The sequence below is a fragment of the Pseudomonas sp. HT11 genome (genome assembly GCF_044875395.1).
Classification (GTDB): Bacteria; Pseudomonadota; Gammaproteobacteria; order Pseudomonadales; family Pseudomonadaceae; genus Aquipseudomonas.
In genome coordinates this window covers 2680803-3603548 of the sequence record NZ_CP173217.1, presented here as the reverse complement: position 1 = coordinate 3603548, position 922746 = coordinate 2680803, and the positions used below count along the sequence as shown (strand labels likewise).

The 922746-nt window shown below is 61.2% G+C and carries 801 protein-coding genes, 2 tRNA genes and 19 pseudogenes (2 of these 822 running past the window's edge); 378 read left to right on the top strand and 444 right to left on the bottom strand.

Annotated features, from left to right (window positions below):
- The 7 genes in view from ABWL43_RS16500 to ABWL43_RS16470 are tightly spaced (at most 14 nt apart) and all read right to left on the bottom strand, a layout consistent with a single transcriptional unit that may run on beyond the window.
- A protein-coding gene (locus tag ABWL43_RS16500) for an ABC transporter substrate-binding protein (RefSeq protein ID WP_404483138.1) crosses the window boundary here: on the bottom strand, positions 1–255 show its start. The gene continues 777 nt to the left of window position 1, outside the view; only the first 255 of its 1032 coding nucleotides appear in the window; the start codon lies at positions 253–255; the stop codon falls past the left edge of the window.
- Between the two features lie 14 nt (positions 256–269).
- Positions 270–1367, bottom strand: a complete 1098-nt coding sequence (locus ABWL43_RS16495; RefSeq protein ID WP_404483136.1) for an NAD(P)/FAD-dependent oxidoreductase — start codon at positions 1365–1367, stop codon at positions 270–272.
- Positions 1364–2707, bottom strand: coding sequence for an FAD-dependent oxidoreductase (locus ABWL43_RS16490; RefSeq protein ID WP_404483135.1), 1344 nt, complete (start codon positions 2705–2707; stop codon positions 1364–1366). Before ABWL43_RS16490 ends, ABWL43_RS16495 begins: the two co-directional genes overlap by 4 nt.
- Positions 2704–2994, bottom strand: coding sequence for a (2Fe-2S)-binding protein (locus ABWL43_RS16485; RefSeq protein WP_404483134.1), 291 nt, complete (start codon positions 2992–2994; stop codon positions 2704–2706). The genes ABWL43_RS16490 and ABWL43_RS16485 overlap by 4 nt, the downstream gene beginning before the upstream one ends.
- On the bottom strand, positions 2994–3788 hold the full coding sequence (locus ABWL43_RS16480; protein WP_065932095.1) for an ABC transporter permease: 795 nt from the start codon (positions 3786–3788) through the stop codon (positions 2994–2996). Before ABWL43_RS16480 ends, ABWL43_RS16485 begins: the two co-directional genes overlap by 1 nt.
- Before the next feature lie 4 nt (positions 3789–3792).
- Positions 3793–4638: an ABC transporter permease gene (locus tag ABWL43_RS16475; protein WP_159957352.1), complete on the bottom strand. Its 846-nt coding sequence runs from the start codon at positions 4636–4638 to the stop codon at positions 3793–3795.
- On the bottom strand, positions 4635–5663 hold the full coding sequence (locus tag ABWL43_RS16470) for an ABC transporter ATP-binding protein (RefSeq protein ID WP_404483133.1): 1029 nt from the start codon (positions 5661–5663) through the stop codon (positions 4635–4637). The genes ABWL43_RS16475 and ABWL43_RS16470 overlap by 4 nt, the downstream gene beginning before the upstream one ends.
- A gap of 241 nt (positions 5664–5904) precedes the next feature.
- On the opposite strand from ABWL43_RS16470, the gene ABWL43_RS16465 reads away from it, so the two are divergent.
- Entirely contained in the window at positions 5905–6735 is an 831-nt protein-coding gene (locus tag ABWL43_RS16465) for an IclR family transcriptional regulator (RefSeq protein WP_404483132.1), read from the top strand.
- A 1268-nt stretch (positions 6736–8003) separates the two neighbouring features.
- Here the strand turns inward: ABWL43_RS16465 and ABWL43_RS16460 are convergent.
- Both ABWL43_RS16460 and ABWL43_RS16455 read right to left on the bottom strand, forming a co-directional pair.
- Positions 8004–8669, bottom strand: a complete 666-nt coding sequence (locus ABWL43_RS16460) for a response regulator (protein WP_404483131.1) — start codon at positions 8667–8669, stop codon at positions 8004–8006.
- Positions 8644–12027, bottom strand: coding sequence for an ATP-binding protein (locus ABWL43_RS16455; protein ID WP_242198413.1), 3384 nt, complete (start codon positions 12025–12027; stop codon positions 8644–8646). The genes ABWL43_RS16460 and ABWL43_RS16455 overlap by 26 nt, the downstream gene beginning before the upstream one ends.
- Before the next feature lie 351 nt (positions 12028–12378).
- Between ABWL43_RS16455 and urtA the strand changes: the two genes are divergently transcribed.
- The 11 genes from urtA to ABWL43_RS16400 all read left to right on the top strand — a co-directional run bounded on the left by urtA (position 12379) and on the right by ABWL43_RS16400 (position 23138).
- Entirely contained in the window at positions 12379–13587 is a 1209-nt protein-coding gene (gene urtA / locus ABWL43_RS16450) for an urea ABC transporter substrate-binding protein (RefSeq protein ID WP_404483129.1), read from the top strand.
- Between the two features lie 166 nt (positions 13588–13753).
- Positions 13754–14671 carry an urea ABC transporter permease subunit UrtB gene (urtB, locus tag ABWL43_RS16445; protein ID WP_177410123.1) on the top strand — a complete coding sequence of 306 codons (918 nt, stop codon included), beginning with the start codon at positions 13754–13756 and terminating at the stop codon, positions 14669–14671.
- Between the two features lie 10 nt (positions 14672–14681).
- On the top strand, positions 14682–15845 hold the full coding sequence (gene urtC / locus ABWL43_RS16440) for an urea ABC transporter permease subunit UrtC (RefSeq protein WP_404483128.1): 1164 nt from the start codon (positions 14682–14684) through the stop codon (positions 15843–15845).
- Entirely contained in the window at positions 15842–16600 is a 759-nt protein-coding gene (urtD, locus tag ABWL43_RS16435) for an urea ABC transporter ATP-binding protein UrtD (RefSeq protein ID WP_404483127.1), read from the top strand. Before urtC ends, urtD begins: the two co-directional genes overlap by 4 nt.
- Positions 16601–16610: 10 nt before the next feature.
- On the top strand, positions 16611–17300 hold the full coding sequence (urtE, locus tag ABWL43_RS16430) for an urea ABC transporter ATP-binding subunit UrtE (protein ID WP_404483126.1): 690 nt from the start codon (positions 16611–16613) through the stop codon (positions 17298–17300).
- Between the two features lie 218 nt (positions 17301–17518).
- Positions 17519–18748: a formamidase gene (fmdA, locus tag ABWL43_RS16425; RefSeq protein ID WP_145165736.1), complete on the top strand. Its 1230-nt coding sequence runs from the start codon at positions 17519–17521 to the stop codon at positions 18746–18748.
- Between the two features lie 2 nt (positions 18749–18750).
- Positions 18751–19098 (top strand): FmdB family zinc ribbon protein, encoded by a 348-nt coding sequence (locus tag ABWL43_RS16420; protein ID WP_145165735.1) that lies wholly within the window; start codon positions 18751–18753, stop codon positions 19096–19098.
- A 15-nt stretch (positions 19099–19113) separates the two neighbouring features.
- A complete protein-coding gene (locus tag ABWL43_RS16415; RefSeq protein ID WP_404483125.1) occupies positions 19114–20157 on the top strand; it encodes an aliphatic amidase in 1044 nt (347 codons plus the stop codon).
- Between the two features lie 3 nt (positions 20158–20160).
- Positions 20161–21117 (top strand): AAA family ATPase, encoded by a 957-nt coding sequence (locus ABWL43_RS16410; protein ID WP_404483124.1) that lies wholly within the window; start codon positions 20161–20163, stop codon positions 21115–21117.
- A 67-nt stretch (positions 21118–21184) separates the two neighbouring features.
- The gene (locus ABWL43_RS16405) at positions 21185–21757 is read left to right on the top strand and encodes a DUF2239 family protein (RefSeq protein WP_404483123.1); all 573 of its coding nucleotides are present in this window, start codon (positions 21185–21187) and stop codon (positions 21755–21757) included.
- A gap of 25 nt (positions 21758–21782) precedes the next feature.
- Positions 21783–23138: an MATE family efflux transporter gene (locus ABWL43_RS16400; RefSeq protein WP_404483122.1), complete on the top strand. Its 1356-nt coding sequence runs from the start codon at positions 21783–21785 to the stop codon at positions 23136–23138.
- A 7-nt stretch (positions 23139–23145) separates the two neighbouring features.
- Here the strand turns inward: ABWL43_RS16400 and ABWL43_RS16395 are convergent, their stop codons facing one another.
- Positions 23146–23721: a TetR/AcrR family transcriptional regulator gene (locus ABWL43_RS16395; protein ID WP_262206137.1), complete on the bottom strand. Its 576-nt coding sequence runs from the start codon at positions 23719–23721 to the stop codon at positions 23146–23148.
- Between the two features lie 141 nt (positions 23722–23862).
- Between ABWL43_RS16395 and ABWL43_RS16390 the strand changes: the two genes are divergently transcribed.
- Positions 23863–25035 (top strand): MFS transporter, encoded by a 1173-nt coding sequence (locus ABWL43_RS16390; protein WP_262206136.1) that lies wholly within the window; start codon positions 23863–23865, stop codon positions 25033–25035.
- On the opposite strand, the gene ABWL43_RS16385 is transcribed toward ABWL43_RS16390, so the two are convergent.
- A complete protein-coding gene (locus tag ABWL43_RS16385) occupies positions 25036–25401 on the bottom strand; it encodes a type II toxin-antitoxin system HicB family antitoxin (RefSeq protein ID WP_145165728.1) in 366 nt (121 codons plus the stop codon).
- On the bottom strand, positions 25398–25649 hold the full coding sequence (locus ABWL43_RS16380; protein WP_262206135.1) for a type II toxin-antitoxin system HicA family toxin: 252 nt from the start codon (positions 25647–25649) through the stop codon (positions 25398–25400). Before ABWL43_RS16380 ends, ABWL43_RS16385 begins: the two co-directional genes overlap by 4 nt.
- A gap of 209 nt (positions 25650–25858) precedes the next feature.
- Here ABWL43_RS16380 and ABWL43_RS16375 point away from each other — a divergent pair, with 209 nt between their 5' ends.
- Complete coding sequence (locus tag ABWL43_RS16375; RefSeq protein WP_404483121.1) at positions 25859–39907, top strand: non-ribosomal peptide synthase/polyketide synthase; 14049 nt, start codon at positions 25859–25861, stop codon at positions 39905–39907.
- A gap of 3 nt (positions 39908–39910) precedes the next feature.
- Positions 39911–51763: a non-ribosomal peptide synthase/polyketide synthase gene (locus ABWL43_RS16370; RefSeq protein ID WP_404483120.1), complete on the top strand. Its 11853-nt coding sequence runs from the start codon at positions 39911–39913 to the stop codon at positions 51761–51763.
- 290 nt (positions 51764–52053) lie between these two features.
- On the opposite strand, the gene ABWL43_RS16365 is transcribed toward ABWL43_RS16370, so the two are convergent.
- Positions 52054–54495, bottom strand: a complete 2442-nt coding sequence (locus ABWL43_RS16365; protein ID WP_404483119.1) for a TonB-dependent siderophore receptor — start codon at positions 54493–54495, stop codon at positions 52054–52056.
- Between the two features lie 109 nt (positions 54496–54604).
- Positions 54605–56257 carry a cyclic peptide export ABC transporter gene (locus tag ABWL43_RS16360; RefSeq protein ID WP_404483118.1) on the bottom strand — a complete coding sequence of 551 codons (1653 nt, stop codon included), beginning with the start codon at positions 56255–56257 and terminating at the stop codon, positions 54605–54607.
- 199 nt (positions 56258–56456) lie between these two features.
- On the opposite strand from ABWL43_RS16360, the gene ABWL43_RS16355 reads away from it, so the two are divergent.
- A complete protein-coding gene (locus tag ABWL43_RS16355) occupies positions 56457–57284 on the top strand; it encodes a N(5)-hydroxyornithine transformylase PvdF (protein ID WP_404483117.1) in 828 nt (275 codons plus the stop codon).
- 508 nt (positions 57285–57792) lie between these two features.
- Here ABWL43_RS16355 and ABWL43_RS16350 read toward each other — a convergent pair.
- From ABWL43_RS16350 to pvdM, 3 genes are read right to left on the bottom strand one after another with little or no spacing between them, the layout of a single operon-like run.
- Positions 57793–58665, bottom strand: coding sequence for a formylglycine-generating enzyme family protein (locus ABWL43_RS16350; RefSeq protein WP_145165722.1), 873 nt, complete (start codon positions 58663–58665; stop codon positions 57793–57795).
- Between the two features lie 29 nt (positions 58666–58694).
- The gene (locus ABWL43_RS16345; RefSeq protein ID WP_404483116.1) at positions 58695–59975 is read right to left on the bottom strand and encodes an aminotransferase class V-fold PLP-dependent enzyme; all 1281 of its coding nucleotides are present in this window, start codon (positions 59973–59975) and stop codon (positions 58695–58697) included.
- Positions 59976–59993: 18 nt separating this feature from the next.
- On the bottom strand, positions 59994–61343 hold the full coding sequence (pvdM, locus tag ABWL43_RS16340; RefSeq protein WP_404483115.1) for a pyoverdine-tailoring dipeptidase-like protein PvdM: 1350 nt from the start codon (positions 61341–61343) through the stop codon (positions 59994–59996).
- A gap of 142 nt (positions 61344–61485) precedes the next feature.
- On the opposite strand from pvdM, the gene ABWL43_RS16335 reads away from it, so the two are divergent.
- Complete coding sequence (locus ABWL43_RS16335; RefSeq protein ID WP_404483114.1) at positions 61486–63105, top strand: PvdJ/PvdD/PvdP-like protein; 1620 nt, start codon at positions 61486–61488, stop codon at positions 63103–63105.
- Here the strand turns inward: ABWL43_RS16335 and ABWL43_RS16330 are convergent.
- Entirely contained in the window at positions 63098–64045 is a 948-nt protein-coding gene (locus ABWL43_RS16330) for a DUF1853 family protein (RefSeq protein ID WP_404483113.1), read from the bottom strand. The genes ABWL43_RS16335 and ABWL43_RS16330 overlap by 8 nt on opposite strands.
- Positions 64046–64190: 145 nt before the next feature.
- Between ABWL43_RS16330 and ABWL43_RS16325 the strand changes: the two genes are divergently transcribed.
- The 6 genes from ABWL43_RS16325 to pepN are packed head-to-tail and all read left to right on the top strand — an operon-like array spanning position 64191 to position 70691.
- The gene (locus tag ABWL43_RS16325) at positions 64191–65081 is read left to right on the top strand and encodes an NAD(+) kinase (RefSeq protein WP_010210870.1); all 891 of its coding nucleotides are present in this window, start codon (positions 64191–64193) and stop codon (positions 65079–65081) included.
- Complete coding sequence (locus tag ABWL43_RS16320) at positions 65078–66052, top strand: metallophosphoesterase (RefSeq protein WP_404488435.1); 975 nt, start codon at positions 65078–65080, stop codon at positions 66050–66052. The genes ABWL43_RS16325 and ABWL43_RS16320 overlap by 4 nt, the downstream gene beginning before the upstream one ends.
- Positions 66049–66918, top strand: coding sequence for a rhomboid family intramembrane serine protease (locus ABWL43_RS16315; RefSeq protein ID WP_404483112.1), 870 nt, complete (start codon positions 66049–66051; stop codon positions 66916–66918). Before ABWL43_RS16320 ends, ABWL43_RS16315 begins: the two co-directional genes overlap by 4 nt.
- Positions 66919–66932: 14 nt before the next feature.
- The gene (locus ABWL43_RS16310) at positions 66933–67193 is read left to right on the top strand and encodes a YeaC family protein (RefSeq protein ID WP_003190750.1); all 261 of its coding nucleotides are present in this window, start codon (positions 66933–66935) and stop codon (positions 67191–67193) included.
- The gene (locus ABWL43_RS16305; protein ID WP_404488433.1) at positions 67190–68020 is read left to right on the top strand and encodes a DUF2797 domain-containing protein; all 831 of its coding nucleotides are present in this window, start codon (positions 67190–67192) and stop codon (positions 68018–68020) included. Before ABWL43_RS16310 ends, ABWL43_RS16305 begins: the two co-directional genes overlap by 4 nt.
- Before the next feature lie 13 nt (positions 68021–68033).
- Positions 68034–70691 (top strand): aminopeptidase N, encoded by a 2658-nt coding sequence (gene pepN, locus ABWL43_RS16300; protein ID WP_404483111.1) that lies wholly within the window; start codon positions 68034–68036, stop codon positions 70689–70691.
- 49 nt (positions 70692–70740) lie between these two features.
- Here the strand turns inward: pepN and ABWL43_RS16295 are convergent, their stop codons facing one another.
- Complete coding sequence (locus ABWL43_RS16295; protein ID WP_404483110.1) at positions 70741–71787, bottom strand: aldo/keto reductase; 1047 nt, start codon at positions 71785–71787, stop codon at positions 70741–70743.
- Between the two features lie 159 nt (positions 71788–71946).
- On the opposite strand from ABWL43_RS16295, the gene ABWL43_RS16290 reads away from it, so the two are divergent.
- From ABWL43_RS16290 to ABWL43_RS16275, 4 genes and pseudogenes are all read left to right on the top strand, one after another.
- Positions 71947–72663 carry a helix-turn-helix transcriptional regulator gene (locus ABWL43_RS16290; RefSeq protein ID WP_404483109.1) on the top strand — a complete coding sequence of 239 codons (717 nt, stop codon included), beginning with the start codon at positions 71947–71949 and terminating at the stop codon, positions 72661–72663.
- A gap of 51 nt (positions 72664–72714) precedes the next feature.
- Positions 72715–73050: a nuclear transport factor 2 family protein gene (locus ABWL43_RS16285; RefSeq protein WP_404483108.1), complete on the top strand. Its 336-nt coding sequence runs from the start codon at positions 72715–72717 to the stop codon at positions 73048–73050.
- Positions 73051–73065: 15 nt separating this feature from the next.
- Positions 73066–74172 (top strand): cell division protein ZapE, encoded by a 1107-nt coding sequence (gene zapE, locus ABWL43_RS16280; RefSeq protein WP_404483107.1) that lies wholly within the window; start codon positions 73066–73068, stop codon positions 74170–74172.
- A gap of 104 nt (positions 74173–74276) precedes the next feature.
- Positions 74277–74472: pseudogene (locus tag ABWL43_RS16275) on the top strand (GNAT family N-acetyltransferase); the annotation flags it as partial.
- A 101-nt stretch (positions 74473–74573) separates the two neighbouring features.
- On the opposite strand, the gene ABWL43_RS16270 reads toward ABWL43_RS16275, so the two are convergent.
- The 4 genes from ABWL43_RS16270 to ABWL43_RS16255 form a co-directional block, all read right to left on the bottom strand.
- The gene (locus ABWL43_RS16270) at positions 74574–74795 is read right to left on the bottom strand and encodes a hypothetical protein (protein WP_145165709.1); all 222 of its coding nucleotides are present in this window, start codon (positions 74793–74795) and stop codon (positions 74574–74576) included.
- Between the two features lie 143 nt (positions 74796–74938).
- Positions 74939–77176 (bottom strand): TonB-dependent siderophore receptor, encoded by a 2238-nt coding sequence (locus tag ABWL43_RS16265; RefSeq protein WP_404483106.1) that lies wholly within the window; start codon positions 77174–77176, stop codon positions 74939–74941.
- A gap of 127 nt (positions 77177–77303) precedes the next feature.
- Complete coding sequence (locus tag ABWL43_RS16260; protein ID WP_404483105.1) at positions 77304–79046, bottom strand: phosphoethanolamine transferase CptA; 1743 nt, start codon at positions 79044–79046, stop codon at positions 77304–77306.
- Positions 79047–79197: 151 nt separating this feature from the next.
- Entirely contained in the window at positions 79198–79374 is a 177-nt protein-coding gene (locus ABWL43_RS16255; protein WP_404483104.1) for a DUF6026 family protein, read from the bottom strand.
- A 268-nt stretch (positions 79375–79642) separates the two neighbouring features.
- Between ABWL43_RS16255 and gnd the strand changes: the two genes are divergently transcribed.
- From gnd to ABWL43_RS16240, 3 genes are read left to right on the top strand one after another with little or no spacing between them, the layout of a single operon-like run.
- Positions 79643–80626 (top strand): phosphogluconate dehydrogenase (NAD(+)-dependent, decarboxylating), encoded by a 984-nt coding sequence (gnd, locus tag ABWL43_RS16250; protein ID WP_065906492.1) that lies wholly within the window; start codon positions 79643–79645, stop codon positions 80624–80626.
- On the top strand, positions 80623–82146 hold the full coding sequence (gene zwf, locus ABWL43_RS16245; RefSeq protein ID WP_369303290.1) for a glucose-6-phosphate dehydrogenase: 1524 nt from the start codon (positions 80623–80625) through the stop codon (positions 82144–82146). Before gnd ends, zwf begins: the two co-directional genes overlap by 4 nt.
- Positions 82143–82967, top strand: coding sequence for an HAD family hydrolase (locus ABWL43_RS16240; protein WP_262206108.1), 825 nt, complete (start codon positions 82143–82145; stop codon positions 82965–82967). The genes zwf and ABWL43_RS16240 overlap by 4 nt, the downstream gene beginning before the upstream one ends.
- Positions 82968–83052: 85 nt before the next feature.
- On the opposite strand, the gene ABWL43_RS16235 is transcribed toward ABWL43_RS16240, so the two are convergent.
- Positions 83053–83313, bottom strand: a complete 261-nt coding sequence (locus ABWL43_RS16235) for a hypothetical protein (RefSeq protein ID WP_106579746.1) — start codon at positions 83311–83313, stop codon at positions 83053–83055.
- Between the two features lie 101 nt (positions 83314–83414).
- On the opposite strand from ABWL43_RS16235, the gene ABWL43_RS16230 reads away from it, so the two are divergent.
- Positions 83415–83654, top strand: a complete 240-nt coding sequence (locus ABWL43_RS16230; RefSeq protein WP_404483103.1) for a hypothetical protein — start codon at positions 83415–83417, stop codon at positions 83652–83654.
- A 2-nt stretch (positions 83655–83656) separates the two neighbouring features.
- Positions 83657–84982: a sigma 54-interacting transcriptional regulator gene (locus tag ABWL43_RS16225; protein ID WP_404483102.1), complete on the top strand. Its 1326-nt coding sequence runs from the start codon at positions 83657–83659 to the stop codon at positions 84980–84982.
- Between the two features lie 61 nt (positions 84983–85043).
- Here the strand turns inward: ABWL43_RS16225 and ABWL43_RS16220 are convergent, their stop codons facing one another.
- The 7 genes from ABWL43_RS16220 to ABWL43_RS16190 all read right to left on the bottom strand — a co-directional run bounded on the left by ABWL43_RS16220 (position 85044) and on the right by ABWL43_RS16190 (position 91016).
- Positions 85044–86354, bottom strand: a complete 1311-nt coding sequence (locus ABWL43_RS16220) for a transporter (protein WP_145165703.1) — start codon at positions 86352–86354, stop codon at positions 85044–85046.
- 49 nt (positions 86355–86403) lie between these two features.
- Positions 86404–87153, bottom strand: coding sequence for a hypothetical protein (locus ABWL43_RS16215; RefSeq protein ID WP_145165702.1), 750 nt, complete (start codon positions 87151–87153; stop codon positions 86404–86406).
- A gap of 37 nt (positions 87154–87190) precedes the next feature.
- Positions 87191–87868, bottom strand: a complete 678-nt coding sequence (locus tag ABWL43_RS16210) for a C39 family peptidase (RefSeq protein ID WP_145165701.1) — start codon at positions 87866–87868, stop codon at positions 87191–87193.
- A gap of 62 nt (positions 87869–87930) precedes the next feature.
- Positions 87931–88626 carry a heme utilization protein gene (locus ABWL43_RS16205; protein WP_145165700.1) on the bottom strand — a complete coding sequence of 232 codons (696 nt, stop codon included), beginning with the start codon at positions 88624–88626 and terminating at the stop codon, positions 87931–87933.
- Positions 88627–88692: 66 nt separating this feature from the next.
- Positions 88693–89256 (bottom strand): adhesin, encoded by a 564-nt coding sequence (locus ABWL43_RS16200; RefSeq protein ID WP_404483101.1) that lies wholly within the window; start codon positions 89254–89256, stop codon positions 88693–88695.
- Positions 89253–89705, bottom strand: coding sequence for a hypothetical protein (locus tag ABWL43_RS16195; RefSeq protein WP_145165698.1), 453 nt, complete (start codon positions 89703–89705; stop codon positions 89253–89255). Before ABWL43_RS16195 ends, ABWL43_RS16200 begins: the two co-directional genes overlap by 4 nt.
- Before the next feature lie 315 nt (positions 89706–90020).
- Positions 90021–91016 (bottom strand): FecR family protein, encoded by a 996-nt coding sequence (locus tag ABWL43_RS16190; protein WP_404483100.1) that lies wholly within the window; start codon positions 91014–91016, stop codon positions 90021–90023.
- A gap of 154 nt (positions 91017–91170) precedes the next feature.
- On the opposite strand from ABWL43_RS16190, the gene ABWL43_RS16185 reads away from it, so the two are divergent.
- A complete protein-coding gene (locus ABWL43_RS16185; protein WP_106579755.1) occupies positions 91171–91440 on the top strand; it encodes a PepSY domain-containing protein in 270 nt (89 codons plus the stop codon).
- Between the two features lie 19 nt (positions 91441–91459).
- Here ABWL43_RS16185 and ABWL43_RS16180 read toward each other — a convergent pair whose 3' ends face one another.
- Positions 91460–96616 carry a dermonecrotic toxin domain-containing protein gene (locus tag ABWL43_RS16180; RefSeq protein ID WP_404483099.1) on the bottom strand — a complete coding sequence of 1719 codons (5157 nt, stop codon included), beginning with the start codon at positions 96614–96616 and terminating at the stop codon, positions 91460–91462.
- Positions 96617–96785: 169 nt separating this feature from the next.
- On the opposite strand from ABWL43_RS16180, the gene ABWL43_RS16175 reads away from it, so the two are divergent.
- Positions 96786–97823, top strand: a complete 1038-nt coding sequence (locus ABWL43_RS16175) for an Ldh family oxidoreductase (RefSeq protein WP_404483098.1) — start codon at positions 96786–96788, stop codon at positions 97821–97823.
- Between the two features lie 50 nt (positions 97824–97873).
- On the opposite strand, the gene ABWL43_RS16170 is transcribed toward ABWL43_RS16175, so the two are convergent.
- Entirely contained in the window at positions 97874–98194 is a 321-nt protein-coding gene (locus tag ABWL43_RS16170; RefSeq protein WP_106579758.1) for a YqjD family protein, read from the bottom strand.
- Positions 98195–98357: 163 nt separating this feature from the next.
- Between ABWL43_RS16170 and ABWL43_RS16165 the strand changes: the two genes are divergently transcribed.
- Positions 98358–98612: a hypothetical protein gene (locus tag ABWL43_RS16165; protein ID WP_307418555.1), complete on the top strand. Its 255-nt coding sequence runs from the start codon at positions 98358–98360 to the stop codon at positions 98610–98612.
- Here ABWL43_RS16165 and ABWL43_RS16160 read toward each other — a convergent pair.
- Positions 98584–99504, bottom strand: coding sequence for a LysR family transcriptional regulator (locus ABWL43_RS16160; protein WP_145165694.1), 921 nt, complete (start codon positions 99502–99504; stop codon positions 98584–98586). The genes ABWL43_RS16165 and ABWL43_RS16160 overlap by 29 nt on opposite strands.
- Positions 99505–99595: 91 nt before the next feature.
- On the opposite strand from ABWL43_RS16160, the gene ABWL43_RS16155 reads away from it, so the two are divergent.
- The gene (locus ABWL43_RS16155; RefSeq protein WP_404483097.1) at positions 99596–100522 is read left to right on the top strand and encodes a carbon-nitrogen hydrolase family protein; all 927 of its coding nucleotides are present in this window, start codon (positions 99596–99598) and stop codon (positions 100520–100522) included.
- Positions 100523–100558: 36 nt separating this feature from the next.
- Here the strand turns inward: ABWL43_RS16155 and ABWL43_RS16150 are convergent, their stop codons facing one another.
- The 3 genes from ABWL43_RS16150 to ABWL43_RS16140 are packed head-to-tail and all read right to left on the bottom strand — an operon-like array spanning position 100559 to position 103017.
- Positions 100559–101116 (bottom strand): GNAT family N-acetyltransferase, encoded by a 558-nt coding sequence (locus ABWL43_RS16150; RefSeq protein ID WP_404483096.1) that lies wholly within the window; start codon positions 101114–101116, stop codon positions 100559–100561.
- Positions 101116–101577 carry an LEA type 2 family protein gene (locus ABWL43_RS16145; RefSeq protein WP_404483095.1) on the bottom strand — a complete coding sequence of 154 codons (462 nt, stop codon included), beginning with the start codon at positions 101575–101577 and terminating at the stop codon, positions 101116–101118. Before ABWL43_RS16145 ends, ABWL43_RS16150 begins: the two co-directional genes overlap by 1 nt.
- Before the next feature lie 12 nt (positions 101578–101589).
- Positions 101590–103017, bottom strand: coding sequence for a nucleobase:cation symporter-2 family protein (locus tag ABWL43_RS16140; protein ID WP_145165690.1), 1428 nt, complete (start codon positions 103015–103017; stop codon positions 101590–101592).
- A 232-nt stretch (positions 103018–103249) separates the two neighbouring features.
- Between ABWL43_RS16140 and ABWL43_RS16135 the strand changes: the two genes are divergently transcribed.
- Positions 103250–104875 carry a methyl-accepting chemotaxis protein gene (locus tag ABWL43_RS16135; RefSeq protein WP_404483094.1) on the top strand — a complete coding sequence of 542 codons (1626 nt, stop codon included), beginning with the start codon at positions 103250–103252 and terminating at the stop codon, positions 104873–104875.
- Between the two features lie 735 nt (positions 104876–105610).
- Here ABWL43_RS16135 and ABWL43_RS16130 read toward each other — a convergent pair.
- The 3 genes from ABWL43_RS16130 to ABWL43_RS16120 all read right to left on the bottom strand — a co-directional run bounded on the left by ABWL43_RS16130 (position 105611) and on the right by ABWL43_RS16120 (position 108576).
- Positions 105611–106435 carry an IS3 family transposase gene (locus tag ABWL43_RS16130; protein ID WP_404488431.1) on the bottom strand — a complete coding sequence of 275 codons (825 nt, stop codon included), beginning with the start codon at positions 106433–106435 and terminating at the stop codon, positions 105611–105613.
- An 8-nt stretch (positions 106436–106443) separates the two neighbouring features.
- The gene (locus ABWL43_RS16125) at positions 106444–106746 is read right to left on the bottom strand and encodes a transposase (RefSeq protein ID WP_014717988.1); all 303 of its coding nucleotides are present in this window, start codon (positions 106744–106746) and stop codon (positions 106444–106446) included.
- A gap of 714 nt (positions 106747–107460) precedes the next feature.
- Positions 107461–108576, bottom strand: coding sequence for a Gfo/Idh/MocA family protein (locus ABWL43_RS16120; RefSeq protein WP_404483093.1), 1116 nt, complete (start codon positions 108574–108576; stop codon positions 107461–107463).
- Positions 108577–108876: 300 nt separating this feature from the next.
- Between ABWL43_RS16120 and ABWL43_RS16115 the strand changes: the two genes are divergently transcribed.
- Entirely contained in the window at positions 108877–109908 is a 1032-nt protein-coding gene (locus ABWL43_RS16115; RefSeq protein WP_404488430.1) for a WD40/YVTN/BNR-like repeat-containing protein, read from the top strand.
- A gap of 18 nt (positions 109909–109926) precedes the next feature.
- Positions 109927–112302, top strand: a complete 2376-nt coding sequence (locus ABWL43_RS16110; RefSeq protein WP_404483092.1) for an RND family transporter — start codon at positions 109927–109929, stop codon at positions 112300–112302.
- Between the two features lie 102 nt (positions 112303–112404).
- On the opposite strand, the gene ABWL43_RS16105 is transcribed toward ABWL43_RS16110, so the two are convergent.
- Positions 112405–117315 carry a hypothetical protein gene (locus ABWL43_RS16105; protein WP_404483091.1) on the bottom strand — a complete coding sequence of 1637 codons (4911 nt, stop codon included), beginning with the start codon at positions 117313–117315 and terminating at the stop codon, positions 112405–112407.
- Between the two features lie 141 nt (positions 117316–117456).
- Between ABWL43_RS16105 and ABWL43_RS16100 the strand changes: the two genes are divergently transcribed.
- The 3 genes from ABWL43_RS16100 (at position 117457) to ABWL43_RS16090 (ending at position 119242) form a co-directional block, all read left to right on the top strand.
- Complete coding sequence (locus ABWL43_RS16100) at positions 117457–117744, top strand: DUF5629 family protein (RefSeq protein WP_119735885.1); 288 nt, start codon at positions 117457–117459, stop codon at positions 117742–117744.
- On the top strand, positions 117731–118906 hold the full coding sequence (locus tag ABWL43_RS16095; RefSeq protein ID WP_145166201.1) for a lactonase family protein: 1176 nt from the start codon (positions 117731–117733) through the stop codon (positions 118904–118906). Before ABWL43_RS16100 ends, ABWL43_RS16095 begins: the two co-directional genes overlap by 14 nt.
- A gap of 156 nt (positions 118907–119062) precedes the next feature.
- Positions 119063–119242: a hypothetical protein gene (locus ABWL43_RS16090; protein ID WP_145166200.1), complete on the top strand. Its 180-nt coding sequence runs from the start codon at positions 119063–119065 to the stop codon at positions 119240–119242.
- 126 nt (positions 119243–119368) lie between these two features.
- On the opposite strand, the gene ABWL43_RS16085 is transcribed toward ABWL43_RS16090, so the two are convergent.
- The 11 genes from ABWL43_RS16085 to ABWL43_RS16035 all read right to left on the bottom strand — a co-directional run bounded on the left by ABWL43_RS16085 (position 119369) and on the right by ABWL43_RS16035 (position 134151).
- The gene (locus ABWL43_RS16085; RefSeq protein ID WP_404483090.1) at positions 119369–119962 is read right to left on the bottom strand and encodes a glutathione S-transferase; all 594 of its coding nucleotides are present in this window, start codon (positions 119960–119962) and stop codon (positions 119369–119371) included.
- Positions 119959–123597, bottom strand: coding sequence for an AAA family ATPase (locus ABWL43_RS16080; RefSeq protein ID WP_404483089.1), 3639 nt, complete (start codon positions 123595–123597; stop codon positions 119959–119961). The genes ABWL43_RS16085 and ABWL43_RS16080 overlap by 4 nt, the downstream gene beginning before the upstream one ends.
- Positions 123594–124835, bottom strand: coding sequence for an exonuclease SbcCD subunit D C-terminal domain-containing protein (locus tag ABWL43_RS16075; protein ID WP_404483088.1), 1242 nt, complete (start codon positions 124833–124835; stop codon positions 123594–123596). The genes ABWL43_RS16080 and ABWL43_RS16075 overlap by 4 nt, the downstream gene beginning before the upstream one ends.
- Positions 124836–125008: 173 nt before the next feature.
- Positions 125009–125293, bottom strand: coding sequence for a DUF6124 family protein (locus tag ABWL43_RS16070; protein WP_404483087.1), 285 nt, complete (start codon positions 125291–125293; stop codon positions 125009–125011).
- Positions 125294–126696: 1403 nt separating this feature from the next.
- A complete protein-coding gene (locus ABWL43_RS16065; protein WP_404483086.1) occupies positions 126697–128337 on the bottom strand; it encodes a BatD family protein in 1641 nt (546 codons plus the stop codon).
- Positions 128334–130073, bottom strand: a complete 1740-nt coding sequence (locus ABWL43_RS16060; protein WP_404483085.1) for a tetratricopeptide repeat protein — start codon at positions 130071–130073, stop codon at positions 128334–128336. The genes ABWL43_RS16065 and ABWL43_RS16060 overlap by 4 nt, the downstream gene beginning before the upstream one ends.
- Positions 130070–131158 carry a VWA domain-containing protein gene (locus ABWL43_RS16055; protein ID WP_242198297.1) on the bottom strand — a complete coding sequence of 363 codons (1089 nt, stop codon included), beginning with the start codon at positions 131156–131158 and terminating at the stop codon, positions 130070–130072. The genes ABWL43_RS16060 and ABWL43_RS16055 overlap by 4 nt, the downstream gene beginning before the upstream one ends.
- A complete protein-coding gene (locus ABWL43_RS16050; RefSeq protein ID WP_145166030.1) occupies positions 131151–131645 on the bottom strand; it encodes a DUF4381 domain-containing protein in 495 nt (164 codons plus the stop codon). The genes ABWL43_RS16055 and ABWL43_RS16050 overlap by 8 nt, the downstream gene beginning before the upstream one ends.
- On the bottom strand, positions 131642–132574 hold the full coding sequence (locus ABWL43_RS16045) for a DUF58 domain-containing protein (protein ID WP_094952755.1): 933 nt from the start codon (positions 132572–132574) through the stop codon (positions 131642–131644). The genes ABWL43_RS16050 and ABWL43_RS16045 overlap by 4 nt, the downstream gene beginning before the upstream one ends.
- Positions 132575–132579: 5 nt before the next feature.
- Positions 132580–133539, bottom strand: a complete 960-nt coding sequence (locus ABWL43_RS16040; protein WP_034106117.1) for a MoxR family ATPase — start codon at positions 133537–133539, stop codon at positions 132580–132582.
- A 258-nt stretch (positions 133540–133797) separates the two neighbouring features.
- The gene (locus ABWL43_RS16035; RefSeq protein WP_145166031.1) at positions 133798–134151 is read right to left on the bottom strand and encodes a hypothetical protein; all 354 of its coding nucleotides are present in this window, start codon (positions 134149–134151) and stop codon (positions 133798–133800) included.
- A 480-nt stretch (positions 134152–134631) separates the two neighbouring features.
- Here ABWL43_RS16035 and ABWL43_RS16030 point away from each other — a divergent pair, with 480 nt between their 5' ends.
- A complete protein-coding gene (locus tag ABWL43_RS16030) occupies positions 134632–139500 on the top strand; it encodes an NAD-glutamate dehydrogenase (RefSeq protein ID WP_404483084.1) in 4869 nt (1622 codons plus the stop codon).
- Positions 139501–139719: 219 nt separating this feature from the next.
- Entirely contained in the window at positions 139720–140298 is a 579-nt protein-coding gene (locus ABWL43_RS16025) for a TIGR00730 family Rossman fold protein (protein WP_145166033.1), read from the top strand.
- Between the two features lie 30 nt (positions 140299–140328).
- Here ABWL43_RS16025 and ABWL43_RS16020 read toward each other — a convergent pair whose 3' ends face one another.
- The 3 genes from ABWL43_RS16020 to ABWL43_RS16010 form a co-directional block, all read right to left on the bottom strand.
- Positions 140329–141015, bottom strand: coding sequence for a GntR family transcriptional regulator (locus ABWL43_RS16020; RefSeq protein ID WP_404483083.1), 687 nt, complete (start codon positions 141013–141015; stop codon positions 140329–140331).
- Between the two features lie 17 nt (positions 141016–141032).
- Positions 141033–141734, bottom strand: coding sequence for a FadR/GntR family transcriptional regulator (locus tag ABWL43_RS16015; protein ID WP_145166035.1), 702 nt, complete (start codon positions 141732–141734; stop codon positions 141033–141035).
- A gap of 145 nt (positions 141735–141879) precedes the next feature.
- Complete coding sequence (locus ABWL43_RS16010) at positions 141880–143205, bottom strand: C4-dicarboxylate transporter DctA (RefSeq protein ID WP_242198634.1); 1326 nt, start codon at positions 143203–143205, stop codon at positions 141880–141882.
- Between the two features lie 217 nt (positions 143206–143422).
- Between ABWL43_RS16010 and ABWL43_RS16005 the strand changes: the two genes are divergently transcribed.
- Entirely contained in the window at positions 143423–144052 is a 630-nt protein-coding gene (locus ABWL43_RS16005; RefSeq protein WP_145166037.1) for a DNA-3-methyladenine glycosylase I, read from the top strand.
- Positions 144053–144190: 138 nt separating this feature from the next.
- Here ABWL43_RS16005 and ABWL43_RS16000 read toward each other — a convergent pair whose 3' ends face one another.
- Both ABWL43_RS16000 and ABWL43_RS15995 read right to left on the bottom strand, forming a co-directional pair.
- Positions 144191–144592 carry a cupin domain-containing protein gene (locus ABWL43_RS16000; protein ID WP_404483082.1) on the bottom strand — a complete coding sequence of 134 codons (402 nt, stop codon included), beginning with the start codon at positions 144590–144592 and terminating at the stop codon, positions 144191–144193.
- An 84-nt stretch (positions 144593–144676) separates the two neighbouring features.
- Positions 144677–146110, bottom strand: a complete 1434-nt coding sequence (locus ABWL43_RS15995) for a PLP-dependent aminotransferase family protein (RefSeq protein ID WP_404483081.1) — start codon at positions 146108–146110, stop codon at positions 144677–144679.
- Between the two features lie 153 nt (positions 146111–146263).
- Between ABWL43_RS15995 and ABWL43_RS15990 the strand changes: the two genes are divergently transcribed.
- Positions 146264–146707 (top strand): carboxymuconolactone decarboxylase family protein, encoded by a 444-nt coding sequence (locus tag ABWL43_RS15990; RefSeq protein WP_404483080.1) that lies wholly within the window; start codon positions 146264–146266, stop codon positions 146705–146707.
- Here ABWL43_RS15990 and ABWL43_RS15985 read toward each other — a convergent pair whose 3' ends face one another.
- The 6 genes from ABWL43_RS15985 to ABWL43_RS15960 form a co-directional block, all read right to left on the bottom strand.
- On the bottom strand, positions 146708–147475 hold the full coding sequence (locus tag ABWL43_RS15985) for an SDR family oxidoreductase (RefSeq protein WP_094952746.1): 768 nt from the start codon (positions 147473–147475) through the stop codon (positions 146708–146710).
- 22 nt (positions 147476–147497) lie between these two features.
- Positions 147498–148565, bottom strand: coding sequence for a phosphotransferase family protein (locus tag ABWL43_RS15980; protein WP_242198287.1), 1068 nt, complete (start codon positions 148563–148565; stop codon positions 147498–147500).
- Between the two features lie 130 nt (positions 148566–148695).
- Positions 148696–150588 carry a pilus assembly protein TadG-related protein gene (locus ABWL43_RS15975; protein WP_404483079.1) on the bottom strand — a complete coding sequence of 631 codons (1893 nt, stop codon included), beginning with the start codon at positions 150586–150588 and terminating at the stop codon, positions 148696–148698.
- 91 nt (positions 150589–150679) lie between these two features.
- On the bottom strand, positions 150680–151630 hold the full coding sequence (locus ABWL43_RS15970; protein ID WP_242198283.1) for a 2-hydroxyacid dehydrogenase: 951 nt from the start codon (positions 151628–151630) through the stop codon (positions 150680–150682).
- Between the two features lie 94 nt (positions 151631–151724).
- Positions 151725–152249, bottom strand: a complete 525-nt coding sequence (locus ABWL43_RS15965; RefSeq protein ID WP_404483078.1) for a cysteine hydrolase family protein — start codon at positions 152247–152249, stop codon at positions 151725–151727.
- A 183-nt stretch (positions 152250–152432) separates the two neighbouring features.
- A complete protein-coding gene (locus ABWL43_RS15960; protein WP_404483077.1) occupies positions 152433–153047 on the bottom strand; it encodes a TetR/AcrR family transcriptional regulator in 615 nt (204 codons plus the stop codon).
- A gap of 283 nt (positions 153048–153330) precedes the next feature.
- Between ABWL43_RS15960 and ABWL43_RS15955 the strand changes: the two genes are divergently transcribed.
- A complete protein-coding gene (locus ABWL43_RS15955; protein ID WP_404483076.1) occupies positions 153331–154608 on the top strand; it encodes a serine/threonine transporter in 1278 nt (425 codons plus the stop codon).
- A 140-nt stretch (positions 154609–154748) separates the two neighbouring features.
- Positions 154749–156386, top strand: a complete 1638-nt coding sequence (locus ABWL43_RS15950; RefSeq protein WP_404483075.1) for a SulP family inorganic anion transporter — start codon at positions 154749–154751, stop codon at positions 156384–156386.
- Between the two features lie 196 nt (positions 156387–156582).
- On the opposite strand, the gene acnB is transcribed toward ABWL43_RS15950, so the two are convergent.
- Positions 156583–159192, bottom strand: a complete 2610-nt coding sequence (acnB, locus tag ABWL43_RS15945) for a bifunctional aconitate hydratase 2/2-methylisocitrate dehydratase (protein WP_106580470.1) — start codon at positions 159190–159192, stop codon at positions 156583–156585.
- 396 nt (positions 159193–159588) lie between these two features.
- On the opposite strand from acnB, the gene ABWL43_RS15940 reads away from it, so the two are divergent.
- A complete protein-coding gene (locus ABWL43_RS15940; RefSeq protein WP_106580469.1) occupies positions 159589–160059 on the top strand; it encodes a DUF1289 domain-containing protein in 471 nt (156 codons plus the stop codon).
- Positions 160060–160181: 122 nt separating this feature from the next.
- Here ABWL43_RS15940 and ABWL43_RS15935 read toward each other — a convergent pair whose 3' ends face one another.
- A complete protein-coding gene (locus ABWL43_RS15935; RefSeq protein ID WP_404483074.1) occupies positions 160182–161045 on the bottom strand; it encodes a universal stress protein in 864 nt (287 codons plus the stop codon).
- A gap of 156 nt (positions 161046–161201) precedes the next feature.
- On the opposite strand from ABWL43_RS15935, the gene ABWL43_RS15930 reads away from it, so the two are divergent.
- The gene (locus ABWL43_RS15930; protein ID WP_145166050.1) at positions 161202–161804 is read left to right on the top strand and encodes a tRNA-(ms[2]io[6]A)-hydroxylase; all 603 of its coding nucleotides are present in this window, start codon (positions 161202–161204) and stop codon (positions 161802–161804) included.
- Here ABWL43_RS15930 and ABWL43_RS15925 read toward each other — a convergent pair.
- Positions 161760–162959 (bottom strand): MFS transporter, encoded by a 1200-nt coding sequence (locus ABWL43_RS15925; RefSeq protein WP_404483073.1) that lies wholly within the window; start codon positions 162957–162959, stop codon positions 161760–161762. The genes ABWL43_RS15930 and ABWL43_RS15925 overlap by 45 nt on opposite strands.
- Before the next feature lie 157 nt (positions 162960–163116).
- Between ABWL43_RS15925 and ABWL43_RS15920 the strand changes: the two genes are divergently transcribed.
- Together ABWL43_RS15920 and ABWL43_RS15915 are read left to right on the top strand one after the other, a co-directional pair.
- Positions 163117–163824 carry a winged helix-turn-helix domain-containing protein gene (locus tag ABWL43_RS15920; protein WP_262211017.1) on the top strand — a complete coding sequence of 236 codons (708 nt, stop codon included), beginning with the start codon at positions 163117–163119 and terminating at the stop codon, positions 163822–163824.
- The gene (locus tag ABWL43_RS15915) at positions 163825–165102 is read left to right on the top strand and encodes an ATP-binding protein (protein WP_404483072.1); all 1278 of its coding nucleotides are present in this window, start codon (positions 163825–163827) and stop codon (positions 165100–165102) included.
- Between the two features lie 419 nt (positions 165103–165521).
- On the opposite strand, the gene ABWL43_RS15910 is transcribed toward ABWL43_RS15915, so the two are convergent.
- Positions 165522–166010 carry a GFA family protein gene (locus ABWL43_RS15910; protein ID WP_404483071.1) on the bottom strand — a complete coding sequence of 163 codons (489 nt, stop codon included), beginning with the start codon at positions 166008–166010 and terminating at the stop codon, positions 165522–165524.
- 32 nt (positions 166011–166042) lie between these two features.
- Complete coding sequence (locus ABWL43_RS15905; protein ID WP_145161196.1) at positions 166043–166933, bottom strand: LysR family transcriptional regulator; 891 nt, start codon at positions 166931–166933, stop codon at positions 166043–166045.
- A gap of 253 nt (positions 166934–167186) precedes the next feature.
- On the opposite strand from ABWL43_RS15905, the gene ABWL43_RS15900 reads away from it, so the two are divergent.
- The 8 genes from ABWL43_RS15900 (at position 167187) to dctM (ending at position 175905) form a co-directional block, all read left to right on the top strand.
- A complete protein-coding gene (locus ABWL43_RS15900; protein ID WP_404483070.1) occupies positions 167187–168005 on the top strand; it encodes a MaoC family dehydratase N-terminal domain-containing protein in 819 nt (272 codons plus the stop codon).
- 27 nt (positions 168006–168032) lie between these two features.
- Complete coding sequence (locus ABWL43_RS15895) at positions 168033–169196, top strand: acyl-CoA dehydrogenase family protein (protein ID WP_242198258.1); 1164 nt, start codon at positions 168033–168035, stop codon at positions 169194–169196.
- Positions 169197–169206: 10 nt separating this feature from the next.
- A complete protein-coding gene (locus tag ABWL43_RS15890) occupies positions 169207–170556 on the top strand; it encodes an MmgE/PrpD family protein (RefSeq protein ID WP_404483069.1) in 1350 nt (449 codons plus the stop codon).
- Positions 170557–170565: 9 nt separating this feature from the next.
- Positions 170566–171759, top strand: coding sequence for a CaiB/BaiF CoA transferase family protein (locus ABWL43_RS15885; protein WP_404483068.1), 1194 nt, complete (start codon positions 170566–170568; stop codon positions 171757–171759).
- A gap of 15 nt (positions 171760–171774) precedes the next feature.
- On the top strand, positions 171775–172590 hold the full coding sequence (locus ABWL43_RS15880; protein ID WP_404483067.1) for an HpcH/HpaI aldolase/citrate lyase family protein: 816 nt from the start codon (positions 171775–171777) through the stop codon (positions 172588–172590).
- A gap of 241 nt (positions 172591–172831) precedes the next feature.
- Complete coding sequence (locus tag ABWL43_RS15875) at positions 172832–173815, top strand: TRAP transporter substrate-binding protein (RefSeq protein WP_145161183.1); 984 nt, start codon at positions 172832–172834, stop codon at positions 173813–173815.
- A gap of 177 nt (positions 173816–173992) precedes the next feature.
- Complete coding sequence (locus ABWL43_RS15870; RefSeq protein WP_404483066.1) at positions 173993–174625, top strand: TRAP transporter small permease; 633 nt, start codon at positions 173993–173995, stop codon at positions 174623–174625.
- The gene (dctM, locus tag ABWL43_RS15865) at positions 174625–175905 is read left to right on the top strand and encodes a C4-dicarboxylate TRAP transporter large permease protein DctM (protein WP_071487261.1); all 1281 of its coding nucleotides are present in this window, start codon (positions 174625–174627) and stop codon (positions 175903–175905) included. The genes ABWL43_RS15870 and dctM overlap by 1 nt, the downstream gene beginning before the upstream one ends.
- A 120-nt stretch (positions 175906–176025) precedes the next feature.
- On the opposite strand, the gene ampC is transcribed toward dctM, so the two are convergent.
- A complete protein-coding gene (ampC, locus tag ABWL43_RS15860; protein ID WP_404483065.1) occupies positions 176026–177180 on the bottom strand; it encodes a class C beta-lactamase in 1155 nt (384 codons plus the stop codon).
- 127 nt (positions 177181–177307) lie between these two features.
- Here ampC and ABWL43_RS15855 point away from each other — a divergent pair, with 127 nt between their 5' ends.
- Both ABWL43_RS15855 and ABWL43_RS15850 read left to right on the top strand, forming a co-directional pair.
- Entirely contained in the window at positions 177308–178186 is an 879-nt protein-coding gene (locus tag ABWL43_RS15855; RefSeq protein WP_404483064.1) for a LysR family transcriptional regulator, read from the top strand.
- Positions 178187–178235: 49 nt separating this feature from the next.
- On the top strand, positions 178236–179129 hold the full coding sequence (locus ABWL43_RS15850; RefSeq protein ID WP_404483063.1) for a LysR family transcriptional regulator: 894 nt from the start codon (positions 178236–178238) through the stop codon (positions 179127–179129).
- Here ABWL43_RS15850 and ABWL43_RS15845 read toward each other — a convergent pair whose 3' ends face one another.
- The 3 genes from ABWL43_RS15845 to ABWL43_RS15835 are packed head-to-tail and all read right to left on the bottom strand — an operon-like array spanning position 179130 to position 182521.
- Complete coding sequence (locus tag ABWL43_RS15845) at positions 179130–179705, bottom strand: DUF1349 domain-containing protein (protein ID WP_404483062.1); 576 nt, start codon at positions 179703–179705, stop codon at positions 179130–179132.
- 57 nt (positions 179706–179762) lie between these two features.
- A complete protein-coding gene (locus ABWL43_RS15840) occupies positions 179763–181265 on the bottom strand; it encodes an APC family permease (RefSeq protein WP_145161171.1) in 1503 nt (500 codons plus the stop codon).
- The gene (locus ABWL43_RS15835) at positions 181262–182521 is read right to left on the bottom strand and encodes an aspartate aminotransferase family protein (RefSeq protein ID WP_404483061.1); all 1260 of its coding nucleotides are present in this window, start codon (positions 182519–182521) and stop codon (positions 181262–181264) included. The genes ABWL43_RS15840 and ABWL43_RS15835 overlap by 4 nt, the downstream gene beginning before the upstream one ends.
- A gap of 256 nt (positions 182522–182777) precedes the next feature.
- Here ABWL43_RS15835 and ABWL43_RS15830 point away from each other — a divergent pair, with 256 nt between their 5' ends.
- Positions 182778–183962 carry a DUF2252 domain-containing protein gene (locus ABWL43_RS15830; RefSeq protein WP_145161167.1) on the top strand — a complete coding sequence of 395 codons (1185 nt, stop codon included), beginning with the start codon at positions 182778–182780 and terminating at the stop codon, positions 183960–183962.
- A gap of 368 nt (positions 183963–184330) precedes the next feature.
- Here the strand turns inward: ABWL43_RS15830 and yghX are convergent, their stop codons facing one another.
- On the bottom strand, positions 184331–185218 hold the full coding sequence (gene yghX, locus ABWL43_RS15825) for a YghX family hydrolase (RefSeq protein WP_145161165.1): 888 nt from the start codon (positions 185216–185218) through the stop codon (positions 184331–184333).
- 44 nt (positions 185219–185262) lie between these two features.
- Complete coding sequence (locus tag ABWL43_RS15820; protein ID WP_242198244.1) at positions 185263–185757, bottom strand: PaaI family thioesterase; 495 nt, start codon at positions 185755–185757, stop codon at positions 185263–185265.
- A gap of 121 nt (positions 185758–185878) precedes the next feature.
- On the opposite strand from ABWL43_RS15820, the gene ABWL43_RS15815 reads away from it, so the two are divergent.
- Positions 185879–186445, top strand: coding sequence for a YceI family protein (locus tag ABWL43_RS15815; protein ID WP_404483059.1), 567 nt, complete (start codon positions 185879–185881; stop codon positions 186443–186445).
- Here ABWL43_RS15815 and ABWL43_RS15810 read toward each other — a convergent pair.
- Positions 186442–187332: a DMT family transporter gene (locus ABWL43_RS15810; RefSeq protein WP_404483058.1), complete on the bottom strand. Its 891-nt coding sequence runs from the start codon at positions 187330–187332 to the stop codon at positions 186442–186444. The two genes, ABWL43_RS15815 and ABWL43_RS15810, sit on opposite strands and share 4 nt — an antisense overlap.
- Before the next feature lie 89 nt (positions 187333–187421).
- Between ABWL43_RS15810 and ABWL43_RS15805 the strand changes: the two genes are divergently transcribed.
- A complete protein-coding gene (locus tag ABWL43_RS15805) occupies positions 187422–188747 on the top strand; it encodes a PLP-dependent aminotransferase family protein (RefSeq protein WP_404483057.1) in 1326 nt (441 codons plus the stop codon).
- Between the two features lie 29 nt (positions 188748–188776).
- Here the strand turns inward: ABWL43_RS15805 and ABWL43_RS15800 are convergent, their stop codons facing one another.
- A complete protein-coding gene (locus ABWL43_RS15800; RefSeq protein WP_106578990.1) occupies positions 188777–189208 on the bottom strand; it encodes a nuclear transport factor 2 family protein in 432 nt (143 codons plus the stop codon).
- A 257-nt stretch (positions 189209–189465) separates the two neighbouring features.
- Here ABWL43_RS15800 and ABWL43_RS15795 point away from each other — a divergent pair, with 257 nt between their 5' ends.
- From ABWL43_RS15795 to ABWL43_RS15785, 3 genes are read left to right on the top strand one after another with little or no spacing between them, the layout of a single operon-like run.
- Positions 189466–189675 carry a DUF6434 domain-containing protein gene (locus ABWL43_RS15795; RefSeq protein ID WP_145161156.1) on the top strand — a complete coding sequence of 70 codons (210 nt, stop codon included), beginning with the start codon at positions 189466–189468 and terminating at the stop codon, positions 189673–189675.
- Between the two features lie 5 nt (positions 189676–189680).
- On the top strand, positions 189681–190151 hold the full coding sequence (locus tag ABWL43_RS15790) for a RidA family protein (RefSeq protein WP_119740019.1): 471 nt from the start codon (positions 189681–189683) through the stop codon (positions 190149–190151).
- Between the two features lie 7 nt (positions 190152–190158).
- Complete coding sequence (locus tag ABWL43_RS15785) at positions 190159–190896, top strand: CPBP family intramembrane glutamic endopeptidase (RefSeq protein ID WP_404488428.1); 738 nt, start codon at positions 190159–190161, stop codon at positions 190894–190896.
- 683 nt (positions 190897–191579) lie between these two features.
- Here ABWL43_RS15785 and ABWL43_RS15780 read toward each other — a convergent pair.
- Positions 191580–193289, bottom strand: a complete 1710-nt coding sequence (locus ABWL43_RS15780) for an amidase (protein ID WP_404488426.1) — start codon at positions 193287–193289, stop codon at positions 191580–191582.
- 55 nt (positions 193290–193344) lie between these two features.
- Positions 193345–194133 (bottom strand): helix-turn-helix domain-containing protein, encoded by a 789-nt coding sequence (locus tag ABWL43_RS15775; RefSeq protein WP_404483056.1) that lies wholly within the window; start codon positions 194131–194133, stop codon positions 193345–193347.
- Between the two features lie 83 nt (positions 194134–194216).
- On the opposite strand from ABWL43_RS15775, the gene ABWL43_RS15770 reads away from it, so the two are divergent.
- Positions 194217–194534: a DUF2834 domain-containing protein gene (locus ABWL43_RS15770; protein WP_369303117.1), complete on the top strand. Its 318-nt coding sequence runs from the start codon at positions 194217–194219 to the stop codon at positions 194532–194534.
- Between the two features lie 212 nt (positions 194535–194746).
- Here the strand turns inward: ABWL43_RS15770 and ABWL43_RS15765 are convergent, their stop codons facing one another.
- Positions 194747–195913: a GGDEF domain-containing protein gene (locus ABWL43_RS15765; protein ID WP_404483055.1), complete on the bottom strand. Its 1167-nt coding sequence runs from the start codon at positions 195911–195913 to the stop codon at positions 194747–194749.
- Between the two features lie 111 nt (positions 195914–196024).
- Entirely contained in the window at positions 196025–197236 is a 1212-nt protein-coding gene (locus tag ABWL43_RS15760; protein WP_262210989.1) for an MFS transporter, read from the bottom strand.
- A 97-nt stretch (positions 197237–197333) separates the two neighbouring features.
- Between ABWL43_RS15760 and ABWL43_RS15755 the strand changes: the two genes are divergently transcribed.
- Together ABWL43_RS15755 and ABWL43_RS15750 are read left to right on the top strand one after the other, a co-directional pair.
- Positions 197334–198155 (top strand): helix-turn-helix domain-containing protein, encoded by an 822-nt coding sequence (locus ABWL43_RS15755; protein WP_145161142.1) that lies wholly within the window; start codon positions 197334–197336, stop codon positions 198153–198155.
- Positions 198156–198272: 117 nt separating this feature from the next.
- Positions 198273–198398, top strand: a pseudogene (locus tag ABWL43_RS15750) (AraC family transcriptional regulator); the annotation flags it as partial.
- Here ABWL43_RS15750 and ABWL43_RS15745 read toward each other — a convergent pair.
- Together ABWL43_RS15745 and proP are read right to left on the bottom strand one after the other, a co-directional pair.
- Positions 198373–198879, bottom strand: a complete 507-nt coding sequence (locus tag ABWL43_RS15745; protein ID WP_404483054.1) for a GAF domain-containing protein — start codon at positions 198877–198879, stop codon at positions 198373–198375. The pseudogene ABWL43_RS15750 and the gene ABWL43_RS15745 sit on opposite strands and share 26 nt — an antisense overlap.
- Positions 198880–198931: 52 nt before the next feature.
- Positions 198932–200434, bottom strand: a complete 1503-nt coding sequence (gene proP, locus ABWL43_RS15740; protein WP_145161138.1) for a glycine betaine/L-proline transporter ProP — start codon at positions 200432–200434, stop codon at positions 198932–198934.
- A 153-nt stretch (positions 200435–200587) separates the two neighbouring features.
- Between proP and ABWL43_RS15735 the strand changes: the two genes are divergently transcribed.
- Both ABWL43_RS15735 and ABWL43_RS15730 read left to right on the top strand, forming a co-directional pair.
- Positions 200588–201118: a GNAT family N-acetyltransferase gene (locus ABWL43_RS15735; protein WP_404483053.1), complete on the top strand. Its 531-nt coding sequence runs from the start codon at positions 200588–200590 to the stop codon at positions 201116–201118.
- A gap of 143 nt (positions 201119–201261) precedes the next feature.
- Entirely contained in the window at positions 201262–202665 is a 1404-nt protein-coding gene (locus ABWL43_RS15730; RefSeq protein ID WP_262210987.1) for an MFS transporter, read from the top strand.
- A 39-nt stretch (positions 202666–202704) separates the two neighbouring features.
- Here the strand turns inward: ABWL43_RS15730 and ABWL43_RS15725 are convergent, their stop codons facing one another.
- Entirely contained in the window at positions 202705–203622 is a 918-nt protein-coding gene (locus tag ABWL43_RS15725) for a GNAT family N-acetyltransferase (RefSeq protein WP_404483052.1), read from the bottom strand.
- Between the two features lie 119 nt (positions 203623–203741).
- Positions 203742–204764, bottom strand: coding sequence for a DMT family transporter (locus tag ABWL43_RS15720; protein WP_404483051.1), 1023 nt, complete (start codon positions 204762–204764; stop codon positions 203742–203744).
- Positions 204765–204856: 92 nt separating this feature from the next.
- Here ABWL43_RS15720 and ABWL43_RS15715 point away from each other — a divergent pair, with 92 nt between their 5' ends.
- Positions 204857–205765 (top strand): LysR substrate-binding domain-containing protein, encoded by a 909-nt coding sequence (locus tag ABWL43_RS15715; RefSeq protein ID WP_124417657.1) that lies wholly within the window; start codon positions 204857–204859, stop codon positions 205763–205765.
- A gap of 30 nt (positions 205766–205795) precedes the next feature.
- On the opposite strand, the gene ABWL43_RS15710 is transcribed toward ABWL43_RS15715, so the two are convergent.
- From ABWL43_RS15710 to ABWL43_RS15700, 3 genes are all read right to left on the bottom strand, one after another.
- Positions 205796–207088, bottom strand: coding sequence for a sorbosone dehydrogenase family protein (locus ABWL43_RS15710; RefSeq protein ID WP_145161130.1), 1293 nt, complete (start codon positions 207086–207088; stop codon positions 205796–205798).
- Positions 207085–207510 carry a DUF2231 domain-containing protein gene (locus ABWL43_RS15705; protein ID WP_106579007.1) on the bottom strand — a complete coding sequence of 142 codons (426 nt, stop codon included), beginning with the start codon at positions 207508–207510 and terminating at the stop codon, positions 207085–207087. The genes ABWL43_RS15710 and ABWL43_RS15705 overlap by 4 nt, the downstream gene beginning before the upstream one ends.
- Positions 207511–207597: 87 nt before the next feature.
- Complete coding sequence (locus ABWL43_RS15700) at positions 207598–207921, bottom strand: hypothetical protein (RefSeq protein WP_404483050.1); 324 nt, start codon at positions 207919–207921, stop codon at positions 207598–207600.
- A 253-nt stretch (positions 207922–208174) separates the two neighbouring features.
- Here ABWL43_RS15700 and uvsE point away from each other — a divergent pair, with 253 nt between their 5' ends.
- The 4 genes and pseudogenes from uvsE to ABWL43_RS15680 all read left to right on the top strand — a co-directional run.
- Entirely contained in the window at positions 208175–209203 is a 1029-nt protein-coding gene (uvsE, locus tag ABWL43_RS15695; protein ID WP_404483049.1) for a UV DNA damage repair endonuclease UvsE, read from the top strand.
- Positions 209204–209243: 40 nt separating this feature from the next.
- A complete protein-coding gene (locus ABWL43_RS15690) occupies positions 209244–209723 on the top strand; it encodes an AAA family ATPase (protein WP_369303106.1) in 480 nt (159 codons plus the stop codon).
- Positions 209720–210478: a nucleotidyltransferase domain-containing protein gene (locus tag ABWL43_RS15685; RefSeq protein WP_404483048.1), complete on the top strand. Its 759-nt coding sequence runs from the start codon at positions 209720–209722 to the stop codon at positions 210476–210478. Before ABWL43_RS15690 ends, ABWL43_RS15685 begins: the two co-directional genes overlap by 4 nt.
- Before the next feature lie 122 nt (positions 210479–210600).
- Positions 210601–210705, top strand: a pseudogene (locus ABWL43_RS15680) (alpha/beta hydrolase); the annotation flags it as partial.
- Here ABWL43_RS15680 and ABWL43_RS15675 read toward each other — a convergent pair.
- Positions 210702–211469 (bottom strand): methyl-accepting chemotaxis protein, encoded by a 768-nt coding sequence (locus ABWL43_RS15675; RefSeq protein ID WP_370004774.1) that lies wholly within the window; start codon positions 211467–211469, stop codon positions 210702–210704. The pseudogene ABWL43_RS15680 and the gene ABWL43_RS15675 sit on opposite strands and share 4 nt — an antisense overlap.
- Before the next feature lie 87 nt (positions 211470–211556).
- Positions 211557–212561, bottom strand: a pseudogene (locus tag ABWL43_RS15670) (cache domain-containing protein); the annotation flags it as partial.
- A gap of 256 nt (positions 212562–212817) precedes the next feature.
- Here ABWL43_RS15670 and ABWL43_RS15665 point away from each other — a divergent pair.
- Positions 212818–213018: a hypothetical protein gene (locus tag ABWL43_RS15665; protein ID WP_404483046.1), complete on the top strand. Its 201-nt coding sequence runs from the start codon at positions 212818–212820 to the stop codon at positions 213016–213018.
- On the opposite strand, the gene ABWL43_RS15660 is transcribed toward ABWL43_RS15665, so the two are convergent.
- Positions 213010–213477: a MarR family winged helix-turn-helix transcriptional regulator gene (locus ABWL43_RS15660; RefSeq protein WP_145161118.1), complete on the bottom strand. Its 468-nt coding sequence runs from the start codon at positions 213475–213477 to the stop codon at positions 213010–213012. The two genes, ABWL43_RS15665 and ABWL43_RS15660, sit on opposite strands and share 9 nt — an antisense overlap.
- A 79-nt stretch (positions 213478–213556) precedes the next feature.
- On the opposite strand from ABWL43_RS15660, the gene ABWL43_RS15655 reads away from it, so the two are divergent.
- Positions 213557–215059 carry an FAD-dependent oxidoreductase gene (locus ABWL43_RS15655; RefSeq protein ID WP_404483045.1) on the top strand — a complete coding sequence of 501 codons (1503 nt, stop codon included), beginning with the start codon at positions 213557–213559 and terminating at the stop codon, positions 215057–215059.
- 10 nt (positions 215060–215069) lie between these two features.
- Here the strand turns inward: ABWL43_RS15655 and ABWL43_RS15650 are convergent, their stop codons facing one another.
- Complete coding sequence (locus ABWL43_RS15650; RefSeq protein WP_404483044.1) at positions 215070–215750, bottom strand: aspartate/glutamate racemase family protein; 681 nt, start codon at positions 215748–215750, stop codon at positions 215070–215072.
- 137 nt (positions 215751–215887) lie between these two features.
- Between ABWL43_RS15650 and ABWL43_RS15645 the strand changes: the two genes are divergently transcribed.
- Together ABWL43_RS15645 and ABWL43_RS15640 are read left to right on the top strand one after the other, a co-directional pair.
- Entirely contained in the window at positions 215888–216334 is a 447-nt protein-coding gene (locus ABWL43_RS15645) for an HIT family protein (RefSeq protein WP_404483043.1), read from the top strand.
- Positions 216334–216780: a VOC family protein gene (locus ABWL43_RS15640; RefSeq protein WP_262211053.1), complete on the top strand. Its 447-nt coding sequence runs from the start codon at positions 216334–216336 to the stop codon at positions 216778–216780. Before ABWL43_RS15645 ends, ABWL43_RS15640 begins: the two co-directional genes overlap by 1 nt.
- A gap of 8 nt (positions 216781–216788) precedes the next feature.
- On the opposite strand, the gene ABWL43_RS15635 is transcribed toward ABWL43_RS15640, so the two are convergent.
- The gene (locus ABWL43_RS15635; protein ID WP_404483042.1) at positions 216789–217655 is read right to left on the bottom strand and encodes an aldo/keto reductase family oxidoreductase; all 867 of its coding nucleotides are present in this window, start codon (positions 217653–217655) and stop codon (positions 216789–216791) included.
- Positions 217656–217727: 72 nt separating this feature from the next.
- Here ABWL43_RS15635 and ABWL43_RS15630 point away from each other — a divergent pair, with 72 nt between their 5' ends.
- Entirely contained in the window at positions 217728–218372 is a 645-nt protein-coding gene (locus ABWL43_RS15630) for a TetR/AcrR family transcriptional regulator (protein WP_145161110.1), read from the top strand.
- A 5-nt stretch (positions 218373–218377) separates the two neighbouring features.
- Positions 218378–218833 (top strand): NUDIX hydrolase, encoded by a 456-nt coding sequence (locus ABWL43_RS15625; protein WP_404483041.1) that lies wholly within the window; start codon positions 218378–218380, stop codon positions 218831–218833.
- Here ABWL43_RS15625 and ABWL43_RS15620 read toward each other — a convergent pair.
- Positions 218830–219390, bottom strand: coding sequence for a cysteine hydrolase family protein (locus tag ABWL43_RS15620; RefSeq protein ID WP_242198190.1), 561 nt, complete (start codon positions 219388–219390; stop codon positions 218830–218832). The genes ABWL43_RS15625 and ABWL43_RS15620 overlap by 4 nt on opposite strands.
- A gap of 211 nt (positions 219391–219601) precedes the next feature.
- Here ABWL43_RS15620 and ABWL43_RS15615 point away from each other — a divergent pair, with 211 nt between their 5' ends.
- Complete coding sequence (locus ABWL43_RS15615; RefSeq protein WP_404483040.1) at positions 219602–219769, top strand: hypothetical protein; 168 nt, start codon at positions 219602–219604, stop codon at positions 219767–219769.
- Positions 219770–219774: 5 nt separating this feature from the next.
- Here the strand turns inward: ABWL43_RS15615 and ABWL43_RS15610 are convergent, their stop codons facing one another.
- The 4 genes from ABWL43_RS15610 to ABWL43_RS15595 all read right to left on the bottom strand — a co-directional run bounded on the left by ABWL43_RS15610 (position 219775) and on the right by ABWL43_RS15595 (position 222871).
- On the bottom strand, positions 219775–221088 hold the full coding sequence (locus ABWL43_RS15610; RefSeq protein WP_404483039.1) for an NAD(P)/FAD-dependent oxidoreductase: 1314 nt from the start codon (positions 221086–221088) through the stop codon (positions 219775–219777).
- 48 nt (positions 221089–221136) lie between these two features.
- The gene (locus ABWL43_RS15605) at positions 221137–221292 is read right to left on the bottom strand and encodes a hypothetical protein (RefSeq protein ID WP_178119684.1); all 156 of its coding nucleotides are present in this window, start codon (positions 221290–221292) and stop codon (positions 221137–221139) included.
- Positions 221293–221394: 102 nt separating this feature from the next.
- Entirely contained in the window at positions 221395–222210 is an 816-nt protein-coding gene (locus ABWL43_RS15600; RefSeq protein ID WP_404483038.1) for a suppressor of fused domain protein, read from the bottom strand.
- Positions 222211–222238: 28 nt separating this feature from the next.
- Positions 222239–222871 (bottom strand): TetR family transcriptional regulator, encoded by a 633-nt coding sequence (locus ABWL43_RS15595; RefSeq protein ID WP_404483037.1) that lies wholly within the window; start codon positions 222869–222871, stop codon positions 222239–222241.
- Positions 222872–222982: 111 nt separating this feature from the next.
- Here ABWL43_RS15595 and ABWL43_RS15590 point away from each other — a divergent pair, with 111 nt between their 5' ends.
- From ABWL43_RS15590 to ABWL43_RS15580, 3 genes are read left to right on the top strand one after another with little or no spacing between them, the layout of a single operon-like run.
- The gene (locus ABWL43_RS15590; RefSeq protein WP_404483036.1) at positions 222983–223639 is read left to right on the top strand and encodes an O-methyltransferase; all 657 of its coding nucleotides are present in this window, start codon (positions 222983–222985) and stop codon (positions 223637–223639) included.
- Between the two features lie 13 nt (positions 223640–223652).
- Complete coding sequence (locus ABWL43_RS15585; RefSeq protein WP_404483035.1) at positions 223653–224483, top strand: SDR family oxidoreductase; 831 nt, start codon at positions 223653–223655, stop codon at positions 224481–224483.
- A gap of 47 nt (positions 224484–224530) precedes the next feature.
- Positions 224531–225703: an arabinose transporter gene (locus ABWL43_RS15580; protein ID WP_404483033.1), complete on the top strand. Its 1173-nt coding sequence runs from the start codon at positions 224531–224533 to the stop codon at positions 225701–225703.
- On the opposite strand, the gene ABWL43_RS15575 is transcribed toward ABWL43_RS15580, so the two are convergent.
- Positions 225690–226310 carry a LysE family translocator gene (locus tag ABWL43_RS15575; RefSeq protein ID WP_404483032.1) on the bottom strand — a complete coding sequence of 207 codons (621 nt, stop codon included), beginning with the start codon at positions 226308–226310 and terminating at the stop codon, positions 225690–225692. The two genes, ABWL43_RS15580 and ABWL43_RS15575, sit on opposite strands and share 14 nt — an antisense overlap.
- 479 nt (positions 226311–226789) lie before the next feature.
- Between ABWL43_RS15575 and ABWL43_RS15570 the strand changes: the two genes are divergently transcribed.
- Positions 226790–230293 carry an AAA domain-containing protein gene (locus tag ABWL43_RS15570; protein ID WP_404483031.1) on the top strand — a complete coding sequence of 1168 codons (3504 nt, stop codon included), beginning with the start codon at positions 226790–226792 and terminating at the stop codon, positions 230291–230293.
- A gap of 155 nt (positions 230294–230448) precedes the next feature.
- Entirely contained in the window at positions 230449–232647 is a 2199-nt protein-coding gene (locus tag ABWL43_RS15565) for an OsmC domain/YcaO domain-containing protein (RefSeq protein WP_145161088.1), read from the top strand.
- A gap of 127 nt (positions 232648–232774) precedes the next feature.
- Here the strand turns inward: ABWL43_RS15565 and ABWL43_RS15560 are convergent, their stop codons facing one another.
- The 9 genes from ABWL43_RS15560 to ABWL43_RS15520 form a co-directional block, all read right to left on the bottom strand.
- Positions 232775–233941: a cystathionine gamma-synthase gene (locus tag ABWL43_RS15560; protein WP_145161086.1), complete on the bottom strand. Its 1167-nt coding sequence runs from the start codon at positions 233939–233941 to the stop codon at positions 232775–232777.
- Entirely contained in the window at positions 233938–235314 is a 1377-nt protein-coding gene (locus ABWL43_RS15555; RefSeq protein ID WP_119740089.1) for a cystathionine beta-synthase, read from the bottom strand. Before ABWL43_RS15555 ends, ABWL43_RS15560 begins: the two co-directional genes overlap by 4 nt.
- Positions 235315–235455: 141 nt before the next feature.
- A complete protein-coding gene (dapA, locus tag ABWL43_RS15550; RefSeq protein ID WP_404483030.1) occupies positions 235456–236319 on the bottom strand; it encodes a 4-hydroxy-tetrahydrodipicolinate synthase in 864 nt (287 codons plus the stop codon).
- Positions 236320–236602: 283 nt separating this feature from the next.
- A complete protein-coding gene (locus ABWL43_RS15545) occupies positions 236603–237580 on the bottom strand; it encodes an alpha/beta hydrolase (RefSeq protein ID WP_404483029.1) in 978 nt (325 codons plus the stop codon).
- Between the two features lie 224 nt (positions 237581–237804).
- Positions 237805–238266, bottom strand: coding sequence for a hypothetical protein (locus tag ABWL43_RS15540; protein WP_404483028.1), 462 nt, complete (start codon positions 238264–238266; stop codon positions 237805–237807).
- 110 nt (positions 238267–238376) lie between these two features.
- Entirely contained in the window at positions 238377–239414 is a 1038-nt protein-coding gene (locus ABWL43_RS15535; protein WP_404483027.1) for a helix-turn-helix domain-containing protein, read from the bottom strand.
- A gap of 15 nt (positions 239415–239429) precedes the next feature.
- Positions 239430–239816 (bottom strand): ester cyclase, encoded by a 387-nt coding sequence (locus tag ABWL43_RS15530; protein WP_145161078.1) that lies wholly within the window; start codon positions 239814–239816, stop codon positions 239430–239432.
- 51 nt (positions 239817–239867) lie between these two features.
- Positions 239868–240989 carry a hypothetical protein gene (locus ABWL43_RS15525; RefSeq protein WP_404483026.1) on the bottom strand — a complete coding sequence of 374 codons (1122 nt, stop codon included), beginning with the start codon at positions 240987–240989 and terminating at the stop codon, positions 239868–239870.
- A gap of 70 nt (positions 240990–241059) precedes the next feature.
- Positions 241060–241680, bottom strand: coding sequence for a LysE family translocator (locus tag ABWL43_RS15520; RefSeq protein ID WP_242198152.1), 621 nt, complete (start codon positions 241678–241680; stop codon positions 241060–241062).
- A 347-nt stretch (positions 241681–242027) separates the two neighbouring features.
- Here ABWL43_RS15520 and ABWL43_RS15515 point away from each other — a divergent pair, with 347 nt between their 5' ends.
- The gene (locus ABWL43_RS15515) at positions 242028–242330 is read left to right on the top strand and encodes a hypothetical protein (protein WP_404483025.1); all 303 of its coding nucleotides are present in this window, start codon (positions 242028–242030) and stop codon (positions 242328–242330) included.
- A gap of 188 nt (positions 242331–242518) precedes the next feature.
- Complete coding sequence (locus ABWL43_RS15510) at positions 242519–242845, top strand: helix-turn-helix domain-containing protein (RefSeq protein WP_242198143.1); 327 nt, start codon at positions 242519–242521, stop codon at positions 242843–242845.
- Between the two features lie 2 nt (positions 242846–242847).
- Here the strand turns inward: ABWL43_RS15510 and ABWL43_RS15505 are convergent, their stop codons facing one another.
- Positions 242848–244341 (bottom strand): methyl-accepting chemotaxis protein, encoded by a 1494-nt coding sequence (locus ABWL43_RS15505; RefSeq protein WP_315975625.1) that lies wholly within the window; start codon positions 244339–244341, stop codon positions 242848–242850.
- A 181-nt stretch (positions 244342–244522) separates the two neighbouring features.
- Positions 244523–246682: a TonB-dependent siderophore receptor gene (locus ABWL43_RS15500; protein ID WP_404483024.1), complete on the bottom strand. Its 2160-nt coding sequence runs from the start codon at positions 246680–246682 to the stop codon at positions 244523–244525.
- Between the two features lie 209 nt (positions 246683–246891).
- Between ABWL43_RS15500 and ABWL43_RS15495 the strand changes: the two are divergent.
- Positions 246892–247059 (top strand): annotated as a pseudogene (locus ABWL43_RS15495) (TOBE domain-containing protein); the annotation flags it as partial.
- A 14-nt stretch (positions 247060–247073) separates the two neighbouring features.
- Here ABWL43_RS15495 and ABWL43_RS15490 read toward each other — a convergent pair.
- The 20 genes and pseudogenes from ABWL43_RS15490 to ABWL43_RS15395 form a co-directional block, all read right to left on the bottom strand.
- Positions 247074–247187: pseudogene (locus tag ABWL43_RS15490) on the bottom strand (alpha/beta hydrolase); the annotation flags it as partial.
- Positions 247188–247413: 226 nt separating this feature from the next.
- A complete protein-coding gene (locus tag ABWL43_RS15485; protein ID WP_404483023.1) occupies positions 247414–248175 on the bottom strand; it encodes a PIG-L deacetylase family protein in 762 nt (253 codons plus the stop codon).
- Between the two features lie 178 nt (positions 248176–248353).
- Entirely contained in the window at positions 248354–249013 is a 660-nt protein-coding gene (locus tag ABWL43_RS15480; protein WP_369303081.1) for a glycosyltransferase family 2 protein, read from the bottom strand.
- Positions 249010–249609, bottom strand: coding sequence for an SAM-dependent methyltransferase (locus ABWL43_RS15475; RefSeq protein ID WP_145161054.1), 600 nt, complete (start codon positions 249607–249609; stop codon positions 249010–249012). Before ABWL43_RS15475 ends, ABWL43_RS15480 begins: the two co-directional genes overlap by 4 nt.
- A complete protein-coding gene (locus tag ABWL43_RS15470) occupies positions 249606–250364 on the bottom strand; it encodes a PIG-L deacetylase family protein (protein WP_242198129.1) in 759 nt (252 codons plus the stop codon). Before ABWL43_RS15470 ends, ABWL43_RS15475 begins: the two co-directional genes overlap by 4 nt.
- Entirely contained in the window at positions 250361–251359 is a 999-nt protein-coding gene (locus ABWL43_RS15465) for an acyl-CoA dehydrogenase family protein (RefSeq protein WP_404483022.1), read from the bottom strand. Before ABWL43_RS15465 ends, ABWL43_RS15470 begins: the two co-directional genes overlap by 4 nt.
- Before the next feature lies 1 nt (position 251360).
- Positions 251361–253517: a glycogen debranching protein GlgX gene (glgX, locus tag ABWL43_RS15460; protein WP_145161049.1), complete on the bottom strand. Its 2157-nt coding sequence runs from the start codon at positions 253515–253517 to the stop codon at positions 251361–251363.
- Between the two features lie 133 nt (positions 253518–253650).
- Positions 253651–253920, bottom strand: coding sequence for a DUF2934 domain-containing protein (locus ABWL43_RS15455; protein ID WP_106579064.1), 270 nt, complete (start codon positions 253918–253920; stop codon positions 253651–253653).
- Between the two features lie 24 nt (positions 253921–253944).
- On the bottom strand, positions 253945–256701 hold the full coding sequence (locus ABWL43_RS15450; protein WP_404483021.1) for a malto-oligosyltrehalose synthase: 2757 nt from the start codon (positions 256699–256701) through the stop codon (positions 253945–253947).
- Positions 256698–258782 (bottom strand): 4-alpha-glucanotransferase, encoded by a 2085-nt coding sequence (gene malQ, locus ABWL43_RS15445; RefSeq protein ID WP_242198117.1) that lies wholly within the window; start codon positions 258780–258782, stop codon positions 256698–256700. Before malQ ends, ABWL43_RS15450 begins: the two co-directional genes overlap by 4 nt.
- Entirely contained in the window at positions 258779–260524 is a 1746-nt protein-coding gene (treZ, locus tag ABWL43_RS15440; protein WP_404483020.1) for a malto-oligosyltrehalose trehalohydrolase, read from the bottom strand. Before treZ ends, malQ begins: the two co-directional genes overlap by 4 nt.
- A 19-nt stretch (positions 260525–260543) precedes the next feature.
- Positions 260544–262100 carry a glycogen synthase GlgA gene (glgA, locus tag ABWL43_RS15435; protein WP_145161041.1) on the bottom strand — a complete coding sequence of 519 codons (1557 nt, stop codon included), beginning with the start codon at positions 262098–262100 and terminating at the stop codon, positions 260544–260546.
- A gap of 508 nt (positions 262101–262608) precedes the next feature.
- On the bottom strand, positions 262609–263562 hold the full coding sequence (locus ABWL43_RS15430) for a D-2-hydroxyacid dehydrogenase family protein (protein WP_404483019.1): 954 nt from the start codon (positions 263560–263562) through the stop codon (positions 262609–262611).
- A 26-nt stretch (positions 263563–263588) separates the two neighbouring features.
- On the bottom strand, positions 263589–264602 hold the full coding sequence (locus tag ABWL43_RS15425; protein ID WP_404483018.1) for an alpha/beta fold hydrolase: 1014 nt from the start codon (positions 264600–264602) through the stop codon (positions 263589–263591).
- A gap of 102 nt (positions 264603–264704) precedes the next feature.
- The gene (locus ABWL43_RS15420) at positions 264705–265718 is read right to left on the bottom strand and encodes an alpha/beta fold hydrolase (protein WP_404483017.1); all 1014 of its coding nucleotides are present in this window, start codon (positions 265716–265718) and stop codon (positions 264705–264707) included.
- Between the two features lie 214 nt (positions 265719–265932).
- Complete coding sequence (locus tag ABWL43_RS15415; protein WP_404483016.1) at positions 265933–266373, bottom strand: YqaA family protein; 441 nt, start codon at positions 266371–266373, stop codon at positions 265933–265935.
- Positions 266374–266376: 3 nt separating this feature from the next.
- Positions 266377–266823, bottom strand: a complete 447-nt coding sequence (locus ABWL43_RS15410; protein WP_145161030.1) for a DUF411 domain-containing protein — start codon at positions 266821–266823, stop codon at positions 266377–266379.
- A 111-nt stretch (positions 266824–266934) separates the two neighbouring features.
- Positions 266935–267393 carry an SRPBCC family protein gene (locus ABWL43_RS15405; protein WP_404483015.1) on the bottom strand — a complete coding sequence of 153 codons (459 nt, stop codon included), beginning with the start codon at positions 267391–267393 and terminating at the stop codon, positions 266935–266937.
- 90 nt (positions 267394–267483) lie between these two features.
- A complete protein-coding gene (locus tag ABWL43_RS15400) occupies positions 267484–269475 on the bottom strand; it encodes a methyl-accepting chemotaxis protein (protein ID WP_145161025.1) in 1992 nt (663 codons plus the stop codon).
- Positions 269476–269620: 145 nt separating this feature from the next.
- The gene (locus ABWL43_RS15395) at positions 269621–270616 is read right to left on the bottom strand and encodes an aldo/keto reductase (protein WP_404483014.1); all 996 of its coding nucleotides are present in this window, start codon (positions 270614–270616) and stop codon (positions 269621–269623) included.
- A 119-nt stretch (positions 270617–270735) separates the two neighbouring features.
- On the opposite strand from ABWL43_RS15395, the gene ABWL43_RS15390 reads away from it, so the two are divergent.
- Positions 270736–271650 (top strand): LysR family transcriptional regulator, encoded by a 915-nt coding sequence (locus ABWL43_RS15390; RefSeq protein WP_404483013.1) that lies wholly within the window; start codon positions 270736–270738, stop codon positions 271648–271650.
- On the opposite strand, the gene ABWL43_RS15385 is transcribed toward ABWL43_RS15390, so the two are convergent.
- Positions 271641–272546 carry an AraC family transcriptional regulator gene (locus ABWL43_RS15385; RefSeq protein WP_404483012.1) on the bottom strand — a complete coding sequence of 302 codons (906 nt, stop codon included), beginning with the start codon at positions 272544–272546 and terminating at the stop codon, positions 271641–271643. The two genes, ABWL43_RS15390 and ABWL43_RS15385, sit on opposite strands and share 10 nt — an antisense overlap.
- A 102-nt stretch (positions 272547–272648) precedes the next feature.
- On the opposite strand from ABWL43_RS15385, the gene ABWL43_RS15380 reads away from it, so the two are divergent.
- Genes ABWL43_RS15380 through ABWL43_RS15360 form a run of 5 tightly spaced genes read left to right on the top strand, consistent with a single transcriptional unit; the run spans position 272649 to position 277066 of the window.
- Entirely contained in the window at positions 272649–273209 is a 561-nt protein-coding gene (locus tag ABWL43_RS15380; protein WP_242198095.1) for a carboxymuconolactone decarboxylase family protein, read from the top strand.
- 51 nt (positions 273210–273260) lie between these two features.
- Positions 273261–274322 carry an acyl-CoA dehydrogenase family protein gene (locus ABWL43_RS15375; protein WP_404483011.1) on the top strand — a complete coding sequence of 354 codons (1062 nt, stop codon included), beginning with the start codon at positions 273261–273263 and terminating at the stop codon, positions 274320–274322.
- On the top strand, positions 274319–275122 hold the full coding sequence (locus tag ABWL43_RS15370) for an ABC transporter ATP-binding protein (RefSeq protein ID WP_404483010.1): 804 nt from the start codon (positions 274319–274321) through the stop codon (positions 275120–275122). The genes ABWL43_RS15375 and ABWL43_RS15370 overlap by 4 nt, the downstream gene beginning before the upstream one ends.
- Positions 275109–276308: an ABC transporter substrate-binding protein gene (locus tag ABWL43_RS15365; RefSeq protein WP_404483008.1), complete on the top strand. Its 1200-nt coding sequence runs from the start codon at positions 275109–275111 to the stop codon at positions 276306–276308. The genes ABWL43_RS15370 and ABWL43_RS15365 overlap by 14 nt, the downstream gene beginning before the upstream one ends.
- An 11-nt stretch (positions 276309–276319) precedes the next feature.
- Positions 276320–277066, top strand: a complete 747-nt coding sequence (locus ABWL43_RS15360; RefSeq protein ID WP_370004772.1) for an ABC transporter permease — start codon at positions 276320–276322, stop codon at positions 277064–277066.
- A gap of 41 nt (positions 277067–277107) precedes the next feature.
- On the opposite strand, the gene ABWL43_RS15355 is transcribed toward ABWL43_RS15360, so the two are convergent.
- A complete protein-coding gene (locus ABWL43_RS15355; protein ID WP_164487942.1) occupies positions 277108–277245 on the bottom strand; it encodes a hypothetical protein in 138 nt (45 codons plus the stop codon).
- A 173-nt stretch (positions 277246–277418) separates the two neighbouring features.
- On the opposite strand from ABWL43_RS15355, the gene ABWL43_RS15350 reads away from it, so the two are divergent.
- Positions 277419–277613 carry a hypothetical protein gene (locus ABWL43_RS15350; RefSeq protein ID WP_053255884.1) on the top strand — a complete coding sequence of 65 codons (195 nt, stop codon included), beginning with the start codon at positions 277419–277421 and terminating at the stop codon, positions 277611–277613.
- Between the two features lie 9 nt (positions 277614–277622).
- Here ABWL43_RS15350 and ABWL43_RS15345 read toward each other — a convergent pair whose 3' ends face one another.
- On the bottom strand, positions 277623–278006 hold the full coding sequence (locus ABWL43_RS15345; RefSeq protein ID WP_404483007.1) for a fe2+ zn2+ uptake regulation protein: 384 nt from the start codon (positions 278004–278006) through the stop codon (positions 277623–277625).
- A 238-nt stretch (positions 278007–278244) separates the two neighbouring features.
- Between ABWL43_RS15345 and ABWL43_RS15340 the strand changes: the two genes are divergently transcribed.
- The 3 genes from ABWL43_RS15340 to ABWL43_RS15330 all read left to right on the top strand — a co-directional run bounded on the left by ABWL43_RS15340 (position 278245) and on the right by ABWL43_RS15330 (position 283476).
- Positions 278245–280524, top strand: a complete 2280-nt coding sequence (locus tag ABWL43_RS15340; protein WP_404483006.1) for an acylase — start codon at positions 278245–278247, stop codon at positions 280522–280524.
- 212 nt (positions 280525–280736) lie between these two features.
- Positions 280737–280810, top strand: a tRNA-Cys gene (locus ABWL43_RS15335).
- Between the two features lie 497 nt (positions 280811–281307).
- The gene (locus tag ABWL43_RS15330; protein WP_404483005.1) at positions 281308–283476 is read left to right on the top strand and encodes a PAS domain-containing protein; all 2169 of its coding nucleotides are present in this window, start codon (positions 281308–281310) and stop codon (positions 283474–283476) included.
- 159 nt (positions 283477–283635) lie between these two features.
- On the opposite strand, the gene ABWL43_RS15325 is transcribed toward ABWL43_RS15330, so the two are convergent.
- The 12 genes from ABWL43_RS15325 to ABWL43_RS15270 form a co-directional block, all read right to left on the bottom strand.
- Positions 283636–284700: a tyrosine-type recombinase/integrase gene (locus tag ABWL43_RS15325; protein ID WP_262210895.1), complete on the bottom strand. Its 1065-nt coding sequence runs from the start codon at positions 284698–284700 to the stop codon at positions 283636–283638.
- Between the two features lie 3 nt (positions 284701–284703).
- On the bottom strand, positions 284704–284940 hold the full coding sequence (locus ABWL43_RS15320; protein ID WP_262211051.1) for a DUF4224 domain-containing protein: 237 nt from the start codon (positions 284938–284940) through the stop codon (positions 284704–284706).
- On the bottom strand, positions 284940–287087 hold the full coding sequence (locus ABWL43_RS15315) for a DNA cytosine methyltransferase (RefSeq protein ID WP_404483004.1): 2148 nt from the start codon (positions 287085–287087) through the stop codon (positions 284940–284942). Before ABWL43_RS15315 ends, ABWL43_RS15320 begins: the two co-directional genes overlap by 1 nt.
- Entirely contained in the window at positions 287084–287626 is a 543-nt protein-coding gene (locus ABWL43_RS15310) for a phosphohydrolase (protein ID WP_404483003.1), read from the bottom strand. Before ABWL43_RS15310 ends, ABWL43_RS15315 begins: the two co-directional genes overlap by 4 nt.
- Positions 287623–287844: a hypothetical protein gene (locus ABWL43_RS15305; RefSeq protein WP_404483002.1), complete on the bottom strand. Its 222-nt coding sequence runs from the start codon at positions 287842–287844 to the stop codon at positions 287623–287625. Before ABWL43_RS15305 ends, ABWL43_RS15310 begins: the two co-directional genes overlap by 4 nt.
- The gene (locus tag ABWL43_RS15300; RefSeq protein ID WP_404483001.1) at positions 287841–288422 is read right to left on the bottom strand and encodes a hypothetical protein; all 582 of its coding nucleotides are present in this window, start codon (positions 288420–288422) and stop codon (positions 287841–287843) included. Before ABWL43_RS15300 ends, ABWL43_RS15305 begins: the two co-directional genes overlap by 4 nt.
- A gap of 52 nt (positions 288423–288474) precedes the next feature.
- Positions 288475–288672 (bottom strand): hypothetical protein, encoded by a 198-nt coding sequence (locus ABWL43_RS15295; RefSeq protein ID WP_404483000.1) that lies wholly within the window; start codon positions 288670–288672, stop codon positions 288475–288477.
- Between the two features lies 1 nt (position 288673).
- A complete protein-coding gene (locus ABWL43_RS15290) occupies positions 288674–288997 on the bottom strand; it encodes a pyocin activator PrtN family protein (protein ID WP_404482999.1) in 324 nt (107 codons plus the stop codon).
- Entirely contained in the window at positions 288981–289112 is a 132-nt protein-coding gene (locus ABWL43_RS15285; RefSeq protein ID WP_404482998.1) for a hypothetical protein, read from the bottom strand. The genes ABWL43_RS15290 and ABWL43_RS15285 overlap by 17 nt, the downstream gene beginning before the upstream one ends.
- 25 nt (positions 289113–289137) lie before the next feature.
- Positions 289138–289422 (bottom strand): phage antirepressor KilAC domain-containing protein, encoded by a 285-nt coding sequence (locus ABWL43_RS15280; RefSeq protein WP_404482997.1) that lies wholly within the window; start codon positions 289420–289422, stop codon positions 289138–289140.
- Positions 289423–289431: 9 nt separating this feature from the next.
- Positions 289432–289986 (bottom strand): hypothetical protein, encoded by a 555-nt coding sequence (locus ABWL43_RS15275; RefSeq protein ID WP_404482996.1) that lies wholly within the window; start codon positions 289984–289986, stop codon positions 289432–289434.
- Positions 289987–290236: 250 nt separating this feature from the next.
- Positions 290237–291001, bottom strand: a complete 765-nt coding sequence (locus ABWL43_RS15270) for a S24 family peptidase (RefSeq protein WP_404482995.1) — start codon at positions 290999–291001, stop codon at positions 290237–290239.
- A gap of 102 nt (positions 291002–291103) precedes the next feature.
- Between ABWL43_RS15270 and ABWL43_RS15265 the strand changes: the two genes are divergently transcribed.
- The 33 genes from ABWL43_RS15265 (at position 291104) to ABWL43_RS15105 (ending at position 319663) form a co-directional block, all read left to right on the top strand.
- Positions 291104–291364, top strand: a complete 261-nt coding sequence (locus tag ABWL43_RS15265; protein WP_404482994.1) for a YdaS family helix-turn-helix protein — start codon at positions 291104–291106, stop codon at positions 291362–291364.
- A gap of 326 nt (positions 291365–291690) precedes the next feature.
- Complete coding sequence (locus tag ABWL43_RS15260; protein ID WP_185709339.1) at positions 291691–292209, top strand: phage regulatory CII family protein; 519 nt, start codon at positions 291691–291693, stop codon at positions 292207–292209.
- The gene (locus ABWL43_RS15255) at positions 292202–292429 is read left to right on the top strand and encodes a TraR/DksA family transcriptional regulator (RefSeq protein WP_404482993.1); all 228 of its coding nucleotides are present in this window, start codon (positions 292202–292204) and stop codon (positions 292427–292429) included. Before ABWL43_RS15260 ends, ABWL43_RS15255 begins: the two co-directional genes overlap by 8 nt.
- A complete protein-coding gene (locus tag ABWL43_RS15250; protein ID WP_404482992.1) occupies positions 292419–294641 on the top strand; it encodes a VapE domain-containing protein in 2223 nt (740 codons plus the stop codon). Before ABWL43_RS15255 ends, ABWL43_RS15250 begins: the two co-directional genes overlap by 11 nt.
- A complete protein-coding gene (locus ABWL43_RS15245) occupies positions 294634–294999 on the top strand; it encodes a hypothetical protein (protein WP_069672305.1) in 366 nt (121 codons plus the stop codon). Before ABWL43_RS15250 ends, ABWL43_RS15245 begins: the two co-directional genes overlap by 8 nt.
- Before the next feature lie 517 nt (positions 295000–295516).
- Positions 295517–295861, top strand: a complete 345-nt coding sequence (locus ABWL43_RS15240) for a phage holin family protein (RefSeq protein WP_003172128.1) — start codon at positions 295517–295519, stop codon at positions 295859–295861.
- 206 nt (positions 295862–296067) lie between these two features.
- Entirely contained in the window at positions 296068–296697 is a 630-nt protein-coding gene (locus tag ABWL43_RS15235; RefSeq protein ID WP_404482991.1) for a terminase small subunit, read from the top strand.
- Positions 296678–298684 carry a phage terminase large subunit family protein gene (locus tag ABWL43_RS15230; protein ID WP_404482990.1) on the top strand — a complete coding sequence of 669 codons (2007 nt, stop codon included), beginning with the start codon at positions 296678–296680 and terminating at the stop codon, positions 298682–298684. Before ABWL43_RS15235 ends, ABWL43_RS15230 begins: the two co-directional genes overlap by 20 nt.
- A 1-nt stretch (position 298685) precedes the next feature.
- Positions 298686–298892, top strand: a complete 207-nt coding sequence (locus ABWL43_RS15225) for a phage head-tail joining protein (protein WP_048729082.1) — start codon at positions 298686–298688, stop codon at positions 298890–298892.
- Positions 298892–300373 (top strand): phage portal protein, encoded by a 1482-nt coding sequence (locus ABWL43_RS15220; RefSeq protein WP_404482989.1) that lies wholly within the window; start codon positions 298892–298894, stop codon positions 300371–300373. The genes ABWL43_RS15225 and ABWL43_RS15220 overlap by 1 nt, the downstream gene beginning before the upstream one ends.
- On the top strand, positions 300370–301512 hold the full coding sequence (locus tag ABWL43_RS15215; RefSeq protein WP_404482988.1) for a head maturation protease, ClpP-related: 1143 nt from the start codon (positions 300370–300372) through the stop codon (positions 301510–301512). The genes ABWL43_RS15220 and ABWL43_RS15215 overlap by 4 nt, the downstream gene beginning before the upstream one ends.
- Positions 301509–301847 carry a head decoration protein gene (locus ABWL43_RS15210; RefSeq protein WP_404482987.1) on the top strand — a complete coding sequence of 113 codons (339 nt, stop codon included), beginning with the start codon at positions 301509–301511 and terminating at the stop codon, positions 301845–301847. The genes ABWL43_RS15215 and ABWL43_RS15210 overlap by 4 nt, the downstream gene beginning before the upstream one ends.
- Before the next feature lie 64 nt (positions 301848–301911).
- Positions 301912–302907, top strand: coding sequence for a major capsid protein (locus ABWL43_RS15205; RefSeq protein WP_404482986.1), 996 nt, complete (start codon positions 301912–301914; stop codon positions 302905–302907).
- A 2-nt stretch (positions 302908–302909) separates the two neighbouring features.
- Positions 302910–303230: a hypothetical protein gene (locus tag ABWL43_RS15200; RefSeq protein ID WP_404482985.1), complete on the top strand. Its 321-nt coding sequence runs from the start codon at positions 302910–302912 to the stop codon at positions 303228–303230.
- Positions 303227–303892 carry a hypothetical protein gene (locus ABWL43_RS15195; RefSeq protein ID WP_404482984.1) on the top strand — a complete coding sequence of 222 codons (666 nt, stop codon included), beginning with the start codon at positions 303227–303229 and terminating at the stop codon, positions 303890–303892. The genes ABWL43_RS15200 and ABWL43_RS15195 overlap by 4 nt, the downstream gene beginning before the upstream one ends.
- Positions 303885–304400 (top strand): hypothetical protein, encoded by a 516-nt coding sequence (locus tag ABWL43_RS15190; RefSeq protein WP_404482983.1) that lies wholly within the window; start codon positions 303885–303887, stop codon positions 304398–304400. The genes ABWL43_RS15195 and ABWL43_RS15190 overlap by 8 nt, the downstream gene beginning before the upstream one ends.
- Positions 304401–304429: 29 nt before the next feature.
- On the top strand, positions 304430–304963 hold the full coding sequence (locus ABWL43_RS15185; RefSeq protein ID WP_404488423.1) for a phage baseplate assembly protein V: 534 nt from the start codon (positions 304430–304432) through the stop codon (positions 304961–304963).
- Between the two features lie 56 nt (positions 304964–305019).
- Positions 305020–305298, top strand: coding sequence for a hypothetical protein (locus ABWL43_RS15180; RefSeq protein WP_404482982.1), 279 nt, complete (start codon positions 305020–305022; stop codon positions 305296–305298).
- 5 nt (positions 305299–305303) lie between these two features.
- Positions 305304–305630, top strand: coding sequence for a GPW/gp25 family protein (locus tag ABWL43_RS15175; RefSeq protein WP_404482981.1), 327 nt, complete (start codon positions 305304–305306; stop codon positions 305628–305630).
- Positions 305627–306508 (top strand): baseplate J/gp47 family protein, encoded by an 882-nt coding sequence (locus tag ABWL43_RS15170; RefSeq protein WP_124417578.1) that lies wholly within the window; start codon positions 305627–305629, stop codon positions 306506–306508. Before ABWL43_RS15175 ends, ABWL43_RS15170 begins: the two co-directional genes overlap by 4 nt.
- A gap of 1 nt (position 306509) precedes the next feature.
- Positions 306510–307199, top strand: coding sequence for a phage tail protein I (locus ABWL43_RS15165; protein ID WP_242198029.1), 690 nt, complete (start codon positions 306510–306512; stop codon positions 307197–307199).
- The gene (locus tag ABWL43_RS15160; RefSeq protein ID WP_404482980.1) at positions 307196–308737 is read left to right on the top strand and encodes a phage tail protein; all 1542 of its coding nucleotides are present in this window, start codon (positions 307196–307198) and stop codon (positions 308735–308737) included. The genes ABWL43_RS15165 and ABWL43_RS15160 overlap by 4 nt, the downstream gene beginning before the upstream one ends.
- Positions 308734–309165 carry a phage tail protein gene (locus ABWL43_RS15155; protein ID WP_404482979.1) on the top strand — a complete coding sequence of 144 codons (432 nt, stop codon included), beginning with the start codon at positions 308734–308736 and terminating at the stop codon, positions 309163–309165. Before ABWL43_RS15160 ends, ABWL43_RS15155 begins: the two co-directional genes overlap by 4 nt.
- A 104-nt stretch (positions 309166–309269) precedes the next feature.
- On the top strand, positions 309270–310436 hold the full coding sequence (locus ABWL43_RS15150) for a phage tail sheath subtilisin-like domain-containing protein (RefSeq protein ID WP_404482978.1): 1167 nt from the start codon (positions 309270–309272) through the stop codon (positions 310434–310436).
- A gap of 12 nt (positions 310437–310448) precedes the next feature.
- Positions 310449–310952 (top strand): phage major tail tube protein, encoded by a 504-nt coding sequence (locus tag ABWL43_RS15145; protein WP_124417574.1) that lies wholly within the window; start codon positions 310449–310451, stop codon positions 310950–310952.
- 14 nt (positions 310953–310966) lie between these two features.
- Positions 310967–311566: a phage tail assembly protein gene (locus ABWL43_RS15140; RefSeq protein WP_404482977.1), complete on the top strand. Its 600-nt coding sequence runs from the start codon at positions 310967–310969 to the stop codon at positions 311564–311566.
- A 150-nt stretch (positions 311567–311716) separates the two neighbouring features.
- Positions 311717–314851: a phage tail tape measure protein gene (locus ABWL43_RS15135; RefSeq protein WP_404482976.1), complete on the top strand. Its 3135-nt coding sequence runs from the start codon at positions 311717–311719 to the stop codon at positions 314849–314851.
- Positions 314852–314860: 9 nt separating this feature from the next.
- A complete protein-coding gene (locus ABWL43_RS15130; RefSeq protein ID WP_404482975.1) occupies positions 314861–315706 on the top strand; it encodes a phage tail protein in 846 nt (281 codons plus the stop codon).
- Positions 315681–315887 (top strand): tail protein X, encoded by a 207-nt coding sequence (locus ABWL43_RS15125; RefSeq protein ID WP_124417570.1) that lies wholly within the window; start codon positions 315681–315683, stop codon positions 315885–315887. Before ABWL43_RS15130 ends, ABWL43_RS15125 begins: the two co-directional genes overlap by 26 nt.
- Positions 315888–315980: 93 nt before the next feature.
- Entirely contained in the window at positions 315981–317027 is a 1047-nt protein-coding gene (locus tag ABWL43_RS15120) for a phage late control D family protein (RefSeq protein ID WP_404482974.1), read from the top strand.
- A gap of 604 nt (positions 317028–317631) precedes the next feature.
- The gene (locus ABWL43_RS15115; RefSeq protein ID WP_404482973.1) at positions 317632–318195 is read left to right on the top strand and encodes a glycoside hydrolase family 19 protein; all 564 of its coding nucleotides are present in this window, start codon (positions 317632–317634) and stop codon (positions 318193–318195) included.
- On the top strand, positions 318177–318719 hold the full coding sequence (locus ABWL43_RS15110) for a lysis system i-spanin subunit Rz (RefSeq protein ID WP_124417567.1): 543 nt from the start codon (positions 318177–318179) through the stop codon (positions 318717–318719). Before ABWL43_RS15115 ends, ABWL43_RS15110 begins: the two co-directional genes overlap by 19 nt.
- Positions 318720–318868: 149 nt before the next feature.
- A complete protein-coding gene (locus ABWL43_RS15105) occupies positions 318869–319663 on the top strand; it encodes a DNA adenine methylase (RefSeq protein WP_404482972.1) in 795 nt (264 codons plus the stop codon).
- A gap of 3 nt (positions 319664–319666) precedes the next feature.
- Here the strand turns inward: ABWL43_RS15105 and ABWL43_RS15100 are convergent, their stop codons facing one another.
- Entirely contained in the window at positions 319667–320368 is a 702-nt protein-coding gene (locus ABWL43_RS15100) for an SOS response-associated peptidase family protein (RefSeq protein ID WP_404482971.1), read from the bottom strand.
- Between the two features lie 101 nt (positions 320369–320469).
- Between ABWL43_RS15100 and ABWL43_RS15095 the strand changes: the two genes are divergently transcribed.
- From ABWL43_RS15095 to ABWL43_RS15080, 4 genes and pseudogenes are all read left to right on the top strand, one after another.
- Positions 320470–320895: a LexA family protein gene (locus ABWL43_RS15095; protein WP_404482970.1), complete on the top strand. Its 426-nt coding sequence runs from the start codon at positions 320470–320472 to the stop codon at positions 320893–320895.
- Positions 320888–322165, top strand: coding sequence for a translesion error-prone DNA polymerase V subunit UmuC (umuC, locus tag ABWL43_RS15090; protein ID WP_404482969.1), 1278 nt, complete (start codon positions 320888–320890; stop codon positions 322163–322165). Before ABWL43_RS15095 ends, umuC begins: the two co-directional genes overlap by 8 nt.
- Before the next feature lie 411 nt (positions 322166–322576).
- Positions 322577–323266 (top strand): annotated as a pseudogene (locus tag ABWL43_RS15085) (methyl-accepting chemotaxis protein); the annotation flags it as partial.
- Positions 323267–323431: 165 nt separating this feature from the next.
- On the top strand, positions 323432–324199 hold the full coding sequence (locus ABWL43_RS15080; RefSeq protein ID WP_404488421.1) for a methyl-accepting chemotaxis protein: 768 nt from the start codon (positions 323432–323434) through the stop codon (positions 324197–324199).
- 161 nt (positions 324200–324360) lie between these two features.
- Here ABWL43_RS15080 and ABWL43_RS15075 read toward each other — a convergent pair whose 3' ends face one another.
- Together ABWL43_RS15075 and ABWL43_RS15070 are read right to left on the bottom strand one after the other, a co-directional pair.
- Positions 324361–324798 carry a hemerythrin domain-containing protein gene (locus tag ABWL43_RS15075; protein ID WP_404482968.1) on the bottom strand — a complete coding sequence of 146 codons (438 nt, stop codon included), beginning with the start codon at positions 324796–324798 and terminating at the stop codon, positions 324361–324363.
- A gap of 74 nt (positions 324799–324872) precedes the next feature.
- Positions 324873–325937, bottom strand: a complete 1065-nt coding sequence (locus ABWL43_RS15070; RefSeq protein WP_404482967.1) for an AI-2E family transporter — start codon at positions 325935–325937, stop codon at positions 324873–324875.
- 633 nt (positions 325938–326570) lie between these two features.
- On the opposite strand from ABWL43_RS15070, the gene ABWL43_RS15065 reads away from it, so the two are divergent.
- On the top strand, positions 326571–326750 hold the full coding sequence (locus ABWL43_RS15065) for a hypothetical protein (RefSeq protein ID WP_404482966.1): 180 nt from the start codon (positions 326571–326573) through the stop codon (positions 326748–326750).
- Positions 326751–326932: 182 nt separating this feature from the next.
- On the opposite strand, the gene ABWL43_RS15060 is transcribed toward ABWL43_RS15065, so the two are convergent.
- The gene (locus ABWL43_RS15060; protein WP_145161003.1) at positions 326933–327256 is read right to left on the bottom strand and encodes a hypothetical protein; all 324 of its coding nucleotides are present in this window, start codon (positions 327254–327256) and stop codon (positions 326933–326935) included.
- A 635-nt stretch (positions 327257–327891) separates the two neighbouring features.
- On the opposite strand from ABWL43_RS15060, the gene arr reads away from it, so the two are divergent.
- Positions 327892–328308 (top strand): NAD(+)--rifampin ADP-ribosyltransferase, encoded by a 417-nt coding sequence (gene arr / locus ABWL43_RS15055; RefSeq protein WP_404482965.1) that lies wholly within the window; start codon positions 327892–327894, stop codon positions 328306–328308.
- 29 nt (positions 328309–328337) lie between these two features.
- On the opposite strand, the gene ABWL43_RS15050 is transcribed toward arr, so the two are convergent.
- From ABWL43_RS15050 to ABWL43_RS15020, 7 genes are all read right to left on the bottom strand, one after another.
- Positions 328338–328595, bottom strand: a complete 258-nt coding sequence (locus ABWL43_RS15050) for a hypothetical protein (protein WP_404482964.1) — start codon at positions 328593–328595, stop codon at positions 328338–328340.
- Positions 328596–328703: 108 nt separating this feature from the next.
- Entirely contained in the window at positions 328704–329465 is a 762-nt protein-coding gene (locus ABWL43_RS15045; protein WP_404482963.1) for an SDR family oxidoreductase, read from the bottom strand.
- Between the two features lie 38 nt (positions 329466–329503).
- Positions 329504–330331 carry an EamA family transporter gene (locus ABWL43_RS15040; protein WP_404482962.1) on the bottom strand — a complete coding sequence of 276 codons (828 nt, stop codon included), beginning with the start codon at positions 330329–330331 and terminating at the stop codon, positions 329504–329506.
- A gap of 74 nt (positions 330332–330405) precedes the next feature.
- Positions 330406–331311, bottom strand: coding sequence for a transcriptional regulator GcvA (gene gcvA / locus ABWL43_RS15035; protein ID WP_404482961.1), 906 nt, complete (start codon positions 331309–331311; stop codon positions 330406–330408).
- 63 nt (positions 331312–331374) lie between these two features.
- Positions 331375–332796 carry an efflux transporter outer membrane subunit gene (locus ABWL43_RS15030; protein WP_404482960.1) on the bottom strand — a complete coding sequence of 474 codons (1422 nt, stop codon included), beginning with the start codon at positions 332794–332796 and terminating at the stop codon, positions 331375–331377.
- Positions 332793–334358: a DHA2 family efflux MFS transporter permease subunit gene (locus ABWL43_RS15025; RefSeq protein WP_404482959.1), complete on the bottom strand. Its 1566-nt coding sequence runs from the start codon at positions 334356–334358 to the stop codon at positions 332793–332795. Before ABWL43_RS15025 ends, ABWL43_RS15030 begins: the two co-directional genes overlap by 4 nt.
- Positions 334351–335460 carry an HlyD family secretion protein gene (locus ABWL43_RS15020; RefSeq protein ID WP_404482958.1) on the bottom strand — a complete coding sequence of 370 codons (1110 nt, stop codon included), beginning with the start codon at positions 335458–335460 and terminating at the stop codon, positions 334351–334353. The genes ABWL43_RS15025 and ABWL43_RS15020 overlap by 8 nt, the downstream gene beginning before the upstream one ends.
- 98 nt (positions 335461–335558) lie before the next feature.
- Between ABWL43_RS15020 and ABWL43_RS15015 the strand changes: the two genes are divergently transcribed.
- From ABWL43_RS15015 to ABWL43_RS14990, 6 genes and pseudogenes are all read left to right on the top strand, one after another.
- Positions 335559–336269 (top strand): CerR family C-terminal domain-containing protein, encoded by a 711-nt coding sequence (locus ABWL43_RS15015; RefSeq protein ID WP_369302946.1) that lies wholly within the window; start codon positions 335559–335561, stop codon positions 336267–336269.
- Positions 336270–336301: 32 nt separating this feature from the next.
- A pseudogene (locus tag ABWL43_RS15010) lies at positions 336302–336822 on the top strand (DUF1993 family protein).
- Positions 336823–337056: 234 nt separating this feature from the next.
- Positions 337057–337521, top strand: a complete 465-nt coding sequence (locus tag ABWL43_RS15005; protein ID WP_369302970.1) for a hypothetical protein — start codon at positions 337057–337059, stop codon at positions 337519–337521.
- 404 nt (positions 337522–337925) lie between these two features.
- Positions 337926–338534 (top strand): LysE family translocator, encoded by a 609-nt coding sequence (locus ABWL43_RS15000; protein ID WP_404482957.1) that lies wholly within the window; start codon positions 337926–337928, stop codon positions 338532–338534.
- A 438-nt stretch (positions 338535–338972) separates the two neighbouring features.
- A complete protein-coding gene (locus ABWL43_RS14995; RefSeq protein ID WP_404488419.1) occupies positions 338973–339956 on the top strand; it encodes a GlxA family transcriptional regulator in 984 nt (327 codons plus the stop codon).
- Between the two features lie 50 nt (positions 339957–340006).
- Positions 340007–340969, top strand: coding sequence for an ADP-ribosylglycohydrolase family protein (locus ABWL43_RS14990; protein ID WP_404482956.1), 963 nt, complete (start codon positions 340007–340009; stop codon positions 340967–340969).
- Here the strand turns inward: ABWL43_RS14990 and ABWL43_RS14985 are convergent.
- From ABWL43_RS14985 to ABWL43_RS14965, 5 genes are read right to left on the bottom strand one after another with little or no spacing between them, the layout of a single operon-like run.
- Positions 340948–342207 carry an NAD(P)/FAD-dependent oxidoreductase gene (locus ABWL43_RS14985; RefSeq protein ID WP_404482955.1) on the bottom strand — a complete coding sequence of 420 codons (1260 nt, stop codon included), beginning with the start codon at positions 342205–342207 and terminating at the stop codon, positions 340948–340950. The genes ABWL43_RS14990 and ABWL43_RS14985 overlap by 22 nt on opposite strands.
- 3 nt (positions 342208–342210) lie before the next feature.
- The gene (locus ABWL43_RS14980; RefSeq protein WP_404482954.1) at positions 342211–343782 is read right to left on the bottom strand and encodes an aldehyde dehydrogenase (NADP(+)); all 1572 of its coding nucleotides are present in this window, start codon (positions 343780–343782) and stop codon (positions 342211–342213) included.
- Positions 343783–343842: 60 nt separating this feature from the next.
- Complete coding sequence (locus ABWL43_RS14975; protein WP_404482953.1) at positions 343843–344790, bottom strand: dihydrodipicolinate synthase family protein; 948 nt, start codon at positions 344788–344790, stop codon at positions 343843–343845.
- 39 nt (positions 344791–344829) lie between these two features.
- Positions 344830–345756, bottom strand: a complete 927-nt coding sequence (locus ABWL43_RS14970) for a 4-hydroxyproline epimerase (RefSeq protein WP_404482952.1) — start codon at positions 345754–345756, stop codon at positions 344830–344832.
- A gap of 12 nt (positions 345757–345768) precedes the next feature.
- Positions 345769–347394 carry an APC family permease gene (locus ABWL43_RS14965; protein WP_404482951.1) on the bottom strand — a complete coding sequence of 542 codons (1626 nt, stop codon included), beginning with the start codon at positions 347392–347394 and terminating at the stop codon, positions 345769–345771.
- Between the two features lie 176 nt (positions 347395–347570).
- On the opposite strand from ABWL43_RS14965, the gene ABWL43_RS14960 reads away from it, so the two are divergent.
- Positions 347571–348341, top strand: coding sequence for an AraC family transcriptional regulator (locus tag ABWL43_RS14960; RefSeq protein ID WP_262210809.1), 771 nt, complete (start codon positions 347571–347573; stop codon positions 348339–348341).
- Positions 348342–348598: 257 nt separating this feature from the next.
- Positions 348599–350665, top strand: coding sequence for a maltose alpha-D-glucosyltransferase (gene treS / locus ABWL43_RS14955; protein WP_404482950.1), 2067 nt, complete (start codon positions 348599–348601; stop codon positions 350663–350665).
- Positions 350666–350673: 8 nt separating this feature from the next.
- On the opposite strand, the gene ABWL43_RS14950 is transcribed toward treS (ABWL43_RS14955), so the two are convergent.
- A complete protein-coding gene (locus ABWL43_RS14950; RefSeq protein WP_404482949.1) occupies positions 350674–350853 on the bottom strand; it encodes a hypothetical protein in 180 nt (59 codons plus the stop codon).
- Entirely contained in the window at positions 350853–351059 is a 207-nt protein-coding gene (locus tag ABWL43_RS14945) for a LysR family transcriptional regulator (protein WP_404482948.1), read from the bottom strand. The genes ABWL43_RS14950 and ABWL43_RS14945 overlap by 1 nt, the downstream gene beginning before the upstream one ends.
- 117 nt (positions 351060–351176) lie before the next feature.
- On the opposite strand from ABWL43_RS14945, the gene ABWL43_RS14940 reads away from it, so the two are divergent.
- Positions 351177–351569 (top strand): tautomerase family protein, encoded by a 393-nt coding sequence (locus ABWL43_RS14940; protein WP_369302935.1) that lies wholly within the window; start codon positions 351177–351179, stop codon positions 351567–351569.
- 46 nt (positions 351570–351615) lie between these two features.
- Here ABWL43_RS14940 and ABWL43_RS14935 read toward each other — a convergent pair whose 3' ends face one another.
- Positions 351616–352221, bottom strand: coding sequence for a cysteine hydrolase family protein (locus ABWL43_RS14935; protein ID WP_404482947.1), 606 nt, complete (start codon positions 352219–352221; stop codon positions 351616–351618).
- A 108-nt stretch (positions 352222–352329) separates the two neighbouring features.
- Positions 352330–352515: pseudogene (locus ABWL43_RS14930) on the bottom strand (aldo/keto reductase); the annotation flags it as partial.
- 275 nt (positions 352516–352790) lie between these two features.
- On the opposite strand from ABWL43_RS14930, the gene ABWL43_RS14925 reads away from it, so the two are divergent.
- Complete coding sequence (locus ABWL43_RS14925; RefSeq protein WP_404482946.1) at positions 352791–353330, top strand: GNAT family N-acetyltransferase; 540 nt, start codon at positions 352791–352793, stop codon at positions 353328–353330.
- A 199-nt stretch (positions 353331–353529) separates the two neighbouring features.
- Here the strand turns inward: ABWL43_RS14925 and ABWL43_RS14920 are convergent, their stop codons facing one another.
- The 5 genes and pseudogenes from ABWL43_RS14920 to ABWL43_RS14900 form a co-directional block, all read right to left on the bottom strand.
- Complete coding sequence (locus ABWL43_RS14920) at positions 353530–355044, bottom strand: ATP-binding protein (protein WP_404482945.1); 1515 nt, start codon at positions 355042–355044, stop codon at positions 353530–353532.
- Complete coding sequence (locus ABWL43_RS14915; RefSeq protein WP_369302931.1) at positions 355034–355855, bottom strand: alpha/beta fold hydrolase; 822 nt, start codon at positions 355853–355855, stop codon at positions 355034–355036. The genes ABWL43_RS14920 and ABWL43_RS14915 overlap by 11 nt, the downstream gene beginning before the upstream one ends.
- 496 nt (positions 355856–356351) lie before the next feature.
- Entirely contained in the window at positions 356352–356882 is a 531-nt protein-coding gene (locus tag ABWL43_RS14910; protein WP_145160951.1) for a GAF domain-containing protein, read from the bottom strand.
- Between the two features lie 84 nt (positions 356883–356966).
- Positions 356967–357566, bottom strand: a pseudogene (locus ABWL43_RS14905) (methyl-accepting chemotaxis protein); the annotation flags it as partial.
- A gap of 306 nt (positions 357567–357872) precedes the next feature.
- A pseudogene (locus ABWL43_RS14900) lies at positions 357873–358592 on the bottom strand (MCP four helix bundle domain-containing protein); the annotation flags it as partial.
- A gap of 517 nt (positions 358593–359109) precedes the next feature.
- Between ABWL43_RS14900 and ABWL43_RS14895 the strand changes: the two are divergent.
- Positions 359110–359493, top strand: a complete 384-nt coding sequence (locus tag ABWL43_RS14895; RefSeq protein WP_242196449.1) for a RidA family protein — start codon at positions 359110–359112, stop codon at positions 359491–359493.
- Between the two features lie 395 nt (positions 359494–359888).
- Entirely contained in the window at positions 359889–360596 is a 708-nt protein-coding gene (locus ABWL43_RS14890; RefSeq protein WP_404482944.1) for a hypothetical protein, read from the top strand.
- Between the two features lie 222 nt (positions 360597–360818).
- Here ABWL43_RS14890 and ABWL43_RS14885 read toward each other — a convergent pair whose 3' ends face one another.
- Positions 360819–360995, bottom strand: coding sequence for a DUF3606 domain-containing protein (locus tag ABWL43_RS14885; RefSeq protein ID WP_145160942.1), 177 nt, complete (start codon positions 360993–360995; stop codon positions 360819–360821).
- A gap of 205 nt (positions 360996–361200) precedes the next feature.
- Positions 361201–361287 (bottom strand) — tRNA-Leu (locus ABWL43_RS14880).
- A gap of 230 nt (positions 361288–361517) precedes the next feature.
- Between ABWL43_RS14880 and ABWL43_RS14875 the strand changes: the two genes are divergently transcribed.
- On the top strand, positions 361518–361907 hold the full coding sequence (locus ABWL43_RS14875; RefSeq protein WP_145160940.1) for a glyoxalase/bleomycin resistance/extradiol dioxygenase family protein: 390 nt from the start codon (positions 361518–361520) through the stop codon (positions 361905–361907).
- Here the strand turns inward: ABWL43_RS14875 and ABWL43_RS14870 are convergent.
- Positions 361885–362166, bottom strand: coding sequence for a hypothetical protein (locus tag ABWL43_RS14870; protein ID WP_145160938.1), 282 nt, complete (start codon positions 362164–362166; stop codon positions 361885–361887). The genes ABWL43_RS14875 and ABWL43_RS14870 overlap by 23 nt on opposite strands.
- 182 nt (positions 362167–362348) lie before the next feature.
- Between ABWL43_RS14870 and ABWL43_RS14865 the strand changes: the two genes are divergently transcribed.
- Positions 362349–362807 carry a GFA family protein gene (locus ABWL43_RS14865; RefSeq protein ID WP_404482943.1) on the top strand — a complete coding sequence of 153 codons (459 nt, stop codon included), beginning with the start codon at positions 362349–362351 and terminating at the stop codon, positions 362805–362807.
- A 2-nt stretch (positions 362808–362809) separates the two neighbouring features.
- On the opposite strand, the gene ABWL43_RS14860 is transcribed toward ABWL43_RS14865, so the two are convergent.
- Positions 362810–363337: a DinB family protein gene (locus ABWL43_RS14860; protein ID WP_404488417.1), complete on the bottom strand. Its 528-nt coding sequence runs from the start codon at positions 363335–363337 to the stop codon at positions 362810–362812.
- 127 nt (positions 363338–363464) lie between these two features.
- Here ABWL43_RS14860 and ABWL43_RS14855 point away from each other — a divergent pair, with 127 nt between their 5' ends.
- The gene (locus ABWL43_RS14855) at positions 363465–364160 is read left to right on the top strand and encodes a tellurite resistance TerB family protein (protein ID WP_404482942.1); all 696 of its coding nucleotides are present in this window, start codon (positions 363465–363467) and stop codon (positions 364158–364160) included.
- Here ABWL43_RS14855 and ABWL43_RS14850 read toward each other — a convergent pair.
- From ABWL43_RS14850 to ABWL43_RS14815, 8 genes are all read right to left on the bottom strand, one after another.
- Positions 364157–364978 carry a hypothetical protein gene (locus ABWL43_RS14850; RefSeq protein WP_404482941.1) on the bottom strand — a complete coding sequence of 274 codons (822 nt, stop codon included), beginning with the start codon at positions 364976–364978 and terminating at the stop codon, positions 364157–364159. The genes ABWL43_RS14855 and ABWL43_RS14850 overlap by 4 nt on opposite strands.
- Positions 364979–364996: 18 nt before the next feature.
- Positions 364997–365344 (bottom strand): DUF2493 domain-containing protein, encoded by a 348-nt coding sequence (locus ABWL43_RS14845; RefSeq protein ID WP_106579131.1) that lies wholly within the window; start codon positions 365342–365344, stop codon positions 364997–364999.
- Positions 365345–365407: 63 nt separating this feature from the next.
- Positions 365408–368122, bottom strand: coding sequence for a magnesium-translocating P-type ATPase (gene mgtA / locus ABWL43_RS14840; RefSeq protein ID WP_404482940.1), 2715 nt, complete (start codon positions 368120–368122; stop codon positions 365408–365410).
- 235 nt (positions 368123–368357) lie between these two features.
- Complete coding sequence (locus ABWL43_RS14835) at positions 368358–368666, bottom strand: hypothetical protein (protein ID WP_242196468.1); 309 nt, start codon at positions 368664–368666, stop codon at positions 368358–368360.
- A 317-nt stretch (positions 368667–368983) separates the two neighbouring features.
- Entirely contained in the window at positions 368984–369595 is a 612-nt protein-coding gene (locus tag ABWL43_RS14830; RefSeq protein ID WP_369302920.1) for a LysE family transporter, read from the bottom strand.
- A 71-nt stretch (positions 369596–369666) separates the two neighbouring features.
- A complete protein-coding gene (locus tag ABWL43_RS14825) occupies positions 369667–370458 on the bottom strand; it encodes an AraC family transcriptional regulator (RefSeq protein ID WP_404482939.1) in 792 nt (263 codons plus the stop codon).
- A 389-nt stretch (positions 370459–370847) separates the two neighbouring features.
- Positions 370848–372131 (bottom strand): arsenic transporter, encoded by a 1284-nt coding sequence (locus tag ABWL43_RS14820; protein WP_145160920.1) that lies wholly within the window; start codon positions 372129–372131, stop codon positions 370848–370850.
- A 19-nt stretch (positions 372132–372150) separates the two neighbouring features.
- Entirely contained in the window at positions 372151–372507 is a 357-nt protein-coding gene (locus ABWL43_RS14815; protein ID WP_404482938.1) for a metalloregulator ArsR/SmtB family transcription factor, read from the bottom strand.
- A 178-nt stretch (positions 372508–372685) separates the two neighbouring features.
- On the opposite strand from ABWL43_RS14815, the gene ABWL43_RS14810 reads away from it, so the two are divergent.
- The 3 genes from ABWL43_RS14810 to ABWL43_RS14800 all read left to right on the top strand — a co-directional run bounded on the left by ABWL43_RS14810 (position 372686) and on the right by ABWL43_RS14800 (position 373976).
- Positions 372686–372901 (top strand): hypothetical protein, encoded by a 216-nt coding sequence (locus ABWL43_RS14810; RefSeq protein WP_043205333.1) that lies wholly within the window; start codon positions 372686–372688, stop codon positions 372899–372901.
- Between the two features lie 71 nt (positions 372902–372972).
- Complete coding sequence (locus ABWL43_RS14805; protein ID WP_262209677.1) at positions 372973–373668, top strand: AzlC family ABC transporter permease; 696 nt, start codon at positions 372973–372975, stop codon at positions 373666–373668.
- On the top strand, positions 373665–373976 hold the full coding sequence (locus ABWL43_RS14800) for an AzlD domain-containing protein (protein WP_404482937.1): 312 nt from the start codon (positions 373665–373667) through the stop codon (positions 373974–373976). Before ABWL43_RS14805 ends, ABWL43_RS14800 begins: the two co-directional genes overlap by 4 nt.
- Before the next feature lie 140 nt (positions 373977–374116).
- On the opposite strand, the gene ABWL43_RS14795 is transcribed toward ABWL43_RS14800, so the two are convergent.
- Complete coding sequence (locus tag ABWL43_RS14795; RefSeq protein WP_145160912.1) at positions 374117–374374, bottom strand: hypothetical protein; 258 nt, start codon at positions 374372–374374, stop codon at positions 374117–374119.
- 110 nt (positions 374375–374484) lie between these two features.
- Here ABWL43_RS14795 and ABWL43_RS14790 point away from each other — a divergent pair, with 110 nt between their 5' ends.
- Positions 374485–374838 carry a lipoprotein gene (locus ABWL43_RS14790; RefSeq protein ID WP_145160910.1) on the top strand — a complete coding sequence of 118 codons (354 nt, stop codon included), beginning with the start codon at positions 374485–374487 and terminating at the stop codon, positions 374836–374838.
- Between the two features lie 143 nt (positions 374839–374981).
- On the opposite strand, the gene ABWL43_RS14785 is transcribed toward ABWL43_RS14790, so the two are convergent.
- The 8 genes from ABWL43_RS14785 to ABWL43_RS14750 form a co-directional block, all read right to left on the bottom strand.
- A complete protein-coding gene (locus ABWL43_RS14785) occupies positions 374982–375686 on the bottom strand; it encodes a YoaK family protein (RefSeq protein WP_404482936.1) in 705 nt (234 codons plus the stop codon).
- A gap of 69 nt (positions 375687–375755) precedes the next feature.
- Complete coding sequence (locus ABWL43_RS14780; protein WP_404482935.1) at positions 375756–377390, bottom strand: ABC-F family ATP-binding cassette domain-containing protein; 1635 nt, start codon at positions 377388–377390, stop codon at positions 375756–375758.
- Positions 377391–377514: 124 nt separating this feature from the next.
- Positions 377515–378564 (bottom strand): DNA topoisomerase IB, encoded by a 1050-nt coding sequence (locus ABWL43_RS14775; protein ID WP_404482934.1) that lies wholly within the window; start codon positions 378562–378564, stop codon positions 377515–377517.
- A 73-nt stretch (positions 378565–378637) separates the two neighbouring features.
- Positions 378638–379717, bottom strand: coding sequence for a molybdenum ABC transporter ATP-binding protein (modC, locus tag ABWL43_RS14770; protein WP_404482933.1), 1080 nt, complete (start codon positions 379715–379717; stop codon positions 378638–378640).
- 5 nt (positions 379718–379722) lie between these two features.
- Positions 379723–380403: a molybdate ABC transporter permease subunit gene (gene modB / locus ABWL43_RS14765; RefSeq protein WP_404482932.1), complete on the bottom strand. Its 681-nt coding sequence runs from the start codon at positions 380401–380403 to the stop codon at positions 379723–379725.
- A complete protein-coding gene (gene modA / locus ABWL43_RS14760; RefSeq protein WP_369302913.1) occupies positions 380404–381177 on the bottom strand; it encodes a molybdate ABC transporter substrate-binding protein in 774 nt (257 codons plus the stop codon).
- 113 nt (positions 381178–381290) lie between these two features.
- Complete coding sequence (locus ABWL43_RS14755; protein WP_404482931.1) at positions 381291–382355, bottom strand: NAD(P)H-dependent flavin oxidoreductase; 1065 nt, start codon at positions 382353–382355, stop codon at positions 381291–381293.
- A gap of 109 nt (positions 382356–382464) precedes the next feature.
- The gene (locus ABWL43_RS14750; protein WP_404482930.1) at positions 382465–383343 is read right to left on the bottom strand and encodes an alpha/beta fold hydrolase; all 879 of its coding nucleotides are present in this window, start codon (positions 383341–383343) and stop codon (positions 382465–382467) included.
- A 174-nt stretch (positions 383344–383517) separates the two neighbouring features.
- Between ABWL43_RS14750 and ABWL43_RS14745 the strand changes: the two genes are divergently transcribed.
- Positions 383518–384108, top strand: a complete 591-nt coding sequence (locus ABWL43_RS14745) for a CGNR zinc finger domain-containing protein (protein ID WP_404482929.1) — start codon at positions 383518–383520, stop codon at positions 384106–384108.
- A gap of 127 nt (positions 384109–384235) precedes the next feature.
- On the opposite strand, the gene ada is transcribed toward ABWL43_RS14745, so the two are convergent.
- From ada to ABWL43_RS14725, 4 genes are all read right to left on the bottom strand, one after another.
- Positions 384236–385279: a bifunctional DNA-binding transcriptional regulator/O6-methylguanine-DNA methyltransferase Ada gene (ada, locus tag ABWL43_RS14740; protein WP_145160891.1), complete on the bottom strand. Its 1044-nt coding sequence runs from the start codon at positions 385277–385279 to the stop codon at positions 384236–384238.
- Between the two features lie 75 nt (positions 385280–385354).
- Complete coding sequence (gene alkB, locus ABWL43_RS14735; RefSeq protein ID WP_404482928.1) at positions 385355–386020, bottom strand: DNA oxidative demethylase AlkB; 666 nt, start codon at positions 386018–386020, stop codon at positions 385355–385357.
- A 3-nt stretch (positions 386021–386023) separates the two neighbouring features.
- Positions 386024–386191, bottom strand: coding sequence for a hypothetical protein (locus ABWL43_RS14730; protein ID WP_164487941.1), 168 nt, complete (start codon positions 386189–386191; stop codon positions 386024–386026).
- A gap of 25 nt (positions 386192–386216) precedes the next feature.
- A complete protein-coding gene (locus tag ABWL43_RS14725) occupies positions 386217–386519 on the bottom strand; it encodes a DUF1883 domain-containing protein (RefSeq protein WP_003173824.1) in 303 nt (100 codons plus the stop codon).
- Positions 386520–386731: 212 nt separating this feature from the next.
- Here ABWL43_RS14725 and ABWL43_RS14720 point away from each other — a divergent pair, with 212 nt between their 5' ends.
- Positions 386732–387082, top strand: a complete 351-nt coding sequence (locus ABWL43_RS14720) for a hypothetical protein (RefSeq protein WP_106579154.1) — start codon at positions 386732–386734, stop codon at positions 387080–387082.
- A 279-nt stretch (positions 387083–387361) separates the two neighbouring features.
- Positions 387362–387592, top strand: coding sequence for a hypothetical protein (locus ABWL43_RS14715; RefSeq protein ID WP_145160887.1), 231 nt, complete (start codon positions 387362–387364; stop codon positions 387590–387592).
- 8 nt (positions 387593–387600) lie between these two features.
- Here the strand turns inward: ABWL43_RS14715 and ABWL43_RS14710 are convergent, their stop codons facing one another.
- A complete protein-coding gene (locus ABWL43_RS14710) occupies positions 387601–387885 on the bottom strand; it encodes a hypothetical protein (protein WP_145160885.1) in 285 nt (94 codons plus the stop codon).
- Between the two features lie 145 nt (positions 387886–388030).
- Positions 388031–388216, bottom strand: a complete 186-nt coding sequence (locus ABWL43_RS14705; protein ID WP_028616218.1) for a hypothetical protein — start codon at positions 388214–388216, stop codon at positions 388031–388033.
- Positions 388217–388525: 309 nt separating this feature from the next.
- On the opposite strand from ABWL43_RS14705, the gene galU reads away from it, so the two are divergent.
- Both galU and gorA read left to right on the top strand, forming a co-directional pair.
- On the top strand, positions 388526–389365 hold the full coding sequence (gene galU, locus ABWL43_RS14700) for a UTP--glucose-1-phosphate uridylyltransferase GalU (RefSeq protein WP_003230743.1): 840 nt from the start codon (positions 388526–388528) through the stop codon (positions 389363–389365).
- A 104-nt stretch (positions 389366–389469) separates the two neighbouring features.
- Positions 389470–390828, top strand: a complete 1359-nt coding sequence (gene gorA, locus ABWL43_RS14695) for a glutathione-disulfide reductase (protein ID WP_404482927.1) — start codon at positions 389470–389472, stop codon at positions 390826–390828.
- On the opposite strand, the gene ABWL43_RS14690 is transcribed toward gorA, so the two are convergent.
- Positions 390829–391836 (bottom strand): DNA-binding protein, encoded by a 1008-nt coding sequence (locus ABWL43_RS14690; protein ID WP_404482926.1) that lies wholly within the window; start codon positions 391834–391836, stop codon positions 390829–390831. It abuts the gene before it with no gap.
- A gap of 170 nt (positions 391837–392006) precedes the next feature.
- Between ABWL43_RS14690 and ABWL43_RS14685 the strand changes: the two genes are divergently transcribed.
- From ABWL43_RS14685 to ahpF, 3 genes are all read left to right on the top strand, one after another.
- A complete protein-coding gene (locus tag ABWL43_RS14685) occupies positions 392007–392939 on the top strand; it encodes a site-specific integrase (protein ID WP_404482925.1) in 933 nt (310 codons plus the stop codon).
- Positions 392940–393072: 133 nt separating this feature from the next.
- Positions 393073–393636, top strand: coding sequence for an alkyl hydroperoxide reductase subunit C (ahpC, locus tag ABWL43_RS14680; RefSeq protein WP_053255965.1), 564 nt, complete (start codon positions 393073–393075; stop codon positions 393634–393636).
- A gap of 127 nt (positions 393637–393763) precedes the next feature.
- Complete coding sequence (gene ahpF / locus ABWL43_RS14675) at positions 393764–395329, top strand: alkyl hydroperoxide reductase subunit F (protein WP_145160876.1); 1566 nt, start codon at positions 393764–393766, stop codon at positions 395327–395329.
- A gap of 63 nt (positions 395330–395392) precedes the next feature.
- Here ahpF and gloA read toward each other — a convergent pair whose 3' ends face one another.
- On the bottom strand, positions 395393–395914 hold the full coding sequence (gene gloA / locus ABWL43_RS14670) for a lactoylglutathione lyase (protein WP_106579161.1): 522 nt from the start codon (positions 395912–395914) through the stop codon (positions 395393–395395).
- Between the two features lie 198 nt (positions 395915–396112).
- Between gloA and ABWL43_RS14665 the strand changes: the two genes are divergently transcribed.
- On the top strand, positions 396113–396649 hold the full coding sequence (locus tag ABWL43_RS14665) for a DUF4946 domain-containing protein (protein ID WP_404488415.1): 537 nt from the start codon (positions 396113–396115) through the stop codon (positions 396647–396649).
- Between the two features lie 112 nt (positions 396650–396761).
- Here ABWL43_RS14665 and ABWL43_RS14660 read toward each other — a convergent pair whose 3' ends face one another.
- The 3 genes from ABWL43_RS14660 to ABWL43_RS14650 all read right to left on the bottom strand — a co-directional run bounded on the left by ABWL43_RS14660 (position 396762) and on the right by ABWL43_RS14650 (position 399858).
- Positions 396762–397127, bottom strand: a complete 366-nt coding sequence (locus ABWL43_RS14660; protein ID WP_145160874.1) for a histone-like nucleoid-structuring protein, MvaT/MvaU family — start codon at positions 397125–397127, stop codon at positions 396762–396764.
- A 200-nt stretch (positions 397128–397327) separates the two neighbouring features.
- On the bottom strand, positions 397328–398869 hold the full coding sequence (locus ABWL43_RS14655) for an EAL domain-containing protein (protein ID WP_404482924.1): 1542 nt from the start codon (positions 398867–398869) through the stop codon (positions 397328–397330).
- 101 nt (positions 398870–398970) lie between these two features.
- Positions 398971–399858, bottom strand: a complete 888-nt coding sequence (locus ABWL43_RS14650; protein ID WP_404482923.1) for a LysR family transcriptional regulator — start codon at positions 399856–399858, stop codon at positions 398971–398973.
- 76 nt (positions 399859–399934) lie between these two features.
- Here ABWL43_RS14650 and ABWL43_RS14645 point away from each other — a divergent pair, with 76 nt between their 5' ends.
- Positions 399935–400858 (top strand): DMT family transporter, encoded by a 924-nt coding sequence (locus tag ABWL43_RS14645; protein ID WP_404482922.1) that lies wholly within the window; start codon positions 399935–399937, stop codon positions 400856–400858.
- A 245-nt stretch (positions 400859–401103) separates the two neighbouring features.
- Positions 401104–402180 carry a 4-hydroxyphenylpyruvate dioxygenase gene (gene hppD / locus ABWL43_RS14640; protein ID WP_145160866.1) on the top strand — a complete coding sequence of 359 codons (1077 nt, stop codon included), beginning with the start codon at positions 401104–401106 and terminating at the stop codon, positions 402178–402180.
- Between the two features lie 55 nt (positions 402181–402235).
- Here the strand turns inward: hppD and rarD are convergent, their stop codons facing one another.
- The 3 genes from rarD to ABWL43_RS14625 form a co-directional block, all read right to left on the bottom strand.
- A complete protein-coding gene (rarD, locus tag ABWL43_RS14635) occupies positions 402236–403117 on the bottom strand; it encodes an EamA family transporter RarD (RefSeq protein ID WP_145160864.1) in 882 nt (293 codons plus the stop codon).
- Positions 403118–403433: 316 nt separating this feature from the next.
- Positions 403434–404444, bottom strand: a complete 1011-nt coding sequence (locus tag ABWL43_RS14630; protein ID WP_404482921.1) for an aldo/keto reductase — start codon at positions 404442–404444, stop codon at positions 403434–403436.
- A gap of 81 nt (positions 404445–404525) precedes the next feature.
- Positions 404526–405428 (bottom strand): LysR family transcriptional regulator, encoded by a 903-nt coding sequence (locus tag ABWL43_RS14625; RefSeq protein ID WP_242196536.1) that lies wholly within the window; start codon positions 405426–405428, stop codon positions 404526–404528.
- 101 nt (positions 405429–405529) lie between these two features.
- Here ABWL43_RS14625 and ABWL43_RS14620 point away from each other — a divergent pair, with 101 nt between their 5' ends.
- Positions 405530–406234 (top strand): SDR family oxidoreductase, encoded by a 705-nt coding sequence (locus tag ABWL43_RS14620; protein WP_404482920.1) that lies wholly within the window; start codon positions 405530–405532, stop codon positions 406232–406234.
- A gap of 130 nt (positions 406235–406364) precedes the next feature.
- Here ABWL43_RS14620 and ABWL43_RS14615 read toward each other — a convergent pair whose 3' ends face one another.
- Positions 406365–407675, bottom strand: coding sequence for an MFS transporter (locus ABWL43_RS14615; RefSeq protein ID WP_369302896.1), 1311 nt, complete (start codon positions 407673–407675; stop codon positions 406365–406367).
- Between the two features lie 161 nt (positions 407676–407836).
- Between ABWL43_RS14615 and ABWL43_RS14610 the strand changes: the two genes are divergently transcribed.
- The 4 genes from ABWL43_RS14610 (at position 407837) to ABWL43_RS14595 (ending at position 411874) form a co-directional block, all read left to right on the top strand.
- The gene (locus ABWL43_RS14610; RefSeq protein WP_145160854.1) at positions 407837–408943 is read left to right on the top strand and encodes a sugar diacid recognition domain-containing protein; all 1107 of its coding nucleotides are present in this window, start codon (positions 407837–407839) and stop codon (positions 408941–408943) included.
- A gap of 91 nt (positions 408944–409034) precedes the next feature.
- Complete coding sequence (locus ABWL43_RS14605; protein WP_404482919.1) at positions 409035–410174, top strand: glycerate kinase; 1140 nt, start codon at positions 409035–409037, stop codon at positions 410172–410174.
- Between the two features lie 55 nt (positions 410175–410229).
- Positions 410230–411300 (top strand): DUF1176 domain-containing protein, encoded by a 1071-nt coding sequence (locus ABWL43_RS14600; RefSeq protein ID WP_404482918.1) that lies wholly within the window; start codon positions 410230–410232, stop codon positions 411298–411300.
- 61 nt (positions 411301–411361) lie between these two features.
- Positions 411362–411874 carry a GNAT family N-acetyltransferase gene (locus ABWL43_RS14595; protein WP_145160848.1) on the top strand — a complete coding sequence of 171 codons (513 nt, stop codon included), beginning with the start codon at positions 411362–411364 and terminating at the stop codon, positions 411872–411874.
- On the opposite strand, the gene ABWL43_RS14590 is transcribed toward ABWL43_RS14595, so the two are convergent.
- Positions 411871–412563, bottom strand: a complete 693-nt coding sequence (locus ABWL43_RS14590; protein ID WP_404482917.1) for an aspartate/glutamate racemase family protein — start codon at positions 412561–412563, stop codon at positions 411871–411873. The genes ABWL43_RS14595 and ABWL43_RS14590 overlap by 4 nt on opposite strands.
- A 163-nt stretch (positions 412564–412726) precedes the next feature.
- Between ABWL43_RS14590 and ABWL43_RS14585 the strand changes: the two genes are divergently transcribed.
- Entirely contained in the window at positions 412727–413221 is a 495-nt protein-coding gene (locus ABWL43_RS14585) for a hypothetical protein (RefSeq protein WP_404482916.1), read from the top strand.
- Positions 413222–413330: 109 nt separating this feature from the next.
- Here the strand turns inward: ABWL43_RS14585 and ABWL43_RS14580 are convergent, their stop codons facing one another.
- The 5 genes and pseudogenes from ABWL43_RS14580 to ABWL43_RS14560 form a co-directional block, all read right to left on the bottom strand.
- Positions 413331–413756, bottom strand: a complete 426-nt coding sequence (locus ABWL43_RS14580) for a hypothetical protein (protein ID WP_404488510.1) — start codon at positions 413754–413756, stop codon at positions 413331–413333.
- Positions 413757–413898: 142 nt separating this feature from the next.
- A pseudogene (locus ABWL43_RS14575) lies at positions 413899–413976 on the bottom strand (hypothetical protein); the annotation flags it as partial.
- Between the two features lie 180 nt (positions 413977–414156).
- Positions 414157–415557, bottom strand: coding sequence for a DUF1254 domain-containing protein (locus ABWL43_RS14570; protein ID WP_145160839.1), 1401 nt, complete (start codon positions 415555–415557; stop codon positions 414157–414159).
- 327 nt (positions 415558–415884) lie between these two features.
- Positions 415885–416250 (bottom strand): response regulator, encoded by a 366-nt coding sequence (locus ABWL43_RS14565; protein WP_145160837.1) that lies wholly within the window; start codon positions 416248–416250, stop codon positions 415885–415887.
- 215 nt (positions 416251–416465) lie between these two features.
- Positions 416466–420593, bottom strand: coding sequence for a hypothetical protein (locus ABWL43_RS14560; protein WP_404482915.1), 4128 nt, complete (start codon positions 420591–420593; stop codon positions 416466–416468).
- A 276-nt stretch (positions 420594–420869) separates the two neighbouring features.
- Here ABWL43_RS14560 and ABWL43_RS14555 point away from each other — a divergent pair, with 276 nt between their 5' ends.
- The 5 genes from ABWL43_RS14555 (at position 420870) to ABWL43_RS14535 (ending at position 427437) form a co-directional block, all read left to right on the top strand.
- Entirely contained in the window at positions 420870–424367 is a 3498-nt protein-coding gene (locus ABWL43_RS14555) for a response regulator (protein WP_369302889.1), read from the top strand.
- Complete coding sequence (locus tag ABWL43_RS14550; RefSeq protein WP_242196566.1) at positions 424368–425198, top strand: protein-glutamate O-methyltransferase CheR; 831 nt, start codon at positions 424368–424370, stop codon at positions 425196–425198.
- The gene (locus ABWL43_RS14545; protein ID WP_145160831.1) at positions 425195–425794 is read left to right on the top strand and encodes a chemotaxis protein CheB; all 600 of its coding nucleotides are present in this window, start codon (positions 425195–425197) and stop codon (positions 425792–425794) included. Before ABWL43_RS14550 ends, ABWL43_RS14545 begins: the two co-directional genes overlap by 4 nt.
- On the top strand, positions 425788–426981 hold the full coding sequence (locus ABWL43_RS14540; protein WP_106579185.1) for a hybrid sensor histidine kinase/response regulator: 1194 nt from the start codon (positions 425788–425790) through the stop codon (positions 426979–426981). The genes ABWL43_RS14545 and ABWL43_RS14540 overlap by 7 nt, the downstream gene beginning before the upstream one ends.
- Positions 426982–427059: 78 nt before the next feature.
- Entirely contained in the window at positions 427060–427437 is a 378-nt protein-coding gene (locus ABWL43_RS14535) for a response regulator (RefSeq protein WP_003217591.1), read from the top strand.
- A gap of 53 nt (positions 427438–427490) precedes the next feature.
- On the opposite strand, the gene ABWL43_RS14530 is transcribed toward ABWL43_RS14535, so the two are convergent.
- From ABWL43_RS14530 to ABWL43_RS14510, 5 genes are all read right to left on the bottom strand, one after another.
- Positions 427491–432158 carry a hypothetical protein gene (locus ABWL43_RS14530; protein ID WP_404482914.1) on the bottom strand — a complete coding sequence of 1556 codons (4668 nt, stop codon included), beginning with the start codon at positions 432156–432158 and terminating at the stop codon, positions 427491–427493.
- Positions 432159–432296: 138 nt separating this feature from the next.
- Entirely contained in the window at positions 432297–433919 is a 1623-nt protein-coding gene (locus tag ABWL43_RS14525) for an ATP-binding protein (RefSeq protein WP_370004766.1), read from the bottom strand.
- A 44-nt stretch (positions 433920–433963) separates the two neighbouring features.
- On the bottom strand, positions 433964–435466 hold the full coding sequence (locus ABWL43_RS14520; protein WP_145160825.1) for an ATPase domain-containing protein: 1503 nt from the start codon (positions 435464–435466) through the stop codon (positions 433964–433966).
- Positions 435467–435609: 143 nt separating this feature from the next.
- Positions 435610–436668: a tetratricopeptide repeat protein gene (locus ABWL43_RS14515; protein WP_404488343.1), complete on the bottom strand. Its 1059-nt coding sequence runs from the start codon at positions 436666–436668 to the stop codon at positions 435610–435612.
- A 77-nt stretch (positions 436669–436745) separates the two neighbouring features.
- Positions 436746–437639, bottom strand: coding sequence for a bestrophin family protein (locus ABWL43_RS14510; protein ID WP_404488341.1), 894 nt, complete (start codon positions 437637–437639; stop codon positions 436746–436748).
- 226 nt (positions 437640–437865) lie between these two features.
- On the opposite strand from ABWL43_RS14510, the gene ABWL43_RS14505 reads away from it, so the two are divergent.
- The 5 genes from ABWL43_RS14505 to ABWL43_RS14485 are packed head-to-tail and all read left to right on the top strand — an operon-like array spanning position 437866 to position 443423.
- The gene (locus ABWL43_RS14505) at positions 437866–439515 is read left to right on the top strand and encodes an AMP-binding protein (RefSeq protein WP_262209620.1); all 1650 of its coding nucleotides are present in this window, start codon (positions 437866–437868) and stop codon (positions 439513–439515) included.
- A 21-nt stretch (positions 439516–439536) separates the two neighbouring features.
- On the top strand, positions 439537–440304 hold the full coding sequence (locus ABWL43_RS14500; RefSeq protein ID WP_242196579.1) for an SDR family NAD(P)-dependent oxidoreductase: 768 nt from the start codon (positions 439537–439539) through the stop codon (positions 440302–440304).
- A gap of 12 nt (positions 440305–440316) precedes the next feature.
- Entirely contained in the window at positions 440317–441501 is a 1185-nt protein-coding gene (locus tag ABWL43_RS14495) for an acetyl-CoA C-acyltransferase (RefSeq protein WP_404488337.1), read from the top strand.
- A 9-nt stretch (positions 441502–441510) separates the two neighbouring features.
- Positions 441511–442638: an acyl-CoA dehydrogenase gene (locus ABWL43_RS14490; RefSeq protein WP_145160813.1), complete on the top strand. Its 1128-nt coding sequence runs from the start codon at positions 441511–441513 to the stop codon at positions 442636–442638.
- Between the two features lie 11 nt (positions 442639–442649).
- The gene (locus ABWL43_RS14485) at positions 442650–443423 is read left to right on the top strand and encodes an enoyl-CoA hydratase (RefSeq protein WP_145160811.1); all 774 of its coding nucleotides are present in this window, start codon (positions 442650–442652) and stop codon (positions 443421–443423) included.
- Positions 443424–443682: 259 nt separating this feature from the next.
- On the opposite strand, the gene ABWL43_RS14480 is transcribed toward ABWL43_RS14485, so the two are convergent.
- The 12 genes from ABWL43_RS14480 to arnC form a co-directional block, all read right to left on the bottom strand.
- Entirely contained in the window at positions 443683–444834 is a 1152-nt protein-coding gene (locus ABWL43_RS14480; RefSeq protein ID WP_404488335.1) for an acyl-CoA dehydrogenase family protein, read from the bottom strand.
- A gap of 3 nt (positions 444835–444837) precedes the next feature.
- Positions 444838–445941: an enoyl-CoA hydratase/isomerase family protein gene (locus ABWL43_RS14475; RefSeq protein WP_404488334.1), complete on the bottom strand. Its 1104-nt coding sequence runs from the start codon at positions 445939–445941 to the stop codon at positions 444838–444840.
- A 131-nt stretch (positions 445942–446072) separates the two neighbouring features.
- Positions 446073–446783, bottom strand: a complete 711-nt coding sequence (locus ABWL43_RS14470; RefSeq protein ID WP_404488332.1) for an HPP family protein — start codon at positions 446781–446783, stop codon at positions 446073–446075.
- Between the two features lie 176 nt (positions 446784–446959).
- Positions 446960–447136 (bottom strand): hypothetical protein, encoded by a 177-nt coding sequence (locus tag ABWL43_RS14465; RefSeq protein ID WP_404488330.1) that lies wholly within the window; start codon positions 447134–447136, stop codon positions 446960–446962.
- Between the two features lie 330 nt (positions 447137–447466).
- Complete coding sequence (locus ABWL43_RS14460) at positions 447467–449089, bottom strand: ArnT family glycosyltransferase (RefSeq protein WP_404488328.1); 1623 nt, start codon at positions 449087–449089, stop codon at positions 447467–447469.
- 3 nt (positions 449090–449092) lie between these two features.
- A complete protein-coding gene (locus tag ABWL43_RS14455; RefSeq protein WP_145160799.1) occupies positions 449093–450472 on the bottom strand; it encodes a UDP-glucose/GDP-mannose dehydrogenase family protein in 1380 nt (459 codons plus the stop codon).
- On the bottom strand, positions 450469–450882 hold the full coding sequence (arnF, locus tag ABWL43_RS14450) for a 4-amino-4-deoxy-L-arabinose-phosphoundecaprenol flippase subunit ArnF (RefSeq protein WP_145160797.1): 414 nt from the start codon (positions 450880–450882) through the stop codon (positions 450469–450471). The genes ABWL43_RS14455 and arnF overlap by 4 nt, the downstream gene beginning before the upstream one ends.
- Complete coding sequence (arnE, locus tag ABWL43_RS14445; protein WP_056860014.1) at positions 450879–451226, bottom strand: 4-amino-4-deoxy-L-arabinose-phosphoundecaprenol flippase subunit ArnE; 348 nt, start codon at positions 451224–451226, stop codon at positions 450879–450881. Before arnE ends, arnF begins: the two co-directional genes overlap by 4 nt.
- Positions 451223–452878 (bottom strand): lipid IV(A) 4-amino-4-deoxy-L-arabinosyltransferase, encoded by a 1656-nt coding sequence (gene arnT, locus ABWL43_RS14440; protein WP_404488325.1) that lies wholly within the window; start codon positions 452876–452878, stop codon positions 451223–451225. The genes arnE and arnT overlap by 4 nt, the downstream gene beginning before the upstream one ends.
- A complete protein-coding gene (gene arnD, locus ABWL43_RS14435) occupies positions 452875–453759 on the bottom strand; it encodes a 4-deoxy-4-formamido-L-arabinose-phosphoundecaprenol deformylase (RefSeq protein ID WP_145160792.1) in 885 nt (294 codons plus the stop codon). Before arnD ends, arnT begins: the two co-directional genes overlap by 4 nt.
- A complete protein-coding gene (gene arnA / locus ABWL43_RS14430) occupies positions 453759–455750 on the bottom strand; it encodes a bifunctional UDP-4-amino-4-deoxy-L-arabinose formyltransferase/UDP-glucuronic acid oxidase ArnA (RefSeq protein ID WP_119740370.1) in 1992 nt (663 codons plus the stop codon). The genes arnD and arnA overlap by 1 nt, the downstream gene beginning before the upstream one ends.
- Positions 455747–456787: an undecaprenyl-phosphate 4-deoxy-4-formamido-L-arabinose transferase gene (gene arnC, locus ABWL43_RS14425; RefSeq protein ID WP_145160790.1), complete on the bottom strand. Its 1041-nt coding sequence runs from the start codon at positions 456785–456787 to the stop codon at positions 455747–455749. Before arnC ends, arnA begins: the two co-directional genes overlap by 4 nt.
- A 471-nt stretch (positions 456788–457258) precedes the next feature.
- On the opposite strand from arnC, the gene ABWL43_RS14420 reads away from it, so the two are divergent.
- Both ABWL43_RS14420 and xerC read left to right on the top strand, forming a co-directional pair.
- On the top strand, positions 457259–458077 hold the full coding sequence (locus ABWL43_RS14420) for a M949_RS01915 family surface polysaccharide biosynthesis protein (protein WP_242196605.1): 819 nt from the start codon (positions 457259–457261) through the stop codon (positions 458075–458077).
- Between the two features lie 108 nt (positions 458078–458185).
- Positions 458186–459100 carry a tyrosine recombinase XerC gene (gene xerC, locus ABWL43_RS14415; protein WP_242196608.1) on the top strand — a complete coding sequence of 305 codons (915 nt, stop codon included), beginning with the start codon at positions 458186–458188 and terminating at the stop codon, positions 459098–459100.
- 116 nt (positions 459101–459216) lie between these two features.
- Here xerC and ABWL43_RS14410 read toward each other — a convergent pair whose 3' ends face one another.
- Entirely contained in the window at positions 459217–460074 is an 858-nt protein-coding gene (locus ABWL43_RS14410; RefSeq protein ID WP_145160784.1) for an SDR family oxidoreductase, read from the bottom strand.
- 95 nt (positions 460075–460169) lie between these two features.
- Complete coding sequence (locus ABWL43_RS14405) at positions 460170–461081, bottom strand: LysR substrate-binding domain-containing protein (RefSeq protein WP_404488321.1); 912 nt, start codon at positions 461079–461081, stop codon at positions 460170–460172.
- A 112-nt stretch (positions 461082–461193) separates the two neighbouring features.
- Here ABWL43_RS14405 and ABWL43_RS14400 point away from each other — a divergent pair, with 112 nt between their 5' ends.
- A complete protein-coding gene (locus ABWL43_RS14400; protein WP_404488319.1) occupies positions 461194–461802 on the top strand; it encodes a LysE family translocator in 609 nt (202 codons plus the stop codon).
- Between the two features lie 9 nt (positions 461803–461811).
- Here the strand turns inward: ABWL43_RS14400 and ABWL43_RS14395 are convergent, their stop codons facing one another.
- Positions 461812–463017, bottom strand: coding sequence for a multidrug effflux MFS transporter (locus ABWL43_RS14395; RefSeq protein ID WP_404488317.1), 1206 nt, complete (start codon positions 463015–463017; stop codon positions 461812–461814).
- Between the two features lie 240 nt (positions 463018–463257).
- Here ABWL43_RS14395 and rbsK point away from each other — a divergent pair, with 240 nt between their 5' ends.
- The 3 genes from rbsK to ABWL43_RS14380 are packed head-to-tail and all read left to right on the top strand — an operon-like array spanning position 463258 to position 466594.
- On the top strand, positions 463258–464178 hold the full coding sequence (gene rbsK, locus ABWL43_RS14390) for a ribokinase (protein WP_242196619.1): 921 nt from the start codon (positions 463258–463260) through the stop codon (positions 464176–464178).
- Between the two features lie 41 nt (positions 464179–464219).
- Complete coding sequence (fucP, locus tag ABWL43_RS14385) at positions 464220–465551, top strand: L-fucose:H+ symporter permease (RefSeq protein WP_262209581.1); 1332 nt, start codon at positions 464220–464222, stop codon at positions 465549–465551.
- Positions 465548–466594 (top strand): aldose 1-epimerase family protein, encoded by a 1047-nt coding sequence (locus ABWL43_RS14380; protein ID WP_404488313.1) that lies wholly within the window; start codon positions 465548–465550, stop codon positions 466592–466594. The genes fucP and ABWL43_RS14380 overlap by 4 nt, the downstream gene beginning before the upstream one ends.
- On the opposite strand, the gene deoR is transcribed toward ABWL43_RS14380, so the two are convergent.
- The gene (gene deoR / locus ABWL43_RS14375; protein WP_145160769.1) at positions 466591–467349 is read right to left on the bottom strand and encodes a DNA-binding transcriptional repressor DeoR; all 759 of its coding nucleotides are present in this window, start codon (positions 467347–467349) and stop codon (positions 466591–466593) included. The two genes, ABWL43_RS14380 and deoR, sit on opposite strands and share 4 nt — an antisense overlap.
- Before the next feature lie 130 nt (positions 467350–467479).
- On the opposite strand from deoR, the gene deoC reads away from it, so the two are divergent.
- On the top strand, positions 467480–468163 hold the full coding sequence (deoC, locus tag ABWL43_RS14370; RefSeq protein ID WP_262209575.1) for a deoxyribose-phosphate aldolase: 684 nt from the start codon (positions 467480–467482) through the stop codon (positions 468161–468163).
- Positions 468164–468223: 60 nt separating this feature from the next.
- Here deoC and ABWL43_RS14365 read toward each other — a convergent pair whose 3' ends face one another.
- Complete coding sequence (locus tag ABWL43_RS14365; protein ID WP_404488311.1) at positions 468224–468580, bottom strand: winged helix-turn-helix transcriptional regulator; 357 nt, start codon at positions 468578–468580, stop codon at positions 468224–468226.
- Here ABWL43_RS14365 and ABWL43_RS14360 point away from each other — a divergent pair.
- Positions 468564–469166 (top strand): annotated as a pseudogene (locus ABWL43_RS14360) (SDR family NAD(P)-dependent oxidoreductase); the annotation flags it as partial. The gene ABWL43_RS14365 and the pseudogene ABWL43_RS14360 overlap by 17 nt on opposite strands.
- Positions 469167–469574: 408 nt before the next feature.
- On the opposite strand, the gene ABWL43_RS14355 reads toward ABWL43_RS14360, so the two are convergent.
- From ABWL43_RS14355 to gabT, 3 genes are read right to left on the bottom strand one after another with little or no spacing between them, the layout of a single operon-like run.
- Positions 469575–470063 carry an Lrp/AsnC family transcriptional regulator gene (locus ABWL43_RS14355; RefSeq protein WP_010449292.1) on the bottom strand — a complete coding sequence of 163 codons (489 nt, stop codon included), beginning with the start codon at positions 470061–470063 and terminating at the stop codon, positions 469575–469577.
- Between the two features lie 45 nt (positions 470064–470108).
- Positions 470109–470753 carry a 2-haloalkanoic acid dehalogenase gene (locus ABWL43_RS14350; RefSeq protein WP_404488308.1) on the bottom strand — a complete coding sequence of 215 codons (645 nt, stop codon included), beginning with the start codon at positions 470751–470753 and terminating at the stop codon, positions 470109–470111.
- 48 nt (positions 470754–470801) lie between these two features.
- Positions 470802–472094 carry a 4-aminobutyrate--2-oxoglutarate transaminase gene (gene gabT / locus ABWL43_RS14345; protein WP_145160760.1) on the bottom strand — a complete coding sequence of 431 codons (1293 nt, stop codon included), beginning with the start codon at positions 472092–472094 and terminating at the stop codon, positions 470802–470804.
- A 194-nt stretch (positions 472095–472288) separates the two neighbouring features.
- On the opposite strand from gabT, the gene ABWL43_RS14340 reads away from it, so the two are divergent.
- A complete protein-coding gene (locus ABWL43_RS14340; RefSeq protein WP_145160758.1) occupies positions 472289–473215 on the top strand; it encodes a glyoxylate/hydroxypyruvate reductase A in 927 nt (308 codons plus the stop codon).
- A 316-nt stretch (positions 473216–473531) separates the two neighbouring features.
- Here ABWL43_RS14340 and ABWL43_RS14335 read toward each other — a convergent pair whose 3' ends face one another.
- The 12 genes from ABWL43_RS14335 to ABWL43_RS14280 form a co-directional block, all read right to left on the bottom strand.
- Positions 473532–474617, bottom strand: a complete 1086-nt coding sequence (locus ABWL43_RS14335; protein WP_404488306.1) for a tartrate dehydrogenase — start codon at positions 474615–474617, stop codon at positions 473532–473534.
- A 20-nt stretch (positions 474618–474637) separates the two neighbouring features.
- On the bottom strand, positions 474638–476098 hold the full coding sequence (locus ABWL43_RS14330) for an NAD-dependent succinate-semialdehyde dehydrogenase (RefSeq protein ID WP_404488303.1): 1461 nt from the start codon (positions 476096–476098) through the stop codon (positions 474638–474640).
- A 117-nt stretch (positions 476099–476215) separates the two neighbouring features.
- Positions 476216–477373, bottom strand: coding sequence for an acetylornithine deacetylase (gene argE, locus ABWL43_RS14325; protein ID WP_262209559.1), 1158 nt, complete (start codon positions 477371–477373; stop codon positions 476216–476218).
- Complete coding sequence (locus ABWL43_RS14320; protein WP_262209557.1) at positions 477370–478524, bottom strand: FAD-binding oxidoreductase; 1155 nt, start codon at positions 478522–478524, stop codon at positions 477370–477372. The genes argE and ABWL43_RS14320 overlap by 4 nt, the downstream gene beginning before the upstream one ends.
- Positions 478521–479900: an FAD-dependent oxidoreductase gene (locus ABWL43_RS14315; protein WP_404488301.1), complete on the bottom strand. Its 1380-nt coding sequence runs from the start codon at positions 479898–479900 to the stop codon at positions 478521–478523. Before ABWL43_RS14315 ends, ABWL43_RS14320 begins: the two co-directional genes overlap by 4 nt.
- Complete coding sequence (locus ABWL43_RS14310; protein ID WP_404488299.1) at positions 479882–480190, bottom strand: (2Fe-2S)-binding protein; 309 nt, start codon at positions 480188–480190, stop codon at positions 479882–479884. Before ABWL43_RS14310 ends, ABWL43_RS14315 begins: the two co-directional genes overlap by 19 nt.
- Positions 480187–482028 (bottom strand): ABC transporter ATP-binding protein, encoded by a 1842-nt coding sequence (locus tag ABWL43_RS14305; RefSeq protein ID WP_404488297.1) that lies wholly within the window; start codon positions 482026–482028, stop codon positions 480187–480189. The genes ABWL43_RS14310 and ABWL43_RS14305 overlap by 4 nt, the downstream gene beginning before the upstream one ends.
- Before the next feature lies 1 nt (position 482029).
- On the bottom strand, positions 482030–482905 hold the full coding sequence (locus ABWL43_RS14300) for an ABC transporter permease (RefSeq protein ID WP_145160744.1): 876 nt from the start codon (positions 482903–482905) through the stop codon (positions 482030–482032).
- Positions 482902–483858, bottom strand: a complete 957-nt coding sequence (locus tag ABWL43_RS14295; protein ID WP_017478859.1) for an ABC transporter permease — start codon at positions 483856–483858, stop codon at positions 482902–482904. Before ABWL43_RS14295 ends, ABWL43_RS14300 begins: the two co-directional genes overlap by 4 nt.
- Before the next feature lie 13 nt (positions 483859–483871).
- Positions 483872–485509: an ABC transporter substrate-binding protein gene (locus ABWL43_RS14290; RefSeq protein WP_404488295.1), complete on the bottom strand. Its 1638-nt coding sequence runs from the start codon at positions 485507–485509 to the stop codon at positions 483872–483874.
- 95 nt (positions 485510–485604) lie between these two features.
- On the bottom strand, positions 485605–486879 hold the full coding sequence (locus ABWL43_RS14285) for an FAD-binding oxidoreductase (protein WP_145160739.1): 1275 nt from the start codon (positions 486877–486879) through the stop codon (positions 485605–485607).
- Between the two features lie 21 nt (positions 486880–486900).
- The gene (locus ABWL43_RS14280; protein WP_017478856.1) at positions 486901–487569 is read right to left on the bottom strand and encodes a haloacid dehalogenase type II; all 669 of its coding nucleotides are present in this window, start codon (positions 487567–487569) and stop codon (positions 486901–486903) included.
- 499 nt (positions 487570–488068) lie between these two features.
- Between ABWL43_RS14280 and ABWL43_RS14275 the strand changes: the two genes are divergently transcribed.
- Both ABWL43_RS14275 and ABWL43_RS14270 read left to right on the top strand, forming a co-directional pair.
- On the top strand, positions 488069–488920 hold the full coding sequence (locus ABWL43_RS14275) for a GNAT family N-acetyltransferase (protein ID WP_404488292.1): 852 nt from the start codon (positions 488069–488071) through the stop codon (positions 488918–488920).
- 22 nt (positions 488921–488942) lie between these two features.
- Entirely contained in the window at positions 488943–489656 is a 714-nt protein-coding gene (locus ABWL43_RS14270; RefSeq protein WP_242196673.1) for a cupin domain-containing protein, read from the top strand.
- A gap of 8 nt (positions 489657–489664) precedes the next feature.
- Here ABWL43_RS14270 and ABWL43_RS14265 read toward each other — a convergent pair whose 3' ends face one another.
- On the bottom strand, positions 489665–490549 hold the full coding sequence (locus tag ABWL43_RS14265; RefSeq protein ID WP_017478853.1) for a LysR family transcriptional regulator: 885 nt from the start codon (positions 490547–490549) through the stop codon (positions 489665–489667).
- A 95-nt stretch (positions 490550–490644) separates the two neighbouring features.
- Between ABWL43_RS14265 and ABWL43_RS14260 the strand changes: the two genes are divergently transcribed.
- The 5 genes from ABWL43_RS14260 (at position 490645) to ABWL43_RS14240 (ending at position 496052) form a co-directional block, all read left to right on the top strand.
- Positions 490645–491781 (top strand): DSD1 family PLP-dependent enzyme, encoded by a 1137-nt coding sequence (locus tag ABWL43_RS14260; RefSeq protein WP_404488290.1) that lies wholly within the window; start codon positions 490645–490647, stop codon positions 491779–491781.
- Positions 491771–492955, top strand: coding sequence for an NAD(P)/FAD-dependent oxidoreductase (locus ABWL43_RS14255; protein WP_404488288.1), 1185 nt, complete (start codon positions 491771–491773; stop codon positions 492953–492955). The genes ABWL43_RS14260 and ABWL43_RS14255 overlap by 11 nt, the downstream gene beginning before the upstream one ends.
- Positions 492952–493797 (top strand): GNAT family N-acetyltransferase, encoded by an 846-nt coding sequence (locus tag ABWL43_RS14250; RefSeq protein ID WP_404488286.1) that lies wholly within the window; start codon positions 492952–492954, stop codon positions 493795–493797. Before ABWL43_RS14255 ends, ABWL43_RS14250 begins: the two co-directional genes overlap by 4 nt.
- A 146-nt stretch (positions 493798–493943) precedes the next feature.
- Positions 493944–495389 (top strand): aldehyde dehydrogenase family protein, encoded by a 1446-nt coding sequence (locus ABWL43_RS14245; protein WP_404488285.1) that lies wholly within the window; start codon positions 493944–493946, stop codon positions 495387–495389.
- A gap of 270 nt (positions 495390–495659) precedes the next feature.
- Entirely contained in the window at positions 495660–496052 is a 393-nt protein-coding gene (locus tag ABWL43_RS14240; protein WP_256676422.1) for a helix-turn-helix domain-containing protein, read from the top strand.
- Positions 496053–496219: 167 nt separating this feature from the next.
- On the opposite strand, the gene ABWL43_RS14235 is transcribed toward ABWL43_RS14240, so the two are convergent.
- From ABWL43_RS14235 to ABWL43_RS14220, 4 genes are all read right to left on the bottom strand, one after another.
- Positions 496220–497545 (bottom strand): NAD(P)/FAD-dependent oxidoreductase, encoded by a 1326-nt coding sequence (locus tag ABWL43_RS14235; protein WP_404488283.1) that lies wholly within the window; start codon positions 497543–497545, stop codon positions 496220–496222.
- Positions 497546–497585: 40 nt separating this feature from the next.
- Positions 497586–498254 carry a haloacid dehalogenase type II gene (locus tag ABWL43_RS14230; protein WP_145160721.1) on the bottom strand — a complete coding sequence of 223 codons (669 nt, stop codon included), beginning with the start codon at positions 498252–498254 and terminating at the stop codon, positions 497586–497588.
- Between the two features lie 190 nt (positions 498255–498444).
- Positions 498445–499800 carry an aspartate aminotransferase family protein gene (locus tag ABWL43_RS14225; protein ID WP_404488280.1) on the bottom strand — a complete coding sequence of 452 codons (1356 nt, stop codon included), beginning with the start codon at positions 499798–499800 and terminating at the stop codon, positions 498445–498447.
- A gap of 27 nt (positions 499801–499827) precedes the next feature.
- Positions 499828–500808, bottom strand: a complete 981-nt coding sequence (locus ABWL43_RS14220; RefSeq protein ID WP_256676421.1) for a phosphotransferase — start codon at positions 500806–500808, stop codon at positions 499828–499830.
- Positions 500809–501212: 404 nt separating this feature from the next.
- Between ABWL43_RS14220 and ABWL43_RS14215 the strand changes: the two genes are divergently transcribed.
- A complete protein-coding gene (locus ABWL43_RS14215; RefSeq protein ID WP_404488279.1) occupies positions 501213–501896 on the top strand; it encodes a GntR family transcriptional regulator in 684 nt (227 codons plus the stop codon).
- Positions 501897–502243: 347 nt separating this feature from the next.
- On the opposite strand, the gene ABWL43_RS14210 is transcribed toward ABWL43_RS14215, so the two are convergent.
- Positions 502244–503029, bottom strand: a complete 786-nt coding sequence (locus tag ABWL43_RS14210; RefSeq protein WP_404488277.1) for an NAD(P)H-binding protein — start codon at positions 503027–503029, stop codon at positions 502244–502246.
- A gap of 235 nt (positions 503030–503264) precedes the next feature.
- On the opposite strand from ABWL43_RS14210, the gene ABWL43_RS14205 reads away from it, so the two are divergent.
- The gene (locus ABWL43_RS14205) at positions 503265–504326 is read left to right on the top strand and encodes an SDR family oxidoreductase (protein ID WP_404488276.1); all 1062 of its coding nucleotides are present in this window, start codon (positions 503265–503267) and stop codon (positions 504324–504326) included.
- Positions 504327–504361: 35 nt separating this feature from the next.
- Here the strand turns inward: ABWL43_RS14205 and ABWL43_RS14200 are convergent, their stop codons facing one another.
- Complete coding sequence (locus ABWL43_RS14200) at positions 504362–505732, bottom strand: heavy metal sensor histidine kinase (protein WP_404488413.1); 1371 nt, start codon at positions 505730–505732, stop codon at positions 504362–504364.
- Positions 505729–506400, bottom strand: coding sequence for a heavy metal response regulator transcription factor (locus ABWL43_RS14195; protein ID WP_145160707.1), 672 nt, complete (start codon positions 506398–506400; stop codon positions 505729–505731). The genes ABWL43_RS14200 and ABWL43_RS14195 overlap by 4 nt, the downstream gene beginning before the upstream one ends.
- A gap of 146 nt (positions 506401–506546) precedes the next feature.
- On the opposite strand from ABWL43_RS14195, the gene ABWL43_RS14190 reads away from it, so the two are divergent.
- Positions 506547–507050, top strand: a complete 504-nt coding sequence (locus ABWL43_RS14190; RefSeq protein ID WP_404488411.1) for a heme-binding protein — start codon at positions 506547–506549, stop codon at positions 507048–507050.
- A gap of 10 nt (positions 507051–507060) precedes the next feature.
- Positions 507061–507471, top strand: coding sequence for a hydroxyisourate hydrolase (gene uraH / locus ABWL43_RS14185; protein ID WP_404488274.1), 411 nt, complete (start codon positions 507061–507063; stop codon positions 507469–507471).
- 306 nt (positions 507472–507777) lie between these two features.
- On the opposite strand, the gene ABWL43_RS14180 is transcribed toward uraH, so the two are convergent.
- Positions 507778–508359, bottom strand: a complete 582-nt coding sequence (locus ABWL43_RS14180) for a DedA family protein (protein ID WP_242196705.1) — start codon at positions 508357–508359, stop codon at positions 507778–507780.
- Positions 508360–508716: 357 nt separating this feature from the next.
- On the bottom strand, positions 508717–508965 hold the full coding sequence (locus ABWL43_RS14175; RefSeq protein WP_145160703.1) for a CsbD family protein: 249 nt from the start codon (positions 508963–508965) through the stop codon (positions 508717–508719).
- A gap of 216 nt (positions 508966–509181) precedes the next feature.
- Here ABWL43_RS14175 and ABWL43_RS14170 point away from each other — a divergent pair, with 216 nt between their 5' ends.
- Positions 509182–509634, top strand: coding sequence for a PAS domain-containing protein (locus ABWL43_RS14170; RefSeq protein WP_404488271.1), 453 nt, complete (start codon positions 509182–509184; stop codon positions 509632–509634).
- A 110-nt stretch (positions 509635–509744) separates the two neighbouring features.
- Here the strand turns inward: ABWL43_RS14170 and ABWL43_RS14165 are convergent, their stop codons facing one another.
- The 4 genes from ABWL43_RS14165 to ABWL43_RS14150 are packed head-to-tail and all read right to left on the bottom strand — an operon-like array spanning position 509745 to position 515319.
- Positions 509745–510716: an XdhC family protein gene (locus ABWL43_RS14165; protein ID WP_404488270.1), complete on the bottom strand. Its 972-nt coding sequence runs from the start codon at positions 510714–510716 to the stop codon at positions 509745–509747.
- A 1-nt stretch (position 510717) separates the two neighbouring features.
- A complete protein-coding gene (locus ABWL43_RS14160; protein WP_404488268.1) occupies positions 510718–511953 on the bottom strand; it encodes a c-type cytochrome in 1236 nt (411 codons plus the stop codon).
- Positions 511954–511955: 2 nt separating this feature from the next.
- On the bottom strand, positions 511956–512495 hold the full coding sequence (locus tag ABWL43_RS14155) for a (2Fe-2S)-binding protein (RefSeq protein ID WP_404488266.1): 540 nt from the start codon (positions 512493–512495) through the stop codon (positions 511956–511958).
- A complete protein-coding gene (locus tag ABWL43_RS14150; RefSeq protein WP_404488264.1) occupies positions 512488–515319 on the bottom strand; it encodes a xanthine dehydrogenase family protein molybdopterin-binding subunit in 2832 nt (943 codons plus the stop codon). The genes ABWL43_RS14155 and ABWL43_RS14150 overlap by 8 nt, the downstream gene beginning before the upstream one ends.
- Before the next feature lie 296 nt (positions 515320–515615).
- Here ABWL43_RS14150 and ABWL43_RS14145 point away from each other — a divergent pair, with 296 nt between their 5' ends.
- Positions 515616–516206, top strand: a complete 591-nt coding sequence (locus ABWL43_RS14145; RefSeq protein WP_404488262.1) for an acyl-homoserine-lactone synthase — start codon at positions 515616–515618, stop codon at positions 516204–516206.
- 49 nt (positions 516207–516255) lie between these two features.
- Here ABWL43_RS14145 and ABWL43_RS14140 read toward each other — a convergent pair whose 3' ends face one another.
- Positions 516256–516915 (bottom strand): autoinducer binding domain-containing protein, encoded by a 660-nt coding sequence (locus ABWL43_RS14140; protein WP_370004690.1) that lies wholly within the window; start codon positions 516913–516915, stop codon positions 516256–516258.
- Between the two features lie 497 nt (positions 516916–517412).
- On the opposite strand from ABWL43_RS14140, the gene ABWL43_RS14135 reads away from it, so the two are divergent.
- The 7 genes from ABWL43_RS14135 to phzG are packed head-to-tail and all read left to right on the top strand — an operon-like array spanning position 517413 to position 523700.
- The gene (locus ABWL43_RS14135; RefSeq protein WP_145160687.1) at positions 517413–517904 is read left to right on the top strand and encodes a PhzA/PhzB family protein; all 492 of its coding nucleotides are present in this window, start codon (positions 517413–517415) and stop codon (positions 517902–517904) included.
- A 25-nt stretch (positions 517905–517929) separates the two neighbouring features.
- Positions 517930–518421 carry a PhzA/PhzB family protein gene (locus tag ABWL43_RS14130; RefSeq protein WP_404488260.1) on the top strand — a complete coding sequence of 164 codons (492 nt, stop codon included), beginning with the start codon at positions 517930–517932 and terminating at the stop codon, positions 518419–518421.
- A gap of 23 nt (positions 518422–518444) precedes the next feature.
- On the top strand, positions 518445–519647 hold the full coding sequence (locus tag ABWL43_RS14125) for a 3-deoxy-7-phosphoheptulonate synthase (protein WP_404488258.1): 1203 nt from the start codon (positions 518445–518447) through the stop codon (positions 519645–519647).
- Positions 519648–519662: 15 nt separating this feature from the next.
- Positions 519663–520286: an isochorismatase family protein gene (locus ABWL43_RS14120; RefSeq protein WP_242196738.1), complete on the top strand. Its 624-nt coding sequence runs from the start codon at positions 519663–519665 to the stop codon at positions 520284–520286.
- 20 nt (positions 520287–520306) lie between these two features.
- Positions 520307–522196 (top strand): anthranilate synthase family protein, encoded by a 1890-nt coding sequence (locus ABWL43_RS14115; RefSeq protein ID WP_404488409.1) that lies wholly within the window; start codon positions 520307–520309, stop codon positions 522194–522196.
- A gap of 2 nt (positions 522197–522198) precedes the next feature.
- Positions 522199–523035, top strand: coding sequence for a PhzF family phenazine biosynthesis protein (locus ABWL43_RS14110; protein ID WP_404488256.1), 837 nt, complete (start codon positions 522199–522201; stop codon positions 523033–523035).
- A complete protein-coding gene (phzG, locus tag ABWL43_RS14105) occupies positions 523032–523700 on the top strand; it encodes a phenazine biosynthesis FMN-dependent oxidase PhzG (protein WP_145160673.1) in 669 nt (222 codons plus the stop codon). The genes ABWL43_RS14110 and phzG overlap by 4 nt, the downstream gene beginning before the upstream one ends.
- Before the next feature lie 10 nt (positions 523701–523710).
- Here phzG and ABWL43_RS14100 read toward each other — a convergent pair whose 3' ends face one another.
- The 7 genes from ABWL43_RS14100 to ABWL43_RS14070 all read right to left on the bottom strand — a co-directional run bounded on the left by ABWL43_RS14100 (position 523711) and on the right by ABWL43_RS14070 (position 531325).
- On the bottom strand, positions 523711–524328 hold the full coding sequence (locus ABWL43_RS14100) for a dTMP kinase (protein ID WP_404488254.1): 618 nt from the start codon (positions 524326–524328) through the stop codon (positions 523711–523713).
- A gap of 117 nt (positions 524329–524445) precedes the next feature.
- Positions 524446–525678, bottom strand: coding sequence for a phosphopentomutase (locus ABWL43_RS14095; RefSeq protein WP_404488252.1), 1233 nt, complete (start codon positions 525676–525678; stop codon positions 524446–524448).
- On the bottom strand, positions 525675–526982 hold the full coding sequence (gene deoA / locus ABWL43_RS14090; RefSeq protein WP_404488250.1) for a thymidine phosphorylase: 1308 nt from the start codon (positions 526980–526982) through the stop codon (positions 525675–525677). The genes ABWL43_RS14095 and deoA overlap by 4 nt, the downstream gene beginning before the upstream one ends.
- Positions 526983–526992: 10 nt before the next feature.
- Positions 526993–528258 carry a NupC/NupG family nucleoside CNT transporter gene (locus ABWL43_RS14085; protein WP_262209505.1) on the bottom strand — a complete coding sequence of 422 codons (1266 nt, stop codon included), beginning with the start codon at positions 528256–528258 and terminating at the stop codon, positions 526993–526995.
- A gap of 54 nt (positions 528259–528312) precedes the next feature.
- Positions 528313–528711 carry a cytidine deaminase gene (locus ABWL43_RS14080; protein ID WP_404488248.1) on the bottom strand — a complete coding sequence of 133 codons (399 nt, stop codon included), beginning with the start codon at positions 528709–528711 and terminating at the stop codon, positions 528313–528315.
- A gap of 308 nt (positions 528712–529019) precedes the next feature.
- Positions 529020–530345, bottom strand: a complete 1326-nt coding sequence (locus ABWL43_RS14075) for an LLM class flavin-dependent oxidoreductase (protein WP_404488246.1) — start codon at positions 530343–530345, stop codon at positions 529020–529022.
- A gap of 23 nt (positions 530346–530368) precedes the next feature.
- A complete protein-coding gene (locus ABWL43_RS14070) occupies positions 530369–531325 on the bottom strand; it encodes an ABC transporter substrate-binding protein (protein ID WP_262209503.1) in 957 nt (318 codons plus the stop codon).
- 317 nt (positions 531326–531642) lie between these two features.
- Here ABWL43_RS14070 and ABWL43_RS14065 point away from each other — a divergent pair, with 317 nt between their 5' ends.
- From ABWL43_RS14065 to ABWL43_RS14050, 4 genes are all read left to right on the top strand, one after another.
- A complete protein-coding gene (locus ABWL43_RS14065; protein ID WP_404488243.1) occupies positions 531643–533250 on the top strand; it encodes an efflux transporter outer membrane subunit in 1608 nt (535 codons plus the stop codon).
- Between the two features lie 91 nt (positions 533251–533341).
- The gene (locus ABWL43_RS14060) at positions 533342–534454 is read left to right on the top strand and encodes an efflux RND transporter periplasmic adaptor subunit (protein WP_404488408.1); all 1113 of its coding nucleotides are present in this window, start codon (positions 533342–533344) and stop codon (positions 534452–534454) included.
- 9 nt (positions 534455–534463) lie between these two features.
- Positions 534464–537529 carry an efflux RND transporter permease subunit gene (locus tag ABWL43_RS14055; RefSeq protein WP_262209499.1) on the top strand — a complete coding sequence of 1022 codons (3066 nt, stop codon included), beginning with the start codon at positions 534464–534466 and terminating at the stop codon, positions 537527–537529.
- Between the two features lie 22 nt (positions 537530–537551).
- Positions 537552–538502, top strand: coding sequence for a LysR substrate-binding domain-containing protein (locus ABWL43_RS14050; protein ID WP_404488241.1), 951 nt, complete (start codon positions 537552–537554; stop codon positions 538500–538502).
- Between the two features lie 177 nt (positions 538503–538679).
- On the opposite strand, the gene ABWL43_RS14045 is transcribed toward ABWL43_RS14050, so the two are convergent.
- A complete protein-coding gene (locus ABWL43_RS14045) occupies positions 538680–539621 on the bottom strand; it encodes a cupin (RefSeq protein ID WP_404488239.1) in 942 nt (313 codons plus the stop codon).
- A gap of 279 nt (positions 539622–539900) precedes the next feature.
- Between ABWL43_RS14045 and ABWL43_RS14040 the strand changes: the two genes are divergently transcribed.
- Positions 539901–540770 carry an oxaloacetate decarboxylase gene (locus tag ABWL43_RS14040; protein WP_242196795.1) on the top strand — a complete coding sequence of 290 codons (870 nt, stop codon included), beginning with the start codon at positions 539901–539903 and terminating at the stop codon, positions 540768–540770.
- Positions 540771–540815: 45 nt separating this feature from the next.
- Here ABWL43_RS14040 and ABWL43_RS14035 read toward each other — a convergent pair whose 3' ends face one another.
- Complete coding sequence (locus tag ABWL43_RS14035) at positions 540816–543434, bottom strand: hypothetical protein (protein WP_404488237.1); 2619 nt, start codon at positions 543432–543434, stop codon at positions 540816–540818.
- A 463-nt stretch (positions 543435–543897) separates the two neighbouring features.
- Between ABWL43_RS14035 and ABWL43_RS14030 the strand changes: the two genes are divergently transcribed.
- The gene (locus tag ABWL43_RS14030; RefSeq protein WP_404488235.1) at positions 543898–545220 is read left to right on the top strand and encodes an OprD family porin; all 1323 of its coding nucleotides are present in this window, start codon (positions 543898–543900) and stop codon (positions 545218–545220) included.
- Here the strand turns inward: ABWL43_RS14030 and ABWL43_RS14025 are convergent.
- Positions 545207–545698, bottom strand: a complete 492-nt coding sequence (locus ABWL43_RS14025) for a helix-turn-helix domain-containing protein (protein WP_262209488.1) — start codon at positions 545696–545698, stop codon at positions 545207–545209. The two genes, ABWL43_RS14030 and ABWL43_RS14025, sit on opposite strands and share 14 nt — an antisense overlap.
- Before the next feature lie 107 nt (positions 545699–545805).
- Between ABWL43_RS14025 and fabF the strand changes: the two genes are divergently transcribed.
- From fabF to ABWL43_RS14010, 3 genes are all read left to right on the top strand, one after another.
- The gene (fabF, locus tag ABWL43_RS14020) at positions 545806–547074 is read left to right on the top strand and encodes a beta-ketoacyl-ACP synthase II (protein ID WP_404488233.1); all 1269 of its coding nucleotides are present in this window, start codon (positions 545806–545808) and stop codon (positions 547072–547074) included.
- A 71-nt stretch (positions 547075–547145) separates the two neighbouring features.
- On the top strand, positions 547146–547526 hold the full coding sequence (locus ABWL43_RS14015) for a RidA family protein (protein ID WP_145160633.1): 381 nt from the start codon (positions 547146–547148) through the stop codon (positions 547524–547526).
- Between the two features lie 595 nt (positions 547527–548121).
- Complete coding sequence (locus tag ABWL43_RS14010; RefSeq protein ID WP_404488231.1) at positions 548122–550101, top strand: U32 family peptidase; 1980 nt, start codon at positions 548122–548124, stop codon at positions 550099–550101.
- Here the strand turns inward: ABWL43_RS14010 and ABWL43_RS14005 are convergent.
- On the bottom strand, positions 550079–550984 hold the full coding sequence (locus ABWL43_RS14005) for a DMT family transporter (RefSeq protein WP_404488229.1): 906 nt from the start codon (positions 550982–550984) through the stop codon (positions 550079–550081). The two genes, ABWL43_RS14010 and ABWL43_RS14005, sit on opposite strands and share 23 nt — an antisense overlap.
- A 108-nt stretch (positions 550985–551092) precedes the next feature.
- Here ABWL43_RS14005 and ABWL43_RS14000 point away from each other — a divergent pair, with 108 nt between their 5' ends.
- The 3 genes from ABWL43_RS14000 (at position 551093) to ABWL43_RS13990 (ending at position 553301) form a co-directional block, all read left to right on the top strand.
- Complete coding sequence (locus ABWL43_RS14000) at positions 551093–551536, top strand: Lrp/AsnC family transcriptional regulator (protein WP_145160627.1); 444 nt, start codon at positions 551093–551095, stop codon at positions 551534–551536.
- 98 nt (positions 551537–551634) lie between these two features.
- Entirely contained in the window at positions 551635–552504 is an 870-nt protein-coding gene (locus ABWL43_RS13995; RefSeq protein WP_404488227.1) for an NmrA family NAD(P)-binding protein, read from the top strand.
- Positions 552504–553301 (top strand): aldo/keto reductase, encoded by a 798-nt coding sequence (locus ABWL43_RS13990; RefSeq protein WP_404488226.1) that lies wholly within the window; start codon positions 552504–552506, stop codon positions 553299–553301. The genes ABWL43_RS13995 and ABWL43_RS13990 overlap by 1 nt, the downstream gene beginning before the upstream one ends.
- A gap of 229 nt (positions 553302–553530) precedes the next feature.
- Here the strand turns inward: ABWL43_RS13990 and xylB (ABWL43_RS13985) are convergent, their stop codons facing one another.
- Genes xylB (ABWL43_RS13985) through ABWL43_RS13965 form a run of 5 tightly spaced genes read right to left on the bottom strand, consistent with a single transcriptional unit; the run spans position 553531 to position 559510 of the window.
- A complete protein-coding gene (gene xylB, locus ABWL43_RS13985; protein WP_404488224.1) occupies positions 553531–554991 on the bottom strand; it encodes a xylulokinase in 1461 nt (486 codons plus the stop codon).
- Positions 554992–555007: 16 nt separating this feature from the next.
- On the bottom strand, positions 555008–556000 hold the full coding sequence (locus ABWL43_RS13980) for a LacI family DNA-binding transcriptional regulator (RefSeq protein WP_404488221.1): 993 nt from the start codon (positions 555998–556000) through the stop codon (positions 555008–555010).
- Positions 556001–556025: 25 nt separating this feature from the next.
- A complete protein-coding gene (locus tag ABWL43_RS13975) occupies positions 556026–556958 on the bottom strand; it encodes an ABC transporter substrate-binding protein (protein ID WP_404488219.1) in 933 nt (310 codons plus the stop codon).
- A 34-nt stretch (positions 556959–556992) separates the two neighbouring features.
- Positions 556993–557985, bottom strand: coding sequence for an ABC transporter permease subunit (locus ABWL43_RS13970; RefSeq protein ID WP_242196827.1), 993 nt, complete (start codon positions 557983–557985; stop codon positions 556993–556995).
- Positions 557978–559510 (bottom strand): sugar ABC transporter ATP-binding protein, encoded by a 1533-nt coding sequence (locus ABWL43_RS13965; RefSeq protein ID WP_242196830.1) that lies wholly within the window; start codon positions 559508–559510, stop codon positions 557978–557980. Before ABWL43_RS13965 ends, ABWL43_RS13970 begins: the two co-directional genes overlap by 8 nt.
- 977 nt (positions 559511–560487) lie before the next feature.
- Between ABWL43_RS13965 and ABWL43_RS13960 the strand changes: the two genes are divergently transcribed.
- The 4 genes and pseudogenes from ABWL43_RS13960 to ABWL43_RS13945 form a co-directional block, all read left to right on the top strand.
- Positions 560488–561837 carry a sensor histidine kinase gene (locus ABWL43_RS13960; protein WP_369302204.1) on the top strand — a complete coding sequence of 450 codons (1350 nt, stop codon included), beginning with the start codon at positions 560488–560490 and terminating at the stop codon, positions 561835–561837.
- The gene (locus tag ABWL43_RS13955) at positions 561822–562205 is read left to right on the top strand and encodes a response regulator (protein WP_145160607.1); all 384 of its coding nucleotides are present in this window, start codon (positions 561822–561824) and stop codon (positions 562203–562205) included. Before ABWL43_RS13960 ends, ABWL43_RS13955 begins: the two co-directional genes overlap by 16 nt.
- 9 nt (positions 562206–562214) lie before the next feature.
- The gene (locus ABWL43_RS13950; protein ID WP_404488216.1) at positions 562215–563468 is read left to right on the top strand and encodes an EAL domain-containing protein; all 1254 of its coding nucleotides are present in this window, start codon (positions 562215–562217) and stop codon (positions 563466–563468) included.
- A 202-nt stretch (positions 563469–563670) separates the two neighbouring features.
- Positions 563671–563865: pseudogene (locus ABWL43_RS13945) on the top strand (haloacid dehalogenase type II); the annotation flags it as partial.
- A 199-nt stretch (positions 563866–564064) separates the two neighbouring features.
- Here ABWL43_RS13945 and ABWL43_RS13940 read toward each other — a convergent pair.
- A pseudogene (locus tag ABWL43_RS13940) lies at positions 564065–564295 on the bottom strand (succinylglutamate desuccinylase); the annotation flags it as partial.
- A 179-nt stretch (positions 564296–564474) separates the two neighbouring features.
- Here ABWL43_RS13940 and ABWL43_RS13935 point away from each other — a divergent pair.
- Together ABWL43_RS13935 and ABWL43_RS13930 are read left to right on the top strand one after the other, a co-directional pair.
- Entirely contained in the window at positions 564475–569499 is a 5025-nt protein-coding gene (locus ABWL43_RS13935) for a glycosyltransferase (RefSeq protein WP_404488214.1), read from the top strand.
- A 72-nt stretch (positions 569500–569571) separates the two neighbouring features.
- Positions 569572–570939, top strand: coding sequence for a sodium:proton antiporter (locus ABWL43_RS13930; RefSeq protein ID WP_145160601.1), 1368 nt, complete (start codon positions 569572–569574; stop codon positions 570937–570939).
- On the opposite strand, the gene ABWL43_RS13925 is transcribed toward ABWL43_RS13930, so the two are convergent.
- The 3 genes from ABWL43_RS13925 to ABWL43_RS13915 form a co-directional block, all read right to left on the bottom strand.
- Positions 570930–571064, bottom strand: a complete 135-nt coding sequence (locus tag ABWL43_RS13925) for a hypothetical protein (RefSeq protein WP_256676416.1) — start codon at positions 571062–571064, stop codon at positions 570930–570932. The genes ABWL43_RS13930 and ABWL43_RS13925 overlap by 10 nt on opposite strands.
- An 11-nt stretch (positions 571065–571075) precedes the next feature.
- Positions 571076–571288 (bottom strand): hypothetical protein, encoded by a 213-nt coding sequence (locus ABWL43_RS13920; RefSeq protein ID WP_145160599.1) that lies wholly within the window; start codon positions 571286–571288, stop codon positions 571076–571078.
- Between the two features lie 93 nt (positions 571289–571381).
- Positions 571382–571927, bottom strand: a complete 546-nt coding sequence (locus ABWL43_RS13915; RefSeq protein WP_145160597.1) for a hypothetical protein — start codon at positions 571925–571927, stop codon at positions 571382–571384.
- A 451-nt stretch (positions 571928–572378) separates the two neighbouring features.
- On the opposite strand from ABWL43_RS13915, the gene ABWL43_RS13910 reads away from it, so the two are divergent.
- The 3 genes from ABWL43_RS13910 to ABWL43_RS13900 all read left to right on the top strand — a co-directional run bounded on the left by ABWL43_RS13910 (position 572379) and on the right by ABWL43_RS13900 (position 575274).
- On the top strand, positions 572379–573788 hold the full coding sequence (locus ABWL43_RS13910) for a circularly permuted type 2 ATP-grasp protein (protein ID WP_242196845.1): 1410 nt from the start codon (positions 572379–572381) through the stop codon (positions 573786–573788).
- 2 nt (positions 573789–573790) lie between these two features.
- On the top strand, positions 573791–574741 hold the full coding sequence (locus ABWL43_RS13905; RefSeq protein ID WP_145160593.1) for an alpha-E domain-containing protein: 951 nt from the start codon (positions 573791–573793) through the stop codon (positions 574739–574741).
- 104 nt (positions 574742–574845) lie between these two features.
- Complete coding sequence (locus tag ABWL43_RS13900) at positions 574846–575274, top strand: nuclear transport factor 2 family protein (protein WP_119740554.1); 429 nt, start codon at positions 574846–574848, stop codon at positions 575272–575274.
- A 115-nt stretch (positions 575275–575389) separates the two neighbouring features.
- On the opposite strand, the gene msrA is transcribed toward ABWL43_RS13900, so the two are convergent.
- From msrA to msrB, 3 genes are all read right to left on the bottom strand, one after another.
- Positions 575390–576085: a peptide-methionine (S)-S-oxide reductase MsrA gene (gene msrA, locus ABWL43_RS13895; RefSeq protein WP_404488210.1), complete on the bottom strand. Its 696-nt coding sequence runs from the start codon at positions 576083–576085 to the stop codon at positions 575390–575392.
- A gap of 85 nt (positions 576086–576170) precedes the next feature.
- Entirely contained in the window at positions 576171–577931 is a 1761-nt protein-coding gene (locus ABWL43_RS13890; protein ID WP_404488208.1) for a cytochrome c biogenesis protein DipZ, read from the bottom strand.
- A 35-nt stretch (positions 577932–577966) separates the two neighbouring features.
- Entirely contained in the window at positions 577967–578467 is a 501-nt protein-coding gene (gene msrB / locus ABWL43_RS13885) for a peptide-methionine (R)-S-oxide reductase MsrB (RefSeq protein ID WP_404488206.1), read from the bottom strand.
- Between the two features lie 327 nt (positions 578468–578794).
- On the opposite strand from msrB, the gene ABWL43_RS13880 reads away from it, so the two are divergent.
- Entirely contained in the window at positions 578795–579505 is a 711-nt protein-coding gene (locus ABWL43_RS13880; RefSeq protein ID WP_369302211.1) for a response regulator transcription factor, read from the top strand.
- The gene (locus ABWL43_RS13875; RefSeq protein WP_404488204.1) at positions 579502–580968 is read left to right on the top strand and encodes a sensor histidine kinase; all 1467 of its coding nucleotides are present in this window, start codon (positions 579502–579504) and stop codon (positions 580966–580968) included. Before ABWL43_RS13880 ends, ABWL43_RS13875 begins: the two co-directional genes overlap by 4 nt.
- On the opposite strand, the gene ABWL43_RS13870 is transcribed toward ABWL43_RS13875, so the two are convergent.
- Both ABWL43_RS13870 and ABWL43_RS13865 read right to left on the bottom strand, forming a co-directional pair.
- On the bottom strand, positions 580931–581872 hold the full coding sequence (locus ABWL43_RS13870) for an alpha/beta fold hydrolase (RefSeq protein WP_404488202.1): 942 nt from the start codon (positions 581870–581872) through the stop codon (positions 580931–580933). The two genes, ABWL43_RS13875 and ABWL43_RS13870, sit on opposite strands and share 38 nt — an antisense overlap.
- A complete protein-coding gene (locus tag ABWL43_RS13865) occupies positions 581853–582812 on the bottom strand; it encodes a cupin domain-containing protein (RefSeq protein ID WP_404488200.1) in 960 nt (319 codons plus the stop codon). The genes ABWL43_RS13870 and ABWL43_RS13865 overlap by 20 nt, the downstream gene beginning before the upstream one ends.
- Before the next feature lie 102 nt (positions 582813–582914).
- Here ABWL43_RS13865 and ABWL43_RS13860 point away from each other — a divergent pair, with 102 nt between their 5' ends.
- Entirely contained in the window at positions 582915–583442 is a 528-nt protein-coding gene (locus ABWL43_RS13860) for an SDR family NAD(P)-dependent oxidoreductase (RefSeq protein WP_404488199.1), read from the top strand.
- An 18-nt stretch (positions 583443–583460) separates the two neighbouring features.
- On the opposite strand, the gene ABWL43_RS13855 is transcribed toward ABWL43_RS13860, so the two are convergent.
- Both ABWL43_RS13855 and ABWL43_RS13850 read right to left on the bottom strand, forming a co-directional pair.
- On the bottom strand, positions 583461–585725 hold the full coding sequence (locus ABWL43_RS13855) for an ATP-dependent DNA helicase (RefSeq protein ID WP_404488197.1): 2265 nt from the start codon (positions 585723–585725) through the stop codon (positions 583461–583463).
- Positions 585722–587368, bottom strand: coding sequence for a VRR-NUC domain-containing protein (locus tag ABWL43_RS13850; protein ID WP_404488195.1), 1647 nt, complete (start codon positions 587366–587368; stop codon positions 585722–585724). Before ABWL43_RS13850 ends, ABWL43_RS13855 begins: the two co-directional genes overlap by 4 nt.
- Before the next feature lie 188 nt (positions 587369–587556).
- Between ABWL43_RS13850 and ABWL43_RS13845 the strand changes: the two genes are divergently transcribed.
- Positions 587557–587781: a YgdI/YgdR family lipoprotein gene (locus tag ABWL43_RS13845; protein ID WP_145160571.1), complete on the top strand. Its 225-nt coding sequence runs from the start codon at positions 587557–587559 to the stop codon at positions 587779–587781.
- Between the two features lie 40 nt (positions 587782–587821).
- Here ABWL43_RS13845 and ABWL43_RS13840 read toward each other — a convergent pair whose 3' ends face one another.
- Entirely contained in the window at positions 587822–587986 is a 165-nt protein-coding gene (locus tag ABWL43_RS13840) for a hypothetical protein (RefSeq protein WP_164487936.1), read from the bottom strand.
- A 190-nt stretch (positions 587987–588176) separates the two neighbouring features.
- On the opposite strand from ABWL43_RS13840, the gene ABWL43_RS13835 reads away from it, so the two are divergent.
- Positions 588177–588446, top strand: coding sequence for a hypothetical protein (locus tag ABWL43_RS13835; protein ID WP_262209443.1), 270 nt, complete (start codon positions 588177–588179; stop codon positions 588444–588446).
- A 16-nt stretch (positions 588447–588462) separates the two neighbouring features.
- On the opposite strand, the gene ABWL43_RS13830 is transcribed toward ABWL43_RS13835, so the two are convergent.
- The 10 genes and pseudogenes from ABWL43_RS13830 to ABWL43_RS13785 all read right to left on the bottom strand — a co-directional run.
- Positions 588463–589893, bottom strand: a complete 1431-nt coding sequence (locus ABWL43_RS13830; RefSeq protein ID WP_404488192.1) for a lipase — start codon at positions 589891–589893, stop codon at positions 588463–588465.
- 128 nt (positions 589894–590021) lie between these two features.
- A complete protein-coding gene (locus tag ABWL43_RS13825) occupies positions 590022–593129 on the bottom strand; it encodes an autotransporter domain-containing protein (RefSeq protein ID WP_404488190.1) in 3108 nt (1035 codons plus the stop codon).
- Between the two features lie 116 nt (positions 593130–593245).
- Positions 593246–596203 (bottom strand): autotransporter domain-containing protein, encoded by a 2958-nt coding sequence (locus ABWL43_RS13820; protein WP_404488188.1) that lies wholly within the window; start codon positions 596201–596203, stop codon positions 593246–593248.
- A 30-nt stretch (positions 596204–596233) separates the two neighbouring features.
- Positions 596234–597568, bottom strand: a complete 1335-nt coding sequence (locus tag ABWL43_RS13815; protein WP_145160562.1) for a TolC family outer membrane protein — start codon at positions 597566–597568, stop codon at positions 596234–596236.
- A gap of 2 nt (positions 597569–597570) precedes the next feature.
- Positions 597571–598872 carry an HlyD family type I secretion periplasmic adaptor subunit gene (locus tag ABWL43_RS13810; protein ID WP_106578107.1) on the bottom strand — a complete coding sequence of 434 codons (1302 nt, stop codon included), beginning with the start codon at positions 598870–598872 and terminating at the stop codon, positions 597571–597573.
- Positions 598869–600623 carry a type I secretion system permease/ATPase gene (locus tag ABWL43_RS13805; protein WP_404488184.1) on the bottom strand — a complete coding sequence of 585 codons (1755 nt, stop codon included), beginning with the start codon at positions 600621–600623 and terminating at the stop codon, positions 598869–598871. The genes ABWL43_RS13810 and ABWL43_RS13805 overlap by 4 nt, the downstream gene beginning before the upstream one ends.
- Before the next feature lie 102 nt (positions 600624–600725).
- Positions 600726–601094 (bottom strand): protease inhibitor Inh/omp19 family protein, encoded by a 369-nt coding sequence (locus tag ABWL43_RS13800; protein WP_106578105.1) that lies wholly within the window; start codon positions 601092–601094, stop codon positions 600726–600728.
- 48 nt (positions 601095–601142) lie between these two features.
- Complete coding sequence (locus ABWL43_RS13795) at positions 601143–602576, bottom strand: serralysin family metalloprotease (protein WP_106578104.1); 1434 nt, start codon at positions 602574–602576, stop codon at positions 601143–601145.
- 367 nt (positions 602577–602943) lie between these two features.
- Positions 602944–604047 (bottom strand): P1 family peptidase, encoded by a 1104-nt coding sequence (locus ABWL43_RS13790; protein ID WP_262206716.1) that lies wholly within the window; start codon positions 604045–604047, stop codon positions 602944–602946.
- Positions 604048–604077: 30 nt separating this feature from the next.
- Positions 604078–604878: pseudogene (locus ABWL43_RS13785) on the bottom strand (APC family permease); the annotation flags it as partial.
- A 199-nt stretch (positions 604879–605077) separates the two neighbouring features.
- On the opposite strand from ABWL43_RS13785, the gene ABWL43_RS13780 reads away from it, so the two are divergent.
- On the top strand, positions 605078–605863 hold the full coding sequence (locus ABWL43_RS13780) for a response regulator transcription factor (RefSeq protein ID WP_404488182.1): 786 nt from the start codon (positions 605078–605080) through the stop codon (positions 605861–605863).
- A gap of 334 nt (positions 605864–606197) precedes the next feature.
- On the opposite strand, the gene ABWL43_RS13775 is transcribed toward ABWL43_RS13780, so the two are convergent.
- The 4 genes from ABWL43_RS13775 to ABWL43_RS13760 are packed head-to-tail and all read right to left on the bottom strand — an operon-like array spanning position 606198 to position 609971.
- On the bottom strand, positions 606198–607277 hold the full coding sequence (locus tag ABWL43_RS13775) for a polyamine ABC transporter substrate-binding protein (RefSeq protein ID WP_404488180.1): 1080 nt from the start codon (positions 607275–607277) through the stop codon (positions 606198–606200).
- A 60-nt stretch (positions 607278–607337) separates the two neighbouring features.
- Positions 607338–607679 carry a cupin domain-containing protein gene (locus tag ABWL43_RS13770; RefSeq protein WP_404488178.1) on the bottom strand — a complete coding sequence of 114 codons (342 nt, stop codon included), beginning with the start codon at positions 607677–607679 and terminating at the stop codon, positions 607338–607340.
- A gap of 26 nt (positions 607680–607705) precedes the next feature.
- Positions 607706–609112 carry an NAD(P)/FAD-dependent oxidoreductase gene (locus ABWL43_RS13765; protein ID WP_404488177.1) on the bottom strand — a complete coding sequence of 469 codons (1407 nt, stop codon included), beginning with the start codon at positions 609110–609112 and terminating at the stop codon, positions 607706–607708.
- A 49-nt stretch (positions 609113–609161) separates the two neighbouring features.
- The gene (locus tag ABWL43_RS13760; protein ID WP_404488175.1) at positions 609162–609971 is read right to left on the bottom strand and encodes a helix-turn-helix domain-containing protein; all 810 of its coding nucleotides are present in this window, start codon (positions 609969–609971) and stop codon (positions 609162–609164) included.
- A gap of 256 nt (positions 609972–610227) precedes the next feature.
- On the opposite strand from ABWL43_RS13760, the gene ABWL43_RS13755 reads away from it, so the two are divergent.
- Positions 610228–610500, top strand: coding sequence for a DUF1652 domain-containing protein (locus ABWL43_RS13755; RefSeq protein ID WP_145160542.1), 273 nt, complete (start codon positions 610228–610230; stop codon positions 610498–610500).
- A 67-nt stretch (positions 610501–610567) separates the two neighbouring features.
- Here ABWL43_RS13755 and ABWL43_RS13750 read toward each other — a convergent pair whose 3' ends face one another.
- Complete coding sequence (locus tag ABWL43_RS13750) at positions 610568–613018, bottom strand: UvrD-helicase domain-containing protein (protein ID WP_404488172.1); 2451 nt, start codon at positions 613016–613018, stop codon at positions 610568–610570.
- Positions 613019–613237: 219 nt separating this feature from the next.
- Here ABWL43_RS13750 and ABWL43_RS13745 point away from each other — a divergent pair, with 219 nt between their 5' ends.
- Positions 613238–613933, top strand: a complete 696-nt coding sequence (locus ABWL43_RS13745; RefSeq protein WP_369302226.1) for a pirin family protein — start codon at positions 613238–613240, stop codon at positions 613931–613933.
- Between the two features lie 64 nt (positions 613934–613997).
- Here ABWL43_RS13745 and pgm read toward each other — a convergent pair whose 3' ends face one another.
- The 4 genes from pgm to ABWL43_RS13725 form a co-directional block, all read right to left on the bottom strand.
- Entirely contained in the window at positions 613998–615641 is a 1644-nt protein-coding gene (pgm, locus tag ABWL43_RS13740) for a phosphoglucomutase (alpha-D-glucose-1,6-bisphosphate-dependent) (protein WP_106578094.1), read from the bottom strand.
- A 105-nt stretch (positions 615642–615746) separates the two neighbouring features.
- On the bottom strand, positions 615747–617153 hold the full coding sequence (locus tag ABWL43_RS13735; protein WP_404488169.1) for a PLP-dependent aminotransferase family protein: 1407 nt from the start codon (positions 617151–617153) through the stop codon (positions 615747–615749).
- Entirely contained in the window at positions 617150–618583 is a 1434-nt protein-coding gene (locus ABWL43_RS13730; protein WP_369302228.1) for a hypothetical protein, read from the bottom strand. The genes ABWL43_RS13735 and ABWL43_RS13730 overlap by 4 nt, the downstream gene beginning before the upstream one ends.
- Positions 618584–619306: 723 nt before the next feature.
- Positions 619307–620329, bottom strand: a complete 1023-nt coding sequence (locus ABWL43_RS13725; protein ID WP_106578091.1) for a zinc-dependent alcohol dehydrogenase family protein — start codon at positions 620327–620329, stop codon at positions 619307–619309.
- A 247-nt stretch (positions 620330–620576) separates the two neighbouring features.
- On the opposite strand from ABWL43_RS13725, the gene ABWL43_RS13720 reads away from it, so the two are divergent.
- A complete protein-coding gene (locus tag ABWL43_RS13720; protein WP_028616088.1) occupies positions 620577–621491 on the top strand; it encodes a LysR substrate-binding domain-containing protein in 915 nt (304 codons plus the stop codon).
- A gap of 18 nt (positions 621492–621509) precedes the next feature.
- Here ABWL43_RS13720 and ABWL43_RS13715 read toward each other — a convergent pair whose 3' ends face one another.
- From ABWL43_RS13715 to ABWL43_RS13660, 12 genes are all read right to left on the bottom strand, one after another.
- Complete coding sequence (locus tag ABWL43_RS13715) at positions 621510–623228, bottom strand: hydrogenase maturation protein (protein ID WP_404488167.1); 1719 nt, start codon at positions 623226–623228, stop codon at positions 621510–621512.
- Between the two features lie 122 nt (positions 623229–623350).
- Positions 623351–623617 carry a LysR substrate-binding domain-containing protein gene (locus ABWL43_RS13710; RefSeq protein ID WP_404488166.1) on the bottom strand — a complete coding sequence of 89 codons (267 nt, stop codon included), beginning with the start codon at positions 623615–623617 and terminating at the stop codon, positions 623351–623353.
- Positions 623614–624840 (bottom strand): RhtX/FptX family siderophore transporter, encoded by a 1227-nt coding sequence (locus ABWL43_RS13705; protein ID WP_404488165.1) that lies wholly within the window; start codon positions 624838–624840, stop codon positions 623614–623616. The genes ABWL43_RS13710 and ABWL43_RS13705 overlap by 4 nt, the downstream gene beginning before the upstream one ends.
- A gap of 13 nt (positions 624841–624853) precedes the next feature.
- Positions 624854–626341 (bottom strand): PepSY-associated TM helix domain-containing protein, encoded by a 1488-nt coding sequence (locus ABWL43_RS13700; RefSeq protein ID WP_404488164.1) that lies wholly within the window; start codon positions 626339–626341, stop codon positions 624854–624856.
- Positions 626338–626607, bottom strand: coding sequence for a hypothetical protein (locus ABWL43_RS13695; protein WP_404488163.1), 270 nt, complete (start codon positions 626605–626607; stop codon positions 626338–626340). The genes ABWL43_RS13700 and ABWL43_RS13695 overlap by 4 nt, the downstream gene beginning before the upstream one ends.
- Entirely contained in the window at positions 626607–628682 is a 2076-nt protein-coding gene (locus ABWL43_RS13690) for a TonB-dependent siderophore receptor (RefSeq protein WP_404488407.1), read from the bottom strand. Before ABWL43_RS13690 ends, ABWL43_RS13695 begins: the two co-directional genes overlap by 1 nt.
- A gap of 158 nt (positions 628683–628840) precedes the next feature.
- Positions 628841–630529 (bottom strand): ABC transporter ATP-binding protein, encoded by a 1689-nt coding sequence (locus ABWL43_RS13685; RefSeq protein ID WP_404488161.1) that lies wholly within the window; start codon positions 630527–630529, stop codon positions 628841–628843.
- Positions 630526–632253 carry an ABC transporter ATP-binding protein gene (locus ABWL43_RS13680; protein WP_404488159.1) on the bottom strand — a complete coding sequence of 576 codons (1728 nt, stop codon included), beginning with the start codon at positions 632251–632253 and terminating at the stop codon, positions 630526–630528. Before ABWL43_RS13680 ends, ABWL43_RS13685 begins: the two co-directional genes overlap by 4 nt.
- Positions 632250–633299, bottom strand: coding sequence for a Gfo/Idh/MocA family oxidoreductase (locus ABWL43_RS13675; protein WP_404488157.1), 1050 nt, complete (start codon positions 633297–633299; stop codon positions 632250–632252). The genes ABWL43_RS13680 and ABWL43_RS13675 overlap by 4 nt, the downstream gene beginning before the upstream one ends.
- Positions 633296–638623, bottom strand: a complete 5328-nt coding sequence (locus tag ABWL43_RS13670) for an amino acid adenylation domain-containing protein (protein ID WP_404488155.1) — start codon at positions 638621–638623, stop codon at positions 633296–633298. Before ABWL43_RS13670 ends, ABWL43_RS13675 begins: the two co-directional genes overlap by 4 nt.
- Positions 638620–642888 (bottom strand): amino acid adenylation domain-containing protein, encoded by a 4269-nt coding sequence (locus ABWL43_RS13665; RefSeq protein ID WP_404488153.1) that lies wholly within the window; start codon positions 642886–642888, stop codon positions 638620–638622. The genes ABWL43_RS13670 and ABWL43_RS13665 overlap by 4 nt, the downstream gene beginning before the upstream one ends.
- A 155-nt stretch (positions 642889–643043) precedes the next feature.
- Entirely contained in the window at positions 643044–643937 is an 894-nt protein-coding gene (locus ABWL43_RS13660) for a helix-turn-helix transcriptional regulator (protein ID WP_145160513.1), read from the bottom strand.
- 224 nt (positions 643938–644161) lie between these two features.
- On the opposite strand from ABWL43_RS13660, the gene ABWL43_RS13655 reads away from it, so the two are divergent.
- From ABWL43_RS13655 to ABWL43_RS13565, 19 genes are all read left to right on the top strand, one after another.
- Positions 644162–645817 (top strand): (2,3-dihydroxybenzoyl)adenylate synthase, encoded by a 1656-nt coding sequence (locus tag ABWL43_RS13655; RefSeq protein ID WP_404488151.1) that lies wholly within the window; start codon positions 644162–644164, stop codon positions 645815–645817.
- Positions 645814–646569 carry a thioesterase II family protein gene (locus ABWL43_RS13650; RefSeq protein WP_404488149.1) on the top strand — a complete coding sequence of 252 codons (756 nt, stop codon included), beginning with the start codon at positions 645814–645816 and terminating at the stop codon, positions 646567–646569. The genes ABWL43_RS13655 and ABWL43_RS13650 overlap by 4 nt, the downstream gene beginning before the upstream one ends.
- A complete protein-coding gene (locus ABWL43_RS13645; RefSeq protein WP_404488148.1) occupies positions 646569–646874 on the top strand; it encodes an isochorismate lyase in 306 nt (101 codons plus the stop codon). The genes ABWL43_RS13650 and ABWL43_RS13645 overlap by 1 nt, the downstream gene beginning before the upstream one ends.
- The gene (locus tag ABWL43_RS13640) at positions 646871–648268 is read left to right on the top strand and encodes an isochorismate synthase (RefSeq protein WP_404488146.1); all 1398 of its coding nucleotides are present in this window, start codon (positions 646871–646873) and stop codon (positions 648266–648268) included. Before ABWL43_RS13645 ends, ABWL43_RS13640 begins: the two co-directional genes overlap by 4 nt.
- Positions 648269–648352: 84 nt before the next feature.
- Positions 648353–649081 (top strand): helix-turn-helix domain-containing protein, encoded by a 729-nt coding sequence (locus ABWL43_RS13635; RefSeq protein ID WP_404488144.1) that lies wholly within the window; start codon positions 648353–648355, stop codon positions 649079–649081.
- 182 nt (positions 649082–649263) lie between these two features.
- Positions 649264–650328: an SDR family oxidoreductase gene (locus tag ABWL43_RS13630; protein WP_404488143.1), complete on the top strand. Its 1065-nt coding sequence runs from the start codon at positions 649264–649266 to the stop codon at positions 650326–650328.
- A complete protein-coding gene (locus tag ABWL43_RS13625) occupies positions 650325–651590 on the top strand; it encodes an aspartate aminotransferase family protein (RefSeq protein ID WP_404488142.1) in 1266 nt (421 codons plus the stop codon). The genes ABWL43_RS13630 and ABWL43_RS13625 overlap by 4 nt, the downstream gene beginning before the upstream one ends.
- 16 nt (positions 651591–651606) lie before the next feature.
- Positions 651607–652050, top strand: a complete 444-nt coding sequence (locus tag ABWL43_RS13620; protein ID WP_145160499.1) for a type II toxin-antitoxin system RatA family toxin — start codon at positions 651607–651609, stop codon at positions 652048–652050.
- 3 nt (positions 652051–652053) lie between these two features.
- Complete coding sequence (locus tag ABWL43_RS13615; RefSeq protein WP_145160497.1) at positions 652054–653196, top strand: acyl-CoA dehydrogenase family protein; 1143 nt, start codon at positions 652054–652056, stop codon at positions 653194–653196.
- A complete protein-coding gene (locus ABWL43_RS13610; protein WP_404488141.1) occupies positions 653193–654020 on the top strand; it encodes an SDR family NAD(P)-dependent oxidoreductase in 828 nt (275 codons plus the stop codon). The genes ABWL43_RS13615 and ABWL43_RS13610 overlap by 4 nt, the downstream gene beginning before the upstream one ends.
- 10 nt (positions 654021–654030) lie before the next feature.
- Positions 654031–654981: a fatty acid desaturase family protein gene (locus tag ABWL43_RS13605; RefSeq protein WP_404488138.1), complete on the top strand. Its 951-nt coding sequence runs from the start codon at positions 654031–654033 to the stop codon at positions 654979–654981.
- 62 nt (positions 654982–655043) lie between these two features.
- Positions 655044–655850, top strand: a complete 807-nt coding sequence (locus ABWL43_RS13600; protein WP_242196963.1) for a DUF3050 domain-containing protein — start codon at positions 655044–655046, stop codon at positions 655848–655850.
- 27 nt (positions 655851–655877) lie between these two features.
- A complete protein-coding gene (locus ABWL43_RS13595) occupies positions 655878–656945 on the top strand; it encodes an HlyD family secretion protein (protein WP_145160489.1) in 1068 nt (355 codons plus the stop codon).
- Positions 656942–658459, top strand: a complete 1518-nt coding sequence (locus ABWL43_RS13590) for a DHA2 family efflux MFS transporter permease subunit (protein WP_404488137.1) — start codon at positions 656942–656944, stop codon at positions 658457–658459. The genes ABWL43_RS13595 and ABWL43_RS13590 overlap by 4 nt, the downstream gene beginning before the upstream one ends.
- A 22-nt stretch (positions 658460–658481) precedes the next feature.
- Positions 658482–659825, top strand: coding sequence for a TolC family outer membrane protein (locus ABWL43_RS13585; protein ID WP_404488136.1), 1344 nt, complete (start codon positions 658482–658484; stop codon positions 659823–659825).
- A 208-nt stretch (positions 659826–660033) separates the two neighbouring features.
- On the top strand, positions 660034–661275 hold the full coding sequence (mexE, locus tag ABWL43_RS13580; RefSeq protein ID WP_404488135.1) for a multidrug efflux RND transporter periplasmic adaptor subunit MexE: 1242 nt from the start codon (positions 660034–660036) through the stop codon (positions 661273–661275).
- A 15-nt stretch (positions 661276–661290) separates the two neighbouring features.
- Entirely contained in the window at positions 661291–664470 is a 3180-nt protein-coding gene (locus ABWL43_RS13575) for an efflux RND transporter permease subunit (RefSeq protein ID WP_145160482.1), read from the top strand.
- Positions 664467–665882 carry an efflux transporter outer membrane subunit gene (locus tag ABWL43_RS13570; RefSeq protein WP_369302249.1) on the top strand — a complete coding sequence of 472 codons (1416 nt, stop codon included), beginning with the start codon at positions 664467–664469 and terminating at the stop codon, positions 665880–665882. The genes ABWL43_RS13575 and ABWL43_RS13570 overlap by 4 nt, the downstream gene beginning before the upstream one ends.
- 369 nt (positions 665883–666251) lie before the next feature.
- Positions 666252–667505 carry a hypothetical protein gene (locus ABWL43_RS13565; RefSeq protein ID WP_404488134.1) on the top strand — a complete coding sequence of 418 codons (1254 nt, stop codon included), beginning with the start codon at positions 666252–666254 and terminating at the stop codon, positions 667503–667505.
- A 104-nt stretch (positions 667506–667609) separates the two neighbouring features.
- Here ABWL43_RS13565 and ABWL43_RS13560 read toward each other — a convergent pair whose 3' ends face one another.
- Positions 667610–668620: an AraC family transcriptional regulator gene (locus ABWL43_RS13560; protein ID WP_404488132.1), complete on the bottom strand. Its 1011-nt coding sequence runs from the start codon at positions 668618–668620 to the stop codon at positions 667610–667612.
- A gap of 167 nt (positions 668621–668787) precedes the next feature.
- Between ABWL43_RS13560 and efeU the strand changes: the two genes are divergently transcribed.
- Genes efeU through efeO (ABWL43_RS13540) form a run of 4 tightly spaced genes read left to right on the top strand, consistent with a single transcriptional unit; the run spans position 668788 to position 673010 of the window.
- Positions 668788–669633, top strand: a complete 846-nt coding sequence (gene efeU / locus ABWL43_RS13555) for an iron uptake transporter permease EfeU (protein ID WP_145160471.1) — start codon at positions 668788–668790, stop codon at positions 669631–669633.
- Positions 669634–669643: 10 nt separating this feature from the next.
- Positions 669644–670846 carry an iron uptake system protein EfeO gene (efeO, locus tag ABWL43_RS13550; RefSeq protein ID WP_404488131.1) on the top strand — a complete coding sequence of 401 codons (1203 nt, stop codon included), beginning with the start codon at positions 669644–669646 and terminating at the stop codon, positions 670844–670846.
- Between the two features lie 14 nt (positions 670847–670860).
- Positions 670861–672165 (top strand): iron uptake transporter deferrochelatase/peroxidase subunit, encoded by a 1305-nt coding sequence (gene efeB / locus ABWL43_RS13545; RefSeq protein WP_404488130.1) that lies wholly within the window; start codon positions 670861–670863, stop codon positions 672163–672165.
- Positions 672166–672191: 26 nt separating this feature from the next.
- On the top strand, positions 672192–673010 hold the full coding sequence (gene efeO / locus ABWL43_RS13540) for an iron uptake system protein EfeO (RefSeq protein WP_145160465.1): 819 nt from the start codon (positions 672192–672194) through the stop codon (positions 673008–673010).
- Positions 673011–673085: 75 nt separating this feature from the next.
- Here efeO (ABWL43_RS13540) and ABWL43_RS13535 read toward each other — a convergent pair whose 3' ends face one another.
- Positions 673086–673430, bottom strand: a complete 345-nt coding sequence (locus tag ABWL43_RS13535) for a hypothetical protein (RefSeq protein WP_404488129.1) — start codon at positions 673428–673430, stop codon at positions 673086–673088.
- Positions 673431–673802: 372 nt separating this feature from the next.
- A complete protein-coding gene (gene pssA, locus ABWL43_RS13530) occupies positions 673803–675146 on the bottom strand; it encodes a CDP-diacylglycerol--serine O-phosphatidyltransferase (RefSeq protein ID WP_404488128.1) in 1344 nt (447 codons plus the stop codon).
- Between the two features lie 125 nt (positions 675147–675271).
- Here pssA and ABWL43_RS13525 point away from each other — a divergent pair, with 125 nt between their 5' ends.
- Together ABWL43_RS13525 and ABWL43_RS13520 are read left to right on the top strand one after the other, a co-directional pair.
- The gene (locus ABWL43_RS13525; RefSeq protein WP_262206645.1) at positions 675272–675835 is read left to right on the top strand and encodes a TetR/AcrR family transcriptional regulator; all 564 of its coding nucleotides are present in this window, start codon (positions 675272–675274) and stop codon (positions 675833–675835) included.
- 53 nt (positions 675836–675888) lie between these two features.
- The gene (locus ABWL43_RS13520; RefSeq protein ID WP_404488126.1) at positions 675889–676383 is read left to right on the top strand and encodes a DUF1348 family protein; all 495 of its coding nucleotides are present in this window, start codon (positions 675889–675891) and stop codon (positions 676381–676383) included.
- A gap of 47 nt (positions 676384–676430) precedes the next feature.
- On the opposite strand, the gene ABWL43_RS13515 is transcribed toward ABWL43_RS13520, so the two are convergent.
- Positions 676431–677588: a PQQ-dependent sugar dehydrogenase gene (locus ABWL43_RS13515; RefSeq protein WP_404488125.1), complete on the bottom strand. Its 1158-nt coding sequence runs from the start codon at positions 677586–677588 to the stop codon at positions 676431–676433.
- Between the two features lie 12 nt (positions 677589–677600).
- Positions 677601–677915 (bottom strand): hypothetical protein, encoded by a 315-nt coding sequence (locus ABWL43_RS13510; RefSeq protein WP_404488123.1) that lies wholly within the window; start codon positions 677913–677915, stop codon positions 677601–677603.
- A gap of 183 nt (positions 677916–678098) precedes the next feature.
- On the opposite strand from ABWL43_RS13510, the gene ABWL43_RS13505 reads away from it, so the two are divergent.
- Together ABWL43_RS13505 and ligD are read left to right on the top strand one after the other, a co-directional pair.
- Positions 678099–678950 carry a Ku protein gene (locus ABWL43_RS13505; protein ID WP_262206642.1) on the top strand — a complete coding sequence of 284 codons (852 nt, stop codon included), beginning with the start codon at positions 678099–678101 and terminating at the stop codon, positions 678948–678950.
- A 24-nt stretch (positions 678951–678974) separates the two neighbouring features.
- Positions 678975–681485, top strand: a complete 2511-nt coding sequence (gene ligD / locus ABWL43_RS13500; RefSeq protein ID WP_404488120.1) for a DNA ligase D — start codon at positions 678975–678977, stop codon at positions 681483–681485.
- Positions 681486–681503: 18 nt separating this feature from the next.
- Here ligD and lpxO read toward each other — a convergent pair whose 3' ends face one another.
- A complete protein-coding gene (gene lpxO / locus ABWL43_RS13495) occupies positions 681504–682403 on the bottom strand; it encodes a lipid A hydroxylase LpxO (RefSeq protein WP_404488118.1) in 900 nt (299 codons plus the stop codon).
- A 255-nt stretch (positions 682404–682658) separates the two neighbouring features.
- On the bottom strand, positions 682659–684002 hold the full coding sequence (locus ABWL43_RS13490) for an LPS O-antigen chain length determinant protein WzzB (RefSeq protein WP_404488117.1): 1344 nt from the start codon (positions 684000–684002) through the stop codon (positions 682659–682661).
- A gap of 371 nt (positions 684003–684373) precedes the next feature.
- Between ABWL43_RS13490 and ABWL43_RS13485 the strand changes: the two genes are divergently transcribed.
- The gene (locus ABWL43_RS13485; RefSeq protein ID WP_404488116.1) at positions 684374–684760 is read left to right on the top strand and encodes a TIGR03067 domain-containing protein; all 387 of its coding nucleotides are present in this window, start codon (positions 684374–684376) and stop codon (positions 684758–684760) included.
- Positions 684761–684897: 137 nt separating this feature from the next.
- Here ABWL43_RS13485 and ABWL43_RS13480 read toward each other — a convergent pair whose 3' ends face one another.
- Positions 684898–685710: a bifunctional 2-polyprenyl-6-hydroxyphenol methylase/3-demethylubiquinol 3-O-methyltransferase UbiG gene (locus ABWL43_RS13480; RefSeq protein ID WP_145160444.1), complete on the bottom strand. Its 813-nt coding sequence runs from the start codon at positions 685708–685710 to the stop codon at positions 684898–684900.
- A gap of 155 nt (positions 685711–685865) precedes the next feature.
- On the opposite strand from ABWL43_RS13480, the gene ABWL43_RS13475 reads away from it, so the two are divergent.
- The 3 genes from ABWL43_RS13475 to ABWL43_RS13465 all read left to right on the top strand — a co-directional run bounded on the left by ABWL43_RS13475 (position 685866) and on the right by ABWL43_RS13465 (position 690302).
- On the top strand, positions 685866–687104 hold the full coding sequence (locus ABWL43_RS13475; protein WP_242197904.1) for an MFS transporter: 1239 nt from the start codon (positions 685866–685868) through the stop codon (positions 687102–687104).
- Between the two features lie 142 nt (positions 687105–687246).
- On the top strand, positions 687247–688833 hold the full coding sequence (locus ABWL43_RS13470) for an ABC-F family ATPase (protein ID WP_106577981.1): 1587 nt from the start codon (positions 687247–687249) through the stop codon (positions 688831–688833).
- Between the two features lie 293 nt (positions 688834–689126).
- Positions 689127–690302 carry an MFS transporter gene (locus ABWL43_RS13465; protein WP_404488114.1) on the top strand — a complete coding sequence of 392 codons (1176 nt, stop codon included), beginning with the start codon at positions 689127–689129 and terminating at the stop codon, positions 690300–690302.
- Here ABWL43_RS13465 and ABWL43_RS13460 read toward each other — a convergent pair.
- The gene (locus ABWL43_RS13460) at positions 690296–691333 is read right to left on the bottom strand and encodes a dienelactone hydrolase (RefSeq protein ID WP_242197017.1); all 1038 of its coding nucleotides are present in this window, start codon (positions 691331–691333) and stop codon (positions 690296–690298) included. The genes ABWL43_RS13465 and ABWL43_RS13460 overlap by 7 nt on opposite strands.
- 241 nt (positions 691334–691574) lie before the next feature.
- Complete coding sequence (locus ABWL43_RS13455) at positions 691575–692186, bottom strand: FMN-dependent NADH-azoreductase (protein WP_404488113.1); 612 nt, start codon at positions 692184–692186, stop codon at positions 691575–691577.
- Between the two features lie 233 nt (positions 692187–692419).
- On the opposite strand from ABWL43_RS13455, the gene ABWL43_RS13450 reads away from it, so the two are divergent.
- Positions 692420–693610 (top strand): MFS transporter, encoded by a 1191-nt coding sequence (locus ABWL43_RS13450; protein ID WP_369302261.1) that lies wholly within the window; start codon positions 692420–692422, stop codon positions 693608–693610.
- On the opposite strand, the gene ABWL43_RS13445 is transcribed toward ABWL43_RS13450, so the two are convergent.
- Positions 693576–694502, bottom strand: a complete 927-nt coding sequence (locus ABWL43_RS13445) for an AraC family transcriptional regulator N-terminal domain-containing protein (protein WP_404488110.1) — start codon at positions 694500–694502, stop codon at positions 693576–693578. The two genes, ABWL43_RS13450 and ABWL43_RS13445, sit on opposite strands and share 35 nt — an antisense overlap.
- Before the next feature lie 158 nt (positions 694503–694660).
- Here ABWL43_RS13445 and ABWL43_RS13440 point away from each other — a divergent pair, with 158 nt between their 5' ends.
- The 3 genes from ABWL43_RS13440 (at position 694661) to ABWL43_RS13430 (ending at position 697414) form a co-directional block, all read left to right on the top strand.
- Positions 694661–696040, top strand: a complete 1380-nt coding sequence (locus ABWL43_RS13440; protein WP_404488109.1) for an NAD-dependent succinate-semialdehyde dehydrogenase — start codon at positions 694661–694663, stop codon at positions 696038–696040.
- Positions 696041–696152: 112 nt separating this feature from the next.
- Positions 696153–697061, top strand: coding sequence for a LysR substrate-binding domain-containing protein (locus ABWL43_RS13435; RefSeq protein ID WP_145160430.1), 909 nt, complete (start codon positions 696153–696155; stop codon positions 697059–697061).
- Positions 697058–697414, top strand: coding sequence for an MmcQ/YjbR family DNA-binding protein (locus tag ABWL43_RS13430; RefSeq protein ID WP_404488108.1), 357 nt, complete (start codon positions 697058–697060; stop codon positions 697412–697414). Before ABWL43_RS13435 ends, ABWL43_RS13430 begins: the two co-directional genes overlap by 4 nt.
- On the opposite strand, the gene ABWL43_RS13425 is transcribed toward ABWL43_RS13430, so the two are convergent.
- Both ABWL43_RS13425 and ABWL43_RS13420 read right to left on the bottom strand, forming a co-directional pair.
- Entirely contained in the window at positions 697403–697786 is a 384-nt protein-coding gene (locus tag ABWL43_RS13425; RefSeq protein WP_145160426.1) for a DUF1294 domain-containing protein, read from the bottom strand. The two genes, ABWL43_RS13430 and ABWL43_RS13425, sit on opposite strands and share 12 nt — an antisense overlap.
- Positions 697783–698613, bottom strand: coding sequence for an undecaprenyl-diphosphate phosphatase (locus ABWL43_RS13420; RefSeq protein WP_145160424.1), 831 nt, complete (start codon positions 698611–698613; stop codon positions 697783–697785). Before ABWL43_RS13420 ends, ABWL43_RS13425 begins: the two co-directional genes overlap by 4 nt.
- Positions 698614–698842: 229 nt before the next feature.
- Here ABWL43_RS13420 and ABWL43_RS13415 point away from each other — a divergent pair, with 229 nt between their 5' ends.
- From ABWL43_RS13415 to ABWL43_RS13400, 4 genes are all read left to right on the top strand, one after another.
- A complete protein-coding gene (locus ABWL43_RS13415) occupies positions 698843–700477 on the top strand; it encodes a methyl-accepting chemotaxis protein (protein WP_404488107.1) in 1635 nt (544 codons plus the stop codon).
- Between the two features lie 843 nt (positions 700478–701320).
- Entirely contained in the window at positions 701321–701884 is a 564-nt protein-coding gene (gene pnuC, locus ABWL43_RS13410; protein ID WP_404488106.1) for a nicotinamide riboside transporter PnuC, read from the top strand.
- Entirely contained in the window at positions 701881–702402 is a 522-nt protein-coding gene (locus ABWL43_RS13405) for an AAA family ATPase (RefSeq protein WP_404488406.1), read from the top strand. Before pnuC ends, ABWL43_RS13405 begins: the two co-directional genes overlap by 4 nt.
- A gap of 82 nt (positions 702403–702484) precedes the next feature.
- Positions 702485–703993 (top strand): FAD-dependent oxidoreductase, encoded by a 1509-nt coding sequence (locus ABWL43_RS13400; protein ID WP_404488105.1) that lies wholly within the window; start codon positions 702485–702487, stop codon positions 703991–703993.
- On the opposite strand, the gene xth is transcribed toward ABWL43_RS13400, so the two are convergent.
- Entirely contained in the window at positions 703990–704784 is a 795-nt protein-coding gene (gene xth, locus ABWL43_RS13395) for an exodeoxyribonuclease III (RefSeq protein ID WP_404488103.1), read from the bottom strand. The two genes, ABWL43_RS13400 and xth, sit on opposite strands and share 4 nt — an antisense overlap.
- Positions 704785–704837: 53 nt before the next feature.
- Positions 704838–705002, bottom strand: a complete 165-nt coding sequence (locus ABWL43_RS13390) for a hypothetical protein (RefSeq protein WP_242197043.1) — start codon at positions 705000–705002, stop codon at positions 704838–704840.
- Positions 705003–705013: 11 nt separating this feature from the next.
- On the opposite strand from ABWL43_RS13390, the gene ABWL43_RS13385 reads away from it, so the two are divergent.
- Complete coding sequence (locus ABWL43_RS13385; protein WP_242197046.1) at positions 705014–705175, top strand: hypothetical protein; 162 nt, start codon at positions 705014–705016, stop codon at positions 705173–705175.
- On the opposite strand, the gene ggt is transcribed toward ABWL43_RS13385, so the two are convergent.
- On the bottom strand, positions 705169–706893 hold the full coding sequence (ggt, locus tag ABWL43_RS13380) for a gamma-glutamyltransferase (protein ID WP_404488102.1): 1725 nt from the start codon (positions 706891–706893) through the stop codon (positions 705169–705171). The two genes, ABWL43_RS13385 and ggt, sit on opposite strands and share 7 nt — an antisense overlap.
- Positions 706894–707052: 159 nt before the next feature.
- On the opposite strand from ggt, the gene ABWL43_RS13375 reads away from it, so the two are divergent.
- Positions 707053–707700, top strand: a complete 648-nt coding sequence (locus ABWL43_RS13375) for a TetR/AcrR family transcriptional regulator (RefSeq protein ID WP_145160412.1) — start codon at positions 707053–707055, stop codon at positions 707698–707700.
- Positions 707701–707823: 123 nt separating this feature from the next.
- Here ABWL43_RS13375 and ABWL43_RS13370 read toward each other — a convergent pair whose 3' ends face one another.
- From ABWL43_RS13370 to ABWL43_RS13355, 4 genes are all read right to left on the bottom strand, one after another.
- Positions 707824–711351 (bottom strand): molybdopterin cofactor-binding domain-containing protein, encoded by a 3528-nt coding sequence (locus ABWL43_RS13370; protein ID WP_404488100.1) that lies wholly within the window; start codon positions 711349–711351, stop codon positions 707824–707826.
- Positions 711348–711839 carry a (2Fe-2S)-binding protein gene (locus tag ABWL43_RS13365; RefSeq protein WP_242197058.1) on the bottom strand — a complete coding sequence of 164 codons (492 nt, stop codon included), beginning with the start codon at positions 711837–711839 and terminating at the stop codon, positions 711348–711350. Before ABWL43_RS13365 ends, ABWL43_RS13370 begins: the two co-directional genes overlap by 4 nt.
- A gap of 319 nt (positions 711840–712158) precedes the next feature.
- A complete protein-coding gene (locus ABWL43_RS13360) occupies positions 712159–712593 on the bottom strand; it encodes a MarR family winged helix-turn-helix transcriptional regulator (RefSeq protein ID WP_315975600.1) in 435 nt (144 codons plus the stop codon).
- A 125-nt stretch (positions 712594–712718) separates the two neighbouring features.
- Positions 712719–713771 carry a 2,5-dihydroxypyridine 5,6-dioxygenase gene (locus ABWL43_RS13355; RefSeq protein ID WP_404488098.1) on the bottom strand — a complete coding sequence of 351 codons (1053 nt, stop codon included), beginning with the start codon at positions 713769–713771 and terminating at the stop codon, positions 712719–712721.
- Positions 713772–714077: 306 nt separating this feature from the next.
- Between ABWL43_RS13355 and ABWL43_RS13350 the strand changes: the two genes are divergently transcribed.
- From ABWL43_RS13350 to ABWL43_RS13325, 6 genes are all read left to right on the top strand, one after another.
- On the top strand, positions 714078–715211 hold the full coding sequence (locus ABWL43_RS13350; protein ID WP_242197067.1) for an FAD-dependent monooxygenase: 1134 nt from the start codon (positions 714078–714080) through the stop codon (positions 715209–715211).
- The gene (locus tag ABWL43_RS13345; RefSeq protein ID WP_404488096.1) at positions 715208–716005 is read left to right on the top strand and encodes an alpha/beta fold hydrolase; all 798 of its coding nucleotides are present in this window, start codon (positions 715208–715210) and stop codon (positions 716003–716005) included. The genes ABWL43_RS13350 and ABWL43_RS13345 overlap by 4 nt, the downstream gene beginning before the upstream one ends.
- Positions 716006–716019: 14 nt before the next feature.
- A complete protein-coding gene (locus ABWL43_RS13340) occupies positions 716020–716772 on the top strand; it encodes an Asp/Glu racemase (protein WP_145165612.1) in 753 nt (250 codons plus the stop codon).
- 196 nt (positions 716773–716968) lie between these two features.
- Positions 716969–717601: an N-carbamoylsarcosine amidohydrolase gene (locus ABWL43_RS13335; RefSeq protein WP_242197076.1), complete on the top strand. Its 633-nt coding sequence runs from the start codon at positions 716969–716971 to the stop codon at positions 717599–717601.
- Positions 717602–717921: 320 nt separating this feature from the next.
- Entirely contained in the window at positions 717922–719232 is a 1311-nt protein-coding gene (locus ABWL43_RS13330; protein WP_404488094.1) for an MFS transporter, read from the top strand.
- Between the two features lie 28 nt (positions 719233–719260).
- Positions 719261–720337 (top strand): nucleoside hydrolase, encoded by a 1077-nt coding sequence (locus tag ABWL43_RS13325; RefSeq protein WP_145165615.1) that lies wholly within the window; start codon positions 719261–719263, stop codon positions 720335–720337.
- Positions 720338–720377: 40 nt separating this feature from the next.
- Here ABWL43_RS13325 and ABWL43_RS13320 read toward each other — a convergent pair whose 3' ends face one another.
- Positions 720378–720509, bottom strand: a complete 132-nt coding sequence (locus tag ABWL43_RS13320) for a hypothetical protein (RefSeq protein WP_404488518.1) — start codon at positions 720507–720509, stop codon at positions 720378–720380.
- 128 nt (positions 720510–720637) lie between these two features.
- On the opposite strand from ABWL43_RS13320, the gene ABWL43_RS13315 reads away from it, so the two are divergent.
- Positions 720638–721783, top strand: coding sequence for a MalY/PatB family protein (locus tag ABWL43_RS13315; protein ID WP_404488092.1), 1146 nt, complete (start codon positions 720638–720640; stop codon positions 721781–721783).
- A 188-nt stretch (positions 721784–721971) separates the two neighbouring features.
- Complete coding sequence (locus ABWL43_RS13310) at positions 721972–725319, top strand: hypothetical protein (protein ID WP_404488090.1); 3348 nt, start codon at positions 721972–721974, stop codon at positions 725317–725319.
- A 289-nt stretch (positions 725320–725608) separates the two neighbouring features.
- Here the strand turns inward: ABWL43_RS13310 and ABWL43_RS13305 are convergent, their stop codons facing one another.
- The 4 genes from ABWL43_RS13305 to ABWL43_RS13290 all read right to left on the bottom strand — a co-directional run bounded on the left by ABWL43_RS13305 (position 725609) and on the right by ABWL43_RS13290 (position 728330).
- On the bottom strand, positions 725609–725824 hold the full coding sequence (locus ABWL43_RS13305; RefSeq protein WP_003173733.1) for a molybdopterin-binding protein: 216 nt from the start codon (positions 725822–725824) through the stop codon (positions 725609–725611).
- 360 nt (positions 725825–726184) lie between these two features.
- Positions 726185–727105, bottom strand: coding sequence for a FecR domain-containing protein (locus ABWL43_RS13300; RefSeq protein WP_404488087.1), 921 nt, complete (start codon positions 727103–727105; stop codon positions 726185–726187).
- A complete protein-coding gene (locus ABWL43_RS13295) occupies positions 727102–727620 on the bottom strand; it encodes a sigma-70 family RNA polymerase sigma factor (RefSeq protein ID WP_404488086.1) in 519 nt (172 codons plus the stop codon). The genes ABWL43_RS13300 and ABWL43_RS13295 overlap by 4 nt, the downstream gene beginning before the upstream one ends.
- 92 nt (positions 727621–727712) lie before the next feature.
- Entirely contained in the window at positions 727713–728330 is a 618-nt protein-coding gene (locus ABWL43_RS13290; RefSeq protein ID WP_404488405.1) for an LpxA family transferase, read from the bottom strand.
- 113 nt (positions 728331–728443) lie between these two features.
- Between ABWL43_RS13290 and ABWL43_RS13285 the strand changes: the two genes are divergently transcribed.
- Together ABWL43_RS13285 and ABWL43_RS13280 are read left to right on the top strand one after the other, a co-directional pair.
- On the top strand, positions 728444–729409 hold the full coding sequence (locus tag ABWL43_RS13285) for a threo-3-hydroxy-L-aspartate ammonia-lyase (protein WP_404488084.1): 966 nt from the start codon (positions 728444–728446) through the stop codon (positions 729407–729409).
- Positions 729406–729786, top strand: coding sequence for a RidA family protein (locus ABWL43_RS13280; RefSeq protein ID WP_404488082.1), 381 nt, complete (start codon positions 729406–729408; stop codon positions 729784–729786). The genes ABWL43_RS13285 and ABWL43_RS13280 overlap by 4 nt, the downstream gene beginning before the upstream one ends.
- On the opposite strand, the gene ABWL43_RS13275 is transcribed toward ABWL43_RS13280, so the two are convergent.
- Both ABWL43_RS13275 and ABWL43_RS13270 read right to left on the bottom strand, forming a co-directional pair.
- On the bottom strand, positions 729774–730400 hold the full coding sequence (locus ABWL43_RS13275; protein ID WP_404488080.1) for a transcriptional regulator: 627 nt from the start codon (positions 730398–730400) through the stop codon (positions 729774–729776). The two genes, ABWL43_RS13280 and ABWL43_RS13275, sit on opposite strands and share 13 nt — an antisense overlap.
- A gap of 32 nt (positions 730401–730432) precedes the next feature.
- Positions 730433–730771, bottom strand: a complete 339-nt coding sequence (locus ABWL43_RS13270; RefSeq protein ID WP_404488078.1) for a GNAT family N-acetyltransferase — start codon at positions 730769–730771, stop codon at positions 730433–730435.
- A gap of 327 nt (positions 730772–731098) precedes the next feature.
- Here ABWL43_RS13270 and ABWL43_RS13265 point away from each other — a divergent pair, with 327 nt between their 5' ends.
- Both ABWL43_RS13265 and ABWL43_RS13260 read left to right on the top strand, forming a co-directional pair.
- The gene (locus tag ABWL43_RS13265; RefSeq protein WP_404488075.1) at positions 731099–732349 is read left to right on the top strand and encodes a ribonucleotide-diphosphate reductase subunit beta; all 1251 of its coding nucleotides are present in this window, start codon (positions 731099–731101) and stop codon (positions 732347–732349) included.
- A gap of 132 nt (positions 732350–732481) precedes the next feature.
- Positions 732482–732970 carry a DUF1289 domain-containing protein gene (locus ABWL43_RS13260; protein WP_404488073.1) on the top strand — a complete coding sequence of 163 codons (489 nt, stop codon included), beginning with the start codon at positions 732482–732484 and terminating at the stop codon, positions 732968–732970.
- Between the two features lie 124 nt (positions 732971–733094).
- Here the strand turns inward: ABWL43_RS13260 and mdeB are convergent, their stop codons facing one another.
- Complete coding sequence (gene mdeB, locus ABWL43_RS13255) at positions 733095–735773, bottom strand: alpha-ketoglutarate dehydrogenase (RefSeq protein WP_404488072.1); 2679 nt, start codon at positions 735771–735773, stop codon at positions 733095–733097.
- A gap of 191 nt (positions 735774–735964) precedes the next feature.
- Between mdeB and ABWL43_RS13250 the strand changes: the two genes are divergently transcribed.
- The 3 genes from ABWL43_RS13250 to ABWL43_RS13240 all read left to right on the top strand — a co-directional run bounded on the left by ABWL43_RS13250 (position 735965) and on the right by ABWL43_RS13240 (position 738719).
- Positions 735965–736879 (top strand): class I SAM-dependent methyltransferase, encoded by a 915-nt coding sequence (locus ABWL43_RS13250; RefSeq protein ID WP_262206441.1) that lies wholly within the window; start codon positions 735965–735967, stop codon positions 736877–736879.
- A gap of 149 nt (positions 736880–737028) precedes the next feature.
- Positions 737029–737745 carry a phosphatidylcholine synthase gene (gene pcsA, locus ABWL43_RS13245; protein ID WP_145165627.1) on the top strand — a complete coding sequence of 239 codons (717 nt, stop codon included), beginning with the start codon at positions 737029–737031 and terminating at the stop codon, positions 737743–737745.
- A 194-nt stretch (positions 737746–737939) separates the two neighbouring features.
- Entirely contained in the window at positions 737940–738719 is a 780-nt protein-coding gene (locus ABWL43_RS13240; RefSeq protein WP_404488070.1) for a TSUP family transporter, read from the top strand.
- Here the strand turns inward: ABWL43_RS13240 and nudC are convergent.
- Positions 738687–739520 (bottom strand): NAD(+) diphosphatase, encoded by an 834-nt coding sequence (gene nudC / locus ABWL43_RS13235; RefSeq protein ID WP_145165628.1) that lies wholly within the window; start codon positions 739518–739520, stop codon positions 738687–738689. The two genes, ABWL43_RS13240 and nudC, sit on opposite strands and share 33 nt — an antisense overlap.
- Positions 739521–739525: 5 nt before the next feature.
- On the bottom strand, positions 739526–740338 hold the full coding sequence (locus ABWL43_RS13230) for a crotonase/enoyl-CoA hydratase family protein (RefSeq protein WP_369302288.1): 813 nt from the start codon (positions 740336–740338) through the stop codon (positions 739526–739528).
- A gap of 192 nt (positions 740339–740530) precedes the next feature.
- On the opposite strand from ABWL43_RS13230, the gene ABWL43_RS13225 reads away from it, so the two are divergent.
- Together ABWL43_RS13225 and ABWL43_RS13220 are read left to right on the top strand one after the other, a co-directional pair.
- Positions 740531–741799: a chloride channel protein gene (locus tag ABWL43_RS13225; RefSeq protein WP_404488069.1), complete on the top strand. Its 1269-nt coding sequence runs from the start codon at positions 740531–740533 to the stop codon at positions 741797–741799.
- A 60-nt stretch (positions 741800–741859) separates the two neighbouring features.
- Positions 741860–742414, top strand: a complete 555-nt coding sequence (locus tag ABWL43_RS13220) for a UPF0149 family protein (RefSeq protein ID WP_145165631.1) — start codon at positions 741860–741862, stop codon at positions 742412–742414.
- Positions 742415–742421: 7 nt separating this feature from the next.
- On the opposite strand, the gene ABWL43_RS13215 is transcribed toward ABWL43_RS13220, so the two are convergent.
- The gene (locus tag ABWL43_RS13215; RefSeq protein WP_145165632.1) at positions 742422–743051 is read right to left on the bottom strand and encodes a lytic polysaccharide monooxygenase auxiliary activity family 9 protein; all 630 of its coding nucleotides are present in this window, start codon (positions 743049–743051) and stop codon (positions 742422–742424) included.
- A 329-nt stretch (positions 743052–743380) separates the two neighbouring features.
- On the opposite strand from ABWL43_RS13215, the gene ABWL43_RS13210 reads away from it, so the two are divergent.
- Together ABWL43_RS13210 and ABWL43_RS13205 are read left to right on the top strand one after the other, a co-directional pair.
- The gene (locus tag ABWL43_RS13210) at positions 743381–744637 is read left to right on the top strand and encodes a 3-phosphoshikimate 1-carboxyvinyltransferase (protein ID WP_404488066.1); all 1257 of its coding nucleotides are present in this window, start codon (positions 743381–743383) and stop codon (positions 744635–744637) included.
- Positions 744638–744669: 32 nt separating this feature from the next.
- Entirely contained in the window at positions 744670–745059 is a 390-nt protein-coding gene (locus tag ABWL43_RS13205; protein ID WP_145165634.1) for a hypothetical protein, read from the top strand.
- 1 nt (position 745060) lies between these two features.
- Here the strand turns inward: ABWL43_RS13205 and ABWL43_RS13200 are convergent, their stop codons facing one another.
- On the bottom strand, positions 745061–745660 hold the full coding sequence (locus ABWL43_RS13200) for an NAD(P)H-dependent oxidoreductase (RefSeq protein WP_145165635.1): 600 nt from the start codon (positions 745658–745660) through the stop codon (positions 745061–745063).
- An 81-nt stretch (positions 745661–745741) separates the two neighbouring features.
- On the opposite strand from ABWL43_RS13200, the gene ABWL43_RS13195 reads away from it, so the two are divergent.
- Both ABWL43_RS13195 and ABWL43_RS13190 read left to right on the top strand, forming a co-directional pair.
- Positions 745742–746344 carry a TetR/AcrR family transcriptional regulator gene (locus ABWL43_RS13195; RefSeq protein WP_404488064.1) on the top strand — a complete coding sequence of 201 codons (603 nt, stop codon included), beginning with the start codon at positions 745742–745744 and terminating at the stop codon, positions 746342–746344.
- 112 nt (positions 746345–746456) lie between these two features.
- Positions 746457–746834, top strand: a complete 378-nt coding sequence (locus ABWL43_RS13190) for a hypothetical protein (RefSeq protein ID WP_404488061.1) — start codon at positions 746457–746459, stop codon at positions 746832–746834.
- A 63-nt stretch (positions 746835–746897) separates the two neighbouring features.
- On the opposite strand, the gene ABWL43_RS13185 is transcribed toward ABWL43_RS13190, so the two are convergent.
- Together ABWL43_RS13185 and ABWL43_RS13180 are read right to left on the bottom strand one after the other, a co-directional pair.
- Positions 746898–747569 (bottom strand): GNAT family N-acetyltransferase, encoded by a 672-nt coding sequence (locus tag ABWL43_RS13185; protein WP_262206432.1) that lies wholly within the window; start codon positions 747567–747569, stop codon positions 746898–746900.
- A gap of 56 nt (positions 747570–747625) precedes the next feature.
- Positions 747626–747754, bottom strand: a complete 129-nt coding sequence (locus ABWL43_RS13180; RefSeq protein ID WP_404488059.1) for a hypothetical protein — start codon at positions 747752–747754, stop codon at positions 747626–747628.
- Positions 747755–747774: 20 nt separating this feature from the next.
- Between ABWL43_RS13180 and ABWL43_RS13175 the strand changes: the two genes are divergently transcribed.
- The 3 genes from ABWL43_RS13175 to ABWL43_RS13165 all read left to right on the top strand — a co-directional run bounded on the left by ABWL43_RS13175 (position 747775) and on the right by ABWL43_RS13165 (position 751243).
- Positions 747775–747951: a hypothetical protein gene (locus ABWL43_RS13175; RefSeq protein ID WP_178119748.1), complete on the top strand. Its 177-nt coding sequence runs from the start codon at positions 747775–747777 to the stop codon at positions 747949–747951.
- 81 nt (positions 747952–748032) lie between these two features.
- The gene (locus tag ABWL43_RS13170; RefSeq protein ID WP_404488058.1) at positions 748033–748884 is read left to right on the top strand and encodes a CAP domain-containing protein; all 852 of its coding nucleotides are present in this window, start codon (positions 748033–748035) and stop codon (positions 748882–748884) included.
- 172 nt (positions 748885–749056) lie between these two features.
- On the top strand, positions 749057–751243 hold the full coding sequence (locus tag ABWL43_RS13165; RefSeq protein WP_404488057.1) for a response regulator: 2187 nt from the start codon (positions 749057–749059) through the stop codon (positions 751241–751243).
- A gap of 3 nt (positions 751244–751246) precedes the next feature.
- On the opposite strand, the gene ABWL43_RS13160 is transcribed toward ABWL43_RS13165, so the two are convergent.
- From ABWL43_RS13160 to ABWL43_RS13145, 4 genes are all read right to left on the bottom strand, one after another.
- Complete coding sequence (locus tag ABWL43_RS13160; protein ID WP_145165641.1) at positions 751247–752374, bottom strand: diguanylate cyclase; 1128 nt, start codon at positions 752372–752374, stop codon at positions 751247–751249.
- 90 nt (positions 752375–752464) lie between these two features.
- Positions 752465–754702, bottom strand: coding sequence for a 1,4-alpha-glucan branching protein GlgB (glgB, locus tag ABWL43_RS13155; RefSeq protein ID WP_145165642.1), 2238 nt, complete (start codon positions 754700–754702; stop codon positions 752465–752467).
- Positions 754699–758046: a maltose alpha-D-glucosyltransferase gene (gene treS, locus ABWL43_RS13150; RefSeq protein WP_404488054.1), complete on the bottom strand. Its 3348-nt coding sequence runs from the start codon at positions 758044–758046 to the stop codon at positions 754699–754701. The genes glgB and treS (ABWL43_RS13150) overlap by 4 nt, the downstream gene beginning before the upstream one ends.
- Before the next feature lie 90 nt (positions 758047–758136).
- On the bottom strand, positions 758137–760125 hold the full coding sequence (locus ABWL43_RS13145) for an alpha-1,4-glucan--maltose-1-phosphate maltosyltransferase (RefSeq protein ID WP_404488053.1): 1989 nt from the start codon (positions 760123–760125) through the stop codon (positions 758137–758139).
- Between the two features lie 204 nt (positions 760126–760329).
- Here ABWL43_RS13145 and ABWL43_RS13140 point away from each other — a divergent pair, with 204 nt between their 5' ends.
- Both ABWL43_RS13140 and ABWL43_RS13135 read left to right on the top strand, forming a co-directional pair.
- Complete coding sequence (locus tag ABWL43_RS13140; protein WP_404488052.1) at positions 760330–760488, top strand: hypothetical protein; 159 nt, start codon at positions 760330–760332, stop codon at positions 760486–760488.
- Between the two features lie 234 nt (positions 760489–760722).
- On the top strand, positions 760723–761739 hold the full coding sequence (locus ABWL43_RS13135; RefSeq protein ID WP_404488051.1) for a M10 family metallopeptidase C-terminal domain-containing protein: 1017 nt from the start codon (positions 760723–760725) through the stop codon (positions 761737–761739).
- Here ABWL43_RS13135 and ABWL43_RS13130 read toward each other — a convergent pair.
- Positions 761728–762243, bottom strand: a complete 516-nt coding sequence (locus ABWL43_RS13130; RefSeq protein ID WP_262206426.1) for an MgtC/SapB family protein — start codon at positions 762241–762243, stop codon at positions 761728–761730. The two genes, ABWL43_RS13135 and ABWL43_RS13130, sit on opposite strands and share 12 nt — an antisense overlap.
- 123 nt (positions 762244–762366) lie before the next feature.
- Here ABWL43_RS13130 and ABWL43_RS13125 point away from each other — a divergent pair, with 123 nt between their 5' ends.
- The 5 genes from ABWL43_RS13125 to ABWL43_RS13105 all read left to right on the top strand — a co-directional run bounded on the left by ABWL43_RS13125 (position 762367) and on the right by ABWL43_RS13105 (position 767145).
- Complete coding sequence (locus tag ABWL43_RS13125) at positions 762367–762606, top strand: DUF3203 family protein (protein ID WP_242197143.1); 240 nt, start codon at positions 762367–762369, stop codon at positions 762604–762606.
- Positions 762607–762790: 184 nt separating this feature from the next.
- On the top strand, positions 762791–764200 hold the full coding sequence (gene ccoG, locus ABWL43_RS13120) for a cytochrome c oxidase accessory protein CcoG (RefSeq protein ID WP_404488049.1): 1410 nt from the start codon (positions 762791–762793) through the stop codon (positions 764198–764200).
- Positions 764201–764273: 73 nt separating this feature from the next.
- Entirely contained in the window at positions 764274–765683 is a 1410-nt protein-coding gene (gene mapR, locus ABWL43_RS13115; protein WP_145165649.1) for a GntR family transcriptional regulator MpaR, read from the top strand.
- Between the two features lie 103 nt (positions 765684–765786).
- A complete protein-coding gene (locus tag ABWL43_RS13110; RefSeq protein ID WP_404488046.1) occupies positions 765787–766443 on the top strand; it encodes a hypothetical protein in 657 nt (218 codons plus the stop codon).
- Positions 766444–766449: 6 nt separating this feature from the next.
- Positions 766450–767145, top strand: coding sequence for a tetratricopeptide repeat protein (locus tag ABWL43_RS13105; protein WP_404488044.1), 696 nt, complete (start codon positions 766450–766452; stop codon positions 767143–767145).
- 58 nt (positions 767146–767203) lie between these two features.
- Here ABWL43_RS13105 and ABWL43_RS13100 read toward each other — a convergent pair whose 3' ends face one another.
- The 7 genes from ABWL43_RS13100 to tpx all read right to left on the bottom strand — a co-directional run bounded on the left by ABWL43_RS13100 (position 767204) and on the right by tpx (position 780043).
- On the bottom strand, positions 767204–767950 hold the full coding sequence (locus tag ABWL43_RS13100) for an SDR family oxidoreductase (RefSeq protein WP_106577891.1): 747 nt from the start codon (positions 767948–767950) through the stop codon (positions 767204–767206).
- Positions 767951–768004: 54 nt separating this feature from the next.
- Positions 768005–770101, bottom strand: coding sequence for a bifunctional diguanylate cyclase/phosphodiesterase (locus ABWL43_RS13095; RefSeq protein ID WP_242197149.1), 2097 nt, complete (start codon positions 770099–770101; stop codon positions 768005–768007).
- Between the two features lie 239 nt (positions 770102–770340).
- Positions 770341–771810 carry an efflux transporter outer membrane subunit gene (locus ABWL43_RS13090; protein WP_145165653.1) on the bottom strand — a complete coding sequence of 490 codons (1470 nt, stop codon included), beginning with the start codon at positions 771808–771810 and terminating at the stop codon, positions 770341–770343.
- Entirely contained in the window at positions 771807–774914 is a 3108-nt protein-coding gene (locus ABWL43_RS13085; RefSeq protein ID WP_145165654.1) for an efflux RND transporter permease subunit, read from the bottom strand. Before ABWL43_RS13085 ends, ABWL43_RS13090 begins: the two co-directional genes overlap by 4 nt.
- Positions 774911–778012: an MdtB/MuxB family multidrug efflux RND transporter permease subunit gene (locus tag ABWL43_RS13080; RefSeq protein ID WP_145165655.1), complete on the bottom strand. Its 3102-nt coding sequence runs from the start codon at positions 778010–778012 to the stop codon at positions 774911–774913. Before ABWL43_RS13080 ends, ABWL43_RS13085 begins: the two co-directional genes overlap by 4 nt.
- The gene (locus ABWL43_RS13075) at positions 778009–779313 is read right to left on the bottom strand and encodes an MdtA/MuxA family multidrug efflux RND transporter periplasmic adaptor subunit (protein WP_145165656.1); all 1305 of its coding nucleotides are present in this window, start codon (positions 779311–779313) and stop codon (positions 778009–778011) included. Before ABWL43_RS13075 ends, ABWL43_RS13080 begins: the two co-directional genes overlap by 4 nt.
- Before the next feature lie 229 nt (positions 779314–779542).
- A complete protein-coding gene (tpx, locus tag ABWL43_RS13070; RefSeq protein WP_404488039.1) occupies positions 779543–780043 on the bottom strand; it encodes a thiol peroxidase in 501 nt (166 codons plus the stop codon).
- A 171-nt stretch (positions 780044–780214) separates the two neighbouring features.
- Here tpx and ABWL43_RS13065 point away from each other — a divergent pair, with 171 nt between their 5' ends.
- The 10 genes from ABWL43_RS13065 to ABWL43_RS13020 all read left to right on the top strand — a co-directional run bounded on the left by ABWL43_RS13065 (position 780215) and on the right by ABWL43_RS13020 (position 791642).
- Complete coding sequence (locus tag ABWL43_RS13065; RefSeq protein ID WP_404488038.1) at positions 780215–781504, top strand: glycosyltransferase; 1290 nt, start codon at positions 780215–780217, stop codon at positions 781502–781504.
- A gap of 72 nt (positions 781505–781576) precedes the next feature.
- Complete coding sequence (locus ABWL43_RS13060; protein ID WP_106577883.1) at positions 781577–782482, top strand: AraC family transcriptional regulator; 906 nt, start codon at positions 781577–781579, stop codon at positions 782480–782482.
- Positions 782483–782699: 217 nt separating this feature from the next.
- Positions 782700–783983: an ABC transporter substrate-binding protein gene (locus tag ABWL43_RS13055; RefSeq protein ID WP_404488404.1), complete on the top strand. Its 1284-nt coding sequence runs from the start codon at positions 782700–782702 to the stop codon at positions 783981–783983.
- A gap of 191 nt (positions 783984–784174) precedes the next feature.
- Entirely contained in the window at positions 784175–785101 is a 927-nt protein-coding gene (locus tag ABWL43_RS13050; RefSeq protein WP_106577881.1) for a carbohydrate ABC transporter permease, read from the top strand.
- 10 nt (positions 785102–785111) lie between these two features.
- Positions 785112–785942 (top strand): carbohydrate ABC transporter permease, encoded by an 831-nt coding sequence (locus ABWL43_RS13045; protein ID WP_016968929.1) that lies wholly within the window; start codon positions 785112–785114, stop codon positions 785940–785942.
- A 39-nt stretch (positions 785943–785981) separates the two neighbouring features.
- Entirely contained in the window at positions 785982–787085 is a 1104-nt protein-coding gene (locus ABWL43_RS13040) for an ABC transporter ATP-binding protein (protein ID WP_404488035.1), read from the top strand.
- A gap of 16 nt (positions 787086–787101) precedes the next feature.
- Entirely contained in the window at positions 787102–788583 is a 1482-nt protein-coding gene (locus ABWL43_RS13035) for a mannitol dehydrogenase family protein (protein WP_404488033.1), read from the top strand.
- A 136-nt stretch (positions 788584–788719) separates the two neighbouring features.
- Positions 788720–790201, top strand: a complete 1482-nt coding sequence (gene xylB / locus ABWL43_RS13030) for a xylulokinase (RefSeq protein ID WP_404488032.1) — start codon at positions 788720–788722, stop codon at positions 790199–790201.
- Between the two features lie 12 nt (positions 790202–790213).
- On the top strand, positions 790214–791152 hold the full coding sequence (locus tag ABWL43_RS13025) for a carbohydrate kinase (RefSeq protein ID WP_404488031.1): 939 nt from the start codon (positions 790214–790216) through the stop codon (positions 791150–791152).
- A gap of 220 nt (positions 791153–791372) precedes the next feature.
- Positions 791373–791642, top strand: coding sequence for a DUF2790 domain-containing protein (locus ABWL43_RS13020; protein ID WP_145165663.1), 270 nt, complete (start codon positions 791373–791375; stop codon positions 791640–791642).
- A gap of 90 nt (positions 791643–791732) precedes the next feature.
- Here the strand turns inward: ABWL43_RS13020 and ABWL43_RS13015 are convergent, their stop codons facing one another.
- A complete protein-coding gene (locus ABWL43_RS13015) occupies positions 791733–791996 on the bottom strand; it encodes a DUF1652 domain-containing protein (protein WP_145165664.1) in 264 nt (87 codons plus the stop codon).
- 244 nt (positions 791997–792240) lie between these two features.
- Positions 792241–793233 (bottom strand): annotated as a pseudogene (gene ilvA, locus ABWL43_RS13010) (threonine ammonia-lyase, biosynthetic); the annotation flags it as partial.
- A gap of 278 nt (positions 793234–793511) precedes the next feature.
- On the opposite strand from ilvA, the gene ABWL43_RS13005 reads away from it, so the two are divergent.
- Both ABWL43_RS13005 and map read left to right on the top strand, forming a co-directional pair.
- Positions 793512–793712 carry a ParD-like family protein gene (locus tag ABWL43_RS13005; RefSeq protein ID WP_003190946.1) on the top strand — a complete coding sequence of 67 codons (201 nt, stop codon included), beginning with the start codon at positions 793512–793514 and terminating at the stop codon, positions 793710–793712.
- On the top strand, positions 793712–794467 hold the full coding sequence (gene map, locus ABWL43_RS13000) for a type I methionyl aminopeptidase (protein WP_404488028.1): 756 nt from the start codon (positions 793712–793714) through the stop codon (positions 794465–794467). Before ABWL43_RS13005 ends, map begins: the two co-directional genes overlap by 1 nt.
- 502 nt (positions 794468–794969) lie before the next feature.
- Here the strand turns inward: map and ABWL43_RS12995 are convergent.
- Together ABWL43_RS12995 and ABWL43_RS12990 are read right to left on the bottom strand one after the other, a co-directional pair.
- Entirely contained in the window at positions 794970–795908 is a 939-nt protein-coding gene (locus ABWL43_RS12995) for a magnesium transporter CorA family protein (protein ID WP_169366562.1), read from the bottom strand.
- A 6-nt stretch (positions 795909–795914) separates the two neighbouring features.
- Positions 795915–797501, bottom strand: a complete 1587-nt coding sequence (locus ABWL43_RS12990) for a RimK family protein (RefSeq protein ID WP_404488026.1) — start codon at positions 797499–797501, stop codon at positions 795915–795917.
- A 94-nt stretch (positions 797502–797595) separates the two neighbouring features.
- Here ABWL43_RS12990 and ABWL43_RS12985 point away from each other — a divergent pair, with 94 nt between their 5' ends.
- The gene (locus ABWL43_RS12985; protein ID WP_145165669.1) at positions 797596–798696 is read left to right on the top strand and encodes a GNAT family N-acetyltransferase/peptidase C39 family protein; all 1101 of its coding nucleotides are present in this window, start codon (positions 797596–797598) and stop codon (positions 798694–798696) included.
- On the opposite strand, the gene sfnG is transcribed toward ABWL43_RS12985, so the two are convergent.
- Positions 798680–799765, bottom strand: a complete 1086-nt coding sequence (sfnG, locus tag ABWL43_RS12980) for a dimethylsulfone monooxygenase SfnG (RefSeq protein ID WP_242197192.1) — start codon at positions 799763–799765, stop codon at positions 798680–798682. The genes ABWL43_RS12985 and sfnG overlap by 17 nt on opposite strands.
- Before the next feature lie 266 nt (positions 799766–800031).
- Between sfnG and ABWL43_RS12975 the strand changes: the two genes are divergently transcribed.
- On the top strand, positions 800032–801270 hold the full coding sequence (locus ABWL43_RS12975) for an acyl-CoA dehydrogenase family protein (RefSeq protein WP_145165671.1): 1239 nt from the start codon (positions 800032–800034) through the stop codon (positions 801268–801270).
- Between the two features lie 759 nt (positions 801271–802029).
- Here ABWL43_RS12975 and ABWL43_RS12970 read toward each other — a convergent pair.
- A complete protein-coding gene (locus ABWL43_RS12970; protein WP_145165672.1) occupies positions 802030–802815 on the bottom strand; it encodes a sulfite exporter TauE/SafE family protein in 786 nt (261 codons plus the stop codon).
- 81 nt (positions 802816–802896) lie between these two features.
- The gene (locus ABWL43_RS12965) at positions 802897–803676 is read right to left on the bottom strand and encodes a methyltransferase domain-containing protein (protein WP_404488023.1); all 780 of its coding nucleotides are present in this window, start codon (positions 803674–803676) and stop codon (positions 802897–802899) included.
- A 137-nt stretch (positions 803677–803813) separates the two neighbouring features.
- Between ABWL43_RS12965 and ABWL43_RS12960 the strand changes: the two genes are divergently transcribed.
- The 3 genes from ABWL43_RS12960 to ABWL43_RS12950 all read left to right on the top strand — a co-directional run bounded on the left by ABWL43_RS12960 (position 803814) and on the right by ABWL43_RS12950 (position 805714).
- Positions 803814–804335: a DUF3455 domain-containing protein gene (locus ABWL43_RS12960; protein WP_404488021.1), complete on the top strand. Its 522-nt coding sequence runs from the start codon at positions 803814–803816 to the stop codon at positions 804333–804335.
- Between the two features lie 168 nt (positions 804336–804503).
- Positions 804504–805031, top strand: coding sequence for a sigma-70 family RNA polymerase sigma factor (locus ABWL43_RS12955; protein ID WP_262206575.1), 528 nt, complete (start codon positions 804504–804506; stop codon positions 805029–805031).
- A complete protein-coding gene (locus ABWL43_RS12950) occupies positions 805028–805714 on the top strand; it encodes an anti-sigma factor domain-containing protein (protein ID WP_145165675.1) in 687 nt (228 codons plus the stop codon). Before ABWL43_RS12955 ends, ABWL43_RS12950 begins: the two co-directional genes overlap by 4 nt.
- On the opposite strand, the gene ABWL43_RS12945 is transcribed toward ABWL43_RS12950, so the two are convergent.
- Positions 805715–807016 (bottom strand): ATP-binding protein, encoded by a 1302-nt coding sequence (locus tag ABWL43_RS12945; protein WP_242197208.1) that lies wholly within the window; start codon positions 807014–807016, stop codon positions 805715–805717.
- A gap of 3 nt (positions 807017–807019) precedes the next feature.
- On the bottom strand, positions 807020–807721 hold the full coding sequence (locus ABWL43_RS12940; protein WP_145165677.1) for a response regulator transcription factor: 702 nt from the start codon (positions 807719–807721) through the stop codon (positions 807020–807022).
- 288 nt (positions 807722–808009) lie between these two features.
- Here ABWL43_RS12940 and ABWL43_RS12935 point away from each other — a divergent pair, with 288 nt between their 5' ends.
- Genes ABWL43_RS12935 through ABWL43_RS12925 form a run of 3 tightly spaced genes read left to right on the top strand, consistent with a single transcriptional unit; the run spans position 808010 to position 812969 of the window.
- Positions 808010–809167: an efflux RND transporter periplasmic adaptor subunit gene (locus ABWL43_RS12935; RefSeq protein ID WP_404488016.1), complete on the top strand. Its 1158-nt coding sequence runs from the start codon at positions 808010–808012 to the stop codon at positions 809165–809167.
- A gap of 18 nt (positions 809168–809185) precedes the next feature.
- The gene (locus ABWL43_RS12930; RefSeq protein WP_404488015.1) at positions 809186–812275 is read left to right on the top strand and encodes a multidrug efflux RND transporter permease subunit; all 3090 of its coding nucleotides are present in this window, start codon (positions 809186–809188) and stop codon (positions 812273–812275) included.
- A gap of 52 nt (positions 812276–812327) precedes the next feature.
- Complete coding sequence (locus tag ABWL43_RS12925; protein WP_404488014.1) at positions 812328–812969, top strand: DUF1345 domain-containing protein; 642 nt, start codon at positions 812328–812330, stop codon at positions 812967–812969.
- 71 nt (positions 812970–813040) lie between these two features.
- Here the strand turns inward: ABWL43_RS12925 and ABWL43_RS12920 are convergent, their stop codons facing one another.
- From ABWL43_RS12920 to ABWL43_RS12905, 4 genes are all read right to left on the bottom strand, one after another.
- Complete coding sequence (locus ABWL43_RS12920) at positions 813041–815323, bottom strand: autotransporter outer membrane beta-barrel domain-containing protein (protein WP_369302323.1); 2283 nt, start codon at positions 815321–815323, stop codon at positions 813041–813043.
- 251 nt (positions 815324–815574) lie between these two features.
- Entirely contained in the window at positions 815575–817650 is a 2076-nt protein-coding gene (locus ABWL43_RS12915; protein ID WP_242197221.1) for a hypothetical protein, read from the bottom strand.
- Positions 817651–817782: 132 nt separating this feature from the next.
- A complete protein-coding gene (locus ABWL43_RS12910) occupies positions 817783–818490 on the bottom strand; it encodes a hypothetical protein (RefSeq protein ID WP_404488013.1) in 708 nt (235 codons plus the stop codon).
- A gap of 19 nt (positions 818491–818509) precedes the next feature.
- Positions 818510–819625 carry a hypothetical protein gene (locus tag ABWL43_RS12905; RefSeq protein WP_404488012.1) on the bottom strand — a complete coding sequence of 372 codons (1116 nt, stop codon included), beginning with the start codon at positions 819623–819625 and terminating at the stop codon, positions 818510–818512.
- Positions 819626–820016: 391 nt separating this feature from the next.
- Between ABWL43_RS12905 and ABWL43_RS12900 the strand changes: the two genes are divergently transcribed.
- From ABWL43_RS12900 to ABWL43_RS12880, 5 genes are all read left to right on the top strand, one after another.
- Positions 820017–821075: a LacI family DNA-binding transcriptional regulator gene (locus ABWL43_RS12900; RefSeq protein WP_347341001.1), complete on the top strand. Its 1059-nt coding sequence runs from the start codon at positions 820017–820019 to the stop codon at positions 821073–821075.
- An 87-nt stretch (positions 821076–821162) separates the two neighbouring features.
- A complete protein-coding gene (locus tag ABWL43_RS12895; protein WP_262206572.1) occupies positions 821163–821945 on the top strand; it encodes a sugar phosphate isomerase/epimerase in 783 nt (260 codons plus the stop codon).
- Positions 821938–822879, top strand: a complete 942-nt coding sequence (locus ABWL43_RS12890; RefSeq protein WP_262206573.1) for a sugar kinase — start codon at positions 821938–821940, stop codon at positions 822877–822879. Before ABWL43_RS12895 ends, ABWL43_RS12890 begins: the two co-directional genes overlap by 8 nt.
- A gap of 45 nt (positions 822880–822924) precedes the next feature.
- Entirely contained in the window at positions 822925–824223 is a 1299-nt protein-coding gene (locus ABWL43_RS12885) for an MFS transporter (RefSeq protein WP_106577856.1), read from the top strand.
- The gene (locus ABWL43_RS12880; protein ID WP_404488010.1) at positions 824220–825197 is read left to right on the top strand and encodes an NAD(P)-dependent oxidoreductase; all 978 of its coding nucleotides are present in this window, start codon (positions 824220–824222) and stop codon (positions 825195–825197) included. Before ABWL43_RS12885 ends, ABWL43_RS12880 begins: the two co-directional genes overlap by 4 nt.
- A 718-nt stretch (positions 825198–825915) precedes the next feature.
- On the opposite strand, the gene ABWL43_RS12875 is transcribed toward ABWL43_RS12880, so the two are convergent.
- The 11 genes from ABWL43_RS12875 to ABWL43_RS12825 all read right to left on the bottom strand — a co-directional run bounded on the left by ABWL43_RS12875 (position 825916) and on the right by ABWL43_RS12825 (position 840114).
- Positions 825916–827619, bottom strand: coding sequence for an AMP-binding protein (locus tag ABWL43_RS12875; RefSeq protein WP_404488008.1), 1704 nt, complete (start codon positions 827617–827619; stop codon positions 825916–825918).
- A 30-nt stretch (positions 827620–827649) separates the two neighbouring features.
- On the bottom strand, positions 827650–828948 hold the full coding sequence (locus tag ABWL43_RS12870; RefSeq protein ID WP_404488005.1) for an acetyl-CoA C-acetyltransferase: 1299 nt from the start codon (positions 828946–828948) through the stop codon (positions 827650–827652).
- A complete protein-coding gene (locus ABWL43_RS12865) occupies positions 828945–829835 on the bottom strand; it encodes a MaoC/PaaZ C-terminal domain-containing protein (protein ID WP_145164412.1) in 891 nt (296 codons plus the stop codon). Before ABWL43_RS12865 ends, ABWL43_RS12870 begins: the two co-directional genes overlap by 4 nt.
- Positions 829836–829838: 3 nt before the next feature.
- Positions 829839–831182: a 3-oxoacyl-ACP reductase gene (locus ABWL43_RS12860; protein ID WP_145164414.1), complete on the bottom strand. Its 1344-nt coding sequence runs from the start codon at positions 831180–831182 to the stop codon at positions 829839–829841.
- 149 nt (positions 831183–831331) lie between these two features.
- Positions 831332–833857: an acyl-CoA dehydrogenase gene (locus ABWL43_RS12855; protein ID WP_404488002.1), complete on the bottom strand. Its 2526-nt coding sequence runs from the start codon at positions 833855–833857 to the stop codon at positions 831332–831334.
- Positions 833858–834137: 280 nt separating this feature from the next.
- The gene (locus tag ABWL43_RS12850; protein WP_404488000.1) at positions 834138–835592 is read right to left on the bottom strand and encodes an outer membrane protein transport protein; all 1455 of its coding nucleotides are present in this window, start codon (positions 835590–835592) and stop codon (positions 834138–834140) included.
- Between the two features lie 115 nt (positions 835593–835707).
- Positions 835708–836202, bottom strand: a complete 495-nt coding sequence (locus tag ABWL43_RS12845) for a hypothetical protein (protein WP_145164420.1) — start codon at positions 836200–836202, stop codon at positions 835708–835710.
- 125 nt (positions 836203–836327) lie between these two features.
- Positions 836328–836813, bottom strand: coding sequence for an alkane oxidation protein activator PraB (gene praB, locus ABWL43_RS12840; RefSeq protein WP_145164422.1), 486 nt, complete (start codon positions 836811–836813; stop codon positions 836328–836330).
- A gap of 134 nt (positions 836814–836947) precedes the next feature.
- Positions 836948–837442 (bottom strand): alkane oxidation protein activator PraA, encoded by a 495-nt coding sequence (praA, locus tag ABWL43_RS12835; protein WP_145164424.1) that lies wholly within the window; start codon positions 837440–837442, stop codon positions 836948–836950.
- A gap of 134 nt (positions 837443–837576) precedes the next feature.
- Positions 837577–838857: an alkane 1-monooxygenase gene (locus ABWL43_RS12830; RefSeq protein ID WP_145164426.1), complete on the bottom strand. Its 1281-nt coding sequence runs from the start codon at positions 838855–838857 to the stop codon at positions 837577–837579.
- A 258-nt stretch (positions 838858–839115) separates the two neighbouring features.
- Positions 839116–840114, bottom strand: a complete 999-nt coding sequence (locus ABWL43_RS12825; protein WP_404487996.1) for an alpha/beta fold hydrolase — start codon at positions 840112–840114, stop codon at positions 839116–839118.
- Positions 840115–840389: 275 nt separating this feature from the next.
- On the opposite strand from ABWL43_RS12825, the gene ABWL43_RS12820 reads away from it, so the two are divergent.
- The 3 genes from ABWL43_RS12820 to ABWL43_RS12810 are packed head-to-tail and all read left to right on the top strand — an operon-like array spanning position 840390 to position 843676.
- Complete coding sequence (locus ABWL43_RS12820; protein WP_404487994.1) at positions 840390–841925, top strand: flavin-containing monooxygenase; 1536 nt, start codon at positions 840390–840392, stop codon at positions 841923–841925.
- Positions 841922–842812, top strand: a complete 891-nt coding sequence (locus ABWL43_RS12815) for an SDR family oxidoreductase (RefSeq protein ID WP_145164432.1) — start codon at positions 841922–841924, stop codon at positions 842810–842812. The genes ABWL43_RS12820 and ABWL43_RS12815 overlap by 4 nt, the downstream gene beginning before the upstream one ends.
- Positions 842813–842827: 15 nt before the next feature.
- A complete protein-coding gene (locus ABWL43_RS12810; RefSeq protein WP_242197269.1) occupies positions 842828–843676 on the top strand; it encodes a metal-dependent hydrolase in 849 nt (282 codons plus the stop codon).
- On the opposite strand, the gene ABWL43_RS12805 is transcribed toward ABWL43_RS12810, so the two are convergent.
- The gene (locus ABWL43_RS12805; RefSeq protein ID WP_404487993.1) at positions 843673–845745 is read right to left on the bottom strand and encodes a PTS sugar transporter subunit IIC/EAL domain-containing protein; all 2073 of its coding nucleotides are present in this window, start codon (positions 845743–845745) and stop codon (positions 843673–843675) included. The two genes, ABWL43_RS12810 and ABWL43_RS12805, sit on opposite strands and share 4 nt — an antisense overlap.
- Before the next feature lie 247 nt (positions 845746–845992).
- Between ABWL43_RS12805 and ABWL43_RS12800 the strand changes: the two genes are divergently transcribed.
- The 3 genes from ABWL43_RS12800 (at position 845993) to ABWL43_RS12790 (ending at position 847400) form a co-directional block, all read left to right on the top strand.
- A complete protein-coding gene (locus tag ABWL43_RS12800) occupies positions 845993–846658 on the top strand; it encodes a hypothetical protein (protein WP_404487991.1) in 666 nt (221 codons plus the stop codon).
- Positions 846659–846779: 121 nt separating this feature from the next.
- Positions 846780–847019, top strand: a complete 240-nt coding sequence (locus ABWL43_RS12795) for a hypothetical protein (protein ID WP_242197278.1) — start codon at positions 846780–846782, stop codon at positions 847017–847019.
- A gap of 51 nt (positions 847020–847070) precedes the next feature.
- A complete protein-coding gene (locus ABWL43_RS12790; protein ID WP_106577839.1) occupies positions 847071–847400 on the top strand; it encodes a DUF6388 family protein in 330 nt (109 codons plus the stop codon).
- A gap of 8 nt (positions 847401–847408) precedes the next feature.
- Here ABWL43_RS12790 and ABWL43_RS12785 read toward each other — a convergent pair whose 3' ends face one another.
- From ABWL43_RS12785 to tssA, 16 genes are all read right to left on the bottom strand, one after another.
- Complete coding sequence (locus tag ABWL43_RS12785; RefSeq protein ID WP_404487990.1) at positions 847409–848251, bottom strand: serine/threonine-protein kinase; 843 nt, start codon at positions 848249–848251, stop codon at positions 847409–847411.
- A complete protein-coding gene (locus ABWL43_RS12780; RefSeq protein WP_404487989.1) occupies positions 848248–848979 on the bottom strand; it encodes a PP2C family protein-serine/threonine phosphatase in 732 nt (243 codons plus the stop codon). Before ABWL43_RS12780 ends, ABWL43_RS12785 begins: the two co-directional genes overlap by 4 nt.
- Positions 848976–852344, bottom strand: coding sequence for a type VI secretion system membrane subunit TssM (gene tssM / locus ABWL43_RS12775; protein WP_404487988.1), 3369 nt, complete (start codon positions 852342–852344; stop codon positions 848976–848978). The genes ABWL43_RS12780 and tssM overlap by 4 nt, the downstream gene beginning before the upstream one ends.
- Positions 852345–852360: 16 nt before the next feature.
- Positions 852361–853221: a type IVB secretion system protein IcmH/DotU gene (gene icmH / locus ABWL43_RS12770; RefSeq protein WP_262208655.1), complete on the bottom strand. Its 861-nt coding sequence runs from the start codon at positions 853219–853221 to the stop codon at positions 852361–852363.
- Between the two features lie 5 nt (positions 853222–853226).
- A complete protein-coding gene (gene tssK / locus ABWL43_RS12765) occupies positions 853227–854555 on the bottom strand; it encodes a type VI secretion system baseplate subunit TssK (RefSeq protein WP_262208654.1) in 1329 nt (442 codons plus the stop codon).
- A gap of 1 nt (position 854556) precedes the next feature.
- A complete protein-coding gene (gene tssJ, locus ABWL43_RS12760) occupies positions 854557–855042 on the bottom strand; it encodes a type VI secretion system lipoprotein TssJ (protein ID WP_262208652.1) in 486 nt (161 codons plus the stop codon).
- A 5-nt stretch (positions 855043–855047) separates the two neighbouring features.
- On the bottom strand, positions 855048–856238 hold the full coding sequence (gene tagH, locus ABWL43_RS12755; protein ID WP_404487987.1) for a type VI secretion system-associated FHA domain protein TagH: 1191 nt from the start codon (positions 856236–856238) through the stop codon (positions 855048–855050).
- A gap of 17 nt (positions 856239–856255) precedes the next feature.
- Positions 856256–856387, bottom strand: a complete 132-nt coding sequence (locus ABWL43_RS12750) for a type VI secretion protein (protein WP_145164452.1) — start codon at positions 856385–856387, stop codon at positions 856256–856258.
- A gap of 83 nt (positions 856388–856470) precedes the next feature.
- A complete protein-coding gene (locus ABWL43_RS12745; RefSeq protein ID WP_404487986.1) occupies positions 856471–858003 on the bottom strand; it encodes a sigma-54 interaction domain-containing protein in 1533 nt (510 codons plus the stop codon).
- Positions 858000–860438 carry an AAA family ATPase gene (locus ABWL43_RS12740; protein WP_404487985.1) on the bottom strand — a complete coding sequence of 813 codons (2439 nt, stop codon included), beginning with the start codon at positions 860436–860438 and terminating at the stop codon, positions 858000–858002. The genes ABWL43_RS12745 and ABWL43_RS12740 overlap by 4 nt, the downstream gene beginning before the upstream one ends.
- Positions 860439–860450: 12 nt before the next feature.
- Positions 860451–861458, bottom strand: a complete 1008-nt coding sequence (tssG, locus tag ABWL43_RS12735) for a type VI secretion system baseplate subunit TssG (RefSeq protein ID WP_404487983.1) — start codon at positions 861456–861458, stop codon at positions 860451–860453.
- Complete coding sequence (tssF, locus tag ABWL43_RS12730; RefSeq protein WP_404487981.1) at positions 861422–863209, bottom strand: type VI secretion system baseplate subunit TssF; 1788 nt, start codon at positions 863207–863209, stop codon at positions 861422–861424. The genes tssG and tssF overlap by 37 nt, the downstream gene beginning before the upstream one ends.
- Positions 863199–863600, bottom strand: coding sequence for a type VI secretion system baseplate subunit TssE (gene tssE, locus ABWL43_RS12725; protein WP_262208642.1), 402 nt, complete (start codon positions 863598–863600; stop codon positions 863199–863201). The genes tssF and tssE overlap by 11 nt, the downstream gene beginning before the upstream one ends.
- Before the next feature lie 14 nt (positions 863601–863614).
- Entirely contained in the window at positions 863615–865093 is a 1479-nt protein-coding gene (tssC, locus tag ABWL43_RS12720; RefSeq protein ID WP_404487980.1) for a type VI secretion system contractile sheath large subunit, read from the bottom strand.
- A 27-nt stretch (positions 865094–865120) separates the two neighbouring features.
- Entirely contained in the window at positions 865121–865618 is a 498-nt protein-coding gene (gene tssB, locus ABWL43_RS12715; protein WP_369302351.1) for a type VI secretion system contractile sheath small subunit, read from the bottom strand.
- A 32-nt stretch (positions 865619–865650) separates the two neighbouring features.
- A complete protein-coding gene (gene tssA / locus ABWL43_RS12710; RefSeq protein WP_404487977.1) occupies positions 865651–867204 on the bottom strand; it encodes a type VI secretion system protein TssA in 1554 nt (517 codons plus the stop codon).
- Positions 867205–867679: 475 nt separating this feature from the next.
- Here tssA and ABWL43_RS12705 point away from each other — a divergent pair, with 475 nt between their 5' ends.
- Positions 867680–868195 carry an Hcp family type VI secretion system effector gene (locus ABWL43_RS12705; RefSeq protein ID WP_106577823.1) on the top strand — a complete coding sequence of 172 codons (516 nt, stop codon included), beginning with the start codon at positions 867680–867682 and terminating at the stop codon, positions 868193–868195.
- Positions 868196–868249: 54 nt separating this feature from the next.
- On the opposite strand, the gene ABWL43_RS12700 is transcribed toward ABWL43_RS12705, so the two are convergent.
- A complete protein-coding gene (locus ABWL43_RS12700) occupies positions 868250–869071 on the bottom strand; it encodes an aldo/keto reductase (protein WP_404487975.1) in 822 nt (273 codons plus the stop codon).
- Between the two features lie 106 nt (positions 869072–869177).
- Between ABWL43_RS12700 and ABWL43_RS12695 the strand changes: the two genes are divergently transcribed.
- Positions 869178–869672 carry a DUF1543 domain-containing protein gene (locus ABWL43_RS12695; protein ID WP_404487973.1) on the top strand — a complete coding sequence of 165 codons (495 nt, stop codon included), beginning with the start codon at positions 869178–869180 and terminating at the stop codon, positions 869670–869672.
- A 118-nt stretch (positions 869673–869790) separates the two neighbouring features.
- A pseudogene (locus ABWL43_RS12690) lies at positions 869791–870081 on the top strand (methyltransferase); the annotation flags it as partial.
- 4 nt (positions 870082–870085) lie between these two features.
- Here ABWL43_RS12690 and ABWL43_RS12685 read toward each other — a convergent pair.
- Positions 870086–871291: a YgcG family protein gene (locus tag ABWL43_RS12685; RefSeq protein ID WP_262208634.1), complete on the bottom strand. Its 1206-nt coding sequence runs from the start codon at positions 871289–871291 to the stop codon at positions 870086–870088.
- Between the two features lie 51 nt (positions 871292–871342).
- Positions 871343–872143, bottom strand: coding sequence for a diaminopimelate epimerase (dapF, locus tag ABWL43_RS12680; protein ID WP_404487971.1), 801 nt, complete (start codon positions 872141–872143; stop codon positions 871343–871345).
- A gap of 109 nt (positions 872144–872252) precedes the next feature.
- Here dapF and ABWL43_RS12675 point away from each other — a divergent pair, with 109 nt between their 5' ends.
- Entirely contained in the window at positions 872253–873293 is a 1041-nt protein-coding gene (locus tag ABWL43_RS12675; protein ID WP_404487970.1) for an alginate lyase family protein, read from the top strand.
- Positions 873294–873335: 42 nt separating this feature from the next.
- Positions 873336–873875 carry an AAA family ATPase gene (locus ABWL43_RS12670; RefSeq protein WP_404487969.1) on the top strand — a complete coding sequence of 180 codons (540 nt, stop codon included), beginning with the start codon at positions 873336–873338 and terminating at the stop codon, positions 873873–873875.
- Between the two features lie 54 nt (positions 873876–873929).
- On the opposite strand, the gene ABWL43_RS12665 is transcribed toward ABWL43_RS12670, so the two are convergent.
- Positions 873930–875516: a murein L,D-transpeptidase gene (locus tag ABWL43_RS12665; protein WP_404487967.1), complete on the bottom strand. Its 1587-nt coding sequence runs from the start codon at positions 875514–875516 to the stop codon at positions 873930–873932.
- Between the two features lie 39 nt (positions 875517–875555).
- On the opposite strand from ABWL43_RS12665, the gene ABWL43_RS12660 reads away from it, so the two are divergent.
- Both ABWL43_RS12660 and ABWL43_RS12655 read left to right on the top strand, forming a co-directional pair.
- Complete coding sequence (locus ABWL43_RS12660) at positions 875556–876269, top strand: murein L,D-transpeptidase catalytic domain family protein (RefSeq protein ID WP_145164484.1); 714 nt, start codon at positions 875556–875558, stop codon at positions 876267–876269.
- A 30-nt stretch (positions 876270–876299) separates the two neighbouring features.
- Positions 876300–877046, top strand: a complete 747-nt coding sequence (locus tag ABWL43_RS12655) for a creatininase family protein (RefSeq protein ID WP_404487965.1) — start codon at positions 876300–876302, stop codon at positions 877044–877046.
- A gap of 132 nt (positions 877047–877178) precedes the next feature.
- On the opposite strand, the gene ABWL43_RS12650 is transcribed toward ABWL43_RS12655, so the two are convergent.
- Both ABWL43_RS12650 and ABWL43_RS12645 read right to left on the bottom strand, forming a co-directional pair.
- On the bottom strand, positions 877179–877520 hold the full coding sequence (locus ABWL43_RS12650) for a hypothetical protein (protein WP_145164486.1): 342 nt from the start codon (positions 877518–877520) through the stop codon (positions 877179–877181).
- 46 nt (positions 877521–877566) lie between these two features.
- The gene (locus ABWL43_RS12645) at positions 877567–878211 is read right to left on the bottom strand and encodes an ATPase (protein WP_404487963.1); all 645 of its coding nucleotides are present in this window, start codon (positions 878209–878211) and stop codon (positions 877567–877569) included.
- A 143-nt stretch (positions 878212–878354) separates the two neighbouring features.
- On the opposite strand from ABWL43_RS12645, the gene ABWL43_RS12640 reads away from it, so the two are divergent.
- Complete coding sequence (locus ABWL43_RS12640; protein ID WP_145164489.1) at positions 878355–878600, top strand: hypothetical protein; 246 nt, start codon at positions 878355–878357, stop codon at positions 878598–878600.
- Between the two features lie 4 nt (positions 878601–878604).
- Here the strand turns inward: ABWL43_RS12640 and yfcF are convergent, their stop codons facing one another.
- On the bottom strand, positions 878605–879237 hold the full coding sequence (gene yfcF / locus ABWL43_RS12635; protein ID WP_404487961.1) for a glutathione transferase: 633 nt from the start codon (positions 879235–879237) through the stop codon (positions 878605–878607).
- Positions 879238–879411: 174 nt separating this feature from the next.
- Between yfcF and ABWL43_RS12630 the strand changes: the two genes are divergently transcribed.
- Complete coding sequence (locus tag ABWL43_RS12630) at positions 879412–880845, top strand: hypothetical protein (protein WP_404487960.1); 1434 nt, start codon at positions 879412–879414, stop codon at positions 880843–880845.
- Here ABWL43_RS12630 and ABWL43_RS12625 read toward each other — a convergent pair.
- Positions 880842–881393, bottom strand: coding sequence for a DUF924 family protein (locus ABWL43_RS12625; protein ID WP_404487958.1), 552 nt, complete (start codon positions 881391–881393; stop codon positions 880842–880844). The genes ABWL43_RS12630 and ABWL43_RS12625 overlap by 4 nt on opposite strands.
- Before the next feature lie 118 nt (positions 881394–881511).
- Here ABWL43_RS12625 and ABWL43_RS12620 point away from each other — a divergent pair, with 118 nt between their 5' ends.
- Positions 881512–882546, top strand: a complete 1035-nt coding sequence (locus ABWL43_RS12620) for a HoxN/HupN/NixA family nickel/cobalt transporter (RefSeq protein WP_404487957.1) — start codon at positions 881512–881514, stop codon at positions 882544–882546.
- A gap of 79 nt (positions 882547–882625) precedes the next feature.
- Here the strand turns inward: ABWL43_RS12620 and metE are convergent, their stop codons facing one another.
- On the bottom strand, positions 882626–884914 hold the full coding sequence (metE, locus tag ABWL43_RS12615; protein ID WP_404487955.1) for a 5-methyltetrahydropteroyltriglutamate--homocysteine S-methyltransferase: 2289 nt from the start codon (positions 884912–884914) through the stop codon (positions 882626–882628).
- Positions 884915–885012: 98 nt separating this feature from the next.
- Positions 885013–885618 (bottom strand): LysE family translocator, encoded by a 606-nt coding sequence (locus ABWL43_RS12610; protein WP_404487954.1) that lies wholly within the window; start codon positions 885616–885618, stop codon positions 885013–885015.
- 180 nt (positions 885619–885798) lie between these two features.
- Here ABWL43_RS12610 and ABWL43_RS12605 point away from each other — a divergent pair.
- The 3 genes and pseudogenes from ABWL43_RS12605 to ABWL43_RS12595 form a co-directional block, all read left to right on the top strand.
- Positions 885799–886203 (top strand): annotated as a pseudogene (locus ABWL43_RS12605) (diguanylate cyclase domain-containing protein); the annotation flags it as partial.
- On the top strand, positions 886191–886577 hold the full coding sequence (locus ABWL43_RS12600) for a GFA family protein (RefSeq protein ID WP_404487952.1): 387 nt from the start codon (positions 886191–886193) through the stop codon (positions 886575–886577). The pseudogene ABWL43_RS12605 and the gene ABWL43_RS12600, both read left to right, overlap by 13 nt.
- A complete protein-coding gene (locus tag ABWL43_RS12595) occupies positions 886574–887056 on the top strand; it encodes a GNAT family N-acetyltransferase (protein WP_404487950.1) in 483 nt (160 codons plus the stop codon). Before ABWL43_RS12600 ends, ABWL43_RS12595 begins: the two co-directional genes overlap by 4 nt.
- Positions 887057–887075: 19 nt before the next feature.
- Here the strand turns inward: ABWL43_RS12595 and ABWL43_RS12590 are convergent, their stop codons facing one another.
- The 7 genes from ABWL43_RS12590 to ABWL43_RS12560 all read right to left on the bottom strand — a co-directional run bounded on the left by ABWL43_RS12590 (position 887076) and on the right by ABWL43_RS12560 (position 894021).
- Positions 887076–888395, bottom strand: coding sequence for an OprD family porin (locus ABWL43_RS12590; protein WP_145164508.1), 1320 nt, complete (start codon positions 888393–888395; stop codon positions 887076–887078).
- Between the two features lie 137 nt (positions 888396–888532).
- Entirely contained in the window at positions 888533–889366 is an 834-nt protein-coding gene (locus ABWL43_RS12585) for a phosphodiesterase (RefSeq protein ID WP_262208612.1), read from the bottom strand.
- A 9-nt stretch (positions 889367–889375) separates the two neighbouring features.
- Entirely contained in the window at positions 889376–890407 is a 1032-nt protein-coding gene (locus ABWL43_RS12580; protein ID WP_404487949.1) for an ABC transporter ATP-binding protein, read from the bottom strand.
- On the bottom strand, positions 890404–891198 hold the full coding sequence (locus ABWL43_RS12575) for an ABC transporter permease (protein WP_404487948.1): 795 nt from the start codon (positions 891196–891198) through the stop codon (positions 890404–890406). The genes ABWL43_RS12580 and ABWL43_RS12575 overlap by 4 nt, the downstream gene beginning before the upstream one ends.
- A complete protein-coding gene (locus tag ABWL43_RS12570) occupies positions 891195–892013 on the bottom strand; it encodes an ABC transporter permease (RefSeq protein WP_369302366.1) in 819 nt (272 codons plus the stop codon). The genes ABWL43_RS12575 and ABWL43_RS12570 overlap by 4 nt, the downstream gene beginning before the upstream one ends.
- Positions 892014–893018 carry an ABC transporter substrate-binding protein gene (locus tag ABWL43_RS12565; RefSeq protein ID WP_404487946.1) on the bottom strand — a complete coding sequence of 335 codons (1005 nt, stop codon included), beginning with the start codon at positions 893016–893018 and terminating at the stop codon, positions 892014–892016.
- A complete protein-coding gene (locus tag ABWL43_RS12560) occupies positions 893002–894021 on the bottom strand; it encodes a LacI family DNA-binding transcriptional regulator (RefSeq protein WP_404487945.1) in 1020 nt (339 codons plus the stop codon). Before ABWL43_RS12560 ends, ABWL43_RS12565 begins: the two co-directional genes overlap by 17 nt.
- Positions 894022–894298: 277 nt before the next feature.
- On the opposite strand from ABWL43_RS12560, the gene ABWL43_RS12555 reads away from it, so the two are divergent.
- Together ABWL43_RS12555 and ABWL43_RS12550 are read left to right on the top strand one after the other, a co-directional pair.
- Positions 894299–895396, top strand: a complete 1098-nt coding sequence (locus ABWL43_RS12555; RefSeq protein WP_404487943.1) for a carboxynorspermidine decarboxylase — start codon at positions 894299–894301, stop codon at positions 895394–895396.
- 28 nt (positions 895397–895424) lie between these two features.
- Entirely contained in the window at positions 895425–896669 is a 1245-nt protein-coding gene (locus ABWL43_RS12550) for a saccharopine dehydrogenase family protein (RefSeq protein ID WP_145164524.1), read from the top strand.
- Between the two features lie 368 nt (positions 896670–897037).
- Here the strand turns inward: ABWL43_RS12550 and ABWL43_RS12545 are convergent, their stop codons facing one another.
- Positions 897038–897817 carry an IclR family transcriptional regulator gene (locus ABWL43_RS12545; RefSeq protein WP_145164526.1) on the bottom strand — a complete coding sequence of 260 codons (780 nt, stop codon included), beginning with the start codon at positions 897815–897817 and terminating at the stop codon, positions 897038–897040.
- Positions 897818–898032: 215 nt separating this feature from the next.
- On the opposite strand from ABWL43_RS12545, the gene ABWL43_RS12540 reads away from it, so the two are divergent.
- The 7 genes from ABWL43_RS12540 (at position 898033) to ABWL43_RS12510 (ending at position 903063) form a co-directional block, all read left to right on the top strand.
- Positions 898033–898815 (top strand): ABC transporter substrate-binding protein, encoded by a 783-nt coding sequence (locus ABWL43_RS12540; protein ID WP_404487940.1) that lies wholly within the window; start codon positions 898033–898035, stop codon positions 898813–898815.
- Positions 898812–899480: an amino acid ABC transporter permease gene (locus ABWL43_RS12535; protein WP_369302370.1), complete on the top strand. Its 669-nt coding sequence runs from the start codon at positions 898812–898814 to the stop codon at positions 899478–899480. Before ABWL43_RS12540 ends, ABWL43_RS12535 begins: the two co-directional genes overlap by 4 nt.
- Positions 899477–900229: an amino acid ABC transporter ATP-binding protein gene (locus tag ABWL43_RS12530; protein WP_404487939.1), complete on the top strand. Its 753-nt coding sequence runs from the start codon at positions 899477–899479 to the stop codon at positions 900227–900229. Before ABWL43_RS12535 ends, ABWL43_RS12530 begins: the two co-directional genes overlap by 4 nt.
- On the top strand, positions 900226–901494 hold the full coding sequence (locus ABWL43_RS12525; protein ID WP_404487938.1) for an NAD(P)/FAD-dependent oxidoreductase: 1269 nt from the start codon (positions 900226–900228) through the stop codon (positions 901492–901494). The genes ABWL43_RS12530 and ABWL43_RS12525 overlap by 4 nt, the downstream gene beginning before the upstream one ends.
- Before the next feature lie 128 nt (positions 901495–901622).
- Positions 901623–901892, top strand: coding sequence for a hypothetical protein (locus ABWL43_RS12520; protein WP_404487936.1), 270 nt, complete (start codon positions 901623–901625; stop codon positions 901890–901892).
- 260 nt (positions 901893–902152) lie between these two features.
- A complete protein-coding gene (locus ABWL43_RS12515; RefSeq protein WP_404487934.1) occupies positions 902153–902488 on the top strand; it encodes a DUF6124 family protein in 336 nt (111 codons plus the stop codon).
- A gap of 71 nt (positions 902489–902559) precedes the next feature.
- Positions 902560–903063, top strand: coding sequence for a signal peptidase II (locus ABWL43_RS12510; protein WP_404487932.1), 504 nt, complete (start codon positions 902560–902562; stop codon positions 903061–903063).
- Between the two features lie 45 nt (positions 903064–903108).
- Here the strand turns inward: ABWL43_RS12510 and glsB are convergent, their stop codons facing one another.
- The 3 genes from glsB to ABWL43_RS12495 all read right to left on the bottom strand — a co-directional run bounded on the left by glsB (position 903109) and on the right by ABWL43_RS12495 (position 904870).
- Positions 903109–904017, bottom strand: coding sequence for a glutaminase B (gene glsB, locus ABWL43_RS12505; protein WP_145164673.1), 909 nt, complete (start codon positions 904015–904017; stop codon positions 903109–903111).
- Positions 904018–904098: 81 nt separating this feature from the next.
- Positions 904099–904485 (bottom strand): hypothetical protein, encoded by a 387-nt coding sequence (locus tag ABWL43_RS12500; protein WP_404487930.1) that lies wholly within the window; start codon positions 904483–904485, stop codon positions 904099–904101.
- Positions 904475–904870: a hypothetical protein gene (locus ABWL43_RS12495; RefSeq protein WP_242197425.1), complete on the bottom strand. Its 396-nt coding sequence runs from the start codon at positions 904868–904870 to the stop codon at positions 904475–904477. The genes ABWL43_RS12500 and ABWL43_RS12495 overlap by 11 nt, the downstream gene beginning before the upstream one ends.
- A gap of 244 nt (positions 904871–905114) precedes the next feature.
- On the opposite strand from ABWL43_RS12495, the gene ABWL43_RS12490 reads away from it, so the two are divergent.
- Positions 905115–905462 (top strand): hypothetical protein, encoded by a 348-nt coding sequence (locus ABWL43_RS12490; protein WP_145164548.1) that lies wholly within the window; start codon positions 905115–905117, stop codon positions 905460–905462.
- Between the two features lie 124 nt (positions 905463–905586).
- Here ABWL43_RS12490 and ABWL43_RS12485 read toward each other — a convergent pair whose 3' ends face one another.
- Positions 905587–905997, bottom strand: coding sequence for a hypothetical protein (locus ABWL43_RS12485; RefSeq protein ID WP_262206343.1), 411 nt, complete (start codon positions 905995–905997; stop codon positions 905587–905589).
- Positions 905998–906106: 109 nt separating this feature from the next.
- Between ABWL43_RS12485 and ABWL43_RS12480 the strand changes: the two genes are divergently transcribed.
- Complete coding sequence (locus ABWL43_RS12480; protein WP_404487927.1) at positions 906107–906955, top strand: AraC family transcriptional regulator; 849 nt, start codon at positions 906107–906109, stop codon at positions 906953–906955.
- Here ABWL43_RS12480 and ABWL43_RS12475 read toward each other — a convergent pair whose 3' ends face one another.
- A complete protein-coding gene (locus tag ABWL43_RS12475; RefSeq protein ID WP_404487925.1) occupies positions 906956–907597 on the bottom strand; it encodes a ribonuclease in 642 nt (213 codons plus the stop codon).
- A gap of 44 nt (positions 907598–907641) precedes the next feature.
- The gene (locus ABWL43_RS12470; RefSeq protein ID WP_145164557.1) at positions 907642–908622 is read right to left on the bottom strand and encodes a Gfo/Idh/MocA family protein; all 981 of its coding nucleotides are present in this window, start codon (positions 908620–908622) and stop codon (positions 907642–907644) included.
- 127 nt (positions 908623–908749) lie between these two features.
- On the opposite strand from ABWL43_RS12470, the gene ABWL43_RS12465 reads away from it, so the two are divergent.
- Positions 908750–909112 (top strand): NUDIX hydrolase, encoded by a 363-nt coding sequence (locus ABWL43_RS12465; protein WP_145164559.1) that lies wholly within the window; start codon positions 908750–908752, stop codon positions 909110–909112.
- A gap of 431 nt (positions 909113–909543) precedes the next feature.
- Here ABWL43_RS12465 and ABWL43_RS12460 read toward each other — a convergent pair whose 3' ends face one another.
- From ABWL43_RS12460 to ABWL43_RS12445, 4 genes are read right to left on the bottom strand one after another with little or no spacing between them, the layout of a single operon-like run.
- Positions 909544–910038, bottom strand: coding sequence for a periplasmic heavy metal sensor (locus ABWL43_RS12460; protein WP_404487923.1), 495 nt, complete (start codon positions 910036–910038; stop codon positions 909544–909546).
- Positions 910035–910466 (bottom strand): hypothetical protein, encoded by a 432-nt coding sequence (locus ABWL43_RS12455; RefSeq protein WP_404487921.1) that lies wholly within the window; start codon positions 910464–910466, stop codon positions 910035–910037. Before ABWL43_RS12455 ends, ABWL43_RS12460 begins: the two co-directional genes overlap by 4 nt.
- The gene (locus ABWL43_RS12450) at positions 910463–911041 is read right to left on the bottom strand and encodes an RNA polymerase sigma factor (RefSeq protein WP_404487919.1); all 579 of its coding nucleotides are present in this window, start codon (positions 911039–911041) and stop codon (positions 910463–910465) included. The genes ABWL43_RS12455 and ABWL43_RS12450 overlap by 4 nt, the downstream gene beginning before the upstream one ends.
- Before the next feature lie 37 nt (positions 911042–911078).
- Positions 911079–911390: a YXWGXW repeat-containing protein gene (locus tag ABWL43_RS12445; RefSeq protein ID WP_242197447.1), complete on the bottom strand. Its 312-nt coding sequence runs from the start codon at positions 911388–911390 to the stop codon at positions 911079–911081.
- Positions 911391–911615: 225 nt separating this feature from the next.
- On the opposite strand from ABWL43_RS12445, the gene ABWL43_RS12440 reads away from it, so the two are divergent.
- Positions 911616–911756, top strand: coding sequence for a hypothetical protein (locus ABWL43_RS12440; RefSeq protein ID WP_178119734.1), 141 nt, complete (start codon positions 911616–911618; stop codon positions 911754–911756).
- On the opposite strand, the gene ABWL43_RS12435 is transcribed toward ABWL43_RS12440, so the two are convergent.
- Positions 911753–912001 (bottom strand): DUF1652 domain-containing protein, encoded by a 249-nt coding sequence (locus tag ABWL43_RS12435; RefSeq protein WP_145164569.1) that lies wholly within the window; start codon positions 911999–912001, stop codon positions 911753–911755. The genes ABWL43_RS12440 and ABWL43_RS12435 overlap by 4 nt on opposite strands.
- 246 nt (positions 912002–912247) lie before the next feature.
- On the opposite strand from ABWL43_RS12435, the gene ABWL43_RS12430 reads away from it, so the two are divergent.
- On the top strand, positions 912248–913192 hold the full coding sequence (locus ABWL43_RS12430) for a GGDEF domain-containing protein (RefSeq protein ID WP_404487918.1): 945 nt from the start codon (positions 912248–912250) through the stop codon (positions 913190–913192).
- A gap of 265 nt (positions 913193–913457) precedes the next feature.
- On the opposite strand, the gene ABWL43_RS12425 is transcribed toward ABWL43_RS12430, so the two are convergent.
- The 6 genes from ABWL43_RS12425 to ABWL43_RS12400 all read right to left on the bottom strand — a co-directional run bounded on the left by ABWL43_RS12425 (position 913458) and on the right by ABWL43_RS12400 (position 918954).
- Positions 913458–913718 (bottom strand): hypothetical protein, encoded by a 261-nt coding sequence (locus tag ABWL43_RS12425; RefSeq protein WP_404487916.1) that lies wholly within the window; start codon positions 913716–913718, stop codon positions 913458–913460.
- A gap of 4 nt (positions 913719–913722) precedes the next feature.
- Complete coding sequence (locus tag ABWL43_RS12420; protein WP_404487915.1) at positions 913723–914169, bottom strand: GNAT family N-acetyltransferase; 447 nt, start codon at positions 914167–914169, stop codon at positions 913723–913725.
- A gap of 129 nt (positions 914170–914298) precedes the next feature.
- Positions 914299–915207, bottom strand: a complete 909-nt coding sequence (locus tag ABWL43_RS12415) for an AraC family transcriptional regulator (RefSeq protein WP_262206334.1) — start codon at positions 915205–915207, stop codon at positions 914299–914301.
- Positions 915208–915243: 36 nt separating this feature from the next.
- Positions 915244–915939, bottom strand: coding sequence for a fumarylacetoacetate hydrolase family protein (locus tag ABWL43_RS12410; RefSeq protein ID WP_242197462.1), 696 nt, complete (start codon positions 915937–915939; stop codon positions 915244–915246).
- Between the two features lie 104 nt (positions 915940–916043).
- Positions 916044–916373 carry a hypothetical protein gene (locus ABWL43_RS12405; protein ID WP_404487913.1) on the bottom strand — a complete coding sequence of 110 codons (330 nt, stop codon included), beginning with the start codon at positions 916371–916373 and terminating at the stop codon, positions 916044–916046.
- An 88-nt stretch (positions 916374–916461) separates the two neighbouring features.
- Positions 916462–918954 carry a TonB-dependent siderophore receptor gene (locus ABWL43_RS12400; RefSeq protein WP_404487912.1) on the bottom strand — a complete coding sequence of 831 codons (2493 nt, stop codon included), beginning with the start codon at positions 918952–918954 and terminating at the stop codon, positions 916462–916464.
- A gap of 254 nt (positions 918955–919208) precedes the next feature.
- Between ABWL43_RS12400 and ABWL43_RS12395 the strand changes: the two genes are divergently transcribed.
- Positions 919209–922746: the 5' portion of an RHS repeat-associated core domain-containing protein gene (locus ABWL43_RS12395; protein ID WP_404487911.1), read on the top strand. Its footprint extends 1076 nt past the window's final position; only the first 3538 of its 4614 coding nucleotides appear in the window; the start codon lies at positions 919209–919211; its stop codon lies beyond the right edge, outside the window.

Below are 922746 nucleotides of genomic sequence, written 5' to 3'. Positions count from 1 at the left end.
GCCGTCATCGAGGAACATCACGTGCATTTGCGGGTTGTCTTTGTTGGCCTGGACCTTGGCGAGGATGTCCGACGAGGTGCCGGGCACGATCACCACCTTGACGTTGTTGGCCTTTTCGAATGCGGGCAGCACCTTGTCGGCGTACACCCGCTCCATGGTGCCGCCGTTCATGCCCAGGTACAGCGTGGGCGCGGCATGCGCGGTGGAGGCGAGCAACGCGAGGGACAAGCAGGACAGCGCGATACGTGTGTGCATGGGTGTTTTTCCTCTCAGGCTTGGAAACGACGGATGGAAAACGCTTCGATGGGTTGCCGGCTGGCCCCGCTGCAGACGATCTCTGCCAGGGCTTCACCGACCGCAGGGCCGAGCTGGAACCCGGCGCCGGCAAAGCCGAAACCGTGGAGCAGGCCAGGTTGGGTGCTGCTGGGGCCGATCACCGGTTCGTGATCGGGTAAGTAACCTTCGGTGCCGCTCCAGGTACGTATCGCCTGGGCACCTTTGAGAAACGGGTACAGTTCGCCTGCGTTGCGCAAAATCTCCAGCACCGCCGCCTGCCCCGGACGCGCCGTCAGCGGGCCAAGCGCAAAGCCCCGGCCGCCGCCAAGAATGCAATTGCCACGGGCGACCTGGCGCGCATAAATGCCGCCGCCTTCAACGCCGGTACTCACGTTCATCACCACCGGCAGCGGTTCGGTGACCAGCATCGCCGGGTGCGCCGACGTCATCGGCACCGGTTCGCCGAATTGCGCGGCGACGGTCGCGGCCCAGGCACCGGCGCAGTTGAGCAGCCACGGTGCTTGCAGGTGCAGACCGTTGGCGCAGTGCACCTGGAACTGCTGGCCAGCGTGTTCGATGCGCATCACTTCGGCCTGCTCGTATACCTCAGCACCCTGGCGCTGCGCGGCGCGGGCAAACGCGGGCGAAACCAGCCGCGGATTGGCGTGCCCGTCTTCAGGGCACAGCGAAGCGCCGACCGCGATATCGCCGACCCAAGGGAACCGCGCGCGCAGTTCAGCGTGATCCAACACCTGCAAACCCAATCCAAAGCCACGAGTTTGCTCGGCATAGGCCTGCAGCGCGTCGAGGTCCGCATGGCTGCGGGCCAACTTCAAATGCCCGGAGCGCACGTACTCGCCGTCGATGCCGATCAGCCCCGGCAAGTCGGCCCACAACTGATGGGCGCGCTGCGACAGCGGCAACTGATGCAACGGCCGCCCCTGACGGCGCACGCCACCGTAGTTCACACCGCTGGAATGCGAGCCGCAAAAATCGCGCTCTACCAGCGCCACGCGCTGACCTTTTTGCGCCAGCATCAAGGCCGCCGAAGCACCGACGATACCGCCGCCCAACACGATCACGTCGATCATGGCTGCACCTCGACGCCAAACGGCAGCGGCTTGATCGGCGCCTGGCCGCGCAGGCGGCCGACGTGTTCAATTCCGCGACCACTGCGCTCGGCGACAATTTCCGCGGCTGCCAGCCCGCACATGCGCCCCTGGCAGCGGCCCATGCCGACGCGGCAATGCGCCTTGACCCGATTGATTTCCCAGTGGCCTTCATCCACCACCGCGCGCACTTCGCCGACGCTGACTTCTTCGCAGCGGCACAGCATCAGTTCATCCGGCGCCTGCGCGGCCCAGTGTTCGGGGAAGGGGAATGCGGTTTCCAGGCCGTGGCGAAAGCGCTGGATGCTCGCCAATTGCTGTTCCAGGACGGCGGTGCGGCGAGGGTCCACGGCAATGCCTGAGTCTTCCAGCACCGCCAGCGCCGCGCGCTCACCGGCCATGTGCGCCGCGTCGGCGCCCATGATCCCGGCGCCATCGCCTGCCAGGTACACGCCGTGGACACTGCTGCGCCCGGCGCTGTCGCGCGCGGGCAACCAGGCGCGGTTCAAGCTGTTCCAGGCAAACTCGCAGCCGAGCAAATCCGCCAGCTGTGTCTCGCTGCGCAAGGCATGGGCGAAGGCCACGGCATCGCAGTCCAACGTGTGCTCGCCCCAACGAATACCGTTGACCCGTTGTTCGCCGTCGATCTGCGTGAGCGTCGCGCCCTGGTGCACGGGAATGCCATGCGCCGTGAGCCAGGCGCGGTAATACACACCCTTGGCCAGCGTCGCCGGTTGCCTGAGCAATGCAGGCAAGGCGCGGCATTGCGCGCTGAACGGCGCGCTGTCGAGCACCGCGACCACCTTGGCCCCAGCCTTGGCGTATTGATAAGCCACCAGATACAGCAACGGCCCGCTGCCGCAAAACGCCACGCGCTCACCGATGGCGCAGCCCTGATACTTCAAGGCAATTTGCGCCGCCCCGAGGCTGTAGACGCCGGGCAAGGTCCAGCCGGGCACCGGCAGGATGCGGTCGGTGGCGCCGGTGGCGACGATGAGCTGCGCGTACTCGATGCTCTCGGCGTGGCCGCGATTCAACAGGTCCAGGCGACCGTCCTCGGCGTTCCACACCAGGGTTTCCGGCCGATAGTCGACCAAAGGCGCCAGCTCATCCATGGTGCGGTGCACGGCCTCGGCCTTGCTGGCTTCAAACCCGTAAAGCTGCTTGGCCGAGCGCTGAAAGTTGGCCGGTTGGCGCCGGTAAATCTGCCCGCCGCCGCGCAGGCTTTCATCTATCAGGCACGGCGTGACGCCATGGTCGAGCAGGGCACGCGCCGCGCTGATGCCGGCCGGGCCTGCGCCCACAATCACTGTTGGCTTCATGCCTGGCGCCCCGGGTCACGGCTGATCGCCTGGCCTTCTTCCAATAACGTCGCACAGGCGCGTACGCGGCGCCCATCTGCCAGGCGCACCCAGCAATCCTGGCAGGCTCCCATCAGGCAGAACCCGGCGCGGCGTTCGGCGCTGAAATCGCTGCCGCGCAGGTGCTCGGCACAGGTCAGCACGGCGGTCAGTAACGTGTCGCCGAGCAAGCCCGTGGCCGGTTGCCCATCCAGGGTGAAGGCCACAGCCTGTCGCTGGGTTTCGGCCAATCGTTTGAACAACGCCATCAATGTTTCCCCACCAGCACGCGGTCCAGGCCGTAGACCCGGTCGAGCAGAATCATGGTTGCTGCGGTCAGTGCAATTACCAGCGCCGATACCGCCGCCATCATCGGGTCGATGGACTCGGTGGCGTACACGTACATGCGCACCGGCAGGGTTTGCGTGGCCGGCGAGCTGACGAAGATCGACAGCGTTACTTCATCGAAACTGTTGATGAACGCCAACAACCAGCCGCCGGCCACACCGGGCAGAATCATCGGCAAGGTGATTTGGCGAAACAGCGTAAAGCGGCCGGCACCCAGCGACTCCGCCGCCTGTTCGGCGCTGCGATCAATGCCGATTGCCGCCGCCAGCACCAGGCGCAGCACGTACGGGGTGATGATCACCACGTGGGCCAGCATCAGCCAGGTGAAGCTGCCATTCACGCCCATCAGCGCGAACAAACGCAGCATCGCCACGCCCAGCACCAGGTGCGGGATGATGATTGGCGAGAGGAACAACGCACTGAAAAAGTTGCGCCCCGGGAACTGGTAACGGCTGATCGCCAAGGCCGCCGGCACCGCGATCAGCGTGGCCAAGGTGGCGGCGGTAAACGCCAGGATCAGGCTGTTGTAGAACGCCTGGATAAAGTCGGCACGCTCGAACACTGCGCGAAACCAGCGCAGGGAGAAGCCCGATGTGGGCAGGCTCAAGGTGTTTTCCGGGGTGAAGGCCACCAGGCACACCACCACCAGCGGCGCCATCATGAACAGCACCACCAGGCCGTGAAAGCCGAGGGCCAAAGGACCGTTTCTGGACATGCGCTTAAACCCCCAGGGACTTTTTGTAGCGGCTTTCGACCATGCGGTTCCAGCTCAGCATGATCAGCAGGTTGACCAACAGCAGCACCACCGCGATGGTCGCGCCCATGGGCCAGTTGAGTTCCGAGAGGTACTGGTCGTACACCACCGTGGCGACCATTTTCAGACGGCGCCCGCCGAGCAGGCCGGGGATCGCAAACGAGCTGGCCGCCAGGCCGAACACAATCAAGGTGCCGGACAACACGCCGGGCATCACCTGCGGCAACACGATCTTGCGCATCACCGTGGCCTGGCTGGCGCCCAGTGAAAGCGCCGCCTGTTCCGCCGACGGGTCGAGTTTTTGCAGCGAGGTCCACACCGGAATAATCATGAACGGCAGCATCACGTGCACCAGCGCGATGATCACTGCAAACGGCGTGTACAGCAGCTTCACCGGGCGCCCGCCAAGCGCCTGGATCACTTGGTTGACCAGCCCGTCGGCACCCAGCAGCAAGCTCCAGCCGAAGGCGCGCACCACCACCGAAATCAACAGCGGCGTGAGGATCAGAATCAAAAAGATCGAGCGCCACGGTGTGCCCATGCGGCTGAGGATGTAGGCCTCGGGCACGCCAATCACCACGCAGAGCAAGGTCACCAAGGCGCTGATCCAGAAGGTGCGCCAGAAGATCTCGTAGAAGTAAGCGTCGCTGAACAGCGACAGGTAATGGGCGAAGGTCCACTCATCGGCCTTCACGCCGACCTGATAGTCGAACACGTTGAACGACAGCACCAGCGTCATGATCAGCGGCAGAATCAACAGCCCGGTAAACAGCGCCAGGGCCGGCAACGACAACAGATAACCGCGACTCATGCGTGCACCTCATCCGCCGCCAGCACGCGCAGCAAGCCGGCGTGCCAGTCCAGGCCGACGGCCGCGCCGCAACCGAGCGGCGCGCTGCCGTCGTTGCTGCGCACCACGGTAATGTCGCCAAGCGAGGTATGGACGCGGTACAGCCATTGGCTGCCGAAGAAGTAGCTGTCGAGCACCTTGCCTTGCACGCGCCCGCTGCCTGCGGCCAACAAGGTGATTTTTTCCGGGCGCAGGCTCAGGGTCAGCTCGCCGTCGCCGCTGGCGTGGCGCACTTGTGGGGTGCCAAGTTCGTCGTAGTCGCCCGGCAGCAGGTTGGCCTTGCCGACGAAGTCCGAGATGAAGCGCGTGCGTGGGTGTTCGTAGAGGTTGTACGGTGCATCGATCTGCGTGACGCGTCCGGCCTGCATCACCACCACGCGGTCGCTGATCGACAGTGCTTCGGCCTGGTCGTGGGTGACCATCAAGGTGGTGATGCCCACCGCGCACTGGATGCGGCGGATTTCAAACTGCATCTCTTCGCGCAGGTTGGCGTCGAGGTTGGACAACGGTTCATCGAGCAGCAGCACCGGCGGCTCGATCACCAGCGCGCGGGCCAGCGCTACACGCTGGCGCTGGCCGCCGGAGAGTTCACGCGGGTAGCGCTCGGCGTGCGGCGCCAGGCGCACCAGTTCCAGCACGGTTTTGACCTGGCGGGCGATTTCGGCGGCCGGCACTTTGCGCATCTTCAGGCCGAAGGCGACGTTGTCGCGCACGGTCATGTGCGGGAACAGTGCGTAGCTCTGGAACACCACGCCCAGGCCACGGCTGGCGGGTTTGGCGTGGGTGATGTCGCGGCCGTCAAGCAGGATCTGCCCGCCGCTCACATCGACGAAGCCGGCGATCATTTGCAGGGTGGTGGTTTTGCCGCAGCCCGAGGGACCGAGCAGGGAAACGAACTCGCCTTTTTCTACCGCAAGGTCAGTGGCGACCACCGCATCGACGGCGCCGTAGCGTTTGCTCAAGGCGTTGAGTTGGAGAAAAGCCATGTCTGCGTTCCACCTTTTTGAGTCGCGTCGAAACGCGCTTTTTTGTTTTGGGCAGATGCGAAAAGAGTGCTGCGGGTGCGGTGGCGCTCGATCTCGAGTCGGCTGCCGTTTGTTGTTCATTTCGCCCCTGTGGACGCAGATTAGGACGAAGACTAGGATGGGCGGAAGATGGAATTTCACTCAACGGACTATTATTTTCCAATTTATTCATTCATCAGAATTTAAGCCGAGATTATGTGATATGGATTCCACTGAGCGGAATGGGAGCGACAAAGAAGTGGGTTCGGGCAGCGTGTCGCGGGTGTTCGCGCTGTTGCGTGCATTGGGCGAGGTGCCCGAAGGCGGCGAACGCGTGACGCAACTGGCGCAGCAGGTGGGGCTGTCGCAGCCCACCACCCACCGCCTGTTGCGCAGCTTGATGGACGAGGGGATGGTCGAGCAGGACGCGCGCAGCAAGCGCTATCGCCTGAGCCTGGAGTTCTTCGCGCTGGCGGCGAACGCGGGCAAGACCGGCAACCTGCGCGACCTGGTGCGGCCGAGCATGTTGCGCTTGAGTGCTTCGTTGGGTGATTCGTTGTTTTTGCTGGCACGCAGTGGTTTTGATGCGATCTGCCTGGACCGCAGCGAGGGGCCGTACCCGATCCGCACCTTTACCGGGGATATTGGCGGGCGTGTGGCGTTGGGTGTGGGGCAGGGCAGTTTGGCGATTCTGGCGTTCTTGCCGGAGGAGGAGCGTGAGGCGGTGATTCGCTACAACTTGCCTCGGCTCAAGGATTTTCACCTGTATGACGAGGTGCTGCTGCGGTCGGAAGTGGAAAATGTGCGCAGCCTGGGGTATGCCGCGCGCAACACCGGAGTGCTGGAAGGCATGGCGGGGTTGGCGGTGCCGATTTTGAATCGGGAGGGGGTTGCGGTGGCGGCGTTGAGTGTGGCGACTATCAGTGATCGATTGGGGCCGAGCCGGTTGCCGATGGTGGTGGAGTTGCTCAAGCGTGAGGCGGCGGCGATCGGGCCGAGGATCAATCCGTTTGATCCGACGTTGCGTCGGCCTTCGCAGGCTTTTGGTGGGTAGCTTGTGTGCCGTTGCGCTATGGCCGTCTTTGGACGGGCGCTTCTGTTGGTAGATTTGAGTACATATCCGTTGCTGCGGTAACGGCGGCTGGCGGTTCCGCTCTTACAGCGGGTCACTTTTGGCAAACGCCCCAAAAGTAACCAAAAGGTCTTTGCCCCACCACTCGGTGCCTCGCCTAGGCTCGGCATTCCCTCACTCCGGCTTGAATCCGTGGGCCGCCGCGACGGGCCATCCATGGCCCAACGCGGCTAACCCGGCGTCCTGCCGGGTTACCCACGGATTCAAGCCTGCGTTCGGCCAGCGTGGTTGACGGGGCCTGTCAGATCAAAAGCAAGATCAAGAGCACGGCGGCCTGAAAGCCGACCTGGGTGGTAGAAGCAAAAGCGGATCAAAAACACAGCAACACACCTCTATCTGATGCACTGAGCTCCAAATGTGGGAGCTGTCTTGCCTGCGATGCAGACAACTCGGTGTGTCAGGCATAACCAGTTGATGCCATCGCGGGCAAGCCCGCTCCCACAAGTTGACCGCGTTCAGCCGCCAGCACCGCGCTGCTTTTGCTTTTCTGTGGGAGCTGGCTTGCCTGCGATGCAGGCACCTCGGTGTGTCAGGCATAACCAGTCGATGCCTTCGCGGGCAAGCCCGCTCCCACAAGTTGACCGAGTTCAGCCGCCAGCACCGCGCTGCTTTGCTTTTCTGTGGGAGCGGGCTTGCCTGCGATGCAGACAACTCGGTGTGTCAGGCATAACCAGTTGATGCCTTCGCGAGCAAGCCCGCTCCCACAAGTTGACCGCGTTCAACTGCCAGCACCGCACTGCTTTGCTTTTCTGTGGGAGCTGGCTTGCCTGCGATGCAGACAACTCGGTGTGTCAGGCATAACCAGTTGATGCCATCGCGGGCAAGCCCGCTCCCACAAGTTGACCGCGTTCAGCCGCCAGCACCGCACTGCTTTGCTTTTCTGTGGGAGCTGGCTTGCCTGCGATGCAGGCACCTCGGTGTATCAGGCATAACCAGTTGATGCCTTCGCGGGCAAGCCCGCTCCCACAAGTTGACCGCGTTCAGCCGCCAGCACCGCGCTGCTTTTGCTTTTCTGTGGGAGCTGGCTTGCCTGCGATGCAGGCACCTCGGTGTGTCAGGCATAACCAGTTGATGCCATCGCAGGCAAGCCAGCTCCCACATTGACCGAGTACAGCCCGAGGTTTTAGGGCAATGCAGATCAGCACAGCCTCTGCCTGATGTAATGAGACCCACACAAGCACCACACACATTCAGATCGCGGCCAGTGCAACTGAGGTCGCAGCTGTTCGAGTCTCCACGCCGAGCTTCACATACACATGCTCCAGATGCTTGTTCACCGTCCTGGGGCTCAGCCCCAGAATGTCGCCAATATCCCGATTGGTTTTCCCACACGCCACCCAACGCAGCACTTCCACCTCACGCTCGGTCAGTTGAAACCGGGCGGATAACAGTCGTTGCGCCGGGGCGTCTTCCAGGGTCAGCACGCTCGGCTGCGTCGCGGCACGCGCCGAGAGCAGGATTCGTGAGGTGCGCAAATGCGCTGCCACCCGCGCCAATACCTCATCCGTCTGGATCGGCTTGGTCACGTAATCGCTGCCACCCACCTCAAAACCCTGCACCACGTGCTTGCTGTCGGTCAGCCCGGTCATGAACACCACCGGGATGTCTGCGCTGGCCGGTTGCGCCTTGAGCCGGCGACAGGTTTCGAAACCGTCCAGCCCCGGCATTATTGCGTCCAGCAGAATCAGGTCCGGGCGCCGGCGTTGCACGCGGTTCAACGCGCTGAGGCCGTCCAGCGCCACCAGCACCATGTAGCCCGCGTCATCAAGGGCGTCGGACAGCATGGCGAGGTTGTCCGGGGTGTCATCGACGATCAGCACCACGCCAGGTTCAGTGCTGCGGGTGAGCGCATTCATCTTCGGCCTCCTTTAAGGTTCGGTTGAGTTCATCCAGGCGGAAACCCTTGAGCAGCCCGCGCACTTTGGCGATAAAAGGCGCGGCGTCCGGGCGATGTTCCAGGATGGTGTCGAGTTTTTCATGCAAGCCGCGCACGTAGCCGATGGCGCTGAGTTCGGCGAGGGCGGCGAGGTCTTCAGGGCTGGGCAATACGCTGGGCGGTGCAGGCGGCGTGGACGTTCGGGTGCGCCGCAACCACTGCAGATCCAGGTGCTGTTGCAGGCGCCCGAGCAGTTCCGGGGTGCGCACCGGTTTGGCCAGGTAGTCGTTGCAGGCGGCGGCGATGCTGCGCTCACGGTCGTCGGTAAAGGCGTTGGCCGAGATCACGATGATCGGCGCGCTGGACAGCGCATTGCGGCGGATCAGGCGGCTGGTTTCCCAGCCATCCAGGGTCGGCATCGACAGGTCCATCAGGATCAGGTCCGGCGCCAGCAGCGCCACCTGGCGGATCGCGTCCTGGCCATTGCTGGCCTGGATCACCTCAAACCCCAACGGTGTGAGCATGCCACTGAGCACCTTGCGATGGTCCACATGGTCGTCCACCACCAGGATGCGTCGGCGCACACCGTGATAACCGATGATGTCGTGCTCCACGTGCACCACCGCCTGCGGCGCGCGCACCTGGGAGAGGAACAGCCGCACCTGGAAACACGTGCCTTTGTCCAGCTCACTGGTGACGCGCAATTCGCCGCCCATCAGCGAGGTGAGCATGCGCGTGATGGTCAGCCCCAGGCCCACGCCCTTGTCCTGGCGCATCAGATCGCCGCGCTCGAACGGCTGGAATATCCGCTCGATCTGCCCAGGGTCAATGCCGATGCCGGTGTCGATGATTTCAAAGTTGGCGGTTTCGCGCATGTAGCTGACCCGCAGGCGCACCTCGCCGCTGTCGGTGAAATTCACCGCGTTGCCGAGCAGGTTGATCAGGATCTGGCGCACGCGCTTTTCATCGCCACGCACCACGGCGGGGATCTTGCCCACGCAGTCCAGGCGAAAGCGCAGGCCCTTGTCCTGGGCTTGTGGGGTGAACATCTGTTCCAGGTCGTGGAGCAACTCGGGGAAGGGGATTTCCGTGAGTTCCAGGCGCAGTTTGCCGGCCTCGATCTTGGCCACGTCGAGCAGGCCATCGATCAGTGACAGCAGGTGCGAGCCGCTGCGCAGGATGGTCGCCAGCGCGTCCTGATGCTGCTCGGGCATGGCGTTGTCGCGCTGCAGGATCTGGGTAAAACCAAGGATGCTGTTCAGCGGCGTGCGCAGCTCGTGAGAGAGCCCGGTGACGTAACGGCTTTTGGCGGCGTTCGCGGCTTCGGAGGCCTCTTTGGCTTGTTGCAGGGCTTGGTCGGTGAGGCTGTGGGCGTCGATTTCCTGCATTAAAAGTAGGGTCTGGCGGTCGGATTCTTCCTGGGCGACGCGGCGGCTTTCGCGGGTCAGCACCACCCACCACGCGAGCACGGCGGCCAGCACCGACAGGGTCAGGAAAGCCTTGAAGAACGCCTGATACAAGGTCTCGGAATGCGGCAACCCTTGGGCGGCCTGCACGTAAATCAACGCCAGCGCGCCTGCGAGCAGCAGCACCAGCACCAGCAACAACCCCAGGTAGTGCGCCAGCCGCGTATGCAGGCGCGGCATCAGGGTGGTGGGCAGCAGCCAGCGCAATACGCCTTCGAACTGCGTGACCAGGCGCGCATGAGGTTTGCACCGATCACCGCAACGCGCGTCCAGCGAGCAGCACAGCGAACAGATGGGCGTGCTGTAGGCCGGACAAAACGCCATGTCGGCGGTTTCGAACGGGTTGCTGCATAGCCCACAGATCGCGTGAGTGGCGGGGGCCACCGGGTGAATCAGCGTCACGTCACTGGTACGCGCGATGTAGTACTTGCCTTGGGTCAGCCAGGCCAACAGCGGCGCCATGATCAACGCCGTGCCCAGCGCGACGAAGGGCGGCGCGGCCTGGGCAAGGGCACCGAACAGGCCGAAGTGGGCGAGGATCGACAGCAACGATGCAATCAGCATCGAGCCGACGCCCACCGGGTTGATGTCGTAGAGGTGCGCGCGCTTGAACTCGATGTGTCTGGGCGACAGGCCCAGCGGCTTGTTGATCACCAGGTCGGCCACCAGCGTGCCGATCCAGGCAATCGCGATATTCGCGTAGAGCCCCAGCACCTGGTCGATCACGTCAAATACGCCCAGCTCCATCAGCATCAGCGCGATGGCCACGTTGAACACCAGCCACACCACGCGGCCGGGGTGGCTGTGGGTCACGCGGGCAAAGAAGTTCGACCAGGCCAGGGAGCCGGCGTAGGCGTTGGTCAGGTTGATTTTCATCTGTGAGATGAACACGAACAGCACCATCGCGCCGAGCGCCCATTCCGGCGAGCTGAACACATAGCGGAATGCAACGAGGTACATCTGCGTGGGCTCGGCGGCGCGCTCCATGGGGATTTCATGTTGCAGGGCGAGAAACGCCAGAAACGCCCCGGCGAACATCTTCAACGCGCCGGGGATGATCCAGCCTGGCCCCGCGCAGAGCAGGGCGGCCCACCAGCGTTTGCGGTTGGCGGCGGTCTTTTCCGGCAGGAAGCGCAGGTAGTCGACCTGTTCGCCGATCTGCGTGACCAGCGACAGCGCCACGGTGCAGGCGGCGCAGAACGACAGCAAATTAAACCCGCCGCCGTCGCCACTGCGTCCGACAAAGCTGGTCCAGTCGCTGAAGACGTCGGGGTTTTTCCACCAGACAAAGCCGTAGGGCAGCACCAGCAACAGCAGCCAAAGCGGTTGCGTCCACAATTGCAGGCGGCTGATCAGGGTCACGCCGTAGGCCACCAGTGGAATCACCAGCAATGAGCAGATCACATAGGCGATGGCTAGCGGAATATGGAAATACAGCTCCAGGGCCAGGGCCATGATTGCCGCTTCCAGTGCGAAGAACAGGAACGTGAAGCTGGCATAAATCAACGAGGTGATGGTCGAGCCGATGTAGCCAAAGCCGGCGCCGCGGGTCAGCAGGTCCATGTCCACGCCATAACGGGCGGCGTAATAACTGATGGGCAGGCCGGTGAGGAAAATCACCAGGCTGATCGCCAGGATCGCCCAGAACGTGTTGGTGAAACCGTAGCTCAAGGCGAGCACGCCGCCGATGGCTTCCAGCGCCAGAAAGGACACGGCGCCCAGGGCGGTGTTGGCGATGCGCAGTTCCGACCATTTGCGAAAGGATTTGGGCGTGTAGCGCAGGGCGTAGTCTTCCATGGTCTCGTCGGCGACCCAGGTGTTGTAGTCGCGGCGGATCTTGACGATGCGCTGGGTGCCGGAGGTGGGGTGCACGGTGGAGGACTCCGCAGAAGGGCGAGATTGAATGAGCAACTTCCATGCCCTGACAGGTGCCGCAGGTCCAAATGCGGGAGCGGGCTTGCTGTGGCGAGCGGGCTTGCCCCGCGTTGGGCTGCGTAGCCGCCCTGAAACCAGACAACACTATTTAATTTACCTGGAAAAATGCGCTGTTCTTAACAGGGCCGCTTCGCAGCCCAACGCGGGGCAAGCCCGCTCGCCACAACTTGCCCTGAAACAGTGCGCAACGGCATACGTCAAATGACGTACAGGGTTACGTCAGGCTGCGTATACCCGCGATGGCCGGCTGCCGCCATGCTGAACCCCTCATTGCAGAGGAGTCGCCCCATGGCACCACGATTGATCCGCTCCACACCGCTGTTGGCCTTGTCCTTACTGGCGGCCGCTCTGTTCAGCCAGGGCGCGCTGGCCGATAACGAAGGCCTGGCCGTGACCCCTACCGAAGTCACCGTCGGCCAGTTGCACTCGGCCACCGGCACCATGGCGATTTCCGAGACCGGCTCGATCCAGGCTGAGCGCCTGGCCATCGAACAGATCAACGCTTCGGGCGGGATCCTGGGACGCCAGATCAAAGTGATCCAGGAAGACGGCGCCTCCGACTGGCCGACCTTTGCCGAAAAAGCCAAGAAGCTGCTGGTCAACGACAAGGTCGCCGCCGTGTTCGGCTGCTGGACGTCGGCTTCACGCAAAGCCGTGCTGCCGATCTTCGAGAAAGAAAACGGCTTGCTCTACTACCCGACCTTCTATGAAGGCCTGGAACAGTCGAAAAACGTCATCTACACCGGCCAGGAAGCCACCCAGCAAATCCTCGCCAGCCTCGACTGGATCGCCAAGACCAAGGGCGCCAAGACCTTCTACCTGGTCGGCTCGGACTACATCTGGCCACGCACCTCGATGAAGATCGCGCGCAAGCACATTGAAAACGTGCTGCACGGCACGGTGGTTGGCGAAGACTACTACCCGCTAGGCAACACTCAGTTCGGCTCGCTGATCAACAAGGTCAAGCTGAAGAAGCCGGACGTAGTGTTTGCGGCCGTGGTCGGCGGCTCCAACGTGGCGTTCTACAAGCAACTCAATGCGGCGGGTGTGAATTCGTCCAAACAAACCCTGCTGACCTTGTCGGTCACCGAAGACGAGCTGCTCGGCATCGGCGGCGAAAACATGGCCGGCTTCTACGCCTCGATGAAGTACTTCCAGAGCCTGGATAACCCGAACAACAAAGCCTTCGTCGAAGCCTTCAAGGCCAAGTACGGCAAGGACGCGGTCATCGGCGACGTGACCCAGGCGGCGTACCTCGGCCCTTGGTTGTGGAAAGCGGCGGTGGAGAAGGCTGGCAGTTTCGACGTGGATAAAGTCGTGGCGGCAAGCCCTGGCATCGAGCTTAAAAACGCGCCGGAAGGCTACGTGAAGATCCACGAGAACCATCACCTGTGGAGCAAGTCGCGTATCGGCGAAGTGCAGCCCAACGGGCAGTTCAAGGTGATCTACGAGTCGGATCTGATCGAGCCGAACCCGTTTCCCAAGGGTTACCAATAACCCCCAGGCACACGGAGTTTCAAACTGTGGGAGGGGGCTTGCCCCCGATAGCAGTGGGTCAGTCACAGCTTTATAAGCTGACCCACCCTCATCGCGGTAAGCCCCTTCCCACATAAGGCAAAACGGCACAAGCCTGCATTTCATCTCTCTGTAGGAGACCATCATCATGGAATGGCTATCGGAATTTGGAGCCATCGCGGCGATGCAGGGGTTCAACGGTTTGTCCGTGTTCTGCGTGCTGTTGCTGATGGCATTGGGGCTGGCGATCATCTTTGGCCAGATGGGCGTGATCAACATGGCCCACGGCGAGTTCCTGACCATCGGCGCCTACACCACCTACGTGTGTTCCAGCCTTACCGCGCACTTTGCGCCAAGCTTTCAACCCTATTACTTCTTCGTTGCCATTGCCCTGTCATTTCTCGTAGCCGGCGCCATCGGCTGGCTGGTGGAGTGGGCGATGATCAGCCGTTTGTACAAGCGTCCGCTGGACACCTTGCTCGCCACTTGGGGCCTGTCGCTGGTGATGCAGCAAACCTTTCGCTCGGTGTTCGGGGCGCGTGAAGTCAGCGCCGAACCGCCGGCCTGGCTGATGGGCTCGGTGAATTTCACCGATGCCATCGAGATCCCGCGCAACGGCCTGTTCATGATGGGCCTGACCCTGCTGCTGACCGCCGCGATCTTCCTGATGCTGTACCGCTCGCGCTGGGGCCTGCAGGTGCGCGCCACGGTGCAGAACCGCCTGATGAGCCGCGCGGTGGGCATCAATACGCGCAAGGTCGACCGCATGACCTTCGCCCTCGGCTGCGGCGTGGCCGGTGTCGCGGGCGCGGCGTTTACCACCATTGGCTCCACCGGGCCGACGGCGGGTTCGCAGTACATCGTCGACACCTTCCTGGTGGTGGTGTTCGGCGGCGCGCAGAGCCTGTTCGGCACCATCGCCTCGGCGTTCGTGATCGCCCAGACCCAATCGCTGTCGGAGTTTTTCCTCAGTGGCTCGATGGCCAAGGTACTCACGTTGTCCTCGGTCATTCTGATCCTGATGCTGCGCCCGCAAGGGTTGTTCTCCATCAAAGTGCGCAAGTAGAGGCGAGCAGATGAAGGCTTTAGACAAGCTGCTGGGCGGCCAGCAAAACCTGATCGGTATCGTGTTGTTGGCATTGCTGGTACTGGTGGTATTTCCCCTGACCCTGGACGCGTTCCGCCTGAACATGGTCGGCAAATACCTGACCTACGCGTTCGTCGCTGTGGGCCTGGTGCTGTGCTGGGGCTATGGCGGCATTCTCAGCCTGGGGCAGGGTGTTTTCTTCGGCGTCGGCGGTTACTGCATGGCGATGTTCCTCAAGCTGGAAGCCTCCGACCCCGAGAACACCAAGATCCAATCCACACCGGGCATCCCGGACTTCATGGACTGGAACCAGATCACCGAACTGCCCTGGCTGTGGCAGCCGTTTCACAGTTTCAGCTTCACGCTGGTAGCGGTGATTGCGGTGCCGGTGCTGCTGGCGTTCATCATCGGTATGGCGCTGTTCAAGCGGCGCGTGGGCGATGTGTATTTCTCCATCGTCACCCAGGCGATTGCGCTGATCCTTACCGTGCTGATCGTCGGCCAGCAAGGGCTGACCGGTGGCGTCAACGGCATCACCGACCTCAAGACCCTGCTGGGCTGGGACCTGCGCACCGACAGCGCGAAAATGATCCTGTACTTCATCAACGCCGGCTTGCTGTTCGGCTGCATCTTTATCGGCCGTTTTATCCTCGCGTCCAAGCTGGGCCGGCTGCTGATGGCGATGCGCGACAAAGAAGAGCGTGTGCGGTTTTCCGGCTACGACGTGGCCAGTTTCAAGATCTTTGTGTTCTGCGTGGCCGCCGCGTTTTCGGCGATTGGCGGGGCGATGTTTGCCCTGCAGGTGGGCTTTATGTCGCCGTCGTTCGTGGGCATCGTGCCGTCAATCGAGATGGTGATTTTCGCCGCGGTGGGCGGGCGCATGTCACTGCTCGGCGCGGTGTATGGCGCGCTGCTGGTGAACTACGGCAAGACCTACTTTTCCGAGTCCTTTCCTGAATTATGGCTGTACCTGATGGGCGGGCTGTTTATCGCCGTGGTCATGTATTTCCCCAATGGCCTGGCTGGGTTGTGGGACAGCCACGGTCGCCAGGCATTGGCCAGACTGCTGCGGCGCACACCCGTGGCGGCGCCCCCGGTGAGTCCGGCGGTTAAACCCAAGACTAAAAGCAACATCCTGGAGACCCAGCCATGACCGCCGTCGGCTTTGAAATGAAAAAACCGGTGTTGGCCATTGAAGGCCTCACCGTGTCGTTCGACGGCTTCAAGGCGGTCGACAACCTCAACCTGTACATCGACCGCAATGAAGTGCGCGTGGTCATCGGTCCCAATGGCGCCGGCAAGACCACGGTGCTCGACCTGATCTGCGGCAAAACCCGCGCTACCAGCGGCAGCATCCAGTTCGATGGCAAGGAACTGACCAGGATGCGCGAGTACAACATCGTGCGCGCCGGCGTGGGGCGCAAGTTCCAGAACCCGTCGATCTACGAAAACCTCACGGTGTTTGAAAACCTCGAGATGTCTTATCCCGCCGGGCGCAAGGTGTGGGGCGCGCTGTTTTTCAAGCGCAGCGCTCAGGTGGTTGCGCGGGTGGAGGAGGTGGCGCGGGAAATCTTCCTGGGTGATTTGCTGCAACAGCAGGCCGACCTGCTGTCCCACGGGCAAAAGCAGTGGCTGGAAATCGGCATGTTGCTGATGCAAGACCCGGAGTTGCTGATGCTGGATGAACCGGTGGCGGGCATGAGCGTCAACGAGCGCGCGCAAACCGCCGAATTGCTCAACCGCATCAGCCAGGGCCGCTCGGTGCTGGTGATCGAGCACGACATGGAGTTCGTCAAAAGCATCGCGCATAAAGTCACGGTGCTGCACCAGGGCAAGGTGCTGGCCGAGGGCAGCATGGAGTCGGTGCAAAGCAACCCGAAAGTCATTGAAGTGTATTTGGGCCACTGAGGAATCCGGCATGTTCAAGATCGACCAGTTGTCCTGTGGTTACGGGCAGAGCCAGATCCTCCACGATCTGCAACTGAACGTGGCCAAGCGCGAGATCGTCGCGGTGATGGGCCGCAATGGCATGGGCAAGACCACGCTGTTCAAGAGCCTGATGGGCATTCTGCCGCAGTGGCAAGGCCAGGTCAGTGTGGACGGGCACGATGTGTCGGCGCTGGAAACCCATGAGCGGGTGGCGCTCGGGATTGCCTATGTGCCCCAGGGCCGCATGATTTTCCCGAGCATGACGGTGCTGGAAAATATCCAGACCGGGTTACCGGCGTCGGCGCGCGGCAAGGTGCCGGAGGATTTGTATGCGCTGTTTCCGGTGCTGCATGACATGCAGTCGCGCAAGGGCGGCAACCTGTCCGGCGGGCAGCAACAGCAACTGGCGATTGCCCGGGCGCTGGCGACCAACCCCAAGGTGTTGTTGCTCGACGAGCCGACGGAGGGCATCCAGCCGTCGATCATCAAGGACATTGCACGCACGCTCAAAGAGATTCGCAACCTGCGCGATTTGACCATTGTGGTCTCCGAGCAAGTGCTGTCGTTCACCCTGGAGATTGCCGACCGCTTTCTGGTGATCGAGAAGGGCCGCTTCGTGATCGAAGAGACCCGCGACCGCGTGGATGAAGCGACCATCAGCCGATACTTGTCTGTCTAAAACAACACAGTTCAACTGTGGGAGCTGGCTTGCCTGCGATGACGGTCTATCAGTCACAGAAATGTTGGCTGGACAACCGCTATCGCAGGCAAGCCAGCTCCCACATTTTTGATTGCGTTCCATCCTTCCCTGCATACGTCATCCAACGTATTTCCGGTTTTCCCTGGCTCCCCGAGACTGGATTCCAAGCACCAGACCATCCGCCCAGGAGCCAGTCCATGACCGAAACGCTGATCAAAGTCGACCTCAACCAGCCCGTCACTGAAAACGAAAATATCCATAACCGCTGGCACCCGGATATCCCGATGGCGTGCTGGGTGAAGCCCGGCGATGACTTCATTCTGGAAACCTACGACTGGACCGCCGGCGCAATCAAGAACAATGACGATGCCAGTGACGTGCGCGACGTGGACCTGTCCACCGTGCATTACCTGTCAGGCCCGGTGGGCGTGCACGGCGCCGAGCCGGGTGATTTGTTGGTGGTGGACTTGCTCGATATCGGCGCCAAGGCGGATTCGCAGTGGGGCTTCAACGGCTTCTTTTCGCGGCAGAACGGCGGCGGCTTTCTCACCGATCATTTCCCCAGCGCGCAAAAAGCCATCTGGGATTTCAAAGGCATGTTCACCCGTTCGCGGCACATTCCGGGGGTTAACTTTGCCGGCCTGATCCACCCCGGCCTGATCGGCTGCCTGCCCGACCCGGTGATGCTCGCCGACTGGAACCGCCGCGAGCAGGAACTGATCGATACCAACCCGACCCGCGTGCCGCCGCTGGCCAATGCGCCACTGGCCGCCACCGCGCACATGGGCAAGCTCAAGGGCCAGGCCCGTGACGATGCGGCTGCGACCGGCGCGCGCACGGTGCCGCCGCGTGAGCATGGCGGTAACTGCGATATCAAGGACCTGTCGCGCGGTTCGAAGATTTTCTTCCCGGTCTATGTCAACGGCGCCGGGTTGTCGGTGGGTGACCTGCACTTCAGCCAGGGCGACGGCGAGATCACCTTTTGCGGCGCCATCGAAATGGCCGGCTGGGTGCACATGAAGGTCGAGCTGATCAAGGGCGGCATGGCCAAGTATGGGATCAAGAACCCGGTGTTCAAGCCCAGCCCGATCACACCGAACTACAAGAACTACCTGATCTTCGAAGGCATCTCGGTGGACGAACAGGGCCAGCAGCACTACCTGGATGTCAACGTCGCCTACCGCCAGGCCTGCCTGAATGCGATCAACTACCTGACCAAATTCGGCTACTCGCCGGCCCAGGGCTATGCCTTGCTCGGCTCGGCGCCGGTGCAGGGGCATATCAGCGGCGTGGTGGATATTCCGAATGCCTGCGCGACCTTGTGGTTGCCGACGGAAATCTTCGAGTTCGACATCAACCCCAATGCCAACGGCCCCACCCAGTTCCTCGACGGCAGCGTCGACCTGCCCATTGCCCCGGACCTGTAGCCATGCCGACCTACGAATATGCCTGTGACACCTGCGGCACGTTCACGATGTTGCGGCCCATCGCCCAGCGCAACGAGCCCAGCCAGTGCCCGTACTGCGAAGGGCCGGGCGGCCCGCTCAGGGTCTCGGCCCCGGCACTGCAAACGCTGTCGGCCAACCAGCGCAAGGCTATCGCCGGCAACGAGCGCAGCGCCCATGCGCCGCAAACCGTCGGTGAATACCAGCAAAGCCGTAAACATCCGGCCGGTTGCAGCTGCTGCGGCACCCGCAAAAAAGTCGAGCCGAGCAAGGCCAACCCCTTGGGCCTCAAGACCAGGACCGGGCCACGGCCGTGGATGATCAGTCACTAGACCAGGAGTGATGTTATGCGTCATGGCGACATTTCCAGCAGCCCGGACACCGTCGGTGTCGCGGTGGTGAACTACAAGATGCCGCGCCTGCATTCCAAGGCCGAGGTCATCGACAACGCGAAGAAAATCGCCGGGATTATCCTCGGCATGAAGCAGGGCCTGCCCGGCATGGACCTGGTGGTGTTCCCCGAATACAGCACCATGGGCATCATGTACGACCACGACGAGATGATGGCCACGGCCGCGAGTATCCCCGGCGATGAGACGGCGATTTTCTCGGCAGCGTGCCGCCAGGCAAACACCTGGGGCGTATTTTCCCTGACCGGCGAGCGCCACGAGGAGCACCCGCACAAGGCGCCGTACAACACGCTGGTGTTGATCAATAACCTCGGCGAGATCGTGCAGCGCTACCGCAAGTGCATCCCGTGGTGCCCCATCGAGGGTTGGTATCCGGGTGACCGCACCTATGTGTGCGATGGGCCCAAGGGCATGAAGATCAGCCTGATTATCTGCGACGACGGCAATTACCCGGAGATCTGGCGCGACTGCGCGATGAAGGGCGCCGAGTTGATCGTGCGCTGTCAGGGTTATATGTACCCGGCCAAGGAGCAGCAGGTGCAGATGTCCAAGAGCATGGCCTGGGCGAATAACTGCTATGTGGCAGTGGCCAACGCGGCGGGGTTCGATGGGGTGTATTCGTACTTCGGCCACTCGGCGATCATCGGCTTTGACGGGCGCACCCTGGGTGAGTGCGGCGAGGAAGAGATGGGCATCCAGTACGCGCAACTGTCGGTGTCGCAGATTCGCGATGCGCGGGCCAACGACCAGTCGCAGAACCACCTGTTCAAGTTGCTGCACCGTGGCTATACCGGCATGCATGCCTCGGGCGATGGCGACAAGGGCGTGGCGGACTGCCCGTTCGAGTTCTACCGCACCTGGGTGCTGGACGCGCAAAAGGCCCAGGAGAATGTCGAAAAAATTACCCGCAGCACCGTGGGTGTCGCCGAGTGCCCGGTGGGGCAACTGCCCCATGGCGGCAAAGAAAAAGGGGTGGAGTAGGGCATGCGGTTTACCTTTGAACCGGTGCAGGTGATGGCGCTGTTGCGCAGTCGCATCGTTGGCCAGGAGGCGGCGCTGGCGCAGGTGGAGCGGCTGCTCAAGGTGGTCAAGGCCGATATCGGCGAGCGCGATCGGCCATTGAGCGTCAACCTGTTCATGGGCCCGACCGGCGTGGGCAAAACCGAAATCGTGCGCCTGCTGGCCCAGGCGCTGCATGGCCGGCCCGACGGGTTTTGCCGCATCGACATGCACACCCTTGCCCAGGAGCATTACGCCGCCGCGCTGACCGGCGCGCCGCCGGGGTACGTGGGCAGCAAGGAAGGCATCAGCCTGTTCAACAGCGAATTGATCCAGGGCAGCTACAGCCGCCCTGGCATCGTGTTGTTCGATGAACTGGAAAAAGCCAGCCAGGAGGTGGTGCGCAGCCTGCTGGGCATTCTTGAAAACGGCCAACTGACCCTGGCGGGTGGCACGCGCACCCTGGATTTTCGTAACAGCCTGATTTTCATGACCAGCAATATCGGCGCGCAACAGGCGCGTCGGCATCGCCAACGCTTCGCTCAGGGCTGGCGGCGGCTGCTGCGGGTGTTTGTGCGGGGCGAAGCGGCGGTGTTGGAAGAGGCCCTGCACGGGCATTTCGAGCCGGAGTTTCTCAACCGCATCGATCGTATCCTGATGTTCGAACCCCTCGACAAGCGCTGGCTTGATGCGCTGCTGGACGTGGAGCTGGAGAAGCTCAACCAGCGTCTGGCGGCGCACCAGCGCTCATTAAGCATGGATGCGTCGGCGCGGGCATGGTTGTGTCGCCAGCACGACGCACGGTTTGGCGCGCGTGCGCTGGGCCGCCGTGTACGGGTGGAGCTGGAGCCGGCGATCGCGGAGTGCTTGCTGCGCGATCCTGCTGTGCAAGGGATGCGAGTAACGGTGCGGGGTGAACACTTGGACGTTTCGCGACAATAGCCTTGCATGCTGACCAATTAGGGCTAATATGATCCGGGTAAAACAAATAACATCCGGGTAATAAGCCATGCCTACGCAACACACACCGCTGTGCACTGCCTTCTTCCGTTACCAGCGCGTGGCGGCCGGCGCCTATTCGGCGGTGGCCGAAACCCTGGCAGGGCTGGACCTGACAGCCGGCACCTTCCTGGTCTTTGATGACGCCACCGGCGCCCAAGTCGATTACCCATGGCCTGGCGGTTATGTGCCCGAGCAACCCGCAGACACAGCAATCGACGAAGAGCTTCCCGCAGCCCCAACGGTGGGCCGCCCGAAGCTGGGTGTGGTCGCGCGGGAAGTCACGCTGCTGCCGCGCCACTGGGAATGGCTGGGCCAACAACCCGGCGGCGCCTCGGCGGCCTTGCGCCGGTTGGTGGATGAAGCGCGAAATGCCAGCGCTGGCCGTGATCAGGCGCGTCTGGCCAAGGAAGCCAGCTATCGTTTCATGAGTGCCATCGGCGGCGACCTGCCTGGGTTTGAAGACGCCTCACGGGCATTGTTCGCTGAAGATGCGGCGGCCTTTGCGAGCAAGATCGGGCACTGGCCGAAGGATGTGCAGACGTACCTGGCCTGGCTGTCGCGCAATGCTTTCCCCGTCTAACAATAATTCCGGGACTCGAACGACCATGGAAGTCACTCAGCAACGGCCGTTGTGGCAGATCTACCTGATTTTTTTGGCACCGATGGTGCTGTCCAATTTTCTGCAAAGCTTTTCCGGCACCCTCAACGGCATCTATGTCGGGCAAATGCTCGGCACCCAGGCACTGGCGGCGGTGTCGGGGATGTTTCCCATCGTGTTTTTCTTTATTGCCCTGGTGATCGGCCTGGGGGCGGGCGCTTCGGTGCTGATCGGCCAGGCCTGGGGCGCGCAGGAAACCGGAATGGTGAAGGTGATCACCGGTGCGACGCTGACCCTTGGCGCGCTGGTAGGCCTGATCGCGGCGGTGCTCGGCAGCCTGTTCGCGCGCCCGGCCCTGCAGGCGCTGGGCACCCCGATGGATGTGCTCGACGATGCCGTGGGTTATGCCCAGGTGATGATGCTGATCATGCCGCTGCTGTTGGTCTTCATCCTCTATACCCAATTGCTGCGCGGCGTCAGTGACACGATCTCGCCGCTGCTGGCGCTGATGGTCTCGACCCTGATCGGCCTGTTGCTGACGCCGGCGCTGATTCGCGGCTGGATCGGCCTGCCGCCCATGGGCATCCAGAGCGCGGTGTACGCGGGCCTGGTCGGTAATGCCTCGGCGATGCTGTTTTTGATCCTGCGCCTGCGCCACAAGAACCATGTGATGGCGCCGGACCGTGAGTTGCTTGCTGCGTTGCGCCTGGACCGGACGATCCTCGGCAAAGTGCTGCGCATCGGCTTGCCGACCGGCTTGCAGATGGTGGTGTTGTCGCTGTCCGAATTGGTCATTCTTGCGCTGGTCAACAGCCACGGTTCCCAGGCCACGGCGGCGTATGGCGCGGTGACGCAGATCGTCAATTATGTGCAGTTCCCGGCGCTGTCGATTGCCATTACCGCTTCGATCCTCGGTGCCCAGGCGATTGGCGCCGGGCGCCTGGAGCGAATCGGGCCGATCCTGCGCACCGGCCTGTTGATCAACGCCTGCCTGACCGGTGGATTGATTGTGCTCGGCTACCTGTTGTCCCACTGGCTGCTGGGGCTGTTCATCACCGATGACGCCGCGCGGCTTAATGCCGAGCACCTGCTGCACATTATGCTCTGGAGCGTTTTGGTCTTCGGCTTTCAGGCGGTGGTGGGCGGCATCATGCGCGCCAGCGGCGTGGTGCTGATGCCGGTCGCCATTTCGATTTTCTGCGTGCTGTGTGTGGAGCTGCCGATGGCGTATGTGCTCAATGCGCACTTCGGCCTGCAAGGTGTGTGGATGGCGTTTCCGGTGACCTACCTGGCGATGCTGGCGCTGCAGACTGCGTATTACCGGCTGGTGTGGCGGCACAAGCAGATCAAGCGGCTGGTGTAGCGCGGGCTTATTGCTTCAAGCCGCGCAGCAGTAACTCCAGACCCTGCAAGCCTTGCTCCAAACGGTCGCCCGGGTGTTCATCGCGGGCGATCCACAGCGCGGTGTTGACCAGGCTGCCATTGATCAATTGCGCCAGCGCGACGCTGGGGCCCTGTTCGATGGCTCCGGCCTGCATCAAGCCCTCAAGCAACTGGCACAGCGACGCGACGCAGTGTTGCTGCGACCCGGTATCGCCGAGCACGGCCGGCGCATCCTGCAAAACGATGCGTTGGATTTCGTCGTCCTGGGCCATGCGCAAATACGTTCGGCAACGCTCGCGAAAACCTTCCCACGGGTCCTGGGCCTGATCGGTGATGTGCTGCAGTCGCGCGTCCATTTCGCTGTCGAGTTGGGCGACCACGGCGGCCAACAGGCCTTTCTTGTCACCAAAGTGATGGTACAACGCACCACGGGTCAGGCCGGCGCGCGCGGTGAAGTCGTCCATCGACGTGTTGGCATAGCCCTGTGTGGCGAAGGCTTGGCGGGCGCTGGCGATCAGGCGGGCGCGGGTTTCTTCGATTATTTCGGCACGGGCTCGGCTCATGGGGTGGGCTCGCGAGGGTGTTTGAGGGTTTGACATACGCCGCGTATGTTACGCATGATTTGCCACATACGCACCGTATGTATTTTGCCTTGATGCCTGCCGATAGCAAGCTTCAAGGTCTTGAGGAAGAGGTCAAGCAGGATGGCAAATCCCTACGCCGAGTTGTTCCACGCCCCTGGCAGCCGGGCTTTTGTACTGGCCGGCATGCTTGCGCGCATGCCGATATCGATGACCGGTATCGGCCTGATCACCATGCTGTCGCAAGTGCATGGTGGCTTTGGCCTGGCGGGCGCGGTGGCGGCGGTGTTTGCCTTGGCCACGGCGTTTTGTGCGCCGCAGGTTTCGCGGTTAGTGGACCGCTACAGCCAGGGCAGGGTGCTGCCGATAGCAGCGCTGATTGGCGGTGGTGCGTTGTTGCTGTTGCTGTTGTGCACCTGGTTGCAGGCGCCAAGCTGGACGTTGTTTGTGTTCGCCGCCCTGGCCGGTTGCATGCCCAATATGTCGGCCATGGTGCGGGCGCGCTGGACCGAGTTGTACCGCGGCCAGCCCAAGTTGCAGACCGCGTTTGCCCTTGAGTCGGTGCTCGACGAGGTCTGTTTCATCATCGGCCCGCCGATCTCGGTGGGCCTGAGTGTGGTGCTGTTCCCGCAAGCCGGACCCTTGGTGGCAGCGCTGCTGTTGGCGGTGGGGGTGACCACCTTCGTGCTGCAACGCGCAACTGAGCCGCCGGTGCATGAACATCAGGACCATCACGGCCGCTGGCTGATCGCCTCACCGTCGGTACTGATCCTGATGATCCTGTTGCTGGCCATGGGCGTGATTGTCGGCGTGGTGGACGTGGTCAGCGTCGCGTTCGCCCAGCATCAAGGCCAACCGGCGGCGGCGAGCATCGTGCTTTCGGTGTATGCCATTGGCTCGTGCCTGGCGGGGTTGGCGTTCGGCACGCTCAAGCTCAAGGCGCCGTTGCCCCGCCAGTTTCTGTTCTGCGGCGTGGCGACGGCGTTGACCACCTTGCCGTTGTTGCTGGTGACAAATATCCCCGGGCTGGCCGTGGCCATCTTCATCTCAGGCTTGTTCTTTGCCCCGACGCTGATCGTGTCCATGGCCCTGGTGGAGCGGATCGTCCCGCCCAGCCGCCTGACCGAAGGCATGACCTGGTTGATCACCGGCCTGAGTATCGGGGTGGCCATTGGGGCCGCCAGCTCGGGTTGGATGATCGACCATTTCGGCGCCACCAGCGGGTTCTGGGTGGCGCTGGTGGCGGGTGCGGTGGTGCTGGGCTCAGCGCTGCTGGGCTATCGAAGGTTGGGCTGATCAGCCGATCGCCGGAGAAGGTTCTGCGCAATGATGTTGCAAAAACTCATTCAGCGCCTGGCGCGTCAGGTCATTGAGCGTCACTTTCTTACGGGTCGCTGCCAGGGCTGCAGCCAGATGCAGGTCATGGCCGACCCGCACGTTGAATGAACCCTTGCACGGTTTCTCCGGTGTTTGCCCGAGGGTGTGGCACGTCGCGAGATAGTCTTCCACGGCCTCTCGAAAGGCCACGTCCAGCTCCGCGACGGTTTTGCCCTCATAGCTGACCAGCGCCTTGATAAACAGCACTTTGCCAAACAGGCAATTGTCTTCGAGGCTGGCTTCGATAGAGCCGATGTAGCCGTTGTGTTTCAGTTGGTTGTTCACTGAATCAGTTCTCCTGATTTCAATTGTTCGATGATCTGGCGCCGAATGTAGTGTTTCAGTTCGTTGCCGGGGTGAGGCTTGTGCAAGGTGATCATTGCACTGGGGTCGCCGATGTCGAATTTGACGCGGCTTCCAGCCCCTTCAATCTGTGTGTAGCCAAGACGCTTGAGTAGCGTTTCGAGCTCTGGCCAGGTAAAGGCCATGCGCTCGTTGAGCAGTTTGGCGAGCAGCTTTTCATTTTTGGACACGGCGTTCCCTGCGTGTAACTAAATGTAGTTGCAAAAAGTGGTGTTCGTCAATGCTAGCCCGGCTTCGTGTGTCTTTGCTGAGATTGATGTAACCCTTGATGACACCGCGCCTCACGCCCTTGATCCCCCGCTAATTTTTCCCCGCCCGGTTCGTTTTATAGGGACGACGTGCCTTTGTGCTTCCTGCCTATTGCTCCGGACTCCAAGAAATGAATGCTGAAGACTCCTTGAAACTTGCTCGCCGGTTTATCGGGTTGCCCCTGGAAAAACGCCAAGTATTCCTGCAGGCCTTGCAGAAAGAGGGCGTGGATTTTTCCCGGTTTCCGATTCCGGCGAGTGTGGAGGCAGAGGATCGCCAGGCGCTCTCGTACGCGCAGCAGCGCATGTGGTTTCTGTGGCAATTGGACCCGGCCAGCGGCGCCTACAACCTGCCCGGCGCGGTGCGGCTCAAGGGCGCGCTCAGCCTGCGTGCGCTGGAGCAAGCCTTCGCCAGTCTGGTGGCGCGGCATGAAACCTTGCGCACAGTCTTCCAACGCCAGGGCGATGAACGCCTGACCCAGGTTTCGGTAGATCCGTCGCTTGTCGTCGAGCATCTGGACTTCAGCGCCATGGCCGCCGTTGAGCAGGAGCAGGCCGTCAACGACGCGGCGACGCGTCAATCGCTGTTGCCGTTCGATTTGGAACACGGCCCTTTGCTGCGCGTGCAGTTGCTCAAGCTCAACGCGCAGGAGCATGTGCTGCTGCTGACCCTGCACCACATCGTCTCCGACGGCTGGTCGATGAACGTGCTGATCGACGAGTTCATCCGCTGCTACGACGCCCATGAGCGCAACGAGGCGCCGCAATTGCCGGCGCTGCCGATCCAGTACAGCGACTACGCCCTGTGGCAGCGCCGCTGGTTGGAAGCAGGGGAGCAGGCACGTCAGCTCGCGTACTGGCAGGCGCGTCTGGGCGACGAGCATCCGGTGCTGGAACTGCCAACCGACCACCCACGCCCGGCGATGCCGAGTTATCAGGGCACTCGCCATCATTTCGCGATTGACCCAAGCCTCGCCGCGCAACTGCGAACCTGCGCGCAAAAGCATAACGTCACGCTGTTCATGCTGTTGCTGGGTGCTTTCAATGTGCTGCTGCACCGTTACACCGGGCAGGCAGACATTCGCGTCGGCGTGCCGATCGCCAACCGCAACCGTACCGAAGTCGAAGGGCTGATCGGCTTTTTCGTCAACACGCAAGTCCTGCGCACCGAACTGACCGGGCAAACCCGCGTTGGCGAATTGCTGCAAGGCATCAAGGAACACGCGCTGGGCGCCCAGGCTCATCAGGAATTGCCCTTTGAGCGCCTGGTGGAGGCCCTCAAGGTCGAGCGCAGCCTGAGCCATACGCCGCTGTTTCAGGTGATGTACAACCACCAGCCGGTGGTGGCCGACATTGCCAGCGTCAGCACCGCTTCAGGCCTTGAGCTTTCGCTGGTGGAATGGCAAGGGCGCACCACCCAATTCGACCTGACCCTCGATACCTATGAGAAGTCCGGCACCCTGCATGCTGCGCTGACTTATGCCAATGACTTGTTCGAGGCGCCTTCCATTGCGCGCATGGCCCGTCACTGGATCAGCCTGTTACAGGCCATGGTGGCCGACGGCGAACAGCGCATTGGTGAATTGCCGATGCTGGCAGCCGATGAGCAGCACGTACTGACCCATGCGTGGAACCAGACTGACGAAGCCTACCCAACCGAGCGCGGTATCCATCAACTGATCGAGGACCAGGTGCAGCGCACGCCGGATTCAACCGCGCTGGTATTCGGCGAAACCGCGTTGACCTACGCCCAACTCAACGCCCGCGCCAACCAACTGGCCCATGCTTTGCGCGAGCAGGGCGTAGGCCCGGACGTGCTGGTGGGGCTGTGCGTCGAGCGCTCCGTCGAAATGGTCGTGGGCCTGCTGGCGATCCTCAAGGCCGGTGGCGCCTACGTGCCGCTGGACCCGGAATATCCTCAGGAACGCCTGGCCTACATGATCGAAGACAGTGGCATCACGCTGCTGCTCAGCCAGCAAAGCCTGCTGGCCATCTTGCCTGTCGAAGGTATTCAGGTGATTGCCCTCGACCAGCCGGCCAGTTGGCTGGCGGGCTACAGCAGTTCCTCGCCCGCCAGCGGCGTTCACGCACTCAACCTGGCCTACGTGATTTACACCTCCGGCTCGACCGGCAAGCCCAAGGGCGCAGGCAACAGCCATCGCGCCTTGGTCAACCGCTTGTGCTGGATGCAGCAAGCCTACGAATTGACGGCCAGTGATGCGGTGCTGCAGAAAACCCCGTTCAGTTTTGACGTGTCCGTGTGGGAATTTTTCTGGCCGCTGATGACCGGCGCGCGCCTGGTGGTCGCGGCCCCCGGCGAACACCGCGAGCCGGCCCGGCTGATCGAAACCATTGGCCGCCACGCCATCACCACGTTGCACTTCGTGCCGTCGATGTTGCAGGCGTTTATCCATGAGCCGGGCGTGCAAGCCTGTGCCAGCCTCAAGCGCATCGTGTGCAGCGGTGAAGCCTTGCCGCTGGATGCGCAACGGCAGGTCTTTGCCAAGCTGCCAGCAGCCGGGTTGTTCAACCTCTACGGCCCGACTGAAGCGGCCATCGACGTGACCCACTGGACCTGCATCGATGAAGGCGCCGACAGCGTGCCCATCGGGCGGCCCATCGCCAACCTCGCCACCTATGTGCTCGACGCTCAACTCAACCCGGTGCCCGCCGGTGTGTCCGGCGAGCTGTACCTGGGCGGTACCGGCCTGGCGCGCAGTTATCATCGGCGCCCGGCGCTGACTGCCGAGCGTTTTGTGCCGAGCCCGTTCGTCAACGGCGAGCGCCTTTATCGCACCGGCGACCGCGTGCGTCAGCGCACTGACGGCGTGATCGAATACCTCGGCCGTCTTGATCACCAGGTTAAATTGCGCGGCTTGCGCATTGAGCTGGGCGAAATCGAGACGCGCCTGCTCCAACACCCTTCGGTGCGCGAGGCGGTGGTGCTGGTGCAGGGTGGCAAGCAGTTGGTCGCCTACCTGGTGCTCGACAGCGAGGAGCCAGCGGACCTCAAGGCCTGGTTGCTCAGCAGCTTGCCGGAATACATGGTGCCGACCCATTTCGTCGTGCTCACCCAGTTGCCGGTCACCGCCAACGGCAAGCTCGATCGCAAAGCCTTGCCACTGCCGGATGCTGCGCCGCAACAGGCATTCATCGCGCCTTCGAGCGACCTGCAAAAAGCCCTTGCGGCGATCTGGAGTGATGTACTGGGCGTTCCACACGTGGGTGTGGACGACAACTTTTTCGAGCTGGGCGGCGATTCGATCATCTCCATCCAGGTGGTCAGCCGTGCCCGTCAGGCAGGCATTCGCCTGAGCCCGCGGGACTTGTTCCAATATCAGAGCGTGCGTAGCCTGGCGCTGGTGGCGAGCTTTGAGCAGGCAGTGGTTATCGATCAGGGGCCGGTCACCGGTGAGGTGATTCTGACCCCGGTGCAACAGGCGTTTTTCAGCCAGGCAATTGCTGCGCGCCACCACTGGAACCAATCACTGTTGCTGACCCCGCGCGAGGCGCTGGAACCTGCGCAGCTGGACGCCGCCCTCGCACAGTTGATCAACCACCACGACGCCCTGCGCCTGAGATTCACCCGGCAGGCCGATGGCTGGCAGCAAGCCCACGCCGCACCGGCGGCTGAATCTGTGCTGTGGCAATCCAGCGTCGGCACCGAGGCTGAATTGGCCGCGTTGTGCGATGAAGCCCAGCGCAGCCTGAACCTGGAACAAGGCCCGATGCTGCGCGCAGCGTTGGTCACCCTGGCTGACGGCGCCCAGGGCCTGCTGCTGGTGGTCCATCACCTGGTGGTCGATGGCGTGTCCTGGCGCGTGCTGCTTGAGGATCTGCAACAGGCTTATCGCCAGGTCGCATTGCCCGCCAAAACCAGCAGCTACCAACAGTGGGCGCAGCAGTTGCAGGCTCACGCGCATACGCTGGATGAGCAACTGCCTTTTTGGCTGGCGCAGTCCAGCGACGCCGAGCTGCCGTGCGACAACCCCCACGGCGGCCTGCAAAACCGCCTGGGCACGAAGCTCGAAACCCGCCTCGATGCCGAGCTGACCCGCCAACTGCTGCAAGACGCGCCAGCGGCTTATCGCACCCAGGTCAACGACCTGCTGCTGACGGCGCTGGCGCGCGTGATCAGCCGCTGGAGCGGCCAGGCCGCCGCACTGATCCAGCTGGAGGGCCATGGTCGCGAAGACCTGTTCGACAGCCTCGATCTGAGCCGCACGGTCGGCTGGTTCACTAGCCTGTTTCCGGTGCGTTTACAGGCCGCAGGCGAACTGTCGGATGCAATCAAGTCGATCAAGGAGCAACTGCGCGCTGTTCCGCAAAAGGGTCTGGGCTACGGCCTGCTGCGCTATCTGGGCCAACCGCAATCGCGTGAAGCCCTGGCCGATTTGGCTGCGCCGCGTATCACCTTCAACTACCTGGGGCAGTTCGACCGCCAGTTCAACGAGGCAGCGCTTTTCGTCCCGGCCAGCGAAGGCAGCGGCCAGGCGCAGGACCCCCAAGCACCGTTGGCCAACTGGTTGACGGTGGAAGGGCAGGTGTATGGCGGTGAGCTGTCGCTGCAATGGGGTTTCAGTCGCGAGATGTTCAACGCTGCGACTATTCAGCGCCTGGCGGATGACTACGCCACGGAACTCAAGGCGTTGATCGAGCATTGCTGTGCAACGCCTGCCGGGCAGGTCACGCCGTCGGACTTCCCGCTGGCGCGTATCACCCAGCAGCAACTGGATGCACTGCCCGTGGCCGGGCCGGACATCGCCGATCTTTACCCGTTGTCGCCGATGCAGCAGGGCATGCTGTTCCACACCCTGTACGCGCCCCAGGGCCAGGCCTATATCAACCAGCTGCGCCTTGACATTGAAGGCCTTGACCTGCTGATTTTCGGCCGCGCCTGGCAAGCGGCACTGGACCGCCACGACATCTTGCGCAGCAGCTTCCACTGGCTGGGCCTGGACAACGCCCATCAGGTAATCAGGCGTCAGGTCGACGTGCAGTTGCAGGTGATCGAAGACGTGAATGCCAATCTCGATGCGCTGGCCGATGCCGAGCGCTCACGCGGCTTTGAACTCAATGCCGCACCGCTGTTTCGCCTGATGCTGGTGCGCAGCACAGGTTCGGCCTGGCACTTCATCTTCACCAGCCACCACATCCTGATGGATGGCTGGAGTAACGCGCAGTTGCTCGGCGAAGTGCTTGCCCATTACGCAGGCCAGGCCGTGCCGGCGCCGCTGGGGCAGTTCCGCGATTACCTGGGCTGGCTGCAACAGCAACCGTCGGGCGAGGGCTACTGGAAAAATGCCCTGGCGCCGTTGCAAGCGCCAACCTTGCTGGCGCAGGCACTGCGTGCGCCGGTCGGCGGCGTGGGCATGGCTGACCATCAAGTGCTGCTGGACAACGACTTTACCCAGGCCCTCAGCGAATTTGCCCGCCAACAAAAAGTCACGCTCAATACTGTGCTGCAAGGCGCCTGGAGCCTGTTGCTGCAACGCTACAGCGGCCAGGCTTGCGTGGTGTTCGGCGCGACCGTCGCCGGGCGTTCAGCGCCGCTGCCGGGGATTGAGCAGCAGTTGGGCTTGTTCATCAACACCTTGCCGTTGATCAGTGCCGCGTCGCCCGCCCAATCGGCCGGCGCCTGGCTCAGCGAGCTGCAAGCCTTGAACCTCAGCTTGCGTGACCATGAACACGTGCCGCTGTACGACATCCAGGCGTGGGCCGGCCAGCAAGGTGCGGCGTTGTTCGACACCTTGCTGGTGTTCGAAAACTTCCCGGTGGCCGACGCATTGAAGCAAGGTGCGCCCGCAGGCCTGACCTTCGGCCGCATGCACAACCATGAGCGCACCAACTACCCGCTGACCCTGGGCGTCGAGCTCGGTGCCGGCCTGCGCCTGGACTTCAGCTATGACCGCGCCCATTTCAGCGAGCAGCAGGTGAAGCGGCTGGGCGCCAACGTGCGTCACCTGTTGACGCAAATGATGGCGGACGCCGGTGTGCCGCTGGGTAACCTGCAACTGCTTGACGCCGCCGCGCAGCACGAGGTACTCGCGCTCAGCCAGTCTGCCGGTGCCGCCCAGCGTCCTCAGCGCGTACATGAGCGCATCGCTGCCCAGGCCCACGCCACACCTGACGCGCTGGCGGTTCAGGCGGGCAGTGAGCGGCTGAGCTACGCCCAGCTCAACGCGCGTGCCAATCGCTTGGCCCATCATTTGTTGGCGCTCGGCGTGGGGCCGGGCCAGCGTGTAGGCCTGGCCAGTCGGCGTGGTCCGCAGCTGATCGTCAGCCTGCTGGCGGTGCTCAAAAGCGGTGCTGCCTATGTGCCGCTGGACCCGAAATACCCGGCCGAACGTTTGGCCTACATGCTGGCAGACAGTCGTTTGAACGTACTGCTCAGCGAAACCGGGTTGCTCGCGGATCTGCCGCTGCCGCAAGGTTTGGTCCGTGTGGATTTCAGTACTTCTGGTGAAGAACTGGACGGCTACCCGGCGACCAATCCGCCCAACGCGGCGGCGGCGGCCGACCTGGCGTATGCGATCTACACCTCCGGTTCCACCGGCCTGCCCAAAGGCGTGGCCATCGATCATGCCGCGCTCGGCCAGTTCTGCGACAGCGCAGAGGCCTACAGCCGGCTCAGTGCGCAAGACCGTGTACTGCAATTTGCGACCTTCAGCTTCGACGGCTTTGTCGAGCAGTGCTACCCGCCGCTGTGCGTGGGCGCTGCCTTGATTATGCGTGGCGACGAGCTGTGGGACGCCGGCCAACTGGCGCGCGAGATCGTCGAACAGGACGTGACCCTGGCCGACTTGCCGGCCGCTTACTGGTATTTGCTGGCCAAGGAGTGCGCCGTCGACCGCCGCACCTTGGGCAACCTGCGCCAGGTGCACGTGGGCGGTGAAGCCATGTCGGTGGAAGGCATCCGTGCCTGGCATGCGGCGGGGCTGGGCGCTGTGCGCCTGGTCAACACCTACGGGCCGACCGAGGCGACGGTGGTGTCCAGCGTGCACGATTGCCAACTGGCGGATGCCAGTGATGCGTTCGGCGTGCCGATTGGCCGCGCCATCGCAGGCCGTTCGTTGTATGTGCTCGACAGTGGTTTCGAACTGCTCGCCACCGACGGCGTCGGCGAACTGTGCATCGGCGCCGAAGCGGGCCTGGCCCAGCGCTATTTCGACCGCCCGGCCTTGACCGCCGAACGCTTCCTGCCGGACCCGTTTTCTGCTGTACCCGGTGCACGCCTCTACCGCAGTGGCGACCTGGCGCGTTACAACGAAGCCGGTGCGTTGGAGTACGTCGGGCGTATCGACCATCAGGTAAAAATTCGTGGCTACCGCATCGAAATGGGCGAAATCGAGGCCGGCCTGCAAGCTTTGCCGCAGGTGCGTGAAGCCGCGGTGATCGCTCAGCCGAGTGCGGTTGGCATGCAACTGGTCGCCTATGTGGTGCCCGCCCATGGTCACACCCTGGACGCTCAGGACCTGGCGGCCACCTTGCGCCAGTCTCTGCCCGATTACATGGTGCCGGGGCATTGGCTGGTACTTGACGCTCTGCCACTGAACAACAACGGCAAGCTTGACCGCCGTGCGCTGCCGGCGCCTGACCTGAACCTGCGTCAACAGGCGTATGTGGCCCCACAAAGCCCGCTGCAAGTGCAATTGGCGGCGATCTGGCAAGCGGTGTTGCAGGTCGAGCAGGTCGGCCTGACGGATCACTTCTTCGAGCTGGGCGGGCATTCATTGTTGGCCACCCAAGTGATTTCCCGCGTGCGTCATGAGTTGAAACTGGAAGTGCCGCTGCGCGCACTGTTTGAGCAGCCGACGCTGCAAGCGTTCGCGTCGGCCTGTTCGGGCTTGCATCAACACAGCGCTCAGCCGCTGGTGGCGCTGGAACGTGGCCAGCCGATGGCGCTGTCTTTCGCCCAGGAACGCCAGTGGTTTTTGTGGCAACTGGACCCCACCAGCGCCGCGTATCACGTACCTACGGCGCTACATTTGCGCGGCCAATTGGACATCACCGCGCTGGAGCGTACGTTCCAGGCGCTGATGCTGCGCCATGAACCGTTGCGCACCACCTTTGCTGACGACGGTGAGCGGACCTGGCAGGTGATTCATCCCGACCTGGCGATAAATGTCGAGCAGGCGAGGGTAGCGGCCCCGGCGATCCAGGCCTGTGTGGAGCAAGAGATCCAGCGCCCGTTCGACTTGCGCAACGGCCCGCTGATGCGCGTCAAACTGCTGGTGATCGCGCCCGATCACCATGTGCTGGTGATCACCCAACACCACATCATCTCTGACGGCTGGTCGATGCACGTGATGGTGGATGAGTTGGTGGCGTTGTATCAGGGCCAAGCTCAGCTGTCGGCGTTGCCGATCCAATATGCCGACTACGCCGTGTGGCAGCGCAACTGGATGGCGGCCGGTGAACAACAGCGCCAACTCGATTACTGGCAACAGCGCCTGGGCGATGAACACCCGGTGCTGGAACTGCCCCTGGACCACTCGCGCCCGGCGGTGCAGAGCTTTCGCGGTGCGCGTCAGCAGGCCCAACTCGAACCTGCGTTGTTGGCTGACCTGAAGGCATTGGCCCAGCGTGAGGACGTGACCCTGTTCATGCTCTTGCTGGCCTCGTTCCAGACCTTGCTGCATCGCTACAGCGGGCAGTCCAGGCTGCGTGTCGGGGTGCCGATCGCCAACCGCAACCGCCTCGAAACCGAGCGGCTGATCGGTTTCTTCGTCAACACCCAAGTCATCCAAGTCGACCTTGACGGGCAGATGGCCTTCGAGCAATTGCTCGGTCAGGTCAAGCAGCGCGCCCTGGAGGCCCAGGCCCATCAGGACCTGCCGTTCGAACAGTTGGTAGAAGCGCTGCAGCCAGCGCGCAGCCTGAGCCACAACCCACTGTTCCAAGTGATGTTCAATCACCAGGACAACCTGCGCTCCGCCCCGGTGCAACTGCCGGGCCTGGCGTTAGAGCCGCTGGACTGGGCCGGCCACACCACGCAATTCGATTTGAGCCTGGAAACCGAAGAGTCTGCCGACGGCCTGTGGGCCTCGCTGACCTACGCCACCGACCTGTTCGAACCCGAGACGCTTGCGCGCCTGGCGCAACATTGGCAAAGCCTGCTGCGCGCTGTGGTGAATGACGCGTCGCAGGCGCTGGATGAACTGCCGATGCTCAGCGAGCAGCAATGGCAACAGACTGTGCACAGCTGGAACGACAGCCACGCCGAGTACCCGCATACGCGTTGCGTGCATCAGTTGTTCGAAGCGCAAGTACTGGCAACACCGGACGCAAGCGCACTGCAATTCAATGGCGACACCCTGAGTTACTGCGAACTCAACCGCCGCGCCAACCGCTTGGCCCATCGCCTGATTGCGGCGGGCGTCGGCCCTGACGTGCTGGTGGCGGTGCATGTCGAGCGCTCGTTGGACATGGTCGTCGGCCTGTTGGCGACCCTCAAGGCCGGCGGCGCCTATGTGCCGCTCGACCCGCAGTTCCCGGCGGATCGGCTGGCGTTCATGCTCGGAGACAGCCAAGCGCAGGTGTTGCTGACCCAGCCACACCTCAATGGTCGCCTGGCGCAACCGCAGGGCCTGCACGTGCTGCTGGTCGATGACGCGTGTGGGGACGAACACAACCCGCAGGTCAATGTCACGCCGGAGCACCTGGCCTACGTGATTTACACCTCTGGTTCCACCGGCAAGCCCAAGGGCGTGATGGTGCGGCATCAGGCACTGTGCAGCTTTACCTGCGGCATGGCGGACACCCTGCAGATCGGCAGTGATGCGCGGATTTTGTCGCTGACCACTTTCTCATTCGACATCTTCGCCCTTGAGCTATACGTGCCACTGACCGTGGGCGCCACGGTGCTGCTGAGCGGCAAGGAACTGGCGCTCGACCCGGAGGCGATTCTCGATCTGGTGCACAACCAGTGCGCCAATGTGCTGCAAGGCACGCCTTCGACCTGGCGGATGCTCCTGGAAAGCCCGCGCGCGTCGCTGCTACAGGGCATCAAATGCCTGTGTGGCGGCGAAGCGCTGCCGGTCGACCTGGCCCAACGACTGCTCGACCTGCAGGGCCCGGTGTGGAACCTTTATGGCCCGACGGAAACCACCATCTGGTCGGCTGCTCACCGCCTTGAGCAGGCGCAGCCTTTTGTTGGTCGCCCGATTGCCAACACGTCGCTGTTCATTCTCAACGCCGGGCTGACGCCATGCCCACAAGGGGCGGCCGGTGAATTGCTGATCGGCGGCGCTGGTCTGGCGCGCGGTTATCACGCGCGCCCGGCGCTGACCGCCGAACGTTTCGTGCCCAACCCGTATGGCGCACCCGGTGAGCGCCTGTACCGCACCGGCGATTTGGCGCGCTATCGCCCGGACGGCGTAGTGGAGTACATCGGCCGCGTAGACCATCAGGTCAAGGTGCGCGGTTTCCGTATCGAGCTGGGTGAAATCGAAGCCTGCCTGCGTGAGAACGCGGCGGTGCGTGAAGCCGTGGTACTGGCCGACAACGACCGTTTGATCGCCTATCTAGTGACCTTTGCTCCCGAACAACAGGCGAGCCTGCGTGAGCAATACAAGGTTGATCTGCGCGCGCGTTTGCCGGACTACATGGTGCCTGCGCACCTGATATTCCTTGAAACCCTGCCGCTGACTCCCAACGGCAAGCTCGACCGCAAGGCACTGCCCAAGGCGGATGCCGAGCTGTTGCTCAAAGCCCATGTGGCGCCCGTCAGCCCGCGCGAACAGCAGGTCGCGGCGATCTGGGCTGATGTGCTGGAGGTGCCGCAGGTGGGCCTCGATGACCACTTTTTCGAACTGGGCGGGCATTCGCTGCTGGCCACGCGCGTGGTGTCGCGAGTACGTCAGGTAGTGGCGTTGGAAGTCGCGCTCAAGACCCTGTTCGAACAGCCTGTGCTCGGTGACTTTGTGCGTGCCTTGGGTGAGGAGGGCGTCACCGCGCCTGCACTGCTCAAGGCCGACCGCGCGCAGCCGTTGCCACTGTCTTACGCCCAGGAGCGCCAGTGGTTCCTTTGGCAGCTCGACCCGCACAGCTCGGCGTACCACATCCCCAGCGCCTTGCGCTTGAAAGGCGCGTTGGACGTGGCCGCGCTGCAACGCAGTTTCGACACCTTGCTGGCGCGCCATGAAAGCCTGCGCACGCATCTGCGCCAAGACGCGAGCGGTGCGGTGCAAGTGATTGAAGACCTGGGCCTGATTGAAATCGAACGTTGCGATACCGATGAAGCCGGGCTCAAGACGCAAGTGGCCGAGGCGGTCGCGCAGCCGTTTGACCTGCTGCGCGGGCCGTTGCTGCGCGTGAAATTGTTGCGCCTGGCCGCGGACGATCATGTGGTGGTGCTGGTGCAGCACCATATCGTCTCCGATGGCTGGTCGATGCAGCTGATGGTCGAGGAGTTGGTGAAACTCTACGCCGCCTTCAGCGACGACCACACGCCGAATCTGCCGGCGTTGCCGATTCAATACGCCGACTACGCCCTGTGGCAGCGCAACTGGATGGAGGCCGGCGAGAAAGCACGCCAGTTGGCGTACTGGCGTGAACAGTTAGGCGGTGAGCAGCCGGTACTGGAGTTGCCGTTTGACTACCAGCGCCCGGCGTTGCCGACCCATCGCGGTGCGCGCTTGGGCTTTGAATTGACACCGCAGCTATTGGCTGGCTTGCGTAGTGTGGCGAAACAGGCCGGGGTCACGTTGCCGATGGTGTTGCTGGCGGCCTATCAGGCCTTGCTGCACCGCTACAGCGGTCAGGAAGATGTGCGCGTCGGCGTGCCGATCGCCAACCGCAACCGCCTTGAAACTGAGGGCCTGATCGGCATCTTCGTCAACACCCAAGTGCTTAAGGCTGACGTCAACGGCCAGATGAGCGTGGCGCAACTGTTGCATCAGGTGCGCCAACGCTCCCTGGAAGCCCAGGCCCATCAGGACCTGCCTTTCGAGCAACTGGTGGAGGCGCTGCAGCCCGAGCGCAGCATGAGCCTGAGCCCGTTGTTCCAAGTGCTGTTCAACCACCGCGTGACCTCGGCGGGCAGCCATTTGCAGCGTTTGCCGAGCCTGCAGGTCGAGGTGTTGAGTTGGGATGAGGGCGTGGCACAGTTCGACCTGGCGTTGGATGTGGAAGAGTCGCGCGAAGCACTGCGTGCATCCCTGAGTTACGCCACTGATCTGTTTGCCCCCGCGACCATCGAACGCATGGCCGGGCATTGGCAGAATCTGTTGCAGGCCATGGTCGATGATCAGCAGCAGGCCATCGGGCAGTTGAACCTGCTGAACCCGGATGAGCAGCAGCACATTCTGCACCTGTGGGATTGCACCGGCTCGGGCTTCTCAGCCGCACGTTTGGTGCACGAACTGATCGCCGACCGCGCGCGGGAAACCCCAGATGCCGTGGCGGTGAAATTCGACTCGCACACCCTGACTTACGGCGAGCTTGATGCACAGGCCAACCGCCTGGCGCATGCGCTGATCGCTCGTGGTGTGGGGCCGGAAGTACGCGTGGCGATCGCCATGCCGCGCAGCGCTGAAATCATGGTGGCGTTCCTCGCCGTGCTCAAAGCCGGTGGTGTGTATGTGCCGCTGGACATTGAGTACCCGCGTGATCGCCTGCTCTACATGATGGACGACAGCCGCGCCCAGTTGCTGTTGACGCACACCAGCGCCTTGCAGCAATTGCCGGTCCCGCAAGGGCTGAACACTCTGGCAATCGACCGCAGCGAGGACTGGGCCAACTTCAGCGACGCCGCCCCTCAGGTGGCACTGGACGGCGACAACCTGGCCTACGTGATCTACACCTCCGGCTCCACCGGTATGCCCAAAGGGGTGGCCGTGTCCCACGGTCCGCTGGTGGCGCACATCATCGCCACTGGCGAGCGTTACGAAACCGGCCCGGCGGATTGCGAACTGCACTTCATGTCGTTCGCTTTCGATGGCTCCCACGAAGGCTGGATGCACCCGCTGATCAACGGCGCCAGCGTGCTGATTCGCGACGACAGCCTGTGGTTGCCGGAGTACACCTACGCCCAAATGCACCGCCACAATGTGACGATGGCGGTGTTCCCACCGGTTTACCTGCAACAACTGGCCGAGCACGCCGAACGCGATGGCAACCCACCGGCAGTGCGAGTCTACTGCTTTGGCGGTGACGCGGTAGCCCAGGCGAGTTACGACCTGGCATGGCGCGCACTGAAACCCACCTACTTGTTCAACGGCTACGGCCCGACCGAAACCGTGGTGACGCCGCTGCTGTGGAAAGCCCGTAAGGGCGACCCGTGCGGCGCGGTGTATGCGCCCATCGGCACGTTGCTGGGCAACCGCAGCGGTTACGTATTGGATGCGCAGTTGAACCTGCAACCCATCGGCGTCGCTGGTGAGTTGTACCTGGGCGGTGAGGGGGTGGCGCGTGGGTACCTCGAGCGCCCGGCACTGACCGCTGAGCGTTTCGTACCGGACCCGTTCGGCAAACCTGGCAGCCGCGTGTACCGCAGCGGCGACTTGACCCGTGGTCGCCCGGACGGCGTGGTGGATTACCTGGGCCGTGTCGACCATCAGGTGAAAATCCGTGGTTTCCGTATCGAATTGGGTGAAATCGAAGCCCGTCTGCGCGAACAGGACAGTGTCGGTGAAACCGTGGTGGCGGCACAGGAAGGCCCGACCGGCAAGCAACTGGTGGCGTATGTCGTACCCACCGATCCGGCCCTGATCGACCAGGCCGAGTTCCGCGACGCCTTGCGTCGGGCCCTCAAGACCCGCCTGCCGGATTACATGGTGCCCACGCACTTCATGTTCCTCGCGCAGATGCCGCTGACCCCCAACGGCAAGCTCGATCGCAAAGGCTTGCCCGCGCCGGATGTGAGCCTGATGCAGCAACGCTACGTGGCCCCGCAAACCGAACTGGAACAGCAGATTGCGGCGATCTGGGCCGAGGTGTTGCGCCTGCCGCAAGTGGGCCTGGACGACAACTTCTTCGAAGTCGGCGGCCATTCTTTGCTGGCGATCCAGATCACATCGCGGGTCCAGTCCGAGCTGGGCCTGGAAGTGCCCCTGGTTGAAGTGTTCCAGACCGAAACGCTGCGCGCCTATGTGCAGGCCGCAGCCACCTTCCGCGCCGGCAGCGCGGAAGATTTTGATGATCTTCGTGACTTTTTGAGCGAACTAGAGGCGATTTGAACCATGCTTTCCAACCCTAATATCGATCTGGTCTCGCGCTTTCTTCGCCTGCCGCTTGAACAACGTCAGCAGTTTTATCAGCGCCTGCAAGCGCGTGGCATGAGCTTCGCGCAACTGCCGATTGCCCCGACCCGCCACGAGGTCCAAGCACTGCCCTTGTCTTACGCTCAGGAACGCCAGTGGTTCCTCTGGCAGTTGGACCCTGACAGCGCCACCTATCACATCCCTGGCGCGCTGCGCCTGCAAGGCCAGTTGGACCTGGTGGCGCTGCAGCACAGTTTCGACCGTTTGCTGGCGCGCCACGAAAGCCTGCGTACCCGCTTGGTACAGGATGGTGAGCAGTTGTTGCAGGCCGTGATGCCTGAGGCTCGCGTTGAAATCGTGCAGCGACGCACGGACGAACAGCACCTGATGGCGCAGGTGGAAGCTGAGGTCGCGCGGCCTTTCGATCTGCTCCAGGCACCGCTGTTGCGCGTGACGCTGCTGCAACTGGCCGACGATGAGCATGTGCTGGTGATGGTGCAGCACCACATCATTTCCGATGGCTGGTCGATGCAGGTCATGGTCGAGGAGCTGGTGCAGCTCTATGCCGCCAGCAGCCAGGGCCGCAGCCTGGAATTGCCCGACCTGCCGATCCAGTACGCTGACTATGCCCTGTGGCAGCGCGGCTGGATGGAAGCGGGTGAGAAAGTCCGTCAATTGGCGTACTGGGAGTCACTGCTGGGCGGCGAGCAACCGGTGCTGGAATTGCCCCTCGATCACCCGCGACCGGCTCAGCAAAGCCATCGCGGTGCCAGTTTGCAGGTGCATCTGTCACCGACGCTGGTCAGTGGTATCAAGCGCCTTGCGCAGCAAGAGGGCGCGACCCCGTTCATGCTGCTGCTGGCTGCGTTCCAGACCTTGCTCTATCGCTACAGCGGACAGTCGGACATCCGTGTCGGCGTGCCGATTGCCAACCGCAACCGGGTCGAGACCGAGCGGCTGATCGGCTTTTTCGTCAACACCCAAGTGCTCAAGGCCGACCTTGACGGGCAGATGAGTTTCGTCGAACTGCTGCAGCAGACCAAGCATCGCTCGCTGCAAGCCCAGGCCCATCAGGACCTGCCGTTCGAACAACTGGTGGTGGCGTTGCAGCCCGAGCGCAGCCTGAGCCACAACCCATTGTTCCAGGTGATGTTCAACCACCAGACCGACGCCCAGGGCGGGCGCGAGGGCCAGCAATTACCGGGGCTGCGCGTCTCGGAACTGGACTGGGACAACCAGACCACGCACTTCGATTTGAGCCTGGACACCCATGAGTCCGCCGAAGGCATCTGGGCGGCGCTGACCTATGCGACCGACCTGTTCGAGGCCGCAACGATCGAGCGTTTGGCGCAGCACTGGCAGAACCTGCTGCACGCAGTGGTGAGCGCACCGCAGAGTCGTCTCAGTGATGTGGTGATGCTCGGCGCCGCCGAACAAACGGTGGTACTCGAGGAGTGGAACGCGCCGGCTACCGGCATCGAACTGCACGCGGTGCATCAACTGTTCGAGGCTCAGGCCCGGCAGCAACCTGAACGCCAGGCCTTGGCGCTGGACGAGCAGGCCATCAGCTATGGCGAGTTGAACCGCCAGGCCAACCGTCTGGCCCACTACCTGATCGCCCAGGGCGTAGGCCCGGAAGTGCTGGTCGGCATCGCCGTGGAGCGCTCGTTTGCCATGGTGGTGAGCCTGCTGGCGGTGCTCAAGGCGGGCGGTGCGTACGTGCCGCTCGACCCGGAATACCCGCGTGAGCGCCTGCTGCACATGCTTGAAGACAGCGGTGTGAGGCTGGTGCTCACGCAATCGTCGCTGCGTCAGCGCCTGCCGCTGCCTGAGCATTTGGCGATCCTGGACATCGACCTAGCGGATGCGCAACTGGCGCAATGTGCCGAGCACAATCCAGGGCTCGACTTCGAACCGCGCAACCTGGCCTACGTCATCTACACCTCAGGCTCTACCGGAAAGCCCAAGGGCGTCGCCATCAGCCATGCCGCCTTGAGTGAGTTCGCGAGCATTGCCGCTGACTATTCGTGCCTGACTGCGGACGACCGAGTTCTGCAGTTCGCGACCTTGAACTTCGACGGCTTCGTCGAGCAGCTGTACCCAGCCCTGACCCTTGGTGCCACCGTGGTGCTGCGTGGCGCGCAACTGTGGGACGGTGCCGAGCTGTACCGGCAGGTTATTGCTCAGGGCATCACCCTGGCCGACTTGCCCACGGCCTACTGGAAACTCTTTTTGCAGGATTGCCTGGTGGCCGGCCCGCGCGCTTACGGCGCACTGCGCCAGGTGCATATCGGCGGCGAAGCCATGCCGCTGGATGGCCCGGCGTTGTGGCGTCGCGCTGGGCTTGGGCATGTGCGCCTGCTCAATACTTATGGGCCGACCGAGGCGACCGTGGTGTCCAGCGTGCTGGACTGCAGCGCCGACACCACTATGATCGGCGCCAGCAACAGCCCTATCGGCCGCGCGCTGGCGGGGCGTGGGTTGTATGTGCTCGACCGTGATTTGAACCTGCTGCCGGTCGGTGCCGTGGGTGAGCTGTATATCGCCAGTGAAAGCGGCCTGGCGCGTGCCTATCTGCAACGCCCTGCGCTGACGGCGGAACGGTTTGTCGCCGACCCTTTCAGTCATTCGGGTGCGCGCCTGTATCGCACTGGTGACCTGGCTCGCTGTCGCGCTGATGGCGTGATCGAGTACGTCGGGCGGGTCGATCATCAGGTCAAGATCCGTGGTTTCCGCATTGAGCTGGGTGAAATCGAAGCATTGCTGCTGGCCCAGGCCGGTGTGCGCGAAACGCTGTTGCTGGCTGCTGACAACCAACTGCTGGCCTACGTGGTGCCCACGCAAGCGCTGCCCGAGCACGAGCAGCTTGGGGCGGGTGAACAGCTCAAGGCCACGCTGCGCGAGCAATTGCCGGATTACATGGTGCCTGCGCACCTGATCTTCCTCCCACGCATGCCGTTGAACCCCAATGGCAAGCTGGACCGTCAGGCCCTGCCAAAACCCGATGCCGCCGCGGTGCAAGCCGATTGGCAAGCGCCAGTCACCGCCCTGCAACAGCAGGTTGCGGCGATCTGGACCGATATCCTCGGCACTGAGCGTGTAGGCCTGACCCAGCACTTTTTCGAGCTGGGTGGGCATTCGTTGCTGGCGATGCAGGTGGTCTCGCGTATTCGTCATGCGCTGAACCTGGAAGTGCCGCTCAAGGCACTGTTCGAGCAGCCGCGCCTGGATGGATTTGTCGCCGCCATTGAAGCCCATTCCCCGACTGCACCGAAGGCGCCGGCACTGCTGCCGGTAGGGCGTGACCAACCGCTGCCGTTGTCGTATGCCCAGGAGCGCCAATGGTTCCTCTGGCAACTGGAGCCGCAAAGCGCCGCGTATCACGTGCCCAGCGCTCTGCGCTTGAAAGGGCAGTTGGATACGGTGGCGCTGCAGCGCAGTTTCGACACGTTGCTGGCCCGGCATGAAAGCCTGCGCACGCATGTGCGCCAGACCCACGACGGCGCGGTGCAGGTGATCGACCCGTTGGCGTCGGTGCAGATCGTGTGGGGCGATGTCGAGGAGGCCCAGCTCAAGGTACGAGTAGAAGCTGAAATCGCCAAGCCGTTCGACCTGCAACAGGGGCCGTTGCTGCGCGTGACGCTGCTGCGTCTGGCGGCTGACGAGCATGTGTTGGTGCTGGTTCAGCATCACATCGTGTCCGATGGTTGGTCGATGCAGCTGGTGGTGGAGGAACTGGTACAGCTTTACGCCGCGTACAGCCAAGGGCAGGGCGTGCAATTGCCGGCGTTGCCGATTCAGTACGCTGACTACGCTGTGTGGCAACGCAACTGGATGGGCGCGGGTGAGAAAGCGCGCCAACTGGCCTATTGGCGCGAGGTGCTGGGCGGTGAGCAGAGCGTGTTGGAGCTGCCCTTCGACCACCCACGCCCTGCGGTGCAGAGCCACCGTGGCGCACGCCTGCCTATCGAGCTGGCGCCGACACTGGCCCATGACCTCAAAGCCTTGGCCCGGCAGCAAGGTGTGACACTGTTCATGCTGTTGCTGGCGTCGTTCCAGATCTTGCTGCACCGCTACAGCGGTCAGGAAGAAATCCGCGTCGGCGTGCCGATTGCCAACCGCAATCGCAGGGAAACCGAGCGCCTGATCGGCTTCTTCGTCAACACGCAAGTGCTCAAGGCCGACCTGCATGGCCAGATGAGTGTCGAGCAGTTATTGCAACACACGCGCCAGCGCGCGCTGGATGCCCAGGCGCATCAGGACCTGCCGTTCGAGCAACTGGTCGAAGCCTTGCAGCCGGAGCGCAGCCTGAGCCACAACCCGTTGTTCCAGGTGATGTTCAACCACCAGACCGATGTCGGCCAGGCCCAGGTTCAGCACCAACTGCCGCAGTTGCGGGTAGAGGGGCTGGACTGGGAGAGCAAGACCGCGCACTTCGATCTGGACCTGGATATCCAGGAATCCAACGAGGGTATCTGGGCCACGCTGGGGTATGCCCAGGATTTGTTTGAGGCCGGCACCGTGCAACGTATGGCTCGCCATTGGCAGAACCTGTTGCAGGGCATGGTCGCCAACCCGCAGCAAAGCCTCAGCCAATTGCCGCTGTTGGACAGTGCCGAGCAGCAACAGATTCTGCACCTGTGGAACTGCACCGATTCGGGCTTCTCGGACAAACGCCTGGTGCACGAATTGGTCGCCGACCGTGCGCGGGAAAACCCGAATGCCGTGGCAGTGAAATTCGATTCGCAAACCCTGACGTATGGTGAACTCGATGGCCAGGCCAACCGCCTGGCGCATGCGCTGATCGCCCGAGGTGTGGGGCCGGAAGTACGCGTGGCCATCGCCATGCCGCGCAGTGCCGAGATCATGGTGGCGTTTCTGGCGGTGATGAAATCCGGTGGCGTCTACGTACCGTTGGACGTGGAATACCCACGCGATCGCCTGCTGTACATGATGCAAGACAGCCGTGCCAAATTGTTGCTGACCCACTCGGCTGTGCAGCAGCGGCTGCCGATCCCCGAAGGCCTGGAAGCGCTTGCGGTTGATCAGGTCCAAGCCTGGGCCGAGGCTGACGACAGCGCCCCTCAGGTAGCACTGGACGGCGACAACCTGGCCTACGTGATCTACACCTCCGGCTCCACCGGTATGCCCAAAGGGGTGGCCGTGTCCCACGGTCCGCTGGTGGCGCACATCATCGCCACTGGCGAGCGTTACGAAACCGGCCCGGCGGATTGCGAACTGCACTTCATGTCGTTCGCTTTCGATGGCTCCCACGAAGGCTGGATGCACCCGCTGATCAACGGCGCCAGCGTGCTGATCCGCGACGACAGCCTGTGGCTGCCGGAGTACACCTACGCCCAAATGCACCGCCACAATGTGACGATGGCGGTGTTCCCACCGGTTTACCTGCAACAACTGGCCGAGCACGCCGAACGCGATGGCAACCCACCGGCAGTGCGCGTCTACTGCTTTGGCGGGGACGCGGTAGCCCAGGCGAGTTACGACCTGGCATGGCGCGCACTGAAACCCACCTACTTGTTCAACGGCTACGGCCCGACCGAAACCGTGGTGACGCCGCTGCTGTGGAAAGCCCGTAGGGGCGACCCGTGCGGCGCGGTGTATGCGCCCATCGGCACGTTGCTGGGCAACCGCAGTGGTTACGTATTGGACGCTCAGCTCAACCTGCAACCCATCGGCGTCGCCGGCGAGTTGTACCTAGGCGGCGAGGGCGTGGCCCGGGGTTATCTGGAGCGCCCGGCACTGACCGCCGAACGCTTCGTGCCGGACCCATTCGGCAAACCCGGCAGCCGCGTGTACCGCAGCGGCGACTTGACCCGTGGCCGCCCGGACGGTGTGGTGGATTATCTGGGGCGTGTCGACCACCAGGTGAAAATCCGGGGTTTCCGTATCGAACTGGGTGAAATCGAAGCGCGCCTGCGCGAGCAGGACAGCGTCGGTGAAACCGTGGTGGTGGCCCAGGAAGGCCCGACCGGCAAGCAGTTGGTCGCCTACGTGGTGCCTTTGGACCCGGCATTGATCGACGATGCGGTGGCGCAATCGAACGGCCGCGAAGCGCTGCGCCGTGCCTTGAAAACCCGTCTGCCGGATTACATGGTGCCCACGCATCTGATGTTTTTGCCACGCATGCCGCTGACGCCCAACGGCAAGCTGGACCGCAAAGGCTTGCCGCTGCCCGACGTGAGCCAGATGCAGCAGGTCTACGTAGCGCCACAGAGTGAACTGGAGCAGAAAATTGCCGCGATCTGGTCCGACGTGCTGCGCCTGCCGCGTGTGGGCTTGCATGACAATTTCTTCGAACTGGGCGGCGACTCGATCATTTCGATCCAGGTGGTCAGCCGCGCCCGCCAAGCGGGTGTGCGCTTCACGCCCAAGGACCTGTTCCAGCACCAGACGGTGCAGAGCCTGGCAGCCGTAGCCCGCGAAGGTGAGGGCGCAGTGGTGCTGGATCAGTCGGCGCTGACCGGCGAGTTGCTGCTACTGCCGATCCAGCACGCGTTTTTTGCCGATGACATCCCGCAGCGCGAGCACTGGAACCAGTCGGTGGTGCTGCAGCCGCACCAACGGTTGGAGGTGCCTGTGCTGTTGGCGGCACTTGAGGCGTTGATCGTGCATCACGACGCCCTGCGCACTATGTTTGTCCAAGGTGCAGACGGCTGGCGTGCGGTGTATCGAACTGCGCAGCAGCATCAGGCCGAACAGGTGTTGTGGCAGACCACGCTGAACACCGCTGAAGAGCTTGAGGCCCTGGGCGAAGAAGCCCAGCGCAGCCTCGACCTGAGCCAAGGCCCGCTGCTGCGTGCGGTGTTGGTGGGCATGGCCGACGGCTCGCAACGCTTATTGTTGGTGATCCATCACTTGGTGGTGGACGGTGTGTCCTGGCGCATCCTGTTGGAAGATCTGCAAACCGCCTACCACCAACTGGTCGAAGGCGTCAGCGTGGTGCTGCCGGCCAAGACCAGTTCCACCCGCGCCTGGGCCGAGCGTTTGCAAGCGTACGCCGTTACTGCGGCGCTGGCCGAGGAGTTGTCGTGGTGGCAGTCGCAGCTGCAGGGCAGCCGCGCCGGTTTGCCGGGCGCCGACCCGCAGGCCAGTGTCAGTAACCGGCATGCCCTGAGCGTGACGACGCATTTGGATCAAGGGTTTACCCGGCGCTTGTTGCAAGACGCTCCAAGTGCCTACCGGACCCAGATCAATGACGTGCTGCTGACCGCTTTGGCGCGCGTTATCGTGCGCTGGACCGGTGACGCGTCGATGCTGATCCGCCTGGAAGGCCACGGCCGTGAGGACCTGTTCGACGAGATCGACCTGACTCGCACCGTCGGGTGGTTTACCAGCCTTTATCCATTGCAATTGGCACCAACCGACTCCCTGGCGGGTTCGCTCAAACAGATCAAGGAACAGCTGCGCGCGGTACCGGACAAAGGCCTGGGCTTTGGCGCCTTGCGTTACCTGGGCAGTGCCGAGGCGCAACAGGCATTGGCGGGTTTGCCGCGCCCGCGCATCACGTTCAATTACTTGGGACAGTTCGACACCAGCTTCGAGAGCGGCGAACAGGAGGGCTTGTTCGCGCCTTCCGGTGACGCCAGTGGCGCCGAACAAAGCCTCGATGCGCCGCTGGGCAACTGGCTGGAAATCAATGGCCAGGTGTACGGCGGCGAGCTGAAGCTGAACTGGAGTTTCAGCCAGGCCATGTTCGCCCAAGCAACCGTGCAACAGCTGGCTGATGAGTACGCGTTGGAACTTAAAGCCTTGATCGAACACTGCTGTGCTGCGGCCAATCAGGGCGTGACGCCGTCGGACTTCCCGCTGGCGCGCCTGTCGCAAGTTCAACTGGATGCGTTGCCGCTTGCCGTTTCTGAGGTTGAAGACCTGTACCCCTTGTCGCCGATGCAGCAAGGTATGTTGTTCCAGTCGCTGTATGGCGAAGGGTCGGGCGATTACATCAACCAGATGCGCATCGATGTGGACGGTTTGGATGTACCGCGCTTCCGCCAGGCCTGGCAGGCGGCGGTTGACCGGCATGAAATCCTGCGCAGCGGCTTCCTCTGGCAGACCGATGTGGAGCAACCGTTGCAGGTGGTCTACAAGCAGCGACGAATGCCGCTTGAGGCGCTTGATTGGCAGGACCGCGCCGATTGCCCTACGGCACTCGATAGCCTGGCCGAATCGGCACGCGTCCAAGGTTTTGTATTGGAGCAGGCGCCGCTGTTGAGCCTGTCGGTGATACGCACGGGTGCGTCGAGTTATCACTTGATCTACACCAATCACCACATCCTGATGGATGGCTGGAGTGGTTCGCAGCTGTTTGGTGAGGTGTTGCAACATTATGCCGGCGAGGCGCTGTCTGCACCGACCGGGCGTTACCGCGACTACATCGCCTGGTTGCAGGCGCAGGACAACGCCGTCAGCGAAGCCTTCTGGAAGGCTCAACTGGTCAATCTGCAGGCGCCTACGCGTCTGGCACCTGGCCTGTCGAGCGATGAGCCTGCTGCATTGGCGGCCAATGGTGAGCATCGCCTGAGCTTTGACGCCGCTCACACTGAACGCCTCAAAGCGTTCGCGCAAGGCAACAAGGTTACCCTCAACACCTTGGTGCAAGCTGCCTGGTTATTGCTGCTGCAACATCACACCGGGCAGGCTACCGTGGCCTTCGGCGCCACCGTGGCAGGTCGCCCGGCCGAGCTGCGCGGTATCGAGCAGCAAGTCGGTTTGTTTATCAACACGCTGCCTGTGGTGGCCACGCCTGAGGCGCAGCTGTCGGTCAGCCAGTGGCTGCAACAGATCCAGGCGCAGAACGTGCGCTTGCGCGAGCAAGAACACACGCCGCTGTTCGAGATCCAGCGTTGGGCCGGGTTGGGTGGCGAGGCGCTGTTCGACAGCATCCTGGTGTTCGAGAACTACCCGGTGTCCGAGGCGTTGGAGCAAGGCGCGCCGTCGGGTCTGCGCTTTGGTGCGGTGCACAGCCTGGAGCAGACGCACTACCCGTTGACCGTGCTGTTGGGCATGGGCGACAGCCTCGGGCTTGAGTTCAACTATGACCGTCAGGCCTTCAGCGCCGCACATATCCAGCGCTTGGCCGAGCACTTCCAGCAGTTATTGAATGCCTTGATTGTCGATGCCGACCAGCGCCTGGCCGCACTGCCGTCCGTGACCCAGGCCGAGCGTGAGACGTTGCTGGCCTGGAACGCCACGGCTCAGACTTACCCGCTGCATCAGGGCGTGCATCAGTTGATTGAGGCCCAGGTGCTACGTACGCCGCACAGTCCGGCCCTGGCCTTTGCCGGGCAGCAGTTGAGCTACGCCGAACTTAACCGTCGGGCCAACCGCCTGGCGCATCGTTTGGTGGCGGCGGGTGTCGGGCCGGACGTGCTGGTGGGGCTGGCGGTGGAGCGCTCCATCGAGCTGGTTGTCGGCCTGTTGGCCGTGCTCAAGGCCGGCGGCGCCTATGTGCCGCTGGACCCGGAATACCCGCGTGACCGACTCAGCTATATGCTGCAAGACAGTGGCGTGAATCTGCTGCTGACCCAGGCACATTTTTTGGCGCAACTGCCGCTCCCGACAGGCGTGCAAAGCCTGGTGCTGGAGACCGGCGAAGCATGGCTTGAAGGTTACAGCGAGCACAATCCTGATGTCGCAGTGGATGGCGAGAACCTCGCGTATGTGATCTACACCTCGGGCTCGACCGGGCAGCCCAAGGGCGCCGGCAATCGGCATTCGGCATTGACCAATCGACTTTGCTGGATGCAGCAGGCATACAGCCTGGATGGCGGCGATACAGTGCTGCAGAAAACCCCGTTCAGTTTTGACGTGTCGGTGTGGGAGTTCTTTTGGCCACTGATGACCGGCGCGCGCCTGGTGGTGGCAGCGCCGGGGGATCATCGCGATCCGGCCCGGTTGGTCAGCTTGATCAACGCCGAGCAGGTCACCACGCTTCACTTTGTGCCATCCATGCTGCAAGCCTTCTTGCAGGACGCGGCGGTCGGCTCTTGCCATAGCCTGCAACGCATTGTGTGCAGCGGCGAAGCATTGCCGGTGGACGCGCAGCAACAGGTTTTTGCCAAGCTGCCCGCTGCCCGGTTGTACAACCTGTACGGGCCGACGGAAGCCGCGATTGATGTGACCCACTGGACCTGTGTCGAGGAAGGCAGTGATGCCGTGCCGATTGGCCAGCCCATCGCCAACCTGGGCTGCTACGTGCTGGACAGCAACCTGGAGCCGGCGCCGGTGGGCGTGTTGGGCGAGTTGTACCTGGGCGGTATTGGCCTGGCGCGGGGTTATCACCGTCGGCCGGCGTTGACCGCTGAGCGTTTTGTGACTGACCCCTTCGGCAGTGGAGAGCGGCTGTACCGCACTGGCGACCTGGCGCGCTATCGAGACGACGGTGTGATCGAGTACGCGGGCCGCATCGACCATCAGGTCAAACTGCGCGGGCTGCGCATCGAGTTGGGTGAAATCGAGGCGCGTCTGCTGGAGCATGAGTGCGTGCGTGAAGCGGCCGTGCTGGCCGTGGACGGCACGCATTTGGTGGGTTACCTGGTATTGCAGGCGCCGAGTGAGGATTGGAAATCCGTGGTCGGCACGCACTTGGCTGCGCACTTGCCGGATTATATGGTGCCCGCGCAGTGGGTCGTGCTTGAGCAGATGCCGCTGAGCCCGAATGGCAAACTGGATCGCAAGGCGCTGCCCAAGCCTGAAGCCAGCGGCGCAGACCAACACCAGGCGCCGCACAGCGAGATTGAGCGACAGGTTGCAGCGATCTGGAGTGAGGTGCTGGGTGTTGAGCGGGTGGGGTTAAACGACAACTTCTTCGAGTTGGGCGGCCACTCCTTGCGCGTGCTGTTGCTCAAGGAGCGCATCCGGCAGGTTAGCGGGGTCAACCTGTCTGTCAGCCAATTGATGCTCAACCCAACCGTGCGCGGGCAGGTTAATTGCCTGCAGGGCGATGCGCGCAGCGAGTTGATCGTCAAGCTCAACAGCCAGACCCAAGGTACGCCGCTGTTCATGTTCCACCCAAGCTTTGGTTCGGTGCATTGCTACACCGCGATCGCCCTGGCGCTGCGCGAGCAACGCCCGGTGTACGGGGTGATCTGTCGTGCGCTGGTGGAAGAGGGCGCGTCGGTGCCTGAATGGCAGGCGATGGTTGACGATTACGCCGCGCAATTATTGGCGGCTCAGCCACAGGGTGCCTATCGCTTGGCCGGTTGGTCGCTGGGCGGCAACCTGGCGATGGAAGTCGCCTATGCGCTGGAGCAAGCAGGGCGTGAGGTGGAGTTTGTCGGCTGGATCGATTCGGCGCCGCCGCAGTGGCTCAAGCCGTATTGGGACGCGGTGATCGTGGAGGAGGGGCGCGAGGCATCCGCCAATGAGCGCCGTGCGGCGTTGCTTGGGGCAATGTTCCCGGCGTTTTCCGAGCAGATTGAAGGTGCGTGGCAGGAGTGCCAGCGTCAGGCAGCGGATGAAGACGGGCAATGGCACGCGTTCGTGGCCTGGGCAGAGCAGCATTTGGGTGAAGGTTTTACCCGCATCAAGGAAGAGTTGCTGCGTGGCAACGAGGCGCAGATTTCCTGGGAGGTTGACCGTGCGTTGAGCGAACGCTTGGAAGCGGCGGACTTCAAGCCGATCCAGGCGTCGGTCAGTTGCTGGTGGGCCTCATTGAGCCGCGCGGGGCAGTTCAAGGACCTGATCGAACAGAACATGGCGAAGGTGATTGGGCAGGGGCGCATCGAGCGTTCGGTGATGATCGACACCGATCATGACGGCATTATCGACAGCGCCGCGTTCATCAACAGCCTGGTGGCCGCCATGGAGTAAGGAGGGCGACGCACGAATCAACCCGGATCATTGATCCGGGTTTTTTTGTGCTGGATTTCAGGTCGGGCAGGCATCAAAAAAGGGCTCCGCAGACGTGATTTGCTGTGGGAGCGGGCTTGCCTGCGATGGCATCGACTGGGGGCCTGATATTTCGAGGTGCATGCATCGCAGACACGCCAGCTCCCACAGTTGACCGAGCATGGTCTTAATACACAGGCATAAAAAAGCCCGATGAGAGCGGCGCTTTCATCGGGCGTTGGGTTGATCGCCTGGGCGATCAGTGCATTTGATCAGAAGTCCCAGCGGGTGCTGAACATCACGTTACGCGGCTCACCGTAGGCGGCCGAGTTATAGAAGCCCACGTTGGTGTAGTAGGTGGTGTCGAAGATATTGTTGAGGTTGACGGTCGCCGAGAGGTTCTTGGTGACCTGGTAGCGGGTCATCAGGTCCACCACTGTGTAGGACGACTGGGTGATGTCCTGGTTTTTATTGAGCGGCTGGTTCCAGATTTCATTCCAAGCCTTGCTCTGCCAGCGCACACCGCCACCGACGGTGAACTTATCCAGAGCACCCTTGAGTTTGTAGGTGGTGTTCAGGTTGACCTGATTTTCCGGCTCGAAGGTGGAGATTTTCTTGCCGTCTTCGTCGCGCACGATCTTGTGGGTGTAACCGCCCTGCAGCTGCCAGCCTGGGCTCAGCTCACCGGAGATTTCTGCTTCGTAGCCTTTAGTGACGGCCTTGGAACCCTTGAACGCATAGTTGTCGGGTGTCGGGGTTTGGTTGTTGTAGGCATCGTCAGAGATAGCGCGATTGGTCTCATGCACCTCGAAATACGCAAGGCTGGTGTTCAAGCGGCCGTCAAAGAACTCGCCCTTCAAGCCTATCTCGTAGTTTTGCCCTTCGTCCGGCTCCAGCAGCGTCTGGTTGCGGTCTTTATAGGTGCTTTCCTGAGGTTGGAAAATATCGGTATAGCTGGTGTACACCGAGAAATTGTCGTTCAGGTCATAGATCACACCCGCATACGGGATGAACCGGCCGGTTTCCTTATAGGAGGGGTTAATACCGGTGACGTGATAGTTGGCGACGCGACCGCCGAGAATCACGTTCAGGTCATCCATTACGTTCAAGCGTGTCGTCACGTAGTAGCCGGTCTGACGGATATTGTCGTCGGTGTACTGCTGGACCGGGCCGTAGATCGGCTTGGCGATCTTGCCATTCCAGTTGTAGAAATCGACTTTGTTGCCGCCTGGCCATTCCGGTGACCAATAACCCTTGCCCTGCCAGCGCGAGGTGCCGATCGAGCCGCCTACGACCAGTTCATGGTCGCGGCCGAACAAGCTGAAAGGCCCGGTGGCATACAGATCGGCCGAGGTGCTTTTGGTTTCGCCCGTGTACTTCTGCCCATTGATCGTTGCGCTGCCATCGGACTGGGGCTCAACGAACTGAATCGAGCCAAGGTCGGCGTGGTAGCTGTTGATCTTGTGGTCAAGTTGGAACTTGGTGACCCAGCCATCGCCCAGATCATGCTCGAGCATGGCAAAGGCGGTGCGGGTGTTTTGTTCCCAGGAACTCCAGGTGGTGCCGTTGTTGTAGGAGCGGGGCATCTTGTTGATGCTGCCGTCGTATTTTACCAGCGGGAAGGAACCAGACCAACTCGAACCTTGTGGAATGCTGTCCTGGTAGTCGAAGCCCACGGTCAGCATGGTATCGGGGGACAGGTCGAACTCGGTAATGCCGTAGTAGGTTTCGGTCTTGCGGGAGTAGTGGTCCATGAAGGACTTTTTGTCTTGGTACGCCGCCACTGCGCGACCACGGACGTTGCCGCTGTCGGTCAACGGGCCGCTGACGTCGACTTCGCTGCGGTAGTTGTCCCAGGAACCTGCGCCCAGTTGCACATGGCCTTTGAATTCCGAGGTGGGCTTCTTGCGAATCAGGTTGATGGTCGCGCCCAGAGAGCCGGCACCGTTGAGCAGGCCGGTGGCGCCCTTGAGAACTTCGACGCGGTCGTAGATCGCCATGTCGCTCAGGGTGTTACCTGCCGAATAGCCAACGTTGCGCACGGTGGACGGAATGCCGTCGTACTGGAAGCTGTTGACCGAAAAACCACGGGAATAGTAGTTGGTACGGTCGGTGTCATAGGCCGACACGGTGATGCCCGGGGTGTGGCGCATCACGTCATCGACGTTATTGAGGCCAAAGTCTTCGATGTGCTGGCGGGTGATCACCGTAATCGACTGCGGGGTTTGCCGCGGCGTCAGGCTCAAGCGGGTTGCCGTGGCAATGGTGCCCGGTGTGTAGGAACCGGAGCCCTCGGTAATGTTGCCCAGGGCGTTGCCGGTTACCTCGGTAGGGCTCAATTCCAACGCTGCGGATGTACCGGCGGCGGTCACGGTCAGCGAGTTGCCATTGAAGGTGTGGGTTGTCTCTGTGCCACCCAGCAAGGTGTCGATTGCCCGCTGCGGTTCCATTTTGCCCTTGACTGCGCGGCTGCTCTTGCCCTGCACATCGCTCGGGCTGTACAGCACCTGCACGTTGGTCTGGCGCCCAAACTCCTGCAGCGCGCTCCCCAGCGACTGCGCAGGAATATCCAGCTCGATCTCCTGTGCCTGCGCATAACCTGCAACCGGCAGCGATATCGCCAGGGCCAAGGCGCTCGGAAGAAGATTGATGTTCAGGGCCCGGCGCATGGATAGCGCTTTGCTCAGGGGGCTGAGACCGAGTCTTGCTGGCATGGATGCTTTCTCTTCTATGTTTAAGTGGGCAAGTTATAGGTGTTTATTGAGTATTGTTCTCATTACCACTAGTGAGACGTTCCTACTTGTAAAAACCGGAAAATAAATTTCAGGCAGGCTCCATTTCGTGCACCACCTGGCCGGCGCGCAGTCGCACCAATTGGTCGGCGATGTCGAAGTAGCGGTCGTCGTGGCTGATTACGATGATGGTTTTGCCCAGGCGCTTGAGGTCCGGCAGCAGCTCGGTGTAGAAAATCCGACGGAAAGCCGGGTCCTGGTCGGCGGCCCATTCGTCGAACACCAGTACCGGGCGCTCTTCGAGCCAGGCGTTGACCAACGCCAGGCGTTTGCGTTGGCCGGTAGACAGGTCGGTGGTGCTGAACACGCCGTCCTTGACGCTGACCTTGTGCGCAATCTCCAGTCGCTCCAAGTATTTGGCGGCGCTATCCAGTGAGTGGGTGGCGCTGCCTTGCACCAGATCGTCGAACAGGTAGTAGTCGGAGAAGATCGTTGTGAAGAGTTGGCGATAGTCATCGCGCTCGGGGTCGGTGACGGCCTCGCCGTTCAGGCGGATCTCGCCCGCCTGGGGCGGATACAAGCCCAGCAGTAGTTTGATCAGGGTGGTCTTGCCGCTGCCGTTCTCGCCGACGATAAACACGATATCGCCTTGTTTGATGCTCAGGTTGATCGGCCCCAGGTGGAACGGTTCGCTGCCTTCAATCGCCGGTGGGCTGTAGCTCACGCCGCGCAGTTCCAGGCTGTTGACGACCGGTTTTGGCGCTTCGCTGTCATCCATCAGCAGGTGCGGTTCGGGGGAGGAGAAGCGCTCCGACAGCTCGCTGATCCGGCCAAAGGCGATCTTGGCCTTGCCCACCACCGGCAGGTAACCGAGCAGGTGTTCCAGCGGGCCTTTCATGTACAGCAGCACCAGCACGAAGCCGGTGATCACCGTAGGGTCGGGGTTCGGGTTGTAGGCCTGCATCGCCAGGGCCAGGCCGATTACCACGAAGAACAGCATCGAGCCGAACGTCTTGGCGAGGATATAAATGTTGACCGAACGCACTTGGATATCGCTGATGCGGTCGGCGGTTTCCTGGATGCGATGGGTATTCATGCGATAGCGCCGTGGGCGGTGCATGCGCAGTTCCTTGGCGCCGGAAGCGATCGCGTTGTAGTAGCGCTGCAATTCATCTTCATGGCTGCGCGCCAAGTCGAAGCCCTGGATGCCTTTGCCACCGGCAATGAATTGCACGGCGCTGCCGATGATGATCGCCACCACCATCATCAGGAACATCGGCACCGACAGGTAGGCAAGGTAGCCCAGGCAACCGAGGGTCACCGTGGCGGCGATGGCCAGTGGCGTGAAGGCGAAAGAAAAATCGCTGATGGTGTCGACGTCATGGGTCAGCACCGGGATCAGCCGGTGGGAGCGGTAGCGCTCGATCTGGCCGATGGGTGCCGACAGCACTTTCTCGCCCAGATCTTTGCGCAGGGCAGCAATGATGCGTTGCCCGACATAGTTGGTGCCGATGTCGGAAATGATCGAGCTGATCAGCGCCAGTACGCACAGCGCCGCAAAGGTCAGGACCACGCCTTGGGTCATGCCGTTGACCGAATGCAGCGCGTTATTGATGGTGGCCAGCAGCAAGGTAATGGCCAGGCCGCCCACCATGCCGAGGGCGACGGAGATCGCCACGATGGTACGAAAGGGCCTTAGCAAGGCGAGCAGACCCTTGAAGGCGCTGCGTTTGGGGTCGGTCATAAGTACTTCCCGGAGAATGAAAAGAGGGGCTGGGCACACAGACCCTTACCCATGACAAACGAAGCGCCGGCGCGAGTATTTAGCTCGGCGTGCCCTTTGCTGGTGGCGCGGCATAAATTGCCGCGCAGCTGGTTCGTTCTTGTGCTGTAGGCGCACGTGCATCGACGCCGCGCGCAGTCCATTCAGCGAGAGCGAAACAATGACGAAAAAGAACCTGGTGTATGTGTGGTCCCTGCGAAATGCCGCAGCCGACAAGGCCGGGCAGCCGGTGGCCTACAAGGACCACGAGCGCTACATGAAGTCGGTGCTGGAGTTTCTGGTGGGCTCGTTGAACGACACCCCATTGGGCGAGGCGTACAACCTGGTTGGCGTGGTGTACGACGATGACGAACAGAACCCGCGCGACCAGCAACTGGTCAGCGATTACGGCTTTGCCTACAAACCAGGCCGCCAGTGGCTGTACCCGGCGGATCTGCAAGTGCAGGGCCGGTTGGTTAACGATTTGTTGCTGAGCGTGCCGTCCACCTATCGCCGTCTGCCACGCGGCAGCGCCGAGCACATCGCCGGCAAGCAGGATTTCGAGCGCCGCCTGCACGACACGCTGGTGGAATTGAAAGCCGATATCGTCGTGCTGGATGGTTTGCTGGTGATTCTGGATGAGTTAGTGCGGCCAGGTGCGCCGTTTGCGCGGCGCATCATGAATATTCACCCAGGCATTACGCGCATCGAATCGCCTTATGAACGCCGCGGTGCGTACGCTACCTGGAACGCGTTGTATGGTGCGCGCGGGCAAACCGTGGTGGATTGGGCGACCAAGGCCACCACGGCGTCCGAGCCGCTGTACCTCACCGGCGCGTCGTTCCACTACGTGGATAACGGCATTGATTCGGGTGAAGTGTTTCACGACGTGCTGAAAACCGAGATTTCGCCCGAGGACACCATCCTCGAACTGCGCTGGAACAACTTCAACAACAGCCTGTTCCCGGCGTTGCACGAAGGCTTGGAGTTGTTGGCCAAGCAGGCCTGAACACAGCCCTATGGGTACCTGCAGAACCAAAATGTGGGAGCGGGCTTGCCCGCGAAGGCGGCGGCCCTGTCGATACAGGGGTGACTGACACACCGCTATCGCAGGCAAGCCAGCTCCCACATTTGAATGGTGGCGGTCTTGACGGCTTGCGCACGACCCTAGGCCCAGCCGCCCCAACAGGTATCGCGAATTTTTACCTGATGTACGCAAGGCAAAATGTGGGAGCGGGCTTGCCCGCGAAGGCGGCGGCCCTGTCGATACAGGGGTGACTGACACACCGCTATCGCAGGCAAGCCAGCTCCCACATTTGAACGGTGGCGGTCTTGGTATTCACGCACGACCCCAGGCCTAGCCGCCCCAGCCATTACCGCGAATTTTTACCTGATGTACGCAAGGCAAAATGTGGGAGCGGGCTTGCCCGCGAAGGCGGCGGCCCTGTCGATAAAGGGATGACTGACACACCGCTATCGCAGGCAAACCAGCTCCCACATTTTGTACGGGGCCGCGCTTAAAGCTCGCGCACTACCCGAAAGCCAATCCAGTCGCCGCGCGTTTGCGGGTAAATATTGTTGCGGTTGCCCGAGCGTGAAAACACGGGCGCTTCGCCCCAGTCATTGCCGCGGATCTGGTAGCTCTCGCAGTTCGGTTCGACCCAGGCGCTGCCGTCGGTGGGCGCACCGACGTAGTTGGGGTGCTCGCAGTCGGCAACCCGCTCATAGACATTGCCATGCATGTCGTACATGCCAAACGCATTCGGCGGGTAGCTGCCCACCGGCGAGGAATAGCTGTAGCCATCCGCCGGGCCGTAGGTGTTGGCATGTTCGGCGATGCTGTAACCCTTGCCCTCATCGAAAGGAAACGGAAACGGCCCGGTGGTGCCCGCACGCGCCGCATATTCACGTTGCGCTTCGCTGACCATCTGGTACTTCTGCCCGGTCTTTTTCGACAGCCAGGCCACATAATTCTTGATGTCGTCCATGTCCATGCACACCGCTGGCTGGCGCGGGCCTTGTGGGTAGCGTGGTTTGCTGGCGATGCATTCGCGCCCTGGGCGGGTGTCGCCGTCGGCGATCTTGACGCCGGTCTGGCGGATATAGCTGTCCCATTCACCGGCGGTGATATGGAAGCGGCTCATGGCGAAGGGTTTGGCGAAGGTCACCTCATGCATTGGGCCTTCGTCGGGCTCGCGGCCGACTTCGTCTTCCGGGGTGCCCATGGTAAAGGTGCCGGCCGGCAGCACGACCATTTCCGGGCAGTCCTTGCAGTCTTTGAATACTTTGCCCGGTTGCGCGGTGGCGGCCTGGGCCAGGCCTGGCAACAGCGCGCCGCACAGGGCGGTCAGCGCCAGGGCAGTGAGGGGCTTGAGTCGGGATGGAGTCATGTGGGCATCTCGTTCAAAGGAAAAAGGGTTCACAGCCGTTGGCTCAGCAAGCTCATGAAACGCTGGATTTCATCCGAGCTGTTAAGCAGGCCGGGGGAGGTGCGAATCACGGGGCCGACATCGCGGTCTACCGCATCGATCACCACGCGGTTTTTCATCATGTGAGCGACCACGGCCTCGCTGTCCTGACCCTTGACGCGGAAGAAGGTAAAACCGGCGGAGAGATCAGGGCTGCGCGGCGTCACCAGTTCGATCTGCGAGTGAGCCAGCAAACGGCTTTTCAATTCGCTGTTGAGCGCGTGAATGCGCGCCTGCACTTGCGGCTTGCCCAACTGCAAATGCAGCTTGAAGGCTTCGTCCACCGCCCAGCGATGCTCAAAAGCGTGGTAACCGCCGGGCGTCATGGTGGTGGCGAAATTGGTGTCTTCGGAGAAGGTCGGCACCATCGGCGTCACATATTTGTTTTCGGCGTCACGGGCGCACACCAGGCCGGTACCGCGCGGACCGAACATCCATTTATGTGTGCCGGCGATAAAGAAGTCGCAGTGCATGTCGGGGAAGTCGAGGTTTTCCACGCCAAAGCCATGCACGCCGTCCACCACGTAGAGAATGCGGTCGTTTTCATCGCGGTGACGGTTGAGTGCGTCCACCAGCCTGCCGATCTCGCCAATCGGTAGTTTCACGCCGCTGCCCGACTGCACCCAGGTCATGCCCAGCACGCGGGTGTTGGGGCGGATACTGCGCTGGATATTGCCAAGGATTTCGTCGGCAGACACGCGATTGGCGTCTTCGAACAGCCTGAACCGGCGCACCTGCGTGCCTTGCTTGAGCACGCGAAAATCCAGGACGTTCTGGGTGGCGTAATGCTCGTGCACGGTGGTGAGGATTTCCTGGTCGGGCCGCAGCTTTATCCCGCCGTAGATCATCGCCAGCCCTTCGGAGGTGCTGCCGGTGAGGGCAATTTGCGCCGGCTTGGCATTCAAGTAGCGACCGGCCCATTCCCGTACCTGGCCTTCGCGTTTCCAGGTTTCCTCAAGACCCCAATCCATCGCCAGCCCTGGGTTGCGGTCGATCTGCTGGCGGTAACGGTCGATCGCCTCGCGCACCGGCCTGGGGTGCGAGGCCACCAGGAAGTTGGAGAAGTGCAGGTAGTTCGGGTCCTGGTTGAACAGCTGTTTCAATCCCGTCCATGGGTCGTTAGCAGCGGGTGCCGGGTTGTCGGCCAATGCTTGAGGTATCAGCGCAGCGCCCAGCGGCAGGCTGGCGGCGAAGACACCAGCCTGTTTGAGAAATGTACGGCGATCAGTCATGGACGTGCTTCTAGGTGGTTAGCGGTTAGCCAAGGGCTTGGCGGCTTTTTGTACCTGGTCCCACACCCGCAGGAAGTTGCCTCCCCACAGCTTGGCGATGTCGGCTTCGGAGTAGCCACGCTGGATCAGCTCGGCGGTGACGTTGCGCACCTCGCCGACGTTCTCCCAGCCCTGGATGCCGCCGCCGTCGTTGAAGTCCGACGAGATGCCGACGTGATCGATGCCAATCTTGCGCACGGTGTAGTCGATGGCGTCGCCCCAATCCTTGAGGGTGGCCTTGGGTTCTTCTTCGAGAATGCCGTACAGGCCCTGGGCGTACTGGCCGAACTTCTGCTCGGGCCAGGCGGCAATGATTGCGTCGCCGGGCATCAGGGCCATGGCCAGGTTGGGCAGCGGCGGCAGGTCGAACCGCGCGCGCAGGGCGTTGAGTTTGTCCTGGGTTGGCTGGCTCAGCGGACGCAAATAGGCCGGGAAGCCCACCACTTGAACCACGCCGCCGCTGTTCTTGATCAGTTGCAACTCCTTGTCGCTGAGGTTGCGCGGGATATCCACCGAGGCGCGCGGCGCCGAGTGGGACGCCACCATCGGCGTGCGGCTCAATTGCGCCACCTGCTCCAGGGCTTTGGTCGACATTTGCGACACATCGATGATCACGCCCAGGTCATTGAGGCGATGCACCGCCTGCTGGCCGATGGACGACAGCCCTTCGAGGGCGTCGGTCGAATCATTGAAAAACGGCAGTGGGCGCGACGAGTCGGACCAGGCGTTGTTGCCGATATAACTGAAGCCGAACATACGCATGCCGCGCGCCGCCCACAGGTCCAGCTGGTTGAGGTCGTCGCCCAGCGGGTAGGCGTTGAGCATGCTGATAAAGATCGCGAACTTGCCTTCACCGTGCAGGCGGCGCAAATCGTCCGGGGTGTAGGCGATGCCAACCTGGTTGGGAAAGTCGCGCACCATGCCGGAGATGATCTTGTAGCGCACCTCTTGCTCGTGGCGGGCCTCCTCGACAAAACCGTCGGTGGGCTTATGCGGCGCGTTGGGGCCGTTCCAGATTTCCGGCCAGCCGAAAATCGTCAGGGCTGCGCCCGACAAGCGCCCGCGTGCTGCCTTGGCCAGGTCGAACTGGCCGCTGCCATCTTTGTCGGCCTCATTGCCGGCCGTGCCGAAATCCATCGGCACCGTGATGTGGCTGTCGAACGACAGCAGGCGGTCCTGCATTTCATTGGCTTGCTTGATCACCTCCAGCGGGTAACCGGCATTGCCGCGAAACCAGTGGTCCCAGACCAGAAAGCCGGCCCCGGCGCCGATGGCCAATGCCAGCGGCAGGCCGATCAACAGCGCCTTTTTCGAACGTGGTTTTGTCATTGCCATCTCAGTCAGTTGAGGCCTTTGCTATCAGGGAAGAACGAGTCATGGCCGGGGAAATTTAGGCCCGCTTCGCGCGGCGGTAAATTTGCGAAGGCTGCAAACGTTCTAGCTCTGATTAAGCCGTTTTCTAAGGTAGACAATGACGATCTCTCGACGTGGGTTCATCGCAGGCCTGGCGCTGACCGGCGCTGCTGTGCCGGCGGCCTTTTATGCCCATCGCGAGCTGACGCGTGAAGAAGAATTCCCCATTACCCCGGGCGAGGCCACGGTGGATTTGGCCGACACTGAAGGCCAGCACTTGGCGAACATTTTGCGCGGTGTGTGGAGCCTGCGCCTGGAAGGCCGCGACGCCGGGCTAAAGGGCTTGCCGCTGCAAGGCCTGGAACTGCTGCTGGACATTGCCCCGCGTGGCCGTGGCCTGCGCGGCTACCTGGACACTGCTGAAAACCTGCGCGCCGAAGGTGAACCGCGTTACCGCGTACTCGGTGACGTGCTGACAGGCGAGGGCGCCTTGCTTTACTGGCGCCTGATCGACCGCGAGACGGCCGACGGCGCACCGGCCTATGAATTCAAGATGACCCTCGATGAAGTCTGGGCCGACTTCGCTAACGCCGGCAGCAGCACCCTCAGCGGGCAGATCCTCAACCTTGATCGCCCCTTGGCATTGACCGAGCGTGACAACCGCTTTATCGCCCACAAGCAATTGTTTCCCGAAGCCCGCCAACGCATCGGCCTGAACCCGACGCTGCTGGCCTGGCTGATTTCGCCGGAGCACCGCCTGTTTCACCAACTCTGGCACGCCACCCGCGACCAATGGCACAAGCTCTCGGAAGAAAAGCGCGACGCCTTGCGCGGCATCGGCTGGCAGCCCGGCCCGCGCGGCCAGGAACGCGACGCACGCGGCAAACGCAAAGATCGCAACGGCTCGGGTATCGACTTCTTTTTCATGCACCGCCATATGCTCGGCACTGCGCGTTCCATGCAAGACCTGCCGTCGTGGCCGCAATTCCCCGAGCCACAGCCGGCGCTGGAACGCGACCGTCTGGGCTTTGTGCGTTACTTCGATAACCACGACGGCTTCGCGTTGCCGCCCTGTTGGTCGGCGCCGGATGACAGCGAATACACCCAGTGGGTCAGCGATATCAAGGCGGCCCAGACTTACCACAGCAACTTTCAGGTCTGGGAATCCCAATACCGCGATCCACGTTACCTGGCCAAGCTGAGCCTCGGGCAATTGGGTTCCGAGATGGAATTGGGCCTGCACGACTGGTTGCACATGCGTTGGGCCTCGGTGCCCCGTGACCCGTCCAACGGCGCGCCGGTGCCGTTCGCCCGCGACCCGTCGGACTTTGCCGCGCGTTGGTACGCGGCGGAGAACGATTTTCTCGGTGATCCGTTTTCATCCCATGTAAACCCGGTGTTCTGGCATTTTCACGGCTGGATCGATGACCGCATCGAGGATTGGTTTCGCGCCCACGAGCGCTTCAACCCCGGTGAGGTCAGCCGGCTGGAAGTCAATGGCGTGAACTGGTTCGCGCAGGGGCGCTGGGTGGAGGTCGGCGATCCGTGGCTGGGGCCGGACACCCACGGCTGCAGCACCACGCCGGGTTTGCAGATGGGCAGGTCGATGGAGATGGACCCGGAGACCATGAAGCTGGCGCTGCGTATTACCTTTGCCGCTGAGGACGAAGGCTTGCAGGCATTGTTCAAGCGTGTGCCGAGGCGGCCCTGGTACGCACGGCACCTGAAGGTCAAGTAACGCCTGGGACGTTGGGCCAGAGATCGGCCACCAGGAACAGGCGTTCGGCTTCTTCCCAATCCTCGCCATTGCGAACCAGGCGTACCAGAAGCTGCGCCGGCGCCATCGGGTCCAGTGCCGCCAGCCAGCCTTGCATCTGCTGCTCACTCCACACCTCGTCCTGCGGGTAATGCGCCGGCGCAAGCCAGGCATGCCGCGGCAGCGGTTGCCAGCGCCCCGGCGGGCTGGCACTGACCAGCGCCGGCCAGTCGCGCTGATGCAGCCAGCGCCCCCGCAGATGCTGCGGATGGGCACCGTGAGGGGGTTCGGCCTGGCCGGGCCAGGGATAGAGCAAATACCCGCCGAGCCACAAATGCGCATCGAACTGCTGGATATCCAGCGCCGCCAATGCTTCGCGGCTTTCCGCACGCGCTGAAATCGGCAGTTGATGCTGGGCGAGGTGTGCCAGTTTGCGGTCCAGCCGATCATGGCACCCCGGCCCCAGCCATTGCGCGGCGTCCAGGCCGTTGCCGTCCTGCGGTCCGAGATACAGTTTGATCGCCAGTTCCAGGTGGTGCACGCCATCGCGGTCGCGCAGCAGCATGTCCAGCTCGCCCAAGGTATGCCCGGCGCGGCGGATCGGCAGGTTGGCGGCGAGCAATTCCACGCCCGGCGCATGCTGCACGGCAAATTGCCAAAGGCGCTCGTAATACAGGCCCAGGCGCCGTGTGCGGGCAAGGCTTAGCCAGTGCTGCAAGGCGCTGCTGTCTTGATCGAGCGCGCGTAACCATCGCTCCAGCAGATGCGGTGCCTGCACCCACTCGCTGCCCGCCAGCGGGTGGCGCTGCGGCCAGGGTGTTTGCGCGAGCATCGGCGGGGCAAGCATCACCCACGCCAAATCGCGCACTTCGGGGTGGCGCAGTTGGCGGGGCAGGTTGTGCAAATCCGGGAACACAGTCATGGTCCGAGCATAGCCGTTTAACGTCTGTACAGGTGGCTGAGAACCATTGTCATCAAGGGTTCACGGCGACAAAGGATTTTGCCTGACGCGGCCTTTCGCCCATAATCGTTGTTTTTCGCCACACCCCAAACCCCGCAGGAGCCCCATGGAGCAATTTCGCAATATCGGCATTATCGGTCGCTTGGGCAGTACCCAGGTGCTGGACACCGTCCGCCGACTGAAAAAGTTTCTGCTCGAGCGCCACCTGCACGTGATCCTCGAAGACACCATCGCCGAAATCCTGCCGGGCCATGGCCTGCAAACCTCGTCGCGCAAAATGCTCGGCGAAGTCTGCGACATGGTGATTGTGGTCGGCGGTGACGGCAGCCTGCTCGGCGCAGCCCGGGCGTTGGCGCGGCATAACGTGCCGGTGCTGGGGATCAACCGCGGCAGTTTGGGGTTCCTGACCGATATCCGCCCCGATGACCTGGAAGTCGAAGTGGCCAAGGTGCTCGACGGCCATTACCTGGTCGAAAACCGCTTCCTGCTGCAGGCCGAAGTACGCCGCCACGGCGAAGCCATCGGCCAGGGCGACGCGCTCAACGACGTGGTGCTGCACCCCGGCAAGTCGACGCGGATGATCGAGTTCGAGCTGTATATCGACGGCCAGTTCGTGTGCAGCCAGAAGGCCGACGGCCTGATCGTCGCCACGCCGACCGGTTCCACGGCGTATGCGCTGTCGGCCGGCGGGCCGATCATGCACCCCAAGCTGGATGCCATTGTGATCGTGCCGATGTACCCCCATATGTTGTCCAGCCGGCCAATTGTGGTCGATGGCAACAGTGAGCTGAAAATCGTGGTGTCCAAAGACATGCAGATCTACCCGCAAGTCTCCTGCGACGGGCAGAACCATTTCACCTGCGCCCCCGGTGACACCATCACCGTGAGCAAGAAGGCGCAGAAGTTGCGGTTGATCCACCCGCTGGACCACAACTATTACGAAGTGTGCCGGACCAAGTTGGGCTGGGGCAGCCGCTTGGGGGGTGGAGGCGACTGATGCTCGATCCCGCGCGTAGCTACGACCTGATTGGTGACGTGCACGGTTGCGCTCATACTCTTGAGCATTTGCTCGACCGGTTGGGCTACCAGAAACAGGGCGGCACCTGGCGCCATCCGACGCGAATGGCGGTGTTCCTCGGCGATATCATCGACCGTGGCCCACGCATTCGCGAGGCGCTGCACATCGTCCACGACATGGCCGAGGCCGGTCAGGCGCTGTGCATCATGGGCAACCACGAGTTCAACGCGCTGGGCTGGAGCACACCCGCGCCGCCGGGCAGCGGCAAGCAGTTCGTGCGCGAGCACAACCCGCGCCACGCGCGGTTGATCCACGAAACCCTGACCCAGTTCGAGCACCACCCGGCCGACTGGCACGATTTTCTCGGCTGGTTCTATGACATGCCGCTGTTTGTCGATGCCGGGCGTTTCCGTGTGGTGCACGCGTGTTGGGACGAGGGCTTTATCCAGCCGCTGCGCGCGACGTTCCCGGATGGCTGCATCGACCAGCACTTTCTGCAGGCCGCCGCCGTACCGGGCAGTTTTGCCTGCAACGCCTTCGACCGCCTGCTGCGCGGCACCGACATGCGCCTGCCGGATGGCCTGACGCTGACCGGTGGCGATGGGCTGACGCGCTCGTTCTTTCGCACCAAATTCTGGGAAGACGACCCGAAAACCTATGGCGACATCGTGTTCCAGCCCGATGCGCTGCCGGAGCCGGTGGCGCGTACGCCGCTGTCGTCCAGCGAAAAAAATTCCCTGCTGCGTTATGGCGTCGACGAGCCGTTGCTGTTCGTCGGCCATTACTGGCGCAGCGGCAAACCCGCGCCGATCCGCCCGAACCTGGCCTGCCTGGATTACAGCGCTGTGCTGTACGGCAAGCTGGTGGCGTATCGGCTGGACCAGGAAACCCAGCTGGATCCGCGTAAATTTGTCTGGGTCGACGTTGAGCGCCCTGAGGTTATTTCATGAGTACCGTAGCTGTTTTGCGCTTGCCGCTGAGTGTCGACCTGGCGGGTTTCGTCAAGTTGCTGCAACGCATGCAAGTGCCCCATCGTGTCAGCGAAGAGGCCGGCGAGCAGGTGCTGTGGGTGCCAGAAACCATCAGCGACGACGTGCGCGTGTTGTACCAACGCTTTCCCGACGGTGACCCGGACCAGCAACTGGACATCCCCGAGCGGGCGCCCGTTACGCGTCCCAGCTTTGTGCAGCAGGTACGCCACAGCCCGGTGACGGCGCTGGTGCTGCTGGCGAGCATCATTGTTGGCGCGGTGACGTTGCTGGGTGAAAACCTGCAAACCATGAGCTGGCTGACGTTTCTGCCGTTCCATGTGACGGGCGAGTACCTCCAGTTCACGCCTTTTGCCGAGACTATGGCGTCGGGGCAATGGTGGCGGTTGGTCACGCCGATGCTGATCCACTTCGGCATCCTGCATTTGGCCATGAACGGCATGTGGTACTGGGAACTCGGCCGGCGCATTGAAGTGCGCCAGGGCGGTATCAACCTGCTGGGCCTGACCCTGCTGTTCAGCCTGGTTTCCAATTACGCGCAATACGCCTATGGCGGCCCGAGCCTGTTTGGCGGCCTGTCCGGCGTGTTGTATGGCTTGCTTGGGCATTGCTGGATTTTCCAGTTGCTGTCGCCCAACCCGGCTTATCGCCTGCCTCGCGGGGTGCTGGCGATGATGCTGATATGGCTGGTGCTCTGCATGTCGGGGCTGATCTCGATGATCGGCTTCGGCGAAATCGCCAACGCGGCTCATCTGAGCGGCTTGGTCATCGGTTGCCTGACGGGTTTGCTGGGTGGGTTGTACAACCGCCGCAAAGCCTCCATTTGATAAGGAAGAGCCTTATGTCCTCTTTTGCTGAAATGATCGAAAACATCACCCCGGACATCTACGAGAGCCTCAAGCTCGCCGTGGAAATCGGCAAGTGGTCCGACGGCCGCAAGCTCACCGCCGAGCAGCGTGAGCTGTCGCTGCAAGCGATGATCGCCTGGGAAATCCAGAACCTGCCCGAAGAGCAGCGCACCGGCTACATGGGCCCGCAGGAATGCGCATCGAAGTCGGCACCGGTGCCGAACATTCTGTTCAAGTCGGATGCGATCCATTGATTGAAATTGGTCGCGGTGCAGTCAGCAAAATGTCGGCGCAACTCGGTGAGCCGACCGTTCAATACGCGTTTCGCCTGGGCGATACCGAGGTGCCGGTCAACCCGTTGATCGGCACGCACGTGCGCCTGGAATACCTCGGCGCCATCCATTGCAGCCATTGCGGCCGCAAGACCAAAACCAGTTTCAGCCAGGGTTATTGCTACCCGTGCATGACCAAACTGGCCCAGTGCGACCTGTGCATCATGAGCCCCGAGCGTTGCCATTACGACGCCGGCACCTGCCGTGATCCGGGCTGGGGCGAGCAATTCTGCATGACCGACCACGTGGTCTACCTGGCCAATTCGTCTGGCATCAAGGTCGGCATCACCCGCGCTACCCAGCTGCCGACACGCTGGCTGGACCAGGGCGCCAGCCAGGCGCTGCCGATCATGCGCGTGGCAACCCGCCAGCAATCGGGCTTCGTCGAAGACCTGTTCCGCAGCCAGGTGGCCGACAAGACCAACTGGCGCGCACTGCTCAAGGGCGATGCGGTGGCGGTGAACCTGACCGAAGTGCGCGATGCACTGTTTGCCTCGTGCGCCGAAGGCCTGCTGAGTTTGCAGGAACGCTTTGGCCTGCAGGCCATCCAAACGATTGCCGACATTGAACCGATCGAAATCCGCTACCCGGTCGAGCAGTATCCGACCAAGATCGTCAGCTTCAACCTGGACAAGAACCCGATTGCCGAAGGCACGCTGTTGGGGATCAAGGGCCAATACCTGATCTTCGACACCGGCGTTATCAACATTCGTAAGTACACGGCCTACCAGCTCGCCGTGCATCAGTAAAAGGATGCCACCCATGCGCACCGAACAACCGAAGATGATTTACCTGAAGGACTATCAGGCGCCGGACTACCTGATCGAAGAGACGCACCTGACCTTCGAGTTGTTCGAGGACCACAGCCTGGTCCACGCGCAGCTGGTGATGCGCCGCAACCCCGAGCGTGGTGCGGGCCTGCCGCCGCTGGTGCTCGATGGCCAGCAGCTTGAACTGCTGACCGTCAACCTGGGCGACCGTGAACTGAGCGAAGCCGACTACCAGTTGACCGACAGCCACCTGACCCTGCACCCGATCCGCGAGACCTTCACGGTCGACACCAGCGTGCGCATCCACCCGGAAACCAACACCGCGCTGGAAGGCCTGTACAAATCTAGCGGCATGTTCTGCACCCAGTGCGAGGCCGAAGGCTTCCGCAAGATCACTTACTACCTCGACCGCCCGGACGTGATGAGCACCTTCACCACCACGGTGATTGCCGAGCAACACAGCTACCCGGTGCTGCTGTCGAACGGCAACCCGATTGCCAGCGGCCCGGGTGAAGACGGGCGCCACTGGGCGACCTGGGAAGACCCGTTCAAGAAACCGGCCTACCTGTTCGCGCTGGTGGCCGGTGATTTGTGGTGCGTCGAAGACACCTTCACCACCATGACCAGCCGTGAAGTGGCGCTGCGCATCTACGTCGAGCCGGAAAACATCGACAAATGCCAGCACGCCATGAACAGCCTGAAAAAATCCATGCGCTGGGACGAAGAGACCTACGGCCGCGAGTACGACCTCGACATCTTCATGATCGTGGCGGTCAACGACTTCAACATGGGCGCCATGGAGAACAAGGGCCTTAATATCTTCAACTCCAGCGCCGTGCTGGCGCGCGCCGAAACCGCCACTGACGCCGCGCACCAGCGGGTTGAGGCGATCGTGGCCCACGAATACTTCCACAACTGGTCGGGCAACCGCGTGACCTGCCGCGACTGGTTCCAGCTGTCGTTGAAGGAAGGCTTAACGGTGTTCCGTGATTCCGGCTTTTCCGCCGACATGAACTCGGCCACGGTCAAGCGCATCCAGGATGTGGCGTACCTGCGCACTCACCAGTTCGCTGAAGACGCAGGCCCGATGGCCCACGCCGTGCGCCCGGACAGCTTCATCGAGATCTCCAACTTCTACACCCTGACCGTGTACGAAAAGGGCTCGGAAGTGGTCGGCATGATCCACACCTTGCTCGGCGCTGAAGGCTTCCGTAAGGGCAGTGACCTCTATTTCGAGCGCCACGACGGCCAGGCCGTGACGTGCGACGACTTCATCAAGGCCATGGAAGACGCCAACGGCGCGGACCTGAGCCAGTTCAAACGCTGGTACAGCCAGGCCGGTACACCGCGTCTGGCGGTGAGCGAGTCCTACGACGCCGCTGCCAAGACCTACAGCCTGACCTTCCGTCAAAGCTGCCCGCAAACCCCGGACAAAGTTGAAAAACTGCCGTTCGTGATCCCTGTGGCGCTTGGCCTGTTGGACGCCAACGGCGCCGGCATTGCCTTGCGCCTGGCCGGTGAGGCCAGCGCTGGCGCTACGTCCCGAGTGATTTCGGTGACCGAAGCCGAGCAGACCTTCACTTTCGTCGATATCGCCGAACAACCGCTGCCGTCGTTGCTGCGCGGCTTCTCGGCGCCGGTGAAACTGAGCTTCCCTTACAACCGCGACCAGCTGATGTTCCTGATGCAGCACGACAGCGACGGGTTCAATCGCTGGGATGCCGGCCAGCAACTGTCGGTGCAAGTGTTGCAGGAGCTGATCGGTCAGCATCAAGCGGGTCAGCCGCTGAAGCTGGATCAACGGCTGATCGACGCGCTGCGCACGGTGTTGAGCGATGAAAGCCTGGACCAGGCGATGGTCGCCGAGATGCTCTCGCTGCCAAGCGAAGCCTACCTGACTGAAATCAGTGAAGTGGCGGATGTGGACGCGATTCACGCCGCCCGTGAGTATGCGCGCAAGCAACTGGCCGACAACCTCTACGAATCGCTGTGGCTGCGCTACCAGGCGAACCGCGAGCTGTCCAAGCAGACACCTTACGTGGCCGCGGCCGAGCACTTTGCCCGTCGCGCCCTGCAGAACATTGCGCTGTCGTACCTGATGCTCAGCGGCAAGCAGGAAGTGCTGGCGGCGACGCTGGACCAGTTCGACACCAGCGACAACATGACGGAGCGCCTGACGGCGCTGGCCGTGCTGGTCAACTCGCCGTTTGAGGCGGAAAAGGCGCAGGCGTTGGCGGTGTTTGCCGAGAACTTCAAGGACAACCCGCTGGTCATGGATCAATGGTTCAGCGTGCAGGCCGGCAGTACCTTGCCGGGCGGCCTGGCGCGCGTCAGGGCATTGATGGAGCACCCGGCGTTCAACATCAAGAACCCGAACAAGGTGCGGGCACTGGTCGGCGCGTTTGCCGGGCAGAACCTGATCAACTTCCACGCCGCCGATGGCTCGGGCTATCGTTTCCTGGCCGATTTGGTGATCCAGTTGAACGGGTTCAACCCGCAGATCGCTTCGCGCCAGTTGGCGCCGTTGACGCGCTGGCGCAAATACGACAGCGCGCGCCAGGCGCTGATGAAGGCGGAGCTGGAGCGCATTCGTGCCTCCGGTGAGCTGTCCAGCGACGTATTCGAGGTGGTCAGCAAGAGCCTTGCGTAAGGTCTGCGATTGAAAAAAAAACGGCCTGAGCAGGCCGTTTTTTTTCGCCTCAGATAACGGGTGGGCGAGGGGCGTCCAAGCCGGTGTCGGTAGGGAAACGCTCGGCAATAATTGCGTGCGGAACGCCCAGTGGCAGGGCACTGGCGCCATCCAGGCGGGCCACTTGTTCGGCCGACAGTTGCACGTTCAGCGCACCCAGGGTTGCATCGAGCTGCGCGCGGGTGCGGGAGCCGAGGATCGGGATCAGCGCGGTGGTCGAGCGGCGGGCTTTTTCGCGCAGCCAGGCAATGGCGACGTGGGTCGGGCTGGCGTCGAGTTCGCCGGCGACTGCCAGCAGGGTGTCGAGTACGGCGGTTTCGCGGGCGCTCTTTTCCGAGTGGATCAGCATGCCCAGTTTGTTGGCGCGGTTGTCGTCCTGCGTTTCACGGTATTTGCCGGTGAGGAAACCACCGCCCAACGGCGACCACAGCGTGGCGCCCAGGCCCAACGCTTCGGCCATCGGCAGCAACTCGCGGTCGGCGCTGCGCTCGGCCAGGCTGTATTCCACCTGGACGCCGATGATCGGCGCAAAGCTGCGCACTTCGGCCAACAGATCCGCGCGGGCGATACGCCAGGCGGGAAAGTTGGAGAGGCCGGCGTAGTGGATCTTGCCGGCACGCACCAAGTCATCGAAGCCGCGCAGGATCTCTTCCATCGGCGTGACGTTATCGCTCATGTGCGCCCAGAGCAGGTCGATGCGGTCGGTGTTCAAGCGCTTGAGACTCTCCTCGACGGCACGCACCATGTTTTTGCGGTTGTTACCGAGCTTGAGCGTGCCTTCATCGGACGGCTGGGTGCGCAGGCTGTATTTGGTGGCGACCACCAGGTTGTCGCGCTCGGCGGCGATAAATTCCCCCAGCAGCTTTTCGGCCTGGCCGAACTGGTAGCCGTTGGCGGTATCCAGGAAGTTGCCTCCTGCTTCGAGGTAGCCATCGAAGATCTGCCTGGCTTCGTCGCGCTCGGCGCCATGGCCCCAACCTGTGCCGAAATTACCGGTGCCCAGGGCCAGTTCCGATACCTGCAGGCCGCTGCGGCGACCAAAGACTGTATTGCGCATACAAAGACTCCTGTGGGGGTGGTTTTTTACATGTCTTGAAACATGTATTTAATATGATCCTCGTAATTTATTCGGTCAAGGGGCTTTTTTACTGCTGACGTTTTCTGACAGGAGGCTCTGTTAAGCTTCGGTACTTGTTCCTTTCTCGGTGGGTTTGACGTGTCGCGTACCACACGATTGCTGACCTTGTTGCAGGCCCTGCGGGGCAAGAAACGCCCGGTGACGGCCGCCGTACTGGCGGCGCAACTGGAGGTGTCCGAGCGCACGCTGTATCGCGATATCGCTGAATTGACAGCGCTGGGGGCACCGATTTTTGGCGAGGCCGGAGTAGGGTACGTGTTGCGCAGCGGGCTGTTTCTGCCGCCATTAATGCTGAACGCCGAGGAAACCGAAGCGATCGTGCTGGGCCTGCGTTATGTCGATCAACGTGGCGACGACGTGCTGAGCCGCGCCGCGGCTAATGCGTTGGCGAAAATCGCCGATGTGCTTGATCCCGCTGCCCAGGAAGCATTGCGCAACCCCACGCTGTTGCCCGGCCCTCCGGGGTTCGGTTACCCGGAAAATCGCGTGCCGCTGAACGTGTTTCGCGAGGCGATCCGCAACCAGGCCAAGCTGCAAATCGATTACGCCGACGCCAGCCAAACCCAGAGCCAGCGCCTGATCTGGCCGCTGGCCCTGGGTTTTCTCAATGACGTGCGCGTGATTGTGGCGTGGTGCGAGTTGCGCGGCGCTTATCGCACCTTTCGCACTGACCGAGTGGCCGCAGCCGAAGCTCAGGGTAATCGCTACCCTGGCCGACGCAGTGACCTGTTGCGAGCCTGGCGCAAGCTGATGGAGCAGAACGAGTCCGCGCCGTTTACTCCTGACAAAAACTGACACAACCCTGGCTTAGCATGGCGTCATAAATCATTAAAAAGGAGCTGCGCCATGTCCATTCCTGAGTTGGCACCCGCGATTGTGGCCTACATCGCCGCGACCAATACTCGCAACACCTCAACCATTGCCGAGTGTTTTGCCGACGATGCCAATGTGTTTGATGAGGGTGAGCATCAAGTCGGCACCGCCGCGATTGCGCGCTGGATGGAAGACACCGGGCGTCGTTATCAGCCTCGGGTTGAAGTGCTGAACGTGCAGCATCGCACCGGCAAAGTGTTGGTCAGCAATGTGGTTTCCGGTAATTTCCCCGGCAGCCCGCTGGAGCTGCGCTACACCTTTCGACTGAACGAGCAGGGCAAGATTTCGCGGCTGGATATCTCTGTGTAAGTCATACTGGCGCGCATGACTTTCGACTCGCCTCTCGCCGCTTATCAATACGCCACCACCCAGCCCGGTTTCGTGCCAGACGAGGCCCAGCGCCGGGCGGTTGAAGCCCTGCAACACTGCCACGAAGCCCTGCACCAGGGCCTTTCGCCAGTGACCGGTGTTTACCTATGGGGGCCGGTGGGGCGGGGCAAGACCTGGTTGATGGACCAGTTCTATCAAAGCTTGCGGGTGCCAGCACGCCGCCAGCATTTTCATCATTTCATGGGGTGGGTGCATCAGCGTCTGTTTCAACTCACGGGTATCCAGGACCCTCTGCAGGCGTTGGCCCGCGAGCTGAGTCAGCAAGTACGCGTGCTGTGTTTTGACGAACTGTTCGTCAATGACATTGGCGATGCAATCATTCTCGGCCGTTTGTTCCAGGTCATGTTTGATCAGGGCGTGGTGATGGTCAGCACGTCCAATCAGCCGCCCGATCAGCTCTACGCCGACGGCTTCAACCGCGAGCGGTTTGTGCCAGGCATCGAGGCGATCAAACAGCACATGCAGGTGGTAGCGGTAGACGGTGGCGAAGATCATCGTTTGCATCCTGGCGTGGGGCTGCAGCGCTACTGGGTGAACCAGCCGGATGCGCTCGCGACGCTGTTCAAGCAATTGAGCGCAGGGCAGGCGGTGCGCAGCGGGCCAATCAGTGTCGGCTTGCGCTCGATTGTGGCGGTGCAATCCTGCGACACGGTGCTCTGGTGTCGTTACGCCGAGCTGTGCGAGCGGCCGCTGGCCGCCATGGACTTCATGCTGCTGTGTGATCGCTTCACGGCCATCCTGTTGGGCGACGTCCCCTGCTTGAACGCACAACAACGCCCGGCCCGAATCGCCCGTGGTACCGAAGACGCGGCCCAACGTGTGGTGGCCGGTGACCGCGAGCTGCCGCAGTTGTCGGTGCACGATGACAGTGTGCGACGTTTTATCGCCCTGGTGGACGAGTGCTATGACCGCAAGGTGCCCTTGTACATCGAAGCCCAGGTGCCGCTGGAAAGCCTCTACACCGAAGGCTACCTGGCGTTTCCGTTCCGCCGCACGCTCAGTCGCTTGCAGGAGATGCAACTGCAGCGCTTCGGGACCTAGGAGTCTTTTCGGAGTCTTTTCGCGCACGGAGCATCATCGAGGAAGCAAATGGACATCCCAGACACGCTGGTGCTGCAAGCCAGCTACACCAATGCGGTGCACGCCGACGCCTGGGCCTGAGTCAGAAAATGCTGCAAAAGGTCAGGGAAATCGCCCGGCAGCGTGGTTGCTGCAAGATCATCCTTGAAGTGCTCGAGGGTAATGACGTGGCACAGGCGGCGTATCGCAAGTTTGGTTTTGATGAATCGGATCTTTGATCCGGCACAGGGGCGCAGGCTGTTGTGGAACAAAGCGCTTTGATAAATAACGTGCAAAAAAAAGGCGCCATTAAATGGCGCCAAGTTAACCTTTGCCAACGGAGCGGGATGGCACAGGGCAATGCGGATTAACTAAGTATTAAATCAGCTGTTGGGTTGCGGCTCTTCACTGGATTGTTCAACCGTGTGGGTCTTTACATTCTTGCCATCGGCAATCGCTGTTTGGTCAGTGGTGCCATGAGTCTTCTGTTGCATGAAGGTGAAGTTGTTATAGAACTCCTTCGAGCGCTCTGAACCGCCTTCTGCGAAGGCTGCTACGGAAGTCAGGGTCATCAGGCTGGCAAGCATCAAGGTCGAAAGTTTCATAAGAGGTATCCCCATTAAGTGTGATCGGTATCCGCCTCGTCCGTGATCAGATTCATGGGGCGATTGTGGGGCGATCTTATTAAGTGGGAATTAACGGCTTGGGGCCCCAAAGTTAACGATTTTGTTAACTTCGGGTCAGCGATTTAAAGCCTCCAGTCCAGCGCAAGCGTGACGGATCGCGGGTCGCCCCAATACACACCATTATAAAAGCCGACACGTTCGTAATACTTTTTATCAAATAGATTGTTAATGTTAAGCGACGCTGAAACATGTTCGTCAAATTGGTAGCGCGACATCAGGTTGACCACGGTGTAGGCCTGTTGGGTGATTTTGGTGCTCTCGGTGTTCAGGTAGCCGTTCTCGTCGCGGCCGCCTGTTGGTCGGTCAGCGAAATCGTAAAAATCGCTCTGCCAATTTACCGCGCCGCCCACCGTCAACCCGCGCCACTCACCCGGCAGGCGATAGGCCGTCGAGACTTTCAGCAGATTGAGCGGCAGGTTGGTGTTGTTGCGCTGCTTGTCACCATTCGTCGAGTGGGTATAGGTATAGCCCGCAGACAGATTCCAGTCCGGCATGACTTCACCTGACACCTCAACTTCAAAGCCCTGCACCTTGTTGCCTTTGCCGCTGGCGGTGTAGAACTGCTCGCGGCTGATCGGGTCCGGCGCGGCGTTGTTGTCCAGTTCGGCCACGTTATCCTGGGTGCTCCAGAAATACGCCGTCGCCAGGTTCAGGCGTTCGTTCAACAGGCTGCCTTTGAGGCCTATTTCATAGTTGCTGCCCACCACCGGCTCCAAATACTTCTTGCTGGAATCCCGCGCGGTTTGCGGGTTGAAAATATCGGTGTAGCTGGCGTACACGGTGTATTCGGGTGTGAGGTCGTAAAGCAGGCCAGCGTAAGGCGTCCACATATCGTTGTGGGTCTGGCGGGTTTTAGTGGATTGGGTCAGTTGGTTATCGGTGTTGTATTCAGGTGAGACGCTTTCGATTTCCCAACTGCCATAGCGGCTGCCCAATACGGCATGCAGCCGGTCGGTCAGGCTCAGGCGTGTGGCGAGGTAACCCGCCTTCTGTTTTCGGCTGCTGTGCTCGCCCTTGAGGCCAGTGGTGCGGTCCGGGAACTTGGCGATGCCACTCATGTGTCGCCAATCTTTGATGTCCGTGTAGCCCTGGGGATTATTGACGCGCTGAAAAGGCGCCGTATCGCGCTGTTCGGATTCGCCGTACCCAACCATCAATTCATGCTCGCGCCCCAGCAGCGAATAAGAACCGGCGATATTCAAATCCACCACGTCCATTTTCGATGTGCCGACCATCTGGTTGGTCCAGGCCGTCATGCCGCTGCCATCCGGATTGGGAAAGCCGGCGCCGCCGTAATACACCTTGCCGTCCGTGTCGCTTTGGCGATGGGTGTAGGCAGCTTTCAGGTGCCAGTCTGCAGACAGCTTATGCTCGATGGAGGCAAAGGTGGTTTTGTCTTTAAGCGGCCAGGAGCTCCAGTCGGTCGCCAGGTTGGCGGAGCGCGATAGCCGAGCCTTGCTGCCATCGCTGTTCCAATAGGGCAGGGTGCCCCAGGAGCTGCCCTGCACATGCTTGTTCTGGTAGTCCAAACCCACGGCGACAAAGGTGTTGTCCGTCAGGTCGGCTTCGAGGATGCCGTAGCCCACTTCCCGTTGCATCGCATAGCTGTCGCGAAAGGACTGGCTGTCACGGTACGCCAGCACGGTGCGGCCACGCAGTCGCCCGTCAAACGCCAGTGGACCGCCTACATCGATATAGCTGTAGTAGTTGTCATGGCTGGCACCGCTGACGCCGGTTTTGGCTTGCCACTCTGTGGTGGGGCGCTTGCGGATCATGTTCACGGTGGCAGAAGGGTCGCCCGCCCCGGTCGTCAGGCCGGTGGCGCCGCGCACAACCTCGATGCGGTCGTAGATGATGGTATCGGCGTCGGACTTCATGCGGCCAAAGGTATTGAGCATGCCGTCGATCTGGAAGTTACTGATCGAGTAGCCGCGGGAAGAGTAACTCGCCCGGTCCGAATCCAGGTGCTGCACCGTAACGCCGGTGGTCTGGCGCAAGGCATCGGTGAGGGTATTGAGATTGAAGTCATCCATCTGCTGGCGGCTGATCACCGAAATGGATTGCGGGGTTTCCTTGATGGACAGGTTCAGCTTGGTGGCGGTGCTCATCGAGCCGGTGGTGTAAGCCCCGGTGTGCTCGGTGGTGGTGCCCAGGCCTTCGGCGGTAATGCTGGTCGCACCCAGTTCGTAGGCTTTGGCCGGCAGGTGTTCGGGGTCGGTATCAGCCATCAGCTCCGGGCTTGCAACGGCGCCGAACAGGCCAAAGGTGAGGGTCATGGAACGGGTAAAAGGCGCGAACATCGCAGCAGACTCCTTGTCGTCTTCGATGCCACCCGGAAAGGGAAGGCATGGTTCAAAGACGAAAGGAGCGGGGGAACTTTAGGCTCAAACGAGAATGATTGTTATCTTTGTGTTACAACGCCGGTGACTACTTGACCACCACTTCGGCGGCATCGACCTTCTTCGGCTTGATCAAGCTGAAATCGATAAGGCCTTTTTTCTGGCCTATATACGGGTCGCCAATCATCCGCGGGCGCGCCTTGAAGCTGTCATTGACCAGGCTTTTGCTGCGGTCCCATTCATCAAAGCTCAGCCCGGCCATGTCCGCCCAGGTGTGAATCAGTTGCGAGCTGCTGTAAGGGCGTTGCAGGTCGGTGGCGAAACTCCAGTCGTGGGTTTCGCGCCACTTCGGCGAGGCGTACGCCATGAACGGAATGGTGTACATCGGTGCCGTCGGCTTGCCTTCGTTGCGCCCCAGCGTGCCGTGGCCGGCCGAGTCGAATACGTCTTCGCCGTGGTCCGACAGGTACAGCAGGAAGCCGTTGGGGTCGGTCTTGGCGTAGTCCTTGATCAGGCTCGACACCACGAAGTCGTTGTAAAGCACCGCGTTGTCGTAGCTGTTGTAGGTCGGCAACTGTTGGTCGCTGATGCCTGGCGGTACGCCCTGACGATCGGTGAATTTGTCAAAGGTCGGCGGATAACGGTACTGGTAGCTCATGTGGGTGCCCAGCAGGTGCACCACGATGAACTTGCGCTCGGTAGGGTCGGCCAGGGCCTTGGCGAACGGTGCCAGCACGTCGCCGTCGTACTGGCGGGCGTTCTGGTTGCGGTTGTTATTGAGGTACACCTGCTCGTCGGCCTGTTCGGAAAAGGTCGTGAGCATGGTGTTGCGCTTGGTCATCGTCTGCTGGTTGGTGATCCAGTAGGTTTTGTAGCCAGCCTGTTTCATCACGCTGACAATCGACGGTGTCTTGAGGTACAGGTCAGGGTTTTCTTCGTCGGCAAAGGTCAGCACCTGTTGCAGCGCTTCAATCGTATAGGGGCGCGGCGTGATGACGTTATCGAAGACCGCCAGTTGGTCGCGCAGCTTGTCCAGTTCCGGCGTGGTATTGCGCGGGTAGCCGTAAAGGCTCATGCGCTGGCGGTTGGTGGACTCACCGATTACCAGGACCAGGGTCGACGGCTGGCCGGCCATGCTGTCCTTGAGGTTCTTCAAGGGCGGGATCTGGCTGGCACTCGTGAGCATGCCTTGCATGCTGTTCAGCTGCTCGGTGTAGCGGCGATAGGCGACGATCATCTGCCAAGGCACGGCAGGCTCTACCCGCGACTCGAAGCCATCGATGGCCAGTTCCATGGTGGGGTTGGTTGCAATCTGTTTCACCAACGGATAACCGACCACCGCTAGGACAATCGCGGTGGCCGCGAGAATCGACTGGCCGCGCGGCAGGTAAACCGGGCGCAGGCGGGTCCACAGGAAGATCGCCAGGGCAGTGTGGGCAATGAACGCCAGCACGATCCACCAGGCAAAATATTGAGTGGCGTATTCGCCGGCTTCAGAGATGTTCGACTCGAACATGATGAAGATGACGCTTTGGGAAAATTCCTGCTGGTAAATGAAGAAATAACCCAGGCTGGCCATGGAGCAGGCCCACAGCACAACGCCGATCAAGGCGGCGAGCAGGCGCGTACGGCGCGGGAACAGCAGCATGGGCGCGAGCCAGAACGCACTCAGGAAGAAGGCTTGGCGAAATCCGCTGAAGCCGGAAGTGCCGGTCAGCTGGATCAGCAGTTGGGTAATACCCGAGAAATACCAGAAAAACAGAAACAACCAGCCAAGGCCGGCCCAATCAAAGCCTTTCGCAGACTTCGTGCTGCGTTTGAACATCGCCATCCAGCGCTCCAACCCGATAATTGCCAGTTGCCGCGCAGGAATACGCGCAGCAGAGGGCTACCGCATGTGGGTGGCCCTATTCGGCGGGAGTATCGGGAGGAGGATGTGAAAACTTCGTGAGTTATTCCTGAACGCTTCGTTCAGCCCACGTTCAGCAAAGTGCGGGCTGAGGCCCGGACGTTTGATTGATTTGCGCCTGAAGGTGTGAGCGCAAGCGCAGGACTTCCTGCTGCAGCTGATCGCGCTCGTCTTTCAACTGGCGCAGTTCGTCGCGACGGACGGTGACATAGAGGGTCTGTGGCGGGCGCATCGTCTGTGCTGTGCTCATTGCTTACCTCGCAAATAGCCGGTAGATCGCGGTGCCGGAACGCTTGATCGAGGTCCTCGGCAACAGTCGCAGCGATTCTGAATTCTTTTTTGAATCAATGGAACTTTTTTATTTTTGATGGTCGCTGTGACTTTTGCGGCCGTGATGCTGAAACGATGGCCTTTTTTTGTCATGAAACTACAAGGATCCGCTCTGGACTAACCCTCATTAGCCTCATTGCGCTATAAACTATGTCACACATTTATTTAGCAGTTAGGAGCATCAGCACATGCAACTGGGGATTATCGGACTAGGCCGCATGGGCGGTAACATTGCGCGGCGCCTGATGCTCAATGGGCATACCACCGTTGTATACGACCGTAACGAAGCATTCGTCAAAGGCTTGAGCGAGGAGGGCGCCACAGGCGTTGCCGACTTGAAGGCCTTGGTAGCAGGGCTGCAAAAGCCTCGCGCCATCTGGGTCATGCTGCCTGCAGGCGACCCGACCGAAAACACCATCAATGAACTCAGTGAGCTGCTTGAAGACGGTGACGTGATCATCGACGGCGGCAACACCAACTATAAAGACGACGTACGTCGCGCTAAAGCCCTGTCGGAAAAAGGCCTGCACTATGTCGACGTCGGCACCTCCGGCGGCGTCTGGGGCCTGGAGCGTGGCTACTGCATGATGATCGGTGGCGACGCCGAGACTGTACAGCGCCTCGACCCGATCTTCGCCAGCCTGGCCCCGGGCCTGGGCAATATCCCTCGCACCAAGGACCGTTCCGCCTCGGCTGACAGCCGTGCCGAGCATGGCTATATCCATGCGGGTCCAGCGGGCTCCGGGCACTTTGTGAAGATGATTCACAACGGCATCGAGTACGGAATGATGCAGGCCTTCGCCGAAGGCTTCGACATCCTCAAGACCAAAAACTCGGAAAACCTGCCGGAAGATCAGCGCTTTGATCTCAACGTCGCCGACATCGCCGAAGTCTGGCGCCGTGGCAGCGTGGTCTCGTCCTGGTTGCTGGACCTGACCGCCGACGCCCTGGCCACCGATCCAAAGCTCGACGGCTACTCAGGTTCCGTGGCCGACAGTGGCGAAGGCCGCTGGACCATCGAAGCGGCCATGGAGCAAGCGGTGCCGGTACCGGTGCTGTCCACCTCGTTGTTCGCTCGCTTCCGTTCCCGTCAGCAGAGCACCTACGGTGACAAAATGCTGTCTGCCATGCGCTTCGGCTTTGGCGGCCATGTGGAGACTTCCAAAAAATGACCGCCAACGGCAAGAAACCCAAGGCCGAACCTGCTCCGCCCACCACACTCTTTCTGTTTGGCGCCCATGGCGACCTGGTCAAGCGCCTGCTCATGCCGGCGCTGTACAACCTGAGTCGTGACGGGCTGCTGGGCGAAGGCCTGCGCATTGTGGGCGTTGATCACAACGCCATCAGTGATGCCGACTTCGCCAAGAAACTCGAGGACTTCATCCGCACCGAGGCCGCAAGCAAGGTCAAGGGCAATGCCGAAAACGCCCTCGACCCAGAGTTGTGGGCTCAGTTGGCCAAGGGCATCAGCTACGTCGAGGGCGATTTCCTCGACGACAGCACCTACGCCGACATCGGCAAGAAGATCGCTGACAGCGGCACCGGTAATGCGGTGTTCTACCTGGCGACTGCGCCGCGCTTCTTCAGTGAAGTGGTGCAGCGCCTGGGCAGCGCCGGCTTGCTTAATGAAACCGACGATGGCTTCCGTCGTGTGGTGATCGAAAAACCCTTCGGTTCCGACCTCGCCACCGCCGAAGCGCTGAACGCGTGCCTGCTCAAGGTGATGAGCGAGAAGCAGATCTACCGCATCGACCATTACCTAGGCAAGGAAACGGTGCAGAACATTCTGATCAGCCGTTTCTCCAACGTGCTGTTTGAAGCGTTCTGGAACAACCATTACATCGACCACGTGCAAATCACTGCGGCCGAGACCGTCGGCGTGGAAACCCGCGGAAATTTCTTCGAAAAAACCGGCACCCTGCGCGACATGGTGCCCAACCACCTGTTCCAGTTGCTCGCAATGGTAGCCATGGAGCCGCCGGCGGCGTTTGGTGCCGATGCGGTGCGTGGTGAAAAGGCCAAGGTCGTCGGCGCCATCCGGCCCTGGTCGTTGGAAGACGCGCGGGCCAACTCGGTACGCGGCCAGTACACCGCTGGCGAGATCGCCGGCAAGGCGCTTCCCGGCTACCGCGAAGAAGCCAACGTCGCGCCCGACAGCAGCACCGAGACGTTCGTTGCCCTCAAGGTGATGATCGACAACTGGCGCTGGGTCGGTGTGCCGTTCTACTTGCGCACCGGCAAGCGCATGAGCATTCGCGACACCGAAATCGTGATCTGCTTCAAGCACGCGCCGTATGCGCAGTTCCGCGATACCGAAGTGGATGAGCTCAAGCCCACCTACCTTAAAATCCAGATCCAGCCCAATGAAGGCATGTGGTTCGACCTGCTGGCCAAAAAGCCTGGGCCAACCCTGGAGATGGCCAATATCGAATTGGGTTTTGACTACAAGGACTTTTTCGAGATGCAGCCGTCGACGGGTTACGAAACCCTGATCTACGACTGCATGACCGGTGACCAGACCCTGTTCCAGCGCGCTGACAACATCGAGAACGGCTGGCGTGCGGTGCAGCCGTTCCTTGACGCCTGGAAAGAGGACGATGGCATCCAGGCCTATAAGGCCGGTGAAGATGGTCCGGCAGCGGCCGATGCCTTGCTGGCCCGCGATGGCCGTACCTGGCATAGCCTGGGATGAATGATGCCGCGATCCATCCCATCCGATTTGTCCTGAGCGATATGGACGGGACGCTGCTGCGTCCCGACCACACGCCCAGTCAGCGCACCATTGATACAGTGCGCGCCATGCGCGACGCCGGCGTGTTCTTCAGCCTGGCCAGCGGGCGGCCGCCCAAGGCCATGATGCAGATGATCGAAACGTTCGGCATCGATGTGCCGGTGGCAGGCTTTAACGGCGGCACGTTGATCAACCCCGATGGCAGCGTGCTGCTGGCCCACCATCTGCCGGCGGAGGCGGCGCTGGTCACGTTGGCGCTGTTCTCCGGGCAGCCGGGCGTCGAAGTCTGGCTGTTTGCCGATGGCGAATGGCTGCGGCGTGATCCGCCCGGGCCGATGGTGGCGGTTGAAGCCGCTGGCCTGGGGTATGGGCCACTGGTCGTGGAGAGTTTTGAGCCGTACCTGGATCGGGTCGACAAGATTGTCGCGGCCAGTCGCAATGCTGAGTTGCTGATCGAGCTGGAAGCGCAGTTGCAGCCCAAGGTTCAGGGGCTGGCCCATGTGTCGCGCTCGCAACCGATTTACCTGGACGTAACAGCGATGCAGGCCAACAAGGGTGATGCCTTGAAAGCCCTGGCTGCGCACCTGGGTGTACCGCTTGAGCAGACGGCAGCCATTGGCGACGGTGGCAACGACCCGGCGATGTTTCACGTCGCCGGTTTGTCGATTGCCATGGGCCAGGCAGAAGAGGCCGTCAAACGTCAGGCCAGCGTCGTCACCGGCAGCAATGTCGAGGATGGTGCTGCACAAGCGTTAGAGCGGTTTATTCTGGCGGCGCGATAAGCGCCGTCACTGGCCAACGCGGATGGACTGAACTTCCGATCATTGTTTTTACACGAGGGCAATGATCGGAAGTTGCTGTGTTGTCTTACTTGGGCATTGCCCAGGACTGCAACTTATAACCATCTTTGTCGAGTTCGGCGCGAGCCTGTAACAACAAATCTTCCAACTGAGCCGGGTCGGTATAGGCGCTCGAGGACAGCTGTTTGCTGCCAATACGCGTGTTGGTGCGGTCGATGACGCTCAGGCTGAGTGCGCCATTGCCATCGTGCCAGGCCACGCACTGAAAGGGCTGAAAAGCACGGTCTGCGATCAAAAGAGCTTCGTTGATGCGGAGCGGGGCGTTCATGTGAGTCTTCTCTCTAATGCCCATTCAAGTGAGTGCCGTCGGTTGGGCGAGCCAGACGGCGAGTTACTTGTACTGATGCTCGACGGCGGGGTACGGGTCACATGCTAGAGCAAGAAATTTTAACTTTCCGTGATCAACGTCAGGTAAGCGGCTGTTTTGAAAGCTCAATGAACGTCTCTGTGCGCGGCGATTTTTTATTTGGAAACCTCCAGCAGTGGCTTTCTGCCAACACTTATAGCGAAATGGTACAAGGCGCGCGTCAATACCTTGCTAGTGTTAGCGCCAGGCCTCACAAACCTTTGTTTCTAAATAACTTTAAGAATATTGGCGCCAAGGAATAGTCATGGTTGTTACACCTGTCCAGCGTCGTCTGCTTGTGGTCGATCCGTGTGATGACTGCCACGGACTGCTGCCCGGTCTGCGCACCGCCGGATGGGAAGTGGACAGCTGCGCCCTTGGAGTCGTCGGCGATCGGTCTTGCGATGTTGGCCTGCTGCGCTTGCAGCCCTATCACCTTGAGCGCCCGGAAGCGGTCAAGGAGTTGATCAGCCGCAGCGGTACCGAGTGGATCGCGGTGCTTAGCCAGGACGTTTTGCGCCTGCAAAATGTCGGAGATTTCGTCTGCGAGTGGTTTTTCGACTTCCACACCTTGCCGTTTGACGTAGCGCGCGTGCAGGTCACGCTGGGGCGTGCGTTCGGCATGGCCCGCCTGCGTGGCAAGGGCCACACGCTGATAGATGAGCCCGAGCATGAATTGCTGGGTGACAGCCGGCCGATTCGTGAACTGCGCAAGCTTTTGGCCAAGCTGGCACCGACAGAATCGCCGGTGTTGATTCGCGGTGACAGCGGCACCGGTAAAGAGCTGGTGGCCAAGACCTTGCACCGCAAGTCCCAGCGCCACGCCAAGCCGTTTGTGGCCATCAACTGCGGTGCAATTCCCGAACACCTGATTCAGTCCGAACTCTTCGGCCATGAAAAAGGTGCGTTTACCGGCGCGCATCAGCGCAAGGTCGGACGCATCGAGGCCGCTCATGGAGGCACGCTGTTTCTGGATGAAATCGGTGATTTGCCGATGGAGCTGCAGGCCAACCTCTTGCGCTTTTTGCAAGAGAAGCAAATCGAACGTGTCGGCGGCAGCCAACCCATCCCCGTGGACGTAAGGGTATTGGCGGCAACCCACGTCGACCTGGAAACCGCGGTTGAGAAGGGCACCTTTCGTGAAGACCTGTATTACCGCCTGAATGTGCTGCAGGTGGTCACCGCGCCCTTGCGTGAGCGCCACGGCGATGTAGCGATGCTGGCCAACCACTTTTCACGCTTCTACAGTCAGGAAACCGGGCGCCGCCCGCGCAGCTTCAGCGAGGATGCACTGGTAGCCATGGGGCAACACCCTTGGCCGGGCAACGTGCGCGAGTTGGCCAATCGCGTGCGCCGCGGCCTGGTGCTGGCCGAAGGGCGACAGATCGAAGCGGCGGACCTGGGTTTGCTGGGCGAGCAGGCAATTGCGCCACCGATGGCTACACTTGAAGATTACAAGCACCGCGCCGAACGCCAGGCGCTGTGCGATGTGCTCAATCGGCACAGCGACAACCTGAGTGTCGCAGCCCGGGTGCTGGGGGTTTCCCGGCCGACGTTCTACCGATTGCTGCACAAACACCAGATCCGCTAGGGCGGGTAAAACGAAAGCCCCGCAACGACCCTTATCGTTGCGGGGCTTTTCCTTGCGCGGCTTAAAAGTAGTACGGGAATTTCAAGCTGAACGTAAAGTCCGGCGCATCGTCCGTCATCCCGATCGACAGGTTCGGCACGATGGTCAGGTTTTCCGAGGCGGCAATGGTCATGCCCACGTTGAAATAACCGGCGTTGGCATCGCTGGACACCACCGACTGCCAGTCCTGGCCGTTTTGTTTGATCTTGCTTTTGCGCTGCACCAGGTCCGACACGGAAAACGACATGCTCATTTTCTCGTTGAGGGCGAAGGCGACCCCCAGGCCAAGTTGGAAGCTGTCGCCCAGGCTGATTTTGCCGGGGACTTTCTGGTTGACGTTAGGGCTGATATCGCCGAATGACTCTTCGAAGTTATGCGTATACGACAGCGAGCCGAACAGCACCGCCGGATCGAAGGTTTTCACCAGGGAGATGCCTGGCGTTACCGACCACACACCGTTGCCCGTCGGCAGGCTTTCCGGCACGGCAAGGTTATTGTTATTGGCTTGCTCGATCAGCTTGATGCCGTAGGGCTCCTGGCCGGTCGGGGCCTTGACGCGCACTGACACCACTGCATCCGGCAGGTTGGCGCTTTCATCCAGGAACTTGTAAGCAATGCCGAAGTTGACATCGCCGATGGTCGGGTCTCGGGTCACCGAGGCTTCGGACGTGGCGTTGGAGTCGCCGTTGGCACCGCCCGACTGATAAGTCGACTCGCGGTACACCACCGGCACGTTCAAGTCGAACTGCCAGCGATTGTCCAGGTTGTAGCGCCCGGTCAGGTCCAGGGTCCAACTGTCGGATTTGATTCGGTCCAGGTTAATGTTGCCCAGGAAGATCGAGTCCAGGGCCAAAAAGCCGTTGAGGGAGAGCTGGCGAGCATCGTAGCGGGCATAGGTAAGGCCGGTTTCGAAGCTGAACTTGCCGTTACCGAAAAAGCCGCTGGCTTCGTTGTACAGGTTGCTCACGCTTTGCGCCGGGGCCGAGTCGTCCTTGAGGCTTTGCCCGTAGGAACTGCCGCCGCCGGCGCCACCCGAGGCTGCCGCCGCACCTGTGCCAGGCGTATGACCGGCCACGGTGGTGCCGCCTTTCTGGAAGTCGGCGGGGGATTTGGCCAAGCGTTTGGGGGCGGGAGTTGCGGGTTGGTCTTCTACCTGCCGTACGCGTTGTTCCAGTACGGCCAGTGCTTTTTGCTGCACTTCATAGCGTTGTTTGAGTTCCAGCAGTTCCTGCTTCAAGGTCTCAATGTCGGCATCCGGCGCGGCGTATAGCATTGATGCAGGCAAGAGCGTACTCAAGCAAACCACGGCACGTAACGATAACGATCGATGCATGAAATAAGCCGTCCCTTTCTAATGCGTAAGTGTCGTGGCTCAGCGTAGTTCAATATCCGGAGGGGCGTAGGCCTTTGAGTTGATCAAGATTAAGGTTTTGCGTGAGGTTGTTCAGACCGTTGTTGCCCAGCACCACATTGAGTTGGGTCATGTTGTTCACAAAGTTGCTGTTGCCTTGGATGACCGTGCCTTGCAGGACGTTGCCGCCGCCGATTTGCTGCACCGCATTGCCCTGGTTGTTACTGGCCTGAAGCGCCATTTGCAGCCCGCCGTTATTGGCCGTGACCGTCACCTGGCCGGCAGCGGTGCCGCCTGTGATCGGCTGGCCAGCCATCAGCGCTTGTCCTGATTGCACGTAGTTGGCAGGCGCCAGGCCGTTTTGGGTGACGTTGATGTCCACGCCGTTGCTGGCGGTGTTGCCGTCGCCCGCTGCGCGCACGCTTTGCGTCACGCCCTGGCCGGTGCCCAGGCCTGCGCCGCCGATGACCGTGCCAGTGCCTTGTGGTTGCTGGGTGACGCCGGTGCCATCATTGCCGGTCACCTGCACGTAAAACTGAGGGGTCACGGTGGCTGAGCTGACCTGCATATTGGCCGTGCCGGTAACGGTTGCACCGGCGGCATTGGTCCAGGTGCTGCTCATGACGATCCCGAAGCTGATAATCCGCCCCGGCATGACATAACGCCCACGCAGCTCGGCCATTTCCGAGTCCTTGAGTTCGATCGGCTTGAACGCCGAGGAAGCATAGGCAGGTACTGAGGCTGCCAGGCACATGACCGTCAGCCAGCTTCGAGTGTTCATCGTGTGCTCCTGGAGCATCCTGCTCCTTATTGCGCTTCTAGAAGAAGTCGCTCTGGATAAAACCGAAGTCCATCAATTCACTGTCGCGTACGGGGCTGAATTCGTTCAGTTGGCTCTTGGCGGTCAGTGGGTTGGGCGGCGTGAGCAGGGCGTTGGCCTTGTCGTAGCCCTCGCCGATAACCGCGAACACAATGCCGTTCCAGCCTTTGACGAAATCGTCTTTGGCATAGCGCTTGTTACCCAGCACGGGGTCGCCGATGTACACCCAGTCGTTGTCGGCCCGTTGCAACACCACGAAATGCTTGTAGCCACGAATATCCAGCAACACCACCACCGGCACTTTCACGGTGATCAGTACTTGCGGGGTGATCCGGTAGCCCTTGGCGCGCATGTGGATGCTTTCCAGGTAGCGCTTCATGTCCAGCATCGAAAAGCCCTGGGTGCGCACGAGGTTCTGGTCGGCGTTGACCAGCATGCCCTTGATGACGTGGTCTTCATCCACGTCCATCCAATAGGCTTGGCGCAGGATGGTCGCCAGTGCGGCCGCGCCGCAGCTGAAGTCGGTTTTCTGTTCCACCAGGTTGGCGAACTTGCGCTCGCGGATGCTCTCGACCTTCTTGTAGACCACCGCGCCGTTAGGCATGACCACGGCCATTTGCGCCGCCCAGGTCGGGCCGGTGAGTGCCAGCAGCAGAAGGAGGGCTCCAAAGCGCATGATCGTAGGACCTGTTGGACACTGGAAATAAAAAGGGCCTTGTTGCCAAGGCCCTGTCTGCATCAGAAGCGAGTGATTGCGACGTTGTTCTGACCTTGGTTGTTGCTGCCCGACAGAACGTTGGAGTTCGACACGCCGGAGCTGAAGTTCATCGAGTTGTTCACGCTGGCGTTGTTGACCACCGGTTTGCTGCTCCAGCCGTGGCCGCTGCTCAGGTTCTGGGTCAGGTTACCCGACACGTCCTGCACGCCGGCGACGGTTGCGGCGCCGCTGTCGCCATTACCCGAGGCGATTGCAACACTGCTGCTGCCCTGGTTGGAGGTGCCCGATGCGGCGTTCAGTTGAATCACGCCCGAAGCGTGGTTACCGCTGTCGTTGAGGGATGCGTTGTTTTTGGTGCCGCTGTTGATCACCAGGTTGCCGGTGTTCGACTGTGCGGTACCGGTGCTGGCGAATACGAAGTCGGCGTCGCCGGATACGATGGCGACATCGTTTTTGCCTTGGTTGTTGTCGCCGCTCAGCACGTTGCCGTTGGCCACGCCGCTGATGTTGTTGTAGGAGTCATTTGCCGAAGCGTTGTTCTTGGTTTTGTCATTGAGCACCACGTTGCCGTGGTTGCTTTGACCGTCTTGGGTGGTCGCCGCTGCGGTCGTTGGCGCAGACTGTGGATGATGGTTGGGTTGACCCGCTTGAGCAGCAACAGCCATGAGCGCAGCGAGAGCGAAAGCCAGTGGTTTGAGGGCCATTGTAGTTTTCATGGTGTATCTCCTTGCTTCTATTAGTTGGTTAAGTGTTGGTACGTTCCAGCTACCGACTCAGCTCCATCAGTTGAGTCGTAAATTCAGGGTGTTAGCCACTCGGTTCCCCACCCCGGCGCTCTGGTTGACCTGAACCACTCCACGGCTGCCGGTGAAGGCCTGGTCGCTGGTCACGACCTGGCGGCTGCCAGTGGTAGAGGTCAATCCTGAGTCGGTTGCAAGCGCAACGTTCTGTTGCGACATGACGCTGTCGTCGATGCTCTGCGGGCCAGCGCTGACGCTGATTCGCACGGCATTGATCATCTGGTTCTGGGCCCCGGCCGACTGATTGACGCTCAGTGCACCGTTGCCATTGCTGAAAGCGTTGCCCTGGATCGTCGTCCTGGCGTTCAGCGCGCGGTCGGCCGCAGCGCCGCTGATTTTTTGCGTGACGGTCACCGTTGCCTGGGCGTTGTGGCCCACAGCGATCGCGACGTTGTTGCTCAACTGTTGCTGATCGCCCGCAGCCTGGTTGATCGAGACCACGCCGTTGTACTGCGTGCCCGAGTTATCGATGTTGGCGTTGTTGTTGCTGTCGGCCATCGCCGCTGTGCAACCGAGCGCCGCCAGTAGCATCCAGGTGCGATTCATTTCATCGCCCCCCCGACCATGCCGCTGATGTTGTTCAGCGGGGCGAGGCCGCTGGATATCGCACCGTTGACCGTGCCCGAAATGCCGCCGCCACTGTGGCCGGCCGCGCTGCTGGCGCCCAGGCCTGGACCGCTGCCAATCGTGTTCAAACCAGTGATGTCGCCGTTGGGCATGATGCTGCGAGTAATGCTTGAGCCGCTGCTGATGCGCCCAATGTCGTTGTCGCTGAGTTCATTGGTGGAGGCGCGCAGCACTTGCGCTGACGGGTTGGCATTGACGGTGTTGGGGTAGGGGTCGACGCCGCGTGAGCGGCCGATGACATACGGTTGAACCTGGCGCTCAATCACGATCACGCCATCACCTGCCGCGAGCACTGGAAGGCTTGCGCCGGCACTCAATACGCAGCTGATCAGCAGGAGGCTCAGTGAGCCTGAAGTGTGTGTGTCCACGGCAGTGTTCCTTATTCTTAGCGCTGACCCTAAACAGCGCTGTAAGGGAGAGAGCAGAACGCGTGCCGCTTTTTATTTGTTTTTGAAATTCAGAGGGTTGGGATCAAAGCAAGGCGAAGTGATGGCCGTGCTGTATCAGCGTTGAGACAGTGCCCCTGTGGCCGCGCATAGGCGGCCCCGCCTCAAGGCTGTCTCATGGCTGAAACAGTCGGTGTGACAGAACGATGAATCCGCTCAGCACGGGCGGTTCAGGGCACACATGTGTTTCAAAAATGGACACTCAGGGCGCAAGCGGTCCCGTTGATGCAAAGGGCATCAGCCTTTGGGGGCTTTACGTGGAATCGAATTGAGCACGGGGTTGCCGTCCTGGTTCTGGGTCAGGTAGACCGGCAAAACCTTGGGCAGGGAGGGGACGAGGTTGTTGACCTCGTTGATGTTGTAGATGCCGCCGATGCGAATGGTCCCGGTGGTGGTGTCTGCCAGCATCACGGGTTTATTCAGGTAGCGGTTGATCAGTGGCAATGCATCGGCCAGCGCCAGGTTGTCGAGCACCAGTTTGCCCTGGCGCCAGGCAAGCGCGGCGTCATTGGGGCTGATCGCGGCGATTTGCGGCGTAGCATCGCCTGTGTGGTAGCTCGCCTGCATGCCCAGAGTCAGCGGCACGCTGCCATGCACGGCGTCGCTGGAAATCTGTACCGAGCCCTCAAGCAGCATTACCCGCACCTGGTCCTCGTATTTCCAGACGTTGAATTGCGTGCCCGTGACGCGCACCTGGCCGTCGCCAGCCCGCACGATGAAGGGGTGATGGCTGTCGTGAGCGACCTTGAAAAACGCCTCACCCTTTTTCAAGGTCGCCCGGCGCTCGTCCTTGTAATGGCTGTAGACCAACTCGGTGCCCAGGTTCAGCTCAACCTGGCTGCCATCGCCGAGGGTGATCTTGCGCAGGCCCTGGGTGGCTTCGAAGTGTTCATACGAGCTGGGCAACCAGCCCGTTTCCCAGCCCGTGAGGGCGGCAAGCGGCAAGGCCGCCAGGCACACGGCTGCGGCAACGGCGTAGGCGCGCAGCCGCCTGCGCGGCTTGAACGCCCGCACCACCGGCGCCGGCTCGCTGCGTGGGAGCTGATCGGCCACGTCCCAGATTTCCAGCATGGCCGCGTATTCGAAGGCGTGCAGGGGATGGGCGTCGTGCCAATCTGCAAAAGCCTGACGTTCGCCCGCCGTGCAGTCATCGGCATGCAGGCGCATGCACCAATGCGCGGCGGCGTCGGTGATGGCGTCATATTCGGCTTCTGAAAGGGACTTTTCGCTCATTAACTCATCCTGATTTCGCACATTCTAACCTCCCGAGGCGGATGGCGAGAACAGCCATCATGGCGATTGCACATCAATTGGAACTTATTCTCGTTTGAAAACATCAGAAAAACAGAGGACATGAGTCCGTCATTCCCCCCAATGGAGTACGAAAATGCTGAAGAAAACCTTAGTCGCCCTGTGTGCAACCACCGCGCTGCTCAGCGCTGGCGCAGCCCTGGCGGATAAACCGGGCGCGGGCTGGATCACCATCGAGAAGGCCATTGAAACCGCCAAGGCCAAGGCCGGGTATGTCGAAGTCTACAGCGCCGAAGCCGATGACAAAGGCTACTGGGAAGTCAAAGGGCGTAAGTCCGATGGCGTCGTCTATGAAGCGCGTATCGATGGCGCTTCGGGCAATATCCTGCGTGACCAGAAAGACTGACGTCCTGCCGGGAGCCTGCTCAGGCTCCCGCATCCAGCGCTCGGCCCAGTTGGCAGATCAAGTAAGTTACCGAGTCGGCATTCGCCAGAATGGTGTCGATGCGTTTGTCCGGATCGCTCATGAAGATCGCCCGGGCGTCGTTGAGCGTCCGCGCTCCGGTGGTGTTTAACACTTTATTCTTCAAGGCTCGGGTCCAGGGACGGTCACCAAAATCCTCCCATTGCTCGCTGAACACATCCCAGGTCTTGAACAGCATCGTCGCCGGCGTCAAGGTTGACAGTGCTGTGTCGCGCAGGTGAGCAAGGTCCATCAACATCAACGGCGCGCCGCTGACGTGTACATTGATCAAGTCTGTAAACGGTCGCATGGTGTCCAGGTAGGCCAGGTCTTCGGTCGCGGAAATCAAGTGCGTTATCTCGTGAATCAACGTCGTCGCGCGTGCGTGCGCCGAAATGTCGAACGGGACGATCAAGCGGTTCTTATAGATGTCCATGGGTGGGTCGAAGAACCGGTCCAGCAGGTAGATCTTCTTTTCGGCGTCGTTGGGCAACACGAAGGCGAAGGTGTCGTGTGGGCTGTACCGGTGGATACCGCTGACAAAACGCATCGAGTCGGGGGCGGTCAGGGTGGGATTGACCAGTTCATCGAGCACTTCGTCGACTCGCCGTTCAACCCTGTGCATTTGTTCAGCGGTCATCGTGATGACGCCGAACAACTCACTTAAAAAACGTCCGACCCGACTGTTCGGGGCTCTCAGCACGGCAAAATTGACGATGTTGCGCTTGCAGGTGACCGCATAGTAGGTCGCAACGTTGAGCGCTTCGTCGATACAGTGCGCCTTCCAGCTGGACAGCGCGGCGATTTCCCGCAAACCCACGGCCTCGATATTGATGGCTTCCCGCTCGGCTGCACGGGTGGAAAGCCTGCCTGCGTAGCGGCTCAGGGTTTTTCCAAAGCGCGGGTGATGCCGGTCAAGGTCCAGCACCCACTCGCCCAGGGCGTTGCGCTGCAAATAAGGGCCTTGCTGTGCACCGTTGCTGATGCGCCAGTGCTCACCGGCTTTTTTCACGGGGTAGACTTTGCCCGCCAGCGGCACCAGGCTGAGGGCGCCGATGTCATCGTGGTACACGTGGCTGTAGGCGCTTTTTGTCAGGTCGGCCAGGGCAGTGTCGTGGTGTTCAAAGGTTTGCAGGTGCGTACGCAGCGGCGCCGTCAGGTCCTGCTCGGCCAGGCTGGTCGCGGTGGGGGCAGGGGCCTTGAGCCATTGCTCCAGCGTCGGTTGCTCCGCGGGGGTTGGCGCATCGGGCAAAACCCTCTCCAGGCTTTTGCGCAAGGTGGCCATTTCGGCCACGCCTAGCGCGAAAGTTTTCAAGGCGTGCGCCCAGCGGTGTTGCTGCAAGTCTTCGGCAGACACTTTGAACAGTTTGTAGCTGCGCCACACCACCAGCGGGTATGTGAGTTTGCCCGCCATCAACTGCAGGGTCTTGGGGATTTTGCTGGTCAGCAGGCGGGTGATCGCCTCCCACTGTGTTTTGCCCGCAAGCGTGAACTGGCAGCTCAGCATCCGGTTCAGCATCTCGCTGTTGTCGGCAAACAGACGGTTGAGCAGGTTACCGCTGATGGGTGATGAGCCCAGACGAATCTCCGCGTTCTGCTGACGCCCTTGCGGCTGCAGCAGATGGCGGTAAGTCGCCTGATGGGCCGTTTCCAGCTGACCCACGATCCACTCCTGCAAGGCCCCGGGCGTACTGAATTCATCGAGCAGGGCGGCTTCATTCGCGTATTCCCTCAACACATGTTGGGGGCTGTAGGGCGCGTACAAAACCACTGGGGCGGAGGCGTCGGCGTGCGGGCCGATCAGGTAGCAACCCAAGGCCTTGACCAGGGCTGCACCCTCGGTGGCTATCAGTTCCAGCGGGCGAATGGTTGCCGTCACACCGCGCACGGCGGCGCGAGCCACAGCGTCGGGCATATCCAACACCTGCCGGATAAAACTCCAGGCCGAGCCGGACAGCCGCCCATCCAGTTTTTGTTCATGGGCGTATTGCAGCAGTTGCCAGGGCAACTGCCGACAGAACAGGTGACGGCGCTGGCGTGTGTCTTCGGTTTGACCGCCCAAGTGACTGGTCAGCAATGCTTGGTAGAGGCTTTTCAAGTCCAGCTGTCGAACCAGTTGCACCACGGCATTACCGTCCAGCGTGGACGGCAGCGGCGTGGCAGTACGGGAAATCGGGCGGATCTGCTCGGCACGCAATGCGGGCAGGTGCCGCAGGGCGAAGTCCGTCAGCGTTTGAATGGTGCCTTCGCGTTCGATACGCGCAGGAATCAGTATGTTGTCCGGGTTGACCACCTGCCCGGGAAAGCGCGCATTGAGCAGGGTTGAAAGCGTGCTCATGACCTGTTCGCGCAAGGGCGTGATGCTGTGCAGATAGTCACGCTCGTCCGGCGCACTGAGGCGATATTGTTCAAGCAGTTCGGCATGCAGGATCTGCTCTGACGGCTGCGCCATGCCCAGCCATACCGGCAGCGCCTGCTGGTTGACCAGGGCGCGGGTAAGCGTGACAGCCCTTTGCAGGTTGGACGGCGGCGCCCGCCGGATCAGCGCGTCCATGCAGTCCTGAAAGCGTTGTACGCTCACTGGCATCGACAGCAGGTGATCAACCTCGCCCGACAGGAACTGGTTGTAGGACTGTTGACGGTTGTTGAGCAAATGATCGTCGATGCGTTGCATCGGGCCCAATTGAAGGCGTTGATGAGGCACACGCCTCGACGCCGGCAGGTTTTCGACAAGGGGCAGGCGCGCCTGCTCATCTTGCAAGCGTTGCCCCAATTCATCGCGCAAGGCCTGGATCGAATCAAACGCCTCATAGCCGCGACTCACCGTCCATAGCAGCGCCGCACCGGAATGAAGAACGTCCAGGCCGCCGCGTTCCGACAGCACAAAACAATTGGCCAGGGGCTGCAGCGCGGTCTGCGTACCGACCTTCAAGGTCAGGCCATAGGCATCCGGTATAAAGCCGTTCAGGCCGTGGCGTGTCAGCCTGTCCATGCTGTCGGCATTGAGCACGCTGGCCAGCAGCCCGAGATGAGCCGGCGGCAAAGTCTTGGACAAGCGCCTCAGCTCAGCTTCGCCACTGAGGCCCTGAAACATCGCCTGGCCAAGATGCACAGGGTGAGTGTCCACCAGCAGGTGCGGCAGCGCGCGCAAGCCTTGCGTAAACGAGCTCAAGACCCGCTCGATGACCGCGTTGAACGTGGCCACGGTCAAACTCGGCACCTGGTAGGCGACGCCTTTGCGCCGCTGGTAAAACCCGCTCCGGCTGGAGCCGGTCAAGGCGCTGGCCTGCCGGGCGAGCCGCGCGATGAAGTGTTCAACCATGTTCAACGAGGTCTGCGGTGGGCGCTCTTCGCGCTCCAGTGCTGTGGTGGCGTAGGTGTTGATCTCAATAGTGTCGGCACTCAGGGCCAGGTGCCTGCTGGCCAACTCTGCCTCCAGGGCGTGGGCTGCCAGCGCGCGAAGGGGCCTGTGTTTGCTGCGTTCGAGCACCAGTGCCGCATCGACCGCGTGCAGCCGCTGCAAGTGCGCCTTGGCCTTTTCCGCGATGACCGTGCCGGGCTGGCCACTGCCCGTGGTGATGGGGTGGACGCTCCAGCGCCCCTCGGTCTCCTGCTCCATCAAACGGCTGTCGAGCAGGGTGCGCAGGTCCAGCGCACTGTCGAGCAGAGCGGCCAGGTCGATACTGCCCGCGCCGCGCCGATACAGGCCCAACGCATGTTCCAGGTTGTTGAACTGTTTGGCCGCGATGTCTTCGATCATCTCCTCGAAGACATTGCCGACCACGGGATGGCCCGTGACGTGCAACGGGTCCGTGCCGACAAACAGACTGCGCTCATCCAGCGAGACGAAGTTGAGCAGCTCATCTTCATGCCCGGCGGTCCTGAGCATGACCCGCAGCGTGTCGTTAAGGGCATTCATGTCCTTGAGTACCTGCAGACCGCGCGACTGAGTGTAGAGATAAGCGTGGGTGTAGCTGATCAGCAAGGTGCTGGCCAGTTCCACCGTCTGATGATAGGGCGCGTGAACGCGCACTTTTTCCACGCTCAGGCTACTGGCGTAGGTGGCGCGGGCAGCCTGGTTCGAGAGAAACAGGGCGCGCAGCGCCTGGCTTTCTTCAGTGCTCAGGATCGTATTCTGGTGTTTGAACAACAGGTCGGCGCGAAACTTGTCACTCATCACCCGGGCAAAAAACCGCAGGCGTGATTGCCCGCCGTCGAAGTCTTCGTTCCAGTAGGTCTGGAGCAGGCTGTGCAACAGGCTCGAAAGGAGGCTGCCGGTTTGTTCGACGAGGCTGTCCCAGCGTTGCTGGTCCTCGGCCAGTTGCGCCTCGGTAAATGCGCGGGTGTCATGGCCGATGTTGAAGAACGTGTGGGTCTGCCCCGAGGGCCAGGCCTGCTTGACGTAAAACTGCAGCAGCGCATCGCGCAGTGGCATCGAGGCGACCCAGCGACGGTCTGCTGCCGTCGAGGCCTGGCTGAAAAGATTAACCCGCGTATCGCTCTGGTTGAGGCCGGGAAAGCAGGTCCGGGCCATGATGGTGAGCAATGTGTCGAGCATCCAGTGCAGGCTGGGGAGCTTGCGCAACTGGTCGAGCATCGCGGCCACATTTTTTTGTTGGCCGGCCAGGATGGCCTGCTCCTGGTCTTCCATGACCGCGCCCGGAATGACGGCGGTGCTCACCGCCAGGTGCAGATTGACCGGCAGTGCATCACGCTCGCCGATGGCCACAAACTGCAGCCACTCTTCGCGCTTGGCCGGATGCGTCAGGCGCTCCTGTACGTCCATGAGCAGGTCGGCGCGGCTGTCGAACAGCTCCAGGCCGCCATAGGGGCTGTAGAGCACGGCCTTACTGGCATCGGGTGTGGGGCTCATCATAAACGCCCCGGCCAGCACGATGGCGGGCTTGCCCTCAGCGGTGGCCAGCAGCCTTTCCACCTTCATCGGGTAGCCGTGCAGCGCCTCATTCTGGCGCGCTGCATCAGTGGCGTAGTAGAGCGTGTGCAGCCAATCGAGGTCCTTGACCGAAAACCCCAGCGCGCGCTCTCGCGCAGTCGGGGCTTTGCGTTTGACGGTCCGTAGGAACTCATCGAAAAAGTACGGCGGTGTCACGTGCGTCATGGGGTGCTCTCCTTCCACGCGGCGGTCATCAAGCGCCAAAGTAGGAGGTCGCACAGCACGCTTGGCGGTAGATAACGCAAGCGCCCGTTGACAGCAGGCACAGGAGGCGTTGTTTAATCGGCGGTCTGGATTCTTGTTGTCTCTTCCAATTATAAAATCGGAGCTACAGATGTCTGCCCAGTCCCCGCTCGTTGACAGTCCTGCAGCATTCATCGGTTTCAATGACCTGGTGGGATTGCTGCAGGCGATATTCGTCAAGCACGGCACTTCGCCGCAGGTCGCCTCGATCCTGGCGCGCAATTGCGCCAGCGCCGAGCGCGACGGTGCGCACAGCCACGGCATTTTCCGCATCCCCGGTTACCTCAGCACGCTGGCCAGCGGGTGGGTCGACGGCAAGGCCACGCCCGTGGTCACGGATGTGGCGTCCGGCTTCGTGCGCGTGGATGCCGGCAACGGGTTCGCCCAGCCGGCCCTTGAAGCGGCGCGCGCGCTGTTGGTAGACAAAGCTCGCAGCGCCGGCATCGCACTGCTGGCGATTCACAACTCACATCACTTTGCTGCGCTGTGGCCGGACGTCGAGCCCTTCGCCGAAGAAGGGCTGGTGGCGTTGAGCGTGGTCAACAGCATGACCTGCGTGGTGCCCCACGGCGCCGACCGGCCGCTGTTCGGCACCAACCCCATCGCCTTCGCCGCACCGCGCGCCGACGGCTCGCCCATCGTCTTCGACCTGGCCACCAGCGCCATCGCCCACGGCGACGTGCAGATTGCCGCGCGCAAGGGCGAGCGCTTGCCGCCGGGCATGGGCGTTGACAGCCTCGGCCAGCCGACCCAGGACCCCAAAGCCGTGCTTGAAGGCGGCGCGCTGTTGCCCTTTGGCGGGCACAAGGGCTCGGCCTTGTCGATGATGGTCGAGTTGCTGGCGGCGGCGTTGACGGGAGGCAATTTCTCGTTTGAATTCAACTGGGCCGATCATCCGGGCGCGCGGACACCCTGGACCGGGCAATTGCTGATCGTCATCGACCCGAGCAAGACGGCCGGGCAAAACTTCGCCGAACGCAGCCAGGAACTGGTGCGGCAGATGCATGCGGCGGGGTTGCGGCGCTTACCGGGGGATCGACGTCACCGCACACGGGCGAAATCGCAGCAACAAGGTATTGAACTGGACGCACAAGAGCTGGCGCGCTTGCAGGCCTTGCTGGAGACGTAAAAAAGGGGCTGCGCCAACGGCGCAGCCCCCCATGCATCAGGTACGGTGTATCAGTTACGGCGACCCAGCAACAACCCCACCACCAGGCCGAAACCTGCGGAGATGGCCACGGTCTGCCATGGATGGCCACCGATGTAGGTTTCGGTCGCGTCGACTACCGGCTTGCTGCGCTCGCGCACGTTGGAGACCGACTCCAGCGCTTGCTTGAGTTTGATGGCGACCTGTTCGCGCAGGGTTTCGCCTTCTTCGCCTACCAGGGAGGCGCTGCTCTTGAGCAGTTTGTCCGACTCTTCGATCAACGCCGTCAGTTCACTGAAAGCTTGATCCTTGATTTGATCTTCGACAGCTTGGGCGGCAGATTTGCGGGCCATTGTGTGACTCCTTGCAGGTGAATGTGACAGTGAACAATGGAGTGTCGGGCGGCAGCAAAAGTTGCAGTTTTTTTGCCGGGGCCTGTTTTTGGGCAAAATCCGAATCAGGAAATTTCGACCTACAGTGTAAGATGTCGCCTATTTATGCAGCAGGTAATTCCACATGAGCTTCAATCTCGCCAATAAAACCCTCGCCGAACGCGCCGAGCTGGAAGATGAAAAGTCACGCCTCTACGACCTGTGGCAGACCAACCTGGGCAAGGCCAAGGGCGAAGCGGCGCGTTTGTTCGGCGAGCGCGGCAAGCGCAAGGGCAAGTGGGCTGAATGGGTGCGGGCAGAACTCGACGGCATGTCGCCGCCGGAGTTTTCCAACATGGTGCGCAGCGAAGTCAACAAGCTGATGGCCGCGGCGAAATAAAGCACGCCACAATCGCCTCGCGCACCTTGAGCAACAGCGGATCAAGCTGCGCCTGGGTGCGCCAGCCCAGTTCTACCGGGTAAAACGGCAGCGCCAACGGGCAGGGCAGTACCCGCAAGCCGGTCATGTGCGCAATGGCCTGGGCCGCATGCCCGGGTATCGTCGCCACCGCCGTGCTGCCCTTGAGCAGAAACGGCAGCGCGGCAAAGTGGCTGGTGGACGCGCACACCTGGCGGCTCAGCCCTTGCGCCGCCAACCCTTCATCGGTGATCCCGATAAACCCGCCCGACGACACCAGCACATGTTCGCGCGCGACGAACTCATCCAGGCTGATAGCGTGCTGGCTGGGCGCCAGGCTGTCCGGGTCGACCAGGCAGCGATAATCCCCTTCGCCCACGACCTGTCGACTCAGCCTGCGCTCGGCAAACCCGCCTGCGGTGATGGCCAGGTCCAGGCTGCGGTCGAGCAGGGCCGCGGCGACGATCTGGCTGTGGGTCTGGCGGAAGATCACCCGCAGCTTGGGCGCACAGCCGGCGATGGCCTCCATCAGCCGGCGGGCGTAGGCAATCTCGAAGTCATCGGATAACCCCAGGACCACTGAACGCCCGTGATAGTCATGGTTGTCCGGGTGGACCATGGCCAGGCTTTGTCGGCAGCGGTCCAGCGCTTCGCTGATCACCGGTTTGAGCTGATTGGCGCGCAACGTCGGCGCCAGGCCACGGCCGGTGCGCACAAACAATTGGTCGCCATACACGTCGCGCAAACGCCGCAGGCCTGCGCTGATCGCCGACTGGGTAACGCCCAGGCGCAAGGCGGCGCGGCTGGCGCTCGACTCGTCGTGCAGGGCTTCGAAGGTTTTCAGCAGGTTCAAGTCAACCTGGGCGATATTCATTTGGCTCATATCATTCAGCACTGAAGTGGGCTTTATTCATGATCGCGGCTGCCCGGAGAATGGGCAACCCCCCTTATCTGGAGTGATCGTGATGCCCGTTTCTACCGTGGCTGCCTTGCAAATCGGTGCCTTGCCGGAAGGCAAAGCGCAAACCCTGGCGCAAATCCTGAGCTATGAACACGAGATTAAGCGCAGCGGTGCGCAATTGGTGGTGATGCCTGAAGCCTTGCTGGGCGGCTATCCCAAGGGCGAGAGCTTCGGCACGCAGCTGGGTTATCGCCTGCCGGAGGGGCGCGAAGCCTTTGCACGCTATTTTGCCAATGCGATCGACGTGCCGGGCGTCGAGACGCAAGCGCTGGCCGAGTTGTCTGCCCGCACCGGTGCCAGCCTGGTACTTGGCGTGATCGAGCGCAGTGGCAGCACGTTGTATTGCACGGTGCTGTATTTCGAGCCCAACGGCGGGCTGGTTGCCAAACACCGCAAGCTGATGCCCACCGGGACCGAGCGGTTGATCTGGGGCACGGGCGATGGTTCGACCTTGCCGGTGATCGACACCGCCGTAGGCCGCATCGGGGGTGCGGTGTGCTGGGAAAACATGATGCCGCTGCTGCGCACCGCGATGTATGCCAAGGGCGTGGAGGTATGGTGCGCGCCGACCGTGGATGAGCGCGAAATGTGGCAGGTGAGCATGCGCCACGTTGCCCATGAAGGGCGTTGCTTTGTGGTCAGCGCTTGCCAGGTGCAGGCCTCGCCTGCGGCGCTTGGCGTGCAGGTGGCCAATTGGCCGTCAGACCGTGCGTTGATCGCGGGCGGCAGTGTGATTATCGGGCCGATGGGCGATGTTCTGGCCGGGCCGTTGGTGGGAGAGGCCGGGTTATTGACCGCGCAGATCAATACCGATGACCTCGTCCGGGCACGTTATGACTATGACGTGGTGGGGCATTACGCGCGGCCGGATGTGTTTGAGCTGGTCGTGGATGAGCGCGCCAAACCGGGTGTGCGCACCCTCACCGAGTGAAGCCGGCCAAGGCGCAGGTGCCGGCAAGCCCGGCGCTTACCGCGTGGTAGGTAGTGTGTTGAGCCACTCTTCGCGGGTTATTTCCCAAATATCCCGCGCGAAGGTGCCTTCCACAAACCGACCTTCCTGCGACCTGATCAAGCGCATGCCGGTGCGCTCGGATATCCGCCGCGAGCCTATATTGGGCGCGGCCTTGGGCACACGCAGCACCGGGCGCTTGAGTACCTCGAACCAATACTCGGTCACCGCCGCGCTGGCTTCGGTCATCAAGCCCTGGCCTTGCCATTGCGGGCCCAGCCAGAAGCCGCGGTTATCGTCCTCTTCGTCCATCAGGCTGATATTGCCGATCAACTGCTCCGGCGCACTCTTGAGGCGGATTGACCAATGCCACTGTTCGCCCCGTGCCATGGCCGGCAAGGCGACCTGTTCCAGGTAGCAGCGCGCGCCATCGGCCGGGTAGGGCCAAGGCACGTCGGCGTTGAGGTAGCGCACCACGTCCCAATGTGCGAACTGCTGCTGGATAGCCTCGGCATCCGCGAGCACCAGCGGGCGCAGGATCAGTCGTTGGGTAAACAGTACCGGTTGGCGGGTCATCACCAGGTCGCCGTGTTCGGCAGGTCCAGCGTGCCGCGCTCGACAAAACGCAGGGTGCCAAACAGGCCACCCGCCAGTTTGCCGCGCAGCACATAAGGCAGGTTGTTCAAGCTCTGGGTCTGGCTCAGGCCCAGGGTCTGGCGCAACACGGAAAACGCCGAAACACTCACCGGCACCCTCAGCACGGTTTCAGAAAACCGTGGGATCGAGCCCGACTGGTCACTGACCCCCGACGCCAACGGCCGGCCATTGACGTCCAGGTCCAGGGCTACGCCGCTGTAGTCGATCGCCGTGTCATTGGGGTTTTGCACGCGCAGTTTCACGGCGAATCGTACTTCCAGGTCCTGGCTTTGCAGCGGCTCGATGCCGACCACGCTGATGTTGACCGGGTCGCGATTGGGGAACAGCGCGCAGGCGCTCAAGGTCAGCAGCAGTAACGATAGAACCATGAGCTTGCGCATAAAAAGGTGCTCCTATTTCGTGACGTCCGGGTCCTGCATGACCTTGAGGGTAGAGGACTCCGGATCAAATTCATCTTCTTCCAGCTCTATGAACTCTTCGGGCAGGAAAATGTTCAGCAGAATTGCACAGAACGCGCCCACCGTGATCGGCGACTCGAAGATGTTGTGCAGCGCCTTGGGCAGGTCGCGCAGCACTTCCGGTACGGCGGCCACGCCCAGGCCCATGCCCAGGGAAATCGCCACGATCAGCACATTGCGTCGGTGCAGCCCGGCTTCGGCCAGAATCTTGATCCCGGCCACGGCCACCGTGCCGAACATGATCAGGGTGGCGCCGCCGAGCACCGGCTTGGGCATCAGTTGCAGCACCGCGCCGATCATCGGGAACAACCCCAGCAGCACCAGCAGGCCGGCGATGAAGTACGCCACATAGCGGCTGGCCACGCCGGTCAACTGGATCACCCCGTTATTCTGCGCGAAGGTCACCATCGGCAGGCTGTTGAACGTGGCGGCCATGGCCGAGTTGAGGCCGTCGGCCAGCAGGCCCGACTTGATGCGTTTGATATACAGCGGGCCTTTGACCGGTTGTTGCGAAATCATCGAGTTGGCAGTCAAGTCGCCAGCGGCTTCCAAAGGCGAAATCAGGAAGATCACCGCCACCGGGATAAACGCCACCCAATCAAACGAGAACCCATACTTGAACGGCACCGGCACGCTGATCAGCGGCACGTGAGGCAGTGCTGCCAGATCGACCCGGCCCATGCACCAGGCCACTACAAAACCCAGCGTCAGGCCGATCACGATTGAACCCAGGCGCAGGAACGGGTTGCTGAAGCGGTTGAGGACCACAATGGTCAGCAGCACCAGCGCCGCCAGGCCCATGTTGCCGGCCGCGCCCAAATCGCTGGCGCCATAACCGCCGGCCATATCGGTGACCGCCACTTTGATCAGCGACAAGCCCATCAAGGTAATGATGGTGCCGGTCACCACCGGCGTGATCAGCTTGCGCAGCTTGCCGATGAACTGGCTCAGCACCACTTCGATAAAGGCTGCGAAAAAGCAGATACCAAAGAGCGTCGAGAGAATTTCATCGGTGCCGCCGCCCCGGGCCTTGACCATAAAACCGGCGCTGAGAATCACGCTGATAAACGAAAAGCTGGTGCCCTGCAGGCACAACAGACCCGAACCGACCGGGCCGAATGTGCGCGCCTGCACAAACGTGCCGAGCCCGGACACGAACAGCGCCATGCTCACCAGGTACGGCACTTCGCTTTCAAGGCCCAGCACGCCGCCGACGATCAAGGTGGGGGTGATGATGCCGACGAAACTGGCGAGCACATGCTGCAATGCGGCAAAAATCGCCGCGGTGAAGTGCGGGCGATCTTCCAGGCCGTAGATCAGGTCGGATTTATAGCGGGGGCGAGGGGGTTGAGCGTCAGACACAATACAGGCCCGGTAGGGAAAGGGGGGCGCAGGATGCCAGAAAGTGCCGGCCGTCAGAAGTGTGTAAAAATTTTTCGAAACACCCTGCATTAGATCCCGGCACCTGCCGATACCGTATTCAAGCCCACACAACTCTTACAACAGTGGTGCCCAAAGATCAGAGCGGTGCGTTGACGCCCACTGATCGTGTCGCGGCAGGGACGCTCGCCCACTCTTTCTCGAGAGCAGCCCTATGTCCCTACGTAATCTGAATATTGCCCCGCGCGCGTTCCTCGGTTTTGCGTTCATTGCGTTGCTGGTCGTGATCCTCGGCGTATTTGCCGTTAACCGCATGACACAGATTCGCCAGTCTTCCCTGGACATGGGCACCATCCAATTACCCAGCATGAAATTTCTCGGCAACATGACGGAAAACGTCCTGCGCTTGCGCATCCTGTCGTTCCGGATATTGATCAACCGTGAGCCTGCGGCCCTTGAGGAGGCCAAGACCCGCGTAGCGGTGTTGGTCGACAAGGTCAAGCAGGCCCAGCGTGCTTACGCGGTCATGCCGGCAGGCCCGGAAGAGGCGGCGCTGTACAAAGCCTTCGCCGCGACCCTCGACAATTACTTCGCGGCGCAGGCCGAGATGATGTCGCTGTCCCAGCAGAACAAAGTCGAGGAAATGCGCAGCCTCATCAATACGCGGATCAAGGACGGTACGGATCTGATGGGCGAGCAGCTGAACAAACTGATCGCCATCAACAGCGTCGATGCCGACCAGGCCGGCCGGGACGCTGAAGGCAGCTACCAACAGGCCGTCAGCGGCATCATCATCGTTTCGGTGGTGGCGGCGTTGATGACGGTGTTACTCGCCTGGCTGCTGACCCGCAGCATCGTTGCGCCGCTGCGCAAAGCGGTGCAAGTGGCCGAAACCATCGCCAGCGGCAACCTGACCACGCTCGTCGAAGATGCTGGCAAGGATGAACCGGCCCGCCTGCTTGGCGCTTTGTCCGCGATGCAGACCAACCTGCGCCAGACCATCCAGCACATTGCCGGTTCGGCCACGCAACTGGCCTCTGCTGCCGAAGAATTGAGCGCCGTCACCGAGGAAGCCTCCAGAGGCCTGCAACAACAGAACAACGAAATCGACCAGGCCGCCACCGCCGTCAACGAAATGACCGCCGCCGTGGAAGAGGTGGCGCGCAATGCGGTGTCCACCTCCGAAGCGTCCAGTCAGTCCAACCAGGCGGCGCGCGAAGGCCGTGACCGTGTGGTGGAGACGGTCGGCGCGATTCAGACCATGACCCAGGACGTACAAACCACCTCGGTGATGATCGAAGGCCTGGCGACGCAGGGCCGTGACATCGGCAAGGTGCTGGACGTGATCCGCGCGATTGCCGAACAGACCAACCTGCTGGCGCTCAACGCAGCGATTGAGGCGGCACGCGCCGGTGAAGCCGGACGTGGCTTTGCGGTGGTGGCCGATGAAGTGCGGGCGCTGGCGCATCGCACCGCGCAGTCGACCCAGGAAATCGAGAAAATGGTCGCCGGCATTCAGACGGGTACCGGCGAAGCGGTGCAGTCGATGCAACAAAGCAATCAGCGCACCCAAAGCACCCTGGAAATGGCCCGAGCCGCCGGTGTGGCGCTGGAGCAGATTACGCAGTCGATCAGTTTGATCAACGAGCGCAACCTGGTCATCGCCAGTGCTTCTGAAGAGCAGGCCCAAGTGTCCCGTGAGGTGGACCGCAACCTGATCAACATCCGCGACCTGGCGACTCAGTCGGCAGCCGGCGCCAACCAGACCAGCGCCGCCAGCCACGAACTATCGCGCCTGGCAGTGGATTTGAACGCGATGGTGGCGCGGTTCGTGATCTGATGATCGAGGCATGTTGGGTGTGCGTTGCTCCCTGTTTTCGCTCAGTTTTTGCCAATGCCCAGGCGCCGACCTGAGGGGGGCAAGCACAAGCAGAGCGGCTTTACGGTGGGAGCTGGCTTGCCTGCGATGCAGACACCGTGGTGTATCAGGTACACCGGGTTGATGCCATCGCAGGCAAGCCAGCTCCCACATTTGATTGAGTACACACGACACCTATCTACCTGATGCACAGAGATCCAACTGTGGGAGCGGGCTTGCCCGCGAAGGCGGTGGGTCAGTCGCCTCATGTATCACTGGCCCACCGCTTTCGCGAGCAAGCCCGCTCCCACAAGTTGACCGAGTGCAGCTGCCAGCACCGCAGTGCTTTGCTTTTCTGTGGGAGCTGGCCGGGTACACACGCCACCCCTCTACCTGATGCACAGAGATCCAACTGTGGGAGCGGGCTTGCCCGCGAAGGCGGTGGTTCAGTCAGCTCGTGTATCACTGGCCGACCGCTTTCGCGAGCAAGCCCGCTCCCACAAGTCGACCGAGCTCAGCTGCCAGCACCGCAGTGCTTTGCTTTTCTGTGGGAGCTGGCCGGGTACACACGCCACCCCTCTACCTGATGCACAGAGATCCAAATGTGGGAGCGGGCTTGCCCGCGAAGGCGGTGGTTCAGTCAGCTCATGTATCACTGGCCCACCGCTTTCGCGAGCAAGCTGAACTGGTCAAGTAATCTTGGACACCGATTAAGGTTTACGCCGTCAATCGCTCTTGCGCGACCGGCGACCGGTAGTCGTTGTAGCTGTGAGGTCTGCTGATGTTGTAGCGCGAGACATAGCGCTGCACGTCTGCCCGGGCCTCATGCTCCAGTTTGTAGCCCTTTTCAGGCACCCACTCTGATTTCAAGCTACCAAAGAAACGCTCCATCGGGGCGTTGTCCCAACACTCGCCTTTACGGCTCATACTCTGCCTAAACCCCTGTTTCAGCAGCTCATTTCGGAATTTATGACTGGTGTACTGACAACCTTGGTCAGAATGAAACAACACATCCTGAGGATGGCCGCGTAGCTCCACCGCCATACGTAGCGCTTCGCAGGTCAGGTTGGCATCAGAAATCATCGAGAACGACCAGCCAACGATCCTACGAGCGTACAAATCCAGAACGACGGCGAAGTACAACCATCGCTTGCCGACCTTGATGTAAGTCACGTCGCCACACCACACCTGATTAACCGCCGTCACATCAAATTTCCGCTTGAGCACATGCGGTGCCACCAAGGCCTCTACACCCGGCGACTTGTATTTATGACGCCTGCGCTGACGACTGGCGATGCCTGCTTCGCGCATCAGACTGCGAACCATGTACCGACCGACACGATGCCCTCTAGCTTGCAGCTCTTTGGCCAAAGTACGTGCGCCCGCCGATTCTCTCGACGCCTTGTGATGCCTGACCAGCGCGGCTTTGAGTTTCTCTCGCTCAGGATTTTCTTTTCCTTGGCGCTGGCGCCAGGCGTAAAAGCTACTGCGGTTGACCCCGAACGCGCGGCAACACCTTCTAACGCCGTACTGCTCGTCCAGCTCCTCGATCAGCGTGAATGATCTTTGGCGTCCAAAAGCAGGAGAGCACTGGCCTTTTTTAGGATTTCAATGTCCAGGTCTTTCTCCCTGAGCAGAGCTTTGAGCCTCTGGATTTCTCGTTGATCAGCGGTAATCGCCTTGGCCCCCACCGGAGTAGAACCCAAGCGTTCTTTTTGCACTTGATCGACCCAGCGACGCAGGGCCGTAGGGCCAATATCCAGGCTGGCACAGACCTCGGTAACAGGCTGACCTTCATCCAGCACCATGCTGGCGGCCTTGAGCTTGAACTCACTCGAATAAGATTTACGCATAGCCAAACACCTCAGATTTGAGCGCCATCATAGCGCCCGATTGAAGTGTCCAAAATCATTAGGCCAGTTCAAGCCCGCTCCCACAAGTTGACCGAGTGCAGCTGCCAGTACCGCAGTGCTTTGCTTTTCTGTGGGAGCTGGCCGGGTACACACGCCACCCCTCTACCTGATGCACTGCGATCCAAATGTGGGAGCGGGCTTGCTCGCGAAGGCGGTGGTTCAGTCAGCTCATGTATCACTGGCCCACCGCTTTCGCGAGCAAGCCAGCTCCCACAAGTTGACCGAGTGCAACTGCCAGCACCGCAGTGCTTTGCTTTTCTGTGGGAGCTGGCCGGGTACACACGCCACCCCTCTACCTGATGCACTGCGATCCAAATGTGGGAGCGGGCTTGCCCGCGAAGGCGGTAGGTCAGTCAGCTCATGTATCACTGGCCCACCGCCTTCGCGAGCAAGCCCGCTCCCACAAGTTGACCGAGTTCAGCTGCCAGCACCGCAGTGCTTTGCTTTTCTGTGGGAGCTGGCTTGCCTGCGATGCAGGCACCTCGGTGTATCAGGCACAACCAGTTGATGCCATCGCAGGCAAGCCAGCTCTCACATTTGATTGAGTTCAGCCTTCAAGGTCAGGTCGGCTGTCAGGCCGCCGTGCTCTGCTTTTGACCTTAGGCGTCCCGTTAAACAATGGACACACCCCCCGGCCAAACCAAGTCCCCGGGCTCACACCTCACCCACCACAACCCAACGCTCTTCACGGGCCGCGACACGAATCGCCGTTGCCAACTGCTCAACCGCCCATGCCCCCTCAAAGTCAGTGCCCCCCGCACCTTGCCCCGCCAGCGCCATGATCAATTCGTGCACTTCCAGCGTCTTCAACTCGTTGTACCCCAGTTGATGCCCGGCCGCCGGGCTGAACGCGGCATAGCCGGGCAGGGCAGGGCCGGCCAGCAACCGTTGGAATCCGTCCTGGCCGAGCCGACATACCCGCAGTTCATTCAAGCGCTCCTGATCGAACGCCAGCGTGCCTCGCGTACCGCTGATTTCAAAACTCAGGTGGTTCTTGTAGCCGTGCTTGAGCCAGCTGCTGCTCACCGTGCCGCGCGCGCCATTGGCAAAGCGCAAGAGTGCGTGCACCTGGTCGTCCACCGCGATGGGTTTACAGTCACTGCTGCCGTGGACGACCGGGCGTTGGGCATGGACGGTCTGGGTGTCGGCGCACACGCTGTGCACCTCACCCACCAGATAGCGCGCCATCGACAGCAAATGACTGCCCAAATCCGCCAGGGCGCCGCCGGCATGGGCCACGTCACAGCGCCACGACCACGGTGAGGCCGGGTCGGCCATGAAATCTTCGCTGAACTCGCCCTGGAAACTGATGATTTTGCCCAGTTCGCCATCGGCAATCATCTGCCGCGCCAGGCTGATCATCGGGTTGTGCTGGTAGTTGTAGCCCACCCGCGTGACCACGCCGGCCGCACTCGCGGCGCGGCGCATGGCCTCGGCCTGCGGCAGGCTGACGGCCAGCGGTTTTTCGCAATACACCGCCTTGCCCGCTGCAATCGCCGCCATGGCCATGGGGTAATGCAAGTGATTGGGCGTGGTGATGGCCACGACATCGACCTTGGGGTCATTGATCAGCGCCTGCCAGTCGCCGTGGGCCTGGGCAAACCCCCATGCGCTAGCGCAACGCTGTGCGCGTTCGGTGTCGGCATCGGCCAAGGCGGCCAGGTTGAGGTGTACCGGCAGTTCGAATACCGCGCGGGCATTGTTGAACGCCAAGGCATGGGCGCGCCCCATGAAGCCCGTGCCGATCAGGCCGATTCCGAGTTCACGCATAGCGGTGGTCCTTTGGATTATTGTTTTCAGGACGTGTATTAATGGAATAAATATTCTCTAAATTCAATAGATGGAATAAATATTCATTAATCAGCCTGGCTAATGCACTCATATTCAGCCCATCGTCATCGCCCGCCAGTTAACAAAAGATAACGTAGCGCCGATTGTCAGACGATTCGAAAGCCCGATAGGATGGCCCCTGCTTCCTTCAGGCGCTCTAGATTGCAGGTTTCAGAGGCCGGCAAGGCAAGACGACCTAACAATAATAAATCGGGAGAAAGGTCTATGAGTGAGCCTGTCATGGGTTGGGTTGTTTGCCGCCCGCGCGTCGCCCGCAAGGTTGCGATGCTGGCTACAGCGCTCTCGCTGCTGGGGGTGTTGTCGACACCCGTGCTGGCAGCCGATGAAACCGGCGCACCGCCGGCATTTGCGATTCAATCCCCCAAGGCCGCCAAAGGCCTGATGATCGACGTGGTGCACGCCGGCTCCCGTCTGGTGGCAGTCGGTGACCGCGGGCACATCCTCTATTCCGATGACCAGGGCAGCACCTGGACCCAAGCCCAAGTGCCGACTCGGCAACTGCTCACGGCGGTGTTTTTCATCGATGAAAAACACGGCTGGGCTGTCGGTCACGATGCACAGATTCTTGCAAGCGCCGATGGCGGCGCCACCTGGACCCAGCAATACCAAGACCTCAAACGCGAAGCCCCCTTGCTCGACATCTGGTTCAAGGATGCCGAGCACGGCCTGGCCGTGGGCGCCTACGGTGCGTTGATCGAAACCACCGACGGCGGCAAAACCTGGGAAGACGTCAGCGACCGCCTCGACAACGAAGACCAGTTCCACCTCAACGCCATCGCCTCTATCAAGGACGCCGGGCTGTTTATCGTCGGCGAGCAGGGCAGCATGTTCCGCTCCAGTGACGACGGCCAGACCTGGGAAAAGCTCGAAGGCCCGTATCAGGGCTCGCTGTTTGGCGTGATCAGTACCGCTCAACCCCACACCCTGTTGGCCTATGGCCTGCGCGGCAATCTCTACCGTTCCACGGATTTTGGCAGCACCTGGGAACAGGTTGAGCTGAACGCGGCGCGGGGTGCCCTGGAATTCGGCTTGTCCGGCGCCACGTTGCTCGATGACGGTTCGCTGGTGGTGGTCGGCAACGGTGGCAGCGTGGTGATCAGCCATGACGACGGGCAGACCTTCAGCGTGTTCAATCGCCCGGACCGCATTTCACTCTCGGCGGTCACCGCGGCGGGCAACGGCAACTTGATTCTGGTCGGGCAGGGTGGCGTGCGTGTGGCCTCCGCCGCCGGTGCAGAGCTCTCAAAATAATAAGAAGGCGGGGTTTCAATGAGCAGTCATCACAACGATAAAGCGACCTTTCTTGAGCGCCTGATCTTCAACAATCGCCCGGCAGTGATCGTCATCTGCCTGCTGGTGAGCATTTTTCTGTTCTGGCAGGCGACGTTGATTCGCCCCTCCACCAGTTTTGAAAAGATGATCCCGCTCAAACACCCCTTCATCGAAAAGATGATGGAACACCGCAACGACCTGGCTAACCTGGGCAACACGGTGCGCATCTCCGTGGAGGCCAAGGACGGTGACATCTTCACGAAGGAGTACATGGAGACCCTGCGCCAGATCAACGACGAGGTGTTCTACATCTCCGGCGTTGACCGCTCGGGCCTCAAGTCGCTGTGGAGCCCCAGCGTGCGCTGGACCGAGGTCACCGAGGAAGGTTTTGCCGGCGGCGAAGTGATCCCGCAGAGCTACAACGGCTCGCCGGAAAGCCTCGACCAGTTGCGCAACAACGTGCTCAAGTCCGGCCAGGTGGGGCGCCTGGTGGCCAACGACTTCAAGTCGAGCATTGTCGACATTCCGCTGCTGGAGTCCTACCCGGACCCACAGGATCAGGGCAAGTTGCTGGCCCTGGACTACCGCAAGTTTTCCCACGAACTTGAAGACAAGATCCGCGACAAGTTCGAAGCGCAAAACCCCAACGTCAAGATTCACATCGTCGGGTTTGCCAAGAAGGTCGGCGACCTGATCGACGGCCTGGTCATGGTGGTGATGTTCTTCGGCATCGCATTCGTCATCACCCTGATTCTGCTGCTGTGGTTCACCAACTGCCTGCGCAGCACCGTCGCGGTGTTGAGCACCACGCTGGTGGCGGTGGTGTGGCAGCTCGGCCTGATGCACTTCTTCGGTTTCGGCCTCGACCCGTATTCGATGCTGGTGCCGTTCCTGATCTTCGCCATCGGTATTTCCCACGGCGTGCAGAAGATCAACGGCATTGCCCTGCAATCCAGTGAGGCGGACAACGCGCTGACCGCCGCCCGACGCACGTTCCGGCAATTGTTTTTGCCGGGGATGATCGCGATTCTCGCCGACGCGGTGGGCTTTATCACCTTGCTGATCATCGACATCGGCGTGATCCGCGAGCTGGCCATCGGCGCCTCCATTGGCGTGGCGGTGATCGTGTTCACCAACCTGATTCTGCTGCCGGTGGCGATCTCCTACGTAGGCATCAGTAAACGCGCCATCGCCAAAAGCAAAAAGGACGCGCACCGCGAACACCCGTTCTGGCGCCTGCTGTCCAAATTCGCCAGCGCCAAAGTCGCGCCGGTGTCCATCCTGCTGGCGCTGATCGCCTTCGGTGGCGGCCTCTGGTACAGCCAGAACCTGAAAATCGGCGACCTCGACCAGGGCGCACCGGAACTGCGCCCGGACTCGCGCTACAACAAGGACAACAACTTCATCATCAACAACTACTCCACCAGCTCCGACGTGCTGGTGGTAATGGTCAAGACCCGTGCCGAAGGCTGCTCGCGCTATGAAACCATGGCGCCCATCGACCAGTTGATGTGGAAGATGCAGAATACCGAAGGCGTGCAATCGGCGATCTCGTTGGTGACCGTGTCCAAGCAGATGATCAAGGGCATGAACGAGGGCAACCTGAAATGGGAAACCCTGTCGCGCAACCCCGACGTGCTGAACAACTCCATCGCCCGCGCCGACGGCCTGTACAACAACAATTGCTCGCTCGCGCCGGTGCTGGTGTTCCTCAACGACCACAAGGCCGAAACCCTCGACCGCGCGGTGCATGCGGTGCAGGACTTCGCCAAGGAAAACAACAAGGACGGCCTGGAATTCATCCTCGCCGCCGGTAACGCCGGGATCGAAGCGGCGACCAACGAGGTGATCAAAGAGTCGGAACTGACCATCCTCATCCTGGTGTACCTGTGCGTGGCGACCATGTGCATGATCACCTTCCGCTCGTGGGCCGCCACCCTGTGCATCGTGCTGCCGCTGGTGCTGACCTCGGTGCTGGGCAACGCGTTGATGGCGTTCATGGGCATCGGTGTCAAGGTTGCGACCCTGCCGGTGGTGGCGCTGGGCGTGGGCATCGGCGTGGACTACGGCATTTACATCTACAGCCGTCTGGAAAGCTTCCTGCGCGCCGGCCTGCCACTGCAAGAGGCCTACTACCAAACCCTCAAATCGACCGGCAAAGCCGTGCTGTTCACCGGCTTGTGCCTAGCTATCGGGGTGTGCACCTGGATTTTCTCGGCCATCAAGTTCCAGGCCGACATGGGCCTGATGCTGACCTTCATGCTGCTGTGGAACATGTTCGGTGCGTTGTGGCTGCTGCCGGCGCTGGCACGGTTCCTGATCAAGCCTGAAAAACTCGCGGGGCAGAAGGGCAACTCGCTGTTTGCACACTGAGCCCGACACCGTCGTGCAGTGCCGTGTGGCAAGGGTGCAATGCCCTTGCCACACGGCATCTCAGGTTGTGAAGTGGCCCAGCGCAATGCTCAGGGCACGGCGTCAGCGCAGGGCCCGTGGCATTGGCGCGATCGCCAGGAACAACTGATCCACGGGCGGCGTAATCAGCACATACAGAATGTGGGTCAGCGGTTCGCCGCCGGGTTCCGTGTGAGTATGAAGGTCGGCCTGGACATGTTGCTTGAGCAGGTCCTTCTGTGTGTACTTGCGCTGTTCCGGCAGCTTCAGGTGGGCCCGCGTGTAGTCGGCGGGCAGGGCGTCGGCATTGGCGTAATGAAAGTGCGCATACCACAACACCACCGGTGGTTTTTTGGCCTTGTCGTACACCGCGTACTCAGTGAAGAAGTCGCCGCTGAGGGTCGGGCGCTGCGGGTCGGCCAGGCTGGTCAGGTTGATGTCGATCTGTTTTTGTTCCCACAGGTAATTGAGGCTCTCCTGGGTCGGCCATTGCCGTTTGTACGCCTCACTGCACACGCGCTGCGCCAGCCGGCCGATGTCCCGGGCGTGTGCCCGGTATTCATCGATCAGGCGTTGCACCGCGGTCTTTTGCGCCAAATGGTCGCGTGCCAACTCATCGGCCAAAGCCGTGAGCTTTCCGGCGTGGCCCATCAGCAATTCATTCCAGCCACTCGGGTCGACATGTTGACGGGTCAGCGGCGAGTCGAGTTTTTGCTGCTCGGCCGTGATCAGCTGTTCAATGCCTTTGCGTTGTTCGATCAGCGCCTGGGCCAGGCCTTTGAGGGTTGCCAGTGAGCGACCTTGGGCTGTGCCTGCCGGGGCAGCCGCCGGGTCCTTCGCGGTGTTGGCCCAACCGTCTTCGTGGCGTCTGAACGAGGCAATGGTTTCGCCGGTCAAGGCGTCGGTGAGGGTGAGCTGCTCCTGGCTGTTCTGGGCATCGGCAGGCTTGAGCTCACCGATGAAGTACGCCTTTTTGCGGGTTTTGAACACGCGCTTGGCCGGGTTTTTGGGACGCAGGGTTTTCGATAAGGGCAGCTCGACGTCCAGCTCTTCCTGCTTGCGTACCACCGCTTCAAGTTCGCTTTGCGCAAGCGCCTGGGCAAATTCAAGACCTGTCAGCAGGCGTTCGGCCTCCGGGCGCAGGCGCCCAGGGTTGAGGGCCTTGAGGGCGCGAATCGCATCCTCATGACGGCGGTACCGGTCAAGGACCGTCTCATACACATTACGTTGCTCGGCCAGCGGGTACTCGGCACCGCTGCGCACTTCCACGTGAGACTGCAGGGCTTGGGCCAGGTCGCTCTGTTCGAGGCGGTTGAGGTAAAACTCCTCCAGGGGTGGCAGTCGTCGGTCGGCCGTCGCCAGGGTGGCGGCGGCGAGGTAATTGAGCGCACTGAGCCTCAGGTTGTTGGCGAAAAAATTCTGCGGGTATTGGATCAGCGTCAGGCATTCCTGGCGGATCACACGGCCCGCCACCGAGTCATGTTCCAGTTGTTCGAGCGTATGCTCCATGGCCGCCGCGACCTCGGCCATGTGCTCGCGGATATTGGCCGATTCAACCGTGTTGCGGATGTATTCGTCGTAGACGGCGGTGTCTCCCAGCAGGTTGTCGACAAACATCCTGCGCGCCATCTGCGCCATGGGCTCGCCCGCGCTGGAAAAACGCATGGCGTTCAACCGGTCCACCAACAACGTCTGGATGGCCGACTGCTGGTTCCAGATGGTCCCCAGGATTTTTGCCCGATCAAGCACGTGCACGCCGGCGCCGCCGACCTTTTCCAGTTCCTGGCCCACCTTGACCATTTCCAGGCGTGAGGGGAGGGACTGGGCAAATTGGTCTTCGAGGTTCTGCAGCAGAATCTGAAACTCGGTGCGTCGTTGCTGGTGGTTCAGGGTCTCCTGCTGGTGCCGCGCCGACAGGGCGGGCCGCCGCTCGGGCGGCGCTTTTTGCAGAAGATTCCAGACCAATTGCACGGTTTTGCGTTGGTTTTTCAAGGCGGTGGCGGCGGACCACATGCGCTCCATCGATGCCAGGAAGGGCGCCATCAAGGGGGTTATTTGCGTATCGAGTGCCTGCGCGCGTGCGAGCAGCTCGTTTTTTCTACGCTGGTTTTCCTCGCGCAAGGCCGCCATCCGCTTGGGGCCACCGCCCACCAGCTTAAGGCCGCGGTCCAGTGTCCAATGGCCTTTTCCATCGGTGCAAAGCTTGATGCCGGGGTGGTCGATTTTTTCGGGGTGCACGATATACACGTCGCCAAAACCGGGAACGATGCTGGCCCTGAACAGCAACCCACCGACCGAGGCATGCCAGACCCCGTTGAGGTTGTACAAACCCAGGTGACGCCCGAGGCGGACCTGTGCAGGTGCGGGCTGCGGCCAGGGCACGCTGAATGCCCGCAGTTTTTCCAGCAGCGCTGCCGATGCAGCGTCGCTGGCCAGCGAATGATCGAAATCCAGCAGCGTGCGGCCACCGCCGGGCGGTTCGGAAGGCAGGCCGACCGTGCCACGTTCAATGATCGCCGGCGGGCTGTTTGCCGGGCCGAAAACTGCTCGCCGCAACGCCGGCTGCGTGGGCAAGGCTTCCTCACGTGCAGGGTGTACCGGCGCCGCCGTCAGCGAGCCCTGATGCACCAGCAGCAGGGCGATGTTTTGCAGCAGATCGACCCACGCCAGCGCCCGCGTCTGAGGGTCGTCACTTTCCAGCGCTGGCACATCGTGCGTGAGGCCCTGCACCAGTTGCATCAGCCAGCCGATTGCCGCCAGTGGTCCGCGCACGGCCATCAGCAGGGTGTTGAAGCCCAGCTGCATACCTTCCAGGATCAACGCCCAGCGGCTCTCGCTATTGGACGTGGACTCGCGCTCAGCCTGCGCCAGCAGTTGCTGAGTTTCGCAGCCAAACAGGTACTCCATGAGGCTGCCATTGTTCAGGGCCTGGAGGATTTCGTCGCTGCTCTGGTCGCCCGCGGCGGCCAATTGCGCCGGTTCAGGCACGCGCGGCAGCGGGTCGAATTCCGAGCCCAGGCCGACCCGCACGTAGTGGGGCTGGGTAAACCCACCGTTGCTGTAGATGGCCCTGGCCGAGTCCGGCAACCAGGTCAAGACGCTGTCCTGCAACGCGCCGGGCCGTACGAGGGCGGCCAGCAGGCTGTCGCGACTGGCAAACTCCAGCAGCGAGTCGCGATAGGCCGGCCGATACAGCAGGTGCGGGCCTCGTTGCGTATCGAGGGGCTCGATGATGAACATGTTTTGCACCACGTCCGCCGTGGCGCCGGGCTTGCGCACCAAGGCCAGCACCCGCATGACGAGGCTTTCACCGCCAACCTGGCGCCCCGTGGGGGCTGGGTTCAGCACGGCCTCCACCCACTGAACGCCGCGCGATGTCAGGCCTGCTTCGCCTTTTAGCTTGTGCTCCAGCGCTTGGGTTTTCAGCTGCACCGGCCGTTGCTGTTCGAACAGTCGTGTGCGTTTTTGTGCGGCCTCGGTATCGCTGAGCAGCGCCTGGCGCAGGTAATGAGGGTAATTGTTGCCGATGTCGACACGCTGGACCAGTTGGCGAAGGCCGTCGGCTGTCAGCCAGGGTTCGATTACCCGGCCGGTGCGGTGGCTGAGTGTCATGCGGCCTTTGGGCGCGCCCGAGAGGTTTTTCAGGGCCAGATCGACCAGGCTCAGGGTCACCGGTTCGACATAACCGCCGGCCAGAGTGCCCACCGCCACGTGAAAGGTTAGTTGCAAATCGTCGGCGTGGTACCCGCTCGACCGAGCGGCATCGTCGCAGGCGCGTCGGCCACCCATGGCGACGCTGCGATCCAGGCACAGTTGCTGATTCAAATGTTCGGTTGCATAGCTGCGCAGGGTTTCCAGGCTGTCGAAATCTGAATCGCCAAGGGTCAAGCGGCGAATACCGGCCTGTTCAAGCAGGCACTCACGGTAAGCAAGGCGCTCGGCCGCGCCGGCGTGCTGCAGCCAGGCGGGCAGGGCTGCGCGGATCGAATTCAGGGTTGCCAGCGGTGTGGTAGTCGAGTGGCTGAAGACCTGCGCCGGGTTTGTAGCGCCAGCAAACCGCAGCTCCAGGGCCTGCACGCTGGACCCGGCCGGGAGCTCAATGGCCGCGAGAGTGTCCAACTGCCCCTCGAGTATGAGCGCGGCTTGTACCTCGAAAATATTGCCGTCGGGCTCGTACTGCTTCCAGGTCATCCGCTGCGCACGAAAACGCTGCTGCAGGTGCATTCCCCAGGCCTGGCCGAAGGCATCGAGGTCGGCGTACGCCTCGATCTGCCCCGATACGCGGCACAGCAACACCTGCGCAGGGGCGACCACCAGCACATCGCTGGCTTGCAGGGTGAGTCGGCTGCCTGCCTGCTCCAGAACGGTTTCCAGGGTATAGGCACGCACGGCCTTCTGCGGCCAAGGGCGCTGGGCGCGCGTACTTCGGTCGGGGTAACGGGCCAGTGTGACAAGCGTATCGAGCTGTCGTGCCAGGTTCCCCGGTTGGCGAATGGCCGAGTCGAGCAGCGCGCCTTGCAGCACGTGGGCCAGCCACTGCCAGCGGCTGCCGCCGGCATCCGTGTCCTGGCTCCAGTAGGCAGCCAGGGCGTCTTGAAAGGCGATGCTCAGAATCAGCGGCAATTCTCTGATAACGGCTTCGATCACTGCCAGGTCGTAGTCGTGCCGGCCATTGGCCTCAAAGGTCAGCCGGGTACCCGTGGCGTCGCCCAGGTAACAGTCCAGGCCGTAGCGCATGGACACATCGGGAAAGCTGCCATCGGCCAGGTGACTGAGCGCCACCTCCAGCAGCGGGAACAGGCTGCGTCCGCCGCCGTCACGGGGTATGGCCAGGCGCAGGTCCGCAAGCGGATAGCTCAGCGGCGGGTATTTTTCTTTCAAGTGGTCGGCCAGCAACTGCGCGGTGACGGAGCGCAGTGTCGGGCGAGTGAGAAACCGGGCTTCAACCGCTTGTCGGGCCGGGTGTGCAGCAGGGACGGTGTTCGGGTCTGTCATGGGTATTCCTTTACAGGGGATCAAAACGCACCCTTGCAAAGTAATGCGCTGCGTCGCCCGGAGGCGGTAGCCCGTTATGGCTTTAGGTGCGGGCAGCAAACTGGCCTATCATTAGCGCTTTGAACCTGATGAAAGACTGTGATGACCGATAATCTGCCTGCCGTCCTGAAGACTTCCGACATGCTTGAAATCGATGGGCTGCATGCCTTTGATTTCACCTTTGATGAACAGGCCTTGCTGATCACCGCCATGGACGGCCGTGCTGAAAAACGCTGGCGTTTCAGCCTGGAGCAGGTGCAGGCCGCCACCTTCGATGACACCTTGCAAAGCTGGACCCTTACCGGTGATTCGGGCGAGCACCGCCTGATTTGCATGAGCGCTTTCACCGGCAACAATAACGACGAGGATGAAGCGGATGATGATGCGTAAATTCTGGCCCCTGCTGATGGCGGGCAGTGTCGGTGCCATGTCGGTGCAAGCCGCACCGGCAGACACCTATGAACTGCTGGTGGGCAGCTACACCGCCGGTACCAGCGAGGGTATCTACCGCCTGCAGTTTGACAGCCGTACCGGCCAATTCAGCGGCAAGCCGGTACTGGCCGCGAAGGCAGCCAACCCGTCGTGGCTGACGATCTCCAAAGACCAGAAGCATTTGTTCGTGGTCAACGAGAACGGCCCGGGCCAGAAAGACCCGGTCGGCCGCGTCAGCAGCTACAGCATTGACCCGCAGAACCATCAGTTGACCCTGATCAACCAGGTGCAGAGCCTGGGCAATGAACCCACCCATTCCAGCCTCGCCGCTGATGGACGTTACCTGTTCGTTGCCAACTATTCGGTACTCGAAGATCCGGGTGGCAGCCTCGCAGTGCTGCCGGTTGACGCCGCTGGCAAGCTGTCGGCGCCGGTGCAACTGAGCGGGCATCCGTCCAGCCGGGTAAACCCGGAGCGCCAGGCCTCCAACCATGTGCATTCGGTGGTGTCATCGCCGGACGGCAAATACGTGTTCGTTCAGGACCTGGGGGCCGACAAAGTGTTTGCCTACCACTACGACCCCAAGGCCAACCCTGAACTGCCGCTGACCCCGGCCAACCCTGCCGCCGTGCCAATGCCACCGGGCAGCGGCCCGCGTCACTTGCTGTTCAGCGCGGATGGCAAGCATGCCTGGCTGACCACCGAGATGAGCGCCCAGGTTGCCGTGTTCGATTACAACGACGGCAAGCTCAGTCAGACCCAACTGGTGGACTTTGCTGGCGGGCAGCCGGTGGCCGACAAGGCCGGCGCGGCGCTGCACGCCTCCAGCGACGGCAAATTCCTGTACGTGAGCAACCGCGGCACCGCCAACCAGATGCTGGTGTTCAGCATCGACCCGGCCACCGCGCACCTCAAGGAACTGCAGCGCCGCTCCGTGGAAGGCGACCACCCGCGCGAGTTCAGCCTGGACCCGAGCGGCAAGTTTTTGCTGATCGCCAACCAGAAAAGCAACGAAATCGTGGTCGTCGAACGCGACCCCAAGACCGGCCTGCTGGGTAAAACCGTGCAGAAATTGCCGATCGATGCCCCCAGTGACCTGAAGTTCCTGGTGCGTCAATAAGCCACAGGCCCCGCCATGCGGGGCCTGACTCGGTGTATTAATTCTATTAATAGCGGCTACTGTTTCAAAACATTACCAAGGTTCAGCCCGCGGGCGTAAGTTGGGTTCCAAGGCCTCTACCGGCCACCTAAACCAACGAACACAAGGGTCACCGACATGAACTTGAACCTCTTCTCCATCATCGCCGCTTCCGCTGTTTCCGCCACCGTGGCATTGCCTGCCGCCGCCAGCGTGGAAGTTTCCGGCAAAAAATCCAGCACCAGCGCCTACACCCAGAAATACCTGCAGCAAAGCGCCAACTTCTACGCCGCACTGGATCACAAGACCCAGCACTGAGCGTGAGCTGAGCGACGGTCACCTGTGGGCGCTGGCTTGCCTGCGATGAAAGCAACTCGGTGTGTCAGTTGCACCGAGTTGTCGGTATCGCAGGCAAGCCAGCGCCCACAGGTGATTGTGTTGGGTTCAGGGTTTTGCCATTACCGCTGCAAACAGCGGTGATTCCAGAAAACGCTGTAGCCAGGCCTGCAACCGGTGATACTCCGTGCCGGCAAACCACTCGCGATCCACATGCGCGAACTGACGCACAAACGGCGCCAGTGCCACATCGGCCAGGCTCAAATGGTCGGCCAACAAGTATTCATTCCCCGCCAGCAAACCTTCCAGCTTGTGCAAAAACACCTCACCCTCGGCCCGATAATGTTCCATCGGCTGCTCCGGATAGCGCTCGGCGTACTTGTATCGATTCAAGTGATGTTTGAAAGCCTGGTCGTTCTCGGCGATCAGGTCCAGTACCCGCGGGTCGCCCTTGAGCAACCAGTCATCAGGGTCGTGCTGCGCCAGGGCCCAATGCATGATCTCCAGGCTTTCCTCAATCACCCGACCGCCCACGCTCAATACCGGCACCGTGCCCTTGGGCGACAGCGCGAGCATGTCGGCCGGCTTGGCTTTCAGGCTCACCTCGACGATCTGCACGGGCACGCCCGCGTAGCGCAACGCCATGCGCGCGCGCATCGCATACGGGCAGCGCCGGAACGAATACAGCAGCGCCTCGCTCACTTGACCTCCAGCGTGCTCAAGCCATTGCCCTGACGCTTGACCTGGATCTGCACCGGGATGCGCTCGTGCATTTCCTGTACGTGGGAAATCACCGCCACCTTGCGGCCCTGGGCCTGCAGACCGTCCAGGGCGTCCATCGCCAATTGCAGCGACTCCGGATCAAGGCTGCCAAAACCTTCGTCGATAAACAGCGACTCGATCTTCAACGTGCTGGACGCCATCGACGCCAGGCCCAACGCCAGCGCCAGCGACACCAGGAAGGTTTCGCCCCCGGACAACGAGTGCACCGAGCGCAGTTCATCGCCCATTTCCGTGTCCATCACCAACAGCCCGAGCATGCTGCCGCCGCGTTTGAGGCGATAGCGGCGCACCAGCTGGCGCAGTTGCACGTTGGCGTGGTGCACGAGCAAGTCCAGGTTGTAGGCCTGGGCGATCTTGCGGAACGTGTCGCCGGTGGCCGAACCGATCAGTGCATTCAGGCGCGCCCAGCGTTGCCATTCTTCATAAGCCTGGGTGATCTGTTCGGCCAGCGCGTGGTTGGCGTCCTGGCGGCGCTGGTCTTCGGCCTGGCGCGCGCGCAACTCGGCGCAGTGTTTTTCGCCCTCGGCCAATTGCTGGTTGAGCGTGGCCAGGCTGCTATCGAGTTGCTCGGCGTCCAGGTTGCCGTTGTGCAAGGCCTGATGCTCGGCGAGGCGTTGCTCGCGTTCGTGCAGCAGCACCTTGGCTTGTTCGACGGCTTTTTCGCTGTGTTGCACCTGCTGGCGCAGCGCGCTGATCTGGCTGTCATCAAAGGCCAGCAAGCGCGCGAGCCCGGCGTCATCCAACTCGGGGTGCAGCGCCCGCCATTCGCCCAGGCGTTCGTCGAGGCTGTGCTGCTCAGCAGTCAGCGCCTGTTGGCGTTCCTGCTGCGCCTTGAGGTCGGCAGCCAGTTGAATAAGCGCATTACGCAGGTCTTGCAGCTGTTGATTGGCGTCGGTTTCGCGCTGACGTGCCTGCGCCACCGCCTGATCCAGTTGCTGCTGCCACTGTTCAGCGCTGGCGTGATCGCCCAGCAGCGCCGTGAGTTGCTCCTGCGCGGCCTGTCGCTGCGCGGACAACTCGGTGACGTGCTGATGCAAGACGTCCAGTTGCTGCTGGCGATGCTGCTGATGGGTCTGTTCTTTCTCGATGGCCTGTTGACGTTCCTGCTGCTCGGCCAGTTCATCGCGCTGATGGCCCAGCTGCTCCAGACGCTGGCTGACCTGCTGGTCGAGCTGCATAAAGGTCGCGGCCGGTTCGCGGCGCAAGCCTTCGAGGGTTTCGGCGGGCAGCAGGCTGGCGAAGGCATGCAGCTCTTCGTCGAGACGTTCGCGGTCGTTGGACAGCTCGCGTTGCTGGTCCACCAGCAACTGCCGGGCTTGCTGGCTCGCATCCTGAGCGGCTTGCAACTGCTGCTGCAAACGCCCGGCATTTTGTTGCAGGTTGAGCAGGGCGCCCTGGCGTTGTTCGTCCTGGGTGATGCTTTGCGTCAGCTGCGCCAGTTGCTGGGCCAGCCAGGTGCTGCGCTTGGCGGCGTCCTGGTTGAACAGCGAGGCCGACAGCGGGTGTGCATCCAGGCTGGGTTTGAGCGCGTGTTGCTGCGTCGCCAGTTGCTCCTGCTGTTGCAGGAACTCCTTTTGTTGCGCGATCAAACCACCCACTTCGCCGCGCAGCTCGGTGAGTTTTTCCTTGAGCACGTCGACGGCTTTCTGCGCCGTGGCTTCTTCGTTCTCATCATGGCGGCCGAGGCTTTGCAGCAAGGCTTCAGGCTGGTGATAGGGATGCTCATGGCTGCCGCACACCGGGCAGGGCTGGTCGTCCTGCAACTGCTCGCGCAATTCCTCGACGCTGGCGCTGCGGGCCAGGCGTTGGCGTTCGAGCAGTTGCTTGGTCACCGTCAAGGTTTGCTCGGCGACGGCCAGCTCGGCCTTGGTTTGCAGACCGGTCTGGTTCAGTTGTTCGCGCTGTTGCTGCGCGTCCGCAAGTTTCTGCGTCAGGCTGGCGGCCTGTTGATCCAGCTGCTGCTGGTTGTCCCACCGGCGCGTCAGGTCTTCAAAAGCGCGTTGCTGCTTGCGGTTGTCCTGCAAGAGGCTCGCCAGTAGTTGGATCTGCTCGGCGACCGCGTGTGGCTCGGCGCCGGCTTCCTGATACAACAGGTCCAACGCGTCACGTTGCTGAGCGAATTTCTCGGCGGCGGTGGTGGCGCGTTGTTCCAGCTGCGGCAGTTCGCTCTGGCCTTTGTTCAAGCGATTGCCGATCAGCATCAACTGCTGCAGACGGTCGCGGTAAGCGCTCCAGGCATCGCTCAGCGGCGCCAGGGCGGCGCTGCGCTCCAGCTCGGCAGCCAGGCGTTGCAGGCGTTCGGCAACGTGGGTGTGTTTGTCCTGCAAGCCCTTCAACAAGGTCTGGCCTTGGGTGCAGGCGACTTCGTGTTGCTGTTGGTCCTCGGTGCGTTTGGCCAGGTCCTTGGTCAGGTGGGCGAGGGTGCTTTGTGCTTCAAAGGCTTGGCGTAACAAGGGCACGGCGTCGGCCTGGTGCTTCAGCGCCTCAGCCAGTGCTGCCTGGGCCGCCGCTTGCTGGGCTTGCGCCTGCTCCTGACGCGTGTGCAACGCGGTTTGCTGCTCGCTGTGTTGCTGAATCTGCGCGGCGAGCGGCGTCAACAACGTGCCGAGTTCAGCCTGTCGAGCAAACTGATGGCGTTGTGGCGCCAAGTGCTCCAGGCGGCTCAGGTCCTGGCGTTGCTGGCCTTGGCCCTCCCAATCGGCCTGCGCGCGTTGCAGTTGCTCAGTCGCGCTTTGTTGGCGCTCCTGCCATTCGCGCAACTCCTTGAGCCAGGTGTGCTGCAACTCCAACTGCTTGAGCTGGGCCTGCTGGGTCTTGAGCTGCTGCTGCGCCGTGGCGAGCTGTTGATCCAGTTCGGCACGGGCCTCGGCGGCCAATGGCACCACGCCGGTGGCCTGGTCTTGCAGTTGTTTGTGCGCGTCCTTGGCGTCCTTGGCCTTGTCGAAGGCGCGGCGGCCAAGCTGGGTGTAGAGCGCGGTGTCGGTGAGCTTTTCCAGCAGTTCGCTGCGCTCATTGTCGTTGGCCTTGAGGAACGCGCTGAATTCACTTTGCGCCAGCAGCACCGCGCGGGTGAACTGCTCGAAATTCAGGCCCAGGGCCAGTTCCAGCTGGGTCTTGTACTCGGTCTTCTGGCTGGCCAGCAGTTGGTCGCTGTCCAGGTCGATCAGGCTTTGCCGGCTGTTCTGCAACTTGCCGCTGGCCTTGTCGCGGGCGCGGTTGGCTTCCCAGCGTGCACGGTAGCGACGGCCGCTGACGCCGACAAAGTCCACCTCGGCATAACCGCCGCCGGTGCCGCGGCGCAGCAGGGTGCGTGGGTCGCCGATGGAAATGTCGCTGTCGGCATCCGGCATCTTGGCCTGGCCGGTATCGCCCAGGCGTGGCACCGCGCCAAACAGCGCCAGGCACAAGGCATCGAGCAAGGTACTTTTGCCCGCGCCGGTCGGCCCGGTGATGGCAAACAACCCGGCGCTGGCCAGAGGCTCGGCGGTAAAGTCGATTTCAAACGGGCCGGCCAGTGAGGCAAGGTTTTTCAGGCGGATGGCAAGAATCTTCATGGCTGTTCACCCGCCTGTTGCACTTCCTGGAGCAGCACGGCGAAATCCTTCAAGGTCTGTTCATCCACTTCACTGCCGTAGTTGTCCTGCCAGGCGCGGCTGAACAGCTCCTGGGGCGTGAGCTGGTCGAGTTCGACCAGGCGCTCGTCGTCGGTGGCGTCGCTGCCGCGCTTGCCGGCATATTCGGCGGCGATGCGCACCAGGCGCACGGCCTTGCCTTGCAGGGCGGTTTCGATTTGCTGGCGCAGGTCCGGTTGCGGCTCGTCCAGGCGCACCCGCACTTCCAGCCACGGGTGGCGTTGGGTCTCGGCGAGTAGGTCGATGTCGGGCAGATCCGCCAGTTGCTTGAGGATCTGCGCCAGCGGCGCAGCGTCCAGGCGTTGCAGGTTGACCGAACGTGGAATCAGACGCGGCTCGACGCTGACCAGGCGTTGGCCCTGGAAGACCACGTCGAGAATCTGATGCTTGTAGCCGATTTCGGAAAACGACAGGGGAATCGGCGAGCCGCTGTAGCGAATGCGTTCTTCACCGTTCACCTTTTGCGGCTTGTGCAAATGGCCCAGGGCCACATAGCTCACGCTGGCATCGAACAGGCTGGCGGGCAGCGCCTCGGCATTGCCGATGATCAGGCTGCGCTCGGAGTCTTCCGACACCGAACCACCGGCCATATGCGCATGGCTGATGGCAATCAGCGCCTGGCCTTTTTTGCGTTTGGCATTGGCGGCGGCAATCAGCCATTCATGCACCTGGCCGATGCCGCGCAGGTAGTCGTCGCCCAAGTGCGCGCCGGTGACTTCCGCCGGGCGCAAAAACGGCAGCGCCAGGCACCAGGCGGCGATCTTGCCTTTGGCGTCAGGCAGCGGGATCAGCAGGCGCTCGGCATCCAGTTGGCCGTCATCCAGCCACAGCACGCGGCCCAAGGCATGCGTGCGCAGGCGGCGCATCAACGGCGCGGGCAATTCGATGCGCGAGCCGGAGTCGTGGTTGCCGGCGATCATCACAATCGTGAGTTTCGGGTTGTGTTCGTGGGCGCTGATGATGAAGTCGTACAGCCGCTCCTGGGCCTTGAGCGGCGGGTTGACCGTGTCGAAGATATCGCCGGCGATTAGCAGCACATCGGGCTGCTCGGCTTTTAATTGGCCCAGCAGCCACTCGAGGAAACAGGCGTGTTCGAAGTCGCGTTCCTGGCCATGCAGGTTTTGGCCGAGGTGCCAGTCGGAGGTGTGGAACAGACGCAAGGCGAACTCCGGGGAGAAGATGAAAAGGAGGGGAGTTTACCTGTAAAAGCAGGTTCGGTGCCCGCGGCTGGCCCAGATCAACTGTGGGAGCTGGCTTGCCTGCGATGGTATCGCCTCGGTTTGACTGAAAGACCGAGGTGCCTGTATCGCAGGCACGCCAGCGCCCACAGGGGTTATGCGGCGTGCAGGCAGTTCAGCGCGCGGTCGGCCAAGGTTTTGGCGTTGTTGATCAGGTGTTCGGTGGCGCTCGCCATGTCGCGTTCATCACCGAGCAGCGTTTGCGTGGTGCCGGCCGCGGTGGCGGCGGCGCAGCGCAGCAGGTCGCAGATTTGGGCCAGGGCGTCTTCGAAGCTGAGGTCGTGATGGGCGACGAAGGACGGCAGTGAATCGGGTTGCAAGTAATGGCGCAGGGCACGCTCAAAAATTTCGCGGGGTGGGTCGGGGACGATTTTGTTCATGAATGAAACTCCTAGAAGGTTGGGAGCCATTCTTTTGCAGATCTCACTCGACAAAAGGTGGCAGCTATGTGCGGGGTGAGATAACCGGTAGGAGCACCCGGCCAGACCGAAGTCTGCCCGCACACAGCCGCCATAGAGCATATCGCTCGCGGTTGTGACACTTGGCGCCTACACAGGATCTCACCCCTGATCGCTGATATGCAGCGACGGAGCGAAGGCTAGCCAGTGAGGTGGGCAGGCGCAAGGCCGAAGGATTGTCTAGGAAACTTCCCGCAAATTAAAGGGATGTGGATTGCTGGCCTTTAACAATGCGTTTCGATCAGGCGGCACTGATCTACCGTGGGGGCGGGGGTGGGGGAGTACATATCCGTTGCTGCGGTCACGGCCACTTAGGGTTCCGCTCTTACAGCGGGTCACTTTTGGCAAACGCCCCAAAAGTAACCAAAAGGTCTGTGCCCCACCACTCGGTGCCTCGCTTAGGCTCGGCATGCCCTCACTCCGGCTTGAATCCGTGGGCCGCCGCGATGGGCCATCCATGGCCCAACACGGCTAACCCGGCGTCCTGCCGGGTTACCCACGGATTCAAGCCTGCGTTCGGCCAGCGTGGTTGACGGGGCCTGTCAGATCAAGATCAAAAGCAGAGCACGGCGGCCTAGTAGCCGACCTGAGTGGTAGAAGCAAAAGCAGAACAACACATCTCTATCTGATGCACTGAGCTCCAAATGTGGGAGCGGGCTTGCCCGCGAATGCGGTGGGTCAGCTACACATTAGTTGACTGATCCACCGCCTTCGCGAGCAAGCCCGCTCCCACAATTTCACCGAGTGCAGCCCGCCAGCACCGCACTGGTTTGCTTTTCTGTGGGAGCTGGCTTGCCTGCGATGCAGACAACTCGGTGTATCAGGCATAACCAGTTGATGCCATCGCAGGCAAGCCAGCTCCCACATTGAATTGAGTTCAGCATCCAGAATCAGGTCGGCTGTTAGGCCGCCTCGCTTTGCTTTTGATCTAACCACTCAGGTCGGCTACTAGGCCGCCGTGCTTTTGCTTTTGATCTTGATCTGCTTTTGACGTTGATCTTAGGCGCCCCGTTAAACCACGCTGGCCTCACGCAGGCTTGAATCCGTGGGTAACCCGGCAGGACGCCGGGTTAGCCGCGTTGGGCCATGGATGGCCCGTCGCGGCGGCCCACGGATTCAAGTCTGCGTGAGGGCACACCGAGCCTAGGCGAGGTGCCGAGTGGTGGGGCAAGAGCCTTTTGGTTACTTTTGGGCTCTTTTCAAAAGTGACCCGCTGTAAGAGCGGAACCCATACCCGCCATCACCCAAATAACGGATATACACCCAGCGACCCCGCGCCAACCACCGCCCAAACAGCATGGGTAAATACACCGCACACCCAGGGCCTATTTGGGATACAACGGCGGCAAGCTGGTGGTATCCGTCGCCGGGTCTTGCTCTCGCTCGGCGACCGGGATGGCCTTGACCGCACGCCAAAGGTCTTCACCCAACCAGAAATGACCACTTTCGCTGTAGAGCGCACCATTCAACCCGTCCAGCGCATCGGACAACGGCACAAACCGCGCCGCCATGTCGGCCAAGGTCTCCGGCTGTTGCCGCGCCCAGGCATCCAGCGCCTGACGCGTGGCCTGTGGGTCGTTGGCCTGAGTGGCGCGCTTGAGGTCGTCGAGCAGTGAGCGCGGGCTCGGGCCCGTTTGAGCGGCCCGTTGCACAGCCGGTTGCCGACGCGCACGCCACCACAGGCCGAAGCCCAGCAGCGTGGTGCAGGCAAAGATCAACGTGCTGAGCTGCCACAGCCACAGGCGGTCATCGTCTGGTGCGGTGATCACGGTCGGCGTGGCGGGCGTGTCGACCACCAGGCTCGGGTTGGTCGCCACCTGCAGCGTGCGGGCAGGCAGGCTGGTGCGTTCGAGGTGGTCTTCGTGGGTGTTCCACCACACCACCTCGACGGCAGGCAGTTCGATGGCGCCGGCGCGGGTCGGCACCAGGGCTTCGCGGTCTTCGCGGCTGCCGGTCAGGCCGTGGTCGTTGTTCTGATTGCCCAGTACCGGCTGGTCGGGGTAGCGGCGCAGGCCATTGATGTCGGTGCTGGGCAGGGCCGGCAGTTGCGCGCTGGACAACCCTTCGGCCTTGACCGTGAGGCTGCGGGTCAGCGAGTCACCGACTTGCACGTGCTCAGGCTCTGGGTTCCAGGCTTGCGTCAGGCTGAGGCTGCGGGCCGGTATCCACGGCGCGTCGGCCGGGTACAGCGCCGGCTTGGGTTTGACCGTCAGCGCAATTTCGGCTGAGCTGACGTGAATCAGCTTGCCCGGCTTGGTGCCCTGCAGCGTGTTTTCCTGCGGCGGGCGCGATTCCACCAACGTGGCGCTGAAGGTCTGCCCTGGAATCACCAAGGCGCCGCTGTGTTGCGGGTAGATCGCATAGCGGGTTTCGATCACGCCATGGCGAATGCTGTTGATGACTTTTTCATAGGTGCGCGACTCGCCCAATTGCTCGATGCGCGCATCGGGAATCTGCAACGGCGTGAGGCTGCTGTCGTCGTACAGCGACACTGAGTGATACACGCGCACGGTCAGCAGCGCCTGGGCCTGGACGTACACGCTGCTCTGGTCGAGGTTGGCCTCGATGAACACCGGGGCCAGTTCGGCGCTGGTGTTCTGGCTCGCGGTTTCGACCACCTGCAGGCTGATCGGCTGGGTCTTGAGTTCGCCCACTTGCAGCGGCGGAATCACCACGGTGCCGTTTTCCTTGGGCAGCAGGGTGATGATCCAGCGCGTGGTGGCGTGATTGTCGCCGCCCAGGGTGGTCAGTTGGTTGATCTGGCGGGTGCCGCTGACTTCAAACTGCGCATCCAGCGGCGCCAGGTCCGGCTTGCCGAATTGGGTAACGTCGCTGGACTCGACCGTCAGCTCCACCGTTTCCCCGGAATTGAGGCGGCTGCGGTCGACGCTGGCGACCAGGTTTGCCGCCTGGGCGTGGCCTGCCGTTAACGCGAGCAGGAGCAGAAGGGTGGTGCGGCGGCTCATCGAGTCTTGTCCTGATGTTGTTGCTGTTCGTACCAGAATTTGCGCCGCAGCAGTTCGCCGGGGTTGTCCGGGATCTCCCGCAGCCATTGCTCCAGGGCCTGGCGATGTTCGCCGTCGATGTTGGCATCGGCGGGGCGCAGCGGCGGGGTGGTGGTGTGTTCATCACCCAGTTCGCTGCCCGGTACGTCGTTGCCGCCAGCTTTGGGCGTGCCGCCGGTCTGGGTATCGCCGGTGCCGGCCTCGCCCTGGCCTTGGGGCGATTGTTCGCCACCCGTGGCACTTTGCCCGCTGGTGCCCGGTTGCGCAGTTTGGCCGGGTTGGGTGGTTTCGTCATCTTCCTTTTTTGCCGGCTTGGCGGGCTCGGGCTGGGCCTTTTCCTGAATCAGGGTTTCGACCAGCGCTTTGTTTTTCAACGCCGGTTGCAGGTCAGGTTGGGCTTCCAGCGCCTGTTCGTAGGCATCAATCGCGGCTTCCAGTTCGCCGGACTTGGCCAGGGCATTGCCGCGGTTGTAGTGGGAATAGGCGTCATTGCTCAGTGCAAAACGCTTGATCGCCTCGGCGTAATTACCCGCCTCGTACAAGGCAACGCCCTGCCATTGCGGGTTTTCGAAGTGTTCGGCGGCTTCGGCCGGGCGTTTTTTCTTCAGCAGGTACTGGCCCTGTTGGTCGGGACGCAGCCACAGGTCCTGGAAATCGAAGGCATAGCTGGGCTGCGGCGCGCCCATTAACAGCAACGGCAGGCAGAACAGCCAGCCGCGGCGCCCGGCGCAGGCCGCGAGCAGCAACAGTGGCAGCAGCAGCCAATAACCCTGGTCGGCCCAGGCATCGAGGTGCAGCAGTTGGCCGTCGTTGCGCAGGTTCTGCGGGCCATCGAGCAGGTTGAGTTGGCGCAGGTCCTTGTCGTCCAGGCGCGCGGCGCGGTAGCGGCCGCCCATTTCGCTGGCAAACGCCTTGAGGGTCGGGCTGTCGAGGCGCGGCACCAGAATCGCGCCCTGGTCGTCCTTGAGGAACTCGCCGCTTTCCTGGGTCACCGGCGTGCCTTCACGGCTGCCGATGCCGAGGATCGACAAGCTGGGCGCCTGGGCCCCTTGCAGCTGCAGCCGAATGCCTTGGCGCTCCTGCTTGGACAGCGATGAGCCCACCAACAACAGGCGCCCTTGGCCCAGACCGCCTTGCTTGAGCAAGCCCAGGGCCTTCTCCACGGCGAGGTCGGCGCGATGGCCGGGCTCGGGCATGATCGAGGGGCGCAGGGCTTCGAGCAGGTTGCGGCTGGTGGCCAAGTCATCCGACAGCGGCACCAGCGTGTGGGCGCTGCCGGCATACACGACGATGGCAGTCGGTGCATCGGCGCGCGCCTGCAGCAAGTCATACAGCTTGCGCCGAGCTTGTTCGAGGCGATTGGGCGGGCTGTCGGTGGCGAGCATTTCCGGGGTCAATTCCAGCAGCACCACCAGCGGGTCGGCGGGTTTCTGGCTGGACTGTTCAACCCGTTGCCAGCTGGGGCCGAGCAACGCCAACACGGCCAACAGCCAGGCGATGCCCAGCACCACCCACGGCGATTTGCTCTCGCGGCCATTGCCGCCACTGAGCAGCACCGCATGAAACGCCGGCGGCAAGATGATCTGCCAGCGCCCGGCGCGCTTTTGCCGATGCCACAGCTGCCACAGCAGCCAGCCGAGCAACGGCACCAGCACTACGCACCAAGGGCGGAACCAGTGCGGCCAGAGGTCGATCATCGACGCCTCCGCAATCGCAGGCGTTTGAGGCGCTGGCGCCATTCAGGGTGCTGTTGCAGGAAATTGCCCTTGGTCGAGAGTTTATGCCAGGCGCGTTGCAGCGCGTTGTTGGGCCAGCGTTCCTGGATCACCAGCAACAGGCTCAGAACCAGCGCAAGGGCCAACGGCGCGCTGTACAGCGCCAGGGCCGGACGTGCCTGGGTCGGTTGCTGGGCAACGGGCTCAAGCTGGTCGAGGGTTTGCTTGATCTTGAGCAACTCGTCGCCGTCGCGGGCGCGGAAGTAGCGGCCACCGGTGGCGTCGGCGATGGCCTTCAACGCGGGTTCGTCGAGGTCCAGGCTCGGGTTGACGCCCAGAATGCCCAGGGAACCGGTTTGCGCCGGATCGGCGCCGATGCCGATCGGGTAAATCTTCACGCCTTCTTCAGCGGCCAGGCGCGCGGCGGTCAGCGGGTCGATCTGCCCGGCGTTATTGGCGCCGTCGGTGACCAGAATCAGCACGCGGCTTTGCGCCGGGCGCTGGCGCAGGCGTTTCAGGGCCAGACCGATCGCGTCGCCGATGGCGGTGTTCTTGCCGGCGATGCCGATGCGCGCTTCGTCGAGCCAGGCGCGCACGGTACGCCGGTCAAAGGTCAGCGGCGCTTGCAGGTAGGCCTGGCTGCCAAACAGTATCAGGCCGACGCGGTCGCCTTCACGGCTTTCAAGGAAGTCGCCGAGCAAGTGTTGCACCAGGCTCAAGCGGCTGACGTCCTCGTCCTGCCAGTGCATGTCGGGGAAGTCCATCGAGCCGGACACGTCCACCGCCACCAGCAGGTCGCGGCCGCTGGCGGCAATCGGCAGCGGCTCGCCGAGCCATTCCGGGCGCGCGGCGGCGGTCAACAGCAGCAACCACATCACCACAAAGGGCGCCTGTTGGCGCCAGCCGGGCAGGTTGACGCGTGCGCGACGGCGGGCCAGGCCTTCGAGGTCGGCGAGGTAGCTGACCTTTAACGCCGGCTCACCGCTGTCGGCCACCGGCAAGACCAGTCGCATCAACCAGGGCAATGGCAACAGGGCGAAGATCCACGGCCAGGCGAACTCAAACATGTTTGCGAATCCAGGTGTCGACGGCTTGGGTCAGGCCGGCGATGGCCTTGTCGTCGAGTTTGCATTCGGGTTTGTAAGCGCCTTCCACCAGCACCATCCAGCGCGTGAGGCCGGCAGCCGGGCAGCGGTTGTCGAGGAACGCCAGCCATTTGCGGCCATTGAGGGTGTGGCTCTGGCTGTAGGGATAATCGTTGCGGCACAGGCGCTTGAGCAGGCCGTTGAGTTGCTGCAGCCAGGCACCGGCGGGCGCGCCGTCGTAGGGTTTGGGCATCAACGCCAGCTCGGCGAGGGCGGCGATGCGCAGTGGGTCCAGCGGTTGTTCGGCGCGGGCCACCGGGCGGCGCTTGGGCAGCAAACGGCGCAGCGACCACAGCCCCCAGCCGAGCAGCGGAATCACCAGCAGCAACAGCCACCACCCCGGCGCAGGCGGCCAGAAACCGATCGCCGGCGGGGCGATCAAGGGTTGCAGTTGGTCGAGGCTGCTCATTGCTTTTTAACCGGGCGTTGCGGGTTGAGGTATTCGCGCAGTTGCTCGACCATTTCGCTTTGTGTGCTCAATGGCATCAGCAGGATTCGCAGCTTTTGCGCCAGCAACTCCCAACGCGCGATGCGGGCTTCGGCCTGGGCTTTGTAGGCCTGGCGCAAATCGAAGTTCAGCGTGTCGAGTTCCAGTTGTGCGCCTCGCTCGGCAAAACGTAAGAGCCCGGCGGCGGGCAGGGCGTGGTCCAGCGGGTCTGAAATCGGCAACAGCAGCAGGTCGCAGTGCCGAGACAGCAGGCTGAGTTGTTGCTCTGCGCCTTCGGTCAGCGCGCGCTCGTCGCAGATCACAATCACCAGGCTGCCTGGGCGCAGCACTTCGCGGCCACGGCGCAGCGCCATGCCCAACGCGTCGGCTTCGGGGCGGCTCTCGGTGTTCAGGCTCTGGTTGACGCGCACCAGGCGGTTGAGCAGTTGCAGCAGGCTTTGTTTGCTGCGCCGGGGTTTGATTTCGTAGTGTTCGTTGTCGCCAAACACCAGCCCGCCGACGCGGTCGTTATGTCCCAGTGCTGCCCAGCCAATCAGGCTGGCGGCTTGCGCGGCGAGCACTGACTTGAACATCTGGCCAGAGCCGAAAAACAGCCGACAACTTTGCTCAACCATGATGAAAATCGGGCGTTCACGCTCTTCGTGGAACAGTTTGGTGTGCGGCTCCTGGGTGCGCGCCGTGACGCGCCAGTCGATGGTGCGCACGTCGTCGCCGGCCTGGTACACGCGCACCTGGTCGAAGTCGACGCCACGCCCACGTAGTTTGGAGTGGTGCAGGCCGATCAGCGGGCTGCGCTGGCTCGGTGTGGAAAACAGCTGCACTTCGCGCACGCGGTGGCGCATCTCAATCAATTCGCTGAGTGTGACGCGGATGCCATCGCTTGCATTCATGGGGTTCAAGCGACGGCAACGACGTCGAGGATGCGTTGCACCACACGGTCCTGGTCGATGCCGGCCGCTTCCGCTTCGAACGAAAGGATGATGCGATGGCGCAACACGTCGAACAGCACCGCCTGGATGTCTTCCGGGCTCACAAAGTCGCGCCCGGCCAGCCAGGCGTGGGCACGCGCGCAGCGGTCCAGAGCGATGGAGCCACGCGGGCTGGCGCCGTAGGCGATCCACTCGGCCATCTCCGCGTCGAACTTGGCCGGGGTGCGGGTGGCCATGACCAGCTGCACCAGGTATTCCTCCACCGCGTCGGCCATGTACAGGCCGAGGATTTCCTTGCGCGCCGCGAAGATCGCCTGCTGGCTGACACGTCGCTCGGGCTTGGTTTCACCGTTGAGGGCTTCGCCGCGGGCTTGTTGCAGGATGCGCCGTTCGACGGCAGCGTCCGGGAAGCCGATCTTGACGTGCATCAGGAAACGGTCGAGCTGGGCTTCGGGCAGCGGGTAGGTGCCTTCCTGCTCGATGGGGTTTTGCGTGGCCATTACCAGAAACAGCGGCGACAGGTCGTACGTGCTGCGGCCCACGCTGACCTGGCGCTCGGCCATGGCTTCGAGCAATGCCGACTGCACCTTGGCCGGCGCGCGGTTGATTTCGTCGGCCAGCACCAGGTTGTGGAAAATCGGCCCCTGCTGGAACACGAAACTGCCGGTTTCCGGGCGATAGATCTCGGTGCCCGTGATGTCGGCGGGCAGCAGGTCGGGGGTGAACTGGATACGATGGAACTGCGCTTCGATGCCTTCAGCCAACTCTTTGATGGCCTTGGTCTTGGCCAGGCCCGGTGCGCCTTCGACCAGCATGTGGCCGTCGGCCAGCAGGGCGATCAGCAGGCGATCAATGAGTTTTTCCTGGCCGAGAATCTGCGTAGAAAGAAAAGTTCGCAGCGCGAGCAGCGCTTCACGATGTTCCATCGATGACGGTTCCTGGAGAGATTGACCGGGCGTTGATAAAAAGCGCCGGGCCTGGGGCGCTTACTTTAATGCATCGAGGGGGGTGGCGACTAACGGCGTGACGGGTATTTTTGGCAAATCTTGTAGGAAATTTGTATGGGAACAGGGTCAATGTGGGAGGGGGCTTGCCCCCGATAGCGGTGGATCAGTTTTCACATCTGCGACTGAGCGACTGCTATCGGGGGCGAGCCCCCTTCCACATTTGATCGTTGGTGCAGCTTAGATTCGGGTGAACGTACCAGTGCCCTTAAGAATGTTCTGCAAGGTTTCCTCAACCTCAGCCAAATCCGACACAGCGGTGCTGTGGAGAATTTCCAGCTGGTCCTTGCCCCCCAGCGCATCGGCATCGCCGGCGGCCAGTTCAATCAGCAACGTCGTGTCGCTCAAGGTGACTTTCAGGCCATCCAGGGTCGACGGCTCGTAATCCCAGGTCAGTTCTACTTCCTCTTCATCCGGGTAACGGGTGAGCATGAACATCTCGCCGTTTTTGCCGTGGCAGCAGAGCATGGCCATGTTGTCTTCTTCGTCGTCGCACGGGGTGGCCATCAGTGCGTCAGTGTTCAGTTGCAGCATGGGAGATCCTGTCTGGGGGAGGGCGCAGCGCGCCAATTGTGCCATTGCGGCGAATTTTGTGCTGCATCGTGTGTCAGACGCAGTGCATGACCTGACGGGCAATACCAGTCACTTTCGGTACTCGCGAGCTTGAAAACAGGCGGTTTTTCCTCGGAAAAATCCGGGTTGCTCAAGTCGCAACCCCAAGCCTGCGTACCGATGACCGAATATGTCGCAGCGTCGCAAGCAGCTGTCTTCCTACACTCGTTAAGCTGCGCAACGGATGTGCCCTGTGCCGGGAGTCTGACCTGCCCGTCGTACCGTCGCCCTGCACGGTGTACATCTTATGGAAGTTGTATGTGACCTCATTGTCTTGTCCAGCTTCACCCACCTGTCACTCTGAATTCGTTACTGTAGACCGCGAACAGAGCTGACGGTCTCCCCGCAAGGGGATAACACGCGACGCTTCCATCAATAACAAGCCCAAGCGGAGTACCACAGATGGCGTTCTTCACCGCAGCCAGCAAGGCCGACTTCCAGCATCAACTGCAAGCGGCACTGGCGCAGCACATCAGTGAACAGGCACTGCCACAAGTGGCGCTGTTTGCTGAACAATTTTTCGGCATCATTTCCCTGGACGAACTGACCCAACGTCGCCTTTCCGACCTGGCCGGTTGCACCTTGTCTGCCTGGCGCCTGCTTGAGCGCTTTGATCACACCCAACCGCAGGTGCGGGTCTACAACCCCGATTACGAACGTCATGGCTGGCAATCGACGCACACCGCGGTCGAAGTGCTGCACCATGACTTGCCCTTCCTGGTCGACTCGGTGCGTACCGAGCTGAACCGTCGTGGCTACAGCATCCACACCCTGCAAACCACCGTGCTCAGCGTGCGCCGTGGCAACAAGGGCGAGTTGCTGGAAATCCTGCCTAAAGGCACCCAGGGCGAAGGCATTCAGCAAGAATCGCTGATGTACCTGGAAATCGACCGCTGCGCCAATGCCGCCGAACTGAACGTGCTGAGCAAAGAGCTTGAGCAGGTGCTGGGCGAAGTGCGCGTGGCCGTGGCTGATTTCGAACCGATGAAAGCCAAGGTCCAGGACCTGCTGGCCGGTATCGACGCCAGCCAGTTCAGCATCGACGGCGAAGAAAAAGCCGAGATCAAGAACTTCCTCGAATGGCTGGTGGGCAACCACTTCACCTTCCTGGGCTATGAAGAGTTTGTGGTACGTGACGAGGCGGACGGCGGGCATATTGAATATGACGCCAATTCCTTCCTCGGTCTGACCAAGCTGCTGCGCGCCGGCCTCACCGCCGAAGACCTGCGCATCGAAGACTACGCCGTGGCTTACCTGCGTGAGCCGACCGTGCTGTCGTTCGCCAAGGCCGCGCACCCAAGCCGCGTGCATCGCCCGGCTTACCCTGACTACGTGTCGATCCGCGAGATCGACGCTGACGGCAAGGTCATCAAGGAACACCGCTTCATGGGCCTCTACACCTCTTCGGTGTACGGTGAAAGCGTGCGAGTGATTCCGTACATCCGCCGCAAGGTCGCGGAAATCGAACGCCGCTCGGGTTTCCAACCCAAGGCTCACCTGGGCAAAGAGCTTGCTCAAGTGGTTGAAGTGCTGCCGCGTGACGACCTGTTCCAGACCCCGGTCGACGAGCTGTTCAGCACTGTGATGTCGATCGTGCAGATCCAGGAACGCAACAAGATCCGCGTGTTCCTGCGCAAAGACCCATACGGTCGTTTCTGCTACTGCCTGGCCTACGTGCCGCGCGACATCTATTCCACCGAAGTGCGCCAGAAGATCCAGCAAGTGCTGATGGATCGCCTGAAAGCCTCGGACTGCGAATTCTGGACCTTCTTCTCTGAATCGGTGTTGGCCCGTGTTCAGCTGATTCTGCGGGTTGACCCCAAGAACCGCCTGGACATCGACCCGCTGCAACTGGAAAAAGAAGTGGTGCAGGCCTGCCGCAGCTGGCAGGACGACTACTCCAGCCTTGTGGTCGAAAGCTTCGGCGAAGCCCAGGGCACCAACGTGCTGGCGGATTTCCCGAAAGGTTTCCCGGCCGGCTACCGCGAGCGCTTTGCCGCGCATTCGGCCGTGGTCGACATGCAGCACCTGAACAGCCTGACCGAAGCCAACCCGCTGGTGATGAGCTTTTACCAGCCGCTGGGCCAGGTTTCCGGCCAGCGCGAGCTGCATTGCAAGCTCTACCACGCGGATACGCCGCTGGCATTGTCCGACGTGCTGCCGATCCTGGAAAACCTCGGCCTGCGCGTGCTGGGTGAATTCCCGTACCGCCTGCGCCATGCCAATGGCCGCGAGTTCTGGATTCACGATTTCGCCTTCATCGCCGCCGAAGGCGTGAACCTCGATATCCAGCAGCTCAACGACACCTTGCAGGACGCGTTTGTGCACATCGTGCATGGCGATGCCGAAAACGATGCGTTCAACCGCCTGGTACTGACTGCCGGCCTGCCATGGCGCGACGTGGCGCTGCTGCGTGCCTATGCGCGTTACTTGAAGCAGATCCGCCTGGGCTTTGACCTGGGTTACATCGCCAGCACCCTGAACAACCACACCGACATCGCTCGCGAGTTGACCCGGTTGTTCAAGACCCGCTTCTACCTGGCGCGCAAGCTCACCGCCGATGACCTGGAAGATAAGCAGCAACGCCTGGAACAAGCGATCCTCACCGCCCTGGACGACGTTCAGGTGCTCAACGAAGACCGCATCCTGCGTCGCTACCTGGACCTGATCAAGGCCACCCTGCGGACCAACTTCTACCAGACCGACGCCAACGGCCAGAACAAGTCGTACTTCAGCTTCAAGTTCGACCCGCGCGCGATTCCTGAGCTGCCCAAGCCGGTGCCGAAGTTTGAAATCTTCGTGTACTCGCCGCGTGTTGAAGGCGTGCACCTGCGCTTTGGCAACGTGGCGCGTGGCGGCCTGCGCTGGTCCGACCGTGAAGAAGACTTCCGTACCGAAGTGCTCGGCCTGGTAAAAGCCCAGCAAGTGAAAAACTCGGTGATCGTGCCCGTGGGCGCGAAGGGCGGCTTCCTGCCGCGTCGCCTGCCATTGGGCGGCTCCCGCGACGAAATCGCGGCCGAGGGCATCGCCTGCTACCGCATCTTCATCTCGGGCCTGTTGGACATCACCGACAACCTCAAAGATGGCGCCCTGGTGCCGCCGGCCAACGTCGTGCGTCATGACGACGATGACCCGTACCTGGTCGTGGCAGCGGACAAGGGCACTGCGACCTTCTCCGACATCGCCAACGGCATCGCCATCGACTACGGCTTCTGGCTGGGCGACGCGTTCGCTTCCGGTGGTTCGGCCGGTTACGACCACAAGAAAATGGGCATCACCGCCAAGGGCGCGTGGGTGGGTGTGCAGCGTCACTTCCGTGAGCGCGGCATCAACGTGCAGGAAGACAGCATCACGGTGGTCGGCGTCGGCGACATGGCCGGTGACGTGTTCGGTAACGGCTTGCTGATGTCCGACACGCTGCAACTGGTCGCGGCCTTCAACCACCTGCACATCTTCATCGATCCCAACCCGAACCCGGCGACCAGCTTCGTCGAGCGCAAGCGTTTGTTCGAGCTGCCGCGTTCTGCCTGGACCGACTACGACACCAGCATCATGTCCGAAGGCGGCGGTATCTTCTCGCGCAGCGCGAAAAGCATTGCCATCTCGCCACAGATGAAAGAGCGCTTCGACATTCAGGCCGACAAGCTGACCCCGACCGAACTGCTGAACGCCTTGCTCAAGGCGCCGGTAGACCTGTTGTGGAACGGCGGCATCGGTACGTACGTCAAGGCCAGCACCGAAAGCCATGCCGACGTGGGCGACAAGGCCAACGACGCGTTGCGTGTCAACGGCAACGAGCTGCGCTGCAAGGTGGTGGGCGAGGGCGGTAACCTGGGCATGACCCAACTGGGTCGCGTGGAATTCGGCCTCAATGGCGGCGGTTCCAACACCGACTTCATCGACAACGCCGGTGGCGTGGACTGCTCCGACCACGAAGTGAACATCAAGATCCTGCTCAACGAAGTGGTGCAGGCCGGTGACATGACCGACAAGCAGCGCAACCAGCTGCTGGCGAGCATGACCGACGAAGTCGGCAACCTGGTGTTGGGCAACAACTACAAGCAGACCCAGGCCCTGTCCCTGGCTGCGCGCCGTGCCTACGAGCGTGCCGCCGAGTACAAGCGTCTGATGAGCGACCTGGAAGGCCGTGGCAAGCTGGACCGCGCCATCGAGTACCTGCCGACCGAGGAGCAGCTCACCGAGCGCGCCTCCAGCGGTAAGGGCCTGACCCGTCCGGAGCTGTCGGTGTTGATCTCCTACAGCAAGATCGACCTCAAGGAAGCCCTGCTCAAGTCGCTGGTACCGGATGACGACTACCTGACCCGTGACATGGAGACCGCGTTCCCACCGAGCCTGGTCGCCAAGTTCGGCGAAGCCATGCGTCGCCATCGCCTCAAGCGCGAGATCGTCAGCACCCAGATCGCCAACGACCTGGTCAACCACATGGGCATCACCTTCGTGCAGCGACTCAAAGAGTCGACCGGCATGAGCCCGGCGAACGTGGCCGGTGCCTACGTGATCGTGCGTGACATTTTCCATCTCCCGCACTGGTTCCGTCAGATCGAAGCCCTGGACCACCAGGTTTCCGCTGACGTGCAACTGGAGCTGATGGATGAGCTGATGCGCCTGGGCCGCCGTGCCACGCGTTGGTTCCTGCGCAGCCGTCGTAACGAGCAGGATGCTGGCCGTGACACCGCGCACTTCGGTCCGCACCTGGCAGCGCTGGGCCTCAAGCTCGACGAACTGCTGGAAGGCCCGACCCGCGAAGGCTGGCAGAACCGCTACCAGGCCTACACCGAAGCGGGTGTGCCAGAGTTGTTGGCGCGCATGGTTGCAGGCACGACTCACCTGTACACCCTGCTGCCAATCATCGAAGCCGCCGACGTGACCGGGCATGACGCCGCCGAAGTGGCCAAGGCCTACTTCGCCGTCGGCAGCGCCCTGGACTTGCCATGGTACTTGCAGCAGATCAGCGATCTGCCGGTGGCCAACAACTGGCAGGCCGCGGCCCGCGAAGCCTTCCGCGATGACGTGGACTGGCAGCAGCGCGCGATCACCATCTCTGTTCTGCAAATGGCCGACGCGCCACACGACATGGAAGCCCGTGTGGCCCTGTGGCTTGAGCAGCATCAGGACATGGCTGATCGCTGGCGCGCCATGATGGTCGAAATCCGTGCTGCGGTCGGCACGGACTACGCCATGTATGCAGTCGCCAACCGTGAACTGCTGGACCTGGCGTTGAGCGGTCAGTCGGTGCTGCAATCGGCTTGATCCTGCGGTAAAACAAAAGCCCCCGTATCGTGAGATGCGGGGGCTTTTTGTTTCGCCACGATTGACCAGACACCCTTGGCCAGCTCCCACAATTGGATCTTTGTACGATCGATCTACGAAGTAATGCTTAAAGGTGGCCGGTAAGGCTAATTCTGCGCATTGGACCTGGCATGGTTAAATGGGGGCTGTGCTCAACACAATCAGATCAAGCGAGGGTGTATGCGACTTTGTATTTTCTCGGGTTCAAGCGCGGGCCGATTGCCGGTGTATGCGCAAATGGCGGCTCAATTGGGTGAGGCGCTGGCCAAGGCGGGTATCGGCCTGGTCTACGGTGGCGCCTCGGTCGGCTTGATGGGGGCGGTGGCTGACGCCGCGCTGGCCCATGGCGGTGAAGTGATCGGGGTAATGCCAGAGTTTCTGGCCGAGAAAGAACTGGCGCACACCGGCCTCAAAGACTTGCGGATCGTCAGCTCCATGCACGAGCGCAAAGCGCTGATGGCCGAGCTTTCCGACGGCTTTATCGCGTTGCCCGGCGGCCTCGGTACGTTTGAAGAGTTGTTTGAGGTGTGGACCTGGGCGCAACTCGGCCAGCACGCAAAACCTTGCGCTCTGCTGAACATCAACGGCTTTTACGACGGCCTGGCCACGTTTCTCGACTCGGTTGTCAGTGAGGCGTTTCTAAAACCCGTGCACCGCAACATGTTGATCGTGGAACCGAACGTGGAGCGTTTGCTGGCTGCCGTGTTGAGTTATCAGGCGCCCAACGTGCCCAAGTGGATCACGCGAGAAGACACCTGATGCCACAGGCAACCGACGCGGTGGCGAGCGTCAGTTGAGCGTGAGCAATTTCGCCTCCAGATGATCCAGATGCTGGGTCATCAGGCCGATCGCGCGGTTCACATCGCGTTGTTCCAGCGCATCCACAATCGCCACATGCTCCTGCCACGCGCAGTACGTGCAGGCGTGTGCCTCGTATTGAGCAATGATCAATGAGGTCAACGGCACCAGGCTGTTGAGGAACTGCGCCAGGGGCGCGTTGTGTGCCATCGCGGCCAATTGCAGGTGGAACTCCCCGGACAGGCGAATCGCCGTGGCGCGCTGGTCGCGGTCAATACAGTCACGTTCACCGGCGATCAACTCACGTAGCTGCCGGATGTGCGTTGGCGTGGCCTGGGCACAGGCCAGCTGCACCACGGTAACTTCCGTCATTCGCCGCGCTTCCAGAATCTGCCGCGTCTGCTGGGCGTCCGGCGCAGCCACTTGGGCGCGCTGGTTGGGGCGCAGGATGATCACTTGCTGATGGGACAGCTTGGCCAGTACGCGTCGAATCACGCTGCGGCTCACACCAAAGGTTTCGCCCAGGCCTTCTTCGGTAAACCGGCTGGCGGGGGCGATGCGTTGTTCGAGGATGGCATCGAACAAGCGCGGGTAGATGTCGTCCACCGAGGGCTTTTTACCGGCCACAAGGCGCAGGGCCGGGAGAATGGGATCGCGTTGCAGCGCGTGGGCGGTCATGGCCGGTCTCCAAAAATTCAGCTGCCCAGATGGTCGTCCGGGATGTTCAAGCGAATGCCCATGCGCAGGCCTTCCTGGAGGATGTGCCGACGCATCTCGGCACTGGCCAGTGCACTGTTCTTGTTGCGGATGGCGCGCACCACGGCTTCGTTCTCTTGCAGACGCTCGGCAAGATGTTCCGGCGAGTTGCGCAAGACTTGCGCGCTCAGCTTGAGGGCGTTGCTGGTTTGCTGCACCACGTTCTGGAAGATCGGGTTGGACGTCAGCGCGAACAGTTCTTCGTGAAAGCCGATGTAGGCGTTCATGCCGGCTTCGGCGTCACCCGCATCCAGGGCTTCGCGCATGTCCATCAAGGTCAGGCGCAGTTGGCCGACCTCCTTGCTGCTGATGGATTGGGCGACCAGGCCGACGATGAAGGGCTCGAGGGTGTAGCGCAGTTGCAGGATATCTTCGAGGCTGGCGTCGGCCACGGCGTCGCTGGCCTGCGGTTCGCTGACGCTGGTTTCCAATACCACCACGCCCTTGCCGGGCATCGAGCGCACCAGGCCAAGGGTCTCCAGCACGATGACCGCTTCGCGCAGGCTCGGGCGGCTGATGCCCATCTGTTCGGCCAGTTCACGCTGGCCGGGCAGCATTTCTCCACGCCGCCACTGGCCACGCTTGAGTGCGGCGCGCAGTTTTTCTACGACTGAATTGACGACGGTTGAGGTGCTGATCACGTCTACGTCTCCTTGGATGTTTCCAATAGGGTCACGATTCCAAGTGGGAGCTGGCTTGCCTGCGATGACTGACTGTCAGTCAACATCTTTATGGCTGACCCACCGCTATCGCAGGCAAGCCAGCTCCCACAGTTGGATCGCGTTGCTAGAACTCCTGATGCGCCGGCAGCACCGGCTTCTTGGCCTGGAAGGCATAGCCTTGCTGACCGTCGAGCACCTTGTTGGCGCGTTGGATATCGATGTCTTTTTCCCAGCGGGCAATGGCTACCGTGGCGACGCAGTTGCCGATCAGGTTGGTCAATGCACGGCCAATACCCATGAACCAGTCGACCGCCAACACCAGCACCAGCCCGACCACCGGGATCGCCGGGATAGCGGTGAGGGTCGCCGCCAGAATCACCAGTGCCGAGCCCGGAATCCCATGGGCGCCCTTGGAGGTAATCAGCGACACCAGCAGGATGGTCAGCAAGTCGGTCATCGACAGCGGCGTGCCGGTGGCGTTGGCGATGAACACGATGGCCAGGGTGAGGTAGATCGAGAAGCCGTCGAGGTTGAACGAATAGCCCGTCGGAATCACCAGGCCTACGGTCGAGCTGCCAATACCCAGGTGCTCAAGTTTGCGCATGATCTGCGGCAGTACCGCATCGGAGGAGGCGGTGCCCATCACGATCAGCAGTTCTTCGCGCAGGTACTTGAGCAGCGGCAACATACGCAGGCCGGACACACGCATCACCAGGCCAAGCACCACCGCGACAAAGACAAAGCAGGTCAGGTAGAACAACCCTACCAGGCTGCCCAGGTGTTGCAGCGAATCCAGGCCATAGGTGCTGGTGGTGAACGCAATGGCGCCGAACACGCCGATCGGCGCCAGGCGCACGATCATGCCCATGATGCGGAAGATCACGTGGCTCAGCTCGTTGATCAACCGCGAAATGCCCGAGGCGGCTTCCCCCACCAGGTTCAGCGCACTGCCGAACAGCACCGAGAACAGCAGCACTTGCAGCACGTTGTTGTCGGCGAAGGCGCCGATCACCGAGTTGGGGATCAGGTCCATCAGGAACTGGCTGGTGCCGCGGATGTGCTGGCCTTTGTCGGCCAGTTCATTCAGACCGGCGGAGGACAGCTGCTCAAGGTGGATATTGGCGCCGGTGCCGATGCCGGTGCTGAACGCCATGATCAGGCCGATCACCAGTGCGACGGTGGTCAGCACTTCAAAATAGATCACTGACTTGAGGCCGATGCGTCCGACCTTCTTCAAGTCGCCGGCACCGGAAATACCGCTGACCACCACGCAGAATACGATCAGGCCAATCAGCATTTTGATCAGCTTGATAAAGCCGTCACCCAGGGGTTTGAGTTGCGAGGAGAATTCGGGAAGGGCCAGGCCGCAGATAATGCCCAGCATCAGGCCAATCACGACTTGCAGGAAAATCGAACGCGAGCACCATCTGAGCATGGGAGGGATCTCTATTCGGTGCCCTGGTGGTTCCAGGGCTTAATTTTTGTGGTCTTACCGGTAAGTCCAGTGCGCGGCCAGTCTACGCCGGGTTTTTTTGAAATCACAAGTAAATAATCGGCGGTTGACAGTTCCCGGTCTGACCAGTTGGTCGACAAGCGTGATGCTTGAGCGGTTGGCGGGCTGGAAAAAAATTCGCTTATCATCCGCGACTTGATTCGCGAGGTGATTGATGGACGCACCAGGACTGACCACGGACGCCACAGGGCAGACCCACTGCACCTGGCGCACGGCGGCGCCGGAATACCCGCGCTATCACGACCACGAGTGGGGCGTGCCGGTGGCGGATGATATTCAACTGTACGAGAAGATTTGCCTGGAAGGCTTTCAGGCCGGCATGGCGTGGATCACCATCCTGCGCAAGCGCGAGCAGTTTCGGGCAGCTTTCGAGGGCTTTGATTTTCGCCGCGTGGCGCAGTACGGCGAGGCGGATATAGACCGCCTGATGAATGATCCCGGCATTGTGCGCAATCGGGCCAAGATCGTCTCCACCCTCAACAACGCGCGCAGGGCGTGCGAACTGGTGGATGAAACCGGCTCGTTGGCCCATTGGATATGGGCGTTCGAGCCAGCCGAGGAGGAGCGCCCGGCCGTGGTGGACATGGCTTACTGGACCGGCAACCCAACGTCGCCGGCGTCGGTGCGCTTATCCAAAGCCTTGAAAAAACGCGGCTGGACCTTTGTCGGCCCCACCACCATGTATGCGTTGATGCAGGCGATGGGCATGGTCAATGATCACTTGGAAGGCTGCGCTTGCCGAGCGCAGATCGAGGACCTGCGCCGCCAGTTCAAACGCCCCTGACTCCTCGGATTAAACACCTTTCAAACTGTGGGAGCTGGCTTGCCTGCGATGGCGGTGAGTCAGCCAACACATCTGTTTCTGATGTACCGCTATCGCAGGCAAGCCAGCTCCCACAATTCAGTTTTGTGGTGTGGCTGGTTACTGCGGCAGCGGCGTCAACACCTCAGCCTTGTCATCCAGCACCATCACCACCAGCAGCTTGGCCGGCTGGGTCTGGCTGGCGTTGCTTGATTCAAAGTGTCGCGAGCCGGCCGCTTCATAGAACGACTCACCGACCTTGTAGGTAATCGCCTTTTCATCGTTGACCCGCGAGGTGATCTCACCCTCCAGCACATACGCCACGGCAGTGCCGGTGTGGCTGTGCGGCACGGTGGCCTGGCCAGGGGCGTAATCGACGGTGAGCATGATGGTTTTCTTGCCGGGCACGTTGGTCAAGGCATGTTCCTGCAGCACCTTGATGGATTCATGGTTGTAAACCGGCTCGTGGGCGAGGGCGCTGAGCGAGGTGAGCATCAGGGTGGCAGCGAGCAGTCGTTTCATGATGAGGTTTCCGAGAAGTTCGAGACCTCTTCACCCTACGCCGCCGAGTGCACCTGACCAATGACCAATGCGCGGGAAAACCCGCTAGCCAATCTGCTGAAGAATATCGCGCAGCCGGTCCAGCGCCGGGTCGATGTCGAGCAACTCGATGGCGCCGAAGCCGATGATCAACCCTTGGCGCACAGGGGCGTCATGGAAGAACACATCCACCGGGTACACGCCCACTTCCAAGCGCCGCGCCAGTTCCATCAGCAACGGGATATCCACCGGCACCTTGCACAGCGCCGCCATGTGAAACCCCGCCACGCTGGGCACCGCTTCAAACCAGGGCGCCAAGTCGCCTGCCAGGCGCTGCAGGATGCGTTCGCGGCGCCCGGCGTACACCGTGTGGCAGCGGCGAATGTGCTTGAGCAAGTAGCCTTCGCTGATGAACTTGGCCAGTGCCCATTGCGGCAGCGTGGAGCTGTGCTGGTCGGTCAGTTGCTTGGCCTTGAGCACCGCGCCGTAAATGGCCGGCGGCAGCACCGCATAGCCCAGGCGCAACTCCGGCAGCAGGGTTTTCGAGAAGGTCCCGACGTACGTGACCACGCCACGGCTGTCCATGCTTTGCAGGGAATCGGTGGGGCGGCCTTCGTAGCGAAATTCGCTGTCGTAGTCGTCTTCAATGATGATCGCGCCCAGCTCGAACGCGCGCGCCAGCAAGGCTTCGCGGCGCGCCAGGCTCATGGGCATGCCCAAAGGGAATTGGTGGGACGGGGTCACGTAGATCAGCCGTGTGCCGTCCGGGATCAGGTCGACCTGAATGCCTTGCGCGTCGACCGGCACGCCGGCAACGTGCGCGCCCATGGCCATGAACAACTGGCGCGCGGGGCTGTAGCCGGGGTCTTCCATGGCGACTGTGGTGCCCGGTTCGAGCACCACGCGGGCGATCAGGTCCAGCGCCTGCTGCGCGCCATTGGTGACCACGATGTCGTCGGCGCGGCATTTCACCCCGCGTGAAAACGCGACGTGCCCGGCGATGGCCTCGCGCAGCGCGGGCAAACCTTCCGGTTGACTGTAAAAGCCGCTGTCTCGGGCGATACGCCGCAGCGCATCCTGGGTACAGCGCCGCCATTCATCCTGGGGGAATTGATTGCGGGTGGTGGCGCCGCCGATAAATTCATAGCGCAGGGTGCTGTCGCGCGTGGGATGGCGCATGGGCGAGGGCAGCGCCGCCCATTTGCCCAGGTTGGCGGCACAAGCCAGGTCGGCGGCGGTTTGCACGCGCTCGGTTTGCACCGTATGGGCGTTGACGAAAGTGCCGCGGCCGGTCTTGCCCACCAGCAGGCCTTCGTATGTCAGGGTGGCGTAGGTGTCCGACACGGTTTTGCGCGACACGCCGATTTGCTCGGCCAACAAGCGGCTGGGCGGCAGTTGCGCGCCGACCGCGAGGCGTCCGGACGCAATGGCTTCACGCAACTGCCGGTACAGCTGTTCGGCCAGGTCTTTGCGGCCGTTGATCACCACGTGCAGTTCCATGTTTCATCCCAAGGCATTCACTCAGGGCCAAGACTACTCGCTCGCGCAGCGCGCTCAAAATGGTCTGCGCATAAACCGCCCGATTGGCTATAGGGCTTATGGAACGGGGGCTCTAGGCTAGCGCACACTGACTTGCCCGCCCGAGAACCGCCCATGGAACGCCGTCTGGATTACTACACCGCCTCACCGCAAGCGCTTAAAGGCATGTTGATGCTGGAGGCGGCGACCTTTGAACTGTCCATCGAAAAACCGCTGCTGGAGTTGATCAAGATCCGCGTCTCGCAGCTCAACCACTGCGGGTTTTGCACCGATATGCATTCGATGGCAGCGCGCCAGCGGGGTGAGAGTGAGCGACGCCTGTTTGCACTGTGCGTATGGCGTGATTCGCCGTTTTTCAGCGCGCGGGAAAAGGCCGCGTTGGCCTGGAGCGAGTCGGTGGCGACGCTGCCGACATCAAGTGTCTCGGATGAACTCTACACGGCAGTGCGCGTGGAGTTCAGCGAGCAGGAATTGGTGGACCTGACCATGGCGGTGTCCAGCATCAGTGGCTGGAACCGCCTGGCGGTGAGCTTTCGCCAGCAACCGCCGAACCCTTGATCAGGACAGGAAACCGCCGTCCACGTTCAGTGACACGCCGGTGGTGTAGCTGGAGGCGTCGCTGGCCAGAAACAGCACCGCGCCGGCCATTTCGCTCGGGTCGGCCACGCGTTTGAGCGGGATCTGCGCCAGCGCCATTTTCAGGATCGAATCGTTCTTCACCAGCGCCGAGGCGAACTTGGTGTCGGTCAGGCCTGGCAGCAGGGCGTTGCAACGAATGCCGAACGCTGCGCATTCCTTGGCGAACACTTTGGTCATGTTGATCACGGCGGCCTTGGTCACCGAGTAGATGCCCTGGAACACGCCAGGGGAAATGCCGTTGATCGACGCCACGTTGATGATGCTGCCGCCACCGTTCTCGCGCATCAGCTTGCCGGCTTCCACCGACATGAAGAAGTAGCCGCGAATGTTTACGTCCACGGTCTTCTGGAAGGCGCCGAGGTCGGTGTCCAGCACGTTGCAGAACTGAGGGTTGGTGGCGGCGTTGTTGACCAGGATATCCAGGCGGCCGAACTGTTCACGGATACCGGCAAACACCTGGGTGATCTGCTCCATTTCACCAATGTGGCAGGCCACGGCCGTGGCTTTGCCGCCGTCGGCGATGATTGCGTCTGCCACGTGCTGGCAGCCTTCCAGTTTGCGGCTGGAGACGATCACGTGGGCGCCTTGCTGGGCCAGCAACTTGGCGATGGCTTCACCGATACCGCGGCTGGCGCCGGACACAAAAGCAATCTTGCCGTCGAGGTCGAACAGGTGGGTCTTGGACATGAAGGGTTCCTTGTTCTTGCAGTCAGAGGGCTGATTTGGCGATGACGTTCAGGCTCATTTGCTCCAGCAGCGTGTTCATGTGGATGAACTGCGCAAAGCGTTTGTCCTGGGTCTGGCCGTGGAAGAAGCGGTAGTAGATCTGTTGCACGATGCCGGCCAGGCGGAACAGGCCATAGGTGTAGTAGAAGTCGAAATTGTCGATCTGGAGGCCCGAGCGCTCGGCGTAATAATCGACGAACTGGCGGCGGGTCAGCATGCCGGGGGCGTTGCTTGGCTGGCGACGCATGAGTTGCACCGGTGCCGGGTCGGCGGCTTCGATCCAGTAGGCGAGGGTGTTGCCCAAGTCCATCAGCGGGTCGCCCAGGGTGGTGAGTTCCCAGTCCAGCACGCCGATGATCTGCATCGGGTTTTGCGGGTCGAGGATCACGTTGTCGAAGCGGTAGTCGTTGTGCACGATGCTGGAGGTCGGGTGGTCGGCCGGCATCTTGTCGTTGAGCCAGGCGCGCACTTTCTCCCAGCTCGGGGCATCTGGGGTCAGGGCTTTCTCGTAGCGATCACTCCAGCCGCGAATCTGACGCTCTACATACCCTTCAGGCTTGCCCAGGTCGGCCAGGCCGCAGGCGGCGTAATCCACTTGGTGCAGTTCGACGAACTTGTCGATAAAGCTTTTGCACAGCGCCTCGGTCTTGGTGGCGTCCAGGCCCAGTTCGGCCGGCAGGTCGGAGCGCAGGATGATGCCGTTGACGCGCTCCATCACATAGAACTCGGCGCCGATCACTGACTCATCGGTGCAATGCACATAGGCCTTGGGGCAGTACGGGAAGCCATCTTTCAACTGGTTGAGAATGCGGTATTCGCGGCCCATGTCGTGGGCGGACTTGGCCTTGTGGCCAAAGGGTGGGCGGCGCAGCACGAATTCCCGGTCCGGGTATTCGAGCAAGTAAGTCAGGTTGGACGCGCCACCGGGGAACTGGCTGATCTTGACCGCGCCGTGCAGGCCCGCAATATGCGCCTTGAGGTAGGGATCGATGAGGCTGGCATCAAGTTCTTCGCCTGGGCGAATCTGGGTCGATTGGTCGTTAAGCGCCATGCTTATCCCTTCTGCTTATTCTAAAGGCCTTGGACTATTGGCTAATCTAATGCGCACCGTCGTCCAGCGACAAGGTCGGGGCGGCTTAATAGGTTAGCGTGTTGGACGATGATCAGCGGGCCTGATGCGCTCAAATCACCAGCATCGCCCGGCCACCGGGGTTGCAGGACAGGTTGGCACCGATTTCGACTTTTGCCAGGTCAATGCCAAGGCCGGCGAGCAGGTTATTGACGATGGGATCGAGAAGCGGGCCGAGTACCCCGCCAATCACGCCCCCAAGCATTGAAAGCAAGCCATTGAGCAGGCCCGTGACCAGGCTCAGCACAGCGCCCAACAGGCTGGCGATTTTTGGCGGGTGGTTGATCAGTTGGATGCCGGTGAGTGTTTCCTTGAGGCTGCTGACGACGTTCGAGGCGGCGAATTGATAATACGCGGGGGGCAGATTGACCGCCGGCGGGTTGGTGTAGGTGTGCGCGCGTTCGGTCCGGGCCACATCGCTGTCGACGCGCACGCCCAGCCCGCCTGCCGCGAAGGCTTGCCGGTCGCTACAGACGCCGGTGCCGCGCTTGCAGGTCTTGGTACCGATATCCACCACCGGGTACTCGTCGACGTGCAGCGTTTGGGTGGATGAAAACAGGTTTTTGGGGTCAACCTGGCCGATCATCGCGCGCAGGGCCGAGGTTTCGCCAAGCACCGACAATGATTTTTTGCCACTGTCGCAACTGTACTCCGTCACCTTGGCGCTGCCACCGGCGGCCTCCAGGGCAATGTCGAGTGTGTCGCCGATCTCAAGGCTGGTGACCAGGCAACAATTGGGGTCAAGCAGCCCCAACAAGCCGCTTAGTACTTCATTGAGCGCCTGCACCAGGCCTCCCAGCGCGTTATTGACCAGTGTGACGATCGGCAGCTTGACCGAAATCAAGGTGCGCACTTGCGCGGTTCGCACATAAATGGGCTGCGTGGCGATGTGCTTCGGGTCGCCGATGCTTGAGAGTTGCCCAGGCTCGATCACTTTGGTCGAGACGGTGACGCCGAGCAGCCCCAGCACATCCACCGGCAGCTCAACGGCAACGGCGCTGGCCTTGTTCGACAACTGCACAAGGCCCTGGATCAGGTTGAACAGCTGCAGTTTCACATCCAGTGCACTTTTGTCCGTGCCGTTCTGGATGTTGATCAGGTCGCCCAAGTGCAGGATTTGCGTGCCTGGCGCAATCAGCTTGATGGCTTCGAGGTTGTTGATGACGAGCGTGACCGCATCGCCACCGAGCTTGAGCACGTCGATGGCGGCCTGGACCAGTTGGCCGACGGTGGCGTCGGTCTTGAGCAGCTGATCGTAATTGCCGGCGCTGACGTTCAAGCGGATCGCCAGGGCATCCAGGTACTTGAGCAAACTGATATCGGTGTTGATCAAACCGTTCCAGCCCACCGCGTCGAGCTGCAACTTGCCGCCCAGCAAGCCGCCGATCAAGGCGTTGAGGGCCAAGGATTTGGTGCTGTCGACGGTCAACAAGGTGCTGCGCACGGTGAGTGACGCCACCGTTGGGGTTGGCGCGGCGGCGACCGCGGTGGCGCTCAAGAGCGTCATCATGTTGAGGGGTTGAGCCGAGAACAGCGTGAGTAAGCCATGGGCGAGGCTGGTGTGCACACGGTGGGTGGCGATGACCCGGATGGCCTCGGTTTTGGCTGGGTCGGCGCTGAAGGTGCGCATGAAGTCGGCACCGGTGGTCAGGGTGCCGCAGGCAACGGCCAGGGTGCGATTGTCGTCGACAGTGAAGTGGTTGCGCGCTGCGCTTTGAGTCGCAAACTGGGCCGCATTGTTAGTGGGCGCCGCGCACGTGCCGCTGCGGCTGACCGCTTCGAGCGCCGCTGTGTCGACCACCCGCTGTAACTTGCGCTTCTCCAGGTACAAACGGCCGCTGTCGACCACCAGCAATAGAAACAACAGCGCAATCCCAAGGGTCACCGCGCCGATCAAACCGATGGCGCCGCGCTGGCGGGCCGGGCCGAGTCCATGGCCAAACATTCTGCGTTCCTTCGCCGGTCATGCACCGACGTCCTGAGCATCCCCGCAAAGCAGTGTAGTCAGGTTTTACGTCGGCACTGGCTATTCGCTACTAGTTGCGTGGCGGCAGCGTCACCGGTGTAAGCACTGGGCGGCCGGCAAAGTATTCCACCAGGTTATCGGCCACACGCTGCACCGTATCGTGGGCGGCTTCGGGAGACAGGCCGGCCACGTGGGAGGTGAGTACGGTATTGCTCAGGCGCTTGAGGGCGTCCGGCACTTTGGGCTCGTCGTCGAACACATCCAGCGCCGCGCCGCCGATACGCCGTTGCTCAAGAGCAGCCACCAGGTCTGCCGTGACTACCACGCTGCCGCGTCCGATGTTCACCAGGTAGCCGTTCGGTCCCAGCGCATCCAGGGCGTGGCGATCAATCAGGTGACGGGTGCTTGCACCGCCGGGCGTGGCCAGAATCAGGAAATCCGAGGTGCGCGCCAGCTCAACGGCGGTGGCGCAATAGGTGTAGTCCACGTCATCGCGGGGCTGGCGGTTGTGATAACTCACCTCCATGCCGAACCCGAGCGCCGCGCGCCTGGCGATCTCCATGCCAACCGCGCCGAGCCCGAGAATCCCCAGCTGCTTGCCGCCCAGGGACGGGCGCATCACCTTCGGCCATTCGCCGCGCCGCACGGCCGCGTCGGTCTGGGGGACGCCGCGCACCAGCGACAACAGCAACGCCATGGCGTGGTCGGCCACCGACGGCGCATTCACCCCGGCGCCGTTGGTGACGACGATCCCGCGATTGCTCGCCGCCTGCAGGTCCACATGCTCGTAACCGGCACCGATCACGCAGATGATCTCGAGCAAGGGCAATGCGGCGATTTCCTCCGCATACAGCCCCAGCGGGCCACGGGTCAGCACGGCCTTGATCTGCCCGCCATGTGCCTTGATTGCCTGGGCGCGTTCGGCCGGCGTCGGCGCCAGAATCACGTGAAAGTCGTTGCTCTCGATGATTTGCAGGTATTCGTTGATGGTTTCAACCAGGACCAGAACAGTGGTGGACATCGGAAGGCGCTTCCTGAAGGGTTTGAAGAGTGAGTATGCGGGATTTGTAAGACAGAACGTTTTGTTCCGCCAGAAAAATCCCGCTTAGACGCCGTTAGAACGCGATGCTGTGCGCTTTCACCCGCTTCACAAACGCCCCGGCCAGGGTTTCGTTGTGATGCTCGATGATCGCCTCGGCAGGCAACGCGTTGGTGTTCATGCAGGTATGGCCGTCCTCGGGCAAAGTCACCGAGAACCCAAGCTCGACTGCGACTCGGCAGGTAGTGTCGATGCAGAACTGGGTTTTCATCCCCACAATCACCAGTTCATCGACTTGCGCCGCCGCCAGTTGCTGCGCCAGATCAGTTCCCAGAAAACAGCTGGGGCGGGTCTTGTTGAAGACATGGTCGCGAGCGGCGTCGACCTGCAGGCCCGGCCACAACTGCCACAACGGGCTGCCGGCTTCTATCGGGGAGCCTGAGGGACCGATGTGTTGGGCCACGAAGATCGGCGCGTGGGCGCTGCGCGCGCGTTGAATGAGTTGGTTGATGGTGCCCAGCACCCGTTCGCGCTCGAAGGGCTTGTCGGGCCCGTCGTACAAGCCGTTTTGCATATCGATGATCAGCAGGGCGTTTGCCATGGTCTTGCTCCTTGCAGTGGCCAGATGGCGGGGCAATAAAAAGGCCCCGTCCATTGCTGGCGGGGCCTTGGGTTGAATCCGGGGTGTTTTAGTTCAAGCACCCACAGCCACCGCACGACCCGCCATTAGCGGTCGTGGTGGTGGTGCGGGTGAGGTGCAGCGCAATAGGCTTCATGGGCCCGATCATGCTGGGACGGGCGCAGGGCTGTCAACGGGCGCGTCCGATTTCGCCTCGGGTAGCAGCGTATTTCGTGCAGCCTCCAGGAATTCGTCTGACAGGCTACTGCCGCGTGTCGCACGAGCGAGGGTGACGGCGCCGATCATCATCGCGTAGTTGGCCAGCATGGCCTGACGGTCTTGAGCCTGCAACTGCGCAAAGATTTCCAGCGACCGTTCAACACCGGCGACGAAGGTGCGCTGTAATTCCGTGTTGGCGGGCTCATGGCACATGTCCGGAGTAAAGGCCGATATCGGGCAGCCGTCGCCGGGATTGTCGCGGTGGGTGGCCGAAAAGTAGTGGCGCAAGATGGTCTCGCATGCCGATTGCGGGTCTTCACTGCGCTCGATTTTTTCCTGCCAGCCCTGGTTCGAATGCTCAAAGGCCTGCTGGCAAGCCTCGGTGGCCAGGGCTTCCTTGGAAGCAAAGTGCCCGTAGAAACCGCCGTGGGTCAGGCCGGCGGCGGCCATCACGTCCGCCAGGCTGATGCCGTGCAGCCCGCGCTCACGAAACAGGTGCGTGGCAGCCTCGACGATGATTTCACGGTTGAGTTCGGCTTGTTTGCGGGACACGCGAGGCATGGCGGGGCTCTCAGAATAAAGGCGGGCATTGCCTGAAAAGTACAGCAAAGCCCGCGATTCCAAAATAGATTTGTTTGGGCATGTATTACTTCGACGCTGCTGCAGCCCTCTGGAACCGCTGCCTGCAGCGACCCCGACTGATCTGCACCGGGGCACCGTTCCTCAGCTAAGTCTTTGCTTATTCAGGAGAATCCCGGACAATCGCGCGCTTGTTATGGTCGGGGCGCTGCCTGTCAGGTTTTTCTGACTCGTCCCGGCTGTGGAAATGCGGAGATCCGACCGGATGAATGATCAGGCCAATAGCGTCGACGAACGCTATGCAACGACACCTGCAACCCTCACAGGCTGGAGCCGCCAGGACACCACCTGGATGCTCGGGCTGTTCGGCACCGCCATCGGCGCCGGTACTTTGTTTTTGCCCATCAACGCGGGTCTTGGGGGCTTCTGGCCGCTGGTGATCCTGGCACTGCTGGCATTCCCGATGACGTTCTTTGCCCACCGTGGCCTGACCCGTTTCGTCCTGTCCGGCCGTGAAGGTTCCGACATTACCGACGTGGTCGAAGAGCATTTCGGTCTCAAGGCCGGCGCACTGATCACTTTGCTGTACTTCTTCGCCATCTTCCCGATCCTGCTGATCTACAGCGTGGCCCTGACCAACACGGTCAGCAGCTTCATGGAACACCAACTGCACATCATGCCGCCGCCGCGCGCGATCCTGGCATTTGTGCTGATCCTCGGCCTGTTGGCCGTGGTGCGCTGCGGCGAGCAGGTGATCGTCAAGGCCATGAGCCTGATGGTGTATCCGTTTATCGTCGCGTTGCTGTTTCTGGCCGTGTACCTGATCCCGCACTGGACCGGCGGCATTCTCAGCACCGCCCGTGAAGTCCCGGCACCGTCGGCGTTGCTCAACACGCTGTGGCTGGCGATTCCGGTGATGGTGTTCTCGTTCAACCATTCGCCGATCATCTCGGCCTTTGCGGTGGATCAGAAGCGCCAGTACGGCGCCAACGCGGATGAGCGCAGCTCGCAGATCCTGTGCCGCGCGCACCTGTTGATGGTGGTGATGGTGCTGTTCTTCGTGTTCAGCTGTGTACTGACCCTGACGCCGGCGCAGTTGGCCGAAGCGAAAGCACAGAACCTGTCGATCCTGTCGTACCTGGCCAACCACTTCGACAACCCGACCATCGCCTTCGCCGCGCCGTTGATTGCGTTCGTGGCGATTGCCAAGTCGTTCCTGGGCCACTACATCGGCGCCAGTGAAGGCCTCAAGGGCCTGGTGCTCAAGACCGGTCGCCGCCCGGCGGCCAAGTCCCTGGACCGCATGACCGCCGCCTTCATGCTGGTGGTGTGCTGGCTCGTCGCCACGCTGAACCCGAGCATCCTCGGCATGATCGAGACGCTGGGCGGGCCGATCATTGCGTCGATCCTGTTCCTGATGCCGATGTATGCGATCCGCAAGGTGCCGGCCATGGCCAAGTACCGCGGGCAGGCGTCCAATATGTTTGTCACTGCTGTAGGCCTGGTCGCGATTACCGCGTTGGTTTACTCGCTGCTGTCCTGACTCCGAGCTGTACACCCCAAGGCCGATTCGCGCATTGCGTGAATCGGCTTTTTTTGTGCCTGGAAACCCTGTCCTGGCTCAACCGCTGACGGGCAATGGAGGCTAAGCTGACGCAGGTTTTATTTGCCAGGGTGGGCTGATTGAAAACTGCAATTGATGTGACGTCGTCCAGTCGTACCCAGGACCTACTCGCCGGGTTATCCATTGCCGGATTGCTGCTGCCGGAGGCTGTGGCTTATGCCAGCATCGCCGCGCTGCCGCCCCAGGCCGGGGTGATTGCGCTGTTTGCCGGGCTGGTGTGTTACGGCCTATTCGGCACCAGCCGCTTTGCGATCGTCTCGGCCACCTCGTCTTCGGCAGCAGTACTGGCCGCCGCCACCGTCAGCCTGGCGGGCGGTGACTCGGCGCTGAGGCTGGCGCTGGCGTTCGGGTTGGTGTTGATCACCGGGGTGTTGTTCTTGCTGGCCGGGCTGTTCAAGCTTGGCGGTGTTACTTCGTTTATCGCTAAACCGGTGTTGCGCGGGTTTGCCTTCGGCCTGGCGCTGACCATCATTCTCAAGCAGCTGGCCAACGTGGTCGGTGTGCACTTGACCGACAACAACTTGATCCGCTTCCTGCCGCAACTGATGGAGCAGCTGCCCCGGTGGAACTGGCCGGCTGCGCTGGTCGCGGCGATTGCGTTGGGAGTGCTTTGGTTGTGCGCGCGGATTCCGCGCCTGCCGGGCGGGCTGCTGGTGGTGATCCTGGGCATTGTTGCCGGGCAGTACCTGGATTTACAGGCCCATGGTGTGGCGTTGATCGGTCTGATCGACTTGCGCTTGGAGTTCGGGCATTTGCCGGTGCTGCCATTCGCCGATTGGCTGCGCCTGGGTGAGCTGGCGTTTGCCTTGGTCATGATCCTGTATGCGGAGTCCTATGGCTCTATCAGCTCGTTCGCGCTTAAACACGGCGACCGCGTGACATCCAACCGCGACTTGCTTGCGCTGGGTGCGGCCAACCTGATCTCCGGGCTGTTTCACGGCATGCCGGCCGGTGCCGGCTATTCCGCAACCTCGGCCAATGAGGCCGCCGGTGCCGGTTCACGCCTGGCCGGAATCGTTGCCGCGCTGGTGGTGCTGTTGATCGTGCTGACCGTGCTGCCCTATGTCGCGCTGACCCCGGAACCGGTGCTTGCCGCCATCGTCATCTACGCACTGGGCCGTGGTTTGAGCCTGCAGCCGCTGGGGCGTTACTTTCTCTGGCGGCGCGATCGGTTGTTGGTGATCTGTGCGGTCGCGGCGGTGCTGGTGCTAGGCGTGCTGGATGGCTTGCTGGTGTCGGTAGCGATCAGCGTGGTGCTGATGCTGCGCCAGATGTCATCGGCTGATATCCAGGTGCTGGGGCGCTTGGGTGACAGCCATGATTTTGTCGATCGTCAACACCACGACGATGCGGTGGAAGTGCCGGGCCTGTTGATCGTGCGGCCCAGCGAGGCGCTGTTTTTTGCCAATGCCGAACGCATTCTGGGTGCGGCGTTGCGCCTGATGCGCCAATCGCCGGTTGAGGCGGTGGTGCTGAGCCTGGAAGAATCTCCGGATCTGGATGGCACCAGTATCGAGGCGCTGGCGGCGTTTTTCGCGCAGGTGCGCGGGGAGGGCAAGCGCTTGGTGCTGGCGCGCGTGCGGCATGAGGCGTTGGACGTGCTGCAAGCCTTGCCGGAGGCGCTTGCGCCACAGGTCTTGCTCAGTGGCTTGAGCGTTGACGGTGCGGTGCAGTTGGCGCTGCGGCACCAGTCCTGAGTGTGCAACACGTCAACTGTGGGAGTTGGCTTGCCTGCGATAGCGGTAGGTCAGCCAAAGATTCATCAACTGACGGACAGCTATCGCAGGCAAGCCAGCTCCCACAGGTATTTTGTGGTGGTGTCGAGGTTGTATTCCAGGCATAAAAAAACGCCGCGTACCTTGCGATACGCGGCGTCCTTTATGTCAACACACCTTAGGCTTGAATCACCGGGATGTTGGCGCTTGCTGCGATTTTGCGGAACTCGGCGATCTGGTCGAAGTTCAGGTAGCGGTAAACGTCACTGGCCATGGTGTCCAGTTTGGCCGCGTAGCCCATGTACTCTTCGACGGTCGGCAGGCGACCCAGCGTGGAGGCCACTGCCGCCAGCTCAGCCGAGGCCAGGTAGACGTTGGCACCATCACCCAGACGGTTCGGGAAGTTACGGGTCGAGGTCGACACAACGGTCGAGTTCGGTTCTACGCGTGCCTGGTTACCCATGCACAGCGAGCAGCCCGGCATTTCCATGCGCGCGCCAGCCTTGCCGTAGATGCCGTAGTAGCCTTCTTCGGTCAGTTGGTGAGCGTCCATCTTGGTCGGCGGCGACAGCCACAGACGGGTTGGCAGCTGACCCTTGACCTGTTCCAGCAACTTACCGGCAGCGCGGAAGTGACCGATGTTGGTCATGCACGAACCGATGAACACTTCGTCGATCTTCTCGCCGGCAACGCTGGACAACAGACGGGCATCGTCCGGGTCGTTGGGTGCGCAGAGGATCGGCTCGTTGATTTCAGCCAGGTCGATTTCGATGATTTCGGCGTATTCCGCGTCGGCATCGGCTTCCATCAGCTCAGGGTTGGCAACCCAGGCTTCCATCGCTTGGGCGCGACGTTCCAGGGTACGTGCATCGCCGTAGCCTTCGCCGATCATCCAGCGCAGCAGGGTGATGTTGGAGTTCAGGTACTCGGTGACCGAGTCTTTCGACAGCTTGATGGTGCAACCGGCAGCCGAACGTTCGGCCGAGGCGTCGGACAGCTCGAAAGCCTGTTCCAGCGTCAGGTCGTTCAGGCCTTCGATCTCCAGGATGCGACCGGAGAAGGCGTTCTTCTTGCCTTTCTTCTCTACGGTCAACAGGCCAGCCTGGATCGCGTAGTAAGGAATGGCGTGAACCAGGTCACGCAGGGTGATGCCCGGTTGCATTTTGCCTTTGAAGCGCACCAGGATCGATTCCGGCATGTCCAGCGGCATGACGCCAGTGGCTGCGGCGAACGCGACCAGACCGGAACCGGCCGGGAACGAGATGCCCATCGGGAAACGGGTGTGGGAGTCGCCACCGGTGCCGACAGTGTCCGGCAGCAGCATGCGGTTCAGCCAGCTGTGGATGATGCCGTCGCCTGGACGCAGCGATACACCGCCACGGGTCATGATGAAGTCAGGCAGGGTGTGGTGGGTGGTCACGTCGATCGGCTTGGGGTAAGCCGCGGTGTGGCAGAACGATTGCATCACCAGATCGGTCGAGAAGCCCAGGCACGCCAGGTCTTTGAGTTCGTCACGGGTCATGGGACCGGTGGTGTCCTGGGAACCCACGGTGGTCATCTTCGGTTCGCAGTAGGTGCCAGGACGAACGCCTTTGCCTTCTGCCAGACCGCAGGCGCGACCGACCATTTTTTGCGCCAGGGTGAAGCCCTTGTCGCTTTCAGCCGGCGCTTCCGGCAGCTTGAACAGGGTCGAAGGCGGCAGGCCGAGTTCGGCGCGTGCCTTCTCGGTCAGGCCACGGCCGATGATCAGCGGGATACGGCCGCCGGCACGGACTTCGTCCAACAGCACCGGCGTCTTCATTTCGAAGGTGGTCAGGACTTCATCGGTGCCGTGTTTGCAGACTTTGCCAGCATGCGGGTACAGGTCGATCACGTCGCCCATGTTCATGTTGGTGACGTCGAATTCGATTGGCAGTGCGCCGGCATCTTCCATGGTGTTGTAGAAGATGGGAGCGATCTTGCTGCCGAAGCAGAAGCCGCCAGCGCGCTTGTTTGGCACGTAAGGAACGTCGTCGCCGAAGAACCACAGTACGGAGTTGGTCGCCGATTTACGCGACGAACCGGTACCGACCACGTCACCGACGTAGGCGATCGGGAAGCCTTGGCCACGCATCTCTTCGATCTGCTTCATCGGGCCGGTCTTGCCTTGCTCGTCCGGCACGATGCCTTCGCGAGCCATTTTCAGCATGGCCAGGGCGTGCAGCGGGATGTCAGGGCGGGACCAGGCGTCCGGGGCAGGGGACAGGTCGTCGGTGTTGGTTTCGCCGGTGACCTTGAACACGCGCAGGCTGATCTTGTCGGCCAGGGTAGGGCGGTTCTTGAACCACTCGCCGTCAGCCCAGGATTGCAGCACGGCTTTGGCGTGCTCGTTGCCGTTCTTGGCTTTTTCAGCCACGTCGTGGAACGCATCGAACATCAGCAGGGTGTGCTTGAGTTGGGCGGCAGCGACAGGCGCCAACTCGGCGTCGTCCAGCAGCTCGACCAACGTCACGATGTTGTAGCCGCCTTGCATGGTGCCAAGCAGTTCAACAGCGCGTTTTTTGTCGATCAGGGGAGAAGTGGCTTCGCCCTTGGCCAGGGCAGACAGGAAACCGGCCTTGACGTAGGCAGCTTCGTCAACGCCTGGTGGAATGCGGTTGGTGATCAGGTCAACGAGGAATTCTTCTTCGCCAGCCGGGGGATTTTTCAGCAGCTCGACCAGGCCTGCGGTTTGTTCGGCGTTAAGCGGCTGGGGAACGATACCCAGTGCTGCACGCTCTTCGATATGTTTGCGGTAGGCTTCAAGCACAGTTATTACCCTCATCAGTGGTCCCACGGGACGCTCATCCAGAAATGAACGGCACGCATGCGCTCGGGGGCTTTTTGGGCCGCAAAGCCAGCGCTGCCGGCATTCCTCACAGAAGCTGCTTTCAAAGTTTTACGCCTGCAGAACGGAGCTGATGAGGGTTGGCGCTGGCATTTACCTACCGGGTAATAACCATCGCCAACACCGTTCTGAAGGAACGACTGTGCTCGTGACGCTTTGAAAACAGCTTCCAGCGGATTATTGGCGCCTTACAAGGCCGGATGATTCTACGGCAAAAAAAATCTAAAGGTAAGTTGCCTAACCAAGTTTGCTGGGTGATCAACCTTAGACAAAGGGCTAACATGCGGCATTGTTTCGCGGATTTGTGTGTCGTTGCCTATGCCCAACCAAACCATCAAGACCCCCTGCGTCGGCCTGTGCTCCACGGTTTACGGCGACCTCGTGTGCCGTGGCTGCAAGCGCTTCCACCACGAAGTGATCCTGTGGAATGGCTATAACGAGGAAGAAAAACGCGCGGTCTGGCTGCGGCTCGAGCAACTGCTGGTGCAGGTGATGGCCGGTAAACTCGAAGTGTTCGACCCCAAGAGGCTGCGCGGGCAGTTGGAGCAGCGCAAGATTCGCTTTGTGCCGCACCAGTCCGAGTACTGCTGGGCCTACCAATTGATCGCCCGTGGCGCGCGGGTGATTTCCAACCTGGAAGCCTATGGCATGGTGCTGCTGCCAGAGTTTCGCGACTGGGCGTTGCCGGAGCTGCGCGATGCGATTGATCGGGAGTTTTTTATCCTCTCGGAGGCGCACTACCAGCGCTATATCGCCCCGGGCTTCCTCAACGATGCATTTGCTGGCTGACACCACACAGCGAAAATGTGGGAGCGGGCTTGCTCGCGAAGAGGGCGTGTCAGCCAATCAATTAATTGACTGATCCGCCGCTTTCGCGAGCAAGCCCGCTCGCACAAGGGATTTTCAGTGGGTCAGGCCCTGGTCGCCAGTTCTTCCAAATGATCCATCAGTTCCTGCGGCTTGAGCACCAGCACATCGCTTTCCACCGCATCCAGCACCACTTCCGCCGTATTGCCAATAAGCGCCCCGGAAATCCCCGTGCGCGCCACGGTGCCGATAATCGTCACCGCCGCCTGCCACTTATGCGCCGCATGGGGAATCAGCACATCCGCCGGGCCTTCTTCGATGTGCAGATGGGTGTCGTCGATATCGAACTCGGCCTGGAACGCCTTGCACTGCTCGCGATAGCGCGCCTCGATGGTTTCCTTGAGCTGAAACGTCGGGTCACTGGCCGACAGCATGGGCGAGGGATGGGCGCTGATCACGTGCAATTGCGCCTTGGCCAGGCTCGCAATTTCGAAGCCGTGATCAATGATGGTGTTGTGCAGCGCCTGATGTTCACTGTCGTGGTTGCCCACATCGATTGCCGCCAGCACCACCTTGTCGGCCCACGGCGTCGAGGTTTTCACCAGCAGCACAGGCGTTGGGCAATAACGCAGCAGCTTCCAGTCGGCCGGCGTCAACAAGGCCTTTTTCAGGGGGCTGTCGGCGAAATGCTGCTTGATCACCAACCCACAGCCCTCGGCTTGCTGCACATCAATGATGGTTTCATGCAGGCTCTCATTCCACGCCTGCTCGGTGGTCACGCTGTAGCCGTCTTCATGCAGGCCGGACTTGAGCAGGCTCAGCAGCGCCGAATGCTCGTGTTTCTTGTCGCAGACCAGCAAATGCAGGTGCGCGCCGGTGACCCCGGCGATCAGCTTGGCGCGCTTGAGCGCCAGGCTTTCCGAGTGCTCGGGCTCGATGACCACCAGGATGCTGCGGATAGCTTGCATGGACGGATCTCCAGAGACGCAAAAAAGGGGCCTTGCACAACTATAGTTGCTGCCCGCCAGACGTCATGTTGATGCACATCAAAGCCAGTGGCTGGTGGTCTGCGGCGGGGTCGGTATAATCGGCGCCCTTTTGTGATCTATTTGCCCGTGAGCCCGATGAACCTGCCCGAAATCCACGAATTCCTCGGCTGCCGCACCCCCGACGCCTGGGTCCAGGCTGCCTTGGCCGATCAGGCAACCCTGCTGATCGACCACAAGAACTGCGAATTCAAAGCCGCCAGCACCGCCCTGAGCCTGATTGCCAAGTACCACGCGCATGTTGACCTGATCAATATGATGTCGCGCTTGGCGCGCGAAGAGCTGGTGCACCACGAGCAAGTCATGCGCCTGATCAAAAAGCGCAAAGTCGAGCTGCGCCAACTGCACGCCGGCCGTTATGCCTCGGGTTTGCGCAAAGTGGTGCGCAGCCATGAACCGGTCAAACTGGTGGACACCCTGGTGGTCGGCGCCTTCATTGAAGCGCGCAGTTGCGAGCGTTTCGAAGCACTGGTGCCGCATTTGGACGAAGAACTCGGCAAGTTCTATTTCGGTTTGCTCAAAAGCGAGGCGCGGCACTTCCAGGGTTATTTGAAACTGGCCTACCAGTACGGCGACGCCAAAGACATCGCCCAAGTGATCGAGCGGGTCAGGGCGACCGAGCAGGCGCTGATCGAATCACCCGACATCGAGTTCCGCTTTCATAGTGGCGTGCCAGCCTGAGGCGACGGCCACGCCCAGCAGTGCGGTGATCCCGGTCAGCAGCAGGATCACCGTTTGTATGCCCAGCGGCGCCGCCAGCACGCCAATCAACAAACCCGCCAACGGCTGCGACAGGTTATTGAGCAGCGTGATCACGCCCACGGTTTTGCCAAAATCCTGTACCGGAATCACGCGCTGACGGGTGCTGCGCAGGTACAGGTTAAACATCTTGTCGAAGCCGGTGATCAGCAGGAATCCGAAGGTGTAGGCCCACACGCTGGGGCTGATGGCCGTGATCAGCGCACCCACGCCGATCATCGAATACGACAGGCCGCCCAGCACTTTCAACGGCAAGGTTGCGCGCGCCAAGTAAAACAGAATCCCGATGGTCACCACCGCGCCCGCGGCTTGCAGCAGGGCGTACGTATCCTTGCCGGCGCCATAGTGGCCGGTGACCATCGCCGCCGACGTGGCCAGCGTCACACCAATAATCAGGTTCACGCCCACCGCCAGGGTGATGATCCGCTTCAATTCGGCGAGCGTGCGGATATGCCCGAAGGCAATGCGCAGCGGTTGCAGCCAGATGTCCCGGTGCTGCTCGAAGGTTGGCAGGCTCACCGCGCTGGTGCGCTGCCACAGCAGCATGGCCAGGTCCGCCAGCACAAACAGCCCGGCAACCCCCAGCACCACCCAATGCCAGGCCCACACTTCTAGCATCAGCGCCGCCAGCAGCGGGCCGAGCACCAGGCCACTCTGGTCGGCGATTTGTGAATAGGAAAGGGTCTTGGCGTAGGTGTACTGCTTGAAAATATGCGGCATCAACACTTCACGCGCCATGATGCCCTGGGTGGTCAGCACGCCGCACAGCGCCGAGAGCATGACGATCCAGTAAATGCCGTCGAACACGCCGTACAAGGCCACGGCCACCACGCAGGCCAGCGCCCGGTAAACCTGGCTGATATGCAGGATGCGCACGGGTGAAATTTTGTCGCACACCGCGCCACACACCGGGAAGGCCAGGTAACGCGGCAGCGACTCGAAAAAAAACGCCAGGCCGGCCCAGGACACACTCTGGGTGGTCTGGAACACGATCAGTGGCACGATAAACAACAGAATCTGGTCCGCCAGCCGCGACAGAAACAGCGAAACAAAGAACGCCAGGTAATCCTTGCGCATACAACTCCCTGTGAATGGCGTTAAAGATTGCAGGCTATTTGTTAAAAACTCTTAAAAGCATGAAGCTTGGTCGGCCACTGATGGCCAGCGGCTTCTGTTGAGCAGCTTGCCACCTATAATGCCCGCACTTCAATCCGCGCAGCCACACTGAGAATTTATGGAAAACCTGGGTCTGGGCAAGGTCTTGCTCGTTGAGGACGATGAAAAGCTGGCAGGGCTGATCGCGCACTTCCTGTCGCAACACGGTTTCGAGGTGCGGGTGGTGCACCGCGGTGACGAAGCCCTGGCGGCGTTTCTCGACTTCAAGCCGAAAATCGTCGTGCTCGACCTGATGCTGCCCGGCCAGAGCGGCCTGCACGTGTGTCGCGGGATTCGTAACCTGTCCGACACGCCCATCGTGATCCTGACCGCCAAGGAAGACGACCTGGACCATATCCTCGGCCTTGAGTCCGGTGCCGACGACTACGTCATCAAACCCATAAAACCTCCGGTGCTGCTGGCGCGATTGCGTGCGCTGCAACGTCGCCAGGTGCCCGAACCCACCGTGCGCGGCTCGCTGGAGTTTGGCCGGCTGGCGATTGACCGCAGTTGCCGGGTGGTCAGCCTGGCCGGTGAGAAGATCGACCTCACCACCATGGAATTCGAACTGCTCTGGCTGCTGGCCAGCAGCGCGGGCAAGATCCTCTCGCGCGACGACATTCTCAACCGCATGCGCGGCATTGCCTTCGATGGCCTGAACCGCAGCGTCGACGTGTACATCAGCAAACTGCGCAGCAAACTCAATGACAACCCGCGTGAGCCGGTGTGCATCAAGACCATCTGGGGCAAGGGCTATCTGTTCAATCCATTTGCGTGGGAGGTTTAGATGCTGCGGCTGTTTCTGCGCCTGTATGTGATCCTGGCGCTGGGGTTGGCGGGCGCGATCTGGCTGGTCAACTACACCTTCGACGAGTTACTGCCCGAGGCCAACGAAACCTATAACCGCGAGGCGCTGCGCGGTCCGGCCTATGGCTTGGTGGAGCAGTTGCGGCCCTTGCAAGGCGAGGCCCGGCAGGCGCGCCTGGCCCAACTGCAGCCTCATTATGGTTTGCGCCTCAAGCTGGTGCAGAGCTACACCCAGGCGCTGACCGAGCGCGAACAGCAGCTGTTGGCCGACGGCTTGCTGGTGGTGCGCGGGGATTTCATGGAGTTCCTGACCAATATCGACGGCGGGCCGCAACTGCTGGAAATCAAACTGCCGGAAGAGCCCAAGTGGCTGTACCTGTGGGCCTATGGTTTTCTCGGCTTGTGCCTGGCCATCGTCCTGTATTTCTGGGTTCGCCCGCACTGGCGCGACCTGGAGCATATCCGGCTGGCCGCGCAACGCTTTGGCGACAACGACCTGGCGTCGCGCATCCTGCTGCCGCGCCGTTCCACCGTGCGTGAGCTGGCCGGGCACTTCAACCAGATGGCCGAGCGCATCGAAAGCCTGATCGCCAACCAGCGCGAACTGACCAACGCCGTTTCCCACGAGCTGCGCACGCCGATTGCGCGCTTGTCGTTCGAGCTTGATCAACTCAGACAGCAGGCCGACCCGCGCCAGAGCCGTGAACTGATCGCCGACATGTACGCCGACCTGGGCGAACTGGAGGAAATGGTTTCCGAACTGTTGACCTACGCCAGCCTGGAGCGCGGCGCCACCCAGGTTACCCGTGAAAACATCGAGGCCCACAGTTGGCTCGACAGCGTGATCGGCAGCGTAGCCCTGGAGGCTGAAGCGGCGGGTGTGCAGCTGTCGCTGCGTACTTGTGAGGTCGACTTTATCCAAATCGAACCGCGCTTTATGGCGCGCGCCGTGATCAATCTGCTGCGCAACGCCATTCGCTACGCCGAGCGCCGTGTCGAAGTGTCGTTGATCAGTTTTGGCAGCGGTTACGAAGTGCGCGTCAATGACGACGGCCCGGGTGTGCCGATGGAAGGGCGGGCAAAGATCTTCGAACCGTTCCTGCGCCTCGACGCCAGCCGCGACCGCCGCACAGGCGGCTTCGGCCTGGGCCTGGCCTTGGTAAAACGGGTCAGCCAGTGGCATGGCGGCCAAGTGGAAGTGCTGGATTCGGAGTGGGGCGGAGCGTCGTTTCGAATGACCTGGGCGTATGCCGAGTAAGGCTTGGCGTGGATTCAGCAATGCCCATGTGGGAAAGGCCTTGCCAGCTCCCACATTTGACCGAGTACAAACGAGCAGCACACCCATCTACCTGATGCACAGAGATCCAACTGTGGGAGCGGGCTTGCTCGCGAAGGCGGTGGTTCAGTCAGCTCATGTGTCACTGACATACCGCTTTCGCGAGCAAGCCCGCTCCCACAAGTTGACCGAGTGCAGCTGCCAGCACCGCACGGCTTTGCTTTTGTGTGGGAGCTGGCTTGCCTGCGATGCAGGCAACTCGGTGTACCAGTGAAACCGAGTCGATGCCATCGCAGGCAAGCCAGCTCCCACCTTTGACCATCTACCTGATGCACTTCGAATGCTAGGGCTGCGCGGGCCAACAATCTTTGGGCGCTTTGTCGGGAAACGGTCAAAGACTGTTAACGGCTCAACCCGAGGCGTTCATGCCATTGGGCGATGGATTCTTCGGGGTATTCGTCGAACTGCAGGTCGCCTTTGCGCACGCTGACTTCAACCCAGGGCGCCCTGGAACCGAGCATCAAGTGCGTGTGTTCCGGCGGCACCGGCAACGGCGTGTCGATGGCTGAGGCGAACGGATGAATCAGCTCCGGCCACTGCGGGCTGAACAGCCACAGTGCGCTGCCGCATTGCGAGCAGAAATGCCGTTCGGCGGTGCTCGCATGTGCACGGCTGGCGCCCTCGGGCTTGAGCCTGGCGTGGTAGATCGAAATCTGTTTGCGCCCCTGGACCTTCAGGCTTTGCGTATCGCCGGCAAGGTTGATCGCATAACCGCCGCCGCCTTGGGTTTTGCGGCAGATCGAGCAGTAGCAGCGCTGGTAGGGGTACGGGTGCTGGCTGGTCAGACTGAACGTTACGGCGCCGCAATGGCAGGATCCTTCGAGTTGCATGGCAGTCTCCTCTGGCAAGGTGACTGTTCAGCTTAGGCGCTTTGCGGCATCAGGGTAGCAATCAGCGCCCGAATGGTGCCCGGCAGTGCTTCCAGTTCGCGCACCAGAATACTGCGCTCGCGAATGGCCCAGGGTTCATCCAGTTTGACCGCCACCAACTGCATGGTCCGGCTGTGCCGCACGGCGGCAGACTCGGGAATGATGCCGATGCCCACGCCAGCCTCGACCATCCGGCAGATCGCCTCGAAGCTCGACACCTGGATACGCAGTGACAAATGCTTGCCGAGCCGTTCCACGTGCTCGCGCAAAAAGGTTAACAACGTGCTGCCTTCGTGCAGGCCGATATGTTGGTAGGCAAGGGTTTGTTCCAGCGTCACTGAAGGCTGGTCAGCCAACGGATGACCCACGGGCACCATCAGCACCAGTTCATCGGTGCTGAAATGCAGCACCTGCAAACCTGCCGCTTCAACCGGCCCGGCGATGATGCCCATGTCGCTGGTGCCATCGAGCACACCGCGCACGATATCGCGCGACAGGCGCTCTTGCAGGTCGACGGTCACGCCGGGGCGCTGGGACAGAAAGCCCGCCAGCACCTCCGGCAAAAACTCGGTGACCGCCGTGGTGTTGGCGAAGATGCGGATATGCCCGGCCGAATCCACGCCGTATTGGGTGAACTCGCTCTTGAGGTAATCCACCTGGCGCATGATCAGCCGCGCATGGTGCAGCAAGCGTTCGCCCGCCGGGGTGATCTCCACGCCCCGGCTGTCGCGGTACAGCAGGCGCGTGTCGAGTTGGCCTTCCAGCGCCTTGATCCGCGCACTGGCGGCGGCGGGCGAGAGAAACGCGCGTTTCGCGCCTTGGGTCAGGCTGGGGGATTCGGCGATATGGATAAACAGGCGCAGGTCGGCGAGATCGAAGTGCATGCAAAACACCTATTCGGCAACGGTGAAGATCAATTGTGGGAGCTGGCTTGCCTGCGATGGCGGTGGATCAGGCGATGCATGTGCAACCTGACGCAACGCCATCGCAGGCAAGCCAGCTCCCACAGTGGATTGGAGGTGTGACAAGCGGCGTTCAGCATAACCGAACGCTGGTTTATTGAAATGCAAATTCTCAGAACGGGCAGGCGCTTGCATGATCCGGGGCAGACCACCACTGCCAGAGGATGTGTACCCGATGAGCGCCACCGATTGGATCGGCCGAAGTGAAACCGCCCACGACCACCTGAGCCATAACCTGCTCAAGCGTATTGCCGCAACCTTCGGCGAAGCGGTGCCCCAGGATGGCGAGGCCGTTCCACCGTTGTGGCAGTGGTGTTTTTTTCAAGACCCGCTGCCCGAATCGGCCCTGGGCACCGACGGCCACCCGGCGCGTGGCGGCTTCCTGCCGCCGGCGGACAACCGCAATCGCATGTGGGCCGGTGGGCGCATCGAGTTCCTGCACGCCTTGCGCGCCGGTGAGGCGGCCACCCGCGAATCGACCATCACCCAGGTCGAAGAAAAGACCGGCCGCACGGGCTCGCTGCTGTTTGTCACCGTGCGCCATGACTATTCCCAAGGCGGTCGCCTGGCGATTCGCGAAGAACAGGACATTGTCTACCGCGAACCCACGCCACCCAAGCAGGGCAGCGGCGAGGCACTGGCCCAGGGTGAATGGCAGGAGACGGTCGACCCCACGCCAACCCTGCTGTTTCGCTACAGCGCCGTGACCTTCAACGGCCACCGCATCCATTACGACTACCCCTACGTCACCGGCACCGAAGGCTATTCGGGCCTGGTGGTGCATGGGCCGTTGATCGCCACCTTGAGCCTGCGCGCGTTTTGCCGCGCCCATCCGCAAGCCACCCTGCGCCGGTTGGCCTATCGCGGTGTGCGACCGTTGATCGCGCCGCAGCCGTTTGCACTGAGCGGACGCGTGTCGGCACCCGGCGTGGCGCAGTTGTGGGCCGGCAATGCCGAGGGCGTGGCGCAAACAGCCGAACTGCATTTCGAATAAACCAGAACAACAGGCGGAGAGCCGTTAATGAACCCCAATGACAACGAAGAACTCAATGCCATCCGCGAAGGCGTGCGCGCCCTGTGCGCCGAATTCGATGCCGCTTACTGGCGCAGGATCGACGAACAAAAAGGCTTCCCCGAAGCCTTCGTCAAAGCGCTGACCGACGCCGGCTGGCTGTCGGCGATGATCCCGGAAGAATACGGCGGCTCCGGCCTGGGACTGGCTGAAGCCTCGGTGATTCTTGAAGAAGTGAACCGCTGCGGCGGCAATTCCGGCACGGTTCACGGCCAGATGTACAACATGTTCACCTTGCTGCGCCATGGCAGCGACGCGCAGAAAAGCTTCTACCTGCCCAAGCTCGCCAGCGGCGAACTGCGCCTGCAATCGATGGGGGTCACCGAGCCCACCACCGGCACCGACACCACCAAGATCAAGACCACCGCGATTCAGCGCGGCGACAAATACGTGATCAACGGCCAGAAAGTCTGGATCTCGCGCGTGCAGCATTCCGACCTGATGATCCTGCTGGCGCGCACCACGCCACTGGCCGAGGTGAAGAAAAAGTCCGAGGGCATGTCGATCTTCCTGGTGGACCTGCGCGAAGCCATCGGCAACGGCCTGACCGTGCAGCCCATCGCCAACATGGTCAACCACGAAACCAACGAGCTGTTCTTCGACAACCTGGAGCTGCCCAAGGGCAGCCTGATCGGCGAGGAGGGCAAGGGCTTCAAATACATCCTCGACGGCCTGAATGCCGAGCGCACGCTGATTGCCGCCGAATGCATCGGCGACGGCCGCTGGTTTATCGAAAAGGCCAGCGCTTATGCCCGCGACCGCGTGGTATTTGGCCGGCCTATCGGGCAGAACCAGGGCGTGCAGTTCCCGATTGCCGAAGCGCACATCGAGATTGAGGCTGCGGACCTGATGCGTTGGCGTGCGTGCGCGGAGTACGACAGCGGCCAGAATGCCGGGGCCAGCGCCAACATGGCCAAGTACCTGGCAGCCAAGGCGTCCTGGGAAGCGGCCAACGCCTGCCTGCAAACCCACGGCGGTTTCGGGTTTGCCTGCGAGTACGACGTGGAGCGCAAATTCCGCGAAACCCGCCTGTACCAGGTGGCGCCGATCTCCACCAACCTGATCCTGTCCTACGTGGCCGAGCATTTGCTCGAACTGCCACGCAGCTTCTGAGGGCCTGACCATGAGCCATACCCAAGCCCTGTGTCGGTTCCTCGCCGAGTTGAACTACGAACAGTTGCCCGACAACGTGCTGGCGCGCACCGAAGACCTGTATCTGGATTGGCTCGCCTCTGCATTGGCGAGCAAGGGCGCGCACCCGATTCCTTTGTTCGAGCGCTACGCGCAAAAGATGGGCCCGAGCAGCGGCCCGGCGCAGATCATCGTCAGTGGCGCCAGCAGCAGCGCGTATTTCGCCGCGCTGGTCAACGGCGCCGCGTCCCATCTGGTGGAGCAGGATGACCTGCACAACAGCTCGGTGCTGCACCCGGCCACCGTGGTGTTTCCGGCTGCCTTGGCCGCCGCGCAAGACCTCGGCAAATCCGGCCGCGAGTTGCTGCTGGCGTCGGTGGCCGGTTATGAAGCCGGGATTCGCATCGGCGAATTCATGGGGCGTTCTCACTACCGTATCTTCCACACCACGGCGACTGTCGGCACCCTGGCGGCGGCCGTTGCCGTGGGCAAGCTGCTGGATTTCAACGAAGAACAATTCATCAACCTGCTCGGCAGCGCCGGCACTCAGGCCGCGGGGCTGTGGGAATTCCTGCGCGACGCTGCCGACTCCAAGCAACTGCACACCGCCAAGGCTGCCGCCGATGGCTTGCTCGCCGCGTACCTGACCGCAGACGGACTGACCGGCGCGCGCAATATTCTTGAAGGCGACCAAGGGTTGGCGGCGGGCATGTCCAGTGACGCGCAGCCGAGCAAATTGTCGGCTGACCTGGGCACGCGCTGGGCGCTGCTGGAAACCTCGTTCAAGTTTCACGCCTCGTGCCGCCACACCCATCCTGCCGCCGATGCACTGTTGGATTTGATGCAGCGCGAAGGGCTGGGCGCTGAGCAGATCGCCCGCGTGCAAACCCGTGTGCACCAGGGCGCCATCGATGTTCTGGGCCGCGTGGCAGTGCCCGCGACCGTGCACCAGGCCAAGTTTTCCATGGGCACGGTGCTCGGCCTGATCGCCGTGCATGGCAAGGCCGGGCTCACCGAGTTTCACCAACTGGCGCTGACCGATCCTGCCGTTGCGAGCTTTCGCGACAAGGTCAGCATGACGCTGGACCCTGAAGTGGACGATGCCTACCCGCAACGCTGGCTGGGCCGCGTCACCGTCACCACGGTCGACGGCCGCACGCTGCACGGCGCCATTGATGAGCCCAAGGGCGACCCGGGCAACACCTTGAGCCGTGAGGCGCTGGCGGACAAGTTCCAGCGCCTGACCCACTTCAGTGGCGCCCGCTCACCTGCCCAGGCGGATGCACTGATCGACAAGGCCTGGAACCTGCGTAACGCCGCGTCCATGGCCCACTGGCTTTGAGGATTTGTGATGAATAATCAACGACCGCTGGACGGCATCACTGTCGTCAGCCTGGAACACGCGATTGCCGCGCCATTCTGCACACGTCAATTGGCCGATTTGGGCGCCCGCGTCATCAAGATCGAACGCCCTGGCGCCGGTGATTTTGCGCGTGGTTACGACGAGCGCGTGCGCGGCCTGGCCTCGCATTTCGTGTGGACCAACCGCTCCAAGGAAAGCCTGACCCTGGACCTCAAGCAGGACGAGGCGGGCGCCATCCTCGACACCTTGCTGGCCGACGCCGACGTACTGGTGCAGAACCTCGCACCCGGCGCGGCGGCGCGCATGGGCTTGTCGTTTGAAGCGCTGCACGCGCGTTTCCCACGGCTGATCGTCTGCGATATTTCCGGCTATGGCGAAGGCGGGCCTTACGAGAAGAAAAAGGCCTATGACTTGCTGATCCAGAGCGAGGGCGGCTTTCTATCGGTGACCGGCGGCCCCGGTGACGACCAGATGGCCAAGGCCGGTTGCTCCATCGCTGATATCTCTGCGGGCATGTACGCCTACAGCGGCATCCTCTCGGCGCTGCTGCTGCGCGGCAAAACGGGCAAGGGCAGCCGCATCGACGTGAGCATGCTCGAAAGCCTGGTGGAGTGGATGGGCTACCCGATGTATTACGCGTTCGACGGCGCGCCGCAACCCCCGCGCGCCGGCGCGGCGCACTCGACGATTTACCCGTATGGGCCATTCCCCACCGGCGACGGCGGCACGGTGATGCTCGGGTTACAGAACGAACGCGAATGGGCGGCGTTCTGCGACAAGGTGCTGCTCACGCCGCAATTGGCCACCGATGAGCGTTTCTCGGCCAACTTCAAGCGTTCGGCCAACCGTGAAGTGCTGCGCCAGATCATTGTCGATAGCTTTGCGCAGCTGGACGCCGAGGCGGTGATCCAGCGTTTGGAAGACGCGCAGATTGCCAGTGCGCGTGTCAACGACATGCAGGGCGTGTGGGACCACCCGCAGCTCAAGGCGCGCAACAGCTGGCGTGAAGTCCAGAGCCCGGCCGGGCCGTTGCCGTCGCTGCTGCCACCGGCGCGCAATGCCGCGTTTACCCCACGGATGGATGCAGTGCCGGCACTCGGGCAGCACAGCCAGAGCATCCTTGATCAGCTCGGCTATTCGGGTGAAGCCATCGACACTCTGCGTGCACGCGGCGTTATCTAATAAGGAATTTAAGTGATGCCAAAGCCTTTGGTTCGTTCGGCCTTGTTTGTGCCCGGCAGTCGCCCGGAGCGGTTTGCCAAAGCGTTGGCCAGTGGCGCCGATGCGGTGATTGTCGATTTTGAAGACGCGGTCGAAGAGCCGCTCAAACGCCAGGCGCGGGATAATCTTGGGGCGTTTCTGCAAGACCATCCCGAGGCCCAGGTGTGGGTGCGTATCAACGCGCCGGAGCATGCCGAGCATTTTGAAGACGTGGCGTTCTGCAAAGCCCATGCAAATGTGGCAGGCGTGCTGTTGCCCAAAGTCGAGAGCGCGGCGCAGGTCGCCGTGGTGGCGACAACCGGCAAGGTGATCTGGCCGATTATCGAAAGTGCGCGGGGTTTGTTGGCGGTGGCTGAAATCGCTCGTGCGCCGCAGGTGGAGCGCCTGTCGTTCGGGGGCCTGGACCTGGCGCTGGACTTGAACCTGAGCAGCCATTCCGCGGCCGCGCAGTTCGCCCTCGACCAGGCACGCCTGGCGTTGATCGTGCATTCGCGTGCGGCAGGGCTGGTCGCGCCGCTGGATGGCGTGCACCCGGCTATCGATGACCCTGAAGGTTTACGGCGTTCGATCCGGCACGCCTACGAGATGGGCTTTGCCGGCGCGCTGTGTATTCATCCCAGGCAGGTGGCGGTGATCCACGAGGCCCTGGCGCCGAGCGCCGATGATTTGGCCTGGGCCAAACGCGTGGTGGATGCCGGGGCGCAGGGGGCAGGGGCCTATCAGATTGATGGGCAGATGGTGGATGCGCCGGTGCTGCTGCGCGCGCAGAGGTTGCTGGCGGCCAAGATATAGCTGACGAAACCGAATCAAAAACTGTGGGAGCTGGCTTGCCTGCGATTGCGGTGGCTCAGCTAACAAATCTACTGCCTGACACACCGCTATCGCAGGCAAGCCAGCTCCCACACTTGATCTTCATTGTTCTAAAGATTGGCGTTCGTCCTAGCCGAACGCAGGTATCTAAAATTCGAAATTCACTACACACGTGACATCAGGCACCTTGCCCTACAACACAACAATAAGAAGGTGATTGTCCATGCTCAAGCTTTCTCGGGCGCTGCTGTGCGCCGCCACGTTGTTTGCCGCGGGCCTGGCCCAGGCGGCGGACCCGATTGTGATCAAGTTCGCCCACGTGGTCGCCGAAAATACCCCCAAAGGCCAGGGCGCGCTGCTGTTCAAGAAGCTCGCCGAAGAGCGCCTGCCGGGCCGCGTCAAGGTTGAGGTGTACCCCAACTCGTCGCTGTTCGGCGATGGCAAGGAGATGGAAGCGCTGCTGCTGGGCGACGTGCAGATGCTGGCGCCGTCGCTGGCCAAGTTCGAGCAGTACACCAAGCAAGTGCAGATATACGACCTGCCGTTTTTGTTCAACGACCTGGCCGCCGTCGACCGCTTCCAGGCCGCGCAGGGCAAAGCCCTGCTGACCTCGATGCAAGACAAAAACATCCTCGGCCTGGCCTATTGGCACAACGGCCTCAAGCAACTCTCCTCCAACAAAGCCCTGCACGAACCCAAGGACGCCCGTGGCCTGAAGTTCCGTGTGCAAGCCTCCAGCGTGCTTGAGGAGCAGTTCAAGGCGATCCGCGCCAACCCGCGCAAGATGAGCTTTGCCGAGGTCTACCAGGGCCTGCAAACCGGCACCGTCAACGGCACCGAGAACACCTGGTCGAACTATGAAAGCCAGAAGGTCAACGAAGTGCAGAAGTACTTCACCGAGTCCAACCACGGCCTGATCGACTACATGGTGATCACCAACGCCACGTTCTGGAACGGCCTGCCGCCGGACATCCGCACCACCCTGGACCAGATCATGCTCGAGGTCACTGTGGAGGTGAACAAGCAGGCCGAGGCGCTGAACCAGTCGGCCAAGCAGAAGATCATCGACGCCAAGACCAGCGAAATCATCGAACTGACCCCCGAGCAACGCCAGCTCTGGCGCGAAGCCATGCGCCCGGTGTGGCAGAAGTTTGAAGGCGAGATTGGCGCCGACCTGATCAAGGCGGCGGACGCGTCCAACCAGTAGTTGGGCGAGCACCCAAACCTGCTTTGGAAACGGCTTTATGTGGGCGCTGGCTTGCCTGCGATGCAGGCAACTCGGTGTATCTGCAGAACCGAGCTGCTCCCATCGCGGGCAAGCCCGGCTCCCACAGGTTGAGCCGATTTCCACCCCGACATCATTCCCGCTTCGCGAGGTTTTGCCATGCAAACGCTAAGGCGCGTCTGGGAGCACCTGGAGGAAGGTTTTATCGCCTTCCTGCTGGCCGCCATGACCCTGGTGACATTTGTCTACGTCATGCTCAACAACATCTACACGCTGTTCTTTTCCCTGGCGGACAAGTGGGCGTGGAGCAGCAACTTCTTCAACGCCCTGGGCGACCACACCATGACCTGGGCCCAGGACATGACCTGGAGCGTGGCGCTGACCAAGGCCATGTTCGGCTGGCTGATTTTCTTCGGCATCTCCTACGGTGTGCGCACCGCCGGCCACCTCGGCGTGGACGCGCTGGTCAAGCTGACCAGGCGCCCGGTGCAACGCTTGCTCGGCATGCTCGCGTGCCTGTGCTGCCTGGCCTACGCGGGGCTGTTCATGGTCGCCAGCTACAAGTGGGTGAGTGCGGTAATGACCGCCCATATTGGCGCCGAAGACCTCGACCAATACGGCGTGGACGTGGGCGATATTGTGATCATCGTGCCCATCGGTTTCGCCCTGGTGTTCATCCGCTACCTGGAAATTTTCTACCGCATCTTTACCCACCGTCAGGTCGGGTTGGGCCTGGCCGACGAGGCCGGCGAGGCCAGCAAGTTGGCCAGCAGCCACGAGGAGCGTCACTGATGGCCGTGCTCTGTCTGTTTTTGCTGCTGTTCGTGTTCATGTTCCTCGGCGTGCCGATTGCGATTTCCCTCGGGCTGTCCGGCGCGGTGTCGATCCTGATGTTCAGCCAGGATTCGGTGAGTTCGCTGGCGATCAAACTGTTTGAAACCTCTGACGCCTACACCTTTCTGGCGATTCCGTTCTTCCTGTTGTCCGGTGCGTTCATGACCACCGGCGGCGTGGCGCAGCGTTTGATCGACTTTGCCAACGCCTGTGTCGGCCACATCCGTGGCGGCCTGGCGATTGCGGCGGTGTTGGCGTGCATGCTGTTTGCCGCGCTGTCGGGCTCATCGCCGGCGACGGTGGCAGCGGTGGGTTCGATTGCCGTGGCGGGCATGGTGCGCTCCGGTTACCCGAAGGAATTCGGCGCGGGGATCATCTGTAACGCCGGGACCCTGGGCATTCTGATTCCGCCCTCGATTGTGATGGTGGTGTACTCGGCGGCCACCGAAACCTCGGTGGGCAAGCTGTTTATGGCCGGTGTGATTCCGGGCTTGCTGCTGGGCCTGATGTTGATGGTCGCGATCTACATCGTTGCGCGCATCAAAAAACTGCCGGCTCAACCGCGTGCGACCTTTCGTGAATGGCTGACCTGTGCGCGCCGCGCATTCTGGGGCTTGCTGTTGCTGGTGATCATCCTCGGCGGCATCTACAGCGGCATGTTCACCCCGACGGAGGCCGCGGCGGTGGCGGCGGTGTACTCGGCGTTCGTGGCGTTGTTCATCTACAAGGACATGAAATTTCGCGACTGTCCCAAGGTACTGCTGGAGTCCGGGCGCCTGGCGATCATGCTGATGTTTATCATCGCCAACGCCATGCTGTTCGCCCACGTGCTGACCACCGAACAGATCCCGCAGGAAATCACGGCCTGGGTGATCTCTGAAGGCCTCACGCCGATCGGCTTTCTGATCATGGTCAATATCGTGTTGCTGGTGGCGGGCAGCTTTATGGAGCCCTCGGCCATCGTGTTGATCCTGGCGCCGATCTTCTTCCCGATTGCCATGAAGTTGGGCATCGACCCGATTCACCTGGGGATCGTGATGGTGGTGAATATGGAAATCGGCCTGGTGCACCCACCCGTGGGGTTGAACCTGTTCGTGACCTCGGCGGTGACCGGCCTGACCCTGGGGCAGACCATCCGCGCGGCGTTGCCGTGGCTGATGATCCTGCTGGTGTTCCTGATTATGGTGACTTACCTGCCGTTTATTTCGCTGGCGTTGCCGCACTGGCTGGGGATGTAACACGTTCAGAAATGTGGGAGCGGGCTTGCTCGCGAAAGCGGTGTGTCAGTCAACATCTTCACCGACTGACACGGCGCCTTCGCGAGCAAGCCCGCTCCCACAGTTGATGTGTGCGAGGCTTTAGTGATCCATCGCGCTCAAGATCGCGTGCGCCACCTTGACCCGTTCAGCGTTGGGGTAATTCTTGTTCGCCAGCATCACCACGCCCATGTCCTTGCTCGGCACGTACACCACGTACGCCCCGAAACCGCCAGTCGAGCCGGTTTTGTTGTACAGCACATTGGCCGGTTGCGGCTGTGCGGGCGTCAGCCAGTTGACCTTGTGCGGCTCCATTGCCATAGGCGTGGAGTTGCCCTCCAGCAAGGCTTGCAGCGTGACCGGGTAAGGGTAGCGCTCCCAGCCCAGGCCCTGGGTCATGCCGTTCACGGTGTAGTAGCCCGCGTGGGTGGTGGCAATCGCTTGTTGCAGCGGCTTTTCCAGGGTTTGCGGGTGCATGTTCACCATCACGTAGTGAGCCAGGTCCTGGGCGCTGGTCTTGATGCCGTAGGCTTCGCTGTCCAGCGCGCCGGGGCTGACGCGTACGGGCTTCTGGTTGTTGTCGTAGCCTTGGGCGTACAGCGCGGATTTGTCCGCGGGCACGCTGACGTGGGTGTTGGTCAAGCCCAGCTTGGGCAGCAGGGTTTTTTCCATGGCCACGTTGAACGGCTGGCCCAGGCTTTGCGCCGCCAGATAGCCGAACAGCCCGATGCTCGGGTTCGAATACAGGCGTTGTGCGCCCGGTGCGTAAGTCGGTTTCCAGTGCTGGAAGTAGCCGAGCATGGTCTCGGCGCTGTCGGCCGCGTCGGGAAATTGCAGGGGCAGGCCGCCCGGGGTGTAGGTTGCCAGCTGCAGCAGGCTGATCTTGTCGAAGGCGCTGCCGGCCAATGCGGGCAAGTGCTGGCTGGCGGTGTCCGAGAGCTTGAGCTTGCCGGTCGCCTGGGCGTAACCGCCGAGGGTGGCGGTGAAGGTTTTACTCACCGAGCCGACTTCAAACAGGGTGTTTTCGCTGACCGGCTGCTGGGTTTCTTTTGAGGCCGTGCCGTAGTTAAAGTATTGCACCTTGCCGTTCTGGACCACGGCGACCGCCAGGCCCGGAATGGCCTGTTGTTGCATCAACGGTTTTACGCGGGCGTCTACCACGGCCTGCAGGTCAGTTGCCGCCACGCAGTTGCCGGCAGCGATGAATACGGCCAGGGCGGTTAAATTACGCACTCCAAACAGAGAAAGTTGGGGCATGATGTCGCTTCCATGAGGTGATCGATTAAATAGAAAGCCTGCGCAGGCGGGGCAAATGTAGGCAGTTTGCCGGCCGCGATCAAACGATCATATCTCGCACCAGCCATTAGAAAATCTGGGGTCAAGCATGCTGCGTTCCCATCTGCCGCTCAATGCCTTGCGCGCCTTCGAGGCGTCGGCCCGCCACTTGAGTTTTACCCGGGCCGCCATTGAGCTGTGTGTGACCCAGGCGGCGGTCAGCCATCAGGTGAAAAGCCTTGAAGCTCAACTCAATGTCACCTTGTTCAAGCGCCTGCCACGCGGCTTGATGCTCACCCGTGAGGGCGAGACCTTGCTGCCAGTGGTGCGCGAATCGTTTGACCGCATTGCCCAGACGCTCAGCCAGTTCGAAGGCGGGCATTACCGCGAAGTGCTCACCGTAGGCGCGGTGGGCACCTTTACCGTGGGTTGGCTGCTGCCACGCCTGCCGGACTTTCAGGCGCGCTACCCGTTTATCGACCTGCGCCTGTCCACCCACAACAACCGTGTGGACGTGGCCGCCGAAGGCCTGGATTACGCGATCCGCTTCGGGGCTGGCGCCTGGCACGGCACCGACGCCTGTGAATTGCTGGCGGCGCCGTTGACCGTGCTGTGTACACCCACGCTGGCCGAGCAATTGCGCACGCCGGCCGACCTGTTGAAACACACGCTGCTGCGCTCCTACCGCGCCGATGAGTGGACCCAATGGTTCCAGGCCGCAGGCCTGCCCGCCGACACCGTCGTACCGCGCAGCATCGTCTTCGATTCGTCGCTGGCAATGATGGAAGCGGCGCTGCAAGGCATCGGCGTGGCGCTGGCCCCGGCGATGATGTTCTCGCGGCAATTGGCGACGGATGTGATTCGCCAGCCGTTCGACGTTGGCATTACCACCGGCAGTTATTGGCTGACGCGTCTGCAGTCGCGCGCCGAGACCTCGGCGATGCTGGCGTTCAAGGGCTGGCTGCAAGCCGTATCCGCCGACGCCTGACTCGTGCCATTCTCGACCTGGGCCATCGAACTGATCAACAGGAGAGCCGATGCAGACTTCCGGCGTGGACATCCGTCAACTCAAGGCCTTTGTGGTGGTGGCCGAAGAGCTCAGCTTCGTGCGCGCAGCCACGCGCCTGCATGTGTCGCAACCGGCCTTGTCGCAGACCATTCGCCAGTTCGAGGCGCTGCTGGATGTGCAACTGTTCGAACGTAATACGCGCAACGTTGCGCTGACCGGCGCCGGTCAGGCGCTGTTGCTGGAGGCGCGGGAAGTTGTGAATGGCGTCGGCCGCTTGGTGCAAACCGCCCGCGAGCACGCGCGCGGTGTGCGCGGTTGCTTGAACGTGGGCTTCCTGATCGGCGCCGGGGTCGACCTGATGCCGCAGATCCTCAGCGTGTTCGCCAAGCGCTACCCCGAGATCGAACTGGTGGTGCGCGAGTACGACTTCGCTTCACCTCTGGCCGGCATCGATGCCGGCATGGACGTCGCGGTGCTGCGCCCACCGTTGGGGCTGCCGGCGATCGAGTTGCACACGTTGGTCGCCGAGCCTTGCGTGGCCTGCCTGGCATCCAGCCATCGACTCGCGGGCGAAAGCCGCGTCAGCGTGCATGACCTGCTCGATGAGCCGATCATTGCCGCGCCGGGCAGTGGCGTCTGGCGCAGTTACTGGACCGCCGATGCCTACCGCAACGGGCAGCCGGCGCGGATCGTGCACGAAGCCTCGACGGTGGAAACCGAATTGCAGGCGGTAGCGTCGGAGCGCGGAATCAGCATCACGGCACTCTCCACCGCACGTTTTTACGCACGGCCCGGGCTGGCGTTCCCGGTGATCAGTGATATGCCGATGTGCGAAGTGGCGGTGGCCTTGCCGCCGCACCCGAGCATGGCCGCGCGCAACTTCGCCGAACTGGCCGTGGAAGTGGCGAGCAGCCGCCCCTAGTCAGGACAGGTCGTGCAGCGATTTGCCGTTCGGCGCGCTGACCTGCCATTCGCAAAAGCGCACTTCCAGACCGCCGCGTTCAGGCGTGCAGCAGTACGGCCCGACCTGATACGACGGCGCGACAGGGAAGGGCGCCAACCGCACCAGCGGCCAGCTCACGCCGTCCACCGAGACCTGCACGCGTAATGCGCCGTTGGCCACGGTTGCGCGAATCCAGAAGGCTTGCGGGTCACCGGGGAACACGCCAGTGGCCCAGTCCGACACGCCATCGGTCAACACACTGCTGAGCAGCGTCACGCCATCGGACAGCTCGGCGCCGATCTTCACCCACTGCGTTTCATCAATCCGCACCATCAGCCCGGCCTGATCGTACAAGTGCGCAAAGTCGCCCTGGATTTTCACCTGGGCGGTGAATTCCCCCGGCGTTTGCACAAACAGAAAATGGCCGTTGTCACGCACAAAGCCGTAGTGGGTTTCGCGCCAGAAGTCGGTGTGGGCATCGGTGGTGACCGTCAGCCTGTCGTCTTCGCGGGTCCACTGTTGTGGCGGGTTGAGCCAGGTAGCCTGGGCAAACATCGATAGACCTCCTTGAGAGTGACAAGCAAAACCCCGTTGCCGGGGTTTTGTGTGTGGCTAGTGATCGAGCAACTGACTGCTCGGCCCCGCGCTGCCGTTGTTGAGGCGCTTGCGCAGTGAGAACAGCCACCACAGCACGCCGACCCCCAGTGTAACGCCAGTGGTGATCGCGCCGGTGCGGCTTTCTTCAGGCACGCTGAGGGTGAGGATCACCGCGATGGCCCAGGCGCCGCCCAGCAGGATCATCGGCAACAGCCAGCGGCCCAGGCTGAACACACCGTCCGGTGCGCCGGGCATGCGGCCGTTGCGGTAGGCGAGGAAGGCGGCGATCAGGGTCAGCAGGTAGGTGCAGTAGTAGGTCAGGCCGACCATCGAGTAGATCGCCGTGACAAACCCGCCGCTGGCCAGGTTGAGCAGCACGGCGATGGCGGTGATCAGCACGATGGCCGCCACTGGCGTGCCGAAGTGCGGGTTGATCTTCGCCAGCACCTTGGAGCCCGGCAGCATATTGTCCCGCGACAGCGCGAAGGTCATGCGCGTGGCCACTGCCATATTGGCAATCAGGCACGCGAGGATCGAGGCGAAGGCAATCACGATCATGCCGATGCCCGCCGCGTCGCCCAGTTGCAGGCGCACGATATTGATCACCGGGTTTTCACTGTGGCTGAGCAACTCGCTGACCGAGCCCGGTATCGCAATGCTCAGCAGCGCAAACACCACGAAACCCAGCACGCTGGACACCAGCACCGCGCGAATCATCGCCCGGGGTGCGGCGCGGCGCGGGTCTTTGGTTTCTTCGGACAGGTCAGCAGCGCCTTCCCAACCCAGCAGCACCGACACTGGCAACAAGGTGGCGAGGGCGAGGGTGGTGAAGCTGATGTCGCCGCCACTCACGGGCTTCGCCGAGGTGAGGATCGCCACGCCTTGGGTGTGTTCGAAGAAGAAAAACACGCCAAAGAACAAGGCAATCGCCAGCAGCACCGTGCCGATGATTTCGATGATCGCGCCGATGTCGTTGATCCGTGTAGCCAGGCGAATCCCGCAGATATTCAGCAGCCCCACCACCAGCGTCGCGCCGATGCTCAGGCCCTGGATCTGGCCTTGTGTAGGGTTGGCCCAAATCTCGGGGGCGAACACCGTGCCGATGGCGGCCGAAGTGGCCGCCGTGCCGGCGACAAACGAGGTGAACGCTACCCAGCCAGTGAACCAGCCGAAGTGATTGCCGGCCAGGCGGCTCGACCACTGATAGGCGTAACCGGTAAGCGGAATACGCCCGGCCAAATGGCAGTAGACCATCACGATGCAGCACACCAGCGGGATCACCAGCAGCCATAGCAGGATGCCGATGCCGCCGACGCGGTTGAACGGGTCGGCAAACAGCGTGACCACGCCGGTGTTGATCGAGACCATGGAGAAGGCCAGGGCAAACGAGGTGAAGGCACTCATGGTGCGGTGCATCTTTTGCTCGTAGCCAAGGCTCGCCAGGTCGGCGTCGTCGCTGGACAGCGTGGCTTGGCTATTCGGTGGGGCGGTGACGGGGCTTTCGACAATCGTGCTCATGGCCGTTGCTCCTCGATGATGCCGATCACTTCATCCAGCACGTCGAGTGCCTTGGCCAGCAGCGGGCGCTCGATGTCCAGCGGCGGCTTGACCTTGATCAGGTTGCCCAGGCCCGCGTAACGGCTCTCGCCGAACAATACGCCGCGCTCCAGCCCAAGGCGATAGACCTCTTGGGATTCACGGCATGCGGGCTCTTTGGTGGCGCGGTCCTTGACCAGCTCAATGGAGGCCATCAGGCCCGGGCAGCGCACGTCGCCGATCAGCGGGTGCCGGGTTTGCATCTCCTTGAGCCGTGCGGTGATGTATTCGCCCGAGTCGCGCGCCTTGTCGCACAGACCGTCGGCGACGATGGCTTCGACGGCGGCATAACCTGCGGCCAGCGACACGGGAAAGTGGCCAAAGGTCAGCGCTTCTTCACCTTCGTCAAACCACTTGAGTGTGTCGTCGGCCAGGATGCCGGCCAGCGGAAAGCCGCCGCCCACGCCTTTGCCGAACACGATGATGTCGGGCAGTACGTCGTAATAGTCCGCCGCCCACATCGTGCCCATGCGCCCGAAACCGGTTTGCACTTCATCAAAAATCAGTAACACGCCGAGGCGATCACAAATCTCGCGCACGCCTTTGTAGTACGAGCGCGGAAACTCGATGTGCCCGCCATTGCCCTGGATAGGCTCCATCATCACTGCTGCCACACCGCCGTCGACGCCTTTGAGAATGGTGTCTTCAAGCAGACCCAGGCACAGCTGGGATTCGGTTTCCGGGTCCAGCCCGAGTCGGGTGCGATACGGGTTCGGGTGCGGCACGCGGGTAAAGCGCGGCTGAATCGCCAGGAATGGGTTATTCGGGTGCGGCCAGCTGGCGCCGAGGGTGGCCAGCGAGCGGCCGTGATAACCGTCTTGCAGCACCAGCAGGTTTTGCGCGCCGGGACGGTTTTTGAACGCCAGTTTCATCGCCATTTCACCGGCGAGGCTGCCATGCAGGGCAAAACCCATCTGGTTGAGCGAGGCCGGCGAGACTTCGCGCAGCTTCGCCACCAGCCGGGTGTGGGCGGGGGAGCCGAAGTTGGGGCGGATGTGGGTCATGTCGCGCAGTTGCGCAATCGCCGCCTCCACCACGCGCGGGTCGTTGGCCCCCAGGTTGTTCGACCATGCCTGGGCGGTGCAGTCGATGTATTCCTTGCCTTGGTCGTCCCACACCAGCGAGCCACGGGCCTTGACCAGGTTGATCTTGGTGGGCGCCTGGAGTGCAGTGTTCATCACGTCATTCATCTGCTTTATCTCTTTTTTTAGGGCGGCAGTGTTTGTGGATGTGTGCAGTTAGGGTTGTGACTCGCTGCATCGAGTAAGGCCGATGCTAGCGCGCAGGGGCGGGCGATTAGAAAGACGGATTAGCGACGGATTATTTGGTGTGGCTTATGAATTGAAACAGGCTTTTTGCCACTTTTTTTGAAACATAATGAAACATTCCTTGTGGGGCTACGCTCTACCGCATCTCCCCGTACTGAGTTCATCCATGAAAACCCCGCGCCCCGCCGACCGCATGCCCCACCTCACGCAACTGCGCAACTTGAAGATGGCGCGCTCCGCCCACGCCTATGTGCGCGGCAGCACGGTGCAGTTTTACGAATGGCTGCACAGCCAGCCAGGCCGCCGCTTGCCGCACGGCCCGGCGATCTGGATCTGCGGCGATTGCCACGCCGGCAACCTGGGCCCGACCGGCGATATCAAGGGCCGTATCGACATGCACATCCGCGACCTTGACCAGACCGTGATCGGCAACCCGGCCCACGATCTGGTGCGCCTGGCCTTGTCGTTGGCCACCGCCGCACGCGGCTCGGACCTGCCGGGAGTGACTACCGCGCGCATGCTTGAAGAGATGATTGGTGGCTACGAACAAGCCTTCAAAGACAAGCCCGACGAAGTGCCGCCACGCCCATCCCAGGTCAAGGCCGGCATGCGCAGCGCGGTGGAGCGCACCTGGAAAAACCTGGCGCGTGAACGCATTGAAAACGTGCGGCCGACGATTCCGCTGGGCAAGCACTTCTGGGCATTGTCGCGGGCAGAAAAAGGCGCCCTGCAAACCCTCTGCGCCTCGGATGAAATCCACCAGTTGGTCACCTCGCTCAAAGGCCGGCCCAAAGACGCCAAGGTTGAACTGCTGGACTCAGCCTATTGGGTCAAGGGCTGCAGTTCCCTCGGCTTGCTGCGCTATGCGGCACTGCTGGGCGTGGGCGACAAGGATGATCAGGAATATTGCCTGATCGATATCAAGGAAGCCGTCGGCGCCGCTGCACCGCGTACACCGCGCGCGAAGATGCCCCGCGACAATGGGCGACGGGTGGTGGAAGGCGCGCGCCAGCTGTCGCCGGGCTTGGGCGAGCGCATGCTGGCGACGCGCTTTTTGGATCACGGATTCTTCATCCGCGAGCTGCTGCCCCAGGACATGAAGCTGGAGCTGGATGAGCTCAGCGAAACCGACGCCATGCACGCCGCCGGCTACCTGGCCCGCGTGGTCGGCATCGCCCATGCCCGGCAAATGGACCGCGACACGCGCAAGCAGTGGATGGCGGTGCTGCAGGAAAACCGCTCGAAACAGCTGGATGCGCCGTCGTGGTTATGGACCAGTGTGGTGCAGTTGGTGGGGAGTCATGAGCAGGGTTATCTCAACCATTGTCGGCGGTATGCGTTGGAGCATTGAGCTGGAAATCAGCGAGGAGCCGATGGGGGAGCTGGCTTGCCTGCGATAACGGTGGGTCAGCCAGCCTATTGGTTACTGACAGACCACCATCGCAGGCAAGCCAGCTCCCACAGTTTTTTGCTGTGAAAATTGAAAATCGGGGTCAGACCACGGTTTTGGATTAAGCGTGGTCCGCCCCTTATTTCTAAGCTGAGAGCTGGCTTGATGTGGCGAGCGGGCTTGCCCCGCGTTGGGCTGCGCAGCAGCCCCAGAACAGTCACCGCGCCTTTCCAGCATGATTGAGTCGTCAGATTTTAGGGCCGCTTCGCGCCCCAACGCGGGGCAAGCCCGCTCGCCACGGCAAGACAGCTTCCACATTTAGAGTGGGGTCAGGCCAGGTATTTGTGGAACCAGCCGAGGGTTCTTTCCCACGCCAGATTCGCCGCCGCCTCGTCATACCTGGGTGTTGAGTCATTGTGAAACCCGTGGTTGGCGCCCTTGTAGATGTACGCCTCGTACGTTGTGCCCGCCGACTTCAAGGCCTTCTCATACGCCGGCCAACCTTCGTTGATCCGCGTATCCAGCTCGCCGTAGTGCAGCATGATCGGCGCCTTGATCCGCGGCACATCTTTTGCCTCCGGCTGCTTGCCGTAAAACGACACCGCCGCGCCTAATTCGGGGTAAGCCACCGCCGCGGCATTGGTCACGCCGCCGCCATAGCAGAAGCCGGTAATCCCGACTTTGCCGGTGCTGTTGTCGTGGTGCATCAGCCATTCGATGGCGGCGAAGAAGTCGTTCATGAGTTTTTCGGGGTCGACTTTCTGTTGCAGTTCCACGCCTTTTTCATCGTTGCCCGGGTAGCCGCCCATGGAGGTGAGGCCGTCCGGCGCCAGGGCGATGAAGCCGGCTTTGGCCAGGCGGCGGGCGACGTCTTCGATGTAGGGGTTCAGGCCACGGTTTTCGTGAACCACCACCACCGCCGGCACCTTGCCGCTGGCCTTGGCCGGGCGTACCAGGTAGCCGCGCACCGTGCCGTTGCCTTTGGGCGAGGGGTAGGTGATGTAGTCGGCGATGATCTCCGGGTCGGTGAACTTGACCTGTTCGGCCAGCGCATAGTTGGGGCTCAGGGCCGCCAGCAGCGCAGAGGCGGTGAGGCCGCCGAAGGTGAACAGCGCGGCGCGGTCGAGAAACTCGCGGCGGTTGAGCTTGCCGTGGGCGTAGCCGTCGTAGAGTTCCAGCAGTTCGGGGGCAAAGTCTTTCGCGGTGAGACGAGTCATCGGTGCATTCCTCGATTAGCGGTGGCAATCAATGTAGACCAGGATCAGCCCTCGCGACCATGCGCGGCAGCGGCCAGTTGGCCGGTATCGACGCGCACGAACACCGAGTCACCGATGGCGGTGAGCACGTCACCTGCGTACACCTCGCAGACCACGCGGCTTTTGCGTCCCACCTCGCCCTCAACCCGCGCGCGCAGGCTCAGCGTGACGCCCATGGGCGTGGGCTTGATGAATTTGATGCCGAGGTTGCCGGTGACGCAATCGATGCGCGGCAAGCTGCCGGGTTCACGTTGCTCGGCGCGGTAGTGATAAGCCATGGCCGTCCAGTTGGAATGACAGTCCACCAGCATGGCGATCAGGCCGCCGTAGACCAGGTCGGGCCAGCCGCTGTATTTGGCCTCGGGTTGATGCTCGGCGATGACATGGACGCCATCGGCGTCCCAACGGCTTTTGATGTGCAGGCCATGCGGGTTGCTGCCGCCACAGCCGTAGCAGATGCCTTCGGGGGCGGTGGTGTCCTGCAGAGAAGGAGTGGGCATGAAAAGTCCTTATTGTTTTTCGCGACTACTCTGTTTAGCAGGACGCGCGCCCGATGGGAATAAATCCATGCCATGGCGTGTTAGCTCAGCACGTGTGTCCTTTTCTCTCGCGGAGCGTTTCATGAAGCGTCGAATGTCCAAGGTGTTTTTGCTGGTCCTCGTCTTCTGTTGGTTTTCCAGCGCGCAGGCCGCGGAATACAAAGACGTCAACCGCACCGCCAGCCAGATCAGCTTTACCTTCCAGCAGTTCGGGCAGCGGGTGTATGGCACCTTCAGCGACTTTGAGGGCACCCTGACGTTCGATACGCAAAAGCCCGAGGCGGCGCATGCGTTGCTCAAGATCCAGCTCGCCAGCATCGACGCCGGCAGCCCGGACGCCAATACCCAGTTGCAACAACCGGCGTGGTTCGACACCACGGCCTATCCGGTTGGCGTGTATGAGTCCAACGGCGCCACCGCGTTGGGCGACAACCGCTACACGATCACCGGCAACCTGACGATCAAGGGCACCACGCGGCCGGTGGACATCACTGTGCTGCTCAAGGAGCAAAGCGGCATCGGCGTGTTCGACGGTGAGTTTGTGCTCAAGCGCGACGACTTCAAGATTGGCGAAGGTGAGTGGGCGGGCAACAGCGTGGTGTCCAACGACATCACCATCAAGTTCAAGATGGTTGCGCCGCAGCGTTAGCGCGCGAAGCGCTTCGCGCCGGCCACGCAGCCGATCACCGCAACCGTCACCAACACCATGCCGAGGCTGACCTGCTCATGCAGCAGGCCCGCTGCCAGCGCCAGGCCAAAGAAGGGTTGCAGCAACTGCAACTGGCCGACGGCGGCGATGCCCCCCTGGGCCAGGCCGCGGTACCAGAACACAAAGCCGATGAGCATGCTGAACAACGCCACATAACCCAGGCTCAGCCAGGCCGGCAGGCTGATGCCGCTCAAGGTCGCGGGGGCGAGGATCAGACTCAGCGGCGCCACCACCGGCAGCGACACCACCAGCGCCCAGCAGATCACCTGCCACCCGCCCAAGGTGCGCGACAATTTGGCGCCCTCGGCATAGCCCAAACCGCATGCCAGCACCGCCAACAGCATCAGCACGTCACCCACGGGCGCGGCGCTCAAGCCTTGGGCGACGGCGTAACTCATCACCAACAGGCTGCCGAGCATCGAAAACAGCCAGAACACCGGGCGCGGCCGCTCGCCGCCACGCAGCACGCCGAATACCGCCGTGGCCAGCGGCAGCAGGCCGATGAAGACAATGGAGTGCGCCGAGGTCACGTATTGCAACGCCAGTGCCGTCAGCAGCGGGAAGCCAATCACCACACCGAGCGCGACGACTGCCAGCGGCATCCACTGCGCGCGCGCGGGGCGTTTCTCCTTGAACACACCGAGCAGGCACAGCCCCAGCGCGGCGGCGAGGGTGGCGCGGATCATGGTCAGAAATACCGGGTCGAACTCCATCACCGCCAGGCGCGTGGCCGGCAGTGAGCCGCTGAAAATGAGCACGCCAATAAAACCGTTGATCCAACCTTGAGTACTGCTGTCGAGGCTGTTGAGGCAAAGGGTGCGTTCCATGAGGGCGTGCCTGAAAAGGTTAGGTTGCGTTCGGCCATCCTAGGATTGAAGATTAAGACAATCAAAAAATTGTCATGGATACATCACTTATGCCACGTGCTCGCTACAAGTCGCTGGTCGATGCTTTTGCCGCGGATATTCGCAGCGGTGCGCTGCCACCCGGCACGCGACTGCCCACCCACCGGCAATTGGCCGCCGACCATGGCCTGGCGCTGGTCACGGCCAGCCGGGTGTACAGCGAGCTTGAGGCGATGGGCCTGGTCAGTGGCGAAACCGGGCGCGGCACTTTCGTGCGCGAGATTTCATTGCCGCCGGGGCAGGGCAGTGGGCAGATGACGGTGGCGACGGGCATGCTCGACCTCAATTTCAACTACCCGTCGCTGCCGGGCCAGGCCGATTTGCTGCGTACGGCGTTGCGCCAACTGGCGCTGTCGGGCGACCTGGAGGCGCTGCTGCGCTACCAGCCCCATGCCGGCCGCCTGCACGAGCGCGCGGCGGTGGCGCGGCACCTGTTGAGCCGAGGGCTGGTGGTGGAGGCCGAGCAAGTACTGGTGGTCAGCGGTGCCCAGCACGGCTTGGCGGTCACGATGATGGCATTGCTCAAACCGGGTGATGTGATTGCCGTCGATGCCCTGACATATTCAGGCTTTAAAGTGCTGGCCGAAACCCTGCACCTGGAAATCGTCGCGATCCCGGCCACTGCCAGTGGCCCGGATCTGGACGCCCTGCAACGCCTGTGCAGCAAACGCACGGTGCGCGCGGTGTACAGCATTCCGACCTTGCATAACCCGTTGGGTTGGGTGATGAGCCTGGAACAGCGTGAGGAATTAGTCGGCATAGCCCGACAACACAACCTGATGCTCATCGAGGATGCGGCCTACGCGTTTCTGGCAGCAGAAGCGCCGCCACCATTGGCAACCCTGGCGCCTGAGCGCACGGTGTACGTCGGCGGGTTTTCCAAGAGCGTCGCGACCGGGTTGCGGGTCGGCTTTATTGCCGCGCCCCCGGCCTGGGTAAAGAAACTGGAACGCACCATCATGGCCACCACCTGGAACGTGCCCGGTGTCATGAGTGCGATGGCCGTGGCCTGGATCGAGGACGGCACGGTCGACCAGCTGGAAGCGCAAAAGCGCCAGGATGCCAGCGCGCGACAGGCCTTGGCGGCGCACGTGCTCAAGGGCGTGCATTACATCAGCCACCCGTCATCGTATTTTCTGTGGCTGCCGCTGGGTGAAGAGGCCAGGGCCGATCAGATCGCCATGGCCTTGCAGCGCGAGGGTATTTCGGTGTCGACCGCCGAGCCGTTTGCGGTCTCGGCAACCGTGCCCCACGCGCTGCGTTTGGCGTTGGGCTCGGTGAGCATGTCGGCGCTGCGCGAGGCGCTGGTGAAGGTTCGCGAGGTGGTGCAATGGTGAGCTGAGGCGCGCCCGCTCACCGCCAGTCATCAGTATTTGTAAGCCTGACGCCCGATCAGCAGCCATTTGCCTTTTTGCTTCTGCCAGACCTGGAAGTTGTCGATGTCGGTTGGCGTGTCTACGCCGCTGTTCACCGCCAGTGCGTGAAAGTGGTTGCGCACCAGGGCGGTGTCGCCGTCGAGGGTAATGGTCTGGTTCTGCATTTCGAGGGTCTTGAACGCGCTGGTGTGGGTTTCCAGATCAGCAATGAATTGCGCTTTGTTCTGCACCTTGCCGCTGGAGTGGCCATAGGTGAGTTTGTCGGAGGTCAGCGCATGAAGTTGCTTGAGGTCCAGGTGCAACATGGCTTGGGTCAGTTGGTCGACCGCTTGGGCCACATCCTTTTCGGCGGGGGCAGGCGCAGCTGCGACGTAGCCGGTGAACAGGCACAGAAAACCGATCAGCACTTTGACGTTTTGCATGGGTGTTTCCTTATTGTTGTTGGGGTCGGGCACGATGATTTAAGTCGTCGTACAACCATGCAATATTTCTGATGGGGAAAGAAAGTGAAATTTCGAAATATCTTGAAAGGGTTGGGCATTGTTTCGTTATGAATCCGGCGAGGTCTTGTACGACATCTCAACACGGAAACTGATGGTGCGAGTTTTGCCTTGCCGCTTCCTGCTCAAGTAGCACATCGCTATGCTACTGCCGACACAACAAAACGCCCGAGGGGAAAATGGATTTTAACTGGCACAGCGATGTCATTACCCGCGCTACTCCCGTCACCCCCCACTACAAAAATACCCAGAACGTTCGCCGTTTCATGCTTGAACACTGCGGCCCGGGGTTCAAGTTCGACCGGCCTTTCATGGCCTGGATTCGCAGCGACATCCCCAAGACCCTGGGCGATGTGGTGGATGAGTGGCAACGTCGCAACGAGGTTTGACGAGCATGACAGCAGACGAAAAATACCAGGCGGCCCAGCAGCGTCTCGGCTATCAACTGGATGAGTTCAAAATCGGCGGCAACTACACACCCTTGGTGCGCGATGGTCACCACCTGTACATCAGCGGCCAGATCCCGCGGGTTGGCGACACGATCGTGCTGCCCGGCAAAGTCGGCGAAAGCCTGACCCTGGCCCAGGCACAAATCGCCGCCGGCATCAGCGCGCTGCGTTGCCTGGGCTTGCTCAAGCAGGCATTGGGCTCGTTGGATCAAGTCAAGGCCATCGCACGTATCACCGTGTACGTGCGCAGCGCCGAAGACTTTGATCAGCAAAGCGAGGTGGCCAACGGTGCGTCGGACCTGCTGCATGAAATCCTCGGCAGCGCCGGCACGCACACCCGCACATCGGTGGGGGTGATGCAGTTGCCGAAATCGGCAGCGGTCGAGATCGACATGATTGCCGTCGCCCACGGTTGAAGCCGGCATGATCAGCCAAGGCATGGGCGTACTGATCAACTACGGCATTCACCTGGCGCCGGGGCTGGTGCTGTTTGGGCTGTGGTTTGCGCTGACGCCCAGAGCAATGCAGGCGATGCGCATCCTGATCCTGCTGACGGCATTTGTGTTGATGCGTGACGCGATGACGCCGCTGGGGATGTGGTCGCTCAGCAGCGAGGTGCAGATTGCGTTCAGCGCGAATGCCTTTGTGTTGGCGGCGCTGGGCGGGATGTCAGTGCTGCTGATCATGTTGCTTGCACGCACGGCGCCGCAATTATGGCAGCTGATGCGCTGGACCATCGGCAATCCTGCGCTGGGCCTGGCCGTGGGGCTTGTGATGGGCTGTTTGCTCGGTGTGCCGCTGCGGGTTTACCAGGGCATCGAGGCGTTCGAGATTCACGGCTACTGGGTCTGGCTGCCGGGTATGGTGGTCCTGGCTTATGGCGCGAATGCGTTGGAAGAGGTGCTGTTTCGCGGGTTTTTGCAGGGCTACCTCGAACAGCAAGTGACGCCATTGCGCGCGGCATTGATCAGCGGCGTAGCCTTTGCGGCCTGCCATGCGTTCCTGGCCTTGAGTGTCACCCAACTGGGCTGGCCGGTATTGCTGTTCACCCTGATCGAAGGGCTGGCCTGCGCGCTGGTGCGCATGCGCTACGGCGTGTTGCCAGCGACCGTGGCCCATGGCACGGCCATCCTGCTGATTGCCGTGCCTTACCTGGCTTGATGTGAATGCAGGAAATGGCTTGCCTGCGAAGGCGGTCTGTCAGTGAGAAATAGGTTGGCTGATCCACCGCTATCGCAGGCAAGCCAGCTCCCACAATTGGACTGTGTTTAGCCAGCTGCTGATTGGCGCGGCCTGAAATGCAGTCAAAACTGTGGGAGCGGGCTTGTCCGCGATGGCGGCCTGTCAGTGACAAATGGGCAGGCTGAACCACCGCTATCGCAGGCAAGCCAGCTCCCACATTTGGAGCGTGTTTAGGCTGCTGCCGACCGGCGCGGCCTGAAATGCAGTCAACACTGTGGGAGCGGGCTTGCTCGCGATAGCGGTCTGTCAGTGACAAATAGGCTGGCTGATTCACCGCTATCGCAGGCAAGCCAGCTCCCACATTTGGAGCGTGTTTAGGCGGCTGCTGATCGGCGTGGTCTGAAATGCAGTCAACACTGTGGGAGCGGGCTTGCCCGCGATGGCGGTCTGTCAGTGGCAAATAGGCTGGCTGATCCACCGCTATCGCAGGCAAGCCAGCTCCCACATGTGGAGCGCGTTTAGGCTGCTGCTGATCGGCGTGGCCTGAAATGCAGTCAACACTGTGGGAGCGGGCTTGCTCGCGAAGGCGGTCTGTCAGTGACAAATGGGCTGGCTGAGCCACCGCTATCGCAGGCAAGCCAGCTCCCACAATCGGACCGTGTTTAGCCAGCTGCCAGCGGCGGCGTACGCGGCGGGATCAGGCGTTTGCTGCCGGTGGCTTCATACGCCGAGGCAAAACGCAGCAGCGCCGAATCGTCATAGGCGCGCCCGGCGAAGTTCAACCCCACTGGCATGCCGATGTCCGCCATTACGCCCATCGGCACGGTGACGGTCGGCACGCCCAGGTGGCGGATCGCGAGGTTGCCGTTAGCCACCCAGACGCCGTTGCTCCAGGCGATATCCGCCGAGGCTTCGTTCACGTCGGCATCGGCCGGGCCGACATCGGCCACGGTCGGGAACAACACCGCGTCCAGGCCCCGTGCGTCCATCCAGTCTTCCAGGTCGATGCGCCGGGTCTGTTCCAGCCCGCGCAGGCCATCCGGCACCGTGCTGATTTCGTTCCACGGTGTGATGCCGCGCTCGGCCATGCGCACGTACTCGTCCATGCCGGCGGCCAAGTCGTCTTCACGGTTGGGCAGGGTGCCAGGGTCGTGCGGGAAGATTTTCGGCCCGTCGACATCCGCCAGGCGGTTGAGCGCCGGGTCGTCGTTGGCGCGCAGGAAATCATCGAACGCCCAGGCCGACAGTTCCCACAATTCGTCGTGCAAAAACTCCTTGGAGACCAAGCCACGGGTAAACACCGTCGGCGCGCCAGGGCGGTCGCCTTCACAGTTGGAGACCAGTGGGAAGTCGACTTCAATCACTTCGGCACCAGCGGCTTCCAACGCCTGGCGCGCGGCGTGCCATAGGTCGATCACGCTGGCGCGGGTGTTGATCTTTTGCCCGGTCGGCCCGCCGATCCCGGGTTTCTCGCTGGTGCCGGCCTCGGGGTCGGCATTGATGTACATGCGCGGCACGCCGAAACGCTTGCCGGCCAGGGATTCGCTGCCCACAGCCAGGTCAGCGTAAGAGGCCGGGCGCACCGACGCCACGCTCGGAATCGGCACCCACGGTTGCAGGCGCCAGAGGTCGCCGCGCGTGTCGGTGTCTTCGGCGACCACGACGTCGAGTACTTCGAGCAGGTCGGCCATGGTTCGTGCGTACGGCACCACCACGTCCATGGTTGGCGTCAGCGGCCAGTTGCCGCGTACGGAAATAATCCCGCGCGACGGCGTGTAGGCACACAGGCCATTGTTGGACGCCGGGCCGCGCCCGCTCGACCAGGTTTCCTCGGCCAAACCGAAGGCGGCGAAGCTGGCTGCCGTTGCGGTGCCCGCGCCGTTGGACGAGCCGGAGGCAAACGGCGCCGTCAGGTAGTCAGCGTTGTACGGGCTTTCTGCACGGCCATAAACGCCGCGCTGCATCCCGCCATTGGCCATCGGCGGCATGTTGGTCTTGCCCAGGCAGATAGCGCCGCCGGCGCGCAGGCGCTCGATGGTGAAGGCGTCGCGCTGCGCCACCAGCGTGGCGAAGGCCGGGCTGCCGGAGGCTGCCGTCAGGCCTTTGACCAGGTAGCTGTCCTTGGCGGTGTAGGGAATGCCGTCCAATGGCCCCAAGGTTTCGCCCTTGGCCCGGCGCGCATCGGCGGCCTGGGCTTCTTCAAGCGCTTGCGGGTTGCGCACCACCACGGCGTTCAACTGGGTCGCGGTCTGCGGGCCGTCATAGGCCTCGATGCGTGCCAGGTAAGCCTTAACCAGTTCAACGGCAGTGGTCTGGCCGCTTTCAAGCGCAGCGCGCAATTGGGCAATGGAGACTTCGGTAACTTGCATCAGGTTTTTTTCGCCGCCTTCAGGTGGGAGGTATGGCGGCAGTCTACGTACAGATATTTCACAAAACCAGCGCCGCATATTCCGCGTAAGCGGCGCGCATCACTTGCCACGTGGGCGCGTCAGCAGGAATCAGATGTTCGATGCGCAGTGACGTGAGGGTGATGTCCTGGGGCATGCCGAAGGTGGTGAAGGTCGACAGGAAATTCAGTTCACCGCGATGTGAGCGGATGCGCGTGAACACCAGCGGCGGCATTTCATTGGGCAACTCGGTGCTGCTCGGCACCGGCAAACGGGCCAGTAACCCCGCCAATGCAGGATTCCCCAGCGCTTCGCGGGTTGCGCGTTGCCAGGCGACGGTGCGGATTTCTTCGGCGTTGATCAGGTGATCGCCCAGGCCGCCGGTTTGCAACAGCGTGGTCAGCAGGTTCAGCCCATCGGCGGCATTCGGCTCAATCCCGACCAGCTCAAACAACAGGCCGGTGCTGGCGTTGGCGGCGAGCACTTGCCACTCGCTGCCCAGCAGAATCGCCGGGGCGGGGTTGTTGGCGTGCAGCACATGGCTGACGGCTTCACGGACGGCGGCCATGGCGGGTGCGGCGAGTGGGGTAGCGGTGTAACGCGGCGCGTAGCCGGCGGCGAGGAACACCTGGTTGCACTGCTCCAGCGGGGCTTCCAGCGCCGTCAGCAGGGTATGCAAAGTACCCGGGCCTGGTTTGGCCCGGCCGGTTTCGATGCAACTGAGGTGGCGCTGGGAAACGCCCGTGATCAAGGCCAGGTCCAGCTGGCTGAGCTTGGCGTGTCGACGCAATTGGCGCAGGTGCTGGCCGGCAGTTAAAGGGGTGTCCATGGCCTGATCATGACCTCCGAGGTCATTGCGAGAGGCGCAACCTTATCACTATGTTGAGCTTCGATCCTTTCAAGGAAGGCACCATGCGCAGACCTTATTTCGCCCTGGCCGGTTTGCTGGGTTTTTCGTTGTACACCTTGGCTACGATGCTCACGGCCGAGCAATCACTGTTGGCATTTGGGCGGGAATTGATGTCGCGGCCGGACACCGCGCAGGTGGTGATTGACCTGTACCTGATGGCGCTGCTTGCGTGTGCGTGGATGTACCGGGATGCGCGCGGGCGAGGGCGCTCGGTGGCTTCGCTGGTGCCGTATTTTTTGCTGACGGCGGTGTTTGTGTCGGTGGGGCCGTTGCTTTACATCGTCGTGAATGGGTTTGCACACCGTCACCACCAAACCTGAGGCGAGCGGGTTTGCAGTGGTGAGCGGGTTTGCAGTGGCGAGCGGGCTTGCCCCGCGTTGGGTTGCGCAGCAGCCCCAAAAAACTGCCGACGCGGTGTCCCTGAAACAATACGGCGTCCGTTATGGGGCTGCTGCGCAGCCCAACGCGGGGCAAGCCCGCTCGCCACAACAAGCCTGCTGGCCACAACAATCCCGTCCGCCACAGGAAGTCATTAACCGTACGAACCGGTTCCCGTTCGGTCCACCAGCCGAATGCTGTCACGCCCGCCGCGTTTGCTTTCATAGAGCGTGGTGTCGCCTTGTTCGATCAGCGCCGTCAGGCTCGGCGGTGGCTGGTCGAACAGGTTGGCGCCGATGCTCAGGGTGACCGGTGCCGGGGTGGTAAAGGTGTGTGCGGCCAACTGCCGGAACTGCTCACGCAAGCGGCTGCCCAGCTCGACAATCTGGGCGGTCGAGGCCTTGGTCAACAGGATCACAAACTCATCCCCGCCCAGGCGAGCAGCCAGCGCGCCTTCGGGCACCACCGTGCGGATCATCTCGCTCAGGGCAATCAGCAACCGGTCGCCGGCGGTATGCCCGTAGAGGTCGTTGACCAGTTTGAAGTTGTCGATATCGATCAACAGCAAAGCGCCTGGGTGTTGCGGCGATACCTGGGCAAACAGCTGCGGCGCACGCACATCCAGGGCTCGGCGGTTGTACAGCGCCGTCAACGGGTCGCGGGCCGCCAGCCGGGCGATCTGCTGTTCACGCCGATAGCGCTCGGAGCCGGTCATCGACAACGCGATCAACATGATCGCCATTGCGCCCTCCACCAACGAAACCTGGATGATTTCGCCCTTGAACGCGGCAAGATCGATCAGCGTGCCGGGGATGATTACCGACAGCGCCTTGGCCACATAAAACGCGCCGTGAAGCAGCAATACATAGCGCAATTGCACCGCGCCGATGCTCAGGGATTTGCCGTGGGGGCGCAGCAGGAAACTGGCGCGCAAGGTCGGCAACGCGACCAGCAATGAGTTGACCATCAGCATGGCTTTGGACCACGCCTGGTCGCCGGGCAACAGCAGCATGCCGAGCCAGGCGACCAGCATCAGCAGCCAGGCGCGCGACAGGCGCACGTGGGTAAAGCGGGCCACGCCGAGCAAAAACAGCCAGTGCGCGCTCACCAGCAAGCCGTTGGCAAACCAGATACCGATCATCAACAGGCCGCTGCTGCGCAGCAGGGCCAGGGTGGAGCCGACGCTGATGATCGCGAAACCTGCCGCCCAGAACAGCAGCGACGGCTCGCGCACGCTGCGCCATTCCACCGCCAGATACAGGGCGGCAGCGGCGGCCAGCGCGATGGTCAATATCAGAATCGTAGGAGGGTCGAGCGTCATGTCGTGCCGGGTCTGCCTGGGTGTGCGCTTGAATATCCGGATTGTAAGCGCACACGCAGGTTTTTCAGAGCACTCCGTGTAATAGCATACGGCCAGCCGATGATTGGCCGGTCAGACGCCTTTGGTCGAAGGCAGCAGGATTGTCAGGATGCCCGCCAGTGGCAGGAACGAACAGATTTTGTAGACGTACTCGATGCCGTGGTTGTCGGCGAGCAAGCCCAGGAGCGCGGCGCCAATCCCGCTGAAGCCGAACATCAGCCCGAAGAAGATCCCGGCGATCATCCCGACGTTGCCGGGCACCAGTTCCTGGGCGAAGACCACGATGGCCGAGAAGGCCGAGGCGATGATGAAGCCGATCACCACGCTGAGCACGGCCGTCCAGAACAGGTCGACGTAGGGCAGGGCCAGGGTGAAGGGCGCGGCGCCGAGGATCGAGAACCAGATGACTTTCTTGCGCCCGATCTTGTCGCCGATCGGGCCACCGGCAAAGGTGCCGACGGCCACCGCGCCGAGGAACAGGAACAGGTACATCTGCGAGCTGGCCACCGACAGGTGGAATTTCTCGATCAGGTAAAAGGTGAAGTAGCTGGTCAGGCTGGTCATGTAGAAGTATTTGGAGAACACCAGCAGCGCCAGTACCACCAGGGCAAATGTCACGCGGCCCTTGGACAAACCGTGGGTGGCCTTGCCGCCTTGCTTGAGCTTGAACAGGTTGAGGTGGTGGCGGTACCAGCGGCTCAAGCCGTACAGCACCATGATCGCGAACACGGCGAACAGCCCGAACCAGGCGATATGGGTTTGGCCGTAGGGAATGATGATCGCCGCCGCCAGCAACGGGCCAAACGCGCTGCCGGTGTTGCCGCCGACCTGGAAGGTCGATTGTGCCAGGCCATAGCGCCCGCCCGAGGCCAGGCGTGCCACGCGTGAGGTTTCCGGGTGGAAGGTCGACGACCCGACCCCGACCAGCGCCGCCGCCAGCAGGATCAACGGGAAGGTGCCGACAAACGCCAGCATCAGGATGCCGATCAGCGTGCACACCATGCCCGCCGGCAGCAGCCAGGGCTTGGGATGGCGGTCGGTGTGGTAGCCGATCCAGGGTTGCAGCAAGGACGCGGTCAACTGGAAGGTGAGGGTGATCAGGCCGACCTGGGTAAAGCTCAGCCCGTAGTTGGCCTTGAGCATCGGGTAGATCGACGGCAGCACGGCCTGGATCAGGTCGTTGATCATGTGCGCCAGGGCACAGGCGCCCAGGACACGCATGACCAAGGGGCTTATTTGCGGCGTAGCGGTTGCAGTGGCGGGTGGCGCGGTCAGGCTCGACATGCAGGCATTCCATACAAGGCAGCGAACAGGGGCAGTGCGTACTTTAGCGCGCTGCCCGTTTCTAAATGTTGCGGCGTTTATGCTAGATTCGCTGAAAATGCCTGTCTCGCGTAATTCGGGCGCCAACCATCGCAAAAAGGGCGAAATCATCAAACCACTGGATGTATTTCTGCGGGAGATCGACGAGGGCGACTGGGCTGTCATCAGTTCTGCGACCGATTACCCCGAAAACTGGGTGATCCCCGACCACAGTCACGAAAAGCATCAACTGTTGTACGCCGTCGAAGGCGTGATGGTGGTGTATTCGGCGTTGAACCAATGGACGGTGCCGCCCAATCGCGGGTTCTGGATGCCCAGCGGGCAAGTGCATTCGCTGCGTTGCGTGGGCACGTTGAAGATGCGCAGCGTGTTTGTGCGCCCGGACTGTTTCCCCAACCTGCCGAGCGAGCCCAAGACCGTCAGTGTGTCGCCGTTGTTGAGCGAGCTGATCAAAGCCTCGGTGAGTTTGAAGCCGCCGTACGCCGAGGACTCGCGCGAGGCGAGGATCATGCACCTGATCCTCGACGAACTCGCGATCCTGCCGGCCTTGCCGCTGTCACTGCCCCAGCCGGCCGACCTGCGCATCAACCGTATCTGCCAGGCGCTGCAGCAGGAACCGGGTGATGCCTCGACGGTCGCCGATTGGAGTGATCGCCTGGACCTGGACCAGAAAACCATCCAGCGCCTGTTCCGCAAGGAAACCGGCCTGACCTTCGGCCAATGGCGCCAGCAGGCGCGGTTGCTGCTGGCGCTGGAGCGCATTGCGGTGGGGGAGAAGATCATCGATGTGGCCATCGAGCTGGGCTATGAAAGCCCAAGCGCGTTCACCAGCATGTTCAAGAAACAGTTTGGCAAAACCCCGAGTCAGTTTTTCAGGTAGCGCTGGGGGGCATTTAGGTCGCTGTGGCACGCCGCGAGGCCAGGTAAGCCAGATACCCAGGGTGGCACCTGAGTCGATTGCCCATTGGAAAGCCAAATCCACCAGCCTACCGGCGCTGTGGGCTATGAAAACCCTTCACAGTTCAGTCGCGAGTACAGCCGATTGTTTGGCATGCCGCCAAAGCGCGATAGTGCGGCACGGCGGGGCAGGGCCGTGGTTACTGATCAGCTGTTGTCAGGTTAGCGAAGAAAATACAGCCAATCAGCCGGGCAAACAGGCTCAGGGTTTCCGTCAGGTTGGGGTCGTCAAACAGCATTGCCCGTGAGTCCAGTGCACACAGCGCGCCGAACAGGCGGCCGTCGGGCAGAAAGATCGGCGCACCGGCGTAACTTTCGATGGCGTACTGCTTGACCACCGGGCGGGTGGCGAAGCGGCCATTCTGGCTGATTTGCGGAATGAACAGTGCCTGCGGGTCGACGCAGAATTCACTGCACAAGGTAGTTTCCAGATCGAGTACGTCGTCGACATGAATCCCCATGTGCAGCGGGTCATGGACCGAGCACACCACCCATTTCAGGTCAGTGAATTTGGCAATGCCGGCAAAGCGCATGCCGGTCAGGCGGGTTACCAGTTGCAGGATGCTGGTAGTGGCTTCGATTTCGGCGATGGCGGCGCGTTCGTCCGCGCTGAGTAACGAGTGGGCTGCGGTGACGCTTGGAACCATGCTTGGGCACTCCAGTGGCGTGGCGGCGGGGGCCACCACGCATGGTCAGGTATCAGTTGATTCGCGGATGCTGTTGCACCAGGTTCTGGCGCTTGGCTTCCAGGGCGGCAATTTCGGCATCGATGTCTTCGATCTTCTGCTCGATATTGTCATGGTGCTCTTGCAGTATTTCCTTGGCTTCTTCCATATCGGACGCTGCTGGCGCCGCGCCGCGCAACGGCTTGTTCGCGGTTTCCTTCATGGTCAGGCCGGTAATCAGGCCGACCACCGCAAACACCATCAGGTAGTAAGCGGGCATGTACAGGTTGTTGGTGCTTTCCACCAGCCAGGCCACCGCGGTGGGTGTGAGGCCGGCGATCAGTACCGAGACGTTGAACGCGCTGGCCAGCGCACTATAGCGAATGTGGGTCGGGAACATAGCCGGCAGCGTCGAGGCCATCACGCCGATAAAGAAGTTCAACACCACGGCCAGAATCAACAGACCGGCGAAAATCAGGCCGATTTTACCGCTGGTAATCAACATAAACGCCGGGATAGACAGCAACAGCAGCCCGACGCTGCCGGCGATGATGAAGGGTTTACGGCCAATCTTGTCGCTGACAAAACCGATGAACGGCTGCACGAACAGCATGCCGACCATGATGGCGATGATGATCAGCACGCCGCTGTTTTCTTTGTAATGCAGGTTGTGCGACAGGTAGCTCGGCATATAGGTGAGCAACATGTAGTACGTCACGTTGGTGGCCGCGACGATACCGATGCAGGTCAGCAGGCTGCGCCAGTGCTGGGTAGCCACCTCTTTGAACGACACCTTGGGACCGTGGGTCAGGCCCTGGCGGTCGCCTTGTTCAAGTTTGTCCATGTGCTGCTGGAACGCCGGGGTTTCTTCCAGCGCGTGACGCAGGTACAAACCGATGATGCCCAAAGGCAGGGCGAGGAAGAACGGCAGACGCCAGCCCCACGCCTCGAAATCGGCTTCACCGAGGATTGTCGAAATCAGCACCACCACACCGGCGCCGAGCACGAAACCGGCAATCGAACCAAAATCCAGCCAGCTGCCGAGGAACCCGCGTTTACGGTCCGGGGCGTACTCGGCGACGAAGATCGAGGCGCCGGTGTACTCACCGCCTACCGAGAACCCTTGGGCCATTTTGCACAGCAACAGCAGGATCGGTGCCCAGATGCCAATCGAGGCATACCCGGGAATCAGGCCGATGGCAAAGGTGCTCAAGGACATGATGACGATGGTTGCGGCGAGGACTTTCTGCCGTCCGTATTTGTCGCCCAGCGCACCGAAGAACAGGCCACCCAGCGGGCGAATCAGGAAGGGCACCGAGAAGGTGGCCAAGGCGGCAATCATTTGCACGCTCGGTGAGGCATCCGGGAAGAACACCTTGCCGAGCACATAGGCGACGAAACCGTAGACACCAAAGTCGAACCACTCCATGGCGTTACCCAGGGCGGCGGCGGTAATCGCCTTGCGCACCTTGGCATCGTCGACGATGGTGATGTCTTTCAATCCGATGGGTTTGACGCTTTTCTTACGTAATTTCATGCGGGCCACTCTAAAACAGAACAGGGGAGGTGCCATCGTTGCGATGGCACCGCTCTGTCAGTTCAGATACAAGCGGACATGAAATAATTCACCGCTATTTACCTTTTTTTGCAGATGAATTGAACTTCACGACCTGACTAGGGAATTATCAGAATGCCCGTCACCGCCTCACGCCTGATCTATCGCACGCCAGAGCCCAGCGATGTGCACCGATTGTTCGCGATCTTCGGCGACCCGCAGACAAACCTGTTCAACCCGAGTGGCCCAATGGCCAGCCTCGACGACGCGCAGCGCCTGCTCAACCACTGGCTCGAACAATGGGCCAGCCAGGGCTACGGCTGGTGGGCCATTGCCCGTCGCGAGGCGCCCGATCACCTGATCGGCTTTGGCGGCGTGGCGCCGCTCAATTACCTGACCGAGCGGCGCATCAACCTGGGCTATCGCTTCGCGGTCGATGCCTGGGGGCAGGGCTATGCCACCGAGCTAGGCCACGACGCGCTGACGATGGCGTTTCAAACGCTGGGACTACCTCAGGTATTCGGGCTGGTGCGACCGGATCACGCCGCGTCGATCCGTGTGTTGGAGAAGCTCGGCATGCAGCCCTTCGGCCTGCTTGATGATGTGCCCGGCAAAGCACCCAGTCGGGTATTCAGGATTTGTCATCCTACAACTGCGCGTAGTTAAGCATTTTCAGATCTGCTTAATCCCTGGTTAAAAGGCAATTCTGGAGATTGACACCGGGTAGGCGGCCCGATATAAAAGTCACAGTTGTACGACGACATATGACGTTGCATATGTCTTATCTAACAAAAATAAAAAGTGATGCCATGAATTTGAATGAGCCCATCAACGCCCATCGCGTCGGCACGGCCGTCGGCAACTATCGCTGGACCATCTGCGCGATGTTGTTCTTTGCCACTACCGTCAACTACCTCGACCGCCAAGTCCTCAGCCTTCTGGCGCCGCAGTTGTCGACGCAATTTGGCTGGAGCAACACGGACTACGCCAACATCGCGGCGGTGTTCCAGTTTGTCTACGCGATTTCCATGCTGTTTGCCGGACGCTTTGTCGACAAGATCGGCACCAAGGCCGCCTACGTGGTGGCGATTGGCATTTGGTCCACCGGCGCCATCCTGCATGCGTTCTCGGTGCCGATGGGTGAGGGCATCGCTGCGGTGAGCGGCGCTATCGGCCTGGCGGTGATTCCGGTGTCGATTGCCGGTTTCATGCTGTCGCGCGCCGTGCTGGCGATTGGCGAGGCGGGCAACTTCCCCATCGCGATCAAGGCCACTGCCGAATACTTCCCGAAAAAAGAACGCTCGCTGGCCACCGGTATCTTCAACTCCGGCGCTAACGTGGGGGCGATCCTGGCGCCGATCTGCGTGCCCTTGATTGCCGGCATCTGGGGCTGGGAAGCGGCCTTTATGGTCATCGGCATGTTGGGCTTTGTCTGGGTGGCGGTGTGGGCGGCGGTTTACGAAAAACCGGAGCAGCAAAAACGCTTGTCGGCCGAAGAGCTGGCTTACATCCGTAGCGACCAGACGGTGCAGCCGTTCACGCCAGAACCTGCGGGTGCTGTTGCGAAAAAAGTCTCGTGGTTCAAACTGCTGACCTACCGCCAGACCTGGGCATTTGCCTTCGGCAAGTTCATGACTGACGGCGTGTGGTGGTTCTTCCTGTTCTGGCTGCCCACTTACCTGTCGGCGCAATACGGCATGAAAGGCGCGGACATCGTGATGCCGCTGGCCGTGCTGTACAGCATGACCATGGTCGGCAGTATCGGCGGCGGCTGGTTCCCCAGCTACTTCATGGCCCGTGGCGATGCACCCTACGACGGGCGCATGAAAGCCATGCTGGTGATCGCGCTGTTCCCGCTGGTGGTGTTGCTGGCGCAGCCCTTTGGCTACCTGAGCTTCTGGGTGCCGGTGCTGCTGATCGGTGTGGGCGCCTCGGCGCACCAAGCGTGGTCGTGCAACATCTTCACTACCGTGTCCGATATGTTCCCGCAAAAAACCGTCGCCTCGGTGGTTGGCATCGGCGGCATGGCCGGGGGCTTGGGCGGTGTGGTGATGACCAAGATCGGTGGCTGGGTGTTCGACTACTACAAGTCCATCAACGACATCCACACCGGCTACATGATCATGTTTGCGATCTGTGCCCTGGCCTACCTGGTGGCGTGGAGCGTGATGAAGGCGCTGGTGCCGCGCCATAAAGAAATCACTGACCTCTAACCGCGCAAACGCCCGCGCTGGCGACAGCGCGGGAACGCCTTACAGCTCGCGGGCCCAGGTTTCACTGATCAACGATTTGCCAAAGCTCACCGTCGCTTCTTCGTCTACCAGGCGGAAGCCGGCTTTCTGATACAGCTTGCGTGCATCGGTCAGCGCGTCGACCGTCCACAACAGCATGCTTTTGTAACCGGCATTGCGCGCAAAACGCAGGCATTCCTCCACCAGTCGCTGACCGATGCCCATGCCCCGTGCACTGGCGTCCACGTAGAGCATGCGCAGCTTGGCGGTGGTTTCGTCATGGCGCACCACGAAGATTGACCCCACCACTTCGCCGTCCTTTTCGGCGATCCAGCAGCGCTCGGCGCTCGGGTCGAATTCGCGCAAATACTTGGCGACAATCTCCGACACCAACGCTTCAAACTCCCAATTCCAGTGGTACTCACGCGCATACAGCGCCGATTGCTGTTGCACCACCCGGCCCATGTCGCCGGGCTGCGGGTCGCGCAGCAGGTAACTTGGTGTGCCGCCTTGCAACAGTGTCTGGATACGCTGCATCGACGCCGTAAGTTGCTGCTGTTGCTGCTCGGGCAAGGCTTCGAGCAAGGCGATGACTTCCTGTTGGGTCTGGTTTTCCAGCGGCGCCAGCACTGATCGACCAAGGTCACTGAGGTGCAGTTGCACCGCACGCGCATCGGTGACGGAGCGAACTTTCTGGACCAGACCTTTCTTTTCGAAGCCGCTGATCAGCCGGCTCAGGTAGCCCGCATCAAGGCCGAGCATCTGGCACAGGTCGGCGCTGGTCAGGTCGCCACGGGAGGAGAGTTCGTACATCACGCGGATTTCGGTCAGCGAGAAATCGCTTTGCAGCAAGTGTTCCTGCAGCACGCCGATCTGATGGGTGTAAAAACGGTTGAAACCGCGAATGATCGCGGCGCGTTCGACAAGGGTCGTGGTCATGGCAGTGCTCGGTTGGTTGCCTCAAGCAAATATATAGTTGCCTAAGGCAATCAAGTCAACCGTTTTAACGCCCGACGATCGCTCTTCGCTGCTTTCACCAGATAGCCAGGCCGTGACACTCAAAGGTCGCGGTGGGTGCAAGTGAGCCGATGCTGTGGGTCATCCTCGGCGCTCTCGTCAGTGTTGGGCGTTGCGGTAGGCTTTGTGCCGGTCAGGATAATACCCACCGCCATGACCACGCCGATCAGCACCGCCGCGAGGCCGGTGGCTTCCATCCACGAAGGGCCGCGACCGTGAAACCACAGGCCGAGCAGGGTCGCAAAGAGTGATTCGAGGGCAATCAATTGGCCGCTGAGCACCATCGGCAGTCGTCGGGTGGCAGCATTCCAGGCCCAGGCGCCGACCACCGTGGACATCAGCGCGATGATCAGGCTCCAGGCATACAGTGCACCGGCCTGGGCGAGGCCAAATCCCAGGGTTGGCAGGCGCAGCAGGTTGAATACACAGAGCAACGGCAGCAGGCAAAGGGCAGTGCCGCCGGCCCCCACCAGCATCAACGCGGTCCACAGGCCGGTGGCGGTTGCTGGAAGGGTGGTCAGGTGTTTTTGATTGATCACACTGAACCCCAGCCACAAGGCAACGGCGCTGAACGAAAAAAACACACCGGCCAGCCACGAAACGGTACTCAACGCCGGCTGGTGCAGGCTGCTGATGTTCGACAGCAAAAGCCCCAGCGTCAGGCACGCTAAAGGCGCCGCCAGCCGGCCCCACGCCACGGTCTTGTTCCGGGCATTGCCAACCAGGGCCAGTAGCACTGGCACCATGCCGACACACGCGGGCGTCAATACCGGGCCGCCCAACATCACGCCTGCGCCGATGCACACGCCGTACGCCAGGCAACCTGCCGCGCCGAGCGCTGCGGCCAGCCAGCATTGCCTTGGGCTGAGCCATTTCAGTTGGGCCCGGCACAGGATCACTCCGCCCACGCCCAGTACGCCGACCCCCAGAAACCGTACGGCCATCAGGTCATAGAGGCTGTAGTCACCAGTGACATAAGGGGCGATGAAGTTCAGCGCCCAGCCCAATGTGGCGACACACGCGAGCAGCACGCCAACAAAAAAAGAGGTTCGTAGTGAGGTCATCCGAGGCATCCGTGAAGTCATGGATGAATGGTGCACACCCGCCGGGCTGTGCTACAAACGAGTTCTCGGCCCCGGATGCATAACCTCAGATTATGAATACGCTTGGTAAAAACCTGCCGCCGCTCGCCAGCCTGCTACCGTTTGAAGCGGCAGCCCGCCTGGAGAGTTTCTCCAGGGCGGCGGATGAGCTGCACATCACTCAGGCGGCGGTCAGCCGGCAAATTCGTGGGCTGGAAGACAACCTCGGGGTGAAGCTGTTTTATCGACGTAATCGTGCGGTTTTCCTGACCCAGGAAGGGCGTGAATTGGGCCAGGTGGTCAGCCAGGCGCTGCACAGCATCAGTGACGGCGCTGCGGGTTTGCGCGCGTCCACGGCCCAGCGTCGTGTGGTGCTGCTCTGCCAGCTCTGCGAGGCGTTTTATTGGCTGATGCCACGTCTGTCGACGTTTCACCAGCAATACCCGCACATCGAAATCCAGGTGGTGACCTCGACCCGGCCCCTCACGGAGTTCAAGGACCACTTCGACGTGGCCCTGCAAAGTACCCGACGCCCCAGTGGCGCCCACCCGTTGATGCTCACCGCCTCTGACGAGGTATTTCCGGTCTGCAGTCCTGCGTACCTGAACGCTGAACACCCCTTACCACTCACCGAATTGCACGCCCACACGTTTTTGCACCACAGCGCCGCGCCACCGCATTTGATGGAGTGGGACGAGTGGTTGCAGGCATTCGGTCAGGTCTTGGCCGCGGATGCGCGTGGCGCCACCTTCGATAGCTACCCGTTGATGTTGCAGGCCGCTGTGGAAGGGCACGGTATCGCCATGGGCTGGCGTCGCACCGCCAGCCGTTTGATTGAAAGTGGGGCGCTGGTAAGACCCTGCGCCGAGAGCGTGCAGCTACCCGAGGCGATTTCGGTCTACAGGCAGCAAGGCGCAGGCCCGCGCAGCGAAGTTGCGGCGCTGCTGGCCTGGCTTGAAATGCAATTGCACGGTGAGGGCTGACAGGGGCGAATCGCCCCTGTCATGCACGGGCTAGCGATTACGTGTTACGCGCCAAATGGTATTGGCCAGGTCGTCGGCGATGATCAGCGCACCTTTGGGGTCCACCGTCACGCCTACTGGGCGCCCACGCGTCTTGCCGTCATCGCCACGAAAACCGGTGGCAAAATCAATCGGTTCACCCGCCGGTTTGCCATTGCTGAAGGGCACGAAGATCACTTTGTAGCCCACCGGGTTATCGCGGTTCCAGCTGCCGTGCTCGCCGACAAACGCACCGTCGGCGAATTTCTCACCCATCGCAGGGCTGGAAAAGTCCACACCCAACGCTGCAACGTGGGAGCCCAGGCTGTAATCGGGCTTGATGGCGGCGGCGACTTTCGCCGGGTTCTGCGGTTGCGCGCGTGGGTCGACGTTCTGGCCCCAGTAGCTGTAGGGCCAGCCATAGAAGGCGCCTTCACGCACCGAGGTCAGGTAGTCGGGCACCAGGTCCGGGCCGAGTTCATCGCGCTCGTTGGCCACCGCCCACAATTGCCCGGAGCCGGGTTGAATCGTGAGCGCGGTCGGGTTGCGAATGCCGGTGGCGTAGGGTTTGTGCGCGCCGGTGGCGGCGTCGATCTGCCAGACCATCGCCCGGTCGATTTCGACTTCCATGCCGCGCTCGGTGATGTTGCTGTTGGAGCCGATGCCCACGTACAGCTGGCGCCCGTCCTCACTCACCGCCAGGGACTTGGTCCAGTGATGGTTGATCTGCGCCGGCAGGTCGGTGATTGTGGTGGGCGGGCCACTGGCTTTGGTCTGGCCGTCGGCGTAGTCAAAACGCACCAGCGCGTCCTGGTTGGCGACGTAGAGTTTGCCGTCGGCGTAGGCCAGGCCATAAGGCGCGTTGAGGTTGTCGGCAAATACCGTTTTCAATTCATAGGTGCCGTCACCGTCGGCGTCGCGCAGCAGCGTCAGGCGGTTGCCGCCCTTGACCTTGGTGTTGCCCTCGGCCTTGATCACGCTGGCGATCACGTCCTTGGGCTTGAGCTTGGCCGCGCTGCCGCCACGGCCTTCGGCGACGAGGATGTCGCCGTTGGGCAGCACCAGGGTCTGGCGCGGGATAGCCAGGTCGGTGGCAATGGCGGTAACGCTGTAGCCCTCGGGCACCTTGGGTTTCTGCTCGCCCCAGGGCGCGGGCTCGGCAATTTTCATGCTCGGCAACAGACTGCTTTGTTGCTCGGGCAATTTCGGGTCGGGGCCGCGGGCCTGGGTTTTGTCGCCTTCGCCACCACAGGCGGTCAGCAACAGGGCGGCGCTCAATACGCTCAGGGTGTGGAATGGTTTCATTGGGCAACTCCCGAGCGCAGGTTAGTCAGGCCGATCCACGTTGCGGCGATGGCCAGCACCGTGACGATCACCGACAGGATCAGGCCGCCAGGCATCATCGCGTAGGCGTCCTTGGCGTGCTGAAAGGCGTTGACCAGCCCCAGCACCCACGTCGCCAACAGCAGCAGGAAATAAGCCGCGGGGCGCCCGGCCTTGCGTTCGGCGCGCAGCAGGTTGACCAGCGCAAACAACAGCGCAAAGCCACTGAACACCAACGCGCCGGCGATCAGCCAGGACGCAAAGTTGGCCCACTGGATCTGGTAGGTCTGGCCGTAGGCAATGTCACTGAGCAAGGCACCCAAAAACAATGGCACGGCGCCGGCCAGCAAGATCGAGTGCAGCGGGCCAGGTCGGACGGTGGGATAGGCGGGGAGGGTAGTCATGCGGTGGCGGCTCCTTATCGTTCAGCACCCTGGGATCAGGGCACGGTGACTTCGCATAGGAAAGGAGCCTGGCATTTGTAAGAAAGTTCAGTGGGGCTTCGTGTCGAGATGTTTTTCAAACCACGCCGCATACGGCGTATTGGCCACCCGGTAACGGTTGTAGTCCGGGCTGCCATCACGCCACCACACCGGACCACGCTCACCGAGTGCGACCTTGGCCTGCTGCACCTGCTGGCGCGCCGCGCGCAATTGGCCGGCGTCGCCGTTGGCCTTGGCCGACTTGACGGCGCGGCGCGCGTCCATCAAAGCGTTGACCCAGCGCTGTCGCGTGGCTTCATCCAGCTCGGGGTTGGTGCAACGCCACAGCTGACCCTTGACCACAAAGTAGCGCCCGTCGGGGGTGCTAAGCATGGTGCCAGCGCAGGACGCGCAACAGGCCCCACGTCATGGAAAACACAATTGCCATCCAGCCGGCAAACAGGCTGCAGAGTGTCATTGCAAGGTTCATCATCACCTCCATTGCGTTATCGTTCCTTATAGGTGACCGCCAGGTGAAACCGGGATTCAACTTGATTCACGCACGACGCGGGTTGAATGAACCCTTAGCGGCGCCATGCGCCTAACATTCTGTTGCCCTCACGCTCACTCATTACCTGGCCTTTCCATGACCCATCCTCGCATCGGCTTTGCCTGCCAGTACAAGCACCCTGAACGCCTGCCGTCAGCCAGTGCGCTCAAGTTAATCGAAGGCCCCTACAACCCGCGTACCACCACTTTGCGCTGGATGGAGAGCGTCGAACCTCAGGTCGCGCGCAGCAAATTGGTCGAGGTGGTGACCCACAACCTCGCAGCGCAATTGCGCCTGCTGGCGTATGTCGCCGAGCTGCCTGCGACGCTGCGCATGCTGCGCTTGAGCAGTGACCTGCTGCCGTTCTACAGCCACCCGAAAGTGGCAGATGTCTACAAAGACCCGGCCCTTGTGCGTCAGTTGAGCGAGGGGTTCGCCGCCATCGGCGACCTGGCTCGCGCCTCGGATATCCGTTTGTCCTTTCACCCTGGGCAATATTGCGTGCTGGGCTCGGACAACCCAGGCGTGGTGGAAAACAGCGTGGCCGAGTTCGAATACCACGCCGACATGATCCGCATGATGGGCTACGGCCGCCGCTTTCAGGACCTCAAGTGCAACGTCCACATCGCCGGCCGCTTGGGCGTTGAAGGCACCCGCGCGGTGTGGTCACGCTTGTCCGAGGTGGCGCGTAACTGCATCACCTTTGAAAACGACGAAAAAACCTACGGCCTGGACCACTGTCTGCAAGTCGCCGACCTGGCACCGGTGGTGCTGGACATTCATCACTGCTGGATCAACGAAGACGAATACATCGACCCCGATTCGCCACGGGTTGCCCGCGTCATCGAAAGCTGGCGCGGCGTACGCCCGACGATGCATTACTCCCAGCCCCAGGAAAGCCTGCAAGCGCTGGGGTTTGATGCTGAGCACAAGCTGGAAATGGACGCGCTCCTGAAGATGGTCGCCAAGCGCGATCTGTACGCGCACAGCGCGCAAATGTGGAACCGCTGGACCAATGACTACGCGCTGCAGTTTCTTGAGCGCTTCGACATCATGCTGGAGGCCAAAGACAAGAACGTCGCGGCGCTGGCATTTTATGAGTATTGGCAACGTCGTTCGGCGTGAAAAATGGCATGCTGCGTGGCCCGACATAAGGAACCGTTCCATGCCAACCCTGCATCTGTTGTGCGGCAAGATTGCCTCCGGCAAATCCACCCTGGCTCAAACCCTGGCCGCCGAGCACGCCGCCCTGGTGCTCAGCGAAGACCAGTGGCTGGCGCAGCTCTATCCGGGTGAGATTCTGTCGATTGCCGATTACCTGCGCTGCGCCCAGCGTGTTCGCGCGGTAGTGGGGCCGTTGGTGATCAATCTGTTGAAATCAGGCATCAATGTGGTGCTTGATTTCCCGGCGAACACACTGGCCAACCGTGAGTGGTTGCTGGGCCTGGCGCAAGCGGCTCAAGCGCCGCACCGCCTGCATTACCTGGAACTGGACGACGCCACCTGCCGCGCCCGCTTGCATGCGCGCAATGCTCAGGGTGAGCATGATTTTGCCGCCACGGACGCCGAGTTCGACCTGATCACGCGCCATTTCTGTGTGCCCAGTGAGTCGGAAGGCTTGGTGATTGAGGTGCATCGCCCATGAGCGCGCCTCCAGGTGTCGATGCCAATGGCTGTGTGCTGAGCATTGGCGATGTGCCCATTCAAGCTCAATTCCAACCGCTGCTGGCCGATGTGCGCGAGTCTCTGGCAGGCTCAGGGCTGGGCTTGCACAGCCTTTACCTCTACGGCAGTGTAGCGAGGGGCGATGCCAGCCCAGGCGAGTCCGACCTTGATGTGACGCTGGTGCTGACTGATCCGCCGGATGCGCACGTACTCGAGGCGTTGGAGCAGCTGCGCCAGGCCCTGGAGCAACGGCACGAGGTGGTGAGCAAGATCGACTTCGACATCGGCCACCGCGCCGCGGTGCTGGCGCCCGAGAACCGCAACCGCTGGGGCTTCTGGCTCAAGCACCATTGCCGTTGCGTGTGGGGCGATGATCTGTCGCTGCGCTTCGAGCCGTTTCGGCCCTCACGTGACATCGCCTTGGCGCTCAATGGTGACTTCGAGCCGGTGTTGAGCGGCTACCTCACACGCATCGAACACGCCAGCACGGTACCCGAGCGACTTCGCCTGCAACGCGAAGCGGCGCGCAAGTTGATTCGGGCGACGCACACGTTGCGCATGGCAGACGCGTCAGGCTGGCCGCAAACCCTGGAAGAGCATGTGGCTTTGTTCGTGCAGCATTACCCGTCGATGCGTGTCCAGATCGCCTACTTTTTGTTTGAGGCGCGTAACCCGAGTGCCGAATGCGCGGCGTTTTCCACGCGCCTGCAGGCCTTTGTCAGCTGGATGGTTTAACTGCAGGCTAGATAGGTATATTGGCGCTGAGCCTATGATCAACTTTCGCCTGATTCGCCACCTCTGGCTGTTCCTTGCCGTGGCCGAAGAACAGCATTTCGGCCGCGCAGCCAAGCGTCTATGGCGTGCGGCTGGCGCTGATTGCCCAGTGCGGGCACTTCCCGATGTATTCCAACCCGGCGGCGATGTGGCAACAGATTGCAGACTTCCAGCGCCGCACGCTTTAGGACTTGAAGCGTCCCACCAAGGCGTTCAACTCATCCGACAAACCTGCCAATCGCCCCGAATCATCCTGAGCTGAGTTGGCCAGGCTTTCGACCAATCGCGCCTCGTCGTAGATCTGCTGGATGTGCCGGTTGATCTCTTCGGCGACGCTGTGTTGCTCCTCGGCGGCGGCGGAAATCTGCAGGTTCTGGTCGCGGATTTCATTCACCGACAGCTGAATGCCCTCAAAGCTGTCTCGCGCGCTTTCAATCGACGACACGCTGGCGCGTGACAGGTCCAGGCAACTGCTCATCTTCTGCGTGACTTCCTCGGTCTTGCTGCCCAGGGTGCCGAGCAGTTGCTCGATCTCGCCAGTGGAGTCCGAAGTGCGCTTGGCCAACGCGCGTACCTCATCGGCCACCACGGCAAACCCACGGCCTTGATCACCGGCGCGGGCCGCTTCGATCGCCGCGTTGAGCGCCAGCAGGTTGGTCTGTTCGGCGATGGCGCGAATGGTGCCGAGGATCTGGTTGATGCTGCGGCTGCCGGCTTCCAGCTCGACCATCGCCTGGGACGACTCGGTCAGGCGGCGGCCCAGGCGATTGACGTTATCGGTGGTGACTTCGATCTGTTGCTTGCCCTCGGCCACGCGGCGATGGCCGTTCTCGGCCGACTCGGCAGCGCCACTGCAGGAGCGCGCGACCTCGTTGGCGGTGGCGACCATTTCGTTGAACGCAGTGGACACCAGTTCCACCGCCTCACGCTGGCGTCCAGCGGCGTCGTTCATGTTGTGCGCCACCTGGCTGTTGACCCGTGACGCGTCCTGCAAGTTGGTCGAGGCCGCGCCGATATGCTGGATCAGCTGACGGATAGCGGCGAGAAACTTATTGAACCAGCCAGCCAGTTCGGCGGTTTCATCCTTGCCCTGCACCTGCAATTCATGGCGCAGATCGCCTTCACCTTGGGCAATGGATTGCAAACCGGTGCTGACCTGGCCGATCGGTTTGACGATCACCTTGGAAAACGCCGCTGCAATCAGCCCGAAGATCAACACCAGCACCGCCACAATGGCTGCGGTCAGGTACGTCATGCGCGTGGCAGCCGCCATCACCTCGTTGTATTCGATCAGCCCGACGTAGCGCCAGCCGAGGCCGGGCGAGGTCCAGACGTTGGCCATGTAGCGCACGCCGTCGATGACCACCTCGGTGGAACCCTGGGCCGTTTCGGCCAGATGCGCGTAAGGCGCGCCAAGCGCTTTGAGCGGCTTGAAGTTGTGCGCGGCATCGCGCGGGTCGACCAGCACCACGCCGTCTTCGATCAGCATCACGTAGCCGCTTTCACCCAGCTTGATGCTCTTGAGCAATTCGGTGAGGTTCTTCAGCGACACACTCACCACGAACACGCCCTTGGCCTTACCGGTGGTGTCCAGCAGCGCGCGCGCGGTGCCCACCAGGGCCACGTCATCCTTGTCGTAATAGTAAGCAGGGGTGCGCACGGTTTTGTTGGGGCTGGCCATCGCGGCCTTGTACCAGGGGCGGGTACGCGGGTCGTACTGGGACAGTTGCGGGTCATCGGGCCATTTGGCGTAGGTGCCGTCTTCCAGGCCGATGGACAAAATGGCCGCCGAAGGGTGGGTGGCGCCGAAGCGCGCGAATTGGTCGATGACCTGCTGAGCCTGGGCCGGCAGCGGTTGGCTGGCCGCATTGGCAGGCCGGTAATCCTTGAGCGTGTTCAGCGAAGTGTATACAGGATCAGCGGACATCTGATCGACGTTTTGCAAGGTGCCATCGAAGAATTGCCGGATGTTGCCATCGATCTGGCGTATTTCACGGGTGCTGCCGTCGATGAATTGCTCCACCGCCTGGGTTCGTGTGTTCATCACGCAGATCAGCGCGACCAGGCTGACCGGGATAAAGGCCACGGAGACGAACGCGAGTACCAGCTTATTTTTTATCTTCATCGAGACGACCATCGGCAGGGAGGGCGACCAAATCATCGTCTCTATCAGCGAGACGGCGATTTGCTATCACTGCTTGTTTCGGCTCGGAGGCGGTAAATCTTTAGAAATATTTTGTGTACAACAAAAATAGCTTTTGTTCTGGGATTGCGAGCGGCAGCGCCCGCTCACTCGATTGATGGCGTGTAGCTATCTGCTGGCCGCGCCGGGCTGGGTGCGCACGCGAATGGGCGGCCCCGGTGCGCCGCTCGAAATCGGCGAAAGCAGCCCGCTGGTGGTGGACATCGTGGAAGCACGTCGGTGTGCCGGGCCTGACCTTCACGGCTCGGCACGGCGTGACGTTACCCTGGTGACCCTTGCCCGTGGGGTGTCAGCGTAGACCTTTGGTTGCCCGTATCGAGTCGTCCTTGATGTCCTCGGCGAATTTACGCATCAGGCGTACCAGGTTTTCGAAATCGCCTTCCTCCCAGGTCGAGAAGATCGACACGCCCATGCGCTCGCGGGCGTCATCCACGCGGTCGGTCATGGCTTTGCCTTTTTCGGTGATGACTGACTCGCGTACACGCCGGTCCACGGCGCTTTCCTGGCGCAGGATCAGGCCAAGGCTTTCCAGTTTCGCCACTTGGCGGCTCACGGTGGTGTAGTCGCGGCCCACGCGGTCGGCCAGCTCGACCACGCCAATCGGGCCCAACCGTTCAACCAGTACCAGCAGCGGAAACAGCGCGCGGTCCAGGGAAATCCCGGCCTCGCGCACCATTGCTTCGTCACGCTGGGGGCGGTTCATCACCCCAACGATCTCCACGAGCGAGCCGTGCAAGTCACGCAGTTGTGCGCTCATATGTGCGTTTTGCACGCTTTTTGTTGACACTGTGTTTCTCCGTCATAATATGTGCGTATTGCACATATAGGTGATCCGTATGAACAAGCGATGCGCTGTCGATGTAGTGATTTGCGGTGCCGGTGCGGCCGGCCTGACCCTGGCGATCGACTTGGCGCGACGGGGTATCACGTTCCGCCTGGTCGAGAAAAACGCCGAGCCTTTTCACGGCTCACGTGGCAAGGGCATTCAGCCGCGGTCACAGGAAATTTTCGAAGACCTCGGGATTCTGGATCGCCTGTTCGCTGTGGGTGGAGTCTATCCGACTGAGCGGCGCTACCGCGACGATGGCAGCTACACCGATGCCGATTCCATCGAGCGCAACGCCTCGACGGCGGCCGAGCCGTATCAACAACCGTTGATGGTGCCGCAATTTCTGACCGAGCGCGTGATGCGCGAACGCTTGCTCGAGCTAGGGCACCGGCCGGAGTTTGGTTGCGAACTGGTGGGATTCGAGCAGGATGACGAGGGCGTCAGCGTACAGCTGGCCAGCGCGGCAGGTACGCAATCGGTGCGCGCGCGCTGGCTGGTGGGCGCCGATGGCGGCCGCAGTTTTGTGCGTCATGCCCTTGAAATCGGCTTTCCGGGTAAGACGCTGGGCGCGCGTGCGCTGGTCGCCGATGTGCAGTTGTCAGGGCTTACGCGCGGCTGCTGGCACCGCTTCGGCGAAGGCGACCTGCTACGACAGGTCGCCGTGTGCCCTCTGGCGGGCACCGAGCTGTTCCAGATTCAGGCGCCGATTGCGCTCCAGGCTCAGGTCGACCTCAGCGCACAAGGGCTGACGGCCTTCATCGCAAAGCGTACCGGGCGCGATGACATCCAAGTGCACGCCGTGTCCTGGGCGTCGGCCTACAGCATGAATGCCCGCTTGGCCGATCACTACCGCGTCGGGCAGGTGTTTTTGGTCGGCGACGCTGCGCACATTCATCCACCCACTGGCGGCCAGGGGCTCAATACCAGCGTGCAGGATGCCTACAACCTGGGCTGGAAACTGGCGGCGGTGGCCAACGGTGCACCTGAGACGTTGCTCGACACTTATGAACAAGAGCGGCGCCCGATAGCCGCTGCGGTGCTGGGCTTGTCGACCCAGTTGCTCCAGGGCATGCAACGCGGCGACATGCGCCGGGGCAGGGAAGTGCATCAACTCGACCTGGGCTACCCGCAATCGTCACTTGCGCTGGGGCACGCCGAACGCGTCGGCACCCGTGCGCCGGATGCGCGACTGCGCGGCGCCGGTGGGCAATCACTGCGCCTGTTTGATCTGTTCAAGGGGCCGCATTGGACACTTCTGGGATACGGCGTTACACCCGGCTTGGTGTCGCCTCGGGCCGGGCTGCATATCCACCTCATCGGCGCACACGGTGAGCTAATCGATGACCAGGGGCAGTTTCAAGACGCATACGAACTGGCGCCTGGCGAGTGGGTGCTGGTGCGTCCGGATGGCTATATCGGCGCGATTGTTTCGTCAGGCAGTATCGAATCCTTGGAGGCGTATTTGTTGCAGGTCGGACTTTCGCCGGTGCTGCTGGAAAAGGCTTGCTGACCGCCGCCAGTCATCGACCCTTGAGGATGGTCTGCAGGGCGGCGCTCAGGCCTGCCGTCGGGCTGTTGAGGGGCGGCGGCCCTGCGGTGACCCGCGCGGCGGCGCCACTCATGGAGGCCTGGGCCAGTGCGACAGTGGAGGCACCATCCCTATAGGCGCGGTCTGCCGCGTTCGCAATCACGGCCAGGTAGCCGTCGAGATCGCCTGCCTTAAACAGCGCCCACGCGCCTGGCACCCATTGCACATCCACCGACGCGCTGGTGAATTGCGCGGCCTGCTGGAACAGGCGAGTGGTGGGTTCCAGTGTCGTTTCCACGGCGCACAGGACGGCAATGTTGCCGCCTGCCTGAGCCGCCGCGAAGGCCAGTGCTTGGTCAGTTCGTAAAATGGCGGCGCCTGGCGAAAGCCCGTCGACCACCGGGCCCAACGTCGAGCAGGTGAGCACCACGGCGTCGGCCTCAAGCGAGAGCAGGCGCAGCGCCGAGGCGGTTGCGTTGGCAATGTCCACGGTCAGGCCACCGGCCTGTTCGGCGGCGGCGAGCAAGTCTGCGCGCACTTCATGCTGCAGAACATTGGGCGCGATCCCCAGCCTTTCTGCGGCGGCATCGAAGACCCTGATATTGCTGGAAGCGGTATGCAGGCAAGTAATTCGCATCGGGTTATTCCACGTCGGCTGCGCTGCAATGTCCATCGGAGTCACTCGTCCGTCGGCATGCCGTGCACCCGTTCGGTTGCTGGGCTGACAGGGTTAGCCCGGCCAATGTTTGCATGGATGCGTCTGGTTCACATAGCCTGCTGCTTTCTTCCCCGCGTCATTAAGGACAATGCATGTCGCTGATTTCACACCGCGTAGAACGGGCCCGCAAGGGTGCCAACGACAAGGTTATCTGCCGCATGGCCTCGGGTTGGGCGGTCATGGGCGACGTACAGTTTTTGCCAGGTTACTGCCTGCTGCTGCCCGATCCCGTGGTCGCCAGCCTCAATGACCTGGACGCCAACGCGCGCGCTACCTACCTGCTCGACATGGCGCGCATCGGCGATGCCCTGTTGGCCGCCACCGATGCGTTGCGCATTAATTACGAGATTCTGGGAAACTCGGAACCGCAGTTGCACAGCCATATTTTCCCTCGCTACGCCACGGAGCCGGACGACAAGCGCGCGATGCCCGTATGGTTCTACGACTGGAAAACGGCACCGCCTTACGCTGAAGAGCAGCACGGTGACCTGCGCAAGAAGCTCGCGCAGTTGCTGACCTCCACACTGGACGCAGGATGATGATGCAAAGAAATAAGCTGGTCCCGGAATTGATGGTCACTGACCTGAATGCCAGCCTCGAATTCTGGGTGTCATGGGTAGGCTTTAACGTGGCTTACCAACGCTTGGACGAAGGGTTTGCCTACCTGGACCTCAACGGCGCGCAGGTGATGCTCGAGCAAATCGACCCGCGCGCCAATCAATGGCAAACGGCGGCATTGGACCTGCCGTTGGGGCGCGGTATGAATCTGCAGATTGATGTCGCGGCGGTAGGTCCGGTGATTGAGCGGCTGGATGCTGCGGCGTATCCCGTGTTCAAGCCCTGCAAGGATGTTTGGTACAGGGCCGGTGAGGTCGAGGTCGGGCAGCGTGAGTTTCTTGTGCAGGACCCGGACGGCTATTTGGTCAGGCTGGTCGAACGACTTGGTGAAAGGGCACGCCGGCTCGATGACGGGGTGCCCACATAGCGCGTGGTTCAGTGCGCGATGGCATTCAGCTCAGCGACAGTCTCATCGGTCAATGCCAGTTCGCCCACCGCCAGGTTTTCATGCAAGTGCGCCACCGACGAGGTGCCGGGAATCAGCAGAATGTTCGGTGAGCGGCGTAGCAGCCACGCCAGCGCCAGCTGCTTGGGCGTCACGCCCAGCCGCTCTGCCACACGCGTCAGTGTCGATGACTGCACCGGCGTAAAACCACCCAGTGGGAAGAACGGCACGTAGGCAATGCCTTGCTGTGCCAGCTCGTCGATCAGGGCGTTATCGTGCTGGTGCGCGATGTTGTACAGGTTCTGCACGCACACGAACTTAACGATGTTGCGCGCCTCGGCCACCTGCGTCGGCGTCACGTTGCTGATGCCGATATGGCGCACCAGGCCTTGCTGTTGCAGTTCTGCCAGCGCGGTCAGTGGCGCTTCGTTCGAGCCTTCGCCGGGGCCCATCAGGTTGTGGGACGCGCGGAAATTGACCACGTCCAGTACATCCAGGCCCAGGTTGCGCAGGTTGTCATGCACGGCCTGTATCAGCGCTTCCCTGGAAGGCGCGGCGTGCCAGCCACCTTCGCTGTCACGGCGGGCGCCGATCTTGGTGACGAGGGTGAGGTCATCGCGGTAAGGGTGCAGCGCCTCGCGAATCAGCTGATTGGTGATATGCGGCCCGTAGAAGTCGCTGGTGTCGATGTGGTTCACGCCGGCTTCGACGGCCTCGCGCAGTACAGCCAGCGCGGCCGCTCGGTCCTTGGGCGGGCCGAATACGCCCGGGCCTGCCAATTGCATTGCGCCGTAACCGATGCGGTTCACCTGGCGGTCGCCCAATGTGAATGTGCCGCTGTTTGCCAAGCCCGTCATAGCCGTCACCCTTGCTTCATCTGAGTAAGGCTCTAATATGAAGGATCCTTCAGATTTTGGAATTCGCATTCCATGAGCGCCGTCAAAGTCACCTTAAAGCCAAGAAAATCAGCGGTTCAGGCGCGCTCAGTCGCCACCGTCGAGGCACTGCACACCGCAACACTTCAGGTTTTGACCCAGCAGGGCCTGATCCGCTGCACCACCACCCGAGTGGCTGAGCGCGCCGGCATGTCGGTGGGCAGCCTCTACCAGTACTACCCCAACCGCGACGCGCTGCTTGCCGCCGTACTGCAAAAACACCTCGAGTGGGTGGCCGAGGCGGTCGAGTTGGCGTGCGGCCGGCACCAGGGCAGGCCGGTGGCGGAAATGGCGTGCGGCCTGGTCAGCGCGCTGGTCACCGCCAAGTTGCGCGACCAGGGTATTTCCAAGGCGTTGTATGCCATTGCGGGCGAGCGGGGCGGTGCCGAATTGGTCGCGCGCATCAATAAGCGCATGGTTGCGGTGATCGCCGCCATGCTGGAGACGGCGCCGGATGCGCATTTCGAAGACCCGATCCTGACCGCCGGGATTTCCCTGAGCGCTATCGTCGGCCCGGTACGGACCCTGCTCGAAGGCAACGCATCGCCCGCGTTCGAAGCCGGACTTGAGCAGCAGACCACGCTGCTGTTACGGGGCTATCTGCAAGCCCATCAGCACCCGGTTTCAAACAAGGAATAAAGCGAATGCGCGAGCGCAAGGCATCACGATTGTTGGTGATAAACCCGGCGGGCGAAGTCCTGCTGTTCAGGTTTGTGCATAAAGACGGCGCCCTGGCCGGCCGGGATTACTGGGCCACGCCCGGCGGCGGCGTCGAGGCGGGCGAAACCTTCCACGCGGCAGCCATCCGTGAACTGCGCGAGGAGACGGGCATTGTGGTCAGCGCTGTTCAAGCGCCTGTGGCACAACGCAGCTTTGAGTTGATGCTGCCCAGCGGTGAAACGGTATTAGCGATTGAGCACTACTTTATCGTTCACGTCGCGAGCGAGGCGGTGTCCAGGGCAGAGTGGACGCCGCAAGAGACGCAGGTGATGGCCGACCATCACTGGTGGTCCGCTCAGGCGTTGCGATCGACCAAGGACACGGTATGGCCCCAGGGACTGGTTGAAATGCTGGTGAACGCGGGCATTTTTGCCGCTTAAGCAGCGGCAAGAATATCGAGTGTTTGCATGACCCTGGCGTAGTCCATCGCCAAGTTACTCAGCGACAGCGCATGCACATCCTCGGCAGGCCAGAGCCGCCCCGACAAGTCGGTTTGATCGAATGTATAGCAAGCGTCTGAAGCCACGATCACGTCAAAACCCAGGTTGCCGGCGGACCGCGCCGTAGACTCGACGGAATTGTTGGTGATCACGCCGACGATCACCAACTGCCTGATCGCGCGCATCTGCAGCCAGCGCTCCAGGCCGGTGACCGCGAACGCATCCGGCACGTTTTTCTCCAGCACCTGCTCATGCGCGAGCGGGGCCAGCGCTTCCTGGAATTCACAGCCTGGCTGGCCTGGCCAAAAGACCGAGCCGGGGGTGCGCGACATATGCCGGACATGCACGACCGGACGTTGCGACTGCCGCCAGGCGCCCAGAAGCTGCTGCATGTGCAACTCGGCCTCTGGGTTGTTGCGGCGCCCAAGCTTGGGATGGTGCATGCCCTGTTGCATGTCGATGATTACCAATGCTGCGTTTGTCGCTAACGGTTCCATGGCCCATCCTTTTGCTGATCTGGAGCGAACATATCAGCGATTGCAGGCATGCCAACAGGGATTTGTTCGAACCCGGCGCTGTTTGCCCTTACACTGCGGCCCCCAATTTCAGCAAGGATGCTCTGGATGCGCGCTACTGGCAGACATCACCCTCACCCTCAAGAACGCCGCGAGCGCAAAAGAGACCGCGACGGCGCACTATACGGTGCCGATGGAAACCGAAAACCTGATCATCGTGCGCGAGCCGCTGGCGTCGCAGCGCGTTGGTCCGTACCACATCCAACGGGTGAAAAACTTCGCGGTGATCGAACATAACTCGGCGCCGGACAGCCCGGATTACTTCACGGGCCTGTACCGCAAGCAGCCCGCTCAACCCTGAGTGGGTCAGCGCAGCTTCTCGAGCATCTGGTAGTACCACATGCCCACCGCCAGCATCGGGTTGCCGAACACATCGCCCAGCGGCACCTTGATGTGTGTGCAGCCGGCAAAGGTGTCGTACTTTGCCAGCGTGCCGGTCAGCGCTTCGGCCATGATCTCGCCCATGATGTGGCTGGTGGCGATGCCATGCCCCGAGTAACCCTGGCAGTACCAGACATTCTCTGAGAGCTTGCCCAGCTGCGGGATGCGATTGATCACAATGCCCATCGCACAACTCCACTGGAACTCGATGTCTACCCCCCTCAATGCGGGAAACGTACGCTCGATGCATGGGCGCAACTCCGCAGCGATGTCGCGTGAGTCGCGCCCGGAATAGTTCGCGCCGCCACCGAACAGCAAACGACCATCGCCCGTCAGGCGGTAGTAGTCGAGCACGAACCGGCAGTCGTACACCGCCAGGTCCTGTGGGTTGATCTGCTGCGCCAGCGTGCCCAGCGGCGCGGTTGTGACAATGCCGCCCATGGCCGGGAAGATTTTGCCCTTGAGCTGTTTGGGTTCGAGCCTGTGGTACACGTCGCCGGCCAGCAGCACCTGGCGCGCGTCGATGCGGCCAAGGGCAGTGATCACGGCAGGCCGGTCGCCATGCACGATTTCCAGCACTTCGGAATTCTCAAAAATCAACGTGCCCAGGCTGTGCGCCGCGCGGGCTTCGCCCAGGCACAGGTTCAGTGGATGCACGTGCAGGTTGCGCGTGTTTTTTAGCGCACCGAGGTACAGCGGGCTGTCCAGATGCTGACGCATGGCGGCCTGATCGAGCAGACTGACCTGATCGCCCATGCCGCGCCGTTGTGCTTCATCGTGGAAAGCACGCAGTTCGCTCAGGTGCGAGGGCTTCATCGCCGCATGCAAGTGGCCGTGCTTGAGGTCGCAGTCGATTGCGTACCTGTTCACGCGTTGCTCGATGATCTCGTGGCCACGCCAGCGCAGGTGCCAGATGAAGTCGTCGACCTGCGTGCCCAGGCGGCTGCGCATTTGCTCGCGCATGGCCTCGTCGCCCGACAGGCTGCCGGTGACTTGCCCGCCATTGCGCCCACTGGCGCCCCAGCCGATCCGATTGGTTTCGACAATCGCGACCTTGAGCCCGCGTTCAGCCAGCTCGACGGCACTGGCAACGCCGGTGAAGCCGCCGCCGATAATCACCACGTCAACGCTGACCTGGCCTTGCAGGGTCGGGTACTGGGTAGCGTCGTTGAGGCTGGCGGTGTAGTACGAAGCGCTGCGCTGGGCAGCACCGATGACAGGGCGCATGGCTGCGGTCATGGAATGATCCTTCTGAAAAATGAATGCCGGTTAGGCGTTTCAACTTGATCAGAGGCGTGCATCGGGCGGACGCGCATGACGGCAATGCCACAGCGCCCAGAAGGCCAGGATGATATTGAACAGCGGGTTTTCGCAGGGACGCGCCTGCGCCTTCGGGAAGCAAGGTTGCAGGTGGCGAGAGAACACACGCAATAGCGAAATCATGGTTGCCGATGCTCCCACCACGCGCAGGTGCGTTAAATCGCCGTTTGTGTACCTTCAGTTATGGCTTCGTTAAACAATCGGCGCGGCGGCGCAACGCCCCCCTCATACCACGCTTTCGCGATACAAGGCGCTGGTATGCCCTACGCCAGCGGCGTTCAAGCGCGCCACCAGGTCCTCTCGAGCCGCACGCCCACCTGTACGCACATACTCAAGCTCCGACGCGGTAATCAACACCACCGGCACCAGTCGCACCGGCGACAGCGGCATGTCTTCAAGGCGGGTAGGGAAGTCGGGTTGCGGCCCACCGAGCAGCACGCCGGTGGCGTCGTCTTCGGTGACGAACAGCTTGGGCACTTGATCGCTCATTTGATGTGACAGGCTGAACCCAGGCAGTTCCAAAGACAGTACGCCGTGAGTGTCCAACTGGTGGGTAATGCCGCCCGCGTTGGCCACGGTCTTGGCGACGTGTTCGAGCAGTTCGAACGCCCAACTGCGGCGCAAAGGGTCGACATCACCCGGCTCGCCACGGGCGTCGTCGGGAATATCCGGCGTTTCCAGGAACAATTCCATCTCAAACCCATTGCCCAGGCCTTCTGCATCGTCGAAGGGATCGGACAGGCCTTCGGTGGCGAGGACGATGGATTTATCACGGCGCACCACACGGTACGCCTGGCGGGTGGAGGGCCAATGAGGACCGCCGGTAAAGCTTGGGCTGATCATGTACGTCAGCACGTCCTGTTCCACGCTCCCCACGGTCTGCCAGTGACGGTCCAGGCATTCACCGCTGGCAAGGCGCGCTGCGATATTGGCTGCATCTGCTGCAGTTTCAACCGGCTCGACAGGTTCAGTCGGCGCGGGCAGGGCCGCTTCGGCGTCGGTTTTTTTGGCAGTACCGAACAACTTCTTGAAGAAGTTCATGGGCATTCCTTTGCTGGAGATGAGTGCTTTACAGCTGATTGAGTGCGTTTACATAGGCGCGAAACATATCAGCCATTCCATCGGCGTAAACAGATATTTCTGCCGCCGTACGTGGGCTGCCGGAAAAATCCTTACCCACCGAACTGAGCGTGGTCAGGATCAAATCGCAGGCCAGCGCGCGGCTTTCACTAGGCACGTCGGGCAGCAGCTCAAGCATGAACGTCTCGAAGGCGCGCTGACCTGCCGCGCGCACTTCCACGGCTTCGGGCGCGTCGCGGTACAGCGGCGCGGCGTCGCTCAGGGCGACGCGCATCTGCGCTTCTTCGCATTCGGAATGGATAAACGCATGCACCAGGGTGCGCAGGCGCTCAAGCGGCGCAACGTCGGTTTTATCCAGAATGTCGCGCAGCATCTGCGTGGTCTGCTGCCACTCATCGCTCTGCAGTCGGAACAGGATGGCCGCCTTGTTGGGGAAGTACTGGTACACCGAACCGACACTCACACCGGCCTTTTCTGCCACCCGCGCGGTGGTGAAACGCGTGGCGCCTTCCTTGGCCAAAACCTGAATAGCCGCTTCCAGGATCGCCGCCACCAACTCGGTGGAACGCGCCTGTTGTGGCTGTTTGCGTGAGGAAATACGGGCGGTCTGGCGGGTTGTCATCTGGGGCTCCAGCAGCGGGGCTAACGCGAATAGCGAATGCGACGAATCACTCGCATACTTTTAATGCGACGAATTAGTCGCATCTTAGTCCCAGCCTCACGGAAATCAATCATGTCGACCCTGACCACCGCGCCAATGGCGCCCCTGATCGAACGCCTCTACGCACAAGCCAACGCGGCCACCAGCCCACTGATCAACAGCGTTTCGCGTGAAGAACGCGACCGTCTGATGCACAGCAAAACCGACTACCTCGCGCTCTACACGATGCTCAAAGACCTGTGGCTGCCGGTCTCCCGCGACACCGGCACCTTGCTGTACCTGTTGGCGCGCAGCACCAAGGCGCAGGCTATCGTGGAGTTTGGGACGTCGTTTGGCCTGTCCACCTTGTTCCTGGCCGCCGCGTTGCGCGACAACGGTGGCGGCGTGTTGATTGGCAGCGAGTTCGAGCCCTCGAAGATCGCCCTGGCACGCGAGCATTTCATTCAGGGCGGGGTGAGTGACCTGATTGAAATCCGCGAAGGCGATGCCTTGGTGACGTTGGCCACAGACCTGCCGGAAGCGGTCGACCTGCTGCTGCTCGATGGCGCCAAGAGCCTGTATGACGACGTGCTGAACCTGGTGGAAAAACACCTGCGGCCCGGCGCGCTGGTGATAGCCGACAATACCGACTATTGCCCGCATTACCTGGCGCACGTACGCGAGCCTGCGAACGGCTATCTGTCCGTGCCCTTTGCCGATGACATCGAACTCTCGATCCGCTTGCGCTAACAGGAGTCACCTCATGCATGTATTTGTCACGGGAGCCACCGGCTGGGTGGGCTCCGAAGTGGTCAAGGACCTGATCGGCGCCGGCTACCTGGTCACCGGTTTGGCCCGCAGCGATGACAAGGCCCAGGCACTGGCGGCCACCGGCGCGAAAGTGCTGCGCGGCTCCCTGGATGACCTGGATGTTTTGCGCCGTGCGGCGTGGGGCGCGGACGCGGTCATCCATACCGCGTTCAACCATGACTTCACACGGTTCATCGAAAACTGCGCGCAGGACCGTCGCGTGATCGAGGCGCTGGAAAGTGTGCTCAAAGGTTCGGACACGCCGCTGATCGTGACCTCAGGCTTGTCGGGCCTGGCGCGCGGCGCGCTGGAGAGTGACTTGCCGAACGCCGGCGCCCCGCGCCAATCCGAACCCGCCGCGCGGCTGTTGGCTGAGCGGGGCATACAGGCGGCAACCGTGCGGCTGGCGCCGTCGGTGCATGGGGTGGGCGACCATGGTTTTCTGCCGATTTTGATTCGGCTGGCGCGGCAGACGGGCGTGTCGGCCTATATTGGCGACGGCGAGAATTGCTGGTCTGGCGTATACCGCACCGACGCGGCGCGGGTCTACCGCTTGGCGCTGGAGGAGGGCGTCAGCCAAGCCGTGTACCACGCGGTGGCGGACGAGGCCGTGCCATTTAAAGCTATCGCTGAAGTGATCGGGCGTCGCCTCGGTGTGCCGGTGGAAGCTCGGCCGCGTGAGCATTTCGGCTGGTTCGCGATGATGCCGGGGCTGACATGGCCGTTTCCAGCGCGCGCACCCGCGACCTGCTGGGCTGGGTGCCCAGCGGCCCGGACTTGCTGACAGACCTCGATCAAAGCGATTACTTCACCCTCTGACAGGCGGTTTTCATGAATCAAAATGTCGTGCTGAAACTGCTGCCGATCACCCTGGCGGTGTTCGTCGGTTTCCTGATCATCGGCCTGCAGTTGCCGGTACTACCGCTGCACCTGAACCACACGCTGGGCATGAGCACCTTGGTGGTCGGTATGGTGGTCGGTGCGCAGTTCGCCGCGGCGTTGCTGTCACGGGCCTGGGCCGGCAATTTTGCCGATATGCGTGGGCCCAAGCGCGCGATGTTGATTGGCATGCTGGTGGCGGCCAGTTCCGGCGTGCTGTACTTGGCGTCGCTGGCGTTTGTCGACACACCAGCGCTGTCAGTCTGGGTGCTGCTCGCCGGGCGCGTGGTGCTGGCCTTGGGTGAAAGCCTGATCATCACCGGCTCGATGGGCTGGGGCATGGGCCTGGTCGGGCCGCAAAACGCCGGCAAGGTCATGGCCTGGATCGGCATTGCGATCTATGCCGCATTTGCGCTCGGGGCACCGTTGGGCGTGGCGATCAATAGCCAGTGGGGGTTCAGTGGAATCAGTATCGCGACCCTGCTGTTGCCGCTGTGCGCCTTTGCCATCGTTGCGGGGGCCAAGGGCGTTGCGCCCACCAGCCAGCGGCGCACCTCGTTTTACAAAGTGCTGGGCACAGTGTGGTTGCCGGGCCTGGGGCTGGCGTTTTCCAGCATCGGTTTTGGGCTGATCACAGCGTTTATTGCGCTGCTGTTTGCGTCCAAGAACTGGGACAACGCGTCGTTCGCCTTCACCGCGTTTGGCCTGGCATTTATTGGCGCGCGAATCTTCTTCGGGCACCTGCCGGACAAGCTCGGTGGCGCAGTCGTCGCGTTGGTCTGTGTGCTGATCGAAGCGGCGGGGCAGTTGTTGATCTGGGGCGCAGGCTCACCGCTGATGGCGTACCTGGGTGCAGCACTGACCGGCTTCGGTTACTCGTTGGCGTTCCCGGGGTTTGGTGTCGAGGCGATCAAGCGTGCGCCCCCGCAAACGCGCGGGCTGGCCATGGGTGCCTATGTAGCCTTCCTCGATATTGCGTTAGGGATCAGCAGCCCGTTGGCCGGCGCTTTGGCCGGCGCCGCCGGGGTAGGGTCGGTGTACCTGGCCGGCGCCGTGGCGGTGGCGATGTCGGCGGTGGTGGCGTGGGTGTTGTTGGCTAAACAGCCGGCACTCAGCGCTTGCTGAACGCCAGGCGCGCGGCAAATACAACAAAGATCAAGCCAGTGGTGCGGTCCATCCACTGGATGACCTGTTCTCGGCGCAGGAAGCCAGACAGGGACCGGGTGGCGCCAATCAACGCCAACGACCATGCCAGCCCCAACGCCACGTGAATGCTTACCAGGCCGAACGTCCAGGCAATCAACGAATGGCCTTGGGGAATGAACTGCGGCAGGAACGACACGTAGAAAATCCCCACCTTGGGGTTCAGCACATTGCCCAACATGCCCTTGAGAAACCAGTTGCCGCCGGGCCTGGCGTCAGCGTTGGCCGACGACAGTGAACGGCGCGGGCGCAGCAGCATGTTCACGCCCAACCAGGCCAGGTAAGCGGCGCCGCAGTACTTGAGCAGGTTGAACGCCACCTCCGACACTGCAATCAACGCGCCCAGCCCAAAAGCCACGGCCGCGCCCCACACCAGGCAGCCCGCGTTGATGCCGAAGGCAGCGTGCAGCGCCTGGCGCTTGCCTTCTACCGTGGCGGTGCGCAGCACCAAAGCGGTGTCGAGCCCCGGCGTGAGCGTCAGCACAGTGGCGGCGAAGGTGAAGGCGAGGAGGTTGTCAGTGATGGACATGGGCTTTTCCGTTCAAGTAAGGCGTCAGATCCAATCCGGCCAGATATTCAAGGAGGCCAACGCTGACCTCGATTACCGCGTCGCAAAACTCTTTATTGCCGCGCCAGCGTAATGTGGGTCGGGGTCCAGCATAGCTTCGAATCAGCGCCAATACCGGATTTGCCCAAGGCGCTGGCCTAGGACTGCGCGTTGTCGACAAAGACGCAAGACTCGAAAGCGGCGTAAGTGGTTAGCCTTTAACGCCGGATTTCAGTTGGGTCAGCGCCGTCGCAACGGCGTGGTATGGACCGCTTGGCCAAGGATGAGCACTGATGATGAGGTGGATGGCATAATCCTTATCCTCGATGCCCAGGCACCTTGGACTTTCTTATCTCAACACCTGTGGTGATTAGTCATCCGCGTGTCGAAACGCTACTCTCGGCGCCCATTACCCATCCACCGACCGTCACAGTGAGTGACGGCCTTCATGAATCAGGACGATGAACGACTATTCTTCCAAGCTCGCAAATTATTGGCGTAATTCACTGGCCGATGCCGAAAACGGCAATGGCGCCTTATCGCCGAGCCAAGTCAAAACCTATACTGCTTTGCCCATTGACGCGTTAGCCAAGGGCTGTGTACCTGATGAGCAGCTCAGCTTGTTGTTTGCGGGCGAGCCTGCCCAACAGCTGCACGTTGAAGTCACCCTGCGCCCCTTTGTGTACAAGTCGCGCCTGGAACACCGTCAGGCGCGCAATGGTTTACCCGCGTGGATCACTCCAGTTCTGTGCCGCGTATCAGTGACCCGCGATGGGCATATTTATCCGACTGCACAGGCGCTGGTGCCTCGCGACATCCTTGATCCATTGGATCGCGATAATTTCACCATCGGTGCTCAGTTCGACCTGGACACGTTTCTGTCAGCAGAACAAGCGCCACAGCTGGATCTGCCTGCGGCCGGTAGCGAGCTTAGTGCCGATCAATATCAAGAAAAGTGGATCAGCTATCTACGGTTCTGCAAGAAGATGTTCCACACGGTTTCCGACGGTTGGAATGGGGTCGATGATGGTTTTGATCCGGTCAATTATTGTTTTATTTTCAAGGAACAAAAGGCAGAAGGTTTTAGCCGCAATATCGTCGCGCTCTATGATCATCTGCGAGAGGCAAAACCCACGGCGCCCTTGTTTGATCGTTTCGCTCAACGTGAACCCACACCAGACGAACCCTGTTTACCCACCAATAGCCTGTTCGCCAGGCGGCTAGGGCATGCCGGTGACGAATACGCGTTAGCACCCGCCCAACGCGATAGCCTGGCGCACCTGCTTTGCGGCGAGAGCGGTGATGTGTTGGCCGTTAACGGGCCTCCTGGAACCGGTAAAACCACATTGCTCTTGTCCGTTGTTGCCTCGCTCTGGGCCAAGGCTGCGGTAGACGGTGATGAGCCGCCAGTGATTGTCGCCAGTTCTACGAACAACCAGGCTGTCACCAACATCATCAAGGCGTTCGGTAAAGATTTCTCAGAGGGCACCGGCCCCTTTGCGGGACGCTGGCTACCCGACATCAAGAGCTTCGGGGCGTACTTCCCCAAGTCCTCGGCAGAAGCGGAAATGGCCCGCACCTATCAAACCAAAAGCTTTTTCCAGGAACTTGAGTCACAGGCCTATCTTGATAAAGCGCAGCAAGCTTATCTTGGCAAAGCCGCCATCGCATTTGCAGGTGAGCCGGTTCCTACCGTCAAGAATACAGTGAGTAAACTTCAGGCAGAGATACGAACGCGTCAGCACCAGCTCGCCGAGATTGAGAAAGGGTGGGCAACATTGGTGGCTGTCCGCAACGCTGTTCAACGGCTGCTGGGGAATGATCCACAGGCGGGGATCGCACGTCTTGAAGCCCAACTCACGAACCACGCCGAACAGCTTGCCAAAGCGCAAGCCCGCCTCAAGGATTTCAAGCATTACCTGGCTCATGAACCATTGATCTACTCGCTGTTTAGCTGGTTCGGTCCAGTCGCGGCTAAACGTCTTCGACTGGCGAAGTTGCGAGTTGATGAAGCTGATACCGCGCTGCAGGCAGCCGCCGATGTCAGCTCGATCGAACGTCAGTTGACCGCCGTTGTTGCTCTGGCCGCCCAGGCGTTGAAACCACTTGAAACGCAACTGGCGCAGGTCCGCGAGTTGATGCAGAGCGTGCAACGTGAGGTGTCGAATTGGCAGACGGTCATCGCGGTATTACCGAAGGCTGCTGGCAAAGCGGCCGCACAGGTGACATTTGATGATTGCGACAGTTGGGCGGATACCTCTTTGCGTTTCGAGATCTTCTTGCTCACTACGCATTACTGGGAAGGACGTTGGTTGATGGAAGTCGCTGACGAATTGCCAGACATTCTTAAAAGCCGTGGCAAAAAGGGTCGCAAGACCTTGGAGAGGAACTGGCGGCGCTGGATGAAGCTGACACCGTGCGTCGTGGCTACGTTTTTCAGGCTACCAGCAGAACTGCACTGCAAGCGCCACGATGGCAACGGTTTTGTTGATGATTACGCATTGAATTTTGTCGATTTGCTGATCGTCGACGAGGCTGGTCAGGTCTTGCCTGAGGTCGCAGCGCCATCATTCGCATTGGCAAAGCAGGGGTTGGTCATTGGTGATACTCAGCAAATTGAACCTATTTGGTCGATTCCCGCTGCTGTCGACATCGGCAACCTGATCAGCGCGGGCCTGTTGTCTCGGGACAAGGTGGATGATGACTACGCTGCCTTCTGCGACAGCGGACGCAGTGCCGCCAACGGCAGTGTCATGTCAATTGCGCAGTCGACCAGCCGTTACCATTACGATCGCGACCTCGCCCGGGGTATGTACTTGTATGAACACCGTCGTTGCTATGACTCGATCATCGATTACTGCAATGCCCTTTGCTACAAAGGCAAGTTAGAACCGCGCCGGGGTGCAAAACCGCACGGTGGCTTGCCTGGGCTCGGCTATCTGCACATTGATGGCAGGTGCCAGCAGAAACAGGGCGGTAGCCGTCACAACCTGCTCGAAGCGCAGACGATTGCCGCGTGGATTAAGGCTAATGAACAGGAACTCACACAACGCTACAAGAAGGAACTGTGGGAGATTCTGGGTGTGATAACCCCCTTCGGCGCACAGACTCAGTCGATCATCGAGGCGTGCTCAGCGTTGGGTATCCGTACCGGCAAAGGCGACGGTGAAGTCACCATCGGCACTGTTCACTCCTTTCAGGGGGCAGAACGGCCAGTGGTGATTTTTTCGGCGGTTTACTCCAAACATGCCGATGGTCCTTTTATAGACCGAAGGGACAGCATGCTGAACGTTGCTGTTTCGCGGGCTAAAGATAGCTTCCTGGTGTTCGGTGATATGGACTTGTTCACCCAGGTGTCCGCCAGCAAACCGCGCGGACGCTTGGCCCTCTACCTGCTCAGTGACGCGGCGAATGAGCTGAAGTTTGATTTCCAGCCTAGGGTCGATTTGCTCACTACGCGCACCGGATTGAGCCATTTGCATGAGTTTGCCGAACATGATCGGTTCCTGTTGCGTACCTTGGAGATGGCCCGCCACCAGGTTCAGATAGTGACGCCGTGGGTTAAGTTACACAGGATGCATGAAAGCGGTGCTTTGGACGTCATGGGCGGGACGGTGAAGCGTGGTGTCGAAGTAACGGTCTATACCGACTTGCGCTTCAATACTGATATCAAGCGTGGTAAGCCCGATGGTGATACAGGCAAAGTAGCAGAATTCAAGGAGGCCATAGCTGCTTTGAAATCCCGTGATGTGCAGGTTCGTGTGGTCAACAAGGTGCATAGCAAGATTGTCATGGCCGATGAAGAATTGCTGTGTGTCGGGTCGTTCAATTGGCTGAGCGCGGATCGTTCGGGTGATTACATACACCATGAGACGTCCATGGTTTATAGAGGGCCCGATGTGCGAGACGAACTCATCGTTAACCGAACGAGCCTTGCGCAGCGCCTGAGTCCGCGAGCGTTATAGCCTGATGCATCGCTACGTCAGCTGAGGGCTGCAAGCAGCTGACGCAGCGATGCAAAGAGGCACCGATCGGCAGCCAATTCGGAAAACCCTGAGACTTCCCGGCGAAAATCTTCATAATGGCGGCCAATTTGTTTAGCTCGTTCTGGTGTGCCCGCATGGAAATTAAGGTCAACTTTCTCGACAACCTTCGGCTTGAAGCCAAGTTCGATGACTTCACGGTGATTGCCGACCAACCCATTCGCTATAAAGGCGATGGTTCGGCCCCGGGTCCGTTCGATTACTTCCTGGCTTCGTCGGCGTTGTGTGCGGCGTACTTTGTGAAGCTGTACTGCGAAACACGCAATATCCCTACCGAAAATATTCGCCTGTCGCAGAACAACATCGTTGATCCGGAAAACCGCTACAACCAGATCTTCAAGATCCAGGTCGAGTTGCCGGCGGATATCTCCGACAAGGACCGCCAGGGCATCCTGCGCTCCATCGACCGTTGCACCGTGAAGAAAGTCGTGCAGGCCGGGCCCGAGTTCGTGATTGAAGAGGTGGACAACCTCGACGCCGATGCCCAGGCGTTGCTGATGCCTGGCGCTAGTTCTGAGGCGGGCACCTACATTGCTGGCAAAGACCTGCCGCTGGAGCAGACCATCGCCAACATGTCCGGCATTCTCGCGGGCCTGGGCATGAAGATTGAAATCGCCTCGTGGCGCAATATCGTGCCTAACGTCTGGTCGCTGCATATCCGCGACGCCCACTCGCCGATGTGCTTTACCAACGGCAAGGGCGCGACCAAAGAGGGCGCACTGGCGTCGGCGTTGGGCGAGTTTATCGAGCGGCTTAACTGCAACTTTTTCTACAACGACCAGTTCTGGGGTGAGGAACTGGCCAACGCGCCGTTCGTGCATTACCCGGATGAGCGCTGGTTCCAGCCGGGCCGCAAAGACGAGTTGCCGCCTGAAATCCTCGACGCCTACTGCCTGAAAATCTACAACCGCGATGGCGAGCTGCGTGGCTCGCACCTGTTCGACACCAATTCGGGCAATGAAGAACGCGGCATTGTTTCGCTGCCGTTCGTGCGTCAGTCCGATGGCGAGGTGGTGTACTTCCCGTCCAACCTGATCGAAAACCTTTACCTCAGCAACGGCATGAGCGCGGGCAATACCCTGGCCGAAGCGCAGGTGCAGTGCCTGTCGGAGATTTTCGAGCGCGCGGTCAAGCGCGAAATCATTGAAGGTGAATTCGCCCTGCCGGACGTACCGGCTGAAGTGCTCGCCAAATACCCGGGAATTCTTGCCGGTATTCAAGGCCTGGAAGCCCAGGGCTTCCCGGTACTGGTCAAGGACGCGTCACTGGGCGGTGAATTCCCGGTGATGTGCGTGACCTTGATGAACCCGCGCACCGGCGGCGTATTTGCCTCGTTCGGCGCCCACCCGAGCCTGGAAGTGGCGCTGGAACGCAGCCTCACCGAATTGCTTCAGGGCCGCAGCTTCGAAGGCTTGAACGACCTGCCGCAGCCGACCTTTGAAGGCCACGCGGTCACCGAACCGAACAACTTCGTCGAGCACTTTATCGACTCCAGCGGCGTGGTCTCGTGGCGCTTCTTCAGTGCCCAGTCGGACTACGAGTTCGTTGAATGGGATTTCTCGGGCCAGGGCGAAGACTCGAATGCTCAGGAAGCCGCGACCCTGTTCGGCATTCTCGAAGGCATGGGCAAAGAGTCCTACATGGCGGTGTACGAACACCTCGGCGCAACCGCCTGCCGCATCCTGGTGCCGGACTACTCGGAAATTTATCCGGTGGACGACCTGATCTGGGACAACACCAACAAGGCGCTGTTTTTCCGGGCCGACATCCTCAACCTGCACAGCCTCAGCGATGACGAGCTCAAAGCACTGGCTGAGCGCCTGGTGGAAAGCGAGCTGGACGATTACACCGACATCACCACCTTGATCGGCATCGAGTTCGACGACAACACCGCGTGGGGCCAACTGACCATTCTGGAGTTGAAGCTGCTGATCTACCTCGCCTTGCAGCAATATGAGGAGGCGAAAGAGTGCGTGGAGATGTTCCTGCAGTACAACGACAACACCGTTGATCGCGGCCTGTTCTATCAGGCGGTGAACGCGGTGTTGGAGATGCACTTGGACGAGGACCTGGAACTCGCGGATTACGAGGCCAACTTCCGCCGCATGTTCGGCAATGAGCGCATGGACGCGGTGATCGGCTCGGTCAACGGCACGCTGCGTTTTTATGGCCTGACGCCGACCAGCATGAAGCTGGAAGGGCTGGATCGGCATTTGCGCTTGATCGACAGCTACAAAAAGCTGCACGCAGCGCGTGCGAATATCACCTCAGCCTGACGCTTAAACCCTGTGGGAGCGGGCTTGCCCGCGATGCAGACACCTCGGTGCTTCAGATGTACCGAGGTGATGCTATCGCAGGCAAGCCAGCTCCCACAGGTGGGGCGTTATTGTTTGGGTGATTGGGTTAGATCAGAGCCAATGCCTGCGCCAGGTCGGCCCGCAGGTCTTCGACGTCCTCAACGCCCACCGACAAGCGCACCAAACCATCGCCAATGCCCAGTTGCGCCCGCGTTGCTGCCGGGATGCTGGCGTGGGTCATGATCGCCGGGTGTTCGATCAGGCTTTCAACGCCGCCCAGGCTTTCGGCCAAGGCAAAGATCTTCACGTTTTCCAGAAAGCGTGTGGCGCCGGCCAGGTCACTGTTCAAATCCACCGAAATCATCCCGCCAAACCCGCGCATCTGCTTGCGTGCCAGTGCGTGCTGGGGATGCGAGGCCAGGCCTGGGTAATAAACCCGTGAAACTTGCGGCTGTTGTTCCAGCCAGGTAGCCAACTCCAGGGCATTGCTGCAATGACGCTCCATGCGCAGCGCCAGGGTTTTCACGCCGCGCAGCGTCAGGAAGGCATCGAACGGGCCGGCAATCGCGCCGACCGAGTTCTGCAGGAAGCCCAGGCGCTCGGCGAGCTCCGGGTTGTGGCCGACAATGGCGATGCCGCCGATCACGTCGGAGTGGCCGTTGAGGTATTTGGTGGTGGAGTGCACCACGATGTCGAAACCCAGCTCCAGCGGGCGCTGGATCCATGGGCTGGCAAAGGTGTTGTCGGCCACGCAGATGATGCCGCGGTCGCGGCAGATTCGCGCGATGGCACTCAAGTCAGTGAGGCTGAGCAGCGGGTTGCTCGGGGTCTCGACCCAGACCATGCGTGTGTCGTCTTGCAACGACGCTTCGAACGCTTGCAAGTCGCTCAAGTCGACAAAGCTGAAACGGTGCCCGGCGCTGCGCTGGCGCACCTTGTCGAACAGGCGGAAGGTGCCGCCGTACAGGTCGTTGCCGGAGACGATATGCGCACCCGCATCGAGCAGTTCCAGCACGGTGGAAATCGCCGCCAGCCCGGAGGCAAAGGCAAACGCCTGGCTGCCGCCTTCAAGGTCGGCCACGCAGCGCTCCAGGGCAAAGCGCGTGGGGTTGTGGGAACGACCATAGTCAAAGCCCTTGTGCACGCCGGGGCTGTCTTGCAGATAAGTGGAGTTGGCATAGATCGGCGGCATCAGCGCTCCCGTGGTCGGGTCGGGTGATTGCCCAGCGTGGATCACGCGAGTGGCAAAGGCGCTTTTATCGGGCTGACTCATGCAAGGGATCTCCGTAGGTGATTAAGCAGGTCGACGCGGGTGATCAGGCCATAAAAACCTGAGGCGTCAGCAATGATGGCAACCAGGCCGCGATCAAGTTCCGCCTGCAGTTCGGCCAGGCTGGCACTCGGGGCCAGGGTTTGCAAAGTGTCGGTCATGGCGCTGGCAACGATCATGGAGAAGTCGGCGGCGTCATGGTGCAACCCCAGCAGGATGTCGGACTCGTCGATCACGCCAACCAGTTCGCGGCCTTCGACCAGCACCGGCAGTTGCGAGACATCGGCCAGGCGCATGCGCTGGAAGGCCGTGAGCAGGGTATCGTCGGGGCTCACGCTGATCACGCGGCCGTCTTCGAAGCGGCGGGCGATCAGATCGCGCAGGTCGCCGTAGTGTTTGTACTGGAGCAGGCCCGCGTCGTTCATCCATTGATCGTTGTAGACCTTGGACAGGTACCGCGTGCCCGTGTCGCAGACGAAGGTGACCACGCGTTTGGGCTCGGTCTGCTCGCGGCAATAACGCAGCGCTGCAGCGAGCAGGGTGCCGGTTGACGAACCGCCGAGAATACCTTCGGCTTTGAGCAGTTGGCGGGCGTGGTCGAAGCTTTCTTCATCGCTGATGGAATAGGCGTGGCGCACGCTGGAGAGGTCGGCGATCGAGGGGATGAAGTCTTCGCCGATGCCTTCCACGGCCCACGACCCCGGCGTTTCCATCCTGCCGCTGCGGCTGTATTCAGCCATCACCGAACCCACCGGATCGGCCAGCACCATGGCCAGTTCCGGCTGTACGCGTTTGAAGAAGCGGGTCAGGCCGGTGAGGGTGCCGGCCGAGCCGACGCCCACCACGATCGCGTCCACGTCATGCTGGGTTTGCGCCCAGATTTCCGGCGCGGTGCTGGTTTCGTGCGCCAGCGGGTTAGCCGGGTTGTTGAACTGGTCGGCAAAAAATGACCCGGGAATGTCCTTGGCCAGGCGCGCAGCCACGTCCTGGTAATACTCGGGATGGCCCTTGCCGACGTCGGAGCGGGTGATATGCACCTCGGCGCCCATGGCCTTCAAGTGCAGGACTTTTTCGGTGGACATCTTGTCGGGCACCACCAGCACCACGCGGTAGCCCTTGGCCCGGCCGACCAGCGCAAGCCCCAGGCCGGTGTTGCCGGCGGTGGCTTCGATGATGGTACCGCCGGGGCGCAGGCGGCCGTCGCGTTCGGCGGCGTCGATCATTGCCAGGCCGATGCGGTCCTTGATGGAACCACCGGGGTTTTGGCATTCAAGCTTGAGGAACAGCGTGCACAGGCCGGTATCAAATCGGCTGACCTTGACCAGCGGCGTGTTGCCGATCAGTTCGAGTACGGCGGGGCGGGAAAGCGTGGGCATGTCGTCACCTGGTACGGAAGAGGCGTAGGGGAGGGACAGCAAAATGCAAAGCCTGGCTTGGAACATAGGCCGGGATCGCGCCGGTCGCAACCGGGCGGTCCGTTGGATGTCTTTTTTTGGCGCATGAGCGCGTGTTGACGTTTAAACGCCGCGCATCAAAACCTGCTGCAACCGCTCTATAACGCCAGTGCTGGCGGTTTGCATCGGCGCGCGCAGCTCACTGGCGATCAAGCCTTGCATCGCCAGCGCAGCCTTTACCGGCGCGGGGTTGGGCTCCATGAACAGGGTGTTGATCAGGGGCATTAACCTGAAAAAAGTCGCCCTGGCCTCGGTGAGCTGGTTGTCGCGTACCTGCTGGTACAGCGCCACGAAGTCTTCGGTGTGCACATGGGCCGAGGCTGCAATCGCACCACTGGCGCCCTGGCACAGCGCGTTGAAGATTTGAAGATCTTCGCCACACAACACCTCCACGTCGCCGCTGGCGAGCAGCGCCAAGGTAGTCGCCAGGTTGCCGCCGCAGTCTTTGATCGCGACGATTCGCGTGTGCTTGACGATGTTCAGCAAAGTGGCCTGTTCGAAGGTCACGCCGGTGCGGTAGGGAATGTCATAGAGAATGATCGGCACACTGGAGGCGTCGGCCACCGTGCGGAAAAACGCTTCAAGGCCGGCCTGGGAGGGGCGGATATAGCTGGGCGCCGGCACCAGCAAGCCGGCCACCGGGCGTTTGAGGATTTCGCTCTGGAACTGCAGCAGTTCACGCTGGTTGTTGCCCGCCAGGCCCATCACCACGCGCTGCGCTGGCACGAGTTGCAGCACCGCATCCAGCACGGCCAGTTGTTCCTGACGGCTCAGTGACGCGGCTTCCCCGGTAGTGGTGCAGACCATGATGCCGGCCACGTGCTTTTCCAGCAGGTGGCTGACCAGCCGGCGCAGGCCGATTAAGTCGATGGCGCCGTCATGAAACGGCGTGACCACGGGAACCCAGATACCTTGAAACAATGACATGCACTTTCTCCTGATGGTTGACCGCTGGAGTCACCGTCAGAAGGGCAGAGGGATTGTGCAAAGGGAGTGAGGTCCGTCGCGCTCAATGTCCTGTCAGCTCATCTGACGGGACAGCGCGCCCCGGTCACATGAGCGACTGTTTCTTCGATTTGAGGGCGTGCGCCACGCAACCTTGCGCCTTGGCAATCAAGCCAATGGCACAAAGGTTAACGAAAGACGATGCAGACATGCGCTGACACACCCTGAATAAGGCCTCCATCTTCAGCGGACGTGACGGAATGTGTCAACCCCGCTTCAGCTGCTCACGCACAAATGCTGCGACCTCGGCGGCCAGCTCCGCATCTTCCGGTGCGCCCATGAAACCTCCGTGCGGCATGGCTTCGAACACATGCAGCTGCGCCGTTACCCGTGCCTGGCGCAAGGCGCGGTGCAGGCGCACGGTGTTGGACAGGAACAGATCACGGGTACCGCTCTGCAGAAAAGTTGGCGGGAAACCCTGGGTGAAATCGCCAAACAGCGGTGACAGGTACGGGTGAGACAAATCCGCACCGTTGGCATACAACAGATTGACGTTCATCAGCGGATTGGGCAGCACCACGTCGACGGTGCGGTTGACCTGGAAGCTGTCGCCGGACTCGGTGAGGTCGACTTCCGGCGACAGCAACACCAGCGCGGCTGGCAATGGCAAACCTTCGTCACGCGCACGCAACACCATGGCGGCCGCAAGGTTGCCGCCCGCTGAGCGGCCACCGATCACGATCTGTTGCGGCGCGTGTTGCTTGAGAACGTGCCGATAGACAGCCAGGCAGTCATCCAGCGCTGCGGGGTAGGGATGATCGGGCGGCATGCGGTAGTCCACGCCATAGCAGATCACGTCGTGCAGGTCGGCTTGTCTGCCGGCCGCGAGGCGGCAGTTTTCGCCGCCGCCGAACACCAGCGCGCCGCCGTGCAGGTCAATGTAGGCAAAGGGCGTGGCAGACGCCGGTGTGGCGACATGCACGCTGGCGTTTTCAACCCTGATGGTGTGCAGGCTGGCCCGCAGCGACGCCGCTTGCCCCGCGTTGGTGCTGGCGTAGTTCTGGGCCACGGCAGCCTGCAGACGGCGCCAGCCGTCATGGTCCTCGGGCGTGGGCATCGCGTGCAGTGCATTGAGGGGCACACCGTCATCCCCGACCAGGCGTTGCAGTGTGGCCTGCGCTTGAGGGCTGATGGACTGCGGGACGGGCAGTGTACGGGGTTCAAGTTTGACGCCGTGGCTCATGGGCTTGCTGCTCGCGTTCGACGACTTTGGGAGCGTCAGGATGCCAGAACGTGGGCCGGTGTGGCGAGCGGGCTTGCCCCGCGTTGGAGTGCGAAGCGCTCCCAATGAGGCCGCCTCGGTACCACCGGCATACCCCATTGGCAGGTTGCGGGGCTGCTGCGCAGCCCAACGCGGGGCTAGCCCGCTCGCCACTACGAGCCTGCGTTCACCGCGGGGCGGTGCTATTACAGAATGCTGTAGTCCCTGACCACGCCATTGTTGAGGTGGATGTTCAGGCGTCGGCTCTGTTGCTGCGGTGCAAGGTTGTCGATGGCTGTGCGCCGGGTGTCGAGGGCATTGTCGTAGGTATTGCCGGGGATACGGTTGGAGACCAGCCCGAGCAAGTGGCGCATGGACGCGTTCTGGGTGTTGGAGGGCGCGTAGTTCCAGGTTTCGGTGCCGTCGGATGAAATCGACTGGTCCTGCGGTTCGCCATACAGGGCTTTGAGCTGTTGGGAGGTGGTCTTGCCAGAAATGATGTGCGTCCTGACATACGTGGTGTCGAACAGCGAAATATCCGGCCCGGCTTTGCCCTGAATACCCGGCAATGACAGGTTGTTCAAGCTGCTGAGGCCGTTGACGCCATTGGCGCAACCCGTCAGCAAGAGGGCGGTGGCAAGCGTTGCGATAACAGTACGACGGGCCATGATTTTCTCCGTTTAGTCAGGGCTCTGGAACGTCGGCCAATGATAAAACGGTGAAAAGCACGCGGAAAAAATGTTCCTGTCTGCGCGTCTCAATGACTTGCCTGGGTGTCTCAGACCGCGTTCATCTGCCCCAGGATGTTGCGTAACGAGAACCCGGTGTGGCGGCTCACGCGCTCCGGTGCCTGGGCAGCGGCGCTCAACTCCCGGGCCTCGCGCGGCGAATAGCCAAAGGCTTGCTTGAAGGTGCGGCTGAAGTGCGCATCGCTCTTGAAGCCGAACTGGAAGGCCAGCCCCGACACCCGCTGCCGCGCGCCGGTATCACTCTGGATAATCACCCGCGCGCGGTTCAACCGGCGCTGCTGGATATACGCCGCCACGCCGGATTCCTGGCTGAACACCCGATACAGTTGCGCCCGCGAAATACCCAAGTGTTTGCACAGGAAAACCGGGGACAATTCCGGGCTGCGCAGGTGCTGTTCAATCAAGCGCCGGGCGCGGTTGAACAGGGTGTGGTCGATCGCTTGCTCGGCGGTTTGCAGGTTGGCCACTGTCGGCGCCAAAGCTGCCGATACCATGGCCAGCGTCGCCTGTTGGGCGTGTGGAATTTCATCGGGTGTCAGGCGCGGCAGGCACTGTTGCAACGCGCGCATATGGTCTGCGAGCAGCTCGCTCAAGCCGCCCTGCAGCACCTGGCCATGCACGTCTTTGTAGCCGAGGCTTTGCGCCAGCAAGTCGCGAGGAATGGTGAGGATCACGGTATCGCCAGCCGTGATCAGGCAATCGAGTTCACGGGCCAGGTCCAGCATGTAGATCTGCGCGTTACCCGCCGCCAGCGTGGTGCGGCCTGCGGTGCCATTAATCGTGTGAGTCAGGCCCAGGCAGAGGTAGTAGTGGTCGAGGCTGTCACGGCGAATCATTTGTGTGGAACGCTTGACCCGATACGGCACCGGCTCGCCGGCACCGTCCCAGGCACCGCAGCCCATCAATAACGAACCCAGGTAACCGGTGGCCAGGCGGTAATTGAAGGCGGCGGATTCAGGCTCGCTGATGGTGATATCGAAGATCGCATTCACTTCCTCACGCCACACTTCAAAGCGTTGGCGCGGTGGGTAGGGTTGGGTGCTAAAGGTGAAAAGCGGGTTCTCCACAAGCGGCTCCATCCATTAAAGCTGTTGTTTGATCGCCGCCTTATCGATCACGGACCAGACGTGCGCGATCTTCCCGTCGACGAATTCGTAGAATACGTTCTCATCGAAGGTCACCGTCTTGCCGTTGATCGGCAAGCCGAAAAATTCACCTTTGGGCGTGACGTGGAAGTTCAACCGGCTGGCGACGGTGGGCGGATCCGCGACCAGCAGTTGGATGCGGAACACCAGGTCGGGGATCTCGCGAAAGTCCCGCTCCAGCATCGCGCGGTAGCCGGCAAGGCCGACGGGGGTGGCGTTGTAGGTCACCTGCGGGTGCACGAAATCGCCGAGGCGCTCCCAGCCCTGGCGGTTGAGGCAGTCGATATACCCTCGGTAAAGGTCGGCGAGCTGGTTTCGGGTCATGGCGTGTTCTCCTTTTTGAAAAGCACTCATCGACTTTGCCCTTGTGTGTGCCTACGGCGCGCTGGTTATATCACCCAGCAATTGCCCAAGCCCTTGCGGGGTTGAATAGAGGGCTTCCAGCGCCGCGACGTCGGCCAGTTGTTCTGCGGACAAGGCTTTTTCCTCACGCTCAAGCTGGCCGCGTAAATAGTCCTCGTACTCGGACAGCTTTTGATTCAGCGCCACGCGCACTAGGCCACATGCCTTGAGCTTGTTAGGTTCAAAGCCCTTTCCTATATCCACATGCATGGCGAGGGTCGCCGTCGCGACAGCGTACCCTTGTATCGCGGCCTTGAGCAGCCATCGGTTCGCCGTTGGATAGTCTGCCGGCACTGCACCGCTGCTGCTGTACAGATAACCAAGCATGTACTGCGCTTTGGCCCGGCCCGCGTCGCCAGCGCGGGTATACCACCCAATGGCGGCGGGTACGTCTTTGGGGGTGCCGATGCCATTCAGGTTGGCCATCCCGAGCCATTCGTACGCTTCGCTATTGCCTGAGTGGGCAGCCTGGGTCAGCAGCTGGATGCCTTGCTGAGGGTTTTTCGGCGTGCCTACGCCCGTGAAATAAAAGGTCGCCAACAGCGTTTGGCCCTCAGCATCGCCTCGCGCACTGGCTTTGCGCGCCCAGAAGAATGCCTTGCGGTCGCTTTGCTCAACGCCAATGCCTCTGAAATAGGCGTCGGCAAGCCGTTGCTGGGCGCGGGCATGACCTTGCTGCGCAGCCTCGCGATACCACACCGCGGCTTGAGCGCTATCGCGCGGCATTTCCACGCCGCCATAGTTTGCATCCCCCAAAAAAAACTGGGCTTCAGAGTTGCCTTTCTCGGCTGATAGCGTGATCCACTCCAGGCCCTTGCGGTGATCAACGGCCACACCGCGCCCGAAAAAGTAAAAAAAGCCGGTTTTGAACTGTGCGAAGGTCTCGCCTTTTTCCGCCGCGCGCAAATACCACTCTGCGGCCTTGACCGGGTTTTTATCAACGATGATGCCTTCGTCGTAGAAGGCGCCAATCAACAGTGTGGGGCTGTGGGGGCTGCGCCACAGACTGATCGCCAAGGCAACCAAGCAATAGGCCAGCAGGCCAAAGCACAGCAAAGCGAGGGGTAGGGCGAAGCGGCGCAATGTCGAATCCATTCGTGAGGTGCAGGTGGGCAGTGTAGCGGCGCTTGCGAGCGATGGCATCACTCGCTGTTTCGCAGCGACCTCAAGCGCGACGCGCCATCAACAGCACCGTTGCCGCTGCCGACAACAACCCCGCGCAGCATCGATTGAAAATTCGTTTACCGCGCGGCTCGGCAAACCAGCGACGCATGTGCAGGCCCATGTAGGCATAGGCGCTGATGGCGATCCATTCCAGCACCAGGAACATCGCGCCCAGCAGCGCAAATTGTGGCGTGATCGGCTGGCCTGGCACCACGAACTGCGGCAGGAAGGCTGTGAAGATCAAGATAGCCTTCGGGTTGCCCGCCGCCACCAGAAACTCCTGACGCGCCAACGCCCATAACCCCACCTTTTCCGTCGCCGATTCAGCCCCTGCCTGCGGATTAGCCCGCCACAACTGAAACGCCAGATAAAACAGATACGCCGCGCCCAGAATCTTGATCGCGTAAAACAACAACTCCGAGGTTTGCAGCACCACCGCCAGGCCCGCCGAGGCGAGGGCGATCATGCCGGCGAAGGCCAGTAAGCGGCCAACACCGGCGAGGCAAGACGTGCGATAGCCGTAGCGGGTGGCGTTGCTGACCGACAGCAAGTTGTTCGGGCCTGGCGCCATGTTCAGGGCGAAGCAGGCGGGGAGGAAGAGGGCGAGCGTGGCAAGGTCCATGGCGGCTCCGGGTTGGGCGTGGAGCGTTGAGGATAAGGGCAGTTGGGCTGGCTGGACAATCCGCGCGTTGCAGTGAAGAGCACAAGCGGACCGGCCTATGCCAGTAGCGAGCATTCCAATCCGGCATAAATGTTAGCTCCTAGTGGTTGTCCCGGCAGGGCGCACACGTCACGGTGGCTGAAAGGGCACCGGCTTTTCGCGAGGGCGGGCAGACTATCGACGTGCGGGGTGCGGGCCGTGTTGTCGTGCAGCGCATGGGCCTGGAGGAATCGATTCGGGCGAATACAACCCACGAATAAGGCATCGCCTTCGTTGACCGCCACGACCGGACAAAAGCCTTCATCGGCGTGAACGACGTTGACGGCGCAGGGCCGATCGCTGAACTGGAGATGCTGCGTGGCGAACTCGCCAAGCTGCTGATCCGGCACAGCAAGGACCGGGTCACGTACCGGTTTGGCGACAGCGTTGAAACCCTGCACGACGATGGCCAGCAGGTGCATGTGCGCTTTGCACAAGGTACCGAGCAGGTTTTCGACCTGCCGCGTGAGCCAAGCGATGGCCATATCATGCGCTGGTACAACAGGCTCAAGCGCATGGCGTGCCCAAATGTGCGCCGCGGTTGGCGTCTGCTCACTCACGCGTTGCAATAGCGCTCGGCCACGGCGTGTTGCGGCTGGCGACAGCGCCTGGTTTTAAAAAGCTGCTCGGCAGGTTTTTTTCCCCAACGCTGACGCCATTGACCTGTCGGACTATGCCCTGAAAGGTCAACTCAAATGAGTGACCTTCTTTGAGGTGTATAGGCGTATGGTGGTTTATACCCTCATGGCAGGCATTCAACATGGACAGCAGTTTAGGCGGGCGCTTAAAGGAAGAGCGCAAAAGGCTTTTACTCTCCCAGCACGATTTTGGTGTGATAGGGGGTGTGGCCGAAAACGCACAGGGCCACTATGAAAGGGGCGAGAGGCTGCCCAAATCGGACTATCTGATGGCGATCCGTCGCAGGGGGGTCGATGTGCTGTATGTGCTGAGCGGGGAGCGTTCGCACATGAGCGCGGATGACCTCACGGTGGAAGAAACCGAAGTCGTCAATCAGTACCGCACGCTGCACGAGGCGGATCAGGGGGCGATTGCTCAGATCACCTCCTCATTGTCCCGAGACTCATGACTTCATTGATGAAACCTGCGCCCCAAGGCATCCAGGCGTACCGCAATCGGCGGTAACCGTTCACTGCTGCGGGCCAGCGTCTCCACATCATCCGCGGTGCTTTGCGCAATGCTCTGCACCGCTTGCAAGCGCCCGACAATCTCCAGGTTGGCCGTGGACTGCTCGCGCGTGGTGCTCACAATCCGCCCATTCAGTGCGTCGATGCGCGCGATATCGGCGCCTACTGCTTGCAGCATCTGTACCGCCAACTGGCTGTCTTGTACGCAACGCTCTACGCCTTGCTGGCTGTCATGCATTGCCTCGACGGCCTGACGGCTGCCGTGTTGCAAGCCTTCGATGATCTGTTTGATTTCCTGGGTGGACACCGCCGTGCGCTGGGCCAGGCTGCGTACTTCATCGGCGACCACGGCAAACCCTCGGCCTTGCTCGCCAGCGCGCGCGGCTTCGATGGCGGCGTTGAGCGCGAGCAGGTTGGTCTGGTTGGCGATGCTGCTGATCACTTCGAGCACCGAGCCGATCTGCTCGGCCTGCGCCGCGAGGTCTTGCACGGTGGAGTGGGTGCCGTGAATGCGTGAAGCCAGTTGGCTGATTTCATGCTGGGCGCGGCCGACGCTTTCCTGGCCGCGCACGATTTGTTGGCTGGCTTGGCCGGCGTGCTCGACAGCCTGTTCAACGTGCACGGTGATGTGGCCCATGGCGTCTTCCATGCGCTGCATCGAGCCGGTCATCTGGGTGATTTCTGCCAACTGATGGCGTGCGCCTTTTTCCAGGGTGCCGCTGGCACTGGCCAGTTCCTGGCCGAGTTGGCCAAGGCCCTGGGAGTCGCGGGTCACGCCGTCGATCAGGTGGGTGATTTGCTGCAGGAAGTGGTCGAAGCGCTTGGCCAGGGAAACGTGCACTTTGCCTTCACCCTGGGCGGTTTCGACGGTGAGCTGGGTGGTCACGGCGAGCATTTTCTCGAGCATTTCCTGGCTTTCGACCGCCTCACGCTGGCTGTGAATGGCCAGGTAGAGCAGGGCGACGGTCTCCATCACCACGTAAAAGGCGTGGACGAACACCATGCTCCAGCCGCCGTGGTGTTCCATCACAAACACCGGGAAGCCTTGATGTTGCAAGGCGTGGAAGACCACGTGATGCACGGCGATCGTTGCCGCCGCGACCAGGATCGGCAGCCAGTCGCGGTAGAACGTCAGCACCGCCAGCAACGCGAAAATGCCGAAGTGTGATTCGATCACGCCTTGCGCCTGGTTGATGTGCAGGGCGGCCATTACCATCAAGCCGGCGCCCAGCAGGCAGCGCATCAAACGTGTCCCGCCGAGGGCGCGATAGAGCACCGTCAGCACCACACTGGTGCCTGCGCCCACGGTCAATGCCTGAAGCCAGGTGTCGTGCCAGAACGCCAGCCCGAGTGAGAACAGAAACATCAGCCAGACCAACGCCAGCATGATGCGATCGGCCTTGCGGTAGTGCTCTAGAAAACGCGGGCGGGTGGGCATTCACTCTTACTCCATGTGTTCGGCGGGTAATAGGCAAGCATGCGGCGTGCCACGACGGGCCGCCGGTGGAGTGAAGCAGGTATTCGTGTGTTTTTTGATTCAGGGATGCCAGAACGTTATCGGCATCCTTGAACGGGACTTTAAGAACGGCTACCCGAACGGATAGCCGAGGCGATGACGATCAGAAGGTGTACTTGGCGGTCAGCATCATGTTGCGTGGGTTGCCGTACGCGTCACCGCCGTAGCTCACCGAGTTGGCGATGGTCGAGTAGTAGCGACGGTCGAAGATGTTGTTGGCGTTGAGCTGCAGGTCCAGGTGCTGGTTGACCTGGTAGCCGGCCATCAGGTCGGTGACGGCATAGCTGCCCTGTTTGAGCCGGTATTTACTGCCGTCCGCGAGGGCAAGGTCGTTGTACATGCGGCTCTGCCAGGAGACGTTGCCGCCCACGCGGAATTTTTCCAGCGGGCCCTGAAGGTTGTAGCGCGTGGTCAGTTTGAACAGCTGTTCTGGCGTGTCGGTGTCGTACTGCTTGTTGACCTTCTGCGGGTTGGCATCATCCTTGATGGTGTGCGTACGGGCGTAGGTGTAGCCACCGCCAACCTGCCAATTCTCGGTTAACGCGCCTTGCAGTTCGACGTCGATACCCTCGCTGCGAATTTCGCCGGAGGCTTCGTTGCAGGAGGCCTGCGGGCAGTTTGGCACGAACACTTGCACCGCCCGGTTTTCCTGGTCGACGCGGAACAGCGCCAGGCTCGCATTCAGCGCGCCGCCCAGGTATTCGCCCTTGATGCCGACCTCGTAGTTCTTGCCGACAATCGGCTTGACCGGCTTACCGGACGTGTCCTTTTCACTCTGCGGCGTGAAGATGTCGCTGTAGCTGACGTAGACCGAGTGATGGTCGTCCAGCTCATAGATCAAACCTGCGTAGCGGGTGAGGTTGCGGGTGACATGATAGTCACCGTCGCCGTCACGGTTGTCATAGTCATACCAGTCAAGGCGCCCGCCGAGGATCAGCTTCAACGGGTCGGCCAGGCTCAGGCGCGTGGTGACGTAGACGCCGTCCTGAGTGGTGACTTCGCGCTGGTTGTCGGTGTGGACGAAGTCCGGCTTGCCGGCGGTGAGTGGCCAGTTGGTGTCGTACGGGCTGTAGCTGTGGGTGGTCAGGTCGTAGATGCGCTTGCTGGCGCCTACCACCAGTTCATGGGTACGCCCGAACGCCTGGAAAGGGCCGCTGGCAAAGGCGTCGATGCCGGCCTGGTTTTCATCGTAGGCCGCCTGGTAGACCGTGCGGGCTGGGGTGTTGTTGACCCAGCGCGACTGGTAGGAGCCTGAAAACAACGCGTTCTGTTCGGCGTAGTTGGCGTTGACTTGAAGGCTCCAGTCGTTGGCCAGGCGCTGACGCAGCTCGGCGAACACCGTGTTGATTTCCTGGTCCTTGTTCTCCCAGCGAGTGCCGGGGTTGTAGGAGCGCGGCAGGTCCAGATGATGGCCGTCCTGACCGACCATCGCCGATCCCCAGAAGTAGTTGGTCTTGTCCTTCTGGTTGGAGAAACCCAGGGTCAGGGTGGTGTCTTCGCTCAAATCCGCTTCGGTGACGGCGTAGAACAGCCCGTGATCTTCCTGGACTTTATCGATGAAACTGTTGGCATCACCGTAAGAAGTGACCACCCGGCCGCGCAAGGTACCGCTGTCGTTGAGTGGGCTGGAGGCGTCCAGCTCGCCACGGTAATTGTCCCAGCTGCCGGCGGCGCCGGTGAGGGTGACTTTCTGCTCGTCCAGCGGTCGCTTGCGGATCAGGTTGATGGCGGCTGAAGGGTTGCCGGCACCGGTGACCAGACCTGTTGCGCCGCGCACTACCTCGACGCGGTCGAACATGGCCAGGTTCGGCTGGGCGCCGACCGTGACCCCGTTGTAGCCGCTGGGAATACCGTCATACATCAGGTTGTCGATGTCGAAACCGCGCGAGGTGTACGACTGCCGGCCAGGGCCGCTGGAGAAATTCAGGAACAACCCGGGCGTGGCCTTGACCACGTCGTTGATGCTGGTCATCGCCTGGTCATCCATACGCTGTCGTGTGATGACGGTGACGGCCTGTGGGGTTTCGCGCATCGTCAGTGGAAGTTTGGTTGCCGTGGCCATCGAGCCGGTGGTGTAGGACGGGCTGCCTTCGGTGGTCGCACCGAGTTGTTGCTCGGTGTTGATCTGCGTTGCACCCAACTCGACGACGTCGGCTGGCGGCTGCGTGTCGGCGGCGAAGGCCGCTTGTGAGCTGGCAATACAGATGGCCATCGCGATCAAATTGGGTGAAAAACCTTTACCGCCGTGTTGTTGCACAGACATGAAACCGACTCTCCCGAAAGCGCCGTCCCTAGCGAATAACAAAGATGATGATAATTATTCGCATCAGTGTGTCAGATTGGATCCGAGCAAAAAAGCCTTTGACGTTAAATGCTTAACAAATTTTTCACATCGTCGATGCGGGCTTGTCGCCAGCTCGGGCGACAACAGGTAGTCAATACCAGGCCCAGAATGCCGGCAGACGGGACACTGGAGTTGTTGCCGTGGCACTGATCAAGGCGCCGTGGGTCATGTTGATGACTAACGCGCAACCGCCTGGAAGGCACGGTACTGAGCGTCAACGACGGTGCGGTGACCGCCGAAGTGGTGATCGAATTGGCCGGTGGTTCGAGGGTTACGCCATCGTCACGCGCGACGCGTCCTCGCGATAAGGTCACAGGTGCTCGGCGTCGAACACGGCCTTGGCGAACGCCGGTGCTTCCTGCGCCAGGTTGTGGTCGATCCCGCCATTGATCAGGCGAAATTCGTACTTGCCGGCGGCCTGCTTGCCGATCAGGTAGCCGCTGACAGACACAAGGCCAATGCCAGAAAAAGCGGACGGTGTTTGGAGCGACGGGTCAACAGAGTGTGCATGGCGAGCCTCCTGCGGCTGATGGGTGCCTGACACTCAGTTGACCGCTGCGCTGTATCGCGCATGTTTCAGGAACGGTCTCGGGTTAAACGTTGTGTATCGCCACGCCTGCTGTACACACTGCGATACATATCCGCCCGCGCTACGCGAACACGACCTCATACGGCTCGCGCATGCGCTCCAGCAGTTCCTGGGCGAGCATCGGCGCGAGCCCGATGGTCGGGTCGCCGACCAATTGGCTGGCGTAGGCATGAGCGGCGTGAAGTTTGCGCGCGACGCTCCAGCTGTCCAGACGCACCTTATGCGCTCGCTGCCAAGGCATCATCGCCGCTTCACGCGCCGGACTGTGCCAGGCCCAGATGGGCAGTTCATAAAGCCGCGCGCCGATCAGGCTGCAGGCCTTGGCGCTGGCACGGCCGACGGCGTCGTGATCGTCATTGCCGTCGTTGCGCCACGTGGTGAACACCACGTCGCCCGGCTGCAGGTAACGCGCAATGAACTGGCTCATCGGCTGTTCACTGCTCGCCAGGGCGTCGTCACGAAAACCGCCGCGAATCCACTTCAAGCTGTGCAGCGGCATCCCCAGCCGGCGCAGCGCCTCGGCGCTTTCCTGGGGGCGAATCACACTCAGGCGGCTCGCCGGCCATGCGTGAGATCCCGGGTGGCTGGCGCTGCCATCGGTGATCGAGATCAGCAGCAGCGGGTGCTCCAGGGTACTGAACAGTTGCAGCAGCCCTCCACACGCCAGCACTTCATCGCCAGGGTGCGGAGCAATCACCACCACGCGTGCACCGGGCGGCACCAGCGAAGAAGGAGGGATAGCGGGAATTTGCGCCAACTGTGGCGCGCTGTTCCAGATTTGCGCGGGACCGCGGCGGCCCTCGCTTAAGGAGGCAGGCTTCATGGGTGTCACATCCTTGTCGATTGATGCTGGGCCGTACCCCGTTGACGGGACGACGCTCTTTTTGTTCGCCGCAGACTCCGCTGCGGTGATGCGCGGTACTCCAACCCTGGAATACCGGCAAGGCGCTATCAGCATAGTCAAGGATTCATGGGTTTTACATCGTGAAATGTTGATTTTTTCAGCTGGCCTGCATGAGGCTCTTCAAATAGTCACCAAACCCGCCTTGGGCGCGGCAGTCGAGCCGGCCACTGGTAATCACCTGTGGCGTGTGACTCCAGGCGATGGACGCGCCGCAACGCTCCAGATTGCGCACCAGTTGCACATCTTCGTGGCACGCCAGAGGCTCGAACCCGCCGGCCTGCACATAGGCGCCAGCACTCACGCCCAGATTGGCGCCGTGAACATGCCGATGGCCGTCTCGGGCCTGGTAGGCCTGGGTGTAGCGAATTTTCGCCGCGGGGTCGAAGCCTTCACTCCAGGCATCCACGGTCACGGTGCCGCACACCGCGTCGACACCCAGCGCCAATTGCGCCACCAGCCAGTCAGGGGCGACGCGGCTGTCGGCGTCCGTGCACGAAATCCAGCGTGCACCTTGATTCAGCAAGTGCCGCGCACCCACACCGCGCACTTGCCCGACATTGCGCGCCTGCACGTGCAGGCTGTGCACCGCATAGGCTTGCACGATCGCCGCACTGCCATCGTTGCAGCTGTCGAGCACGGTGAGGATCTGAACCGCTTCGCCGAGCAGCCCCGGATGGCGGGCAGCAACCAGGGCGGCCTTCAGGCATTCGCCCAGCAGCGCCTCTTCGTTATGCACCGGGATCAGAACGCCGATCATCGCAGCCCCTCCAGGGTGGCGACCGAGGTACTGTCGCGACTCCACAGGTCGAGCAGGAAATCACTTTCGTGATGCTGCACCACCGGCGGCATACCCAGCCGTTGCTGCAGCAGGGTATGCACCTGTTCAGCGGTCTGCGGGCAACCTTCAATGCGGGGGCGCCAGTGACAGGCCAGCAGTTGCCCATCTTCGGTCAAGGCGCCAAGGGCGCAGTCAACCAGGCGGTGCAAATCATCGGCATCCAGGTAGTAGCACAGCTCGCTCAACACGATCAGTTCGAACGAGCCGGTCGGCCACTGTTCCGGCAAACGGCTTTGCTGCACCTCGGCATGAGGGAACCCCAGCAACCGGGTTTTTGCCAATGCCACTGCGGCACTGGCCGTGTCACAACACACCAGGCGGTCACAGCGCGGCGCCAGTTCGGCGCTCAGCTCGCCGTTGGCGCAACCGGGTTCGAATATCGACGCATAACGCGGGCGGGTCAGCGCCGCCAGGGTCAGCGCGCGTTTGCGCTGCTCGTACCAGCGTTGGCGAAATGCCCAAGGGTCGTCATTGCCGGCGAACAGTTGGTCGAAATACGGCGTGGCCACACTCATACAAACACCACTTCAAAAGGCTGCAGCAGGCGTTCCACCACATAAGGCGCAAGCACAGGCGGCAGGCCGATCTGCGGGTCGCCCTCCAACTGGCTGGCAAACGCGTGGATGGCATGCCGCTTACGCGCCACCGTTTCGGGCGTCAGCGGGATTTTGCGCGCGCGGTGCCAGGGCACCTGGCTGTCTTCGGGGGTTGCCCAGTGCCAGGTCCATACCGGCAATTCATACAGGGTCGCGCCGACCGCATGCGCGGCCTTTGCACTGGCGCGGCCGACGGCCTCATGGTCGCAATGCCCATCTTCGCGCCAGGTGGTGAATACCACGTCGGTGGGTTTGAGGTAGCGTTGGATAAACGTGCTCAGTTGGTCTTCCTGCGCCGCCACCTGACTGTCGCTGAACCCTGCGCGCAGCCATTTGAGGCTGTGCAACGGCAAACCCAGGCGGTGCAATGCTTGGGCTGATTCCTGCGGGCGCACCACACTCAGGCGCTCCACCGGCCAGCGCTGAGAGCCCGGATGGCTGGCGCTGCCATCGGTCACCGAAATCAGCTGAATTGGCCGGCCGATGGCCGCCAGGCCTTGCAGCAGGCCACCGCAACCGAGCACTTCATCGTCCGGATGCGGGGCAATAATGACTGCCCGATGCCCTTCGGGTACCAACTGTTCGACGCTGATGTGCGGCAGTTCGGCCATGTGCGACGAGGCTTGCCACTGATGCAGTGGCGTGCCCTGGCCTACGATCGGATTGGGTTTCATAACTGCCACCTCCCTGTGGGCTGCTCGGCCACCTGTTCGCCCAACGCCGCCAGGTCGCGTTCCGCATGGCTCTGGCGCACGTACACCGGCAGGTCGGCCATCAACTGGGCAAAGTGCGGGTCTTTGCAATAAGGCCCGGCACCTGCCGCACGGCCCACATGGTGGATGACCTGCTCGACGGTATCTTCGATGCACGCACGCGCCTGCTGCGCCAGCAGCCGTGCATCCGCCCGTGGCGCGCGGTCAACCTGTTCTGCACTGTCACGCAACACACAGGCCGCACTGTTGAGCACGCTGTCCACCGCGCCCAGGTGGGCGAGGGCATGGGGCTCGGGGCGCTTGCTGCATTGCTCGCGCAACACCTCGGCCAGGCGTTGCGCGCCGCCGTACCAGCAGGCGGCAATGCCAATCCCGCCTTGCCAGAAGCCAGGGCGGGACAGGTAATCACCCGGCCCGCCGACGGCAATACCCTTGGCCCCGTCGAACACAATCTCGACGCTGCCAGTGGCGGCCATGCCCACGGCGTTCCAGCCTTCATTGGTGACGGTAATGCCGGGCTGATCCATGTCCACGGCAACCAATTGCTGACGGTCCTCGTCGTCCCAGGCGGTCAGCAAGCCATGACTGACCACCGCCGCCCCGGAACACCAGGCCTTGCGCCCCTCGACGATCAACCGATGGCCATCACGGTGCACGCGCACCTTGGCTGTCGGCGGTTCGGCGGCCCACATGCCCCACAAGCTGCCCAAAGGCGGCAAGGGGCTGTCGAGTTCGGCGATGATCGCCAAGGCATCGGTGTGGCCTTCGAACAATTTGCACAGGCGCAGGTCGTGGCCCGCCACCTGGGCCAGACGACTGAATCGCTCCAGCGTCTGGCCACTGCCGGGTAACGGCAGCTGGTCCAGGCCTTCTTCCTGAAGTGCCTTCAGGGCTTGGCCCAAAGCGTGCGTGTCCGCATAGCCCCGGTAGCTTTGAAGGAATCCATGCAACGCCATTTCACACCTCGTCGTGCTGCAGTTCAAACAGCAACAGCGAGCGGCCGGTTACCGCGTACTCGTGCTCGAAATCAAAGCGCTCCTGGCCGCGAACCGCCGGCTCATTGGTGTCGAGCATGCAGGTCCAGAATTCGCCTTCCGGCACCGGTGGCAGGCGGAAATTGACCATGTCGTGGTGGGCGTTGACCACCAGCAGCAACGTCGCATCGCCACCCGGGCGGCGAATCCCGGTTTCCTGGGCGCGGCCATCCATCAGCATGCCCAGGCAACGGCCATGGCTGTCTTGCCACTGTTCGGTGGTCATTTCGTTGCCATCCGGCGCCAGCCAAGTGACATCCTTCACCCCGATGTCTTCGTTGTAGTCACCCACCAGGAAGCGTCCACGGCGCAGGATCGGATACGCCAGGCGCAGCTTGATCAGGCGTTTCACGAACTTGAGCAGCGCCTTGCCGTCGTCGTCCAGCTCCCAGTTGACCCAGCCGATCTCGCTGTCCTGGCAGTAGGCATTGTTGTTGCCGTGCTGGGTACGTGCGAACTCGTCACCGGCCACCAGCATCGGTGTGCCTTGGGCCAAGAGCAGGGTGGCAAAAAAGTTGCGCATCTGGCGCAGGCGCAGCGCGTTGATTTCCGGGTCTTCGGTAGGCCCTTCGACGCCATGGTTCCAGGACAGGTTGTTGTTGCTGCCGTCCTGGTTGTTTTCGTCGTTGGCTTCGTTGTGCTTGTCGTTGTACGACACCAGGTCGTGCAAGGTGAAGCCGTCGTGGGCGGTGATGAAGTTGACCGAGCTATACGGGCGTCGACCACGCTGGTTGAACATCTCGCCGGACGCCGTCATGCGTGCAGCGAAGTCTGCCAACTGGCCGTCGTCGCCTTTCCAGAACGCGCGCACGGTGTCGCGGAAACGGTCGTTCCATTCCACCCAGCCCGGTGGGAATTTGCCCACTTGGTAGCCACCGGGGCCGCAGTCCCAGGGTTCGGCGATCATTTTCACCTGGCGCAACACCGGGTCCTGGCGGCAGGCCACGAGGAAGCTGTGGCGTTCGTCGAAGCCATCGCGGTAACGGCCCAGAATGGTCGCCAGGTCAAAGCGGAAACCGTCCACGTGCATCTCGGTGGCCCAGTAACGCAAGGAGTCGGTGACCATTTGCAGCACGCACGGGTGGCTCAGGTCCAGGGTGTTGCCGGTGCCGGAATCGTTGATGTAGAAGCGCTTGTCGTCAGGCATCAGGCGATAGTAGGAGGCGTTGTCGATGCCGCGCATGGACAGGGTCGGGCCACGCTCGTTGCCTTCGGCGGTGTGGTTGTAGACCACATCGAGGATCACTTCCAGCTTGGCTTCGTGCAGGTGCGCGACCATTTCCTTGAACTCGGCGATCTTGCCGCTGGCCAGGTAGCGCGGGTCCGGGGCGAAGAAGGCGATGCTGTTGTAGCCCCAGTAGTTGGTCATGCCTTTTTGCAGCAAGTGCTGGTCGTTGACGAATGCGTGCACGGGCAGCAATTCCACCGACGACACGCCCAGCTGGCGGATGTGCTTGAGCACGTCATCTTCCATCAGCCCGGCGCAGGTGCCGCGCACCGATTCGCCAACCGAAGGATGGCGCATGCTGATGCCGCGCAGGTGGGTTTCATAAATGATTGTGCGGTCCCATGGCACCCGCACCGGCTGGTCGTTGCCCCAGGTGTGCGCCGGGTCGATGACCTTGCACTTGGGCACGAAGGGTGCGCTGTCGCGTTCGTCGAAACTGAGGTCGTCGTCGGGGTGGCCGATGGTGTAGCCGAACAACGCCTCGGACCATTTGAGTTCGCCCACCAGCTGTTTGGCATAGGGGTCGATCAGCAATTTGTTGTGGTTGAAGCGGTGACCATTGGCCGGGTCATATGCACCGTATACGCGGTAGCCGTAAATCAGCCCAGGGTGGGCGTCGGGCAGGTAACCGTGGAAGGTTTCGTCGGTGTATTCGGGCAGTTCGATACGTTCCAGCTCAACTTCGCCGGTGTCGTCAAACAGGCACAGTTCAACTTTGGTGGCGTTGGCCGAGAACAGCGCAAAGTTGACGCCCAGGCCGTCCCAGGTGGCGCCGAGGGGGAAGGGCAAACCTTCACGAATCCGCGACGGCTCGTTTTCCGGCGTCGGTTGGTTTTTATCTGGTTTGCTCATTGAGTTGCTCCTGCAAGGGTCTTTTTTCGGGCCGAGCGCGACCGTGCTGGCGATCGTTCAGCTGACGCAGTGGATATTCAAAAGGGAACCTCCTGCCGGCAGCGCCGGGAGGAGGCCCGTAAGGTCGTGACGCTTAAGGCTTGGGTTTTTTCGGTGCTGCGGGCTTTTTCGCCGCAGGCGGCGCCGGTTTGCTCGCCGCCGGTGCTGGTGGCTTGGCTTTGGGCGCAGGCTTGGGCGCGGTTTTCGGCTTGGCAGCGGCCTTGGGCTTACTCGGCGTCAGCGCTTCGGCTTCGGCCAGTTTGCGCGCCATCTCCCAGTGGCGGGTGTCCTCTCCGTGGGGCTTGCCCTCGGATTCCCAGATCTGATGCGCCAACTCGCGAATACGTTTGTCTTCAGTACTCATCACAATGCTCCTCACAGAAAAGTTTCAGCTTTCTTGATCATCAGGATTGATAAAGACATTGACCGGGAAATCCCCCAGGGCAGCGCTGATCAACAGCTCCTTGTTTGGTGTGACTGCGCCTGTATGAAAAAGTCCCTTCCAGTTTTGCGTTGTCGCGGCGAACGGTAATTTCACCCGCGTATCGCCCCAAACCTGCGCGTTGATGTGGGGCCGCTCACCGTTTTCCAGCAGGCGATGAGGCCAGCGCGGCACCACCACCAGCAGGCATTTGCCTTGATGTTCGCGACAGAATGCGACCACGTGTTCTGCGTGCGTGCCGGTGACCTCCAGCGGTGTGTAGCGGCCGCTGTGGAAGATCTCGGGGTTCGCCTTGCGCAACGCCAGCACTTGGGCAATCAGCGCTTGCTTGACGCGCCCGTCGCGCCAGTTGGACAACAGTTCAGGGATGTCCGGGGGTGTGTTCAGCGCTTGTTGCCGTGCGCTGAAGTCCACCGGACGACGGTTGTCCGGGTCCACCAGGCTGAAGTCCCAGAACTCATCGCCCTGGTACAAGTCCGGCACACCCGGCACGGTGATCCGAAGCAAGGATTGCGCCAGGCTGTTGATTGCGCCCGCCGCGGCAATGGCGTGAGCGGCATTGCCCAGGGCGGTGCGCAACGCGCTGCCGGCCTCGCTGAGCAACAAGCGCGAGAGAAACGCCTCGACGCCTTGTTCATAGGCCTCGTTCGGTGCGCTCCAGCTGCTTTGCAACTTGGCTTCGCGCAGGGCCTTTTGCTGCCATTGCCAGAGGCGCTGCTGGTAGTTCTCGACGTCCAGGTGCAGGTCCAGCGGCCAACTGCCCAGCAGCACTTGATACAGGATCAGCTCGTCGCCGGCCGACGGGCTATTGGCATCCTCGCGCAACGGGGCGGCCAGGGTGCGCCAATGCTCGACCTGTTCGACGTACCACGGCGCGCATTCACTCAATACCGCCAGGCGTGCGCGGGTATCTTCGCCGCGCTTGTGGTCGTGGGTGGCGGTGGCCAGCAGGTTGTCGGGAAAGGTTTGCAAGCGCTGTTGGTTGACGGTGTGAAACGCCGCCACCGGCGCACTGAACTGCTCGGTGCTGAAACCCACGTCATTGCGCGACAGCAGTACTGCCGAGCGATAGAACGCGGTGTCTTCCACGGCCTTGGCCGCGGCCGGAGAGGTCAGTTGCTGGAAGCGCACACAGGCATGCTTGAGTATCTTGCGCTCACGCCCGATCGGGCGATGGCGCCACGGCTGGCCGCCCAGCCATTTTTCCAGGTGGTCGAGCACCGGCCAGTCGCCTTCGCTCAAGGTGCTGCGGGCACCGGCCAGGGCTTGCAGGAAAAACACGTCATCGTTTTCGCTGCGGCCACGGGCGCTGATGTAAGTGCGGTACACCGGGAAGTGCACGATCAGCTCCTGCAAGGCGCGGCGGATCGCGCCCAGAGTCAGGTCACGGGTCATCACATCGTCACGGGCCACTTGCAGCAGGGCCTGGGCCACGCTTTCGAAGTCACCGGCCAGCGAGCCATTCAGGATCTGCTGGCGCGCCAGCCAGGCTTCTTCGATAAAGGCCGCTGGCCGTCCGCTGTGGCGGGTCCACAACTCGGCAAGCGGCTCGAAGCCTTGAGGATCGTGCTGCAGCAACGACAGCTGGTTCATGAATTCGTAGCCGGTGGTGCCGTCCACGTTCCAGTCTTCGCGCAGGGTTTCGCCTTCACCGAGGATTTTTTCCACGAAGATCGGCAAGTGCCGTTCGGGCGCCAGTGAATCAACCCGACGCCGCAGCTTGCGGCAGTAACCGCGTGGGTCGGCCAGGCCGTCGATATGGTCGATGCGCAAGCCATCGATCAGGCCTTCGCTGATCAGCTCGAAGATCTTGCCGTGGGTGGCCTCGAACACCGCCTTGCGTTCGACGCGCAAGCCGCCCAATTCGTTGACATCAAAGAAGCGCCGCCAGTTGATATCGTCCGCCGCCGTGCGCCAGCTGGCGAGCCGGTAGACTTGTTCTTCGAGCAATTGATGCAGGCGATTGAAACCCTCGGGCTGGCGTGCGTCGAACTCGCCCAGACGTTGCTCGATAGCCTGGCGCACGTCGCTTTCGGTCGCGCGCTCGGCCAGCGCCTGCTTGAGCCAGGCGGCTTCGTGGTAGGCATCATCCTGACAGGCCAGCGCGCTGAAACGCTCGGCCAGCGGCCGGAGCGGCTCGTCGGCGCCGAGGATCAATGCGTAGTCGCGCGGGCAGATCGGGAAGCGGTGTTCGTAATGCTCGACGTAAAAGGCCCCATGCTCGGCGTCGAAATGCAGCGTCAGCGTGCCGGTTTGCAGGGCCTCGCCGTAGTCGCTGCCCAAGAACGGCATCAGCAGTTGGCCTTTGAGCAACGGGTCTGGCGAGTGCCACTGAATATCGAAGAATTCGCTGTAGGGGCTCAGGCGTCCCCATTCGAGCAGGTCCAGCCACCACGGGTTGTCCGCGCCACCCACGGCCATATGGTTGGAGACGATATCGAGGATCAGCCCCATCTGGTGTTCACGCAGCGCAGCAACCAGGCGGCGCAAGGCCGGCTCGCCGCCCAGTTCGGGATTGACGGTCGTCGGGTCGACCACGTCGTAGCCGTGCATGGAGCCGGCGCGGGCACTGAGTATCGGTGAGGCGTACAAATGGCTGATGCCTAGCTGGGCGAAGTACGGCACCAGAGGCACCGCATCGTCCAGGGTAAAACCTTTATGGAATTGCAGGCGCTGGGTAGCGCGCAGGGGCAGTGCTTTCATCGGTCACGCTCATAGGCTTGGTTACGCGCAACGGCCAGCAGTTCGAGGCGGCGGGCAGCGCCGGCGTTGTCGAGCAGGCTGGCGGCTTCGCCCGGCAGGCGACGGCGCCAATTGGGATGGGTGTCAGTGGTGCCGGGCAGGTTGGCTTGTTCTTCGATGCCCAGCGCGTCTTCCAGCGGCAGCAATACCAGGGGCGCACGGGTATGGCCGAGGTAGCGCACGCTGGCGTCGATCATGTGGTCGGTGTCGTTGCGGATTTCATCGACAAAGTTCTGCGGGTCCTGGCTCAAGGCCTGGCGCAGCGCCTGACGTTCGCGCAGGCGGTGTTCGCTCCATTGCTCGACCGTCGGTGCGTCGATCAGGCCGAGCTGGATATTCCACTCGATGTCGCGGCTGTGCCACCAACCGTTGAGGGTCGGCAAGTCGTGGGTGCTGGTGGTCGCCAAGGCGTTGTCCGGCCAGTCGAGGATCGGCCTGAACTGGCCATCGTGATTTTGTTCGAACAGCAGCACGCGCATGCCCAGAATCGAACGCGCGCTGAGTTTTTCGCGCAGGCCGTCGGGCACGGTGCCGAGGTCTTCACCCAGCACAATCGCCTTGTGGCGCTGGGATTCCAGCGCCAGCAGCCGCAGCAGGTCGTCCACCGGGTAATACAGGTACGCACCCTCGCGCGGGGAGGCATCCATGGGGATCACCCACAGGCGTTGCAGGCCCATCACATGGTCGATGCGCAGGCCGCCGGCATGGGCGAAGTTGGCTCGCAGCATCTCGATAAAGGCGCGGAAGCCATTGCGTTTGAGGCCCTCGGGGGAAAACGCCGAGATGCCCCATCCTTGACCGGCGCGGTTGAGAATATCGGGCGGCGCGCCCACGGTGAGGTTCGCCAGCAATTCATCCTGGCGGCTCCAGGCCTGGCTGCCGCCGCCGTCGGCGCCGACGGCCAGGTCGGCGATCAGGCCGACGCCCATGCCGCTGCCACGCGCCGCTTGCTGCGCACGCTCCAGGCAACGCGCGATCAGCCATTGGCTGAACGCGTAGAAGCCGATTTCGTCACGGTGTTCAGCGGCGAACTTAACCAGTTCAGGGCTTTGCGGCGAGCGCCAGGCTTCGGGCCAGTGCCGCCAGTCGAGGTCCTCACCTGCGGCGGCGCGAACGGCCTGCACGGCTTCGAAACGGCAGTGGTTCTCCAGGGCTTCACCGCCATTCTGGCGAAAGCTCAGGAAATCGGCATGCTGGGGGTGTCCGCCGTGGCGGAAGTCTTCATACAGGGCGCGCAACAGGCGCTGCTTGGCCTTGGCGGCGGCGGGCCAGTCGATCAGCGTGTGCTGTTCCAGCGTGTGCAGCTCTTCGGTCAAACCGCAGGCGTCGATGGCATTGCGCACTTCGCGCTCGCCCAGAATGCAGGCAGGCGAGGCGTACAGGCTGTTCAGAAACAGGCGGCTGGACGGCGAGTAGGGGCTGAAGCGCTCGGTGTCGGCGCTGAACATCGCGTGCATCGGGCTGATCGCCAAGGCATCGGCGCCGCGTTCGGCGGCGGCGCGGACCATGTGCTCTAACGCCTGCGTGTCGCCAAAACCGCCGTCGCCGAGGCGACGCAGCGCATACAGCTGGGCGCTCAGGCCCCAGGCGCGCGCGGGTTGGGCGTCAACGGCTTCGGCCACGCTGTAGCAATGGGCGGGGGCCACGGCCAGGGTGAAGGTCTGGTCGTCGATGTGCACTTGGTGATAGCCCAGCGCGATGACGCCTGGCAGCACGGCATCACCGTCGAGGCGCAGCTCCAGGGTTTCGCCGGTTTCCAGACTGACGCGGCAGGGCGTGTCTGCGGCAAAGTAGCGTGCCAGGTCGAGGCCTTCGCCGCTGTCGACGGTCATCAACGGCGGCAGGTGTTTGTCTTGCTGCACCTGTTCGAGTTCGAGCAGGCTGGCGTTGATTTCGGCATCGGTATCGGCCGGGTGGCCCAGACCTTTGAGAACGGCGCGCAAGGCGCCGGGTTTAACATGTTGCGGACGGCCGTTTGCGTCGATCCAATCGACGGCCAAGCCCGCTCGGCTGGCGAGTATTTCCAGGTTCGCTTCGCTCAAAGGTGCTCTCCAACAGGGGATAGGGCAACGCGTGCGCTGAAGGGCGCCAATTGCGCCCCTTCACCGGCAGGCGTTTCAAATAGCAGGTGCGGCGGCGCGGGGTGATCCAGCGGTTCGGCGCCCAGGTTCAAGTCGATCTGCAACACACTGCCGTTGCCCAGGCGCCAGCGCGCGCTGACGGCGCCTTGCCCCAGTACTTGCGCACCCAAGGCCACGCTGCCGGGCAAGTGCGGCACGATCCGCTGGTGGCGCAAGCTCAACAGTTGGCGGTAGAACTGAGCGTGTTGGTTTTCGGTGAAGGCGGGCGCTGATTGCACAAAGGTGGGCAGGGCGTTCGGGTCGGGAATGTGTTCGCGCCTTTGCGGGTCCTTGAATGCGGCAAAATCGGCAAACTCGTTGCGCCGGCCTTCGCGCACAGCTTCGGCAAGCTCGCCATGGTGATCCGTGAAAAACAGGAACGGTTCCTCGGCGTTCACTTCATCACCCATGAACAGCAACGGAATCATCGGCGACAGCAGCAATAACGTCGTGGCTGCCTTGAGCGCCTGCGGTGAGCACAGCTGATGCAGGCGTTCGCCCAGCGCGCGGTTACCGATCTGGTCATGGTTCTGCAAAAACGCCACGAAGGCGCTGGGCGGCAAGTCCCCACTGGGTTCGCCGCGCTCATGGCCGTGGCGGGTGGTGTGGCCCTGATAGATGAACCCCTCACCCAGGCAGCGCGCGAGTTTTTCGGTAGGGTTTTCGGCGAAGTCGCTGTAATAGGCGTCGGTTTCGCCGGTGAGCAATACGTGCAGCACGTTGTGAAAGTCATCGTTCCACTGCGCGTCGAAATCGTTTTTCAACAGGCTGGCCTGGTTCAGCTCGTTTTCCAGCACCAGCCAAACGTGCCGGCCTGTGTCCACCTGCTGGCGAACACGGTGGGCCAGCTCCTTGAGAAAATCGGGATTGTCGATCGCGTGCACCGCGTCCAGGCGCAGGCCGTCAAAGCGGTATTCGAGCAACCACATCAACGCATTGTCGAGGAAGAAGTCGCGCACTTCGCGACGATCAAAATCAATGCCAGCGCCCCAGGGCGTGTGCACGTCTTCTTGAAAGAAGCCTTTGGCGTATTGGCCCAGGTAGTTGCCGTCCGGGCCGAAGTGGTTGTAAACCACATCGAGCATCACCGCCAGGCCGTGTTCGTGGGCGCTGTCGATCAATTGCTTGAGCTGTTCCGGCGAGCCATAAGAGGAGTGTGGCGCGTAGGGCAGAACCCCGTCGTAACCCCAATTGCGTTCGCCGGGAAATTGCGCCAACGGCATCAATTCAATCGCGGTGACGCCCAGTTCAGCCAGGCGTGGCAGTTGCGCTTGTACGGCGGCGTAGCCACCCAGCGCACCCACGTGCAGCTCGTAGATCACCGCTTCGTGCCATGGGCGGCCTTGCCATTGGCTGTGGCGCCACTGATAGGCGAGTGGATCGACAACCACGCTCCAACCATGAACATCCTGGGCTTGCGCCCTGGATGCCGGGTCGGGTACATCGTTTTCGCCGTCGATGTTGTAGCGGTAGCGAGTGCCCGCCGGGCACTTTATCTCTACCTCAAACCAGCCATCTGCCTGAGGCAACATGGCGATGGACTTGCCGTCTTCCAATTCAACGCTGACATAAAACGCGTCTGGCGCCCACAGGGCAAAACGCGTGTGTTGCGCGTCCAGCATAATTGCGCCGTGGGGCCAGGTTTCCAGAGTCCGTGACGGCATCTATGAAGCCCTCCCTTGATTATTTGTTCGATTTCCCCAGTGCTTTAGCCACAAGCTGTTCATACAGTTCGGCGTAGGGTTCCACTGCCTGGGACCAGTTGAACGGTTGTGTCATGGCGCGGCTGCGCATCGCATTGAGCAGGCCGGTATTGGCAAATACCCTGAAGGCGCGGCTCAGCGCTTCCTTGTAGCTGTCTACCGTGGATTCATTGAACAGGAACCCGGTGACGCCATTTTCGATGGTGTCGGCCAGGCCGCCGGTATTGCGTGCCACCGGCAGCGAGCCGAAGCGCTGGGCGTACATCTGGCTCAGGCCGCAGGGCTCATAGCGCGATGGCATCAACAGGAAGTCGCTGCCGGCGAACATGCGGCGGGCGTCGGTTTCGTTGAAGCCGATGCGCACGCCCACCTGGCCCGGGAAGCGCAGGGCCAACTCACGCATGGCGTGCTCTTCTTCAGGCTCACCTCGGCCGATGATGGCAATCTGGCCACCATTCTCGACGATAAAGCTGCTGACCGCCTCGGTGAGGTCCAGGCCTTTTTGGTAAACCAGGCGCGACACCACGGCAAACAGCGGGCCGGTGGAGTCGTGCAGGCCGAACAATTCGCGCACATGGGCGGCGTTGATGGCTTTGCCTTCCCAGTCACCAATGTTGAAGTTGTGGGTCAGGTGCGTGTCGGTGGAGGTCTCCCAGCTTTCATCGATACCGTTGGGGATGCCACTGAGCAGGCCCTGTTGAGTCTTGCTCGCCAGGAAGCCATCAAGGCCGCAACCGAATTCCGGTGTGGTGATTTCTTGGGCGTACGTGGCGCTCACGGTGGTGATATGGCTGGAATACGCCATGCCGGCCTTGAGGAACGACATTTTGCCGTAGAACTCCATGCCTTCCTGTTGCAGGGCATGCGGCGGGATCCCCAGCTCAGGGGTGGAGGCCAGGCTGACCACGCCTTGGTAGGCGAGGTTATGAATGGTGAACAGCGTTGGCGTACGCGAACCACGCCAGTGCATATAAGCCGGAGCCAGGCCAGCGGGCCAGTCATGGGCGTGCACCAGGTCCGGGCACCAGTGGATCTGTGCGAGGTTGGCAGCCATGTCGGCGGCGGCCAGGCCCAGGCGTGCGAAGCGAATGTGGTTGTCCGGCCAGTCACGGCCGTTGTTGGCGCCGTACGGCGTGCCTTCGCGCTCATACAGCTCGGGGCAGATCAGCACATAGATGACCAGGCCATCCTTGAGATCCATACGCCCGATCTTGCACGGCGGCAGCGCTGCGTGGCCACCCAGTTCGCCGATGATATGGATCGGGTTGTCGCTTTCCATCACTTGCGGATAACCCGGAATCAGCACACGCACGTCGTGCAGATGCGCCATGGCGCGGGGCAGGGCGGCGGACACGTCGCCCAGGCCGCCGGTTTTCACCAGGTCGGCGAATTCGGAGGTGACAAACAGGACTTTCTTTCTATTAGGGTTCTGACTCACGATCGGCCGCACAGTGTTGGGCAGGTCGGTCAACGATGTTGGCCCCCCTACCGGCTGACTAAAACGCTCTCCCTGAGTTTCTACTGCAGCACTGATCATAGTTCTCTCCGACATATCTGGTTGGCTAATGGCCCGCTGCCATCGGCTCCGAAGACCGCATCCTGCGGCCAGGCGCACAAGCACTGTACAAACTGGCAAGGCGTATGCCAGTTGCACTCATTGCTAAAAAAGAGTGGATGGACGGGCATTTGGCGTGAACCGCGTGCACTCGCCTCCCTTAAAAACTGGACCTATGGCAGAGTTGGAAAGTTTCGATTTTTTGCGGGGTTTTTGTTTTGGAACGGACCCATCGGTCATGAGTCTAGGCCAGATCCCAGAGCCTGTATGGTTTATGCGGGAATTTTGTAGGACAAAAAACTTTTAACGATATGCAAGGTTGAATGCTTGCGCTGATCGTCGGGGTTGTCGGGGAATGCGTGGCCTCAAGACGTGCTCGCGTTGAGCCGCACACTGCCCGGGGTTCTGCAGTCAAGCGCAGGGTCGCTTCGCGCGCCCCAGTGGGTGCACGCACCTCGCCAGAGCAGTGCGTACGCCCCTGATTGGTGCGCTACCCGAGCACTCGAATGGGCGTGCCGCCGGCCCAGGCCTGGATATCCTCGATCATCTGCTGGTAGAACTGCCGGTAATTCTGCTCGCTCACGTAACCCACATGCGGCGTGGCCAATACATTGGGCAAGCGCCGGAACGGATGCTCCGCAGGCAGTGGCTCTTGGCTATACACGTCCAACGCCGCCCCGGCCAGGCGCCCGGTGGACAAGGCCTGCACCAGCGCCTGTTCGTCTACGATCGGCCCGCGTGCCGTATTCACCAGCCGTGCGGTTGGCTTCATCCAGCCCAGCGCCTGGGCATCCACCAGACCACGGCTGCGATCACTGAGTACCAGATGCACCGTCAGGATATCGGCCTGTTCAAACAGCTCGCGCTTGCTGACCCAGGTCACTCTCGACTCGGCCGCACGTTCTGGTGTGAGGTTTTCACTCCAGGCGATAACACGCATGCCGAACACCTGGGCAAATTGCGCGACCTTCTGACCAATGCTGCCCAGCCCCAGGATCCCCAGGGTCTTGCCGTACAGATCACCGCCCAGGCCAACCTGCCAGCCGCCGTCGCGCAACGCATTGGCCTCGACCAGCAGGTTGCGGGTCGAGGCCATGATCAGTGCCCAGGTCAATTCCGGCGCCGCCTGCTTATAGCTGTCGGTGCCACACACCTGGATTCCCAAGGCCTTGGCCGCCGCGATGTCGATGGCCGCGTTGCGCATGCCACCGGTCACCAGCAATTTCAATTTGGGCAGGCCCTGCAACAGCGCCTTGTCGAAGGTCGAGCGTTCGCGCATCACGCAAATCACTTCAAACCCCTTCAAGCGCTCAATCATCAACGCGGTGTCCGCCGGGTAGTCGTGCAGGAAATGCACCTGGCCCACCGACTGCAGCACCGACCAATCCACCACGCCACTGGCTACATCCTGCCAATCATCAATGACTGCGATCTGTACCGACATTCACGAGTGCCTCGAAAAAGGTTGGATTAAAGGGCGTTCAACCCCTGCAACAGCGTCTGATTAAACTTCACCGGCTCTTCCATCTGCGGCGCGTGCCCAAGGCCCGGGAATTCCACCAGGGTTGCGCGGGGGATCAACTTGGCCACTTGCTTGCCGAGCACGTCGTAATGACCGAGCCTGGCCTTGATCGCTGGCGGCGCGATATCGCTGCCGATGGCGGTGGTATCGGACGTGCCGATCAGCAGCAGCGTGGGCATCTGCAAATCCTTGAACTCGTAGTACACCGGCTGGGTGAAGATCATGTCGTAAATCAACGCCGAGTTCCATGCCACCTGGGTGTGCCCCGGGCCTTTGTTCAAACCGGCGAGCATGTCGACCCAACGGTCGTACTCAGGCTTCCAGCGCCCGACGTAGTAAGTGTTGAGTTCATACTGGCGAATGCCGTCGGCGCTCAGTTTCAGCTCGCGTTCATACCATTGGTCAACGCTGCGGTAGGGCACGCCCAGCGCTTTCCAGTCTTCCAGGCCGATCGGGTTGACCAGCGCCAGCTGCTCGGTTTGCGCCGGGTACAGCAGCGCATAGCGGGTGGCAAGCATGCCGCCGGTGGAATGGCCGACGATGGTGGCCTTTTGAATGCCGAGTTTTTCCAGCAGTTGGTGGGTGTTGAGCGCCAGTTGCTGGAAACTGTATTGGTAGTGGTCGGGCTTGCTGGACGTGCAGAAGCCGATCTGGTCGGGCGCGATCACCCGGTAGCCAGCGCCGCTCAAGGCTTTAATCGATTCATCCCAGGTGGCGCCGCAAAAATTCTTGCCATGCATCAGTACCACGCTGCGCCCGTTGGCCTTGCCTTGGGCGGGCACGTCCATATAACCCATCTGCAGGCTTTTGCCCTGGGACTGAAAGTTGAAATGCTCAACGGGATAGGGGTACTTGAAGCCTTGCAACTCGGGCCCATAGGCGGGGCTTTCAGTGGCGGCGAAGGCGGGGACGGCAGTGCTCAGCAACAGGCTGGCGGCGCACAGTGAGCGGATCAACGTCATGGGGCAGGCTCCGAAAACAGTGTCTCGGATGCTGTGGCGAGGGGATTAAGCGAGGATTAACGGAGCGCTGCGTGACCAACCAGCGCCCCAGCGGTGATCGCTTCAAGGCGCGCTCAAACCCTGCAGCAGCGCTGCGTTGAACCGTTCAGGGTCTTCCACTTGCGGCGAGTGGCCCAGGCCGTCGAATTCCACCAGCGTGGCACGAGGGATCAACTGGGCGACTTGCTTGCCCAGCACCTTGTAGTTACCGATTTTCGCCTGCACTTGCGGCGACGCCAGGTCACTGTTGAGGGCCGTGGTGTCCTCGGTGCCAATCAGCAGCAGCGTCGGCACCTGCAGGTTTTTGAACTCGTAGTACACCGGCTGGGTGAAGAGCATGTCGTACAGCGCCGCGGAATTGCGCACCACCTCTGTGTGGCCGGAGCCATTGGTAAGCCCGACCAGCATGTCCACCCAACGGTCGAAGGCCGGCTCCCAGCGCCCCGCGTAGTAATGGCGCTGTTGATAGGCGCGCACGCTTTGGTAGGTCAGCCGGCTCTCTGATTGAGCCCACTGGTCGACGGTACGGTAGGGCACGCCGAGGGCTTTCCAGTCCTCCAGCCCGATGGGGTTGACCATCACCAGTTGCTCGGTTTGCTGTGGGTAGAGCAAGGCGTAGCGGGTGGCGAGCATGCCGCCGGCGGAATGGCCCAGGACCGTGGCTTTTTGAATGCCGAGCTTTTGCAGCAATTGATGGGTGTTGATCGCCAGTTGCTGGAAGCTGTATTGGTAGTGATCAGGCTTGCTGGAGGTACAAAAACCGATCTGGTCCGGCACCACCACTCGGTAACCGGCTTCGCTGAGCGGTTTGATCGAGCCTTCCCAGGTGGCGGCGCAGAAGTTCTTGCCGTGCATCAGCACAATGCTGCGGCCATTGGGCGTGCCTTTGGGGGCGACGTCCATGTAGCCCATTTGCACGGTTTGGCCTTGGGACACGAATTTGAACCGTGCCACCGGGTAGGGGTATTTGAACCCCTGCAGCTCGGGACCATAGGTGTCGTGTTTGCCGGTGGCGCAGCCGGTCAGGGTTGCGGTGAGTAACAGGCCGGTGAGACAGAACATACGCTTGGCGTGCATGGTGGGCTCCGCAGTGAAAATCGGATGCTGTCGGCAAGCGATTAATCGAGGATTAACCCCTTGGACCGGCCGATGGGCACAGCTCAACGGCGCGGATAAACAGAAGATTCTTACGGGGAATGTCCGCATAACCGTGCGTATGCGTAGGAAATTAAGCGCCGACCGGGCTCGCGTCTAGCTGTCAGATTTGACAGTGTCGACCAGTGGTCCCGCGTTACCGGTGCGTGAGCTGGCTCAGTGTCACGAGCGCCAGCACCGCGTATCGCGCGCCCTTGGCCACGCTGACCAGCAGCAGAAAGCGCCAGAACGGTTCACGCATGACGCCAGCCACCAGGGTCAGCGGGTCGCCGATAATCGGCACCCAACTGAGCAACAACGACCAATGCCCCCAGCGTTGGTAGTGTGCGCGCGCCTTTTCCAGGTGCCGCGGGCTGACCGGAAACCAGCGCCGCGCCCTGAAACGCTCGACCGAGCGCCCCAGCCACCAATTCACCACCGAGCCCAATACGTTGCCAACGGTGGCGAGCGCGAGCAGCCACCACAGGCTGTAATGGCCGCTGATCAACAGGCCCACCAGCACCGCTTCCGATTGCATCGGCAACAGCGTGGCGGCACCGAAGGCGGCGAAGAAGAGGCCCAGGTAACCGGTGAGCATGACTCAATGGGCCGGGTAGTCGGCCACCACCACGTCTTTGCCGTCACGGGTCAGGCCGATGACCCGATAGGCGTCGCTTTTGCCGTCCATCTCCATGCCCGGTGACCCCATGGGCATGCCCGGCGCCGCGATGCCGAGTAAGTCGTCGCGTTTGCGCAAGGCCAGCACTTGTTCGGCAGGCACATGGCCCTCGACGAACTTGCCGTCGATCACGGCGGTGTGGCACGAGCCCAGGCGCGGTGCCACGCCCAGGCGCTGCTTGACGGCACTCATGTCGGCTTCGACATGGTCGTTGACCTTGAACCCGTTGCTTTGCAGGTGACTGATCCACTTTTTGCAGCAGCCGCAGTTGGCGTCGCGGTGCACGTCGATAGGGATCAGCTCGGCAGCCTGGGCCAGGCTGGAGGTGAGCAGGGCTGAAAGCAGGGCCAGTCGCAATGGGTTTTTCATGCGGGTCTCGTAAGCAAGAGGACGTCGTCGGGAATGGGGGCGATCATGACGACGTCATCGCAGGCAAGCCAGCGTCTACAGGTCGGAGGAGGTGCCAGTAATGTTTCCAAATTATACGAAGGGCGCGTTTTCCAGCCGATGCTTGAGCTGGTCCAGGGCAACGTCGGACAGCTCGACCATGCGCTCATGCAAGGTGGCCAGTTGCAGCTCGGTTTCGTAGGTCAATACGCGCTTGAACAGCGTGCCACCGTGATGGGGCTGCAAGAAATAGTGAATGGCGCCGTCCACGGCCAGGGAAGTGAACACGGTCTTGAATTCAGTCGGATGGCGGGCGATTTGCACGCGGTAGCTCATGGGCACACGCACACCCAGCAGGTCGATGACTTCGGTAAAGCGGGTGCCGGCCGGGAGAGAGCCGGTGGTGCCGGTGTCGGCGCTGAGGGAAGTGGGGTGCCACTCGTGCCAGCGGTCAGGCTGGGTCACGTAGTCGTAAACGACGTCAACGGGGGCTTGGATAAACCGTTCCTGAATGATCCGCTCCAAGCGGCTCGAATGCTCGACAGCGTGCATGACACACCTCCTGTGTGGCGAGACTTTGCACTAGGAGCTGTCAGGATAGTCCCACTCCCGTGTTTTGCACGGGAGTGTTTCATGCATTTATCAGCGCACCTTGAAGCGACTCATCAACGCAATCACTCGGCCATTGGCATCCAGCAGGCTCTGCGTATTGGTTTCAGTGGCGTGGCCACTTTCCACCAGTTCTTCGACCATATGTCGGATCTGCACCATGCTGCGGTTGATCTCCTCGGTCACCGCGCTTTGCTGCTCGGCGGCGGTCGCGATCTGAGTGCTGAGGTTGTTGATATGGCTGACCGAGCCGGCCATCTCGTCCAGGCCCGTGTTGACCCGCGCGGTAGCATCTGCGGCCGACTGGCAACTGGCCTGGGTGTTTTCCATGGCGGTCACCGACGAACTGACCCCGGTGGTCAGGCGTGCGAGCATTTCGTTGATCTGCGAGGTGCTGGCCTGGGTGCGTGCCGCCAGCGCCCGGACTTCGTCGGCCACCACCGCAAAACCACGGCCTTGCTCACCGGCCCGCGCCGCTTCAATCGCAGCGTTCAACGCCAGAAGGTTGGTCTGGCCGGCAATTGCGCCGATCACACCGAGGGTTTCGGTGATGCGAGCAGCGTCCTGGCGCATGTTCTCCACGGTGTGGGTGGCGCTGGCCACTTCGCCGATCAACGCGCTGACGCTGGTGGAGGCTTCTCCGACCACCACCCGTGAGCGGTCCGCGTGTTCGTTGGCGCGCTGGGTGAAGGAGGCGGTTTCAGCGGCGTTCTGCGCCACGGTGTCGGCGGTGGAGCTCATTTCGGTGATGGCCGTGACCGTTTGATCGGTCTCCGACGCATGCCGCACCAGAATCCGGTTGGTGTGCGCCGAGGTCTGCTGCAATTGCTCAAGCCCCGTCGACATCGCGCCCGTGGCCTGGGTCACTTCGCCGATCATGTTTTGCAGGTAGATGATGAAGCGGTTCACCGAGTGGCCGATGGCGCCCATTTCATCTTCGGCACGGATGGTGATGCGGCGCGTCAGGTCGGCATCGCCGGCAGACAGCGCGTCGATATTGATGCTCAGCGACTTCATGCGCTGCACCAGTTGGCGGATGGCATAGAACGCCAGCAGCACCAGCAGCAACACCATGGGAATTTGCAACAGGGCCAGGCTGCCGAGCACATCATCACGCTGTGCGGTGATCAGCGAAGTCGGCAGAGCGGTGGCGAGGAACCAGGGCGTGCCCTCGATCGGGCGCATGTAGAAGGTGCTGGCCACGCCCTGGTTGTCGAATTCGGCGCGCTGGGCCTGGTCGCGGTGGGCGAGGGCCTTGCTGACCTGAGCGGCAAACGCCGAGGTGCCAGCCAATTCGCTGATATTTTTCAACACCACCGGGCCGCTGAGGCGCGTGCTGTTGCTGATGATCTTGCCGTCGCCTTCGACGATCAGCATCTGCCCGCCGATGTCTTTCTCTTTGCTGGCGACCAGGTCATTGAAGAAACCCAGGGTCACGTCAATGGTGGCAACACCGTAGGCAGCACCGTCGCGCTGGATGGCCATGGCGCAGTTGGTGCGTGGCTCCTGGCTGGCGTCGTCTTTGTAAGCCGCCGCCCAGGCGCACTGGCCACGCGGTGAGGCGAGACCGCCTTTGTACCAGCTCTGATCGTAGTAATTGGGCGCCGCGTCGCTGTTCCAGAAGGTATTGACCGCCAGCTTGCCCGACGCATCGCGGTGCCAGAACGTGCTGTGCTTGTTGCGCCCCGGCGTGCGCTGATTCGGCAATGGCCAGATGCCGCCACCGAAGACTTTCAGCTCGCCGTACTGGTCCACCAGGCCGGGCAGGACTTTGTCGATGGCATCGCTGTCGAGCAGGGGAATGGTCTGGGTGATGCTGCGTTGCTGGGCCTGAACCTTGTTCAGTTCGCCCTGAATCTGTTCGGCGACTTCCGCGATGCGGTTGAGCACCACCTGTTCTTCAGTGTGCCGCAGCTGGGGCGCGACCAACTGGCCGATCCCCACAACCGTCAACACAGATAACACCAGGACGAACAGCACCAGAAACAGGGTGTAGCGGGTTTGGATGGAGCGCAGTGGGGGCATGAGGTCGTCCTTACGAAGCGTTTATTATTGACGCGGCTGTGTTAGAGCTTCATCGGGCTATCGGCTTGGCAAGGAGGAGCTTGAGGTACCATCGTGCAAGAAAAGTCAGGGCGCACCGTAAGCCGGTGCACCCTGACCACACAGGCTATTTATTCACCAGGCCCATTGATGCCTCGGTGTAGCGCAAACCCGCAGTAGCGCCCGCCGGGAATATTGACGTCAGCGCCGCCAATTCGGCAGGGCTCAAGCTGATATCCAGGGCCGCCACGTTTTCTTCCAGGTATTTGCGCTGCTTGGTGCCTGGAATCGGGATCAGGTAATCACCCTGCGCCAGCACCCAAGCCAGCGCCAGTTGCCCGGCTGTCACGCCTTTTTGCGCAGCCAGCGCTTTCACTTGCTCCACCAGCAGCAGGTTTTTGGCAAAGTTCTCACCTTGAAAGCGCGGGCTGGAGCGGCGGTAGTCGTCGGCGGCGAAGTCCTCCGGACTGTTCAGCGCGCCGGTGAGAAACCCTCGCCCCAGCGGGCTGTAAGGCACAAAGGCGATGCCCAGGCGCTGGCAGGCCGCCAGGCAACCGTTGTCTTCCTGGTCGCGGCTCCACAGTGAATATTCACTTTGCAGGGCGCTGATCGGGTGCACCTTGTGTGCGCGCTCCAGGCTGGCCGCGGAGGCTTCACTCAGGCCCAGATAACGCACCTTGCCTTGCTTGACCAACTCGGCCATCGCGCCGACGCTTTCTTCGATTGCCACGTCGGGGTCAATGCGGTGCTGGTAGTAGAGGTCCAGCGTTTCGATGCCCAGACGTTTCAAGGTGCCGTCAATGGCCTCGCGAATGTACTCGGGGCGGCCATTCACACCGCGCGCCGACGGGTTGGCCGGGTCACGCACAAAGCCGAATTTGCTCGCCAGAAACACCTGGTCGCGTTTGCCGGCGATGGCTTTGCCGATCAGCGCCTCATTGGTGTGAGGGCCATACATGTCGGCGGTGTCGAGCAAGGTGACGCCCAACTCCAGGGCGCGGTGCAAGGTTGCAATCGCTTCCTGGGTATCGGTGCCGGTGGTGTAGAAATCAGTCATGCCCATGCAGCCCAGGCCGATGGCGCTGACGTGAGGGCCGTTTTTGCCGAGTTGACGAATATGCATCGGGAAAGCTCCTTGGAGGGGAAAGGCCCCATTGTTCTCCTCGACAACTGAGGGATAAAGCGGCTAAAACCGCTATCACTATTAGGATTTTCTAAACAATGCCCCGGGAGAACCTGGCTTTGGACCGATTTAACGCCATGCGTGTGTTTACCCGGATCGTCGAACTGGGTGGCTTTGCCAAGGCCGCCGACAGCCTGCAACTGCCACGCGCCTCGGTGACTATCCTGATCAAGCAACTGGAAGCGCACCTGGGCGTGCAGTTGCTGCAGCGCACCACCCGGCAAGTCAGCCCGACGCTGGATGGCGCCGCGTATTACCAGCGCTGCGTCAGCTTGCTGGCAGACCTTGAAGAGACCGAAGCGGTGTTTGCTACCCGAGGCAGCCCGCGTGGCACATTACGCATCGATATGCCCTCGGGCATCGGCCGATTTCTGGTCATACCTGCACTGCCGGAATTTTCCGCTCGCTACCCGAACATCGACCTGGAAATCGGCCTCAACGACCGCCCGGTCGACCTGATTCGCGAAGGTGTAGACTGCGTGCTGCGCGGTGGTCTGGCGCTGGACGACTCGCTGGTGGCGCGCCCGCTGGCAATGATGGATCAGGTGACCTGTGCCAGCCCCGGGTACCTGCAGCGTTTCGGCGTGCCCGCCAACCTTGACGAGCTGGCCGGCCACCAGGTAGTGGAATACTTCTCCAGCAGCAGTGGCAAGCGCTATGGCCTGGAGTTTCAAGTAGGGCAGGCGCTGCGCCTGGTGGACCTGCCCAAGCAGGTTGCCGTCAACAGTGCCGACGGTTACCTCGCTGCCTGCGAAGCGGGCTATGGCCTGGTGCAGACGCCTTATTACCACGTCATGCAGCAACTGCAGGCGGGCAGCCTGGTGGAGGTATTGGCCGCGATCAAGCCGCCGCAACTACCGCTGACGGCGCTGTACCCGCCGCATCGCCAGCTGTCACCCCGGGTGCGGGTATTGGTCGATTGGCTGGTGGAGCTGTGCGCGCGGCCGGGCAACGGGTTGCAACGTCAGGCTTGAGCCTTGCGGTAGGCGCCGGGTTGCTGCCCGGTGACTTTGTAAAAGGCTCGGGTAAACGCCGCCACCGATTGATAACCCACGGCCAGCGCCACATCCGCCACGGTTTGGTCTTCCTTGAACAGCTGGCAGGCGTGGCGCATGCGCATCATCAACAGCACCTGCCCCGGCGACTGCCCGCACAACTCGTTAAACCGCTTGAAAAACGCCGAACGCGACAGCCCGGTGCAGGCGGCCATGCTTTCCAGCGTCCAGGCATCGGCGGGGTGTGCGATCAATTGTTCCAGCAGGTTGGCGAACGCCGGTTGCCGGCCCAGTGCGGCGAGGCCGCCCAATTCGGTGTTGTCGATGACCTGTTGACGCAGCACGTACAGAAACAGCAGGTGGCAAAGCCGTTCAAGCAAGGCCGAAGAGGGTGCCGGCGTGCGCTCGCACTCTTGCAGGATCAGTTCGAACAGGTTGCGTGCGGCGATCAGGGACGGGTCGCCGGCACGCAGGATGATCCAGGCGGGCAGGGTGTCGACGATCATCGCCGACAAGCCCGAATGAAAATGAAAGAACCCGCAGACCAGGCCCACGCCATCGCTGGCCAGGCTGTCCAGCGGCAGCATCGGCCGGCGCGGGCACTCGCGCGCGCCGGCGGCCGTGGCCTCGCCCGACAGGCGATAGGCCAAATCGCGCAACAGAAACACCGCGTCGCCATTGTTCAGCTGCAGGGGGGTGGATTCGTCATCGATATGCAGCCAGCATTGGCCCTGAACGATCAGGTGAAAGCTCGCCCTCGCCAGCCCATGCGTGCTCGCATGCCAGTCACCGCAATAGCGGCCGACATGGAACAAACTGGTGTTGAGTTCGAGGCTGTCTAATAACCAATCGACAAGTGCACTGGACGAATTCATCTAACGGAAAGACTCAAGAGCAAGTAATCGCTACTTTAGCCTATTGAGGCGATTTTTTATAACCAACAGACTGGATACACGAATCCATCAGGAGACCACTCCATGTCCCGTGTACCGTTGCTCACCCCCGAAACCGCGCCGCAAGCCGCCAAACCTTTTCTCGAAAATGCCCTGAAGGCCTCGGGTTTCATCCCTAATCTGCTCGCCGTATTGGCCAACGCACCGGCCGCGCTGGAAACCTACATCACGGTTTCGGGCCTCAACGCCAAGGCAGAATTGAGCCTGGCCGACCGCGAAGTGGTGCAACTGATTGCCGCCACCACCCACGGTTGTGATTTTTGCGTTGCCGGCCACACCGCCGTGGCGCGCAACAAGGCCAAGCTGCCTGAAGACGTGATTGATGCCCTGCGCCAGCGCGGCGAACTGCCCAATGCCCGCTATGAGACACTCGCCGCCTTCACGCGCGAAGTGATCGCCACGCGCGGTGACGTCAGCGATGCAGGCTTCGAGGCGTTCCGTGCTGCCGGTTACTCCGAAGGCCAGGCCCTGGAAGTTATTTTGGGCGTGAGCCTGGCAACCCTGTGCAACTTCGCTAACGTGTTTGCCCGCACGCCGTTGAACCCGGAGCTGGCGCAATACCGTTGGGAAAAACCGGCAAGCTGAAGCGCGCATGCATCGGCGATGGTCCACCTGCTGTAACAAGGAGAAACATGAATGCTTGACCCAATCTTGAGCCGTTGGCTCGATGTTCAAGCGCAGGCCCTGGATGTGGGCAGTTGCGATCCACAGGAAGTGCTGCCAAGGCTGGCAGAGTCCAATGTCTTGCGTATCGGCGTGCCCAAAGCGCTGGGTGGCCTGGGCGGCGATGTCACCGGCGCGGTTGACGCCATCGCCAATGTCGCCAGCCATTCCCTGGCGGCGGCATTTGTCTGCTGGGGCCAGCGTTCCTTTATCGAATATTTGCTGCAAAGCCCCAACGATCGGCTGCGCGAGCACCTGTTGCCGGACTTACTCAGCGGCAAGCTGGCCGGGGCGACCGGCCTGTCGAATGCGATGAAGTTTTTGTCGGGCATCGAGACCCTGCAAATCAGCGCCGAGCCGACCGAAGACGGCTGGACCCTCAACGGCCGCCTGCATTGGGTGACCAATTTACGCAAGAACGGCTTTGTCGCGGCCGCCGCTATCGAGCATGCCGCCGGCGGTGCGCCGTTTATCCTGGCGATTCCCGATTCGGTTGCCGGCTTGCAACGCTCGCGCGACCTGGAACTGATGGGGTTGCAGTCGAGCAATACCGCCGCGTTGGGGCTCGAAGGCGTCGAGCTGAGCCGTGAGTGGTTGTTGCATGAAGATGCGCGCAAGTTCCTGCCGGCCGTGCGCCCGGCGTTTCTGGGCTTGCAATGCGGCATGTCCATTGGCCTGGCCCGTCGTTCGCTGGCGGAGGTGGCCAACCACCTGGGGTCGAGTCGCACGGTGTTGCGCGATGAGTTGGAAGCGTTGCGGGTAACCCTGGATCACTTGGTCAACGACCTGAAAAAGGGCCTGCTCGCCGGGCGCTTTGCGGCCGAGCCCGTGCCGCTGTTCAAGCTGCGGATTGCCCTCGCAGAAACCGCCGCCAGTGCCGTGCAGCTTGAACTGCAAGCCAGCGGCGGCAAGGCCTACCTCACCGCCCACGGCAGCGGTTTTGCACGGCGTTGGCGTGAATCGGCCTTTGTGCCGATCGTGACGCCAAGCCTGGTGCAGTTGCGCACCGAGTTGCATCGCCAGGCCACTCTATGAACCAGGCGGTATTGACGGCCGAGGGCATTTGCCTTGGGTATGCCAGCGGCCCGGTGTTGCAAGGGTTTGATTTGCAGCTGCAACCAGGCGAGGTGGTATCGATCCTGGGCCCCAGCGGCGTCGGCAAGTCCAGCCTGTTGCGTGTGCTTGCCGGTTTGCAGGCGCCCCAGGGCGGTAGCGTGCGCGTGCTGAGCGAGCCCTTGAATGGCCCGCATCCACGCGTTGCAGTGGCGTTTCAAGACCCCAGCCTGTTGCCCTGGCTGAGCCTGGAAAAGAACGTCGCATTTGGCCTGGATTTCGCCCGCCAGCCGCACTTGAGCACCGAGGAGCGGCGCCGTCGCGTTGACCACGCCATTGCTGCGGTGGGGCTGGAACATGCCCGCCAACAGTTTCCGGCGCAATTGTCCGGCGGCATGGCCCAGCGCACCGCATTGGCCCGCTGCCTGGCACGCCAGCCACAGGTGCTGCTGCTGGATGAGCCGTTCGGCGCGTTGGATGAAGTCACCCGTGCCGATATGCAACACCTGCTGCTCAAGGTCAACCGCGAGCAAGGTTCGGCGGCGGTGCTGATCACCCACGACATCGATGAGGCGCTGCTGCTGTCCGACCGCATCCTGCTACTGGGCAACCGCCCGGCGCGCACTTTGGGCGAGTGGCAGATTGACCTGCCACAGCCGCGTGAAGAACAGGTCGAGGCCATCGGCGCGCTGCGTATCGACATTCTGAAAACCTTACGGCAGGCGAGCCGCCCTCAACCCAACCCCCTTGAACTGCTGGAGCCCAACCATGTGTCTGGATGACCTCACTCACTCGCGCCGTGACTTTCTCAAACTCTCGGCGGTGCTCAGTGCCGCCGGTGCCATGCCGCTGCTGAGCAGTTTGCAGGCGCGCGCCGCCAGCGAACCGGACGCGCCGGTGCGCATCGGTTATTTGCCGATCACCGACGCCACGCCGCTGTTGGTCGCACACAACAACGGCCTGTTCGAAGCCGAAGGCATCAAGGCCGAGCGCCCGGTGCTGCTGCGCAGTTGGGCTCAGGTGATCGAGGCGTTCATTTCGGGACAGGTCAACGTGATTCACCTGTTGTCGCCGATGACGGTGTGGGCGCGTTATGGCAGCAAGGTGCCTGCCAAGGTTGTGGCCTGGAACCACGTCGGCGGTTCCGGCCTGACCGTGTCGCCAGGCATTACCGACGTCAAGCAACTGGGCGGCAAGTCGGTGGCGATTCCGTTCTGGTACTCGATCCACAACGTGGTCGTGCAGCAGTTGTTTCGTGATAACGGCTTGACCCCCGTGGCGCGTGCTGCCGGCAGCGCGATTGGCGCCAACGAGGTCAACCTCATCGTGTTGCCGCCTTCCGACATGCCGCCGGCCCTGGCCAGCAAACGCATCGACGGCTATATCGTCGCCGAGCCGTTCAACGCCCTGGCAGAAAACCTCAAGGTCGGCCGGGTGCAGCGCTTTACCGGCGATGTGTGGCGCAACCATGCGTGTTGCGTGGTGTTCATGCATGAACATGACCTGACCAACCGCCCCGAATGGTCGCAAAAGGTCGTGAATGCGATCGTCAAGGCCCAGGTGTGGACGCGCGACAACCGTGAAGAGGCGGTGAAGCTGCTGTCCAAAGACGGGCCGAACCGCTATACGCCACACGCTGAGCCGGTCTTGAGCAAAGTCCTCGCGCCGGCTGCCGCCGACCGTGCTGCCTATTTGGCCGACGGTGCGATCCAGCATGCCAATTGGGACGAACACCGCATCGACTTTCAGCCCTACCCATTCCCCAGCTACACCGAGGAACTGGTGCGGCGCTTGAAGGACACGCTGATTGAAGGCGACAAAAAATTCCTCGCCGACCTCGATCCGGCGTTCGTTGCCAAAGACTTGGTCGACGACCGTTTTGTGCGTAACGCCATCGAGTCGGTGGGCGGCATGAAGAGCTTCGGTTTGCCGGATGGCTACGAACGGCACGAGGAGATTGGCGCTTGAGTAAAGGCAGAATCCCGGGCTGGTTGCTGGGGCTGAGTGGCTTGGCAGGCTTGCTGTTTTTGTGGTGGCTGGGCGTCAAGGTATTGGGCGACGCCGACGGGTTGTCGGCGCGCTTTTCAGTGGCGGCGACCTTCAGCAGCTTGTGGGAATTGCTGGGGCGCAGCGAGCTGTACCTGCACATTGCGGTCAGCCTGAAGCGTATTTTCGTTGGGCTGTTTCTGGCGTTGTGGGTAGGCGTGCCCCTGGGCCTGCTGGTGGGCAGCTCGCGCAATCTGGAGGCGGCTACCACGCCGGCCTTCCAGTTTCTGCGGATGATTTCACCGCTGTCGTGGATGCCTATCGTGGTGATGTTGATGGGCGTGGGCGACCAGCCGATCTATTTTCTGCTGGCCTTCGCGGCTGTGTGGCCGATCATGCTCAACACCGCTGCCGGAGTGCGTCAGCTGGACCCGCGTTGGCTGCAGTTGAGTAAGAGTTTGAGCGCTACGCGCTGGGAAACCTTGCGGCGGGTGATCATCCCCGGCGTGGTGGGGCATGTGCTGACCGGCGTGCGCCTGGCCATCGGTATCTTGTGGATCGTGCTGGTGCCGTGCGAAATGCTTGGGGTCAGTGCGGGGCTGGGGTACTACATCCTCGACACTCGGGACCGTCTGGCCTATTCGGAACTGATGGCCATGGTGCTGCTGATCGGGCTATTGGGGTTTGCCCTGGATGCGTTTGCGCGTTGGTTGCATCAGCGCTGGGTGCACGCTGGCTGAGCGCCCCGTTTTCCGGGCTGGAAAACGGGGCGCAGGCGCGATCAGCGGTGTTCGTAGCCTGGGCCGCCGTCGTAGCGATGATCGTGCCAGCCGCCACCGCCGCCGTGTGGGAAAAAGAAGCAGCCACTCATGCTCAGCATGATCAGCAATGGAATCAGCAGTGTGATTCGACGTAACATTTGAAAATCCTCTAGGGTGCTCACAAGGTCAATCAGGCGTGGGACAAGCCAAACTTTTTCATCGCCTGTAACATACGACCCTGCCGACCCTCATCCATCCCCGTCACTGGGTATGTGCTTGGCATGTTCGGCGATACAAAGTGGATACATTTATCAGGTTCAGGAACCCCGTCATGACCCAAAAGCAACGTTTGAAATATTCGATTCTGATTTCCCTTGTGGTGCTGGGGACGATGTTCGGCCTGTCCTACCTGCAGAACACTGGGGTCATCAGCGAAAAAACGTTCCAGTACATCGCCATTGCCGTGGCGGTGACCGTGGTAGTGATCAACGGCATCATGCGCCGCAAGGTCAAGCCCAACTTCTGATCGCGCCAGTCAGGCGCGACCATCGAGCACTTTGGCAGCCTCTTCGTGGAGGCTGTAGCTTTTATCGGCATTGAGGGTGATCACGCCCTCGCTGCACAGGCGCTTGAGCACCTCACGCACGCTGAGAAACGACAACGGAATGCCCAGCTCCAGCAAATGGCTGTGCACGCCGCGCACCCCGAGGGTGCGCTGGTTGTCGGCAGCGGTGAGGAGGGCGTCGATGACCTTCAGCCGAATCAAGCTGGTGCGCAAACCGAAGCACTTGAGCAAATGGCGAATACGCTGGTTGCCTTGCTGTTCGGGCGCTTTGCCGAACGCGCGTGCGCCGCCGCTGCCGTAATTGGCGTCGGCGGCCGGTGAATGTCCGTCCGTGGGCAGTTGCGAGTTGTACATGCAGAAACTCCTTATCAGAGCCTGATCAGGAAAATGATGGCGCTCTTAGCTAATAAGACGAACGAGCGACAGAAATCATGAAGTGCTGGATGTAGAAATTTTGTCGGTATCGACTTTGTCACAGCGCGCACGCCTTAAATAAACGCGTCCGGCGGCTAAATTATTCCCGGTTCATTGCGTCCTTACGGTGGGGTAGCTGCCCCCTTGTGAGGGTGTTCAATTTGACTGTGGAGCTTGCGTGATTATTTCCAACCGGTTGTCCAGGGTGTGCGTGGCGGGGCTGTTGCTGGGAGCCAGTGTTGCCGCGTCGGCGCGCGAGCAAGTGACACAGGCGTCGGCGGACATTCGCCGCACCACGTTTGGTGTGCCGCACATTCGCGCCAACGACGAACGCGGCCTGGGCTACGGCATCGGCTACGCGTATGCCCAGGACAACCTGTGCCTGCTGGCCAACGAAGTGGTCACGGTGAGCGGCGAGCGCGCCAAGTATTTCGGCCCCGAACAGGCGACCCTGGAGGAGCGCAACAACCTTGCCAGCGATGTGTTTTTCACCTGGCTGAATACACCCCAAGCGGTGAGCGCCTTCTGGAACGCCCAGACGCCACAGATCCAACAGCGGATTGAAGGCTACGTCGCGGGCTACAACCGCTACCTGAAAGAGCAGGGCGCGCCGGCACAATGCCAGGCGGCGTGGGTTCGACCGATTGTGGCGCAAGACGTGATCAAGCTGACGCGCAGGCTGCTGGTGGAAGGCGGTGTCGGTCAATTCGCCGAAGCCCTGGTTGGCGCCACACCGCCTCAGGCCACTGCCAGTGTGAAACCCGGTTTGAAAGCCTTTGAGCAGGCGTCGGCCAACCAGCAACGTTTCAGCCTCGACCGCGGCAGTAACGCCGTCGCGGTAGGCCGTGATCGCTCGTTCAATGGCCGTGGCATGCTGTTGGCCAACCCGCATTTTCCGTGGGTGGGCGGCATGCGCTTTTATGAGATGCACCTGACCATCCCCGGCCAACTGGACGTGATGGGCGCCGCGCTGCCAGGCTTGCCGCTGATCAATATCGGCTTCAACCAGCATGTGGCCTGGACCCACACGGTCGACACGTCCAAGCATTTCACCCTCTACCGCCTGACCCTGGATCCCAAGGATTCGACGCGCTACCTGCTCGACGGTCAATCCATTCCCCTGGAGAAAACCTCCGTCACCGTGCAGGTCAAGCAGGCCGATGGCAGCCTGAGGCCGCAGGCGCATACCCTGTACAGCTCGCAATTCGGCCCGGTGGTGCAATGGCCCGGCAAGCTGGATTGGGACAGCCACTACGCCTTCAGCCTGCGCGACGCCAACCTGGGCAACGACCGCGTCCTGCAGCAGTGGGACGCCATGAACCGCGCTACCAGCCTCAAGGCGCTGCAAACCTCGGTGCACACCCTGCAAGGCATCCCGTGGGTCAACACCCTGGCCGCCGATGACCAGGGCCAAAGCCTGTACATGAACCTGTCAGTGGTGCCCAACGTCAGCGCGGCCAAACTTGCGCAATGCAGCGACCCGCGCGCCGGCCTGCAACTGATCGTGCTCGACGGATCCCACAGCGCCTGCGCCTGGGACATCGACCCGCGTGCCGCCCAACCCGGCATCTTCGCGGCCGCCGACCTGCCGCAGCTGGAGCGCACCGACTACGTGCAACACGCCAATGATTCGGCGTGGATGGCCAACCCCAAGGCGCCATTGACCGGGTTTTCGCCGGTGATCAGCCAGGATCACATCGGCCTTGGCCCACGCGCCCGATTCGCCCTGCAGCGCCTGCAATCTCTGGCCAAACAACCGATCAAGGTGACCGACCTGCAAAACATGGTCATGGACAACGAGGTCTACCTCGCCAGCCAAGTCATGCCCGACCTGCTCGCGTTCTGCGCCAACCACCTCGGCGCGGATGCGGCGACATTGCAGCCACTTTGCACCAGCCTTAAAAACTGGGACCAACACGCCAACCTCGACAGCGGCGTCGGCCTGGTGCACTTCATCAATCTGTTCGAACACCTGCAGGCACTTCCCGACGCCTGGCGCGTCGCCTTCGACCCGGCGCACCCCCTGACCACTCCGCGTGGGCTGGCCACCGAGCGCGAACCCGTGGCCAACGCCCTGCGCGAAGCCATGCTGGCCTCGACGGCAGCGGTGAGCCAGCTTGGGTCGACCCGCTGGGGCGACATCCAGGTCAGCGGCCAAACCCCGATGCACGGCGGCCCGCAGCAGCTGGGCATCTACAACGCCATGCAAACCGTGCCGCGTGCCGATGGCAAACGCGAAGTCGTCAGCGGCACCAGCTATTTGCAAATCGTCACCTTCGACGCCCTAGGCCCGCATGCCCTGGGCGTATTGGCATTCTCCGAATCCAGCAACCCAGCCTCCCAGTATTCGAAGGATCAGACCCGCGCTTTCTCCGAGAAAAAACTACGCCCGCTGCCCTTCACCGACGCCCAGATCCAGGCTGACCCGCAGTATCAACAACAGCTCATCAAGGAGTAGGGCAGGTGCGCAACCCCTTGATGCCAATACGAAATATTTTTGAAATCAAGGGGTTGCAGGTAAAAGCAAATGAGTACATAATGGCGCCCATCGAACGCAACGAAGCATTAAAAACTTCAATGTATTCAATAAGTTAGAGTAGAGGCAGGGTTCTATAGCCCACTCAAGTTTTTATGCGGTAAATGTCAGCGGTCATGGCATTTGTCGTTTGAGGCCGAGTAGCAAAATGGTTATGCAGCGGATTGCAAATCCGCCTACGCCGGTTCGATTCCGACCTCGGCCTCCACTCTTAGAAACCCCGTAGATTAACGTCTACGGGGTTTTTTATTTGCTGCGATATGCCTACCACTTCCGCATCTTTTCGAATCACTTCCGCAACAACCTGCACGGCATTGATGAATTTTGGGCGTTTAGGGTACGGCTCGAGCGTTCAATTATGCTGCGGCTAGGCTTTCATAAATGGCTTAAAATTGAACGAAATGGGCTTTTTCGCAAAAGAATGGACGAGTTACTAGACGGTAATAAGATGTCCTTTTAAGGTGCGACTGCTCAACTGTCAGCCGCATTTAATACTCAGCAGCCTGACTACTCTTGACACGGAAACATGCGTGCTACCTAGCTAGCCGGCAGTAGAATGGAATTTTGGCCACGACAGTATTGTATTGGTCAGTGATGAGGGGGTTGCCCTCTATTTTCACTCGCAGTAGTGTGAACCTTCTGCGGTAAGACAAATCTCAATGACGGCTTAATCTCTCCACCTGCAGGGCGACGCAGTGAACTCTAATGACTAGTGAGTTTAGTGAAACCGATTATCTGAGATCTGAGAACGAGGCGCTTCGCTCGAGATTAGCTGCGGCCGATGCACAAATGGAACGTGACGCGCGCGCTCGTCAGGACCTAGAGCATCTGAGTGTCGCCTTAACGGCTGGTGGAGTTATTGGGACCTGGAATTGGATCCCAAAGCGAGACTGTTTCACCGGAGACGCAGGATTCGCCAAAGCGTTTGGACTTGATCTAGCCCTGGTCAACGTTGAAATCCCCATCGGCAGAGTTCTTGAACACGTTCACCCTGAAGACAGGCCGAGCTTGGACGCTGCAATTGAAAGGGCCATCGTCCTAGGTGGTGCTTATTCTCATCAATATCGAGTGATGCGCTCAGACGGCAAATATTATTGGCTGCTCGCGAGCGGACGAGTTGATTACGATGAACAAGGAGAACCGATAAGTTTCCCAGGATTTGTAATCGATGTAACAGAACGACGGACAGCAGAGGAGCGTCTTCGCATTAGCGAAGCCCTTGCGCAAGAAAACGTGCAGAGGGTGCAGCTTGCATTAGATGCAGGTGCAATAATAGGAACGTGGAACTGGGACCTGCAAACGGACCTTTTCAATGTCGACCAAGCGTTCGCTAGCGCATTTGGGCTTGACCCAGCACTTGGACGAGTGGGCATCCCTTTCGCTCAAATTGTGGCCACTGTTCATCCGGATGATCAGCAAGGTTTGGCATCTGCCATTCACGACGCCAGAACGCGTGGAGGCGCGTACGCACATCAGTATCGCGTGAAGCGTAATGACGGACGTTATTACTGGCTAGAGGCCAATGGTTTCGTGGAGCACTCGCCTGAGGGTATACCCCTTCGTTTCCCAGGAGTTCTCATAGACGTTGAGGGTAGGCGGGCCATCGAAGCGGAACGTGATCGCGCAATAACAGAGCTGCGGGCTTTGAATGATACGCTAGAGCAGCGCGTCGCGGAGCGCACTGCTGAATTGATCAAGGCACAAGAGAGACTGCGCCAATCTCAAAAAATGGAGGCCGTTGGACAGCTGACTGGTGGCTTAGCACACGACTTTAATAACCTACTAGCTGGCATTTCGGGTGCGTTGGAAATTATGCTGATCCGACTACGCCAGGAGCGCTTTAGCGATATAGGGCGTTATATAGCAGTAGCTCAGGATGCATCAAAGCGTGCCGCCGCTTTAACCCATCGGCTACTTGCCTTTTCCCGTCGCCAGACACTCGATCCTAGACCAACAAATATCGGCCGGCTCGTTGATGGAATGCAGGACCTGATCCAGCGAACAGTTGGCCCTAGTATCACAGTGGAAGTCATCAGTGCGCCGGGGCTTTGGGTTACCTTGGTGGATCCATCACAGTTAGAAAATGCACTTTTAAATCTTTGTATTAATGCACGTGATGCGATGCCTAGTGGTGGTCGAATAATCATTGAAACGGCTAATCAGTTCATTGAAGGGCAAGATTCACATCTACACCAGGTCTCGACTGGAGACTATCTTTCACTCCGTGTGGTTGACACGGGTGTAGGCATGTCGCCTGAAGTAATATCCCGGGCCTTTGAGCCTTTCTTCACCACCAAGCCTCTCGGCGAAGGTACTGGTCTTGGGCTGTCCATGATTTATGGATTTGCTCAGCAATCAGGTGGGCAGGTTCGTATCAGTTCAGAGGAAGGGCATGGCACAGCGGTGCATATTTACCTTCCCCGTTATGATGACGAAACAGTAGTTGAAGCGGATACACCCGAGTCTCCCGGATTGCATCTCCAGGAGCTGATAAAGGGAGGGACGGTATTAGTTGTTGACGACGAGCCCTCTGTTCGTATCCTGGTTTCAGATATTCTGGAAGATCTTGGCTACGTCTCGATCGAGGCGGTAGACAGCATTGCTGGCCTTAAGCTGCTGCAGTCCAACTTACGAATCGATCTGCTTATCACAGATGTTGGCTTGCCTGGTGGACTAAATGGACGTCAGATGGCCGATGCTGCTCGCGTGTTTCGTTCGGATCTCAAGGTTTTGTTTATCACGGGCTATGCTGAGAGCTCGATAATAGGGAGCGAACAACTTCCTCCAGGAATGTCCGTGCTTACTAAGCCTTTTCAAGTTGATAGCATTGTTTCGCACATCCTTTCCCTTATTGAAGGTCGGCCCGTTAACTGAGTTAACGTGATTGGACTCTTTTGCAAGCAATGTGCTTTTAGCCAATCAACGCTGGGCCGTGCGCATTCACTGGTTCATGATGTGCGATATCAAACTGTTATTTTTCATTCCTTTGAGTGAGTTATAAACGAGCCTAATTTATTTTTATTAAGCTCAAAGCTATCTCGTTGGCTTAACTATTTCACCCACCCGTCTATAAACTCTCTTGGTTATCTCTTCGGTTGAGTGGCCCAACAAACGGCTAGCATGAGCTAGCTCGATTTCGCTAGCGGCTTTTGGCCTGATATCCTTGAATTGGAACTGCCTAATGCTACTCGCCAGCGCGGGATCACCATCAGTGGCGGCTTTTATCGCAGCTTTCTCTCTCGCGTCGTCCCACCGGTTCCGCAACATCTGCTGGCTCATTCGAAGCCCAGAAGCATTTGTGATCAAGATCGAGGTTCTAATACCTTTGATCGCTCTGCGCTCCTGAAGGTCATGTATAAAAGCGCTCAGTCCAGATTGGATACCTGCATCCTCCAGCCGCAAACGGAGACGTTTTTCGGTCTTACCCTGGCCAATCAGCAAAAAACCGTTGTTCAAGTCGGTGGCTGCAATCTTGAGCACATCGGCGGGGCGTTGGCCGGTAAGGTATGCTAGATCCATAGCGTCTTTGAGCTCCTGTGCAGCCTCCGCGTACACCGCATTCCATACAATTTCACCGGCATAATAGTCCCGTGGCTTTTCCTTGTTACGGCGAACTCCAAAGCAAGGGTTTGCTTTGTCAGTTAGCCCCCATTCACGCGCAATGGTAAAGGCATGGGAGAGCAGGGCGATCTCACGGTTGGCCCTGACCTTGGCCGTCCTGGCGTCTCGGTACTGAGCCACCACTTGTGGCGTGATCGACTCAATAGGGGCGCTCTCAAACGCTTTTCTCAGTTGCTTGAGTTCTTTGCGGTTATCGGACTGGGTGCGAATTGACTTCGTTGGGATGATTTCCTTTTCGTAGCGATCAAATATATAGCTCATCAGGTGATTGGGCTTCGGTGGTGTCTTGCGCTCCAGTCTGGCCCACTCCACTTTGGCCTGATCGAGGTCTGTACCGAGTGGTATTTCCTTCCGCTTCCCATCGGCAGTCCTTCCGTCGTAGTAATACGATGTCCAAGTCTTTCCACTCTTACCCTTGCGAATACGCCGTATCATCCGTGGCGGCAGATCTCGATTGGCTGTACTTTTCTGGCGCATTAGTCAGCTCACATTTGCGAGATCGAGCGACCAGGTTTCAGTCACGATATTGGCAGCGGAAGGTTTGACACCTGACAGTTTCAACCGGGCATAAACTCGACCTACTATCGGGCGGCGAGCGCCAGTCAGAACAAACTCCCAGTGGTTTTCGGTTAACCAGTGGATTTGCTTAGACGGGATTTGATAGCCGGTGATGGTTGCCAATTCTTCGTCGGCCAGGGTTTCGCTTTGGAATTCCATCATGCTGCCTCCAGCTGTTCAGTGACGGTCTCGCTCATGTTTGCCCGAATCAACGCGGCCATGGGTTGAGGGGAGACTGAGTTACCCACCATCCGCACCTGGGCGCGCTTGGTGAGCTTGCGGCCGTCGTGCCCCACGTCGATAACGTAGTTGTCGGGGAAGCCTTGGGCGCGGTACAGCTCGCGTGGGGTGAGCATTCGCATGCCGATATCGACGATCACATAAGGGGTGCCCTTGATGGTGACGGTTACAAGGGCCAGGCGATCCCGGGTTGTTATGGTTGCTGTTGGGTCGCGCAGGTCGTAGGTGTTATCGGTGCCGTAATAACCCATCAGGAACGCCGCGACGCGCATTGCGCCCACCTGGTATTCCGGCGCCAGGGTGTACGCAACAAGGGCGTGGTGCTCGGCGCCGGCAGTGATGGTCGGCACCAGGCCATCCATTGGTTGGCCAACGCAGTTTTTGCGCAGCGTGCATAAGTGGGCTGTGACCACGTTCTGCTGACTGCCGCTTGTGATGATCGCTGTCAGGGGTTCGGTTGGGTGGTGCCCGGGGGGGAGGTTGTAGCCGCCGTTGTGTTGAGCCAGGTAGGCGACGGTCAGTGCGAAGTGGCCACCTTTGACATTTGCGCAGATGGCGCGCAACGGCGAATCGCCGGGCATGTTGCGCTGGCTACTGCCGTTGGCATGCTCGGTGATGAAGGGGGCAAGCGTTGGGGTCACCAGCGCGAACCCATGGGAGCCGGTAATGGTTTTCGTAGGGAGGTCGACTGAGTGAACGCGCGAGTCGTCGCTGCCCGAGTGGTTGACGCTGACGATGAACGGGTCTGCGTGATCGATCACATAGCGCTTGGCGCCCTTGCGCAGACGCTCCATGGTCTTGTTAACCAGCGGGCGGCGCACACCAGCGGCGCGGCCTTCTTCCTTGTCGAGAAAGATGCTGGGGCAGGGGATAGACCAATCAATGCTACTGGCTGCGGTGAGCTGCGGCTTTTGTCCCTTTGTCGGAGCTTTCGTGTGGGTAGGCTCTGGCCATTGAATTGGCTTGCCGTCGCAGCGGGCCACCAGGTAAAGACGTTCGCGCAATGTGCCGGCGCCGAAGTCACTGGCTTTCAGCTTGCCGTGATGCAGGTCATAACCCATTCCACGCAGAATCGATTCAAACCGGCGCCAGGTTTGGCCTTTGCGTTTCGGATCGGGTATCAGGTACTGGTCTTGCACCGGCACCCGTTCTCCAACATCGGCAACACGCAGGTCGCGGCATATGACCCGGCCTGTAGTTGGGCAGCGCTTGGCGATTAGCGGTCCCCACTGGAGGACCTGGATCACGTTCTCCATGGTGATCATCTGCGGGCGTACCTGACCGGCCCATTTGATGACCACCCAGGACAGCGAGCGGCTGGTGGTACTGCGCGGCTGGCCGCCGGCAGCGAGGCTGTGGTGGGTGCATTCGGGGCTAGCATGCAGGTGCAGCACCGGCCGGCCCCGGGTGGCCTTGTGTGGGCATATGTCATAAACATCGGTGATGTAGTGCTCAGCGCTTGGGTGGTTGCGCTTGTGCATGCTGATGGCGTCGGGGTCATGGTTGATGGCGATATCTACCGGCATACCGGTAGCCATCTCCTGGCCCATGGTCGCGCCGCCTCCGCCCGCGAAAAGATCAACGCGAATCCCGCCTACCAGGTTGAGTCCAAACTGGGTATGGACTGCGCTGGTGATTGGGGTGGGTTTGAAAACTTCGCTTTCGGCCTTGCTAGCGCGCTTGGATCTACGAAAGCGCAGGTGGGTAGTGCCCGCACAATCTGGCGATAGTTGCGGCTGGAAGGCGGTGTCATTTTCACGCGGCAGGTCGCGGGGCCGGTTACGTCGGCCTGGTTTCGCCTCTGCTGAGTATTCGATACCTGTCGAAACTTGCGTATACCCCACAACAGGCTGCGCGAGCGGGCGTTGCGAAGTGGTTAGCGTTGCATCACTGAGCGCTGCCCCGCGCAGCTTTTCGTGGGGTATAAGTGCCTCGGCGGTGGCGCTGGAAGATGCAATAATGCCTGCTGCTGCGCAGCAGAGACTGTTTGTTTCTAGTGTGTCGACACTCGCGGGAGTGCGGAGCAAAGCGGGCAGGGTGCTGATGTTGTCCTGGTGGTTCTTCATGCCGCTTTCCTCCGGTGTTCGATAGCGAGTTGGTCCATCAGCCGCTGGTGGTAGGTGATTCGGGCTTCTGCGGCAGGCCATGGGCGAATTGTTTCAACCCTGGGTTCAATGCCGCCCAAACAATCCCAGATAGCCGGATCGGTTGGCATGAGGTCGCGGCGCTCGGTGGCCAGCGCAATCAGGTCAGCCTGGTGTATGCATGCGGGTAGATCGAAGGGCAGGTCGAAGCGCTCACAGACACGCCCCCATACGACGTCCTCAAATTCTCGATAGTCGGGCATCCACTGTTTGAGTGGCCGGGTCATGTCGCCTAGGTACGCCTCGGTCGCATCGTGGAGCAGGGCCGCCAACTTGTGTTCTTCCGGCACCAACTCGGCGACGATGCAGCTGTGTTGGGCCACGCTGTAGAACTCGCGTGTGTGGTCGTTGAAGCGGCAAAGGTGGGCCAGCGCGTGCGAGATGTCCCGTGGATCGATCATGTCGGCGTCGGGTTCAAGGAGGTCAAAGTGCTTGCCTGTGTGAGTAAGGATCCAGTTCATGCCGCCTCCTTCACGAGATCAGCCAGCAGCAGGGCATTGTTGGTTGCCTTGTGCAATTGGCGCAGAGCTTCGTAGCCGATCAGTGGTTTTAACTGGCGGGCGAACTCTTTGCTGTAGCGGGTCAGGGCGTGAAGATCCTTGGTAGCCTTTGCATGTTGCTGTTGCAGTGTACCGGCCGCCTGGGGCGTTAGGCGCAGCATCGGAATGGCGCGGCTCATACGTCACCGCCGAAAGCTTTTTGATTTCGGGTACGAAGTTCCGTTCCGGTTCGAAAAAATAGCAATGCTTTGCGGGCTTCTTCAGGGCACATTGCTTCGGTAGGCCCACGCTCTATCACCCATCGGCCTTGGGGCTCAGTGATTGAGCTATTTGCTAAGGTCGGTTCTAGCTTTGGTGCGGCTGGATCTAGTAACGCCGCCATAGCGAGTGCTTGGTCGCGCAGAGCTAGCGAGTCACGTTCGAGCTTCTTGCCGGTGCGGAACGCGCTGAATGTCTCGGCTGCGATACGCAGCTTTTCGGCGATATCCAATAACGTTTTGCGAGCTGGCTCCCCCAGCTTCGATGCATCCAATGCCCGCTTGTATTGGGCAAATAGTTGCTTGTGGTGAATCTGGGCTTGCTCAAGCAATAGCTCCAAGTCCCGGATGGCGCCCGAGCTATCTGATTGCTGAATAGCCTTGCCTTCATCAATGCCTTCGATGCGACCATCAATCAAGCCCCATCGATAGCCGACCCAATAGAGGATCGCGGCTGCGAAAATGATGCTGATCAATGCGCAGATTTGTATTGCAGTCATGTGGTGTGCTCCTGGTGGTGTTTTGGCTGGTGGTGGCAGCCGGTTGATTGGGTTATTCGTCGTCTGAATCTGGTGGATCTGCCAGGCCACACATCAGCTTGGCCTGATAGGGCATGTAACCCTCCTCTCGGAGGGCGTCGTAGCGCTGATAGTCGGCGGCAAAGTAGCTGCACTCATCACACAGTCGGCTGGCCTGTTCTTCGGCAGACAACGGTGTATCGCAGTGTCGGCATTGATCTAGCAGTGACATATCACGCCTCGTCTTCGACGGCTTCTGTTCGCGGCATATCTTCATCCGCCCTGTAGGCGCGAATGTCGATTAGCGAGGCCACATGCTTGATATGAGCGTACTTCGGCGCCTTGCGGCTGTTGACCAGCGTTGTCACGGGCAGTTGAATTCGGCCTGTGGTAATTGCGTCGGCAAAAGATCCTTCGTTGAGGTTCCGGAAGTACCGTTCGCGCAACTTTTCCACCGGGATCAGAACGTCACCAAAGGTCCGGTACAGCAGTTCGACTGTCACCGGATCGGGTGCGGGCAGCAGTCTTAGTGGCTGTTGGTCAGCGTGTGCAGTCATTGGGTTTCTTCCGTTGAGGATGATTCCAGGCATTCAGGCAATGGCGTTTAGTCAGCTCCCGCAGATGCTCCGGCACTTCGAGCAGCGCGGCGTTGCGCTCCTCGCGTGTGCGCATGGCGACGATCTGGCGGGCGTACTCCCTAGGCCACGTCACGGTTGTCTGCCGGGATAGCTGGCAGTTCGAGCCCTAGTTGCTCGGCCAACCAGGGCATGCCGGCTTCCCTGACCTTGGTCGATTGGCTGTATTGCATGCCCGCGGTCTCGTGGTGCCAGTTGCCGTTCTTGATCCGCAGGTACTCGCGATCACGAATGGGGAAGGCTGGAAGGCGGCGGTCATTGAGCAGGCCTTTCTCGCGCATAAGGGCGATTAATTTGGGGCGTGTAAGTCCGAAGTACTTGGCGGCTTGTTCGAGGTTGCGTTCCATGTCGTCCTCCTATGCGGCCATTGCCAAGCGGTGGCCAGCGACGAAGCGCTCAAGATGCTCTACCAGGACGGCATAGGCTTGGTGAGGGGCGCGTGGCAGAAGAATCTGAGCGCTTGCGTCGTCAGTTTCGAGGGTTGCGGCTATCGCGCCACGTTGTGTTGACGCGACGATGAGTCGTAGATCTTCGATCCCGGCGATACGTGGGTAATAGCTACCTTTGCCGGTGCGGACTGCATGGCGAAGCATGATCTCTGTATCTGTTACCAGCTCATGTTCGTCCGCGCCATCCAGTGAAAGCGATTCGACCCCGCCATTCGCGCTCGCTTCGATAAAACGAGCAGCTCTACGGCCGTTGTTGCGGTGCTTGCGATCCAGAGTAATGCTGTTGCGAGTGCCGCCAATGGCGACTGACAGGTGAATCGCCGAAGTGCATTGGTCGAACTCCGCAGTGGCCTGAACGTTCGACCCTGCTGCAGTTTTGAGGTCGTGATGGAAGGTACCGGTCAAGCGGACTTGGGCCGCCAGAAGTTGTTTGGACTGATTGCTGAGTTTCAGTCGGCTCATGCTGCCTGCCCTCCGCCGTTAGGGTCGAATGGGGCAGGCGTGAAGCGTTGCTTCAGTTTGGGTTTGCTAGTGATGAAGGGGCAGCCGTATTCACGGGCTAGGGAGCGAACCTCGAATACTCGAATGGGTTTGCACGCCGGGTGGGCGTGCAGGGTTGCTGTGGTGTGCATAGTCTTGCCTCGGCTCTGTGGTGGAGAGGTGAGGCAAAATTAGCAACAGCTAATTTTTTATGCAATAGCAAATGCTAAATTTATATGTCGAGGTACTTTGACGATTTCAATATTGCAGCAACGTAATGGATTTTTTCGACGAGATGCTCATCCAAAAAAATTGGCGGATAGCCGTCGCTAATGCTGTCGAATCGATATTGGCCGTCACGGTAGTAAATGAATTCCTTGACCATCGCTCTCCCGTCAGTCGTTCTTACAAGCACCTCATCGCCCGTCTGATAGCGATGATTTGGCTCAATCAAAACGAATTCTCCGCTTTTTATTCGCGGGTGCATGCTGCTGCCTACCATCTTGAGTCCATAGGCGTCGGGGTCGGAGCTGACAATATCGATGTAGCCGTCACCATGCCCGGTGGGGTAGTCGAGAGCATCAAAGTATCCATCGGAACCCAACATCGCCTTACCTACTACCGGTACAGGAGCAGCCTTGCGATTCTTGACGGACCACTCTTTATGCTCCGAAACACGCTGAGCGGTCTCATTTATCGTTGCATTGAAAAAAGCGGGATGAGGGAGTGTCGGCGGTTTAAGGCTCAGTGCCAGCCATCTCGCAGTTATGCGGTCTTGGTCGGTAGCCGAGTAATTTCCCTCTGTAAGCAGCTCAGCAGGAACAGCCAATTTTTTCGCGAGGTTCATCGCGGCACGGTCTCCTAGCGTTCGATGACCATTGAGAATCTGCGAAAGGTAGGAGGCATCAATATCGGCATGTGCTGCTGCAAACTCCTTCAGCTGGTTTTCACCAATAAGGGCTTTGAGAATGGTGAGGCGTTTTTCGTAGATATCCATATGAGAATCATGGCTCTTGCGTTAGCAATTTGTAAATTACAGACTGCTATTGCGCAACGGATTAGCAATTGCTAATCTCGCGTCTGTGTTTTGGAGGTGGACATGACTCTACTGGACTTTATTAAGGGTTTGGATGCCGCACAGCTTGGAGCATTTGCGGCTGGTTGCGGTACGTCGGTTGGGCAGCTTAAGCAAGTCGCCTATGGTAATCGTCGAGCCAACGCCGGCCTCGCCATTGCTATTGATCGACAGACAAAGGGCAGGGTGACTTGCGAGCTGCTTCGACCCGATATTGATTGGCAATATTTGCGAGTACAAGCGAATGCCTCTGCCGTTTTGAATGGTACAGCTCAAGCAGCTTAAGAAAAAAGGCGACCCAAGGGCCGCCCAGTTCCTCCCGGCACACACCACCACAGTGCTGTCGGGTCGCGATAAAGAGTTGAGGGCACACCACATGCTAACCACCTCTCATTACCGCGCTTCCAAGGCACGGATGCCTTGGGTTGCTGCCTTTTCCACCACAGATTAGGCAGCTGTTGCGCCAGAGGTGAAAGACGGATCACTCACCTCGGCACGGTGCCGGTTTCGATCTTGAGGATCTTGCCGGCGTTTGGGCCCTTTCAAGCCGCGCGGCAAATGTAACACCACTGCACGCCGCGCGGCACTGGCAACTTATAAGGATTAATGCCATGAGCCGAATTGCTCTGAGTTGCGTTGATCGAGCACAGCGGGAAGTCCTGACGCTCGAATTAGCGCTTTACCACGCCGCACGGGATTATCCGGGTGGCGCTGCTGCAATCGCCGCCACTACCGGCCGCAATGCCACAACGCTGCAACACAAGTTGTCTCCTACGCACCCCTCGCACACAGTCAATATCCAAGAATTTGGCGAAATCCTCGAACTGACCAAAGACCGTCGGATTCTCGACGCTGTGCACGGCCTTGTTGGCGACACGATCTGGCAGGAGCTGGCCGAGTCGTACACCAATGATATGCCCGAAACCCTTACCACTGGGATTGCGCAGTTCTTCCGGCAGGTAGCGGACCTTTCCGAAACTTGGGCCAAGCATATTGGCGACGGCAAAGTCGACGACGGTGAGTTGGCTGAGATACGCCAGTTGGTGTTTCGCGGCATCCAGGGTTTGTTGGGTATGTACAACCGCGCCCGCTACGTCAACCAGACTACTCGTGGGGTGGAACGTGGCTGATATTGCTGACTTTGCAAATGACCTGGTGCAGGAGCGACTTGATCAGGCTTTGGCTGCGCGCGCAGCCCACCTTTCTGCCACGAGCCTGCATTCCTTGATGTTCTGTGATGAATGCGATGAGCCAATCCCGGAAGCTCGTCGGTTGGCACAGCCCGGTTGCACTCACTGTGTTGAATGCCAATCCGCAGACGATCTGAGGGCTTCCCGTTATGCTCGATGAGGTAATTAATCAGTTTGCGGATTATGGCCTTGAGCCTGATCAGCCATTGGTTTTCGGCAAGCTCACTCGCTGCAAAACCACCCAAGATAAGGGCAAGGAAAAAAACGGCTGGTTCGTGGTCCATGAACACCGGACCGAGAAAAACGAGATGCTGATCTTTGGCAGCTTCGGTGACTGGCGCTCCGGCGATACCCAAAAGATCAAGGTCAAGGCCGGGCGTATGAGCCCTGAAGAGCGTGAAGTCATGCGCGCTCGCCAAGAAGATGCCAAGCGGAAGGCCGCCGAGATCCAGGCCAACGCATCACGCCGAGCCGCCAACCGTGCTGCCAGCCTGTTCAAGCGCATGCCCGAAAAGGGTAAAAGCGCCTATCTGGATCGAAAGCAGATCGTAGGCTTCAGGGTTCGCTATGCGCCACGTACCGGCGCACTTCTAGTCCCCATGTGCAATGTGCGCGACCAAACTGTCGGCCTGCAGGTGATCTTCCCAGTCAAGCAAGAAGACACTGGCCGAGATAAGCAGTACTGGCCGCCTGGTATGTCTAAAGAGGGCGCCTTCCATTTAATCGGCCCACACCCTGAGCCTGGCGAGCCGGTGCTGGTATGTGAGGGCTATGCCACGGGCGCAAGCCTGCACATGGCGACTTCGCTCCCTGTCGCCATCGCCTTCGACGCGGGCAACCTGCTTCCGGTCTCCAAAGCGATGCGCGAGCGCTTTCCTGGCTGTCCGCTGATCATCTGCCGGGACGACGACTGGAAAACTAAGCGTCCCAACGGTGACCCTTGGAACCCAGGCGAAGAGAAAGCAAACAACGCCGCGCTGGTCGTTGGTGGTCAGGTAGTCGGCCCTGTGTTCTCCGGCGAGCGCGAGATCAAGTGGACTGACTTCAACGACCTGCATGTTGCTGAGGGATTGGAGGCTGTCCGCCGCCAGGTGTTGGCGGTGGTCAAGCCTCCTGCAGCTGGTGGTTGGAAAGATCAATTGGCCCGAACTGAAAACGGCTCCCTGATTGCGCACATGCAGAACGTCGAGTTAATCCTCGGCAACGATGAGCGTTGGGCTGGAGTGATCGGATTCAGCGCCTTCAGCTCAAAAATCGTGAAGTTACGCGCCGCCCCATACGGTGGCGGTGTCGGCGATTGGGCAGATATCGACGACATGCTTGTAATGAAGTGGCTCGCACAACAGTATAACCTTCGGGTCAAGGCCAGCAGCGTGATCGAAGCGGTCAGTGTGGTCGCTCATGATCATGCCTTCCATCCTGTACGCAATTACCTCCACGCTCTGGAATGGGACCGTGTTCCACGGCTGGCTACCTGGTTGACTGACATCATGGGCGTTGAAGCAACTGACTACAGTTCGAAAGTTGGTAAGCGCTGGATGGTGTCAGCGGTCGGGCGTGTGATGCAGCCAGGTTGTAAGGCTGACTCTGTGATGATCCTCGAAGGGGCACAGGGCGCCGGTAAATCAACAGCAATGTCTGTGCTTGGCGGTGCCTGGTTTATGGATACACCTTTCGCCCTGGGCGATAAGGATGGCTTCCAGGCGATCCGTGGTAAGTGGATCATTGAGCTGGGGGAGCTGGACAGTTTCAACAAAGCTGAGTCGACCAAGGCGAAGCAGTTCTTCTCTGCGTCGACTGACACTTATCGCGAGAGCTATGGCCGAAGAACGATGGACGTGCCACGCCAGTGTGTTTTTGTGGGTACGACGAACCAAGACGAATATCTCAAAGATGCCACGGGTAACCGGCGTTACTGGCCTGTCGCGTGTACCAAGGTCGATTTGGAGCAGTTGCGCGAAGTCCGCGACCAGCTTTGGGCCGAAGCGATGTTCTGTTATCAGTCCGGTGACATTTGGTGGGTCAATCGGGATGAGTCGACACTATTCGCCGAGGCACAGGAATCGCGCTTTGTGGTGGACGAGTGGGAAGGTCCGGTCGTCAAGTGGTTGGAAGAATCTCAGATCGGCGCAACGGCGAGCGGCGAGGATATTTTGGCTGGTGCGTTGAAACTCGATTATGGCCACTGGGGCAAGCCTGAGCAGATGCGTGTCGGGGCGATCATGCATCGACTCGGATGGCGAAAGGTGCGACTGCCGCCGTTGCCGAAAAGTGGTATTCGTCCATACGCCTACAAGAAGCCAGATCATTGGGGCAATGCATCAGCGCTGCAGGTTGAGTCCGCACGGGATGAGGAGCCTTGCTTTGATTAAGCGAATCGATGAAATGCTCAAGCTCTGGGCGCAGGATCTGCATTCGCCAGTGCCGGAAGGCTCCGGTGGGCCAAGTGGCGGCAACATGATTGCCATGCTGATGGAGTGCAAAGGGGAGTTGATACGCGGCACGCGTGGCAGTCGGGTACTGTTAGATGAATCGGCCGACATCGAGCTCATCGTCAACAAGCACTTGCCGCCGCAGCTGTCGGTCGTCGTGCGTGAACACTACTGCAACCACGAAAGCTTCCTGTCGCAGAAGTACACCCACTGTGGGTGTAGTCGAGATACCTACTATCAGCGCCTGCATGAAGCGCACCTGCACATTGCCGGCATGCTGATGGGGAAGGCTGCGTGACCTTTCGCACACTTGCGCCTACAACTGTCTTACTGTCCGGCCTTGCCCTACCTCAAATTTGCAAGGTAGGACTGCTGGAGGCCGCGCATTCCGTGGCCTGTCCTACCTCCCTACCTAATATCGCACGACGCACACATGAGCGTAGCGCGTCGCATCACGCGCCGCTGGCGCGCATGCGTTTTTTTAGTTTTCTCTCTTTACACGAGAAAAAGTTAAAAGAGGTAGGGCAGTAGGGCAAGGCCCCGAATTCAGCGGGCTCTAGCTGTCCTACCTCTCTTTGAATAGTGGGGCAGGTAGGACAGCGCCGGAGGCGCTGGAAGCCGAAATAAAGATATTCACCGACATTGCCTAGACGTAGACCAGACATTCACCGGGTGGCATTAAAACAGGGTTGCTGCCACCGGAATCCACCTGTAAAAAGTAGTCATCTTCGATAGGTGCGACCGCAGAGAGCGGGACACACCACCACACTGAACCCGGCCATTGCGCCGGGTTTTTGCGTTTATGGGGTAGGGCGATGACGAACGAGCAGCAGGCACTAATTGAGATGCCGATCTGGATGGTGATCTTACTGTCCTTGATCGGCGGCATTTCCGGCGAAGCATGGCGGGCCGACAAGGCGGGGGTGAGCGGCTGGTCATTGGTTCGCCGCTTGCTGCTTCGATCCGGGGCCTGCGTCGTCTGCGGGCTTTCAACCATGATGTTGCTGCACGCTTCGGGCATGTCGGTCCTGGCGGCGGGGAGCATCGGCTGCCTCACTGCGATGGCCGGCGCCGATGTAGCCATCGGCCTGTACGAACGCTGGGCTGCCAAGCGCCTGGGCGTATGCGATGTGCCGCCCTCGGGCAGTGGTCAGGCGTGATCCGCTGGAGGCGACGTAATACGTGGCCTGTAGCGTTTCGCACCAAAATGAAGCGCCGAAAATTCGCCGGGGACCCTGGGGGCATTCGAGGGACACGGGGCATGAAACCCGCGGGAAAGCGTTAGCGGGAGGGCTGCCAGCTTACTGAAATTCAATCCATTGAAATTGAAAGGCTCCATTGAAAAGCCGTTGAAAAAGGAGGGCTCATGACAGAACCAACCTACCTGTCAAAGAGCGCTTTCGCGGCTCGCATCGGCAGGTCGCCCAGTTACATCACATGGCTAAAAGATAACAACCGCCTGGTTTTATCCGCCGATGGCAAAAAGGTCGACGTCCTGGCTACCGAAGCCCTCATCGTCGAAACCGCCGATCCAAGCAAGGCCGCCGTCTCGGCTCGTCATCAACAGGCTAGGGTCGAGCGTGACGTTCACAGACAGCTAAGCCCCCTTGCCGAGCCGACTTCCACGGCTGCGCCGCAGCCAATGGCTACCGCTAGTAAACCGGCAGATTTTCAAAAGGCTCGCGCGCACCGCGAGTACTACTTGGCGCAGCTGGCTGAGATGGAGTTTCACAAGGCTCAAGGCTCGATGGTCGAGATCGTCGCGGTTCAGTCGGGTGCCTACAACGCTGGACGCATGTTGCGCGACACCCTCTTGGGCATGCCGCCCCAACTGGCGCCCGAGTTGGCTGCTATGACGGATCCTTGGGAAATCGAACGACGCCTGACGGCAGCGTTACGGACAAGACTGGAAGAGGCCAGTCGCATGTCCGCAGAGGACTTCGGTCACACACTCGAAACCAACTGGGAGGTGGTTGATGACCCTGGCCCGATCTGATGGCGCGGAGGTCTACCGCGAGGCATATTTCAGAGGTATGCAGCCTGATCCAGATGTGTGGATAGATGAGTGGGCAGATGAATACATGCGCATACCCCGCGACACCGGCGCCGCTGAGCCAGGTCAGTACCGCACATCCCGGACGCCGTACGCCCGCGAGCCGATGCGATGCCTATCACCGGCACACCCGTGTAAACGAGTCGTGACTATGGTGGCCTCGCAGTTGATGAAAACGCAGATTGCGTTGAACTGGATCGGTGGGTTAATCCATATGGCGCCGTCCAACATCCTCACACTGCTGCCAAGCTTGGGTCTGGCCAAGCGAGTGTCATCTCGGATCGGCAAGACCATCAAGGCCACTCCGGTGTTGCGCGAGCGTGTTGCAGCGAGTCGCTCGCGGGACTCGCGCAACACCATGGACACCAAGGAGTTCGAGGGAGGCTCGCTGTACGTCACGACGGCAGGCTCTGCGGCCAACTTGGCCGAGTTGTCGGCGCGCTACATCTACGGCGATGAAGTTGATCGTTGGGAGGTCGACGTAGGCGATGAGGGTGATCCTATCGAACTAGCGGAAACGCGGGGTAGTACCTTTGGCCGCAACGCCAAGTTCTATTTTTCGAGCTCTCCGACGATCAAGGGCGCGTCACGCATTGCTGATCTGTTTGAATCCAGCGACCAGCGTTATTACTACGTGCCATGCCCGCACTGTGGCCACATGCAGGTGCTTGAATGGGAGAATCTTCTCTATTCAGCCGATTTTAGCCTGGTGCATTACAAATGCGCTGCGTCTGGCCTGGACTGCGATGTATTGATCGAAGAACACTTTAAAGGGCAGATGTTAGCGAAGGGTGAATGGCGCTCCCACACCCAAGGCGATGGTGAGACCGTGGGGTTCCACCTCAATGCGCTGTATTCGCCGCCGGGGTGGATGGACTGGAGGTCGCTGGCTAAGCAGTTTGAAAAGGCCAAAAAAGCTCAGGGCAAGGGTGACCTTGAACCCATGCAGGTGTTCTACAACACTCGTCTGGCAAAGGTCTGGGACAGTGCACAAGAGCAGACCAAGGCATCGGTTTTGATCGAGCGAGCTCGTAAGGAAGGTTTCTCTCTCGGTGCGATACCTGCCGCTGTGATGATGATTACTGGCTCTGTCGACGTGCAGGCCGACCGCCTGGAGTTCATGGCAATGGGCTGGGGTGTCGGCATGGAGCGCTGGGTCATTGATCACCGAGTTATAGCCGGTGACCCATCAGATGAGCGTACTTGGGCTGTCCTCGACGAGTTGCTCAAGGAGCGTTATCGACACCCTTGTGGCGTTGGCTTGGGCATTCTCGCAGTGGCTGTCGACTCTGGTGGTCACCACACGGATGAGGTTTATCAGTTCTGCCGCGTGCGGCGCTGGCGCAACATCTTCGCCATTAAAGGTGCGAGCAAGCCCGGCAAGCCGGTGATCGCTCAGCGGCCTTCGATGGTGGATGTGACCTGGAAGGGTCAGACCGAACGCGGCGGCGCCGAGCTTTGGTTTGTCGGTACAGACACTGCAAAGGACTGGATCTATAACCGCTACCCGTTTGAGTCTGGCCCAGGTGCAGTGCACTTTGCCAACGACCTGCCCGATGAGTTCTTCGCCCAGTGCGTGGCCGAGCGAAAAGTCGCCAAGTACGTGCGTGGTCACAAGCGTATCGAGTGGATTAAGGGCAAGGCCGAGCGCAACGAAGCGCTAGACCTAATGGTGTATTGCCTGGCAATGGCTCACTACCTCGGAATCAATCGGTATCAGGAACACGACTGGGATCGGGTGCGAAACTCTCTAGCCCAGGCCGGTTTGTTCGATGAAAAGGTGGTCACCGCCGAGCGTGTCACGGTCTCCGAGCAGGCTTCCGTGACACCACAGCCAGCGCCGCAACCCGATGGTCCGGTTGCCCAACCGAGACCCGCTTCACCCCCACAACGCCGCAGTTCAACAAGCGGTTACCTGAAGAGACGCTGATATGTCGTTTACTCCGAAGCACCTCGAAGCCATCGAGCGAGCCATTGCGCGCGGTGAAAAGACCGTGCGCTACAGCGACCGTACGGTGGAGTACCGCTCCATTGATGAATTGCTCAAGGCCCGCGACGAGATCCGCACATCGCTGACCAACGCCGCCGGTCCACGCTCTCGCGTGGTGCGGCTTACCCACGGAGGCAAAGGACTCTAATGGCTCGCCACTATCCGACGCTGACCCGTAACGGATTCTTGCTGCCGTCGAACATCAAGGCCAGTTACGAAGGCGCCGGGGAGGGCCGCCGCTCAGCCAGTTGGGAAGCCACTGACAGCGGCATCAACAGCATCAACACCCCGGCCCTGCGCAACCTGCGTGCGCGTTCGCGGGCGGCGGTGCGCAATGACCCGTACGCGTTCAACGTCATCGACAAACGCGTCAGCAACCTGATTGGCACCGGTATCACGCCCAGGCCGACCACAGACGATGCCGACCTGCGTAAAACTCAGCAGCAGCTGTGGGATGATTGGGTGGATGAAGCGGACGCCGACGAGCTGACCGATTTCTACGGCATGCAGGCACTAATAGCGCGCACAGTGGAAACGGCTGGCGAGTGCTTTGTCCGGTTGCGGCCACGCAGTCCGAGCGAAGGCTTGGCGGTGCCGCTGCAGTTGCAAGCGCTGGCCCCTGAGTTTGTCCCTCACGACAAGTTCGAGCCGGCCAAAAACGGCAATGCGATTCGTGCCGGTATCGAGTTTAACCCGGCCGGCAAGCGCGTGGCGTATTGGATGTATCTGTCGCATCCCCGCGACTCGTCGTCGCTGAACGCTGGTTACAACCAGCTGGTGCGTGTGCCTGCGGCGCAGGTGCTGCATATTTTTGAGCCAATGGAGCCTGGGCAGTTGCGTGGCGTACCGCGTCTCGCTCCGGTGTTGAAGCGGCTGCGCAGCCTGGACAACTACGACGATGCAGTGCTGTTTCGCCAAGAGGTCGCCAATCTGTTCGCCGGCTTCATCAAGCGGCCGGCCCCGGACAGTGGGCAGCAGCCACGCGATCCTGTCACGGGGCAATTGCTGACCACCGACCGCGACGGATTCACGCCGATGGTGGCCCTGGAGCCTGGCACCATGCAGGAACTGGCACCAGGTGAAGAGGTGGAGTTTTCCAAACCACCGGACGCCGGCAACAACTATCCAGATTTCATGCGTCAGCAACTGATGGCTGCGGCGGCGGGTTCCGGCACGCCTTACGAGATCCTCACCGGCGACATGCGTGAGGTTAACGACCGGGCGCTGCGGGTGGTGCTCAACGAGTTCCGGCGCCGCCTGGAACAACTGCAATTCGGCGTGTATGTGCATCAGCTGTGTCGACCGGTGCGCGCAGCCTGGATGGACATGGCGGTGCTTTCTGGCGCCCTGGTGCTGGAAGACTACGCACAACGCCGGCGCGAATACCTGCGCACACGCTGGGTGCCGCAGGGCTGGGCCTACATTCAGCCGGTGCAGGACGTGCAGGCCCGTCAGATGGAGGTGCGGGCTGGCTTTGCCTCTCGCAGCGAGATGGTGTTGCGCACCGGTTACGACGCGGAAACGGTCGACACCGAAAACGCCGCCGACCTCGCCAGGGCTACCGGCCTGAAACTCAACTACAGCACTCTTGAAGCCATCGAGACGATCGATGACAAGGAACAACCATGAGCAAAAAGTCGAAACCTCGCATTTATGACAAGGCGGGCAAACAGGTAACCGTCGCGGACAAGAGCTGGTACACCTTCCAGGCTAGCGGCGAAGCTGAGCAGCGCAGCATCGAGATCTTCGTGTATGGCGAGATCGGCGCCTGGGGTGTAACCGCTAATCAGTTCTTGCGGGACTTGCGTGCCATGGATGACGGCGTGTCGCCGGTGATTGCGGCATTTAACAGCATTGGCGGTGAGTTGTTCGATGGCCTGGCGATCCACAACGCGCTGTCGCGGCTGGGCGAGCGCTGCATTGGGCGCATTGATGCACTGGCTGCCAGTGCGGCCGGTGTCGCGGTGTGCGGTGCTCACCGGGTGGTGATCGCAGCCAACGCCATGCTGATGATTCACAACCCGTGGACGTACGCGGCGGGCGATGCGGATGACTTGCGCAAAGTCGCCGATGCGTTGGACCAAAGTCTGGAAGCGATTATCGCGGCGTACAAATCCAAAGCGCCGGACATTGACGAAGCTGAGTTACGGCGCATGGTCGACGCCGAGACCTGGCTTACTGCAAACGAGGCGGTGGCGCTTGGCCTGGCCGACGAGGTGGGCGATGGCATAAAGGTCAAAGCTTGTCTCGGCCAGGGCAGTGTGTTGCAGCGTTTTCAGCATGCCCCATCTGAGTTACTTGCCCAGCTTGATGAAGAACCTGAGATCGAACCGCCGGAGCTTGTCGACCCACCGGAACCAGCTCCCGTGCTGGACGCGGCCAAATTGGCGCTGATGGTCACACAAGGTTGCGCAGCCGCGGGCATCAGCAACCTGGTGGATCCGATTCTCGCCTCCACCAAGCTGGAAAGCGAAGCCATTATCCAGGCCGCGCTGACCAAGGCCAAAGCCCTGCACGGTTTGTGCGTTGCCGCGCGACTGCCTGAGCTGACGGGCGAATTCATCACCGCTGGCCTGGACGAAGCGGCTGTCCGTGCGCGTCTTTTCGACAAGCTGGTTAGCAGCGGCGGCGGTTTCGAAATCAACAACAGCTTGCCGCTGGAGAGCGACCCTGTACCCAAGGTCCAGGCTAAACAGACCGATCCTCAATCGATCTGGGCTTCCCGTCAGGCGGCGCAGAACGGCAACTCGAAAGGAGCAAAAGCATGAAAATTGAATCGATGCACGCAGGCGAGTTCTTGCTATCCGAAGGTGCGGGCACCATTTCCCGCGAAGCGATCAACGTCTCCGCAGGCCCAGCCTTGGAGCCTGGGCAAGTCTTGGGTTTGGTCACCGCTACTGGTGAGTTCGCGCCCTATAACCCCACAGCTGAGGACGGCAGCGAGAACGCCCAGGCAATCCTCTTCGGACCATTGAGCATGTCGGACGTGGTGCGTCGAGGGTGTGCTGTGGTGCGTCTGGCCGAGGTTAGCGAAGCGCACTTGACCGGCCTGGATCCCGCTGCAGAGAAAGCGCTAAACGCACGAGACGTGATCGTCCGTTAAGGCGACTCGCTTAACCCCTTCAACCCGCACTGTGCGGGTTTTTGTTTTTTTGGAGAACTGTTTCATGGCTGACATTCAAATCTTCAATGACGATGCGTTCTCGGTATCTTCGTTGACCGCTGCAATCAACGAACAGGAGTACGTACCCGGACGTATCAGTAGCCTGGGTTTGTTTCAGGAGGAGGGCATCACCACCTTGACGGTACAGATCGAAAAGGATGGTGACACCTTGGCTTTGGTGCCGGCGGGGGAGCGGGGTACTTCCGGTCTGGTGGTCGGCGGTACCAAGCGTACGCTGATCCCGTTCAACACCGTACACCTGCCACAACGCTTCACCATCAAGGCTGATGAGATCCAGGGCATCCGCGCCTTCGGCATGCGTTCCGAGCTTCAGTCGGTGCAGGACGTGGTCAACAAGCGACTTGCCAAGGCACGTCGGCAGTTGGACGTTACTCACGAATTCCAGCGCCTCGGTGCGCTGAACGGCAAAATCTACGATGCCGATGGCAAGACAGTGCTACTTGATTTGTATGATCGATTTGGCGTGAAGCGAAAGTCGTTGTCGATGGGCCTGGTCGGAGAGACGAAGTCGTTTCGCGTGCAGTGTGGTGAGGCATTGGATATGCAGGAGGACGCATTGGGCAGCGTGACCCGCAGCGGGTCGCGTGCTTTCTGCGGCAAAAATTTCTGGAACGCACTTCTTGAAATTGAGGAGGTGAAGAAAACTTACCTTAACACTCAGCAAGCAGCTGCTCTTCGAGGTGATGCACGTGAGAGCTTCGATTACGGCGGCATCACCTGGGAGCGTTATCGCGGAAAAATCGCTGGAATGACGTTCGTACACGATGACAAGGCGTTGCTGATCCCTGAAGGCGTGCCGGATCTGTACATCTCGGTATTCGCACCGGCCGACTACATGGAAACGGTAAACACCGAAGGTGTTCCGTATTACAGCAAGATCGAGCCACTGCCTTTTAACAAAGGCATGGCCGGCGAAGCCCAATCCAACCCGCTGCATATGTGCACGCGGCCCCTGGCGCAGATCCTGCTGGAGATGTGACCGTGGCCTTCCGCGATCTGATCGAAGAAATCGACGACGTGGTGTTCGAAACACTGGGCGACACCGCGCGGATCGAGGGCCGTGGAGAACCAGTGCTCGGCATGTTTGCGGCGCCTTGGTTGCAGCCCAAGCTCGGCAAACTGAACACCGGCTTGCGCGAGCCTCGGTTTGAAATCCGCGTCAGCGATTCGGAAGGCTTGAAACGCGGCCTATTGGTCAGCATCGATTTACCTGCTTTGGACGGCGGCGGCGATTACGACCTGCTGCAGCTGGAGCCGAGCGGCGACGGTCTGGTCGCCTTGATTCTGAGGTTACGCCCATGAGCATCGGTAGCCATTACAAGGCCTCGGCTGGCGGCGGCATGATCTCCATCCAATCCTCAGCCGCAGACCTGCAGGCGTTTCAGGACTTTGCCAAGTTGGTGCCCAAGGCAGCTGCGACTGCTCATCGTCGAGCCATCAACAAGACGCTCGGGTGGTTGCGCACACACATCGCCCGGGCGGTCAGTCGGCAAGAGCGCATCGCTGTTGCGGCGGTGCGTCAACGGTTGCGCAGTTACCCGGTGTCCGGCGGGGCTTCAAGCGGCAAGCTGTGGTTCGGTCTGAACGCTATCGAGTCCAGCCGGATCGGCCGCGCGCGGCAGACTGGGAGCGGTGTATCGGTGGCGGGGCGGCGTTATCAAGGCGCGTTCATCAAGAAGGTCTACGGCAACAAGCCAGATATTTGGATTCGCACCGCGAGCAAACATTTTAATGCTGATGATTATCCTGACAGCATGGTGTCACCTGGTCGCGGGGCAAGTTCTGGATGGGTCGCGGAAAATGGCAATCGCTTTCCGTTAGCCAAGGCCAAAGTGTCACTGGAGCAAGCCCGTCCCCATTTTGAAAGCTGGGTACAAAAGGCCGATGAACGTTTGCTGGAGATCCTGAAACAAGAGCTCAACTACGAGCTGCAGAAATACCCCAAGAGGATCGGTAATGGCTGACGAACCTTTTAGCCTGGATCAGCTTTATCAGGCGATAGAGCAACACCTGTCGAGTCACCTGCACGGGGTTCAGGCCGTAACTGCCTGGCCGAACATCGAAGACCGTATCGCGTTGCCGGCTGTGTTTCTGGAGCTGGCTGAGATTGAACCGGGTACCGACATCGGCACGGGTGAAACCGTGTTGGTGTGCAAGTTCGAGGCACGCATCATTGTTGACCCGATTCATCCCCGGCATCAGCAACAGGCGGTGCAGTTGGCTACTCAGCTCGCCGTTCTACTGCGCGCGCAGACCTGGGGGTTGGCGGTCGAGCCAGCGGAGTTTGTCCAGGCCTTGCAGGATTGGACCCAGCCGGCTTTGGATGGGTACACGGTGTGGCTCGTGGAGTGGACGCAGCAAGTGTACCTCGGCCCTGAACAATGGCCATGGCCTGATCAGCCGCCGGGCATGCTGTTGTTTGGCTTCAACAACGACGTCAAAGAGGACTTTGTGCCTGCGGAGGACTTGTGAGCGGATACGCCACTGCCCAGCACGACCGGATGCTGGCGGGGGTAGTGAAGGAATGCTTCGTAGTGGCGGTCGATCTGGCCGCCTCCCCGCCGGTTTGTCGGGTTTCAGATGGCGAGTGGATTAGCGCATGGGTGCGCTGGCACAGCATCGCCGCCGGCAAGGCCAGGCACTGGCGGGCACCCTCCATGGGGGAGCAGGGGACTTTGGTAAGTGCCAGCGGTGACGTGGCCCAAGGCACTTTCATACCCGGGCTGTATGGCAATGCAGGCCCACCACCGGATAACCGCGATCATGTAGAAGTCTGGCGTTTTGACGATGGCGGCTCGCTGATCTACGACTGGCAGGCCAAGAGCTACAGCATCACCCTGCCGAGCGGGACGGTGACCATCAGAGTCGCCAGTACAGAGGCAGTCATCACGGACACCACCGTGAACGTGACCACCGGCAACATCAATCTGAAAGCAGCGGTGCTAATCGACGGTGCATTGCACGTTACAAAGGGCATCACTAGTGCTGGCGCGATCATTGACGCCGGTGGCAACAGCAACCACCACACACATTAATTTCAACTCACAACAGCCCGCCCAGTGCGGGCTTTTTCACATCTGGAGTCTGCCTTATGAGTAAGCCTAGAACTGATGGCGAGCTGCCCGGGTCGGTCGAAGCGGTTGCGGCCCCGGGATTGAAGCCCGCACTGCTTGGTCCGCCTGTGAATGCTGACACGGTGGCGTCCATCGTTCCCGCACGCGTATTTCGCGACAAGGTTTTCACCTCGCGCACACTGATCCTTCCCAGCGGCGAGGCGCTTCCTGTGATTGCAGGTCGCGTCACCGCATGTGGCGATGATCAATTTGCGTTCTTGAAAGCGCATCCAGATCTGGAGCAAGTCAAGGAGTAATCACAATGATCGGAATGGACCGCCACACCGGCCAGCCCATCTCCGGCATCGCGCACTTACGCCAATCAGTTCCAGACATCTTGGGCACCCCGTTGGGCAGCCGCCGGCATCGGCCGGAATACGGCAGCATGCTACGGCGGTTCGTTGACTTGCCCGTTAATGAGGGCTGGAAAAGCGCCGTACAGGCGGAAGTCGCCCGCGCCCTAGGGCGCTGGGAGCCGCGGTTAAAAGTGGACCAGGTGCGCGTCATTTCCGTGATCGGCGGGCAAATCAATCTGAAGCTCGTCGGCCAGTATCTTGGCGACGCCGTCACGCTGGAGGTGGCCGTATGAGTACCGTAGATCTTTCGTCGTTGCCGGCGCCGACCGTGTTGGAGCCGCTAGACTTCGAAGAGGTGTACCAGGAGGCGCTGGGAGTTTTTCGCGGCTACATGGGCGGTAACTGGACCGCCGCGCTGGAAAGTGATCCGGTGGTCAAGGTGTTGGAAGTCGGCGCTTACATCAAGGTTGGTAATCGCGCACGGGTCAATGATGCTGGCAAGGCGGTGCTGCTGGCGCACGCCGTGCGCGGCGACCTTGATCACCTGGGGGCCAACGTCAATCTAAAGCGCCTGGTCATTCAAGCTGAAGATCTGCTGGCAGTGCCACCGGTGCCGGAGGTCAAAGAGGATGACGATCCGTTTCGGGAGCGCATTCAATTGGCCTATGAGGGCCTGACCACCGCCGGGCCGCGTAACAGCTACATCCTGCACGCCCGAAACGCATCTGGGTTGGTGGCAGATGCTACGGCCGAAAGCCCGGCGCCTTGCTACGTGACGGTAACGGTGTTGGGCCTCGACGGGGAGGGCGTGGCTTCGCCAGCATTGCTGGCTACGGTGTCTGCCGCGCTGAATGACGAAAACGTGCGGCCGGTGGGAGATCGAGTGACGGTGCAAAGCGCCCAGGTGATCCGCTATCAAATTAACGCGATTCTGCACATGGCCAGTGCTGGCCCTGAAGCCGACGCCAGTTTGGTGGAGGCGAAAGCTCGATTGGCTGCCTGGATCAATCCGCGCAAGCGGCTGGGCGTCGAGGTGGCGCGATCCGGCGTAGACGCTCAGTTGCACGTTGCCGGCGTTTCTCGGGTGGAGTTGATCGGCTGGCAGGACCTGGCGCCCACCAAGGCTCAGGCGGCGTTTTGTACGGGCTACACCGTGACTCTGGCGGGTTGATATGAAAAGCCTACTGCCGATCAACAGCACGCAATTGGAACGGGCCATGGAGGCTACGTTTTTTGAGAAAACGATTGTCCCGCTCCGTGACCTCTACAACGCCGATACCTGCCCGGTGCATTTGCTTCCGCACCTGGCGTGGGCGTGGTCAGTGGATCGCTGGGATTACCGATGGACTGAAGCGACAAAACGCGCCGCGATCAAGGCGTCTTACTACATCCATGCTCACAAAGGCACCATCGGTGCGTTGCGCCGAGTAGTCGAGCCCCTGGGCTACCTGATCGAGATTGTCGAGTGGTTCAAGATGGTGCCGGAAGGCATCCCAGGCACGTTTGCGCTGAAGGTTGGCGTTCTCGACACTGGCATCACTGAGGAAATGTATCAGGAGCTGGAGCGGCTGATTGATGACGCCAAGCCCGTCAGCCGTCACCTGACAGGGCTCGCTATCAGCCTTGAAACCACCGGTGTGTCGAACATGTTCGCCAGCGTTTATGAAGGCGATGAAATCGACGTATATCCTCCCGTCCTGCGCGACATCAGCACCACTGGCGTGATTGGCAGTACCGGCCGTGAGCACTCTATCGACACAGTTAGCGTTTATCCGCCGATCACCGGCGTCATCGACCTTGCCTGCTACATCGGCGCAGCCGGGCGGGAACATTCCATTGACACACTGGACATCTACCCATGATCGATTCCAATTCGCAGTTTTTTGCGCTTCTTACCGCGACCGGTGAGGCCAAACAGGCCAATGCCGACGCGCTGGGCATTCCCTGGAAACTCACCGAACTGGGTGTGGGCGACGCCAACGGCACCGACCCTATCCCTGACCGTACACAAAAAAAACTGATCAATGAACGGCGCCGGCGGCCACTGAACAAGCTTTCAGTTGACCCGTCAAACCCCAATATCATCGTGGCCGAACAAATCATCCCAGCCGATGAAGGCGGTTGGTGGATTCGAGAGATGGGTCTGTACGACTCCGATGGAGCCCTGGTAGCTGTCGCAAATTGCCCGGCTACCTACAAGCCATTGATGTCTCAAGGATCTGGTCGCACTCAAGTTATTCGCATGAACTTCATTGTCTCCAGCGCGGCGAACGTTGTGCTGAAAATCGACCCGGACGTCGTTCTGGCTACACGCCAGTATGTCGATGATTCGGTGGTCGACGGGATCAACAGGCAAGACGTGAAGCAATCAGTACTGGTGGCAACGACTGGGCCGATCCAGCTGGCTGGTGCACAAACGATTGACGGTGTGGTAGTGCCGCTCGGCTCGCGGGTGTTGGTCAAGGACCAGGCGCAGGCAAAAGATAACGGGATCTACCTCACAGCGGAGATTTGGAAGCGCACCAGCGATGCAGATACCAGCGTCAAGGTCACCCCGGGCTTGTTGGTTGCCGCCGAGCAGGGCGCGGTGAATGCCGATACGTTGTGGTTGCTGTCGACCGACGGGGCCATTGTCCTGGGAACCACGGGACTGAATTTCAAAAATATTACGCAAGGTCTCGCGCCGATCAGTTCGCCGGCGTTTCTGGATAAGCCCACAGCTCCAACAGCCCCTCTGTTTGACAGCGGTAAAACGCTGGCTAATACAGAATTTGTGCAGCGGGCGCTCGGTAACCTGAGTGGTATCAGGATCTATGAAATCACCGCCAGCATGGCCGCATCAGATTTTGGTCGTCTTGTTCTGGCGAATTCTGGGTCTGCAATCTCATTGACTCTTCCTCCAATTGGCAACGTGCCAATTGGAGCGACGATCCACATCAGAAACGTCGGTGGGGCTCCGTTAACAGTAGTGCCACCCGCTGGTGGAACTATGTCCGCCGTTGCCACGCGCACGCTGCCGAGCGTTGTGGTCAACGTCGGCGGGTCTCTTGACGTAACCGTGCAAGGCTCCAATTACTTCATGGCCGGTTCGGCGTCTTTGAAGCACATCGCCGACTTTGCCGAATCGACAGGTCATCAAAAGTTGCCTGGTGGGGATGTTGAACAATGGGGTCTTTATGTTTCGGCTCCATCAGGTTCTGACACGGTAATCCCGCTGCCCTACGCGCTTTCGGCGGTGCCTACAGATATTCAGCTGACGTTCGCCGATTTTACTAGCGGTCAAAGAGTTGGTGAATATCCGGTATTGCAAGCGAGAAATAGCACGCTCGGGAGCATCACCGTTCGAAATCTCTATAGCGCTAACGCCTCATTTTTCTGGCGAGTCAGGGGTAAAGCATGACTGTCTTTTATAGTCCTAAAACGGGCTTCTTCTACGACGATCAGGTATGCACGTTTATCCCTGCTGATGCGCGGGAGTTCTCCGCCGAAGCCAGGGACGAGCTGTTGGCTCAAGTCAGTCATGGAAAGCGTTTGGTTTGTGGGCCGGATAAATGGCCGGTTGTGGTAGACGCTCCGGAGCAGACAGACGAACAGTTGGCCGAAGTCGAGCGGTATTGGCGCTCGGTTCAGTTGACGTCTACAGACGGCGTAGTGACCCGGCATCGTGATGAGATTGAAGACGGGTCGCCAACCTCGCTAACACCGGAGCAATACGCCGAGTTGCAAGCATATCGGCGCTTACTCCGTAACTGGCCTGAAGCTGGTGAGTTCCCTTTGAGCGAACATCGCCCTACGGCCCCTGACTGGCTCTTGTCGCTGCAGCAGTAAACGCCCCGCACTGACGGGGCGTTTTCTTTTCCACTACACGTAACACGTACATCCCTAACGGCCTCGCTCATGCGGGGCTTTTTCGTTTCTGGAGATCGAGCTTTATGAGTTTCTTTCATGGCGTTACCACGACCGACATCAAGACTGGCGCACGCACTATTTCGTTGCCGTCTTCTTCCATTATCGGATTGTGCGACACCTTCAACCCGGGCGTGCTTGGCGGCGGTACTGCCAAGGCAGGCGAGTTGAAGCTGATCACCTCTGAGCGCGAAGCCATTGCCGCTTTCGGCGAAAATTCGGCAATCACCAAGGCCTGTAAAGCAATCTACACCAAGGCCAAGGCGGTGATTGTCGCCATCGGCGTACCGAAGCTTGAGGACGCGGCGCTGCAAACCTCGGCGATTATTGGCGGCGTCTTGGCATCTGGTCAGCGGACCGGCCTGCAGGCGTTGCTGGATGGTAAAAGCCTGTTCAACGCGCAACCACGGTTGTTGATCGCGCCGGGACATACCGCCACGCAAGCAGTGGCTACAGCACTCGATAGCCTGGCGCAGAAGCTGCGGGCTATCGGTATTCTGGATGGTCCTGGCACCACGGATGAGGCAGCGATGCTCTACGCCGATAACTTTGGCAGTCGCAATCTGTTCATGGTTGACCCGGGCGTTCAGTACTGGGACACCGAGCTCAGCAAGACTGTTGATGTGCCGGCGTCGGCCTGGGCGGCGGGCTTGTTCGCCTGGACCGATGCCGAATATGGCTTCTGGGCCTCGCCGTCGAACAAAGAGTTCTCGGGTATCACCGGCACCACTCGGGCGGTCGAGTACCTGGATGGTGACGAGACGTGCCGTGCCAACCTGCTGAACAACGCCAATATCGCGACGATCATTCGCGATGACGGCTACCGCTTGTGGGGCAACCGCACGCTTTCGAGTGATCCGAAGTGGGCATTCGTCACCCGCGTTCGCACGCTGTACATCCTTATGGACGCGGTGCAGGCAGGCCACAAGTGGGCCGTAGACCGCTCGATCACCAAGACTTACGTCAAGGATGTGGCTGACGGCTTAGACGCCTTCATGCGCGACCTGAAGGCCCAGGGCGCGATTATCAATTTTGAGGTGTATCCGGACACCGAGCTGAACACCGCCAGCCAGATCTCCCAGGGCAAAGTTTATTGGCGCATCCGTTTCACCGACGTGCCGCCGGCAGAAAACCCGAATTTCCTTTTCGAAGTCACCGATCAGTGGATGACCGAAGTTCTCGAAGCAGCCTAAGGGGCCTAGTCAATGATTCCTCAAACTTTGTTTAACACGAACCTGTTTGTCGACGGCGTGAACTTCGCCGGCGATGTACCGACTCTGACGCTGCCCAAGCTGACGGTAAAGACCGATGAATATCGTGCCGGTGGCATGGCAGGTGCCATCGAAATGGCGCAAGGCCTGGAGAAAATGGAGGCGTCCTTCGTCACCAAGGGCGTGCGTCGTGAGTCGTTAAAACACTTCGGCTTGGCTGATGGCACGGCGTTTAACGCGACATTCCGAGGGGCTTTCAGAGGGCAAAAAGGCGCAGTGACGGCGGTGGTCGCCACCCTGCGCGGCTTGCTCAAAGAGGTCGATCTGGGCGACTGGAAAGCCGGTGATCCGGCTGAGATCAAGCACGCCATCGCGCCGTCTTACTACAAGCTCGAAATCGACGGTCGCCTCATGTACGAAATCGACATGGTCGCGGGTGTTCAAGTGATCGACGGCAAAGATCAACTGGCTGACATCCGTACCGCGCTGGGCCTTTAAGGGAATAGATCTAAATGAATAAAGCTACTTTCAAAGAAGTGCCGGCCTGGCTGTCACTCAATGCGCTCGCCGCCGTCGTGACGCTCACACGGCCAAGCAATTCCAACGGCGTGTTGGTCGAAACGTTGACATTGCGTGCCCCGGTCGTTCGGGAGGTGCGGGCAGCCGACCGCGCCTCTAATGGCGACGAGGAACAGCGCGAACTGATGCTGTTTGCGGGGTTGGCAGATGTCGGCGTCAAGGACTTGGAAGGCCTCAAATTGGCGGACTATCGCCGTGTACAAACCGCTTACTCGCACCTGGTTCCTGATACCGACTACACCAACGTGATGCCGTCGTGGTTGTCGGTGACCACGGATCAGGCAGTGGTAACGCTTTCCTGTCCGAGCACAATCAATGGAGTGTCGGTTGATAAATTGGCCCTGCGCTCTCCGACGGTGGGCGATGTGCGTACGGCAAATCGTGATGCGGGCGGGGATGACGAGCAGCGGGAGCTGATTTTGTTTGCCGCGCTTGCTGGTGCGCCTGTCGCAGATCTGGAGGGCCTGAAGTTGGTGGATTTCAACCGTCTGCAGGCCGGCTATTTTCGTATGGACCAAGACGACGGGCTTTGATCCTGGCGTCATGAAAATGGCCGCGAAACGTCTGGCTGCGGAAACCGGATTTTCCGCTGCCGAAATTCAGTCGATGCCGTTTGCTGAAATGGTGTGGTGGCTCACGGATTGAGCTGCCATCGGTAATGCAGTGCAAATGGGGGCCATGACATGGCGAACAAAATCGCCCTCGGGCTGGTGATCGGTGGCGCCGTCAGTTCGACTGTCGGTGCTGCGTTTAAAGATGTAACAGGGCGCATCAAGCGTCTTGAGGCGGAAGGCAACAAGGCGCGTGTTCTACAGCGCACTATCGGCGACACCATTCGCTTGCGTGATGAATGGAAGAAAGCGCATGACAGCGGCTCTGAGGGTGCATCCAAGCTGCTGGGGCGATTGAACTCCAATCTCGACAGTTTGAAAAAGCAGGGCATCGAAGTCGGGCGGCTGGAAAAAGCCTATCGTTCCATGGGACAGACCGCCAACAAAGCCGAGCTTAAGGCCCGCGGGCATCAGCAACTGGATGCTGGTAAGAACGGCATGAAAAGCACAGTCGGCGCCGCTGTTGTTGGGGTCGGCATGCTCGCTGTACCGACCAAGGTTAGCGCGGACTTTGGAGCCATTGTTCGTGACATCGCGATCAAGGCCGGCATTGCCAACAAGCCACAAGAAAAGGAGATGTCGCGCAAGATCATTGATACCTCGCGCGACACAGGCATGGCGCGCAACGATGTGGCCGACGTGGTTAACCAGTTGGTGAGCGCCGGCATGGATTTGAGCAAGGCCCTGGAATATGCGCCAGTCGCGGCCAAATTTGTTGTAGGACAGGGATCGAACGGTGTTGATACTGCGAAGATGATCAACGCGCTGGGTCAGAACGCCAAGATCACTGACCCCAAGCAGATGCAGCAGGCTCTGGAAGCGATTGCCTACCAAGGACAGGCGGGCAGCTTTGAGGCGGTCGACATGGCCAAGTGGTTCCCTGAGCTATTGGCGAACATGGGCAGCCTCGGTATCACTGGCATTGATGCGGTGACGCAGTTGGGCGCCATGCTGCAGGTGCAGATGAAGTCTGCCGGCGGCGCCGATGAGGCGGCGAACAACCTCAAGAACTGGATGAGCAAAATCGGCTCTGGCGAAACCGTCAAAGCGTATGCAAAGGCGGGTATCGACTACAAAGGGTCGATGCAGACCGGTTTGCAGAACGGTATGTCTACGCTTGAAACCAGCATGGCGTTGGCGCAGAAGTACATCCAGGCCACTGATCCGAAGCGCGCGGCGGCGATGGCTGAGGCGACGGCAAAGATCAGCAAGGAATCCGACCCGGAGAAAGCCAAGGCCATGATGGCCTCGCTTGAGGAGTCACTGCGCACCGGCGATCTGTTTGCCGATATGCAGGTCAAGGCTGCGCTTTCCGCTTACATGCAGAATAAGGCGCTATACAGCCAGCTCAAGAATGATTCGCGAGACGCAACGGGCATTCTCGATAAAAACCTCAGCGAGCGACGTGAGGCGTCGTCGCAGAAGTGGGCCGAGATGGCTCAGTCGATGGATGATGCAATGCGCAGCGTTGGGGACGCCTTGCGTCCGGTCACGGACACCGTGGCTGAAGCATTGACCAAAGTCACCAAGGGTATTACCTCGCTGTCTGACAGCGCGCCCGGCGTTGTGATGGGCATCACTGCAGTCGGTGGTGGGCTTGTCGCTCTCAAGGGCCTGCTTAGTTCGTTCAAAATCGCTAAAGGATTGCTCAACTTTGCGCGGGGCTCGTTAGGTGGCAAGTCCGGTGAAGTACAAAAAGTCTTTGTGACGAACTCCCCGGATGGGGGCGGTTTTGATGGCAAGGGCAGCGACCCCAAGGGGAAGGCCGGTAAAGCCCTGTCGTTGGTTGAGTCCGGGCTCAAGGCTGTGGCCGCTTTCAAGGGTGATTCAGATGATGTCGAGGGCAAGGATGATAAGAAACCCGGCAAGTTCGACATTGTTGCGACAGGCCTCAAGGTTGTCTCTCTGGCAAAAGAGGCGGCGTCTGGCAATGAAGACGGCGCCACGGTTGGCGATTCGGCAGCGGGTGGCGCTGATGTTCAAAAGGTTTTTGTCGTCAATGCAAACGCTATGGGGGCGTCGAATGGAGGTATAGGCGACCATCGTCGACGTGGTCCCGGCTCAAGGCGTAACCCTTCGCGTCGGCGGCCCATACCGCCTCGTGTGGCTAGTTCGCCGCGACCTCGGGTACAGGCGCCGCGCCCGTCAGTGCCACGGCCACCAGCTCCAGCCCTGCGCCCGGCAGTGCCACGGCCTCCAACTCCGGCCCTGCGCCCGACAGTGCCACAGCCTCCAGCTCCGGGCCCACGTCCGCCAGTGGAGCGTTCGCCTGCTCCCAGCTCGCGTCCGCCAGTGCCACGGCCGCCGGTTGCAGTTCCGAGTTCACCGGCGGCTCGGCCTCCTGTGCCCGGTCCGCGTCCACCAATGCCGCGACCACCGGTACCGGCTACTAGTCCGCCAGTGCCACGGCCTCCAGCGGTGATCCCCCGGCCGCCGCTTTTACCAGTTACGGTTCCAACGGGGGCGTTAGCTAAATTGGGTGGAGTGGTGCAAGCGGTCGGTAAGATTGGCAAAGCGGCCAAGATGATACCCGGCGGTTCACTGATGGAGGCCGGCGCTATGGCCTTCGACACCTATCAAAACGCCAAGACCAAGGACGAGAAGGCCGAGGGGTATGGTGCCGCCGCTGGTAATCTGGCCGGTACCATGGCCGGCGCTGCTGCAGGTGCGGCTATTGGTTCGGTAGTGCCGATTATCGGCACAGCTGTTGGCGGGCTGATAGGCGCCTACCTGGGCAGCATGGGTGGGGCTGCGGTGGGTGGCGCTGCGGGTAAGTCGTGGTTTGGGGGCGATGACGAAAAGCCTGCGCCTCCGGTAACACCTTTGCTGATGGCGCCTCGGCCTGGGCCGGCTATTCCAAGCTTGGCTGCCATGAGCAAGTCATTCAATGGCCAGAACGGTTCGGGTGCGCTGCTGATGGCACCTGCGCCGCATTCGCCGGCGTTGGGTGACGTGGCGCGCTCGATGGCGGTGTCTGCACCGACCAAGCCGGCGGCACTGGCAATTCAGCCCAAAGAACCAGAGAAGCCCGTGCCAGCCAAAGTGGATCAGAAGTTTGAGTACTCGCTGACGATGCCAATTACGGTGCAAGGGGATGTGAAGGATCCCCAGCGCTTGGCGCAAGACCTCATGCCGCATATGCGGCTCATGATGGCGGATGCGGCGAAACAAAACGCCGCGAAGCTGTACGACGAACCCCACCTGTAAGGAGGCCCAATGGCTTATATGGAACAGATGCAATCGGGCCTCAAGTACCTGGTCGAGGCCGGGGAGGCTGGCAGGCGAAGTGCTGACGGTATGCTTGGGCCGGTCAACGGCGCGATCAGGGAGATAACCGGCGCTGCATCAGAGTTGGAAAATATCCCGTTCGTGGGGCCGTCAGTTGGTGCCAAGTTACAGCGGGTCATGCGTGGTGTGAATGCAGCACAGGCCAAGGTCGGCCAGGTGGCGGCCGTGTACGGCCGTGCGACACGGGCGGCCGCCGAAGTTCAGGAACGAATGGGCACACTGAAGGAACAGGCGGGCAAGGCTGCTACGGCAATCAACAAGATCGCCGGTAATGTCAGTCCTTCGTTGGCGAACATTGTGCCTACCAGTGCCTTTGCGATGGATGCAACGCCGGCACCGGAAGCGGTGAAACCGTTTCCGCACCTGCTGATCATCCAGCCCCGCGACCCCAAGATTCAGCCGTACTACTTCAATTTAGATACGGCGGCCTTTGACGAACTGAGTCGCTCGACTGAGTTTCGCTGGGCTTCCCAGGAGCGACTGACGCGACGTCCGGCGCAGCAGGCAGTCGGCATGGGAGAGGAAAAGCTCACGCTTAAAGGGACGATCTACCCAGGCTTCAAGGGTGGCCTCAAGCAGCTTGATACCCTGCGCACCATCGGCGGCCGGCTCCAGCCGCTCACGCTGACCACGGGCTATGGTGAGGTGATCGGCACCTGGTGCCTGAAGACCATCAACGAGGAGCAGGGCGCGCTGCTACACGGCGGGATTCCCCGTAAACAAGGGTTCACTTTGGAGTTTGCGCGCTATGGCGACGACATGCAGAACATCTGACGGTGACATGCTCGATGTCATTTGCCATAACGTTTACGGCCATCTCAATGGCACCGTTGAGGCGGTACTTGATGCCAATCAGGGATTAGCAGATGAGCCCCAGCCTTACCGTGCTGGCGTGGTGATCGTGCTGCCAGACCTGCCAGGCCCGACAGAGGAGGGGATTAGTTTGTGGGATTGACCCCGAACAACACCGCCAGCAGCACTTTACGATAAACGTGACGATACTTTGATCATGACCCGCCCTGTGCGGGTTTTTTTTTGGACTAAATCCATGACTCCCACTTTTCGAATCGTCGCCGACGGTGCCGATATTACAGCCAAGATCAATGATCGCCTGTTGTTGCTTCGGACTTCAGACAAGCCGGGAATGGATTCCGACGAGTTTGAATTACGAATAGATGATCGTGACGGCCAAGTGGTACTGCCTCGGCGCGGCAGCTCTGTCGAGATCTATCTGGGATATGCCGAAACATCCCTGAAGCGCCTGGGGCGTTATGCGGTGGATTCGGTCGAGGTGTCCGGACCGCCGGATACGATTGTGATAAAGGGCAAGGCCAGCGACATGCGAGGCAGCGGCAAGACCATCCGTAGTGGTAGTTGGGAGGACGTGCCGCTGTCCAAAATTGTGGCTGACATCGCCGCACGCAATGGATGGCAAGCGGGGTGCCAGGTAGCGACGAAGGTCGCGCGCGTGGATCAACTCAACGAGTCCGATTTTAATTTCATTACGCGCCTGGCAAAGCAGTACGACTGCACGGCTAAGGTCGCAGACGGCAAGTTGTTGGTGATGCCGCGCCAGGGCGGGCAGACCGCCAGCGGCAAAGCGTTCGGTGCGATCACCCTGACCCGCAGCGACCTCAGCCGATGGCAGTTCAGCTTGGGGGATCGCAATTCGCACAAGGCCGTATCGACCAAGCACCAGAACAAAAAGGACGGCAAGTTAGTGGTGGTCACCGTCGACAACGTCGATGCTCCTGATGGCTTGCCGGCGGTTCATACCGACCGACATATCTACCCGAACAAAACCGCCGCTGAAGCGGCCGCCAAGGCCCGTTTGGCAGCGTTCAATCGTTCGACTGCTGACGTGCGGCTTGAGATGCCCGGGCGGACAGATCTGTTCGCGGAGCGATCAATCAACGTGCAGGGTTTCAAGGTTGGTCTTGATGGCGAATACCTGGCGGATTCGGTCGAGCAGGTGTTCACCCAATCAGGCTGGTCGACCACGGTGGAGTGCAATGCGGGCAAGCAAGGTAAATCCAGAGGCAAGAAAAAGAAGGAAAAGAAGCCGCTCAAAGTATTGAGCGTCGAGAAGCAGTAGTGGATCGCATCGCTGAGTTAGTGCGGTTTTTTGTGTCTGTGAGTGGACCGCGGCTGCATAAGCATAGAACCGAATGCTCGCCGTCAAGCCGGTGTTTTTGCTCCTGCACGATACATACGGAGCATGATTTACTACGGCATCGTGGAATTTTCGTCAGAAACCCTGCCTATATTTTAAAGTGTTATCCCAGCGACAAGGGGGCGCTTTAACTTCGCTAAACGAGCTGTCAAGACTCGCTTTGATGCGAGTAATTTGCGTATGTCCCGACGAGGTGAAAGGGAGTTTTGACGTCCATGTTATGCAATATTGCCCATGATCAAGGAGGGCAACTTTGCAATTTAGCAGTCCGCACTCCCCAAGCTTTTTCACTGCTTCAAAATCATGAACGCTAGATTGAATATCAACTAGGGAAGCCCCGGTTTGAAACTCTGCACTCAATGATAATAGAGCCTTGTTCAGCCGAATTTGCTCCATAAAGCCTCCTGTCCTCACGCTAGCAATAAAGGCTTACTGCCATTAGTAGCGAGGGTGATCTTCTCAAAGTTGAAAAAAAAATGAAACAACCGTCAGAGTTCGCTCATCGGTTTTTTGAATGGAGAAAGCCATGCCAATCACCGAACATCAGTTACTGCAAATCCTCCCGAACGCCGGCCGCAAAGCCGGCGTTTTTGTTCCTGTACTGAACGCAGCCATGATCAACCGTAAGATCGATACGCCGAAGCGCCAGGCGGCATTCCTCGCCCAGGTGGGACACGAGTCTGGTCAGCTGCAGTACGTCCGCGAATTGGGCGGCAATCATTACCTGAGCAAATACGACACTGGCGCCCTGGCTGCCAAGCTTGGCAATACGCCCGCGGCCGACGGCGATGGTCAGCGGTATCGCGGTCGTGGGTTGATTCAAGTCACCGGCCACGACAACTACCTGCGCTGCAGCCTGGCACTGTTCGGCGATGAGCGATTGCTGCGTACGCCGGAATTACTCGAACTGCCCCAGTGGGCCGCAGAGTCTGCCGCATGGTTCTGGTCTGTAAACGGGCTGAATGCGCTCGCGGATCAGGACCAGTTCAACACGATCACTCGCCGAATCAACGGCGGCCTTAATGGCCTGGAGGATCGGCTGCAGTTGTGGGCCAGGGCGAGGGCGGTGTTATGCGTCTCTTTGATCTGATCCCGGCGCAGTTCCGTATCGCCGCTATCAGCTTGCTGTTAGTGGTGGTGGTCGCAGGATCTGCAGCATTGGCCTGGACTGCTCAGAACTGGCGTTATGGCAGCGTGCTGGAGCGGCAAGCCCGGCTGCAGGCGGACACCCTCAACGAAATATCCCAAGCGTCTGCTGCTCAGCTGCGTACAGAGCAGGACAAGCGTCTTGCCCTAGAGCTCCGCCTGCGTCACAAAGACGAAACCCACTACAAGGAATTGACCGATGAGCAAATCAAGCAGGCTCGTCTGCGTGATCGGCTGGCTACTGCTGATCTGCGGCTGTCAGTCGTACTCGCCGCCACCGAAACCACCGGCAGCTGTTCAGTGCCAACCACCACCGTCACCGGCCGCGTGGTTCATGGCCCCACAAGAGCCCAACTTGACCCAGCGCATGCTCAACGAGTTATCGGAATCACCGATGCCGGCGACCGAGGATTGATCGCCCTGCGGGCCTGTCAGGCCTACGCAAAAGAAGTTTCTACACCGAAGTAAAAGGAGCGGCCGGGCAGGATGCGTCAACATCCAACCCGGCCACCTTCCCCGCAGAACGTCCCTGCAAGTCCAGCCAAGGCTCCTGCTTCGTGCACAAAGCGGAGCGAGCCTAGCACTGTTTATCCATACAGCAAAGGTCTTGCTTTTATATGTCCACACCCATCATCCCTTGGATGGGCGGCAAACGCCGCCTGGCCGACCGCCTTATCCCGCTCTTCCCACCTCACGAATGCTACGTTGAAGTATTTGCCGGCGGCGCCGCGCTCTACTTCATGCGTCCCCAGGCCGCGCCAGTTGAAGTCCTCAATGACATCAACGGCGATCTGGTGACGCTTTACCGCGTCGTGCAGAACCACCTGGAAGAATTCGTGCGCCAGTTCAAGTGGGCGCTCAGCTGCCGGCAGGTGTTCGAGTGGCAGAAGATGACCCGCCCGGAAACCCTCACCGACATCCAGCGCGCCGCCCGATTTTTTTACCTGCAGCACCATGCCTTCGCCGGCAAAGTGACCGGGCAGACGTTCGGCACTGCAACTACCGGCCCAGCCATAAACCTGCTGCGGATCGAGGAAAACCTGTCTGCAGCGTGGCAGCGTTTATCCGGCACTTACGTCGAAAACCTAGGCTGGCTTGAATGTGCCGAGCGCTACGACCGTGCCCATACGTTCCACTACATGGATCCTCCTTACTGGCAGACCGCCGGCTATGGCGTGGACTTTCCATTTGAGAATTACGAGCGCATGGCCGACTTCATGCGGCGCTGCAAAGGGAAGGTCATGGTTAGCATCAACGATCACCCAGACATCCGACGGGTGTTTGACGGCTTTCACTTTGAGACGCTCGATATCCGCTATTGCAATACCAATCAGCGTCAGGGAAAGGCTGAGGTGAGTGGCGAGCTGGTGATTATGAACTGGGAGCCCGCCGCATTGGGAGGACTGTTCTGAGCATCAAACATCCCTGGATTGCACCGGCAGCAATAAATCAGCTCCCTGGTTTTTCACATTCCCCACTGCTGTGCCAACGGCATACCACTCAAAGTCCTTCACGGGCTGGCAACATTCCTTTGCTATCTCCTCGGCCCGCGCTGGAGTAAGGCTGGGGTCAATCCATTCCTTGGCGTGCTCAGGTGTCAGCACCAACGGCTTGCGGTCGTGGATGTCCACCATGCCCTGATCAATCGCGGCGGTGATGATCACGAACCCATCGCCGTCGTGGGGATCCATGCCAGGATGAACTTGGGCAAGCGCGCCAAAGAACATAGGCTTCTGACTCTTCAGGCGAATGAAGTAGGGCTGCTTTCTCTTCGGATCGTCAGGGTCTTTGACCCACTCATACCACCCTTCACTCGGCACCAGGGCTCGGCCATTCGGCCAAAGTTGTTTGAAGAACTTTCCCGTCGTGACCGTCTCTACACGGGCGTTGATTGGGTCGGGGCGCTTGCCCTTGGCCCAGGAAGGCGCCCATCCCCATTTGACTGTATCGATATGCAGCCCATCCTCTGCGGTGTGCAGCAACTGCACGCGTGTCGACGGAGCGACGTTGTAGCGATTAATAGGCTGAGCGTCATACCCGCTAAACAGCTCTATTTGCGGGCTCAGCTCTTCTATGAAGATCGCCATTCCTTCGTACTGCACGAATCGCCCGCACATACACACCTCTCCGCTTGTCGAAATCCCCTACAGAAAAATTGACCGCAAGCGTCTTACAAAGTTAACTGTACATTCATACAGTGATTGTAAAAGGCCGCATCATGAGCTTCACCATTCTAGGTCCCATCGCTGAGGTTGGCGCGAAGTTGCCCTTGTGTTCGTTCCAGGTTCCGGCCGGCTTTCCTTCGCCGGCAGCGGATCACATTGAGCAGCACATCTCATTGGATGAGGTCCTGAATATCCGCGCACCGCATGTGTACCTGGTAGCCATCACCGGGGAAAGCATGCAGGGGATTGGTATCTTCGAAGGCGATCTCGCGGTGGTGGATCGTGCCATTGAGCCGGCGCACGGGCATGTGGTGGTGGCTTTGCTGAACAACGAGCCCGTCTGCAAGCGCCTATGTAAGCGCGGCCGGGAGGTTGTCCTTCTGTCAGAAAATCCCAAATACCCGGCGCGGTACGTTCTCGAAGGGGATGAGCTGTCAATCTGGGGTGTGATCACCAGCACAGTGCGCAGCCATGTCTAAGCAGCAACCGACCTTTGCGCTGGTCGACTGCAACAGCTTCTATGCCAGTTGCGAGCGAGTATTCCGGCCGGACCTGGCGAAGGTGCCCATTGTGGTGCTGAGCAATAACGATGGATGTGTAATCGCGCGCAGCTACGACGCAAAGCCGTTCATCAAGATGGGGGAGCCGTATTTTCAGATCAAGCACAAGCTTAAGCAACACGGCGTTGTCGCGTTCTCCTCCAACTATGCGCTGTACGGCGATATAAGCGAACGCGTGATGAGCCTGATCGAGTCATTGGTGCCGGCAGTTGAGGTTTACAGCATTGATGAGGCATTCGCCGATCTGACCGGTGTCGGTGGTTTAGATGCCTTGGGCCGGCAAATCCGCGCCCAAGTACTTCGCTGCACCGGCATACCAGTTGGTGTTGGTATCGCTCACACAAAGACCCTGGCGAAGCTGGCAAACCACACCGCGAAGCGCCTGCAATGGCAGACCGGTGGTGTAGTCAATATCACCGACCCGGTTAAGCGGGACTGGGTGCTGCGTAATACGGACGTGGCGGAGGTGTGGGGCGTTGGCCGAAAGATGAAACTTCACCTCGGTACGATGGGCATAAAGTCTGCAATGGACTTGGCCAAGGCGGACCCGTGGACGCTTCGTAAGAAGTTCAGCGTGGTGATCGAGAAGACGGCGCGGGAGCTGGCCGGCACATCGTGCCTGGAACTGGACGATCCCGACCCACCGAAGCAAGAAATATGCTGCAGTCGGATGTTCGGGACGCGCCTGACTGATCTACCTCCAATTAAGGAAGCGTTGGCCACCTATATGTTGCGGGCCTCGGAAAAGCTCCGGGCCCAGGGATCGCTGTGCAGGAAGATCCGCGTTTGTATCCGCACAGGTATGTTCAACCCGGAAGAGGCCAAGTACGCAAACGGGGTGGTCGTCGATCTACCCTATCCCACTGATGACGTGCGGCTACTGACAAAGGCGGCCGTTGATGCGGTCGACTGTATTTACCGGCCAGGGTTTAAATATAGTAAGGCCGAAGTGATGCTGCTCAATCTCTGCCAGCCCGACGAGTATACCGGTGATCTGTTCGCTACTTCGCAACCTGCTGAGTCCACGCGAGTTATGACCGTGCTGGACGAGATCAACGCACGATGGGGCCGCGGCACGTTGCGGTCAGCCAGCGTGCCAAGTAATCCAGTTTGGGGTATGCGCCGGGAAATGATGAGCCAGAGCTATACGACCAGGCTGGATCAGCTTTGGTCTGTAGCCTGTAGATAACGTCAGCTTTCGGCCGAGGCTGTGTTAGAACGTTTTCGAGTGCGATAGGTACTCACCACCGGACTGGAAATCGCGCATCTGCGTGGAATCCACATCTGCTGACGTACCGATAAATTTCAGATTTTAGGTAGACGCGCGCACTTCAATTTTGACGGAGCGTTTTTACACGCCCTGGGACAAAACCTATCATTCATCTGATCTGCAAACCAAAGGACATCTACAGGAAGGACGATAACCGCAATTTTTCAATGCGCCGCCGGTCGGATTCGCCTCAAGATCCGTTCTGGCACGCCGATTACGCAGGTGTGAGTTTGAGCGGCTCCTGCTACGAACCGGAACCGCAGACAGGGATGTTTGGACGTCTTTCACGCCCAACCAGGCGTACCTCATTCCTGTCATGAGTATCATCCGATGCTGCAAAGATCCCTGAGAATCCAAATCCTCGCGCTGCTGAGCGGCAGCCTGTTGGCGATGTTGCTGATTGCTTTGGCATGCTTTCATTTCCTGTCCAACGGCGTGCAAAACTACGCCAACCTAATCGAAGGTCCGCTGCACACTTCGCAATTGATCGACGAGGCCAACCTGCAATTCAAAGTGCAGGTTCAGGAATGGAAAAACGTACTACTACGGGGCAAGCAGCCGGCAGACCGGGATAAATATTGGAAGCAATTCGAAGAGCGTCAGCGCGACGTACAGAGGATCCTCGGCGAACTGGCCAACCAGAAAGGACTGGACGGCCAACTCAAGGGCCGCATCGAACGCCTGCGTGAAGAACACCGTCAGTTGGGCAGCGCTTATCAGAAAGGTCGCGATGCCTATATCGACGCGGGAGCAGACCCTACCGCAGGCGACGCCGCCGTTAAAGGCGTAGACCGTGCTACCAGCGACCAGATGAGCGAACTTGTCGGCGAACTGCGCAAGCAGGGCACTGAGCAATCGACGCTGATCAGCACCGATGCCAAGCGCACTGTGATGTTGGGGATTATCGTGATGCTCGCCTCGGGTCTGTTGATCGGCCTGCTCAGCCTTTGGCTGATAAACCGCAACTTGGTTGACCCGATCCGCAAGCTGATCGACTACGTGACGCAACTGAGCCAAGGGAAATTCGTCGAACGCGTGGCCAGCAGCCGTGAAGACGAGTTGGGCAAACTGGCCGTGGCCGCCAACACCTTGCGCGACTTTCTCGCCGAAACCTTCAACCGCTTGCAGCGCAGCGCCAAGGATCTGGACAGCGCAAGTGGCGAGTTAAACGCCATCGCCGGTCTCATGGCCAGCGGTACGAACGAGCAGTTCAACCGTACCGATCAGGTAGCTACGGCGATGAACGAAATGTCCGCCACCGCCCAGGAAGTGGCTCGTCACGCAGCCGATGCCGCACGCGCCGCGGATGATGCCGACCAATCCGCGCAGCAGGGCGAAAAAGTCATGCGGGGCACCATTCACACCATCACCCAAATGCGTGGCGAGATCGCCAACACAGCCACTGTCATCCGTCGCCTGGAGACCGACAGTGGCCGCATTGGCAAGGTGTTGGAAGTGATTCGCGGCATCGCCGAGCAGACTAATTTGCTGGCGCTCAACGCGGCGATCGAAGCGGCCCGTGCCGGTGAAGCCGGACGCGGTTTCGCGGTCGTGGCCGACGAAGTGCGAAGCCTGGCCCAGCGTACGGCGGCGTCGATTATCGAAATCAACCAGATAATCCAAACGGTACAAACCGGCGCGGTGGACGCGGCTCAGGCGATTGAAAGTGGCCAGTCGCGCAGTGAAGAGAGTGTTGCACAAGTAAATGAGGCCGGAGCGATGCTAGAGCGCATCACCCATGCAGTGGAAGCCATTCGCGACATGAATCGCCAAATTGCCACCGCCGCCGAAGAGCAAACCTCGGTGGCGGAAGACATCTCGCGCAACCTCACCGAAATCACCACGATTGCCAGTACCAACCTGGACAACATGCAGCGCACCGAAGCGGCAAGCCGCAACCTTCACGGGTTGTCGGGGCAGCTGAATGAAGTGACGGCTCGTCTGAGTGCTTAGCCGGACCATAGTGGTTCGATCGGCTTCAGGCTGAGCTGCCATGTTAGAAGACCGAGCCCCGTATTTAGTCATAGACTCATACGGGGCAAATGCTCAGACCAAAGATTCTCAGCATCTTTGCAACCTTCCGGCATTAATACTTAATTTCTAGAACGTAGTATTTAAGACAATTGCTTGCGGTACTCGGATAGGTACTGATCGGCTAGTAATTCTTTCTGTTGCGAGGTCAATAACTTGCCGGCAGCCTGGAAAAATTTCTGCTCTTCTTCTTTGAGATGGTGACGGACTTTGTGAGAGAGCCTTTTGGCTGTCACCAACCATCCTGGATTGGACATCTCGGTCTGATCCAGCTCCTCCATCATTTCATCCATTTCATGGTGCTCGGATATGGCGTGTCGACTGAGGTCGATCCCGTTGTCATGAGCCATCAATGGGATATAAAAACACCTCTCCTCAGCTGTTTCATGGGCTTGCAGTTCTGCTTTGAGCCGCTCGTAAGCAACTTTTCGTTCAGCACTGTCGCCCTTCGTCTGCACGAGCAGTTCTGCATATTCTCGTTGGCGATCGTGGCTTTCTCTTAACGCTTCGAAAATGTTCATGATGCACCTATTCCTATGACTGTGGAACGACGAGAACTCGAGTCGATATCAGACCTACTTCCCAGAGCAGGCAGTTACGACGGTAATTTGACCTTACGGCGATCGCTAGTAAACAACCCCCAGCAAGACATGAACAACGCAGCGATCAAAGGGCCTATCACGAAGCCATTGATGCCAAATACAGCAAGCCCCCCGAGAGTAGAAAGCAGAACCAGATAATCGGGCATTTTGGTGTCTTTTCCGACCAGTACCGGTCTTAATACGTTGTCAACGAGGCCGATGACGAACGTGCCAAAGAGCCCCAGCACGACGCCTTGCCACATTTGACCAGTCGCCAACAACCAGATTGCGACAGGCGCCCAGACCACCCCGGCGCCTACTGCTGGTAGCAGCGACAAAAATGCCATCGAAACCGCCCACAGCAACACACTAGGTATTCCTACCACCCAAAAAATAACTCCACCAAGCGCACCTTGGACCAAAGCCATCAAAATGTTGCCTTTGACTGTCGCTCTTATTACCCGATTGAATTTGAGCTGTAGTTGACGTTTTTGGTGCTCGTCCATTGGTATGGCATTGCGTACGCGACGAGCCAAATCGGCGCCATCCCGTAAAAAGAAAAACAACAGGTACAGCATGATGAAGAAGCTGATTACGAAATCGAGGGTTCCCTGCCCGAAACTAAAAGCCTGAGTCGCTACCGCTTGGCTGCCCTGCATAGCACCGTTGGTGACCTTATCCTGCAAACCTACAAGATTACCGACGCCCATACGGTCAAGAAAGCGCTCCGCGAAGGTTGGCAGCGCTTGCTTGAAATGCGTCACATAACTGGCAATGTCGATCTGCCCGGATTCGATGCCTTGATAAAGACTGGTGCCCTGCTGAATCAGTAGAGCAGTGGTGATGATCACTGGCAAAATGGCGATGATCAAACAGAGGCCCAGAGTGATCAAAGACGTAAGGTTGCGCCGAAGCTTGAACCGCGCCTGCAGTCTGCGTTGCATGGGTGAGAATACAATGGCCAAGCAGACAGCCCAGAATATCGCTCCATAATAGGGGAGCATGATCCAGATGAAGGCGAGGCTTACACCGATCAGGAGCAGTAAAAGGGTTCTGTAATGCAGGGTATTTTCGTTCATGGCCAGTCCAGTGGGATAATCGCTATGGATTAGGCAGCGGGTGAATGGACGAGTGCCTTTTATATTGAGCCACAGTCATTTAAATATCGGTGAAGGTGTAAATTAGTTGCGTAAAGTGATTCACTTGGATGTGCACGCAATGTGATGAGGCCGCAGTTTTAGGCCGGCCCGTTAAAGAACAAGCGTGATCTAAGTGGAGCCGCTAGAAGGGATCGAATCCCTTGCCCGCACCGTTGAGTGGAATGCTTGGCGAGACGAGCTGGAGGCCTACCGCACTCAAAGCGACGAAACATAGAAAATCCATTCCGCAACCCAAGTAGAACCTCGCGATTTAAGAGGGCTCCAGTAAGGAATAAATGGTGGCTTTGCGGAATTTAAATTTGTATAACTCACTGAAAAATATCAAGATATTAGTGGATTGCAAATCCGCCTACGCCGGTTCGATTCCGACCTCGGCCTCCACTCTTAGAAACCCCTTAAATTAACATTTGCGGGGTTTTTTACTGCCTTCAAATTAACTGCGCTCAGCCTTGTCATCCGGTTCAACGACGACAAAACACATCAGCGTTTGCCGGTGGGTCGGGCATCGTTGGGGGTACTGCCATCGGGCGGTTTCGCGAGCGACAGCCCGGTATGCCCTTGCAGGCGGCGACCGGCTTGAGCGTGATGCTTTCGCTGTCAGCCGTGCTGGGCCTCAACGGCGGTTTTCCGTCTTCCGCCGGGCTGTATAGGCCCCAGCTACTTGCGAACGCCGAGGCGTATCTGGATGAATTGCGCCGCGCGGGCGCGGTTATTCACGAATGCATCGGGTAAACGTCACCTGATGACAACGCGAGGCAACTTTCAAAGTAAAAAAGGAACGGCTCTATTCAACTAAATAGATCCGTTCCTTTATCAGTCATGGAAGCAAGTGACGCGATTTACACCGACGCTGCACTATAAAAAGACTGACAGCGAGAGCCGATTTGATCACGCCATTGTTGTTGGCGTGACAGTTATCCCCCAAACGGCCCGCTCTTTATCTGTTCGCCTTTTTTCGCGCAAGAGGGCGGGTTGGACATGCCGAAGGTCAAGATATTGCCGCCGTTGATAATGCAGTTGAATTGCTTGTTATCGTTGGTTTTCAGCAATACGTAGGTATTGGTGCCCTGGGTTTGACGATTGACAATAGTCAGGTCCGCAGGGGCGTAGCCCAGTGCGCCGGCGCTTTGCGATTTCACGTCATCATCGCTCAACATGTTGGTCTTGCCTGCGAGCGCATTGCAGCCGCCCAACAATGCCACCGTGATGACCAGTGCAAATAACTTGTGCAGTGACATGTTCCTTATCCTTTTGCCTATAACACGTGAATTAAGCGCTTATGCGGTTCAGCTATCGTCAATTAACAGCGCAAGTGATAAACCTGCGCTGTTGTTTCGCGATGGCTGTTAACAAGCGTCAATTATAAAATGTTACAAAAAGTTCCAGAGAGAAATCTCTTGCCTCTCAGTCTCCATTACTTGTCTGTGTGTCTCGTCGGTGACCCCGCACCGTCATCGCCTGCGAACCCTCGCAGTTGAACCTGTAAGAAAATGTAACCGTTCGTCGGAACCCACGCACTATCAAAGGGATACAGAGGTCGATCTACAGAACAAATAAGACAGGTAGCTATGCGATCTCTAATTTTGGATATGCCTAACGGGCGCCAGCTCGTAGAAGAACTGGACCTGGCAACGGAGCAGATGATGGCGACGCCCGTCGAGCAAATTGGCGGTGAACAATGGCAGGCGGCATTTGCCAGGCAGCAACGGGCGTTCAGGCTGTGGAGCGATTATCTGCATTGCAAGGCTGACGGCAGGGGGCTGGACTGTCCTCGTAAGGTTGCTTAGGCGTTTGACTGTCAGTTACAAGAAGGGCATGCCTTGCTCTGCAGACGGGCGGGCCTGGCACCACGCATCCTTGGAGTAGCGAGCCCATGTCAAACGCCGCCAGCATGTTTACGCGACAGTTCTTTCACGGCACTCGGGCTGACCTCGAGCCGGGAGACATGATCCGCGTTGGTTATCCGTCCAATTTCACCGAAGGGCGTGCGCTGTCCTGGGTCTATTTTGCGGGCACGTTGGACGCCGCTATCTGGGGGGCCGAACTGGCACTTGGCAATGATCGCGAACGCATTTATGTCGTAGAGCCCACGGGCCCGATCGTGGACGACCCCAACGTCACGGATAAGAAGTTTCCCGGCAATCCGACGCTGTCCTATCGCTCCCGCGATCCACTGCGGGTCGTTGCCGAAGTGACCCAGTGGCAAGGGCATTCGCCAGAGCGGTTGCAGCAGATGAAAGACAACCTTGCCCGTTTAAGGGCCGAGGGCGGCGATGTCATCCTCGACTGATGGGCCGGTAGCTACGCGTTGAGCACCGATCAAGCCTGGGCCTCGGACCTGGCGATGCGCTGCGCTTTGACCTCATCTGCATACAGGCTAATTTTCCCTTGCTGAGCTGTCAGCAACGCACATATTTTCATCAACGCCACCGCTTCGTCCGGCGTCCTGTCAGTGCCGGCCATGGCCGTCAGTTCAACCACTGACCAGCCGATAACCGCCGCCGCATCTTCAAGGTCATAAAACAGTTCTTGCTGCGCAGTCCTGAGCCCATCGAGCCCCTGCATCAATTCTTCCATCTGCTACCTACCTGACATTGATTGAAGTCCAATCCATTCACCCCCATCCCTCTTTCAGCCAGGTCTGGGAATTACCAAATACCTCATGAAATCCCGTGCGTCCTGCCCTCACTTGCCCCCGGTGACGTCAAGAAACGTGCCGGTAATGAACGACGCTTCATCGCTCGCCAGCCACAGGATAGCCCGCGCAACTTCTTCGGGTTGTCCGCCGCGGCCCATGGGAATTGAGTCCTTGACCCGATCCACCCGACCCGGCTCTCCGCCACTGGCGTGCATGTCGGTGTAGATATGGCCGGGGCGGATGCAGTTGACGCGGATGCCGTCTCGCGCAACTTCTTTGGCGAAGCCGATGGTGAACGTCTCCAGGGCGCCTTTTGAGGCAGCGTAGTCGATATATTCGTTCGGACTGCCGAGCCGGGCTGCCCCCGAGGATACGTTGATTACAACGCCGCCGCGGCCTTTATGGCGATGGGACATGCGTTTGACCGCTTGTTGCGCGCATAGCATCGGGCCGATGGCATTGACCGCGAAGATGCGCTGCATGCGTGCAAAGCCGAGGTCTTCGAGGCGCGATTGTGGGCCGAGTATGCCCGCGTTGTTGACCAGCACATCGATGCGGCCGAACTCGCGGTCAATCGCGGCGAATAACGCCGCGACCTGCTCCGGCTCTGCGCTATCGGCGCGGACCGCCAGCGTTCGCCGTCCGGCGGCTTTCACGTCATTCGCCACGGCCAGGGCGGCGGCCTGGTCGGACACGTAGCTGATCGCGACATCGTAGCCGCGCGCGGCGGCCAGACGCGCGGTGGCCGCACCGACGCCGCGGCTGCCACCGGTAATCAGGATGACAGGGGCCTGGGGAAGGGTGTTCATAACGCGTAAACCTCACTGTGTGACAGCAACGGACGGCCTCAGCCGATAAGTACAGCGCCGAGCGCAATCACTGCGCAGGCCAGAAACTTGCGCAGCGTGAATGCCTCGCCGAGAAACCAATAACCGATCAGCGCGGCAAACAACACACTGGTTTCGCGCAATGCAGACACTGCGCCCATGGGCGCAGTGGACATGGCGTAGATGATGATCCCGTAGGCCAGCAGCGAGACCAGTCCGCCGCCCAAAGCCGTCGCGACACCGGGCCGCCAGCTGAACAAACTGCGCGTCCCGCGTAAACCGATATACACCAGAGGCATCAACACGCCCCACAACGCGCACATCCACACGGTATACGCCAAGGGCGCGCCAGACAGCCGTGCGCCAATGCCGTCGGTCACGCTGTAAGCCGCAATAAAAACCCCAGTGCCCAATGCGTACGGCAGGCTGGGAACGGCAAGCCTGCGTTTATTGAACGCCAGGGAAATGATGCCGCCAGACACCAGCGCAATGCCCAGCAGCGCAGCGCCGGTGACTGCTTCCCCGACAAAAACGGCAGCGCTGAGGGCGATCAGAATAGGCGAGGAACCGCGGGAAATCGGATAGGTTTGCCCCAGGTCGCCAACCTTGTAGCTGCGTACCAGAAACAGGTTATAGCCCACATGCAGTACCGCCGACAGCCCGGCGTAGCACCAACTGGCCCGGGCGGGCGGCGCCAGGAACGGCGCGATGAGCACGCTGGCAGTGGCCACCGCCAGGCACATCACCGTCATCGCCCACAACCTGTCGGCGCCGCCACGCAGCAGCGCGTTCCAGCTGGCGTGCAGGAGGGCGGCGAACAGAATGAGCAAAACGATATGAAAAGGCATGCGCCATCCTAAGCAACGGCGCGCCTGCACTAAAGCGAAGTCCCCTCATCCTGGCATGAGCAAACGTTCATGCTTTAGCGGTAACTCAGCTGAGCCTGCTGTGACGCTTCCATCAGCCAGTGACGAAAACTGACGACGTGGGGCTGCGATTCGATGCCTTTTGGGCAGACAAAATAGTAGGCCACCGGGGAGTCGAACGGCACATCAAACAGCCTGACCAAACTGCCGTCGCGGATCTGCGCTTCGACATGCCCGCTGCGCGCAAGCGCGACGCCCTGGCCCAGCAGCGCAGCCTCGATGGTCATGTTGGTGTCTGCAAACCGCACACTTTCCTTGAGCGCCGCGATGCCCGTGCCGACATGCTGGAACCAGGCCTCCCACTTCGGCACCAGGTCTGCGCCGTCGCGCGTCAGCAATGGGTAACGCAATAACTGCGCAGGCGTTTGTGGCAGGCCAAAGCGGTGCAGGAGATCGGGGCTGGCGACGGGGAAAATCTGTTCCCTGAGCAGAAACTCCGAGTGCAGGCCCGGATAATTGCCATTGCCCAGGCGGATCGCCACGTCAGATTCACTGCTGGAAAACGTGATGGCTTTGTCGCTGGTTTCCAGCGTGATCAGAATTTCCGGGTGCTGCTGCGATAGACTCGGCAACCTGGGAAGCAGCCATTTGAGCGCAAAGGAGTAAGTGGTGCTGACCTTGAGGCGCACCCGGCCTTTGTGTTCCCGAAGGTCAGACAGGGTGGCTTGCAGGTTCATGAAAAACTCACGCACGATCGGCGCTAGCGCGGCGCCGGCGGGTGTCAATGTCAGCGACTTGCCGCGCTGAAAAAGCTCCAAACCCCAAATCGCTTCGAGGTGTTTTAACTGATGGCTGACAGCACTTTGGGTGACATGCAATTCCTGCGAAGCCGAGGTGAAGGTGGAATGCCGCGTGGCAACCTCAAAGGCGCGCAAGGTGGCGGTGGGCGGTAAGTCTCTCATCGGATGCAAGCCGGTGGCCATGAATGAAGGCTCATGGTAGTTGATTTGCCGCCAATCGCCTGCTCACCGTGTCCATCCCAGCCCCAGTGCCTTGTGCAGCGACGCAAAATCCTTCAGTAGCTCTGCGTCCGCGGAGATCCGGCTTTCTTGTGCCTGATAGCGCGTGCGCTCCGCATCCAGCCAATCCAGCGTACTCGCGGTACCTGCACGGTAACGCTGACGCGTCAGGTCGGCTGCACGCACTGCGGAAGATTCCACCGTGCGCAACAGCAGCACGTTCTGGCGCTGGTGCCCATACCGGGCCAATGCCACGTCGGCATCGCGCAAGGCACTCAACACCACGCTTTTATAGTTGGCCAGGGCCTCGTCACGTCCAGCCTCTGCCCCTTTGACGCTGGCGGCAACACGGCCGAAATCCAGCGCGTTCCAGGTGATCCGAGGCAGGATCAACCAGGTGCCGTTGTCCTTGCGTGCAAGGTGCCCAGGGTCACCGGCCGAGAACGACAGGTCGCCCATCAAGCTCAGTTTGGGAAACCAGTCTGCGGTCTTCTCGCCAATCTGGGCATTGCTCGATGCCAGTTTGCGTTCGGCGATGCGGATGTCCGGGCGTGCCTTCAAGAGTGCGGCCGGGTCGGCGACCGGCACCGCCTCCGGGATAGCGGGCAGCGGCCGCGCGGTGGCCAGTTGGCTGTCCAGCTCGCCGGGTTCCAGGCCGCAGAGCAGGCCCAGCTGGTCGAGCGATTCGACGATGGCGGCTTGCAGCGGCAGGCGTTGGGCCTGGGTGTTTTGGGCCTGTGTCAGTACCTGCTCCAGTTGCAGTTGCGAGGCCACGCCGCGCTCGCGCCGTTGCTGGGTGAGGTCCAGGGCCTGGTTTTCGATGCCGACGCTGGCGTCGACCAATGCCAGGCGTGCTTGCTGGTCGCGCAGGTCGGTGTAGGCCTGCACTATTTCCGCAGCCAATTGCACTTGGGCGTCAGCCAACTGGGCTTGGGAGGCGTCGGCCTCTGCCTGGGCGGCTTCGACTGCACGGCGTGTGCCGCCAAACAGGTCGGCCTCCCAGCTGGCATCGAAACCGGCGAGGTACAGGCTCAACGGGCCGCGGCCACCGCCATTGTTGCCACCCAGCGCGGAGGTGTCCGGGGAGCGCAGTTTGAGCAGCGCGGCATCCCCGGTGACCTTGGGCATCGCGTTGGCTTGCGCGCCGCTGAGGCCTGCGCGGGACTGCTTGAGGCGCGCCTGGGCCGTGGCAATGTCCGGGCTGTTTTGCAGGGCTTGCTCCACCAGCTGGTTCAGTTGCGCGTCGCCCAGGGTTCGCCACCACTGCGCGACACCGGGAGCGCTTGCCGATGCGCTGTCAGCGTGCGGCAGGTGCCCGGCCGCCAGGGTTTTTGCCGCGACGTCGGGGGCACCGTGGTAGTCCGGGCCGACGGTGCAAGCCGACAACAGGCCGACAGTCAGCAAGAGGGGAAGGGTGCGAGGAATCATCGTTGTACCGTGCGCTTTTTCAGGATGAAGATCAGGGGCAGGCACGCCAGCATCGCGAGGCCTAGTACATAAAACGAGTCGTTGTAGGCCATCACCGAGGCTTGTTGCGCAATGTCATTGGCCAGTTGTGCGAACGCCTGCACCTGCGCCGTCGATGCATCGCCGGTTTGCGCGAGGTAGCTGGCGGTGTGGCTGGTCATGTGGTCCTGCGCCAACTGGCTGTTGGCCTGGATGCCTTCGCGCAGCCTGTCGTCATGAAAATGGCTGCGCCGGTCCATCAGCACGCCGAGCAGGGCCAGGCCGATGGTGCCGCCCAGGTTGCGCGACATGTTGTAAAGCCCGGCGGCGTCCCCGGCGTCACGGGTCTCGACCGAACGCATCGACAGTTGGCTGAGCGGCATCATCACCAGAATCTGCCCAAAACCACGCAACAACTGCGACCAAACAAAGTCGTGCCCGACACTCTCGGTGGTGAGTTGGGTGTCGACAAAGCAGCTGGCCCAATACAGCAACAGGCCGGCACCGACCATCCAGCGCAGGTCATAGCGGCCGAGCATGCGCGGCAAAATGGGCATCAGCAAAAACGCCGGTATGCCCGACAGCAACATGATCGCGCCGGACTGCTGCGCGTTGTAGCCCGAGAGGATGCCCAGGAACTGCGGCACCAGATACGCCGTGCCATAAATCCCGGCGCCCACGGCGGTACCGATCAACAGCACGCTGCCAAAGCTCTTGTTCAGCACCAGTTGCAGTCGCACGATCGGCGTACTCGAGCGCAACTGCCCGACCGCAATCAGGAAAAAGCCGATCACCGTGGCGATGCTCAGCCACGTGATCAGCAGCGAGTCGAACCAATGCTCACGCTGGCCTTCTTCAAGCACCACCGTCAGCGAACTCAGGCCCATGGCCAGGCCGAGGATGCCCAGCCAGTCGGCACTGATGAAGCGTTGCAGGTTCATGCGCTCGCTTGGCAGGCCGGTGATCAGCAGGGTGATCAGGGCGATGCTGATGGGCAGATTGAGAAAGAAGCACCAGCGCCAGTTGATGTTTTCCGTGAGCCAGCCGCCGATGACCGGGCCGAGCAAGGGGCCGAGGATCACGGTCATGCCAAACATCGTGGTGCCGATGGCCAGCTGGTGCGGCGGCAGGCGCGTGCGCACGATGGTTTGCGCGGTGGGAATCATCGCGCCGCCGGCGAACCCCTGGCCGATGCGCCCGGCGATCATGGCGCCGAGGCTTGAGGACAGGCCACAGAACATCGAAAACGCAGTGAACATCAAGGCCGTGCCGATCAGGAACCGGCGCAGGCCGAACACCCGGGTCAGCCAGGCGGCGAGGGGGATCATGACGATTTCCGACATCAGATAGCCCGTGGCGATCCACGTGCCTTCGGTGCCGGTCGCGCCGATTTGCCCTTGAATCTGTGGCAGCGCCGAGTTGGTGATCGACACGTCCAGCGTCGCCAGCAAGGCGCCGAGTGCGCCGGCAGCCACGGCGATCCAGTCGGTCAGCGAGGCGTTGCGCGGTTTTTCTGCGGCCTCGGCCATCAGCGCTTCAGCCATGATTGGCGTCCGCGGCATGGGTGCGGGTGTCGACGTCAACGGTTGCCGACAGGCCAGGCATCAACGCCGCGCGCACCTCATCGGGTATGTCCAGCGAGATGCGCACTGGTACGCGTTGCACGATTTTGGTGAAGTTGCCTGTGGCATTCGACGGTGGCAACAGCGCGAACTGCGCGCCGGTGCCTGGGGACAGACTGTCGATATGGCCTTGCAGATCAAGCCCTGGCAGCGCGTCCACGTGCACGCTGACGGATTGGCCGGGACGCATGTCGCCGATCTGGGTTTCCTTGTAGTTGGCGGTCAAATAAATCGCGCTGATCGGTACCACTGTCAGCAAGCGAGTGCCCGGCTGCACGTACTGACCAACACGCACGCCGCGGTCGGCCACGCGCCCGTCCAGCGGGCTGCGAATCACTGCGTCATCCACGTCCAGCTGGCTCTGCGCCTCGCTGGCCTTGGCCACGCCGAGTTGCGCCTGGGCTTGTTTGAGTTGTGCTTCAAGCGTGCCATAGCGGGTCTGACTGGAGCGCAAGGCGGCCTGTTTGGCCGCCACGGTGCTGCGGGCCTGGGCCAATTGGTTATTCAGCTGCGCCAGGCGCTCTTCCGGCTCGGCACCTGAACGCGCCAGCGGGGCGTAGCGCGCGACTTCGGTCTGTGCGTGTTTTGCATCGGCCTCGGCGCCTTGCAACTGCGCGCGGGCTTCGGCAATGGTCGAGTCCTGCTGCACCAGGTCGGCCTTGGCCTTGGCGTAGTCGGCCGTGCGCGCGGCAATGGTTGCCGAGGCTTCGTCGCTGACGGCCTGGTATTTGCGCGCATCCAGGCGCACCAGCACATCGCCGCGCTTTACGTCCTGGTTGTCGCTGACCAGCACTTGGGCCACGTAGCCATTGATTTTGGGCGCCACACTGATGCTGTCGGCTTGCAGGTAGGCGTCGTCGGTAGTCTGGATGAAACGTCCGGTGAGCCACCACCAGGCAGCCCAACCCACAGCACCCAAAAGTGCGACGGTGGCGATGGTCAGCAGTATCCGTCGAGCCTTGCCGCGTTGACGGTTGACGGTGTCTTCAGGAATGACCTGAGGCGAGGGAGGTGCAGCGGACATCGGGTCACTCCAGATTTATAACAGATGGAATAAATTCTATTTTTCGCGAATTTTTGTCAACTGGTATATTTTGGTCCGGTATTCGAAAGGAGCTGCACATGGCACGACATAAACCTGCCGCCGAGGGTGGTTATCAGCGTGGCGAAGAAACCCGCGCGCGTATTGTCGACGCGGCGGTCGTGGTCTTTGGCGAGCGCGGCTACGACGGCGCGTCGACCCGCGACATCGCCACGGCCGCGGGCGTCAACGCGCCGGCGATTCAGTACTATTTTGACGGCAAGGAAGGCATCTATCTGGAGTGTGTCGAGCACTTGATCACGCTGCTGTGGCGCAAGATGGCGCCGTGCGTGGAGGCCGCCGAATGCGCGTTGGCTGATCAGGCCTCAGACGATAAAACCTTGATCGACGTGTCGCTGGGCATCCTCGGTACGGTGGTTTCCACCATCCAGGACAGCCCGCAAACCACCGCCTGGCGTGCGTTTCTTGACCGCCACCAGGCCGGCCTGTGTCCAGAAAGCGCGACAACCGCCTTTGAGGATCGCTTCAAGGCGCGCATTGGCCGGGTTATCCGCCAACTGATCGCGCGCCTGGCCGGTTTTGCAGTGGAGGACGAGCGCACCGTGATTCACTCGATGGCATTGTTCACCCAGGGCCTGGCATTCCGGGTGCAAAAACCCAAGCTGCTTGAGGCGTTGAAGTGGGCCGAAGTCAACCAGAAGGAAATGGAACTGGTGCGCGACGTGGTGCTGATGCAGGCCCGGTTTACCCTCGAAGGCCTGGTCAAGCAACGCGGCGTGATCGCTACGTGATGTGATGTTCAACCCCAGACAAGGACGCAACGATGTCGCTCTATACGGTTACCATTCCCTGCTTCGCCCAGATGCTGAACGCGCTCAAAGACCTGCTCGCCAAAGGTGAGGCTCACGCTGCAGCGCTGGCTTTCGACCCGCAAGTTCTTCTCGATTCACGCCTGGCACCCGACATGCACCCCCTGGCGACCCAGGTTCGCTACGCCTGCACCAGGCGCGCGAGGCGGTCGACCGGCTAAGCGGGCATCCGCTGTCAACGCTGCAGGCGCCGACCTCGATGGCTGAGGCGCTCGCACTGATCGACCAAATGCTGGCAGTGCTCGCCGGCGCTGATCGCAGCGTGATTGAGCGTCGGGCGGATGAATCCATCGCCATCGAACTCCCCGGTGGTATCGCCTTCCAGATGACCGGCAACGAATACGCCGTCAATTGGGCCACGCCGCAGTTCTATTTTCACCTGATGACCGCCTACAACATCCTGCGCCATAACGGCGTGCCGCTGGGCAAAGCGGACTACGTGCCGCACATGTTTGCGTATGTGCGTCAGGGCTGAACGCAGCATCAAGGGCGGCGGCGATTGGGGTTCTGCGCAGTGTCGACACGTGCTGTACGAGTGGTCTGCCGCCGCGCTTTTTTGCGGATGACCTGTGCCCAGATGCTGCGAAAATCGGCCAGCCGTTGTGAAATGTTGTGAAGCATGGGGAATGGCCCTTTGCCCATGCTAACGTCCGCATCGGGGTATCGTCAGCACGACGATTTCATTCGTTCCATTGAGGGAGCAGCGCCGATGTCTACTACCGTAACGCCCGCGTCTGGCGGGTCGAACACGCCAAAGTCCTCGCCGTCGTCTTTCGACGACAAGTTGAACATTGCCAAGTCCAGCAAGGTCGTTGCCGATTACATGCGCCAGACGGGCAAGTCGGCCATCACCAAGCAGGAGCTGTCGCAACTGGCCAGCAATGCCTCAGGCAAGGTGCCAGCGAACGTTTCCGACGCTGCCAAGTACATGGAAAAACACCCGGATGTATTCACCGCCATCGAAACCCACGACGTGGCCGGCGCCGACAATCTGTCCGGCGTGTGGAACTTCGACTGGGCAGCCAATGGCGGGCTGAAGGGCACGGCGACCGATGCTATCGCCACCATGCAGGACACGTTTGACATGGCCATCGCCAAGTCTGCGCAGATCACTGAAATTTCCACCGCTAAAAAAGCCGAACTGGACTCGACCAAACAACGGCCGCAGAACTGAGGCCGCAGGTTGTCAGCCACGCCCAAAACGGTTCCCGGCGCTTCAGTGGGGACCGTTTTCTGCCTGACCGGCGGTCAGTGTCACTCAATACCCGCAACTCAACCACGGCGCTGTGCCGACACTCATGGCTTGGCCTTTTTTGATGCGTTCAGCGCAGATTCAAGCAGCGTGAGCAACTATACCGGTCAGTGAAAGCACTCCACTCGCCACTGCCGGAGAACCTTGATGCTTGTGATCATCGGCGTACTTGCCAGCGTGGCCGTGTGGGTCTGGTGGACCTATCCCCCGCGAGTTTCTCGACAACGCCAAAGTGTATTCCTCGATCCGACCCTAGCTGTACGGGGCAGCCAGGGCCGCAACCGATTACTGTCGCAGGCATACCACCGCCGTCTGGATGCCGCGCCATGTTCATGTCTACCAGCCTGCTCTCAGCCTTCGTGCTGTTTGCCTTCGTGTCCTCGATCACACCCGGCCCCAACAACACGATGCTGCTGGCCTCGGGCGTGAACTTCGGGTTTCGCCGGTCGATGCCCCACGCGTTGGGAATCAGCATCGGCTTTATGCTGTTGGTGATTTCGGTGGGGCTCGGTCTGGGCGAAGTGTTCAAGGTATTTCCGTGGGCCTACACCCTGTTGCGGTATGTGGGCGCGGCTTACTTGTTGTACCTGGCGTGGAAGATTGCAACCTCCGGCGGCATGTCCGAGAGCGACAACGAACACAGCAAACCCATGACCTTCCTCGGGGCGGCGGCGTTTCAATGGGTCAATCCCAAGGCGTGGATCATGGCGTTGGGGGCGATCACCACCTACACGCCGGCCGAGGGCTATGTGACCAACGTGCTGGTGATTGCCCTGGTGTTTGCGGTGGTCAACTTGCCCAGCGTGTGTGTCTGGGTGGTTTGCGGCACTGGCCTGCGCACTGTGCTGCGTGAACCGCGTTGGTTGCGTCTGTTCAACGTGTCGATGGCCGGGCTGCTGGTGGTGTCGCTGTACCCGATGCTCTTTGCGAGTTGATAAAGTTCGAGACGGTGACGCACTCACACGGGCGAGATGGTCGCCAGCAAGCCGATGCCGATGGTCAACACCAAAAAGCCGAACAGGAAAAGTGCCATCTTGGTCATAAGGCCTCCGAAGGGAAGGGGACGACAGGAATGTCGGGTTGGCGCCATTGTCCGCCTCGAGGCATTTTCGATACAGACGCAGATAGCAAAGAAAAAACCGTATCAGATGGCCCCGCGCCTGCCCGGCAGCAGGCCTGGAAGGCGGGCGGGTTTCTAAAGATCAGGCACGCGGCTGGCGTTCAACAGCGCCGTCGGGGCAACCGCTTGCTCAGGCACCACGCCTGGGGAATGCCGAGGGACAGCGCCTGCATTTGCCCCTAAGATAGCGCCCACTGCATCAACAATAAGCGTGGGCCAACCCTCGATGGAAAGACGCCAATTCAGCGGTGGCATGCAAGGCAAGAACCTGCGCTACCTGAATGACTCCCCCCAGCAGCGGCCGCCGGTTACCCGTGTGGGCTTCCTGCTGCTCGAACACTTCTCCCTGCCCGCATTCACCCAGACCCTCGACACGCTGATCACCGCCAACCTGCTGCGTCCCGAACTGTTTGCCACCCGTACGTTTGGTTGCGGCGACGGCGAGGTGATCAGCGACCTGGGCCTGGTGATCCGTCCCAATGCGCGCCTGGACGTGTCGGCATTGCCGCAGTTGGACCTGTTGGTGGTGTGCGGCGGCTTTCGTACCGAACTCAAGGCCGATGACGAATTCAGCCAGCTGTTACGCAGCGCCGCCGAACAGGCTGTCGCCCTTGCCGGATTGTGGAACGGCGCCTGGTTTCTCGGCCGCGCCGGCCTGCTGCAGGGCTATCGCTGCGCCATCCACCCGGAACATCGCCCGGCGCTGGCGGAGGTCTCCAAGGCCGCCCAAGTGACCAGCGAGCCCTATGTGATCGACCGTGACCGCCTGACGGCCTCCAGCCCCTCAGGCGCGTTTCACATGGCCCTGGACTGGATCAAGGCCCTGCACGGCAAGGCGCTGGTCGAGGGCATTGAAGACATTCTGGCGTTCGAGGAGTCGCGTTACCGACGCATCAAACCCACGGAAAATGTCTGCGTCAGTGCGCCGCTGCGTGAGGTGGTAAAGCTGATGGACGCCAACCTTGAAGAACCGCTGGAACTCGACCAGTTGGCCGTCTACGCCGGTCGTTCACGCCGTCAGCTGGAGCGGCTGTTCAAGGAACAACTGGGCACCACGCCGCAGCGCTATTACATGGAACTGCGGGTCACCGAGGCGCGGCGCTTGTTGCAGCACACCGAACTGTCCCAAGTGGACGTGCTGGTGGCGTGCGGTTTTGTCTCGCCGAGCCATTTCAGCAAATGTTACAGCGCGTATTTCGGCTATCGCCCCTCCAAGGAGAAGCGGCTGGTCAAGTAGTCTGCGCGCGTTGATTGTCTATGTGGACGACGTTTTATCAAGGAGTACCGATGCCTATAACACTGTCAGACCGCTACCGTGGCAGCCTGCTTGGGCTGGCCTGTGGCGACGCGGTCGGCACCACGGTTGAGTTCATGCCCCGCGGCACATTTGCCGCCGTGACGGACATGGTCGGAGGCGGACCGTTCAGCCTGAAGCCTGGCCAGTGGACGGACGACACATCGATGGCCCTGTGCCTGGCCGAAAGCCTGCTGAGCAAGGGCGGCTTTGACGCGAAGGATCAGATGGGCCGGTACCTGAACTGGTGGCAATGGGGCTATTTGAGTGCCACGGGAGACTGCTTTGATATCGGCATGACCGTGCGCGAGGCCTTGGCGGCTTTCCAGCAGCATGGCGACCCATTTGCCGGTTCTACACACCCGTATTCGGCCGGCAATGGCTCGATGATGCGCCTCGCGCCTGTGGTGTTGTTCTTTTTCCCGGACCTACAACGTGTGCGCACCTTTGCCATCGACAGTTCACGCACAACCCACGCGGCTCCAGAGGCCATCGAGTGTTGTGTGGTGCTCGCGCAGGCGCTTTGCAAGGCCTTGAGCGGCATGCCCAAAGACGAGGTGTTGTGCGTCTCGGACGGTGCGCTGACGGCGCCCAAAGTGCTGGCTATCGCTGCCGGCGAATACCGTAACAAGGCGCGTGGCGAGATTGCCGGTTCCGGCTATTCGGTTGCCTCGCTGGAAGCCGCGTTCTGGTGCTTCCACCACACCGACAGCTTTGCCGATGCCGTGCTCGCCGCTGCAAACCTGGGTGACGATGCGGACACCACGGCCGCCATCGTGGGCCAGTTGGCGGGCGCCTACTATGGCGTCCAAGGCATCCCCGCCGGCTGGCTGGCTGGAAAAATTATGGATGCGCGAGGAGATTCAGCAGATGGCGGATGCCTTATCGGACGCCTCCAGGGCCGGCCACTGAGGCCGGCACCCGGCAGCGTTGCTCAGAATCGCCCCAGTCGATAGGGCGCAAGCGTGGGCAGCCCGGACAGCGAGGGGTGTGCGGCGGCCAGTTGCGCGACGATCTCCGCCGTCACCGCCGCCTGCGTCAAGCCCAAATGCTGGTGCCCGAACGCAAGCAACACCTTGCCGTCGCACAGCCGATCAATGATCGGCAATGAGTCGGGCAGGGAAGGGCGAAACCCCATCCAGGCGGTCGCGTCCTGCGCGTTCAGGTCCTCACGGAACAACCCTTGGCTCAGTCGGTGCAATTGCCAGGCACGCTGCATATTCGCCGGGCGCTCGAGCCCTGCGAACTCGACGGTGCCGGCCAGGCGCAAGCCATCGCTCATGGGCGTCATGATGAACTTGCGCTCAAACGAGGTGACGGCAAACGGCAGTCGGTGCTGCTCCCTTGGCAGCATCAAGTGATAGCCGCGCTCGGTGTCCAACGGCACTGTTTTACCCGTGAGTGCCGCGGTGAGTCTGGCCGAATGAGCACCGCAGGCGATCAGCACCTGGCGCGCGGTGACGACGCCTTGATCGGTCATCAGCGACACACCGGCGCCATCCAGCCGCCCATCCAGCACGCGCTGCTGCACAAACTGCACGCCACTGGCCTGGGCGGCGCTTACCAGTGCGCAGACCACGGTGTACGGGTCAATAAAGTGCCCGGTGGCGGGGAAAAACAGGCCGCCTCGGATAGCCTCGCTCAGTTGCGGCGCCACCTGGCGTATCGCCTCGCCTGGCCAGAATTCCACCGCCACGTTCTGCTGCTGCATGCGCAGGCGCAATGCATCGATCGCCTCAGCTGACGCGGCGCGCTCAAACACCAGCAAGGAACCGTCTGGGCGCAACAACTGTGGCCGGTCGATGCTCTGCAACAAGCGTTGCCAGGCCGCCAGGCTGGCTTCATTCAGCGCGCGAATACCTGCGACCGTGCGCCGGTAGCGCGCCGGGCGCAGGTTCAGCAGCAGGCGCGCAAACCAGGGCAGGGCGCGCGGCAGGTATTTCCAGTCCAGGCGCAGCGGGCCCATGGGGTCCATCAGCATCGCCGGCAGGCGCTTGAGGATCGACACGTCGGCAATCGGAAACACCTGCTCGGTCGCCAGGTGCCCGGCATTGCCATAGGAGGCGCCCATACCGGGCTGCTGCGGGTCGATGACCACCACGCGCCGGCCTTGACGCGCCAATTGCAACGCGCAGGCCACGCCGATAATCCCGGCGCCGATGACGACGGTGTCTGCAGTGTTGGAATCGGACATGGCCTAGGCCTCTCTCTGACCGTCGAGCAAACGCCTTAACTGCAACGGGTTGCCCTGTTGCAGCGCGCAAGGCAACAAACCATCGGGGAAGTCCTGGTAGCACACCGGGCGCAAGAACCGCAGGATCGCCGCCGTGCCCACCGAGGTGCTGCGTGAGTCCGAGGTGGCAGGGAAGGGCCCGCCGTGGACCATGGCGTCACACACCTCCACACCCGTGGGCCAGCCGTTGACCAGCAGGCGCCCGGCCTTACGTTCAAGCACCGGCAGCAAGGCTTTGGCACGTGCCAAGTCCGTATCGTCCAAGTGGAGTGTGGCCGTCAGTTGGCCTTCCAAGTGTTCCGTGACTTGGCGGACTTCATCATCGCTGGCGCACACCACCACCAGCGATGCGGCGCCGAAAACTTCTGCTTGAAGGTGCTGATTGCGCAAAAAGTCGTGGGCCGGGGCGACGAACAGGTGCGCCTGCCCCTGGTTGGGGCCGTCGGCCGCCTGACCTGTTGCTGCAATCCGGGCATGTTCGGCCAGCGTGCTCACGCCGCTTTGATACGCGCGGAAAATGCCCGGCGTCAGCATGGTCTGGGCCGCGCAACCGCGCAGCAACTGCGTTGCGCTGGCGATGAAAGCATCCAGTGCGCTGCCTGCGACGGCGATCACCAACCCAGGGTTGGTACAAAATTGCCCGGCGCCCTGAGTCAACGACGCAACAAACCCCTGCGCCAATGCTTCGCCACGTGCCTGCAACGCGGCAGGAAACAAATACACCGGGTTGATCGAGCTCATCTCGGCATACACCGGGATCGGCTCCGGCCGCGCCTGCGCCGCCTGGGTCAATGCGATACCCGCGGTGCGCGAACCGGTAAAGCCCACGGCCTTGATGCGCGGGTCGGTAACCAGCGCGATGCCGATGTCCGTGCCCGCGCCGTAAAGCAGTGAAAACACCCCGTCGGGCAAACCACAGGCCTTCACCGCCTGGGCCACCGCGCGTCCGACCAGTTCGCTGGTGCCGGGATGGGCACCGTGTGCCTTGACGACCACCGGGCAGCCGGCCGCCAGGGCCGAAGCGGTATCACCGCCCGCCACCGAGAACGCCAAGGGGAAATTGCTCGCGCCAAACACGGCCACCGGTCCCAGTGGCACCTGCCGTTGACGCAAGTCTGGGCGTGGCAACGGCTGGCGCTCGGGCTGCGCGGTGTCGACACGCACGCCCAGCCATTCACCGGCGCGCACGGTGCGCGCAAAGCTACGCAACTGCGCGCAGGTGCGGCCTCGTTCGCCCTGGATGCGCGGGCGCGGCAGGCCCGTTTCGGCCATGGCGCGTTCAATCAACTCATCGCCGAGCGCTTCGATAGTGTCGGCAATGACGTCCAGAAAGCCGGCGCGCTCGGCCAGCGAGGTTTCGCGATAGGTGTCGAACGCAGCCCATGCCAGGGCGCACGCCTGCTCGACATGCTCACGACCGCCGCCAGCGTAAGCCGGTTCCAGTGGCGCGTCGGTGGCGGGATTGATGGCCCGAATCGCTTCGCGATGGCCGGAAATTGCTTGCTGACCGATCAGCATCTTGCCCGTCAGGGTCATGGGGTCGTCCTGGAAAAATGAGGGTTGGCCGCTGTGAGAAGTACAGCGGCGCGCAAGGGCTCAGGCGAGGTTCTGTTCGGCCGACCAGTTGGCGTACCACTGGCGGAACAGCGCGTACTGGTGCTCGGCATAACGCCGCTGCGCATCACTGAGCACGTCGGTGTCGTTGAAGTGCAGGGCGTAACCCTGGTCACCGTTAAGCACCATCAAATGCTTGTAATACAGCACCAGGTCGCAGCCTTCGTCGAAGGAGGACAGCACGCCCAGCGCCGCTTCCAGTTCGCGGGCCAGGCGCCGCGCCTTGGCGTCACCTTTGGCGGCTTGCTTGCTCAGGGCCACCAGTTGCAGCACTTCGCGTGGCAGCGCATTGCCGATGCCGGTGATGGCGCCGGTGGCGTTGCAGTTGACGAAGCCGTGCACCACCTGGGTGTCGACGCCGACCATCAGGGTCACGTTATCGTCCTGGGAGGTGATGTTTTCAGCCGCGTAACGCAGGTCGGCAGCGCCGCCGAATTCCTTGAAACCGATGAGGTTAGGGTGTTCGCGGCGCAGTTCGAAGAACAGGTCGGCGCGGGTGGCAAAACCGTAATACGGGCTGTTGTAGATCACCGCCGGCAGGTTTGGCGCGGCATTGAGGATGGCCGAGAAGTGCGCCTTTTGCGCGGTGGCCGACGCACCGCGTGAGAGCACGCGCGGGATCACCATCAGCCCATAGGCACCGACGTTGGCCGCGTGCGCTGCATGCGCCACCGCCTCACGGCTGTTCACCGCACCCGTGCCGACAATGGTCGGCACACCGGCAGCCACCAGGCGCGCCACACCTTCCTGGCGCTGGGCCTCGGTGAGCAGCGGCCAGTCACCCATGGAACCGCAGTACACCACGGCGCTCATGCCGATATCGATCAGCTCGCGCCCTTTGGCCACCAGGGCGTCAAAGTCCGGCGTGCGCTCATGCGTGCACGGGGTCATCAGCGCGGGGATGCAACCGGTGAAAATGTTGTCGCTCATTGTTTTAACTCCTTGCAGCGTTCAGTAAAAAATCGGGGCTCAGATGCCCCAGGCGAAAGGGTCGTGCGCGTCGATCAGCAGGGTGCTGTCGGCGGTCATGTAGGCGCGGCCGGTGATAAATGGGCGTACGCGCTCGCCGTCCCATTCATAGCGGCCTTCGAATTGGCTGCCGGTGATGCTGGCTTGCACCCAGATTGCGCCGGGCGCGAGCTTGCCGTCGGCGGCCAGGCACGCGAGCTTGGCGCTGGTGCCGGTGCCGCACGGCGAACGGTCGTAGGCTTTGCCGGGGCACATCACGAAGTTGCGGCTGTCGGCGTTGGCGTCGTCTGCGAACAGTTCGACATGGTCGATCAGCGCGCCATCGGCGCCGTGGATGCCTTGGTTTTCCAAGGCCTTGAGCATCGTCCAGGTGTAGTCGGTGAGGGCGTCGACGTTGCCCATCTCAAGCGTTTGCCCGTGCTGCGAGACCAGGAAAAACCAGTTGCCGCCCCAGGCAATGTCGCCGTGGACCACGCCATGGCCTGGCACGTCCACCGCCACGTGGTGACGATGGCGATAGGCGGGCACGTTGCGCAGGGTCACGGCGCCGTCTTCGTGCAGGGTGGCCGTTACAGGGCCGACCGGCGTGTCGATGCTGTGCACGCCGGGCTTGATGCGCCCCAAGTGGTGCAACGAGGCGACCAGCCCGATGGTGCCGTGGCCACACATGCCGAGGTAGCCGGTGTTGTTGAAGAAGATCACCCCGCACGTTGCACCCGGAGTGACCGGCTCGCAGTACAGCGCGCCGACCAGTACATCATTGCCGCGCGGTTCCAGCAGGCAGGCGCGGCGCCACAGGTCGTGCTCGGTGCGCAGGTTCTCCAGTTGCTCGGCGATGCTGCTGCCTGTCAGCGTGGGAAAGCCGTCCAGCACCAGGCGCGTGGGTTCGCCGCCGGTATGGGAGTCGATCACGTGCAACCGTTTCATAAAACGCTCCATTCAGTGGGTAGCCGGGGACAAAAGCGCGCTGTGCCGGGGCTCGTTGGCGACTTCGCTTTCGTCGTCTTCGTGTTCCAGGCGCACGAGGTGGGCAGGCACGCCGGTGGCCGCGCCCCAGTAATAAATGCCCAAGGCGCAGGCCGCGACGATCAGCGTGTCAAACGGGTGGCTGAGCACGCCGAGGCCACCAAAACTGCCGAGTTTGGAGAGCAGGAGGGTCACCGCGTAAAAGCCGATCAGCCACGCCGATGAGCGCACTTGTTGCTTGATGTTCAGGTGCGCGGTCGGCACCCAGCGTGCGCACAGCAGGTACACCCCAAACATGAGGATTTGCAGGCCGAGCAGCCATGACACGGTGCTCCAGCCAGACCAGTACACAATCAGCGCGGCGATGATGAACGACAGCGGGCCGAGTACCGCCATGCCCTTGACCCGAAACGGCCGTGGCATGCCCGGTGCATTGCGGCGCAGCGCGGCGACGGTCACCGGGGCGACGGCGTAGCTTAGGATCAGCGCGGCCGACACCACATTGATCAGCGCTTCCCAGGAGGGGAACGGCAGGGTCCAGAACACCGACAGGCCAAAGGTCAGCCACAGCGCCGGGCGCGGGATGCCGGATTTCTCGTCGATACGCGTGAAGATCTTGAAGAACGTGCCGGTCTGCGCCCAGCCATACACCACGCGCGGCGTGGCATTCATGTAGATATTGCCGCAGCCGCTGGGCGAGATCACCGCGTCCGCTACCACCAGGTACGCCAGCCAGCCCACGCCCAGCGCCAGGGCGATATCGCGATAAGGCAGCGCGAGTTCCTTGCTGATTCCCGCCCAACCGTTGGCGAGCATCTCGGTCGGCACGCCGCCGAGGAACGCGGTTTGCAGCAGCACATAGATGGCCGTCGAGAGCAGCACGGAGAGGATCAACGCGATCGGAATGGTGCGTTGCGGGTTCTTCACTTCACTGGCCACCGAGATGATCGGCGTCAGGCCCAGATAGGCAAAAATCACGCCGCCGGCCGACACCGCCATCTCGATGCCCGACAGACCGAACGGGGCAAAACCCTGGGCCTGGAAGTTCGCCGGTTTGAAGAAGGTGAACAGCACGCCAATCACCAGCAGCGGCACGATGAACTTGAACACGCTCACCAAGTTATTGGCGATGGCGAAGGTCTTCACACTGCGGTAGTTAAGGACAAAGAACAGGCACAACAGCGCCAATTGCATCAGCCAGCCCAGGGTGGTGGGGTCGCTGGAGCCGGCCTTGGTCAGTTCGGGAAACCAGGCGGCCGCGTATTGGCGCGAAGCGACCACTTCAATCGCCACCAGGCTTGAAAACGCAATCAGCGTGATAAAGCCCATCAGGTAGCCCAACAGCGGGCCGTGGGAATACACCGGGTAACGCACCACGCCACCGGCACGGGGCAGGGCGGCGCCGAGTTCGCAATAGACGATGCCCAGCAGCAGCACGGCGAAACCGCCGATCAGCCAGGAAAAAATCCCCGCCGGCCCGGCGATGGCCGAGACGTGACTGGCCGCAAACAGCCAGCCCGAACCGAAGATGGCGCCCAGCCCGATAAAGGTCAGGTCCATCAGTGAAAGTTGTTTCTTGAACTTGCCTTGAGCAGACATGGCGGCGCCTTCTTGTGAGTTATTGGATAGGCAGGTAGTGGCGTTATCCTGAACGCATCAAGGGCGTGGCGATTGATGTTTTGCGCCTGTGTGGATGACGAATTCGGCACAGTTTGCCGCGCTCGACAGTCACTTCGGCATGGGGCAATCTGCTCGAAAACAGGGGAGTCCAGTTCATGCTGCCGAGCGCATTTGCGAGCCTTTTTCAGGCCAATCGTCCCCACGACATGCAGCAGCTATTGGCCGGGGTGGCGCAGCTGTTGCCGATGCTCGACGTGATCCCCAACGCCGCGATCTTTATCAAGGACATCGAGGCGCGCTACGTGCTCGCCAACCACACGCTGGTGCAGCGCTGCGGGCTCAAGCAGCTGCAACCGCTGCTGGGCAAGACCAGTGCGCAAGTGTTCCCCGCGCAACTGGGGCCGGGCTATACCGAACAGGATCGGCGGGTGCTGGAACAGGGGTTTGTGCTTGAGGACCAGCTGGAACTGCACCTCTATGGCACGCGCGAACCCGGCTGGTGCCTGACGCACAAATGGCCGCTGTACAGCGATGTAAACCAGATCATCGGCCTGGCGGGCATCTCCGTCGACCTGCAGTCAGCCAGCGAAACGCACCCGGCATACCAGCGCCTGGCCGCTGTCGACGCGCACATCCGCACGCATTTCAACCGGCGCGTCAGCCTCGGTGAACTGACGCGCATTGCCGGCATCTCCGTGGCGCAGCTGGAGCGCTACTGCAAACGCGTTTTCCACCTGACGCCACGGCAGATGATCCAGAAAGTGCGCCTGGAACACGCGCACCGGCTGCTGCATACCGAACTACCGATTACCGAGGTCGCGCTGCAATGCGGCTACACCGACCACAGCGCGTTCACCCGCCAGTTCAGGGCATTGACCGGGTTTACACCGAGGCAGTATCGGCAGGCGACGCAAGGCCGTGCGTGAGACCTGAGCCATTGAGCTTCGCCGCGAGCAGCGCCCGCGCTGTTGCCAGCGCACACGCGGCGAGCGACTTGATGGCGGTTCCCGGTGGCCACAAATGACGCCGCGTGATTTTGTTCATGCGCCCGGCAAGTCCAGTGCGCGATTCAACGCCTACGAACTGCGCTGCACGGACAGTGCAAATTGCAATGCAACGAATCGCACCCGTGGCGGCTCCTATGCTTACAGATAACTTTTTCACGCACACAGGTAACGGGCTTATGACGGCGGCGGACAACGATCATGTGAACTGGCTGGTTGAGCAATCGATGCTGCACGCGGCGCGCCAGCGCGCCAAGCTCTATTCGGGGCAAGGGCGATTGTGGCAGCAGCCGTATGCGCATACCCGGCCGCGTGATGCTTCAGCCTTGTCGTCGGTGTGGTTTACCGCCTACCCGGCCTCGATCGTGACCCGTGAAAACGGCACGGTGCTGGAGGCGCTGGGAGATGAAAGCCTGTGGCACGCGTTGTCGAAGATCGGCATCCAGGGCATTCACAACGGCCCACTGAAAAAATCCGGCGGGCTCTCTGGCACGCGGCATACACCGACCATCGACGGCAACTTTGACCGCATCAGTTTTGAAATCGACCCGCAGCTGGGCACCGAGGCGCAGCTGCAGGCGCTGACGCGCATGGCCGCTGCGCACAATGCGGTGATCATCGACGACGTTATCCCATCCCATACCGGCAAGGGCGCGGATTTTCGCCTGGCCGAGATGGCGTACGAGGACTATCCCGGGCTCTACCACATGGTGGAAATCCGCGAAGAAGACTGGCCGATGTTGCCCGAGGTCGCCGAAGGCCGGGACGCGCAGAACCTCAGTCCGGTGCAGGTGGATGCGCTGCGCGACAAGCATTACATCGTCGGCCAGTTGCAGCGGGTGATCTTCTTTGAGCCCGGCGTGAAGGAAACCGACTGGAGCGCTACCCCGGTGGTGGTCGGCGTGGATGGCAAGCCGCGCCGTTGGGTCTACCTGCATTACTTCAAGGAAGGCCAGCCGTCGCTGAACTGGCTGGACCCTTCGTTCGCCGCGCAGCAAATGATCATCGGCGACGCCCTGCATGCGATTGACGTGATGGGCGCCAAGATCCTGCGCCTGGATGCCAACGGCTTTCTGGGGGTGGAGCGCAAGCTCGAGGGCGGTGCCTGGTCGGAGAGCCATCCGCTGTCGATTACCGGCAACCAGTTGCTCGGCGGCGCGATTCGCAAGGCCGGTGGGTTCAGCTTTCAGGAGCTTAACCTGACGGTGGATGACATCGCCTCGATGTCACACGGCGGCGCGGACCTGTCCTATGACTTCATCACGCGCCCGGCGTATCAGCATGCGTTGCTGATGGGCGACACCGAGTTTCTGCGCCTGATGCTGCGCGAAATGCACAGCCAGGGCATCGACCCAGGCTCCCTGATTCATGCATTGCAAAACCACGATGAACTGACCCTGGAGCTGGTGCATTTCTGGACCTTGCACGCCCACGACAATTACCTCTACCAGGGCCAGACTTTCCCCGGCAACATTTTGCGTGAGCATATACGCGAACAGATGTACGAACGCCTGACCGGCGAACATGCGCCGTATAACCTCAAATTCGTCACCAACGGCGTGTCCTGCACCACCGCCAGCATCATCACTGCAGCGCTGGGTATTCGTGACCTGGAGGCGATTACGCCGGCCGATATCGAGCAGATCCGGCAGATCCATTTGTTGTTGGTGATGTACAACGCCATGCAGCCCGGGGTGTTTGCCTTGTCGGGTTGGGACCTGGTTGGCGCGCTGCCGTTGGCGGCCGATGAAGTCGCGCATTTGATGGCCGACGGCGATACTCGCTGGGTGCATCGCGGCGCCTACGACCTGGTGGACCTGAACCCCGAGGCCGAGCTGTCGGCGGGGCAAATGCCGCGCTCCAAAGCCTTGTATGGCAGCCTTAACCAGCAGTTGCAGGACCCGCAGTCGTTTGCCTCGCAGCTGCAAAAAATCCTCGCGGTGCGCAGTGCCTATGGCATCGCCGCCAGCCGGCAGATTCTGGTGCCGGACGTCGAGCATCCCGGCTTGCTGATCATGGTCCACGAGTTGCCGGCCGGGAAGGGCACGCAGATTACCGCGCTCAACTTTAGCAACAGCGCGATCACCGAAACCCTGCACCTGCCCAATATCGCGCCGGGGCCGGTGGTGGACATCATCAATGAACGGGTTGAGGGCGACCTCACTGCCGAGGGTGAATTTACGATCACGCTGGATGCCTACGAGGGCCTGGCGCTGCGGGTCGTCAGTCATTCGCCGATGGTTTGAGTGCGGCCTTAACGCGGCGTTCGAGCGTGAGCCTTGCGCAGCGCATCCTCTGCGTCTCGCTGGCGCAAACCGTCGGCAATGCCTTGGGCCAGCAGTGGTGTGCGCTTGCTCTGTTCCACCTGAATGTCGAGTGTGGTGATCCGTTGCGCTTGCAGCGAGGCGGGCGGGCTATTGGCGGCGGGCAGCATCAGCGTGGCCGCATCCAGTTCGCCGAGGAGCAGGCGTTGTTCGAGCTCGGAACTTCAGTGCGTGACAATGCTTCGCCCAAGGCTTCTTCCAAGTGCTGAATGCGACGAGAAACCGCAGCCTGCGTCAGGCAAAGGGTTTGCGCTGCCTTGGTCAGTGACGCGCTGTCGACCACGGTGACGAAGGCCTTCAAGTCTTGAAGTAGCATGCGAAATACTCATCATCTTTTGGAAAATTATGCGCTTGATGAATTTTGTGGTGGCGACTAGCGTTGTATCACTGGCCGCCGGTGTGGATGGCCGCTCACCCTGTTAAGGATATGTTCATGCCTTTAGTCCGAATTGACCTCGCCGCCGACACCTCCACTGACACCGCGACGGCGATCAGCGAGGTGGTGTACGCGGCGATGACCAGCGTTGCCAACGTGCCTGAGCACGATAAATTCCAGATCATCAACCGTCATGCCAAGGATGAACTGGTGTACCCGGCGGCCGGTTATCTGGGGATCAGCTACACGCCCAGGATTGTGTTTATCCAGGTGACCTGGAACGCCGGGCGCAGCATTGACGTGAAAAAGGCCTTTTATGCATTCATCGCCGAAGGCATTCACGCCAGGACCGGGTTGCGCAAGGAAGACGTGTGGATCAGCCTGGTGGATGTGAAGCGCGAAGACTGGTCGTTTGGTAATGGTGAAATGCAGTACGCGCCGACCGAGTGACGCATGCACAAAAAAAGGGGCGACTCAGTCTGAGTCGCCCCTTTTTTCATTCGGCGTTCAGCGCCTGCAGAAACGCTGTGTGTTTCAGCGTTTGCGAAAACATCGGCAAGGTAAACTGCTCGGCTGCGCGCTGTTGTTCTTCACTGAACGTCGCGGTGCAATCGGTCAAGGTCACCACGTCATAGCCTTTCTCGTACCCTGATCGAACCGTGCCTTCGACGCAGCAGTTGGTCAGGAAGCCTGCGACGACCAGGTTCTGGATGCCATTGTTGCGCAGGACCAAATCCAGGCCGGTGGTGGCGAACCCGTCCAGCCCGCGTTTGCCTTCGATCACGATGTCGGCGGCTTCGCGAGTCAGCGCGTCGCTGATCTCGGCGCCCCAGGTGCCGGCACGAAAGGCGTTGCCGTCGGCGACGCCCTTGAGAATGCCGTAGGAGCGTGTGGTCAGCTCAGGGTAGCCGTCGGCAAACTGGATCGGTAAGTGGATGATCTTCACGCCCAGCTTGCGTGCCTGCTCAATCGTGGTGGCGGTGTTTGCCAGCATGTTGGTGGTGTGCATGACGTCTTTGACGGCGTCATGGAACACTCCGCCGGGGGTGGTGAAGTCGTTCTGGTATTCAATCAACACAATTGCGGTTTTATGCGGGTGCATGGTCGCTCTCCGATCAATAGGGTTTATTCGTTACTGCCTTCAACCAGGGCGACGCTGTAGGTCGTACCCTTCAAACGGTGTGCGGCAACCGCCGGATACGCGGGGCTGTTTGCCCAGGCGAGTCTCGGACAAGCCAGCGCCATACAGCGGCGCTGTGTCAAAGAAACGGATGCCTTGAGCCCAGGCGGCAGCGACGTTAGCGGCCGCCTCGTCTTCGTCAATGGCGCGGAACATGTTGCCCAGCGGCGCCGTGCCGAAGCCCAGTTGCCCGATAATGTTGTCATTCAAACTCATCGCATCACCTCGGCCTCATCAGGCCTTTAATCGTAGGTCAAGCACGACGGTTGGGTCGTGTTCGTTAAGGAATTTCTCAAGCGAGAATGAAGAGGCATGACTGCAAATATCTATTAAATAGATTCTATATAAAATCTATTGTGGGTTTTTGAGTGTTCAAGCCTGAGTGATGTTTGCCTGGCTGCTCATCGGCCTGGCGCAAACAGGCTGATTATTGCGATGCTAACGGCCTACGCGTCACGACCCGCCCACATCGAATTTATGGAGAAACATCGATGCAATCGCTGCCCATTCCGCCGTCCATCGTCGGGCACACGCTTGAGTTGCGCCCGTTGGACAGCGCAGATTTCGAAGCCCTGTACCGCGTCGCTGCCGATCCTTTGCTCTGGGCTCAGCACCCGAGTCCAACCCGCTATCAGGCGCCGGTATTTCGTGAGTGGTTCGACGAGGCATTAACGTCGCAGAGCGTTGTGGTGGTGATCGACCGTGCCAGCCATGCGGTGATAGGCAGTTCTCGGTACTACGACTTCAGTGAAGAAAAACGTGAGGTTGCGATTGGGTACACCTTTTTAGCCCGCGAAAAATGGGGCGGGGCGGCGAATGGGGAACTCAAGCGCCTGATGCTCGACCACGCATTTCGCTGGGTCGACACCGTGTGGTTCCATATCGGCGCTCAGAACATTCGCTCACAACGGGCCCTGCAGAAAATCGGCGGGAGGTTGTCGCATTCCGCGACGAAGGATGTCGCCGGGCGCACCCAAGAGACCGTTTTTTATAAAGTTGAGCGTGATGCGTTTGTGGGTAACGAATTGTAGCGGATCAGGATGCGCGTGTGATCGTCGGTCGGCGGGACGCGGGGGGATTTGCGCAGGGCAAAAAGAAAAGGGTCTGTCCGACGGACTTTGCTGGAACGCACCAGCGCTTTCTTGCATCGGAGCTTAACAGCCGTCAATGCCCAGCCCGCGCTGGGCTTTTTGCATCTGGCGAAAGTGTTTTTTAACAGGGGTCACAGGCTTACTTTAACGGAAAAGTAGCCTTGAATGCTGTCCCACTTTCAATGGTTGAGCTAACCGAAACCGTGCCGCCGTGTGCCTTCACGATTTCGCGGACAATGAAAAGCCCCAATCCAACGCTGCGACTATCTTGCGCAAGATTGACACCACGAGTCATCGGACTGAAGACCGTGGCGAGGAAGTCTGGAGGAATCGGTATACCCCAGTTGTGCACTACCAGTTCGAAACCTTGCTCCGTAATGGAGGAGGTTACTGTCACCGGGCGATCCACCGCTCCATATGTAACAGCATTGGATATAAGGTTACCTGCAAGCTGCGTAAGCCTATCGCTGTCAGCCATGCATAGACCCTGGCCATTGGTTGAATGCAGAAGCTCTCGTTTGGGATAAACGATTCGAAGCTGCTCGACAGCCGCAGCGATCAGCAGGTGTAGGTCGATAGTCGTTTTTGTAACCCCAATACCGCGCCCTATTCTGGCCTGCGTGAAATCCAACAAATCGTTGATAAGCCTGCGTGCCCTTTGCGCCGCTTCCTGAGTGTGCCGAACCAATTTCAGCTGCCTGGGGGACAGATCATTCCGCTCCAGCACCTCGGTGGCCATTGAGATCACCGATAGGGGATTACGCAGATCGTGACTCACTATCCCAATCATTTGCTCAGAGAATAGAGCACGGTCTTCTGCTGCTGCTTGCTCCCGTTTTACGTCTGTAATGTCATGAAGGATACCGACAAACTGAACGAGCTTGTTATTTGGGTCGAATGCCGCACGCCCAGTGGAGAGTACCGTGCGCTGAACGCCGTCAACGCCGTTCAATCTATAAATGCAGCGATACTCCTGAGCTACCGATCCAAGAGCCGCCGAAAATAACTCGGCCTCTCTTGGAAGGTCATTAGGGTCTATCAGGTCTGAGTAAACTGACGCTGAAACATCTTGGTTTGACGGGTAACCGAGCAATTGCGCGACGCTGTTATCGTAACGACGCTCAAGTGTCACCGGGTCGACGTCCCAAACGTGCATCTTGGCCGACTCTAGAGCAACTCGCAGTCTCGCATCGGCAATCGACAAATCCCGCTGAAGAGCTAGGTGAGCCTCGAGCGATTCCTCAGCTTGCCGTTTGGAAATCAGCACTTCCTGCTCGAATCGATGCCTCTCGATCACTACAAAAGCGCAAACCTCATCGAAAATGCCGCCAAGGTGTTCCCGCCTTGTTGCATTGAGAATCATCGGTAATTTTTTACCCTCAGACGTCGCAAACTCAAGCTTTACCTCGGAGATGGAACGCTGCATCTCAAGCAAAGGCATCCAGTGAGTTTGATGGAAAATTCGTCCTCCGACAGTCAGCAACTCTTGTAGTTTACGTCGGCCAACCAACTGATCTTTGGAGTATCCCAACCATTCGCAGAAGGTGGCATTTGCGCGAAGGATTAAACCGGCCTTGCTGGTGATAATGAGGGCGCAGGGAGCGTGCTCGTAAAGCAAGTCGGCATCAGGGACTGGGTCGTCATTAGCCGCCATGAGCAATTCGACCCTGAACGCTTGCAATGAAGCTTTGGATCGAATTGATGCATAGATCAGGAGCACTCAGGTGCGGGCAATGCCCCACGTTTTCTATCACCTCAAGACGATTATCCGGGATCACCTTGTTGAGGTAACGACCTACTTCGACAGGTGCAATGATGTCGTCGGATGACTGAATAATCAGCGCCGGCGCCAGTAGCTTGGCCACGTCAGTGCGGTTATCAGATAGGAACGTGACCCTGGCGAACCGCTTCGCAATATCAGGGTCTGTCTGGCAGAAGCTATTGGTTAATTCGACACCAAGATGAGGCTGTCCAGGCGCGCCCATGATGGCGGGGGCCATGGAGCTCGACCAGCCGAGGTAGTTGCTTTCCAACGTCTCCAGAAGAGAGTCGATGTCCTCCCTGCTGAAACCACCAAAATATTCACCATCGTTGATATACGACGGTGAAGGCCCAACCATGACATGCGCCCCGAATAGATCAGGTCGCTTATTCGCGGCGATTACGCCCGCCATAGCGCTGACAGAATGCCCAACAAATATGACCGGGCAGTCCGCAAACTCCTCAATAATCTCCACGATGTCCTGCGCGTACCCTTTCAATGATGAGTACCTCACAACCTCATAGGCTGAGAGGTCTGACTTCCCACAGCCTACAACGTCGAAAAGAATCGTCCGAAAGTTCTCGCGGAATGCCGGCTCGACGAGTCTCCACATGTTCTGATCACACCCAAAACCATGCGCAAAAACTAGAGTGACAGGGCCTGAACCATGGACGCGTACATTGTTGCGGGTTAGGACAGACATTTAAGCCTCCTGCGCTGATCACACATGGAATTCGAAAAGGCGAGTTTAACAGTCTACGTCATTAACTGCCGTTGTCCGTCCTGCTTGGCAGCAAAAACCTGGACGATAGCAAGTTTCAACGGGCATGACGCAGCAAGCAAAATGAGAACGCATGTATGGCAGCCGGTTTAAAAACTTGGGACGTGATGCTTAAGCGTATGCCTGGAGGTGGCTTTTCGGATGGTCAGCCTGGCGCCGTGAAAATCTCTTGTTTTTGTGAGGCCCGATGTTGGCGGAATGCTCGGTGCAGACGAGCCTTGGCTGAACGCTACATCGCTGACCAACTGCCGGTTGGACAGGCGGTTGGGGGGCTGCAAGGTAGGCTTGCAGCGCTGCCCATCTCGCTCCTTAGATCTGGGCGGTGTCCAGTATGTTGGTACGCTGCGTAGGGGCTGCCATTCGGGCCTGCCAGGCATACATTCGCGCTATTGCACGCTGACGATTAAATCAATTAGTTCTACGAAGCCTGACAAGGACTTGCTGGCTTTTGTTCAGCAGCAAGGTTGGTGAAAAAAATGCAGCCTATTAACTTGGCGAATAAAACCAAAGTCTCCTCAAGATCCGGATCTTCAAACAATATTGAGCGTGAGTCCAGCGCGCATAAAGCACCAAAGAGTCGCCCATCAGGAAGGAAGATAGGAGCGCCTGCATAACTTTCCAGTCCGTATCGCTTGACGACATGGCGATCTGAATATCTGCGATCGCCACTGATTTTTGGAATGAAGAGGGCTTTGGGGTTTCTTCTCAGCTCGCTGCAGAGGGTGATTTCCAACTCCAGGATATTTCCAGCCTCTATCCCTAGATGGGTTGGGTCGAAAACTGAGCAAACTATCCAGTCCTTTTCCGTGAATTTGGCAATCCCGGCAAATCGCATTCCTGTAAGGCGCGTAACAAGCTGCAAAATAGCGCTTGTGGCCTCCAGTTCAGCTATTTCAGAGCGTTCATCTGCGCTCAGCACAGAGTGCAAGGCAATCTCATGAGAAGCCATTTTTATCCCCTGCTGTCTGTAGCTGAGCGTGTCACTGTTGATTGGTAACTCTGTGCCATGAACGCACTGTGCTTGATCCAGCTTTTAGGTCCGGAATCGGAGAACCAAGTCATTCAAGTTGACTGCTAGACGTGATAATTCATTGCTTGCAGTCAACGTCTGGCGGGTACCCTCAGTGCTTTGAATTGCCAGGTCACGAATGCTGATGAGACTGCGATCTACGTCACGTGCAACGTGAGCTTGCTCCTCGGAAGCGGTTGCAATCTGAATATTGCGGTCGTTGATTTCCAGTACGGAATCAATAATTTGGCGTAGCGATTGGCCTGCTTGCTCTGCCGTATCTCGCGTGGTGTAGACCTCAGAGGTGCTCTTGTGCATCAACTCGACTGCGGCTGAAGAACCGGCCTGGATGGTGGATATCATCTGTTCGATTTCTTGGGTCGACGTTTGGGTGCGGTGCGCCAAAGCCCGAACCTCATCGGCCACCACTGCAAAACCACGACCCTGTTCACCCGCACGTGCCGCTTCAATTGCTGCATTCAACGCCAGGAGATTCGTTTGCTCGGCAATCGCCCTGATCACACTCAGAACTTTGGTGATGTCTTGAGCCTGGCCTGCGAGTTCTTTCACCTGGGTTGAGGAGACTTCGACCAGTTCCGTCAGTCCGCGCATGGCCGTTAACGTTTCAGTCACTTTTTGATTGCCCAGATCAGCCGCCAAGCTGGACTGCGTGGCCGCTTCAGATGTGGAGTTGGCATTGCGGGCGACCTCTTCGACGGCGGCGCTCATTTCGGTCACTGCCGTGGCTGCTTGCTCTATTTCGCTGTTTTGCTGCTGAAGGGTGCGATCGGCACTTTCGGTGATCGAGGTCATTTCAACCGCTGCGGTACTCAGTTGGGCAGACGCTCCCGAGATTTCCAAGATCGTGTTTCTGAGATTTTTCTGCATCCGATTGAGCGCATGCATCAAGCGTGAAGCTTCGTCTGAACCTGTAACTTCAAGGTCGTGGGTGAGGTCGCCAGACGCGATATCTTCCGCCAACTTCAGCGAGGCGCTGATGGGGCTGACAATGCTTTTAGTGAACAGGGTCGCCAGGACGATGGTTAAGATAAATGCGACTACCAGAACCAAGATCAAGACTTTAACGCTATGCGTATATACGTCCGTCGCGTCTTGCCCCGACACCACCGCCTGACGCGCATTTTGCTCACGAAGCGTTGTTAGCTGCTCCTGATAGGCGCTTGCTCGCTGTGCCTGCTCTGTGTTCGCAAAAAGGACAGCTTGATCATGGTCAGAGATATCGAGGGCAAGTACGTTCTTGAGACCGTCGATGTAGACATTCATAGCTTGGTTTGTCTTCGAAAACTGGATTTCATCCTGCTCGCCAGAAATCAGATGATCACGGTAAAACGCTGTCTTCGACTGGAGCGTCTGTATGGCGCCTTCGACCAACGACAGCGATTTATCATGCACATCCTTGGTCGTGCTCGACAGCATGCGAATACTTTCAAGGCGAGCATGGAGCAGGGCGATTTGAATGTCGTCAATGACCTGAACGCTGGGCAGGGAGTTTTGCTCGATGTCCTGCTCTGCATTACGTAGGTGATCTATCTGCAAATACGAGAAGCCCGCCAGGCTTATGAGCAGGAGTGTGATTAGCCCAAAGCAGACGAAAGCCCTGCGCGCGATATTCAAGGATCTTAATTTCATATAGGCCTCCGAGGGCCGGGATTTATTGGCGTGGCAACCCACGTCATTTTGTTGAGCGCGAACAAGACAGACTGTTCATGCGGCACAGTGACTCTCGGCTGCAGCTTGGGCGGCAGACGTCAATCCAGGAATACAAAAGAATGCATCGGGATAATAGGCGCGCTAAATAATTGCGCGCTCATGAGTTACAGGCGCTCATACCGTAAGCGGGTCGGAGGGGAATGTTCGATTAATCCAAGCGGGGACGTACCGCAACGACGTGCGCACCGTTGCAGGCTTCGCGCAGTGAACTACGCTTGCCGGGAATGCCATGACTTCGATCATTTTGGTAACTGAAAGGGCACGATGGACAAGCGGCTTGCGGGTCTTTCAATACTGCTGACCCTCGGGTGGGTCGCCACAGTGGCGACTGTCATGTGGTATTTCTACGACAATTAATCTAAAGGCCGAATCAATTCAGGCCCCTTAGTCCTCACGTTTCCCATGGCCGTTCTACTGACATTTCGGACACGCCAATATGCCAAGCAATAATATCGAACGTAAAACTTACGCAGCACTTCCTCCTGCCGTGGGGCCCTATTCGCATTCGGTGAAACATGGCAATACCCTGTACCTGTCAGGCTTCACAGCGTTCGGAACTGATGCTCAAGGGCAGAGCCTAGAAAAACAGGCCAATGCTATTTTGGAGCAGATTAAAGCGGTTGCCGCCGAAGAGGGCACCGATATGTCTGCACTCTTGAAGGTGACGCTATTCATCACCGACTTCAGTCAACTCGGCGAACTGCGCAAGGTGCTGATGCAGCACTATGAAGGGCATTTGCCTGCCAGCTCCCTGGTCGAGGTTTCAAAGTTGTTTTCCCCGGAACTGAATATCGAAATTGAGGCTATTTTCGGGGTGTGACAGGCTGTAGAGGCGGCTTTGCATGGTCGAACAGTGTGCAAACCGCCCAAAAAATGGCCATGGAAAAGAAGGCTCAATTTTGCAATCAGGGCAGCCGATGTTAGTTCACCCGGGGATCAGCGAGGAGCGACGCCAGCGCCAACAGCAAGACCTTCGAGCACTTGTTCGTGCCCGGCTTGCGCAAAGGGTGGGTGATCACGTCTTTGGACCGTAGCGAGCGGGGGTTACTGGTTGCGTAATGGCATCCAGTTGTGCGGGCACAGCTCAGCAATTTTGCTCGCTGCGGGAGTTTAAACATTTGGCAACGACATCAATTCAATGAGGCATGGCTTTCATCTTGCTCGCGCCGCTCGCCGAGCATACTCTCGGAGCCGCATTTCTTAGGCCTTACTGTCATGTATTATTGGAACAATGATAATTTCGAAGGGCTTCTGGCGCTTGCGGAGAGCCTTGATGCACATTCTGACCTGAAGCCACTTGCGAGCTATTGTCGATATCGAGAACAAGGGCTACGTCGCGAAGCATTTTCTGCACTTGAACGGTTTCTCGTCGCATCCAGTTCGTTTGATAGCGCCGCCGCACGTCGCGCAGCAATCGAAATTCTCGAAGCCAATTCGCGATCCTCAAAAACCCATCAGTTTCTGACGCAGCCGCTCACCGCCCGGTTTCTGGTGCCTACGTTGAAGGCATGGATGGAGGAAGATGCAGTCACAACCTTACCCGTGCGATGGCTCGGGATGCTCAACCGTGACCCTGAACTGCTTACCAGAGCACTTTCTGGGTTCCCCGAAGATATGCCTGTCCGCAGGATGCTGATCGACTTTGCGCTTGGAGGGATTGACTATGCCACCCATCATCTTGACGAGTCTTTCTTCTTAGGCAGTGTTGACGAGGCGACCTCAGCGCTGGAGCGTGCCAGAAGACTCATAGCAGAAGCCCCTGATCCCGAAGCGCTGGCTTATCTGACATCTGAAGTGCAGCATTTCGATCGCCTCATCGCGGACTGGAAAGCCTATTCGGAAAATCCCATAGACGGCTTCCCCGAATGGTGCGCGAAACTGGGACGAGACTACAAATATTCCGCCAAGGTCTACTACGAGTAGATGAAGGGGCGACAGATCAAGCGCGCATCAGGTTTCCTCAAGAGCGAGTTGGTTTTCATAGCATTTTGAGAGCGGGGAAGGGATCAAATCTGAATGTGGCATCGACGTTCCTCCCTGAGACGAACAGCGTAGCAGGGAGCTTCTTCGGTGAGGCGCTGCAGGTTGCCGCAGACACCGCGAAGAAATTGAACACGCCCCGCCAAGCGCAGGGCGCGTCTGACACTATTTGCCGAGCTTCTCACGAACGTCAGTAACCATCGGACCAACAGCTTTAACGGCGTCTTTGAGCTGTTGCTCTGTTACGCCAAACTCCTTCGTCCAGTGCTTTAGCTCCCAAGGTTCTGATGTGTTCACTCGAGCACGATCTTGAGGCCCGCGGTTTTTCAGATCATCAGACATATTCCACTCCCTGCGGGTTGGCCTGGAGGGCCCAGGCGACTCCCGATAGAGCATGGGAAGGTATGGGTAGTTCGATTGAGGTTACAGGAGGGTAATTGCATTCGGCAGGACGCCGGAGGAGGGGAATTGCGGAACAGTGTGGAAATTGCGGAACAAAAAAGAAAAAGGCCTGCATGAAATTCATCATGCAAGCCCTTGATATCCATGGTGCCCGAACCCGGAATCGAACCGGGACGCCCTTACGAGCGGGGGATTTTAAGTCCCATGCGTCTACCAGTTTCGCCATTCGGGCGGTAGCGCGGTGCAGCAGGGTTGGGAATATATAGACCCAGGCGCTGGGATGCAAGGTCGAAGGTTGTGTTTGTTGCATTCGCGTAAAGTTGAAAAAGCTTGCCAGATCAGTGATCTACACGAGGAATCTGGCGTCGAGGCGAGGGTTTTGACACGCCACGACATGCTCCTGCCACTATCTGACACAGCCCTGAATTAGAGTGCGCCTGCGTATTCCAGTCAGGTCAGCTCATGAAATTTGCATCTGTTCGCATCGTGACTCAACAGTTTGAGCAGCTCATACGGTTCTATCAAAACCTGTCGACTATCGAGCCGCGGCATCGGGCTGATGGTTTTGCCGAGATTCACTTCGAGGGTGTGGTTCTGGCGATAAGCGACGAGCGTTTGGTCCGCTTGCATAACAACGGGTTGGCCGTCGCTGCGAGTAACCGCTCGGCGATCCTGGAGTTTCAGGTGGAGGAGGTCGAAGCTATCCTGCTGCGGGTCAGCAGCACGCAAGTGGTAATGCCTGTGACGATCATGCCATGGGGCAATACTTGCGCACTGCTGCAGGACCCCGACGGGAACCTGGTGAATATTTTCTCAATACCCGAACAGATCAGACAAAGCGCTGCCCACTGAACCCGCGTGGCAAGCGCTGCAACCCGGGCAGGTCGGTCAGGCGTTGTGTCCACGCACTGCGCCAGTCGCTGGCAGTGTGGGTCTGGGTTTTGCGCGCGGAGCGGCGAGCGGCATTGCGTTGTGTGCGGCGCGCTTCTTTGTAGGCTTCGGTATTGCGGCAGGTGCGGCATTTGACTCGGTTCAGCTCGGTGCTGGACGTGAGGTTGCTGCCGTGGTGGCCGCAGGCTAGATGCCCGGCGACCTTGAAGTGAGTGACCATGTAAGCGTCTCCTTCTTATGGGGGTACGCGCATCCCAGACCAGCAGGTGCACGTGAGCAGGGCGGGGCAATTAACCCCGCTGCCTCAGGGTTTGGACCCCGGGCGCGGCGTGGCGTTCGGTTTTGTTTCGCGACGGCTTCACGTTACCCTGCGGGGCCAAAAATCATAAAAAGGAATGAATGATGACTGTCGACGTGTTGCCCCTGGAAGGCAGTTGCCGTTGTAACCGGGTGCGTTTCAGCGTGAGCCTGCCGCCGGTGATTACCATGGCCTGCCATTGCAGCGGCTGCCGGAAAATGACCTCAAGCGCTTTCTCCCTCAGCGCCTTGATCCCCGCCAGTGGCTTTACCGTGACCCAGGGTTGCCCGGTCATCGGCGGCTTGCACGGTGTGGACCGTCACTATTGCTGCCCGCATTGCATGAGCTGGCTGTTTACCCGACCCCATGGCATCGACGAATTCGTCAATGTGCGCGCGACGTTGTTGGATGACGCCCAGGACTACGTGCCGTTCATGGAAACCTGGACCAGCGAAAAGCTGCCCTGGGCCTCCACGCCCGCCGTCGAAAGCTTTGCGCAATTGCCTGAGCCGCAAGACTTTCCACGCTTGATGCAGGCCTACGCCGCGTTCAGCGCACGCTGAGTTCAGTCAATCAGTGCCAGCAGGTCGGTGTCGCCTACATCCACGCCCGCCTGGGTCAGCAGCGTGGTTGTCTGGCCTCGGTGGTGGGTCTGGTGATTGAAAAAATGCACCAGCAAGCCAAAGAACGGCTTGTGGTTCGCCGCGCCGCGCATGTTGTGATAATGCAGGTGCTGGTCCAGGTCGGACTCGCGCAGGCTATGCGCCCACTCGATGATGAGCTGATCCAGCCACGCGCGATGGGCTGACAGCGCGCGGATATCGGCAAAGGCCAGCTGCTTGAGGTCGGTGGGTGTGGCAATCGCACTCAGGGGGGCCAGCGCCGAAAAGCCCGCTGGATGCTGGGCAAAGCGTTTGAGCCAGACGGTATCCCCCAGCGCCAGGTGATTCAGCGTGCCGAGGATTGAGCCAAAAAACGCCTGTCGATCCGCCGCCAGCTCCGCGTCCGTCAGCGTGCCGGCGGCGTCGTAGAGTTTGCGGTTCATCCACTGGTTGTAGTGGGCCATCAACGCGATGTGCTCGATACGGTTCACGGGTGTTCTCTCTCTCAACGGCGCAATGGCGTCATCATAGAGCGTGCCTGCCCGGCGGTCATGGTGTTCCAGCTGCGGCGGGCTATGGTTGTTGAACGCCAACACTGCGCCCTGGGAGGGCAAGACCATGAATACCAGCGATCTATTGGAACAATTGCTGCGCGGGCAGTCAGGCAGCGCCACCTCGGGCGGTGGCCTGGGCGGCCTGTTGGGCGGTTTGCTCAAAGGTACCAGCACCGGCACCGGCACTGCCTCGGCCGGCGGTGGGCTGGGTGGTTTGTTGGGTGGTCTCGGTGGGCTGCTGCGCGGCGCGCCCGCCGGCGGTACGACGCAGGCGCGTTCCGGCGGGATGAATTACGCGGCACTGGCGTCCCTCGGGATGGCCGCGTTTCAGGCGTATCAGGCCTGGCAACGACAGCAGGCGTCTGCACCCCAGCAAGCCATTCAGACGGTTGACCAGCTCGACGGCCCTGAGGCCGAGGCCCATAGCCATGCGCTGTTGCGTGCATTGATTGCGGCCGCCAAGGCGGATGGCAAGATCGACGCGCAGGAGCAGCAGATGATTAGCGCCGAAATCGGCCGCCACACCGATGACCCACAATTGCAGCAATGGCTCGACGCCGAAGTGGCCAAGCCGCTCAATGCTGCCGATTTTGCCGAGTATGCGCGTGACCCGGCGGTGGCGTCGGAGATCTACCTGGCCAGCGTGATGCTGGTCAATGATCAACAGGAAGGCGAGCGTAGCTATCTGGATGAACTGGCAGGGCAGTTGCAGCTCGATCCTGATCTGCAACTGCACCTGGAACAGCAAGCCAAGGCTTAGAAACGTAGGGTGGCGCCGGTCGTCAACCACTGGTCGCGCTCGCCGCTCAGGCTCTGCCCGACGACGACATCCACATCCACCAACGCGCCTAGATGGAAGCGGGGCCCGGCCTGCCACGCCTGGTCGCCGCCTTCCTGGCCGTAGCGCTCACCGATCAGCGTCAAAGCATGCGCAAGCTGATATTCGAACCCCGTGCCCCAGGTCAGGCGATGGTTTTGCTCGCCGCCGTTGTAGGCATGCGTCCAGCCGCCATTCAGGTTCAGGCGCAGCGCTTGGACAGGTTGCCAGGTCAATGGCACATTCAGGTCCGCGCCGTCGAACGCGTGTTGGCGATCCAAGGCAACATGCGACGTTGCCGATACTGCCAGCTGTAGCCCCAGGTCTTCGCGTGACCACACCTGGGCCTTCACTTGAGGGCTGACCTGCGTTTGGGCATCGCCGGCCTGGCTGGCGCGCGACAATGCGGCGCTCCATTGCACCGAGGGCAGTGCATTGAAGGTACAGGCCGGGTTCAAGGTTTCGCTGTGGCTGTTGCCTTGGTGCCGATTGGCGGTGTACCAGGCGTCCACATTGCATTCGCCTGGGGCGTTGACCGCGCCGTCATCAACCACATAGGCGCCACCGGCTGCGTGAGCTTTGGAAAGCAGCGCGATGAGCAGGACAAGGCCCAGGGTCACGCCAATAAACGTAAGGTTGCGTTGCAGTGCACGCCGCTTGGCCGGCGGCAGCAGCAACAGAGTATGGCGAGCGCCGCGATAGTGACGTGCGCGATATTTGGCAAACCCGTCTTGGCGATGAGGGGTATGTTTTTTGTGCATGATGCACCTCGCTTGAATTCAGCTTTCTACGGTCAGCACCGAAATGCCGCTGGCTTTGGCCTGGCAGACCAGCTCCGAGGTGTCGTCACCACCCGGCAGGGCGATGACCACGTCGGGGCGGCTGTCGGTCAGCATGAAATGGTTGCGCTGGCGTTCCGCCTGCTTGCCATGGCGTTGCCAATTGGGCGGGTAGCGCACCACGTCGATGCCGATTTCCCGCGCCCATTCCTCAACGTCACTGCCCAGGAATTGGTTGCCGCCGTGAATCAATACCTGCACCGGGCGCAGGCGGTGGTAAGCGTCCAGCACTTGGCGGGACTTTTTGGTGTCGGCGTAATGACGACCTGCACAGATCAACACGCGCATAGTCAGAATCCTTGTGTTGCACGGTGGCCGCCGGGCGACGGCCACCGTTTCAGAGGCGGGTGATCAGTACCACTGCTTGAAGCGGCGGATGTAGATCGTTTTCATCAGTTGGGCCACGCAGCAGTAGGCGAACAGCGTGCAGACCAGCCATGGGAAGTACGCCAGCGGCAGCGGCTGCAGGCCGACCAGGGTGCCCAGCGGCGAGAACGGCACGTAGATCCCCAGGCCGATGACGAGGGCGGTCATCATCAACACCGGCCAGGCGGCCGTGCTCTGGAAGAACGGGATCTTGCGGGTGCGCAACATGTGCACCACCAGGGTTTGCGAGAGCAGCCCCTCGATAAACCAGCCGGACTGGAACAGGGTCTGCATTTCCACACTGTTGGCGCTGAACACGTACCACATCAGCGCAAAGGTGGTGATGTCGAAGATCGACGAGGTCGGCCCGATCCAGATCATGAAGCGGCCGATGTTTTTCGCATCCCACTTGCGCGGTTTGGCCAGGTATTCCTTGTCCATCTTGTCCCACGGCAGGGCCAACTGAGAGATGTCGTACATCAGGTTTTGCAGCAGCAGGTGGATCGCCAGCATCGGCATGAACGGAATGAACGCACTGGCCACCAGCACCGAGAACACGTTGCCGAAGTTGGAACTGGCGGTCATGTTCAGGTACTTCATGATGTTACCGAAGGTTTCGCGGCCCTTGAGCACGCCTTCTTCCAGCACCATCAGGCTCTTTTCCAACAGGATGATATCGGCCGATTCCTTGGCGATGTCGGTGCCGCTGTCCACCGAGATGCCCACGTCGGCATCGCGCAGCGCTGGCGCATCGTTGATGCCGTCGCCGAGGAAGCCCACAGTGTGGCCGTTGGCTTGCAGCGCTTTGAGCACCCGGGATTTCTGCAGCGGCGTCAGCTTGGCAAACACGGTGCGTTCTTCCACGCGGCGCAGCAGCGTCGCGTCGTCCATCGCTTCGATTTCTACGCCCAGCAGTGGTTGACCAGGCTCCAGGCCGACCTGGCGGCAGATTTTGCTGGTGACCACCGCGTTGTCGCCGGTCAGCACCTTCACCGCCACGCCAATTTGTTGCAGCGCCGCAATCGCCGGGCCCGCAGTTTCCTTCGGTGGATCCAGGAAGGTCAGGAAGCCCTGGATGATCAGGTTGCGCTCATCGGCGGTGGTGTACTGCTGGCGAGCCAGGGATTTGGGGATGTTGCGGGTGGCGACCACCAGTACGCGAAAGCCATCCTCGTTGTAGTCATTGGCCAGTGCCAGCAGCTCGTCACGGCGACGATCATCCAGCGGCACTGCAGCGCCATCTTCCATGACGTGGGTGGAAATGCTCAGCATCTCTTCCACCGCGCCTTTGCACACCAGCAACTGGTCGCCGGCGGCGTCCTTGACCACGATCGACAGGCGGCGGCGCACGAAGTCGAACGGCAACTCATCGACTTTGCTATAGGCAAATGGCCGCTGGAACTTGGGGTTGTGTTCCGAGAACTGCACCACGGCCTGGTCCATCAGGTTTTTCATGCCGCTTTGGTGGTAGCTGTTCAGCCAGGCCAGGGACAGCACCGCATCATCACGTTGGCCAAAGGCGTTGACGTGGTGTTCGAGGATGATCTTGTCCTGGGTCAGGGTGCCGGTCTTGTCGGTGCACAGCACGTCCATCGAGCCGAAGTTCTGGATCGCATTCAGGCGCTTGACCACCACTTTGCGCTTGGCCATGGCGGTAGCGCCCTTGGCCAGGTTGGCGCTGACGATCATCGGCAGCATTTCCGGGGTCAGGCCCACCGCCACCGCCAGAGCGAACAGGAATGCATCGCCCCAGTCGCCTTTGGAGAAGCCATTGAGCAGGAACACGATCGGCACCATCACCAGCATGAAGCGAATCAACAGCCAGCTGACGCTGTTGACCCCACGGTCGAACGCGGTCTGCACCCGCGAGCCGACAATCGCCTTGGCCAGCGAGCCAAAGTAAGTGCGCGGCCCGGTGGCAACCACCACGGCCTTGGCGCGGCCACTGACCACGTTGGTGCCCATGAAGCAGATGTTGGGCAGGTCCAGCAGGTTGCCCTGGTCGGCCGCCAGCGAAGAGGCGGATTTTTGCGTGACATCGCCGAGCGTGTCGTATTTTTCGACCGGCAAGGCTTCGCCGGTCAGCACGGCCTGGCTGATAAACAGGTCGCGGGATTCGATCAGCCGCACATCGGCAGGGATCATGTCGCCGGCCGACAGTTGCACGATATCGCCGGCGACAAGGTCGCGCATCGGCACTTCGCGCAGGGTCGGCTGGGCGCCGACTTGCTCACGCCGCAGCACAGTGGCGGTGGTGCGCACCATGGCTTTGAGTGCTTCGGCGGATTTGGCCGAGCGGTGTTCCTGCCAGAAGCGCAGCAGGCTGCTGAGCAGCACCATGGTCATGATGATGATGACTTTGGTCAGGTCGACTTCTTCACCGGCCTGCAACGGCAGCCAATAGTCGGTGACAAAGCTGATGCCCGCCAGGGTCAGCAACACATAAATGAAGGGATTGTTCAGCGCCTGCAGGAACTGGACGATGGCGTGAGGCGGCTTGTCGTGGGCCACTTCGTTGTAGCCTTCGCGTTGCAGACGCGCCGAGGCGTCCAGTTCGGTCAAGCCATCCTGGGTGGCTCGCACGTTGGCGAGGGTGGCCTGCAGGCCGTTCTGGGCTTCGCGGGCGGCGCGCATCGACAGTTTGGTGTCGGTGTCGGTGCCATTTTTCTTGTGCAGAGGCGTGTTTTTTACGGCGCTCATTGTCTGTACTCCTGTCGCCAATTCTCGACAAAACATACCCGGTACTTACCTGAAGACAGGCGAGCGAAAGCATGCCGAGCCGCAAACTTCGCGATCGGTTTAAATAAGGTGTTCACATAACTTCTACAGCGCCCGCCACACGCGCGTTAGTTAACTAACGCGCAGCGGGCTACTACTGGACGTGTTCATAAAGAACTCCAGAACATCAATTAGAAAGTTGCTGTTTCCAGCCGGGTTAAGCGCTGCGAGTGCTCAGGTAAAGTCCGAACATCAGGCTCGCTTGAGCCAGCATGGAAACCTGGGGTCTCTGCGGGTCTTGAGGGTCGGCGTGGTCCCAGTGCTGCAGCAGTTGGCCGCTGGCAGGGCACAGGTGCCAGTGCGCCAACACCGGGGCCGGACGCGCTTGGTCTTTACTGGCTTGAGGGGAGGGTGCAGCAAACGTGGCCCGGGTAGGCGAAAAGCCTGCGGGCTCGCGGCACAGCTTGGCGCGCAGGGCGGCGGCCAGCGTACGTACATCGGGCAAAGCAATGAGTTGGAAGGTCATAACACACCTCGGGACCGGACGGGCGACCGGTGAGGCAGTTACGGTGGAGCATCAAGCTCTAGCGCAGCTTACCGGACCTGGAAGGCGAGTCCTGTCATATTCTGGGTTTGGCGCCCGATGCCCGCTAAAGCGGTGCTCGGACAGCGACTAGATACTGTGTCCATTGGCTTCTTTTGTGAGGTTTAAAAAAGGCCCCAGTTGCGGGCACGGGCAATCTACTCAGACGGTTACAAAATGTCAACGCATGATTAATTAAATCAGTCTGCGTTCAGAGTTTATTCAGACAAGGGGCACGGTTAGTTATGGGGTATATAACTTCATACGCCCTGTGCAGCCAGAACTGCCAGATAGATCAACACTAAACCACACGCGCCGTAACTGACGCGCTGCCACAGCGGCGAGGCGTTTTTGCGTAACAGATTGACCAGCGCCGCAATCAGAAAACACGACAGCACCGACGCCAGCATGAAACCTGCAAAAAACATCAGGGTTTGCCCAGGGCTGGGCGTGGCGCCGACGATCCCGGACAAGGCGCTGCCCAATGCGCCCCAGTACACAATGTTCTTCGGGTTAGCCAGGGAAATGGCCGCGCCCACCGCCAGCGCATTCTGTCCGGAGCGGACCGGCCCGCTGTCCGCCGCGGGCAGGTGCCAGGCGTCGATCAGGCTGCGCACACCGAGCCAGGCCAGGTACACCGCGCACACAATCGTCAGCGGAACACGCACGGCTTCATGCTCAATCAGCAGGGCGATGCCAGTGAGGCCGATCACCGCCCAGGCGGCGTCGCCCACCAGCGAACCGATCTGTACCAGCAAGGCAGCGGTGAACCCATGGAGCAAGCCACGGCGCAAGGTTTCTGCCAGCACCGCGCCGGGTGAGAGGCAAAACACAAAACCGAATACCAGCGCGTAAAAAAAGATCGTGACCATGCCGCTTTCCTTCAACAGAGGCGCGCAGTGTGCGGCTGTGTGGCGCAGGTGTCTTGAACCAGATTGCGCTTTCAGCGTTTCAACAGGCTTTGATAGCGGCCTGGGGTGATGCCATAGGCGGCGCGAAAGTGTCGGTTGAGATGGCTTTGGTCAGCAAACCCCAGCTCATGCGCGACATCGCTGGCCGAGGCGCCACGGCGCAAGAGTCCCTTGGCACGACACGTACGCAATTGCATCGCCCACTGCCTGGGGCTCAGCCCGGTTTCTTTCTGGAAGGTGCGCAACAGATGGAATTTGGACAAGCCCAGCTCATCGCCCAACTGGTCCAGCGGCAGCGCTTGGCTCAGTTGCTCGGCGAGCAGCTCCTGGGCGCGGCGGATCATGCCTTTACCGCCCGTGGCAGCGCCGGGCAGGCGCACACCGCTGGCACCCACCACTTCACCCAGCAGCAAAACCAAGGCGTCTTCGTTAATCTCGCGAAGCAATGGGTCGTCGTTCAAGGCTCCCTTGACCGCCGCAGCCAGGCGCTGTGCCAGGTCGGGCTGCAAGCAGAGCGAGCGATCAAATTCCACCTGGGCCAGCCCCAGGTCAGCCGCCAACGCGTCGGCCGCGACGTACAGGCTGACAAAATGCCAGGGTGCGCCATCGGCCGCGCCGCCGCCTTGAATCTGCCCGGGGTTGTACAACGTGATGCTGCCGGGTCCGGCCTGGAACTCGCGGCGGTCGAGCCAAACGCTTTCCTCGCCGACCAGGTTTACGCCGATCACGCATTCATCATGGCTATGGCGGGCAAAGGTCAGGCCCGTGCAGCGTGTATGGGTGACTTCGTAGTTGCCCAGCCAGGCGTGTTGCATGGCGCTCATAGGGTCGGCTCGATAGTAAATCAGCCGTGAGCATACGCTGACGAGGGTGTTCAGATCGACCACTGGCTGCAACGTGCGCTTAAGGATACGCACTGTGAGCCGGTCGCTATTTGGGGGCGAGCTTACTGGGCAGGATGACTGTTCAGTAAGCTCTGCACCTTCCAAAAAGAGGTTCAGGGTTTTAAATATTTCATTGATGCAAACGAGGACGCGTGTTTTTTATAAATACGCTCGTCATCACTATCGATATCGGTAACTGCCCAGGTAGTCAGGGTTGCTGGCGACGACAATGACGCCGGGACGATCAAGGTCGCGATTACCTTTTTTGTAATGCTGGATGCTGACATCGGTTGCCCAGCTCATCCGGTGTCGGTTCACCGCACACGTCTTCACAGACTCAGGCGCAAGGCGAGCGCCGCCAGGGTGATCAACAGCACCGGCAACGTCAGCACAATTCCGACCTTGAAGTAGTAGCCCCACGTGATGCTGATGCCTTTGCGCGCAAGAATATGCAGCCACAGCAGCGTGGCCAGGCTGCCGATGGGAGTGATTTTCGGGCCCAGGTCGCTGCCGATCACGTTGGCGTAAATCATCGCGTCCTTGACCACGCCCACGGCATGGCTGGATTCGATGGACAGTGCGCCGATCAACACCGTCGGCAGGTTGTTCATGGCCGACGACAGCAGCGCCGTCAGCACCCCGGTGCCCATCGCCGCGCCCCACACGCCGTAGGTGGCGAAGGTGTCGAGCCAGGTTGCCAGGTAGGTGGTCAAACCCGCGTTACGCAAGCCGTAGACCACCAGGTACATGCCCAGGGAAAACACCACGATCTGCCACGGGGCGTCCTTCAGCACTTTGCGCGTGGAAATCTTGTGGCCTTTGGCGGCGATCACCAGCAACAAAACGGCGCACACGGCGGAGATCGCACTGATCGGAATGCCCAGCGGCTCCAGGGCGAAACAGCCGACCAACAAAATCCCGAGTACCCACCACCCGGCACGAAAGGTCGCACGGTCGTGGACGGCGCTGGCCGGGTCATCAAGGTCGGCGGGGTCGTAGGCCTGCGGAATATCGCGGCGGAAAAACCACAGCAGCACCGCCAGTGTCGCTGCGACGCTGACGAAATTGACCGGCACCATGACCGCTGCGTATTCGTTGAAGCCGATCTTGAAATAATCCGCCGAGACGATGTTCACCAAATTCGACACCACCAACGGCAAGCTCGCCGTGTCGGCGATAAACCCCGCGCCCATCACGAAGGCCAGGGTGGCCGCCGGGGAAAAGCGCAACGCCAGCAGCATCGACATCACAATCGGTGTGAGGATCAGCGCCGCGCCGTCGTTGGCAAACAATGCCGACACCAAGGCGCCGAGCAGCACCATATAGGCAAACAGGCGCCGGCCACGCCCACGGCCCCAGCGTGCTACATGCAACGCGGTCCAGGCAAAGAACCCGGCTTCATCGAGCAACAGGCTGATGATAATCAGCGCGACAAAGGTGCCGGTGGCGTTCCAGATGATGTGCCACACCACTGGGATGTCAGACAGGCTGATGACCCCGCACGCCAGGGCCAGAATCGCGCCCATGGTTGCGCTCCAGCCGACCCCAAGGCCTTTGGGCTGCCAGATGACCAGAACGATGGTGAAGATAAAAATCGCAATTGCGACAAGCATGAATAAACGCTCCGATGGCTCAGCAGCAGGTGCTGGCCCGTTGTGGTCTGTTGCCCATTGCATCAAGACGCTGCGCGTCGTTTTGCAACCATGGCTGGTTAGCTTGCAAGGTGGTGTCCAGCACTTGGGTGACCCAGTCGGGCAGTGCCGGATTGATGCGGTAGTAGATCCATTGACCCTGGCGACGATCCAGCAAAAGCCCACCACTGCGCAGTTGCGCCAGGTGGCGGGAGATCTTGGGTTGACTGTCGCACAGAGCATGGATCAGTTCGCACACGCAAAGTTCGCCCTCGCGCAGGATCAATAACATCAACCGTACGCGCGTGGCATCGGCCAGGCATTTGAACAGCTCGGGCGGAGAGAGGGGGGCGGACATGATCAAGGTCTTGGTATGGATAGCGTTGCGAATATATGGTTTGCCATATATGTAGGTCAAATCCTGAATTCCGTTGACGTGGATCAAATGCCCGACAATCAGCCACAAGTGTCTGAAATTAAAATGAAACACGAATGTCCTAAAGTGCCTGCCCATTGCTGATGAAGGAAGAACTCGCGTGACCCGTGCCACTCGCAACCTGCGCAAAACCCTCGATTCTGTCGCGGACAATAACGAAACCGCGGCGTTTGACCTGATGCGCGCCGTCGAAAAACTCGGCGATGAAGTGCTGCGCCAGCGCCTGCTCAACACCATTCACCGGCTCAACCAGGATGCCCATGAGTTGCGCGAAGCGCGTGACTCGGTGGAGCAGGTCTCGGTCAGGCTCGCCTGAGCACGATCGTTCAAGACACGCCCCGTATCACGCTGGCATGCTTGTCGACTGTCTGTCGATGAGCCGTCTCCATGCCTACAGCCTTACCTCATTTCGCCTTCGGTCGCGGCGCCCTTGCCGTTATTCCACTGTCTCTGGCCTGTGCGCCCTGGGGTTTGTTGGCCGGCTCGATGGCGATTGATGCGCAATTTACTCCGCTGCAAGCTCAGGGTTTGTCCGCCATTGTGTTCGCCGGCGCCGCGCAGCTGGTGGCGATCGGCATGGTCAAGAGCGGTGCCAGCCTGATCTCGATTGTGCTGACCACCTTGCTGCTCACATCCCAGCATCTGCTTTACGGCATGCACATGCGCCCGACGCTCTCGTCGCTCAATGTGCGCTGGCGCATGAGCCTGGGCTTTTTGCTGACGGACGAATTTTTCGCGCTGGTCAACCACTATGACCGTCAAACCTTCAATCGCTGGTATGCGCTGGGCGTCGGCCTGACGTTCTACATCATCTGGAACCTCTTCACCCTGGCGGGCATCGTGCTCGGCAAAAGCATTCCGGGGCTTGATCAACTGGGACTGGAATTTTCCATTGCCGCAACCTTTATCGCCTTGATTACGCCGGTGGTGCGCGATGTGCCCACGGTGGTCTGCGTGGCGGTCTCGCTGTTGTGTTCGGTATGGCTGAGTTACTTGCACTGGGAGTCGGCGGTGGTGGTCTCGGGTGTGCTGGGGATGGGCGCAGGGTTTGCCTGCAAGCGGCTGGGAGTAGGGCAACGATGATCTACATCATGATTGTGGCCATGGGTTTGGTGGTGTTTCTCAACCGCTACGTGTTCATCGAGCCGCGTCTGCCGGTGCGCCTCAATCGCGGCGCGCGCGAGTTTCTCGGGTTTGCCGTGCCGGGAATGCTGACGGCGATTTGCGGGCCGATCATTTTTCTCGCCGAGCATAAGCTCAACGTGAATCCGGCCAATCCTTACCTGCTGGCGGGGATCTGCGCGGTGGCGTTGATGTTCTGGACGCGCAGCGTGTTGATCACGGTGCTGCTGAGCATGGGGCTGTTTTATTTGTTTCGTTGGTGGTTTTGATGCGCGGGTAAGTAGCTGGAGGTCATCCACCAACACCCAGGCAAAAAAAAGCCCGCGGGAGGGCGGGCAGAAGTGAGACTTCTTAAAAATGAGCCTGCCAACTATAGGCAGCGCGAGCACCCTTCACAGTGAAACTAAATTCATCCGGCCGCAGGTTTAGGCGGCTTCTTGGCTTTGGCCTCCGCCGCCAGGCATTCCAGGGCGAACTGCTCGGTATAGGTCATCTGGATCGGCGTGCTTTCACCCTTTACCGTGCGTTCGCCATCAAGGATGTAGCGGATGCGCTTGTCGGTGACGCCGATGCGCTTGGCGATCCACGTCGGCGTCTGGCCGATGCGGCTGATCAGCTTGTCGGCGTAGTCAGTGGAAGGGTTATAGCGTTCGGCGTTGGGCGTCATCGGGTTTCCAGGGGCAAGCGGGGGCATAAGTAGGCGACAGCGTGACGTAATAATCCTTGAGTGTCGCCTGCTAATGGTAGAGTCGCGTTTTTTTCCAAGGAGGCGATGGCATGCGAAAGCTGGTAATTGGCGCATTGGCACTGGCAGTACTGTCCGGTTGCGCGGGCTCGAAAATGAACAATGCGCGCACCGGCGTGCCCTACAAAACGCTGGCTTCGGACAAGACGCCGTTGGTGGTTGCCCAATGCATTCAGTTCGGCTGGCAGGACGAGGCGGTATTTGGCGTTGACGCCGGAGGCTTCAAGGAGCCGATCGAAGCAGGCGGTTTTACCGTCTACACCACCGGCGGCGATTATTTTGTCGACGTGCGCAGCGCCGGCGCCGGCTCTACCGTCAATTACTTTGCCGTCGCTGACACGATGCCCGCCAAGCGCCGACTGGCCGCGCTCGCGACCTGCCTGTAATCCTTTGCCTAAGTGATATTCGGAAAAGCCCGGCGGGACAGCCGGCGGACATTGGCTTATCATTTCCCCCGCTCGCTCGACGTGATGGCTCTTTACCAGTACACGGACGTCGAGGCCGCAACGTCGAGCGGGCCTCTTTTCTCTTAGCGTGGCATGTAACCCAAGTGCCAGCGCCGCGGAATCTTCAGCGACACTACGCCCAGCAATGCGGCGAACGCGCCACTGACCAGCAGCGCCTTCAGGCCGAGCTGGTGCTCCAGCACCGCGCCGATCACCGCGCCCACGAACATGCCGGCCCACGGAATCAGTTGCACCCTCCAGCCATTGCGCTGTTCTCCCAGCACCCAGCGGCCCAGCCCGCGCCCGAAGCGCGAGAGGGCGCCCGTCACATAAGTCAGGCCCACCGGCAAACCGTTTACCTCTTCCACTGCGGCATTGAGCATACCCATCGCCACAATCGTTGCCAGCAGCGCGGGCAAGGTGTCGTCGAAGGGCCACACGGCGGCGCCGCACAGCAAGGCCGCAATGCACAGCAGCAAGGGCAGCGCGTGCCGGCGGCTGAGGCGGCTGATCACCACGCCCAGGGCGTTGCCGACGACAAAGGTTGCGACCAGCAACAACAAGCGCCCGGTAAGGCCCAAGTCGCCTGCGCTGATCGCCACGGCCAGGCGCGTGGTGTTACCGCTCATGAACGAAACAAAATCGCCGCTGGCCATAAAGCCTATCGCATCGGTCATGCCGGCCAGCACGGAAAGGCTGGCCACCAGCATCAAGCCAACCCGCCCGCGCCAGCGTTGACGGTGGGCGAGTGCGGCGTTGGCGTAGGGTTTGCGCGATGAAGGCAGCATGGCCCCAGGTTCCTCGGTGAGATTATTCGGCCACTACCGTAGGACGCTTTGGTTGCGCGCGCAATGACCTCAGACACACTCCAGCCGCCAGCCCTGACGCTGCCAGGTCAAAAAATGCGTCGGCCTGACGGCCTGCACAAACGTCTCGTCATGGGAGACCACCACCATCGCCCCGGTAAAACCCTGCAACGCCTGTTCAAAGGCCAGCACGGATTCAAGGTCCAGGTGGTTAGTCGGCTCGTCCAGCAACAGCAGTTGCGCCGGTACCTCGCGCCACAAGGCAATCGCCATCGCGGCCTTCAGGCGTTCGCCGCCGCTCAGCTGGCGGGTGGGTTGAGTCACCCGCAGGGCATCCAGTTGCAGCAACGCCAAACGCGTGCGCAGCTCGGCTTCGGCCAGCGGGGTGTCAAGCAGGTTGAGCTGTTCGACAATGCTACGGTTGCCATCCAGCAGCGTCAGGTGCTGGTCGATATAGGCACTGGCCACATGCACGGCGCATTCGCCACTGACCACCGGCCATTGGCCCGCGAGCACCTTGAGCAACGTGGATTTGCCGCAACCGTTCGGCCCGCGCACGGCCATGCGCACCGGGCCCGCCAGGTTGAGCGTGACGAAGCTGCAGGCTTGCTGCGGATCAAGCCACGGCAGTTGAGCGTTTTCCACGCTCAGAACCTGTCGGCCATTGGGCAGTGCTGAACCGGGCAGGGCCAGCAGCGTGGGCGAGTGATCCTCCACACGCTCATGGGCTTGGCGTACCTGCGCATCGAGCTCGTGTTTATACGCGTGATGCGCGCTGCGCACGCTGCTGACGATTTCCTTGGCGGCGCCTTTCCAGCGGGCTTTGGTAAACCCGGTGACGTTGGCGGTTTCTGCGTGTTTACGTGCGCGGGCGGCGTTGCGCTGCAGGTTGTCATGATCCTTCTGCAGACGTTTGCGTTCGCGGCTGCGCGCCAGGCGGGCGTGTTCCAGGGCGGCCATGGCCGCGTACTGTTCGCTGTCGCGCTGCAAGCGATAGGCATCGTAGTTGCCGCCATACACCAGCGCGCCAAGCGGCGACAGCTCGATGATGCGCGCCATCGCATTGAGCAGTTGCCGGTCATGGCTGACCACTACCAGGCCGCCGGGCCAGGCTGCCAGCGTGCGCAACAGCCAGTCACGGCCGGCGCTGTCGAGGTGGTTGGTTGGCTCATCGAGAATCAGCAACTGCGGCGTGGCCAAAAGCGCGCCGATCACTGCAACCCTGGCCAGTTGGCCGCCACTGAGTTGATCGGCTGGCGTGGCAGCGTCGAGTTGCTGCAACCCGGCTGCACCCAGCGCGGTGCGCAGGCGTTCGGCAAGGTCCCAACGATCATCGATCAGCGCGAGATCATCCGCGCGCGCCTCACCGCGGGCCAGCCGCTCAAGGGCGGCCAACACCTGGGCGGTGCCGGTGATGTCGGCGACGGTTTCGCCCGGTTGGACGGCCAGCGCCTGCGGCACATATGCCACGCTGGCCGCGCTTTTCAACGTGCCGCCAGTGGGCGCCAGCAGCCCGGCAAGCAGCTTGGCGAGCAGGCTTTTGCCCCGGCCATTACGCCCGACAATCCCGGTGGGCGCGTGATCAACCGACAGGTTGAGGTTGTTCAGCAGGGTTTCGCCATCGGCGAACTGCAAGGACAGGTGTTGCAATGAAACGAGTACGGGCGGCCGTTTGACGTCAGTCATCAGCACCTCCAAAAAAATGTCGGACAGGCCAACAAGCGCGCCAAGCGGCTCGTTGCAGGTACATTTTGGAAGGCTTAGTTGTTCACGTCGGCGTGCATCCCGTGAGTCAGAAGAGGCGCAAAGGCTAACCCACCTTGGCGTTTTTCGGCAAGTTCGCGGCCAATTGCTCAAGGAACATTGCCAGCGCAACTTCTTCAGCTTTCAGGCCCTTGCGCACTCGGGGTTTGGGCAGCTTGGACAATTCGCCCAGGCTGAAATGCTCCAGCACGGCGGGGTGGATATAGCACTTGCGGCACACCGCCGGGGTATTGCCCAGTTGCTTGGCAACGTCCTTGACCATGGCGACCACATGCCGCTTGGCATCCGATTCCGGTTGCCACTCCAGTTCGCGCAATACGGCCAAGGCCAGGGCGGTGCCGGCCCAGGTGCGGTAGTCCTTGGCAGTGAAGTCGGCGCCGGTGAGGCTGTGCAGGTAGGCGTTAACGTCATGGGAGCTGACGGTATGCCGTTCACCGTCCTCATCCAGGTACTGAAACAGGTTTTGCCCTGGCAATTCCAGGCAACGCTTGACCACCATGGCCAGGCGCCGGTCCTTGACGCTGACCTGATGCTCGACGCCGCTCTTGCCGCGAAACTGGAACAGTATCTCGCTGCCCTTGATGTCGACATGGCGGGTGCGCAGTGTGGTCAGGCCGTAGGATTTGTTGTCCCGTGCGTACTGGGTGTTGCCCACGCGAATCAGCGTGGCATCGAGCAGCATCACCACGGTGGCCAGGACTTTTTCGCGGGTGAAACCGGGCGCGGCGATTTGTGCTTCCAGTTGCGCGCGCAGTTTCGGCAGAGCATTACCGAACTGTTGCAGGCGCGAATATTTGTCGGTGTCGCGCACCTCACGCCAACGCGGGTGGTAGCGGTATTGCTTGCGGCCACGGGCATCGCGGCCGGTGGCTTGCAAATGGCCGCGCGGGTCGGCGCAGATCCACACGTCGGTGTAGGCGGGTGGCACAGCCAATGAGTTCAGGCGTTTGATTTCGTCGGCATCGGTGATGCGCTCACCGTTGACGTCGAAATACTGAAACTTGCCGCGCAGCTTCTTGCGGCGGATACCCGGTTGGGTGTCGTCAACGTAATGCAGGTCGCGGGGCAGGTCGGCAAGCAACGCGGAGTCGGGCATGGTGCAAATTCCTTGGCAGTAATCAGGCCGGTATGTCTGATTGACCGCAGGGTTTTGCGCTCGTGCCAAATTCTTAAGCCAGCACTGCCACCGCCTTGATTTGCGCCCACAGCGCCTGGCCGGGATGCAGCTGCAACTGGTCGCGGGAAAACCGCGTGATGCGCGCCAGCAACGGCGTGCCGCCGGCGTCGAGGCGCACCAGCACATGGGCGTTGTTGTCGGCACAGATCTCCCCGGTCACCGTCACCGGCAAGCGATTGAGGATACTGCTGGGTTCCTGCGCCTGCAGGCTGAGGCTGACATCGCGTGCCTGCACTTTGATGCGCAGCTGTTTGCCCGGCGCCAACGGCGCATGGGCAACGCGCATCGATAACGCACTGTCGGGCAATTGCAGCGTCAGCAGGTGATAGTGCGCGTCGTAGGCACTGACGCTGCCATTGATCACTACCCCGGCATCGTCACCCAGGGCCATGGGCAAATCGAGCCGCGCCAGGGTTTCACCGATGGGGCCGCTGGCCAGCGCCTGGCCGTCACTGAGTAACACGATGTGATCGGCCAGCCGCGCCACTTCGTCCTGGGCATGGCTGACGTACAGCACGGGGATATCGAGCTCGTCGTGCAGGCGTTCGAGGTACGGCAAAATTTCACCTTTGCGTTTGCTGTCCAGCGCCGCCAGGGGTTCATCCATCAACAGCAATTGGGGGCTGGTGAGCAGCGCGCGGGCGATGCCGATGCGTTGGCGTTCACCGCCGGACAGATGCTGCGGGTGGCGGTCGAGCAAATGGGCGATACCCAGCAGTTCGGTGGCGTGAGCCATGTCCACGCGCCGCTGCTGACGAGCAATACGCTTGAAGCCGAATTCCAGGTTGGCCCGCACCGACAGGTGGGGAAACAGGCTCGCTTCCTGAAACACATAGCCCAATGCGCGTTTGTGCGGCGGCACAAACAGCCCGTTGCGGCTGTCTTGCCAGACTTGATCGTTGACCTGCACAAAGCCGTCTTCGGCACGCTCCAGCCCGGCGATACAGCGCAGGCAGGTGGTCTTGCCCGAGCCGGAATGCCCGTACAAAGCGGTGACGCCACGGCCGGGCAATTTCAAGTCCACCTTCAGCGCAAAGCCTGGGTAATTCAGTTGCAGGCGTACCTCAATCATCGCGATCAGCTCCAGGCCATCTTGGTTTTACGGCTGGAGTAAAGCGCCAGCAATACGAGGAAGGCGAACACCACCATGGAGCCGGCCAGCCAGTGCGCCTGGGCGTATTCCATGGCTTCGACGTGGTCGTAGATCTGCACCGAGACCACGCGGGTTTTGTTGGGGATATTGCCGCCGATCATCAGCACCACGCCGAATTCACCGACGGTATGCGCAAAGCCGAGAATCGACGCGGTGATAAACCCCGGGCGGGCCAGGGGCAGGATCACCGTGAAAAAGGTATCCCACGGGTTGGCGCGCAAGGTTGCGGCCACTTCCAGGGGGCGAGTACCGATGGCGCCGAAGGCGTTTTGCAACGGCTGCACCACAAACGGCATGGAGTAGATCACCGAACCCAGTACCAGCCCGGTGAAGCTGAAGGTCAGGGTGCCCAGGCCCAGCCATTGGGTGAATTGGCCGAAATAGCCATTGGGGCCCATGGTCAACAGCAGGTAAAACCCGATGACCGTCGGCGGCAATACCAACGGCAGGGCGACGATTGCGCCGATGGGGCCGCGCCACCAGGAACGGGTGCGCGACAGCCACAGCGCAATCGGAGTGCCGATGACCAGCAGGATCACGGTGGTCAGTGACGCCAGTTTGAGGGTCAACCAGATCGCGGAAAAATCGGCACTCGACAGCGGCATTTACTGGCCCAGCTCGTAACCGTAGGACTTGATCACCGCAGCGGCTTTCGGGCCTTTGAGGTAGTCGACCAGGGCTTTGGCTGCGGCGCTGTCCTTGCCTTTGGTGAGGATCACCGCGTCTTGCTTGATTGGATCGTGCAGCGAGGCGGGCACAATCCACGCCGAACCGCGGGTGACTTTGCCGTCCTTGTAGATCTGCGACAGGGCGACGAAGCCCAGTTCAGCGTTGCCGGTGGAGACGAACTGGAAGGCTTGGGTGATGTTCTGCCCGGTGACCAGCTTGTCTGCGACCTGCTCGCTCAGACCTTCCTTGGCCAGCACTTGAGTGGCGGCGAGGCCGTAAGGTGCAGTTTTGGGGTCGGCGATGGACAAGTGCTGGTACTGGTTGTTCTTCAGCACCTCGCCTTTGGCATCGACGTAGCCTGGCTTGGCCGACCACAGCGCCAGGGTGCCGACCGCGTAGGTAAAGCGCGAACCTTTGACGGTCGCGCCTTCGTCATCGAGCTTTTTGGGGGTGGTGTCGTCTGCGCTGAGGAACACTTCGAACGGCGCGCCGTTCTTGATCTGCGTATAGAACTGGCCGGTGGCGCCGTAGGCCGCAATCAGTTTGTGGCCGGTGTCTTTCTCGAAGTCGGCGGCGATTGCCTGGATCGGCGCGGTGAAGTTGGCGGCCACGGCCACCTGCACTTCGTCGGCCTGCGCCGAGCCCAGGGCAAAGGCGGCGATCAGGGTGGCGAGGGCTGTGGGGGCCAGGCGTGAGGCGCGGATCATCATGAAGCAGCTCCTTTGAGGCTGTACGGCTCGTTATAGATAGAAGGCTTTACCGCTATGTAGGGGAATATATAGCGGTTGGCCATCGCCGGTACAGCGCAAAGTTGCCCCTGACGTCAGTTCTGCTTGAGCTTTGCCAGCGCCTGCGCGGCCAGCTCGCGAGTCAGGTCATAAGTGGATGCATCTTTGCACAGGCGCAGTGCCTGGCCCGACCACAGGTTGCTGAAACCCGCCTCGTCCTTGGCCTTGAGCGGCATCAGGGCACCGCCGGAAGTGGGGAAGGCAGGCGCTGCCGGATTGATCGCGCCCAGTTCACGCATCACGCGGTTGACGATGCCTCGCGCCGGCCGGCCGGTGAACAGGTTAGTCAGCGCGGTTTCGCTGGCCTGGGCACGACGCAGCTCAGCGGCGTGGGAGGCGCTGACGTTGGCTTCGGGCGTAAACAGGTAGGCGGTGCCGATTTGTACGGCTGATGCGCCCAGAGCAAGGGCCGCGACGATGCCGCGCGCATCAGCAATACCGCCGGCCGCAATCACGGGCACGCTGACGGCGTCGACGATTTGCGGTACCAGCGCCATCAAGCCGATCTGGGTATTGAGGTCGTCGCTGAGAAACATGCCACGATGCCCGCCGGCCTCAATGCCCATCGCAATAATTGCATCGCACCCATGCTGTTCCAGCCAGACCGCTTCTTCCACGGTGGTGGCGGATGACAGCACTTTGGCGCCGGTGGCTTTTACCCGGTCGAGCAAGGTTTTTTCCGGCAGGCCAAAGTGAAAACTCACCACCTCGGGGCGGAACGCCTCGACCACCTGGCAGGCGGCCTCGTTAAACGGCGCGCGGTTGGAAACGGGTGTTGGCGCATCAAAATCGGCGCCCAGTTCGCGGTAGTAGGGTTGCAACAGGTCCTTCCAGCGCCGGTCGCCGGCCTCATCGGCGTCGGGCGGTTGATGGCAGAAGAAATTCACGTTGATGGGGCGCGTACTTGCCTGGCGGATCGTGCTCAAGGCTTCGCGCAGTTGCTCGATGGTCAGCGCTGCGGCGGGCATCGAGCCCAGCGCACCCGCTTGATTGGCGGCAATCACCATGGCGGCGGTCGTAGCGCCGGCCATGGGGGCCTGGATGATGGGCAGTTGAATGCCCAGCAGGTCGATGATTCGCGAGTCTGGCCAGGTGCTCATGGGATGCGTCTCCAGCGTGAGTAGGACTTTGCGCTGTTTTAACAGGGCCATTGGCACCCGGCCAGTGCGTATTATTCACTGGACGAGAGCAGGGTTTCGTGCAGCGCCATCAGTCGATGGCATGCCCCAGCACCGCGTGAATACGCTCGGCAATATGGGCCACATGGGTTTCCAGGGCGAAGTGGCCGGTGTCCAGCAGTTCAACCACCGCGTTGGCGTTGTCGCCCTTGTAGGCATGGGCGCCAGGCGGGATAAAAAACGGATCGTTCTGACCCCAGATCACCAGCGTCGGCACCTGGCTGGCTTTGAAAAATGCCTGGAACGCCTGGTACAGCGTGAGGTTATTGCGGTAGTCGAGAAACAGGTCCAGCTGGATTTCGTCGTTGCCCGGGCGTTGCATCAACAGCACGTCCAGCATGTAGGACTCCGGTGCGACCAACTCCGGCTGACTCACTCCATGCAAGTACTGGTAGCGCGTGCCTTCCAGGCTGATGACCGCGTTGCGGATCACCTCGCGATTGGCTGCGCTCGCGTCCGCCCAGTAGGCGCGAATCGGCGCCCAGGCATCGCCCAGCCCTTCCAGATACGCGTTGCCGTTTTGCGAGACCAGCGCGCTGACCCGTTCCGGATGCGCCACCGCCAGGCGCAGGCCCACGGGTGCTCCGTAATCGAAAACGTACAGGGCGTAGCGGCTCAGTTTCAGCGCATCGACGAAATGCCCGATGCTGATCGCCAGGTTATCGAAGCTGTACTGGTAATCGCGCTCGACGGGCACCTCGGTGAAGCCGAAACCTGGCAAATCGGGCGCGATGACCCGATAGCGCGTGGCGAGCAGCGGGATGAGGTTGCGGTACATATGCGACGAGCTGGGGAACCCGTGCAGCAGCAACATGACCGGAGCCGAAGGATCGCCGGCTTCACGGTAGAACACGCGCACACCATCGACATCAACGTGCTGGTAGCGAACGACGGGGGTTGCGATAGACATGATGAGGACACCTTTTGTAACTGGATTGGTTGGTAATACGGGTTACTGATTTAGAGGCTGCGCCCAAATCTGTAACCTGTCAAACCAGTTATTGAGGTTATCAATTGTTGAGTCTGTAACTATCCAAAGACAAAAATAGCGGTTACGATTGCGCGGTGCTCAAGAGGACAAACCATGGCCACCCTTACGCCCCATGCCCCACCATCACAACCCTATGTACTGGCCGACGAGCCGGTGCTGGACATGCTCAATACCCTGGCGACTGTCGACGGCCAGCCAGTGGATTTCTGGCACACCGACGCCGACGTTGCGCATTGGCTGGTGCGCCTGGAGTGGGTAGCGCAAGCGAGCATTCCCACGTTCGAAGAAGGTGCTTTGCTGGGGGCTGCACGCCAACTGCGCGAGGTGATCCGTGAACTGGTGGCCGCGCGCAAGAGCGGTGAGACGGGCAATCCGGCGGCGCTCAACAGTTTTTTACGCAAGGCGGTCAGCTATCCGCAGTTGGTCTGGCCTGTGTCCGGGCAGCCTCAACTGGAGCGCCAGCGCAAGCAACAGACGGCGGAGCAGTTTTTGTCGCCGATTGCCGAAGCAGCGGCTCAGTTATTGGTGGCCGGTGATTTCAGCTTGATTCGCCGCTGCGAGCATCCGGAATGTGTTCTGTGGTTTTATGACCGGACCAAAGCGCACAAGCGCCGTTGGTGCAGCATGGCGCTGTGTGGCAACCGGCATAAGGTTGCGCAGTTCCGTAAACGCAAGGCCCTGTAAGCGCACACTGACGCTTTAAAAGAAGAGGGCAGTGCAAGAAATTTCGGGTGGCCGGGCTCAACGTGCGCACACGTAATGTGGATGAGGCCCAGCCTGCAGCGCACAAAATCGGTGCGGCGCTGAGTCTTTACTGACTTTCCCGTTCCAGCAGCTGCCGCTTGCGCTCAACGCCCCAACGGTACCCGGAGAGCTCGCCATTGCTGCGTACGACGCGATGGCAGGGGATCGCCACAGCCAGGTGATTGGCGCCACAGGCCTGGGCCACCGCACGAAAGGATGTGGGCGCGCCGATGCGCTGGGCGATCTGCGCGTAGCTGGCCGTGCTGCCCACCGGAATGTCGCGCAGTGCCCGCCACACGCGCTCCTGAAAGGCGGTTCCGCGCAAGTCCAGGGGCAAATCCAGGCCCAGCGCCGGTGCTTCGACGAAGCCCACGACCTGGGCGATCAATTGTTCGAAATGCCGATCCGCACCCACCAACTCGGCCTTGGGAAATTGATCCTGCAGGTCGCGCACCAGCGTGTCCGGATCGTCCCCCAGCAAAATCGCACACACGCCCCGTTGGCTCTGCGCCACCAGAATGGCCCCCAGCGAGCACTGACCCACGGCAAAATGGATCTCGCTGTTAGTGCCACCGGCCTTGTAATCGCTGGGTTTCATGCCGAGTAACTGATCGGCGGACTCATAAAAGCGGCTGTTTGAGTTAAAGCCTGCGTCGTACACCGCGTCCGTCACGGAATGCTCGCCCTTGAGGCCAACACGCACTTTGCGCGAGCGAAGGGCGCTGGCGTAGCCCTTGGGCGTCAGGCCGGTGATGGCTTTGAAGACGCGATGGAAATGGAACGAACTCAAGCCTGCCAGGCGCGCAAGTGCGTCCAGGCTGGGCGGCGTTTCGGCCTGTTCTATATGCCGGCACGCGTCGGCGACTATCTGCGCGTGGTGCGCGGCCAATTGGGTCTGGTCGCCCGCGGCGCGTTTACTCGGCCTATAACCCGCCGCTTCGGCCTGCGCGGGGCTGTCAAAAAATTCGACGTTCTCCGGCCGTGGCAAGCGGGAGGCGCTGCTAGGGCGGCAATAAACGCCGGTGGTTTTTACGCCGTAGACAAACAGCGCGTCAGCCTTGGCGTCGCGGGCGACGATGGCGGCCCAGCGAGGGTCTTGTTGGTTGTTCATGGCCTGCACTCTTGACGGGTCACGGGCAGATTAACCGCGCAGGTTGCGCTCGACACTCCGAAGCTTGCGGTCAAATCAACCGGCCGTGCGAAACGTCAGGTTGATTCGTTGCGGGCCCATCACCGGATGCACGCCTTCCTTGATCGGCATCACCCCATGAAAACGTAACCGATCGACGCCACCCCAGACCACGACATCGCCGTGAAACAACGAGATTTTCTGCGTGCGGTTACCACGCTCATGCCCGCCGAACAGGAAAATGGCGGGCAGCCCGAGGGACACGGACACCACCGGGGCGCTATAGCAACGTTCGTTTTTGTCCTGGTGCAGGGACATTTTGGCCCCGGGCACATAACGGTTGATCAGGCAGGCATCCGGGGAGAAGTCATTGAAGCCGGCCTCTGCGGCTGCAAGCTTGGCAAGCTCGCGCAAAGCGTCCGGCATCGCCGGCCAGGGTTGGCGGCTGCGCGGATCAACCGGGCTGTATCGATAGCCGGAGCTGTCGGTGGTCCAGCCCAGTGCGCCGCAACTGCTCAGGGCCGCCGACATGGTAAATCCACCGGGTGTGACCATCTGCCGGAACGGTGATTGAGCCAATACGCGCCGCAGTTCAGGTAGCAAGCGATCAATCCAGGGCAGGGCATAGCCCCTCAGCACGTAAGACTCTTCGCCGATCTGCTCGCGCCCGGCCGGTTGTTGCAGCGCATCGTCGGCGAACAGATCCGCCGTAGGGCCGGACATCGCTTACAGCGCCTTGCTCACGGTGATGTCGGTGATTTCGTCACTGGCATCGTGGATTTTCGCCAGCGCCTGCTGGGCTTCTTCGACACTGTTGGTGTGCAATTGCGCGAACTCAAAGCGACGTTCGCCGTTGAGTTTGTACTTGATGACGTATTTGGTTGTGGTAGTCACAGTGTTTTCCTGTCGAGTGTTCGGGTCAGCTCAGTTTGGTACTGGTGCGGCGAACGATGCGAATCTTGTGAGACAGCGCTGGCTTACGCGTGACGCTGATGGCGCGGCGTGTCACTACATCCAGGGTGATGTTCCAGAAACCGGTGCTGGGTGCGGTGATTTTTGCCGGAAATTTGTCGAACGCGCCGCCGTGATAAGTGTGGCGGCCACCGTTCTTGAAGCTGCGAAAATTGGCGTCGCTCATCAGGCGAATGTTGCACGTTTGTGAGCATTCGATGACAACGATGTCGCCCTCGTTGAGGTGCTCGCGCTGGTGGATGAATTTCATGGGGTGTCTCCAGAAGGGCTTTTTCTGAAAAATCAGAATGATACGTAGGTTAAGATAGAGTTTATCAGCCCCAGCGCGTTTATTATCGGGTCGTCGTCGACGACTTCGACAATTTAAAACAGTTATTTCCCGAGTTTTTAGAGATAAATCCTACATTGGCGGGAGAAATCTACTCTCTACGCTGTCGTAGGATCTTTATCGGAGGTTTAAGTATGAAGTGGAGTGTGTTGGTTCTGGCCCTGGCCTTAGGTGGGTGTGCTTCGGTTGCAGATATCAAGCAGACCCCGCCAACATTGGTGGTTATTTCAGGTAAAAAACCGCCGGAATATGCCGCGTGTGTCGTGCGCAAGCTCGCCGCCACCCGCAGACCGCCGCAGATCGAACCGCACAAGGACGGTGTACAGGTGATTGTGCCGCAAAAATTCTCGGCTGATCCGTCGGCGATCTTCGAGATTGAAGAACGCTCCAGCGGCAGCAGTATCAAACTTTATGAAAGCATGTCGAACGTGCCCATTCGACCTGGTGATGTGAAGAAAGCCGCAGAGGATTGCATCTCCGGCTGAGCCCCAGGCTCATTGGCGCTTGAATCCGATAAGAAAGCCTGACGCTGCAGTGCAGCTCAGGCTTTTTTTTGCCGTGCATTTGGGTGTGGTCGCGAAAGGTCCATTCCCCTATCACTTGCAAGCTTATGCGCTTGTGATCTAAGCCTATAACTATAAAGATGGATCGGTGATGAGCGTGTTGATCGGGCAAAGCATCCGTTAAACTGTCGGGTATTCAATGCAAAAAATGCCGCGCAACCCTAACGATTGCGTGGCATTTGTCTTTTTCTGGGAACCGTCATGAAGCGTGAACACGTCAAAGCCCACCAGGCCGAGGGTCAAATTTCGGCCACCCATGTCATTCAGAATCCTGCCGATCTTGGCGAGTGGATCGTGTTTTTCAAAAAAAGCGGCGGACGCAGTTTTTTTCTGGTGGACGAGCAGGATGAAGTCGAGTCATTCGCGCGTCTGGATGACCTCATCGAGCTTCTGCGCGGGCTGGGCATCAAGTTCGCCGAAATTCACCTGTAGCCGTCTGGCTATTTGCACACGACCACTACGCTTCGGCTCTTGAAGTTGCCTACGTCTTTGCCCAGGGTCTTGTCGTCTTCCTTGAGCGAGGGCGTGCCTTCGGTGCCGACGATACGGTAGCCGGTGCCCGCGCAGGAGGCGTCGGCTTTCTCGTAGCAGCTGGCCCACGAGTTGGCTTCGCCCGAGCAGTCGATGGTCAGGCCTTGCTCGCCATTTTTCAGGAAGGTATCGGAGGTGGTGGTGCAGCCGGTCATCAGCGCCAGGGTTGCAGTCAGTGCCAGAATCTTGTTCATGAGTTGAGTCGTCGTCGAGGGTGTTGGAGGGAGCGCTGACACTGTCGTGGGGCGTTCGCAGCAGATTATAGCGAACTGCCACCTAGGTACAGACAAACACAAAAAAGCCCCGTCAATCGGGGCTTTTTGCGCAAGTCGCTGTGGCTTACTTGCCTTTGGGTCTTTTGCTCGATGCGTGGCCGGCTTCGTCCACAAATACTTCGGCTACCGCGATAGCCTGGCTTTCAGTCGGAAATACCCCGGCAACGCTGTCACCGTGAAAGTTGATCAAGTGCCAGCCGTCTGCTCGCTGTGTGATCAGGTAGCCGTTTACGCCTTTTGGTTCTGACATCTATTAACAATCTCGTGGTCTGGTTCAAGCGCGTCATGATAGCGCCAAATGCCGGGGGAAAGCGCAAGTTGTTGCAGGTCAGTGTGACGCGCGGCAAAGCGTGCTAAAACAGTTATACCCCTTTTAATCATTGGGGGATGGCATGTTTTGCCGAACCGCTGGGCGAGCTCTTGGCAGGATCAGCGGAACTTACGCCGACATTTTTTCTCTATGATGACATCGCAACGCCAGCAGGACCCATTGTAAGGTGACTGCGGCCTCATTAGACTGCGCCGAATTCCGTACGCACAGCCCTTTGTAAGGACTCATATGATCAAGAAATGCTTGTTCCCAGCAGCCGGTTACGGCACTCGCTTCTTGCCAGCGACCAAAGCCATGCCCAAAGAGATGCTGCCGGTGGTGAACAAGCCACTGATTCAGTACGGCGTCGAAGAGGCATTGGATGCCGGTCTGAACGAAATCTCCATCGTCACCGGCCGTGGTAAGCGCGCACTCGAAGACCACTTCGACATCAGCTACGAGCTGGAAAACCAGATCAAGGGCACCGACAAGGAAAAATACCTGGTCGGTATCCGTAAATTGCTCGACGAGTGCTCGTTCTCCTACACCCGTCAAACCCAGATGAAAGGCCTCGGCCACGCGATCCTCACCGGCCGCCCGCTGATCGGTGACGAACCGTTTGCCGTGGTACTGGCGGACGACCTGTGCGTCAACCTGGAAGGCGACGGCGTACTGACCCAAATGGTCAAGCTGTACCAGAAATACCGTTGCACCATCGTTGCGGTGATGGAAGTCAATCCGGCAGAAACCAACAAGTACGGCGTGATCGCCGGTGACGACATTGGTGATGGCCTGATCCGCGTACGCGACATGGTCGAGAAGCCAGCGCCAGAAGACGCGCCGTCGAACCTCGCGATCATCGGCCGTTACATCCTCACCCCGGACATCTTCAAGCTGATCGAAGAAACCGAGCCAGGCAAGGGTGGCGAGATCCAGATCACCGACGCCCTGTTGAAGCAAGCCAAAGACGGTTGCGTGATTGCCTACAAGTTCAAAGGTCAGCGTTTCGACTGCGGTGGCGCTGAAGGCTACATCGAGGCGACCAACTTCTGCTACGAGCACTTCTACAAGACTGGCAAGGCTTACTGATTCACGCTTGCTGAGTGTTTTAAGAGAAAGCCACCCTCGGGTGGCTTTTTCGTTTTTCAGCCCCATCTAAATCGGTATGCTGATGACCTGCCGAGGAGAGTGAAATGGCCTACGATTTTGACCTGTATGTAATTGGCGCCGGTTCTGGCGGTGTTCGCGCGGCGCGTTTTGCCGCTGGCTTTGGCGCCAAGGTGGCCGTGGCGGAAAGCCGCTACCTGGGCGGCACGTGCGTTAACGTCGGTTGCGTACCGAAAAAACTGTTGGTGTACGGGGCGCATTTCGCCGAAGACTTCGAACAAGCGAGCGGTTTCGGCTGGTCGTTGGGTGAAGCTGACTTTGATTGGGCGACCCTGATCGCCAACAAGGATCGCGAAATCAACCGCCTCAATGGCATCTATCGCAACCTGCTGGTCAACAGTGGCGTGACCTTGCATGAAGGGCATGCGCGTCTGGTGGATCCGCACCAGGTAGAGATTAATGGCGAACGCTTTACCGCCAAGCACATCCTGATCGCTACAGGTGGCTGGCCACAGATTCCAGAGATTCCAGGGCGCGAACACGCTATTGGTTCGAATGAGGCATTCTTCCTCAAGGCGCTCCCCAAACGTGTGCTGGTGGTCGGCGGTGGCTACATTGCCGTTGAGTTCGCGGGCATTTTCCATGGCCTGGGCGCTCAGACCACGCTGCTGTATCGCGGCGATCTGTTCCTGCGCGGTTTCGACGGTTCAGTGCGCACCCATCTGAAGGAAGAGCTGACCAAGCGCGGCCTCGACCTGCAGTTCAACGCCGACATCGAGCGTATCGACAAGCAAGCCGATGGAAGCCTCAAGGCCACCTTGAAAGACGGCCGCGTGCTCGAGGCCGATTGCGTGTTCTACGCCACTGGCCGCCGCCCGATGCTGGACAACCTGGGCCTGGAAAATACTGGCGTCAAGCTGGACGAGCGCGGCTTCGTTGAGGTGGATGACCTGTACCAGACCGCTGAGTCGTCGATCCTGGCGATCGGCGATGTGATTGGTCGCGTGCAGTTGACGCCAGTGGCCCTGGCTGAAGGCATGGCGGTGGCGCGTCGTCTGTTCAAGCCCGAGCAGTACCGCCCGGTGGATTACGCGATGATCCCGACAGCGGTGTTCAGCCTGCCAAATATCGGCACTGTCGGCCTGACTGAAGAAGAAGCGAAAAAGAACGGCCACAAGGTGCAGATTTTCGAAAGCCGCTTCCGGCCTATGAAGCTGACGCTGACCGATTGCCAGGAAAAAACCATGATGAAGCTGGTGGTCGACGCCGACACCGACAAGGTGTTGGGTTGCCATATGGTCGGCCCGGATGCCGGCGAGATCGTGCAAGGCCTGGCGATCGCGCTCAAGGCGGGCGCGACCAAGCAGCATTTCGATGAAACCATCGGCGTGCACCCTACGGCGGCGGAAGAGTTCGTCACCATGCGCACGCCTGTGGCTGACTGATCAGGCTTGCGGTGTTGCCTCTGGCGCCGTTGCAACGGCGGCCGCCAGGCGCAATGCCTCGATACTGGCCTGGGCCTTGATAAGGTCCAGTTCCAGGGTTTTGTTGGCAAGCTGGTGTTCGGTCAGCGATTCCTGGCGCGATTGATTCTCCAGTACCGCCACCCGCAGGCGTTCCTGAAGCAGGGTGCGTTCGCTTTCAATCAGGTTTACCTGTTCGCCAAGCTTTTGCTGCAGGGCCTGGTCTTTGCGGGTTTGCGCTTGCAGCGCGGTCAGTTCCTTCATGGTCACGCGGTGTTCGATCAATAACCGCTCATTGTCGCGATGCAACTGCGTGATTTCGTCCTGGCGCACCATGGCGCTTTGCTGAGCCTGGCGCAGTTCCGCCTGCACTTGTTGCAGTTGGCCTTCGTGGCGTCGCTGTTCCTGCTCGCGCTGCTCCTTGATTGCAGTGCGGTAATGCTCCAGCGCCTCCCGCGCGTGCAGGTGTTTTTCTTCCAGTGATCGAATCTGTTCGTCCTTGTCCGCAATCCTTAACTCGTAATCGCTGCACGCCTGGCTGAGCCCGGCGTTGCGGGTTTGCTCGGTCTGCAGGCTGGTACTGGCGGTTTGCAGGGCGGCGCTTTCTTCTGCCAAGGCGGCGGCCTGGATATCAAATTGTTGCTTGAGCTCGGCGTGAGCCGCCTCCAGCGACTCCACCTGGGCGAGCAGGGCGGCTTTGTGCTGTTCGAACTGCGCCAAGGCCAAGTCGATAGGTTCCTGAGCCTTCTCTTTCAAACGTAAAGCCAGCCGTGCGACCAGTTCGCCGAGCTCGTCATCGATTGGCGCTTCGGTGATGGTCAGCCGGCTTTCGCTATCGTCCAATTCCTTCAAGTAGCGATGAATCGTGGTTTTCGAGCCGGTATTGCCCATCTCGATGCGCACCGCGTCGATGCTGGGGTTTTCGCCGCGGGCAAGGATCGCCAAGCGTGCCGTTTGAACTACTGCTTTGTTTATGCCGCCGCGAGCCATGGAGTCTCCGTCGATTTCGTACTGTGGTACAGGGTATGTATATACATACTGTAACATAAATAAAAACACGTTTAAATTCATGATTTAACAGATGGGATATTGGCGTATTATCCCGTGTCATAGCGGTTTTTAGCGCGGATTCACCTTGCAGCAGTACGAATAGGCCTTTCATGAGCGAACTGGATCGATACCTCAACGCCGCCACACGCGATAACACTCGCCGTAGTTACCGGGCCGCCATTGAGCACTTCGAGGTGAGTTGGGGCGGTTTCCTGCCGGCGACCAGCGACAGCATTGCGCGCTACCTGGTGGCGCATGCCGGCGTGCTGGCGGTAAACACCTTGAAGCTGCGGCTCTCGGCGTTGGCGCAATGGCACAGCAGCCAAGGGTTTCCCGACCCGACCAAGGCGCCGGTGGTGCGCAAGGTGCTCAAGGGCATTCGCGCGGTGCACCCGGCGCAGGAGAAGCAGGCCGAGCCGCTGCAACTCAAGCACCTCGAACAGGTGGTTGCATCGCTGGAGGCAGAAGCGCGACAGGCGAGCAGCGACCAGGACGCGCCTCGCTTGCTGCGCGCCAAGCGCGATACTGCGCTGATTTTGCTGGGCTTCTGGAGAGGGTTTCGCAGCGACGAGTTGTGCCGCCTGCACATCGAACACGTGCAAGCAGTGCCTGGCGCTGGCATCAGCCTGTACCTGCCACGCAGCAAAAGTGATCGCGACAACCTCGGCAAGACCTACCAGACCCCAGCGTTACTGCGGCTGTGCCCGGTACAGGCCTACAGCGACTGGCTCAGTGCTTCGGCGTTGGTGCGTGGCCCGGTGTTCCGCGGGATTGATCGCTGGGGCAACCTGGGCGAGGAGGGCTTGCACCCCAACAGCGTGATCCCGCTGCTGCGCCAGGCGCTGGAGCGCGCGGGCATTCCGGCCGATCAGTACACCAGCCACTCCCTGCGCCGAGGTTTCGCCACCTGGGCTCATCGTAGTGGCTGGGACTTGAAGTCGCTGATGAGTTATGTCGGTTGGAACGACATGAAATCTGCCATGCGCTATGTTGAAGCGACGCCCTTTCTTGGCATGACCTTGGCCACCCAACCGTTGATTTGAGATTTCTTCTATTAATACGGTTACCTGATAGGCAAAACCAATCGTCAGCATCAGGTTTGCCAATGAGCCAACGGTCAAGAGAGTGGGTAGGATTCACCTCATCAACTTCTTAACCCCTGACGGAGAGTCAACGATGCCTATCATCAACAGCCAAGTAAAACCGTTCAAAGCAACTGCTTACAAAAACGGCAACTTCGTAGACGTGTCGGACGCTGACCTGAAAGGCAAATGGTCTGTCGTGTTCTTCTACCCAGCCGACTTCACCTTCGTTTGCCCAACCGAGCTGGAAGACCTGGCTGACAACTACGCCGAATTCCAGAAACTGGGCGTCGAAATCTACAGCGTTTCCACCGACACCCACTTTGCCCACGCTGCCTGGCACAACACTTCGCCAGCCATCGGCAAAATCCAGTACACCATGATCGGCGACCCAACTCTGACCATCTCCCGCAACTTCGACGTACTGATCGAAGAAGCTGGCCTGGCAGACCGCGGTACCTTCGTGATCGACCCAGAAGGCAAGATCAAGATCGTTGAACTGAACGACGGTGGTGTTGGCCGTGACGCTTCCGAGCTGCTGCGCAAAATCAAGGCCGCTCAGTACGTAGCTGCCCACCCAGGCGAAGTATGCCCAGCCAAGTGGAAAGAAGGCGAAGCGACGTTGGCTCCATCCCTGGACCTGGTCGGCAAGATCTAAGTCTGTGAAGTATCAAGGGCGGAACTCCGCACTTAAGTAAGCTGCATCCGCCCTCAAAACGCCCGGGCGAGATTCGCTCGGGCGTTTTTTTGTCTGCAATAAACCGAATTAATAGGAAATCGCCCGTATGTTGGACGCCAATCTTAAAGCTCAGTTGAAGTCATACCTGGAACGGGTCACCCAGCCGATCGAGATCGTCGCCTCCCTCGACGACGGTGCGAAATCCCAGGAAATGCTTGCCCTTTTGCAAGACGTAACCAGCCTCACCACGCTGATTACTCTGAAAACCGATGGCGATGATGCGCGCAAGCCGTCGTTCTCCATCAACCGCCCGGGTGCCGATATCAGCCTGCGTTTCGCCGGCATCCCCATGGGCCATGAATTCACCTCCTTGGTGTTGGCATTGCTGCAAGTCGGCGGCCACCCCTCGAAGGCCAGTGTCGAAGTGATTGAACAAATCCGCGCCCTCAAAGGCGAGTTCAGCTTCGAGACGTACTTCTCGCTGTCCTGCCAGAACTGCCCCGACGTGGTCCAGGCATTGAACCTGATGGCCGTGCTCAACCCGAACATCCGCCACGTCGCCATCGACGGCGCGCTGTTCCAGGCTGAAGTCGATGAGCGCCAGATCATGGCGGTACCGAGCGTGTACCTTAATGGCGTGAACTTCGGTCAGGGCCGCATGGGCCTGGAAGAAATCCTCGCCAAGCTCGACACCAGCGGTATCGAAAAAGCCGCAGAAAAAATCAGCGCCAAAGACGCCTTTGATGTCCTGGTAGTCGGCGGTGGCCCAGCCGGTTCGGCGGCCGCTATCTACGCTGCACGTAAGGGCATCCGCACTGGTGTGGCGGCTGAACGCTTCGGCGGGCAAGTGCTGGACACCATGTCCATCGAGAACTTTATCTCGGTGCAGGAGACCGAAGGGCCGAAGCTGGCCAGCGCGCTTGAAGCCCACGTGCGTCAGTACGACGTGGACATCATGAACCTGCAGCGTGCCAGCAGCTTGATCCCTGCAAAAAACGCCGGTGACCTGCACGAGATTCGCTTCGAAAGCGGTGCGACCCTCAAGTCCAAGACCGTGATCCTTGCCACTGGCGCCCGCTGGCGCGAAATGGGTGTGCCGGGCGAGCAGGAATACAAAGCCAAGGGCGTGTGCTTCTGCCCGCACTGCGATGGTCCGCTGTTCAAAGGCAAGCGCGTGGCAGTGATCGGCGGGGGTAACTCCGGCGTTGAAGCGGCTATCGACCTGGCGGGTATCGTCAGCCATGTGACCTTGCTCGAGTTCGACAGCAAGCTGCGCGCTGACGCCGTGTTGCAGCGCAAGCTCTACAGCCTGCCGAACGTTGACGTGATCACCAGTGCCCTGACCAGTGAAGTCAAAGGTGATGGCCAGAAAGTCACTGGCCTGGCGTACAAGGACCGCGACAGTGGCGAGTTCAAGACCATTGACCTGGAAGGCATCTTTGTCCAGATCGGCTTGTTGCCCAACACCGACTGGCTCAAGGGCACGGTGGAGCTGACCCCGCGTGGCGAGATCATTGTCGACGCGCGTGGTGAAACCTCGCTGCCAGGTGTATTCGCCGCCGGTGACGTAACGACCGTACCGTACAAGCAAATCGTGATTGCGGTAGGCGAGGGCGCCAAGGCTTCCCTGAGCGCGTTCGATCACCTGATCCGCACGTCCGCACCTGCGTAAAGTCGGACCCGGAAATGAAAAACCCCATGAACGATCATGGGGTTTTTTTATGGCGCGAGGCTTTTACATGGGTGCTGGTTGAATAATCTCGACCCAGTACGCATCCGGGTCCTTGATGAAAGCCAGGCTTTTCATGCGGCCGTCGGTCAGGCGCTTCTGGAAGTCACAGCCCAGGGCTTCGAAACGTTCGCACGCAGCGACAATGTCCGGCACCGAAATGCAGATGTGGCCAAAGCCACGCGGGTCGGTGTTGCCGTTGTGGTACGCGAAGTCGGCATCGTTTTCGGTGCCGTGGTTGTGGGTCAGTTCCAGGATGCCCGGGATCGACTTCATCCACTGGGTGCGTTCAGCGGCGTCGGCCGGGATCTGGGCCTTGTCCACCAGGGCCAGGAAGTACAGGCTGAATTCGGCTTCCGGGAAGTCGCGCTTTTCAACCAGGGAAAACCCCAGGACGCGGGTGTAGAAATCCAGCGACTTGGTGATGTCTTTGACCCGCAGCATGGTGTGGTTGAACACGAAGTTCGTGGTGGCGGTGTCAGGCTGGGCAGTGACGCCCGGGAAAGTGTTCAGTTCGTGCAGGCTCATGGGCCCTCCAGAAAAAAATGGGGCAAACGCGACTTGAAATGATAGGCGCGGTCCGTTGGCTTGCGGCAAGCGTCCATGCAGCCGAGCCATGATACGCAAGGGCCGCCCAGTGCGCCAAATGAAAAAGGTCACGCAGCGCTTGCGACCAGCGGGTGCCGGGCTCAAACTTTGACGCTTGAACCTTGGGCGTTTTTTGCAATGATCGAATTTCGTAAATCGCTGTTGAGCTCGTTGTGTTTACTGCTGGTTAGCCCGTTCGTACTGGCGGCGGACCCGGAAATTCACTGGCCCAGTGGCTGGCAAGTCGAGGAAGTGGAGCCGGACGGCGAAGCACCGGTAAAACCCCAGGCCGTGTCTCGCCAGCGCGCGATCAAGAACGACGAAAATGGCAATACCTTGATGGTCATGGAGTTGACCGGCACACCGATCGAGGCGGGTCATAAAGTTAATCTTCAAGGCGTGTTGCTGGAAATGCGTAAATCCATCCAGAAAGATTTTGCCGGCAGCGGTTATCAAAGCGTGTGCACCAAGATGCACCCAACCACATTGAGCCGTCTTGATGCGTTGGAAACAACTTGCGTGATTACCGAGAATGGCCGACACGTGTTGTCGCAAACATTAGTCGGTGCGATAGATACCGACACAGCCTATGTTTTTTCATACGCCGGCCAAGCCCAAGCCTATGAGGCCAGCCAGAACGAAGTCGGATCGGTACGCGACAGCCTGAAACTTTGAAGGTGTCAGATTGATCGGATTTGAACAAAATGAAATGTTAGTTAAGTTCGTTTTCGAATCCTTAAACAAAAAAAGCCCCGCATCAGCGGGGCTTTTTGTTAGTGCAATGCGATCAGCCGCGAAGCCAGGAATCTACAGTGGCGGCGCCATACTGTTCTTTCCAGGCTTTGAGGCCGCGGTGGTTGCCGCCTTTGGTCTCGATCAGCTCGCCGGTGTGCGGGTTGTGGTAGACCTTGACCACACGTGCGCGGCGCTGTTTGGGGGCAGCGGACGTTGCAGCACCGGCCTTGGCAGGGTGTGGGTCAAGGATCGCGATGATGTCGCGCAGGCCTTTGCCGTAGTGTTTCATCAAGCCTTGCAGCTTTTCTTCGAATTCGATTTCTTTCTTCAGGCCGGCGTCGTTCTTCAGGGATTCCAGCTGGGCCAGCTGCTCTTGAAGGGCTTTTTCTGCTGCGCGAAATTCGGCGAGTCTGGACAAAATCTGTACTCCAATAATGTAGTTTGCTGATATCAACTGCAGACAAAGCTATAAGCCAAGCGCTTATAAAGTGACTCAAAGAAAGAGGCCTTTCTGCGAGTTCAGCACAGGCAGGAAAAATTGTAGTAGTTAATGCCCCACGAGTAAATCACGTCGTTTACCTAAATAAAATTATTTCATCAAAGGTAATGAGTGGCTATTCAACGGCTGGCCAGCGACTTAATGAACTCTTCACCGGGGAGTGGTCGGCCAAACAGGTAACCCTGCAGAAAATCCACACCGTGCGCCGCCAGATATTCACATTGCTCTGCTGTTTCCACGCCCTCGGCCACGATGCCCAGGTCCAGCTTGCCGGAGAGTTCGATGATGCTGTCGAGGATATGCCGTGAAAGTGCATCAGCGCCAATCATCGCCACAAAGCTTTGATCGATTTTCAAGTAATCGACATTGAAGTTGCGCAAGTAACCGAGGCTGGAGTGCCCGGTACCAAAGTCATCGATGGCAATCATTACCCCCAGTTGATGCAGGGCGTCGAACAGCCGCCGCGTGATATCCGTGGGCTTGATCAGTTCACGCTCGGTTAACTCCAGCACTAGCGTCACTTGGCCTGGGGTGAACGCGGCGAGAAACGTTCGACAATCTTCCACCAGGTCCAGATCCTCACAGTGGCGTGCCGTGATATTCACGCCAACATGAAAGCCCGGACTGAAACGCGCGGCATGCGGGGCCAACTGCGCGGCGGTCTGGCGCAGCAAGGCGCGGGTCATCGGCACGATCAGGCCGGAATGCTCCGCCAACGGGATAAACAGGTCGGGACGCACCAGGCCTTCTTTTGGGTGCTGCCAACGCATCAGCACTTCACAGCCGGCCCATTCACGCGTGTCGCCGCGCACCACTGGTTGAAAGTATGGAATGAACTCGTTGGCACCCAAGGCGCGTTGCAGTTCATGGGTGGGCGCAGACGAGCGCTTTTGCAGCCAGTGCGCAAGCACGCCCGACAGCACGCCAAAAAACACCAGCAGGCTGAACAGTGCCGGATAGCGCGCTTCCATATACCGCCACACTTCACCGGCCGGCATGCCGGCGTCAACACTGTAGTGATAGCGCTCTGAGGCCAGGTGGTGATGGGCCACCTCGAACACCGGCACGGGCGTGTTGTGCACCTTGCCGTCGGCATCCAGCCAGTTGGGGCCCACTTGCAGCACCAAGTGTGCGTAACGGCTGATCAGGCGCAAGACGTTGGCCAGGTGAAAGCCATCAATCGAGGCGAACGCGGCCTTGTCGCCTTCGACCAGCCGGTTAACCAGCAGCGCGGTATCCGGTGTGACCGGGTTGCCATTCATCAACCACAGATTCCCGTCCACGTAGTCATCCGGGTTGACCGCCGACTGGTAGTGATCGCCAAACAGCGAGCTGCAATAGATGTTCTTCTGCCAGGACAACGTTGTCGCGCGCACAAAGGGCCGGCGCGTGACCTGTTCACGCAGCGCCAGCTGCGCGCCGTTGTCGCACGGCTGACCGGCCAGTGGCAGCAAGGCCTGGGCGGCGAGGGTGGTGTTATCGAGCATCAGGTCAAACTGGCGCACGGCTTCGCGGGCGGTTTGCGCAGTGCTTTGTTGCAGGGTGCGTTCGGCTTGCCAGTGCAGAATGACCATGCCCAATGCGATGGGCAGCAGGCCACTGAGGGTGGTAATCAAATAGCGGGTGGCGCGTTTTCGCGGGCCGTTTACGGTCAGGGGCATGGAGAGACGGCCTGTCGCAGGATGGGAAAAGCCCCGAAGGGCTGATCAGATAGATCAAATGATAGATGGCGCGTGCGAAATAAGCTCGCTGTACCTCGTGGTCAGATGAGTCCGGACCGCTGGAAATTCAGCGTCTGCGCCAGTTGGATGAACGCAAGGGTCGCAGGTGTCGACTGACGTTGGTCCAGCACCGCCAGGCCAATATCACGGCCCACCCGTGGCGACAGCGGGCGCACCTGGTAACGTGCGTCCGGCGTCTGCGGCAAGGACGCCTGCGCCACTACACTCACGCCGTCGCCGCGGCTCACTGCCTCAAGCGTACTGAGCAGTTGCGAGCAGCGGTAACGCACATTTGGGGTCAGACGCGCGCTGCTGAACAACCGCGAGACCAGCTCCTGCGAGCCGGCGTCGGTGAGAATGAACGGGTCGTCACACAGCGCCTTCAAGGTCACGCAAGGCTGCGCAGCCAGTGGGTGCGCAGCGGGCAGCAGGGCAACCATCTGGTCGTTGAACAGCGCAAACGTATCGAAGCGCTCCTGTTCGAGCACCACAAACCCCACGTCGATGCGCCGCTCGTCCAGCCACTGGGTCACTTGGCGGTCCGGGCCTTCGTCCACGTGCACCTCAATGCCCGGGTGCTGACGCCTGAATGGCTCGAGAATGCGCGGCAGCAGGCGGTTGGATGACGTCGGGCCAAAAGAGCCGATACGCAGCGTGCCGCGCTTCATGCCTCGCGCATCCGAGGCTTCCTGTTGCAGGGTGTCAGCCACGCCCAGCAGGGTGCGCGCACGCATCAGCAATTGCTGGCCGATATCACTGAGTTCCACCTGGGTCTGATGGCGCCGAAACAGCTCGACGCCCAATTCCTGCTCCAAGGCCTTGATGGCATGCGACACGGCTGACTGGCTGATGCCCAGGCGGTGGGCGGTGTGGGTGAAGCTTTGCAGCTCGGCCACCCGCGAGAAGATTTGCAGTTGCGTAAGGGTCATGAGCAATTACTCATTTTACGATGATCAGTCATTAGCCGCAGGATATCCCAATCCTGACATTCACAGAGCCTCACCAATGACGTCCTCTCCCGATCGCCTGACTTACCTCAAACTTGCCGCTGTCACCATGATCTGGGGCGCGACCTTTGTAGCCGGCCGCTACCTGGCTGCCGACGTGGAGCCGATGCTGGCTGCCACGCTGCGTTTTGTGTTGGCCAGCGCAGCGCTGCTGGGCTTCATGGCCCTGGCACGCGTGCGCCTGGCTCGGCCCAGCGTCACGCAACTTGCGCAGTTGGCAATGCTGGGGTTCTGCGGGATCTTTTTCTACAACCTGTGTTTCTTCTACGGCCTGCATTACATCAATGCGTCGCGAGCGTCCCTGATCGTGGCCTTGAACCCGGCCGTGATCGGCCTGGGTTCGTGGTGGCTGTTCAAGGAGCGGCTAGGCACGGCCAAATGCCTGGGCATTGCCTTGTGCCTGGGCGGCGCGGGTGCGGTCATCCTCAGCCGCAATCCGCATGCGCTGCAGGGTGCGGCCAACACCTGGGTGGGCGATCTGCTGATTTTTGGCTGCGTGTTGGGGTGGGGCGCCTACTCGTTGTTTTCCCGCAGCCTCAACCAGAGCCTGGGGCCATTGCAGACGGCGACCTGGTCGATCTTGCTGGGCACGGCGATGTTGACGCTCACCACGCTGATCGGTGGCAAGCTCACCGTAAATGCGCTGAGCGCGATCCACTTACCGCAACTGCTCAGCCTGCTGTACCTGGGCGTGTTCGGCTCGGCGCTGGCCTACATCGCCTGGTATGACGGCATTCGCCGCATCGGCGCGACCCGCGCCGGCGTGTTCATCGCACTCAACCCGCTGACGGCGGTGATCTGCGGCGCCGTGCTGCTGGATGAGCACCTGAGCGCGCCGATGCTGGTGGGCGGGGCGGTGATCCTGCTGGGCATCCATCTGTGCAACAAACCCCTTGCGCAGCCCAAGCCATTGGGGATTTGATAAGAGTGCGGACAAACCCTGTTACGCTGTGTAGAATCGATTTACGCATACAAGAATATGGACTTGCGCTCACGCAAGCCTCGGCCGTCAGAGACTGATGTAACCATGAAGCTACTCGGCTCCCCCCTCATCTTTGGTGATTTCCTCGCGCGCAGCGTGCGAGGCCTGTCCTGCGCGCCACCCTGCAACCTCATCCTTGCTCGCAAATAACCCTGTGTTAATTACAAGAATGATGAGGTGCCACCATGGCAGACCAATACGAAAACCCAATGGGCCTGATGGGCTTTGAATTTATCGAATTCGCATCGCCAACGCCGGGCACCCTGGAGCCGATCTTCGAGATCATGGGCTTCACCAAAGTCGCCTCCCACCGCTCCAAGAACGTGCACCTGTATCGCCAGGGCGAAATCAACCTGATCCTCAACAACCAGCCCGACAGCCTGGCCTCCTACTTTGCGGCCGAACACGGCCCGTCGGTATGCGGCATGGCGTTCCGCGTCAAGGATTCGCAGCAGGCCTACAACCGCGCACTCGAACTTGGCGCCCAACCGATTCATATCGAAACCGGCCCGATGGAGCTGAACCTGCCAGCCATCAAGGGCATCGGTGGCGCGCCGCTGTACCTGATCGACCGTTTCGGCGAAGGCAACTCGATCTATGACATCGACTTCGTGTACCTAGACGGTGTGGACCGCAACCCGGTGGGCGCCGGCCTCAAGGTCATCGACCACCTGACCCACAACGTGTATCGCGGGCGCATGGTCTATTGGGCCAACTTCTACGAGAAGCTGTTCAACTTCCGTGAAGCGCGCTACTTCGATATCAAGGGCGAATACACCGGCCTGACGTCCAAGGCCATGAGCGCTCCGGACGGCATGATCCGCATCCCGCTGAACGAAGAATCGTCCAAGGGCGCGGGCCAGATCGAAGAGTTCCTGATGCAGTTCAACGGCGAAGGCATCCAGCACGTGGCGTTCCTCACCGACGACCTGGTCAAGACCTGGGACGCGCTGAAGAACATCGGCATGCGCTTCATGACCGCGCCGCCAGACACCTACTACGAAATGCTCGAAGGCCGCCTGCCCAACCACGGCGAGCCGGTAGACCAACTGCAAGCGCGCGGCATTCTGCTCGACGGTTCGTCGATTGCCGGCGACAAGCGCCTGCTGTTGCAAATCTTCTCGGAAACCCTGATGGGCCCGGTGTTCTTCGAATTCATCCAGCGCAAGGGCGATGATGGGTTTGGCGAGGGCAACTTCAAGGCACTGTTCGAGTCGATCGAGCGTGACCAGGTGCGTCGTGGTGTATTGACCGCCGACTAAGCGTGAAAAAGCCCGGCCGAGGTAACCCTCGGCCGGGCTTTTTATGGCCTGCGCATCACGCTTTGCGCTGACGCACCAAGTGCTTGAAGCCTTCGTACACCAGCACCATCACCGCCAGCCAGATCGGGATATAGGTCAGCCACTGGCCGCCCTTGATGCCTTCGCCCAATATCAGCGCCACCGCCAGCAGCAACACCGGTTCCACATAGCTGAGCAGCCCGAACAGGCTGAAAGGCAGCTGCCGGCTGGCCACGATATAGCTGACCAGCGCCGAGGCACTGATCACACCCAGCATCGGAATCAATGCATACAGCTTCGGATGACTGTCCATCACGGCAAAGCCTTGTTCGCCGTGCTGCACAAACCACCAAGCCACGGGCAGCATCAGCGCCATGTCCAGCCACAAGCCGCCCAGATGATCAGTGGTCAGGTATTTGCGCACCACAAAATAGATCGGGTAACCAATGATCACCACCAGGGTTGCCCAGGAAAAACCACCGGCCTGATACAGCTCGTTGAGCACGCCGAGCGCGGCAAAAAATACCGCGATCTGCTGCAGGCGCGACAAGCATTCGCCGTACACCAGGCGCCCGGTCAACACCATGGTCAGCGGCAGCAGAAAGTAGCCGACCGACACATCCAGGCTGCGCCCATTGAGCGGTGCCCACATAAATAGCCACAGTTGCACGCCGAGCAACGCCGACGACAGCAGCACACCGCCGATCAGCCGCGGCTTGGCCGCCAGCATCCGCACCAGCTCCCATACCCGCCGCCATTCGCCGCTGACGATCATGAACACGGTCATGCACGGCACGGTCAGCAGCATGCGCCAGCCGAAAATTTCCAAGCCGCTCAATGGCGTGAGCAGCGAGGTGAAGTAATACATCACGGCAAACAACACCGAGGCCAATACCGACAACACAACACCTTTAGACACACTGTCCTCGCGAAAACGAATAGCTACAAAAGAGGGGGGATATTTCAGGAGGGGATTATGGTGCTTTTGGCGGCAGACGGTTGCGCTGTTTTGGGGCGTTTTGCAGGAAATTTTCTCGCCACACCATGTTTAGCCAAATCGCGTAAGGCAAGCGGGCATAGCGTGGCGAGCGGGCTTGCCCCGCGTTGGGCTGCAAAGCAGACCCAAAACCAGACACCGCATTGTGCCAGACACAACACGGTGACCCGGATGGGGCCGCTTCGCAGCCCAACGCGGGGCAAGCCCGCTCGCCACACACGCCTACACGTTGCAGGCGCTAGGCGCGCGCCACGCGGCCCGAGACAAAATGGCCCACATCATTAAACCCCGGTGTGGACGAATGCCCCGGTGTCACCAGCGAATCAATAAAGGCCTCATCTTCAGCGCTGATCTTCACCTCCAGCGCGCCGGTGTACGCGTCCCACTGCGCTTCGGTGCGCGGCCCGACAATTGCCGAACTCACGGACGCGTTGTTCAGCACCCAGGCAATCGCAAACTCGACCATGCCGACGCCGCGCCCTTGGGTGTATTGCTGAATCTGTTGGGCGATGCGCAGTGACTCCACGCGCCATTCGGTTTCCAGAATGCGCTTGTCCTGACGCGCTGCACGGCTGCCAGCTTGGGGCGTGACGTCGGGTGCGTACTTGCCGCTGAGCACGCCGCGCGCCAGCGGGCTGTAAGGCACCACGCCCAGGCCGTAGGCGGCTGCGGCGGTGAGCTGCTCGACCTCGGCCTGGCGATTGACGATGTTGTACAGCGGTTGGCTGATGATCGGCTGGTCCACGCCCAAACGCTCGGCCACGCGCATCACTTCGGCGATGCGCCAGCCCCGGTAGTTGGACAGGCCCCAATAGCGAATCTTGCCCTGGCGGATCAAATCGCCAATCGCCGACACCGTGACTTCCAGCGGCGTGTCATGGTCTTCGCGGTGCAGGTAATAGATGTCCAGGTAGTCGGTGTCCAGGCGCGTCAAGCTGGCTTCCAGCGCGTTGAAAATGCGCTTGCGGCTCAACCCTCTGCGATTCGGCACGCCGTCGGCCGGGCCGATGCCGACCTTGGACGCCACCACCCAGTCCTGGCGATGACGAACGATGGCCTCGCCGACGATTTCTTCGGAACGCCCGCCGGTGTAGACGTCGGCGGTGTCGATAAAATTGATGCCCTGGTCCCAGGCCTTGTCGATGATGCGCAGCGAGTCTTCGGTGTTGGTCTGTTCGCCAAACATCATGGTGCCCAGTGTCAGTGCGCTGACCTTCAACCCGGACTGGCCCAATGTGCGGTAAATCATGCAAAGCTCCTCATGGCAGGGAAACGTGAACCCTGCAATACCAGACTCGAGGGCTCTGGAACAAGCCCGGCGCGCGTTTCTTCATGCACTGAGCAAGGCCTGACAGCGTGTCTGCAGAAAACGGTGCAGCACTTTCACCCGTTCCGACACTTGCAGGCGGTGCGGGCACATCAGGTTGAACGGCGTGGGTTCGCCTTGCCAGTCGGGCAACAACGGCACCAGGCGCCCGGCCTTGATATCACTGGCGATGTCCAGGTTGGCCTTGTAGGCAATGCCATGACCGGCCAGCGCCCAGCGCCGCACAATTTCGCCGTCGTCGCTGAGGTAATCGCCCGTCACCTCGACTTCCTGCAGCAGTGCGCCCTGGCGAAAGTACCAGGTGTTGTTGGCCTGCCCACGGCGCATGTAGCGCAGCGTGCTGTGCTGCGCCAGGTCTGCCGGCGTGCGCGGTGTGCCATGGCGCGCCAGGTAGTCGGGGCTGGCGCAGGGAATGCGGTGGTGGCCCGGCACCACCGGCAGCGCGACCAGGCTGGAGTCGCGTGGCACGCCAAAGCGCAGGGCAATGTCGACGGTGTCGCGGAATAAGTCGGCGTTGCTGTCGTTGAGCAACAACTGCAAGCGGATGTTCGGGTGTTCGAGCTTGAATTCGTCCAGCCAGCCCAGCAGCACATTGCGGCCAAAATCCGAGGGCGCCGCCAATTGCAATAAGCCGCTGAGGCTCTGGCCTTGTTGCTTGATCGCCTGCTCACCTTCCGACAAGGCTTCCAGGGCGACCCGAACGCTGTCCAGGTAGCGCCGGCCTTCTTCGGTCAGGCGCATGCTGCGCGTGGAGCGGGCCAGCAGGCGGATGCCCAGCCGGGTTTCCAGGCGCTTGAGCGCAATGCTCGCCGCAGCCGGCGTGAGGTTGAGGCTGCGCGCAGCCGCTGACAGGCTGCCGGTGTCGGCGGTGCGCACGAACACTTCAAGGTCAAGGGTTGAGCTCATTTGTAAAAATCCTTTAAAGATCTTGTCGTTTTACCGGGATTTTTCGCTGATTGCCAAGCTGAGAAGATCAACGCTCACTTTCTTAGTCAGGTAGTTAACCCATGGCATCTTCCCTCAGCGGTAAAACCGTCATCGTCATCGGCGGCAGCAGCGGTATCGGCGCCGCCGTGGCCAAAGCGGCCACGGCGCGAGGCGCACAGGTGGTGCTGGCCGGGCGCCGGTTGACGTCCGGTGTCGACAACGGCGTACGCAGCGAGCCGGTGGATGTGACCAACACTGCGTCCTTGCAACGCTTGTTCGAGGCGGTGGGGCGCTTTGACCATCTGGTCTACACCTCTGGGCCGTCGGTGCGCGCCAAACCCTTGCTCGACACTGACCTGGATGAAGCCCAGGACAATTTCAACGTGAAGCTCTGGGGCTCGCTGCGCGCGATTCAACAGGCGCTGCCATTTCTCGACGAGCACGGCAGCATCACGCTGACCTCTGGCCAACTGGGCCGTAAATTGGCGCCCGGCCAGTTCATCAAGACTGGCATCAATGCCGCGACCGAGGCGCTGGGTAAACAACTGGCGAAGGAACTGGCGCCACGGCGGGTCAATGTGATCAGCCCGGGCGTGATCGACACGCCTGCTTATGCAGGCTTGGCAGAAGAACAGCGCCAGGCGATGTTTGCCAAGACCGGTGGAGCGTTGCCGGTTGGGCGCGTGGGGCAGGCTGACGAAGTGGCGGCGGGGTACGTGCTGGCCATGGAGAATGGCTTTGTCACTGGCACCGTGATCGACATCGACGGCGGTGGCCTGTTGTAAACCCGGCAAACAAAAGTGGGAGCGGGCTTGCTCGCGAAAGCAGTGCGTCAGTCACCGAATGTATCGACTGAACCACCGCATTCGCGAGCAAGCCCGCTCCCACATTGAACTGATTGCTGCTGGGCCCGCGTTATACCTTCAATGCGCGCGTCATGCGCAGCGCCAGCACACTGCCGGCTACGATCACCGCCGCCAGCAAGTACAACGCCACATCCGTGGACCCGGTGGCATCCTTCACAAACCCTACGATATACGGGCTGAGGAAGCCGGCCATCTGGCCCATGGAGTTGATCAGCGCCAAGCCACCGGCCGCAGCGCCGGCACTGAGCATGGCGGTCGGTACCGGCCAGAACATCGGCAGGCCGGTGAGGGCGCCCATGGTGGCAATGGTCAGGCCAAGAATCGCAATCGCCGGGGTGGTGGCGAAATTCACGGCGATCACCAAACCGATAGCCCCCATCAACATCGGCACCACCAAATGCCAGCGACGCTCCTTGCGCAAGTCGGCGGAGCGGCCCACCAGCAACATGAACACCGCGGCCAGCAGGTACGGAATCGCGCTGAGCCAGCCAATCACCAGGTTATCGCTGAAGCCCAGGCTCTTGATGATCGACGGCAGCCAGAAGTTGATCGCGTACACGCCGCTCTGGATGCAGAAGTAGATCAGGCCGAACGCCCAAATGGCAGGGTTCTTGAACACCTCGCCGAGCGAATCTGTGGTGGTTTTCGGCTTGTTCGCCAGATCCGTTGCCTGGTCGGCCTCCAGCACTGCACGCTCATGCGGCGTAAGCCACTTGGCATTGGCAAAGCTGTCGCTGAGCAGGAAATAGGCGAGCGCGCCCAGGATCACCGTCGGGATGCCTTGCAACACAAACATCCACTGCCAGCCGGCCAGGCCACCCTGGCCGGCGGCAAAGTGGTTGAGGATCCAGCCGGAAAACGGGCTGCCGAGCAGGCCGGACACCGGGATCGCCGACATGAACAACGCCATGATCCGCCCACGGCGGAAGGTCGGGAACCACTGCGAGAGGTACAGCACCACGCCTGGGAAGAACCCGGCTTCAGCGGCACCGGTCAACAGGCGCAGGCCATAGAAGTGTGTCGGCGTGGTCACGAACAGCAAGCATGTGGAGAGCGTGCCCCACACGATCATCATCAGCGCAATCCAGCGCCGCGGGCCGAACTTGGTCAGCGCCAGGTTGCTCGGCACGCCGCACAGTACGTAACCGATAAAGAAAATCCCGGCCCCCAGGCCGTACACCGTTTCACTGAATTTCAACGCATCGAGCATCTGCAACTTGGCAAAGCCAACGTTTACCCGGTCAAGGTAATTAAACAGGTAGCAGATGAAAATGAAGGGGATCAGGCGCAGGGTAATGCGCTTGTAGATGGCGTTTTTATCGTCATCGGTGGCCAGTGTGGCAGCGGCGCTCTGTGACATGTCAGTCTCTCTTTATTATGATTTTTCGCGATGCGAAGGTAACGTTGATCGCTCAATGAGTCTCGGCCACCTTGCGGGGTGCTGTCTTTGTGCTTGCGCACAGTCAAGCACGCTTTGCGCTGTGCCTATGACCAACTCGCTTTTTTCAGGAATTTAGCCCCATGTTCGAGCTGGATCATGACCTGGCGCAGGATATCGTCAATCGCACCATGGCGATCCTGCCCTACAACGTCAACGTCATGGACAGCCAGGGCCTGATTCTGGGCAGCGGCGAGCCGGAGCGCATCAATACCCGCCATGAGGGCGCGCAGCTGGTGCTGGCCAACGGCCGGGTAGTCGAGATCGACGGCCAGACTGCCAAGCACCTCAAGGGCGTGCAGCCGGGCATCAACCTTCCCTTGATGCACGACCAACGCCTGATCGGCGTGCTGGGCATTACCGGTGAACCCGAGCTGTTGCGCACCTACGCCGAACTGGTGCGCATGACCGCCGAGATGTTGGTCAGCCACCGTCATCAGCAAGCCGAGCAGCAATGGCGACGCCAGCGGTGCGATGACCTGCTCGCGTTATTGCTGGCCGAACGCGGTGAATCGCCGCGCCTGGTGGACGAGGCCCAGCAACTGGGGCTCAAGCCGCACATGCCGCGCACGCCGTACCTGTTTGAACTGGGCGTGGGTCAGTCGGCCGAAGCGCTGAGCGCCTGGCTGACCAGCCGTTACCCGGACAGTTGGTGTGTCAGCTCTGCGCAATTCTCTCTGTTGTGGTGCCGGCCGGCGGCCGTGCAGGTGGACAACCCACGGCTGCTGGAAAAACTTCAGGGCCTGGGCTGGAACATCCTGCGGGTTGCCGTCGGTGGGCAAGCCGATGGCCTGGCGGGCTTGCGCCGGTGTTATCGCCGGGTCGGCGATCTGCTGGCCTACGGTCGTGACATCTTGCCCCACTCGCGTTTGTTGACGCTCAACCGCTATCGCCTGCCGGTGATGCTCTGGCGCCACCGCAACGACGATGCGCTGGATGAACTGCTGAACCCGTTGCGCAAAGTCCTGGCCAAGGACACCAATGGCCAACTGCTTGCCACGCTGCGCAGTTGGTGCGACCACGACGGCCAGAGCCAGGCCTGCGCCGACGCGCTGGGCATCCACCGCAACAGCTTGCGCTACCGCATGGAACGCATTGCCGAGCTCAGCGGCGTCGACCCGTTGACCCTCGACGGCATGCTGGCCCTGTACCTTGGCGTACAGCTTTTGCCCCAGGCTTTGTCGGAATGAACAACAAACCTGCGCCACACTTGTGCATCGGACCGGCGTCATTGCCGCAGCCAACTGGCAGCATGGGCGTCATAAAAACCGGAGAACGCCCATGAAAATCATCATCGCCCCCGACTCGTTCAAGGACAGCTTGAGCGCCGAAGGCGTCGCCCAGGCCATCGCCGAAGGCTTGGCCGAGGTCTGGCCGCAGGCACATCTGGTGCAGTGCCCGATGGCGGACGGTGGTGAAGGCACGGTGGATTCGGTGCTTGCCGCCTGCAATGGCGAGTTGCGCAGCCAGACGGTTCGAGGCCCCTTGGGCGCGTGGGTTGAGGCTCGCTGGGGCTGGTTGGCCGACAGCCATACCGCGATTATCGAAATGGCCGAAGCCAGTGGTTTGCAACTGCTGGCGCCGGGCAAGCGCGATGCCTGTTCGAGCAGCACTTACGGCACGGGCGAACTGATCCGTGCAGCCCTGGACGCCGGTGCCCAGCGCATCATTCTGGCGATTGGCGGCAGTGCGACCAACGATGCCGGTGCCGGGGCGATGCAGGCGCTGGGTGTGCAACTGTTCGATGCGCAAGATCAGGCACTTGCCCCGGGAGGCCTGGCGCTGGCGCGGCTTGCGCGGATCAGCCTTGAGCAACTGGACCCACGTTTGGCTCAGGTGCGTTTTGACATTGCTGCCGATGTGAACAACCCGCTGTGTGGCCCGCACGGCGCGTCTGCCATTTTCGGCCCGCAAAAAGGTGCCAGCGCGCAGCAGGTCCAACAACTGGACGCAGCCCTTGGTCACTTTGCCGATCACTGCACCAAGGTCCTGCCCAAAGACGTGCGCGATGAACCCGGCAGCGGCGCCGCCGGTGGCTTGGGTTTTGCCGCCAAAGCATTCCTTGGCGCGCAATTTCGCGCGGGTGTGGAGGTGGTGGCCGAACTGGTTGGTTTGGATGCGGCGGTGCAGGGGGCTGACCTGGTGGTCACCGGCGAAGGCCGTTTCGACGCCCAGACCCTGCGCGGCAAAACCCCTTTCGGCGTGGCGCGCATCGCCCAGCAGCACAACGTGCCCGTCATCGTGATTGCCGGCACCCTGGGCGAGGGCTACGAGCACATGTACAGCCACGGCGTGAACGCCGCATTCGCCTTGCCGTCCGGGCCGATGAGCCTTGAACAGGCGTGCAGCGATGCGCCGCGCCTGCTGCGCGAGCGTGCGGCAGATATTGCGCGACTGTGGCGCACCGCGACCGGGCGCTGACGCAACGCCGTGAACATGGGACAATCCGCGCCGTTTTTTGACACGGAGAGTCCCCATGCTGCGCACCGCATTCCTGGCCCTGTTGCTGACTGGCATCAGCGCCCCGGCCCTCGCTCAACCCACGACTGAAACCGTCCCGCTGCTGCGGGAAATCAAGAATTGGGTCATCGGCTGCGACAACCTGCGCAATTGTCACGCCCTCAGCGCGCCCAGTGGCGTTGATGAGCAAGACGCCAGTTCCCTGACCTTGCATATCTGGCATCAGGCCGGCCCCGAAGGCTACCTGCGTTTGCGCGTTGATCATCGCGGTGAGGCGCTGGACCTTTCGACCCTGCAATTGGATGGAAAGCCCCTGGGCCAGGCACTGACGCGCAGCCTGCAGGTGCAGTTGGACGATCAGCGTGTTGATCCCCAAATGCAGTCCTACGGCGTGATCGAGGACGCGCCGGCGCGGCTCTGGCTGCAGCGCTTGCGCAACGGCCAGCGTTTGCAGTTACCTGGCGATGACACCGCGCATGTGTCCCTGAGCGGGCTAAGTGCCTCGCTGCTTTTGATGGACGCGGTGCAAGGGCGGGTGGATAACGTCACCGCACTCGCGCGGCCTGGCAAGGGCGCGGCCAGTGAAGTGCCGGCACGCTTGCCGCCACCGGTGCTGCGCCCCTTCACGTCGGCGCCAGCGCTCAACCACCAGGAACAGGCCGCACTGGCCGCCGCAGCGGTGAAGGCGATCAACAGCACCGACACCGCGATGAAACCCGAGGCCGAAGTCGGCGCCCTGAGCGAGGCTCAAGCCCTGACAGTGGTGCGCTATGACTGCGCGGCCTACACCTGCGAGTACGAAGTCAGCAGCCGCGAGCGCAAGGCGCCGTACTCCGAAACCACCTTGAGCATTCAACCGTTGCCCTTGGACGGCGCTGCCCTGCAAGGGTCGGTGGGCTACGACCCAACCACCGGCACCCTGAGCTATTTCTACAAACTGCGTGGCGTGGGTGATTGCGGGGAGGGCGGCGTCTGGGTGTTCGACGGCAAGGCTTTCCAGCTGCGCGAGTTGCATCAGATGCCGCGCTGCAATGGGGTGGGTTACGGCGATTGGCCGTCGCTGTGGACGACAGTGCCAGCACCCTAGCCAGCCTGCGGGCTTGGCCTCTACACTGGGCGGCCACTTGTTTTTCCAAGGAAGAAACGCAATGCACACACCTGAATCCCCTGTCGTGATCCAGCGCTTCACCGAGGCCCACCTTGAAGGCGTCGCTGCGCTCTACAACGAACCGGCTGTGTGCCGTCAGGTGCTGCAAATGCCTTTCCAATCGGTGCAGGCTTGGCGTAACAAACTGGCGCTGGATGACGAGCGGCGGCTGCAGCTGGTGGCGATGCATGCAGGGGAAGTGATCGGCCAGCTTGGCCTGGAGCAAACCCTGCGCGTGCGCCGCAGCCATGTCGGTTCGTTCGGTATGGGCGTCGCCAGCGCCTGGCAAGGCAAGGGCGTCGGCTCCAGGCTGTTGGCGGCCGCGCTGGACGTGGCCGACAACTGGATGAACTTGCGCCGCGTCGAACTGACGGTGTACGCCGACAACGAAGCGGCGCATAACCTCTATCGCAAGTTCGGCTTCGAGGTCGAAGGCCGGATGCGCGATTACGCCCTGCGTGACGGCGTCTTCGTCGACACCCTGAGCATGGCGCGCCTGCGTCAGTCGGCTTAACCCTCCAGCGCAAACGCCACCGCAGCCTGCGCATGCAGCTCGGTGGTGTCCAGCAATGGCAGGTTGCTGTGCTGCGGTTTGATCAGCAGACCGATTTCCGTGCAGCCCAGAATGATCGCCTGGGCGCCACGTGCGGCCAGCGACTCGATCACCCGCTGATAGACCTGGCGTGACGCGGCGCTGATCACGCCGACACACAACTCCTCATAGATGATTCGGTGCACGGCCTGGCGCTCGTCTGCGTCGGGCACCAACACGGTCAAGCCCTGGGCGGTCAGGCGTGCGGTGAGAAAATCCTGCTCCATGGTGAATGCCGTGCCCAGCAAACCGACCGTCAGCGTACCGGCCTCTACCGCAGCGGCACCGGCCGCATCGGCGATATGCAGGAACGGAATCGACACGGCCGCCTCGATACGCGGCGCCACCCGATGCATGGTGTTGGTACACAGCACCACGCAGTCCGCACCGCCGGCCTGCAAGCGGCGCGCCGCATCCTCGAGGATCAGCGCGGCGTCATCCCAACGGCCGGCATGCTGGGCCTGTTCGACCGGGCCGAAATCCACGCTGTACATCAACAGTTGCGCCGAGCGCAGCGGGCCCAGCTGGTCACGCACGCGCTGATTGATAATGCGGTAATACTCGGCGCTGGACTCCCAGCTCATGCCGCCGATAAGGCCGATGGTGCGCATGCGATGCTCCTGACAGGGGATGTCGACTCACCTTACCCATCGGCTGCGCATTAGTCATACGCAGTTGCCTGCCAAATGACCGGTGCAGTTTTAAGCCGCACGCTGAACCGCCGCATCTGCCATGATCACCGTTCGCAACCTGGCCCACCCAAGGAAATCCGCAATGGACGATGTACAGCAATTGGGCGAGATGCTTCGTCATTACGCCGACAGCGAAGCGCACAAAAAACAGCAATTCGACGTACAGTCCGCGCGCTGGGCGCAGAAGCTCGGTGAGCTGTTCGGGCAGATCGAGCAATGGTTGGAGCCCGTCAAGACCACTGGCCTGCTGGAAGTCCATCGCGAGGCCTATGTCGCCAGTGGCCCGAGTCTGCCGGTTGAAACGTCGACCTTCAAAACCGAGAAACTGACGGTGCACATCACCGGCAAGACCGTGGAGTTCGTGCCGGACGTGATGGGGGCGGGCGGCTCGATTGCCGTGTCGGTGATGGGCTTGACCGCCGCCCGGCACGGCAGCGTATCGCTGGTGCTGCCGGCTGATAAAAACGACTGGCTGTGGAAAAAAACCAACGGCCTGAAGGACCCGGACACGTTTGCCTTCGACGCTAATTTCCTGGCGTCGCAGTTGCAGAGCCTGATCCCGCGCGATCGCGCTTGAGTGGGCTCGTTCAGCGTCGGGTGCCCCGGCGCAATCCTGCCCAAACGCGCTTGCAGCACAGCCCGTTGCTCAGTTGAGCTGACGCTGGTAGGCCAGCCGTGTGTCTCGGTCAACGCACGCGTGCCTGGCGCTTGTACGCGCCGACGGCAGCGAGGACCGCCACCAGTGTCAGGCCGGCGACGGGGCCGAACCGAGCGCTGATGGCAATGCTCATGGCCGCACCCGGAATCAGGTCGCGCACCGGCAATAATGGCAGGCGGGTGGGGCTCAACCAGCGCGGCAGTTTCGCACCGAGACGTTCATCCAGCACGCGCAGCCAATGCGCCAACGGGCGCCACACCTGCCAGGCCAGTGCGCCAACGGCCATGTAGGCCATCGACCAGGCCAATGCGTCGCCCGCAGCGTCCACTAATGCGCCCGCTTGCCAGGGCGACTGGAACAGCGCTCCGACGAGGCAGCCCAGCACAATCGCGTGCAACAGCGGCAAGGTGTCGAAGGCGGTTTGCCAGCCTGTAGTGCGCTTGCAAGGTGTCATCGGCCAGGGCCGTCGGCACGGTTACCACTGCCAGCTCGGCGCTGTCGTCTTCCTGCGCCCATTGTTGCCAACTCAACGCGTGTTCGTACGCTTCACGCAGGCGTTGAAAGCCTTGCGGATCATCATCCGGTCGGGTTTTCTTCAGCAGGGTGGCGTATTGGCGTTTGATCGTGCGGCTATCGGCATTCGAGGATAGGCCAAGGACATCCCAGCAAGTCATGTGCGGTACAACTCCATAAATAACGCGCGCACCTTACCCGGTTTCGTGTCCGCTGAACCAGTGGGAGTGAGGGAGGGCGCGGTCTTGCTGGAGTGCTTGGCGCAAGCGCTTGGAAGACCCGGAAGGTGCGTGCCCGGTCGCAAACCGGAGGCGAACGGGCACGTTGCTGTTAGCCGAGGATTATTTGAGCGGCGTCAGCGGTGGCAATTTCCATTGGCCGTTACTCGCTTCAGGCTTGGGCAGGTAGATGCGCAGCACTGCGTAAAACGGGCCGGGCGGTGCCGGTAGCCAGTTGTTCTGTTCGGCTTTCGGTGGCTCGTGGTGCTGCAACGCCAGGGTCAGGCCGCCGTCGGCGTCCAGTTTGAGGTTGGGCAACATCCGCGAATTGATCAGGTAGCGCTTCTTGAGGTTGGGCGCCAGCAGCTTGGTCTTGGCGTCGTACATGGTCAGCGACCAGAACGCTTCGGCGGGCGGCAGTTGGTCCTTGTCAAAGTGCACGGTGTAGCTGTGACGTGCGCCATTGGCCGGTTTGCCTTCGCTGTCGACGAAGTAGCTCAGGTAAATGGCCTCATCGGGGGAGTTGCCGAAAATTCCCAGGTCCGCACCGGCGTAGCGGTACAGGTAGTTGTTTTTCAAGCGGTCGCGGCTGCCGAACAGGTCGCCGCTGGTCACTTGGTGGGTGTCGATTTTGTCTTTCTTGAACGCAGCGAATTCTGCTCGGCCGTCGGCAATCCCGTCTTCCAGGGCTTTGCGTTGTTCTGCGGTCAAGTCCTTGACCTTGAACGGCGCACCCGGGGCGATGCCGATCTTGGCGAAGCGCGCCAGCAGGTCTTTTTCGCTGTCCTGAGGGGCGGCGAAGGCCAACATGAAATTCAGGTAACGAAACAGCTGCGGGCCTTCGGTCATCGTGGCCATCGGCTTGGGCCATTCAATCTTCGGCACCGCAGCCGGCGCAGGCTGTTTCACGTAGCTGCTCAGGGGCTGCACTTTGTAGCCGCTCTGGATCTGCTTGACCTTGTTCAGGTCCTTTTCATCAAACAGCTGCGTGCGGTACAGGGCGTAGGCGATATTGCTTTCGCTGTACACCACGCGGTCCACGTCAACCGGCTGCTGACCTTTCCAGTCCGGGCCGGCGATCATGTAGTGGCCGCCGTTGTTGCCGGTGCTGCGGGTGCCCAGGTAGGCGATGTTCTGCGTATAGAGGTCGATCAACTGCACCGAGTAGTAACGGTTGTCTTCGATCTTGGGCAGGGTCAACACTAACGGCTCTTTGCGCAGGTCCATCCAGACGAAGGAGTAGGGCGTGTCCGAGTTCGGTGTGGCGAACGCCGTGTCCTTGGGGGTGAACACCTGCGCGGTATTGCCGATATGGTTGAACGGCGCCTTGAAATTGGCCCCGCCTTTATCGACGGCCTGGGTGTAGAGCGTCTTGTACATTGCCACAACCGGGTAGCCATACAGGTAGGCTTCCTTGGCAATCGCCCGCGCTTCGGCGGGGGTTGCCGTGAAGTCAGCCCAGGCGCCGGTGCTCATGAATATCGAGAGGCTCGCCAACAGCAGGCGCGTCGGTTTTCCAATCATGTTGTTGCGTCCTTCCAGAGTTCTTTTGACTGACGGGAGTTGAAGGCGACGAGTTTCCAGTTTTATTTCCCGAACGTCACGTTAATCCCTGCAAACCAGGTCAACTGAGGCCAATCACCGCCTTGGCACGCCCCTGTCTGTTGCGGTTCGACACAGGCGTTGACGATGACGCGCTCGGGCCTTCACGGATGATATCGATTGAAGCTAGCAGCAAATCCCTGACGCGCGAGTGGCTAAGTCAAATGAGCGCTGGAGTGCCAAGGGAAGACGAAAGACGCTGAGGCCTCAAGGGCCGCCCGTATCGGGCGGCCTGAGGCAGATAAGGGACTAGGCGTGGGGCAGCATTGATTTGACTTTGTCGCGCAATTGATCGATCGAGAAGGGTTTGCCAATCACCTGCATGCCGGACGGCACATCAATGCTTTCGGCATAGCCGCTGGCGAACAGGATTGGCAGGTCAGGGCGTAGCTCACGCACCTTGGCGGCCAGTTGTTTACCGTCCATATCGGGCAGGCCAACATCGGTCATCATCAGGTCGATCACCTGAGCGGTGTTTTCGACCACCTTCAAAGCTTCTTCAGCGTCCGCCGCTTCGATCACTGTGAACTCCAATTCTTCGAGTACATCGACGATCAGCATGCGCACGATGGCGTCGTCTTCGACTACAAGGAGGGTGGAGGGGGTGGCGGACATAATCAAAATTCCCGAAAAAATGAAATGGGCAGGTCTTTGGCGGTTGAAAGACCATTCTCTAATGAGTCGCGTCAATCTCGGCAAGTTCCGTAGGTGCAGGCATTGTGAAGGGAATGGGCGCAAATGTCGCGTGCAAGTCCGTGGCACGGGGGATGACGTGATGCGTGAATGGCACCGTTCAACAGTGCCATTCACGCAAGGGCGTCACAGGTGGGTCAGAGCGCTGTATTGAACAGTGCGAACGGGTTGTTGTAAGGAACCGTCGCCAGAAAGTCGAAGTCATTGAAGGTGCTGACGTCGTACTCCGGAATGCCGCGGTTAATGGCGACCGGTTGAAGTGTGCCGGCGCTCCAGCCGCTATTCAAGGTAGCGTCCAGACCCCGGCGCATTGAAGCTTCGTCCGGGAACTTCGCCAGGCCGAAGTTGGGATCAAAGAAAAACCATTCCTTCTGGTTGTTATTGACAATGACGCCCGCCAGAAGCCCGTGATTTTGGGTGCTGATCTTGAAGGTGGTCGATGTCGGTCTATTACTGAGGTCAGTAATAATGTCGGTGTACGCTAGCCGGGAAACCGGTTTGGTGCCGTGAAAGTTCACGCTAAGCACTTGGTGCATGCTGTTCAGTTGTCGGCGGAAACCAGCAATGGTGGGGTCGATGGAATTTAAGCTGGCTTTGAAGAAATTATCGATCAGTACGCGCTCTTTACCATACTGAATAGCCAACGCCATGGTGTTGGCCAACGCAGCACATTCTCCTGATGACGTAAGGTCGTTTGAAGCCAGGTAGAAGTTTTGCGGCATACCGGTGGCTTTACCGCCTGCCTTTGTTATTTCTTCGCTAAATATCCTGGCGTACTCAAGACTGTTTTTGGTCTGCAGATCTTCTATCAGTTTGGCCAGTGCGCCTGTCTCTTCGGGGGTTCGGCGGGGGAGGATGGCCAACTCTTTAAGGTCAAGCACGTTCATGGAGGGGTCGTAGCCGTCTATGGTTTGGCCCTTTGGGTTTGCGTAGCCACGGTTGTAACCAGCGATATCGTTAAGCTTGACGTCCTCTATGGTCCTCTTAAACGCTTCGCGAAGATTAGGGGTCCGGGGGGTTGGCGCCACCCACGTGGACAACCAGTTAAGAAAGTTGTGGTTTATCTCACCATTCCCAGCAACAGTGACGGGTTTGAAGTCAAGCAGCGGTTGCCCAAAGGGCTTCTGGCTGATGGGGTCAAGTGCATACCATTTATTGTTTTGCAGGGTCGCACCCACGTCCACCCTTTGCTCTAAAAACTTGTAGGTGCCCGTTGCTGTTATACCCTGACTTTTACTCGCGGCTTTAAGCAAGTCATAGTTGCCGGTAGCCCCTTTGAGTTTATTAACGGCTTCAAGACTTTTGTCCAGTGCGTAACGTCCGCCTTTCAGCAGCAGTTTGCCTCCCTGCGCCGCCACATCACTCAAACCACTGAAAGGGTTAAGTAGGGAAATGGCTTCGGCGCCGATGACTCGGGTGCCCTTCAGTACCTTGGAACCAATGGACAGCGCTGAGCGACCGATCTTGATCAGCTTGCCTGCGACTGCAGCGCCGGCAGTGAGAAAGCCGAATATATCCATTGTGAGGTCTTGAGCTGCCTCACCGTAGTTGCCGCTATTGAAATTGACAATGGCTGATCTGAACGGGATCAGATTTAATAAAAATTCGTCAAGTGGCTTGGGACCGCCTTGTAACTCATCCAGGGTGGTTTGCCCGCGGGCTTCTTCTTTGATGCTGGGGTCATCAAGTTCGAGGTGCTCGACAAATGCGCTGGCAATCAAGTTGGATCGAATGCTGTTAAAGCTATCCATAGGTGCCGCCAGCACGCCACGTTCGGTACCCAAGTCATGCACGTGATGGTTGAACGTGATTTCCTTAGTCTCAGACACCAGGTTGGCTGCTCTCGACACCTTGGTTTTTGCCCGGCTCAGATTGATCTGTTTGATCGTGCTGTCATTTAAATTGATTTCGTAGGCTTGAGACTGGCCATTCAGTTCGGTTCGGAATAACAGCCCCGGTTGTTTTTGGTGCTCTGTGTTATTGGGTAAAAAGCCCATGCCCAGCCGATGTGAACTCTCTTCAAAGACAGTGACTTTTCCAAACTCCAGGTTTTGTCTGCCTTCGAGTGGAAGCTGCGCGATCATATGCCTGACCGTTGCGTTAATGCCGGTCTTTTTATCCCAGATCGCTTGGGTGAACTGCTGATCGAAGGCTTTCTGTACACCCACTATCGGGGCTGCATTGAGCTGCTCCAATGGGATGCTGGGGTCGTCTGACCACCAAGGACGCGGATTCGGCATGTCCATCATGGCGATATCCAACATCGAATGTAGGCCGACCAACCCAGTTTGGCCTGCGGTGCCTCGATAACTATCAGTACCCAGTACTTTCTTTTCGAATACCGGACCAAGATCCCCGAAGCGTTCCTTTAATTTGGCCAGCGCAATTTCTTTTCGTGTAGGGATTGCTTCGTAGAGCATTTTGGAACCGGAGAGTCGTTCTTCCAGTTGTTGGTTGAAGCTGGCTTTTATGCTGTCAAGTTGGGCCGGGGTGTAGTTGTCGTCAGCACTTTTTGCGATTACGCCGTTGGCGACAGCCCAATCGACCAGCGCGGTACTTTGGGCGTATTCAGTGGCGGGCGAGCGGCCTTTGGAGGCGTTGTACTCCAGCATGACCTCCGCGAACGTCATGCGCCTCACAGCGCCAGGTCGCTCGGCTTCTATAGTTGCCGCTGCAATCGACAGGAAAGCCCACGCCTGGCTGCCGACGGTCAGGTTCTCGGGAATATCTTTAATCAGAAACTGCGGTGCCGTATGGCCTAGCAACAGGTGAGTGGCGAGCTTAGCGGTATCTACCGTTGCTTTTTGGGTGGCGACAAGATGCTCGCCAAGGCTTTCAATGACCGAGGAGGGTGTATGACCCCAATGCTGTGAGTCCGACAGGTCAAATTCGCCCACTACGTTGCGTTCGCGCGAAACAGACGACTTGGGATCCATTCCAAGGTTGAGCGCGGTCAATAGATAGTCGTAGATACTGGTGTCCGAGGAGGCGCCTTTCATCTGCGTTTGCAGAGTTTCACCCAGCGCCTGGGCCCTGGGCGTGTCGAGCAGTTTTTGCAGGGCCTTTTCTGGGTCCTGCAGATCGCTCGCCGTCAATGCACTGCCTCTGATCAAGTAACCGAGCATCGCCTGGCTGTCAGGTGACAATGCCCCGCCTGGCGCACCGGGCTCGGCGCTGTAGAGGAAATCCAACATTTTTTGTTGATCGGCTTGCGACATCGGGATTGGCCAGGACAGTGCGCCACCCAGATTGCCCAGCGGGCTCAATAGCGACCGCTGCTCCAATGTGTTCGCCAACGCATTGAGCTCTTCCATGGTCCGCGGAAGAGCAATGCCGAGGTCGTTCAGCGCTACTGCCAATGTTGGCGCCGGGCCTTGCGCCATGGCATATGACGACCCTACGAAAGGGACTAACCGTTCGTTGTTCAAACTGTATTCGATCTGGGCGGGGGTAGCAGGCTGGCCATCACCCTGGGTAGCCGCGTACCGGAGCTTGACGGCCAAATCGTAAAGGTCGGCCTTGTCTGCTATGAGGTGTTTTACCGTTTTGGTCTGTACCTTGGTGGCTGTGGCGCTGCTGTCCTGGGGGTTGGCGGCATAAAACGTTTCAGCACTTAAACGTTGATCTGCAAGGGCCTGCGCAGAGCGGGTCGCGGCAGGTCGCAACGGGTCGCCTGCAGAGATAGGGCGCAAGCGCTTGGTGGCGATCAATATCTTGATTTCACGTTCTGTCTGAACCTCGTCATCGTCGATGCGCGGTTGGCCATAAAAATCGCCGACAACCGCCAGAGGCACCTTCAGGACGCCATTCTCGAACGACAGGTGTAACGGGGTTTCCGGCGTGGGCGTTATAACGCGCGCCGCTGCCAATATTGGCTCGGCGATAGCTTTCCAGCCCGGGGTGTCGCTCAGGGTAAATCTTCTGGCTACGCCATCGACCGTGGCATGCAACACGCCTGTGCTGGCAACGATGCTGACGGTGGCGGGATCGATGTGCTGCTGGCGCATCCACTCCTGTACAACCGGACGCTCAAGCTGGGTGTGATAGAGGGTCAACCACTGCCCCAACAGCGTGTTTTTTGGCACCTCGATCTTTTCATCGACGCCTTTCAACTTGTTTTGCAGGCCAGCGATATATTCGGCGAGCAGCGTGACGTCATCGTTCGCGGCGCCGTGCGCGGCGTTCAGCGCAGCCGGTATAGGCGCTTTGGCCATCGGCGCCAACTGTGGCCTGAAGGTTTGCTGTACTGCATTCGTGTTGGTCATCTGGTTTACCTTGCTGGGTTAAAAAGACGCCTTCCCAAAAGATCTTCCGTGTTCCTGAGGCGCACACCTGAGTGCTGAAACGAGGAAATTTCGTTCCAGAACGGCGCCACGCACCTGTATTTATTTGTGTAAATGAAATGATGAATTCGGACAGAATCCGTTGGAAATTCACGTCCAGAGCGTAGGAAGTCAGCTCAAATCAATGCAGAAACATAGCCTTGGCCGTCGATATTCGGGCAAACTCCCAGTTTTTCCGTTCCTGGCCAAGGCATGCCCATGACTCCCGCGTCGTCTGTCGATGAAAAGAGCTTTCGTAAACTCCTGAGCCGCAACGTGGCCCTACCTTTGAGCGTGGGCGTGGTCAGCGCGGTGTTTTTCGTCGTGCTGATCAGCTACTTGTTGTCGGTGATCCAGTGGGTAGAGCACACCGACCGGGTCATCAATAACCTCAATGAGTCTTCGAAGCTGACAGTGGACCTGGAAACCGGGCTGCGCGGCTTCCTGATCACCGGCGACGAGCATTTCCTGGACCCGTATGAAGTCGCAAAGCCACGAATCATTGGCGATTTGCGCAATTTGCAGGAGCTGGTGGCGGATAACCCGCAACAGGTGGATCGCCTCAAGCGTCTTGAGGCCATGCAGGTCGAATGGAACAAATACGCCCAATCGATGGTTGACCTGCAGCGCCAGAGCGGTGACTACCGCGCCGCGGTCAAGGCCGGCCGTGGCAAGAGCCTGACCGACGCGATTCGCCAGGAATACGCGAACGCGGTGGACATGGAGCAGCAGTTCCGTGTGACCCGCAACCAGGACGTCACCCGTACTACGATTGTCAGCGTCACGTTGTACCTGGTCTTTGTGCTCGGTCTGAGCGGCTTCCTTGCCTATGTGGGCCGCAAGAATTTAATCGCTCTATCAGACAGTTACAGCGCAAACCTCGCGTCACAACAGACGATTGCGCGACGCCTGGAACAACAAGCCTGGCTGCGCAACGGCCAGACCGAATTGGCCGAACAAGTGCTGGGGCAACTCAGCCTGAACATGCTGGGCCGTAATATCCTGCAGTTTTTTGCCCAGTACATGGGCTCGGCGGTCGCCGCGCTGTATGTGCGTGAAGAACACGGTGGCCTCAAGCGTGTGGCCACGTATGGTTTCTCCCGCGAACAGGAACAGCAGGAGCAGTCGATCTACAGCGACGAAGGCATCGTTGGGCAGGCCGCCCAGCTCGATCGCCTGATTCGCCTGGACGATGTGCCGGTGGACTACTTCAAGGTCAGTTCCGGCCTGGGCGAAGGGGCCACCCGCAGCGTGCTGGTGATGCCGACCAGCGACGATGACCGCGTCAACGGCGTGATCGAACTGGGTTTCCTGCGCCCACTGGAAGAGCGTGACGTCGAACTGCTGGAGCTGATTGCCGGCAATATCGGCACCTCCATCGAAGCTGCGCGCTATCGCCAGCGCCTGCAGGAAGTGCTGGCCGAGACCCAGCAGCTCAACGAAGAGCTGCAGGTGCAGCAGGAAGAGCTCAAGACCGCCAACGAAGAACTCGAAGAACAGTCGCGCATTCTCAAGGAATCCCAGGCCCACCTGGAAACCCAGCAGGCCGAACTTGAGCAGACCAACGAGCAGTTGGCCGAGCAGACGCAAACCCTGGCCGAGCAGCGCGACGCCATGGACCGCAAGAACGTCGAGCTGAACCAGGCCCAGCTTGAACTCGAAGACCGCGCCGACGAACTGCAGCGCTCCAGCAAGTACAAATCCGAGTTCCTCGCCAACATGTCCCACGAGCTGCGCACGCCGCTGAACAGTTCGTTGATTCTGGCCAAACTGTTGGCGGAAAACCCGCAGGACAACCTCAGCGCCGAGCAGGTCAAATTTGCCGAGTCGATCTATTCGGCGGGCAATGACTTGCTCAACCTGATCAACGACATCCTGGATATTTCCAAGGTGGAAGCCGGCAAACTCGAAGTGCGCCCGGAAAACTCCAGCGTTGTACGCCTGGTGGACGGCTTGCGCGGCATGTTCGAGCCGCTGGCCGCCGACCGCAAGCTGGGTTTCCAGGTGGAGGTTCAGGCCGATGCGCCGACGCTGATGTTCACCGACCGCCAGCGTTTGGAGCAGATCCTCAAGAACCTGCTGTCCAACGCGGTCAAGTTCACCGAGCAGGGCGAAGTCAGCCTGTCGGTGTCCCGCGCGCCGGGCGAGGGCATTGCCTTTACGGTGCGCGACTCCGGCATCGGCATCGCCCCGGACCAGCAGGAAAGCATTTTCGAAGCGTTCCGCCAGGCAGATGGCACCACCAACCGCCGTTACGGCGGCACCGGGCTGGGCTTGTCGATCTCCCGTGACCTGGCAACGCTGCTCGGCGGCTATATCAGCGTGAGCAGTGAGCCGGGCAAGGGCAGTGTGTTCACCCTGGTGTTGCCAGAGCAGTACGTCGAACGCGAGGAGGGCGCTGCGCCTGTCGAGCAACCACGCCAGGCCGTGGCGGCCCCTGCGCCCAAGCCCGTGGCGGTCTCACCACTGCCAGTGGCTGACGTCAAACAGATCCCGCGGTTTGCCGATGACCGTGACAAAGCGCCGTTCACCACCCGATGCATTCTGGTGGTGGAAGACGAACCGAATTTCGCGCGTATCCTGTTCGACCTGGCCCACGAGCTGGGCTACAACTGCCTGGTGGCGCACGGTGCGGACGAAGGCTACAGCCTGGCCGAGGAATTCATCCCCGACGCGATCCTGCTCGACATGCGCCTGCCTGACCATTCCGGGCTGACCGTGCTGCAACGTCTGAAAGAACACGCCAGTACCCGCCACATTCCGGTGCATGTGATCTCCGTCGAAGACCGCGTCGAAGCCGCCATGCACATGGGCGCGATCGGTTATGCCGTCAAGCCCACCACCCGCGAAGAGCTCAAGGACGTGTTTGCACGCCTGGAGGCCAAACTGACGCAAAAGGTCAAGCGCGTGCTGCTGGTGGAAGACGACGATTTGCAGCGTGACAGCATTGCCCGCCTGATCGGCGACGATGACATTGAGATCACCGACGTCGGCTACGCCCAGGCCGCCCTGGACCTGCTGCGCACCAATGTCTACGACTGCATGATCATCGACCTCAAGCTGCCGGACATGCTCGGCAACGAGCTGCTCAAGCGCATGGCCACCGAGGACATCTGCTCGTTCCCGCCGGTGATTGTCTACACCGGACGCAACCTGACCCGCGATGAAGAGGCCGAGCTGCGCAAGTATTCGCGCTCGATCATTATCAAGGGCGCGCGCTCACCCGAGCGCCTTCTGGATGAAGTGACACTCTTTCTGCACAAAGTCGAATCCCAGCTGTCCCATGACCGCCAGAAGATGCTCAAGACCGCCCGCAGCCGCGACAAGGTCTTCGAGGGCCGCAAAATCCTGTTGGTGGACGACGATGTGCGTAACATCTTCGCCCTGACTAGCGCCCTGGAGCACAAGGGTGCGGTGGTGGTGATCGGGCGTAATGGCCGTGAAGCCATCGACAAACTCAATGAAGTTGACGACATCGACCTGGTGCTGATGGACGTGATGATGCCGGAGATGGACGGTTACGAGGCAACCGCCTTGATTCGCCAGGATCCGCGCTGGAAAAAGCTGCCGATCATTGCGGTCACGGCCAAGGCCATGAAGGACGATCAGGAACGCTGCCTCGCGGCGGGCTCTAACGATTACCTGGCCAAGCCGATTGACCTGGACCGCCTGTTCTCGCTGATTCGCGTCTGGCTACCGAAGATGGAACGTATTTAAGTGGAGCAACGTTTTTTGGATAAAAGCAGCGATATTGAGCTGCGCCTGTTGATTGAGGCGATTTACCTCAAGTACAGCTACGACTTTCGCGACTATTCCGGTGCGTCGGTCAAACGGCGCGTGGCCCATGCCTTGCGCCAGTTCGATTGCGCCACGATCTCGGCGTTGCAGGAGCGCGTACTGCACGACCCGTCAGCGTTCATGCAGTTGCTGCAGTTCCTGACGATCCCGGTGAGCGAGATGTTTCGCGACCCGTCGCACTTCCTGGCGATCCGCCGCGAAGTGGTGCCGCTGCTCAAAACCTACCCGTCGATCAAGGTCTGGATTGCCGGCTGCAGCACGGGCGAGGAGGTGTACTCCATGGCGATCCTGCTGCGTGAGGAAGGGTTGCTGGAACGCACGATCATTTACGCCACGGACATCAACCCGGCGTCGCTGGACAAAGCCAAGCAAGGTATTTTTTCCCTGGAGAACGTGCGCGCCTACACCGCCAATTATCAGCAGGCCGGCGGACAGCGTTCATTTGCCGACTACTACACCGCGGCCTACGATTACGCGATCTTCGACAAATCCCTGCGTGAGAACGTGACCTTCGCCGACCACAGCCTGGCGACCGATAGTGTATTCTCAGAAACTCAATTAATTTCGTGCCGTAACGTACTGATTTACTTCAATAAAAAATTGCAGGATCGAGCGTTTGGACTGTTCCACGAGTCGCTGTGTCATCGCGGCTTCCTGGTGCTGGGCAGCAAGGAAACCCTGGATTTTTCCGCCTACAGCAAACAGTTCGACCCCCTGGTCAAGCAGGAACGGATCTACCGCAAATCATGACCGACGTTGCAGCCAACCCGATTGTCGGGATTGAAGCCATCGTCGTCGGCGCTTCTGCTGGCGGCGTCGAGGCGTTGCTGACTATTTTTGGCGGATTGCCCCAGGGCTTTGGCTTGCCGATCGTCGCCGTGCTGCACCTGCCGGACGAACGCCGCAGCCAGTTGGCGGAAGTCTTTGCCCGGCGCCTGCGAATCCCGGTGCGTGAAGCGCGTGACAAAGAAGTGATCGAGGCGGGCACCTTGTATTTCGCCGGGCCCGGTTATCACCTCTCGGTGGAGCATGACCGCAGCCTGTCCCTGAGCCAGGAAGACCGCGTACACCATTCGCGGCCCTCCATTGATTATCTGTTTGCGTCAGCCGCCGATGCCTACGGCGAAAGTCTGCTGGCCATTTTGTTGACCGGCGCCAACCAGGACGGTGCCCGCGGGCTGGCGCACGTTAAGCGCTCTGGCGGGACGACCGTTGTACAAGACCCCAAGGATGCACGCATCGCCGTGATGCCGCTGGCGGCCCTGGCCCTGCACACACCTGACTATATTCTGACTCTGAGCCAAATTGGCTCGTTGCTGGCTTTGCTGGAATCTTCCCCATGTTAAGTACCGTCCAGGCCAAACTGCTGATCGTCGACGATCTGCCGGAAAACCTGCTGGCCCTCGAAGCGCTGATCAAGCGCGAGGACCGCCAGGTCTACAAGGCATTGAGCGCCGACGAGGCCTTGTCACTGTTGCTGGAGCACGAGTTCGCCATGGCGATTCTCGACGTGCAGATGCCCGGCATGAATGGTTTCGAGCTGGCCGAACTGATGCGCGGCACCGAAAAGACCAAAAACATCCCGATTGTGTTCGTCAGCGCCGCCGGCCGTGAACTCAACTACGCCTTCAAGGGCTATGAAAGCGGCGCCGTCGACTTCCTGCACAAGCCGCTGGACATCCATGCGGTCAAGAGCAAGGTCAACGTGTTCGTCGACCTGTACCGCCAGAGCAAGGCGATGAAGCTGCAGGTCGAAGCGCTGGAACGCAGCCGCCGTGAGCAGGAACTCTTGCTGACCCGCCTGCAGGCCACCCAGGCCGAGCTGGAGCAGGCGGTGCGCATGCGTGACGACTTCATGTCGATCGTCGCCCATGAAGTGCGTACGCCGCTCAACGGGCTGATTCTGGAGACCCAACTGCGCAAAATGCACCTGGCCCGGGACAACGCCGCCGCGTTCACCCTGGACAAGATGCACGCCATGGTCGATCGCGATGAGCGGCAGATCAAAAGCCTGATTCGGTTGATCGAAGACATGCTCGATGTGTCACGCATCCGCACCGGCAAGCTGTCGATTCGCCCGGCGCGCTTTGACCTGACCCAGTTGGTGCACAACCTGGTGGAAAACTTCGCGCCGCAAGTGGCCGCCGCCGAGTCGTCGATGCACCTGGAGGTTCAAGGGCCGGTAGAAGGCAACTGGGACGAGTTCCGCATCGAGCAGGTGATTTCCAACCTGCTGACCAATGCGCTGCGCTACGGGGCCAAAAGCCCGGTGGAAGTACGCGTGTATACCGAGCATAGTGAGGCAAGGGTTGAGGTGCGTGATCACGGGATCGGCATCAGCGCAGACAACCAGAAGCGAATTTTCCAGCAGTTCGAGCGCGTTTCTGCCAGCCATGTGGCGGCTGGCCTGGGCCTGGGGCTGTTTATTTCCGAGCAGATCGTGGCGGCCCACGGGGGCACCATCGAGGTAGAAAGCCAGATAGGCGAGGGCGCCTTGTTTCGGGTGTGCCTGCCCCTTGAGACGCCGGCGTGAAATCTATCGTCAGCTCGACGCAACCTCTGCGTGACCCAATGGTCGTAACTGCAGCAATTGACCGGACAAAGGCTTCCCATGAGTGAAGATGCACAAGATGTTGTTCTGATCGTCGAGGACGACGAATCGATTATGTTCGTGCTGGGTGAATACCTGGCCGGGCTGGGGTATCGAGTACTGAAGGCAATTGATGGGGAGCAAGCCTTCGAAATCCTCGCGACCAAGCCGCACCTGGACCTGATGGTCACGGACTACCGCCTGCCGGGCGGGATTTCCGGGGTGCAGATCGCTGAACCGGCGATCAAGTTGCGACCGGAATTGAAAGTGATCTTTATCAGCGGTTATCCGCAGGAAATCCTCGACTGCAACAGCCCGATCACGCGCAACGCGCCGATCCTGGCCAAGCCGTTTGATCTGGATACGCTGCAGGAGCATATCCAGCGATTGTTGGCTTGAGTACGGGTTGTGCCAGGGGCGCGTATCATCGTCCCCGGCAGCATTCACCGGCTTCAGTCACGCGCCCAGTCCAGAATTTCGTTGATCTTTGCGCGGTCAAAGACGCCCGCCCCCTCATCATCGCGCAGCTTGAAATTGCCATCGGGATAGACTTCTACCCCGACGGAGCTGGCATAGGTCACCGACACATCGTTCTTTTGCAGGATCGATAACAACGGTTTGTTACCGTTGCTATCGACTTGGCCTATGACCCTGCCGACCATCAGCGGTGAGCGGGTTGCCGTGCCGCCGACAAAAATGACCTTGCCGCCATTCTCCAAGGCGCTGTCCAACTGCTGGAGCAGGGCGAAGGCATTGTGCTCAGACCCCACAGGCGCCTCCAGATTGCTGCCGTTCAAGTGCACCAAGGTGCGTTTGCGGTAAACCCCATTGTGCAGATCGCTCAGCACCACCAGTGCCGAGCAGTCACCGAGCCCGTTGGTGCTGAGGATGCTGGTGGGGTCATTGAGGGTTTTCGCCTCGGCCATGAACACTTCAACGTTTTGCACGGCGGGCTTACTGGCGCTATTGGGTTTGAGCGGTGGTTGCACAGTCGCATCAGCGACTGAAGGCTTCGCGCCCAGGGCGTCGTCGAGCAGCGACTGAACATGTGTGTCAGCAATATGGTTGGTTTTCTTCCACGCATCACTGTGAGTGCTGACGTTGAACTCCAGCCTGGTCGGGTCGCTGCCCGCGGTTTTGTAGGGCAGCGGCAGGTGTTTGTCGGTAAATAGCTTGCCCAGGCTCTTCTTCATGGCGCCAGCGCTCGCAAACTCGGCGAGGCCGTAGTTGGGGTCGTAATAAAAAAACCGCTTCGCGACGCCTTCGCCCTGCGTGCCGATCATCATCGCGTGGTCGGCGGTGCCGATCATCATGATTTTGGGGGCGCTGGCGTCAGCGATTTCATCCATCAGTTGGGCATAGCCCATTTTGCGAACGGGCGCACCGGCATGAAACTGCGTGGGTGTATCCAGTTGCTTTTGAATGTGCGTCAGGTTCGCCACGAACTGCCTGGACTCGGCGGCGGTGGGGTTGGCCGCAGCGCTGAACAAATTGGCGGCGAAACGGGTGTGCTTGCCTTGCTCCATGGCCGTCGCCATGACGCGCGACATCGCCGCACACTGGCCTTTGCTGAGCGGGGTGGTCTGGCTGAGATAGAACAGCTGAGGAACAGGGGTGAACGTGCCGCCGCCCACGCTGATGTGCTGGTAAAACGCATTGACCCCGCTGAAGCTGTGCTGCACCGCCAAACGCTCGCGCTGGCGTACCAGCGCGCCGATCTCGGCCGGTGTACGGCTAGGCGCGCGCGCAAGCGCCATCACTTCGGCGGATTTCATCCCGACGTGATAGCCGCTGATCGTCAGCGGGTCGACCTGGGTATACCCATGGTTGAACTGCACGCTGTCTGCACCGTTTTTCTGTTGTTCAACCCAGGCGGTCCAGGCGCTTGCACCGGCCGTCTGCTGAGCCTCGTGTAATTCTCCGCTGGCCCTGATCGAGGGTTGAAAATCCTCCAGAGCCTTGCCGTACGGCTGGCCACTCAGCATATCGAAGGCAAACCACTTGCCACGTTGAAGCACTGCCGGCCCTTCAGCGATGGCGCCACCCAGTTTGAAGGTGCCCACTGCGCTGGCCTCAAAATGTCGACTTGCATGGATCAGGCTGTAACTGTCGGCACTGCCGCGCAGTGTGTTGTAGGCATGCAGCCCGCCTTTTTGCACCCCACGCGCGGTGCGGGAAACCAGGCTGCCCACGCCATCCAGCGGGTTGAGTGCGCCCAGTGCAGCACGGCCCACGATCTTCACGCCCTGGGCCAGCCTGGCCGCCGCGCTGGTACCTGCTTGCAGGGCCTTGGCGCCTTTGGCTGCAACGCCTAGGCCCACGACAAAACCGAAGGCGTCGAACGCCAAATCAAGGATGCCGTCACCCACGGCGCCGGCTCGAAAATTCTGGATTGCCGAGCGCAGGGGAATCAGGTTCAGCATGAATTCGCGGGCTTTTTTGTAGAACGGCACCTCGGTGTCAAACGTCGTCACACCCCGTGCCTCAGTCTCCAGCGCCCGAATGTTCAGGTCTTGCACCAGGGCGTCGGCAATGTAGCGGGTCCTTTCGCTGGCAAAGCTGTCGGGTGTGCCCGCTCGACGTTTTTCATCAGCGACATGCGGCGAGTAACGGCCGGAAGGTTTAACCTCCAGCAGCATTTTCGAATAGCGCCACTTATCGGCTTCAGTGGTCTGGCGCCCGATCGGGTGGTCTTTGAGCTCCTCGCGCCGGCGGATGCTGTTGTCTCTTACATTGACTTCATAAACAGTGACGACGCTGTCGAGCTCTGTTTTGAGCAGCAGGCTATTGGGCACTTTGGTTTCGACACGGCTCTGGCTGAAGGCGGTATGAGTGATGCTGTGCTCGGTGAGCAGGGTCACTTTCCCGTACTCGATGGCTTTTCTATCTTCCAGAGGCAGTGTGGCGATCAGGTGTTTGACGTGCGTGCTCGTCGCCTGTTCTGCCGCATGGAAGTAGCGCTGAAGTTCAGTGTTGAACAGAGCATTGATGTCGGAAAGCTTGTTCACATGGCCCGCAATCGTGCGTGTGTCGACCTCACCGGACGATGACGTCCATGCCGTTGCCTCGAGTTGCCCCTGCAGGTAAAGGTCCAGCACCGAGTACGGGCCGGGGAAGTCGCGACTTTGATCAAGTGGGGTGATGCATTTTTTCTCGAAGGGCAGGTCACCATACACACGCTCGAGTTCCTTCAGCGCCATCTCCCTGCGCTCGGGCATTGCGGTCGAGTGGGCTTGTGAGGCTTGGCCCAATGCTGAAATTCGCGCGCTGTAGGCGACAGAGACGCGGTTGATCTGCTCGTCGGTGTAGTCATCCAGGGTGTTCAGCGCGATCAAGCCTTGGGCAACCCCCCAATCTTTGAGTGCATCGCGCTGCGCGCTGCGTTCAACTTGCCGGTCCTGGTCGGTAACAGGTGCCAGATCGGCTCGCTGCATGACCTGCGCAAAGGTCATACGCGCCGTTGAGCCGGGCGCCTGGCGCTCAAAGCGCGCTACCGCCGTGCTGAAGCTGACCCAGGTGTGTGAGCCACACGTCACCTTGTCGGGAATGTCGTTGACCAAAAAAGCAGGGGCTCGGCGTGACAGCAACAGATGGGCCGCAATAGGTGCTAACTCGGCGCTGGCACGGCCCGTGGAAACCAAGTGCGTCTCCAGCCCCGCAACCACCGTTGAAGGATGCTGGCCCCAATGTTGATGACCGGCCATATCAAAACCGGCAACGCCGGTTCTGGCTGGCGCCCCGGTGTTTGCTGCCTCGGATTCTTTATCCAGGGTCGCGCCAAGGGCTGCCAGCGTCCAGTCGTTAAGGCTCTGCGGGGTCGAGACGCCATTGAATTTTTCCTGCAGCGCCAGCCCCAGCGCCTGGGCATCAGGCGTAGCGAGAAGACTTTGAATAAACCGCCGCGGGTCATGCAGTTCGGACGGGGCAAAACGCTGGTTGCGCGTCAGGTAACCGAGTGCACCGGTGCCCTCGTCATAACCTTGCAGACCATTGAGCCCCAGCGTGTTCTGGCGCAGCGAATTTGTCAGTTTGCGGCAATCGTCATCACTCAATGGCGTTGGCCAGGACAAGGCTCCACCGAGATTGCCGTCTGGAAGCTGGGAAAGGGCTGGTGTTGTCAGTAACCGTCCCAGGTTGAACAGTTCGTCACGGCTGCGGGGCCTGTCCCAGCCGTTGTCGCTGAGGTGTGTGTCCAGGCTGACCGTGGGGGCCGCCTGCAACAACCTGATGGGCGAATCGGCATGCAAGGTGATGTGGGTGCTGCTCATTTTGTCGCGGATAAGTTGCTCAATCCGGCTTTGAACATACGCGGGTGGCAGGTACAAGCTGTCCAGGGGATCTTTGGTGGTGCGGTATAGCCACTGTTCGGATAAATCGTCGATTTCCTGAATGATAGCGATCAGTTTCAAGGCCACCTTGCTGTGGTCATAGGCATTGGCCAACTTGGCGCGTTCGTGCTGCAGCACCTGCGCAGAGCGTTCTGGCCTGGACCGGGAAGGGGTGAACGCTTTAGCCGCTTCGAGCTGTGCTGCACGGGCTTCAGCGGATTCCCGGGTTTGCCCAGTGATGGCTTCGCCATAAAAGTCCGCGACTGCCCGGTAAGGCGCCGATGTGCTACTTGAGGGGCTGAGAATATAGCCAGAGTCTGACGTCAGGGCTTTTGCCGCCCGCATGATCGGCGCCATCATCGAGGTCCAGAGATGGCCATGCTCAAAGCCTGAAAAGGGTTTGCGCTGACCGCTAACGAATGCGCTGATGAGGTTGTCTCGGGGATTGATCTCGATAGGCTTTGAAAGATCAATCTGCTGACGCTTTGCCCAACTGACAAAGTGCGGGCTCTTCATCAAATCGTGCAGGTGTGACCACCATTGGCCGAAGGCAGAGGCGGGCGGAATGTGGTCGATGTCGCCCAGTCGTCCGGTACTTGCCGCGGTGCGCAGCGTTTGCGCCAGATACCCTGCCAGCTCACTGTCGCCTTCGACTTGCGTACGGTCGGCTGCGTGCGGGGCCGCCGGGTTGCTCTGCCGATCCGCCAAGCGTGGCCGGCGTATTGGGGGGGGCTCGGGTGCTGCATTCAGCGGCCATTGATGCAGGGGATTAACATTGCGCGAAGCGATCATGATGGGACTCGTGAGGTAAGTTTCAGGTTAACCACGGGCACCTTTCATGCGTCGCGATTTGAAACTTCGTGTCCAATCCCTCAGTGCCGGTTCCGGCCTGTCAGCCACCAGATATTGCGGAAACGTGCAGTCACTGGCTCACGCCTGAATCATTTCCCGCACCTTCGCTGTCAACAAATCAAAGGTAAATGGCTTGGTGATCAGTTGCATTCCAGGATCAAGAAAGCCACCGCGCACCGCCGCGTGTTCGGCATAACCGGTGATGAACAGGACCTTGAGCTGAGGGCGGATCTGCCGACCAATTTCCGCCATTTGCCGGCCGTTCATGCCCGGCAGGCCAACGTCGCTGATGAGCAAGTCGATACGCTGGTCGGACTCGATGATCGGCAGTGCTGTGTCCGCATCACCGGCCTCGACAAAGGCGTAACCCAACTCTTTGAGAACGGCGCTGACCAGCACGCGTACCGCCGGGTCATCCTCGACGATCAATACCGTTTCACCCGCATTGGCATAGGGTGTCAACGCAGGATTGAGGTATTCCGGCGCCTGCATTTCACCGACAAAACGCGGCAGGAACAGGCTTACCGTGGTGCCTTTGCCCACTTCGCTGTGGATGGTGACGTGGCCATGAGACTGGCGGGCAAAGCCATAGATCATCGATAGCCCCAGGCCAGTGCCCTGGCCGATGGGCTTGGTGGTAAAAAACGGATCGAACACGCGTCCCATCAGGTGCTCTGGAATGCCGCAGCCGGTATCGCTGACGCTCAGCTCTACATAGTCGCCGGGTTTTAAGGTGCCGTAGGCCGCAGTAAACACGTTGTCCAAGTGGCGGTTGGAGGTTTCAACCACCAACTTGCCGCCGCCCGGCATGGCGTCTCGCGCGTTGATCACCAGGTTGAGCAGGGCGCTTTCGAGTTGATTGGGGTCAGCTTCGGCGGTCCATAGCTGAGCGTCCAGGCGCATGTCGAGGGCAATGCTTTCGTTGATGCTGCGTTGCAGCAGCTCACCCATGGAGGTCACCAGTTGGTTGATCCCCACGGGCTTGGAATCCAGCGATTGGCGACGGGAGAACGCCAACAGGCGATGGGTCAACCCGGCCGCGCGGTTGGCCGAGGTCACGCCCAGGTCGATAAGGCCGTCCAGATCATCGAGTTTGCCGCGCGCAATGCGCCGTCGCAGCAGCTCCAGGCTGCCGATAATCCCGGTGAGCATGTTGTTGAAGTCATGCGCGATGCCGCCGGTCAATTGACCTACGGCCTCCATCTTCTGCGATTGGCGCAAGGCTTCTTCATTGCTGCGCAGTTGCGCGGTGCGCTCCTCGACTTGCTGCTCAAGGGTTTCCATGGTGCGTTGCAGGCGCAGCTCACTCTCGCTCAAGTCAATCAAGCGGTCGCGGGCGTCGTACTGCCGGCGTCGGCCACGCAGGGCCGCGCTCACCAGGCTGATCAACGTGATGGGATGAAAGGGGCGCTCCAGAAAGGTCACGTTGCCCAGCAGCCCGCTCAAGTGCGACGAACCGTTCTGCTCGCTGCCGCCGTGATGGGTCATCAGCACGATCGGCAAGTCGGACCACGCCGGCTGCTGATGCAGGTGCTCCAGCAACGGCTCCAGATCCACGCCGCGCAACGCTTCCGCCGCGATCACCAACAAGCCGGCGCCTTCTTCCAGCAATTCGCACAGGTTTGCCAGGTTGCTGGCAACAATGCCGCTGTAGCCAGCTTCGTTCAGCATCATCAGCGCCAGTGAGCCGTCGCGACCCATTGGCGCCAGGATAATCGCGCGCTCGGAGGCAGAGGAAACGCTGATCACGATCCCTCTTCCTTGAGCAAGGGTGAGCCGCTGCCGTTGAATGTCGGAATGCCGCGCAGCACGCCCTGGAAGTTGTCGAGCGGCTCGCCCACCGTCATGCCACGGCTGCCAATGCGGTACTCGCGAATCGTCGACTCATGCGTGCCGGTGCGTTTTTTGATGATCGAAATGGCCCGGCGCACTTTGCCCAGTGCTTCGAAGTAACGCAGCAAAATCACGGTATCGGCCAGGTAGGTAATGTCGACGGGCGCTTGCATGTCACCGACCAGCCCATGCTGGGCGACGGTCATGAACGTGGCGGCACCCCGGCGATTGAGGTACAGCAGCAGTTCGTGCATGTGCAGGATCAGCGCGTTTTCTTCCGGCATGGCCGCCTGGTAGCCGTTGATGCTGTCGATGACCACGGTTTTGATCCCGCGCTCGTCAACACAACGGCGCACTCGGTGCGAGAACTCGCCGGGCGACAACTCGGCCGCGTCCACCTGCTCGATCAGCAGGTTGCCGGTGTCCTGCAGGGCGGCGAGGTCGATGCCCATGTTTTTCATGCGCTCGAACAACAACCCCAGTTCTTCGTCGAAGATAAACAGCGCCGCTTTCTCGCCACGGGCCACAGCCGCTGCGGCAAAAATCATGGAAATCAGGGATTTACCGGTGCCCGCTGGGCCAAGAATCAAGCTGCTGGAGCCGGTTTCGACGCCGCCGCCCATCAGCCTGTCCAGTTCGACAATGCCGCTGCTCAGGGTCTGTCGGACATACCCGCCGCGATGCTCGGCCGCGACCAAGCGCGGGAATACATGCACGCCGTCGCCCATGATGGTGAAGTCGTGAAAGCCGCCGCGGTATTTTTGACCACGGTATTTCACCACCCGCACGCGGCGACGTTCGGCGCCGTAGTTGGGGGTCAGTTCTTCCAGGCGGATCACGCCGTGCGCCACGCTGTGTACGGTTTTATCCAGGGATTCAGTGGTCAGGTCATCCAGCAGCAGCACGGTGGCGTCGTAGCGCACGAAGTAATGCTTGATTGCCAGGATCTGCCGACGATAACGCAGTGAGCTTTGCGCGAGCAGACGGATCTCCGAAAGGCTGTCGATGACCACGCGGGTCGGCTTGACCCGCTCCACCACTTCAAAAATCTGTCGTGTGGCTTCGCCCAGCTCCAGGTCGGAGGAGTACAGCAGGCTTTGCTGATGATTGGCGTCGAGCAGGCTCTCTGGCGGGGTCAGCTCGAAGATGTGGATATTGTCATCCAGGTCCCAACCATGGGACTTGGCACCCTGGCGCAATTCGCGCTCGGTTTCGGAGAGGGTGATGTACAGGGATCGCTCACCGTTTTTCGCGCCAGCCTGCAAAAAATGCAACGCAACGGTGGTTTTGCCCGTGCCGGGTTCGCCTTCCAGCAGGAACAGGTGGCTGCGCGATAACCCCCCGGAAAGAATGTCATCAAGACCTTCAATGCCGGTGGCCGCCTTTTCACTGAACAGCTCGTTGGATGTAGACAAGAAGTGCCCTCAGGTCACGTACAAATAGAGGAACGCGCCGCCTCGGACGCGCCATATTCACTTGACCGTGGAGGCCCGTAGCGGTTCAACGTTTCGCGAAAATTGTACAAGCCCCAGTATCGATTACAACTTTTTGCAACGCCCTACAGGCCTTGCTGCAACGCCGGGTCATCCGGGTTCTGTTGCTCAAGTTGCGCAAGCAATACCTGCACGTTTTGCAGCTGGCCGCTTTCTTTCCAGTAATTGACCAGCAGCACCCGCGCCTTGCGGTTGGCCGGGTGGCGCTGAATGATGTCTTCGAGCTGACGCTGGGCGGCTTCCAACTCTTCCTGGGCGTGCAGGGTCGTGGCGAGGTCGTAACGGTAATCCTGATTGTCCGGTTCAAGCTCTACCGCTTTGGACAAGCCAAGCAGGGCATACGGGCGCTCGCCATGGTGCAACAGCCACATGCCCAGCGCATGCTGCAGGTAAGCCGAGTCGGGATGGGCCGCCAACTGACGTGCCAGCAATTGCCGCGATTCATCGGTCTCGCCTTGTTTGTCCAGCAGTTCGATTTGCGCGACCACTGCCTGCAGGTTGTCCGGTTGCAAGCGCATGGCCTGTTCGAGGGCATTTTGTGCGTCCGGCAGCAGCGCACTGTGTATATAGAGGCGCGCCAGTTGAATCCAGCCTTCGGCCGTTTCCGGCTGACCCTTGAGGGTTTTCACAAACTCATCGAGCACTTGCTGCAACGGCCCGAAGTACAGCCCCAGGGTGTCCGGCGACAGACCGAGCAAGGCATTGGCGGCAGCAAAGCGCACCGCCTGTTCGGGATCGTCGAGCACCGGCCCCAGCAACAAGACGCGTTGGCCGCTGGGCACCAGGCCGACAATGCTGTGGATCGCCGCCTCGCGCACCACTGGCGAATCATTGGCCAGGTCTTTGTCGGCGAGCTTCAGCGCCTGCGGGCTTGGGTAGTTGGGCAATTCGGCGTGCAAGGCCGCGCGACGTTCAGGCGACAGGTCCGGCCGGCCGAGCTGTTGATACAGCACGCGCGCGGCGCCGGGTTCGCCGTTATGCGCCTGCTTCAAGGCTTTGGCGTAACCATGGGCAATCGCCGGCGGCACGGCTACCGGGGTTGAGCGGGAGAAAAACCAGGTGAGCAACACAATCAACAACAGGGCGCACAGGCCGATGATGGAGTAACGGCGTGACTTTGACATGCAGGCGTCCAAAAGCTGGTGGCAGCTAGTGCAAAGCCATCAGCTTCGGTCAGACCACGGCGAGTGTCAAACCCGCATCAGCTCAGCACGTATTCAATGGGTTCCAGGGCCGGCGGCAAGTCGCTTTCGCCCAGAGCGGCAAGGATCTCGCGCTCCAATGTGCGCACGATGGCATTGCACGGCAGGTCGTTTTCATCAAAGCCGAACGGGTCTTCCAGGTCGTCGCCAATTTCGTCCAGGCCAAAGAAGGTGTAGCTGACGATGGCGGTGAACACCGGCGTCAGCCAGCCCAACGGCTCGGCCATGGCAAACGGCAACAGAATGCAGAACAGGTAGATGGTGCGGTGCAGCAGCAGCGTGTAAGGGAAGGGCAGCGGCGTGTGCTTTATCCGCTCGCACGAAGCCTGCACCTGGCTGAGGCTGACCAGTCGGGTTTCCAGCTGGGTGTAGCGCCATTCGCTGATGACGCCTTGCTCGGCCAGCCCGCAAAAGCGCGCGCCCAGTTGTTGCAGCACAGCGTCTGGAAGGTTCGGGTGCGCGCGATCAACGCCGATCCACGGCGTGATGGCGCCGGCCTCGTCTTCATGGCGCAGGCGCGCAATCAGGCCATGGGCAAAGCCGCACAAACCGCGCAGTAGCCCACTGCGTTCAGCCGGGTCAGTCAGCACCTGGGTTTCGCGGATCAGCGAGCGCACATCGATGATCATTTGCCCCAACTGCTTGCGGCCTTCCCACCAGCGGTCATAGCAGGCGTTGTTGCGAAAGCTCATGAAGATCGACAACGACAAGCCCAGCAAGGTGAACGGCGTGGCGTTGACCTTGGAAAAATACGCCGGGTGCAAGGTTTCAACCAGCACGATCACCGAGGCCAGCAAGGTCACCAGCAGGCTGCGCAGCGCGATGCGCTTGGCAATCGAGCCCTTGAGGGAAAACAGGATGCCCAGGAGGTTGGGTTTGGGACGAACGATCATTGCAGGGAGGCTTCTTTGGTGGTGCAGGCCCCAAGGTTAGAAGCAACCCTGGCGGGCGTCCAATCACTTGAACTGACCGGCTGATCAGCGCGCTCAATGATTGGCCAAACCAGTCAGCCAAGTTGAAGGCTTTGACCATTGCTGCTGTAACGCTGCAGAGCGACTATTTCCACGGTTTACGTGTTCAAAAACGTCCTGAAAATAAAAACCACAAGGATTTGAAGCGATGCGTGAGTATTTGGCTGCCACTACCGAGTTTGATTACCAGCACACCGTCGACGCCGCACTGGCCGGCAACCTGCAGGCGCTCAATGCCTGCGTGGAATGCTGCGACCGGCATGCGCTGCCGGGCCGCATCGCGCTGTTCTGGGAAGGCAAGGACGGGCGCAGCGCCACGTCCACCTTCACCGACTTGCAGGACCAGGCCGCCCGCTTCGCCAATTTCCTCCTGGCCCAGGGCGTCAAACGCGGCGACAAGGTGGCCGGCCTGCTGCCGCGCACCGCAGAATTGCTGGTGGTGGTGTTCGCCACCTGGCGTATCGGCGCGGTTTATCAGCCGCTGTTTACCGCCTTCGGGCCCAAGGCCATCGAACATCGCTTGAGCAGCTCCGGCGCCGCGCTGGTGGTCACCGACGCGGTGAACCGGCCCAAGCTTGTGGACGTGGAAGGTTGCCCGACCATCGTCACCGTCGCCGGGCCCAAAGGCGAAGGCATCGTGCGTGGCGACTACAGCTTCTGGGCTGAATTGCCGAATTACTCCAACGCCTGCGAGCCGGTGATGCTGGACGGTGACGCGCCGTTTCTGCTGATGTTCACCTCGGGCACCACCGGCCCGTCGAAAGCCCTGTCGGTGCCGCTCAAGGCCATCGTTGCCTTTCAGCGCTACACCCGCGACGCAGTAGACCTTCGCCCCGAAGACGCGTTCTGGAACGTTGCCGACCCAGGTTGGGCTTACGGCATCTATTTTGGCGTGACCGGGCCGTTGTCCATGGGCCACCCGATCACCTTTTACGATGGGCCGTTCACCCTGGAGAGCACCTGCCGGGTGATCAACAAGTACGGCATCACCAACCTGACGGGCTCGCCGACCGCGTACCGCCTGCTGATCGCCGGCGGTGAGCAGTTCGCCCGCGCGATCAAGGGCAAGCTGCGCATTGTCAGCAGCGCCGGCGAACCCCTGAACCCGGAAGTGATCCGCTGGTTCGCCGATAACCTGGGCGTGACCATCCACGACCACTATGGCCAGACCGAACTGGGCATGGTGCTGTGCAACCACCACGGCCTGGCGCATCCGGTGCATGTCGGCTCAGCCGGGTTTGCCTCGCCGGGGCACCGCATCGTGGTGCTCGATGACAACCATCAGGAACTGCCCGCCGGCCAGCCGGGCATTCTCGCCATTGACCGCGAACAGTCGCCGATGTGCTGGTTTGCCGGTTACGACGGCGTGAAGACCAAGGCCTTTGTCGGCAAGTATTACCTCAGCGGCGACACCGTGGAGCTGAACCCGGACGGCAGCATCAGTTTTGTCGGGCGCAGTGATGACGTGATCACCACCTCTGGCTACCGCGTCGGGCCCTTCGACGTGGAAAGCGCCTTGGTCGAGCACCCGGCCGTGGTCGAAGCCGCGGTGGTCGGCAAGCCCTGCCCGGAACGCACCGAGCTGGTGAAAGCCTTTGTGGTGATCAACGAGCAATACCGCGCCACGCCTGAGCTGGCCGAAGAGCTGCGCCTGCACGTGCGCAAGCGCCTCGCCGCGCATGCCTACCCGCGAGAAATCGAATTTGTCAGCGACTTGCCGAAAACCCCGAGCGGCAAGCTGCAACGTTTTATTTTGCGTAATCAGGAAATCGCCAAGGCTCAAGCAGCCTTGGCGTGATCCCTTTCAAAGGAAATCAAGATGCAGATTGAAAACAAGGTATTCCTGGTCAGCGGCGGCGCTTCGGGCCTCGGCGCGGCCACCGCTGACATGCTGGTAGCCGCCGGCGCCAAGGTGATGCTGGTGGACCTCAACGCCGAAGCCGTCGCGGCTAAGGCCCGGCAGTTGGGCGATAACGCCCGCAGCGCGGTGGCGGATATCAGCCAAGAAGCCGCTGCCGAAGCGGCCGTGCAAGCCGCCGTCGCCGCGTTCGGCGGTTTGCATGGGTTGGTGAACTGCGCCGGTGTGGTGCGTGGCGAAAAAATCCTCGGCAAGAACGGCCCGCACGCGCTGGCAAGCTTTGCCCAAGTGATCAACGTCAACCTGATCGGCAGCTTCAACCTGCTGCGCCTGGCCGCCGCCGCCATCGCTGAAACCGAGGCGAATGCCGACGGCGAGCGCGGCGTGATCATCAATACCGCGTCGGTGGCCGCCTTTGACGGGCAGATCGGCCAGGCGGCGTATGCCGCGTCCAAAGGCGCCATCGCCAGCCTGACGCTGCCTGCTGCTCGCGAACTGGCGCGCTTCGGCATCCGGGTCATGACCATCGCCCCGGGCATTTTCGAAACGCCGATGATGGCCGGCATGACCCCAGAGGTGCGCGATTCCCTAGCCGCCGGTGTGCCATTCCCGCCACGCCTGGGCAAACCGGCCGAGTACGCCGCGCTGGTGCGACACATCATTGAAAACAGCATGCTCAATGGCGAGGTCATCCGTCTCGACGGCGCCTTGCGCATGGCCGCCAAGTAAGGAGAATTTTTCATGCACGATCCGATTGTTATCGTCAGCGCCGTCCGCACGCCCATGGGCGGTTTCCAGGGCGACCTCAAGGGCCTGACTGCGCCGCAACTGGGGGCCGCCGCGATTCGCGCCGCCGTCGAACGCGCCGGCATCGCCCCGGACGCGGTGGATGAGGTGCTGTTTGGCTGCGTATTGCCCGCAGGTCTCGGCCAGGCGCCTGCGCGTCAGGCGGCATTGGGCGCCGGGCTGGACAAGGCCACGCGCTGCACCACGCTGAACAAAATGTGTGGTTCGGGCATGGAGGCGACCATTCTCGCCCACGACTCACTGCTGGCCGGCAGTGTCGAGGTGGTGGTGGCCGGTGGCATGGAAAGCATGTCCAACGCGCCGTACCTGCTGGACCGCGCGCGCAGCGGCTACCGCATGGGCCACGGCAAGGTGCTCGACCACATGTTCCTCGACGGCCTCGAAGACGCCTACGACAAGGGCCGCCTGATGGGCACCTTTGCCGAAGACTGTGCCGAGCACAACGGCTTTACCCGTGAAGCCCAGGACGCCTTCGCCATCGCCTCGCTGACCCGTGCCCAAGAGGCAATCACCCACGGCAGCTTCGCCGCCGAAATCGTCCCGGTGCAGGTCACCGTCGGTAAAGAGCAAAAAACCATCCTGCATGACGAACAGCCCCCCAAAGCCAAGCTGGACAAGATCGCCAGCCTGAAACCGGCCTTCCGCGAAGGCGGTACGGTGACGGCGGCCAACTCCAGTTCGATCTCCGACGGCGCGGCGGCGCTGCTGCTGATGCGTCAGTCTGAAGCGCAAAAGCGTGGGCTCAAGCCGCTGGCAATCATCCATGGGCACGCGGCGTTCGCCGACGAGCCGGGGCTGTTTCCGGTGGCGCCGGTGGGGGCGATTCGCAAGCTGATGAGCAAGACCGGCTGGCACCTTGGCGACGTGGATTTGTTCGAGATCAACGAAGCCTTTGCGGTGGTCAGCCTGGTGACCATGAGCAAGCTGGAAATCCCCCACAGCAAGGTCAACATCCACGGCGGCGCCTGCGCGCTGGGGCATCCGATCGGCGCTTCGGGCGCGCGCATCCTGGTGACCTTGCTCTCGGCGCTGCGCCAGAAAGGCCTCAAGCGCGGCGTTGCGGCCATTTGTATTGGCGGCGGTGAAGCCACGGCCATGGCCGTCGAATGCGTGTATTAAGGACTTTTTATGCTGCCCAATGACGAACAACTGCAAATCAGCGACGCGGCCCGGCAATTTGCCCAGGAGCGCTTGAAACCTTTCGCTGCCGAGTGGGACCGCGAGCACCGCTTTCCCAAGCAAGCCATTGGCGAAATGGCCGAGCTGGGCTTTTTCGGCATGCTGGTGCCGGAACAGTGGGGCGGTTGCGACACCGGCTACCTGGCCTATGCGATGGCGCTGGAAGAAATCGCCGCCGGTGACGGCGCCTGCTCGACCATCATGAGCGTGCACAACTCGGTGGGCTGCGTGCCGATTCTGAAATTCGGCAACGATCAGCAGAAAGAACAGTTCCTCAAGCCGCTGGCCAGCGGTGCCATGCTCGGCGCCTTTGCGCTGACCGAACCGCAGGCCGGTTCCGATGCCAGCAGCCTGAAAACCCGCGCGCGCCTGGACGGCGATCACTACGTGCTCAATGGTTGCAAACAGTTCATCACCTCCGGGCAGAACGCCGGGATCGTGATTGTGTTTGCGGTCACCGACCCGGCCGCCGGCAAGCGCGGGATCAGCGCGTTTATCGTGCCCACCGATTCCCCCGGTTACACCGTGGCGCGGGTCGAAGACAAGCTCGGCCAGCATGCGTCCGACACCTGCCAGATTCTGTTTGAAGACGTGAAGGTGCCGGTCGCCAACCGATTGGGCGAGGAGGGCGAAGGCTACAAGATCGCCCTGGCCAACCTTGAAGGCGGCCGCGTCGGCATCGCTTCGCAATCGGTGGGCATGGCGCGCGCGGCATTTGAAGCCGCGCGTGACTATGCGCGCGAGCGCGAAAGCTTCGGCAAAACCTTGATCGAACACCAGGCCGTGGCGTTTCGCCTGGCGGACATGGCCACGCAAATTGCCGTCGCCCGGCAGATGGTGCATTACGCCGCCGCCCTGCGCGACAGCGGCAAGCCAGCCTTGGTCGAGGCCTCGATGGCCAAGCTGTTCGCCTCGGAAATGGCCGAAAAAGTCTGCTCGGCCGCCTTGCAAACCTTGGGCGGTTACGGTTACCTGAGCGACTTTCCCTTGGAGCGGATCTACCGCGATGTGCGGGTCTGCCAGATTTACGAAGGCACCAGCGATATCCAGCGCATGGTCATCTCACGCAATCTTTAAGGAGCCATTAGATGAGTTACGAAACCATTTTGCTCGAGGTCCAGGACCGCGTCGGGCTGATTACCCTTAATCGCCCGCAAGCCCTGAACGCCTTGAATGCGCAACTGGTCAGCGAGTTGAACCAGGCGCTGGACAGCCTGGAAGCCAACCCGCAAATCGGCTGCATCGTGCTGACCGGCTCGAAAAAAGCCTTCGCCGCCGGGGCCGACATCAAGGAAATGGCCGAGCTGACCTACCCTCAGATTTACCTGGACGACCTGTTCAGCGACAGCGACCGCGTGGCCAACCGCCGCAAGCCGATCATTGCCGCCGTCAACGGCTTTGCCTTGGGCGGCGGCTGTGAGCTGGCGTTGATGTGCGACTTCATCCTCGCGGGCGACGGCGCCAAGTTCGGCCAGCCGGAAATCAACCTCGGCGTGCTGCCGGGCATGGGCGGCACCCAGCGCCTGACCCGCGCGGTGGGCAAGGCCAAGGCCATGGAAATGTGCCTGACCGGGCGCTTTATCGATGCAGTGGAAGCCGAGCGTTGCGGTATTGTGGCGCGTATCGTGCCGGCGGATGAGCTGCTGGAAGAGGCGCTGAAGGTGGCAACGCTGATCGCCGGCAAATCCGTGCCGATCAGCATGATGGTCAAGGAAAGCGTGAACCGCGCGTTTGAAGTAAGCCTTTCCGAAGGCGTGCGCTTTGAGCGCCGGGTGTTCCATGCGGCGTTTGCAACGCAGGATCAGAAGGAAGGGATGGCAGCGTTTGTGGCCAAGCGCGCGCCGGAGTTCAAAGATAAGTAACCGGCTTCAGGACTGCTGGAACGCAACTTGTGGGAGCGGGCTTGCTCGCGAATGCGCTGGATCAGTCGATACATTCGCTGACTGATACGCCGTATTCGCGGGCAAGCCCGCTCCCACTTTGGTTTTGCGGCGTGTTGATTAGCGTGGGGAGCGCTTGATGTGGGAGCTGGCTTGCCTGCGATAGCCTCACCTCGGTCCCGCAGGTGAACCGAGGTGCCTGCATCGCTGGCAAGCCAGCGCCTACACAGCCGGTATTGGCTTAGAGCTGGTAGTTTTTCAGCTCGCGCGCGATCACCATCCGCTGAATCTCGCTGGTGCCCTCGTAAATCTGCGTGATCCGCGCGTCCCGGTAGTAACGCTCCACCGGATAATCCTCCAGATACCCATACCCACCGTGAATCTGCATCGCGGAGGAGCAGACCTTTTCGGCCATTTCCGAGGCGAACAGCTTGGCCTGGGACGCTTCCGACAGGCACGGCTTGCCGGCACTGCGCAAGCGCGCGGCGTGCAGGATCAGCAACCGTGCGGCATTCAGGCGGGTTTGCATGTCGGCCAGCAGGTTGGCGACACTCTGGTGCTCGATAATCGCCTGGTTGAACTGCACGCGATCGCGCGCATACCCCAGCGCCGCCTCAAAGGCCGCGCGGGCGATGCCCAGGGCCTGGGCAGCAATGCCGATGCGCCCGCCCTCCAGGTTGGACAGGGCAATGGCCAGGCCTTTGCCACGCTCACCGAGCAAATTGGCTTCGGGCACCGTGCACTGGTTGAGGGTGACGGCGCAGGTATCCGACGCGCGAATGCCCATCTTGTGTTCTGTGCGGTCAACCACAAACCCTGGCGTATTGGTGGGCACCAGGAACGCGGAAATGCCGCGTTTGCCCGAATCCGGATCCGTCACCGCAAACACAATCGCCAGCTTGGCGCGTTTGCCGTTGCTGACAAACTGCTTGGCGCCATTGATCACCCACTGGCCATCGCGCAGTTCGGCGCGTGTGCGCAGGTTATGGGCTTCGGAACCCGCCTGGGGTTCGGTCAGGCAAAAGCAGCCGATGGTCTGGCCACTGGCAAGGTCGGGCAGCCAGGTTTCTTTCTGCGCTTGTGTGCCGTAGTTGAGGATTGGCCCGCAACCGACTGAATTATGGATACTCATCAGGGCGCCGGTGGCGCCGTCGCCGGCCGAGATTTCTTCAACAGCTAGGGCGTAGGCGACGTAATCGACATAGGTGCCGCCCCATTCTTCGGGCACCACCATCCCCAGCAGGCCCAGTTCGCCCATCTTGGCGACCAGGGCATCATCGATCCAACCGGCTTTCTCCCACGCTTGGGCGTGGGGCGCGATTTCACCGCGGGCAAAGTCGCGCGCCATGTCGCGAATCATCACTTGTTCTTCAGTGTATTCAATATCTTGCATGGCTTATCTCCCAAACTGCTTGAAGTCGTGGAAGAAGCTCTCCACGTGGGTGGCGTCCAGGTCGTGGATCGTGGCTGGGCGCCAGCGCGGCGTTTTGTCCTTGTCGATGATCAACGCGCGCACCCCTTCGATCAGGTCGCCGCGCTCGAACCACTGGCGATCCAGGTGCAATTCCAGCGCGAAGCACTGCTCCAGCGGCAGGCGGCGGCCACGGCGCAGCATTTCCAGGGTAACGGCCATCGCCAGCGGTGAGCGGGTCTGCATCAGGGCGACGGTGTTCAGCGCCCACTCATGGGTGTCGGCGACGGTGACTTGCTGCAACTGCTCGACGATGCTTGGCACGTCTGGCAGGGCGAAGAAATGGTCGATGGCCGGGCGCAATGCTGCCAGCGGCGCGTCGGGCAATTGCTGGACGGCCAGTTTGGCGAGCACGCCTTGCAGGTCCTTGAGCGGCGAGTCCTGCCATTGCAGGCGGTCGAGTTTCTGGTCCAGGTCGGTGAGCCGGGTGCTCTCCAGATACCAGTCCGCCAACCCGCAATACAACGCGTCGGCCGCGCGGATCTGTACGCCGGTGACGCCCAGGTAAATCCCCACCTCGCCGGGTATGCGCGGCAGGAAGTAGCTGCCGCCCACATCCGGGAAATAACCAATGGCCGTTTCCGGCATCGCCAGGCGGCTGCGCTCGGTGACCACGCGCAGATCAGCGCCTTGCACCAGGCCCATGCCGCCGCCGAGCACGAACCCGTCCATCAACGCCAGGACGGGTTTGCGGTAATGGTGGAGGGCCAGGTCGAGGGCGTACTCCTCGACGAAGAAGTCGGCGTGCAGGCTGTCGCCGTTCTTGAAGCTGTCGTACAGCGAACGGATGTCGCCACCGGCGCAAAAGGCTTTTTCGCCAGCGCCGCGCAGCACCACGGCGTAGACCTGCGGGTCATCCGCCCAGGCCTGTAACTGCGCCGTCAGGCTGCGAACCATGTCCAGGGTGATGGCATTCAAGCCAGCGGGGCGATTGAGGGTGAGGTGGCCAATGTGGTTGCGAACGTCGGCCAGCACTTCGTCGTGAAGAATTTCGGCGCGGCTTGCTTCGGATGAAACCTGAGCAGTCATCTGTAACTCCCTGCTTTTATTGTTCTTTATCAAGATGTTCGCGGAGGAACCCTCTCGCGATCGTACCAGTGCAAATTTGCCCCGTACAACCCGGAATCATGCAGGTCGTTTTTGCATTTATGCACGCAGGCTCAGGCGGCGCGACGGGCCAGTACTTCGCCGATGCTGCGGCGTCGTGCATGGCCTTCTGCGGCATGGATCAACTGTTCGAGCTCGCTCGGTTGCACATCGTAAAACTGCTCCATCTCGGCCAGCGCCAGCTTCAAGTCGGCCGCCGTGATTGCCGGGTCTGTTGCGGCCGCCGCACTGCCAATGACGGCCGCGGGCGCCTCGACCGCGCCTCTGGGATAGCGCGTGCGCGTGGCGTTGTTATATGCCAATGCACACGTCAGCAGCGTACCCGCGCCGAGCATGACCGGCGCCAGTTCCTGCCATCCAAGGGCCATGGAGGCCGGGTCTGCCAGTACCAACGTCATCGCCAGGCCACCGGCCGGCGGGTGCAGGCAACGCAGCCAGCAAATCAGGATAACGGTCATGCCCGCGGCCAGGCACGCGCTGCCCAGCGTACGCCCCAATACGCGGGCGACCAGCAGTGCCATCACGCCCGCGCACAAATAGCTGCCGATGATCGACCAGGGTTGGGCCAGCGCACCGGAAGACACCGCAAACAGCAACACAGCCGAGGCACCGAGCGGGCCGAGCAGGTGCAGCGCGACCTGCATGCCAAACACTTGGGCGCACAGCCAGACACTGAACAGCGTGCCCAAGGCCATGCCGATCGCGGCACGGCTCCATTCAACAGGGCGGGTATTGATTGCAGCAGGTAACCAACGGGTAAGCATTCAAAAGGTCCTGAACGTGCGGGCGAAAAAAAAGGCTTGCCTGGTTGCCCGGAAAAGCCCTTTCCAACGTTTGGAGGAGGAACCTGCACAGTGTGCCGACCTTTGCTGATGGGCTCCACTGCATATTAATGAGGGTTGAGTGCAAGTTTATTGAACTCAAATCGCTTTGCGTGAGCTTAAATGACTTCGCCGAAAGGAATCAGGCGCGTCATCTGCGCAAAGGGTGGGCTGATATGGCCCAGTACGCGCCTGTCGATTTCTTCATTGAACAGCTGTTTTTGCAGGTTTTCCCGCAGTGTCAGGTCGCTGGCCAGCGGCCCCTTCAACGCCACCAGGGCGTCGCGCAGTGCCATCAACCGATCCAGCCTCGGCACGGGAATTGACATCGGATCTTCCGCCACGGCATTGCCCTCGTATGCGTAAGCTGCCGTGTGTATGGGCAGCCTACTGCGTCCTTGTTATCCAGGGTGCGCCAGCCTCGAGCTGGCGAGATAAGCCACACGTTGGGGCTGTAATGGGTTACCGCACCTGGCAAACGAGTCTACATTTGGGTTCCAGGCGCCGGAAGACAAAGTGCACCAGCCATTACGCATAGCTGTGTAGGTGCTTTCTCGGTTGCAGCAACGAAAACGCCCACTCTTGTTGAAGTGGGCGTCGTCTTGTACACAGGGCCAATACTGCGATCAGGGCGCCGGGGTTTTCTCCAGATGCAGCAACACATAAGGGTCTTTGTCGAACTCCCCGGTGAGCGTCGGCGTAACCGATTGCAAGCGCGGATCCTGCAGGTTTTCGAAATCCTGCGCGCTCATCACCAGCCAGGCAGGCCCTTGCAGCGGCGCCAGGTCCGCTGAGGAATGGGTAAACAACGGCACCTTGTCACAGTTGAAGTTGACCATGAACTTGATGGCTTTCGCATCCTTGCCCAAACCATGCAGTACCACAGGCGCCGGCTGCTGCGTGATCTGGTCTTTGACCGCAAGGGTGAAGGTGCGCGTGTCGTAAAGCGCGCGCTCCAAGGGTTCAACCACCACGATGTAAGTCGTCCAGAGCGCCAGCACCGCAGCGAAGGCCGGCCCCGTCGCGCGTAACCGCACGTTGAAGACCGCCAGCAGCGCCACTACCTGAAGCACGCCCAGTACGCCGAAGATCACCCCCAGGCTGCCCAGTTGCTCTGCGTAACGTCGGCGCGCCACCACCAGCCCGACGGCCAGCAGTGCCGGCATCAGCGTCCAGATGCCCAGCATCAAGGCGCGCAGCCCTGCAAACAGCCGCCCCTGGGTGACCTGGAACGGGTAGGCCGCCAGGATCGCCGCCATCGGCAACATCGGCAGGATGTAGCGCGCCTTTTTTGCCTGAGGCACCGACAAGCCCAGCATCACCAGCAACCCGGCCGCTGCGCAATACAACACCAGTTGCAAGGCCGGGTCTGGCGTGCGGCGCCCGCCGATGGCCACCGCCACCAGCACCAACAGTGCCAGCGGATAGGCCAAGGCGTAATTGCCCAGGGAGCTGGTGAAGTAATACAGCGCGCCGCTGGAACCTTCGGTGCCATCCATGCGCCCAAGGAACTGCATGCGGATCACGTCCTGCATGAAGTCTTCGCCACCGCTGAGCTTGGCCAGCAGTAGCAACAGGCCCACACAGGCCGCCAGCAACGCCAGGGCAATCAGGCCGAAGGTGAACAGTTGGCGCCACTGCCGGTTGAGCAAGTAATAGCTGCACAGCACGCCCGTTGGAATCACCAGGCCGATCGGCCCACGGATGGCGAAGCCGATGATCAGCAACAGGAACAGCCAGTGCAGGCGTTTCGGGCTGGCGAAATGATCATGCGCATAACCCAGGTAAAACACCGCCAAGGCCACCGCCGCGAGCATCTGGTCGAGGGACACCGCCCGGGTTTCACTGATGAACGTGCTGCTGAGCAGCAGCATCGCAATACTCAGCAGGCCCCAACGCACGGAGTAGGGCGCCGTCAGCCGATACACCAGCACCACGATCAGCGCCGAAGCGATGGCCGTGGGCAACCAGGCGGTCAAGCTGGTGACCTGGCCCAGGGGCAACGAGAACAGCCACGTCAACACGGTCGAGGTGGCCAGGTAATCGGCGTAGGGCTGCCCGTAGGTCGTGGGGAAAAAACTTGGCCCATGACGCAGCATTTCCTGGGCAAACACCACGAAGCGCGAGTCAAACCCGATAATCGCCTGGTGCCAGTTGCCGGCAATAAACAGCACCAGCGCCAGGAGCCCAAGCCCCAGTGACTGGTGACGGATCGTTGCAGTGAGCAGGGGCGGATAAGCTTTGTTCACGTATCAGGCTTCCTTGACCTGCTCTACCCAGTTTTGCTGAGGGATCGGCAGTTCACACGAGTCGCCACGGCCCATCGGGAAGTACTTGAAGCCTTTGCGTGCCAGGCGTTCGCCGTCATACAGGTTGCGACCGTCGAAGATCACCGGGTTTTTCAGGCGAGCGTGGATCAGGTCGAAATCCGGCGCCTTGAACTGCTGCCATTCGGTGCAGACGATCAGCGCATCGGCGCCGCTCAAGGCCGATTCCGGCGTGCCCAGCAGCGTCAGGCGTGACTCGTCGCCGTAGATGCGCTGGGTTTCCTGCATGGCTTCCGGGTCAAATGCACGGACATTGGCGCCCGCGGCCCACAAGGCTTCCATCAGCACGCGGCTCGGTGCATCGCGCATGTCATCGGTGTTGGGCTTGAATGCCAGGCCCCACAAGGCAAAGGTCTTGCCCTGCAGGTTGCCCTTGAAGTAAGCGTTGATGCGCTCGAACAGCTTGCTCTTCTGGCGCTGGTTGATGGCTTCCACGGCTTCCAGCAAGTCACTGGAGCAGTTGGCTTGCTTGGCGCTGTGGATCAAGGCGCGCATGTCCTTGGGGAAGCAGGAGCCGCCGTAGCCGCAACCGGGGTAGATGAAGTGGTAACCGATCCGCGAGTCGGCACCGATGCCCAGGCGCACGGCTTCGATGTCCGCGCCCAGGTGTTCGGCCAGCTCGGCGATCTGGTTGATAAAGCTGATCTTGGTCGCCAGCATGCAGTTGGCGGCGTATTTGGTCAGTTCGGCGCTGCGCAGGTCCATGAAGATGATGCGGTCATGGTTGCGGTTGAACGGCGCATAGAGGTCGCGCATCACTTCACGCACTTCCTCGCGCTCACAGCCGATGATGATGCGGTCCGGACGGCGGCAGTCGGCAACAGCCGAGCCTTCCTTGAGAAACTCCGGGTTGGAGACGATATCGAACTCCAGGTGCCGGCCGGCTGTGCGCAGGTTCTTTTCGATGTGCGCACGCAGGGTGTCGCCGGTGCCGACGGGGACGGTGGATTTTTCTACCAGGATCACCGGCTCCACGCGGTGACGGGACACGGCATCACCCACCGACAGCACGTATTTGAGGTCGGCCGAGCCGTCTTCATCCGACGGCGTGCCCACGGCAATAAACAACACTTCACCGTGTTCGACCGCGAGCTTTTCATCGAAGGTGAAGTGCAGGCGCCCGCTTTCCAGGTTTTCCTTGACCATGGCCGCAAGCCCCGGCTCGAAGATGGTCACATGGCCTTTCTGGAGCGACTCGACCTTGCTCTTGTCCACGTCCATGCAGATCACATCGTGACCGACTTCGGCCAATACGGTGGCCTGCACCAGACCGACGTAACCGCTACCAAATACACTGATTTTCATGGGGCATTCCTGGGGCTTGCAACGCTAGCACGACGAGAGTTAATAACCAGAACACCGAGGATGACCAACGCCACCCCCAGGGTTTTTGAAAGCGAAAAAGCTTCGTTGAACACCGGCAGGCTGGCGGCCAGCAGGTAGACCAACGCGTAGCTGATGCTGAGCAGCGAATAGGCGCGGCCCAGCGGCAAGTGCTTGAGTGCGCCGAGCCAGCAGAGCATCGACAGCGCATAGGCGATGATCGCCAGGATCACCACGCCCAAGGCGCCAAGGTCGATGGCATTGCTGTTGAACGCGTTCAGCCAGTCGGCTGGCAGCGGCAGGCGCGTCATGCTCCAGCGCATGCCCAACTGGGCGGCGCTGACCAGGCCGACACTGCCTAGGGCCAGGGCAAAGCCTTGAGCCCGGCTCATACGTGACGCCCCAGCAACACCACACCGCCGATCACCAGCGCCACGCCCAGCCAGTGCCGGCCGTCGATGTGTTCATGAAAAACAAAGCGCGCCATCAGCGTGACCAGTACAAAATTCAGGCTGAGCATCGGGTAGGCGATGCCCACTTCCAGACGCTGCAGCACCAGCAGCCAGACCAACAGGCCCAGGCCCAGGCACACCAGCGCCGACCACAGCCACGGCGAGCGCAATTTGGGCGCCCAACCGTCTGGCTGGTCGCGCCAGCTTTCGACGGCAAACTTTTGCGAGACCTGGCCCATGCACGTCAGCAGGCACGCGCCCAGCAATAGAAGCAGGGTGATCATTGCGCGGCCTGTGGGAAAATCAGGATCACAATGTTGCCTTGCTCATAGCGTTTACCGTCCTTGGGCAGCAGGTTGACTTCGGCGACTTCATCGTCACCCTTGACCCGCATCACCACACCGACAGAACCTTTCTTGCGCGCCTCGCTCATCCATTGCTGGACTTCGTTGGTGTCGATCCTGCGGTGCGCGGTGTCCGGGTAGGCGATGCCGTATTTCACTTCGCCGACCGTGTTGTAGAGGCTGACGTCCGGACGCCCCATGCGCCACGACAGCGCCGATGCCGCGCCAAGGTCATTGCTGAGCAGGGAGGCAGTGGGTTGCAGTTCGTCCAGGTGATCGATGATGAACTGGTCCGGGGTCTTGTTGTAAACCACCGAATGCGGCAACGCGGCGGGCACCAATGCCACCAGCAACCAGCTGCCGATTACCGGCGCGGCCCACAGCTTCAGCGGTCGCCCCGCCTGGAGCAGGTTGACCACGATCCAGCCGAACAGGAAGGTGAACAGCAGCACCAGGCTGAAGGTTTCTTCGCCGTGTTCATACACGGGCTTTTTCAGTTGGAACCAGCTGAGCGCCAGCACCGCCAGAACACCCAGCGCCAGGTTCAACCCGCCGTTGATGCGCAATGCGCGGCCGTGGCCCAGGGCAAGCTTGTCGCTCAGGGTCGAGCCCATCAACAAGGCCAACGGCAGCAGGCACGGCATGATGTAAGACGGCAGCTTGCCTTTGGCCAGGCTGAAAAATGCCAGGGGCATCAGCAGCCACAGCAACAGGTAGGCGGTCTGCGGCAGGCGCTTTTGCAGCCACGCCTGTTTGATCGTGGACGGTAACAGTGCCATCCACGGCAGCGAGAATGCGACCATCAGCGGCAGGTAGAACCAGAACGGCTCGGCGTGCTGGGCGTCGTCGCCGGCAAAGCGCTGGATATGCTCGTGCCAGAAGAAGAAGTTCCAGTAATCCGGCTCTTGCAGGTGCACGGCCAGTGCCCAGGGCAGGCTGACGATAATGGCCACGACCACAGCAACCACGCCGTACCCGAGCAGCTCACGAAAACGCTTGTGCCAGATCGCATAGGGCAGGGCGATCAACACCGGCAGCAACCAGGCCAGAAACCCCTTGGTCATGAACCCCATGCCGCAGGCAAAACCCAGCAACGCCCAGGACCACAGGCGGCCCTGGCGGGTGTTGCTGTCAAAGCAGAACCACAGCGCAACGCCGGTCAGGTTGACCCAAAAGGTGAATTGCGGGTCCAGGTTGGCGTAGCCACCCAGCAAGGCCACGCTGACAAAGCTCATGTACAGCACGGTGCTGACCAGGCTTTTTTGCGGGTCATTCCACAAGCGGCGCGACACCAGGTAAACCAGCACAATGCTCAGCCCGGTGCTCAAGGCCGAGGCGAAGCGCACGCCGAACAGGTTCTGACCGAAGATCGCCTGGCCCAGCGCGATCATCCAGTAGCCGGCAGCGGGTTTCTCGAAGTAGCGGATGCCCATGAAATGCGGCGAGGCCCATTTGCCGGTCAGCAGCATTTCCTGGCTGATCTGCGCGTAACGGGTCTCATCGGGAATCCACAGGCCGTGGCTGGCCAGCGGTAACAGGTAAAACACACCAAACGCCAACAGGAGCAGGGGCAATGCCCAGCGCCGGATCATGCCTGTTGCACTCCGAGCCAACCCTCGCGGCCGCTCAACGCGCCGCGCACCAAATGTTGCTGGGGCAGGGTGGTCACATCCGCAGGCAGCAGCTCGCCCAGGGGTTGGAAGTCGATGCCGCGCTGCCCGGCCTGGGCAAGCAACTGGCGAAAATCATCAGCCATCAGAATCCCTTCTACTTCTGCGTGGATCGTGTAGACGTTCAGCTTCGACGCGCTAAACCGGTCAAGAATAAAGCTGTTGAAGTCTTTGGCAGCCACTACCGGCCCGACGACTTCGTCGAAGGTCGGCAGGTCTACCGGAATTTGTGGGGTGCCCGCACTGCCATCGGCCAAGGTCGGACGAAACAGGCTGGTACCCCGGCAATCGCTGTTGTAGCGAAAATTGAACGCTTGTTTGGCTTGCACCACGCGCTCATCGGCACGCCAGCCGGCGGCAGCTGAACAGTCGATGCGTTCACCCAGGATGTCGCTCAGGGTGTCGACGCCACGACGGATCTGCTCGATGAGTTGTGCCTCGCTCCAGCGCCCGGTGTTGGCCTGCCAGCCATGGTGATCCCACGCGTGCAGGCCGACTTCATGGCCGGCAGCCTTGGCCTGGCGCATCAAGTGCCCCAGGTCACGGCCAATCGGTTTGCCCGGCCAGGCGGTGCCGGCCAGCAAGATATCCCAGCCATACAGCCCGGCGGCATTGGAACGCAGCATCTTCCACAGAAATTGCGGGCGGATCAGGCGCCACAAGTGGCGCCCCATGTTGTCCGGCCCAACGCTGAAGAAGAACGTCGCTTTAACCCCGGCTTCATCCAGGGATTCGAGCAACCGCGGCACACCTTCACGGGTGCCACGGTAGGTGTCGACGTCAATGCGCAAGCCTGCCTTCATTACTTCTTGTCCGCGATTTCGAGCATGGCTTCTTTGAGGAAGAAGTCCAGGGTGTTGCCGATGGTTTCGCTCATCTCAACGGTAGGCTCCCAGTTCAGCAGGCGCTTGGCGTTTTCGATGCTTGGCTTGCGGTGTGCCACGTCCTGGTAACCGGTGCCGTAGAACGCCTTGCTCTCTACGTCGCGGAAACCGGCGAACGGCGGGAAGTTGCTGCGCAGCGGGTGAGCTTCGAACTGACGCAGCAGTTCTTCGCCCAACTGACGGATGCTGGCTTCGTTTTCCGGGTTACCGATGTTGATGATCTGGCCGTTGCAGTTGTCATTGTCGTTATCAATGATGCGCGCAAGGGCTTCGATGCCGTCGGCGATGTCAGTGAAGCAGCGCTTCTGCTCGCCACCGTCGAACAGACGGATCGGCGTGCCTTCCACCAGGTTCAGGATCAACTGGGTGATGGCGCGAGAGCTGCCGATACGCGCAGAGTCCAGACGGTCAAGGCGCGGGCCCATCCAGTTGAACGGACGGAACAGGGTGAACTTCAGGCCTTTGTCACCGTAAGCCCAGATCACGCGGTCCAGCAGTTGCTTGGAGACCGAGTAGATCCAGCGTTGCTTGTTGACCGGACCGACGACCAGGTTGGAGGTGTCTTCGTCGAAGTACTGGTCCTGGCACATGCCATAGACTTCGGAGGTCGACGGGAAGATCACGCGCTTGTTGTACTTGACGCAGTAGCGAACCAGTTTCAGGTTCTCTTCGAAGTCCAGTTCGAACACGCGCAGCGGGTTGCGGGTGTATTCGATCGGCGTGGCGATGGCCACCAGCGGCAGGACCACGTCGCACTTCTTGATGTGGTACTCGATCCACTCGGAGTGAATGCTGATGTCGCCTTCCACGTAATGGAAGTTAGGGTGGCTGCGCAGGCGCTCGATGGCGTCGGAGCCGATGTCCAGGCCGTAGATTTCGTAACGGTCGTCACGCAGCAGGCGCTCGGACAGGTGGTTACCGATGAAGCCGTTCACACCCAGGATCAGTACACGGGTACGGCGTGGCTTGCGGCCGGACTCGGCGCCGCGCAACACGGAGCCGTCCACCAGGCCCAATTCATCGGCCAGGGAAGGGCCGGCCAGGTACAGGCCGTTTTCGTTACGCTGGCCGAACTTGACCACCAGCGAGTCTTCGCCGCAGGCAATGCGCAGCGGGTTGACGCTGATCACGCGGCCTGGTGCCAGGCCTTCGTTGCCCTTGACCACTTCAGCGTGCCAAACGATCAGTTTGTGCTCGCCCACAGCGCAGAAGGCGCCCGGGTACGGTTGGGTGACGGCGCGAACCAGGTTGAACAGCTCTTCAGCCGGCTTTTTCCAGTCCAGCTTGCCATCGGCAGCGGTGCGACGGCCAAAGTAGGTGGCCTTGGTCTCGTCCTGTGCGGTTTCAGCCAGTTTGCCCTGGGCCAGTTGCGGCAGTGCATCGCGCAGCAGGCTGGTGGCGGCGTCACGCAGCTTGGCGTGCAGGGTCAAGCCGGTGTCGGTACGGTCGATGACGACTTTCTGCTGGGCCAGGATCGGGCCGGCATCGGCGCGTTTGACCATACGGTGCAGGGTCACGCCGGTTTCGGTTTCGCCGTTGACCAGCACCCAGTTGGCCGGCGCACGGCCACGGTATTGCGGCAGCAGGGAGCCGTGCAGGTTGAACGCGCCTTTTTTGGCGGTGGCCAGCAAGGCTTCGCTGAGCAGGTTGCGGTAGTAGAACGAGAAGATGAAATCCGGGTTCAGCTTGGCGATGCGCTCGATCCACAGCGGGTGGTTGGCGTCTTCCGGTGCGTGCACCGGGATGCCGTTGCGGGCGCAGAGTTGGGCGACGGAGCCGTAGAAATTGTTTTCCTTGGGGTCGTCGGCATGGGTGAACACGGCAGCAATGTCGTAGCCGGCGGTCAGCAGGGCTTCAATGCCTGCACAGCCAATATCGTGGTAAGCGAAGACAACAGCTTTTGAATTCATGACGAAACCTGATCGGAAGGAGAAGTAGAAGTGGAGGTATGGGAGGACACCAGGCCGTCAACAACGACCACGGGTGCCGGTGCTGCCGGTTGGTTGCGCAGCACTTTTTCAATGAAGAAACGGGGGCGGGCGCGCACATCGCTGTACATGCGACCCAGGTATTCACCCAGCAGGCCCATGCCGATGAACTGGCCACCAGTGAACACGAACAGCACCGCGAACAGCACGAACATGCCATCGCCGGCCCACTGAGCACCAAAGGCCAGGCGCAGGACGACCAGTGCAAAGGCGAACAGCACGCCCAGGGCGGCCAGGCTGAAACCGACAATCGACAGCAGGCGCAGCGGCGTGGTGGTCATGCACGTCAGCAGGTCGAACATCAGGCTGATCAGGCGCATGGCACTGTATTTGGATTCGCCGTGCTCACGCTCAGCGTGATGCACCAGGATTTCCGTGGTGTGGCGGGCAAAACCGTTGGCCAGGATCGGGATGAAGGTGCTGCGCTCGCGGCAGGCAAGCATGGCGTCGACGATGGTGCGCCGGTAAGCGCGCAGCATGCAGCCGTAGTCGGTCATGGCCACGCCGGTGGAGCGTTGCACGGCCAGGTTGATCAGGCGCGAGGGCCAGCGGCGGAAGGCCGAGTCCTGGCGGTTGTTGCGTACGGTGGCGACCACGTCGTAGCCCAGGGCGGCTTGCTCGACGAGACGCGGGATTTCTTCCGGCGGGTTTTGCAGGTCGGCGTCGAGGGTAATCACCACCTCGCCACGGCACTGCTCGAAGCCGGCCATGATCGCGGCATGCTGGCCGTAGTTACGGTTGAGGATCACCGCCACTACATGGCTGCCTTCTTGCGCGGCAGCGTCTTCCAGCAATTGGGCCGAGTTGTCGCGACTACCATCATCCACCAGGATGATTTCGTATTCGTAGGCCAGTTGCTTGCAGGCTGCGCTTGTGCGACGCAGCAATTCAGGCAGGCTCTCTTGTTCGTTGTAGACCGGGATGACGATCGACACGCAATGAATAGGGTAGGGTTTCAAAGATTCATGACCTCGGGGCTAGAGCAGGTTGGCGCGTGAAAACAGCAGTCATCAGCGGCTGAAGGTTCAGCAAACTGATTAAACATAGCGTGGGTTTGCGGTGTTCATTCGACCTTCCTGAGACTGGCAATAATTTCTTCCATGGGCAAGCGTAGTAAAGACGAAATGTCTCAAAGGTAAAGCGTAATCAACAAGTTAGTTCGATAACACGCGCCTCGTTCTCAAGTCCTGGGGCCAAGATTAAGCGGAAAAATGTTGAACGAATATGAAAGGCGGATGAAAAACTCGTTTATTTGACAGGTAGACAGCTAGGGTTCAGCTAACTAACTGAGGCGCCAGGGGATACCTTGAACAGGTAAAACCGCGGCGTTTTTTGCAGCTTGCAGTGTGCCGCCTGTTTTATTCAACAAACTTCTCTGCATTGCCCCTCAAGTGCCGGTAAAGTAAGCCATCTCTTGCCAGGGTACTCGGATGAATAGCGTGCAGCTTTTACGCGGCCAATTGCGGCCCGCGTTGATGGGATTGTTGATGGCTGTGGCCTGCGTCACAACCGTACGCGCCGACGATGGCGTGGCGCTCACCTCGGTCGATCAGGTGCCCGAAGGCGTCGAAGTGCGCGGCAAACAGGTCGCGGCCTACACCTGGGACGACAGCCAGGGCAAGAACCTGCTGGTGCTCGCCGAGCAGGTCAGCGAACGCGATGACGATGGCACCCAGTCGGCGTTCGTCTACGCGGCCCAGTACCTGCTCGCTGGCGATCATCCCAAGCGCGTGTGGATGCTTTACGACGATGTGCAGCATTGCCAGTTCGACGCCGCGCTGCGTTTTGACATGGCCGCCACCAAAGTCACCGACCTCACCGGCGACGGCATCACCCAGGCCACTGTGGGCTATTCGCGTACCTGCACCAGCGATGTCAGCCCGAACGAATTCAAGCTGATCATGCACGTCGGCAAATCCCAGAAGTACCGCCTGCGCGGCGTCGATCGCGTTGGCGCGAGCTGGTGGGACGAGGAGGCCGGCGCCTTGCGGGGCATGCCGCTGCCCAAGGATTGCAGCGTGGCGGCGCAGCAGGCGCTGGTCAGTCAGTACAAGGAGCAGGGCACCGAGTTACCTCTGCCGGGCTGCTATGGCGATGAAAAGGACTTTGCCAAGGCGCCGGACAGCTACCTGGCGTTCATGCGCCAGCATTGGTTCGCGCTCATGCAGAAGCAGGACACCGAGTGGAGTCAATCCCAGACCCAGCCTCAGCCCGACGACCCTACCGGGGATGACGAAACGGCCCCGTGATTTTGTGCCAGGGCCGGTCCTGCGCTAGACTCGGCCCTCGCCAATTCACTAAATACCTCGATTAAACAATGGCTTGATCGAGGTATTTAATCCAAAGGCTGATCTCCCTTGACTGAGTCTATCCGCAACCCGCTGACCCTTTATCTCACCCGCCTGGCGCCCTCCAGCCAGCTGACCATGCGTTATGTGTTGCAGGACGCCGCTGACCGCCTGGGCTTCGAAGACATCAACCTCGAAGACATTGACTGGCACCTGCTGCAGCCTGAACACGTGATTGCCCTGGTCGCCGCACTGCGCGAGGACGGCTACGCGCCCAACACCTCTTCGCTGTATGTGAATGCCGTGCGTGGGGTGATGAACGAAGCCTGGCGCATGAGCCTGATCAGCCAGGATCACCTGCTCAAGATGCGCTCGGTCAAGGCGGCTCCCGGTACCCGACTGGGCCAGGGGCGCAATTTGCGCCGCAGCCTGATCCGCGAACTGATGGAAGTCTGCGCCGCCGACCCACGCCCACAGGGCCTGCGGGATGCGGCGGTGATCGGCATTTTGTATGGGTCGGGCATGCGCAAGTCGGAGTCGGTGAACCTCGACCTGACGCAGATCAACTTCCAAGAACGCAGCCTGCGCGTGACCGGCAAAGGCAACAAGGCGTTGATCAAGTACGCGCCCGCCTGGGCATTTGAAAAGCTGACAGCCTGGCTGGACTTTCGTCGCGAGCAGCTCAAGGACGGCGAGCAGGACGACACGTTCCTGTTCAACCGCATTCGCCGGGGCAGCCATATCACCCGTGAGCGCATTACCAAACACGCGATTTATTACATCGCCCGTCAACGCGGCGAACAGGTTGGCGTGAAGATCATGCCGCATGATTTCAGGCGTTCGTTCATCACCCGGGTGATTGAGGAACATGACCTGTCAATTGCGCAGAAACTGGCGCATCACAGCAATATCCAGACTACCGCCAGCTACGACGTACGCGACGACAATGAACGGCGGCGGGCCGTGGACCGGTTTGATTTATAACTTCAGCCAAAAATGCGAGAGGGGGCTTGCTCCCGAAGACGCAGGGTCAGCGACTCACTGACTGACCCTCCGCTATCGGGAGCAAGCCCCCTTCTTTACTTGGTTGTGTTCCGGGTTTAAAGGATTGGCTTGCCGCCGGTGACCGCGTAGCGCGAACCGGAGATATAGCTGGCTTCATCCGAGGCCAGCAACACATAGATCGGCGCCACCTCTACCGGCTGGCCGGGGCGACCCAGCGGGGTTTCGCTGCCAAAGCTCTGCACGTCTTTGTCAGTCATGGTCGACACGATCAGCGGTGTCCAGATCGGGCCCGGCGCCACGCTGTTGACGCGGATGCCTTTGTCACCCAGCAATTGCGCCAGGCCGCCGGTGAAGTTGGCGATGGCGCTCTTGGTGGCGGCATAGGCCAGCAGCGTCGGCTTGGGCATGTCGGAATTGACCGAACTGGTATTGATGATCGAACTGCCGGCTTTCATGTGCGGTAGGGCGGCCTTGCAGATGCGAAACATCGCGGTGATGTTGATATCGAAGGTGCGTACCCATTCCTCGTCTTCGATCTCTTCCAGGGTTTCATGGGTCATCTGGAACGCGGCGTTATTCACCAGGACGTCAATGCGCCCGAACTGCTCGACGGTCTTGTCGACCAGCGCCTGGCACGTGGCCTTTTGCGCAATATCGCCGGGCAGCAGCAGGCATTGGCGGCCCGCTTCTTCAACCCAGCGTGCGGTCTCCCTGGCGTCCTCATGCTCGTCCAGGTAAGCGATGGCCACATCGGCGCCTTCACGGGCAAACGCAATGGCGACTGCGCGGCCAATGCCGCTGTCGGCACCGGTGATCAGCGCGATTTTGTTGGCCAGCCGGCCCGAGCCCTTGTAGCTCTTCTCGCCGCAGTCGGGGTACGGGTCCATTTTTTTCTGGGAACCGGGTACGGATTGGGCTTGTGGGGCGAAGGGTGGGCGAGGGTAGTCAGTCATCTCAGTCTCCATAGGTCTTTAAGGGTGCTATGGAGTTAGTAGTTTTGCCGGCGGCGATAGTTGTAGTGAATGTCGGGCGAGCCCGACGAATGGTTTCAGCCAGCCGCAGGCAAGAACTCAAGGCCTGGCAAATGCAGGGTTGGAACGAGCGCGGTCAGGCACTCGTACAGTTCACGCAACTTGGGTGAGTGGCGGCTCTCCCTGGGCCAGACCAGATAGTAGCCATCGCCCGAGGCGACGGCCGCTGCACAGGGCAGCCTGATCAGGCCGTCGCGCACATCGTTGGCCACCAGGTGCAGGTCGCCGATCGAGACACCATGGCCGCGCATGGCCGCCGAGATCGCCTGGTCGAGCGTATCGAAGACCTTGCCACGGTCCAGGTCGATACGCGCGTCAGACGGCTGGGCGGCCAGCCAGCGTCGCCAGTCTCGGCGATCGGCAGTGGGGTGGATCAGTTCGGCCTCGGCCAGGTCAGTGCCAACCCAGCCGGGCGCGCAAATGGGGATCAACCATTCATCAAACAATTTGTGTGCGTGCACATCGGCGCCGAACTGACCGTTGCCGAGCAAAATCGCGCAGTCGTAAGGCTCTGCGTAAAAATCCACACTGTCGAAATCCATCCAGACACTGGCCAGCTGTATCGCCAGTTCAGGCGCGCTGAGCTTGAGGAGGTCCAGCGTGTGCAGCAGCCAGCGCATGGTCAGCGTCGATGGGGCCTTTAAACGTAAATCGCCAGTGCCTGCGCGGAAGGGCGCGCACGCTTGCTCGATGATGCGAAAGCCGACCTTGAGTTCCTGCGCGAGCCGTTCGCCCGCAACGGTGAGTTTCAGCCGAGGCCCATGGCGTTCGAACAAGCGGCAATCGAGGAGGCCCTCAAGGGTTTTGATATGGCGGCTAACCGCACTTTGAGTCAATGAAAGGGATTGCGCCGCGCGTGTAAACGAAGACGTGCGGGCCGCCACTTCAAAGGCGCGCAGGGCATACAGCGGTGGAAGGCGTTCGGCCATGGGCGTCATTCATTGTGATTAATACTCATAGTAGGGCACAGGCTTTTACGTTTTTCAACGCGCGCGGCCTGGCGCAAGCTCGCACGCCTTACCTCACAGGCGTTTTAGCGCGATGAATAGCTCGTTACTTCTGATTTACGTCTTCAGTGTGTTGGCCCTGATCGTCACGCCCGGGCCGGTGGTGGCGCTGATCATCAATACCAGCCTGCAATCCGGAAGCCGGTGCGCGCTGTTGACGGCCGCGGGCACCAACCTGGCATCGCTGATGCTGGCCCTGGTGGCGGTACTGATTTTGTCGGGGAGTTTTTCCGTCAGCCCAGGTGTGCTGAGCGCGATCAGCTTTCTGGGCTGCCTGTTCATCTTGTACCTGGCGGTCCAGGGGCTGCGTTATCCACCTGGGCAAGGTACCCAGGCCCGCCGCGCGCGAAGCGGTATCGGCACGGGGTTTGTGGTAGGGATTTCCAACCCCAAGGACATTATCTTCTTCGTCGCCTTCTTCCCTCAATTCATCCACGTGGCTGACTCGTTCAGCGCAAGCGTGGCGTGGTTGACCGGGCTGTGGGTGCTTATCGACTTTATGGTGCTGGCGGGGTACATCGCCCTTGCGCGCCAGGCGTTCGCGCTCAAATACCGCGTGGGTATCAATCGCGTGGCATGCCTGGTGCTGCTGGCCGTGGCCCTGATGGGTATCGCGCATTCAGGGCGTTGGCTGCTGGGATGACGAGGCGTATCAGCGCCGTGGCGAAGGCTGTAGATGTGCGGGCAAACGGCGCAGCGTCCACCAGGTGGTCAGCATTGCCGCGACTGCGCAGAGGGCGATGCCGATCAGCATCGGTGCCGGCGTATGGTCGGCGTACAGCCCGATCAGGGTCATGGACACGGCAGCGGTGATCATCTGGATGGCGCCCAGCAGGGCTGACGCGGAACCCGCGACGGCGCCGTGGTCCTCCAGGGACAACACGCCGGCCGCTGGCAACAGCAGGCCGAGAAAACCGAAGCCGATAAACAGCAGCGTCATCATCACCGCCAGGTGATTGCCCCACAGCGTGGTGGCGGCCAGCAGCACCATGATCGCCGCCACCGCCATGACCGACCAGCGAATCACCGGCGCCAGACCAAAGCGCGCGCTCAGGCGTGCGGTCATTTGGCTCATGGCGAAGAACGACGCGGCATTGAGCGCAAAGCACAGGCTGAATTGCGTCGGCGTCAGGCCGAAATATTCGATGTACACAAACGGCGCGCTGCCGATGAACACAAAGAAGGTCGCCAATCCGAAGCCGCTGACCACTGCCAAACCGATAAACACCGGGTCGCGCAGCAGTGCGCCGTAGCTGCCGATGGCGTCGCTCAGGGTCTTGCCCAATCGACGCTCGGCCGGGTGGGTTTCCGGCAACTGCACAATGGTCATCACCAGGCACAGCACGGACACCACAGCCAGTACGGCAAACACTTCGCGCCAACTCCAGAGTGAAATCACCACGCTGCCGGCCAACGGCGCCAGGATCGGCGACACGCTCATCACCAGCATCAGCAAGGCCATCAGGCGCGCGGCTTCGTGGCCGGTGTACAGGTCACGAACAATCGCCCGCGGGATGACCATGCCGGCGCACGCGCCGAAGGCTTGCAGGGCGCGAAAGCCAATCAGTACTTCGATGCTCGGTGCCAGGGCACAGCCGACACTGGCCACGGCGAAAATTACCAGGCCGGCGTAAATCGGCGGCTTGCGCCCGTACACATCGCTGAGCGGACCGTAGAACAGCTGGCACACGCCGATGATCATGAAAAACACTGTCAGGCTCATCTGCACCGCCGCCGGCGAGGCCTGCAGGCTCGCACCCAGGGTGGGCAAGGCGGGCAAATAACTGTCGATGGCGAAGGGGCCGATGGCGGTGATCAACCCCAGCAACAGGGCGAGGTGGGCGATGCTTCGAGACATGGGGTGTTCCGGGTGACGGCGAAAGACCGGCCAGCTTAGAGAGCCGCCCGAGGGGTTACAAGGTGGCGTTTACACAGGCGCTACATTTTTTGGCAGTGAACATGTCGCGACGGCCCATTCGAGCTGACCATTGATCTTTGCGCTGAAAAATAGATTGAATATTCACACTTAATGTTATTTAAATAACAAAACAAAAGCGCCACGACCTGCCTGGTCGTGCTGCAACAAGGTGGAAGAGCAATGAGCAAGATCGCAGTCATCGGCAGCAATATGGTGGATCTGATTACCTACATCGACCGCATGCCGGCGCAGGGCGAAACCCTCGAAGCGCCGGGGTTTGCCCTCGGGTGTGGCGGCAAGGGCGCCAACCAGGCGGTGGCGGCAGCCAAGCTTGGGGCCGATGTGTTGATGCTGAGCAAGGTCGGCGACGACATGTTTGCCGACAACACCCTGGCCAACTTCCAGCGCTTTGGCATCGACACCCGTTATGTGCAACGGGTGCCTGGCGTTTCCAGTGGTGTGGCGCCGATTTTTGTACGGGCCGACTCCCACAACAGCATCTTGATCGTCAAAGGCGCCAATGCGTATTTGTCGCCGGCGGACATCGAGGCGGCGGCGGCTGATTTGCGTGACTGCACGCTGATTGTGTTGCAGTTGGAGATCAACCTGCAGACGGTCTACTACGCCATCGAATTCGCCCACCGACATGGCATTGCCGTGCTGCTCAATCCCGCGCCGGCGCTGCCTGGTCTGGAGGCCGACTACCTGGCAAAACTGGACTTTCTGATCCCTAACGAGTCGGAGCTGGCGCTGATCACGGGCCTGACCGTCGACTCACCCGACTCGGCCCGCGTCGCCGCGCAAACCCTGGTGGCCAGCGGCATTCGCCACGTCATCGTCACGCTCGGCGAGCAGGGGGCGTTGTACGTAGGCGAGGAGGGCACATTCCAGGTGCCGGGCCAGCGGGTTGTCGCCCGTGACACCACCGGTGCCGGCGACGCCTTTATCGGGTGTTTCATTCAGCACTGGACCCTTGACGGCGATATTCGCCATGCCATGGAGCAGGCCGTGGCGTATTCCGCGTGCTCGGTGACGGCGCTGGGTACGCAGACCTCCTATCCCGACAGCGAAGCGTTCACGCGCTTCCAGCAACAGCGCTAAGCCGTCTAACTCGGCTCCTTAATCCAGCCCGGAGAACAATAATGAACAAACCTGCGCTGCAACAGACACCCGATGGGTTCTACCTGAACCGCACGCCCTGGTTCGCGTTTATTCTGCTGTGCAGCATCTTCGCGTTGTGGGCCGCGGCGGCGAGCATGAACGACGTGCTGATCGCACACTTCAAGAAAGCGTTTTTGCTCAGCGATTTCCAGACCGCCTTTGTGCAATCGGCGTTTTACCTGGGCTACTTTTTTGTGGCGATTCCGGCAGCGATGGTGGTGCGCCGCCTGAGCTACAAAAGTACGATCCTGATCGGCCTGTCGCTGTACATGCTCGGCTGTTTGCTGTTTTTCCCGGCGGCGTCGACGGCCAAGTACGGCATGTTCCTGCTGGCTCTGTTTGTGATCGCGGCCGGGCTGTCGTTCCTGGAAACCGCGTGCAACACCTACTCGACGTTGATGGGCCCACGGGAAACCGGGACGCGGCGCTTGAACATCTCGCAGACCTTTCACCCGTTCGGCGCCATGGCCGGGGTTTACGTGGGCAGCTTTGTGATGTTCAAGGACACCGATGCCACCACTGCACAGCTCAAGCAGATGAGTGCCACCGATGCGGCGGTGCAGCAGTTGCAAATGATCCAGTCCACGCTGTTGCCTTACAAGTGGATGATCGCCGTGCTGGTGTTGATGTTCATCCTGATCGCCATCACCCGTTTCCCGGCCTGCAAAGGCAACGCACCCGTCGACAACACCTCGGGCAGCTTGCGCAAAAGCCTGGGGCGGCTGTGGCGTAACCCGCGGTTTACCTTTGGCGTGCTGGCGCAATTTCTGTATGTGGGTGCACAGGTGGGCGTGTGGAGTTTCACCATTCGCCTGGCCATGCAAATGGGTGGCATGAATGAGCGCAGCGCTTCATGGTTTCTGCTGACCACCTTTGCCGCCTACTTTGTCGGCAAGTTGATCGCCAACCTATTGATGCGGCGTCTGCACCCGGCCAAGGTCTTGGCGATCTACGGGGTGCTGTGCATTGTGCTGCTGGCCTACACCATTCTGGTGCCGAATATTTCCGCGGTGTACGCCGCCGTCGGCGTGAGTATTTTTCTCGGTCCGTGCTGGCCGACCATTTACGGCCTGACCATTGATGGCCTGGGTGAAGACACCGGTGTTGGCGGTTCATTGCTGGTGATGAGCATTGTTGGCGGCGGGGTGATTCCGATCTTCCAGGGCCTGTTGTCCGACGCCAGCGGTGGCAACATGCAGCTGGCCTACAGCGTACCGCTGCTTTGCTTTATCGTGATTGTGATGTACGCGGTCAAATGCCTGCGCCAGCCGGGCGCGTTGCCCTCAAATGCAGCCGCGGCGGTGGCCTCATGAATACGCGTATCCCGTTGTACCGGACGGTGTTTGCCGAGCAGGAAAGGGTGCTTTTGCAGTCTGAGGATTTCAAGGTCGGCGCCTGGACTTATCCGTCCGGCGTGCTGGCGGTGAGCCTGGAGAACAGCCGTGGACGTCTGGTCGTGTTGCCGTATCAAGGGCAGATGATCTGGTCGGCCGTATTTGACGGCTGCGACCTGACCATGCGCAACTTGTTCGACGAGCCCCGGCCAAGCCCGACGGTCATCGACACTTACGGCTGCTTCATGTTTCACAGTGGCCTGTTGCGCAACGGATGCCCAGCGCCGGATGACACGCATGCCTTGCACGGTGAAATGCCCTGCGCGCCCATGGACACGGCCTGGCTGGAACTCGGCGAGGGCTTTGTGCGACTGGGCGGCTCGTATCAATACGCCAAGGGGTTCGGCGATCGCTACCGGGCGAGCCCCAGTGTGACGCTGCGCGCCGACTCAGCCTTGTTCGATATCGACATGGACGTGACGAACCTGGCCGGCAAGCCGATGGACCTGATGTACATGGCCCACATGAACTACGCATACGTGGACGGCGCGCGATTCGTCGAGCCACTGGGCATGCAGCGCCTGCGCCTGCGCAACAGCGTGCCGGACCACGTCAAGCCGACGCCGGACTGGAGCGCCTACATGGCGCAACTGGCCGAGCATCCAACCCAGTTGGCCAGCCTCGATACGCCTGCGCTGTACGACCCTGAAATCGTGTTTTTCTTCGACGACGTGGGCACAGACGCCACGGGCTATGCGCATTTTTTGCTGGACCATCCGGCGGGCACGGCGTTCTACACCCGTTACCGCCCCGAACAATTCGCGCACGCGGCACGCTGGATTCTGTACACGCCGGATCAGCAAGTGGCGGCGTTCGTGCTGCCATCGACCTGCGAACCCGAGGGCTATAACGCCGAGAAAGCCAAAGGCCACGTACGCTGCCTGGCGGCCGGGGCCAGCGCCTCGTTCAGCGTGACCACCGGCTTCTTGAATGCGCAGGAACGCCAGACATTATTGGGTTAGATCAGCAGCTGCGCGCCGCTGGCCTGGATGACTTCTTTATAGGCGCGGGGGATTTTCTTGTCGCTGACCACGTACTGGAAGTCTTCCAGGTTGGCGAAGTGAGCGGTGCGCACCGTGTCGAACTTGCTGAAGTCGGCCAGCAACACGCGTTGCTGGGCCTGGCGCAGAACCTTTTGTTTGACCTCGACTTCATTGAAGTTGAAGCACGTCACGCCGAACGCCTGGCTGACGCCGGCGGCAGTCACGAAGGCCCAGGTCAGGCGCACGCTGTCGAGGATGCTGCTCTCGGCGCTGCTTTCAAAGACCTGGTTCTTGCGGTGAAAAGTACCGCCGCACAGCACGATGTGGCAGTTGGCTTTGTTCTGCAGCCTGAGCAGCACGTTCAACGAACTGCACACGGCGGTGAACTCCAACTCATCGGGGATGAAATCAATGACAAAGGGCGAGGTGGTGCCGCAGTCGAAAAACACCGTGTCGCCGGGCTGTATCAGCCGCGCGGCGAGTTTGCCGATACGGCGTTTCTCCTCGACGTGGCGCGTGTCCTGGTCGGCTACGCGGTAATCGCTGGCCTCGCTGCTGACCCGGGTGATGTAGCCGCCCAACAGGCGCACATGCTCGGAGAAGTGGTTGAGGTCGCGGCGCAGGGTCATTTCGGACACCTCCAGCAGCGCAGCCATTTCCCGCAGGTGGATGGCGTTCTGGTCCTGCAAAGCTTGTTGGATAAGCTTGAGTCGCTCGGCTTTTTTACTGTCCACGCGTATTCCAGGGCTTGATTGTTGGTGTTAGATAAGTAACATTTAATGATATTATTGTAACGTATAAATGTGGGCATTGTGACAACCGCGTCCCACGATCATTGGCAACATACAGGCAAGGGCACGTTAAATGAACTCTCTTCAACCCGCAGCATTGGCCAAGTACATCGATCACACCTTACTGGCGCCCGACGCCTCCCGTGAGCAAATCCGCACCTTGTGCGAGGAGGCCATGGCGCACGGTTTTTATTCAGTGTGCCTTAACTCCGCGCAAGTGCCTTACGCCGCCTCGTGCCTGACTGACAAGAACGTGGTGATCTGTGCGGTGGTGGGCTTTCCACTGGGCGCCGGCTTGAGCGACACCAAGGCCTTTGAAGCTGAACGGGCGATTGCCGCCGGGGCAGGGGAGATCGACATGGTGCTCAATATTGGCTGGCTGAAAGAAGGGCTGCTCGAGGCGGTGCGTGAAGACATTGCCGCCGTCCACAGGGCCTGCGGCGCCGTGCCGTTGAAGGTCATCCTGGAAACCTGCCTGTTGAACGACGAACAGAAAGTCCAGGCGTGTGAAATCTGCCGGGACCTGGGTGTGGCCTTTGTCAAAACGTCCACCGGATTCAGCCGTAGCGGTGCAACTGCTGAAGACGTCGCGCTGATGCGCAAAACCGTGGGCGCCGGCGTTGGCGTAAAAGCATCCGGTGGCGTGCGTGATTATCCGACGGCGGTGAAGATGATTGAGGCCGGGGCTACACGCCTGGGCAGCAGTTCGGGGATTGCGATAGTCGGTGGGGCAACGACGGCGGCGAGCGGTTATTGAATGCTTTTAATATAACTCAACTAAATATCTATTTAGTTGAGTTATGCGTTTTAATTATATTCAGTGGCGACTTTCAAGACGGGCGAGGGCAGCCATTCGACGCTCGCTGATGCGTTCAACCGCGTCCATGTGTTCTGTTCCCCACACACACAGCGCCCCGAGTGCCGTGGCCAGCGAGCGCCCGAATGGCGTCAGCGAATATTCAACCTTCGGCGGGATTTCCTGATAGTCGACGCGCGCGATGATCTCATCACGCTCCAGCTCCTTGAGTTGCTGGATAAGTACCTTATCAGTCACGCCACCGATCGCACGCCGTAGCTCACCATAGCGGTGAACGTTCTGTGCCAGATGATAAAGAACCAACGGCTTCCATTTCCCGCCAATCACCGCCAGGGCCGCAATCGGCCCTGAAGCCATTGCCATTCAGGGCGATATTTCAAACCTGGACGACCTGGATCGCATCTTCACACAAGTCAAAGCTGCAAAAGGCCGAATTGACGTGTTGTTCGCCAATGCGGGCCTGGGGGATTTCCAGCCGATTGGATCGATCACGGAGGAATCGTTTGACCGTACGTTCGGCATCAACGTCAAAGGCACCTTGTTCACCGTGCAAAAGGCCTTGGCATTGATGGGCGCCGGAGGCTCGGTAATCTTGACGGGTTCAACCACAGGCACCATGGGCACACCAGCGTTCAGCGTGTATAGCGCCACTAAGGCCGCGCTGCGTAATTTCGCCAGAAGCTGGGCGCTGGACCTCAAAGGCACCGGCATTCGCGTCAACGTACTTTCGCCCGGACCGATCGCGACGCCTGGCCTGGACCTGGCGTTGTCAGGCACTGGTCAGAAGGATGCGATCATTGACGGCATGACTGCACAGGTTCCCCTGGGGCGCATCGGCCAGGCAGAAGAAGTTGCGGCTGCAGCGTTATTTCGGGCATCGGATGAAAGCAGCTTCATGACCGGCAGTGAAATGTTCGTGGATGGAGGGTTTGCTCAGGTTTGAAGCCAATAGGGGTTTTGCCCGTTGAAATCTAACGGGCACTGCCCATGATTATGTAACATGATATTACGCATAATGTATATTATGTTAAATTATATGTCATGCCTTGTGAGTCTCTGCGTCGACGTGCCCCCTATGCCGCAGTCCGACGCTAGTTAGCTTGTGACTTTGATAAGGCCGCGGACAATATGCGTAACGAGGGTCGAGCCCTTCATGAGTTGGAAAGCCTGCGTTGCGCTTCGGCTCATTGGCTTCAGTCGAAATGCAGTCGATCGGTTTTGCGAAAACCTTCAAACCACCTGATTTAGAAACCCAAGACCACCCAGCTTTCGTGGACTGTCAGGTGCAACGCCAATCCCCACACCGCCTCCTCATCGGCAGTGCAGGTGACTTGGCAAGCTGGAGGTGATTTCAGTGGCGCAGCAGTTTGCGCAGGGGCACGCCGTCCTTGAGCACGGGCGACTTGATGACGATATAGCTGAAATACTTGGAGATACCAATGTTCTTGTCCAGCAGGCTCTCCACCACTTCCTGGTAATGCTGGATGCTGCGGGTCATGAAGCGCACCAGGTAGTCGTAACCACCACTGATCAGGTGGCATTCGAGCACTTCGTCTACCAGGCGGATATTGGATTCGAACTTGGCGAAGTCTTCGCGTTTATGGTCGCTGAGGGTGATCTCGGTGAACACCGTGACCGAATCGGTAATCTTGGCCAGGTTCAAGTGCGCCTTGTAGCTGGAAATATACCCCGCCGACTCCAACCGCTTGACCCGTTGCAAACACGGGCTGGCAGACAAGCCCACGGCGTCGGCGAGACTGACATTGGTCATCCGGCCGTCCTTTTGCAGTTCAACCAGAATACTGATATCGATCCGGTCCAGTTTCACTTGCCCTTCCATTGCGTACCTCTTGACTGCCGTTTGTAAGACAATCTTCTAGCAAAATCAGCGCCGTAAAGACAGCTGATGCTGAGCCACCAGATCCGCCATGCTGCTGATGCAGTAATCCGCCGCGCACCGCGAAGGCTGCCGGGGCCGCTGGCGGCCAATCAAACAGCGGTCCAGCCCCCCGTGCGCCGCGACCGAAGGTCGTGTCACATGCAGCACGGGGTGCACATCCTCCGCTTGCTCGCTGAGCCATTGCAGGTCATCGGCCAGGGAAATGAAATCTTCCGGTGCAATACCCAGCCGCTCACACAACACACCACGATCCTCTGCGTCACGGTCGCCACGCACCAGTAGCCGATAGAACTTGCGCAAATACAGCATAGCCCCCGGTGCATCCTCGAACAGCGCCCAACTGCCGGCGCTGCGGGCAAAGCTCATGCCCTCCTCCCAACTGGCGTGGAGCCCCCAGCGTTCGGCGAGTTGGCGGTGGGCAAAACACAGCAGGCCACTGAAGCCCAACTCGGCGAAGCGCGGGTAGAGATTCGCGACCACCGTGTTGTACTCGGCCAGCACCTGCTCCCTGGGCAGCTGCCCGCTACGGTTGTCGAGCAGCGGTTGCAAGGCGGCCAACACACCCGAGTCGCGGTCCACCAGCACTTCATCGCAATCGATCAGCAGCGCTCGATAATCTGTCAGTCCCATGTGGGGTCAAGTCTCCAATGATGCAGTCCACCCTGAACAAGCACAGGCTCAGTTCAAGACCCGTGCCAAGGCGCCGTCGAGTATCTGCAAGGCTTCGTCGACCTGGGCCTCGGTGGCCACCAACGGCGCGAGAAAGCGCAGCACGTTGCGATGCACGCCGCATTTGATCACCAGCAACCCGCCAGCGCGGACTTCATCGATCAGCCGTTGGTTGAGGTCGGCATCCGGCGTGCGCGCCGGGTCATCCTGGATCAGCTCGATCGCCAACATGAAGCCGGTGCCGCGCACATCACCGATACGCGGGTAGCGCGCCTGTAAACCAAGCAGGCCTCGGCGCAGGCGTTCGCCCAGCCGTTGGCCGCGTTCGAGCAGTTGCTCCTGCTCGAACGCGCTGATCACCGCCAGTGCCGCCGCGCACGCCAACGCATTACCGCCGTAGGTTCCGCCCAGGCCGCCAGGCAGCGGTGCATCCATGATGTGCGCCTTGCCGACTACACCGGACAACGGCAAGCCACCGGCCAGGCTCTTGGCCACGGTGACCAGGTCAGGCTGGATGCCCGCATGCTGGTAGCCGAACCAGGTCCCGGTACGGCCGAAACCGGTCTGAATCTCATCCAGGATCAACACGATGCCGTGCTTGTCCGCCAACGCTCGCAGTGCCTGGAGAAACTCCACAGGCGCGGCAAGGAAGCCGCCGTCACCCTGCACCGGTTCGATGATGATTGCCGCGATCCTCTCTGGCGCCACCTGGGTCGCCAGCAGTTCATCCAGGGCTTTGAGTGCCAGCTCGCTGGTCACCCCGCGATAAGCATTCGGATACGGCGTGTGGAACACCTCCGGTGCAAACGGCCCGAAGTTCTGTTTGTAGGGTTGGCTCATACCGGTGAGCGTGGTGCCAAGCAGCGTACGACCATGGAAGCCGCCCCGAAAGGCGATCACCGCCGAGCGATTGGTGTGGGCGCGGGCGATCTTCACCGCATTTTCCACGGCCTCGGCGCCGGAGGTGAAAAACGCGGCCTTATAGGCTTCCTGCCCGCCGACCATTTCGCACAGCCGCTGTGCCAGGTCGAGGTATGGCTGGTAGGCCACCACCTGGAAGCAGGCGTGGGAGACCTTCTGCAACTGGGCCTGCACCGCAGCCACCACCTTGGGATGGTTATGCCCGATGTTCAGCACGCCGATCCCGCCGACGAAGTCCAGGTAACGCTTGCCATCCACGTCCCACAATTCGGCGCCCTGGGCACGGTCGATCACCAGCGGGTGAGCGGTCACCAGGCCACGGGGAACGAATTGATCGCGCTGACGGAGCAAATGAGGGGTTTCGTCGACCTTGCTATTCATGGCAGTTCCCATCGTGAATGCAGCAACCCGGAAAGTGGTTGCGATGTGGTTCAGAGTAAGGCTTGCAGGCAACCAACTACGCCGAACTTGGCCCGTGAGAAATTCGGATCGACTGTTTTGCCCCCACCTTTCAACAGATCCTGCGCCGGGCTTGGGGGATGATGAGGGCTACCCAAACCCTGCAGGAAATGCCCATGGCCTTGCTCTACAAAGCTGACCCGGTGCGCGGCCAACATTGGCAGGCACTGTTCGCCGCACACGCGCCGCAGATTGAATGGCGCGCCTGGCCCGACATCGGTAATGCCGAAGACGTGGACTACCTGGCCGCCTGGCAGGCGCCCGACAACCTCATGCAATTACTGCCCAACCTGAAAGTGCTGTTTGCTTTGTCGGCCGGGGTCGACCAACTGGACCTTTCCCGCCTCCCGCCCGGCCTGCCCGTGGTGCGCCTGCTCGACCCGGGCATCACCCGCGGCATGTGCGAATACGCCAGTTGGGCGGTGCTCAGCCTGCACCGCGATATGTTGCGCTACCGCCAGCAGCAAGCAGCGCGCTGCTGGCAGGCACACCTGTTGCAACCGGCCGTGAATCGCAGGGTCGGCGTGATGGGCTTGGGCACCCAGGCCCAGCAGATTCTGGCAACGTTGGCGCCGTTGGGGTTTGCGCTGTCGGGCTGGGCGCGCAGTGCTCATCAGTTGCCAGGTGTGGACTGCTACGCCGGTGAACACCAATTGCCGTCGTTTCTCAGCCAGTGCGATATTCTGTTGTGTGTGCTGCCGTTGACCGAGCAGACCCAAGGCATTCTCGACCGGCAGCTGTTTGCACAGTTACCGCGTGGGGCGGCGCTGATCAACATGGGCCGTGGCGGGCACCTGGTGGAGGAAGACTTGCTGGAGGCATTGGGCAGTGGGCAACTGAGCGGTGCAGTGCTGGATGTGCTGCAGGAGGAACCTGCGCCAGCGGATCATCGATTCTGGGATCACCCGCAGATTGTGCTGACGCCCCATATCGCAGCGATGACCCAGCCGGCGAGTGCGTTTGGGGTGTTGCTGGAGAATATCCGGCGTTATGAACGTGGGGAACAGATGGTGGGTGAGGTGGATCGGCGCAAGGGTTATTGACGCGTGGAGGTCCAAATGCGGGAGCACCTGTCTTGATGTGGGAGCCGTCGAGCTTTAGCGAGGCCGCGATAGCGGTGGGTCACGCAACATCGATGTCGATTGTGCCGACGTCATCGCAGCTTCGCTGGGGCTCGGCAGCTGCTACGGTGTTAGTGCCAGGCCGCGCTCCTCCAGCAACCGCACAAAACTGTTCAAACTCTGCGACACCGTGTCCCGGCGCCAGATCAACCGAATGCGGGGTGTCAGCCAAAGATATTTCAACTGCCCCCCTGCATTCGCGAGCAAGCCCGCTCCCACATTTTCGAGCTTGCTCGCCTTAGATCTGAAGCCTTTGGGCAATCGCCAGCCCGACATCCTGAGTAGAGCCCTTCCCGCCCAGATCTGGCGTCACCACGCCCTCGGCAATGACCGCCTCAATCGCCCGCAGGATCCCGTCATGGGCCGCCCGATACCGCGCCTCCCCATTGCCAAGGAAATCCAGCATCAACGCCCCCGACCAGATCATCGCTATGGGATTTGCAATGTTCTGCCCATAAATATCCGGGGCCGAACCGTGCACCGGCTCGAACAATGACGGAAAGCGCCGCTCGGGGTCGAGGTTGGCCGACGGCGCAATACCGATCGTCCCGGCGCACGCCGGCCCGAGGTCGGAGAGGATGTCGCCGAACAGGTTCGACGCCACCACCACATCAAACCGATCCGGTTGCAGCACAAACCGCGCACACAGGATGTCGATGTGCTGCTTGTCCCAGCTCACTTCGGGGTAGTTGGCGGCCATCAATGCGGTGCGCTCATCCCAGTAGGGCATGCTGATGGAAATGCCATTGGACTTGGTCGCCGCCGTGAGCTTCTTGCGCGGGCGGGACTGGGCCAGGTCGAAGGCAAACTTGAGGATGCGGTCGACGCCGCGCCGGGTGAATACCGACTCCTGCAGCACGAATTCATGCTCGGTGCCCTCGAACATCTTGCCGCCCACTGACGAATATTCGCCCTCGGTGTTTTCGCGGATCACCACAAAATCGATGTCCCCCGGCTTACGCCCGACCAAGGGGCACGGCACCCCAGGGAACAGCCGCACCGGGCGGATGTTCACGTACTGGTCGAAGTCGCGGCGGAACTTGAGCAACGAGCCCCACAGGGAAATATGGTCGGGCACCTTGCCCGGCCAGCCTACGGCGCCGAAGTAAATCGCGTCAAAGCCCTTGAGCTGCTCAAACCAGTCCTCAGGCATCATCTGCCCGTGCTCCAGGTAGTAATCGCAGTGGGCCCAGTCGAGCACCTCGATGCTCAGGTTCAAGTTCCAGAGACTGGCCGCCCGTTCCAGTACCCGCAGCCCTTCGGGCAGCACTTCCTTGCCAATGCCATCGCCGGCAATCGCGGCGATTCTGAATGCCTTGCTCATGGTGCATGCCTCGTGGGAATTCAGTTGAGCCCGCCGATGTGGAAGGCTTTGACTTCAAGGTACTCATCCAGGCCATATTTGCTGCCTTCACGGCCCAGGCCCGATTGTTTGATACCGCCAAACGGCGCCACTTCCATGGAGATGATCCCGGTGTTGAGCCCGACCATGCCGAACTCCAACGCCTCGCCAAAACGCCACGAGCGCTGCAGGTCCTGGGTGAAATAGTAGGCGCCCAGGCCATACGGCGTGGCATTGGCCAGGGCCAGCGCCTCGGCTTCATCCGTAAAGCGCATCAGCGGGGCCACCGGGCCGAAGGTTTCTTCATTGGCCAGCAACATGCCGGCGTGGGTGTCACTCAGCACCGTGGGCTGCACAAACTGGCTGTCACCCGTGGGGATCGCGCCACACAACAGCTTCGCGCCCTGGCTCAGGGCATCGTCGATATGCCGTGCGACCTTGTTCACCGCCGCCGGGTTGATCAGCGGGCCGATGGTCACGCCCTCCTCCAGACCGTTACCGACCTTGAGCTTGCTCACCTCCTCCACCAGGCGCGCGGCGAAACGCGCGTAGATACCGGCCTGTACCAGGATGCGGTTGGCGCACACGCAGGTTTGCCCGGCATTGCGGAACTTGCTGAGCATCACCCCGGCCACGGCCTTCTCCAGGTCGGCGTCGTCAAATACGACAAACGGCGCATTGCCGCCCAGCTCCAGGCTCAGGCGCTTGATGTGCTCGGCGCTCTGGCGCATCAGCAAGCGGCCAACGGCGGTGGAACCGGTAAAGGAGATCTTGCGCACCGCCGGGTTGCCGGTCAGCGCCTCGCCGATGCCGGCAGGCAACCCGGTGATCACGTTGAACACCCCGGCCGGAATGCCGACTCGCTCAGCCAGCACCGCCAGGGCCAATGCCGACAACGGGGTAAGGTCCGACGGCTTGACGATGATCGGGCAACCAGCGGCTAACGCCGGTGCGCATTTGCGGGTGATCATCGCGTTGGGGAAGTTCCACGGCGTAATGGCAGCGCACACGCCCACCGGCTGCTTGAGGGTCAGCAGGCGTCGGTCGCCGCTGGGCGCCGGCATGGTTTCGCCATAGACCCGGCGCGCTTCCTCGGCGAACCATTTGACGAAACCGGCACCGTAGCGAATCTCGCCCTTGGCTTCAGCGAGCGGCTTGCCCTGTTCCCAGGTCATGATCAGCGCCAGGTCATCGAGGTTGTCGAGCATGGCCTGGAACCAACGTTCCAGCAGTGCCGCACGCTCTGCTGCCGGGCGTGCGCGCCAGGCGGGCCAGGCCCTTTCGGCGGCGGCGATGGCGCGGTGGGTATCCACGGCGTCCATGGCCGGCACCCGCGCCAGCAGGTGGCCGGTGGCAGGGTCGCGGATGTCCAGGGTGGCGCCGCTGTCGGCAGCGATCCACTGGCCATCCACATAGGCGAGTTCAGCCAGGAGGCTGGGGTCTTGCAAGCGATTATTGAGCATGGTCGAGTCCTGATCCGAGACACGCTCCAGTCTAGGGAGGTGCCGCGAATCAGGATGCCGAAAGCGCAGCTTAAGCAGCGTCCCGTGCTGAAATTGGCCCCAGGACGGCAGGCTCTGCTAGGCCGTAAGCGAACCCAGCAAACCTTGCAAAAAGCGCTCGCCGGCGTCCATTTGGCTGATCTCGATAAACTCGTCGGGCTTGTGCGCCTGCTCGATCGAACCCGGCCCGCACACCACCACCGGCACATCCAGGCGCTGCTTGAACAGGCCGCCCTCGGTACCGAACGAGACCTTGGAAGTGCCGGTGCCTGGCGCGGCGAATTGCTTGAGAAAACGCACGGCTTCTACACTGGGGTGGGTGTCGAGGCCGGGATACACGTTGACGGTTTCGATCTCGATGGCTGCCACGCTGGACAACTTCTGTGCCTCGCGCACGATCACTTCAGCGCGCTCGCGCATCTGCTCCAGGAATTGCTCCAGATCGTCGGCCGGCAGGTTGCGCACTTCGAAATCCAGGGTGCACAGGTTAGGCACGATATTCAGCGCCTTGCCGCCGACAATCTGCCCTACGTGCACGGTGCTATAGGGCACGTCGTAGTCGCTGTCCTGTGCGCCGTGGCGTTGCAGTTGCTGCTGGCTATCGCGCAGGGCAGCGATAAAGTCGCACGCCACATGAATCGCATTGACCGAGCGTGGCGCCAGGGACGAATGGGCTTCCTGGCCCCGGCAATACGTGCGGTAAGAGCCCTTGCCCTTGTGGCCCAGCACAAACTGCATGTTGGTGGGTTCTCCGATCACGCACAGAAACGGCCGCACCGGCGCCAGGTGCAGCACGTCGAGCAGGCGCCGTACGCCGACGCAACCGATCTCTTCGTCATGGGAAAGGGCCAGTTGCAGCGGGCGGTTCAGGCGGTGGTCGGCGGCATCCAGCATGGCGTCGATGGCCAGGGCGATAAAGCCCTTCATGTCGCAACTGCCGCGCCCATAGATGCGCCCGTTCTGCACGGTGGCGGCGAAGGCGGGAAAGGTCCAGGCCTGCCCCGCTGCCGGTACCACGTCGGTGTGCCCGGACAGCAACACTCCTGGCTGCTCCTTGGGCCCGGTGCTGGCGAACAGGTTGGCCTTCTTGCCGCTCTGGTCTTTGACGATCAGCGACTCGATGCCTTTGGTCAGCAGCAGGTCGCGCACGTAGTCGATCAGGGCCAGGTTGGATTCCGACGACACGGTGTCGAAAGCCATCAGCTGTTTGAGAATCTCGAGAACCCGGGGTTTCATGAGGCTTGGCTCCTTTGCTCGACAGGTGGGGCGAACCGGGTGATGGAGAACGGTTCGATCGGGGTACTGGTGCTCCCGGTGCCAAGCAGTTCGGCCATCACATCGCCGACGCCCGGGCCGAGCTGGAAGCCGTGGCCGCAAAAACCGAAGGCATAAAACAGGCCGTCGACGGTGCCGCTGGCGCCCATCACCGGCAGCGAGTCCGGCAGGTAGCCTTCGATGCCGCTCCACACGCGGATGATATTCAGGTTACCCACGCCCGGCAGCAGGCGGCGCATCTGGCTGACCTGGTTGAGGATGCTGCGCGGTTCCACATAGGCACGGCGGTTGAGCATGTCGGGCTTGCTACGGTAACCGCCGCCGATGACGATATTGCCCCGGGGAATCTGACGGAAGTAGATCACTTCTTCCGGGATCTTGGTGTAGACGCCGATCACTGTCGGCAATGCGTAGGGCACCGGCTCGGTCACCGCCATTTGCGGGCCGTGGGTGTCCAGCGGTACCGGTTCACCGAACTGCGCCGAGAGTTTCTGACCCCAGGCGCCGGCGGTGACCAACAGTTGCGCGGCGTGGAACTGGCGACCGTCGGTGGTGGAGACATGAAAGTCAGCGCCGACCTTCTGCACCTCAGCGACTTCAGTGCGTTCTTCAATTTGCGCCCCCAGGCGTCGTGCAGCCCGGGCAAAGGCTGGTGCGGCCAGGCGCGGGTTGGCGTGGCCATCGTGGGGCGCATAGGAGCCGCCCTTGACGTCCGGGCCGAGGAAGCCGAAGCGTTGATGCAGCTCGGCGCCACGATAAATTTTCAGGTCCAGCTGTTCAGCTTCCGGCGCGGCCGCGTAGGCTTCCAGCTCGGCGATTTCATCTTCGCGATAACACACGCGCATGTGGCCACTGGGAATGAACTCCAGGTCATCATCGATCAGTTCCGGCAGGCGCTTCCACAGCGCCCAGGAGCGGTTGGCCAGGGCCAGTTGACCAAGGAAGCGCCCTTGCCGGCGCACGTTGCCGAAGTTGACGCCACTGGCGTACTGGCCGATCTGGTCGCGCTCCAGCAGGATCACCGACAGCCCGCGACGCCGCAGAAAAAACGCGGTGGCCGAGCCCATCACGCCGCCACCGACAATCACTACATCGGCTTTTTGTACACTCATGAAGGCACCTCCTCGGTGATCAGCATCGACAAGGGTTTGACCGGCGCCTGGCCGCGCTGGCGCCCCACCTCCTGGACCTGCACGCCGGCAGCGGCGGCGATCACTTCAGCCCCGGCCTGGGAGCAATAACGCCCCTGGCAACGGCCCATGCCCACGCGGCTGAACGCCTTGGCGCGATTGACCTCGCAGGCGCCCTTCTCCTTCACCGTGCGGCGCAACTCGCCGGCACTGATCATCTCGCAGCGGCACACGATGGCGCTGTCTGGCAGGGCCCTGGCCTGTTCACTGGGCCAAGGGAACGCCTGGGCCAGGCCGAGGCGGAACTGGTCCATCACTGCCAAGGCCTGTTGTTGTTCATCACGCACGCCGGTGTCCACCGGTTGTTGCTGGTCTTCCAGCAGTGCCAACGCCACCAGGCGCCCGGCGTGCTCGGCGGCATCCGCGCCGCGAATCTTCGAACCGTCACCGGCTGCATACACGCCCTTCACCGAGGTGCGTCCGGCGTCATCGGTGGCCAGCCACCATTGGCTGGAGGCTTGATCAAACGCCATGGCGCACCCGGCCAGATCGCCCAATTGCGTCTCGGGGCGCAGGTGATAACCCAGCGCAACGGCGTCCGCCTGCACCGTGACCACCCGCCCACTGCCCGTGGTGAACCGCACGCCCATTACACCCTTGGCGGCGTCGCCCATGACTTGCAGCGGCTTGATCCCCAGGTGCACCGCCACCTTGGCACGGTACAGTTGCGCCAGCAGCTTGATCCCGGTGAACAGCACGCCAGGCCGCGCCAACAGTTTGGGCATGGCTTTCAGGCGCAGGCTCAGTGGCGAGGTATCAAGCAAGGCCGCCACCTCGGCGCCGGCCTTCACGTATTGGCTGGCAACCAGGTACAGCAACGGCCCGCTGCCCATGAACACCACGCGATGACCGATGGACACGGCCTGGTTTTTCAAGGCGATCTGCGCCCCGCCCAAGCTATAGGTGCCCGCCAGTTGCCAACCCTCGACAGGCATCAAGCGGTCGGTGGCGCCGGTGCACAGGATCAGCGCGTCATACCCCACGGCGGTATGGCGGCCCTGGCTCACGCAGCACAGTTGCCCCGGCGTGAGGTTCCACACCAGGGTGTCGGGGCGGTAGTCAATGGCGCCGCGCAGGCGATCGAAACTCTGGTGCAGGTCCTGGGCCTTGGCAGCCTCGCTGCCGTACAAGGTGGTGTAGTCGCGGGTGAACCCGTCGGGCTGGCGGCGATAGATCTGGCCACCGTCACGGCGATTTTCATCAATCAGGATCGGCTTGATACCCGCCGCCAACAGGGTTTCGGCGCAGCGCACCCCGGCAGGTCCGGCGCCCACAATAACTACCCGTGCAGTGGCCATGTCGCCTCCGGTTGTGTGGTAACGATGTCCAGCCCGTCACGGACTTCATTGGAGCAGGCCCGCAGGCGTTCACCGCTGCGGGTCCATATCCAGCAGTCCTGGCACGCGCCCATCAGGCAGAAACCGGCGCGGCGCCCGCTGTCGAATTCCGACTGGCGCAGCGCATTGCCCTGGGTCAGCAGCGCCACCATCAAGGTGTCGCCCTGCAAGGCCTCGATGGCTGCACCATCCACGGTCAGGCTGACCGTCGGCCGGCCCTGTTCGGCCAACCTCACAAAACGCCCCTTCATGCATAGGCTCCCAGGCTGGTGGTGGTGACGCCCCGCTGGGTATTCAGCAACTGGGCGCTGTCGTGGTGGCAAAGGATTTCACCGCCGTTGTCGAGGGTTCGGCGACTCGGCGCAGTGCGGTTGCACAAGCCGTCGACGCGTACCGGGCAGCGATTGAGGAAGGTGCACAGCTCCGGCACATTGGCCCGCTCGCCAATCGCTGGCAGCGTTTCGCACGTGGTGCCGCAGGTTTCCAGCCAGCCCTGGCGCAATTCGGGCACCGAGTGAATCAGCAGGTCGGTGTAGGGGTGGAACGGTGGCTCGGCAAACGACTGGCGGTTGCCGGCCTGCACCTTGTGGCCGCTGTACATCACCACAATGTCATCGCACAACGCACGCACGGTGGAGATGTCATGGCTGATAAACAGGTACGACACCCCCAGTTGCTGGCGCAGGTCCCGCAGCAGTTCGAGGATCGCCGCGCCCACCACCGTGTCGAGGGCCGAGGTCACTTCATCACACAGGATCAGGTCGGGCTTGGCCGCCAGCGCGCGGGCCAGATTGACCCGTTGCTTTTGCCCGCCGGACAGCTCGTTGGGACGACGTTCAGCCAGGGTGCGCGGCAGGCGCACCAGGTCCAGCAACTCACCGACGCGCGCCTTCAAGGCAGCGCCCTTGAGACCGAAATACATCTTCAGCGGGCGGCTGAGGATGGTCGCCACGCTGTGCATCGGGTTAAGCGCGGTGTCGGCGTTCTGGAACACCATCTGGATCCGCCGGAACTGCTCCGGCGTGCGCTCAGACAGGTGGCCGCCCAGCGGCTGGCCATCGAACGTCAGCCCCCCCAGGGCCGGGGTCAACAGCCCCGCGACCACACGCGCCAAGGTGGACTTGCCGGAGCCCGACTCACCGATCACACCGATGGCCTGGCCACGACGCACGGTCAGGTCGATATCTTCCAGCACCCGAATCGCCGGCATGCCTTGCATGTTCTTGTTGCCGTAGCCGGCGGTGAGGCCGCTGATGGTCAGCAGCGGCACGTCTTCGGCAATCCCGCTGGGCGGGCGGATGGTCGTGTCGGGCCGTGCGGCGGCCAGCAAACTGCGGGTGTATTCGTGGGCAGGGGTCTTGAGCAGCGGCGCGGTGGCGCTCTGTTCGAGGATTTGCCCAGCGTTGAGCACCACGATCTGGTCGGCCATTTGCGCAACCACCGCCAGGTCGTGGGATACATACACCGCCGTGGCGCCACGCTCGCGCACCACGCGTTTGAACGCGCGCAACACATCGATCTGGGTGGTCACGTCCAGGGCCGTGGTCGGCTCGTCGAGTACGACCAGCACCGGGTCGCTGATCAGCGCCATCGCCGCCATCACCCGCTGCAGTTGCCCGCCGGAGACTTGATGCGGGTAACGCCGGCCAATGCGTTCGGGATTGGGCAGGGCCAGGTCGCGAAACAAGCCGATGGCCTTGGCTTCCAGCTCGACCCGGGTGCCCAGGCCATGAATCAACGCGCCTTCCACCACTTGGTCGATGAGTTTCTTGGCCGGGTTGAAAGCCGCTGCGGCGCTTTGGGCGATATAGGACACGCGATTGCCGCGCAGGCCCTGCAGCTGTTTTTCGCTCAAGGCGAGCATGTCGTGTTCACCGACCTGCACCACCCCGCCGGACAGGCGACAGCCACGCCGTGCATAGCCGAGCAACGCCAGGGCGATGGTGGTCTTGCCCGAGCCGGACTCGCCAATCAGCGCCAGCACTTCACCTTTTTCAAGGGAAAAGCTCACGCCTTTGACGATTTCCACCTCGCCGCGCTCGTCTCCAGCAACGACACGCAAGTCTTCGACGCGAATCAATTGGGTCATTTCAATGGCCTCCCGTGCGTCGACTGCGTCGTGATGACAAGTAATCAATCAGCAGATTCACACCGATGGTCAGCGTGCCAATGGCCAACGCCGGAATGATGATGGCCAGCGCACCCTGATTGAGGCCGCCGATGTTTTCGCGCACCAGCGAGCCGAGGTCGGCGTCTGGCGGTTGTACGCCGAGGCCGAGAAAACTCATGCCGCTGAGCAACAGCACGATGTAGCCGAACCGCAGGCCCAGGTCGGTCAATACCGGGTTGAGTATATTCGGCAGGATTTCCATGCACGCCACGTACAAACGGCCTTCGCCGCGAGTGCGCGCAACCTGCACGTACTCCAGGGCCTCGATATTGACCGCCATGCTGCGGGCGACGCGGAACGAGCCTGGGATATAACTGATAACCGCCGTGCAGATCAGCAGCGTCACTGACGAGCCAAACGCCGAGACCATGATCAGCGCAAGCATTTTGCTTGGGATCGAGATAAAGGCATCCATGATGCGGCTGATGATCTCGTCCAGCCACTTGGGCGAGACCACTGACAGCAGCGCACACCCGGTGCCGAAGGTGCTGGCCAACAGCGCCGCCACCAGCGCCAGCCCGACGGTGAATCGCGCGCCTACCAATACCCGGCTGAGCATGTCACGCCCCAGATAGTCGGTGCCGAACGGATGAGTGAGGCTGAAGCCTTCGAAGATGTTATCGGACACCACTTCACCCACCGGGTGGGGTGCCAGCCAGGGGCCGAACAGCGCCACCAGCAACCAGACGACGCACACAACGGCGCCCACCAGCCCCAACCAGGACGGGCCGCTGGAAACCTTGGCAAGGGCCAGCGCGGAAGACACAGGCTTGGATTTCGCAATGACCGGGTTCATTGGTTTCTCAGCCTCGGATTGGACAGGATTGCGCACAGGTCGGCGATCAGCACCAACCCCAGGTAGGCCGCGCAGAACAACATGGTGCACGCTTGTACCAGCGCCATGTCACGGTTGGTCACGGCATCGACCATCAAGCTGGCAATGCCGGGATAATTGAAGATGGTTTCGACGATCACCACCCCGCCCAGCAGGTACGACAGGCTGAGGGCGATGGCATTTGCGATCGGCCCGATCGCATTGGGCAGGGCATGGCGCAGCACAATGCGAATGGGGCTGACGCCTTTGAGTCGGGCCATTTCCACGTAGGGGCTGTCGAGTTGGTCGATCACCGCGGCGCGGGTCATGCGGGCCATTTGCGCGACGATCACGCAGCACAGCGTCATCACCGGCAAGGCATAGGTACGCATGAATTGCAGCGGTGAGGTGATGTCGCTGGCGTAAGACAGTGCCGACAACCAGCCGAGGTTGACCGCGAAAATCAGCACCGCCAGGGTTGCCACCAGAAACTCCGGCACCGCGACCATCGCCAGGGTGATAAAGCTCAGGCAGCTGTCGATGCGCCCGCCACGGCCCATCGCCGAGCCGATACCCAGTACCAGTGCCACCGGCACCGAGACCAGCGCCGTGGCGCCCGCCAGCATCAGGGTGTTGGGCACCCGGCCCGCCATCAGTTCACCCACCGGCATGGCGTTGGACACTGACACGCCCAGGTCGCCGGTGAGCAGGCTCATCAACCAGTGCAGATAACGCAATACACCGGGCTGGTCCAGCCCCAGCTTCAGGCGCAGTGCCGCCACCTGCTCAGGGGTCGCGAACTGGCCGAGGGATTGCTGCGCCGCGTCCCCCGGCAGCACCGCCGTGATCGCAAACACGACCATGGACACAATCAACAAGGTCACGGCCCCGGCGCCGAAACGCCGGGCGATCAACCACAGTGTATTGCCATTCATCGCACTGCCCTCCTCACGCGTCCAACCACACCTGCTCGGCAAACATGTAGCCCATGAAACCGCCCAGCGGGTTGGTGCCGTATCCCTTGACGCGCTGGTCCACGCCGTCAATGTTGCTGATGAACACCGGCACGCCGATACCGCAGTGGTCGTGCACCAGGGTCTGCATGTCGCCATACATTTTGGCGCGCTTGGCGTCATCGTTTTCGCCACGGGCCAGCATCAACAGCTGGTCGAACTGATCGTTCTGCCAGCCGGATTCGTTCCACGGCGCCTTGGACTGGAAGAACTGCGAGAACATCACGTCGGCATTCGGCCGAGGGTTGATGTTGCCGAAGCTCAACGGGTGCTTCATCCAGTGGTTGGACCAGTAGCCGTCGCTCCGCAGGCGGTTCACGTCCAGCTTGAGCCCGGCCTGTTTCGCCGATTGCTGCAACAGCACGGCGATGTCCACCGAACCGGTGGCGGCAGGCGATGCCATGACCGGCATGGTGATGCTTTCCATGCCGGCTTTCTTCAGCAGGAACCTGGCTTTTTCCGGGTCGTAGACCGTCTGCGGCAGATCGGCGTTGAAGTAACGCGAACCCGGCGCGATCGGGTGGTCGTTGCCCACCACGGCAAACCCACGGAACACCGCAGACTTGACCTGCTCACGGTCGAGCAGCAGCTTCATGGCCTGGGTGAATTCCGGGCTTTTGCCGGGTAACTGGTCCTGGCGAATGATCAAGTCAGTGTAGTTGCCCGACGGCGCATCCACGACTCGGTGCTTGGTACTCGCGGCGATGCGCGTGGTGGAACGCGGGTTGACCTCGTTGATCATGTGCACGTCGCCCGACAGCAACGCGTTGACCCGCGATGGCTCGTCGGCGATGGCAATGAACTCGATCTCGTCGAGGTACGGCAAGCCCGGTTTCCAGTAGTTCTTGTTGCGCACGGCAATCGAGCGCACACCCGGCTTGAACTCACCGACAGTGAACGGGCCGGTGCCGATGCCTTTGTTGAAGTCGGTGGTGCCCTCGGGAACGATCAACAAGTGCGACACGGCGAGGATCGAAGGCAACTCGGCGTTGGGCGCGCTAAGGCGAATTTGCACCTCGTTTGGCCCGCTGGCCTTGATCTCGGCGAACTGCTCCATCAGCGGCATGACTTTGGAGCCGGTAAGCGGGTCTTTGTGGCGGTTCAGGGAGAACACCACGTCGGCGGCGGTCAGGGCCTTGCCATTGTGAAAGGTCACGTCTTTGCGCAGGGTGATGGTCCACACCGTGGCGTCGGTATTGTCGATGCGCTCAGCCAGTTCCAGTTGCGGCACCAGGTGCTTATCGAAACGGGTCAGGCCGTTGTAGAACATGTAGTGGCGTGCATAGTCGGTGGACAGCGCGCCCTTGGCCGGGTCGAGGGTGTCGGCGGTGGAGCTGGACATGCCGGCCACGCGGATCTTGCCGCCCGGCTTGCCTTTGCCCTCGGTGGCCGCTTCATCGGCGAACAATTTGCCGGCGGCGCCGAACAGGCTGCCCGCACCAGCGGCGGCGACGCCCGCAACGCCGAGCATTTGCAGGGCATTGCGGCGCGACATGCCACGGTTGAGACTTTCGAACACCCGCAGGCTTTCCTGGCCGGAGATGAGCTCGGGTGTGTTTTTGTTGTCAGTCATAGCAAGGCTACCTGTCGATAATCGGAAGAATCGAGTGCTCACGGATGTCCGGAGCGTCCTGGAAACGCAAACGACGGTCACGCAACAACGGCAACTCAGTGCAAATAGTCCTGGAAACGGTAATAGGCGCCCACGAACGGCAGGAACCAGGGTTTGCCGAAATGCCCGGGAATCGCCGGCCATTCCAGTTCACCCCACGGGTTTGCCGCCGCGTTGCCCGCCATGACGTCAGCCATGACCTGGCCCATGTGCACGGACATCTGCACGCCATGGCCGCTATAGCCCATGGAATGGAACACGCCGCCGTGCTGGCCGGCGCGGGGCAGGCGGTCGGACGTCATGTCCACCAGGCCGCCCCAGCAGTAGTCGATCTTCACGTGCGCCAACTGCGGGAACATGTTCAGCATCGCCGCCTGCAGCACCTTGCCGCTCTTGGCGTCGGAGACGCTGTCAGACATGGCAAACCGGGCACGCCCGCCAAACAGCAGGCGGTTGTCCGGGGTCAGGCGAAAATAGTTGCCGATCATGCGGCTGGTCACGTAGGCGCGGCGCAGCGGCAGCAACTGATCGATCAACGCTTGGGGCAAGACTTCGGTGACGATGACAAAACTGCCCACCGGCACAATGCGCCGACGGTACCAACCGAGGTCGCCATGCTGGCAGGCGCCGGTGGCCAGCAGCACTTGCCCGGCGTGCAGCGAGCCTTTGGCGGTGTTGACCTGATAGCCACCGGCCTGGGCCTTCCAATCCTTGACGGTAGTGTGCTCGTAGATCATCGCGCCGCGCCGCGCGGCCGCCTCGGCCAGGCCAACCCCGAAGCGACCGACATGCATCTGCACGCCGTTGCGCTGCAGCAAGCCGCCGTGGAACTGGGTCGAGTTGACTTCTGCACGGGTCTGTTCGGCGCTGAGCAACGCGACATCGGCATCCACCTCCTGGCGGATCAGCTCACAGGTGCGGGCCAGGCCTTCGTAATGCAGGGGCTTGGCCGCCAGCTTGAGTTTGCCGTTGCGCACCAGGTCGCAGGCAATCCCTTCCTGCTCGACCAACGAAACGACGGTCTGCACCGCGCTTTCATAGGCCTGGTAATAGGCGCGCGCCTTGGCGGCACCGAGGCTGGCGTGCAGCCCGGCATAATCCTGGGCCACGCCGGTGTTGCATTGGCCACCGTTGCGCCCAGAGGCCTCGCCGATCACACGGCCGGCGTCGAGCACCACCACACTCGCCCCTTTGCTCGCCAACGCACGCGCCGCCGCCAGGCCAGTGAAGCCACCACCGACCACAGCCACATCGACCTGCCCGGGCAAGCTGCCCAGTTGGGCACCGGTGAACGCCGGTGCGGTGTCGAGCCAATAGGATTCACTGCCCATGCTTTACCCCTTGGTGTGCTGTTACAGACCGACCAACGCTGGCAGCCCACCGATATCGGTGATCTGCTGGTAACCGTAAAACGCATTGCCTGGCACTTCGTGGCCACGGGCAACGAACGCTTTGTTTTTGATCTTCATGTCATGGGCCGGCATCAGGTCATAACGGAAGCTGGAAGACACATGCAAGATGTCGTCCGGGCCGCAACCCAGGTTATCGAGCATGAATTCGAAGGCGGCCAGGCGCGGCTTGTAGGCCTGGGCCTGTTCGGCAGTGAATACTTTGTGGAATGGCGCGCCGAGCTTGTCGACGTTGGACATGATCTGGCTGTCGCTGGCATTGGAGAAGATCACCAGGGGAATCTTGTCGGCAATCTTCGACAGGCCGGCCGGCACGTCCGCGTGGGGGCCCCAGGTCGGCACGGCGTCGTAATACAGCTGGCCTTCCTCGCGATACTCGATACCCCAGCGCTTGCAGGTACGGGCCAGGGCGGTCTTGAGAATTTCGTCGTAGGGGCGCCAGTCGCCCATGACCTGGTCGAGGCGGTAGGCCGAGAAGTCCTTGACGAATTGGTCCATCTGCTCAGGGGTGATGCGATCGGCGAAGAGCTCGCGGGTCATGGTGCCCATATGAAAGTTGGTCAGCGTACCGTAGCAGTCGAACGTAATGAATTTGGGACGAAGAAAGCTCATGGAGTGCGGTCCTGAAGTTCGTTGAGTGTGACAAGCGTTCACTGCCCTGGCGGCGGCTCCGCCTCGTTGCAGCACAGGTTCATTACACCACTGTGAAATCAGCATATGCCGTCTAAAAAGACCTTCGCTCAATACAAACCACCGTTTTGGTGGCCGGGCTCAGCAGACTTTGCGGTGCGCGCCAGGCTTGGGCAGGGCCTGTGTTTGTGCGCTTTTTGGGGGCTTTGAGGGGCAGAAAAGCTTAAGGACGGGGGTGGGGGCGGCAGAAAGTGTGGCTGGCCGGGATTGCTTGCATGGCCGTGACCGCGCTATGGAGATGTACCCGGAAAACACCCTTGGCATTTGCTGCTGCCCCCCTACCCCAATTAAGTAGTAACTGTGGCCGCGCAACACACAGCCCAAGGAATCTGCCGAATATTCCCGACCCACTTGCCAGCCTCTAAAACAGGTGGGATACAAGCATCCTCGTGCTGAACAATACGCTCTATGGAGGCTCGCCATGTCCGCCCTGCCACACCCTGCTTATGTATACCGCCCCATGACCGCGGCCGACCTGCCGGCCGCCCATACCTTGTCGGTGCAACTCAAATGGCCGCACCGCCTGGAAGACTGGGCCATGTTGCAACGTGTCAGCGACGGTTTCGTGGTGATGGATGGCGAGCGCCTGATCGGCAGCGCCTTCACCTGCCCCCAGGGCGACTACGCCACCATCGGTTTGGTGATCGTGAGCAATGACTACCAGGGCCAGGGCATCGGCCGTCGTTTGATGGAAAAAGCCCTCGCCGCCTGCGATGCGCGCACGCCGGTCCTCAACGCCACCCTCGCCGGCGCCCCGTTGTATACCAGCCAGGGGTTCGTCGAATTTGGGCGAGTGCAACAGCATCAGGGCCAGGCGTTGGTGCCCGCCCTGCCGGGACTGGCCGATGGCGAAACCTGCCGCGCCCTGCACGCCGACGACCACCCCAGCCTGCTCGCGCTGGCCAAAGCCGCCAGTGGCCTGGACCGCCGCGAAGTACTGCGCGACCTGCAGGTGGAGCACGCGGTGGGCATCGAGCGCGATGGCCAGCTACGCGGCTTCGCCCTGCTGCGGCCGTTTGGTCGTGGGCGCTGCATCGGCCCGGTGGTTGCCGAAAACATCGATCAGGCCAAGCACTTGATCGCGGTACTGCTGGCCCAGGTGCCGGATGCCTTTGTCCGCATCGACATTCCCGTCACATGCGGCCTCAGCGACTGGCTCGAATACGCCGGGCTGAAGAACATCGACACCGTCGCGCAGATGGCTCTGGGCACGCCGCCCCGGGCCAGCCACGGCGTACACCCCTTTGCCCTGATCACTCAGGCGATCGGCTGACTTTCCTCCCGGAGCATTCCCCATGTCATCTCCCCGTATCCTGCTGTTGGCTCGCGCCGACGGCAGCCGCGTTGCCACGTCTTTCAATACCGGCGCCTTGAGCGCGCTGGACCCCTTCGGCGACACCCGCCAACTCGCCTGGCTGGGCGATGATGGCGTGTCCGCAGGGCTGGTGACATTCAGCGGCGAAGCCGTGATCGAAGGCTTCCCCCACAGCGAAACACTGGTGGTACACGCAGGCCATGTGCTGCTCGGCAGCGCAGACCAGACACTGGAGCTGGGGGTCGGCAGCAGCGCCGTGATCGGTCGTGGCACACGCCTTACAGTGCAGGCGAGCGCAGGCAGCCAATGGGCGTTCTGCGCCGTCGACCAAGCCGATGCTCCGGCGCGCCCGGGCCTGACCTTGCTTGCCCCGCATACCCTGCTCAATCCCTCCGCCGCGCCCGAACCACAGATCCTGATCGGCCCTACCCCGCAGTGCCGCGCGTTCAACCTGTTCGATGATGAGGTCACTGAGCTGCGCATCGGCATCTGGGACTCGACGCCCTACGCCCGCCACGGCCGCCCGCACAAACTGCATGAATTGATGCACCTGCTCGAAGGCAGCGTCACGCTGCAAGACGACGAGGGCGTTGCGGTGACGGTCAACCGTGGCGACACGGTATTCGTGGCCAAAGGTGCGCCGTGTGCCTGGAACAGCACGGTGTATGTACGCAAGGTCTACGCCGTGAAATAAGGCGCAAATCAGGCTTTCAGCGCCTCCTCCATAAACGCCACCAATGCCTGGACGCGCGGGCTGCGAAGCTTTCGCGACGGCACCAGGAGGATGATCGGCGCACTGTCAAAACTCCAGTCTGCCAACACGCGCACCAGGCTGCCGCTGGCAACGGCGTCGCTGACATCCCACTGCGAACGCAACACCAACCCCAAGCCTTGCTCGGCCCATCGCCGGGCAACGCTTCCATCATTGCTCAGCAACGCCGGCTCCACGCGCAGCGTCTTGCGGCCCTGCCCCTTGCGCAGGTGCCAGAGCGTAACGTCCTCATCATTTTCACGAATGCAAATGCAGCGATGGGACGCCAGTTCGTCCGGTGATGACGGTACACCGTGGGCTTGCAGGTAGGCTGGGCTCGCGCATAGCCAACGCTCGTTTGGCGTGAGCGACCGCGCCGTCCACAGGCTGTCGTTGAGATGGCCGATGTGAATCACCGCATCGCTGTCATGACGATCAGGCCAGGGGGTCTCGCGCAGATCCAGGTGCAGGCACAGCTGGGGGTGCATCCTGGCAAAACGCGCCAACAGCGGTGCGATTCGCTGCCGACCATAGCCAAATGGCGCCGCCAACCTCAAGGTGCCCACCAGCGTTTCGTCCTTTTGCCTGAAGGACTCCGGCAGCGCTTCGAGCTGCTCCAGCAGCAGCGCACTTTCTCGCGAGAACCGCTCGCCATCTGCCGTAAGGCTGAGGCGTCGGGCGTCGCGATTGGCCAGGGTCAGCCCCAGGAAGGTCTCCAGTTTACGCAGGCGCATGGAGAGCGCCGGCGGAGTGACGTTCAGGGCTCGGGCCGCAGCGCTCAGTGATTCAGAGCGCGCAAGGGTGACGGCCAGACGCAGGTCTTCGATAGAAATCATTCAATTTTACTTAATGATTGATTAGTCATGATTGAACCACAACTTAAGGACAGCTGAGTAGAGTGCCGCCTGTACCCAGTCACTCGAGTTCCGCCATGTCCATGCAGATTGCCTCCCTAGACACACCTGTCGCACTCATCGACCTTACGCGAATGCAGCACAACATCCAGCGTATGCAAGAGCGCATGGGCACCCTTGGCGTACGTTTGCGCCCGCACATCAAAACCAGCAAGTGCTTGCCGGTGATCCAGGCACAGATTGACGCAGGCGCCAGCGGCGTCACGGTTTCCACCCTCAAAGAGGCCGAGCGTTGTTTCGCCGCAGGCATCAGCGATGTGTTCTACGCCGTTGCCATAGCGCCGGGCAAACTGCCTCAGGCCCTGGCCCTGCGGCGCAGAGGCTGCAACTTGAGTCTGCTCACCGACAGCGTCTCAGGCGCTCGCGCCATCGTCGCGTTCGCACAGCAACATGACGAACGCTTCGACGTATGGATCGAGATCGATTGCGACGGCCATCGCTCAGGCCTGGCCGCGCAAGACCCTGTGCTGATTGAGGTGGCGCACCTCCTCAAGGACGGCGGTATGCGCCTGCGGGGGGTGATGACCCACGCGGGCTCCAGTTACGAGCTGGACACCCTCGAAGCCCTGCAGGCGCTGGCCGAACAGGAACGTGCCCTCTGCGTCAGCGCCGCCCGCACCATCCGCGAAGCCGGGCTGGCGTGCGCCGAGGTCAGTATCGGCTCAACCCCCACGGCCCTCTCGGCCCTGAACCTGGACGGTGTCACCGAAGTGAGGGCGGGCGTGTATGTGTTCTTTGACCTGGTGATGCGTAACATTGGCGTGTGTCAGGCCGACGAGTTGGCACTCAGCGTACTGACCACGGTGATCGGCCATCAGCCGGACAAAGGCTGGATCATTACTGACGCCGGCTGGATGGCCATGAGCCGTGACCGTGGCACACAGCGCCAGCGCCAGGACTTCGGTTATGGCCAAGTGTGTACCGAAGCCGGCGACTGGATCGACGGTGCGCTGGTCACGGGCGCCAACCAGGAACATGGCATCGTCACCTTGGGCACCGCCGCCATTGACGACCTTGTTACGCGCTTCCCCATCGGCAGCCGGCTGCGCATCCTTCCCAACCATGCCTGCGCCACCGGCGCGCAGTTCCCGGACTATCACGCCGTGGACGCCAAAGGCGGCGTACACATCTGGAGCCGCCTCCATGGCTGGTAATCAATCAGGTTCGAAAAGCCAGGTGCTGATTATCGGTGGCGGCATCATGGGCGCCTCGTCGGCGTTTTTCCTGCGGCGGCGCGGCTGCTCGGTCACGCTGCTGGAACGCGACCAGATCGGTCAGTACGCCAGCGGTGTGAACTTCGGCAACGTGCGCCGCCAGGGCCGCTACCTGGGGCAACTGGAGCTGGCCAATCGTTCTTGGGCGCTGTGGAAACGCCTGCCCGAGCTGATCGATGACGACCTGGAGTTCATCCCCAGTGGCCACATGCGCGTGTGCTATCGCGAAGATGAAATCGCTGAACTTGAGGCCTACGCCGCCGCGTCGGAAGCCGCGCAACTGGACTTGAAAATCTATCGCGGCGCCGAGCTGCACCGGCGCTTTGGTTTCCTCGGCCCAGAGGTGAAAGGCGGCTCCTATGCGCCTCACGATGGTCACGCCAACCCGCGCCTCGCAGCGCCGGCGTTTGCCCGTGCAGCCCGGCGTCTCGGGGCACGAATCGAGGAAAAGACCGAAGTCGCCGACGTGGAAAAGGTCAATGGTTTATTCCGGGTCACCACCACCGACGGGCAGTTGTTCGTCGCCGAGCAGCTGTTGATTACAGCCGGTGCCTGGGCTGCCCGCTTGTCCGAGCGCTTTGGTGAGCCGGTACCGCTGGAGCCCAACGGCCCGCAGATGTCGGTCACGGAACCGGTGCCCTACGCCTTGCCGACCGTGATCGGTGTGTTCACCAAAATCAAGGAAGAGGTGATCTACTTCCGCCAGATCCCGCGCGGCAACATCATCATCGGCGGCGGCAACCGCTGTACGCCGGACATGATCAACCGACGGGCGTTTTTCAAACCCGAAAGCCTGCTCAACCAGATGCGCCAAATGCGGCGACTGTTACCGGGGGCCGAGAAGCTGAACATCATTCGTGTGTGGAGCGGTATCGAGAGCTACACCCCGGACTCCCTACCGGTGATGGGCCCGAGCGGCAGCGTGGACGGGTTGTTTTATGCCTTCGGCTTCTGTGGGCACGGCTTCCAGCTCGGCCCGGGCGTGGGGGATGTAATGGCCGAGCTGATCAGCACCGGCAGCACCAGCACCTTGATCAGCCCCTTCGATATCCGGCGGTTTACCCAACCTTCTACGGTGCCTGCAAACGCCCCCACTACAGGAAAACTGATATGAGCCACTCCTACGTTTATCGCACAGTCACCGCCGCCGACATGCCCGCCGCCCACGCACTGTCCGTGCACCTGAAATGGCCTCACCGCGAGGAAGACTGGGCGATGGTGCAGCGCACGTCCGAAGGCTTTGTCGCCGAACATGAGGGTAAGCTGGTGGGCGTGGCGTTCGCCTGCCATCAGGGGGCTTATTCCTCCATCGGTCTGGTGATTGTGAGTGATCAACACCAAGGCAAAGGCATCGGGCGCCAGCTGATGAACCTGTGCCTGGACGCTACGGGCCCGCGTACGCCGATCCTCAACGCAACCGAATCAGGGGCGCCGCTGTACACCAGCCTGGGCTTCGTCGACTTTGCGCACATTCAGCAACATCAGGGCGTACCGCACGCTCCGGCACCAATGCCGTTGACCCGGCATGCGCACTGTCGCGTATTGAGCCTGGCTGATTACCCCACGGTGATCGAACTGGCCAATGCCGGCAGCGGCCTGGACCGCACCCAGGTACTCAACGACCTGCTGTCTACGGCCGAGCACGTGGTCGGCATTGAGGTCGAAGGGCAACTCAATGGTTGCGCCCTGCTCCGCCGATTTGGTCGGGGCCATATCGTGGGTCCTGTCGTTGCACACAATCAGGAACAGGCCCAACAGTTGATCACTCACCTGCTGCGGTTGATCCCGGGTCAGTTCGTGCGCTTCGACATTCCCGCCGCCTGCGGGTTGGCCGACTGGCTGGAGAGCCTGGGGCTGCCATGCGTCGACAAAGCGCCGCGAATGGTACGGGGTGTGCCCCCGCAATCAAGCGGCGGCATCAACCAGTTTGCGCTGGTGACGCAAGCAATCGGCTAGGTCGCAAAGCCAGCCTGCCAGATTCAGCAGATTATCCCTTGCAGCGTTGAATAACGGCATCTTCGGGCTGAAACCTTTTGCTAGCTTAGCGAGACACCGGGCCTTGCTGTTCGCAGGGCCTATTGCCGCTCCAGGGAGCCAGTTGGATGACCATACACGCGTCGAACAAAACGTCTCAGCAGCTTTATATCGGCGGCTGCTGGGTTTCCCCGACCATTGTCGCCAGTTTGCCGGTGGTCAACCCGGCCAATGAGGAGGTGGTTGCACAGGTCGCAAGCGGGTCTGCCGAGGATGTGGATCGTGCCGTTGCGGCAGCACGTGCGGCGTTCGCCGGTTGGTCTGCAACGCCCGCGGCATCTAGGGCGTTGGTGCTTGGGAAAATCCACGAGCTTATCCTTGAGCGCCAAGAGCAGCTTGCACAGGCGCTCTCCTTGGAAATGGGCGCCGCCATCGGCTTCGCTCGGGCAATGCAAGTGCCGTTGGCGGCCGAACACGTTCGGGTCGCTCGTGATTTGCTGTCCAGCTATCGCTTCCAGACGGTGGAAGGCGGTACCGCCATCCAGCGCGAGCCCATAGGCGTCTGCGGTCTTATCACGCCGTGGAACTGGCCGTTGTATCAGATCACCGCCAAAGTCGCCCCGGCCATCGCCGCAGGCTGCACCGTGGTCTTGAAACCCAGCGAACTGTCGCCGCTGAGTGCCCTGCTGTTTGCACAACTGGTGCATGACGCAGGCTTGCCGCCCGGGGTGTTCAACCTCGTCAATGGAAGCGGTGCGCAGGTTGGCGCAACCATGGCGGCACATCCGGATATCGATATGATCTCAATCACCGGCTCCAACCGCGCAGGCGCGCTGGTTGCCCAAGCGGCAGCCCCTACGGTGAAACGCGTCACCCAGGAACTGGGGGGCAAGTCGCCGAATGTGTTGCTGCCCGACGCCGACTTCGCCAAGGCCGTACCGCTGGGGGTGATGTCCGCGTTTCGCAACGTCGGGCAATCGTGCAGCGCTCCGACCCGCATGATCGTGCCAAAAACCCGTTTGGCCGAGGTCGAAGCCCTGGCGGCGGCGACTGCAAATGCGCTCATCGTTGGCGACCCGCAATCGGAAGACACGCAATTGGGGCCCATCGCCAACGAAGCCCAGTTCAATCGCGTCCAGGCGATGATCCAGGCAGGCCTGGACGAGGGTGCGAAACTGGTGTGCGGTGGGCCTGGGCGTGTGCTGGGTTTTGACAAGGGTTTTTATACCCGCCCCACGGTTTTCTCCGACGTGAACAGCGCCATGCGCATTGCCCAGGAAGAAATCTTCGGCCCGGTGCTGTGCATCATTGCGTATGAGACGGTGGATGAAGCCGTCGCCATCGCCAACGACACGGTATACGGTTTGGGCGCCCACGTTCAGGGCCACGACTTGACGCAGGCACGTGCCGTGGCGTCGCGTATTCGTGCGGGCCAAGTGCACCTGAACTACCCCGCGTGGAATCCGATGGCGCCGTTTGGTGGCTACAAGCGCTCAGGGAATGGTCGGGAGTATGGCGTGCAGGGGTTTGAGGAGTATTTGGAAACCAAGGCTATTATTGGATTTGGTGAATGAGTCATGGGCCTGTGGCGAGGGCTTAATTTTGCAGGCATGGAAAAGCCCAAGCGTTACCGTTTGGGCTAAGTCATTGAGTTATAGGGTCGGGACGGAGTGATTCGAACACTCGACCCCTAGCACCCCATACATGGGGTAGGCAGATATGCACGTGGCCAAGGCGGCGATACTCTAAGAGTTGAGATCCTTGGCGCGACCCAGGTTGCCAAATTCCTGTGCTTCGCACGCAGTGATCGCATAGGGGCCGAAACCGACCAACTCCGATTAGGCTTGTTGCACCTCGCCGCTCATGCCGGCGTCATTGTTGAAAGCCCGGAGTACTTGGGGAATGGCGACATTAGCGAACGTACAGGTTTGTCCAAGTCCACGACCAGTCGCCTGACCCAGACGCTTATCCGCAGCGGCATGCTGGTGTACGAGGAAACGGAGATTGCTGACGCCTGCGAAAGCGTGCGACTTCGAGGCTATTGCGCTGCTTCTTGGCAGGCCGAAGTTGTGGCCATTTCCACGCCACTTGGCATACGTAATTATCAGGACCACATATTGAATATCAGCGTATCGACCCCTAAGTCGATTGAAGCAGTGATCGCTCAATATGCCAAACCATTGATGGCGCTGGCTGACAAAATTCGAGCCAGTTTCTTCGATAGCGACGGACGCTAATCACGGGCTGAACAGACTGGCCAACAAGCCGAATTCAGCCTGCAATAAAAAAGAACGCGGTCAATGGCGGTCGACGGGTGGTGTTCATTTCGCACAAGAAACGGTTCCAGCGGATACTTGAAACGCGAAGGCGCGTTCTCAATACATTTCAACAAAACGGCTTCAACTCAAAAGTCCGCCACCTTACCCCAGGCGGACGTCTGAAAACGGTCTGGGTGATAAGGACGCGGATCAACAATGGGGGTCATACCGCTGACGATATCGGCAATCAGATGACCCGCGCCCGGACCAATACCAAAACCATGCCCGCTGAACCCTGCCGCGATCACCAACCCTGGCAGGCTGGCCATTTCGCCGATACCGGGAACACCGTCCGGCGTACTGTCCACATAGCCGGCCCAGGACGCCTTGATCGACGCTCCTTGCAAAGCCGGCACCAATTGCACCGCGCGCTTGTAAGTCAACGCAACTGTCGAGGCATCAGCGCTTGGATCGAGAATTCGCATTCTCTCCATCGGCGTGGGCTGGTCCAGGCGCCAGCGCTTCAAGCTTTCGTGGCCTGCGTGCCAGCCTTCCAGCCCCCCAAGCGCAAGGTTGCGCCAGCGGCGCTGAAACATCGGCAAGAATTGCGTAGAGAACCCAAGCAACTGCGGAGTGATGTCGACTCGACCTCGTCCGCTGATCGCCAGCGTGTAACCGCCATCGAAGCGGCGGGTCATGGACGCGCCAGCGGTATGCAGCGCACTGGGAATTTCCTGGCTCGGAGCGGTGACCGAAAGAACGGTCTGACGAATCGTCGCTTGCGGGAACCGAATACCGTATTGGCGGCAGAACGACGAAGCCCAGGCGCCGGCGGCAAGCACCGCGAGCCGGGTGCGTATGGTGCCTTTTTCGGTGATCACCGCCGACAATCGACCGCCTTCGGTCTCGACGCCCCGCACGGCGCAATCCTGGTGCACGCTACTGCCCAGTGCCATGATCGCGCATGCGACCGCGGGGGCTGCGCGGGAAGGGTCGGCTATGCCATCGGTGGGCGCAAACACCCCACCCCTCCAAGCCGTGCCAGTCGCCCTGCCACGCTCTGCGGCCTGCTCGGCGGTGAGCATCTGGGTTTGCACGTTGACCGTACGCGCAAACTCGCCCCAGCGCGCCCACCCTTCCAGCTCCTCGTCGTTGTTGCTTAGGTAAAGTAAGCCGCACCGCGTAAAACCGGTCTGCTCACCGGTTTGCGCGGCGAATTGCTCCCACAGTTCCAGGCTTTTGGTGGCCATCGGCAACTCACGCGCATCGCGATTCTGCTGACGGCACCAGCCCCAGTTACGGCTTGATTGCTCGGCGCCTATGCGGCCCTTTTCGACCAGCGCGACCTTCATGCCGCGTCTGGCAAGATAATAGGCGGTAAAGGCGCCGATGATACCGCCGCCGATCACGACCACATCGGCCTCTGCCGGCAGATCGGCAGAGGTATGCACGGGAATTAAGGGTGCTGGCATGTTCTAGTTATCCAAATGGGATCAGAAGAGTGACCTGTTGCTAAAGCCCGACCAGTCCGGCCAGCCCGCCGATATCCGGGATCTGGTGGTAGCCGAAGGCTGCATTGGCCGGCTGTTCATGCCCCCGGGCCACGAAGGCTTTGTGCTTGATCTTCATGTCGTGGGCCGACATCAGGTCATAGCGAAAGCTCGATGAAACATGCAGCACATCCTCCGGCCTGCAGCCCAGGTTATCGAGCATGAACTCGAAAGCCGCCAGACGTGGTTTGTAGGCCTGGGCCTGCTGGGCGGTGAAGACCTTGTGAAACGGTGCGCCGAGCTTGTCGACGTTGGACATGATTTGTTCGTCCATGGCGTTGGAAAAAATCACCAGGGGAATCTTGCCGGCGATTTTCGCCAGACCCGCCGGCACGTCGGGATGCGGTCCCCAGGTCGGCACGGCGTCGTAGTACACCTGGCCTTCGTCGCGGTATTCGATGCCCCAACGCTTGCACGTGCGCGCCAAGGCTATCTTGAGAATCTGGTCATAAGGCAGCCAGTCACCCATGACCTGGTCCAAGCGATAGGCCGCGTAGTCCTTGATGAACTGGTCCATTCGCTCAGCCGGGATGCGATCGGCAAACAGATCGCGCGTCAGGGCTGCGGTTTTGAAGTTGGTCAATGTGCCGTAGCAGTCGAAGGTAATGTACTTGGGGCGAAGAACGCTCATGAATGCGGTCCTTAATCAGTGCTGAGGTCATTACGGCGCAAGCCGCTGTGGGGTGCCGAGCATCCGGCCCTCATGAATTTATTACATCACCATGAGGCCGTGCATAAGCGCTTAAACGCTGGGTTACTTGGTACAAACTACCGTTTTAAAGGCACGCCCCAGCAGCTTTATCGAGGCGCCGGGGTGGGCTTTACAACTCGGCAAAAGCGCTTTCCAAGGCGTCCAGCAGCCGACCCGCCTCCCTTGCTGTCCAGATCAAGGGCGGGCGAATTTTCAGAATGCTCGCATCGGGTCCGGTCGCAGAAATGAGCACGCGTTTTTCCCGCAGATGGTTGACCAGGCGCAAAGCGGTCTGCATGTCCGGCGTTTTGCTGGCCCGGTCCTTTACCAGCTCGACCGCGAAGTACATGCCGGTGCCTCGCACGTCGCCAATCTGCTCGTACCGGGCAGCCAGGTCGTTGAGACCCGCCATGATCAGGCTGCCCACACGGTTGGCGTTGGCCATCAACTGCTCTTCGGTAATAACATCCAGCGTCGCCTGAGCGGCCGCAATCGCGACGCTGTTGCCGCCAAACGTATTGAAATAGCGCATGTCGCGACCGAAGCTTGCGACCACTTCCGGACGCACCATCAATCCCGCCACTGGGTAGCCGTTGCCCATGGGTTTGCCCATGGTGATGATGTCCGGCATCACCGCGTGGCGTTGATGCCCCCAGAAATGCGTGCCGCTGCGACCAAACCCCGACTGGACCTCATCGGCGATGAACAGGCCTCCCGCCTTGCGCACCACCTCGGCGATCGGCCCGAATACATCGACCGGATCACAGAACAGGCCATCGGACGAAAACAGGCAGTCGGCAATGAACGCCGCGACTCCCCCCCCATGGCGTTGGATATCGCGGATCTGCGCCGCCACTTGGTCGGCCATATAGCGACCCAGTGCTTCACGTGGGATGCGATAGGAATCCGGAGCAGGCACCCGGCGCACGAACGGGTCGAGCTTGGCATTGATACCCAGCGACGGCGAAAAGGCTGCCACGGTCGCCGAGTTGCCGTGGTAGGCCTCGGCGGTGACGATGACGCCCGTATTGCCGGTGTGATGCCGTGCAATGCGGATGGCAAGATCGTTGGCTTCCGAACCACTGCAGGTGAACATCAAGTGCCCTTCGGCGGCCATCTCTCCGTCCGCCGTGGCGCGCAGCTGTTCGGCGTAGTCAAGAATGCCGTCCTGCATGTACCGAGTGTGGCTGCACAGCTTATTCATCTGTTCAGTGACCGCAGCGATAACGCGCGGATGGCAATGCCCCAACGACACCACGTTGTTGTAGGCGTCCAGGTACTCGTTGCCGTCCTTATCGTACAGGTAAGCCCCTTCGCCACGCACAACCCCCACCGGCTCGTTGTAGAACAACCGATAGGCGGGCCCCAGCAAATCGATCCGACGCTGAATATGTTCACGTGCAGCAGGGTCCAGGCGATCGGCGTTGGCAGGGTTGAAGCCGTTAGGCATGTCACCACGGACAGCCCGGATATTTGAGTTGCTCATTTAAAACCCCCCTAAGCTATGGATGAATCAGTCGGCGAAGTGCATCAAAAGCGCTGACATCTGTGACGGTGACCGGTTAAGCATCCAATCCAACTGGCCCCATCCCGGCGCGGCATTCCTTAAAATGTAGGCGCTGTTCTGCGGGAAAAGCTGCGAGCGCCAGGTGGTAATCAACGCTCTGGCAACCAGGCGTGCCATGGCCAGGTGCGGGATAAGGGCCAGCTCCTCTGGCGTCAGGTCGGCGACCCGCAGGTAACCTCTGAGCAGATCCTTGGCGGGGGCAAAAATATCGAGGTCCTGGCCGGGTTGCACCGCGAGCAACTGGTTCATCATGGCTGTAGACACATCGATGGCAATAGCGGTCTTGACCGTGTCGCCGAAATCGATGATCGCTCCGACACATTGCGGGCGATGCGCATCGATGACGATGTTCGAGGTATTGAAGTCGTTATGCAGCACTTGTTGTCGGCACCCAGCGATCAAGCCCTCCACCTCGCCAAAGCGTTCGAGTGCCCGCTCCAGCGAGTGCCGGCGCGCGGGCTCGACGACACCGTTGAGCATTGGCTCAAGCATCCGCAGGTGCTGCACATCCCAGCAGACCTTGCGCGATTCTGCCGGGTGGGTAAAGTCGGCAGTGGCCAGCCTCAGGTGCGCAAGCAATTGGCCGATCTGCTCGCGCCCCAGGGAGTTGAGGGTGGTTTTATCCAATGGTGTGCCTGGCATAAAGCTCAGAAGCCTCACCTGCCTTGACTCACCACTTTCAGTTACTACGGTGGTCAGGTACCTGTCGTCCAGTGCGGGGTAAACCCTGGGGATCGGTAACTGAGGCGCCCTGCGCCCAATATGCTGCATCACTTCGATTTGCAGCGAGAGCTCAACGGGCGCTTCCTGCGGGTTGGCGATCTTGAGCACGTAGGATTGGCCGCTTGAACAATCGCAGCGAAACGTATCGTCTTTTTCCGTGGCAAATCGCGTCAACTGCGCGCTGATACCAAACTGCTCCAGCACAATACGCCGGCCTTCCTCAAGCGACACTGGCGTGAAAGGCGCCGCCAAATCTCCCTGTAAGGCGACAAGGCTTTCGCTGGACTCATCTTTCCCAATTACTTGCATTGCCGGACTCCTGGGCGTGGAAAGCCATGCATGGCACGACATCGATGCAAATATATTGTGCTACAATTATTTTAATTGGAAGGAAATATTTCGAGCTTCTGGCTGGATTTCAGGCAAGACATTTAACAAAATCAATAATAATCAATAGCTTATAATGATTTAAAAACTCAAAAAAAACTCAAAAAAAAATATAGTTGTTGCACAATTTATAAGGAGGCTAGCGACCTCGCTGGTGAGCGTCACCGCGGGCGTATTAGAATCGCTCGCTCTACCGAGCCCCAACCCTCGTCGTGGTTAACATGATTTTTTCCAGCACGAACATTGAAACATCCCCAGTCAAGCTCTCAGCGGTCGAAGCACTGGCTGCAAAGCTCAAGGCCAGGATCCTGAACGGTGACTTCGAGCCAGGCGAATTCCTGCGAGACGTCAAGATGGCGGATGAGTACGAAGTGGCGCGCAACACGTTTCGCAGCGCAGCACAGCTGCTGGTGTCATTCGGCTTGTTGCTGAAAGTACCTCATCGCGGGTTCTGCATACCCGAGTTCGGCCCGGATGACATCGTCGATATTGCTCGGCTGCGCGGGGTACTGGAAACTGAAGCGGTGCGCATGATTATCCTCAATGGCACGGTTCCAGCTGACGCGCTGGACGCCGTTGAAAGATTGCGCAATGTCGCACCCGACACTCCACGCTCAGACATTGTCACCGCCGATGGTGACTTCCACCGCGCCATCATCCGCGCCAGTGGCAGCGCACGCCTGCAGCGCAGCTATGCCATGCTGGAGAGCGAGATTGAGCTGCTGCTAGTACTGCAACAGCCCTGTTATGAGGACCCCAAGCAAATCGTCGAGGACCATGAGCACTTGATAGCCTGCCTTCGCAGTCGCGACTTCGAAACAGCCCGTACAGCGTTTGTCGAGCATTGGGAGGACTTGAGCGCCAAGCTATTACGCGCACAGTTCGAGCGACGACAATCGCTTTGAACAACAATAAAAGTGCAGAATGTGGCTGGAATGCTTGATGCAGTACTCAGTGATGATACTGCTGAAGGAGGAGTTCTGCGTGCAGAGCTGGTCAACCAAGCGCGCTTGTCTTCAAGGGAATGGAACCCTCTTTGCTATCGAACAGTCCGCTTCGCCCGAGCAGCTTCCTCGCGAGCCCCTTACCCTGCTAACCGACTGAGAGCTCCTGCAACAACCACCTCCATTGAGCAGCTCATTACGGCAACCAGGCCATGCCCATCCACGACAGGACCATGACTCTGTGAGCCAACCTTCAACAAGCGCCACCCCCTTAAAATGTGGTGGCGGCGCGAAGGATCTACTAATAATTAAGCGCGAAGAGCCAACGCGACCAATTCCTTCATCGGTATCGATGGACGGCCAATCAACGTTGATAAAACACCTCCGTCATCAAACAGCGCTCCGCGGGACGCCGCGGCATCTGCGTCAGCCAGCAGGGCGGCAAGATCAGCAGGAAGCCCAAAATCAACCAGCAATTTTGCGTAGTCCTGCTCAGGAAGATCGTTGTAGACCACAGGCTTGCCGGACTGGCGGGAGACCTCAGCCGCCAGTTCGGCCAGGGTGAAGGCCTGATCGGCTGCCAGCTCATATATTTCGCCTGCATGGCTGCCTTTGGTCAGGACCGCCGCTGCCGCCGCTGCGTAATCTTTACGCGCCGCCGAGGAAAAGCGTCCGTACTTTGCAGAGCCTACGAACGCACCATGCTCAAGTGCAGCAGGCAACGCGTATAAGTGGTTTTCAGTGTACCAACCGTTGCGCAGGATGACGGACGCAGCGATCGCTTCTTCAGTTTGTCGGTGTTCTATCGCGAGCTGAGCGGTCGATGAATCGGCGTGTAACATACTGGTGTAAGCCAGCAGTGAAACGCCCGCCTGTTTCGCCGCATCAATGACGGCGCGGTGTAAAGGCAGCCGCCCGTTTACTTCGCTAGAGGAAATCAAAATAAGCTTTTCCACTCCCTCAAACGCGCGGGCTAATGTTTCAGGCCTTGCGTAGTCTGCCTCGCGTACAACCACTCCGCGTTCAGCCAGATCTTGTGCCTTCGCAGGATTGCGGACCGCCGCGATAATGCGAGAACCCGGCACGCTCTTCAAAAGCTGACCAACATCCGGGAATATGTTGACACGCAGGCGCTGGCACGGGCCTCAGAGGGCGTCGCGAGCCCCAAACACTGAGCCCCAGGGACCACCATTAACGGAGGCGACCCGCAAAGGGCTTATATATTGGTCTTGAGCTTGCCGCCATTCGACGATTACTTGCGTGCACTCCAGTTTAGATTGAACCTCCGTTGCTCAGGTGGACTCCCAACTCTAAATCTAGGAGGAACTCATGAGCCAAACAGCTTTAGTCGTCGGCGCCAGCGGCATCGTAGGCAGCGCCATCACTCAATTACTGATCGACAACAAGTGGCAGGTCGCCGCGCTATCAAGGCACCCGTCGCAATCGCAAGGCGTGATCCCCATCGCGGCAGACCTCCAGGATCCAGCCTCGCTGGAACATGCGCTTGCGGATCTGAAACCTACTCATGTGTTCATCACCACATGGTCGCGGCAAGCCACGGAGGCGGAAAACATTCGCGTCAATGCCGCCATGGTTCGCAACGTGCTGGCCGCCGTTCGACCCGCCAAGAGCGTTGAGCACGTAGCACTGGTTACTGGCCTGAAACACTACCTCGGCCCGTTCGAAGCCTATGGTAAAGGCAGCCTTCCGCAAACACCGTTTCGCGAAGAGCAGGATCGTCTGAATGTCGAGAATTTCTATTACGCCCAGGAGGACGAACTTTTCGCCGCGGCTGAAAAGGACGGCTTCACCTGGAGCGTTCACCGCCCGCATACCGTCACCGGGGTTGCCGTAGGCAACGCGATGAATATGGCGACCACCCTCGCCGTCTACGCCTCGGTTTGCAAACAGACGAATCGCCCTTTTGTATTTCCGGGATCAAGAGTGCAGTGGGACAGCCTCACCGACATGACGGATGCACGGCAGTTGGCGAAACAACAACTGTGGGCGGCCACCACGCCGGCGGCAGCCAACCAGGCATTCAATGTCACTAATGGCGATGTGTTTCGCTGGAAATGGATGTGGGGCCGGATTGCCGAATACTTCGACGTACCTGCTGCCGATTATCCTGCCTCACTCTCACCGCTTGAGCAGCAAATGGCTGACGACCAAGCGGTATGGACGCAAATAGTCGAGGAGCACGGCTTGAAGGAAGCTGATATTGGTCGCCTGATATCCCCATGGCATACCGATGCAGACCTTGGCCGACCCATCGAAGTCGTGACTGATATGTCGAAAAGCCGTGCAATGGGCTTCACCGCCTACCAGGCGAGCGATCAAGCATTTTTTGATGTGTTCGACAAACTACGCGAGATGCGCTTGATCCCCTAGGTCGTGCCACAACGGATAGGCTTAAGGGCATTCGCTTAAGCCTTCTGTTGCACAAACACCAAGCAAAAGCGTGTACCTGCTCCAGTGCTCTCAACGGTTACCCGCCCGCCATGCAATTGCATAATTGAACGGACGATTGCTAACCCCAAGCCACCAGAATCGTCAGGCTGATTGCGTGACGGGTCGCACCGGTAGAAGCGCTCAAACAACCGAGGTAGATGTTGCGCCGAAATCGGCGGGCCTTGGTTGTGCACACTGACTTCGATCTTGTCCTCCCACACCACACTGCTAATCGTCACTGCGCTTGCAGTAGCGCCATAACGCAGCGCGTTGGACAGCAGGTTAGCCAATGCTCGACGGACCAGGGCCGGATCAGCACGCACGTGGTCATGGGCCTGATTGATCAGCGTGACATCACGCTCTTGCGCCACGCCTTCAAAATACTCACACAGTTGCTCGACTAGATCATGCAGGTTGATGAGCTCATCACTCACCGATGCATGCGACTGCTCGTTACGAGCGAGAAACAGCATGCTGTCGATCATTCGCGCCAGACGCTCATATTCTTCCTGATTGGAAACCAACAGGTTCTGGTAGTCCTCAATTGAACGACCATGCCTGAGCGATTGTTGGGTATGCCCCATCAGGTTGGTGAGCGGGGTACGCATCTCATGGGCGAGATCCTCTGAGAATCGTGAGAGCTGGGCGAAGCCCTCTTCGAGGCGTGCGAGCATTTGATTAAGCGCCTGGCTGAGCACTTGCAGTTCACTGAATTCGTTGAACTCATCCAGCCGCAGATGCAGATGGTGTGCATCAATGGCGGCAGCGCGCTTGGCCAGCAGGCGCACAGGTCGTAAGCCTCGCTGACTGACCCACCCGCCGAGTACAAAAGCCAGCAGCGCGCCGACCGACATCGCGAGCCAGAGCTTGAGTCGGTAAGCCCCCAGCATCTGCTCGCGCTCTTTCAACAACTTGCCAGCAATCAGGGTCAAGCCGCGATCACCCTGCATGACATGCTGCCAGGCAAGCCGCACCGGCACCGAAGCGTCACCGTCACCCACCTGAGCCTGGGCTGCAGCCGGTAACCTGGGCAAGCTCATGCTGACGGGGTTGATTTCGATCAGCACCTGGCCTGTGTCATCGATAATCCACAGCAGGTTGTCGCGATTGCCCAACATGTTTTCGTATAGCTTGGGCCGATTTCTGAGTTGCTCGACGCTGACACTGTCGTTGATCAACGCCTGCATGCGCTCCAGGCGCCCGAGCAGGGCCTGGTCATCGCGCCAGGCGATTTCTCGCTGTAACGACTGATAAAGATAAAAACCAATGGAGCCCAGCAGCAGCGCGCTGACCAACGCGAACATGACCGCCAGGCGCAGGCTCAGGGCGCGCGGGAACAGTTTCAGGATTGCACCTCAAGCATGTAGCCGATGCCACGCACTGTCTGTATCAACTTGAGCGGGTAAGGATCGTCAACCTTGGCGCGCAGTCGCCGGATGGCGACGTCGACCACATTGGTATCACTGTCAAAGTTCATCTGCCAGATCTGCGAAGCAATCAACGAGCGCGATAGCACCTCCCCTTCACGGCTGACCAGCAGGTGCAACAGGGCAAACTCCTTGTTGGTCAAGGTGAGGCGCTCTCCCCCGCGCGTAACTTTACGCCGCAACAGATCCAGGCTCAGGTCTGCAACCAGGAACTGCTCGACCTCACGTGGCGGCCCCCTGCGCAGCAGAGTACGTACGCGCGCCAACAACTCGGCATAGGAAAAAGGTTTGACCAGGTAATCATCGGCCCCTGACTCAAGCCCCTTGACCCGATCCTCCACAGAGTCCCTGGCAGTCAGAAAAAGCACCGGGGTTTGCCACTTGCGTCGAATAATCTGCAGCAATTGCCATCCGTTCAGGCCCGGCAGCATGACGTCCAGGATAATCAAGTCGAACTCACTTTCCTGCGCCAGATACTGGCCCTCCAGGCCATCCAGGGCGACTTCCACCACGTAACCCGATTCAGTCAGGGCTTTGTGCAGGTAATCCGCTGTTTTCGCTTCATCTTCTACAACCAGGATACGCATCTTTTCCTCCGGAACTGGCGCATAGGCTAGCGCGCCCGGGCGTTTTGGCACATTACATCTTGGTAATCATCAGGCAATCATTCTGACGGAGTGCACGGGGCATCATGCCTGGCTATGACTCAGCCAGACCAATCAAAGGACAAAGCATGCGTATACGCCTATCGACCTCATTGCTGATGTCACTCGCAATGAACTCAGCGCTCGCCGTTGCAGCCCCGGATCAAGTGCTGCAGCGCAACGACGTGTCACTGGCAATGGCCAATGATTTGCTGAACGCCGCGCTGACAGCCTGTCACGCCCATGGCCGTACAGGTGTTGCTGCCATTGTCGACCGTGGGGGCAATCTGGTCGCCCTGCAGCGTGACGATAACGTGGGCCCACACAACACATTAGCCGCCCAACGCAAGGCCTATACCGCCCTATCGACCAAGACGCCAACACGACTATTGGCAGAGCGTGCCCGCAGCACCCCCGATGCGGAAAACCTCAACACCCTGCATGAGCTATTGCTGCTGGGCGGCGGCGTGCCGTTGCTGTTTGAAGGGCAAGTCATTGGCGCGATCGGCGTGGCCGGTGCCGGTGGTGCAGCAAACGATGAAGGTTGCGCATTGGCCGCTATCAACAAAATCTTACCTACCGTCAAAAACTAAGGACATCATCATGACTGGATTAAAAACGTTCTTCGCGGGCCTTGTATTCAGTGTCGTATCGTCACTGGCGTTAGCGGCAGGAAACCCGCTCAGCGTGCATGTACTCAACTTACAAGATGGTCTGCCCTCCCCTGGCGTCAATGTCACGCTGGAAAAACAGGACGGCGAAAGCTGGAAAATGCTCAACAGCGCCGCGACAAATGAGCAAGGGCGTATTCCCGGGTTGTACCCCGATGGTCAGGCGCTGGAGAAAGGCACCTACCGTGTCACCTTCAAAACCGGGGAGTGGTTCAAAGCGCACAAAGTTGCAAGTTTCTTTCCGGAGGTACCGGTCATTTTTGAGGTAGACGGGACACTTTCGCACTACCACATCCCATTACTGCTCAGCCCCTACGGTTTCTCTACCTACAGAGGCAATTGAGCGTCGACCCGACAGAGCAACAAGGCCGCCCCTGATCTCATGGGCGGCCTTTCTTTTTGATTATTTTGCATCACCACCCACCTTGATATCGAAGGCGCAGGCGATCCGTTCACGACAGCAAGCATGACCGTGCGCAGCACAGCAAAAAAGCTACCTCGCCCAGACAGTGGCCGCCGCTGTGTCGATAGCCGTTGCGCGGTGCCTGCTTCCAACCCCGGCTCAGACGAGCAGCCCACATCGAAAAAAAGCACACCTGGAACGCTTTGCTTGGTCATGGGCCGACGAAGAGCCTGGATGACCGCTCCCTCAGCGGTGCAACGCCTTGGTCCGGCGGCGCAAATACCGCACCAGCGCCGCAAGGGCTACAAGTGCTACCACCCCGATGAAGATTGGCAGGCGATACGGTCTCAGATCGCCAAAGAAATGCTGCAATGCTTCGCCAGCCCAATAGCCGGCGCTGACGAACAGGGTGGCCCAGATCGCCGCACTCAGCACATTGATGAGGGCGAAACGCCAGGGTGCCAGACCGCTTGCACCGATCACCATAGGCCCCACCAAGCGCATTCCGTAGAGAAAGCGCACAGCGAATACAGACGTCATGGGGTAGCGATGGATAAGGCGCTCCACCCGTTGAATGGCAGACTGGTGACGCTTCAGTTTGGGCAGCAGGCGACTCCCGGAATAACGTCCGGTCCAGAACAGTAACTGATCGCCGAGTATGCCGCCCAGGGTGGCCCAGCCGATCACATGCAGCCATTGCAGAGTGCCCTGGTGTGCAGCCATACCGCCGAGGAGCAAAACTGTTTCGCCTTCCAGCAGGCAGCCCACGAAGATGACCCAGTAGCCGTAGACGGCAATCAGCGCGTTGAGGTCGAGATGTTCGAACATGGGCATTCCTGGATGCGGTGGAGGCAATGGCGGCATCATTGCATTTGTTTGACCCAGCGTTAATGGGCATAAACAGATCTGCTCCTCGACCGATTCACGCCAATGCTTTTGTAGGCACGTTCAACGCATTGGCGAGCCGGGTATGCGTCCCGCCGAGCCATACCTCGGTGATCGACCTAAGGTCGGTGGCCAGTTGATCCGAGTGATTGTCTTATCCATTGCGCTGCGCCTTACCAATAAATAGATATGGGTAGGCTTGCAGGCCTATAAGCACTTGGGAATATCAGGTCCTCGCACAGCCAAAGCAAACGCCCTGGGCAGTGCGAGGGAAAGCTGTAGAAGCCCTCTCCTTGCGGCTTAGCGGCGCAAGAGACGGTCTAGTACAAGCAGGGCTATTGCTCCGATGGCCAGTGCAGCAACCGGTTTTTCCTTAACGAACGTAGACACGCTGTCGAGTGCATCGCCATAGGTTTGGGTCAGCTGGCCAGAAGCTTGACGTCCAGCGCCTTCAGCTTGCAGCTTCGAATCACCCATCAGTTTTCCGACCGCGCTCTGCGCCTTGCCGGCCAGCTTCTCTGCAACACCTTCAACCTGTTCACTCTTCATATTCATAAACCTTCGTGTCAGTGGGACGCTAAAAAAACCCACTGCGATGGCGCCACGTTCAACACCATCGCAGCCAAGGGATGCGGACAGAAAAGTTGACCGGTGGTGAAGAGTCGGAGTTCCACTTTTAATGACCACCGCTCGTCAGTGACGCCCCGAACTCGCTCAACCCCCAAGTTGTCCTAGAATGATCTGAATTTCGCCGAGGCGCTGAAAATGATCGATGCAGAACTGCTGAAACTGATGGTTGAAACCTCGGACGATGGCATTGTCATTGCGGAGCAGGAAGGCGATGAGCATATCCTGATCTACGCTAACCCCGCCTTTATGCGCCTTACCGGCTATAGCGCCGACGAAACGCTGTACCAGGACTGCCGCTTCCTGCAGGGTGACGACCGAGACCAGGCGGGCTTGGTCGCGATCCGCGAGGCGATCAAGTCGCATCAGCCCTGCCGGCAAATCATTCGCAACTACCGTAAGGACGGCAGTGCCTTCTGGAATGAGCTATCGATTACTCCCGTGTTTAACAAGGCAGATCAGCTCACCTATTACATCGGCATCCAGAAGGATGTCAGCGTCGAAGTTGCGACGAGCGAACGCGTGCGCGAACTTGAAGCGCAAGTTGCCAGCTTGAAAGCTCAACTGGATCAATCGCATAGGCTGTCATAGGGCAAGCCCAGGTAATGCGCGGTCGGCACCCTCACGGCTGCTGGCGACGGTGGCGCCGTCCTGGGTAAATTGCTCGGCAATCGCCGCGCCGATACCTTTGGAAGCGCCGGTCAGAGTCGATCCCGCGCGATGCCGCTACGCGTGCGAAGAATATCGGCCAGCACCGCCAACGCGATTTCCGCCGGGGTCTTGCTGCCCAGGTTCAAACCGATAGGCGCATGGATGCGCGCCAATTCGGCCTCGCCCAACCCACCAATCCGTCGCAGGCGCTCGAAGCGCTTTTGTGAGGTGCGCATCGAACCCATTACGCCGATGTAAAACGCGTCGCTGCGCACCGCCTCCATCATTGCCAGATCATCAATACGCGGATCATGAGTCAACGCGACCACCGCCGTGTCGCTGTGGCAGCCGCCGTCAGCGATGAACACCGACGGCAGCTGGCGTCGGATCTCGACGTTGTGCAGCACCACGCCCTCGAGTACCTCGTCGCGGGGATCGCACAAAATCACCTCAAACCCCAGGCCCACGGCAAACTCGGCGCAGGCCTGGGCGACACTGGAATAGCCCGCCAGCAACAAACGCTGCGCCGCGCCGACCCGCACACGGACCCGGTCAATCTCGCGCTCGATGCGCGCGCCCTGCTCGCTGTCTGCACACACGCGGCGCGCACCGCTGGCCAGCTCGACTTCGCGGATCAATCGGCGCTGGCCCAGCAACGCGCACTCCAGCTCGCGCAGATGGGCCTGAACCTCGCAGTCCGGCGCAAGCTTTTCCACCAGCACATCAAGCACGCCGCCACAGGGCAGGCTGACTCGCGAGCGCGGGTCCTCGCCTTCGCCGTAACGAACGACGTTGACCGCCTGTTCAAACGCGCCTTCGGCTACCCGCTCAAGGAAGTCTTCCTCAACGCAGCCGCCCGACAGCGAGCCGATCCATTGCCCGCTCGCGTTCACTGCCAGCAACGAACCCGGCGCACGGGGCGCCGAGCCGTAGGTGGCGAGCACCGTGCACAGCCAAACCGGCTGGCCGGCCGTCGACCATTCCAGCGCACGGCGAATGACTTGCAGATCCAGATGCTGCATGTCAGTGCGCCTTGTGCTCGGCTGGTGGTGCATCGGCCTGTAGCTTCTGCACGTCGCTGACCGCCAGCTCACTCGACTGACCGCCCCAACCCTGGCGCAGATAGTTGAGCAGATCGGTCAGCTGTGCCTGATTGAGCTTGTCGGCAAAGCCCGGCATCTGTTGCATGCGTTCGAACCCGGTGAATGTCTGCTCGCCGATGCCGTCCTCGATCACCCGCAACAGGTTGCGCGGATCGTCCAGGCGCAGCGTGGTGTTGCCGCGCATGGCCACGGCGATGTGCGGTTTGCCCTCGCCGTTCGGCGCGTGGCAACCGGCGCACACGTTCAGGTAATCCTGACGACCGCGTTGGGCGCTTGGGCTCATTTTGTCGAGCGGCACTTCGGTCAACACTGCGGCGGTTGGGGCGGGATCGCCGAGCAGGTAGGTGGCCATCGCCGCCAGGTCCGGGTCACTCAGGCCCTGGGTGCTGTTGTGGAACACCGGGAACATCTCGTTGAACATCGTGCCCTGGGCGCTCATGCCGTGCTTGAGGAAGGTGCTCAGGTCCTGTTGATTCCAGCCGCGAGCGGCCAGGTCAGTGGCCAACAGGCTCGGCGCCAAATAGCCGTTGAGCAGGCCGCCGGTCAGGCGTTTATCCTGCTGCATGGCGCCAGGCAAGCCGCGTGGGGTATGGCATTCGCCGCAGTGCCCGAGCACTTCGACCATGTACTCACCACGCTTAAAGGTTTCGCTTTTGCCCTCGGCCGGCGCGAGTTTCACGTCTTTGGCGTAGAGCAGGTTCCAGCCTATCAGGCCCAGGCGCACGTTGAACGGGAAACTCAGGCGAGTGACCGGCGCTGCACGTTCAATCGGCTCGATGGTTTTCAGGTACGCATGGATCGCGTCCGAATCTGCGCGCGGCATCAGGTGATAGGAGGTGTACGGCATCGCCGGGTACAGGTTCGCACCATCGCGGCGTTTGCCTTCGGTCAGCGCGGCGAAGAATTCGTCATCGTTGTACAAACCAATGCCGTGCGCTTTGCTCGGGGTGATGTTGGTGCCATAGATGGTGCCGAACGGCGACACAATCGGCAGGCCGCCCGCAAACGGCGCGCCGCCTGGTGCGGTGTGGCAGGCCATGCAGTCAGCGGCGCGGGCGAGGTATTCGCCGCGCTTGACTTGATCATCCGCGTGCGCCAACAACACCGGCGCAGCCAGACCAACCGCCAATGCCAGGCGGGACAGTAGAGGCTTCATGCTTAACCCTCCTTGACCAGGCCGAGATCGGTGAGCACGTTGCGGGTCGCGTTGTAGTAACGCACGTAGCCTGTGCAACGGCAGATGTGGTGACCGAGGCTGTCCTCGATGACTTTTTCCAGCTGACTGTTGGCGATCGGCTGACGCTGAAGCTTCTCGACCAGCACGGTCGCGGCATTGACGAAACCCGGCGCGCAGTAGCTGCACTGGAAGGCGAATTCATCGACGAAACGCTGCTGGATCGGGTTCAGCTCAGTGACGTTGCCCTGCTCGTCGCGAGTCGCGTGGCCTTCGATGGTCCGCACTTTTTTGCCTTCGAAATAGTGGGCGCCGGTGATGCAGGTACGCACTTCTTCGCTGGTGCCGTCCGGGTTGTCGACGATCACCACGCAGGCGTGGCAAATGCCCTGGCCGCAGCCGAGCCGCGAGCCGGTGAGGTTTTTGTATTCGTGCAGGTAGTCGATCATCGGCAGGTCATCAGGGATGTCCACCGGGCCGACGGATTGACCGTTAAGGGTCAGTTGAAACGGACGGTTAGCCATTGAGGGCCTCCTTGATGCGCGCAGAAGTGATAGGCAGGTCGCGGACACGTTTGCCGATGGCGTGGGCCACAGCGTTACCGATAGCGCCGACGATCGGGATCATCACCACTTCTGCGATGCCCTTGGACGGGTCGCTCGGCGACAACGGCGGCAGGATTTCAGCCGTCTGGTTCCACACGGCAACGTGTCGGGCCATCGGCAAGCGGTAACGGTTGAAATTCCAGTCACCCTCCCCCGGCCCGCCTTCGTACAGCGGCATCTCTTCCATCAACGCATGGCCGATGCCCATGGCGATCCCGCCTTCGAGCTGCCCCTTGACCAGCTCTTCCACCAGCACCCGACCGCACTCGACCCACGAATGGTGGTTGAGCACTTGCACTTGGGCGGAGCCCTTGTTCACTTTCAACTCCACCAGCGTCGCAACCGGGCTGTAGTAAGTCACCGCCGCGTTGTTCAGCTGGGTGTCCGGGTAGTGGACGTTCTGGCGATCCAGCAGGTGGAAACCGTTGCTGGTCATCTGTGCCCGTTTCGCCTGCGGCGCGCCGTCGCCGTACTTCACCGCCAGACCATCCAGGGGCAGACGCTCGCGCACGCCGTCGATGCTGTACTCGGCCTCGGCCCAGCTCCAGCGGTTGAAGCCGTGCACGGTAGCGCCGGTCACCAGGCCCTTTTCGTGGGCGTGTTTGGCCAATTGCTCAAAACTCAGCGGCTGCATGCCGTTGGCGGTGAGTTTGCCGTCGACCCAATGCGCATCTTCGCGACGCACCACGTACGGGTTGGCCTGGCCGCCGTAAGGGCCCTGGCCCCAGATCTGCAACGCCGCCGGCCACAAGCCGTGGTTGAACAGCACTCGGGAGGCTTCACGGGTGGCGTGGCTGAAGTAGTACGCGGAGTTGGTCGCCGACGAGGCCGACGCCAGTTTGCCGACCCAACGCGGGTTGCGCAGAAAACCATCCTGTTCGGCCTGGCTCATGGTGTACGGGTTGCCGCCCGTGGTCAGTTGCAACTCTTTCCATTCGGTTTCGCCGGTCTTCACTTGCGTGGCCGGTATGCCGATGAAATCCGCCACCACCAGCGCTTGCGAGGTGGACATGCCGGTGCCGATTTCAATGCCGATATGGCGCAACGTCACGTGCCCTTCGGCGGTGAATTCGATGCTGGCCATCGGCGCCTCGGAACCGGTGCCGAAGTCTTTTTGGCAGATGGCAAAACCGACGCCATACCAGTTATCCGGGTCAGCGGCTTCGCGCGCCTTTTTGATCAGCTCGCGGTTTTTCCAGACGTCGTGGGCAGCCGCCTTGTCGAGAATTTCGTGCAAGCGCAATGCACCGGCCGGCACCGCGCCCTGGGTGTTTTTCATGCCCGACAGCATCGCGTTTTTCTTGCGCAGGTCGATAGCGTCGATACCCAGGCGATCAGCGATTTCGTCGACCATCATCTCGGTCGACGCCATGCTTTGCAGGGTGCCGTAACCGCGCATCGAGCCCGCTTCAACCGCGCGCGAATGGTAGGCCGTGACCTGCAGATCGTTCTGCGGCATGTAGTAGATCGACTGCGCTGCCGTGGCGCCAACCGCGGCCACCGAAGGGCTGTAGTTGATGCGCCCGCCGCCATCGACGTTCATCTCGGCGCGAAAAATCTGGAAGCTGTGATCGTTTTTGTCCACCGCCAATTGGTAGCGGATATCGAACGGGTGACGCTTGATGCCGCTTTGAAACTGCTCATAGCGGTCGTTGGCCAGGCGCACCGGCACACCCGCGCCGTACAACGCGGCGAGGGCTGCGTAGTAGACAAAAATGTTGTGGTCCTTGGAGCCGTAACCGACGGTGTAACCCGGGTGCATGTTCAGATTCGCCAGGCCGAAGCGCGAGGGCGCGATCATCTTCGCGGTTTCGGTGGCGGCTTCCAGCGGGCACTGGGTGGCGACGACAAAGTGCAAGGTCTTGGTGGCCGGGTCGTACCACCCGTTGCCGTTGTCCGGTTCCATTGCGGCCGGCTCAATCGACGGGGTTTTGTAGCGCTCGTCGAACACCAGCCAGTGGTCGGGCGGCGCGTCGATCTGCTGCTTCATCCGGTCGGCGTAAAACAGCCCGCGCTCGGTGAGATTGCCGTGCAGGTCCGGCTGGGAGTTCCACACCGGGCGACGGTTTTTCAGCATCGGAAACAGAATCGAATCCTTGAGGCTGGCGAATTCATCTTCGTCAGCCGAGGTCGCACCGCCGACACGTACATAGCGGAAGCTGCCATATGGATCACGCTCGTAGTACGGCGCTGGGGCGCCGTAACGGATCGCTTTGTCATTGAATTTGAGTTTGGCCTTGGCCTGGCGGAACCGCTCGAAGTCGTTCCAGATCAGGATCGCCACGGGGTGACCGATGAACATCGGCACCTGGCCTTGCGGCAACAGCGGATCCGGCGCGTGCTCTTCCGGGAAGACGATGCCGTCATTGTCCAGGTCGGCGGCTGTCACGATGCGGTCAGGTTGCAGGTCGGCGCCAAGCCACGACAGATCGTAGCCGGCGTAGATGCGGTCGGCCTTGGTGATTTTCAGCAACATGGCATGACCCTGTTGCTGCGGCCAGCCCGGCATGTCTTTGGAACGGATGTCGCGGGCAAAGACTTTGCTGCCGCAGACCTTGGACAAGGCATCGTTACGCGAGCGCGCCTTGCCATTGTTGCCGAGCCATTGCTCGGACGGCACGGTCACGCTGTTTTCCATCAAGGCAGCCAGCGCCTGGGTGCTGAGCGGTGTAAGCGTCACGCTCACACCCGCCACCAGCCCGCCCTGAAGGAACGAGCGCCGGGAGATATCACGGTTGGACATGGATCATCCTCTGGGCGGTTATAGGTCCGCCCTTATGGTTATGTTCTGGGGATCTCGGGTCTGGCAGAAGCGCTCTTGCCGGAACAAAAGGCTGTATGTGGCAGTACAAAGCTGACCGAAAGGTTAACTTTATAGGTTTATGCGTCAGCCGCAAACAAGCTGTTACAAAAAACTGACCGAGGAATCAAACCAGCGAACCGCGTGCCAACGCGGCCTACAAGATCTTGTAGGTGCCAAGCCTGAACAAGTCCTCTATAAAACCCCGCACTTCCCCCATCCCCCAGGAACTCCCAGCCATGCACATGGAAGAGCACACGCTGAGCGCAATGAGCGACGAGCTCAAACTCAGGCTAGGCCGCTTTCGGCACGAGCAATTTGTCGAGAAACTCGGCTGGCGGCTGCCTGGCCATCCGCACCCGGCAGGTTGTGAATGGGATCAATACGACACCGAGCATGCGCGCTACCTCTTGGCGTTCAACGAGTACTGCGACATCGTTGGCTGCGCGCGTCTGATACCCACCACATTGCCAAACCTGCTGGAGGGTGTTTTCAGTCATGCCTGCGCTGGCACGCCGCCCAAGGAGCCTGCCATCTGGGAAATGACACGCTTCACCACCCGTGAACCGCAATTGGCCATGCCGTTGTTCTGGAAAAGCCTGAAGACCGCCAGCCTGGCAGGCGCCGATTTCATTGTCGGCATCGTCAACAGCACGATGGAGCGCTATTACAAAATCAACGGGGTCAACTACGAGCGATTGGGACCGGTCACCGTGCACCAGGACGAAAAAATCCTTGCGATCAAGCTCTCGGCTCACCGTGAACACCATCGAGGCGCCCGCCCGCCTTCAGCCTTCATGCCCGCCGCATTGTTGAAAGACACCGCTTGATACCGGCCGAGTCATCCTTTTGGGAGGGCTCGGCGGCAGTCGATGAACCTCAGATATACCCCAGCGCAACCGCGTAAGACACCGCCTGCACACGGTTGCTGGCGCCGATTTTGCGTTGGATGTTGCGGTGATGGTAATTCACCGTGTCGGTGCACACGCCCATGATCACGCCAATTTCCTCGGAGGTTTTGCCGTCTGCGGTCCAGCGCAGCACATCACACTCCCGTTCGCTGAACTCGACATCCGTATTGAACACGCGCGCGTCACTCTCCAGCTCAGAAATTTTCTGGTGGGCCGCCGCGGCAAACGCTTTGGTCACCGGCTTCAAGGCTTCGAACTCCTGAAGGCTGATGACCTTGTCCTTGCGTGCGATGCTCAACACCCCTACCCGGCCCTGGACGTTGAATGAAGGCTGCGCCAGGCCATGGCACAGATTCGAATCGTTGGCCTCGGACCACAGGTCCGGGCACCCCTTGAACAGCTCATTGCTCCACAAAATGGGGGCGGACGAGACTTTGCTGTGTTTCACCGTGGGGTCGATCGCGGCGTAGTTCGCTGCCTGATATCGCGCTATCCAGTCCTTGGGATAATTGCTGTACATATAGGTTTTCGGTCGCATGAACGGCGTCGCACTGCACATGCCGTAGGCGAAAAAATCAAACTGCAGTTCACGTAAAGCCCTCAATGCAACAGCAGTAAACTCCTGCATGTTCATAGTTTGCGCAAAGATACTGTAAAAATAAGCATCCCATCCCAACAGCTGTCCTAATTCCATTTGAACACCACTAGAGTTGGAAACGAGTCGTGAGACTAGACCAACCTGAACTCATGTCAATACACAAAATTCAACGGTTATAGACCACTTCGCAATAGCGAAGGGTTTATTGTGCCTAACCAACTAACTAGCCATAGGCCATTGATAGCCAGGCGATGTTAGCGGGCCATCGTTGCGGCTTGGCCGACGAATGAACCTGCTGATTCATAATAGTGCAACACACTACCCGATGGACCGCATCCGCCCCCCTCCATGGCCGAGCCGCTACAAGATCTGGTAGTTCCTGCAGCGAGAAGTGCAGGTGTATAAACAACACGCCTCAGCACGCTCTCAATATACAAAGTTAAACCTGTAAATGCTGGCGCGCCTGATTAACTAAATATTTACTTGATTTTCGAAAAACCTTAATTCAACTAAGGAGGATACGGCTTATGTCGGTTTCGCTTTCCGCCAGCGGCTTTAATGATCAGCTTGAACTTCGCCGTAAAAACCGCGCCACCGTCGAACAGTACATGCGCACCCACGGCCAAGATCGCCTGCGTCGGCATGAACTGTTCACCCCGGATGGCAGCGGCGGTTCGTGGAACACCGAAACCGGTGAACCCCTGGTATTCAAGGGCCACGCGAAACTTGCCGCCCTTGGCGTGTGGCTGGAACAGTGCTTTCCAGACTGGCAGTTTCACAACGTGCGGGTGTTTGAAACCGACAACCCCAACCACTTCTGGGTCGAAAGTGATGGCCGTGGCAAGACCCTGGTCCCCGGTTACCCGGAAGGGTATTGCGAAAACCATTACATCCACTCCTTCGAATTGGACAACGGCAAGATCAAGCAAAACCGTGAATTCATGAACCCCTTCGAACAACTGCGCGCCTTGGGCATTCCGGTGCCACGCATCAAGCGTGAAGGTATCCCCGCCTCATAAGCCCTTTCATTATTGGAGAGTGAACATGCCTACTCATGCAGCGCGACAACTAACCGCTGACGACAGCAGCGAACTTCGCCGCAAAAACCGCGCCACGGTCGAGCAATATATGCGCACCAAAGGCGAGGATCGCCTGCGCCGCCATGAACTGTTTACCGAGGACGGGTCGGGTGGCTTGTGGACCACAGACACCGGCGCACCCATTGTAATCAGTGGCAAAGCCAAGTTGGCCGAACATGCTGTTTGGTCCCTCAAGTGCTTCCCGGATTGGGAATGGTACAACGTCAACGTATTTGAAACCGACGACCCCAACCATTTTTGGGTCGAGTGCGATGGCCACGGCAAGATCCTCTTTCCAGGTTACCCGGAAGGGTATTACGAGAACCACTTCCTGCACTCCTTCGAGCTGCAAGACGGCAAAGTAAAACGCAATCGCGAGTTCATGAACGTCTTTCAACAACTGCGCGCCCTGGGCATTCCCGTGCCGCAGATCAAGCGTGAAGGCATTCCTACTTAATCCTTAGGGAGAGTAATCGCATCATGGAAGACTTACTGAAACGGGTTCTAAGTTGTGAAGCGTTCCAGCAGCCTCAATGGAGCGAGCCCTCACAATTGCATGACGCGCAGGCCTACCTCAGGGACAGCGCATCGCTGATTCGCGTCGAAGACATCCTGGTCCTGCGTGCCACCTTGGCCAGGGTGGCGGCGGGCGAAGCGATGATCATCCAGTCCGGTGACTGCGCCGAGGACATGGATGAAAGTGCTCCCAGTCACGTGGCCCGCAAAGCCGCGGTACTGGACATCCTCGCCGGTGCATTCCGGCTGGTGACCCAGCAACCGGTGGTGCGCGTCGGGCGGATTGCCGGGCAGTTCGCCAAGCCGCGTTCCAACAACAGCGAGCGCATCGGCGATGTCGAGTTGCCGGTGTACCGCGGCGACATGGTCAACGGCCGCGAAGCGGTCTGCAACCATCGCCAGCATGATGCACAGCGCCTGGTACGAGGCTATCGCGCCGCCCAGGACATCATGCATCACCTGGGCTGGAAGGAACCGGCCAGCAAGGAACAGCTCAGCGGTTCTCCCGCCTGGACCAGCCACGAAATGCTGGTGCTCGACTACGAACTGCCGCAAGTGCGCAAGGACGAACAGGGCCGGGTGTTTCTCGGCTCAACCCACTGGCCGTGGATCGGCGAACGTACCCGTCAGTTGACGGGCGCTCACGTGGCACTGCTCAGCGAAGTGCTCAACCCGGTGGCCTGCAAGGTCGGCCCGGACATCACCCAGGACCAGTTATTGAGCCTGTGCGAGCGCCTGGACCCACGACGCGAGCCCGGCCGACTGACCCTGATTGCGCGCATGGGCGCCCACAAAGTCGCTGATCGCCTGCCACCGCTGGTTGAAGCGGTGCGCCATGCCGGGCACAAGATCATCTGGCTCAGCGACCCGATGCACGGCAACACCATCATCGCGCCGTGCGGCAACAAGACCCGCATGGTGCAGACCATCACCGAGGAAATCACCGCCTTCAAACATGCCGTGACCTCGGCCGGTGGTGTGGCTGCCGGCCTGCACCTGGAAACCACCCCCGACGACGTCAGCGAGTGCGCCTCCGATGCCGCCGGCCTAAGCCAGGTGGCCAGCCACTACAAAAGCCTGTGCGACCCGCGCCTGACCCCTTGGCAAGCCATCACTGCAGTGATGGCCTGGAAAAACCAGCCCTCCTCCACCCTTGCTTACCTTTGACTGGAGTTTGTCGCCATGACTGGCATTCCATCGATTGCCCCATACGCCCTGCCTACAGCCCGCGACCTGCCCGTCAACCTCGCGCAGTGGCGCGTCGACCCCGAGCGCGCCGTGCTGTTGGTGCATGACATGCAGCGCTACTTCCTGCGGCCCTTGCCCGATGCCCTGCGTGAAGCCGTCGTGGCTAATTCCGCGCGCATTCGCCAGTGGGCTGTCGACCACGACGTGCCGGTGGCTTACACCGCCCAGCCAGGCAGCATGAGCGAGGCACAGCGCGGGCTGCTCAAGGACTTCTGGGGCCCTGGCATGAAGGCCAGCCCCGCCGACCGCGAGGTGGTCGACGCGCTGACGCCCAAGCCGGGTGACTGGCTGTTGACCAAGTGGCGCTACAGCGCGTTCTTCAACTCCGACCTGCTGGAGCGCATGCACGCCAACGGGCGCGATCAGTTGATCCTGTGCGGGGTGTATGCCCATGTCGGGGTACTGATTTCTACCGTGGATGCCTACTCCAACGATATCCAGCCCTTCCTGGTTGCCGACGCGATTGCTGACTTCAGCAAGGCGCACCACTGGATGGCGATTGAATACGCCGCCAGCCGTTGCGCCATGGTCGTCACCACCGACGAGGTGGTGCTATGAGCCAAGCTGCCGCCCACCTTATGGAACGCATTCTGCAACCGGTGCCCGAGCCGTTTGCCCTGTTGTATCGTCCGGAATCCAGCGGCCCGGGGCTGCTGGATGTGCTGATTGGGCAGATGTCGCAGCCGCAGGTCCTGGCCGATATCGACTTGCCTGCGCCTTCAATCGGTGCCCCGCGCCTGGATGTACTCGCGCTGATTCCCTACCGCCAGATCGCCGAACGCGGCTTCGAGGCGGTGGACGATGAGTCGCCGCTGCTGGCGATGAACATTACCGAGCAACAATCCATCGGCATTGAACAGTTGCTGGGGTTGCTGCCAAACGTGCCGATCCAGCTCAACGGCAAACGCTTCGACCTCAGCGACGCCCGCTATGCCGAGATCGTCAGCCAGGTGATCGCCAACGAAATCGGCTCTGGGGAAGGCGCCAACTTCGTGATCAAACGCACCTTTATGGCGGAAATCAGCGAGTACGGCCCCGCCAGCGCGCTGTCCTTCTTTCGCCATCTGCTGGAGCGCGAGAAAGGTGTTTACTGGACCTTCATCATTCACACCGGCAGCCGCACCTTCGTGGGTGCCTCGCCCGAGCGGCACATCAGCGTCAAGGATGGGCTCGCGGTGATGAACCCCATCAGCGGCACCTACCGCTACCCGCCGGCTGGCCCCTGTCTGACGGACGTCATGGCCTTTTTGGCCGACCGCAAGGAAGCCGATGAGCTGTACATGGTGGTTGATGAAGAGCTGAAAATGATGGCGCGCATTTGTGAAGACGGCGGCCACGTCCTCGGCCCTTACCTCAAGGAAATGACGCATCTGGCCCACACCGAGTACTTCATTGAGGGCAAGACCCGTCGCGACGTGCGCGACATCCTGCGCGAAACCCTGTTCGCCCCGACCGTCACCGGCAGCCCGCTTGAAAGCGCCTGCCGGGTGATCCGGCGCTATGAGCCGCAAGGCCGCGCGTACTACAGCGGCATGGCGGCGCTGATCGGCAGCGATGGCAAAGGTGGACGCTCCCTGGACTCGGCCATCCTGATTCGCACCGCCGACATCGATGACAGCGGCCAGGTACGCATCAGCGTGGGCTCCACCATCGTGCGTCATTCCGAGCCCATGACCGAAGCCGCCGAAAGCCGCGCCAAGGCCGCCGGCCTGATTGCTGCCTTGAAAAACCAGGCGCCCTCGCGCTTTGGCAGCCACCTGCAGGTACGCGCAGCGCTGGCCAGCCGCAATGCCTACGTATCGGACTTCTGGTTGATGGACAGCCAGCAACGCCAACAGACCCAGGCCGATTTCAGCGGGCGCCAGGTGCTGATTGTCGATGCCGAAGACACCTTCACCTCGATGATCGCCAAGCAGCTGCGGGCCCTGGGCCTGATAGTCACGGTGTGCAGCTTCAGCGATGAATACAGTTTCGACGGTTACGACCTGGTGATCATGGGCCCAGGCCCCGGCAACCCGAGCGATGTCCAGCTGCCGAAAATCGACCATCTGCACGTGGCCATCCGCTCCTTACTCAGCCAGCAACGGCCATTTCTTGCGGTGTGCCTGAGCCATCAGGTGTTGAGCCTGTGCCTGGGCCTGGAGCTGCAACGCAAGGCCATTCCCAATCAGGGCGTGCAAAAACAGATCGACCTGTTCGGCAGCGCCGAGCGGGTAGGTTTCTACAACACCTTTGCCGCCCAGAGTGCCAGTGACCGCCTGGACATCAACGGGATCGGCACCGTCGAGATCAGTCGCGACAGCGAAACCGGCGAGGTGCATGCCCTGCGTGGGCCGTCGTTCGCCTCGATGCAGTTTCATGCCGAGTCGCTGCTCACCCAGGAAGGCCCGCGCATCATCGCCGACCTGCTGCGCCACGCCCTCATCCACACACCGGTCGACAGCAACGTGTCGGCGGCGGGGAGATAACCATGCACAACTACGTGATCATCGACGCCTTCGCCAGCGTCCCGCTGGAAGGCAACCCGGTTGCGGTGTTCTTCGACGCCGATGATTTGCCGGCGCCGCAAATGCAACGCATCGCCCGCGAGATGAACCTGTCGGAAACCACCTTCGTGCTCAAGCCACGCAACGGCGGTGATGCGCTGATCCGGATTTTCACCCCGGTCAACGAACTGCCCTTTGCCGGCCACCCGTTGCTGGGGACGTCCATCGCGCTGGGGGCGCACACCGACAATCACCGGCTGTATCTGGAAACCCAGATGGGCACCATCGCCTTTGAACTGGAACGCCAGAACGGCAGCGTGATCGCCGCCAGCATGGACCAGCCGATACCGACCTGGACGGCCCTGGGCCGCGATGCCGAATTGCTCAAGGCCCTGGGCATCAGCGATTCGACCTTTCCCATCGAGATCTATCACAACGGCCCACGCCATGTGTTTGTCGGCCTGCCGAGCATCGCCGCCTTGTCGGCCCTGCACCCTGACCACCGTGCGCTGTCGAACTTCCACGACATGGCGATCAACTGTTTCGCCGGCGCCGGGCGGCGCTGGCGCAGCCGCATGTTCTCACCGGCCTACGGCGTGGTCGAGGATGCAGCCACCGGCTCGGCTGCCGGGCCGTTGGCGATTCATCTGGCGCGCCATGGCCAAATCGAGTTCGGCCAGCAGGTGGAGATTTTGCAGGGCGTGGAAATCGGCCGCCCTTCACTGATGTTCGCCAGGGCTGAGGGCCGCGCCGATCAACTGACGCGCGTCGAAGTCTCCGGCAATGGCGTCACCTTCGGGCGGGGGACCATCGTGCTATGAACCTTTCAGTACAAGGCAAGCCGCTGCTGGGTAAAGGCATGTCCGAATCGCTCACCGGCACGCTGGATGCACCCTTCCCCGAGTACCAGACACTGCCCGCCGACCCCATGAGCGTGCTGCGCAACTGGCTGGAGCGCGCACGGCGCGTGGGCATCCGCGAACCCAGGGCGTTGGCGCTGGCCACCGCCGACGGCCAGGGCCGGCCCTCGACGCGCATCGTGGTGATCAGTGAGATCAGCGACACGGGGCTGTTGTTCAGCACCCATGCCGGCAGCCAGAAAGGCCGTGAGCTGAGCCAAAACCCGTGGGCCTCAGGCGTGCTGTATTGGCGCGAAACCAGTCAGCAGATCATCCTCAATGGCCAGGCCGTGCGCTTGCCGGACGCCAAGGCGGATGAGGCGTGGCTCAAGCGCCCGTATGCCACGCATCCGATGTCGTCGGTGTCTCGCCAGAGCGAAGAACTGCAGGATGTTCAGGCCATGCGCAACGCCGCTCGCGAACTGGCCGAAGGCCAAGGTCCGCTGCCGCGTCCCGAGGGCTATTGTGTGTTTGAGTTGCGCCTTGAATCGCTGGAGTTCTGGGGGAATGGGCACGAGCGGCTGCATGAGCGGTTGCGCTATGACCGCAGCGATACGGGCTGGAGGGTGCGGCGTTTGCAGCCCTGACTCTACAAAACTACGCACATCGAAGGACGCTGTAGATCTCAGAAACCACCTGAGCCGTGGCGTCCTCGATCGTTGTTTCATTGCGGCATAAAACCCAGCCGTGATCGCTAATCGCGCGCTCGAACGCCTGAGTACACGCGACATGTTCTTCCAGCTTATGCATCACAGTACTGCTCAGCCCACGCCGTCGTTCGGCTGCTCTGGCCCATGAAATATCCGGGGCGGTGACCACGCCGACATGCAGGTCGGGCACTTGCACGTCTCGATCAATGTTTAACTGCAGAATGTCTGCAAACCCGACGATCCGGCGAAACGCTGCATCAGAGGGGTACCAGCGATCAATCAAGATGATGCTACCGGCTGGCTGTTTGGCCAGTACGTGCCGGGAAATCCAGGCACGGCTATCGGCAAAGCGCTCGCACACCTTCAACTCCAACTCCCGGCTGGGGTTTCTGACGAGAGTGTTAACGAGTGCCATTGTTTCAGCCCTATGGGGATCGCTTTTTTGCTCGCTAAGCCGGATCACCTTTTGCTTGTCTGCCCTCAGCACTTGGGTCACGGCCTCCAAAAGCGTGGTTTTACCCGTTCCCTTGGGGCCATCGAGAGATACAAAGAGTGGACGACTCATACTTCACATCATGATTGGTAGCGGTTCATTGGGCGCTGCTCTTCGCTGGAGTCGCCTGGCGCGACGATGCGAATCGAGTGCAGCGCCCATAGGAACAGACATTACTGAAGGCGTCGATCAATGATGCTCCCTGAGCAGAAAAGAACTTCCCCACGCCAACGGCGCCACGCCCAAATGCGTGGCCAGCGTCTGGCCGATATCGGCAAAGCTGCCGCGCTCGCCCAGCCAGCCGGCCGCCATGCCTGCCCCGTAAGCCAGGACCGGCACATGCTCACGGGTATGATCGCTGCCCGGACGCGATGGGTCGCAACCGTGGTCGGCGCTGATGATCAGCAACGTCTGCGGGTCCATCAACGCCAATAATTCCGGCAGCCTGCGGTCGAAGGCTTCCAGCGCGGCAGCGTAGCCGGCCAGGTCGCGGCGGTGCCCGTAAAGCATGTCGAAGTCGACGAAATTGGCGAACACCAGGCTGTTGTCTGGCGCTTGCTGGTAAGCCTTGAGCGTGGCATCGAACAGCGCGTCGTTGCCGTCGGCCTTGTACAACCGGCTGATGCCGCGGTGCGCGAAGATATCGCCAATCTTGCCCACCGCATGCACGCTGCCGCCGGCTTCGCACAGATGATCCAGCAGCGTCGGCGACGGCGGTGGCACGGTGTAGTCGCGGCGATTGCCGGTGCGGCGAAACTCGCCCGCGTGCTCGCCGGTGAACGGCCGGGCAATGACCCTGCCGACGGTGTATTGATCACACAAATCGCGCGCGATTTCACACACCCGATACAGCTCATCGAGCCCGAAATGGCTTTCATGGGCGGCGATCTGCATCACGCTGTCGGCCGAGGTGTAGCAAATCGGCTGCTGGCTGCGGATGTGTGCTTCGCCCAACTCGTCCAGCACCGTAGTGCCCGAGGCATGGCAGTTGCCCAGGACACCCGACAACCCTGCCCGCTCAATCAGGTCGGCCAGCAACTTGGGCGGAAAGGACTCGACCGGCCGCTCGAAATAACCCCAGTCGAACAACACCGGCACGCCCATCATTTCCCAATGCCCGGACGGTGTGTCCTTGCCTGAGGATTGTTCACGCGCATGGCCGTAGGCGCCGACCGGTGCAGCGTCGCCCCAGTGGCCCGGCAACGGTCCGTCACCGCTGGCTGCCGCAGCGGCGCCCAGGCCCAGACGACCCAGATTTGGCAGCCACAGAGGCCCCCGGCGCAATGGCCCATCGGCCTCCCCACGGGCGCACGCCTCGGCGATATGGCGCAAGGTGTCGGCGCCGGCATCGCCAAAAACAGCAGCGTCGGCACTGGCGCCGATGCCCAACGAGTCCAACACCAATACGATGGCTTTGCTCATAGGATGTCCTGGATCAAATCACGTGCGGCCAGGCTCGAGCCGCCTAACCGATAGGCTGCGCGCAAAGCGGATGCGCCCTGCTCGGCCTGCTCTGGGTTGCGTGCGTGCACCCAGCCCAGAGGCCGTTGCGCGTTCACCTGTTCACCCACAAAGGCCAACTCGCTGAAACCCACGGACAAATCCAGCACGTCGTCGGGATGACTGCGTCCGCCGCCCAATGCCACCACCGCCAAGCCCACCGCCCGGGTGTCGATGTCGGTAACGCAGCCCTCTTCCTCGGCCCACACCGGCACTGACACGGCGGCCTTGGGTAAATACGCTTCAGGGTCTGCCGTAAAGCCCGGCGGGCCGCCCAGAGCGACGACCATTTGCTCAAAGCGCTGCAAGGCTGCCCCACTCTGCCAGGCCTGGAGTAATTGATCACGGGCCTGGGCGTCATCCCGCGCCAAACCGGCCATCGTCAATGCTTGAGTGGCCAGCGCCAAGGTCACCGCCCACAGGCGCTCACTGCGCACCTCGCCCTTGAGCAAAGCGACTGCTTCGCCAACCTCCAGGGCGTTGCCGGCACTGCGGGCCAGCGGTTGGTTCATGTCGGTGATCAGCGCGCGGGTGTTGACCCCGGCACCATTGGCCACCGCGACGATGCTGGCGGCCAGCTCGCGCGCCTGTTCCGGCTCGGCCATGAAGGCGCCGTTGCCGGTTTTCACATCCATGATCAGTACGTCGAGGCCGGCGGCGAGTTTTTTGCCGAGGATCGACGCGGTAATCAGGTCAATCGACTCCACCGACCCGGTCACGTCGCGGATCACATACAAGCGCTTGTCCGCCGGCGCCAGGTTGGCAGTCTGGCCGATGATCGCGCAACCGACGTCGGCCACCACCGCGTGCAGGCGTTCGGTGCTGGGTTGGCAGTCGTAGCCGGGAATGCTCTCGAGCTTGTCCAGGGTGCCGCCGGTATGCCCCAGCCCACGCCCGGAAATCATCGGCACGTAACAACCGCAGGCCGCAAGCAACGGCGCGAGCAACAAGCTGATCATGTCGCCAACGCCGCCGGTGGAATGCTTGTCCACGACCGGCCCTGGCAGGTCCCACTTCAGCACTTGGCCGGAGTCGCGCATCGCCTCGGTCAAGGCCAGGCGCTCGCTCACGTCCATGCCCTTGATGAACACCGCCATGGCGAACGCCGCCACCTGCCCATCGCTGAGGCTGGCGTCGGCAATGCCGGCGACAAAGCGTTGAATGTCCATCGCGGCCAGGGCGTGCCCGTCGCGTTTGCGCCGAATCACTTCTTGTGGCAACCACATACTTTGCTCCTTACAGCGAAATGAAAAAGCCGACAATCGCCGCGCTCATCAGGTTGGAAAGCGTGCCGCCGATCATGGCCCGCAAGCCCAGCCGCGCGAGTTCCTCACGGCGTTGCGGGGCGATACCCGTAAGGCCGCCCAGCTGAATGGCTATCGAAGACAGATTGGCAAAGCCGCACAGGGCGAAGGTCACGATCACCTGGGTGTGCACCGACAACAGCGGCACGCCGGCTTCGGCAGCCTTGGCCGGGGTCAGGTAGTTAGCCAGGTCGGCGTAGGCAACAAACTCGTTGAGCACCAGTTTTTCGCCGATAAAACCGCCGGCCATCACTGCTTCATGCCACGGCACCCCGAGCAGAAACGCGATGGGCGCCAGCACGTACCCGAGAACCAGTTGCAAGGTCAATTGCGGGTAGCCAAACCAGTTGCCCGCCCAGCCCAGTAGCCCGTTGAGCAGCGCAATCAACGCGATAAACGCCAGCAGCATGGCACCCACCGCCAAGGCCAGGCGCAAGCCAACCTGGGCGCCATCGGCGGCGGCGTCGATGATATTGGTGGGGCGATTCTCGGCCTGGCCCAGCTCCTCGATCACCTGTTCGGTGCAGGCGGCTTCGGTTTCCGGCTCCATGAGTTTGGCCATCAACAGGGCCCCCGGCGCCGACATGAAGCACGCCGCGATCAGGTACTTGAGCTCCACGCCCAGCCCGGCATAGCCCAGCAGCACCGAGCCGGCCACTGCGGCGAAACCACCGACCATCACCGCAAACAACTCAGAGCGCGTCAGCTTGGCGATGAAGGGCCGTACCACCAGCGGCACTTCCGACTGGCCGATGAAGATCGCCGAGGTCACCACCATCGACTCGATGCGGCTGGTGCCCAGCAACAGGCGCAAGGTGCCGCCCACCAGCCGAATGATCCAGCCCATCACACCGATGTAATACAGCACAGAGATAAAGCTGCCGAAGAACACGATCATCGGCAAAACCCGGATGGCAAACACAAACCCGCCACTGCCGAACACTTCAAACATGTGCGGTGAACTCAGGCCGCCGAACAGAAACTCGATGCCTTTGTTAGCGTAAAGCTGCAGCGATGCCACCGCGCCTGACAGCGAGGCGAGCGCCGTCTGGCCCCACGGCACGTAAAGCGCAAAGGCGCCAATCAAGACCTGGATCAAAAACGCGACCGAAACGGTGCGCCAGTTGATCGAGCGTCGTTGATGAGATAAAGCAATAGCAATGAGAATAAGGGTCGCTATTCCGACAAGACTGATCATGCAGGCGTCTCAACAATGGACCACGCGAATGCAGACCCTAAGGCCTGCCCAGGATTAGAAAGCGTCGAAGGCGCCCGGCAGCAATTGCTCCAGGGTCCAGGTGCGCGTGGCGGCCGGGTCACTGCCCTGACAAATCACCACTGCATCCTTGGCCATCAACTCCAGCATCACCTGGCGGCAGGCACCGCAAGGGCTTATCAGTGAAACATTGGGTGCATAAACAGCAATGGCTTTGAAACTGCGCGGGGCATGGCCCTGGCTGATGGCGCTGAACAAGGCGCTGCGCTCGGCACAGTTGGTCAGCCCGTAGGAGATATTCTCCACGTTGCAACCCTGTACCACCTCACCGTCGGCGGTCAGCAATGCCGCGCCCACGGGGAAATGGGAATAAGGCGAGTACGTGCTCTGGGCGGCACGCTTTGCCTGTTCCATCAAACGCTCTTCAATTGTCATGCACAGGGTCATCCCATCTTATTGCGAGCACGTCCAGGGCGGTCGTGACGCTATTGTGGTGTTATTTAAATAACAATTGATGTGAATATTCAATCTTTTTTTACGCTCGCGGACAAAGGTCCGCGCCGAAGTCCTTCGCCGCTTCAAGTGCTCGCGTCTTTGACGTAGACAGGTGTTGTAGCGTTGTTGGCTCACAAGGATGCAAGCCTAAAACCCTTTGTTTTCCGGGAGCACAGCCTGAATACTGCTTGCTGGTCCGGCGCCTTCGCGAGCAAGCCCGCGCCCACCTTTGCTCCCAGCCAGGGCAGCTAACCGTGGTGCTTGAACCGGGAAATCCCCAGCCCCAAACTCTCCCGCAACGTCGTCCCTTCATACGCCGTGCGATACACCCCACGCGCCTGCAGCAACGGTATGACTTCCTGCGTAAGCCGCGCGAACTGCTGCGGATGGCCAATATAGATATTGAACCCATCCACCGCCCGCGCCTGGAGCCACTCCTCCATCTTGCGCGCAACCGTGTCCGCCGTGCCCACAAACGCGCCCGGCCGCAGTTGGCGACCAAACTCCACTGCTTGGCGCAGCGTGAAACCTTTGTCCCGCGCCTGGTCGGCAATGCGTTTGGCATTGGTGAAAAAGCTGCTGCGCGCCGCTTCCAGGCTCTCCTGCGGAAACGGCGCATCGAGGTCGTACTGGCTGAAATCATGCCAGCCGAAATTACGCCCGAACTCCTTCAGCGCAAGCCCGAAACTGTGATCGGCGTGATGGTAGTGCTGCTCGATTTCACGGGCGTGCTCATCGGTGTCGCCCACATAGATCTCGGCGCCGGGCATGACCAGCAATTGCTCCGGGTCGCGACCGTGTTGCGCCGCCCTGCCCTTTATATCGCGGTAAAACGCCTGGCCCTGCTCGATGCTGGCCGCGTGGGTGAAGATCACGTCCGCCGTGGCGGCGCCCAGGTCGCGGCCTTGCTCTGAGTCGCCGGCCTGGAAGATCACCGGCTGACCTTGCGGCGAGCGTTGGATGTTCAGCGGGCCGACCACCGAAAAGTGCTCGCCCTTGTGGTTCAGGCTGTGCAGTTTGCTGGGGTCGAGGAACTGGCCGGTGGCACGGTCACGCACGAAAGCGTCTTCCTCGTAGGAGTTCCACAGGCCTTGCACCACGTGGACGTGCTCGGCGGCGCGGCTGTAGCGCGTGTCGTAATCGTAATGTTCGTCGCGGCTGTAGTTGCCGGCAGTGCCGGCGTCACCGCTGGTGACCACGTTCCAGCCGGCGCGGCCTTTGCTGATCAGGTCGAGTGAGGCCAGGCGCCGGGCGACGTTATAGGGCGAGTTGTAAGAGGTGGTCAGCGTACCGACCAAGCCCAGATGCCGCGTGCTGACGGCCAGCGCAGAGAGCAGTGTCAGCGGTTCCAGGCGGTTCAGGTAGTGGGACGGCGAGCCCGGTGTGATGAATTGGCTGTCGACGATAAACATCAGGTCGAACAGCGCCGCCTCGGCCTGGCGGGCAATGTCGATGTACCAGTCGACGTTGACGCTGGCGTCGGCCGGCAAGTGCGGGTCCAGCCATAGATTGTGGCGGCCCGGCCCGCCGCAACCCATGGTCAGGGCGCCGAGTTTGAGCTGTCGTTGGGTCATATCAGAAGAGTTCCTTGAAACGTTCACGGCTGGGTCTGGGCGACGGCGGGTTGCAGCGAGGCCGAGAAGGAATCATCGAACAGGCTCGCTGCGGAGTAAGACTTGACCAGGCCAAGGCTGGCGAAGAAGTCCACGGTCTTTTGCGCTTCTACCGGCGACTGGGCCGTGAGCGGTTCGACCGTAGTGCGCGCACGCGCAAACCAGGCGCGGGCGATGTCGGCGTCGGCGCGAGTGCGCTTGGCCCACGCATCGGCATACGCGTCAGCGTTGGCCGGGCTTTGGCGCGTCCAGTCGCGGGCTTTTTTCAGGCGCTGGAGGAAGTCACTGATTTGCGCGCGTTTGGCCTCGACAGCCTTGGCGTTGGCGGCGATAAAGCTCTGGGCCGGGATCAAGCCCTCCGCGGTTGCGAGTACCCGCGCCCCTTGGCGTTCCTGTTGCGTGACGTAGGGTTCCCAGGTGGCGATGACGTCAACCGAGCCTCCTTCCAGCGCATGGGAAGCGTCGAGTGCGCTGAGGTAGCGCAGCTCGAGTGAGTCGCGCGGGACGCCGGCGTTGTCCAGCGCGGTGAGCAGCAATTGCTGGCTCCAGGAGCCCTTCCAGAGCGCCGCACGTTTGCCGGCAAGGTCGGCCAGTGTGTGGATCGACGAATCCTTTCTGACCAGGATGGCCACGCCGTCGAGGTTTTGCCGGCTGACGGCAATCACCTTGATCGGCGCACCTAATGCGCCCAGGAACAGCACCGGCGCGTCCCCCAGCAAGCCGATATCCAGGCTGTTGGCATTCAGCGCTTCGGCGACCGGCGAGCCTGCGGTGAACTGCTTCCACTCAAGCGTGTACGGCAGGTTTTCCAGCACGCCCGCCGCCTCCATCACGGCTTGGGCGTTGTAGCTTTGGTCGCCCACCACCAGCGTTTGCGCGTTCGCGGTCAGGCACAGCAAGGTGGCGGCCAACCCGGCCGCCAGTGTTGTCAGGTAACGCACGTTCGTCTCCAGATGCCTGGTCAGGCATGCAAGTCGATCCGCGCGTGCGGTCTCGGCAGTGTTCGTAGGGGTTCATACGATGCGGTTATAAATACCGCTTGTAAAATACTGATAACGCATAACCTAATTCACAAATAATGCAACTTAGGCATTTTCAGGCCGCACGCGTTGCACCCGCACATTGCACAGTGCCCTACGCCACCTACACTGGTTGAAACCCCGACACCCCGCGGCCTTTTCAAGCCGCCCGGCCGGACGTACCCGCACGCATCGCTCAACCATTACAGCCGTTGGCCAACTGATTAATCCGAGTAGATATGAAAGAGCAGCTTCGCCAGCGTGCACCCGCAGTGGTGCCAATCCGCACCCCGTTTCGACATGCCTGTTTGCTGGCGCCGCTGAGCCTGCTGTGCCTCGCCCTCGCCGGCTGTACCGTGGGGCCCGACTTTGCACGGCCCGATGTACCGGCCAATGCAGGCTTTGCAAAGGACCCACTGACGACCACCGCCCAGGCGGACATTGACGCCGGTGGCGCGGCGCAGCGGCTGATCGCCGGGATGGATATTCCCGGGCAATGGTGGACGCTGTTCCGCTCGCCTTCCCTTAATGCGCTGGTCGAAGAAGCCCTGCGCGCCAACCCGGACGTCAGCGCCGCGCAAGCGGCACTGCGCCAGGCCAACGAGCTGGTGTACGCCGACCAGGCGTCGCTGTTTCCGTCGGTGAGCGCCAATGTGCAAAAAGCCCGCGAGAAAGTCTCCGGCGTCACCTCGGGCATCCCGGAGTCGCCGATTCTCACAGTGAGTTCGGCGTCGCTGAGCGTTTCCTATGCGCCGGACGTGTTTGGCGGCACGCGCCGGCAAATCGAATCCACCACCGCGCAAGCCGAGTACGAGCGCTTTCAGCTGGAGGCGACTTACCTGACCCTGACCTCCAATGTGGTCAACACCGCGGTCAGCCTGGCGTCGTTGCGTGATCAGGTGGCCGCCACCGAAGAAATCATCACACTGCAGGGCGGTCAACTCGACCTGCTGCAAGCTCAGCGCCGACTGGGCGCCATCGGCGACAGCGATGTGCTCACGCAGCAAACCGCACTGGCGCAAACCCGCGCGACCTTGCCGCCGCTGCAAAAGCAATTGGCACAGACCCGCAACCAATTGATGGCGTATCTGGGGCGCTTTCCAAACCAGGATCAAGGCGAACGCTTCAATTTGGCCTCGTTGCATCTGCCAGAAGCGCTGCCGGTCAGCCTTCCCTCGGCCATTGTCGGCCAGAGGCCGGATGTGCGTTCGGCGCAGGCGCAACTGCATCAAGCCAGCGCCAACATTGGCGTGGCCGTCGCCAATCAGTTGCCGCAATTCAGCATTACCGGGTCGTTGGGTTCCACGGTGGCAAGCGGCACCAGGCTGTTTTCGGCGGGCAGCGGTGTCTGGAGCCTGGCGGGCTCGATTACCCAGCCGATCTTTGACGCCGGCGCACTCGAACACCGCAAACGTGCGGTCGTGGCTGCCTACGATGAGTCCGCCGCGCGCTATCGCGGCACCGTGATTACCGCATTCCAGGATGTCGCCAACGCGCTGCGGGCGCTGGAGGCGGATGCCGATGCGCTGAATCAGCAGGTCGTGGCCGAACACTCCGCACAAGCCAACCTGGACCTGGTGCAAGCCCAGTTCCGCCTTGGCGCGGTGGCGTACATCAACTTGCTTACAGCCCAGCAAACCTACCAAAACACTGTGCTCGCCCGCGTCAAAGCCCAGGCCGCGCGCTACAGCGACACCACGGCGCTGTTCCAGGCATTGGGCGGCGGCTGGTGGAACCGCACGGATGTGGACCCCGCCACCCAGGGCGCGCCGGACCGCTTCGGCCTGCCGTCGTGGCAAGAGATCATACCGGCTCACAGTAAAGCCGCTCCCGACTTGAATCATTGAAACAGTGAGAACCCCCATGGCTGACGTTCAGACTGCCTCTGCCCTGCCCCTCGAGCCCGGAGTACCGCGCAAGCGTCGCCTGTGGCGGCCGATGCTGATCATGATCGTGGTGGTGCTGGTGATTGTCGCGATCATTGCCGGGGTGAAATTCGTGCAGATTTCGGCGCTGATCGCCCAATCCAAAGCGCCCTTGCCTGCCGCCGTGGTGACGGCCCTGCAGGTGCCGTTCAGTGACTGGCAACCGAGCGTCTCCGCCGTGGGCTCGATGAAGGCGGTGCGCGGTGTGGATGTGACCACTGAAGTCGGCGGCATCGTGCGCACCCTGGGCTTCACGCCCGGGCAAGAGGTGGCGGCCCAGGCGCTGCTGGTGCAGTTGAACGCCGACTCGGACATCGCCCAATTGCATTCCCTGGAGGCGACTGCGGACCTGGCCGGTATCGTGCTCAAGCGCGACAAGGCGCAACTGGCGGTCAACGCCATTTCCCAAGCCCAGGTGGACACCGACACCGCCGACCTCAAGGCCAAACTCGCGGCTGCCGAACAACAGCGCGCGCTGGTGGCGAAAAAGACCATTCGCGCCCCCTTTGCCGGGCGCATCGGCATCACCAGCGTCAACCCCGGCCAATACCTCAACCCCGGCGACAAGATCGCCACGTTGCAGACCTTTGATCCCATCTATATCGATTTCTCGGTGCCGCAGACCCAACTGGAGGCCATTGCCATCGGCCAAGTGGTTTCGGTGACGGCTGACGGCCTGTCAAAGCAGACCTTCACCGGCCGGATCAGCACCATCGACACCCAGTTCGACTCAACCACGCGCAACGTCACCGTCGAGGCGACCGTTGAGAACCCCAAGCAAAGCCTGGTGCCCGGCATGTTCGCCCGTGCGGTAGTCAACTCGGGGACCACCCAGCGCTACCTCACCGTGCCGCAGACGTCAGTGACCTACAACCCTTACGGCACCACGGTGTTCATCGCCACGTCGAGCAAAAACGACAAGGGCGATGAAGTACTCACCGCGCAACAAACCTTCATCAAGACCGGGCCGACCCGCGGCGATCAGGTCGCGATCCTGTCGGGCGTGAAGGAAGGCGATCTGTTGATCACCAGCGGCCAGATGAAGCTCAAGAATGGCTCGCCGGTGAAGGTCGATAGCAGTGCCGCGCCGCTGAACGACCCGGCGCCCACGCCCCAAGAACAGTAAAGGTGTCCCATGAAGCTTACCGATACCTTTATTCAGCGACCGGTGTGGGCAGTGGTGGTTTCACTGTTCATTCTGATCCTGGGGCTGCGCTCGATCTTCGAGTTGCCGGTGAACCAATGGCCGCGCACCGAAAACACCGTGGTTACCATTACCACCGCCTACTACGGCGCGGATGCGTCCACGGTCGCCGGTTTTATCACCCAGCCGCTTGAGTCGGCCATCGCCCAAGCCCAGGGCATCGACTATTTGTCCTCGACCAGCATCACCGGTGTCTCCACCATTACCGCGACATTGCGTTTGAACTACGACGCCAGCAAGGCCCTCACCGAGATCAATACCCAGGTCAATTCGGTGAAGAACCAACTGCCCGCGCAGTCCCAGGAGCCGGTGCTCACCATTGCCGTCGGGCAGACCACCGATGCCATGTACCTGGGGTTCTACAGCGACACGCTGCCCACCAACAACATCACCGATTACCTGGTGCGGGTGGTCAAGCCCAAACTGGATTCGATCCAGGGCGTGCAGACCGCAGAGATTCTCGGCGGGCGCCAATTCGCCCTGCGCGCCTGGCTGGACCCGGACAAGCTGGCCGCGCATAACGTCACGGCGCAGGACGTCTCCACGGCCCTGGCCAACAACAACTACTTGTCTGCCGTGGGCTCGACGCGCGGGCAAACGGTAACGGTCGACCTCACGGCCGGCACCGATCTGCACACGGTGGATGAATTCAAACGACTGGTGATCAAGCAGAAAGGCGACGCCTTGGTGTATCTGGAGGACGTGGCCACCGTCACCCTTGGCGCCGAAAGCTACGACAGCAGCGTGGCGTTTTCCGGCAAGCGCTCGGTGTTCATCGGCATCAAGGCGGCGCCGACCGCGAATATCCTGACCGTCGCCGACAGCGTGCGTGAGGCCTTCCCCGAGCTGCAATCGCAACTGCCCACTGGCGTGCGCGGCGAGATCGTGTACGACTCAACCGAGTTCATCAATACCTCGATTTACGAGGTGGTGAAGACCCTGGTCGAGGCGATGATCATTGTCTCGGTGGTCATCTACCTGTTCCTCGGCTCGTTCCGCGCAGTGATCGTGCCGCTGGTGGCGATCCCGCTGTCGCTGGTCGGGACCTTCTTCATCATGTACCTGCTGGGGTACTCGATTAACCTGCTGACCCTGCTCGCGCTGGTTCTGGCGATTGGCCTGGTGGTGGACGACGCGATCATCGTGGTGGAAAACGTCGACCGGCATATCAAGGAAGAAGGCAAAGGCGTGCTGGAGGCCGCGCTGATCGCGGCGCGGGAACTGGGTGGCCCGATCGTCGCGATGACCGTGGTGTTGATCGCCGCGTACGTGCCCATCGGCCTGCGCAGCGGCCTCACCGGTGCGCTGTTCAAGGAGTTCTGTTTCTCGCTGGCGGGCGCCGTGACCGTGTCGGCCGTGGTGGCGTTGACCCTCTCGCCAATGATGACGTCCAAGCTGTTCAAGTCCGGGCAGGAAGAAGGTCGTTTTGCGCGTAAGCTCGACCAGTATTTTGACTGGCTGCGCGGGCGTTACCACCGCGTACTGTCTGGCGGGCTGAACATCTGGCCGGTGCTGGTGACCTTTGGGTTTGTGCTGTTCCTGCTGGTGGCCGCCAGTGGCATGACCGCCAAAAGTGAACTGTCGCCCACCGAAGACCAGGGGCTGGTGTTCATGCAGATCAAAGGTCCGCCGACGGCCTCGCCCCAGCAGATGGAGCGTATTGCCGACCAGGCCTTCCAGATCGCCAGTAAAGAGACGGAATACGCGCAGATGTTCCAGCTGACCGGGCTGCCCATCCTCAATCAAGGCCTGGGCGGCGTGCTGCTGAAAACCTGGGGCGACCGCACGCGCTCCCAGGCCCAGCTGATACTCGACCTGCAGCAAAAGTGGAATCAGGTGCCGGGCGCCACCATCGCGGCCTTTCCGCTGCCGTCGCTGCCGGGCGCCCAGGGTTTGCCGGTGCAATTTGTGATCACCACCACCGACTCCGTGGAAAACCTCAATGAGGTCGCGCAGGCCGTGATGGCCGAGGCGCAGAAACAGCAGTTGTTCTGGTTTGCCGACATGGACTTGAAACTCGACAAGCCGCAAGCCCGGCTGGTGGTGGACCGGGAGAAGATCGCCGCATTGGGCCTGACTCAGGCCGACGTCGGCGCGGCGCTGTCGGCGGCGTTGGGCGGTAACTACGTGAACTACTTCTCGACCGCCGGCCGCTCCTACAAAGTCATTCCCCAAGTGCTGCAAGTCAACCGCCTCAACCCGGAGCAGATTCTCGATTACTACATTCGCACCCCGTCCGGCTCGATGATCCAGGCACGCACCGTCGCGCATATCGAGACCTCGACACAGCCCGAATCGATCAACCACTTCCAGCAACTCAACTCGGCCACCCTGTCAGGCGTCAGTGGCGTGGCCCAAGGTGAGCTGCTGGGCAAACTCAACACGATCCTGACCAACGTGGCGCCCTCGGGTTACACCTCGGACTTTGCCGGCGAGTCGCGCCAATTCATGCAGGAGTCTGGTGGGTTCTTTGGTTTGCTGATGTTCTCGATTCTGATCGTCTACCTCGCCCTGGCCTTCCAGTTCGAGAGCTTTCGCGACCCGGTGGTGATCCTGTTCTCGGTGCCGCCGGCACTGTTTGGCGCGCTGGCCTTCATCACCATGGGCTACGCGTCGATCAACGTGTACACCCAAGTGGGCCTGGTGACGCTGCTGGGGTTGATCACCAAGCACGGGATCCTGATCGTGCAGTTCGCCAACGAACTGCAACGCGCAGGTCACAGCAAGCGCGAAGCCATAGAAGAGGCCGCCGGCGTGCGTCTGCGCCCGATCCTGATGACCACGGCCGCGATGGTGCTGGGCGTGGTGCCGCTGGTGTGGGCCTCCGGTGCCGGTGCTGCGGGGCGGCACGACATGGGGCTGGTGATCTTCGCCGGGTTGTCGATTGGTACGCTGCTGACGTTGTTCATGGTGCCGGCGATGTATATGTTTATTGGGGAAACGCACCATCAGCAAACACCGCAGACACTCCCAGGCTCAGACTTGAGGACAACATAAACCCAAGCCCGGCAGGTCACACTTGGATTATTTCACCGCGCTGACCGCCTTCGTCGAAGCCGCCGAAGGCAACAACTTCTCGCGCGCCGCCGAGCGGCTCGGCATCAAGGCGTCAACCGTTTCTCGCTACGTGAAGGACCTTGAACAGGACCTGGGCATCGCCCTGTTCAACCGCTCGACGCGCACGCTGCACCTGACCGAGGGCGGCCAGACGTTTCTGCTGCATGCGCGCAGGGTGCTGGATGAGCTTGAACTGGCCAAGGCGGCGACGTCGGCGCTGAACCAGGAGCCTCGTGGGCTGCTCAAGCTCAACTTGCCGCCAGCGTTTGCCCGTCACCATATCCTGCCGCTGTTGAATACATTTGTGGCTCGCTACCCGCAGATCAAGCTGGAACTGGTATTGGATAACGCCCAAGTCAACCTGATTCATACCGGCGTCGACCTGGCGATTCGCATTGGCGCGCTGGCTGATTCCACGCTCAAGGCGCGCAAGATCTGCGCGGGCAACTACCTGCTGGTGGCCAGTCCGAGCTTTTGCGCTGCGCACCCTGCCCCTTCAACGCCGGCAGAGCTGGCCCGCCTGCCGGCGGTACTGAGCCAGCATGATTTTGCGTTTGCATCCGCTGATGAAGTCGTGCCGCTGGTGCCTCACGACTGTATCCGTATCAACGACCTGGATGCGCAGCTGATCGCGGCGCGCCAGGGCCTGGGATTTGCCCTGTTACCCGACTGGTTGGTGGCGACCAGTATTGACGCGGGCGCGTTACAGGTGTGGCTGCCAGAATGGAACATCCTCGGTGCCGAGCAGGCATTTTCTGTGTGGTTCGTCTATCCACCCAAGAAGATCGTGTCGTCGAAGGTCAGGTGCTTTATCGACTTCATCGTTGAGCAGTTGGGCGACACACCTGATTGGAAGCGCCAGGGCTGTCCGTGCCCAGGCGGACCGCCAGCCGACCTGAATGGTGGGTGTTAAAACTCGGTCACATTGTGGGAGCGGGCTTGCTCGCGAATGCGGTGTGTCAGCAGGCTCATTTTTAACTGAACGACCGCATTCGCGAGCAAGCCCGCTCCCACATTAGGGTCTCATCACATCAGCAGATGCCGTGCGGCTGTGCGTTTGCCTCCACCACTCAGAAAGAAACGACCCCCATCAGCTAAAGCGAATATCCAGCGCGCGCAAGTACGTTTGCAACCCGGCGTCCTGGATAGGGATCAGGAATGCTTCCTGGTCGGACTCATTGAAGTGCGCGTGCCAGTACCCCGGCGGGGTCACGAACGCCAAACCCGGCGACCAGTCGACGCGTACCGGGTTGCGAATCTGCCCGTCGGCGTCCAGTTCGGTGCCTACCAGCGAGTAGCAGCCCGTGGGGCAGTCGATGATGAAGTCCAGTGCAATCGACTGGTGCCGGTGCGGCTTCTGGATCGAGCCGGGCGGCAGGATGCCGTACATGGCCCACAGCACATGCGTGACGGTTCGGGTCTGTGGAAAGTTGCGGTTACCCAGCAGGATGCTGATACGGCTGCGGTCCTGGGCACGCGGATCATCGGCGGCTTCACGCAGCTTCAGGTTGGCCAGTGCGGCGGGATACAGCGTCGGCGCGAAACGGTCGGTGCTGCGCGTAACCCCCAGGTAGCGCAACAGCGGCTCATCGTGCACGTAGTACAGGCGCGCATCCTGCGAGGCGCGGAACCGGGCTGGCAGCAAGCCTGGCAGCGCGATAAAACAACCGGCCGACCATTCGATCTGGTGTTCGCCCTGAACGACGCTGCCCTCTCCGGTGATCACATAAAACACTTGAGAGGTGGCATTGGGGTGCAGCTCCAAGGTGTCATCGGCGTTCAGGCGGATGAAGTTGGCACACAGCCCAGGCCCGGTTGCCGGGCCCTCACAGCCCAGCGCAGCGCTGAGGTCCAGCGCGACCACCCGCGACGGGCCACTGTCATACAGCGAGGCCGGGAAGCTGTGGTAAGGAACTCGGGTAATCAGATTGGCGCTGATCGGGTTGGCTGCCTTGCTGTATTCAAAATACTCGGCATCCACTTGTTCGCGTGGGGCATCAACGCTCAGGTCGGGTTTGAATTCGCTGTTCATGGTTCACCTCAGTCTTGGGCTGGTTTGAAACAACTATAGGCATTGCGCCCATCGCGATTAAGCACTCGGTTGGCACAGCAGTTGTGCAAGATGGGGCGGCTATGCTCCTGGATGGTGCGAAAGGCCTGTCCATCGCCAAAGCGTGAACCGATGATCCATGTGTCAGGCATCTGTCTCATGCTCAAACGTCATAATCCCCCGTTCGTCTGCGTGGTAATCTGGCGCCACCATGAATAGACATTGATCGTCACTTGACGATGACCAGAGCCAGGAAAGAACATGCCAAAGATTTCTCACTCAGCACTGCGCCGCAACTTCCGTGAACTGCTTGCCAAACAAATCTGCGTTGAAACCGCCTCCGTTTTTGACCCCATGTCTGCGCGCATCGCTGCCGACCTGGGTTTCGAAGTCGGTATCCTCGGCGGTTCGGTCGCATCGTTGCAGGTCCTCGCGGCACCCGATTTTGCGTTGATCACACTGAGTGAGTTCGTCGAACAGGCCACCCGCATTGGCCGTGTGGCCCAACTGCCGTTCATCGCCGACGCCGACCACGGTTACGGCAATGCCCTGAACGTGATGCGCACCGTCGAAGAGCTCGAGCGCGCCGGGGTTGCGGCACTGACGATTGAGGACACGCTGTTGCCCGCGCAGTTCGGGCGCAAATCCACCGACCTGATTTCGGTTGAGGAAGGCATCGGCAAGGTCAAGGCCGCGCTTGAAGCGCGGGTTGATCCGCAGCTGTCTATCGTCGCCCGCACCAACGCTGGCGTGTTGCCGACCGAAGACGTTATCGCCCGCACCAAGGCTTATGAAAAAGCTGGCGCCGACGGCATCTGCATGGTGGGCGTCAAAGACTTCGACCACCTTGAGAAGATCGCAGAAAACCTCAGCGTGCCGTTGATGCTGGTGACTTACGGCAACCCGCAGCTCAATGACAGCGAACGCCTGGCCGCGCTGGGTGTGCGCATTGTGGTGGCCGGCCACGGCGCCTACTTTGCGTCGATCAAGGCGACTTACGACAGCCTGCGTGCGCAACGCAAGTTGACCAGCAGCACCTCGAACCTCAGCGCGACTGAACTGACGCATACCTACACGCTGCCGGAAAGCTACGTGGCGTGGGCGGAAGAATTCATGGACGTGAAAGAGTAAGCCTCAGTCAATCGGCGGCCAGTTCCGACTGGCCGCCGACTTCGGTCAGTAATTGGCGTTGGGATTACCCACGTCCACGTAGCCATTTTTGGGCGCAATGATCACATCCAATGGCGGCGGCGTAACGCCGAAGTCATCGAGCTGATCCTTGAGCCCGGTGTACCACTCTTCCTGCTGTTTCTTGCGCGCATTGTCGGCCTTGATGTCGGCAATGATCGCGTAGATCAAGCCACCGACCGCCGCGATGCCGCCCACGGCACCCGCCAGGGCGCCGGCCGCGCCGCCAATCACGCCGGCCGCTTCTGCAACGCCGGCTGCCACCGTGGTTATACGCGGCACCACATAGGTGGCGACCTCCACCATGCCGGCCACGGCCGACAGGCCATTAAGCCCCGCGAAGGTGCCCTGGAAGCCGGCGCCGACCTTGTCGCCGCTCTGGGCCGAGTTTTTCGCGGAAATGGCCCCGGTGACCAAGCCCAATACATTCCCCGCCACGCCGCCCAGGCTCTTGCCGACGTTTTCCACGTCTTTGACGTACTTGGGCGCGTCGAACTTGTAAGTGCCCTGCTGGGTGCGATCGAACTGGTCCTGGACAAACTTGGCGCCACCTTCCAGGAACAGTCCGGCCGCCTGAAACGACTGACCCACTGTCTGCGCGGTGCTGCCGCCCTTGCCGCTGGCGATGCGCGTACCGATGGCGCCCGCCAACAACACGCCCGACACGCCGTGCATCACCCCCGCCTTGTACGCCGCGCTGACCCCGGCCGGCAGCTTGCCCCCCCAGGTGCTTTGGACTTTTTTGATCGCATCGTCGAACTTGGCGCCGCCGCGCATGGCGTCGTCCACCGCCCGAATGCCACTGATGATATCGGCGGTTTTCGGTGGGGCCTCACCCGGTGGCGTGAATGCAGCGATGTTGTCGTTGATCACTTGCTCAAGGCGCGGGTCATTGGCGCCGGTAACGCCCAGGCCGCGGTAGAAATCGTCAATCGACTGGCCTTTAAGCAGGTCTTCGCGCCCCAGCTTGGCGGCGACGTCGTTGAAGCTCGAACTGCCCGCCTGCACGGTCTTGTCGTCAAGTACCGCGTCAAAGATTGCCTTGTTCACACCGGACTGAATCACCGCCTTGTCTGCCGGCACACCACTGGCGATCAGGTCGTTGATCTGCTTGCCGGAGGTGATATCTGCGTACTCGGCGTTGACCTTGTCCTTGATGGCTTGCGGGGCGTTTTCCAGGGCTTTCTTGTAGTCCGGCTGTTTGCCCAGGGCCTGGGCGTAGAAGTCCGGGTACTTGATAAAACTCGACAGCGCGTCGGTGGTGCTGGCGCCCTTGGCGGCAAACGCGTTTTGCAGCGCGTCGCAACTGGATGAAGCGTCCAGGCGACGCTCCATCTCGGCTTTCAAGGCTGGGTCGGCGGCGACCATTTTCTGCAGCTGTTCGGTGCCCTGGGTGTTGAGGAACTGCTGCACGTCCGGGTCTTTGCTGAGCGTGTCGATGCGCCCTTGCACATCCTTGATAAAGTCTTCGCGTTGCTGGCCCGGTGACGGGCCGTCGCCTGACCACTCATTGGCCGCATCCGGCCCCTGGTGCGCAAACGCATCGGCACCCGCCTTGTAGTTGGCCAGGCCCGTGGACAGTTGGATGATCGCTGCAGTCTTGTCCGCACCGCTGGCGCTGCTGTTGCCCGTGGCGAAATAGTCAGCGCCCACCTTGGAGGCGTCACCACCGGCCGCCTTCACGGCGTCTTCGGTGGCCTTGGCATTCAAGTCCTTGATCTGGTCATCCGCGCTGTTGCCGTCCAGGCCCTTGAGGTTGTCGTAGCCGTATTTGCCGAAGTCCTGCAGGCGCCCCGCTTCCGTACCGTGGCGCGCTTCGCCATCCTTGGTGAAGCCGTCGATGCGGCCATTGCCCACGTTGCCGCCTGCGATGTGCTTGCCGGTCTCGTCGTAGTTCTCGACATAGTTGAGCACCTGCGCGGCACGCCAGGCCGCATCGGCGTCGTGTTCAAAGTCGCCGACACGCTCGCGCAGAGCGTCCTTGACCCCGCTCTGGTTGCCGAGGTTTTTCAGCAACGGGTTGTCTTCAATGATTTGCTCGGCACTGCGGTTGTCGCCCATCGGCCGGCCTTCACCCGGCAACGGCAGATGGTTGGACGGCGCATCGCCCTTGGGCGGCGTGCTGGGTGGGCTCTGCGGTAGCTCGCCTTTAAGGGTGTCCCAGCCGTATTTGCCGAAATCCTGCAGGCGCCCGGCTTCGGTGCCGTGCCGGGCGTCACCGCCTTTGGTAAAACCGTCGACCTTGCCGTTGCCGGCTTCATTGAGTTCTGGCCGCTTGACGGTGGGCTTGCCGTTTTCGTCGAGTTTTTCGATGTGCTCCAGCACCCGGCTCGCGCGGTAAGCGGCGTCCGGATCGTGCTCAAAGTCGCCAACGCGTTCACGCAATTTGTCTTTCACGCCACTCTGGTTGCCGAGATTCTTGAGCAGCGGGTTGTCGTCGATGATCTGCTGCGCAGTGCGAAAGTCGCCTTGGGGCCGCTTTGTATCGGGGCCGAGGCTGTTGTCGTCGGGCTGATTGTTTAGCGCTTTCGACACCGCTTTATTCCAGTTGGGGTTGTCGCCCGCGTTGGGGGTGCTATCAACCTGACAAAGCTGATTGACTTGCATGGCCTGTCTCCTGATCTGGCGTGGGAGAAAGGATTATTAAAGGGCAAGTGCAACAGTCTTGTTACATGGGCGAAATTGAATCAAGCGCAATCATATAGCCACCACTGAGCATCGGCGGCGCACATGAACTTTTATATAACTAAGCATTAAAAAATCCGCCGCAGAGCCTGCGGCGGCAAACCAAAGGTTTTTGTCGAAGCAGAGCGGCTAAGACCCTATCAACGCTACACCCGCTGGTGATTAAAAGACGTGAAGTTTAATTAATCGAGTTTAATCCGCCACACCGCTGCAAGCCGCGAAAATATGATAAAAATCGGCTTCGGCAACCCTGTCGAACACAATAAAAACCGTCACTACGCTCACCTGAAAACATCTGCCCATAACACTGTATGCGCCATAACAATTGCGATGTTTCTGCGCGCGCGTTACTTATTCCGGGGAAGTAAACACCATGATCAAACCCATGATTAGACAATGCAGCCTGCTCACACTGGCAGTGTGCGCGAGTGTCAGCCAAGTGGCCTTTGCCGAGTCTGTCAGCGACCAGGCCGATTCCAAGGGTTTTATTGACGGCAGCAGCATCACGGGCCTGTTGCGCAACTATTATTTCGACCGCGATCGCCAAAGTGGCAAGGCAGACAACCGCGACTGGACCCAAGGCGCAATGCTCAACTACGCCTCGGGCTTTACCCAAGGCACCATAGGTTTTGGCGTGGACGCCTACGCCTATGGCGCGATGAAGCTCGATGCCACCCACGCGGATGCCGGCACCGGTGACCTGCCGACCGACCGCCATGGCGACCCGGAAAACGGCTATGGCTCCGTCGGCGCCGCGGTGAAAATCAAGGTTTCCAAGACCCAACTGAAGTTCGGTGACATGCAACCCACGGCGCCGGTCTTTGCCACCGGCGGCACGCGCATCCTGCCGCAGACCGCCACCGGGTTTGACCTGACCAGCAGCGAAATCGCCGGGCTGGACCTGGAAGCCGGGCATTTCACCAGCACCAACAGCGGCATGACCAGCAACCATGACCACGATATCTATGCCACCTACGCCAACGTCGCGGCCAACAGTGCGAGTTTCGTCGGCGGCAAATACACCTTCACGCCCTCGCTGAGTGCAACCGTGTACGCCGGTGAACTGGAAGATATCTGGCGCCAGTACTACACCAACCTCAACTACGTATTGCCGTTGGGCCATGACCAGTCGCTGGCGTTGGACGGCAACCTGTACCGCACCCTCGACATCGGCAGCGCCAAGGCCGGGGCCATCAACAACACCACGTATTCGGTGGCGGCGGCCTACTCGTTCCTGGCGGCCCACACGCTGACGCTGTCGTTCCAGAAGGTGCACGGCGACACGCCGTTCGACTACATCGGCACCGGCAACAACGGCGCGGGTGAAGGCGGCGATTCAGTGTTCCTGGCCAACTCGATTCAGTGGGGCGACTTCAACGGCCCGGGCGAGCAGTCCTGGGGCGTGCGTTATGACCTGAACATGGCCAGCTACGGCGTGCCAGGCTTGAGCTTCATGACCCGCTACGTCAACGGCTCCGACATCAACGGCACGCACACGCCGGCCAACAGCGCCTACGTCGGCGACTACGGTGCCGACGGCGACCATCACGAGACGGATGTGGAGGCCAAATACGTGCTGCAAAGCGGCCCGGCGAAAAACCTGTCGCTGCGCGTGCGCGATGCGATGGTTTCGTCAAACGCGGATCAGCGCGACGGCAAATTGAACGAGCTGCGGGTGATCGTCGACTACCCGTTCACTCTGCTGTAACCACCCCAGGCTCCAGCCGTTGGCGCATGCCTGCGCTGGCGGCTGGACCGGCCTGCACCACGCACGCATCCAACGGCACGAGTGTGCCTTCGGCCGTTGCCATCATCGGTTGCACCGGCTTGCCCGTCTCGCGCTCCACCACCTCGACACTGGTGCCCTCTTCGGCATAATGCCGATTGCCCCACGCCACCAGTGCCATCAGCACCATGCGCAAATCCTCGCCCTTGGCCGTCGGCACGTATTCATACCGTGGCGGCCGCTCGCTGTAGGCGCGGCGCTCAAGCATCCCGGCGTCCACCAGGCCATTCAAGCGGCGCGTCAACATGTTCGGCGCGATGTCCAGGCTGCGTGAAAACTCATCGAAGCGACGCAAGCCATGCAATGCATCGCGCATGATCAACATGCTCCACCACTCCCCTATCCGTTCAAGGCTGCGGGCGATGGGGCATTCGTCGCTGACAAGAGACTTGCGTTGCATAAGGGTTCCCAGGTGCCGGTACAAAGTTGTGTAACGCCATGTTACTTTCATCATGATAGTGACGTCCACAGGGTCTGTACCCTCAACGCAACCGGAGTCGATTGATCATGAGTAAACGTATCGTCGTGACAGGCATGGGCGCACTGACGCCGCTGGGCGCCAGCGTGGAATCCACCTGGCAACGCCTGTTGAACGGGCAGTCGGGCATACGCCGTCTGCCTGAAGCATTGATCGGTGACCTCGCCATCAGCATCGGTGGCCAAGTACAAAGCGTGCTGCAAGACCCTGAGGCCGGGTTTGACCCTGATCGGCTGCTGGCCGCCAAGGAACAGCGCAAGATGGACCGCTTTATCCTCTTCGCCCTGGCGGCGGCCGATGAAGCCTTGAAGCAAGCCGGCTGGGCGCCTCAAACGCCGCAGGCACAGGAACGCACGGCAACCATCATTGCCTCTGGCGTGGGTGGCTTTCCGGCGATTGCCGATGCCGTGCGCACCACCGACAGCAAAGGCCCGCGACGTTTGTCGCCCTTCACCATTCCCTCGTTCCTGAGCAACATGGCGGCCGGGCATGTGTCGATCAACTACGGCTTGAAAGGCCCACTGGGCGCGCCGGTGACGGCCTGCGCAGCCGGTGTGCAAGCGATTGGGGACGCAGCACGGATGATTCGTGCCGGGGAAATCGATGTGGCGGTGTGTGGCGGTGCGGAAGCGGCGATTCACCGGGTCAGCCTGGCCGGGTTTGCGGCGGCGCGGGCGTTATCCAGCGACTTCAATGACACGCCAGAACGGGCTTCGCGGCCCTTCGATCAGGCACGTGATGGCTTCGTGATGGGCGAAGGTGCCGGCATCCTGGTCATCGAAGAACTGGAGCATGCCCTGGCACGCGGCGCGCAGCCCATCGCCGAACTGGTGGGTTATGGCACCAGTGCCGATGCCTACCACATGACGGCCGGGCCGGAAGACGGTGATGGCGCGCGGCGGGCCATGACCCAGGCACTGCGTCAGGCAGGCATCGAGGCGGCCCAGGTCCAGTACTTGAACGCCCATGCAACCTCGACGCCGGTGGGTGACAAAGGCGAACTGGCCGCCATCAAGACCGTGTTCGGCGCCCATGGCGGCCCGGCCATCAGCTCAACCAAGTCTGCCACCGGCCACTTATTGGGCGCAGCAGGCGGCATCGAAGCGATCTTCAGCGTGCTTGCCCTGCGCGACCAGGTCGCCCCGGTGACGCTGAACCTGGACAACCCGGACGCGCTGGCCGACGGCCTGGACATGGTGCGCGGTGAAGCGCGGTACATGCCGATTGAATATGCGCTGTCCAACGGCTTCGGCTTTGGTGGCGTGAATGCCAGCGTGCTGTTCCGCCGCTGGGCATAACCCTCGGTTTGCCCCTGCTGTGATTTTCGGGGACCATGTGCGCCTTCTGCTACAGCCAACCAGAGGCGCCCATGGCCAACCACGACCTGAGCTACACCCCCGATCCGGATGCCGACTCGATTTCCTCCGACGTCGTCGGCTTCAACGGCATCCTGGTCTCCACCCAGATCCCGACCCGCGCCGATGGCAGCCTCGAACTCGGCGACATCACCCTGCAAAGCGAATGCACCCTGCAAGCGCTGAAAGTCGCGCTGGAAAAAGCCGGCAGTTCCATGGACCGGGTGATGCACCTGACCATCTACCTCACCGACATGGCTGATCGCGCCGCTTTCAATGAAGTCTACAAACGCTTTTTCGCCAAACCGTGGCCGGTTCGCGCTGCAGTAGGCGTGGCCGCATTGGCCGTTGAAGGCATGCGTGTGGAAGTCACCGCGATGGCGGCCAAGGCCTGAGTTATCGCTGGCAGTACACATCATGGATTGGCGCGATAGCGTCAGATAGACCGAGGTGCCTGCATCGCAGGCAAGCCAGCTCCCACATAAGAGCAAAGCAGTGCGGTGGTGGAGGCTGAACGCGGTCAACTTGTGGGAGCGGGCTTGCTCGCGAAGGCGGTGGGTCAGTCAACTCATGTGTAGCTGACCCACCGCATTCGCGGGCAAGCCCGCTCCCACATTTGGATCTCTGTGCATCAGATAGAAGTGTGTTGCTGTGCTTTTGCTTCTACCACTCAGGTCGGCTGTCAGGCCGCCGTGCTTTGCTTTTGCTTTTGATCTGACAGGCCCCGTCAACCACGCTGGCCGAACGCAGGCGAGGCACCGAGTGGTGGGGCAAAGACCTTTTGGTTACTTTTGGCTGGGCCGGCATTCCGGGCGTTTGCCAAAAGTGACCCGCTGTAAGAGCGGAACCGCCAGCCGCCGTTACCGCAGTAACAGATATGCTCCCAATCTGCCTACCCCATTCGCCCAGCCAGCCCTGCGGTAGGTGCCCACCCAGCATTTCACAGCTACAATGCCCGCCTCAACCGTGACAAGCCTGACTAAAAAAACTATGTCCTTGCCCAAGCATCACCTGGAATTGCTCAGCCCGGCCCGCGATGTCGCCATCGCGCGCGAGGCTATCTTGCATGGCGCCGACGCCATCTACATTGGTGGACCAAGCTTCGGCGCGCGCCACAACGCGTGTAACGAGGTGAGCGACATCGCTCAACTGGTCGAATTCGCCCGCCGTTACCACGCCCGCGTGTTCACCACCATCAACACCATCCTGCACGACAACGAACTGGAACCCGCGCGCAAGCTGATCCATCAGCTGTACGACGCCGGTGTCGATGCGTTGATCGTGCAAGACCTGGGCGTGATGGAGCTGGATATTCCGCCCATCGAGCTGCACGCCAGCACCCAGACCGACATCCGCACCCTGGGCCGCGCCAAGTTTCTCGACCAGGCCGGTTTCTCGCAGCTGGTGCTGGCCCGCGAGCTGAACCTGCAGGAAATCCGCGCGATCGCCGATGAAACCGATGCCGCCATCGAGTTCTTCATCCACGGCGCCCTGTGCGTGGCGTTCTCCGGGCAATGCAATATCTCCCACGCGCAGAATGGCCGCAGCGCCAACCGTGGCGATTGCTCCCAGGCCTGCCGCCTGCCGTACACCTTGAAAGATGACCAGGGCCGCGTGGTGGCCTTTGAAAAACACCTGCTGTCGATGAAAGACAACAACCAGAGCGCCAACATCCGCGCGCTGGTCGAAGCCGGTGTGCGTTCGTTCAAGATCGAAGGCCGTTACAAGGACATGGGTTATGTGAAAAACATCACCGCCTATTACCGCCAACGCCTCGACGACGTCCTCGAAGACCGCCCTGACCTGGCGCGCGCTTCCAGCGGCCGTACTGCGCATTTATTCCTGCCCGACCCGGAAAAAACCTTCCACCGGGGCAGCACCGACTACTTCGTCACCGACCGCAAAATCGACATCGGCGCCTTCGACACGCCCACCTTCACCGGCCTGCCGGTGGGTGTGGTGGAAAAAGCCGGCAAGCGCGACTTGCAGGTAGTCACCCATGAGCCGTTGTCCAACGGCGACGGCCTCAATGTGCTGATCAAGCGCGAAGTCGTGGGTTTTCGCGCTAACATCGCCGAACCCAAAGGCGAGTTCGAAGAAGACGGCGAGAAACGCTACCGCTATCGCGTCGAGCCCAATGAAATGCCGGCCGGCCTGCACCAGTTGCGGCCCAACCATCCGCTGAACCGCAACCTCGACCACAACTGGCAACAAGCCCTGCTCAAGACCTCGGCCGAGCGCCGTATTGGCCTGCAGTGGATCGCGCGCCTGCGTGAAAACCAGTTGGACGTGACCGCGACCAGCGAAGAAGGCATCAGCGCCAGCGTCACCCTGCCCGGCCCGTTCGGCGTGGCCAACAAGCCGGAACAGGCGCTCGACACCCTGCGCGACCTGCTTGGCCAACTCGGCACCACCGAGTACCACGCCACGCACATCGAGCTGGATGCGCCGCAGGCATTCTTCATCCCCAACTCGCAGCTCAAGGCCTTGCGCCGTGAAGTGATCGAGGCGCTGACCGCCGCCCGCGTTGCCGCTCACCCACGAGGTGGACGCAAGGCTGAGACGTCGCCGCCGCCGGTGTACCCGGAAGCGCATTTGTCGTTCCTGGCCAACGTCTACAACCAGAAAGCCCGGGACTTCTACCACCGTCACGGCGTGAAGCTGATCGACGCCGCCTTCGAAGCCCACGAAGAAACCGGCGAAGTGCCGGTGATGATCACCAAGCACTGCCTGCGGTTCTCGTTCAACCTGTGCCCTAAACAGGCCAAGGGCGTGACGGGTGTGAAGACCAAAGTGGCGCCGATGCAACTGATCCACGGTGATGAAGTGCTGACCCTGAAGTTCGACTGCAAACCGTGCGAGATGCACGTGGTGGGCAAGATCAAGGGCCACATCCTTGGCTTGCCACAGCCGGGCAGCGGCGTGGGCCACTTCAACCCGGAAAACATCATCTTTCAGGGCACGCACTGACCCTTGGGGAGCGGGGCCACCACCAGCCCCGCTGCAACCCCGCTGCCGCCAGCAGAATCGCAACAACCCCCAACCATTGCAGCCAACCCAGGCGATGCCCGAAGGCGATCCAATCGACAAAGATCGCCGCAATCGGGTAGATGAACGACAGCGCGCCGGTAATCGCGGTCGGCAGCTTCTGGATTGCCCCGTACAGCAACACATACATCAAACCGGTGTGCACCATGCCCAGCGTGACCAGCGCAGCCCAAGCCTGGGTCGCGGCAGGCAAGCTGTGCCAAGGCACTAACGGCGCCAGCAACAGTGCGCCGGTGATCACCTGGATCAACGCCATCAAGTGGGGTGGAACGTCCTTCAAGCGCTTGATGATCAAGGCGGCAATCGCATACAAAAACGCTGCGCCCAACGCCAGGGCAATCCCGGTCAGATAATCCCCGCCAGCGCTTTGCTGTTCGCCATGGGCGGTGACAATCGCCAGCATGCCGAGGAACGCCACGCTCAACCACGCGAGCTTCTGCACGGTGATCTTCTCACCCAGAAACAGCGCCGCCAGCATCACCAACATGAACGGCTGCACGTTGTACACCGCGGTGCTGATGGCAATCGACGCACGTGAATAGGATTCGAACAACAGCAACCAGTTGCCGACGATGGCCACACCGCTGAGCATCGCCAGGCCGAGCTTGGCCCAGGTCAGCAGGTCTCGGCGCAAGTAACCCAACCACGCACACACCAGCAACAGCGTCAGCGCGCCAATCACGCAGCGCCAGAACACCACTTCGATCACCGACACGCCAGACACCAGCACAAACCAGCCGATGGTGCCCGAAATCAGCATGGCGGCGACCATTTCCCACGACCCGCGACGAATAGATGTGTCCACGATGGCGCTCCTCAAGTGAGGCTCAATTATGGCAATCTGCTGATCAGCGCCTCCAGCGACTAAAGTAGGCAAAAATCCTCAATTACCTTTTTAAATTAGGCAGACAGCATGATTGACTCTATCGACCAGCAACTGATCGCCGCCTTGATGGACGACTCGCGCCTGTCGCTCAAGGCATTGGCGGGTATTACCGGGCTGTCTTCGCCCAGCGTGGGCGAACGTCTGCGCCGTTTGGAGGAGCGCGGCGTGCTGACCCACTACACCGTCGACATCGACCCCAAGCACTTCGGCTATTTGCTGCAAGCCATCGTGCGTATCCGCCCGTTGCCCGGCAAATTGCAGGAGGTGGAGCGCCAGATCCAGGCGATTCCCGAGTTCACCGAGTGCGACAAAGTCACCGGTGAGGACTGCTTTATCGCGCGCCTGCATGTGCGCACCATGGACCAGCTCGACACCCTGCTCGACCGGCTTAACGCCTATGCCGAAACCAACACCGCCATCGTCAAGAAAACCCCAGTCAAACGGCGTTTGCCGCCACTGGCCGATTCGTGATTTTGCGTCACTTACGCAGTGACGTAATCGCTATTCTGTCATCGCCGGCTGAACTTTATGCTGGGCTCCACACATTGGAACCCACAGGAGTAAAGCGCATGTACGTAATCACTGGCATCACAGGCAAAGTCGGCGGCGCCCTGGCGCATAACCTCCTCAAGGCAGGCCTGCCGGTTCGCGCCGTCATTCGCGACGCCGGCAAAGCGGCCTATTGGGCCGACCAGGGCTGCGAAATCGCGTTTGCCGCGATGGAAGATGCACAGGCGCTGACCGAAGCGTTCAAGGGCGCGACCGCTGTGTTCATCCTGCCGCCACCGGGCTTCGATCCGCAGCCTGGGTTTCCTGAAGCGCGTGCCGTGATAGCGGCTGTCAGCCAGGCCCTCAAGGCCGCCGCGCCACAAAAAGTCTTGTGCCTGTCGACCATCGGCGCGCAAGCCAAGGAGCTCAACCTGCTGACTCAGCGCACGCTGATGGAGCAGGCGTTGAGCGCCCTGGACATCCCCGTAACCTTCCTGCGCCCAGGCTGGTTCATGGAAAACGCCGCCTATGACGTCAGCAGTGCGCGTGACACCGGCGTGATCCACAGCTTCCTGCAACCGCTCGACAAACGCGTGCCGATGGTTGCCACGGCCGACATCGGCACACTCGCCGCGCAACTGTTGCAGCAAGACTGGGCCGGCCACCGCGTAGTCGAACTGGAAAGCCAGTGGGTCAGCCCGAACGACATCGCCCAGACCCTGGCGCAAGTGCTCGGCCGTGACGTGCGCGCCGAGGTGGTTGAGCGCGATACCTGGGAACCGTTGCTGCGGGCCCAAGGCGCACACAACCCACTGCCGCGCATGCGCATGGTCGATGGCTTCAACGAAGGCTGGATCTGTTTCGAGCACGATCAGGTGCTCAAGGGCACAACTTCCCTGCTCACGGTGTTGCGCGAGCTGGCAGATAAAACCGCGGAGGCGAATGCCTGATGAACCTGCCTGAATTGGGTTTCGGTACCTTCCGTATGCCCGGCGATGACTGCCGGGCAGTGGTCGAAAGTGCCCTGGCGCTGGGTTACCGGCATATCGACACCGCCGCCCTGTACGACAACGAAGCCGCTGTGGGCCAGGCGATCAAACACTCGGGCATCCCCCGCGACGAGGTGTTCCTGACCACCAAGGTGTGGCATGACCAGTTGGCGCCGGCCGCGCTGCAAAAAGCCTTTGAGCTGAGCCTCGGCAAGCTGGCGGTGGACTACGTCGATCTGTTCATGGTGCATTGGCCGGCTGCCAACATGGACCTGCCCGGCGTGATGAACGCTTTGTTGGCCCTGCGCGACAGTGGCCGCGTGAAGCACATCGGTGTGTGCAACTTCAACATGCCGATGCTGCGCGAGGCGATCGATGTGCTGGGCACGCCGATTGCCGCGGTACAGGTGGAATACCACCCGTTCCTCGACCAGAGCCGCCTGCTCAATTACCTGCGCGGCAAACGCATCCCGATGGTTGCATATGCACCGTTGGCACAGGGTCGCGCGGCCACTGACCCGGTATTGACACAGATCGGCGCCATGCACGGCGCCAGCGCGGCGCAAGTCGCCCTGGCCTGGTTACGCCAACAAGGCGTGGTGGCGATTCCCAAGGCCCAGCGCCCGCAAAGCCAGCAAGCCAACCTCGATTCGCTGCACGTCACACTCGATGAGCAGGATATGCAAGCCATCGCGCGCCTGCCCAAAGACCAACGCTTTGTGCAGCCGCCGTTTGCACCGCAATGGGATGCGCTGTAAGCCGATGGACTGTTGTCGTCAGTGGGCTTTCTGTGGCGAGCGGTCTGGTTGTGGCGAGCGGGCTTGCCCCGCGTTGGGGCGCGAAGCGGCCCTGAAACCTGCCGACTCAATTAATCTGGAAAAGCGCGGTGACGGGTTTGGGGCTGCTGCGCAGCCCAACGCGGGGCAAGCCCGCTCGCCACAGTAAGCCCGCTCGCCACAAAAGGCCTGCTCAACACAAGGCGCATGATCAGTCGTGCAGCGCCTTCGCCGCCACCAGCAACCCTTGGAACTTGCGATAACGCGCCTCCAATACCGGCTGTTGCGTCGCATCAGGCCAATACCGCGCCTTGACCGGCAGGCCCGCTTGCAACAGCGACGCGCCCTGCCCGATCGCCACAAACCCCAGCTTCGCCGCCCCAATACACGCGCTTAATTCGCTGCCCTGCAAGGTAAAGATCTCGCGCTGCAGGATGTTCGCCAACAACTGCGCCCAGTACTCGCTGCGCGCGCCGCCGCCCACCAGAGCGCAGGCGCCGACGCTGGCGCCGGCCGATTGCACGGCGCGCAAGGCATCGAGCAAGCCAAACCCCACGCCTTCCATCACGGCGTAACCGAGCATCGCCGGGGTGCAATCGTGGCCCAGGTTCATGAAGCCGCCGCGCAACAACGGGTCGTTATGCGGCGTGCGTTCACCGGCCAGATAGGGCAAAAACAGGGGTGTGTCCAACGGTACCGGCTGCCCCATCGGCAACTGCGCCTGCACCTGGTCCAGTAGCGTTTGTTCGTCCGGCATACCGGTCAGGCGCGTCACCCAGCGCAAGCAACTGGCACCGGCCAGCATGGCGCCCATCGTGTACCAGCGATCAGGCAGCGCGTGGCAGAAGCTGTGCACGGCGCTAGCCGGGTTGCCGGCGGCGTGATCGGTGATCGCGACGATGGCCGCGCTGGTGCCCAGGGTGATGAAACCGTCGCCGGCATTGATTGCGCCGATGCCGACGGCCGCCACCGGGTTATCGCCGCCGCCACCGGCAATCACCACGCCGGGCGACAAACCCAGCCCGCTTGCCGTCACGTAACCCGCCGGCGCACCGCCTTCCACCAACCTGGGCATCTGCGCAGGCGCAAGCCCCGTGGCACCCAGCATCGGCGCGAACCATTCGCGCTGCGCCACGTCCAGCCACAGTGTGCCGGCCGCATCGGACATCTCGCTGATGCGCTCGCCACTCAGGCGTAAACGCAGGTAATCCTTGGGCGAGAGCACGCAGTCAATGGCCTTGAACACCTCGGGTTCATGCTGCTGCAGCCACAGCAGTTTCGGCGCGGTCAGCCCGGCCATGGGCAGGCTGCCGGTGACTTCGGCGAAGCCGGGCCCGAGTTGCTCAGCTTCGGCGACAGCACGCGAGTCGTCCCACAGGATCGCCGGGTACAACACGCGGTCGTCATCCCCGAGCAACACGGCGCCGTGCATCTGCCCCGACAACCCGATGCACACCACGCGACTGAAAGCCGCATGCGCACGCAACTGCTCAAGCGCCTGCAAACAGGCCTGCCACCAGTCTTGCGGGGCCTGTTCGGACCAGCCGCTGTGACGTCGCGAAACACTCAAGCGCACACCGGCGTGGGCCAGCACGGCGCCGTCGACGTCCATCAGGATCGCCTTGAGTTCGGAGGTGCCCAGATCAATACCGAGGGAAACAGGACTGCTCATACGTGGGTCATTCCAATCAAATACAGCCACATGAATTACGGTATTGCAGGCTCGGCGCCAGGAGTACGCTTTGTACCGGCGCGGCCGGCGCGGCCATGCGTTGCAGCAGCATCTGCACCGCGCGTACGCCCAGCTCCTTGACCGGCTGGGCAATCAAGGTCAGGCGCGGCACGAAAAAATCCGCCCAGTCAAAATCATCAAAACCCACCAGCGCGATCTGCCCCGGCACCTCAATCTGTGCGTCACGCAGGGCATGCATGGCGCCCAATGTCATCAGGTTATTGCCCGCCATGATCGCCGTAGGCGGCGCGCTCAGGGCCAGCAACTGCGCAGTCGCAGCGCGCGCCGGCTGACTGTTGGAGCCACCGTTGACCAGCAACTGCGGATCAAACGCCACGCCTGCCGCCTGCAACGCAGCCCGGTAACCCGCCACGCGCTCATCGGTAGTGCCCAGCCCCGCGCGCCCGGCAATAAAGCCGATCCGGCGGTGCCCGTGTTCAATCAAATGCGCGACCAAAGCCTGGGTGGACTGGGTATTTTCCACCCCGATCTGGTCAAACTGCGTACTCATCATGCGGTCCACCAGCACCGTGGGCATTTCATTTGCCTGCAAATACTTAAGGGCCCTGGAATCAGTGGACGGGGCCAGCAAAATCCCGTCAACCCGCCGATGATGCAACGCCGTGACCACCCGCAGCTCCTGCTCCGGGTCGTCGTGGGGGTCGACAAACAGCATCATGTAGCCGTGCTTGGCGCACTCGGTTTCAATCGCGTGCACGGTTTCACTGAAGTAATGGTTGGACAGCGCCGAGATCGCCACGCCAATCGTGCTGGTGCTGGAACGGGCCAGCGAGCGCGCCAGGGTATTGGGGATGTAGCCCAAGTCCTGAATTGCGCGCTGCACCGCTTGCACCGTGGCCTCGCTGACTTTGCGGGTGCCGTTCAACACGTGGGACACGGTCGACGTTGACACCCCCGCCCTGCTTGCCACGTCATCCATGGTGACCACGACGCGCTCCCCTTTGCTCAATGACTCAATGTTTACTCGACCAACCGCTGTACGTAGCCACGTTGTCGCGGGTGATCAGTTTTGGCGTGAGCAGGGTAACCGCTTCGGCCGGGGCCTTGTCATTGAGAATGTCGTTGCCCACGTTCACGGCGGTCTGGGCCATGGCCCAAGGGTCCTGGCTGGCCGAGGCCTGGATTTGCGTGTCGGTCTTCAGTGCGTTTTCGATGTCTGGCGCACCGTCCACCGAAGTGATGAGGATGCCGCTGCGTTTAAGCTGCTTGGCCGCCAGGTCGCTGCCGATGGCTTGCGGGTCGTTGATCGCGAACAGGCCGTCGATTTTCGGGAAGCGCGTGAGGTAACCCTGCATCACGTTCAGGCCACCTTCGCGCGAGCCTTTGCCGTCCTGGTCATCGGACAGCACCTTGATGTCCGGCGCACCGGCCAATGCAGCCTTGCAGCCTTTGACGCGGTCGGTCACGGCGGTAACTTGCGGGCCATTCTGGATGATCACATTGCCCTTGCCCGCAAGCTTGTCCACCAGGAACTGGCACGCCAGTTTGCCGGCTTCGACGTTGTCGGTTTGCACGGTGGCGTTCACGCCCTTGGCGTCCACATCCACCGCCACCACGACAATGCCGGCATCCCGGGCTTTCTTGATGGCCGAGGCCAGGGCCGATGGGTCGACGGCGTTGAGCAGGATCAGGTCGACCTTGGACGAAATGAAGTTGTCGATCTGCGAGAACTGCTTGCTCAGGTCATAGTCGGCCGACACCGACGTCACTTTGACATTGGGGTTCAGCTCTTTGGCCCGCGCCGTGGCGCCATCGGCCAGGGTCACAAAATACGGGTTGCCGAGCGAGCCCATGCTGATGCCGAGGGCCTTGAGTTCGCGGGCTTCTACAGTGTGGGAGATCAGGGCAGCCAAGGCCATAACAGGAAAGAGGCGTTTGAAGTTCATGCGGGACTCTCTTGTGATTGTTGTTGGAGTGAAATCAGGTCCGTGCGCCGGACTGGCGATAGCGATCCAGCGCCACCGCGCCGATGATCACAATGCCCTTGATGATGTACTGCCAGATATCCGACACACCCAGCAGCACCAGGCCGTTGGTGAGCACCGCGATAATCAGCGCCCCGATCAGCGTGCCGCCGATGGTGCCGACGCCGCCGGTAAAACTGGTGCCGCCGAGAATCACCGCAGCAATCGCGTCCAGCTCATAGGATTGCCCCAGTTGCAGGCCATTGGCGGCGAACAGGCGCGAGGCGCTCATCACCGCGCCCAGCCCGGCCAGTGCACCGGACATCGCGTAGACGAACAGCAGCACTTTCCACACCTTGATCCCCGACAAGCGCGCCGCTTCCGGGTTGCCGCCGACGGAGTAGATCTGCACGCCCATGACGGTGCGGCGCAGGATGAACCACGACAGCGCCACCACCGCGACGGCAATGATCACCAGCCACGGCACGCCCAGCACCGAGTCATTGCCGATAAACGCAAACGGCAAGTCGGGGTTGAACACGGTTTTGTCATCTGCCAGCAACCGCGCCAGGCCGCGCATGGCGGTCAGTGCGCCGAGGGTGACGATAAACGGCGGCAAGCGCATGAAGGCGATCAACCCGCCATTGACCAGGCCCAGCAACAGACCGAAACCGATGCCGGCAGCAATCCCGAACATGCCGAACTGTGGCGACATTGAGGCCTGCAACGCGACCACGGCGGACGCCGCGAGAATCGCGCCGACGGACAAGTCGATGCCCGCCGTCAGAATCACAAAGGTCATGCCCGCCGCCAGCACCACATTCACCGAAGCCTGCTGGGTGATGATCGACAGGTTTTGCACGGTGAGGAAGTTTTCACTGGCCAGGGCAAACCCGACCAACAGCAGTATCAGCACCGGCAGCATGCCGACCGTGCGCATCAGCTCGCGAACGCGTTCCGCTTTACCGACGGGCGCAAGGGCAAGTGTGTGGTTGTTTGAATCAGCCATGGGCAGCCACCTGATCGCCACCGGTGGCGAGGTCAATAATACGTTCCTGGGAAATGACGTGGCCGGATGCCCCGCCGACTTCGGCCACCAACTGGCCTTCGCGCATGATCAACACGCGGTCGCACGTGCCGATGATTTCCGGCAACTCACTGGAGATCACCACAATGCCAACACCGGCCAGCGCCAGTTGATTGATGATGCGGTAGATCTCGGACTTGGAGCCGATGTCCACGCCCCGTGTCGGTTCGTCGAGGATCAGCACATGCGGCTTGACCTCCAGCAGCCGCGCCAGCAGCACTTTCTGCTGATTGCCGCCGCTCAAGGCGCCGACATTGACCTTGCCCGATGCCACCCGGATCGACAGCGACTTGATCGCGTCATTTGAACGCTGGGCAGCATGGCCGCGATCCAGCACGCCACCGGCATGCGCGTCCGGCACACAGGCGCAGACGTTGATGTTGTCGGCCACGCTCATGTCGAGGAACAGGCCCTGGGCCTTGCGGTCTTCGGTGAGGTACACCACGCCGGCGCGGATCGCGTCAGCCGGGTTACGCAGTTGGGTGACGGTCTTGCCCACCACTTCAAGTGTGCCGCTGGTGCGCGGGTCGGCCGCAAAGATCAGCCGCGCCAGCTCCGTGCGCCCTGCCCCGACCAGCCCGGCAATGCCCAATACCTCGCCGGCGTGCAGGTCGAAACTGCACTGGCGCACGCGCTTGCCATCGGCCATGTCACGCACGCGCATCACCACGTTGCCGGGGTTATAGGCGGCGTGTTCCTTCTTGTAGAACCCGGAAAGATCGCGGCCGACCATCATTTTCACCAACACCTCGGCCGACAGCGCCTCGCGCGTCAGCTCGCCGATGTACTGGCCGTCGCGCAGCACCGAGACGCGGTCCGACAACTCGTAGATCTCGGCCATGCGGTGGCTGATGTAGATAATCGCCAGGCCCTGGCTGCGCAGCTGTTTGATCAGGGCAAACAGGCGGTCGGTCTCACGCGATGACAGCGGCGTGGTCGGCTCGTCCATCACCAGGATCCTGGCGTGGGCATGCAGCGCACGGGCGATTTCCACCAGCTGGCGCTCGGCAATCGACAGGCTGCTCACCGGCGTGGTGGGTTTGAACTCGGCGCCCAGGCGTTGCAGCACCTCGACGCAGCCGGCTTGCATGCCCTTGCGGTCGATGGTCCAGCCGCGCCGCAGTTCGCGGCCCAGGTAGATATTCTCGGCCACGCTCAGGTTGGGGCACAGGCTCAGTTCCTGATAGATCACGGCGATGCCGAGGGTCTTGGCAGTGGCGGGGTCGAAGGTGGCGACGGGCTGGCCGTCGATGCGGATTTCACCGCCGGGATCGGCTTGGTAGGCGCCGGAGAGGATTTTCATCAGGGTGGATTTGCCGGCGCCGTTCTCCCCCATCAACGCGTGGATTTCACCGGGGTAGACCTTCAGGCCGACATTCTTGAGCACGCGCAAACCGTTGAAGGTTTTGCTGATGCCCTGCATCTCAAGCAAGGGTTCAAGGCTCATGGATGAGCTCCTGGAATTATTATTTTTGTAGTCGAGTGCTGCCGACTCTAGTCCAGTTACATTTCCTTACGCAAGCGCTTGCGTACGCCGTTTATCGATTGATTAAACGTTTCACCAAGCCCACAAGCGCGAAACCCGCACGCCGCCGGGTGCATGAAATGAAATTTATACGCCAGCGGAATAAAACCCTGCGCCCGTGCGTTCTGCCAGCAGTCATTGGAAGAAATCAGGATGCGTCATGACCTCCAACGCAGGCGTTGTCGTTTACATCTGGTATTCCCAATGGCGGCTGAACGCGGTCAACTTGTGGGAGCGGGCTTGCTCGCGAAGGCGGTGTGCCAGTGACACATGAGCTGGCTGACCCACCGCCTTCGCGGGCAAGCCCGCTCCCACATTTGGATCTCTGTGCATCAGGTAGATGGGCTTCGTTTGTACTCGGTTAAAGGTGGGAGCTGGCTTGCCTGCGATGGCATCTACTGTGTGTCACTGATAGACCGAGGTGCCTGCATCGCAGGCAAGCCAGCTCCCACAGAAAAGCAAAGCACTGCGGTGCTGGCAGCTGAACGCGGTCAACTTGTGGGAGCGGGCTTGCCCGCGAAGGCGGTGTGCCAGTGATACATGAGCTGACTGGCCCACCGCATTCGCAGGCAAGCCCGCTCCCACATTTGGAGCTCTGTGCATCAGGTAGACGTGTGTTGCTGTGCTCCGGCATTTCGGGAATTTGCCAAAGGTGACCCGCTGTAAGAGCGCAACCGCCAACCGCCAGCTGCCCTGAGCGCAGCAACGGATATGCCCCCGCCCAACAATCCCTCCAAAACCCGCCAAGTCAAAGTTGCCAAGCATCAAAACGCCTTAATCTCTGCTATCGTCCAAAGACCTCATCTCCTCCTCGTCGCCCTCGTGCGATCTCAGTGAGCATGCTCTGCGCCATCGGCTGTCAATGATGGCGGGCCTGAAGTTCATGGAACGCCACCGCGATGGATAAAAACCCAACCGAACGCCCCCTCGAACCGCAATCGCGGGCCGAAAAAATCGTCGAATTCAAACGCCAGAAAACCCTGCTCAAGACCGGCGCCCTGCAAGACGCGATCTTCAACAGCGCGTATTTTTCAAGCATCGCCACCGACGAAAAAGGCGTGATCCAGATATTCAACGTCGGCGCCGAACGCATGCTCGGCTACGCCGCCGACGACGTGCTGAACCGCATTACCCCAGCCGACATTTCCGACCCCGCCGAACTCATTACCCGCGCCGCCGCCCTCAGCCTGGAGCTCGACACACCGATCACGCCGGGCTTCGAAGCCCTGGTGTTCAAAGCCTCGCGCGGCATCGAAGACATTTACGAGCTGACCTACATCCGCAAGGACGGCAGTCGCCTGTCGGCCATGGTTTCGGTGACGGCCCTGCGCAACCGCCACGACACCATCATCGGCTACTTGCTGATCGGCACCGACAACACCGCGCGCAAGCAGGAAGAAGCCGAGCGCAAAGGTTTCGAACGCGCCCTGGAAGAAAAAAACCTGGAACTGGAACACGCCAACCACATGAAGTCCGAGTTCCTCGCCACCATGTCTCACGAGTTGCGCACGCCGCTGAACGCGGTGATCGGCTTTTCCGAGGCGCTCAAGGATGGCCTGGTCGGCGACATGAGTGAGGTGCAGCGTGAATACATCGGCGATATCTTCACCAGCGGCCAGCACCTGCTGTCGCTGATCAACGACATTCTCGACCTGTCCAAGGTCGAGGCCGGGATGATGGACCTGGAGCTTGAGGCCGTGGAGCTCGCCGGCTTGCTGGCCAACAGTCTGTTGATCGTGCGCGAAAAAGCCGCCCTGCAACGCATCCAGTTGAAGCTGGAAAGCGACGGCGATTTCGGCACCCTGGAACTGGACCTGCGCAAGACCAAGCAGATCATCTACAACTTGCTGGCCAATGCGGTGAAGTTCAGCGAACACGGCGCCTCCGTGACCCTGGCGGTGCGCGAGGTCAGTCGCGCCCAGGTCGGGCAAATCCCAGGCGACTGGCCGACCCATGGCTTCGCCCTGCAGCCCAGCCCCCACGCGCAGTTCCTCGAACTGAGCGTCAGCGACACCGGCATCGGCATTGCCGAGGACGACATGAGCAAGCTCTTCAAGGCGTTCAGCCAGATCGACAGCAGCCTGGCGCGTAAATTTGAAGGCACGGGTTTGGGGCTGGCGATGGTCAAGCAATTGACCGACCTGCATGGCGGCAGCGTCGCCGTCGCCAGCCGCGTGGGCCTGGGCACCCGCTTTGTGGTGTGGCTGCCACTGCACCGTGCCTCGGAGGCCGCATGGCCGAAATCCTGATCGTCGAAGACAACGAGGCGAACATGCGCCTGGCTCGGCTGTTGCTGGTCAATGCCGGCCACAGCGTGTTGTGGGCGGCGGATGCAGAAACCGGGCTGACGCTGGCGCGGGAAAAACAGCCGGCGCTGATCCTGATGGATATCCAGTTGCCGGGCATGGATGGCCTCGCCGCCACCCGCCTGCTCAAGCAAGACCCCGGCACGGCGCACATTCCGGTGATCGCCCTGACCGCCATGGCCATGAAGGAAGACCGCGAAAAGACCCGACTGGCCGGCTGCGACGCCTACATCATCAAGCCGCTGCGCTACAAAGAGCTTTACCAGACCATCGACACCTTGCTGCAACAACACATCAGCCCACTCCTATGAGTCCTCTCCATGGCCAGCCAACCCGCAACGCTATTGATCGTTGATGATGAACCCCAGGTTCGCAAGCTGCTGGAAACCCTGCTGCAGCACGAGGGCTACCAGACCCTGAGTGCCAGCAGCGGTGAAGAAGCCTTGCAGTTGGTGGCGCAGCAACCGCCCGACCTGATCCTGCTGGATATCATGATGCCGGGCATGGACGGCTACGAGGTCGCCAGCCACTTGAAGGGCGACGAAGCCACGGCGAGTATCCCGATCATCATGTTGTCGGCCCTCAGTGAGCCCAGCGCGCGCGTCACCGGGCTGGAAACCGGCGCCGAGGAGTTCATCAGCAAACCGGTGGAGCGTGTCGAGTTGTGGCTGCGGGTGCGCAACCTGCTGCGGCTCAAGGCGCGCGGTGATCATTTGAAAGTCCACAACCTGATGCTCGAGCAGCAACTGCAGCAGCGAACGGGAGAGCCGGCGGGCATGAGCGTGCACGACCTGGCGCGCCAGGATCTGGAAAACGCCCTGCGCCTGGCGGTCGAAACCAATGCATTCAGCGTGCATTACCAACCCAAGGTCGAGCTGGCCGGCGGCCAGATATGCGCACTCGAAGCCCTGCTGCGCTGGGAGCGGCCAGGCTATGGCGCGGTTTCACCGGCGGTATTTGTGCCGATACTCGAGAGCCTGGGCCTGATCGTGCCGGTCGGGCGCTGGGTGATTGATACGGTTTGCCAGCAAATCGCCGTGTGGCAACGCGGCCTGATTGGCGCCGTGGAGGTTTCAGTCAACGTTTCCGGTCATCAATTGATCGAGGGCGACCTGATTGCCGATATCGAACGCACCTTGAGGCAAACCGGGGTGGCGCCGCACTGGCTGGAGGTCGAACTGACCGAAGGCTCATTGATGGAAAACACCCAGCACACCATTGCCAGCCTGCAACGGCTGCGCACGATGGGCGTGAAAATCTCCATCGATGACTTCGGCACCGGCTATTCAAGCCTGGCGTATCTGCGCCGGTTTCCCATCGACACGTTGAAGATCGACATCGCGTTTATTCGCGAAGTCACCACCAACCCGCAAGACGCGGCCATCACCCGCACGATCATTGAACTGGCCCATAGCCTGAGCCTGCAAGTGGTTGCCGAAGGTGTCGAAACCCAGGATCAGCTGGCGTTTCTGAAGGCCGCCGGCTGTGATCAGATTCAAGGGTACTTGTTCAGCCGGCCATTGCCCGCAGCCACGCTGGAACGCCTGCTACTGGAGCGACTGCCGCGGATCTGAAATCTCGTCGCGCAAACACTCGATCAGCCCGCGGTGTGTCGAACTCAATCGCCCCGCGCCGCTGATCAGCACGTTCGAGATCAAACAGGGCGGCGACCTTCATATCGACTATTCAACTGTGTGGCAGAGGCTGATTTAATTTCCAACTGACTGCCACGTTTCCTATGCTGCGAGGGTCACTCACTTTCCGTACAGGTGCCGCATGCCCCTTGAGAACACCCCTCGCCCACTCTGGTTGACCTTTGATTGCTACGGCACGCTGATCCAGTGGGACGAAGGCCTGCGCGCCGCGATCGATAAAATCCTCGACGAAAAAGGTGATCATCAGGTCGACCGGGATACCTTGCTCAGCGCCTACGATCATCACGAACACACGCATATCTGCGCCAGCCCGCACCTGGACCACGTGCCTGAGCTGTTCAAGTCCGTGGGTTGGTGAGGCCTATCGAAATCACCTGACGCGCCGCGATCCCTATGTGGGAGCGGGCTTGCCCGCGAATGCGCAGTGTCATTCACCGAATAGGTCGGCTGATACGCCCTCTTCGCGGGCAAGCCCGCTCCCACATGGGGGGGCGTGTACAGGCAGCATTTCAGGGGTCTAGCACCAGGCCGGCGTCGGCGGCTAGCTGCACCCGGCTCTTTTGCCACTGCGCCAGGTTGCTCGCCGGGCGCTCCATGGCCAGTGAGTGGTGGAAAGCGCGGTTGAAGTTCAGCCCGGTGGCGTCTTAAAAGCGCGCCAGCAGTCGGCCCTGACGAAATTGGCCGATGCCGAACGGATTCGCCTGGGGCACAACAGTAACAGTGCCGCGCAGCCGCCCTTGAGCCTGTAAGGGGTGTCAGCCGTCGATGTAGCCGAACGGACACCCCTGACAACTGAGCACGAAGGTTGAAATGAGGGGTAAAGATTATCGCCGTCAGGCGCCGGAATCGCTGCACGCACTACTGCCACAAGGGGATGCCACGCCACTGTGCCGTGGCGTATTCCCCTGCCCAGGTGACAGACTTTATGACGCGTATTTCCACCCCCCACGCTGCGCACGTGCAGCCAACGCAGGTTCCTGACAGCAACGTTGCACCGCCCAGGCTCACCGCTGAGCCCGGCGCGCCCATTCAGCCAGCCATTGAAGGCACCCGGGCCCACGGTGATCGCGAGCTGGCGGCTCAGTACGGCGCCGCACTGCGCGGCATAACCGGCGTAGCCGCCCGCGATGCTGATCAGAAAATCTGGCCCATTCCCCCGCATTCGACCTTCGGCCAGTGGTGGGCGCAGCTGGCCAACGCCTTGCGATCACCGGATGTGGCCCAGTGGGTCCATGACCAGGGCATAGACAGCCACTCGATCAGCCTGAACCCGACGTCCGGGCAGATTTGCTTCACGCTCAAGCGCCACCTGGATCCCGCGCAGACGCTGCACACGCTGGGGCTGGACGACAGACACTGGGGCGCCATCAGCGGCCCGGTTCTGCAGGCGGCACGTATCATTGCAGCCGGCCAGGCGGATGCAACCTTCACCCTGCCGGGCGTTACAAACGAGCACATCGCGCCCTTGGCACTGGTGGGCAATTTTTATCAAGAACCGCCCCACCTTTCGGGCACAGCCCTAAAGCAGCGTGCCGACGCACTCAGCCGCGAGCGCCGCTTCGCCGGGCTCGACCCCGTGGCCTTCCCGGGCTTGATCGAATCGCGCAGCGAAAGTGCCCTGCAAAACCAGAAATCCGTAGTCGACGATACGCATGCACAGCACCAGGCCGCAGCGTCGTTGCGGTACTTGTCAGCGCAGTTGAAAGACGGCACGCGATCAAATGCCGACATCGCCGATGAGTTACAGGCAAACACCCTTCAACTGGGCACCGACAGCACCTACCGCAGCGATCACACGCAGGCGTGGGCCGAGGTCAGCCTCAAGCAGTTCCTGGAAGATAACGGCTGGGATCTGCCGACCTGCCGCGAGGACATGGACAACCTTGCCCACGCAATCACCACACCACCGCCCATTACTCCGACGCACGGGAACCTTGGCGGTGCGCTGAGCTGGCCGCACCCCCTGGATCAGCGCAACCAGCGACTGTTGAGCACCGTCTTGTACGCAGGCGGCTTGGGCGACATTGATGTGCGCCCGTTTAACAATGTTCTGGAGTACCTGCTCGACAACAGGCCCCTCACGCCCTCAACGCTGAGCCAGCCGCGACGCTTACTCGACGAGTTGCTCAATACGCCCAGAGGCAAGGCACTGGGCGAGGCCATCCAGGCCAGCTTCGAGGCACGGTCGATCAAGGGCAGTGCCACCGATTGGCTGCTGGCGGCATTGAACGTGGAGCGTGTCAGCGTGACCGATCCGTTTGGCACTGCGCGGCCAGACACGCCACTGAGCATTGAAGGTTACACGCTGTTCTGCGCCGAAAACGCCGGCAAGTCCGCGTCTACCATCATCAGGGAGTTGGAAGAACACCTGGTGACCACTGGCCGAGCGTCCTCCCCGGCCACAGCCTCAGTGCTGACTCACCTTTTGCTTGCCAGCCGGGCGCCGGCGCTTTTGGTCAAGGACATCCCCGATCAGGTGGCCGTGGGCACCCACAGCTGGGTCAGCTTTGCCACGGCGGTCGCGCGCATCGAGGCAAAAGCGCCAGGGGCAACAGCGGCGATGAGCTATGCGCGCGTCATGCTGGAGGCCAGCATTGCCCCCGTGACCGATGACGAGCGCCGCATTGAATATGCCGCCCAGCATGGAGCGATCAAGGACTGGGCCGTTGGCAATGGCATGCACTACCCGACCACCGATGCAGCCATGGCCGAAGTGCGTCAGCGATTCAGTGCCCAGGTCAGTGAGTTGAGAGAGGCCGCCGAGACGCAGATCGGCGAGATGCCGACAACTGAGGCCTTGGCGCTGGCGCAACTGAAACTCGCCTTGCCGGCAATGGCCCCGAACCTGTTTGAAGAAAAATGCATCACCTCGCAGCCCGCCAGCCGGCACTTTCCGGGGCCTTACTCGCTGTTGGATCTGTTTATCGACGGCAGAGCCCTGCTCGGCGCTCCCGACTCGTCCGACGATTGGGGCCGGGCCGGTCGCACTGTGGTCAGCACGGTGACGTTGGGCAACGTCTCTTTGCCCACCGATGGCGCGCCGGGGGCTTGGGTAGCGTCATCGAATGCGATCAACATCAACGCCGCTCTGGCAACGCTTAAAGACCTGCCGCGTCCGCAGGATGCGTTTGATCAAGCGTTTGCGTCCTACGCCAACCGCGTAAAAAAGACCTCCGCTGCGCAGCTCAAGCACTTGATAGCCAGGCTGCCGCTGCAAGACCGACAAAACCTGGAATTCGGCAAAATAAGCGTGCGCAAGGAAATTGAATACAGCCGAGACGATCGCCGCGTTGCAGAAGGAGTGCTACTGGTCGAGACCCAGCGCAAGGGCAAGACCATGACCTATGAAGTCGACCGCCTCAAGGGCACGGTGACCCGGCGGCCGGGCCAGACCTACAAAGAGTACCCACCGGCCGGCGGTTGGTATCCGTCACCCGGCAAACGCTACGATGCCGTAAAGCCTGCGGGTGAATACTCATCGGCGCTGCTGGATGAGCGCCAAGGTGCGCAAACCGTGCCTGATAGCTTCGCCAGTGACCGAACCCGGTACATCGCCGATGCGCTGATCGAAGACATCAACCTGCCTGCGGTGCACCGCAGCGCCAAAGGCGTGACGACCTTCGACACTGAAGTGCCGACCTATAAGGTGGTTGAGGAAGTAGCGCTGAATCTGATCCCGTTCAGGTCAGCCATCAAGCATTTCATCGACGGCAACGTGAAGGACGGTATCGTCGATCTGGCCTTCGATATCTTTGGTTTCGCGGTGGGCCTGGGGGCTGCGGCCAAGGGCGCGAAAGGCGCACTGGCCGGCGCTTCGGCCATTTCCAAACTCGGCCAGACGTTCAAGATCGTCGGGCGTGCGGCGGTCGGCTCGCTCAACCCCCTGAGCGGAGTGGATGACCTGGCTCGCGGCGTCGCCAATGGCGTACGCAGCTGGACCGGCGCCGCCTATAAGGGCCTCAAGCACCTGCGCGGGTCTTACCGCAGTGTCAATCTGCTTGAGTTGGCGAAAAAGCCCGATGTCGCGCAAGGCACCTTCAGGGCCTCTCACCGTGCGCAGAGCACCCCGGCGCTGGCCACATTCGATGAGGCGACCCAAAACTGGTACGCCTTTGATCCGCGCACGAAGCAGGCGTACGGCAAAGCGCTGGACAACTTTGTCGTCGACAGCTCCAACTCAAACGACGCCAGCAGCCTGCACGCCCTCGGCGGCGATGACCTGGTGAAGATCGCCGAACGGCAACAGGGCCTGGCGGCAAACGGCACGTTCAAGGTCGGGCAACAGACCGTCGAAGGTCATGCCGTGCTGTTCCAGGGTCACTGGCATCAATACGACGCGGTGAAAAAATACCCCTTTGACCCCCCGCTCAAAGACTTCACGCCCAAGCGCCTGGCAGCCAGTGGCGAGACCCGCACACTGGATGCCAACCTGCGCGGTTATGAAGCCAGACACATAGCCCCCGACGCGCTATCGACCAAGGGCTTGCAGGGCAATGTGTACGTAGGCCGCAGTAAAAAAGAATATGTAAGGGTCGACGGAACACTCTATGAGTCACGGTTGAAGGACGGCCAGCGAGTCATCCGGCACCCCAATGGCACGGGGCCAGAGATCGCTATCAGGGACCTCGGCGCGTCCGGCTGGGAACCCACCTCCAGGTCTGCCCGGCTGCTGGGTGGCACCCATGACACACCCACGCCCTGGAAGTTTGGCGACAGCACTTACGTGGTCCCGATGGATGACATTCAAGTCGTCGAACATGCAGCCACGCCGTTCAGGCTCAATCACAAAGGCGCCGAACACAGCGTCATCTTCGACAGCTCGGCCGGTGCGTGGAAACTGACCCCGCTCGCCACCGGTATCGATGACACGCCCGCGAGGTATTTCTGGCGAAGTGCCAAGGGCAAGTGGCAACGGGGAACGCTTGAGGAGTTCAGCAAAGCTAAAAAAGCCGACGCGCATCAGTACACCTTTATTGATGTCTCCCCGCCGTCGGTGCTGAAGGTACCAAACGAGGTGAAACCGCTGCCCAAGGCGCTGCACTATTTTTGGGCCGGCCAGGCAATACCGTCGCACCTAGCCGACAACATTGCCAGGAACGCCACTCAAGCGCCCGGCTACACCTCCATCCTTCACGTCGATGCCGACAGCCCGGCGGTGTTTCAACGCATAAAAACCACGCTGCAGAGCAAGGCTCCCGACGTGAAGGTGGTGAACCTGCATGAGGACGAAGTCTTCAAGCAGCTCAGGCGCGGCGAAATGTACGACTACTTTCGGCAGGGGCAAGGCAAAAACCTGGCGGCCGCCTCGGACGTTGCGCGTTATCCCATCATGAACAAGCACGGCGGCGTGTATCTGGACACCGATGACGTCATTCAAAAAAACATCGGCACCGACGCATTGCTCGCCGGCGCTGACGATGTTCTGCTCGGCGCGCCGGTCGTGCATAGCCTGACCGACTACACGCCGTTCTATAACACCAGTAACTTCGCGACACGCCCTGGCAACCCGGTCATCGAAGCGATGATCACGCAGATGAACCAACGCTTTAAGGCCAACAAGGCGTACTTCGCGGCCAACCGCCCCACTGCCACGAAAACCGCCGATGGCCGGGTGCACTACACGCCCGAATTCACCGCGTATGAACGCAAGATATTCGAGACCGCTGGCCCGAATCTATTCAATGACATCCTCAAGTCGAAACGGCCCGACCTGTACGACCTGGGTTTGGATGGATTAGCCAAAGAGTCCAAGCTGGTCGACGGCAGCCTCGTCTCGTCCGGGCCTATCGTCGACATTGAAAACGACGTGCTTCGCGTCTACGCCAGCAAAGGGCTTGCGCCACCGGATCACCTGCGTGAGCAGATACAAAAAATCAAACACCACCACTACCCGCTGCGCTACCGGTTCCACATCAGCATCGGCGCCGATCACTCGTGGATCAACACCTGATCCAACAACTTTGAACCAGTACCGGGTCGTGGTCCTCCAACGGCTACAAACCACGGCCACGGTGCACGTTCGATGACTTTTATTCTTTGGTTGGCCGTACTCGGCGCGGTATTGCTGACCCTCGCCCTCACCTCCTCCTACCTGCGCTGGATGCCGGTGACAACCTCGGCAGTCTGCCTGTTGCTGGGCATCGCCATCGGCCCGCTGGGCATGGACCTGCTGCAGATGGATATCAAGGCCTCCGCACGCTGGATGGAGCACTTAACCGAAGTGGCGGTGCTGTTTTCGCTGTTCGTCAGCGGCTTGAAGCTGCGCCTGCCCTTGCGGCATCGCACCTGGCGCATTGCGTTTGGCATGGCTGGCCCGGTGATGTTGCTGACTATCCTGGGCAGCGGCCTCGCGCTGCATTACCTGTTCGACCTTTCCTGGGGCGTTTCGCTGTTGGTCGGTGCCATTCTCGCGCCGACCGACCCGGTACTGGCCGGCCTGGTTCAGGTCAACAATGCGCAGGACTATGACGCGCTGCGTTTTGGTCTGTCGGGCGAGGCCGGCCTGAACGATGGCACCGCGTTTCCGTTTGTGATCTTTGCGCTGTTATTCATGCAGCACGGCGGCTTTGACGGTGACTGGCTGGGCGGTTGGGCGCTGAAAAACCTGCTGTGGGCCGTACCGGCCGGGTTGTTGATCGGCTACTGGATGGGCCGGGGCATCGGCCGCGTGACCTTGTGGATGCGCATCACCAACGAAGACAGCACCTTGTCACCCAACGATTACCTGACGCTGGCGTTGATCGCCCTGGCCTACGTGGCAGCCGAGGCCGTGGGCGGCTACGGCTTTTTGTCGGTGTTCGCCGCCGGGCTCGGCTTGCGCCAGGCAGAGTTCAGGTCCACGGGCAATTCGCAGACGCCCTCCGAGCACTTGGCATTGCCGGTGGTGGGCCATCTGGAAGTCGAACCTGCGCGCGCGCTCCAAGGTGATGTCAGTGAACTGCAAGACACGCAGATCGCCGCCGGTGTGATGATGGGCGACATGTTGTCGTTCGGCAGCCTGGTGGAGCGCTCGATGGAGGTTTTCCTGGTGACGTTGCTGGGGATCATTCTGGTCAGTCATTGGGACTGGCGCGCATTGCCGGTGGCGGCGCTGTTGTTTTGCGTGATCCGGCCGGCGAGTGTGCTGGCAGTGCCTTGGGGCAGCCTGATCGACTATCGGCAGCGCGGTTTGATGGGCTGGTTCGGTATCCGCGGGATCGGCAGCATCTACTACCTGTTTTATGCGCTCAACCACGGGTTGATCGGCACCAGCAGTGCGGTGGCGGTGAACCTTACGGTGTCGGTGATCGCCTTGAGCATCGTCGTTCATGGCCTGAGTACCCAGCCGATGCTGGTCTGGTATGAACGACGTGCCAAGGTGAAAGCTCAAAAAATTGCAGCTCAGTCCTGATTTTCGGTATGACCGACATCGGCCGCGTCATCCAGGTCGTTCAGCGGTACTTCCGCATCATCCATCAATGAACCCGGATCTTCGTTGCCCGGGTCATTGAGTTCTTCGTCGTCTGGATCTGACATGACCGTCTCCTCTAACCGCCTTGGGTATCGATATCGGCATCCGTCTCAGGCTTGGCTTCGGGCTCAGGCTTGAAGTCGGGGCTGTAGTCGTTTTCCTTGGCTTTTGGGTCGCTGGCAGGTTTTGGGTCTTTAGGCGCGTCGGCGGCAGTGCCGGGGGCCGGCTCTCCACCATCGATGGCCGGGTCGTTGCGGTTGCTGACTTGCGGATCATTGCTTGTGTTCATGGGGTCACCTCTTCGCAGTTTCGGAAAACACATCCTGCGTAAAGGTAAGGTCCCGCGCAGGACGATGAAGTTCCGACGATTTAACCAGCGTGCTCAAGACACAGGGTTGTCGATCTGGATGTAGAACGCGTAGACGCCCAGCAATAGCCAGAACACCATGAACAGCCACGGCGCGCGCATGGAGAACAGCAGCGACTTGCGATAGCCCTTGTGCGACGACTCGGTTTCACAAAACAGCGGCGAATCGTCATAGGCCAAGCCCATCACCGGCTCGCTGCGCAGCAATTCACTTTGTTTGTAGTGCCAGTGGTCGATGATTTCGTACGCGGCGCGGATCCCCGGCCAGGCATTCAGGGAACTGAGCACCCCCAGGGAGGCCAGGAACACCGGCACGATCAGGGTGAAAAACTTGCCCCATTCCGGGTTCAGGTTGCCCATGCCGGAGACAAAGGCGATGACCAGGAACGACTGCGCCGTCAGGTAGGCGTCGGTGCGGTTGGCCAGGATGGAGGTTTCGTACTGGATTTCGCGGCGATAGAAGTCAAGGCGGTCCTTGGGCGAACCAAAAATCTTGGCGTTGTGTTCACTGTGATCGTCCAGCGCTGCTTCGGGAGTGTTCGGGGAGATGATTCTGGGCACGACGGTGCTCCACAAGGTTGCGAGTCTCGTTAGAAGAATCGGGGAGCAGTGAAGTTCAAGTTTGTTCATGCACCATTGTGGAACACGCCCTGCACCCTTGTAGTGAGCGGGCTTGTACCGGGTTGGAGTGTGCGGGGCTCCTGCGTTTTCCTGGGGGCCGCTGCGCAGCCCAACGCGGGGCAAGCCCGCTCGCCACAATGCGCTCCGCTGTCACCATCAGCCGGCTCCCGCAGGATTAAATCAACACAAGCCTCAGTTCCGGCACACGCATTGCTTTATCCATTCATCTGCCCGGATTCAGGAGCATTCGTTACCCCCCGACCCAGAGCCGACCCCATAAGAAAGTAAGGACCAGGCCTGTTGGCACGATCAGCCACGGGCTCATAAAAAAATGCGTTTTTTAAAGCGGCAGTGCCACCCAAGCATCCCTGGGCACTGACAAGGTACTGGAATGGCTCGATCTTTCTTTGATGAAATGAATGACGCACAGGGCGTGTGCCGTGCGCATTATCAGGATTTCTCCCGCTGGCTGGCCAACACGCCGCCGGAACTGCTGGCGCAAAGGCGCCGCGAAGCCGATTTGCTGTTCCACCGCGCCGGCATCACCTTTACCCTCTACGGCGACGAGCAGGACACCGAGCGCCTGATCCCCTTCGATATCATTCCGCGCAGCATCCCCGCCACTGAATGGAGCGTGATCGAACGCGGCTGTATCCAGCGGGTCAATGCGCTGAACATGTTCCTGGCCGACATCTATCACGACCAACGCATCATCAAGGCCGGGATCATTCCCGCCGAGCAGGTGCTGGGTAACGAGGGTTATCAGAAGGCGATGGTCGGGCTGGACCTGCACCGCGACATCTATTCGCATATTTCCGGGGTTGACCTGGTGCGCGACGGCGACGGCACCTATTACGTGCTCGAAGACAACCTGCGCACCCCCAGCGGCGTGAGCTACATGCTCGAAGACCGCAAGATGATGATGCGCCTGTTCCCGGAAGTGTTCGCCAAGCAGCGCATCGCGCCGGTGGACCACTACCCCAACCTGCTGCTCAAGACCCTGAAAAGCTCCAGCCGCCTCGACAACCCCAACGTGGTGGTATTGACGCCTGGGCGCTTCAACAGCGCCTTTTTCGAACACGCCTTCCTCGCCCGAGAAATGGGCGTGGAACTGGTCGAAGGCGCCGACCTGTTCGTGCACGACCTCAAAGTGTTCATGCGCACCACCGACGGGCCCAAGCCGGTGGATGTGATTTACCGGCGTATCGACGACGCCTTCCTCGACCCCAAGGCCTTCAACCCCGATTCGATGCTCGGCGTGCCGGGGCTGGTCGCCGCCTATTGCGCAGGCAATGTGGTGCTGGCCAATGCGATTGGCACCGGCGTGGCCGATGACAAGTCGGTTTACCCGTACGTGCCGGAGATGATCCGCTTTTATCTGGATGAAGAGCCGATCCTGCAAAACGTGCCGACCTTCCAGTGCCGCAAGCCGGATGAACTGTCCCACGTGCTCGCCCACTTGCCGGAACTGGTGGTCAAGGAAACCCAGGGCTCGGGCGGCTACGGCATGCTGGTCGGCCCGGCCTCCACCGCCGCCGAAATCGAGGATTTTCGCCAACGCATCAAGGCACGTCCCCACGCCTACATCGCCCAACCGACCCTGAGCCTGTCCACCTGCCCCACCTTCGTCGAAAACGGCATTGCGCCGCGGCATATCGACCTGCGCCCGTTCGTGCTCTCGGGCAAGGAAACCCGCCTGGTGCCCGGCGGCCTGACCCGCGTGGCATTGAAGGAAGGCTCGTTGATCGTCAACTCGTCGCAAGGCGGCGGAACCAAGGACACCTGGGTGGTGGAGGGCTGAGTATGTTGAGTAGAACCGCCGCAGATCTGTACTGGATGTCGCGTTACCTGGAGCGTGCCGAGAACCTGGCGCGCATGCTCGAAGTCAGTTACTCGCTGTCGCTGATGCCCCAGGCCGGGCGCAGCGATGGGCTGGACGAACTGGCGATGGCGTTGCTCAGCAGCGGCACCCTGGAAAGTTACCTGGAGCGTCACAAACAACTGGACGCGACGCTCATGCTGCACTTCTTCGCCCTCGACGAAGAAAACCCCGCGAGCATCTACAACTGCCTGCGTGCCGCGCGGGGCAACGCCCACGCGGTACGCGGGCGCATTACCGCCGACATGTGGGAAAACCTCAACGCCACTTGGCTGGAAATGCGCAGCATCGCCGCCGGTGGCCTGGCACGGCACGGCATCAGCCACTTCTGTGACTGGGTCAAGCAGCGTTCGCACCTGTTCCGCGGCGCGACGTCCGGCACCATCATGCGCAATGACGCGTACCGATTTATTCGCCTGGGCACCTTCGTCGAGCGCGCGGACAACACCTTGCGCTTGCTGGACGCGCGCTATGAAATGTTTGGCGAGGAGTCGGAAGAAGTCAGCGACTTGTCGGCGCGCGGCTACTACCAGTGGAGCGCCCTGCTGCGGGCGTTGTCGTCGTTTGAGGCCTACACCGAGCTGTACCCGAATGCGTTGAATGCGCGCTCGGTGTCGGAGTTGCTGCTGCTGCGCAGTGATGTGCCGCGTTCGCTGCATGCGTGTATCGAGGAGTTGAGCCATATCCTCGCGGACTTGCCCGGCAGTTATGGGCGCACCGCGCAGCGCCTGGCGGCCGAGTTCGAGGCGCGCCTGCGCTATACCGGGATCGACGAGATTCTGGAGGACGGCTTGCACAGCCGCCTGACAGACTTTATCGACACGGTGCGCGAGCTGGCACGGGCGATTCATAGCTCGTACCTGGAAGTGGTGTGAGTTGCAGTCACTTAACTGTCAGTTCGGGTGATTGACCCTGCTCAGGTGCCGCTCTTATGTTGGGCAGGTGAAAGGCCTTCCCATCCCAAGAACAGGTACCGCGCATGTCCGAACTGACACTGACCCCCGCCGCCGCTCAGACGTTGCAACGCTGGCACGCGATGCTGGCCGGGCGCGATCTGCAATCGCTGCCCGAGCTGCTGGCGCCTGATGCCGTCTTCCGCTCCCCGATGGCCCACACGCCCTACCCTGGCGCGCCCGTGGTGTCGATGATTCTCAACACTGTGATCACGGTGTTTGAAGACTTCAAATACCACCGTGAACTGGCCACGGCCGACGGGCTCAGTGTGGTGCTGGAGTTCAGCGCGCGGGTGGGCGACAAGCAACTCAAGGGGATTGACCTGATTCGTTTTAATGAGTTGGGGCAAATCGTTGAGTTTGAAGTGATGGTGCGGCCGCTGAGCGGCTTGCAGGCGTTGGGTGAGGAGATGGGGCGGCGGTTGGCGCCTTATCTGGCAAAAACCAAAGGTTAAAACTGTGGGAGCGGGCTTGCCCGCGATAGCGGTGGTTCAGTTGCATCGGTGGTGACTGAGCGGACGCCATCGCGGGCAAGCCCGCTCCCACATTGGGTTTTGTGTTGGTTGCTGGTTATTGGTTTTTTACCAGTACGGGTTCTGCGCGGTATTGGTCCGGGAACAGCTTTTTCAGCTGCGCTACTTTCGGCAGGTCATTGATCACGATGTAGGGGTAGGACGGGTTCTCGGTGAGGAAGTCCTGGTGATAGGACTCGGCCGGGTAAAACGCCTTGCCCATCTCCACTTTGGTCACGATCGGCTTGTCGAAGGCCTTGGCGGCGTCGAGCTGTGCGATGTAGGCCAGGGCGACTTTTTGCTGCTCGGCATTCTGCGCGAAAATCTCCGAGCGGTACTGGGTGCCACTGTCCGGGCCCTGGCGGTTGAGCTCGGTGGGGTTGTGGGCCACCGAGAAGTAGATCTGCAGCAGCTTGCCGTAGCTGACCTTGCTCGGATCGTAGGTCACCGACACCGACTCGGCGTGGCCGGTGTCGCCCTCGCTGACCGACTCGTACTGAGCGGTGTTGGCGGCGCCGCCGTCATAGCCGGACACCGCGTTTTTCACGCCCTGTACATGCTGGAACACGCCTTGCACGCCCCAGAAACAGCCACCGGCGAACACGGCGGTTTGCAGGTTGCCGGACTCGGCCGGCAGGTCGAGCGTGGGCGGCGCGATCATCACCGCGTCATCGGCGGCGCCGAAAGAAAAGGCCGAGCTTTGGCCGACGAAGGTGGCGAAGGCCAGTGCGGGTAAAATTTTGAGAAGCCTCATAAAACTCACTCCAGAGCGCGGTCGGGTGTGGGAGCTGGCTTGCCTGCTCCCACATTGATTGGGTTTTCACTTGAAGATTGATGGGTCAGCCGAAGGTGAAGGCATATGCCGCCACGTGCGGGTCGAGAAATTCGATGCTGAAGGTGCGGTCCTGAACGGCGCCGGGCTGGCGTACTAGCTGATAAAGGCGTTGCTCGGTCACCGTGCCGCTGCCATCGAGCGCCACATCCGTGCCGTGGGCATCGCCCGGCGCTTGGCCGTCAATCGTCACCTTGAAACGCACCGGCTTGCCATCGGCACCCGGGCCCAGCACCAGGTGCAGGTCACGGGCATGGAAGCGGTAGACGATGCGCCCGCCAGCCTGGTCGAGGGTGGCTTGCTGGCCGCCGACATTCCATGGGCCTTCCAGGGTCCAGTTGTTCAGCGCCAGGGTGCCGGCTGCCGGGTAATTCACCACTGTGTCGGTGCCCAAGGTGCCGGTGGTCACGAAGTTTTCCGCCCGCTGGAAGCCCAGGTAGGTTTCCGGCGATTGCACCTCGTTCATGTCCGGCGCTTGCTGCACGCCCTTGGCGTCGGCTTCGATCAAGCCACCGGCGACATTGGTCGCGCCGGCCTCACGCAGCAATTGCTGAATGACGCGTTCGGACTCGGCGTAATCGCCTTCGCCAAAGTGGTGATAGCGAATCTGGCCCTTGGCATCGGCAAAGTAGTGCGCCGGCCAGTACTGGTTGTTGAAGGCGCGCCAGATTTTATAGTTGTTGTCGATCGCCACCGGGTAGGTGATGCCCAGATCCGTCATGGCCTTGGTGACGTTGCTCACGTCGCGTTCAAAGGCGAATTCCGGGGCGTGCACGCCAATCACCACCAGGCCCTGGTCGTGGTATTTCGCGGCCCAGGCTTTGACGTAGGGCAAGCTGCGCAGGCAGTTGATGCAGGAGTAAGTCCAGAAATCCACCAGCACCACTTTGCCTTTGAGCGCTTCGGCGCTCAGTGGCGGGCTGTTGAGCCATTGCACCGCGCCGTCCAGCGCCGGCAACGCGCCTTCGATGGGCAGCGAATCGCTGTGGTTGGCCGCCGCCATCATGGCTCCGCCAGCCATCATCGCGCCGCTCTTCTGTTCGGGCTTGGCGCTGAGCGTGTCCACCAGGCGTTGTTCCAGGCCGCCGGTGGAGGCTGTCGACAAGCGCGACAGCACGCCGGTGTCCAGGCCCAGCGCGATGGCGGCCACCCCGGCCAACATCAGCGCGCCCAGACCGCGGCGCAACCATTCGCCGGCGCCGAGCGACTTTTTCATCAAGCCAAAGACTTTACCGCCGACCAGCAGCGCCAGCGCCAGTGACGTCGCAGCACCGGCGGCGTAGGCCAGCAACAGCAAGGTAGTCCCGATGCTGGCGCCCTGCAGCGCCGCGCCGGTCAGTACCAACCCGAGAATGGGCCCGGCGCAGGGTGCCCAGAGCAAACCGGTGGCCACGCCGATCAGGAACGAGGCGCCCGGACGCGGTTTGGTGTCGGCCCCAGCGGCTTCGGACAGGCGACTGCCGGCGGCTACCAGTGGCCGCGTCAGGCGATCCGACAGTTGCGGCAGCAACAACGTGAGTCCGAACAGGGCAACGCACAGCAACGCGAGCCAGCGCCCGTATTGATTGACTTGCACCACCCAGCCGCCGCCCACTGCCGCCAGCGAGGCCACCAGGGCGAACGTCACCGCCATCCCCGCTAACAGCGGCAAGCCACTGCGCATAAACGGCTGCCCGGTGCGAGCGAAGACAAAAGGCAGAACAGGCAGGATGCACGGACTGACAATGGTCAGCACGCCGCCCAGATACGCGAGAACCAGAAGCCACATGGGTTCGTCCCTTATAAGTATTGATAAGCATCGGCTTAAGCCGCCGTGAACGTCATGGCCGCGCCATTCATGCAATAGCGCAGGCCGGTGGGTGCGGGGCCATCGTCGAATACGTGCCCTTGGTGACCACCGCAGCGGCGGCAGTGAATTTCCTTGCGCACCACGCCGAAGGAGGTGTCGACGTGGCTGGCGACCGCGTTGTCCAGTGGCTGCCAGAAGCTTGGCCAGCCGGTGTGGCTGTCGAACTTGGTGGCCGAGGAGAACAGCGGCAGCGCGCAGCCGGCGCAGGCGAAAGTGCCCGTGCGGTGCTCGTCATTGAGCGGGCTGGTGTAAGGCCGTTCGGTGCCCTCCTCGCGCAGAATGTCGAATTGCTTGGCGCTGAGCAGGCTGCGCCACTGAGCCTCGGTGTGGTTGACCTCGAAGGTTTCGGCGGCTTCGGCGTCGGTGACCAGGTTGAGCTGTTTGAGCAGGCCGCCGGCCAGGACGGCGACACCCAAGCCGCCGGTGGCGAGGAGTATTTGTCGGCGTGAATACATGGGATTTTCCTCATTGATGGCTGGCGCTGGTCGTGTGGCTGCAGGGTTGGTGTGGCGAGCGGGCTTGCGCCGCGTTGGAGTGCGTAGCGCTCCCGGTTTTTTTGGGGCCGCTGCGCAGGCCGACGCGGGGCAAGCCCGCTCGCCACGGGGGTCTGGCTCGCCATAAAAGGCTGTCTTGTCGTAACCGGCGCCTTTGCATTGAGGTGATCCTGGGCCATGGGCGGTCGCGAAATCCTCACGCAGAGTTAAACAATTCGTGATAACTACACTGTTGCAAAACCCGCACAATGCGCGGACTACAAGTGAAGGTTTCTGAAGGTTTCCAGCATGGATCAGCCCAAACGTGTCCTGGTGGTCGAGGACGACGCCCATATCGCCGACTTGATCTGCCTGCACCTGCGCGACGAGCAGTTTGAGGTGGTGCACAGCGCCGATGGCAATGAAGGTTTGCGCCTGCTCGAACAGGGCGGCTGGGATGCGTTGATCCTTGACTTGATGCTGCCCGGCGTCGACGGCCTGGAAATCTGCCGGCGTGCCCGCGCCATGACGCGCTACACCCCGATCATCATCACCAGCGCGCGCTCCAGCGAGTTGCACCGCATCCTTGGGCTGGAGCTGGGCGCCGACGATTACCTGGCCAAGCCGTTTTCGATGCCCGAGCTGGTCGCACGGGTCAAGGCGCTGCTGCGCCGCGTGGATGCAATGGCGCGCAACTTGAAGATGGACGCCGGCAGCCTCGACCTCGGCCAGCTGTTCATCAACCCGCTGACCCGCGATGCGACCCTGCAAGGCCAGCGCCTGGACCTGACGCCGCGCGAGTTCGACCTGCTGTATTTCTTCGCCCGCCAGCCGGGCAAGGTGTTTTCGCGCATGGACCTGCTCAACGCGGTGTGGGGCTACAGCCACGAAGGCTATGAACACACCGTGAACACGCACATCAACCGCCTGCGCGCCAAAGTCGAAACCGACCCGGCCAACCCGGTGCTAATCCTCACGGTGTGGGGCCGGGGCTACAAGTTTGCCGAGAGCGCATCATGAAACTGACCCTGACCCAGCGCCTGTCGGTGGTGTTCGCCGTGCTGCTGGTGATTTGCAGCGGCACCTCGGCATGGCTGCAGGTGCGCTCCAACCGCATGCATGAACTGGAAGTGGTGCAAGGCCTGTCGCGCGACCTGGCGGCGCATATTGCCCGCGACACTCAACTGATGGACGCCGACGGCCTCAAGCCCGAGGCGGTGCGCAACCTGTTCAGCCAGTTGATGCTGGTCAACCCGAGTGTCGAGGTGTACTTGCTCGATAATGACGGGCGTGTGGTCGGGAATGCCGCGCCCAGCGGGCATTTGCTGCGCGACAAGGTCGACCTCGCACCGGTGCGCCGATTCCTCAGCGGCACGATGCTGCCGATCCTCGGCGATGACCCGCGCAGCGTCGATGGGCACAAGGTATTCAGCGCGGCGCCGCTCAAGGCCAGCGGCCAGCAAACCGGCTTTCTGTACGTGGTGCTGTTGGGCGAGGCCCATGATGTGTACGACGCCAAAGACGCGACCGGCATGGCGCTGAAGATTGCCTTGTGGTCCATCGGCCTGGTCGCCCTGCTCTGCCTGTTGGCCGGCTTGATCGCCTTTGCCTGGATCACCCGACCGCTGCGCCAACTCACCGACAAGGTGGGCCGGTTCGACATCAACGGCGCCCCTAAACCTGCGCAAATCAACACCCCCGAACTCGACAGCGGCGATGAAATCGCAGTACTCGACCATGCCTTCGTGCAAATGGAAAACCGCCTGGGCGAACAATGGCGCGCCATCACCCATCAGGACCAGGAACGCCGGGAAATGGTCGCGAACATCTCCCATGACCTGCGCACGCCGTTGGCGTCGCTGCACGGCTATCTGGAAACCCTGTCCCTCAAGGACGCCAGCCTCAGCCCCGACGAGCGCCGCCGCTACCTGGGCATCGCCCTCGACCAAAGCCGCAAGGTGGGCGGGTTGGCCCAGTCACTGCTGGAGCTGGTGCGCCTGGAACATGGTTTTGTGCAGCCGGTGATCGAAGGCTTTTCCCTGCCGGACCTGGTGCAAGACATCTTCCAGAAATTCGCACTCACCGCCGAAGCCCGCTCCATTACCCTCACCGCCACGCTGCCGCCACAGGTGCCAACGGTGCTGGCCGACCTGGGCCTGATCGAACGTGTGCTGACCAACCTGCTCGACAACGCCTTGCGGCACACCCCGGTAAACGGTGAAGTCGAAGTGATCCTGGCACCCGAGGCTACTTGTGTGGCGGTGACCGTCAGCGACAGCGGCCCGGGCATCGACGCGCAGCTGCGCGAAGGCTTGTTCCTGCGCGCGTTCACCATCGGCGGCGCACGCCGCGATGGCGGCCTGGGCCTGCGCATCGTGCACCGTATCCTGCAATTGCACGGGCGCAGCATCCAACTGGTGGAGCGCCCAGGCCATGGGGCGACCTTCAGGTTCTCCCTAGAAACGCGAGCATCAACGCGTTGACCCGCCCGGCCTGTTCGTTCTGGATCCAGTGACCGCAGTTGGCCAACACCTGCTGGTGCAGGTTGGGCACTGCGTCGGGCATGCGCTTGAGGGTGTGGGCTTCAAACACGCCGACCGGATCACGGTCGCCAATCAGGAATAATGTGGGTTGCAGCACGGGCTGGCCGGCGAGGAACTCGGTGCGCTGCCAGTTGCGCTCAAAGTTGCGATACCAGTTCAGCGGGCCACGAAAACCGCGCTTGCTGAAGGTTTGCACGTAAACGTCCAAGTCCGCTTGGGTACACCACGTCGGCAATGCGCCGGGGGCCGAGACGCCGTCGAACAGGGTGGCGTTGGCTGGCTTTTTCTGCAGGAACACGTCCTGATCCTGCATGAACAGCCGCAACGTGCGCTCGATGTCGGCATCCAGTTCCCGCTCGGCTACGCCCGGTGCCTGGAAATACAGGATGTAGTTGAAGCGCTCGGCGTACAGCTCGCGCATGATCTCGATCACCGGGCGCCGCGCACGTCCGGCAAACGGTACGGACATCGTGATCAAGCGGGCGACCCGCGCAGGCTCCAGTAACGCCAGATGCCAGGCCACCACGGCGCCCCAGTCGTGGCCGACCATCACCACCTGTTGATGGCCGAAATGGTCCATGGCCTGCTGAATATCGGCGCACAAGGTCAGTAACTCGTAATCGGCGACCTCGGCAGGCGAACTCGATTCGCCGTAGCCGCGCATGTCGGGCGCGAACACCCGATACCCGGCGCCGGCCAGCGCGCGAATCTGCTCGCGCCAGGAGTGCCAGCACTCCGGAAACCCGTGCAGCAGCCAGATCGGCTGGCCGTGCTCGGGCCCGGCGATGTGGACGCTCAACTCAATACCGTTAACCTGAACCTTGTCATGCTGGATATCGCTCATCACTGGCTTCCTTGTGATCGATGGTGTGAAGGTTATGAAGGGAGCGCTCGCGGTATTCGCGTGGGGTGCACTTCATCTGACGCTTGAATGCGCTGCTGAAGGCGCTGTCCGACTGGTAGCCCAACGCCTGGCCGATGCTGGACACGCTGCTGCCGGAGGTGTTCAAGGCCTTTATCGCCAAGTGCATGCGCCAGCGGGTCAGGTACTCCTGAGGGGCCATTCCGACCTGCTGCTTGAAGCGCAAGGCAAACGTCGAACGGGACTGATTGGCAATGCCGGCCATGTCGCTCAAGGTCCAACGCCGCGCCGGTGCGGCGTGCACTTGCGCAAGTACCGGTGCCAGCCGAGGATCGGTCAATGCCGCCAACCAGCCTTGAGTGCTGGCACCCAGGGAAGATTGATAGAGCCGCAGGATTTGCACCAGCATCATTTGCGCCAAATGCTCGGTCATCAATGCCGCGCCGAGTCTTGGCCCGGCATATTCCTGGGCCAGCCGCTCCAGGCACCAGCGCAACACGCCGGCCTGTTCGGACCTGGCGCTGATACGCACCACCGGCGGCAACCCATCGAGCAACAAACGCGCATCATCGCCGTAGGTGAACAGCCCGCCAATCAGAAACAAATCCTGCGCGTCGCCCACGCTGGCGATGCCGCCCACCGCCTCGCGGTAAACGTCGCGCGCGTCAACGCCCTCCCGTGCAAGGTTGCTGGACAATCTCCACGGACGGTTGTGTGTCAGTAAAAAACAATCGCCCTCGCTCAAAGCGATGGGCACCGGCTCGCCCTCCACTTCCAGCCAACAGTTGCCCGCCACCACGGCATTGAACTTGATGCCCTGCGGCGCCGGAAAATTCACCGCCCACGTGCCGCCGGCCCTTAAGCCCGCGAACAACGTGCGGTGGCTTTTCAAGCGGGCCAATACCTCGGAGAGAGTATCCATAATAAAAATCTCCGGACGATCGCGATAGAAACACAGACTTTAGGGCATTCCGCGTCCGACCGCCGAAGAAGAACATAGCCCTACCCCAAATGGAGAATTGCTATGACGCGCAAACAAGCCCCCCTCAACAGTGGTTTTGGTGCCAGTACCACCGCGCTGCAAGCGTTGGCCGCTAAAGACTTGCGCGGTATGACCGCCATCGTCACCGGCGGTTACTCCGGAATTGGTTTGGAAACCACTCGCGCACTTGCAAGTGCCGGAGCACGGGTGATCGTCACTGCGCGTGACGCGCAAAAGGCGCAGCGCAATCTGCACGGCATACAAGGCGTTGAATCGGTGCACCCCGACGAAATCCTTACTGACCTGGTTCGGCATCTGGACAAAAAGGACTTAGCGTTCGTCGGCGCGCTGGATGAACACGGCACTGTGCGCGCGGCCAGCCATTACAAAAGCCTCGCACAAGGCGCCGCCACGCTGGTGCGGTGTGGCGTCAGCCCGCAACTTGAAGGAATGGGCGGCCTGTATTGCGAGGACTGTGAAGTCGCCACACCCACCGAAGATCACACCCCGCGCAGCGGCATTCACGCCTGGGCATCGATCCGCAGCAAGCCGAAAAACGCTGGGCGCTGAGTGAACAACTGAGCGGCATCACGCTTGAGTGACGGGCGCCCACCAGCGCGGCAATAATTGGCGAACGCGCGCTTCGCCAAAGCGGTCGTCAATCAACGTCACCACGCCCTCATCCTGCTGGCTGCGAATCACGCGCCCCGCCGCCTGCACCACTTTCTGAATGCCGGGGTACAGGTAGGTGTAGTCGTAACCGGAGCCGAAAATCGACGCCATGCGCGCTTTCATCTGTTCGTTGATCGGGTTCAGTTGCGGCAAACCCAAGGTGGCGATGAAGGCGCCAATCAAGCGTGCGCCGGGCAAATCAATGCCTTCGCCAAACGCACCGCCCAGCACGGCAAAGCCGATGCCCTGGCTGTGCTGGGTAAACTGGTTGAGAAAACCCTGCCGTTCGGCCTCGGCCATGCCGCGTGACTGCAACCACAACGCCACCTGCGGGTGGCGCTCGGCCATTAACTGCGCCACCTGTTGCAGGTAATCGAAGCTTGAGAAAAACGCCAGGTAGTTGCCGGGCCGTTGCGCGAATTGCCCGGCGATGAGCTCCACGATCGGTGCCAGCGAGGCTTGGCGGTGCACAAACCGTGTGGAGATCGCATCGACGATACGCACCTGCAATTGCTCGGCCTTGAACGGCGATTCCACATCGATCCACGCAGTATCCGCCGGCAGGCCGAGCAGGTCGGCGTAATAGTGGCGTGGGCTCAGGGTCGCGGAAAACAGCACGCTGCTGCGCGCGGCGGTCAGCCTGGGCCGAATGAATTCGGCCGGCACCACATTGCGCAGGCACAGGGTTGAAGCACTGCGCTTGCCGCTGAACTGGCGCTTGCTGATATCAAAGATGAAGTGTTCGTTGAACAGTTCGGCGACTTTGGCAAATTGCAGCGCTTCGAAATAAAACGCCTGCAGCTCGCCGCTGAGGGCTTCGGGGTGATCGTTGAAGTAGTCGCCCATGGCGCTGGCGCAGAGGCTCAGCGCCTGCAGCAGTTTTTCGGGTTTGGTGGCATAGGCCTGGTATGGCGCGAGCTGGTCCTTATGCAGGGCGTTCCATTCGCGGTTCAGGCGTTGCAAGGGTTTCTTCAGCGGCTCGGGTGCACTTTCGCGCAGGGTCTTGAGGCTGTATTGGTCGAGGCTGGCGCTGTACATCGAACGCGCACGCTCCACCAGGTTGTGGGCTTCGTCCACCAGCACGGCGGCGCGCCATTGGTTCAACTGGGCCAGGCCGAACAGCATGGCGCCAAAGTCGAAATAGTAGTTGTAGTCAGCCACCACCAGGTCGGTCCAGCGCGCCATTTCCTGGCTCAGGTAATACGGGCAAACATCATGAGCCAGCGCCACGTCGCGCAGGTTGCGCTGGTCCAGCAGGCGCACCTTGGACGCGGCCGTGCGCGCGGCCGGCAGACGATCGTAAAAGCCTTTGGCCAAGGGGCAGGAATCGCCATGGCAGGCTTTGTCCAGGTGTTCGCAGGCCTTGTCCCGCGCCACCAGTTCGAGCACGCGCAGCGGCAAATCGGGGCTGCTGTCGTAGAGGACTTGGGCGGCGTCCAGGGCCAGCTTGCGGCCCGGCGTCTTGGCGGTGAGGAAGAACACCTTGTCCAGCTGCTGCGGCGCCAGGGCCTTGAGCAGCGGAAAGATCGTGCCGACGGTTTTGCCGATGCCAGTGGGCGCCTGCGCCATCAGGCAACGGCCGGTACTGACGGCTTTGTAGACCGATTCTGCCAGGGCGCGCTGGCCGGGGCGAAAGTCAGCATGGGGGAACGCCAGGCGTTGGGCCGCGCCGTTGCGCGCGTCGCGGTGCTGCATTTCCTGTTGGGCCCAGCCCAGAAACAACGCGCACTGCTGGTTGAAGAACAGTTCGAGGTCGGCCGCTGCAAAGCGCTGGTTGAACAGGGTCTCGCCCTCGCCGACGATGTCGAAGTACACCAGTGTCAGGTCGATTTCACCAAGGCCAAGCTTCTGGCACATCAACCAGCCGTACACCTTGACCTGCGCCCAATGCAATTGGCGGTGGTTGGCGGGCTGGGCGTCGAGGTCGCCGCGATAGGTTTTCACTTCTTCCAGGCGATTGCTGTCCGGGTCGTAGCCGTCCGCCCTGCCCCGTACTTTGAGCTGTTGGTATTCGCCTTCCAGCGCGACTTCGTTCTGGTAGTGCGCGCTGCGCCGCGACGCCACGGTGCGGTGGCCGACGATACCTTCCTGGGCGCTGGGCGACGGCGTGAAGCGCAGGTCGAGGTCGCCGACCTTGGCCGTGAATTCACACAGCGCGCGCACCGCGACGCTGTAGCTCAAGCCGACTGCGCCCAGCGCACATAACAGACAGTGACCGGCATCTGATACTCGCCACAGAACTCCAGCCAGCGCAGTTGGTTATCCTGCAGCCGGTCGCCGGGGCCCTTGACCTCGATCATGCGGTAAGTCTTCTGGGCGGGCCAGAACTGGATCAGGTCCGGCATGCCGGCACGGTTGGCGCGGATGTCCAGCAGCAAGCGTTCAAACCAGTAGCGCAGGTGTTCGGCGGGCAAGCAGTCCAGTGCTTGCTGCAGCAAGTCTTCACTGAGCAGGTTCCAGAACACAAAGGGCGACTGGATGCCCCATTTGTCGACGTAACGCTGGCGGATGGTGGCCTTGTAACGCTCATCGCCAAGCTGCTCGAAACACGCCGCGAACAACGGCGCGCGGCGCTGATGGAAGTCTTCACTGTGCAAGTCCACCGGCCCGCGCTGGAACGGGTGGAAAAACGAGCCGGGCAACGGTGCAAAAATCGCCTCCCAGCACAACAGACCGAACAGGGAGTTGATCAGCCCATTCTCGACGTAATGCACCGGTGCATCGGGCTCGCTGAGGTGCGCCTGCACGCAGTACTCCACCGACATCAGCGGCTGCGGCACCTCCAGCGCCAGGTCCAGACGCGTGACGGGCCGCGGCTTGGCCTTGGGCAGCGCCGGCTCCCCCAGCTTGCGGCGCAGGCGTGGCAGCACGCGCAGCAGGTGTTGCTGTTCGGCGGCGCTTTCCGGAGCCTGTTGCGCGGCGCACGCCAGGGCCATGGCTTGCGGGTAATCCTCCTGGCGCTCCAGCACGCGAATCAGGCGTGACCGGGCGCCGGGATAGGCGCATTGGCGGTAAATGCGTTGCGCCAGGTCGAGTTCGGCACTGCGTTCGCAGTACTGGCCGATCTGGAACAACAGCTTGGCGCGACGCTTTTCCAGCCACGGGTTGTCGGTGCACAGCGTAGCGATTTGCGCGAGTACGCCGTCCAGTGCCTCCCCCGCTTCAAAGGCCTGCTGGCATTGATGCAGAAATAGAAAACCGACGACGTCGTCACGGGTGCGCAGGCCGCGGGACTCGGCGCAGAACTCGACTTTTTCGTAGGTGTAGATGCCAAGGTCGGCCAGCACGAACTCTGACCAGTCCTGGTGCAGATTGCCAAAGAACATCAGACGCAAGCGGTCGCACAGGTCCATCACGGTGAGGCTGTACAGTGCATCGCTCAGGTCCGGGCACCACTGGGCAAAGCTGCGCTGCTGCGTAAAATGCTGCGTCAGTGGCGCCAGCCAGTCGGTTTTCTTGGCTTTGGGTTGATCAATCCAGGGTTTGAAGGCAGCGAGGACTTCACTCTTTTGCAGCACGGCGAACAGCTCTTCAACGCACAGTGCGCCTTGATCATCGACCCAACCCTGCTCAATCAACGCCAGGGCGGCCGAGCGTGTGCAACCAATCTCGAGGTAATTGAGCTTGCTTGCGCGAAAATGCACGCCCTTGCGCATGACCATGCGCACCAACAGCGCCTGTGACGCTTGCGGCAACCTGTCAAATTGCTGAATGAAATGCTGTTCGTCCGCATCAAGCAAATCCGCATAGCGCTGCACCAGCCACTGCAGGACTTGGCGGAAGTTATGCAAGTAATACAAGGGATTTTCGAGGGGGTTGGCCATGTCGAGCGCTGATCAAATACTGGTTATGCATACAGAGTGCCGTCGCGAACCCGTTGTTGCAATCGGTAATAGATAAATGGCGCACGCAACTTTTCTAATAAAAAGGATCAGATAGCTCAGTTGATGGCGTAACATTTACGGCCCGCACCCATAGGCTGCGGGACTTTTCAGGGTTAAAGGTAAGGGTTATGAACATGAAGAATTTGGGTCTGCCGCTGGTTGCACTCACTTTTCTACTATTGGCCGGTTGCTCAACGCAAACCGTGGTGACATTGCAAAATGGTACGCAGTATTTGACCAAGGACAGTCCTAAAACCAAGACGGCCGACGGCTTCTACGAGTTCACCGACATCGCTGGCAAGCATGTGCGCGTCAAGGCCGATGACGTAGCGACGGTACGCAAGGAAAACTGATAAAAAAAGCCCCGCAGATGCGGGGCTTTTTGTTGCAGGTTCAGTACCGATAGTACGGGTGGTAATACGGGTGATAGTAGGGATGGTAATAGTACGAGTGGTAGTACGGCCGGTAGCAGCATGGGCCCGGATAGGCCGGGTACACCGCACACCCGCCCAACCCCAGCAGTACCAAGGCGCATAGCAGCAATCGAAGTCGGGACATGCTCAGCTCCTCATATGACGCGCGAAACATCTCGCAGGTGCTGATTAAACGCGTGAGGCGCGCGTAATCCGTCGCAAGGCTGCGCCGCTGATCAATGAAGATTTATTTACCGAAGGATTTTCCCCGCCTGGGCGTTTAACCGATAAGCCGCTTTTATTTTCAAACGCGGCACAACGGAGGAACGACGGCCATGGCACTCATGTCCCGCACGGTACGCGCTCTTTTACTGATTCCCCTGACCCTGGCGGCCCTGGCCTGCGCGCCAGCGTTCGCCGACACCATCATCATTCGCCAGCCACCGCGGGTGATCGTGGTGCAACCACCTCCACCGGTCTATTACGGGCATTGGGGCTATGCGCCACGGCCTTACTACTACCCACATCACTATTACGGCTATGGCTATGGCTACCCCCACCGGCCCTATTGGGGCGGTGGCTGGCGGGGGCAGCACTGGCACTGATCGGTTGCGTGAGTAATCAGCCGATCACTACGCCCTCCGTCCACAGCCCGCCATGCCCCACGCCGACCAGCGTCACCGAGTCGGCCCCAAACGTAAGCACCGTATCGGCGCCGACCACCTTCGCGTGGTCACGCAGGTCGGTGCTCCCTTCCACGTCCTTGAACACCAGTTTGTCGGTGGGCTGGTAGCCAATCACGCGATCATTGCCAAAGTGGCCGCTGAACAAAAAGGTGTTGTGCCCGCTGTCGTCGCGGATCGTGTCGTTGCCTTTGCCACCCTCGATAAAGTCCGCCCCCTTGCCGCCCTGGATCAGGTCGTTGCCATCGCTGCCGATGATGAACGTGTTGCCCTTGTGCGGCTCGGCATTGCGGTTGAGGTCCTGCACCCAGGTATTGGCCCGCGCCGGGTCGGACAGGTTGGCAACAATCACCGTGGAGTCACGGGTCATCTGGTCGTAGAAGCCGGACTCGAGGATGCGCGTCATGCCATCGCCGTACGCCGTCGGCAAATGCGAGACCCAGGTGGGCAGGTTGACGATGGAAAACGGCATCACATTCCACAGCGTCGAGGCGTAGTGGTCGTTGAAGCTGACGATGTTATCGGTGGTGGACTCGTGGGGTTTGTCGTGCACGCCCAGCGACGACAGGTTGAAGGACGAGCCGTCCAGCGCGCGGAACACCGGGTCGTTTTCGTAACCAATATTGAGCACCTTGTCGCCGGCACTCTGGGTCGGCGAGGCATAGGCGACATAGTTGGCGTCCTTGTAGAACCCCGCCCATTTGTTGTTGCTCAAGTCCGCCATGCTGTTGACCGCCAGCCCGCCCAGGCTGTGGCCGCTGACCACCACGTCCTTGCCGGTCAGGCCATGGGCACCGGCGTAGTCGGCAACATTCTTGAGCAAGCCGCCGAAGGCTTCGCCGGCGTAGTTTTTCGCGTAATCCTTGGGCCCCAGTGCCGCGAGCAGATCGCTGATCAAGTCGCCGATCGAGTCGCTGATCAAGGTTTCCCGTGGCCCCGAGGTGCCACGAAAACCGATGCCGATTTCGAGCAGTTTGCCGGCGTCGTCGTATTTGCCGAGTACCTCGACCTGGGCCGTGGTGTAGCCGGCTTTTTCACCAAAGAAGGTGCCACGTGCATCGACCTTGCCGGCGTAGCCCAGGGCACTGGCGCTGATCGGTGTCCAACCGGCTTTCTGCACCGCCTCAAGGGCGGCTTTTTCCGAATCCGGGTTCCACGGGATGCCAGGGATCACGCCCTGGGAATCCGTGCTGCCGAGCAGCGCACCCACCAGCGTGGCCGGTAGCCCCAAGCCTAACCCGTTGTGCTGGTAGCCCACGGCAAAGCCGTTATCCAGGTTGTGATAGGAATACAACGTGATCGCCATGGCATCGGCGAACAACGTTTTGGAACCCTCGGTGCCAAGGTTTTTATAGTCAAAGATACCCATGGTAGTGCCTCTCTGTTGTTGGATTTGTAGAGAAAGCGAAAACACTTTTCAGCGGTGGGCCAGGTGTCAGGTGGAAGCTGGCGTGCTCCCACCTGACACCTGGCCCGCATGCAAAGGTGATGAAACCTTTAGAACGCCCAGTCGAGGCTCAAGCCCACCCCGTGCACTTTGTCCTTGCTGGCCAGCAGGCCGTTGTAGTCAAAGTTCACCCGCGCCTCTTTGCTCAAGGCCAGGCTCACCCGCGCGCCCACCAGCGCGGCATCGCGCACCATCGGCGCGCTTTCCACCGCGAACGACGGGCTGCCCGACGCGAACGCCAGGTGCTGCTCGGAATCAGTGCTGCTCAGGTTGTGCTGCCAGCCCAGGGTGCCGGACACCTCAAGTTGCTGGTGATCGTTCACATTGAAGGTCTTCAATGCACGCATGCCCAAGGTGCTCAACACCACATCGCGGCGGTCGTCGTGGCCTTTGAGCGCGGCGGCATCGCCTTTTTCGGTAAAGCCATCGGTGTCCAGGTGCACGTAAGCCAGGTTGGCGAACGGCTCCAGGGCCAGCGGTTGCAGATTGACGCGGTAAGCCGCCTCACCAAACACCTGCGTGCTGCTCGCGTCCACTTTGACTTTCTGCTTGCCGGCCACATCGCCGTACTGCAGGTCGCGCTTCACATCGGCGCGATGCCAGCTGTAGGTCGCTCCCCCGCTCAGGCGCAAGGCACCGATCTCATGCCCGGCATAGGCGCCAAAGTGGTAGCTGTCGACCGAGGCACGTGAGTGGGTGTCGTTGCCCATGTTCAACGAGGTGTCGCTGTAACCGGCGACCAAACCGATACGGGTCGCCTCGTCCAACGCACCGTCAACGCCCACAAGCATGCCGCCCAGCGAAGTGGTGTAGCCCGCCGTGTCGCTGCGGCTGTCGGTCTTGCCCCAGGCGCCCAGGGCCTTGACCCACACGTTGCCACGGCTGTCGAGGGTTTCGCTGGTGGCGCCCATCTCGCCATTGCGCAGGCGCTCACCCACCGCTTCACGCACGTAGCGGCTGTCGTTGACCAGCGCGCTCTGCAACGCCGGGTAGATTTCGCCGGACAGTTGCTGGAACGCGCCTTGCGCCGAGGCCGCAGTCGGCGCCAGCAACAGGCTTTCATACACCGCGTTGCCGGCGCCCAACTGGTCTGCCGCCGCGGCGACAGCACGCTGGTTGGGCGTGACGGCCACACTGGCGAAGCTGTTGGTACGCGCCACATCCAACTGCACACCGTTGGCGGCATAGTTCAACGTGCCACCGATAAACAGGTAGTTGGGCAGTACCGCACCGAAGCTACCGGTAACCCCACCCGCGGCTTGCAGGATGGTGTACTGGCGACCGACCAGGCTCTGGGCCTGCGCGTTTGTCAGCAGTGTCGGGCTGTTTTCCAGGGCCAGGGTCACGGTGCCGCCATTGAGCGTGGCCGTGCCACCGGCGACGATGCGATCGCTGCTGGTCGGCGACAACTCCACCGCGTAGGTCGAGCCCGCGTCGAAAGTGACATTGCCGGCCACATTCAAGGTGCCGATGGAATTACCCGGCGCCACGGTGCCGCCGCTTTTGGCGGACAGCGAGCCGATATGCCCCGAGCCACCGACCACGCCGCTCTGGCTGACGGTGACGTCGGAGGTGACCGAGCCATTGATCGCCAGCAAGCCCTGATTAACCAGGGTCGGGCCGCTGTAGGTGTTGTTGCCGGTCAGCACCAGCGCGCCGATGCCCTGCTTGGTCAGGCCGCCGTGGCCGGAGATGTTGTTGCTCCACACGTCCAGCCCGCAGTGCACGTCGGTGCACAGGCGCTGAGTCGGTTTGCCGGCATCCACCACGGCGCCGATCCCTGGCAAATCCGCCACGAACTGCCCGCTGCCGTACGCGCCGTCGATGCGAAACTCGGCCGGGATATCTTCGCCGGTGATGAACATCCCCGGGCCGTTGACCGCCTTGCCCAGGTTGATCATGCCCCAGCCGTACAGCGCGTCGATGCCCGGCGCGCCGAGGTCGGTGGCGGTGGTTTTCAGCACGGTGGAGACCTGATCGCCGCTCATGTACGGGAAGCGTTCCATCAACACCGCCGCAGCGCCGGCCACGTGGGGCGCGGCCATGGAAGTGCCATTTTTATTGGCCCAGTCGGTGGTGAGGTTTGAAAGGTCGGTGCCGTTGATGATCGAGCTGAAGATCTTGGTGCCCGGCGCCGACACGCAAAAGCTTGCCGCATACCCGCAGCGCGACGAGAAGGTACTGATCACATAAGGATCAGCGCTGGCGGTGTCCGGGTTCTGCTGCAAAGCCGCCACCGACAGCCAGTTTGGCGCAATGTCCGGCACGAAGTAGGCCAGGCCCGACATCGCATCCGGGTTGTTGCGGTTGTAGTCGTTACCGGCGGCAAAGATGGTCAGCACGCCGCTGCGGGCCGCGTCGATTGCGCCTTGATAAGCACCGCCGGCCAGCGTGCCGAGGATCGGCCGGATAACGTTGAACTGCGCCTGCGCTTCATTGACCGTGAAGTTGGGGAATGCCGGATCGCGGCCGCCCTTGGCGTACTGGTCACCGATGCCGATGCCCCAGCTGTTGTTGATGATGCGCGCGCCATTGGCGACCAGCCCATCCCAACCGGCCTTGTACACCGCGCCATCGTTGCCGAGGATGATCCCGTCTTCCGGGCCCGGGTCGCCGTTTTCGGCGCTGAGGATTTGCGCATTGAACGCCACGCCATGCATCGGCCCACCATCGCGGTTACCCGCGGCAATGCCGCCGACGTGGGTGCCGTGGTTACCCAGCTTGCCGTTGGAGTCCTTGGACGGCGTGCCGTCATAACGGAACGCATCGCCCGCCTTCACCGGAATGTAGGGGTCGGTGTATTGGCGAATGCCCTCGGTGACAATGGTCACCACCTTGCCGGGGCTGTCGAATTCCGGGTGCTGCGCGTACACCGGCTGGTCGAAGATCCCCAGCTTGACGCCCTTGCCGGTGTAGCCCGCGGCGTAGGCAGCATCTGCATGCACCGCGCCCAGGCCCCAGTCGGCCTTGAATTCATTGCTGCGCCAACTGGCCGCGTCGCCCAGCTTGCCCGCTTCCACATAGGGTGCGGCCTGGGCGGTTCCCAGGCCTGCCAGGCAGCACAGCAACGCGCCGTATGGCACGCAGCTCAAGGCCTTGAGCGGGTAGCCCGGGTCGGTGTGAGTGGCGGTGATTAACCCTGACTTGCGTTTGTTCACGGTGACCTTCCTTAGTTTTCTTATTGCCGGTATGTGAATCACTTTTTCTTCAGCGCCGCCTATCTGATGTGGGCGCTGGCGTGCCAGCTCCCACCGTTTTTGACCTGCGGTGTTCTCTAGAACTGCCAGTTGAGGCTCAGCCCCACGCCCTGGGTTTTCTCGCGGCCACCCAACTGGCCGTTGTAATCCAGGTTGACCCGTGTGGTCGGGCTCAACGCCAGGCTGGCCTGCACGCCCACCAGCGCCGCGTCACGTAGCAACGGCGAACTGCGCACGGCAAATGACGGCCCGCCGGCAACAAACGCCAAATGTTCTTCGGATTCCACCGCCGTGAGGCTGTGCTGCCAGCCCAGCGAACCGGACAGTTCCAGCTGCTGATGGTCATTCAACGGCAAGGTTTTAAACGCGCGCAGGCCCAGGGTGCTGAGCACCGCATCCCGCCGATCACTGCCACGCTCCAGGGCCGCGGCGTCGCCTTTTTCGTGGAATGAGTCACTGTCCAGGTGCACGTACGCCAGGTTGGCGAACGGCTCCAGCGCCAGCGGTTGCAGGTGAATGCGGTACGCCGCCTCGGTGAACAACTGCGCCGTGCGCGCATCCAGCTTGGTCTTTTGCTTGCCGCTGACGTCGCCGTATTGCAGGTCGCGCTTCACATCACCGCGATGCCAGCTGTAGGCGCCGCCGACGCTCACGCGCCAGTCACCCAGTTCACGCCCGGCATACGCGCCGAAGTGGTAACTGTCGATGGACGCCGATGAGTGTGTGCCACTGCCCAGGTTCAAGGAGCTGTCGCTGTAGCCTGCCACCACACCCACACGGGTCTGCTCGTCCAACGCACCGTCCACACCGGCCAGCAAGCCACCGATCGAGGTGGTCGAGCCTGCGGTTTCGCTGCGGCTGTCAGCCTTGCCCCAAGCCCCGAGCGCTTTGAGCCACAGGTTACTTTCGCCGTTCACCGGTACATGGCGCAGCCGCTCACCCACAGCATCACGCAGTTGCAGGCTGTCGTTGATCAGCATCGCGCCAATCGCCGGGTAAACCTCGCCGGACAGTTGCTGCAAGCCTTGCCGAGCGGTTGCAACCGAATCGGACTGCAGCAGGCTTTCATACACCGGGTTGCCCGCGCCCAGTTGCTCGGCAGCGGCGGCGACAGCGCGCTGGTTACGGTTGACGGCGACGCTGGCAAAGGTCGCTCCGTTGCGCCCCACGTCCAGTTGCACGCTGTTGGCCGCATAGTCGAGGGTGCCGCCAAGGAACAGGTAGTTGGGCAGCACTTGACCAAACTGCCCCTGGATGCCGCCCGCTGCCTGCAGGATGGTGTATTGGCGGCCGATCAGGCTTTGCACCTGGCTCTGGCTCAGCAATGTCGGGCTGTTTTCCAGCGCCAGGGTGACGGTGCCGCCGCCCAGTACGGCTTTGCCACCGGCGACAATGCGGTCGCTGGTGGTCGGGGTCAGTTCCACGGCATAGGTGGAACCCGCCCCCAGGTTCACATCGCCCGCCACCTGCAAGGTGCCGACCGAATTGCCCGGTGCCACGGTACCGCCGCTGTTTACCGACAAGGCGCCGATGCGCCCGGAGCCGCCGAGGGTGCCGCTGTCGTTCACGGTCACGGCCGAGGTCAGCGAGCCGTTGACCGCCAACAGGCCGCCATTGACGCTGGTCGCGCCGCGGTAGGTGCTGTCGCCGCTGAGCAGCAAACTGCCGGCGCCGGATTTGATCAGGCTGCCTTCATACACGCGGTTCGCGGCGGCTTGATCACGGGCGGTGCCGACCGCGTAGTCGGTCTGGTCCTGCTGGCTGGCAGTTGCGCCCACGCCGTTTTGCCAGCCCTTGTCGATCAGGGTTTGCTGCCAGGCTGCGTGCTCGGCGCGGTCTTCGGCCTGGCGCTGGAGCAACGCCTGGTCGGTGATGCCGTTGCTCCACACATCGCCCTGCCCGGCCGCCAGGTTGACGTTCATCGAGCCGAGCAATTGCCCCGGCCCGTGCATCGCCCGGCCCAGGTCCGGCACGCCCCAGCCCACGGTGGTATTGGGTGCCTGGGTGATTGAGCCGTCGAGTTGCGTGGCGGTGGTCAACAACACCTGCAACGCCTGCTCGTTGTTCAAGTACGGGTAGCGTTCCATCACCAGCGCCAAGGCGCCGGTGGCGTGCGGCGCCGACATCGACGTGCCGGACTTCACCCCATAACCGCCGCCGGGAACGGTGCTGTTGATCAGCGCGCCCGGGGTGGAAATACACCAGTATTTGGCGATGCCGCACTTGTTGTATTTCTGGTTATTCGCCTTGTCCAGGCCCGACACGGCCAGCCAGTGGCCTTCCAGTTCCGGCTGGAAGTACGGCAGCGCCGAACGCACGCTGGCATTCGCGTAACCACTGTTGCCGGCGCTGAACACATTGATCACGCCGGCCTTGGCCACATCCGCTGCCGCATCCAGCCAGGTGCCCTGGTTGTAATGCTGGGCGTAGGCGGCATGCAGACCGTCGAGGGTCTGGTAGCTGACGTCCGGCGGCTGGCTGCCCCAGCTGTTATTGATGGCGCGCACGCCGGAATCCACCAGCGCGGTGTACACCGCCTTGAAGTATTTGGGGTCCGGGGTGGGGCCAAACAGGAAGCTGTCGTTGGCGTTGGTATTGCCCACATAGACTTGCGCGTTGTACGCCACGCCATGCATGCCCACGCCATCACGCGCCGCGCCCATGGTGCCGGTGACGTGGGTGCCGTGGGAGTCGTTGTTGGGGTTGAGCGCGCCGGTGGTGCTGAACGCGCTGCCATTGACGTAAGTGCCGGTGGCCGTGACCGGGTGGAAGCGGTCTTTGGAGGCTTCCGGGTGATCGGTATCGAACCCGGAGTCCAGCGCGCCGATTTTTACCCCGCTGCCGCTGATCCCGGCGGCGTAGGCCTCATTCGCCTTCATGCGGTCCAGGCCCCAGTCACTCTGGAACTCGGCCGAACGCCAGCTGGCGGGGTTACCCGGTAAACCGGTCTCGGTGTATTGCGCCTGTGCCGCAACGGACAACAGCAGCAAGGAACCTGCGGTAAAGGGCTTGAAGCGTGATGAATCGGTGATCATCTAAACCATCCTTATTGTTTTTATAACTGCTCATTTCACCGGGCCGAATGCCTCATCGACTTTCGCCAGGTCGGTGTCGCGCAAGTTGCCCGCGTAGTAGTGCAATTTGGTCCAGGCCATCAAATAGTCGTACCGCGCCTGGGCCAGGTCGCGACGGGTGCTGTACAGCTGCTGCTCGGCGTTCAACGCGTCGAGGTTGACCCGCTCGCCGCCGAGGATGCTCTGCTTGGTCGACACCACCAGCGCCTCGGCCGAGGTCAGGGCTTTTTGATACGCGCGCAATTTGCTCACCCCGGACAGGCACGCGCTGAACTGGCGGCGCAGCTCAATCAGGGTTTCGCGCGTCTTGCCTTCCAGCTCGTACTCGGCCTGCTCCATGCCGCGACTGGCTTGGCGGGTGGCGGCCGAAATACCGCCACCGGCGTACAGCGGCACGCTGACTTCGATGCCGATGGTGTTGGTGTCGTAGCGCTGGTTGTAAGTGTTGCCGCTGTCGGACTCCTGTTTGCGCGAGCTGGCATACGCGGTGATCTTGGGCAGGTGCCCGGCGCGGTTGCGCTCCACTTCATAGCGCGCCACTTCCACGGCCTGGCGCTGGGAAGCGAGGGTCGGGTTATTGGTGATCGCCAGTTCATGCCAGGTGTCGTAGTTGGCCGGCGTCAGGGTGAAGGCGGCAAAACTTTGGTTCAGCGGCGCCAAATCCTGGATGTTGACGCTCTGCACACCGATCAACGCGCCCAACTCCCTCAGCGACGCGTCCTGCTCATCCAGCGCCTGGATCTCTTCGGCAGTCGCCAGTTCATAACGCGATTCGGCTTCGAGGATGTCGGTACGCGTGCCTTCGCCCTGCTGGAACAGGTGCTGGTTTTGCTGGAACTGCTGCTCGAAGGCCTTCTTTTTGGCGCGGGCGATGTCGATCTGGTCCTGGGCAAACAAGGCCTGGGTGTAATAGCTCAGCACCCGCACCAGCAGCGCCTGGCTCTTGTCGCGAAAGCTTTCATCGGCGAACAACGACTGGGCCACGCCCTTGCGGTAGTTGGCATAGGCTTCGTAGTCGAACAACGGCTGTTGCAGGCTGAAGGTCGAGCCATAACTGTTGTAGTTGCGGTCGTCGCGGTAGTTGCCGCCGCGCCCGTCCGGCAGGTGCGCCTCAGAGTTGTTGCGGCCCTTGTTGTAGTTGTACGACAGCTTGGGCAGCAGCCCGGCGCGGCCGATGGTGCGGTTTTCCAGGCCGGCGTCGCGCTCCTTGATCGCGCCGAGAAACACCGGATCGTTACGCAAGGCTTGCTCATACACATCAAACGGGCCCATGGCAGCCTGGGCAGAGCCGCACATCAACAGCAGTGAAATGAACACAGGTTTCATGCTCATTCCTCGGTCAACGCGGAGCCGGCGCGATCCAGCAGCGGCTTGAACAGGTAATTGAGCAACGAGCGCTCGCCGGTGCGCACGAACATCTCGGCAGGCATGCCCGGCTTGATCACCAGGCCATGGAGTTTTTCCAGTGCGGCCTCGCTCACCGTGGTGCGCAGCACGTAGTACGGCTGGCCGGTTTTTTCATCAAGCATCTGGTCGGCGGAAATCAGGCTGACTTCGCCCGGCACGCGCGGGGTGCGGCTCTGGTTGAAGGCGGTGAACAGGATATCCACCGGCAAGTGCGTGCCGACCTTGTCCACCAGGTTCACCGGCAAACGCCCTTCGACTTCCAGACGTGTGCCCTGGGGCACGATTTCCAGCAGAGTTTCACCGGCACGCACCACGGCGCCTTCAGTGTGCACGCTGAGGTTGACCGCAATGCCATCGGCCGGTGCGTTGATTTCACTGTGCTGCAGGTCGAAGCCGGCCGAGGTGAGTTGCTGCTCCAGGGTCAGGCTGCGCAGTTGGGCGTCGGCCAGTTGGCTGCGCACTTCCTTTTGATATTCCTCGCTGTGCTGCTGCAACTTGAGCCGTGATTCAAGAATGCCCTGCTCCACGCGGCCGCTTTCGCCGGCGTTCTGCGCCAGGTCCTGTTGCACCTGGGACAGTTGGCGCTGGTAATCGAGCAAGCGATTGCGCGGGATATAGCCGTTGTCGGCCAAGGGTTGCAGGTTGGCCAGTTGGTCGCGCAGGGATTGGGCCTGGGCGGACAAGTCGCTGCGGGCACGGCGCATGCCGTTGAGTTGCGAGGTGGCACCGTCGATATTCGCGCGAATCCCGGCTTGCTCGCGGGAAAATGCCTCGCGGCGGCTGCTGAACAGTTGGCGTTGGCCTTCCAGCACCAGGGCCAGCGCCGGATCGGGGTTGGCGCTCAGCTCGGCCGGAAAGGTGATGCTGGAGCGGTTATCGCGCTCGCTCTGCCAGCGCGCCACGCTGGCCCAGGCCATGCGGTACTGGGCTTGCAGCGATTGCACGTCGGCCTGGTTCTGGGTCTGGTCGAGGCGAAACAGCGGCTGGCCTTGTTTGACCACCTCGCCCTCCTTCACCAGAATCCGGCTGACCACGCCGGGGCTGAAGGTTTGCACGGCTTTGCGCTTGCCCGACACCACCACCGTGCCTTGCACCGGGATGCCTTGGTCCAGAGGCGCCAGGCTAGCCCAGAGAAAGAAGCCGCCGGCGCCGACGATGGTCAGCAGCCAACCCATTTTTACGAAAAAACCGGCATCTCGTTGCTCAAATGTAAGGCTGCTCATGCGCCTGGATTCCTTCCGGCTTGGTACTGACGGCTGAGGCTCACGCCGGCCTTTTCTCGTGGTGCTTCCTGCTGCTGGCCCGACAAGGCGCGCAGCACGTCCTGGCTGGGGCCGAAGGCCTGCAAACGGCCTTCGTTGAGCACCAGCAACTTATCGGCCTGGGCCAACGCCGAGGACCGGTGCGTCACCAGCACCACGCTGCTGCCCTGGGCTTTCATCTGCACGATGGCACTGGCCAGCGCGGCTTCGCCGACGGTGTCGAGGTTGGAGTTGGGTTCATCCAGTACGATCAAGCGCGGCCCGCCGTAGAGCGCGCGGGCCAGGGCCACGCGTTGCTTCTGGCCACCGGACAGACCACCGCCGTTGTCGCCCAGCACCGTGTCGTAACCCTGTGGTAGACGCAGGATCAGCTCATGCACACCGGCTTGTTGCGCGGCCTGCACCACCCGTTCCGGGTCGGCGTCGCGAAACCGTGCAATGTTGTCGGCGATGCTGCCGCTGAACAGTTCGATGTCCTGGGGCAAGTAACCGATATGGGGGCCGAGGTCGTCGCGGTCCCAACGATGGATATCGGCGCCGTCCAGGCGCACTGTGCCGGCCAGGGTTGGCCACACACCCACCAGCACGCGGGCCAGGGTGGATTTGCCCGAACCCGACGCGCCGAGCACGCCAAGCACTTCGCCCGCACCGAGGTTGAAACTGACCTGATGCAGGGTCGGCACGCGCCGCCCGGGCGGGCCCGCGCTGACTTGCTCGAAACTGACCTGGCCGTTGGGCGCCGGCAGCGCCATGTGTTCGACTTCCGGCGGAAATTCGCGCAGCAATTCGTCAAGCCGCTGGTAAGCCAACTTGGCCGAACTCCACTGCTTCCACACCGCAATCAGTTGGTCGATGGGGCTGAGCACGCGGCCCATGAGGATGGAACCGGCGATCATCATCCCGGCCGTCATGTCGCCCTTGATCACCAGAAAGGCGCCCAAGCCCAGCACCAGTGATTGCAGGCACAGACGAAAGGACTTGCTCAGCGAGGTGATCACCGAGCCGGTGTCGCTGGCCTTGTTCTGATAGCCAAGAAATTGCGAATGCACCGCGAACCAGCGCTTGCGCAACGCGCCGAGCATGCCCATGGCCTGGATCGTCTCGGCGTTGTGCAAGTGGCTGGTAGCCAACTGGGTCGATTGCTGGGAAAACGCGCCCGCCTCGCCCAGCGGTTTTTTGGTCAGGTATTCATTCAGGCACGCCAGCGCGATCAGCAGTACCGCGCCCGCCGTTGCCAGCACGCCAAGCCACACGTTGAAGAGGAAAATCACGAACAGGTAGATGGGAAACCACGGCGCATCAAAGAACGCGAACAGCGCAGGTCCCGTGATGAATTGGCGGATCACGGTCAGGTCGCCAAGGGATTGCCCGGCGTGCCCCTGACCGCGCTGCAGGTTGCGTTCAAAGGCGGCTTTGTAGACGCGCAAGTTGAAGCGCCGCTCCAACTGGCTGCCGATCCGGATCACGATAAAACTGCGAACGACTTCCAGCGTGCCGATAAACGCAAAGAAGCCGACGACCATCAACGTCAACATCACCAGGGTGGTTTCATTCTGGGAGGACAACACACGGTCGTACACTTGCAGCATGTAAATCGACGGCACCAGCATCAACAGGTTAATCAATGCGGTAAAACAGCCGATGCTGATCAAAATACTCTTGTATTCACCCAACGCCCTGAATAAGGGCGCAACCGCATGGGACTTCGCCATATCTTCTGATCTTCCCTGAAGCGAATTACGCGCACTAGTTGCCCAGGCCCCACAGTAGGGCGGCCAACTATTAAAATCGGGTTATATGCTTATAACTGTTAATTAAGGTGTTCGTTGCAGGACAACTTCGGGAATTGAAGGCGTCTGCCCTTTATATTCGCCGTCTTTTTCACGGTTCAAATGGATAATGCCCGTGCCCTGGGCGTTCATCAGCCAGATGCCGTCCGGGGTCGGCAACCAGGTCAGCGGCTTATCGCCCAGCCATTGCGCGGCGCACGCCACATCGCCGGCCAGCGCGTTAGGCTGGTCCAACAGGTCCAACGCGCACACTTGATCCTGCTGGTGCAACTGCCAGTGGCCGGCCAACTGGGCGGTGGTGGGTAAAACAAGACTGCTAGCCATTGCGTGGGCTCCTGCCGACACGAACAACACCTGTGAAGCACAGGCGATCAAATGAGAAAAACGCGGCATGTTCTGCTCCATCATAGAGCGCGGCGCCGGAGCGCCGCGCGCTTTACATCACGCTACGATGTCGCTGACCGCAGCCTGGCCAACGGTGGTGACAAGGAAATCCGCCACGCCGTGCCCGGAGAAGTCCACGGCCAAGGTGCCCAGGTTGGTACCCGAGGCATAGCTGAGTACAGCATCGCCGGCATGCCCGGTAAATGCGTTGACGAAGCTCAAGCCCGCACCTTTGGTGATACCGGACAGGTCGATCTTGTCCGAACCCGAGGTGAAGTCGAAGATCTTGTCAGCAGCACCCGGCTTGGAATCGGAACTGGCACCGTACACGAAGGTATCGTTGCCGGCGCCGCCCCACAGTTGGTCCGCACCGCCACCGCCGTAGATGATGTCGTTGCCTGCACCGCCCTTGATGAGGTTGGCTGCGTTGTTACCAATGATCAGGTCGTTGCCCGAACCGCCGAAGGCGTTCTCGACCGTGACGCCCTTGGCGATGGACACGTTGCCCACCAGGCCGCCAACGTCGGAGAACGAGGCCTCATTGAGGTTGATCTTCTGGTTCTGGGTAAAACCGGAGAAGTCCAGGGTGTCGTTGCCACCACCGTCCCATACCGAGAACACCAGCTTGTCGGCATTGGAAGTAGCGCTGTAGAAATCACGCCCGGTGTTGGAGTTGAAACCGTAGGTGGTGTCGCCGGCGCGGGTGCTGTAGTTGGCACCGTAGAGCTTCTGGATCGCGGCGATGTCGTCGATCAGCGGGCCTGAAGCGTAAGCTTCGACGCCGCCTTTGGTGAAGTTCTGGTTGGTGTTGCTTTCGCTCCAGTAACTCATGACGCTGTAGCCACGCGTGTCCTGTCCATAGTCCGCGTCTTTGTACGAAGGGTTGCCGGTCCCGGCGTTGTAGTCGCCAGGGTGAGCCAGGCCCAGGGTATGGCCGATTTCGTGGGTCAGGGTCTGCCGGCCGTAGTTGTTCACGTCCGGGGTCTTATTCGGCGTGTAGCTGCTGTTGGTCAGGTACCACGAGGTGCCGTCGTAGCCTGCGCCGGTGCCGGGCAGGTAAGCGAAGGCAGCCGCGCCATCCTGGCCACCGCTGTAGTTGCCGAAGGTCATGTGCGTGTCACCGCCCGAGGCGCTTTCGGTAAAGCTCACGTTGGCGACATCCGACCAGGATTGCATGGCCAGTACGGCCTGTGCTTTCTGCTGGGCGTTGAACTGGCTGAACCCGGAGATCCCATGTTTGTTCAGGGTGGCCGAGGAAGCCGAGGTGAGGAAGGTGTAGGTCAGATCGATCTTGCCGTTGTGATTCACATCCTTGTACGAGGCGCCATCGCGCAGCAGGTGGTCCGCTGCCTGGTCCACGGAAAAGGACGGTTTGCCATTCACCGTGAGGTTGCCGCCACGGTCATACAGATGGCTGAAGCTATCGATTTGCGAGTAAGCAGTGCTGGCTTGCGCGGCAGAAACAATAGCTTTGTCTTTTACTTTTGACATAAACGTACTTCCTTGTTTGCAAGTGCATCAGTCTTTGGTCGATAGGAACCCCGCGGGCGAGATCGTCCTATCACTCGCCTCTTTTGAAGGCGTATCGAAACTGACACAACTTGAAATCTTTCGTCTACAAATATTTCCGCAGCGAAAATGTGACGTGGATTCAAGTTAAGGAAGTCGCAGGCAGTGTTTATTGGGGACAACTGCGTTTGCGCAAAAGCGCCGGCCCGAGTGGTATTTAAATATTAAATAGCAGTAAAGCCGCTCAACTTGAGCGGCGCACTTGAATAATGGATCCAATATATTGTCACGGTGTCATTGGCGACATTAAAGAGCCACTACTTAGATAATTAATTAGAGTTGTCCCCTATTACGGGGACACGCTCCAACCGCACTTGTTTAGTGCGGTCAATAAGGTCTCATCCGCCAGGCCGGGCACCCTGACGCCGTCCTCGGTGGTCATGTCCTCGCCGGCCAGCATGGCGTTGATGATCGCCTCCTCCACCGCCTCCGCCGCTGCGCTGAACAACGGCGAAATATGGTCGTTGTTGAGCATCTGCAAAGCGCTGCTCAGTGGCAGGTTCTTGCGCCCGTAATCGGCCGGTGGCAGCTCGTGGTTGCCGGTGGCGAATGCCAGGAACAGGTCGCCACTGGAATCCTCGGTGCCACCGCCGGTGCGCGCAATACCAATCGAGGCGCGTTGCGCCAGGCGCTGGCATTGGTGCGGCAGCAAGGGCGCGTCGGTGGCGATGATCACCACAATCGAGCCCATGCCCGGCGTGCCACGCGCGGCAAACGGCGAAGCAATGCCCATCAAGTGGCGGCCCACCGGGTAACCGTCGACCCGCAGTTCCTGACGCTTGCCGTGGTTGGCCTGCACCAGCACGCCGACGGTCCAGCCGCCCTCCTCAGCCGGCAAGCGCCGTGACGCGGTGCCGATGCCGCCCTTGAACTCATGGCAGATCATCCCGGTGCCGCCGCCCACTGCGCCTTCCTGCACCGCGCCGCCTTGGGCGCTATCCAGCGCCTCGCGCACATGCTCGGGCTTGACGTGCTGGCCCCAGATGTCATTGAGCAGCCCGTCGTAGGTTTCCATCACCACCGGCATGCACCAATACACCGCCGGGTCCGCCAGGCGCTCACGCTCCAGGGCGATCAAGGTGTCACGCACCACGCCGATGCTGTGAGTGTTGGTGATGGCCACGGGCGTGGTCAGCAATCCCGCTTCGCTGATCCATTCAAGGCCGGTGGCATCGCCATTGCCGTTGAGTACGTGATACCCGGCGAAGCACGGCTGGTGCCGCGCCTCGCCTTCGCGCGGCTGGATCACGGTGACACCGGTACGCACTTGTTTGCCGTCGATACACGCCTTGAGCGTACTGTGGCCGACCCGAACGCCCGGCACATCGGTGATGGCATTCAATTCGCCGGGCATGCCCAGCCCCAACGTAATGCCCAATTGACGTGCACGCATACCCACTCCTTACAATTTTTGATACGCCGGACTCAACCGGCCACTGATGCAATAAAAAATGACCGACAGCGCGAGCAAGCCGATGATGATCACCACCACCAGCCCCAGTGACCACAGCACCGCCTTGTGCACGCCTTTGCCGCCACACTTCATGTCTTCAGCCAACAACACGGCGGGGCCGTAACCGTTGTACGAAAACAAGCCGATACCGACCGCGCCGATCACCAAGCCCCACGGCGCCAGGTGCAGCGCGCCGTTTTCGACGATTTGCGGCTGGAACAACACGCTGGCCGGCTGCACCGGGTTGCCGAAGCCGATGCACACAATCACCAGCAACGCGGCGATTTCCAGCAGCAGGCAGGTGCCGGTGATCCAGGCGTTGAGCTTGATATTGAGGATGCCCAGCGCGTAGCTGCACACCACGATGACCAGGGCGACGGTTTGCGAATCGAACTGCGTGCCCAGGGCATTGTTCAGGTAGGTCGCCGCGCCAGTGGCCAACACCGGTGGGATAAACAGCAGCATCACCAGCACGGTCAGGAAGGTCGCGTAGCCGGCCATGCCGCCAAACACCCGCTTGGCGTAGACGTATTCGCCACCGGCACTGTTGTGCGCGCGGCCCAGCTCCGCGTAGCAGAAGGCGAACATCAAGGCGAGCAAGCCGGCCATCACAAACGCCAGGAACACACCACTGCCCGCTTGCTGGATGGCAAACGGGGCAATCACAAACACGGAACTGGCCGGCGTCACCGCAGAAACGGTGATGGCGACCACATCGAACACGCTCAGCGTGGGTTTGAGCACGCCGTCTGGCGCGGGGGAAGCACTCATATCGTTATCCTCTGTCGTTGTTTTTGATGTGAGGCAGAAACGAAAGGTCTGGCGTTTGCGGGATATGTTTCCCACTGGATGGTCGAGAAAGTAAACGCTGCGTGTAGGCAGGCCAATTCCCCTATTGGCGTACTCCCCTTGACGGTACGCGCTAAAAGCCGAACCCTTGGCCGATATTTTGAGGGTGGGAGCCTGTGAGATGAGCCTGTTCAGAGAGGTCGGCATGCACGCAGGCCTGGGCCGCACCGTCGCGCATATCGGCACCGAGCGGTTCTGGAAGCAGCTGGTGCTGTTGCTGCACCAATGCCTGCCGTTCGATAACGCGCTGGCGATTTTCTATCCTGCCGACGGCCCGCCCCAGGCCCTGGAAGAATACGACGCCCAGCCCAGCAGTAAACCGGCGTCGATGCTGGTGTACCTCAATGGCCTGTACTTGCTCGACCCGTTTTACCAGGCCTGCCGCGAGGGTTATGCCAGTGGTGTGTATCGTCTGGAGGAAGTCGCGCCGGATCATTTCCGCCAGAGTGAATACTTCCTCAACTACTTCCACGACAACGTGCTCGAGGACGAGGTGCAGTTCATCCTGCAAATGCCGGGTACGGGGACCTTGTCGTTATCGCTGGGCATGCAGCGGCGGTTCAGCGTTGAGGAAACCGGGTTGATGACGATGCTGGCAGCCTGGGTGTTGCCGTTGATGCACCAGCATTGGCAGCAAAGTACCCAACGCGCGCCGGCGATGGACAGCCAGATCCGGGATGCGCTGAGCCATTTCGGCAGTGGTGTGCTCTCGGAGCGGGAGCTGGAAGTGGCGCGCCTGGTGCTGCGCGGGTTCTCGTCCAAGGCCATGGCCGAACGCCTGAAGATCTCGCCGGACACCGTGAAGGTGCACCGGCGACACCTGTACGCGAAGCTGGATATCTCGTCACAGCCGGAGCTGTTTTCGCTGTTTATCCAGTCGCTGGGGCACGATTTGGAACACCCCTGACTGCATGCGCGGTTGTGATGAGCCGGGTTGTTGTGGCTGGCAGGGTTACTGTGGTGAGCGGGGTTACTGTGGTGGGCAGGCTTGTTGTGGCGAGCGGGCTTGCTGTGGCGAGCGGGCTTGCTGTGGCGAGCGGGCTTGCCCCGCGTTGGGGCGCGAAGCGGCCCCAGTTGGAATGAATGCAGGGTATCAGGCAGTCCTCAGCGGCAGGTTTTGGGGCCGCTTCGCAGCCCAACGCGGGGCAAGCCCGCTCGCCACAGTAAGCCCGCTCGCCACAACGGGACCGCTCGACAGGGAGCCCGCTTCTCACAACAACCCCTCGCCACAGCAGCTAAGCCTATCGCCCGGTACGAATGGTGTTCCACACCCGCGTACGAACCCGGTCGATGTTCAGCGGCATGGCTTCGAGTGCAAACAGCTTGCCCATCATTTCCGGGCTCGGGTACACCTTGGTGTCGGCTTTGATTGCCGGGTCCACCAGGCTGTCGGCGGCGGCGTTGCCGTTGGCGTAGTGCACGTAGTTGGTGATGCTGGCCATCACTTCCGGGCGCAGCAGGTAGTTCATGAACGCATAGCCGGCCTTTTCGTCAGGCGCGTCGGCCGGCATGGCGACCATGTCGAACCAGATGGCGGCGCCTTCCTTGGGAATGTTGTAGCCGATGTTCACGCCGTTCTTGGCTTCCTTGGCACGGCTTTCGGCCTGCAGGATGTCGCCGGAGAAGCCGACGGCCACGCAGATGTCGCCATTGGCCAGGTCAGCGGTGTACTTCGATGAGTGGAAATACGCCACGTACGGCCGCACTTTCATCAGCAGGTCTTCAGCTTTCTTGTAGTCCTCGGGCTTTTTGCTGTGGTGTGGCAGGCCCAGGTAGTTAAGCGCCGCCGGCAGCAGTTCCGGGCCGTTGTCGAGGATCGCCACGCCGCATTTTTGCAGCTTGGCCATATTCTCCGGCTTGAAGATCAGGTCCCAGGAATCCACCGGGGCGTTGTCGCCCAGCACGGCCTTGACCTTGTCGATGTTGTAGCCGATGCCCGTGCTGCCCCACAGGTACGGGAAGCCGTGCTGGTTGCCCGGATCGTTGTTTTCCAGGGCCTTGAGCAGCACCGGGTTGAGGTTTTTCCAGTTCGGCAACTGGCTCTTGTCGAGCTTTTTGAGGGCGCCGCCCTGGATTTGCCGGGCCATGAAGTGGTTGGACGGAAACACCACGTCATACCCGGATTTGCCGGTCATCAACTTGCCGTCGAGAGTTTCGTTGCTGTCGTACACGTCGTAAGTGAAACCGAAGCCGGTTTCTTGCTGGAAGTGCTTGGTGGTGTCCGGCGCGATGTAGTCCGACCAGTTGTAGATCTTCACCGTCTCGGCGGCCTGGCTGATAGTGGCCACCAACATCAAGGGCAACAGGGCAATGGCTTTCATGGTTCGATTTCCTGGCGGTTTTAGGGCTGTTTTTATGGCAGGCGATCAAGGATCAAAGCGTTACAGAATCAATACATAGGTCTTGCGCACGGTTTCCTGGATATCCCAGACTCCGGTGCTGTTGGCCGGCAACATCAGTGCATCACCGGCTTGTATGTGGACGACTTCACCGTTATCGGGCGTGAAGGTGCAGCGGCCCTGGATAAAGTGGCAAAACTCCTGGGATTTGATCTGCCGACGCCAGCGCCCTGGCGTGCACGCCCAGATGCCGGTTTCGACGCCGTCGTTGCGCTCCACACTTAAGGTCGAGGCCACGGCGACGGGCTCGCCCAAGGGCACGGCCACCGGTGACGAGTCCGGCAAGTGGGCATTCAGCGTGTCTTTGAAGTGAGTGATGCTCATGGGTTTTCCCGTGTGAGTGAAACGTCTTAGTGCATGAAGCCTTCCATGAACCCGGCCACGCCGGTCGCCAACTTGCGGCGCCAAGGCGCGGTATTGGGGTTGGCCAATACCTGGTCTTCATGGACGAAACTGCGAATGATCGCGTTGTAGCCCAGCCAGCGGCACGGCTCGGGCTCCCAGGCCTTGAGCGCGTCCAGGCCACGTTCGCGAATCACCCAGGGCTGGGTGGTCAGCGGCGTATCGAGGCCCAGGATCAAGTCAGCCAGGGTGCGGCCACCCAGGTTGCTGGCGCCTACGCCCTCCCCGCCGTAACCACCGGACAGCGCGATGCCGGTCTTGTGGTCACACAGCATGTGCGGTCGGAAGTTACGTGACATGCCGAGGTTGCCGCCCCACGAGTGGGTAATCCGAACCTTCTTCAGCTGTGGGAAAAGTTCGCCAAACAGGTAGCGACGCAGTTCTACTTCGCTGTCGGTCAGGTCGAAGTTGTGGCGCAATTTACCGGCGAACTGATAGCCGCCCCGCGCGCCGAACACCAAGCGGTTGTCGGCCGAACGCTGGCCGTAAGTGACCTGGCGGCTGCTTTCGCCGAATGCCTGGCCGTGGCTCAAGCCGATTTCATCCCAGGTGCTGGCGGGCAGCGGCTCGGTGGCGACAATCAGGCTCTGTACCGGCAACTGATAGCGACCCAGCGGCGGCAGCGTGGTGGCATAGCCCTCCACCGCCGGCACCACCCAAGCGGCCCGCACTCCCGCCTTGGCGGTGCGCAGGCTGCCGGACTGCCAATGGGTGACCGGGCTGTTTTCGTAGAGGGTGACGCCCATGCTCTCCACGACGCGCGCCAGGCCACGCACCAGTTTGGCCGGGTTGATCGTCGCCACATGCGGCGCGTAGATGCCGCCATAGGGTTTGGCGATACGGATCTGTTCGGCCAGCTGTTGCGGGCTCAGCCAGCGGTAATCGTCTGCTGTCAGGCCTTGGGCGTAGAGTTTTTCGAGGTAGCGGCGCAGGCTGCCTTCCTGCTCGGGGTAGCGCGCGGCGCAGTACAGCGCGCCGCCCTTGCGGTAGTCGCAGTCGATGCCCTCACGGGCCAGCACCCGTGCCACTTCATCGGGGATGCCCTGCAGCAGGTCAAAGGAGGCGCGGCGTTGTTGCGGGTCAAGCCCGGCGAGCAGGCGATCTTCGCCGAGCAAATTGCCCATCAGCCAGCCGCCGTTGCGGCCAGAGGCGCCAAAACCTGCGGTTTGGGCTTCAATAATTGCAATTTTTAGCTCGGGTGCCTGGCGTTTCAGGTAATAGGCCGTCCACAGGCCTGTGTAGCCGGCACCGATGATGGCCACGTTGACGTCCAGGTCATGCTCCAAGGCCGGCCGCGCCCGCAGCGGGTCGTCCAGCTGGTCCATCCATAAACTGATATTGCGCCATGCCGGCATGCCAAGCTCCCCTACCTCGTTTCGATAGGCTGGATCCTAGAGCGCGGTGTTACGGGCTGTCTTGCGCGCGTGCACGCAGAGAAATTTGTTTGACGTAGGCCTTGGGCGACTGGCCGGTGTGCTGGCGAAAGGCACTGTAGAACGCCGACAGTGAATTGAAACCGGCGGCGAACGCCAGGTCATCGACTTTTATCGGCGGTACGGCGTTATCCAGCGCGGCCAGCAAGTGTTGAAGCCGGGCCTGGTTGACGTAGCGGTAGAAGCTCTGCCCCAGCACCTGATTCAACAGGTAGGAAATCTGATTGCGACTGTAGCCGCATTCCTTGGCAACCCGTTGCAGGTCCAGTTCCGGATCCAGATAGGGCTGCTTGAGTTCGAAATAGTGTTGCAGGTCATTGGCCATGTGCCCCAATTGCTGGGGCGACAAACCCAGGCGGCTGACCGTGGGGCGCATGGCCCGGGTTGGCAGTTCGTGCACCAGTGACGCGTATTCGTTGACCCGCCAGATCAGCCCGTCACGCACAGTGATGGCCTCGCTGGTGCGAAACGACACCAGGCCCTGGCCCCCCCGCAAGGTGATGCGGTACTGGATGAACGCGGTGTCGCCGTCGGCACGAATGCGGTCGGTGTGCTCAATGGCTTCATCGGCGCCACGCGGCATGCTGGCTTGCAGGTAGTCACGCAGTTCGGCGTAGCCGATGACGCGGTTCTGGAAGAAGTCGTGGTACTGGATGTCCGGATGGTAATAGGACATCACGCCATCCAGATCGCGATGGCGCCAGCACAGGTGGTGACGCAGCACCAGATCGCCCGTGGCTTGGGTGTGTTGGCAATCATCGTCCGGAGCGGTCTGCGGCATGGGCGGCTCTGTTGCGGGTAAACCCTGGAGAGTGCCGAATTTCAGGGCAGCCTTCAATGGTCAATTGGCGCTTCTGAATAATGGCCTTTTGCCTAGTTTGTAGTAGGAGATGACCCACATCAAGGTATTGAAAAAGAACTGCCCAACGGGCCTAAAAAAGTCACCTTGCGCTTGCGAACGGGTGCTATTTTGAACTTCTTCGATGCCCTGACCAGTGACGGTCATGGCCCCTGCCGCGAGCTAAAGGAAGCGCTCAATGAAGAAGGTGGGCAACATGAATAAAGTGACATTTCCCAACGCTTGCCAGCTGATGCGCTGGCATTTTCATCCGATGGGGTTTGAGGGCAGCATGGACGCCCCCGGCAGCATGGTCGCCCGCCTGTTTGATCGCAGCAGCGGCGAAACGTTGATCGCGATTGCCGGCATTCCCTGTGCCACCGTGATGAATGCCGCCGATGTAGAGCGCATCATCGAAGCCGTCGAAGCTGAGCTGGAGTGTTTTGTGCCGCCGCTGTCCTTGCGGGCCTGACCTCAGGTTATCAGGCGACGTATAGCTCATGTGGGAACGGCTGGCGCCTTCCCACATCACGTTGCACTCACTGGCCACGGTGATCGTCAAAAAACGCTTTCTTGCCATCTACCCGTTCCGAAGCCCTGGGCACATTCACGCCCTGGCCCTCCGGTTTTTCCACGTACCAATAGCAATGGCTTACCGCTCGGGTGATACCGACATAGGCCAGGCGCAGCACTTCGTCTTTTTGGGCAGCGTCATACGGCTCGCTGTCACCGTCCTTGCCCAGGCCAGCCATGCGGTAGACCTGATTCTTGTAGGGCGAGCTGGTCACATGCTGACAATCACCCAGCAGAAATACCGCATCGGCCTGTAGCCCTTTGGCGCTGTGATAAGTCAGCTGTCTCAGCCTGCGGTCCGGTAACGGCAAGCTAGAATCAGCATTAACTACGGACTTAATATGTTCCTGAATCAATAACTTATCGCTACTTTTTCGATAAAGCATTAACACCGATTCGCCTCTTTGGTAGTGCGTCAGCAACTGGCGAGCCAACGCAGCGTCGTCGCGCTCAAGCACCGTCACGGGTACCAACGCCTTGGGCTCGCCACTGGCCTTGGCTTTTTTGCCGGGGATTGCCGGGGCGGCGCGCACAATATGCTCGGCGGCGTCGATGATGTGCTGGTGGCTGCGGTAGTTCTCACTCAGCATCACGCGGGTGGTGCTCGGCGACGGGAATTCGGTGTTGAACGCCATGAAGTATTGGGGCGAACTGCCGCGCCAGCCATAAATCGACTGCCAGTCATCGCCCACACACAGCAAGGATGAACGCTGTGCGCCGCGGCCCACGTGCATCGCCGGGCCGCGAGCGCGGATCTCCCGCAGGCTGGCGCGAATCCACGACACGATCTGCGGTGACACGTCCTGAAACTCGTCGATCATCAAGTGCGACATCGGCCGTAGCAACGGATCGCTGAGCAGCTTGAGATTTTCCGGGGTATTTTCGCCGAACAGTGAAAACATCCGGTTGTAGGTCATGATCGGCGGCGATTGATCGAGCAGGTGATCTTCCAGGGCTTTCCAGAAGATGCTCAGGGCTTCAAAAAACAACCGGTCGGGATCGTCCTTGGCAAAGCTCATCTGGCCCACGGCAGTCGGCACGTCCAGGCCGAGGTTCTCAATGAACCCGGCAGCCATCACAAAGCTGTCCAGCAGTGGCGCCGAGGCGAGTTCGCCTTTGACCTTGTAATCGAAGCCCGGCCCTGCAGTAGCATCGCCGGCCAAACTGCTTAATAGCCGCTTTGAAGATTCGTAACTATCTAGCCAAATCATAGGCTTACGACAGAAAGCTTGAAACAGAGTGCGCTTTACTGCCCACTCGGCGCGCACCGAAAGCTTCGAATTCGGCCGACTGATCTGAGCGTTTTCGCGTGAATCGAAGCCCAGCATCACCCAGGCGTCCAGCTGCGGAATATAGCCATGACAATGAAACTGCGCGCCATTGATCTCAAAGGTCTGACGGCTCGGCTCAATGCCCTTGATCGGCCAGGCGCCCGCACGAAACCACAGGTCTTCGATGACATCGCAAAGTTCTTCATCACGCTTGGCGGCCAACTCGGTCACGGCGATACGCTTTTGCACATCCGGATGGTCGCGCTCCAGTTCTTTGAGCTGCAGGCCATGACGGGCCAAGGGTGCAATCAGCTCACGGAAACGCTCGTGCCGGCCGTGCAGCCGGTGGTAGCAGGCATTCATCTGGTGGCGTTGGGCATCGCCGATGCGCAGGTCGAATGGGTTGCTGTCCGCGTCCTCGACACCACTGCTGAGGTTCTCGAACGCCTGCAGCCGTTCAAAGCCAGGCAAGCTGCGTACCATCGGCAGGATGCGTGAGTGGAAGGTACGCACCACGGCCTGGGCTTCTTTACTGCCAAGGGGTTGGCCCCACAGGCTGAGAATTTCCATGAGCTTGTTGATGAAGTCCTTGCGCGACTCGCGGGTAAACGTCACCACGGTCATCGAGCTCAGTTCAAAGCCCAGATAATGGGTGAGCAACAGGATCCGCAGCACCAGGGAGGTGGACTTACCAGCACCGGCACCGGCGATCACCGACGTCGAAGGCGTGTCGCTGAAGATCATTTTCCATTGCGCGCTGCTCGGCTGTGCATGGGCCGGCAGTAAACGCGCCACATCCGCCTTCATGCGCCTCTTCACGTCGGCGCTGAGCGGCAGCCGCCAGTCGTCGAACAGGCTGTCATCCACACCTGGCGCCTTGTGCTCATCGGGACGGAAGTCACGGATCAGCAATACCTGACGGCCCTCTTCTATTCCGTCAGCCTTGCCTTCGCGATAGCCATATTCCACACCGGCTTCGTGCCCGCTGCGAAACCCGTCAGCCTGGCCGTGCAGCCAGGAAAACCGATGCTGCGCACGTAAACGCGTCAGGCCGTGGCCAAACAAGCGGGCGGCCAGCCGTTTCAGCAGCGGCATTTCTGCCAGAGGTCGAAGCTCAGGGGGCAAATCAGGCGTTTGTTGCGGCACGCGGACTCCAGCGATGAGGTTGGTTTTGGCGAAGGCGCCATGGTCGCCGGAATCGGCGCTCAGTTCCAGCCAATTGCTTTGACGTCATGCAGTTAGGCGATGAAGTGAAAGTTGAAACGCCTGTAACCAATCGAATAATTGGATGAGAATACGGCAATTTTTACGCTTTTTATCGATCATGCACTGGCGGATCATGGCCTCCATCATCAGGAGACCCTCATGCTCGAACTTCGACCTTTCAACACGCTGGGCGGCGCCCATCATGGCTGGCTTGACGCCCATCACCATTTTTCATTCGCCCAATACCACGACCCCAAGCGCATGCACTGGGGCAACCTGCGGGTATGGAACGACGACATTATCGCGCCGGGCACGGGTTTCCCGCAGCACCCGCACCGCGACATGGAAATCATCACCTACGTGCGCGAAGGCGCCATCAGCCATGCCGACAACCTGGGCAACAAGGGCCGTACCGAGGCCGGCGATGTGCAGGTGATGAGTGCCGGCACCGGGATCGCCCACAGCGAATACAACCTGGAGGCCACGCCGACCAAGATTTTCCAGATCTGGATTATTCCAAACGAGGCCGGCTTGCCGCCTTCGTGGGGCGCCAAGCCCTTTCCTCAAGGGGATCGCGAGGGCTTTGTGACCCTGGCCAGCGGCAAGGCCGGTGACAGCGAAAGCCTGCGCATCCGCGCTGATGCACGCCTGGTGGCGGCCAACCTGAAAGCGGGCGAAAGTGCGGAGTATCGGCTGGACAGCGGGCGCCGCGCGTACCTGGTGCCGGCGACGGGCGTGATTGAAGTCAATGGCTTGCGTGCGCAAGCTCGAGACGGCGTGGCGGTTGAGGATGAGCAACTGTTGCGGGTGACGGCGATTGAGGACAGCGAGATCGTGCTGGTCGATCTGGCTTGAAGTGACGTTCGTTAACCTGAAGATGTGGGAGGGAACAACCCCTCCCACATCGGGTATGGCGTGATTACTGGCTGATTGCGCCGTCGACCAGCACCTGCGCTTCTTCCACCAGTTGCTTGAGGTGATCCTCGCCCACAAAGCTCTCGGCGTAGATCTTGTAGATGTCCTCGGTGCCCGATGGGCGCGCGGCAAACCAGCCGTTTTCGGTCATCACCTTCAAACCGCCAATCGCCTGGTTGTTGCCCGGCGCATGGCTGAGGATCTGTTGGATGCTTTCCCCGGCCAATTGCGTGGACGTGACCTGTTCCGGCGACAGCTTGCCCAGCAAGGCTTTCTGCGCCGGGGTGGCCTTGGCGTCGACGCGGATCGCGAAAGGCTCGCCCAGTGCGTCGGTCAGGCCACGGTAGATCTGGCTTGGGTCCTGGCCTTTGCGCGAGGTCATTTCCGCCGCCAGCAGGGCCGGAATCAAGCCATCCTTGTCGGTACTCCACACCGTGCCGTCCTTGCGCAGGAACGAGGCACCGGCGCTCTCTTCGCCGCCGAAACCCAGGGAGCCTTCAAACAGGCCATCGGCAAACCATTTGAAGCCAACGGGCACTTCGTACAGACGACGGCCAATACGCGCGGCCACGCGGTCGATCAAGCCACTGCTGACCACGGTCTTGCCCACGGCGGCATCGGCGCGCCAGTCCGGGCGGTTCTGGAACAGGTAATCGATAGAGACGGCCAGATAATTGTTCGGCGCCAGCAGGCCGCCGGACGGCGTGACGATGCCGTGGCGATCGTGGTCCGGGTCGCAGGCGAAGGCCACGTCGAACCGCTCCTTGAGGCCGATCAAGCCTTGCATCGCATAGCTGGAGGACGGGTCCATACGGATCTGGCCGTCCCAGTCGACGCTCATGAAACGGAAGGTGGAATCGACTTCAGTGTTCACCACGTCCAGGTTCAAGCGGTAGTGCTCGGCAATCGCCGACCAGTAGCGCACCCCTGCGCCGCCCAGCGGATCGACGCCCAGGCGCAAATCGGCGCTGCGGATGGCGTCCATGTCGATCACGTTGACCAGGTCGGCCACGTAGCTGTTGAGGTAATCGTGGCGGTGCGTGGTATCGGCCTTGAGCGCCTGGGCGTGGGTGATGCGCTTGACCCCGGCGAGTTTGTTGGCCAGCAGTTCGTTGGCCTTGGCTTCGATCCACTTGGTGACGTGAGTATCGGCTGGGCCGCCATTGGGCGGGTTGTACTTGTAGCCGCCGCTTTGCGGCGGGTTGTGCGACGGCGTGATCACGATGCCGTCGGCCAGGCCCGTGGTGCGGCCGCGGTTGTAGCAGATGATGGCGTGGGAAATTGCCGGGGTCGGCGTGTATTCATCGCCCTCGGCCAGCATCACGTGCACGCCATTGGCCGCCAGGACTTCCAGCGCACTGGCACCGGCCGGTGTCGACAGCGCATGAGTATCCAGGCCGACGAACAAAGGACCATTGATACCTTGGGCTTCGCGATACAGGCAGATGGCCTGGCTGATGGCGAGCACGTGCCACTCGTTGAAGCTCAGCTCAAACGAGCTGCCGCGGTGGCCGGAGGTGCCAAAAGCCACGCGCTGGGTGGAGATCGCTGCATCAGGCTGGCCTGTGTAGTAGGCCGTGACCAGTCGCGGGATATCCACCAGCAACTGAGCTGGCGCCGGCTTGCCCGCAAAAGGACTGATAGTCATGCATGAACCTCGAAAAGAAGGATTTGGAAAAAACGACAGTTTACTGAGAGTTGGACTACTACGCGACGGTATCGATCCTACAAAACTCAGAGAAATTTCACGCATCTAGCCTGTTTGTGCCTGCCGCAGGGCATCAGCCAGTGCCGCCAGCGCAACTTCCAGGTTGGGCTGCCCATGAAAGGTATGGCTCAAACGCATGTGCTGATGGTGCAGGCCGCCGACACTGAACAACTCGCCGGGCGCCACCACCACCTGCCGGGCCAGCAAATACTGGAACACCTGGCGCATATCCACTGCCTGGGTCGAACCCAACCAGAAGGTCGCGCCGCCGGCGGGCATCCGATAAGTCACTTGATCGCCCAAATGCTGCTCGAGCAGCTGGCTCATTGCCCCGGCTTGCTCGCGCAGCAACTGCCGCAGGGTGCGCAGGTGCTGATCAATCTGCCCGCTCTGATACAGGCGGGCAATCGCGCGTTGGCGAATTGACGACAACCGGAACGAGCGCAGCAGAAACTGGCGCTGCAATTGGCTGCTCATGTGCCGGGACAGCACGTAGCCGTAAGGCGCTTCTGGGCCGAGAATTTTCTCGAAGGCGGAAAACACCATCAGCCGCTCCGGGTTCACCAGATCGCGCAAGGCCGTGTGGGGTGGTTTGAAACTCAATTCCCCGCACGTATCGTTCTCCAACAGCCAGCACCCATGCTGGTCGAGCAATTGCGCCACCTTGAGGCGATCGCGCAGGGCCATCGCCACGCCGGAAGGCTGGCTGACCGTCGATGACAGCAGCACCAGGCTCACGCGCTCGTCGCGCAGCAGGCCTTCAAGCGACACCAGGTCGAGGCTACCGTCGTGCGCCCAGGGCAATTCGAGCAGGCGGATGCCGGCATCCTGCAGCAGGCGCAGGATCAGCCAGTCGCAGGGCGACTCGATAATCACCGTAGAACCGGGCAGGCCAAGCACCTCGATGAGGATATCAAGCACCCCGCGCAGGTCGGCACCGATATACACGTCGTCGGCGTGCCAGCAGCGCGTCGGCGACGACGTGTAACGCGCCGCCAGCGCCGCGCGCAGCTCCCATACCCCACATGGCTGTGACCAGGGCTGCAAGTGGTGCGGGTACTGGCGCACCAGCTCCCGCTCCAGGCGCAACAGCGTGCTGTCCAGCGACGCCAACAAGGCAGGCTCATCGCCACTGAGCACGACCATGCCCGGGCGTCGCGCGGCCACGTAGAGGCGCTCGAGCAAATCCCCGCTTGGCCACGTCGAGGCACTGCCGGCAAGCGGCCAGGCGTAATAGCCTGACTTGGCCACTGAGTACACCCTTCCCTCTTTCTCCAGCAGCGAGTAAGCGTACTGGATGGTGGAGATGGACACGTTCAGGCGTTGGGATAACTGGCGTAGAGACGGCAGCTTCACCCGGCTATCGCTGCTGACCTCGTCAATCAGGTTGATCATGTAGCGATACACCGCCTGATAGGCGAAATCCGCCTGCCGCACGCCACGCAGGGTCATCGCCCGGACAGCTGCAAGGCCATGTCGGCAGTGGGCGTCGACCGTTCCTGACGACAACCGCGAGCGGTACTGCCAGGGCCGCCCGGCATTGGCCGCTTGCGGTACAGATGCTGGAGCAACGGCAGCGGCAGCCCGCTGGCGTCGGTTACCCATTGCTGCAACATCTCGGCAGCGGGCTTGCCCTGCAGCACTTTGTGCAGTTCCGGCAGCGCCACCAGCATGCCCGAGTGGCACTGGCGCAAATAACCTTCCAGCCGCTCACCGTGGTGGATAAAGGGCGAAAACAGCAGACAGATCAACTGGCCCTCATCCAGGCCAAAAAACCGCTGGGCGTGCTGGGCCGACACGGCGCGTCCTTCGCGGCTGACCGTTTGGGTGATCAATGCCTCGCACACCTGCCGACGACGCAGGTAATTCGCTGCCTGCAGCATGAACCCTTCGACGCCCGCTTCGTAATCCAGCGCCCTCAGGCTCTCGGCCTGCAGGCCGCGCAGGTGCGCCATCAACATTGGGTTGGCAAAGGTCGGATGACTCAGATGAAAGCCCAATGGGTCCGGGTTATAGGCCATGAACTCGGTGAGCAACGGCGCGCAACCGCGGTCAATGCCATCCAGCAGGTCGGCGATACCGATGTACGCGAGGTGGCGGTGGCCACCCGGGCTGGTGTCGCTCTTCGCCACATAGTGCTCACCGTACAAGTCGCGATAAATGTCGTCACTCCACTGATCCATGCGCGCGAACAGCCCATTGAGCGTCGCGGGCCTGCCCGCAGGAACCTGAACGCCCGCGGCCTGGGCGGTCTTTTTCAGCCAGGCGAGCAACTGGCCCTGCTTGCGCGCGCAATCGCCGCTGACCAATGCATGCACGCCACCGTCCCAGGCGGTGACGCGCTGGTAGAAGTCGCCCAGGGCCAGATAGGTCTCGTTGCACAGTGTTGCGCGAACGTCACCGGAGGACAGATGCCCCATCATCAGCATGTTGCGCTGGCTGACCTCGCGCCCAGTAGCGGAGGCCGGGCGCTGGTGGTTGAAAGGCAGCACCTGGTGGTTTTCCACCATCAACAGTTCAACCCGTGGGTCGTCGTGAAAAAACAACTGGCTGTAGCCGCGGTGAAGCGTGTCGAGCGTGCCTTGGGTCATGCCGCTGTGACGCAAGGTGGCCACCCGCAGCTGGAACGTCCTGGGGGCGCGGCCGGCAATGCTCAATTGCGCGGCACGCAAAAGCGCCAGGGTGTAGCTGCTCACTTCACCGCCGCCATGGGCCACCAGCACCTTGTAATCGCCCACCTGCTCCATACCGCCAGCGGCAACGACAATCCGCTGTATCAACAATTGAAGTGCAGTGCGTTCTGCACGATTGAAGTGCCCGATGAGCCGTTGCAGTACTTGCTGGTAAACATAATTCATAGCTTGTTCGTGAATAGCGCTCATAGCTCTACTACCTGAGTTGAAATATCAGTTTCAAGCAACTACCGAGACGCACTGCCCGGTCTATTGCATCTGTAAGAAGGGGTGCCCGCGCTACCGTGTTCGCGATAAATAAACACTAGCACTCTGCAATTAACCGACATGGAATATGCACCGGCGCACCGTTGGAGCATCCATTGCGCCAACAGGCCGTGCGTGAGGCGTCCAGGCCGTCAATGCGGCAATCCTAGGAATGCTCCGACGGCCCCCTACACTCATTTATCCTTGAACTAGAAGATGAATCTGACACATAAAAATCTTCTAACTTTGACCTCCGCTGGTTTATCGATTGAGGTTCGCCTGGAAAGTACCCGCATCCTCGGGTCCAGGCAGTTGCTGCATTATCGTGGGTAGTTGCAGGCACTGCCTGCTGGGGTATCAGAGTATCAATCATTACTCAGTCCTTGAGTTGAACGTGAAGACTCAATTATCAGGACTGGAATAATGATTAACAGATACAGAAGCCGGTCGAAAACCAGTTCAGATAATTATCCGTTGCCGCGTAAATAGCGTGCACACAAAGACGCCGCGCTGAAAATCAGGGCGGCGGCAGGGGCAAAGGTATCGTTTACAGGACCGACAGACGCTCGCGCGTTTCATCCAACGCGCGGGTTAAGCCCTGCTAAATGGCGCATTTGTCTCATGCGCCCAGGGCTCGGATGACTCATTTGCGAATATTCCTACACCTCAAACAGCTTCAACCTGCAACGCAACGCGTTCGCGACACGGGCATTCGTCCATATAGCGGTGCGCTTCCACGAACTGATTGAATGGAAACACCGTCGTTTTCAACGGCACCAGTACGCGGTCGGCCGTCAGTTGGTTGATATCACGCAGCGCACGCTGCAAGGCCACCTGGTCCTGAATGATGCCCAGCTCCGGCTTGCCGGTGAAGTTGCCGATGCAATGCACAAAGAACTGAATGTTCTTCTGAAACGCTGCGCACGCCGGAAACGGTGTCTGGTTGCCGCCTTGCAGGCCATACAGCACCAGGCTGCCACGCGGTGCCAGCACGTCACCGAGCAACGACATCTGCGGGCCGCCCAAGCCATCGAACACCACGTCAACGCCGCGGTTGTCGGTGAACTTGTTGACCTGCATGAGCAAGTCCTGTTCTTCGGTGACAATCACCTTTTCTGCCCCGAGGGACAGCAGGTACTCACGCTCCGCGCTGTCTTTGGTCGCGGCAATCACCCGCACACCCAGGGCTTTGCCCAGTTGTACGAACGAGGGGCCGGCGCAGTGGCTGGCGTCGGTCACCAGTGCAAACTGGCCGGGCTTGACCCGCGCCAGGTCTACATAGGCAAAATAGGCAATCAGCAGCGGCGTGTAGTGCACGCTGGCTTCAATCGGGCTCAACACGTCCGGATAACGGGTCAAGGCCGAACGGGGCAGGACGATCTGTTCGCCATACACCGGGTAATCATTGGGGCTCTCGGCCGGAAAACTGGCCACTTTATCGCCCACCGCCAAGTCATCCACGCCGTCGCCGAGGGCTACAACCACCCCGGCCATCTCGTGGCCAAGGCCGGACGGCAGACGTGCATGGGAAGACGCCAGGTTCTGGCGCCACAAAATGTCATACCAGCTGATGCCAATCGCGTCGACACGCACCTGCACTTCGCCCGGTGCGGGCAGCGCGGCTACATGCTCTTCGCACTTGAGCACCTCGGCCGGACCAAACTTGTGAAAACGGATCGTGCGGGACATCGCAAACCTCGTCAAAGTAACCTCTAATGCCATGAACTCTATCTGGGCTTTCCAGGTAAGACCACCGGTCGCCGTTAATAGTCGACATGCCTGCCATTGATTCCGCAACTGAGGAATGGACCCCAGATCTTGTAGGAAAACTCAATTAGCCGGTGCAGAGTACCAGCCTTTCCCCGTAAGATTCATGCCGGTCATTGTTTACATGTGGCCGCTCTCGTCAAGCTCGCTGACTCTTCCAGGACACAAGATGAACCGTAACGACCTGCGTCGTGTCGACCTTAACCTCTTGATCGTATTCGAAACCTTGATGCATGAGCGCAGTGTGACCCGTGCCGCCGAGAAGTTGTTCCTTGGCCAGCCGGCCATCAGTGCGGCGTTGTCGCGCCTGCGTGGACTGTTCGATGACCCGCTGTTTGTGCGCACCGGGCGCAGCATGGAGCCGTCCGCCCGCGCTGTAGAGATTTTCGCCCTGCTCTCCCCGGCCCTGGACTCGATTTCCACCGCCGTGAGCCGCGCCGCCGAGTTCGACCCGGCCACCAGCACGGCCGTGTTCCGCATCGGTTTGTCGGACGATGTCGAATTCGCCCTGCTCCCCCAGTTGCTCAAACGCCTGCGCGCCGAGGCGCCGGGCATCGTGCTGGTGGTGCGCCGGGTCAATTACATCCTGATGCCGGGTCTGCTGGCCTCCGGCGAAATTTCCATCGGCGTAAGCTACACCGCCGACCTGCCGGCCAATGCCAAGCGCAAGGTCCTGCGCCGCAGCCTGCCGAAACTGCTGCGCGCCGACAGCGTGCCCGGCTCGCTGAGCCTGGATGACTTTTGCGCCCGCCCCCACGCCCTGGTGTCATTCGCCGGCGACCTGAGCGGGTTTATTGATGAAGAGCTGGAAAAACTCGACCGCAAACGCCACGTGGTCCTAGCCGTGCCGCAGTTCAACGGCCTGGGCACATTGCTGGCCGGCACCGATATCCTGGCCACCGTGCCGGACTACGCCGCCGAGGCACTGACCTCAGCGGGCGGTTTGCGCGCAGAAGACCCGCCGTTGCCCGTACGCTCGTTCGAATTGCACATGGCCTGGCGTGGCTCGCAGGACAACGATCCGGGAGAGCGCTGGTTGCGCTCGCGGATTCAGATGTTTTTTGGCGATCCCGACAGCCTCTGATCGCCGTCTGCAACCCCCTCAACCAACCAACGCCACCTTGCGCGCCACTGCCCATGGCGCTATCAGGCGTTGCGGGGTCTGGCAGGTCTTGCGTTTGAACACGAAGTTGCGGCACTTCTCGGCGAACTGCTGGCGGTTGTGCACCATATCTTTCTGCATCTGTGCCAGTTCGTGTTCGCGACAGTGTTCCACCTGATCCAGGTCCATCGTTGCCTTGCGTGCGCGCGCCAGCACATAGTGCTCATCGTCGAGCGCGCGGGTGGCCTGTTGCATGAGCCATAGGCCAAATGCCTGTGGGCACCGTGGGCCAATGGCCTGAACCATGCCGTAGTGCCGGGCCTGGTCGGCACTGATCGGCAGGCATTCTTGCGTGAGCCGCTGCGCCACTTCGCTGCCGACGGCACGTGGCAGGCTGTAGGTCCAGTACTCGGAGCCATACAAACCCATGGTTTTGTAATGTGGGTTGAGGACCACGCCCTCACGGGCGAAAACGATGTCGGCCGCCAGCGCCAGCATCACGCCACCGGCTCCGGCACTGCCGGTCAGGCCGCTGACCACCAGCTGCCGGGCCGTGAGCAGCTCCTTGCAAACATCGTCGATGGCCTGGATGTTGGCCCAGGCTTGCAGCCCAGGCACCGTGGCGGCCTGAATCACATTGAGGTGCACGCCGTTGGAAAAGCTGCCACGCCCGCCCTTGATCAACAGCACCTGGGTGTCTCGCGCCTTGGCCCAACGCAGTGCAGCCACCAGACGCTGGCATTGCTCGGTGCTCATGGCGCCGTTGTAGAACTCAAACGTCAGTTCGCCGACAGGCCCTGACTCTCGGTAGCGAATCGGTTGATAGGCCTGTTCATTCCACGTTTGGCTGGCGAGGGTGCTGTCCAGCACGGGAATGCCTGCGAGTTTTTCGGCCAGCACGTGACGGGCTGGCAACTTGAAGGTTTCCTCACCGGGCTGGGCTTTGCGTTTGAGCGAGCCGATCCACAGGCTGTGATCGCCGGCCGCCACCAGCACCGCGTCATCCTGTACTGCCAGAATGTCGCCCGGCGTGCCGTGGCGTGAGTCCAGGTGCGCGTCGTACACGTAATACTGCCCGCCCCTGATGCTTGCCAACACACCGGGCTGGCCATCGGCGGCGTCGATGTTGCGTTTGATGAAGCGTGCGCAATCGAACCAACTGAAGCTGCGGTCAGCCTGGGTCATGTTGGGCCGCAATCGCCCGATGACGTTGGGCTGCGTGTAATCAAGCGGTGCCGGGACGAAGCCCCGGGCGAATTTTGCCACCACGTCGCGGATGCAATCGATGGCTGCGTCACTCACCAGCCCGTTGTACAGCTCGGATTTGCGCACGTCGGCCGGCATGTCGAATTCACGCGTCGACCAGATCGGCCCTGCGTCCATTTCCTCCACCGCCTGCAGGGCGGTCACGCCCCAGCGGCTGACCTGCCGGGTGATGGCCCAGTCCAGCGCACTGGCGCCGCGGTCGCCGACGATCCCCGGATGGATGATCACGACCGGGCGTTCCGGGTTGCTCCATAGCTGCTGTGGCACACGGTCCTTCAGAAACGGGCAGATCACCACATCGGCGCCTGACGCCTCAACCTGCTCGCACACCGTGGCGGCATCGGTGAACAGCACCACGCTGGGCGCGTGACCCGCCTGACGCAAGTCCAGCCAGGCGCGTTGGGTCAAACCGTTGAACGCCGACGATAACAACAGGATCTTCAATGACCGCATAGCTGACTCTTCCTTGAGGATACGCGACCCGAGGCACTCAATTGAGCCCTCCCTGGCCTTTGATGGAAGCATAAGGTTAGAGGCGCTGCCAGGCAGGTCACCTGATCAGGATCAATCTTGTGTCAGCCAATCGCGCATTCGTGGCCATCCGCAAAGCCATAGGCAATGCACTGGTGCTGCTCCAGGTCGCGGTCGGACAACGGCGTGCCATGGCGAGCCAGGTACGCCGGCGATGCACAAAACACGTGCCACTCACGCGTCAGCAGCCGATGCTCCACCGTGTGCGGCCAGGCGTGGCCGTCACCAATGCGCAGGGCAATGTCCACGCCCTCCTTGAACGGGTCGAGATGGCCGTCAGAGGAGAAAAGACGCTCAACCTGGCGCCTCAACCTGCAACGCTCTCCCGCCTGCCCTGGCGCGACAGGTTCAACGCCACCAGCAGCGCCAGCACGGCCATGACCATTCCCGCAAGAAACCCGCCGCTATACCCCGCCTGCGCGGTCAAGCCAACCAGCAAGGTCGAGGACAGCATCTCGCCCAAATCCCGCGTGCTTTGCACGGCCGTCATGTCTGTCCCCGCCTGATCGCTTTGGGCGGCGAAGGCCATGGAGGCGGTCATGATCACCACCGAGGTCGCACCGGTGGCAAACGAGCCCAGGCCTACCGCCAGCCAGATCAGCCCGGTTTGCGTGGCGAGCATGCCGGTGGCTTGCAACAGCCAGGTCAACGCAGCCACACCGGCCATGCCAACCGCCAGCATGAACGTCGGCCACAGCCCAAGCACACGGATCAGCCAGGCGCCGCCGCCACAGCCGAGGACGACGGTGACCATGCCGCCGCTCATGCCCAGTTGGCCGATGGCCTGCAACGACCAGCCGGCGTCATTCAAGAACAGTTTGGACAAGCCGAAACCGGACACCGAAGTCATCGCTGACAACAGCGCCAGCAGCACCAACGCCAGCGCCTTTGGCCGCTTGATAAACCGCCACAGCGAAGCACGCGCCACGTCCGGTTGTGTGTCTTTGGCGGGGGCCACGTGCAGCCAGCCGACGCACACCAGGCTCAGTAACGGCACCAGTGCCAGCAGGCTGAACGCCGTGGTTTGCCCCAAAGCCCCGCTGAGCAACAAGGTGCCGGCGCCGCCAACGAAAAAGCCGACCATGGTGCCGCCGACTTGAATGGCGTTGATCCGCGCCAGCATGTTGTCGGTGAAGTACTCGGCGGCCATGCCGTCGGTGGCGATGTCCTGCGTGGCGCTGGCCAGCGAGGCGACAATCAACAGGCCCACGGCCACGCCTGCGGTGGCCACGCTCAGGCCGATGCTCGCCAGGGTGACGATGCACAGCAAGACCAGCACCTGCATCGGTATGATCCAGCTGCGCCGCCGTCCCAGTCGCGGGCTCCAGTGGTTATCCACCTGGGGCGCCCAGATGAATTTGATCACCCACGGCAAGCCCACCAACGGCAGGAAGGCCAGCGCATGGAGTGCAGCGCCGTCATGGCGCAGCAGGGTCGGCAAGGCGTCCATCGCAATGCCGAAGCAAATGCCCTGAGACAGGTACAGCAGTGCGAAGGTCAGCACCATGCGCCAGTGTTTCAACAGTTCCAGCATCACAACTCTCCCATCAGGCAACGTTGGCGGCGGCAGCCCGTGCCGCACGCGTAAAAGAAATCAGCCGGCGCAATGCCCACAAGGCACTCGCACCGCACAGCAACAACACCAGGTCGATGGGCCACAGCGGCAGACCGCCCTGCCTCACACTCCCCACCATGTGCACCCCGCCCGCAGCGACAAAGGCCAGGCCCGCCACCGCCAACAAAAAGTGCAGCGGTTGACGGCGCGGCGGCATCACGCACGCCAGCAACAGGCTGGCGAGCCAACTGCCCCAGAACCACCCCGCCAGCGCGCCGCTGCCCAGCGCCCCCGCGCACAGCAACACAGCGGTAGCCGTCAGCAACCCGCCGCCACCGCCGACCACCAGGCGCAACAGCACCTGCCAACCGGCGCCCGCCTTGAGGCGCTTGCGTTCCAGCCACAGGTACAAGCCGCTGAGCACCAGCACCGCCGCCGCCAACGCCATGGCGAAATGCACGGCACGCAGCAGCGGCCCGCCATAGGGCACCCAGCGGTAATCGGCGAAGTGCAGCGGCTGCACCGCGATGAACGCCTGCAGCCACAGGCCGCGCCCACTGGCACTGCGGGTGCCCACAGCCACGCCGTCAGCGCCTGCGTAGGCATGGCGTTCAAACACCGCGGTGCTGGGCAACCCTTGCTGGATGCCGCTGACTTCAACCCAGGCACCCGGTTCGCCCCAGCGGTGCAAGGCGAGGTTTTGCGCCAGGAACCCGGGGTGGGCAGCGGCGTCCTCGCGTAACAGCTGATCGAGGTCGACCCGCGCCGCACTTGCCTGCGCGCTGACCTGCGGCGGCGCGCCCAACAAGTGCATGAAGGCCTGCTGCGGCGCGCCTGGAAACGCCTGCCCGGCCAGGCCCAGCGTGCCGAGCGCGCCAAGGCCCGACAGCGCGCCGGTCACGCCGAACAGCAGCAACCACGGCCCGCACCACCGCCCGATCAGGCTGTGCAGGTCATGGGCAAACACCCGCGCGCCACGGTCCCGGCGCAGGCGTTTAAGGTCTTGCAGACGCCCGCTGTGCAAGGCGCTGCCGGCCCAGATCATCAGTAGCAACACCACGCCCAGCAGGCTGATCAGCACCCGTCCCGGGAAGCCGATGAACAGGCTTTTGTGCAGATTGAACAGGATGTCGGCCGCATCGCCCGACGCGACCGCACGGCCGCTGGCCGGGTCCAGCGCGACGCTGCAGTCGCCGGGCGAAGCGCACAGCTCGACCACCGAGTGGTGGCTGTCGGGCAAACGAATGCGCAATTCGTCCAGCGCCAGGCCCTTTTCACGCGCGACCTCCAGCCATTGCTCCACCGCCATCGCCGGCTTATGGCTCAGTGCTGAAGGCCCGCGAAACCAGGCGCGCAAGTCTTCATGGGCCATGCTCCACGCGCCGGTCAGCAGGATGCCAAACAGCACCACGCCAAACACCGCGCCCATCCCGGCATGTACGCGCTGCACCAGCGCCCTCGGGGCTCCCATCAGTTTCATGACCAGGTTCCATCCCATAGCAGCCAGGGCGTAAACAGCAGCAGCCAGGCGCTGGAGCGATACACCACACGCGGCCGATCCGGCGCCAGCAGCGACCACAGCAGCACCGTCACCAGAAAGCCCAGCCCCAGGAACACCCCGGCACACAGCCGTTCCAGGCCGTCGCCCCACGGATAATGCCGCGCCAGCAGCACCGCCAGTTGCAGGCTGCTGAGCACACTGCCGGCCAACGCCAGGCCGATGCGCAACGGCCAGGCGCCGAGCATCAGAACGTACCTCGTAAGGTCATGTTGAGGCTGCGCGGTTCGCCGTAGCGGTTGTTCCAATTGACGTTGGACAGGCTCTGGTAGTACTTGCGATCGGCCAGGTTGTTGCCGTTCACCGCGGCCGTCCAATGCTCGTCGATGCGATAAGCGACGCGCGCGTTGAGCAAGGCATAGCCGCCCTGCTCCAGGGTCACTGCGCCGGATTGCGTGGCGTAATCACTTTGCGCCTGCACCCCGGCGCCGACGCTCCAGCGATGTTCTTGCCATGGCAGTTGGTATTCGGTCCAGACCCGCGCCATGTGGCGCGGGGTGAATTCGGCGTAGCGTTCGCCCGAGGCATTGCTGGTGTCCTTGAGGTATTCGGTGGTGGTGTAGGTGTAGCCAGCGGAGACGTTCCACTCAGGCGTGATGTAGCCGGTGCTTTCCAGCTCGAAGCCCTGGCTGCGCACTTTGCCGCCGCTGATGTAATAGGTGTTCGGCCCGGCGCCGGGGTGTTCGGGATCGACCTGCGGGTTGTTTTCAAGATCGATGCGGAACACCGCCAATGACACATTCAAGCGGCCATCGGCCAACTCGCCCTTGACGCCGGTTTCGTAGGTCTTGCCCTCGACCGGCTTGAGCAGATCGCCGCTCCAGGTTTGCCCGGTTTGCGGCTGGTAGACCTCGGCGTAGCTGGCGTACCACGACCAGTTCTGCGCAAAGTCCCAGATCAGGCCGCCATACGGGGTGATTTCCCGACCGGGCTTGAAGTGGCTGGTCGGCGCGTCCTGGTCCCACCAATTGGCACGGCCACCGATCACCAGCGTCAACGGGTCGAGCAGTTTGTAGCGGGTCAGCGCGTAAACGCCTTTGGAGGTGGTGGTGGTCGAGCCCGGCGAGGTGTAGGCGCTGATCCCGGGTTTGGGCACGCTGCTCGGGTCCCAGCGATAGACATTCACCGGCACATTCAACGGCGTGGTGAACTGAGCGCTGTGCTGTTCGGTTTCGCCCTGGCTGTAATTGCTGCCCAGCAGCAATTCATGGCTGCGGCCGAACAACGCGTAAGGCCCATCGACCGACGCATCCACGCTCTTCTGAGTGCTGTTGAAGGTATACGCCGCGCCCATCAAGTGCCCGCCATCGCCGGTGAGCGGATCGATGGCGCCGTACGCTCCGGCGTAACGCAGGCTGGAGTCAGCGTCCTGGTATTCGGCGGCGACTTTGGCTTTCCAGTCGTGATCAAGTTGCTGCTCAAGGGCGCCGAACACCCGGCGCGTGGTCCACTTGAAGCGGTCCCAGTCCACGTCCAGGTAGGTGGAACGCGGCAGGTGCAGGCTGGAACCGTCCTTGGCCATCGGCACGCCGGCCATATTGGTCACCTGGTCGATGGTCTGATACTGCGCGCCCAGGGTCAGCAGCGTGTCGGGGCTCAGGTCGAACTCGGTGACACCGTAAAGCAACTGCGTGTCTTGTTTGCCGACGTCGTAGAAGTAGTCGCGGTCTTCATAAGCGGCCACCACTCGGCCACGCACGTTGCCCGATTGCGTCAACGGCCCGCCCACATCAACTTCGCCGCGGTAGCGGTCCCAACTGCCAGCGCTGAGGGTGGTGCTGGCGGTGAATTGCTTTTGCGGGCGTTTGCGCACCAGGTTGACCGTGGCCGCCGGGTTGCCGCTGCCGTGGAGCAGACCGTTGGCGCCGCGCAGGATTTCGACGCGCTCGTACACCGCCATGTCCTGGGGCGAACCGGCGGTTTCACCGAGCATCGCCGGCACACCGTCCAGCTCGAACGCGTTGATCTTGAAGCCGCGCACGTAATAGGCAGTCGTCAGCAGCTGGAAGGGTTGCACTGTCACACCGGTGGCTTGCTGCATCACTTCGTCGAGGCTGAACAGGTTCTGCTGCTCGATGCGCTCGTGGTCGATCACGCTCACCGACTGCGGGGTTTCCCGCAGCGTGAGTGGCAGCTTGCCCAGGGTGGTCACGCCCGGCGGGGTCACATCGCCGGAGGTGTCGTCGCCGGCAATCTCGATACTGTCCAACTGCACGGCGGCACGCGCCGGCGCCAGCGGGCTCAGGCCCAGTACCAGCGCGATCCCCACGTGTGCCCCGTTACGCTTGAAGCCCCGCCCAACCTTTGTTGCTCCCCGGTGTGACATTGCTGCGCCCCATTCGATAATAATTCGCATTAGTATCGTTTAAACGAGCGGGCCGACTTTTCGATTCAGGGACTTTTTCAATGGCTGCCCGGCACTCATTCACCTCGGTGCTGCTCGACGAACTGCGCATACCACGGGTGTGTGGCGAGCAAATGCTCATGGCTGCCGCAGCCGCTGACACTGCCGCCTTCCAGCACCAGGATCTGGTCGGCATCGCGCACCAGCGTCGGGTTGTGCGACACCAACACCAAGGTGCGCCTGCCGTGCAGCGCCTGCAGGCTGCGATTGACCCGTGCCTCGCTGCGCGCATCGAGGCTGGCGGTGGGTTCATCCAGCAGCAGGACCGGCGCCTGTGACAGCAACGCACGCGCCAGGCCAACCCGTTGCCGTTGGCCGCCGGACAGCAATGCCCCGCCCGGCCCCACTTCACTGTGCCAACCCTCCGGCAGGCGGCTAAGGACGTCGTCCAGTGCAGCGTCCCGGGCGGCTTGCTGCAATTGCGCGGGCGTGGCGTGCGGCCGCGCCATGCTCACGTTCCACAGCAGGCTGCCGGCGAACAGGCCGCTGTCCTGGAACACCTGGGTCATGTGCTGGGCCAGGGTGTGTTCGCTTATCTGGCGGATGTCCACCTGGCCAAGGCGCACTTGCCCGGTCTGCGGGTCCATGCCGCGGCCCAGCAAGGCCAGCAAGGTGCTTTTGCTCGCCCCCGAGGGCCCGACGATTGCCGTGAACGTGCCCGCCGCGCAATGCACATCGAGGTCCTTGAGCAGGTGCTCGCCCGCCTCACCGAAGCTGTTCAGGCGCTGCCCTTCCAGGCTCGCATCCTGCGGTTGCTCACCGGGTTGCGGGCTGTGCAACGTCGGCGCCGCCAACACCGCCAAGACTTGCGAGAGCGCCTGCCAGGCCATGCGCAGGGCCTGGTCCAGATACGCCAATTGCGACAGCGGCTCGATAAAGCGCACCAGCAGCACCAGCACCACCACCAGCAGCGCGCCGGATAAATGCCCCGCGGCCACCGCCAGCACGCCGCCTGCCAGCGCCAGCGCAAACACCATCTGCACCGCGGCGGCAAACCCGATGCCGGCGGGCAACCCCCGGCGATTGAGCTTGCGCGTCGCCTGGTGCTGCTCATGCAGCGCCTCGCGCAGCGCCCGTTGGCCCAGGCTGGCGTCGCCGGCACTGCGGATCAACGCCTGTTGCTGCGCGAACGCCTGCAGCAGTCGCGCGGCGTGGCGGTCCACGGCCTGACGCTGTTGCTCAAGATCCAGGCTGCGCCGCCCGGCCCAACGTAAAAGGCCGAACAGCGGCAGGTACGCCAGCGCCAACACCAGCGCCACACGCGGCTCGATGAAGAACAGTCCCAGCACCACCACCGTTGGTGTCACCAGCGCGGTGACCAACGGTGCCAGCAGATGCGCAGGAATGCCCATGCTGTTGAACACCGGCCCGCTCACCAGCCCTTCCAGTTGGCCTCGACGGGTCAGCGGCAGTCGCGGCAAGTGTTGCACCAACTGCCAGACCAGGCCCGCAGCCAGCCCGGCACCGGCCAGATAACCACGGCGCTGCGCGACGTAACTGACGCCCGCCTGCAGCAGCGTCAACCCCAGCAGCACCAGCACGCTCGACTGCAGGTTCTGGTGCTCGAACCAGGCCAGTATCAACGGCACCAGCGCCAAGCCCGCCAAGCCATCGAGGACGGCGGCCAGCAGCATCCACACCAAGGCGCCGCGCAGCACGCGCCGGGCGAGGTCGGGCAAATGACGCAACAGCGAAACAACACTCATGACACAGGCTCCAGTTGATCGGCGTTCGAGGTTTGCTCGTTCCAGAGCTGTCGGTAGAGGCCGTCCATGACCAACAGGTCCGCATGGCGCCCGCGTTGCACGATGCGCCCGTCACTGAGCACCAGAATCTGCTCGGCATGGCGGATTGTTTCCAGGCGATGGGCAATGATCAGCCGCGTACGCCCGGCCGCGTCGTTGTGCAGGGCGGCGCGCAGTGCGCGCTCGGTGTGCGGGTCGGTGGCGGACGTGGGTTCATCCAGCAACATGATCGGCGCAGGCGACAGCAGTGCCCGCGCAATCGCCAGGCGCTGTAACTCGCCACCGGACAAGCGCACGTCTTCGTCCACCACGCTGGCGTAGCCCTTGGGCAACCCCATGATCCAGGCGTCCAGGCAAGCGGCCTTGGCAGCGCGGCGAACCTGCGCGTGACTGGCGTCGGGTTGATACAACGCGATGTTCTGCGCCAGCGACAGGCGCAACGCACCCGCCTGCTGGAACACCAGCGCCAGGTGCTGTTGCAGCGCACGACTGGCGATCTGCCGAACATCCACCCCGCCCACGCGGACTTGCCCGCTGTCCACGTCCATAAAGCGTGCGATCAACCCGGCCAGGGTGCTTTTACCCGCACCCGACGGCCCCACCAGCGCGGTCGTGGTGCCGGGTTCCAGGCGCAACGTAATCGAGTTGAGGACCGGCACGTCACCGTGGGAGAAATTCACCTCAAGCATCTCCACGCTGGCATCCCTGGGCGATTGCGGCGCGTCGGGCTCGGCCAGCGGTGGCGTGGTCAAAACGGCCTGCAAACGCCGGGCACTTTCGCCTGCCGAGTTCAGCGCATCAAAACCGTGCCCCATCGCCAGCACCGGCGCCGCCATGGCACGCACCAACAGTAAAAAGCCGCAGACTTGCGCAGCTGCCACATCCGCCACCCCGATCAACAACGCGCCAAGCACCACCCAGGCCAACAGCCACGGCGCGCTCAGCAGCACCTGGATCAACGCCGCCAAGTGTCCTGCACGGCTCACCCAGTGGCTGAAGCGCTGATCAAACTGCTGCACCGCCTCCTGCACACGGCGATGAATACCCGCATCCGGAAATTGCCGGACCAGACCGAGGAGGCTTGCAAACTGGCTGTAGTCGCTGAACAGGCGCTGGATCGCGCCGTTTCGCTGCGCCACCGCTTCGCGGTAGTGCGCCGAGCCCAGACGCCAATAACCCAGCCCCCCCAACGCCAGCGGCAGCAAGCACCAGAGCGCCAGACCGCTGTTGCTCCACAGCAGATACCCGAAGGTCGCCAGGGGGATCAGCAGCAGGTTGACCAAGTCGGTCGGCGCATGCCCGACCAACTGATGCAGCGCCCGCACATCCTGCTCGGCATAACGGGTCACGCCCTCTGGCCCCAGCCGTGCGAACCAGCCCAGCGGCAGCCGCTGCAGGTGCTCGGCGAGGCGCACGCGCAGGCGGTCGCAGAGGTCGGCATCCACCTGATGAGTCAGGTGCAGCGCCAGGGTCTGGCCACACAACCACACGGCAGATGCCACCACCGCCAGCACCACCCAGGCCATGGCCGACGCCGCCAGCGGCGGCGCCTGGCGCAGGCTGTCGGCCAAGTGCGCCAGCGCGATCAGTGGCAGCAGCGAACAGATCCCCGCGACCGCCTGCAACGCGACCGCCAGGTATAAGCGCCCACGAAACGGGCGCAAGATTTCGCGCAGAGGGCTCATCGAATGCACTCCAGCGCCTGGGCCAGGTTGGCGGCGGGCAATGTCTGCGCCGGCTGCTGCGGAAAACCGATAGCTGCCGTCACCTGCTGCCACAGCCCGACCACTTCCAGGCTGCGCTGCTGCAGACGCGCCAGGCCAACACCGGTGATCAAAGGTTGCAGCGCGCTGGCCGCGGCGGCCGGCCAGAGCCTGCGGTAAACCTGCGCCCAATCCGGCGCGGCGGCCTCCAGCACCTCGGCGCAGGGTAACGGCTGGCCGGCCAGCGGGCCGAACAGGTCAAATACCCCCTCGGCGTCCTCCTGCGGCGCGCGCACGGCGGGCATCCACAGCAGCGGCCCGTGGGGCGACGCCAGTAACAGCGTGCCGCTGTCGGTGGCGATGCTGAACCGCTGCAACATCTGCATGCGCCCGTCATCATTGGCGGCCAGTTCGTTGAGCACGCGCAGCGACACCGGCACCTGCGCCATCACCAGGCTGATATCGCGCCAGGCCGAGAGTGCCGGCGCCACACAGTCCACGGACCACGGCCCCACCGACTCCAGCAGCGCCGCCAACACGTCCAGCGTCGCGTAGCAGACTTGCACTGCGCAGCTGGCTTCGATATGCCGAATGCCCTGCTGGCGATGCAGCTGCCGCGCCAGTTCGATAAAGCGCGCCACGCACGGCAGCTGCGGGTAAAAACTGTTGAGCAGGCAACGCCGTTGCAGGCGGCTCGCCGTGCGCAGCACCTCGTGCAGTTCCTGGGGCAACAGCGGATGCTCGATCAACACATGCATGCCGCGCTCCATCAGCGCTTGTGCCAGGGCCGGGCCCTGCTCTCCCCGTGCGGCACCGCCCACCGCGACGCACGCCAAGTGCGTGTCGGTCGGCACTTGCTCAAGGGCGTCGAAACTCGGCACGTCCAAATACCGCGCCAGCGCTTGGGAACGCCGACTGCCCTGCCCCAGCACACCGACCAGTTCCAAGTGCTCGGCGGCGGCAACCCCAGCCGCATAGAACTGGCCGAAGCGCGAGCCCACCACCAGGGTTTTCAATGCGAACGTCATGGATGTTCCTCCAGCAAATAACGACTCAGCCCGGCGTTCAGGCATTCAAAGTGATTGCCGCGCAGCGTATGTACCGTCAACGGTGCCAGCGACGCCGCCTGCCACCAGGCCTGCAAGCTGGCGTGGTGATCGGGGATCATCGGGTTGGCAACACTGGGCACAAACAGGCGGATGGCGCCCACATACGGCGCGCCGTCGCTGTAGTGACTGGCGTGAACGGAATGCACAAACACGCGATACAGCTGCTCATCGGCCATGCCTTGCGCCGCCGCGAGCACGCGGGCCTTGAGCAAGCCCACATCCAGGTTCAGCCCCGCCGGGGCTTGCAGTTGTTCGGCAGACGGCAAGCCGAGCGCCGCACCGTCCAGCCCAAGGGTGGCGGCGAAGCTGTAGAGCATCAGCACTTCATCGTCGACCAGATACGGAATGCGGTAGCTGGACACAATGTCTACCTGACGCACCTCGGCGCCCAGTTGCAGCAAAGCCTTGGCCAGTTCCAGGGTCACCAGCCCGCCGGAACAGTAACCGAGCAGATCGAAGCTGCGCCGGCCGCTGTCCCACAGCGCCTGGGCGTAACGCTTGCCCAAGGTCGCGTTGACATGCTCGGCAGGCAGGCGCAAATAGTGGTCGCTGTCGTGCACCGCCAGCCCCAGCAACGGGCCGCTACCGGCCAGTTCAGCGATCAACGTGCGATACGGCAACAAGGTGCCGAGCCCTTCGTGCACCAGCACACGTGCGGTGCCTTCGCCGCCGACCAACTCCGTCAACGCGTCCACACGCAGGCGCCCACCCAGCGGCGCCCGGCGCGTATCCGGCACTGGCGCCGGCGCCGCTTTCGGCGCGTCACTGCTCGACTCACTGCGCAAACGCTGGGCCAGGCCTTGCGGGGTCGGCTGGCTCAGCGCCCACCGCAACAAACGGTCGAAGGGTTGCGCCTGCGCCAACGGTTCCTGTTCGCGCAGCCCCGCGATCAACTGGGCGATGAGCAGCGAGTCGCCGCCGGCCGCAAAGAAATCCTGATCCGGAGACAGACCACTGCAATCAAGCACCCGCTCCCAGTGCGTGATCAAGCGCTGCACCAGTTCATCGGCGACATCGACCTTCGCGCGCTGCACCGGGCGCAGTTGCCGTTGCTCGGCCTGGGTGATGAGGGCGCGGCGGTCGATCTTGCCATTGGCCGTGACCGGCAACCGGTCGAGCACCCGCACCTGCGCCGGCACCATGTAACGCGGCACCCGCTCGGCGATAAATGCCAGCAAGGTGTCTGCACTGAGCAATGGGCGGTCGGTTTTCACGCGGGCGACCAGCACGTCGTAGCCCAACAGCTTCAACACGCTGTCGGCGGGCGCCAGCGACTCAGCCTGATCGCCGGCCTCGCTGTTCAGCCACGCCAGCCACTGGGCGGTGTGCACAAACAGTTGCCCATTGGTCGCGCGCACATCCTCGGGCGTCTCCATCATCAGGCTTTGGCTGATGCTGATTTCGCGGTGTTCACGCGTCAGTTCCTGAATCACCAGCCATGCATCGGCCTGCAGCAGTTGGCGTAAACCGGCCAACAGGCGCGGTGTGTCGAGGGCATTGTTCAATGCACCGGAACTGAGCAGCAGGTCCAGGGACCCGGCCGGCAACCCTTGTTCACAGGCGGGTTTGTTCATGTCGAACGGCATGAAACGCACCCACGGATACGCAGCAAAACGCTCGCGGGCCGCGTTGAGGAAGTAGCTCGACACGTCGGAAAACACGTAGTCGATCTGCACCCCGGCCGCCACCCACGGTGCCAGCGCCGGAATAATCAGCGCACTCGCCGCACCGGTGCCGGCGCCCACTTCGAGGATGCGCCAGCGCCGCTGGCCCTGACGCGCGACAATCGCGCTCACCGCCTCGGCCATCGCCCGGTGCAGTACCTGGGCGTGTTGACCGCGGCTGTACATGGCCTCGGCAATGTGCGCCGAACCCTGCGGAAACATCAGGCTGGCCGGGCTCAGGCGCCCGTCAAGTTGCTCGGCCAGGCGGGTCGCGCTGCCGCGCAGGTAATCCACCAGGGCTGCCGGCCACAGAGCGGCCGGTGCCAGCCGGGCGAACTGCGCCCACGCCTGCGCTTGATCGAAAACAGCGACCTGACAGCGCCAGCCATCACCGTCGGTTTGCAGATAGCCGCTCTCGACCAGCAGCGTCAGCCAATGTCGCAACAGGCGATGCTGGCCGGGTTGAAGCTTCAACGCCTGGCACAGCGACGCAAATGCCAGGTGCTGGCCTGGCAGCAACAATCCGCTGCCCGCCAACCAGTGCAGCAGCGAAGCGTCGGCCGCGCGGTCCAGCGCGAGCAATGCCGCCTCGATGTCGGCACGCGGGCCGAAATCGGCTTGCTCAAGGGTTTGGCGCGCCGGGCGCAGGACCTCCTGCAGCTCATCGCGCAGCTGTGGCGCCGGCGCGCCGGTGTGCAGGGTGACGAAGCTGCATAAAGACCGCTCGTGACGCTCGCCCAGCAACACCGTGGTACTCGCGGCAATCTGCGGGTGGGCCAGCCAGCCCGCGTCGATTTCAGCCAGCTCGATGCGGTGGCCGCGAATCTTCACCTGATCGTCCTGGCGGCCAAGAAACTCGATCAGGCCATCGCCATTGAGGTAGCGCCCCTGGTCGCCGGTGCGATACAGGCGGCGCCCGCTGGCATGCGTGATAAAGCGTTCGGCGCTGCGTTGCGGGTCTTCGGCGTAGCCCAGGGCCAGGCCAAGGCCGCCGATATGGATCTCGCCGCACACGCCCACCGGGCATTGGCGGCCGAGGGTGTCGAGCACTTCCAGGGTCTGGTGTTTCAGGGCGCGCCCGTAAGGAATGCTTGGCAAGGCGGTGTCCGCCGGGCGAATGCGATGCTCCACCGACCAGATCGCCGCTTCGGTGGCACCGCCCAGGCTGAACAGTTGGCTGTCGGGCCAGCGCTGCCACCAACGGGTGGGCAACGTGGTGGGAATCCAGTCCCCCGACCACATGACACACCGCGGCCCGGGAATTGTTGCCGGCTCGGTCTCCAGGTAATCCACCAGCATCTGCCCTTGCGCCGGCACCGAGTTCCACAGGGTGATGCCGTGCTCCTGCATCAATTGCGCCCAGTGCGAAGGGTCGGCGCCGCGTTCCGGATCAGGCAGGACCACGTGCGCGCCGACGGCCGTGGCGCCGAAAAAGTCGTACACCGACAGGTCGAAACTCAACTCTGCCAGGCCCAGCACGCAGTCGTCAGCGTTCACCGCGTAGCGTTGGTTGATATCGTCAAGGGTGTTGACCACCGCGCCGTGGCTGAGCATCACGCCCTTGGGCGTGCCCGTGGAGCCAGAGGTGTAGATGATGTAGGCCAGCGCCTCGGCCGCCACCCCTACCGGCTCGCGGGTTGGCCAACGCGGGTCGGGCCGGAGGCTGTCGATGGCAATGCGCGGCAGCTCAAGCGCGTCCGGCAATGCCTGCGCGTGCAGGGTGATCACGGCGTCAATGCCAGCGTCACGCAGGATCGCTTCACGGCGCAGGGCGGGCTGGCGAATGTCCACCGGCACATAGGCCGCGCCCATCTGGGTAATGCCCATGACCGCCATCAGTTGCCAGGCACTTTTGGGCAGCATCACCGCCACCCGCGCCCCGCGCTCGACCCCGAGCGCTTCCAGGGCCGCGCGCACGGCCGCGGCGTGTTGGGCCACCTGGCGGTAGCTGTAGCGGCCGTCGCGATCGCTGATCACCGTGGCATCGGGTGTGCGCACGGCCTGTTGAGCGAAGCCGGCGGCGATGTTGCGGGCCGGGGCGCTGGCCTCGATCTGCGGGGTTGCCGCTTGCGCGGGCAACACGATGTCGCCACGCGCCTGCCACAGCTGTGGGTCCGCGGCCAGACGTTGCAGCAGGTCGACATAGGCCTCGAACATCTGTGCGGCCATGCCGTCCGGCAGCACACCGACGCGCACGTCCCAGCCAATCTGCAAGCCGCCGTACTGGTCGCTGACCTGACAGTCGATCCACACCTGCGGGGTCTGGCTGATCATGTAGCTGGGCGGCTGCAACAGTCGCCCGGCATCGCCGAGCAAGCGTTCGACGCTGCCGATGCCACTGGTGAACACCACCGGCATCAGGTCGGCGCCACGCCCCTGCACCCGCGCCAGCTCGCGCAATACGTCAACGCCGGTGAAGCGGCTGTGGTCGAGGTCGTCAAACAGCTGCGCACCGATACGCCGCGCGCGCTGCACGAAACTTGCGCCGTCGGCGCCGTGCACGGCGAGCAGGCTCAGGGCGGTGAAATCACCAATCACCTGGCCCAGTTGCGGATGCAGGTTCGGGCGGTTGAGTACCGTGAGGTTCAGGCAAAAGTCCGGGCTTTGGCTCCAGCGGCCGATCACTTCGGCAAATGCGGCCAGGGTCACGCCCGCGGCACTCAGGCCTTGGGCGCTGGCGAGGGAACACAGGGTGTTCCATTGCTCGGTACCGAGCACGCCGTGGTGGTGAATAAAGCGCGTCGAGCCCAGGCCCGCGTGCTCGCTCAACGGCAGGTCCGGGCGGCCGGGCAGGCTGTCCAGGCGTGCCAGCCACCAGGCTTTGTCGGCGTGCCAGGCGGCGCGGGTGCGCGCGTGTTGTTCGTGCTGCAAATAGTCGCGAAACGTCGCCTCCAGCACCGGCCAATGGCGCGTCGGTTCAAGGTAACGCTGGGTCCATTCCACCAGCAACAGTTGCAGGCTGGCGTAATCAAGCAAGGTGAAATCCACCGAACAATGCACAATCGCCTGCTCGCGACCCAGGCTCACTTCGGGCAGCAGGATCGGCCATTGATCAAGCGCGTGGCAGGCATGGTCCAGGCGTGCACGCAGCGCTTGCAGGTGCGCTTCGAAGGCCTCTGGGCTGGCCTGGCGCAGGTCATGCACCGGCAATGATTGCCATGCCACCTGGGCCTGCACGCATTGACGGCTGTTGTCTTGCACCACCGCGCGCAGCATCGGGTGACGTTGCACCAGCGCGTTCCAGGCCTGGGTCAGTTGATCGGTATCGACATTCGCCGGCCATGGGTATTCGACGTACAAGTGGCACGCATTGCCGCCGTAGTCGAACGCCGGGTTGCGCCCCAGTACGTAGGCGCCCTGCACCGCGCTCAGGGCGAACGGTTGCAGCGCCTGTTCCGGCTGCGCCTGCCAGTCCTGCGGCGAGAGATGCACCATCAAGGCCTCACGCTGGGCGCGAATACGCTCGGCCAAGGCTGAGTCCAGCGCGCCTTCGGGGGCGCGAAAATGCAGTTTGCCCGCAGTGGCCCAGAGTTCAATCTGACGCTCACGGCAGAGGTGCAGCAAATCATCCAGGCTCATAACACGCCCTCCTCGATGGCCACGTCGTCACTGCGCAGCAGCAGCGCGGCCATGCCGGCCAGGGTCGGTTGCAGGTAGAAGTCGCCCATGCGCAGGCTCACGCCCACCTGTTCACGCACGCTGGCCAGCAAGCGAGTTGCCAGCAGGCTGTCGCCGCCAAGGCTGAAAAAACTCGCGTGGGCGCTGTGCACCGGCCGCCCCAGGATGGCTTCCCAACAGGCCGCCAGTGGCAACAGGTCGGTGCTCAATGCGGCGTCTTCGTGGTGGGCAGGCTGCCGGCGTTGCCACGCGTCGCCGAGGTTGGCCTGCAGGCGCGTACGGTCGATTTTGCCGTTGGCATTCAGGGCAAAACGCGGCACGCACCACAGGCGTTCCGGGCGCATCGCCTGGGGCAAACGCTGTTGCAGCCAGTGGTTGAGGCTTTCGCAGGTCAAACCCTCGCCTGCTGCCTGGGCACTCACCAGCACCATCGCGGGGTTTTGCCACAGGCATTCCAAATGGCTGAAGCCGCTCTGGCCGAGCCGTTGCGTCAGCGCTTGAGCGCCCGGCAATACCGGCTCACGCGTATCCAACAATGCCGCACTGACCAGCCGCAATGGCGAGTCGCGCAGCAGGTCTGCCAATAGCAGCTGGCCGTGCGGTTTGAGCAATGCCTGCGCCAGGTTCAAGCCATCGGCCGGCTGGGCGTAGCTGTGCAGCGCCGCGAAGCTGATCACCACGTCGTACTGCGACCAGTGCTCAGCAGGCAATACGCCGTCCACCACCTGCTGGCTCGCCACGCGCTGGCGCTGGCCGGCAGCGGCCGCCAGCAGGCCGGCGCTGGTGTCGAACACGGTCAGTTGCAGGTCGCGTGAGCGTGCGTGGTTCAGCCATTGGTCCAGCAATTGCCCACCGCGCACATCCAGTACCGCCACCTTCAGCGGTGTGGCGTGGCGCTGGAGGGCCCGGCTCATGGCGTCCAGCACCTGACGACCGGCTGGCAGGTTCAAGGCCATGGCCTGAGGCGCCAGCAGCGGGTCGAACAGCACCTGCGCGGCGCCGTCTTCACTGTGCAACAGCACCTGCAATGCGCCGACCATGCGGTGCAGGTCGGCTTCGCGCCAACCCAGCTGCGCCACTGCATCGCTCAGGCTCATGGACTCGACGTAGCCAGCGAGCCACGCGCGCCAGGTGTCGAGCAGCGCACTGGGCGGCGGGTCTTGCAGCAGGCGTTGCAGCAATTCAGCCGTGACGCGGTGTTCGGCTGCCAGGCTGTCATCCAGCATCGACTGCGCGGGCAGCGCTTGAACCGGCACACAGCCAGCGTTGATCACCACCGCCGCGCCAAGGCTGCCGTGCACCACGGCGGCACAGGCGCTGTCGATCAGCGGATGCGCCGTGAGCGCGGCTTCGATCTCGCCCAACTCGATACGCTGCCCGCGCACTTTGACCTGCTGGTCCATGCGCCCAAGAAACTCAATGGTGCCGTCGCTCCAGAAGCGCCCGCGATCGCCGGTGTAATACCAGCGTCCGCGCGCATCACTGCGAAAGCGCTGGGCGGTGAGCACCGGGTCATTGCGATAACCACGGGCCAGGCTCGCGCCGCCAATCAGCAGTTGCCCGATCACCTGGTCCGGCACATCACGCCCGGCGGCGTCCACTACGCGGTAGGCCTGGCCGGCCAAAGGCTTGCCATAAGGGATCGACGGCCAATGCTCGGGCACGTCATCGATGCGTTGCAGGTTCGACCAGATACCCGCCTCGGTCGCGCCGCCCAGGCCGTACACCCGGCACTGCGGTGTGGCGTGGCGGCGCAGGCGTGCGGCAAGGTCCAGGGCGATCCAGTCGCCTGACAGCAAGACCGCCCGCAGGCTCTGGTAGTGACAGTGTTGCGTGCCGATGCTCAAGGCCATCTCCAGCAATGCCGGGGCCGAGTTCCACAGGCTTACGCGGTGCTCGCTGATCAGGTGCGCCCAGCGCATGGCATCGCGGGTTTCCTCAGGCGGCAGTAACACCAGGCGCGCGCCCTGCCCCAGCACGCCAAACAGGTCATAGACCGAGAGGTCGAAATCCAGCGCCGACACGGCCAGCAGGCAGTCGTGCGGCGTGACGCGCAATTCGGCCTGCACCGCGTCAATCGTGTTCAGCGCCGCCGCGTGGCTGACTTCAACACCCTTGGGAATGCCGGTGGAACCGGAGGTGTAGATCACGTACGCGCTGGCCTGCGGCGCGGTTTTTTTCGCGGTGGCCAAGGGCGCGCATTGCGCCAGCCGAGCCGGGTCAAGCCACTGCAATGAACTGCCCGCGGGCGGTTGATCGGCAATCACGCGGGTAATCCCTGCCGCCGACTCGATCAGGCTACGCCGTGCGGGCGGTTGCGCGGTGTCCACCGGCACGTAGCAACCGCCGGCCGCCAGCACGCCGAACACGGCGGCAATCTGCCGAGGTCCGCGCGGAAGGCACACTTCAACAGCTTCGCCCTGGCGCATGCCCGCGTCGAGCAAACCGGCGGCCACGCGCAGGGCGTGCTCGGCCAGCTCTTGATACGTCCAGCGTTGCGCACCACAGATCAGCGCCACCGCGTCGGGTTGTGCGGCGCTTTGGCGGAAAAAGTCATCAAGCAAGCCACGCCCCTGGGCCAGCGGCGGCAGGCTGTTCTGCCGGTCGCGCCGCGCCTGTTGCGCCAGCGGCAACAGCACCGGCTGCGGCTGATTCCAGTCGCTGTCGGCGAGGCGCTGCACCAGTTCGATGTAGGCGGTGAACATGGCCGCCAGCACGCCGTCGGGGAACAGCTCGGTGAGGCTGTCCCAGGCCAGCAGCACACCGTCTTCGACCCGATACAGCTGGTGGTCCAACCACACCTGTGGGGTTTGCGAGAGCATGTCGTGCAGGTCGCCGAACACCTCGCGAAAACTCTGCGGTACAAAGCTCGAATCACTCAGGTTGCAGGAAAACACCACCGGCGCCGAACGGGGGTGCCCTTGGCGACGGGCCTCACGCAGCACTTCCAACGCGGGAAACGCTGCGTGGTCGATGGTGGCGTGCAGGTCGCGCTGGAAACGCCGGGCGCCTTCGGCAAACGCTAACTGCGGCGCGTCTTCGCAGGCCACCAGCAGCAAGGTGGTGAAGTCGGCAATCACCTGGTCGACAGCGTGCTGGTCATCGTGGCGATCGAACAACGGCACGTTGAGCAAAAAATTCGGCTGTTCGCTCCAGCGCGCCAAGACCGCATTGAAGGCCGTGGCGAAGACGCTGGGCAAGGTCAGGCCGTGGGCGGTCGCCTGGCGTTGCAGACGTTCGGCTTCGGCCGGGCTGAGCACAAACGCCTGACGGCTGAAGCGGGGTGCGCGGATCGACTCTGGCGTACGGGCCAATGGCAATGCCGGGCCATCGGGCAACTGTGCCAGGCGCTGGCACCAGTGTTCGCGGTCACGCTCATACGCGTCGGCGCGCCGCTGGCGGCGCCGGCTCAGGTAATCGGCAAAGTGCAGTGTGGGCGGCGGCGCCAGCGCGGCCGGTGCCTGATAGGCCTCACCCAGCTGCGCCATCAACAAGCGCAGGCTTTCCACGTCCACGGCCAACAGGTCGACACTCAGCCATACGCGGTCACGGCCGTCTGGCAACTGCACCAGGCCGACCAGCATCACCTGCCCCGCCTCCACCGCCAGGCACTCATGCGAGCGCCAATCACGCAGCGCCTGCCAGGCCTGGTGTGCGGCGGCTGGCGCATGGTCACGCCAGGGTTGGTGATCGAACACCGGCAACGCTGGCGCCGCCAGAATCCGCTGCCGACCGTCATTGAAACTTGCCCGCAACATCGGGTGCCGCGCCTGCACACACTTGACCGCCGCTTCCAGGCGCCGCGGGTCAATGCCCTGGCAATCGAACTCCAGCCACGCGTGGCAACTGATATTGCCCAGCACCTCGGCCGGCCCGCGCCCCAGCCAGTACGCCTGTTGCACGGCGCTCAGTTCAAAGCTGTCATCCGGCGCTGCCAACGGCGCAGCATCGGTGACCCGGTGCTGCGGCACCTGGCCCTGCAACAATTCCAGCCACGCCGCCAGGCAGGGTTGTGCGCTGAGTTGGGCAAAGTCGATGTGCAAGCCGTGACTGCGCAAACGTTCCTGCAGGTACATCAGGCGGATGGAATCGAGCCCGCAGCCGAGGAGGTTTTCCTCATCGCCCAGATTGTGGATGTCTGCCGTGGTGGCGCCCAGCAACTGGGCGAGGTGTTCGATCAGCCATGTGCGCAGTGAGGGGGTGTCTGCTGTTGTCAGCTCGCTCATGAAAAGCTTCCTGTGACCCGTCTGGATAAAGTCCCTGGCTCACCAAGATGGAAGCCATTCTCAATTGGAACTCTATCGCAAGCAGGTTTTCAGAAAGCGCTCAGGGCTTTAGATGCACGGGCCTTTTCATTCGATTCAGAGACACCGACCCACGCTCAACGGATCTCGCTGGGTGATACGCCGTAGCGTTTACGAAAGGCAATCGAGAAATGCGCCGGGCTGAACCCCACGCCGTAAGCGACGGTGGAGACGTTGCTTTCCTCGTCGCTGAGCATGCGGTGGGCTTCGCTGAGGCGATGCTCGTGCAGGTAGCCGAACACACTGGTGCCAAACACCTTGCGAAAGCCCGCGGTGAGTTTGCGCGGGCTCATGCCCACATGGCTGGCCAGGGCGTTCAGGCTCGGCGGCTCCAGCAACGAGCGCACCAGGCGATCGCGTGCGGCGTGGACACGCTCCACGTCCGAGGAGGTAATGCGCAGCTTTTGTTCCGGCTGGCCCCGTTCACCGAGCAAAAATTGCGCGCTCAGGGCAGTCAGCTCCAGCGCTTTGCCACCCAGGTACAACGAACGGCTCGGGCCCTGCATCGGGCACGTCGCAATCTGTGTGGCAAGCGCCTGCATCGCGCGTGGCGCCGGGCGCACCATCATGTACGGGTCGCCGCCACCACTGGTCAACAACTTGCGCGGGGCCATGCCGAGGTGGCGGTCGAGGGATTCCAGGTCCAGTTGCACGATGGTGTAGCGCAGCGGCGTGGAGGTGCCGTAGATCTGCGACGAGGTGAACTCGCCGTCATTGACGATGGTGCACAGGCTGGGCCCCTTGATCGATTGCTCGCTGTGCCCGGGAATGCGGCACGACAACTCACCGCTCTGCACCAGGATCAATTTGAGGCCGCGCTCCAACGGGTCTTCCACCCAGTTTTCGCTCTGTGACCACAGCGTGCCGGTGACCAACGTCATGTGCGGTTCCAGGTAGACCGTGCCGGGTTGGTTGCCCTTGGGTTCGGCCTGCGTCTCTTGGTGGCTGGGAGCGATGATCGTAATAGTCATTGGGTTTTCCCTTGATCCTTTAAGGCCATTACGCGGGGCCTGACCTGAGTGAGGAGGAGGCTTTTAAACCGTAAACCTCCCTGTTTAAAGCCGCTGTGTATTTCATCTAATGAAAAAGTCACAGGTCCGAAAGCCTTGGCGTTGAGAAGCTGCCGGCGAAAGACAATGATAATAGATCTCATTTGGACATTTGTAGCCAATTATTTCTACAAATAGGGGATTCCATGTCATTGCACACCTGCGCACGCGATTCAGACACCGTTGACGATGCGCCAGACTGGCCCGCCGCGTTCGCCGAACGCTACCGGCAGGCCGGTTACTGGCAAGACCAGACGTTCGCCCAGGCACTGGAGACGGTGGCTGCACGCACCCCATCGGCGATTGCCATCACCGATGGCCCGTTGCATCTGAACTACCGCAGCCTGGCGGACCGTTGCCGGCGCCTGGCTGGCGGATTGCGTGCGCTGGGGGTGGCGGCTGGCGATAACGTGGTGGTGCACTTGCCCAACGGCAGCGCGTTTATCGAAGTGTGCTTTGCGCTGTTCCGCCTCGGCGCCCGGCCGATCCTCGCCCTGCCCGCCCACCGTCAGCACGAGATCGGCGGTTTTTGCAGGTTTGCCCAGGCCACGGCCTACATCGGCTGCGCCGAACTGGACGGCTTCGACTGCCGTGAAATGGCGCGTCAGTTGGCCGCCGAGAGCATGCATCTGCGCCATGTGGTGATCGACGGTGACGCGCAGGCATTCATCGCCTTGAGTGCGCTGTATCACCACGAGCCGCTGGAGCAGGACGCCGGTCGCCCTGACGCCGTGGCGTGTTTCCAGCTCTCGGGCGGCACCACCGGCACGCCCAAGCTGATCCCGCGCCGCCACGCCGAATACCTCTATAACGTGCGCGCCAGCAGCGAGGTGTGCGGCCTGGACGCGCACACGGTGTACCTCACCGCGCTGCCCATGGCGCACAACTTCACGCTGTGTTGCCCGGGCGTCGTCGGCACCCTGCTGGCCGGTGGGCGCGTGGTGTGTACGCGTCGCTGCGACCCCGAAAGCTGCTTCGCGCTGATCAGCGAGCAACGCGTCACCGTCACCGCGCTGGTGCCGCCGCTGGCGATGTTATGGCTGGACGCCCAGGCCCAGCGCCAGGCCGACCTGTCGAGCCTGCGCCTGCTGCAAGTCGGCGGCGCAAAGCTGCTCGGCAGCGCAGCGGCCCGCGTCACGCCGACCCTGGGCTGCACCTTGCAACAAGTGCTGGGCATGGCCGAGGGCTTGCTGTGTTTTACCCGCCTGGACGATCACCCCGATCACCTGCTGCATACCCAGGGCCGCCCGCTGAGCGCCGATGATGAAATTCGCATTGTCGATGAACACGGCCAAGCGGTGCCCGACGGCGAGGTCGGCGAGCTGCAGGTGCGCGGGCCATACACCATTCGTGGCTATTACCGCCTGCCCGAGCACAATGCCAAGGCGTTCACCGCCGACGGTTTTTATTGCAGCGGTGATCGGGTCCGGCGCACCACCGAGGGTTATCTGGTGGTTGAAGGTCGCGACAAGGACCAGATCAACCGTGGCGGCGAAAAGGTCGCCGCCGAAGAAGTCGAAAACCTGCTGATCAGTCATCCGCAGGTGCACGACGCCGCGCTGGTGGCGATGCCGGATGCGGTGCTGGGCGAATCCACCTGTGCGTTTATCGTCGCCCGCGACCCGGCGCCGTCGGCGTTTGCGCTCAAGCAGCACTTGCGTGGCCAGGGCCTGGCCGCGTTCAAGGTGCCGGACCGCATCGAATTCATCGCGCAGTTCCCGCACACCGGCGTGGGCAAAGTCAGCCGCAAGGACCTGCGCGAACGCCTGCGCCAGGCCTGGTTGCAGAGCGCCGCGTCGTGAGCCGCTGGGTCCGCGCCTACCGCCTGACACCCATGCCGCGCTGGCGCCTGGTGTGTTTTGCGCATGCCGGGGGCAGTGCGAGTTTCTTTCGTGACTGGGTCAACGCCCTGCCCGCCGACATCGACCTGTTGGCCATCCAGTACCCGGGCCGCGAAGACCGTTTCAGCGAGCCGTGCCTGACTGACATGCAGCGCCTGGCCGACGGCGCCGCCCATGCCTTGCAGGGTTACGCCGACCGGCCACTGGCGTTGTTCGGTCACAGCCTGGGTGCGGTGGTGGCGTATGAAGTGGCCGCACGCCTGGAGCAACGCGCAATCGCTGTCGACCACCTGTTCGTGTCCGCCCATCCGGCGCCACACCGCCAGCGCGGCGGGCACCTGCACCGGGGGCCGGATGCGGCGTTGCTCGACGACGTGCGGCGCTTGTCCGAGCGGCCCAACCCATTGCTGGACGACCCGGCCCTGTGCGAACTGTTCCTGCCGGGCCTGCGCGGTGACTACCGCGTGGTTGAAACCTACACCTGCGCGCAACCGCGGCCACTCAACAGCCGCATCACGGTGTTCTACCCCGAGCAAGACCCGGAAATCGAGCTGGATGAAGCCCATGCCTGGCAAGCCTCCAGTCACCAGCCACTGCACCTGCAGCGCTGGCCCGGCGGCCACTTTTACCTGATCGAGCAACGCCAGGCACTCATCGACGCTATCGCCACGACGCTGCTGACCCTATCGCCCGCCCTGAAGGAAACCTGTTGATGAAAACACCCGACCCCTGTGATGGCCTGCCGGACATCCGTCACGCCATCGATTCACTGGACCACCAGATCATCGAACTCATGCGTCAACGCATGGCTTACGTCAAAGCCGCTGCACGTTTCAAACCGAGCGAAAGCAGCATTGCCGCGCCCGAACGCGTGGCCCAGATGCTCCCGCAACGCCGCGAATGGGCCGAGCAAGCCGGGCTGGACCCGCACTTCATGGAAACCCTGTTCGCCCAGATCATCCACTGGTACATCGGCCAGCAAGTGCTGCATTGGCGCGCAACGAGAACACCGGCATGAGCGCCTTTACGCAGCTGGAGGGCCATGCCGCCGGCCTGACCGAAGTGTTCGAATGCGCTCGCCAGCGTGCTATCGAACACGGCAAACCCGTGCTGGCCAGTTACGCGGTGAACATCACCGCGCTGGACCTGCTGGCGCTGTTCGAACGTGTCGACGAGCCGCACGCCGAGTGCCTGTTCTGGCGCGCGCCGGAAGATGACAAAAGTCTGTTCGGCTGGGGCGTGGCGGCTGAACTTATCGGCGCCGGTGCTCAACGTTTTGCCACGGTGGATGCGCAATGGCGGGACTGGCTCGAAGGCGCCGTGGTCCACGGCCCATTGGCGCCGACAGTGTGCGGCGGCTTTCGGTTTGATCATCAGGTCAAGGCCAGCCCTGCGTGGCAGGGCTTTGGCGATGCCTCGCTGCTGTTGATGACGCTGTTGCTGGTGCGCGACGGCGATGCCTGCTGGCTGCTGTGCCAACAACGGGTGGCGGCCGGCGATGTGGCGCAGCGCTGCTGCGAGCACGTGTTGAATCAATGGAACGCGCTGATGGACCGCTACGTGTCCGGCCCACGCCCCACGGCGGCGCCCCACCACACCCGTGACCAGTGCCTGCCGCGCGCGTGCTGGGAAAGCAAAATCGCCCACGCCCTCGAGGTGTTGCGCGACACCCCATTGCAAAAGGTGGTGCTGGCGCGAGAAGTGCTCAGTGAGTTTTCCCGGCCTATCAATGCCGGCCGCACCCTGGCGACCCTCGCCAGCAATGACCCCGGCGCTTATTTGTTTGCCTTTCGCCGACACCAGGCGTGCTTCATCGGCGCGTCTCCCGAGCGCCTGGTCAAGCTGCACAATGGCCACCTGCTAACCCTGGCGCTGGCGGGCACCACCCGCCGCGACCCCAACCCTGAGCACGACGCGCAACTGGCGCACGCGCTGCTCGCCTGCGAAAAGAACCAGCACGAACACGCGGTGGTGGTGCAGATCATCCAGCGCGACCTCGCGCCGTGGGTGGCCCCGCTGCAGGTTCCGCCCGCGCCGCATATCAAGCGCCTCAGCCGCGTGCAACACCTGGCCACGCTGATCGAAGGGCCGCTGCACCCGCAGCGCAGTTTGCTGGACATGGTTGCGCTCCTGCACCCGACACCCGCGGTCGGCGGCCATGAACGCCAACCGGCGCTGGAACATATTCGCCAATTCGAGGGCTTTGATCGTGGCTGGTACGCGGCGCCGCTGGGTTGGCTGGACGCGCATGGCAATGGCGAATTCATCGTCGGCCTGCGCAGCGCCCTGTTGAAGGGCAACCAGGCTCGTCTGTTTGCGGGGTGCGGGATCGTGGAGCACTCCGACCCTGCCTGCGAATACGACGAAACCTGCATCAAACTGGCCGGCATGCGTGCGGCGCTGCAACGCTGACTGCGCGCCCGGAGCTTGAATCAAGACCTGTGCAGGCCTACCCTGCACACGGAAAACTCACCCTTCGAGTCAGGAAGACCTTACATGTGGGACGGCAGCGTTACTTTTGGCGATTCATGGGCCGGTTACATCGGTCGCGCGGATCAGAACTCTGCCCATTCCCATGTCGCCATTCAGCTGTGCATCGGCGTGCACCAACCGGTCACCCTGGAGCTGCCCGGCCAGTTGATCCGCGCGGCCGGGGTGATCATCGGCCCCAACGTCGAACACCGCGCCGTGGCCGACAGTCATCCGGTGGCGTTTGTGTACGTCAATCCGGACACGCCACTGGGCCGTGCACTCAACGCATTGCTGCAAGACAATGGCATCGCCCTGGCCAGTGAGGAACTGCTGGAGTGCTTTCGCCGTACCACCTCCCTGCCCCAGTTTGTCGACGCGCTCGCGCGTTTGCTGGCGATTACGCCGCCCATCGACCAACGCCTCTATAAAGCCTTGAACATCCTGCGCCTGGACCGCGACGGTCCCGGTTCCGTCAGCCGCGCCGCCAATGCGGTCGGCCTGTCCAGCCCGCGCCTGCGGTGCGTGGCGACGCACCAGATGGGCGTTTCCCTGTCCCAATGGATCATCTGGAACAAACTCGAGCGCGCCTCCAAATCCCTGGCCGGCGGCGCCAGCTTGTCGGACGCCGCCGCCGATGGCGGGTTCTCCGACCAGGCGCACCTGGCGCGCATGATGCGCCGCATGATCGGCATGACCCCGCTCACGGCGGCCAAGGTTTTGCGCAAGACAAGCGTTTCGTTCAAGACGCGGTGATATCAAAAGGCCAATATCGATCGCATCTTATTCGCGAAAACGTTAAGCGCTGACTGCCTTCCCCCAACGCACGTCAGCGCCACCGAAAGTGAATACAAGAGTGTTCGCCAGGGGCACGTGTGCCTGGGATTCGGCGGAACGCACCGTTAATTCTTTCGATGAGTCCGCAGGAAGCGTCCTACATGTCAGAACAGCAAAAATTAACCGTCCTTCTCACAGGAGGCTCGGGCGTACTCGGCGAGTCACTGATCGACTGCCTGGCAGAGGATTTCAACCTGGTCTGCCTGGCGCGCAAAAGCCGCATCCGCCACCCGCAGGTGCAAGTGCTCAGCGGTGATATCTGCCGCCCCCGGCTGGGGCTGGCTGCCGAGGATTATGAAGCGCTGCTGCAGCGCGTCGACTGGGTCATTCACGCCGCAGCGGTCACCCGCATGGATGGCGACATCGACCAGATCTTTTCGGTCAATTACCTGGGTACCGAAAACATCGTGCGCTTTGTGCAGCAAGCCAAAGTGCCGCTCTACCACATCAGCACCGCCTTCACCCACCCATGTGACTACTACGAAGGCGTGCAGGCCGAGACGCCGTACGAAGTCGCCAAGCGCCAGGCCGAGACGCTGGTGCGTTCTTCCGGTATCGACGTGTCGATTTTCCGCCCGTCAATCATCATCGGCAATTCCGACACCGGGCACATGCCCAACTTCCAGGGTTTTCACATGACCATGGGGCTGATGATGTCCGGCGTGCTGCCTATCGTGCCCTGCCCGCCTGCCGGCTACATCGACCTGATTGCCCGCGACGTGGCGGCGCAGGCGATTGCCAACGCCTTGCACCGGCGCTTGATCGGCGCGGACTACTTCCTCACCAGCGGCCCACAGGCGCTGGACCTCACCGGTCTGCTGGACCTGATGTGCGAGTCCATGCAAGCCCAGGCGCAACCGTTCACACGGCCTCGCTGCATGGCGCCGGACATCTATGAACGCCTGATCCGCCCGGTGTTTCTGCCGGCATTGACCGGTGCCGTCCAGGCGGCACTGGGCCGCGCCAACCAACTGTGCCGCTATGCCTGCCTGCGCACGCCGCTGCCCACTTCGTTGCCCGAGTTGCTCGGCGAGCCGGCCTTCAGTGCGCGCGACGTCAGCCGCGAATTGCTGCTGTCACTCAATCACTTGGCCCCCAAGCTCGGCGCCTTGACGCGGATGCTTAAACAGCCGGTTCCACCTGTCGCAGAGGCATCCGTTGCATGAACTTGCACCTGACAGAACTGGAACCCGCCGCCGACGCCGCACAGATTGACCAGTATTTTCGCCAGCATGTGAACTCGGGCTACGCACGCCTCGCGTCCTTGATGAACCTGCCGATCGAACACTCAAGCCAGGGCGTCTACATCTATGACAGCCAAGGCCGTCAGTACCTGGATGCCGGCGGCTATGGGGTGTTTTTCCTCGGCCACGGCCATCCGGTTGTCGTGGATGCCGTGACCCGCCAACTGCAGCAAAACGCGCTGGCCAGCAAGCTGTTGCTCAACCCGCAACAAGCCTTGGCCGCGCAAGCGCTGGCAGCGCGTTGCCCGGGCAACCTGGACTATGTGTTCTTTTGCAATTCGGGCGCCGAAGCCACCGAAGCCGGCCTGAAACTCGCCCGGCTTAACGGCTGCCGTCGCACGCTGTCGACGCTCGGCGGTTTCCACGGCAAGACCCTCGGCGCGCTGGCCGTCACCGGCCGTGAAAGCTACCGCGAACCGTTCAGTGGCCTGCTCAGCGAAAGCGCATTCGTGCCGTTCGGCGACAGCGCCGCGCTGGAACAGCAACTGCTCGCCTCGCCGGAAAAAGCCTGCGTGATTCTCGAGCCGATCCAGGCCGAAGCCGGCGTGATCCTGCCACCACCGGGTTACCTGACGCGGGTACGTGAGCTGTGTGACCAGTACGGCGCCGTGCTGATCATCGACGAAATCCAGTCCGGCCTGGGCCGTACCGGCCATTGGTGGGCGTGCGATCAGGAACAGGTGGTGCCCGACATCATGCTGGTCGGCAAAAGCCTGTCCGGCGGCTGCGTGCCGGTCAGCGCCATGGTCGCCAGCGCGGCCATTTATGCGCCGTTCAACCGCAACCCCACGGTGCACACCTCCACCTTTGGCGCCAACCCGCTGGCCATGGCGGCCGTGCAGGCCACGCTGCAGGTGATGGTGCAAGAAGACCTGGTGGCGCGGGCACGGCTGTTGGGCCAGGACCTGCACGCACGTTTCAGCGCGCTGCTGCAGCGCATGGGCCTGGCCGAGCGCGTCACGCTGCGCAGTGCCGGCTTGCTGCTGGGCTTTGAGTTCAGCGACGCCTCGATTGCCGCGAACATGGTCATGGCCCTGATCGAGCAGCACATCATCGTGTGCCACTCGCTCAATGACCACCGCGTCGTGCGGCTTACACCGTCGCCGTTGCTCACCGCCCAGGACTGCAACTGGTTGATCGAGGGATTCGCCCAGGCGCTCACCACCTCTGTCTCACCCCTTTGATCTTTGGAGTTACCCCATGCAAGAAGTCAATGTCCAGGCACATATCCCTCATGCCTGCGCTGATGAAGTCTTCGCCGTGATCAGCGACTTCAGCCACTACGTCGAGCTGTGCGACTCGGTGCGCAATATCACCATCAACAAGGTCAGCGACGACGTGTCGTTCACCTCCTGGGAGGTCAACTTCCACAGCGGCATTCTCAAGTGGCAGGAGCGCGACACGTTCAACGCCCAGACCCGCGAGATTCACTTTGAGCAAATGGCCGGCGATGTCGATCACTTCTCCGGAACCTGGCAAGTCCTGCCCGATGGCAAGGACGCGATTATCACCTTCACCTCGCGCTTTGACCTGGGCCTGCCGATGCTCGCCGACATGCTCGACCCCGTCGCGCAGAAGGCCATTCGCGAAAACATCCACTCGATCATCACCGGCCTGTTCCCGGCGAGCTACCTGAAGGCCTGAGCCATGTCACTGTCATTGTTAAACCGCTCGCGCGCCTTGCTTGACCGCTACGCCCCGGAATTTGACGCGCGCCTGGCCGCCCTCGCCGTCGCCGAACGCGAAGCCCCCGAGAGCAGCGTCATTGCCCTGTTCAAGCAACACGGGCCGGTCGGGCTGCTGGTCAACCGCGCCGCCGGTGGGTTGGGTGCAGGCATCCTCGATGCCGTGCATGTGCAGATCGCCCTGGGCGCGCGTTCGCCCTCGCTGGCGGTGGCCAGCACCATGCACCAGTTTTCGGTGGCGAGCCTGTTGGCGCTCACCCAAAACGGGGGCGGTGCCGAAGGCCTGTTGCTGGCGGCCGTTGCACAGAATCGTTTGTTGCTGTCCTCGGGGTTTGCCGAGGGCAACTCGGGCGCGGGCATCCTCGACTCGAACATGCAGGCCGTGCACACCCCCGAGGGCGTGTTGCTCAGTGGCAGCAAAAAACCCTGCTGCCTCGGCCGCTCGATGGACTTGCTCACCGCCAGCTATACCCGCCAGACCCCACAGGGCGAAGAGCTGATGGTGGCGTTGATTCCCGCCAACGCGCCAGGCATCAGCCGCGCGCCGTTCTGGCAGAACAGCGCGCTGGCCGCTGCCGAAAGCATCGAGGTACGCCTCAATGAAGTGCTGGTGCCCGAACGCATGCTGTTTTCCGCCGGCTACAAGCACCTGTTGGGCGACGTGCAAACCGTCGGTTTCATCTGGTTCGAACTGTTGATTTGCGCGTCCTACGTGGGTGCCTGCGCCGGCCTGATCGAGACGGTGACCGACGCAGGACGCTGGACCGCGCATCACCGCGTGGACCTGGCGGCCAACCTGCAATTGGCAATCAGCGCGCTGGAAGGCGCGGCGCTGGATATCGAGCGCAACCCCCAGGACCTGCCGAACGTGCTGGCCCGTCTGCTGCTGGTGCGTTATGGCATCGAGCAGCTGCTGACCGAGCTGTCGGACCAGGCCCACGCGATGCTCGGCGGCATGGCATTTATCACCAGCAACCAGAGTTCGAATGGGTTGATGGCCTGCCGCGGCCTGCAATTTCACCCGCCGGCGAAGATCTCGATGGCGAGCAACCTCGACACCTATTTGTCCCACTCAACCTTCAGCATCGCCGGAGCGCACCCATGAACCTGCTCGGAAAAATCATCGTCATCAGCGGCTGCGCGCGTGGCCTGGGCCATGCCGCCGCCCGCAAACTCAAGCAACAAGGCGCCACGGTGATTGGCCTGGACATTCTGGCGCCGCAGGAGCCGGAACTGCTGGACGGGTTTTATCAGGTCGACCTGTGCGACCGCAGCGCGCTGGCGTCGGTGATCGGCGCCATCTCCACCGATTTCGGCGACATCGACATCCTGGTCAATAACGCCGGCACGCTGACCCTGGAACGCGGTGAAACCGGCGTCACCGACGAAGTCATCCGCGCAGTGGATGTCAACCTGTTCGCACCGTGGCAGTTGGTGGCCGGGTTCTTGCCGGGGCTGCTGCGCAAACGCGGCAAAGTGGTCAACGTATCCTCGCTGTTCGCCCTGGTGAATGCACCTTATGTGGCCGCGTACGCCGCCAGCAAACGCGCGTTGAGCGCCTACTCGGACGTGCTGCGCATGCAGTATCGCGGGCAGCTGGATGTGGTCACGGTGTACCCGGGGTTCATCGACACGGCGATTCACTTGCCGGCCCAGCGGGTGGGGCTGTCGGTCAAGCGCCTGGTGACCTTCAAGCGGGGTGACAAGACGCTGCTGTCTCTGGAAGAAAAACTCGATGCAGCCTCTGACGGCCTGGTGCGCGCCTGCCGCACAAACGGTTTGCGCAATCGCGGGCTGACCTTCATGGGCACGCTGGCCATGTACACCGCGCGCATCGCGCCAAGTGTGGTCGACGCCTTTATCGCCTTGCGCCTGCGCACGCTCACACGCGGCGGGCACCTGGCGCTCAAACCTGAACTGATCGAGTAACGCCTCGCCAATGGCCAGACAACTGCACCCCAAGCCCCAGGTCCGTCTCGACCGCGCCTTGTTCAAGGCGCGCACGGGCGAGTCGCTGCTGATCATCGCTTACGCGGTGTGCCTGTACCTGCTGCCCCTTGCCCTGTTTGTGTGGGTGGCAAACACGGCGCCCACCGTGTGGGTGCTGCTGTGTTCGCCCTTGCTGGTCGTGGCCGGGTACGGATTGTTTCTGCAAGCGATCCTTGGGCATGAAGGCTTCCACTTCAACCTGAGCGGTAACCCGATGCACAGCTGCTACCTGGGCATTCTTACCAGTTCGCTGCTGCCGGGGTTCTGCGTGACCGGTTACTTCGTCGACCATTGGCAACATCATCGCTACAGCAACAGCGCAAAAGACCCGGACTACCGGCACTTTTCGCGCTATCGCACGCTGGCAAGCCGCATCGCGCTGTCGCGTTTGCTCGCAACCTCGAACTACCTGCACGCCACCCTGCGCTTGGCGTTCGGCCCACTGAGCAGCCCTTCGCCGCTGCCCTTGAGCGCGGCGCAGGTGCAACGGCTGGCGCGCTGCAACATCGCCTGCCAAGTGGGCTGGTTGTGCGTGTACGCCGTGGCGCTGTGGCAGATCGACGGGTTGCTGCTGGGGTTTTGCGCGAGCCTGGCGGTGGCGTTTCTGGTGTCGGCCTTCAATGCCTATCAGGAACATGCGTTCAGCGAAGGCGATGAAGCACCGCCTGCGCGCTCGCGCACCTCGCGGTTGTGCACCTGGCTGCACGCCGGCGCGAACTTTCACCTGGAGCATCACTTTTATCCCGCGGTGCCGTGCTGGCGACTGCCAAAAGTGCACCGCCAACTGCTGGACGCGGGCTGGTACACAGACCGGCAGTACTTGTTGGAAAAGCACTTCGTCGCGTCCTTCAAGTACGCCACCAGCCGCCACCCCTACCGTGGAGACACGGTAAACGACTGAACACTCACCCAAACATTCCGAATGGATTTTCCCGCCTGAAGACTCAGGCTGCAGGAGCATGTATGCCTTTTGATATCGACAGCCACATCGAAACCGAACGCGAGCAGTTATTCAGCCACCCGCTGTTCGCCACTATCCGCACGGTTGAAGACGTGCGCACGCTGATGGAATTCCACGTATTCGCCGTGTGGGATTTCATGACCTTGCTCAAGCGCATCCAGCGCGACCTCACCTGCGTCGAGTTGCCGTGGGTGCCGCCGGTGCACATCACCGCCGCGCGCTTGATCAATGAAATCGTGGTGGGCGAAGAAACCGACGAACACCCGGACGGCGGCTTTATCAGCCACCTGGACCTGTACCTCACGGCCATGGATGAAATCGGCGCCGACAGTTCGGTGTTCCGGCGTTTCCTCGCTGCCATCCAGGCCCAGGTGCCGCTGGCCAAGGCGCTCAGCGACCGCGACATTCCGCTGGCCGCCAAAGTGTTCATGTGCCAGACCCTCGATGTCGCGCAGCACGGCTCGACCGAAGCGGTGCTGGCGTACTTCTTCTTTGGCCGTGAAGACATCATCCCCGACATGTTCGGCCGCCTGCTGTCGCAATGGTCGGTGAGTGAAACCGAGGTGCCGATGCTCACGTATTACCTCAAGCGCCACATCGAAATGGACGGCGACGATCACGGCCCGGCGGCCAAGCGCATCATCGCCGAAATCGTCACCACGCCCGCGCAACACCAGCACATGATCGAAAGCGCCAAAACCGCGATCAACTCGCGCATCGACCTGTGGGATGGCGTGCATCACTTCCTCCAGGAAAAAGCGCAACGCGCAACGGACCGCCCTGTGCGTCAGGTTGAACACAGCGTCTGAGCCTCGCATGAACACAGGGAGTAGGACATGACCAAAGGCAAGCTTATAAAAATGACACTGTGCGTCGCCGTGGTGGGTGGGTTGCTGCTGCTCGGCTGGCAGCGCTGGCAGTATTCCAGCGCCTACGTGAGCACCGACAACGCGGAACTCGACGGCGTGATCATCCCGGTGCGGGCCAAGCTGTCGGGTGTGGTGATGAGCGTGCCGGTGATGGATAACGTCACCGTGCAAAGCGGTGACCTGCTGTTTCAGATACGCGACAGCGAATATCAATACCAGGTGCAGCAGCGCGAAGCACAGTGGCAAGCCTTGCTCGCCGCTGCCGGACGCAGCGGCAGCCCGGGTGCGCTGGACAGCCAGATTCTCGGCGCAGTCGCCATGCGCCAGGCCGCACAGGCGGCGCTGGCACAGTCCAGCGCCAACCTGGAGCAGGCGCGCAACGACTACCAGCGCGCCCGGCGCCTGGGCGCCCAGGGTGTGCTGAGCACTCAGGACCTGGAACTGGCCAAGGCGCGTTTCGACGCGTTGAGCCATGCCCAGGAAGCGGCCCGCAGCAATGCCCAGGCCGCCGCGCAAAGCACGCTGGCCAACAAGGCCGAACTCAAGGTGCAGGACTATCGGATCGCGGCGGCGCAAGCCGAACTCGAGCAAGCCCGCATCAAGTTGCATGACGCCCGCCAGACCGCGCCGGTGCGCAGTATTGTCTCGAAAAAGGAGGTGGAACCCGGCCAGTTCGTGGTCGCCGGCCAGAAGCTCTTGAGCTTGATTGCCACCGACCCGCTGTGGATTACCGCCAACTTCAAGGAAACCCAAGTCGGCCGCGTACGTGTCGGCCAACACGCCAAGGTCACGGTGGACGCGTTTCCCGGCCACGCCTTCGACGGCGTGGTCGAAAGCCTGGCACCGGCGACCGGGGCGAAGTTTTCCCTGCTGCCCCAGGAAAACGCCACGGGCAACTTCACCAAGGTGGTGCAGCGCGTCCAGGTGCGGATTGCGCTCAAAGACGTGCCGGATGACTACAAGGGCTTGTTGAGCCCCGGCATGAGCGCCTTTGTCGAAGTCGCCACGCCACACAACGCCAGCCAAACGCTATGAGGTCGCCGTACCTGATTGCGTTCACCGTGACGCTGGTGTCGATGATGGAGTTGCTGGACGTCACCATCGTCAACGTCGCGATTCCCAGCCTGATGGGCACCTATGGGGCGTCGGTCGATGAAATCTCGTGGGTCTCTACCGGCTACGTGGTGGCCAACGTGGTGATTCTGCCGGTCAGCGGCTGGTTGTCTGCCTGGTTCGGGCGGCGCCGGTATTACCTGGTCTCCACCGCCGTGTTTGTGCTGGCGTCGGTGGGCTGCGCGTTCTCCGCTGAGCTGTGGCAACTGGTGGCATTTCGCGTGCTGCAGGGGTTGGCGGGCGGCGGCTTGCTGGGGATTTCCCAGGCGATCATCTACGACGTGTTCCCCAAGGAAAAGGTCAGCAGCGGCATGGCGCTGTACGGCGTCGGCGTAATGATGGGGCCGACCCTTGGGCCGACGGTCGGTGGTTACCTGATCGACACCTTGTCATGGCACTGGATCTTCCTGATCAACGTGCCCATCGGCGCCGTGGCCCTGTTGCTGTGCTGGCTGTGTATCGGCGATTCGGCCAACGAGCAAAAACCCAGCAGTGTCGACTACAGCGGCTTCTGCCTGTTGGCGCTGGGGGTCGGCAGTTTGCAGATCCTGCTCGAGCGCGGCGAGCATTGGGACTGGCTGGAATCCAACTGGACGGTGGCCTGCCTGTTGCTCAGCAGCTTCAGCCTGGTGGGGTTTTTCTGGTGGGAACGGCGCGCGGTCAACCCGATCGTCAACGTCGCGCTGTTTCAGAACCGCGAGTTCCTGATGGGCTGCATCTGCGCATTTTGCGTGGGCTTCGGGCTGTACAGCACCTTGTTTATGGTGCCGCTGTTTCTGCAGACGTTGCTGGCGCAAAGCGCGTACCAGAGCGGGCTGGTGATTTTCCCGGGGGCGGTGGCCAGCGCCATCAGTACCTTGGTGATCGGCAAGCTGTCCCAGGAAAACAAGATCGACGAACGCGTGTTCGTGACCTTGGGCATCGTCATGTACTGCTACGCGATGTTCCTGCACACCCAGTTCACCCTCGACAGCAACCCGGACACGCTGTACTGGCCGCTGGTGATCCGCGGGCTGGGCCTGGGCATGATCTTCGTGCCGCTGACCAACCTGGCCATGCGCCGCCTGCCTTTGACGTTGATCTCCGGCGCCTCGGGCGTATTGAACCTGATGCGCCAACTGGGCGGCAGCGTCGGCATCGCCATCGCTGCAACGCTGCTCACGCGGTTTTCGTGGGAGCGCTATCGCCTGCTCTCCGAGCACGTGACCGAGTCCAGCCTGATCGCCAATGGCTGGGGCGGCGTGGAATCCAACCCGCTGTTCCTCTCGCTCAGCCTTGCCAGCCATCAACAAGCCCTGGCCCTGATGCCTTACCTGCAAGCGCGTGAACAAGCGCAAATGCTGGCCTTCAGCATGCTGTTCGGCACCTTGGGCGCCGTTATGGCCATCGGCATTCCCATGGTGCTGATGATGCGCAGAAGCACCCTCAGCCGATAATTTTTTTGTGGAGCACCTACCCTTGCGTATTCCAGGGCTGCATCTAAAACACCTCACCCTGCTCACCTGCCTGGGCGGGCTTGCCCTCGCCGGCTGCCCGGCCTCTGTGTCGGCAGAGGACTTGTACCAGCTGTATCAAAAAGCGCTGAGCCACGACATGAAGTTCGCCGCCGCGCAGGCCCAGCAACTGGCCACGGCGGAAAAAGAGCCGCAAAGCCGCGCCAACCTGCTGCCGGACCTGTCCGTCACGGGCGGCGCCGCCTGGGTCGATGCCGAGGACTCCAACGATTACCACCGCAACCGCAACAACACCAATGCCTACGCCGTGGTGCTCACTCAGCCGCTGTTGCGCTGGCAGAACGTGATCGCCCACGACCAAAGCAAACTGCTGATCAGCGCCAGCGAAGTGCAGACCGAACAGGCGCGTCAGGACCTGATGCTGCGCGTGGCCCGCGCCTATTTTGATGTGTTGCTCAACCAGGAGCTGTTGAACACCCGCACACAACAACTGCAAACCTTGCAGGAGAGCCAGGACCGCACACGGCGTTTACTGGCCGACGGCGCCGCTACCGCCAATGCGCTCGAACAGGTGCAGGCCAAGTACGACCAGGCCTTCGCCGAGCATATTGCCGCACGCGGCGCGCTGGACATCGCCACCGAAACGCTCACCCAGTTGACCGCCGCCCAGGCGCGGCCGTGGTCGGGCAAGGAGCCGCCATTCAGCGCCCCGGTGCCTGCGGCCATCGGCGAATGGGCAACTACCGCGCAACAAGGCAACCTCGCCGTGCAGCGCGCGCAGATCACCCAGCGCCTGGCCGAAATGGACATCGACAAGGAACAGGCCGGCCACTTGCCGACCCTTGACCTGATCGCCGCCCACGGCCGCTTTGCCTCGGTGGGCGGCGATGTGTACGACGTCACCCTGCCGGAAAACCGCTATAACCAGACCGTGGTCGGGGTCAAGTTGAGCGTGCCGCTTTACGGCGGTGGCCGCACCAGCAGCCGCGTGCGCGAAGCCCATGCGCTGCAAAGCAAGGCCTTGGATGAGGTCGAAGACGCGCGCCGCAACGCCGGGTTGATGGCGCGCCAGGCGTACCTGCAAGTCACCAGCGGCATGAGCCAATACCAGGCGCTCAAGCAGGCGCTCAAATCCAGCCAGGTTAACCTGGCGTCGGTCACCCACGGCTTTGAAGCCGGCTCACGCATCAACACCGACGTGCTGGATGCGCAGCAGAAAGTCACCGACACCCAGCAGCGTCTGGCTCAGCAGCGCTACAGCATCTTGCTGGCCCAATTGAACCTGCTGGCCTCCACCGGCAACCTGAGCGAGGTGCGTTTGCGCGAAGTCAGCCGTCTGCTGGACTGAAAAAACCGCGCGGGCGTTCCTTGCAGCCCGCGCAACAGTCTTTTGTCATCACTCCTATTGATAGCTTCCTAACGAAACCCGCATCCTAGAGGGCTAATCTCGCGCTTATATCATTCCGAATGATAGTTACCTTTGCTTCATTCGATTCGTGACATAGCACCTCGCCGCGCATGATCCGCCCATCTCAATACATTGGCGGATGCACTTCATGGAACAGTCACTCACACATTTGCGCTTCCCCTTGGCGATTTTGGCCGTGGTGGTGATGAGCGCATGCGGCAAGACCCCAGAACAAGCGGCCGCCATGCCTCCTGCGAAAGTCAGTGTGGCCAAGGTGCTCGAACAACCGGTCAACGAGTGGGACGAATTCACCGGTCGCCTGGAAGCCCCGGAAACCGTGCAGATTCGTCCGCGCGTGTCCGGCCAGATCGACCAGGTGGCCTTCACCGAAGGCGCCCTGGTGAAAAAGGGCGACTTGCTGTTCCAGATCGACCCGCGTCCGTTCCAGGCTGAAGTGCGCCGCCTTGAAGCCCAGCTTGCCCAAACCAAAGCCGCCGCCACCCGTAGCGATAACGAAGCGCAACGTGGCGACCGCCTGCGTCAGAGCAATGCGATCTCCGCCGAACTGGCCGACTCGCGCACCACCGCCGCCCAGGAAGCCCGCGCCGCAGTGGCCGGGATTCAGGCGCAGCTGGACCTGGCCAAGTTGAACCTGAGCTTTACCCGCGTGACCGCACCGATCAGCGGGCGCGTCAGCCGTGCCGAAATCACCGCCGGCAACCTGGTGACCGCCGACGTCACCGCGCTGACCAGCGTGGTCTCCACCGACAAGGTCTACGCCTACTTCGACGCCGATGAGCGCGTGTACCTCAAGTACACCCAGCTGGCGCGCGAAGGCCGCCGTGGCGCCACCACTCCGGTGTACCTGGGCCTGTCCAACGAAACCGGCAACCCGCACCTGGGCCAGATGAACTTCGTCGACAACCAGGTCAACCCGGCCACCGGCACCATCCGTGGTCGCGCCGTGTTCGATAACAGCAAGGGCGAATACACCCCGGGCCTGTATGCACGCTTGAAGCTGGTCGGCAGCGGCACTTACTCCGCCGTGCTGATCAACGACGAAGCCGTCGGCACTGACCTTGGCAAGAAATTCGTGCTGGTGATGGACGGCGACAAGCCGGCGTATCGCTCGGTGGAACTGGGGCCGAAGATCGAAGGCCTGCGCATCGTACGCAGCGGTTTGAACAAGGACGACACCATCGTCGTGAAGGGCCTGCAGCGCATTCGTCCGGGCTCGCCTGTGCAACCTGAAACGATCCCGATGGCCAGCAAGGAAACCCTCGCCGCCTTGGCACAACAACGACAAGCGCTTGAAGCCAGCAACCTGGAGCAAGTGGCGCCGGATAAAGCCGCGCCAAAAGTTGCCAGCGTCGCGACTCCACGCGGTTAAGGGATACAACTCAAGATGAATTTTTCCAAGTTCTTCATTTCGCGGCCGATCTTCGCAGCGGTGCTGTCGCTGTTGATCCTGATCGCCGGCGCGATCTCGCTGTTCCAGCTGCCGATCAGCGAATACCCGGAAGTGGTACCGCCGACCGTCGTGGTACGCGCCAACTTCCCGGGCGCCAACCCTAAAGTCATCGGTGAAACCGTGGCCGCGCCGCTGGAGCAAGCCATTACCGGCGTCGAGAACATGCTGTACATGTCCTCGCAGTCGACTGCCGACGGCAAACTGACCCTGACCATCACTTTCGCCTTGGGCACCGACCTGGACAACGCGCAGGTGCAGGTGCAGAACCGTGTGACACGCACTCAGCCAAAACTGCCTGAGGAAGTAACGCGCATCGGTATCACCGTAGACAAAGCGTCTCCCGACCTGACCATGGTGGTGCACATCACCTCCCCGGATCAGCGCTACAACATGCTCTACCTGTCCAACTACGCGATCCTGAATATCAAGGATGAGTTGGCGCGGCTGGGCGGCGTGGGTGACGTGCAGTTGTTCGGCATGGGCGACTACTCGCTGCGTGTATGGCTGGACCCGAACAAGACCGCCTCGCGCAACCTGACCGCCACCGATGTGGTCACGGCCATTCGCGAGCAGAACCGCCAGGTGGCGGCCGGTGCACTGGGCGCGCAACCTGCGCCCAATGACACCAGCTTCCAACTGTCGGTCAACACCCAGGGCCGCCTGGTCACTGAGGAAGAGTTCGAAAATATCGTGATTCGTGCCGGTGCCAACGGCGAAATCACGCGTTTGAAAGACATCGCGCGGGTTGAGCTGGGTTCCAGCCAATACGCCCTGCGCTCGTTGATCGACAACCAACCGGCCGTGGCGATCCCGATCTTCCAGCGCCCGGGCTCCAACGCCATCGACATCTCCAATGAAGTGCGCGCCAAGATGGCGGAGCTCAAGCAGAGCTTCCCGGAAGGCATGGATTACCGCATTGCCTACGACCCAACGGTCTTCGTGCGCGGCTCCATCGAAGCCGTGGTTCACACCCTGTTTGAAGCACTGATCCTCGTGGTGCTGGTGGTGATCCTGTTCCTGCAGACCTGGCGCGCGTCGATCATTCCGTTGGTGGCAGTGCCGGTTTCGTTGATCGGTACCTTTGCGGTGATGCACCTGTTTGGCTTCTCGCTCAATGCGCTGTCGCTGTTCGGACTGGTGTTGGCGATTGGTATCGTGGTGGACGACGCCATCGTGGTGGTGGAAAACGTCGAGCGGAACATCGAGCTTGGACTGGAACCGTTCCCGGCCACTGAAAAAGCCATGAGCGAAGTGACCGGCCCGATCATCGCCACCGCGTTGGTGCTGTGTGCGGTGTTTATCCCGGCGGCGTTTATCAGCGGCTTGACCGGGCAGTTCTACAAGCAGTTCGCCTTGACCATTGCGATTTCGACGGTGATCTCGGCGTTCAACTCGCTGACCTTGTCCCCGGCCCTGGCTGCCGTCTTGCTCAAGGGGCACAACGCACCCAAGGACCGTTTTTCCAAGGCGCTCGACAAGGTGTTCGGCGGCTGGTTGTTCCGTCCGTTCAACCGGTTCTTCGAGAAAGCCAGCCATGGTTACGTCGGCACCGTACGCCGGGTGATTCGCGGCAGCGGTATTGCACTGTTCCTGTACGCCGGGCTGATGGTGCTGACCTGGTTGGGTTTCGCCCATACTCCTACCGGTTTCGTACCGGCCCAGGACAAGCAGTACCTGGTGGCCTTCGCGCAATTGCCGGACGCCGCGAGCCTGGACCGCACCGAAGATGTGATCAAGCGCATGTCGGACATCGCCATGAAGCAGCCGGGCGTGGAAAGCGCCATCGCCTTCCCCGGCCTGTCGATCAACGGTTTTACCAACAGCCCGAACAACGGCATCGTGTTCGTGACCTTGAAGCCGTTCGATGAGCGTAAAGACCCGAGCCTGTCGGCCGGCGCGATTGCCGGTGCACTGAACGGCAAGTACAGCAGCATCGAAGAAGCCTACATGGCGATCTTCCCGCCGCCGCCGGTACAGGGCCTGGGCACGATTGGCGGGTTCCGCCTGCAGATCGAGGACCGTGGCAACCTGGGTTACGACGAGCTGTACAAAGAAGTGCAGAACGTCATCACCAAAAGCCGTGGCGTGCCTGAGCTGTTCGGCCTGTTCACCAGCTACACGGTCAACGTGCCGCAGGTCGATGCCGCCATCGACCGCGAAAAGGCCAAGACCCACGGCGTGGCCGTCAGCGACATCTTCGACACCCTGCAGATCTACCTGGGTTCGCTGTATGCCAACGACTTCAACCGCTTCGGGCGTACCTACCAGGTCAACGTGCAGGCTGAGCAACAGTTCCGCCAGGATGAAGACCAGATCGGCCAGCTGAAAGTGCGTAACAACAAGGGCGAGATGATCCCGCTGGCGACCTTTATCAAGGTCAGCGACACCTCGGGCCCGGACCGCGTGATGCACTACAACGGCTTTATCACCGCTGAAATCAACGGCAACGCCGCACCGGGCTACAGCTCCGGCCAGGCCCAGGCCGCGATTGAAAAACTGTTGAAAGAGGAACTGCCCAACGGCATGACCTACGAGTGGACTGACCTGACGTATCAGCAAATCCTCTCGGGCAACACCGCGCTGTTCGTGTTCCCGCTCTGCGTACTGCTGGCGTTCCTGGTACTGGCCGCCCAATACGAAAGCTGGAGCCTGCCACTGGCGGTGATCCTGATCGTACCGATGACGCTGCTGTCGGCCATTACCGGGGTAATCATCTCGGGCGGCGACAACAACATCTTCACCCAGATCGGCTTGATCGTACTGGTGGGCCTGGCGTGTAAGAACGCGATTCTGATCGTCGAGTTTGCCAAGGATAAACAGGCCGAGGGGCTCGACCCACTGGCTGCGGTACTCGAAGCCTGCCGTCTGCGTCTGCGGCCGATCCTGATGACCTCGTTCGCGTTCATCATGGGCGTGGTGCCCCTGGTGTTGTCCAGCGGTGCCGGTGCCGAGATGCGCCATGCAATGGGCGTGGCGGTGTTCTCCGGGATGATCGGCGTGACCTTCTTCGGTCTGTTGCTGACGCCAGTGTTCTACGTACTGATCCGTCGCTATGTGGAGCGCCAGGACGCGCGCAAAGCGGCCAAGGCCTTGAAGCTGGAGACACAGCAATGAGTGTAAAAGTCTTTCTTCCGAGCTTGCTGGTGCTGGCGCTGAGCGCCTGTGCCGTGGGCCCGGACTACAAAACCGAGAAGCTGGAGGCGGCCAACATCACGGCCGCCGCCGACACCAAAAGCTATGACCACGCCAAGTACGAAGGCATCTGGTGGCAGCAGTTCGACGACCCGACCCTCGACCAACTGGTAACCCAGTCGTTGAGCGGTAACCGCGACTTGCGCGTAGCCTTTGCCCGTCTGCGCGCGGCGCGTGCGATTCGCGATGACGCGGCCAACGACATCATGCCGGTGGTCACCAGCCGTGCCAGCAGCGACGTGGGCAAAGGCCAGATCCCGGGCCAGACCACCAAGCGCGTCAACAGCGAGCGCTACGACCTGGGCCTGGACATGGCCTGGGAAGTGGACTTGTTCGGCCGCATCCGCCGCAACCTGGAAGCCAGCGACGCTGACCAACAAGTTGCTGAAGCCGACCTGTACCAACTGCAAGTCACCATGATTGCCGAACTGGTGGACGCCTACGGTCAACTGCGCGGTGCGCAATTGCGTGAACGCATCGCCCTGGACAACCTGAAGAACCAGCAGGAATCGCGCACCATTACCGTCAGCCTGCGCGATGCCGGCGTCGGTGATCAGCTCGATGTGGAACGTGCCGACGCACGCCTGGCGGCCGTTGAAGCCAGCGTGCCGCAACTGCAGGCCGAGCAAGTGCGCGAGCGCAACCGCATCGCCACCCTCCTCGGCCAGCGCCCCGACAAGCTGACTGTGGACCTGAGCCCCAAAGACCTGCCGGCGATTGCCAAGGCGCTGCCCATCGGCGACCCGGGGCAACTGCTGCAGCGCCGCCCGGACATCCTCAGTGCCGAACGCAAACTGGCGGCCGCCACCGCGCGTATCGGCGTGGCCAAGGCCGACCTGTTCCCACGGGTCAGCCTCAGCGGCTTCCTCGGCTTCACGGCCGGGCGCGGTTCGCAGATCGGGTCGGCCGCGGCGAATGCCTGGTCACTTGGCCCAAGCATCACCTGGGCGGCGTTTGACCTGGGCAGCGTGCGAGCGCGGTTGCGCGGCGCGAACGCCGAGGCCGATGGCGCCCTGGCAACCTATGAGCAACAAGTGCTGCTGGCGTTGGAAGAATCGGAAAATGCTTTCAGTGATTACGGCAAACGCCAGCAGCGCCTGGTCTCGCTGATCCGTCAGAGTGAATCAAGTCGCGCGGCGGCCGACCTTGCGGCGATCCGCTACCGCGAAGGCACGGTGGATTTCCTGGTGCTGCTTGACGCGCAACGTGAGCGTCTGGCCGCTGAAGACTCCCAGGCCCAGGCCGAAGTGGACTTGTATCGCGGGATTGTCGCGATCTACAAGGCCCTCGGTGGCGGCTGGCAGCCGGACACGGTAGTCGCCAGCAGCAAGTGATGTAAAGCGCTCCTTTGGTTGGTCGCATCCAGCCAATTTTTAGCCCCACGCCCCCTTCGGTCGTGGGGCTTTTTTTGACTACTCCGCTGCTAAAAGCGTTATCGCATAGGCTACATAGGACATGCCAACGACAACACAACCAATAAATTCATCGGTTTAACGATGTTACCAAGGATCTATTGGGTGCTGTCTATGACTCTCATCCTTTCACGCCAGCAGGTGTTGAGGTAGAAAAAGCAGGTGAGGTACCTAAGTACTTGAACAGAAAGCTGGATCAAACAGTTTAAATATTTTTGCTCCCCTCTTGGTAACAATCCAAAATTCTGTTGAAATCACAGGTTCGTTGAAATATTTAACAATGGATGGTTTATGGCGCTTTTTAAAAATGAAGCAGCAATGCAGAGCTGGATGGAGAAACAGCTAAAGTGCGTTGATGGCTTTTCAGAGCTACTCATTTCAAGTGATGTTCCACCGCCCACAACAACGGAAGAGGAGTATATAACGAAGAGCTATGAGTTCTGCTTAAAAGCGCTCAATCAAAATATAGTAATTTCCGCCAACGAAAATATATCCCTTGATCCCTCAGACATACTAAAGCCAGATTTAATTCTTTACTCCACCGAGAGTGAAGCCATAGTAATTATTGAACTGAAAAACTTGGCTGGCCCCTCGCGACAAGCAGGCACCGAGCTAGGCGCCTATATTGCTGAAATCAAACAATACCTCCCTCTTATTGCTGGCTCTGACGTACTCAGCATTGTCGTATCCACGCATTGGCCAGCTTTACTCAAACATTATATATTTAATGAAATAGTGTGGGGGAACAAGTGTGTTTTATGCCTAAGACCGATCGAACAAAACAAAGAAATCATGCTGGAGTTAGTCCCGCCTAATGAAATGATAGAGGGAAGTCTCGCTGTCTCTTTAAGCGAGGAGCATTTAGGAGGATTCCATGTATCACTATATGATATGAACCTTTACTCCGGCGGCGCGAGAAACCGTATTGACATCTACATTGAGCAAATGAAAACAGCAGCTAAGTATGTCGCTGCCAAAGGGCGAGAACAGGGCAATAACGGGTTTGCTTTTTTATGGAAAAATGAACGCAAAGATACGCTAGCACCATACTTTATCACGATCGTCAATATCGCCCCCTTTAAAATGCTCGAACGCCTTGCTCATGCTATTGACATTCCAAACAACTCAATTTTAGATAGAATTATAAAAAACGTCGTCATCGAATACTCTCCCGATGGGCACGGCGCATCAATCGGCGCTCAATCTGAGGATGCAATCCAGTTTCTTAGTACATTTTGTTCCGCGCAACCAGAAGGTTTTCTAAGCTGGCCGGACCTCAAAGCCTTCATGATGGAGTCTTCAAATTTAATTTCTTTCGAGGCCTGGGGTATATTTGAGAAAACGTTATTTAGCGAACTTGAAAAAGAGTATGCAGGAGGCAATATAACACTTAAGTCCAACGACCCCAACCTGGGATTAAAAGCGTTAAGCAAAGTCATTGATAGTAATTATAATTACACTGATTTACGATATTTTTATACCGACTCACTCGAGGACGAGGATTGCTTTCTTCGTTGCAATGACAGCACAGATGAAGAATTTTAATCATTTTCCCCCCTCTGCGTGATAATGCATCCTGGCGATGCCTTCGCAAACGAGCTAACTTCCGCGGAAGAACACACCTGTAGTGTCTCATTTTCCTCGCACCTTCAACTCGCCTCATTCAGGATCAAACTACGGTAATGCCCGGGATTGGATCCCGACCACTTGCGAAATGCCTTGTAGAACGAACTGGCATCGGCAAACCCCAGCCGCGCAGCAATCTCGGCAAAGCTGATATTCGCTTCGGCCAGCCAGACGATCGCCAGTTCCTTGCGCACGCTGTCCTTGAGCCCTTGATAAGTCTGGCCCTCATCTGCCAGACGGCGGCGCAGGGTCGAGGCGGAAATACACAGACTGGCCGCTAGGCCGTCGGTTTCCGGCCACAGATCGGGCGACATCTGGCGTAGATCGTGCTTGATGCGCGTGGCCAGGCTATCCGGGTCGCGGTACTTGACCAATATGTTGGCCGGCGCATGGGCAAGAAAGCGCTTGAGTTCTTCCGGGCTGCGCTTGATCGGCACGTCCAGGCAGTCTGCAGAAAAGATCATGCGCGTACGCGGCCGATCAAAACGCAGGTTCTCAGAAAACATCACCCGGTAATCGTCATAAAAGTCCGGTTGTGGGCAGCGCAGCTCAATCGCAAGGATCGGGATGCGCCGGCCGGCCAGCCAACAGGCGACGCCGTGCACAATCATCCAATAGGTGAAGTAGGTAAACGCGCGTTTGGGCGCAGGTTCAGCCAACACGATTTCCGCCAGGCTTTGTTGGTGCACCAATTGCGCGGGCATCTGCTCAAGCATCAGCGACAGAAAACCCAGCCCGGTTTGCAGGGCCTCGCCCAGATTGGGTTGCGCCATGGCGGCGCGGCACAGGAACGCCAGGCTGCCGGACTTGAGCTTGCGCGGGTCCATTCCAAAAAATTCATCATCTGTGCGCCGCGCCAGCAAGCGCCACAGGCGTGCATAGGCCGTGGCGGGCACGCGGGCGTCGGGCTGGTCGAGCAACGCCGGGTCTATCCCAACCTTGCTCAACGCCTCCACCGTGGCCGCGCCGGGCGCGCAGCTTTGCAGCAAGGCTTCGCGCACAAGATGGATAGAGATGGTGTCTTTTTCCGCCATGGGAATCGGGCTATTCAATGCTGCAAAAGATGGGGTGCATCATAAGGGCGGTTGCGATTCGCCACCACCGTTCAGCCGCAGTTCAGCAAAGCGCAATATTCCCTGTTTAGTAATGAGTATCATTATGTTACAAATTAGCATCCTATCCAGTCATGATGCGGTGCCGAATGCTCGTTCCCTTTCTAATCATGCTGCGCGAAGGCATTGAAGCAGCATTGATCGTTGGCATCATCGCCAGTTACCTGCAACAGACCGGCCGCGGCCAGTGGATGCCCGCGGTGTGGATCGGCGTGTTTCTCGCCGCTGCCCTGGCGCTGCTGGTCGGCGGCGGCCTGGAGCTGGTCAGCGCCGAATTCCCGCAAAAACAACAGGAATTGTTCGAAGGTGTGGTCGGCCTGGTGGCCGTCGGCATTCTCAGCTCCATGGTGTTCTGGATGCGCAAAGTAGCGCGCTCCATCAAGCACTCCCTGCACGAATCCCTCGACCACGCCCTGGCCGGCTCCAAGCATCAGGTGATCGCGCTGATCGCCATGGTGTTTTTCGCCGTGGCCCGTGAAGGCCTGGAGACGGTGTTCTTCCTGCTCGCGGTGTTCCAGCAGAGCGAAGGCCCGGGCGCGCCGATTGGCGCCCTGCTCGGCCTGATCCTGGCGATCATCGTCGGTTTCCTGATCTACACCGGCAGCATGCGCTTGAACCTGGGTGCGTTCTTCCGCTGGACCGGCTTGTTCATCCTGGTGGTCGCCGCCGGCATTCTCGCCAACTCGGTACAAGCCCTGCACGAGGCCGGGGTGTGGAACCACTGGCAAACCGTCTTGTTCGATTTCAGCGCGACGCTGCCGATGGATGGCCCATTGGGCTCGGTGCTGGCCGGGATGTTCGGCTATCAGGACGCACCGACCATCAGCACCCTGGGCGCGTATCTGATTTACCTGGTGGTGGCGCTGGTGATGTTCTTCCTGCCGTCCGCCCCACCCAGGCCTGTCGCTAACACCTCTTCCGTTTCCAGCCAGTAAGGACCGTCTCTTGTCCAACCCAACCCCTCAACCGGCTCTGCCTTCCCGCGCCCTGCGCTGGGCGGTGGCCGGCTCGGTGGTCGTGATGATCGGCGCCGGTGCGCTGTTCTATTACGCCTCGCAATTGGCCGCCGCCAAACGTCAGACAAACCACAATGAAATCGCGGTGACCATCCATGGCCACGCTTGCGAACCCAACGCGTTGACCGTGCCCGCCGGGCACGCGAGCTTTCGCATCATCAACCGCTCCGACCGTGCGGTGGAATGGGAAATCCTCGACGGCGTGCTGGTGATCGAGGAGCGCGAAAATATCGCCCCTGGCCTCAGCCAAGTGATCAACGCCAACCTGCTGCCCGGCGACTACGCAATCACCTGCGGGCTGTTGAGCAACCCGCGGGGCACGTTGCACGTGACGCCGACGGCTGAGTCCGACGCCCAGGCCAAGGCCAAGCCGTCGATGGTGGCGTTTATCGGCCCGCTGTCGGAGTTCCGCGTGTACCTGAGCGGCCAGGGCAGTGCGCTGGTCAAGGCCGTTACGGCGCTGCAACAGGCCATTGAAGCCGGCGACCTGGCTCAGGCGCAGGCACTCTATGTGCCGGCCCGTGAGGCCTACCAGCGCCTGGCGCCGGCGTCGCAACGCCTGGCCGAGTTGGATAACGCCATCAACGCACGCGCCGACTACTTTGAAAAGCGCGAGCAAGACCCGGCGTTCAGCGGCTTCCATCGCCTCGAATACAGCCTGTTCCAGCAGCACAGCCTGGAGGGCCTGGCCCCGATTGCGCAACGCCTGGTCACCGACGTCACCACGCTCAAGCAACAACTGCTGGCCCAATCGCTGCCACCGGAACAACTGGTGAGCATTGTGGTGCGCAACCTCAACAGCCTGGCGGATATACGCGCCGCCAGCGGTGAAGAGGAACGCTACAGCCATATCGACGTGAACGGGTTTGCCGCCAACCTGGAAGCGGCCCACAAGGTGGTGGAGTTGATGCGCCCGTTGTTGACCAAGTCCGCAGCGGACCTGCTGCCGAAAATCGACAGCGCCCTCGCCGCCTTCGATACCGAGCTCAATGGTTTGAAAGTCGACGGCCAGTACCGCCGCTACGACAGCGTCACCGCTGATCAGCGCAAGCAGATCGCCGACAAGGCCAAGGCTCTGGCCGCTGTACTCGATGGAATCGACCCCGCCCTTGGCCTTTCCGGCCTGCAGTGAAGACGAACTAACAGATGAGTGATTCAGAACAGTTTTGCCCGCAACGTCGCCGTGTCCTTCTGGGCATGGCGGCCACCGGCGCCGCGATTGCCGGCAGCAGCTTGAGCTGCCCGGCCATGGCGGCTGCGGCCGAGCAAGTCACCACTGCACCGCGCAGTGACAAGACGCAGGACCACCACGATTTTTTCGGCAAGCACCAGAGCGGCATCGTCACCCCACGCCCGGCGTGCGGCATGCTGGTGGCGTTTGACGTACTGGCCAGTGATCGCGAAGACCTGGAGCGTCTGTTTCGCACATTGAACGAGCGCATCAGCTTCCTGATGACCGGCGGCACCGTGCCGCAAGTCGATCCGAAACTGCCGCCTACCGATTCCGGCATTCTGGGGCCGGTGGTCACGCCGGATAACCTGACCATCACCGTGTCCGTCGGCGAGTCGCTGTTCGATGAGCGCTTCGGCCTCACCGCCGTCAAACCCAAGCGCCTGAGCCGCATGGTCGGTTTCCCCAACGACGCATTGGAGCCGGCGCAGTGCCACGGCGACCTGAGCCTGCAATTCAGCTCAAACACCCCGGACACCAATATCCACGCCCTGCGCGACATCGTCAAAAACCTGCCGGACCTGCTGCTGGTGCGCTGGAAACAGGAAGGCAGCGTGCCGCCGCAAGCGCCGGCCAAACCCGGCGAGCCTGCGCAGAGCGCGCGTAATTTTCTCGGTTTCCGTGACGGTTCGGCCAACCCGAACTCCAACGACGACAAGGCCATGGACCAGATTGTCTGGGTGCAGCCCGGCAGCGACGAGCCCGCCTGGGCCGCCAACGGCAGCTACCAGGCCGTGCGCATCATCCGCAATTTCGTCGAGCGCTGGGACCGTACCCCGCTGCAAGAGCAGGAAAGCATTATCGGGCGCATCAAACCCACCGGCGCGCCCATGGATGGCGACAAGGAAAGCCAGGTTCCCGACTACAGCAAGGACCCGGAAGGCAAGCTGACCAAGCTCGATGCCCACATCCGCCTGGCCAACCCGCGCACCCCGCAGACTCAGGCCAACCTGATCCTGCGTCGGCCGTTCAACTACTCCAACGGCGTCAACAAAAACGGTCAGCTGGACATGGGGCTGTTGTTCATCTGCTACCAGGCTGACCTGGAGAAAGGCTTCATCAGCGTGCAAACCCGGCTGAACGGCGAGCCTCTGGAGGAATACCTCAAGCCGGTCGGCGGCGGGTACTTCTTCACCTTGCCGGGGGTCACAGGGCCCAAGGATTTCATCGGGCGCACGCTACTCGCTGCAACGCACCCTCAAACCACTGCCAACACCTAAAACAAACCAGAGCGGAAAAACGTCCCATGAAGAAGTCGACTATCGCGTTGTCGTTGTTAATGACCCTCTCACCGCTGGCAGCATTCGCCGCTACCGCGCCCCTGGACCTGGTAGGCCCGGTGTCGGACTACAAGATCTACGTCACCGAAGAAATCGGTGAGCTGGTCACCCAGACCAAGGCGTTCACCGACGCCATCAACAAGGGCGACCTGGCCACCGCCCAGAAGCTCTACGCCCCGACCCGTGTTCACTATGAGTCCATCGAGCCGATCGCCGAGCTGTTCAGCGACCTCGACGCCTCCATCGACTCGCGCGTTGACGACCACGAAAAAGGCGTGACCGCCGAAGACTTCACCGGCTTCCACCGCATCGAGTACGTGCTGTTCTCCGAGAAGACCACCAAAGGCCTCGAAGCGCTGACCGCCAAACTCAACACTGACGTCAACGACCTGAAAACCCGGGTTGACGGCCTGACCTTCCCACCTGAGAAAGTGGTCGGCGGTGCCGCTGCCCTGCTGGAAGAAGTGGCTGCCACCAAGATTTCCGGTGAGGAAGATCGTTACAGCCACACCGACCTGTATGACTTCCAGGGCAACATCGACGGTGCGAAGAAAATCGTCGACCTGTTCCGTGGCCAGATCGAGAAGCAAGACAAGGTCTTCCTGACCAAAGTCGACAAGAACTTCGCTGCCGTGGACAAGATCCTGGCCAAGTACAAAACCAAGGATGGCGGCTTTGAAACCTACGACAAAGTGAAGGAAAACGACCGCAAGGCCCTGGTAGGCCCGGTCAACACCTTGGCTGAAGACCTGTCGACCCTGCGCGGCAAGCTCGGCCTGAACTGATAAGAAGCCCCAGGCCCTGCACTCGCGCAAGTGCAGGGCCTGGGACTGCTTCAGCCTGGTGTCGGGTTTGACCGCCTAGACAGCCATTGGGGCTGTCGATTTGAAGTCAGGCAATGGCGTGGCATCCGCCCTCCCCGTTTTTGGATTGATCGCATACCAGAAGCCATTGACTCTGGACGCGACCACCGCGATTCCCTGGCTGGTTCCAGCCACGCCCGTCGGCGCAGGCGCGGGTGCAGGATCCCACCCTCCCGCCAACCAGTAAGCCCTCAACTTCTCCTCTACGGTTAACAAGTGTGGCGCTGTCTTGCCCAGCATCGAAGCACTGGGGGCCAGATGCGACAGTTTGAATAGGCCCTTGATGGCGGCATTTACCAGTTGCGCATAGCCGTCCGCCGGATTCATCACCGCACTGGGCATGCAGCATTGCTGAGCGCGTCAATGAATAGCCGGATCGAGGCGTTACGAGGAATGGGCTGGTCGTTGATGTCGCCAGTCATCAACCAGTGAATGAGGGTTTGTTGCAGTTTTCCATCCGCTCTGCGTGCGTCGATGTACTGCGGAAAGCCTCGACCTGCGCGCTCAGCCTCGGCCGAGTGGCCAGTACTGGTCGTTGAGCTTTCGCGTTTGTGGCGCAGTGGGGCCTGTTCAAACCTGGCTTGCGTCAGTTGCCCGTCCAGTCGGCGTGGCGCGCCTGCCAGTCACGCATGTACAGCGTTGCGGGAACTGTCCTGAGGGGTGGGTGCAGCCGGGCCGGAATCAGACCCGGCTGCTGCTCTACGCCGTGAGGGTTCACAAGATGCGGTAAAGCAACCGCTCGATGCGCACGCGGCTGACCCGTCGCAGGAACTTGCCAACAGCCGGCGGATAGTCCACCAGGGTCTGCAACTGTTGATACCCTTCGATGCGCGTGGTGTGCTGGAAAATCTGCGCCAGTTCGGTACGCCGCGGCTCCAGCCACTGGCCGCGCGGGTCATCGATGAGCAAGGCGTTTTCAAGGTCGAGTCGGAACGCCCGTGGGTTCAGATTGTTGCCGGTGAGCAAGGTGTAGCGCTGGTCAACCCACATGCCCTTGAGGTGATAGGTATTGTCGCCGTCGCGCCACAGGTGCAGGTTCAACTGGCCGCTGTCGATCATCGGCTGATGACGTTTGGCGAAGCGGCGCAGGCTGATTTCATACAAGTAGGGCAACGCCGCGATCACCTTGAACGGCTCGCTGGGTGGGATGTAAAAGTCGTTGGCGGTTTTGTCGCCAACAATGATGTCGATCTTGACCCCGCGCGCCAGGGCGCGATTGATTTCCCGGGTTACCGGCAGTGGCAGGTTGAAATACGGCGTGCAGATAGTCAGCTGATGCTGGGCACTGGCGATCAACTCGAGGATCACGCGGTTTAGAGGGTTGTTCTTGCCGACGCCCAGCAGCGGGCTTACCAGCATGTGGCCGTTGGGCAACAGCCCGGCTGTGGTGTCATACGCCGCATGCTTGAGGCGGCTGCGCAAGTCGCCGATATCGTTGCGCAGGCTGCGGGTGGTGGGCGGGTTCGGCAGATCCAGGCGATGCACGGCCTTGGAGGCAATCAAGCCGTGCTCCAGCAAATGCTGCATCGAGTCGGCCAGCGCCTGGCTGTGGATCAGGTGGTAGCGGTCAAAACGGTACTTGTCGAACTTGTGCAGGTACACGTTATTCAAGCTGGCGCCGCTGTACAGCACGCTGTCGTCGATCACAAAGCCCTTGAGGTGCAACACGCCGAACAGTTCACGGGTCTGCACCGGCACGCCGTACACCGGTACTTCGCTGGCGTGGCGTTGGGTCATGGCCTGGTACCAGGCACTGTTGCCGGGTTGCTTGCCTGCGCCAATCAGCCCGCGCTGGGCGCGCAGCGAGTCAACCACCACCACGATGTCCAGCGCTGGCCGTGCAGCCTTGGCGGCGTGCAAGGCATCGTAGATCTCCTGGCCGGCTTCATCCTGCTGCAAGTAGAGCGCGACGATGTAGATGCGCCGCGTGGCCTTGGGGATTTTCTCCAGCAGGCAACGGCGAAACGCATCGGCGCCGGACAGCACGTCGATCGACTCGGGAGACAGTGGGAAACCACGCAGTTTTGGCAACAGGGAGCGTTTGAAGAACGACGGCATAAGGCTCGCAATGGGTCGAATCCGAAGAGGCCACGAGCTTACACCATGGGGCAGCTCAGGTCTCGTCGCCCGAGATGGAAAAAAGTTAATTGACCATGGAGAACGATCGTTCTACTGTGCACGGCATGAATGAATCAATCAGCAATGACACCCGCGATATTATCCTCGATGTTACCGAGAAGTTGATCTATCGCCATGGCATCGCCGCCACCGGCATGGACTTGCTGGTGAAAACCGCGGGCGTCTCGCGCAAAAGTATTTACCGGTACTTCGCCAATAAAGATGAGTTGGTGATTGCCGCCCTGCACCGCCGCGATGAGCGCTGGATGCAGTGGCTGCGCAGCGAAGTCGAACGCAGTGAAGGCAGTGGAGAACGCCTGCTGGCGCTGTTCGACGCCCTCAAGGCGTGGTTTGGCTCGGCAGACTTTCGCGGGTGCGCCTTCATCAACACCAGTGGTGAAACCGGCGACCCGCACGACCCGGTGCGCCTGCTGGCCAAGGCGCATAAACGCAAACTCTTCGATTACGCATTGGAACTGTGCAAAGCACATGGCACCCCCGACCCTGAACAGCAGGCCGCGCAACTGCTGATCTTGATCGACGGCGCCATTACCGTTGCCCTGGTGATGGGTGATTCAACAGCTGCTGATAATGCGCAATGCATGGCGCGAACGTTATTGCAACTTTGAACGCATCAACTGCGCAACTTTCGATAGACCTCATTGTTTTCAGGAGCTGCCCCATGTCATCCAAGGCACCGTCATCCGACGCAGAAGTTCGCCCGCCACTGCCACCGTTTACCCGCGAGTCGGCCATCGAAAAGGTTCGCCTGGCCGAAGACGGTTGGAATTCCCGCGACCCGCACCGCGTGTCGCTGGCTTACACACCGGACACGCAATGGCGCAATCGCGCTGAATTTGCGCACAACCGCGAAGAGGCCAAGGGTTTTCTGACCCGCAAGTGGGCCAAGGAGCTGGACTATCGGCTGATCAAGGAATTGTGGGCCTTCACCGGTAACCGTATCGCCGTGCGCTATGCCTACGAATGGCACGACGATTCCGGCAACTGGTTCCGCTCCTACGGCAATGAGAACTGGGAGTTCGACGAGAACGGTCTGATGGCCAACCGCTTTGCCTGCATCAATGACCTGCCGATCAAGGCCAGCGAACGCAAGTTTCACTGGCCGCTGGGCCGGCGCCCGGATGATCATCCGGGGCTGTCCGACCTCGGGCTTTAAGCCGGTTGCAATGCAAAATGTGGGAGCGGGCAACCCCGCTCTCGCATTCAGTCCTGGTTCAGGCCGACCCGATACAGCACACCGTTATCCTCATCAGTCAGCACATACAGAAACCCATCCGGCCCCTGCCGCACATCGCGGATGCGCGCTTTCAAACCTGCGAGCAAACGCTCTTCATGGATCACCTTGTCGCCGTCGAACTGCAGGCGGATCAACTCCTGGCTGGCCAATGCGCCAATGAACAGGTTGTGCTGCCACGCCTTGAAGCGGTCGGCGTCATAAAACGCCATGCCACTGATCCCCGGTGATTTCTCCCAGACGTGATGAGGCGCCACGGTGCCTTCCACCGTCTTGCCCTTGGCCTCGGGAATCGGTGTCAGCGAATAATTGATGCCGTGGGTCGCCAATGGCCAACCGTAATTTTTGCCGCGCTCGATGATGTTGATTTCATCACCACCGCGTGGCCCGTGTTCGTTTTCCCAGATCGTGCCACTCCAGGGGTTCAATGCCAGCCCTTGCGGGTTGCGCTGGCCGTAGGACCAGATTTCGGGGCGTACGCCCTGCTGACCAACAAAGGGGTTGTCCTCCGGCACGCGGCCGTCCGGGAAGATCCGCACCACCTTGCCTTGCAGTTTGTCCAGGTCCTGGGCGGTCGGGCGATCATTGTTTTCACCCAGGGTCACGAACAGGTAGCCATCGCGGTCGAAGGCCAACCGCGAGCCAAAGTGATTGCCGGTGGACAGCTTGGGCTCCTGGCGCAGGATCACTTTGAAATCCTTCAGGCCGCTCAGGTCATCAGCCAAGCGCCCGCGTCCGACGGCGGTGCCGGCCTTGCCACCCTCGCCGCCGCCTTCGGCGTACGACAGGTAGACCATGCGGTCCTGCTTGAAGTCCGGCGACAGCACCACATCCAGCAAACCACCCTGCCCTTTGGCCCACACTTGGGGCACGCCGGTCAACGGTGCAGAAAGCTTGCCGTCGGGGCTGACAAAACGCAGATGACCTGGGCGCTCGGTCACCAGAAAGCCTTGCTTGTCCGGTAGAAACGCCACTGCCCAGGGGTGGTCGAGGCCTTTGACGATCGGGGTCGCGGTGATGCTGCCTTGTTCGCTCGGGAATTGCTGGGCATCGGCGGCGTGCACCGCAGCCAGTGGCAGCAGCGTGGTTGCGCAAATAGCGGCTAGAAGGGTTTTGCGTAGCAACATAAGACGGAGTCCTTACCAACGATTGCCGTTGGCGTCATAGGTGGGGGCTTTGGTGTCGGTCGTGGGACGGCTCGGGGCGGCCTCACGCTTGGGATAGCGATTGCCAATGCCGCCGTTTTGCACGGTGGGTGCGGGGCTGGTCGGCCCGGTCTGAATCCCGCGTGTCGCCGGCGCATTGGGCTGGGTGCCCTGCATGCTGTTGGGGTTGGCCCGATGAATAGGGCTGTTGTTGGAGTCGTAGCTGCCAGGCAGGTTTTGCGCCTGGGCCAATGGCGTCAGCGCCAGGCCCAACGCCAGTACTGCAAGGTGACGCACACAGCTGTTCATGACAAAGCCTCTCTGGGGCAGTGGTACGTGCTTTCGATAACACGCTACGCCTTGGGTTCGGCTTTCGACACTAAATAGTTTCTCATCAGGTGTAACACAATCTGTCCGCGCATCTGCTCGCCGAAACTTTTCCCGGCGCCTGTGAGTCACCAGAACACAGTCTCTTCTCAAGGAATTGCAGGCATGCCAAGGGCAATCTGGAAAGGCGCGATCAGCTTCGGCTTGGTCCACATCCCGGTATCACTGGTCTCAGCCACGTCTTCCCAAGGCGTTGATTTTGACTGGCTGGACAAACGCAGCATGGACCCGGTGGGCTACAAACGCATCAACAAGACCACCGGCAAGGAAGTCACCAAAGAGAACATCGTCAAGGGTGTGGCGTTCGAGAAAGGCCGCTACGTGGTGCTCAGCGAGGACGAAATTCGCTCGGCGCACCCCAAGTCGACCCAGACCATCGAAATCATCGCCTTTGTCGCCAGCGACCAGATCCCGCTGCAAAACATCGACACGCCCTACTTCCTGGCCCCGGACAAACGCGGCGGCAAGGTCTACGCACTGTTGCGCGAAACCCTGAAAAAAACCGGCAAGGTCGCCCTGGCCAATGTGGTGCTGCACACCAAGCAGCACCTGGCGGCCTTAATGCCGCTGGAATCGGCGCTGGTGCTGGTGATGCTGCGGTGGCCTGCCGAGGTGCGCAGCCTGGACGAACTGGAACTGGGCAGCGACGTCACCAAGCCGAGCCTGGCCAAAGGCGAGCTGGACATGGCTAAACGCCTGGTGGAGGACATGAGCGCCGACTGGCAGCCCGACGAATACCGCGACAGTTTCCAGGACAAAATCATGGCGCTGGTGGCGAAGAAGGCCAAGGCCGGCAAGATCGAAGATGTGGAAAGCCAGGAAGGCAGCGAGGAGCGCAAATCGGCGGATGTCATCGACCTCACCGAACTGCTCAAGCGCAGCCTGGCCGGCAAGCCCGCCGCCAAGCCCGCAACGAAAAAGCCTGCCGCGAAGAAATCCGCCAAAAAGGCCTCTTGAGCCCGCCCTTTGCTGGAGAACGACATGGCAAAGCCCCTGAGCGAATACAACCGCAAACGTGATTTCGGGATTACCGCCGAGCCAGCCGGCAGTGCGCCCCCGGGCAAACGCAAAGCCTCGGCGCTGTCGTTCGTGATTCAAAAACACGACGCGCGCAACCTGCACTATGACTTTCGCCTGGAGCTCGATGGCGTGCTCAAAAGCTGGGCGGTGCCCAAAGGCCCCAGCCTGGACCCCACCCAGAAACGCCTGGCGGTGCACGTTGAAGATCACCCGCTCAGCTATGGCAATTTCGAGGGCAACATTCCGGCGGGGCAATACGGCGCGGGCGATGTGATCGTGTGGGACCGCGGTGTCTGGCAGCCCCATGAAGACCCGCACAAGGCCTACGCGGCCGGCAAACTCAAGTTCACCTTGGTCGGCGAAAAACTCTCCGGCGACTGGGCCCTGGTGCGCACCCGTATCAAAGGCAGCGGCGACAAGCAACAGTGGCTGCTGATCAAGGAAAAGGACCAGCAGGCGCGCCCCTCCAATGACTACGACATCGTCGAGGCCGAGCCCAAAAGCGTGCTCAGCGACGCCTCGGTCGGCAAATCCAAGCCGCCGGCGAAACGCCAGAAAGCCGCGGCCGCCAAAAAAGCCCCCGTCGCCAAACGTGCCGAGGCATTGCCCGAGCAATTTGCCCCGCAGTTGGCGACCCTGGTCGATCGCGCGCCCGAAGGTGACTGGCAATACGAAATCAAGTTCGACGGCTACCGCATGCTGGCGCGCATTCGCGACGGTGAAGTGCGTCTGTTCACCCGCAACGGCAATGACTGGACCGACCGCCTGCCGCGTCAGGTCAAGGCCCTGCAAACCCTCAAGCTCAAGGACAGCTGGCTCGACGGTGAAGTGGTCAGCCTCAATGGCGAGGGGTTGCCGGACTTCCAGGCGCTGCAAAATGCCTTCGACATCGGCCGCAGCCTGGACATCGTGTATTACCTGTTCGACGCGCCCTTTCTCGACGGCCAGGATCAGCGCAGCGCACCGGTGCAAGAGCGCCGCGCTGCGCTCAAGGCCGCGCTGTCCGCAAGCCTCAGCAAACTGCTGCGGTTCTCCGAAGCCTTCGCCGCCAACCAGCGCGACATTTTCGAGAGCGCCTGCGACCTGGCGCTGGAGGGCGTGATCGGCAAGCGCGTCGGCAGCCCATATGTGTCGAGCCGCAATGCCGACTGGATCAAACTCAAATGCCGTTTGCGCCAGGAGTTCGTGATCATCGGTTACACGCGGCCTCAGGGCTCGCGCAGTGGCTTTGGCGCGCTGTTGCTGGCTGTCAATGACGATTCCGGGCTGGTCTATGCCGGGCGCGTCGGTACCGGATTTGATCAGGCATCGTTGAAGGCTATCTATGCACAGCTCACGCCCCTGGAACGCAAGACCTCGCCGCTGCACAAGCCGCTGACCAGCGCCCAGGCGCGCGGCGTGCACTGGGTGGAACCGCAGTTGGTTGGCGAGGTGAATTTTGCCGAGTGGACCCGCGAAGGCGTAGTGCGCCAAGCGTCATTTATTGCGTTGCGCACCGACAAGCCGGTGGCGCAGATTATTCACGAGTTACCGCGCAAAGCCACGTCCGTCACCAAGGCGACCCCCAAGGCCAAAAAGGTCAGCAGCGGCGTGACCATCACGCACCCTGACCGCGTAATCGACAAGCAGAGCGGTGCGCAAAAACAGCAATTGGCCGACTTCTATCAAGGCATCAGCGCATGGATTCTGCCGTTTCTGCAGCACCGCCCGGTGTCGCTGCTGCGTGCTCCCGAAGGAATTGAGGGCGAGCAGTTCTTCCAAAAGCATTCCGAGCGCCTGGCTATTCCGAATATCAAACAGTTGGACCCGGTACTGGACCCCGGTCATGCGCGCCTGCTGGAGATCGACACCACCGACGCCCTGGTCGGCGCCGTGCAAATGGGCACCGTCGAATTGCACACCTGGGGCGCGACTGTCGACAAAATCGAAACGCCTGACCTGTTCGTGCTCGACCTTGACCCGGACCCGGCGCTGCCGTGGAAAGCCATGCTGGAAGCGGCGCAACTCACGTTGTCGGTTCTGGATGAGATTGGTCTGCAAGCGTTTGTCAAAACCAGCGGCGGTAAAGGCTTGCACCTGGTGGTGCCGCTGGCGCGCCGGGACGGCTGGGACAGCGTCAAAGCCTTCGCCAAGGCCATCGCGCAGTTCATGGCAGCGCAGTTGCCGGAACGGTTTACCGCGACGTCGGGCCCAAAAAACCGCATCGGCAAGATCTTTATCGACTACCTGCGTAATGCACGCGGCGCGAGTACGGTGGCCGCTTATTCGGTGCGCGCACGGCCTGGCCTGCCGGTATCGGTACCGGTGAGTCGAGAGGAGTTGAATGGTTTGCGCGGCGCCCAGCAGTGGACCGTCGCCAACCTGCATGAACGCTTGGATAAACTCAAAGCCGACCCGTGGGCCGGCTACGCCAATCGGCAGAAGATTACGAAGAAGATGTGGGACAAACTGGGCGCGAAACCACCCGCGTGATTCGCGCCCGGGCGGGTTTCAGATAAGGATAAAGATCAACGCCAGGCCGGCGAAGATCGCCCACTTTTCCAAGTAATAGCGCGCGCGATTGCGCTTTTTCAGCTCTTTGCCGCGCAGGCGGATCTTGTACAGGCGGGTGAACGCGCGGTTCAGGCCGCCGGTCTTGTCGCCATCATCATTGGGCGAACCGGCGGCCGCCATCACGTTGCGACTGAACCAACGGTTGAACGCCGCGGCCCAGTGGTATTTCATCGGCCGCTCAATGTCGCAGAACAAGATGATGCGGTTCTGCTGCGTGGTGTTTTCCGCGTAATGAATGTAGGTCTCATCAAACATTACTGGCTCGCCGTCGCGCCAGTAATAGCTTTCGCCGTCCACGTTGATGTAGCAGCCAGGATCGTTAGGCGTGTCCAGACCCAGGTGATAGCGGTAGGAGCCGGCGTACGGGTCGCGGTGGCGCACCAGCTTGGAGCCTGGCGGCAACTCGGCGAACATCGCTGCCTTGATCGAGCCAATGCTCTGCACCAGCTCGGTGGTGCGCGGGCACAGCTTCATCGCCGACGGGTGGCTGTCGCCGTACCACTTGAGGTAGAAACGCTTCCAGCCCGACTTGAAGAACGAGTTGAAACCCACATCGTTGTACTGCTCGGAACGCTTGATCTCGCCCATGCGCATCAGGTTCTGGCCTTCCTGGCGGATTTCTTGCCAGTGCTCTTGCAACGGGCTCAGGTCGGGAAAATCGCCGGGCGACAAAAAGGGACGGCTTGGCTGCTTGGAAAACAGGTAAAGGAAGCAGTTGATCGGCGCAAGGAACGTCGAGTGATCGCTAAGCTGGCGGCCCAACTTGTGTCGCACCCGGCCACGCAGATGGACATACGCAATGGAGGCAACGTAGAGAGCAACAATGATGAGTTTCAAGGGATTCGTCACACGTCAGAAGAGAACAGGCTGCTCCTGCGTGCCCACAACGGCCGAGGATGGATAAGCAGCACCTGAAATCACGATTACACATAGGCGACTGGACGGGTTGGTTACAATCCGGACCAAGGCCATTGGCCGTTATTTAGCCACAGTTTGTAACCAAAGGTTAACTAAGAATTGTGAAAAGCTGTCTACAGGATGGCTCGGAGCCAGCGTGGGCCAGCATTGACGCTGGCCCATTGACAGTCATGCTCACGGCAGCCGTTGATCGTCCGTAGGCTCACGGTGTGGGCGGCTGCTGGTTTCTTGGGTCGCGTACGGTTCAGCCTTGCGATGCGTCAGCACGAAGTGACGGATCAATGCAGCCAATACGCCCAGGAACAGCCCGACGACCAGGCTCACCGCGACAATCAGCAGCTTTTTCGGCTTGATCGAGGTCAGCGGCTCCTGAGCACGACGGTCGATGGACACCAGCTTTAAGTTGCTCATGTCGATGTTGAGGCCTTTCAAGCGGGCGATTTCGGCCCGCAGCGGCTCAACGTCTTGCAGGAAGATGTCCTCATTCCCACGCTTTTGCAGGACTTCAACCTCACGGTTGGTTTCAAGCAATTGCAGCTCTTTGCCAATTTCCGCGATGCGGCTATTGGTGAAGTCATCGCTGGTGCGCTGTTGCAATGCGGTTCGCTCGGCTTCCAGAGCCTCGGTGCCGAGAAAATACAACGGAATCTTCTGGTTGCTGATCTCGGTGCGTACCACCTGGCTGGAACCGGCTCGTGTGGTGTCGGCCATGGACGATGGCGTCGTAGGCTTTTTGATGCCCATGGACTTGGCAATCGATATCGCCTCGGCCAGTTCCGCCAAGCGGTCGGTGCGCTCCATTTTCATCTGCAGGCGCAGCCCGCTGAGTTCATCCTGCAAACGGGCGCGCTTGACCCGGTCAGCTTCAAGCAGCGTGGCGATCTTCGATTCCTTCTCGGTATCGTAGTTGGCGCGAGCTGCATCAATCTTGCCTCTAAGCTCGGTCAAACGGTTATTGACGATGACCTTGAGGTCGGCGCCGACCTGCTCACGCTCCGCTGCAACGGCGTAGTCGACAAACCCGTTGAGGATCGCAACGCCGTCTACGTCCGCTGGGTATTGCATCTCCAGGCGCACATAACTGCTCAACGAATCGGATTTCTTCGGGTCTGGCAGGATCAGGTTGATCGAGTTGCGGTTGAAGTCTTCAAAGCTCTGCTCAAGGCTTCGCCCTGGTTTCTGAAAGGCCTTGAACAGTTCTTCGTGGCTTTTGAAAAAACCCAGGCGAGCCCCATAGGAGTCCAGCTGGGCGCCGACCTTGTCCAGCGCATCGGCGGGTGGCAGCTTATAGACTTCGGAGCGGTTCAACGCATCCAGCTCATTGATGGCCGCCGGGCGCAGCACACTGCTGACTTCATATGTCTTGGGAGCAAGCAGTGCGTAACCAGTCCCCAGTATCCCCGCCAGAATCGTACAACCCACTATCAGTTTTTTTTGCCGCCAGATGGCGTGGAACAATTCAAACAGATCAATTTCATCTGACGTTGCAGGTGAATTGAGCGGAGAAGTTCGATTCAAGATAAGAACACCTTAAAATGACATTAAAAAGCCACTACCCCATTCGAACTCAAGCACAGGCTCTAATGACGGAGAGACCAGAGACAACGCCCTGGCACAGTGACCAACTGCAGTCAGACCACACGCTAATGCGAAAAATCCGACGCAATTAGAGATTGTTTCTATTTCATGTCGAAGACGACGCAGGGCGATCGTGAATGTATGCCCGAGAATGTCTAAGCGTAGTCAATAGTTGAGTAAATCTCCGCCATCTCCCAGATAAAGCCCTTTTCGGTACATTTAGGTCACCACGCGGTTACAATTCGCGCCGTCAAACGTTCGGCACTTAAAGGTGCTCACCCTTAATCCAGCCCCTGCAACAAGGAATGTGCATGCACTCTTTTTCAGATCCGGACTATCAAACTCTTCAAGGCGCTTGGGAGCAGACCGCCCTCGAAGACAGTGGCGTGCTCAACCCTGCCGACGCGCATAGCGCGCCGGGAGCAATCACGACGATTGCCGGGGACACGTTCGAAGTGAAGACGACCGAGGGCGAGGTATTGCTTGCGGGCCGGTTTACGCTGGACAGCAGCACTTCGCCCAAAAGCATCACCTGGGTCGATGCCATCGGCGAAGATGCCGGCAAGCCACTGCCGGCCAGCTATCGCCTGGACGGTGATGATTTTGTGTTTATCGCCGCCGATGCGGGCATGCCAAGGCCAACGGTATTCAGCACGGGACCAAGGCAAACCATGCGCACTTTTGTGCGCAAAGGCTGATCGGCCGCCATCCGAACTTGCGACATGGTTTTCACACGGCCTTCACTTTCCGGCCTATAGGGTGAGGCCTACCTACTCCAGTGAATCACTTGGCCCGCCTCTCCTCGCGGGCTTTTTTTTGCGCGTGGGAAAACCGCTCAGGCGCACCGCTTAGTGGCGGTCAAGGTGAAACACAGCGGCAATTGGGCCGGCTGATGCGCGTACTGCTCGTAGAGCTCTTCGCGGTTGCAATGCGGGTATTCCTGCAGGTGCTCGATCTGCAGCTGCGCCGCAATTGCGCCACTCACCACGCTCCCCAGGGTATGCACGTACCAATAGGACGTCGGACCGGCAACCTCGCCCTGCCCTTCGTAGACAATCGACTGCTGCAGCACGAACGGATCGCGCTGAAAATATGAACTCACCGGCAGCAAGGGATTGGCAGCCCTCGGGTCAAACACCTCCAGGAATGGATGAGTTTCGTAGACCACCAGCGTGCCGCCGGGCTTGAGTGCACTCGCCACATGGCGCATGAACAGCGCCACATCGGGCATCCAGTTGAGTACGCCAATGGTCACCAGGGCGATGTCGAAACGCCCCAGCAGAGGTTCGGGTAGGTGATGGATATCGGCTTCAATGAACTCGGGGTCATGCGGCGACACCTCGGCCAATTCCCATGCCTGTTGCAGAAACGCCCGTGATTGGTCGACGCCCACCACACGGCGGGCACCCAGGCCGAACAGCGACAGGCTTTCACGCCCGTTGTTACAGCCCAACTGCACCACGTCTTTGCCGGCAACGCCGACGTCTTGCAGCAACGCCGTGATCGTTGGATCCAGGCACGAAAAGTCCGCCCGGGCGACCGACTCCAGCAGCGTCTTCCAAGTGGCGGTGTCTTTGTGCAGCCTGGCGGAGGCATCCCAGGCATCCTTGTTACGAGCAATCGCCTGTTGGGCTGAGGGCATCTCCATTTGCATCTCCAGATCGTCATGACAGCGGGCTTCGGAAAATAAGCCAATTGCCCATCAGATAAAACCCTTTCGGGCGACGAAACTTCTATTTGAGCCCGTAGGTCTTTAGCCCAATGAGTGTCCATCCCCTGAACACCCTTAGCGAAGACAGCGCCGTGGCCAATCACTCCGACCTGCGTAATACCCTGTCCCTGGACGGCCTGAATTTCTTTCTGGCCGATGTACGTGACGGGCTCGGGCCCTACCTGGCGATTTATTTGCTGGCAGTGCACAAATGGGAGCCCGCCAGCATCGGCGTGGTCATGACCCTGGCGGGTATCGCGGCCTTGATTACCCAGGGCCCGGCGGGCGCACTGATCGACCGCACGCGCAGCAAGCGCGCGGTGATCGCAGTGGCCGCCATCCTTGTCACCGTCAGTTGCCTGCTGCTGCCGTTTGTCAGCGCGTTCAGCTGGGTGGCATTGACTCAGGCGGCCAGTGCCGTAGCCGCCTCCGTATTCGCGCCGGCGATTTCGGCAATTTCCTTGGGGATTACCGGGCCGCGTGCCTTCACCCGCCGCACCGGGCGCAATGAAACCTTCAACCACGCCGGCAACGCCGTGGCGGCCTTGCTGGCGGGTGGCCTGGCTTATTGGTTCGGCCCGGTGGTGGTGTTTTACTTGATGGCCTTTATGGCCGTGGCCAGTGTCGTGGCGGTCAGTTGTGTCTCGGCGTCGGCGATTGACCACGAAGTCGCCCGGGGCTTTGATCCCGCGCACAGCAGCGATCATGAGCAACCCTCCGGCGTGAAGGTGCTGCTGAGCAATCGCCCGCTGCTGCTGTTCGCCATCTGCTGCGCGCTGTTTCACCTGGCGAACGCCGCGATGCTGCCGCTGGTCAGCCAGAAGCTCTCGCAGATCAACCTGCAAATGGCCACGCCGCTGACCTCGGCCTGCATCGTCGCCGCGCAGCTGGTGATGGTGCCGATGGCCTGGCTGGTGGGCATTAAAGCTGACGTGTGGGGGCGTAAACCGTTGTTGCTGGCCGGTTTCCTGATTTTGCCGCTGCGTGGCGTGCTGTATACCCTGTCCAGCGACCCGTATTGGCTGGTGGGCGTGCAGATGCTCGACGGCATCGGCGCAGGGATTTTCGGCGCGCTGTTCCCGGTGATCGTCAAGGACCTGACCCAGGGCACGGGTCGTTTCAACGTCAGCCTTGGCGCGCTGTCCACGGTGTTTGGCCTGGGCGCGGCACTGAGCAGCAGCCTGGCCGGTTTCGTGGTGCAACAGGCCGGCTACAACGCGGCCTTCCTGACGCTGGCGGGCGTTGCGGCCGCCGCCCTGGCTTTGTTATGGCTGGCAATGCCGGAGACATTGACGAAACCATCGCTCGCGCGCATTACAACTGTCGCCTGACATATGCGACAATGCGCGCCAAATTCCAACACACATCCAAAATTTTCTGCTCAGCGACCGGGTTTCGCGCCTTGATGTCGCTGTTGACGCATGCCTGAAGGCTCCTGCCGCCACGCTCGCAACCCATTGATAGGTAAAGTAATTGATCTCCACAGCTAACATCACCATGCAGTTCGGCGCCAAGCCGCTCTTCGAGAATGTCTCGGTCAAATTCGGCGCCGGCAACCGTTATGGTTTGATCGGTGCCAACGGTTGCGGCAAGTCGACCTTCATGAAAATCCTTGGCGGCGACCTGGATCCGTCCGGTGGCCAGGTCATGCTCGAGCCGAACGTACGCCTGGGTAAACTGCGCCAGGACCAGTTCGCCTACGAAGAATTCACCGTGCTCGACACCGTGATCATGGGTCACGAAGAGCTGTGGAAGGTCAAGGCTGAGCGCGACCGCATCTACTCGCTGCCGGAAATGAGCGAAGACGACGGCATGGCCGTGGCCGAGCTGGAAACCGAGTTCGCTGAAATGGACGGCTACACCGCCGAATCCCGCGCCGGCGAGCTGCTGCTGGGCCTGGGCATTCCATTGGAGCAACACTTCGGCCCGATGAGCGAAGTGTCGCCAGGCTGGAAACTGCGCGTATTGCTGGCCCAGGCGCTGTTCTCCGACCCTGAAGTGCTGTTGCTCGACGAACCAACCAACCACTTGGACATCAACACCATCCGCTGGCTGGAAAACATCCTGACCCAGCGCTCCAGCCTGATGATCATCATCTCTCACGACCGTCACTTCCTGAACAGCGTGTGCACCCACATGGCTGACCTGGACTACGGCGAGCTGCGCCTGTTCCCGGGCAACTACGACGAGTACATGACCGTGGCGACCCAGTCCCGCGAGCAACTGCTGTCGGACAACGCCAAGAAGAAAGCCCAGATTTCCGAGCTGCAATCGTTCGTCAGCCGCTTCTCGGCCAACGCCTCGAAAGCCAAGCAGGCCACTTCCCGTGCCAAGGCGATCGACAAGATCCAGCTGGCCGAGGTCAAGCCTTCGAGCCGCGTGAGCCCGTTCATCCGTTTCGATCAGAACAAGAAGCTGCACCGCCAGGCGGTAATGGTCGAAAAAATGGCCAAGGGTTTCGACGGCAAGCCGCTGTTCAAAGACTTCAGCTTCCAGGTTGAAGCGGGCGAGCGTGTTGCGATCATCGGCCCGAACGGTATCGGCAAGACCACCCTGCTGCGCACCCTGGTCAATGAATTGACCCCGGACGCCGGCAGCATCAAGTGGACCGACGCCGCCGAGCTGGGCTACTACGCTCAGGATCACGCGCACGACTTCGAAGACGACGTCACCCTGTTCGACTGGATGGGTCAGTGGACGCAGGGCGAGCAAATGATTCGCGGCACCTTGGGCCGCATGCTGTTCTCCAACGACGAGATTCTCAAGTCGGTCAAGGTGATTTCCGGTGGTGAGCAAGGCCGCATGTTGTTCGGCAAGCTGATCCTGCAAAAGCCGAACGTGCTGATCATGGACGAACCGACCAACCACTTGGACATGGAATCCATCGAAGCGCTGAACCTGGCGCTGGAAAACTACCCGGGCACGCTGATCTTCGTCAGCCACGACCGTGAGTTCGTATCGTCCCTGGCCACCCGCATCATCGAGTTGAGCGCCAACGGCGTGATCGACTTCAGCGGCACCTACGACGACTACCTGCGCAGCCAAGGCGTGGTGTTCTAAGTAACGCCACTGTAGTGAGCTGGCTTGCCCTGTGAGCTGGCTTGTTGTGGCGAGCAGGCTTGCCCTGCGTTGGGCTGCGAAGCGGCCCTAAAATCAGACACCGCGTTCTGCCTGGCAGAACGCGGTGTTTTTTATTGGGGCTGCTGCGCAGCCCAACGCAGGGCAAGCCTGCTCGCCACAAGCAGCCCGCTCACCACAATAAACCCAGCCATCAAACAAACTAGTTAGCCTGCTTCCTTTTCCGCCAAGCCCTTGCCATCATGCCGTCACCGCCCGCCCGCGAACGAGTGACCATGCCTGCCACCGCCCCCAGTTCACTGTCGATCACGCTGCAGATCGTCTCCATCGTCTTCTACACCTTCATCGCCTTTATCTGCATCGGCCTGCCGATCGCGGTGATCCCGGGTTATGTGCATGAAAACCTGGGTTTCAGCGCGGTGGTGGCCGGGGTCACCATCGGTTCGCAGTACCTGGCCACCCTGCTCAGCCGGCCGATGGCTGGGCGCATGTCCGACAATGTCGGCACCAAGCGGGCGATTGTGCTGGGCCTGGCCGGTATTCTGGTCAGCGGTGTGCTGACGTTTTTCGCGACGCTGGTCGAGAGCCTGCCCGCGCTGAGCCTGGGCATCCTGATCGTCGGCCGGCTGTTGCTTGGCGTGGCTCAAGGGCTGATAGGCGTGGGCACCATCAGTTGGTGCATGGGCGCGGTGGGCGTTGAACACACGGCGCGCTCGATTTCGTGGAATGGCATTGCCTCCTACGGCGCCATTGCGATTGGCGCGCCGCTGGGGGTGGTGATGGTGGCGGATTATGGCTACACCAGCCTTGGCATCGCTTTGACGGTGCTGGCGGCGCTGGGTCTGGTGCTGATCCGCAATAAGCCTTCGGTGCCCGTGGTACGCGGCGAACGACTGCCCTTCTGGGCGGTGTTCGGGCGCATTGCGCCATTTGGCACCAGCCTGTGCCTGGCGTCGATTGGCTACGGCACGCTGACCACCTTTATTACCCTGTATTACCTCAATCGCGGCTGGGCCGGGGCAGCGTATTGCCTGACGGTATTTGGCGTGTGTTTTATCCTGTCGCGCCTGGTGTTTATCTCCGCCATCAGCCGTTTTGGCGGGTTCAGTGCAGCGATTGCCTGCATGACCATCGAAGCCCTGGGCCTGACGCTGCTGTGGCTGGCGCCCTCAACCGGGGTTGCGCTGATCGGTGCCGGGCTCACGGGTTTTGGCTTGTCGCTGGTGTACCCGGCGCTGGGCGTCGAAGCCATCAAGCAGGTGCCCAACAGCAGCCGTGGCGCCGGTTTGAGTGCGTATGCGGTGTTTTTTGATCTGGCCCTGGCGATTGCCGGGCCATTGATGGGCGCCGTGGCCCTGAACCTCGGCTACGGCTGGATCTTCTTTTGCGCCGCGCTGTTATCCGTCACGGCGCTGGGGCTGACCGTGTTGCTCAAGCGCCGCGCTTACTGATCGGCGGTCTGCATACCGGCGCGGGTCGCTTGGCCCAGCGTGTGGGAGAAGAAGCGCCCCGCTTCTGAAATCAGGTCGCGGTGGATGCCTTCGCGGTCGACGCCATCGGCATCCGTGCAGATCGCCGGCATGGCCACCAATTGGTCGCTGTCACACGGCGCCATGAACACGAAATGCCCGGCGCCCGCCAACAGTTTGAAATCCGGCGGCTCCGGCAGTTTGCGCGCCAGGGCAGCGGCGTTCTTGTCCACGGCCACCAGTTTGTCGCCGTCGCCGCTGTAGAGCAGCACGGGCACATGCACATCCGCCAGGGTATGGCGGCCAAACATCAGGCTCAACGGCGCCATCAGCATCAAGGCATGAATGCGCGGGTCGGCCTGTGGCTGCAAGTCGTCGCGATCCACCACCAGTTCGCCTTTGGTGGTGCACGCGTCGCGGTCTTCCGGGCGTTCCTGGCAATAACGGCGCAGGCGGTCGAAGTCCGGCTTGGCGCCGGCCAGGATCAACGCCGTTTCGCCGCCGGCGGAGTAACCGATCACGCCCACCTGATCGACGTTGACGAATGGCGACAGCATCGGGTCGCCGAGGGTGGCGGTGATCGCTTCGGAGATCTGAATCGGCCGGCCATACAGGTTGCTCACGGTGCCCAGGCGGCTGTGGTCCTTGTAGTTGTCGCCGGGGTGCAATACGGCCACCACCACAAAGCCCTTGCGCGCCAAAGACGTGGCCAGGTCGTGCAGGGCCAGTGGCGTACCGGTGTTGCCGTGGGACAGCATCAGCATCGGGAAGCGGCCGATGGCGACCTTGGAGTCTTCGGTGGCGGCGACGTGATAGGCGCCCAACGCAGTGCTGTGTTCATCGTCGGTCGACGGATAAAACGCGATGGCCTTCATCGGCTGCTGGTCCAGCGGGTCGAGAAAGGTCATGCGATGGAAGCCCACACTCCAATGCGGGTGCGGCGCTGGGGCGGCGTGCACTGAAATCAGACCACCGAGCAGGGAGAGAACCAAAACAGCACAAAGACGCATCATGGGGATGTCCACCTTTGCTGCGCGACCACGTTCAACACCCGCGGCAGATCTATATGAAAAGTCCATGGTTCAAGGCGCTCACGGCGGGTGATAAACCCATGCGTGCATAACCTGGGCCAAAGTAGTGACAGCGGGCAAACGAAAAAACTCCGTACTCCGGTCGTTTTGAGGCGATCAGAATACAGAGTTTAGGCGCCCGACTTCAGATTGGAACCGAGCAGACGCGAAATTTACACAAGCCTTACGCGGCGGCGAACAATTGTTCGTTGATCAAGGCGTTGGCGTCGCTCAGGGCTTTGCTGCGCACTTCTTCACCGTAGGCCAGGCCTTGGGCGCGGACGAACTCGATGTCGGTGATGCCAAGGAAGCCAAACACCAGCTTCAAATAGTCTTCGTGGCCGACGTTGCTTGCCTGACCGGCGTGCAGACCGCCCGCAGTCGAGACGATGATCAGCTTCTTGCCACCGCACAGGCCTTCAGGGCCGGCTTCGGTGTAACGGAAGGTCTGGCCGGCGACGGCGATGCGGTCGATCCAGGCCTTGAGCTGGGAAGGCACCGAGAAGTTGTACATCGGCGCACCGATCACCACCGCGTCGGCGGCGATGAATTCAGCCAGCGACGACGCGCTCAGTTCAGCCTCGTGCTGTTGTACCGCGTCACGCAATTCAGCCGCGGTGCCCAGGGCGGCCAGGGTCAGGCCCGAAAAGTGGCTGATGCCTTCGCTTGCCAGGTCACGGTAAGTCACTTCCACACCCGGCTCAGCCGCTTGCCAGGCCTTGACCACACCAGCGCTGAGCTGACGCGAAGCCGAGTTGTCGCCGAGGATGCTGGAATCGATATGCAACAGTTTCATGCGGGATCTCCAAGTGAGGATCGCGGCTAGGCGATCGAATGAGGTTGATCCTACACATGAACCCAATAAACGATTAGCCAGCTTAAATGCGATTGTTCGTCCTGCCAGCAGGACAATCCTTTCACCGCCAACATTCAATCCAACAAGGTTCTTGCCTGAAGCGCTGACGCACTGGATTTCGCCCGCGCTTCGCTTCATTCTCGCCGGCAGATCCGACAGCCACCGGCCACGCCATGCACCCACCCTCTCCCGTCCTGACCAAGAGCCTGACCCTGATCCTCGCCATCTGCTGCGGGTTTTCGGTCGCCACGATTTACTACAACCAGGCCATGCTGCCGCTGATCGCCAATACCTTTGCGGTGTCCACCGCGCACGTCGGGCAGATCGCGATGCTCACGCAACTGGGCTATGCCTGCGGCCTGCTGCTGTTCGTACCGCTGGGCGACCGGATCAGCCGACGCACCCTGATCCTGGCCGTGCTGTGCCTCAACTTCATCAGCCTGCTGGCCTCGGCCACGGCGCCGTCTTACACCTGGCTGCTGGTGGCGAGCGGGCTGCTGGGGCTGTCGGGTATCAGCGCGCAGGTGATCATTCCCGCCGCTTCCGACCTCAGTACCCTCGAACAGAAAGGCGCGGTGCTGGGCCTGATGGTCAGCGGCTTGTCGGCCGGTGGCTTGCTGGCCAGGACCGTCAGCGGCGTGGTCAGCGGCTGGCTGGGCTGGCGCGGCATGTTTGCCGTGGCCGCGGCGCTTGATGTGCTGCTGTTTATGGCAATCCTGACGCGCATGCCGGTGTCGATCTCCACCAGCAAACTCGCGTATGGCGCCTTGCTCAAGTCCCTTTGGGGCCTGGCCAGGCAATACCCGACCCTGCGCCAATCGGCGCTCAAGGGCGCTCTGGTATTCGGTGCATTGAATGTGTTCTGGGGCTCGATGGCCGCCTTGCTGGCCTTGCCGCCGTATGGCTTTACGAGTGCCCAGGCAGGCCTTGTGGGGCTGTCGGCCATCGTAGGCATCCTCTGCGCCTCGACCATTGGCCAGCAAACCCGGCGCCATGGGCGCTTGCTCGAACGCGCCGGCATCACCACGGTGCTGGTGGCGTTTATCCTGATCTACAGCCTTGGGCTGAGCGGTTGGTGGTGGCCCATCCTGATCGCGGCAACCTTCCTCGACCTGGGTAACCGGACCAACCAACTGGCCAACCAGACCCGCGTATTGGCGCTGGAACCCTCAGCCACCAGCCGCCTGAACACCGTGTTCATGGTGGTCTACTTTATCGGCGGCGCCCTGGGTTCGGCGGCGGGCGCTTTCGCCTCGCAGCACTACGGCTGGCAGGGACAAGCCCTCACCGGCGCGGCCTTTGCCGGGCTGGCCTTGCTGATGACCCTGTTCAGTGGGACGACACATAAATCGACGCCGACGTAGGCGCCGGCAATGCATAGGTGCGCTTCATCCACTGGATCTCTGCCTGCGGCGTGCGCCCGAAAAAGCGTTTGAACTCGCGGCTGAACTGCGAGGCGCTTTCATAGCCGACCCTGGCACACGCCGTGGCGGCGGTGATGTCGTTGCGCAACATCAATAAGCGCGCCTGGTGCAGGCGCGTGGACTTGAGGTATTGCATCGGTGAGGTGTCCGTGACCGTGCGAAAGTGCGCGTGAAAACTCGGCACACTCATCCTGGCTTCCGCCGCCAGGGCTTCCACGTCCAGGTGCTGGTGGTAGCAGCCGTGAATCTTGCGGATCGCCCGCGCGACCTTGCCGAACTGGCCCTGCTGGTTGAGCGCGGCGCGCATCGAGCCGCCCTGCGCGCCCGTGAGGATGCGGTAGTAGATTTCGCGCACCAGCGACGGGCCGAGGAGCTGCGCGTCCATCGGCACATGCATCACTTCGAGAAAACGCAGTAACGACTCGCTGAGCGGCTCATCCATGGGCGATGAATACATGCCGCGGGGCTTGGCCTCAACCAGGTCAGGGAAGTCATCCAGCGCCACCATCCATTCGGCGGCGAGGGTAAAATCCAGCCGCAGGTACACCGCCAGCATGGGCTCTTCTTCACTGGCCTCGGTTTCCATGGTGAACGGCACAGGCACCGAGACCACCAGGTAATGCTGCGCGTCATACAGGTAAATGTCTTCCCCCAGAAAGCCGCGCTTGCACCCCTGGCAGACAATCACAATGCCGGGATCGTAGAGCACCGGAACCCGATGCAAAGGCCGGTTGGAACGCAAAAAGCGCACGTCATCCAACGCGGTCAGGTTATAGCCTTCGACAGGCGCCAGGGCGCTCATCAGCTCGATGATTCGTTGAGTGCGGCCCATGGTGCAAGGCTCCTGGCGAAAACCGCACGTTACTGTGCAATCGTCGCCGTGGCTATGCACTCATAGGAATAGGCAATCAGCAGATTGGTTTGGATATTCGCTCAAGCCGCCCGTTTCCGTAGCCTGAAACAACACGTTCAGCCCTCGGAGATGCCCTCATGCTAATCGTCTACAACCCCGCTACCGGTGAAGAAATCGGCCGCGTTGCCAAGAACACCTCGGCTGAAGTCAAAGCGGCGGTCGAGCGTACCTGCGCGGCTTTCCCTGAATGGTCTTCCAAGCTCGCCAAGGAGCGCAGCGAGATCCTGCGCCGCTGGCACGACGCCGTTAAGGCCGACAAGGAAGCCTTCGCCGAACTGCTGTGCCGCGAAAACGGCAAGTGCCTCACCGAAGCCCGTGGCGAAATCGACTACGGGCTGGGTTTTATCGAGTGGTACGCCGAAGAAGCCAAGCGCGTGTATGGCGACACCCTGCCCACCCACGACCGCAACGCCAACGTGGTGGTGACCAAGGAAGCGGTCGGCCCTGTTGCGGCGATCACCCCGTGGAACTTCCCGTTCATGATGATCACGCGCAAAGTCGCCACAGCCTTGGCGGCGGGTTGCACCATGGTCATCAAGCCTGCCGAAGACACGCCGCTCACCGCCTTCAAGCTGCTGGAATACGCGCGCAAGGCCGGTATCGAACCCGGCGTGCTGGAAGTGGTGGTCGGCGATCCCAAGGAGATCGGCCTGATCTTCACCGGCGACCCGCGCATTCGCAAAATCACCTTTACCGGCTCCACCCCTGTCGGCAAATTGCTTGCGGCGCAATGCGCGGCCACCCTCAAGAAAATGACCTTGGAACTGGGCGGCAACGCGCCGTTTATCGTGTTTCAGGACGCCAACCTGGATGAGGCCGTCAAGGGCCTGGTCAGCGCCAAACTGCGCAACAGCGGCCAGGTGTGTATCTCGCCAAACCGGATTTTTGTGCAGCACAGCATCCTCGAGGACTTCGTCCAACGCGTGCAGGCGGCCGTTGCCAAAATCGATGTCGATCAAGGCCTGCGTGAAGACTTTGTGGTCGGGCCGCTGGTCAATCAACTGGGTTTTGACAAAGTCGTGCGCCTGGTGGAAGACGCCAAAGCCGCCGGCGCCAACGTGCTGATGGGCGGCAAGCCCCACGCCAGAGGCGGGTTGTTCTACGAACCCACCGTGGTGACCGGTTTGCGCGACGACTCACCGCTGGCCACTCAGGAAATCTTCGGGCCGGTGTTCGCCATCTACTCATTCAAGGATGAAGAGGAAGTCATCGCGCGCGCCAACCAGACCGAGTTTGGCCTGGTGGCGTATGCCTACACCAGCGCGCTGGGGCGTTCGTTGCGGCTGTCGCGCCAACTGGAAGCGGGAATGGTCATCCTCAATTCGGGTTCGGTCGGCACCGCGTCGGTTCCCTTTGGCGGTATCAAGCAATCCGGCTATGGCCGTGAGGGCAGCTATTACGGGATCGAAGAGTACGTGCATGTGAAGTATGTGCTGATGGCGGGCGCGCAGTTCTAAGCGCTTAATCAGGTCCAACGCGAGCAGCCACACGGCGCTCGCTTTTTTTGTAGTGGATTTGCCCTCGCCAGACGCGGATAGTTCGTCCCACTGACAGGACAATAGGTTGACCATGCAAGACCTCAACGACCTCTACTATTTCGCCAAAGTCGTCGAGGCCGGCGGCTTTGCGGCGGCCGGCCGGCTACTGGGTATTCCCAAGTCACGGCTGTCACGGCGTATTGCCGAGCTGGAAGAACGCCTCGGCGCGCGCCTGTTGCAGCGCACCACCCGCCAATTGACCCTCACTGCGGTCGGCGAGCGTTATTTGCGCCATTGCCAGGCCATGCTGCTGGAAGCGGAAATGGCCGACGAGGCCGTGGCCAGTATGTCCAGCGAACCGCGCGGGCGCCTGCGGGTAAGCTGCCCGGTGGGCATGGCCCAGCACATGATGCCGGGCATGGTTGCCGGTTTTCTCGCCGCCCACCCGCTGGTACAGCTGGAGATGACGCTGGTGAACCGCCGTGTCGACCTGGTGGCTGAGGGCATCGACGTAGCCCTGCGCGTGCGCGAGTCGGGCGATGAAGACCCGTTGCTGGTGACCAAGCGCCTGCGCCAGGCCCAGACCCTGCTGGTGGCCAGCCCTGAATTCATCCAGGGTCGGCACATCGACAGCCTCGAAGACCTCAAACAGCTACCGGTGCTCGGCGCCCTGGAGGCCGACCGCCTGGTCCACCTGCGCCTGATCGACCCGCAAGGCAACGCCCAGGACCTCGCGCTGGAAGCCCGCCTGGGCATCGACGACTTCATCGTGCGCAAGGCCTGTGCCCTCAAGGGCCTGGGCTTCACGGTCTTGCCGATGATGTACTGCGAAGAGGAATTGGCCAGCGGCCAATTGGTGCAGCTGCTGCCGCATTGGTCGTCACCGGGCGGCTGGTTGCAGGCGGTGTACCCGCATCGCCGTGGCGTGCTGCCGGCCATTCGTGCCTGGATCGACTACCTGGAAGAAGCCTTCAAGGACTGCGGAGACCGCTTGCTATGAAAATGACTGAAGCACACGTCGCCGCCTTCTGCCTGAGCCTGCCCGGCGCGCGGGAAGACTACAAATGGGGCGGCGTGCGGGTGTTCTCGATTGCTGGCAACAAGATGTTCGCCGTGCAGAACCTGCGGGGCGAATCGCTGGCGTTCAAGGTCGACAAGGACTTGTTCCTCGGCCACGTCGACCGCCCCGGCATTCATCCGGCGCCTTATCTGGCGCGGGCCCAGTGGGTCATCATGAACACGCCCTACCCGCTGGGCGCCGAAGAACTGCGTGGCCTGTTGCAGCGCTCTCACCAATTGGTGGTGAGCAAACTGCCCAAGCGCACGCAAATCGGGCTGTTGCTAGAAGATTGAAAGCAGCGTGCCGCCCAGGAATAACTGGTCGAGCCAGAACACCTCGTGCAGCAACACGATGACCCAGAACAGCACCTGGTACGACACTTTGCGCGTCTTGTGCCGGAACACCTGCTGGGCGATCAACGCCCCGGGCCATCCGCCGGCCAGTTCCACGGCGTGCAGGATGTTTTCGCGAACGCGCGGGCCTGCTGTCTGAGCCTTGCGCTTGTCACCCCAGTAGAGAAAAAACGCCACCACGCTGACCACACCATAGGCGGCCAGCGGAATCACGGTCTCACCGCGATGCCACACCAGCGCCGCCCCCAGCAGCGGCGCGGCGCACAGCAGCACAAAGAGCAGCGCCTTGAGGCGCGGATGCTGAATGTTCATGGTTTGACCGCCGACCAGTCGATCCAGCCGAACTGCCAGGTCGCCAGAATCAGCACGCCGAACGCGATGCGATACCAGGCAAAGGCTGCATAGCTGTGGCTGGCGATGAACTTGAGCAAGGCCTTGACCGCGATCATCGCAAAGATGAACGAGGTGACGAACCCGATGGCAAACACCGGCAGGTCATCGGGCTGGAACAAGTGACGGTACTTGTAGCCCGAATACAGGGCCGCGCCGACCATGGTTGGCATCGCCAGGAAAAACGAAAACTCGGTGGCGGTCTTGCGTGACAGGCCGAACAACAGGCCGCCAATGATGGTGGCGCCGGAGCGTGAGGTGCCCGGAATCATCGCCAGGCACTGGGCCAGGCCGACCTTGAGCGCGTCTTTCCAGGTGATCTGGTCCACGGTGTCAGCATGCACCGCATGGTCGCGGCGCTCGGCCCACAACATGATCACGCCACCCACGACCAGGGCGGTGGCCACGGTGATCGGGTTGAACAGGTAATGCTTGATCAGGTCGGCAAAAATCACCCCCAGCACGATGGCCGGCACCACCGCGATGATCAGGTTAGCCGTGAAACGCCGGGCACTGGGCTGGGTCGGCAAGCCGATGACCACGTCGAGGATCTTGCGCCGAAACTCCCAGACCACCGCCAGGATCGCGCCCAATTGAATAATGATGTTGAACGCATCAAAGCGTTCGCCGCCGAAGCCGATCAAGTCGGCGACGATGATCTGGTGCCCGGTGCTGGATATGGGCAGGAACTCTGTCAGCCCCTCCACCACGCCAAGAATCAATGCCTGTATGGCGGTCCAAAAATCCATGTATCCCCCAAAGGTCATGCCTGTCGGCATGCCTTGACTGTCTTTTTAATAGTTCACTGACGACAAGCGCACTCAAGTTCCGCTGCTGATTTTCAACATCGGCCTGCAAAAATTTCGTGAAAAATCAGGGAGTACTCAGGTTTTTCAATTACAGGCCGAAAGCCTATCAGACAAGCCGGAAATGTCGATGCGGCGCCCACAATTATAAAAAGCATGGAGTGACAGGACGATGAACAGTTTGCGCAGCATGTCGATCAGCCGCCGTCTCTGGCTGATCCTGATAGTCGCCGTGTTGATGCTGCTGACGTTGGGGGTGTTGATGCTCAAGCAGATCCACGGCGACCTTTACCAGGCCAAACGCCAGCAGACCCAGCACGTGGTGCAGACCGCCAGCGGGGTGCTGGCCTATTACCAGAACCTTGAGAAAACCGGCGTGCTCAGCCGTGAAGCCGCGCAGCAACAGGCCCTGAGCGCGGTGCGTGGCCTGCGCTACGACCACGACGATTACTTCTGGATCAACGACCTGACGCCCGTGATGATCATGCACGCGGCCAACCCCAAGCTGGATGGCCAGAACCTCTCGGCGATCCGCGACCCGGACGGCTTTGCGGTGTTCAACGAATTCGTGACCCTGGCCAAGGCCAAGGGCGCTGGCATCGTCAACTATCGCTGGCCCAAACCCGGCGCCGAAGCGCCCGTGGAAAAAACCTCGTACATCCAGCTGTTCGAACCCTGGGGCTGGATTATCGGCTCCGGCGTGTACGTGGATGATGTGCAGGCCGAGTTCACGGGCCAGGTGTGGAAGGCCTCGCTGATTGGCCTGGGCATCGCCCTGCTGATGGCCGTGTTGGTCACCTTGATTGCGCGCAGCATCGTGACGCCGTTGCAGGCGGCAGTAAACGCCATGGCCAATATCGCCAGTGGCGAAAGCGACCTGACGCGCAGCCTCGACACCCACGGGCGTGACGAAGTCACCCAGCTGTCTCAGCACTTCAATAGCTTTACCGCCAAGCTGCGCCAGGTGGTCGGCCAGCTGCAGGTGTGCGCCAACGCGTTGGGCCAGTCGTCCACGGAACTGGGCAACAACGCCAGCCAGGCGCATGACCGCAGCCAGCAGCAGTCGCAGCAGATGGAATTGGTGGCGACGGCGATCAATGAAGTGACTTATGGCGTGCAGGACGTGGCAAAAAACGCCGAACATGCCGCCAGCGAGATGCGCGATGCCCAGGCCCAGGCGCAGCAGGGCCAGGTGAATATCGACGGTAGTTTGCAGCAGATCGACCAGCTCTCCGGCACCATCAGCCAGGCCGTGGAGGTGATTCGCACCTTGTCCAGCGAGAGCACGCAGATTGGTGGTGTGCTGGAAGTGATCCGCTCCATCGCTGACCAGACCAACCTGCTGGCACTTAACGCGGCCATTGAGGCCGCGCGTGCCGGGGAACAGGGCCGTGGGTTTGCGGTGGTCGCCGATGAAGTGCGCTTGCTGGCTCAGCGTACGCAAAAATCCACTGCTGAAATCCAAGTGATGATTGAGCGTCTGCAGGGTCACTCGGAAGCGGCGGTCAAGGTGATCAGTGACAGCCATAGCGCTTCGCAGCTGACGATTGAACAGGCTGGGCAGGCCGGTGCCAGTCTTACCGCTATTGGCCAGGCGTTGCGTAACCTCAACGGGCTGAATGCCTCGATTGCCAGCGCGACCTTGCAACAGGCGCATGTGGTGGAGGATATCAACCAGAACGTCACCCAGGCGGCCGGGTTGTCGCACAGCACTGCGCTGGCGGCGGAGCAGTCCAGCGTGGCGAGTGCGCATTTGCGTGGGTTGAGTGAGGAGTTGGGCGGGTTGCTGCGGCAGTTCAAGGTTTAGCTTTTTTTGAGGGCGAGGTTAGAGCGGGGTGTACATATCCGTTGTTTGGGTGATGGCGGCTTTTGGTTCCGCCCTTACGGCGGGTCACTTTTGAAAAGCGCAAAAGTAACCAAAACGCTCTTGCCCCACCACTCGGCACCTCGCCTAGGCTCGGTGTGCCCTCACGCAGGCATTACTCCGCGGGCCGCCGCGACGGGGCGTCCCTGCCCCGTCGCGGCTAAACCGGCGTCCTGCCGGTTTACCCGCTCCGTACTACCTGCGTTCGGCCAGCGTGGTTTAACGGGGCGCCTAAGATCAAGATCAAAAGCAAAAGCACGGCGGCCTGGTAGCCGACCTGAGTGGTAGAAGCAAAAGCAAAGCCGAGGCGGCCTGACAGCCGACTTGGTCCTTGAAGCTGAACCCATTCAAATGTGGGAGCTGGCTTGCCTGCGATGGCATCAACCCGGTGTACCTGCTGGACCGAGGTGTCTGCATCGCAGGCAAGCCAGCTCCCACAGAAAAGCCAAGCAGTGCGGGGCTGGCGGCTGAACTCGGTCAACTTGTGGGAGCGGGCTTGCTCGCGAAGGCGGTGGGTCAGTCAGCCCATGTGTCACTGACACACCGCCTTCGCGAGCAAGCCCGCTCCCACAGTTGGTTCTCAGTGCATCAGGGTGACGGAGTGTTTCCCAGCTTCTACTTCTGCAACTCACGCCATGCTCTGCCTTTAACGCTGATCTCACACGCCCCGTTACACCACTCCAGCCGCCATAACCGCAGCAATGTGTATGTCTTCACATCCACGTTTAAACATTCCTCACCTCTGGTTACAATTGCCGCCCTCTCCCACTCTCCCAAGGAACCGCCATGTCCGGGCTTGAATTGTTCGCCGCCGCCCTGGGGGTGATCGCTGTCTGGCTGACGGTCAAACAAAACCCTTGGTGCTGGCCTATAGGCCTGGTCATGGTGTTGCTCTACATCTGGGTGTTCTTCGACGTAAAACTCTATTCCGACATGCTCCTGCAAGTGGTCTACGCCGCGCTGCAACTTTACGGCTGGTGGCAATGGACCCGCGCCGGCGAGGTCAAGCAAGGCCGCCAGGTCAGCAGCCTCGGCGTACCCGCGATCATGAGCAGCCTGGCCGTCGGCGCCGTCTTCAGCCTGCTGCTCGGCGCGGCCATGGCCCACTGGACCGACGCCGCCCAGCCATGGCTCGACGCCGCCCTCACCGGCTTCAGCCTGGTGGCGCAGATGTGGATGGCGCAAAAACGCGTGCAATGCTGGCCGCTGTGGATCGCCGTGGACGTGATCTTCGTCGGCCTGTTCCTCTACAAAGGCCTGTACCTCACCGCCGCGCTTTACGCCCTGTTCACCGCGATCGCCGTGCAAGGCTGGCGTGAATGGCGCAGCGATCCGGCGTTGCACGCATGAAAGTGGTGGTACTGGCAGGCCCCGAATCCAGCGGTAAAAGCTGGCTGGCGGCTGAACTGCATGCACACTTTGGCGGGCTGATGGTTGGCGAATACGTGCGGTATTTCATCGACCATCATCAGCGCGACACCACCCTGGCGGACATTCCGGCGATCGCCCGCGGCCAACTGGCCTGGGAAGACGCGGCCCGCGCCGAACAGCCCAACCTGCTGGTGCTCGATACTCACCTGTTGACCAACAAACTGTGGAGCCAGACGCTATTCGGCGCCTACCCCGCCTGGCTGGACGACGAACTCCTGGCCCGGCATTACGACCTGCACCTGTTGCTGTCCCCCGAGGACGTGGAATGGACCGCCGACGGCCAGCGCTGCCAACCGGAACTGGCTGATCGCCGAGCGTTTTTCCAGGCCAGCCTGGCGTGGATCGAACAGCACCAGCAGCCCGCCGTAATCATTGGCGGCCATTGGCAAGCGCGGCGCGCCAAGGCATTTGAAGCGGTGGCGCAGCTGCTGGCGTAAGGCCCAATTCTGAGTACCGACCATCGGGTCAACGCAGTCCATTTCCTTCGGCGCCAGTCAATCTTCTAAAGGAGATTGGCCTATGAACATGCGCATTGTTGCCCGCCTGATTAACTTGCCGGAAAACCGAGGCGTTCGCGTCACCGCGGCAAATCATCCTGTCTTGCTGGTGCGTGTCGGCGACCGGGTACGCGCCTTCCAGGCCGAATGCCCGCACGCCGGCGCACCGCTGGAAGAAGGCGTGATCTGTAACGGGCGGATCATTTGCCCCTGGCACAAAGCCGCGTTTGCCGTGGACAGTGGCGCCGTGATCGAACCTCCGGCGCTGGTCGGGCTCAAGCAATACCCGGTGCAGGTGCACGATGGTGTGGTCAGTGTTGGCGACGAGCCCATGGCAGCCGAAGCCGCGCCGGCGCGGGATGAACAACGCTGTTTTGCGGTCATCGGCGCTGGCGCGGCAGGCACTGCCGCCGTGGCGACGTTGCACCAGCAAGGCTTCAGCGGACGATTGCTGTGGATCGACCGTGAACAGGCTCCCGCCTACGACCGCACCGCCCTGAGCAAATTCGTGATCGCAGGCCAGATGACGCCCGAAGACACGCCGCCACTGCTGGATAAGCAGCCCATCGGCATTCACGGCGAAGTTCAGCGCCTGGACGCCAACGCCAAGCGCATCGAACTCGCCGACGGTCGTCACTTTGACTATGACGCGGCACTGGTCGCCACCGGGGGCGAAGCGCAACCGCTGGACATCCCCGGCGCGGTATTGAGCCAAGTGTTTGTGCTGCGCAGCCGCGAGGATGGGGCGCGTATCGACGAAGCAGCGCAGTCGGCAGCGTGCGCGGTGATTGTCGGCGACAGCTTTATCGGCCTGGAAGCCGCGTCCGCCTTGCGCCAACGTGGCCTGGTGGTGCAGGTGGTCAGCCGCCATGACATTCCTCTCGCCGCGCAATTGGGCAAGCGCATCGGTGCGGCCATTCGCCAATTGCACGAAGACAACGGCGTGATCTTCCACTGCAACACCGAGCCCGAACGCTTCGACGGTCACGGCGCAGTGAGTACCGTGCTGCTTAAAAACGGCAAGCGCCTGGCGGCAGACCTGGTCGTGATCGGCGTTGGCGTCACACCCGCCACCGGCTTTATCGACGGCGTCGACAAAGCCGAGGACCAGTCGCTGAACGCAGACACTCATTTACAGGTGGCGCCCGGGTTATGGGCGGCCGGCGACAACGTGACCTTTGCCTGGCGCCAGCAGCCGACACGCATCGAGCACTGGCGCGTGGCCCAGCAGCTGGCCGTGCTGGCCGCGCGCAATATGCTCGGCGATACGCAGGTGTACGCCGACGTGCCTTTCTTCTGGACCTACCACTTCGGCAAAACCTTTGAAGTGCTCGGCCACCCGCAGCACTGGAATCGCCTGCACGTGGAGGGTGAGGTGAATCGTCACGACTTCATTGCCTTGCTGTGCCGGGATGATCAAGTGGAAGCCGTGATTGCCTGCGAACATCAGCAAGCCATGGCGTGCCTGTCGCAACGCATGCAGCACCCCTTGGGCAAAGCCGAGGCCTTGGCCATTATTCGCGCCGGTTAGCGCTTTTTGCGGGTGCTCAATTGAATCCACGTCGGCGCATGGTCGCTGGCGTGCGGCTCGTTGCGTACCCAGGCGTCCACGCCGGCGTCTTTGAGGTAAGGCTTGAGCGCGGGATTGAGCAGCAGGTGATCGATACGCAGCCCGGAGTTGGTCTGCCAGTGCTGACGGAAGTAATCCCAGAAGGTGTAGACGCGCTCTTCGGGGTACAGATGACGCAGCGAATCGGTCCAACCCTGCTCCAGCAGCCGCTGATAACACGCGCGGCTTTCAGGTTGCAGCAAAGCGTCCTTGAGCCAGGAGCGCGGGTTGTAGATGTCCATGTCGGTGGGCACCACATTGAAATCCCCGGCCAGCAGCACCGGGTGTTCGCTGGCTTGCAGCGCCTGGGCATAGGTAATCAGCCGTTCGAACCAGGCCAGCTTGTAGTCGAATTTAGGCCCTGGCTGCGGGTTGCCATTGGGCAGATACAGGCAGCCGACCAATACGCCATGCACCGCAGCCTCCAGGTAACGGCTTTGCGTGTCGCTGTCATCGCCCGGCAAACCGCGCCGGCTCTCCAGCGGCTGGGCATCGCGCGCCAAAATGGCCACGCCGTTCCACGAGGCCTGGCCCAGGCAAATCGCTCCGTAGCCGGCCGCCTCGAAGTCGGCATAGGGAAACAGGCTTTGCGGCGCCTTGAGCTCTTGCAGGCAGACAATATCCGGCTGCTCGCGCTCAAGCCATTGCAGAAGGTTGGGCAGACGGGCACGGATGCCGTTGATATTGAAGGTGGCGATTTTCAGCGCTTTCATCGGTCCGGTCCTTTCAGGGCTCTTGGGATAGAACCTGAAAGCCGCGCGGATGTTCAATCCAAACCACGCTCCAGGTTGGCATTCACGCGCAGCAATAACGCCAGCAGCGTCGCCTCTTCTTCAGCGCTGAAGCCCTGCAGTGCCTGCGCCGTGCCCTGCACCATCACGGCGTAGGCGGCAGGCATGCGTTCACGCACCGCATTGGTCAGGGTGATCAAGCAGCTGCGCCATGCTCGACTGCTCGACAGCAGTGCAGGCCGATGAAAACCACATGTTCGAGCGTGTGATGCCGGCCGCCAGAGACAGCGCCGAAGGCGCCGCCACCCAGTTATCCCATGACAGCCTGGCGCTGTCCCTGGCCCACCTGCATCACCACCTCACGCCTCAGTAGCCCAGGGACAGGCCGGTATTGCGGCGCGGGTCGTTGGCCCCGTAGAAACGGTTGTTGCCCACCGGCTTGCCACCCAGGGACGGCGCGCCCACCAGGATTGCGGCCAGGTGGTTGGCATCCTGAGGTCCGGCAAACTTGTGGCCCCAACTCTCGAGGATTTTCTGCGTGTCGGGGCTCACCGCGAAGGTCTCCAGGTTGGTGGTCTCAGGCATCCACTGTTGATGGAAACGCGGCGCATCGACGGCTTCCTGGATGTTCATCTTGTAGTCGATGACATTCAGGATGGTCAGCAAGGTCGCGGTGATAATCCGGCTGCCCCCTGGCGTACCGACCACCATCACGGCCTTGCCGTCCTTGGTCACGATGGTCGGGCTCATCGACGACAGCGGCGCCTTGCCCGGTGCGATGGCGTTGGCTTCGCCCTGGACCAGGCCGTACATGTTCGGCACGCCGACCTTGACGGTGAAGTCGTCCATTTCATCGTTGAGGATCACCCCGGTCTTGCTCGCCATCACACCGGCACCGAACCAGTCGTTGAGGGTGTAGGTCACCGACACCGCGTTGCCCCACTTGTCGACGATGGAATAGTGCGTGGTGTTGTTGCCTTCATGCGGTGACACGCCCGGCTTGATCGCCTGGGAATCCCCGGCCTTCTGCGGTTCGATGGCAGCACGCAGCTTGGCGGCGTAGTCCTTGTCCAGCAGGTGGGCAATCGGGTTCTTCACAAAATCCGGGTCGCCGAGGTAGCTGTTGCGGTCCACGTAGGCGTGGCGCATCGCTTCGATCTGGTAGTGCAGGCCTTGGGCCGAGTGATAGCCAAGGTCGGCCATCGGGTAGCCTTCGAGGATGTTCATGATCTGGCAGATCACCACGCCGCCCGAGCTCGGTGGCGGTGCCGAGACCACGTGGTAGCCACGGTAATCGCACTCGATGGGCGCCAGTTCGCGGGTCTTGTACTTGTCGAGGTCGGCCTGGGTGATGATGCCCTTGCCGGCCTGGCTGGAATCCACCAGGGCCTTGGCGACCCAACCTTTATAGAAGCCGTCGGTGCCCTTGGCGGAGATTTCCTTGAGGGTCCTGGCCAGGTCTTTCTGCACCAGTTTCTGGCCGACCTGCAGCGGTTGGCCGTTGTGCAGGAAGATCCCGCGCAGGTCTTTGTCTTTCTCGAACTCGCCGGTGGCGGTGTGCAGCAGGTCGATATCGCCCTGCTCCAGTTCGAAGCCGTTTTCCGCCAGCTTGATCGCCGGGGCAATCACTTGGGCGCGCTTTAGAGTGCCGTACTTGCTCAGCGCGGTTTCCATGCCGGACACGGTGCCGGGCACGCCGACCGCCAGGTGGCCCTTGGCGCTGAGGCCTTCGACGACCTTGCCGTCTTTGTCCAGGTACATGTCGGCGGTGGCCGCCAGGGGGGCTTTTTCGCGGAAGTCGAGGAAGGTCTTGCGCCCATCCGCCAGTTGCACGGTCATGAAGCCGCCGCCACCGAGGTTACCCGCCGCCGGGTACACCACCGCCAGCGCATAGCCCACGGCCACGGCCGCATCGACTGCGTTGCCGCCAGCCTTGAGCACATCCACCCCTACATGAGTGGCCAAATGCTGGGCGGTGACTACCATGCCGTTTTCACCGCCCACCGGGGCCTGGGAAGCGGCGTGCACACCGCTGACCGTCAGCACCAGAGCGGTGGCGATTAAGGTGCGGCTGAAGGGTTGGTATTTCATCCATGGCTACTCTAGTTATTGGGACGCACCAAAATAGCCCGACTCGGATCCAATCCCCAGCGCAATGGCGTTTTTATTACAGAACTTGTCGGTCACAGAACGGCCGCGAAAAAGCCCATGCTATATTTCGCGCCCAGACTGGCTGCAAGGCGCGTTGAGATGGTGATCAAGAAGACCGGTATTCGGGCTCAGCAGGCCGACCAGACACGCGCGCGCATCTTGCAGGCGGCGGTCAAGGTGTTCACCCGCGACGGTTATTCCGGCGGGCGCGTCGACACCATTTCCAAGGAAGCCGACTCCAACGACCGCATGCTTTATTACTATTTCGGCAGCAAGGAACACCTGTTCATCTGCGTGCTGGAACACATCTACGAGCAGTTCAACCAGGCCGAAAGCAAACTCAAGCTCAACCTGGAGGCGCCCGTGCAGGCGCTGCAGGACCTAGTGGCGTTTATCTGGAATTACTACGTCAAGCACCCCGAGTTTGTCGCGATCCTGAGCATCGAGAACCTGCACCAGGGCAAGCATGCCCAGCAGTCCGGCGAAATGCGGCGGCTGTCGGGCGAAGCGGTTGGCGTGTTGCGCCCGATCATTGAAGCGGGCCAGGCAAAGGGCGTGTTTCGCCAGGACATCGACCTCAAGCACGTGTACTTGATGATCGCTTCGCTGTGCTACTTCTATAACTCCAACCGCCATACCCTCAGTTCGTTTCTGGGTGAAGACCTGGCGGATAAGGGGCAGCAGCAGGATTGGCTGGGGTTTATCACTGATTTGGTGCTGAGGGGCGTCTCCCCAAGCTCACTGTAGAAACCGGCTCTAATCCCTGTGGGAGCTGGCTTGCCTGCGATGGCGATGTGTCAGGTAGTATTTTCGGTGCAGACCCACCGCTATCGCAGGCAAGCCAGCTCCCACAGTTTTGACCGCATTGTGTCAATGAGTGCCCGGGTTAGCCCGCAAATGCGCCACCTTCTGCTCCAACCCCTTCCACTGCGGCGCATTCGGCGCAAATTGCCCACGCAAATAGGCGACCAAATCCGCCACCTGCGTATTCGACAAACTGTCCTTGAACCCCGGCATGTACCCCAGATCCTGGGTCGCCGGGTTGCTGATCCCTTGCAGAATCACCTTGATCAAATTGTCCGGCTGATCACTGTGCACATTGGTATTGGTCGCCAGTGACGGGCTGACCCCAAACAGCTTTGGCCCCAGGCCATCGGCGTGACAGGCCTTGCACGACCCCTCGAACACACGCCGACCATTGGGATTGGGCACCGTCGCTGCCGCCACGGTTTGCGCCTCAGCCGTCGCCTCGCCCTTGAGCGACGCCAGGTACACCGCCATCGCGCGAATGTCGGCCTTGGGCAACTTCGCCAACTCACTCACCACCGGCCCCATCGGGCCCGCCGCCACGCCATGGGCATCGGAATAGCCAGTGCTGAGGTAGGTGAACAATTGATCTTCGGTCCATGGCGTCGGTGCCTTGGACACACCGTTCAGTGCTGGCGCCTCCCAGCCATCGACGCTGCCGCCGGCCAGGAAGGCCTTGCCGCCCTTCTCGGCCCCCATCAAGTTGCGCGGCGAATGGCACGCCGCACAGTGCCCCAGACCGTTGACCAGATAATTGCCGCGATTCCATTGCTCGCCGCGCTCCGGTTGCAGCGTGATTTCACCGCGCCGTAGATTCAGCGCATTCCACCCCGCCATCAGCGGCCGGATGTTGAACGGAAAGCGCATGGCATTCGGCGTCGGCGCTTGGCTCACTGACGCTTGCGACATCAGGTAGGCATACAGCGCCTGCATGTCCGCCTCATTGATATTGCGAAACGCCGTATAGGGAAACGCCGGGTACAAATTGCGCCCATCACGGCCAATGCCCTCACGCATCGCCCGCTCGAATGCCGGGTACGACCAGGCACCGATGCCGGTGTTCACATCCGGGGTGATATTGCTGCTGTACAGGGTGCCGAAGGGCGTTTCCATCGCCAACCCACCGGCATTGGTCACGCCGCCCGGTGCCGTATGGCACACCGCGCAATCGCCCACCGCCGCCAGCAAACGCCCGCGCTCCAGGGTGGCCTCGGACCACGTGCCGGCGCTGGGCGGGGCAATCGGTGCGATCGCGCCGTGAAACGGCCAGGCCGTGGCCATCACGGCGCCCAGCGTCGCAAACAGCGCGCCGAACCACCATTTTTTGCGTTTCTGTGGCGACGTGGCAGGCTCGCCGAGGGTGCCGGCATTCAGCGCTGCCAACACCCGCTCGGGGGTGATCGGCAACTCACGAAAACGAATCCCGGTGGCGTCATAGATCGCATTGGCAATCGCCGCCGCGCTGGGCACCGAGGCCGACTCACCGGCGCCCATCGGCGGCTGGTCCTGGCGCGGCATCATCAGCACGTCGATCTGCGGCACTTCAGGGAAGGTCAGGATCGGGTATCCGCCCCACTCCTTGCTGGCCACCGTCGATTCCTCAAAGGTCACCCGCTCCTTCAACACGCGGCTGGTGGACTGGATCACATTGCCGTGGATCTGATGCTGCACACCCGCCGGGTTGATCATCATCCCCGAGTCATGGCCGATCACCACCCGCGTCACCGACACGTCGCCGGTGTGTTTGTCGACGGCCACATCCGCCACCCAGGCGGCCCACGCCGCGCCAAAACCGGGGAATTTACTGTGGATGTAGCGCGCGTAAGCAAAGCCACGGCCCCGCAACAGATGGTCGTCGTTGGCGGTTTGCATGGGCGCGGTGCGCGGTGACCAGTTGGCGCGTTCGGCGGTGGATTTGACCAGGTCGATGGCGCGCTCGTCCTTGAGGTAGCGCAGGCGGTACTCCACCGGATCGACGCCGGCGGCAAATGCCAGCTCGTCGATATACGATTCGTGGGCAAAGGTATTGGGCAACGCCGACACGCCGCGCATCCACGAGGCGCGCACGATGGGCGCCATGTCGTTGATGGTCACCCGCATGTTGTCGATGTCATACGGCGGGATCGAGGTGCGGTCGCCCATTTCGAACATCGCCGCCACGGGTTCGACGCGGCCGGTCAGCAACAGCGCCAGGGTCGGCGCGCCATTGGAGGGGTAGCTGGTTTCAAAATCGTACGCCGCAATGCTGCCGTCGGCGTTGAGGCCGCCGTCCACGTCCATCAACTGCGCCGTGCCCTTGGGCTCCCACAGGTGTTCCTGTTCGCGGGTCAGTTGCACGCGCACCGGCTTGCCCACCCCGCGCGACAACAGCAACGCATCGGCGCAGACGTCATCGGCGCAATTGCGCCCATAGCAACCGGCGGCTTCCAGTCGAATCACGTCGATCAGCGCTTCATCACAGTCCAGCAACCAGGCCAGGTCGGCGCGCAGCAAATGCGGGTTCTGGCTGCCCGACCATACACGACTGCCTGCGGCCTGATAGTCGGCCACGGCGCAGGACGGGCCGATTGAGCCGTGCATTTGATAGGGCCACAGGTAACTGCGCGGCATCCGCTGGCTGGCACCCGCCAGGGCTGCATCGACATCGCCCTGATCGAGCACCGTGCGGCGTACCCGCGGGTTGTCACGGATCGCCTGCTCGACATCGCTCATGTCCGGCAAGGCGTTATTCCAGGGCTTCCACTGCACCTGCAACTCATGGGCGGCCTTGATCGCCTGCTCTTCGCGCAACGCGACCACGCCCACAAAATCGCGGATCACCACCACCGCAACAATGCCGGGGATATGTGCGATGGACGCCTCATCCACACTCAGCAGGCTATTGCCGACAAAATCCCCGCAGTCCAGACCGGCATACGGCGGGCGCACGACGCGGCCGTGCAGCATGCCCGGCACGCGCATGTCGTGCACGTAGGTCAGCTCGCCCGTGGCCTTGCCGGGGATATCCACGCGCGCGGCGCCCTTGCCCACCAGGCGGTAATCCTCGATGGCTTTCAAGGGTGCGTCGCCGCTGATGCGCAACTGGTCATGCTGGCCGCTGACCAGCTCGCCGTAAGTGGTGGTGCGCCCGTCTGCCGCCTGGATAACGCCCGCTTCGACCTTGAGGCTGGCGGTGCTCACGCCCCAGCGCCCGGCCGCCCGCGCCAGCAAAAAACGTCGTGCTTCGGCGGCGGCGTTGCGCAGCGGGATCGCCGAAATCTGCAAGGTCGCGCTGGCAATCGTCGCGCCCTGGTTCGGCACGCGCTCGGTGTCGCCCAGCACCATGGTGACCTGGTCCATCGTCAGGTCCAGTTCTTCGGCGACGATCTGCGCCAGCGAGGTGCGAATGCCGGTGCCCAGGTCCACATGGCCGTTAAACGCATAAACCAGGCCGTCATCGTTGACCGCGATAAACAGCCCCAGCTCTTTGGGTTTCACAGTCGGCGTGCCGCCCTTGGCCACCGGGCCGGAGGGCGGCAGTACATCGTCGACGATCAACAAGACGCCCGTCTTGGTCAGCCACTGGTCACGGGAAAGTGGGCTATCGGTCATGGTCGGCCATCCACGGTCAAGAGGTGAGCAGCACGCAATACGGCGCGCAGGATTTCGATATGGGTGCCGCAGCGGCAGAGGTTGCCCGAGAGTTCGTTGCGGATCTGGGCTTCGCTGGGGTTGGGATTGCGGTCGAGCAAGGCCTTGGCAGTCATGATCATGCCGTTGAGGCAGTAGCCGCATTGCGCGGCTTGCTCGTCGATAAACGCCTGCTGCACCGGGTGCGGCGCCTGGCGTGTGCCGAGGCCTTCGAGGGTGACGATCTCACGCCCTGCCGCGCCCGCCAGCGGGAACACACATGAGCGTGCCGCAACACCGTCGATGATCACCGTGCAGGCGCCGCACTCGCCCAGGCCGCAGCCGTACTTGGGGCCGTTGAGTGCCAGGTCATTGCGCAGCACCAGCAACAGCGGCGTGTCCGCCATGGCGCTGACTTCGCGGGTGTGGCCATTGACCTCAAGGGCAACCGTGATGGAGGGACTGATCATTCGCTTCGCCTGTGTCAGTTGGTGAAGTAGCTACTACACGAAACAGTCAAAAAAAAGCATCGCGGACCTGGGGTCTCGCGACACACTTGAATCGTGAAGTGGCTACTACATCAACACCGAGCAAAAACGATGCCAAGGGGTTGGGATTATCGTGACGTATGCAGGTTTATGGTGGTTGTGGCGAGCGGGCTTGCCCCGCGTTGGGGCGCGAAGCGGCCCCTCGTCCAGGCGATGGGGTTATTCAGGTGAACCTCATGGCGGGTTTGGGGGCTGCTGCGCAGCCCAACGCGGGGCAAGCCCGCTCGCCACAACAAGCCCACTATTCCTGTGGGTCGTCGATCATCTTGCGCAGCAGGAACAACACCGCCACCCGTTCAGCCGGGTTGAGGTTGCTCAGGGTCAGTTCGCTGATCTGCGCGGCACGCGGCGCGGTTTGCGCGACCAGGTCGGCGCCTGCGGCAGACAGGTCCACCACCACCTTGCGCTTGTCTTGCGGGTCCGGCTCCAGCGTGATCAGTTCCTTGGCCTTGAGCCGCTCGACAATGCCGCGAATGGTCGCCTGGTCAACGGCCGTGGCCTTGACCAGTTCGGTGAGGGAACTTGCACCCTGATCGCGCAGTGCACACAGGGTGACGAACTGTACGGCGGTGAGCTGGGAGTCGCCGACATTCTGCTGAAAGATCGCCAGGTGGCGCTGGTAGGCCTTGCGCAGCAGGTGGCCAACTTGTTCAGAGAAAACGTAGGAATCAGGCACGGCGGGCTCGGTGGGTGATTGGCGATGGGGAGGCATGATGGCTGGCTTACCGGATCGACTCAAGTTTCTCATTGAGGAAACACGGTTAGAACTGTGGGAGCGGGCCCGCTCCCACATTGGGATCTTCAGCGGGCCAGAGAGGCTGCTGGGGCGACTACGTCACCGGCGATAACCACCGCCTCGTCATCCAGGTACACATCGCAATGACGCAGCGGAATGTCCATGTGGCACGGCGTCTTGCGCGTGCCCCCCACTTCGGTATTCGGCCCGGTGGAGAACAGGAAGTTGCCATAGAACGCCCGCGCGTCCATGCACATGCCGTCGTTCTTGTCATGCAACCCCATGGCGGTCCACTGCGCTTTTGGCTGCAAGCCCCAGCCAATGTGGGAGATGCCGTACACCTCCGGATCGTTGAAGTACTTCATGTAATCACGCAGGTACTCGGCCTCGAAACCACCGTGGATCCTGGTGATAAAGCCCTTCTCGATCTCCAGCGTGATCTTCTCGCGGGTGTAGGTCTTGAATGGCAGGAGGATGTCACCGACGTCCAGCACCAGCACGCCCTCGGCGGTTTCCTCGTTAGGCCAGGAGAACAGGAAGCCGCTGGGCCAGTGGTCCCAGCGCCCAGGCTCATCGGCAAAACCGTATTCGGTCACCGCCGGGTACTGCCCCAAGGCAGCGCGGAAATCACTGCCGGCGCGGGATTTGACGTGAATCGAACGCGCCTTTTTCAGTAATTGCTCGGCCGCCAGCACACGCACCTTGTCTTCTTCGGTGGGCAGCATGCGCGCCAGCACTTCCGGCGGCTCCACGGCCAGCAGGATGCGCGTGCCGGTCTTGAGGATCTGCTCCTGTTCCGGTGAATGCAGCAGCATCATCGTGTCAACCACCAGGTCGGCGGCTTCCAGCGCACGCTGGGCGGCGATGTTGCCGGTGAGCGCGGTGTCGCCGCAGTAGGCGGTCATGTCATTGCCCATTGCCCGCGGGTGATTGAACGACGGCAGCTCCACCGCATACACCTTGGCCCCCAGGCGCTGCGCCGCTTCCATCGCCGCGCGCACGGTGCGTGCGTCGGAGTAATGGCTCTTGAGCACGGCGACGCTCTGGGTCGGGTCGACCTTCGACAGCTTCAGCACGTGTTCAAACATCTGGGTCAGTTCGCAATCGCTTACCGGCATTTTCCTGTCTCCTGTGGGGCTGCACCAAGTTCAAGCACTGCGCTTCACTCTAGTGCATTTTTATAGCGTATACGCCAATTAATAACGATAAGACCTGAATTGCAAGCGGACTGCAAGCGGCGCACCAAAACGTTACCTATCGAAACAAACCCAGCAATTATTGGGAATATCGCATTACACAGGTTCAACGAGGCCAAAAAATAAATTTGCATAAGCGGGCTTCCCATTTTAAAAAATGAGCGTATACACTTTAAAAACCTTGCGGACAGATGCCGCCGACAATCAAAAAACAGAGGATCACGCCCCATGGGAAGCACACAAAAAATCGCCATCGTCGGTGCCGGCCTGGGCGGCGCCGCCGCAGCTACCCTGTTGCAGCAGGCCGGTTTTGACGTGGACGTCTACGAGCAGGCGCCGGAGTTTTCCCGGTTGGGCGCGGGGATCCACATGGGCCCCAACATCATGAAAATCTTCCGCCGCATGGGCATCGAACAGCAGCTGGACCTGATGGGCTCGCACCCAGAGCATTGGTTCAGCCGTTGCGGCGAAACCGGCGACTACCTCTCGCGCATCCCGCTCACCGGCTACGGCGCCTCGTATGTCACCGTGCACCGCGGCGACCTGCACGCCCTGCAGATGTCCACCCTCAAGCCCGGCACCCTGCATTTCAACAAGCGCCTGGAAACCCTCGAAGAAACCGACACCCAGGTGCGCCTGACCTTCGCCGATGGTGAAGTGACCTATGCCGACATCGTGATCGGCGCCGACGGCATCAATTCGAAGATTCGTGAAGAACTGCTCGGCGTGGAAAAACCGCTGTACAGCGGCTGGGTCGCGCACCGCGCGTTGATCCGTGGCGACCAGTTGGCCAAGTACGACCTTACGTTCGAAGACTGCATCAAGTGGTGGACCGAAGACCGCCACATGATGGTGTATTACACCACCGGCAAACGCGACGAGTACTACTACGTCACTGGCGTGCCGCATGCTGAATGGGACTTTCAGGGCGCATTCGTGGACAGCAGCCGCGAAGAGATGTTCGAGGCGTTCAAGGGCTACCACCCCACCGTGCAGGCCCTGATCGAGTCCACCGAAAGCGTGACCAAATGGCCGCTGCGCAATCGCAACCCGCTGCCACTGTGGAGCCGAGGTCGCCTGGTGTTGCTCGGTGACGCCTGCCACCCAATGAAGCCACACATGGCCCAGGGCGCCGGCATGGCCATCGAAGACGCCGCCATGCTCACCCGTTGCCTGCAGGAAACCGGCATCAGCGATTACCGCACCGCGTTCCAGCTCTACGAAGCCAACCGCAAGGAACGCGCCTCCCGCGTGCAGGCGGTGTCCAACGCCAACACGTGGTTGCGCACCCAGGAAGACCCGGATTGGGTGTACGGCTACGACCTGTACGCGCAGCCACTGAAATCGGGGGTGGCCGCGTGAGCACTTTTCTCTATGGTGGCAACGTCCAGGCCAACGGCATTCGCCAGCACTACCTGCGCTATGGCGGCAACGGCCCGGCGCTGATCCTGATTCCGGGCATCACCAGCCCGGCGATTACCTGGGGGTTTGTGGCCGAACGCCTCGGCGTGCACTTCGACACGTACGTGCTGGATGTACGCGGGCGCGGCTTGTCGTCCACCGGCCCCGAGCTGGACTACAGCGCCGACACCTGCAGCGATGACATTGGCGCATTCGCCGATGCACTGAATCTGGACCGTTACCACCTGGTCGGCCACTCCATGGGCGCGCGCTTTGCCGTGCGCAGTGCGGTCAAGCATCCGCAAGGCGTCAACAGCGTGGTGCTGATCGACCCGCCAGTGTCCGGCCCCGGCCGTCGTGAATACCCGAGCAAATTGCCGTGGTACGTCGATTCGATCCGCCAATCCCTGGTTGGGATGGATGCACAGGCCATGCGCGCCTTCTGCGCCACCTGGACACCCGAGCAACTGCAACTGCGCGCCGAATGGCTGCACACCTGCTTTGAGCCCGCCATCGTGCGCGCCTTCAATGACTTTCACACGGTGGACTTCCATCAGGACCTGCCTCACCTCAAGGCCCCTGCCCTGTTGATGGTGGCCGGGCGCGGCGGCGTGATCCTCGATGAAGACATCGCCGAAATCCAGGACCTGCAACCGGCCATTCAGGTCGTTCGCGTACCCAACGCCGGGCACATGATTCCGTGGGATGACCTCGAGGGCTTCTTCGACGCGCTCGGCGATTTCCTCACCCACTAAGAACGGAGACCACCATGCACAAGCCTTACCGCATCGGCCAGATCGTGCCGAGTTCCAACACCACCATGGAAACCGAGATCCCGGCGATGCTCAACGCGCGCCAGGCGATCCGCCCGGAGCGTTTTACCTTCCACTCCAGCCGCATGCGCATGAAGCAGGTGCGCAAGGAAGAACTGGCGGCAATGGACGGCGAGTCCGACCGCTGCGCCATCGAGCTGTCCGACGCCAAGGTGGATGTGCTGGGGTACGCCTGCCTGGTGGCGATCATGGCCATGGGCTTGGGTTATCACCGCAAATCCGAGCAGCGCCTGCGCCAAGCCACTGCCGATAACGACGCCAATGCCCCGGTGATCACCAGCGCCGGCGCACTGATCGAAGGCCTCAACGTCATGGGTGCCAAACGCATCGCCATCGTCGCGCCGTACATGAAGCCGCTGACCGAACTGGTGGTGAATTACATACGCGAAGAAGGCTTTGAGGTGGTGGACTGGCGGGCGCTGGAAATCCCCGACAACCTCCAAGTTGCGCGCCACGACCCGGCCAACCTGCCGGCCATCGTCGCGGGCATGAACCTGGAAGGCGTCGATGTGATCGTGCTCTCGGCCTGTGTGCAAATGCAGTCGTTGCCAGTGGTCGCCAAGGTTGAGGCACAAACCGGCAAGCCGGTGCTCACTGCCGCCATCGCCACTACTTACGCGATGCTCAAGGCGCTGGATTTGGAGCCTATCGTGCCCGGTGCCGGCGCCCTGCTCTCCGGCGCTTATTGACTCACCGCGAGCGGGCTTCCTGTGGCGAGCGGGCTTGTCGTGGCGAGCGGGCTTGCCCCGCGTTGGGGCGCGAAGCTGCCCCTCGTCCAGGCAATGGGATTCGTCAGGCAAACCGCATGGCAGGTTTTGGGGCCGCTTCGCAGCCCAACGCGGGGCAAGCCCGCTCACCACACACAGAGAATGAGGTGAAACAGAAATGAGCGAACAATCTGCCGACGCCAACTACCAAGGCGTCTGGGGCAACCGCATCGGCTTCGGCAAAAAGGCCGCGCTGCTGATGATCGACTTCATGCAGGGCTACACCACTGAAGGCGCGCCACTGTTCGCGCCAGGCGTGGTCACGGCCGTGGCCGAAAGCGTCGAGTTGCTGGCCAGTGCGCGCCAGCATGGGATTGCGGTGGTGCACACCAATATCCGCTACCATCGCGGCCATTTCGCCGATGGCGGCATCTGGGTCAAGAAAGCCCCGGTGATGAAAGACATGGTCGAGGGCAACCCACTGGCGGCGTTCTGCGCCGAGGTGCTGCCCCTGGACGATGAAGTGGTGATCACCAAGCAGTACGCCAGCGCGTTTTTCGGCAGCAGCCTGGCCCCGATGCTGCACGCTCAAGGCATCGACACCGTGGTACTGGCCGGCTGCTCCACCAGCGGCTGCATTCGCGCCACGGCGGTGGATGCGGTGCAACACGGGTTTCGCACCATCGTCGTGCGCGAATGCGTCGGCGACCGACACCCGGCGCCCCACGAAGCCAACCTGTTCGACATCGACAGCAAGTATGGCGACGTGGTGAGCAAGCAGGAGGCGATGAGCAAGTTCAGGGAGCAATAACGATTCACCAGGAACCACGACAAAGAGCGTGGTCCGGAAAAAACTGAGGTAGCCGCTTGGAAGGCACTCATCTGTAGAAGCCGATCCCTGTGGGAGCCGGGCTTGCCCGCGATGCAGGCGCTGCGGTGCTTCAGTGACACCGCGTCGATGCCATCGCAGGCAAGCCAGCTCCCACACACCCGGCCCACAGATGGATGACCTCCAGCAGGGAAATCTCAGTCTTCTGACACTGCCTTTGGAAGTCGCTTTTACAGCACTCCGAAGTGCTGGAACAAAAGCGGCTGTATAAAAACCATAAGTCACCGCCAGGAGACACCCCAATGCCCATTGCGAATGCAGCGCCCGCGACCACCGTCGCCGACCCCGTCACCACGCTCTACCACAAGATCACCTGGAAGCTGATTCCGTTTCTGTGTTTCTGCTACCTGGCCGCTTACCTGGACCGCATCAACATCGGCTTCGCCAAACTGCAGATGCTCGACCAGCTGCACTTCAGCGAAACCGCGTTCGGCCTTGGCGCCGGCTTGTTTTTTGTCGGCTACATCATCTTTGAAGTGCCCAGCAACCTGGTGCTGGAACGGGTCGGCGCGAAGATCTGGATCGCGCGCATCATGATCACCTGGGGCCTGCTCTCGGCCTGCACCATGCTGGTCACCTCCACCACGCAGTTCTACATCCTGCGCTTTCTGCTCGGCGCCGCCGAAGCCGGGTTTTTGCCGGGTGTGTTGTATTACCTGACCATCTGGTTTCCGACGCATCGGCGCGGCCGCATCATCGCGCTGTTCATGATCGGCCTGCCGCTGTCCAGCGTGATCGGCGGCCCGTTGTCCGGCTGGATCATGGGCCACTTCGACAACCTGGGCGGCCTGCGCGGCTGGCAGTGGCTGTTCCTGATCGAAGCGGTGCCCAGCGTTTTGCTCGGCGTGCTGACCTTCTGGGCGCTGCCCAATACTTTCCAGCAAGCCAAATGGCTGTCGGACGACGAAAAGGCCCTGCTCGAAAGTGAGCTGCGCAAGGACGAAGCCGACGCCACCGGCAGCAAGCACAGCTTCCGCGACGGCTTCTTCAACCTCAAAGTGTGGATGCTCGGCGGTATCGACTTCTCGATCCTGCTCAGCGCCTACGCCATGGGTTTCTGGATGCCGACGTTCATCCGTAACGCCGGGATTACCGACACCTTCCACATCGGCCTGCTGACCGCATTACCCAGCGTGGCGGCGTTGCTCGGCATGCTGCTGATCGGCGCCAGCTCCGACAAACACCGTGAACGTCGCTGGCACATCATCGTGCCGTTTTTCATCGGCGCGGCGGCGATGGCCACCAGCACATTCTTTACCCATAACGTGGTGGCCACGGTGGTGCTGTTCGCCATCGCCTCGGCCGCGATCATCGGCGCCGTGCCGGTGTTTTTCAGCCTGCCGGCAACCTTTCTCAAAGGCACCGCAGCAGCCACCGGCTTTGCCCTCGCCTGCTCGGTGGCGAACATCGCCGGCCTGGTGAGCAACTCGCTGATGGGCGTGGCCATCGACGTCACCGGCAGCAGCGCGGGCGCCTTGTGGTTTTTCGCCGGCTGCCTGATTCTCAGCAGCTTCCTGGTCATCGCCCTGCCGGCGAAACTGGTGAACCGTTAACAACAACAATTTCTGCGGATGAATCACCATGCAAGGCTTCTTTAAAAGCTGTGCGCTGCTTGTCGCGGTCGGCCTGTGTGCCGGCACCGCGCAAGCGGCCGAAAAAGTCATCTTCGACACCGATTTCAACGTGCTCAACGATGACGGCCAGGCCTTTATCATGCTCGCCCAGCTGCATGCGCAAAAACGCATCGAGCTGCTGGGCATGACCCTGGTCAGCGGCAACGCCTGGGTCGACCAGGAACAGGTCGATGCCCTCAAGGCCGTGGAACGCATGGGCGTGGAAAAAGAGGTGGGCGTCTACTCCGGCGCCGCCTACCCGCTGCTGCATGACTACGCCACTTACGAGGCAGAGAAAGCGCTGTTTGGCGCCGGTTGGCCAGGCGCGTTCAAAAACCCGCGCCCGGCCTCGCCCTCCCAGTTGATCGCGCCACCGGATGGCCTGGCGACGCACACCCAACTGCGCAGCGAGACCGCCGCGCAGTTCATCGTGCAAAGCGTGCGCGCCAATCCTCATCAAGTGACGATCCTCGCCGTCGGCCCCTTGACCAATATCGCCCTGGCGATTCGCTCGGCGCCGGACATCGTGCCGCTGATCAAGCGCATCGTGTACATGGGCGGTGCGTTCCAGATTCCGGGCAACACCACACCGGCGGCGGAATTCAACTGGTGGTTCGACCCGGAGGCGGCGAAGATCGTCCTGCGCTCACCGATCGAGCACGTGATTTTCCCGAATGACGTGTGCGAGAAAGTCACCTTCGACAAGTCGGTGTACCAACGCGTGGTGGCACACAAAGGCGCGATTGCCGAGCTGTACAAGCACGAGTTCGGCCCGCTGTTCGACAAAGACCCCAGCTACCACAGCTTCACCTGGGACAGCTTGCCGGCGCTGTTCCTGGTCAGCCCGGACATCGTCACCGAGTCCCGCGATTTGTGGGTGGATGTGGACGCAACGTTCGGCGCCGACTACGGCCGTGCGCTGGGCTACCAGAAAGGTGCACCGCTGGGCACGCAGAAAGCCAAGGTGGTATTTGGCGTCGATCAGCACAAATTCTGGGACGGCTACGTCGGCCTGGTGACGCTGCCGACTCCGGTCAAGCACTGATAAAGGGATCGCTCCCACCTTGCGTAGGAGCGCCCCTCACTCAGCCCGCCAAGGCAAAGCCGCGCTGCAGATCCTCGATCAGCGCCGCCACATCTTCCAAGCCGATATGCAAGCGCACCACCGGGTTCAACGCCCGCTCCGTCGCGCTTTCACGGTCGCGTGTGTCTGCCACGGTGACCAGGCTTTCAAAGCCGCCCCACAAATCCCGACGCCGTATGAGGCAATCAGCGCTGGCCTATAAAAATAATGGCGCTAGAATCAGCGCCATTCTTGCGCCTGCCTCCCTGACACGAGCCTCCCATGAGCTTTGATTTCGACACGATCCACCCCCGCCTCGGCACCGGCAGCACCAAGTGGAACCGTTACCCGCAAGACGTCTTGCCGATGTGGATCGCCGACATGGATATCGCCGCGCCACCTGCCGTACTGCAAGCCCTGCACCAGCGTCTCGACCAACACATCCTGGGCTACAGCGTGGCCGGGCCGGATGTGCGCGACGCCATCGTTGCCGACCTGTGGGCCAAATACGCCTGGCGCGTGCTGCCAGACGAACTGCTGTTTTTGCCCGGCGTCGAACCCGGCTTCAACATGGCGCTGCACGCGTTCGTGCAGCCGGGCCAGCCGGTGGTGCTGCAAACCCCGAACTATCGCCCGATTCGCCTGGCGCCAGCGAACTGGAACCTGCCGCGTATCGAAGTGCCCTTCGCGTTGAGCAACGGCGAATACCTCACGCCGCTGCCGGCCCTGCGCCAGGCGCTGACCGGCGCCGGCGCGCTGCTGTTGAGCAACCCGCACAACCCCATCGGCAAAGTCTTCCCGCGCGAAGAATTGCTGGCCGTGGCCAACGCCTGCCTGGAAAGCGGCGCGCTGATCATCAGCGACGAAATCCACGCCGAGCTGTGCTTCGATGGCCGTCGTCATACGCCTACCGCCAGCCTCAGCCCCGAGATCGCCCAGCGCACCATCACCCTGATGTCGGCGAGCAAGGCCTACAACGTCGCCGGTTTGAAGACTTGTTTTGCCGTGGTGCAAAACGCCCAGATGCGCGAGCGCTTCAATAACGCGCGTTGCGGCATGGTCGACAGTGTCAGCCCGCTTGGCCTGGAAGCTACCCGCGCAGCTTACAGCCAGTGCGGTGACTGGCTGGAGGCGCTGTTGAGCTACCTGCAGGCCAACCGTGACTACCTGCTCAACGCCGTGCACACCCGTTTGCCCGGCGTGGTGATGCATGCCCCGCAAGGCACCTTCCTCGCGTGGCTGGATTGCAGCGCCCTGGTCCTGGACGATCCGCAGCAGTTCTTCCTGGAACAGGCCAAGGTCGGCCTGAGCGCCGGCATTGAGTTCGGCGATGACAGCCAGCAGTTTGTGCGCCTGAACTTCGGCTGCCCGCGTGCGATGCTCGAAGAGGGCTTGCAGCGTATGGAGCGCAGCCTGAAAAACCGCTAAGCGACTGGCCCCATCGCCGGGGCCAGCCCTCCTCGAATCTCGGGCTGTTGACTTGCACAACCCGGTCGGATGAGCCCGTTAGCGCGGGTCGCCGGCGTTAATTCACAACGTTTCGCAACGAACGCCGAACCCCTGCTGTTACTGTTTTTGCCCATCCGTCCCACCGGCAACAGCAGGAGTTTCATGGCATGGCGACCCAGCCCCTTGATCGCTCGTCCGATCCCAAAACCCTTCCCCGCACGCCATCCAAGTCGGGCACCGCTTTTCATGTGCTGCTCAAAAACAGCGCCCACAAAAAAGTCGAGTCCCAGGACAAGACGCCATCGGGGCTCGATGCCAGCCAGCAACAGGGCTATACACTGGCCGCCAAGGACGCCACGCCACCGCCCGCCCTCGCCGACTACAAGGCCATCGGCCCGCCCGATGAAGTCGGGCCTGGGTTGATTCGTTATGAAACCCAGGACGGAAAGAAAGTCATCGTCAGCGAACAGGACAGCCCGGAGCTGTTCAAGCAAGTGAGTGCCGATTTCAAATCGCTCACGGGCGTGGTGGCCAGCCAGAACGCGGGTTATCAGAGCCTTGGCGCGGATGCAAAAGCGCCGGAAAAGCTCGCCGACTACAAGTCCCTCGGGCCGCCCGACGAAACCGGCCCGGGCGTGATCCGCTATGAAACCCAGGACGGCACCAAGGTCGTGGTCAGCCAGCGTGACAACCCCGAAGCCTTCCAGAAAGCCAAGGATGACTATGCGAGCTTCACCGGCCTCTCCAGCAGCGAAGACGCCGGCTACAAGCGCGCCAGCGACAACGAAGTGTGGCCGCCCTACGCCGGTACCACGGTCGGCCCCGAGGATGAAGTCGGCCCGGGTCTGATCCGCTTTGAGAGCAACGGCCAGAAGATGGTCGTGGCCCGTGACGACAACCCCAAGCTGTTCGACTACCTGGCGGGCCTGCACGAGGTCTACACCGACCCTGGCAAAAAGGCCGTGGTGGAAGGCGAGCTGAATAACGGGGCGGCCCTGGCCGACGCCAACACGCCGGTGCCGGGCCTGAATGACTACAAGACGTTCAGCTGGAACAACGATCAGAAAGACAGCATCCTCACCTACGAACTGCATGACGGCACCAAGGTGGTGGTGTCTTCCGACGTCAGCCCCGAGCTGTTCAAGAGCGTCGCCACCGCCCACGAGACCTGGGAGAAGATCCACACCAGCGAAAGCGAAGGCTATAAGTTGGCCGGGCCGAATGACTTCCTGAAAAACACCGACATCACGTTCGGTTCGCCCGACGAACTGGGCGATGGCCTGATCCGCTACGAAACCAGCGAAGGCAAGGTCATCGTCTCCAAGGAACTCAGCCCGCAGCTCTACGATGACGTCAAGGCCAAGTGGGACGCCTCCAGTGCCGGCGCGGTCGATGACACGCGCACCCAGCACAACCTGCCCAAGGCCGGTGACCTCGACGTGCTGAACATGGACACCGGCGTGCATGCCGATGACAAAGACGACAAGTCGCCAACCTTGAGCGTCAGCGAGCTGGCCACCACCCAGTTGATCGACACCTACCGCGCCGGCGTCAAGGATGGCTCGATTCCCAAAGACGACCCGCGTGCCAAGCTGGTGCGCGCGCTGGAAGCCCAGGCCGCCTACCAGAATGGCCACGGCATTACCGGCTACGAAGAAGCCAAGCGCCCGTTCAACACCACCTGGCGCGAGTTCGATGACAAGCAGACCGAGCTGACCTCGGCCGATATGCACGACATCATCGACGGCAAGGCGGTGCAAGAGCAGATCGGCGAGCTGTTCAAAGACCCGACCGTGCAGGCCGACTACAAGTCGAAAATGGACGACGCGATCAACAAGCTGCCGAACAAGGACGAGATCAAGCAAAAGCTCCTGGACCTGACGTCCAACCCGGATTACGTGCTGTACCTCAAGGACCTGCAAGACCAGGGCAAGACCTCTGAGGCGCAGAAAGACCTGAGCGACACCCTCACCTCGCTGTCGTTGTTCGACCCGGAAGCGGCCAGCAAGGCGGCGCAGAACATTCAGGCCGACGGCTTGACCACCGACCTCAACGCGATCCTTTCGGACCCGAGCAAGATCTCCGACGAGAACAAGGAACTGGCCACCAAAGACCTGTTCGGCCTGCTCAAAGGCGTATTGAAAGGCACCCTGCTCGACCTGCCACGGCGCACCCAGGAAACCCTGGAGAAATTCCTCAACGAAGGCCTGCTGGGCAAGGAAAAATCCGCTGGCGTGACCAAGGCCCTGGAGGAGTTGGGCGAGGTCTACAAGAACAATGGTTCGATCAGCGAGGCCGACCTGAAAACCGCGTTGAGCAAACCCTATATCCCGGTCGCCGACCGCGGCATGCTCGGCGAGGTGTTTCATACCCTCAACAGCAAGGGCATTCTGGGTTCTCTCGGCGCCGGCGTGACCCTGTTTTCGGCGTTTTACCAGTTGGTCGGCAAAGGCGGCAAGCTCGGTGAAACGCCCGCGCAGCGCATGTCCATCGCCAAGGACTTCTTGAGTTTTGCCGGCGGTTCCAGCCACTTCGTGCGCCTGGGCGACAAGATCGGCGAGACCCTGGGCAAAGGCGGCCTGGTGGACTTCCTTGGCCTGGACAAGACGCTGCCGGAAATCTGGGGCAAGACCGGTCTGCAGGAGCCGAACTTCGAGTTCCGCGTCAACGACCTGCCCTCCGATGTAAAAGCCAAGATCACCAGTGCACTCGATGCCGTGCCCGACAGCCAGTACGACGGCATTTCGAAGATGTTTGGCGAAGGCGACAAAGCCGTCACCGAGGCCACCGAAGGCCTGGCGACTCACCTGGATGACGGCCTCGCCGCTGCAGGCGCGGCCAAGCTCGGCGCGTCCAAGTCCGCGAAAATTGCCGGCTCGGTCATCAAGGTGCTCGGCCCGGCCACGGACATCGCCGGCGGGTTCGCCGATATCGTGTTGGGCGCACTGGCGATTAAAAGTGGCGTGGACAGCAAAGACCCGCTGGCCCAGGCGGCCGGCGGCCTGCAGGTGGCGGGCGGTGCGTTCGGTGCGTCGGCCGGGGTACTCGGCGCGGCGGCGCTGTTTGGCGCAGGCACCGCGGCGGCCTTGACCGGGCCATTGTTCCTGGTGGGTGTGGTGCTGGCGGTGGTGGGCGGGATCATCGGCTACTTTGTCGACCACAACAAAAAGCAGAAAGCCACCGAGAAAGAAAACGACTGGTACCGCGATCTGGCCGGCGACGGCTTATTGCAGGACAACTGGGCCGACAAGGTCGAGTACGCCCACTACGAAATCCACCATTACCACGGCCGCGACACGCCGACCGATGACAGCATCTTTCGCTTCCAGCAATCGGAATGGGAGCACTTCGACCAGACGCCGCAAAAAGGCGGGTCGTCGAGCAATCGGCTGGATGGGGACTTGCACAAGCACTACGAAGACCCCAACACGCCACCCAAGAGCCTGCCCAGCGATGCGCCCCCGGACAAACCGCAACCGCATCAACCGGGCGGCGGCGGCCCGCGCATCAACTGAGGTTCACTGGGCTGGCCTCTATCCATGTGGGAATGGGCGTGCTTGAGAAGGCGGTGTATCAGTGACAGAAAAGCTGAATGCCCCACCGCATTCGCGAGCAAGCCCGCTCCCACATTTGGATACGGGTGCATCAGGGTAATGCGTGTACTGGGTCAATGTGGGAGCTGGCTTGCCTGCGAAGAGATCAACTGGGTAGGCCTGATGCACCGAGGTGCCCGCATCGCCGGCAAGCCAGCTCCCACAAAAAAGCAGATCTGCACTTAATCTGCTTTTGCTTCGAGCCAGTGGTTTACAGCTTGGCAATGGAAACTTCGGTCGACTTCACAAAGGCAATCACTTCGCTGCCCACTTTCAATTCCAGGTCGCGCACCGAGCGCGTGGTAATCACTGACGTCACGATGCCGGACGCGGTTTGCACGTCGATCTCGGACACCACTTCCCCCAGCAGAATCTCCTTGATGACGCCCTTGAACTGGTTGCGCACGTTGATCGCTTTAATGGTCATGTCGGCTTTCCTTTTGGCTGTTGGGTCAATCCGCACGAATGCGCAGGCCCTCAAAATGCGCCATCCAATCGAACATTAAAAGAAATATATAACTCTTTATTTATTCGATACGGATATATAAGAAGTGTTCGCCTGGCAACAGCTGATCAACAAACTGCCCGCTGCCATCACAGCCACAGCGGCTTAAACCTGAGCAAATGCGCTGTAGAAGCAGATGGCACAGAGACTGCATATTCCGATAACGCATGAAGGAACATACCATTCTGGAGCCCACGTTTGCCGGGCTGCGCTCGATCCCGAGCCTGGCGTGGATGTTCCTGGTGGCGGCCGAGTTGATCGCGGCCATCAAGGGTTAAAGCGTCAAACCAGCGTGCGGCTCAAGGTCACCCAATACCGCGTCCGCGCTCGCACCTCAAACCCCAACGTCTGGGACAGCAGCGTGAGGATGCGGTCGGTGTCGTCCAGCCGGAAGCTGCCGGTGACGCGTAGCATTTCCAGGCTCGGGTCCCAGCGCAACACGCCTGGGCGATAACGCGACAGTTCGCGCAGAAAATCCCCCAGCGGCTGGTTCTGTGCGGTCAACACGCCGTCGCGCCAGCCCAGTTGCAGCGCATCGAACGCTACCCGGGCGCCAAGCCCTTTGGCCTGCAACGGCGCCTGCTGCCCGCTGCTCAATGTCGCCACGTGCCCCTGCACGTCGCGCACCTGCACCGCGCCCTTGAGCACCGAGACCAAACAACCGGACGCCAATTGCCGCACACACACTTCGGCCTGGCTGACGTGAACCTCGCCGTAGCGGGTGTTCACGGTCATCGACGCCGCGCCCGGCACATTCACGGCGAGTTCACCGTCTACCAACGTGATGCGCCGCTGCTGGAGATCAACATCCACCGCCGTGGCCGTGTTGAGTTGCACGCTGCTGCCATCGGCCAACGGCAGGCGCCGGCGCTCGCCGGTGGCGGTGTGCACGTCGGCCCGCCATGCCTCGATGGGCAACTGCCGGCTGACCAGCCAAGCGGTCGGCACCAGCGCCGCCACGCCTAGCGCACGCTTGAGAATGGCCCGCCGCGACGGTTGCGGGCGGTCGAGGCTGGCCATTGCCAATGCCGGCGGCACGTCGCTGAAACGCTGGCGCAGGGCCTGGGCTTTCTGCCAGGTCTGTTCGTGCTGGGGGTGGCTGTCGCGCCACTGCTGCAACGCAGCGTGATCACGTTCGGTGGCCGCGCCGGATTCCAGCAAGGCCAGCCACTGCGCGGCGGCGCGCGCGACCTCGCGGCTCACAGCTCGGCCAGCAAACAATGTTCGTAAGCGTGCGCCATGTAGCGCTTCACGGTGCGCTCAGAAACGTCGAGCCGCTCGGCAATCTCGCGATAACCCAGGCCTTCGAGTTGGCTCCACAAAAATGCGCGGCGCACCAGCACGGGCAAACCGTCGAGCAACTCATCCAGCGCCTGCAGGGTTTCGAGCAGCAACCAGCGTTGCTCCGGCGACGGCACACAGGTGTGCGCAAGGCTTGCCAAGGCCGTTAAGTAAGCCTGCTCAAGGCTGCGCCGCTGATGAAAGTTGACCAGCAAACGCTTGCCGACCGTCACCAGGTACGCGCGCGGCTCCTGCATCTGCGCAATCGGCTGGGCACTGGCAAGTACGCGCAAGAACGTATCCTGGCTCAGGTCCGCCGCATCCCAGGCATTGCCCAGGCGCCGCCGCAGCCAGCTTTCGAGCCAGCTGCGGTGGTCGCGGTACAAGCTCGACAAGGTGGGTTCGGCGGCGTGGGTCGGGACAACAGCATCATTCATGGCAAGCGACCTGCGCGGCGCGAGTGAGTCTCAAATGAGATTCATTCTATTTAATATCGTGCCGGTGCACCATGCTCTTTTCAACATTGCGTTTATACAGACGTTTCTGCGTCGAACACCTGCCCGCGCCCGATCACACTGGCAGGGGCTAACACGGCACCCGGCGCCAGCACCGCATTGGCGCCAATCCGGCACTGATCGCCGAGCAACGCGCCGAACTTGTCGCAACCGGTGCGCTGTAACTGCCCGTCAATGCGCACCAGCACCTCCTTGTCCACCCGCTCATTGCGGTAGTTGGCGACGATGCTGCCCGCCTCCAGGTTGATCCCGTGGCCAAGCACCGAATCGCCGACAAAATTGAAATGCGCCAGCTTGCTGCCCTTGAATACCAATGAGGTTTTCAGTTCGGCGCCGGGCCCGATGATGCACTGCGCCTCCAGCCAGCAGCCACCGCGCAGCAGCGAACCGCTGGCGATAAAACACTCGGCGCCGATGATCAATGGGCCCTTGAGCAAGGCGCCGGGTTCGACCGTCGCGGTACGGTGCACGGCGATTTCATCGTGGATGACGTAATCATCAAGCGCCAGTTCGGTGAGCAATTGGCGCACGATGGCGGGCGCCTGGGCGACCAACACCCAGGGCGCCAGGTCGGCCCACGGCGCCAGCGGTGATTGGGCAAGGTTGGCGATGTAGTCGGTGAGTCTGATCAACGTCGAACCCTCGAGCATTCAGAGAAGCTCGAAACGCTAGCATGAACACGGGAAACTTTACTATTTGTCTTGATATGGATATTTTATCCAGACACGCACACAAGGTCCGTCGCATGCAATTGCCTACCTATCAAGACGTCATCGCCGCCGCCCAGCGCCTGGAGGGCTTCGCGCACGCCACGCCGGTGCTCACCTCGCGCACCCTCAACGCCGAAACCGGCGCCGAAGTGTTCATCAAATGTGAGCACCTGCAACGCACCGGCTCGTTCAAGTTTCGCGGCGCGTTCAACGCCCTCTCGCAGTTTGATGCGCAGCAGCGCACGGCCGGTGTGGTGGCGTTTTCTTCAGGCAACCACGCCCAAGGCATCGCGCTGGCGGCGCGTTTGCTGGGCATGCCGGCGACGATTGTGATGCCGACCGACGCGCCGGCCGCCAAGGTCGCCGCGACCCGTGAATATGGCGCCAGCGTGGTGCTGTATGACCGTTTCACCGAGGACCGCGAGCACATCGGCCGTACCCTGGCCATCGAGCAAGGGATGACGCTGATCCCGCCTTACGATCACCCGCACATCCTCGCCGGCCAAGGCACGTCCGCCAAGGAACTGCTGGAATTCACCGGCCCTTTGGACGCGCTCTTTGTCGGCCTGGGCGGCGGTGGCATGCTCTCAGGCACAGCACTTTCGACCCGTGCACTGGCGCCGGATTGCCAACTGTTCGGCGTCGAACCGGAGGCCGGCAATGACGGCCAGCGCTCCTTGCGTGCCGGCAGCATTGTGCACATCGACACGCCGGCGACCATTGCCGATGGTGCGCAAACCCAACACTTGGGCAACTACACCTTCCCGATCATCCGTGATCAGGTGAACGACATCTTCACCGTCTCCGACGCGCAGTTGGTGGAGGCCATGCGCTTTTTCATGCAGCGCATGAAGATGGTGGTGGAACCCACCGGCTGCCTTGGCCTGGCTGCGTTGCGCCAACTGGGCGAGCGGTTCAAGGGCCAGCGCGTGGGGCTTATCGTCACCGGCGGCAACGTCGATATCCAGCGCTACGCCGCCCTGCTCAGCGAGGCGCCATGAACATCATTCACACCGCGACTGCCGCGCCGCCAGCCGGGCATTATTCGCAGGCCGTCCGCCATGGCGACACGCTGTATATCTCCGGGCAATTGCCGGTCAGCGCGCAGGGTCGCCACAACCTTGAGGCGTCGTTTGCCGAACAGGCGCAGGTGGCGCTGGACAATGTGTTGGCGATCTTGAAAGCCGCTGGCGGTTCGCCCCAGGACTTGGTCAAGGTCACGGTGTACGTGGCCGGGGTTCACCACTGGCCGGAATTTGACCGAATTTACGCCGCCGCGCTGGGCGAGCACCGCCCTGCCCGCGCGGTGGTGCCGGTGCCCGAGTTGCATCACGGGTATCTGGTAGAGATTGAAGCGCTGGCGCGTTACTTGGCGTAGGTGTAGACCGCCGCGCGCGACACGCCCAGGTGCGAGGCGACAGTTTCCATGGCCCGGCGAACGTCCATGCAGCCGGAGTCTTTGAGCTCTTGCAGAAGCAGCCGCCGATCCGCCGCCTTGAGTGCCCGCGGCGTGGTCGCCAGGCGTGCGGCGAACTGGTCGATACGCGCACGAATCACATCGGCGCCGGACGGGTCGAGGGACTCATTGGGCTGGTCGCCACTGACTGAACCAAACTGCTCCAGCATGCTCTGCAAGCCCCGGAACAACGAGAGATCGACGTTCATGCACAAAGCCGCGACGTACTTGCCGCTGGTGTCCTTGATGCCGATCGATGTGCTTTTGACCTGACGCCCATCGGCGAACTGGTTCTGGTAGTTGGAGAGGACCTGCGGGTAGTCCGGGTCGGCAATGCGCGCCAGGCCCAGTTCGGTGGCCGGGTCACCGGGTTGGCGCCCGGAGAGGTTGTTGTGGATCGCCAGAATCGCGTGCTGCGGGTCGCGCAAGTCGTGCAGCACCACTTCGCAGAACGGGCTGAAGGTTTTGCTCAAGCCTTCGGCGATCTGTTCGAGCTGGCTGATCAGCGTAGTTTGTTCGGGAGAGGTCTTTTTCATGCAAGACAACATATCCAGTCCTGGACAGGACGTCAATTTGACCGCTGTCCCTCATTGTGGCGTTTCAACCATGGAAGGGTTGCTTCCAGGTAGGCCTTGGCATGGCCCGCGTGTTGGATGTGCTGCAAGGCTTCACTCAGCAAACGCGCACCAATGCCCTGCCCGGCCGCATCACCGCGCACGAACAATTTGCTGATTTGATGGCCGTCAATCTCGACGAAACCTTGCAGGCTATCGGTATACGCCAGCCACAGGCTGCCCGCGGCAATGGCCGCGCGGTACGTCTCAGGCGAGCGACCATCGAGCCACGTTGCAATCTGCTCAGGGCCGTAATCGGCGTTGCACAGGTTTTCGACCGAGTTTTGATGCACGGCGAAGATGCTTTAGGCGTCTTCCTGGACGGCTGCGCGGATCAGAATTTTTTTCATTCCCTTGAGTTTCGTGTGTGGCCAGTGAACCCAGGCTTTATAGCTGAATGGGCGCCGGGCAGCGACCGATGACCGCACATCTTGTGCGTTGACCTACTTTGTTACACACCATATAGTGTGCCCACAAACAAAACAGACCACTACATAGTGTGCAGTATCGTTAATTACCGACCACACTATGCGCAGCATTTCAATGCCAGGTAGCCTGCAAACCGCATATTTTTGGACGGGTTAACACGCCGTCAGAACAGATCAGGAAGGAGTATTTCAATGCTGAGTTGGGATGAAGTCGACAACGAAGACACCGGTGCAGCGGTGATCAAGGGCGCCAACGCCGGGCATGCCAGCGAAGCCAACATGGACCGCCTTGACGGCGCCGGCGCCGCGGCCGCACTGGAAGCGCGCAATGTGACTGCCAACGACTCCGCCGCCATCGTGCGCGCCAAGGCCGCCCTCGACAAACTCGACGTCGCCGAAGGCCTCGCCGAGCTCGAAGGCTCCGCCGCCCGCGTCGCCGTCGACGAAAAGCGCATGATCAACTGCCGCGCCGACCTCAACCAACTCGTGCCGTTCAAGTACGACTGGGCCTGGCAAAAGTACCTCGACGGCTGCGCCAACCACTGGATGCCGCAAGAGGTCAACATGACCGCCGACATCGCCCTGTGGAAAAACCCCGAAGGCCTGACCGACGACGAACGCCGCATCGTCATGCGCAACCTCGGCTTCTTCTCCACCGCCGACTCCCTGGTTGCCAACAACCTGGTCCTGGCCGTGTACCGCCTGATCACCAACCCGGAGTGCCGCCAGTACATCCTGCGCCAGGCCTTCGAAGAAGCGATCCACACCCACGCCTACCAGTACTGCATCGAATCGTTGCCCATGGATGAAGGCGAGATCTTCAACATGTACCACGAGATTCCATCGGTCGCCAAAAAGGCCGCTTGGGGCCTGAAGTACACCCGCTCGATCTCCGATCCGAAGTTCGAAACCGGCACCGTCGAGACTGATAAAGAGTTGCTGCGTAACCTGGTCGCTTACTACTGCGTCCTGGAAGGCATCTTCTTCTACTGCGGCTTCACCCAGATCCTGTCGATGGGCCGCCGCAACAAAATGACCGGCGTGGCCGAGCAGTTCCAGTACATCCTGCGCGACGAGTCGATGCACCTCAACTTCGGTATCGATGTGATCAACCAGATCAAAATCGAAAACCCACACTTGTGGGATGCCGAGATGAAGGAAGAAGCGACCCAGATGATCCTGCAAGGGACTCAGCTGGAGATTGAATATGCTCGTGACACTATGCCGCGTGGGGTGTTGGGCATGAACGCGGCGATGATGGAGGACTACCTCAAGTTCATCGCGAACCGTCGTCTGTCGCAGATCGGCTTGAAGGAAGAGTATCCGGGCACGACTAACCCGTTCCCGTGGATGAGCGAGATCATGGACTTGAAGAAAGAGAAGAATTTCTTCGAAACCCGCGTGATCGAGTACCAGACCGGCGGCGCGCTGAGCTGGGACTAACAATGTGGGAGCGGGCTTGCCCGCGATGGCATTGGGTCAGCTAAAGATGCATTGGCTGACACACAGCTATCGCGGGCAAGCCCGCTCCCACATTAGCAATCTGCGATCCATAGACTTTGCAAACAAACCCTTATGCCCAATCAAACCATCAAAACGCCTTGCGTCGGCCTGTGCTCCACCGTTTACGGTGACCTGGTCTGCCGGGGCTGCAAGCGTTATCACCATGAAGTGATTCAGTGGAATGGCTACAGCGCCGACGAGAAGCAGGCAGTGTGGCAGCGCCTGGAACAGTTGCTGGTGCAGGTGATGGCCAGCAAGCTGGAAGTGCTTGACCCGCAGCGCCTGCGCCAGCAGCTGGAAGACCGCAAAATTCGGTTTGTGCCCCACCAGTCGCCGTATTGCTGGGCATACCAGTTGATTGCGCGGGGCGCGCGGGTGATTTCCAGACTGGATGCGTATGGCCTGGCGTTGTTGCCGGAATTTCGTGAGCGCAACCTTGCGGATTTGCGTGATGCGATTGATCGGGAGTTTTTTCTATTGTCCGAGGCGCACTATGAGCGTTACATCGCGCCGGGGTTTCTGAAGGAGGCGTTTGGGCCAGCCCTGATTGCCACGTTCTAACATTCACCACAAAACTCTGTGGGAGCTGGCTTGCCTGCGATAGCAGTGGACGAGTCAATAAATTTGTCGACTGATACTCCGCTATCGCAGGCAAGCCAGCTCCCACATTTGATGTGTGTGTGGTTCAGGACATCCAGGAACCCGCCCGTTCTGTCTGCAAGCCATAGCGCTCAATCGCCTGCTGACACACCTCCCGCGCCACACTCCCCTGCTCCGCCAACGCTGTCAGCGCCGCCAGCACCAGGTGATGGCGATCTACTTCAAAGAAATCCCGCAACGCCGCCCGTGTGTCACTGCGGCCAAAACCGTCGGTGCCGAGCACGGTGTAGCTGCAATTGAGGTAAGAAGCGATCATCTGCGGCACCGCCCGCACATAGTCGGACACCGCAATCACCGGCGCGCCGTTGGGCAAGCAGTCATTTACATGGCTGACGCGCTTGGCGTCCTGAGGATGCAAGCGATTCCACCGCTCCACTTCCCGCGCATCCCGCGCCAGCTCACTGTAACTGGTGACGCTGAACACCTCGCTCGCCACCTGCCAATCCTCGGCCAGTAACTGCGCGGCAGCCTGGGCCTCGCGCAGCAGCGTGCCCGAACCCAACAGGCGCACTTGGGCATCTGGCGCACCTTGCAAGCGGTACATGCCTTTGATGATCGCCGACTCCACACCCCGCGGCAGGCTCGGCTGCGGGTAGTTTTCGTTCATCAGCGTTACGTAGTAGAACTCGTCCACATCGTGCTCGAGCATCTGGCGCATGCCGTGGTCGAGGATCACCGCAAACTCGCCGGCAAACGCCGGGTCGTAGGCGCGGCAATTAGGCACGGTGGCCGCGCTGAGGTGGCTGCTGCCGTCCTGGTGCTGCAACCCTTCGCCGCCCAGGGTGGTGCGCCCGGCCGTGGCGCCAAGCAGGAAGCCGCGGGCGCGCTGGTCGGCGGCGGCCCAAATCAGGTCGCCGACGCGCTGGAAGCCGAACATCGAGTAATAGATGTAGAACGGCAACATGCGCAGGCCGTGCACTGAGTAACTGGTGGCCGCTGCCACCCACGAGCTGATGGCACTGGCTTCGCTGATGCCTTCCTCGAGGATCTGCCCGTCGGTGGCTTCGCGGTAGCTGAGGATCGAGCCGATGTCTTCGGGCTCGTAGCGCTGGCCGACGCTGGAATAGATGCCGATTTGCTTGAACAGGTTGGCCATGCCGAAGGTGCGCGCCTCATCCGCCACGATCGGCACGATGCGCGGGCCGAGGGCCTTGTCCTTGAGCAGGTTGGTGAGCATGCGCACGAAGGCCATGGTGGTGGACATCTCCTTGCCGTCAGCCGCCGTGGCGAAACCGGCGTAACCCGTCACCGGCGGCACCGCCACCGGCGCTGCGATCTGGCTGCGACTCGGTACGTAACCGCCCAGCGCCTGGCGGCGTTGATGCAGGTAGCGCAGTTCAAGGCTGTCGTCGGCCGGCTTGAAGAAGCTCAGCGATTCGGTCTGCTCGTCGGTCAGCGGCAACTGGAAGCGATTACGGAAGGCAATCAGCGCTTGCCGATCAAGCTTCTTCTGCTGGTGCGTGGTCATCCTGCCCTGCCCGGCTTCGCCCATGCCGAAGCCCTTTTTGGTCTGCGCCAGAATCACCGTCGGCTGGCCCTTGACCCGGCGCGCGGCGTGGTAGGCAGCGTGGATCTTGACCATGTCGTGGCCGCCACGCTTGAGACGGTCGATTTGCTCGTCACTCATGCCCTCGACCAACTTGGCCAGTGACTCGCTCTGGCCGAAAAAGTGCTCACGGTTGTAGGCGCCGTCTTTGGCGGCGAAGGTCTGGAATTGCCCGTCGACGGTCTGCGACAGCGTGCTCACCAGCGAGCCGTCGCTGTCCTTGGCAAGCAAGGCGTCCCAGTCTGAACCCCAGACCAGCTTGATCACATTCCAGCCGGCACCGGCAAATAACGCCTCCAGTTCGTCGATGATGCGCCCATTGCCGCGCACTGGGCCGTCAAGGCGTTGCAGGTTGCAGTTGACCACCCAGGTCAGGTTGTCCAGCCCTTCGCGGGCGGCCAGGGTCAAGGCCGACATGCTTTCCGGCTCGTCCATTTCGCCGTCGCCGAACACACCCCAGACGTGACGGTCGGTGGTGTCGAGCAGCCCACGATGCTGCAGGTAGCGCATGAAACGCGCCTGGAAAATCGAGCTGATCGGGCCGATCCCCATGGAACCGGTGGGGAACTGCCAGAAGTCCGGCATCAACCACGGGTGCGGGTAGCTGGAGAGACCCCGTGCGCCCGCTTGTTGCCCGCCGATCTCCTGGCGGTAGTGTGCGAGGTCGTCTTCGCTCAAGCGGCCTTCCAGATAGGCGCGCGCATAAATGCCCGGCGCGGAATGCGGCTGGTAGAACACCAGGTCGCCGCCACAGTCTGGGTTGCGGGCGCGGAAAAAGTGGTTGAAGCCCACTTCGAACAAATCGGCGGCACTGGCGTAGCTGGCGATATGGCCACCCAGTTCGCCGTACGCCTGGTTGGCGCGCACCACCATGGCCAGCGCGTTCCAGCGCACCAGCGAGGCCAGGCGCTCTTCCGTGGCGAGGTCACCGGGAAACGCCGGCTGCTGCGCAACGCTGATGCTGTTGATGTACGGCGTGCCGTGGCGGGGTTTCCAGTCGATGTGCGGGGCGCTGCCTTCGCGGGCCAGCAGGTCGAGGACCTGCCGCGCTCGTTCGGGACCGGCGTTGGCCACCAGCGAGGCCAGCGCGTCACGCCACTCGTCCAGCTCTACTTGATCCAACGCCGTGTGATTGACTGCACTGGCGAAACCATTCATGCGCACCTCCGGGCTTTTTTTCCAGTTTATGCTGGTGCTAAAGGATTTTTTGCCTGTTATCAGGCGCAGGTTCGAGCATTTTGAGCATGAATCACTGCCAATCTGCTTTTTTCCAGCACGTTGTGCTCAAGCCACACGTAACACTGCAACTGTGTTTAAAATGCCGCCCGCTCAATGACCGACGCTGACCGATGACCCCAGACGCACTCGCCACCCTGCACGCCCACCTGCTCACCGCCCTGGCTAGCCCGCCCGCCGAGACCCGGCGACTGTTCCACGGCCGTGGCCGCTGCTGGCCGGACCTGGAACAACTGACGGTGGACTGGTTGCAAGGGGTGATTCTGGTGTCGCTGTTCAAAGCGCCGGAGGCCGAACAGCTGGACGCGTTGAAACAGATGCTCAAAGAACAGCTCAGCGCCTATACCGTCGCCCTGCAACACCGCTACCTGCCGCAAAGCACCACCGAATGGCTGGTGGGTGACGCTGTTGATGAGCTGACCATCACCGAAGGCGGCCTGCGTTACTTGATCGATCTGGGAAAAAAACAGAACAGCGGGCTGTTCCTCGACATGCGTTACGGCCGTCACTGGGTGCGTGAGCAGGCCAAGGGCCAGCGCGTACTCAATTTGTTCGCGTATACCTGCGGTTTCTCGGTCGCGGCCATCGAAGGCGGCGCCGACCATGTGGTCAACCTCGACATGGCCCGTGGCGCCCTCAGCCGTGGCCGCGACAACCATCGCCTGAACGGTCACGACCTGAGCAACGTTACGTTTCTGGGCCATGACCTGTTCAAGTCCTGGGCCAAGGTCACCCACAGCGGGCCTTATGACTTGGTCATCATCGATCCGCCGTCCTTCCAGAAAGGCAGTTTCCTGCTGACCAAGGACTACCAGCGCGTGCTGCGCAGGCTGCCGGATTTGCTCACGCCACAGGGCAGCGTACTGGCGTGCATGAACGACCCGGCGTTTGGCGAAGACTTCCTGATCGACGGCGTCACCCGCGAAGCACCGGGCCTGCGCTTTGTGGAGCGGCTGCAAAACCCGCCTGAATTTCCGGATATCGACCCCCAAAGTGGCTTGAAGGCGCTGGTGTTCCGTCAGGGTTGATGCTGAAACGTCCTGCGCTTGCTACGCTAAGTGGTACACCGGGGTGGTGAACCTTATCCCCCCCTTCCCGGTCGATACCTGCATTCCCCGGCCAGACTCGACGGCGTTACGTTGTCGGCTGCCCTGTTTGACCTTTTGGAGAACCGCCCGTGATATCGACCCTGCATGTAGCCAGACTCAAAGCCTGGGGCGCCCACGGCTTTACCGCCACTGGCGTGGTGCTGGCCTTTTTGGCCACGCTTGCGCTGCTGGAAAACTCACCCAAGGCTTGCCTGCTCTGGCTGGGCCTGGCACTGGTAGTCGATGGCGTTGACGGCTCCCTGGCCCGACGAGTGAATGTCAGCACGGTACTGCCAAGCTTCGATGGCTCGGTGCTGGACCTGGTGATTGATTACCTGACGTACGTGTTTATTCCGGCGCTGTTCATCTACCGCTATATCGACCTGCCGGACTTCACTCACCTGTTTACGGTGTCGGTGATTCTGGTGTCGTCGCTGTTCTGCTTTTGCAATGTGAACATGAAGAGCAAGGACAACTACTTTGTCGGCTTTCCCGCCGCCTGGAACGTGGTTGCCCTGTGCGTGTACATCATTCAGCCGGACGCCTGGGTCACCTTGCTGACGGTGATTGGCCTGGCGCTGCTGACCGTGACGCCGATGAAGTTTTTGCACCCGTTCCGGGTCAAGCGCTTTATGCCGATCAACATTGCCGTCACCACAATCTGGTTGTTGTGCAGCTTTTTGATGGTGGTGGACTACCCGAATACCAACCCATGGACGTTCGGGTTGTGGTCGCTGATGTCGGCGTATTTCCTCGGCATTTGTGTGTGGCGCACAGCGCTGGAGTGGCTGGGAACCCATAAATAGCAAGACGGGCACGGTTTAAAGGTGGGAGCTGGCTTGCCTGCGATGGCGCCGGGTCAGTTACAGCAGTTGGGCCTGCCCCACCGCTATGGCAAGCAAGCCCGCTCCCACATTTGGATCTGTGTACATCCGGCAGGTAAGATGGCGACCTTTGGCGCAGCCCCTTTGCTGCGCCCTGCCAATAATAAGCCCTGCCCATGCCCTTCGAACTCAGCGTAGACCTCACCACCCTGGCCATCCTGGCCATCGTGGCCTTTATCGCCGGCTTCATCGATGCCATCGCCGGCGGCGGCGGGCTGCTCACCACGCCGGCCCTGCTGACCGCCGGCATGCCGCCCCACCTGGTGCTAGGCACCAATAAACTCAGTTCCACCTTCGGCTCGGCCACGGCCAGCGTTACCTTCTACCGGCGCAAACTCTTTCACCCGCGCCAGTGGGTGCATGCCATCGTCGGCACGCTGATCGGCGCCCTCGCCGGTGCGGTGGTCGCGCACTACCTGCCCGCCGAAACCCTGAACAAAATGCTCCCGGTGATCGTATTCGGCTGCGGTGTGTACTTGCTGTTTGGCGGCACGCCCAAGGCGCCGCTGGATGCCGACGCGCCGATCAAGAAAAAATGGCAATCCACCCAGGGCTTCGGCCTGGGCTTCTACGACGGCGTGGCCGGCCCCGGCACCGGCGCGTTCTGGACGGTCAGCACGATGCTGCTGCACCCCATCGACCTGGTGAAGGCCAGCGGCGTAGCGCGCAGCATGAACTTCGTCAGCAACGCGGCGGCGCTGTCGGTGTTCATCTTCAACGGCTCGGTGGACTGGATCGTCGGTCTGGCGATGGGCTTCTCGGTAATGTGCGGCGCCTTCTTTGGCGCCCGCAGCGCGATCAGCGGCGGCGCCAAATTCATTCGCCCGGTGTTTATCACCGTGGTCCTCGGCCTGACCGTGCGCCTAGCCTGGCAACACTGGTTCAGCGTGGCCTAAACGACGGGCCAGGTAGAGGTCGATCAGGTAACGCGCAATCGACCGTGACGCCGGCAATGGCGGCAGGTCGTGGATGTTGAACCACTGCGCGTCCTCGATCTCGTCGGCTTGGGGCACGATGTCGCCACCGGCATATTCGGCATGGAAGCCGAGCATCATCGAATGCGGGAACGGCCAGCATTGGCTGCCCATGTACTGGATATTCTTGACCTCCACCTGCACTTCCTCGCGCACCTCGCGGATCAGGCAGTCTTCGGCCGACTCACCCGGCTCGGCGAACCCGGCCAAGGTGCTGTAGACGCCCGTGACAAAACGCGGCGAACGCGCCAGCAGGATCTCGTCGCCCCGGGTCACCAACACGATCATGCTCGGCGAAATGCGCGGGTAGCTGCGCAGGTCGCAGGCCGGGCAATGCATCGCACGCTCACGCGGCACCTGGACCATGGCCTGGCCGCAGCTGCCGCAAAACCGGTGCTCGCGCGCCCAGGTGCCGATCTGCGCCGCGTAGCCGAGCACTTTGTACAATGTGTGGTCGCCCTGCAGCATGAACGCGCGCAAACCCTGCCAGCTGCAGCCCGGCACGTCACTTGCCGAGTTCAGTTCCAGCAGGTACACCGGCTCACCGTCGAGGTGGCCGATGCCGTGTTCGGCGAACACCGACAGGTCCTGGCGCTTGAGCCATTCGCGCGCAAACAGCGGGCCATTGGTGTCATGCAAAAAGCCTTCACGGCTGCGGGCAACGGCCCAGCCACCGGGGGCGTCGTTGTCCAGCAGCGTTGTGGTAATCCAGCCTGGGGTCATGTCAGTCAATCCACGAATTCGGGTTTCTGCTTACTCATATGGGCCGCGATGGCCACGCGCAGGTCGTTGGATTGCAACATAGCCGAGTTCCAGGTGGCAACGTATTCCAGACCATCATTGACCGTATGGTCACGCATGTAGCTGATCATCGCCTTGGTGCCGGTCACGGCAATCGGCGACTTGGCGGCGATTTGCTGGGCAATGTCCATCACGCCAGCCAACAGGCTTGCATGGTCCGCATACACACGATTGACCAGGCCGATGCTGCGCGCTTCCTCAGCCCCGAACTGGCGGCCGGTGTAAGCCAGTTCACGCAGCATGCCGTCGCCGACAATGCGCGGCAGGCGCTGCAGGGTGCCCACGTCGGCGGCCATGCCGATGTCGATTTCCTTGATCGAGAACTGCGCGTCTTCAGCGGCGTAGCGCATGTCGCAGGCACTGATCAAGTCGATGGCGCCGCCGATGCAGTAGCCGTGGATCGCCGCCAGCACCGGTTTGCGGCAATTGTCGACGGCGTTGAACGAGGCTTGCAGCTCAAGGATCTTGCGGCGCAACAAGCGCGCATTGCGGCCCACGTCCTTGCCGAACTCGTTGGCCACCGAGGCCAGCAGCATCAGGTCGATGCCGGAAGAAAAATGCTTGCCGGCGCCGCTGAGCACCACGGCGCGCACGGCGTCGGTGTCTTCGATCCATTGAAAAATGTCGATGATTTCGGTCCAGAACGCCGCGTTCATCGCGTTGATCTTTTCCGGGCGATTGATCTGCACATGGGCGACGTTGCCGCTGAGCTCGACGACGAAAGCTTGGTATTCGGACATGGCAGTGATCCCTGACTGGCGAGTGATAAGGGCCGAACTATAACAAGGGAGCGCGGCGGCGCATCGGCCAAAAACGGGACTGGCAAACGTAATGAAATGTTGTGGGGCCGCGGTTCATGGCCTGCCGATACATTTCACCCAGGGACGCGACTTTATCGGCTATACAATCTGGGCCATTTCCTGGAGCCATCTATGCCGACCACGTTTCGCTCATCGTTGATTCTGGCCCTGGTGGTCGTGCTGACTGGCATTGGCGCCGGGCTTGGCGGGATGCTCCTGGCGTTGCTGCTGCACGCCATTCAGCACCTGGCGTACGGCTACAGCCTCGACAGCCTGATCAGCCATGAGACCTTTCTTTTGGGCGTGACCGCAGCCGCACCGCAGCGTCGGTTACTGGTCTTGGTCATGTGCGGCCTGGTTGCGGGTGTGGGCTGGTGGACGATTTATCGCTACGGCCGCCCGCTGGTGAGCATCAAGCAGGCGGTTGGCGAAAAGATGCCGATCATGCCGCCCAAGACCACCCTCGCCCACGCCATCCTGCAAATTGTCACCGTGTCCCTCGGCTCGCCGCTGGGGCGTGAAGTGGCGCCGCGTGAAGTCGGTGCGCTGGCGGCCACATGGTTAGCGCAACGGGCGCGACTGGAACCGTCGATGCATCGGCTGATCGTCGCCTGCGGCGCGGGTGCAGGCCTGGCGGCGGTGTACAACGTGCCATTGGGCGGCGCGGTGTTTGTGCTGGAAGTGCTGGTCGGCGCATTCAGCTGGCCAGCGGCGGTGATTGCGTTGGCAACGTCGGCGATTGGGGCTTCGGTGGCGTGGATCGGCCTTGGCGCAGAGTCGCAATACGTGGTGCCGCATTTTCTGCTGAGCCCGACGTTGATCGCCTGGGCCGTGACGTGTGGCCCGGTGTTTGGCGTGGCGGCCTACGGTTTCAGCCGCTTTACCAGTGCCGCCAGGGCAAACGCCGCGCGCGGCTGGCGTTTGCCGGTGCTGGCGTTGATCAACTTCACCCTCATCGGTGCGCTGGCCATGCTGCTGCCGCAGATCCTCGGCAACGGCAAGGGTCCGGCGCAACTGGGTTTCGACAATGAACTGACAATCGGCCTGGCCGCCATCCTGCTGCTGGTCAAAGTGCTGATCACGGCCAGCAGCCTGCGCGCCGGGGCCGAAGGCGGGCTGCTGACCCCGGCCCTGGCCAATGGCGCGCTGCTGGCAGTCATCCTTGGCGGCGCCTGGAGCCTGGCGTGGCCCGGCGTGCCACTGGGCGCGTTTGCGATCATCGGCGCAGCGGCGTTCCTGGCGGCGAGCATGAGCATGCCGCTGGCGGCAATTGTGCTGGTGGCGGAATTTACCCGAATCGAGCATGACTTTCTGGTGCCGATCATCCTGGCGGTGGTCGGCTCGATGTGCGTGAGCAAACTGCTTGCGCGCTGGGAAAACGCTGGAAAAAAGCCCGCCTAAGCGCCATCCTTCGCGCTTTAAGCCGCCCCAAAGCGGCGCTCGACGCTCAAAGGAATTGCCATGCACGCCCAACCCCTCGCCCCCGCCGATTTCGAATTCATCGAAGAAACCCTGCTCAAGTACGGCGACGATCACTCGGTGCTGAACCTGGCCGAACTCGACGGCTACTTCACTGCGCTGGTCTCAAGCCCGGCGCAAGTGGACGTCGCTGAGTGGTTTCCGGCGATCTGGGGTGGGCAAAACCCGGACTGGGAAAGTGTGGAAGAGGCCCAACGTTTTCTCGAACTGTGCGTGCGCCATATGAATACCCTGGCCGCGCAGCTGGCAACCGACGCGCAAGGCTTCAAGGCTCGCTTTGATGACACGGAGCATCAGGGCCACGTCGTCACCCTGGCGGAGGAATGGTGCTTTGGCTATATCCGTGGCGCCGCGATCGGCCACTGGCCCGAATTGCCCGCCGAACTGGCCGGGCAACTGGAGAAAATTTCCTGGTGCGCCGAGCAGGACAACTTCGAATTGCCGGCAGACCTGGATGTAAACGCCCATCAACAGCGGGTCAGCGCAATCGAACCGGCTGCGCGGGCGCTACATGATTACTGGTTGAGCAAACGCTGAGCCGGGCTTATTTGAAATCCAGGTCAAACGCCTGATAGAAGGCGTTGCCGGTGTTGGCCACGATCCACATCAACACCACCACGTGGCGACCCTTTTTGCCCTTGGGCAAGGTCACCTGGTGCTCGACCTTGGCTTTCATCTCATCGGCATGCTGGTAATACGGCACCTGGGTGTAGAAGTCTTCAAAGAATGGCTTTGCCTCAAGCTGGGCGCGGCTGATGCGCTGCTTGGGGTCCCAGCCATCCTTGGTGATGAGCCAGCGATAACCCCGGGTGACGTGGGCAGCGGTGTATTCCCACTGCACCTTGAACACCTGGCCGGCCTCGACATTGAGCAATGGCCAAGTGAACGGGGTGTTGAGCTTTTTGCTCATTTCCTCGTCGGTGAAGTTGAGGCAATCGCGCTCGTCGGTTTTGCCGCCGCTCAGGATGTGCCCGTCGGCCGGCGGCGTGACGCTTTGATCATCGGTTTGATAAGGCGCAGGGAAAGGCCCGGCGGTGAGTGCCGGGAAGTTCTTGCCGCCTTCCATTTCGTTGACTTGCCAGTTGCCCAGCAGCCCACGTTCCACGGCCACCGAGCCTCGGCTGGCGGGGGTCACGACACGGCCGTGTCTGAGTTGCGTCTGAGGTTTGTTCATTTCATTCACTCCTTGATTGAAAGCGCCCCGTCATGGGGCGTGCCTCGAACTTACCGCGGTGGGTTTTATTGTCCAGTCGATGCTTCTTTCGGAACATTCGTACAGCGACGCCGTTTCGCGGAGTAAAGGCTGTTGTCCTGCACCGCGAGGGTTGCTTGTCCTACCCAGCTAAGGGCAGCAAGGCTACACGCCCTGTCCGCAAGTGGATCACGCCGTAATACGCGCCGTACAACGATCCCTGCTCGACAAGCGTGGCGTGTTTGGCTGATTATTCGGGTCCGCCCGTCGGCCACTCCACACCACCTTGCCTTGATCAGGAGCCTTGTACCTTGAGTTCGCAGAAAACCGTGACCGTTACACCGCCCAATTTCCCCCTGAACGGCAAGGTCGCTCCTCCCGGCTCCAAATCCATTACCAACCGCGCCCTGTTGCTGGCGGCGCTGGCCAAGGGCACCAGCCGTTTGAGCGGTGCGCTGAAAAGCGATGACACCCGCCACATGTCGGTGGCCCTGCGCCAGATGGGCGTGACCATCGATGAGCCGGATGACACCACCTTCGTGGTCACCGGCTCCGGCAAACTGCAATTGCCCGCGCAGCCGTTGTTCCTCGGCAATGCCGGCACCGCGATGCGTTTTCTCACGGCAGCCGTGGCAACGGTCGAAGGCACCGTGGTGCTGGACGGCGACGACTACATGCAAAAACGCCCGATCGGCCCGCTGCTGGCCACCCTTGGCCAGAACGGCATCCGCGTCGACAGCCCCACGGGTTGCCCGCCGGTGACCGTGCACGGCGTGGGCAAGGTCCAGGCCAAACGCTTTGAAATCGACGGCGGTTTATCCAGCCAGTACGTGTCGGCCTTGCTCATGCTTGCCGCCTGCGGCGAAGCGCCGATTGAAGTGGCACTGACCGGCAAGGACATCGGCGCCCGTGGCTACGTGGACCTGACCCTGGACTGCATGCGTGCCTTTGGCGCACAGGTCGAAGTGGTCGACGACACCACCTGGCGCGTCGCCCCCACCGGCTACACCGCCCATGACTACCTGATCGAACCCGATGCCTCCGCTGCAACGTACCTGTGGGCCGCTGAAGTGTTGACCGGCGGGCGCATCGACATCGGCGTGGCAGCGCAGGACTTCACCCAGCCGGACGCCAAGGCCCAGGGCGTGATCGCCCAGTTCCCGAACATGCAGGCCAACGTGGTCGGCTCGCAAATGCAGGACGCGATCCCGACCCTGGCAGTCTTAGCCGCCTTCAATAACACCCCGGTGCGCTTCACTGAACTGGCCAACCTGCGCGTGAAGGAATGTGACCGGGTGCAGGCGCTGCACGATGGCCTCAACGAAATTCGCCCCGGCCTGGCCACCATCGAGGGCGATGACCTGCTGGTCGCCAGCGACCCTGCACTGGCCGGCACCACGTGCAACGCGCTGATCGACACCCACGCCGACCACCGCATCGCCATGTGCTTTGCGCTGGCCGGGTTGAAGGTCTCGGGGATCCGTATTCAAGACCCGGACTGCGTGGCCAAGACCTATCCTGAGTACTGGAAGGCCCTGGGCAGTCTTGGGGTCGCACTGAGCTACTGAAGCAGCGGCGTCGGAATGGGGAGGGAATGCACATGACGATTCGCCCGCCCTGCCCACCCGGCGCCTGCGTGTGCGAGCGTGAGCAACTGCTGCAAGCGCCCGACGCCGACCTGCGCATTCTTCACCTGACACGCCAGGAAGAAAAACGCCTGCTCGAGCGCCTCGAAGACCTCAAAAGCCTGCAAGACCTGGAACACATGCAACAGCGGATGTACGAGCAATTGGGCATCCGCGTGCATGTCGCACCGGGGCACACCGAGGTCAAAAGCATGCGCGGGATTCAGATCGTCATCGACGACCTGCCGGGCATGTGTCGCAAGACCCGGCAATCGATTCCCGCAGCGATTCGTCGCGGCATGGAAAAACGCCCGGAAATTGCCTACCGCTTGCTCGATGCTCACGACCTGTTTCGCGAAGGTTGAATCACCCGGCTACGGTTTCGTCCTCAAACAGGCCCAGCCCCACGACCTTCGCCGCCTGTAAATGCGCTTGCGCTCCCCCGCTCTCGGATTCCAGCAGCAACTCGGACGTCACCACCTGAGCACCGCAATAATCAAAGATCCCGTAGTCAATTTGCGTGCGCATCGCCTTGGCATAGCCGTGGCGATCAAATGCGCTTTCATCGGCTGCACCGACCGCCAGCAGGTGCACCTGCAAGTGCCGCAGTTTTTTCACCACCGGCGTATCGGGACCGTAGTCGATGGCCCAGCCGTTGACGAATACGCGGTCGACCCAGCCTTTGAGCAAGGCCGGCAGCGACCACCAGTAGATCGGGAACACCATGACCAGCGCGTCGGCGCGGTCGATGCGTGCTTGTTCAGCGAGGATGTCGGCCGGTGGCGCGGCACGGCTGCGGTGCACGCGGTGGTCGGCAGCGGTGTAGCGCGGGTCGAAACCTTCGGCGGCGAGGTCGGCGATCTCGAACGTGTGGCCGGCCTCGGTGAGCCCTGCCGCCACTTGCGCGGCGAGGCTGTGGGTGAGCGATTGCGGGTCGTGATGAGCAACAACGATCAGAGCATGCATGACATTGACTCCCTTTGCGTTTAGGCTGGGCTAAACTACTTTTAGTAAGTTACTCCATCAAGTTACTTTTGGTATATAAGCATGTCAAGCACAGAATCCCCTGCTCCACGCCGGCGCCTTGCGCGCGAAGATCGTCTGCGCCAACTGCTCGATGTGGCCTGGCAACTGGTGCGCGAGGAAGGCACCGAAGCGCTGACCCTGGGCCGTCTCGCGGAACTGGCGGGCGTCACCAAGCCGGTGGTCTATGACCATTTCGTCACCCGCGCAGGCTTGCTCGCCGCGCTGTACGAAGATTTCGACGGGCGCCAGAACCAGCTGTTTGCCGAAGCCCTCGACAGCAGTGGCGCGACACTCGATGACCGCGCGCAGGTGATCGCCGCGTGCTATGTCGATTGTGTGTTGCTGCAGGGGCGGGAAATCCCGGGGGTGATTGCCGCGCTGAGCAGTTCGCCGGAACTGGAAACCCTCAAGCGCAAATACGAGGCGATCTTTCTCGACAAGTGCCGCGACGCCCTGGCGCCGTTTGCACCCGGCGCCACCGTGTCGCAAGCCGGCTTGCGGGCGATGCTGGGCGCGGCGGAGGCGCTGTCCCAGGCGGCAGCCAGCGGCGAGATCAGCCGCGATGAGGCGCAGCAGGAGCTGTTCGCGACGATCCTGAGCATGGTCAATCGCAGCCGCGGTTAAATCATTATTTACGCCGCAGGAATAAAGCGTCGTGACGGGTGTTTACCTGAGTACGGCTTGTGAATACAGCACAAGGCCGGTACCCAAATCCAAAAACACCCAGGAGCTCGTCATGCTGAAAAAACTCTCCCTCGCTGCTGCCGTCCTGATTGCCTGTGCGGCCTCCATGGCGTTCGCCGCCCCGGCCAAGGTGGCCGACAGCGCCAAGGGCAAAGTGCTGGTGGACAGCCAGGGGATGACCCTTTACACCTTCGCCAAAGACAGTGCCGGCAAATCGGCGTGCAACGGCCAGTGCCTGGCCAACTGGCCCGCGTTCACTGCCCAGGCCGCGGCGAAAGACGCCGACGGCTACAGCGTGATCACCCGCGACGACGGCAGCAAACAATGGGCCTACAAAGGCCAGGCGCTGTACACCTGGGTCAAGGACAGCAAGCCGGGCGACATCACCGGTGACGGCGTTGGCGGTAACTGGAACCTGGCCAAGCCGTAAGGTTTGAGGCCAATACAGCGTACCGGTGGCAAGGGAAAGCGCTTTCGCCACCGGTTGGCCGTTTCACGCCAAGTGCTCATTCACATATAGCTGCACCTTGCGCGCCAGCTGATCGAGATGCCGGTCGCGTTGCTTCTCGGCATCCACCATCGCGCGCTTGCCGTGTTTTTGCAGCAGGTAGGTATGAATCTGCCGCACCTCCAGCGAGCGATAGATCGCCGCCACGTCGAGCACGCCCATCAGGCCGTCAGTGCCGTAATCGCGCGTGTTCATCAGCACCTGCGTGTCGCGCGCACCGCGTACCTGAAAGCCCATGGCCGTGAACGCCGGGACCTTTTCCACGGCACACGCCAACTCGGCGTGGGGATAACGCGCCAGCACGTCCTGCATCATTGCGCGCGCCACACCCTGGCGCCGCCTACCCGCCTGCACCGCCATGAACGCGATACCGCAGGCTTGCGGGTCGTCTTTCACCGGCAGATAGAGGCAAAAGCCGACCAGCGTGTCCTCATCCATCGCCACCACCAGTTCAACAGCGATGCCCTTCGAGCCATCCAGCGCTTGCAGGTACAGGTGCACCTCAAAGCCGGTGGTGTACTGGTAAATGTTGTAGAGCAGGTTGCTGGGCGGCAGCGCGACGCTGCTGATGTCGGTGAGGTTATCCACCACCATCTGCAGGATCTGACTGTTGATCGACTCGGGGCACGGCGCGGTGTAGCGGGTAAGGCTGAACATGCAAATTCCTGGGGTTTCGCGTCAAGGCAGCGGCGATTGTACCTGCTGCGACCGGTTCATTGCCCGCACACCTCGCGCAAACAACCGCGGGTGCAGAGCATGGCCACGGTAAACGACGCAAGCGTCAGCGGCAGCGCAAAGCTGTACAGCCCATCGCGCTGGTGGGCGGTGTAGCGTTCGGGCACGCTGGCGATCAGTCGGCACCTTGGGCCTGGGCGCAGTATTTGCCTGGGCCAGCCCCGATGTCACCCATGCAACCGCGCAAACCGTGGCTAATGGCCTGCACGTGACCTTTGCCGTGGCATTGGTCTTGATCATCCTTGCAAGCCGCTTTGCCTGGCGCCGCCACAGCGCCGTGAACGGCCCGCAGAACACCCGTTGAGGCAAAAAAACAAAAAAGGCGTTGCGCCAGACCGGGTTACATCGCGCATCATGGGCACTTTCAAGCTCAAGGGTAACGTCCATGCGCGTTCTGTCATTGATGATGGGTCTTACGACGCTGGCCGCCAGTCTGGCGTTCTGCGCCAGCGCGATGGCGAATGAAGAAAGTCAGTTGGTGCAACAGATCAACCAGTACCGCAGCCAGGTGCAGCGCTGCGGTGACCAGGGTTCACAGGAACTGCCACCGCTGGCCAGCGACACGCGGCTGGTATTGCCGGCCACCAATGTCGGCGATTTGCAGCAAGCGCTCGCGCGGGCTGCGTACCCGATGGTCAACGTGCAAGCCATCAGCCTGTCGGGGCCCAAGGATGCCCAGGCGGCCATGAAGGCGGTGCGGGAAAGTTTCTGCCGCGTGGTGCTGGACCCGCAATTTGTCGACATCGGCGTGAGCAACAGCGGCGAGGACTGGCGCATTGTGCTTGCCCGCCCGCTGCTTTCCAGCGGTTTGGGTGATTGGCAGACCGAAGGCCGGCAGCTGCTCAACCTGATCAACGCCGCCCGTGAACAGCCGCGCCAGTGCGGCACCCAGGCATTTGCCGCGACCACGCCCGTGTCGTGGAACGACGACCTGGCCAGCGCCGCCAACAGCCACACGCGCAATATGGCCAACGGCAACTTCTTCGACCACCTGGACCACGACGGCCGCACCCCGGGTGATCGCGCCGAACTGGCAGGCTATATCGCGAAAAATATCGGCGAGAACATCGCCGCCGGCCTCGACACGCCGCGCAAGGTGGTGGATGGCTGGCTCGCCAGCCCAGGGCATTGCGCCAACCTGATGAACCCGCAATTTCGCGAGTTGGGCGCCGCTTATGCGATGGACCCAAAGAGTGACGCGGGCATTTACTGGACCGGTTTGTTCGGCACGCAATAGCGGTTGGGCAAGCGCCCAACCCGGCCGAAGCAAGCCTGCTCGAACGCGTACGAAATCAAAGTGCCATCTTGCCGATAATTGCGCTGAACTGCTGACGATCAACTGTGTCTGTAGCTGGGCGCCATGAATGTTCAGGCGCGCTGAAGACTCTGGCAAACAAGGTGTTCTCCCAATGATGAATTGGCTGCAAGGCAGCAGCGACATGGCCGAACGCGTGCGTCAGCATGATTGGGCGAGTACGCCATTGGGTCCGCTGGAACACTGGCCCGACGTACTCAAAACAACGGTCGCGCTGTGCTTTGCCTCAAGCTTCCCCCAGTCCATCAGCTGGGGGCCACACTTGATCACGCTCTACAACGATGCGTTTGTCCCCATTCTTGGCGATAAACCCTACTCGTTGGGCCGTCCTTTCAGTGAAACCTGGCGCGAAGTCTGGGATGAAGTAAGCCCCATCGCCCACGCGGCCTTTGAAGGGCACGCGACCTATGTCGAGAATTACCCGCTGGTGATTGAACGTGGCAACGGCCCGGAGCAATCGTATTTCACGTTTTGCTACAGCCCTGTGCGCGACCCGCTGGGCGCGGTCGTGGGCATGCTCAATACCGTCACCGAAACCACCGCAACCGTATTCCTCAGCCGTCGCCTGGCGGTATTGGATGCGATTGGCAGCGCGGTGGCCAACGCCACTGACGCCGAAGCCATCATGACCCTCACCACGCGCCTGCTCGCCGAGCACATGCAGGTGTCCATCTGCGCCTATGCCGACATGGAAGCCGACGAAGACAGCTTCACCATCCGCGACAACTGGGCCGCACCGGGCTCGCCGAGTATTGTCGGGCGTTACAGCCTGGCGGATTTCGGCGAGCAGGCCGTAAGGTGCCTGCGTGCAGGCGAGCCGTTTGTGGTGAATGACAACCGCGTGGAGTTCAGCCACGAGGAAGCCGCCGCCTACCAGTCGCTGGGCGTGACGGCGACGGTGTGTTTTCCGTTGATCAAGGATGGGCGCCTGACGGCACTGATGGCCGTGCACCATAAATTCGCGCGCCTGTGGTCACCGTACGACCTGGCGCTGGTGGGTGAAGTCACCGAGCGCTCCTGGGCGCATATAGAACGCGTGCGCGCCGACGCCGCCGTACGCGACGGCCTGGCGGCGATCACCGAACTGAATGCCACCCTGGAACAACGCGTAGAAGAACGCACCGCCGCATTGACCCAGGCTGAAGCGGCGTTGCACCAATCGCAAAAGCTCGAGGCGATCGGCCAGTTGACCGGCGGCGTGGCCCATGACTTCAACAACCTGCTGACGATCATTCGCTCCTCGGTGGATTTTCTGCGCCAGCCGGGCCTGTCTGAAGAGCGACGCACACGCTACATGAGCGCGGTTTCAGACACCGTCGAGCGCGCCAGCAAGCTCACCAGCCAGTTGCTCGCCTTCGCCCGCCGCCAGCCGTTGAACCCGGAAGTCTTCGATGTGTGCGAGCGGGTCAAGAACATCGGCGAGATGCTTGAAAGTGTGACCGGCGCGCGTATCACTGTGCAGATCGAACTGCCCCGCCTGCCATGCTATGTGCGCGTTGACCCAAGCCAGTTTGAAACCGCGCTGATCAATATCGCGCTCAATGCCCGCGACGCCATGGACGGCCGCGGCACCCTGACACTGCGCGTCGCCACGGTGGCAGCGTTGCCACTGATCCGTGGCGATGTGCAAGTACAGCAGCCGTTTGTGGCGATTGCGCTGGCCGACACCGGCAGCGGCATTGCCGACGACACTGTCGAGCGCATTTTCGAGCCGTTCTTTACCACCAAGGCGGTGGGCAAAGGCACGGGCCTTGGCTTGTCGCAGGTGTTCGGGTTCGCCAAGCAATCGAGCGGTAACGTCGACGTGTCCAGCACCCTGGGGCAAGGCAGCGTGTTTACCCTGTACTTGCCCGAAGCAGAAGCCGAGACGGTGCAGGCCAGCTTGCCCCAGGAGGACGGCTCGCTGGTCCACGACACCGCGCAGCGGCATATTCTCATCGTCGAAGACAACCTCGAAGTGGGCCGCTTTGCCAACCAGATCCTGCAGGACCTCGGTTACCAGACCACCTGGGCCACCGACGCCGAACAGGCACTCGCATTGGCCGGTGCCGATGTGATGGCCTTCGACGCGATTTTCTCCGACGTGGTGATGCCGGGCATGACCGGCGTGGCGATGACCAGACTGCTGCGCCAGCGTCGGCCGGACCTGCCGGTGGTGCTGACTTCCGGCTACAGCGAAGAATTGGCCGACAGTGGGTACGAAGGGGTCGAGTTCCTGGCCAAGCCCTACTCCGCCGACCAGGTGGCGCGCGTGCTGGCCAAGTCGATGCAGCGCGCCTGACGCCTACTCCGCGATCGCCACTTGGTTACGGCCCATAGCCTTGGCACGATACAGCGCCTGGTCGGCGGTGTTCATCAGGCTGTGCAGGTCCTGATCGAGGCTGCGGGTCGTCGCCACACCGAGGCTGGCGGTCAAGCCCTGCACCGGTTCGGCGGCGAGGCCGGAGATGGCCTTGATCAGTTGCTCGGCGATATCCCGTGCGGTTTCCAGCGAGGTATTGGGCAACAACACCGCAAACTCCTCGCCGCCGAGCCGCCCATACACATCGGCCTGGCGAAACGATGCGCTGATCACCCCGCCAATCTGGCGCAAGACCTGGTCGCCGGCCTGGTGACCGTAGGTGTCATTGATGGCTTTGAAGTGATCCATGTCCATCATCAGCGCGCATAACGGCTGCTGGTTATGGCGACATTGCGCGTACAGCACTTGGGCATGTTCGAAGAATGCGCGGCGGTTCATCAATCCAGTGAGTTCGTCGGTCTGGGCGGCGCGCGTCGAAATCGTGTGCGCGCGTTCCATCTGCCGGGTCAGGCGAAAGGCTTTTTCCAGGGCATCCGCCAATTTACGCGTGGCGCTTGCCGCGAAGGTCGAGAACACCAGCACCACCACGCCCACGCCTACTTGCATCGACGAGGGCTGGAACAGCAGCCACAGCGTGCAGGGGAACAGCACCAGGGCCATGGAGCCCAGCGTCATGTAACGGTAAGCGGAATAACACGAGACGGCGCTGACCGACATGCCCACGGTGAACAACATGACCAGCACCTGGGAGACGCGGTCGTCGGTGGGCATCACCGCCAGGGCGCCAATGCCCCACACACCCGCGGATAGCATCAACGTCACCCAGTAACGGCGCTCCCAACGGTCGGGGGTACGTTCGCTGTTCGGGCAGCGAAACCATTGCATGAACATCTGCACCCGCAGCAGCGAGGTCACTGCCAGCACCGATAACCAGACCAGCATGACGGTGTGGTCAAAGCGGTCCCAGCACAACCAGCAGAGCATGACGGCGGCCAGGTAACTGCCGAAAATGGCAGCGAAGGATTGACGAAACAGCAGATGCAAACGGTCGGTTCGCACCAGTTCTTCTATCAAACCATCCTGGTCTTGCCCATGCTCTAGGCCGTTCATTCAATACGCCTGCTTCGACTGCCGCGACTAGGGCGCCATTGTGGCACCCTGCCAGTACTGCGGACAACAGAATCCGGCACCTTGGCGCCCTTAAAGCGTTTCCGGCCGCAGAATCAGCACACCCAATGGCGGCACATTCAACGACAGTGACACCGGCTGCCCATGACGCGGTTCCTCCTGCGTGAACACTTCCCCACCGTTGCCGTAGTTGGAACCGGCGTACATGTCGGCATCGCTGTTGATCACCTCGCTCCAGCGCCCCGCAAATGGCACGCCAACGGCGTAGGCTTCACGCGGCACCGGGGTGAAGTTAGCGACGACCAGCACCGGCTTGCCGTCCTTGCTCCAGCGCAGCCAGGCATAGACGCTGTTGATCGCATCGTCGCCGATCAGCCACTGGAAGCCTTGGGGCGCATCATCCTGCTCATGCAGCGCCGGTTCCTCACGGTACAGGCGGTTCAAGTCGCCAACCAGTTTCTGCACGCCCTGGTGTTCAGGGTATTGCAGCAGGTACCAATCCAGTTGCTGGTCATGGTTCCACTCGCGCCACTGCCCAAACTCGCAGCCCATGAACAGCAGCTTCTTGCCGGGGTGCATCCACATGAAACTCAGGTATGCGCGCAGGTTGGCAAACTTCTGCCAGCGGTCACCGGGCATCTTGTCGATCAGCGAATGCTTGCCGTGCACCACTTCATCGTGGGAGATCGGCAGGATAAAGCGCTCGGACCAGGCATACACCAGGCCAAAACTCAGCTCGTTGTGATGATGGGCGCGGTACACCGGATCCTGCTGGATGTAATGCAGCGAATCGTGCATCCAGCCCATGTTCCACTTGTAGTTGAAGCCCAACCCGCCCTGCTGGGTGCTTTGGCTCACACCCGGCCACGCGGTGGATTCTTCGGCGATCACCAGTGCGCCTGGTGCTTCCAGCGCCACCACGTCGTTCAAATGACGCAGGAAGTCGATGGCTTCCAGGTTCTCGCGGCCGCCATGGCGGTTAGGCACCCACTCGCCGGCTTTGCGCGAATAATCGCGATAGAGCATCGATGCCACGGCATCCACGCGCAGGCCGTCGATATGGAAGTGTTTGAGCCAGTGCAACGCCGAGGCCAGCATAAACCCGTGCACTTCAGTGCGGCCCAGGTTGTAGATCAGTGTGTCCCAATCCTGATGGAAGCCTTCCAGCGGGTTGGCGTACTCGTACAGCGCGGTGCCGTCGAACTGGGCCAAACCGTGGGTATCGGTCGGGAAATGCGCCGGTACCCAGTCGAGGATCACACCGATGTTGGCCTGATGGAGGGCGTTGACGAAGAAGCCGAAATCTTCCGGCGAGCCAAAGCGCGCGCTCGGAGCAAACTGCGACAACGCTTGATAACCCCAGGAACCGCCGAACGGGTGCTCCATGATCGGCATCAGCTCAACGTGGGTGAAGCCCAACTGCTGCACATACGGCACCAAGCGCTCGGCCAGCTCGCGCCAACCGTACTGGCGGGAGACTTCACCGGCCTCGTCGAGCTCGCATTGCCAGGAGCCCACATGCAGCTCATAAATCGACAGCGGCGCCGAAGGCTTCTGTTTGTCGGCGCGCGACTGCATCCACTCATGGTCCTGCCAGTCCACCTGCAGCGGCGCAGCGACTTTCGAGGCGGTGTCGGGCGGCAGCTGGGTCGCCAGCGCCATCGGGTCGGCCTTAAGCGGCAGGATGCCGTGGGCACCGAGAATCTCGTACTTGTAGGCCGCACCCGGTTGCAGGCGCGGGATGAAGATTTCCCAGACGCCCGAGGGATGACGCAACCGCATCGGATGGCGGCGGCCATCCCAGATATTGAAATCACCCACCACCGACACGCGCCGGGCGTTCGGTGCCCATACGGCAAAGCGCACGCCCTGCACGCCATCGACGCTGGTCACTTGCGCGCCAAGGCAACTGCTCAGGTCACGGTGATTGCCCTCGGCAAACAGGTACAAATCCATCTCACCGAGCAGCAACTGGCTGAAACTGTAAGGGTCTTCTGTGATCTGCTCGCCGCCGGCCCACTGGATTTTCAGCAGGTAGCTCTGGCGTGTCTTGAAGTGGCCGACAAACAAACCTGGCACCGGGCTGGCGTCCAGGTTGCCGAGCGTCTCACCGCTGTCTCGCGCCAGCACCTGAACACTCAGGGCTTCGGGCAGAAACGCGCGGATGAACTGGCCGCCTTGCTCGTCATCATGTGGCCCGAGAATCGAGAACGGGTCATGGTGTTCGGCGCGTACCAGTGCTTCGACGTCCTTGGACGCCGGCATTGCAGTCAGTTTCGGTTGCAGCGGTTCTTTATTTGTAAAGCTCATGACGTCTCCCCACCGCGTGCATTTTTCGATATAGGTGTTAGCCCGCTGAGCAGACCGTGCAAACCTTGCAACGGCACCGGCAACCAGGTCGGGCGATTTTCCGCTTCGTAGGCCACTTCATACGCGGCCTTTTCCAGGCTGAACAACGTCAGCGCAGCGCTCTGGCCTTTGGCATCCTGCCAGTCATGCGCCAGTGTAGACGTCGCCTGATGATAAGCCTGGGTAAATGCCTGACGTGCTTCACTCAAGTACCGCTCGGTCACGCGCTTGCGGGCAATGTCCGCTTCGGGCGAGTGATCCACACCTTGCACATTCAAGGCCATGGCGGCGGCGTAATCGAACGAGCGCAGCACGCCACTGACATCTTTATAGGGGCTGTGCTTGCCGCGCCGCTCATGCAGCGGACGCGCCGGTTCGCCTTCAAAGTCGATCAAGTATGCATCGCCCTTGACCACCAGTACCTGGCCCAGGTGCAAGTCACCATGAACCCGGATCCGCAACCCGCCGGCCGTGGCTTTCGCCAGGGCCTGAACGTGCGTGCCGATGGCTTTTTTCTGCGTCAGCAATTCACTGACCAACGCCTGATCGGCAGGGTTCAATTGACTTTGATGAAGCTTGAGCAAGTGCAGCGCGCGGTCGATCTGCGCGCCCACATCCTTGGCCCAGGCCTGGGTGTCCTTGACGCTCGTGACTTCCGGCTTGAAGTCTTTGTTGGTGGTTTTTGCCGCCAAGACCGCGTGCATTTCACCCAGGCGCTGGCCGAGCAAACCGGCAAAGTCTTGCAGTTCGCCGAGGGCGTTGTAGTGCTGTTCCTGTTCGGACATGGCTTCGGCCAATTCATCGCGAATCGCCCGCTCCAGGCTGTTTTGCGTCCAGGCCCATGCGTCGCCCTGGTTGCTGAGGTAGCCCTGGGCAATCATCAGCAGGTTGTCTTGCCCTTCACCGTCACGACGCACCATCGAGCCCAGCAGCGGCGAGATGTTGGGGTAACCGGCTTCGGTCAGGTAAGCGCTCATTTCCAGCTCCGGGTGCACGCCAGCGCTGACTTTGCGGATGAGCTTGAGCACCAGGCTTTCGCCTACCACCACCGAACTGTTGGACTGTTCGGCGGCCAGGTAGCGCACCTGCGGCTCTTCGCCCAGTTGCAGCTTGGCCAGATGCGGCGTGGCCTCAAAGTGCAAATCACCTTCGCCGGTGTTCAGCACGGTGCCGGCTTGCAGGCCATGGATCACCGCACGAATAAAGTGCTCAAGGCTGAAGGCATCGGTCACCAAACCGACCTGACGCGCACGGCGTACACGGGCGAGCGCCAATTGCTGGGGCAGCGCACTGGTGAGCTGGTCTTCGCCGAGAAAGCCGAACGGGAGTTGATAGCGGCTGACCTGGCCAGCGCTGCTCACCTCGATCTCGCTGAGCAGCACCGGGTGCTGCGGGTCGCCAAAGCGCACGCCGTAGGCAATGTGCACGCTGTCGATGGCGGTGTCCTTGCCGGCAAACCAGCGCCGCTTGGGCAGCCAGGCGGGCAGCGAGGTTTGTTCCAGGGTGCTGCGGCACGGTTCTTCGAGCAGTTCTTCCATGCGTTTTTTCAATACCAGTGTGGTGAAGTCCGGGATGCTTTGCGCCGGTTCCACATGCCAGCTCGGCATCTGGTTTTCCGCCGCCAGCACAAACCAGTAGAAGCCGTAAGGCGCCAGGGTCAGCAGGAAATTGAGCTGGCCAATCGGCGGGAAGGCATTCCCGCCGAGCATCTCCACCGGCACCATGCCGGCGAACGCCGACAGGTCCAGTTCGGCGGCCTGGGCACTGCGTGACACGTTGGCCACGCACAGGATGATTTCCGTGCGGCCGTCTTCGCCGGTGAATTCACGGGTGTAGGCCAGGATGCGGCGGTTGCTCGGCGAGAGCATTTTCAAGCTGCCACGGCCAAAGGCCTTGGACTGCTTGCGCACCGCGAGCATGCGCCGGGTCCAGTTCAGCAACGAGTGCGGGTCCTGAGCCTGGGTTTCGACGTTGACCGACTGGTAGCCGTAAAGCGGGTCCATGATCGGCGGCAGCACCAGGCTCGCCGGGTCGGCGCGGGAAAAGCCGCCGTTACGGTCGATGGACCACTGCATCGGCGTACGCACGCCGTCGCGGTCGCCCAGATAAATGTTATCGCCCATGCCGATCTCATCGCCGTAATACAGGGTCGGCGTGCCCGGCATCGACAGCAGCAGGCTATTGAGCAGTTCGACACGGCGGCGATCACGCTCCATCAGCGGCGCCAGGCGTCGACGAATACCCAGGTTGATCCGCGCGCGACGGTCGGCGGCGTAGTAGTTCCACAGGTAGTCGCGTTCTTTATCGGTGACCATTTCCAGGGTCAGTTCATCGTGGTTGCGCAGGAAGATCGCCCATTGGCAGTTGGCGGGAATCTCCGGGGTCTGGCGCAAAATATCGGTGATCGGGAAGCGATCTTCCTGGGCCAGCGCCATGTACATGCGCGGCATCAGCGGGAAGTGGAACGCCATGTGGCATTCATCGCCGTCGTCACCCTTTTTGTCACCGAAGTACAGCTGCGTGTCTTCCGGCCATTGGTTGGCTTCGGCGAGCAGCATGCGGTCGGGGTAATGCGCGTCGATCTCTGCACGGATCTGCTTGAGGACGTCGTGGGTTTCCGGGAGGTTTTCGTTATTGGTACCGTCGCGTTCGATCAGGTACGGAATGGCGTCCAGGCGCAGGCCATCGATGCCCATGTCCAGCCAATAACGCATCACCGACAGCACCGCCTTCATCACCTGCGGGTTGTCGAAGTTCAGGTCTGGCTGGTGGGAATAGAACCGGTGCCAGAAGTACTGGCCAGCGACCGGGTCCCAGGTCCAGTTGGATTTTTCGGTGTCGAGAAAGATGATGCGGGTGCCGTCGTATTTCTGGTCGTCATCGGACCACACATAGAAGTCGCGCGCGGCCGAACCCGGCTTGGCCTTGCGCGCACGCTGGAACCAGGGATGCTGGTCGGAGGTGTGGTTGATCACCAGTTCGGTGATGACCCGCAGGCCGCGCTGGTGGGCCTCGGCAATAAACCGCTTGGCGTCGGCCATGGTCCCGTAGTCGCTGTGCACGCCACGGTACTCGGCGATGTCATAGCCGTCATCACGGCGTGGCGAGGGGTAGAACGGCAACAGCCAGATGGTGTTTACGCCCAGGTCGGCGATGTAATCGAGCTTGGCGATCAGCCCGGGAAAGTCACCGATGCCATCGTTGTTGGAGTCGAAATAGGATTTGACGTGAACCTGATAAATCACCGCATCCTTGTACCAGAGCGGGTCTTTGATAAAGGTGGCAGCCTTGGGTTTCTTCGCCATTGGTAACTCCTGAAAATGCTGAAAAACCAACTGGTGGAGCGCGCTCCCTGCAGGCGCCGTGTACCGGCGCCCGCAGGTGACTGGCTGGTTTCAGGAGGTGGTGATTCTCCAAATTCCAAACGGCATGTGCGGCTCCAGCCGCATCCACTGAGTCTTGCCGTACCAGGTCCAGCGATGCCCGTTCATCAAGTCTTCGCCTTGGGTCTGGGCATCGTCCGGCAAGCCCAGTTCCCACAGCGGCAACTCGAAATGCGCTTCCTGGGCATTGAACGGGTCAAGGTTCACCGCGACGAGAATGAAATTGCTGCCGTCTTCACTGCGTTTGCCGAAGTACAGGATGTTGTCGTTCCAGGCGTTGTAGAGCTTCAACCCCAAGTGCGTCTGCAACGCGGGGTTCTGCCGGCGGATACGATTGAGCTGCGCGATCTCGGCAATGATGTTGCCGGGCGCGGTGAAATCACGCGGACGGATCTCGTACTTCTCCGAATCCAGGTACTCCTCCTTGCCCGGCACCGGCGCGGCTTCGCACAACTCAAACCCTGAATACATGCCCCACAGGCCCGAGCCCATGGTGGCCAGTGCGGCGCGGATCAAGAAGCCCGGTCGCCCGGATTCGTGCAGGAAGCCGGGGTTGATGTCCGGCGTGTTGACGAAGAAATTCGGTCGGTAGCACTCGCGCCAAGGCGATTCGTTCAACTGCGCAAAGTACTCGCTCAACTCGGCCTTGGTATTGCGCCAGGTAAAGTAGGTGTAACTCTGCGAATAACCGACCTTGCCCAGACGCGCCATCATTGCCGGCGTGGTGAATGCTTCGGCGAGGAAGATCACGTCCGGGTGTTTGCCGCGCACGTCGCTGATCAGCCATTGCCAGAAGGGCAGCGGTTTGGTGTGAGGGTTGTCGACCCGAAAGGTCTTCACGCCCTCTTCCACCCAGCCCAGCACGACGTCGCGCAATTCGGTCCACAGGCTCGGGATCGCATCGGCGGCATAGAAGTCGACGTTGACGATGTCCTGATATTTCTTCGGCGGGTTCTCGGCGTATTTGATCGTGCCGTCCGGGCGCCAGTTGAACCAGCCCGGGTGCTGCTTGAGCCACGGGTGGTCCTGGGAGCACTGGATGGCAAAATCCAGAGCGATTTCCAGGCCGTGGTCGGCGGCGGCCTTGACCAACCGACGGAAGTCATCGCGGCTGCCCAGTTGCGGGTGGATGGCTTCATGGCCGCCCTCCTCGCTGCCAATCGCGTACGGGCTGCCGGGATCATCGGGGCCGGCGGTCAGGGAGTTGTTCCTGCCTTTGCGATGGCTGCGCCCGATCGGATGGATCGGCGGGAAGTACAGCACGTCAAAGCCCATGTCATGGATCATCGACAGGCGCGAGTGCACGTCATTGAACGTGCCGTGGCGAGCAGGATCGTCGGTGATCGAGCGCGGAAACAGCTCGTACCAGCTGGCAAACTGCGCGGCTGTGCGCTCGACATCAACCGGGTAGACCGGGCTGACGCTCAAATAGGCACGGTGGTCGGCCTGGGTCATCAGGTGTGCACTGTCTTCGTGCAGAAACTGCGCGACCTGCTCGGTTTCCAGCAAGCCGGACAGTTCGTGGTGCAGCAGCATGAGGCGATCGCGCAGCTCGTTGTCACTGCGCTCGGCGGCCTGCAACACCAGGCTGCGACCTTCCTGCAGTTCAAGGCTGACCGGCACGCCGGCCTCGTGTTTTTTACGCAGCTCATAACAGAAGCTGGCAAAGGTATCGATCCAGGCTTCGATGCAATATTGGTGGGGGCCTTGCTGCGTCACGGTGAACGCGCCTTCCCAGCCATTGTTACCGACGTCGGTCATCACCACGCTGTGCCAGCTTTCGTCCTGCAACGGGCGCCAGCGGATCAGTACGGCAAGCTTGTCGTGGCCATCAGCAAAGACCTTGCTGGTGACATTGATGCGCTGACCAACCGCGGCTTTCACGGCAAATTCGCCGCCGTCGATCACAGGCGCGGTACTTTCGATCGCGATCCTGGGCAATAACAACGCCTGGGATAGCGGCAAAATGGAATCGTCTGGAGCCAGTGTTTCAGCAGTCATCGAGCATCTTCCCCTTACGCCCTGTGGACGCTCTTTGCTTGATCCGAATTCTGATAGGGCAACGCTCTCCCTGAGCAGGGCCGTAATAGGTCCGAGCCTGGCGTCAGGTGAAAAGTTCAGGTGGATATGTCGCCATTGGGCGGGGAATCAATTCCCCCAGGCGGATGTCCACCGGTAGAGCAAAGCACAAAGGAGGCCACACCGATGAATATCCCGATTCCGGCTGAAACACCTGATCCGAACATCGACGACCCAACGTTACCGCCCGCTGAGCCGAAGCCGATTCCCGAACAGGAACCGCCTGAAAACGAGCCACCGCCGGTGCAGGAACCGCCAACGAGCGAGCCGCCGGTCATTCTGTGACGCAGACGTTGCAGATTCTGCATCCGCTCGCGGGGTCAGTGTGGTAGTACCGGCGCAGCACTGGCCGCTGAACCGTGACTCGCGAGCGGGCTTTGACGCAGAAAATTCCCACCCACTTAAAAGGCAAAGCCCTAATTCCAACTGATGTGATCGTTCTCATACTGATGTTGCGCTGACTTCATTTCCAAGCTCCTGGCCCCAGCGCTCGTCCGATTTGTTTTTTGAGGATTTATCATGTCGACCATCCATCAGCCGTCGCGCACCCGCGCCGAAGCCACCCCAGGCCATCTTCACGCCCACCCCATTTCACCCTCCCCCGTAAGCGTGTCCGCTCAAGCGCTGGACGCCCTGCTCCGGTCAGCGCCGAGCAGCGCCCACGAGCCGAAGCGTGCAGATGGAGCCGCACCCGCTCCCGCCGACCAGGCTGCCCTGGAAAAACAGTTCAAGCAGCTCTGCGACCAGTTGGACCGCAAAACCGTTGAGCGCCTGATGCGCGACCCTGAGTCCAGAGAGTCAAAAGACAACTTCAACACGATCGACAGGCTGTTGACCCCAGACAATCTCAAGTGCCTGTTGAGCGGCCCCAACGCAACGTCCTGTTTCAACATCCTTGCCAGGATCGAAACCCAACTCAACAAAGATTCGATCGACACGGTCTTGAGCCCCATTGAAACCGAGCAGGTCGGCGCCTATCGCAACTACGTGGAGGCGGCGCTGTTCGCGTTGAAAGCCAGTTTGATGAAAGCCTCGCCGGGCAGCCGCTTTGATATGGTTCGCGCGTTCTCCCGCCAGGAGCACGCGCCCCTGATCAGCATTCAGGACTCCATGCGCAGCCTGGAGGCCAAGGGTAAACACCTCTGCGACATTGCCACTCAGGTCCGCAAGGTGACCGAGCCGTTGCAATATGCGCATCTTGAGGATTGGCAGCGACGGGATCACTACGAGTCCGACTGTAAAAACCACCGCAGGACCTACAGTTTCACTAACACCCTGGAGTCCACGCTCGACCACCCGTGTGAAATCAGAAACTTCGTCACCGACCGGGACAAGCTGGACGTCACCAGCATTCGCCGGCAACTGAATAAACCGCTGCAGTGGGTCAACCAGTTATCCGGCGCCAGTGGTGAAATGCAGCTGAAATACTCGCGTGCACACAATGCCAGCGTGCTGGTAATTTCCGGCAACCAAGGGGAGCCTGCGCTGGTTGCAAAGATATTTGGCCAGGTCAAAGAAAACGATCTACTCACCTGATCGGCGGTCATCATCACTCTCGAACGCCCTCACGATCCGGGGCATCACGCTGAATACCGCCAAGGCCAGCAAGGTACTGAGCACCGCTGTCGATTCGCGGCCCATGCCGGCGGCAACCCCGATTGCCGCCGTCATCCACAGGCCGGCAGCCGTGGTCAGGCCTTTGACGTGCTGGCCCTGCTCATCTTCCTTGCCTTTGAGAATGGTGCCGGCGCCGAGAAATCCGATGCCGGCAATCACGCCTTGCAGCACCCGGCTCATCGCATCCGCCTGGCTGCCGGACGTCTGCGGTACCAATACAAACAGCGCGGCGCCCAACGCCACCAGCATGTGGGTGCGTACACCCGCCGCCTTGCCCTTCTGTTCCCGTTCGAACCCGAGAATGCCGCCCAGGAGCGCGGCGATCAGCAAGCGCACGGTGATCTGGGTGAGTTGTTTCGCATCGCCGATGTCGGCAAATTCGGCTTGCAGGGTTTGCCACACTTCGCTCCACCAGGCATCCATGGAAAGCGGTCCTTTGTGATTATGGGTTAAGCATGGACAACGGCGACCGCCAGTCAGTTGCCTGGAACGCCGGGCAACCGGGTGAACCCTAATGATCACCCGCCAATGGAAAAGGAGATCACCATGCCTGTACGTATCGATAACCAGACGTGCTACTTCAAGGTCGATGAAAACGGCCAGGAGCGCAGCCTGCCTGCGTCCGAGGTGACGGTCAGCACCGACAGCCTCAAGGCCATGTCTTTTGTGACGCTGGATAACGACAGGGTCTACATCACCGAGGCCGAAGCCGATGCCTTGACCGTCGCCGGTGCCGTGGATGGACGCAAACACTTAAAGGCGACCGACAGTGATTCGGTGATTTGATTGATCTGTATCAATGTGCGCTTATTGCCGCTGCACTCCTGGCACCACGGAGTGCAGCAACTGGCCGCAGTCTTGTAGAAAAGCCCCATCTGATCCGCTTTTTATCGCCCTAGCTGAGTCTGTTATGCACACAGAGCGGCGTCCATAGTTCATCCGCCTGATGGAGGCTGATGAGCGAACGACCATGAGCGAAAGAATCCCAACCGTGGAAACCTTTGAGCCCATACACCCAAAGAAGGTGAAGGCCAAATCCAGCGACACCCTGATCCACACCCGCAGCTTCACCGGCCTGTTTCGCACCTTGCGCGTAGCCGGCGCGGCGGTGCTGTTCCTGGCTTTTTTCGGCACCGTATGGCTGAACTGGGGTGGGCGCCAAGCCGTGCTGTGGGACCTGGCCGAAAGCAAATTCCACATCTTCGGCGCAACCTTCTGGCCCCAGGACTTCATCCTGTTGTCGGCGCTGCTGATCATCTGCGCCTTCGGCCTGTTTGCCATCACCGTGTTCGCAGGCCGGGTGTGGTGCGGCTACACCTGCCCGCAAAGCTCGTTTACCTGGCTGTTCATGTGGTGTGAAAAGGTCACCGAAGGCGAACGCAACCAGCGTATCAAGCTGCACGCGGCGCCGTGGAGCCTGAACAAGCTGGCGCGGCGCTCGGCCAAACATACGCTGTGGCTGGGCATCAGCGTGTTGACCGGGCTGACGTTTGTCGGCTACTTCACGCCCATCCGGCCCCTGGCCTTGGAGCTGCTGACCTGGCAAATGGGCGGCGTCAGCCTGTTCTGGGTGCTGTTCTTCACCGCGGCCACGTACATCAATGCCGGCTGGCTGCGTGAGGCGGTGTGCATGCACATGTGTCCCTATGCGCGCTTCCAGAGCGTGATGTTCGACAAGGACACCCTGACCATTTCTTACGATGCGGCGCGTGGAGAACACCGCGGCCCGCGCAAACGAGACGTGACGCCCGCTGACGTCGGCCTGGGTGACTGCATCGACTGCCAGCTGTGCGTGCAGGTGTGCCCCACCGGCATTGATATTCGCGACGGCTTGCAGATGGAGTGCATCGGCTGCGCGGCCTGCATCGACGCCTGCGATTCGATCATGGACAAAATGGGCTATGCCCGCGGGCTGGTGAGCTATACCTCCGAGCATCAACTGCAGGGCGGCAAAACCCACCTGCTCCGGCCGCGACTGATCGGCTACAGTGCCGTGCTGCTGGTGATGATCGCCGCACTGGTGGTGGCCTTGGTAGGACGGCCGATGGTATCGCTCGACGTCACCAAGGATCGCGGCATGTTCCGCGAAAACAGCCAGGGCTTGATCGAAAACATTTACAGCCTCAAGGTCATCAACAAAACCCAGCAGCGCCAGCACTATCGCCTGGCGTTGGTGGACGCCGAGGGTTTCGTGCTGCAAGGCAAGACCGAGCTCAGCCTGGCGCCAGGGGAAATCAGCGATGTGCCGGTGTCGGTGGCGTTGTTGGCCGACAAGCCGGCGAGCAGTTCACAGACCCTGCGGTTCAAGGTGACGGACGTGGATGAGCCCTGGATCTACAGTGCGGCCGACAGCCGCTTTGTGGCGCCGATGAACCGCTGAGGTCCAACTGACACAGGCCCGCAGCCACTGTTTGCCCTGTGTTCATAATGAGAAAACTGTTTTTAAGGCCTTCATGAAACGCTACGAAAAATTCGCCGATGACATCGCAGAACTGATCCGCTCCGGCGTGCTCGGGCCCGGCCAGCGCGTGCCGTCGGTGCGCTATGCGAGCCAGACCTACGGCGTCAGCCCGTCCACGGTGTTCCAGGCGTATTACCTGCTCGAACGCCGTGGGCTGATTCGCGCGCGGCCGCGTTCCGGTTACTTCGTCAACACCCACGCACCGAGCCCGTTTTCCGAGCCGGTGGTAAGTGAGCATGTGCACGAATCCACCGAAGTCGATGTGAGTGAACTGGTGTTTTCGGTACTGGACTCCATCAAAGACCCCAACACCGTGCCCTTCGGCTCGGCCTTTCCCAGCCCGATGCTGTTCCCTTTGCCACGCCTGGCACGTTCGCTGGCCAGTGCCAGCCGCGAAATGGACCCACGCCTGGTCGTGACCGACATGTCACCGGGCAACCCGCAGCTGCGCAGGCAAATTGCCCTGCGTTACATGGTCGGTGGCCTGATGCTGCCGATGGAAGAGCTGCTGATCACCAACGGCGCGCTTGAGGCCCTGAACCTGTGCCTGCAGGCCGTGACCGAGCCGGGCGATCTGGTCGCCATCGAAGCGCCGGCGTTTTATGCCTGCCTGCAAGTGCTGGAACGTCTGAAGCTCAAGGCCGTGGAAATTCCGGTGCACCCACGCGATGGCATTGACCTCAACGCTTTGGCGCAAAGCCTCGAGCGCTACCCAATCAAAGCCTGCTGGACCATGACCAGCTTCCAGAACCCGATGGGCGCAACCCTGCCGGAGGCCAAAAAGCAGGCGTTGGTGGAACTGCTGCGCAGTCACCAGGTGCCGCTGATTGAAGACGACGTGTACGCCGAGTTGTATTACGGGCAGCACGCGCCCAAACCGGCCAAAGCCTTCGACACCGAAGGCCTGGTGATGCATTGCGGTTCCTTCGCCAAAAGCCTGGCCCCGGGTTATCGCGTTGGCTGGGTGGCCGCCGGGCGCTATGCGCAGAAGGTCGAGCGCTTGAAGCTGATGACCTCGTTGTGCCCTTCAATGCCGGCGCAGGCGGCGATTGCCGACTACCTGCAGCACGGTGGCTATGACCGCCATTTGCGCAAGTTGCGCTATGCCCTGGAAGAACAGCAAAGCGCGATGCTGGCGGCAATCGCCCGCTATTTCCCGGCCCAGACACGGGTCAGCCAGCCGGCTGGCGGGTATTTTTTGTGGCTCGAACTGCCGGAGCAAACCGATTCGCTGAAGCTGTTCCAGATGGCCCTGGCCCAAGGCATCAGCATTGCGCCGGGACCGATTTTCTCGGCGACCCAGCGCTTCAGAAATTGCATTCGCTTGAATTACGGCAGCCCGTGGACCGAGGCGTCGGAGAAAGCGATGGAAACGCTGGGGCGGATCGTGCGCTCGTTTTGAACGGGCTCGCCGGAGCCTGACCGCCGGGCAACGCTCATCCTGTTAGCGAAGGCGTTTGGGCCTTGTTACACTCGCCGCCCCTCAACGCTCATGGATGACGCCGATGCTTCGCCCACTGTTATCCGCCCTTTGCTTGCTGGCGCTTGCCAGCCAGGCCCAGGGCCAAACCACTGCCGCCACCCCCGATCAGCTGTTCAGCGATTTCTCCCGCTGTGACGCACGTTTTTTCGAAACCCTCAACACCGCCTCCCTGCCCGCCGGCACCCTGCGCGTGGCCAAACAGGGCAACGTCAGCGCTCCAGTGGTCATGAACCCACTGCAGGAAGGCGGTCGCTATCAGGCCTTTGAGCAACCGCTGGTGGTCAACGGCGTGCGCCTCTTGGGGTATCACAATGAAGCCATGTCGCTGCCCAATGTCGGCAATTTGCTGTTCTGGGGATTCGTCGCCGAAGGTTCGGTGAGCGATGTTGCCGAGCGCCTCAAACCCTTGATCGCCGACCACGCACGCCTGGTAGCAGAACGCGGCAACGTCAGCCGCGCCGATATTCGCCGGGTGGGCGACCCGATCGGCCAATGGCGCACCGAAGGCTTGGCGGGGCCGGGCGTGGCCACGCCCTTTGGCTTTGTAGAACGTACGCTGAGCCTGGAAAAAGGGCCGACCGAGGGCCGTACGAAGATCTTCTGCTCCTTGCAAGGCACCGTCACGCCTGCCCTGCTGCAAGTCTATCGCCCCGACCTCAACGCCAATCTGCTGGACTGACCAAGCATGCCTAACGCCTCTATTCGTGGTTTCGCCCTGCTGGCCGTTGCCGCAGTCGTCACCGGTTGCGCGCACCAGCCAACCCCCGCCGAACTCAACCTGCAGCATTGCGTCAACACCAGCAAGGCCATGAGAGCCGAGCAAAATCAGCAGGTGATTCAAGAGTCAGAGCTGTGCCTGACGAAGAACACCCTGCCGCCCAAAATCAAGAGCACCGTGTACCTGCTGCAGTCAGTGGCCTACACAAACCTCAAGCAGTATCCGCAAGCCATCAGCGCGCGCGAAAAATCCATCGCCACCAACCCGCACCCCGAACCGCGCGCGACCCTGGAGCTGAGCTACCTGTACCGCCTCAATGGCAACCCGCAAAAAGCCCTCGAACTGGTGCAGTCCAATCTGGATGCCGACCTGGGCGAGAATGGCAAAGGCGCCGGGTTCAACATGCCGACGTTCTATCATTTGGGCCTGGCGCTCTACGATCTGGGCCAGTACCGCGAAGCCGCCGAAGCCTACAGCGCCGGACTGATCAAACAACCTGACTACGCGTGGGCCTACTACCAGCGAGCGCTGGCCTATGACCGGCTGGGCGATAAGGAAAACGCTCGACGCGACTTGACCCAGTTCGCCAAACGCGTCGACCCAAGCACGGTGGAGGCGCAACACAAGGCGCAGTTGGCGGCGTATCAGATCAAGCTGCCCTGAGCGTCGCAGTGAGGCGCCCCCTTGGGTGCCTCACTCAACAGCCGGTCAACAGCGGTGATCAGCGACCGCCGCCCAGGTCCAGGAAGGTGCCAGTGGTGTACGAGGCCTTGTCCGACAGCAACCAGATAATCGCCTCGGCCACTTCGTCCGGGCGCCCGCCACGGGCCATCGGAATGCCGGATTCCAGTTTGCTGACCCGGTCCGGGTCGCCACTCAGGGCGTGGAAGTCGGTAAAGATATAGCCGGGCCGCACGGCGTTGACGCGAATCCCTTCACCGGCAACTTCTTTCGACAGCCCCAGCGTGAAGGTGTCCAGTGCTCCCTTGGAGGCGGCATAGTCGACGTATTCACCCGGCGAACCCAGGCGCGCCGCCACTGACGACACGTTGACGATACTGCCACCCTGCCCGCCATGCCTTGGCGACATGCGCAGCACCGCATGCTTGGCGCACAGGATCGGCCCGAGCACGTTGGTCTTCATGATCTTGAGGATGCGGAATTCGGACATCTCGTCGACCCGCGACTTATGCCCCACGGTGCCGGCGTTGTTCACCAGCGCGGTGACACGGCCCAGCTCGGCATCCACGCGACTGAACAGCGCGACCACTTCATCCTCGATGCTGACATCCGCACGCACTGCAATCGCCTGGGCGCCGAGGGCGCGAACCTGTTCGAGCACGCTGTGGGCGGCGTTTTCGTCGGACTGATAGTTGATGCAGATGCGGTAGCCCTCGCGAGCGGCCAGTAATGCCGTCTCGGCGCCGATGCCCCGGCTGCCCCCAGTGATGATGACGACTTTGTCCATGCGTGCGGTCTCCTGACTCAACCTGATGGTTAGGGTTGGGGCCAAGAATACTCGTCACGCACGGCTTTTGTCAGGCGCTCCCGCCTCTTCGCCACGCTGGATGTCGGCCATGAAACCGTCAGCCGGCAAGGGATGCCCCAACAGATAGCCTTGCAGCGAGTTGCACCCCAGGCGGGTGAGGAAACTCTGCTGCACATCAGTCTCCACGCCTTCGGCGACAATCCGCAGCCCCAGGGCCTGGCCGAGGGCGACGATGGCGGAAACGATGGCGGCATCGTCGCTGTCGTGTTCCAGGTCGCGGACAAACCCGCGATCGATCTTCAGCTCATTGGCGGGCAGGCGCTTGAGGTACATCAGGCTCGAATAGCCGGTGCCGAAGTCATCGATGGACAGGTCGACGCCCATGTCCGACAACTGCTGCAACACCGTCATGCTCGCGTCGGCGTCACTCATGGCGGTGGTTTCGGTGATTTCCAGGGTCAGGCTATTGGCCGGCAACTGGTGACGGTCAAGGGCTGCGGCCACACTCTCGACCAGCCCGGCATGGCAAAACTGCAAGGCCGACAGGTTCACCGCAATGCGCCAGTCTTCATAGCCCAGCGCATACCACAGCCGCATCTGACGACAGGCTTCGTTCAACACCCACTCGCCGATAGGAATAATCAACCCGGTCTTTTCCGCCAGGTCGATAAACGTCGCAGGCAACAACAGACCCTGCTGCGGATGCTCCCAGCGCAGCAAGGCTTCGGCGCCGACCGGGATGCCGCTCAACGCATCGATCTTGGGCTGGTAATACAAACGAAATTGCTCGTGCTCGAGGGCGTTGCGCAGGTCCTGCAATAACTGCAACTGCTTGCGTGCGTCGGTGTTCATCGACGCATCAAAGAAGCTGTAACCGTTCTTGCCCATGCCCTTGGCGTGGTACATGGCAGCGTCGGCGTTCATCAACAGCTCTTGCGGGTTATTGCCGTTGCCCGGAAACAGCGCGATACCGATGCTGGCGGAGATTTTCAGTTCATGCTCGGCAACCTTGAAGGCACGGTTGATCAGCCCGACCTGACGTTCGGCGAGGCCCACGGCGTCGTCCGGCTGCGTCAATTGCACCAGCAACACAAACTCATCCCCGCCGATACGGGCCAAGGTGTCATGGCTGCGCAGGTCCTCGCGCAAGCGCAGGCCCACCTCGCGCAACAACTGGTCACCCATGTGATGACCAAACGCATCGTTGACCGGTTTGAACCCGTCCAGGTCGATAAACATCAGGGCAAAGCAACCGCCCTGCTCCTTCACCGCCTGAATGGCTTGCTGAATACGGTCGGCGAGCAAGGTGCGATTGGGCAGGCCGGTGAGCATGTCGTGCAGGGCCAGGTGCGTCAGTTCCTGGTTGGCCAGGGTCAGGGAATCGGCGAGTACGGCAGTGCGCGCTTCAAGGCGAGCGTCAAGCAACGAAGTCAGCAGCGCGATGATCAACACGGCCAGCGTGGTCACCAGCACCAGGTTGTCCAGGCCCTTGCCGCTCAGGCCCGTCAGGGCGGCGCCGCAGAAGCTGTTGTCATCAAAGCGCGCGGCGGCCATGCCGGTGTAGTGCATGCCCACGATTGCGATGCCCATCACCACGGCTGCGCCACCGCGTGCCAGGCGTACGTAAGGCGTGTTGCGACGCAGATTGAAGGCGATCCACAGCGCAGCGCCGGACGCGATGACCGCGATCAACAATGAAGCGCCGAACAGGGTCGGGTCATAGTCGATGCCCGGCGTCATGCGCATCGCGGCCATGCCGGTGTAGTGCATGCTGCTGATGCCCGCGCCCATGATCAGCGCACCGAACGCCAGTTGCCACGCCGGCAGGCGTGGCTGGCTGACCAGCCATAAGGCAAAGCCGCTGGACAACACGGCGATCAGCAGGGACAGCGCGGTGATGCCCAGGTCAAACCCGAGGGCAAACGGCAGGCGCAAGGCCAACATGCCGATAAAGTGCATGGACCACACGCCTACGCCCATCGCCAATGCGCCGCCCGTCATCCACACGTACACGGCGCGGCCCCTGGCGGTCGCGAGACGGCCGGCGAGGTCCAGCGCGGTGTAGGACGCCAGGATCGCGACGAACAGGGAAATCACGACCAAGGAGGGGGAATAGCTACCGATCAGCATGGAATGTCTCAGAACTGACGGGCCTGGAGCGCCCGTGCCAAGTGGCAAAGCGGGCGATTGTAGCGAGAATAATTATGGGCGCGTTGATTAATTACCATGGGGCAATTAGTGGCGCTTTGACGTCAATCTACTGGCTTAACGTTGCGGTGGTCGGGGCTTGAAGTGGCGTCTGGATCGGCGACTTCGGGAGGGGCTTGCCCCCTCCCGGCTCTAGAGGGCAGCAACGGACAGCGGCTCAATCACTCCTTGAACGCCACCTGCCCATCCCACCCACCGCCCAGCGCCGCGATCAACTGCACACTCGCCACCAACCGCGTCTGCAACAACGTCAGCACGGTCCGCTCATTGCTAAGGGCCGTGGCCTGCACCGTGACGACATCCAGATACGCAATCAACCCGGCCTTGTACTGATTCTGCGTCAACCGCAGCGATTCGCGCGCAGCTTCCAGCGCTTCATTGCTGACGACCGCCTCATCCTCCAGCACCTTCAACTGCACCATGTAGTTTTCAACCTCGCGAAAACCATCCAGCACCGTCTGGCGATACTTGGCGACCGTCTCGTCATACGAGGCCACGCTGCGATCAACCTCCGCCGAACGCTGCCCACCGTCGAACAACGTCATCGCCAACTTCGGCCCCACCGACCAGAAGCGGTTCGGCAGGCTGATCCAGTCGGCGTAGGTGCTGCTGGAATAGCCGCCGGCCAGACTCAAGGTCAAATCCGGATAATAAGCCGCCTTGGCCACACCGATATTTGCGTTCGCAGCGATCACCGCGCGCTCAGCCGAAGCAATGTCCGGACGGCGCTCCAACAGTTGCGACGGCAGGCTCACGGGAATCTGCGGCAAGGCTGGAATATCTTTGCTCACCGCCAGGTTGAAGTTGGCCGGTGCCTCGCCGATCAATACCGCAATGGCGTTTTCCAACTGGGCCCGCTGCCAGATCAAGTCGATCAGGCTGGCCTGGGTGGTCTTGAGCTGAGTTTGCGCCTGAGCGATCGCGTCCTTGCCGGACACACCGGCGCGGTATTGGTTCTCGGTCATTTGCAGCGAACGCTGATAAGTGTCCAGCGTGGCCTGCAACAACCGCGTCTGTTCATCCATGACACGCAGTTGCAAGTAGTCTTGCACCAGCTCCGATTGCTGGCTCAAGCGCATCGCCGCCAGGTCTGCCGAGCTGGCCTCGGCCGTGGCTTCATTGGCTTCCAGGCCGCGGCGCAATTTGCCCCACACATCCGCTTCCCAACTCACGCCCAGTTGCGCGTTGAGGGTGTCGCGGATACCGCTGCTGGAACTGCTCAGGCTGGCGTTACTGCTGCCGGTGCCCTGGCTGGCGCGGGTTTTTCCGGCACTCAGGTCCACCGTTGGAAAGAACGCACCGCGCGCGCTGCGCACCTGGGCCTGGGCCTGACGGAAACGCGCTTCGGCCTGGGCCACGGTCTGGTTGGCGTTGTTCAGGCGCGTCACCAGGTCATTCAGTTGGCGGTCGCCGTACAGCTCCCACCAGGCGCCTCGCGCCAGCGAGTCGCTGGGCGTGGCCTGGCTCCAGCCCTGGGCTTCTTTGAATTGCACCGGCTCGATGACATCCGGACGTTTGTAGTCAGGCCCGATGGCGCAGGCGCTGAGCAACGCGCCGCACAGCAGCAGGCTGGCAACGCGCAAACCACGGGGCATGCTCATGGCCAATTGGGTCAAGGTTGAATCGGTCATAGCGCAGTGTCCAAGGCAGCATCGGTACGCACACCGCGCCAGGCGTTGAAGCGGTGGCGCGCGCGGTCAAGATAGAGGTAAACCACCGGGGTGGTGTAAAGGGTCAGGATCTGGCTGAACACCAGGCCTCCAATAATCGTCAGGCCCAGCGGCTGGCGCATTTCCGCGCCGTCGCCGGAGCCGAGCAGCAACGGCAAGGCGCCGAGAATGGCGGCCAGCGTGGTCATCAGGATCGGGCGCAGGCGCAACAGGCACGCGCTGCGGATCGATTCAACCGGGCTCATGCCGTCATGGCGCTCCAGCTGCAGGGCCAGGTCGATCATCAGGATCGCGTTCTTCTTCACCACCCCGATCAACAGGAACAAGCCCAGCAGTGAGATCAGGCTGAACTCGCCGCCCAGCAGGTAGATCGAGAGCAACGCGCCGACACCGGCCGACGGCAAGGTCGAGAGGATGGTCAGCGGGTGAATGTAGCTTTCATACAGAATGCCCAGCACCAGATAAACCGCCACCAGCGCGCCGAGGATCATGAACGGCTGGCCCTTCTGGGTCGCTGCAAACGCGTCGGCGGTGCCGGCCATCTTGGCGATCACGTCTTCGGGCAAGCCCACCTTGGCAATCGCGCGCTCGATGGCGGCCGTGCCCTGCTCCACCGTGACCCCGGGCGACATATCAAACGCGATGTTTTCCGAGGCGAACTGGCCTTCATGGCTGACCCGGTCGTCGGCCAGGCTGTTCTCGTAGTGGGCAATGGTCGATAGCGGCACCCGCGCGCCGGTGGAGGTGATCACCTGCATCTGGTTCAGGGTGATCGGGTCCTGGGCGTATTTCGGGTTGACCTCCATCACCACCTGGTACTGGTTGAGGCTGTCATAGATGGTGGAAATCTGCCGTTGGCTGTAGGCGTTGTTCAACACCGCCGTGACCATGCTCATGTCGATGCCCAGGCGCTTGGCCTGGTCGCGGTCGACCACCAGCGTCACCTGCGCCGCGCCACGGCCTTCACGGGCGTCGATGGCGGTCAGCTCCGGCAGCTCGCGCAACGCGGCGACCACTTTCGGGTACCACAGGCGCAACGCGGCCAGGTCACCGCTTTGCAGGATGTAGGAATACTGCGCGCTGGTCTGGTCGCGACTGCCGCCAAATTGCAGGTCCTGGTCGGCCATCAGGAACAAGCGCCCACCCGGCACCAGCGGTACTTCCTTGCGAATACGCTCGATCACCGCCTGGGCCGAGATCTTGCGCTCGGCGATAGGCTTGAGGCGCACCAGCATCACCGCGTTGTTGGTGCCGTTGTTGCCGCCGATAAAGCCGGCCACGCTGAGCACTGCCGGGTCCTTGAGCACCGCCTTGCGGAAGGTCTCCATCTTCGGCTGCATCACATTGAACGACAGCCCGTCGTCGCCGCGCACAAAGCCGATCAACTGACCGGTGTCCTGTTGCGGCATGAAGGTTTTCGGCACCACCACGTACAGCGCGATGTTCACGCCCACGGTGAGCAACAGGCTCAGCAGGGTCAGGCGTCGGTGGCGCAGTACCCAGTCCAGGCTGGTGGCATACACCGCCACCATGCGCTCGTTGATCCTGTGGCTCCAACGCTGCAAACCGCTCATATGCCCTTTGATGTGCGGTTTGAGCCAACGCGCGCAGAGCATCGGGGTCAAGGTCAGCGACACGATCAGCGAGACGATGATCGCCGCCGACAAGGTGATGGAGAACTCACGGAACAGGTTGGTGACGATACCGCCCATAAACAGGATGGACAGGAACACCGCCACCAGCGACACGTTCATCGACAGCAAGGTAAAGCCGACTTCCTGCGCGCCCAGATACGCCGCCTTCATCGGCGGCACGCCATCGTCGATGTGCCGGGAAATGTTCTCCAGCACCACGATCGCATCGTCCACCACCAGGCCCGTGGCCAGAATCAGCGCCATCAGCGAGAAGTTGTTCAGCGAGAAGCCGAACAGGTACATCACCGCAAAGGTGCCCACCAACGACACCGGCACCGCCAGGGTCGGGATCAACGAAGCACGGAAATTACCCAGGAACAGGTACACCACCAGCACTACCAGGGCCACGGCAATCAGCAAGGTCATCTCGGCTTCATGCAGGGTCGCGGTGATCACCGGGGAACGGTCCATCGCCAGGTTGAGCTTGACGCTGGACGGCAACACCGCCTGCAACGCCGGCAGCTGGGCCTTGATCTGCCGGACCGTCTCGATGATGTTGGCGCCGGACTGGCGGTTGATCACCAGCAGCACCGCCGAGTCATTGTTGAAAAAGCCGCTGTTGTAGCGGTCTTCCACGCCGTCGCTGATTTTTGCCACGTCGCCCAGGCGCAGGGCCGCGCCGTTCTGGTAGCGAATCAGCAGCGGCTCGTAATCCTTGGCCTTTTCCAGCTGGTCGTTGGCCTGGATCTGCCAGTTGCGCTCACTGTCTTCCAGCGAGCCCTTGGGCCGGCGCTGGTTGGCATTGGCGATGGTGTTGCGCACGTCGTCCAGGGCCACGCCGTACTGGTCGAGGGCCTTGGGTTCCAGCTCGATGCGCACCGCCGGCAGGGAGCTGCCGCCAATCTGCACTTCACCCACGCCCGGCACCTGCGACAGGCTTTGCGAAAGAATGGTCGAGGCCAGGTCGTACAACTCGCCCTTTTGCAGCACGTCGGAGGTCAGCGACAGCACCATGATCGGCGCCTGGGACGGGTTGATCTTCTTGTAGGTCGGCATGCTGCGCATGCCGCTGGGCAACAGGTTGCGCGAGGCGTTGATGGCCGCCTGCACTTCGCGCGCCGCGCCGTTGATATCACGGTCGGAGTCAAAGGCGAGGATTACCCGCGTCGAGCCCTGGCTCGACGAACTGCTCATGGTGGTGATGCCGGCAATCGCGCCGAACGAGCGCTCCAGCGGCGTGGCCACGGTGGACGCCATCACCTCGGGGCTGGCCCCGGGCAAACTGGCGGAGACCACGATCACCGGGAAGTCGATCTGCGGCAGCGGCGACACCGGCAGCAAGTTGAAGCTGACGCCGCCGAGCAACATGATCGCCAGGCTCAGCAGCATGGTCGCTACCGGCCGGCGAATGAACGGTCCGGACAGGTTCATGACTCAACCGGCTCCAGGCTTTGCGGCTCTTTGCGCCAGCGGCGGCCAAGGCGGTCGAAGTACAGGTAGATCACCGGCGTGGTGAACAGGGTCAATACCTGGCTCACCAGCAAGCCGCCGACCATCACCAGGCCCAGGGGCTGGCGCAACTCGGCGCCAGAGCCGGTGGCCAGCATCAACGGCACTGCACCAAACAGGGCGGCCAGGGTGGTCATCAGGATCGGCCGGAAACGCAGCAGCGCCGCCTGGTAGATCGCGGTCTGCGGGTCGAGGCCCTGGTTGCGTTCGGCGTCGAGGGCGAAGTCGATCATCATGATTGCGTTCTTTTTCACGATACCGATCAGCAGGATGATGCCGATGATCGCGATCATGCCCAGGTCATTGCCACTGAGCAGCAACGCCAGCAAGGCCCCCACCGCTGCCGACGGCAAGGTCGAGAGGATGGTGATCGGGTGGATGTAGCTCTCGTAGAGCACGCCCAGCACGATGTACATGGTGACCACCGCCGCCAGGATCAGCAGCAAGGTGCTCGACAGCGACGCCTCAAACGCCTGCGCCGCGCCCTGGAACTGGGTCTGCACGCCCACTGGCATGCCAATGTCCTTCTGGGTCTGGTTGATCAGCTCCACGCCTTTGCCCAGCGCGACGCCGGGGGCCAGGTTGAACGACATCATCACCGCCGGGAACTGGCCGATATGCGCGATCGCCAACTGCGCCTGACGCTGCTCCACGTGGGCCAGGCTCGACAGGCGCACCTGGCCGCCGTCGGTGGTTTTCACATGGATCTGGTTGAGCGCCGCCGGGCCGAGGGTTTCACCGGATTGGGCTTGCAACACCACCCGGTACTGGCTGGCCTGGGTGTAGATGGTGGAAATCTGCCGCTGGCCGAAGGCGTCGTACAGTGCGTCGGTGATGGTCGATACGCTGACGCCCAGGCGCGAGGCGGCGTCGCGGTCGATCACCAGGAACACCTGCAGGCCTTTGTCCTGCAGGTCGCTGGCCACATCAGTGAGTTCCGGCAACTGGCTGAGGGCGTGTACCAGCTTGTCGCTCCACAGCGCGAGCAGGTCGGCGTCGGGCGACGACATGCTGAACTGGTACTGGGTGCGGCTGACGCGGTCTTCGATCGTCAGGTCCTGCACCGGCTGCATGAACAGGCGAATGCCCACCAGCTTGTCGATTTCCGGCTGCAGCCGTGTGATCACCTGGGCCGCACTCAAGTCGCGCTGGCCGTGCGCCTTGAGGTTGATCAACAGGCGCCCGCTGTTGAGGGTGGCGTTATCGCCATCCACACCGATATAGGACGACAGGCTTTCCACCGCTGGATCAGCCAGGATCACCTTGGCCAGCTCTTGCTGGCGCTGGCTCATCGCGGCAAACGAAATCGACTGTGGCGCTTCGGAAATACCCTGGATAACCCCGGTGTCCTGCACCGGGAAGAAGCCCTTGGGCACCACCAGGTACAGCACCACCGTCAGGCCCAGGGTGGCGATGGCCACCAGCAAGGTCAGCGGCTGGTGCCTGAGCACCCACTGCAACTTGCGCCCGTAGGCTTCGATCAGCCAGTCGATCCAGGCGCCGCTGGCCTTGTAGAAACGGCCCTGTTCTTCTTCCTTGGGTTCGCGCTTGAGCAGCCGTGCGCACATCATCGGCGTCAAGGTCAGCGAAACCACCAGGGAAATCAGGATCGCCACCGCCAGGGTGATCGCGAATTCGCGGAACAGCCGCCCCACCACGTCAGCCATGAACAACAACGGGATCAACACCGCGATCAGCGACAGGGTCAGGGAAATCAGGGTGAAGCCGATCTGCTTGGCGCCCTTGAGCGCGGCATTGAGCGGCGTCTCGCCCTCCTCGATATAGCGCGAGATGTTCTCCAGCATCACGATGGCATCGTCGACCACAAACCCGGTGGCGATTGTCAGGGCCATCAGCGTGAGGTTGTTGACGGAGAAGCCCGCCAGGTACATCACGCCAAAGGTGCCGATCAGCGACAGCGGCACGGCGATGGACGGAATGATCGTGGCGCTGACACGACGCAAAAACAGAAACGTCACCATCACTACCAGGGCAATGGCGATCAGCAATTCATGTTGCACATCGGTGACCGAGGCGCGGATGGTCTGGGTACGGTCGGTGAGCACCGTCACGTCCAGGCCGGCCGGCAGGTTGTCGGTGATGCTCGGCAGCAACGCCTTGATACGGTCGACGACCTCAATCACGTTGGCGCCCGGCTGGCGCTGGATATTCAGCAGCACGGCCTGGTTTTCGTTGGCCCAGGCGGCAAGGCGCTCGTTTTCGGCGCCGTCGACGATCTGTGCCACATCCTTGAGGCGCAGCGGCGCGCCATTGTTGTAGGCCAGGATCAATTCGGCGTATTGCTGGGGTGAGACCAACTGGTCGTTGGCGTCCAGCATCGACACCCGCGTCGGGCCGTCGAAATTGCCTTTGGGCTGGTTGACGTTGGACGCGGCGATCAGCGTGCGCACGTCCGACAGGTTCAAGCCATTGGCGGCCAGGGCCTCGGGGTTGACCTTGATGCGCACGGCCTGGCGTTGGCCGCCGGCGATGCTCACCATGCCGACGCCACTGATCTGGGCAATTTTTTGCGCCATGCGCGTATCCACCAAGTCATTGAGCTTGGGCAGCAGCATGGTCTTGGAGGTAATTGCCAGGGTCAGCACCGGGGTGTCCGCGGGGTTGACCTTGTTGTACACCGGCGGTGCCGGCAAATCCTTGGGCAGCAGGTTGGTCGCGGCGTTGATCGCGGCCTGCACCTGTTGCTCGGCGACATCCATATTGATGTCGAGGTTGAAACGCAAGGTCAGCACCGACGCACCGCCCGAGCTGGTGGACGCCATTTGGGTCAGGCCGGGCATTTGCCCGAACTGGCGCTCAAGCGGCGCGGTGACCGCGCTGGTCATCACATCGGGGCTGGCGCCGGGGTACAGGGTCATCACCCGGATGGTCGGGTAATCCACCTGAGGCAAGGCCGATACTGGCAGCAAGCGATAGGAAATAATGCCGGCCAGGACAATGGCCAGCATGCTCAGCGTGGTGGCAACCGGGCGAAGGATAAACAGCCGCGACAGGTTCATGAACCGACCTTTTGCGCCTTGCCGGCGTTAGCGCCGGTCTCCCCTTTTGCCGCAGGCTTGCCTTGCAGGTGCTCGGTCGGGGTGGTCGGCACCTCGCTGCTGTCGTTGACCACTTCGATTTCGCTGCCATCCTTCAAGCGGTCGGTGCCTTCCATCACCACACGGTCGCCGGCCGCCAGGCCTTCCTTGATCACGGTGTTATCGCCATCGGTATCGCCGACCACCAGTGGCTGGACCTTGACCTTCTTGTCGCCGTCGAGCTTGTAGACGAAGGTGCCGTTGTTGCCAAACTGAATCGCGGCAGACGGCGCCAGCACCACGTTGTGCAAGGTGTCGGCGAGCAGGTGCACGTTGACGAACTGGTTGGGAAACAGCGCCTGGTCCTTGTTATCGAAACGGCCCTTGAATTTCAGGGTACCGGTGGTCACGTCGATCTGGTTGTCCAGGCTTTGCAGCACACCCACGGCCTGTTTTTTGGCGTCGCCACGATCCCAGGCTTCCACCGGCAGCTTGTTGCCGGCGTGGTAACGGGCGAGGACGGTGTCCAGGGTGTTTTCCGGCAGGGTGAAGACCACGCTGATCGGCTGCGTCTGGGTGATCACCGCCAGGAAGGTCGTGTCGTTGGCTGCCACCAGGTTGCCCACGTCGACCTGACGCAAGCCCACCCGGCCACCGATAGGCGCGCGGATCTTGGTGAATTCGAGGTTGAGCTTGGCGTCGTCCACCGCGCCCTGGTTGGTCTTGACCGTGCCCTGATATTGCAGGACCAGCGCTTCGGCGGTGTCCAGGGTCTGCTTGGCGATACTGTCCTGGGCATACAGGTCGCGGTAACGCTGGACGTCAACCTGGGCGTTTTTCAACTGCGCCTGGTTCTGCAACAGCGTGCCCTGGGCCTGCAACAAGGCATTCTGGTAGCTGCGCGGGTCGATTTCCGCCAGCAGGTCGCCGGCCTTGACCATCTGCCCTTCTTCAAAGGCAATCTTCACCAGCTCACCGCCCACCCGGCTGCGTACGTTAATGGTATTGAGCGCGGTGACCGTGCCCAATGCCTTGTAGTACACCGGGAACTCACCCAGCACCGCCGGCGCCACGCGCACGGGAATCGGGCCGGTGGAACCGCCGAAGCCCGGGCGCATCATCCCCGACTTGCCGGCATGCCCGGCCGGTTTTTTCTCGCCGGCATCCTTATGGCTGCCGGGCCAGAATTTCCAGCACAGGACGGCGATAACCAGCAGCACGAGCAGGCCGAACAGCCAGCGGCGGGAGTTGCGGGGGGAGGATTGCATGGAGTGATCAACCATTGGGCGCGAGAGCTTCTACTTTGGGAGGCTGAAAGATAAGCACTGAGGCGCATTAAGAAAAGCGCCTTTACCGGCTATTTACCTTGGATTACAACTTTTAACTTCTGGCCTTAGTTTATGGGCTATTTAGCTAAGCCGCTGACTCTAAATGAAAACGGCCTGGACTAGGCCAGGCCGCAATCATCTATCAAGCGTGTTACTGCGAAAAGACAGTAATGCGCTGAAACAGTTACTTCAAAACAGCCAGGGCGGCTTCGTAGTTCGGCTCTTGGCCGATTTCGCTGACCAACTCGCTGTGCAGCACGTTGTTGTTTTCGTCCAGTACCACAACGGCACGGGCGGTCAGGCCGCGCAGCGCGCCTTCGACAATCGACACACCGTAGTCAAAGGCGAAGCCCGGGTCGCGAAAATCCGACAGGTTCTTCACGTTTTCCAGGCCTTCAGTGCCACAGAAACGGGCCTGGGCAAACGGCAGGTCACTGGAAATGCACAGCACCACGGCATTGTTCAGGTCGTTGGCCTGGGCGTTGAACTTGCGTACCGAAGTGGCGCAGGTTGGGGTGTCAACACTTGGGAAGATGTTCAGTACTTTGCGCTTGCCGGCGAAGGTGGCCAGGGTTGCGTCCGACAGGTCGCCGGCAGTCAGGATGAAATCGGGGGCCTGGGTACCGGTTTGCGGCAGCTCGCCTTCAACCTTGATTGGGTTACCACGATGGGTGACTTGAGCCATGAAGAGAATCCTTATGCTGGGTTTATTGAAACGAATTCAAGACGCAGAAGTTAACCACAAACGGGCGAAGCTACCTATGGCCGGGCGTAAATTGTCACGCGGGCGCCCGATTAACAACGGCTATGGTTTAATTGCGCGCTTTTCGCCTGCCCTTCAAGGAATTCGTTGTTGATGAATCAGCCCGCCACCAAAGTCCTGGTCATTGGTTATGTCTGGCCGGAACCACGCTCCTCGGCCGCCGGCGGGCACATGATGCAGATATTGCAGAGCTTCCTGGACCAGGGCTGGGACATCACGTTCAGCAGCCCGGCAACCGTGGGCGAACACAAGGCCGACTTGCCGGCGTTGGGCATCACCGAATGCGCCATCGAACTCAATAACAGCAGTTTCGATGATTTTATTCGCGAATTGGCCCCGGATATTGTGGTGTTCGACCGTTTCATGATGGAAGAGCAATTCGGCTGGCGCGTGGAGAAATGCTGCCCCGACGCCCTGCGCGTGCTGGAAACGTCCGACTTGCAAAGCTTGCGGGACGCCCGCCACCAGCGTTTCAAGGACCACCTCAAGGCCCACCCCGAGAGCGATGACTTCAGCGCGCTGTTCAATCCTGCATTAAAGGAAGAATTCCGGCGGATGGCCGACACCGACCTGGCCAAGCGCGAGATTGCAGCGATTTACCGCTGTGATATCAGCCTGGTGATCTCCGACGTGGAAATCCGCCTGCTCACCGAACAGTTCAAGGTGCCCGCCGCCCTGCTCCACGGGTGCCCGTTGATGCTGGAACCGCCGACCGAACCCTTCGCACCGTTCGAGGAACGCGCGCACTTCCTGAGCATTGGCAACTTTCGCCATGCGCCCAACTGGGATGCGGTGTTGTGGATGAAGAGCAGCCTGTGGCCGCTGATCCGTCAGCAATTGCCAGGAGCACAGTTACATATCTACGGTTCCTACACCCCGCCCAAGGCCACGGCATTGCACAACCCGGCGCAGGGCTTTCATGTGATGAACTGGGCCGAAGACGCCCTGCAAGTCATGGGCTCCGCGCGTATCTGCCTGGCACCGCTGCGCTTCGGCGCCGGGATCAAGGGCAAGCTGATGGACGCAATGCTCTGCGGCACGCCGAATGTCACCACGCCCATCGGCGCCGAAGGCATGGGTGATGAGCAACCGTGGCCGGGTGCGATCGAACATAGCGCGCCAGCCCTGGCAGCGGCCGCCGTGGCGCTGTACCAGGACCGCGAACGGTGGACCCAGGCCCAGGAGGATGGCCGCCGCCTGCTTGCCCGCCGCTACGACCAGGCCCTGCACGGCCCGGCGCTGGTGCAATGCCTGGAGCAGTGCCGCCTCCAGCTCGCGGCCCATCGCCGGGACAACTTCACCGGCAGCATGCTGCGCCACCATGCGCATAAAAGTACGCAGTACATGTCCCAGTGGATCGAGGCCAAAAACCGCAGCGTGTAAACACCGAGGCTGGCGAGGTCGCGCGCAAGGGGGCATTATCCTTGGCAGCAACCACAATAAAGCGACGGCAGCATGACCCGAGCAACGCGAATCACCGACCCTTCCTACGAGCTGATGGACGATCACAACGGTCTGTCCATCATCTATCGCCAACACGGCTTCCCGTGCCCGCTGGTGCGCTGGCATTTCCATAAGGAATACGAGCTGCACTTGATTGTCGCCAGCTCCGGCAAGGTGTTTATCGGCGACTACATCGGCAATTTTTATCCGGAAAGCCTGTTCCTCACCGGCCCCAACCTGCCCCACAACTGGATCAGCCAGGTGGAGGAAGACGAGGTCGTGCCCAAGCGCGACATGCTGGTCAACTTCACCGACGAGCTGTTTGAGGGCGGCAGTCAGATCTTTACCGAGCTCAAGAGCCTGGCGCCGTTGCTGGAACGTGCGCAGTACGGCATCGAGTTCCGCTGCAAAAAAACCATCGCCCAGGCCATGACGTTGATGCAGCGCATCGAAGACGCCCAGGGCATGGCGCGCCTGGGGCATTTCTTTATCCTGCTGGAAGTGCTGAGCGCGTGTGAGCACTACCAATTGTTGTCTGGCGTGACCACCCCGCAACTGGCGGACGAGCACAGCATCGACCGCACCAACCGCGCGGTGGACTACATTTTCGCCCACTACGCCCGCGAATTATCGCTGGAGGAAGTCGCGGAATACCTGGGGATGAAGCCGACGTATTTTTCCCGCGTATTCAAACAGGCCACGGGGCGCACCTTTATCGAGTTCGTCAACCGGTTGCGCATCAGCAAGTCCTGCGAGTTGCTGGCAGACGGCGATAAAGCCGTGACCGACGTGTGCTTCGAGTCGGGTTTCAACAACATCTCCAACTTCAACCGGCGCTTTCAGCAGCTCAAAGGCATGACGCCCTCCCACTACCGGCGCCTGGCGGTGCAGCGGCTGACGGAACAGAACCTGGCTTAACTGGTTCAGCAAGCGAAGTGATGAGTGCAAAAAAGTATCAGTCCAAGTGCGCCCAAGGATTTGTCATAACCCCATTTGAAGGCTGTAATCAACGCACACTCTTCCTGACTGTTCGTGGGAAGACACAACAACAATAACTGTCCTTCTGTAGCCCCTGGGCGCAGAAATGGAGTGCGCGATGAAGTTCACAGCAAAAACGCTGCTTGCCTGTTCTTGCATGACTGTATGCATGACCCTCAGCGCCGTCAGTTTTGGCGCGCAAACCCTGACCATTGCCACCGTCAACAACAGCGACATGATCCGCATGCAAAAACTCTCGAAGACCTTCGAGACCGAGCATCCGGACATCAAGTTGAACTGGGTGGTGCTCGAAGAAAACGTGCTGCGCCAACGCCTGACCACCGACATCGCCACCCAGGGCGGACAGTTCGACGTGCTGACCATCGGCATGTACGAAGCCGCACTCTGGGGCGCCAAGGGCTGGCTGGAGCCGATGAAGGATCTGCCCGCATCCTACGACCTCGACGATGTTTTCCCTTCAGTGCGTGACGGTTTGTCCGTCAAGGGCTCGCTGTACGCCCTGCCGTTCTACGCCGAAAGCTCGATCACCTACTACCGCACCGACCTGTTCAAGGACGCCGGGCTGACTATGCCCGAGCACCCGACCTGGACCCAGATCGGCGAATTCGCAGCAAAACTCACCGACAAGACCAAAGAGCAGTACGGCCTGTGCCTGCGCGGCAAAGCCGGTTGGGGTGAGAACATGGCGCTGATCACGACCCTGGCCAACGGCTACGGCGCGCGCTGGTTCGATGAGAAGTGGCAACCTGAATTCAACGGCCCCGAGTGGAAGGACGCGCTGAACTTCTACGTCGACAACATGAAGAAATCCGGCCCGCCGGGTGCTTCCAGCAACGGTTTCAACGAAAACCTGGCGCTGTTCAACAGCGGCAAGTGCGCGATCTGGGTCGATGCCAGCGTGGCCGGCTCGTTTGTCACCGACAAGACTCAGAGCAAGGTCTCCGACCACGTGGGCTTCACCTTCGCCCCGCACGAGACGACCGACAAGGGCACGTCGTGGCTGTACTCCTGGAGCCTGGCGATCCCCACCAGCTCCAAAGCCAAGGACGCCGCCAAGGTCTTCACCAGTTGGGCAACGTCCAAGGAATACAGCCAGCTCGTGGCCAAGACCGACGGCATTGCCAACGTACCGCCAGGCACGCGCAAGTCGACCTACAGCGACGAATACATGAAGGCCGCGCCGTTCGCCAAGGTAACGCTGGAATCGCTGAAAGTCGCCGACCCGACCAAACCGACCCTCAAGCCGGTGCCGTATATCGGTATCCAGTTGGTGACCATTCCTGAGTTCCAGGCGATTGGTACCCAGGTCGGCAAGTTCTTCTCGGGCGCGCTGACCGGTCAGCAAACGGTGGATCAAGCCTTGGCCGCCGCGCAGACCACCACCGAACGTGAAATGAAGCGGGCGGGTTATCCCAAGTAAAGCAGGCATCCCCCTGTAAATGTGGGAACTGCTTTATGTGAGAGCTGGCTTGCCTGCGATACAGACACCTCGGTCTTTCTGTTTAAACCGAGTTGATGCCATCGCAGGCAAGCCAGCTCCCACACAAGCCAGCTCCCACACTGACCGCGCTTCGACTCTCGCTCTGCACGTACTTGACTGGTTCTGACCCTATGAATACCACCACTGCCAAAGTGCAAACCGCCGCGCCTGAAAAGCCGCGCAAAAGCCGCCTGGCCAACCCCGGCTGGTTCCTCGTCAGCCCCTCGGTGGCCTTGCTGCTGCTGTGGATGATCGTGCCGCTGGGCATGACCCTGTACTTTTCGCTGATCCGCTACAACCTGCTCTACCCCGGCGAAAACCAATTCGTGGGCCTGGAAAACTTCACGTACTTCATCACCGACTCGGGCTTCCTGCCCGGCGCCACCAATACCTTGCTGCTGGTGGGCAGCGTGCTGTTGATCAGCGTGGTGTTCGGCGTGTTGATCAGCGCCCTGCTTGAGGCCAGTGAGTTTTTCGGCCGCGGCGTGGTGCGGGTGATGTTGATTTCACCGTTCTTCATCATGCCCACCGTCGGTGCGCTGATCTGGAAGAACCTGATTTTTCACCCGGTGTCGGGGATTCTCGCCGCGGTGTGGAAGCTGTTCGGCGCCGAGCCCGTGGACTGGCTGGCGCACTACCCGTTGCTGTCGATCATCATCATTGTGTCGTGGCAATGGCTGCCCTTCGCCATCCTGCTACTGATGACCGCCATGCAGTCCCTGGACCAGGAACAAAAGGAAGCCGCACGCCTGGACGGTGCCGGCGCCATCGCGATCTTCTGGCACCTGACCCTGCCCCACCTGGCGCGCCCGATTGCCGTGGTGGTGATGATCGAAACGATCTTTTTGCTCTCGGTGTTTGCCGAAATCTTCACCACCACCAACGGTGGTCCGGGGTACGCCTCGACCAACCTCGCCTACCTGATCTACAACCAGGCGCTGGTGCAGTTCGACGTGGGCATGGCCTCGGCCGGCGGCTTGATTGCCGTGGTCATCGCCAATATCGCGGCGATCATCCTGGTGCGGATGATCGGCAAAAACCTGACTGACAAGCCTTGAGGGCCGCGCCATGACGCTTCAACAATCCCGCCGCCTGCAAAGCCTGTTGCTCGGCACCCTGGCCTGGGCCATCGCGATCCTGATTTTCTTCCCGATCTTCTGGATGGTGCTGACCAGCTTCAAGACCGAAATCGACGCGTTCGCCACCCCGCCGCAGTTCATCTTCACGCCGACGCTGGAGAACTACCTGCACATCAACGAGCGCAGCAACTACTTCGCCTACGCCTGGAACTCCGTGGTGATTTCGTTCAGCGCCACGGCCTTGTGCCTGCTGATTTCGGTACCGGCCGCCTACTCCATGGCGTTCTACGAAACCCAGCGCACCAAGGGCACGCTGCTGTGGATGCTGTCCACCAAGATGCTGCCGCCGGTGGGCGTGCTGATGCCGATCTACCTGCTGGCCAAGAGCTTTGGCCTGCTGGATACGCGCATTGCGCTGATCATCATCTACACCCTGATCAACCTGCCGATTGTGGTGTGGATGGTTTACACCTACTTCAAAGACATCCCCAAGGACATCCTCGAAGCCGCCCGCCTGGATGGCGCCACGCTGTGGCAGGAAATGGTCCGCGTGCTGCTGCCGATTGCCAAGGGTGGCCTGGCTTCCACGGTGTTGCTGTCGCTGATCCTGTGCTGGAACGAGGCGTTCTGGTCGTTGAACCTGACCTCCTCGAATGCCGCGCCGCTGACCGCGCTGATCGCCTCTTACTCCAGCCCCGAAGGCTTGTTCTGGGCCAAATTGTCGGCCGTGTCGACCCTGGCCTGCGCGCCGATCCTGATTTTCGGCTGGATCAGCCAGAAACAGCTGGTGCGCGGTTTGTCCTTCGGCGCCGTGAAATAACGGTCTTTCAATAAAAAATTCAAAGCGGAGGCCCATCCCATGGCCAACCTGAAAATCAAGAATCTGCAAAAAGGCTTCGAAGGCTTTTCCATCATCAAGGGCATCGACCTGGAAGTGAACGACAAGGAATTCGTGGTCTTCGTCGGCCCCTCGGGCTGCGGTAAATCCACCCTGCTGCGCCTGATCGCGGGCCTTGAAGAAGTCACCGAAGGCACCATCGAGCTCGATGGCCGCGACATCACCGAAGTCACCCCGGCCAAGCGCGACCTGGCAATGGTGTTTCAGACCTACGCGCTGTACCCGCACATGAGCGTGCGCAAGAACATGTCGTTTGCCCTGGACCTGGCCGGCGTCGACAAGAAGCTGGTGGAAAGCAAGGTCAGCGAAGCGGCGCGCATTCTCGAACTCGGTCCGCTGCTGGAGCGCAAGCCCAAACAGTTGTCCGGCGGCCAGCGTCAGCGTGTGGCCATCGGCCGCGCGATTGTGCGTAACCCGAAGATCTTCCTGTTCGATGAACCGCTGTCCAACCTCGACGCCGCCCTGCGCGTGCAGATGCGCCTGGAGCTCGCGCGCCTGCATAAAGAGCTGCAGGCGACCATGATTTACGTGACCCACGACCAGGTCGAAGCCATGACCCTGGCCGACAAAGTGGTGGTGCTCAACAGCGGCCGCATTGAACAAGTCGGCTCGCCGCTGGAGCTGTACCACCAGCCGGCCAACCTGTTTGTGGCAGGTTTTCTGGGCACGCCGAAAATGGGCTTTCTCAAGGGCAAAGTCACCCGCGTCGAAGGCCAGGGCTGCGACGTGCAACTGGACGCCGGCACCAGCATCAGCCTGCCATTGAGCGGCGCCACCCTGAGCGTCGGCAGCGCGGTGACCTTGGGCATTAGGCCGGAGCACCTGGAAATCGCCTCGCCCGGCCAAACCACGCTGACCGTCACCGCCGACGTTAGCGAACGCCTGGGCAGCGACACCTTCTGCCACGTGATCACCGCCAACGGCGAGCCGCTGACCATGCGCATTCGTGGCGACATGGCCAGCCAGTACGGCGAGACCCTGCACCTGCACCTGGACCCGGCGCACTGCCATCTGTTCGACACCGACGGCGTGGCCGTGACCCGTCCACTGCGCGCTGCCGCCTGATTTCGCGAGATTTGTGATGAAACTGAATAAACAGAACCTGACCCAACTGGCGCCGCACGTGAAGATCCCGGCCTATGCGATTGCCAGCACCACGCAGGGCATCGCGCATATCGGCGTCGGCGGTTTCCACCGCGCGCACCAGGCGTATTACACCGATGCATTGATGAACACAGGCGAGGGCCTCGACTGGAGCATCTGCGGGGTCGGCCTGCGCGCCGAAGACCGCAAGGCCCGCGATGACCTGGCTGGCCAGGATTACCTGTTCACCCTGTATGAACTGGGCGATACCGACGACACCGAAGTGCGCGTGATCGGCTCGATCAGCGACATGCTGCTGGCCGAAGACGGCGCCCAGGCGTTGATCGACAAGCTGGCCGACCCGCAGATTCGCATCGTTTCGTTGACCATCACCGAAGGCGGCTACTGCATCGACGACAGCAACGGCGAGTTCATGGCCCACCTGCCGCAGATCCAGCATGACCTGGCGCACCCCAAATCGCCGAAAACCGTGTTCGGCTTTATCTGCGCGGCGCTTACTCAACGTCGCGCGGCCGGTGTGCCGGCGTTTACGGTGATGTCCTGCGATAACCTGCCGCACAACGGCGCCGTCACACGCAAAGCGCTGCTGGCCTTCGCCGCCCTGCACAACGCCGAGCTGCACGCGTGGATCAAGGCCAACGTGAGCTTCCCGAATGCCATGGTCGACCGCATCACGCCGATGACCAGCACCGCCCACCGTTTGCAGCTGCATGACGACCATGGCATCGACGATGCCTGGCCGGTGGTGTGCGAACCCTTTGTGCAGTGGGTGCTGGAAGACAAGTTCGTCAATGGACGCCCGGCCTGGGAAAAGGTCGGCGTACAGTTCACCGATGACGTCACGCCCTACGAAGAAATGAAGATCGGCCTGCTCAACGGCAGCCACCTGGCCCTGACTTACCTGGGTTTTCTCAAGGGTTACCGGTTTGTGCACGAGACCATGAACGACCCGGTGTTTGTGGCTTACATGCGCGCCTATATGGACCTGGACGTTACGCCAAACCTGGCGCCGGTGCCGGGCATCGACCTGACCGAGTACAAGCAGACCCTGGTGGATCGCTTCTCCAATCAGGCGATTGCCGACCAGTTGGAGCGGGTGTGTTCGGACGGGTCGTCGAAGTTTCCCAAGTTCACCGTGCCGACCATCAATCGCTTGATTGCCGACGGGCGTGAGACCGAGCGCGCGGCGCTGGTGGTGGCCGCATGGGCGTTGTATTTGAAGGGTGTGGATGAGAATGGCGTGATCTACCGGATCCCGGATCCCCGCGCGGAGTTTTGCCAGGGGCTGGTGGCGGAAGATGCCCTGATCAGCAAGCGGCTGCTGGGGGTGGAAGAGATTTTTGGTACGGCTATTCCCAACTCGGCGGAGTTTGTGGCAGCGTTTGAGCGGTGCTATGCAAGCCTGCGCGACAAGGGCGTTACCGAAACCCTGCAAACCCTCCTGAAGAAACCGGCTTAAAAACTGTGGGAGCTGGCTTGCCAGCGATAGCAGTGGGTCAGCCAGCCATGATGTGGCTGATAGACCGCCATCGCAGGCAAGCCAGCTCCCACATTGACTGCATTCACACTCCAATAACACTGCTGAGCACTCCACCATGACCCAGCAAAACCTTTACCTTGGCATCGACTGCGGCACCCAAGGCACCAAGGCCATCGTCCTCGACGCAACAAGCGGCAAGGTATTGGGCCTGGGCGCCGCTGCGCACACGCTGATCAGCGGCGCCAATGGCCGGCGCGAACAACATACCCAGGAATGGCTGGACGCCTTTACCGAAGCCACGCACCGCGCCTTGCAGCAGGCCGGCGTGGACGGCCAGGACATCCTCGGCATCGGCGTTTCCGGCCAGCAGCACGGCCTGGTGCTGCTGGATGACCAGGGTCAGGTGCTGCGCCCGGCCAAACTCTGGTGCGACACCGAAACCGCGCCGGAAAACGACCGCCTGCTGCAACACCTGGGTGGCGAAAGCGGCTCCCTGGAACGCCTCGGCGTGGCGATTGCACCGGGTTACACCGTGTCCAAACTGCTGTGGACCCGCGAGCAGCACCCGGACGTGTTCGCACGCATCGCGCATATCTTGCTACCCCACGATTACCTCAACTTCTGGCTCACCGGCCGCGCCGTCGCGGAATTCGGCGATGCGTCGGGCACCGGCTATTTCAACGTGCGCACGCGCGAATGGGACGTGGCGCTGCTTCAGCACATCGACCCCAGCGGCCGCCTGCAAGCTGCCCTGCCTGAACTGATCGAGGCGAATCAAAGCGTGGGCACGATCCTGCCCGCCATCGCCGAACGCCTGGGCATCAACCCCAACGCCCGCGTCTCCAGCGGCGGCGGCGACAACATGATGGGCGCCATCGGCACCGGCAACATCGCGCCCGGCGTGATCACCATGAGCCTGGGTTCGTCGGGCACCGTGTATGCATTTGCCGATCAGCCGACTGTGAGCCCACAAGCGTCGGTGGCAACCTTCTGCTCCTCCAGCGGCGGCTGGCTGCCGTTGATTTGCACGATGAACCTGACCAACGCCACCGGCGTGATACGCGAATTGTTCGACCTCGACCTGGCCGCCTTCAACGCCTTGGTCGCCCAGGCACCGATTGGCGCCGACGGCGTCAGCATGCTGCCCTTTCTCAACGGCGAACGTGTGCCCGCCCTGCCCCACGCCACCGGCAGCGTGCACGGCTTGACCATGACCAACCTGACGCGCGCCAACCTCTGCCGTGCGGTGGTCGAGGGCACCACCTTTGGGCTGCGTTATGGCCTGGACCTGCTGCGCCAGACCGGCCTGCAAAGCCTGCGCATCCGCCTGATCGGCGGCGGTTCAAAAAGCCCGGTGTGGCGCCAGATGGTCGCCGATATCATGAACACCGAAGTCGTCTGCACCGAACAAAGCGAAGCCGCCGCCCTGGGCGCGGCGATCCAGGCGGCGTGGAGCCAGTCCGGCGAGTCCCTGGCCAGCTTGTGCGACAAATGCGTCAGCGTCGACCCGACCAGCCGCACGCTGCCGGTGGCGGCCAGTGTCAGTGCCTACCAACACGCTTACGAGCGCTATCAACAACTCGTGGCAACCCTTTAAGAGCGAACGACTATGTATCTGGTGTGTGGCGAAGCGCTGTTTGATTTTTTCAGCGAGGAGGATGCCAGCGGTCAGGCGTCCAAGGTCAATTACAAGGCGATTGCCGGCGGCTCGCCGTTCAACGTGGCCGTGGGCTTGCGCCGTCTGGGCATCGACTCTGCGTTGTTCGGCGGGTTGTCCAATGATTTTCTCGGCCAGCGCTTGCTGCAAGTGCTCAAGGACGAGGGTGTGAGTGAGCAATTTCTGGTGGAATTTCCCGCGCCGACCACGCTGGCGATGGTGGCTGTGGGCGCCAATGGCTCACCGCAATACAGCTTTCGCGGCGAAGGCTGCGCCGACCGCCAGCTGCGGGTGGTGCACTTGCCCACGCTGGGCCATGAAATTCGCGGGCTGCACATCGGTTCGTTTTCGCTGGTGGTGCAACCCATCGGCGACACGCTGCTGAACCTGGTCAAGCGCGAAAGCGGCAAACGCCTGATCAGCCTGGACCCCAACGTGCGGCTCAACCCGCAGCCGGATATCCAACTGTGGCGTGATCGCGTGAGCGAGTTGGTCAAGCATGCCGACCTGATCAAAGTCAGCGACGAAGACTTGCACCTGCTCTACCCCGACCAGTCACCGGAAAGCGTGCTGCAAGGCTGGTTGCAGCACCGTTGCCAACTGGTGTTTCTGACCCGAGGCGGCGACGGCGCAACGGTGTTCAGTCGCCAGCACGGCAGTTGGTCTGCACCGGCGGTCAAGGTGGGGATGGCCGACACCGTGGGTGCCGGTGACACCTTCCAGGCGGCGTTGATTGCCTGGCTCACCGAGCAGCAGCTTGATTCGGTAGAGGGCTTGCAACAGCTGTCGCGTGAGCAGATCGACAGCATGCTCGACTTCGCCATTCGCGCCGCCGCCCTGACGTGCAGCAAGACCGGGCCGGACTTGCCGTACCGCGCTCAGCTGGGCTGATTGCCCATGACTGCAGGCCACGTATTTTCGTTGCTTGCAGTCAGCGTCAGGGCGAGCAAAGCCTGCTGACCGCGACGGGCACATGCAACGGGTTGGGCTGTTTGTCGGCCAACACCGCGTGCGTTGGTAAAGATGAAGGTTTTGTCAGCCAAGGCAAAATTAATCGATGGTTAATCCCGCGAGCCGAGAGTGAAGGTGTACCCACTTGCGGAGAACTACCATGAAACTGCGCACTTTGATGCTTGGCGGCGCATTGGCGCTGGCAACCGTCTCGGGCTTGGCCCAGGCAGACACCCAGGCCACAGCGACCAAACCGGTGCCCTACCAGTACGGCATGCCCATGAACGTTAAAACGGTGATTGCGATGCATGAAACCGACACCAACGTTTGCAAAGTCATCAACGCCGATATCAAGTTTGTCGACACCGCGGGCAAAGTCGAAGACGTCGGCTACCGGAAAATGTCCGAAGCCTGCGATTTCCAGAATTGATTCCTTACACTGGCGACAGAACCGTATTGGGCCTGGCTTCTACCAGGCCCGCAGTTCCCCAGTGACTCAACCTCGCACAACGCCTGATTACTAGCCGCGCCCTCCCACTCTTTGCAGAGCGGGCGAATGGGTGTGCTTGAGGTCTTCACGCAACCCGCTGATCAGGTTGCAAATGGCTCGACTGCTGTCGAGTTTGTCAGCGTTTATACCTTTTACTTCCAAATCCACTCGGTCGCGGTCACGGTCGTCGTAGACTTTGATCGTCAACGAAGCATCTTCGGCTTTGGTGCATTCGCACCGTTTAGGCAGGAAACTTCCTTCAATAATACTGCGAAGTTCTAATTCCGAAAGCATGGCCAACCTCTCCTTTCATGAGACTGCCAACAGATTGTTATGTCCGGCAGATGCGTGTCTGCCACGTCTTACCGACCCTGGAAGACGCTTACAATCACCAGCGTACTCGGCTAAATCCATTCTCGTTGTAACTTTTCCTCATAAGCGGCACGCGCGGTTATATAAGTCTTGGAACTGCGTACAAATTCTCGGCGAACAGCGTTGATTAAACGGTTATGCACTAATTTGAACCCTGCGCTGCGACTCTTTCTGCAACATGTCGCAAACTATCAAAGTTGATATTTGCCCCGGAATTCACCGCCACCAAGGTTTGCCCACACAGCGCGTTTTGCGCCACGTACTTGCGGATGCCCGCTACCGCCAGTGCGCCGGATGGCTCGGTGATGGAGCGCGTATCGTCATAGATCAACTTGATCGCGCTGCACAGCTGATCGTTGCTGACAGTGATGACTTCATCCACCCAGTCGCGGCAGATTTCAAAACCATAAGCGCCGATCTGCGCCACGGCCGTGCCGTCGGCGAACCCGTCCACGCTGGGCAACACCACGCGCTCGCCCGCGCGCAGCGCCGCCAACAGGCAGCTGGACCCCTCAGGCTCGACACCGACGATGCGCACCTGGGGCCGCAGGTATTTGACGTACGCCGCGATCCCGGCGATCAAACCGCCGCCGCCCACCGGCACGAAGATCGCGTCCAGCGCGCCCTGTTGCTGGCGCAGAATTTCCATCGCCACGGTGCCCTGGCCGGCGATCACGTCCGGGTCATCGAACGGCGAGACAAAGGTGCAACCCGAGGTCTCAGCCAATTGCAGGGCATGCGCCAGGGCAAACGGGAAACTCTCGCCGTGCAGCACCGCCTCGGCGCCTCGGGAGCGAACGCCGAGCACCTTCAGCTCAGGCGTGGTGCACGGCATCACAATGCTTGCCTTGATCCCCAATTCGCGCGCCGCCAGCGCTACACCTTGGGCGTGGTTGCCCGCCGACGCCGTCACCACGCCCCGCGCCTTCTGCGCCTGCGTGAGCTGCACCAATTTGTTGTACGCCCCGCGGATTTTGAAAGAAAAAGTCGGCTGCAAGTCTTCGCGCTTGAGCAACACCTGATTGCCCAGCAATGCCGAGAGTGCCGGTGCCGCTTGCAAGGGCGTGCGCACTGCCAGGTCATATACCGGGGCGGCGAGAATCTTTTTCACATAGTGTTCAAGCAATGCCGTATCAGCGGTGTGGGGGACGGGGCACATGCTCATGGGGGGTCTCCTGGCTTTTTTACAGGGCCCTGAGACGGAAAAACAAAACCCGCCTCCAGGGCGGGTTTGGGTACAGCCGTGTGCTATCCCGCCATATGAGGAATGGCGGTAATAATGCTTGGCTGGCTGCGGAAGGCTTGAAATGTCATGTCACGAAATTAACCGCCACTCACCGGCCACGTCAATGCCCAACTACCCATTATCCGGCAGGGGTTTACGGCCAGCATACGAAACGTATACGCTTTGTATATCAATTCTACACAGTGAATGTCATGGGCATCGTCAAGATCACCGACCAATTGCACGAACAACTTCGCCTGGCCAGCGCTGCCATGGACCGCTCCATCAACGCCCAGGCCGAGTTCTGGATCAAGATCGGCCTGCTCGCCGAACTCAACCCGCACCTGCCCTACAACGAGCTGATCAACAAACTGTTGCTGGACAAGCCCGACCTGATCCGGGGGCGCAGCTGATGATCAAGACCGCCGCCCAACTGGCAGTGATGCGTGAATCCGGACGCCTGCTGGCCCAGGTTTTCGACATGCTTGACGGCTTTGTCGCCGCCGGCCGCTCCACCCTGGAGCTGGACAGCGCCGTCGAGGCGTTCATTCGTAACGACCTCAAAGCCCGCCCGGCAAGCCTGGGGCAATATGACTATCCCTTCTGCATCAACACCTCGATCAACGAGGTGGTGTGCCATGGCATGCCCAGCTCCAAGGATATTCTCAAGGACGGCGACATCGTCAACATCGACATCACCCTGGAAAAAGGCGGCTTTATCGCTGACGCCAGCAAGATGTACATGATCGGCACCGTGGCGCCCAAGGCGCGGCGCCTGGTGGAACAGACCTTTGAAGCCATGTGGGCCGGCATTCGCCAAGTCAGGCCCGGCGCGCGCCTGGGTGATATCGGCCATGCGATCCAGAGCCATGCGCAGGCCAACGGCTACAGCGTGGTGCGCGAATACTGCGGCCACGGCATCGGCCGCCAGATGCATGAAGAACCGCAAATCCTCCACTTCGGCCGCCCCGGCACCGGCCTGGAACTGCGTGAAGGCATGGTGTTTACCATCGAGCCGATGCTGAACCAGGGCAGCGCCAAGGTACGCGACTTGAAAGATGGCTGGACGGTGGTGACCAAGGACAACAGCCTGTCGGCGCAGTGGGAGCATACCGTGGCGGTGACGGCCAACGGGTTTGAGGTGCTTACCTTGCAGGTAACGGATTGAGGCGTGTAGATGTGAGTGTGACGGCTGGTGCTGGGGCATGCCCATTTTTGGGGTGACGGCAGTTGAGTGGTTAGATCACAAGCAAAGCCGAGGCGGCCTGATTTTGGAAGCTGAACCCACTCTAATGTGGGAGCTGGATTGCTCGCGAAAGCGGTGTGCCAGTGCCACATGAGCTGACTGAACCACCGCCTTCGCGGGCAAGCCCGCTCCCACAGTTGGATCTCTGTGCATCAGGTAGATGGGGGTCGTGTGTACTCGGCCTGCTCCCACAGAAAAGCAAAGCACCGCGGTGCTGGTAGGTGAACTCGGTCAAATTGTGGGAGCGGGCTTGCCCGCGAATGCGGTGGGCCAGTCAACTCATGTGTAGCTGACACACTGCCTTCGCGAGCAAGCCCGCTCCCACATTTTTGGATCGGATGACATCAGGGTGATGCGCTGTGGAATGCAGGCCCCCAGCGTAGAACCAAGCGGGCCTTACCGCAGCAACGGCTAGGCACTCCCATCACACCACACTTGCCCCACCCGCGATTCGCTTGAGCCCAAGCACCATCAAGCCGGCCCCCAACGCCATCGCGGCCATCAGCAGCGGGTACGACACCCACCACGGCGTACCTGCCGTCATCATGCTGAATTCCGACATGCCACCCACACTGGCAATCAGGTTAAGCGGCAGGAACACCACGTTAATCAGGGTCAACTTGCGCAGCAGGTTGTTCATGCTGTTGTTCATCAGGTTGCCACGCGCGTCGATCAATCCGGAAAACACATTGGAATAGATCTCCGCCTGCTTGTAGCACTGGTGGTTTTCGATGATCAGGTCGTCGATCAACCCCAGGATCTCGGCACTGAAATGCTCTTTTTCAGCGTGATTACGCAGCCGCGACAGCACCGCGCCGTTGCTGTGCAGCGCATTGATGTAATAGATCAGGCTTTCGCTGAGGCTGAACATCTGCATCAGGTGATGGTTGCTCATCGACGCGTTGAACTGCTGCTGCAATTCCCGCGCAACCAGCTTGATCACCTTGAGGTGGCCCAGGTAGTGGTGGATGTTGTTGAGCAACAAATCAAGCAACACATCCAACGGCGTGTGCAGCGGCCGGCGCGCGCCGAGCCCCGACAGCGGGGTTTCATCGGTGGCAATCACCAGCAGGCGATCCTGCGAAAACAACAAGCCGCACGACGACACCTCAAACACCAGGTTGCCGCCGCCGGAGTAGTTTTCCGGGCGCTTCCAGATCAGGAACAGGTTGTCGGGGTGAAATTCGATGCGTGACACTTCATCCGGGTCAAGGGCCGAGGCCAGCGCATGTTCATCCAGCTTGTGGTGGTCGCGCAGCCATTCACGTTCGGCCAGGTCCGGGTTGTTGAACAACATGATCGGCGCATCATCACTTCCCGCGCCGCACAACTTTCCACCGGTCAATTCAAAGCGCTGGATCATCGCGCGTCACCACACCTGGCCCTGGCGCTTCAACTCCAGGCGCCGCACGAACTCCTCCAGCACCAGCGCGTACAGGTCGTCTTGCAGGTAGGCATCTTCGATACCGGCGTCCATGTTGGGGTTGTCGTTGACCTCGATCACCACCACCTTGTCGCCGGACTGCTTGAGGTCAACACCGTAAAGGCCGTCGCCGATCAGGTTGGCGGTCTTCACTGCCAGCTCCACCACCGCCTTGGGCGCTTCGTGGACCGCCAGGGTGCGGCATTCGCCGTTGATGTCCTGGCCGATAGCCTTGTGGTTGTAGATCTGCCAATGGCCCTTGGACATGAAGTACTGGCAGGCAAAGATCGGCTTGCGGTTGAGTACACCGATGCGCCAGTCGTATTCGGTGTAGAAAAATTCCTGGGCCAGCAACAGCACCGAATGCTCGAACAACTCAGCGGTGGCCTTGAGCAAGGCCTCCTGGCTTTCCACCTTGATCACACCGCGCGAGAAACAGCCGTCGGGGATCTTCAACACCAGCGGGAAGCCCAGGCGTTCGCCCACCCGCTCGAAATCTTCCGGTCGCTCCTTGTACAGAATCTCGGTGGCGGGCATCCCCAGCTGGTGGCTGTTGAGCAGGTCGGTGAGGTACACCTTGTTGGTGCAGCGCAGGATCGACGCCGGGTCATCCATCACCACCAGGCCTTCGCTCTCGGCCTTTTTGGCGAAGCGGTAGGTGTGATTGTCGACGCTGGTGGTCTCGCGGATCAGCAAGGCGTCGTACTCGGCGAGGCGCGAGTAATCCTTGCGCTCGATCAGTTCCACATCGATGCCCAGGCCCTTGCCGACCCGCACGAAGTTTTCCAGGGCGCGGGCATTGGAGGGCGGCAATTGCTCCTGCGGATCGTGCAGGATGGCCAGGTCGTAACGGGCCAGCCTGCGTGAACGCGGTTGGCGCCAGATCTTGCGGCTGAAGTTGTCCAGGGCGTGGGCAAACTGGTCTTCCTGGTCATCACGCAACTTGTGCAACACGCCGGATTTGACCCCTTCGATGTGCCAGCCGTTGTTCTTGCGAAACTCAACTAACAGAATCGGGCACGGGAAGGTTTCAAACAACTGACGGGCCAACTCCTGCAACGGCTCTATATTGGTCCGACCAAAGTAAAGTGTCAGGGTAAAGCCTTCGGTATTGCTGTAGAGATGATGACTCAAGGCTTTATCGAGGGTTTTATCCAGGTCATCCAGCGACAGGCCATACAGCGACTTTTTCGTCAGTTCACTGATGGTGCGCACCGACGGAATCACCTTGTGCCCGCGCGCCTCGGCCAACAGCGAGCAGTAATAACCATGCCCCAGGTATTTGTAGCTGCGGCACAGGTTGATCACCTGCACGCGCTTGCCCGTCTCGCTCTCGCGGGTTTGCTCAAGGTATTCCTGCGCGGTGACGATGTCTTCGCTGGGAAAGTAGGAGGCCCAATCTTCCTTGCGTTCGACAATAATCACGACCTGACTGGAGCCTTTAAGGGGAGCAGAAAAATAACCCGTGGAAGTTATTGTCGCCGCGACAGTTTGCTCGGATACTTCACGCCAATGACTTTGTACCGCCGACATAATATTTGATCCGCTTTAGAGAACTCGACCTTTTCTATTAAGCACGATCTTTTAGAGAAGTCCCGTTTCGTTACGCAACTTTTACGGCGGTCATATGGCTCTTTCCTTTCGCGTTGCAACCCCCGCTGACGTGCCCGAACTGGTGGCACTGGAACAGCACTGTTTCACCACCGACCGGCTCTCGCCGCGCAGTTTCCAGTGGATGATCAGCCGCGCTCATGGCCAGTTGCTCGTCGCTGAAAATGACGGCGTTTTGCTCGGTTACGCCTTGGTGCTGTTCCATCGCGGCACCTCACTGGCGCGCCTGTACTCCATCGCCATCGCCGAACACGCACGCGGCATGGGTCTGGGCAAGCAATTGCTTTCGCGCATCGAAGCCTGCGCCGTGGCGCATGATTGCGCCTACCTGCGCCTGGAAGTGCGCACCGACAACCCCGGCGCCCTCGCCCTGTACGAGCGCAATGGCTACCGGCGCTTCGCGCTGATCAATGACTATTACGAAGACCATGCACCGGCCCTGCGCCTGGAAAAACGCATCGTCCAGCACCAGGACGCGCGCCCGCAAAACGTGCCGTATTACCAGCAAACCACCGACTTCACCTGTGGCGCCGCGTGCCTGCTGATGGCCATGGGCGCACTGGTGCCGACGCGCGTGGCCGGCCGGCGCGAAGAGCTGCAAATCTGGCGTGAAGCGACCACGGTGTTCATGACCGCCGGTCACGGCGGCTGCAGCCCGCAAGGCCTGGCCCTGGCGGCGTGGCGTCGGGGCTTTCGCGTACGCATGCAGGTGAATGTGCGCGGCCCGCTGTTTCTGGACGGCGTGCGCGACCAGCATAAAAAGGACGTCATGCGCCTGGTGCACGAAGCATTTGAAGAAGAACTGGCCGGCAGCGACGTCGAGCAGGTGTTCGGCGGCGCGTTGGATTTGCCGCAGGTACTGCGCGATGGCGGGCAGCCGCTGGTGTTGATCAGCAGCTACCGCCTCACCCGCTCCAAGTCGCCACACTGGGTGATGGTCACCGATTGCGACGACGACTTTGTCTACCTGCACGACCCGGATGTGGACCACAGCCAGCACCGCCAGCCCCTGGACTGCCAGCACTTGCCGGTCAGCCACGGGGAGTTCGAACGCATGTGCCGCTTTGGCAACAACAAGTTGCGCGCGGCGGTGGTGCTGTTCAAGCCACTTGCTTGATCCCGGCCTTGGCTTCCAGCTCACGTACCAGCGGCAACACGCGTTTGCCGAAGTATTCGACTTCCTCCTGGAAGTGCAGGAAGCCCGCCAGCACCAGGTCCACGCCCACGGCCTTGAGCGCGACGATGCGCTCGGCAATCTGCTGCGGTGTGCCGATCAGGTTGGTCTTGAAGCCGTCGTTGTACTGCACCAGGTCTTCGAAACTGGATTTGGCCCAGTTGCCCTCGCCTTCCGGTGAGGCTTTGCCGGCCTGCTTGGCCGCGTCACCAAAGGCATTCACCGCCTCCGGGTCGGCCTTGTCGATGATCTCGGCAAGAACGGCGCGGGCTTCTTCTTCGGTGTCGCGGGCGATCACAAAGGCGTTTACGCCGACTTTGACCGAATGGTTATTCGCCGCCGCCTTGGCGCGAATGTCATCGACCTGAGCCTTGATGCCTTGCGGGGTGTTGCCGTTGGTGAAATACCAGTCCGACACGCGCGCCGCCATGTCCCGCGCCGCGCGCGAGCTGCCGCCCTGGAACACTTCCGGTTGGCCCAGGGGCTTGGGCTTGAGGGTGTAATTGTTGAAGCGGTAGAAGTCGCCCTTGAAGGTGAAGTCGTCCTGGGTCCAGATGCCTTTCAACGCGCGGATAAACTCCTCGGAACGGCGGTAACGCTCATCGTGCTCCAGCCAGGGTTCGCCGATGGCCTGGAACTCGCCCTTGAACCAGCCACTGACGATGTTCACCGCGATGCGGCCATTGGTCAGTTGGTCGATCGTCGCCAGTTGCTTGGCCGCCAAGGCAGGTTGCCACGGGCCGGGCAAGATGGCCGCGATCACCTTGAGCGTGGTGGTCGCCGCCAACAGCGCATGGCTGAAGGCTACGGATTCATGCTGGTTTTCCGCGCCGTAGCCGGCGGTGAAGCGAATTTGCGTGAGGCCGTATTCAAAACCGGCCGCTTCGGCCAACTGCGCCAGTTTGCGGTTGTAGTCGATGCCCCAATGGGTGCGTTGCTCGATCTTGCTGACCACCAACCCACCGCTGACGTTGGGCACCCAATAGGCAAATTTCACGGCTTGCTGACTCATCTGGCAGTACCTCGCACGAAGGGATGTTCCAGGGCTAGAGCAGCAAGCGTGCCAGGCCGGTGCAAATGCCCTGGCCATGGGCGTCGCGGTAAAAATCCCCATCTCACAGGGCTGAGCTGTCAATGTCATGGATTACACCGATTTGTCGATCCGCTGTTGCCGGAGCAACAGTGGATGGCTTTCATCCCCTGCAAACACGGGCTGCAGCCATCGGCACGAACTGTGCAATCACCCAAGGACTGATACTGCCAAGGAGCTGCCCCCCCATGAGCGAACAACACGTCATCAACCCGCTGTCCACGGGTGTCGATTACCCCACGCTGGCCGCGCGTTTTCGGCCGATCTTCCAGCGCATTGCCGCAGGTGCGGTAGCGCGCGAACAGACCCGCGCCCTGCCCTATGAACCGATCCAATGGCTCAAGCAGGCCGGCTTTGGCGCCGTGCGGGTGCCGGTGGAATACGGCGGCGGCGGCGCGTCTCTGCCGCAGTTGTTCGAGTTGCTGATCGAGCTGGCCGCCGCCGATTCGAATGTGCCCCAGGCGTTGCGCGGGCATTTCGCCTTCGCCGAGGACCGTCTGAATGCGCCACCCAGCGCTGGCCGCGACCTGTGGTTCAAGCGCTTTGTCGAGGGCGACATCGTCGGCTGCGCCTGGACCGAAATCGGCAACGTGGCCATCGGCGAGGTGGTCACTCAGGTGAGCCCCGACGGCGATAAATGGAAACTCAACGGTGAAAAGTTCTACAGCACCGGCAGCCTTTTCTCCGACTGGATCGACGTGTACGCCCAGCGCAGTGATACCGGCGCCGATGTGATCGCCGCCACCCGCACGCGCCAACCTGGCGTGGTGCAAAGCGATGACTGGGACGGCTTTGGCCAGCGCACCACGGGCAGTGGCACCAGCCGTTTTACCGATGCTGTGGTGGACGCGGAAAACGTTATCGACTTTGCCACCCGGTTCAAGTACCAGACCGCGTTTTATCAGCTGGTGTTGCTGGCGAGCCTGGCCGGGATTGGTCGTGCGGCACTCAGCGACGTGGCTCATCAGGTGCGCAGTCGCAAACGCATTTACAGCCACGGCAATGCCGCGCATGTCAGCCAGGATGCGCAGGTTCAACAAGTGGTGGGTGAAGTGGCGGCGCTGGTGTATGCCGCCGAGGCCAGTGCGTTGAAGGCTGCGGTGCCGGCGCAACAGGCGTACCTGGCGCGGTTTGCCGGGGATGAGGTGGCCGAGCGGGAGGCGAATGTGGCGGCCGAGATTGAATCGGCGACGGCGCAGGTGGTGGTGTCGGCGCTGGTGCAGCGGGCCACCACGGAGTTGTTCAATGCGCTGGGGGCGTCGGATGTGCGCCAGGGTAAAGCGCTTGATCGCCACTGGCGCAATGCGCGGACGGTGTCGTCGCATAATCCGGTGATCTACAAGGCGCGGATTGTGGGGGACTGGGTGATTAACGGGACTGAGCCGCCGTTTGTGTGGCAGATCGGGAATGGGCCGGCCAAGGGGTAGGCTTTTTGATCGCTCAGGGTTGGGGGTATATCCGTTGGTTGGATGATGGCTGAGATAGGTTCCGCCCTTACGGCGGGTCACTCTGGAAAAGCCCCAAAGTAACCAAAGGGCTCTTGCCCCAACACTCGGCACCTCGCTCACGCTTCGGTGTGCCTGAGATCAAAAGCAGAGCACGGCGGCCTGGTAGCCGACCTGTGTTTAGATCAAAAGCACCGCCGAGGCGGCCTGACAGCCAACCTGATCCTTGAAGCTGAACTCAATCAAATGTGGGAGCTGGCTTGCCTGCGATGGCATCAACCCGGTGGGCCTGATGGACCGAGTTGTCTGCATCGCAGGCAAGCCAGCTCCCACAGAAAAGCCAAGCAGTGAGGTGCTGGCATCTTCAATCGGTCAACTTGTGGGAGCGGGCTTGCTCGCGAAGGCGGCCTGCCAGTGACACATGAGCTGACTGAACCACCGCATTCGCGGGCAAGCCCGCTCCCACATTTGGATCTCTGTGCGTCAGGTAGGTGGGTGTCGGTTGTACTCGGTCGAAGGTGGGAGCTGGCTTGCTCGCGAAGGCGGTGTGCCAGTGACACATGGGCTGACTGAACCACCGCATTCGCGGGCAAGCCAGCTCCCACATTTGGGTGTCTGTGCATCAGATAGAGGTGTGTTGCTGTGATTTTGCCAAAAGTGACCCGCTGTAAGAGCGGAACCGCCAGCCGCCGTTACCGCAGCAACGGATATGTACTCACTCCACTCAGAAACCTGAAAACATCAGAACGCCAACTTATAGCCAATAGTCATCAACATAACCGCCAGACAAGGCCGCAACACACCATCAGGAACCTTACCGGTCATGTGACTCCCCAGGTAAATCCCCGGCAACGACCCCATCAGCAAAAAGCCCAGCAAATGCCAATCCATATTCCCCATGCTCGCATGCCCCAGGCCCGCGACCAACGTCAGCGGCACAGCATGGGCAATCTCGGTACCCACCAGCCGACGCGTCGCCAGAAACGGGTACAGAATAAACAGCGCCACGGTCCCAAGCGCACCCGCGCCGATGGACGTCAGGGCAACCATGGTGCCAAGGATCGCACCGGTCACCACCGTCAACAGGTTCAAGTTGCGCGAGCTCATGTGATAGTCATCACCCGCATGCCGCTGTGCAAAAGCCAGCAGGCTTTTCTTGAACAGAATCGCCAGCGCCGTCAGCAGCAACACCACACCAAGCGCCTGCTTGATCACCGCGTTCATGGCGCTGGGGTCGGTATGCAGACTGGCAAGGAACCACAGGGTCAGCAGCACCGCAGGCACACTGCCCAAGGTCAGCCAACCCGTAATGGTCCAGTCGATATTCTTGTTCTTGCTGTGCACCAGCACGCCACCTGACTTGGTGATGGCCGCGTACAACAAGTCCGTGCCCACGGCGGTCGCCGGGTTGATGCCGAACCACAACAGGATCGGGGTCATCAAAGACCCACCACCGACACCGGTCATGCCGACGATAAAACCAACCACCAGGCCGGCGATGACAAAACCAAAGTTACCCACATCCATACAACTACCCGCGGCCTTATAAATTTCTGGCCGCAGGATAGCGATTTTTCTTATAACGACTTATATCAATATGATCTGACTTTATACCTTTTGTGTCAGCCGTTGACAGACATAGGCCTGCGTCTGATACGGAAACGCCACAGTGTCACGCCCCCGCAAGGCAGGATGCGTGTCGATCAGTGCCTGCAATTGCGCAGTCACGCGGGCTTTCTCGGCGGCGGGCAGCGCCGCGATAAAGCTCACCGACAGGAAGCGATCCATGATCACCTCCTGAGGGCTGCCGACATGCTGATAGGCAAAGCAGGTCATTTCGGGCGCGGAAAAATACTCGCCGGTGAAGGCTTCGCGCCAGCGGCCTGTATGAAAGCGCGGCGTGTCGCCTTCATAGGGGGTGATGATGTCGGTGATGGCGGCGACCCAATCCACCGATTCATCGCGCACATTCCACACCAACCCCAGGCGCCCATCGGGTTTGAGCACGCGGTGGATTTCTGCCAGCGCGGCTTCGGTAGAAAACCAATGGAACGCCTGCGCACAGACCACCGCATCGGCGACGGCGGTTTCCAGGGGAATGGATTCGGCCGTGCCATTGACCAGGCGCACATCAGGTAACAGTTTATTGAGCTGCGCGCCCATCGCTTCGACCGGTTCGACCGCCACCAGCGTTGGCGCCAGGGTGCTGAGCAAACGGGTGAACTTGCCGGTACCGGCGCCCAGGTCGATTACCGTCGATTGCGCATCGATGTGCAGCGCATCAGTGAGCCAGCCGGTGAGTTGTCGTGGATAGTCGGGCCGGCCTTGGGCGTAAGTGACGGCCTGGGCAGAGAAACCCTGTTGAGCAGACGTATGAACACCAGTCATTGCCAATCTCTCCTCGGGTAAAGCGGGGGCACAGTGTGCGCCCTTGTGCATTTATTTTCTAATCACTGCATCCAATCGAGCGCGGCCTGGGTAGTGCTGACAGTGACCCCGCTGTTTTACTCAATGGAGAAACACCGATGAACGCTAAAGCACTGTTCTGCCTGACCGCCCTGCTGGCCGCTGCGCCAACGGTTTTCGCCCAGACCGGCCTGCCCGACAGCATCAAGGTGCCGGATGGGCACAAGGTGGCGCTGGAGACCACAGGCGTCGGCGAAATCACCTACGAATGCCGCGACAAAGCTAACGCCCCCGGCCAGACCGAGTGGACGTTTGTCGGCCCCAAGGCGGTGTTGAACGACCGCAGCGGCAAGCCAGTGGGCACCTATTTCGGCCCACCGGCTACATGGCAAGCCCAGGACGGTTCGAAAATCACCGGCACGCAGTTGGCCGTGGCGCCGTCCGGTGCGGGCAACCTGCCGTACCAATTGGTCAAGGCCAACCCGGCCGAAGGCAAAGGCGCAATGAGCGGTGTGAGTTATATCCAGCGCGTGGCGCTCAAGGGTGGCGTGGCGCCGAGCACCGAGTGCAGCGCTGCCAACAAAGGCACGCAGGCAGTGGTGAAGTACCAGGCCGACTACATCTTCTGGGCGGCCAACTGAGAACAAACTCAGCTACGCTGCCCCTGTAAGGGCCGGCTTGCCGGCGAGGGTCGTCAACGATGACACAGGGCACCTGGGTTTACGCTGCGCCCGTGCCCTTTTTTGCCGGCGCGCCGGCACCCTGCGGTGCGGTGGCGATTGTTATGACAATGGTGGAAACACGTGGCCTTGCCTGACGCCGATTTTGATTACGAAACCTGTCTACTGGCCTGCGCCCGTGGGGATCAACGCGCCTTGCGCCAGCTCTATGAGCAGGACAGCAGCCGTTTGCTCGGCGTGGCCTTTCGCATTGCCAGGGACAAATCCCTGGCCGAAGACATCGTGCATGACGCGTTTATCAGGATCTGGCGTGGCGCCGGCAGTTTCGACCGCAACCGTGGCTCGGCGCGCGGCTGGGTGTTCAGCGTGACCCGGCATCTGGCGCTCAATGCCGTGCGCAATCACTACCGCGAAGCCCCCCTGGGCGACGCGCACGAGCACATCGCCACAACCGACACCTTTGAATTCGCTTCGCGCTCGGGGCAGGTCCACGCCTGCCTGGAGCAGCTCGACCCGGCCCGTCGCGCGTGCATCCTGCATGCCTATGTCGACGGCTATTCCCACAGCCAAATCGCACAGAAACTGGACACCCCGCTGGGGACCGTCAAAGCCTGGATCAAACGCAGCCTCGCTGCGCTGCGGGAGTGCATGGCATGAGCAACCCTCTGGACGAACTGGCAGGCGAATACGTGCTGGGCACCCTGCCCGCCGCGCAACGCGCCGAGGTTGAGCAGCGCTTGTCCGAGGATGCCGAGTTGCGCGCGGCGGTGGACGCATGGGAGCAGCGCCTTTTGCCGCTGACCGCATTGGCCGAACCGGTGCCCCCTTCTGCCCAGCTGTGGCGGCGCATCGAGCGCACCGTCACGCCCGCCGACACCCGCGCCGACCTGCACACACCGTGGTGGAACCTGCTGGCGCTATGGCGCGGTTTGGCCGGCGCGGGGCTGGTGGCGACGTGGGTACTGGCGACGCTGCTGCTGACCCGCCCGCCCACTGCTGAACCCACTTTTGTGGTGGTATTGGTGGCGCCGCAAAGCCAGGCTCCGGGTTGGGTGATCCAGGCCAGCAATACTCAGCAGATCCAGTTGATTCCATTGGGTGTGATGCAAGTGCCTGCCGACAAGGCGCTGCAGTTCTGGACCAAGGCGGATGGCTGGCAAGGCCCGGTGTCGCTGGGGTTGGTCAAGCCAGGGCAGACGCTGTCGGTGCCGCTGGACAAACTGCCGCCACTGGCGCCCAACCAACTGTTCGAGCTGACCCTGGAAGACCCGAATGGCTCGCCGACCGGCAAACCCACCGGGCCGATCCAGGCGATCGGCCGCGCCGTCAAGGTGCTCTGATCAGCCGACGCTGGGCAACCACAGCCGGAACCGTGCCCCGCCCAAGGGTGACGCCTGGGCCGTCAACGTGCCGCCCTGGGCCTCCATCGCACGCCGGCTGATGGCCAGGCCGAGGCCGAAGCCTCCGGTGGCGCGGTCGCGGCTGCGGTCCAGGCGATAGAAAGGTTCGAAGATCCGCTCACGCTGGTCTAGCGGAATGCCGATGCCATCGTCATCCACCCAGATCTCACAACCCTTGGCACACACCTTGACGCCCACCTGAATGCGCTTGTCGCAGTAGCGCGTGGCATTGCGCAACAAGTTTTGCAGTGCGCGGGCGGTGAGGCGCGGGTCGAGGCTGAAGCGCTCCACCGCGCAATCAAGCGCCACGTCGATGACAATCTCGGGGTTTTCCAGTTCGTCATCGACGCTGCCCAGCACGCTGTCGACAAACTCGTCGAGCACCACGTCCACTCGCTCCGGCAGTTGCGCCGGATTTTGCAGACGGCTGTAGGACAGCAATTCCAGCACCAGCTCGTCCAGCTCACGAATGTGCGCCACCAGGCTTTGCAGGCGCTCGCGACTGGCTTGGGGCAAGTCTTCGGACAACGCCAGCGCCAGGCCGAAATCCAGGCGGGTCAGCGGCGTGCGCAGTTCATGGGAGACCGCATTGAGCAGGTCGCGCTGCTGATTGAGCAGGCGCTCGATATCGTCGGCCATGGTGTCGAACACCGACGCCAGGCTGCCAATGTTGGAACTGGGTGGAATCTGCGTGCGCTCGCCCAGGTTGCCCTTGCCCAGTTGTGCGGCGGTGCTTTTCAGGCGCTCCAGGTCACGCCAGTGCGGACGCAGCCAGAACAGCAGGCAAGCCAGCAGCGCGGCACCGATCAGCACGTTCATCGACCAGTACAGCAGGTTCATGTCCATCGGGTCGGGGGGAATCGTCAGCTTGACCGCAAACTGCTGGTTGACCGGCGAACTGATTTCTTCCATCCAGCCCCATTCGCCAAGGCGGATCACCGGCTTGCCCTGCTCCAGCAGTTTTTCTTCGGCGGGCGTGTAGCTGGCGTCCTGGCGTAACAGCAGTTTGACTTTCAGCGGCGCGAAGTCGCGGCCCAACTGCTCGGTCACCTGGGACCAGCGCTCAACCGGCGCGCGCAGGTATTGTTTGACGATGAGCGTCTGCAGGCCACGGGTCTGCTCGACGTTGTAGTCCATGTAACGGTGTTCGAACAGCTGGATTACCAACCGCGGAATCAAAAAGATCGCCGCACTGAAGGTGATGATGGTGATTAGGTAGAGGCGCAGCAGGACACGAAACATGGATCAGCATTCCCACTCGGAACGGCTGAACAGGTACCCCTTGCCCCACACGGTCTTGATCTTGCGCGCCTCGCCCGCGTGATCGTCGAACTTGCGGCGCAGCTTGGAGATGGCCACGTCCACCGAGCGGTCGGTGCCGTTGAACTCGATACCGCGCAGGCGCTGCAGGATCTGGTCGCGGCTGAGCACTTCACCGGCGTGCCGGGCCAGCACCACCAGCAGGTTGTATTCACCGCTGGAGAGCTCCACGGCCTGCTCGCGCCAGCTCACGGTGCGCTCCGACAGGTCGATGCACAGGTTGCCCATGACGATCTGGTCGTTGGCCGCCTGGGGTTCGGACAGGCTGCTGCGGCGCAGCAAGGTGCGCACACGGGCGAGCAGCACGCGCGGCTCGCAGGGTTTGGTGACATAGTCGTCGGCGCCCATTTCCAGGCCCAGCACCTGGTCGTGACTGTCGTCGCGCGCAGTGAGCATCAGGATCGGCAAGCCCGCCGAGTCTGCGCGCAGCAAGCGGCACACCTGCAGGCCATCGAGGCCGGGCAACATCAGGTCGAGGATCACCAGGTCCGGCGGGTTGAGGCGCGCGCGTTCACGTACGTGGTCGCCACGGCTGAGCACGCTGACATGGTAGCCATTGCGCTCCAGGTAGCTGGCAATCAGCTCGGAGAGTGCGGCGTCGTCTTCCACCAGGAGGATGTTGGGCATGGTGTTTCCAAATAATGCAGTTCATCAGGTGTACAGAAACCCAATGTGGGAGCGGGCTTGCTCGCGAAAGCGGTGGTTCAGTGGATAGATTTATTGGCTGATCCACCGCCATTAGGGGCAAGCCCCCTCCCACATGTGATCTTTGCTGTTTGCAGGATTGTGCAAGGATATACGCCCTCAGGCGACTATGGGTCGCACCTTACATTTCTTCACAGACGAGCTACACAGCTTCACAGCACCACGGCGCAGGTGTCTTTAGGATGCGCCAGTCAATATTGGGATATGAGCATGTCGAAGAATCTGTTTGCGCCGTTTTGCCTGCTGGCCCTGGCGCTCACCCTGAGCGCATGTGGCCAGTCGGCGGACGAGGCGCCGCAAATGCCCCTGGCCAAAGTGCGCATCGAGACCCTGCAGGCCAAGCCCTTGTCGATCACCAGTGAACTGAGCGGGCGGATCGCCGCGCCGCGTATTGCCGAGGTGCGCGCGCGGGTGGCCGGTGTGGTCATGCAGCGCGTGTTCAAGGAAGGTCACGACGTGAAACAGGGCGACGTGCTGTTTCGCATCGACCCGGCCCCGTTCAAAGCCGACCTGGACAGCGCCCAGGCCAACCTGAGCAAGGCGCAGGCCAACGCGTTCCAGGCGCGTCTGCAGGAGCAGCGCTACAGCCAGTTGGTCGAAGGCAACGCGATCAGCGGCCAGGATTACGACAATGCCCGCGCCGCCGTGCGCCAGACCAATGCCGAAGTCGCCGCCAACAAAGCCGCTGTCGAGCGCGCCAAACTCAACCTGGGCTACGCCACCGTGACCGCGCCGATCTCCGGGCGCATCGGCCGCGCGTTGGTCACCGAGGGCGCGCTGGTCGGGCAAAACGAAGCCACACCGCTGGCGATCATCCAGCAACTGGACCCGATCCACGCCGACCTGACCCAGTCCACCCGCGAGTTGAACGACCTGCGCCGTGCCTTCCGTGCCGGCAGCTTGAAGCAGGTCGGCCAGGACCAGGCCAAGGCCACGCTGATCGAGGACGACGGCAGCCTGTACCCGCTGCCAGGCAAATTGCTGTTTGCCGAAATCAGCGTCGACCCCGGCACCGGGCAGATCATCCTGCGCAGCGAATTCCCCAACCCGGACCTCGACCTGTTGCCCGGCAGCTTTGTACGCGTGCGCCTGGAACAGGCGGTGGACAAACAAGGCATCAGCGTGCCGCAACGCGCCATTACCCGTGACAGCGCCGGCATCCCGATGGTGCTCTTGCTGGACGCCGAACAGGTCGTCAGCCAGCAACCGGTGGAGCTGGGCGCGGTGATCGAGGATCGCTGGATCGTCAGCAACGGCCTCAAGCCCGGTGACCGCATCATCGTCGAAGGCCTGCAACACGCACGCCCCGGTGAAAAAGTCGAAGTGGACGACAGCCCTGCGCCGAATGCCCAGGCCTCGGTCCGCTAAGCAAAGGAATACCTGACAATGCCGCAGTTCTTTATTGACCGCCCGATCTTCGCCTGGGTGGTTGCCCTGTTTATCTTGCTGGCCGGCGCGCTTGCGATCCCGCAGCTGCCGGTGGCTCAGTACCCCAACGTCGCGCCGCCGAAGGTGGAAATCTACGCGGTGTACCCGGGCGCCTCGGCCCAGACCCTGGACGAAAGTGTGGTCAGCCTGATAGAGCAGGAGCTCAATGGCGCCGATCACCTGCTGTATTTCGAGTCCCAAAGCAGCCTGGGCTCGGCGACCATCACCGCGACGTTCCAGCCGGGCACCGACCCGGAAATGGCCCAGGTCGATGTGCAAAACCGTCTGAAGGCGGTAGAGCCGCGCTTGCCGCAAGCCGTGACCCAGCAAGGGTTGCAGGTGGAGAAAGTCTCCGCCGGGTTCCTGCTGCTGGTGACATTGACCTCCAGCGACGGCAAGCTCGATGACGTGGCGCTCAGCGATTACCTGGCGCGCAACGTGATGAACGAGCTCAAGCGCATCGAGGGCGTGGGCAAGGCGCAGCTGTATGGCGCCGAGCGTGCGATGCGTATCTGGATCGACCCGCAGAAACTGATTGGCTTCAACCTTACGCCCGCCGACGTCAACGCCGCGATCAGCGCACAGAATGCGCAGGTCTCGGCGGGCAGCATCGGTGATTTGCCGGGCACCAGCACCCAGGAAATCACCGCCGCCATTCTGGTCAAAGGCCAGCTGTCGACGCCGGCGGAGTTCGCCGACATCGTGCTCAAGGCCAACCCGGACGGCTCCACCGTGCGCATCGGCGATGTGGCGCGGGTGGAAATCGGCAGCCAGGAATATCAGTTTTCCACGCGCCTGAACGGCAAGCCGTCCACCGCCGTCAGTGTGCAGCTGTCGCCAGGTGCCAACGCGCTGAGCACCGCAACGCTGGTGCGGGCGAAGATGGACGAGCTGTCGCGCTACTTCCCGGCCAATGTGGAGTACAAGATCCCGTACGACACCTCGCCCTTCGTCAAAGTCTCGATCACCAAGGTGGTTTACACCTTACTGGAGGCCATGGCGCTGGTGTTTGCGGTGATGTTCCTGTTCCTGCAAAACGTGCGCTACACGCTGATCCCGACGCTGGTGGTGCCGATTGCGCTGATGGGCACGTTCGCCACCATGCTGTTGCTGGGGTTTTCGATCAACGTGCTGACCATGTTCGGCATGGTGTTGGCCATCGGCATTCTGGTGGACGATGCGATTGTGGTGGTCGAAAACGTCGAGCGCATCATGGCCACCGAGGGTCTGTCGCCCAAGGAGGCCACGCGCAAAGCCATGGGCCAGATCACCGGGGCCATCGTCGGCATCACCTTGGTGCTGGTCGCGGTGTTCCTGCCGATGGCCTTTATGCCGGGCTCGGTGGGCGTGATTTACCAGCAGTTTTCGCTGTCGATGGCCACCTCGATTCTGTTCTCGGCGTTCCTGGCTTTGACCCTGACCCCGGCCCTGTGCGCCACGTTGCTCAAGCCGATTGCCAAGGGCGAACACCACGCCAAGCGCGGTTTTTTCGGTTGGTTCAATACGCGTTTTGAACACCTGACCGACCGTTATGAAGGCTGGGTGGCCTACGCCCTCAAACGCAGCGGCCGTTACCTGCTGATCTATCTGGTGCTGCTGGTGGGCCTGGGCTGGATGTTCAGCCGCCTGCCCTCCTCGTTCCTGCCGGTGGAAGACCAGGGTTACACCATCACCGACATCCAGCTGCCACCGGGTGCGAGCAAGAACCGCACGGTGCAGGTGGCCGAGCAGATCGAGGCGCATAACGCCCAGGAGCCTGGGGTGGGCGATACCACCATGATCATGGGCTTCAGTTTCTCTGGCTCCGGGCAGAACGCGGCGCTGGCGTTCACCACGCTCAAGGACTGGTCCAAACGCAGCAGCGACGATTCGGCGGCGGCAATTGCCGACCGCGCCAACGCCGCGTTCAGCGAGCTCAAGGATGCGATTGCCTATGCGATCCTGCCGCCGCCGGTAGATGGCCTGGGCACCTCCAGTGGTTTCGAGTTCCGGTTGCAGGACCGTGGCGGTGTCGGCCATGCCGCCCTGATGGCGGCGCGTACTGAGCTGCTGGCGGCCGCCGAGAAAAACCCAATCCTGGCCAATGTGCGTGAAAGCGCCCTGGCCGAGGCGCCGCAAGTGCAATTGGAAGTGGACCGCAAGCAGGCCAATGCACTGGGGGTTTCCTTTGCTGACGTCGGTAATGTGTTGTCTTCAGCCATCGGCTCGGCCTACATCAACGACTTCCCCAACCAGGGCCGTATGCAACGGGTGGTGGTGCAGGCCGAAGGCGATCAGCGCAGCCAGGTGGCGGATTTGTTGAAGATCAATGTGCGTAACAACGCCGGCAAGATGGTGCCGTTATCGGCATTTGTCGAAGCCAAATGGACCCAGGGCCCGGCGCAGCTGACCCGCTACAACGGCTACCCCGCCATCGCCATCAGCGGCGAAGCGGCGCCAGGGCACAGCACGGGTGAAGCCATGGAAGAAATCCAGCGCCTGGTCAGCCAACTGCCCGCAGGGCTGGGCCAGGAATGGACCGGCTTGTCGCTGCAGGAGCGTTTGTCCGGCTCCCAGGCGCCGTTGCTGTTGGGCCTGTCGCTGCTGATCGTGTTCCTGTGCCTGGCGGCGCTGTATGAAAGTTGGTCGATCCCGACCTCGGTGTTGCTGGTGGTGCCGCTGGGCGTGCTCGGCGCGGTATTGGCGGTGAGTTTGCGCGGCATGCCGAACGACGTGTTTTTCAAGGTCGGCTTGATCACCATCATCGGCTTGTCGGCGAAGAACGCGATCCTGATCATCGAATTCGCCAAGGACTTGTATGAGCAAGGCGAGGACCTGATCGACGCCACCTTGAAAGCGGCGCGCCTGCGCTTGCGGCCGATCATCATGACGTCGCTGGCGTTTATCCTCGGCGTGGTGCCCCTGGCGATTGCCACCGGCGCCAGCTCTGCCAGCCAGCAGGCCATTGGCACCGGGGTGATCGGCGGGATGATCACCGCAACACTGGCAGTGGTGTTTGTGCCGGTGTTCTTTGTGGTCGTCATGAAGTGGGTGCGCAAGCGTCCATAACCCGTCCGAAAATGCGCTATGGTGCTCACAACCTCTCTTGTTGTGAGCACCTATGGCCTTCCTCGCCCGCACCCACCCTCGCCTTTCATCCGCCGCCGTACTCGGCCTTGCCGTGGGCATTCTGGCGCCTGCCGATACGCTGATCAGCAAAATCCTCATCGGCTGGAACGCCGGCGTCTGGACCTACCTGCTGCTGATGCTATGGCTGGCGACCCGTGCTCGCGCCGACGACGTAAAACGCATCTCCGAGATTGAAGACGAAAACGCCGGGCTGGTGCTGTTCATGGTGTGCATCGCGGCAATTGCCAGCCTTGCGACCATCACGGTGAACCTGGTGGGCAGCAAAGACCTCGACAGCACAGCGCGCCTGCTGCATTACGGCTTTACTGGCATGACCGTGGTCGGCTCATGGTTGTTGACCGGGGTGATTTTCAGCGTGCACTACGCGCGCCTTTTCTACACCTGGGAGGGCGAGGAGCCGGCATTGCGGTTTGCCGAAGGCTTGCGCAACCCCAACTATTGGGACTTCCTGTACTTCTCGTTCACCATCGGCGTGGCGGTGCAAACAGCCGATGTGGGCGTGGCCACGCGCGGTCTGCGCAAAGTGGTGCTGGGCCAGTCGTTGATCGGTTTTTTGTTCAATACAGCGATTCTGGGTTTTTCGATCAACATTGCCGCAGGCTTGTTCAGTTAGGCCCAGCGCGCTGATCAGACGGGCGAAAAAAAGGGAAGCCAAGGCTTCCCCTATTCACGTGCACACGTACTTTAGAAAGCGTACTGCAACCCTGCAGTTGCGCCCCAAGGCATGTCGTACGCCTTGCCTTTGCTGTGACTGACTTCGGCATGCAGGCTAAGGTTTTTCGACAACGAAACAGCCATACCGCCCGCGACCTCGACGCTCGCGCCTGAGAGGTTGTTATTAAACCTCTGATCGTTGATGTACACCCGGTTGTCCGGGCTGAAATCACGCGCCGCCGCCGTCCGCAAGTACGGCTGCAGAATACTGCCGCTGTCCAGCTGGACATTTTTGCCCAGGGTAACCCCCACTTTGCCGATGGCTGACGTGGCACGATCGCTCTTTGCCTTCAGGCCGTTGTCCATGGTGTAGTTGGCGCCGCCAATGGCGGCGATGGACAACTGGGCAAACGGTTCAACATACAGGCCCTCATCATCAAGCTTGATGTTTCTGCCCACCTCGGCAGATGCGCTCACCGCGTCTTGCGTGTATTTGCCTTTGGCACGTTGGCCGTCGCTCATGTTGACCTGGCTTTGGCCTTTGAGTTTGTTGACCTTGCCCACCAGGTCGACGTACACGCCGCTTTCTTCATCCAGCCAGGTTGCATAGGTACCCAGGTAGTAGCTGTTGACCATACCGCTGCTGCCACGGCTCAGGCCCAGGGTTGAGTTGCTGTAACCGCCCATGACACCCAGCGTCCACTGGCCATCACCCGCATCCAGCGCCGTATCGGCACCGATGGTCAGGCCGGTCTGGTTCTGTGAGTAGCCCACGCCGTTGCTGTTGGCCGCCACGTCAATCTTGTTGCCGTAGCCGCGCATCCACAGGCCCTGGCTCTTGCCCTGGCCAAAGCGAACTTCGCCCATGCGGGTGCGCAAAATGCTCGACTCACCCACCAGTACCGCAGGTGCAGCGTTGGCCAATGCCAGCACGGCTTTGGCGCTGGTACTGGTGCCCTTTTTCTCGGTGTCCAGGTACCAGTCGGTGCCTTCCTGCTTGAGCCCATATTCGAAAGCGCCGACATCGACGGTATCGCCCACCAGCCCGAACCGGGCGCCGCCGCTTTCGGTGTGTACCACTTTGATGGCCTCACCGGTGGCCAACTCCGAGCCACTGGCGCCAATCAACAGTTGGTGATTGCCTTCGGCGTTGCCATTGACATTCAACAGGTCGGTCTCGCCGGTGTTGAAGTTGGTGTGCATTTTGAACGTGCCGTTACCTGTCAGGTTATTGGTGTTCAGTTGAAAGAATTGGCCCGGGGCGCCAAAAACTACGTTGCCGCCGCCCATTTTCAGGGTGTTGACCTGGCTGTCACCCACCAGCACCCACTGGGCATTGCTGTTGACGTCGAGTTGCTCGACATTGCGCAACTGGCCGGTGAGCGAGGCATTGTTGTTGAGTTGCACCATGCCCGTGCTGCCCGCGCCAATGACCACGTCGCCGGTCAACTGGCTGTTGTCGACGAACAGGTTGGCGCTGGAGTTATTGTCCACTTGAAGCAGCACACCATTACCGCTGAGCAGGTTCGAACCGTTGAGAACCTGGATATCAGCCTTGGTGCTGTTGGTGAGCGGCGGATTGACCAGGATGGCTGAGCCGCTTTTGCCCTGGACCACGGAATTATCCAGGATCAAGGAGTTGGTCCGCGTCAGATCCCCCTCCATGCGCATATTGACGCCGTTCACCCCGCCAGTAATGAGGCTGTTATTGCGCGCCACAGCATCGGCATTAAGCAGTACCAAACCTATACCTGTCGCAGCCGTAGCGTCGACGCGGGCATTGTCCAGGTTCACCGTGCCGTAGCCGGCGGCGGAAATACCGCGAGTTGCACCGATAACACTGCTGTCTTTTACCGTGAGGGACGAACCATCCGTGCCGCCTGTCGTTCGGGTGACACTCACCCCCCAACCCGTGGCATTGGTGACCGTACTGTTATTGGTGATTAATGCACTGCTGTTACCCGCGACCGAAATGGCCTGGGTGATCGTGGGGCGCGCCGTCACCTGGGAGTTATCAACGACCACTTTCGATTGCAGTCGGGCTTCGATATCTAACGTTTTGCTGCCCGGCTCCAGCGTCAAACCGGCGTTAACCATTTGAATCTGCCGGGTCGTCGCACCGTGCGCAATCAAGCTTGATCCGCCAGACAGCACATAGTTATCAAGCGGCGTAGCGGCCGATATCGACGTATTGGGCAAAATGACTTGGGTTTGCGCGTGCGCAGTGGGAGCCACCAGGAACATTAACGTGACGGCCGGGGCTGACAACGCAAGGCTCAAGGGTGTTGGTTTGAAGTTAAATACTGCCGACATATAATGAACCTCTAGTTCCTGCACGAAACAATAGGGCGGGTTCCAAATCTGGTGGGACCCAGCCCATTAAGCGGCGCCATGATTGACGAGCACTCGCTTAAAATCTGTAGGATTTCTCCCAATCAATCTGATAAAAATCAACAGCTGCTGTGGGGCTATGGCGCCCTCTGCGCCTTTAAAGGAATCAATACAAAGTTGGGAGTACCAAAGAGGATGCCGCCCCTCTTTGGTAACTACCCCTGTATTTAAAACTAAGCGGGCACCACGCCGCCGGCGCAATAGTTGGAACTTCCCGTGCCAGGACGGAAACCCCGCACACGATAATTGGCGGGAAGCGAAGGCACTGTTTGCCCCAGATATTGAGTATCAAAGGTTACTGTTGCCGAACCTTGGGTCAACAACGAGCGGTTGGCGTTGATCGGGTTAAACAAGACCGTAGAACTTACGTCAAATGTAAGGTCCCATCCAATACTGGCAGCCGAGGCGTCGGGCACTGTAAAAGTTCGAGACTCGGTGACCACGGACGGTGGTGTCTGGGTATTATTCTGGAACCCGACGAACGTCACGTTTATAAGTTGCCCCGCGCTCAAATAATCCGAGCCTGGAATATGAATGACCAGTCTGCCACTGTTAATCGGCCTCAGCGTGTCGCAGTTCAGCGTACCGGTATTATTAAGGACTCTCGGCGCTTCCATTCGCAAAATGACAGAGTCGACGATCACCGTTGTATTGACCGACACACTCGGGTTTGCACTGGCCGCCGACGTGATGGTGTAAGACGCCAACTGCGTAGGGCCGCCCAAGTTTCTGATGTCACTGAAGGGAATGGTGAAATCCACGAACCCACTGGCAGGCAGGGTCACGACATTCTGCGCTTGCAGACGGCCACCATAATTCAAGGTCACTGTGAACGGCAGTGAGTCGGCGGGCAATGCGGGCGTCGTCCACAATGGGATCCGAGCCCTTGCTGCCAGATTTACGTCATCAGCCTCCAGATGGTTATCAGGCCCGAATGTGCCCCCGGCGCGCATCGCCTGGACCACCACTGGCGACAGGTTGGGATTCAAGTTCCCAGGCCCCACGATCACCGGCCCCACAGGCCCAACGATAGACAGGTCAAGATCGAACGGTGTTTCCAAAGGCGGCGTCGGATAGGTGGTTGCGCCGCGACGCACGACGTACGAAGCCGTCACAGGCACCCGGTTCTTGCCGGGGGTTTGAGGCCCGTACAGCGTATCCACATTGGCCGCAGTGAACAGAGCCGGCACCGGGAATGCAGTAGTGCCCAGCGCCACCGTGACCGGAATTGAGGCGAACGCTGAGCTCAGCGTGACGACGATTTCATCTGTAGGGCGCAGCGCATTCGTGTAGCTGGGAACCAGCACTCGCACGCCGCCTCCCGACACCACATCAGCACGGTCAATCAGGCCGTCGCCGGGCACTGCCAGTTCAACCGTTGGCGCAGAAAACTCGGTGGGCAATGGCGCCTGTGCGAGGTCTGCCAGATCCAGGCTGTACGAGAGCTCGGAGGGGTTGCCGGCCACGTCAAACAGGCGGTAGCGCATACTGAAATTGCCCCTGCGTTCAGCCGCGACAACACTTGCCGGCAACGGAAGCGTCAGGGGCACAGCCGGATCAATCCGGAATTTTGTTTCCGGGTTAGGCGGCGCAAACGCGTAGGGCTTATCCGAAGAGCCGAAAAACATTTCGACGTAATCGCCATCGGATAACCCGTTTTGCGCATCATAGGGAATCGGAAACAGCGCCGTCTGGTTTGGCTGACTCTGAATATAGGCAAGGTCCAGAGGCCCGACCAAGCCCACCGGCAGCGAGGGTTCCGGCGGATTGACGCGGGGGCGGTCGTAGGGAGACGTCTCGTCGACGACCAGCAGCTGCGGGACTGAAAAGTTATCGACGCCCGAGTCGGCGATGAGCACCCGGTACCTGACCAAATACACACCAGGGGGACGATAGGCTTGCGGTATTGCCACCGGCACTGGATCGGGTTGACTTGTCAATCGGCGTTGAAACCGGGTGCTGCTGGAGCCGAAATAGGCATCTTCGGCCTCTACATCCAAACCACTCAGATCCAGGTACGGAGCAATCTCGACAGTTAATACATCCATCGCCGCAGGGTCGGTACTTGCGCCGTCCCACAGGGGAATATTCAAATTGGTGGACTGTCCTTTTGAAGCCGCACGCGTCAGCAACCCCGTGTATCCAATCACTTGGTCAGCAAACACGCCAAGTTGAAATCTTTCGGGCGTGTAATCGGAGGGCGCCCTAGGTACAAAAGCATCTATGATTTGTCTGTTTGTAAGTTCCATTATCTTGCTCCGGACAGTTAAACCGCTAAGACCAAAATGCGCTTCGCCAAGTGAATAAACTTTGTTTATCCACCACGAAGCCTTACCGTAAAAAGCCAAATACCTAATGCACACATGACACACACCGATGATTCAACCCGACACGATTCCATTCGCAGAACAATACCGACCTGTACCGTAGGTCAAATCAACTCTGACTCGTCCCGGGAGTGACTCGCCAACTTTCACACCCTCACGCCATACTTCATAACTGCCGGTCGCCGATCCGTACTTGCGCACCGGCAGCAGCGTCATATCAAACGAATCCAGAACAATAACTGCACCGGCCACTGTATGTGCGGGCTCCCATAACAGTGACCGAGTGACGACAACGCTTGTATTTAATGTGCTCCAGTTATTCTCATTGAAGCCTTGCCACACAAACTTGACCATGTCGCCCACCCGTAACGCGGGGTTGGGCGTTATTAACCATCGCACGCCATCTTTCAACATTGACCAGGGCACACCGTTAACCGGGTTGGTTTGCGAACTGCAGGTCAAGTAACCATTGGTCAGCGTGTGCTGTATAACCGGTGCAGGCAGTGGGACAAGCTGGGTATTCACATTGGTAACGGGGGAGCGTTGCTCGTTAAAGCCGTTCGTGGTGGTGTAATGCACCGCGTACACCGCGCCAGTGCCGCCACTGATCACGGACCACGGCACGTCGCTGAAAAACACCCAGCTACCGGCACTATCAGCGGCGCTCACAGCATAGGTGGCCACCGGGCCCACCCCGTTCCAGTAAAGGCTCAGCGAGTCGCCCACACGGGGCGTATCAAACAGCCGCACTCGCACGCGCACGGGGTAACCTCGGTCCGCATCAACCAGTGTGTTGGTGCCTGTGCGGCCCACAATTTCCACCGGCGCCAACGTCGGGTTCAGCAATGCCGGTGCATTGGCGTGATCCTGGCCGGCGATCGTCAGGTTCACATTGACGGAAAGCGACTTGGACGACGTCGGCAAAGGGTTGAGCCCGTAGATTTCGTAGCGCACCGCTACGGTCTGTGCCGCCAGAACCGGACTCGGCCCCCCTGAGTACCGTCCAGGGGATGTCCACGTCGAACGGCAATTGCGTCACCAGGCGGCGCGTGGTTGGCCGGTCATCCCAATACACAATCACTTCATGCCTGGCCGCGGCGGACCAGCCCGGGTAGCTGTCTATGCGCACGAACACCCCGCCGCCTTCATCCACGCGAGCGTCATTGCGCTTGATCAACTCATCGTTGTAGATCGGAGGACGAATGCTCGGCGCGGGCAGCCCAAGGGACAGTACAAAAGGCAGCCCGCTGCTCAACGTGCTGAAATTGCCGGCCTCGTCATAAATTCGATAAAACAGGTACCCAGGGCCATTGTTCAGGTCGCGAAACGCATCTGAATTCAAGGTTGCCGTGGGTGGCGTGGTGCTGAAATTTACCAGCGAGCCACCGTCCGCCAGCTTCAACGGCGGCGCGGGCGAATTGGATAAAAAGAATTCAATACGGTCATTGGGCGCCCCGATGTTGTAGACCGGAATGTAAAAAGCCGTGGGCTGATTGTCGGTCAAATACTGGGCGTTGATCGCCGGCTCTGGCGGCACGACAAAGCGTGCCATGTCCGTCGGGGCGATCAATTTTGGCGGTTCCAGGTCGATCGTGATCGTCACTGGCAAACTGGTGCTCTGCCCGCCGACGTTGCGGACGGTGTAGTAAAGGCGTGCAATTCGAGTGCGGCTGCGCAGGTTGAGCATGCTGATTTCACGCTCAAAAAACGCCGGAATATCCGGTGGTGGCGGCCCGATCAGGAACCGGTCGAGAAGCCTGATGCCATCATCGCTCTCCCACCAAAGTTCACACGTATGCACCGGATCTGCCGGGTCACCCGGGACAGCAGGCGTTGGCATCGGCTCCCAGGCGGGGATCTGCACCTTCAACGGGCTGAGCAGCAGTTGCAGCGGCACAACCCCTCTGCCGTCGGTGGTCACAACACCTGGGACCGTAACGGGATCCAAGCCGTCCCCAATGACAGCCATTTTGGTTAAAGGCCGGGAACGCGTGTAGGGCTTTCGGATAGTTGACATGTTCCGGCCTCAGGAAAAGTTTCAGCACGGCGAGTCACGAGAGCAAGGTCTTCGCGCCTGCCATGGAAAAATTAAACGCCTAAAGCCTGCGCACGGATACTGTCAGAACTAACAGGTAGGCCCATCCACTCGTCGTTTTTTTCAGCGTTGTGCACGCGCCTATTTCTAAATATTCCTTGACGAAAGTCGTCGCCTAGCATTTTATGAAACCGGTTTCAGAACCTGTCTCAGGCGGTGAAACGGCTAACTCCAATAAGAAAGGCCCGTAATCGTGACTCCATTTTCCGCCGCCCAGCGCAGCCGCGTGACCATGCTTGACGTTGCCGAGCGCGCCGGTGTGTCCAAAGCCAGCGTGTCGCGCTTTATCGGTGATGACCGCGCCCTGCTCTCCGACGCCATTGCGCAGCGTATCGAACAGGCCATCAGCGAACTTGGCTACCGCCCCAACCAGATGGCCCGTGGTTTGAAACGGGGGCGCACACGCTTGATCGGCATGCTGGTGGCCGATATCCGCAACCCCTATTCCATTGCCGTGATGCATGGCGTCGAAACCGCCTGCCGCAAGCACGGCTACAGCCTGGTGGTGTGCAACACCGACCGCGATGACGAGCAGGAGCGCCAGCATTTGGCAGCCCTGCGCTCGTACAACATCGAAGGGCTGATCGTGAACACCCTCGGCCATCACCTTGACCAACTGCTGCAACTGCAGCAGGAAATGCCGCTGGTGCTGGTGGACCGCAAGGTCGAGCCATTGCACAGCGACCTGGTGGGGCTGGACAACGCCGCAGCGGTGCGCATCGCCGTCGAACATTTGCAACAGCAGGGTTATCGCGACGTGTTGCTGGTCAGCGAAGCCGCCGATGGCACCAGCTCACGCCTGGAGCGCCAGGCCAGTTTCAAGGCCGAGATCGCCAGCCGCCCAGGGCTGACCGGCGCGGTGCTGGAACTGGACGACGCGCTGCAAAGCCGCTTGCAAGCCTTCCTTGCCACGCCCGGCCCGAAAGCGCTGTTCTGCGCCAACGGTATTGCCGCGCTGGCCTGTACCCGTGCGCTCAAGGCTTCAGGCTGCCGGCTGTTTGAGGATGTCGGCTTGATCGCCTTGGATGATCTGGACTGGTACCCGCTGGTGGGCAATGGCATTACCGCCCTCGCCCAGCCTACTGAAGCGATCGGCGCCAGTGCCTTCGACTGCCTGCTCAAACGCCTGCGCGGCGATGATGCGCCGACGCGCACCCTGGATTTTTTGCCGGAATTAATCATCCGTGGTTCCACACAATCGCTTGTGGGAGCTGGCTTGCCTGCGATGACGGTTTACCAGGCGAAGCCGTAGTCGCCTGACACACCGCCATCGCCGGCAAGCCCGCTCCCACATTTGTTTTGCGTATAAAAATGAAACCGGTTTCAGAGGTAAACAACAATGCACAAATACCCCGTCTCCATCAGCCTTTCCAGCTACGGCGCCGAGCTTGTTCGCCAACAGGGCCAACTGAGTTTTGTCGACGTGCTGAGCGCTGCCGGCGCCCAACGCATCGAATGGCGTGAAGAACTGCTGACCACCGAACACCCGACCACACTGGCCCAGGCTGCGGCCGCGCATGGCCTGGAATCGGTGTACTCCTCGCCGCTGGAACTGTGGGTCGCCGGCCGCGCCCAGCCCAACGCCGAGCTGAATGACACCCTCGACCGCGCTCAGGCATTCGGCGCGCGCTGGCTGAAAGTCTCCCTCGGCTACTTCACCGACACCAACGACCTGCAAAGCCTGCACGCCCTGCTCAACCGGCACCCGGTGCAACTGCTGGTGGAAAACGACCAGACCCTGCACGGCGGACGGATCGAGCCGATGCAGCGGTTCTTCACCGAGGTCGAGCGCCTGGGCCTGCCCGTCAAGATGACGTTCGACATCGGCAACTGGCAATGGCAGGACCAGTCCGCCCTCACCGCGGCACGTTTGCTCGGTCGGCACGTGGATTACCTGCACTGCAAGGCCGTGGCCCGGCGCCAGGATGGCAAGCTGGTGGCCCTGCCGCCCGGCGCCACCGACCTGCATCTGTGGGAACAACTGCTCAAGCATATGACTCAAGGTATTACCCGGGCCGTGGAATTCCCGTTGCAGGGTGATGACCTGATCGAGGTCACCGCGCAACAGGTCGCCGCCCTCGCCGTCCTTGGCCAACCGCGTGCGGAGAATGCCCATGTCTGAGATCGATATCCTGTCGTTTGGTGAAACCATGGCGATGTTTGTCGCCGAGCAGACCGGCGATCTGGCCCAGGTGGCTCAGTTCCACAAACGCATTGCCGGCGCCGACAGCAATGTCGCCATTGGCCTGTCGCGCCTGGGGTTCAATGTGGCCTGGCTGAGCCGGGTGGGGAATGATTCCCTCGGGCGTTTTGTGGTCGACACGCTGAAAAAGGAAGGCCTGGATTGTCGGCATGTGGCGGTCGATCCCCTGCACCCCACCGGCTTTCAGTTCAAGTCCCGCGAAGAGGCCGGCGCAGACCCTCAGGTGGAATACTTCCGCAAAGGCTCGGCGGCCAGCCACCTGTCCATCGCCGCCATCAGCCCCACGCTGCTGCAGGCGCGTCACCTGCACGCCACCGGCATTCCGCCGGCGTTGTCCGAGGCCACCCGTGAGCTGTCCCGCGAGCTGATGACACAGATGCGCAAAGCCGGGCACAGCGTGTCGTTCGACCCCAACCTGCGCCCATCGTTATGGGCCAGCCAGGCGCAGATGATCGCCGAAATCAACGCCCTTGCCGCCATGGCGGATTGGGTCTTGCCGGGTTTGAGCGAAGGTCGCTTGCTCACAGGCTTTGAAGACCCGGCCGACATCGCCGCGTTCTACCTCGACCAGGGCGCCGAGGCCGTGGCCATCAAGCTCGGGCCGGACGGCGCCTATTACCGCACCCAGATGGACCAGGGCTTCGTTGCCGCCGTGCCGGTGGAAAAAGTCGTCGACACCGTCGGCGCCGGCGATGGTTTTGCCGTCGGCATGATCAGCGCCCTGCTGGAAAACCTCAGCTTCCCCGAAGCGGTACAGCGCGGCAACTGGATCGGCAGCCGCGCCGTGCAGAGCCGCGGCGACATGGAAGGTTTGCCCACCCGTGCGGAGTTACCCACTCGATCCGTTGCATGACTTACACCCTGTTGCCACAACTACAACAAGCTCAGGAGCAACTCCATGGATACCTTGAAACTCGCCACCCGCCGCTGGTGGTACATCATGCCTATCGTGTTTATCACCTACAGCCTGGCGTACCTGGACCGCGCCAACTACGGCTTCGCCGCCGCCTCCGGGATGGCCGAAGACCTGATGATCACCCCCGGCATGTCCTCGCTGCTGGGCGCGCTGTTCTTCCTCGGCTACTTTTTCTTCCAGGTGCCGGGGGCGATCTACGCGCAGAAACGCAGCGTTAAAAAGCTGATTTTTGTCAGCCTGATCCTCTGGGGCGGCCTTGCCACCCTGACCGGCGTGGTGTCCAACGCCTACATGCTGATCGCCATTCGCTTCATGCTCGGGGTGGTCGAAGCCGCCGTGATGCCGGCGATGCTGGTGTACCTGTGCCACTGGTTCACGCGGGCCGAACGCTCGCGCGCCAATACCTTCCTGATCCTCGGCAACCCGGTGACCATGCTGTGGATGTCAGTGGTGTCGGGCTATCTGGTGCAGCACTTCAGCTGGCGCTGGATGTTTATCATCGAAGGCATACCGGCGGTGATCTGGGCGTTTATCTGGTGGAAGCTGGCGGATGAAAAACCCGCCGACGCCAAGTGGCTGAGTGAGCAGCACAAAAAAGACCTGGAAAGCGCGCTGGCCGCCGAGCAAGTCGGGATCAAGGCGGTGAAGAACTACGCCGAGGCCTTCCGCTCGCCCAAGGTGATCATCCTGGCGCTGCAGTTTTTCTGCTGGAGCATCGGCGTTTACGGCTTTGTGCTGTGGCTGCCGTCGATCCTCAAGGCCGGCCTGCAAATGGACATGGTCGAAGCCGGCTGGCTGTCGGCGTTGCCTTACCTGGCGGCGGTGATCGGCATGCTCGCGGTGTCCTGGGGCTCGGACAAACTGCAAAAACGTAAACGCTTTGTGTGGCCACCGCTGCTGATTGCCTCCATTGCGTTCTACGCCTCCTACGCGTTGGGCGCCGAACACTTCTGGTGGTCCTACAGCCTGCTGGTCATCGCCGGCGCCTGCATGTATGCGCCCTACGGGCCGTTCTTTGCCATCGTGCCGGAGATCCTGCCGGCCAACGTCGCCGGCGGCGCCATGGCGCTGATCAACAGCATGGGCGCGCTGGGCTCGTTCGGCGGTTCGTACCTGGTGGGTTACCTCAACAGCACCACCGGTTCGCCTGGCGCTTCGTACCTGCTGATGAGCGGTGCGCTGATGCTGTCGGTGGTGCTGACGATTTTCCTCAAGCCCGGCGCCAGCGACCGTGAACGCGCGCCGATGCCGACCCTTGGATTGAAGGTGAAAACCCGATGAAAAAGTCTGTCGTTTTATACAAGAAACTCTCTGCGCCCTTGATGGCCCGCCTGCATGAACAGGCCGACGTCACGCTGATCGAAGCCCTCGACGAACCCGGCCTGGCCAAGCTGCGCGAGGCCTTGCCCCGCGCCCAGGGCCTGCTGGGTGCCAGCCTGCGCCTGGACGCCAAGCTGCTCGACCTGGCGCCACGCCTTGAAGCGGTGGCCAGTGTCTCGGTGGGTGTCGACAACTACGACATCGACTACCTGACCCAACGCGGCATCCTGCTCAGCAATACGCCGGACGTGCTCACCGAAACCACTGCCGATACCGGTTTTGCGCTGATCCTGACCACCGCGCGCCGGGTGGTGGAGCTGGCCGACATGGTGCGGGCTGGCCAATGGAGCAAGAACATCGGCCCGTCCCATTTCGGCACCGACGTGCATGGCAAAACCCTCGGCATCATCGGCATGGGCCGCATCGGCGAAGCCTTGGCCCAACGCGGGCATTTTGGTTTTGGCATGCCGGTGATCTACCACAGCCACTCGCCCAAGCCGTTGGTGGAAGAACGCTTCGGCGCGCAGTACCGCAGCCTGGTGGATTTGCTCAAGGAAGCCGACTTTGTTTGCCTGACCTTGCCGCTGACTGCCGAAACCGAGAAGCTGATCGGCGCTGAAGAGTTTGCACTGATGGGCCCGGAGACGATCTTTATCAACATCTCGCGCGGCAAAGTGGTGGACGAGGCGGCGCTGGTTCAGGCGCTGCAGCAACGCACGATTCGGGCAGCGGGTTTGGATGTGTTCGAGCGTGAGCCGTTGAACCACGACTCGCCCCTGTTGCGCTTGAACAATGTGGTGGCCACGCCGCACATCGGCTCGGCGACCCATGAAACACGCGAAGCGATGGCTAAATGTGCGGTGGACAACCTGCTGGCGGCGCTGGCCGGCGACCGCCCGAAAAACCTGGTGAACCCGGCTGCCTGGAAACACTGATTCCTGAGACTTGCACAGACCCAAAGTGGGAGCTGGCTTGCCTGCGATGCAGCCCCCTCGGTACATCAGGTGTACCCAGTGGATGCCTTCGCAGGCAAGCCAGCTCCCACATGTGACCGAGTACACCCGCTACATGGTGCACTGCACTTTAAAAGGTGGGAGCGGGCTTGCCCGCGATGGCGTTGGGTCAGTGCCGAATATGCAAACTGACACACTGCATTCGCGGGCAAGCCCGCTCCCACATTGACTGTGTTCATCCAACCTAGCTTGCTGTGTAAACCCAATCTCTGTGGGAGCCGGGCTTGCCCGCGATGGCGGTGGATCAGTGCCACATGTGCAATCCGACACACTGCATTCGCGGGCAAGCCCGCTCCCACATTGACCGTGTTCATCCAACGTAGCTTGCTGTGTAAACCCAATCGCTGTGGGAGCCGGGCTTGCCCGCGATGGCGGTGGGTCAGTGCCACATGTGCAATCCGACACACTGCATTCGCGGGCAAGCCCGCTCCCACATTGACCGTGTTCATCCAACGTAGCTTGCTGTGTAAACCCAATCGCTGTGGGAGCGGGCTTGCTCGCGAAGGCGGTGAGTCAATGCCGCATGTGCAATCCGACACACTGCATTCGCGGGCAAGCCCGCTCCCACATTGACCGTGTTCATCCAACCTAGCTTGTTGTGTAAACCCGCTCCCACATTTGGATCGTCGACACATTCAAGTCAGCGCAAGGCCCGGCGCAGCACTTTGCCGACGGTGGTCTTGGGCAGCTCGGCGGTGCGGAACTCCACATACCGCGGCACTTTGTAACCCGTCAGGTATTCGCGGCAATGGGCGAGGATCTGCTCCTGCGTGAGGTTCGGGTCCTTGCGCACTACGATGATCTTCACCCTTTCGCCAGTGACGCCATCTTCCACACCGACCGCCGCCACCTCACCCACGCCCGGGTGCATGGCCACCACGTCTTCGATTTCATTCGGGTACACATTGAAGCCCGAGACCAGAATCATGTCTTTCTTGCGGTCCACCAGGCGGATGTAGCCGCGCTCGTCCATCACGCCGATATCACCGGTCGACAGCCAGCCCTCGGCATCCAGCACCTCGGCGGTTTCCTTGGGGCGCTTCCAGTAACCCTGCATCACCTGCGGCCCGCGCACTTGCAGTTCGCCTTGCTCACCGGTGTCGGCCAGTTCACCGTCCTCGCGGATAAAACGCACCCAGGTGGAGGGCAGCGGCACGCCAATGCTGCCGGTGAACTCCATCTCGCGCATGCGGGCGATATTGATCGGGCTGATGCTCACCACCGGCGAGCACTCGGTGAGGCCATAGCCCTCGATGATCGGCAGCCCGGTGACTTCTTTCCAGCGCTTGGCCACCGCCGTGTGCGTGGCCATGCCGCCGGCGATCACCAGGCGCAGGGCGGAAAAGTCGCGGGCGCAGAACGCTTTGTTTTCGAGCAAGCCATTAAACAGCGTGTTGACCCCGGCAATGCCGTTGAAGCGCTCCTTGCGCAGGATCATCTGCACGCGTTTCACATCACGCGGGTTGGCGATCAGGATGTTGCGCCCGCCCAGGCACATGAACATCAGGCAGTTCACCGTCAGCGAAAAGATGTGGTACAGCGGCAGCAAGGTGACGTTGGTTTCCTGCTGGTCCTGGTCCAGCTGGTCGCCGACCCAGGCCTTGGCCTGCAACAGGTTGGCGATGATATTGCGGTGGCTGAGCATCACACCCTTGGCGTCCCCGGTGGTGCCGCCGGTGTATTGCAAAAAGGCCAGGTCGTCGAGGTTCATGGCCACCGGGAAGTGATTCAGCGCCCGCCCCTGTTTCAGCACCCGATTGAAGCGCACCGCGCCGGGCAGGTTAAAACCGGGCACCTGCTTTTGCACACGGCGCAGGATGAAATTCATCGCCGCGCCCTTGAAGGTGCCCAGCAAGTCGCCAATGGCCGCCACCACCACGCGCTTGACGCTGCTGCCGGCCACGACCTTTTCCAGGGTGTGGGCGAAGTTTTCGAAAATCACCACGGTTTCGGCGCCGCTGTCCTTGAGCAGATGCTTGAGCTCATGGGAGGTGTACAGCGGGTTGACGTTGACCACCACCGCGCCGGCCAGGATGGTGCCCAACAGGCAGATCGGGTACTGCAAGCAGTTGGGCATCATCAAGGCCACGCGGTCGCCCTTCTTTACGCCCTGACCCTGCAGCCACGCGGCAAACGCGATGCCTTGCACCCGCCAGTCGGCATAGGTCATTTCGGTGCCGATGCTGACGTAAGCGACGCGCTCGCGAAATTTCTCCAGGTGTTCAAGGAACACCTCGCGCAGCGACGGGTAGTCCTCGATACCGGCCTCGATGTCCGCCGGCACGCCGGGCAGGTAAGCGTTCAACCAGATCCGTTCGGTACGTTCGAGGCTTACAGCGTTCATGGCAGTCTCCTTGTTGTTGTTTTTATCGCACTACTTTTCGACGATGGCCGTAACACCCAGCCCGCCCGCCGCGCAGATCGAAATCAAGCCGCGCCCGCCACCATTGTCATGGATGGTTTTGGCCAGTGCCGCCAACTGCCGGCCACCGGTCGCGGCGAACGGGTGGCCACAGCCAAGCGAACCACCGTTGACGTTCATTTTGCTGCGGTCGATGGCGCCCAGCGGTGCGTCCAGGCCCAGGCGCTCACGGCAGTAATCGGCGTCTTCCCAGGCCTTGAGCGTGCACAGCACCTGGGCGGCAAACGCTTCGTGAATCTCGAAGAAGTCAACGTCGGCAAAGCTCAGGCCTTCACGCTTGAGCATGCGTGGAACGGCATAGGCCGGGGCCATCAACAGGCCTTCGGTGCCATCGACAAAATTCACCGCCGCTGTTTCGCCGGTACGCAGGTAGGCCAGTACCGGCAAGCCGTGTTCGGCAGCCCAGGCCTCACTGGCCAACAGCACCACCGAAGCGCCATCGGTCAGCGGCGTGGAATTGCCCGCCGTGAGCGTACCGTTCTGACGGTCGTAGGCTGGGGATAGCCCGGCGAGTTTCGCAAGGCTGGTGTCAGCCCGCAGGTTGTTGTCGCGCGCAAGGCCGCGATAAGGGCTGATCAGATCGTCGAAAAAACCACGGGCGTAAGCGGCATTCAGGCGCTGGTGGCTGGTCAGGGTCAACTCATCCTGGGCCAGCCGCTTGATCTGCCAGCGCTTGGCCATTTCTTCACAGTGCTCACCCATCGACAGGCCGGTGCGTGGCTCGCCATTGCGCGGCAGCAACGGCTTGAACAACATCGACGGGCGCACCTTCAGCAACGCCTTGAGCTTATCGCCCATGCCCTTGGCGCGGTTGGCCGCGAGCAAGGTGTGGCGCAGGGATTCGTTGATGCCGATGGGCGCGTCCGAGGTGGTGTCGCTACCGCCGGCAATGCCGACGTCGATCTGGCCCAGGGCGATTTTATTCGCCACCAGCAACGCCGCTTCAAGGCCCGTGCCGCAGGCTTGTTGCACGTCGTACGCGGGGGTTTCGGGCGACAATGTGGTCGACAGCAGCGACTCGCGCGCCAGGTTGAAATCGCGCGAATGCTTGATCACCGCCCCCGCGGCAAACTCGCCCAGGCGCTGGCCATGCAGGTTGTAGCGGTCAACCAGGCCTTGCAGGGCGGCAACCAGCAAGTCCTGATTGCTGTCGTGGGCGTACACGCTGTTGGAGCGGGCAAACGGGATACGGTTGCCGCCGATAATCGCCACGCGGCGAGTCGGGGCCGGGTTGAAGCTGTAGTCACTCATTGACGGTTCTCATTCCAGACAAAAAGCCCACGCATATGCGGTTTATCGCCCGCCGCATTGCGCACTTCGAACTCACGGCGCGGGCCGGTCACGGGGCGATTCCACAGGGTGACCTGGCCGGGCAGGAAGATCGGCAGTTTGAAGTCGCAATGCGCCTGGGCGTGTTCCAGGCCGCCCGGCGGTTGCTGAGCGGCGAGCGCGCGGCCCAGGGTCCACATGCCGTGGGCGATGGCGCGGCGAAAGCCAAAGATTCTGGCGCCGATCACCGAGGTGTGAATCGGGTTGAAGTCCCCCGACACCTTGGCAAAACGCCGGCCCAGGTCGGCCGGCACTGCCCAGCGCTGGCTGCGCAACAGCCCGTCTTCCTGCAACGTCAGCACGTCTTCCCACGGTTCGCCGACCGGGTCTTTCACATCACGGCGCAGGTACAGGCTGTCGCTCTGCCACACCAACGCGTCGGCGCCGTAGGCCCGCGTGGCGATAATCAGCGCCTGGCCTTTGGGGTGCGCCACCCAGCGCTCGCAACCTACTTCCAGGCGTAACGCCTGGCCTTCGTGCAAACGCTGGTGCTGATGAATCCGATTGGCCAGGTGCACCATGCCGCTGGCCGGATACGGAAAGCTCGGCCGTGTCAGCAGCATCAGGTGCAACGGGAACGCCAGCACGTGCGGATAGGACAGCGGCACGCCCTGCTCGCGCCGGAAACCACAGGCGTGGCCATACGCGGCGATAGCGCTGGCCGACAGCGCCGCCGCCGAACGCACCAGGCATTCCCTGGGCAGCAACGGCGCACCCTCAAGCTTGGGTTTGCGCAGCGCGCGCACGCCATCGAGCAACAACTGGGTGCGCGACGGTGGCGGGTCGATGATTTGCGTCACGTAGTCCATGGCTCATGCTCCCAGCAGGCTTTGGCCGCACACGCGTACGACTTGGCCGTTGACCCCGCCGGACGCCGGGTGCGCCAGCCAGGCAATGGTCTCGGCCACATCAATTGGCTGCCCGCCTTGGGACATCGAGTTCATGCGCCGCCCCGCCTCGCGGATCATCAGTGGAATTCTGGCGGTCATCTGTGTCTCGATAAAACCGGGCGCAACGGCGTTGACCGTGACCTGCTGCGCTGCCGCCAACGGTGCCAGGCCGTGCACCAAGCCAATCACACCGGCCTTGGAGGTGGCGTAATTGCTCTGCCCCAGGTTGCCGGCAATGCCAGAGATCGACGACACGCACACAATCCGCCCGCCCGGGTTCAACCCCTGGTGGTGCAGCAACGCATTGCTCAACTGCAACGGTGCTTCCAGGTTGACTGCCAGCACACTGCGCCAGGCCGCCTCGGTCATTTTGGCAATGGTCTTGTCACGGGTGATCCCGGCGTTGTGCACCACCACATCAAAAGCACCGTACTGTTCGACATGTGCCTGCAACAGCGCGGCCGAGTCGGCTGCGGTGATGTCCAGCGGCAAGGCCGAACCGTTGACACTGGCGGCGGCCTGCTGCAGCGCTGCATGGGCTTGGGGCACGTCCACACACACCACGTGGGCGCCGTCGCGGGCCAGCACCTGGGCGATGGCCAGACCAATCCCACGCGACGCGCCGGTGACCAATGCGCGGCGCCCAACAAACGGCTTATCCCAGTTGACGGCAACCTCGCCATCCACCGGTTTTTGCAGGCGCACGACCTGACCGGACACATAGGCCGAACGGCGCGACAGAAAAAACCGCAGGCTGCTGTCCAGGGCGTCTTCGGCGCCCGGCGCGACATAGATCAATTGCACGGTGATCGCCCGGCGCAGCTCCTTGGCCAGTGAGCGCACCAGGCCTTCGAGGGCGCGTTGGGCGATGGCCTGGGGCAAGTCCCGGCAATGCTCGGGCGCAGTGCCGAGCACCACCACGCGGCCATGCTGACTGAGGCGCTTGGCGTTGGCGTGGAAGAAGACATAGAGCTCGTCGAGCTGCTGCAAATCGAGCACCGCCGTGGCATCGAACACCGCGCCCTGCACCTTGACCGTGGACGGCGCCCGGAGCGTCGCCGGCGTGGCCGCGACGGTGTCGGTGGCGGCAAAAATCTGTTGCACCTGCGTGGATAACCGCCCTGCCCCGGCGACGATGACCGGGTTGACCAGGCCCTGCTGGCCGCTGCGATGGCGCTGCAACGGCAACGGCTGCGGCAGGCCGATGGCCCGGGCGAGGCGCCGGCCCCAGGCGGAGTTGACGAAGGAAAGGTAGCTGTCACTCATAGTAAGCATTCACTCACAACACACACTGGCTTTATAAACCCGATGCGGGTGGGAACTGGCTTGCCTGGGCTGCAGACGACTCGGTCGTTCACAGGCACCGAGGCGCTGCCATCGCAGGCAAGCCCGCTCCCACCTTGATCGTGTTTCTCCTAGTTGACCGAGGCGTTTTCGCTTTGGGGTGTGCGACGTTTGGCGCTCGGCTCCAAGGCTTGTTTGCGCTGCTGCAACGCCTCGAGCAAACCAAAGTCCTGCGGGAAATCATCGACCTGGATGCCGTGGTCGGCGTATTCCACATAGCGGCCGAGCAAGGTGTCTTCCTCGTCGCTGATCAGGTCCAGCGCCCGCGCCTTGACGCGCCAGCCGCTGAACGCGGTGGCGGAAATCGGCATCGGTTCGATCAGGCCTTGCTTGACGGCCGACTTGAGGCGAGCGTCGATCAGCTCCACCTGCGGCAACAGGCGCAAGCCCAATTCGCCGTAGGCCAGCTTGTCGATTTCCGGGCGCGGGATGTAGGAATTGGCCAACAGGCGGTCGCGTGTTTCACCTGGCGTCTGCACCACCTCGGCGACTTGGGCCAGCAAGCGATCCGACGGTTTGCGCAGGGGAATACCGAACGGAAAACTCAAGCCACGCACCACTGCCGCAGCAGCGTTCGAGGGGTAGTTATCGAGCACTTCGGCCAGCGCTTCATGCGCACGTAACAGCGCATCCTGGGCGGCCCAGTGCACCAGCGGCAGGTCGGCCTGGGGCCGGCCGTCGTCCTCAAAGCGCTTGAGCACGCAGGACAGGATGTACAACTGCGACAGAATATCGCCCAGACGCCCGGTGATACTTTCCTTGCGCTTGAGTGCACCCCCGAGCACACCCATGGACACATCCGAGATCAACGCCAGCACCACCGACAGCCGATTGGCCTGGCGGTAGTAGGACGCCAGCGCCGGCTCGGTCTTGGCCGGTGCAGAAAGCAGCCGCCCACCCGTCAGCGCATGCACCCCGGCGCGTACGGCATTGGCGACGACAAAGCTCACATGGCCGAACATCGCGCGGTCGAAGGCTTCCAGTGCCTGGCGCCGGTCCGGGTTACGCGCGGCTTCCATTTCGCGGAATACGTACGGATGGCAGCGAATCAGCCCCTGGCCAAAGATGATCAGGCAGCGGGTCATGATGTTCGCACCCTCCACGGTGATCGCAATCGGGCTTTGCTGGTAAGCACGGGCCAGGAAATTGTTGGGGCCCATGCAGATGCCTTTGCCGGCGACGATGTCCATGCCGTCGTTGACGATGATCCGCGCGCGCTCGGTGACGTGGTACTTGGCAATGGCCGAGATCACCGAAGGTTTTTCGCCGGCATCCAGCGACGCCACCGAGACCTTGCGCACCGCGTCGCAGGCATACAAATGCCCGGCCATGCGTGCCAGCGGCGCCTGTACGCCTTCGAACTTGCCGATGGGCAGGCCGAACTGCTTGCGCATCGCCGCGTAGGCGCTGGTGCCGCGTACCGCGACTTTGCCCAGGCCGACGTTGGCCGAGGGCAGAGAAATCGCCCGCCCGGCTGCCAGGCATTCCATCAGCATGCGCCAGCCGTTACCGACCTGTTCGCGGCCGCCGATCACCCATTCCAGGGGAATGAACACATCCTTGCCGGTGGTGGGACCGTTCTGGAATACCGCGTTCAGAGGCCAGTGACGACGACCGCTGTTGACGCCTGGGTGAGACGTTGGGATCAACGCGCAGGTGATGCCCAGCGAGCCCGCCTTGCCCAGCAGGCCCTCTGGGTCTTCGGCGCGAAACGCCAGGCCCAGCACCGTCGCGATGGGGCCAAGGGTGATGTAGCGCTTGTCCCAGGTCACTTTGAAACCCAGCACTTGCTCGCCCTCGTGCAGGCCCTTGCAGACGACGCCCACGTCCGGAATTGCGCCGGCATCAGAGCCCGCATACGGGCTGGTCAGGGCAAAGCACGGGATGTCTTCGCCTCGCGCCAGGCGGGGCAAGTAGTAATTGCGTTGGGCATCGGTGCCGTAATGCAGCAGCAATTCCGCCGGGCCCAGGGAATTGGGGACCATCACCGAAATCGCCGCCGCCGAGCAGCGTGTCGACAGCTTCATCACCACCTGGGAATGCGCGTAGTGGGAGAAGCCTTTGCCGCCGTATTGCTTGGGAATGATCATGCCCAGGAACCCGGCGTCCTTGGTGTACTGCCAGCCTTCGGGGGACATGTCCTGCCAGATCTGGGTGGTTTCCCAGTCGTTGGCGATGTCGCAGAGGGTTTCGACCTCGTTGTCGAGGAAGGCTTGTTCTTCGGCGCTGAGGCTGGCCGGCGCAGCCTTAAGCAGGCGATCCCAGTTGGGTTTGCCGCTGAACAGCTCGGCGTCCCACCACACGGTGCCGGATTCGATGGCGGCGCGTTCGGTGTCGGACATGGCCGGCATGATCGTACGAAACAGACTCAAGGCCTTGCTGGTCAACAGCGTGCGACGCAAGGGTTTGATCGTCAGCAGCAGCGCGGGCACCACCACCAGCAGCGCCGCAACGCTGGTGCCCACACCAGCGACCACGTTGAACAGGTAACCAAGCGCCAGCCAGATCAAGCCAACGCCCAGCCACAGCGCAGCGGCGGCTTGTCGATACGCCAGGGCAATCGCTGCTGCGACACCCACTAATAACCAGATAACCATGGGGATACCTCTACCTAATCAGGGCATGGGCGATGCGCAGGCCGCTCGAAATGAGCGACGGCGTAAAGCCACACTACAAACTTGAAAAGACAAATTCAAATTTTGTTTTGAAATTTTTATTTAATGCCTTGGCAAAAAAAACCAGGCTGAGCACGTCAGCCTGTTGAATCAGAAAATGCGGTGCTGCACACGTCGCGAGGGCGAACCCCCGCTCTAGAGCCTTTGAACAAGGGCGCCAAGATGCGCTTGCCGCCCTTATCCTCAGCGCTGCGTGACGGACTTAAAAGGCATAAGTTGCCGAAACAGCCACTACGTCACCGGACGATTCGGCCTTACCGTCCAGGCTCGCGGCGCCCAATCGGTCCACGTTCTTGGTCTTGAGATTGACCTCCTGCACGAACTGATGGGAATACGCCAGATCCAGCGTCAAGCCTGGAATTGCCTTGACGTCGTAACCTGCGCCCAGCGACAGGAAGTACCGGTCACCGTCCGGAATCCGCGGGTCGCGTGTAGAGTTGCGGGTCGGCGTCTGGTCGGACGCCACACCGGCACGCAATGTCAGCTCATCGGTCGCTTTGAAATCGCCACCAATGGAGTACATCCAGGAGTCGCGGTAGTTGTAGGGGATGGAAACGATCGTGTTGCCGTCGGACTTGAGGGTCAGGTCCTTGAAGGATGACCATTGGGTCCACACCGCACTCACACCCATGGTCAGGCGGTCATTGAACTGGTGCACCCAGTCCAGGCCCGCCGTTGCCGGGATGTCCAGTTGAGTACTGGCATTGGCGCCGTCGGGCATCAATTTCAGCCCCGGATAGGCCACTTCCGGGATAGTGCCGGTACCGCCGAACGGGCTCGGGGCCGTCATCAGCTGATAGGAGAAAGCGTCGGCGCGAATATTGTACTTGCCCTCCATCTTGTTCTTGATTTTGGCGTGGTAATTGAGGCCGAGGCTGTCTTGCTCGGTGGGTTTCCAGACCACCCCCGTGAACCAACCCACCGACGTATTATCGACTTTGACCCGAATCAGCGACGTACCCAGGCCAGCCGGGAACGGAATGCCGCCCAATTCAGACTTGGAGTTGGCAGCGGCGGCGAGCAAATCGATATTCTGGCTGACGAAGCCTTTACTGTGCTGAACGATCATCCCGGCACCGATGGAAAGGTCATCGCGCACCTTGAACGACAAGGACCCGGTCAACCCTACGGTCTCAATCTTGGTGTCCACTGCAAAGTCACGAAACTTTGAGCCTTCATCCCAGGTGGTGCGCATGCCCTGCGGTACGACCTGGGCCAGACCGAATGAAAACCGGTCACCCAGCGGCATCACCATGAACCCGGTGGGGAGCCATGCAGTGAACCCGCCCTGGCCGCCGTCATTGTTATTCACCACGGCCTGCGCGGGGTCGAAAGTACCATCGGGGTTAAACGGTGTATTGGATACCGGGTTGCCCTGGTAGTCATTGGCCTGGCCTTTGTACTTGATCTTGATCCGCGCGTAATCGACGGTCATTTGCGCAACGTTATGGTCAACAAAAGCCATTGCCGCCGGGTTGTTGAACGCCGAACTCGGGTCGTTCTTGAACAAGGAACCCCCGCCGAACGCTCGCCCCCAGCCCGGTGCGCCATACGTCGGCGTGGAAAAACCGCCGGCTTGCACAGGCACGGCTACCATCAGCCCGCCCATCAACGCCAACCCCAGTAAAGCCTGCACCTGTTGTTTTTTATTATTCATGAGGCACTCCTTATTGTTATCACTCTGAGCCGGCCCAGCCGTCTCGTCTTTCTGTTCGTTCGATCAGGGATCGTGTTCACGTTGTGCGCGCCCACGCGCTAAAGCGTTGATGTTTTCAAGGATTAATCGTGAGGGCAGGTGAAGGTTTGAAGTTGAAGGCCGTAACCCTGCAGGTGGCGTTCACCGTGTGTGGGCCGGCAATGCTGAACGTGCCGTCGGCGGCACTCCATTGTGTGGTCAGCACACTTGGCGTCAGGCAGCTGTCATACGGAAACTTTTCGGTAAAGCCAGAAAGCGTTGCGGTGGTGGCATTGGTCGGCACCAGTGTCCACGGCAAGTTCAACGGGCCGGAAATACCACACAGCGCATTACCGGTGAACGTGGCACCGGTGATCGATGCGCTTGAGCCGTCCGCCGCGACTTGGCCACTGAGTGTCATCGTGCATGGAACCGGGGTAAACACCAGCAGCTTTACCGCGGTGGCGATTGAGCCCGAGGCGGTAAATGCAGCACCCGCCGGGGCAAAGGTGGCTGCGCCGGCAGTGGACGAGACAGCGCCCAGGGTGAATAACATCGAACCCAGGAGGGCCGTTTTCTTAAGGCTTTGCATTGTCATGTTCCCCAGACAATAAGTACCGTACCCAACCGGCTCCGCCGGTGGTTTTCCCGCAGCCGGCGCCTCACGCGAGGCACCGGCCTTTCAACGGGTGATCAGCCCTTTACGCAGTTGCGCGCTTACGGGTTAACCGTCAGCGTTGGCGCCACAACACTCAGGGACACCACGGTGCAGTTGCCACTCAGCGATTGATTGCTGGCCGACAGGGTTTTGCTGGCCGCAGTCCACGCCACAGCGATAGGGGTAGGACCGCAGTTGGTGGAAGGCAGCGAGGTGATCTTGTAGCCAACGTTGGTCACGGTACCGGTGGTGCCGGTTGCCGCGGTCAGCACCCAAGGCAGGTTGGTCAGCGTCGGCAAGGCGCAGAGACCGCCGCCGGTCAGCGAAGCACCGTTGATGGACGCCACGCCACCGCTGACGTTGCCGGTAAAGGTGATGCCGCAGGTTACGGCCGCACCGAACGACGAGGGCGACTTCACAACAATGGTGCCGGGGTTGGTCGTGAACGGACCATCCGGGGTGATGGACGCCGCACTGGCCATCGAAGCGGCGCCAAAGCACAGAGCAAAAGAAGTTGCACAAACGAGGGTTTTCAAGCTTTTCATTGTTTTTCCTCACATGTTATGGCGAGTCATTTCGCCAGGGGTAATGGCCATGATCGAGAGGTCACGGTGAAACTGCAGAACTTCCCTTTCCAGCCAAATCTCAATTCAATTACCGCTGCATCTTTTTAATCGGTTTATTCGACCACTTTGAAGGTCGGCGGCATCGTGATCGACACCGTTTTGATCTTGCAGTCTTCGCCAATCGGAACATTGGTGGCTTCCAACTTTCGGGTGGCGTTGTCCCAGGTGCCATCGGCCGTAGAAGGCCCGCACTTGCCGCCCAGGCCGAAGGCGTGAACATCGACGCTGATCTTCGACATGGAGCCGCTTTTGGTGTCTTTGGCAACTAACACCCAGGGCAAGTTGATTGCCTCGACGCGGCTGCATTTAAGCCCGCCGTCGAATTCAACTTTATCGACATTCACCGATGAACCATCGGCCGCGACCTTGCCGGCCACCTTGATGGTGCAATCGGCGCTGATCAGCGCACCCTTGGAAAAGCTGATCGGGCCCTGGGCAGTAAAGGCGCTGCCGGCCGGCTCGATGCGTGCGGCCTGGGCCTGGTGGTAAACAATCAGGCCCAGTGCGGCCAGTATGATATGCGCGGTGAACGTGGCAGGGCTGTGCATTATGTACGTCCTTCCCTTGAAGTTATTGTTGTAGGGTCAAACAACTTTCTTGCCATCAAACTGATAAACCTTGGGCGATAAAAACCTGCGCGATACACAGATCCCGAGTTCACCCACGGCTGTTTTACTTCACCTCAAAACGGCTTGGCGCTGTTGCTGTACTTCTCCAGGTACTTCAAACGTTGTGACGGTTGAAGATTGGTCAAGGTGATATCGCCGGCGTAATGATTCAACACACGATGGTCCATGCGACGTCGCCACAAGTACGGCACATAGGCCCAGACAATCATGCTTGCGTAACCATAAGGAAGTTGCGGCGACTCATCAAAGTGACGCAATGACTGATAACTACGGGTGGGGTTGGCATGGTGATCGGAATGCCGTTGCAGTTGAAACAAAAAGATATTGGTGACAATACGGTTACTGTTCCACGAGTGCCGCGGCGAGCAACGTTCATAGCGACCGTTGGGCAACTTCTGGCGTTTAAGCCCGTAGTGTTCGACGTAGTTCACCACTTCCAGCAACGAGAACCCGTAGATGCCCTGAATGATCAGGAAGGGAATCACGGCCGCGCCGAGCCAGGCAATCATCGCGCCCCACAACACCACGCTGTACATCCACGCGCCGAGTACGGCGTTCTTCCAGTGCAGTGCCGGCAGGCCGAGTTTGCGCAGACGTTCGCGTTCCAGGTTCCAGGCCGACACCGCGCTGAACCACACCGAGCGCGGCAGGAACGCCCAGAAACTCTCACCCAGACGTGAGCTGGCCGGGTCTTCCGGTGTGGCCACGCGTACGTGATGGCCACGGTTGTGTTCGGTGTAGAAGTGCCCGTAGAAGGTCGGCGCCAGGGTGACCTTGGCCAGGAACACTTCCAGCGGCTTGGGCTTGTGCCCCAGCTCATGCGCGGTGTTGATTGCAATGCCGGTGGCGGCGCCGGTGGACAGCGCCATGCCCAGGTAGGTGAACCAGGTGATCTCACCGTGCAACTCGGTGCGCGCGGTAATAAACGCTGCGGTCTTCGCCAGCCAGCTCGACGGATCAAGGCTTGCAGTGGCATTGAGCAGGCCGCCGTTAATGATCCAGTCGATCCCACCGGCGGCCAGCCAGCCGGTCACTACCACTGAGGTGATCACGAACAGCACGCCGGTGTAGACGATCCAGCGGTAGTAGCTTTGCGATTCAAGGTTGCTGACGGCGGATTCTGGCGGGTTGCTGACGTCTTCACCGAGCAGGCCGTCGATCAATGGAATCAAGCCGAAGATCACCAGCACGCCGACCCACCACAATTGCTGTACGCCTGTGGTGATGGCCAGGGCGCCGGAGAGCAATGGGGTCGCCAGGGGCATGATGCCCAGCCACCACAAATGACGTTTGCCGTCGGTCCAGACGGTGGAAGTGACCAGAGTCTGGTTCATGGCAGCCTCCGGACGAGACAGCTTGGAGATGCGATAAAAGGCGTTTTTTTCATTATTTTATTCGCTCTTAGGCACTTCAAAAATTGTTTCAAATTAGACATTGAAATAATTTTTTTAAATAAATAGCGCGGAATCGTTAGGTCGTCAACTAGTTTCTCGAAGGCTTTTTGACGTGACTGGCCAGTCTCTTTTTCAGCCGTTTGGTCAGGTGTCTAAAGCAGGCATCGACGCCGTTGTGCCGCGAGTCGGGTAACACCATTATTTGCTCGCCAAGGCAAATGGCGGGTGCAGCACGCTGGCGCTTTGCGGTGGGCGAACGCGCTTGGCCACCTGCTCCACCAGCGCAGCCACGCGCTCTGTGGCGGTAATTGGCAGCATATGACCACGCCCCTCCACCACCTGCATCTTCAGCCCGGGCACTTTGCTAGCCAGGGCCTGGCCGTGCTTGTGAAAGTCCAGCACGTTGTCGCGCGAGCCATAGATCAGGCCGATTGGCAGGGTCAGTTGCGGGTAGCGCTTGACCATGTCGGGCAAATGGTCGTTAACCGTATTGATCTCGGTGGAGGCGGCGTAGAAGTTGTCCGGACGCATACCCAGCAGCCCGCCGCCACGCGTGGCGAAGTCTGACGGCGCGGCATCGGGGGCGAACACGCCCTTCACCACCGCGCCTCTGGTCAGCAGGCCGACGGGCACGGTCAGTGTGTGTGACATCCACCGTCGCAACCAGCCCGGGCGCACCGCCAGGGACAGGAACACCGGCGGCAACATACGCTGGGGATGCGTCAGCGGCGCCACCAGGATCAGCCCGGACACCGCGTGGGGATGGTCAAGCGCCAGCGCCAGCGAAATCGCCCCGCCCAAGGAATGCCCCAGCACCAGCGGTTTATCCAGGTCCAGGGTTTTGATAAAGGCCGCGATTTGCCGAGCCTGGGCCGGCAGGTCTGCCGCAGTACCCGTTCGCCGGGTGGAATAGCCCGAACCCGGACGGTCCAGCGTGATCACGCGAAAACGCTCACGCAGTTGGGCGGACAAGGCATAGGTCAGGTTGCGACTGCTGCCCATCAGCCCGTGAATCATCACCAGCGGCGGGCCTGCGCCTTCCTCGACATAATGAAAGCGCTCGCCATCGACCTCGACGAAGCGCCCGTTGATCGGAACAGTGGCTTCTATACGCCGCGTCATCCAGGCACTGAAGCCCCACAACAGCGCACTCGCCACTCCTAACACGCCCGCAGCGACAACCCATTCAACAGCCATAGCTCGGTCCTCTGCTTCCCTGCCGCTGGCGACCTGACCGGTATTGATCAAGGCCTCAGCCATCGTCCACACCCTGGACCTAAACTTCATGCATACCGTGCTCGTCCGTCGGACAAGTCGCACATGCGTAACAAGGTCCTAGCGTAGGCGAAATTTTCAGGTAGATTATTTAAAATCTTTTTTAAAATAATTAATTCAATTTTTCTTTGCAATGGTGTTCTATCTAAAAGACACAACAAAAACAGGAGCACATCGATGCCCACGAGGGACAAGCCATGAATGCCCACAGCGATTCAATCGACATCGCCATCATCGGTTCCGGTTTTGCCGGCCTGTGCATGGCGATCAAACTCAAGGAAGCCGGGATCACCGACTTCTTTATCGCCGAACAGGCCGAGACGCTCGGCGGCACCTGGCGCGACAACCATTACCCAGGCTGCGCCTGCGATGTGCAGTCGCATGTGTACTCGTTTTCGTTTGCGCCCAACCCCAACTGGACGCGGCAGTTCGCACCGCAGGCGGAGATCCGCGCCTACCTTGAACACTGCGCGCAGCGTTTCAAGCTGACGCCCTTCCTGCGCTTCGGCATGGGCCTTGAACGTGCGGTGTTCGATGAACAGCAGCAACGCTGGCAATTGAGCTTCAGCGATGGCCGCAAGGTCAGCGCGCGGGTGCTGGTGTCAGGCATGGGCGGGTTGTCGCGCCCGGCGTTGCCGGATATTGCGGGGCTGGACAGCTTCAAGGGCAAGCGCTTCCACTCCCAGCAGTGGGACCACGAATATTCATTGAAGGGCAAGCGCGTGGCGGTGATCGGCACCGGCGCCAGTGCCATCCAGTTCGTCCCGCAGATCGCGCCGCAGGTGGCGCATCTGGACCTGTTCCAGCGCACGCCGCCGTGGATCATGCCCAAGCCCGACCGCGAAATTTCCCGCGTCGAGCGCTGGGCCTTCAAGCACCTGCCCTTCACCCAACGCCTGGTACGCGGCGCCTTCTACTGGGCGCTGGAAGGCCGCGTGGTGGGGTTTGCCCTGCACCCGCGGTTGATGAAAATGGTGCAGAAAATCGCCCTGCGCCACTTGCGCAAACAAGTGGCGCGCCCTTCCCTGCGCAAGACCCTCACCCCGGACTACACCATCGGCTGCAAGCGCGTGCTGATCTCCAATGACTACTACCCGGCGCTGTCGCGCAGCAACGTCGAGGTGATCAGCGACACGGTGCTGCGCATCGAAGCGGACGGCGTGATCACGGCCGATGGCATCAAGCACCCGGCCGATTGCCTGATCTTCGGCACCGGTTTCCAGGCCACCGACCCGCTGCCCCGCGATTGCATCATCGGTCGCGACGGCATCGACCTGATGGACGCCTGGCGCGACGGCGCCCACGCGTACAAGGGCACCACCGTGCCGGGTTATCCAAACCTGTTTTTGATCGTCGGGCCGAACACCGGCCTTGGGCATAACTCGATGATTCTGATGATCGAGGCCCAGGTCACCTACATCCTGGATGCCATTACGCAAATGCAGCGCCAGCGCATCGCCACGGTCGAGGTCAAACCCACCGTGGAGCTGGCCTATAACCAGCAGTTGCAAGCCCGGCTCAAGCGCACCATCTGGAACACCGGCGGCTGCCAGAGCTGGTACCTCGACCCGCGCACCGGCAAAAACACCACGTTGTGGCCCGGCTCAACCTGGCGGTTCAAACGTGACACGCGGCACTTCGCGCTCAAGGACTACGTCGCCGAGCCGTTGCCCGCCTCGACACCCCGCCCGGTTTCGGCGCCCCACTCCACCGCAGAAGGCAGCCTGTCATGAAGTCATTCAACGGCCGCGTGGCGGCAATCACTGGCGCGGCGTCCGGCATGGGTCGCGCATTGGCCCTGGCGCTGGCACGCGAAGGCTGCCACCTGGCGCTCGCGGACAAGAACAGCCAGGGCTTGGAACAGACCTTGGCGCTGATCAAGACCTCGACGCTGTCCCCGGTGACGATCACCACCCACGTGCTGGATGTGTCCGATCGCCAGGCCATGCACGACTGGGCCGCCCGCTGCGTGGCCGACCACGGCCAGGTCAACCTGATTTTCAACAATGCCGGCGTGGCGCTGTCGAGCACCGTCGAAGGCGTGGACTACGCAGACCTGGAGTGGATCATCGGCATCAACTTCTGGGGCGTGGTGCACGGCACCAAGGCATTTTTGCCGCACCTCAAGGCCAGCGGCGACGGACACGTGGTCAACACCTCCAGCGTGTTCGGCCTGTTTGCCCAGCCCGGCATGAGCGGCTACAACGCGAGCAAGTTTGCGGTGCGCGGCTTTACCGAATCGCTGCGCCAGGAACTCGATCTGCAACGCTGCGGGGTGTCCGCCACCTGTGTACACCCCGGGGGAATCCGTACGGATATCTGCCGCAGCAGCCGCATCGACGCGAACATGACCGGTTTTCTGATCCACAACGAGCAACAGGCCCGCGCCGACTTCGAAAAGCTCTTCATCACCGACGCCGACCAGGCCGCCAAGGTCATCCTGCAGGGCGTGCGCCACAACAAACGCCGCGTGCTGATCGGCCGCGACGCGTATTTCCTCGACCTGCTCGCCCGTTGCCTGCCTGCCGCTTATCAAGCTCTGGTGGTGTTTGCCAGCAAGCGCATGGCGCCCAAACAGCGCACGCAGGTGTTTGAAACCAACGACGAACCTCGTCTCTGAACAGGAGTACCCACGATGCTGCCCATCCGTCGCGATATCCGTTTTGCGTTGCCTGCCGAGCGCATCAAGAACTGGCATGAACAAGGCCCGTTCATCACGCACTTCTTCAACGCACTGTCGCTGTTGTTTCCCCAGGGCGAACTGTTTTTCATGGACAGCGTGCGCCACTACCGCCAGCGCATCGACGATCCGGAGTTGAAAAAGGAAATCCAGGGGTTCATCGGCCAGGAAGCCATGCACAGCCGCGAGCACGTGGCCTATAACGACCTGATGCAAGCTGCCGGCCTACCGGCGCACACCCTGGACCGGCGCCTCAAATTCATCCTCGACCTGCAAAAGAAACACCTGCCACCGTCGTTCAACCTGGCGGTGACCATCGCCCTCGAGCACTACACGGCAATGCTCGCGGAAATCCTGCTGAGCGACCCCACACGCTTTGGCGAGTCACTCAAGGGCTACCAGCAAATGTGGTACTGGCACGCCCTCGAAGAAACCGAACACAAGGCCGTGGCGTTCGATGTGTGGAACACCGTGATCAAGCCCGGGCCCGGGCGCTACCTGCTGCGCACCGGCACCATGCTGACCACCACGGTGTTGTTCTGGCTGGTGGTGATGGATTTCCACCTGCGCCTGCTGATTGCCGACCGCAAAGCGGGTGGGCACGTGAAGGGCTTCTGGCGCATGCTCAAGTTTCTCTACGGGCCCAAGGGCGTGTTCCCGCGCATGCTGCGGCCATGGCTGCACTACTTCAAACCGAGTTTTCACCCCTGGGACCACGACAACCGCGCGCGGCTGGCGCAAATCGACAAGCTGGTCGAAGAAATCGAGCAGACGCAGCGTGAATTCGCCGCCACGCCAGCTTAATCCCGAGTGGCCGCACGCTCGCGCACAAAGCGCTCCAGCTGATCGCCGGGCAGCGCCTTGCTGAAATACCAGCCCTGAACAAACAGCTCAGTGCCGGTATTGAGGAAGGCCAATTGCTCGGCGGTCTCTACGCCTTCGACCACCACCCCCAGGTTCAGCGCCTCGCAAAAACGCAGCATGCCGGTCAGCACACGGGCGCCTTGGGGGTCGTGCTGGGCCACCACAAAGCTGCGGTCGATCTTGATGAAGTCCACCGGAAACTGGTGCAGATAGCTCAACGCGGAAAACCCGGTGCCGAAGTCGTCGATGTAGACCTTGGCGCCGATCGCCTGCAATTTCTGGATCGTCTGGCGTGTGGCCGGAACATCGCGCACCAACGCATCTTCGGTGATCTCCACCGACACTTGCCCATGGGCCTGGGCGAGAATGCCCACCAGGCGCTCGCCATAGGCCGCATTCGTCAGGGTGGTACTGGAGATATTGATGGTCATCGGCAGGGCAAAGCCGATTTTCTTCCAATGCTGGTACTGGCGCACGGCCTGGGAGGCCACCCAGACATCCACGTCCGGCATCAACCGTGCTTGCGCCAGCCACTGCAGAAACTCCCATGGTGAATGCACTGTGCCCTGGCTGTCGCGGGCGCGCATCAGTGCTTCGCAGCCAGTGCACAACCCAGTGCGCGTCGAGACCTGAGGCTGGAATTCGAGGTAGAACTCATAGTCGCTGATCTGCTGGATACGGCTCATCTCGACGGCCTGGCGCGCCAACACCTTGTGGGATGCCAGCACCGGGTCCAGTTCCAGCAGCCGGCCCTTCTCCTCCAGGCCGCGAAAGGTCATGTCCAGCGACTTGAGGTACACCGTGCTGCCGCCACTGGACTGGCGATGAATGGCGCGCACATAAGGCGCATACACCAGCGTGCCGATGCCCAGTAGCGCCACTTGCAGCACCACGGCCGCCAGGTCGCCGTGGGTACTGAGGTAGGCGTTGAGCAGCACCGGTGCAGTAAACGGCACGCTGGCCACCGCCGGTGACACCCAGCCCAGGTGTACCGCCGTCAGCGCCAGCATGGCATTGAACGCCGGCACCAGTAAAAACGGAATGAACAAGCGCGGATTGAGAATGATCGGCAAGCCGAACAGCAGCACCTCGCTGACATTGAATAACGACAACGGCAGACTGGCCATCGCCAGCAGGCGCATGGACTGGCTCCTGGAAAACAGCAGGATCGCCAGCAACAGGCACAGTGCACCGCCCGACCCACCGATAAACGCGAAACATCCCAACAGGCCGCTGTTGAGCGCGTATTTGATCGGCTCACCCGCCGCCAGCGCGGCGCCATTGAGCAGCACCGCCTGGTCCAGCACATCGAACAGCGGCTGCAGGGCATACGCGCCGTGAATGCCAAAAAACCACAGCAGAGAATTCATCAGGGTCACAAACAAACCGCTGCCATAGGGCGATTGCAGCGCATCGAGCACCTGCGGCCCTTGCAGCTGCGCCACGGACGGTATCTGCAACAGCAACGACAACATCGCCACCAGCGACAGCGCAGTGATAGTCCCCGGCACCACCATGTTGATGGTGCCCCGCAGGTTATGGCCCACCAGGTCTTCGTTGACCAGACGCGTCCAGCGAAAGCGATGCAGCCAGGCCACCGCCGGTACATTCAGCAACGGCGAGGCGATGGCGATAAACAGTACAAACGTCGCCGACGCCCGCGGGTAATCGCGCAAGACGAACGTGGCGACCACCACATGCGCCAGGCACAGGAACGCTACCGGCAATTGCGGCAGGCGATACTGGATCGCCAGCATGTAACCAATGGAGGCTGCCACCAACAGCGGGATCACCGAGCTGATCTGGTTATGCAGCCCAGACAAAAAGGCCACCACCTGCGGATCAAACCCCAGCGCCTTGGCGCACTCGGAAAGAATCAGGAAACCGGCCGACACCAGCAAACACGGCAAAATCCACAACAGGCCTTCACGGATGGCCCGTAACGATTCCGTGCTGGCCAAGGCCGCAAGGCGCTGGGTGAGGAAAAGTTTGAACAGCGTTTGCGCCATGACCCGTCCCCCTGCCCATCGCCCTCTGCCCGTGGTCGGCAGCCTCGAAATCCCCTGCAACGCTACACGGCCAGAGACCGGGAGCGAAAGGCTTTTGCCGTGACACGCGCAATTATTCAGAATTAATTTACCCCCCCTGATACTTGTTGGTCGGGGTGAGTTAGCCCATCCTTTGCAGCTAATTCTCGAACGGACTCGAGCCCAGGCCTTGCTCCTTGTGCTTTATACGCCATCAAGGTGCCTGCCGATGCGACTAATCCTGCCGCTGACCTTTGTATTACTGGGTTTTTCAAGCGCCGCCGTCTACGCCAGCGTTACAGATTTTCCTGACGCCCAGGCCAGCGGTCCTGCTCGCCTCAAATGGATGGTCGGCGCCCCACCGCCGCCGGACCGCACCGTGCGTTTTGACGATGGCAGCTATTTTCGCTTTCCCGCCATGCGCTGGAGCGTGGCGAACTGGAGCCGGCTGGGCAGTGAACAGGACGCCTATTTCAGCGTGGACTCCATCGGCACACCGTTTGCCGGTGGCGGCTTGAACGCCGGGCTGCGGGACATGGCCCGTTTCGGTGAAATGCTGCGCAATGGCGGCCGCTTCAATGGCCAGCAGATCGTGCCTGAAAGCGTGGTCAAGGATATTCGCCAGGGCGGCGATAAAGAGGCTTTTGCCAAGGCAGGCTATAGTCAACTCAAGGGATGGAGTTATCGTGCCATGTGGTGGGTCACTCACAACCCCGATGGCGCCTATATGGCCCGCGGCGTCCACGGCCAGAGTATCTACATCCACCCCGCGGCCGAGATGGTGATTGTGCGCTTTGCTTCCCATCCGGTTGCGGCCAATGCCGCGGACGACGGTTTCACCTTGCCGGCCTATGCGGCCCTGGCACGCTACCTGCTCGAAAACCCGAGCACCTGAGCAACATCCATCATCGGGCAACATGATCTGCGCCAAGTCATGAGCCCCCCTCAAAATGTACTATCGGCGTGTTTTGGCTCCCGTAGGAAACGGAGCCCGACATCAAGGAGAACTGTTCAAGATGCAATACAAGCTGTCCCACAACCTGCGTCCACTGATGCTCAACGCCCTGCTGTGGGTCGTCGGCGTCACTTTGTTGTTCATGGTCAGAAATGCCATCGAACACCTCACCGGACCCGTCGAAGAAACCTGGCTGGACTTGGACCTGGCAGTGATGCTGGGTGCCTACCTGTTATTTTTCTTGCTTGAGCCGATACGAAATCGCATAAGCCGCCGCTTACGCAAATACCTGCGACGCTGAACACCTCACCACAGGCCCGCTACCGGCGCCCGAGCACTCAGGAGTTTTACTTTGTCCCAACCCGGCGATAACCACCAGCGCGCCCTGGACAGATTCTTGACCGAACATCCGGAGGTGGCCACGCAGTTGGACACCCTGAACCCGCTGGCCGCTCAGGCCAAGCGCGAAACCCTGGAGCAGTATCGCGCCGAACGCCTGCATGAAGCCTTCGAAGCTGAAGCTGAACGACAGAACCTGTTTGCCTGGGAGCTGACACTCAAGTTGACGGCCGATTCACCCGAGGCCTTCGAAGCCCAGCGTCTTGAAGTGCACAAGGAAGTCGCACAAATGGCCGGGTTGAGCTGGGCCGACTACTGCCAACTGCATGGCCTGGCCCATTGAGCCTTGGGTTACAGCCACCCGCGTCGAGGGTGGCTGGCTATGGCCTCGCGTAACTCGGCGACGCTCAGCACTCGGCGTTCAGGATCAACCGCCAGGGCCGAGCGCAAGGCTGGCCAGCAGCGCTTGGGCAGTTGCCGAGGCCGAACCAACGCTTGCATGGGCTGACGTCCACCCAGGCGTTGCCCATGGGCCAGCTCGTACACGACGCAAGCCACGCCATACAGGTCGGCGGCGGTGCTCAGCGCCCCGCCGGCGAGTAATTCCGGGGCAACATACGCGGGTGTCCACGCGTTGAAACGGTCGCGATTCAAACTCGGCAAGCCCACCGCCCCCGGCACTTGCTGATGGCCCAGGCCGAAATCAAACAACCGCACACCTTCTTCGCTGACCATGACATTGGCGGGTTTGATATCGCCGTGCAGTACGTTTTGCTGATGGATGTAAACCAGTGCATCCAAAAGCTGTAGGACCATCGGTTGCAGTTCTCGCCAGGGCAACCCAGCGGGGCACTCGGGCAGCAGCCGGTCGAGCGTGATGCCGTGCATCAATTCCATCGTGAAAAACGCGGCCTGGCTGGTTGTATCAACCTCGAACGAAAATGCCCGCACCACACCGTCGTGGCGCAGGCTGCGGGTCAGGGCAAACTCGCTGTAGAGCAGCACATGCGCGTCCGGGCACTGAGACAAAGTCTCGCCCAAAAGCTTGATTGCCACGCTGGAGCAGGACGCACCAAATTGCTCGTGCAACAAGTCACGAGCGCGATAAACCACGCCCATCCCGCCCCTGCCCAATTCGCGTTCGAGGTGATAACGCCCGGCGAGTAAGCCTGGCGCCATTGACGTGTCATTCATGGCTGCACCACCACGGCGGTCAAATCATCCCGCGCGGGCCTGCGCAATACCATTGCAAATAAACGGTCGACCACCTGCTCCGGCGTGCCCACGCTCAACGCACGCCCCAGGTCGGCGTGACTGAGCGCCCGATACAACCCATCGCTGGCCAGCAGAAATACGTCCCCTGGCCGGGTGCTGAGTTCCAGCACCTCAAGCTGCAGCAGCGCTCGCGCACCGATGGCCCGGGTCAATGCCCTGGCCTCCGGGTGGGCCCGAGCTTGCGCCACACTCAATTGGCGCTCATCCATGAGGCGCTGCTGCAGTGAATGATCGCGCGATAATTGGTAAAGCCTTTGCTCGCGCCACAGATAACATCGACTGTCCCCCGCCCACACACAGGCGGCACGCCCCTGCTCAAGCAGCAATGCCACCACCGTACTGCCCATCGTGACGTCGCCGCGCGCGTCAGACCTGATACCCGCCTTCGCCAACTGCTGGCTGACGTGTTGCAAACGTTGCCGAGCCGCGTTGACGCGTTGATCAAGGTTACCTGTGGCAGACAGCGAAGCGAGACTGCGAACCACCCACTGGCTGGCCACATCACCGCCCTGGTGACCGCCCATGCCATCCGCCACGGCCCAACAGCTTTGTCGCGGACCGTCCAGGAACGCATCCTCGTTACGCGGCCGGGCCTGGCCCTGTTGTGTGCGCCCGGCACTGCGCCACTCAATAGGCCGACTGCTCACAGTTGCTCAGGCAGGCGGAAAGTGCGCCACGCCTCCATGTCAAACGGGCTGGGCGTACGCTGACTGGTCAACAGGTAATTGGCCCGCAGCCCGGCAAGGTCGGCCTTGAATATCAGCGCGTTCCTGCCACTCGCCGGCTCTCGCTGCATCAAGTCAAAAAACCTGAACAACGACCAGGCGCCGGTATCTTTCTCGATACCCAGGGGGCGTTGCTCCGTGCCCCGCTCCAGTACCAGGCTGCTGCGACCGTTGTCGGCCTCCATCGGCCAATCAAACACCATGGGCACGATGGGTCCATGGCGATATTCCAGCTGTTTATCGCCAAAGCGCAGGGTCGCCCGACTGACCGACTGATCCAGGCTGTAGGGCGCCACGGTAAATCGAACCGACACCTCACCCTGCGGTTCAGTGAAAAACACCTGGCGGATAACCTCGGCTTTCGTCAGTTGATCCAGCACCGAACGCGAGACCGGCAACCCACTGCCATCCAGACCACGCAACCTGTAACGGTTGCCGTCAACACTGACGAAAGGCCGCAGGTAGCTTTCATAAAAGCGCGCCATGATGCCCTGGGGTTTGAAGAACTCTTGAAAGTCATTGAGGGCGACATCGCTGCTCGCATGAGCATTGAACGGGTAACGCTGGCGGATCGCCTTGGCATACAGCCCATACACCTCACTGTGATAGCGCTGGTTGACGTGCGAATAGGCCCCGTCCAACAAGTGACGCCAGCTGTTGTCAGCCACCCCCTCAAACCAGCCTGCGAGCGGCAACGGCAACCGTGCAGCGGCGTCACGCAGAGTGCCGAGCACATCCTGCTGCCCCTCCATTCGCCGCTTTACCCGTTGAAAAGCCGCCTGCTCGGGCGAGCTTTCGCGGTTGAGCGCAGCCAGTTGCAGGTGCAGCTCGTCGAGCAAACGCAATGCCTGCGTCAACTCGACGCCAGGGTTGTGCTGCTCGTCGAGCAACTGGTGCAATGGCTCAAAGCGTCGTTGCAACGCTCGGCGGGCAGAGTCTGGAAGGACGACCTTCGCCCCTTCAGCCACAGCCGTCTGAGCGATCACCCCCAACGCTCCCGTCTGAGCGGGTACGTTGGCCAAAGGGTCATGACCGGGCAGCAAACGCGTGTTTTCACGCAACAGCAGCAATAATTGCATCAGCGGCGACTGGGCTGACGTCAAGCCCGCGAGCTGTTCGGCATCCTGCCTGAGGCTGTCGCTCTGTTGCAGGCTGACGCGGCCAAGGGCGGCACTCCAAGTATCGGCATACTCACTGAAATAGCGCTGCTGCAGCTCAATCATCAGCCGCCGCAAATCCATGACACTGAGGTCGGCACCCTCCCCCAATACCCAGTTGTCCTGTGCAATGGCATTCACCAGCCGCGGACCCTGTGCCTCAAAGTACTGCCAATACCTTTTGGTGTAGAAGCCGGGAATAGGTGGATCAATGGCCGCGAATACCTTGCCCTCGACAAGCCGTAAAGGCTCGAGGTTGCGTGACTGTTCGCGCAACGCCCGATAAACCACATCCGCCAGGGACTCACCCCGCAGTGCTTCGCGAGCCTTGGCCACAAGGGCTTCATCGAGCGGCGCAATGAACGGTTGCTCAAGCAGCCGCGCCAAGTGTTCATTCAGGCGTTTGTGCACCGACGCGTCACCTGGATAACGCGCAGACCAATGGTCTGCCATATGCTGTGCCAGCCACCCGGTATCACGGCGCTCCCGCAGACTGAACATCAGGTAGGCGCGCAGGTTTTCCAGCAGTCGTTCGCGATTGCCAAGGTTGGTTCGAACTTGCTCCTCGAGCAGCACTGTTAGGCGGTCCAGTAACAGTTGCTGCACGGCCAGCTGATACGCGTGGCTCAAGGGTGGACGGCTCAAATCACCCTGATAAAGACCGGCGCGCTCGATAAACCGTGCGTCTTCTGTTGCAGGGAAAACCTGCGTCGCTGCCCAGCGGGCATCCAACAGCGCCAGCAGTGTGAGGGTGTCGTCAGCATTCTGCGCAGCAGGTGCAGGTTGCACCGCCAGTGCAGCCACTTGCGCCAGGCGTTGCTGGTTGACGGTGTAGCTGTGCGTCCACAGCCACCCGGCGCTCCCGATAACCAGCACAACGGCGATGGCCAGTAACCCCTGGCGCAAATGGATGCGCCGTTGCTCCGGGGTCTGCAGACCAGCGAGGTCTGCCTCGGCGAAGATCACCCGACTGAACAGGCCCTGCACGAAATGACTGTGCCTGTCGCCGGCGCAGGTCAAATAGAAGCCCCGCAACCCGCTGATGCGCTGATAACGATGGGCGGAAAAAGCCGACTCCACGAACAGGCACAAACGCTCGCCGAGTTGCGCCGCCTGCTGGGGGAAGTCGAGCATAAGGCCACGGCGCTCGACATTACGCTCCTGATGCAATCGCGTAATCAATTCACCGCTCAAACGCTGCAGCAGCTCGTCGAACGCGCGGCGCACCTGTGCGATATCAACGCCGCCCTTGCCAACATCGAGTGGCTGGCCAAGCACGCTTTCTGCCTCCTCTCCCTGGGGCGCATCGAAGAACTCGGCAAACCCTGGCACGCGGTCAGCCTGGGTCAGCACCAGATACACGGGAACGTCCACGTGCAACGTTTGCTGGACCTCTTGCAGGCGCGAGTGCACCTGACGAGCCTGCAGGTCCAGATCGTGCTCGTTACGGCCCAACAATGTTTCGACCGACAAAGCCACCACCACGCCATTAAGCGGGCGCACTCGGCGCCGCTGCCTGAGCAGACGCAACAGCATCGACCAGCCGGCGGCGTCCAGCGTGCTGTCAGGTTGTGTCAGGTAACGCCCGGGGGTATCGATAAGTACGCTTTCGCCAGTGAAATGCCATTGCGCATGAGCCGTGCCTCCCACTGGCATTGCTTCTACTCGGTCAAATGGCAGCTGTAAGCCCGCCGCCGCCAACAGCCGCGTTTTGCCGCTGGCTTGCTCGCCGATCAACAAGTACCAGGGCAAGTTATTACGCCATCGCTGGTTATGCCCTGCGTATCGCGGCGAGGTTTTCAAGCGCTGGAGGGCCTCTTTGAAGCGACCGCGTACCTGTCGCTGCTCGCCCTCAACCCATCCCAGTTGCTCATGGTGTGCCTGGCGTTCAGGTCTCTTGAGCTCAGCTGCCCGGCGTACGCCGACGAGGACCATCGCCAGCCCCCACAGCAGAAACAACACGCTGATGGTGACCAGGCGAGCACTCGCGCCTTGCCAGAAGCGGTGATCATCCACGGCCAGCAACGGCCCGAAACACCACACCAACACCGCGCAGGAAAGCACCAGCAACAAGCTCCAGACCCAAATCGTGCCCAGCACAGTGCGCGCGTTCTTGAGGAATGCGTTCATTCATTGCTCCCAGCGTTTACAAGGGCGTCTGAGTCAGTTCCGACGCCGAAAATTGAAAGGGTTGCAGCGCCCTCGCGGCTTCTTCGCCCAGCCGCCAGGCAAATCCTGTGTACATCGCCAGCAAACAGGCCAGGGTAAAGACTGCGACCCAAGTCACCGGGATAACGGGGAGCCGTTTACGGCGCGCACGCCCTGCTCGCGTGGGCTGCAAAGGCGCCGACAGTGGCTCGCCTCGCACGTGCCTGATCTGTCGGTACAAGGCATCGCGTACGGCTTCAAGTTGGCTGACACCTCGCTCCATGATTCGGTATTTGCCTTCGAATCCGAGGGAGAGGCACAGGTACATCAGCTCCAGCATTGCCAGGTGCTTGACCGGGTCGCGGGACAGCCGCTCCAACAGTTGGAAAACCTTCTCCCCACCGAAGGTTTCGTTGTGAAAGCGGCTCAACAGGCTCATCTTCGACCAGTCGCTGCGGCTGCCCCACGCCGTAGTGACTACAGCTTCATCGACGACGCTGCACAACACATAACGGGCCGACATCACCTGGCTGCTCTCGACACCACTCTGCAAGGCGCGGGCTTCAAACTGAGTGACCGCCAATACCATTCTGTCGTTGACCGTGCCCAAGCTTTCGCGGCCAGAGGCGCTCTTGAGCTGAACCACTTGCGACAACAACGCCCATGCGGCCTCAACGAGAGGGTTGAACCCCATCTTGAAGCGCGGGGTACCTTGCTCGTGGGCGGCGTAGATCATTCGATCTTCCAACTGCTCAAAGCGTGGCGGCGCAGGGAAGTCCGTGATCGGGCCGTGGCCCGGCCCACGGCCCTGATGGTCGAGCAAAACAGTCTTTTCATCCTGCAGGTATTCACTGTCCATTGTGTTCAGTTCCTGATGGCCCAGAAGTTGAGTTCGAGCGCTGTAAATTCACCGCCTACATGGAAGGCAAACCCACCCGACTGCTCCAGCTGCGTGATGTCGCGGGCACTCAGATCCAGCATGAAATAGGTTTTGCCTGCATGAAACGGAATCTGCCGTGGCGCCACAGGCAACGGCCTGACCTTGATTCCCGCCAGGTGCAAGTTGACCAGCTCGCGTATGCGCTCCACCGGCCCGACCTTCAAATGCGAAGGCAGGCGATGGCGCAATTCCTCCGAATCACACTGAGCAGTGGCCGCCAGAATAAACGTCGCAGTGCCGAGCAATTTCAGGTCGCTCACCGGGCATACCAACACCCCGTATTGGCGTTGCTGCAACGTCAACTCGATGGCGTGTTGCTCAAGCACCATTGACAGCACGCCACGCACGCCCTCCATCAACCCGCGAAAACTTTCACCTTGGTCTTCATGTCGATAACGCACATCCAGGTGCGCGCGTTTGCTGTCGTTGGCGAACGTTGATAACTCACCGAACAGCGACAGTAATGCCCGGAACAAGGCTTGCGGGCGCACGTGGGTCTGGCTCAGGCAGTGACGCAATTCCAACTCGGTACGATTGATCAATTGCAGCATCAGAAAGTCGCCTATTTCCGTACCTGCGGCGGTGCCTTCACCCCGAATACGCGCTGCAATGGCATCCCCACGGCTGGAGAGCAAGCTGATCACCTCCTTGAGGCACGACGGCAAATAGCCGTGGCCCTGAAGAAAAATGAAGGATGGAATGAAGTCGGCATCCAGGCTCACGCCGCCTGCATCGGTCGACTCCAGCACTTGAGCAACCTTGAGTTTGACGAAACTCTGCTCGCTTGGAGGGTCGCCCAGCAGCAGACGCAGGTCAGGACGCGCGCAACTGATGTGACAACGGGAGTCGACGCCGGCATTCGAATCCCCCACCTCAATGTCACACGCCAGATAGCGGGCCAGGACGTCGGTTTGCTGCTGGCGGCGAACTTCGCTCTGATTGCCGGTATCCAGCGGCAGCGCGAGATAAATCGGCTGTTTGCCGGCGTTGGGGGGCACCTGCAAGACCAGCGGCTCCATCGCCCCGTCCAACTCGAACAGACTACCGTCCGGCAATACGCCACTGGCCCGGTTGACCACCACCTTGCCGAAATTGAGGTATTGCAAATCGACTTCCAGCGTCAGAAACCCCCACGCATCGGCCCCCAGCAAGCGCGTCCGATTGAGCTGCTGGTGGTAATAGCGATCGTTGTGCTGCAAATGCTGCGGCCGTAACAGCATGCCTTCCTGCCAGATAACTTTATGAACCTGCATATCACTCGGACTCCTGACCATGCATGGACGACGAAACGCGAATACCGGCCTGGTCCAGCACAAGATCGGCACGGGTTAACTGCTGCGGGGTAATGGGCACGACCCACCGCCATTGAACATGGGGCAGATCTCGATAGGCTGCCAACACGCCCAAGAAACGCGTGCCGGGCTCGAGCCCGAGCTTGAGCGCCAGCCGCTCACCCGGTCGCAGTTCAAGTTCCTCACTGCGCAGCCAGTCCTTGGGCAGCGACTGCTCGGCATTGCTGTACAGACTGAAGAAGTCAGCATTTTCAAACGCCACGGCGTGACGCAATTCAATCAAGTGCACCACCACCGGAGACGGCCTGCCGTGCAGGTCGGGGTTGACTTGCTCGCTGGCGGCCAGCGCCATGTCCAACTTGGTCAAGGTAGAAAACGGCGATAGGCTGCTGCAGCCGGCCAACAGGCCGAGCAAAAGCAGCGTTGTTGCAAGCGCGGCTCGAAACATAATGTTCATCCTGGATAATCGACGTGCAGGGTTGAGATCAAGCGCACCTGCTCTTCGTAAGCCTTGGCGAAGTCACTGCCCGGCAGGCGATCGGTGAACTGCTCATCCTCGAGCAAACGCTGGTAGTGACGCTGGTAAGCCCGCCAATACCCACCGTCGGTGAAAAATCGGCGCCGTTGCCCCTGGTATTCGAAGCATGTCAGCAGATGACCCGGGGCAAAGGCGCTGCGCGTAGCGCGCAGTGCATTGCGGCAGGCCGCCAGTAACGCAACCTGATGGACTTGCATATCCCGATGGGCCTGGGTGATGGCGTGTTCGGCCGGCAACTGGCCAAGATCCTCGGTGCCCAGCAGCATCGCCATTGCGGCATCGGTTTCGACGCTGTCTCTCAAAGGGCTCCGGCGCCTTTGCAGCGTCTCGAACAGCGGCAGATTCAGCTCGCTTTTGAGCTCTTCGCAAATCCGCAGGCTTTGTTGCAGACCTTCTACCTCCATACGCAGCAGGCGCGCTGCTCTGATCGCCAACGCCTCGCGACCCGTCGCATCAAGGGCTTCCAGGCTAATACCCAGTGCTGTCGCAAACCGCCCCCAAAAAACGTCGCTGCCCGCTGCTGGCATCGCATCGGAACGAACCGGGACGGCTTCCTGAGCGGGGTCGGCGCGTCGGGGTAACGTCAGATGGTCCCTGTTGGTCACCCGATCGTCGGCCCACGGACCCGGCGTGCTGCCCCCATCTGCCAATGCCTCCAGGTCCTGCGACGTGGTCTGACGCTGCTGCTCGACGTCGAGCGCTTGAATTGGGTCCAGCGCCAGGTATGCATCATCGGGAATCAGCCCTGTGTTGGCATCCCATTGCTCACCGCAAGGCTGCGTCAACGCCACCAGTTTTGCCCGAATCGACAAGGTTCCCAGTTGAAAAATGTCGCCATCACTGATCAATCGCGCCTGCCCCTTGCGCAGACGTTCGGCGCTGCCGGCTACACCGATCCCGTTGCTGCTGATATCCGTCAACAGGTACTGGCCCTCACGATAGGCGACCAAACCATGGTGGCTGGAGAGCAGACGGCTGGCGTCCGGAATCACCCAGTCACACCCGGCACCACGACCGATCACGCCGCCTGCAGCGCAAAATAGCTTGCGCGCCGTGGGTGCGCGGCTTCCGTCCTCGGTACCCAAAAGCTCAAACACAAGTTGCATGGTCAGCCTCTCCCCTTTCACTGGCCACGATTGATCGACTTGGGCTCACCCAGCGGGCGGTAATCAGCGTCGTCAAACACGTAATTGGCGCTGCAGCCACTCAGCAGACACAACACAAGCACAACGGCTTGCCACGGACGATCAGGCATCAGGTTTCTCCCACAGAAATAAGGTTGCCCTGCTCGATACGGCACAGGCGTCGGTCATGCATGGCAATGCACAAAAGCACACTTCAGCCCTCGCCTCTGGCATCGTCGAAAGGAATGTTCAGGCGCGCGAGACGATAGAGCAGCGTGCGCCGAGCAACCCCCAGTTCACGGGCAGTGCGGGTTCGATTGCCACGGTTCTTGTGCAAGCAATCAATCAGAAATACGCGCTCCACTCGCTCCATGCGCTGGCGTAGCGTCACATCAACGGCATCGGTCGCATGCGGGGCCAGTGGCAACGACAAATGCGCCGGCAGAATCACACCGTCGTCACACAGCAGCACTGCGCGTTCCACCAGACACTTGAGCTCGCGGACATTGCCAGGGAAGCCGTGGCTCGACAGTTGATCAAGGGCGGTATTGGACCAATCGACAGGCGCTCGACCCAGCGCAGCGCACGCCTTGTCGGCGAAGTGCCGCGCCAGCTGCAACACATCGCCATCGCGTTCACGCAAGGCAGGCAATTGAATCGGGAACTGTGCGAGCCGGTAATAAAGGTCTTCACGAAAACTGCCTTGCGCCACCATCGCAGCGAGGTCGCGGTGGGTCGCGGCAATGATGCGCACGTCAACCTTATGCGCGACGCTGGCGCCCAACGGGCGGATCTCGCCCTCCTGCAAGACCCGCAGCAACTTGGCCTGCAATGACAGCGGCATGTCGCCGATTTCATCCAGCAGCAACGTACCGCCATGCGCGGCGTCGAACAGCCCCGCGTAGTTGCGCTCGGCACCGGTGAATGCCCCTTTGCGGTAGCCAAACAGTTCGCTCTCGAGCAAACCTTCTGGAAACGCAGCGCAATTTTGCACCACGAATGCCTGGGCACTGCGTGGCCCGGCCGTGTGAATCGCCCGCGCCACGACCTCTTTGCCGGTGCCGGTCTCACCACGCAACAGCACCGTATAAGGGGTCTGCAGGACTTTGCCGATCAGATGGCAGGTTTCTTCCATCGCAGCGCTGTTGCCGATCAAGCCATAGGCCCCTGCAGTCGACCCACCGCGCGGTGAACGGGCAATGGCTGGCGCCGGTTGCATGCGACGCAGCATAAGCAGTTGGTTCACGGCGAAACTGCCGAATTGACCCAGCGATGGCGCGTAACCCAGCAGTGGCGTCACACGCCAGCTCGCGCACAGGAGTACGCCTGTGACGGCATTGGTGCGGTTGAACAGCGGAACACACAATAGCGCACGCCAGGGCGCCCGCGCCGCCGGCAAAAAGCCGCTGTCATAGAGGCTGCTTCCGACGTCATCGAGGCCCAGGCAACAACGCGTTCTCAGGACGTAGTGCAACAGCTGTTGGTTTTTCGCTGCCGGACGTGAAGTCGGTTCGCCGCCCGGCAGCGCCTCAGGCAAATGTTGAGCAATAAGCTCGAATTGGCCAGTCACCTCATCCACCAGGTACAGCTGAGTGAGCTCGCACTGGCTCAGGTGCGCAGCGCTCACAGCACATAGGCCTGGCAACGTCGTCGGGTCACTTTCCTGGCTCACGCGCGCGAAGCCGTCCAGCAAGGCGGCGGCGTACACCAGCGGTTCGGCCACTTGGGTCAACATAGCGTTCGTCATTGGCCGAACTCACAGCTGGGCAGGCCATTGCCATCCAACCCTGCATGCACCCACGACAAGGACTCATCCGTGGCCATGGCACTCAGAACGCGATCGACCATTTGCGGCAGCAAGTAGCGCTCGATCCATTGATCGATGTACCGCGCACCACTTTCACGGTCCGCGCAGCGCTCGGCCATGTGCGCGATCAGCTCAGGGGACCACGTCAGGGCCAACTTGCGCCGATGCAACCGCTCACCGAGGCTTGCCAGTTTGAGCCCTACCACGTCATGCAGGACTGGACCGGCAATCGGGTAATACGGCACGACACGCATCCGGGCCAGCAGGGCCGATTTGAAGTGGCTACGCAACACGGGCTGTATAGCGTCCTGCAACACCTGGGCCTCAGGCCGCCGACCGTTTTCACACAGTTCGTTGATGCAGTCGCTGCCAAGGTTGGAAGTCATCAGGATCAGCGTGTTGCGAAAATCTATTTCTCTGCCTTCACCATCGTTGGCGCGGCCCTTGTCAAAGACCTGGTAAAACAGGTTCAACACCTCGGGGTCGGCTTTCTCGACCTCGTCGAGCAGTACCACTGAATAAGGCCGCTTGCGCACAGCCTCGGTCAGGACTCCACCTTCGCCATAACCGACGTAGCCCGGTGGCGCACCGATCAAACGGGACAGCGCATGCTTCTCCTGGTATTCCGACATATTGATGGTGGTCACGAACCGCTCACCGCCATACAGAAGCTGCGCCAATGCCAGCGCTGTTTCGGTTTTGCCAACACCACTGGGGCCCACCAGCAGAAACACACCCACCGGCGCATCCGCTTTGTTGAGGCCCGCGGCAACCGCCCTCAAGGCACGATCAAGCACCTGCACGGCATGCTCTTGTCCCAGAATGCGCGTGCGCAGGGCAGCAGCAAGGCTCAATACCTTTTCGTTGGGCTCCAGCGCCAGCTGCTCAACCGGAATGCCGGTCCAGGCACTGACCACCTCGGCGATCAAACGCGGGCACACCTCAAGTTTGTCCGATGACTGGCCAGCCTGTTGAATCCGCTGCTGCTCCACTACCTGACGTTCCTGCTCGATGGCGTCCAAGCGTCGGCCCAGCGCTTGCAATGCTTGAGCATCCACCGGCAGCCCCGCCTCGGCGTCCCGGCTTAACGCCTCATGTTGCCGCGTGCCTTCCGCCCGTTCCGCGTGCAGGTTTTGCAGCGCCTCAGGGGGCATTGCCTGACGCGTGCGCACTCGTGCGCAGGCGGTGTCCAGCACATCCACGGCCTTGTCCGGCAACTGGCGGCCCGCCAGATAACGAGCGCTCAGGTGTGCCGCCGCTACGACGGCATCATCGCGGACGTAGACACCATGGCTTGCCTCATACACCGGAACCAGACCGCGCAGGATCGACACGGCTTCCTCGACACTTGGCTCACCGACCAGCACTGGCTGGAAACGACGCGCCAATGCCGGGTCTTTCTCAATGTATTGCTTGTATTCCGACCAGGTGGTGGCCGCAATGGTGCGCAGAGCGCCTCGAGCCAACGCAGGCTTAAGCAGATTGGCCGCGTCGGAACCGCCTGCCGGGCCTCCTGCGCCGACCAGCGTATGGGCTTCATCGATAAACAGGATCACGGCCTGCGGCGAGGCGTTGACTTCATCAATCACGCCTTTGAGCCGCCGCTCGAACTCGCCCTTGAGGCTGGCACCCGCTTGCAGGAGCCCCATGTCCAGGGTCAGTACGCGAACAGCCTTGAGGGCATCGGGCACCTGCGAAGCGACAATTTTCAGCGCAAGGCCTTCGACAATCGCTGTTTTGCCTACCCCGGCCTCCCCGACCAGGATCGGGTTGTTCTTGCGGCGTCGCACAAGAATGTCAATCAGTTGCCGAATTTCACCGTCGCGACACAGCACCGGATCAATCAGACCTTCACGCGCCTGGCCTGTGAGGTCATGCGTAAAACGCTGCAACAACGATTCTGTCGCCAACGGTTCGGCCGCAGGTGCCTGGCTGGCCAGAAAATCCCGTACACGCTCTGCATCCAGGCGGCCCAGCACGGCCTGATAGCCAGCACCGGCGTACTCCAGCGGATGACGCAACAGCGCCAGCAACAGGGCGCCCTCATCCACAAAGCGTTGCCCCAGCTCGAGATGGGCAACCATCAACGCTTGTTGCAACCAATGCACCAGCGCCTGAGAGAAGACCGGATTACGGGTTGCACTCTGCTCACTTCTTGGCTGCAACGTTGCTTGCAATTCGCTCATCGGCACATCAGCGTCGGCCAGGGCCTTGGCCAGCAGGCCGCCGGGCTGCTCAAGCAAGGCAAGCAGCAGGTCTTCGACGAGTACTTCTCGGCCACCGCGGTTTACACAGCGTTGCGAGGAACGCTCCAGGTCGCGACGTACCTGGGTTGACAGCGTGCGTATAAGCTGTTGCAGGTCCACATTGATCATAATCACCCGTCCCTAATGAAAGTTGCCAGCAAACGTGACCACACCGTCGGCTTGCTCATGGTCCAACCAACTGGTCCAGCCCAGGCGACAGACATTGCGCGCGCCAATATGCAGGGCTCTGATCTCACCGGCGGCAAGCACCAGGCGCAGGTCGTATTCCAACGGGTCTCGCGTGGTTAACCGCACCAGTGAACACAAGGGCTGGTAGCCCTTCCCCGTGGGCAGGAACGCGTGAAACTGCTGCCAGCTCAGCGCCAGGATATGCACCCTGAACTTCCCGCTGCGGTCGCTGACCTGATGCCCCAGCACCAGGTCCTCACCGAGTTCGCAGCGGGTGATACCAAGGCTATTGCGCTGAAAATGGGCAACCTCCACACGGCGCTCAACCCATTGTTCGATGAACACCGGGGCATGCTTGAAGTAGTACCGCAGCACGGCTTCGATCAAGGCGGCCGAATGCACGCGCAAACTCAACAGTCCCAGGTAAGGCAACAGGCGTTTGCAGTCCAGTTGCGTGGTACCTCGTATCGCGTTGCCACCCAGTCCGATCAGCGCAAACATCTGCTCCGAGAACGCATCGCTCGCGCCAGTCTGGAAACACGCTCGATAGCGATATTTACGCCAGATCGGCCACATCAGCCGATGCAGTCGGTGGTGGAATAGGTCGAGGAAGTCGCGAGTGGGGTTACCACCGGACAGCTCGCCAAACGCCTGCTCTGCATAGAACGCTGGCAGCGGTGACCCGGCCCCGACCAAACCCAATATGTTGAGCCGCAGGCGAGCGCGTAATTGCCCGCGCTCCATAAAGAACGCCACGTGATCGATATCGTGTCCGGCAAACCCCAGACCTGGATTGGCCTGAAATTCCATCAGGTCGTACAGCGCGTCCTCATCCATCAGCGGATGAGCTTCGCGCAATCGCTCAATCACCTGCTCAATTGCCTGGAACAGTGTGTACTCACGAATGCCGCAACAGAGCGCATTCAAAGCAGGGGCTGTTGCCCCATGCGGGATGGCCATAGGTACACGTCTCCTTGTGTGCTGATGACTCGTAACTCGTGATAAGAGTTGAGGCTGGCGTAGAGCGCAAAGAACTCATTGAGGACCGAGGCGAACACAAACAGATCGCCCTGACCGAGAAACCCCTGGGGGTCGACTGTCAATTCCACACGTAGGCCGCGAATGGGTAACCCACGGTGCAGTCGGTCAACCGGCTCATGGCGAATGGACTGCAGCGCACCGAGTCTTGTCTGACTGACCTTTTGCGCCTGCCGATCGTGATAGCGCGGCAGGTCATAGGTTTCGAGAATCACTTTCAAGGCATTGATATCGGTCAACGACAAATAGTTGAGCGACATATTGCTGATCAGCTTCCACAGGAAATCCTGGTCCAGCGGCGGCGCGAAGCTCGCCGTTGGTGCGGTGATGTTGCGAAACGTCAGTGATTCCGGTGCCTGCTCGCAGGGTTGGTTGATGTCGCCTGGCTGCAACTGCCGAGGCAGGTTGCAGTTGGTGCAAGTCATTTCGATCGACAACGTTTCCTGGCCTTTACCTTCGCGACTGCCAAACCCCATCCAGGTGTCGAGCCCCCCATGCTGCTGCGACGAGCGCTGGCGAATGCTGTAGCTGGCCGGCGCTGTAGCTCGGTCAATCCCCCAGTCATGCTCAAAGGATTCGAACGGCACATAGGCCTGGTAACCCAACCCGCCAGGGCGCCAGCCAGTGACACTGTTGACGGAAAACACGGCGGCATTGCCCGGGGTATATTCCCCTGGCACCAGAAGGTACTCATCCTCTTTTCCATTCAGGCGAATGGGGACCGCATCATGTTTGAACAAGTTGGCAATGGGCGTGCAATACAACTTCACGTTGTCCAGCGTGGGCTGTTGCAGTGCGTGCCCGTGGGTGCGCAGTTCAAAGCGCAGCATCATGCCGCGGACCTGGCCGAGCCGTTCAGGGGCAAGTGTGTGCAGGACACTCAGCCCCTCGATATCGACAAACAGGTACTTTTCGGGAAAGGCGAAGTACTCCTGCAGATGGCGGTAACCGCGAAACGTATTCTGTGGATACGGTATCAACGCCTCGTCTTGCGAAAAACCCACCGGCTTGACCTGGGCAGCGCCCAGCCGCACCGTCATCGGTTGCCCATCGTTGCCCTTGACCGGCACCCCTTCGCCATCCAGTAACAGCAAGTGAATGCCATCCAGATGTCGCAGCAAACTGAGGTAGAGCCCCTGGCTGATGTAGCGGTCGCCCGACAGGTGCAGTCGCAGTGAGTCAAAGGTTAACTGGCTGAAGTTACCCTCGACACTCATGTCCAGGTGCAAATCCAACCATGCCCCGTCACCCTGGCACTTGAAGTCCAGACCTGTGAGTTGCAGTGGCATGACATCAGTGGTGTAGCACGTCCTGAAGCGACACCGCTCACCCTGGATAAGAACACTTTCTACCGCCGTATCACGGGCAACCCGAACGGCGGGACCTGCACGTTTCAATGGGTCAAATTGCAGGATGCTGAAGGCGGGTATTGGCCGCATGTAATTGGGCCACAGCAAATGCATCAAGGAATGCGTCAGCTCCGGCAGCTCGTCGTCCAACTTCTGGCGCAGGCGACCGGTCAGAAACGCAAACCCCTCCAGCAATCGCTCAACATCCGGGTCCTGGCCGCTTTCAGCCAGAAACGGCGCCAGTGCGGGATTACGCTCGGCGAAACGCCGCCCGAGGTGCCGCAGGGCGCTGAGCTCGCTTTGGAAGTAACGGTTAAAGCCCATCGGCGCAGACCTCAACCCGCCCGCCATCCACCAGGCGCGCCTGGAACACAACGGGCTGTGTGACACCGTCAACGATCAGCGCGGCTTCGATCGCAAAGGCCAGGGCCAGAGGTTCGGTAGCACGCGGCAGCACCTTGACCTGTACATTTGCCAGTCGCGGTTCGTAGGCACGGATGAATCGCTCGATCAAGGCGCGTGAGCGGATCAAGGACTCGTGCAGGCTAAGCCGCATGTCATTGAGATCGGGCAAACCATAGTCGGGCAGTGTCTGAACACTGCCTGCCCGGGTGCTGAGCATTTTCCCCAGGTGTGCGGCGACGGACGCCACACTGCACCGCTGGGTTGATGCATCGCCTTCGAGGCGTTCGAAAAGGCTCACGTTATGGGGCATCCGCCGGCTTCTGCTCATTCTTTATCGAGCTTGCCGACCAGGGACAACGTGAAGTCAGCCCCCATGTACTTGAAATGAGGGCGCACACTCAGGTTGACCCGATACCAGCCTGGCTCTCCGTCGACATCACTGACGACAATGCGTGCTGCCCGCAATGGCCGGCGACCGCGCACTTCAGCACTGGGGTTTTCCTGATCGGCCACGTATTGGCGAATCCACTTGTTGAGCTCCAGCTCCAGGTCCGTGCGTTCTTTCCAGGAGCCCAGTTGCTCGCGCTGCAAGACCTTGAGGTAGTGCGCCAGACGGTTGACCACCATCATGTAGGGCAATTGGGTGCCGAGCCGGTAATTGAGTTCGGCTGCCTTGCCCTCTTCACTGATGCCGAAGGTTTTGGGTTTCTGGACCGAGCTGGCCGAAAAGAACGCCGCGTTGTCACTGCCCTTGCGCATGGTCAGGGCAATAAACCCTTCTTGTGCCAGTTCGTACTCGCGCCGGTCCGAAACCAGTACCTCTGTAGGAATCTTGGTTTCGATCTCGCCCATGCTCTGAAAATGATGCAATGGCAAGTCTTCTACCGCGCCGCCACTTTGCGGGCCGATAATGTTCGGGCACCAGCGAAAGCGCGCAAAACTTTCAGTCAGGCGCGTGGCAAAGGCGTAGGCCGTATTGCCCCAGAGGTAGTGCTCGTGGCTGTTTACCACGTTCTCCTGGTAGGCAAAGGTTTTAACTGGGCAATCAATCGGATCGTAAGGGGTTCGCAGTAGAAAGCGCGGCACAGTGAGGCCGATATAGCGGGCATCTTCGCTCTGACGAAAACTTTGCCATTTGGCAAACTGCGGGCCTTCGAAATGATCCCTGAGATCCTTGAGGTCAGGTAATCCAGTAAAGCTTTCCAATCCGAAAAAAGCCGGCCCCGCAGCAGCGATAAAGGGCGCGTGGGACATGCAGGCAACGCTTGAAGCGTATTGCATCAACTTCACATCAGGCGCACTGGGTGAAAGGAAGTAATTGGCGATGATCGCGCCCACCGGCTGGCCACCGAATTGTCCGTACTCAGCACTGTAGATATGCTTGTACAGCCCGGACTGGGTAATTTCCGGCGAGTCTTCAAAGTCATCCAGCAGGTCTTGACGCGAGACATTGAGCAGCTCGATCTTGATGTTTTCTCGAAAATTGGTGCGGTCGATCAGCAACTGCAGGCCTCTCCAGGAAGCCTCCAGCGCCTGGAAATCCGGATGATGAAGAATCTCGTCCATTTGCTGGCTGAGCTTGGTATCAATCTCGGCGATCATCCGGTCAACCAGGCGTTTCTTCACTGGCTCAGCGCTGTTATGGGGTTTGAGCAACTCTTCGATGAAGGCCGACACGCCGCGCTTGGCAATGCCGTAGGCCTCGTCATCGGCGCTCAATAATGTCTGGGCGATGATAGTGTCGAGAATGCTGTACTCGCCGCCAGCCTGGGCCGGCTGCAGGTTCTGTTGAGTGGTCGTCATGGTGTCAGTGTCCTTTTACTGAAGGGTTCAGGTGGTCGGGCCGCTCAGCCCCAGCTCGGCGAGTACGCGCGCACGAGACTCGTCATCGGCCAGCGCCTGCTCAATGGCTTTGCGAAAGCTTGGTGTGTTACCCAGCGGCCCCTTGAGTGCCATCAACGCCTCACGCAACGCCATCAACTTTTGCAATTCGGGTATTTGTTCAACCAGGTTTGCGGGGTTGAAGTCCTTCATCGCGTTAATCCGAACCTCGACGGATAGCTCCTCGATGCCACCCTCCTCCTGCAATCGATTCGGAACGCTCAATGTCAAGCTCAGCGCTTGTTTGGCCAACACCTCGTCAAGGGTGTTTTTGTCGATACCAATGGGCTTTCGATCCTCAAGTTTGCGCAGATCTTCGCGCTGGCTGAAATCGCCCAGCACCAGTAACTTCAGTGGCAGTTCGACTTCCTCCTGCACACCGCCAATGGCAGGTTTGAAGGTGATATTGATGCGTTCCTTGGGTGCTACCGAACCGTCTTTGAGCATGGTGTTTCTCCTTTTTCGGTGGGCTCGCGAGCCTAATCAAGCACCGCTTCAAGATCGAAGTGGCACAACCTGCGATGGGTGACTTCCTTGCGCTCGCGCACGGCATGGTCTTGTGGCAAAAGGTCATAACAGCGATACAGGAGCCGGGAGACTTGAAAGGCCAGTTCTGGCTCCCAGCGCTCCAGGCCCGCCTGTTGTAATTCAAGGTCCAGTTGTTCGAGCTGGATCCTGCCCAGTTCGTGTTTGCCTGCTCGTATGCACAATCTGGCCAGCGCCAATCGCCAATGAAAGCGGGTCCGGTCGCCGCGGGCGGCGTGCAGTCCTTCTTTGAGCGTGGCAATCGCCGCCTTCAGACCCTCTTTGCGCAGCCTGGACATAACGGCCTGCAAGGCCGTCTCCCAGGGCTCGTTTCCGGCGTCAATGACGGCGGTTGAAGGCTCGGCTTTATGTACGTGGCGAAGGACGTGGAGCGTGATCCAATCGCACGTCGCGGGGTCGGCAAATGGGGTGCCGTCATCAAACCTGAACTCCGGCAGACTCGGCAGGCGCTGCAACAACAACGCAAAATTCATTTCCAGCTCGGTCATGGCCCACTCTGCCTGCAGGGCTTCGAGGCACTCCCAGGCCATACGCAACCCGTCAAACCAGAACAATGCACCGGCCAGGCTCGCTTCAAGCTCAAGCAAAAGGTCGGCGTGATGACCTTGGGTCAGACGGTTCTGGTAGCGTTTGAGTTTGTCGTGAGGAAGCCCGCGCAAAGCGGTTATTCGCTCACTGTTGGCCTCGGGATAGTTGGTAAGCGCCAGCCAGGCCAGGGTGCGGCTCAGGCGCAAGGCACGCAGATCAGTGGCACTCTGGCGCAGCCACCAGGCGCACAGTGGCCGAGCCTGTTCCTGCAATGCCCGCAACAGTTTTTGCGCGTCTTTTTCGTTGTTGACTGGCTGTTCAGGCCTCAGCAGCTGCGTTGCCACCTGCTTGACCTGAGCGATGGCACCCGCAACACCACGCGGCTCGGAACCGCCCTGCAGGGCAAGCGCCAAACGCTCCGACAGTTGCCTGCGGATCGGTAACAACAAGGGCGCGTCGTCCCCCAGATGTTCACGCCACAGCTCGTCGAGACTTTCCAGGTGCTCCAAAAGCGCCTGAAACAATGGCACTTGATCGGTAAGCGAAAGATGCTTCGTGAACAGGGGGTCAAGCCGCAACACCAGCCAACCAAACGCAGCCATACGCGTACGTGATTTAGCAGGGTAGACAATCGCCCAGTGATGCTTGCACAGATGAAGCAGTACGCCGAGGCCCGCCAGAAGCCCGGGGAATGAATCGCGCTGGTGCAACGCCCAAGTCAACCAGACGGCGACGCGCAGATCCTTGGAGTGCTCACGCAAAACCCGCTCGCCGAGCTCGCTGACGCGCTGCCAATCCGGCAAGCCTGCACCATGTATCGAATGTGCCTTGCCGAGTTCGGACTCCAGGGCTTCATACTCACTCGAAAAACGCATATCACAGCCGGCAAAGCCCCCTGACGAACAGGGTAAGCGCGCAAGTTCAAGGTGATAAGCGTAGAGCGTGTCTGAATAAACCATTCCGGTCCGCACATAACTATTCAAGGCAAGGTCGACAAACTAACCGCAATCCACATACGCATTAGAAGGCCAATTAATCTTCGTTCAGCACGTGACGAAGTAGGCGAACCTTAGCCATACAACAATCAATCATCAAGCGGTCAGCCCGCACTTAAGTATTTTCCTACAAAGCCAATAAAAACGGGCCTGCGCAGCTATTTGCGCACTTCAAGCGCATTGATAAAACCGAATACCTTGCGCCCCCGTGTACTCATTAATAAAACAGCATGAGCAACTAACTGCGCACACTCGCGCAAACATCGGCACGAAAATAGCGCCAACCGACGACAACTTTTATATATTTAAACTAACAACTCCCCCAACCCCTTTATTCCATTGACTCTCATTATTTCAGGCACGCTTTTTGTTATAGGCAATTACCCGCTGGCAAACACGCCGTCGGGATTACCTACTCAATCAGGCAAGGAAACCAGTCATGCCAACACCCGCGTACCTCACTATCACCGGTGTCAAGCAAGGCTTGATCACGGCAGGCACATTTACTCAGGACTCGGTAGGCAATATTTATCAGGAAGGTCATGAGGATCAGATCCTCGTGCAGGCGTTTGCCCACCAGGTGATCATTCCCCGCGACCCACAATCGGGCCAGCCGACCGGCCAAAGGGTTCATAAGCCGCTGATGGTCAGCAAGGTCTTCGACAAGTCCTCACCGCTGCTCTTCAGCGCGCTGACCACGGGTGAAGAAGTGTCATGTCGACTGGAATGGTTCCGTACCTCCTCGGCTGGCACCCAGGAGCATTACTTCACCACCGAACTGGAAGGCGCAACCATCGTGGACATTCAATCGCGGATGCCCAACTGCCAGGACCCGGACAACGCTCATTTCACCCATTTGGAGGATGTGTATTTCACTTACCGCAAGATCGTCTGGACCCACGAAGTCGCCGGCACTTCAGGCTCGGACGACTGGCGTAGTCCGGTAGCCGGCTAACATCGGCTCAGGCAGAAGCGGCCGCCAGGGACGGCGCCGCGCCTGCTTGGTTGGCTAGACCATTGCCAGCGGATGCTTGCGCTTGGGTGCGCCGAACACGCGGTCGATCGCGTCCAGATCGTGCTCATCGAGCTTGAGGTTCGCGGCACCGGCGTTGAGCCGCACATGCTCGGGCGTAACAGCCTTGGGAATTGCGATCACGCCGTCCTGACGCAACACCCAGGCGAGGGATACTTGAGCGGGCGTGACCTGATGGCGACGGGCGATCTGCTTGAGCGTCGGGCTGGACAACAACTCACCCCCCTGGGCGATCGGGCAGTAAGCCATCAGCGGCAAATGGTGCTGTTGCCACCATGGCAGCAAGTCGAACTCGATACCGCGCTCTTCGATGTTGTAGAGCACTTGGTTGGTTGCACACGCCGGGGATGCAAGTTCCTGCAGATCTGCCACGTCAAAATTGGAGACGCCCCAACGGCCGATCTTGCCGGCCTGACGTAATGTTTCGAAGGCTTCGACGGTTTCTTCGAGGGGATACTGGCCCCGCCAGTGCAACAGATACAGGTCGATGTAATCGGTACCCAGGCGCTGCAGGCTGGCTTCGCAGGCACGGGGCACGCCCTTGCGACTGGCATTGTGCGGATAGACCTTGCTGACGAGGAACACCTGATCACGTTTACCGCGAATGGCTTCGCCGACCACTTCCTCGGCCCCGCCTTCGCCATACATTTCGGCGGTATCGATCAGAGTCATGCCCTCGTCGATACCCAACTGCAACGCGGCGACCTCGGCGCTGCGCCGGTCCGGGTTTTCACCCATGCGCCAGGTCCCCTGGCCGATGACAGGGACGGGAACGCCGGCCAGATCGATGGTGCGCATGACAACCTCCTGATGAGTTCGCGGATTAACAATGTGGCATTGGGCGGACAAAAGGGTTCAATCGAAGTATGGTTGCCCTCTGAAAAGTCGCCAGGAAGGACCTGCAATGCTGTTTGTCGTGATGCTCGGGGGCAAGCACCCGCGGGCCAGAATTGAAGTTCACGATGTGGTGTTCGCTGTAGCGAACACACTGCAAGACACCTACCCGCAATTGCGCGATGGTTGGTTTGGCAGCCCCAAGGGTGTGCACATCGACTCCTGGATGGCAGTGGATGGCGTTGATGGCTGGAAAGTTGAACTTAGCCACCTGGCCCCGCCTGCCGGCGCGCACCATCTGTACTTCATCAACCTGGGCGGCTACGAAGCCAACGCTTTTGGCGAAGCCCATCACTATTTGCTGGTGGTCGCCCGCGACAAAAAGGAAGCGAAGAGCAAGGGGAAACAGCAGATGCTGCGCCATTGGTCCCAGGCCCATACCGACGGCGTGATGGATATTGACGACTGCCTGCCCATCGACCTGGTCGACGGTCGCTACCTGCACCTGGTGCAAGGTTCGCACAAGCCGATTCTGCAACAGAACGACTACATCGTGCTGCCCTGAGTTATCCCTACCCGAACGGGGTATGGCGCCCACCCTCGACCTGCCTGACAGTGCAATCAGTCCCGACCTGATAACACGCACAATTCAAGGTGGGTCCGCCATGCATAAAGCCTTTATCGCCCTGTTCAGCGCCGTATTGCCGGGCGCGCCGCTGATCGTGGCACACCACAGTTTCCCGCAGGCAGCGCAGGAAAAGGCCCGCTGGTTGAAACGCTACGCCGCGTTTGCCGTGGACTCCGGCGTGCCCGCGGCGGATGCCGAGCGGGCGATAGCGGCGATCAGCGCACAATTGCCGGTGCTGTCTCCCGAGGAGGACGCTGCCTTGATCAGCCGAGCCGGCTTCGAAGGCGTGGAGCTGTTCTATACCGGCTTCAGTTTCAAGGGCTGGGTGGGCTACAAGCCGCGCTAACGGCTTACCAACTGCCCGACGCACCACCGCCGCCACTGGAACCGCCGCCACCGGACGAGCTGCTGCTGGAGCTGGAACCGGAGCTGCCGGAACTCGAACCAGACCCTCCGCCCGACCCCGAGCCGCCATCGGAAATGCTCTGGATAAAGACAATGAACGCCACGACCGAGGCCGCCGGTATCGCCAGGATCCAGCCCTGGTAGCCGTGCCCAAGCATAAAACCGACCGCCACATAAACCGCCGCGACGGCCAACGCACGCACGAAAAAAAAGCGTGGTTTGGTCTTCCAGGACTCGCGGATGACGAAGAACAGCCCCACGTACAACGCCAGCACCAAGGCGCCGCCAAACGGCAACGCCAGCCAGTGTACGAAGTTGACCGCCACAAAGTGGTCCACCACCAGCAACCCGACGATATACGCCAGCGCGCCCACCACGCAGTAAAACACCGCGCGCGCCAGCCACAGGGCGCCGAACGTGGCGCCGCCGATCAGCAGGGTCAGCGCAAGTACCAGCAGGTATAGCGGCCACTCATGACCGCCGGCATAAATCGTCAGCAACACCGTCACCACGACGGTGGCGATCAGCGCACGGCGCCAGTGCAGCTTGCCGGCAGCGATCAGCACACCGCCGATGGCGCCCGCGATAAATGCCAGCAGTACTGCGATGATCTGCGGGTTAACCTGCGGCGCGGCCTGCTCTGGCAGGTCGCCGCCGTCCACCAGCACAGTCAAGTCATTGACCGCTTGTTGCACGCCGCCCGCGTAGTCGCCCTGGCGAAACGCCGGCGTGATGTGTTCTTCGATGATGCGATGGGCCAACAGATCGGTGACCGTGCCTTCCAGGCCATAGCCCACCTCGATGCGTACCGTATGGTCGTCTTTCGCCACCACCAGCAGGATGCCGTCGTTGACGTCCTTGCGCCCCAGCTTCCAGGCGCGGAACAGTTGATTGGCATAATCCTCGATACTCGCGCCGCCGGTAGTGGGCACCAGCAGTACCGCGACTTGCGCGCCTTTGCGCTGTTCAAGGGCGGCGAGTTGGTCTTTGAGGCGCGTGGTGATGCTGGCGTCGAGGGTATTGGTGAGGTCGATCACCCGCTGGTCGAGGGCGACGCCGATGGGCGAGGTCTGCGCCTGGGCAGTGCTCAGCAGGCCGATGAACATCAGCGCCAGTAGACTCAACACGGATTGCCGCAGCATCGCCATCATGTTTGATACCTGAAGTTTCATCCTGAAGGCGACTTTACCTTATTGACACGTTCACACGTAGGCCGTGCCCTGCATGATCGGCTGCACGCTGCCGGTCAATACCACACCGCCCTGCCCGTCCCACTGCACCGTGACCGTGCCGCCGTCGCACTGCACCTGCACCGTGTCATCCAGCAGGCCGCGCCGGATCCCGTTGACCACCGCGGCGCAGCAACACGAACCGGAACCCAGCGGCACGCCGCCGCCGCGCTCCCAGATGCGCAGACGAATATGCGCGCGGTCAAGCACCTGCACGAAATGCACATTGGTCCCGGCCGGGAACAGCGCATGAGTTTCCAGCGCAGGACCTACGGCTGCCACGTCGATGGCGGCGAGGTCATCGACAAAAAACGTACAGTGCGGGTTGCCCATGCTGCACGCCGCCGGGTCGCCCTTGATCGGCAAGAGAAGGGTCTGCATGGCGGCGGCCAGCGGTACTGACGACCACTCCAGCGACGGCGCGCCCATGTCCACCGACACCCGCTGGCCCGCCGCGCGTACGCACGTCAGTAGGCCACGGTCGGTGCGCAGCACAATCGAATCGGTGCCGGCTTCGTACATCAAGCGGTCGGCGACACCTCGCGTGGCACTGCCGCAGGTTTGCAGCGGCGTGCCGTTGGGGTTCCAGAATTTGATACGCGCGGCGGCGTCAACGCCGTCGAGGATCACCGCCAGCTGATTGAAACCGATGCCGGTGTGGCGGTCGCCCAGACGGCGGGCGACCTGCGCGGTGATCGGGTCGTCCTGGCCACGGCGGTCGATGATGATGAAATCATCGCCATGGGCATGCATCTTCACAAAGGGCAATGTCATGGGCTGTCCGGTCGGTGAGCGCGATGGGAGGGTGAGCATACGGCAGTTTCATCCAGACCGATTCGACCGCATGTTAGCGTGTGTGCGTTTTGATCCGGCAGAGTCCGCCATGAAAAAAAACCTCTTCGCTTTGACCGCACTGCTGCTCGCGTTTTCCCACCCGACCCTGGCGGCCGCCCAGCCTCCCAGCCTGTGCCAGCCGAGCGCCTCGAAGTCGACGGCCAAGGCGCTGCTCGCTGCCGCAGAACGGCACCTGGCTGACCGTCCCAACCCCCTGGCCCATGTGCACACTGAAGGCACACTGCCCCACCACGGCATTCGCGAGCAAAGCATTGCCGCCGAAAAAGACTGGCCGGTGATGCGCCAGGCCGCGCTGGCGTGGCGGTTGAGCGGCGACCCGCGTTACCTCAGGCAAGTCGACGACTACCTTGGCGCCTGGGCCGATGTGTATCAACCGGACTTCAACCCGATTGACGAAACCAACCTCGACCAGCTGATCAATGCCTATGCGCTGACTGCCGATAACCTGCGCCTGGAAACCCGCGCAGCCAGCCGCCGCTTGATCAGTGATCTGGGTAACGGCTACCTCGCGCGTATCCAGCAGTTCCACGGCCAGAACAAAGGCACGCAAACCAACAACTGGCAAAGCCATCGCGTCAAGTTGATCACGGTGGCCGCCGCTGCACTGGGCGACCGGACGATGCTCGAGCAAGCCCACCAGGTGTTCAAACAGCAGATCGCCGACAATGTGTTGCCCGATGGCTCGGTCACCGATTTTCACGACCGCGATGCCCTGCACTACGTGGTCTACGACCTTGAGCCTCTGGTGCAAGCTGCCCTGGCGGCCAAGCCCTACGGCGGCGACTGGCTGAACCTCAAGGCCAATGGCGCGTCGCTGAGGGCCGCCCTCGATTGGTTGGTGCCCTATGCCAATGGCCAGCGCAGCCACCAGGAGTTCGTGCACACCCACGTGCAATTCGACAAGGACCGCGCCGGGGTGGGCGAAGCCGGCTACAGCGGCACCTGGGAGCCCAAAAGCAGCGCCACGCTGTTCTGGCTGGCGGCGCAACTGGACAAGCGCTACCTGCCTGTGGCGACGCAATTGGCCGCCCACCCGGCCGATTGGATCAGTGCCTGCTATTTGCCGTAAGCGCGGCTAGACTGGCCGGGTTGCTCTTTCAAGGGATTGACCATGCTTGTTGTATTCAGCGGCCTGCCCGGCACCGGCAAGACCACGATTGCCAGCCAACTGGCGCGCCAGACCGGTGCCGCCTACTTGCGCATCGATGTGATCGAACAGGCGCTTCGGGACGCGGGCGTGTTAGCGCAAGGCGTAGGTGCCAGCGGCTACGGCGTGGCCAATGCGCTGGCGTTGAGCAATTTGCGCTTGGGGCACACCGTCGTCGCAGACGGTGTGAACCCGGTCAGGGAAAGCCGCGAGGCGTGGAAAGCAGTGGCGATTCAAGCAGGCGCCGCGTGGGTTGATATCCTGGTGATTTGCTCTGATGAGCGAGAACATCAACGCCGTGTTGAACAGCGTGCGGGGGATATTCCCGGCCTGACTCCGCCCGACTGGCGGTCCGTATCGGCGCATGAATATGAGGCCTGGGATCAAAAGCCACTGACGGTCGATACCGCCCATGTGACAGCAGATCAGGCGGTGGCGTTGATCCTGGCGCACCTCAAACCCGAGGCGAATGCGCTGGCGCCCGGTGGGGCGCTAAAGATGTGACGGCCGCGCAGTCCAACCTGGTCAAGCGCCCTCGCCCTGCGTAGGTGGCATTTTTTAAAGCACTGCTCCCATCGCCTTCATCAACACTGGATCGCGCCCGTAAATATCCGGCGCGTAGACCAGGCCGCCCTGGCGATCGACCTCGACTGTCCAGTACCCCAGCAACACCGGCACCGGCGTGGCGAGCCTGAACTCATGGGTCACGCCGGTTGCCAGCAGTTCATCGGTGCGAGCGCGTTCGGCCGGGCTCACCAGCAGGTCACGCAGCAACAACGGCTGTTCCACCCTCACACACCCCGAACTGAACGCCCGTGGGCCTTTGGTGAACAACGGTTGGCTGGGTGTGTCGTGCAGGTACACCGAGTACGGGTTGGGAAAGCGCATCACGATCTTGCCCAATGGGTTGCGCGGGCCGGCCTCCTGGCGCAGGAGAATGTTGCCGGGGCGCGACCAGTCGACTTGATCGGGCGCCAGGGGGTGACCCTGGGCGTCAAGCACTTGCAGGTTTTGCTGGCGCAGGTATTCGGGGTTCAGACGGATAGCCGGGAGCTTGTCCTCGCGCATGATGGTGGGCGGGATGGTCCAGGTGGGGTTCAGCGTCAGCCGGGTGATGCGCGACTTGAGCAGCGGCGTCTGACGCTCCGCGCGCCCGACTTGCAGGCGGGTTTGCCACACCGGAATGCCGCTCTGGTAAACGCTCAATTGCGCGGCGGCGACGTTGACCAGCACGCCTTCAGGCTCAAGGTCCTGGGCGAGCCAGCGAAAGCGCTCCAGGTTGATACGCAGTTGGTCGCGGCGCATCGCCGGGCTGATGTTGAGTTCGGCCACGGTGCCGGCGCCGATCACGCCGTCGGCCTGTAACGAGTGGCTGGCCTGAAAGGCCTTGACTGCCTTGACCAGCTCGTCGCGGTATTGCTTGCCAGTGCCGCTGGGCACTTTGGCCAGGTAGCCACCGCTGTGCAGGCGCCGCGCCAGTTCCGGCACGCGCGGGTCTTCCATGCCGGGACGCAAGAGTGGCCCGCTGGCAACCGGGTCCCAATGCGGCAACGGTTGCAGGCGCACGGCGGCATAGGCATTGCGCAGGCTGCGGTACAGATCGGCGCTGGGCCGCGCCTGGTCAAAGGCTTGCGCCATGTCTTGCAGGCCGGCGGCGGCGAAGGCCAGCACGTCGGTATTCGGGTCTCGGGCGGGTGGCTGGGAATGCCACAACGGTTCGAAGCGCGATTGCTGCAGGCGCCCGTAATGCAAATCCTGCAGGGCTTGCAGGTACTGGCGGCTGATGTCGATGTCGCTGCACAGCACGTTGGCCGTGGCATCCGCCGTGGGCAGACTATAGTGGCTGGGGTCCAGGCCGTCGTCGGCCAGCGTCAGCAACTGGGTGTGCAAGGCTTGGCGGCGTTCTTCGCCAGACCACAGCGGCCCATCACCCTGCTGCTGATAGAACGCCTGCAGGCGCGCCAGGGCTGCGGCGTCGATCTGCGGGGCGAGGCTGGGGCACACACTGGGCAACTGCGCGAGGGCCTGTTGCACCGGACTGACGGAAATAACCGGCACGGCGCCCATCGGCAGCTCATCAGCCGTCGCGACCAGTGGTGCAACGAGCAGGCAAATGCTCAAGTAACATGCGTGTTTTTTGAACAATTGACTTGGCTCCAATCCACAGCGGGGGACGCTTTGTAGATGCTGACTTTTATGTGTCGCTTCGGTTTGATCACCGTCACGCTGGCAACGTTGAGCAATTTTGCGCTCGCCGCCAATGGGAATCCTCCTAACTTGTATAGCAGCCTGGCGCGCTCGGCTCCAGAACTCAATCCCGCCGTACTGAAAAGCGCCCTGAGCGCGGTGCAGTGCGCGGTCAATAACGGCGAGGAACGGTCAGAGCGCCTAGCGGTTATTGACTACTCCCAACCCTCGACCGCCCGTCGGTTATGGATTTTCGATTTGCGCAAAAAGACCCTCGTGTTGCGCGACCTGGTGGCCCACGGTGCCAAGTCCGGGGAAAACTTCGCCACGCAATTTTCCAATCTCGAAGGCAGCCATCAGTCCAGCCTGGGCTTGTTTCGCACCCAGGAAAGTTACCTCGGCGCCCACGGCTACTCGTTGCGCATGGACGGCCTGGAGCCCGGTTTCAATGACCAGGCACGCGACCGTGCGCTGGTGATTCATGCCGCCGACTACGTCAACCCGGCGTGGAGCAAGCGCGAAGGCCGCATCGGCCGCAGCCAGGGTTGCCCGGCGGTGCGCCCGCAAGTGGCGCGCCAGGTGGTGGATAAACTCAAGGATGGGCAGTTCATGTTTTCCTGGTACCCGGACCAGCGCTGGTTGAAGTCATCGACGTATCTGAACTGCAAACCCCAACAAGTGGCGAGTAGTCGTACAATCCGTGGTGGTTAGCCTGTCCCCACAGATAAAAGAGAGCGCCGCATGCTTCTACATACCTCCACCTGGATCGAGATCGGGCAGTTTCTGGAACGCAGCCGCACGGTGGTGATTCCCATCGGTTCCAACGAACAACACGGCCCCACCGGCCTGCTGGGCACCGACTGGATGTGCCCGGAGATCATCGCCCACGAGGCGCAGAAGAACGCCGACATCCTGATCGGCCCGACCTTCAATATCGGCATGGCCCAGCACCACCTGGGTTTTCCCGGCACCATTTCGCTGCGCCCTTCCACCTTTATCGCCGCCATTGGCGACTGGGTGCGCTCGCTGGCCGGGCACGGTTTCGAGAAGATCCTGTTCCTGAACGGCCACGGCGGCAATATCGCCACGATTGAAGCGGCGTTTTCCGAGCTGTACGCCGAAGCCAGTTTTGCCCGCCGCCCCGCCGGTTTCGCGCTCAAGCTGGTGAACTGGTGGGACCTGGAAGGCGTGCACGATTTGGCTCAACGCCAATTTCCGGTGGGCCACGGCAGCCATGCCACGCCGTCAGAAATTGCGGTGACGCAGTGGGCGTACCCGCAATCGATCAAGTCCGCCAAGTATTCTCCGCAAATCGCCAATACCGGGCCGATCCGCGAAGCGCTGGACTTCCGCGCACGCTTCCCCGACGGGCGCATGGGTTCGGACCCGGCGCTGGCGACGGTGGAAAAAGGCGGTGAGTTGGTGGCGTTGGCAGCCAAGGGGTTGGTCAAGACCGTGAACACCTTCAGCAGCGAAGCAAAGCCCTAGGCCAGGCCCATCGCAAATGTGGGAGCGGGCTTGCTCGCGAAACGGTGGATCAGTCAATAAATGTATCGACTGATACGCCGCCTTCGCGAGCAAGCCCGCTCCCACACATTCAAACCCTCAGGCGTGCCTGGATTATTTGCAGTCCTGCGCCGCCAGCTCCAGCCGCGACGGTTTGATCGCCGAGGCCAGTGGCTTGCGCTCGTACAGGAACACCTTGGTGCCGTCCTGGGACTTGTAGGCCTCCAGCACATCATCGGCTGCAATCTTGCTGGTCAACACCACCTTGGCGTGGCGCGAGTTCTGCGTCACCGTCGAGGTGATGCCGCGTTTTTCAAGCTTGGGCACTACGCACTGCACATAGCCTTCAGGGGTTTTGTCGGTTTGCAGGGTCAAGCTTGGAGCGTTGGGAGCAGTGATACAACCGGTCAGCAACAACGAAGCAAAAGCCAGGGCCGGGACGAAAAAAGAGCGCATAAACATTCCTGAAAATAACCAAATAGGGTTCACAACGATCCGCGCGTCATCCCGCGCGGACCAGGGCCTTTAGCGACGCATCAAACTGCTTCAAGGCATCGAGCTGTACATCACGCTGTTGTTCAATCTGCGCGGCAATGTCCGGGGCCGCCTTGTCATGCACCCATACCGACGGCACCTGTTTGTGCACCGAGCCTTCAGCCTTGGCAATGTATTGCAGGTCGGCGTCATAGAACCGCGCCACAAAACGCGCCTCGACCTGATCGTTACGCTGGGTCAGCAATTGGTTATGGGTATCGAGCATCACCACCACATCCGGGTGAGCCTGCACCAGCTCATCCAGGCTGCTGTAGACCGTGACGATGCGAAACGTGCCCTGCAATGAACTCATCAGCCAATCAATCGCCAGTTCCGGGTCGGAGCTGTTGACGAACGCCTCGCGGATGCGCCCGTCAAGGGCATCCCTGGCGCCGTTCATGGCCATGGCGTGGTAGCGTTCAAGGTAACTGAGGTTGTCGCGGGTGTTTTCGCTGTACAACACACCCACCGACTGCGCGCGCTGCAGGGAGTCTACGCTACCGACGAGTGGCAGCAAATGGCCCGTAGGCAGATCATCAGCAAATGCCGGGCTGGTCAGAACCACACTGCCGAACATCAGCATCATTAAACCCAGTTGGATAATCGTCCTCATCGCGCATTTCCTTGATCAGCGTCTCGATGCGCTGATTCTGCGCTTTTGGCATAAAAACAGAACTTGCGATGCTTGATGGTGACTATCATTTGAACCGATAGTGTCGCGTCTCCCGACCTCTATAAAACTATAAGGACCACGCCATGAAGCCCCACCAGAAAACCTTCGACCGCATCCGCGAAGCCGTACTGCCGGAGTTTCGCGAGCGGGTCGCCGATTACCTGGTCGATTATGAAGACGTGCTGCAGGACGAGGCCGCCGACGCCGACCAGCGTTACGCCAGCGCCCAGCAATTGCGCGGCTACCTGCGGGGCTTGAACACCACCCGAGTGCTGGGCATGGCGGACTGGGAAGACCTCGACCGGCGCGTGTCCCAGGAATGGATGTAAACCCTTAGAGCGCTGGGCGTTGCAGGTTGACCCATGCCTGCACTGACGGCCGCTGCCATTGGCGCTGCGCGTAGTCCACCCATTCGGCCGGCACACTGTCACCGTTGAGGATCAGGCGATTGAGCATCACCGCCAGGTCAAGGTCGGCAATCGACCACTCGCCGAACAGGTACGGTGGGTTGCCGGCCAACAGCGCCTGCGTCGCACTGAACAACTTGCGTACGGCCGCTTCGGCGGCGGGCGACAACGGCGGCATTTTCTGCCCGTAAAACACCACCAGCGTCGAGCGCTCCTGACGGATCGCCAGCAAATCACTGCGCAACCACGCCTGAACCTGCCGCACCCTCGCCCGCGGCTGTGGGTCAGCCGGGTACACCGGCGTTTCGGGATAGACCTGTTCCAGGTATTCAGTGATAGCGCAAGATTCCGACAGGGCAAACTCGCCTTCCACCAACGTCGGCACACGCTGGGTCAGCGACAATTGGGTAAAGTCCGCCGTCTGGTTTTGCGCGGTGTCCAGGTCCAAGGTGAGCATGTCGAACGCCAGGCCTTTTTCGCGCAGGGTGACAAACACCGACATCGCGTAGGGGCTGGTGAACTGGGAATCCACATAGAGGCGTAACGGGCGTGGGTGCATGGCAGGTCTCCTTGGGTGAGCACCCACGCTACGAGAGGCGGGGCAATAAAGACAATGGCGGTTTTTTATGGGGGCATTCCTGGCGGGAATAGCCTCGATAGTGGCAATATCACATCGATTCGCTAGTTTGCGAAAACGCCCCGCCATTCGAAGCTTTCAAGGAACGATCAGCTTATGAAACAAGCAGTTGTCGTCATACACGGCATCGGCGAGCAACGCCCGATGGACACCCTGCATGGCTTTGTGGATGCCATGATTCCCGCCGACACGCCCGACGGCACGCCCTTCTACTGGAGCAAGCCGGATCGGCTGTCACGCAATTTCGACCTGCGCGTCTTGAAGTCGTCCGGCCGCACCAGCACGGATTTCTACGAGTACTACTGGGCCCACAAGATGCAGGGCACCAAAGTCGGCCACCTGCTCGGCTGGCTCTGGGACATCTTCAAGCGCCCACGCCGCGATATTCCCGACGCCATCGTGCCGATCTGGCGCACCACGCGCTGGACGGTGATGCTGCTGTTGCTGCTGATCGCCAGCGGCACCCTCGCCACGGCCTGGGGCCAGTTCGATCACAGCGACAACCCCTTCGCGCTGGTGCCGTTGCTGCTCGGCGCTATAGGTCTGGCACTGCGTTACTCGGCCCTGTCCTACCTGGGCGACGCCGCCCGTTACCTGAGCCCCAACCCGCAGAACGTGGTGGTGCGCGAGCAGATTCGCGCCGACGGCGTGGCATTGCTGCGGGCCCTGCACAACAAAGGCGATTACGACCGCATCATCGTGGTCGGCCACAGTTTGGGCAGCGTGATCGCCTACGACATCGTCGGTTATCTGTGGCACGAACATCACGATCAGCTGACCCAAGTCATCCCCAGCAACCGCGAACTCGCCAGCCGTTATGCCAATCACGAAGCGCTGCAACCGGTCATCAAGGACGCGCTGCCCAACGCCGGCGCCGCGCTTGACGGCAGCCTGAGCAGCATTTTGAAATTTCGCGAGCAGCAGACCGAAGCCTTTATCGAGCAGCGCGGCCTGGGCAACCCATGGCGCATTACCGATCTGGTAACCGTCGGCAGCCCGATGGCCCACGCGAGCCTGTTGCTGGGGCGCAGTGTCAGTGACTTCCAAAAACGCATGGAGCGCCGCGAAGCCCCCGCCTGCCCGCCCACTCAGGACGAAAAAGGCTACGGCTACAACGCCCGTCATCCGGTGATGCTCGGCCAGAAACCCTTCACGCCCCAGTATTTGCACCACGCGGCGGCATTTGCAGTGACGCGCTGGACCAACCTCTATTTTCCCGCGCCCTATGGCCTGTTTGGCGACATCGTCGCGGGCCCGGTCAGCCCGGTGATGGGCGCAGGCGTGCTGGATTTGCCGGTGACCGTGGGCTCGCGCAAAGGCTGGCTCGCCCGCTCATGGCTCAGCCACACCCACTACTGGAGTGAGCGCGGCGGCGCCCAAGGTTACCTCGGTGCGCTCTCCACGGATGAACACGCGATCAACCAGGGCCCGCGTCCGTCAGCCACCGAAGCGTTGCGCTGGGCCGTCGACCTCAAGGGCCTGCGGCGCTTGCGCCCGGCGCGCGCCAAGGAAAGCCTGACGCAGGCTTAGCCGGCAAAACCGCCTTTATCGAGAAACTCACGCTCTTGCGCCGTGGTGGCCCTGGCCAACACTTCATTACGGTGTGGAAAGCGCCCAAACCGCTCGATGATCGCGGCATGCTCCTTGGCCCAATGGTAGGTGCTGGCATCCAGCTGCTGGTTCAGCACCAACGAGCGCTGCTGATCGGCGGGGTCTTCCGAATGCTCGAACGGCAAATAACAGAACGCCCGCAGCTCGGGCTCGATCAATTGGTCCAGGCCAGCATCGACCATCCGCCGCGCGTACAAACGCGCCAGCGGGTCGGTGGCAAACATGTGCGCGGTGCCACGAAAGGCATTGCGCGGGTATTGATCCAGCAGGATCAGCAAGGCCAGCGCGCCGTGTGCCGAATCCAGCCAGCCCTCCAGTTCGCGCCGGGCCGCTTGCATATGCGTGGCATGGAAGGTGTCGCGAAAGGCCGCGTCAAACGCGTCGTCCTTGGCGAACCAGCGCTTGGGGCCTGCCTGCTTCCAAAACTCGATCACCGCCTCGGCCGGTTGCCCGTTGATGCTCGACATCATTACCTCCCATTGGCTTGCAGATTTCATCATTGACGCCGGCAGAATCCATTAAGTTTCCGCTCTGGAGCCGCTCCGGCTTCGCAGCGGTCGTGCCATCGCACATAGGGTTTACCGGATGATCCACCGTCTTGCCCAGGTTTTCAGTGATTCCAATGGCCACGTGCGCACCAAGCTGTTTGGCATCTACGGCATTTTGGTCGCCATTAACGTCGGCGCCTGGCTCTGGGCGCTGGTGGCGTTTCATCAGCACCCCGTGTTACTGGGCACTGCCCTGCTCGCCTACAGTTTCGGCCTGCGCCACGCGGTGGATGCCGATCATATTGCCGCCATCGACAACGCCACCCGCAAGCTAATGCAAGAGCAGAAACGCCCGGTGGCGGTGGGGTTCTTTTTCTCTCTGGGGCATTCGTCGGTGGTGGTGCTGGCCTCGATTGGCGTGGCCCTTACCGCCGCCCATGTCGAGGTGATCAAGGCGGTTGGCGGTGTGATCGGCACGTCCGTGTCGGCGGTCTTCTTGCTGGTGATCGCGCTGATGAACCTGGTCATCCTGCGGTCGATCTACAAGGCCTGGCGCCACGTGCGCGAGGGCGGCGCTTACGTCGAAGAGGATTTCGACCTGCTGCTGGCCGACCGCGGTTTCATGGCGCGAATCTTCCGCCCGCTGTTTCGCCTGATCAGCCGCAGTTGGCACCTGTACCCGCTGGGTTTTCTGTTTGGCCTGGGGTTTGACACCGCCACCGAAATCGCCCTGCTGGGCATCTCCGCCACGCAGGCGGCGCAGGGCTTATCGCCATGGTCGATCATGGTGTTCCCGCTGCTGTTCAGCGCCGGCATGTCGCTGGTTGACACGCTGGACGGCCACTTGATGCTCGGCGCCTACGGCTGGGCGTACATGAAGCCGCTGCGCAAGCTCTACTACAACATGAGCATTACCTTGGTCTCGGTGGTCGTGGCGGTGATCATCGGCAGCATCGAGGCGCTGGGGCTGATTGCCGACCAGTTGGAGCTCAAGGGTGATTTCTGGGGCTTTATCGGCAACCTGAACGACAGCTTCGGGATGCTCGGCTACATCATCATCGGGATTTTCGTCGCCAGCTGGGCGGCGTCGGTGTTGCTGTACCGCTTGAAGGGCTTCGACCGGCTCGCCTGAAGTCGAGAAGCAGGTCAGCCACATTCGGGACTGACACACTGCAATCGCGGGCAAGCCCCTCCCACATGTTTAAACCGCGTTACGCCAGCTCAGCGCGCAGTTGACGCGCCGCGGTGACCATATGAACCAACGCCGCTTCTGTCTCCGGCCAGCCGCGGGTTTTCAAACCGCAATCCGGGTTGACCCACAGGCGCTCGGCCGGAATCCGCTGGGCGGCCTTGCGCAGCAAGTTGGCCATTTCCGACGCATCCGGCACGCGCGGCGAGTGGATGTCGTAGACGCCCGGGCCGATGTCATTGGGGTACGCGAACGCTTCGAACGCGTCCAGCAACTCCATGTCCGAGCGCGACGTCTCGATGGTGATCACGTCGGCGTCCATTGCCGCGATGGACTCGATCACATCGTTGAACTCGCTGTAGCACATGTGCGTGTGGATCTGGGTTTCGTCACGCACGCCGCAGGCACACAGGCGGAACGCTTCAGTGGCCCAGTCCAGGTAGTGTTGCCACTGCGCCCGGCGCAACGGCAAGCCTTCACGGAACGCCGCTTCGTCGATCTGCACGATCTTGATGCCGGCCGCCTCCAGGTCAACCACTTCGTCACGAATCGCCAGCGCCAGTTGACGCGCCTGCACTTCGCGGCTCACGTCTTCGCGCGCAAACGACCACATCAGCATGGTCACCGGGCCGGTCAGCATGCCCTTCATCACCTTGCTGGTCAGGCCTTGGGCGTAGCGAATCCACTCCACGGTCATGGCTTTGGGGCGGCTCAGGTCGCCGAAGATCACCGCCGGTTTCACGCAGCGCGAACCGTAGCTCTGCACCCAACCGAAGCGGGTAAACACGTAGCCGTCGAGTTGTTCGGCGAAGTACTCGACCATGTCGTTTCGTTCGGCTTCGCCATGCACCAATACGTCCAGGCCGAGGTTTTCCTGCACTTGCACGGCGTGCTTGATCTCGCTGTGCATCGCTTCGACGTACTCGGCTTCGCTCAACTTGCCGGCCTTGTACGACTGGCGCGCCAGGCGGATCGAGGCGGTTTGCGGGAACGAACCGATGGTGGTGGTCGGCAACAGCGGCAGGTTCAGGCCGGCACGTTGCTGCTCGATACGCTGGGCAAACCGCGACTGGCGCTGACTGTCCTTGGCGGTGATCGCCGCCACGCGGGCTTGTACGGCAGGTTTGTGAATTCGCGTTGAAGCCGCGCGGGCTGCTTGCACGGCGCGGCTCTGCGCCAACGCGGCGCGTACATTCGACGCCTGCGGCGCGTTGACGGCCTGGGCCAGCACCGCCACTTCGGCGCACTTCTGCACGGCGAAGGCCAGCCAGCTCTTCAGCTCGGCATCCAGCGTGTCTTCGCGGCCCAGGTCGACCGGGCTGTGCAGCAGTGAGCAGGACGGCGCCACCCACAGGCGATCACCCAACTTTTCATGTGCGTGCTGCAAGGTCGCCAAGGCTTTTTCCAGGTCGCAGCGCCAGACGTTGCGGCCATTGACCACGCCCAGGGACAACACTTTGTAAGCCGGCAGGCGATCAAGAATGGTCGGGTACTGCTCCGGTGCACGCACCAGATCGATGTGCAAACCATCGACCGGCAGGTTGGCGGCCAGGCCGAGGTTTTCTTCCAGACCACCGAAGTAGGTGGCCACGAGCTTTTTCAGCGGGTCGCGCTGGATCAGGTTGTAGGCGCGCTCAAAAGCGTTTTTCCAGTCTTGCGGCAAGTCCAGAACCAGGATCGGCTCGTCGATCTGCACCCACTCAACGCCCAGGTCAGCCAGGCGCTGAAAGATCTGGCCGTACAGCGGCAGCAGGCGGTCAAGCAGGTCAAGCTTGTCGAAGTCACCGCCCTTGGCCTTGCCCAACCACAAGTAGGTCAGCGGGCCGATGACGACCGGCTTGACGTTGTGGCCCAGGTCACGGGCTTCCTTGACCTCTTCAAACAGCTGCTCCCAACCCAGCTGGAATTGCTGGTCAGCACTGAATTCAGGCACCAGATAGTGGTAGTTGGTATCGAACCACTTGGTCATTTCCTGGGCGTGGGCACCGCCGCAGCAGTTGTCGCTGACGCCACGGGCCATGCCGAACAGCGTGTGCAATGTGGCTTGGCCGTCGGCTGGGCGGAAGCGCTCAGGGATCACGCCGAACATCAAGGAATGAGTCAGGACCTGGTCGTACCAGGCGAAATCGCCGACCGGCAACAGCTCGATGCCGGCCTGCTTCTGCAACGCCCAGTGAGTGTTGCGCAGGTCACGGCCAACGGCGCGCAGGCCGGCTTCGTCGAGTTCGCCCTTCCAGAACGCTTCCTGCGCTTTTTTCAGTTCACGATCGCGTCCAATGCGCGGAAATCCCAGGGAATGAGCGACTGCCATGACTTACAACTCCAATGTCGATATTTGATGGCAGCCATTGTCGACACCCACTCATCGTGAGACAAACTCATTCTATTCCAGATGATCACAAGATCTGCTCATATTGAAGCGACGTGGAGATAGAACGCGTGAAACATGAAATACGCACACGCCGCCAACGCCAGTCCCATGCAGCGGTTGAACCACGTGAACGCCGCCGCCCCACTGATCCTGCGTCCTAACATGGCGCCCAACAAGGCGTACACCCACGGCGCGCCGACCGCGCCCAGCCCCAGCAAAGCCGAAACCCCGGCAATGGACGCGCCGGTGATATGCGCCGCCGGCAACATCACGCTGGTAATCGGCAAAACCGCCACGATGCCCTTGGGGTTGAGCAACTGAATCACCAGGCCATTCCAGAACGTGAGGGCCTTGCCGGGCGTGCTTGAAGTTTCTTCAACCACCGTGCGGGCAGTGAACACCTGATAGGCGAGGTACAGCGTGTACACCCCGCCGACCAGCGAGATATACGGCAGCGCCGCCTGGGAAATGATCGCCTCGCCGGTGTAGCCAAACAGCACGAACATCAACAGCATCGCGCAGCCCACACCGAAGTAGAACCCGCTGGAGCGACGGAATTTGCCGGTAAGCCCGGCGTTCAGCCCCATCAGGTTCACAGGGCCCGGGCTGTACATGACGCTAAAGGCGTAGAGGAAAATGTCCATGGAGAAACCTGCCGTAGAAGAAGTCCGGCGAGTCTACTGAGGCGCTTTGCGCTGAATCTTGTACGTTTGTGGTTCAGCGTTGCGCCTGGTGGGCGAACCACGCCATGACCATGCTGCAGCCTGCGTGGGACGCTGCCTGCGGTTGCACACACAGCGCGTACACCCCGCCCGTCGCCAATGGCTCGCACCCAGGCCAATGCCGACCTGCCGAAACTGGCCACGCACGACGCACTGATCGGCGCCGACTATTTCAAGCGCGTCAACGACACCTACGGTCACGCCGTCGGCGATGACGTGCAGTGGGCTTGCTGTGGCAAACAGGCTTCCTGTGGCGAGCGGGCTTGCCCCGCGTTGGGCTGCGCAGCAGCCCCGATAAGAGCGCCGCATTCAGTCAGGCACATCGCGCCAGCCGGGTTCAGGGCGGCTTCGCCCCCCAACGCGGGGCAAGCCCGCTCGCCACAAGAGGCCCGCTCGCCCACAAAGTCGGTTTCCGCTCACCCCAGCAACTCATTCACCCTGGGCGTGGCGCGCTGGAATAAACTGTGGCGGTATTTACTGGGAGGCACTAAAACATGGATGCAGTGACCCAAGGCAGTTGCCTGTGCGGCGCAATCAGTTATCAGGTGTCGACCCCTTTGAAAGCGGTCACCCACTGCCACTGCAAAAAATGCCAGAAAGCGCACGGCGCGGCGTTCGCCACGTATGCCAGCGCCCCTCGGTCAGCCGTCAGTATCAACGCCGCTGCGGATGTGCTTCGACGCTATGAATCTTCAGCGGGCGTCACTCGCCAATTCTGCTCGCGGTGCGGATCATCGCTGTTCTGGTCTGACGCCCATGGACGTTTTCCAGAATGGATATCTATCGCAGTCGGCACCCTCGATAGCCCTTTTACTGCGCACAAGCAGACGCACAGCTGCATTGAATCCAGAGCTGCGTGGTTTTGCGGAGAAACGGTGTGACCCACGCCAGCGAAGACGTTGCGATACGCAAACTGGAAGAGCTTCCCGAGCAGATCCACGCGCTGCAAGCGCAGGCTGTCGCCGAAGGGTTCAGGTTCCTGACGAGGCTTATCAGCGAATGGGAAAACCGTACGAATCGGTTTGACCAGCCGGGTGAATGCCTTTTCGGTGTGTTTCGCCACGGCCAGTTGATTGGCGTTGGCGGTGTGTCCTGTGACCCTTATGCGGGTCCTGGGGTCGGTCGGCTACGCCGGGTGTACATCGCGCCCAGCATGCGCGCGCAGGCAATTGGCAAAGCCTTGGTCAAACGGCTACTGGCGCACGCGGCGGCGCATTTTCAGGAAGCACGGCTCACTACCGATACGCCGCAAGCCGCGCAGTTCTATCTGCGTTGCGGTTTTCAACGTATCGATAACGACCACGCGACGCACGTAATGTCACTGATCGCGCTGAAAGCACGGGCCTCAAAAGCGCCATGAGGCACCGTGCATCGCGCACTTACAACAACGGAATCGAATAACTCACAAACACCCGATTCTGATCCTGGTCGCGCGCCACTTCACTGCGCGACACGCCGTTGCGCCAGCCAAAGCCGACGTTTTTGAACGTGCCGCTCTGCACCACGTAATCCAGGGAGATGTCCCGTTCCCATTCGCTGGCAGTGTTGCCGGCGGTGGTGAGGATATGGTCGCCTTTCAAATACATCACCGACGCCTTCAGGCCAGGCAGGCCCAGCGCGACAAAGTCGTAGGCGTATTGCGCAAAGGCGGTGCGTTCGCCAGCCTGGATGAAGGTTTGCACGGTGCGGTCGGTGTAAAGGTACAGGCTCGAACCGCCCTCGCCTTTGTTGACCAGGCCACCCTGGTTGAGTTGGGCGAAGTTGCTGTCGTCGGATACTTGCTGGTAACCCGCGGTGATCGCGTGCGGGCCCAGCGAATAGATGAACGCGGCGCTCCAGGTGTTGTTATCGATTTCGCCGTTGCCGTTCCGGGTATAGCCGCTGAATTTATACCCTTCGGCACGCCCGGCGGCAGTGCTGTTCTTGCCGTCGGAGGTGGTGTTGAAATAACGCAGGTCGGTTTTCAATGAGCCGTAGTCGCCCAACGGCAATACATGGATCAACCCGGCAAAGTGCTGTTGGTAATAGTCTTCGAGGTTGGCGTAGTAGTACTGGACCAGCAGGTCCTTGTTCACTTGGTAGTCGAAACCTGCGTAGTTGAATTTATTGCTCTCTTGCGTGCCACCCGCGGCCGCCAGGCCACTGCGATCGCTGGAGCCACGGCCGGTAGTGTGTTGCAGCTGGCCGCCGATCAGCGTCAGGTTGTCGATGTCTTTGCTGGTGACCTGCGCGCCCTCGAAGGATTGCGGCAGCAGGCGGCCATCGTTGCTCACCAGGATCGGCAAGTTCGGGCGCAGGTAGCCGTAGCGCAGTTCGGTTTTGGCAAAACGCGCCTTGGCCGTCGCGCCACCGCGCGCCCAGCTGTCGGCTGCCTTGCCGTCATCGGTGGGGATCATCGAGCTGCCCACGTGGCGGCCAGCGCCGCTGTCGAGGGTCACACCGAGCATGCCGACGGCGTCGAGACCAAAACCGACGGTGCCGTCGGTAAAGCCCGACTGGTAGTTGAGGATAAACGCCTGGCCCCACTCTTCGGTCTTCGACGGTGCGGCGGCGCCATCGCGGTTGTCGTTATTGAAGTAGAAGTTGCGCAGGCCCAAGTTGGCTTTGCTGTCGCTCAAAAAATCAGCCGAGGCCAAGGGGCTCAGGGCAATACCCAGGCCGCCGGTTAATACACTCAGTACATTCAAAGTGGCTTTCATCAGGACGAACTCCGGCGCGGAATCCAGGTTCCGGGCGCGTAAAAAGGGCAGCAGGATGCACGCGACCAACTTAGGGTGGCCGCCGCGTTAACCAACGTTTAAGTGCTTAGTTGAGTGAAGTGAACCTCCGTAAAACCTCAGTCAATCAATCCATGAGCGTCATAAAACGGATACGGCCCCGGGTAGTCCCCGAACACGCCGTTGTGGCTGATCAACCCGTGCTGTGCATCCCAGCGGTGCAGCAGGTAGCCGGCCGGCTCCAGGTTGAAATGCGCAGGCGCGGCGTCTTGCAGGTCAAGCACGATCTGGTGCGAGGTGCCGGGGCATACGCAACTCAGGCTGCCGCCAAAACGCCGTTGCATCGGGCGGTGCAAATGCCCGCACAACAGGCGCTCCACGTGTGGGTGGCGGGCGACGACGCGCTCCAGGGCGGCGGCATTGATAAAGGGCTCGCGGTCCATATGGCCGATGCCGCTGCTAAACGGCGGGTGATGCAGGATCAGCAAGGTCGGTGCCTCGGGGCGCAGCGCCAATTGCGCGTCGAGCCACTGCAATTGGCTGTCGAGCAGTTGGCCGCCGTGACCACCGGGAATGGTCGAGTCCAGGCCGATCAAGCGCAGCGGATGCTCATCCACGACCCAATCCAGCGGGCCGTCTGCCGACGTCGGCAGATAAGCGTGATCGCCGAACGCATCCAGTAACGGCCCGCGCGTGTCGTGGTTGCCGGGCACCAGGTAGCAAGGCATGTGCAGGCGCGCCAACTCCGGGTGCAGCACGGCGTATTCATCGGCGCGGCCAAAATCCACCAGGTCGCCGCTGATCACCACGATATCGGGCCGTGGGTGACTGGCGTTCAGATGGTCGACGGCGCGGCGCAGTGCGCCCAAGGTATCGACCACCCCATAGGTCAGGCGGTTACCGGCTTTAAGGTGCAGGTCGCTGATCTGCGCAACAAGAAACGGACGGTTCAAAATAAGCTCTCACGCATTCAGGGTGAACACCATGTGCGGCGCGATTGCCAGGGCAATCGGCGCGCCGACGCGGTGCAGTTGGTTGTCGCTGCTGTCCACCAGCAGCGGTTGCGGGCCGCCCACATCCACCAGCAGGCGGCTTTGTGCGCCCTGGAAGAACTGCGCGACCAGATGGCCGTGCAGGTGCCCTTCGTCTTCCATCACGCGCAGGTGTTCGGGCCGGCAGTACACGGTGCTCGGTAAGCCGGCGCCGTGCCACGGCAGTTCGCCGCCGCAGACTTTCAGGCCGTGGGCAGTCCGCGCCAGCACAGAGAAGGCATTGAGGTTGCCGACGAAGCCTGCGACAAACGCATTGGCCGGTTGCTGGTAGATCTCCCGAGGGCTGGCCAGTTGCGCGATACGTCCCTGCTCCATCACCAGGATGCGGTCGCCCAGCGCCATGGCTTCGCCCTGGTCGTGGGTGACGAACACCGAGGTGATGCCAAGCCCGCGCAGCAGTTGATCCAGCTCGCTGCGCAGGCGCTCGCGCAATTGCGCATCCAGGGCGGCCAGCGGCTCATCGAGCAACAGCACTTTGGGACGCGGTGCCAGCGCGCGGGCCAAGGCCACACGCTGACGCTGGCCGCCCGACAGTTCATGGATGCTGCGCTTGCCGTGGTGCTGCAAGCCCACCAGTTCCAACAGTTCCTCGCAGCGCTTGTTGCGCTCAGGCGCCGACACGCCGCGAATCTTCAGGCCGTAGACGATATTGCCGGCCACGTCCAGGTTGGGAAACAGCGCGTAATTCTGAAACACCATGCCCACATCCCGGCGCTCAATGGGCAGGCGCGTGACATCCTGATCGCCGAAAAACACCTGGCCCACGTCCGGGCGTTCCAGGCCGGCAATCAGGCGCAAGGTGGTGGTTTTGCCACAGCCGGATGGGCCGAGAATTGCCAGGGTTTCGCCGCCTTCGACGCTCAGGTTCAGGTCATGCACGGCCACGGTGCCGTCGGCGAATGCCTTGCGACAGCCTTGCAGGCGAATAGTGATAGCGGTCATCGACGCTCTCCACGGGACAAACGAGCACTGATGGCCTGCAACGCAATCAGCAGCGGCACGATCATCAGCAAAAAGATAAGGGTGTAGGCGCTGGCGATTTCCAGGCGCGCCGAGGCGTAGCTGTCGGCCAACCCCACCGGCAGCGTCTTGGTCATCGGCGTGTGCAGCATCCAGGTCAGGTTGAACTCACCCAGGCTCAGGGTGACCACCATCAACACGCCGGCCAGAATGCCCGCCCGGCAATTGGGCACCACCACGCTGAAAAAGCGCTTGATCGGCCCCGCGCCGAGGCTGGCGGCAGCCTCTTCCAATACCGGCAGTTGCTGACGTTGCATCACCGCCATCACCGGGCGCACCAGGAACGGCAAGGTGAACAGCACATGGCCGACAAGGATGAACAACCAACTGCTGCGAAAGCTGCCGAATTGGCCGTAGGTCAGCAGCAACGCCAACGCACTGGCCAAACCCGGCATCGCCACCGGCAGCACCATCAGCTCTTCGAAGGCGCGGCTGAAGCGGTTGTTCATGCGCACCAAGGCATAGGCCGCCGGCACGCCGACCACGCAGACGCACACCGCACAGGCCAGGGCCAATTGCAGCGACAGCCACACCGTGGGCGAATAGGCCTGCCACACCTGCACCAGCCAGTCGAAGGTCAAGCCGCTGGACAGGCCGACGAAGAAGTTACGCGTCAACCCGGCCAGCAACGACATCAACACCGGCACCAACATGAAGGCACACACCAGCAGGGTAAACAGCAGTTGCACCACAAACAGCGATGAGCGCTTCACAGGACCGTCCCCGCGTTTTTCACCAGGCGACGCGTGAGCAGCAACACCGCCCAGGTCACTGCACCGAGCACCACCGACAGCGCGGCGGCGACGGCAAAGTTGGCGTAGTTGGTGAACACGTTGTAGATCGCCACGGGCGTGACATTCAGCCGCGTGCCCAAGGTAAAGGCGGTACCGAACGCGCCCATGGACGTGGCAAAACAAATCGCCCCGCACGAGGCCAACGCAGGCGCCAGCCCCGGCACGATCACGTCGCACACCACGCGCCAATGCCCGGCGCCCAGTGAGTGCGCGGCTTCCTCCAGGCTGCGGTCGAGGCTTTCGCACGCGGCCATCACCGTGAGGATCACCCGCGGGATCGAGAAGTACAGGTAGCCGACAAACAACCCCGCCAGCGAGTACGCGAAAATCCAGCGCTCACCGGCCAGTTGCAGGCCCAGGGCCGCAAACAGGCCTTGGCGACCGGCCAACAGGATCACCAGAAAGCCCACCACCACGCCGGGAAACGCCAACGGAAAGGTGAGCAATGCCACCAATGCCGAACGCCCGAAGAACTGCTGACGTGCGAGAAACACGCCGCTGATGCCGCCGATCAGTAACGCGGTGAGCGTCACAAACACGGCCAGCACGCAGGTCTGCGCCAGGCTGCCCAGGTACTGCGTGCTGCTGAGCACCTGCCAATAACCGCTGCCGTTGCTGTCGCGGCGCTCGGTGCCCAGCACGATCAAATGCGCCAGCGGCAACAGCCAGAACGCGAGCAGCACTGCAAAGGCCGGGGCCAGTGCCCAGGCGGCATGTTTTGCCGAGGTTGCCACTTACTTGACCTCGCTCAGGTAACGGGCGGCGAAGGCTTCCTGCACAGCGGCCATTTTTTCGTAGTCCACCACACCGGCGCGGGCGTAGTCGCTGTCGGGCAGGAACTGCGCGGCGACGTCGGCCGGCATTTTCATTGCGCGCACCGGGCGCAGGTAGGCCTTGGCCCACAGTGCCTGGCCTGCATCGGAGAGCACGAAATCGAGGACCTTTTCAGCGTTGGCGCGGTGCGGCGCGTTGGCCACCAGGCTCATCACGTACGGCACGCTGATGCTGCCTTCTTTGGGAATCACGAAGGCAACGTTGGCGTTGTCCTTGTAACGCGCGCGGTAGGCGTTGAAGTCGTAGTCCACCAGAATCGGCAGCTCACCGGACAGCACCCGCGCATAGGCGGTTTGCTTGGGCACAATGGGCGCGTTTTTGGCGAGCTTCTGGAAGTAGTCGATGGCCGGGGCGAAGTTATCCAGGTCGCCGCCCAAGGCGCGGTTGATCGCCACGGCGGAGACGTAGCCGACAAACGCGCTGGACGGGTCGAGGTAACCGACCATGCCTTGGTACTCAGGCTTGAGCAGGTCGGCCCAGCTTTGCGGCACGGGCAAGCCGCCCAGTGCATCGACGTTGACCATGATGCCCAAGGTGCCGGAGTGAATCGCAAACCAGTGGCCGGCCGGGTCTTTCAGGCCGGCCGGAATCTGCTCCCAGCCTTTGGGCTTGTAGGTGCCGACCACGTCGGCTTTTTGCGCCTGCAAGCCGAAGGTCACGCCGTAATACACCACGTCGGCCACCGGCGCGGCTTTCTCCGCCACCAACTGCGCCAGCGACTGGCCGGAGTTCTTGTTGTCGAGCGGCACCTGCACGCCGGTATTGGCGGCGATGGCCTTGAGTTGGCTGCCCCAGTCGGCCCAGTCCGGCGGGCAGTTGTAGCAAATCGCGGTTTCGGCGGCCTGGGCCAGGCTGGCCATGCCGCACAGCAGCACGGCTGCCAGGGTTTTACTGAACGCGCGCATCAGGTGTCTCCTCAAGGGGTTGAGTGCTGTCGCCGGGCCGGATATGGCACGGCAGGCAATGGGAAATCGGGGCGTTGCCGGCGATCTGCGCCAGCAATTGGTCAATCACCGTGCTGGCCAGCAGGCCGATGGGCTGCACCACGCTGCACAGCGTCGGGTGCATCTGGGTGCCGAGGGCGATGCCGTCAAAGCCCATCACCGAGAGTTGCTCGGGCACATTCCAGGCGTTGCGGCGCAACTCGGCGATCAGGCTGATCGCCAGAAAATCGTTGGAACATACCAGCGCGGTCGGCGCCTGCGGGCCTTGGAGAAACGGCTCGATTGCCGCGAACTCGGCCTGCGTATGGGCCGGCATTTCAATCACCGCGCGGCTTTTAAGCCCGTACTCGCGCATCGCGTCGCAATAGCCGGCGTAGCGCAGGCGCGCACGGTCCGACTGCAACGCGGGGCCGGCGACCATGCTGATGCGCCGGTGCCCGGCTTCGAGCAAATAAAGCGTGGCCAGGGCCATGCCCGCGCGGTTGTCGACCGACACGGCGCTGTAGCTGGGGTTGCTGGGTTGGTGATACGCCAGCACGAACGGCGTTTGTTCGCTGGCAAGGCTGTTGAGCACGCTGTTGCTTTCGGCGTCGGTCACGGTTAACACCAGCCCGTCGACGCGCTGGCGCAGCAACTCTTCCACCACAATGCTTTCGCGTTCGCTGCTGTAGTCGGTGGTCGCCAGCAGCAGGCTATAGCCGCGCAGCCGGGCGGCACGCTCCATGGCCTGGAACTGTTCGGCAAACACCGGGTTAAGCAGGTTGGGCACCACCACACCAATCAGCTGGGTGGTTTGCAGGCGCAGTTGGCGGCCGAGCAGGTTCGGCCGAAAGCCCAGCTCGCGGGCGGCGGCGAACACTTGCTCACGGGTCGCCGGGCGCACCTGGTCGGGGGAAGCAAAGGTGCGGGCGGCGGTGGCGCGGGATACCCCGGCCAGCTGCGCAACGTCTTTCAGGTCAGTCATGGTCACTCGCTTGAGATCGATCTCATTGGCGAGGACAGTAACGAGGGAATGTGGCAGTAGCGTGGTGCCAAGATGACGGTTTGATGGCAGCGCCCCCGTGCTAAATGTGGGAGGGGGCTTGCCCCATCAGATCGGTGTGTAGCCACAGATAGTCATACTCCGCGGGTATGCTTGGAAAACCGGCGCAGCAAAATCCGCCCGCTAACCTTTCGATCTGATCCAAGTGCGGGCACAATGCGTGTCCTTTTTTGGCAGGCACCGCCGCAGGCTCTCAAAAATGATCAAAACGCCGTACTACCTCATCGATAAACAGAAACTTCTGGTCAACATGCAGAAGATTGCTTACGTGCGCGAACAGTCCGGCGCCAAGGCTTTGCTGGCGCTCAAGTGCTTTGCCACCTGGTCGGTGTTCGACCTGATGCAGCAATACATGGACGGCACCACCTCCTCGTCGCTGTATGAGTTGAAGCTGGGCCGCCAGAAGTTCGAAGGCGAGGCGCACGCCTACAGCGTGGCCTGGGCCGACGATGAAATCGAAGAGATGCTGGAGAACTGCGACAAGATCATCTTCAACTCGATCAGCCAGCTGCAACGCTTTGCCGAACGCAGCGAAGGCAAGACCCGTGGCCTGCGCGTGAACCCACAGGTGAGCAGCTCCGACTACCTGCTGGCCGACCCGGCGCGCCCATTCAGCCGTTTGGGCGAATGGGACCCGGTGAAGATCGAAGGCGTCATCGAGCAGATCTCCGGTTTCATGTTCCACAACAATTGTGAGAACGGCGATTTCAGCCTGTTCGACAAGATGCTCGGCACCATCGAAGAACGCTTCGGCGCGCTGCTGCACAAGGTCAAGTGGGTCAGCCTCGGCGGCGGCATTCACTTCACCGGCGAAGGCTATGCCATCGACGCGTTCTGCGCCCGTTTGAAAGCGTTCTCCGAGAAGTACGGCGTGCAGGTTTACCTGGAACCGGGAGAAGCGGCGATCACCAACAGTGCTTCGCTGGAAGTCACCGTGCTCGACACCCTCTACAACGGCAAAAACCTCGCCGTGGTCGACAGCTCCATCGAAGCGCACCTGCTGGACCTGCTGATCTATCGCCTCAACGCCAAGCTGGCGCCGAGCGAGGGTGAACACACTTATATGGTGTGCGGCAAATCCTGCCTGGCCGGGGACATCTTCGGCGAGTATCAATTTGATCGTACGCTGGCCATCGGCGATCGGCTGTCGTTCATCGACACCGCGGGCTACACCATGGTCAAGAAAAACTGGTTCAACGGCCTGAAAATGCCGTCCATCGTAGTGAAACAACTCGACGGTACTGTCGAGGTGGTTCGTGAATTTGGTTACGACGACTACCTGTCCAGCCTTTCGTAAGCTGGCGGATAAAGGAGAGATAAAGCAATTGAAAAAGAACGTTCTTATCATTGGTGCAGGAGGTGTCGCCAAGGTGGTGGCCCACAAGTGCGCGCAGCACAACGACGAACTCGGTCGTATTGCTATCGCGTCGCGCAACATCTCCAAATGCCAGGCCATCATCGACAGCGTCAAGGCCAAGGGTAGCCTCAAGGTGCCCGCCGACATCCAAGCCTTCGCGCTGAACGCCCTGGACGTGGAAGCGACCAAGGCCCTGATCCGCGAGACCGACTCGCAGATCGTCATCAACGTAGGTTCCGCCTTCCTCAACATGTCGGTGCTGCGCGCCTGCATCGATACCGGCGTTGCTTACCTTGACACCGCCATCCACGAAGAGCCGGGCAAGGTCTGCGAGACCCCGCCGTGGTACGGCAACTACGAATGGAACCACCTGCAAGAGTGCAAACAGAAGAACATCACCGCCATCCTTGGCGTGGGCTTCGACCCGGGTGTCGTCAACGCGTATGCCGCGCTGGCGCAGCAACAGCATTTCGACCGCATTGATTCGATCGACATTCTCGACGTCAATGCCGGCAGCCATGGCAAATACTTTGCCACTAACTTCGACCCGGAAATCAACTTCCGCGAATTCACCGGACAGGTGTGGAGCTGGCAGAACAGCCAGTGGACCAGCAACACCATGTTCGAAGTCAAACGCACCGACGACCTGCCGGTAGTCGGCTCGCAAAACCTGTACCTGACCGGCCACGATGAAGTGCACTCGCTGTCGAAAAACCTCGACGTGCCCAACGTGCGTTTCTGGATGAGCTTTGGCGAACACTACATCAACGTGTTCACCGTGTTGAAAAACCTCGGCCTGCTCTCCGAAAAACCGGTCAAAACCGCCGAAGGCCTGGAAGTGGTGCCGTTGAAAGTGGTCAAGGCCGTACTGCCCGACCCGTCTTCGCTCGCCCCTGGCTACACCGGCAAGACCTGCATCGGCGACCTGGTCAAGGGCAGCAAAGATGGCCAGCCGCGTGAAATGTTCATCTACAACGTGGCCGATCACGAAGAAGCCTTTGCTGAAACGGACAGCCAGGGCATCTCCTACACCGCAGGCGTACCACCGGTGGCCGCAGCGCTGCTGGTGGCACGTGGCGAGTGGGACGTGAAGCACATGGCCAACGTCGAGGAGCTGCCGGCTGAGCCGTTCCTCAAAGCGCTGGACGTGATGGGCTTGCCGACTCGGATCAAAGACGAGAACGGTGACCGTGCGTGGGATGCGATTGCCTGAACAGGCGATTGCTGACTGAACAAAAAAATGCGCCCTTAAGGGCGCATTTTTTGTTTGGGCCACATGCAGACCCAGAACCCAATAAAGATTCAAATGTGGGAGCGGGCTTGCTCGCGAATGCAGGGTGTCAGTCAACATATTCGGCACTGACACTCCGCCTTCGCGAGCAAGCCCGCTCCCACATTTTAATTTGTGGCTGTTATTCCCCAGTGGCTTGGCGCACGCAAGCATCGAACAAACACCACACTGTGTGGGAGCTGGCTTGCCTGCGATGGCGATGGACCGGCCAACATAGCCTTCACCGCAAGACCGCTATCGCAGGCAAGCCAGCTCCCACAGTAGATTTGCAGTGGATTTGAGAGGTCGAGTTACTCCAGATTTCTGGCCGAGTTGCTCAGCGCCCGCGAGCACTGCAACAACGCCGGTGCCAGCTGCTTCTCGGCATCTGCCCTACTCCACCGACTGGTCGGCGCCACCACATGCACTGCCGCCACCGGCCGGCCATTGGCGCCGAGCACCGGCGCGCCGATGGTCATGTCGCCGAGGAACAGTTCCTGGCCGTTCACCGCATAACCCTGTTCCCGCACCTGTTGCAGCGACTCAAGAATCTGGTCGACTTCAGTCAGCGTCTGGCTGGTGTGGGCAATGCGCTGGCTGCTCTCAATCAACACCAACGCCTCATCCGTCGGCAACGCGCTCAAATACGCGCGCCCCGAGGCCGTGCAATACATCGGCACCCGCGAGCCAATCGGCATGTGCACCGGCACGAAGCCCGCGCTGACAAACCGCGCGATGTAGGTCATGTCGTAGCCCGCAGGCTCGGTCAGGCACGAGGTTTCGCCGGTCAAGCGCGTCAACTCAGACAGAAACGGGTTGGCCACCTCAATCAACGAATGCGCATCCAAATAACTGAAACCCAACTCCAGCACCCGCGGTGTGAGTTGGTAATGCCGTGTGCGCGAGTGTTTCCGAAGGTAACCCAGGCTCTCGAGGGTAAACACCATGCGCTGAGCTGAGCTTTTGGTCATGCCGGCGGCCTCGGCCACCTCTGCAAGGCTCATGCTGCGGCGCTGGGCGCTGAATGCCTTGAGCACCGACAGGCCTTTTTCCAGGGATTGGTTATGCAAGCTGTTGCGTTCTTCAGACATGGCGGACTCACGGTCAGGTCGATCAGGCGTGGCGATATTCTTACCTCAGATCACAAAAATAGACCACCAAATATCGCATATCGATACGAGCGATTCATTTTGTCGATTTTACAACCCAACATACGATTTATTTGAATCGAAATGGCACAGAGCTTGCGGTTTCATCAGCAACCGCTTGCGGTACTGACGATCCGTTTTCCTTCTGGAGTAACCCGATGAACAGTCTTTCGCCCTTGTTTCGCCGCCTTGCCTTCGGTCTTTGCGCCGCGCTCTGTGTCAGCGCCGTGCACGCAGAGAGTGCGTCCTCGTACAAAGTCGGTGCAACGGCCAGTGGCTCGCCGTTTACCTTCCTGGATATCAAGAGCAACAGCATTCAAGGCGTAATGGTCGATGTGGCCGAGGCCGTCGGCAAGGCTGGCGGGTTTACCAGCCAGATCGAACAGACCAACTTCGCCGCGCTGATCCCCTCTCTCACCTCCGGCAAACTCGACTTCATCGCCGCCGGCATGCTCAAGACCGCAGAGCGCACCAAAGTCGTCGACTTCAGCGCTCCGGTGTATGCCTACGGTGAAGGCCTGATCATCAGTGCCGACGACAACACCGCCTACCCCGATCTCACGCCACTCAAGGACCAAGTGGTCGGCGTGCAAGCCGGCACGGTGTTCTACGACCAACTCAACAAGCTCGGCATCTTCAAGGAAATCCGCACCTACGACTCCATCGGCGAGATGGTCCGCGACCTGTTCTTGGGCCGCATTAAGGCGGCGGTCGGCGACCAGCCGGTCGTCGCCTACCAGATCCGCCAGAAGCTGTTCAAAGGCGTGAAACTCGCCCCCGACTACACACCCACCAACGTCGGCGAAGTGTGCCTGGTGGTACGCAAAGGCGATGCGCAAACCCTCGATCGCCTGAACACCGCGATCGCCAGCATCAAGGCTGACGGCACTCTCGACGCCATCCTCAAGAAGTGGGGGCTTGATACCCAGGTGCGCCCATGAACCCGGCTGAATTCCTGCAAAACGCCCAGGACTTTTTGCCGATCCTGCTGCAAGGCGCGTGGGTGACGATCCAGATCACCGTGCTGTCGTTCCTGCTCAGCAGCGCGATTGGCTTGGTGTTGGCACTGTTCAAGTTGTCGCCGATACGCGCGTTGTCGTGGGCGGCCAGCACCGTGATCAACGTGATCCGTGGTCTGCCGATCATCGTGCAACTGTTCTATATCTACTTCGTGCTGCCGGACATGGGCGTGCACCTCACCGCGTTCTACGCGGGCGTGATCGGCATGGGCATCGCCTACTCGGCGTACCAGGCGGAGAACTTTCGCACCGGCATCATTGCCGTCGAACAAGGCCAGCGCGAAGCCGCCGAAGCATTGGGCATGCGCTCGGTGCTGATGATGCGCCGAGTGATCCTGCCGCAAGCCTTCCGCATCGCCTTGCCGCCCTACGGCAACACCCTGGTGATGATGCTCAAGGACTCATCCCTGGTGTCGACCATCACCGTGGCCGAGATGACCCGCCAGGGCCAGTTGATCGCCTCGTCGACCTTCCAGAACATGACCGTCTACACCCTGGTTGCCCTGCTCTACCTGCTGATGAGCCTGCCGCTGGTGTACGGCCTGCGCCGGATGGAACAGCACTTGGGCCGGAGGAAAAAAGCATGATCTCGATACGCCAACTGCAAAAACATTACGGCAGCCACCGCGTGCTGCACGGCGTCGACCTCGATGTAGCCAAGGGCGAAGTAGTGTGCCTGATCGGCCCGTCGGGCTCGGGCAAATCCACCCTGTTGCGCTGCATCAACGCGCTGGAAGCCTACGACGGCGGCGTTATCACGGTGTTTGGCGAAACCGTGCAGCGCGCTAGCAAGAGCGTGCACGCCCTGCGCAGCCGCATGGGCATGGTGTTCCAGCGTTTCAACTTGTTCCCGCACCGCACGGTGCTGGAAAACGTGATGGAAGGCCCGGTGTACGTCAAAGGCGAGCCACTCAAACAAGCCCGCGAAGAAGCCTTGGTGCTGCTGGAAAAAGTCGGCCTGAGTGCCAAGGCCGACGCCTACCCGGAACAGCTCTCTGGTGGCCAGCAACAACGCGTGGCCATCGCCCGCGCCTTGGCGATGAAACCCGACGCCATGCTGTTTGACGAACCCACCTCGGCACTGGACCCGGAGCTGGTCGGCGATGTGCTGGCGGTGATGCGCACCCTGGCAGATGAAGGCATGACCATGATCGTGGTCACCCACGAAATGGGTTTTGCCCGCGAAGTGGCCGACCGCGTGTGCTTTCTGCACGGCGGCTACATCGTCGAAAGCGGTGCGGCCGAGCAAGTACTCGGCGACCCGCAGCACCCACGCACCCAGGATTTCCTGCGGCGCGTGCTGCACCCCACCGGCAATACGCGGAGCCTGTCATGAAGTCTTTATGGTCAGCGACTGCACCCTCGGTGCTGCCGACACCGGCGTTGAGTGAGTCGGTGAAGGTCGATGTGGCGATTGTGGGCGCGGGTTACACCGGCCTGTCGACCGCCCTGCACCTGGCCGAGCGCGGCGTCAACGTGTGCGTGCTGGAGGCCAACGAGCCCGGCTGGGGCGCATCGGGGCGCAATGGTGGGCAGGTCAACCCGACACTCAAATACGACCCCGAACAGTTGGTGCAGATGTACGGGCCGGAACGTGCCGAACCGTTGATTTCCACGGTATCGAATTCGGCGGACCTGGTATTCAAGTTGATCGAACGCCATCGCATAGATTGCGCGCCGGTGCGCAAAGGCTGGATGCAGGTGTCGTACACGCAAAAAGGCGTGGCCGGGCTGCACGCTCGAGCCGATCAATGGGCGCGTCGCGGCGTACCGGTGCAGCGCTTGGAAGCACGTGACGTGGCGGCGCGCATGGGCAGCGAGGCCTTTGCCGGCGGCTGGCTGGATGGCCGCGCCGGGGCGATTCAACCGTTGGCGTATGCGCGTGGGCTGGTGGGCGCGGCGTTGGCGGCGGATGTGCAAATTCATGGCCACAGCGCCGTGACGGGGTTGCAGCGCCAGGGGTCGGGCTGGCAATTGCAGACAGTTTCTGGCGCACAGGTCACGGCCGATCAGGTGGTGCTGGCTACCAATGGCTACAGCGGCAACCTGTGGCCGGGCATGGCACAAAGTATCTTGGCGGCGAACAGCTTTATTGTCGCCACAAAGCCGTTGAGCGGGCGGGCGGCTGACAGCATCTTGCCGGGGCAGGAAACCGTGTCCACCGCGCAAAGGCTGCTGCTGTACTTTCGCAAGGACAGCCATGGGCGCTTGCTGATGGGCGGGCGCGGCCTGTTCAACGACCCCACATCACCCGCCGATTTTGCGCACCTGGAGCGCTCGCTGGCGTTGCTGTTTCCACAATTGGGGCCGCTGGAATTTGAGTACCGTTGGGCCGGGCGTATCGCAATCACCCGCGACTTCATGCCCCACGTTCACCAACCGGCGCCGGGGCTGACGCTGGCATTGGGGTGCAATGGGCGTGGGATCGCGCTGTGTACCAGCCTGGGGCAGCAATTGGCCGGGCGTTTGTGTGACGGCAACGCGGATTTCGCTTACCCGGTGACGCCATTACAGCGTTTGCCATTGCATGGGTTGCAGCGCTTTTACATTGGAGCGGGCGTGGCTTGGTATAGCTTGTTGGACAGGTTGAACATCAGTTGACGGCCCAGACAGTCTAGAAAACTGTCAACTCTCACAGGTTACCGAACCCGCAAAATCCGTTAGCTTCGCCAGTCGAGAGTCAATCATCGATTGGCTTACCCACTCGGCATGTGCGAAAGGATTCGTCCATGACGTTCCACGAAACCTCAAACCGCAACCCTTCGCCTCTCAAGCCTAAAGGACGAAACCGCTTGGGCATCACCGCCCGCCTGCCGCGCTGGGCGTTCGCGGTGCTTATCGCACTCTGCGGCATCGGCGCTTGCTCCCTCGCCACAGGGTTTTCGCAGGGTTTCAAGACCGCGTTTAGCTCACAGCTCGAAGGTAAAACACACCAACACTTGCCGGGCTTGCGACTCTCGGAAGTTTCCGACAAGGGTTTCAGGTTGTGGCTCGGATAGGGGCTGACTAACCTCTCGTCGTCGCTGCCAAATCAGCGGCCGGATTTGACCGTCCGATTAATTAAAGTACAGCTCGGCCCAAAACCTATTTCAGGCGTTTTTTTCACGCCTGAGGTATCGTGTCGCGGTGGCTGTACGCGGGATACCTTCGGGTATGCCGGATTTCCTTTGATTGCCGGTCGGTCAACCCGCGTACAGCTGCCACCCTCTTCGCTTGACCGCGAATGTTGGCAGCTCCACTCAATCTTAGGACCTTCACCATGATTAAAGACAGCCCCAATCCCCCAGGCCAGCAAGACTTCGACACCAGCACCCTGCACGAAGTGGCCTACCGTGCGATCAATCACTACCTCAATCCCGGCAAACCCATCCCCGAACCCAGCGAAGGCCTTTTCACCGTGCGCGCCGACCTGGGCACCGAAACCTTGCTGGTCAACGCCTCCCAGGACCTGGCGTCCATCTGTGATATTGCCAACCATATGGCCTTTGAAATCGACGGTTCCCAACGCAATGTCGCGCTGGGTATCTGCCGGATGCTCGAAGGGGTGCAACTGCTGGTGGACAAGGCACTGAACGTGGCCCACCCGACGGCTTGAGATGGACGAGATAGAGCGCCTGAGCTATCTTCGGGCGCTCTATCGACAGACCCGGAACAGGAAGTTACCGCTTGAGCACCTCGCCCCTACTGCGAAGCCGCACCTTCGCTCTCTTCGCTGGCATCGCCTTTATTGCCGTGGACCAACTGGTCAAACTGCTGGCCTTGGTTTCGCTGCATGCCAACAGTTTCAAAATCGGCTCTAACCCCATCAACCTGGCGCTGGAACTGAGCCTTAACCCAGGCGCCTTTCTCAGCCTGGGCGCTGCGTTGCCGCCGCAGGTCAAACAACTGATCTTTATCGTCGGCGTGGCCATCGTGGTCGCATGGGCGATGGCGTGGTCGCTGACCCACTGGAACCAGCCGCTGCGCAAAGTCTTACCGCTTTATGCGATTGCCCTGGGCGGTATCGCCAACCTGATCGACCGGGTATTTCGCGACGGGCATGTGGTGGATTACATGGTGCTGAACGTGGGGCCGACGCATACCGGCGTGTTCAATATTGCCGATATTGCGATTACGGCCGGGGCGTTGTTCTTGATGCTCGATTTGTTCGTTAAGCCGCGCAACGCCTAACCAGCAAGGGGATTCAGGGCATCAAAACCCTGAATCCCCAGGCCATCAAAACACCGACCACCCAATCCGCTCACTCAACAATTCCAACGCCTTCATCCCCGCCAGCGAGTTCCCCGCCGCATTCAACTCCGGTGACCACACGCATACGGTGAACTGCCCCGGCACCACCGCGACAATCCCGCCACCTACCCCGCTCTTGCCCGGTAAACCCACGCGATAAGCAAAATTGCCCGCCTCGTCATACAGCCCGCTGGTGGCCATGATCGAGTTGACTTGCTTGGTCTGGCGCGCGGTCAGAATCTGCTCGCCGCTGTGGGCACTCACGCCCTGGTTGGCGAGGAAACTGAAGGCCCTGGCCAAGTCCAGGCAGCTCATTTGCAATGCGCAGTAGTTGAAGTAGCTGTGCAGCACTGCGTCCACGTCGTTGTGGAAGTTGCCGAAGGCTTTCATCAGGTAGGCCATGGCCGCGTTGCGTGCACCGTGCTGCGCTTCGGACTCGGCGACAACGCTGTTGACCAAAATCTGCGGGTTGCCCGACAGGCGCCGCACGAAGTCGCGCATCGACAGGATCGGCACGGCGAAGCGCGATTGGTTGATGTCGCAGATCACCAGCGCGCCAGCGTTGATGAACGGGTTGCGCGGGCGGCCGCGTTCGAATTCCAGCTGCACCATGGAGTTGAACGGTTGCCCCGACGGTTCGTGGCCCAGGCGTTCCCAGATGGTTTCGCCGCCGTGGTCGATGGCCTGCACCAGGCTGAACACCTTGGAAATGCTCTGCACCGAAAACAGCGTGTCGGCGTCACCGGCGCAGTAGGCCGAGCCATCGTTGCCGTACACGGCGATACCGAGTTGATTGGCGGGCACATCGGCCAGTGCGGGGATGTAGTCGGCGACTTTGCCCTGGCCGATCAGTGGACGAACTTCGTCGAGGATCGACTCGAGCAACGCCTGCATGTCTTGTCCGGTCATTGTTTCTTTGAATCAGTGATAAGCGGGGCGCGCAGGATACCTGAAACGCGCCGCTCAGGTGGCGCACTAGAGAACGTGAAGCCCGGCATCGTCGCGCCAATACATCAGCGACTCGTACTGGAACGACAGCAAGAAACAGGCATCACACCTCGCGGCCAGTTGCTCCATCAACGCCCTTACATCAGCCAATGGATCGGCATCCTCGGGAACTGGCCCTTTGATGCGCAGATAACCTCGGGTGGCCACTGTAAACGCCAGATCGTGCAGACCCTGTGCGCGAATAGCCGGATCCTCCACTTCATAGAAGCCACTCAGGCAAAGGCCCGACTCAAAGCGAGCCTCTAGCGACTGTTCATTCTGGGCCAGCTCAACGCCGCCTACAGCGTTTACCGCGTCGGCCAAATGCGCCATGGACATTCGCGTGTCAGCTTCAAGATGAATATCAAGCCCCATGAGGTGCAGCCTCCAACTTCGCACAGAGGCGCACAGCGTCGCTCTCGTCGGCATTGGCGTCGAGAAAGATCAAATCCTCAGACAGCCCCGAGGCCGATGAAATACCCACCACGAAATCACGCCTTGTTACGCCGGCCAAGGCCTTTATGAATAGCACCAATTGGGTGATTTGAGCGCGGCCTGCATGGTGCAAAGGAAGATTGAGCCCGATAAACCAATCGCTCAGGTCATCAGGCGCCATGCCTGGGGCACGCTCGTGTACTTGATTTACCAGCACAGCGGAAAATGGCGCCCAGTCGAGGGTCAATGTGCGAAAGGCATCGACCAACACGGGCTCAATGGTTTCGTTGTCAGCACCATCGACGTAACAATAAAGCGTCTGCATGCTGTGCATCCCGGGTCTGCGAGTGGCGAGTCTAACGCGACCGCGGCGGATGCGGATCAATCCGGTTGGCCAGCAGGTTTTTTACGTTGTCGAAAATCTACGTGCTCGGGTCGTTTTCCAACAAGGTGACATAGCGTTCCATAAGGTGTGCATGGGTCACTTCCGGGTAGGGATCGCTCGCCAATCAAAGTAGTCCAATAGCCCGTACACTGCACCGCTGCGCTTACTCGACGAGGACTTTTGCATGAAATTGATGATTGGCTTGGCCGCCCTGTTGCTGGTATCGGCCTGCTCGACTCACTCGCCCACCGCTGCACCGGCGCAGGACTCTGCCGCATCCACGTGCCTGGCGGGCGGTGGCACGATGAGGCAGGTCGGCAAGTTGCAGAGCTGGAAGTGCATCACGCCGTACAAGGATGCGGGCAAGGCGTGCACGGATTCGAGCCAATGCCAGGGTGAGTGCCAGACCAGTGTGACCACGCAATCGGGCAACGGCCCGGTAGCGGGTACGTGCCAGGTGGACAACAGTCACTTCGGCTGCTCGGCGACGGTGGAGAAAGGCAAGCTGGGCCGGGCAATTTGTGTGGATTGATGGGCGCCGCCGAAACAATGTGGGAGCGGGCTTGCCTGCGATGAGGGCGTGTCAGCTGACATTAATGTTGCTGAGCCACCGCTATCGCAGGCAAGCCCGCTCCCACAGTTTTACCCTGTACACGTCAAAAGTGCGCCACGTCGGATATCTGCTCATCGAGCAGATCCCGCGCCAGTGCCCATGCCTGGTCCCTGGACTCTACTACCAGCAGCGGGTAGCCCCAGGCTTTGCCGAACATTACGGCAAATGGCTTGAGGGCCAGGCGTTGGGCGGCACTGGGTTCTACCTGGATCATGCCTTTGACGAAAGTGCGCAGCGCCTGTTTGTTTTTCTTCATCCAGATCGAGGCTTGCTTGCGCTGCTCGTGGGAGTGCTCGTGGTTGTTTTCGTCCACGGATTTTTCGTGCAGCAGCAAGAACGCCTGCTCTCTGGCCAACAGCCCTTCAAAGACCACAAAGGCATCTTCCGGGCCGCCTTCGTTGGGCGCGTCGAAGACGATTTTCACCACGGGGAACGTTGTACTGTCGAGTCGCATGGCACAGCTCCTGAATGAGAGTAGATCTCACTATAGTGACCACGCCACTGGACGGCATTGCACAGAATAGCCAGACTGTTTCGCAATTCAGCCAAGCTGCGAACTCACCATGAAGCACCACCGCCTCGATCTGCATCATCCCTCGATGTCCAAGGATGCCGACCTGTTCCCGCGTGCGGTGGTGGCCGTGCGTGCCAGCAGCACCAGCGAACGCTGGGAGCACGCGCCGCATTCGCATCGCAAGGGCCAACTGATGTACACCCTGCGCGGGGTGATTCACTGTCAGATCGAGGCCGGTATCTGGATCGTGCCGCCCCAATGCGCGCTGTGGATTCCCGGTGGCCTGCCGCACGCCGCGAGGGGTTCAGGTGAGGCCGAGGTCTATTGCCTGTTGATCGACCCCGACGTCAGCGGCGCCCTGCCCGCGCAATGCTGCACCCTGGCCGTGTCGGGCCTGTTGCATGAGTTGATCGGCAAGGCGGTGAGTTTCCCGCAGCTGTATGACGAAGACGGCGCCCAGGGGCGTTTGATCAACACGCTGCTCGATGAACTGGCCCAAGCACCGGTCGAAGCCCTGCATTTGCCCATGCCCCAGGACCTGAGGCTGCGACGCCTGGCGGAAAGTTTGCTGGCCGATCCCAGCGACAAGGCGACCCTCGGCCAATGGGCCGTGCGCATCGGCATGAGCGAACGCAGCATGACGCGCTTGCTGTTGGAGGAGCTGGGCCTGAGTTTCGGGCGCTGGCGCAGGCAGTTGCATGTGATCCTGTCCCTGCAGCGCCTGGCCAAGGGTGAAAGCGTGCAGCGCGTGGCGCTGGACCTGGGCTATGAAAACGCCAGCGGTTTTATCACCATGTTCCGCAAGGCGGTGGGCCAGCCGCCGGCCCGTTACCTGGCGGACCGCGCCGGGGCGTCGAGCCCCACGCCGGCAGCCATTTCGATGCACCCGGGCGCATGATCAGCGCTGCACCGGGACCCGGATATCCCCGCTGCGGCACTGAGTCTTCACGCTCGCGGGGCAACCGGCAAAGCGCAATTCCTTGGTCAGGCACACGCGCACTTCGGACAACACCTTGCCCTTGCAGATCACGGCCATGCCATGGTCGCCCATGGCCGGGTTGCTCTGGCGAAACAGCTGTTCGATGTCGCGCGCGTCCAGGTAATTGGGCACATTGAACGGCTGCAATTGCTGCGGGATCTGCACTGTCGCCAGCGCCGCGTCCGTCGCGTCCAGATAGCGCGACGCATCCAGGCCGCTGCACGTGCCGTGCTTGGACCATTCATGTTTAAGCAGCGCGCGCGTGGGGAATATCAAAGCGCCCTTGGCCAGCTCCTGCGCCGACAACCGCGATTGCGGGTCACACGACGCCGGCCACCCGCCTTTCGCGTATTGCGGCCATAGCCCATGCAAGACAAACCCATAGCCCTTGCCGGAGCATTGTTGGTTGTCCGGGTGCGTGAGGCAAAACGTCGGCGACCACGACAGTGACAGCAGGTAAAAATCAAAATCTCCCGCGGGCCGCTGCTCGCGTGGCGCCGCTTGCGCCACCAGGCTGGCCAGCACCAGCCACAGCGCTATCCAGGCTGTCTTGTAGTTCATCCATCTGTTCCTTGAAAAAATAAGCGCCACGCACCGCAGGACAGTTACTCGGGGCGGTTGGGATTGCGCTGCAGTACCTTGTCCAGAACCCGATCGGTCTTCAGCGCCTCGATCGCCAGCGAAGGATGCTCGGCCTCGCCACGAATGTGCGCGTTCATCGCCAGCACATGGTGCCACTGGATATGCGCATGACAAGGCACTTCGAGCACTTCGTCGACTTCACCTTCAAGGCGCAATGGCTGGTCTTCGAACACGGCAAAGGTGATGCGGCCCCGGCTGCCGATCAGCTCGACGCGGTCTTCGCGGCGGTCCGCGACAAAGTTCCAGCAGCCCATGCCCAGCGCGCCGGAACCGAAGGTCCAGCAGGCCGTCACCGCATCTTCGGCGGCATATTCCCCGGCTTGTCGGGCGGTAAACCCGGTGACTTCGACGATATCGCCGGCCAGAAACTGAAACAGGTCAAACCCGTGACTGGCGAGGTCAGCAAAGTAGCCGCCACCGGCAACAGCCGGGTCGGTACGCCAATTGGTGGCGCTGGCGTCCGCGGCGGCCGGTGGCTTGCTCAAGGTCCAGATCACTTGGCGCAATTCACCGATGCGCCCGTCCCGCAGCCAGTCACGCACCTGCTGAAAGCGCGGCAGCGAGCGGCGGTAGTACGAAACAAACAAGTGCAACCCGGCGCGTTCGAAGGTGCGCTGCATCAACGCGCTTTGCTCGGCGTTGAGGGCCATGGGTTTCTCGACACAGCAATGTTTGCCGGCCGCCGCCACCATCAGGCTGTATTCGAGGTGGCTGTCGGGCGGTGTCGCGATGTACACCGCGTCCACTTCAGGGTCGTCGATCAGGGCCTGGGCGTCGGTATAGAAGCGCGCAATGCCGTGGCGTGCCGCATAATCGCGCACCGCCTCCTCGCGACGCCCCATCACGGCCACCAGCGCAGAACCTGGCGCTTTGTAGAAAGCGGGTCCACTCTTCAATTCAGTGACACTGCCACAACCGATCATGCCCCAACGTACGGTAGTCATCTGTTCTCCTCGTCGGTTTTCATCAATCGGTCAGTATCCACATCCCCACCCGTGCGCGCCATAAGCACTTAGCATGACAATTGCATTACACTTTTGTGACACTCATCCCGCTGCGGGGGCACACACGATGAAAATAAGGGCCACGGTCATTTGCGAACACGAGGGGCATATCCTCTTCGTGCGCAAGGCCAGATCGAAATGGGCGTTGCCCGGCGGCAAGGTCGAGCGTGATGAGCGCCCGGTCGGCGCGGCCGAACGCGAGCTGGAAGAAGAAACCGGATTGAACGTGGACGGTTTGCTGTACTTGCAGGAGTTAAAGGCCCGCGACACCGTGCACCACGTGTTCGAAGCCTCAGTGGTGAATATCGCCGATGCGCGGCCCTGCAACGAGATCGTCGATTGCCGCTGGCACGCCTATGGCGCCCTGGACGAACTGGACACCACCGACGCCACCCGCCACATCGTCAAATCCTTCCTACGCCGCTTGTAATTCCGCGCTCTGCCCGCTGTCCAGCACACCGCTTCACCACGCCATTCGCTTTCTGCCGTTCGACAAAGGATTTGACGAACGCGGCAGCGGCTGCATGCGCCACCAGAACCGCGCGAGAACCGCCAAACCGCGCAGATTGGAAAGATGGGCCTGTTAGCCTGGGAGCCTTGCGCGGTCAAAAATGTGGGAGCGGGCTTGCTCGCGAAGGCGGTGTGTCAGTCAATGGATTCGTACCTGATCCACCGCCTTCGCGGGCAAGCCCGCTCCCACATTGGGTTTACCTACAATCAGGTGGACCGCAACACGCCGCCGCACGGCGAAGAAGCGCTTTTGTGGTAACCACTCGCGCACAGCAGGAAAACCCAAAGGCCTGTTTCTTTTCAGCAGCCGGCATATGCAACTCTCGAAGGTGGTCGTGAGTGCATAACGGCTCAAGAGCGCGGTTTATTCCCCGCTACCTGGGGAAGTTTCTCGCGGCTTTTGGCCTGCCCGCGCTGGTATAACGCTTCGACCAGTTTCTGCCGTTCCTCCTGCGGCAGATTGCTCGCGAACTGCGCCAGGGTGGTGTCCACCAAGGCCCGCAGCGCTGCGTCGGCCTCACGCGCCTTGGCCAGTTCCGTCACCAGCACTTCGCGATCGAGGGTCGGCGCTTCCAGCTGTTTGATCACGCCCAGCCGCGCTTCGCGACCGGCCATGATCAGCGGTTGGCTGTCGGCACGGTTCTGGCGCAGTAACTGGCGCAATTCCTTGCGCCGCTCTGCCGGCAATTTGATCATCGCCTGGCGCAAACCGTGCTGGTTGACCACCGCCTCAGCGGGCTGGGGTGTGGCCATCCAGTGGTAGAGGCCGCCACCCACGCCGCCGATCAAAAACACGTTGAGCAGCACCGAGACAAGCAACCACGGTTTAAGGGATTGTGGGGTCATTGCTCAGTTTCCTCGGCGTTGACGGTGAAGACGACGTCGGCATCGCCCTGATCGAAGACGCTGGGCAGCACTTCGGATGACAGCATCGGCAGCGGCACACTCAGCGACGCCACCAGCACCCCGGCGGCGATGCCGGCAATGCCCACGCCCACCAGGCCGGCGGGCGACAGCCAGTTGGCGTAACGCGACCAGAACGACGCCCGTCGCGGTGCAGACTCACGGATCTGACGCGCCAGCGCCGGGTCGGCGAATGCCAACTGATGGCTGTCCAACTGCCCATCCAGCCAGCTGGCCTCACGCAATACCTCACGGGCGTGGACATTGCCGCTGTCGAGCAGCGCCTGGGCGGGCGCCTGTTCAGCCAGAGGCCAGCGGTGCAGGCTGGCCCCGTAGGCGTCAGCCAGGTGCGCAAATCGTTCAGGTGTCATGATTTTCCCCTTCCTGGGCGGGCAAGCCCGGGTGTGTCGGCAAGTTGACTGCGCAACTGGCGTCGGGCCCGCGACAGCAGGCTCTCCAGTGCCTCGACGCTGATGTTCATCAGGGCCGCGGCGTCGATATTCGACAGCTTCTGGTAGTACTGCAACACAATGGCTTCGCGCTGACGCTCGGGCAAGGTCGCCAAGGCGGCGGCCATCCTTGCGCTGCGATCGGCCGTTTCCAACTGCTCATCCGGGGACGGCGCGCTGTCAGCCAGCTCGAGCACCTCGTCTTCGTTCAACGGGCGCTCCTTGCGCCGACGCAAACGGTCGTGGCACAGGTTGAGTGCCACGCGGTGCAGCCAAGTGTCGAAACGCGCTTCGCCAGGCCGCCAGTTGGCCGCCTGGCGCCAGATGCGCAGGAAACTTTCCTGGGCCACGTCCTTGGCCTCGTCGGCATCCCCGAGGATCCGACTGGCGAGCGCGAGCAAACGCGGAAGCTTGCGCGTCACCATTTCGTTGACGGCGGCGGGCTCGTTGTTGCTGATACGCACCAGTAGCTCAACGTCCGGATCAGTGTCTTTCAATCGGGTGGTTCTCAATGCACTGGCTAAGGTTCAGGGTTCAGCGGATCCAATGACCTTCGCGCCAGTACCAGTTCGGGCCACGGGATTCCCAGTGCCCGGGTTCCCAACGGGCGTTGCGCACCACGTGCTGCCAGTGGCCCGGCACCCAGGCATACGCGCCGTGCGTCCATTGCCAGTGGCCACGGTCCCAGACAAAGCCTGGGCGTTCGGCGGGAATCACCTCAACGCGCTCCGCCGGTGGCGCCTGGCGGATGATCACTTCGGTTTGGGCAAAGGTGGGGGTGCTGACAAGCGCGGCAAACGCCAGCGGGACCAGCAAGGCATAGCGCAATTTGGCCAGTGGATTCATGGCAACTCCTTCATACGGCGAACGAAAATGTTTGCTGCTGATGGGTTGAACGGCGGGGTAGGAAAAATCCGTCGCGAGAAATACGACATTTTTCTCGACGGTGGTTAAGGCGAGTATTACTCAGGGGTTGGTGGCGCTTGATGAAATGTTTGAAAGCATGACGACGGATTTGTGCTGGTGGCGGCGTTCAAGGTGTAACGCAATGCACACCATGAGGAAATAACCATGTCTCGTCGCCTGACCATGCTTGTCGCCGCCCTGCTGATCGCCAGCCTCAGCGGCTGTGTGATCCTGCCGGAACACCGGCATTGCTGCTGGCGCTACTACGGCGCTGTGTCCACGCCCAGCAGCACCGTCAATAGCTAACCGACTGCCGCAAAGCCACGACGCCCGGCTTTGAGCTCGGTGCGCAGTTCGCCAATCAGGTTTGCGATGGAACGGACGCTGTCCAGACCTTGGGGCGACACCCGGGTCAGCAACAGGTCGACACGCCCGGACGCCGGTTCAAATACGCTGATGCGCAGCGAGCCGTCGCTGTTGAGGCTGCATTCACACACAAGCGGCAGGAAGCCCGAGGCCATGATGCGGTTGAGTTCGGTGATCGACATCATGACAAGCCCCCGTCCTTGGGTTCTACCCTGTAGGTGCATTGCATCCAGCATAGATATGCTTTTGCCGAGCACTGAACAATTAATTCAAAAGTGATACCTGCGCCGCATTTTGCCCTGTGGACGCTGGCGCCCTGGCGCCAAAAACCCAGCATGCGACCTCTCGTCCGCTGCGTTGGCAAGCGCTTGACTCTGCACGGCATTCACAAGACGCTCTTGGCTCTTTGCCATCATCCAGAGCCGTCCGCCATGAGCATCGATCCCCCAAAATTGCCCGACAGTGATGTGTACAAAACGCTGCTGGAATCGACCAAGGCCATTCCCTGGCGCATCGATTGGCAGACCATGACGTTCAGTTACATCGGCCCGCAGATCGAAGCACTGCTGGGCTGGACCCCGCAAAGCTGGGTCAGCGTGGACGACTGGGTCGAGCGCATGCACCCGGATGACCGTGATTACGTGGTGAACTTCTGCGTATCGCAATCGCGCGCCGGCGTTGACCACGAGGCCGATTACCGCGCGCTGACGGCAAGCGGTGACTACGTGTGGATTCGCGATGTGGTGCATGTGGTGCGCAACGGCGATGAGGTTGAAGCGTTGATCGGCTTCATGTTCGATATCAGCGAGCGCAAGAAGACCGAAGAACACTTGATTCGCCTGCAAAAACAACTGGAGGAATATTCCTTCCAGGACGGCCTCACCGGCATTGCCAACCGCCGCATGTTCGACACCGTGCTGGAACGCGAATGGGCCAGTGCCCAGCGCAGCCAGTTGCCGCTGTCGTTGATCATCCTCGATATCGATTTTTTCAAGCAGTACAACGACCACTACGGCCACATCAAAGGCGACGAAGCCTTGCGCCAGGTAGCGCGCACCTTGTCGCTGGCGGCTAATCGGCCACGGGATTTCATTGCACGGATCGGCGGCGAGGAGTTTGTGTGGCTGCTGCCGGAGACTGACGCGGCGTCGGCCAGGCAAGTGGCGCGGCGCTGCCTGCACCTGATCTGCCAACAACAGATCGAACATGGCTTTTCAGCGGTTTCCAAGCTGCTGACCCTGAGCCTGGGCGTTGGTACGCACCTGGTGACGCCCAACAGCAACCTGCTCGGGTTTGTCGAGTCAGTCGATAAGTTGCTGTACAAGGCCAAACATAACGGGCGTATGCGGGCAGAGTTTGCCGACGGTGAAGTTTGACGCCGACGTCAAATTGCGGGCAAAAAAAATCCCAAGTAGCTGATGGAAACTTGGGATTTAAAATTGCATAAACCGTGGGAGGTGAACGCCCGGCTATAGTAACGATTGTAAAAACCTGTAACAAGAGAATTTTAATCCTTTCGTCGGATTGAAAACGCCGTAAGTCATTCAATAACCACACATTTTTTAAGGAGGACGAGGTTATAAATGCCACTTTTTGGTGCAAGTTACGCTTATATATCCTTATATTAAAAAAGGGTATGGATCACAGGGGGGCGACACTGTTGGACGATTGCCCGTTTAACTGCTGGCATGTATCGCGAAGTTCCAGACTGTTGGACGACGCCGCACTGGCGACACGCTCCACTTGCCTGCAAAGCGCCAAACGCTCGGCCGCCTCGACCCGCTCCCGGTCGACCAGGGCATTGAGCCGCATGAAATAGCCACCCAATAACACCGCGACGCACAGCACCCCGATCGCAAAGTAGCGAAAGCCGTAGGACGCTGGGGGTTCTGTCGGGTTCATGACACTAAGGCACCCTGCTCTTCTCGTATCGGACGTCGTCGCCCTCTAGCCGATCAACCATCGACCAGCCCAACCGCTGGTAAAACCCGTTGGCACGGATTTCATCGCGGCCATCGGTGATCAAAAACAACCGTTCATGCTGTTCAAACAGAGCCGCTTCAGCCACCGCCATCAAGCGGCGGCCCAAGCCTTGGCCTTCGTAGCCAGGCTGTACGAACATCGCAAACACCTCACCTGCGGCCCGGTCGACCATGGAAAAGGCGGCGGGCCGGCCCTCCACCTCGGCGATCCACACACAGGGCGCTGCACGAATGCTGTCCGCCAGCACCTGCGGGGTAATCCCCAGCGCGGTCATCTGTTCGCGGCTCAAATGGTTTTGCACCACCGAGGTGCGGATAGCGAAGAGCGTGTCGATATCATCCGGCGTCGCCACGCGTATCAGCATTTGCATACGGGCCTCCTGTTGAAGGGCGCAATTGTATGCACATAGAAACATAAGCATTGTCGTGGATTTGTAAAAAGCCCAGCCGGCAGGTGTATAGAGGCGGTGTCGAGCCCTACAGGCATACACCCGCTTTAACTACACGGCATTCGCCTGCTGCTGACGACGATACTGCCCCGGCGCGATGCCATGCGCCTTGCGGAAGCAGCGCGAAAAGTACGCCTCATCGGTAAACCCGCAGCGCTGGGCGATCACGCCGATCATTTGCGCGCTGTTGAGCAACAAAGTGCGCGCCAATTGCATGCGGCGATCCAGCACCAGTTGCGAAAAGGGTTTGCCGGTTTCCTTGCGCAACAAATGGGTGAGGTAGTTGGGCGAGAGGAAGGCAGCGGCGGCAGCCTCCGTCAGGTTGAGGGTTGGCTCGTGCAGATGCTCGCGAATGTAGCCCTGCACCCGCGCCAGGGCGTCCTTGCGCCCGCGCCGGGTCGCGTTAGTGGCGGCAAATGCCTGCAGCGGTTCGGCGTACTGCTCGCAGACCAGGCCGATCAGTTGGAAGAGATAGCCTTTTAACCGCTCACGGGCGCCGAAGGTGCGTTGGGCGTCCAGGGTGCGCATGTGCGCGAGCCAGGTTTTGACTTCGTCGAAGGCCGCATCGTCGAGGATGAAATCCAGCTGCTCCTGAAAGCGAAACGGCGACAACTCCGGCGCTTGGCCGATGGGAATGTCTTCCAGGTCCAGCGGGTCGCAGGTCAGCTGCGGCAGGAAAAACGCCTGGCTGAAGTTAATCAGCATGAACTCGCCGTCTTCGGGGTGGGGAATTACATGCAGGCGATGGGGCAGGATAAACGCCAGCGCCTTGTGCGGAAACGGCCGCACCGCGCCGCCGATATGCTGCACGGTGTCGCCGCCCAGGTTGATCTGGATCTGAAAATATTCATGCCGATGCGGGCTGGTCAGCGCCGCCCGCCCGCGCTTGTCGCGGATATAAAAGTCGGGGCGGTCGCTGCGTTGTTCCATGCCATAGGTGGTGACGCGGGTGCCTGGCATAACGAAATCTCGGATGGCCTGGGCCCCACTGTAGCCTCAACCCTGGCCGAGGGTGAAGCTCAGCTCGCCAACGCCGTCGATGCCGGCAGTAACCACATCGCCCGGCTGCAGCGCGCCCACGCCGGCAGGGGTGCCGGTAAAGATCAGGTCGCCGGCCTTGAGTGCGACGGATTGCGAGGCATAGCTGATCACTTCACTGACCGACCAGATCAAGTCGGCCAGGTCGCCAACCTGGCGCTGTTCGCCATTGACCTTCAGCCAGATTTTGCCGGTAGACGGGTGTCCCACCGCACTCACGGGTTGCAACGCGGTGCTGGGCGCCGACTCATCAAAGGCTTTGGCCCATTCCCACGGACGCGCGAGCTTTTTCGCCTGGGCCTGCAGGTCGCGGCGGGTCAGGTCGATGCCGACGCCGTAACCCCAGACGTGGGAAAGCGCGTCTTCAGGGCTGATGTTTACTCCGCCTTTTGCGATGGCCACCACCAGCTCCACTTCATGGTGAAGATCAGCGGTCAGCGGCGGATAGGCAATCACGCCCTCGGCCGGCACCACCGCGTCAGCCGGTTTCATGAAGAAGAACGGCGGCTCGCGATCCGGATCATGCCCCATCTCGCGGGCATGTTCGCTGTAGTTGCGGCCCACACAGAACACGCGGCGCAGCGGAAAACGCGCCGCGCTGCCGTGAATGGCCAGGGATGGGGTGGGTTCAGGGGTAATTACATAATCGGTCATGGCCTGCGCCTCTTGGTTTGCCTGGCGCCAGTATGACGAGGCGTGCCAGGGCAAAGTTGGACAGGCTGACGCAGATTTTGCACTGGCCGGTGCAGGTTAACCGGTTATTTGCGCGCGACCTTATAGCGCAGGCAATCCTGGTAAAAGCTCTGGCGAATCGCCTCGGGCTTGAGCCGGGAACGGCTGTCGTAAGTCTGCTCGGTGATGCCCATGGCCATCATGCGCATCCACGATTTGTTGAACTTGATCGTCTGGATCTTTTGCCGCGCGGCGTACAGCGACACGCCCGACAGCTTGAGTTCCTGAGCCCTGGCCGCCGTGCCGGCGCCCCAGCTGCACATGTACTTGTCACGCTCGCGCAGCTCCCGTGCCTGCACGGCAGCCGCGCCGCCCGCCAATGAGCAGGCGATCAGCATGATTCCAACAGTGCGCATGTGCTTCCTCACCTAACCACCTGAAAATAAAAGTGATTCTGGCGAGAATTTTGTTACAAAGGGGCCATTAAATTGCCTTATCTGCCTTTCACCATTGATAGGTCGCACTCGCCTGCACCGTGCGCTGCGAGCCATACCAGCACCACGAATAGGAATAGCAGGACGCCACGTATTCCTTGTTCGCCAGGTTAGTTGCGTTCAGCGCCAGGCGCAGGTTGTCCTTAGGGTTGGCGATGTTCGGGATGTCGTAGTGCACCGCCGCATCGATCAAGGTGTAGCCCGGCACTTTCAGGGTATTGGCGGTATCGCCCCAGGACGAACCGACATAGCGCGCCCCCGCGCCAACGCCAAAGCCCTTGAGTTGACCGTCGTGGAAGGTGTAGTCGGCCCACGCCGAGGCGGTGTGGCGCGGTACACCGTAGGTGGTGGTGCCCTCAACCGGAATCGCCGGGCCTATACCTTTATCCGTGAGTGGCGCGTACTGCACGGTGCTATTGGACTTGCTGGCGCGGTTATCCAGGTAGGCGTAGGCGGCGGTGATGTCCAGGTTATCGTTAAGGCTGGCCTTGCCTTCCAGCTCGAAACCACGCGACTGTTGTTCGCCATCCTGGATGCTGCAGCGGCCGTTGCCACACAGATGGTTCGGGTCCGGGTCCAGGGTCGGCACGTTGCTCTGGCGCAGGTCGAAAATCGCCGCGGTAATAAAGCTGTTGCTGCCCGGCGGCTGGTACTTGATGCCGATTTCATACTGCTTGCCTTCGGTCGGCTTGAACACCGAACCGCCGTAACCCGTGCCCGATTGCGGGTTGAACGACTCCGCATAGCTGGCATACGGCGCCAGGCCATTATCGAACAGATAGACCACGCCGACGCGGCCGGTAAACGCCTTGCTGTCCAGCGACGACTTGCTCTTGGCGCCGGTCTGGAGGGTTTTGGTGGTGCTGTCGGTGCTGGCCCAGTCATAACGACCGCCGAGCAACAACACCCATTTGTCCCACTTCATTTGCTCCTGCAGGTACGCCCCGGTCTGCTCGCTGCGTGAGGTGGCATCGGTGGCGAATGCCGGCGTGACCACGGGCGCGCCGTAGACCGGCTCGAAGATGTCCAGGTCCGGCCCCTTGCCGTAACCGGCCTTGGTGTCGGTGCTGGTGTTCTGGTAGTCGAGGCCCATCAACAGCGTGTGCTGCAGCGGCCCGGTGTCGAATTTGGCCTGCACCTGGTTGTCGAGGGTGTAGGCGTCCATGTCGACATCAGTGGCGATGGTCGAGCGGTTGGAAGTGCGGTAATCGGCCTGCAGGTTGCTGTTGTAAATACTGCGGTAGATGCCTTCGGCGCGCAGGTAACGCGCGTTCTGGCGCACGGTCCAGACATCGTTGAAGTGATGCTCGAAGGCGTAGCCGACGGAGTAGTACTCGCGGTCGCTCTTCTCGAAGTTTTTCTCGCCGTCGTAGAAATCCACGTCGATCTTGCGCCCGGTGGGGCTGCGCAACACCGAGCCCCAAGCGGGAATAGAACCGTAGGACGCGCCTTTGGGGTCCTTCTGGAAATGCCCGAGCAGGGTCAGCGAGGTGTCCTCGTCCGGGCGCCAGGTGAAGGCGCTGGACAGCGACTGGCGACGGGTTTCGGTGTGTTCGACTTGGCCATCGGCATCATCGAACAGCCCCGCCACCCGGTAGGAATACACGCCCTGCTCGTCCATCGGGCCGCTGAGGTCAAAGGTGGTGCGCTTCTTGTTGAAGGTGCCGTACTCGACGCCGACTTCATGAAACGGCGTATCCAGCGGGCGCTTGGTGACCATGTTGATCACCCCGCTCGGCGTGCCCTGCCCGTACAGCACCGACGCCGGGCCGCGCAGCACTTCGACGCGCTCCAGGTCAAAGGCGTCTTTCTGCGGCAAGGCATCACGGCTCGACGGCATGCGCAAGCCATCGAGGTAGGTGGCCGGGGCGAAGCCGCGGATGGTCAACTGGTCGAGGCGCGAGGCCGTGGCGCCACGGGTTTCCGGGACCACGGCGGCGCTGTAGCGCAGGATCTGGTTAAGGCTTTCGGCGTTCTGCGCGCGCATCTGGTCCTTGGTGACCACGGAGATCGACTGCGGGGTTTCGATCAGCGCGGTGTCGGTCTTGGTGCCCGACAGGCTGCGAGTGGCCACATAACCGATCACCGGCCCGGTGGGGCTTTCACTCTGGTAGGCACCGCTGATGGTGGTGGCCTGTAGCTCCATGGCGCCGCCGTTCTCCGGGATGGCTTCCAGGCGGTAGCGTTCGGCGGAGATCTTCAGCGCCTGCAAGCCGCTGCCGGCGAGCAGTTGGGTGAGTGCCACGTCGGTGTCGTATTGCCCACTCAAGCCGTTGCTGTGCTTGCCGCGCGTCAAGCTTGCATCGAATGCCAGTACCAGGCCCGCCTGCTCGGCCAGGCTATTGAGCGCTCGGCTCAGGTCGCCGGCGGGAATCGAGAAACGGCGCGACGCGCTGCTGCTTTCTTCGGCGAACGAGGACTGGATCGTCAGCAACGGCACGGCGGCGAAGGCAAACGCCACTGACAGGGCCAGTGGATGCAAGGGACGAGCAAGGCGCGACATGGGAAATCCTGCGTAATAGAGGTTCTATTAACCATGACGGCCATGTCCGGAAATCGGGCAAGGATGAGAGTAGTTTTTATTTGCTGAGGTTTTACGCAATGAGCTTGATCGCTTTTTTGTGTAGGCCTTCAGGCTAGTTCCTGGCGGTTTTTACCCGCTTAAAGTCGTCCCTTTCTGATTTTTCCAGCCGTTCATCCAGGCGCTTTTTCCTGCGGCATGCTCCGACGCCTTGCCCTTTTGCCGAGACGTCACGGATGACCCACGCCGCCCACATTGCCTTTATCGAACATGAGCTCAATGGCTTCCATCAGAGCCTGGATGAGTATCGCCAGCAGATGGGCGCCTGGTATGCGCGGGCGCTGGATTCGGTCAGCCATGCAGCGGACATGCCGTCGTTGCTGGGGATGGACAGGGTATTGCGGGTGGGGGATTCGCAACGCTCCTTCAGCATTTCCGATGCGGATTTTTCCACCGTTGCGCGCTGCTCGGCGGGTGGCGAGCTGAAGATCGAGAGCAAGTTCGAGTCGGTGTACGACGTGCCGATCGGCGAAATCCCGGTTGAGGTGATTCGCCTGGAGGACGGCAGTTCCACGCGGGTCATGCTGGATGAGCATGGCAAGGCATCCCACACCTGCGTGGCCGGCGGGCGCTATCAGGTGCGGGTACAAGGCGGTGTCTCCACGCAGCAGGTAGACGCGTTGTTTGCCTCCTACGCCGGGCTGACGGCAGACCTGGAGCAATGGCTGCGCGAGCAATGGAACGGCTTCAAACCGTCCTGGCAGCAATCCACCGCCAGCGCGATTGGCGGCGGCGTGCTCGCGGGCAGTTGGGCGGCAATCAAGGACGTGTGGGACAGCATCAAGTTGGTGCAGGCGATTCTTGCAGACCCCATGAAGTTCGGCGAGCAACTGGGTGCCGAGGCCGCCAAGTTGGCGCAGTTGGCCAGCGATGCGCCGCAGGTCATGGAAAAGGCCATGTTGCTGGCCAGTGATGAGGCGGCGCTGTACCTGATGGTGCGCACGACGATGCTGTGGTTGGACGCGTTGCCACCGGGCGAGATGGCCGAGGCGGCAGCGGGGTTTGCGGTGTCGCTGCTGATCGACCTGGTGATTGGCGCGGTGCTGATGATCGCGCTGCCAGCGGCGGGTGTGGCGTATCTGAGCTTGCGGTTGGTCAAGTATGGCGCACAGATACTGGATGCGGCGGTGGGCTTTGTGCGCAGCCTGCTTGGGATTCTGACCAAGTTCATGCAGGCGGTGGATCGCTACAAGGCAGTGGCGGTTCGCGGGGTTGTCGGTGGGCTGAAGCAAGGCACGATGCAGATGCGCTGGCGCGCGCGGCAGAACGCGGTGCTGAAGCAGAAAGAGCATGTGGATGATGTGCCGGCCTCTACGAAGAACCCTCGTGGAGACGCGGCGGCGCCTGCCGACAAAACCGCCACCAATGGCTGCCCGGTGTCCATGGTCACCGGCGAAGAATTGCTGACCCTCACTGATGGCGCGCTGGACGGAATTTTGCCGTTTGAGTGGACGCGGTTGTACCGCACCAGTGCGGTGGAAGTGGATTGCGGGTTGGGGTTTGGCTGGAGTCATGCGCTGGCGCAGCGGTTGGTGGTTGCGGGTGATTCGGTGGTTTGGACGGATCATGAGAATCGCTCTACTGCCCTGCCCTTGCCTACTGCTGCCCGACCGGCAATCACCAATAGCTTGGCCGAAGCCGCGATCTATTTGGGCGCCCTGCCCGATGAATTGGTGCTGGCTCAGGCATCACGGTTTTATCACTTTCGCGATGGTCAGCTGACAGCAATCAGCGATGCGTATGACAACCGGCTGCGGATTTCTCGTGATCGTTTGGGCCGAATTGAGCGGCTGGATAACGGCGCGGGTCGGTCGCTGTTTTTGCGCTACGAGCTCGGTCGCATTGTGGCCTTGGACTATCAGGTTCATCGCGCCAAAGGCCGTGACCCGTATGTGTGGGTGACGGAGCAGAACGTCGTTTCCTACGCCTATGACGACGCTGGGCGACTGGTTTCCGCGACCAATGCTATAGGTGAAAGCGAGGTTTATCGGTACGACGATCAGCACGTCATTCTTGAGCGGCAACTGGCCGGTGGGGCGAGTTTCTTTTGGGCGTGGGAACGGGCTGGCAAGGCCGCGCGCTGTGTTCGGCATTGGGCCAGTTTTTCGCAGATGGACACGCGCTATGCGTGGGAGGACGACGGCAGGGTCACGGTTCACAACGCTGACGGCAGTCAGGAAGTGTATGTCCACGATCAGCGGGCGCGGCTGGTGCAGCGGATTGATCCGGACGGCGCGGAGCATTTCAAATCCTACGACGACAAGGGCCGGCTGACGGTTGAGCAGGATCCGCTGGGGGCGGTGACGGCGTATCAGTACGACGAAGCGGGACGCTTGGTGGCGTTGTTTCCGGGGGACGATGAGCCGACTTCCTACGAGCATGACAACGGGTTCGTAAGGGTTGTACGGCGGGGTGAGGCGGTTTGGAAATACGAGCGTAATGACCAAGGCGATGTTACGCGTCAGACAGATCCTGACGGCCACATTACGGACTACACGTACGACAAATACGGGCAGCTGATTGGGGTTTGGTATCCGGATAACGGGTGTCATCGGCTGGTTTGGAATGAGCGTGGGCAGCTTGTTGAGGAACAGCTGCCAAATGGTGGGGTTAAGCGTTATCGCTATGACGATCTAGGGCGGCAAGTTGCGCGCGAGGATGAGCATGGCGCGCTGACGCAGTATCAATGGGACGCTGTGGGCCGGTTGGTTCGTGTCGTACTTCCAGGCGGTGCAGCGCGAGAATACAGCTACAACCCCTACGGAAAGATCACCTCCGAACGTGACGAATTGGGGCATGTCACCCGCTACGAATATGCCGACGGTTTGCACCTGGTCAGCCGCCGCCTCAATGCCGATGGCACCCAGGTTAAATACCGCTACGACAACGCCCGGCTGCTGCTGACCGAGATCGAAAACGAAGTCGGCGAGACCTACCGGCTTGATTACCACCCCAACGGGCTGATCCAGCAAGAAGTCGGCTTTGACGGTCAGCGCACGGCCTACGTCTACGACCTCAACGGCAACCTGCTGGAAAAGACCGAACACGGCGACGATGGCAGTCAGTTAGTCACCCGCTACGAGCGAGACTTTTCCGGCCGCCTTGTACGAAAAACCCTCCCAGACGGTGGAGTGATCGATTACACCTACGACCGCCAAGGCAACCTCCTCAGCGTCGACGACGGTCACTGGGCGCTAGCCTACGAGTACGACAGCCAAAACCGCCTCATCGCCGACCACCAAGGCTGGGGCACCTTACGCTACGGCTACGACGCCTGCAGCCAACTGAAAACCCTGCGCCTGCCGGACAACAACCGCCTCACCTTCAACCACGACAAAGGCGGCCACCTCGCCACCGTCGAACTGAACGGCAAAACCTTAACGTCCCACCTGTTCAAAACCGGCCGCGAACGCCAGCGCCAACAAGGCCAACTGCTCAGCCACTACCACTACGACGAGCAACACCGCCTCCACGCCCACGCGGTAACTCAAGAAAACCATGACCTCTACCGCCGCCACTACGACTACGACAAAACCGGCAACCTCACCCGCCTGCTCGACACCCGCAAAGGCGAGCATCACTACCACTACGATCCGCTCGCCCGCCTGACTCGAGCGGATCACTCGCAAGACGTGCTAGAGCGCTTTGGCCACGACCCGGCGGGCAACCTGCTGATGCAGGACCGCCCCGGTCCGAACATCGTGGCGGGGAATC

What these genes read in the sequence shown, in the direction of transcription:
- uvsE (WP_404483049.1), top strand. Translation starts at nt 208,175, where the DNA reads ATGACCCATCCTCGCATCGGCTTTGCCTGCCAGTACAAGCACCCTGAA.
- ABWL43_RS15595 (WP_404483037.1), bottom strand. Translation starts at nt 222,871, where the DNA reads ATGACAACCCGCCAGACCGCCCGTATTTCCTCACGCAAACAGCCACAA.
- ABWL43_RS15195 (WP_404482984.1), top strand. Translation starts at nt 303,227, where the DNA reads ATGAGCATCGGTAGCCATTACAAGGCCTCGGCTGGCGGCGGCATGATC.
- ABWL43_RS13435 (WP_145160430.1), top strand. Translation starts at nt 696,153, where the DNA reads ATGCAAGACCTCAACGACCTCTACTATTTCGCCAAAGTCGTCGAGGCC.
- ABWL43_RS12625 (WP_404487958.1), bottom strand. Translation starts at nt 881,393, where the DNA reads ATGTCGAGCATCAACGGGCAACCGGCCGAGGCGGTGATCGAGTTTTGG.
- tssE (WP_262208642.1), bottom strand. Translation starts at nt 863,600, where the DNA reads ATGCCCCATAACGTGAGCCTTTTCGAACGCCTCGAAGGCGATGCATCA.
- ABWL43_RS12630 (WP_404487960.1), top strand. Translation starts at nt 879,412, where the DNA reads ATGAAACAAGCAGTTGTCGTCATACACGGCATCGGCGAGCAACGCCCG.
- ABWL43_RS15330 (WP_404483005.1), top strand. Translation starts at nt 281,308, where the DNA reads ATGACTAGTGAGTTTAGTGAAACCGATTATCTGAGATCTGAGAACGAG.
- ABWL43_RS15150 (WP_404482978.1), top strand. Translation starts at nt 309,270, where the DNA reads ATGAGTTTCTTTCATGGCGTTACCACGACCGACATCAAGACTGGCGCA.
- tssA (WP_404487977.1), bottom strand. Translation starts at nt 867,204, where the DNA reads ATGGTTTATTCAGACACGCTCTACGCTTATCACCTTGAACTTGCGCGC.
- ABWL43_RS14535 (WP_003217591.1), top strand. Translation starts at nt 427,060, where the DNA reads ATGAGTGAAGATGCACAAGATGTTGTTCTGATCGTCGAGGACGACGAA.
- treS (WP_404488054.1), bottom strand. Translation starts at nt 758,046, where the DNA reads ATGGCGAAGAAACCCAAGGCTGCCACCTTTATCAAAGACCCGCTCTGG.
- ABWL43_RS15845 (WP_404483062.1), bottom strand. Translation starts at nt 179,705, where the DNA reads ATGTTTGCCCAGGCTACCTGGCTCAACCCGCCACAACAGTGGACCCGC.
- ABWL43_RS13760 (WP_404488175.1), bottom strand. Translation starts at nt 609,971, where the DNA reads ATGCCGCAGACCGCTCCGGACGATGATTGCCAACACACCCAAGCCACG.
- ABWL43_RS14110 (WP_404488256.1), top strand. Translation starts at nt 522,199, where the DNA reads ATGCACAACTACGTGATCATCGACGCCTTCGCCAGCGTCCCGCTGGAA.
- ABWL43_RS14960 (WP_262210809.1), top strand. Translation starts at nt 347,571, where the DNA reads ATGCTGCCGAGCGCATTTGCGAGCCTTTTTCAGGCCAATCGTCCCCAC.
- ABWL43_RS15385 (WP_404483012.1), bottom strand. Translation starts at nt 272,546, where the DNA reads ATGAATTCGTCCAGTGCACTTGTCGATTGGTTATTAGACAGCCTCGAA.
- ABWL43_RS16180 (WP_404483099.1), bottom strand. Translation starts at nt 96,616, where the DNA reads ATGACGCACGTGACACCGCCGTACTTTTTCGATGAGTTCCTACGGACC.
- ABWL43_RS13920 (WP_145160599.1), bottom strand. Translation starts at nt 571,288, where the DNA reads ATGAACACAAGCAATGATCCGCAAGTCAGCAACCGCAACGACCCGGCC.
- ABWL43_RS16080 (WP_404483089.1), bottom strand. Translation starts at nt 123,597, where the DNA reads ATGAAGATTCTTGCCATCCGCCTGAAAAACCTTGCCTCACTGGCCGGC.
- ABWL43_RS14225 (WP_404488280.1), bottom strand. Translation starts at nt 499,800, where the DNA reads ATGAGCAACTCAAATATCCGGGCTGTCCGTGGTGACATGCCTAACGGC.
- urtC (WP_404483128.1), top strand. Translation starts at nt 14,682, where the DNA reads ATGAAGGCTTTAGACAAGCTGCTGGGCGGCCAGCAAAACCTGATCGGT.
- ABWL43_RS14780 (WP_404482935.1), bottom strand. Translation starts at nt 377,390, where the DNA reads ATGACTGACGTCAAACGGCCGCCCGTACTCGTTTCATTGCAACACCTG.
- ABWL43_RS15940 (WP_106580469.1), top strand. Translation starts at nt 159,589, where the DNA reads ATGCCCAACCAAACCATCAAGACCCCCTGCGTCGGCCTGTGCTCCACG.
- ccoG (WP_404488049.1), top strand. Translation starts at nt 762,791, where the DNA reads ATGAGCGAAAGAATCCCAACCGTGGAAACCTTTGAGCCCATACACCCA.
- ABWL43_RS13215 (WP_145165632.1), bottom strand. Translation starts at nt 743,051, where the DNA reads ATGAACAAACCTCAGACGCAACTCAGACACGGCCGTGTCGTGACCCCC.
- ABWL43_RS13515 (WP_404488125.1), bottom strand. Translation starts at nt 677,588, where the DNA reads ATGTTGCTACGCAAAACCCTTCTAGCCGCTATTTGCGCAACCACGCTG.
- ABWL43_RS13665 (WP_404488153.1), bottom strand. Translation starts at nt 642,888, where the DNA reads ATGAGCGAGCTGACAACAGCAGACACCCCCTCACTGCGCACATGGCTG.
- xylB (WP_404488032.1), top strand. Translation starts at nt 788,720, where the DNA reads ATGACCCAGCAAAACCTTTACCTTGGCATCGACTGCGGCACCCAAGGC.
- ABWL43_RS14530 (WP_404482914.1), bottom strand. Translation starts at nt 432,158, where the DNA reads ATGATCGCTTCGCGCAATGTTAATCCCCTGCATCAATGGCCGCTGAAT.
- ABWL43_RS12520 (WP_404487936.1), top strand. Translation starts at nt 901,623, where the DNA reads ATGACGTTCCACGAAACCTCAAACCGCAACCCTTCGCCTCTCAAGCCT.
- ABWL43_RS13975 (WP_404488219.1), bottom strand. Translation starts at nt 556,958, where the DNA reads ATGAACTTCAAACGCCTCTTTCCTGTTATGGCCTTGGCTGCCCTGATC.
- ABWL43_RS15905 (WP_145161196.1), bottom strand. Translation starts at nt 166,933, where the DNA reads ATGCACTTCGATCTCGCCGACCTGCGCCTGTTTATCCATATCGCCGAA.
- ABWL43_RS14800 (WP_404482937.1), top strand. Translation starts at nt 373,665, where the DNA reads ATGATCTACATCATGATTGTGGCCATGGGTTTGGTGGTGTTTCTCAAC.
- ABWL43_RS12405 (WP_404487913.1), bottom strand. Translation starts at nt 916,373, where the DNA reads ATGCGCACTGTTGGAATCATGCTGATCGCCTGCTCATTGGCGGGCGGC.
- ABWL43_RS14865 (WP_404482943.1), top strand. Translation starts at nt 362,349, where the DNA reads ATGACTGTCGACGTGTTGCCCCTGGAAGGCAGTTGCCGTTGTAACCGG.
- ABWL43_RS13905 (WP_145160593.1), top strand. Translation starts at nt 573,791, where the DNA reads ATGTTGAGTAGAACCGCCGCAGATCTGTACTGGATGTCGCGTTACCTG.
- ABWL43_RS14925 (WP_404482946.1), top strand. Translation starts at nt 352,791, where the DNA reads ATGCAATCGCTGCCCATTCCGCCGTCCATCGTCGGGCACACGCTTGAG.
- ABWL43_RS14870 (WP_145160938.1), bottom strand. Translation starts at nt 362,166, where the DNA reads ATGGTCACTCACTTCAAGGTCGCCGGGCATCTAGCCTGCGGCCACCAC.
- ABWL43_RS13535 (WP_404488129.1), bottom strand. Translation starts at nt 673,430, where the DNA reads ATGCCCAGTGCGGTGATGAATCCGGCGGACGGCTATGCGCAACTGGTA.
- pnuC (WP_404488106.1), top strand. Translation starts at nt 701,321, where the DNA reads ATGTCCGGGCTTGAATTGTTCGCCGCCGCCCTGGGGGTGATCGCTGTC.
- ABWL43_RS14970 (WP_404482952.1), bottom strand. Translation starts at nt 345,756, where the DNA reads ATGAAACGGTTGCACGTGATCGACTCCCATACCGGCGGCGAACCCACG.
- ABWL43_RS13705 (WP_404488165.1), bottom strand. Translation starts at nt 624,840, where the DNA reads ATGCTGGAACTGTTGAAACACTGGCGCATGGTGCTGACCTTCGCACTG.
- ABWL43_RS12565 (WP_404487946.1), bottom strand. Translation starts at nt 893,018, where the DNA reads ATGCGCGCGTTCAGTAAAACCCTGGCAGCCGTGCTGCTGTGCGGCATG.
- ABWL43_RS14480 (WP_404488335.1), bottom strand. Translation starts at nt 444,834, where the DNA reads ATGCAAGATATTGAATACACTGAAGAACAAGTGATGATTCGCGACATG.
- ABWL43_RS13225 (WP_404488069.1), top strand. Translation starts at nt 740,531, where the DNA reads ATGCCGACCACGTTTCGCTCATCGTTGATTCTGGCCCTGGTGGTCGTG.
- ABWL43_RS16100 (WP_119735885.1), top strand. Translation starts at nt 117,457, where the DNA reads ATGACCGATAATCTGCCTGCCGTCCTGAAGACTTCCGACATGCTTGAA.
- ABWL43_RS14130 (WP_404488260.1), top strand. Translation starts at nt 517,930, where the DNA reads ATGCCTACTCATGCAGCGCGACAACTAACCGCTGACGACAGCAGCGAA.
- ABWL43_RS15045 (WP_404482963.1), bottom strand. Translation starts at nt 329,465, where the DNA reads ATGAACACCCTTCCCCAGGCCCCTGTCATCCTGATTACCGGTGGCAGC.
- ahpF (WP_145160876.1), top strand. Translation starts at nt 393,764, where the DNA reads ATGTTGGACGCCAATCTTAAAGCTCAGTTGAAGTCATACCTGGAACGG.
- ABWL43_RS13050 (WP_106577881.1), top strand. Translation starts at nt 784,175, where the DNA reads ATGAATACCACCACTGCCAAAGTGCAAACCGCCGCGCCTGAAAAGCCG.
- ABWL43_RS13190 (WP_404488061.1), top strand. Translation starts at nt 746,457, where the DNA reads ATGCTGAAAAAACTCTCCCTCGCTGCTGCCGTCCTGATTGCCTGTGCG.
- ABWL43_RS13440 (WP_404488109.1), top strand. Translation starts at nt 694,661, where the DNA reads ATGCTAATCGTCTACAACCCCGCTACCGGTGAAGAAATCGGCCGCGTT.
- ABWL43_RS15295 (WP_404483000.1), bottom strand. Translation starts at nt 288,672, where the DNA reads ATGTCACTGCTAGATCAATGCCGACACTGCGATACACCGTTGTCTGCC.
- ABWL43_RS14940 (WP_369302935.1), top strand. Translation starts at nt 351,177, where the DNA reads ATGCCTTTAGTCCGAATTGACCTCGCCGCCGACACCTCCACTGACACC.
- ABWL43_RS15475 (WP_145161054.1), bottom strand. Translation starts at nt 249,609, where the DNA reads ATGAGTGTGGCCACGCCGTATTTCGACCAACTGTTCGCCGGCAATGAC.
- ABWL43_RS13250 (WP_262206441.1), top strand. Translation starts at nt 735,965, where the DNA reads ATGACCCCAGACGCACTCGCCACCCTGCACGCCCACCTGCTCACCGCC.
- ABWL43_RS13325 (WP_145165615.1), top strand. Translation starts at nt 719,261, where the DNA reads ATGCAAGGCTTCTTTAAAAGCTGTGCGCTGCTTGTCGCGGTCGGCCTG.
- ABWL43_RS13930 (WP_145160601.1), top strand. Translation starts at nt 569,572, where the DNA reads ATGACTTTTATTCTTTGGTTGGCCGTACTCGGCGCGGTATTGCTGACC.
- ABWL43_RS12750 (WP_145164452.1), bottom strand. Translation starts at nt 856,387, where the DNA reads ATGCCTGATCGTCCGTGGCAAGCCGTTGTGCTTGTGTTGTGTCTGCTG.
- glgX (WP_145161049.1), bottom strand. Translation starts at nt 253,517, where the DNA reads ATGAGCAAACCAGATAAAAACCAACCGACGCCGGAAAACGAGCCGTCG.
- ABWL43_RS15420 (WP_404483017.1), bottom strand. Translation starts at nt 265,718, where the DNA reads ATGCACGCCAAGCGTATGTTCTGTCTCACCGGCCTGTTACTCACCGCA.
- ABWL43_RS12415 (WP_262206334.1), bottom strand. Translation starts at nt 915,207, where the DNA reads ATGCCAGGCACCCGCGTCACCACCTATGGCATGGAACAACGCAGCGAC.
- ABWL43_RS13105 (WP_404488044.1), top strand. Translation starts at nt 766,450, where the DNA reads ATGCCTAACGCCTCTATTCGTGGTTTCGCCCTGCTGGCCGTTGCCGCA.
- yghX (WP_145161165.1), bottom strand. Translation starts at nt 185,218, where the DNA reads ATGACTCGTCTCACCGCGAAAGACTTTGCCCCCGAACTGCTGGAACTC.
- ABWL43_RS16160 (WP_145165694.1), bottom strand. Translation starts at nt 99,504, where the DNA reads ATGAATATCGCCCAGGTTGACTTGAACCTGCTGAAAACCTTCGAAGCC.
- ABWL43_RS14705 (WP_028616218.1), bottom strand. Translation starts at nt 388,216, where the DNA reads ATGTCAGAACCAAAAGGCGTAAACGGCTACCTGATCACACAGCGAGCA.
- ABWL43_RS14175 (WP_145160703.1), bottom strand. Translation starts at nt 508,965, where the DNA reads ATGAAGAGTGAACAGGTTGAAGGTGTTGCAGAGAAGCTGGCCGGCAAG.
- ABWL43_RS16230 (WP_404483103.1), top strand. Translation starts at nt 83,415, where the DNA reads ATGCTAGAGCAAGAAATTTTAACTTTCCGTGATCAACGTCAGGTAAGC.
- ABWL43_RS12945 (WP_242197208.1), bottom strand. Translation starts at nt 807,016, where the DNA reads ATGTTTCGTGTCCTGCTGCGCCTCTACCTAATCACCATCATCACCTTC.
- ABWL43_RS14075 (WP_404488246.1), bottom strand. Translation starts at nt 530,345, where the DNA reads ATGACCCAACGACAGCTCAAACTCGGCGCCCTGACCATGGGTTGCGGC.
- ABWL43_RS14195 (WP_145160707.1), bottom strand. Translation starts at nt 506,400, where the DNA reads ATGCGTATCCTGGTTGTAGAAGATGAAGCGAAAACAGCGGATTACCTG.
- ABWL43_RS14365 (WP_404488311.1), bottom strand. Translation starts at nt 468,580, where the DNA reads ATGGCTTCAGGGCCGATTGCGGCCCTGGCGGTGATTGGCGGGAAATGG.
- ABWL43_RS15930 (WP_145166050.1), top strand. Translation starts at nt 161,202, where the DNA reads ATGAACCTGCCCGAAATCCACGAATTCCTCGGCTGCCGCACCCCCGAC.
- ABWL43_RS14655 (WP_404482924.1), bottom strand. Translation starts at nt 398,869, where the DNA reads ATGCCCCTGACCGTAAACGGCCCGCGAAAACGCGCCACCCGCTATTTG.
- ABWL43_RS16495 (WP_404483136.1), bottom strand. Translation starts at nt 1,367, where the DNA reads ATGATCGACGTGATCGTGTTGGGCGGCGGTATCGTCGGTGCTTCGGCG.
- ABWL43_RS15635 (WP_404483042.1), bottom strand. Translation starts at nt 217,655, where the DNA reads ATGACGGGCTTGGCAAACAGCGGCACATTCACATTGGGCGACCGCCAG.
- ABWL43_RS13065 (WP_404488038.1), top strand. Translation starts at nt 780,215, where the DNA reads ATGAATCAGCCCGCCACCAAAGTCCTGGTCATTGGTTATGTCTGGCCG.
- ABWL43_RS14470 (WP_404488332.1), bottom strand. Translation starts at nt 446,783, where the DNA reads ATGCTTACCCGTTGGTTACCTGCTGCAATCAATACCCGCCCTGTTGAA.
- ABWL43_RS15655 (WP_404483045.1), top strand. Translation starts at nt 213,557, where the DNA reads ATGAACAAGCGATGCGCTGTCGATGTAGTGATTTGCGGTGCCGGTGCG.
- ABWL43_RS14420 (WP_242196605.1), top strand. Translation starts at nt 457,259, where the DNA reads ATGAATAGCGTGCAGCTTTTACGCGGCCAATTGCGGCCCGCGTTGATG.
- ABWL43_RS16000 (WP_404483082.1), bottom strand. Translation starts at nt 144,592, where the DNA reads ATGAAACGACTGCTCGCTGCCACCCTGATGCTCACCTCGCTCAGCGCC.
- ABWL43_RS14750 (WP_404482930.1), bottom strand. Translation starts at nt 383,343, where the DNA reads ATGTCTATCGCAACCCCCGTCGTTCGCTACCAGCACGTTGATGTCGAT.
- ABWL43_RS15320 (WP_262211051.1), bottom strand. Translation starts at nt 284,940, where the DNA reads ATGGAATTCCAAAGCGAAACCCTGGCCGACGAAGAATTGGCAACCATC.
- ABWL43_RS16120 (WP_404483093.1), bottom strand. Translation starts at nt 108,576, where the DNA reads ATGCGTGAACTCGGAATCGGCCTGATCGGCACGGGCTTCATGGGGCGC.
- ABWL43_RS12810 (WP_242197269.1), top strand. Translation starts at nt 842,828, where the DNA reads ATGCTGCCCATCCGTCGCGATATCCGTTTTGCGTTGCCTGCCGAGCGC.
- ABWL43_RS15835 (WP_404483061.1), bottom strand. Translation starts at nt 182,521, where the DNA reads ATGAACACTGCACTCCAGGCGCCCACCAAGATCAACCTGGTCAAGGCC.
- ABWL43_RS14285 (WP_145160739.1), bottom strand. Translation starts at nt 486,879, where the DNA reads ATGGGCAGTGAATCCTATTGGCTCGACACCGCACCGGCGTTCACCGGT.
- ABWL43_RS12485 (WP_262206343.1), bottom strand. Translation starts at nt 905,997, where the DNA reads ATGCGACTCGACAGTACAACGTTCCCCGTGGTGAAAATCGTCTTCGAC.
- ABWL43_RS16170 (WP_106579758.1), bottom strand. Translation starts at nt 98,194, where the DNA reads ATGGCCCGCAAATCTGCCGCCCAAGCTGTCGAAGATCAAATCAAGGAT.
- hppD (WP_145160866.1), top strand. Translation starts at nt 401,104, where the DNA reads ATGGCAGACCAATACGAAAACCCAATGGGCCTGATGGGCTTTGAATTT.
- treZ (WP_404483020.1), bottom strand. Translation starts at nt 260,524, where the DNA reads ATGCCGTCACGGACTCTGGAAACCTGGCCCCACGGCGCAATTATGCTG.
- ABWL43_RS15980 (WP_242198287.1), bottom strand. Translation starts at nt 148,565, where the DNA reads ATGGCGCTTAACGACCAATCGACCCAGATTCGCCCAGGCGAAGAACTT.
- ABWL43_RS14230 (WP_145160721.1), bottom strand. Translation starts at nt 498,254, where the DNA reads ATGAGCGTTCTTCGCCCCAAGTACATTACCTTCGACTGCTACGGCACA.
- ahpC (WP_053255965.1), top strand. Translation starts at nt 393,073, where the DNA reads ATGCCTATCATCAACAGCCAAGTAAAACCGTTCAAAGCAACTGCTTAC.
- ABWL43_RS12495 (WP_242197425.1), bottom strand. Translation starts at nt 904,870, where the DNA reads ATGCAGACGCTTTATTGTTACGTCGATGGTGCTGACAACGAAACCATT.
- pepN (WP_404483111.1), top strand. Translation starts at nt 68,034, where the DNA reads ATGCGCACCGAACAACCGAAGATGATTTACCTGAAGGACTATCAGGCG.
- ABWL43_RS15205 (WP_404482986.1), top strand. Translation starts at nt 301,912, where the DNA reads ATGGCTGACATTCAAATCTTCAATGACGATGCGTTCTCGGTATCTTCG.
- glsB (WP_145164673.1), bottom strand. Translation starts at nt 904,017, where the DNA reads ATGCAGGCGTTGCTCGAGTCGATCCTCGACGAAGTTCGTCCACTGATC.
- ABWL43_RS14475 (WP_404488334.1), bottom strand. Translation starts at nt 445,941, where the DNA reads ATGACTGCTCAGGTTTCATCCGAAGCAAGCCGCGCCGAAATTCTTCAC.
- ABWL43_RS13660 (WP_145160513.1), bottom strand. Translation starts at nt 643,937, where the DNA reads ATGACTATTACGATCATCGCTCCCAGCCACCAAGAGACGCAGGCCGAA.
- ABWL43_RS13595 (WP_145160489.1), top strand. Translation starts at nt 655,878, where the DNA reads ATGACCAAAGGCAAGCTTATAAAAATGACACTGTGCGTCGCCGTGGTG.
- mdeB (WP_404488072.1), bottom strand. Translation starts at nt 735,773, where the DNA reads ATGAATGGTTTCGCCAGTGCAGTCAATCACACGGCGTTGGATCAAGTA.
- ABWL43_RS16335 (WP_404483114.1), top strand. Translation starts at nt 61,486, where the DNA reads ATGACGATCTCTCGACGTGGGTTCATCGCAGGCCTGGCGCTGACCGGC.
- ABWL43_RS16265 (WP_404483106.1), bottom strand. Translation starts at nt 77,176, where the DNA reads ATGTTCGCGCCTTTTACCCGTTCCATGACCCTCACCTTTGGCCTGTTC.
- ABWL43_RS16065 (WP_404483086.1), bottom strand. Translation starts at nt 128,337, where the DNA reads ATGAGCCGCCGCACCACCCTTCTGCTCCTGCTCGCGTTAACGGCAGGC.
- ABWL43_RS16255 (WP_404483104.1), bottom strand. Translation starts at nt 79,374, where the DNA reads ATGAGCACAGCACAGACGATGCGCCCGCCACAGACCCTCTATGTCACC.
- zwf (WP_369303290.1), top strand. Translation starts at nt 80,623, where the DNA reads ATGACCGCCAACGGCAAGAAACCCAAGGCCGAACCTGCTCCGCCCACC.
- ABWL43_RS15560 (WP_145161086.1), bottom strand. Translation starts at nt 233,941, where the DNA reads ATGAGTCAGCCCGATAAAAGCGCCTTTGCCACTCGCGTGATCCACGCT.
- ABWL43_RS13045 (WP_016968929.1), top strand. Translation starts at nt 785,112, where the DNA reads ATGACGCTTCAACAATCCCGCCGCCTGCAAAGCCTGTTGCTCGGCACC.
- ABWL43_RS13700 (WP_404488164.1), bottom strand. Translation starts at nt 626,341, where the DNA reads ATGAAACTGATGGGAGCCCCGAGGGCGCTGGTGCAGCGCGTACATGCC.
- ABWL43_RS12915 (WP_242197221.1), bottom strand. Translation starts at nt 817,650, where the DNA reads ATGGAACTTACAAACAGACAAATCATAGATGCTTTTGTACCTAGGGCG.
- ABWL43_RS13600 (WP_242196963.1), top strand. Translation starts at nt 655,044, where the DNA reads ATGCCTTTTGATATCGACAGCCACATCGAAACCGAACGCGAGCAGTTA.
- ABWL43_RS15910 (WP_404483071.1), bottom strand. Translation starts at nt 166,010, where the DNA reads ATGCAACTCGAAGGATCCTGCCATTGCGGCGCCGTAACGTTCAGTCTG.
- ABWL43_RS12885 (WP_106577856.1), top strand. Translation starts at nt 822,925, where the DNA reads ATGGATACCTTGAAACTCGCCACCCGCCGCTGGTGGTACATCATGCCT.
- ABWL43_RS14410 (WP_145160784.1), bottom strand. Translation starts at nt 460,074, where the DNA reads ATGACTGACTACCCTCGCCCACCCTTCGCCCCACAAGCCCAATCCGTA.
- ABWL43_RS15050 (WP_404482964.1), bottom strand. Translation starts at nt 328,595, where the DNA reads ATGGAAGAATTGATGCAGGGGCTCGATGGGCTCAGGACTGCGCAGCAA.
- ABWL43_RS13840 (WP_164487936.1), bottom strand. Translation starts at nt 587,986, where the DNA reads ATGTCCCGACTTCGATTGCTGCTATGCGCCTTGGTACTGCTGGGGTTG.
- ABWL43_RS12990 (WP_404488026.1), bottom strand. Translation starts at nt 797,501, where the DNA reads ATGTCGGCGGTACAAAGTCATTGGCGTGAAGTATCCGAGCAAACTGTC.
- ABWL43_RS13570 (WP_369302249.1), top strand. Translation starts at nt 664,467, where the DNA reads ATGAGTGTAAAAGTCTTTCTTCCGAGCTTGCTGGTGCTGGCGCTGAGC.
- uraH (WP_404488274.1), top strand. Translation starts at nt 507,061, where the DNA reads ATGACTGGATTAAAAACGTTCTTCGCGGGCCTTGTATTCAGTGTCGTA.
- ABWL43_RS12695 (WP_404487973.1), top strand. Translation starts at nt 869,178, where the DNA reads ATGCTGTTTGTCGTGATGCTCGGGGGCAAGCACCCGCGGGCCAGAATT.
- ABWL43_RS15080 (WP_404488421.1), top strand. Translation starts at nt 323,432, where the DNA reads ATGGCCAGCGGTACGAACGAGCAGTTCAACCGTACCGATCAGGTAGCT.
- ABWL43_RS13780 (WP_404488182.1), top strand. Translation starts at nt 605,078, where the DNA reads ATGAGCCTGTTCAGAGAGGTCGGCATGCACGCAGGCCTGGGCCGCACC.
- ABWL43_RS15455 (WP_106579064.1), bottom strand. Translation starts at nt 253,920, where the DNA reads ATGAGTACTGAAGACAAACGTATTCGCGAGTTGGCGCATCAGATCTGG.
- gloA (WP_106579161.1), bottom strand. Translation starts at nt 395,914, where the DNA reads ATGAGCCTGCACGAACTGAACACTTTCCCGGGCGTCACTGCCCAGCCT.
- ABWL43_RS15240 (WP_003172128.1), top strand. Translation starts at nt 295,517, where the DNA reads ATGACGAACGAGCAGCAGGCACTAATTGAGATGCCGATCTGGATGGTG.
- ABWL43_RS12805 (WP_404487993.1), bottom strand. Translation starts at nt 845,745, where the DNA reads ATGGCGCAAACGCTGTTCAAACTTTTCCTCACCCAGCGCCTTGCGGCC.
- ABWL43_RS15685 (WP_404483048.1), top strand. Translation starts at nt 209,720, where the DNA reads ATGAGCGCGCCTCCAGGTGTCGATGCCAATGGCTGTGTGCTGAGCATT.
- ABWL43_RS12830 (WP_145164426.1), bottom strand. Translation starts at nt 838,857, where the DNA reads ATGAACCAGACTCTGGTCACTTCCACCGTCTGGACCGACGGCAAACGT.
- ABWL43_RS14720 (WP_106579154.1), top strand. Translation starts at nt 386,732, where the DNA reads ATGAAGTGGAGTGTGTTGGTTCTGGCCCTGGCCTTAGGTGGGTGTGCT.
- gorA (WP_404482927.1), top strand. Translation starts at nt 389,470, where the DNA reads ATGGCCTACGATTTTGACCTGTATGTAATTGGCGCCGGTTCTGGCGGT.
- ABWL43_RS12430 (WP_404487918.1), top strand. Translation starts at nt 912,248, where the DNA reads ATGAGCATCGATCCCCCAAAATTGCCCGACAGTGATGTGTACAAAACG.
- ABWL43_RS12985 (WP_145165669.1), top strand. Translation starts at nt 797,596, where the DNA reads ATGGCTCTTTCCTTTCGCGTTGCAACCCCCGCTGACGTGCCCGAACTG.
- ggt (WP_404488102.1), bottom strand. Translation starts at nt 706,893, where the DNA reads ATGAAATACCAACCCTTCAGCCGCACCTTAATCGCCACCGCTCTGGTG.
- ABWL43_RS15270 (WP_404482995.1), bottom strand. Translation starts at nt 291,001, where the DNA reads ATGGATATCTACGAAAAACGCCTCACCATTCTCAAAGCCCTTATTGGT.
- ABWL43_RS13765 (WP_404488177.1), bottom strand. Translation starts at nt 609,112, where the DNA reads ATGCCGGCATGGCGCAATATCAGTTTATGGATGGACCAGCTGGACGAC.
- ABWL43_RS16050 (WP_145166030.1), bottom strand. Translation starts at nt 131,645, where the DNA reads ATGAGCAGCCTCGACCAACTGCAACCCTTGATCGCCCCGCCGGCGATC.
- ABWL43_RS14815 (WP_404482938.1), bottom strand. Translation starts at nt 372,507, where the DNA reads ATGTCCGCCCCCCTCTCTCCGCCCGAGCTGTTCAAATGCCTGGCCGAT.
- ABWL43_RS13240 (WP_404488070.1), top strand. Translation starts at nt 737,940, where the DNA reads ATGCCCTTCGAACTCAGCGTAGACCTCACCACCCTGGCCATCCTGGCC.
- ABWL43_RS14125 (WP_404488258.1), top strand. Translation starts at nt 518,445, where the DNA reads ATGGAAGACTTACTGAAACGGGTTCTAAGTTGTGAAGCGTTCCAGCAG.
- ABWL43_RS15755 (WP_145161142.1), top strand. Translation starts at nt 197,334, where the DNA reads ATGCCTGTCTCGCGTAATTCGGGCGCCAACCATCGCAAAAAGGGCGAA.
- ABWL43_RS13670 (WP_404488155.1), bottom strand. Translation starts at nt 638,623, where the DNA reads ATGAGCCTGGATGATTTGCTGCACCTCTGCCGTGAGCGTCAGATTGAA.
- ABWL43_RS12465 (WP_145164559.1), top strand. Translation starts at nt 908,750, where the DNA reads ATGAAAATAAGGGCCACGGTCATTTGCGAACACGAGGGGCATATCCTC.
- ABWL43_RS15165 (WP_242198029.1), top strand. Translation starts at nt 306,510, where the DNA reads ATGAAAAGCCTACTGCCGATCAACAGCACGCAATTGGAACGGGCCATG.
- ABWL43_RS13685 (WP_404488161.1), bottom strand. Translation starts at nt 630,529, where the DNA reads ATGAGTGTTGTTTCGCTGTTGCGTCATTTGCCCGACCTCGCCCGGCGC.
- ABWL43_RS14290 (WP_404488295.1), bottom strand. Translation starts at nt 485,509, where the DNA reads ATGACTGACAACAAAAACACACCCGAGCTCATCTCCGGCCAGGAAAGC.
- ABWL43_RS13775 (WP_404488180.1), bottom strand. Translation starts at nt 607,277, where the DNA reads ATGAAAGCCATTGCCCTGTTGCCCTTGATGTTGGTGGCCACTATCAGC.
- ABWL43_RS15300 (WP_404483001.1), bottom strand. Translation starts at nt 288,422, where the DNA reads ATGACTGCAATACAAATCTGCGCATTGATCAGCATCATTTTCGCAGCC.
- ABWL43_RS15790 (WP_119740019.1), top strand. Translation starts at nt 189,681, where the DNA reads ATGACAGCAGACGAAAAATACCAGGCGGCCCAGCAGCGTCTCGGCTAT.
- ABWL43_RS12920 (WP_369302323.1), bottom strand. Translation starts at nt 815,323, where the DNA reads ATGTCGGCAGTATTTAACTTCAAACCAACACCCTTGAGCCTTGCGTTG.
- ABWL43_RS13830 (WP_404488192.1), bottom strand. Translation starts at nt 589,893, where the DNA reads ATGGGTATCTTTGACTATAAAAACCTTGGCACCGAGGGTTCCAAAACG.
- ABWL43_RS16205 (WP_145165700.1), bottom strand. Translation starts at nt 88,626, where the DNA reads ATGAAAACTACAATGGCCCTCAAACCACTGGCTTTCGCTCTCGCTGCG.
- ABWL43_RS14405 (WP_404488321.1), bottom strand. Translation starts at nt 461,081, where the DNA reads ATGGCCGAACGCCTTCCACCGCTGTATGCCCTGCGCGCCTTTGAAGTG.
- ABWL43_RS15465 (WP_404483022.1), bottom strand. Translation starts at nt 251,359, where the DNA reads ATGGCGTTGCATGGATTCCTTCAAAGCTACCGGGGCTATGCGGACACG.
- ABWL43_RS12410 (WP_242197462.1), bottom strand. Translation starts at nt 915,939, where the DNA reads ATGACCGATTATGTAATTACCCCTGAACCCACCCCATCCCTGGCCATT.
- urtB (WP_177410123.1), top strand. Translation starts at nt 13,754, where the DNA reads ATGGAATGGCTATCGGAATTTGGAGCCATCGCGGCGATGCAGGGGTTC.
- ABWL43_RS12620 (WP_404487957.1), top strand. Translation starts at nt 881,512, where the DNA reads ATGATCCACCGTCTTGCCCAGGTTTTCAGTGATTCCAATGGCCACGTG.
- ABWL43_RS15250 (WP_404482992.1), top strand. Translation starts at nt 292,419, where the DNA reads ATGCTCGATGAGGTAATTAATCAGTTTGCGGATTATGGCCTTGAGCCT.
- ABWL43_RS13675 (WP_404488157.1), bottom strand. Translation starts at nt 633,299, where the DNA reads ATGACGTTCGCATTGAAAACCCTGGTGGTGGGCTCGCGCTTCGGCCAG.
- glgB (WP_145165642.1), bottom strand. Translation starts at nt 754,702, where the DNA reads ATGAGCTTTACAAATAAAGAACCGCTGCAACCGAAACTGACTGCAATG.
- ABWL43_RS13865 (WP_404488200.1), bottom strand. Translation starts at nt 582,812, where the DNA reads ATGGATACTCTCTCCGAGGTATTGGCCCGCTTGAAAAGCCACCGCACG.
- ABWL43_RS15760 (WP_262210989.1), bottom strand. Translation starts at nt 197,236, where the DNA reads ATGTCGAGCCTGACCGCGCCACCCGCCACTGCAACCGCTACGCCGCAA.
- ABWL43_RS13995 (WP_404488227.1), top strand. Translation starts at nt 551,635, where the DNA reads ATGTACGTAATCACTGGCATCACAGGCAAAGTCGGCGGCGCCCTGGCG.
- arr (WP_404482965.1), top strand. Translation starts at nt 327,892, where the DNA reads ATGTCAAACGCCGCCAGCATGTTTACGCGACAGTTCTTTCACGGCACT.
- ABWL43_RS12420 (WP_404487915.1), bottom strand. Translation starts at nt 914,169, where the DNA reads ATGCAAATGCTGATACGCGTGGCGACGCCGGATGATATCGACACGCTC.
- ABWL43_RS14350 (WP_404488308.1), bottom strand. Translation starts at nt 470,753, where the DNA reads ATGGGACTGACAGATTATCGAGCGCTGCTGATCGATTGCGATGAAGTG.
- ABWL43_RS15650 (WP_404483044.1), bottom strand. Translation starts at nt 215,750, where the DNA reads ATGGACATTGCAGCGCAGCCGACGTGGAATAACCCGATGCGAATTACT.
- ABWL43_RS14300 (WP_145160744.1), bottom strand. Translation starts at nt 482,905, where the DNA reads ATGAACCCGGTCATTGCGAAATCCAAGCCTGTGTCTTCCGCGCTGGCC.
- ABWL43_RS13590 (WP_404488137.1), top strand. Translation starts at nt 656,942, where the DNA reads ATGAGGTCGCCGTACCTGATTGCGTTCACCGTGACGCTGGTGTCGATG.
- ABWL43_RS14585 (WP_404482916.1), top strand. Translation starts at nt 412,727, where the DNA reads ATGGACGATGTACAGCAATTGGGCGAGATGCTTCGTCATTACGCCGAC.
- ABWL43_RS14605 (WP_404482919.1), top strand. Translation starts at nt 409,035, where the DNA reads ATGAAAATCATCATCGCCCCCGACTCGTTCAAGGACAGCTTGAGCGCC.
- ABWL43_RS13295 (WP_404488086.1), bottom strand. Translation starts at nt 727,620, where the DNA reads ATGAATGATGCTGTTGTCCCGACCCACGCCGCCGAACCCACCTTGTCG.
- ABWL43_RS13430 (WP_404488108.1), top strand. Translation starts at nt 697,058, where the DNA reads ATGAAAATGACTGAAGCACACGTCGCCGCCTTCTGCCTGAGCCTGCCC.
- ABWL43_RS12650 (WP_145164486.1), bottom strand. Translation starts at nt 877,520, where the DNA reads ATGCGCTCTTTTTTCGTCCCGGCCCTGGCTTTTGCTTCGTTGTTGCTG.
- arnE (WP_056860014.1), bottom strand. Translation starts at nt 451,226, where the DNA reads ATGATCACCCTGCTTCTATTGCTGGGCGCGTGCCTGCTGACGTGCATG.
- ABWL43_RS15355 (WP_164487942.1), bottom strand. Translation starts at nt 277,245, where the DNA reads ATGTTACGTCGAATCACACTGCTGATTCCATTGCTGATCATGCTGAGC.
- ABWL43_RS12700 (WP_404487975.1), bottom strand. Translation starts at nt 869,071, where the DNA reads ATGCGCACCATCGATCTGGCCGGCGTTCCCGTCCCTGTCATCGGCCAG.
- ABWL43_RS16485 (WP_404483134.1), bottom strand. Translation starts at nt 2,994, where the DNA reads ATGGCGTTGTTCAAACGATTGGCCGAAACCCAGCGACAGGCTGTGGCC.
- ABWL43_RS12960 (WP_404488021.1), top strand. Translation starts at nt 803,814, where the DNA reads ATGAACGCTAAAGCACTGTTCTGCCTGACCGCCCTGCTGGCCGCTGCG.
- ABWL43_RS14135 (WP_145160687.1), top strand. Translation starts at nt 517,413, where the DNA reads ATGTCGGTTTCGCTTTCCGCCAGCGGCTTTAATGATCAGCTTGAACTT.
- ABWL43_RS15095 (WP_404482970.1), top strand. Translation starts at nt 320,470, where the DNA reads ATGAGCTTCACCATTCTAGGTCCCATCGCTGAGGTTGGCGCGAAGTTG.
- ABWL43_RS13520 (WP_404488126.1), top strand. Translation starts at nt 675,889, where the DNA reads ATGTCATCCAAGGCACCGTCATCCGACGCAGAAGTTCGCCCGCCACTG.
- ABWL43_RS15375 (WP_404483011.1), top strand. Translation starts at nt 273,261, where the DNA reads ATGCTTGACCCAATCTTGAGCCGTTGGCTCGATGTTCAAGCGCAGGCC.
- ABWL43_RS14245 (WP_404488285.1), top strand. Translation starts at nt 493,944, where the DNA reads ATGACCATACACGCGTCGAACAAAACGTCTCAGCAGCTTTATATCGGC.
- ABWL43_RS15485 (WP_404483023.1), bottom strand. Translation starts at nt 248,175, where the DNA reads ATGAAGCCTGCCTCCTTAAGCGAGGGCCGCCGCGGTCCCGCGCAAATC.
- ABWL43_RS15135 (WP_404482976.1), top strand. Translation starts at nt 311,717, where the DNA reads ATGGCGAACAAAATCGCCCTCGGGCTGGTGATCGGTGGCGCCGTCAGT.
- fmdA (WP_145165736.1), top strand. Translation starts at nt 17,519, where the DNA reads ATGACCGAAACGCTGATCAAAGTCGACCTCAACCAGCCCGTCACTGAA.
- ABWL43_RS15500 (WP_404483024.1), bottom strand. Translation starts at nt 246,682, where the DNA reads ATGTCTGTGCAACAACACGGCGGTAAAGGTTTTTCACCCAATTTGATC.
- ABWL43_RS12515 (WP_404487934.1), top strand. Translation starts at nt 902,153, where the DNA reads ATGATTAAAGACAGCCCCAATCCCCCAGGCCAGCAAGACTTCGACACC.
- ABWL43_RS16020 (WP_404483083.1), bottom strand. Translation starts at nt 141,015, where the DNA reads ATGACCGCCCACGCGCTGCAACGCGATCCCATTCTCCCGGCCCTGCGC.
- ABWL43_RS15810 (WP_404483058.1), bottom strand. Translation starts at nt 187,332, where the DNA reads ATGGAACGCACCCTTTGCCTCAACAGCCTCGACAGCAGTACTCAAGGT.
- ABWL43_RS15815 (WP_404483059.1), top strand. Translation starts at nt 185,879, where the DNA reads ATGAAGCGTCGAATGTCCAAGGTGTTTTTGCTGGTCCTCGTCTTCTGT.
- ABWL43_RS15380 (WP_242198095.1), top strand. Translation starts at nt 272,649, where the DNA reads ATGTCCCGTGTACCGTTGCTCACCCCCGAAACCGCGCCGCAAGCCGCC.
- ABWL43_RS14265 (WP_017478853.1), bottom strand. Translation starts at nt 490,549, where the DNA reads ATGATTTCTATCGAAGACCTGCGTCTGGCCGTCACCCTTGCGCGCTCT.
- ABWL43_RS13280 (WP_404488082.1), top strand. Translation starts at nt 729,406, where the DNA reads ATGAACATCATTCACACCGCGACTGCCGCGCCGCCAGCCGGGCATTAT.
- tssB (WP_369302351.1), bottom strand. Translation starts at nt 865,618, where the DNA reads ATGCTCAAAGACGGTTCGGTAGCACCCAAGGAACGCATCAATATCACC.
- ABWL43_RS15000 (WP_404482957.1), top strand. Translation starts at nt 337,926, where the DNA reads ATGTTCATGTCTACCAGCCTGCTCTCAGCCTTCGTGCTGTTTGCCTTC.
- ABWL43_RS15775 (WP_404483056.1), bottom strand. Translation starts at nt 194,133, where the DNA reads ATGGACACCCCTTTAACTGCCGGCCAGCACCTGCGCCAATTGCGTCGA.
- ABWL43_RS14275 (WP_404488292.1), top strand. Translation starts at nt 488,069, where the DNA reads ATGTCCGCCCTGCCACACCCTGCTTATGTATACCGCCCCATGACCGCG.
- ABWL43_RS13140 (WP_404488052.1), top strand. Translation starts at nt 760,330, where the DNA reads ATGAATATCCCGATTCCGGCTGAAACACCTGATCCGAACATCGACGAC.
- ABWL43_RS14340 (WP_145160758.1), top strand. Translation starts at nt 472,289, where the DNA reads ATGGCCTTGCTCTACAAAGCTGACCCGGTGCGCGGCCAACATTGGCAG.
- argE (WP_262209559.1), bottom strand. Translation starts at nt 477,373, where the DNA reads ATGAAACCCCGGGTTCTCGAGATTCTCAAACAGCTGATGGCTTTCGAC.
- ABWL43_RS13730 (WP_369302228.1), bottom strand. Translation starts at nt 618,583, where the DNA reads ATGAGCGCTATTCACGAACAAGCTATGAATTATGTTTACCAGCAAGTA.
- ABWL43_RS13990 (WP_404488226.1), top strand. Translation starts at nt 552,504, where the DNA reads ATGAACCTGCCTGAATTGGGTTTCGGTACCTTCCGTATGCCCGGCGAT.
- ABWL43_RS14355 (WP_010449292.1), bottom strand. Translation starts at nt 470,063, where the DNA reads ATGGAAGGGCAAGTGAAACTGGACCGGATCGATATCAGTATTCTGGTT.
- ABWL43_RS14490 (WP_145160813.1), top strand. Translation starts at nt 441,511, where the DNA reads ATGCTGCCCAATGACGAACAACTGCAAATCAGCGACGCGGCCCGGCAA.
- ABWL43_RS15730 (WP_262210987.1), top strand. Translation starts at nt 201,262, where the DNA reads ATGAATTTGAATGAGCCCATCAACGCCCATCGCGTCGGCACGGCCGTC.
- ABWL43_RS16480 (WP_065932095.1), bottom strand. Translation starts at nt 3,788, where the DNA reads ATGTCCAGAAACGGTCCTTTGGCCCTCGGCTTTCACGGCCTGGTGGTG.
- ABWL43_RS15265 (WP_404482994.1), top strand. Translation starts at nt 291,104, where the DNA reads ATGACTCTACTGGACTTTATTAAGGGTTTGGATGCCGCACAGCTTGGA.
- ABWL43_RS14320 (WP_262209557.1), bottom strand. Translation starts at nt 478,524, where the DNA reads ATGAGTGTACAAAAAGCCGATGTAGTGATTGTCGGTGGCGGCGTGATG.
- ABWL43_RS12500 (WP_404487930.1), bottom strand. Translation starts at nt 904,485, where the DNA reads ATGGGGCTTGATATTCATCTTGAAGCTGACACGCGAATGTCCATGGCG.
- ABWL43_RS16370 (WP_404483120.1), top strand. Translation starts at nt 39,911, where the DNA reads ATGCTTTCCAACCCTAATATCGATCTGGTCTCGCGCTTTCTTCGCCTG.
- ABWL43_RS13635 (WP_404488144.1), top strand. Translation starts at nt 648,353, where the DNA reads ATGTGGGACGGCAGCGTTACTTTTGGCGATTCATGGGCCGGTTACATC.
- tssG (WP_404487983.1), bottom strand. Translation starts at nt 861,458, where the DNA reads ATGGCCATCCCGCATGGGGCAACAGCCCCTGCTTTGAATGCGCTCTGT.
- modA (WP_369302913.1), bottom strand. Translation starts at nt 381,177, where the DNA reads ATGATGATCCGCGCCTCACGCCTGGCCCCCACAGCCCTCGCCACCCTG.
- ABWL43_RS16115 (WP_404488430.1), top strand. Translation starts at nt 108,877, where the DNA reads ATGGGTTGGGTTGTTTGCCGCCCGCGCGTCGCCCGCAAGGTTGCGATG.
- ABWL43_RS14555 (WP_369302889.1), top strand. Translation starts at nt 420,870, where the DNA reads ATGACTCCCGCGTCGTCTGTCGATGAAAAGAGCTTTCGTAAACTCCTG.
- tssF (WP_404487981.1), bottom strand. Translation starts at nt 863,209, where the DNA reads ATGGGCTTTAACCGTTACTTCCAAAGCGAGCTCAGCGCCCTGCGGCAC.
- ABWL43_RS13910 (WP_242196845.1), top strand. Translation starts at nt 572,379, where the DNA reads ATGGCTCGATCTTTCTTTGATGAAATGAATGACGCACAGGGCGTGTGC.
- ABWL43_RS15450 (WP_404483021.1), bottom strand. Translation starts at nt 256,701, where the DNA reads ATGAAAGCACTGCCCCTGCGCGCTACCCAGCGCCTGCAATTCCATAAA.
- ABWL43_RS15275 (WP_404482996.1), bottom strand. Translation starts at nt 289,986, where the DNA reads ATGAGCCGACTGAAACTCAGCAATCAGTCCAAACAACTTCTGGCGGCC.
- ABWL43_RS12560 (WP_404487945.1), bottom strand. Translation starts at nt 894,021, where the DNA reads ATGACTGACCTGAAAGACGTTGCGCAGCTGGCCGGGGTATCCCGCGCC.
- ABWL43_RS15770 (WP_369303117.1), top strand. Translation starts at nt 194,217, where the DNA reads ATGCGCAGACCTTATTTCGCCCTGGCCGGTTTGCTGGGTTTTTCGTTG.
- ABWL43_RS12950 (WP_145165675.1), top strand. Translation starts at nt 805,028, where the DNA reads ATGAGCAACCCTCTGGACGAACTGGCAGGCGAATACGTGCTGGGCACC.
- ABWL43_RS12785 (WP_404487990.1), bottom strand. Translation starts at nt 848,251, where the DNA reads ATGAATGACACGTCAATGGCGCCAGGCTTACTCGCCGGGCGTTATCAC.
- ABWL43_RS13505 (WP_262206642.1), top strand. Translation starts at nt 678,099, where the DNA reads ATGCCAAGGGCAATCTGGAAAGGCGCGATCAGCTTCGGCTTGGTCCAC.
- ABWL43_RS15260 (WP_185709339.1), top strand. Translation starts at nt 291,691, where the DNA reads ATGAGCCGAATTGCTCTGAGTTGCGTTGATCGAGCACAGCGGGAAGTC.
- ABWL43_RS15870 (WP_404483066.1), top strand. Translation starts at nt 173,993, where the DNA reads ATGCAAACGCTAAGGCGCGTCTGGGAGCACCTGGAGGAAGGTTTTATC.
- ABWL43_RS15505 (WP_315975625.1), bottom strand. Translation starts at nt 244,341, where the DNA reads ATGCCCACCCGCCCGCGTTTTCTAGAGCACTACCGCAAGGCCGATCGC.
- ABWL43_RS15280 (WP_404482997.1), bottom strand. Translation starts at nt 289,422, where the DNA reads ATGGAACGCAACCTCGAACAAGCCGCCAAGTACTTCGGACTTACACGC.
- ABWL43_RS13870 (WP_404488202.1), bottom strand. Translation starts at nt 581,872, where the DNA reads ATGAGCGATATCCAGCATGACAAGGTTCAGGTTAACGGTATTGAGTTG.
- ABWL43_RS14485 (WP_145160811.1), top strand. Translation starts at nt 442,650, where the DNA reads ATGAGTTACGAAACCATTTTGCTCGAGGTCCAGGACCGCGTCGGGCTG.
- fucP (WP_262209581.1), top strand. Translation starts at nt 464,220, where the DNA reads ATGAACAAACCTGCGCTGCAACAGACACCCGATGGGTTCTACCTGAAC.
- ABWL43_RS14260 (WP_404488290.1), top strand. Translation starts at nt 490,645, where the DNA reads ATGTCCATGCAGATTGCCTCCCTAGACACACCTGTCGCACTCATCGAC.
- ABWL43_RS16150 (WP_404483096.1), bottom strand. Translation starts at nt 101,116, where the DNA reads ATGACCCGCCAACCGGTACTGTTTACCCAACGACTGATCCTGCGCCCG.
- ABWL43_RS13900 (WP_119740554.1), top strand. Translation starts at nt 574,846, where the DNA reads ATGTCCGAACTGACACTGACCCCCGCCGCCGCTCAGACGTTGCAACGC.
- ABWL43_RS13080 (WP_145165655.1), bottom strand. Translation starts at nt 778,012, where the DNA reads ATGAACCTGTCGCGGCTGTTTATCCTTCGCCCGGTTGCCACCACGCTG.
- ABWL43_RS14945 (WP_404482948.1), bottom strand. Translation starts at nt 351,059, where the DNA reads ATGCTACTTCAAGACTTGAAGGCCTTCGTCACCGTGGTCGACAGCGCG.
- ABWL43_RS14000 (WP_145160627.1), top strand. Translation starts at nt 551,093, where the DNA reads ATGATTGACTCTATCGACCAGCAACTGATCGCCGCCTTGATGGACGAC.
- ABWL43_RS15545 (WP_404483029.1), bottom strand. Translation starts at nt 237,580, where the DNA reads ATGAGCCACGGCGTCAAACTTGAACCCCGTACACTGCCCGTCCCGCAG.
- ABWL43_RS13655 (WP_404488151.1), top strand. Translation starts at nt 644,162, where the DNA reads ATGTCATTGCACACCTGCGCACGCGATTCAGACACCGTTGACGATGCG.
- tssK (WP_262208654.1), bottom strand. Translation starts at nt 854,555, where the DNA reads ATGCAGGTTCATAAAGTTATCTGGCAGGAAGGCATGCTGTTACGGCCG.
- ABWL43_RS13565 (WP_404488134.1), top strand. Translation starts at nt 666,252, where the DNA reads ATGGCGCTTTTTAAAAATGAAGCAGCAATGCAGAGCTGGATGGAGAAA.
- ABWL43_RS12675 (WP_404487970.1), top strand. Translation starts at nt 872,253, where the DNA reads ATGAAAAAAAACCTCTTCGCTTTGACCGCACTGCTGCTCGCGTTTTCC.
- ABWL43_RS13845 (WP_145160571.1), top strand. Translation starts at nt 587,557, where the DNA reads ATGAACATGAAGAATTTGGGTCTGCCGCTGGTTGCACTCACTTTTCTA.
- ABWL43_RS13640 (WP_404488146.1), top strand. Translation starts at nt 646,871, where the DNA reads ATGAGCGCCTTTACGCAGCTGGAGGGCCATGCCGCCGGCCTGACCGAA.
- ABWL43_RS16045 (WP_094952755.1), bottom strand. Translation starts at nt 132,574, where the DNA reads ATGAATGCAAGCGATGGCATCCGCGTCACACTCAGCGAATTGATTGAG.
- ABWL43_RS16155 (WP_404483097.1), top strand. Translation starts at nt 99,596, where the DNA reads ATGCCCGTTTCTACCGTGGCTGCCTTGCAAATCGGTGCCTTGCCGGAA.
- ABWL43_RS16420 (WP_145165735.1), top strand. Translation starts at nt 18,751, where the DNA reads ATGCCGACCTACGAATATGCCTGTGACACCTGCGGCACGTTCACGATG.
- ABWL43_RS15370 (WP_404483010.1), top strand. Translation starts at nt 274,319, where the DNA reads ATGAACCAGGCGGTATTGACGGCCGAGGGCATTTGCCTTGGGTATGCC.
- ABWL43_RS13485 (WP_404488116.1), top strand. Translation starts at nt 684,374, where the DNA reads ATGCACTCTTTTTCAGATCCGGACTATCAAACTCTTCAAGGCGCTTGG.
- ABWL43_RS13720 (WP_028616088.1), top strand. Translation starts at nt 620,577, where the DNA reads ATGAACCGTAACGACCTGCGTCGTGTCGACCTTAACCTCTTGATCGTA.
- ABWL43_RS14885 (WP_145160942.1), bottom strand. Translation starts at nt 360,995, where the DNA reads ATGTCTGATGATCTGAAAAACCGCGGGCCTCAAGATCGTGCTCGAGTG.
- ABWL43_RS16110 (WP_404483092.1), top strand. Translation starts at nt 109,927, where the DNA reads ATGAGCAGTCATCACAACGATAAAGCGACCTTTCTTGAGCGCCTGATC.
- ABWL43_RS15155 (WP_404482979.1), top strand. Translation starts at nt 308,734, where the DNA reads ATGACTGTCTTTTATAGTCCTAAAACGGGCTTCTTCTACGACGATCAG.
- map (WP_404488028.1), top strand. Translation starts at nt 793,712, where the DNA reads ATGATCAAGACCGCCGCCCAACTGGCAGTGATGCGTGAATCCGGACGC.
- ABWL43_RS14565 (WP_145160837.1), bottom strand. Translation starts at nt 416,250, where the DNA reads ATGTCCGCCACCCCCTCCACCCTCCTTGTAGTCGAAGACGACGCCATC.
- ABWL43_RS13110 (WP_404488046.1), top strand. Translation starts at nt 765,787, where the DNA reads ATGCTTCGCCCACTGTTATCCGCCCTTTGCTTGCTGGCGCTTGCCAGC.
- ABWL43_RS16390 (WP_262206136.1), top strand. Translation starts at nt 23,863, where the DNA reads ATGGCAAATCCCTACGCCGAGTTGTTCCACGCCCCTGGCAGCCGGGCT.
- ABWL43_RS15015 (WP_369302946.1), top strand. Translation starts at nt 335,559, where the DNA reads ATGGCACGACATAAACCTGCCGCCGAGGGTGGTTATCAGCGTGGCGAA.
- ABWL43_RS14725 (WP_003173824.1), bottom strand. Translation starts at nt 386,519, where the DNA reads ATGAAATTCATCCACCAGCGCGAGCACCTCAACGAGGGCGACATCGTT.
- ABWL43_RS16235 (WP_106579746.1), bottom strand. Translation starts at nt 83,313, where the DNA reads ATGAACGCCCCGCTCCGCATCAACGAAGCTCTTTTGATCGCAGACCGT.
- ABWL43_RS14715 (WP_145160887.1), top strand. Translation starts at nt 387,362, where the DNA reads ATGAAGCGTGAACACGTCAAAGCCCACCAGGCCGAGGGTCAAATTTCG.
- ABWL43_RS12425 (WP_404487916.1), bottom strand. Translation starts at nt 913,718, where the DNA reads ATGAACCCGACAGAACCCCCAGCGTCCTACGGCTTTCGCTACTTTGCG.
- ABWL43_RS14150 (WP_404488264.1), bottom strand. Translation starts at nt 515,319, where the DNA reads ATGTCCAACCGTGATATCTCCCGGCGCTCGTTCCTTCAGGGCGGGCTG.
- ABWL43_RS15395 (WP_404483014.1), bottom strand. Translation starts at nt 270,616, where the DNA reads ATGCATATTCGTCAACTCGGCAAAAACGGCCCTCACGTCAGCGCCATC.
- ABWL43_RS13525 (WP_262206645.1), top strand. Translation starts at nt 675,272, where the DNA reads ATGAATGAATCAATCAGCAATGACACCCGCGATATTATCCTCGATGTT.
- ABWL43_RS14920 (WP_404482945.1), bottom strand. Translation starts at nt 355,044, where the DNA reads ATGGCGGCTAATGACGACCCAGTCCCTGATGCCGACTTGCTTTACGAG.
- ABWL43_RS15215 (WP_404482988.1), top strand. Translation starts at nt 300,370, where the DNA reads ATGAGCAAAAAGTCGAAACCTCGCATTTATGACAAGGCGGGCAAACAG.
- ABWL43_RS15365 (WP_404483008.1), top strand. Translation starts at nt 275,109, where the DNA reads ATGTGTCTGGATGACCTCACTCACTCGCGCCGTGACTTTCTCAAACTC.
- ABWL43_RS16025 (WP_145166033.1), top strand. Translation starts at nt 139,720, where the DNA reads ATGCGACTTTGTATTTTCTCGGGTTCAAGCGCGGGCCGATTGCCGGTG.
- ABWL43_RS14560 (WP_404482915.1), bottom strand. Translation starts at nt 420,593, where the DNA reads ATGACCAACACGAATGCAGTACAGCAAACCTTCAGGCCACAGTTGGCG.
- ABWL43_RS13230 (WP_369302288.1), bottom strand. Translation starts at nt 740,338, where the DNA reads ATGTCCGAATACCAAGCTTTCGTCGTCGAGCTCAGCGGCAACGTCGCC.
- ABWL43_RS16355 (WP_404483117.1), top strand. Translation starts at nt 56,457, where the DNA reads ATGACGAAAAAGAACCTGGTGTATGTGTGGTCCCTGCGAAATGCCGCA.
- ABWL43_RS14465 (WP_404488330.1), bottom strand. Translation starts at nt 447,136, where the DNA reads ATGGCACTGCGCGACGCCCTGGTGGCGTTGAAGGGGCCGCTGGCCAGC.
- ABWL43_RS13820 (WP_404488188.1), bottom strand. Translation starts at nt 596,203, where the DNA reads ATGATCACCGATTCATCACGCTTCAAGCCCTTTACCGCAGGTTCCTTG.
- ABWL43_RS14890 (WP_404482944.1), top strand. Translation starts at nt 359,889, where the DNA reads ATGTATTATTGGAACAATGATAATTTCGAAGGGCTTCTGGCGCTTGCG.
- ABWL43_RS14495 (WP_404488337.1), top strand. Translation starts at nt 440,317, where the DNA reads ATGCACGATCCGATTGTTATCGTCAGCGCCGTCCGCACGCCCATGGGC.
- ABWL43_RS14620 (WP_404482920.1), top strand. Translation starts at nt 405,530, where the DNA reads ATGGCATCTTCCCTCAGCGGTAAAACCGTCATCGTCATCGGCGGCAGC.
- ABWL43_RS15800 (WP_106578990.1), bottom strand. Translation starts at nt 189,208, where the DNA reads ATGCAAAACGTCAAAGTGCTGATCGGTTTTCTGTGCCTGTTCACCGGC.
- ABWL43_RS12880 (WP_404488010.1), top strand. Translation starts at nt 824,220, where the DNA reads ATGAAAAAGTCTGTCGTTTTATACAAGAAACTCTCTGCGCCCTTGATG.
- ABWL43_RS15965 (WP_404483078.1), bottom strand. Translation starts at nt 152,249, where the DNA reads ATGGCAAACGCCCTGCTGATCATCGATATGCAAAACGGCTTGTACGAC.
- ABWL43_RS13350 (WP_242197067.1), top strand. Translation starts at nt 714,078, where the DNA reads ATGGGAAGCACACAAAAAATCGCCATCGTCGGTGCCGGCCTGGGCGGC.
- phzG (WP_145160673.1), top strand. Translation starts at nt 523,032, where the DNA reads ATGAACCTTTCAGTACAAGGCAAGCCGCTGCTGGGTAAAGGCATGTCC.
- ABWL43_RS14025 (WP_262209488.1), bottom strand. Translation starts at nt 545,698, where the DNA reads ATGCAACGCAAGTCTCTTGTCAGCGACGAATGCCCCATCGCCCGCAGC.
- ABWL43_RS16210 (WP_145165701.1), bottom strand. Translation starts at nt 87,868, where the DNA reads ATGCGCTTTGGAGCCCTCCTTCTGCTGCTGGCACTCACCGGCCCGACC.
- ABWL43_RS15290 (WP_404482999.1), bottom strand. Translation starts at nt 288,997, where the DNA reads ATGACTGCACACGCTGACCAACAGCCACTAAGACTGCTGCCCGCACCC.
- ABWL43_RS13405 (WP_404488406.1), top strand. Translation starts at nt 701,881, where the DNA reads ATGAAAGTGGTGGTACTGGCAGGCCCCGAATCCAGCGGTAAAAGCTGG.
- ABWL43_RS13800 (WP_106578105.1), bottom strand. Translation starts at nt 601,094, where the DNA reads ATGCCGCGTTTTTCTCATTTGATCGCCTGTGCTTCACAGGTGTTGTTC.
- ABWL43_RS14935 (WP_404482947.1), bottom strand. Translation starts at nt 352,221, where the DNA reads ATGCACCCGCATAAAACCGCAATTGTGTTGATTGAATACCAGAACGAC.
- ABWL43_RS12850 (WP_404488000.1), bottom strand. Translation starts at nt 835,592, where the DNA reads ATGAATAATAAAAAACAACAGGTGCAGGCTTTACTGGGGTTGGCGTTG.
- ABWL43_RS15480 (WP_369303081.1), bottom strand. Translation starts at nt 249,013, where the DNA reads ATGATCGGCGTTCTGATCCCGGTGCATAACGAAGAGGCGCTGCTGGGC.
- ABWL43_RS15795 (WP_145161156.1), top strand. Translation starts at nt 189,466, where the DNA reads ATGGATTTTAACTGGCACAGCGATGTCATTACCCGCGCTACTCCCGTC.
- ABWL43_RS14820 (WP_145160920.1), bottom strand. Translation starts at nt 372,131, where the DNA reads ATGCTTGTCGCAATTGCGATTTTTATCTTCACCATCGTTCTGGTCATC.
- ABWL43_RS13040 (WP_404488035.1), top strand. Translation starts at nt 785,982, where the DNA reads ATGGCCAACCTGAAAATCAAGAATCTGCAAAAAGGCTTCGAAGGCTTT.
- ABWL43_RS13025 (WP_404488031.1), top strand. Translation starts at nt 790,214, where the DNA reads ATGTATCTGGTGTGTGGCGAAGCGCTGTTTGATTTTTTCAGCGAGGAG.
- ABWL43_RS13695 (WP_404488163.1), bottom strand. Translation starts at nt 626,607, where the DNA reads ATGCTCGGCGCCTGGCCGTTGCGCATCGGCCTGGCGTTGGCCGGCAGT.
- ABWL43_RS15565 (WP_145161088.1), top strand. Translation starts at nt 230,449, where the DNA reads ATGGAAATTAAGGTCAACTTTCTCGACAACCTTCGGCTTGAAGCCAAG.
- ABWL43_RS14745 (WP_404482929.1), top strand. Translation starts at nt 383,518, where the DNA reads ATGGCCACCCTTACGCCCCATGCCCCACCATCACAACCCTATGTACTG.
- ABWL43_RS14205 (WP_404488276.1), top strand. Translation starts at nt 503,265, where the DNA reads ATGAGCCAAACAGCTTTAGTCGTCGGCGCCAGCGGCATCGTAGGCAGC.
- ABWL43_RS12895 (WP_262206572.1), top strand. Translation starts at nt 821,163, where the DNA reads ATGCACAAATACCCCGTCTCCATCAGCCTTTCCAGCTACGGCGCCGAG.
- ABWL43_RS14095 (WP_404488252.1), bottom strand. Translation starts at nt 525,678, where the DNA reads ATGAGCAAAGCCATCGTATTGGTGTTGGACTCGTTGGGCATCGGCGCC.
- tpx (WP_404488039.1), bottom strand. Translation starts at nt 780,043, where the DNA reads ATGGCTCAAGTCACCCATCGTGGTAACCCAATCAAGGTTGAAGGCGAG.
- ABWL43_RS13965 (WP_242196830.1), bottom strand. Translation starts at nt 559,510, where the DNA reads ATGAGCCTTGAACCCTTGCTTGAGATGCAGGGCATCAGCAAAACCTTC.
- ABWL43_RS14055 (WP_262209499.1), top strand. Translation starts at nt 534,464, where the DNA reads ATGAAGCTTACCGATACCTTTATTCAGCGACCGGTGTGGGCAGTGGTG.
- ABWL43_RS15310 (WP_404483003.1), bottom strand. Translation starts at nt 287,626, where the DNA reads ATGAACTGGATCCTTACTCACACAGGCAAGCACTTTGACCTCCTTGAA.
- ABWL43_RS14995 (WP_404488419.1), top strand. Translation starts at nt 338,973, where the DNA reads ATGCAAGGCAAGAACCTGCGCTACCTGAATGACTCCCCCCAGCAGCGG.
- ABWL43_RS16240 (WP_262206108.1), top strand. Translation starts at nt 82,143, where the DNA reads ATGAATGATGCCGCGATCCATCCCATCCGATTTGTCCTGAGCGATATG.
- ABWL43_RS14310 (WP_404488299.1), bottom strand. Translation starts at nt 480,190, where the DNA reads ATGAAGGGGCGTTTTGTGAGGTTGGCCGAACAGGGCCGGCCGACGGTC.
- ABWL43_RS15850 (WP_404483063.1), top strand. Translation starts at nt 178,236, where the DNA reads ATGCAGACTTCCGGCGTGGACATCCGTCAACTCAAGGCCTTTGTGGTG.
- ABWL43_RS13095 (WP_242197149.1), bottom strand. Translation starts at nt 770,101, where the DNA reads ATGCTGATCGGTAGCTATTCCCCCTCCTTGGTCGTGATTTCCCTGTTC.
- ABWL43_RS14755 (WP_404482931.1), bottom strand. Translation starts at nt 382,355, where the DNA reads ATGAGCACCTGGCCAGACTCGCGAATCATCGACCTGCTGGGCATTCAA.
- pgm (WP_106578094.1), bottom strand. Translation starts at nt 615,641, where the DNA reads ATGACTATCAGTCCTTTTGCGGGCAAGCCGGCGCCAGCTCAGTTGCTG.
- arnD (WP_145160792.1), bottom strand. Translation starts at nt 453,759, where the DNA reads ATGAAGGCAGGCTTGCGCATTGACGTCGACACCTACCGTGGCACCCGT.
- galU (WP_003230743.1), top strand. Translation starts at nt 388,526, where the DNA reads ATGATCAAGAAATGCTTGTTCCCAGCAGCCGGTTACGGCACTCGCTTC.
- ABWL43_RS14190 (WP_404488411.1), top strand. Translation starts at nt 506,547, where the DNA reads ATGCGTATACGCCTATCGACCTCATTGCTGATGTCACTCGCAATGAAC.
- ABWL43_RS13850 (WP_404488195.1), bottom strand. Translation starts at nt 587,368, where the DNA reads ATGGCCAACCCCCTCGAAAATCCCTTGTATTACTTGCATAACTTCCGC.
- ABWL43_RS12490 (WP_145164548.1), top strand. Translation starts at nt 905,115, where the DNA reads ATGAAATTGATGATTGGCTTGGCCGCCCTGTTGCTGGTATCGGCCTGC.
- ABWL43_RS15925 (WP_404483073.1), bottom strand. Translation starts at nt 162,959, where the DNA reads ATGCGCAAGGATTACCTGGCGTTCTTTGTTTCGCTGTTTCTGTCGCGG.
- ABWL43_RS12590 (WP_145164508.1), bottom strand. Translation starts at nt 888,395, where the DNA reads ATGAAAGCCACTTTGAATGTACTGAGTGTATTAACCGGCGGCCTGGGT.
- ABWL43_RS15470 (WP_242198129.1), bottom strand. Translation starts at nt 250,364, where the DNA reads ATGAAACCCAATCCGATCGTAGGCCAGGGCACGCCACTGCATCAGTGG.
- ABWL43_RS14630 (WP_404482921.1), bottom strand. Translation starts at nt 404,444, where the DNA reads ATGATTTACCGCACATTGGGCCAGTCCGGGTTGAAGGTCAGCGCACTG.
- ABWL43_RS13170 (WP_404488058.1), top strand. Translation starts at nt 748,033, where the DNA reads ATGCGCGTTCTGTCATTGATGATGGGTCTTACGACGCTGGCCGCCAGT.
- ABWL43_RS13425 (WP_145160426.1), bottom strand. Translation starts at nt 697,786, where the DNA reads ATGAACATTCAGCATCCGCGCCTCAAGGCGCTGCTCTTTGTGCTGCTG.
- ABWL43_RS13860 (WP_404488199.1), top strand. Translation starts at nt 582,915, where the DNA reads ATGACGCGCAAACAAGCCCCCCTCAACAGTGGTTTTGGTGCCAGTACC.
- ABWL43_RS15425 (WP_404483018.1), bottom strand. Translation starts at nt 264,602, where the DNA reads ATGACGTTGATCCGCTCACTGTGCGCCGCCAGCCTGTTGCTGAGCACT.
- ABWL43_RS16070 (WP_404483087.1), bottom strand. Translation starts at nt 125,293, where the DNA reads ATGAACAAAATCGTCCCCGACCCACCCCGCGAAATTTTTGAGCGTGCC.
- ABWL43_RS14145 (WP_404488262.1), top strand. Translation starts at nt 515,616, where the DNA reads ATGCACATGGAAGAGCACACGCTGAGCGCAATGAGCGACGAGCTCAAA.
- ABWL43_RS13060 (WP_106577883.1), top strand. Translation starts at nt 781,577, where the DNA reads ATGACCCGAGCAACGCGAATCACCGACCCTTCCTACGAGCTGATGGAC.
- xylB (WP_404488224.1), bottom strand. Translation starts at nt 554,991, where the DNA reads ATGAGCAGTCCTGTTTCCCTCGGTATTGATCTGGGCACCTCCGAACTC.
- ABWL43_RS12820 (WP_404487994.1), top strand. Translation starts at nt 840,390, where the DNA reads ATGAATGCCCACAGCGATTCAATCGACATCGCCATCATCGGTTCCGGT.
- ABWL43_RS13815 (WP_145160562.1), bottom strand. Translation starts at nt 597,568, where the DNA reads ATGAAACCTGTGTTCATTTCACTGCTGTTGATGTGCGGCTCTGCCCAG.
- ABWL43_RS12600 (WP_404487952.1), top strand. Translation starts at nt 886,191, where the DNA reads ATGGATGCAGTGACCCAAGGCAGTTGCCTGTGCGGCGCAATCAGTTAT.
- ABWL43_RS13055 (WP_404488404.1), top strand. Translation starts at nt 782,700, where the DNA reads ATGACTGTATGCATGACCCTCAGCGCCGTCAGTTTTGGCGCGCAAACC.
- ABWL43_RS16055 (WP_242198297.1), bottom strand. Translation starts at nt 131,158, where the DNA reads ATGTTTGAGTTCGCCTGGCCGTGGATCTTCGCCCTGTTGCCATTGCCC.
- mgtA (WP_404482940.1), bottom strand. Translation starts at nt 368,122, where the DNA reads ATGAGCGCCGTAAAAAACACGCCTCTGCACAAGAAAAATGGCACCGAC.
- ABWL43_RS15225 (WP_048729082.1), top strand. Translation starts at nt 298,686, where the DNA reads ATGTCGTTTACTCCGAAGCACCTCGAAGCCATCGAGCGAGCCATTGCG.
- ABWL43_RS16270 (WP_145165709.1), bottom strand. Translation starts at nt 74,795, where the DNA reads ATGAAACTTTCGACCTTGATGCTTGCCAGCCTGATGACCCTGACTTCC.
- ABWL43_RS13415 (WP_404488107.1), top strand. Translation starts at nt 698,843, where the DNA reads ATGAACAGTTTGCGCAGCATGTCGATCAGCCGCCGTCTCTGGCTGATC.
- nudC (WP_145165628.1), bottom strand. Translation starts at nt 739,520, where the DNA reads ATGACCCCAGGCTGGATTACCACAACGCTGCTGGACAACGACGCCCCC.
- ABWL43_RS14590 (WP_404482917.1), bottom strand. Translation starts at nt 412,563, where the DNA reads ATGCGCACCATCGGCCTTATCGGCGGCATGAGCTGGGAGTCCAGCGCC.
- ABWL43_RS15405 (WP_404483015.1), bottom strand. Translation starts at nt 267,393, where the DNA reads ATGCACGCTGTCGAGCATTCGAGCCGCTTGGAGCGGATCATTCAGGAA.
- ABWL43_RS12530 (WP_404487939.1), top strand. Translation starts at nt 899,477, where the DNA reads ATGATCTCGATACGCCAACTGCAAAAACATTACGGCAGCCACCGCGTG.
- ABWL43_RS12975 (WP_145165671.1), top strand. Translation starts at nt 800,032, where the DNA reads ATGAGCGAACAACACGTCATCAACCCGCTGTCCACGGGTGTCGATTAC.
- ABWL43_RS15325 (WP_262210895.1), bottom strand. Translation starts at nt 284,700, where the DNA reads ATGCGCCAGAAAAGTACAGCCAATCGAGATCTGCCGCCACGGATGATA.
- ABWL43_RS13795 (WP_106578104.1), bottom strand. Translation starts at nt 602,576, where the DNA reads ATGTCAAAAGTAAAAGACAAAGCTATTGTTTCTGCCGCGCAAGCCAGC.
- ABWL43_RS16415 (WP_404483125.1), top strand. Translation starts at nt 19,114, where the DNA reads ATGCGTCATGGCGACATTTCCAGCAGCCCGGACACCGTCGGTGTCGCG.
- ABWL43_RS15305 (WP_404483002.1), bottom strand. Translation starts at nt 287,844, where the DNA reads ATGAGCCGCGCCATTCCGATGCTGCGCCTAACGCCCCAGGCGGCCGGT.
- ABWL43_RS16260 (WP_404483105.1), bottom strand. Translation starts at nt 79,046, where the DNA reads ATGGCGATGTTCAAACGCAGCACGAAGTCTGCGAAAGGCTTTGATTGG.
- ABWL43_RS15570 (WP_404483031.1), top strand. Translation starts at nt 226,790, where the DNA reads ATGAACGACTATTCTTCCAAGCTCGCAAATTATTGGCGTAATTCACTG.
- ABWL43_RS13305 (WP_003173733.1), bottom strand. Translation starts at nt 725,824, where the DNA reads ATGACCATTAAAGCGATCAACGTGCGCAACCAGTTCAAGGGCGTCATC.
- ABWL43_RS12555 (WP_404487943.1), top strand. Translation starts at nt 894,299, where the DNA reads ATGATCAAAACGCCGTACTACCTCATCGATAAACAGAAACTTCTGGTC.
- ABWL43_RS12970 (WP_145165672.1), bottom strand. Translation starts at nt 802,815, where the DNA reads ATGGATGTGGGTAACTTTGGTTTTGTCATCGCCGGCCTGGTGGTTGGT.
- ABWL43_RS16395 (WP_262206137.1), bottom strand. Translation starts at nt 23,721, where the DNA reads ATGAGCCGAGCCCGTGCCGAAATAATCGAAGAAACCCGCGCCCGCCTG.
- praB (WP_145164422.1), bottom strand. Translation starts at nt 836,813, where the DNA reads ATGAAAAGCTTGAAAACCCTCGTTTGTGCAACTTCTTTTGCTCTGTGC.
- ABWL43_RS15855 (WP_404483064.1), top strand. Translation starts at nt 177,308, where the DNA reads ATGCTGCGTTCCCATCTGCCGCTCAATGCCTTGCGCGCCTTCGAGGCG.
- ABWL43_RS15975 (WP_404483079.1), bottom strand. Translation starts at nt 150,588, where the DNA reads ATGTTTGGCCATGGACTCGGCCCGGCCCGCCAGCGCGGCGCCATCGGT.
- ABWL43_RS15175 (WP_404482981.1), top strand. Translation starts at nt 305,304, where the DNA reads ATGATCGGAATGGACCGCCACACCGGCCAGCCCATCTCCGGCATCGCG.
- ABWL43_RS15690 (WP_369303106.1), top strand. Translation starts at nt 209,244, where the DNA reads ATGCCAACCCTGCATCTGTTGTGCGGCAAGATTGCCTCCGGCAAATCC.
- ABWL43_RS14710 (WP_145160885.1), bottom strand. Translation starts at nt 387,885, where the DNA reads ATGAACAAGATTCTGGCACTGACTGCAACCCTGGCGCTGATGACCGGC.
- ABWL43_RS16330 (WP_404483113.1), bottom strand. Translation starts at nt 64,045, where the DNA reads ATGACTGTGTTCCCGGATTTGCACAACCTGCCCCGCCAACTGCGCCAC.
- ABWL43_RS12645 (WP_404487963.1), bottom strand. Translation starts at nt 878,211, where the DNA reads ATGAGGACGATTATCCAACTGGGTTTAATGATGCTGATGTTCGGCAGT.
- ABWL43_RS16325 (WP_010210870.1), top strand. Translation starts at nt 64,191, where the DNA reads ATGGAGCAATTTCGCAATATCGGCATTATCGGTCGCTTGGGCAGTACC.
- ABWL43_RS13340 (WP_145165612.1), top strand. Translation starts at nt 716,020, where the DNA reads ATGCACAAGCCTTACCGCATCGGCCAGATCGTGCCGAGTTCCAACACC.
- ABWL43_RS15990 (WP_404483080.1), top strand. Translation starts at nt 146,264, where the DNA reads ATGGAACGCCGTCTGGATTACTACACCGCCTCACCGCAAGCGCTTAAA.
- ABWL43_RS16310 (WP_003190750.1), top strand. Translation starts at nt 66,933, where the DNA reads ATGTCCTCTTTTGCTGAAATGATCGAAAACATCACCCCGGACATCTAC.
- ABWL43_RS14805 (WP_262209677.1), top strand. Translation starts at nt 372,973, where the DNA reads ATGCCTACAGCCTTACCTCATTTCGCCTTCGGTCGCGGCGCCCTTGCC.
- arnT (WP_404488325.1), bottom strand. Translation starts at nt 452,878, where the DNA reads ATGATCCGGCGCTGGGCATTGCCCCTGCTCCTGTTGGCGTTTGGTGTG.
- ABWL43_RS13465 (WP_404488114.1), top strand. Translation starts at nt 689,127, where the DNA reads ATGCCTGCCACCGCCCCCAGTTCACTGTCGATCACGCTGCAGATCGTC.
- ABWL43_RS14315 (WP_404488301.1), bottom strand. Translation starts at nt 479,900, where the DNA reads ATGGCCACTGCACGGGTAGTTATTGTGGGCGCCGGACCTGCCGGGGTG.
- ABWL43_RS16220 (WP_145165703.1), bottom strand. Translation starts at nt 86,354, where the DNA reads ATGCATCGATCGTTATCGTTACGTGCCGTGGTTTGCTTGAGTACGCTC.
- ABWL43_RS14160 (WP_404488268.1), bottom strand. Translation starts at nt 511,953, where the DNA reads ATGAAGCCTCTACTGTCCCGCCTGGCATTGGCGGTTGGTCTGGCTGCG.
- ABWL43_RS15170 (WP_124417578.1), top strand. Translation starts at nt 305,627, where the DNA reads ATGAGTACCGTAGATCTTTCGTCGTTGCCGGCGCCGACCGTGTTGGAG.
- efeU (WP_145160471.1), top strand. Translation starts at nt 668,788, where the DNA reads ATGCTCGTTCCCTTTCTAATCATGCTGCGCGAAGGCATTGAAGCAGCA.
- ABWL43_RS14910 (WP_145160951.1), bottom strand. Translation starts at nt 356,882, where the DNA reads ATGGCTTCTCATGAGATTGCCTTGCACTCTGTGCTGAGCGCAGATGAA.
- ABWL43_RS16185 (WP_106579755.1), top strand. Translation starts at nt 91,171, where the DNA reads ATGCTGAAGAAAACCTTAGTCGCCCTGTGTGCAACCACCGCGCTGCTC.
- ABWL43_RS15805 (WP_404483057.1), top strand. Translation starts at nt 187,422, where the DNA reads ATGCCACGTGCTCGCTACAAGTCGCTGGTCGATGCTTTTGCCGCGGAT.
- ABWL43_RS13450 (WP_369302261.1), top strand. Translation starts at nt 692,420, where the DNA reads ATGCACCCACCCTCTCCCGTCCTGACCAAGAGCCTGACCCTGATCCTC.
- ABWL43_RS13725 (WP_106578091.1), bottom strand. Translation starts at nt 620,329, where the DNA reads ATGTCCCGCACGATCCGTTTTCACAAGTTTGGTCCGGCCGAGGTGCTC.
- proP (WP_145161138.1), bottom strand. Translation starts at nt 200,434, where the DNA reads ATGAAATTACGTAAGAAAAGCGTCAAACCCATCGGATTGAAAGACATC.
- praA (WP_145164424.1), bottom strand. Translation starts at nt 837,442, where the DNA reads ATGCACAGCCCTGCCACGTTCACCGCGCATATCATACTGGCCGCACTG.
- ABWL43_RS16475 (WP_159957352.1), bottom strand. Translation starts at nt 4,638, where the DNA reads ATGAGTCGCGGTTATCTGTTGTCGTTGCCGGCCCTGGCGCTGTTTACC.
- ABWL43_RS15125 (WP_124417570.1), top strand. Translation starts at nt 315,681, where the DNA reads ATGGCGACGACATGCAGAACATCTGACGGTGACATGCTCGATGTCATT.
- ABWL43_RS15705 (WP_106579007.1), bottom strand. Translation starts at nt 207,510, where the DNA reads ATGACTACCCTCCCCGCCTATCCCACCGTCCGACCTGGCCCGCTGCAC.
- ABWL43_RS15040 (WP_404482962.1), bottom strand. Translation starts at nt 330,331, where the DNA reads ATGCCTTTTCATATCGTTTTGCTCATTCTGTTCGCCGCCCTCCTGCAC.
- ABWL43_RS13200 (WP_145165635.1), bottom strand. Translation starts at nt 745,660, where the DNA reads ATGCATGCTCTGATCGTTGTTGCTCATCACGACCCGCAATCGCTCACC.
- ABWL43_RS15900 (WP_404483070.1), top strand. Translation starts at nt 167,187, where the DNA reads ATGAGCGCCACCGATTGGATCGGCCGAAGTGAAACCGCCCACGACCAC.
- ABWL43_RS13625 (WP_404488142.1), top strand. Translation starts at nt 650,325, where the DNA reads ATGAACTTGCACCTGACAGAACTGGAACCCGCCGCCGACGCCGCACAG.
- ABWL43_RS15070 (WP_404482967.1), bottom strand. Translation starts at nt 325,937, where the DNA reads ATGAACGAAAATACCCTGCATTACAGAACCCTTTTACTGCTCCTGATC.
- tssC (WP_404487980.1), bottom strand. Translation starts at nt 865,093, where the DNA reads ATGACGACCACTCAACAGAACCTGCAGCCGGCCCAGGCTGGCGGCGAG.
- ABWL43_RS15190 (WP_404482983.1), top strand. Translation starts at nt 303,885, where the DNA reads ATGGCTGACGAACCTTTTAGCCTGGATCAGCTTTATCAGGCGATAGAG.
- zapE (WP_404483107.1), top strand. Translation starts at nt 73,066, where the DNA reads ATGACTTTCGACTCGCCTCTCGCCGCTTATCAATACGCCACCACCCAG.
- ABWL43_RS14395 (WP_404488317.1), bottom strand. Translation starts at nt 463,017, where the DNA reads ATGTCTCGAAGCATCGCCCACCTCGCCCTGTTGCTGGGGTTGATCACC.
- ABWL43_RS13015 (WP_145165664.1), bottom strand. Translation starts at nt 791,996, where the DNA reads ATGCTTTCGGAATTAGAACTTCGCAGTATTATTGAAGGAAGTTTCCTG.
- rbsK (WP_242196619.1), top strand. Translation starts at nt 463,258, where the DNA reads ATGAGCAAGATCGCAGTCATCGGCAGCAATATGGTGGATCTGATTACC.
- ABWL43_RS15185 (WP_404488423.1), top strand. Translation starts at nt 304,430, where the DNA reads ATGCTGGCGGGGGTAGTGAAGGAATGCTTCGTAGTGGCGGTCGATCTG.
- ABWL43_RS15885 (WP_404483068.1), top strand. Translation starts at nt 170,566, where the DNA reads ATGAATAATCAACGACCGCTGGACGGCATCACTGTCGTCAGCCTGGAA.
- ABWL43_RS14455 (WP_145160799.1), bottom strand. Translation starts at nt 450,472, where the DNA reads ATGAAAATCAGTGTATTTGGTAGCGGTTACGTCGGTCTGGTGCAGGCC.
- ABWL43_RS15590 (WP_404483036.1), top strand. Translation starts at nt 222,983, where the DNA reads ATGTCGACCCTGACCACCGCGCCAATGGCGCCCCTGATCGAACGCCTC.
- ABWL43_RS12995 (WP_169366562.1), bottom strand. Translation starts at nt 795,908, where the DNA reads ATGATCCAGCGCTTTGAATTGACCGGTGGAAAGTTGTGCGGCGCGGGA.
- ABWL43_RS14400 (WP_404488319.1), top strand. Translation starts at nt 461,194, where the DNA reads ATGAATAGCTCGTTACTTCTGATTTACGTCTTCAGTGTGTTGGCCCTG.
- ABWL43_RS13480 (WP_145160444.1), bottom strand. Translation starts at nt 685,710, where the DNA reads ATGGAGATGCCCTCAGCCCAACAGGCGATTGCTCGTAACAAGGATGCC.
- ABWL43_RS14580 (WP_404488510.1), bottom strand. Translation starts at nt 413,756, where the DNA reads ATGACACCTTGCAAGCGCACTACAGGCTGGCAAACCGCCTTCGACACC.
- ABWL43_RS15820 (WP_242198244.1), bottom strand. Translation starts at nt 185,757, where the DNA reads ATGCCCACTCCTTCTCTGCAGGACACCACCGCCCCCGAAGGCATCTGC.
- arnF (WP_145160797.1), bottom strand. Translation starts at nt 450,882, where the DNA reads ATGAGCCGGGCTCAAGGCTTTGCCCTGGCCCTAGGCAGTGTCGGCCTG.
- ABWL43_RS13085 (WP_145165654.1), bottom strand. Translation starts at nt 774,914, where the DNA reads ATGAACCTGTCCGGACCGTTCATTCGCCGGCCGGTAGCGACCATGCTG.
- ABWL43_RS14845 (WP_106579131.1), bottom strand. Translation starts at nt 365,344, where the DNA reads ATGCGCGTGTTGATCTGTGCAGGTCGTCATTACGCCGACACCAAAAAG.
- ABWL43_RS13400 (WP_404488105.1), top strand. Translation starts at nt 702,485, where the DNA reads ATGAACATGCGCATTGTTGCCCGCCTGATTAACTTGCCGGAAAACCGA.
- ABWL43_RS14120 (WP_242196738.1), top strand. Translation starts at nt 519,663, where the DNA reads ATGACTGGCATTCCATCGATTGCCCCATACGCCCTGCCTACAGCCCGC.
- ABWL43_RS16215 (WP_145165702.1), bottom strand. Translation starts at nt 87,153, where the DNA reads ATGAACACTCGAAGCTGGCTGACGGTCATGTGCCTGGCAGCCTCAGTA.
- ABWL43_RS15075 (WP_404482968.1), bottom strand. Translation starts at nt 324,798, where the DNA reads ATGAACATTTTCGAAGCGTTAAGAGAAAGCCACGATCGCCAACGAGAA.
- ABWL43_RS14100 (WP_404488254.1), bottom strand. Translation starts at nt 524,328, where the DNA reads ATGAGTCGTCCACTCTTTGTATCTCTCGATGGCCCCAAGGGAACGGGT.
- ABWL43_RS14010 (WP_404488231.1), top strand. Translation starts at nt 548,122, where the DNA reads ATGTCCTTGCCCAAGCATCACCTGGAATTGCTCAGCCCGGCCCGCGAT.
- ABWL43_RS15710 (WP_145161130.1), bottom strand. Translation starts at nt 207,088, where the DNA reads ATGAAACCATTCCACACCCTGAGCGTATTGAGCGCCGCCCTGTTGCTG.
- ABWL43_RS14895 (WP_242196449.1), top strand. Translation starts at nt 359,110, where the DNA reads ATGCCAAGCAATAATATCGAACGTAAAACTTACGCAGCACTTCCTCCT.
- ABWL43_RS13890 (WP_404488208.1), bottom strand. Translation starts at nt 577,931, where the DNA reads ATGTGGCTTCTGGTTCTCGCGTATCTGGGCGGCGTGCTGACCATTGTC.
- ABWL43_RS13195 (WP_404488064.1), top strand. Translation starts at nt 745,742, where the DNA reads ATGTCAAGCACAGAATCCCCTGCTCCACGCCGGCGCCTTGCGCGCGAA.
- ABWL43_RS14305 (WP_404488297.1), bottom strand. Translation starts at nt 482,028, where the DNA reads ATGACCCAATTGATTCGCGTCGAAGACTTGCGTGTCGTTGCTGGAGAC.
- ABWL43_RS14855 (WP_404482942.1), top strand. Translation starts at nt 363,465, where the DNA reads ATGAATACCAGCGATCTATTGGAACAATTGCTGCGCGGGCAGTCAGGC.
- ABWL43_RS16405 (WP_404483123.1), top strand. Translation starts at nt 21,185, where the DNA reads ATGCCTACGCAACACACACCGCTGTGCACTGCCTTCTTCCGTTACCAG.
- modB (WP_404482932.1), bottom strand. Translation starts at nt 380,403, where the DNA reads ATGCCGCTGTCGAGTGCCGATTTTTCCGCGATCTGGTTGACCCTCAAA.
- ABWL43_RS14595 (WP_145160848.1), top strand. Translation starts at nt 411,362, where the DNA reads ATGCACACACCTGAATCCCCTGTCGTGATCCAGCGCTTCACCGAGGCC.
- ABWL43_RS14505 (WP_262209620.1), top strand. Translation starts at nt 437,866, where the DNA reads ATGCGTGAGTATTTGGCTGCCACTACCGAGTTTGATTACCAGCACACC.
- msrB (WP_404488206.1), bottom strand. Translation starts at nt 578,467, where the DNA reads ATGTATTCACGCCGACAAATACTCCTCGCCACCGGCGGCTTGGGTGTC.
- ABWL43_RS13970 (WP_242196827.1), bottom strand. Translation starts at nt 557,985, where the DNA reads ATGGCTGATTCAAACAACCACACACTTGCCCTTGCGCCCGTCGGTAAA.
- ABWL43_RS16125 (WP_014717988.1), bottom strand. Translation starts at nt 106,746, where the DNA reads ATGCGTAAATCTTATTCGAGTGAGTTCAAGCTCAAGGCCGCCAGCATG.
- ABWL43_RS15720 (WP_404483051.1), bottom strand. Translation starts at nt 204,764, where the DNA reads ATGACCTCACTACGAACCTCTTTTTTTGTTGGCGTGCTGCTCGCGTGT.
- ABWL43_RS15120 (WP_404482974.1), top strand. Translation starts at nt 315,981, where the DNA reads ATGACTCCCACTTTTCGAATCGTCGCCGACGGTGCCGATATTACAGCC.
- ABWL43_RS15605 (WP_178119684.1), bottom strand. Translation starts at nt 221,292, where the DNA reads ATGATTTCGCTATTGCGTGTGTTCTCTCGCCACCTGCAACCTTGCTTC.
- ABWL43_RS16105 (WP_404483091.1), bottom strand. Translation starts at nt 117,315, where the DNA reads ATGACAGACCCGAACACCGTCCCTGCTGCACACCCGGCCCGACAAGCG.
- ABWL43_RS13260 (WP_404488073.1), top strand. Translation starts at nt 732,482, where the DNA reads ATGCCCAATCAAACCATCAAAACGCCTTGCGTCGGCCTGTGCTCCACC.
- ABWL43_RS13805 (WP_404488184.1), bottom strand. Translation starts at nt 600,623, where the DNA reads ATGGCGAAGTCCCATGCGGTTGCGCCCTTATTCAGGGCGTTGGGTGAA.
- ABWL43_RS14835 (WP_242196468.1), bottom strand. Translation starts at nt 368,666, where the DNA reads ATGACCTTCCAACTCATTGCTTTGCCCGATGTACGTACGCTGGCCGCC.
- ABWL43_RS13135 (WP_404488051.1), top strand. Translation starts at nt 760,723, where the DNA reads ATGTCGACCATCCATCAGCCGTCGCGCACCCGCGCCGAAGCCACCCCA.
- urtD (WP_404483127.1), top strand. Translation starts at nt 15,842, where the DNA reads ATGACCGCCGTCGGCTTTGAAATGAAAAAACCGGTGTTGGCCATTGAA.
- ABWL43_RS13715 (WP_404488167.1), bottom strand. Translation starts at nt 623,228, where the DNA reads ATGCGGTCATTGAAGATCCTGTTGTTATCGTCGGCGTTCAACGGTTTG.
- ABWL43_RS14060 (WP_404488408.1), top strand. Translation starts at nt 533,342, where the DNA reads ATGCTGATCATGATCGTGGTGGTGCTGGTGATTGTCGCGATCATTGCC.
- ABWL43_RS12435 (WP_145164569.1), bottom strand. Translation starts at nt 912,001, where the DNA reads ATGATGTCGATCACCGAACTCAACCGCATCATGGCCTCGGGCTTCCTG.
- ABWL43_RS15220 (WP_404482989.1), top strand. Translation starts at nt 298,892, where the DNA reads ATGGCTCGCCACTATCCGACGCTGACCCGTAACGGATTCTTGCTGCCG.
- ABWL43_RS13680 (WP_404488159.1), bottom strand. Translation starts at nt 632,253, where the DNA reads ATGAGCCCTCTGCGCGAAATCTTGCGCCCGTTTCGTGGGCGCTTATAC.
- ABWL43_RS16200 (WP_404483101.1), bottom strand. Translation starts at nt 89,256, where the DNA reads ATGAATCGCACCTGGATGCTACTGGCGGCGCTCGGTTGCACAGCGGCG.
- ABWL43_RS15645 (WP_404483043.1), top strand. Translation starts at nt 215,888, where the DNA reads ATGTCGCTGATTTCACACCGCGTAGAACGGGCCCGCAAGGGTGCCAAC.
- ABWL43_RS15620 (WP_242198190.1), bottom strand. Translation starts at nt 219,390, where the DNA reads ATGGAACCGTTAGCGACAAACGCAGCATTGGTAATCATCGACATGCAA.
- ABWL43_RS12865 (WP_145164412.1), bottom strand. Translation starts at nt 829,835, where the DNA reads ATGGACTACGTGACGCAAATCATCGACCCGCCACCGTCGCGCACCCAG.
- ABWL43_RS13075 (WP_145165656.1), bottom strand. Translation starts at nt 779,313, where the DNA reads ATGGTTGATCACTCCATGCAATCCTCCCCCCGCAACTCCCGCCGCTGG.
- ABWL43_RS15430 (WP_404483019.1), bottom strand. Translation starts at nt 263,562, where the DNA reads ATGTCGGTACAGATCGCAGTCATTGATGATTGGCAGGATGTAGCCAGT.
- ABWL43_RS15520 (WP_242198152.1), bottom strand. Translation starts at nt 241,680, where the DNA reads ATGGACCTTGCCACGCTCGCCCTCTTCCTCCCCGCCTGCTTCGCCCTG.
- ABWL43_RS15875 (WP_145161183.1), top strand. Translation starts at nt 172,832, where the DNA reads ATGCTCAAGCTTTCTCGGGCGCTGCTGTGCGCCGCCACGTTGTTTGCC.
- ABWL43_RS12580 (WP_404487949.1), bottom strand. Translation starts at nt 890,407, where the DNA reads ATGACCGCTATCACTATTCGCCTGCAAGGCTGTCGCAAGGCATTCGCC.
- ABWL43_RS13875 (WP_404488204.1), top strand. Translation starts at nt 579,502, where the DNA reads ATGAAACTGACCCTGACCCAGCGCCTGTCGGTGGTGTTCGCCGTGCTG.
- ABWL43_RS15115 (WP_404482973.1), top strand. Translation starts at nt 317,632, where the DNA reads ATGCCAATCACCGAACATCAGTTACTGCAAATCCTCCCGAACGCCGGC.
- ABWL43_RS13145 (WP_404488053.1), bottom strand. Translation starts at nt 760,125, where the DNA reads ATGACTGCTGAAACACTGGCTCCAGACGATTCCATTTTGCCGCTATCC.
- ABWL43_RS14785 (WP_404482936.1), bottom strand. Translation starts at nt 375,686, where the DNA reads ATGCTGCCTTCATCGCGCAAACCCTACGCCAACGCCGCACTCGCCCAC.
- ABWL43_RS13005 (WP_003190946.1), top strand. Translation starts at nt 793,512, where the DNA reads ATGGGCATCGTCAAGATCACCGACCAATTGCACGAACAACTTCGCCTG.
- ABWL43_RS13755 (WP_145160542.1), top strand. Translation starts at nt 610,228, where the DNA reads ATGAAGAAGGTGGGCAACATGAATAAAGTGACATTTCCCAACGCTTGC.
- ABWL43_RS14600 (WP_404482918.1), top strand. Translation starts at nt 410,230, where the DNA reads ATGCTGCGCACCGCATTCCTGGCCCTGTTGCTGACTGGCATCAGCGCC.
- ABWL43_RS15615 (WP_404483040.1), top strand. Translation starts at nt 219,602, where the DNA reads ATGGAAACCGAAAACCTGATCATCGTGCGCGAGCCGCTGGCGTCGCAG.
- ABWL43_RS12705 (WP_106577823.1), top strand. Translation starts at nt 867,680, where the DNA reads ATGCCAACACCCGCGTACCTCACTATCACCGGTGTCAAGCAAGGCTTG.
- ABWL43_RS13160 (WP_145165641.1), bottom strand. Translation starts at nt 752,374, where the DNA reads ATGAACGGCCTAGAGCATGGGCAAGACCAGGATGGTTTGATAGAAGAA.
- ABWL43_RS16040 (WP_034106117.1), bottom strand. Translation starts at nt 133,539, where the DNA reads ATGGAACATCGTGAAGCGCTGCTCGCGCTGCGAACTTTTCTTTCTACG.
- ABWL43_RS12480 (WP_404487927.1), top strand. Translation starts at nt 906,107, where the DNA reads ATGAAGCACCACCGCCTCGATCTGCATCATCCCTCGATGTCCAAGGAT.
- ABWL43_RS14850 (WP_404482941.1), bottom strand. Translation starts at nt 364,978, where the DNA reads ATGCACAAAAAACATACCCCTCATCGCCAAGACGGGTTTGCCAAATAT.
- ABWL43_RS13265 (WP_404488075.1), top strand. Translation starts at nt 731,099, where the DNA reads ATGCTGAGTTGGGATGAAGTCGACAACGAAGACACCGGTGCAGCGGTG.
- ABWL43_RS12940 (WP_145165677.1), bottom strand. Translation starts at nt 807,721, where the DNA reads ATGCCCAACATCCTCCTGGTGGAAGACGACGCCGCACTCTCCGAGCTG.
- ABWL43_RS12610 (WP_404487954.1), bottom strand. Translation starts at nt 885,618, where the DNA reads ATGGACATTTTCCTCTACGCCTTTAGCGTCATGTACAGCCCGGGCCCT.
- ABWL43_RS12525 (WP_404487938.1), top strand. Translation starts at nt 900,226, where the DNA reads ATGAAGTCTTTATGGTCAGCGACTGCACCCTCGGTGCTGCCGACACCG.
- ABWL43_RS14980 (WP_404482954.1), bottom strand. Translation starts at nt 343,782, where the DNA reads ATGACCCTGACGGGCAAGATGCTGATCGGTCAGCAAGCAATTTCCGGC.
- icmH (WP_262208655.1), bottom strand. Translation starts at nt 853,221, where the DNA reads ATGGACAGTGAATACCTGCAGGATGAAAAGACTGTTTTGCTCGACCAT.
- ABWL43_RS16190 (WP_404483100.1), bottom strand. Translation starts at nt 91,016, where the DNA reads ATGAGCGAAAAGTCCCTTTCAGAAGCCGAATATGACGCCATCACCGAC.
- ABWL43_RS14510 (WP_404488341.1), bottom strand. Translation starts at nt 437,639, where the DNA reads ATGATCGTTCGTCCCAAACCCAACCTCCTGGGCATCCTGTTTTCCCTC.
- ABWL43_RS12545 (WP_145164526.1), bottom strand. Translation starts at nt 897,817, where the DNA reads ATGTCTGAAGAACGCAACAGCTTGCATAACCAATCCCTGGAAAAAGGC.
- treS (WP_404482950.1), top strand. Translation starts at nt 348,599, where the DNA reads ATGACGGCGGCGGACAACGATCATGTGAACTGGCTGGTTGAGCAATCG.
- ABWL43_RS12535 (WP_369302370.1), top strand. Translation starts at nt 898,812, where the DNA reads ATGAACCCGGCTGAATTCCTGCAAAACGCCCAGGACTTTTTGCCGATC.
- ABWL43_RS14085 (WP_262209505.1), bottom strand. Translation starts at nt 528,258, where the DNA reads ATGATCAGTCTTGTCGGAATAGCGACCCTTATTCTCATTGCTATTGCT.
- ABWL43_RS14690 (WP_404482926.1), bottom strand. Translation starts at nt 391,836, where the DNA reads ATGGCTCGCGGCGGCATAAACAAAGCAGTAGTTCAAACGGCACGCTTG.
- ABWL43_RS13090 (WP_145165653.1), bottom strand. Translation starts at nt 771,810, where the DNA reads ATGACCGATTCAACCTTGACCCAATTGGCCATGAGCATGCCCCGTGGT.
- ABWL43_RS14950 (WP_404482949.1), bottom strand. Translation starts at nt 350,853, where the DNA reads ATGCTGCCCGCCGCCAATAGCCCGCCCGCCTCGCTGCAAGCGCAACGG.
- ABWL43_RS13315 (WP_404488092.1), top strand. Translation starts at nt 720,638, where the DNA reads ATGAGCTTTGATTTCGACACGATCCACCCCCGCCTCGGCACCGGCAGC.
- ABWL43_RS14030 (WP_404488235.1), top strand. Translation starts at nt 543,898, where the DNA reads ATGATTAGACAATGCAGCCTGCTCACACTGGCAGTGTGCGCGAGTGTC.
- ABWL43_RS13100 (WP_106577891.1), bottom strand. Translation starts at nt 767,950, where the DNA reads ATGGACAAAGTCGTCATCATCACTGGGGGCAGCCGGGGCATCGGCGCC.
- ABWL43_RS14570 (WP_145160839.1), bottom strand. Translation starts at nt 415,557, where the DNA reads ATGATTGGAAAACCGACGCGCCTGCTGTTGGCGAGCCTCTCGATATTC.
- ABWL43_RS14335 (WP_404488306.1), bottom strand. Translation starts at nt 474,617, where the DNA reads ATGAGCAAGGCATTCAGAATCGCCGCGATTGCCGGCGATGGCATTGGC.
- ABWL43_RS15610 (WP_404483039.1), bottom strand. Translation starts at nt 221,088, where the DNA reads ATGACCGCAGCCATGCGCCCTGTCATCGGTGCTGCCCAGCGCAGCGCT.
- ABWL43_RS14965 (WP_404482951.1), bottom strand. Translation starts at nt 347,394, where the DNA reads ATGTCTGCTCAAGGCAAGTTCAAGAAACAACTTTCACTGATGGACCTG.
- yfcF (WP_404487961.1), bottom strand. Translation starts at nt 879,237, where the DNA reads ATGCACCCACGCCCGTTACGCCTCTATGTGGATTCCCAGTTCACCAGC.
- ABWL43_RS13205 (WP_145165634.1), top strand. Translation starts at nt 744,670, where the DNA reads ATGACGATTCGCCCGCCCTGCCCACCCGGCGCCTGCGTGTGCGAGCGT.
- ABWL43_RS14830 (WP_369302920.1), bottom strand. Translation starts at nt 369,595, where the DNA reads ATGGTCACGATCTTTTTTTACGCGCTGGTATTCGGTTTTGTGTTTTGC.
- ABWL43_RS16345 (WP_404483116.1), bottom strand. Translation starts at nt 59,975, where the DNA reads ATGACTGATCGCCGTACATTTCTCAAACAGGCTGGTGTCTTCGCCGCC.
- ABWL43_RS14250 (WP_404488286.1), top strand. Translation starts at nt 492,952, where the DNA reads ATGAGCCACTCCTACGTTTATCGCACAGTCACCGCCGCCGACATGCCC.
- ABWL43_RS13935 (WP_404488214.1), top strand. Translation starts at nt 564,475, where the DNA reads ATGACGCGTATTTCCACCCCCCACGCTGCGCACGTGCAGCCAACGCAG.
- ABWL43_RS13460 (WP_242197017.1), bottom strand. Translation starts at nt 691,333, where the DNA reads ATGATGCGTCTTTGTGCTGTTTTGGTTCTCTCCCTGCTCGGTGGTCTG.
- gabT (WP_145160760.1), bottom strand. Translation starts at nt 472,094, where the DNA reads ATGAATAGCAAGGTCGACGAAACCCCTCATTTGCTCCGTCAGCGCGAT.
- ABWL43_RS15840 (WP_145161171.1), bottom strand. Translation starts at nt 181,265, where the DNA reads ATGAGCACGATTGTCGAAAGCCCCGTCACCGCCCCACCGAATAGCCAA.
- mexE (WP_404488135.1), top strand. Translation starts at nt 660,034, where the DNA reads ATGGAACAGTCACTCACACATTTGCGCTTCCCCTTGGCGATTTTGGCC.
- ABWL43_RS12470 (WP_145164557.1), bottom strand. Translation starts at nt 908,622, where the DNA reads ATGACTACCGTACGTTGGGGCATGATCGGTTGTGGCAGTGTCACTGAA.
- ABWL43_RS15510 (WP_242198143.1), top strand. Translation starts at nt 242,519, where the DNA reads ATGGACAGCAGTTTAGGCGGGCGCTTAAAGGAAGAGCGCAAAAGGCTT.
- ABWL43_RS14015 (WP_145160633.1), top strand. Translation starts at nt 547,146, where the DNA reads ATGGCCAACCACGACCTGAGCTACACCCCCGATCCGGATGCCGACTCG.
- ABWL43_RS12660 (WP_145164484.1), top strand. Translation starts at nt 875,556, where the DNA reads ATGCTGACTTTTATGTGTCGCTTCGGTTTGATCACCGTCACGCTGGCA.
- ABWL43_RS13960 (WP_369302204.1), top strand. Translation starts at nt 560,488, where the DNA reads ATGGATAAAAACCCAACCGAACGCCCCCTCGAACCGCAATCGCGGGCC.
- ABWL43_RS15525 (WP_404483026.1), bottom strand. Translation starts at nt 240,989, where the DNA reads ATGGATTCGACATTGCGCCGCTTCGCCCTACCCCTCGCTTTGCTGTGC.
- ABWL43_RS12740 (WP_404487985.1), bottom strand. Translation starts at nt 860,438, where the DNA reads ATGATCAATGTGGACCTGCAACAGCTTATACGCACGCTGTCAACCCAG.
- ABWL43_RS14140 (WP_370004690.1), bottom strand. Translation starts at nt 516,915, where the DNA reads ATGCAGGAGTTTACTGCTGTTGCATTGAGGGCTTTACGTGAACTGCAG.
- ABWL43_RS13420 (WP_145160424.1), bottom strand. Translation starts at nt 698,613, where the DNA reads ATGGATTTTTGGACCGCCATACAGGCATTGATTCTTGGCGTGGTGGAG.
- efeO (WP_145160465.1), top strand. Translation starts at nt 672,192, where the DNA reads ATGAAGAAGTCGACTATCGCGTTGTCGTTGTTAATGACCCTCTCACCG.
- ABWL43_RS15230 (WP_404482990.1), top strand. Translation starts at nt 296,678, where the DNA reads ATGACCCTGGCCCGATCTGATGGCGCGGAGGTCTACCGCGAGGCATAT.
- ABWL43_RS14645 (WP_404482922.1), top strand. Translation starts at nt 399,935, where the DNA reads ATGACGTCCTCTCCCGATCGCCTGACTTACCTCAAACTTGCCGCTGTC.
- ABWL43_RS13335 (WP_242197076.1), top strand. Translation starts at nt 716,969, where the DNA reads ATGAGCGAACAATCTGCCGACGCCAACTACCAAGGCGTCTGGGGCAAC.
- ABWL43_RS12855 (WP_404488002.1), bottom strand. Translation starts at nt 833,857, where the DNA reads ATGGTTATCTGGTTATTAGTGGGTGTCGCAGCAGCGATTGCCCTGGCG.
- ABWL43_RS15955 (WP_404483076.1), top strand. Translation starts at nt 153,331, where the DNA reads ATGAATGATCAGGCCAATAGCGTCGACGAACGCTATGCAACGACACCT.
- ABWL43_RS15920 (WP_262211017.1), top strand. Translation starts at nt 163,117, where the DNA reads ATGGAAAACCTGGGTCTGGGCAAGGTCTTGCTCGTTGAGGACGATGAA.
- ABWL43_RS16400 (WP_404483122.1), top strand. Translation starts at nt 21,783, where the DNA reads ATGGAAGTCACTCAGCAACGGCCGTTGTGGCAGATCTACCTGATTTTT.
- ABWL43_RS14080 (WP_404488248.1), bottom strand. Translation starts at nt 528,711, where the DNA reads ATGACAATTGAAGAGCGTTTGATGGAACAGGCAAAGCGTGCCGCCCAG.
- ABWL43_RS14545 (WP_145160831.1), top strand. Translation starts at nt 425,195, where the DNA reads ATGACCGACGTTGCAGCCAACCCGATTGTCGGGATTGAAGCCATCGTC.
- ABWL43_RS13455 (WP_404488113.1), bottom strand. Translation starts at nt 692,186, where the DNA reads ATGAAACTGTTGCATATCGATTCCAGCATCCTCGGCGACAACTCGGCT.
- ABWL43_RS16470 (WP_404483133.1), bottom strand. Translation starts at nt 5,663, where the DNA reads ATGGCTTTTCTCCAACTCAACGCCTTGAGCAAACGCTACGGCGCCGTC.
- ABWL43_RS14525 (WP_370004766.1), bottom strand. Translation starts at nt 433,919, where the DNA reads ATGGGTCGCGACGGCTCACTGGCGCTGATGATGCTGAACGAAGCTGGC.
- ABWL43_RS16060 (WP_404483085.1), bottom strand. Translation starts at nt 130,073, where the DNA reads ATGATCGACCTCTGGCCGCACTGGTTCCGCCCTTGGTGCGTAGTGCTG.
- ABWL43_RS13770 (WP_404488178.1), bottom strand. Translation starts at nt 607,679, where the DNA reads ATGAGCATCACTCACTTCAAAGACACGCTGAATGCCCACTTGCCGGAC.
- ABWL43_RS15665 (WP_404483046.1), top strand. Translation starts at nt 212,818, where the DNA reads ATGGCGTGTAGCTATCTGCTGGCCGCGCCGGGCTGGGTGCGCACGCGA.
- ABWL43_RS12795 (WP_242197278.1), top strand. Translation starts at nt 846,780, where the DNA reads ATGCAATACAAGCTGTCCCACAACCTGCGTCCACTGATGCTCAACGCC.
- ABWL43_RS14165 (WP_404488270.1), bottom strand. Translation starts at nt 510,716, where the DNA reads ATGCAGCATCTGGATCTGCAAGTCATTCGCCGTGCGCTGGAATGGTCG.
- ABWL43_RS13630 (WP_404488143.1), top strand. Translation starts at nt 649,264, where the DNA reads ATGTCAGAACAGCAAAAATTAACCGTCCTTCTCACAGGAGGCTCGGGC.
- ABWL43_RS15580 (WP_404483033.1), top strand. Translation starts at nt 224,531, where the DNA reads ATGAATCAAAATGTCGTGCTGAAACTGCTGCCGATCACCCTGGCGGTG.
- ABWL43_RS15895 (WP_242198258.1), top strand. Translation starts at nt 168,033, where the DNA reads ATGAACCCCAATGACAACGAAGAACTCAATGCCATCCGCGAAGGCGTG.
- ABWL43_RS12655 (WP_404487965.1), top strand. Translation starts at nt 876,300, where the DNA reads ATGCTTCTACATACCTCCACCTGGATCGAGATCGGGCAGTTTCTGGAA.
- ABWL43_RS15985 (WP_094952746.1), bottom strand. Translation starts at nt 147,475, where the DNA reads ATGTCCAAGACCCACCTGTTCGACCTCGACGGCAAGATTGCTTTTGTG.
- ABWL43_RS16490 (WP_404483135.1), bottom strand. Translation starts at nt 2,707, where the DNA reads ATGAAGCCAACAGTGATTGTGGGCGCAGGCCCGGCCGGCATCAGCGCG.
- msrA (WP_404488210.1), bottom strand. Translation starts at nt 576,085, where the DNA reads ATGAGGCTTCTCAAAATTTTACCCGCACTGGCCTTCGCCACCTTCGTC.
- ABWL43_RS12925 (WP_404488014.1), top strand. Translation starts at nt 812,328, where the DNA reads ATGGCCTTCCTCGCCCGCACCCACCCTCGCCTTTCATCCGCCGCCGTA.
- ABWL43_RS13735 (WP_404488169.1), bottom strand. Translation starts at nt 617,153, where the DNA reads ATGACCCTGCGTGGCGTGCGGCAGGCGGATTTCGCCTATCAGGCGGTG.
- gcvA (WP_404482961.1), bottom strand. Translation starts at nt 331,311, where the DNA reads ATGAGAGACTTACCGCCCACCGCCACCTTGCGCGCCTTTGAGGTTGCC.
- ABWL43_RS13645 (WP_404488148.1), top strand. Translation starts at nt 646,569, where the DNA reads ATGAAAACACCCGACCCCTGTGATGGCCTGCCGGACATCCGTCACGCC.
- ABWL43_RS12640 (WP_145164489.1), top strand. Translation starts at nt 878,355, where the DNA reads ATGAAGCCCCACCAGAAAACCTTCGACCGCATCCGCGAAGCCGTACTG.
- ABWL43_RS14795 (WP_145160912.1), bottom strand. Translation starts at nt 374,374, where the DNA reads ATGACGCCCAACGCCGAACGCTATAACCCTTCCACTGACTACGCCGAC.
- ABWL43_RS14540 (WP_106579185.1), top strand. Translation starts at nt 425,788, where the DNA reads ATGTTAAGTACCGTCCAGGCCAAACTGCTGATCGTCGACGATCTGCCG.
- ABWL43_RS13220 (WP_145165631.1), top strand. Translation starts at nt 741,860, where the DNA reads ATGCACGCCCAACCCCTCGCCCCCGCCGATTTCGAATTCATCGAAGAA.
- glgA (WP_145161041.1), bottom strand. Translation starts at nt 262,100, where the DNA reads ATGATCAGTGCTGCAGTAGAAACTCAGGGAGAGCGTTTTAGTCAGCCG.
- ligD (WP_404488120.1), top strand. Translation starts at nt 678,975, where the DNA reads ATGGCAAAGCCCCTGAGCGAATACAACCGCAAACGTGATTTCGGGATT.
- ABWL43_RS14235 (WP_404488283.1), bottom strand. Translation starts at nt 497,545, where the DNA reads ATGCCAGCACCCTTAATTCCCGTGCATACCTCTGCCGATCTGCCGGCA.
- ABWL43_RS12815 (WP_145164432.1), top strand. Translation starts at nt 841,922, where the DNA reads ATGAAGTCATTCAACGGCCGCGTGGCGGCAATCACTGGCGCGGCGTCC.
- ABWL43_RS15110 (WP_124417567.1), top strand. Translation starts at nt 318,177, where the DNA reads ATGCGTCTCTTTGATCTGATCCCGGCGCAGTTCCGTATCGCCGCTATC.
- ABWL43_RS12685 (WP_262208634.1), bottom strand. Translation starts at nt 871,291, where the DNA reads ATGATGGCGATGCTGCGGCAATCCGTGTTGAGTCTACTGGCGCTGATG.
- ABWL43_RS15160 (WP_404482980.1), top strand. Translation starts at nt 307,196, where the DNA reads ATGATCGATTCCAATTCGCAGTTTTTTGCGCTTCTTACCGCGACCGGT.
- ABWL43_RS15060 (WP_145161003.1), bottom strand. Translation starts at nt 327,256, where the DNA reads ATGTCACTGCACAAGTTATTTGCACTGGTCATCACGGTGGCATTGTTG.
- ABWL43_RS16315 (WP_404483112.1), top strand. Translation starts at nt 66,049, where the DNA reads ATGAGTACCGTAGCTGTTTTGCGCTTGCCGCTGAGTGTCGACCTGGCG.
- tagH (WP_404487987.1), bottom strand. Translation starts at nt 856,238, where the DNA reads ATGCAACTTGTGTTTGAGCTTTTGGGTACCGAGGACGGAAGCCGCGCA.
- ABWL43_RS12875 (WP_404488008.1), bottom strand. Translation starts at nt 827,619, where the DNA reads ATGAACGCTGTAAGCCTCGAACGTACCGAACGGATCTGGTTGAACGCT.
- ABWL43_RS15585 (WP_404483035.1), top strand. Translation starts at nt 223,653, where the DNA reads ATGCATGTATTTGTCACGGGAGCCACCGGCTGGGTGGGCTCCGAAGTG.
- ABWL43_RS14610 (WP_145160854.1), top strand. Translation starts at nt 407,837, where the DNA reads ATGTTCGAGCTGGATCATGACCTGGCGCAGGATATCGTCAATCGCACC.
- ABWL43_RS13605 (WP_404488138.1), top strand. Translation starts at nt 654,031, where the DNA reads ATGGCCAGACAACTGCACCCCAAGCCCCAGGTCCGTCTCGACCGCGCC.
- ABWL43_RS13950 (WP_404488216.1), top strand. Translation starts at nt 562,215, where the DNA reads ATGGCCAGCCAACCCGCAACGCTATTGATCGTTGATGATGAACCCCAG.
- ABWL43_RS15180 (WP_404482982.1), top strand. Translation starts at nt 305,020, where the DNA reads ATGAGTAAGCCTAGAACTGATGGCGAGCTGCCCGGGTCGGTCGAAGCG.
- ABWL43_RS13575 (WP_145160482.1), top strand. Translation starts at nt 661,291, where the DNA reads ATGAATTTTTCCAAGTTCTTCATTTCGCGGCCGATCTTCGCAGCGGTG.
- ABWL43_RS14790 (WP_145160910.1), top strand. Translation starts at nt 374,485, where the DNA reads ATGCGAAAGCTGGTAATTGGCGCATTGGCACTGGCAGTACTGTCCGGT.
- ABWL43_RS14685 (WP_404482925.1), top strand. Translation starts at nt 392,007, where the DNA reads ATGAGCGAACTGGATCGATACCTCAACGCCGCCACACGCGATAACACT.
- dapF (WP_404487971.1), bottom strand. Translation starts at nt 872,143, where the DNA reads ATGACATTGCCCTTTGTGAAGATGCATGCCCATGGCGATGATTTCATC.
- ABWL43_RS15735 (WP_404483053.1), top strand. Translation starts at nt 200,588, where the DNA reads ATGCCCGTCACCGCCTCACGCCTGATCTATCGCACGCCAGAGCCCAGC.
- ABWL43_RS15880 (WP_404483067.1), top strand. Translation starts at nt 171,775, where the DNA reads ATGCCAAAGCCTTTGGTTCGTTCGGCCTTGTTTGTGCCCGGCAGTCGC.
- ABWL43_RS12440 (WP_178119734.1), top strand. Translation starts at nt 911,616, where the DNA reads ATGTCTCGTCGCCTGACCATGCTTGTCGCCGCCCTGCTGATCGCCAGC.
- ABWL43_RS15555 (WP_119740089.1), bottom strand. Translation starts at nt 235,314, where the DNA reads ATGCCCACGCTTTCCCGCCCCGCCGTACTCGAACTGATCGGCAACACG.
- ABWL43_RS13510 (WP_404488123.1), bottom strand. Translation starts at nt 677,915, where the DNA reads ATGAACAGCTGTGTGCGTCACCTTGCAGTACTGGCGTTGGGCCTGGCG.
- ABWL43_RS15725 (WP_404483052.1), bottom strand. Translation starts at nt 203,622, where the DNA reads ATGACCACGACCCTTGTCGAACGCGCCGCGATCATTCGCGGTTTCAAC.
- ABWL43_RS15285 (WP_404482998.1), bottom strand. Translation starts at nt 289,112, where the DNA reads ATGCGCACACGCGAGGAGCGCAACGCCGCGCTGCTCGAAGTGCCGGAG.
- ABWL43_RS15960 (WP_404483077.1), bottom strand. Translation starts at nt 153,047, where the DNA reads ATGCCTCGCGTGTCCCGCAAACAAGCCGAACTCAACCGTGAAATCATC.
- ABWL43_RS15130 (WP_404482975.1), top strand. Translation starts at nt 314,861, where the DNA reads ATGGCTTATATGGAACAGATGCAATCGGGCCTCAAGTACCTGGTCGAG.
- sfnG (WP_242197192.1), bottom strand. Translation starts at nt 799,765, where the DNA reads ATGAGTCAGCAAGCCGTGAAATTTGCCTATTGGGTGCCCAACGTCAGC.
- ABWL43_RS16465 (WP_404483132.1), top strand. Translation starts at nt 5,905, where the DNA reads ATGGATTCCACTGAGCGGAATGGGAGCGACAAAGAAGTGGGTTCGGGC.
- ABWL43_RS15210 (WP_404482987.1), top strand. Translation starts at nt 301,509, where the DNA reads ATGAAAATTGAATCGATGCACGCAGGCGAGTTCTTGCTATCCGAAGGT.
- ABWL43_RS15970 (WP_242198283.1), bottom strand. Translation starts at nt 151,630, where the DNA reads ATGTCCACCACTGTTCTGGTCCTGGTTGAAACCATCAACGAATACCTG.
- ABWL43_RS14915 (WP_369302931.1), bottom strand. Translation starts at nt 355,855, where the DNA reads ATGTCTGTCCTAACCCGCAACAATGTACGCGTCCATGGTTCAGGCCCT.
- ABWL43_RS12935 (WP_404488016.1), top strand. Translation starts at nt 808,010, where the DNA reads ATGTCGAAGAATCTGTTTGCGCCGTTTTGCCTGCTGGCCCTGGCGCTC.
- ABWL43_RS13610 (WP_404488141.1), top strand. Translation starts at nt 653,193, where the DNA reads ATGAACCTGCTCGGAAAAATCATCGTCATCAGCGGCTGCGCGCGTGGC.
- ABWL43_RS14985 (WP_404482955.1), bottom strand. Translation starts at nt 342,207, where the DNA reads ATGTCCGATTCCAACACTGCAGACACCGTCGTCATCGGCGCCGGGATT.
- ABWL43_RS12540 (WP_404487940.1), top strand. Translation starts at nt 898,033, where the DNA reads ATGAACAGTCTTTCGCCCTTGTTTCGCCGCCTTGCCTTCGGTCTTTGC.
- ABWL43_RS13285 (WP_404488084.1), top strand. Translation starts at nt 728,444, where the DNA reads ATGCAATTGCCTACCTATCAAGACGTCATCGCCGCCGCCCAGCGCCTG.
- ABWL43_RS13615 (WP_145160497.1), top strand. Translation starts at nt 652,054, where the DNA reads ATGTCACTGTCATTGTTAAACCGCTCGCGCGCCTTGCTTGACCGCTAC.
- ABWL43_RS16030 (WP_404483084.1), top strand. Translation starts at nt 134,632, where the DNA reads ATGGCGTTCTTCACCGCAGCCAGCAAGGCCGACTTCCAGCATCAACTG.
- ABWL43_RS16095 (WP_145166201.1), top strand. Translation starts at nt 117,731, where the DNA reads ATGATGATGCGTAAATTCTGGCCCCTGCTGATGGCGGGCAGTGTCGGT.
- ABWL43_RS12745 (WP_404487986.1), bottom strand. Translation starts at nt 858,003, where the DNA reads ATGACGAACGCTATGTTGACCCAAGTGGCCGAACCGCTGGTGTACGCC.
- ABWL43_RS14665 (WP_404488415.1), top strand. Translation starts at nt 396,113, where the DNA reads ATGATCGAATTTCGTAAATCGCTGTTGAGCTCGTTGTGTTTACTGCTG.
- ABWL43_RS12670 (WP_404487969.1), top strand. Translation starts at nt 873,336, where the DNA reads ATGCTTGTTGTATTCAGCGGCCTGCCCGGCACCGGCAAGACCACGATT.
- metE (WP_404487955.1), bottom strand. Translation starts at nt 884,914, where the DNA reads ATGGCAGTCGCTCATTCCCTGGGATTTCCGCGCATTGGACGCGATCGT.
- ABWL43_RS13955 (WP_145160607.1), top strand. Translation starts at nt 561,822, where the DNA reads ATGGCCGAAATCCTGATCGTCGAAGACAACGAGGCGAACATGCGCCTG.
- ABWL43_RS15235 (WP_404482991.1), top strand. Translation starts at nt 296,068, where the DNA reads ATGACAGAACCAACCTACCTGTCAAAGAGCGCTTTCGCGGCTCGCATC.
- ABWL43_RS13880 (WP_369302211.1), top strand. Translation starts at nt 578,795, where the DNA reads ATGGATCAGCCCAAACGTGTCCTGGTGGTCGAGGACGACGCCCATATC.
- ABWL43_RS14775 (WP_404482934.1), bottom strand. Translation starts at nt 378,564, where the DNA reads ATGCCCGACTCCGCGTTGCTTGCCGACCTGCCCCGCGACCTGCATTAC.
- ABWL43_RS12860 (WP_145164414.1), bottom strand. Translation starts at nt 831,182, where the DNA reads ATGAGTGACAGCTACCTTTCCTTCGTCAACTCCGCCTGGGGCCGGCGC.
- ABWL43_RS14500 (WP_242196579.1), top strand. Translation starts at nt 439,537, where the DNA reads ATGCAGATTGAAAACAAGGTATTCCTGGTCAGCGGCGGCGCTTCGGGC.
- ABWL43_RS12930 (WP_404488015.1), top strand. Translation starts at nt 809,186, where the DNA reads ATGCCGCAGTTCTTTATTGACCGCCCGATCTTCGCCTGGGTGGTTGCC.
- ABWL43_RS13790 (WP_262206716.1), bottom strand. Translation starts at nt 604,047, where the DNA reads ATGCGTGCACGTCAATTGGGCATTACGTTGGGGCTGGGCATGCCCGGC.
- ABWL43_RS15830 (WP_145161167.1), top strand. Translation starts at nt 182,778, where the DNA reads ATGAAAACCCCGCGCCCCGCCGACCGCATGCCCCACCTCACGCAACTG.
- ABWL43_RS16035 (WP_145166031.1), bottom strand. Translation starts at nt 134,151, where the DNA reads ATGCTGCAACTGAACACTGACGCACTGATGGCCACCCCGTGCGACGAC.
- ABWL43_RS15400 (WP_145161025.1), bottom strand. Translation starts at nt 269,475, where the DNA reads ATGCCCCCACTGCGCTCCATCCAAACCCGCTACACCCTGTTTCTGGTG.
- ABWL43_RS12800 (WP_404487991.1), top strand. Translation starts at nt 845,993, where the DNA reads ATGCGACTAATCCTGCCGCTGACCTTTGTATTACTGGGTTTTTCAAGC.
- ABWL43_RS15145 (WP_124417574.1), top strand. Translation starts at nt 310,449, where the DNA reads ATGATTCCTCAAACTTTGTTTAACACGAACCTGTTTGTCGACGGCGTG.
- ABWL43_RS15025 (WP_404482959.1), bottom strand. Translation starts at nt 334,358, where the DNA reads ATGGCTGAAGCGCTGATGGCCGAGGCCGCAGAAAAACCGCGCAACGCC.
- ABWL43_RS14990 (WP_404482956.1), top strand. Translation starts at nt 340,007, where the DNA reads ATGCCTATAACACTGTCAGACCGCTACCGTGGCAGCCTGCTTGGGCTG.
- ABWL43_RS16375 (WP_404483121.1), top strand. Translation starts at nt 25,859, where the DNA reads ATGAATGCTGAAGACTCCTTGAAACTTGCTCGCCGGTTTATCGGGTTG.
- ABWL43_RS15005 (WP_369302970.1), top strand. Translation starts at nt 337,057, where the DNA reads ATGTCTACTACCGTAACGCCCGCGTCTGGCGGGTCGAACACGCCAAAG.
- fabF (WP_404488233.1), top strand. Translation starts at nt 545,806, where the DNA reads ATGAGTAAACGTATCGTCGTGACAGGCATGGGCGCACTGACGCCGCTG.
- ABWL43_RS13165 (WP_404488057.1), top strand. Translation starts at nt 749,057, where the DNA reads ATGATGAATTGGCTGCAAGGCAGCAGCGACATGGCCGAACGCGTGCGT.
- ABWL43_RS13835 (WP_262209443.1), top strand. Translation starts at nt 588,177, where the DNA reads ATGGCACTCATGTCCCGCACGGTACGCGCTCTTTTACTGATTCCCCTG.
- ABWL43_RS13130 (WP_262206426.1), bottom strand. Translation starts at nt 762,243, where the DNA reads ATGGATGCCTGGTGGAGCGAAGTGTGGCAAACCCTGCAAGCCGAATTT.
- ABWL43_RS15765 (WP_404483055.1), bottom strand. Translation starts at nt 195,913, where the DNA reads ATGACGCTCGACCCTCCTACGATTCTGATATTGACCATCGCGCTGGCC.
- ABWL43_RS15935 (WP_404483074.1), bottom strand. Translation starts at nt 161,045, where the DNA reads ATGCAAGCTATCCGCAGCATCCTGGTGGTCATCGAGCCCGAGCACTCG.
- ABWL43_RS12845 (WP_145164420.1), bottom strand. Translation starts at nt 836,202, where the DNA reads ATGCAAAGCCTTAAGAAAACGGCCCTCCTGGGTTCGATGTTATTCACC.
- ABWL43_RS14180 (WP_242196705.1), bottom strand. Translation starts at nt 508,359, where the DNA reads ATGTTCGAACATCTCGACCTCAACGCGCTGATTGCCGTCTACGGCTAC.
- pvdM (WP_404483115.1), bottom strand. Translation starts at nt 61,343, where the DNA reads ATGACAAAACCACGTTCGAAAAAGGCGCTGTTGATCGGCCTGCCGCTG.
- umuC (WP_404482969.1), top strand. Translation starts at nt 320,888, where the DNA reads ATGTCTAAGCAGCAACCGACCTTTGCGCTGGTCGACTGCAACAGCTTC.
- ABWL43_RS15105 (WP_404482972.1), top strand. Translation starts at nt 318,869, where the DNA reads ATGTCCACACCCATCATCCCTTGGATGGGCGGCAAACGCCGCCTGGCC.
- ABWL43_RS13125 (WP_242197143.1), top strand. Translation starts at nt 762,367, where the DNA reads ATGCCTGTACGTATCGATAACCAGACGTGCTACTTCAAGGTCGATGAA.
- efeB (WP_404488130.1), top strand. Translation starts at nt 670,861, where the DNA reads ATGAGTGATTCAGAACAGTTTTGCCCGCAACGTCGCCGTGTCCTTCTG.
- ABWL43_RS14295 (WP_017478859.1), bottom strand. Translation starts at nt 483,858, where the DNA reads ATGAATGGCAATACACTGTGGTTGATCGCCCGGCGTTTCGGCGCCGGG.
- ABWL43_RS14270 (WP_242196673.1), top strand. Translation starts at nt 488,943, where the DNA reads ATGTCATCTCCCCGTATCCTGCTGTTGGCTCGCGCCGACGGCAGCCGC.
- ABWL43_RS12890 (WP_262206573.1), top strand. Translation starts at nt 821,938, where the DNA reads ATGTCTGAGATCGATATCCTGTCGTTTGGTGAAACCATGGCGATGTTT.
- ABWL43_RS13560 (WP_404488132.1), bottom strand. Translation starts at nt 668,620, where the DNA reads ATGGCGGAAAAAGACACCATCTCTATCCATCTTGTGCGCGAAGCCTTG.
- urtA (WP_404483129.1), top strand. Translation starts at nt 12,379, where the DNA reads ATGGCACCACGATTGATCCGCTCCACACCGCTGTTGGCCTTGTCCTTA.
- ABWL43_RS13365 (WP_242197058.1), bottom strand. Translation starts at nt 711,839, where the DNA reads ATGATCAGTCCCTCCATCACGGTTGCCCTTGAGGTCAATGGCCACACC.
- ABWL43_RS14515 (WP_404488343.1), bottom strand. Translation starts at nt 436,668, where the DNA reads ATGTCAAAGTCACGCCGTTACTCCATCATCGGCCTGTGCGCCCTGTTG.
- ABWL43_RS15530 (WP_145161078.1), bottom strand. Translation starts at nt 239,816, where the DNA reads ATGACCCGAAACCAGCTCGCCGACCTTTACCGAGGGTATATCGACTGC.
- xth (WP_404488103.1), bottom strand. Translation starts at nt 704,784, where the DNA reads ATGAAAGCGCTGAAAATCGCCACCTTCAATATCAACGGCATCCGTGCC.
- ABWL43_RS14650 (WP_404482923.1), bottom strand. Translation starts at nt 399,858, where the DNA reads ATGACCCTTACGCAACTGCAAATCTTCTCGCGGGTGGCCGAGCTGCAA.
- alkB (WP_404482928.1), bottom strand. Translation starts at nt 386,020, where the DNA reads ATGTCCGGCCCTACGGCGGATCTGTTCGCCGACGATGCGCTGCAACAA.
- ABWL43_RS15065 (WP_404482966.1), top strand. Translation starts at nt 326,571, where the DNA reads ATGCCCTTGCAGGCGGCGACCGGCTTGAGCGTGATGCTTTCGCTGTCA.
- ABWL43_RS12870 (WP_404488005.1), bottom strand. Translation starts at nt 828,948, where the DNA reads ATGAGTGACTACAGCTTCAACCCGGCCCCGACTCGCCGCGTGGCGATT.
- ABWL43_RS16365 (WP_404483119.1), bottom strand. Translation starts at nt 54,495, where the DNA reads ATGCCAGCAAGACTCGGTCTCAGCCCCCTGAGCAAAGCGCTATCCATG.
- ABWL43_RS15410 (WP_145161030.1), bottom strand. Translation starts at nt 266,823, where the DNA reads ATGAAAAACCCATTGCGACTGGCCCTGCTTTCAGCCCTGCTCACCTCC.
- ABWL43_RS12445 (WP_242197447.1), bottom strand. Translation starts at nt 911,390, where the DNA reads ATGAATCCACTGGCCAAATTGCGCTATGCCTTGCTGGTCCCGCTGGCG.
- ABWL43_RS14615 (WP_369302896.1), bottom strand. Translation starts at nt 407,675, where the DNA reads ATGTCACAGAGCGCCGCTGCCACACTGGCCACCGATGACGATAAAAAC.
- ABWL43_RS15640 (WP_262211053.1), top strand. Translation starts at nt 216,334, where the DNA reads ATGATGCAAAGAAATAAGCTGGTCCCGGAATTGATGGTCACTGACCTG.
- ABWL43_RS16175 (WP_404483098.1), top strand. Translation starts at nt 96,786, where the DNA reads ATGTCTGCCCAGTCCCCGCTCGTTGACAGTCCTGCAGCATTCATCGGT.
- ABWL43_RS15600 (WP_404483038.1), bottom strand. Translation starts at nt 222,210, where the DNA reads ATGAACTTCTTCAAGAAGTTGTTCGGTACTGCCAAAAAAACCGACGCC.
- ABWL43_RS15415 (WP_404483016.1), bottom strand. Translation starts at nt 266,373, where the DNA reads ATGCTCACCGGTTACCTGGGCCTCTTCTTCGCCGCCTTCGGTGCCGCC.
- ABWL43_RS13745 (WP_369302226.1), top strand. Translation starts at nt 613,238, where the DNA reads ATGCTCGAACTTCGACCTTTCAACACGCTGGGCGGCGCCCATCATGGC.
- ABWL43_RS13620 (WP_145160499.1), top strand. Translation starts at nt 651,607, where the DNA reads ATGCAAGAAGTCAATGTCCAGGCACATATCCCTCATGCCTGCGCTGAT.
- ada (WP_145160891.1), bottom strand. Translation starts at nt 385,279, where the DNA reads ATGAACAACCAACAAGACCCTCGCTGGGCCGCCATCGTCGCCCGCGAC.
- ABWL43_RS16460 (WP_404483131.1), bottom strand. Translation starts at nt 8,669, where the DNA reads ATGAATGCGCTCACCCGCAGCACTGAACCTGGCGTGGTGCTGATCGTC.
- ABWL43_RS16225 (WP_404483102.1), top strand. Translation starts at nt 83,657, where the DNA reads ATGGTTGTTACACCTGTCCAGCGTCGTCTGCTTGTGGTCGATCCGTGT.
- ABWL43_RS16165 (WP_307418555.1), top strand. Translation starts at nt 98,358, where the DNA reads ATGAGCTTCAATCTCGCCAATAAAACCCTCGCCGAACGCGCCGAGCTG.
- ABWL43_RS16410 (WP_404483124.1), top strand. Translation starts at nt 20,161, where the DNA reads ATGCGGTTTACCTTTGAACCGGTGCAGGTGATGGCGCTGTTGCGCAGT.
- ABWL43_RS14625 (WP_242196536.1), bottom strand. Translation starts at nt 405,428, where the DNA reads ATGAGCTCAACCCTTGACCTTGAAGTGTTCGTGCGCACCGCCGACACC.
- ABWL43_RS16090 (WP_145166200.1), top strand. Translation starts at nt 119,063, where the DNA reads ATGAACTTGAACCTCTTCTCCATCATCGCCGCTTCCGCTGTTTCCGCC.
- ABWL43_RS13310 (WP_404488090.1), top strand. Translation starts at nt 721,972, where the DNA reads ATGGCGACCCAGCCCCTTGATCGCTCGTCCGATCCCAAAACCCTTCCC.
- mapR (WP_145165649.1), top strand. Translation starts at nt 764,274, where the DNA reads ATGAAACGCTACGAAAAATTCGCCGATGACATCGCAGAACTGATCCGC.
- ABWL43_RS13020 (WP_145165663.1), top strand. Translation starts at nt 791,373, where the DNA reads ATGAAACTGCGCACTTTGATGCTTGGCGGCGCATTGGCGCTGGCAACC.
- deoA (WP_404488250.1), bottom strand. Translation starts at nt 526,982, where the DNA reads ATGTGGTTGCCACAAGAAGTGATTCGGCGCAAACGCGACGGGCACGCC.
- ABWL43_RS14330 (WP_404488303.1), bottom strand. Translation starts at nt 476,098, where the DNA reads ATGCTCAATAATCGCTTGCAAGACCCCAGCCTCCTGGCTGAACTCGCC.
- ABWL43_RS16285 (WP_404483108.1), top strand. Translation starts at nt 72,715, where the DNA reads ATGTCCATTCCTGAGTTGGCACCCGCGATTGTGGCCTACATCGCCGCG.
- ABWL43_RS14215 (WP_404488279.1), top strand. Translation starts at nt 501,213, where the DNA reads ATGATTTTTTCCAGCACGAACATTGAAACATCCCCAGTCAAGCTCTCA.
- ABWL43_RS15660 (WP_145161118.1), bottom strand. Translation starts at nt 213,477, where the DNA reads ATGAGCGCACAACTGCGTGACTTGCACGGCTCGCTCGTGGAGATCGTT.
- ABWL43_RS15540 (WP_404483028.1), bottom strand. Translation starts at nt 238,266, where the DNA reads ATGGCCCGTCGTACTGTTATCGCAACGCTTGCCACCGCCCTCTTGCTG.
- dctM (WP_071487261.1), top strand. Translation starts at nt 174,625, where the DNA reads ATGGCCGTGCTCTGTCTGTTTTTGCTGCTGTTCGTGTTCATGTTCCTC.
- ABWL43_RS14280 (WP_017478856.1), bottom strand. Translation starts at nt 487,569, where the DNA reads ATGAGCTTTCTTCGTCCCAAATTCATTACGTTCGACTGCTACGGTACG.
- pssA (WP_404488128.1), bottom strand. Translation starts at nt 675,146, where the DNA reads ATGCCGTCGTTCTTCAAACGCTCCCTGTTGCCAAAACTGCGTGGTTTC.
- ABWL43_RS15345 (WP_404483007.1), bottom strand. Translation starts at nt 278,006, where the DNA reads ATGTACAACTCGCAACTGCCCACGGACGGACATTCACCGGCCGCCGAC.
- ABWL43_RS12965 (WP_404488023.1), bottom strand. Translation starts at nt 803,676, where the DNA reads ATGACTGGTGTTCATACGTCTGCTCAACAGGGTTTCTCTGCCCAGGCC.
- tssM (WP_404487988.1), bottom strand. Translation starts at nt 852,344, where the DNA reads ATGAACGCATTCCTCAAGAACGCGCGCACTGTGCTGGGCACGATTTGG.
- ABWL43_RS14045 (WP_404488239.1), bottom strand. Translation starts at nt 539,621, where the DNA reads ATGAACAGCGAATTCAAACCCGACCTGAGCGTTGATGCCCCACGCGAA.
- ABWL43_RS15915 (WP_404483072.1), top strand. Translation starts at nt 163,825, where the DNA reads ATGCTGCGGCTGTTTCTGCGCCTGTATGTGATCCTGGCGCTGGGGTTG.
- ABWL43_RS14115 (WP_404488409.1), top strand. Translation starts at nt 520,307, where the DNA reads ATGGAACGCATTCTGCAACCGGTGCCCGAGCCGTTTGCCCTGTTGTAT.
- ABWL43_RS13185 (WP_262206432.1), bottom strand. Translation starts at nt 747,569, where the DNA reads ATGTTCAGCCTTACCCGCTACACCGCGCCGTGCCCCGAGTCGATCAAC.
- ABWL43_RS12455 (WP_404487921.1), bottom strand. Translation starts at nt 910,466, where the DNA reads ATGACACCTGAACGATTTGCGCACCTGGCTGACGCCTACGGGGCCAGC.
- ABWL43_RS16295 (WP_404483110.1), bottom strand. Translation starts at nt 71,787, where the DNA reads ATGCGCAATACAGTCTTTGGTCGCCGCAGCGGCCTGCAGGTATCGGAA.
- ABWL43_RS13330 (WP_404488094.1), top strand. Translation starts at nt 717,922, where the DNA reads ATGCCCATTGCGAATGCAGCGCCCGCGACCACCGTCGCCGACCCCGTC.
- ABWL43_RS13445 (WP_404488110.1), bottom strand. Translation starts at nt 694,502, where the DNA reads ATGGGCCGCACTCAACGAATCATCGAGCTGATGAGCGCCCTGGCGCCT.
- ABWL43_RS15625 (WP_404483041.1), top strand. Translation starts at nt 218,378, where the DNA reads ATGCGCGAGCGCAAGGCATCACGATTGTTGGTGATAAACCCGGCGGGC.
- ABWL43_RS14875 (WP_145160940.1), top strand. Translation starts at nt 361,518, where the DNA reads ATGAAATTTGCATCTGTTCGCATCGTGACTCAACAGTTTGAGCAGCTC.
- ABWL43_RS16005 (WP_145166037.1), top strand. Translation starts at nt 143,423, where the DNA reads ATGGACGCACCAGGACTGACCACGGACGCCACAGGGCAGACCCACTGC.
- ABWL43_RS13370 (WP_404488100.1), bottom strand. Translation starts at nt 711,351, where the DNA reads ATGACCGATAGCCCACTTTCCCGTGACCAGTGGCTGACCAAGACGGGC.
- ABWL43_RS14170 (WP_404488271.1), top strand. Translation starts at nt 509,182, where the DNA reads ATGATCGATGCAGAACTGCTGAAACTGATGGTTGAAACCTCGGACGAT.
- ABWL43_RS13355 (WP_404488098.1), bottom strand. Translation starts at nt 713,771, where the DNA reads ATGCCGGTAAGCGATTGCGAACTGACCCAGATGTTTGAACACGTGCTG.
- ABWL43_RS16360 (WP_404483118.1), bottom strand. Translation starts at nt 56,257, where the DNA reads ATGACCGACCCCAAACGCAGCGCCTTCAAGGGTCTGCTCGCCTTGCTA.
- ABWL43_RS15745 (WP_404483054.1), bottom strand. Translation starts at nt 198,879, where the DNA reads ATGGTTCCAAGCGTCACCGCAGCCCACTCGTTACTCAGCGCGGACGAA.
- ABWL43_RS15675 (WP_370004774.1), bottom strand. Translation starts at nt 211,469, where the DNA reads ATGAACGACGCCGCTGGACGCCAGCGTGAGGCGGTGGAACTGGTGTCC.
- ABWL43_RS15315 (WP_404483004.1), bottom strand. Translation starts at nt 287,087, where the DNA reads ATGAAGAACCACCAGGACAACATCAGCACCCTGCCCGCTTTGCTCCGC.
- urtE (WP_404483126.1), top strand. Translation starts at nt 16,611, where the DNA reads ATGTTCAAGATCGACCAGTTGTCCTGTGGTTACGGGCAGAGCCAGATC.
- ABWL43_RS12400 (WP_404487912.1), bottom strand. Translation starts at nt 918,954, where the DNA reads ATGTCGCGCCTTGCTCGTCCCTTGCATCCACTGGCCCTGTCAGTGGCG.
- ABWL43_RS16350 (WP_145165722.1), bottom strand. Translation starts at nt 58,665, where the DNA reads ATGACTCCATCCCGACTCAAGCCCCTCACTGCCCTGGCGCTGACCGCC.
- modC (WP_404482933.1), bottom strand. Translation starts at nt 379,717, where the DNA reads ATGATTGAGGTACGCCTGCAACTGAATTACCCAGGCTTTGCGCTGAAG.
- ABWL43_RS13275 (WP_404488080.1), bottom strand. Translation starts at nt 730,400, where the DNA reads ATGAAAAAGACCTCTCCCGAACAAACTACGCTGATCAGCCAGCTCGAA.
- ABWL43_RS14035 (WP_404488237.1), bottom strand. Translation starts at nt 543,434, where the DNA reads ATGCAAGTCAATCAGCTTTGTCAGGTTGATAGCACCCCCAACGCGGGC.
- dapA (WP_404483030.1), bottom strand. Translation starts at nt 236,319, where the DNA reads ATGTCATTGTTTCAAGGTATCTGGGTTCCCGTGGTCACGCCGTTTCAT.
- ABWL43_RS14975 (WP_404482953.1), bottom strand. Translation starts at nt 344,790, where the DNA reads ATGAGCGACAACATTTTCACCGGTTGCATCCCCGCGCTGATGACCCCG.
- ABWL43_RS14155 (WP_404488266.1), bottom strand. Translation starts at nt 512,495, where the DNA reads ATGGCTAACCGTCCGTTTCAACTGACCCTTAACGGTCAATCCGTCGGC.
- ABWL43_RS15350 (WP_053255884.1), top strand. Translation starts at nt 277,419, where the DNA reads ATGACCCAAAAGCAACGTTTGAAATATTCGATTCTGATTTCCCTTGTG.
- ABWL43_RS13925 (WP_256676416.1), bottom strand. Translation starts at nt 571,064, where the DNA reads ATGTCAGATCCAGACGACGAAGAACTCAATGACCCGGGCAACGAAGAT.
- arnA (WP_119740370.1), bottom strand. Translation starts at nt 455,750, where the DNA reads ATGAATTCAAAAGCTGTTGTCTTCGCTTACCACGATATTGGCTGTGCA.
- ABWL43_RS16145 (WP_404483095.1), bottom strand. Translation starts at nt 101,577, where the DNA reads ATGCGCAAGCTCATGGTTCTATCGTTACTGCTGCTGACCTTGAGCGCC.
- ABWL43_RS12460 (WP_404487923.1), bottom strand. Translation starts at nt 910,038, where the DNA reads ATGACCCCACAATCCCTTAAACCGTGGTTGCTTGTCTCGGTGCTGCTC.
- ABWL43_RS16135 (WP_404483094.1), top strand. Translation starts at nt 103,250, where the DNA reads ATGTCCCTACGTAATCTGAATATTGCCCCGCGCGCGTTCCTCGGTTTT.
- ABWL43_RS13375 (WP_145160412.1), top strand. Translation starts at nt 707,053, where the DNA reads ATGGTGATCAAGAAGACCGGTATTCGGGCTCAGCAGGCCGACCAGACA.
- gnd (WP_065906492.1), top strand. Translation starts at nt 79,643, where the DNA reads ATGCAACTGGGGATTATCGGACTAGGCCGCATGGGCGGTAACATTGCG.
- ABWL43_RS14825 (WP_404482939.1), bottom strand. Translation starts at nt 370,458, where the DNA reads ATGAGCGCCATGCAACACGCCTGGCTGGGCAACTACGAAGTCACCCAT.
- ABWL43_RS15020 (WP_404482958.1), bottom strand. Translation starts at nt 335,460, where the DNA reads ATGTCCGCTGCACCTCCCTCGCCTCAGGTCATTCCTGAAGACACCGTC.
- ABWL43_RS15995 (WP_404483081.1), bottom strand. Translation starts at nt 146,110, where the DNA reads ATGGAACTGCACGTGGTGATCAACGGCCGCAAAGACCTGGCCGAACAG.
- ABWL43_RS15140 (WP_404482977.1), top strand. Translation starts at nt 310,967, where the DNA reads ATGAATAAAGCTACTTTCAAAGAAGTGCCGGCCTGGCTGTCACTCAAT.
- ABWL43_RS15100 (WP_404482971.1), bottom strand. Translation starts at nt 320,368, where the DNA reads ATGTGCGGGCGATTCGTGCAGTACGAAGGAATGGCGATCTTCATAGAA.
- ABWL43_RS15785 (WP_404488428.1), top strand. Translation starts at nt 190,159, where the DNA reads ATGATCAGCCAAGGCATGGGCGTACTGATCAACTACGGCATTCACCTG.
- ABWL43_RS14255 (WP_404488288.1), top strand. Translation starts at nt 491,771, where the DNA reads ATGGCTGGTAATCAATCAGGTTCGAAAAGCCAGGTGCTGATTATCGGT.
- ABWL43_RS13810 (WP_106578107.1), bottom strand. Translation starts at nt 598,872, where the DNA reads ATGAGCAGCCTTACATTTGAGCAACGAGATGCCGGTTTTTTCGTAAAA.
- ABWL43_RS13035 (WP_404488033.1), top strand. Translation starts at nt 787,102, where the DNA reads ATGAAACTGAATAAACAGAACCTGACCCAACTGGCGCCGCACGTGAAG.
- ampC (WP_404483065.1), bottom strand. Translation starts at nt 177,180, where the DNA reads ATGCCCCAACTTTCTCTGTTTGGAGTGCGTAATTTAACCGCCCTGGCC.
- ABWL43_RS15700 (WP_404483050.1), bottom strand. Translation starts at nt 207,921, where the DNA reads ATGCTTAGCACCCCCGACGGGCGCTACTTTGTGGTCAAGGGTCAGCTG.
- ABWL43_RS15890 (WP_404483069.1), top strand. Translation starts at nt 169,207, where the DNA reads ATGAGCCATACCCAAGCCCTGTGTCGGTTCCTCGCCGAGTTGAACTAC.
- ABWL43_RS12825 (WP_404487996.1), bottom strand. Translation starts at nt 840,114, where the DNA reads ATGGCTGTTGAATGGGTTGTCGCTGCGGGCGTGTTAGGAGTGGCGAGT.
- tssJ (WP_262208652.1), bottom strand. Translation starts at nt 855,042, where the DNA reads ATGTTTCGAGCCGCGCTTGCAACAACGCTGCTTTTGCTCGGCCTGTTG.
- ABWL43_RS15030 (WP_404482960.1), bottom strand. Translation starts at nt 332,796, where the DNA reads ATGATTCCTCGCACCCTTCCCCTCTTGCTGACTGTCGGCCTGTTGTCG.
- ABWL43_RS15575 (WP_404483032.1), bottom strand. Translation starts at nt 226,310, where the DNA reads ATGTCCATCACTGACAACCTCCTCGCCTTCACCTTCGCCGCCACTGTG.
- deoC (WP_262209575.1), top strand. Translation starts at nt 467,480, where the DNA reads ATGAACTCTCTTCAACCCGCAGCATTGGCCAAGTACATCGATCACACC.
- ABWL43_RS13385 (WP_242197046.1), top strand. Translation starts at nt 705,014, where the DNA reads ATGCTCGACTGCTCGACAGCAGTGCAGGCCGATGAAAACCACATGTTC.
- ABWL43_RS14040 (WP_242196795.1), top strand. Translation starts at nt 539,901, where the DNA reads ATGCCAAAGATTTCTCACTCAGCACTGCGCCGCAACTTCCGTGAACTG.
- ABWL43_RS15630 (WP_145161110.1), top strand. Translation starts at nt 217,728, where the DNA reads ATGAGCGCCGTCAAAGTCACCTTAAAGCCAAGAAAATCAGCGGTTCAG.
- ABWL43_RS14380 (WP_404488313.1), top strand. Translation starts at nt 465,548, where the DNA reads ATGAATACGCGTATCCCGTTGTACCGGACGGTGTTTGCCGAGCAGGAA.
- ABWL43_RS12475 (WP_404487925.1), bottom strand. Translation starts at nt 907,597, where the DNA reads ATGAACTACAAGACAGCCTGGATAGCGCTGTGGCTGGTGCTGGCCAGC.
- ABWL43_RS15715 (WP_124417657.1), top strand. Translation starts at nt 204,857, where the DNA reads ATGAATACGCTTGGTAAAAACCTGCCGCCGCTCGCCAGCCTGCTACCG.
- ABWL43_RS14065 (WP_404488243.1), top strand. Translation starts at nt 531,643, where the DNA reads ATGAAAGAGCAGCTTCGCCAGCGTGCACCCGCAGTGGTGCCAATCCGC.